This is a genomic window from Nissabacter sp. SGAir0207 (genome assembly GCF_005491205.1).
Classification (GTDB): Bacteria; Pseudomonadota; Gammaproteobacteria; order Enterobacterales; family Enterobacteriaceae; genus Chimaeribacter.
Map to the genome: position 1 here is coordinate 2,451,853 of NZ_CP028035.1, position 922,746 is coordinate 3,374,598.

Annotated in this window: 822 protein-coding genes, 23 tRNA genes, 3 rRNA genes, 1 other RNA gene, 8 pseudogenes, 2 riboswitches and 2 other annotated features (1 of these 861 only partly in view); of the genes and pseudogenes, 376 read left to right on the plus strand and 481 right to left on the minus strand. The window is 60.4% G+C overall.

Translation table 11 applies throughout. The annotated features are described in order from the left end of the window. The 4 genes in view from mukB to cmoM are tightly spaced (each overlapping or abutting the next) and all read right to left on the minus strand, a layout consistent with a single transcriptional unit that may run on beyond the window. On the minus strand, positions 1–1,058 hold the 5' end (the start) of the coding sequence (gene mukB / locus C1N62_RS10845; protein WP_137763643.1) for a chromosome partition protein MukB. 3,391 nt of this gene lie to the left of the window's left edge; the window shows 1,058 of its 4,449 coding nt (coding positions 1–1,058); it begins with the start codon at positions 1,056–1,058; the stop codon falls past the left edge of the window. Beyond that, positions 1,055–1,786, minus strand: a complete 732-nt coding sequence (gene mukE / locus C1N62_RS10850) for a chromosome partition protein MukE (RefSeq protein WP_137763644.1) — start codon at positions 1,784–1,786, stop codon at positions 1,055–1,057. Before mukE ends, mukB begins: the two co-directional genes overlap by 4 nt. Further along, complete coding sequence (gene mukF / locus C1N62_RS10855; protein WP_137763645.1) at positions 1,767–3,089, minus strand: chromosome partition protein MukF; 1,323 nt, start codon at positions 3,087–3,089, stop codon at positions 1,767–1,769. Before mukF ends, mukE begins: the two co-directional genes overlap by 20 nt. After that, positions 3,086–3,877 carry a tRNA uridine 5-oxyacetic acid(34) methyltransferase CmoM gene (gene cmoM / locus C1N62_RS10860; RefSeq protein ID WP_370465560.1) on the minus strand — a complete coding sequence of 264 codons (792 nt, stop codon included), beginning with the start codon at positions 3,875–3,877 and terminating at the stop codon, positions 3,086–3,088. Before cmoM ends, mukF begins: the two co-directional genes overlap by 4 nt. Positions 3,878–4,009: 132 nt before the next feature. Here cmoM and elyC point away from each other — a divergent pair, with 132 nt between their 5' ends. Further along, positions 4,010–4,789 (plus strand): envelope biogenesis factor ElyC, encoded by a 780-nt coding sequence (elyC, locus tag C1N62_RS10865; protein WP_137763646.1) that lies wholly within the window; start codon positions 4,010–4,012, stop codon positions 4,787–4,789. Here elyC and C1N62_RS10870 read toward each other — a convergent pair. The 15 genes from C1N62_RS10870 to C1N62_RS10940 form a co-directional block, all read right to left on the minus strand. After that, complete coding sequence (locus C1N62_RS10870) at positions 4,765–5,658, minus strand: YcbJ family phosphotransferase (RefSeq protein WP_137763647.1); 894 nt, start codon at positions 5,656–5,658, stop codon at positions 4,765–4,767. The genes elyC and C1N62_RS10870 overlap by 25 nt on opposite strands. 148 nt (positions 5,659–5,806) lie before the next feature. Further along, complete coding sequence (kdsB, locus tag C1N62_RS10875; RefSeq protein ID WP_137763648.1) at positions 5,807–6,556, minus strand: 3-deoxy-manno-octulosonate cytidylyltransferase; 750 nt, start codon at positions 6,554–6,556, stop codon at positions 5,807–5,809. Beyond that, on the minus strand, positions 6,553–6,735 hold the full coding sequence (locus tag C1N62_RS10880; RefSeq protein WP_137763649.1) for a Trm112 family protein: 183 nt from the start codon (positions 6,733–6,735) through the stop codon (positions 6,553–6,555). Before C1N62_RS10880 ends, kdsB begins: the two co-directional genes overlap by 4 nt. 69 nt (positions 6,736–6,804) lie before the next feature. Further along, positions 6,805–8,052, minus strand: a complete 1,248-nt coding sequence (locus tag C1N62_RS10885) for a winged helix-turn-helix domain-containing protein (RefSeq protein ID WP_137763650.1) — start codon at positions 8,050–8,052, stop codon at positions 6,805–6,807. Between the two features lie 85 nt (positions 8,053–8,137). Then, a complete protein-coding gene (locus C1N62_RS10890; RefSeq protein WP_137763651.1) occupies positions 8,138–8,353 on the minus strand; it encodes a cold-shock protein in 216 nt (71 codons plus the stop codon). A gap of 206 nt (positions 8,354–8,559) precedes the next feature. After that, entirely contained in the window at positions 8,560–8,769 is a 210-nt protein-coding gene (locus C1N62_RS10895) for a cold shock domain-containing protein (protein ID WP_137763652.1), read from the minus strand. A gap of 283 nt (positions 8,770–9,052) precedes the next feature. Next, a complete protein-coding gene (gene lpxK / locus C1N62_RS10900) occupies positions 9,053–10,051 on the minus strand; it encodes a tetraacyldisaccharide 4'-kinase (RefSeq protein ID WP_137763653.1) in 999 nt (332 codons plus the stop codon). After that, on the minus strand, positions 10,048–11,796 hold the full coding sequence (gene msbA, locus C1N62_RS10905) for a lipid A ABC transporter ATP-binding protein/permease MsbA (RefSeq protein WP_137763654.1): 1,749 nt from the start codon (positions 11,794–11,796) through the stop codon (positions 10,048–10,050). The genes lpxK and msbA overlap by 4 nt, the downstream gene beginning before the upstream one ends. Positions 11,797–11,832: 36 nt before the next feature. Next, positions 11,833–14,106, minus strand: coding sequence for a ComEC family protein (locus C1N62_RS10910; protein ID WP_137764989.1), 2,274 nt, complete (start codon positions 14,104–14,106; stop codon positions 11,833–11,835). 232 nt (positions 14,107–14,338) lie between these two features. Then, entirely contained in the window at positions 14,339–14,623 is a 285-nt protein-coding gene (gene ihfB, locus C1N62_RS10915) for an integration host factor subunit beta (protein WP_137763655.1), read from the minus strand. Between the two features lie 60 nt (positions 14,624–14,683). Further along, positions 14,684–16,357 (minus strand): 30S ribosomal protein S1, encoded by a 1,674-nt coding sequence (rpsA, locus tag C1N62_RS10920; RefSeq protein WP_137764990.1) that lies wholly within the window; start codon positions 16,355–16,357, stop codon positions 14,684–14,686. Positions 16,358–16,476: 119 nt separating this feature from the next. Further along, entirely contained in the window at positions 16,477–17,166 is a 690-nt protein-coding gene (gene cmk, locus C1N62_RS10925; RefSeq protein ID WP_137763656.1) for a (d)CMP kinase, read from the minus strand. Positions 17,167–17,373: 207 nt separating this feature from the next. Continuing rightward, entirely contained in the window at positions 17,374–18,660 is a 1,287-nt protein-coding gene (aroA, locus tag C1N62_RS10930; protein WP_137763657.1) for a 3-phosphoshikimate 1-carboxyvinyltransferase, read from the minus strand. Between the two features lie 115 nt (positions 18,661–18,775). Further along, positions 18,776–19,861, minus strand: coding sequence for a 3-phosphoserine/phosphohydroxythreonine transaminase (serC, locus tag C1N62_RS10935; RefSeq protein WP_137763658.1), 1,086 nt, complete (start codon positions 19,859–19,861; stop codon positions 18,776–18,778). A 215-nt stretch (positions 19,862–20,076) separates the two neighbouring features. Continuing rightward, positions 20,077–20,769, minus strand: a complete 693-nt coding sequence (locus C1N62_RS10940) for a DUF421 domain-containing protein (RefSeq protein ID WP_137763659.1) — start codon at positions 20,767–20,769, stop codon at positions 20,077–20,079. A 226-nt stretch (positions 20,770–20,995) separates the two neighbouring features. On the opposite strand from C1N62_RS10940, the gene ycaO reads away from it, so the two are divergent. The 4 genes from ycaO (at position 20,996) to pflA (ending at position 27,362) form a co-directional block, all read left to right on the plus strand. Next, positions 20,996–22,753 (plus strand): 30S ribosomal protein S12 methylthiotransferase accessory factor YcaO, encoded by a 1,758-nt coding sequence (ycaO, locus tag C1N62_RS10945; RefSeq protein ID WP_137763660.1) that lies wholly within the window; start codon positions 20,996–20,998, stop codon positions 22,751–22,753. A gap of 442 nt (positions 22,754–23,195) precedes the next feature. Continuing rightward, positions 23,196–24,053 carry a formate transporter FocA gene (focA, locus tag C1N62_RS10950; RefSeq protein ID WP_137763661.1) on the plus strand — a complete coding sequence of 286 codons (858 nt, stop codon included), beginning with the start codon at positions 23,196–23,198 and terminating at the stop codon, positions 24,051–24,053. 58 nt (positions 24,054–24,111) lie between these two features. Then, entirely contained in the window at positions 24,112–26,394 is a 2,283-nt protein-coding gene (gene pflB, locus C1N62_RS10955) for a formate C-acetyltransferase (protein WP_137763662.1), read from the plus strand. Between the two features lie 227 nt (positions 26,395–26,621). Further along, positions 26,622–27,362: a pyruvate formate lyase 1-activating protein gene (pflA, locus tag C1N62_RS10960; RefSeq protein ID WP_137763663.1), complete on the plus strand. Its 741-nt coding sequence runs from the start codon at positions 26,622–26,624 to the stop codon at positions 27,360–27,362. A gap of 45 nt (positions 27,363–27,407) precedes the next feature. Here pflA and C1N62_RS10965 read toward each other — a convergent pair whose 3' ends face one another. The 12 genes and pseudogenes from C1N62_RS10965 to lrp all read right to left on the minus strand — a co-directional run bounded on the left by C1N62_RS10965 (position 27,408) and on the right by lrp (position 42,002). After that, complete coding sequence (locus C1N62_RS10965) at positions 27,408–28,553, minus strand: MFS transporter (RefSeq protein ID WP_137763664.1); 1,146 nt, start codon at positions 28,551–28,553, stop codon at positions 27,408–27,410. 122 nt (positions 28,554–28,675) lie between these two features. Next, entirely contained in the window at positions 28,676–29,266 is a 591-nt protein-coding gene (locus C1N62_RS10970) for a 4Fe-4S binding protein (RefSeq protein WP_370465561.1), read from the minus strand. Further along, a complete protein-coding gene (gene dmsD, locus C1N62_RS10975; protein WP_240775693.1) occupies positions 29,217–29,861 on the minus strand; it encodes a Tat proofreading chaperone DmsD in 645 nt (214 codons plus the stop codon). Before dmsD ends, C1N62_RS10970 begins: the two co-directional genes overlap by 50 nt. Beyond that, positions 29,851–30,714 (minus strand): DmsC/YnfH family molybdoenzyme membrane anchor subunit, encoded by an 864-nt coding sequence (locus tag C1N62_RS10980; RefSeq protein WP_137763666.1) that lies wholly within the window; start codon positions 30,712–30,714, stop codon positions 29,851–29,853. Before C1N62_RS10980 ends, dmsD begins: the two co-directional genes overlap by 11 nt. 1 nt (position 30,715) lies before the next feature. After that, positions 30,716–31,330, minus strand: coding sequence for a DMSO/selenate family reductase complex B subunit (locus tag C1N62_RS10985; RefSeq protein ID WP_137763667.1), 615 nt, complete (start codon positions 31,328–31,330; stop codon positions 30,716–30,718). A gap of 12 nt (positions 31,331–31,342) precedes the next feature. After that, entirely contained in the window at positions 31,343–33,778 is a 2,436-nt protein-coding gene (locus C1N62_RS10990; RefSeq protein WP_137763668.1) for a DMSO/selenate family reductase complex A subunit, read from the minus strand. Positions 33,779–33,986: 208 nt separating this feature from the next. Next, complete coding sequence (gene serS / locus C1N62_RS10995; RefSeq protein ID WP_137763669.1) at positions 33,987–35,279, minus strand: serine--tRNA ligase; 1,293 nt, start codon at positions 35,277–35,279, stop codon at positions 33,987–33,989. 106 nt (positions 35,280–35,385) lie between these two features. Continuing rightward, positions 35,386–36,729, minus strand: coding sequence for a replication-associated recombination protein A (locus tag C1N62_RS11000; protein ID WP_137763670.1), 1,344 nt, complete (start codon positions 36,727–36,729; stop codon positions 35,386–35,388). Between the two features lie 7 nt (positions 36,730–36,736). Then, entirely contained in the window at positions 36,737–37,345 is a 609-nt protein-coding gene (gene lolA / locus C1N62_RS11005; RefSeq protein WP_137763671.1) for an outer membrane lipoprotein chaperone LolA, read from the minus strand. Positions 37,346–37,518: 173 nt separating this feature from the next. After that, positions 37,519–39,819: pseudogene (locus C1N62_RS23590) on the minus strand (DNA translocase FtsK); the annotation flags it as partial. A gap of 1,053 nt (positions 39,820–40,872) precedes the next feature. After that, positions 40,873–41,274: pseudogene (locus C1N62_RS23595) on the minus strand (DNA translocase FtsK 4TM domain-containing protein); the annotation flags it as partial. Between the two features lie 233 nt (positions 41,275–41,507). Beyond that, a complete protein-coding gene (gene lrp / locus C1N62_RS11015; protein ID WP_072925842.1) occupies positions 41,508–42,002 on the minus strand; it encodes a leucine-responsive transcriptional regulator Lrp in 495 nt (164 codons plus the stop codon). 595 nt (positions 42,003–42,597) lie between these two features. On the opposite strand from lrp, the gene trxB reads away from it, so the two are divergent. The 5 genes from trxB (at position 42,598) to infA (ending at position 48,401) form a co-directional block, all read left to right on the plus strand. Beyond that, entirely contained in the window at positions 42,598–43,569 is a 972-nt protein-coding gene (gene trxB / locus C1N62_RS11020; RefSeq protein WP_137763673.1) for a thioredoxin-disulfide reductase, read from the plus strand. A 203-nt stretch (positions 43,570–43,772) separates the two neighbouring features. After that, entirely contained in the window at positions 43,773–45,545 is a 1,773-nt protein-coding gene (gene cydD, locus C1N62_RS11025) for a cysteine/glutathione ABC transporter permease/ATP-binding protein CydD (RefSeq protein WP_137763674.1), read from the plus strand. Further along, complete coding sequence (gene cydC / locus C1N62_RS11030; RefSeq protein ID WP_137763675.1) at positions 45,545–47,260, plus strand: cysteine/glutathione ABC transporter ATP-binding protein/permease CydC; 1,716 nt, start codon at positions 45,545–45,547, stop codon at positions 47,258–47,260. The genes cydD and cydC overlap by 1 nt, the downstream gene beginning before the upstream one ends. Before the next feature lie 12 nt (positions 47,261–47,272). After that, positions 47,273–47,980, plus strand: a complete 708-nt coding sequence (aat, locus tag C1N62_RS11035; protein ID WP_137763676.1) for a leucyl/phenylalanyl-tRNA--protein transferase — start codon at positions 47,273–47,275, stop codon at positions 47,978–47,980. Between the two features lie 202 nt (positions 47,981–48,182). Next, the gene (infA, locus tag C1N62_RS11040; RefSeq protein WP_002211347.1) at positions 48,183–48,401 is read left to right on the plus strand and encodes a translation initiation factor IF-1; all 219 of its coding nucleotides are present in this window, start codon (positions 48,183–48,185) and stop codon (positions 48,399–48,401) included. Between the two features lie 162 nt (positions 48,402–48,563). Here infA and clpA read toward each other — a convergent pair whose 3' ends face one another. Both clpA and clpS read right to left on the minus strand, forming a co-directional pair. After that, a complete protein-coding gene (gene clpA, locus C1N62_RS11045; protein ID WP_137763677.1) occupies positions 48,564–50,840 on the minus strand; it encodes an ATP-dependent Clp protease ATP-binding subunit ClpA in 2,277 nt (758 codons plus the stop codon). Positions 50,841–50,866: 26 nt separating this feature from the next. Continuing rightward, complete coding sequence (gene clpS, locus C1N62_RS11050) at positions 50,867–51,187, minus strand: ATP-dependent Clp protease adapter ClpS (protein ID WP_137764992.1); 321 nt, start codon at positions 51,185–51,187, stop codon at positions 50,867–50,869. A gap of 343 nt (positions 51,188–51,530) precedes the next feature. Here clpS and cspD point away from each other — a divergent pair, with 343 nt between their 5' ends. Both cspD and C1N62_RS11060 read left to right on the plus strand, forming a co-directional pair. Beyond that, positions 51,531–51,752, plus strand: a complete 222-nt coding sequence (cspD, locus tag C1N62_RS11055; protein ID WP_137763678.1) for a cold shock-like protein CspD — start codon at positions 51,531–51,533, stop codon at positions 51,750–51,752. Positions 51,753–51,993: 241 nt separating this feature from the next. Continuing rightward, positions 51,994–52,947: a VirK/YbjX family protein gene (locus C1N62_RS11060; protein WP_137763679.1), complete on the plus strand. Its 954-nt coding sequence runs from the start codon at positions 51,994–51,996 to the stop codon at positions 52,945–52,947. Here C1N62_RS11060 and C1N62_RS11065 read toward each other — a convergent pair. Then, entirely contained in the window at positions 52,944–54,635 is a 1,692-nt protein-coding gene (locus C1N62_RS11065) for an ATP-dependent endonuclease (protein WP_137763680.1), read from the minus strand. The genes C1N62_RS11060 and C1N62_RS11065 overlap by 4 nt on opposite strands. Positions 54,636–54,833: 198 nt before the next feature. Here C1N62_RS11065 and poxB point away from each other — a divergent pair, with 198 nt between their 5' ends. From poxB to C1N62_RS11080, 3 genes are all read left to right on the plus strand, one after another. Beyond that, positions 54,834–56,552 (plus strand): ubiquinone-dependent pyruvate dehydrogenase, encoded by a 1,719-nt coding sequence (poxB, locus tag C1N62_RS11070; protein ID WP_137763681.1) that lies wholly within the window; start codon positions 54,834–54,836, stop codon positions 56,550–56,552. 129 nt (positions 56,553–56,681) lie between these two features. Continuing rightward, positions 56,682–57,698, plus strand: coding sequence for a low-specificity L-threonine aldolase (ltaE, locus tag C1N62_RS11075; protein ID WP_137763682.1), 1,017 nt, complete (start codon positions 56,682–56,684; stop codon positions 57,696–57,698). A gap of 221 nt (positions 57,699–57,919) precedes the next feature. Further along, positions 57,920–58,939 (plus strand): NAD(P)-dependent oxidoreductase, encoded by a 1,020-nt coding sequence (locus C1N62_RS11080; protein WP_137763683.1) that lies wholly within the window; start codon positions 57,920–57,922, stop codon positions 58,937–58,939. Here the strand turns inward: C1N62_RS11080 and C1N62_RS11085 are convergent. Together C1N62_RS11085 and C1N62_RS11090 are read right to left on the minus strand one after the other, a co-directional pair. Then, positions 58,936–59,772 carry an N-acetylmuramoyl-L-alanine amidase gene (locus C1N62_RS11085; protein ID WP_137763684.1) on the minus strand — a complete coding sequence of 279 codons (837 nt, stop codon included), beginning with the start codon at positions 59,770–59,772 and terminating at the stop codon, positions 58,936–58,938. The two genes, C1N62_RS11080 and C1N62_RS11085, sit on opposite strands and share 4 nt — an antisense overlap. Positions 59,773–59,774: 2 nt before the next feature. After that, the gene (locus C1N62_RS11090; protein ID WP_137763685.1) at positions 59,775–60,098 is read right to left on the minus strand and encodes a heavy metal-binding domain-containing protein; all 324 of its coding nucleotides are present in this window, start codon (positions 60,096–60,098) and stop codon (positions 59,775–59,777) included. Between the two features lie 124 nt (positions 60,099–60,222). Between C1N62_RS11090 and C1N62_RS11095 the strand changes: the two genes are divergently transcribed. The 9 genes from C1N62_RS11095 to sanA all read left to right on the plus strand — a co-directional run bounded on the left by C1N62_RS11095 (position 60,223) and on the right by sanA (position 68,936). Continuing rightward, positions 60,223–60,810 carry a lipoprotein gene (locus C1N62_RS11095; RefSeq protein ID WP_137763686.1) on the plus strand — a complete coding sequence of 196 codons (588 nt, stop codon included), beginning with the start codon at positions 60,223–60,225 and terminating at the stop codon, positions 60,808–60,810. Between the two features lie 265 nt (positions 60,811–61,075). Further along, on the plus strand, positions 61,076–61,804 hold the full coding sequence (gene artP, locus C1N62_RS11100) for an arginine ABC transporter ATP-binding protein ArtP (protein ID WP_137763687.1): 729 nt from the start codon (positions 61,076–61,078) through the stop codon (positions 61,802–61,804). 18 nt (positions 61,805–61,822) lie between these two features. Next, positions 61,823–62,554 carry an arginine ABC transporter substrate-binding protein gene (gene artJ / locus C1N62_RS11105; RefSeq protein WP_137763688.1) on the plus strand — a complete coding sequence of 244 codons (732 nt, stop codon included), beginning with the start codon at positions 61,823–61,825 and terminating at the stop codon, positions 62,552–62,554. Between the two features lie 6 nt (positions 62,555–62,560). Beyond that, positions 62,561–63,277 carry an arginine ABC transporter permease ArtQ gene (gene artQ, locus C1N62_RS11110; protein ID WP_137763689.1) on the plus strand — a complete coding sequence of 239 codons (717 nt, stop codon included), beginning with the start codon at positions 62,561–62,563 and terminating at the stop codon, positions 63,275–63,277. Further along, a complete protein-coding gene (gene artM / locus C1N62_RS11115; RefSeq protein WP_137763690.1) occupies positions 63,277–63,945 on the plus strand; it encodes an arginine ABC transporter permease ArtM in 669 nt (222 codons plus the stop codon). The genes artQ and artM overlap by 1 nt, the downstream gene beginning before the upstream one ends. A gap of 217 nt (positions 63,946–64,162) precedes the next feature. Then, positions 64,163–64,894 (plus strand): arginine ABC transporter substrate-binding protein, encoded by a 732-nt coding sequence (locus C1N62_RS11120; RefSeq protein ID WP_137763691.1) that lies wholly within the window; start codon positions 64,163–64,165, stop codon positions 64,892–64,894. A 186-nt stretch (positions 64,895–65,080) separates the two neighbouring features. After that, entirely contained in the window at positions 65,081–65,962 is an 882-nt protein-coding gene (cdd, locus tag C1N62_RS11125; RefSeq protein WP_137763692.1) for a cytidine deaminase, read from the plus strand. A gap of 204 nt (positions 65,963–66,166) precedes the next feature. Further along, positions 66,167–67,864, plus strand: coding sequence for an NAD-dependent malic enzyme (locus C1N62_RS11130; RefSeq protein WP_137763693.1), 1,698 nt, complete (start codon positions 66,167–66,169; stop codon positions 67,862–67,864). A gap of 175 nt (positions 67,865–68,039) precedes the next feature. Beyond that, positions 68,040–68,936, plus strand: coding sequence for an outer membrane permeability protein SanA (gene sanA, locus C1N62_RS11135; protein WP_137763694.1), 897 nt, complete (start codon positions 68,040–68,042; stop codon positions 68,934–68,936). Between the two features lie 39 nt (positions 68,937–68,975). Here sanA and mglC read toward each other — a convergent pair whose 3' ends face one another. The 6 genes from mglC to folE form a co-directional block, all read right to left on the minus strand. Beyond that, positions 68,976–69,986 (minus strand): galactose/methyl galactoside ABC transporter permease MglC, encoded by a 1,011-nt coding sequence (gene mglC, locus C1N62_RS11140; protein ID WP_137763695.1) that lies wholly within the window; start codon positions 69,984–69,986, stop codon positions 68,976–68,978. A 20-nt stretch (positions 69,987–70,006) separates the two neighbouring features. After that, positions 70,007–71,527, minus strand: coding sequence for a galactose/methyl galactoside ABC transporter ATP-binding protein MglA (mglA, locus tag C1N62_RS11145; protein WP_137763696.1), 1,521 nt, complete (start codon positions 71,525–71,527; stop codon positions 70,007–70,009). 176 nt (positions 71,528–71,703) lie between these two features. Next, positions 71,704–72,702 (minus strand): galactose/glucose ABC transporter substrate-binding protein MglB, encoded by a 999-nt coding sequence (gene mglB, locus C1N62_RS11150; RefSeq protein WP_137763697.1) that lies wholly within the window; start codon positions 72,700–72,702, stop codon positions 71,704–71,706. Between the two features lie 251 nt (positions 72,703–72,953). Beyond that, on the minus strand, positions 72,954–73,952 hold the full coding sequence (galS, locus tag C1N62_RS11155; protein ID WP_137763698.1) for an HTH-type transcriptional regulator GalS: 999 nt from the start codon (positions 73,950–73,952) through the stop codon (positions 72,954–72,956). Positions 73,953–74,227: 275 nt separating this feature from the next. Then, positions 74,228–75,385, minus strand: coding sequence for a DUF418 domain-containing protein YeiB (gene yeiB, locus C1N62_RS11160; RefSeq protein WP_137763699.1), 1,158 nt, complete (start codon positions 75,383–75,385; stop codon positions 74,228–74,230). 63 nt (positions 75,386–75,448) lie between these two features. Continuing rightward, a complete protein-coding gene (folE, locus tag C1N62_RS11165; protein ID WP_137763700.1) occupies positions 75,449–76,111 on the minus strand; it encodes a GTP cyclohydrolase I FolE in 663 nt (220 codons plus the stop codon). A 250-nt stretch (positions 76,112–76,361) separates the two neighbouring features. Here folE and C1N62_RS11170 point away from each other — a divergent pair, with 250 nt between their 5' ends. The 4 genes from C1N62_RS11170 to C1N62_RS11185 all read left to right on the plus strand — a co-directional run bounded on the left by C1N62_RS11170 (position 76,362) and on the right by C1N62_RS11185 (position 80,364). Beyond that, entirely contained in the window at positions 76,362–77,258 is an 897-nt protein-coding gene (locus C1N62_RS11170) for a LysR family transcriptional regulator (protein WP_137763701.1), read from the plus strand. A 60-nt stretch (positions 77,259–77,318) separates the two neighbouring features. Beyond that, complete coding sequence (locus C1N62_RS11175; protein ID WP_168195849.1) at positions 77,319–78,443, plus strand: S-(hydroxymethyl)glutathione dehydrogenase/class III alcohol dehydrogenase; 1,125 nt, start codon at positions 77,319–77,321, stop codon at positions 78,441–78,443. 14 nt (positions 78,444–78,457) lie between these two features. Beyond that, the gene (fghA, locus tag C1N62_RS11180; protein ID WP_137763702.1) at positions 78,458–79,297 is read left to right on the plus strand and encodes an S-formylglutathione hydrolase; all 840 of its coding nucleotides are present in this window, start codon (positions 78,458–78,460) and stop codon (positions 79,295–79,297) included. Positions 79,298–79,464: 167 nt separating this feature from the next. After that, positions 79,465–80,364: an SDR family oxidoreductase gene (locus C1N62_RS11185; protein ID WP_137763703.1), complete on the plus strand. Its 900-nt coding sequence runs from the start codon at positions 79,465–79,467 to the stop codon at positions 80,362–80,364. A 122-nt stretch (positions 80,365–80,486) separates the two neighbouring features. On the opposite strand, the gene C1N62_RS11190 is transcribed toward C1N62_RS11185, so the two are convergent. From C1N62_RS11190 to C1N62_RS11230, 10 genes are all read right to left on the minus strand, one after another. Next, positions 80,487–85,169, minus strand: a complete 4,683-nt coding sequence (locus C1N62_RS11190) for an autotransporter domain-containing protein (protein WP_137763704.1) — start codon at positions 85,167–85,169, stop codon at positions 80,487–80,489. Positions 85,170–85,478: 309 nt separating this feature from the next. Beyond that, complete coding sequence (locus C1N62_RS23190) at positions 85,479–85,622, minus strand: hypothetical protein (protein WP_168195850.1); 144 nt, start codon at positions 85,620–85,622, stop codon at positions 85,479–85,481. Between the two features lie 38 nt (positions 85,623–85,660). Beyond that, positions 85,661–90,364, minus strand: coding sequence for an autotransporter outer membrane beta-barrel domain-containing protein (locus C1N62_RS11195; protein ID WP_137763705.1), 4,704 nt, complete (start codon positions 90,362–90,364; stop codon positions 85,661–85,663). Positions 90,365–90,871: 507 nt separating this feature from the next. Beyond that, positions 90,872–91,954 carry an aldo/keto reductase gene (locus C1N62_RS11200; RefSeq protein ID WP_137763706.1) on the minus strand — a complete coding sequence of 361 codons (1,083 nt, stop codon included), beginning with the start codon at positions 91,952–91,954 and terminating at the stop codon, positions 90,872–90,874. A 131-nt stretch (positions 91,955–92,085) separates the two neighbouring features. After that, on the minus strand, positions 92,086–93,000 hold the full coding sequence (gene gsiD / locus C1N62_RS11205; RefSeq protein WP_137763707.1) for a glutathione ABC transporter permease GsiD: 915 nt from the start codon (positions 92,998–93,000) through the stop codon (positions 92,086–92,088). A gap of 7 nt (positions 93,001–93,007) precedes the next feature. Then, complete coding sequence (gsiC, locus tag C1N62_RS11210) at positions 93,008–93,928, minus strand: glutathione ABC transporter permease GsiC (RefSeq protein WP_137763708.1); 921 nt, start codon at positions 93,926–93,928, stop codon at positions 93,008–93,010. 49 nt (positions 93,929–93,977) lie between these two features. After that, complete coding sequence (gsiB, locus tag C1N62_RS11215) at positions 93,978–95,519, minus strand: glutathione ABC transporter substrate-binding protein GsiB (RefSeq protein ID WP_137763709.1); 1,542 nt, start codon at positions 95,517–95,519, stop codon at positions 93,978–93,980. Positions 95,520–95,545: 26 nt separating this feature from the next. Further along, positions 95,546–97,447 carry a dipeptide ABC transporter ATP-binding protein gene (locus C1N62_RS11220; RefSeq protein WP_137763710.1) on the minus strand — a complete coding sequence of 634 codons (1,902 nt, stop codon included), beginning with the start codon at positions 97,445–97,447 and terminating at the stop codon, positions 95,546–95,548. A 386-nt stretch (positions 97,448–97,833) separates the two neighbouring features. After that, complete coding sequence (gene fucR / locus C1N62_RS11225; RefSeq protein WP_137763711.1) at positions 97,834–98,562, minus strand: L-fucose operon activator; 729 nt, start codon at positions 98,560–98,562, stop codon at positions 97,834–97,836. 161 nt (positions 98,563–98,723) lie between these two features. Next, on the minus strand, positions 98,724–99,563 hold the full coding sequence (locus C1N62_RS11230) for a class II aldolase/adducin family protein (protein WP_137763712.1): 840 nt from the start codon (positions 99,561–99,563) through the stop codon (positions 98,724–98,726). A gap of 319 nt (positions 99,564–99,882) precedes the next feature. Between C1N62_RS11230 and moeA the strand changes: the two genes are divergently transcribed. Both moeA and moeB read left to right on the plus strand, forming a co-directional pair. Next, on the plus strand, positions 99,883–101,127 hold the full coding sequence (gene moeA, locus C1N62_RS11235) for a molybdopterin molybdotransferase MoeA (RefSeq protein ID WP_137763713.1): 1,245 nt from the start codon (positions 99,883–99,885) through the stop codon (positions 101,125–101,127). 2 nt (positions 101,128–101,129) lie between these two features. Continuing rightward, a complete protein-coding gene (moeB, locus tag C1N62_RS11240; RefSeq protein WP_137763714.1) occupies positions 101,130–101,885 on the plus strand; it encodes a molybdopterin-synthase adenylyltransferase MoeB in 756 nt (251 codons plus the stop codon). Positions 101,886–101,888: 3 nt separating this feature from the next. Here moeB and C1N62_RS11245 read toward each other — a convergent pair whose 3' ends face one another. Further along, positions 101,889–102,962, minus strand: a complete 1,074-nt coding sequence (locus C1N62_RS11245) for a LacI family DNA-binding transcriptional regulator (RefSeq protein WP_137763715.1) — start codon at positions 102,960–102,962, stop codon at positions 101,889–101,891. 293 nt (positions 102,963–103,255) lie between these two features. Here C1N62_RS11245 and C1N62_RS11250 point away from each other — a divergent pair, with 293 nt between their 5' ends. Next, entirely contained in the window at positions 103,256–104,557 is a 1,302-nt protein-coding gene (locus tag C1N62_RS11250) for an MFS transporter (RefSeq protein ID WP_137763716.1), read from the plus strand. Positions 104,558–104,572: 15 nt separating this feature from the next. After that, positions 104,573–106,936, plus strand: coding sequence for a TIM-barrel domain-containing protein (locus C1N62_RS11255; RefSeq protein WP_137764994.1), 2,364 nt, complete (start codon positions 104,573–104,575; stop codon positions 106,934–106,936). A gap of 66 nt (positions 106,937–107,002) precedes the next feature. Here the strand turns inward: C1N62_RS11255 and C1N62_RS11260 are convergent, their stop codons facing one another. The 4 genes from C1N62_RS11260 to C1N62_RS11275 all read right to left on the minus strand — a co-directional run bounded on the left by C1N62_RS11260 (position 107,003) and on the right by C1N62_RS11275 (position 111,094). Next, positions 107,003–108,595, minus strand: a complete 1,593-nt coding sequence (locus C1N62_RS11260) for an ABC-F family ATPase (protein WP_137763717.1) — start codon at positions 108,593–108,595, stop codon at positions 107,003–107,005. A 161-nt stretch (positions 108,596–108,756) separates the two neighbouring features. Then, a complete protein-coding gene (locus tag C1N62_RS11265; protein ID WP_137763718.1) occupies positions 108,757–109,626 on the minus strand; it encodes a nucleoside-specific channel-forming protein Tsx in 870 nt (289 codons plus the stop codon). A 389-nt stretch (positions 109,627–110,015) separates the two neighbouring features. Beyond that, positions 110,016–110,570, minus strand: coding sequence for a low temperature requirement protein A (locus C1N62_RS11270; RefSeq protein ID WP_137763719.1), 555 nt, complete (start codon positions 110,568–110,570; stop codon positions 110,016–110,018). A gap of 77 nt (positions 110,571–110,647) precedes the next feature. Then, positions 110,648–111,094, minus strand: coding sequence for a GNAT family N-acetyltransferase (locus C1N62_RS11275; RefSeq protein WP_137763720.1), 447 nt, complete (start codon positions 111,092–111,094; stop codon positions 110,648–110,650). Between the two features lie 214 nt (positions 111,095–111,308). Here C1N62_RS11275 and C1N62_RS11280 point away from each other — a divergent pair, with 214 nt between their 5' ends. Both C1N62_RS11280 and C1N62_RS11285 read left to right on the plus strand, forming a co-directional pair. Next, positions 111,309–111,977, plus strand: a complete 669-nt coding sequence (locus tag C1N62_RS11280; RefSeq protein ID WP_137763721.1) for a DcrB-related protein — start codon at positions 111,309–111,311, stop codon at positions 111,975–111,977. A 193-nt stretch (positions 111,978–112,170) separates the two neighbouring features. Further along, positions 112,171–112,755 carry a YceI family protein gene (locus C1N62_RS11285; RefSeq protein WP_137763722.1) on the plus strand — a complete coding sequence of 195 codons (585 nt, stop codon included), beginning with the start codon at positions 112,171–112,173 and terminating at the stop codon, positions 112,753–112,755. Between the two features lie 42 nt (positions 112,756–112,797). Here the strand turns inward: C1N62_RS11285 and map are convergent, their stop codons facing one another. The 5 genes from map to betI all read right to left on the minus strand — a co-directional run bounded on the left by map (position 112,798) and on the right by betI (position 117,861). Then, the gene (gene map, locus C1N62_RS11290) at positions 112,798–113,586 is read right to left on the minus strand and encodes a type I methionyl aminopeptidase (RefSeq protein WP_137763723.1); all 789 of its coding nucleotides are present in this window, start codon (positions 113,584–113,586) and stop codon (positions 112,798–112,800) included. Beyond that, the gene (locus C1N62_RS11295; protein WP_137763724.1) at positions 113,583–113,786 is read right to left on the minus strand and encodes a ParD-like family protein; all 204 of its coding nucleotides are present in this window, start codon (positions 113,784–113,786) and stop codon (positions 113,583–113,585) included. The genes map and C1N62_RS11295 overlap by 4 nt, the downstream gene beginning before the upstream one ends. A 142-nt stretch (positions 113,787–113,928) precedes the next feature. Beyond that, a complete protein-coding gene (gene betA / locus C1N62_RS11300; protein WP_137763725.1) occupies positions 113,929–115,614 on the minus strand; it encodes a choline dehydrogenase in 1,686 nt (561 codons plus the stop codon). A 152-nt stretch (positions 115,615–115,766) separates the two neighbouring features. Next, complete coding sequence (gene betB, locus C1N62_RS11305) at positions 115,767–117,239, minus strand: betaine-aldehyde dehydrogenase (protein WP_137763726.1); 1,473 nt, start codon at positions 117,237–117,239, stop codon at positions 115,767–115,769. Between the two features lie 34 nt (positions 117,240–117,273). After that, entirely contained in the window at positions 117,274–117,861 is a 588-nt protein-coding gene (gene betI, locus C1N62_RS11310) for a transcriptional regulator BetI (protein ID WP_137763727.1), read from the minus strand. A gap of 356 nt (positions 117,862–118,217) precedes the next feature. Here betI and C1N62_RS11315 point away from each other — a divergent pair, with 356 nt between their 5' ends. From C1N62_RS11315 to C1N62_RS11325, 3 genes are all read left to right on the plus strand, one after another. After that, positions 118,218–120,248: a choline transporter gene (locus C1N62_RS11315; RefSeq protein WP_137763728.1), complete on the plus strand. Its 2,031-nt coding sequence runs from the start codon at positions 118,218–118,220 to the stop codon at positions 120,246–120,248. A gap of 227 nt (positions 120,249–120,475) precedes the next feature. Next, positions 120,476–121,549 carry an acyltransferase gene (locus tag C1N62_RS11320; protein ID WP_168195851.1) on the plus strand — a complete coding sequence of 358 codons (1,074 nt, stop codon included), beginning with the start codon at positions 120,476–120,478 and terminating at the stop codon, positions 121,547–121,549. Between the two features lie 244 nt (positions 121,550–121,793). Beyond that, positions 121,794–122,531: a DUF1796 family putative cysteine peptidase gene (locus tag C1N62_RS11325; protein ID WP_240775777.1), complete on the plus strand. Its 738-nt coding sequence runs from the start codon at positions 121,794–121,796 to the stop codon at positions 122,529–122,531. Here C1N62_RS11325 and C1N62_RS11330 read toward each other — a convergent pair. Beyond that, positions 122,467–123,384 carry a LysR family transcriptional regulator gene (locus tag C1N62_RS11330; RefSeq protein ID WP_137763731.1) on the minus strand — a complete coding sequence of 306 codons (918 nt, stop codon included), beginning with the start codon at positions 123,382–123,384 and terminating at the stop codon, positions 122,467–122,469. The two genes, C1N62_RS11325 and C1N62_RS11330, sit on opposite strands and share 65 nt — an antisense overlap. Positions 123,385–123,540: 156 nt before the next feature. Between C1N62_RS11330 and C1N62_RS11335 the strand changes: the two genes are divergently transcribed. Continuing rightward, entirely contained in the window at positions 123,541–125,034 is a 1,494-nt protein-coding gene (locus tag C1N62_RS11335; protein WP_137763732.1) for a UbiD family decarboxylase, read from the plus strand. A gap of 61 nt (positions 125,035–125,095) precedes the next feature. Then, the gene (gene aroD, locus C1N62_RS11340) at positions 125,096–126,001 is read left to right on the plus strand and encodes a type I 3-dehydroquinate dehydratase (RefSeq protein WP_240775694.1); all 906 of its coding nucleotides are present in this window, start codon (positions 125,096–125,098) and stop codon (positions 125,999–126,001) included. Positions 126,002–126,015: 14 nt separating this feature from the next. Here aroD and C1N62_RS11345 read toward each other — a convergent pair whose 3' ends face one another. The 4 genes from C1N62_RS11345 to C1N62_RS11360 form a co-directional block, all read right to left on the minus strand. Further along, positions 126,016–127,125: an endonuclease/exonuclease/phosphatase family protein gene (locus tag C1N62_RS11345; RefSeq protein WP_137763733.1), complete on the minus strand. Its 1,110-nt coding sequence runs from the start codon at positions 127,123–127,125 to the stop codon at positions 126,016–126,018. A gap of 79 nt (positions 127,126–127,204) precedes the next feature. Then, positions 127,205–128,854 (minus strand): kdo(2)-lipid A phosphoethanolamine 7''-transferase, encoded by a 1,650-nt coding sequence (gene eptB / locus C1N62_RS11350; protein WP_137763734.1) that lies wholly within the window; start codon positions 128,852–128,854, stop codon positions 127,205–127,207. A gap of 117 nt (positions 128,855–128,971) precedes the next feature. Beyond that, positions 128,972–130,375: a heavy metal sensor histidine kinase gene (locus C1N62_RS11355; protein WP_137763735.1), complete on the minus strand. Its 1,404-nt coding sequence runs from the start codon at positions 130,373–130,375 to the stop codon at positions 128,972–128,974. After that, positions 130,372–131,043 (minus strand): heavy metal response regulator transcription factor, encoded by a 672-nt coding sequence (locus C1N62_RS11360; RefSeq protein WP_137763736.1) that lies wholly within the window; start codon positions 131,041–131,043, stop codon positions 130,372–130,374. Before C1N62_RS11360 ends, C1N62_RS11355 begins: the two co-directional genes overlap by 4 nt. A 160-nt stretch (positions 131,044–131,203) precedes the next feature. Here C1N62_RS11360 and C1N62_RS11365 point away from each other — a divergent pair, with 160 nt between their 5' ends. The 3 genes from C1N62_RS11365 to C1N62_RS11375 are packed head-to-tail and all read left to right on the plus strand — an operon-like array spanning position 131,204 to position 133,205. Continuing rightward, complete coding sequence (locus C1N62_RS11365) at positions 131,204–131,824, plus strand: hypothetical protein (RefSeq protein WP_137763737.1); 621 nt, start codon at positions 131,204–131,206, stop codon at positions 131,822–131,824. Between the two features lie 18 nt (positions 131,825–131,842). After that, on the plus strand, positions 131,843–132,454 hold the full coding sequence (locus C1N62_RS11370) for a cytochrome b/b6 domain-containing protein (protein WP_137763738.1): 612 nt from the start codon (positions 131,843–131,845) through the stop codon (positions 132,452–132,454). Further along, complete coding sequence (locus C1N62_RS11375; protein ID WP_137763739.1) at positions 132,447–133,205, plus strand: molybdopterin-dependent oxidoreductase; 759 nt, start codon at positions 132,447–132,449, stop codon at positions 133,203–133,205. Before C1N62_RS11370 ends, C1N62_RS11375 begins: the two co-directional genes overlap by 8 nt. A gap of 77 nt (positions 133,206–133,282) precedes the next feature. Here the strand turns inward: C1N62_RS11375 and ompX are convergent, their stop codons facing one another. Further along, positions 133,283–133,816, minus strand: a complete 534-nt coding sequence (ompX, locus tag C1N62_RS11380; RefSeq protein WP_137763740.1) for an outer membrane protein OmpX — start codon at positions 133,814–133,816, stop codon at positions 133,283–133,285. A 442-nt stretch (positions 133,817–134,258) separates the two neighbouring features. Between ompX and rhtA the strand changes: the two genes are divergently transcribed. The 7 genes from rhtA to C1N62_RS23525 all read left to right on the plus strand — a co-directional run bounded on the left by rhtA (position 134,259) and on the right by C1N62_RS23525 (position 143,156). Beyond that, entirely contained in the window at positions 134,259–135,062 is an 804-nt protein-coding gene (rhtA, locus tag C1N62_RS11385) for a threonine/homoserine exporter RhtA (RefSeq protein WP_240775778.1), read from the plus strand. A gap of 52 nt (positions 135,063–135,114) precedes the next feature. Beyond that, a complete protein-coding gene (gene tam / locus C1N62_RS11390; protein WP_137763742.1) occupies positions 135,115–135,891 on the plus strand; it encodes a trans-aconitate 2-methyltransferase in 777 nt (258 codons plus the stop codon). 443 nt (positions 135,892–136,334) lie between these two features. Next, positions 136,335–136,838, plus strand: coding sequence for a DNA starvation/stationary phase protection protein Dps (gene dps, locus C1N62_RS11395; protein ID WP_137763743.1), 504 nt, complete (start codon positions 136,335–136,337; stop codon positions 136,836–136,838). A 517-nt stretch (positions 136,839–137,355) separates the two neighbouring features. After that, positions 137,356–138,132 carry an ABC transporter permease gene (locus C1N62_RS11400; RefSeq protein ID WP_137763744.1) on the plus strand — a complete coding sequence of 259 codons (777 nt, stop codon included), beginning with the start codon at positions 137,356–137,358 and terminating at the stop codon, positions 138,130–138,132. Further along, positions 138,129–138,794 carry an ABC transporter ATP-binding protein gene (locus tag C1N62_RS11405; RefSeq protein WP_137763745.1) on the plus strand — a complete coding sequence of 222 codons (666 nt, stop codon included), beginning with the start codon at positions 138,129–138,131 and terminating at the stop codon, positions 138,792–138,794. Before C1N62_RS11400 ends, C1N62_RS11405 begins: the two co-directional genes overlap by 4 nt. 103 nt (positions 138,795–138,897) lie before the next feature. Beyond that, positions 138,898–142,419, plus strand: coding sequence for an HAD-IA family hydrolase (locus C1N62_RS23520; RefSeq protein ID WP_137763746.1), 3,522 nt, complete (start codon positions 138,898–138,900; stop codon positions 142,417–142,419). After that, positions 142,416–143,156: a CatB-related O-acetyltransferase gene (locus tag C1N62_RS23525; RefSeq protein ID WP_305036961.1), complete on the plus strand. Its 741-nt coding sequence runs from the start codon at positions 142,416–142,418 to the stop codon at positions 143,154–143,156. The genes C1N62_RS23520 and C1N62_RS23525 overlap by 4 nt, the downstream gene beginning before the upstream one ends. 43 nt (positions 143,157–143,199) lie before the next feature. Here the strand turns inward: C1N62_RS23525 and C1N62_RS11420 are convergent, their stop codons facing one another. From C1N62_RS11420 to C1N62_RS11440, 5 genes are all read right to left on the minus strand, one after another. Then, positions 143,200–144,468, minus strand: a complete 1,269-nt coding sequence (locus C1N62_RS11420) for a capsule biosynthesis protein (RefSeq protein WP_137763747.1) — start codon at positions 144,466–144,468, stop codon at positions 143,200–143,202. Positions 144,469–144,559: 91 nt separating this feature from the next. Continuing rightward, the gene (locus C1N62_RS11425; protein ID WP_137763748.1) at positions 144,560–146,620 is read right to left on the minus strand and encodes a capsular polysaccharide biosynthesis protein; all 2,061 of its coding nucleotides are present in this window, start codon (positions 146,618–146,620) and stop codon (positions 144,560–144,562) included. 9 nt (positions 146,621–146,629) lie between these two features. Beyond that, positions 146,630–148,303 (minus strand): polysaccharide biosynthesis/export family protein, encoded by a 1,674-nt coding sequence (locus C1N62_RS11430; protein WP_137764997.1) that lies wholly within the window; start codon positions 148,301–148,303, stop codon positions 146,630–146,632. Between the two features lie 22 nt (positions 148,304–148,325). Continuing rightward, complete coding sequence (locus C1N62_RS11435; RefSeq protein WP_370465562.1) at positions 148,326–149,486, minus strand: capsule biosynthesis protein; 1,161 nt, start codon at positions 149,484–149,486, stop codon at positions 148,326–148,328. A gap of 119 nt (positions 149,487–149,605) precedes the next feature. After that, positions 149,606–150,589 (minus strand): SIS domain-containing protein, encoded by a 984-nt coding sequence (locus C1N62_RS11440; protein WP_137763749.1) that lies wholly within the window; start codon positions 150,587–150,589, stop codon positions 149,606–149,608. A gap of 373 nt (positions 150,590–150,962) precedes the next feature. Here C1N62_RS11440 and C1N62_RS11445 point away from each other — a divergent pair, with 373 nt between their 5' ends. Then, complete coding sequence (locus tag C1N62_RS11445; protein ID WP_137763750.1) at positions 150,963–151,229, plus strand: DksA/TraR family C4-type zinc finger protein; 267 nt, start codon at positions 150,963–150,965, stop codon at positions 151,227–151,229. A 26-nt stretch (positions 151,230–151,255) separates the two neighbouring features. Here the strand turns inward: C1N62_RS11445 and C1N62_RS11450 are convergent, their stop codons facing one another. Beyond that, on the minus strand, positions 151,256–151,615 hold the full coding sequence (locus C1N62_RS11450; protein WP_137763751.1) for a hypothetical protein: 360 nt from the start codon (positions 151,613–151,615) through the stop codon (positions 151,256–151,258). Between C1N62_RS11450 and glnH the strand changes: the two genes are divergently transcribed. The 3 genes from glnH to glnQ are packed head-to-tail and all read left to right on the plus strand — an operon-like array spanning position 151,614 to position 153,785. Then, positions 151,614–152,351: a glutamine ABC transporter substrate-binding protein GlnH gene (gene glnH / locus C1N62_RS11455; RefSeq protein WP_137763752.1), complete on the plus strand. Its 738-nt coding sequence runs from the start codon at positions 151,614–151,616 to the stop codon at positions 152,349–152,351. The genes C1N62_RS11450 and glnH overlap by 2 nt on opposite strands. A gap of 58 nt (positions 152,352–152,409) precedes the next feature. Further along, on the plus strand, positions 152,410–153,066 hold the full coding sequence (gene glnP / locus C1N62_RS11460) for a glutamine ABC transporter permease GlnP (protein ID WP_137763753.1): 657 nt from the start codon (positions 152,410–152,412) through the stop codon (positions 153,064–153,066). Beyond that, a complete protein-coding gene (glnQ, locus tag C1N62_RS11465) occupies positions 153,063–153,785 on the plus strand; it encodes a glutamine ABC transporter ATP-binding protein GlnQ (protein WP_137763754.1) in 723 nt (240 codons plus the stop codon). The genes glnP and glnQ overlap by 4 nt, the downstream gene beginning before the upstream one ends. 32 nt (positions 153,786–153,817) lie before the next feature. Here glnQ and rlmF read toward each other — a convergent pair whose 3' ends face one another. Next, a complete protein-coding gene (gene rlmF / locus C1N62_RS11470) occupies positions 153,818–154,780 on the minus strand; it encodes a 23S rRNA (adenine(1618)-N(6))-methyltransferase RlmF (protein WP_206057749.1) in 963 nt (320 codons plus the stop codon). A 135-nt stretch (positions 154,781–154,915) separates the two neighbouring features. Between rlmF and C1N62_RS11475 the strand changes: the two genes are divergently transcribed. Continuing rightward, the gene (locus tag C1N62_RS11475; RefSeq protein WP_137763756.1) at positions 154,916–155,545 is read left to right on the plus strand and encodes a flavin reductase family protein; all 630 of its coding nucleotides are present in this window, start codon (positions 154,916–154,918) and stop codon (positions 155,543–155,545) included. Between the two features lie 1,175 nt (positions 155,546–156,720). On the opposite strand, the gene C1N62_RS11480 is transcribed toward C1N62_RS11475, so the two are convergent. Next, complete coding sequence (locus C1N62_RS11480) at positions 156,721–158,568, minus strand: M3 family metallopeptidase (protein WP_137763757.1); 1,848 nt, start codon at positions 158,566–158,568, stop codon at positions 156,721–156,723. Positions 158,569–158,700: 132 nt separating this feature from the next. On the opposite strand from C1N62_RS11480, the gene C1N62_RS11485 reads away from it, so the two are divergent. Next, positions 158,701–158,913, plus strand: coding sequence for an alkylphosphonate utilization protein (locus C1N62_RS11485; protein WP_137763758.1), 213 nt, complete (start codon positions 158,701–158,703; stop codon positions 158,911–158,913). 18 nt (positions 158,914–158,931) lie between these two features. Here the strand turns inward: C1N62_RS11485 and ybiB are convergent, their stop codons facing one another. Then, the gene (gene ybiB, locus C1N62_RS11490) at positions 158,932–159,894 is read right to left on the minus strand and encodes a DNA-binding protein YbiB (RefSeq protein ID WP_137763759.1); all 963 of its coding nucleotides are present in this window, start codon (positions 159,892–159,894) and stop codon (positions 158,932–158,934) included. Positions 159,895–160,252: 358 nt separating this feature from the next. On the opposite strand from ybiB, the gene C1N62_RS11495 reads away from it, so the two are divergent. From C1N62_RS11495 to C1N62_RS11510, 4 genes are all read left to right on the plus strand, one after another. Further along, entirely contained in the window at positions 160,253–160,720 is a 468-nt protein-coding gene (locus C1N62_RS11495; RefSeq protein ID WP_206057750.1) for a fimbrial protein, read from the plus strand. Between the two features lie 305 nt (positions 160,721–161,025). Next, positions 161,026–161,721: a molecular chaperone gene (locus tag C1N62_RS11500; RefSeq protein WP_137763761.1), complete on the plus strand. Its 696-nt coding sequence runs from the start codon at positions 161,026–161,028 to the stop codon at positions 161,719–161,721. A 38-nt stretch (positions 161,722–161,759) separates the two neighbouring features. Continuing rightward, positions 161,760–164,297: a fimbria/pilus outer membrane usher protein gene (locus tag C1N62_RS11505; protein ID WP_137763762.1), complete on the plus strand. Its 2,538-nt coding sequence runs from the start codon at positions 161,760–161,762 to the stop codon at positions 164,295–164,297. Positions 164,298–164,306: 9 nt separating this feature from the next. Further along, positions 164,307–165,326, plus strand: coding sequence for a fimbrial protein (locus C1N62_RS11510; protein ID WP_168195854.1), 1,020 nt, complete (start codon positions 164,307–164,309; stop codon positions 165,324–165,326). Between the two features lie 5 nt (positions 165,327–165,331). Here the strand turns inward: C1N62_RS11510 and dinG are convergent, their stop codons facing one another. The 5 genes from dinG to C1N62_RS11535 all read right to left on the minus strand — a co-directional run bounded on the left by dinG (position 165,332) and on the right by C1N62_RS11535 (position 169,905). Next, positions 165,332–167,503: an ATP-dependent DNA helicase DinG gene (gene dinG, locus C1N62_RS11515; protein WP_137764999.1), complete on the minus strand. Its 2,172-nt coding sequence runs from the start codon at positions 167,501–167,503 to the stop codon at positions 165,332–165,334. A gap of 77 nt (positions 167,504–167,580) precedes the next feature. Further along, positions 167,581–168,216 carry a glutathione S-transferase family protein gene (locus C1N62_RS11520; protein WP_137763764.1) on the minus strand — a complete coding sequence of 212 codons (636 nt, stop codon included), beginning with the start codon at positions 168,214–168,216 and terminating at the stop codon, positions 167,581–167,583. 78 nt (positions 168,217–168,294) lie between these two features. Further along, positions 168,295–168,774 carry a GNAT family N-acetyltransferase gene (locus C1N62_RS11525; protein ID WP_137763765.1) on the minus strand — a complete coding sequence of 160 codons (480 nt, stop codon included), beginning with the start codon at positions 168,772–168,774 and terminating at the stop codon, positions 168,295–168,297. A gap of 31 nt (positions 168,775–168,805) precedes the next feature. After that, on the minus strand, positions 168,806–169,336 hold the full coding sequence (locus tag C1N62_RS11530) for a GNAT family N-acetyltransferase (protein ID WP_137763766.1): 531 nt from the start codon (positions 169,334–169,336) through the stop codon (positions 168,806–168,808). Between the two features lie 11 nt (positions 169,337–169,347). Beyond that, a complete protein-coding gene (locus C1N62_RS11535) occupies positions 169,348–169,905 on the minus strand; it encodes a helix-turn-helix domain-containing protein (protein WP_137763767.1) in 558 nt (185 codons plus the stop codon). A 231-nt stretch (positions 169,906–170,136) separates the two neighbouring features. On the opposite strand from C1N62_RS11535, the gene C1N62_RS11540 reads away from it, so the two are divergent. Together C1N62_RS11540 and yedA are read left to right on the plus strand one after the other, a co-directional pair. After that, complete coding sequence (locus tag C1N62_RS11540) at positions 170,137–170,916, plus strand: MerR family transcriptional regulator (protein WP_137763768.1); 780 nt, start codon at positions 170,137–170,139, stop codon at positions 170,914–170,916. Between the two features lie 104 nt (positions 170,917–171,020). Further along, entirely contained in the window at positions 171,021–171,923 is a 903-nt protein-coding gene (gene yedA, locus C1N62_RS11545; protein WP_137763769.1) for a drug/metabolite exporter YedA, read from the plus strand. A 190-nt stretch (positions 171,924–172,113) separates the two neighbouring features. Here yedA and C1N62_RS11550 read toward each other — a convergent pair whose 3' ends face one another. The 5 genes from C1N62_RS11550 to C1N62_RS11570 all read right to left on the minus strand — a co-directional run bounded on the left by C1N62_RS11550 (position 172,114) and on the right by C1N62_RS11570 (position 177,071). After that, positions 172,114–172,875 (minus strand): ABC transporter permease, encoded by a 762-nt coding sequence (locus C1N62_RS11550; protein ID WP_137763770.1) that lies wholly within the window; start codon positions 172,873–172,875, stop codon positions 172,114–172,116. Beyond that, positions 172,856–173,800 (minus strand): ABC transporter ATP-binding protein, encoded by a 945-nt coding sequence (locus tag C1N62_RS11555; RefSeq protein ID WP_137763771.1) that lies wholly within the window; start codon positions 173,798–173,800, stop codon positions 172,856–172,858. Before C1N62_RS11555 ends, C1N62_RS11550 begins: the two co-directional genes overlap by 20 nt. Further along, the gene (locus tag C1N62_RS11560) at positions 173,797–174,969 is read right to left on the minus strand and encodes an ABC transporter permease (protein WP_370465563.1); all 1,173 of its coding nucleotides are present in this window, start codon (positions 174,967–174,969) and stop codon (positions 173,797–173,799) included. The genes C1N62_RS11555 and C1N62_RS11560 overlap by 4 nt, the downstream gene beginning before the upstream one ends. Next, positions 174,969–175,889 carry an ABC transporter substrate-binding protein gene (locus C1N62_RS11565; protein ID WP_137763772.1) on the minus strand — a complete coding sequence of 307 codons (921 nt, stop codon included), beginning with the start codon at positions 175,887–175,889 and terminating at the stop codon, positions 174,969–174,971. The genes C1N62_RS11560 and C1N62_RS11565 overlap by 1 nt, the downstream gene beginning before the upstream one ends. A gap of 174 nt (positions 175,890–176,063) precedes the next feature. After that, positions 176,064–177,071, minus strand: a complete 1,008-nt coding sequence (locus C1N62_RS11570) for a zinc-binding alcohol dehydrogenase family protein (RefSeq protein ID WP_137763773.1) — start codon at positions 177,069–177,071, stop codon at positions 176,064–176,066. 142 nt (positions 177,072–177,213) lie between these two features. Between C1N62_RS11570 and C1N62_RS11575 the strand changes: the two genes are divergently transcribed. Continuing rightward, entirely contained in the window at positions 177,214–178,140 is a 927-nt protein-coding gene (locus C1N62_RS11575) for a LysR family transcriptional regulator (protein WP_137763774.1), read from the plus strand. Positions 178,141–178,176: 36 nt separating this feature from the next. Here C1N62_RS11575 and C1N62_RS11580 read toward each other — a convergent pair whose 3' ends face one another. The 4 genes from C1N62_RS11580 to C1N62_RS11595 form a co-directional block, all read right to left on the minus strand. Continuing rightward, entirely contained in the window at positions 178,177–179,460 is a 1,284-nt protein-coding gene (locus C1N62_RS11580; protein WP_137763775.1) for a hypothetical protein, read from the minus strand. A 262-nt stretch (positions 179,461–179,722) separates the two neighbouring features. Continuing rightward, positions 179,723–180,832 carry a suppressor of fused domain protein gene (locus tag C1N62_RS11585; protein WP_137763776.1) on the minus strand — a complete coding sequence of 370 codons (1,110 nt, stop codon included), beginning with the start codon at positions 180,830–180,832 and terminating at the stop codon, positions 179,723–179,725. A gap of 160 nt (positions 180,833–180,992) precedes the next feature. Beyond that, on the minus strand, positions 180,993–181,871 hold the full coding sequence (locus C1N62_RS11590) for an oxygenase MpaB family protein (RefSeq protein ID WP_137765001.1): 879 nt from the start codon (positions 181,869–181,871) through the stop codon (positions 180,993–180,995). A 10-nt stretch (positions 181,872–181,881) separates the two neighbouring features. Next, positions 181,882–182,538 (minus strand): TetR/AcrR family transcriptional regulator, encoded by a 657-nt coding sequence (locus tag C1N62_RS11595; protein ID WP_137763777.1) that lies wholly within the window; start codon positions 182,536–182,538, stop codon positions 181,882–181,884. A gap of 231 nt (positions 182,539–182,769) precedes the next feature. On the opposite strand from C1N62_RS11595, the gene C1N62_RS11600 reads away from it, so the two are divergent. The 4 genes from C1N62_RS11600 to C1N62_RS11615 all read left to right on the plus strand — a co-directional run bounded on the left by C1N62_RS11600 (position 182,770) and on the right by C1N62_RS11615 (position 184,813). Then, positions 182,770–183,024, plus strand: a complete 255-nt coding sequence (locus tag C1N62_RS11600; protein ID WP_137763778.1) for a hypothetical protein — start codon at positions 182,770–182,772, stop codon at positions 183,022–183,024. 189 nt (positions 183,025–183,213) lie between these two features. Next, positions 183,214–183,471: a DUF1471 domain-containing protein gene (locus C1N62_RS11605; RefSeq protein ID WP_137763779.1), complete on the plus strand. Its 258-nt coding sequence runs from the start codon at positions 183,214–183,216 to the stop codon at positions 183,469–183,471. Between the two features lie 48 nt (positions 183,472–183,519). Further along, the gene (locus C1N62_RS11610; RefSeq protein ID WP_137763780.1) at positions 183,520–183,777 is read left to right on the plus strand and encodes a YdgH/BhsA/McbA-like domain containing protein; all 258 of its coding nucleotides are present in this window, start codon (positions 183,520–183,522) and stop codon (positions 183,775–183,777) included. 118 nt (positions 183,778–183,895) lie between these two features. Continuing rightward, a complete protein-coding gene (locus C1N62_RS11615) occupies positions 183,896–184,813 on the plus strand; it encodes a nucleoside hydrolase (protein ID WP_137763781.1) in 918 nt (305 codons plus the stop codon). 43 nt (positions 184,814–184,856) lie between these two features. On the opposite strand, the gene ddlA is transcribed toward C1N62_RS11615, so the two are convergent. From ddlA to C1N62_RS11635, 4 genes are all read right to left on the minus strand, one after another. Continuing rightward, positions 184,857–185,963 (minus strand): D-alanine--D-alanine ligase, encoded by a 1,107-nt coding sequence (gene ddlA, locus C1N62_RS11620; protein ID WP_137763782.1) that lies wholly within the window; start codon positions 185,961–185,963, stop codon positions 184,857–184,859. 75 nt (positions 185,964–186,038) lie between these two features. Next, the gene (locus C1N62_RS11625) at positions 186,039–186,380 is read right to left on the minus strand and encodes a DHCW motif cupin fold protein (RefSeq protein WP_137763783.1); all 342 of its coding nucleotides are present in this window, start codon (positions 186,378–186,380) and stop codon (positions 186,039–186,041) included. Positions 186,381–186,530: 150 nt separating this feature from the next. Further along, entirely contained in the window at positions 186,531–186,881 is a 351-nt protein-coding gene (locus C1N62_RS11630; RefSeq protein ID WP_240775695.1) for a type II toxin-antitoxin system PemK/MazF family toxin, read from the minus strand. Between the two features lie 18 nt (positions 186,882–186,899). After that, entirely contained in the window at positions 186,900–187,166 is a 267-nt protein-coding gene (locus C1N62_RS11635) for an AbrB/MazE/SpoVT family DNA-binding domain-containing protein (protein WP_137763785.1), read from the minus strand. Positions 187,167–187,413: 247 nt separating this feature from the next. On the opposite strand from C1N62_RS11635, the gene C1N62_RS11640 reads away from it, so the two are divergent. Together C1N62_RS11640 and dld are read left to right on the plus strand one after the other, a co-directional pair. Continuing rightward, positions 187,414–188,787 carry an NAD-dependent succinate-semialdehyde dehydrogenase gene (locus C1N62_RS11640; RefSeq protein WP_137763786.1) on the plus strand — a complete coding sequence of 458 codons (1,374 nt, stop codon included), beginning with the start codon at positions 187,414–187,416 and terminating at the stop codon, positions 188,785–188,787. Between the two features lie 112 nt (positions 188,788–188,899). After that, positions 188,900–190,606 carry a D-lactate dehydrogenase gene (dld, locus tag C1N62_RS11645; protein WP_137763787.1) on the plus strand — a complete coding sequence of 569 codons (1,707 nt, stop codon included), beginning with the start codon at positions 188,900–188,902 and terminating at the stop codon, positions 190,604–190,606. A gap of 3 nt (positions 190,607–190,609) precedes the next feature. Here the strand turns inward: dld and C1N62_RS11650 are convergent, their stop codons facing one another. From C1N62_RS11650 to C1N62_RS11660, 3 genes are all read right to left on the minus strand, one after another. Then, complete coding sequence (locus tag C1N62_RS11650) at positions 190,610–190,894, minus strand: hypothetical protein (protein ID WP_137763788.1); 285 nt, start codon at positions 190,892–190,894, stop codon at positions 190,610–190,612. Between the two features lie 205 nt (positions 190,895–191,099). Continuing rightward, a complete protein-coding gene (locus C1N62_RS11655) occupies positions 191,100–191,687 on the minus strand; it encodes a Yip1 family protein (protein WP_168195893.1) in 588 nt (195 codons plus the stop codon). Positions 191,688–191,865: 178 nt separating this feature from the next. Beyond that, positions 191,866–192,171 carry a PTS sugar transporter subunit IIB gene (locus C1N62_RS11660; protein ID WP_137763790.1) on the minus strand — a complete coding sequence of 102 codons (306 nt, stop codon included), beginning with the start codon at positions 192,169–192,171 and terminating at the stop codon, positions 191,866–191,868. A 165-nt stretch (positions 192,172–192,336) separates the two neighbouring features. Between C1N62_RS11660 and C1N62_RS11665 the strand changes: the two genes are divergently transcribed. Continuing rightward, on the plus strand, positions 192,337–192,552 hold the full coding sequence (locus C1N62_RS11665) for a hypothetical protein (protein ID WP_137763791.1): 216 nt from the start codon (positions 192,337–192,339) through the stop codon (positions 192,550–192,552). 42 nt (positions 192,553–192,594) lie between these two features. Here the strand turns inward: C1N62_RS11665 and pbpG are convergent, their stop codons facing one another. Beyond that, positions 192,595–193,479, minus strand: coding sequence for a D-alanyl-D-alanine endopeptidase (pbpG, locus tag C1N62_RS11670; RefSeq protein WP_240775779.1), 885 nt, complete (start codon positions 193,477–193,479; stop codon positions 192,595–192,597). A 240-nt stretch (positions 193,480–193,719) separates the two neighbouring features. On the opposite strand from pbpG, the gene C1N62_RS11675 reads away from it, so the two are divergent. After that, positions 193,720–194,577: a hypothetical protein gene (locus tag C1N62_RS11675; RefSeq protein WP_137763793.1), complete on the plus strand. Its 858-nt coding sequence runs from the start codon at positions 193,720–193,722 to the stop codon at positions 194,575–194,577. Here the strand turns inward: C1N62_RS11675 and dusC are convergent. The 8 genes from dusC to moaA form a co-directional block, all read right to left on the minus strand. Next, a complete protein-coding gene (gene dusC / locus C1N62_RS11680) occupies positions 194,561–195,493 on the minus strand; it encodes a tRNA dihydrouridine(16) synthase DusC (RefSeq protein ID WP_137763794.1) in 933 nt (310 codons plus the stop codon). The genes C1N62_RS11675 and dusC overlap by 17 nt on opposite strands. 127 nt (positions 195,494–195,620) lie before the next feature. After that, entirely contained in the window at positions 195,621–197,027 is a 1,407-nt protein-coding gene (gene rhlE / locus C1N62_RS11685) for an ATP-dependent RNA helicase RhlE (protein WP_137763795.1), read from the minus strand. Between the two features lie 286 nt (positions 197,028–197,313). Beyond that, complete coding sequence (locus C1N62_RS11690) at positions 197,314–198,024, minus strand: Bax inhibitor-1/YccA family protein (RefSeq protein WP_137763796.1); 711 nt, start codon at positions 198,022–198,024, stop codon at positions 197,314–197,316. Between the two features lie 88 nt (positions 198,025–198,112). Continuing rightward, entirely contained in the window at positions 198,113–198,592 is a 480-nt protein-coding gene (gene moaE / locus C1N62_RS11695; RefSeq protein WP_137763797.1) for a molybdopterin synthase catalytic subunit MoaE, read from the minus strand. A gap of 1 nt (position 198,593) precedes the next feature. After that, positions 198,594–198,839 carry a molybdopterin synthase sulfur carrier subunit gene (moaD, locus tag C1N62_RS11700; RefSeq protein ID WP_137763798.1) on the minus strand — a complete coding sequence of 82 codons (246 nt, stop codon included), beginning with the start codon at positions 198,837–198,839 and terminating at the stop codon, positions 198,594–198,596. Beyond that, entirely contained in the window at positions 198,836–199,315 is a 480-nt protein-coding gene (gene moaC / locus C1N62_RS11705; RefSeq protein ID WP_137763799.1) for a cyclic pyranopterin monophosphate synthase MoaC, read from the minus strand. Before moaC ends, moaD begins: the two co-directional genes overlap by 4 nt. A 2-nt stretch (positions 199,316–199,317) precedes the next feature. Then, a complete protein-coding gene (moaB, locus tag C1N62_RS11710; protein WP_137763800.1) occupies positions 199,318–199,863 on the minus strand; it encodes a molybdenum cofactor biosynthesis protein B in 546 nt (181 codons plus the stop codon). A 25-nt stretch (positions 199,864–199,888) separates the two neighbouring features. Next, positions 199,889–200,875, minus strand: coding sequence for a GTP 3',8-cyclase MoaA (gene moaA, locus C1N62_RS11715; RefSeq protein ID WP_137763801.1), 987 nt, complete (start codon positions 200,873–200,875; stop codon positions 199,889–199,891). Further along, a riboswitch (molybdenum cofactor riboswitch) is annotated at positions 200,866–201,015 on the minus strand. It overlaps the preceding gene by 10 nt. Positions 201,016–201,250: 235 nt before the next feature. Here moaA and yvcK point away from each other — a divergent pair. Continuing rightward, complete coding sequence (yvcK, locus tag C1N62_RS11720) at positions 201,251–202,159, plus strand: uridine diphosphate-N-acetylglucosamine-binding protein YvcK (protein ID WP_137763802.1); 909 nt, start codon at positions 201,251–201,253, stop codon at positions 202,157–202,159. A 27-nt stretch (positions 202,160–202,186) separates the two neighbouring features. On the opposite strand, the gene C1N62_RS11725 is transcribed toward yvcK, so the two are convergent. Further along, a complete protein-coding gene (locus tag C1N62_RS11725; protein ID WP_137763803.1) occupies positions 202,187–202,432 on the minus strand; it encodes a VF530 family DNA-binding protein in 246 nt (81 codons plus the stop codon). A 67-nt stretch (positions 202,433–202,499) separates the two neighbouring features. Further along, positions 202,500–204,506 (minus strand): excinuclease ABC subunit UvrB, encoded by a 2,007-nt coding sequence (uvrB, locus tag C1N62_RS11730; RefSeq protein ID WP_137763804.1) that lies wholly within the window; start codon positions 204,504–204,506, stop codon positions 202,500–202,502. Positions 204,507–205,715: 1,209 nt separating this feature from the next. On the opposite strand from uvrB, the gene C1N62_RS11735 reads away from it, so the two are divergent. Next, positions 205,716–206,423, plus strand: coding sequence for an ATP-binding cassette domain-containing protein (locus C1N62_RS11735; protein ID WP_137763805.1), 708 nt, complete (start codon positions 205,716–205,718; stop codon positions 206,421–206,423). Positions 206,424–206,427: 4 nt separating this feature from the next. On the opposite strand, the gene bioD is transcribed toward C1N62_RS11735, so the two are convergent. The 4 genes from bioD to bioB are packed head-to-tail and all read right to left on the minus strand — an operon-like array spanning position 206,428 to position 210,050. Next, positions 206,428–207,102 (minus strand): dethiobiotin synthase, encoded by a 675-nt coding sequence (bioD, locus tag C1N62_RS11740; protein WP_137763806.1) that lies wholly within the window; start codon positions 207,100–207,102, stop codon positions 206,428–206,430. Continuing rightward, positions 207,095–207,871 (minus strand): malonyl-ACP O-methyltransferase BioC, encoded by a 777-nt coding sequence (gene bioC, locus C1N62_RS11745; protein ID WP_137763807.1) that lies wholly within the window; start codon positions 207,869–207,871, stop codon positions 207,095–207,097. Before bioC ends, bioD begins: the two co-directional genes overlap by 8 nt. Continuing rightward, complete coding sequence (gene bioF, locus C1N62_RS11750) at positions 207,855–209,006, minus strand: 8-amino-7-oxononanoate synthase (protein WP_137763808.1); 1,152 nt, start codon at positions 209,004–209,006, stop codon at positions 207,855–207,857. The genes bioC and bioF overlap by 17 nt, the downstream gene beginning before the upstream one ends. 6 nt (positions 209,007–209,012) lie before the next feature. Continuing rightward, the gene (bioB, locus tag C1N62_RS11755; protein WP_137763809.1) at positions 209,013–210,050 is read right to left on the minus strand and encodes a biotin synthase BioB; all 1,038 of its coding nucleotides are present in this window, start codon (positions 210,048–210,050) and stop codon (positions 209,013–209,015) included. 135 nt (positions 210,051–210,185) lie between these two features. Between bioB and bioA the strand changes: the two genes are divergently transcribed. From bioA to C1N62_RS11775, 4 genes are all read left to right on the plus strand, one after another. Then, positions 210,186–211,454, plus strand: a complete 1,269-nt coding sequence (bioA, locus tag C1N62_RS11760; protein WP_137763810.1) for an adenosylmethionine--8-amino-7-oxononanoate transaminase — start codon at positions 210,186–210,188, stop codon at positions 211,452–211,454. A gap of 158 nt (positions 211,455–211,612) precedes the next feature. Continuing rightward, complete coding sequence (locus tag C1N62_RS11765; RefSeq protein WP_137763811.1) at positions 211,613–212,653, plus strand: NADP-dependent oxidoreductase; 1,041 nt, start codon at positions 211,613–211,615, stop codon at positions 212,651–212,653. 32 nt (positions 212,654–212,685) lie between these two features. After that, complete coding sequence (locus C1N62_RS11770; RefSeq protein ID WP_137763812.1) at positions 212,686–213,366, plus strand: type 1 glutamine amidotransferase domain-containing protein; 681 nt, start codon at positions 212,686–212,688, stop codon at positions 213,364–213,366. 74 nt (positions 213,367–213,440) lie between these two features. Then, positions 213,441–213,923: a kinase inhibitor gene (locus tag C1N62_RS11775; protein ID WP_137763813.1), complete on the plus strand. Its 483-nt coding sequence runs from the start codon at positions 213,441–213,443 to the stop codon at positions 213,921–213,923. A 55-nt stretch (positions 213,924–213,978) separates the two neighbouring features. On the opposite strand, the gene pgl is transcribed toward C1N62_RS11775, so the two are convergent. Further along, positions 213,979–214,992, minus strand: a complete 1,014-nt coding sequence (gene pgl / locus C1N62_RS11780) for a 6-phosphogluconolactonase (protein WP_137763814.1) — start codon at positions 214,990–214,992, stop codon at positions 213,979–213,981. Positions 214,993–215,181: 189 nt separating this feature from the next. Here pgl and C1N62_RS11785 point away from each other — a divergent pair, with 189 nt between their 5' ends. After that, positions 215,182–216,003, plus strand: a complete 822-nt coding sequence (locus C1N62_RS11785; protein ID WP_137763815.1) for a pyridoxal phosphatase — start codon at positions 215,182–215,184, stop codon at positions 216,001–216,003. A gap of 38 nt (positions 216,004–216,041) precedes the next feature. On the opposite strand, the gene modC is transcribed toward C1N62_RS11785, so the two are convergent. From modC to C1N62_RS11805, 4 genes are all read right to left on the minus strand, one after another. Beyond that, positions 216,042–217,100 (minus strand): molybdenum ABC transporter ATP-binding protein ModC, encoded by a 1,059-nt coding sequence (modC, locus tag C1N62_RS11790; RefSeq protein ID WP_137763816.1) that lies wholly within the window; start codon positions 217,098–217,100, stop codon positions 216,042–216,044. A gap of 1 nt (position 217,101) precedes the next feature. Continuing rightward, on the minus strand, positions 217,102–217,785 hold the full coding sequence (gene modB, locus C1N62_RS11795) for a molybdate ABC transporter permease subunit (RefSeq protein ID WP_137763817.1): 684 nt from the start codon (positions 217,783–217,785) through the stop codon (positions 217,102–217,104). After that, a complete protein-coding gene (gene modA, locus C1N62_RS11800) occupies positions 217,785–218,543 on the minus strand; it encodes a molybdate ABC transporter substrate-binding protein (protein WP_137763818.1) in 759 nt (252 codons plus the stop codon). The genes modB and modA overlap by 1 nt, the downstream gene beginning before the upstream one ends. 183 nt (positions 218,544–218,726) lie before the next feature. Next, positions 218,727–218,882 carry an AcrZ family multidrug efflux pump-associated protein gene (locus C1N62_RS11805; protein WP_137763819.1) on the minus strand — a complete coding sequence of 52 codons (156 nt, stop codon included), beginning with the start codon at positions 218,880–218,882 and terminating at the stop codon, positions 218,727–218,729. 161 nt (positions 218,883–219,043) lie between these two features. Here C1N62_RS11805 and modE point away from each other — a divergent pair, with 161 nt between their 5' ends. The 7 genes from modE (at position 219,044) to gpmA (ending at position 226,455) form a co-directional block, all read left to right on the plus strand. Further along, a complete protein-coding gene (gene modE, locus C1N62_RS11810) occupies positions 219,044–219,835 on the plus strand; it encodes a molybdenum-dependent transcriptional regulator (RefSeq protein WP_137763820.1) in 792 nt (263 codons plus the stop codon). A 121-nt stretch (positions 219,836–219,956) separates the two neighbouring features. Then, positions 219,957–221,423, plus strand: a complete 1,467-nt coding sequence (modF, locus tag C1N62_RS11815; RefSeq protein ID WP_137763821.1) for a molybdate ABC transporter ATP-binding protein ModF — start codon at positions 219,957–219,959, stop codon at positions 221,421–221,423. A gap of 333 nt (positions 221,424–221,756) precedes the next feature. After that, positions 221,757–222,809, plus strand: coding sequence for a galactose-1-phosphate uridylyltransferase (gene galT / locus C1N62_RS11820; protein ID WP_137763822.1), 1,053 nt, complete (start codon positions 221,757–221,759; stop codon positions 222,807–222,809). Beyond that, complete coding sequence (gene galK, locus C1N62_RS11825; protein WP_137763823.1) at positions 222,806–223,954, plus strand: galactokinase; 1,149 nt, start codon at positions 222,806–222,808, stop codon at positions 223,952–223,954. Before galT ends, galK begins: the two co-directional genes overlap by 4 nt. Further along, positions 223,948–224,985: a galactose-1-epimerase gene (gene galM / locus C1N62_RS11830; RefSeq protein WP_137763824.1), complete on the plus strand. Its 1,038-nt coding sequence runs from the start codon at positions 223,948–223,950 to the stop codon at positions 224,983–224,985. The genes galK and galM overlap by 7 nt, the downstream gene beginning before the upstream one ends. Positions 224,986–225,124: 139 nt before the next feature. Continuing rightward, positions 225,125–225,463 carry a PsiF family protein gene (locus C1N62_RS11835; RefSeq protein WP_137763825.1) on the plus strand — a complete coding sequence of 113 codons (339 nt, stop codon included), beginning with the start codon at positions 225,125–225,127 and terminating at the stop codon, positions 225,461–225,463. 239 nt (positions 225,464–225,702) lie between these two features. Beyond that, a complete protein-coding gene (gpmA, locus tag C1N62_RS11840; protein WP_137763826.1) occupies positions 225,703–226,455 on the plus strand; it encodes a 2,3-diphosphoglycerate-dependent phosphoglycerate mutase in 753 nt (250 codons plus the stop codon). Between the two features lie 43 nt (positions 226,456–226,498). On the opposite strand, the gene aroG is transcribed toward gpmA, so the two are convergent. After that, a complete protein-coding gene (gene aroG, locus C1N62_RS11845; RefSeq protein ID WP_137763827.1) occupies positions 226,499–227,551 on the minus strand; it encodes a 3-deoxy-7-phosphoheptulonate synthase AroG in 1,053 nt (350 codons plus the stop codon). Positions 227,552–227,917: 366 nt separating this feature from the next. On the opposite strand from aroG, the gene C1N62_RS11850 reads away from it, so the two are divergent. Further along, a complete protein-coding gene (locus tag C1N62_RS11850; RefSeq protein WP_137763828.1) occupies positions 227,918–228,262 on the plus strand; it encodes a protein YbgS in 345 nt (114 codons plus the stop codon). Positions 228,263–228,452: 190 nt separating this feature from the next. Further along, complete coding sequence (gene zitB / locus C1N62_RS11855; protein ID WP_137763829.1) at positions 228,453–229,415, plus strand: CDF family zinc transporter ZitB; 963 nt, start codon at positions 228,453–228,455, stop codon at positions 229,413–229,415. A 1,638-nt stretch (positions 229,416–231,053) separates the two neighbouring features. Here zitB and C1N62_RS11860 read toward each other — a convergent pair. From C1N62_RS11860 to cydA, 14 genes are all read right to left on the minus strand, one after another. Continuing rightward, positions 231,054–231,129: transfer RNA gene (locus tag C1N62_RS11860), tRNA-Lys, on the minus strand. Positions 231,130–231,159: 30 nt separating this feature from the next. Continuing rightward, positions 231,160–231,235 (minus strand) — tRNA-Lys (locus C1N62_RS11865). A gap of 41 nt (positions 231,236–231,276) precedes the next feature. Continuing rightward, positions 231,277–231,352 (minus strand) — tRNA-Lys (locus C1N62_RS11870). Positions 231,353–231,395: 43 nt separating this feature from the next. Next, positions 231,396–231,471: transfer RNA gene (locus tag C1N62_RS11875), tRNA-Lys, on the minus strand. A 172-nt stretch (positions 231,472–231,643) separates the two neighbouring features. After that, complete coding sequence (gene cpoB, locus C1N62_RS11880) at positions 231,644–232,426, minus strand: cell division protein CpoB (protein WP_137763830.1); 783 nt, start codon at positions 232,424–232,426, stop codon at positions 231,644–231,646. Between the two features lie 9 nt (positions 232,427–232,435). Beyond that, positions 232,436–232,957: a peptidoglycan-associated lipoprotein Pal gene (gene pal / locus C1N62_RS11885; protein ID WP_137763831.1), complete on the minus strand. Its 522-nt coding sequence runs from the start codon at positions 232,955–232,957 to the stop codon at positions 232,436–232,438. A 44-nt stretch (positions 232,958–233,001) separates the two neighbouring features. Then, positions 233,002–234,294 (minus strand): Tol-Pal system beta propeller repeat protein TolB, encoded by a 1,293-nt coding sequence (gene tolB / locus C1N62_RS11890; protein ID WP_137763832.1) that lies wholly within the window; start codon positions 234,292–234,294, stop codon positions 233,002–233,004. Between the two features lie 128 nt (positions 234,295–234,422). After that, on the minus strand, positions 234,423–235,787 hold the full coding sequence (gene tolA / locus C1N62_RS11895) for a cell envelope integrity protein TolA (protein ID WP_137763833.1): 1,365 nt from the start codon (positions 235,785–235,787) through the stop codon (positions 234,423–234,425). Positions 235,788–235,888: 101 nt separating this feature from the next. After that, positions 235,889–236,314, minus strand: coding sequence for a colicin uptake protein TolR (gene tolR, locus C1N62_RS11900; protein ID WP_137763834.1), 426 nt, complete (start codon positions 236,312–236,314; stop codon positions 235,889–235,891). Positions 236,315–236,328: 14 nt separating this feature from the next. After that, entirely contained in the window at positions 236,329–237,015 is a 687-nt protein-coding gene (tolQ, locus tag C1N62_RS11905; protein WP_137763835.1) for a Tol-Pal system protein TolQ, read from the minus strand. Next, positions 237,012–237,416 (minus strand): tol-pal system-associated acyl-CoA thioesterase, encoded by a 405-nt coding sequence (ybgC, locus tag C1N62_RS11910; protein WP_137763836.1) that lies wholly within the window; start codon positions 237,414–237,416, stop codon positions 237,012–237,014. The genes tolQ and ybgC overlap by 4 nt, the downstream gene beginning before the upstream one ends. Positions 237,417–237,631: 215 nt before the next feature. After that, positions 237,632–237,745, minus strand: a complete 114-nt coding sequence (gene cydX, locus C1N62_RS11915; protein ID WP_137763837.1) for a cytochrome bd-I oxidase subunit CydX — start codon at positions 237,743–237,745, stop codon at positions 237,632–237,634. A gap of 10 nt (positions 237,746–237,755) precedes the next feature. Then, positions 237,756–238,895, minus strand: a complete 1,140-nt coding sequence (cydB, locus tag C1N62_RS11920) for a cytochrome d ubiquinol oxidase subunit II (protein ID WP_137763838.1) — start codon at positions 238,893–238,895, stop codon at positions 237,756–237,758. Positions 238,896–238,906: 11 nt separating this feature from the next. Next, complete coding sequence (gene cydA / locus C1N62_RS11925; protein ID WP_137763839.1) at positions 238,907–240,505, minus strand: cytochrome ubiquinol oxidase subunit I; 1,599 nt, start codon at positions 240,503–240,505, stop codon at positions 238,907–238,909. Between the two features lie 687 nt (positions 240,506–241,192). Here cydA and C1N62_RS11930 point away from each other — a divergent pair. Next, the gene (locus C1N62_RS11930; RefSeq protein ID WP_206057751.1) at positions 241,193–242,134 is read left to right on the plus strand and encodes a phosphatidylinositol-specific phospholipase C; all 942 of its coding nucleotides are present in this window, start codon (positions 241,193–241,195) and stop codon (positions 242,132–242,134) included. Positions 242,135–242,216: 82 nt separating this feature from the next. On the opposite strand, the gene sucD is transcribed toward C1N62_RS11930, so the two are convergent. The 8 genes from sucD to sdhC all read right to left on the minus strand — a co-directional run bounded on the left by sucD (position 242,217) and on the right by sdhC (position 251,870). Further along, complete coding sequence (gene sucD, locus C1N62_RS11935) at positions 242,217–243,086, minus strand: succinate--CoA ligase subunit alpha (protein WP_137763841.1); 870 nt, start codon at positions 243,084–243,086, stop codon at positions 242,217–242,219. Continuing rightward, positions 243,086–244,252, minus strand: coding sequence for an ADP-forming succinate--CoA ligase subunit beta (sucC, locus tag C1N62_RS11940; protein ID WP_137763842.1), 1,167 nt, complete (start codon positions 244,250–244,252; stop codon positions 243,086–243,088). Before sucC ends, sucD begins: the two co-directional genes overlap by 1 nt. Before the next feature lie 108 nt (positions 244,253–244,360). After that, positions 244,361–245,593, minus strand: a complete 1,233-nt coding sequence (gene odhB, locus C1N62_RS11945; protein WP_137763843.1) for a 2-oxoglutarate dehydrogenase complex dihydrolipoyllysine-residue succinyltransferase — start codon at positions 245,591–245,593, stop codon at positions 244,361–244,363. A gap of 16 nt (positions 245,594–245,609) precedes the next feature. Continuing rightward, complete coding sequence (gene sucA / locus C1N62_RS11950) at positions 245,610–248,417, minus strand: 2-oxoglutarate dehydrogenase E1 component (protein WP_137763844.1); 2,808 nt, start codon at positions 248,415–248,417, stop codon at positions 245,610–245,612. A gap of 223 nt (positions 248,418–248,640) precedes the next feature. Further along, positions 248,641–249,357, minus strand: coding sequence for a succinate dehydrogenase iron-sulfur subunit (locus tag C1N62_RS11955; RefSeq protein WP_137763845.1), 717 nt, complete (start codon positions 249,355–249,357; stop codon positions 248,641–248,643). Between the two features lie 27 nt (positions 249,358–249,384). Continuing rightward, positions 249,385–251,151, minus strand: a complete 1,767-nt coding sequence (sdhA, locus tag C1N62_RS11960) for a succinate dehydrogenase flavoprotein subunit (RefSeq protein WP_137763846.1) — start codon at positions 251,149–251,151, stop codon at positions 249,385–249,387. Then, positions 251,152–251,499, minus strand: coding sequence for a succinate dehydrogenase membrane anchor subunit (sdhD, locus tag C1N62_RS11965; protein WP_137763847.1), 348 nt, complete (start codon positions 251,497–251,499; stop codon positions 251,152–251,154). It lies immediately after the preceding gene. Then, positions 251,493–251,870, minus strand: coding sequence for a succinate dehydrogenase cytochrome b556 subunit (sdhC, locus tag C1N62_RS11970; RefSeq protein WP_137763848.1), 378 nt, complete (start codon positions 251,868–251,870; stop codon positions 251,493–251,495). The genes sdhD and sdhC overlap by 7 nt, the downstream gene beginning before the upstream one ends. Before the next feature lie 719 nt (positions 251,871–252,589). Here sdhC and C1N62_RS11975 point away from each other — a divergent pair. Further along, a complete protein-coding gene (locus C1N62_RS11975; RefSeq protein ID WP_137763849.1) occupies positions 252,590–253,873 on the plus strand; it encodes a citrate synthase in 1,284 nt (427 codons plus the stop codon). Positions 253,874–254,090: 217 nt separating this feature from the next. Here C1N62_RS11975 and nei read toward each other — a convergent pair whose 3' ends face one another. The 7 genes from nei to pxpB all read right to left on the minus strand — a co-directional run bounded on the left by nei (position 254,091) and on the right by pxpB (position 259,786). Next, complete coding sequence (gene nei, locus C1N62_RS11980; RefSeq protein ID WP_137763850.1) at positions 254,091–254,882, minus strand: endonuclease VIII; 792 nt, start codon at positions 254,880–254,882, stop codon at positions 254,091–254,093. Between the two features lie 74 nt (positions 254,883–254,956). Continuing rightward, positions 254,957–255,607 carry a pyroglutamyl-peptidase I gene (gene pcp, locus C1N62_RS11985; protein ID WP_137763851.1) on the minus strand — a complete coding sequence of 217 codons (651 nt, stop codon included), beginning with the start codon at positions 255,605–255,607 and terminating at the stop codon, positions 254,957–254,959. Positions 255,608–255,667: 60 nt separating this feature from the next. Next, entirely contained in the window at positions 255,668–256,681 is a 1,014-nt protein-coding gene (locus C1N62_RS11990) for a DUF979 domain-containing protein (RefSeq protein ID WP_137763852.1), read from the minus strand. Continuing rightward, positions 256,678–257,403, minus strand: coding sequence for a DUF969 domain-containing protein (locus C1N62_RS11995; RefSeq protein ID WP_137763853.1), 726 nt, complete (start codon positions 257,401–257,403; stop codon positions 256,678–256,680). The genes C1N62_RS11990 and C1N62_RS11995 overlap by 4 nt, the downstream gene beginning before the upstream one ends. Positions 257,404–257,479: 76 nt before the next feature. Further along, entirely contained in the window at positions 257,480–258,217 is a 738-nt protein-coding gene (gene pxpA, locus C1N62_RS12000; RefSeq protein WP_137763854.1) for a 5-oxoprolinase subunit PxpA, read from the minus strand. Further along, entirely contained in the window at positions 258,207–259,136 is a 930-nt protein-coding gene (pxpC, locus tag C1N62_RS12005) for a 5-oxoprolinase subunit PxpC (RefSeq protein WP_137763855.1), read from the minus strand. Before pxpC ends, pxpA begins: the two co-directional genes overlap by 11 nt. After that, positions 259,130–259,786, minus strand: a complete 657-nt coding sequence (gene pxpB / locus C1N62_RS12010; RefSeq protein ID WP_137763856.1) for a 5-oxoprolinase subunit PxpB — start codon at positions 259,784–259,786, stop codon at positions 259,130–259,132. Before pxpB ends, pxpC begins: the two co-directional genes overlap by 7 nt. 212 nt (positions 259,787–259,998) lie before the next feature. On the opposite strand from pxpB, the gene C1N62_RS12015 reads away from it, so the two are divergent. After that, positions 259,999–261,399 carry an MFS transporter gene (locus C1N62_RS12015; RefSeq protein WP_137763857.1) on the plus strand — a complete coding sequence of 467 codons (1,401 nt, stop codon included), beginning with the start codon at positions 259,999–260,001 and terminating at the stop codon, positions 261,397–261,399. Between the two features lie 328 nt (positions 261,400–261,727). Next, entirely contained in the window at positions 261,728–262,315 is a 588-nt protein-coding gene (locus tag C1N62_RS12020) for an N-acetylmuramoyl-L-alanine amidase (protein WP_137763858.1), read from the plus strand. Between the two features lie 30 nt (positions 262,316–262,345). Here C1N62_RS12020 and C1N62_RS12025 read toward each other — a convergent pair whose 3' ends face one another. The 4 genes from C1N62_RS12025 to C1N62_RS12040 are packed head-to-tail and all read right to left on the minus strand — an operon-like array spanning position 262,346 to position 266,597. After that, on the minus strand, positions 262,346–263,089 hold the full coding sequence (locus C1N62_RS12025; RefSeq protein ID WP_137763859.1) for a type 2 GTP cyclohydrolase I: 744 nt from the start codon (positions 263,087–263,089) through the stop codon (positions 262,346–262,348). 31 nt (positions 263,090–263,120) lie between these two features. Further along, positions 263,121–264,125: an MBL fold metallo-hydrolase gene (locus tag C1N62_RS12030; RefSeq protein ID WP_137763860.1), complete on the minus strand. Its 1,005-nt coding sequence runs from the start codon at positions 264,123–264,125 to the stop codon at positions 263,121–263,123. Continuing rightward, positions 264,092–265,600 carry a deoxyribodipyrimidine photo-lyase gene (gene phrB, locus C1N62_RS12035; protein WP_137763861.1) on the minus strand — a complete coding sequence of 503 codons (1,509 nt, stop codon included), beginning with the start codon at positions 265,598–265,600 and terminating at the stop codon, positions 264,092–264,094. The genes C1N62_RS12030 and phrB overlap by 34 nt, the downstream gene beginning before the upstream one ends. Positions 265,601–265,643: 43 nt before the next feature. Next, positions 265,644–266,597, minus strand: coding sequence for a DUF523 and DUF1722 domain-containing protein (locus C1N62_RS12040; RefSeq protein WP_137763862.1), 954 nt, complete (start codon positions 266,595–266,597; stop codon positions 265,644–265,646). A gap of 233 nt (positions 266,598–266,830) precedes the next feature. Between C1N62_RS12040 and C1N62_RS12045 the strand changes: the two genes are divergently transcribed. Genes C1N62_RS12045 through kdpE form a run of 6 tightly spaced genes read left to right on the plus strand, consistent with a single transcriptional unit; the run spans position 266,831 to position 274,622 of the window. Continuing rightward, on the plus strand, positions 266,831–266,920 hold the full coding sequence (locus C1N62_RS12045; RefSeq protein WP_137763863.1) for a K(+)-transporting ATPase subunit F: 90 nt from the start codon (positions 266,831–266,833) through the stop codon (positions 266,918–266,920). Beyond that, positions 266,920–268,605: a potassium-transporting ATPase subunit KdpA gene (kdpA, locus tag C1N62_RS12050; protein ID WP_137763864.1), complete on the plus strand. Its 1,686-nt coding sequence runs from the start codon at positions 266,920–266,922 to the stop codon at positions 268,603–268,605. The genes C1N62_RS12045 and kdpA overlap by 1 nt, the downstream gene beginning before the upstream one ends. Further along, positions 268,605–270,665: a potassium-transporting ATPase subunit KdpB gene (gene kdpB, locus C1N62_RS12055; RefSeq protein WP_137763865.1), complete on the plus strand. Its 2,061-nt coding sequence runs from the start codon at positions 268,605–268,607 to the stop codon at positions 270,663–270,665. The genes kdpA and kdpB overlap by 1 nt, the downstream gene beginning before the upstream one ends. 11 nt (positions 270,666–270,676) lie before the next feature. Further along, the gene (gene kdpC / locus C1N62_RS12060) at positions 270,677–271,249 is read left to right on the plus strand and encodes a potassium-transporting ATPase subunit KdpC (protein WP_137763866.1); all 573 of its coding nucleotides are present in this window, start codon (positions 270,677–270,679) and stop codon (positions 271,247–271,249) included. A gap of 3 nt (positions 271,250–271,252) precedes the next feature. Next, positions 271,253–273,970, plus strand: coding sequence for a two-component system sensor histidine kinase KdpD (gene kdpD / locus C1N62_RS12065; RefSeq protein ID WP_137763867.1), 2,718 nt, complete (start codon positions 271,253–271,255; stop codon positions 273,968–273,970). Continuing rightward, positions 273,930–274,622, plus strand: a complete 693-nt coding sequence (gene kdpE, locus C1N62_RS12070; protein ID WP_137763868.1) for a two-component system response regulator KdpE — start codon at positions 273,930–273,932, stop codon at positions 274,620–274,622. The genes kdpD and kdpE overlap by 41 nt, the downstream gene beginning before the upstream one ends. A gap of 6 nt (positions 274,623–274,628) precedes the next feature. Here the strand turns inward: kdpE and C1N62_RS12075 are convergent, their stop codons facing one another. The 4 genes from C1N62_RS12075 to seqA form a co-directional block, all read right to left on the minus strand. Then, a complete protein-coding gene (locus tag C1N62_RS12075) occupies positions 274,629–274,835 on the minus strand; it encodes a YbfA family protein (RefSeq protein WP_137763869.1) in 207 nt (68 codons plus the stop codon). 208 nt (positions 274,836–275,043) lie between these two features. Then, positions 275,044–275,673, minus strand: coding sequence for a PadR family transcriptional regulator (locus C1N62_RS12080; RefSeq protein ID WP_137763870.1), 630 nt, complete (start codon positions 275,671–275,673; stop codon positions 275,044–275,046). Positions 275,674–275,823: 150 nt separating this feature from the next. Continuing rightward, positions 275,824–277,467, minus strand: a complete 1,644-nt coding sequence (pgm, locus tag C1N62_RS12085; RefSeq protein WP_137763871.1) for a phosphoglucomutase (alpha-D-glucose-1,6-bisphosphate-dependent) — start codon at positions 277,465–277,467, stop codon at positions 275,824–275,826. A 24-nt stretch (positions 277,468–277,491) separates the two neighbouring features. Continuing rightward, entirely contained in the window at positions 277,492–278,091 is a 600-nt protein-coding gene (gene seqA / locus C1N62_RS12090) for a replication initiation negative regulator SeqA (protein WP_137763872.1), read from the minus strand. Between the two features lie 213 nt (positions 278,092–278,304). Between seqA and ybfF the strand changes: the two genes are divergently transcribed. After that, the gene (gene ybfF, locus C1N62_RS12095; RefSeq protein WP_137763873.1) at positions 278,305–279,072 is read left to right on the plus strand and encodes an esterase; all 768 of its coding nucleotides are present in this window, start codon (positions 278,305–278,307) and stop codon (positions 279,070–279,072) included. A 7-nt stretch (positions 279,073–279,079) separates the two neighbouring features. On the opposite strand, the gene C1N62_RS12100 is transcribed toward ybfF, so the two are convergent. Beyond that, positions 279,080–279,631 (minus strand): hypothetical protein, encoded by a 552-nt coding sequence (locus C1N62_RS12100; RefSeq protein ID WP_240775696.1) that lies wholly within the window; start codon positions 279,629–279,631, stop codon positions 279,080–279,082. Positions 279,632–279,996: 365 nt separating this feature from the next. Here C1N62_RS12100 and ybfE point away from each other — a divergent pair, with 365 nt between their 5' ends. The 3 genes from ybfE to fur all read left to right on the plus strand — a co-directional run bounded on the left by ybfE (position 279,997) and on the right by fur (position 281,876). Beyond that, positions 279,997–280,284: a LexA regulated protein gene (gene ybfE, locus C1N62_RS12105; RefSeq protein WP_137763875.1), complete on the plus strand. Its 288-nt coding sequence runs from the start codon at positions 279,997–279,999 to the stop codon at positions 280,282–280,284. A gap of 316 nt (positions 280,285–280,600) precedes the next feature. Further along, positions 280,601–281,128, plus strand: coding sequence for a flavodoxin FldA (gene fldA / locus C1N62_RS12110; protein ID WP_137763876.1), 528 nt, complete (start codon positions 280,601–280,603; stop codon positions 281,126–281,128). A gap of 304 nt (positions 281,129–281,432) precedes the next feature. Next, complete coding sequence (gene fur / locus C1N62_RS12115) at positions 281,433–281,876, plus strand: ferric iron uptake transcriptional regulator (protein WP_137763877.1); 444 nt, start codon at positions 281,433–281,435, stop codon at positions 281,874–281,876. A 146-nt stretch (positions 281,877–282,022) separates the two neighbouring features. On the opposite strand, the gene C1N62_RS12120 is transcribed toward fur, so the two are convergent. From C1N62_RS12120 to nagE, 4 genes are all read right to left on the minus strand, one after another. Then, entirely contained in the window at positions 282,023–284,692 is a 2,670-nt protein-coding gene (locus tag C1N62_RS12120) for a beta-N-acetylhexosaminidase (protein WP_370465565.1), read from the minus strand. A 49-nt stretch (positions 284,693–284,741) separates the two neighbouring features. Beyond that, positions 284,742–286,184, minus strand: a complete 1,443-nt coding sequence (locus tag C1N62_RS12125) for an OprD family outer membrane porin (protein ID WP_137763879.1) — start codon at positions 286,182–286,184, stop codon at positions 284,742–284,744. A 362-nt stretch (positions 286,185–286,546) separates the two neighbouring features. Next, positions 286,547–288,217 (minus strand): glutamine--tRNA ligase, encoded by a 1,671-nt coding sequence (gene glnS / locus C1N62_RS12130; RefSeq protein WP_137763880.1) that lies wholly within the window; start codon positions 288,215–288,217, stop codon positions 286,547–286,549. Between the two features lie 167 nt (positions 288,218–288,384). Continuing rightward, entirely contained in the window at positions 288,385–290,340 is a 1,956-nt protein-coding gene (gene nagE / locus C1N62_RS12135; RefSeq protein WP_137765002.1) for a PTS N-acetyl glucosamine transporter subunit IIABC, read from the minus strand. A gap of 314 nt (positions 290,341–290,654) precedes the next feature. Here nagE and nagB point away from each other — a divergent pair, with 314 nt between their 5' ends. The 11 genes from nagB (at position 290,655) to C1N62_RS12190 (ending at position 297,564) form a co-directional block, all read left to right on the plus strand. Then, on the plus strand, positions 290,655–291,455 hold the full coding sequence (gene nagB / locus C1N62_RS12140; RefSeq protein WP_137763881.1) for a glucosamine-6-phosphate deaminase: 801 nt from the start codon (positions 290,655–290,657) through the stop codon (positions 291,453–291,455). 85 nt (positions 291,456–291,540) lie between these two features. After that, on the plus strand, positions 291,541–292,680 hold the full coding sequence (nagA, locus tag C1N62_RS12145) for an N-acetylglucosamine-6-phosphate deacetylase (RefSeq protein ID WP_137763882.1): 1,140 nt from the start codon (positions 291,541–291,543) through the stop codon (positions 292,678–292,680). Positions 292,681–292,698: 18 nt separating this feature from the next. Further along, positions 292,699–293,919 (plus strand): N-acetylglucosamine repressor, encoded by a 1,221-nt coding sequence (locus C1N62_RS12150; protein WP_137763883.1) that lies wholly within the window; start codon positions 292,699–292,701, stop codon positions 293,917–293,919. Between the two features lie 103 nt (positions 293,920–294,022). Beyond that, positions 294,023–294,775, plus strand: coding sequence for an HAD-IIA family hydrolase (locus tag C1N62_RS12155; RefSeq protein WP_137763884.1), 753 nt, complete (start codon positions 294,023–294,025; stop codon positions 294,773–294,775). A gap of 290 nt (positions 294,776–295,065) precedes the next feature. After that, a complete protein-coding gene (gene asnB / locus C1N62_RS12160) occupies positions 295,066–296,727 on the plus strand; it encodes an asparagine synthase B (RefSeq protein ID WP_137763885.1) in 1,662 nt (553 codons plus the stop codon). Between the two features lie 218 nt (positions 296,728–296,945). Beyond that, positions 296,946–297,022: transfer RNA gene (locus C1N62_RS12165), tRNA-Met, on the plus strand. Between the two features lie 10 nt (positions 297,023–297,032). Beyond that, positions 297,033–297,117, plus strand: a tRNA-Leu gene (locus tag C1N62_RS12170). Positions 297,118–297,141: 24 nt separating this feature from the next. Beyond that, a tRNA-Gln gene (locus C1N62_RS12175) sits at positions 297,142–297,216 on the plus strand. A gap of 42 nt (positions 297,217–297,258) precedes the next feature. Continuing rightward, positions 297,259–297,333: transfer RNA gene (locus C1N62_RS12180), tRNA-Gln, on the plus strand. A 73-nt stretch (positions 297,334–297,406) separates the two neighbouring features. After that, positions 297,407–297,483: transfer RNA gene (locus C1N62_RS12185), tRNA-Met, on the plus strand. 6 nt (positions 297,484–297,489) lie between these two features. Then, a tRNA-Gln gene (locus C1N62_RS12190) sits at positions 297,490–297,564 on the plus strand. Between the two features lie 86 nt (positions 297,565–297,650). On the opposite strand, the gene ubiF is transcribed toward C1N62_RS12190, so the two are convergent. After that, the gene (gene ubiF / locus C1N62_RS12195; RefSeq protein WP_137763886.1) at positions 297,651–298,832 is read right to left on the minus strand and encodes a 3-demethoxyubiquinol 3-hydroxylase; all 1,182 of its coding nucleotides are present in this window, start codon (positions 298,830–298,832) and stop codon (positions 297,651–297,653) included. A 181-nt stretch (positions 298,833–299,013) separates the two neighbouring features. On the opposite strand from ubiF, the gene miaB reads away from it, so the two are divergent. The 9 genes from miaB (at position 299,014) to C1N62_RS12240 (ending at position 308,329) form a co-directional block, all read left to right on the plus strand. Beyond that, positions 299,014–300,438 (plus strand): tRNA (N6-isopentenyl adenosine(37)-C2)-methylthiotransferase MiaB, encoded by a 1,425-nt coding sequence (gene miaB / locus C1N62_RS12200; protein ID WP_137763887.1) that lies wholly within the window; start codon positions 299,014–299,016, stop codon positions 300,436–300,438. A 237-nt stretch (positions 300,439–300,675) separates the two neighbouring features. Then, the gene (locus C1N62_RS12205) at positions 300,676–301,776 is read left to right on the plus strand and encodes a PhoH family protein (protein ID WP_206057752.1); all 1,101 of its coding nucleotides are present in this window, start codon (positions 300,676–300,678) and stop codon (positions 301,774–301,776) included. Further along, on the plus strand, positions 301,773–302,246 hold the full coding sequence (gene ybeY, locus C1N62_RS12210) for an rRNA maturation RNase YbeY (protein WP_137763888.1): 474 nt from the start codon (positions 301,773–301,775) through the stop codon (positions 302,244–302,246). Before C1N62_RS12205 ends, ybeY begins: the two co-directional genes overlap by 4 nt. A gap of 121 nt (positions 302,247–302,367) precedes the next feature. Continuing rightward, complete coding sequence (corC, locus tag C1N62_RS12215; protein ID WP_137763889.1) at positions 302,368–303,252, plus strand: CNNM family magnesium/cobalt transport protein CorC; 885 nt, start codon at positions 302,368–302,370, stop codon at positions 303,250–303,252. 8 nt (positions 303,253–303,260) lie between these two features. Continuing rightward, positions 303,261–304,796, plus strand: a complete 1,536-nt coding sequence (gene lnt, locus C1N62_RS12220) for an apolipoprotein N-acyltransferase (protein ID WP_137763890.1) — start codon at positions 303,261–303,263, stop codon at positions 304,794–304,796. Between the two features lie 349 nt (positions 304,797–305,145). Next, positions 305,146–306,051, plus strand: coding sequence for an amino acid ABC transporter substrate-binding protein (locus C1N62_RS12225; RefSeq protein ID WP_137763891.1), 906 nt, complete (start codon positions 305,146–305,148; stop codon positions 306,049–306,051). Positions 306,052–306,189: 138 nt separating this feature from the next. After that, positions 306,190–306,930 (plus strand): amino acid ABC transporter permease, encoded by a 741-nt coding sequence (locus C1N62_RS12230; RefSeq protein ID WP_137763892.1) that lies wholly within the window; start codon positions 306,190–306,192, stop codon positions 306,928–306,930. After that, positions 306,930–307,604 carry a glutamate/aspartate ABC transporter permease GltK gene (gene gltK, locus C1N62_RS12235; protein ID WP_137763893.1) on the plus strand — a complete coding sequence of 225 codons (675 nt, stop codon included), beginning with the start codon at positions 306,930–306,932 and terminating at the stop codon, positions 307,602–307,604. Before C1N62_RS12230 ends, gltK begins: the two co-directional genes overlap by 1 nt. Beyond that, complete coding sequence (locus C1N62_RS12240) at positions 307,604–308,329, plus strand: amino acid ABC transporter ATP-binding protein (RefSeq protein WP_137763894.1); 726 nt, start codon at positions 307,604–307,606, stop codon at positions 308,327–308,329. Before gltK ends, C1N62_RS12240 begins: the two co-directional genes overlap by 1 nt. Before the next feature lie 41 nt (positions 308,330–308,370). Here C1N62_RS12240 and C1N62_RS12245 read toward each other — a convergent pair whose 3' ends face one another. Beyond that, positions 308,371–308,850, minus strand: coding sequence for a zinc ribbon-containing protein (locus C1N62_RS12245; protein ID WP_137763895.1), 480 nt, complete (start codon positions 308,848–308,850; stop codon positions 308,371–308,373). A gap of 277 nt (positions 308,851–309,127) precedes the next feature. Between C1N62_RS12245 and leuS the strand changes: the two genes are divergently transcribed. From leuS to lipA, 14 genes are all read left to right on the plus strand, one after another. After that, a complete protein-coding gene (gene leuS / locus C1N62_RS12250) occupies positions 309,128–311,710 on the plus strand; it encodes a leucine--tRNA ligase (protein ID WP_137763896.1) in 2,583 nt (860 codons plus the stop codon). Between the two features lie 14 nt (positions 311,711–311,724). Then, on the plus strand, positions 311,725–312,324 hold the full coding sequence (lptE, locus tag C1N62_RS12255; protein WP_137763897.1) for an LPS assembly lipoprotein LptE: 600 nt from the start codon (positions 311,725–311,727) through the stop codon (positions 312,322–312,324). Beyond that, a complete protein-coding gene (gene holA, locus C1N62_RS12260; RefSeq protein WP_137763898.1) occupies positions 312,321–313,349 on the plus strand; it encodes a DNA polymerase III subunit delta in 1,029 nt (342 codons plus the stop codon). The genes lptE and holA overlap by 4 nt, the downstream gene beginning before the upstream one ends. A 27-nt stretch (positions 313,350–313,376) precedes the next feature. Further along, positions 313,377–314,045, plus strand: a complete 669-nt coding sequence (gene nadD / locus C1N62_RS12265; protein WP_137763899.1) for a nicotinate-nucleotide adenylyltransferase — start codon at positions 313,377–313,379, stop codon at positions 314,043–314,045. A 215-nt stretch (positions 314,046–314,260) separates the two neighbouring features. Continuing rightward, positions 314,261–314,578 (plus strand): ribosome silencing factor, encoded by a 318-nt coding sequence (gene rsfS, locus C1N62_RS12270; protein WP_137763900.1) that lies wholly within the window; start codon positions 314,261–314,263, stop codon positions 314,576–314,578. A gap of 3 nt (positions 314,579–314,581) precedes the next feature. Next, positions 314,582–315,052, plus strand: a complete 471-nt coding sequence (rlmH, locus tag C1N62_RS12275; protein ID WP_137763901.1) for a 23S rRNA (pseudouridine(1915)-N(3))-methyltransferase RlmH — start codon at positions 314,582–314,584, stop codon at positions 315,050–315,052. Between the two features lie 41 nt (positions 315,053–315,093). Further along, positions 315,094–316,998 carry a peptidoglycan DD-transpeptidase MrdA gene (gene mrdA, locus C1N62_RS12280; RefSeq protein ID WP_137763902.1) on the plus strand — a complete coding sequence of 635 codons (1,905 nt, stop codon included), beginning with the start codon at positions 315,094–315,096 and terminating at the stop codon, positions 316,996–316,998. After that, entirely contained in the window at positions 316,999–318,111 is a 1,113-nt protein-coding gene (gene mrdB / locus C1N62_RS12285) for a peptidoglycan glycosyltransferase MrdB (protein WP_137763903.1), read from the plus strand. Positions 318,112–318,121: 10 nt separating this feature from the next. After that, positions 318,122–319,216, plus strand: a complete 1,095-nt coding sequence (rlpA, locus tag C1N62_RS12290; protein ID WP_137763904.1) for an endolytic peptidoglycan transglycosylase RlpA — start codon at positions 318,122–318,124, stop codon at positions 319,214–319,216. A gap of 178 nt (positions 319,217–319,394) precedes the next feature. Next, positions 319,395–320,606: a D-alanyl-D-alanine carboxypeptidase DacA gene (gene dacA / locus C1N62_RS12295; protein WP_137763905.1), complete on the plus strand. Its 1,212-nt coding sequence runs from the start codon at positions 319,395–319,397 to the stop codon at positions 320,604–320,606. Positions 320,607–320,709: 103 nt separating this feature from the next. Beyond that, a complete protein-coding gene (ybeD, locus tag C1N62_RS12300; RefSeq protein WP_137763906.1) occupies positions 320,710–320,973 on the plus strand; it encodes a DUF493 family protein YbeD in 264 nt (87 codons plus the stop codon). Between the two features lie 87 nt (positions 320,974–321,060). Further along, positions 321,061–321,723 (plus strand): lipoyl(octanoyl) transferase LipB, encoded by a 663-nt coding sequence (lipB, locus tag C1N62_RS12305; RefSeq protein ID WP_168195857.1) that lies wholly within the window; start codon positions 321,061–321,063, stop codon positions 321,721–321,723. A gap of 235 nt (positions 321,724–321,958) precedes the next feature. Beyond that, positions 321,959–322,918, plus strand: a complete 960-nt coding sequence (locus C1N62_RS12310) for a YbeF family transcriptional regulator (protein ID WP_137763908.1) — start codon at positions 321,959–321,961, stop codon at positions 322,916–322,918. A 323-nt stretch (positions 322,919–323,241) separates the two neighbouring features. Continuing rightward, positions 323,242–324,207: a lipoyl synthase gene (lipA, locus tag C1N62_RS12315; protein ID WP_137763909.1), complete on the plus strand. Its 966-nt coding sequence runs from the start codon at positions 323,242–323,244 to the stop codon at positions 324,205–324,207. Positions 324,208–324,339: 132 nt separating this feature from the next. Here the strand turns inward: lipA and tatE are convergent, their stop codons facing one another. Continuing rightward, positions 324,340–324,543, minus strand: a complete 204-nt coding sequence (gene tatE / locus C1N62_RS12320; RefSeq protein WP_137763910.1) for a twin-arginine translocase subunit TatE — start codon at positions 324,541–324,543, stop codon at positions 324,340–324,342. Positions 324,544–324,661: 118 nt separating this feature from the next. Next, positions 324,662–325,456 (minus strand): deaminated glutathione amidase, encoded by a 795-nt coding sequence (locus C1N62_RS12325; protein ID WP_137763911.1) that lies wholly within the window; start codon positions 325,454–325,456, stop codon positions 324,662–324,664. A gap of 163 nt (positions 325,457–325,619) precedes the next feature. Here C1N62_RS12325 and crcB point away from each other — a divergent pair, with 163 nt between their 5' ends. The 3 genes from crcB (at position 325,620) to C1N62_RS12340 (ending at position 328,147) form a co-directional block, all read left to right on the plus strand. Then, positions 325,620–326,003, plus strand: coding sequence for a fluoride efflux transporter CrcB (gene crcB / locus C1N62_RS12330; protein ID WP_137763912.1), 384 nt, complete (start codon positions 325,620–325,622; stop codon positions 326,001–326,003). A gap of 345 nt (positions 326,004–326,348) precedes the next feature. After that, the gene (locus C1N62_RS12335) at positions 326,349–326,951 is read left to right on the plus strand and encodes a TetR/AcrR family transcriptional regulator (protein ID WP_137763913.1); all 603 of its coding nucleotides are present in this window, start codon (positions 326,349–326,351) and stop codon (positions 326,949–326,951) included. Next, positions 326,948–328,147, plus strand: coding sequence for a multidrug effflux MFS transporter (locus tag C1N62_RS12340; RefSeq protein WP_137763914.1), 1,200 nt, complete (start codon positions 326,948–326,950; stop codon positions 328,145–328,147). The genes C1N62_RS12335 and C1N62_RS12340 overlap by 4 nt, the downstream gene beginning before the upstream one ends. A gap of 54 nt (positions 328,148–328,201) precedes the next feature. Here the strand turns inward: C1N62_RS12340 and cspE are convergent, their stop codons facing one another. Next, on the minus strand, positions 328,202–328,411 hold the full coding sequence (gene cspE, locus C1N62_RS12345; protein WP_137763915.1) for a transcription antiterminator/RNA stability regulator CspE: 210 nt from the start codon (positions 328,409–328,411) through the stop codon (positions 328,202–328,204). A gap of 763 nt (positions 328,412–329,174) precedes the next feature. Here cspE and C1N62_RS23195 point away from each other — a divergent pair. Together C1N62_RS23195 and C1N62_RS12350 are read left to right on the plus strand one after the other, a co-directional pair. Continuing rightward, positions 329,175–329,327 (plus strand): hypothetical protein, encoded by a 153-nt coding sequence (locus C1N62_RS23195; RefSeq protein WP_168195858.1) that lies wholly within the window; start codon positions 329,175–329,177, stop codon positions 329,325–329,327. 405 nt (positions 329,328–329,732) lie between these two features. Further along, positions 329,733–330,047: a hypothetical protein gene (locus C1N62_RS12350; RefSeq protein ID WP_137763916.1), complete on the plus strand. Its 315-nt coding sequence runs from the start codon at positions 329,733–329,735 to the stop codon at positions 330,045–330,047. 42 nt (positions 330,048–330,089) lie between these two features. Here the strand turns inward: C1N62_RS12350 and C1N62_RS12355 are convergent, their stop codons facing one another. Further along, the gene (locus tag C1N62_RS12355; protein ID WP_137763917.1) at positions 330,090–330,866 is read right to left on the minus strand and encodes a DeoR/GlpR family DNA-binding transcription regulator; all 777 of its coding nucleotides are present in this window, start codon (positions 330,864–330,866) and stop codon (positions 330,090–330,092) included. A gap of 371 nt (positions 330,867–331,237) precedes the next feature. On the opposite strand from C1N62_RS12355, the gene gatZ reads away from it, so the two are divergent. The 6 genes from gatZ to C1N62_RS12385 are packed head-to-tail and all read left to right on the plus strand — an operon-like array spanning position 331,238 to position 336,690. Then, positions 331,238–332,539, plus strand: coding sequence for a tagatose-bisphosphate aldolase subunit GatZ (gatZ, locus tag C1N62_RS12360; RefSeq protein WP_137763918.1), 1,302 nt, complete (start codon positions 331,238–331,240; stop codon positions 332,537–332,539). Further along, entirely contained in the window at positions 332,526–333,026 is a 501-nt protein-coding gene (gene gatA, locus C1N62_RS12365; protein ID WP_137763919.1) for a PTS galactitol transporter subunit IIA, read from the plus strand. Before gatZ ends, gatA begins: the two co-directional genes overlap by 14 nt. Continuing rightward, entirely contained in the window at positions 333,023–333,307 is a 285-nt protein-coding gene (gene gatB, locus C1N62_RS12370) for a PTS galactitol transporter subunit IIB (protein WP_137763920.1), read from the plus strand. The genes gatA and gatB overlap by 4 nt, the downstream gene beginning before the upstream one ends. 5 nt (positions 333,308–333,312) lie before the next feature. Continuing rightward, positions 333,313–334,695 (plus strand): PTS galactitol transporter subunit IIC, encoded by a 1,383-nt coding sequence (locus tag C1N62_RS12375; RefSeq protein ID WP_137763921.1) that lies wholly within the window; start codon positions 333,313–333,315, stop codon positions 334,693–334,695. Between the two features lie 38 nt (positions 334,696–334,733). Beyond that, positions 334,734–335,783, plus strand: coding sequence for a galactitol-1-phosphate 5-dehydrogenase (gatD, locus tag C1N62_RS12380; RefSeq protein ID WP_137763922.1), 1,050 nt, complete (start codon positions 334,734–334,736; stop codon positions 335,781–335,783). A 52-nt stretch (positions 335,784–335,835) separates the two neighbouring features. Beyond that, complete coding sequence (locus C1N62_RS12385; protein ID WP_137763923.1) at positions 335,836–336,690, plus strand: tagatose bisphosphate family class II aldolase; 855 nt, start codon at positions 335,836–335,838, stop codon at positions 336,688–336,690. Between the two features lie 33 nt (positions 336,691–336,723). On the opposite strand, the gene C1N62_RS12390 is transcribed toward C1N62_RS12385, so the two are convergent. Continuing rightward, the gene (locus C1N62_RS12390; protein ID WP_137763924.1) at positions 336,724–337,347 is read right to left on the minus strand and encodes a LysE family translocator; all 624 of its coding nucleotides are present in this window, start codon (positions 337,345–337,347) and stop codon (positions 336,724–336,726) included. 722 nt (positions 337,348–338,069) lie between these two features. On the opposite strand from C1N62_RS12390, the gene C1N62_RS12395 reads away from it, so the two are divergent. The 5 genes from C1N62_RS12395 (at position 338,070) to C1N62_RS12415 (ending at position 343,251) form a co-directional block, all read left to right on the plus strand. Beyond that, on the plus strand, positions 338,070–338,948 hold the full coding sequence (locus C1N62_RS12395) for a LysR family transcriptional regulator (protein ID WP_137763925.1): 879 nt from the start codon (positions 338,070–338,072) through the stop codon (positions 338,946–338,948). Positions 338,949–339,364: 416 nt separating this feature from the next. Continuing rightward, positions 339,365–340,789: a cytochrome ubiquinol oxidase subunit I gene (locus C1N62_RS12400; RefSeq protein ID WP_137763926.1), complete on the plus strand. Its 1,425-nt coding sequence runs from the start codon at positions 339,365–339,367 to the stop codon at positions 340,787–340,789. Position 340,790: 1 nt separating this feature from the next. Beyond that, positions 340,791–341,798 carry a cytochrome d ubiquinol oxidase subunit II gene (cydB, locus tag C1N62_RS12405; RefSeq protein ID WP_137763927.1) on the plus strand — a complete coding sequence of 336 codons (1,008 nt, stop codon included), beginning with the start codon at positions 340,791–340,793 and terminating at the stop codon, positions 341,796–341,798. Positions 341,799–341,832: 34 nt separating this feature from the next. Beyond that, a complete protein-coding gene (locus tag C1N62_RS12410) occupies positions 341,833–341,985 on the plus strand; it encodes a DUF2474 domain-containing protein (protein WP_137763928.1) in 153 nt (50 codons plus the stop codon). Between the two features lie 168 nt (positions 341,986–342,153). Continuing rightward, a complete protein-coding gene (locus C1N62_RS12415) occupies positions 342,154–343,251 on the plus strand; it encodes an NADH:flavin oxidoreductase/NADH oxidase (protein ID WP_137763929.1) in 1,098 nt (365 codons plus the stop codon). A 61-nt stretch (positions 343,252–343,312) separates the two neighbouring features. Here the strand turns inward: C1N62_RS12415 and C1N62_RS12420 are convergent, their stop codons facing one another. The 3 genes from C1N62_RS12420 to rspA are packed head-to-tail and all read right to left on the minus strand — an operon-like array spanning position 343,313 to position 346,899. Continuing rightward, entirely contained in the window at positions 343,313–344,596 is a 1,284-nt protein-coding gene (locus tag C1N62_RS12420; protein ID WP_137763930.1) for an MFS transporter, read from the minus strand. A 54-nt stretch (positions 344,597–344,650) separates the two neighbouring features. Next, entirely contained in the window at positions 344,651–345,670 is a 1,020-nt protein-coding gene (locus C1N62_RS12425; RefSeq protein WP_137763931.1) for a Zn-dependent oxidoreductase, read from the minus strand. Positions 345,671–345,684: 14 nt separating this feature from the next. Further along, on the minus strand, positions 345,685–346,899 hold the full coding sequence (rspA, locus tag C1N62_RS12430) for a starvation-sensing protein RspA (protein WP_137763932.1): 1,215 nt from the start codon (positions 346,897–346,899) through the stop codon (positions 345,685–345,687). A gap of 373 nt (positions 346,900–347,272) precedes the next feature. On the opposite strand from rspA, the gene C1N62_RS12435 reads away from it, so the two are divergent. From C1N62_RS12435 to C1N62_RS12460, 6 genes are all read left to right on the plus strand, one after another. Next, on the plus strand, positions 347,273–347,998 hold the full coding sequence (locus C1N62_RS12435; RefSeq protein WP_137763933.1) for a phosphatase PAP2 family protein: 726 nt from the start codon (positions 347,273–347,275) through the stop codon (positions 347,996–347,998). Continuing rightward, positions 347,988–348,929, plus strand: coding sequence for a hypothetical protein (locus C1N62_RS12440; protein ID WP_137763934.1), 942 nt, complete (start codon positions 347,988–347,990; stop codon positions 348,927–348,929). Before C1N62_RS12435 ends, C1N62_RS12440 begins: the two co-directional genes overlap by 11 nt. A 165-nt stretch (positions 348,930–349,094) precedes the next feature. After that, positions 349,095–349,859 carry an SDR family oxidoreductase gene (locus C1N62_RS12445; protein WP_137763935.1) on the plus strand — a complete coding sequence of 255 codons (765 nt, stop codon included), beginning with the start codon at positions 349,095–349,097 and terminating at the stop codon, positions 349,857–349,859. Between the two features lie 48 nt (positions 349,860–349,907). Then, positions 349,908–351,104, plus strand: coding sequence for an MFS transporter (locus C1N62_RS12450; RefSeq protein ID WP_137763936.1), 1,197 nt, complete (start codon positions 349,908–349,910; stop codon positions 351,102–351,104). Positions 351,105–351,142: 38 nt separating this feature from the next. Beyond that, on the plus strand, positions 351,143–352,087 hold the full coding sequence (locus C1N62_RS12455; RefSeq protein ID WP_137765004.1) for a GlxA family transcriptional regulator: 945 nt from the start codon (positions 351,143–351,145) through the stop codon (positions 352,085–352,087). Between the two features lie 223 nt (positions 352,088–352,310). Then, the gene (locus tag C1N62_RS12460) at positions 352,311–353,879 is read left to right on the plus strand and encodes a protein kinase (protein ID WP_168195859.1); all 1,569 of its coding nucleotides are present in this window, start codon (positions 352,311–352,313) and stop codon (positions 353,877–353,879) included. 246 nt (positions 353,880–354,125) lie between these two features. Here C1N62_RS12460 and C1N62_RS12465 read toward each other — a convergent pair. Next, a tRNA-Arg gene (locus tag C1N62_RS12465) sits at positions 354,126–354,202 on the minus strand. 250 nt (positions 354,203–354,452) lie between these two features. Here C1N62_RS12465 and folD point away from each other — a divergent pair. Both folD and ybcJ read left to right on the plus strand, forming a co-directional pair. Further along, entirely contained in the window at positions 354,453–355,319 is an 867-nt protein-coding gene (gene folD / locus C1N62_RS12470) for a bifunctional methylenetetrahydrofolate dehydrogenase/methenyltetrahydrofolate cyclohydrolase FolD (protein WP_137763938.1), read from the plus strand. Positions 355,320–355,389: 70 nt separating this feature from the next. Then, entirely contained in the window at positions 355,390–355,602 is a 213-nt protein-coding gene (ybcJ, locus tag C1N62_RS12475) for a ribosome-associated protein YbcJ (RefSeq protein ID WP_137763939.1), read from the plus strand. Between the two features lie 75 nt (positions 355,603–355,677). Here the strand turns inward: ybcJ and cysS are convergent, their stop codons facing one another. Further along, the gene (gene cysS, locus C1N62_RS12480) at positions 355,678–357,066 is read right to left on the minus strand and encodes a cysteine--tRNA ligase (protein WP_137763940.1); all 1,389 of its coding nucleotides are present in this window, start codon (positions 357,064–357,066) and stop codon (positions 355,678–355,680) included. A gap of 255 nt (positions 357,067–357,321) precedes the next feature. On the opposite strand from cysS, the gene ppiB reads away from it, so the two are divergent. Continuing rightward, complete coding sequence (gene ppiB / locus C1N62_RS12485; protein ID WP_137763941.1) at positions 357,322–357,816, plus strand: peptidylprolyl isomerase B; 495 nt, start codon at positions 357,322–357,324, stop codon at positions 357,814–357,816. A gap of 15 nt (positions 357,817–357,831) precedes the next feature. Beyond that, positions 357,832–358,554 (plus strand): UDP-2,3-diacylglucosamine diphosphatase, encoded by a 723-nt coding sequence (gene lpxH / locus C1N62_RS12490; protein WP_137763942.1) that lies wholly within the window; start codon positions 357,832–357,834, stop codon positions 358,552–358,554. A gap of 2 nt (positions 358,555–358,556) precedes the next feature. Here the strand turns inward: lpxH and C1N62_RS12495 are convergent, their stop codons facing one another. Further along, on the minus strand, positions 358,557–359,168 hold the full coding sequence (locus tag C1N62_RS12495) for a tRNA-(ms[2]io[6]A)-hydroxylase (protein ID WP_137763943.1): 612 nt from the start codon (positions 359,166–359,168) through the stop codon (positions 358,557–358,559). A gap of 177 nt (positions 359,169–359,345) precedes the next feature. Here C1N62_RS12495 and purE point away from each other — a divergent pair, with 177 nt between their 5' ends. Together purE and purK are read left to right on the plus strand one after the other, a co-directional pair. Then, entirely contained in the window at positions 359,346–359,855 is a 510-nt protein-coding gene (gene purE / locus C1N62_RS12500) for a 5-(carboxyamino)imidazole ribonucleotide mutase (RefSeq protein WP_137763944.1), read from the plus strand. Next, a complete protein-coding gene (purK, locus tag C1N62_RS12505) occupies positions 359,852–360,916 on the plus strand; it encodes a 5-(carboxyamino)imidazole ribonucleotide synthase (RefSeq protein ID WP_137763945.1) in 1,065 nt (354 codons plus the stop codon). Before purE ends, purK begins: the two co-directional genes overlap by 4 nt. 39 nt (positions 360,917–360,955) lie before the next feature. On the opposite strand, the gene ybbP is transcribed toward purK, so the two are convergent. Together ybbP and ybbA are read right to left on the minus strand one after the other, a co-directional pair. Continuing rightward, a complete protein-coding gene (gene ybbP / locus C1N62_RS12510) occupies positions 360,956–363,388 on the minus strand; it encodes a putative ABC transporter permease subunit YbbP (RefSeq protein WP_137763946.1) in 2,433 nt (810 codons plus the stop codon). Next, complete coding sequence (ybbA, locus tag C1N62_RS12515) at positions 363,385–364,071, minus strand: putative ABC transporter ATP-binding protein YbbA (protein ID WP_137763947.1); 687 nt, start codon at positions 364,069–364,071, stop codon at positions 363,385–363,387. Before ybbA ends, ybbP begins: the two co-directional genes overlap by 4 nt. On the opposite strand from ybbA, the gene tesA reads away from it, so the two are divergent. The 5 genes from tesA to C1N62_RS12540 all read left to right on the plus strand — a co-directional run bounded on the left by tesA (position 364,042) and on the right by C1N62_RS12540 (position 367,957). Continuing rightward, positions 364,042–364,677 carry a multifunctional acyl-CoA thioesterase I/protease I/lysophospholipase L1 gene (gene tesA, locus C1N62_RS12520; protein WP_168195895.1) on the plus strand — a complete coding sequence of 212 codons (636 nt, stop codon included), beginning with the start codon at positions 364,042–364,044 and terminating at the stop codon, positions 364,675–364,677. The genes ybbA and tesA overlap by 30 nt on opposite strands. A gap of 28 nt (positions 364,678–364,705) precedes the next feature. Next, a complete protein-coding gene (locus C1N62_RS12525) occupies positions 364,706–365,482 on the plus strand; it encodes an SDR family oxidoreductase (RefSeq protein ID WP_137763949.1) in 777 nt (258 codons plus the stop codon). Between the two features lie 78 nt (positions 365,483–365,560). Beyond that, the gene (locus tag C1N62_RS12530) at positions 365,561–366,418 is read left to right on the plus strand and encodes a co-chaperone YbbN (RefSeq protein ID WP_137763950.1); all 858 of its coding nucleotides are present in this window, start codon (positions 365,561–365,563) and stop codon (positions 366,416–366,418) included. Between the two features lie 183 nt (positions 366,419–366,601). Next, positions 366,602–367,501: an SPFH domain-containing protein gene (locus C1N62_RS12535; protein ID WP_137763951.1), complete on the plus strand. Its 900-nt coding sequence runs from the start codon at positions 366,602–366,604 to the stop codon at positions 367,499–367,501. Beyond that, on the plus strand, positions 367,502–367,957 hold the full coding sequence (locus C1N62_RS12540) for an NfeD family protein (RefSeq protein ID WP_137763952.1): 456 nt from the start codon (positions 367,502–367,504) through the stop codon (positions 367,955–367,957). 38 nt (positions 367,958–367,995) lie between these two features. On the opposite strand, the pseudogene C1N62_RS12545 reads toward C1N62_RS12540, so the two are convergent. From C1N62_RS12545 to cueR, 21 genes and pseudogenes are all read right to left on the minus strand, one after another. Further along, a pseudogene (locus C1N62_RS12545) lies at positions 367,996–368,233 on the minus strand (PAAR domain-containing protein); the annotation flags it as partial. A gap of 116 nt (positions 368,234–368,349) precedes the next feature. Next, complete coding sequence (locus C1N62_RS12550) at positions 368,350–371,832, minus strand: ImcF-related family protein (protein WP_137763953.1); 3,483 nt, start codon at positions 371,830–371,832, stop codon at positions 368,350–368,352. Further along, entirely contained in the window at positions 371,829–373,037 is a 1,209-nt protein-coding gene (locus tag C1N62_RS12555; protein ID WP_137763954.1) for a hypothetical protein, read from the minus strand. The genes C1N62_RS12550 and C1N62_RS12555 overlap by 4 nt, the downstream gene beginning before the upstream one ends. A 408-nt stretch (positions 373,038–373,445) precedes the next feature. Continuing rightward, positions 373,446–373,964, minus strand: coding sequence for a hypothetical protein (locus C1N62_RS12560; protein WP_137763955.1), 519 nt, complete (start codon positions 373,962–373,964; stop codon positions 373,446–373,448). A 218-nt stretch (positions 373,965–374,182) separates the two neighbouring features. Next, positions 374,183–374,677, minus strand: a complete 495-nt coding sequence (locus tag C1N62_RS12565; RefSeq protein WP_137763956.1) for a hypothetical protein — start codon at positions 374,675–374,677, stop codon at positions 374,183–374,185. Next, positions 374,678–376,501 (minus strand): TIGR02594 family protein, encoded by a 1,824-nt coding sequence (locus C1N62_RS12570; protein WP_137763957.1) that lies wholly within the window; start codon positions 376,499–376,501, stop codon positions 374,678–374,680. A gap of 3 nt (positions 376,502–376,504) precedes the next feature. Then, complete coding sequence (locus C1N62_RS12575) at positions 376,505–376,930, minus strand: DUF4431 domain-containing protein (protein ID WP_240775697.1); 426 nt, start codon at positions 376,928–376,930, stop codon at positions 376,505–376,507. A gap of 2 nt (positions 376,931–376,932) precedes the next feature. Then, entirely contained in the window at positions 376,933–377,355 is a 423-nt protein-coding gene (locus C1N62_RS12580) for a hypothetical protein (protein WP_240775698.1), read from the minus strand. After that, positions 377,303–377,578: pseudogene (locus tag C1N62_RS23600) on the minus strand (hypothetical protein); the annotation flags it as partial. The pseudogene C1N62_RS23600 and the gene C1N62_RS12580, both read right to left, overlap by 53 nt. After that, positions 377,560–377,766 (minus strand): annotated as a pseudogene (locus C1N62_RS23605) (M23 family peptidase); the annotation flags it as partial. The pseudogenes C1N62_RS23605 and C1N62_RS23600, both read right to left, overlap by 19 nt. A gap of 53 nt (positions 377,767–377,819) precedes the next feature. Next, positions 377,820–378,422 carry a hypothetical protein gene (locus tag C1N62_RS12590; protein ID WP_137763959.1) on the minus strand — a complete coding sequence of 201 codons (603 nt, stop codon included), beginning with the start codon at positions 378,420–378,422 and terminating at the stop codon, positions 377,820–377,822. Positions 378,423–378,825: 403 nt separating this feature from the next. Continuing rightward, positions 378,826–379,293 carry a hypothetical protein gene (locus C1N62_RS12600; protein ID WP_137763960.1) on the minus strand — a complete coding sequence of 156 codons (468 nt, stop codon included), beginning with the start codon at positions 379,291–379,293 and terminating at the stop codon, positions 378,826–378,828. Positions 379,294–379,295: 2 nt separating this feature from the next. After that, a complete protein-coding gene (locus C1N62_RS23610; RefSeq protein ID WP_370465566.1) occupies positions 379,296–381,476 on the minus strand; it encodes a hypothetical protein in 2,181 nt (726 codons plus the stop codon). A 14-nt stretch (positions 381,477–381,490) separates the two neighbouring features. Further along, a pseudogene (locus C1N62_RS12610) lies at positions 381,491–382,945 on the minus strand (DUF2345 domain-containing protein); the annotation flags it as partial. Positions 382,946–382,950: 5 nt separating this feature from the next. Then, positions 382,951–383,406, minus strand: coding sequence for a hypothetical protein (locus tag C1N62_RS23355; protein ID WP_240775699.1), 456 nt, complete (start codon positions 383,404–383,406; stop codon positions 382,951–382,953). A gap of 10 nt (positions 383,407–383,416) precedes the next feature. Then, the gene (locus C1N62_RS12620; RefSeq protein WP_137763961.1) at positions 383,417–384,094 is read right to left on the minus strand and encodes a hypothetical protein; all 678 of its coding nucleotides are present in this window, start codon (positions 384,092–384,094) and stop codon (positions 383,417–383,419) included. A 51-nt stretch (positions 384,095–384,145) separates the two neighbouring features. Next, entirely contained in the window at positions 384,146–384,916 is a 771-nt protein-coding gene (locus C1N62_RS12625) for a hypothetical protein (RefSeq protein ID WP_137763962.1), read from the minus strand. Then, complete coding sequence (locus C1N62_RS12630) at positions 384,903–387,095, minus strand: M23 family metallopeptidase (RefSeq protein WP_137763963.1); 2,193 nt, start codon at positions 387,093–387,095, stop codon at positions 384,903–384,905. Before C1N62_RS12630 ends, C1N62_RS12625 begins: the two co-directional genes overlap by 14 nt. 14 nt (positions 387,096–387,109) lie before the next feature. Beyond that, entirely contained in the window at positions 387,110–389,461 is a 2,352-nt protein-coding gene (locus C1N62_RS12635; protein ID WP_137763964.1) for a type VI secretion system Vgr family protein, read from the minus strand. A gap of 805 nt (positions 389,462–390,266) precedes the next feature. Continuing rightward, entirely contained in the window at positions 390,267–390,755 is a 489-nt protein-coding gene (locus C1N62_RS12640) for a hypothetical protein (protein WP_137763965.1), read from the minus strand. A 385-nt stretch (positions 390,756–391,140) separates the two neighbouring features. Beyond that, on the minus strand, positions 391,141–391,548 hold the full coding sequence (gene cueR, locus C1N62_RS12645; RefSeq protein ID WP_137763966.1) for a Cu(I)-responsive transcriptional regulator: 408 nt from the start codon (positions 391,546–391,548) through the stop codon (positions 391,141–391,143). A gap of 99 nt (positions 391,549–391,647) precedes the next feature. Between cueR and copA the strand changes: the two genes are divergently transcribed. The 3 genes from copA to ybaK all read left to right on the plus strand — a co-directional run bounded on the left by copA (position 391,648) and on the right by ybaK (position 395,974). After that, entirely contained in the window at positions 391,648–394,371 is a 2,724-nt protein-coding gene (gene copA / locus C1N62_RS12650) for a copper-exporting P-type ATPase CopA (protein ID WP_137763967.1), read from the plus strand. 107 nt (positions 394,372–394,478) lie between these two features. Then, complete coding sequence (locus C1N62_RS12655) at positions 394,479–395,291, plus strand: TraB/GumN family protein (RefSeq protein ID WP_137763968.1); 813 nt, start codon at positions 394,479–394,481, stop codon at positions 395,289–395,291. A 203-nt stretch (positions 395,292–395,494) separates the two neighbouring features. Further along, on the plus strand, positions 395,495–395,974 hold the full coding sequence (ybaK, locus tag C1N62_RS12660) for a Cys-tRNA(Pro)/Cys-tRNA(Cys) deacylase YbaK (protein ID WP_137763969.1): 480 nt from the start codon (positions 395,495–395,497) through the stop codon (positions 395,972–395,974). A gap of 21 nt (positions 395,975–395,995) precedes the next feature. Here the strand turns inward: ybaK and ushA are convergent, their stop codons facing one another. Beyond that, positions 395,996–397,648 carry a bifunctional UDP-sugar hydrolase/5'-nucleotidase UshA gene (gene ushA, locus C1N62_RS12665; protein ID WP_137763970.1) on the minus strand — a complete coding sequence of 551 codons (1,653 nt, stop codon included), beginning with the start codon at positions 397,646–397,648 and terminating at the stop codon, positions 395,996–395,998. 218 nt (positions 397,649–397,866) lie between these two features. On the opposite strand from ushA, the gene C1N62_RS12670 reads away from it, so the two are divergent. Both C1N62_RS12670 and ybaL read left to right on the plus strand, forming a co-directional pair. Beyond that, a complete protein-coding gene (locus C1N62_RS12670) occupies positions 397,867–399,057 on the plus strand; it encodes an MFS transporter (protein ID WP_137763971.1) in 1,191 nt (396 codons plus the stop codon). Between the two features lie 223 nt (positions 399,058–399,280). Next, on the plus strand, positions 399,281–400,981 hold the full coding sequence (gene ybaL / locus C1N62_RS12675) for a YbaL family putative K(+) efflux transporter (RefSeq protein WP_137763972.1): 1,701 nt from the start codon (positions 399,281–399,283) through the stop codon (positions 400,979–400,981). Between the two features lie 57 nt (positions 400,982–401,038). On the opposite strand, the gene C1N62_RS12680 is transcribed toward ybaL, so the two are convergent. The 9 genes from C1N62_RS12680 to C1N62_RS12720 all read right to left on the minus strand — a co-directional run bounded on the left by C1N62_RS12680 (position 401,039) and on the right by C1N62_RS12720 (position 410,721). Further along, complete coding sequence (locus C1N62_RS12680) at positions 401,039–402,343, minus strand: inosine/guanosine kinase (protein ID WP_137763973.1); 1,305 nt, start codon at positions 402,341–402,343, stop codon at positions 401,039–401,041. A gap of 106 nt (positions 402,344–402,449) precedes the next feature. Beyond that, positions 402,450–403,412 (minus strand): ferrochelatase, encoded by a 963-nt coding sequence (hemH, locus tag C1N62_RS12685; RefSeq protein WP_137763974.1) that lies wholly within the window; start codon positions 403,410–403,412, stop codon positions 402,450–402,452. Between the two features lie 202 nt (positions 403,413–403,614). Beyond that, complete coding sequence (gene adk / locus C1N62_RS12690) at positions 403,615–404,259, minus strand: adenylate kinase (protein ID WP_137763975.1); 645 nt, start codon at positions 404,257–404,259, stop codon at positions 403,615–403,617. A gap of 192 nt (positions 404,260–404,451) precedes the next feature. After that, the gene (gene htpG / locus C1N62_RS12695; protein ID WP_206057753.1) at positions 404,452–406,332 is read right to left on the minus strand and encodes a molecular chaperone HtpG; all 1,881 of its coding nucleotides are present in this window, start codon (positions 406,330–406,332) and stop codon (positions 404,452–404,454) included. A 175-nt stretch (positions 406,333–406,507) separates the two neighbouring features. After that, positions 406,508–407,110 (minus strand): recombination mediator RecR, encoded by a 603-nt coding sequence (gene recR / locus C1N62_RS12700; protein ID WP_137763977.1) that lies wholly within the window; start codon positions 407,108–407,110, stop codon positions 406,508–406,510. Continuing rightward, a complete protein-coding gene (locus C1N62_RS12705) occupies positions 407,110–407,439 on the minus strand; it encodes a YbaB/EbfC family nucleoid-associated protein (protein WP_137763978.1) in 330 nt (109 codons plus the stop codon). Before C1N62_RS12705 ends, recR begins: the two co-directional genes overlap by 1 nt. Before the next feature lie 50 nt (positions 407,440–407,489). Next, the gene (gene dnaX / locus C1N62_RS12710; protein WP_137763979.1) at positions 407,490–409,526 is read right to left on the minus strand and encodes a DNA polymerase III subunit gamma/tau; all 2,037 of its coding nucleotides are present in this window, start codon (positions 409,524–409,526) and stop codon (positions 407,490–407,492) included. A 77-nt stretch (positions 409,527–409,603) separates the two neighbouring features. Beyond that, on the minus strand, positions 409,604–410,155 hold the full coding sequence (apt, locus tag C1N62_RS12715) for an adenine phosphoribosyltransferase (RefSeq protein WP_137763980.1): 552 nt from the start codon (positions 410,153–410,155) through the stop codon (positions 409,604–409,606). A 197-nt stretch (positions 410,156–410,352) separates the two neighbouring features. Continuing rightward, on the minus strand, positions 410,353–410,721 hold the full coding sequence (locus tag C1N62_RS12720) for a DUF454 family protein (RefSeq protein WP_137765006.1): 369 nt from the start codon (positions 410,719–410,721) through the stop codon (positions 410,353–410,355). Positions 410,722–410,862: 141 nt separating this feature from the next. Here C1N62_RS12720 and priC point away from each other — a divergent pair, with 141 nt between their 5' ends. The 3 genes from priC (at position 410,863) to rsmS (ending at position 411,917) form a co-directional block, all read left to right on the plus strand. Next, positions 410,863–411,402, plus strand: a complete 540-nt coding sequence (gene priC, locus C1N62_RS12725) for a primosomal replication protein PriC (RefSeq protein ID WP_137763981.1) — start codon at positions 410,863–410,865, stop codon at positions 411,400–411,402. 87 nt (positions 411,403–411,489) lie between these two features. Beyond that, positions 411,490–411,738 carry a GlsB/YeaQ/YmgE family stress response membrane protein gene (locus C1N62_RS12730; protein ID WP_137763982.1) on the plus strand — a complete coding sequence of 83 codons (249 nt, stop codon included), beginning with the start codon at positions 411,490–411,492 and terminating at the stop codon, positions 411,736–411,738. Between the two features lie 11 nt (positions 411,739–411,749). Continuing rightward, complete coding sequence (rsmS, locus tag C1N62_RS12735) at positions 411,750–411,917, plus strand: pleiotropic regulatory protein RsmS (RefSeq protein ID WP_137763983.1); 168 nt, start codon at positions 411,750–411,752, stop codon at positions 411,915–411,917. A 21-nt stretch (positions 411,918–411,938) separates the two neighbouring features. Here rsmS and acrR read toward each other — a convergent pair whose 3' ends face one another. Beyond that, a complete protein-coding gene (gene acrR / locus C1N62_RS12740) occupies positions 411,939–412,610 on the minus strand; it encodes a multidrug efflux transporter transcriptional repressor AcrR (protein ID WP_137763984.1) in 672 nt (223 codons plus the stop codon). Positions 412,611–412,752: 142 nt separating this feature from the next. Here acrR and C1N62_RS12745 point away from each other — a divergent pair, with 142 nt between their 5' ends. From C1N62_RS12745 to ykgO, 4 genes are all read left to right on the plus strand, one after another. Then, complete coding sequence (locus C1N62_RS12745) at positions 412,753–413,949, plus strand: efflux RND transporter periplasmic adaptor subunit (RefSeq protein ID WP_137763985.1); 1,197 nt, start codon at positions 412,753–412,755, stop codon at positions 413,947–413,949. 16 nt (positions 413,950–413,965) lie between these two features. Beyond that, complete coding sequence (gene acrB, locus C1N62_RS12750) at positions 413,966–417,124, plus strand: multidrug efflux RND transporter permease subunit AcrB (protein ID WP_137763986.1); 3,159 nt, start codon at positions 413,966–413,968, stop codon at positions 417,122–417,124. A gap of 134 nt (positions 417,125–417,258) precedes the next feature. Next, positions 417,259–417,519, plus strand: a complete 261-nt coding sequence (locus tag C1N62_RS12755) for a type B 50S ribosomal protein L31 (protein ID WP_137763987.1) — start codon at positions 417,259–417,261, stop codon at positions 417,517–417,519. A 10-nt stretch (positions 417,520–417,529) separates the two neighbouring features. Further along, positions 417,530–417,670: a type B 50S ribosomal protein L36 gene (ykgO, locus tag C1N62_RS12760; protein ID WP_137763988.1), complete on the plus strand. Its 141-nt coding sequence runs from the start codon at positions 417,530–417,532 to the stop codon at positions 417,668–417,670. Between the two features lie 83 nt (positions 417,671–417,753). On the opposite strand, the gene C1N62_RS12765 is transcribed toward ykgO, so the two are convergent. Genes C1N62_RS12765 through C1N62_RS23505 form a run of 4 tightly spaced genes read right to left on the minus strand, consistent with a single transcriptional unit; the run spans position 417,754 to position 420,334 of the window. Beyond that, positions 417,754–418,632, minus strand: a complete 879-nt coding sequence (locus C1N62_RS12765) for a metal ABC transporter substrate-binding protein (RefSeq protein ID WP_137763989.1) — start codon at positions 418,630–418,632, stop codon at positions 417,754–417,756. Between the two features lie 9 nt (positions 418,633–418,641). Further along, positions 418,642–419,511 (minus strand): metal ABC transporter permease, encoded by an 870-nt coding sequence (locus C1N62_RS12770; RefSeq protein ID WP_137763990.1) that lies wholly within the window; start codon positions 419,509–419,511, stop codon positions 418,642–418,644. After that, positions 419,508–420,203, minus strand: coding sequence for a metal ABC transporter ATP-binding protein (locus tag C1N62_RS12775; protein WP_137763991.1), 696 nt, complete (start codon positions 420,201–420,203; stop codon positions 419,508–419,510). Before C1N62_RS12775 ends, C1N62_RS12770 begins: the two co-directional genes overlap by 4 nt. Next, positions 420,200–420,334, minus strand: coding sequence for a hypothetical protein (locus C1N62_RS23505; protein WP_255508604.1), 135 nt, complete (start codon positions 420,332–420,334; stop codon positions 420,200–420,202). The genes C1N62_RS12775 and C1N62_RS23505 overlap by 4 nt, the downstream gene beginning before the upstream one ends. Before the next feature lie 246 nt (positions 420,335–420,580). Here C1N62_RS23505 and C1N62_RS12780 point away from each other — a divergent pair, with 246 nt between their 5' ends. From C1N62_RS12780 to C1N62_RS12790, 3 genes are all read left to right on the plus strand, one after another. Further along, positions 420,581–420,934: a hypothetical protein gene (locus C1N62_RS12780; RefSeq protein ID WP_137763992.1), complete on the plus strand. Its 354-nt coding sequence runs from the start codon at positions 420,581–420,583 to the stop codon at positions 420,932–420,934. A 157-nt stretch (positions 420,935–421,091) separates the two neighbouring features. After that, positions 421,092–421,460: an Hha toxicity modulator TomB gene (gene tomB / locus C1N62_RS12785; protein WP_137763993.1), complete on the plus strand. Its 369-nt coding sequence runs from the start codon at positions 421,092–421,094 to the stop codon at positions 421,458–421,460. A gap of 47 nt (positions 421,461–421,507) precedes the next feature. Next, entirely contained in the window at positions 421,508–421,711 is a 204-nt protein-coding gene (locus tag C1N62_RS12790) for an HHA domain-containing protein (RefSeq protein WP_072926899.1), read from the plus strand. 354 nt (positions 421,712–422,065) lie between these two features. On the opposite strand, the gene ffs is transcribed toward C1N62_RS12790, so the two are convergent. Beyond that, positions 422,066–422,162: signal recognition particle sRNA small type (gene ffs / locus C1N62_RS12795), an RNA gene on the minus strand. 183 nt (positions 422,163–422,345) lie between these two features. Between ffs and C1N62_RS12800 the strand changes: the two genes are divergently transcribed. Then, positions 422,346–422,657 carry an MGMT family protein gene (locus C1N62_RS12800; protein ID WP_137763994.1) on the plus strand — a complete coding sequence of 104 codons (312 nt, stop codon included), beginning with the start codon at positions 422,346–422,348 and terminating at the stop codon, positions 422,655–422,657. 32 nt (positions 422,658–422,689) lie between these two features. Here the strand turns inward: C1N62_RS12800 and C1N62_RS12805 are convergent, their stop codons facing one another. Further along, positions 422,690–423,250, minus strand: coding sequence for a YbaY family lipoprotein (locus C1N62_RS12805; protein ID WP_137763995.1), 561 nt, complete (start codon positions 423,248–423,250; stop codon positions 422,690–422,692). Between the two features lie 216 nt (positions 423,251–423,466). Here C1N62_RS12805 and tesB point away from each other — a divergent pair, with 216 nt between their 5' ends. Beyond that, complete coding sequence (gene tesB, locus C1N62_RS12810) at positions 423,467–424,330, plus strand: acyl-CoA thioesterase II (RefSeq protein ID WP_137763996.1); 864 nt, start codon at positions 423,467–423,469, stop codon at positions 424,328–424,330. Positions 424,331–424,502: 172 nt separating this feature from the next. Here tesB and amtB read toward each other — a convergent pair whose 3' ends face one another. The 5 genes from amtB to C1N62_RS12835 form a co-directional block, all read right to left on the minus strand. Next, entirely contained in the window at positions 424,503–425,789 is a 1,287-nt protein-coding gene (amtB, locus tag C1N62_RS12815) for an ammonium transporter AmtB (RefSeq protein WP_137763997.1), read from the minus strand. Between the two features lie 38 nt (positions 425,790–425,827). After that, a complete protein-coding gene (gene glnK, locus C1N62_RS12820) occupies positions 425,828–426,166 on the minus strand; it encodes a P-II family nitrogen regulator (protein ID WP_009639071.1) in 339 nt (112 codons plus the stop codon). 295 nt (positions 426,167–426,461) lie between these two features. Beyond that, positions 426,462–428,237 (minus strand): SmdB family multidrug efflux ABC transporter permease/ATP-binding protein, encoded by a 1,776-nt coding sequence (locus C1N62_RS12825; protein WP_137763998.1) that lies wholly within the window; start codon positions 428,235–428,237, stop codon positions 426,462–426,464. Continuing rightward, positions 428,230–430,008, minus strand: a complete 1,779-nt coding sequence (locus C1N62_RS12830) for a SmdA family multidrug ABC transporter permease/ATP-binding protein (protein WP_137763999.1) — start codon at positions 430,006–430,008, stop codon at positions 428,230–428,232. Before C1N62_RS12830 ends, C1N62_RS12825 begins: the two co-directional genes overlap by 8 nt. Positions 430,009–430,105: 97 nt before the next feature. Beyond that, positions 430,106–430,567: an Lrp/AsnC family transcriptional regulator gene (locus C1N62_RS12835; protein ID WP_137764000.1), complete on the minus strand. Its 462-nt coding sequence runs from the start codon at positions 430,565–430,567 to the stop codon at positions 430,106–430,108. A 118-nt stretch (positions 430,568–430,685) separates the two neighbouring features. Here C1N62_RS12835 and C1N62_RS12840 point away from each other — a divergent pair, with 118 nt between their 5' ends. Further along, positions 430,686–431,714, plus strand: coding sequence for a PLP-dependent cysteine synthase family protein (locus C1N62_RS12840; protein WP_137764001.1), 1,029 nt, complete (start codon positions 430,686–430,688; stop codon positions 431,712–431,714). 96 nt (positions 431,715–431,810) lie between these two features. Further along, the gene (gene queC, locus C1N62_RS12845; RefSeq protein WP_137764002.1) at positions 431,811–432,509 is read left to right on the plus strand and encodes a 7-cyano-7-deazaguanine synthase QueC; all 699 of its coding nucleotides are present in this window, start codon (positions 431,811–431,813) and stop codon (positions 432,507–432,509) included. A 33-nt stretch (positions 432,510–432,542) separates the two neighbouring features. On the opposite strand, the gene C1N62_RS12850 is transcribed toward queC, so the two are convergent. The 9 genes from C1N62_RS12850 to bolA all read right to left on the minus strand — a co-directional run bounded on the left by C1N62_RS12850 (position 432,543) and on the right by bolA (position 443,222). After that, complete coding sequence (locus C1N62_RS12850; protein ID WP_137764003.1) at positions 432,543–432,953, minus strand: YbgC/FadM family acyl-CoA thioesterase; 411 nt, start codon at positions 432,951–432,953, stop codon at positions 432,543–432,545. A gap of 140 nt (positions 432,954–433,093) precedes the next feature. Further along, entirely contained in the window at positions 433,094–433,462 is a 369-nt protein-coding gene (locus C1N62_RS12855; protein WP_137764004.1) for a helix-hairpin-helix domain-containing protein, read from the minus strand. Positions 433,463–433,599: 137 nt separating this feature from the next. Beyond that, a complete protein-coding gene (ppiD, locus tag C1N62_RS12860) occupies positions 433,600–435,480 on the minus strand; it encodes a peptidylprolyl isomerase (RefSeq protein WP_137764005.1) in 1,881 nt (626 codons plus the stop codon). A gap of 250 nt (positions 435,481–435,730) precedes the next feature. Continuing rightward, positions 435,731–436,003 carry a nucleoid-associated protein HU-beta gene (gene hupB / locus C1N62_RS12865; RefSeq protein ID WP_137764006.1) on the minus strand — a complete coding sequence of 91 codons (273 nt, stop codon included), beginning with the start codon at positions 436,001–436,003 and terminating at the stop codon, positions 435,731–435,733. Between the two features lie 180 nt (positions 436,004–436,183). Beyond that, the gene (gene lon, locus C1N62_RS12870) at positions 436,184–438,538 is read right to left on the minus strand and encodes an endopeptidase La (RefSeq protein ID WP_137764007.1); all 2,355 of its coding nucleotides are present in this window, start codon (positions 438,536–438,538) and stop codon (positions 436,184–436,186) included. A 192-nt stretch (positions 438,539–438,730) separates the two neighbouring features. Further along, a complete protein-coding gene (clpX, locus tag C1N62_RS12875) occupies positions 438,731–440,005 on the minus strand; it encodes an ATP-dependent protease ATP-binding subunit ClpX (RefSeq protein WP_137764008.1) in 1,275 nt (424 codons plus the stop codon). A 151-nt stretch (positions 440,006–440,156) separates the two neighbouring features. Continuing rightward, the gene (gene clpP / locus C1N62_RS12880) at positions 440,157–440,780 is read right to left on the minus strand and encodes an ATP-dependent Clp endopeptidase proteolytic subunit ClpP (RefSeq protein WP_137764009.1); all 624 of its coding nucleotides are present in this window, start codon (positions 440,778–440,780) and stop codon (positions 440,157–440,159) included. A 412-nt stretch (positions 440,781–441,192) separates the two neighbouring features. Beyond that, positions 441,193–442,494 (minus strand): trigger factor, encoded by a 1,302-nt coding sequence (gene tig / locus C1N62_RS12885; RefSeq protein WP_137764010.1) that lies wholly within the window; start codon positions 442,492–442,494, stop codon positions 441,193–441,195. A 413-nt stretch (positions 442,495–442,907) separates the two neighbouring features. Continuing rightward, positions 442,908–443,222: a transcriptional regulator BolA gene (bolA, locus tag C1N62_RS12895; protein ID WP_137764011.1), complete on the minus strand. Its 315-nt coding sequence runs from the start codon at positions 443,220–443,222 to the stop codon at positions 442,908–442,910. Between the two features lie 329 nt (positions 443,223–443,551). On the opposite strand from bolA, the gene C1N62_RS12900 reads away from it, so the two are divergent. From C1N62_RS12900 to C1N62_RS12935, 8 genes are all read left to right on the plus strand, one after another. After that, positions 443,552–444,130 (plus strand): lipoprotein, encoded by a 579-nt coding sequence (locus C1N62_RS12900; protein WP_137764012.1) that lies wholly within the window; start codon positions 443,552–443,554, stop codon positions 444,128–444,130. Positions 444,131–444,220: 90 nt separating this feature from the next. Then, positions 444,221–445,702, plus strand: a complete 1,482-nt coding sequence (gene ampG / locus C1N62_RS12905; protein WP_137764013.1) for a muropeptide MFS transporter AmpG — start codon at positions 444,221–444,223, stop codon at positions 445,700–445,702. Positions 445,703–446,174: 472 nt separating this feature from the next. After that, the gene (cyoA, locus tag C1N62_RS12910; RefSeq protein WP_137764014.1) at positions 446,175–447,125 is read left to right on the plus strand and encodes a cytochrome o ubiquinol oxidase subunit II; all 951 of its coding nucleotides are present in this window, start codon (positions 446,175–446,177) and stop codon (positions 447,123–447,125) included. A gap of 3 nt (positions 447,126–447,128) precedes the next feature. Next, complete coding sequence (cyoB, locus tag C1N62_RS12915) at positions 447,129–449,120, plus strand: cytochrome o ubiquinol oxidase subunit I (protein ID WP_137764015.1); 1,992 nt, start codon at positions 447,129–447,131, stop codon at positions 449,118–449,120. Then, positions 449,110–449,724 carry a cytochrome o ubiquinol oxidase subunit III gene (locus tag C1N62_RS12920; RefSeq protein ID WP_137764016.1) on the plus strand — a complete coding sequence of 205 codons (615 nt, stop codon included), beginning with the start codon at positions 449,110–449,112 and terminating at the stop codon, positions 449,722–449,724. The genes cyoB and C1N62_RS12920 overlap by 11 nt, the downstream gene beginning before the upstream one ends. Next, positions 449,724–450,056: a cytochrome o ubiquinol oxidase subunit IV gene (locus C1N62_RS12925; protein ID WP_137764017.1), complete on the plus strand. Its 333-nt coding sequence runs from the start codon at positions 449,724–449,726 to the stop codon at positions 450,054–450,056. The genes C1N62_RS12920 and C1N62_RS12925 overlap by 1 nt, the downstream gene beginning before the upstream one ends. Before the next feature lie 17 nt (positions 450,057–450,073). Then, the gene (gene cyoE, locus C1N62_RS12930) at positions 450,074–450,961 is read left to right on the plus strand and encodes a heme o synthase (protein ID WP_137765007.1); all 888 of its coding nucleotides are present in this window, start codon (positions 450,074–450,076) and stop codon (positions 450,959–450,961) included. 193 nt (positions 450,962–451,154) lie between these two features. Then, a complete protein-coding gene (locus tag C1N62_RS12935; protein WP_168195860.1) occupies positions 451,155–452,534 on the plus strand; it encodes an MFS transporter in 1,380 nt (459 codons plus the stop codon). 63 nt (positions 452,535–452,597) lie between these two features. Here the strand turns inward: C1N62_RS12935 and C1N62_RS12940 are convergent, their stop codons facing one another. After that, the gene (locus C1N62_RS12940; RefSeq protein WP_137764019.1) at positions 452,598–453,089 is read right to left on the minus strand and encodes a YajQ family cyclic di-GMP-binding protein; all 492 of its coding nucleotides are present in this window, start codon (positions 453,087–453,089) and stop codon (positions 452,598–452,600) included. 187 nt (positions 453,090–453,276) lie between these two features. On the opposite strand from C1N62_RS12940, the gene panE reads away from it, so the two are divergent. After that, positions 453,277–454,191 carry a 2-dehydropantoate 2-reductase gene (gene panE, locus C1N62_RS12945; protein ID WP_137764020.1) on the plus strand — a complete coding sequence of 305 codons (915 nt, stop codon included), beginning with the start codon at positions 453,277–453,279 and terminating at the stop codon, positions 454,189–454,191. Continuing rightward, positions 454,151–454,747 (plus strand): protein deglycase YajL, encoded by a 597-nt coding sequence (gene yajL / locus C1N62_RS12950; RefSeq protein ID WP_137764021.1) that lies wholly within the window; start codon positions 454,151–454,153, stop codon positions 454,745–454,747. Before panE ends, yajL begins: the two co-directional genes overlap by 41 nt. A gap of 63 nt (positions 454,748–454,810) precedes the next feature. Here yajL and thiI read toward each other — a convergent pair whose 3' ends face one another. Then, on the minus strand, positions 454,811–456,259 hold the full coding sequence (thiI, locus tag C1N62_RS12955) for a tRNA uracil 4-sulfurtransferase ThiI (RefSeq protein WP_137764022.1): 1,449 nt from the start codon (positions 456,257–456,259) through the stop codon (positions 454,811–454,813). Between the two features lie 250 nt (positions 456,260–456,509). Between thiI and xseB the strand changes: the two genes are divergently transcribed. From xseB to C1N62_RS12975, 4 genes are all read left to right on the plus strand, one after another. After that, the gene (gene xseB / locus C1N62_RS12960) at positions 456,510–456,755 is read left to right on the plus strand and encodes an exodeoxyribonuclease VII small subunit (RefSeq protein WP_137764023.1); all 246 of its coding nucleotides are present in this window, start codon (positions 456,510–456,512) and stop codon (positions 456,753–456,755) included. Positions 456,756–456,760: 5 nt separating this feature from the next. Beyond that, on the plus strand, positions 456,761–457,690 hold the full coding sequence (gene ispA / locus C1N62_RS12965) for a (2E,6E)-farnesyl diphosphate synthase (protein ID WP_137764024.1): 930 nt from the start codon (positions 456,761–456,763) through the stop codon (positions 457,688–457,690). Positions 457,691–457,723: 33 nt separating this feature from the next. Continuing rightward, a complete protein-coding gene (gene dxs, locus C1N62_RS12970; protein ID WP_137764025.1) occupies positions 457,724–459,586 on the plus strand; it encodes a 1-deoxy-D-xylulose-5-phosphate synthase in 1,863 nt (620 codons plus the stop codon). A 114-nt stretch (positions 459,587–459,700) separates the two neighbouring features. Continuing rightward, positions 459,701–460,687, plus strand: a complete 987-nt coding sequence (locus tag C1N62_RS12975) for an aldo/keto reductase (protein WP_137764026.1) — start codon at positions 459,701–459,703, stop codon at positions 460,685–460,687. Positions 460,688–460,730: 43 nt separating this feature from the next. Here C1N62_RS12975 and pgpA read toward each other — a convergent pair whose 3' ends face one another. The 6 genes from pgpA to nrdR form a co-directional block, all read right to left on the minus strand. Next, positions 460,731–461,216 (minus strand): phosphatidylglycerophosphatase A, encoded by a 486-nt coding sequence (gene pgpA / locus C1N62_RS12980; protein WP_137765008.1) that lies wholly within the window; start codon positions 461,214–461,216, stop codon positions 460,731–460,733. 66 nt (positions 461,217–461,282) lie between these two features. Further along, on the minus strand, positions 461,283–462,266 hold the full coding sequence (thiL, locus tag C1N62_RS12985) for a thiamine-phosphate kinase (protein ID WP_137764027.1): 984 nt from the start codon (positions 462,264–462,266) through the stop codon (positions 461,283–461,285). Positions 462,267–462,372: 106 nt separating this feature from the next. Next, positions 462,373–462,789, minus strand: a complete 417-nt coding sequence (nusB, locus tag C1N62_RS12990) for a transcription antitermination factor NusB (RefSeq protein ID WP_137764028.1) — start codon at positions 462,787–462,789, stop codon at positions 462,373–462,375. 20 nt (positions 462,790–462,809) lie between these two features. Beyond that, a complete protein-coding gene (gene ribE / locus C1N62_RS12995; RefSeq protein ID WP_137764029.1) occupies positions 462,810–463,280 on the minus strand; it encodes a 6,7-dimethyl-8-ribityllumazine synthase in 471 nt (156 codons plus the stop codon). 141 nt (positions 463,281–463,421) lie between these two features. Beyond that, positions 463,422–464,570, minus strand: coding sequence for a bifunctional diaminohydroxyphosphoribosylaminopyrimidine deaminase/5-amino-6-(5-phosphoribosylamino)uracil reductase RibD (gene ribD, locus C1N62_RS13000; RefSeq protein WP_137764030.1), 1,149 nt, complete (start codon positions 464,568–464,570; stop codon positions 463,422–463,424). An 8-nt stretch (positions 464,571–464,578) separates the two neighbouring features. After that, the gene (gene nrdR / locus C1N62_RS13005; protein ID WP_137764031.1) at positions 464,579–465,028 is read right to left on the minus strand and encodes a transcriptional regulator NrdR; all 450 of its coding nucleotides are present in this window, start codon (positions 465,026–465,028) and stop codon (positions 464,579–464,581) included. A gap of 187 nt (positions 465,029–465,215) precedes the next feature. Here nrdR and C1N62_RS13010 point away from each other — a divergent pair, with 187 nt between their 5' ends. After that, a complete protein-coding gene (locus C1N62_RS13010; protein WP_137764032.1) occupies positions 465,216–465,809 on the plus strand; it encodes a DUF3251 domain-containing protein in 594 nt (197 codons plus the stop codon). 43 nt (positions 465,810–465,852) lie between these two features. Here the strand turns inward: C1N62_RS13010 and secF are convergent, their stop codons facing one another. From secF to queA, 5 genes are all read right to left on the minus strand, one after another. Beyond that, the gene (gene secF / locus C1N62_RS13015) at positions 465,853–466,764 is read right to left on the minus strand and encodes a protein translocase subunit SecF (RefSeq protein ID WP_240775782.1); all 912 of its coding nucleotides are present in this window, start codon (positions 466,762–466,764) and stop codon (positions 465,853–465,855) included. Positions 466,765–466,834: 70 nt separating this feature from the next. Further along, the gene (gene secD / locus C1N62_RS13020) at positions 466,835–468,682 is read right to left on the minus strand and encodes a protein translocase subunit SecD (protein ID WP_137764034.1); all 1,848 of its coding nucleotides are present in this window, start codon (positions 468,680–468,682) and stop codon (positions 466,835–466,837) included. Positions 468,683–468,707: 25 nt separating this feature from the next. After that, positions 468,708–469,043 (minus strand): preprotein translocase subunit YajC, encoded by a 336-nt coding sequence (gene yajC, locus C1N62_RS13025; protein ID WP_137764035.1) that lies wholly within the window; start codon positions 469,041–469,043, stop codon positions 468,708–468,710. 39 nt (positions 469,044–469,082) lie between these two features. After that, positions 469,083–470,207 (minus strand): tRNA guanosine(34) transglycosylase Tgt, encoded by a 1,125-nt coding sequence (tgt, locus tag C1N62_RS13030; protein WP_137764036.1) that lies wholly within the window; start codon positions 470,205–470,207, stop codon positions 469,083–469,085. Between the two features lie 93 nt (positions 470,208–470,300). Continuing rightward, positions 470,301–471,371: a tRNA preQ1(34) S-adenosylmethionine ribosyltransferase-isomerase QueA gene (queA, locus tag C1N62_RS13035; RefSeq protein ID WP_137764037.1), complete on the minus strand. Its 1,071-nt coding sequence runs from the start codon at positions 471,369–471,371 to the stop codon at positions 470,301–470,303. 104 nt (positions 471,372–471,475) lie between these two features. Between queA and C1N62_RS13040 the strand changes: the two genes are divergently transcribed. The 3 genes from C1N62_RS13040 to ggt all read left to right on the plus strand — a co-directional run bounded on the left by C1N62_RS13040 (position 471,476) and on the right by ggt (position 474,891). Next, positions 471,476–472,057 carry an ACP phosphodiesterase gene (locus C1N62_RS13040; protein WP_137764038.1) on the plus strand — a complete coding sequence of 194 codons (582 nt, stop codon included), beginning with the start codon at positions 471,476–471,478 and terminating at the stop codon, positions 472,055–472,057. A gap of 198 nt (positions 472,058–472,255) precedes the next feature. Then, positions 472,256–472,858, plus strand: a complete 603-nt coding sequence (locus tag C1N62_RS13045) for a peroxiredoxin C (protein WP_137764039.1) — start codon at positions 472,256–472,258, stop codon at positions 472,856–472,858. 269 nt (positions 472,859–473,127) lie between these two features. After that, positions 473,128–474,891: a gamma-glutamyltransferase gene (ggt, locus tag C1N62_RS13050; RefSeq protein WP_137764040.1), complete on the plus strand. Its 1,764-nt coding sequence runs from the start codon at positions 473,128–473,130 to the stop codon at positions 474,889–474,891. 34 nt (positions 474,892–474,925) lie between these two features. Here ggt and malZ read toward each other — a convergent pair whose 3' ends face one another. The 7 genes from malZ to phoB all read right to left on the minus strand — a co-directional run bounded on the left by malZ (position 474,926) and on the right by phoB (position 484,573). Then, a complete protein-coding gene (malZ, locus tag C1N62_RS13055; protein ID WP_137764041.1) occupies positions 474,926–476,755 on the minus strand; it encodes a maltodextrin glucosidase in 1,830 nt (609 codons plus the stop codon). A 114-nt stretch (positions 476,756–476,869) separates the two neighbouring features. Further along, on the minus strand, positions 476,870–478,255 hold the full coding sequence (gene proY / locus C1N62_RS13060) for a proline-specific permease ProY (RefSeq protein ID WP_137764042.1): 1,386 nt from the start codon (positions 478,253–478,255) through the stop codon (positions 476,870–476,872). Between the two features lie 124 nt (positions 478,256–478,379). Then, a complete protein-coding gene (gene brnQ, locus C1N62_RS13065) occupies positions 478,380–479,699 on the minus strand; it encodes a branched-chain amino acid transport system II carrier protein (protein ID WP_137764043.1) in 1,320 nt (439 codons plus the stop codon). Between the two features lie 460 nt (positions 479,700–480,159). Further along, on the minus strand, positions 480,160–481,281 hold the full coding sequence (locus tag C1N62_RS13070; RefSeq protein WP_137764044.1) for a cobalamin-independent methionine synthase II family protein: 1,122 nt from the start codon (positions 481,279–481,281) through the stop codon (positions 480,160–480,162). Positions 481,282–481,546: 265 nt separating this feature from the next. Next, complete coding sequence (locus C1N62_RS13075) at positions 481,547–482,509, minus strand: PstS family phosphate ABC transporter substrate-binding protein (protein WP_137764045.1); 963 nt, start codon at positions 482,507–482,509, stop codon at positions 481,547–481,549. 36 nt (positions 482,510–482,545) lie between these two features. Next, entirely contained in the window at positions 482,546–483,862 is a 1,317-nt protein-coding gene (gene phoR, locus C1N62_RS13080; protein WP_137764046.1) for a phosphate regulon sensor histidine kinase PhoR, read from the minus strand. 21 nt (positions 483,863–483,883) lie between these two features. After that, positions 483,884–484,573 (minus strand): phosphate response regulator transcription factor PhoB, encoded by a 690-nt coding sequence (gene phoB, locus C1N62_RS13085; protein ID WP_137764047.1) that lies wholly within the window; start codon positions 484,571–484,573, stop codon positions 483,884–483,886. Positions 484,574–484,897: 324 nt separating this feature from the next. Here phoB and sbcD point away from each other — a divergent pair, with 324 nt between their 5' ends. Beyond that, positions 484,898–486,133 carry an exonuclease subunit SbcD gene (gene sbcD, locus C1N62_RS13090; RefSeq protein ID WP_137764048.1) on the plus strand — a complete coding sequence of 412 codons (1,236 nt, stop codon included), beginning with the start codon at positions 484,898–484,900 and terminating at the stop codon, positions 486,131–486,133. Beyond that, the gene (locus C1N62_RS13095) at positions 486,130–489,801 is read left to right on the plus strand and encodes an AAA family ATPase (RefSeq protein WP_137764049.1); all 3,672 of its coding nucleotides are present in this window, start codon (positions 486,130–486,132) and stop codon (positions 489,799–489,801) included. Before sbcD ends, C1N62_RS13095 begins: the two co-directional genes overlap by 4 nt. A 302-nt stretch (positions 489,802–490,103) precedes the next feature. Here the strand turns inward: C1N62_RS13095 and C1N62_RS13100 are convergent, their stop codons facing one another. Beyond that, positions 490,104–490,793: a hypothetical protein gene (locus C1N62_RS13100; protein ID WP_137764050.1), complete on the minus strand. Its 690-nt coding sequence runs from the start codon at positions 490,791–490,793 to the stop codon at positions 490,104–490,106. Between the two features lie 153 nt (positions 490,794–490,946). Continuing rightward, complete coding sequence (gene mak / locus C1N62_RS13105; RefSeq protein ID WP_137764051.1) at positions 490,947–491,855, minus strand: fructokinase; 909 nt, start codon at positions 491,853–491,855, stop codon at positions 490,947–490,949. Between the two features lie 309 nt (positions 491,856–492,164). On the opposite strand from mak, the gene C1N62_RS13110 reads away from it, so the two are divergent. Then, positions 492,165–492,908, plus strand: coding sequence for a response regulator (locus C1N62_RS13110; protein ID WP_137764052.1), 744 nt, complete (start codon positions 492,165–492,167; stop codon positions 492,906–492,908). A gap of 1 nt (position 492,909) precedes the next feature. On the opposite strand, the gene C1N62_RS13115 is transcribed toward C1N62_RS13110, so the two are convergent. Genes C1N62_RS13115 through C1N62_RS13130 form a run of 4 tightly spaced genes read right to left on the minus strand, consistent with a single transcriptional unit; the run spans position 492,910 to position 497,186 of the window. After that, positions 492,910–493,644 (minus strand): D-lyxose/D-mannose family sugar isomerase, encoded by a 735-nt coding sequence (locus C1N62_RS13115; protein ID WP_137764053.1) that lies wholly within the window; start codon positions 493,642–493,644, stop codon positions 492,910–492,912. A gap of 49 nt (positions 493,645–493,693) precedes the next feature. Continuing rightward, positions 493,694–494,641, minus strand: coding sequence for an ABC transporter substrate-binding protein (locus tag C1N62_RS13120; RefSeq protein WP_137764054.1), 948 nt, complete (start codon positions 494,639–494,641; stop codon positions 493,694–493,696). Positions 494,642–494,669: 28 nt separating this feature from the next. Then, entirely contained in the window at positions 494,670–495,659 is a 990-nt protein-coding gene (locus C1N62_RS13125; protein ID WP_370465569.1) for a ribose ABC transporter permease, read from the minus strand. A gap of 9 nt (positions 495,660–495,668) precedes the next feature. After that, complete coding sequence (locus C1N62_RS13130) at positions 495,669–497,186, minus strand: sugar ABC transporter ATP-binding protein (protein ID WP_137764055.1); 1,518 nt, start codon at positions 497,184–497,186, stop codon at positions 495,669–495,671. 146 nt (positions 497,187–497,332) lie between these two features. Here C1N62_RS13130 and C1N62_RS13135 point away from each other — a divergent pair, with 146 nt between their 5' ends. Both C1N62_RS13135 and rdgC read left to right on the plus strand, forming a co-directional pair. Continuing rightward, on the plus strand, positions 497,333–499,945 hold the full coding sequence (locus C1N62_RS13135) for an ATP-binding protein (protein WP_137764056.1): 2,613 nt from the start codon (positions 497,333–497,335) through the stop codon (positions 499,943–499,945). A gap of 84 nt (positions 499,946–500,029) precedes the next feature. Further along, positions 500,030–500,941, plus strand: a complete 912-nt coding sequence (rdgC, locus tag C1N62_RS13140; RefSeq protein WP_137764057.1) for a recombination-associated protein RdgC — start codon at positions 500,030–500,032, stop codon at positions 500,939–500,941. A 58-nt stretch (positions 500,942–500,999) separates the two neighbouring features. Here rdgC and ppnP read toward each other — a convergent pair whose 3' ends face one another. The 3 genes from ppnP to aroL form a co-directional block, all read right to left on the minus strand. Beyond that, positions 501,000–501,290, minus strand: a complete 291-nt coding sequence (ppnP, locus tag C1N62_RS13145; RefSeq protein ID WP_137764058.1) for a pyrimidine/purine nucleoside phosphorylase — start codon at positions 501,288–501,290, stop codon at positions 501,000–501,002. 148 nt (positions 501,291–501,438) lie between these two features. Then, entirely contained in the window at positions 501,439–501,630 is a 192-nt protein-coding gene (locus C1N62_RS13150) for a YaiA family protein (RefSeq protein ID WP_137764059.1), read from the minus strand. Between the two features lie 105 nt (positions 501,631–501,735). Next, positions 501,736–502,260: a shikimate kinase AroL gene (aroL, locus tag C1N62_RS13155; RefSeq protein ID WP_137764060.1), complete on the minus strand. Its 525-nt coding sequence runs from the start codon at positions 502,258–502,260 to the stop codon at positions 501,736–501,738. 70 nt (positions 502,261–502,330) lie between these two features. Here aroL and C1N62_RS13160 point away from each other — a divergent pair, with 70 nt between their 5' ends. Next, complete coding sequence (locus C1N62_RS13160) at positions 502,331–502,675, plus strand: hypothetical protein (protein WP_137764061.1); 345 nt, start codon at positions 502,331–502,333, stop codon at positions 502,673–502,675. An 8-nt stretch (positions 502,676–502,683) separates the two neighbouring features. Here the strand turns inward: C1N62_RS13160 and C1N62_RS13165 are convergent, their stop codons facing one another. Next, positions 502,684–502,959, minus strand: coding sequence for a YdgH/BhsA/McbA-like domain containing protein (locus C1N62_RS13165; RefSeq protein ID WP_137764062.1), 276 nt, complete (start codon positions 502,957–502,959; stop codon positions 502,684–502,686). Positions 502,960–503,409: 450 nt separating this feature from the next. On the opposite strand from C1N62_RS13165, the gene C1N62_RS13170 reads away from it, so the two are divergent. Beyond that, positions 503,410–504,345 carry a DUF808 domain-containing protein gene (locus tag C1N62_RS13170; RefSeq protein ID WP_137764063.1) on the plus strand — a complete coding sequence of 312 codons (936 nt, stop codon included), beginning with the start codon at positions 503,410–503,412 and terminating at the stop codon, positions 504,343–504,345. A 46-nt stretch (positions 504,346–504,391) separates the two neighbouring features. On the opposite strand, the gene C1N62_RS13175 is transcribed toward C1N62_RS13170, so the two are convergent. Next, complete coding sequence (locus C1N62_RS13175; protein ID WP_137764064.1) at positions 504,392–505,165, minus strand: class I SAM-dependent methyltransferase; 774 nt, start codon at positions 505,163–505,165, stop codon at positions 504,392–504,394. Positions 505,166–505,320: 155 nt separating this feature from the next. Between C1N62_RS13175 and C1N62_RS13180 the strand changes: the two genes are divergently transcribed. Genes C1N62_RS13180 through sseA form a run of 3 tightly spaced genes read left to right on the plus strand, consistent with a single transcriptional unit; the run spans position 505,321 to position 507,603 of the window. After that, positions 505,321–506,142, plus strand: coding sequence for a helix-turn-helix transcriptional regulator (locus C1N62_RS13180; RefSeq protein WP_137764065.1), 822 nt, complete (start codon positions 505,321–505,323; stop codon positions 506,140–506,142). A 25-nt stretch (positions 506,143–506,167) separates the two neighbouring features. Next, positions 506,168–506,764, plus strand: a complete 597-nt coding sequence (locus C1N62_RS13185; protein ID WP_137764066.1) for a GNAT family N-acetyltransferase — start codon at positions 506,168–506,170, stop codon at positions 506,762–506,764. Next, positions 506,761–507,603 (plus strand): 3-mercaptopyruvate sulfurtransferase, encoded by an 843-nt coding sequence (gene sseA, locus C1N62_RS13190; RefSeq protein WP_137764067.1) that lies wholly within the window; start codon positions 506,761–506,763, stop codon positions 507,601–507,603. Before C1N62_RS13185 ends, sseA begins: the two co-directional genes overlap by 4 nt. Positions 507,604–507,744: 141 nt before the next feature. Here the strand turns inward: sseA and C1N62_RS13195 are convergent, their stop codons facing one another. From C1N62_RS13195 to C1N62_RS13205, 3 genes are all read right to left on the minus strand, one after another. Next, positions 507,745–508,215 (minus strand): thiol-disulfide oxidoreductase DCC family protein, encoded by a 471-nt coding sequence (locus C1N62_RS13195; protein WP_137764068.1) that lies wholly within the window; start codon positions 508,213–508,215, stop codon positions 507,745–507,747. A gap of 45 nt (positions 508,216–508,260) precedes the next feature. Then, positions 508,261–509,556, minus strand: a complete 1,296-nt coding sequence (agp, locus tag C1N62_RS13200; RefSeq protein ID WP_137764069.1) for a bifunctional glucose-1-phosphatase/inositol phosphatase — start codon at positions 509,554–509,556, stop codon at positions 508,261–508,263. 116 nt (positions 509,557–509,672) lie between these two features. Continuing rightward, complete coding sequence (locus C1N62_RS13205; RefSeq protein WP_137764070.1) at positions 509,673–510,005, minus strand: multidrug efflux SMR transporter; 333 nt, start codon at positions 510,003–510,005, stop codon at positions 509,673–509,675. A 174-nt stretch (positions 510,006–510,179) separates the two neighbouring features. Between C1N62_RS13205 and C1N62_RS13210 the strand changes: the two genes are divergently transcribed. The 4 genes from C1N62_RS13210 to C1N62_RS13225 all read left to right on the plus strand — a co-directional run bounded on the left by C1N62_RS13210 (position 510,180) and on the right by C1N62_RS13225 (position 513,637). Next, the gene (locus C1N62_RS13210) at positions 510,180–510,920 is read left to right on the plus strand and encodes a flagellar brake protein (protein ID WP_240775700.1); all 741 of its coding nucleotides are present in this window, start codon (positions 510,180–510,182) and stop codon (positions 510,918–510,920) included. Positions 510,921–511,011: 91 nt separating this feature from the next. Beyond that, positions 511,012–511,530 (plus strand): GNAT family N-acetyltransferase, encoded by a 519-nt coding sequence (locus C1N62_RS13215; protein WP_168195861.1) that lies wholly within the window; start codon positions 511,012–511,014, stop codon positions 511,528–511,530. 136 nt (positions 511,531–511,666) lie between these two features. After that, positions 511,667–512,059, plus strand: a complete 393-nt coding sequence (locus tag C1N62_RS13220; protein WP_137764072.1) for a DUF2946 domain-containing protein — start codon at positions 511,667–511,669, stop codon at positions 512,057–512,059. A 78-nt stretch (positions 512,060–512,137) separates the two neighbouring features. Beyond that, entirely contained in the window at positions 512,138–513,637 is a 1,500-nt protein-coding gene (locus C1N62_RS13225; RefSeq protein WP_137764073.1) for a PepSY domain-containing protein, read from the plus strand. On the opposite strand, the gene C1N62_RS13230 is transcribed toward C1N62_RS13225, so the two are convergent. Together C1N62_RS13230 and yjbE are read right to left on the minus strand one after the other, a co-directional pair. Beyond that, positions 513,634–514,374 carry an SDR family oxidoreductase gene (locus tag C1N62_RS13230; RefSeq protein ID WP_137764074.1) on the minus strand — a complete coding sequence of 247 codons (741 nt, stop codon included), beginning with the start codon at positions 514,372–514,374 and terminating at the stop codon, positions 513,634–513,636. The two genes, C1N62_RS13225 and C1N62_RS13230, sit on opposite strands and share 4 nt — an antisense overlap. A 191-nt stretch (positions 514,375–514,565) precedes the next feature. Next, positions 514,566–514,805 carry an exopolysaccharide production protein YjbE gene (gene yjbE / locus C1N62_RS13235; RefSeq protein ID WP_240775783.1) on the minus strand — a complete coding sequence of 80 codons (240 nt, stop codon included), beginning with the start codon at positions 514,803–514,805 and terminating at the stop codon, positions 514,566–514,568. Positions 514,806–515,486: 681 nt separating this feature from the next. Between yjbE and mmuP the strand changes: the two genes are divergently transcribed. Together mmuP and mmuM are read left to right on the plus strand one after the other, a co-directional pair. Next, on the plus strand, positions 515,487–516,914 hold the full coding sequence (gene mmuP / locus C1N62_RS13240) for an S-methylmethionine permease (protein ID WP_137764076.1): 1,428 nt from the start codon (positions 515,487–515,489) through the stop codon (positions 516,912–516,914). Continuing rightward, on the plus strand, positions 516,904–517,839 hold the full coding sequence (mmuM, locus tag C1N62_RS13245; protein WP_137764077.1) for a homocysteine S-methyltransferase: 936 nt from the start codon (positions 516,904–516,906) through the stop codon (positions 517,837–517,839). Before mmuP ends, mmuM begins: the two co-directional genes overlap by 11 nt. Before the next feature lie 200 nt (positions 517,840–518,039). Here the strand turns inward: mmuM and C1N62_RS13250 are convergent, their stop codons facing one another. The 12 genes from C1N62_RS13250 to gpt form a co-directional block, all read right to left on the minus strand. Next, entirely contained in the window at positions 518,040–519,128 is a 1,089-nt protein-coding gene (locus C1N62_RS13250; RefSeq protein WP_137764078.1) for a lysozyme inhibitor LprI family protein, read from the minus strand. 50 nt (positions 519,129–519,178) lie between these two features. Next, positions 519,179–519,457: a helix-turn-helix domain-containing protein gene (locus tag C1N62_RS13255; protein ID WP_137764079.1), complete on the minus strand. Its 279-nt coding sequence runs from the start codon at positions 519,455–519,457 to the stop codon at positions 519,179–519,181. 566 nt (positions 519,458–520,023) lie between these two features. Continuing rightward, positions 520,024–521,313 carry an McrC family protein gene (locus tag C1N62_RS13260; protein WP_137764080.1) on the minus strand — a complete coding sequence of 430 codons (1,290 nt, stop codon included), beginning with the start codon at positions 521,311–521,313 and terminating at the stop codon, positions 520,024–520,026. Then, complete coding sequence (locus tag C1N62_RS13265; RefSeq protein WP_137764081.1) at positions 521,310–523,181, minus strand: AAA family ATPase; 1,872 nt, start codon at positions 523,179–523,181, stop codon at positions 521,310–521,312. The genes C1N62_RS13260 and C1N62_RS13265 overlap by 4 nt, the downstream gene beginning before the upstream one ends. Positions 523,182–523,298: 117 nt before the next feature. After that, positions 523,299–524,264, minus strand: coding sequence for a chemotaxis protein (locus C1N62_RS13270; RefSeq protein ID WP_137764082.1), 966 nt, complete (start codon positions 524,262–524,264; stop codon positions 523,299–523,301). 762 nt (positions 524,265–525,026) lie between these two features. Further along, on the minus strand, positions 525,027–526,100 hold the full coding sequence (locus tag C1N62_RS13275; RefSeq protein ID WP_137764083.1) for a GIY-YIG nuclease family protein: 1,074 nt from the start codon (positions 526,098–526,100) through the stop codon (positions 525,027–525,029). A 455-nt stretch (positions 526,101–526,555) separates the two neighbouring features. Next, positions 526,556–526,631: transfer RNA gene (locus C1N62_RS13280), tRNA-Thr, on the minus strand. Between the two features lie 205 nt (positions 526,632–526,836). Then, positions 526,837–528,090, minus strand: a complete 1,254-nt coding sequence (proA, locus tag C1N62_RS13285) for a glutamate-5-semialdehyde dehydrogenase (RefSeq protein WP_137764084.1) — start codon at positions 528,088–528,090, stop codon at positions 526,837–526,839. A 9-nt stretch (positions 528,091–528,099) separates the two neighbouring features. Further along, positions 528,100–529,203 carry a glutamate 5-kinase gene (gene proB / locus C1N62_RS13290; protein WP_137764085.1) on the minus strand — a complete coding sequence of 368 codons (1,104 nt, stop codon included), beginning with the start codon at positions 529,201–529,203 and terminating at the stop codon, positions 528,100–528,102. A gap of 162 nt (positions 529,204–529,365) precedes the next feature. Continuing rightward, positions 529,366–529,767 carry a sigma factor-binding protein Crl gene (gene crl, locus C1N62_RS13295; protein ID WP_137764086.1) on the minus strand — a complete coding sequence of 134 codons (402 nt, stop codon included), beginning with the start codon at positions 529,765–529,767 and terminating at the stop codon, positions 529,366–529,368. 56 nt (positions 529,768–529,823) lie between these two features. Continuing rightward, complete coding sequence (gene frsA / locus C1N62_RS13300; RefSeq protein WP_137764087.1) at positions 529,824–531,074, minus strand: esterase FrsA; 1,251 nt, start codon at positions 531,072–531,074, stop codon at positions 529,824–529,826. Positions 531,075–531,220: 146 nt separating this feature from the next. Beyond that, complete coding sequence (gene gpt / locus C1N62_RS13305; RefSeq protein ID WP_137764088.1) at positions 531,221–531,679, minus strand: xanthine phosphoribosyltransferase; 459 nt, start codon at positions 531,677–531,679, stop codon at positions 531,221–531,223. Positions 531,680–531,970: 291 nt separating this feature from the next. On the opposite strand from gpt, the gene pepD reads away from it, so the two are divergent. Further along, the gene (gene pepD, locus C1N62_RS13310) at positions 531,971–533,431 is read left to right on the plus strand and encodes a beta-Ala-His dipeptidase (protein ID WP_137764089.1); all 1,461 of its coding nucleotides are present in this window, start codon (positions 531,971–531,973) and stop codon (positions 533,429–533,431) included. Between the two features lie 47 nt (positions 533,432–533,478). On the opposite strand, the gene dinB is transcribed toward pepD, so the two are convergent. After that, the gene (gene dinB, locus C1N62_RS13315; protein ID WP_137764090.1) at positions 533,479–534,549 is read right to left on the minus strand and encodes a DNA polymerase IV; all 1,071 of its coding nucleotides are present in this window, start codon (positions 534,547–534,549) and stop codon (positions 533,479–533,481) included. A gap of 223 nt (positions 534,550–534,772) precedes the next feature. Here dinB and C1N62_RS13320 point away from each other — a divergent pair, with 223 nt between their 5' ends. Both C1N62_RS13320 and dpaA read left to right on the plus strand, forming a co-directional pair. Continuing rightward, positions 534,773–535,675: a glycerophosphodiester phosphodiesterase family protein gene (locus C1N62_RS13320; protein WP_137764091.1), complete on the plus strand. Its 903-nt coding sequence runs from the start codon at positions 534,773–534,775 to the stop codon at positions 535,673–535,675. A 214-nt stretch (positions 535,676–535,889) separates the two neighbouring features. Continuing rightward, positions 535,890–536,609, plus strand: a complete 720-nt coding sequence (gene dpaA / locus C1N62_RS13325; RefSeq protein WP_137764092.1) for a peptidoglycan meso-diaminopimelic acid protein amidase — start codon at positions 535,890–535,892, stop codon at positions 536,607–536,609. Here dpaA and C1N62_RS13330 read toward each other — a convergent pair. After that, positions 536,580–537,347 (minus strand): class II glutamine amidotransferase, encoded by a 768-nt coding sequence (locus tag C1N62_RS13330; protein ID WP_137764093.1) that lies wholly within the window; start codon positions 537,345–537,347, stop codon positions 536,580–536,582. The two genes, dpaA and C1N62_RS13330, sit on opposite strands and share 30 nt — an antisense overlap. A 26-nt stretch (positions 537,348–537,373) precedes the next feature. Next, on the minus strand, positions 537,374–537,955 hold the full coding sequence (gene lpcA / locus C1N62_RS13335; RefSeq protein WP_137764094.1) for a D-sedoheptulose 7-phosphate isomerase: 582 nt from the start codon (positions 537,953–537,955) through the stop codon (positions 537,374–537,376). Positions 537,956–538,187: 232 nt separating this feature from the next. Between lpcA and fadE the strand changes: the two genes are divergently transcribed. Then, the gene (fadE, locus tag C1N62_RS13340) at positions 538,188–540,635 is read left to right on the plus strand and encodes an acyl-CoA dehydrogenase FadE (RefSeq protein WP_137764095.1); all 2,448 of its coding nucleotides are present in this window, start codon (positions 538,188–538,190) and stop codon (positions 540,633–540,635) included. 49 nt (positions 540,636–540,684) lie between these two features. On the opposite strand, the gene C1N62_RS13345 is transcribed toward fadE, so the two are convergent. Continuing rightward, positions 540,685–541,158, minus strand: a complete 474-nt coding sequence (locus C1N62_RS13345; RefSeq protein ID WP_137764096.1) for a DUF1456 family protein — start codon at positions 541,156–541,158, stop codon at positions 540,685–540,687. 193 nt (positions 541,159–541,351) lie between these two features. Between C1N62_RS13345 and C1N62_RS13350 the strand changes: the two genes are divergently transcribed. Together C1N62_RS13350 and C1N62_RS13355 are read left to right on the plus strand one after the other, a co-directional pair. Further along, positions 541,352–542,509, plus strand: coding sequence for a pyridoxal phosphate-dependent aminotransferase (locus tag C1N62_RS13350; RefSeq protein WP_137764097.1), 1,158 nt, complete (start codon positions 541,352–541,354; stop codon positions 542,507–542,509). Next, positions 542,497–543,270: an amidohydrolase gene (locus tag C1N62_RS13355; protein WP_137764098.1), complete on the plus strand. Its 774-nt coding sequence runs from the start codon at positions 542,497–542,499 to the stop codon at positions 543,268–543,270. The genes C1N62_RS13350 and C1N62_RS13355 overlap by 13 nt, the downstream gene beginning before the upstream one ends. Here C1N62_RS13355 and C1N62_RS13360 read toward each other — a convergent pair. From C1N62_RS13360 to C1N62_RS13410, 11 genes are all read right to left on the minus strand, one after another. Further along, positions 543,267–544,619 (minus strand): nucleobase:cation symporter-2 family protein, encoded by a 1,353-nt coding sequence (locus tag C1N62_RS13360; RefSeq protein ID WP_137764099.1) that lies wholly within the window; start codon positions 544,617–544,619, stop codon positions 543,267–543,269. The two genes, C1N62_RS13355 and C1N62_RS13360, sit on opposite strands and share 4 nt — an antisense overlap. A gap of 17 nt (positions 544,620–544,636) precedes the next feature. Then, positions 544,637–545,533, minus strand: a complete 897-nt coding sequence (gene pucL / locus C1N62_RS13365; protein WP_137764100.1) for a factor-independent urate hydroxylase — start codon at positions 545,531–545,533, stop codon at positions 544,637–544,639. Positions 545,534–545,536: 3 nt separating this feature from the next. After that, complete coding sequence (gene uraH, locus C1N62_RS13370) at positions 545,537–545,869, minus strand: hydroxyisourate hydrolase (RefSeq protein WP_137764101.1); 333 nt, start codon at positions 545,867–545,869, stop codon at positions 545,537–545,539. Next, positions 545,866–546,363: a 2-oxo-4-hydroxy-4-carboxy-5-ureidoimidazoline decarboxylase gene (gene uraD / locus C1N62_RS13375; RefSeq protein ID WP_137764102.1), complete on the minus strand. Its 498-nt coding sequence runs from the start codon at positions 546,361–546,363 to the stop codon at positions 545,866–545,868. Before uraD ends, uraH begins: the two co-directional genes overlap by 4 nt. Positions 546,364–546,438: 75 nt before the next feature. Continuing rightward, on the minus strand, positions 546,439–547,710 hold the full coding sequence (gene hpxK, locus C1N62_RS13380; RefSeq protein ID WP_137764103.1) for an allantoate amidohydrolase: 1,272 nt from the start codon (positions 547,708–547,710) through the stop codon (positions 546,439–546,441). Next, positions 547,710–548,951, minus strand: coding sequence for an alanine--glyoxylate aminotransferase family protein (locus C1N62_RS13385; protein ID WP_137764104.1), 1,242 nt, complete (start codon positions 548,949–548,951; stop codon positions 547,710–547,712). Before C1N62_RS13385 ends, hpxK begins: the two co-directional genes overlap by 1 nt. A gap of 45 nt (positions 548,952–548,996) precedes the next feature. Next, entirely contained in the window at positions 548,997–549,740 is a 744-nt protein-coding gene (locus C1N62_RS13390) for an amino acid ABC transporter ATP-binding protein (protein ID WP_137764105.1), read from the minus strand. Next, positions 549,721–550,374, minus strand: coding sequence for an amino acid ABC transporter permease (locus C1N62_RS13395; protein ID WP_137765010.1), 654 nt, complete (start codon positions 550,372–550,374; stop codon positions 549,721–549,723). The genes C1N62_RS13390 and C1N62_RS13395 overlap by 20 nt, the downstream gene beginning before the upstream one ends. After that, positions 550,374–551,042 carry an amino acid ABC transporter permease gene (locus tag C1N62_RS13400; RefSeq protein ID WP_137764106.1) on the minus strand — a complete coding sequence of 223 codons (669 nt, stop codon included), beginning with the start codon at positions 551,040–551,042 and terminating at the stop codon, positions 550,374–550,376. Before C1N62_RS13400 ends, C1N62_RS13395 begins: the two co-directional genes overlap by 1 nt. 12 nt (positions 551,043–551,054) lie before the next feature. Then, entirely contained in the window at positions 551,055–551,846 is a 792-nt protein-coding gene (locus C1N62_RS13405; protein WP_137764107.1) for a transporter substrate-binding domain-containing protein, read from the minus strand. Between the two features lie 204 nt (positions 551,847–552,050). Continuing rightward, entirely contained in the window at positions 552,051–552,890 is an 840-nt protein-coding gene (locus tag C1N62_RS13410) for a MurR/RpiR family transcriptional regulator (RefSeq protein ID WP_137764108.1), read from the minus strand. Positions 552,891–553,061: 171 nt separating this feature from the next. On the opposite strand from C1N62_RS13410, the gene C1N62_RS13415 reads away from it, so the two are divergent. From C1N62_RS13415 to hpxZ, 4 genes are read left to right on the plus strand one after another with little or no spacing between them, the layout of a single operon-like run. After that, the gene (locus C1N62_RS13415) at positions 553,062–554,648 is read left to right on the plus strand and encodes a gamma-glutamyltransferase family protein (RefSeq protein ID WP_137764109.1); all 1,587 of its coding nucleotides are present in this window, start codon (positions 553,062–553,064) and stop codon (positions 554,646–554,648) included. 16 nt (positions 554,649–554,664) lie between these two features. Further along, positions 554,665–554,862, plus strand: coding sequence for an oxalurate catabolism protein HpxX (gene hpxX / locus C1N62_RS13420; protein ID WP_137764110.1), 198 nt, complete (start codon positions 554,665–554,667; stop codon positions 554,860–554,862). Next, positions 554,859–556,256: an AtzE family amidohydrolase gene (locus C1N62_RS13425; protein WP_137764111.1), complete on the plus strand. Its 1,398-nt coding sequence runs from the start codon at positions 554,859–554,861 to the stop codon at positions 556,254–556,256. Before hpxX ends, C1N62_RS13425 begins: the two co-directional genes overlap by 4 nt. Before the next feature lie 30 nt (positions 556,257–556,286). After that, entirely contained in the window at positions 556,287–556,673 is a 387-nt protein-coding gene (gene hpxZ, locus C1N62_RS13430; protein ID WP_137764112.1) for an oxalurate catabolism protein HpxZ, read from the plus strand. Positions 556,674–556,678: 5 nt separating this feature from the next. Here the strand turns inward: hpxZ and C1N62_RS13435 are convergent, their stop codons facing one another. Both C1N62_RS13435 and C1N62_RS13440 read right to left on the minus strand, forming a co-directional pair. Then, complete coding sequence (locus tag C1N62_RS13435) at positions 556,679–557,149, minus strand: DUF3237 domain-containing protein (protein ID WP_137764113.1); 471 nt, start codon at positions 557,147–557,149, stop codon at positions 556,679–556,681. An 87-nt stretch (positions 557,150–557,236) separates the two neighbouring features. Then, on the minus strand, positions 557,237–558,589 hold the full coding sequence (locus C1N62_RS13440) for a 2-hydroxycarboxylate transporter family protein (RefSeq protein ID WP_137764114.1): 1,353 nt from the start codon (positions 558,587–558,589) through the stop codon (positions 557,237–557,239). A gap of 245 nt (positions 558,590–558,834) precedes the next feature. Here C1N62_RS13440 and C1N62_RS13445 point away from each other — a divergent pair, with 245 nt between their 5' ends. The 9 genes from C1N62_RS13445 to emrB all read left to right on the plus strand — a co-directional run bounded on the left by C1N62_RS13445 (position 558,835) and on the right by emrB (position 570,358). Beyond that, on the plus strand, positions 558,835–560,448 hold the full coding sequence (locus tag C1N62_RS13445; RefSeq protein WP_137765011.1) for a sensor histidine kinase: 1,614 nt from the start codon (positions 558,835–558,837) through the stop codon (positions 560,446–560,448). A gap of 8 nt (positions 560,449–560,456) precedes the next feature. Beyond that, the gene (locus C1N62_RS13450) at positions 560,457–561,182 is read left to right on the plus strand and encodes a response regulator (RefSeq protein ID WP_240775701.1); all 726 of its coding nucleotides are present in this window, start codon (positions 560,457–560,459) and stop codon (positions 561,180–561,182) included. A 415-nt stretch (positions 561,183–561,597) separates the two neighbouring features. Further along, entirely contained in the window at positions 561,598–562,800 is a 1,203-nt protein-coding gene (gene proV, locus C1N62_RS13455; protein ID WP_137764115.1) for a glycine betaine/L-proline ABC transporter ATP-binding protein ProV, read from the plus strand. Continuing rightward, positions 562,793–563,971: a glycine betaine/L-proline ABC transporter permease ProW gene (proW, locus tag C1N62_RS13460; RefSeq protein WP_137764116.1), complete on the plus strand. Its 1,179-nt coding sequence runs from the start codon at positions 562,793–562,795 to the stop codon at positions 563,969–563,971. Before proV ends, proW begins: the two co-directional genes overlap by 8 nt. 55 nt (positions 563,972–564,026) lie before the next feature. Beyond that, positions 564,027–565,022: a glycine betaine/L-proline ABC transporter substrate-binding protein ProX gene (gene proX, locus C1N62_RS13465; protein WP_137764117.1), complete on the plus strand. Its 996-nt coding sequence runs from the start codon at positions 564,027–564,029 to the stop codon at positions 565,020–565,022. Positions 565,023–565,132: 110 nt separating this feature from the next. Further along, complete coding sequence (locus C1N62_RS13470) at positions 565,133–566,308, plus strand: MFS transporter (RefSeq protein WP_137764118.1); 1,176 nt, start codon at positions 565,133–565,135, stop codon at positions 566,306–566,308. A 583-nt stretch (positions 566,309–566,891) separates the two neighbouring features. After that, on the plus strand, positions 566,892–567,416 hold the full coding sequence (mprA, locus tag C1N62_RS13475; RefSeq protein WP_137764119.1) for a transcriptional repressor MprA: 525 nt from the start codon (positions 566,892–566,894) through the stop codon (positions 567,414–567,416). 213 nt (positions 567,417–567,629) lie between these two features. Further along, positions 567,630–568,802 carry a multidrug efflux MFS transporter periplasmic adaptor subunit EmrA gene (gene emrA, locus C1N62_RS13480; RefSeq protein WP_137764120.1) on the plus strand — a complete coding sequence of 391 codons (1,173 nt, stop codon included), beginning with the start codon at positions 567,630–567,632 and terminating at the stop codon, positions 568,800–568,802. Between the two features lie 56 nt (positions 568,803–568,858). After that, positions 568,859–570,358 (plus strand): multidrug efflux MFS transporter permease subunit EmrB, encoded by a 1,500-nt coding sequence (gene emrB, locus C1N62_RS13485; protein WP_240775784.1) that lies wholly within the window; start codon positions 568,859–568,861, stop codon positions 570,356–570,358. Between the two features lie 59 nt (positions 570,359–570,417). On the opposite strand, the gene C1N62_RS13490 is transcribed toward emrB, so the two are convergent. Further along, the gene (locus tag C1N62_RS13490; protein ID WP_137764122.1) at positions 570,418–571,539 is read right to left on the minus strand and encodes a tRNA/rRNA methyltransferase; all 1,122 of its coding nucleotides are present in this window, start codon (positions 571,537–571,539) and stop codon (positions 570,418–570,420) included. A gap of 234 nt (positions 571,540–571,773) precedes the next feature. On the opposite strand from C1N62_RS13490, the gene trxC reads away from it, so the two are divergent. The 5 genes from trxC (at position 571,774) to C1N62_RS13515 (ending at position 577,604) form a co-directional block, all read left to right on the plus strand. Then, a complete protein-coding gene (gene trxC, locus C1N62_RS13495; protein ID WP_137764123.1) occupies positions 571,774–572,202 on the plus strand; it encodes a thioredoxin TrxC in 429 nt (142 codons plus the stop codon). Between the two features lie 138 nt (positions 572,203–572,340). Next, positions 572,341–573,024 (plus strand): tRNA-uridine aminocarboxypropyltransferase, encoded by a 684-nt coding sequence (locus C1N62_RS13500; protein ID WP_137764124.1) that lies wholly within the window; start codon positions 572,341–572,343, stop codon positions 573,022–573,024. A 51-nt stretch (positions 573,025–573,075) separates the two neighbouring features. Further along, on the plus strand, positions 573,076–575,721 hold the full coding sequence (locus tag C1N62_RS13505) for a bifunctional acetate--CoA ligase family protein/GNAT family N-acetyltransferase (RefSeq protein ID WP_137764125.1): 2,646 nt from the start codon (positions 573,076–573,078) through the stop codon (positions 575,719–575,721). A 144-nt stretch (positions 575,722–575,865) separates the two neighbouring features. Continuing rightward, entirely contained in the window at positions 575,866–577,221 is a 1,356-nt protein-coding gene (pssA, locus tag C1N62_RS13510; protein ID WP_168195897.1) for a CDP-diacylglycerol--serine O-phosphatidyltransferase, read from the plus strand. A gap of 44 nt (positions 577,222–577,265) precedes the next feature. Further along, complete coding sequence (locus tag C1N62_RS13515) at positions 577,266–577,604, plus strand: YfiM family lipoprotein (protein ID WP_137764127.1); 339 nt, start codon at positions 577,266–577,268, stop codon at positions 577,602–577,604. Here C1N62_RS13515 and C1N62_RS13520 read toward each other — a convergent pair whose 3' ends face one another. The 9 genes from C1N62_RS13520 to rluD all read right to left on the minus strand — a co-directional run bounded on the left by C1N62_RS13520 (position 577,605) and on the right by rluD (position 589,249). After that, the gene (locus C1N62_RS13520) at positions 577,605–578,903 is read right to left on the minus strand and encodes an MFS family transporter (protein ID WP_137764128.1); all 1,299 of its coding nucleotides are present in this window, start codon (positions 578,901–578,903) and stop codon (positions 577,605–577,607) included. Between the two features lie 319 nt (positions 578,904–579,222). Then, positions 579,223–579,338: ribosomal RNA gene (rrf, locus tag C1N62_RS13525) — 5S ribosomal RNA — on the minus strand. Between the two features lie 87 nt (positions 579,339–579,425). Beyond that, a 23S ribosomal RNA gene (locus tag C1N62_RS13530) occupies positions 579,426–582,335 on the minus strand. Between the two features lie 201 nt (positions 582,336–582,536). Next, positions 582,537–582,612, minus strand: a tRNA-Ala gene (locus C1N62_RS13535). 22 nt (positions 582,613–582,634) lie between these two features. Next, a tRNA-Ile gene (locus C1N62_RS13540) sits at positions 582,635–582,711 on the minus strand. Positions 582,712–582,780: 69 nt separating this feature from the next. Beyond that, positions 582,781–584,322 (minus strand): 16S ribosomal RNA (locus C1N62_RS13545). The 16S, 23S and 5S rRNA genes sit together here with 2 tRNA genes alongside, the layout of an rRNA operon. A 512-nt stretch (positions 584,323–584,834) precedes the next feature. Next, complete coding sequence (clpB, locus tag C1N62_RS13550; RefSeq protein WP_137764129.1) at positions 584,835–587,408, minus strand: ATP-dependent chaperone ClpB; 2,574 nt, start codon at positions 587,406–587,408, stop codon at positions 584,835–584,837. Between the two features lie 126 nt (positions 587,409–587,534). Beyond that, a complete protein-coding gene (yfiH, locus tag C1N62_RS13555) occupies positions 587,535–588,272 on the minus strand; it encodes a purine nucleoside phosphorylase YfiH (RefSeq protein WP_137764130.1) in 738 nt (245 codons plus the stop codon). Further along, on the minus strand, positions 588,269–589,249 hold the full coding sequence (gene rluD, locus C1N62_RS13560; protein WP_137764131.1) for a 23S rRNA pseudouridine(1911/1915/1917) synthase RluD: 981 nt from the start codon (positions 589,247–589,249) through the stop codon (positions 588,269–588,271). Before rluD ends, yfiH begins: the two co-directional genes overlap by 4 nt. A 131-nt stretch (positions 589,250–589,380) precedes the next feature. Between rluD and bamD the strand changes: the two genes are divergently transcribed. The 3 genes from bamD (at position 589,381) to pheA (ending at position 592,166) form a co-directional block, all read left to right on the plus strand. Then, entirely contained in the window at positions 589,381–590,109 is a 729-nt protein-coding gene (gene bamD / locus C1N62_RS13570; RefSeq protein ID WP_137764132.1) for an outer membrane protein assembly factor BamD, read from the plus strand. A 294-nt stretch (positions 590,110–590,403) separates the two neighbouring features. After that, positions 590,404–590,739: a ribosome-associated translation inhibitor RaiA gene (gene raiA, locus C1N62_RS13575; RefSeq protein ID WP_137764133.1), complete on the plus strand. Its 336-nt coding sequence runs from the start codon at positions 590,404–590,406 to the stop codon at positions 590,737–590,739. Between the two features lie 106 nt (positions 590,740–590,845). Further along, positions 590,846–590,971 (plus strand) — a sequence feature (Phe leader region). Positions 590,972–591,008: 37 nt separating this feature from the next. Next, complete coding sequence (gene pheA, locus C1N62_RS13580; RefSeq protein WP_137765013.1) at positions 591,009–592,166, plus strand: bifunctional chorismate mutase/prephenate dehydratase; 1,158 nt, start codon at positions 591,009–591,011, stop codon at positions 592,164–592,166. A gap of 32 nt (positions 592,167–592,198) precedes the next feature. On the opposite strand, the gene tyrA is transcribed toward pheA, so the two are convergent. From tyrA to C1N62_RS13600, 4 genes are all read right to left on the minus strand, one after another. Further along, the gene (gene tyrA, locus C1N62_RS13585) at positions 592,199–593,320 is read right to left on the minus strand and encodes a bifunctional chorismate mutase/prephenate dehydrogenase (RefSeq protein ID WP_137764134.1); all 1,122 of its coding nucleotides are present in this window, start codon (positions 593,318–593,320) and stop codon (positions 592,199–592,201) included. A 5-nt stretch (positions 593,321–593,325) separates the two neighbouring features. Continuing rightward, complete coding sequence (locus C1N62_RS13590; RefSeq protein WP_137764135.1) at positions 593,326–594,402, minus strand: 3-deoxy-7-phosphoheptulonate synthase; 1,077 nt, start codon at positions 594,400–594,402, stop codon at positions 593,326–593,328. Between the two features lie 445 nt (positions 594,403–594,847). Further along, the gene (locus C1N62_RS13595) at positions 594,848–595,879 is read right to left on the minus strand and encodes a tyrosine-type recombinase/integrase (protein ID WP_137764136.1); all 1,032 of its coding nucleotides are present in this window, start codon (positions 595,877–595,879) and stop codon (positions 594,848–594,850) included. A 29-nt stretch (positions 595,880–595,908) separates the two neighbouring features. Further along, positions 595,909–596,766, minus strand: a complete 858-nt coding sequence (locus C1N62_RS13600) for a phage repressor protein CI (RefSeq protein ID WP_137764137.1) — start codon at positions 596,764–596,766, stop codon at positions 595,909–595,911. Between the two features lie 120 nt (positions 596,767–596,886). Here C1N62_RS13600 and C1N62_RS13605 point away from each other — a divergent pair, with 120 nt between their 5' ends. The 8 genes from C1N62_RS13605 (at position 596,887) to C1N62_RS13640 (ending at position 601,269) form a co-directional block, all read left to right on the plus strand. Beyond that, positions 596,887–597,111, plus strand: coding sequence for a hypothetical protein (locus C1N62_RS13605; protein WP_137764138.1), 225 nt, complete (start codon positions 596,887–596,889; stop codon positions 597,109–597,111). Between the two features lie 35 nt (positions 597,112–597,146). Then, positions 597,147–597,656, plus strand: coding sequence for a phage regulatory CII family protein (locus C1N62_RS13610; protein WP_137764139.1), 510 nt, complete (start codon positions 597,147–597,149; stop codon positions 597,654–597,656). A gap of 5 nt (positions 597,657–597,661) precedes the next feature. Next, positions 597,662–597,853: a phage filamentation protein Fil family protein gene (locus C1N62_RS13615; protein WP_137764140.1), complete on the plus strand. Its 192-nt coding sequence runs from the start codon at positions 597,662–597,664 to the stop codon at positions 597,851–597,853. Next, positions 597,817–598,158 (plus strand): DUF5347 domain-containing protein, encoded by a 342-nt coding sequence (locus tag C1N62_RS13620; RefSeq protein ID WP_137764141.1) that lies wholly within the window; start codon positions 597,817–597,819, stop codon positions 598,156–598,158. The genes C1N62_RS13615 and C1N62_RS13620 overlap by 37 nt, the downstream gene beginning before the upstream one ends. Before the next feature lie 64 nt (positions 598,159–598,222). After that, entirely contained in the window at positions 598,223–598,456 is a 234-nt protein-coding gene (locus C1N62_RS13625) for a DUF2732 family protein (protein ID WP_137764142.1), read from the plus strand. After that, positions 598,456–598,659 carry a TraR/DksA C4-type zinc finger protein gene (locus tag C1N62_RS13630; RefSeq protein ID WP_370465570.1) on the plus strand — a complete coding sequence of 68 codons (204 nt, stop codon included), beginning with the start codon at positions 598,456–598,458 and terminating at the stop codon, positions 598,657–598,659. The genes C1N62_RS13625 and C1N62_RS13630 overlap by 1 nt, the downstream gene beginning before the upstream one ends. Further along, positions 598,659–600,914, plus strand: a complete 2,256-nt coding sequence (locus tag C1N62_RS13635) for a replication endonuclease (protein WP_137764144.1) — start codon at positions 598,659–598,661, stop codon at positions 600,912–600,914. Before C1N62_RS13630 ends, C1N62_RS13635 begins: the two co-directional genes overlap by 1 nt. A gap of 169 nt (positions 600,915–601,083) precedes the next feature. Then, complete coding sequence (locus tag C1N62_RS13640) at positions 601,084–601,269, plus strand: hypothetical protein (protein ID WP_137764145.1); 186 nt, start codon at positions 601,084–601,086, stop codon at positions 601,267–601,269. A 410-nt stretch (positions 601,270–601,679) separates the two neighbouring features. Here the strand turns inward: C1N62_RS13640 and C1N62_RS13650 are convergent, their stop codons facing one another. Continuing rightward, positions 601,680–602,714 (minus strand): phage portal protein, encoded by a 1,035-nt coding sequence (locus C1N62_RS13650; RefSeq protein WP_137764147.1) that lies wholly within the window; start codon positions 602,712–602,714, stop codon positions 601,680–601,682. Next, positions 602,714–604,477: a terminase ATPase subunit family protein gene (locus C1N62_RS13655; protein ID WP_137764148.1), complete on the minus strand. Its 1,764-nt coding sequence runs from the start codon at positions 604,475–604,477 to the stop codon at positions 602,714–602,716. Before C1N62_RS13655 ends, C1N62_RS13650 begins: the two co-directional genes overlap by 1 nt. A gap of 146 nt (positions 604,478–604,623) precedes the next feature. On the opposite strand from C1N62_RS13655, the gene C1N62_RS13660 reads away from it, so the two are divergent. The 17 genes from C1N62_RS13660 to C1N62_RS13735 all read left to right on the plus strand — a co-directional run bounded on the left by C1N62_RS13660 (position 604,624) and on the right by C1N62_RS13735 (position 614,829). Then, positions 604,624–605,469: a GPO family capsid scaffolding protein gene (locus C1N62_RS13660; protein WP_137764149.1), complete on the plus strand. Its 846-nt coding sequence runs from the start codon at positions 604,624–604,626 to the stop codon at positions 605,467–605,469. A 33-nt stretch (positions 605,470–605,502) separates the two neighbouring features. Next, entirely contained in the window at positions 605,503–606,597 is a 1,095-nt protein-coding gene (locus C1N62_RS13665; RefSeq protein ID WP_137764150.1) for a phage major capsid protein, P2 family, read from the plus strand. Positions 606,598–606,600: 3 nt separating this feature from the next. Further along, positions 606,601–607,269 (plus strand): terminase endonuclease subunit, encoded by a 669-nt coding sequence (locus C1N62_RS13670; protein WP_137764151.1) that lies wholly within the window; start codon positions 606,601–606,603, stop codon positions 607,267–607,269. 89 nt (positions 607,270–607,358) lie between these two features. After that, complete coding sequence (locus tag C1N62_RS13675) at positions 607,359–607,823, plus strand: head completion/stabilization protein (RefSeq protein ID WP_137764152.1); 465 nt, start codon at positions 607,359–607,361, stop codon at positions 607,821–607,823. Then, a complete protein-coding gene (locus tag C1N62_RS13680; protein ID WP_137764153.1) occupies positions 607,823–608,026 on the plus strand; it encodes a tail protein X in 204 nt (67 codons plus the stop codon). Before C1N62_RS13675 ends, C1N62_RS13680 begins: the two co-directional genes overlap by 1 nt. A 2-nt stretch (positions 608,027–608,028) precedes the next feature. Next, positions 608,029–608,253, plus strand: a complete 225-nt coding sequence (locus tag C1N62_RS13685; RefSeq protein ID WP_137764154.1) for a hypothetical protein — start codon at positions 608,029–608,031, stop codon at positions 608,251–608,253. Next, complete coding sequence (locus C1N62_RS13690; protein WP_137764155.1) at positions 608,237–608,746, plus strand: lysozyme; 510 nt, start codon at positions 608,237–608,239, stop codon at positions 608,744–608,746. Before C1N62_RS13685 ends, C1N62_RS13690 begins: the two co-directional genes overlap by 17 nt. Beyond that, entirely contained in the window at positions 608,743–609,159 is a 417-nt protein-coding gene (lysB, locus tag C1N62_RS13695; protein WP_137764156.1) for an Rz-like lysis system protein LysB, read from the plus strand. The genes C1N62_RS13690 and lysB overlap by 4 nt, the downstream gene beginning before the upstream one ends. Continuing rightward, positions 609,059–609,331, plus strand: coding sequence for an Rz1-like lysis system protein LysC (gene lysC, locus C1N62_RS23360; RefSeq protein WP_240775702.1), 273 nt, complete (start codon positions 609,059–609,061; stop codon positions 609,329–609,331). Before lysB ends, lysC begins: the two co-directional genes overlap by 101 nt. Beyond that, positions 609,264–609,680: a phage tail protein gene (locus C1N62_RS13700; protein WP_137764157.1), complete on the plus strand. Its 417-nt coding sequence runs from the start codon at positions 609,264–609,266 to the stop codon at positions 609,678–609,680. The genes lysC and C1N62_RS13700 overlap by 68 nt, the downstream gene beginning before the upstream one ends. Beyond that, positions 609,677–610,135 (plus strand): phage virion morphogenesis protein, encoded by a 459-nt coding sequence (locus tag C1N62_RS13705; protein WP_137764158.1) that lies wholly within the window; start codon positions 609,677–609,679, stop codon positions 610,133–610,135. Before C1N62_RS13700 ends, C1N62_RS13705 begins: the two co-directional genes overlap by 4 nt. Before the next feature lie 69 nt (positions 610,136–610,204). Next, entirely contained in the window at positions 610,205–610,795 is a 591-nt protein-coding gene (locus C1N62_RS13710; RefSeq protein WP_137764159.1) for a phage baseplate assembly protein V, read from the plus strand. Next, complete coding sequence (locus tag C1N62_RS13715; protein WP_137764160.1) at positions 610,792–611,145, plus strand: GPW/gp25 family protein; 354 nt, start codon at positions 610,792–610,794, stop codon at positions 611,143–611,145. The genes C1N62_RS13710 and C1N62_RS13715 overlap by 4 nt, the downstream gene beginning before the upstream one ends. 2 nt (positions 611,146–611,147) lie before the next feature. After that, on the plus strand, positions 611,148–612,056 hold the full coding sequence (locus C1N62_RS13720) for a baseplate assembly protein (protein ID WP_137764161.1): 909 nt from the start codon (positions 611,148–611,150) through the stop codon (positions 612,054–612,056). Next, positions 612,049–612,657, plus strand: a complete 609-nt coding sequence (locus C1N62_RS13725) for a phage tail protein I (protein ID WP_137764162.1) — start codon at positions 612,049–612,051, stop codon at positions 612,655–612,657. Before C1N62_RS13720 ends, C1N62_RS13725 begins: the two co-directional genes overlap by 8 nt. Then, positions 612,654–614,306 carry a phage tail protein gene (locus C1N62_RS13730; protein WP_137764163.1) on the plus strand — a complete coding sequence of 551 codons (1,653 nt, stop codon included), beginning with the start codon at positions 612,654–612,656 and terminating at the stop codon, positions 614,304–614,306. The genes C1N62_RS13725 and C1N62_RS13730 overlap by 4 nt, the downstream gene beginning before the upstream one ends. A gap of 7 nt (positions 614,307–614,313) precedes the next feature. Continuing rightward, a complete protein-coding gene (locus C1N62_RS13735; RefSeq protein WP_137764164.1) occupies positions 614,314–614,829 on the plus strand; it encodes a tail fiber assembly protein in 516 nt (171 codons plus the stop codon). A gap of 457 nt (positions 614,830–615,286) precedes the next feature. Here the strand turns inward: C1N62_RS13735 and C1N62_RS13740 are convergent, their stop codons facing one another. Then, on the minus strand, positions 615,287–615,520 hold the full coding sequence (locus C1N62_RS13740; RefSeq protein ID WP_137764165.1) for a YegP family protein: 234 nt from the start codon (positions 615,518–615,520) through the stop codon (positions 615,287–615,289). Between the two features lie 358 nt (positions 615,521–615,878). Here C1N62_RS13740 and C1N62_RS13745 point away from each other — a divergent pair, with 358 nt between their 5' ends. From C1N62_RS13745 to C1N62_RS13780, 8 genes and pseudogenes are all read left to right on the plus strand, one after another. Beyond that, a complete protein-coding gene (locus C1N62_RS13745) occupies positions 615,879–617,048 on the plus strand; it encodes a phage tail sheath protein (protein ID WP_137764166.1) in 1,170 nt (389 codons plus the stop codon). Between the two features lie 12 nt (positions 617,049–617,060). Continuing rightward, positions 617,061–617,570 (plus strand): phage major tail tube protein, encoded by a 510-nt coding sequence (locus C1N62_RS13750; RefSeq protein WP_137764167.1) that lies wholly within the window; start codon positions 617,061–617,063, stop codon positions 617,568–617,570. A gap of 45 nt (positions 617,571–617,615) precedes the next feature. Continuing rightward, positions 617,616–617,891: a phage tail assembly protein gene (locus C1N62_RS13755; protein ID WP_137764168.1), complete on the plus strand. Its 276-nt coding sequence runs from the start codon at positions 617,616–617,618 to the stop codon at positions 617,889–617,891. Positions 617,892–617,923: 32 nt separating this feature from the next. Further along, positions 617,924–618,046, plus strand: a complete 123-nt coding sequence (locus C1N62_RS13760) for a GpE family phage tail protein (RefSeq protein WP_137765014.1) — start codon at positions 617,924–617,926, stop codon at positions 618,044–618,046. Beyond that, positions 618,039–620,477: a phage tail tape measure protein gene (locus C1N62_RS13765; protein ID WP_137764169.1), complete on the plus strand. Its 2,439-nt coding sequence runs from the start codon at positions 618,039–618,041 to the stop codon at positions 620,475–620,477. Before C1N62_RS13760 ends, C1N62_RS13765 begins: the two co-directional genes overlap by 8 nt. A 6-nt stretch (positions 620,478–620,483) precedes the next feature. Further along, positions 620,484–621,001, plus strand: a pseudogene (locus C1N62_RS13770) (phage tail protein). Further along, on the plus strand, positions 620,998–622,158 hold the full coding sequence (locus tag C1N62_RS13775) for a phage late control D family protein (protein ID WP_240775703.1): 1,161 nt from the start codon (positions 620,998–621,000) through the stop codon (positions 622,156–622,158). Before C1N62_RS13770 ends, C1N62_RS13775 begins: the two are co-directional and overlap by 4 nt. An 86-nt stretch (positions 622,159–622,244) precedes the next feature. Continuing rightward, positions 622,245–622,466, plus strand: coding sequence for a DNA-binding transcriptional regulator (locus C1N62_RS13780; RefSeq protein ID WP_137764170.1), 222 nt, complete (start codon positions 622,245–622,247; stop codon positions 622,464–622,466). Between the two features lie 162 nt (positions 622,467–622,628). On the opposite strand, the gene rplS is transcribed toward C1N62_RS13780, so the two are convergent. The 5 genes from rplS to ffh all read right to left on the minus strand — a co-directional run bounded on the left by rplS (position 622,629) and on the right by ffh (position 626,180). Continuing rightward, positions 622,629–622,976 (minus strand): 50S ribosomal protein L19, encoded by a 348-nt coding sequence (rplS, locus tag C1N62_RS13785; RefSeq protein WP_137764171.1) that lies wholly within the window; start codon positions 622,974–622,976, stop codon positions 622,629–622,631. Positions 622,977–623,033: 57 nt separating this feature from the next. Then, entirely contained in the window at positions 623,034–623,795 is a 762-nt protein-coding gene (trmD, locus tag C1N62_RS13790; RefSeq protein WP_137764172.1) for a tRNA (guanosine(37)-N1)-methyltransferase TrmD, read from the minus strand. Positions 623,796–623,847: 52 nt separating this feature from the next. Continuing rightward, positions 623,848–624,396, minus strand: a complete 549-nt coding sequence (rimM, locus tag C1N62_RS13795) for a ribosome maturation factor RimM (protein WP_137764173.1) — start codon at positions 624,394–624,396, stop codon at positions 623,848–623,850. 18 nt (positions 624,397–624,414) lie between these two features. After that, positions 624,415–624,663 (minus strand): 30S ribosomal protein S16, encoded by a 249-nt coding sequence (rpsP, locus tag C1N62_RS13800; RefSeq protein WP_137764174.1) that lies wholly within the window; start codon positions 624,661–624,663, stop codon positions 624,415–624,417. A gap of 155 nt (positions 624,664–624,818) precedes the next feature. Then, positions 624,819–626,180, minus strand: a complete 1,362-nt coding sequence (gene ffh, locus C1N62_RS13805) for a signal recognition particle protein (RefSeq protein WP_137764175.1) — start codon at positions 626,178–626,180, stop codon at positions 624,819–624,821. 164 nt (positions 626,181–626,344) lie between these two features. On the opposite strand from ffh, the gene C1N62_RS13810 reads away from it, so the two are divergent. Together C1N62_RS13810 and C1N62_RS13815 are read left to right on the plus strand one after the other, a co-directional pair. Then, positions 626,345–627,136, plus strand: coding sequence for an inner membrane protein YpjD (locus tag C1N62_RS13810; protein WP_137764176.1), 792 nt, complete (start codon positions 626,345–626,347; stop codon positions 627,134–627,136). 65 nt (positions 627,137–627,201) lie between these two features. Next, positions 627,202–628,491: an HlyC/CorC family transporter gene (locus tag C1N62_RS13815; RefSeq protein ID WP_168195865.1), complete on the plus strand. Its 1,290-nt coding sequence runs from the start codon at positions 627,202–627,204 to the stop codon at positions 628,489–628,491. A 64-nt stretch (positions 628,492–628,555) separates the two neighbouring features. Here the strand turns inward: C1N62_RS13815 and luxS are convergent, their stop codons facing one another. The 14 genes from luxS to pncC form a co-directional block, all read right to left on the minus strand. Beyond that, on the minus strand, positions 628,556–629,071 hold the full coding sequence (gene luxS / locus C1N62_RS13820) for an S-ribosylhomocysteine lyase (protein ID WP_137764177.1): 516 nt from the start codon (positions 629,069–629,071) through the stop codon (positions 628,556–628,558). A 155-nt stretch (positions 629,072–629,226) separates the two neighbouring features. Next, positions 629,227–630,798 carry a glutamate--cysteine ligase gene (gshA, locus tag C1N62_RS13825; RefSeq protein WP_137764178.1) on the minus strand — a complete coding sequence of 524 codons (1,572 nt, stop codon included), beginning with the start codon at positions 630,796–630,798 and terminating at the stop codon, positions 629,227–629,229. A 73-nt stretch (positions 630,799–630,871) separates the two neighbouring features. Next, entirely contained in the window at positions 630,872–631,300 is a 429-nt protein-coding gene (locus C1N62_RS13830) for a YqaA family protein (RefSeq protein ID WP_137764179.1), read from the minus strand. Then, complete coding sequence (gene yqaB, locus C1N62_RS13835; protein WP_137765017.1) at positions 631,297–631,863, minus strand: fructose-1-phosphate/6-phosphogluconate phosphatase; 567 nt, start codon at positions 631,861–631,863, stop codon at positions 631,297–631,299. Before yqaB ends, C1N62_RS13830 begins: the two co-directional genes overlap by 4 nt. 462 nt (positions 631,864–632,325) lie before the next feature. Continuing rightward, positions 632,326–632,402 (minus strand) — tRNA-Arg (locus C1N62_RS13840). A gap of 58 nt (positions 632,403–632,460) precedes the next feature. Further along, a tRNA-Arg gene (locus C1N62_RS13845) sits at positions 632,461–632,537 on the minus strand. Between the two features lie 58 nt (positions 632,538–632,595). Beyond that, positions 632,596–632,672, minus strand: a tRNA-Arg gene (locus C1N62_RS13850). Between the two features lie 64 nt (positions 632,673–632,736). Continuing rightward, positions 632,737–632,813: transfer RNA gene (locus tag C1N62_RS13855), tRNA-Arg, on the minus strand. A gap of 3 nt (positions 632,814–632,816) precedes the next feature. Further along, positions 632,817–632,909, minus strand: a tRNA-Ser gene (locus C1N62_RS13860). Between the two features lie 306 nt (positions 632,910–633,215). Further along, positions 633,216–633,401: a carbon storage regulator CsrA gene (gene csrA / locus C1N62_RS13865; RefSeq protein ID WP_004091602.1), complete on the minus strand. Its 186-nt coding sequence runs from the start codon at positions 633,399–633,401 to the stop codon at positions 633,216–633,218. A gap of 256 nt (positions 633,402–633,657) precedes the next feature. Continuing rightward, on the minus strand, positions 633,658–636,285 hold the full coding sequence (gene alaS, locus C1N62_RS13870; protein WP_137764180.1) for an alanine--tRNA ligase: 2,628 nt from the start codon (positions 636,283–636,285) through the stop codon (positions 633,658–633,660). Between the two features lie 135 nt (positions 636,286–636,420). Beyond that, positions 636,421–637,011 carry a recombination regulator RecX gene (gene recX, locus C1N62_RS13875; protein WP_137764181.1) on the minus strand — a complete coding sequence of 197 codons (591 nt, stop codon included), beginning with the start codon at positions 637,009–637,011 and terminating at the stop codon, positions 636,421–636,423. Between the two features lie 99 nt (positions 637,012–637,110). After that, positions 637,111–638,178, minus strand: coding sequence for a recombinase RecA (gene recA, locus C1N62_RS13880; RefSeq protein ID WP_137764182.1), 1,068 nt, complete (start codon positions 638,176–638,178; stop codon positions 637,111–637,113). 113 nt (positions 638,179–638,291) lie between these two features. After that, the gene (gene pncC / locus C1N62_RS13885) at positions 638,292–638,786 is read right to left on the minus strand and encodes a nicotinamide-nucleotide amidase (RefSeq protein ID WP_137764183.1); all 495 of its coding nucleotides are present in this window, start codon (positions 638,784–638,786) and stop codon (positions 638,292–638,294) included. Between the two features lie 264 nt (positions 638,787–639,050). Between pncC and mutS the strand changes: the two genes are divergently transcribed. Continuing rightward, complete coding sequence (gene mutS, locus C1N62_RS13890) at positions 639,051–641,603, plus strand: DNA mismatch repair protein MutS (protein WP_137764184.1); 2,553 nt, start codon at positions 639,051–639,053, stop codon at positions 641,601–641,603. 218 nt (positions 641,604–641,821) lie between these two features. Here the strand turns inward: mutS and rpoS are convergent, their stop codons facing one another. The 17 genes from rpoS to cysJ all read right to left on the minus strand — a co-directional run bounded on the left by rpoS (position 641,822) and on the right by cysJ (position 658,649). After that, positions 641,822–642,811 (minus strand): RNA polymerase sigma factor RpoS, encoded by a 990-nt coding sequence (gene rpoS / locus C1N62_RS13895; protein ID WP_137764185.1) that lies wholly within the window; start codon positions 642,809–642,811, stop codon positions 641,822–641,824. Between the two features lie 51 nt (positions 642,812–642,862). Then, entirely contained in the window at positions 642,863–643,861 is a 999-nt protein-coding gene (gene nlpD, locus C1N62_RS13900; RefSeq protein WP_168195898.1) for a murein hydrolase activator NlpD, read from the minus strand. 265 nt (positions 643,862–644,126) lie between these two features. Further along, complete coding sequence (locus tag C1N62_RS13905; RefSeq protein WP_137764187.1) at positions 644,127–644,753, minus strand: protein-L-isoaspartate(D-aspartate) O-methyltransferase; 627 nt, start codon at positions 644,751–644,753, stop codon at positions 644,127–644,129. Next, on the minus strand, positions 644,747–645,508 hold the full coding sequence (gene surE, locus C1N62_RS13910) for a 5'/3'-nucleotidase SurE (RefSeq protein ID WP_137764188.1): 762 nt from the start codon (positions 645,506–645,508) through the stop codon (positions 644,747–644,749). The genes C1N62_RS13905 and surE overlap by 7 nt, the downstream gene beginning before the upstream one ends. Next, complete coding sequence (gene truD / locus C1N62_RS13915) at positions 645,489–646,535, minus strand: tRNA pseudouridine(13) synthase TruD (RefSeq protein WP_137764189.1); 1,047 nt, start codon at positions 646,533–646,535, stop codon at positions 645,489–645,491. The genes surE and truD overlap by 20 nt, the downstream gene beginning before the upstream one ends. Positions 646,536–646,538: 3 nt before the next feature. Beyond that, a complete protein-coding gene (gene ispF, locus C1N62_RS13920) occupies positions 646,539–647,012 on the minus strand; it encodes a 2-C-methyl-D-erythritol 2,4-cyclodiphosphate synthase (RefSeq protein WP_137765018.1) in 474 nt (157 codons plus the stop codon). Next, a complete protein-coding gene (ispD, locus tag C1N62_RS13925) occupies positions 647,012–647,728 on the minus strand; it encodes a 2-C-methyl-D-erythritol 4-phosphate cytidylyltransferase (protein WP_137764190.1) in 717 nt (238 codons plus the stop codon). Before ispD ends, ispF begins: the two co-directional genes overlap by 1 nt. 5 nt (positions 647,729–647,733) lie before the next feature. Beyond that, the gene (ftsB, locus tag C1N62_RS13930; RefSeq protein ID WP_137765019.1) at positions 647,734–648,054 is read right to left on the minus strand and encodes a cell division protein FtsB; all 321 of its coding nucleotides are present in this window, start codon (positions 648,052–648,054) and stop codon (positions 647,734–647,736) included. Positions 648,055–648,182: 128 nt separating this feature from the next. Continuing rightward, positions 648,183–648,545: a DUF3561 family protein gene (locus tag C1N62_RS13935; RefSeq protein ID WP_137764191.1), complete on the minus strand. Its 363-nt coding sequence runs from the start codon at positions 648,543–648,545 to the stop codon at positions 648,183–648,185. Positions 648,546–648,605: 60 nt separating this feature from the next. Beyond that, complete coding sequence (cysC, locus tag C1N62_RS13940; protein WP_240775704.1) at positions 648,606–649,208, minus strand: adenylyl-sulfate kinase; 603 nt, start codon at positions 649,206–649,208, stop codon at positions 648,606–648,608. Positions 649,209–649,210: 2 nt separating this feature from the next. Continuing rightward, a complete protein-coding gene (cysN, locus tag C1N62_RS13945) occupies positions 649,211–650,638 on the minus strand; it encodes a sulfate adenylyltransferase subunit CysN (protein ID WP_137764193.1) in 1,428 nt (475 codons plus the stop codon). A gap of 11 nt (positions 650,639–650,649) precedes the next feature. Next, positions 650,650–651,558 (minus strand): sulfate adenylyltransferase subunit CysD, encoded by a 909-nt coding sequence (cysD, locus tag C1N62_RS13950; protein WP_137764194.1) that lies wholly within the window; start codon positions 651,556–651,558, stop codon positions 650,650–650,652. Between the two features lie 48 nt (positions 651,559–651,606). Then, entirely contained in the window at positions 651,607–653,025 is a 1,419-nt protein-coding gene (gene cysG, locus C1N62_RS13955; protein ID WP_137764195.1) for a siroheme synthase CysG, read from the minus strand. 139 nt (positions 653,026–653,164) lie between these two features. Further along, the gene (locus C1N62_RS13960; RefSeq protein WP_137764196.1) at positions 653,165–654,016 is read right to left on the minus strand and encodes a GNAT family N-acetyltransferase; all 852 of its coding nucleotides are present in this window, start codon (positions 654,014–654,016) and stop codon (positions 653,165–653,167) included. 344 nt (positions 654,017–654,360) lie between these two features. Next, positions 654,361–655,092: a phosphoadenylyl-sulfate reductase gene (locus C1N62_RS13965; RefSeq protein WP_137764197.1), complete on the minus strand. Its 732-nt coding sequence runs from the start codon at positions 655,090–655,092 to the stop codon at positions 654,361–654,363. Positions 655,093–655,128: 36 nt separating this feature from the next. Continuing rightward, a complete protein-coding gene (gene cysI / locus C1N62_RS13970; protein ID WP_137764198.1) occupies positions 655,129–656,844 on the minus strand; it encodes an assimilatory sulfite reductase (NADPH) hemoprotein subunit in 1,716 nt (571 codons plus the stop codon). Further along, positions 656,844–658,649 carry an NADPH-dependent assimilatory sulfite reductase flavoprotein subunit gene (cysJ, locus tag C1N62_RS13975; protein WP_137764199.1) on the minus strand — a complete coding sequence of 602 codons (1,806 nt, stop codon included), beginning with the start codon at positions 658,647–658,649 and terminating at the stop codon, positions 656,844–656,846. The genes cysI and cysJ overlap by 1 nt, the downstream gene beginning before the upstream one ends. A 395-nt stretch (positions 658,650–659,044) precedes the next feature. On the opposite strand from cysJ, the gene queD reads away from it, so the two are divergent. Continuing rightward, positions 659,045–659,407: a 6-carboxytetrahydropterin synthase QueD gene (gene queD, locus C1N62_RS13980; protein ID WP_137764200.1), complete on the plus strand. Its 363-nt coding sequence runs from the start codon at positions 659,045–659,047 to the stop codon at positions 659,405–659,407. Positions 659,408–659,461: 54 nt separating this feature from the next. Here queD and C1N62_RS13985 read toward each other — a convergent pair whose 3' ends face one another. From C1N62_RS13985 to rlmD, 7 genes are all read right to left on the minus strand, one after another. After that, positions 659,462–660,700 (minus strand): DUF2235 domain-containing protein, encoded by a 1,239-nt coding sequence (locus tag C1N62_RS13985; RefSeq protein ID WP_137764201.1) that lies wholly within the window; start codon positions 660,698–660,700, stop codon positions 659,462–659,464. Between the two features lie 377 nt (positions 660,701–661,077). Next, positions 661,078–661,749, minus strand: coding sequence for a 7-carboxy-7-deazaguanine synthase QueE (gene queE / locus C1N62_RS13990; protein ID WP_137764202.1), 672 nt, complete (start codon positions 661,747–661,749; stop codon positions 661,078–661,080). A gap of 148 nt (positions 661,750–661,897) precedes the next feature. Further along, positions 661,898–663,193 (minus strand): phosphopyruvate hydratase, encoded by a 1,296-nt coding sequence (gene eno / locus C1N62_RS13995; RefSeq protein ID WP_137764203.1) that lies wholly within the window; start codon positions 663,191–663,193, stop codon positions 661,898–661,900. Positions 663,194–663,274: 81 nt separating this feature from the next. Further along, positions 663,275–664,912 (minus strand): glutamine hydrolyzing CTP synthase, encoded by a 1,638-nt coding sequence (pyrG, locus tag C1N62_RS14000; RefSeq protein WP_137764204.1) that lies wholly within the window; start codon positions 664,910–664,912, stop codon positions 663,275–663,277. A 332-nt stretch (positions 664,913–665,244) separates the two neighbouring features. Next, positions 665,245–666,030 carry a nucleoside triphosphate pyrophosphohydrolase gene (gene mazG / locus C1N62_RS14005; protein ID WP_137764205.1) on the minus strand — a complete coding sequence of 262 codons (786 nt, stop codon included), beginning with the start codon at positions 666,028–666,030 and terminating at the stop codon, positions 665,245–665,247. A 78-nt stretch (positions 666,031–666,108) separates the two neighbouring features. Further along, a complete protein-coding gene (relA, locus tag C1N62_RS14010) occupies positions 666,109–668,346 on the minus strand; it encodes a GTP diphosphokinase (protein WP_137764206.1) in 2,238 nt (745 codons plus the stop codon). A gap of 9 nt (positions 668,347–668,355) precedes the next feature. Then, on the minus strand, positions 668,356–669,690 hold the full coding sequence (gene rlmD, locus C1N62_RS14015) for a 23S rRNA (uracil(1939)-C(5))-methyltransferase RlmD (RefSeq protein WP_137764207.1): 1,335 nt from the start codon (positions 669,688–669,690) through the stop codon (positions 668,356–668,358). Between the two features lie 60 nt (positions 669,691–669,750). Here rlmD and barA point away from each other — a divergent pair, with 60 nt between their 5' ends. Then, complete coding sequence (barA, locus tag C1N62_RS14020; RefSeq protein ID WP_137764208.1) at positions 669,751–672,498, plus strand: two-component sensor histidine kinase BarA; 2,748 nt, start codon at positions 669,751–669,753, stop codon at positions 672,496–672,498. Positions 672,499–672,503: 5 nt separating this feature from the next. Here barA and C1N62_RS14025 read toward each other — a convergent pair whose 3' ends face one another. The 3 genes from C1N62_RS14025 to dgt form a co-directional block, all read right to left on the minus strand. Next, positions 672,504–673,649: a sugar diacid recognition domain-containing protein gene (locus C1N62_RS14025; RefSeq protein ID WP_137764209.1), complete on the minus strand. Its 1,146-nt coding sequence runs from the start codon at positions 673,647–673,649 to the stop codon at positions 672,504–672,506. 211 nt (positions 673,650–673,860) lie between these two features. Continuing rightward, positions 673,861–675,309: a serine endoprotease DegP gene (degP, locus tag C1N62_RS14030; RefSeq protein WP_137764210.1), complete on the minus strand. Its 1,449-nt coding sequence runs from the start codon at positions 675,307–675,309 to the stop codon at positions 673,861–673,863. Positions 675,310–675,463: 154 nt separating this feature from the next. Continuing rightward, positions 675,464–676,984 (minus strand): dGTPase, encoded by a 1,521-nt coding sequence (gene dgt / locus C1N62_RS14035; protein ID WP_137764211.1) that lies wholly within the window; start codon positions 676,982–676,984, stop codon positions 675,464–675,466. Positions 676,985–677,104: 120 nt separating this feature from the next. Here dgt and mtnN point away from each other — a divergent pair, with 120 nt between their 5' ends. The 4 genes from mtnN (at position 677,105) to C1N62_RS14055 (ending at position 679,865) form a co-directional block, all read left to right on the plus strand. Beyond that, the gene (gene mtnN, locus C1N62_RS14040; RefSeq protein ID WP_137764212.1) at positions 677,105–677,806 is read left to right on the plus strand and encodes a 5'-methylthioadenosine/S-adenosylhomocysteine nucleosidase; all 702 of its coding nucleotides are present in this window, start codon (positions 677,105–677,107) and stop codon (positions 677,804–677,806) included. Continuing rightward, positions 677,806–678,648 (plus strand): vitamin B12 ABC transporter substrate-binding protein BtuF, encoded by an 843-nt coding sequence (btuF, locus tag C1N62_RS14045; protein WP_137764213.1) that lies wholly within the window; start codon positions 677,806–677,808, stop codon positions 678,646–678,648. Before mtnN ends, btuF begins: the two co-directional genes overlap by 1 nt. Position 678,649: 1 nt before the next feature. After that, positions 678,650–679,270: a TRIC cation channel family protein gene (locus tag C1N62_RS14050; RefSeq protein ID WP_137764214.1), complete on the plus strand. Its 621-nt coding sequence runs from the start codon at positions 678,650–678,652 to the stop codon at positions 679,268–679,270. Between the two features lie 322 nt (positions 679,271–679,592). Then, positions 679,593–679,865, plus strand: coding sequence for a hypothetical protein (locus tag C1N62_RS14055; protein WP_137764215.1), 273 nt, complete (start codon positions 679,593–679,595; stop codon positions 679,863–679,865). A gap of 132 nt (positions 679,866–679,997) precedes the next feature. Here C1N62_RS14055 and erpA read toward each other — a convergent pair whose 3' ends face one another. Next, a complete protein-coding gene (gene erpA, locus C1N62_RS14060; protein ID WP_137764216.1) occupies positions 679,998–680,342 on the minus strand; it encodes an iron-sulfur cluster insertion protein ErpA in 345 nt (114 codons plus the stop codon). Between the two features lie 84 nt (positions 680,343–680,426). Beyond that, positions 680,427–681,851: a H(+)/Cl(-) exchange transporter ClcA gene (gene clcA / locus C1N62_RS14065; RefSeq protein WP_137764217.1), complete on the minus strand. Its 1,425-nt coding sequence runs from the start codon at positions 681,849–681,851 to the stop codon at positions 680,427–680,429. 243 nt (positions 681,852–682,094) lie between these two features. Between clcA and hemL the strand changes: the two genes are divergently transcribed. Next, positions 682,095–683,384, plus strand: coding sequence for a glutamate-1-semialdehyde 2,1-aminomutase (gene hemL, locus C1N62_RS14070; protein WP_137764218.1), 1,290 nt, complete (start codon positions 682,095–682,097; stop codon positions 683,382–683,384). Between the two features lie 61 nt (positions 683,385–683,445). Here hemL and fhuB read toward each other — a convergent pair whose 3' ends face one another. The 7 genes from fhuB to hrpB form a co-directional block, all read right to left on the minus strand. Beyond that, positions 683,446–685,425, minus strand: a complete 1,980-nt coding sequence (fhuB, locus tag C1N62_RS14075; RefSeq protein WP_137764219.1) for a Fe(3+)-hydroxamate ABC transporter permease FhuB — start codon at positions 685,423–685,425, stop codon at positions 683,446–683,448. Next, the gene (fhuD, locus tag C1N62_RS14080) at positions 685,422–686,321 is read right to left on the minus strand and encodes a Fe(3+)-hydroxamate ABC transporter substrate-binding protein FhuD (RefSeq protein WP_137764220.1); all 900 of its coding nucleotides are present in this window, start codon (positions 686,319–686,321) and stop codon (positions 685,422–685,424) included. The genes fhuB and fhuD overlap by 4 nt, the downstream gene beginning before the upstream one ends. After that, positions 686,321–687,118, minus strand: coding sequence for a Fe3+-hydroxamate ABC transporter ATP-binding protein FhuC (gene fhuC, locus C1N62_RS14085; protein ID WP_137764221.1), 798 nt, complete (start codon positions 687,116–687,118; stop codon positions 686,321–686,323). Before fhuC ends, fhuD begins: the two co-directional genes overlap by 1 nt. 85 nt (positions 687,119–687,203) lie before the next feature. Beyond that, positions 687,204–689,405, minus strand: a complete 2,202-nt coding sequence (gene fhuA / locus C1N62_RS14090) for a ferrichrome porin FhuA (protein WP_137764222.1) — start codon at positions 689,403–689,405, stop codon at positions 687,204–687,206. 222 nt (positions 689,406–689,627) lie between these two features. Then, a complete protein-coding gene (locus tag C1N62_RS14095) occupies positions 689,628–691,025 on the minus strand; it encodes a DUF1996 domain-containing protein (protein ID WP_137764223.1) in 1,398 nt (465 codons plus the stop codon). A gap of 159 nt (positions 691,026–691,184) precedes the next feature. Further along, the gene (gene mrcB, locus C1N62_RS14100; RefSeq protein WP_137764224.1) at positions 691,185–693,752 is read right to left on the minus strand and encodes a bifunctional glycosyl transferase/transpeptidase; all 2,568 of its coding nucleotides are present in this window, start codon (positions 693,750–693,752) and stop codon (positions 691,185–691,187) included. A gap of 179 nt (positions 693,753–693,931) precedes the next feature. Beyond that, positions 693,932–696,394, minus strand: coding sequence for an ATP-dependent helicase HrpB (gene hrpB / locus C1N62_RS14105; protein WP_137764225.1), 2,463 nt, complete (start codon positions 696,392–696,394; stop codon positions 693,932–693,934). 88 nt (positions 696,395–696,482) lie between these two features. Between hrpB and thpR the strand changes: the two genes are divergently transcribed. From thpR to panD, 9 genes are all read left to right on the plus strand, one after another. Beyond that, a complete protein-coding gene (thpR, locus tag C1N62_RS14110) occupies positions 696,483–697,010 on the plus strand; it encodes an RNA 2',3'-cyclic phosphodiesterase (protein WP_137764226.1) in 528 nt (175 codons plus the stop codon). Positions 697,011–697,027: 17 nt separating this feature from the next. Then, positions 697,028–697,744 (plus strand): DNA/RNA nuclease SfsA, encoded by a 717-nt coding sequence (sfsA, locus tag C1N62_RS14115; RefSeq protein WP_137764227.1) that lies wholly within the window; start codon positions 697,028–697,030, stop codon positions 697,742–697,744. Between the two features lie 161 nt (positions 697,745–697,905). Further along, the gene (gene dksA / locus C1N62_RS14125; protein ID WP_137764228.1) at positions 697,906–698,361 is read left to right on the plus strand and encodes an RNA polymerase-binding protein DksA; all 456 of its coding nucleotides are present in this window, start codon (positions 697,906–697,908) and stop codon (positions 698,359–698,361) included. A gap of 63 nt (positions 698,362–698,424) precedes the next feature. Continuing rightward, positions 698,425–699,294 carry a tRNA glutamyl-Q(34) synthetase GluQRS gene (gene gluQRS / locus C1N62_RS14130; protein WP_137765020.1) on the plus strand — a complete coding sequence of 290 codons (870 nt, stop codon included), beginning with the start codon at positions 698,425–698,427 and terminating at the stop codon, positions 699,292–699,294. Positions 699,295–699,399: 105 nt separating this feature from the next. Further along, the gene (gene pcnB / locus C1N62_RS14135) at positions 699,400–700,812 is read left to right on the plus strand and encodes a polynucleotide adenylyltransferase PcnB (RefSeq protein ID WP_137764229.1); all 1,413 of its coding nucleotides are present in this window, start codon (positions 699,400–699,402) and stop codon (positions 700,810–700,812) included. Then, on the plus strand, positions 700,809–701,288 hold the full coding sequence (folK, locus tag C1N62_RS14140; RefSeq protein WP_137764230.1) for a 2-amino-4-hydroxy-6-hydroxymethyldihydropteridine diphosphokinase: 480 nt from the start codon (positions 700,809–700,811) through the stop codon (positions 701,286–701,288). The genes pcnB and folK overlap by 4 nt, the downstream gene beginning before the upstream one ends. A gap of 155 nt (positions 701,289–701,443) precedes the next feature. Beyond that, positions 701,444–702,238, plus strand: a complete 795-nt coding sequence (panB, locus tag C1N62_RS14145; RefSeq protein WP_137764231.1) for a 3-methyl-2-oxobutanoate hydroxymethyltransferase — start codon at positions 701,444–701,446, stop codon at positions 702,236–702,238. Positions 702,239–702,251: 13 nt separating this feature from the next. Further along, complete coding sequence (gene panC, locus C1N62_RS14150; protein ID WP_137764232.1) at positions 702,252–703,106, plus strand: pantoate--beta-alanine ligase; 855 nt, start codon at positions 702,252–702,254, stop codon at positions 703,104–703,106. 107 nt (positions 703,107–703,213) lie between these two features. Beyond that, a complete protein-coding gene (gene panD / locus C1N62_RS14155) occupies positions 703,214–703,594 on the plus strand; it encodes an aspartate 1-decarboxylase (RefSeq protein WP_137764233.1) in 381 nt (126 codons plus the stop codon). 53 nt (positions 703,595–703,647) lie between these two features. Here the strand turns inward: panD and C1N62_RS14160 are convergent, their stop codons facing one another. Next, a complete protein-coding gene (locus tag C1N62_RS14160) occupies positions 703,648–704,418 on the minus strand; it encodes an ABC transporter permease (protein WP_137764234.1) in 771 nt (256 codons plus the stop codon). Continuing rightward, the gene (locus C1N62_RS14165) at positions 704,415–705,338 is read right to left on the minus strand and encodes an ABC transporter ATP-binding protein (protein WP_137764235.1); all 924 of its coding nucleotides are present in this window, start codon (positions 705,336–705,338) and stop codon (positions 704,415–704,417) included. The genes C1N62_RS14160 and C1N62_RS14165 overlap by 4 nt, the downstream gene beginning before the upstream one ends. 139 nt (positions 705,339–705,477) lie before the next feature. Between C1N62_RS14165 and can the strand changes: the two genes are divergently transcribed. Further along, complete coding sequence (can, locus tag C1N62_RS14170; protein ID WP_137764236.1) at positions 705,478–706,131, plus strand: carbonate dehydratase; 654 nt, start codon at positions 705,478–705,480, stop codon at positions 706,129–706,131. 118 nt (positions 706,132–706,249) lie between these two features. Here the strand turns inward: can and hpt are convergent, their stop codons facing one another. Beyond that, positions 706,250–706,786, minus strand: coding sequence for a hypoxanthine phosphoribosyltransferase (hpt, locus tag C1N62_RS14175; RefSeq protein WP_137764237.1), 537 nt, complete (start codon positions 706,784–706,786; stop codon positions 706,250–706,252). A gap of 76 nt (positions 706,787–706,862) precedes the next feature. Next, the gene (cueO, locus tag C1N62_RS14180) at positions 706,863–708,380 is read right to left on the minus strand and encodes a multicopper oxidase CueO (RefSeq protein WP_137764238.1); all 1,518 of its coding nucleotides are present in this window, start codon (positions 708,378–708,380) and stop codon (positions 706,863–706,865) included. Positions 708,381–708,573: 193 nt separating this feature from the next. Between cueO and C1N62_RS14185 the strand changes: the two genes are divergently transcribed. Further along, positions 708,574–708,921 (plus strand): YacC family pilotin-like protein, encoded by a 348-nt coding sequence (locus tag C1N62_RS14185; protein WP_137764239.1) that lies wholly within the window; start codon positions 708,574–708,576, stop codon positions 708,919–708,921. 365 nt (positions 708,922–709,286) lie between these two features. Beyond that, entirely contained in the window at positions 709,287–710,150 is an 864-nt protein-coding gene (locus C1N62_RS14190) for a hypothetical protein (RefSeq protein WP_137764240.1), read from the plus strand. Positions 710,151–710,196: 46 nt separating this feature from the next. Here the strand turns inward: C1N62_RS14190 and yacL are convergent, their stop codons facing one another. The 6 genes from yacL to pdhR all read right to left on the minus strand — a co-directional run bounded on the left by yacL (position 710,197) and on the right by pdhR (position 720,847). After that, the gene (yacL, locus tag C1N62_RS14195) at positions 710,197–710,559 is read right to left on the minus strand and encodes a protein YacL (protein WP_137764241.1); all 363 of its coding nucleotides are present in this window, start codon (positions 710,557–710,559) and stop codon (positions 710,197–710,199) included. A gap of 130 nt (positions 710,560–710,689) precedes the next feature. Then, entirely contained in the window at positions 710,690–713,287 is a 2,598-nt protein-coding gene (gene acnB, locus C1N62_RS14200; protein WP_137764242.1) for a bifunctional aconitate hydratase 2/2-methylisocitrate dehydratase, read from the minus strand. A 394-nt stretch (positions 713,288–713,681) separates the two neighbouring features. Then, positions 713,682–715,106, minus strand: a complete 1,425-nt coding sequence (lpdA, locus tag C1N62_RS14205; protein WP_137765021.1) for a dihydrolipoyl dehydrogenase — start codon at positions 715,104–715,106, stop codon at positions 713,682–713,684. Positions 715,107–715,352: 246 nt separating this feature from the next. Further along, positions 715,353–717,275, minus strand: coding sequence for a pyruvate dehydrogenase complex dihydrolipoyllysine-residue acetyltransferase (aceF, locus tag C1N62_RS14210; protein ID WP_137764243.1), 1,923 nt, complete (start codon positions 717,273–717,275; stop codon positions 715,353–715,355). A gap of 14 nt (positions 717,276–717,289) precedes the next feature. Next, positions 717,290–719,953, minus strand: a complete 2,664-nt coding sequence (gene aceE, locus C1N62_RS14215) for a pyruvate dehydrogenase (acetyl-transferring), homodimeric type (protein ID WP_137764244.1) — start codon at positions 719,951–719,953, stop codon at positions 717,290–717,292. Positions 719,954–720,082: 129 nt separating this feature from the next. After that, positions 720,083–720,847 carry a pyruvate dehydrogenase complex transcriptional repressor PdhR gene (gene pdhR / locus C1N62_RS14220; protein WP_137764245.1) on the minus strand — a complete coding sequence of 255 codons (765 nt, stop codon included), beginning with the start codon at positions 720,845–720,847 and terminating at the stop codon, positions 720,083–720,085. A gap of 660 nt (positions 720,848–721,507) precedes the next feature. Here pdhR and C1N62_RS14225 point away from each other — a divergent pair. The 3 genes from C1N62_RS14225 (at position 721,508) to C1N62_RS14235 (ending at position 725,517) form a co-directional block, all read left to right on the plus strand. Continuing rightward, entirely contained in the window at positions 721,508–722,860 is a 1,353-nt protein-coding gene (locus C1N62_RS14225) for an amino acid permease (RefSeq protein ID WP_137764246.1), read from the plus strand. Between the two features lie 225 nt (positions 722,861–723,085). Further along, positions 723,086–724,516: a glycoside-pentoside-hexuronide (GPH):cation symporter gene (locus C1N62_RS14230; protein WP_137764247.1), complete on the plus strand. Its 1,431-nt coding sequence runs from the start codon at positions 723,086–723,088 to the stop codon at positions 724,514–724,516. Next, positions 724,513–725,517, plus strand: a complete 1,005-nt coding sequence (locus C1N62_RS14235) for a family 43 glycosylhydrolase (protein WP_137764248.1) — start codon at positions 724,513–724,515, stop codon at positions 725,515–725,517. Before C1N62_RS14230 ends, C1N62_RS14235 begins: the two co-directional genes overlap by 4 nt. A 124-nt stretch (positions 725,518–725,641) precedes the next feature. On the opposite strand, the gene ampE is transcribed toward C1N62_RS14235, so the two are convergent. After that, positions 725,642–726,496, minus strand: coding sequence for a beta-lactamase regulator AmpE (gene ampE / locus C1N62_RS14240; protein ID WP_137764249.1), 855 nt, complete (start codon positions 726,494–726,496; stop codon positions 725,642–725,644). 33 nt (positions 726,497–726,529) lie between these two features. Beyond that, positions 726,530–727,078, minus strand: coding sequence for a 1,6-anhydro-N-acetylmuramyl-L-alanine amidase AmpD (gene ampD / locus C1N62_RS14245; RefSeq protein ID WP_137764250.1), 549 nt, complete (start codon positions 727,076–727,078; stop codon positions 726,530–726,532). 307 nt (positions 727,079–727,385) lie between these two features. On the opposite strand from ampD, the gene ppdD reads away from it, so the two are divergent. From ppdD to hofC, 3 genes are read left to right on the plus strand one after another with little or no spacing between them, the layout of a single operon-like run. Continuing rightward, positions 727,386–727,832: a prepilin peptidase-dependent pilin gene (gene ppdD / locus C1N62_RS14250; RefSeq protein WP_137764251.1), complete on the plus strand. Its 447-nt coding sequence runs from the start codon at positions 727,386–727,388 to the stop codon at positions 727,830–727,832. Next, positions 727,829–729,244: a type II secretion system protein GspE gene (gene gspE / locus C1N62_RS14255; RefSeq protein WP_137764252.1), complete on the plus strand. Its 1,416-nt coding sequence runs from the start codon at positions 727,829–727,831 to the stop codon at positions 729,242–729,244. Before ppdD ends, gspE begins: the two co-directional genes overlap by 4 nt. A gap of 1 nt (position 729,245) precedes the next feature. Next, complete coding sequence (hofC, locus tag C1N62_RS14260) at positions 729,246–730,451, plus strand: protein transport protein HofC (RefSeq protein WP_137764253.1); 1,206 nt, start codon at positions 729,246–729,248, stop codon at positions 730,449–730,451. A gap of 29 nt (positions 730,452–730,480) precedes the next feature. Here the strand turns inward: hofC and C1N62_RS14265 are convergent, their stop codons facing one another. Further along, positions 730,481–731,524, minus strand: coding sequence for a GMP reductase (locus C1N62_RS14265; protein WP_137764254.1), 1,044 nt, complete (start codon positions 731,522–731,524; stop codon positions 730,481–730,483). 312 nt (positions 731,525–731,836) lie between these two features. Here C1N62_RS14265 and coaE point away from each other — a divergent pair, with 312 nt between their 5' ends. From coaE to yacG, 3 genes are read left to right on the plus strand one after another with little or no spacing between them, the layout of a single operon-like run. Next, positions 731,837–732,448: a dephospho-CoA kinase gene (gene coaE / locus C1N62_RS14270; protein WP_137764255.1), complete on the plus strand. Its 612-nt coding sequence runs from the start codon at positions 731,837–731,839 to the stop codon at positions 732,446–732,448. 4 nt (positions 732,449–732,452) lie between these two features. Continuing rightward, complete coding sequence (zapD, locus tag C1N62_RS14275) at positions 732,453–733,205, plus strand: cell division protein ZapD (protein ID WP_137764256.1); 753 nt, start codon at positions 732,453–732,455, stop codon at positions 733,203–733,205. A gap of 28 nt (positions 733,206–733,233) precedes the next feature. Next, positions 733,234–733,434 (plus strand): DNA gyrase inhibitor YacG, encoded by a 201-nt coding sequence (gene yacG, locus C1N62_RS14280; RefSeq protein WP_137764257.1) that lies wholly within the window; start codon positions 733,234–733,236, stop codon positions 733,432–733,434. A gap of 26 nt (positions 733,435–733,460) precedes the next feature. Here the strand turns inward: yacG and mutT are convergent, their stop codons facing one another. From mutT to secM, 3 genes are all read right to left on the minus strand, one after another. Further along, positions 733,461–733,847, minus strand: coding sequence for an 8-oxo-dGTP diphosphatase MutT (mutT, locus tag C1N62_RS14285; protein ID WP_240775705.1), 387 nt, complete (start codon positions 733,845–733,847; stop codon positions 733,461–733,463). 112 nt (positions 733,848–733,959) lie between these two features. Further along, positions 733,960–736,671: a preprotein translocase subunit SecA gene (secA, locus tag C1N62_RS14290; protein ID WP_137764259.1), complete on the minus strand. Its 2,712-nt coding sequence runs from the start codon at positions 736,669–736,671 to the stop codon at positions 733,960–733,962. Between the two features lie 81 nt (positions 736,672–736,752). Continuing rightward, positions 736,753–737,259 carry a secA translation cis-regulator SecM gene (secM, locus tag C1N62_RS14295; protein WP_137764260.1) on the minus strand — a complete coding sequence of 169 codons (507 nt, stop codon included), beginning with the start codon at positions 737,257–737,259 and terminating at the stop codon, positions 736,753–736,755. 29 nt (positions 737,260–737,288) lie between these two features. Between secM and C1N62_RS14300 the strand changes: the two genes are divergently transcribed. Beyond that, on the plus strand, positions 737,289–737,807 hold the full coding sequence (locus tag C1N62_RS14300; protein ID WP_137764261.1) for a DUF721 domain-containing protein: 519 nt from the start codon (positions 737,289–737,291) through the stop codon (positions 737,805–737,807). A gap of 15 nt (positions 737,808–737,822) precedes the next feature. Here the strand turns inward: C1N62_RS14300 and lpxC are convergent, their stop codons facing one another. The 20 genes from lpxC to leuO form a co-directional block, all read right to left on the minus strand. Then, positions 737,823–738,740 (minus strand): UDP-3-O-acyl-N-acetylglucosamine deacetylase, encoded by a 918-nt coding sequence (gene lpxC, locus C1N62_RS14305; protein ID WP_137764262.1) that lies wholly within the window; start codon positions 738,738–738,740, stop codon positions 737,823–737,825. Between the two features lie 100 nt (positions 738,741–738,840). Then, entirely contained in the window at positions 738,841–740,007 is a 1,167-nt protein-coding gene (gene ftsZ, locus C1N62_RS14310) for a cell division protein FtsZ (RefSeq protein ID WP_137764263.1), read from the minus strand. A gap of 71 nt (positions 740,008–740,078) precedes the next feature. Next, complete coding sequence (ftsA, locus tag C1N62_RS14315; protein WP_072928843.1) at positions 740,079–741,335, minus strand: cell division protein FtsA; 1,257 nt, start codon at positions 741,333–741,335, stop codon at positions 740,079–740,081. Further along, entirely contained in the window at positions 741,332–742,174 is an 843-nt protein-coding gene (gene ftsQ, locus C1N62_RS14320; RefSeq protein WP_137765022.1) for a cell division protein FtsQ, read from the minus strand. The genes ftsA and ftsQ overlap by 4 nt, the downstream gene beginning before the upstream one ends. Before the next feature lies 1 nt (position 742,175). Further along, positions 742,176–743,096: a D-alanine--D-alanine ligase gene (locus C1N62_RS14325; RefSeq protein ID WP_137764264.1), complete on the minus strand. Its 921-nt coding sequence runs from the start codon at positions 743,094–743,096 to the stop codon at positions 742,176–742,178. Next, a complete protein-coding gene (murC, locus tag C1N62_RS14330) occupies positions 743,089–744,564 on the minus strand; it encodes a UDP-N-acetylmuramate--L-alanine ligase (RefSeq protein ID WP_137764265.1) in 1,476 nt (491 codons plus the stop codon). Before murC ends, C1N62_RS14325 begins: the two co-directional genes overlap by 8 nt. A gap of 22 nt (positions 744,565–744,586) precedes the next feature. Further along, the gene (murG, locus tag C1N62_RS14335) at positions 744,587–745,693 is read right to left on the minus strand and encodes an undecaprenyldiphospho-muramoylpentapeptide beta-N-acetylglucosaminyltransferase (RefSeq protein WP_137764266.1); all 1,107 of its coding nucleotides are present in this window, start codon (positions 745,691–745,693) and stop codon (positions 744,587–744,589) included. 2 nt (positions 745,694–745,695) lie between these two features. Then, positions 745,696–746,916 carry a cell division protein FtsW gene (gene ftsW, locus C1N62_RS14340; RefSeq protein ID WP_137764267.1) on the minus strand — a complete coding sequence of 407 codons (1,221 nt, stop codon included), beginning with the start codon at positions 746,914–746,916 and terminating at the stop codon, positions 745,696–745,698. Then, positions 746,913–748,232, minus strand: coding sequence for a UDP-N-acetylmuramoyl-L-alanine--D-glutamate ligase (murD, locus tag C1N62_RS14345; protein WP_137764268.1), 1,320 nt, complete (start codon positions 748,230–748,232; stop codon positions 746,913–746,915). The genes ftsW and murD overlap by 4 nt, the downstream gene beginning before the upstream one ends. A 2-nt stretch (positions 748,233–748,234) precedes the next feature. Continuing rightward, entirely contained in the window at positions 748,235–749,317 is a 1,083-nt protein-coding gene (gene mraY, locus C1N62_RS14350) for a phospho-N-acetylmuramoyl-pentapeptide-transferase (RefSeq protein ID WP_137764269.1), read from the minus strand. Beyond that, positions 749,311–750,672, minus strand: coding sequence for a UDP-N-acetylmuramoyl-tripeptide--D-alanyl-D-alanine ligase (murF, locus tag C1N62_RS14355; protein ID WP_137764270.1), 1,362 nt, complete (start codon positions 750,670–750,672; stop codon positions 749,311–749,313). Before murF ends, mraY begins: the two co-directional genes overlap by 7 nt. Further along, a complete protein-coding gene (gene murE, locus C1N62_RS14360; protein WP_168195866.1) occupies positions 750,669–752,156 on the minus strand; it encodes a UDP-N-acetylmuramoyl-L-alanyl-D-glutamate--2,6-diaminopimelate ligase in 1,488 nt (495 codons plus the stop codon). The genes murF and murE overlap by 4 nt, the downstream gene beginning before the upstream one ends. Further along, positions 752,143–753,918: a peptidoglycan glycosyltransferase FtsI gene (locus C1N62_RS14365; protein WP_137764271.1), complete on the minus strand. Its 1,776-nt coding sequence runs from the start codon at positions 753,916–753,918 to the stop codon at positions 752,143–752,145. The genes murE and C1N62_RS14365 overlap by 14 nt, the downstream gene beginning before the upstream one ends. 24 nt (positions 753,919–753,942) lie before the next feature. Then, positions 753,943–754,263 (minus strand): cell division protein FtsL, encoded by a 321-nt coding sequence (ftsL, locus tag C1N62_RS14370; RefSeq protein WP_137764272.1) that lies wholly within the window; start codon positions 754,261–754,263, stop codon positions 753,943–753,945. Continuing rightward, positions 754,260–755,201, minus strand: coding sequence for a 16S rRNA (cytosine(1402)-N(4))-methyltransferase RsmH (rsmH, locus tag C1N62_RS14375; RefSeq protein WP_137764273.1), 942 nt, complete (start codon positions 755,199–755,201; stop codon positions 754,260–754,262). The genes ftsL and rsmH overlap by 4 nt, the downstream gene beginning before the upstream one ends. A gap of 2 nt (positions 755,202–755,203) precedes the next feature. Next, positions 755,204–755,662, minus strand: coding sequence for a division/cell wall cluster transcriptional repressor MraZ (gene mraZ / locus C1N62_RS14380; protein ID WP_137764274.1), 459 nt, complete (start codon positions 755,660–755,662; stop codon positions 755,204–755,206). A 711-nt stretch (positions 755,663–756,373) separates the two neighbouring features. Further along, positions 756,374–757,378, minus strand: a complete 1,005-nt coding sequence (gene cra, locus C1N62_RS14385; RefSeq protein ID WP_137764275.1) for a catabolite repressor/activator — start codon at positions 757,376–757,378, stop codon at positions 756,374–756,376. A gap of 254 nt (positions 757,379–757,632) precedes the next feature. Next, complete coding sequence (gene ilvN, locus C1N62_RS14390) at positions 757,633–758,124, minus strand: acetolactate synthase small subunit (protein WP_168195867.1); 492 nt, start codon at positions 758,122–758,124, stop codon at positions 757,633–757,635. A 2-nt stretch (positions 758,125–758,126) separates the two neighbouring features. Next, positions 758,127–759,845: an acetolactate synthase 3 large subunit gene (gene ilvI / locus C1N62_RS14395; protein WP_137764276.1), complete on the minus strand. Its 1,719-nt coding sequence runs from the start codon at positions 759,843–759,845 to the stop codon at positions 758,127–758,129. Positions 759,846–760,367: 522 nt separating this feature from the next. Further along, the gene (gene leuO / locus C1N62_RS14400) at positions 760,368–761,303 is read right to left on the minus strand and encodes a transcriptional regulator LeuO (RefSeq protein ID WP_137764277.1); all 936 of its coding nucleotides are present in this window, start codon (positions 761,301–761,303) and stop codon (positions 760,368–760,370) included. Positions 761,304–761,963: 660 nt separating this feature from the next. Between leuO and leuL the strand changes: the two genes are divergently transcribed. The 5 genes from leuL (at position 761,964) to leuD (ending at position 766,827) form a co-directional block, all read left to right on the plus strand. Next, complete coding sequence (gene leuL / locus C1N62_RS23615) at positions 761,964–762,047, plus strand: leu operon leader peptide (RefSeq protein WP_370465600.1); 84 nt, start codon at positions 761,964–761,966, stop codon at positions 762,045–762,047. Positions 762,048–762,142: 95 nt separating this feature from the next. Then, positions 762,143–763,717 carry a 2-isopropylmalate synthase gene (leuA, locus tag C1N62_RS14410; RefSeq protein ID WP_137764279.1) on the plus strand — a complete coding sequence of 525 codons (1,575 nt, stop codon included), beginning with the start codon at positions 762,143–762,145 and terminating at the stop codon, positions 763,715–763,717. Between the two features lie 2 nt (positions 763,718–763,719). Continuing rightward, on the plus strand, positions 763,720–764,811 hold the full coding sequence (gene leuB / locus C1N62_RS14415; protein ID WP_137764280.1) for a 3-isopropylmalate dehydrogenase: 1,092 nt from the start codon (positions 763,720–763,722) through the stop codon (positions 764,809–764,811). Between the two features lies 1 nt (position 764,812). Beyond that, the gene (gene leuC / locus C1N62_RS14420; protein WP_137764281.1) at positions 764,813–766,213 is read left to right on the plus strand and encodes a 3-isopropylmalate dehydratase large subunit; all 1,401 of its coding nucleotides are present in this window, start codon (positions 764,813–764,815) and stop codon (positions 766,211–766,213) included. Between the two features lie 11 nt (positions 766,214–766,224). Then, a complete protein-coding gene (leuD, locus tag C1N62_RS14425) occupies positions 766,225–766,827 on the plus strand; it encodes a 3-isopropylmalate dehydratase small subunit (protein ID WP_137764282.1) in 603 nt (200 codons plus the stop codon). A 33-nt stretch (positions 766,828–766,860) separates the two neighbouring features. On the opposite strand, the gene C1N62_RS14430 is transcribed toward leuD, so the two are convergent. Continuing rightward, entirely contained in the window at positions 766,861–768,054 is a 1,194-nt protein-coding gene (locus C1N62_RS14430) for a sugar efflux transporter (RefSeq protein WP_137764283.1), read from the minus strand. A gap of 339 nt (positions 768,055–768,393) precedes the next feature. Between C1N62_RS14430 and sgrR the strand changes: the two genes are divergently transcribed. The 4 genes from sgrR (at position 768,394) to thiQ (ending at position 773,521) form a co-directional block, all read left to right on the plus strand. Further along, positions 768,394–770,055, plus strand: coding sequence for an HTH-type transcriptional regulator SgrR (gene sgrR, locus C1N62_RS14435; protein ID WP_137764284.1), 1,662 nt, complete (start codon positions 768,394–768,396; stop codon positions 770,053–770,055). 42 nt (positions 770,056–770,097) lie between these two features. Then, positions 770,098–770,209: riboswitch (TPP riboswitch) on the plus strand. A 45-nt stretch (positions 770,210–770,254) separates the two neighbouring features. After that, entirely contained in the window at positions 770,255–771,238 is a 984-nt protein-coding gene (thiB, locus tag C1N62_RS14440; RefSeq protein ID WP_370465601.1) for a thiamine ABC transporter substrate binding subunit, read from the plus strand. Further along, positions 771,214–772,839: a thiamine/thiamine pyrophosphate ABC transporter permease ThiP gene (gene thiP / locus C1N62_RS14445; protein WP_137764286.1), complete on the plus strand. Its 1,626-nt coding sequence runs from the start codon at positions 771,214–771,216 to the stop codon at positions 772,837–772,839. Before thiB ends, thiP begins: the two co-directional genes overlap by 25 nt. After that, complete coding sequence (gene thiQ / locus C1N62_RS14450; RefSeq protein WP_137765025.1) at positions 772,823–773,521, plus strand: thiamine ABC transporter ATP-binding protein ThiQ; 699 nt, start codon at positions 772,823–772,825, stop codon at positions 773,519–773,521. The genes thiP and thiQ overlap by 17 nt, the downstream gene beginning before the upstream one ends. On the opposite strand, the gene C1N62_RS14455 is transcribed toward thiQ, so the two are convergent. Then, positions 773,518–774,285 (minus strand): DedA family protein, encoded by a 768-nt coding sequence (locus tag C1N62_RS14455; RefSeq protein WP_137764287.1) that lies wholly within the window; start codon positions 774,283–774,285, stop codon positions 773,518–773,520. The two genes, thiQ and C1N62_RS14455, sit on opposite strands and share 4 nt — an antisense overlap. A gap of 177 nt (positions 774,286–774,462) precedes the next feature. Between C1N62_RS14455 and C1N62_RS14460 the strand changes: the two genes are divergently transcribed. The 4 genes from C1N62_RS14460 (at position 774,463) to C1N62_RS14475 (ending at position 782,213) form a co-directional block, all read left to right on the plus strand. After that, entirely contained in the window at positions 774,463–776,832 is a 2,370-nt protein-coding gene (locus C1N62_RS14460) for a DNA polymerase II (RefSeq protein ID WP_137764288.1), read from the plus strand. 237 nt (positions 776,833–777,069) lie between these two features. Beyond that, entirely contained in the window at positions 777,070–779,976 is a 2,907-nt protein-coding gene (gene rapA, locus C1N62_RS14465) for an RNA polymerase-associated protein RapA (RefSeq protein ID WP_137764289.1), read from the plus strand. Positions 779,977–780,030: 54 nt separating this feature from the next. Further along, positions 780,031–780,717 (plus strand): bifunctional tRNA pseudouridine(32) synthase/23S rRNA pseudouridine(746) synthase RluA, encoded by a 687-nt coding sequence (gene rluA / locus C1N62_RS14470; RefSeq protein ID WP_168195868.1) that lies wholly within the window; start codon positions 780,031–780,033, stop codon positions 780,715–780,717. Positions 780,718–780,914: 197 nt separating this feature from the next. Next, positions 780,915–782,213: a Gfo/Idh/MocA family protein gene (locus C1N62_RS14475; RefSeq protein ID WP_137764290.1), complete on the plus strand. Its 1,299-nt coding sequence runs from the start codon at positions 780,915–780,917 to the stop codon at positions 782,211–782,213. Between the two features lie 51 nt (positions 782,214–782,264). Here the strand turns inward: C1N62_RS14475 and djlA are convergent, their stop codons facing one another. Further along, the gene (gene djlA / locus C1N62_RS14480; RefSeq protein WP_137764291.1) at positions 782,265–783,077 is read right to left on the minus strand and encodes a co-chaperone DjlA; all 813 of its coding nucleotides are present in this window, start codon (positions 783,075–783,077) and stop codon (positions 782,265–782,267) included. A gap of 182 nt (positions 783,078–783,259) precedes the next feature. On the opposite strand from djlA, the gene lptD reads away from it, so the two are divergent. The 6 genes from lptD to apaH all read left to right on the plus strand — a co-directional run bounded on the left by lptD (position 783,260) and on the right by apaH (position 790,012). Beyond that, the gene (gene lptD, locus C1N62_RS14485) at positions 783,260–785,602 is read left to right on the plus strand and encodes an LPS assembly protein LptD (RefSeq protein ID WP_137764292.1); all 2,343 of its coding nucleotides are present in this window, start codon (positions 783,260–783,262) and stop codon (positions 785,600–785,602) included. A gap of 65 nt (positions 785,603–785,667) precedes the next feature. Continuing rightward, positions 785,668–786,966, plus strand: coding sequence for a peptidylprolyl isomerase SurA (gene surA, locus C1N62_RS14490; RefSeq protein ID WP_137764293.1), 1,299 nt, complete (start codon positions 785,668–785,670; stop codon positions 786,964–786,966). Next, positions 786,953–787,945 (plus strand): 4-hydroxythreonine-4-phosphate dehydrogenase PdxA, encoded by a 993-nt coding sequence (gene pdxA / locus C1N62_RS14495; RefSeq protein WP_137764294.1) that lies wholly within the window; start codon positions 786,953–786,955, stop codon positions 787,943–787,945. The genes surA and pdxA overlap by 14 nt, the downstream gene beginning before the upstream one ends. Continuing rightward, on the plus strand, positions 787,938–788,777 hold the full coding sequence (gene rsmA / locus C1N62_RS14500; protein ID WP_137764295.1) for a 16S rRNA (adenine(1518)-N(6)/adenine(1519)-N(6))-dimethyltransferase RsmA: 840 nt from the start codon (positions 787,938–787,940) through the stop codon (positions 788,775–788,777). Before pdxA ends, rsmA begins: the two co-directional genes overlap by 8 nt. Continuing rightward, positions 788,777–789,154, plus strand: a complete 378-nt coding sequence (apaG, locus tag C1N62_RS14505) for a Co2+/Mg2+ efflux protein ApaG (protein ID WP_137764296.1) — start codon at positions 788,777–788,779, stop codon at positions 789,152–789,154. Before rsmA ends, apaG begins: the two co-directional genes overlap by 1 nt. Positions 789,155–789,157: 3 nt before the next feature. After that, positions 789,158–790,012, plus strand: coding sequence for a bis(5'-nucleosyl)-tetraphosphatase (symmetrical) ApaH (gene apaH / locus C1N62_RS14510; protein WP_137764297.1), 855 nt, complete (start codon positions 789,158–789,160; stop codon positions 790,010–790,012). 60 nt (positions 790,013–790,072) lie between these two features. Here the strand turns inward: apaH and C1N62_RS14515 are convergent, their stop codons facing one another. Further along, entirely contained in the window at positions 790,073–791,965 is a 1,893-nt protein-coding gene (locus tag C1N62_RS14515) for a PhoX family phosphatase (protein ID WP_137764298.1), read from the minus strand. Between the two features lie 150 nt (positions 791,966–792,115). Further along, on the minus strand, positions 792,116–792,601 hold the full coding sequence (gene folA / locus C1N62_RS14520; RefSeq protein WP_137764299.1) for a type 3 dihydrofolate reductase: 486 nt from the start codon (positions 792,599–792,601) through the stop codon (positions 792,116–792,118). A 357-nt stretch (positions 792,602–792,958) separates the two neighbouring features. On the opposite strand from folA, the gene C1N62_RS14525 reads away from it, so the two are divergent. The 4 genes from C1N62_RS14525 (at position 792,959) to iadA (ending at position 796,062) form a co-directional block, all read left to right on the plus strand. Continuing rightward, a complete protein-coding gene (locus C1N62_RS14525; RefSeq protein WP_137764300.1) occupies positions 792,959–793,573 on the plus strand; it encodes a LysE family translocator in 615 nt (204 codons plus the stop codon). A 189-nt stretch (positions 793,574–793,762) separates the two neighbouring features. Beyond that, the gene (locus C1N62_RS14530) at positions 793,763–794,422 is read left to right on the plus strand and encodes a nucleoside recognition domain-containing protein (RefSeq protein ID WP_137764301.1); all 660 of its coding nucleotides are present in this window, start codon (positions 793,763–793,765) and stop codon (positions 794,420–794,422) included. 1 nt (position 794,423) lies between these two features. Continuing rightward, entirely contained in the window at positions 794,424–794,882 is a 459-nt protein-coding gene (locus C1N62_RS14535) for a YjiG family protein (RefSeq protein ID WP_137764302.1), read from the plus strand. Positions 794,883–794,895: 13 nt separating this feature from the next. After that, on the plus strand, positions 794,896–796,062 hold the full coding sequence (gene iadA / locus C1N62_RS14540; protein WP_137765027.1) for a beta-aspartyl-peptidase: 1,167 nt from the start codon (positions 794,896–794,898) through the stop codon (positions 796,060–796,062). 40 nt (positions 796,063–796,102) lie between these two features. Here iadA and kefC read toward each other — a convergent pair whose 3' ends face one another. The 9 genes from kefC to carA all read right to left on the minus strand — a co-directional run bounded on the left by kefC (position 796,103) and on the right by carA (position 808,775). Further along, positions 796,103–797,953: a glutathione-regulated potassium-efflux system protein KefC gene (kefC, locus tag C1N62_RS14545; RefSeq protein WP_137764303.1), complete on the minus strand. Its 1,851-nt coding sequence runs from the start codon at positions 797,951–797,953 to the stop codon at positions 796,103–796,105. Continuing rightward, positions 797,946–798,503, minus strand: a complete 558-nt coding sequence (gene kefF, locus C1N62_RS14550) for a glutathione-regulated potassium-efflux system oxidoreductase KefF (RefSeq protein WP_137764304.1) — start codon at positions 798,501–798,503, stop codon at positions 797,946–797,948. The genes kefC and kefF overlap by 8 nt, the downstream gene beginning before the upstream one ends. A gap of 157 nt (positions 798,504–798,660) precedes the next feature. Next, positions 798,661–799,140, minus strand: coding sequence for an arginine repressor (locus C1N62_RS14555; protein ID WP_137764305.1), 480 nt, complete (start codon positions 799,138–799,140; stop codon positions 798,661–798,663). A gap of 35 nt (positions 799,141–799,175) precedes the next feature. Further along, on the minus strand, positions 799,176–800,579 hold the full coding sequence (locus tag C1N62_RS14560; protein ID WP_137764306.1) for a YfcC family protein: 1,404 nt from the start codon (positions 800,577–800,579) through the stop codon (positions 799,176–799,178). Between the two features lie 48 nt (positions 800,580–800,627). Continuing rightward, positions 800,628–801,626 (minus strand): ornithine carbamoyltransferase, encoded by a 999-nt coding sequence (argF, locus tag C1N62_RS14565; protein WP_137764307.1) that lies wholly within the window; start codon positions 801,624–801,626, stop codon positions 800,628–800,630. A gap of 26 nt (positions 801,627–801,652) precedes the next feature. After that, the gene (arcC, locus tag C1N62_RS14570; RefSeq protein ID WP_137764308.1) at positions 801,653–802,561 is read right to left on the minus strand and encodes a carbamate kinase; all 909 of its coding nucleotides are present in this window, start codon (positions 802,559–802,561) and stop codon (positions 801,653–801,655) included. 10 nt (positions 802,562–802,571) lie between these two features. Next, positions 802,572–803,792, minus strand: a complete 1,221-nt coding sequence (gene arcA / locus C1N62_RS14575; protein WP_137764309.1) for an arginine deiminase — start codon at positions 803,790–803,792, stop codon at positions 802,572–802,574. 587 nt (positions 803,793–804,379) lie between these two features. Continuing rightward, positions 804,380–807,610 carry a carbamoyl-phosphate synthase large subunit gene (gene carB, locus C1N62_RS14580; RefSeq protein WP_137764310.1) on the minus strand — a complete coding sequence of 1,077 codons (3,231 nt, stop codon included), beginning with the start codon at positions 807,608–807,610 and terminating at the stop codon, positions 804,380–804,382. 16 nt (positions 807,611–807,626) lie between these two features. Continuing rightward, on the minus strand, positions 807,627–808,775 hold the full coding sequence (gene carA / locus C1N62_RS14585) for a glutamine-hydrolyzing carbamoyl-phosphate synthase small subunit (RefSeq protein ID WP_137764311.1): 1,149 nt from the start codon (positions 808,773–808,775) through the stop codon (positions 807,627–807,629). Positions 808,776–809,837: 1,062 nt separating this feature from the next. Between carA and C1N62_RS14590 the strand changes: the two genes are divergently transcribed. After that, positions 809,838–811,802, plus strand: coding sequence for a fructose-specific PTS transporter subunit EIIC (locus C1N62_RS14590; protein ID WP_137764312.1), 1,965 nt, complete (start codon positions 809,838–809,840; stop codon positions 811,800–811,802). Beyond that, the gene (locus tag C1N62_RS14595) at positions 811,799–814,432 is read left to right on the plus strand and encodes a glycoside hydrolase family 38 C-terminal domain-containing protein (RefSeq protein ID WP_137764313.1); all 2,634 of its coding nucleotides are present in this window, start codon (positions 811,799–811,801) and stop codon (positions 814,430–814,432) included. Before C1N62_RS14590 ends, C1N62_RS14595 begins: the two co-directional genes overlap by 4 nt. A gap of 33 nt (positions 814,433–814,465) precedes the next feature. Here C1N62_RS14595 and C1N62_RS14600 read toward each other — a convergent pair whose 3' ends face one another. The 3 genes from C1N62_RS14600 to C1N62_RS14610 all read right to left on the minus strand — a co-directional run bounded on the left by C1N62_RS14600 (position 814,466) and on the right by C1N62_RS14610 (position 817,488). Continuing rightward, positions 814,466–815,239 carry a glucose-6-phosphate isomerase family protein gene (locus C1N62_RS14600; protein WP_137764314.1) on the minus strand — a complete coding sequence of 258 codons (774 nt, stop codon included), beginning with the start codon at positions 815,237–815,239 and terminating at the stop codon, positions 814,466–814,468. A 286-nt stretch (positions 815,240–815,525) separates the two neighbouring features. After that, complete coding sequence (gene dapB / locus C1N62_RS14605; protein ID WP_137764315.1) at positions 815,526–816,347, minus strand: 4-hydroxy-tetrahydrodipicolinate reductase; 822 nt, start codon at positions 816,345–816,347, stop codon at positions 815,526–815,528. A gap of 133 nt (positions 816,348–816,480) precedes the next feature. Beyond that, positions 816,481–817,488, minus strand: coding sequence for a LacI family DNA-binding transcriptional regulator (locus C1N62_RS14610; protein ID WP_137764316.1), 1,008 nt, complete (start codon positions 817,486–817,488; stop codon positions 816,481–816,483). Positions 817,489–817,677: 189 nt separating this feature from the next. Here C1N62_RS14610 and C1N62_RS14615 point away from each other — a divergent pair, with 189 nt between their 5' ends. From C1N62_RS14615 to C1N62_RS14635, 5 genes are read left to right on the plus strand one after another with little or no spacing between them, the layout of a single operon-like run. Beyond that, on the plus strand, positions 817,678–819,423 hold the full coding sequence (locus tag C1N62_RS14615; protein ID WP_137764317.1) for a class I mannose-6-phosphate isomerase: 1,746 nt from the start codon (positions 817,678–817,680) through the stop codon (positions 819,421–819,423). Positions 819,424–819,427: 4 nt separating this feature from the next. After that, positions 819,428–819,856, plus strand: coding sequence for a PTS sugar transporter subunit IIA (locus C1N62_RS14620; RefSeq protein ID WP_137764318.1), 429 nt, complete (start codon positions 819,428–819,430; stop codon positions 819,854–819,856). Between the two features lie 11 nt (positions 819,857–819,867). Continuing rightward, positions 819,868–820,362 (plus strand): PTS sugar transporter subunit IIB, encoded by a 495-nt coding sequence (locus C1N62_RS14625; RefSeq protein ID WP_137764319.1) that lies wholly within the window; start codon positions 819,868–819,870, stop codon positions 820,360–820,362. 10 nt (positions 820,363–820,372) lie between these two features. Further along, the gene (locus C1N62_RS14630; RefSeq protein WP_137764320.1) at positions 820,373–821,170 is read left to right on the plus strand and encodes a PTS sugar transporter subunit IIC; all 798 of its coding nucleotides are present in this window, start codon (positions 820,373–820,375) and stop codon (positions 821,168–821,170) included. Continuing rightward, a complete protein-coding gene (locus C1N62_RS14635) occupies positions 821,170–821,988 on the plus strand; it encodes a PTS system mannose/fructose/sorbose family transporter subunit IID (protein WP_137764321.1) in 819 nt (272 codons plus the stop codon). The genes C1N62_RS14630 and C1N62_RS14635 overlap by 1 nt, the downstream gene beginning before the upstream one ends. A 43-nt stretch (positions 821,989–822,031) precedes the next feature. Here C1N62_RS14635 and C1N62_RS14640 read toward each other — a convergent pair whose 3' ends face one another. Next, the gene (locus tag C1N62_RS14640; protein WP_137764322.1) at positions 822,032–822,814 is read right to left on the minus strand and encodes a glucose-6-phosphate isomerase family protein; all 783 of its coding nucleotides are present in this window, start codon (positions 822,812–822,814) and stop codon (positions 822,032–822,034) included. After that, complete coding sequence (locus C1N62_RS14645; RefSeq protein ID WP_137764323.1) at positions 822,807–823,370, minus strand: glucose-6-phosphate isomerase family protein; 564 nt, start codon at positions 823,368–823,370, stop codon at positions 822,807–822,809. The genes C1N62_RS14640 and C1N62_RS14645 overlap by 8 nt, the downstream gene beginning before the upstream one ends. A 346-nt stretch (positions 823,371–823,716) precedes the next feature. Here C1N62_RS14645 and C1N62_RS14650 point away from each other — a divergent pair, with 346 nt between their 5' ends. Beyond that, the gene (locus C1N62_RS14650) at positions 823,717–824,586 is read left to right on the plus strand and encodes an SMP-30/gluconolactonase/LRE family protein (RefSeq protein WP_137764324.1); all 870 of its coding nucleotides are present in this window, start codon (positions 823,717–823,719) and stop codon (positions 824,584–824,586) included. A 63-nt stretch (positions 824,587–824,649) separates the two neighbouring features. Here the strand turns inward: C1N62_RS14650 and ispH are convergent, their stop codons facing one another. From ispH to ribF, 5 genes are read right to left on the minus strand one after another with little or no spacing between them, the layout of a single operon-like run. Then, positions 824,650–825,600: a 4-hydroxy-3-methylbut-2-enyl diphosphate reductase gene (gene ispH / locus C1N62_RS14655; protein ID WP_137764325.1), complete on the minus strand. Its 951-nt coding sequence runs from the start codon at positions 825,598–825,600 to the stop codon at positions 824,650–824,652. Then, complete coding sequence (gene fkpB, locus C1N62_RS14660) at positions 825,581–826,051, minus strand: FKBP-type peptidyl-prolyl cis-trans isomerase (RefSeq protein WP_137764326.1); 471 nt, start codon at positions 826,049–826,051, stop codon at positions 825,581–825,583. The genes ispH and fkpB overlap by 20 nt, the downstream gene beginning before the upstream one ends. A gap of 3 nt (positions 826,052–826,054) precedes the next feature. Continuing rightward, a complete protein-coding gene (gene lspA, locus C1N62_RS14665) occupies positions 826,055–826,570 on the minus strand; it encodes a signal peptidase II (protein WP_137764327.1) in 516 nt (171 codons plus the stop codon). Next, positions 826,570–829,386 carry an isoleucine--tRNA ligase gene (gene ileS, locus C1N62_RS14670; RefSeq protein WP_137764328.1) on the minus strand — a complete coding sequence of 939 codons (2,817 nt, stop codon included), beginning with the start codon at positions 829,384–829,386 and terminating at the stop codon, positions 826,570–826,572. The genes lspA and ileS overlap by 1 nt, the downstream gene beginning before the upstream one ends. A gap of 32 nt (positions 829,387–829,418) precedes the next feature. Beyond that, positions 829,419–830,357: a bifunctional riboflavin kinase/FAD synthetase gene (ribF, locus tag C1N62_RS14675; protein WP_137764329.1), complete on the minus strand. Its 939-nt coding sequence runs from the start codon at positions 830,355–830,357 to the stop codon at positions 829,419–829,421. Positions 830,358–830,755: 398 nt separating this feature from the next. On the opposite strand from ribF, the gene rpsT reads away from it, so the two are divergent. Further along, a complete protein-coding gene (rpsT, locus tag C1N62_RS14690) occupies positions 830,756–831,019 on the plus strand; it encodes a 30S ribosomal protein S20 (RefSeq protein WP_137764331.1) in 264 nt (87 codons plus the stop codon). Positions 831,020–831,082: 63 nt separating this feature from the next. Here rpsT and nhaR read toward each other — a convergent pair whose 3' ends face one another. The 4 genes from nhaR to dnaK form a co-directional block, all read right to left on the minus strand. Next, entirely contained in the window at positions 831,083–831,997 is a 915-nt protein-coding gene (nhaR, locus tag C1N62_RS14695; RefSeq protein ID WP_137764332.1) for a transcriptional activator NhaR, read from the minus strand. Positions 831,998–832,073: 76 nt separating this feature from the next. Next, positions 832,074–833,246, minus strand: coding sequence for a Na+/H+ antiporter NhaA (gene nhaA / locus C1N62_RS14700; protein WP_137764333.1), 1,173 nt, complete (start codon positions 833,244–833,246; stop codon positions 832,074–832,076). 213 nt (positions 833,247–833,459) lie between these two features. Beyond that, positions 833,460–834,593, minus strand: a complete 1,134-nt coding sequence (gene dnaJ, locus C1N62_RS14705) for a molecular chaperone DnaJ (protein WP_137764334.1) — start codon at positions 834,591–834,593, stop codon at positions 833,460–833,462. Positions 834,594–834,719: 126 nt separating this feature from the next. Continuing rightward, positions 834,720–836,627: a molecular chaperone DnaK gene (gene dnaK / locus C1N62_RS14710; protein ID WP_137764335.1), complete on the minus strand. Its 1,908-nt coding sequence runs from the start codon at positions 836,625–836,627 to the stop codon at positions 834,720–834,722. 306 nt (positions 836,628–836,933) lie between these two features. Here dnaK and C1N62_RS14715 point away from each other — a divergent pair, with 306 nt between their 5' ends. Next, complete coding sequence (locus C1N62_RS14715; protein ID WP_137764336.1) at positions 836,934–837,500, plus strand: GPR1/FUN34/YaaH family transporter; 567 nt, start codon at positions 836,934–836,936, stop codon at positions 837,498–837,500. A gap of 40 nt (positions 837,501–837,540) precedes the next feature. Here C1N62_RS14715 and C1N62_RS14720 read toward each other — a convergent pair whose 3' ends face one another. From C1N62_RS14720 to tal, 3 genes are all read right to left on the minus strand, one after another. Then, positions 837,541–838,857, minus strand: a complete 1,317-nt coding sequence (locus C1N62_RS14720) for an MFS transporter (RefSeq protein ID WP_137764337.1) — start codon at positions 838,855–838,857, stop codon at positions 837,541–837,543. Positions 838,858–838,968: 111 nt separating this feature from the next. Next, positions 838,969–839,556, minus strand: a complete 588-nt coding sequence (gene mog, locus C1N62_RS14725; RefSeq protein ID WP_137764338.1) for a molybdopterin adenylyltransferase — start codon at positions 839,554–839,556, stop codon at positions 838,969–838,971. 116 nt (positions 839,557–839,672) lie between these two features. After that, positions 839,673–840,626 (minus strand): transaldolase, encoded by a 954-nt coding sequence (gene tal / locus C1N62_RS14730; protein ID WP_137764339.1) that lies wholly within the window; start codon positions 840,624–840,626, stop codon positions 839,673–839,675. Positions 840,627–840,911: 285 nt separating this feature from the next. Between tal and C1N62_RS14735 the strand changes: the two genes are divergently transcribed. Then, positions 840,912–842,330: a sodium:alanine symporter family protein gene (locus C1N62_RS14735; protein WP_137764340.1), complete on the plus strand. Its 1,419-nt coding sequence runs from the start codon at positions 840,912–840,914 to the stop codon at positions 842,328–842,330. A 79-nt stretch (positions 842,331–842,409) separates the two neighbouring features. Further along, positions 842,410–843,183, plus strand: a complete 774-nt coding sequence (gene yaaA, locus C1N62_RS14740; protein WP_137764341.1) for a peroxide stress protein YaaA — start codon at positions 842,410–842,412, stop codon at positions 843,181–843,183. A gap of 43 nt (positions 843,184–843,226) precedes the next feature. On the opposite strand, the gene C1N62_RS14745 is transcribed toward yaaA, so the two are convergent. Further along, positions 843,227–845,338: a glycosyl hydrolase family 18 protein gene (locus tag C1N62_RS14745; RefSeq protein ID WP_137764342.1), complete on the minus strand. Its 2,112-nt coding sequence runs from the start codon at positions 845,336–845,338 to the stop codon at positions 843,227–843,229. 502 nt (positions 845,339–845,840) lie between these two features. On the opposite strand from C1N62_RS14745, the gene C1N62_RS14750 reads away from it, so the two are divergent. Next, the gene (locus C1N62_RS14750) at positions 845,841–846,281 is read left to right on the plus strand and encodes a winged helix-turn-helix domain-containing protein (RefSeq protein ID WP_137764343.1); all 441 of its coding nucleotides are present in this window, start codon (positions 845,841–845,843) and stop codon (positions 846,279–846,281) included. 25 nt (positions 846,282–846,306) lie between these two features. Then, a complete protein-coding gene (locus tag C1N62_RS14755) occupies positions 846,307–846,852 on the plus strand; it encodes a glycoside hydrolase family 108 protein (protein WP_137764344.1) in 546 nt (181 codons plus the stop codon). 50 nt (positions 846,853–846,902) lie between these two features. Here C1N62_RS14755 and C1N62_RS14760 read toward each other — a convergent pair whose 3' ends face one another. The 8 genes and pseudogenes from C1N62_RS14760 to C1N62_RS23620 form a co-directional block, all read right to left on the minus strand. Then, the gene (locus C1N62_RS14760; protein WP_137764345.1) at positions 846,903–847,235 is read right to left on the minus strand and encodes a phage holin family protein; all 333 of its coding nucleotides are present in this window, start codon (positions 847,233–847,235) and stop codon (positions 846,903–846,905) included. A gap of 231 nt (positions 847,236–847,466) precedes the next feature. Then, entirely contained in the window at positions 847,467–848,405 is a 939-nt protein-coding gene (locus C1N62_RS14765) for a LysR family transcriptional regulator (RefSeq protein WP_137764346.1), read from the minus strand. Positions 848,406–848,604: 199 nt separating this feature from the next. Beyond that, the gene (thrC, locus tag C1N62_RS14770) at positions 848,605–849,894 is read right to left on the minus strand and encodes a threonine synthase (RefSeq protein ID WP_137764347.1); all 1,290 of its coding nucleotides are present in this window, start codon (positions 849,892–849,894) and stop codon (positions 848,605–848,607) included. Positions 849,895–849,897: 3 nt separating this feature from the next. Further along, positions 849,898–850,827 carry a homoserine kinase gene (thrB, locus tag C1N62_RS14775; protein ID WP_137764348.1) on the minus strand — a complete coding sequence of 310 codons (930 nt, stop codon included), beginning with the start codon at positions 850,825–850,827 and terminating at the stop codon, positions 849,898–849,900. A 1-nt stretch (position 850,828) separates the two neighbouring features. Then, on the minus strand, positions 850,829–853,288 hold the full coding sequence (thrA, locus tag C1N62_RS14780; RefSeq protein ID WP_137764349.1) for a bifunctional aspartate kinase/homoserine dehydrogenase I: 2,460 nt from the start codon (positions 853,286–853,288) through the stop codon (positions 850,829–850,831). Between the two features lie 25 nt (positions 853,289–853,313). After that, positions 853,314–853,431 (minus strand) — a sequence feature (Thr leader region). Continuing rightward, the gene (gene thrL / locus C1N62_RS14785) at positions 853,370–853,438 is read right to left on the minus strand and encodes a thr operon leader peptide (RefSeq protein ID WP_137765028.1); all 69 of its coding nucleotides are present in this window, start codon (positions 853,436–853,438) and stop codon (positions 853,370–853,372) included. (Overlaps the previous feature by 62 nt.) A gap of 216 nt (positions 853,439–853,654) precedes the next feature. After that, a complete protein-coding gene (locus C1N62_RS14790) occupies positions 853,655–854,341 on the minus strand; it encodes a tRNA/rRNA methyltransferase (RefSeq protein WP_137764350.1) in 687 nt (228 codons plus the stop codon). Between the two features lie 410 nt (positions 854,342–854,751). After that, a pseudogene (locus C1N62_RS23620) lies at positions 854,752–854,889 on the minus strand (hypothetical protein); the annotation flags it as partial. Between the two features lie 102 nt (positions 854,890–854,991). Between C1N62_RS23620 and arcA (C1N62_RS14795) the strand changes: the two are divergent. Then, positions 854,992–855,708 carry a two-component system response regulator ArcA gene (arcA, locus tag C1N62_RS14795; RefSeq protein ID WP_137764351.1) on the plus strand — a complete coding sequence of 239 codons (717 nt, stop codon included), beginning with the start codon at positions 854,992–854,994 and terminating at the stop codon, positions 855,706–855,708. A gap of 51 nt (positions 855,709–855,759) precedes the next feature. On the opposite strand, the gene creA is transcribed toward arcA (C1N62_RS14795), so the two are convergent. Then, on the minus strand, positions 855,760–856,236 hold the full coding sequence (gene creA / locus C1N62_RS14800; protein ID WP_137764352.1) for a protein CreA: 477 nt from the start codon (positions 856,234–856,236) through the stop codon (positions 855,760–855,762). Positions 856,237–856,440: 204 nt separating this feature from the next. On the opposite strand from creA, the gene robA reads away from it, so the two are divergent. Continuing rightward, the gene (gene robA / locus C1N62_RS14805; RefSeq protein ID WP_137764353.1) at positions 856,441–857,307 is read left to right on the plus strand and encodes an MDR efflux pump AcrAB transcriptional activator RobA; all 867 of its coding nucleotides are present in this window, start codon (positions 856,441–856,443) and stop codon (positions 857,305–857,307) included. Here the strand turns inward: robA and gpmB are convergent. After that, positions 857,304–857,951, minus strand: coding sequence for a 2,3-diphosphoglycerate-dependent phosphoglycerate mutase GpmB (gene gpmB, locus C1N62_RS14810; RefSeq protein ID WP_137764354.1), 648 nt, complete (start codon positions 857,949–857,951; stop codon positions 857,304–857,306). The two genes, robA and gpmB, sit on opposite strands and share 4 nt — an antisense overlap. Before the next feature lie 51 nt (positions 857,952–858,002). Between gpmB and yjjX the strand changes: the two genes are divergently transcribed. Continuing rightward, positions 858,003–858,536, plus strand: a complete 534-nt coding sequence (gene yjjX, locus C1N62_RS14815) for an inosine/xanthosine triphosphatase (protein WP_137764355.1) — start codon at positions 858,003–858,005, stop codon at positions 858,534–858,536. On the opposite strand, the gene trpR is transcribed toward yjjX, so the two are convergent. Beyond that, positions 858,537–858,866, minus strand: a complete 330-nt coding sequence (gene trpR / locus C1N62_RS14820) for a trp operon repressor (RefSeq protein WP_137764356.1) — start codon at positions 858,864–858,866, stop codon at positions 858,537–858,539. It lies immediately after the preceding gene. A gap of 54 nt (positions 858,867–858,920) precedes the next feature. Beyond that, positions 858,921–860,840, minus strand: a complete 1,920-nt coding sequence (gene sltY, locus C1N62_RS14825) for a murein transglycosylase (protein WP_137765029.1) — start codon at positions 860,838–860,840, stop codon at positions 858,921–858,923. Positions 860,841–861,331: 491 nt separating this feature from the next. Here sltY and rcsA point away from each other — a divergent pair, with 491 nt between their 5' ends. Further along, on the plus strand, positions 861,332–861,946 hold the full coding sequence (gene rcsA, locus C1N62_RS14830) for a transcriptional regulator RcsA (protein WP_137764357.1): 615 nt from the start codon (positions 861,332–861,334) through the stop codon (positions 861,944–861,946). 163 nt (positions 861,947–862,109) lie between these two features. After that, a complete protein-coding gene (ettA, locus tag C1N62_RS14835; protein ID WP_137764358.1) occupies positions 862,110–863,777 on the plus strand; it encodes an energy-dependent translational throttle protein EttA in 1,668 nt (555 codons plus the stop codon). A gap of 39 nt (positions 863,778–863,816) precedes the next feature. Here the strand turns inward: ettA and nadR are convergent, their stop codons facing one another. From nadR to serB, 3 genes are all read right to left on the minus strand, one after another. Continuing rightward, positions 863,817–865,049, minus strand: a complete 1,233-nt coding sequence (gene nadR / locus C1N62_RS14840) for a multifunctional transcriptional regulator/nicotinamide-nucleotide adenylyltransferase/ribosylnicotinamide kinase NadR (RefSeq protein ID WP_137764359.1) — start codon at positions 865,047–865,049, stop codon at positions 863,817–863,819. A 63-nt stretch (positions 865,050–865,112) separates the two neighbouring features. Beyond that, positions 865,113–866,495 carry a DNA repair protein RadA gene (radA, locus tag C1N62_RS14845; protein WP_137764360.1) on the minus strand — a complete coding sequence of 461 codons (1,383 nt, stop codon included), beginning with the start codon at positions 866,493–866,495 and terminating at the stop codon, positions 865,113–865,115. Between the two features lie 105 nt (positions 866,496–866,600). Next, positions 866,601–867,575 (minus strand): phosphoserine phosphatase, encoded by a 975-nt coding sequence (serB, locus tag C1N62_RS14850; RefSeq protein ID WP_137764361.1) that lies wholly within the window; start codon positions 867,573–867,575, stop codon positions 866,601–866,603. Between the two features lie 197 nt (positions 867,576–867,772). Between serB and C1N62_RS14855 the strand changes: the two genes are divergently transcribed. Further along, entirely contained in the window at positions 867,773–868,429 is a 657-nt protein-coding gene (locus C1N62_RS14855) for a YtjB family periplasmic protein (protein ID WP_137764362.1), read from the plus strand. A gap of 48 nt (positions 868,430–868,477) precedes the next feature. Here C1N62_RS14855 and deoD read toward each other — a convergent pair whose 3' ends face one another. From deoD to C1N62_RS14910, 11 genes are all read right to left on the minus strand, one after another. Next, positions 868,478–869,197 (minus strand): purine-nucleoside phosphorylase, encoded by a 720-nt coding sequence (gene deoD, locus C1N62_RS14860; RefSeq protein WP_137764363.1) that lies wholly within the window; start codon positions 869,195–869,197, stop codon positions 868,478–868,480. A 75-nt stretch (positions 869,198–869,272) separates the two neighbouring features. Continuing rightward, positions 869,273–870,496 (minus strand): phosphopentomutase, encoded by a 1,224-nt coding sequence (gene deoB, locus C1N62_RS14865; protein WP_137764364.1) that lies wholly within the window; start codon positions 870,494–870,496, stop codon positions 869,273–869,275. Positions 870,497–870,574: 78 nt separating this feature from the next. Beyond that, a complete protein-coding gene (deoA, locus tag C1N62_RS14870) occupies positions 870,575–871,897 on the minus strand; it encodes a thymidine phosphorylase (protein WP_137764365.1) in 1,323 nt (440 codons plus the stop codon). Positions 871,898–871,957: 60 nt separating this feature from the next. Beyond that, complete coding sequence (deoC, locus tag C1N62_RS14875) at positions 871,958–872,737, minus strand: deoxyribose-phosphate aldolase (protein WP_137764366.1); 780 nt, start codon at positions 872,735–872,737, stop codon at positions 871,958–871,960. Positions 872,738–873,225: 488 nt separating this feature from the next. Further along, positions 873,226–874,041 (minus strand): TatD family hydrolase, encoded by an 816-nt coding sequence (locus C1N62_RS14880; protein WP_137764367.1) that lies wholly within the window; start codon positions 874,039–874,041, stop codon positions 873,226–873,228. Beyond that, positions 874,038–875,177, minus strand: a complete 1,140-nt coding sequence (locus C1N62_RS14885; protein ID WP_137764368.1) for a patatin family protein — start codon at positions 875,175–875,177, stop codon at positions 874,038–874,040. Before C1N62_RS14885 ends, C1N62_RS14880 begins: the two co-directional genes overlap by 4 nt. A 193-nt stretch (positions 875,178–875,370) precedes the next feature. Beyond that, complete coding sequence (locus tag C1N62_RS14890; RefSeq protein WP_137764369.1) at positions 875,371–875,532, minus strand: DUF1328 domain-containing protein; 162 nt, start codon at positions 875,530–875,532, stop codon at positions 875,371–875,373. A gap of 228 nt (positions 875,533–875,760) precedes the next feature. Next, positions 875,761–876,372, minus strand: coding sequence for a molecular chaperone OsmY (gene osmY / locus C1N62_RS14895; protein ID WP_137764370.1), 612 nt, complete (start codon positions 876,370–876,372; stop codon positions 875,761–875,763). 544 nt (positions 876,373–876,916) lie between these two features. Then, a complete protein-coding gene (gene prfC / locus C1N62_RS14900) occupies positions 876,917–878,506 on the minus strand; it encodes a peptide chain release factor 3 (protein WP_137764371.1) in 1,590 nt (529 codons plus the stop codon). A gap of 163 nt (positions 878,507–878,669) precedes the next feature. Then, positions 878,670–879,110, minus strand: coding sequence for a ribosomal protein S18-alanine N-acetyltransferase (gene rimI / locus C1N62_RS14905; protein WP_137764372.1), 441 nt, complete (start codon positions 879,108–879,110; stop codon positions 878,670–878,672). After that, positions 879,055–879,492: a DNA polymerase III subunit psi gene (locus tag C1N62_RS14910; RefSeq protein WP_137764373.1), complete on the minus strand. Its 438-nt coding sequence runs from the start codon at positions 879,490–879,492 to the stop codon at positions 879,055–879,057. The genes rimI and C1N62_RS14910 overlap by 56 nt, the downstream gene beginning before the upstream one ends. A 111-nt stretch (positions 879,493–879,603) precedes the next feature. On the opposite strand from C1N62_RS14910, the gene rsmC reads away from it, so the two are divergent. Next, positions 879,604–880,653, plus strand: a complete 1,050-nt coding sequence (gene rsmC / locus C1N62_RS14915) for a 16S rRNA (guanine(1207)-N(2))-methyltransferase RsmC (RefSeq protein WP_137764374.1) — start codon at positions 879,604–879,606, stop codon at positions 880,651–880,653. Here the strand turns inward: rsmC and C1N62_RS14920 are convergent. Then, the gene (locus tag C1N62_RS14920) at positions 880,643–881,635 is read right to left on the minus strand and encodes an aldo/keto reductase (RefSeq protein ID WP_137764375.1); all 993 of its coding nucleotides are present in this window, start codon (positions 881,633–881,635) and stop codon (positions 880,643–880,645) included. The genes rsmC and C1N62_RS14920 overlap by 11 nt on opposite strands. Before the next feature lie 116 nt (positions 881,636–881,751). On the opposite strand from C1N62_RS14920, the gene C1N62_RS14925 reads away from it, so the two are divergent. The 4 genes from C1N62_RS14925 to C1N62_RS14940 all read left to right on the plus strand — a co-directional run bounded on the left by C1N62_RS14925 (position 881,752) and on the right by C1N62_RS14940 (position 883,127). Continuing rightward, complete coding sequence (locus tag C1N62_RS14925) at positions 881,752–882,654, plus strand: LysR family transcriptional regulator (protein WP_137764376.1); 903 nt, start codon at positions 881,752–881,754, stop codon at positions 882,652–882,654. Between the two features lie 145 nt (positions 882,655–882,799). Beyond that, positions 882,800–882,886 (plus strand) — tRNA-Leu (locus tag C1N62_RS14930). A 33-nt stretch (positions 882,887–882,919) separates the two neighbouring features. Beyond that, a tRNA-Leu gene (locus C1N62_RS14935) sits at positions 882,920–883,006 on the plus strand. A 34-nt stretch (positions 883,007–883,040) separates the two neighbouring features. Then, positions 883,041–883,127: transfer RNA gene (locus C1N62_RS14940), tRNA-Leu, on the plus strand. An 80-nt stretch (positions 883,128–883,207) separates the two neighbouring features. Here C1N62_RS14940 and C1N62_RS14945 read toward each other — a convergent pair. Further along, positions 883,208–883,495 (minus strand): DUF1435 family protein, encoded by a 288-nt coding sequence (locus tag C1N62_RS14945; protein WP_137764377.1) that lies wholly within the window; start codon positions 883,493–883,495, stop codon positions 883,208–883,210. Between the two features lie 267 nt (positions 883,496–883,762). Here C1N62_RS14945 and C1N62_RS14950 point away from each other — a divergent pair, with 267 nt between their 5' ends. Next, positions 883,763–884,857 carry a GGDEF domain-containing protein gene (locus tag C1N62_RS14950; protein ID WP_137764378.1) on the plus strand — a complete coding sequence of 365 codons (1,095 nt, stop codon included), beginning with the start codon at positions 883,763–883,765 and terminating at the stop codon, positions 884,855–884,857. Here the strand turns inward: C1N62_RS14950 and C1N62_RS14955 are convergent. From C1N62_RS14955 to C1N62_RS14970, 4 genes are all read right to left on the minus strand, one after another. Continuing rightward, positions 884,846–885,859, minus strand: coding sequence for a LacI family DNA-binding transcriptional regulator (locus C1N62_RS14955; RefSeq protein WP_137764379.1), 1,014 nt, complete (start codon positions 885,857–885,859; stop codon positions 884,846–884,848). The two genes, C1N62_RS14950 and C1N62_RS14955, sit on opposite strands and share 12 nt — an antisense overlap. Before the next feature lie 79 nt (positions 885,860–885,938). Continuing rightward, the gene (locus tag C1N62_RS14960) at positions 885,939–887,978 is read right to left on the minus strand and encodes a TIM-barrel domain-containing protein (protein WP_137764380.1); all 2,040 of its coding nucleotides are present in this window, start codon (positions 887,976–887,978) and stop codon (positions 885,939–885,941) included. Between the two features lie 14 nt (positions 887,979–887,992). Further along, the gene (locus C1N62_RS14965; RefSeq protein WP_137764381.1) at positions 887,993–889,336 is read right to left on the minus strand and encodes a glycoside-pentoside-hexuronide (GPH):cation symporter; all 1,344 of its coding nucleotides are present in this window, start codon (positions 889,334–889,336) and stop codon (positions 887,993–887,995) included. Positions 889,337–889,525: 189 nt separating this feature from the next. Beyond that, positions 889,526–891,175: a dihydroxyacetone kinase subunit DhaK gene (locus C1N62_RS14970; protein WP_137764382.1), complete on the minus strand. Its 1,650-nt coding sequence runs from the start codon at positions 891,173–891,175 to the stop codon at positions 889,526–889,528. A 230-nt stretch (positions 891,176–891,405) separates the two neighbouring features. Between C1N62_RS14970 and C1N62_RS14975 the strand changes: the two genes are divergently transcribed. Further along, positions 891,406–891,750, plus strand: coding sequence for a hypothetical protein (locus tag C1N62_RS14975; RefSeq protein ID WP_137764383.1), 345 nt, complete (start codon positions 891,406–891,408; stop codon positions 891,748–891,750). A gap of 49 nt (positions 891,751–891,799) precedes the next feature. Here the strand turns inward: C1N62_RS14975 and C1N62_RS14980 are convergent, their stop codons facing one another. Together C1N62_RS14980 and C1N62_RS14985 are read right to left on the minus strand one after the other, a co-directional pair. Continuing rightward, complete coding sequence (locus C1N62_RS14980; RefSeq protein WP_137764384.1) at positions 891,800–893,020, minus strand: RtcB family protein; 1,221 nt, start codon at positions 893,018–893,020, stop codon at positions 891,800–891,802. A 34-nt stretch (positions 893,021–893,054) separates the two neighbouring features. Continuing rightward, positions 893,055–894,131, minus strand: a complete 1,077-nt coding sequence (locus C1N62_RS14985) for a LacI family DNA-binding transcriptional regulator (protein WP_137764385.1) — start codon at positions 894,129–894,131, stop codon at positions 893,055–893,057. 201 nt (positions 894,132–894,332) lie between these two features. Between C1N62_RS14985 and C1N62_RS14990 the strand changes: the two genes are divergently transcribed. The 6 genes from C1N62_RS14990 (at position 894,333) to C1N62_RS15015 (ending at position 900,508) form a co-directional block, all read left to right on the plus strand. Continuing rightward, entirely contained in the window at positions 894,333–895,154 is an 822-nt protein-coding gene (locus tag C1N62_RS14990) for an ABC transporter substrate-binding protein (protein WP_137764386.1), read from the plus strand. A gap of 77 nt (positions 895,155–895,231) precedes the next feature. Then, positions 895,232–896,053: an amino acid ABC transporter permease gene (locus C1N62_RS14995; protein ID WP_137764387.1), complete on the plus strand. Its 822-nt coding sequence runs from the start codon at positions 895,232–895,234 to the stop codon at positions 896,051–896,053. Next, positions 896,050–896,826, plus strand: coding sequence for an amino acid ABC transporter ATP-binding protein (locus tag C1N62_RS15000; protein ID WP_137764388.1), 777 nt, complete (start codon positions 896,050–896,052; stop codon positions 896,824–896,826). Before C1N62_RS14995 ends, C1N62_RS15000 begins: the two co-directional genes overlap by 4 nt. Continuing rightward, positions 896,823–897,902, plus strand: a complete 1,080-nt coding sequence (locus C1N62_RS15005) for a Gfo/Idh/MocA family oxidoreductase (RefSeq protein WP_240775706.1) — start codon at positions 896,823–896,825, stop codon at positions 897,900–897,902. The genes C1N62_RS15000 and C1N62_RS15005 overlap by 4 nt, the downstream gene beginning before the upstream one ends. Before the next feature lie 37 nt (positions 897,903–897,939). Then, a complete protein-coding gene (locus C1N62_RS15010; RefSeq protein WP_137764389.1) occupies positions 897,940–899,055 on the plus strand; it encodes an FAD-binding oxidoreductase in 1,116 nt (371 codons plus the stop codon). Between the two features lie 283 nt (positions 899,056–899,338). Then, on the plus strand, positions 899,339–900,508 hold the full coding sequence (locus tag C1N62_RS15015) for a PAAR domain-containing protein (protein ID WP_137764390.1): 1,170 nt from the start codon (positions 899,339–899,341) through the stop codon (positions 900,506–900,508). Between the two features lie 629 nt (positions 900,509–901,137). Here the strand turns inward: C1N62_RS15015 and C1N62_RS15025 are convergent. The 5 genes from C1N62_RS15025 to C1N62_RS15050 all read right to left on the minus strand — a co-directional run bounded on the left by C1N62_RS15025 (position 901,138) and on the right by C1N62_RS15050 (position 907,145). Further along, entirely contained in the window at positions 901,138–902,004 is an 867-nt protein-coding gene (locus C1N62_RS15025) for a phosphorothioated DNA-binding restriction endonuclease (protein WP_137764392.1), read from the minus strand. Between the two features lie 744 nt (positions 902,005–902,748). After that, the gene (locus C1N62_RS15030; protein ID WP_137764393.1) at positions 902,749–905,037 is read right to left on the minus strand and encodes a UvrD-helicase domain-containing protein; all 2,289 of its coding nucleotides are present in this window, start codon (positions 905,035–905,037) and stop codon (positions 902,749–902,751) included. Further along, entirely contained in the window at positions 905,024–905,815 is a 792-nt protein-coding gene (locus C1N62_RS15035; protein WP_137764394.1) for a hypothetical protein, read from the minus strand. Before C1N62_RS15035 ends, C1N62_RS15030 begins: the two co-directional genes overlap by 14 nt. Positions 905,816–906,186: 371 nt before the next feature. After that, complete coding sequence (locus tag C1N62_RS15045) at positions 906,187–906,438, minus strand: ogr/Delta-like zinc finger family protein (protein WP_137764396.1); 252 nt, start codon at positions 906,436–906,438, stop codon at positions 906,187–906,189. After that, positions 906,435–907,145 (minus strand): hypothetical protein, encoded by a 711-nt coding sequence (locus tag C1N62_RS15050; protein WP_137764397.1) that lies wholly within the window; start codon positions 907,143–907,145, stop codon positions 906,435–906,437. Before C1N62_RS15050 ends, C1N62_RS15045 begins: the two co-directional genes overlap by 4 nt. A 517-nt stretch (positions 907,146–907,662) precedes the next feature. Here C1N62_RS15050 and C1N62_RS15055 point away from each other — a divergent pair. The 6 genes from C1N62_RS15055 to C1N62_RS15080 are packed head-to-tail and all read left to right on the plus strand — an operon-like array spanning position 907,663 to position 911,625. Next, entirely contained in the window at positions 907,663–907,920 is a 258-nt protein-coding gene (locus C1N62_RS15055) for an AlpA family transcriptional regulator (protein ID WP_137764398.1), read from the plus strand. Continuing rightward, complete coding sequence (locus tag C1N62_RS15060) at positions 907,917–908,165, plus strand: hypothetical protein (RefSeq protein ID WP_137764399.1); 249 nt, start codon at positions 907,917–907,919, stop codon at positions 908,163–908,165. Before C1N62_RS15055 ends, C1N62_RS15060 begins: the two co-directional genes overlap by 4 nt. A 13-nt stretch (positions 908,166–908,178) precedes the next feature. Then, complete coding sequence (locus C1N62_RS15065) at positions 908,179–908,706, plus strand: host cell division inhibitor Icd-like protein (protein ID WP_137764400.1); 528 nt, start codon at positions 908,179–908,181, stop codon at positions 908,704–908,706. Continuing rightward, positions 908,703–908,969: a hypothetical protein gene (locus C1N62_RS15070; RefSeq protein WP_137764401.1), complete on the plus strand. Its 267-nt coding sequence runs from the start codon at positions 908,703–908,705 to the stop codon at positions 908,967–908,969. Before C1N62_RS15065 ends, C1N62_RS15070 begins: the two co-directional genes overlap by 4 nt. Next, positions 908,959–909,297, plus strand: coding sequence for a DUF5375 family protein (locus C1N62_RS15075; protein WP_137764402.1), 339 nt, complete (start codon positions 908,959–908,961; stop codon positions 909,295–909,297). Before C1N62_RS15070 ends, C1N62_RS15075 begins: the two co-directional genes overlap by 11 nt. 9 nt (positions 909,298–909,306) lie before the next feature. Further along, positions 909,307–911,625, plus strand: coding sequence for a primase-helicase zinc-binding domain-containing protein (locus tag C1N62_RS15080; RefSeq protein ID WP_137764403.1), 2,319 nt, complete (start codon positions 909,307–909,309; stop codon positions 911,623–911,625). A gap of 188 nt (positions 911,626–911,813) precedes the next feature. On the opposite strand, the gene C1N62_RS15085 is transcribed toward C1N62_RS15080, so the two are convergent. After that, a complete protein-coding gene (locus tag C1N62_RS15085) occupies positions 911,814–913,064 on the minus strand; it encodes an integrase arm-type DNA-binding domain-containing protein (RefSeq protein ID WP_137764404.1) in 1,251 nt (416 codons plus the stop codon). 164 nt (positions 913,065–913,228) lie between these two features. Beyond that, positions 913,229–913,313: transfer RNA gene (locus C1N62_RS15090), tRNA-Leu, on the minus strand. A 248-nt stretch (positions 913,314–913,561) separates the two neighbouring features. On the opposite strand from C1N62_RS15090, the gene ampH reads away from it, so the two are divergent. Further along, entirely contained in the window at positions 913,562–914,707 is a 1,146-nt protein-coding gene (gene ampH, locus C1N62_RS15095) for a D-alanyl-D-alanine-carboxypeptidase/endopeptidase AmpH (RefSeq protein WP_137764405.1), read from the plus strand. 68 nt (positions 914,708–914,775) lie between these two features. Here the strand turns inward: ampH and fucP are convergent, their stop codons facing one another. From fucP to C1N62_RS15120, 5 genes are read right to left on the minus strand one after another with little or no spacing between them, the layout of a single operon-like run. Continuing rightward, positions 914,776–916,005 carry an L-fucose:H+ symporter permease gene (fucP, locus tag C1N62_RS15100; RefSeq protein ID WP_137764406.1) on the minus strand — a complete coding sequence of 410 codons (1,230 nt, stop codon included), beginning with the start codon at positions 916,003–916,005 and terminating at the stop codon, positions 914,776–914,778. Between the two features lie 54 nt (positions 916,006–916,059). Beyond that, positions 916,060–916,413: an L-rhamnose mutarotase gene (locus C1N62_RS15105; RefSeq protein WP_137764407.1), complete on the minus strand. Its 354-nt coding sequence runs from the start codon at positions 916,411–916,413 to the stop codon at positions 916,060–916,062. Next, a complete protein-coding gene (locus C1N62_RS15110; RefSeq protein ID WP_137764408.1) occupies positions 916,410–917,186 on the minus strand; it encodes an SDR family oxidoreductase in 777 nt (258 codons plus the stop codon). The genes C1N62_RS15105 and C1N62_RS15110 overlap by 4 nt, the downstream gene beginning before the upstream one ends. Beyond that, a complete protein-coding gene (locus C1N62_RS15115; RefSeq protein WP_137764409.1) occupies positions 917,164–918,030 on the minus strand; it encodes an amidohydrolase in 867 nt (288 codons plus the stop codon). The genes C1N62_RS15110 and C1N62_RS15115 overlap by 23 nt, the downstream gene beginning before the upstream one ends. Continuing rightward, positions 918,014–919,309, minus strand: coding sequence for an L-fuconate dehydratase (locus C1N62_RS15120; RefSeq protein ID WP_137764410.1), 1,296 nt, complete (start codon positions 919,307–919,309; stop codon positions 918,014–918,016). The genes C1N62_RS15115 and C1N62_RS15120 overlap by 17 nt, the downstream gene beginning before the upstream one ends. A 244-nt stretch (positions 919,310–919,553) precedes the next feature. On the opposite strand from C1N62_RS15120, the gene C1N62_RS15125 reads away from it, so the two are divergent. Next, positions 919,554–920,309: a FadR/GntR family transcriptional regulator gene (locus C1N62_RS15125; protein ID WP_137764411.1), complete on the plus strand. Its 756-nt coding sequence runs from the start codon at positions 919,554–919,556 to the stop codon at positions 920,307–920,309. A gap of 53 nt (positions 920,310–920,362) precedes the next feature. On the opposite strand, the gene lptG is transcribed toward C1N62_RS15125, so the two are convergent. Both lptG and lptF read right to left on the minus strand, forming a co-directional pair. Further along, a complete protein-coding gene (gene lptG, locus C1N62_RS15130; protein WP_137765031.1) occupies positions 920,363–921,436 on the minus strand; it encodes an LPS export ABC transporter permease LptG in 1,074 nt (357 codons plus the stop codon). Next, positions 921,436–922,533 carry an LPS export ABC transporter permease LptF gene (gene lptF / locus C1N62_RS15135; protein ID WP_137764412.1) on the minus strand — a complete coding sequence of 366 codons (1,098 nt, stop codon included), beginning with the start codon at positions 922,531–922,533 and terminating at the stop codon, positions 921,436–921,438. Before lptF ends, lptG begins: the two co-directional genes overlap by 1 nt. Positions 922,534–922,746: the final 213 nt, after the last annotated feature.

A 922,746-nucleotide genomic window follows, 5' to 3' on the forward strand; every position in this document is an offset into this window, starting at 1 on the left:
TAGCGCTCAATTTTCTCCTGCTGGCGCATCGCGGTCTGCACCAGATTCAGGTGGTCGCTCGCGGCCTGATAGTCGGTCTCAAGGTCTGACTCCGCGCCGCTGTGCTCACCCAGCTCACGCGCCATCTCGACATGGCGGTACTGCTCATGGATCAGCTGCTTGCGGCCGGCGAGCAGCTCATTGCGCAGTGTCAGCGCGCCATCCAGATGTACCCGGCGCTCATTGGCGTGGCGCATGTAGTCAGCAGCCACGTAGGAGGTCGCTTCGGAGATCAGGTGCTTGAAGAGATCGCGGTCAGACTGGGTGACGCGGATCGCCTCCAGCGTCATGCGGTTCTCGCGCAGTGCCGCTTCCATGTCCTGAAACGCCTTGCGCACGCCGCTGTTTTCCGGCAGCAGGTAGTCGCGCAGCGAGCGGGTAATGGTGCTGGAGATGCCGCCATACAGCGACGCCTCAATCAGGCGGTAGAACTTGCTGCGATCCGAGGAGGAGCGCAGGCGGCGCGGGATGACGCCCAGATCAAACATCAGCGAGTGGTAGTCAGTGATGGAGTTGAACTGCTTGAACTGCACCCCCTCCATCGCCTCGACTTTCTCTTTCAGCTCCTGCAACGGCAGCACGCGCGCCTGACGCTCCCCGACCGTTTCGGTCAGGATCTGCGTCGGTTGCAGCGCGGTCGGCAGCCCCTGGATGGTAAACGCCTTGATGTCCACCTTGCGGTCGCGCCCGGCGACCTGTTGCAGGCGCACGCCGACAATCACCCGCTGGTGGCGGGAGTTGACCACATCCAGCGCCGAATAACAGACGCCAGCGCGCAGTTTGCCGTGCAGCCCCTTGTCACGCGAGCCGCTGGTGGCGCCCGCCTCGGTGGTGTTGCGGAAGTGCAGCAGCGTCAAATCCGGGATCAGGGCAGTGACAAAGGCCGCCATGGTGGTGGATTTCCCGGCACCGTTGCCGCCCGACAGGGTGGTGACCAGCTCGTCGAGGTCAAAGGTACGGGCAAAGAAGCCGTTCCAGTTGACCAGCGTCAGTGAGCGAAATTTACCGCGTTCAATCATTCTTCATCCCCTCCACGCGCCGGCACTACATCACCGGCCTGTTCGCCTTCGCCCTCATCGCTCTCATCCCGCAGGGAGAGGCTGCTCTCGACCGGCATCGCCTCACCGTCGCGGATCATACGCAGTTGCGCCTCGCGCGGATCATCGCCGCTGCGCACGTCAGCGCCGAAGCGGAACACCGCCTCCGTAATGCGGAACTTGTTGTTGTCGCCGCCCATGAAGTAGACCATTCCCAGCCGACGCAGGCGGTTGAGCGAGGTGCGCACCTTCTCCTGCAACTTCTGCCGATCCAGATCGGAGCCGGAAGAGCGCTGGTTGACGAACTTCAGCAGCTTGCCCTCGTCAGCGAGGCTCAGCAGCTCGTCATACAACTCCTGCTGGCTGAAGATGCCCTCGTGGGCCAGCCGCTCCGGGCTGAGGTAGAGGTAACAGAGGATCTTGCCGACCATCATGTCCAACTCGGAGAGCACCGAGCGCGGGATCAGGGTGGTGGAGCGCGGGCGCAGGTAGAAGAACCCCTCCGGCGCGCGGATCAGCTCTACGTTGTAGCGGGCGTAAAAGTCGCCCATTTCGTCCTGGAAATCCATCAGGAAGGCGTGGTTGTCCAGCTCTTCAATGCCGATGTGGCGACCGCTGCGCAACTGGCTGTCCAGTGCCGGGAAGAGCGGGTTGGCCAGGGCCTGTGCCAGTTTGACTGGCATCACTGCTTCAATATTTGTCGATGACATGGGCCTGTACCTTGGCTCCGTAATCATTGATCGCCTGCCATTCGGCCGGCAATCCGGTGAAATCTGCTTCGGCCACACCGAGGCGTACCGCCTGGTCGACCACGATGCGTGCCACATCGAAATGACGCGCACGCGGGTATTGCGCCAGGTAATCGCGCATCACCGCGCCCAGATTGAGCGGGGTGTTTTCGTCCCGGTAGACCGCCAGAGCCGCCTCGATCATGGCCGCCAGCTGTTCGCGGATCTCGTTGAACTCCTCGAACTCCAGATCCGGTGGCAACTCGCCGGTGACCTCTTCGCTGCGCAGCGCCAGCTCCTCATCGCGCATGTCGATCAGGCGCTCGGCGTTGGCGTAGGTCAGCGTCCAGGGCTGGTCAAAGTAGTTCTGCACCGACTGCCGCAGGCGCTGGGCGAAGACGCGGTTCTTGTCCATATCGATGGCGGTACGGATAAACTTGTGCACGTGGCGGTCGTAGCCGATCCAGAGATCGATGGCCTGCTGGCCCCAACTGATGATGCGATCCAGCTTGTTTTGCAGGTCAAACACCAGCTTGTCGATAAAGCCCAGCTCCATCTCCATCGGCATTGCCGCCTGAATGCGCAACAGGTTGGCCTGCAATTTGTCACCGGCGGCCTCCAGGGTATCCTGCAACTCGCGCAGTGTGCCGGAGGTCTCGGAGAGCAGCAGCTCACAGCTGGAGATGGCGGCGCGCCAATCCTTGTTGAGCAGCGCGGCGATATCCTCTTTCACCCCCTGCTGCTGCTCATCCATCAGGCGCTGGCTCAGGTCGATGCTGTCAAACACCTCCGCCACCGAGTACTTCAACGGCGCGAACACCTGACGGTGCCAGTGCAGCTCATCGCCGTTCTCTTCCGCGGCGTCGGCGGCGCGTTTCAGCTCCTGCGCCACCATCGATAGCTGCATGGAGAGGCGCAGCGTGGAGAATTCGCGCTGGCGGATGTAGTAGTCGGTAATGCCGATGCCCAGCGGCGTCAGGCGGTAGATGGCGAGGCCATCCGCATGTTCGCTGGTGAAGCGGTTGATCAGCCGCTGTTTGACCATGTCATTGATGGCGTTGTTGGCACGAACGTTAATGGTCTCATTGGTCTGCTCAAAGCCCTGGCTGACGTGACGAAACGCATCGACCAACTCACCCTCACTCATTTCACCGTCAAGGCGTTCGCCATTGAGGGTTGCTATCGCCAGTAAAAAGGCCAGCCGCTCCGTGGGGAGCGAAATGGAGAAGTCATTTTTCCGTGCCCAGGCGACCAGTTCGGGTACAGTCTGGGAAATTTCACTCATGATTCGTCCTTCACATTCGGTTTGTGCGCCATCACATGGATGTAGCGCCCCAAACTCACAAAAGGTTCCTGCCGGCAGTAGCGCTGTTCCAGCGCCAGCAGCGCCGCGAACTCCTCTGTCTGCTGCTGTTTATTTTTGAGGTAGTCATGGAACACGCGCACCCCGGTCTTGCCGCGGATCTCCATGCCCATCTGCTCCAGCCAGCCATACACCTCAGCTGGCACCAACGGGTAGTCCGGGGCCAGCGACCGCTTCTTCTTGACCGGCATATTGGCGTCCACGTAGTCGAAGTTGCCGACCACCATATGGCGCATCACCAGACCGTGGTGATTGAAGAACATCAGCGACAGCGCGCCGCCCGGTGCCAGGCAGTGATACAGTGCGTGCAGCACTGCCTGCGGCTCCGCCACCCACTCCAGCACCGCGTGGAACAAAATGAGATCCACCGGCGCATCCAGGTGGCTGGCAATATCCTGGGCGGCGCTCTGCACAAACTGCATGTTATGGCTGACGCCTTTGGCCTCTGCCGCCGCTTGGGCGCGTTGGATCATCTCACCGGAGAGATCGCACAACAAGACCTGATGTCCTAAAGCGGCCAGTTCGCAGGCCATTTTTCCCTCGCCACCGCCGGCATCGAGAATGCGCAACGGGCGCTGCGGGAGCGCGGCCAGCAGCTGGTGAAGATCCTGCCACAGCACGGCCTCGCGAATCCGGCCCTTGGTGGTGCCGTAAATATTGCGGGCAAATTTCTCAGCAATATCATCAAAATTGCGGCCGGGTATCGACATCGGCGACAGGCTCCATGCAGGCTGGGGGAGATTTTCGAGCCTGCTATTTTGGCACAGGCTGACGTAGAATAAATCTTATTGCCGCGCAAAGTTGCCCGGATGTCGTTTTTTCACCCAGAAGGACCGGTTTTCATGCTTTTTGACCTGAAAAAGTGGGTGGGCGGCCTGATGATGCCGCTCTCTTTTCTGTTGTTGATCATGGGCGTTGCGCTCATCCTGCTCTGGTGTACCCAGTGGCAACGCACGGGAAAAGTGCTGATTTCCTGCGCCTGGCTGTTTTTATTGCTGCTAAGCCTGCAACCGGTCGCCGATCGCTTGCTGAGGCCGCTAGAGGCACGCTTCCCAACTTACCAAGGCACCACATCGGTGGGCTACATTGTGGTACTGGGCGGCGGCTACACCTTCAACCCAGAGTGGGCACCAAGCTCCAACCTGATTGGCAACAGCCTGCCGCGCGTGACGGAGGGGGTACGGCAATACCTGCGCCACCCCGGCGCGAAACTGGTGTTCACTGGCGCGGCCGCGCCAACCAACCCGGTCAGTAGCGCGCGCACGGCGGCGCTGGTGGCGGAGAGTCTGGGGGTACCGGCTGGCGACATCATCATGTTGGATCAGCCGCGCGACACCGAACAGGAGGCGGCGCAGGTGGCCACGCTGGTGGGGAAACAGCCCTTCCTGCTGATCACCTCTGCCAACCACCTGCCGCGGGCAATTGGCTTCTTCCACGCGCGCGGGTTGCAGCCGATTCCGGTGCCAGCCAACCAGCTGGCGATCAGCTCCCCGCTGAATGGCTGGGAGCAGGCCATCCCGCAAGCGCTCTATCTCGCCCACAGTGAGCGGGTGTGGTATGAGGGGCTGGGCCGCCTGTGGCAGCGGCTGCGGGGGAGTCAGGAGAGCCAGGGCAACAACTGACGGCTGGCATGGGCGAAGGCCGGTTGGTCAAGCTGGCCGGTATGCAGCAGCCGGCCAACCGCCTCCCACAGGGCATAGAGCCAGCGGCGCGCGACAAAGCTTTCCGCCACCGGCGCGCGTTGCAGGTAAGCCCCCAGCAGCTCGCCAGCGGCCCCCTCCTCGCTAAGGCGGAACAGGTCATACTCGCGCGGCGCCCACAGCACCACGCCGGGATTGACCATCGCCAGCAGCTGGTCACTGCGCGCGTCCTTCACCATGCTGCGCAGGGTCAGGTTGCCATGCACCAGCACCGCGCTGTCATCAAAATCCTGGAACAGTTGCGGCAAGTTGGCGCGGGCGCGGTAGAGCAGCGCCCGATCCGCCGCCGTGAACTGCGGGGCCTGCATCTGGCTGAGTGTCACCCACAGCACCTCAACCCGCTGGCGATACCAGTTGCGCCAGTTGTTCTCCTGCGTGCTGTCCACCGTGCCGACGCAGCCGTGGCTGTCAATGCGATGCCACGCCAGAATGCCCTCGACAATCTGCTCTTTCAGCGTCTCCCAGCGCTGCGGGTTGCGCGTCGGGGCCTCCACCGGCACGCCGCGCAGCCGCTCCATCAACAGCACATCCTTGTAGGGCGACTGGCGGGTCACCACCAGCCCGTAGACCGCTGGCATCCGCACCAATCCCTCCCGCGAGAGCATTGAGAGTTTATAGGCCTCCTGCCGGGCAATGCCGGCGGCAAGATAACTCTTCGCCAGCAGCGGCACGGCGTGCCCTTGGGCGTCGTAGAGGGCAAAAAGGTGGGCGTAGGGCTGTTCGCTGACACACTCCAGGCGGGACAAGGGTTCGCCCAGCACCTGGCTAAGTTCGGCTTTGAGCTGTTCCATGGGGCACTGACCTCGGTTGAAAAGTTCAGTCCATGATGGAAGTGTTACTCCGTCAATTCTTCAATGTAGATCAAGATTGCACGGATTCTTTGCGACGGGGTAAAAACAGAATATATGCGGCCGGGCGACGGGGCGCCCGGCCGGAGGGTTATTTCGCCAGCGCCGCGCGGACGCGGGCCAGATCCTCTGGGGTGTCTACGCCCACCGCCGGTACGGCCTGCGCGACGTCAACATGGATCTTTTCGCCATACCACAGCACGCGTAACTGCTCCAGCAGCTCGATGTTCTCCAGCGTGCTGGGCGCCCAGGTGACGTAGCGGCGCACAAAGCCCGCGCGATAGGCGTAGATGCCGAGATGGCGCAGGAAGTGATCGCCAATGGCGTCACGCGACTGCGCGAAGCGCTCCCGATCCCACGGAATGGTGGCGCGGGAGAAGTAGAGCGCAAAGCCTTGCGCGTCACGTACCACTTTCACCGCATTCGGGTTGAACGCCTCTTCCGCCGTCTCAATCGGCACCGCCAGCGTCGCCATGCCCGCCTGACAGTTGGCGAGGTTCTCCGCCACCTGACGGATAATCACCGGCGGGATCATCGGCTCATCGCCTTGCACGTTGACAATGATGTCGTCATCGCCAAAGCCCAGGCGGTCAATCACTTCGGCCAACCGCTCGGTGCCGGACTGGTGATCCGGGCGGGTCATGCACACCTCGCCGCCTGCGGCCTCGACCGCAGCCGCCACTTCCGGGTGATCGGTAGCGACAATCACCCGATCCGCGCCAGACTCACGCGCCCGCTCGACCACATGCACGACCATTGGCTTGCCGTGGATATCCGCCAGTGGCTTGCCCGGCAGGCGGCTGGAGGCGTAACGGGCAGGGATGATGGCGATGAAACTCATGGGTGCCTCTCGTCTGCTGACAGCGCGCGCGCCTCATTCTCCAGCAGCACCGGGATGCCGTCCCGCACCGGGTAGGCCAGGCCGTCCGCCTTGCATACCAGTTCCTGATTCTCTTTGTTGAAATAGAGTTTGCCGTTGCAGACCGGGCAGGCCACTATTTCCAGTAAACGATGATCCATATTTCCTCCATGCTGGGATGGGGTTAAAAGCGCTAAGGGCGTCAGGATACCATACTCGTTTGCTGGCGGTTAAGCCTGCCCGCCAATCTCCTGCCCGCACGCCCAGCCCTGCCCCCAGTGCGGTCGCAACGCCTCTGGCACCGCGTCCACCGCAATGCGCGTCGCGCCATGCCAACGTGCGCAGCGCGTTACCGCCTCGGTCAGGTCACGTAGCCGTTGCGCCCCAAGCCGCACGCCCGGCTCCAGCCATAGCCCCTTGATCTCGAATACCCCCTCCTTGCGATGCATCTTGGCATCCGTGCGGCCAATCAACGCCCCACGCTGCAAAATCGGCAGCACAAAGTAGCCGTAGCGGCGCTTCTCCTGCGGCGTATAGCACTCAATGCGGTAATCAAAATCGAACAGCTCCAGGGCGCGCTTGCGGTGCCACACCACTGGGTCAAAGGGGGAAAGGAGCGTAGTGACGGAGGAGCGGATGCGCCGCTGCTGCATCTGCTGGCAGAGCGGCAACAGGCTGTGGTGCACATACCAAGGCTCATCGCTGCCCTCGACGCTGACCGGATGCAGGCTTCCCTCCTCCAACATCGCGGCGATGGCCGGTTTGAGCGCTACCCGCTTCAGCCGGTAGTAGTCCGGCAACCATGCCGCCTTGAAGATGCCAAGGCTGCGCGCGCTGCGCCGCAGCATCTCCTGACGCGCCGTGGCCTCATCCAACGCGTCGCGCGTGTCAGACCAGTCGGGTTTGACGCGTGCGGTCACATCGTAGACACGGTGGAAATTACGCCGCTCCGCCACCATCACCTGCCCCAGCGTAAACAGCGTCTCCAGGTGGCGCTTCTCCGGTTTCCAGTCCCACCAGCCATTGCCGCTGCCGGCGGGCCGTGAGAAATCCGCCGAGCGTACTGGCCCATGTTGCTCAATGTGCGCCAGCAATTTTTCAATGGCGGGCTGGTGCGCCTGATGCCAAGCGGCATTGTACTTCCAGCCCATATTGGCCGGGTCCAGCATCCGGTGGCGCAACAGGCGGAAATCTTCAATTGGGATAAAGCAGGCTTCATGCGCCCAGTACTCAAACAGCTGGCGCTGGGCGAGCGCCTCATCCAACCAAGCGGGTGGATAGGCCCCTAAGCGGCTGAACAGCACCAGATAGGGACTGCGGGCGACCACGCTGATGGTGTCTATCTGCAACAGCCCCATCGCCCGTATGGCATCCAGCAACTGGTGGGGTTGCGGCGATCCGGTCGGTGGGCGGAGCAGGCCTTGAGCAGCGAGGTGGAGTGTGCGGGTGTCGGCCAGAGATAGGGTCGGGCTGGGCATAACGATATCCATTGATCGTGGGATGATACAGGATAATCGATAGCACAATTCAGACTATGGGTAAAATCACGCTACCCAAGATAAATTAACGAAATGCAATAACATCCGCGGCAGAAAGACCGTGGTAGACACTGTGGTAACAGGTAAATTCCACCTGCTGCCCCTCTTGCAGTGACTTATTTTTATTGTTGGCAATCGCCATGCGATTCACATAAAGATCGCTACCGCCGTCACTCGGGGAAATAAAACCATAGCCTTTGGCTTGGTTATACCATTTTACTCGTCCGGTTTTTAACATCATATTTTTATATTCCTTTGTTGTTGAGCATCAACGGACGCCTTTTCCGTGCGCCGGATACTGTTGCTCAATCGTGTCTTCAATAAACAACCTCTTTTGAGCCGTTTTAAAAACCCGCATCACTGCGGGTTCAGAATTGATCAGTTTGCGAGGCAGGGGAATCAGCAATAATCTGAATTTATCCTGCCTTGGCACCGACTGTGCGGTTCTTACAGCGCAACCACGTTGGCAGCGGCTGGCCCACGCGGGCTATCCTGAATGGTGTACTCTACACGCTGGCCTTCTGCCAGAGTTTTGAAACCTTCAGAAGCAATCGCAGAGAAGTGAACAAATACATCTTTGCCGCCATCATGCTGCTCAATAAAACCAAAACCTTTGCTCTCGTTGAACCATTTAACCTGACCAGTTTTCTTGGACATTTTATTACCTTTAAATTTTTAATCACATTACCGTAACGGCATTATTAGCCAGGGCAGAAACATCATTTATGGGGGGTACAACGAGAGGGGGTTCAACCTGGAAGCAAAATCGATACGACGGCTTGGAGGGAGGGCTTAACTCTAATTGGATCACTTAACGCATAAATAGGCCTGCTCACAGGCAGGCCATCATTTACGCATATTCGCAGGGCGTTAGCAAGCTTTTTACTGTAGCCCTTCAACGCGGGCTGTAAAGTTATATCGCCACGGCGGACATTAGCCGTTACTTTGCCGTTTCAGGCGTGATATTTTTTACCTGTGCGACCAGTTTATCCAGCAGCACTGTGGCTTGCGCACTCTCCATAACGGCATTGACCGGCAAATACCACCATGAGGCTTGGGCAAAGGCGCGGCACTTCACTGCGTCTTTTTCCGTCATCAATAGCGTCTCACCGGCGGGGGTTAATGCGGCCAGTTGGTCTGGCTGGTAGGCCTGATGATCGGCAAAGGGTACGCGGCGCGCAATCTGTACGCCCAACGCTTCCAGCGTGGCAAAAAAGCGTGGCGGATGGCCAATGCCCGCCATTGCCACCACGTGCGGCAGGCTGGCAGCGGCGCGCCGCTCGCCGGTCAGCAGGTTTACGGCCATGCCAGCGTGCAGCGTCATGGCAATCTCCCCTGGCTGGGCCTGCCCGCCGTTGGTGATCACCGCATCCACTGAGCGCAGGCGTCCGGCACGCTCACGCATCGGCCCGGCCGGTAGCCACCAGCCATTTCCAAAACGACGCACGCCATCCACCACCACAATCTCTGCGTCCCGTTGCAGGGCATAGTGTTGCAGGCCATCATCGGTCACTACGATGTCAACCTGCTCTGCCAGCAGCGCCTCGACCGCCTCACGGCGTTTTGGCGCGACGGCCACCGGCGCACCGGTACGTTGGAAGATCAGAACCGGCTCATCCCCTGCCTGCTGGGTGGAAGTCTCTGCGGTCACACGCAGCGGATAGTGCTCCGCTTTGCCGCCATAACCACGTGAGACCACCCCCACTTTCAGGCCACGCTGCTGGAGTTGCTCCACCAGCCAGATCACCACCGGCGTTTTGCCGTTGCCGCCGGCCGTCAGGTTGCCCACCACCACCACCGGCACCGGGGCCTGCCAGCTCTTGCGCCAACCCCAGCGATAACTCAGACGAATCAACGTGGAGATGGCGCCATACAGCCAGGAGAGCGGCAGCAGCAGCAGATAGAGGGGCGAGCGCCCGGCCCAGATCTTCTCAATCATTGGCCGAACTGCATCCGGTGCAGCTGGGCATACACGCCGCTCTGCGCCAGCAGATCAGCGTGATTGCCGCGCTCCACAATTCGACCATCTTCCACCACCAGAATCTCATCGGCGCTCTCAATGGTGGAGAGGCGGTGAGCAATCACCAGCGATGTTCGGTTCTTTTGCAGCTCATCCAGCGCCTTCTGGATAGCGCGCTCAGACTCTGTATCCAGCGCGGAGGTGGCCTCATCCAGAATCAGCACCGGGCAGTCACGCAGCAGCGCACGGGCGATCGCGATACGCTGGCGCTGGCCGCCAGAGAGCATCACGCCGTTTTCGCCAATGACCGTGTCCAGACCATTATCCATCTTCTCAATGAAGTCCATGGCGTAGGCCATGCGCGCTGCCTGCTCAATCTGCTCGCGGCTGTAGCGCTCCTGGCTGGCATAGGCAATGTTATTGGCAATGGTGTCATTGAACAGGTGCACATTCTGCGACACCAGCGCCACCTGCCGACGCAATGACGCCAGGGTATATTCGCGCAGGTCATGCCCATCCATCAGGATCTCGCCTTCCTGGACGTCATAGAAGCGCGTCATCAGGCTGGCGATGGTGGATTTACCGGAGCCAGAGCGGCCAACCAGTGCCACCGTTTTGCCGGCTGGAATGTGCAGGTTGATGTCACGCAGGGCCGGAATATCTTTGCCGGGGTAGCTGAAGGTGACGTGGCGGAACTCAATCTCGCCAACAGCACGCGTGACCTCACGGCTGCCTTCGTCTTTCTCCTGTTCCATGTCCAGGATAGAGAACAGCGTCTGGCAGGCTGCCATGCCGCGCTGGAACTGGGCATTGACGTTAGTCAAAGATTTCAGCGGGCGCATCAGGGCGATCATTGAGGAGAAGACCACGGTGATGGTACCGGCCGTCAGGGTCTCCATCACGCTCGGGAAACTGGCGGCATACAGCACAAAGGCCAGTGCCAGCGAGGCGATCAGCTGGATGATAGGATCGGAGATGGAGGAGGCAGAAACCATTTTCATGCCCTGTTGGCGCATGCGGTTGCTTACCTGATCAAAACGTTCGGTTTCCACTTGCTGGCCACCAAAGATCAGCACCTCTTTATGCCCTTTTAACATCTGTTCGGCGCTGGTGGTCACCTGCCCCATCGTGTTCTGCATGTTTTTGCTGATGTTGCGGAAACGCTTGGAGACTACCCGGATCGCAATCGAGACAATCGGCGCAATCACAATCAGGATCAGCGAAAGCTGCCAACTGTAGTAGAACATCAAGGTAAACAGACCAATGATGGAGGCCCCCTCGCGTACTACGGTAATCAGCGCGCTGGAGGAGGAAGAGGCAACCTGCTCGGAGTCATAGGTGATGCGTGAGAGCAGTGTGCCGGTGGATTGCTGGTCAAAGAAGGAGACCGGCATTCCCATCATGTGGCTGAACAGGCGACGGCGCATATGCATGACCACTTTGCCTGATACCCATGAGATACAGTAGCTTGAAACAAAGCTGGTGATGCCGCGTACCAGCATCAATCCAATAACGGCCAACGGCATCCACAGCAGGATGGAGCTGTCCGCCTTGCCGAAACCATTGTCGAGCAGTGGCTTCAGGAGCGACAGCATAAAGGTATCACTGGCCGCATTAAGAATCAGTGCGATGGCCGCTGCGATCAGGCCTGTTTTAAACGGTGCGATCATCGGCCAGAGGCGACGAAAGGTCTGCCAGGTGGAGAGATCTTTATCATTCATCATGCAATTAACCAGCTTCGAAAGTAATAGCGGCTCATTCTACTCATTATCCTTCTGTACGCCAAACCGCTGGTGATACCAACGTGGCACTATTTGCTCGCGGAAACCCTGTAATTCCCAACTATCGGATGAAAAAAGTACAGACAATTGTCCCGATCGCGAGGTATCACGCCACGGAATACCTGCCGCCTGATAGCGCCGCCGAACCCGAATCGAGGGCAATCGCCAGGCGTTATAACGTGAGGCAGAGGCAATGGCGATCTGGGGCTGGACTGCCCGCAGGAACGGCGCAATAGAGGAGGTATTGCTGCCATGGTGTGGCGCTTGCAGGATGGTTGCCGTCAGTGCCGGGCGCTGTTCGCGCAATAGCTGCTGCTCCGCCTCCCGCTCAATATCACCCGTCAGCAACAGATGGTGGGTGCCATCTGAAACCTTTACCACGCAAGAGTCATTATTGCCCGCCTGTTCCGCCAGCCTTTTCGGCCACAGCGCCTGAAAATGCAGCCCGCGCCACTGCCACTGTTCGCCCTGCTGGCAGGGCAAGCCCGGCAGGCCGCGCTGTGATGAACGGAGGGTAGCATGGGGAAAGGCTTTCTGCAGCGCTGCCAGCCCACCCTGATGATCAAGATGGGCGTGACTGATGATGATCTCTTCAAGGGTAACGTGACGCCAGCGCAGAAAAGGCAAGATAGTCTGCTCGGCGCTACTGCCACCCGGCCAGCGGTTGCCGGTGTCATAGAGCACGCCCCGTCCCTCTTTCTCTATTAGCACTGCCAGTCCGTGGCCAATATCCAGCATGTCCACTCGCCACTGCGCAGCAGGTGGGGCATTAAGATGCACAATGCTCACCCCGGTTAACACCATCACTGGCACTACCTGTTTCACTATGCCAAGGCGCCAGACCACGACGGCCAGCCAGCCTGCCCCACTCCAGTAGAGCGCGCGCTGATCCCACTCTATCCAGCCTGACTGCAACCACGTCAGCGGTGCCAATGCCCAGTCCAATACTCCATCCGCCCCCTGCCACAATGTACCGGCGATGGCCGGCAGCCACAGTAGACAGAGGGCGAGCAGGATCAGTGGCACCACCAGAAAGGAGACCAAGGGCACGGCCCATAGGTTCGCTGGCAAAGAAGCCAGACTCAAGCCATGAAAAATGGCGATTTGCAAAGGCACCAGTAACATAAACATGCAGAGTTGCAGATGCAGCCAGCGCAGGCCAAGCCATCGCCAACCCGTGGCATAGCGCACTGGCAATGGGCACCAGTGAAACCAGAACAGCAGCGCGCCGACAGCAAAACAGGAGAGCCAGAAACTGTCTGACAACACCATCAAAGGGTTCACCGCCAAAATCAGCGCCATCGTCCATAGCCCTACCTGCCAGCCGCTGCACCGGATGGCGCACAGTCGCAATAGCAACCACAGGCCAAGTGCAATCCCGCTCCTTACCGCTGGCGGATTGACGCCAGAGAGCATGATATAGAGTAGAGCCACTGCCCCGCTTAACAGCAGTGGAAAGCGATGGCCGATATAGCGCCCTGGCAGCAGAATCTGTAGTCCACGCGCCAGCACCCAACCAAAAAGCGCTGCCATGCCAATATGCAACCCTGAAATTGCCATCAGGTGGGCAACGCCCGTCTGTTGCAGCAGCAATTTGGTCTCGCGATCCAGAAAGCGACTCTCCCCAAATGCCAGTGCCAGCAGGATGCCCTGATGGTGGGTGACTGGCAGGATATGCTGGGCATACTGGATCACCCGCTGACGCCAACCGCATGATAAATCCAATGGCGTGGCAGTGATGACCCTGCCCTCCAACAACTGGTGGCGCGCCATTGCCCAGCGCTGGCGATCAAAACCGCCCTCATTTAACTGGCTATGTACGGGACGCAATGCCATCTGCAACTGCCAGATTTGTCCGGCGCACCTTACAGTACCCTGAGGTGGCCACTCTACCCATGCCGTTACCGGTGGGAACAACCCCTGACCCTCTACCTGATAGAGGGTGATGGCATACCGCTCCTCCGGCTCGTCACTGAGAGCCAGCGAAGTGACCCTACCCTGCACATTCACCTGATGCTGATAAAGTCTGTCTACCTGCTTGAGTGACAGATGGGCGTGGATAAGTGACCAGACTAACGCCAGCAGCATTACTCCCAGCCAACACACTGCTGGCTTGGACGCAACATAGCTGCCTGCCAGCGTCAGGACGAGCAGTGCTGGGCAGACCCATAATGGTGGCAGTGTATGCCACAGCAACAAAGGCAGGGTGCCGATAATAACGGCTGATGAGATCTGGTTAATTGACAGCTTGATACCCCACCCCGCTATAAAGACTTCACTGGAAAAGCAGTGTGCAGCAAGCTGCGCAGGGTAAGTTGAGGAAAAAAGCAGAGGTGGAATCTGGCAGGGAAAGAAAAAAAGCACGCACTGGCGTTACAACTCATTTTGAGAGCGGCTTTCCAAAGATGCTTTTTTCAAACATAAAAAAACGGCGCCCAAGGGCGCCGTTTCATAATCTCTAAGGCAATAACTTTATGCCATCATATCAGGCATAAATGTTCGCGCGGTCGCGCAACTCTTTACCCGGTTTGAAGTGCGGGACATATTTGCCGTCCAACTCCACTTTGTCACCAGTTTTAGGGTTACGCCCGATACGCGGCGCACGGTAGTGAAGTGAAAAACTGCCGAATCCGCGAATTTCAATGCGTTCACCTTCAGCCAGCGTACCGGCCATATGCTCAAGCATCTCTTTCACTGCATCTTCAACGGCTTTCGCCGGAATATGAGATTGCTGGCCAGCAAGTCTTTCAATGAGTTCAGACTTGGTCATGTTTCCTCCAAGCTTTGCAGCTTAACTACCGTTTCGGGGCGGCAAGGCCGCCCCCCGTCATTACTCGCCTTTAGCCGCTTTGAAAGCTTCAGCCATAGCGTTAGAGAAGTTACCTTCTTCCTGTTTGTTGTTAACAGAAGCGATGGCATCTTTCTCGTCAGCTTCGTCCTTAGCACGGACGGACAGGCTTACAACGCGGTTCTTACGGTCAACGCCGGTGAATTTAGCTTCAACTTCGTCGCCTACATTCAGAACCAGAGTTGCATCTTCAACGCGGTCGCGAGAAGCTTCAGATGCACGCAGGTAGCCTTCTACGCCGCCCGCTAATTCAACTGTAGCACCTTTAGCGTCTACTACAGTGACTTTACCAGTAACAATAGCACCTTTCTTGTTCATAGACAGGTAGTTATTGAACGGGTCTTCCGCCAGCTGCTTAACGCCCAGGGAGATACGCTCGCGTTCTGCGTCAACTTGCAGAACAACCGCTGCGATTTCGTCGCCTTTTTTGTATTCACGTACTGCTTCTTCGCCTGCAACGTTCCAGGAGATGTCAGACAGGTGAACCAGGCCGTCGATGCCGCCGTCCAGGCCGATGAAGATACCGAAGTCAGTGATAGACTTGATTTTACCTTCAACGCGGTCGCCCTTGTTGTGGGTTTCTGCGAACTGCTGCCACGGGTTGGCTTTGCACTGTTTCAGACCCAGGGAGATACGACGACGCTCTTCGTCAATGTCCAGAACCATTACTTCCACTACGTCGCCAACGTTAACAACTTTGGACGGGTGGATGTTTTTGTTGGTCCAATCCATTTCGGAAACGTGTACCAGGCCTTCAACGCCTTCTTCGATTTCAACGAAGCAGCCGTAGTCAGTCAGGTTGGTTACACGGCCGGTCAGCTTAGTGCCTTCCGGGTAGCGCTTAGCGATAGCAACCCACGGATCTTCGCCCAGCTGTTTCAGGCCCAGGGAGACACGGGTACGCTCGCGGTCGAACTTCAGCACCTTAACGGTGATTTCGTCGCCAACGTTGACGATTTCGCTCGGATGCTTAACGCGTTTCCACGCCATGTCAGTGATGTGCAGCAGGCCGTCAACGCCGCCCAGATCAACGAATGCACCGTAGTCAGTGAGGTTCTTAACGATACCTTTAACTTCCATGCCTTCCTGCAGGTTTTCCAGCAGCTGATCGCGCTCTGCGCTGTTCTCGGATTCGATGACCGCACGGCGAGAAACAACAACGTTGTTGCGCTTCTGGTCCAGCTTGATGACTTTGAACTCAAGCTCTTTGCCTTCAAGGTGCAGCGTGTCGCGAACCGGACGCACGTCAACCAGGGAACCTGGCAGGAACGCACGGATACCGTTCAGCTCAACGGTGAAGCCGCCTTTGACTTTACCGTTGATAACACCGGTAACAGTCGCTGCTTCTTCGTAAGCTTTTTCCAGCATCAGCCATGCTTCGTGACGTTTCGCTTTCTCGCGGGACAGCAGGGTTTCACCGAAGCCGTCTTCTACCGCGTCCAGAGCCACGTCTACTTCGTCACCAACCTGGATTTCCAGCTCGCCCTGTGCGTTTTTGAATTGCTCAGCCGGGATGGCAGATTCAGACTTCAGGCCAGCGTCAACCAGCACTACGTCTTTATCGATAGCAACAACAACGCCACGAACGATGGAACCCGGACGGGTTTCGATTTCTTTTAAGGATTCTTCAAAGAGTTGAGCAAAAGATTCAGTCATGTTGATAATCTTTAGGTTCTTAAGTTTAACGTCCATCTAGCATCCCGCCGGATGGGGTTGTTTCACATGCCCCGCCACCGTTCCTGGCAGCAGGGTACTAAATTCAGTGAGCGCGACGCTTATTTCTGTGGCAGTGCCAGTACGTCATGGGCGTAAGCCAACGCTTTTTCAATCACTTCATGGATGGACATGCTGGTCGAATCCAGCAACAGGGCATCAGAAGCAGGCACCAGCGGTGCAATCGCGCGGTTGCGATCGCGGTCGTCACGCTCTTTTATCTCGGCTAAAAGACGTTCAAAGTTAACACTAAAGCCCTTTTCCTGCAACTGTAGCATGCGCCGACGTGCACGTTCTTCCGCGCTGGCGTCCAAAAATATTTTTACTGGCGCGTCAGGAAAGACCACCGTGCCCATGTCGCGGCCATCGGCAATCAGGCCAGGTGCCTCGCGGAAGGCGCGCTGGCGGCGCAGCAGTGCTTCGCGCACCCGCGGGAAGGCGGCGGCCTGAGAGGCGGTGTTGCCTACGGTTTCCGTGCGGATCTCATTGCTGACATCCTCACCTTCCAGGATCACTTCAAGCTGCCCGTTGCGCGAGATGAACTGCACGTCAAGGTGAGCGGCCAGCGGCACCAAGGCCTCCTCGGACTGGATATCGACCTGGTGGTGCAGCGCGGCCAGCGCCAGCACGCGGTAGATGGCACCAGAGTCCAGCAGATGCCAGCCTAATGACTCCGCCAGCGCTTTGCACAGCGTACCTTTACCGGCACCACTTGGCCCATCAACGGTAATCACCGGGGCTGTAACCGTCATATCTCACTCCTTTAGATCGGGGAAACCCGCTTTATTACTCAGTAGGCTACTTCAGCCGCAGCATTATACGCTGCCTAACGCATAACTGTTACCTTTCGCACGCGCAGTTGCTGAAATTCCCCCCATAAACTGTCAGAGAGTGTAGAAGATAGACAAAATCTGTGGGGAAGGAGAATAAACGGGCATAATTTGCCCGTTTTGTTCATATTATGCCGGTTGGCTCAGTGAAGCCAGGCGGTCAAAGTAGTCTGGGAAGGTTTTGGCAGTACATTTTGGATCGAGGATAGTCACCGGCGTTTCAGAGAGCGCCACCAGCGAGAAGCACATCGCCATGCGGTGATCGTCGTAGGTGCCGATCTCCGCGTACTGCAGTTCTGCCGGCGGTACCACGCGGATGTAGTCGTGCCCCTCCTCCACCTCGGCGCCCACCTTGCGCAACTCTGTCGCCATCGCCGCCAGACGGTCAGTTTCTTTCACCCGCCAATTGTAGATATTGCGGATGGTGGTCTCCCCTTGGGCAAAGAGCGCAGTGGTCGCGATGGTCATTGCCGCATCCGGGATGGCATTCATATCCATGTCGATGCCATGCAACTCGTGGCGGCTGCACTCAATGTAACTGTCGCCCCACGTGATGCGCGCGCCCATCTTCTCCAGCACGTCGGCAAAGTGAATATCTCCCTGCATACTGTGGCGGCCAATGCCGGTCACGCGGACGGTGCCGCCCTTGATCGCCGCAGCCGCGAGGAAGTAGGAGGCGGAAGAGGCATCGCCCTCCACCAGATATTCGCCGGGTGCCTGATAAGTCTGCTGGCCCTTGATGTGGAAGACGCGGTACTCATCATTCACCACTTCAACGCCAAAGCTCTTCATCATGTTGAGCGTGATGTCGATATAGGGCTTTGAGACCAACTCACCCTTGATGCGGATCGCCGTATCACGTGCCGCCAGCGGCGCGGTCATCAGCAGGGCCGTCAGGAACTGGCTGGAGACGCTGCCATCAACGGCAATATCACCGCCGTTGAACCCACCACGCAGTCGCAGCGGCGGATAGTTCTCCTGCTCCAGATAGTCAACCTGCGCGCCGCCCTGACGCAGGGCTTCCACCAGGTGGCCGATCGGCCGCTCTTTCATGCGTGGCTCGCCGGTCAACGTGATGTCGCCGTCCGCGAGGCAGAGCGCCGCCGCCAGTGGGCGCATGGCCGTTCCTGCATTGCCCAGGAACAGCTCCAACGCCTGCGCGCTGCGCAGTGGCCCGGCTTGCCCTTCCACCTCACAGCGGGTGCGATCCGCCGAGAGGCGAAACGCCACGCCCAATTTCTCCAGGGCGTTGAGCATATGGCGCACGTCATCACTGTCGAGCAGGTTGGTCAGGGTCGTGGTGCCTTGCGCCAGCGCCGCCAGCAGCAGCGCACGGTTGGACACACTTTTTGAGCCTGGGAGGTTGACGGTGCCATCAATTTTGGCAATCGGCTGTAGGGTTAACGAGTCCTGCATGTAAAACACACTCTCCAAATACTTTGCTATAAAAGAACCCCGGTTTGAGCCGGGGTTCCTGAAAATCAACGGGTTACCAGAACATGCCCGCAGCCTTACAGGTGCGGGCTGGCGATTAGCCGTGGCGACGCTCGAAGTCCGCCATAAATTCGGTCAGGGCTTTCACGCCCTCAATCGGCATCGCATTGTAGATGGACGCGCGCATCCCGCCCACCACACGGTGGCCCTTCAGGGCGTGGAGGCCCGCCTTCACGGACTCGTCCAGGAAGACTTTGTCCAGCGCCGCGTCAGCCAGTTGGAAGGGAACGTTCATCCAGGAGCGGTTCGCCTGTGCCACTTCGTTGCGGTAGAAGTCGCTCTGATCGATGACACCATACAGCAATTCCGCCTTGGCTTTGTTACGTTTTTCCATCTCCAGCAGGCCGCCCTGCTCTTTCAGCCACTTAAATACCATGCCGGAGAGATACCAGGCAAAGGTCGGCGGCGTGTTGAACATGGAGTCGTTCTCGGCCAGCACTTTGTAATCAAGGATGGAGGGCAGCTCGGTTTTTGCTTTGCCCAGCAGGTCTTCCCGCACAATCACCAGCGTCAGGCCAGCCGGGCCAACGTTTTTTTGCGCACCGGCATAAATTACGCCGAAACGGCTGACGTCAATCGGACGCGAAAGGATAGAGGAGGAGTAGTCCGCCACCACCACTTTGTCACCGAAATCGGGCATATCGTGAATGGCCAGGCCGTCAATGGTTTCATTCGGGCAGTAGTGGACGTAGGCGGCGTCATCACGCAGCGCCCACTCGCTCATTGGCGTGATAGCGTGGCGGCCATCGACAGACGTTTTCACGTCCAGCACATTTGGCGTGCAATATTTCTGCGCCTCTTTTACCGCGCTGTGCGCCCAGTAGCCACCGTCGACATAGTCGGCCGTGGTGTGGTCACCCAGCAGGTTCAGCGGCACTGCGGCAAACTGCGCGCGCGCGCCACCATGGCAGAACAGCACCTTATAGTTGTCCGGGATCTTCAGCAGGTCTCGCAGGTCACGCTCCGACTCTTCCGCCACCTGGATGAACTCTTTACTGCGGTGGCTGATCTCCATCACGGAGGTGCCCAGCCCATGCCAGTTGCAGAGCTCCTGCTCGGCACGACGCAAAACTTCGACCGGCAGCATGGCCGGACCCGCACTAAAATTGAAAACCTGAGTCATTTCCCTTCACCATTCACGATAAGATAACTGTTATGTATGACCACCAGCCTTCGGTTTTATCATCCGAACCGGCGGCCTGCAACGGTTATCGCTCCCGACGGGACACCCCGGCAGAAACCAGAACAAGATCCTCTTCTTATACTCTGCCTGCCACGATGGCTCCCGGTTTGATGATCCCCCGTGGCAGGGCATTAATCTGGCAGGATATGCTGATTTCAGCCTACCCGGCGGTGGGTCAACGCAGCCACCCACTTGTCGCTTTTACATTGCGGGCACTGATATGACTCGCCGGCTTTCAGGTGATGGATCAGGCTGCACTGGTGGCAGGCGTAGTCACCCTCTTTTGTCGCGCGGGTCATAAAGGTGATGTAATCGGCGGGCATCACGGGCAGCCCCGGCTTTACCTCCTCTGGCTCAAAAAAGAAGACGCTGATGCCGCCGTTGACCTCCAGCACCGCCAGTCGTACCTGCCCCAAATGCTCAACGCCAGCCAGCCGCAGCTCCATAAAAAACTCATCGTGAGTGATGTTGCGCTTTTTCATGGTCTTCCACTCAAACTGGCCGTTGCGCACCAGCATCAGCGGCTTGCCCTCCATCCAGTTCTGTACATGCCGGTTGTAGGACATCAGCTTGGTCGCCAGACGATAGAACACCATGATAGAGGCAAACACCATGAACACCGGCAGCAATGGCACATCGTCATAGAAGGTGACATCTCCTGCCGCCGAGCCGAGGGTCAGGATGATCAGCACCTCAAACAGCGACATCTGCCTGACACCCCGCCGGCCACTGACTTTGAGGAACAGAAACACCAGCACAAAGGTGAACAGGCAACGAGCCGCGACTTCCGCCAGGAACTCCAGCGGGAACTTGTCCAGCGCCATCCGTTGAAGATCAAACGCTTTCATCTTGCTTTCCTTAGAAAAGGCCATGACCAGATGCCGACAATCTACGGTCTGCGGTGGCTGCTTGGCAATCTTTTGCCCCGTTCCCGCCGACGTCATCACACACGGGCTATTGGATGGCGAAAAAACAATCTTTTTATTGCCCCCTTTGCCATGATCAATCCGTGGAGCTGAAGAATAAAAGTCCGTATCATGGCGCCTTTCAGTACGATGATAAAAAGTGATCCCCATGACCCAAACCTTTATTCCCGGCAAAGACGCGGCACTGGAAGACTCCATTGCACGTTTCCAGAAAAAGCTGACCGATTTAGGCTTCAACATTGAAGAGGCCTCCTGGCTGAATCCGGTGCCTCACGTCTGGTCGGTGCACATTCGCGATCGCGACTGCCCGCTCTGCTTCACTAACGGCAAGGGCGCCAGCAAGAAAGCCGCGCTGGCCTCGGCGCTGGGCGAGTATTTCGAACGCCTCTCCACCAACTATTTCTTCGCCGACTTCTATCTGGGCAAAGCGATCGCCGAGGGCGAATTCGTTCACTACCCTAATGAGAAATGGTTCCCGATCCCGGAAGACAACAGCCTGCCGGAAGGGATCCTGGATGCGCGCCTGCATGACTTCTACGATCCGGATCAGGCACTGTCTGGCAGCGATCTGATTGACCTGCAATCCGGCAATGCCGCGCGTGGCATCTGCGCCCTGCCCTTCACCCGCCAGTCGGATGAGCAGACCGTTTATATCCCGATGAATATCATCGGCAACCTCTATGTGTCGAACGGCATGTCCGCCGGTAACACCGCCAATGAGGCACGCGTGCAGGGCCTCTCTGAGGTGTTCGAGCGCTATGTGAAAAACCGCATCATCGCGGAATCCATCAGCCTGCCGGCCATCCCGGAAGACGTGCTGGCGCGCTACCCTGGCGTGGTTGAGGCCATCGCCAAACTGGAAGAGGAAGGTTTCCCGATCCTGGCCTATGACGCCTCGTTGGGCGGCCAGTACCCGGTAATTTGTGTCGTGCTGTTCAACCCGGCCAATGGCACCTGCTTCGCCTCCTTTGGTGCACACCCGGACTTTGGCGTGGCACTGGAGCGTACCGTTACTGAGCTGCTGCAGGGCCGCAGCCTGAAAGATCTGGATGTCTTCACGCCGCCGACCTTCGATGACGAAGAGGTCGCGGAACATGCCAACCTGGAGACCCACTTCATTGACTCCAGCGGCTTGATCTCTTGGGATATGTTCAAGCAGGACGCGGACTATGCGTTCGCTGACTGGGACTTCAGCGGTACTACCGAAGAGGAGTTCGCGACCCTGATGGCCATCTTCCAGCAAGAAGATGCCGAGGTATATATCGCGGATTATGAGCATCTGGGCGTGTACGCCTGTCGTATTCTGGTGCCGGGCATGTCGGATATCTACCCGGCAGAAGATCTGTTGCTGGCTAACAACAGCATGGGTGCCCCGCTGCGTGAGAAACTGCTAGCGCTGCCGGACAGCGACTGGAGCCGCGAAGAGTATCTGGCGCTGATCCAAGAGCTGGACGACGAGGGTATGGATGACTTTACCCGCGTGCGTGAACTGCTTGGTCTGGCGACCGGCAAAGACAATGGCTGGTACACGCTGCGCATTGGCGAGCTGAAATCCATGCTGGCCCTGGCGGGCGGCGATCTGGATCAGGCGCTGATTTGGGCGGAGTGGACACAGGAGTTCAACGCTTCTGTCTTCACGCCAGAGCGCAGCAACTACTACCGTTGCCTGCAAACCCTGCTGCTGCTGGCGCAGGAGCCAGAGCGCGAGCCGGCACAGTACTATGCTGCCTTTGTGAAGATGTATGGTCAGGAAGCGGTGGATCAGGCTTCCGCCGCCCTGAGTGGCGAAGCGCGTTTCCATGGGCTGTTTGCCATTGATGATGAGCTTCAGGCCCTGCCAGCCCATCAGGCGTTGCTGGCGGCTTATGAGAAGCTACAACAGGCTAAGCGCCGCCACTGGGCGTAAAGTCAGGCTGACGCCCCTGTTTTAAGGTACCATTCTCAAGCCCCGGTAATGCATAACATTACTGGGGCTTTTTATTTCTCCCACTTTTCTACGCCTTAGGAGAAATTAATTTCCAGCCCGACTCCTACCCTTCAGTCACGTTAATGATAATGCGGCAATGTTAATTATAAATTAAATTTATCGCGCAAAAGAGGCTTGAAATAATACATTTATCTATTAGAGTTAACCTGATCTTTAATTCACATCGCCTACCAATCAAAAAAATATATAAAAGTTAAAATAAATTTAATGTATATAAATCAAAGCTTTAACAATAAAAATAAAGACAATCTTATGGTGGGCGTGGATGCGCCCGGTGCGTTTATGATCTAAATCAATTTTTATCGATCATGGCTTTGTTAGTATCTCTTTGCACTGTCTTAACCTATCAGAGAGAGTTAGTGTGAACGCTGACAACCCTTTCAATTTACTGCTTCCCCCCGCGATGGCAAAAGTTGCCGAAGATGCGGGTGTCTATAAAGCGACTAAACATCCGCTCACCACCTTTTATTTAGCGATTACCGCGGGTGTGTTTATCTCGATTGCGTTTGTTTTCTATATTACCGCCACTACCGGCACCGCTGGCGTACCTTACGGTCTCGCCAAATTGGTCGGCGGCCTCTGCTTCTCCTTGGGCCTGATGCTGGTGATTGTCGGCGGTGCGGATCTGTTTACCTCCACGGTGCTGATCGTCGTCGCTAAGGCCAGCCGGCGCATCACATGGGGGCAACTGGCCCGTAACTGGGTCAATGTTTACCTCGGCAACCTGGTGGGTGCCCTCTTCTTCGTCGCCCTGATGTGGTACTCCGGCGAATATATGGTTGCCAATGGGCAGTGGGGCCTGAATGTGCTCCAAACGGCCGATCACAAAGTCCACCATACCTTCATTGAAGCCGTCTGCCTCGGCACTCTGGCGAACCTGATGGTCTGTCTGGCAGTGTGGATGAGCTACTCCGGCCGTACCCTGACGGACAAGTGTCTGGCGATGTTGCTGCCAGTAGGCATGTTTGTCGCCAGCGGTTTTGAGCACAGCATCGCCAACATGTTCCTTATTCCCTTTGGCATCGTCATCAAGAATTTTGCCACGCCGGAGTTCTGGCAAGCCGTCGGCGCCAGCCCGGAGCAGTTTTCTCACCTCACCATCAGCAACTTTATTGTCGACAACCTGATCCCAGTGACACTCGGCAACATCATTGGCGGCGGGGTGCTGGTAGGACTGACGTACTGGGCAATCTATTTACGTGGCGGTAATCACCACTGACCGGTGTTTACGCCACTGCGGGTTTACAAAGAAATCCATATTTTAAGGTAGGTGCAATATGTCCGAACTTAATGAAAAACTGGCAAGTGCATGGGAAGGCTTCCAACAGGGCGAATGGCAGAATACCGTCAACGTCCGTGACTTCATCCAGAAAAACTACACCCCCTATGAAGGCGATGAGTCCTTCCTTGCGGGCGCAACCGAGGCGACCACTGCCCTGTGGGCACAGGTGATGGAAGGCGTCAAAATTGAGAACCGCACCCATGCGCCGGTTGATTTTGACACCCACGTCGCCGCTACCATCACCTCGCACGATGCCGGCTACATCCAGAAAGGGCTGGAAAAAATTGTTGGCCTGCAAACGGATGCCCCGCTGAAACGCGCGCTGATTCCCTTTGGCGGCATCAAAATGGTGGAAGGCTCCTGTAAAGTCTATGGTCGCGAACTCGACCCGCAGCTGAAAAAAATCTTCACCGAATACCGCAAAACCCACAACCAGGGCGTATTTGATGTCTATACCCCAGACATCCTGCGCTGCCGTAAATCTGGTGTGCTGACTGGCCTGCCAGATGCCTATGGCCGTGGCCGCATCATCGGCGATTACCGTCGTGTGGCACTGTATGGTATCGATTTCCTGATGGCGGACAAATTCGCCCAGTTCAAATCCCTGCAGGCAAAGCTGGAAAACGGCGAAGATCTGGAGATGACCATCCAGCTGCGTGAAGAGATCGCGGAGCAACACCGCGCACTGGCGCAGATGAAAGAGATGGCTGCCAAATATGGCTATGACATCTCCGCCCCGGCGAAAAACGCGCAGGAAGCCGTACAGTGGACCTACTTTGGCTACCTGGCTGCAGTGAAATCGCAGAACGGCGCAGCCATGTCCTTTGGCCGTGTCTCCACCTTCCTTGATGTCTATATCGAACGTGACATCAAAGCCGGTACCCTGACTGAACAGCAGGCGCAGGAGCTGATCGACCATCTGGTGATGAAACTGCGTATGGTGCGCTTCCTGCGTACGCCGGAGTACGATGAACTCTTCTCTGGCGACCCGATCTGGGCCACCGAATCCCTGGCAGGGATGGGCGTAGATGGGCGTACGCTGGTCACCAAAAACAGCTTCCGTTTCCTGAACACGCTCTACACCATGGGTCCGTCACCGGAACCTAACATGACCATCCTGTGGTCGGAAAAACTGCCTCTCAACTTCAAGAAGTTTGCGGCCAAAGTCTCCATCGACACCTCATCCGTACAGTATGAAAACGATGACCTGATGCGCCCTGACTTCAATAACGATGACTACGCCATCGCCTGCTGTGTTAGCCCGATGATTGTCGGCAAACAGATGCAGTTCTTTGGCGCTCGCGCCAACCTGGCGAAAACCATGCTGTATGCAATTAACGGCGGCATGGATGAGAAGCTGAAAATGCAGGTCGGCCCGAAAGAAGCGCCGATGATGGATGACGTGCTGGACTATGACAAAGTCATGGAGCGCATGGATCACTTTATGGATTGGTTGGCGAAACAGTACGTTACCGCGCTGAACATTATCCATTACATGCATGACAAATACAGCTACGAAGCCGCATTGATGGCGCTGCACGATCGTGACGTCTACCGTACCATGGCATGTGGTATCGCTGGTCTGTCAGTGGCTGCCGACTCCCTGTCAGCGATTAAGTATGCCAAGGTGTCAACCATCCGTGATGAAGATGGCCTGGCCGTAGACTTCAAGATTGAGGGCGAATACCCGCAATTTGGTAACAACGACCCGCGCGTGGATGACATCGCCTGCGATCTGGTTGAGCGCTTCATGAAGAAAATCCAGAAGCTGCGCACCTATCGTCATGCAGTACCGACCCAGTCAGTGCTGACCATCACCTCCAACGTGGTATACGGCAAAAAAACCGGCAATACCCCGGATGGCCGCCGTGCTGGCCAGCCGTTTGGCCCCGGTGCCAACCCGATGCATGGTCGTGACCAGAAAGGTGCGGTAGCGTCCTTGACCTCGGTGGCTAAACTGCCATTTGCCTACGCGAAGGATGGTATCTCATATACCTTCTCTATCGTGCCGAACGCGCTGGGCAAAGATGATGATGTACGCAAAGCCAACCTGGCAGGTCTGATGGATGGTTACTTCCACCATGAAGCCTCCATCGAGGGCGGCCAGCATCTGAACGTCAACGTCATGAACCGCGAAATGCTGCTGGATGCGATGGAACACCCGGAGAAATATCCGCAACTGACCATCCGCGTTTCTGGTTATGCCGTTCGCTTCAACTCGCTGACCAAAGAGCAACAGCAAGACGTGATTACCCGTACCTTTACCAAGTCGCTGTAATCATAAATGGCCAAAAGCTCCAGGGAAGGAGCTTTTCCCCCACCCTCTGTTCACCCCTTCATTTCCCCGACCGGGTGACGGGTTTGCCGGGCATCCACTGCTCTGGGTATCAGGCAAAACCGTTATTCCTCGCCAGGCAGATATCACCTGATATCTTGTGTATCGCTGCACCTCCCCCTGGCGTGATTCAGACTGCATTTGAACAGTCACATTTTGGAGAGCCCGCAATGTCAGTAAAAGGTCGTATCCACTCTTTTGAATCCTGCGGCACGGTAGATGGCCCCGGCATTCGCTTTATTGTGTTTTTCCAGGGCTGTTTGATGCGCTGTCTTTACTGCCATAACCGCGATACCTGGAACACCCACGGCGGCAAAGAGATTACCGTCGAAGAGCTGATGAAGGAAGTGGTGACCTATCGCCACTTTATGAATGCTTCCGGCGGTGGGGTCACGGCGTCTGGCGGTGAAGCGATTTTACAGGCTGAATTTGTACGTGATTGGTTTCGCGCCTGCCAGACAGAGGGTATCAATACCTGTCTTGATACCAACGGCTTTGTCCGACGCTACGATCCAGTAATTGATGAGCTACTGGACGTTACCGATTTAGTGATGCTGGATCTGAAACAGATGAATGATGATATCCACCAAAATCTGGTGGGGGTCTCGAATCATCGTACTCTGGACTTTGCCCGCTATCTGGCGAAGCGTAACCAGCGTACCTGGATCCGTTATGTGGTGGTGCCAGGTTGGTCTGATGATGATGACTCGGCGCACAGGCTGGGCGAGTTTACCCGTGACATGGGGAACATTGAGAAGATTGAACTGCTGCCCTATCACGAGCTGGGCAAGCATAAATGGGTAGCGATGGGGGAAGAGTACAAACTGGATGGCGTCAGGCCGCCGCCAAAAGAGACCATGGATCGGGTGAAACAGATTCTGGAAGGGTATGGCCACAAAGTCATGTACTGACCACACCACGAGATAACAGGGCGGTTACCCGCCCTGCCAGAAGCGTTACGCTGCTGCGAAAGGTGTCGGAGAGTGTCCCGGCTTTCTGAACAGCATAATCATGTAGATCAGCGCCACCGCAGCAATCATCACAAACAGCAGTTGATCTGAATAGTGCTGCATTAGCACGGCCGTCATGGTCGGGCCGGTCAGGCTGCCAATGGTATAGCTCATCAACAACGCCTGATTCATTGCCACCAGCTCATGCTGCGGAATGCGTTCACAGGCCCAAGCCATCGCCACCGGATAAAGAGTAAAACCGGCACAGCCCAGAATAAACAGCGTAGGCGCCATCGCATAGCCACTCAGCATTGCCATGCACCCTAAGATGATGACAAACACCTGGATCCGCAGTACCAACAAGCGCCCATAGCGATCGGCCAGTCGGCCTACCGGCCACTGTCCAACAATGCCAGCACTCACCAGCAGTGCCATCCAGTAGCCCACGTTGCCGTCGCTCATCCCCTGATGCGACAGATAGAGCGGCATCAGGCCATACAGTGAGCCGAGCACGATACCGGAAATAATGCAGCCGTTAATGCCCAGCCGGGCATCGCGACGCTTCAGCATCGGCCACACTGACGCCTGCGGTTGATTCAGGTCTTCATAGCCGAAAGCGGCGAAGAAGAGCGGCAGCATAGCCACCACAATCATAGCGGTCACCCACGGCAGCACGCTCAACAGTGCGGTCGGCATCATGCCCAAGACCAACTGCCCGGCCACGGTGCCGAGGTAGTAGGTCATCATGTAGGCGGCCAGCAGTTGCCCACGGTTTTGTGCTGTGCCGCTGCGTAGCAAGGCGCTTTCGACCACCACCCAGATCAAGGCACACCCAATCCCAGCAATAAAGCGGAAAGCCAGCCAGCTCCAGAACTCCGTAGAGTAAGCCAGCCCTGCCGTCGCCAAGGAAAAGATGATGCACGAGAGGTAATAGCTGCGGTTAAAACCGTAACGTTTGATGATGGCACCTGCCACCAGCGTACCGGCCAGGTTGCCGCAGAAATAGGATGAGCTTACCAGCCCAATCTGCCAGGTAGGTAACAACGCATGGGTCAGCCATAACGGCACCAGCGTATTCAATACCGCGATCGACACGGTCAACAATAAAAGCCCACAGAGCAATAATAGCACTGGGCGAGAGTAGGCAGACATATGGGTGATGATTAACGCTAGAAGGAAAGTGCGCGCATCATGACACCGAGCTGTAAAAAGTCAATTGGCTAAAAAAAGGCTCCCGCACAAAGTGTTACTTGATGATTGAAATTATTTATTAACTAATTCTTATTGAATGCCTGTGGAGATAACACCAATTGGATATGCCCATGATAACAAGCAAATTTACATGCCCCACAGCCCCAACAACGCGCTTCGCTTAGCGCTGGATGATTTTCTTGATTAAAAAATATTGCCGAGCTAGGACAGGCCATTACGCAGAGTTGGCACCCGCCGGTGGTTTGCCCAAAACAGTATTCGCGCATTATCGGACGTAGCCCCGTTTCCTTATTACAGTCAGGTGCCAATGCGTCAGTGGGGCAAGCGGCAGTACACATCAAGCAGCCGTCGCAGAAAGCGGTCTCTGGATCCAGTTCCGCTTTTCCTCCTGCCACCTTAATCATGCCTAATGGACAGGCCGCCACGCAGGCACCGCAGCTATCACAACGTGCCAAAAACAGTGCGTCTGGCTGCGCCTGCGGTGGCCTGGGAGCCTGACGCACCGCGGGTGCTGGCTCAGGCCGCCCTGCTCGCAGTACGCTGCGCAGCAGCCCACGGCGACTGATCTGCCGGTGGCTCAACCATGCACGGTAGTAACGCTCATTACGGGGCGACATTGCCTGTGCCTGCTGCTGGTATCTGTAGCACCTCATGCTGCCAGCCGGCCAAAGTGATCATTGCCAACCTTGCCACGGCTTGATAGAAGGGGTGTTCGGCAGCAGCGGCCAGACGTGTCAGGTAGCACTCTGACCACGGTAAAAGATGGCGGGTTAAAAAGTCATTCAGCAGGCAAGGCCGCTGTTCCGCCAGCCAGGCCGTCATCAACAGCAGCAGGCCAATGTGATCTTCTGGCTCCCGTGGGTTGTGCAACATCTGAATCTGGTGCTCCGCTAACCAGTGGCGCAATGCCAATGTCGAATCACCAAACAACACCTCTTCCCTGTCCAGATAGACCGAACCCCACGGCGGTGCGGCCAGTGCCTCTGGCCCAATAAACAGCCGCTGATACGCAGCTGTAAGTGACTCCTCAGTCTGCTGGGTAAATTGCCGGGCGATATAGGCCAGCTCCTCTGCAGTGCCATAGGGCCAGGATGCACACCATGCCGGGTTGGAAAACAGTGGGGCAGTGACCGAGAAATCTGGCTGTTCAGGTGAGTGCAGCAGCAGTACACCGAGCAGGCGGCCTGTCATGGCGATGGCCTCCAGGACAACCGCGTGCTCCTCGCTTTCGGCCATCTCAACTGCCATACGCCATTCCCACGGTCATGTGCAGGCCATAAAACAGGGAACGCCCCAGCAACTCTCCCGCCAGCACTAGCATAAAGCCCGCCATCATCCAGCCTACCGAAGGCGTTTTAGCTTTCAACAGAGGCACTAACCAGCAAGCCAGCCCCATACTGAGCAATATTAATCGTATCCCGGTCAGCGTGCCTATATCAGGGACCAGCGCCTCTGCATGCTGGACGGAACTTTGAATTTGCCCAAGGCTCGCCAACTGCCCAAAGCCAAAAACACAGCTGGCGACCAACGCACAGAGCGCAACGGCCGGCAGCAGGCGCAAAGCCCCACTGATGCTGGCTCCGGCGGCATGAAGCAGCAGGTAGCCCAGCAGCGAACCGCCCAGTAGCGCCGTTAACAAGAAACTGAGTGCCGTATAGGGCGTATCCCAGGTAGGAACCGTCTCAATGGTATAGACCCGGCACATGGCATAGAGAAAAACGGCCCCAACCAGCCCGGTAACAGCCAGCCAACCCTGCCTGATCGATGGTGAAAGTTTGTCCAGCATGGCGAGCAACCAGTAGAGTCCGCCCAGTGCAAAGAAGAGGGAGCCGCTGGCGATCTCCATGCTCAACGGCGACGTGCCAAGCTGGTTCAGTGCGTTCAGCGCGCGCAATGGTATGCCCAGATGCAGGATTGAGGCAGAGAAGGCGATGCCCATCATCAGCCACAGGTAGAGCATCTGCCAATGCAGCGCGCGTACCTGCGCCGCATCTTGCTCGCTGCGCCCCAGCGCCCATGCCATCACCACAAAACCCCCTATGACACACTGGCTGAGCACGGTAAAGAGCACCAACGGCCATTCACTCCATCCGGTTCCCATTTCACACCTCCCTCGGGTTCGCCAGATAGCCGCTGGTATCACCTGACGGGCGGCTATGGGCATTGGGTTTAATGACAATATTGGGTTGGGTGAAGTGTGCGGCTGGCAATGGGGCAATGGCCGCCAATTCACCGTACTTGGCTCGCAGTTCGTCAATGGGTGCCAGCTCCAGCGCCCGTAACGGACAGGATTCAACACAGATTGGTTTCTTCCCACCGGCGACCCGTTCATAGCAGCCGTCACATTTAGTCATGCACCCTTTGCTGGCATTGTATTGGGGAGCATCATAGGGGCAGGCCATATGACAGTAACGGCAGCCGATGCAAACCTCCTCATTGACCACCACAAAGCCATCCTCCCGCTTATGCATTGCGCCGCTAGGGCAGACTTTGGTACAGGCCGGGTCGCTACAGTGGTTACAGGCGATGGAGAGGTAGTAGGCGAATACGTTCTGCCGCCACCCGGCCCCATCCTGCTGCCAGCTACCACCGGCATACTCGTAAACACGGCGAAAACTCACTTCCGGCGTCAGATCCTTATAATCCTTGCAGGCCAGTTCACAGGTTTTACAGCCGGTGCACCGGCTGGCGTCGATATAGAAACCATATTGGGTCATTGTGTCTGCTCCTTACACATGCACTTTCTCAACCTGCACCAGATTGCTGTGGGAAGGATTGCCTTTTGCCAGCGGTGAAGGACGTTGTGAAGTCAGTACGTTAATGCTACCGCCGTGATCAATTCGCTGTGTGTCGGGGGAGTACCACGCGCCTTCCGCCAGCGCCACCACACCCGGTATAATCCGTGGCGTCACCCGTGCAGTAGTGCGTACCTCACCGCGATCGTTTAAGACACGGATCGGATCGCCATTTTTGATCCCACGCGCTTGTGCATCGATCGGATTGATCCAGAGATCCTGGCGGCAGGCAGCACTGAGCACATCCACATTGCCATAGGTGGAATGGGTGCGCGCTTTGTAGTGAAAGCCTGTCAGTTGCAATGGGAAGCGATGATTCAAAGGATCGTTGTAGCTTTCAGCGCCTTCGGCATAGATCGGTAAAGGATCGATGACATCTCTGGCGTCAAGTTGCCAAGTGGACGAAATAGTTGCCAGCTGCGCTGAGTAGAGCTCGATTTTTCCTGATGGTGTGGCTAATGGGTTGGAAATAGGGTCTTCGCGGAAAGCACGGTAAGCCACATGGTGGCCCTCAGGATCGCGTTGCTTGAAGATCCCCTGCTGACGAAACTGTTCAAACTCAGGTAATGCAGGTATCGCCTCTCGTGACTGTTGGTAGAGATGGCGTAACCACTCCTCCTGGCTGCGCCCTTCAGTAAATTGCGCCTCCACACCCAGCCTTTTTGCCAGCTCGCTGGTCATTTCATAGAGGGTTTTGCACTCAAAACGCGGTGCAATGACCCGATCGGCAAAGATGACGTAACCCATCTCCCCGCTGGAGGCATCCAAACAGAAGTCCATCTGCTCCGCCGTGGTACAGTCCGGCAACAGGATATCGGCGTATTTCGCGGAGGCGGTCATGTGGTTATCAATCACCACTATCATTTCGCACCGACTCTCATCCTGTAGGATCTGGTGGGTACGGTTAATGTCGGCATGTTGGTTGATCAGGCAGTTGCCCGCATAGTTCCAGATGAATTTGATGGGCACATCCAGCTTCTCTTTGCCCCGCACACCATCTTTCAGGGCTGTCAGCTCTGGGCCGCGGGCTACCGCTTCCGTCCACAGGAACATCGAGATGCTGGTTTTTACCGGGTTCTCCAGAGTCGGCATCCTGACAAATGGCAGAGCGTAAGATCCTTCGCGAGCGCCAGAGTTGCCGCCTGGAATACCAACGTTACCGGTTATGATCGCCAGCATGGCAATGGCTCGGGTAGTCAGTTCCCCGTTGGCATGGCGCTGTGGCCCCCATCCCTGGCTGATGAAGACGGGTTGGGTCGAGCCCATTTCACGAGCCAACCGGATAATGACCTCTTCCGGCACGCCGGTAATGTCGGCGGCCCACGCTGGGGTTTTGGCTATCCCATCTCGTCCCTGCCCCAGGATGTAGGCTTTGTAGCTGGCGTTAGCGGGCACACCGGGCGGCAGGGTCTTTTCGTCATAGCCGACGCAGTAGGTGTCAAGGAAGGGCTGATCCACCCATCCTTCCGTGATCATCACATAGGCCAGTGCCGAAGCCAGTGCGGCATCCGTGCCCGGCCGCAGCGGAATCCACTGGTCTTCGCGACCCGCGCCGGTGTCGGTATAACGCGGATCGATGATAATCAACCGTGCGCCCGACTTCTGCCGGGCCTGCGCCATCGCATAGGTTACCCCACCGCCGCTCATCCGCGTCTCCGCCGGATTATTGCCAAACAGCACCACCAATTTGCTGTTTTCAATATCAGACGGGCTGTTGCCATCCGCCCAGCCGCCATAGGTGTAGTTCAGGCCGGCGGCGATCTGGGCGGAGCTATAGTCGCCATAGTGATTGAGGTAGCCGCCACAGCAGTTCATCAGGCGCGCGATCAGGGTACTGCCGGGCGGCCAGGAGCGCGTCAGGGTGCCACCGAGGGTGCCGGTGCCATAATTGAGGTAGATGGCCTCATTGCCATACTCACGGATGATGCGTTGCAGCGTGCACGCGAGGGTATCGAATGCCTCTTCCCAACTGATGCGTTTGAAGCGCCCCTCGCCCCGCTTGCCGACGCGTTTCATCGGGTATTTCAGGCGATCGGGATGGTAGATGCGCCGCCGCATGGAGCGCCCGCGCAGGCAGGCGCGCACCTGTCGCAACTCGCTATCGTCACGACCATTGTCGCTCTCGACGTAGCGGATCTCGTCCGCTGTCACATGCATTCGCAATGGGCAGCGGCTGCCACAGTTCACCGTACAGGCACTCCAGACCACCCGTTCTGACTGTGGCTCCCCTGCCCCAGCCAGCGTTTTTTCTGACTGTTGGAAAGGCAAGGCGATGCCCTCTGCTGCTATCGCCAGCGCGCTCGTCGCCAGGCTCCCTTTCAACAGGGTTCGACGACTGATAGCCAGCAGAGGGACTTTTGCTGCACTCATATTTTCTCCTTATCGATACCTGTAGACAGGGCCGACGCGCGGCTGACGTGTGCTGTTTTACGCCTGCGAGGGGGAGTGTTTTTTGTTTTCCATCAACAAAATGGGACGATAAATTGAGCAGGAATGAAAAGCGGGAGGTAACTCGAAGAATTGCGTGAGACAGACAGAAAAAAAGCGCCCGTAGGCGCTTTTTAGGAGGGGTAACCCATTAACCGATATGGGTTTCGCCGCGCATGTAAGGGCGCAGCACTTCAGGGATTTCGATACGGCCATCGGCTTGCTGGTAGTTCTCCAGCACTGCCACCAGCGTACGGCCAACCGCCAGACCGGAGCCATTCAGGGTGTGCACCAGACGCGGCTTCTTCTCGGTTTTGCTACGGCAGCGAGCCTGCATACGGCGCGCCTGGAAATCACCCATGTTGGAGCAGGAGGAGATTTCACGGTAGGTATCCTGCGCCGGCAGCCACACTTCCAGATCGTAGGTTTTAGTGGAGCCAAAGCCCATGTCGCCGGTGCAGAGCAGCACTTTACGGTAAGGCAGGTTCAGCAGTTGCAGCACCTTCTCCGCATGGTGGGTCAGCTCTTCCAGTGCCTGCATGGACTCTTCCGGGCGCACGATCTGTACCATCTCGACCTTGTCGAACTGGTGCATACGGATCAGGCCACGGGTATCACGTCCGTAAGAACCCGCTTCAGAGCGGAAACACGGCGTGTGGGCGGTCAATTTCAGCGGCAGAGACTCTTCATCGAGGATCTCATCACGCGCCAGGTTGGTCAGCGGCACCTCAGCGGTCGGGATCAGCGCATAGTTGCTGCTGGTGGACTCCTCTTCCAGCGGTTTGGTATGGAACAGGTCCTCACCAAACTTCGGCAGCTGGCCGGTACCGTAGAGGGTATCGTGGTTCACCAGATAAGGGACGTAGGTCTCCTGGTAGCCATGCTGCTCGGTGTGCAGGTCAATCATGAACTGCGCCAGCGCACGGTGCAGGCGGGCGATCTGCCCTTTCATCACCACAAAGCGGGAGCCGGTCAGTTTCACGGCGGCCGCAAAATCCAGTCCGCCGGCCATTTCGCCCAGCTCAACGTGGTCGCGTACCGGGAAATCGTAGTGGCGCGGTTCGCCCCAACGGCTGACTTCCTGATTTTCGCTGTCATCCTTGCCGTTCGGCACGCTGTCGTCAGGCAGGTTCGGGATGGACAGGGCAATGTCACGGATCTCAGTTTGCAGTGCGTCCAGCTGCGCTTTCGCGTTATCCAGCTTCTCGCCCAGCACATTCACTTCCTGGCGCAGGGGCTCGATATCCTCACCACGGGCCTTTGCCGCGCCGATCGATTTCGATCGCGCATTGCGCTCCGCCTGAAGCGTTTCGGTGTCGACCTGTAAAACCTTACGGCGCTCTTCCAGGGCACGTAATTTTTCCACGTCGAGCGTAAAGCCCCTGCGAGCCAGTTTTTCGGCGACTGCGTCTAGCTCATTACGCAGCAGATTGGGATCGAGCATGCTAATCCTGTGCTTGTAGTTATTGAATGATATGTAACGAAAGATACCGCGAATCAGCGCGGTATCCTGGGAATAATAACGGAATAACCTTACCGCAAGCCACCCATCAGCGGTAGCGTTTTATCGGGCTATTTTGATCCTGTTCAGACAACCATGCCAGCTTTTCACCAATTTTCCCCTCCAGCCCACGGCTGGTGGGGAAATAGTAACGGGCAGCGGCCATCTGGGGCGGGAAATAGTTCTCGCCAGCGGCATAGGCGTTGGCTTCATCATGGGCGTAGCGATACTCCGCACCCAGCCCCATCTCCTTCATCAATTTGGTCGGGGCATTGCGCAAATGCTCCGGCACATCGAAATCGGGCTGCTCCTTGGCGTCACGCAGCGCGGCCTTGAAGGCGGTGTAGACCGCATTGCTTTTGGGCGCGCAGGCCAGGTAGACAATTGCCTGAGCGATAGCCCGCTCCCCCTCCGCCGGGCCGACACGGGTGAAGCAGTCCCAGGCCGCAATCGCCACCTGCATTGCCCGTGGATCGGCGTTGCCAACATCTTCGGAGGCGATGGCCAGCAGACGTCGCGCCACATAGAGCGGGTCGCCCCCGGCGGTGATAATACGCGCATACCAGTAGAGGGCGGCGTCTGGCGCGGAGCCGCGCACCGATTTATGCAGCGCCGAGATCAGGTCATAGTAGCGATCGCCTTTGTTGTCGAAGCGGGCGCTGCGCTCACCGGAGACCTCGCGCAACAGCTCCGGCGTCAGGGTACGCACCCCGCTGGCATCCGCCTGGGCCATGTCGGCCATCATCTCCAGGCTGTTGAGCGCCCGGCGCGCGTCACCATTGACCAGCTCCGCCAGCATCCGGCGCGTCTCCTGTGGCACCACAATCTTCTGGCCGCCAAGGCCGCGGGCGCTGTCATTCATCGCCTGCTCAATCACCTGCTCAATCTCTTCGACGGTGAGCGCTTTCAGCAGGTAGACACGCGCACGCGAGAGCAGCGCCGAATTCAGTTCAAACGAGGGGTTTTCCGTGGTGGCGCCAATAAAGGTGATGGTGCCATCTTCGATATGCGGCAGGAAGGCATCCTGCTGGCTCTTGTTGAAGCGGTGCACCTCATCCACAAACAGGATGGTGCGGCGGCCAGCATTGCGGTTTTGCCGCGCGCGCTCGATCGCCTCACGGATCTCCTTGATGCCGGAAGTGACCGCCGAGATGCGCTCCACGTCGGCGTTGCCGTAGCGGGCAATCACCTCCGCCAAAGTGGTCTTGCCGGTGCCGGGCGGCCCCCACAGGATCATTGAGTGCAGTTGGCCCGCCTCAATCGCCCGCGGCAGGGGTTTGCCCGGTGCCAGCAGGTGCTGCTGGCCGATGTACTCCCCCAGCGTGGTTGGCCGCATCCGGGCGGCCAGGGGCTGGAACTCATTCTGTGAAAAATCGAGTGATAGGTTACTCACGCGCACCTCACTGGCGCTGGTCGTCCAGCGTCACCCCCTTCGGTGGGGTAAATTTGAATTTGTCTGCGGCTACCGGCCCATTTTGCTGGCTCTTCAGGTGATAGGCGCTGCGCTGCCCATCCTGTTCCACCGCCGTGAAACTTTTGATAGTGCCGTCGCGGGTCACAGTGATGGCGAACTGCTTCAAGTTGCCATTGGCGGATTTCGGCGTCAGCTCAAAATCATCGCCCTTCTGGGAGACCTGATACTGCGCCCAGTCGCTGCTGTTGTTGCGGGTAATCAGCATAAATGGCGTGTTGCCGGTGGCGCTCTTCAGCCAGGTTGCGGTGACCTGCTCCACAAAGGGATTATAGAACCACAGGGTTTCACCGTCGGAGACCAGTACGCTTTCGTCCGGCGAGGTCATGTGCCAGTTGAACAGATTGGGACGTTTTACCCACAGCTCGCCCTCGCCCTGCTGCACTTCGGAGCCATCATCGGCCGTGACCTGCTGCGTAAAGCTGGCATGGAAGCTGTTTACCTTGCCCAGACGGCTTTTCAAATCACTGCTGGCGTCTGCCCACACTGATGAGCTAAAGGATGCCAACAGGCAGCCTGCTACTAACCATTTTTTCATACTTATCATAACCTCATATCTTCCATCATTACCCATCCGGCTAACGTTAAGGTTAGCTAAGTGAAGAAACTTTAACGGATTATTTTGCACGGCAGGTAGGCTATTTGTCTCAAAACGCTGGCTTTTACGCATCTTTGCATAAGGGCCGCAAAAGCGGCCCTTAACGTTGGAGGTTATTCGTGCGGCGGAGGGGCCAGCACGTCGCGGTTGCCGTTGTGGCCCGGCTCGCTGACGATGCCCTGCATCTCCATCTGCTCGATAATGCGCGCCGCCCGGTTGTAGCCGATGCGGAACTGGCGTTGCACGCCGGAAATGGAGGCGCGGCGCTTGTCGATGACAAAGGCGACCGCCTGATCGAACAGCGGATCCAGCTCCTCGTCCCCATCCAGGCCGCCGCCGCCCTCGCCCTCTTCCGCACCACTGGTGATGCTGTCGATATACTGCGGGCGGCCACGCGCTTTCCAATCCTGCACCACGGCATGCACTTCCTGATCACGCACGAAGGCACCATGCACACGTACCGGTATCGAGGAGTTTGGCGCCATATAGAGCATGTCACCCATGCCGAGCAGAGACTCCGCGCCACCCTGATCCAGAATGGTACGGGAGTCGATTTTGCTCGACACGGTGAAGGCGATACGGGTCGGGATGTTGGCCTTGATCAGGCCGGTGATCACATCCACTGACGGCCGCTGCGTCGCCAGCACCAGGTGGATGCCAGCGGCACGGGCTTTCTGCGCCAGACGCGCAATCAGCTCTTCCACCTTCTTGCCGACCGTCATGATCAGGTCAGCAAACTCATCGACCATCACCACGATATAAGGCTCGCGCTCCAATACCGGCGGCGTGATATCCATGCTATCGGTCGGTTTCCAGAACGGGTCTGGGATGGGTCGGCCCATTGCTTCAGCCTGATCCACCCGTTCGTTGTAACCGGCGAGGTTACGCACGCCCAACGCAGACATCAGCTTGTAGCGACGCTCCATTTCGCCCACGCACCAGTTCAGCGCGTTGGCGGCCTTCTTCATGTCGGTAACGACCTCAGTCAGCAGGTGCGGGATGCCCTCATACACGGACAGTTCCAGCATCTTCGGATCGATCATGATGAAGCGGACATCTTCCGGTTTCGCCTTGTAGAGCATACTGAGGATCATGGCGTTAACGCCTACCGATTTACCGGAGCCGGTGGTACCGGCCACCAACAGGTGAGGCATTTTCGCCAGGTCAGCCACCACTGGCTCACCCGAAATATCTTTCCCCAGCACCACCGACAGCGGCGACGGGTTATCCCGGAAGGCCGGGCAGTCCAATACTTCACGCAAGTAAACGGTCTGACGCTTGGTGTTGGGCAGTTCCAGGCCCACGTAAGGCTTGCCAGGGATCACTTCCACCACGCGCACCGCAGAGGTGGAGAGGGAGCGCGCCAAATCGCGTGAAAGGTTTGAAATACGTGCGGCCTTGACGCCCGGCGCCAAATCCAGCTCAAAGCGGGTAATGACCGGCCCCGGCAGGATATCCACCACGTCAGCCTTGACGCGGTAGTCCGCCAGCGAGGCTTCCACCAGTCGAGCCTTCTGCTCAAGGGCGAACATATCCACCGGTGCCACCTCTTTCGGGGCGGCGGTCAGCAGATCCAGCGTCGGCAGCGGTGTGGTCGGCTTCTCCAGCGGCTGGTCGTTGCGCACCAGGAACGGGTGGAACAGGCTATCCATTGCCGATTGTTTCGGTGCCTCTTCCGCTGGCGGCGTGTAGGTCTCCTCGACCTGCGGCGCGATCACCGGCCGGCTGGCGGCAGGTCGCTCCTCTGTGTAGGAGGTGCCTGCCGTTTCGCTACGGTACGGCGAACTGGCTGGCGTAACCGGACGTGATTCAGCGGTTTCGCTACGATACGGCGAACTGGTCGGCGCAACCGGACGTGCTTCAGCAGTTTCACTGCGATACGGAGAACTCACTGGCGTAATCGGACGCGCTTCAGTGGTTTCGCTGCGATACGGAGAACTCGCTGGCGTAACCGGACGTGGTTCAGCCGTTTCGCTGCGATACGGCGAACTCGCTGGCGCAACCGGACGCGCTTCAACGGTTTCACTGCGATACGGAGAACTCGCTGGCGTAACCGGACGTGCTTCAACGGTTTCACTGCGATACGGAGAACTCGCTGGCGTAACCGGACGTGCTTCAGCGGTTTCGCTTTGTACCGGCGCATTAGGGCGCGTGAAGGACGTGGTTTCCGCGCGGTAAGAGGCCGTCTGCTGCACGGTCGAAGCTGGTGCGGCAGAGACCGGGGCAAAGGCGGGCGCAGGTGTGGAAGATTCGGCCGGCAGCGTAAACAGCGGTTCAGATGGAGCCTCATCCGTTACCGGAGAGAAAGTAAAGGCACTGCCCGCCTGGCTGACAGCCGCCGTAGTGGCCGCTACCGTCGCCACGGCGGCTGGCGTGACGGAGGAGAGCGGCGAGGCTGCTGTCGGTGAAGCACCATAGCGCGCCTCTTCACGGGCCGCAAAGGCCTGGCGAAGCGCGTCCTCATCCTCGTGCAGGGCGTCAGTCACTGGCGCGGAAGGTGGCGTCTCACGCCCTTCACTGCCATAGCGCTGCTGTTGCTGATCGGCAAAGGCGCGTGCCAGTTCAGCCTGCTGCGCCTCTTCATCCGGCTCGGCGTGCGCGGCCTCAGGCGCGGACGATGTGCCATAGCGCTGCTGTTGCTGCTCGGCGAAGGCTCGGCCCAGTGCTTCCTGTTCGGCAGCTTCCTCTTCTTCCGGCGAGGAGGAGACAGCGGCCTCACGTGCGGCCTGCTCCGCCTGACGTTGCGAAGGCAATTTAATGCCATAGGAAGCCAACTCGCGACGGGTCGGGATACGCACCGGGTTCGGGCGCGGCAGTTCCGGGCCAATGCCCTGCTTCACCTGTGGGTTGGTGTCGCTGACTGCACTGAAGGCTGGCATAAAGGGTACGTCAGCGTCACTGCCCGTGGTATCGCTGGCGGGAAGCTCATCGCTATCGCGCTGTGCGGCGCTGAAATCGAATGGCGAACGGGCGCTCTCTGTCTCATGCCAGTTCCCTAGCCGTGGCCCCTCATCCTCTTCTGCCTCTGGCAGCGTAGGTTGGGTTGGTGCAGGCGTGGTCTGTGGCGCGGCACTCTGCACCTCGACGTGGTGCAGGGCCGGTGCAGCTGTCGCCTCTACATGGGCAGCCGCTGTCACGTGCTCTGCCGCTACGGCCGGAGCCTCTGCTGGCGCAACCGCAGCGGGTTGGGCCACAGGCTGCGCGGTAGCTGGCGCGGGTTGTGCGGCAGAAGGCGCAGAGAAGAGCACGTCGTCGTCAGCCGTCAGGTGCGGCAGTGGCGCCTCTTCACGGGCGTGGCTGGCCGGTGTGGGCGCGTCGTCGAACGCCTCATCCTCGTCATCATACTCATAACGATCGTCACGGCGGGAGCGATTGGTCATAAAGGTACCGGCACCCAGCACCACCGCGCCGATGCGCTCGGCGATGGTCAGCCAGGACCAGCCGGTGAACAGGGTAAACCCTACCGCCCAGACTGCCAGTAGCGCCAGCGTGGCGCCCATGGCATTGACCCACGGCGTCAACGCGTTGCTTATCAAGCTGCCAATCACCCCGCCCGAGGCGAAGTAATAGAGATCGTCAACGTTCAGCGCCGCCAGACCACACGAGGTGAGCACCAGCGCCAGAAGGCCGATCAGCCGCAGGGAGAGCGTAAAGAAATCGATATAGTCACGGCTGCCACGCTGCCGGTAGACCACCACACAGCTGACAACCATCAGCGGTGGAATGGCGTAGGCAAACACGCCGAAGGTGAAGAACAGGGTGTCGGCCAACCACGCCCCTACCCCGCCCCCCAGATTATGGATGGGCTCATGCCACGCTGTCTGTGACCAACTTGGGTCAGAAGGGTTGAAACTGAGCAGCGCTGCCATGAGATAAATCCCGAAAAGCGCAATCACCACCAGCAAGGCTTCAAGGAGCCGCCGGCTGCTGCTGAGCTTTTTCAGGCCAATGTCTTTATCTTCTGTGTATTCCTGGCTCAAGAAAGGCTCTCCAGGTTCCTGTGAACGGAAATAACAACCGCGCCGGGAACCCTTCCCGGCGCGTGGGCTGTATGGATAAACAGCAGTGTAGCGAATCTCTTCAGGTTTTGCACCTGCAGCGTTTACCGGGTCTTGATGACCAGACGGTTACTCTGTTTGACTTCTTCCATCACCACATAGGTACGGGTGTCATTCACGCCCGGCAGGCGCAACAGCGTTTCACCCAGCAGCTTGCGGTACGCGGACATATCCGGCACACGGGTCTTCAACAGGTAGTCGAAGTCACCGGAGACCAGATGACACTCCTGGATATCTTCCAACTTCTGTACGGCGGCGTTGAACTGCTCAAAAACATCTGGCGCGCCACGGTTCAGCGTGATCTCAACGAAGACCAGCAGCGAGGCATCCAGATAGTGAGGATTGAGCAGTGCGGTATAGCCATGAATGAAATTCTGCCGTTCCAGGCGACGGACACGCTCCAAGCATGGCGTAGGGGATAAGCCTACCCGTTTGGAAAGTTCGACGTTGGAGATGCGGCCATCCTTCTGCAATTCATTCAGGATGTTGCGATCTATCCGGTCGAGGTCCTTTCCCGGTCGTTTTTTGTTGTCTGCCATTATTATTGTCTCTCTTCTGTTCTTCCCTGTCTTTACACACCCTGCCAACTTCAATGTGTTAAGGGTTGTCCCAAGCGAATACCCAATTGCCCTTGCCCATCGTCAGCCTGGCCCCTGCCTGTCAACTGGTACCTTGCCACGATGAAATCTGGCTGAGAGAAGAATTAATCGCTGAATGTCCTGCCAGTTGCGGCTGGCGGGGCCATTTGCGCGGGTTTAATTTCTTCTTACACAGATGTTTTCGCAAATGCGTAGCCGATTGTCAAAGTAAAAGAACCAAAATCAGAAGAACGTGCCAGATTAAAAAATAATCACTCCCATTTTTGCAGTGAATTCCCCTGTCGCCTGACGAGAGGGCCATCACGGCCCAGAGCCGATGGGGCTTGAAATGGCAGCACTTCCTACTGGCACATGGCACGCCCAGCCAAATTTGGTGGGTAGCACACTTTGGCGAAAATTTCCTGTATCAACCCATCAAAAATAGGCAAAAACTATCAAACAAATTGATAACAACAGCGGCTGAGGCTTTTGTTAACGCGATTATTTCCCTACAATCGTTTTCATTGCATGTCGCCCCACGCGGAGATAAGAATTCATGAGTACGGTTAAACACAGTAAATTGTTGATTTTAGGCTCAGGCCCGGCGGGTTATACCGCTGCGGTCTATGCAGCGCGCGCCAACCTGCATCCGGTCTTGGTTACCGGCATGGAGAAAGGTGGCCAGTTGACCACTACCACCGACGTTGAGAACTGGCCGGGCGATCCGGAAGGGCTGACGGGGCCGCTGCTGATGGAGCGTATGCATGAACATGCCGCTAAATTCAACACTGAAATCCTGTTTGACCACATCCACAGCGTGGATCTGCAGAACCGCCCGTTCCGCCTGACTGGCGACAACGGCGAGTACACCTGTGACGCCCTGATCATCGCTACCGGCGCGTCTGCCCGCTATCTGGGCCTGCCGTCGGAAGAGGCATTCAAGGGCCGCGGCGTCTCCGCCTGCGCCACCTGTGACGGCTTCTTCTACCGCAACCAGGAAGTCGCCGTGGTCGGCGGCGGCAACACCGCCGTGGAAGAGGCGCTCTACCTCTCCAACATCGCCGCGAAAGTGCACCTGATCCACCGCCGCGACACCTTCCGCGCCGAGAAGATCCTGATCGACCGACTGCATGACAAAGTGGCCAGCGGCAACATTGTGCTGCACACCAACAAAACTCTGGATGAAGTGCTGGGCGACCAGATGGGCGTTACCGCCGTCAACCTGCGCAACGCGCTGACTGACGAGCTGGAGAAAGTCGATGTGGCGGGTGTCTTCATCGCCATCGGCCACAGCCCGAACACCGCTATCTTCAACGGCCAGCTGGAGCTGGAGAATGGTTACATCAAGGTGCAGTCCGGTATCCACGGCAATGCCACCCAGACCAGCATCCCTGGCGTGTTTGCCGCCGGCGACGTGATGGACCACAACTACCGTCAGGCGATCACCTCCGCCGGCACCGGCTGCATGGCCGCGCTGGATGCGGAGCGTTACCTGGACGGCCTGGCCGCGGCCTGCAACAACGAGTAACCCGCGCCCCGCTCCTCACGCAAAAAAAGGCGGCCTTCGGGCCGCCTTATTATTTTCAGCCGCCCCACGGACGCGGTAACATGTGCGCGATCGAAATAGACCTTCAAACGATCAGGGATTTGGCCTCGTGCCATAACTTCCATGCGCCAGGGCGCATGTGACCGCCATGCACGTCCTGCATGTTCTGCGATGACAGATGGCTGATGACAAAAACTCGACAACAACAACTGCTTCGATGGCTGCGACAGCAACGCGCGCCCGCGCGCCGCTGGCTGCAACTCTCCATGCTACTGGGCCTGTTCAGCGCGCTACTGATCCTGATGCAGGCTGGCCTGATGGCGGCCCTGCTGCATGGGCTGATCATGGAAGCGACACCGCGTGACCGCCTGATTCCGCTGTTTCTGCTGCTGGCCCTCTCCTTTTTATTGCGCGCGCTGCTGGCGTTGGGACGTGAGCAGGTGGGCTTCCGCTGCGGCCTGAGCGTGCGCCAGCAGATCCGCCAGGCGGTGCTCGACCGGTTGGCGCAACTCGGCCCGGCCTGGATCAATGGCCGCCCGGCCGGCAGCTGGGCGACACTGGTGCTTGAGCAGATTGATGACATGCAAGATTACTATGCGCGCTACCTGCCGCAGATGTTTTTGGCCGGTGTCATCCCGCTGCTGATTCTGCTGTGCCTCTTCCCCATCAACTGGGCGGCCGGGCTGATTTTGCTGCTCACCGCACCGCTGATCCCGCTGTTTATGGCGCTGGTCGGCATGGGGGCGGCGGATGCTAACCGCCGTAACTTCGCCGCGCTGGCGCGGTTGAGCGGCAATTTTCTGGACAGCCTGCGCGGCCTCGAGACGCTGCGCCTGTTCCACCGCGCCGCCGCCGAAACCGACGCCATCCGCCACGCCTCCGAGGATTTCCGCGCCCGAACGATGGAAGTGCTGCGGCTGGCATTCCTCTCCTCCGCCGTGCTGGAGTTTTTCGCCTCTCTCTCCATCGCACTGGTCGCGGTCTACTTCGGGTTCTCCTATCTGGGCGAGCTGCATTTCGGCAGCTATGGCGGCAGCGTAACGCTGTTCGCGGGTTTTCTGGCGCTGATCCTCGCGCCAGAGTTCTTCCAGCCGCTGCGCGATCTCGGCACTTTCTACCATGCCAAAGCGCAGGCAGTCGGTGCCGCCGAGTCGCTGTTCACACTCCTTGAGGAGGCGCCCACGCCACCGCAACATGGGCAGGGGCAAGTTTCCTTTGAGACGGATGCGCCGATTGCACTGAAAGCAGAGGGGCTGAAGATCCTCTCGCCGGAGGGCACGGTGCTGGCAGGGCCATTGAGCTTCCAGATCGCGGCCGGGCAGCGGGTGGCGATTGTCGGGCTAAGCGGCGCGGGCAAGAGTTCGCTGCTCAACGCCCTGCTCGGTTTCCTGCCCTACCGTGGCGAGTTGTATGCCAATGGGCAGCCACTGCATACGCTGGAGGTAGCCAGCTGGCGGCGGCACCTCGCGTGGGTAGGGCAGAACCCGCATTTGCCAGCGGCGACGCTGCGGCAGAACATCACATTGGGCCATCCACAGGCCAGCGAGGCGGAGGTGGCACACGCGGTTTCACAGGCGTATGTCGATGAATTCTTGCCGCTGCTGCCGGCCGGACTGGAGACACCGGTGGGTGACCATGCCGCCGGCCTCTCCGTCGGCCAGGCGCAACGTGTCGCGGTGGCGCGGGCTCTGCTGGCGCCGAGTCAGTTGCTGCTGCTGGATGAGCCAGCGGCCAGCCTCGATGCCCATAGTGAACAGCGGGTGATGGCCGCGCTGACCGTGGCGGCGGCGCGCCAGACCACGCTGCTGGTGACGCACCAGCTGGAAGATGCCCGGCACTGCGATGAGATCTGGGTGATGGAACGGGGCGCGATTGTCGAACGCGGCCCCTATCAGCAACTGCAACAGCAAGGCGGCCCCTTCGCGCGCCTGCTGGCCCAACGCGACGGGGAACTCTGATGCGTGTGCTTCTGCCCTATCTGGCCCTCTACCGCCGCCACAGCGGCCGGATGCTGCTCGGCCTGCTGCTGGCGATCATTACCCTGCTGGCGAGCATCGGCCTGCTGGCGCTCTCCGGCTGGTTCCTGGCCGCCTCGGCGCTGGCCGGGCTGGCGGGCCTCTACAGCTTCAACTATATGCTGCCCGCCGCCGGGGTGCGTGGGGCGGCGATTTTCCGCACTGCCGGGCGCTATGCCGAGCGGCTGGTGAGCCATGACGCCACCTTCCGGGTGCTCGCCCACCTGCGGGTGGACACCTTCGCCCGCTTGCTGCCGCTGTCGCCAGCGGGGCTGGCGCGTTTCCGTCAGGCGGATCTGCTCAACCGGCTGGTGGCGGATGTCGATACGCTCGATCACCTCTATTTGCGGGTACTTTCGCCGCTGGCGGCGGCGCTGGCGGTGATTGTGGTGGTGTGCGCGGCCCTCGGCTGGCTGGATATCACACTGGCGCTGACGCTGGCGGTCATTTTGCTGGCGCTGTTGCTGTTACTGCCGCTGCTGTTTTACCGCGCTGGCCAACCCATTGGCCGGGCGCTGACCGGGCTACGCGCTGACTATCGCATCCAGCTCACCGCCTGGTTACAGGGTCAGGCGGAGCTGGCCCTCTACGGCGCGGCCGGCCGTTTTCGCGCAACGCTGACCGAAACGGAGCAGCAGTGGCAGCGGCAACAGCAGCGGCAGGCGACGCTCACTGGGCTGGCACAGGCGCTGCTACTGGCGGCCACCGGGTTGACCGTGACCCTGATGTTCTGGCTGGCCGCCGGGCAGCTGGGAGAGAGCAGCGCGCAGGTGGCGTTGGTGCTGTTCACTACTCTGGCGGCGTTTGAGGCGCTGGGGCCGGTCGCCACCGCTTTCCAGCATCTGGGGCACGTCATCGCCTCCGCCGAGCGGCTCCATGCCGTTACCCACCAGCCGCCAGAGGTACGTTTCCCGGCCGCTGGCGTGACACCCGCGGGCGCGCCAACGCTGGCAATGGCGGACGTGCGCTTCAGTTACCCCGGTCAGCCGCAGCCGGTGCTTGATGGGCTAAATTTGACGGTCGCGGCGGGCGAGCATATCGCCCTGCTGGGGCGTACCGGCTGTGGCAAGTCAACGCTGCTGCAACTGCTGACCCGCGCCTGGGACGCGCCCGCGGGCCAGATCCGGCTCGGCGGTCACGCGCTGGCGGAGTACGATGAAGCCACGCTGCGGCGACAGGTCACCCTGATCCCACAGCGGGTGCACATCTTCAACACCACGCTGCGCGACAACCTGCGGCTGGCGGCACCCACCGTCGATGACGCCCAATTGGCCGAGGTGCTACGTCAGGTGGGGCTGGGGGCGCTGCTGGAGGGGAGCGGCCTGAACGGCTGGCTGGGCGAAGGCGGCCGCCCGCTCTCCGGCGGCGAGCAGCGGCGCATCGGCATCGCCCGCGCCCTGCTGCACAATGCGCCGCTGGTGCTGCTGGATGAACCGACCGAAGGGCTGGACGCAGAAACGGAGCGGCAGATCCTTGCCCTGCTGCGCCGCCACTGCGCTGGCAAAACGCTGGTGATGGTCACGCACCGCCTGCACGGGCTTCAGGAGATGGATCGCATCTGCGTCATGGAAAATGGCAGCATCATTGAACAGGGCCACCATGCCGAACTGCTGGCAGCCGGTGGCCGGTATGCCCACTTTATGCGGCGTCTGGGTTAATTAAGGATCACTATGCGCGTTGTGCAACTCACCCCTCACTCCCTGCTCTTCCCGCCGCCCGAAGGGGCACTGCGGGAGCCAAACGGGCTGCTGGCGGTGGGTGGCGATCTCTCCCCTGCCCGGCTGAAGCTCGCTTACCAGAGCGGCATTTTCCCGTGGTACAACCCCGGCGAGATGATTTTGTGGTGGTCGCCCGACCCGCGCGCGGTGCTGTTCCCCGACGCGCTGCATATCAGCCGCAGTATGCGCCGTTTCCTGCGCCACTGCCCGTTCCAGTTCACCCTTAACCACGCCTTCCCCGAGGTGATTGCCGCCTGTGCCGAGGCGCGCAGCGACGGCACCTGGATTGGCCCGGCGGTGGCGGAAGCCTATCGGCAGCTGCACCGGGAGGGCATTGCGCACTCGATTGAGGTGTGGCAGGAGGGTGAGCTGGTGGGCGGGATGTATGGCGTGGCGCAGGGGGCGCTGTTTTGCGGCGAGTCGATGTTCAGCCGCCGTACCAACGCCTCCAAAGCGGCGCTGGTGATGTTCTGCCACCACTTCGTGCAGCAGGGCGGCCAACTGCTCGACTGCCAGGTGCTGAATGACCACACCGCCTCATTGGGGGCAACGGAGATCCCGCGCCACCACTTTCTTTCTGCCTTGCGGCAACTGCAACGGCAAGCGTTGCCGGCTGGCTGTTGGCAGCCGCAGACGCTGCAACTGCCGGCAAGTGTGTGAAATTAATTCCATGTCCCCGGCAGAAGTATGGTATCATTTCTATACACCATGCCCCTGATTTATGTATGTTTTTGGCTGCCTCTCCCACCAGGCCCGGTTTAACAACCATTTAGGGCGGAGCGAATGCCTCCTTTACATAATGTGGGATTTTCGGCATTATCTTGCCGGTTAAAAACTAAGGTAGTAAAACCTAGAGGACTCGATGGCCAAAGAAGACAATATTGAAATGCAGGGCACCGTGCTTGATACGCTGCCGAACACCATGTTCCGCGTTGAATTGGAAAACGGACACGTGGTTACCGCGCACATCTCCGGTAAAATGCGTAAAAACTACATCCGTATCCTGACGGGCGACAAAGTCACTGTTGAGCTGACCCCGTACGACCTGAGCAAAGGCCGCATTGTCTTCCGTAGCCGTTAATCGGCGCACGTCTCGCTGATTCCCGGCGAAATACTCAGGACCTAAGTCCCAACCGCCCTGCCGGCAACGGTCAGGGCGTTTTGTTATGTGCGCCGCCAGCCGGTTTTGGGCGAAAAAAAAGAGCGATATCACTATCGCTCTTTCTGCTTTTTCAGGCCGGGATCAGTGGACGACCCCCTCCTCTTTGCGTTTCTGCGCGCTGAGGAATTCGTAGGTCAGCCGGTCTTCGGCCTTGTTCAGCTCGACCTTCACCGAGCCGCCATCGACCAGACTGCCGAACAGCAACTCGTTCGCCAGCGGTTTCTTCAGGTTCTCCTGCATGACGCGCGCCATCGGGCGGGCGCCCATCGCTTTGTCGTAGCCTTTCACCGCCAGCCAGTCGCGGGCCTCGTCGCTGACCTCCAGCGAGACGCCTTTCGCATCCAACTGGGCCTGCAACTCGACGATGAACTTGTCGACCACTTGCTGGATAACTTCGCTCGACAGGTGGTTGAACCAGATAATGTTGTCCAGACGGTTACGGAACTCTGGGGTAAACACTTTCTTGATCTCTTCCATCGCGTCGGTGCTGTTGTCCTGCTGAATCAGGCCAATCGACTTACGTTCAGTCTCACGTACCCCGGCGTTGGTGGTCATCACCAGAATCACGTTGCGGAAGTCCGCCTTGCGGCCGTTGTTATCGGTCAGCGTGCCGTTGTCCATCACCTGCAACAGCAGGTTGAAGACATCCGGGTGCGCTTTCTCGATCTCATCCAGCAGTACCACTGCGTGCGGATGCTTGATCACCGCATCGGTCAGCAGGCCGCCCTGATCAAAGCCGACGTAGCCCGGAGGCGCACCAATCAGACGGCTGACGGTATGGCGTTCCATATACTCGGACATATCAAAGCGCAGCAATTCAATATCCAGCGCCTTGGCGAGCTGTACCGTCACCTCGGTTTTCCCGACCCCGGTTGGCCCGGCAAACAGGAAGGAACCCACCGGCTTGCGGTCGTGGCCCAGTCCGGCGCGGCTCATTTTGATCGCCTCGGTCAGGGCGCTGATGGCCGGATCCTGGCCAAACACCAGCATCTTCAGGCGATCGCCGAGATTTTTCAGCACGTCGCGGTCGCTGGCGGAGACGGTCTTCTCCGGGATACGCGCGATGCGCGCCACCACGGATTCAATGTCACCGACGTTGACGGTTTTCTTGCGCTTGCTGACCGGCATCAGGCGGCTGCGGGCGCCAGCTTCGTCGATCACGTCAATCGCCTTGTCCGGCAGGTGGCGGTCATTGATATATTTCACCGCCAGCTCCACCGCGGCACGCACCGCTTTCGCGGTATAACGCACGTCGTGGTGGGCCTCATACTTCGGCTTCAGGCCGTTGATGATCTGTACCGTCTCTTCCACGGTCGGTTCGGTGATGTCAATCTTCTGGAAACGGCGTGCCAGCGCACGGTCTTTCTCAAAGATGTTGCTGAACTCCTGATAGGTGGTGGAGCCAATCACCCGGATCTTGCCGCTCGACAGCAGGGGCTTGATCAGGTTGGCGGCATCCACCTGCCCGCCGGATGCCGCGCCCGCGCCGATGATGGTATGGATCTCATCGATGAACAGGATACTGTTCTGATCCTGCTCGAGCTGTTTCAGCAGCGCCTTGAAGCGCTTCTCAAAGTCGCCGCGATATTTGGTGCCGGCCAGCAGTGAGCCGATATCGAGGGAGTAGAGGGTGCAGTCAGCCATCACTTCCGGCACGTCACCCTGCACGATGCGCCAGGCCAGCCCTTCCGCGATGGCGGTTTTGCCGACGCCCGACTCACCCACCAGCAGTGGGTTGTTTTTACGGCGGCGGCACAGCACCTGGATGGCGCGCTCCAGCTCTTTGTCGCGGCCAATCAGCGGATCGATGCCGCCGACGCGCGCCAGCTGATTCAAATTGGTGGTGAAGTTTTCCATACGGTCTTCCCCTGCCGACTGCTCTTCGTTGACCGGGTTTTCCGCATTGGGAGCCTGGCCCGGTTCGTCTTTACGCGTGCCGTGGGAAATGAAGTTCACCACGTCAAGGCGGCTTACGTCATGCTTGCGCAGCAGATAAGCAGCCTGCGACTCCTGTTCGCTGAAGATTGCGACCAGGACATTGGCGCCGGAGACTTCGTTGCGCCCGGAGGATTGAACGTGGAACACGGCCCGCTGCAACACGCGCTGGAAGCTAAGCGTCGGCTGGGTGTCGCGCTCCTCTTCACTGGCCGGCAGGGTCGGTGTGGTCTGTTCGATAAAGGCTTCCAGCTCCTGACGCAACGCCACCAGATCGACGGTGCAAGCCTCAAGGGCCTCGCGCGCCGCAGGGTTGCTCAGTAGCGCAAGCAACAGGTGCTCCACGGTCATAAACTCATGTCGGTGCTCGCGCGCTCTGGCGAAAGCCATGTTGAGACTGAGTTCCAGTTCTTGATTGAGCATAAGCACCTCCCCAATAGATTGCCCTTTCAGGCTTTTTCCAGCGTACAAAGCAACGGATGCTCGTTCTCCCTCGCGTAGCGATTCACATGCGCGACCTTGGTCTCTGCCACTTCGGCGGTAAAGACGCCGCAGGTGGCTTTTCCTTTATAGTGCACAGTGAGCATCAGTTGCGTTGCACGTTCAATATCATAAGAAAAGAACTTTTGAAGAACGTCAATCACAAATTCCATCGGCGTATAATCGTCGTTGTTAAGTATAACTTTATACATGGACGGCGGTTTTACCGCATCCAAATGCTGATCCTGGATTAAGTGCTCAAAATTTAGCCAATCCTGATTATTGCCCATTGCTTGCTCGTCATCAATTGTCTGTGTTGGATGCCCGCGCCGGGGCGGGGGATGTCTGTACAGCGTACACGCTTCACTCCTTAGTTTACCATCTTCCCGCGCTGATGCGCGGCGGCGCGGCCCCTTCGCTGAGAGTATAAAATTTGACCGCAGAAAGCCAATAGCGTTATCTGCTTCAAAGTTTAAACAACTGGTCGGGCCGAGAAAATGGCGATCCCTTGACGTGAAAATCAATTCCACTAGAGTGTAAAATCGTGAACTGATGGAGTTTTAATCAATCAGTCTTCACGCAATAAAAAAACTTACCTCTCACCTACAAAAGAGACGCGAGGGATGTAGAAGCATGGAGACGGGTACTGTTAAGTGGTTCAATAATGCCAAGGGCTTCGGTTTCATCTGCCCGCAGAATGGCGGCGAAGATATCTTTGCCCACTATTCCACCATCCAGATGGATGGCTACCGGACACTGAAAGCAGGACAGCAGGTCAGCTTCGATGTCCATCAGGGGCCGAAAGGAAACCATGCGAGCCTCATTATTCCTCAGACCAACGACGCGCTTGCCTGACTGCCAGGATTGCGGCGACGCCCCTCAAAATGCCAGTCAATTGACTGGCATTTTTACAGATGGGGGCGTCGCTGGCGCTTTCAAGGTTAAATTTTCATCTTTTTTCACCCCCGTGCCGCCACGCAACATAAACCAGACCTCAACCCCCCGTTAACTTTTTCCCCTCGCCCGCCGGTATTGAGGCGCGGTTTAGCCAGTGCCTGCTGAAATGCGCCCAACGCACTTTTTTTGGACCATTGCCATGACACACCTCTACCTGCCGCTTAACCACCTGCGCCGGCAAACGCCCTGGCGGCTGGCGACCGGGCTGGTGAGCGGCCGCATCATGCCGGGTTTCCTCTGGCAGTTCACCGGCTACCGCTTCAAGTTCCTGCTGCGCAGCGCGCTGCACCTGCGCACCACCCGCACCCTGCTCAATGCCTTGGTGCAGCACCCGCTGCTGCCGGAGATGATGCGCGCCCAGCCCAACCTGCCCTGCAAGCTGCATCGCCCCTATCTGGCGGTCAACCTCGGCACCCAGCAGGCATTGCAGGCGCTGTGCGATCACTATCAGCTGATCAACCATGCGATGCCGGAGGCGATGCGCCTCGGCTACCTCGACCACCAGCCCTACCCGCTGGCCGAGGTGGAGGGCAAGGAGGGCGAGCGCTACACCCTGTCGCTCAGCGCCATCGGCAAGCTGGACAAAGAGGGCGAGGCGACGCTGCTCTTCAGCCAGCAGGATGGCACCATTCTGGCGGAGATCACCTTCACGCTGATGCACTATCAGGGGCAGCCAACGCTGTTCATTGGCGGTTTGCAGGGCGCGCACCGCAAGCTGGGGCATGACGCCATCCAACTGGCGACCAAGGCCTGTCAGGGGCTGTTCCCGAAACGGCTGGCAGTGCAGGCGCTCTGCCGGCTGGCGAGCCAGTTGGGCATGACGCAGATCCTGGCGGTCGGCAACCAGACCCACATCTACCAGAGCTGGCGCTACAACAAGAAGAAGCAGGGACAGCTACACGCCGACTATGACAGCTTCTGGCGTTCGCTGGGGGCGGAGCAGCAGGCCGAGGGCTACTTCAGCCTGCCGCTGACACCGGCGCGCAAAAGCATGGAGGAGATTGCCAGCAAGAAGCGCGCCGAGTACCGCCGCCGCTACGCGCTGCTGGATGGCATTGACGCGGGCGTCGACCGCCACTTCGCGTCGCGTTAGTCGGCGTGGCCGCGCGCCAGCCACACCACGCGGGAGAACATCTGCCGCAGCAGCGGCGGCATCGCCTCTGGCCCGCGCTGTCCGGCGGCCAGCGCCACCTCGATTGCCAGATCGGGCTTGGAGCTGCGCTGGATCGCCCGGTGGATGATGCGGCGCGCGGACATCGGCACCGCGGCCGGCAGGTTCGCCACCCGGTGGTAGACGTCGCTGAACCCGGCGCGATAGAGGAAGTGCTCCATATCCGGGGCGGGCAGCGCGGTCAGGCGATCGCGCTCCGGCTCGTTGGCGCGCCCGGCCATCTCGCGGGCGGTGGCGGCATATTTTTTCCCGGCCTCGTCACCATCCACCATCGCGTGCCACTCAATGCCCATCTGGCGGGCAAATTTTAGCAGCGGACGCAAACCGCACTGGGCAAACTCAATCACCTTGATCCCCTCCGCCTCAAAGTGGAAGCCGCACTGGCGCGCCAACTGGCCGAGGATCCACACTTCGGTCTCCCCCTCCACCAGCAACCAGCAGCGGGCGAACAGCGCCGCCGGGCGGTTGTAGCGGATATGAAAGGTGATTTTGCGGCTGTCCGCCGGGTTCATCCCCGTCGGGCCAAGGCGGTAGGCGGCCACCCGCCCCGGTTCGCGCACCAGCCGGCTCACCTCCTCCAGCGGCGTCAATGACACCAGTTCGCCGGAGTTGGTGGTGGTCAGGCGTTGCAGTGCCAGCTGGTTGAGCAGCCCCCAAGCCACCGACAGCATAATCGGGTGCAGCCGGGTCTCCGGGTCTTCAATCAACAGCAGCGGCTGCGCCTCCGGCGAGAGCCGTGCCGCGCCACGCGCCTGCAACAGCGCGGCGAAGATGCCAAGCAGAATCATGCGGATGCTGCGGCTGTCCGGCCCGGCCAGTGCCTGATTGAGGGTGTCGAGGGAGCGCCACGCCAGCCGCGGCTCGGTGTGCGCCTCACGCGGCGGCTTGTGGCGGCCGGGCTGCGGCGGCTCGGTGACATGCTGCTCGGTGAAGTAGTGCTCCAGCAGCTGCTGCATCACCGCCACCCCTTGGTAGAGCGCCCGGTTGCTGAGGCGCTGTGGGTTGCGCCCCAGTTGCCGCGTGAGCTGTGCGATCTGGCGTGTCAGCGCCTGTCGCGGCCCCTCCTCGCCCGGCGGTAGCGCCCCATCCCGCAGGCGGCGGATAAAGCGTGCATCGCGCAGCCGCAGCACCGGGTGCAGCCGCGCCAGCGTCAGCGCCAGGCTGTCAATCTCCGCCAGCGGCAGCGGCTCCCCTTGGGCGTCGAGGAAACTGCGCAGCGTCAGCACGCTGTTATCTGCCTCCAGCGCCCCCTCCAGCCGGTAGTAGAGCCGCCGATGGTTCCCCTCACCTGCCACCGCGGCGCTGACCAGCGACCGGTAGCGCGGCAGGTCGAGGTGGCCGGGCACCGGTTCGGTGAAGCGGAACACCACCTGCAACGTACGGGCGCGGCTCCCCTCCTCGCCAGCCGGGGCGTGGAAATCACCGGCGGTAAAGTGGTAGAGCCGTGGCTCCGGTGACAGCAGCAGCGTCAGCGCATCCAGCAGGCTGGACTTGCCCCAGGCATTCTCCCCAATCAGCAGCGTGCTGCCGGGCTGGCGTTCGCCAAGCAGCGACAGCGACAGCCGGTTGATGCCGCGAAAACCCACAATATCAATCTGTTCCAGGATCATGAACTCGCCTCCGAGGCTACACCGCCTGGCTTGAGCATGGCGATAAACCGGGCATCCGGTCAAGGGGAACGCCACCATCCTGCGATCTTCCGCTGACCGGCGGACGCGTCGCCATCGTCTATGCTTAGCTGTGCAGAAAAATGTGAAAGGGATCTCCCGGCAGATCTTCGTCATCCATCTCAGACATTAGGGGAAGCCATGAAACAGACAGTTGCCAGTTTGCTGGCGCAAACACTGGAAAAAGCAGGCGTAAAACGAATCTGGGGCGTCACCGGCGATTCACTCAACGGCCTGACCGACAGCCTCAACCGGATGAACAGCATTGAGTGGATGGGCACCCGCCACGAAGAGGTGGCGGCCTTTGCCGCCGGTGCGGAGGCCGCGCTGACCGGCGAGCTGGCGGTGTGTGCTGGCTCCTGTGGGCCGGGCAACCTGCATCTGATTAACGGTCTGTATGATTGCCAGCGCAACCATACGCCAGTGTTGGCAATTGCCGCCCACATCCCCTCCAGTGAGATTGGCAGTGGCTACTTTCAGGAGACCCACCCGCAGGAGCTGTTCCGTGAATGCAGCCACTACTGTGAGCTGGTGACCCACCCAGACCAGCTGCCGCAGGTGCTGGAGATTGCGATGCGCAAGGCGATTTTAAACCGGGGCGTCTCGGTGATTGTGCTGCCGGGCGACGTGGCGCTGAAGCCAGCACCCGAGACCCGCATTAGCTGGACGGCCCCGCAGCCACCGCTGATGCTGCCCAACATCAGCGAGCTGGAGACGCTGGCGGAGGTGCTCAACCGCTCGAAAAACATCACCCTGATGTGCGGCAGTGGCTGTGCTGGCGCGCATGATGAGGTGGTGCAGCTGGCGGAGACGCTGAAGGCACCGATTGTCCACGCGCTGCGCGGCAAGGAGCATCTGGAGTGGGACAACCCCTACGACGTCGGCATGACCGGGCTGATTGGCTTCTCCTCCGGCTATCAGGCGATGATGAACGCCGACACGCTGGTGCTGCTCGGCACCCAGTTCCCCTACCGCGCCTTCTTCCCGACGGACGCCACCATCATCCAGATTGATATCAACCCCGGCAGCATCGGCGCGCACTGCCCGGTGGATCTGGCACTGATGGGCGACGTGCACTCCACCCTGACGGCGCTGCTGCCGAAGCTGGAGGTGAAGCAGGATCGCCGCTACCTCGACAAGGCACTGGCGCACTACCGCGAGGCGCGCCGCGATCTGGACGCGCTGGCCAGCGCCAAGGCGGGTCACCCGATCCACCCGCAATATTTGGCGAAGCGGCTCAGCCACCACGCCAGCGAGGATGCGGTGTTCACCTGCGACGTCGGCACCCCCACCGTCTGGGCGGCGCGCTATTTGGAGATGAATGGCAAGCGCCGCCTGCTCGGCTCCTTCAACCACGGCTCGATGGCCAACGCCATGCCGCAGGCGATCGGCGCACAGGCCACCAACCCTAGGCGGCAGGTGATCGCCATGTGCGGCGACGGCGGCTTTGCGATGCTGATGGGCGACTTCCTGACGCTGGCGCAGAAAAAGCTGCCGGTGAAGGTGGTGGTGTTCAACAACAGTTCGCTCGGCTTTGTGGCGATGGAGATGAAGGCTGGCGGCTACATGACTGACGGCACCGAGCTGCACAACCCGGACTTTGCTGGCATCGCCGAGGCGTGTGGCGTGCGTGGCATCCGCGTCACCGATCCGATGGCGCTGGATGCGGCAATTGAAGAGGCGCTGGCGCACCCCGGCCCGGTGCTGCTGGACGTGGTCACCGCCACGCAGGAGTTGGCGATGCCGCCCGCCATCAAGTTCGAGCAGGCGAAGGGCTTTAGCCTCTATATGCTGCGCGCGCTGATCAATGGCCGCGGTGACGAGGTGGTGGAGCTGGCGAAGGAGAACCTGCTGCGCTGACCCCCGGCGGGCGGCCCCTCCGCCCGCACATTTTTTCCCCACTTCCCCCTGCCGCCCCACACCATTCCGGTTATGATAGCCCTGCCCGTCCCGAGCCGGGGCGGCGTTTCCCAGTTGAAAAGGAGAGCAGTGGTGATCGATTTACGCAGTGATACGGTAACCCGGCCAACCGCGGCCATGCGTCAGGTGATGGCGCAGGCGGAGGTGGGCGATGATGTCTATGGCGACGATCCGTCGGTGAATGCGCTGGAGGCGCAACTGGCGGAGCGCGCTGGCAAAGAGGCGGCGCTGTTCCTGCCGACCGGCACTCAGGCCAACCTGGTGGCGCTGCTGAGCCACTGCCAGCGCGGCGAGGAGTACATCGTCGGCCAGAAGGCGCACAACTACCTGTATGAGGCTGGCGGCGCGGCGGTGCTCGGCAGCATCCAGCCCCAGCCGATTGACGCGGCCGAGGATGGCACCCTGCCCCTCGACCGGGTGGCGGCGGCCATCAAGCCCGATGACATCCACTTCGCGCCGACCCGGCTGCTGAGTCTGGAGAACACCCACAACGGCAAGGTACTGCCGCTGGATTACCTGCAACAGGCGTGGCAGTTCACCCGCGAGCGCCAGTTGGCGCTGCACATTGATGGCGCGCGCATCATGAACGCCTGCGTGGCGCTGGGGGTCGAGCTGGAGGCGCTGACCCGCTACTGCGACAGCTTCACCCTCTGCCTCTCCAAGGGGCTGGGCACGCCGATGGGATCGCTGCTGTGCGGCAGCGCCGACTACATTGCCCGCGCCCGCCGCTGGCGCAAGATGGCTGGCGGCGGTATGCGCCAGATCGGCATCATGGCGGCGGCCGGCAGCTACGCCCTGACGCACCATGTGGCGCGCCTGCAAGAGGACCATGACAACGCGCAGTGGCTGGAGCAGCAGTTGCGCGCGCTGGGGCTGGAGATGGTCGGCGCGAGCGCGCAGACCAATATCCTGTTCGTGCGGGTGCCGCCCGCGCAGGCCGCGGCGCTCGGCCCGTGGATGCGCGCGCAGGGCATCTTGCTCAGCGCTGGCCCGGTGACCCGCATCGTGACCCATCTGGATGTCACGCGTCAGGATCTGCAACGGCTGGTGGCGCTGTGGCAACGCTTTATGGCGGAACACGCCTGACCCCGGCGGGGCCGCATTTTTGGCGGCCCCTCCCTGCTATACTTCCCTCCATAACAGGCTGGCGCTCCCCGGCTGCGCGCCTATTTTTCACCCGGTCGCGCGCCTTTTCCCCTTCTGGCTCCGCTGGGGGATTGCCTGCCGCACATTTTCACGAAAGAATGGCACCCTATTTGCAGTGGCGGCTGTCGCCCCTACGCAGCACGGGTTTGGTGGATGGATTTATGACGTTTTTGGTTACCGGGGCAACCAGCGGACTGGGCAGGAATGCAGTCGACTCTCTGCAACAGCGCGGGATAAAGGTCAGGGCGGCGGGGAGCAACCCGGCCATCGGCGCGCTGTTGGCCAAGTCCGGGGCGCAGTTTATCCACACTGACCTCACCAATCTGGTCTCCTCGCAGGCGCGCGCCATGCTGACCGAGGTGGAGACGTTGTGGCACTGCTCCGGCTTCTCCGCGCCGTGGGGTGCCGAAGAGACCTTTGAGCTGGCCAACGTGCGCGCCACGCGCCGCCTCGGTGAGTGGGCCGCCGCCTATGGCGTGCGCAATTTCGTCCACATCTCGTCGCCAGCGATCTATTTCGATTTTCGCCACCACCGCGATATCCATGAGGATTTCCGGCCGCAGCGCTTCGCCAACGCCTTCGCGCGCAGCAAGGCGGCGGCCGAGGAAGTGATCCAGCAACTGGCGCTCGCCAACCCGCAGACCCACTTCACCATCCTGCGCCCGCAAGGGATGTTCGGCGCGCATGACAATGTGCTGCTGCCGCGCCTGTTGCAGATGATCCGCCACGGCTCGCTGCTGCTGCCGCGTGGCGGCGACGCGCTGGTGGACATGACCTATGTCGAGAACGTCGTGCACGCCATGTGGCTGGCGACCGAAAACAGCCGCACCGCCTCTGGCCGCGCCTATAACATCACCAACCAGCAGGCGCGCCCGCTGCGCACGCTGGTGCGCCACCTGATGGAGTGTCTGGGGATGCCGTGCCGCATCCGCTCGGTGCCCTACACCCTGCTGGATGTGCTGGCGCGCGGCATGGAGCGTCTCAACGCCAGCTCCAACAAGGAGCCAGCGCTGACCCACTACAGCGTCGCCAAGCTCAACTTTGACCTGACGCTGGACACACACCGCGCCCAGGAGGAGTTGGGTTACCGCCCACTGGTGTCGCTGGATGAGGGCATCCTGCGCACCGCCCACTGGCTGCGTGACCACGGCAAACTGCGTGGCCTGAACGCCGTCAGCTAGCCACGCGGCGGGTACTGCTCCAGCAAGGCCCGCACTATCGCCTCACTCTCCGCGTCCGCCTGCCCGCTGTACTCCGCCGGGCGGAAGTGCATCTGGAAGGCGGCAATCACCTGTCGCCGCGCCTGCGCATCCATTCCCGGTGTGACCGGGTAACCATAGGCCGCCAGCCGCGCCAGCAACGCGGCCTCCGCTACCGGTTGGCGCGGGTCGCGCCCTGCCAGCCAAAAGGTGACGCGCGCCGGATCTGGCCAGGCCCCGATGCCCTGTGCCGCCAGCGCCTGCCACGGGAAGCGCGGGCCGGGGTCGGGCTTGCGCAGCGGCGCGATGTCCGCATGGCCGACCACGTTCTGCGGCGCGATGCCATAACGGCGCACAATCTGGCCAGCCAGTTCCGCCAGCGTCGCCACCTGCCCCGGCGGGAAGGCGTACCAGCGACGGCCCAGCAGCGTGCGCCGGAAGCCGGGGTTCTCCAGCTCAATGCCGATCGAGGTGTCGTTAAGGTTGGTGCGCCCGCGCCAGCCGCTCGCGCCCGCGTGCCAGGCGCGCTGCGACTCCGGCACCAGCTGCCACACCACCGGCTTGCCGCTGGCTTGCGGCGGCGTGGCCGGGATCAGGTAGTGGGCGCTGACATGCTCCTCGGTCAGGGTCGCCAGCGAGGTCGGGAAGTCATCGGCAGTGTAGTGGATCACCAGAAAGCGGATGCGCGGCTCCTGCCCCTGCACCGGGTGGGCGTGGTTCACCCACAGGTTGCCACGCGCCTCCAGCCCGGCCGGTGGCGCACTCTGGCAGGCGGTGAGCAGCAGCGCCGCCGCCAGCAGCCACGCGCGCCGCACGCTCAGCGCGCCACCTTCACGGCGGTGCCGGTCACGCTGACCATCAACATGCTGCCCTCCTTGCCGACCGTCTCATAATCGATGTCGATGCCCACCACGGCATTGGCGCCCAGCTCCTTGGCCTGCTCCTCCAGTTCACGGAAGGCGATCTGCCGCGCCTTGCGCAGCTCCTTCTCATAGGCGCCCGAGCGGCCGCCGACGATGTCACGCACGCCCGCAAAAAAGTCGCGGAAGATGTTCGCGCCCAGGATCGCCTCGCCAGTCACGACGCCGCAGTAGTCGGTGATGGTAAAACCTTCCAGGGTGGGGGTGGTTGAGAATTGCATCAGGCTCTCCTTCTATGGGGGGGAATGGCGTGCCGCCGCGGGCGAGAAACCCTGCAACGGCAGAAATCAGACGTATACTCTAAGCTAACGTCTTCAAGGTAGAAAACTCCAATAGGGCAATGAGATGAAAAATAATGTAATCGCCGCCGTCCTGCCATTGGCACTGTTGCTGAGCGCCTGCACCACCCCCGTTGAGCCGGCCTTCAAGGCCAATGAGAATGGCAGCCACGCCACCGCCTGCGTGGCGGGCGGGCCAGATGCCGTGGCCCAGCAGTTCTACGATTTTCGCATCCAGCAGCGCAGCAACGGCGTGCCAGACAGCGCCACGCTGGCCGCCTACCGCCCCTACTTGAGCCAGGCGCTGTATGAGGCGCTGCGCCACGCCTACCAGGATCGGCGGGTGGATGTCGCCGCCACGCCGAATGAGAAGCCGGGCGTGGGCGATGGCGATCTCTTCTCCAGCCTGTTTGATGGCCCGACCCAGGTGGCGGTCGCTGACGCCTCCACCATCCCGAACCGCGACGCCCGCAACATCCCGCTGCGCGTCAATTTAGTCAACCAAAAGCCGGGCGCGGAGAGCGCCACCCAGTGGCAGGATGAGATTTTAATGGTGCGCGAGGGGGAGTGCTGGACGGTGGATGACATCCGCTACCTCGGGCCGTGGGAGTTCGCCTCCAGCGGCACCCTGCGCCAGGTACTGGAGCGGCGCTAACGTCCCACGCGCCGCTGCCAGCAGGATAACCGCTTGATTTTGCGCGATGGGCGCAAATCGCGTTCACAATTCGCACAAAACAAGCAAATTCTCTATCCTAAATGGCAGCGGGGCGACAAATCCCGCCGACGCGGAGCCATCACCGCATCTTGTGCTGCCTGCCCCGTGCTTTCAGGGTGGTTAATAAATTTTAACGCACAATGATTGCATAACTATTCTGTGGAAGTTAACATTTGCGGCATCAATTGCTATTCAAATTCTGCGCATGAGTATTCAACTTAACGGCATCAACTGCTTTTACGGCGCCCATCAGGCGCTGTCTGACATCACGCTCTCATGCCCGGCCGGTGAGACGCTGGTGCTGCTCGGGCCGAGCGGCGCGGGCAAAAGCTCGCTGTTGCGGGTGCTGAACCTGCTGGAGATGCCGCGTTCCGGCCAGCTCCAGATTGCCGGCAATCGCTTCGATTTCGCCCAGCCCCCTGGCGAAAAGGCGATCCGTGCCCTGCGCCAGAATGTCGGCATGGTGTTCCAGCAATACAACCTCTGGCCGCACCTGACGGTGCTGCAAAACCTGATGGAAGCCCCCTGCCGGGTACTTGGCCTCGGCAAGGATGAGGCGCACGCGCGAGCGAAGAAATTGCTGGATCGCCTGCGGCTCACCGACTTTGCCGACCGCTTCCCGCTGCACCTCTCGGGCGGCCAGCAGCAGCGCGTGGCGATTGCCCGTGCGCTGATGATGGAGCCACAGGTGCTGCTGTTCGATGAACCGACCGCCGCCCTCGACCCGGCCATCACCGCCCAGGTCGTGGACATCATCCGCGAGCTGGCCGGCACCGGCATCACCCAGGTGATCGTCACCCATGAGGTGGAGGTGGCGCGCAAAACCGCCAGCCGCGTGGTCTATATGGAGAATGGGCATATCGTGGAACAGGGCGACGCCAGCCGCTTTACACAGCCGCAGACCGATGCGTTTGCAAGTTATCTTTCCCATTAAGTTGGTTCGGAGTTCATAATGAAAAAATATATCGTTGCCGCGGTGCTCGCTGGCCTCAGCCTCTCCGCCTCCGCCGCCGAGAACATCCGCTTTGCCACGGAAGCCTCCTACCCTCCGTTTGAATTTGTGGACGCTGGCAACACGATCCAGGGCTTCGACATCGATCTCGCCAAGGCGCTGTGCAAAGAGATGCAGGCCAACTGCACCTTCACCAACCAAGCCTTTGACAGCCTGATCCCCAGCCTGAAGTTCCGCCGCTTTGACGCGGTGATCTCGGGCATGGACATCACCCCGGAACGCCTGAAGCAGGTGGCCTTTACCAAGCCCTACTATGATAACTCTGCATTGTTCGTCGCGCAGAAGGGCAAGTTCGCTGACCTCGCCGCGCTGAAGGGCAAACGCGTAGGTATGCAGAATGGCTCCACCCACCAGAAGTACCTGACCGAGAAGCACCCGGAGATCACCCCGGTGCCGTATGACAGCTACCAGAATGCCATCCTCGACCTGAAAAATGGCCGTCTGGATGCGGTGTTTGGTGACACGGCGGTAGTGAATGAGTGGCTGAAGCAGAACCCGAACCTCTCCGCCGTGGGCGACAAGGTTACGGACGCCGCCTACTTTGGCACTGGCTTGGGCATCGCCGTGCGCCAGCAGAACAGCGACCTGCTGGGCAAGCTGGACGCCGCGCTGGCGAAGGTGAAACAGGACGGCACCTACCAGACCATCTACCAGAAATGGTTTCAGCAGTAATTCCTGATGAGTGAATTCCAACCCCTACTCAGCGCCGCCGGCATGACCGTCGGCCTGGCGCTCTGCTCGCTGGTGCTCGGTCTGGCACTGGCGATGCTGTTCGCTGTCTGGGAGTCGGCGCGCTGGCGGCCGGTAGCCTGGCTCGGCACCGGGCTGGTGACGCTGCTGCGCGGCCTGCCGGAGATTCTGGTGGTGCTGTTCATCTACTTTGGCTCCTCCCAGGTGCTGATGCTGCTGGCGGACGGCTTTACCCTCAACTTCTACCTGTTCCAGTTGCCGGTGCAGCTCAACATTGAGAACTTTGAGGTCAGCCCGTTCCTGTGCGGTGTGGTGGCGCTGGCACTGCTCTACTCCGCCTACGCCTCGCAGACGTTGCGCGGCGCGCTGAAAGCGGTGCCACATGGCCAGCGCGAATCCGGGCAGGCGCTGGGGATGAGCAAGGCCGCCATCTTCTTCAGGCTGGTGATGCCGCAGATGTGGCGCCATGCGCTGCCCGGCCTTGGCAACCAGTGGTTGGTGCTGCTGAAAGATACCGCGCTGGTGTCGCTGATCAGCGTCAATGACCTGATGCTGCAAACCAAAAGCATCGCCACCCGCACCCAGGAGCCGTTTAACTGGTATCTGATCGCCGCCATGATCTACCTGCTGGTAACGCTGTTCAGCCAGGCTGTGCTACGGCGCATTGAGCAGCGCACCACCCGTTTTGAGCAGAGGCCGCACTGATGCTGGAGTACTTACCTGAGATCCTGAAGGGGTTGCACACCAGCCTGACGCTGACGGTCGCCTCGCTGCTGGCGGCGCTGGTGCTGTCGCTGCTGTTCACCCTGATATTGGCGCTGCGCACGCCGGTTATCAGCCAGCTGGTGCGCGGTTACATCACGCTGTTCACCGGCACGCCGCTGCTGGTGCAGATCTTTTTGATCTACTACGGCCCCGGCCAGTTCCCTGCTATCCAGCACTATCCGTGGCTGTGGAACCTGCTGTCGCAGCCGTGGCTCTGCGCGGTGCTGGCGCTGTCGCTCAACAGCGCGGCCTACACCACGCTGCTGTTCCACGGCGCGCTGCGCGCCATCCCCGCCGGCCAGTGGCAATCCTGCGAGGCGCTCGGCATGTCGAAGATGCAGTCGCTGCGCATCCTGCTGCCGTTCGCCTTCAAGCGCGCCCTCTCCTCCTACTCGAATGAGGTGGTGCTGGTGTTCAAGAGCACCTCGCTGGCCTACACCATCACCCTGATGGAGGTGATGGGCCACAGCCAGCTGCTGTATGGCCGCACCTACGATGTGATGGTGTTTGGCGCGGCCGGGCTGGTTTACCTGTGCGTCAATGGCCTGCTGACGCTGTTGATGCGGCTGATCGAGCGCCGCGCGCTGCGCTTTGAACAGCGCAACTGACCCCCCAGGGGCGGCATTGGCCGCCCCTTTTTTTGCCCGCCATCCTGCCCGCCTGATTAAAACTCACCCACTCATTTAATTTTTTAAGCAATTTTATTGCATATAAATTCAAATAATGTCAGCGTAGTGACCTGTCCCGGCCGCCGTACAGTGCTGCCCGTTCCGCAGGCCATCCCGGCCGGCGCAGGGGACCACAACAATAATCTGGAGTATCACCATGAAAAAATTGCTGCTCGCCGCCCTGCTCTCTGGCATCGCGTTTACTGCCAGCGCGGCTGACACCATCCGCTTCGCGGCTTCCGCCACCTACCCGCCGTTTGAGTCGCTGGACGCCAGCAATCAGATGGTTGGCTTTGACATTGATTTGGCGAACGCACTCTGCAAACAGCTTCAGGCCAACTGCACCTTCACCAATCAGGCCTTTGACAGCCTGATCCCGGCGCTGAAATTCAAGCGTTTTGACGCCGTGATCTCTGGCATGGACATCACCCCAGAGCGCCAGAAGCAGGTGGCCTTCACCCAGCCCTACTACGCCAACTCGGCCATCGTGATCGCCCAGAAGGGCAAGTTCCAGACGCTGGCTGACCTGAAGGGCAAGCGCGTCGGCATGGAGAACGGCACCACCCACCAGAAGTACCTGCAAGAGAAGCACCCGGAGATCACCACCGTTGCCTATGACAGCTACCAGAACGCCATCCTTGACCTGAAAAATGGCCGTCTGGATGGGGTATTCGGTGACACCGCGGTGGTCAACGAGTGGCTGAAGAGCAACCCGAATCTGGCTCCGGTAGGCGAGCACGTGACCGATGCGCAATACTTCGGCACCGGCCTCGGCATCGCGGTGCGCCCGGACAATCAGGCGCTGCTGGCGAAACTGAATGGCGCGCTGGAGGCGATCAAGGCCAACGGCACCTACAAGGCGATCAACGACAAGTGGTTCCCACAGTGATCCCGCTCCCCCGCTCCGGCGGGGGACATTTTCCCGCCTGATTTTTCCGCGCCAGATTGCGTGACTTCGCTCACTTTCCCATGTCATTTGCATGAATTTCACCAGAAATGTGATGCTCGTCACACTGCAATCCATTGCGTCCCCCTACACTGGCTGCCCGAATGTTGCCATAAGATGGAAGGACCGATGCACGCACGATTTCATACCGCGTTTTCCGCGCTCTCAATGGAACTGGCCACGGCGCTGGAGCCGCTGCTGCGCCATAATGATTTCCCCGCCTTTTTCACGGCAGCAGAGGTTACCCGACTGCAACAGGAGAGCGGCCTCTCCGCCGACGCGCTGGCGTTCGCCCTGCTGCCGCTGGCGGCAGCCTGCTCTCTGGCACCGGTCTCCCACTTTCAGGTAGGGGCCATCGCCCGTGGCATCAGTGGCAACTGGTACTTCGGTGCCAATATGGAGTTCATCGGTGCGCCGCTGCAACAGACCGTGCACGCGGAGCAATCGGCGGTGACCCACGCCTGGCTGCGCAACGAGCGCCAGCTGGAGGCGATCACCGTCAACTACACGCCGTGCGGCCACTGCCGCCAGTTTATGAATGAGCTGAATAGCGGCGTGCAACTGGCCGTCCATCTGCCGGGCCGTGAAGTGGCCTCCCTTGGCCACTACCTGCCGGATGCCTTTGGCCCGCGCGATCTGGCCATCACTACCTTGCTGATGGATCAAGTAGACCACGGCTATCAGGCGGAGGGTGATGCGCTGACCAAGTATGCGCTGGCGGCAATGAACCAGAGCCACGCCCCCTACAGCCATGCCCACTGCGGCATCGCGCTGGAGGATGCGGAGGGCAAAATCTTCCCCGGCCGCTACGCCGAAAACGCCGCGTTCAACCCCAGCCTGCCGCCGTTGCAGGCCGCGCTGAACCTGATGAACCTGGCGGGCAGTGACCACGCCACCCTGCGCCGTGCGGTGCTGATTGAGCGTGAGTCGGCGCTGCTGTCACAGGTTGATGCCACCCGCGCCACGCTGGCGGCCCTCGGCTGTGATGACCTGACCGTGATCGCGGTCTAACATTGCCCCTCTCCCCGGCCGGGCGCCCTGCCCGGCCCAATGGTTTGACCACTCCCGCCCTCCGCGAAAATGCATCAAAATCGGTAAGTTAGGTCACTGACCGCACGATTTTTGTCATACATTGATAACAATTGCTGTACATATTGGCGTTATCTTTTAGGATCAGCGCGCAACCTTTTCTCTAAGACCGCCAAGAGTAGATCAATGGAACTTGAAAACGAGAGCAAACGCCCCCTTTATATCCCCTATGCTGGCCCGATCCTGCTGGAAGCGCCGCTGCTGAACAAAGGCAGCGCCTTTACTGACGATGAGCGCACCCACTTCAACCTGCACGGCCTGCTGCCCGAGGCGGTGGAGACCATTGAGGAGCAGGCGGAGCGCGCCTGGCGCCAGTTCCAGGATTTCAAAACCGACATCGACAAGCACATCTACCTGCGCAATATTCAGGACACCAACGAGACGCTGTTCTACCGCCTGCTGGATAACCACCTGAGCGAGATGATGCCGATCATCTACACGCCGACCGTGGGTCTGGCCTGTGAGCACTTCTCCGATATCTACCGCCGCGCGCGTGGCATCTTCATCTCCTACGCCAACCGCGACCGCATCGACGACATCCTGCAAAACGCCACCAAACAGAACGTGAAGGTGATCGTGGTGACGGACGGCGAGCGCATCCTCGGCCTTGGCGATCAGGGCATCGGCGGCATGGGCATCCCGATTGGCAAGCTGTCACTCTACACCGCCTGTGGCGGCATCAGCCCGGCCTACACCCTGCCGGTAGTGCTGGACGTCGGCACCAACAACCCGCAGCGCCTGAACGACCCGCTCTACATGGGCTGGCGTCACCCGCGTATCACCGGCGAAGAGTACGCCGAGTTCGTGGAGCTGTTTATTCAGGCGATCAAACGCCGCTGGCCGAAAGTGCTGTTGCAGTTTGAGGACTTCGCACAGGCCAACGCCACCCCGCTGCTCAACCGCTACCGCGATGAGATCTGCTGCTTCAACGATGACATTCAGGGCACCGCCGCCGTGACCCTCGGCAGCCTGATCGCCGCCAGTCGCGCCGCCGGTTGCCGCCTGCGCGACCAGACCGTGGCCTTCCTGGGTGCCGGTTCTGCTGGCTGTGGCATCGCCGAGCAGATCATCGCCCAGATGAAGTCCGAAGGGCTGAGCGAAGAGGAGGCACGCGCCAAAGTGTTCATGGTGGATCGCTATGGCCTGCTGACCGACAAACTGCCAAACCTGCTGGAGTTCCAGGCCAAGCTGATCCAGAAGAGCGACAATCTGGCTGGCTGGGACGTCAGCAATGACGCCATCTCGCTGATGGACGTGGTGCGCAACGCCAAGCCGACCATCCTGATTGGCGTCTCCGGCCAGCCGGGGCTGTTCACGGAGGAGATTATCCGTGAGATGCACCGCCACTGCCCGCGCCCAATCGTGATGCCGCTCTCCAACCCGACCTCACGCGTTGAGGCCCGCCCGGAGGACATCATCAGCTGGACCGACGGCGCGGCGCTGGTTGCCACCGGTAGCCCGTTCGCCCCGGTGCACTACAAGGATCAGGTGTTCCCGATTGCCCAGTGCAACAACTCCTACATCTTCCCCGGCATCGGCCTTGGCGTGCTGGCGGCAGGTGCCACCCGCGTCACCGACAACATGCTGATGGCCGCCAGCCGCGCGCTGGCCGACTGCTCGCCGCTGGCGACCGAGGGCCACGGCTCGCTGCTGCCGGACGTCAATGACATTCAGGGCGTGTCGCGCGTCATCGCGATGGAAGTGGGCAAGGCCGCGCAGTTGCATGGCGTGGCGCCTGTGACCTCTGAGGATGCGCTCTCCACGGCAATTGAGCACAACTTCTGGCAACCGAAGTACCGCAACTACAAGCGCACCTCGTTCTAAGCGGGGCTTCGCGCATCTGGCAAGGGCGCCCGCCCTTGCCTTTTTATTGGCTTTCCCCACAAGCTGATGAAAAATACAGCGAAACCGCCGCACAAACCCGGCATACCTTGCGTCGCGCAAACAGGTAAAGTAGCCTTGGAACCCCAAGCAAATCTCATCCCGTAGGGCCTGAACCATGTGGAAACGCCTGATAGCCAGCTTACTGCTTATCGTGTTCGCGATCGGCGCGGCGGCTATTGCGCTCGATCGCTGGATGAGCTGGAAAACCACCGCCTACATCTATGAGGATGTGCGCACCCTTCCGCACCGCCAGGTGGGCGTGGTGCTCGGTACCGCCAAGTACTACCGCACCGGTGTGATCAACCAGTACTACCTCTACCGCATCCAGGGGGCGATCAACGCCTACAACAGCGGCAAGGTGAAGTACCTGCTGCTGAGCGGCGACAATGCGCTCCAGAGCTACAATGAGCCGATGACCATGCGCCGCGACCTGATCGCCGCTGGCATCCCGGCCAGCGACATCGTGCTCGACTACGCTGGCTTCCGCACCCTCGACTCCATCGTGCGCACTCGCAAGGTGTTCGACACCAATGACTTTATCGTCATCACCCAGCGCTTCCACTGCGAGCGGGCGCTGTTCATCGCCCTGCACATGGGCATTCAGGCGCAGTGTTACGCCGTGCCCTCGCCCAAGGATATGCTGACAGTGCGGGTGCGTGAGATTGCCGCGCGCCTCGGTGCGCTGACTGACCTCTATCTGCTCAAGCGCGAGCCGCGCTTCCTCGGGCCGCTGATCCCGATCCCGGCGGTGCACCCGGTGCCAGCGGACGCGCAGGGCTACCCGGCCGTCACGCCGGAGCAACTGCTGGAGCTGCAACAGCGTCTGGCGCGCGAGCGCCAACAGGAGCAGGAGAAACAGGAGGCGCTGGCCCGCGCGCGCCAGCAGCATGAAGAGGAGCAGGCGGAGCGGTTGCGCCAGCAGCAGGAGGCCGCGAGCCAACCCGCTGCGCCAGAGGCGCCGCCCCACCCCGGCCACCTGCTTCCCCCGCCGGCCACCCAGCCGCAACCATAAAAAAAGGCGCCCTGACGGCGCCTTTTTTTGGCTTTTGGCTTACTTCTTCTTGGCGTACTTCAGGGAGTCCAGCGCCACCGCGAAGATGATGATGCCGCCCTTGATGATGTACTGCCAGTAAGGGTTCACACCGATGTAGGTCAGGCCGTAGTTGATGACGGTGAAGATGATCACCCCGGTCACTACCCCGGCCACGGTGCCCACGCCGCCGGCGAAGGAGACGCCGCCGACCACGCAGGCTGCGATGGCGTCCAGCTCATACATGAAGCCGAGGTTGTTGGTGGCACTGCCGATGCGGCCCGCCTCCAGCAGCCCGCCAAAGGCGTAGAAGACGCCGGAGAGGGCATAGATCATGATCAGGTTCAGCGGCACGTTGACGCCGGAGACCTTGGCCGCCTCAGGGTTGCCGCCGATGGCGAAGATGTTCTTGCCAAAGCGGGTCTTGTTCCACAGCACCCAGACAAACACGATGGCGATGATCGCATAGAAGGTGATGTAGGAGAGCTTGAAGCCGCCGAGGCGGATAAAGCCCTGCGCAAAGGAGGAGAAGCCACTGTCAAAGCCAGCAATCGGGGACGCGCCGACAAAGTCGTAGTAGAGCGAGTTGATGCCGTAAACGATGATCATGGTGCCGAGGGTGGTGATAAACGGCGTCACGTTCAGGTAGGCGATGATGATGCCGTTCAGCAGGCCAATCAGCGCGCCAATCACGCACACCGTCAGGATCACCAGCGGGATCGGCACGGTCTGGATGTCCGGGAACACCTTGTTGACGTTATCCATCGCCTGCAACATGGTGGCCGCCACCACCGCCGCCAGCCCGACCTGGCGGCCCGCTGACAGGTCAGTGCCCTGCGTCACAATCAGCCCCGCCACGCCCAGCGCGATGATGATGCGCACCGAGGATTGGGTCAGGATGTTACTCAGGTTCATCAGGCTCAGGAAGGTGGGGTCCTGGAAAATAATGATCGCCAGCAGCACCAGCAGTACAACGTAAATCCCGCCCTCTTTGAGATAAGTGAGCATACTTTTCTTATTTAATGCAGTCATAATAAGAACCTTCAACAAGATTAGAGGTGCAAGGAGGCAAGACGTAATATTTCATTCTGCGAGGTCTCTTTGGTATTCACGATACCGGCGACCTGCCCGTTACTCATCACCAGAATGCGATCGGTAATCCCGAGCAGCTCCGGCATTTCCGAGGAGATGATGATGATCCCCTTCTCCTTCTTCGCCAGTTCGGTAATCAGTTGGTAGATCTCAAACTTGGCGCCGACGTCAATGCCGCGCGTTGGCTCATCCAGCATCAAAATCTCCGGCTGGGTCAGCAGCCAGCGACCAATGATCACCTTCTGCTGGTTACCGCCTGAGAGCGAGCCAATGTGGGTGTGGTGGCCCGGCGTTTTCACCCGCATTGAGTCAATCACCCACTGGGTATCACTCTTCATCCGCCGGTTATCCAGCAGCCCCAGTTTGTTCTTGTAGTTGCGGATGTTGGAGATGAGCGAGTTGAAGCCGATATCCAGGTAGGCGTAGATGCCGGTGGAGCGGCGCTCCTCGGTAACCAGCGCGAAACCGTGGTTGATCGCCTCGTTGGCGCTGTGGTTGTTGATCGCCTTGCCATGCAGCTTGATGGTGCCACTCACCTTCTCGCGGATGCCAAACAGCGTCTCGACGATGTCGGTGCGCTTGGCGCCCACCAGCCCGGCGATGCCAAGGATCTCCCCTTTATGCAGGTCAAAGGAGACGTCCCGGATCGAGGGCTGGCGCAGCGAGGTGAGGTTTTTCACCTCCAGAATGACTTCGCCCGGCGTGTTCTGCCGGTCAGGGAAGCGCTGGCTGAGGGAGCGCCCGACCATCTTGGCGATGATATGGTCCATCGTCATCCCCTCCAGCGGCCGGGTCTCAATCCACTGGCCGTCGCGCAGGATGGTGATCTCGTCACACAGCTGGAAGATCTCCTCCATCTTGTGCGAGATGTAGACGATGCCGCAGCCACGCTCTTTCAGCTTGCGGATGATGGTAAAGAGGTGGTTGACCTCTTTTTCAGTCAGCGAGGAGGTTGGCTCATCCATGATGACGATTTTGGCGTCATAGGAGAACGCCTTGGCGATCTCGATCATCTGCATCTGCGACACCGACAGTTTCGCCACCTTCTCCCGGGGGTCGATGTCGATGTCCAGTTCGTCGAAGATTGCCTTGGTGTCGCTGTACATCTTGTCCTGATCGACGAAGATGCCCTTGGTTGGGTAGCGGCCCAGCCACATGTTGTCCATCACCGTGCGTTGCAGCACCAGGTTCAGCTCCTGATGCACCATCGACACGCCCTGCTCCAGCGCCTCTTTGGAGCTTTTGAAATCAACCTCTCTCCCCTGGAAAAGGATGCTGCCGGAATCTTTGCTGTAAATACCAAACAGGCATTTCAATAACGTCGACTTGCCTGCGCCATTCTCCCCCATCAGGGCGTGAATGGAGTGGGGGCGGACTTTTAAATTAACGTTATCCAGTGCCTTTACGCCCGGAAATGACTTCGAGATATTGGTCATCTCCAACAGCCACTCGCGCGGCTGTCCCGTACTGATATCGGCCATAGTTACACCTGGCTAAAAGATGGAGTCTGCTGTTCGGGGTATCCTGGGCGCATGCGGCGGGCCGGACGAACCGGTGACCACCTGCCTGCCCAGCGACAACCTGAGGTGGCGGACGCCGCTGGCCATCCTGACCCGCGGCGGGGTATTGCTTACTGCACCGTTAGACTAAACGGGGGTTACTTACCGATAAATTGCGCCAGGTTATCCTGGTCTACACCGACGTAAGGGACACGTACGATTTTATTTTCAATTTTCCAGTTGGTGCCCTCTGCCGCGGCTTTACCCTCGGACAGATTCTTCGCAAGCTGGAAGGTGGCTTTCGCCTGGTTGTTGGCGTCATTCAACACGGTTCCCGCCATCGCGCCTGATTTCACCAGCGCCAGGGCCTCCGGCAGCGCATCCACGCCGAAGACCGGGATCTTTGTCTTGTTGTGGGCTTTCAGCGCTTCCACCGCGCCCATGGCCATCGCATCGTTGTTGGCGATCACCACCTCAATCTTGTCGGCGTTCGGGCCGGAGAGCCAGGCGTCCATCTTGTCTTTGGCCTGTGCGGTGTCCCACATCGCGGTATCAAGTTGCAGCTGCTGGGTCTTCAGGCCCTCTTTGCCATTCAGGGTGTCGATGACGTACTTGGTGCGCGCCTCGGCATCCGGGTGGCCCGGCTCGCCCTTCAGCAGCACGAACTGCACGGTGCCATCTTTGTTCAGATCCCAGGCGGGGTTGGCTTTCCAGTGCTTGGCGATCAGCTCGCCCTGAATGATGCCGGACTCCTTGGAGTCGGTGCCGACGTAGTAGGCTTTGTCATAGCTGTCGAGCGCCTTGCGGCTCGGCTCTTTGTTGTAGAACACCACTGGCACGTCATTGCCGCGAGCCTTGTCAATCACCACTGGCGCGGCAGCCGGGTCTACCAGGTTGATGGCCAGCGCCTTGACGCCCTTCGCCAGCAACACGTCGATCTGGTCATTCTGTTTGGACTGGTCGTTCTGCGAGTCATTCATCAGCAGTTCGATATCCGAAGAGGATTTGGCTTCCTTCTCAATCGCCTTGCGCACCACCGACATGAAGTTGTCATCGTATTTGTAGATGGTGACGCCGATGCGGGTGTCCGCGTGTGCCGCTGCGCCGAACAGCATGCTGGCGGCCACTGCGGCCAGGGTAAAGACCTTCTTATTCATTTGTCGTCTCCGGTTTATGTAGGGTAGAACCAGGGGTTGCCGCTCTGTCCCCCGCGCACGCTGTGTGTGGTGTAGCCGGTGGCGGCGCGGCGGGAAATTGCCAGGGTGTGACTATTTGTAAACGTGTTGACACATCCTGACAGAAAACGTTTGCATCATAATCGCTGTATTGTTAATTAACTGTGAATGCGTTCACAATTTGAAAGCGGTTACACAAGGCAATCATGACACTTCGTGACCGTTTCCGCATTTCAGCGCAGCGCCACCGAGTGGCGGCGCACCAGCGTCGGCATAAAACAGTGAGTTACACCGCTCTCCAGCCGGTTAGCCGCCCCTTTCAGCGCCAGTTCGGTCGCTAAAGTGGCCATCGACATGATGGGATAACGTACCGTGGTCAGCTTCGGGCTGGTGTAACGGGCGATCGGGATGTCATCAAACCCCACCAGCGAGCAGCCCTGCGGCACACTGATACCGTTTTCTTTCAGCACTGCCAGCGCCCCGGCGGCCATCGCGTCGTTGTAGGCGAAAATCGCCGTCAGTTGCTGGTTGCGCCCCAGCAATTCCACCATCGCTGCCTCGCCGCCCTGCAAATCCGGCGGGCCGGCGGCGTACCACGCCTCGGGCGTCGCCAGCCCCACCTCCGCCATCGCGCGCCGGTAGCCCTCGCGGCGCTGCACGTCATCCTCAATCGGGTGGTTGGAGCCGATATAGCCGATGCGCCGGTGATTGTGGCTGAGCAGCAGCCGGGTCGCCATCAGCGCGCCGCTGACGTTGTCCAGCCCAACGCAGCGGTGCTCATAGCCCGCGATGATCCGGTTGACCAGCACCATGCCCGGCACCTGCTCCAGAAAGGCGATCAGCTCGCGATCATCCAGCGCCTTGGCATGGACAATCAGGGCGTTGCAGCGCTGGCGGATCAGCACCTCAATCGCGTGGCGCTCCTTCTCCGCCTGATGGTAGCTGTTGCCGATCAGCACATATTTGTGGTGCAGCTGGGCAACGGTATCCACCGCCTTGACCAGCGCGCCGAAAAAGGGATCGGAGACATCCATCACCACCACGCCAATGGTGTCGCTGGATTGGGTCGCCAGCGCCTGCGCATTGGCATTCGGCCGGTAGCCCAGCTCGGTCGCTGCCTTCAGCACCAGTTCGCGCGTCTCTTTGCTGGCGATGGCCGAGTTGTTCAGCACGCGGGAGACCGTCGCCACCGAGACGCCAGCGCGGCGCGCCACATCACGGATGGTGATCATTGCGGCCTCCCGCCTGCCGGTGGCAGGGGCGAAAGGCGGGGGCAAAAGGCAATGAAAAGGGAAACGATCATGGAGATTCCTGTTATTCGGCTGGTAAAGGGGCACTGACTGCACGTCGCTATCCTAGCGACTTTGCCCGCCCCCCTTCGTGAATCACGTCACAGGAAAGAAAACGTTTTCATACATTTCTTTAACTTTCAGGGGAAATTATGCGGCAAAGCACAGCACTGAGGGAGGAATATGCTGGTGCCCGGCAGACGCTGGGCACCGGGGGATCAGGAGACGGAATCGGAGCGGCCGGCAGTGAGCGCCGTCAGGCGGCGCCAGACCCACTCCACTGGCCCCTGTGGGAAGAAGCGCAGCCAAACCACTGACAGCAGCAGGTTCACCAGCCACACCGCCGGTACAAAGGCCAACAGTTGCAGGCGGCCAAAGTGCTGTACCCAACCAAAGCGGTAGAAGATCGTGGTGCAGATCAGGGTCTGTACCAGATAGTTGGTGAGCGCCATGCGCCCGACCTGCGACAGCCAGTCGCACACCCGCCAGCGCACCAGCGTCGGCCAGAAGCCGTAGACCAGCGCCAGATAGCCAATCGACTGCATCATTGCGCCAATCTCGCGCGGTGCCTGTAACAGGTAGCCGCTCCAGCGGTACTCCCAGCCCAAATGCCACTGCACCAGCGCCGTCGGGATCTGGATCAGCCATGAAAGCGTTATCAGGCAGAGCGCCGTATAGCGGTAGTGGCGCAGGCTGAACTTGCCACGCAGCCAGCCGCTGCGCATCAGGCCCGCGCCCACCATCATCGCGCCCATCAGCTCCCAGCCATACTGCGCGGCAATCGAGATCAGCATGGAGGAGAGCATATCCAGCCGGTTGCGCCACGCCTCGGGGCCGCCCTGCATCTTCCACAGCGCCTCATACTGGCGGTCAGCCGCCCCCGGCAGCCAGAAGCTGCCCGGCTCCGGGCTGGTGATAAAGGCGAACATCGCCAGCACCGCCACCCCCAGCACAAACAGCAGCACCCCGGTGGTCACCAGCGTGCGGCTGGAGGGTGCCTCGCGGATCATGCGCCAGCACACCAGCCCAATCAGCCCGTAGGAGAGCAGAATGTCCCCCTCCCAGAAGAAGATGGCGTGCACCAGCCCAAGCAGCACCAGCCAGGAGAGGCGCGCCTGAATCCAGCCGGAGCCACGCGGCAACAGCAGTTGCAGCCCGGCGCCAAACAGCAGCGCGAACATGGTGAGGAATTTGGCCTGCGCCAGCACATCCATGATGACCCAGGTCAAGGCGTCGCCGGTGGAGGGCTGCCCCAGATAGGCCGGGTTCAGGTAGGCCGCGCGTGGCAGGCCGAAGGAGTTGATGTTGAGCAGAAGAATGCCAAGGATGGCGATCCCGCGGGCGCAGTCAAGGGGGGCAATGCGTGGTTGGCGCATAGGTCACAACATCCTGTAGTGTCAGGCGACGCCTTGGGGCGTCGCCGGTAACGGGGTGCGGACTCAGACGTGGCGGACAGCGCGCAGGAACTCCTGGCGGGTGTTCTGGCTGGACTTGAACAGACCGCCCAGCGAAGTGGTGGTGGTGGCGCTGGTCGCATCACGGATACCGCGTGCTTTCACGCAATAATGTACCGCATCAATGGATACCGCAACATTATTGGTGCCAAGCAGGGTTTGCAGCGCCACCAGGATCTGCTGCGTCAGACGCTCCTGCACCTGCGGGCGCTGGGAGAAGAACTGCACGATGCGGTTGATCTTGGAGAGGCCAATCACGCCATCTTTGGGAATGTAGGCCACGGTCGCCTTGCCATCGATGGTGACAAAGTGGTGCTCGCAGGTGCTGGTCAGCGTGATGTCACGCACCGTCACCATCTCATCCACCCGCATCTTGTTCTCGATGATGGTGATCTTCGGGAAGTTGCTGTAATCCAGGCCGGAGAAGATCTCATCGACATACATCTTGGCGATGCGGTTCGGCGTCTCCGCCAGGCTGTCATCGTTCAGGTCGAGGTTCAGCAACTGCATGATGCTGGTCATGTGCTCCTGGATGTGGCGGGTACGGGTCTCCCGATCAAGCATCGGTTCCGGCCGCAAGGGGGTCTCCAGGCCGCGCGCCATCAGCGCTTCATGAACCAGTGCGGCTTCTTTACTCAGCGTTGCCATTCTTCTTCTCCTACAGGTATTACAATTTTGGCTGGGATCACGCCAAAATTTGGTGCCTCACTGTAGTTGAGTAGACGGCGATTATCCAGCGATTACGCTTCGTGATTGATGAAATAGCTGCAAGTTATCGGTGGTGTGGATGGGTGCTCCCCTGCCCGCCCGGTTATCGCCAGTTGCCAACGCGTCACCAGATCGCTACACTCACAAAAAATGAATAACATCCTTTCACTTCCTCACAAAAAGAGAAAACATGGATCTGACCCAGCTTAGGATGTTCTGCTGCGTGGCGGAGACCGGTTCGCTGGTAAAGGCAGCCGAACAGCTGCACCGCGTCCCCTCCAACCTCACCACCCGCTTGCGCCAGCTCGAGCAGGAGCTGGGCACAGACCTGTTTATCCGCGAGAAGCAGCGCGTGCGGCTGTCGGCAATGGGCCACAACTTCCTGAACTACGCCCAACGCATTCTGGCGCTAAGCGATGAGGCGATGAGCATCACCCACGCCGGTGAGCCAGCCGGCCAGTTCGCCCTGGGGTCGATGGAGAGCACCGCCGCCACCCGGCTGCCGCTGTTGCTGGCGCGCTACCACCAGCGCTTCCCGGCGGTGTCGCTGTCGCTGCTGACCGGCACCTCCGGCGAAATGATTGAGCGCGTGCGTGCGGGCACCCTCGCCGCCGCGCTGGTGGATGGCCCGGTTGAGCCGGATGACCTCAACGCCTGCGTCGCCTTCCGTGAGGAGCTGCTGCTGGTGGCACCGGCTGGCACTCCCCTGCCCGTGGCGGGCAGTGGCCCGCTGACGGTGTTTGCCTTCGGCGAGGGGTGCAGCTACCGCCACACCCTGCTGGCCTGGCTGAAACAGGCTGGCGTGCTGGTCGGCAGCGTGCAAACCCTGCGCTCCTACCACGCGATGCTGGCCTGCGTCGCCAGCGGCGCGGGCATCGCGCTGATGCCGCGCACGGTGCTGGCGCAGCTACCCGGCGAAGGGCAAGTGGCCGCCCACGCGCTGCCGCCGGAGGTGGCGGAGACCGCCACCCACCTGATCTGGCGGCGTGAAGCCTTCAGCCCCAATGTGCGGGCGTTGAAGGAGATCATTATTGAGTACAACGATGGCGTCGTTCCGGCGCTGAAACACCCGATTGCCGGTGAGTGACGTACACTTATTGCGCCATCCCTGTTCTGACACCCCTAAATACCCTGTAAGGAGCAACACATGGAGATGATCAAAACCCGCGCCGCCGTGGCCTGGGGCCCTAACCAGCCGCTGACCATTGAGGAAGTGGATCTGATGCCGCCGCAGAAGGGCGAGGTGCTGGTACGCATCGTCGCCACCGGCGTCTGCCACACCGATGCCTACACCCTCTCCGGCAAAGACCCGGAGGGCATCTTCCCGGTGATCCTCGGCCATGAGGGCGGCGGCGTGGTGGAAGCCGTGGGTGAAGGCGTCACCAGCGTGGCGGTCGGCGACCACGTGATCCCGCTCTACACCCCAGAGTGCGGCGAGTGCAAATTCTGCCGCTCTGGCAAAACCAACCTCTGTCAGGCGATCCGCACCACACAGGGCAAGGGGCTGATGCCGGATGGCACCACCCGCTTCTCCAAGAATGGCCAGCCGATCTTCCACTACATGGGCACCTCTACCTTCTCGGAGTACACCGTGGTGCCGGAGATCTCCCTGGCAAAAATCAGCAAGGAGGCCCCGCTGGAGGAGGTCTGCCTGCTGGGCTGTGGCGTCACCACCGGCATGGGTGCGGTGATGAACACCGCCAAGGTGAAAAAGGGCGACACCGTGGCGATCTTTGGCCTCGGCGGCATCGGCCTGTCGGCCATCATCGGCGCGCAGATGGCCGGAGCCAGCCGCATCATCGGCATCGACATCAACACCAGCAAGTTTGAGCTGGCGCGCAAACTGGGCGCGACCGATCTGGTGAACCCGAAAGATCACAGCAAGCCGATTCAGGAAGTGATTGTCGAGATGACCGACGGCGGCGTGGACTTCTCCTTTGAGTGCATCGGCAACGTCAACGTGATGCGTTCGGCGCTGGAGTGCTGCCACAAGGGCTGGGGCGAGTCAGTGATCATCGGCGTCGCGGGCGCGGGCGAAGAGATCGCCACCCGCCCGTTCCAGCTGGTGACCGGCCGCGTCTGGCGCGGGTCGGCGTTTGGCGGCGTGAAGGGCCGTTCGCAGCTGCCGGGCATTGTGCAGGACTACCTCGACGGCAAGTTCCAGCTCAATGACTTCATCACCCACACCATGGGGCTGGAGGCGATCAACGAGGCCTTCGACCTGATGCATGAGGGCAAGTCGATCCGCTCCGTCATCCACTTTGACCAGTAAGCGGGGCGCACCGGATGAGCATTGAGCTTCTTGAGGAACACCGGCTGTTTGGCGGCTGGCAGCAGCGCTACCGCCACGCCAGCAGCAGCCTGAACTGCGACATGACCTTCAGCCTCTACCTGCCGCCGCCGCGCGACGATGCCCCGCCGCCGGTGCTCTACTGGCTCTCCGGGCTGACCTGCAACGACGAGAACTTCACGTTGAAGGCTGGTGCGCAGCGGGTCGCCGCCGAACTGGGGCTGGTGCTGGTGATGCCAGACACCAGCCCGCGCGGCGCAGGGGTGGCGGATGACGAAAGCTATGACCTCGGCCAGGGGGCGGGCTTCTACCTGAACGCCACCGAGGCACCGTGGTCGGCGCACTACCGGATGTATGACTATCTGGTGGATGAGCTGCCCGCGCTGGTGCGCGAGCAGGTGAACGTCAGCGATCGCCAATCCATCAGCGGCCACTCAATGGGCGGCCACGGCGCGCTGATGCTGGCGCTGCGCAACCCGCAGCGCTACCGCTCGGCCTCGGCCTTCGCGCCGATCGTCAACCCGAGCCAGGTGCCGTGGGGCCGCAAGGCGTTCACCGCCTATCTGGGCGCGGATGAGCAGCGCTGGCTGGCCTATGACAGTTGCCACCTGCTGGCGAGCCGCCCGGCCGAACCGCTGCCGATGCTGGTCGATCAGGGCGACGCCGACCAGTTCCTGCCAGACCAGCTCCAGCCGAGCAAACTGGAGGAGCTGGCGACCCAGAATGGCTGGCCGCTGACGCTGCGCACCCAGCCCGGCTATGACCACAGTTACTTCTTTATCGCCAGCTTTATCGAGGATCACCTGCGCTTCCACGCGCAGCATCTGTTCGCCTGATTTGCCCCCTCCCCCGGCCCCCGCCCACCCGCGGCGGGGGCCGCTCTCCCGCACGCTGGCTGGCGCAACCGTCGGGATCTACTACACTTTATGGTCAGAAGCGAATGTCATGCGCCCCGCAAGTGCTGGGGCGCCTCCTGTTGTTTCAAGTGAATGGAGAAGAAACGATGTCAAAACCAGACCAATATACCCGCCAGAATCCACTCACCCAGTACAAGCATGACCGTTATCCAAAGCAGACTCAGCCCGCGCCGGGTTTGGCCGTCAATATGCAGCCTGCTCCGGATCACGGTGAGGAGAGCTACCGCGGCAGCGGCCGGTTGGAGGGCCGCAAAGCGCTGGTCACCGGCGGTGACTCCGGTATCGGCCGCGCGGCCGCCATCGCCTACGCCCGTGAAGGGGCGGATGTCGCCATCAACTACCTGCCCGCCGAGCAGCGTGACGCCGAAGAGGTGGCGGAGTTGGTACGTGCGGCGGGCCGCGAGGCCGTGCTGCTGCCGGGCGACATCAGCGATGAGATCTTCTGCCAGAAGCTGGTGGCCGATGCCCATGAGCAGCTGGGCGGGCTGGATATTCTGGCGCTGGTGGCCGGTAAGCAGGTGGCGATTGAGAACATCAGCGATTTGACCACCGAGCAGTTCCGCAAGACCTTTGAGACTAACGTCTTCGCGATGTTCTGGATCACCAAGGCGGCGCTGCCGCTGCTGCCGGAGGGGAGTTCCATCATCACCACCTCCTCGATTCAGGCTTACCAGCCGAGCAAGTTCCTGCTCGACTACGCCTCCACCAAGAGCGCGATCATCGCCTACAGCCGCGCGCTGGCCAAGCAGGTCGCCAGCAAGGGCATCCGCGTCAACATCGTCGCGCCCGGCCCGATCTGGACGCCGTTGCAGGTGGCTGGCGGCCAGTTGCAGGAGAACATCCCGGAGTTTGGTAGCGCCACCCCGCTGCAACGCGCTGGCCAGCCCGCTGAACTGGCACCGATCTATGTGTTCCTCGCCTCGCAGGAGTCGAGCTACATCACCGCCGAGGTGTTTGGCGTGACCGGCGGCAACCACACCGCCTGATCTATACAAAGCCGGACAGCGTTCAAGATGTTTTGAAACGCATAAAAAAGCCCCATCAGGAAACTGATGGGGCTTTTTTCATCTACCCGCCGGATCGTTCAACCGAGCGGGGTTTACAGGGATCAGAAGTGGTAGCGGTAGTTTACCATCAGCCCGGTATCACGCAGGCCATCCTCCTGCCAGTGGTAGGCATCGGCGCTCAGTGCCGCCTGTTTGCTTTGGTACTTCACGCCGACCTGCGCCAGCCCGTTAACGCCGCCGCCTTTCTGGCCGTCTTCCACGCGGAAGCGCTGACCGGCCGCGCCCTGCAATGACGCAGTGCGTTCACCCTGGCTGTAGCTCAGGTTCGGGCCGCCCTCCAGTGTGGCGGTGGCCGCCCAGCCATTGTCCCCGGCGTAGGTCAGTTTCAGGCCAGCCACGGCGTCTACCGCCGTTTCCTCAACGCCTGACATGCGCAGGTTGAAGTCACCCGCACCGCGCTCGTTGTAACCCTCCTCCGAGGTGTAACGCAGCTTCATGCCCGCGAACGGCGTCAGCGTCAGCCCCTTCTGTGGGGTGTAGCTTTTCGCCATCTCGCTGCGGAACTCCAGGTACTGCTGGTTGTTGTCGCTGTCGGCCACGCGATTGACGTCGCCGTACTGCACCTGCCGGTTGCTGTCGAGGTTATGGATGTCATAGCGCAGGGCGTTGTTCCAGCTCAGGCCACTTTCTGCCAGCGGCAGCGAGTGCTGCACACCGAAGAACTGGCTGTAGCCACCGGTCACGCCGTTGTCACCGGCGGTGCTGACATCGCCGTCACCATCCAGCCGGGCGATACCGTACTCCAGCGAAAGCGTCTGGTGGTTGTCCAATGCAAACTGCTGGCGCAGTGCCATCATGTCATAGCGGGTGTCGTTGCCCAGTTCACTGCGCTGGTCACCTTTCGCCACCACGTTGAACGCCAGTCCGTTGCCCATAGTTGGTGCGGTGTCAGCCAGCATCTCAAAGCGGTTGCCCAGCACGCGCGCGTCACGTGCCACGCTTTTCGCCTGACTGCCGGAGATTTGCCGTAGCGCGCTGTTCAGCTCCGCGGTGCTCTTCAGGTTGAGGCTGGTGAACAGGTCGTTGTTGGTGTAGGCCGCATCCAGCGCCCCGGCGATGCTGGACACGCTGTCGTCACTCACCACGTCCGCGTAGGCGTTTTTGGTCATGGTGACATCCACGTTGCCGCTGTCGTCTTTCTGGCCTTCGGCACTCCACACCACGCTGGTGGAAGTGATGTTCTGCTCGCCGCTGATATTGTCACCGACAAACACATCGTTGAATGTTTGGGTGGTGGCGGCACTGCCCTGCGTAAAGCCGGTATCAATCGATACGTCGCCCAGCGCCACATTGTTGGCGGTCAGCGTCCCGGCGGTGCCGTCAGCGTTGGTGCCAATGGTGTACTGGTTCAACGTGCTGGCGGTCGTCGGATCGGTCGGCAGGGTGTAGCTGGCGTAGTGCGTCTCGCTCTTGTCGTCGGTATTGCCGTTGACCCCGGCAATCTCCACGTCGCTCTCTTTTACCAGCCCGCTGCCCGTGCCCTCCAGATTGACAGTGCCGTTGTTGACGATGCGGCCGTTGTCGCCCAGCTGGCTGAAGGCGTAGGAGTCCGACGCATAGATATTGATGGTGCCGTTGTTCTCCAGCACCGCGTCGGCAGTGGCGTTGGCGTCGAGTTGCATCGCCACCATGCCAGTGTCGCTGGTGCCTTCAGTGCCGAGGTTAATGGTGCCGTTATTTACCAGTTGCGCATTGCTGCTGCCTTTCATCGCCACCGTGTTGCTGCCGCTGACGTTCATCACGCCGTCGTTGATCGCCACGGTATTGGTGTTCTTCATATACACGGCGGTGCCGTTGGCGGCGTTATAGTTCACTTCACCGGTGGCACCGCTGTAGCCGTTCAGGCCGTCGCCCTGATTCCAGAAGGTCGAGGCCTCGTTACGGTCGGATATCGATGCCACCAGCACGCTGCTGCCGCCGGTCTGGTTGATGGTGCCGTTGTTAATGATGCTGTTGCCGCCGCCTTTGCCGAGCTGCAAACTGGCACGGCTACCCTGCGAACCGTCACTGCTCAGGGTGCCGCTATTTTTGAAACTCGACACACTCTGTACCATCAGGTTGCGCTTATTGGTGAGCGTGATAGTGCCGTCAACAGCATTATTAAACACGCTCTGGTCCCGCAGCCAGAAATCCTCGCTGGTATTGGCGTTCCAGGTACCGTGGTTGGTCAGGTTGCTGCGGTCGGTTTCGGCCCCGTTCTCGATGGTGCCGCCGGCATTATTGATAATGGTTGCGTCGGTGGCCACCGGTTGGGCACCGTCAATCACGCCGCTGTTATTGACAGTGCCCCTGCTTGTAACAGAGAGGGTGGTGAGAGTGCCCTCATTATTGACGGTGCCATGATTTTCAACGGTCAGCGGTGCACTGACGGTGGCCCCGCTCTCATTGTCCAGTGTGCCCCAGACGCTCAACCCGCTGCCCTCGACGGTGCCGGTATTGCTGACAGTGGTGTCGGTGTAGATCAGCGTATTTTGTGTCAACGTGGTGGTGCCGCTCAGCACCGTGCCGTCAATTAACTCTTGCGTAGCCAGCGTGCTGCTGTTGTCGGCGTCGTCCGGTATGCCATCGCCGACATTAATCTGCCCGCGGTTGATAATGGTGTTGTTGGCATTGCCATCGCTGTAGAACGCCTGACCGTTTTCAGCATTGATATTGATCACGCCAGTGGTGTCGTTGATGGCGGTAGCGCCCTGATACACCGCCATACCTACCAGTGGCTGGCCCGGCTGGGCATTTTCATTGCTCTCCAGGTTAATGGTGCCCTGATTGATAACCTGATTACCGCTACCATAGGCCACCATACCGGCCCCGGCGTTATACACCGTGATCGTCCCGTCCTGATGGTTGGTGGCAATGGCGTTACTTTTGGTGCCACCATAACCGTCTGTGCCAGCATACATGCCGACGGCAAAGTCTTTGGCTGAGGCGGACGGGATGTTGGCTGCCATCTGCGTGGTATCGGCCGCATCTTTCCACAGCGCATCGGTGGTGATGGTGCCAAAGTTATCGGCGGTGCTGTTATCAATTGCATTCATTGCCACGCCGCGGCCATACACCTCCAGCGTGCCGTCGGCCATATTGGTTGCCGAAGCGCCATGAACAGCCGTCATTAACTGGATACCCACCACGGTATTATTCGACCAGCCCATGTCGGAAATTTCTGTGCTTGTCTTGGCGTTCCACAAGCTGTCTTGGTTCATGATGTGGCCGGTGAGTGTCCCCTCATTGATAGCAGAGGCACCGTCATACGCGTACAACGCACGGGAAAAGAGCGCCTGGTCTGTTAGCAGGCTGGTACGTTGGAGGTCAATACTGCCCTGGTTGAGCAGCAGCGTATTTTCGCCGTCCCCCTGCACCAGCGTCATATCAGCGGCCTGGATGGTGCCCTTATTTACAAAGGAGGCCCCTGAGGTAAGGGCGACCAGACTGGCATTCTGTGTAAATTGGTCTGCACCATTGTAATTATTGTAAGCCGTGATACCCGACGTGTTTAAAGATGCGCCCTCAGCGATCTCCAGTTGGCCACCATTCGCGAGCGCAAAGGCATTGATGCCGACCGGGAAGTTACCATCAATGGTGCTCTCTCCTTGCAGGGAGAGGGTAGAGGCGCCATCAATGGTGATGGCCGCAGCTGGCCCCAATCCCTTGCGTTGTTCGGCAATGGCATTTCCTGTTGCCGTATCGGCGATCTGATCTACCTCCCCGGTGAGCTGGAGGCCCTGCTGCAACTCCACGCGGTTACCGTCGCCGCTGATGGTCACGCCGGAAATAGTCTCCTGTGAGCCATTCTCTTTGGCAGATTTATAGGGCGCGACTTCCGTATCCACCACCACCTGTAGATGGCCGTCCAGCACCACCGTATTGTTGCTGCCAGTGACGGCAATCCCGGTGGTGGCATCATAAAATTTCTCGCCGGCCAGCGGGGAGGACTGGTCTTTATCGACCCGCATGTCACCGGTCAGAGTGATCTGATTGGACTCGCCCGTGACCTGTACGCCGGTAGCCTGCTGGCCAATCACGTCGATATTATCAGCGCTCAGGTTGACGGTGTTGTTCTGCCCGCTGACGCTGATGCCGGTGGCAAAATCGCCCACCACCATATCGCCACGCTGGTTCAGGGTGTTGCTGTCACCGGCAACGACAAAGCCGGTGCCGCCGTTGCTGAGCGTGGCATCACCATCGGTATTCAACGTATTGCCATTACCCGTTACCTCCACGCCAGTGGAGCCGCTGCCATCCACCACGACGGGGCCGAGGGTATTGAGGGTGTTGTCATTTCCGCTAAGGCTCAGGCCGGTGCCGCCGGCCTGCGCGCCGGTGGCGGCGTTATTGTTGATGGTGTGACCATCCAGCGCCAGTTGCGTGCCGATATTGCCTTCGCCAACGCCGATGCTGTCTTCATTAATATCGATAACCTTGCCTACGTCATCGCCATTGTCATCACCGCCGCTGGTGGCGGTATGGCCGCTGTCGTCATCGGCCACAATCAAGCCCACCGCCAACGCGGCGGCCACCGCGCCACCGGCGATCCACGTCCACTCCTCCTGTGAGAACGCGGTCGGGGTCAGGCAGGCCTTGGGCAGGGCGTCGCGCTGCTCTTGAGTGAGCTGGTTGATATTGGTCGGGCATTTCAGAGGGGTTTTATCTTCGGGGGTATCAGCGGCAAAACTATTATTGCTGATAGCCAGGGCAATACAGAGTGAGAGAAGTTTTTTACGTTGCATGATTCACCTTCAAGCGTATTTGACGAGTCATTTCCCTGGCTTGAAAAAGTCAGGGTTTAATTCCATTTCGAAAGCACGTAAAAGCAAGGATTACGGTGTTGTTATCATTGGGGGTCACTTGAAAATTTGAAGAGAAATTATATCAATTGATAGCAAATGTCCCGGTGTAGCGAAAATAATTCCACGAAACGCCAAGGATTAGAATGACATAAATAAAAAACAGTAAGTTAGACGGAAGGAAATCTTAATTAAAATTTGCTTAATCTTTTATTAATTTGAAATTGATTACCGCTGATAATCTTTTATGGATTAACCATTCATTAAATATTTATTTAATAGAAATAAAAACAGGCGACCCATTCGGGGAAATAATAGGGTGAGAGTTGCCGCTTCAGCGCCAGCGGTTTTTACGGCATAAGAAAGCCCCATCAGGAAACTGATGGGGCTTTTCATACCCGCCGGATCGTTCAACCGGGCGGGGTTTACAGGGATCAGAAGTGGTAGCGGTAGTTTACCATCAGCCCGGTGTCACGCAGGCCATCCTCCTGCCAGTGGTAGGCATCGGCGCTCAATGCAGCTTTTTTACTCTGGTACTTCACGCCCACCTGTGCCAGTCCGTTAACGCCGCCGCCTTTCTGGCCATCTTCCACGCGGAAGCGCTGACCGGCCGCGCCCTGCAACGAGGCGGTGCGTTCACCCTGCTGGTAGCTCAGGTTCGGGCCGCCCTCCAGTGTCGCGGTGGCCGCCCAGCCATTGTCACCGGCGTAGGTCAGTTTCAGACCAGCCACCGCGTCCACGGCCGTCTCTTCAACGCCTGACATGCGCAGGTTAAAGTCACCGGCCCCGCGTTCGTTGTAGCCCTCTTCAGTAGTGTGGCGCAGCTTCATGCCCGCGAACGGCGTCAGCGTCAGCCCCTTCTGTGGGGTGTAGCTTTTCGCCATCTCGCTGCGGAACTCCAGGTACTGCTGGTTATTGTCGCTGTCCGCCACGCGATTCACATCGCCGTACTGCACCTGCCGGTTGCTGTCGAGGTTGTGAATGTCATAACGCAGGGCGTTATTCCAGCTCAGGCTACTGTCGGCCAGCGGCAGCGAGTGCTGCACGCCAAAGAACTGGCTGTAGCCACCGGTCACGCCGTTGTCACCAGCGGTGCTGACATCGCCGTCGCCATCCAGCCGCGCAATGCCGTACTCCAGCGAAAGCGTCTGATTGTTGCCCAGCGCAAATTGCTGACGCAGCGCCATCATGTCATAGCGTGTGTCGTTGCCCAGCTCACTGCGCTGGTCACCCTTCGCCACCACGTTAAACGCCAGTCCGTTGCCCATAGTTGGTGCGGTGTCAGCCAGCATCTCAAAGCGGTTGCCGAGTACGCGCGCATCCCGTGCCACGCTTTTCGCCTGACTGCCGGAGATTTGGCGTAGTGCACTGTTCAGCTCCGCGGTGCTCTTCAGGTTCAGGCTGGTGAACAGGTCGTTGTTGGTGTAGGCCGCATCCAGCGCCCCGGCGATACTGGACACGCTGTCGTCACTCACCACGTCCGCGTAGGCGTTTTTGGTCATGGTGACGTCCACGTTGCCGCTGTCGTCTTTCTGGCCTTCGGCGCTCCATACCACGCTGGTCGAGGTGATGTTCTGCTCACCGCTGATGTTGTCGCCGACAAACACATCGTTGAATGTTTGGGTGGTGGCGGCACTGCCCTGCGTAAAGCCGGTATCAATCGATACGTCGCCCAGCGCCACATTGTTGGCGGTCAGCGTCCCGGCGGTGCCGTCAGCGTTGGTGCCGATGGTGTACTGGTTCAGCGTGCTGGCGGTCGTCGGGTCAGTCGGCAGGGTGTAGCTGGCGTAGTGCGTTTCGCTCTTGTCGTCAGTGTTGCCATTGACCCCGGCAATCTGCACATCGCTCTCTTTCACCAAGCCGCTATTGGCCCCGGCCAGATTGACCGTGCCGTTGTTGACGATGCGGCCATTGTCGCCCAATTGGCTGAAGGCGTAGGAGTCTGACGCATAGATATTGATGGTGCCGTTGTTCTCTAACACGGCGTCGGCAGTGGCGTTGGCATCCAGTTGCATCGCTACCATGCCGCTGTCAGTGGTGCCTTCAGTGCCGAGGTTGATGGTGCCGTTGTTCACCAGCTGGGCGTTGCTGCTGCCTTTCATCGCCACCGTGTTGCTGCCGCTGATGTTCATCACGCCGTCGTTGATTGCCACGGTGTTGCTGTTTTTCATATACACGGCGGTGCCGTTGGCGGCGTTATAGTTCACCTCGCCGGTGGCACCGCTGTAGCCGTTCAGGCCGTCGCCCTGATTCCAGAAGGTCGAGGCGTTAGCATGGTCAAAGGCCGATCCCACCAGCACGCTACTGCCGGTCTGGCTGATGGTGCCGTTGTTAATGATGCTGTTGCCGCCATTCTTGCCAAGCCGCAACACCGTCTGATCTTTCTTGGTGTCGGTGCTGATTATGGTGCCGCTGTTTTTGAACACCGAGCCACTCTCAACCGTCATGTTGCGCTGGTTAGCGATGGTAATCGTGCCGTCAGTGGCATTGTTCATCACGCTCTTGCTGCGCAGCCAGAAGTCTTTGTTATTAGTGGCATTCCAGTTGCCGTGGTTGGTCAGGGTGCTGCGGTCGGTCACGGCCCCGTTCTGGATGGTGCCGCCGGCATTGTTGATAATGGTTGCGTCGGTGACCACCGGCTGGGTGCCGTCAATCACGCCGCTGTTATTGACGGTGCCGCCGGTAGTGACGGAGAGATTGGCAGCGGTACCCGCATTATTAAAGACGCCCTGATTCTCAACCGACAGTGGCGCACTGATGGTGGCCCCGCTCTCATTGTTCAGCGTGCCCCACACGTCCAGTTGGTTGCCCTCGACGGTGCCGGTATTGCTGACGGTGGTGTCGGTGTAGACCAGCGTATTTTGCGTCAACGTGGTGGTGCCGCTCAGCACCGTGCCATCAGGCAGTTCATCCTGTGCCAGCGTATTGCTGTTGTCGGCGCTGTCCGGTACACCGTCGCCGACATTAATCTGCCCGCGGTTGATAATGAGGTTGTTGGCATTGCCATCGCTGTAGAACGCCTGACCGTTTTCAGCATTGATGTTGATCACGCCGGTGGTGTCGTTGATGGCGGTGCCGCCCTTATACACCGCCATGCCTACCAGCGGCTGGCCCGGCTGGGCATTTTCATTGCTCTCCAGGTTAATCGTGCCCTGATTGATGACCTGATTGGTGCTGCCATAAGCCACCATACCGGCCCCGGCGTTATACACCGTGATCACGCCGCCCTGATGGTTGGTGGCAATGGCATCGCTATTGATGTCAGCACTACCATAATTGTCTGAGCCGGCATACATGCCGACGGCAAAGTCTTTAGGCGAGTCGGATGGGATATTTACTGACATTTGCGTGGTATCGGCCGCATCTTTCCACAGCGCATCGGTGGTGATGGTGCCAAAGTTGTCGGCGGTGCTGTTATCAATTGCATTCATCGCCACGCCGCGGCCATACACCTCCAGCGTGCCGTCGGCCATATTGGTTGCCGAGGCGCCATGAACAGCCGTCATTAACTGGATACCCACCACGTGATTATTCGACCAGCCTATGTCGGTAATTTCTGTGTTTGTCGCAGTATTCAACAGGCTGTCCTGATTCATGATGTGGCCGGTGAGTGTCCCCTCATTGATAGCAGAGGCACCGTCATACGCGTACAACGCACGGAGAAAGAGTGACTGGCCGGCCACCAGGCTGGTACGTTGGAGGTCGATACTGCCCTGGTTGAGTAGCAGCGTATTTTCGCCGTCACCCTGTGCCAGCGTCATATCAGCGGCCTGGATGGTGCCCTTATTTATAAAGGAGGCCCCTGAGGTAAGGGTGATTAGACTCGCGTTCTGTGTGAAGTTGTATGCGCCATTGTAATTATTGTAAGCAGTGATACCCGATGTGTTTAAGGATGCGCCCTCAGCGATCTCCAGTTGGCCACCGTTTGAAAGCGCAAAACCAATAAAGCTGACCGGGAAGTCGCCATCAATGGTGCTCTCTCCTTGCAGGGAGAGGGTAGAGGCACCGTCAATGGTGATAGCTATGGCTGGCTCATGGCCTGTTTGCGTGCGTTGTTCGGCAATCGCATTTCCTGCTGCCGTATCCGCGATCTGATCCACCTCCCCAGTGATCTGAAGGCCCTGCTGCAACTCCACGCGGTTACCGTCACCGCTAATGGTCACGCCGGAAATAGTCTCCTGTGATCCATTATCATCACCATATTCAAAGGTCGCGACCTCCGTATCCACCACCACCTGCAGGTGGCCGTCCAGTATCACCGTATTGTTGCTGCCAGTGACGGCAATCCCGGTGGTGGCATCATAAAATTTCTCGCCAGCCAGCGGGGAGGACTGATCTTTATCCACCCGCATATCGCCGGTCAGGATCACCTGATTGGCCTCGCCCGCGACCTGCACGCCGGTGGCCTGCTGGCCGGTGACGGCGATATTATCAGCGCTCAGGTTGACGGTGTTGTTCTGCCCGCTGACGCTAATACCGGTGGAAAAGTCGCCCACTGCCATATCGCCGCGTTGGTTCAGGGTATTGCTGTCACCGGCGACGACAAAGCCGGTGCCGCCGTTGCTGAGGGTGGCATCACCGTCGTTATTCAGGATATTGCCGTTGCCTACCACCTGCACGCCAGTGGAGCCGCTGCCATCTACCACGACGGGGCCAAGGGTATTGAGGGTGTTGTCATTTCCGTTGAGGCTCAGACCGGTGCCGCCGGCCTGCGCGCCGGTGGCGGCGTTATTGTTGATGGTGTAACCCTCTACCACCAGTTGCTTACCCATGTCCCCAATGCCAACGCCGATGCTGTCTTGATTAATATCGATAACCTTGCCTACGTCATCGCCATCGTCATCGTCATCGCCATCACCGCTGCTGGTGGCGGTATGGCCGCTGTCGTCATCGGCCACGATAAAGCCCACCGCCAATGCGGCGGCCACCGCGCCACCGGCGATCCACGTCCACTCCTCCTGTGAGAGCGCGGTCGGGGTCAGGCAGGCCTTGGGCAAGGCATCGCGCTGCTCTTGAGTGAGCTGGTTAATATTGGTCGGGCATTTAATGGATTGTTTATCTTCGATGGTATCAGTAGCAAAACTATTATTACTGATAGCGAGGGCAATACAGAGTGAGAGAAGTTTTTTACGTTGCATGATTCACCTTCAAGCGTATTTGACGAGTCATTTCCCTGGCTTGGGAAAGCCAGTGTGTAATTCCATTTCGAAAGCACGTAAAAGCAAAAGTTACGGTATTGTTATTACTGAGGGTTACTGGAAAATTTGAAGAGAAATTATATCAATTGATAGTAAATGTCCCGGTGTAGCGAAAATAATTCCACGCCACGCCAAAGCGTTCGAATGACATAAATAAAAAACAGTAAGTTAGACGGAAGAAAATCTTAATTAAAATTTGCTTAATCTTTTATTAATTTGAAATTGATTACCGCTGATAATCTTTTATGGTTTAACCATTCATTAAATATTTATTTAATAGAAATAAAAACAGGCGACCTATTGGGGGAAATAATAGGGTGAGAGTTGCCGCTTCAGCGCCAGCGGTTTTTTCGGCATAAAAAAGCCCCCTCAAGGAATTGAGGAGGCTTTTTATATACCCGCCGGATCGTAACCGGGCGGTGTCAGGGCACTGCCCGGCGTTTTGCGTTACTGGTTCTGGTGCTGCCGGTGTTCTACCGTCTCGCGGTACTCATCGAGGAACGGCTGCTCCGCCGGGTCGATGCGATCCATGCCGGAGGTGAAGCGGTGCCAGTAGGGGTAGCGCGGTGCCGGGCGAGTGGCGCGCTCGATGCGCTGGATCTGCTCCGGCGTCAGCGTCAGACGCGCGGAGGCCAGGCTGTCCCGCAACTGCGCCTCGGTGCGCGCGCCGACAATCAGGCTGCTAATGGCCGGGCGGGTGTTGAGCCAGGCGAGGCAGACCTGCGCTGGCGACACCCCATGCTCATCGCCCACCGCCGCCAGCGTGTCGATCACGTCGTAGGCGTGTTCCATGTCATGCACGTAGGGTTCCGGCCAGCCGTTGCCCTGACGGGAACTCTCTGGCGTCTTCTGGCCGCGGCGCACGGTGCCGGTTAGCAGCCCCTCGCCCATTGGCCCCCAGATCAGCGTGCCGACGTTCTGGTCAAGCGCCAGCGGCAACAGCTCAAACTCCGCCTCGCGCGACTCCGGCGTGTAGTTGATCTGCTGGCTGACCGGGCGGTTGACGCCCAGTAGCTCGGCTTTGCCCAGCGTCTTCATCATCTGCCAGCCGGTGTAGTTGGAGGTGCCGTAGTAGCGGATTTTGCCGCTCTGCACCAGCGACTCCAGCGCATAGAGCGTCTCCTCGACCGGCGTCACGCCATCCCAGTTGTGGATCTGGTAGAGGTCGATGTGGTCGGTCTTCAGCCGACGCAGGCTGTTCTCACAGGATTTGATCAGGTGGTAGCGGGTCGCGCCGCTGTCGTTCGGATCATCGCTCATCGGGCTGCGCGCCTTGGTGGCGAGGATGATGCGCTGGCGATCGCGGCCCAGCGCCTCGCCTACCACGCTCTCCGCACCGCCCTTGGAGTAGAGGTCGGCGGTGTCCACGGTGTTCACGCCCTGCTCAAAGGCGATATCCATCATCCGGCGGGCGGTTTTGGCATCCACCTGGCCGGTCTTCTCAAAGCCGTCACTGCCGGAAAAAGTGAGGGTTCCCAAGGTCAATTCAGACACAAACAGGCCGGAGTGGCCAAGCTGGCGATACTTCATCAGTGACTCCTTATTGATGTTGGAGGACTTTTAGGTATAGCCAACTCTCCGGCGAAGGCGAGCCGGAGAGCGGATTTTTAGGATTAGTTGACCCCCGGCTGGCGCGGTGTCCCGGTTTAACGCCGGGCAGCTCAGAGTTTCGGGTCGAGGGCGTCGCGCAGGCCGTCGCCCAGCAGGTTGAAGGCCAGCACCGTCAGGAAGATGGCGAGGCTGGGGAAGATGGCGACGTGCGGCGCGATCACCATGTCGGCCCGCGCCTCATTCAGCATCGCGCCCCACTCCGGCGTCGGCGGCTGCGCGCCCAACCCCAGAAAGGAGAGGCTGGCGGCGGTGATGATGGAGGTGCCGATGCGCATGGTGAAGTAGACCACGATGGAGGAGACGGTGCCCGGCAGGATGTGGCGCAGCAGGATGGTGCGATCCGGCGCGCCGATGCTGCGCGCTGACTCAATAAAGGTCTGGTGTTTCAGCACCAGCGTATTGCCACGCACCAGCCGGGCGAAGGCCGGGATGCTAAAGATCGCCACCGCCACCACCACGTTCGCCATGCCGCTGCCCATGATGGCCACCACGCCAATCGCCAGCAGGATGCCGGGGAAGGCGAACAGCACGTCACAGATGCGCATGGTGATGCGATCCCACCACCCCTCGTAGTAGCCAGCCAGCAGGCCGAGCAGCGTGCCAATCGCCGCGCCAATCACCACCGACACCACGCCAGCCACCAGCGAGATGCGCGCGCCCATCAGGATGCGGCTGAAGATGTCGCGCCCCAGCGAGTCCACGCCCAGCCAGTGCACCAGCGATGGCCCCTCATTCAGGCGGTCATAGTCAAAGAAGTTTTCGGCGTCATAGGGCGCCAGCCAGGGGGCAAACAGCGCCACCACCACCAGCAGCAGCACAAACAGCCCGGCCACCAGCGCCACTGGCTGGCGGCAGAAGCGCAGCCAGAAGGCGCGCCACGGCGTGCGACCACCGCCCGCTGCCAGCCCGGACGCCCGCACCAGCGGCATACCGGCCAGCGTGGCGTCCCGTCTCCACAATTTCATTACGGCCTCACTTATAGCGGATCGAGGGGTTGATGGCGGCGTAGAGCACGTCCACCACCAGATTAATCAGGATAAACTCCAGCGAGAAGAGCAGCACTTCGGCCTGGATCACCGGGTAGTCGCGCATCTCCACCGAATCCACCAGCAGGCGGCCCAGTCCCGGCCAGTTGAACACCTTCTCCACCACAATCGAGCCGCCGAGCAGGAAGCCGAACTGGAGGCCCATCATGGTCACCACCGGGATCATGGCGTTGCGCAGCCCGTGCTTGACGATCACCAGACTCTCGCGCACCCCCTTGGCTCGCGCGGTGCGCATGTAATCCTCGCGCATCACCTCGACAAAAGAGGCGCGGGTGAAGCGTGCCATCACCGCCGCCACCGCCGCACCGAGGGTCAGCGAGGGCAAAATGTAGTGCTGCCAGCTCTCCGCCCCCACCGTCGGCAGCCAGCCCAGCTCCACCGAGAAGATCTGCATCAGCAGCATCCCGAGCGCAAAGGCCGGGAAGGAGATGCCAGAGACCGCCAGTGTCATGCCGAGGCGATCCGGCCAGCGGTTGCGCCAGACGGCGGAGACCACGCCAATCGCCATGCCAAACAGCACCGCCCAGACCATGCTGGTCAGCGTCAGCCACAGCGTCGGCAGGAAGCGTTGGGCGATCTCCTCGCTCACCGGCCGCTTGGAGACCATCGAGGTGCCAAAATCGCCCTGCACCACATTGGCGAAGAAGTGCAGGAACTGCACCGGCAGCGGCTGGTCGAGGCCCAAATCCTGGCGCACCAGTTCCACCACGCTCTCGTCGGCGTCCGGCCCGGCGGCCAGCCGCGCCGGGTCACCCGGCAGCAGGTGGACAAACAGGAACACCAGCACCGCCACAATCAGCAGCGTCGGCACCAGTCCCAGCAATCGTTTTAAAAAGTAGTTCAGCATCGGCTCTTATGTCCCCGGCGGGCGCACCCCGGCGCGCCCGCCGCAGCCCCTATTGGATATCCGCGTCATCAAAGCTGAACAGGGTATCCGGCATCATGTAGAAGCCCGTCAGCCGTTTGTTGTGCGCCGAAACCAGCCGCTCGGTGGCGAGGAAGGCCCAGGGCGCGTCGGCCCAGATCTTGTCCTGCGCATCCTTGTAGAGCTTCGCTTTCGCCGCCCGGTCGGTGGTCGCCAGCGCGCCAGCCAGATCCTTGTCCACCTGCGGGTTGCTGTAGAAGGCGGTGTTGAACTGGGTCGGCGGCGCGGACTGGCTGGCGAACAGCGGCGTCAGCGCCCAGTCGGCCTCACCGGTCGAGGCTGACCAGCCGGTGTAGAACATCCGTACCTTGGCCTCTTTCTGGCCGACCGCCTCCACCTGCGCCGCGCGCTGACCGGCGTCCATCGCCGTGACCGTCACCTTGATGCCCACCTGCGCCAGCTGCTGCTGGGTGAACTGCAACACCTTCTGCGCGGTGCTGTGGTTGTGCGATGACCAGAGCGTGGTGGTGAAGCCGTTCGGGTAGCCCGCCTCTTTCAGCAACTCGCGCGCCTTGGCCGGGTCGTAGGGCCACGGCTGGTAACGGGCGGCGTAGTCGATGCTCGGCGGCACCGGCCCCTCGGCTGGCACGGCGTAGCCCGCAAAGGCGACCTTGATCAGCGCCTCTTTGTTGATGGCGTAGTTGATCGCCTGACGCACCTTCAGGTTGTCAAACGGCTTCTGGGTGACGTTGAAGCTGATGTAGCGTTGCAGGATCGAGGGGGTCGCCACCAGATCCAGCTTGGCGTTGTTCTTCAGGATGGCGGCCTGCTCATAGGGGATCGGGTAGGCAAAATCGGCTTCGCCGGTCTGGAGCATCGCGGCGCGGGTGTTGTTGTCCACCACCGGGCGCCAGGTGATGCTGTCGAGCTTCGGCAGGCCCGGCTTCCAGTAGCCGTCAAACTTCTTCACCTTGACGAAATCGGTCTGGTTCCAGGCGACAAACTGGTAGGGGCCGGTGCCGACCGGGTGGAAACCGATCTCCTTGCCATACTGCTTCAGCGCCGCTGGCGAGATCATCACCGCCGACGGGTGCGCCAGGTTGTTGATAAAGGCGGAGAATGGCGCTTTCAGCGTGATCTTCACCGTGGTGGCGTCCACCGCTTCGGTGGAGGCGATCATCTTGAACAGGTTGTAGCGCTTGAGGCGGTTGTCCGGGTTGCTGGCGCGATCCAGGTTGACCTTCACCGCCTCGGCGTTGAAGTCGGTGCCATCCTGGAACTTCACCCCCGGATGCAGCTTAATGGTGTAGGTCAGGCCGTCGTCGCTCACCTGATAACTGTCGGCCAGCACGTTCATCAGCTTCATATCTTTGTCGAAGCCAAACAGCCCCTGATAGAAGGACTTGGCCACCGCCTGCGACAGCGAGTCGTTGGCGTCATAGGGATCGAGCGTGGTGAAGTTGGAGCCAACGGCAATGGTGGCATCCTTGGCCGCCCAGGCGGGGGCGGCGGCCAGTGCGGCCAGGATGGCACCGGCCACCAGCGCGCGTTGGGTTGGGGTCTGCTGGGTCATCTCTCTTCTCCTGGGGGTTATCCCTGTCAGTAAGCACCTGCAATCGGATGGCGCGCCACAAAGTGGCCCTCGCCGACCTGCACCAGCGGGGCGACGATCGGCTCATCGCCCACCGCCCGCACCGGGCTTGGCATCTCATCCACCAAAAGGGCCTGCTCCGGTCGGCGATGCGCCGGGTCGGCCACGGGTACGGCTGCCATTAATTTGCGTGTATAGGGGTGTTGCGGGTTTTCGAACACGGCGCGGCGCGGGCCAATCTCCACAATCTGGCCGAGGAACATCACCGCCACCCGGTGGCTGATGCGCTCCACTACCGCCATGTCATGGGAGATAAACAGGAAGGCGATGCCAAACTCGCGCTGCAAATCCATTAATAAGTTGATGATCTGCGCCTGAATGGAGACATCCAGCGCCGAAACCGACTCGTCGGCGATCACCACCTTGGGGTTGAGCGCCAGTGCGCGCGCGATGGCGATGCGCTGGCGCTGGCCGCCGGAGAACTCATGCGGGTAGCGGGCGGCGTGCTCTGGCAGCAGCCCGACGCGCTCCAGCAGCGCGGCGACGCGTGCCTCGGCCTCCCGCCCACGCGCCACGCCATGCACCAGCAGCGGCTCCATGATCGAGTAACCGACCGTCAGGCGCGGGTCGAGGGAGGCGTAGGGATCCTGGAAAATGAACTGGATATCGCGCCGCAGGTGTTGCAGCGCCGCGCCGTGCAGGTCAGTGATACGCCGCCCATCGAAGGTGATGCTGCCGCCCTGGCTCTCCACCAGCTGCAGCAGCGAGCGCCCGGTGGTGGACTTGCCGCAGCCGGACTCGCCGACCAGCGCCAGCGTCTCGCCGGGGTAGAGGTCAAAGCTCACCCGCTCCACCGCGTGCACCCGGCGGGTGACGCGGTTGAGCAGGCCACTGCGGATGTCAAAGCGCGTCACCAGATCCTTAACCTGCAACACCGGCTGCGCCCGCGCGGGCACCGTGTCCTGTGGCAGGGCGAACTGGTCGCCGGGGCGGCCCTCGGCGTTCAGCAGGTCAAAGCGCGCCGGGAAGGTGCGGCCACGCATCGCCCCCAGCTTCGGCACCGCCGCCAGCAGCGAGCGGGTGTAGGGGTGGCGCGGCGCGGCAAACAGGCTGTTGACGTCACTCTGCTCGACGCTCTGGCCGCGGTGCATCACCAGCACCCGGTCGGCCACCTCCGCCACCACGCCCATGTCATGGGTGATGAAGATCACCCCCATGTGCAACTCCTGTTGCAGCACGCGGATCAGTTGCAGAATCTGCGCCTGAATGGTGACATCCAGCGCGGTGGTTGGCTCGTCGGCGATCAGCAGCGCTGGCTTGCAGGAGAGCGCCATCGCGATCATCACCCGCTGGCGCATCCCGCCGGAGAGTTGGTGCGGGTAGCGATCCAGGATGTTGCGCGCCTCAGGGATGCGCACCTGATCGAGCATCCGCAGCGCCTCCTGCCGCGCCCCCCGGTGATCCCGGCCCTGATGCAGGCGGATGGACTCGGCAATCTGCTCGCCGACGGTGAACACCGGGTTGAGGGAGGTCATCGGCTCCTGAAAGATCATCGCCATGTCAGCGCCACGCAGGCTGCGCAGCGTGCCGGGGGCGGCCTGCGCCAGATCGAGCACCTGCCCGCGCCGACGGCGGAACAGCAGTTGCCCTTGGTCAATCACGCCGCCGCCCTGCTCCACCAGCCGCATCAGCGCCAGCGAGGTGACGGACTTGCCGGAGCCGGACTCGCCAACAATCGCCAGCGTCTCGCCGCGCCGCACATCAAAGCTGAGCTGGCTGACCGCCTGCACCGGCTGGCGACCGGTGCGGAAGCTGACGCTGAGATCGCGCACCGCCAGCACCTGATCCTCTGGCAGCGTGGCAGCCAACGAGGCGTGGGCGGCGTTTACCGGTTTACTTCCGCCGTTCAACGCATCGCCCCCGCCACCGGCGCGGCCGGTGGCCGCCCTGCCCGGCCGGAGGGGGAGATGGCCCGTGCGGCCAGCCCGTCATGAACGGTCATCATTGATCTCTGCATGAGGCCCTGCACCCTGTTAATCACTCAATCCATAAAAAACGCGCACGTTCTGGCGCGTCCTGACACAGTGTTTTCGTGGCTTAGCCAGCGCGACCAATCCGTAGGCGGAATGATCGTCATATAAATCAGTGTGGCACTGAATGGCTGGGACTGCTTTTTTTTGACTATATTTAGCCGCGCCGGCTAAGTAAAGCAGAAACTTAGCCGGCGTTATGCGGATATTTACGCAAGTTATTCAGGGAAATAGCGCGCGCCAGCGGGGAAGCGGCGCGGCGGGGATCAGGCGCAGCTTGCCTGCGGCAGCGACAGCTCGCGGTTGCTGATGATGATGTCCACCTCTGGCAAGGCGCAGATGCGTGCCACGCCCTGCCGCCACAGCTTGCTCTTGTCCATCAGCAGCAGCGACTGCGCCGCCCGCTTCACCAGCATCGCCTTGAACTCGGCATTGTGGTCGTTGGAGTCCCACAGCGTGCCCTGCTTGTCCAGCCCCTCGCAGGAGAACATGAACAGGTCAATCTCATAGTGCTTGATGAGCGACAGCAGCGCCGGGCTGCGGTAGACCTCCTCCTTGCGCAGCAGCTCGCCGCCGGTGCAGACCACGCTGACATACTGGCGGCGCTCCAGCTCGCGCACCACGCGGGCGCTGTTGGTCAGCACCGTCAGCGGCACATCTGGCAGCTTGCGCGCCAGGTGCCAGCAGGTGGTACTGGCATCCAGCGCCAGCACCATGCCAGCCTCAATATAGGCCAGCGCCTGGCGGGTGATATCATCCTTGTCATGGAGGTGGCTTTTCACCCGGCGGGTGAAGGGGATGCCAATGTCATCCTGCTGGATGATGCGCTTGGCCTTGCCGTGGCGGCGCAGGATCAGCCCCTGCTCCTGCAACTCGCTCAAATCCCGGCGGATCGTCTCCCGGCAGACGCTCAGCTGTTCGGAGAGCTGGTTTACGCTCATCACATCCTGTTCGGCGATCAATTTCAGCAGTGCTTCATGGCGGGTGTTTTTCATGCTCCGGTCAATCTCCACGTCGGCAATGACTCCGGCAGCATACTCTGTGGCGCATGACAATTTGGGGATCGGAACGGAATTATGGAATGGGGATCACGGTTTTGCCGGGCAACATCAGGCAGGTGGCAGGAAAATGCCCCGGCAGGCGGGGCATGGGCAGATCAGGCGTCCGGGTGGGATTTCAGCGGCTTGCCAGCAAACTCGCGCGCGTTGAACAGGGTGTCTGTGCCGCGCTGGTCGCGGTTGTCCGGCATCCCGAGCTTTTTGCGCAGGGCGATAAAGTCATGCATCGAGGCGGCGTTGACCTGCTGGATCGGCAGGTTGAGCTGGGTCGCCAGCAGCAGGATGCGGCAGTAGGAGTCCACGTTCTCCAGCTTCCAGTAGGCATCCTCCACATGGTTGCCCCAGACGATCACGCCGTGGTTCTCCATGAAGATGCACTGGTGGTCTGGCGACACCGAGCCAACGTTGTCGGCGTTCTCCGGCGTGCCGGGCGTGGCGTACTTCGCCTGCACCACTTCGCCAAAGAAGATGTCCGGCTCTGGCATGATGCCGGTCGGCGGCACGCTGCCAGTGATGACAAAGGCGTTGGCGTGCACCGGATGGGCATGGACGCAGGACTTGGCGGCTGGTACGCGGCTCATGATGCCGAGGTGGGTCTTGATCTCGCTGGTGGAGGGGCGTTTGCCCGCCTTCTGGCGGCCCGCCATGTCCACCAGACACATGTCATCCGGCGTCATGAAGCCCTTGCTGATCAGCGTGGGGGTGCAGAGCACCAGGTTGTCGCCGACGCGCACCGAGATGTTGCCGCCGTTGCCATCCACGTAGTCTTTCTGCCACATGCGCTGGCCAATGGCGACCATCCGCTGTTTGATCACCTGAAGCGCGTCGCTGTAGAAAAACTGATTTACCTCCTGCGGGGTCTGCGGGTCTTTGCCCTCTTCCCAGTGGAACTCCAGCGTCGGTAACGGGGGGGAAATTGACCAATCAGATTGACTCATCGCTGTACTCTCTTTGGTTTGTGGCTGGGGGCCGCCGGGGGCGGCGTCAATAGGGCTATGCTATGCCGCTGCCGCGCCGCTGGCACCCCTGCCGCGCCAGTTCGCCGCTTTCCCCCGTGCTTTGTGACCAAAATCACAGGATTTCGCCCCGCGGGCCGCCGATTTCGCCGCGCGCCGCTGCCCGCTTTCTCTGGCCGCCGGGCAAAACGGGGTGACCGGCCAGATTGGTCAGCCCGGCGTTCTCTGCCATAATGGGCAGATTCCCCCGATTTTTTGCCGCCTGCCCTCCCGGCGCGGCCGCCGTACAACGGAGTAATTGATGACCCCACAACACCCCCACCTTGCCGGTTTGCTGTCGTTGGATGACGCGCTGGAGAAGATGCTCGCGCAGGTCAGTTGCCAGCGCATCGCCACCCGCATCCCGCTGGCCAGTGCCGCTGGCCACATCACCGCCGCCGAAGTGACCTCACCGGTGCAGGTGCCGCCGTTCGACAACTCCGCGATGGATGGCTACGCCGTGCGCGTGGAGGAGGCCGCCAGCGGCCAGCCGCTGCCAGTGGCGGGCAAGGCGTTCGCTGGCGCGCCCTTTGACGGCGAGTGGCCAGCGGGCCACTGCATCCGCATCATGACCGGCGCGCCGGTGCCGCCGGGCTGCGAGGCGGTGGTGATGCAGGAGGAGAGCGAGGTGACGGATCAGGGCGTGCGCTTCACCGCGCCGGTGAAGGCCGGGCAGAACATCCGCCGCGCCGGTGAGGACATTGCACAGGGCGCGACGGTGCTGCCGGTCGGCCGACGGCTGGGCGCGGCGGAACTGCCGCTGCTGGCGTCGCTGGGCGTCACGGACGTGGCGGTCTATGAGCCACTGACGGTGGCGGTCTTCTCCACCGGTGACGAACTGCAACCGGTCGGCACGCCGTTGCAGCCGGGCCAGATCTATGACACCAACCGCTTCGGCGTGCGGCTGATGCTGGAGCAGCTCGGCTGCCGGGTGGTTGACCTCGGCATCATCCCGGATGACCCGCAGGCGCTGCGCAAGGCGTTCCAGCAGGCGGACGCGGCGGCGGATCTGGTGATCAGCAGCGGCGGCGTCTCGGTGGGCGAGGCGGACTACACCAAAACCATGCTGGAAGAGTTGGGCGAAATCAGCTTCTGGAAGCTGGCGATCAAGCCGGGCAAGCCCTTCGCCTTTGGCCGCCTCAGCCAGTCGTGGTTCTGCGGCCTGCCGGGCAACCCGGTCTCCGCCGCCCTCACCTTCTACCAGTTGGTGCAGCCGCTGATCGCCCGGCTGGCCGGTCACCGTGACTGGCAACTGCCGCCGATGCTCAAAGCCGTCGCCGCCAGCGGGCTGAAGAAGCAGCCGGGCCGACTCGACTTCCAGCGCGGCATCGCCTTCACCAACGAGCAGGGTGAACTGGCGGTGCGCACCACCGGCCATCAGGGGTCGCACATCTTTAGCTCCTTCAGCCAGGCCAACTGCTTTATCGTGCTGGAGCGCGAACGCGGGTCAGTGGCGGAGGGCGAGACCGTCACCATCCAGTTCTTCAACGCCCTGCTGGGGGGCTGACCATGCACCCGGAACTGAGCGACGAGGAGACGCTGCGCTACAATCGGCAAATTGTGCTGCGCGGCTTTGACTTTGACGGCCAGGAGGCGCTGAAGGCCAGCCACGCGCTGGTGATTGGCCTCGGCGGCCTTGGCTGCGCGGCGGCGCAATATCTGGCGGCGGCGGGCATCGGTATGCTGACGCTGGTCGATTTCGATACCGTGTCGCTCTCCAATTTGCAGCGCCAGACGCTGCACAGCGACGCGCGCCTTGGCATGGCGAAGGTGGAGTCGGCGGCGCTGGCGCTGGCGGCCATCAACCCGCATGTGCGTATCCGCACCCTGAACCAGCTCCTCGAGGAGGAGGCGCTGGCGGCAGAGGTGGCGGCGGCTGACGTGGTGCTCGATTGCAGCGACAACGTCGCCACCCGCAACCAGCTCAACCGCGCCTGCTTCGCCACGCGCACGCCGCTGGTCTCAGGCGCGGCGATCCGCATGGAGGGGCAGCTCAGCGTCTTCACCTGGCACGAAGATGAGCCGTGCTATCGCTGCTTGAGCCGCCTGTTCGGCGAGAACGCCCTGACCTGCGTCGAGGCCGGGGTAATGGCCCCGCTGGTCGGCACCGTTGGCAGCTTGCAGGCGATGGAGGCGATCAAGGTGCTGACGCGCTACGGCGAACCAGCGACCCACCGGGTGCTGCTGTTTGATGCGATGACCCTCCAGTTCCGCAGCCTGAAACTGCTGAAAAACCCGCAGTGCGAGGTGTGCGGCGGCCACTAGCCGTCACTCATCATACAGCCCGGCATCCTTCACCGGGCTGTGGCCGGGGTGCAGACGCACCCGGCGCACCGACTCGCGCACCGCCAGCGTGCCGCCGAACAGCCAGTTGCCCACCGGTGCCTGTGGGCGGATCAGCCGCTGTTGCAGGATGTGCACCGCCTCCTCCCCCAGCTCATCACGCGGCACGTGCAGCGAGGTGAGCGGCACGTCATGGATCGCCGCCAGATTAAAGCCATCAATGCTCATCACTGACATATCCTGTGGCACCCGCAGCCCGGCCTTTTGCAGCGCGCTGACCGCGCCAGCGGCCATGAAATCCCCGCCCACCAGCAGCGCGCTCGGCCACTGGCCGCGCGGCGTGGCCGCCAGATAGTCGGCGATCAGCTGCTCGCTCTCGCGGGCGCTAAAGCCCTGCGCGGCGATCAGGTGCCGCGCCTCGTCAAACGGCAGGTTGTGCGTCGCCCAGGCGTCACGGATGCCCGCCAGCCGCAGCTCCATGGTGTAGCGCCGCAGGCAGAGCAGGTTCAGCACCGCCCGGTGCCCCTGCTCAAACAGGTAGCTGGCCGCGCCCGCGCCAATCAGCTGGTGATCGGGTGCCACGCCCGGCAGGCGCATCTTCTGGTCACGGCAGTTGACCAACACACAGGGCTTGCCGACGTTCGCCGCCAAATCGTGGATGTGCGGATCGTCAATGCCGATCAAGATCGCCGCCTCGCTCTCCGCCTCACTCATCTTCGCCAAAAACAGGTTGGCGTCGCTGTCGTGCTCCTCCAGCGCGCAGTAGCGCAGCCGTACCTCATGGGGGGCCAGCGCCTTGCTGATGCCCTGAATCACCCGGTAGTAGAAGACATCCAATCGCTCGTCGAAGGCACGCTGTGGCGCAAACACCACCAAACTGTTGAGCAGCAGCCGCCCGGCCGCCAGCCCCTGCAACACCCCGTTGTGCTGCGCGCAGGCCAGCACCTGCCGCCGCGCCGCCTCGCTGGTGTTGGCCTTGCCCGCCAGCACCCGCGACACCGTACTGATGGACAGCCCGGTCTGGGCGGCGATCTGGCTGATTTTTAGCTTTTTCTCCATTTTGTGATCTCTGCCCATTTGGCCAATGAAAAAATTTTCACGGTGGAAAAATGCGCTTTCCCTATGACATTTCCCGCTGCGTAAACCGGTTTTTACCGTAACGGTGAAAAAGCTTTCATAAATTCCGCTGTTGGTCGATTTATAACTCAATTAGTCTCGATTTGTCGAACAGCCTGCCCCGGCAATGCTGCGTCAGATCACATAAAAAAGATTAAATTCAAAAAGTTAAACCACTGATTGCCAAATTAAGTTGTTATACCAATCCGAGAATCATTGCTACGTGGAGACCCCCCATGAGTCATGGCATAAATCAGGATGTCACCGCCGTGAAGGCGAAACGCACCTTCCGCCACCTACGCTGGTGGGTGCTGGTGCTGTTTCTGCTTGGCGTTACCATCAACTACATTACCCGCAACTCCCTCGGCATCCTGGCGCCCGAGCTGAAGACCAGCCTCGGCATCACCACCGAGCAGTACTCCTACATTGTCGGCGCCTTCCAGCTCGCCTATACCCTGTTCCAACCGCTGTGCGGCTGGTTGATTGACGTGATTGGCCTGAAGCTCGGTTTCATGATCTGCGCCACCCTGTGGGCCATCATCTGCATCCTGCATGCCGGGGCCGGTAGCTGGCTGCATCTGGCGATCCTGCGCTTCTTCATGGGCGGCGCGGAGGCGGCGGCCACCCCGGCCAACGCCAAAACCATCGGTGAGTGGTTCCCGAAACGTGAGCGGCCAATCGCCGCCGGCTGGGCGGGCGTCGGCTTCTCCATCGGCGCGATGCTGGCCCCGCCCATCGTCTACTTTGCCCACGTCTCCTTCGGCTGGCAGGGCGCGTTCATGTTCACTGGCGGCCTGGCGCTGGCGTGGGTGCTGCTGTGGTGGCTCTGCTACCACAACCCGGAGCGCCACCCCAACCTGAGCAAGGATGAGCTGGCCTTCATCCAGCAGGACAACGAGCCGCCGCCGGTCAAGCAGCCGTTCCTGACCGCGCTGCGCAACGTGGCGAAGAACCGCCGCTTCTACGGCATCGCTATCCCGGCCTTTATGGCGGAACCGGCGTGGGCCGTGCTCAGCTTCTGGGTGCCGCTCTACCTCGCCAATGAGCGCGGCATGGATCTGAAACAGATCGCCATGTTTGCCTGGCTGCCGTTCCTCGCCGCCGACCTCGGCAGCGCCGCCAGCGGCTACCTGACCCGCCTCTACGTGAAGCTGTTTGGCTGCACCCGCATCAACTCGGTGGTCGCCAGTTCCGTCACCGGGGCCTGCATGATGGTGGCGCTGGCGCTGGTCGCCCTGACGGAAGACCCCTATATCGCCATCGCGTTGATCTCGATTGGCGGCTTCGGCCACCAGATCATCTCCTGCATGTTGAGCGCGCTGGTGGTGGAGACCTTCGACCGTGGCCAGATGGCGACGGTGAACGGGATGCGCGGCTCCGCCGCCTGGATCGCCAGCTTCCTGTTCTCACTGCTGATTGGCGTCACCGCCGACCGCATCGGCTTCAACCCGCTGTTTATCGCCATGGGCTTTTTCGACCTGATTGGCGCGATTTTCCTGATTGCCTTTATTGCTGAACGCCGCACCGCGCGTGCCTGAAATGGAATGTGAATGATGAAAATCCTGAAGAATTGGTCACTGCTGTCATCAGACGCCCACCACGTGGAACTGGCCGTGGAGGGCAGCCACCGCCTCTGCCTCTATGTGCTGGAGAGCGGCATGTTCCGCGTGCTGCTCAAACGCCGCAACCAGCTGGCGCTGGATCGCACCTGGAGTATCGCGCCAGAGGGGGAGACGCCGTGGGAGGGGCGGCCGCGCGAGAGTCTGGCGGGCTTCACCCTGCCCGGCTTTGAACTGGAGGAGATCGACGGCGGCCTGCGCGTCAGCACCGATCGCCTGCGCGTTACCGTGCACCAGCCGCTGTGGCTGGAGTGGCACCACCGCGACGAGGCTGGCGCATGGCAGCCGCTGGCCAGCGACCGCCCCACCAGCGCCTACCAGCTCAATGCCCACGGCGACGGCGTGGCGCACTACCAGCGCCGCTACCCGGAGGAGCGCTACTACGGGCTGGGCGAGAAGGCCGGGCCGTTGCAGCGCACCGGCAAGCGCTATGAGATGCGCAACCTGGACGCGATGGGTTACAACGCCGCCAGCACCGACCCGCTCTACAAGCACATCCCGTTCACCATCACCCAGCGCCCCGGCGTCAGCTTCGGCCTGTTCTATGACAACCTGAGCAGCTGCTGGCTCGATCTGGGGAATGAGCTGGACAACTACCACCTGCCCTACCGCCGCTGGCAGGCGGAGGCGGGCGACATCGACTACTACCTGTTCCTCGGCCCGCGCGTGCTGGATGTCACCAAGGCCTTTGTGCGCCTGACCGGCAAGACGTTGTTCGGCCCGAAATGGAGCCTCGGCTACAGCGGCTCGACCATGCACTACACCGACGCGCCGGACGCCCAGCAGCAGCTGATGCACTTTATCCGCCTCTGCCGCGAGCAGGCGATCCCCTGCGACTCGTTCCAGCTCTCCTCCGGCTACACCTCCATCAACAACAAGCGCTACGTCTTTAATTGGAACTACGACAAGGTGCCGCAGCCGGAGGTGATGAGCCGCGCCTTCCATGACGCAGGCCTGAAGCTGGCGGCGAACATCAAACCCTGCCTGTTGCAGGATCACCCGCGCTACCAGGAGGTGGCGGAGCGCGGGCTGTTTATCCGCGACTCCGAGCAGCCCTGCCCGGAGCGCTCCAGCTTCTGGGATGACGAGGGATCGCACCTCGACTTCACTAACCCGGCGGCCATCGCGTGGTGGCAACAGGGGGTCACCACCCAGTTGCTGGAGAAGGGGATCGACTCCACCTGGAATGACAACAACGAGTATGAGGTGTGGGACGGTGAGGCACGCTGCCACGGCTTTGGCCGCGAGATCGCCATCAAGCACATCCGCCCGGTGATGCCGCTGCTGATGATGCGTGCCTCGATGGAAGCGCAGCAAGCCTTCGCGCCAGAGAAACGCCCCTACCTCATCTCGCGCTCCGGTTGTGCCGGGATGCAGCGCTACGTGCAGACCTGGAGCGGCGACAACCGCACCAATTGGGAGACGCTGCGCTACAACACCCGCATGGGGCTGGGGATGAGCCTGTCCGGGCTGTACAACGTCGGCCACGACGTCGGCGGCTTCTCCGGCGACAAACCGGACGCCGAGCTGTTTGTGCGCTGGGTACAGAATGGCGTGATGCACCCGCGCTTCACCATCCACTCCTGGAACGATGACCAGACGGTCAACGAGCCGTGGATGTACCCGACCGTCACCCCGGCGATCCGCGACGCCATCGCGCTGCGCTACCGGCTGCTGCCCTACCTCTACACGCTGCTGTGGCAGGCGCATGATGAGGATGAGCCGCTGCTGCGCCCCACCTTCCTCGACCATGAGCACGATCCGCAGACCTTCGCCGAGTGCGACGAGTTCCTGCTGGGGCGTGACCTGCTGGTGGCGAGCGTGGTGGAGCCGGGCGAGCGCCAGCGCCGCCTGTGGCTGCCGGACAACCAGAGCGGTTGGTATGACTACTACACCGGCCAGTGGTACGCCGGTGGCCAGTGGGTCACCCTCGACGCGCCGCTGGAGCGCCTGCCGCTGCTGACGCGCGCTGGCAGTGCCCTGCCGCACAGTAGCCGCATCACGCACGTTGACGCGCAGGCCGATGACCAGCGCGAGCTGCGCCTCTACCCGCTGCGCGGCCACGGCGTCAGCCACGGCAGCCTGTTTGAGGATGATGGCGAGTCATGGGGCTACCAGCAGGATGAGGCGCTGTGGCTGACGTGGGAGATGGCCTGCACCGACACCGAGATCCGCCTCAGCTTCCAGCGCCGCGGCCACTACCAGCCAGCCTGGCAGGCGCTGCGCCTCACCCTGCCGGCCGGCGAGACCCGCCGCCTGCTGGTGGAGGGCGTCGAGGGCGACACCTGGCAGCGCTGAGACACAGGCATAAAAAAAGCCGGGGCATCCCCGGCTTTTTTACTTCTGGCTGCTCGGCGTGGCCGATCAGTAGATGCCCTGACTGCGCAGGTAGTCCTCGTAGTTGCCGCTGAAGTCCACCACCTTGTTCGGGGTGATCTCCAGGATGCGGCTGGCGAGGGAGCTGACGAACTCGCGGTCGTGGGAGACGAAGATCAGCGTGCCTTCATACATCTCCAGCGCCATGTTCAGCGACTCGATGGACTCCATGTCGAGGTGGTTGGTCGGCTCGTCCATCACCAGAATGTTGGGCTTCTGCATCATCAGCTTACCGAACAGCATACGGCCCTTCTCGCCACCGGAGAGTACCTTCACCTTCTTCTTGATGTCGTCCTGACCGAACAGCAGACGGCCGAGGATGCTGCGCACCGCCTGCTCATCTTCCTTCTCGGATTTCCACTGGCTCATCCAGTCAAAGACCGTCAGGTCGCAGTCGAACTCTTCGGCATGGTCCTGCGCGTAGTAGCCGATGGAGGCATTCTCAGACCACTTCACGGTGCCGTTGTTTGGCTCAATTTCGCCCACCAGCGTCTTCAGCAGGGTGGTCTTACCGATGCCGTTGGTACCCAGCACCGCAACCTTCTCGCCCACTTCCACCATCAGGTTCAGCTTCTTGAACAGCAGGCCGTCGTCGTAGCCTTTTGACAGCTCCTGCACTTCCAGCGCGTTACGGAACAGCTTCTTCTCTTGGTCGAAGCGGATATACGGGTTCTGGCGGCTGGAGGCTTTCACCTCATCCAGCTGGATCTTGTCGATCTGGCGCGCACGCGAGGTGGCCTGCTTGGATTTGGAGGCGTTGGCGCTGAAGCGGCTGACGAAGGATTGCAGCTCGGCAATCTGCGCCTTCTTCTTGGCGTTGTCGGCCAGCAGGCGCTCACGCGCCTGCGTGGCAGCGGTCATGTATTCGTCGTAGTTGCCCGGATAGACGCGCAGCTCGCCGTAGTCCAGATCGGCCATGTGGGTGCAGACCATGTTCAGGAAGTGACGGTCGTGCGAAATGATGATCATGGTGCTGTTGCGCTCGTTGAGCACCTGCTCCAGCCAACGGATGGTGTCGATGTCCAGGTTGTTGGTCGGTTCGTCCAGCAGCAGGATCTCCGGGTCGGAGAAGAGCGCCTGAGCCAGCAGCACACGCAGCTTGAAGCCCGGCGCGATCTCGCTCATCGGGCCGTAGTGCTGCTCCACCGGGATACCGACGCCCAGCAGCAGTTCGCCAGCGCGCGCCTCGGCGGTGTAGCCATCCATCTCGCCATAGGCCACTTCGAGGTCAGCCACCTTGTAGCCATCCTCTTCGCTCATCTCCGGCAGGGCGTAGATGCGGTCGCGCTCCTCTTTCACCTGCCACAGTTCGACGTGGCCCATGATGACGGTGTCCAGCACGGTGTAGTTTTCATAAGCGAACTGATCCTGGCGCAGCTTGCCCAGACGTTCGTTCGGGTCGAGGAAGACGTTGCCCGCGCTCGGCGTCAGATCCCCGCCGAGGATCTTCATGAAGGTCGATTTGCCGCAGCCATTGGCGCCAATCAGACCGTAACGGTTGCCGCCGCCAAACTTGACGGAGATATTTTCGAACAGCGGCTTGCTGCCGAACTGCATGGTGATGTTGTTAGTACTTAACACAACGCTCGCTCTTGGTTTGGAATGTGATGAGGCGCGCATTATGCCACAACCGGCAGGCGGGATCGCGCAGGATTTTGCGCAAAACTTAGCCAGACGGGCAAAAAGCCAGCCAAAAAAGCAAAAACCCGGCCGGGGCCGGGTTTGCGCGTCTGGGACGGGGATCAGAAGCTGTAGCCGATCACCGCGTAGTAGCCCCAGCCGGTGGACTTGACGTCGAAGTTGCCCTTGCCGAAGTTCAGCTCGGTGCCATCCTGCCATTGGCCGCCGTTGTGGAAGTAACGCGCCACAAAGGAGTAGTGCCAGTGCGCGTAGTTCAGCGCCAGAATGTGGCTGGAGGCGATGGAGTTGCTGGTGCGCGCCTTGTTGCCGTTCTCGTTCAGGTCAGAGCCCCAGTCAAAGTTGGTGAAGCCGATGTAACTAACGTGGCCACCCCAGACATCGCCCAGCGGCAGGAAGTACTTCACCTTGAAGCGGTAGCCATCCCAGCTGTTTTCGTTGGCGGCGCTGTAGTTCTCCCACTGGTACTTGGCGTAGACGTTCAGTGACAGGTTCAGCGGGGTGTGGGTGTCGATGTCGGTGCCCAGACCCATGTACCAGGTGTTCTGGCGGTTGTCGCTGTCCGGCCCCATGTCAAAGATGTAGTTGTTGGCGAAGTACCACTCTTTGAACGGCCCGAAGCTCAGGTCAGTGCCGGTCAGCTTGTCGATGGAGAAGCGCGGCTCGATCTCCATGAACAGCGGGGAGCCGTTTTTGTCCCAGATGCCGACGTCGTTGCCATTGCCGACGCCAAAGGCTTTCGGCACGTCCACATAGCCGTAGAAGTCGAACCAATCCTTGTGGGCAAAGGCTTCATACTCCAGATAGAGATCGTTGTTTAGCTGCGGCCCGAAGCGGGTGTGGTAGCTGCCCACCACGTTGACGCTCTGTTTCCACCAGTCGGAGAGGTACTCACCCTGTGTGTCATCCGCCATTGAGGTGGCGCTGTAAGAGAGGGCAGCCAGAGCGCCCGCGGCGAGAAGAGTTTTATTCATTGTCATTACCAGTGCTTTAAAGGGCGATTCCCTGCCAAACGGGGATGTGGTGAACCACACAACATGCGGCAGCGTTATTGCTCATTCAGGTGTGTCATCAGAAGCCACTCAGCCGGTCGGTGAGCAGCCGTAATGAGGGGCGGCGCTCCAAACCTTGTTACCGGCAATAATCAGGTGTCACTTAATATGCGATTATGTCAATAAATGTCAATTTTAGTTGCATAGTGATACATGTTTTTCGTGAGGACGATCACAATCTGTAACGGGACGTAAAGATACTGTTTTTTTGCGGCTGCGCAATCGTTTACTTAGCCAGACGCAATCGGTGGCGTCCGTTTGCTGGCTTTTTAGGCAGGAAAGGTAAGGAAGTGGGCGGGCATCGCCGCGCCCTATTGCGATCGCCAGGCGGCGCGACGGCTGCGCGCCAGCGGCTCCCACAGCAGCACCGCCAGCAGGATCAGCGTCGCCAGACCATTGGTGGTCAGTAGATCGGCATAGCCGCTTACCGGCAGCAGCAGCGCCAGCGCCAGCAGCCCAATCAGGTGCTGGCGTGGCACCCGCAGGCCGCGCCGGTACTGCCACAGCATCAGTGCCGCCAGCCACGCCAGCGGCGCGCCAACCAGCACACAGGCGGCCGGCAGGTGGGTGGCCTGCATCGGGTAGGCGATGACGCGCGCATTGCCCACCGCCCAGGCGCAGAGGGCGATGATCATCACCACATGGGTCAGGTGGCCGCTGCTGCCCGGCCATGCCGGGCGCACCGGCTGTGCCAGCGCGGCATAGTAGAGGCACCAGATCGCCAGCGCCCCCAGCAGCGCGGAGAGCGCCGCCAGCAGCACCGGCGTGCTGGGTGGCAGGTCACTCAGCGCGGTGATGGTCATCCAGGCGGCCAGCACCAGCAGCGCGGTGACCACCATCAGGTAACGGGAGAGCGTTCTTGGCATCTCGGTTCTCTCCAGCAAGCAGGGGGAAAGCCCACGTTACCCGATTTTTTTGACAAAAGATCGTGCCTGCGTGAAATTCAGACAGTTCGGCGCATGTCGATATGGGGAATCCCATCCTCATCATAGACTTCCGAGCAGGGCGAGAAGCCAAAACCGCGGTAGAACGCCTGCAAGTGGGCCTGCGCCGAGAGCACCACCGCCGCCTGCGGCCAGTGGCGCGCACAGGCCGCCAGCGCCTGCGCCATCAGCGTACGCCCCAGTTGCTGCCCGCGCGCAAAGGGTGCGACCACCACCCGGCCAATCGCCACCTCCTCGCCCGGCAGCAGGCGGGCGTAGGCCGCCAGCCGCCCCTGTTGCCAGCCCAGCAGGTGGCGCGTGCCCTGCGCCAGATCGCGCCCATCCACATCCAGATAGGGGCAGGCCTGCTCCACCACAAACACTTCACAACGCAGCGCCAGCAGCGCGTAGAGCGGCGCAGCGCCCAGTTCACTGTGGTGCAGATCTTGCCAATCAATGTCAGCCATAATAATTCCCAAGTTAATCATTTAGATTATTTATACTAAAAATCCTATTTTCCCGGCACACTTTTCCCACTCACCGACTGAAAATATTATCCCTTCAAAATCAGATGATTATTGTCAACATCATTAATGTAGCAATCGTGAAATCATGATTCATTTGTTCCCGCTCATCAGCTGAGTATATTCCGCCAGATCTTTTTTCCAGGAAAACGTAACCATGAAACCGATTGTGAAATATGGTCTGGCCGCCCTGATGCTGACCAGCCTGACCGCGTGTGATAACGCCGCCGAGAAACCTGCCGCTGACAAAGCCGCCCCGGCTGCCACCGCCGCCCCGGCTGAGAAAGCTGCCGCAGACGCAAAAGCGGCCCCGGCGCAAGCCGCCCCGGCCAGCAACGCCGCGCAGCCAGCCGCAGAAGCCGCCAAGCCGGCTGCCCAGCCGCGCCTCTCCTTCACGCTGCCGAAGGGCTTTGTCGATCGCTCCCCGACGCCAAAAGAGGGCGACCGCGTGCTGACCCGCGTCTTCGCCAACCCCACCACCCACCAGATGGTCACCCTGATCAACTACGGTGGCCTGACGCCGCTGGCTGACCGTGAGGTGCTGAAAAAGACGCTGGAAGAGAATGGCCCGAAACTGCTTGAGACCTTCAAAAAGCAGTACTCCAGCGTAAATGTGCTGAAAAAGGGCATGGTCACCCTCTCCGGCCACCCCTTCTTCCAGTTTGAGTCCAAAATCAAACAGCAGGATCGGGCGGCCATCAGCACCAGCCTGACCACCCAGCAGAACGCACAGATGATCAATATCCAGATCATGACCGTCTCTGATGATCTGGCCGCGCATGAGGCGCTGGTCAAGGCGATCAGCGACAACATCGCCTTCAAGTAAGTTTTTGATGCGATTAAAAAGGCTGCCGATGGGCAGCCTTTTTTATTGGGCGATGCCGCTAGAGCAATTTACCCAATCCATTAGTAAAATTTTTTGAATATACCGGTCAAATATATTAGCTGGCGGCGCGGCGCGCCCTCTTGCAGACTGGTTGGTCTTGTTGACCCTGAATTCACTGCAAAAGGACGTAATAATGTCAGTCATGAAAAAAGTGCTGCTCCCTGCCATGCTGGGCCTCGGCCTCTACTCCCAGGTTTCGCTGGCGGCTACCCAGACCTACGCGATGGATCCTGGCCATACCTCCGTGGTAGTAGCCTGGACGCACTTCGGCTTCTCGCACCCGACCGCTGACCTCTCCAACGTCACCGGCACCATCGTGTTTGACGCCGACGATCTGGCCAAGTCCAAGGTTGACGTCACCCTGCCGATCAGCACCATCGACACCCACGTCGCCGCGCTGACCAGCGAGTTCAAGGGCGCGGAGTACTTCGACGTTGCCAAATACCCGACTGCCACCTTCCACAGCACCAAGGTGACCCACGCTGGCGACAACAAGTATGACGTCGAGGGCAACCTGACCATCAAGGGCATCACCAAGCCGGTGACCCTGCACGCCGTGCTGAACAAGCAGGGTGAGCACCCGATGGTGAAGAAGCAGGCGATTGGCTTTGACGCCGCCGCCACCATCAAGCGTTCCGACTTCAAGCTGGACAAATATGTCCCGGCGGTCAGCGACGACGTGGTGATTGCCATCTCCACCGAAGCCTACGCCAAGTAAGCCCCTCCCCTGCCCGGCACGCCGGGCAGGGGTTCCCTCGCGTTAAATCGACGGGTAACTCCCCAGACCGTCCGGCCACGGCGTCAGCAGATCCACCCCCTCCTCCGTCACCGCCACCGTGTGCTCCCACTGCGCGGAGAGCGAGCGATCGCGCGTCACCACCGTCCAGCCATCGGCCAGCACGCTGGTTGCCGCCTTGCCGGCGTTGATCATCGGCTCAATGGTGAAGATCATCCCCGGTTTCAGCACCAGCCCTTCGCCCGGCCGACCATAGTGCAGCACCTGCGGCTCGGTGTGGTACTCGGTGCCGACACCGTGGCCGCAGTAGTCACGCACCACGGAGAAGCCCTTCTCATGCGCCACGTTCTGGATGGCGTAGCCAATGTCGCCCAGCGTCGCGCCCGGCCTGACCGCGCGGATGCCCGCCACCATCGCGTCGTAGGTGGTCTCCACCAACAGTTTGGCGCGGATGCCCGGCTCGCCGACGAAGTACATGCGGCTGGTGTCGCCGTACCAGCCATCCTTGATCAGCGCCACGTCGATGTTGACGATGTCACCCGCCTTCAGCGTCTTGCTGTCGGTGGGGATGCCGTGGCACACCACATGGTTGACCGAGGTGCAGATGGTTTTCGGGTAGCCGTGGTAGCCGATGTTGGCCGGGGTGCAGCCCAGCGTCTCCACAATGTAGCGGTGGCAGAGGGCGTCCAGCGCCTCGGTGGTGACGCCGGGTTTGACGTGCTCGCCAATCATCGCCAGCACCTCGGCCGCCAGGTGGCCAGCGAGGCGCGCTTTCTCAATGTCAGCGGCGGTGTGCAGGGTAATGTCGTTCATGGTTGCTCCTTGTCGGCGGTCGCAGGCTGGGGGGTAAGCAGCTGCTGGGTAATTTCCGTATAGCTCAGGTGGGGGTTCTGCTCTGCCAGCCGGCCGATACGCAGCCAGTACTCGGCCTGCGCATTGATGGAACGGCAGTAGGCGTCGCTGGCGACCCGCAGTTCGTCATGGATGAAGTCAGAAATTTTGATGATGCCCATTGGTCAGTCACTCTACGCGGTATATATGAAACATATATGAAGCGTATAACAGGAGGGGCATTTCGGTGTGGCAGGACGTGCGCAAAAAAAGGGCGCTGCATCGGCAGCGCCCTTGGGCATGGGGAGAAGTGGCCTCAGGGTATCAGGCGGTTTTCTTCAGCGGCTCAGTGCGCACCGGCGCATCGCCCGCCACATAGTAGTCGGCGGTGCTGCGCGGCAGCGGCTGGCGGCCACGGATGGCGTCGGCCATCTTCTCGGCGATCATGATGGTGGTGGCGTTGAGGTTGCCGGTGATGATCTGCGGCATGATGGAGGCATCCACCACACGCAGGCCATTCATGCCGTGGACGCGCCCCTCGCCATCCACCACTGCCATCTCGTCGGTGCCCATCTTGCAGGAGCCGCACGGGTGGAAGGCGGTTTCGGCGTGCTCACGGACAAAGGCATCCAGCTCCTCGTCGCTCTGCACGTGCGCGCCGGGGCTGATCTCGCGGCCACGGTAGGGGTCGAGCGCCGGTTGCGCCATGATCTCACGGGTGAGGCGGATCGCGTCGCGGAACTCCTGCCAATCCTGCTCGGTCGCCATGTAGTTGAACAGGATGCTCGGGTGCTGGCGCGGATCCTTGGACTTCACCTGCACGCGGCCACGGCTCGGCGAGCGCATGGAGCCGACGTGTGCCTGGAAGCCGTGCTCCTTCACCGCGTTGCTGCCGTTGTAGTTGATGGCCACCGGCAGGAAGTGGTACTGGATGTTCGGCCACTCGAACTCCTCGCGGCTGCGGATAAAGCCACCGGCCTCGAACTGGTTGCTGGCACCCACGCCGGTGCCCTTGAACAGCCACTCCGCGCCAATCTTCGGCTGGTTGTGCATCTGCAACGCCGGGTAGAGCGACACCGGCTGGGTGCAGCTGTATTGCAGGTACATCTCCAGGTGATCCTGAAGGTTCTCGCCGACGCCCGGCAGGTCATGCACCACCGGGATATCCAGGCTGTTGAGCAGCGCGGCCGGGCCGACGCCGGAGCGTTGCAGGATCTGCGGCGAGGCGATGGCACCGCTGCACAGCAGCACTTCGCGGCTGGCGCGCGCGGTCTTGGCGTTGTACTCATCCTTGTGGAAGTAGCTGACGCCCACGGCGCGCTTGCCGTCAAACAGGATGCGGTCGGTGGTGGCGTGGGTCAGGATAGTGAGGTTGCTGCGCGCCTTGGCCTGATCCAGATAGCCGCGCGCGGTGCTGGCACGACGGCCGTTCGGCGTCACGGTGCGATCCATCGGGCCAAAGCCCTCCTGCTGGTAGCCATTCAGGTCGTCGGTGCGCGGATAGCCCGCCTGCACGCCAGCCTGGATCATCGCCTCGAACAGCGGGTTGTTGCCCGCCTTGGGCGTCGCCACGCTCACCGGGCCATCGCCGCCGTGGTAGTCATTCGGGCCGATGTCGCGGGTTTCTGCCTTGCGGAAGTATGGCAGGCAGTCGAGGTAGCTCCAGTGCTCCAGCCCCGGTGCTTTCGCCCAGTTGTCGAAGTCCATCGCGTTGCCGCGGATGTAGCACATGCCGTTGATCAGCGAGGAGCCGCCCAGCCCCTTGCCGCGCCCGCACTCCATGCGGCGGTTGTTCATGTGCGGCTCCGGGTCAGTCTCGTAGGCCCAGTTGTAGCGCTTGCCCTGCAACGGGAAGGCCAGCGCGGCTGGCATCTGGGTACGGAAATCCAGGCGGTGGTCGGGGCCGCCGGCTTCCAGCAGCAGTACGGTGACACCCGGATCTTCGGTCAGGCGGGTCGCCAGCACGTTACCAGCCGAACCGGCGCCAATGATGATGTAATCGTATTCCATTGAATGTCTCCTCAATGTGATTGCTGTGGGTCGGGGCAAGGCGGGCCGCAAAACGGGTGCGGCGTCCGGGGGTGTGGCATGGCACGCCCCGGCGCAAGGAAGCACAGGCCCGGCGGGCGGGCCTGCTGCCCCTGACAAAAGGGTGGTGGGGGTTAGAACACCGAGCTGAAGTCGCCCAGTTCCACCTGCACGGATTTGATCTGCGTGTAGTGCTCGAGCGTGCTGACGCCATTTTCACGGCCAACGCCGGAGTGCTTGTAGCCGCCGACCGGCATCTCCGCCGGGGATTCGCCCCAGGTGTTGATCCAGCAGATGCCCGCTTCCAGCTGGTGGATGACGCGGTGCGCACGCGCCAGATCGCGGGTCACCAGCCCGGCCGCCAGACCGAAGTTGGTGTTGTTGGCGCGGGCGATCACCTCTTCTTCGCTCTCGTAGGTGAGGATGCTCATCACCGGCCCGAAGATCTCCTCCTGCACAATCTCCATCTCGTCGGTGCAGTCGCTGAACACGGTCGGTGCCACCCAGGCACCCTGCGCCAGCACGCCGTCGGTCAGGCGTTCGCCACCGGCCAGCAGCCGCGCGCCAGATTTTTTGCCGCTTTCGATGAAGCGCAGCACGTTCTCCATGTGGGCGAAGCTCACCAGCGGGCCGAAGTTGACGTCCGGCTGGGTCGGCTGGCCGATGCGGATGCGCTGGACGCGCGCCAGAATCTTCTCCTCGAACTCTGCCTGCAACGCCGCTGGCACAAACACGCGGGTGCCGTTGGTGCAGACCTGCCCGGCGCTGTAGAAGTTGGCCATCATCGCGATGTCGGCGGCACGGTCCAGATCGGCGTCATCAAACACGATCAGCGGGGACTTGCCGCCCAGCTCCATCGTCACCTCTTTCAGCGTCGAGCCAGCGGCGTTGGCCATCACTTTCTTGCCGCTCACCACGCCGCCGGTGAAGGAGACCTTGGCAATGCCAGGGTGTTCGGTCAGCGCCTGACCCACCTGGCGGCCGCTGCCCGGCAGCACGTTGAACATGCCATCCGGCAGGCCCGCCTCGGTGTAGATCTCCGCCAGCTTCAGGGCGGTCAGCGAAGTGACCTCGCTCGGCTTGAAGATCATCGCGTTGCCAGCGGCCAGCGCCGGGGCGGATTTCCACAGCGCGATCTGAATTGGGTAGTTCCAGGCACCGATGCCCGCCACCACGCCCAGCGGCTCGCGGCGGGTGTAGACGAAGGCGCTGTCGCGCAGCGGGATCTGCTGCCCCTCGAGCGCCGGGATCAGGCCAGCGTAGTACTCCAGCACGTCCGCGCCGGTGACGATATCCACCGTGGTGGTTTCGGAGAGCGGTTTGCCGGTGTCGGCCGTCTCGATCGCCGCCAGCTCATCATTGCGCTCACGCAGGATGTCCACCGCCCGGCGCAGGATGCGCGAGCGCTGCATGGCGGTCATCGCCGCCCACACCTTCTGCCCTTTCGCCGCGGCGTCTACCGCCCGGTCAACGTCCGCCGCGCCCGCCGCCTGCACTTGGGCGATCACTTCGCCATTGGCCGGGTTGATCGCGTCGAAGGTTTCGCCGCTGGCGGCATCGGTGTACGCGCCATTGATGTAGAGTTTTTGCAAACCGTAGCGGGACATACGTCTCTCCTGTCTGTTCTGTTGGATGCCGAGGCTATCGGGCAGCCAGAAGCTGGTCGATATACTCGTAGGTCAGCGCCAGCGCCTCGCGGCGGTCAAACTCCTCACCGCTGAGGGCGCTGCGCAGCCAGAGGCCGTCAATCATGCCGGCCACCCCTTTGGCGGCGCGGCGCGCCTGCGCTTTTGGCAGGCTGCGGCGGAACTCGGCAGATAAATTGGAAAACAGCCGACGGCTGTTGACCCGTTGTAATCGTTTCAGTTGCGGGCTGTGCATACTGCTGACCCAAAAGGCCAGCCAGGTCTTCATCGCCGCGCTGTTGGTCTGGCTCTCGTCGAAGTTGCCCTCGGCGATGGCCCGCAGCCGTAGCCGGGCGTCGCCCCCCTTCAGCGGTTGCAGCCGCTGGCGCACCGCCTCGCCCAGATGGCTGATGAGGTAACGCATGGTCGCCTCCAGCAGCCCGTTCTTGTCGCGGAAGTAGTGGCTGATGATGCCGTTGGACACCCCGGCGCGGCGCGCAATCTGCGAAATGGAGGCGTCATGCATCCCCACCTCGTTCACCGCCGCCAGCGTCGCCTCAATCAATTGCTGCCGTCTGATCGGCTGCATTCCCACCTTGGGCATGGTCCCTCTCCGGGTAAAAAAAGCCTGGATTCGCGTCAGAACCGGGCAACTCATCTCCGGCTGCGGCGCGTTGTTCGAGCTCTATTAAACTTTTTTTTGATTGAACGTTCAATTAAAAATGAATATATTTTATTACCGTCACGTTATGGAATTGTGTAATTTAAGGATGAATCTCGTTGATTTGCGGCCACTTTTTTGATCTAACGCAAACAACAAACTTTTTATTCTGACCGGCGGTGATGGCCAGTGAGCTCAGCGGATGCCCTGTAACAGGCGTTTTTTTACGCCCTTTGACATGCGCTAAGCGCGCTTCCCTCGCCCGGCAGAGTTTGGCTTGAGACAACAATGGGGAAACCATGAGTACACCCGGAGACGTTAAACCACAGCGCGATCAATTGAACCCCGTCGTGTTCTTTACCTCAGCGGGGCTGATTTTGGCCTTCTCGCTGATGACCATCTTTTTCACTGCCGAGTCGGGTCGCTGGATCACCGCCACCCTGAACTGGGTATCGGCCACCTTTGGCTGGTACTACCTGCTGGCCGCCACCCTCTACATCGTGTTCGTGATCTTCATCGCCTGCTCGCGCTACGGCGACATCAAGCTGGGGCCAGAGCAGTCCAAGCCCGAGTTCAGCATGATGAGCTGGGCGGCGATGCTGTTCGCCGCGGGCATCGGCATCGATTTGATGTTCTTCTCGGTGGCCGAGCCGGTGACGCAGTACATGATGCCACCCGAGGGCCAGGGGCAGACGCTGGAGGCAGCGCGACAGGCGATGGTCTGGACGCTGTTCCACTACGGCCTGACCGGCTGGTCGATGTATGCGCTGATGGGCATCGCCCTCGCCTACTTCAGCTACCGCTATAACCTGCCGCTGACCATCCGCTCGGCGCTCTACCCGATCTTCGGCAAGCGCATCAACGGGCCGATTGGCCACACGGTGGACATCGCGGCGGTGATCGGCACCATCTTCGGCATCGCTACCACGCTGGGGATTGGCGTGGTGCAGCTCAACTACGGGCTGAAGGTGCTGTTCCACATCCCGGAGAACCTGACGGTGCAGGCGGCGCTGATCCTGCTGTCAGTGATCATGGCGACGGTCTCCGTCACCTCCGGCGTCAACAAGGGCATCCGCTTCCTGTCAGAGCTGAACGTGCTGCTGGCGCTAGGGCTGATCCTGTTCCTGCTGTTCGCCGGTGACACCGAGTTCCTGCTGAACGCGCTGGTGCTCAACGTCGGCGACTACATCAACCGCTTTATGGGCATGACCCTCAACAGCTTCGCCTTTGACCGCCCGACGCAGTGGATGAATAGCTGGACACTGTTCTTCTGGGCCTGGTGGGTGGCGTGGTCACCGTTTGTTGGCCTGTTCCTGGCGCGCATCTCGCGCGGGCGCACCATCCGCCAGTTTGTCTGCGGCACACTGATTATCCCGTTCGTCTTCACCCTGCTGTGGCTGTCGGTGTTTGGCAACAGCGCGCTCTACCAGATCCTGCATGGCAATTTGGCATTTGCCCAAGAGGTGATGGCCTACCCGGAGCGCGGCTTCTACAGCCTGCTGGCGCAGTACCCCGGCTTTAGCCTGAGTGCTTCGGTCGCCACCATTACCGGCCTGCTGTTCTACGTCACCTCGGCGGACTCCGGCTCGCTGGTGCTGGGCAACTTCACCTCCAAGCTGGCGGACATCAACAATGACGCGCCAAACTGGCTGCGGGTCTTCTGGTCGGTGGCGATTGGCCTGCTGACGCTGGGGATGCTGCTGACTGGCGGGGTCTCGGCATTGCAGAACACCACGGTGATCATGGGCCTGCCCTTTAGCTTCGTGATCTTCTTTGTGATGGCCGGTCTCTATAAGTCGCTGAAAGTCGAGGATTACCGCAAGGCGAGTGCGTTGCAGAATGCGCCGGTGCCGGTCTCCCGCGATGGCGTGCTGAACTGGAAACAGCGTCTGGCGCGGGTGATGAACCACCCCGGTGCCACCTACACCCAGAAGATGCTGGATACCGTCTGCCGCCCGGCGATGGAAGAGGTGGCGCGCGAGCTGGCGGTACGCGGCGCGCGCGTGGAGTTCAGCGAACAGCCGCCGCAGGGCGATGAGCGCCTGAGCCACCTGGAGCTGCATGTGCAGTTGGGGGATGAGCAGAACTTCATCTACCAAATCTGGCCGCAGCGCTACTCGGTGCCCGCCTTCACCTACCGCGCGCGGGCTGGCAAGTCGCACTACTACCGGCTGGAGACCTTCCTGCTGGAGGGCACGCAGGGCAACGACCTGATGGACTACAGCAAGGAGCAGGTGATCAACGACATCCTCGACCAGTACGAGCGCCACCTGCACTTCCTGCACCTCCACCGCGAGGCGCCGGGGGCGGTACTCACCTACCCGACATAACGCTTTTTCTGTCACCATGCCGGCCTGTGCCGGCATTTTTTTTGCCCGTTGGGAATACTCCTAAACGGCCAACAGGTATTGACGGAATAATCGGCCAGCAGCTAGGTTAATGGAGTGATAAATAGCCGACCGGCGTTTTACACCCATAAAAACTCTAATTTATTGCCTCCCTTTTTCTTATTTTCAGCACTGTAATTCTTCTACTTTCACCCTGTGAGGATTTACCTGTGACCGGAAAAATTGATACATTGCAATACCTGCGGGCCTTTGCGGCGCTTCTGGTGGTATTCAACCATACCTGGCAACAGGGCGCGATCTCGACCAGCCTTGGGCTGGCGCATATGGGCGGGTTCGGCGTGGATATATTCTTCGTGATAAGCGGCTTTATCATGAGCTATACCCTCAAGGAGACCTTTGCCAGCCCGAAAAAAGCCGCCATCGACTTTATTATTAAACGCATCATCCGTATTTACCCGGTTTACTTAATTCTGCTCACTCCATTTGTGCTGAAATATCTGGCGAGCGCGCCCGATCTGTTTGCGGCGCTCACCTCCTATCACCTGTTGGGCAATTTATTGCTGCTGCCCACCTTTACCGGCTCGCCCACCTATGGCCCGCTGCTCGGCGTTGCCTGGACGCTGGTGTATGAGATGTTCTTTTATCTTATTTACGCCGCCGCCATCCTGCTTTCGCGCCGCCGGGTACAGGCGATCCTGCTCGCCTGCGCCATCATTCTGGTGATGGTGCTGTCGGTCAACCTGCTGGAGCTGCGCGGTGAGCGACTGGGCTGGACTAACTTCCAGTTTATGGTGGGCGATCCGCTGATGCTCGACTTCCTGCTGGGGTCGCTCTGCTTCTTCATCGTGCAGGCGAACCTCAGGCTGCGCCTCAACATTGGCGTGGCCGCGCTGGGGGCGCTGGCGCTGACCCTGCTGACCACCCAGCTGACCAACCACGGGCTGCCTCGGCTGGTGATCTACGGCCTGCCGGCCTTTATGGTGGTGCTGCTGCTGATTCAGGCGACAGACCTGCCGCCCTCGCGCCTCAAGCACACGCTGATGCTGCTGGGCGACGCCTCCTACAGCATCTACTTGATTCACATTAATTTTGCCATCATCAGCAACATGCTGAGCGACAAGAGCGCCCTGAATGATGACCTGATTGGCATCGCCCTCTCCCTCTGTGCGGTGGTGTGCGGCATCCTGTTCCATCTCAAGCTGGAGAAGCCGCTGATCAAGAAGATCTCCACCCGCTACCGGGGCCAGCCGATGGCGCTGGCAGGCGAAACCTTGGCGAAATAACGCGCGCGCAGGCGCACCCGCTGGGGTGCGCCTTTTCCCCTGCCCGGCGGGCAGGAAATTTAAGCCATATGATGAATTATTCTTACAAGTAATGTTTTTCGGATTATTGGACATGAATTTAATTAACCAAAGGAACACTATTCCCTTTTTATTTGCTGTCTGACTCAGGGAAATGAACATGATTACAAAAGCTAAAAACACGCTTAAATCGATGAAGCAAAAATATATCCGTATGCGATGTACCATGAATCAGGATGATGGCGTCGTATGGATATCTCTGGGCGAAAATTGCCTCTCTGATGATATTTTGAAAAGGTTTTACCTGAAAAGCTACAGCTCCCTTTATGCATCCGGGCGTTCAAACATTGATTATAATATTGCCATGCACCGGCAGGGTTACCGTGGCCTATTTGATGACGCTAATGCCACTTATGGCTATGTTGATCAAGAGAAAGTGCTGCGGAATATCAGTTACACGCTGGATGATGATATTTATCATGAACTGCATACGCAGGGGTTTGAATTTACCCACCACGACTGGTTGGCCCACCCGGAAAGTAAAGCGGCGCTGATGCGCCGCGTAAAAAGGATGAATGAGGAGATTGGGCAGAAGCACTATGTCTTTCTCTACCACCACCGCTACACCCAAAAATCCAACCTCGACCTGCTGACGCGCAAGCTTGCCACCTTCAAGCAATTTTTTGAGCAGGGGGGCAAGCGCTGCTTCATCATCCTGTTCTATCAGGAGCAGGTGGCCGACGCGCGCCAGCGCCAGCTCACCTTCGTGGATAACCATGACGGCGTGTTGCAGTTCCGCCTCCATACCCTGCACCAGTGGGCTGGCATGGATCAGGCGATCTTCTGGGCGCGCGTCGACAATGACCTGATCAAAAAGATGCTGAAACAGAGCCGCCAGATTATCCGGCAGGCGACGGCTCTGCCTCCCCATCGCCGACAAACGAATGGCGCAACAGAATATTGACCAGCTCGGCGTGCTGCGGCGCGCTGGCGAGCCGGACAAAGGTCGGGAAGAAGAGGTTCGGCGCCGGGGAGAGCGCCACCACGTGGCAGAAGGCGTGCGCCGTGGCGGGCACCTCGGAGGCGGGCATCAGCGCGGCGGCGGCGATGCCCTGCGCCAGCATGTCGAACACCATGCGTGGCTCATTGGCGGAGAGGATCACCTCTGGCCGCGCGCCCAACTGGGTTAGCTGGTTGGCAATCTGCTCAAAGGTGCCCTCGCCCTGGATGCGGCGGATCACAATCAGCGGTAGCCGCCCCAGCTCGGCCAGCGGCATCGGCCCGGCGGGCGGCTCGGCCAGCAACTGGCGCGAGATGACTGCCACTGCTGCCACCGGCGGCAGGCTGATGCACTGGTAGCCCTCCTGCCGCTGCGGCTGCTGGATCAGCGCCACGTCCAGCCGCCGCTCCGCCAGCATCGCCTCCAGCGAACTGGAGTCGGCAATCACCGTCTCTATCCTGAAGCCCTCGCCCTGCTGGCAGAAGGCCGCCACCAGCGGGCTGAAGTAGTGCTGGTAGAGGTAGGAGATGCCGATGCGCACCAACTGGGTGGTGTGGCTGCCCGCCTGCCGCGCCGCGCTGCACGCCTCCTCGACGCTACGCAAAATGTCACAACCGTACTGGTAGAGCACCCGCCCGGCTTCGGTGGGCCGGATGCCGCCGCCCTCACGCACCAGCAGCGGCACGCCCACCTCCTCCTCCAGCTCCTGCACGCGCCGGCTCAGCGGCGGCTGGGAGATGTTCAGCACCCGTGCCGCGCCGGTGATTGTTCCCTGCTCCACAATCACACAAAAATACCGTAACCGTTTTAGATCCATATCTCCTCCCTGATGGTATTGGCCGCCCGCCAGATCAGTATGGATGGCTGCCGTTAACAACCTTTCTGGTATGGGGCACGTCGCCTAAACGGTATTACCCGCTGCCAGTGCCGCACCCTATGCTTATTCCAAACTCCCCAAGAATACGGTGAAAACATGGTGAAATCGACACTGGAACGCGGCACGATTTATGATTTGCGATCGGCGCTGGCCTTGCTGGCGCGCTACCCGGATGAAGTGATCAGCACGGATGTCGAGGCTGACCCAAATGCCGAGATCAGCGGCGTCTACCGCTATGTCGGCGCGCGCGGCACCGTGATGCGCCCGACCCGCCTCGGCCCGGCGATGATGTTCAACAAGGTGAAGGGGTATGAGGATGTGCGGGTGCTGATTGGCCTGCTGGCCTCACGCCAGCGCGTGGCGCGCCTGCTCGGCACCGAGCCGGAGAAGCTGGGCTTCCTGCTGAAGGACTCGGTCAACAACCCCATCCCGCCGGTGGTGATCGACAGCCAGCACGCCCCCTGCCAGGAGGTGGTGCACCGCGCCAGTGACGAAGGCTTTGACGTGCGCAAGCTGCTGCCCGCGCCGACCAATACCGAGGAGGACGCTGGCCCCTACTTTACGATGGGCATGTGCTACGCCTCTGACCCGGAGACCGGTGAGTCAGACGTCACCATCCACCGCCTCTGCATCCAGGGCGCCGATGAGATCTCAATGTACTTTGTGCCCGGCCGCCACCTCGACACCTTCCGCCAGAAGGCGGAGGCCGCTGGCAAGGCGTTGCCGATCTCCATCAGCATCGGCGTGGATCCGGCGATTGAGATTGGCGCCTGCTTCGAGCCGCCCACCACCCCGCTCGGTTACGATGAGCTGGCGGTGGCCGGTAGCCTGCGCGATCGGGCGGTGGAGCTGGTGAAGTGCGTCTCGGTGGACGCGCGCGCCATCGCCAACGCCGAGATTGTGATTGAGGGCGAGCTGGTGCCGGACTATCGGGTGCGCGAAGATCAGAACACCCACACCGGCAAGGCGATGCCGGAGTTCCCCGGCTACACCGGCGAGGCCAAGCCCGCGGTGCCAGTGATCGAGGTGAAGGCGATCACCCACCGCAAGCAGCCGATCCTGCAAACGGTGATTGGCCCGAGCGAGGAGCACGTCAACATGGCGGGCATCCCGACCGAGGCGAGCATCCTTGAGATGGTGGAGCGCGCGATGCCGGGCCGGTTGCTGAACGTCTATGCCCACCCGTCGGGCGGCGGCAAATATCTGGCGGTGATGCAATTCAAAAAGGCGGCGCTGACCGATGAGGGGCGGCAACGGCAGGCGGCGCTGCTGGCCTTCGCCGCCTTCGGTGAGCTAAAGCATGTGATTCTGGTGGATGAGGATGTCGATATTTTCGACACCAACGACGTGCTGTGGGCGATGCAGACCCGCTATCAGGGCGATGTCAGCACCCTGTTCATTCCCGGCGTGCGCTGCCACCCGCTGGATCCGTCGCAGTCGCCCGAGTTTAACCCGCAGTTGCAGGACAACGGCATCACCTGCAAGACCATCTTCGACTGCACGGTGCCGTTCAAGATGAAGGCGCAGTTCCAGCGCTCGCGCTTCAAGGAGGTGGACGTGTCGCGCTTTATCCCGGACTTCAAACCCTGACGGCGGGCGCTTTTTCCGTCAGCTTCTAGACTGTAAGAGAGGGAACCCAACAGAGGACAAGATGATGAAACGCCGAGAATTGTTGCTGTCAGGCGCCGCGCTGGCGGCTGGCTCACTGGTGATGCGCCATGCCGCCGCCGCCACCCAGGCCACCCCGGAGCAGGGCAGCGCCCTGATGCCGCCAGCCAACAACCCGATCAAGACCCTGACCATCAAAGGCATCGTGATTGGCGAGGGGCAGCCGAAGCTGATTGTGCCGACCACCGCTAAAACCGCTGACGAGGCGCTGGCGGCGATCAAGAAATACGCTGGCGACCCGGCGATCCAACTGGTGGAGCTGCGCGTTGACTCGCTCGACATCGCGCGGGACAAGGCGCAAGTGGTGGCCCTTACCCGTCAGGCCCACGCGCTGCTGCCCACGCAGGCGCTGCTGGTGACCTTCCGCACCAAGGCCGAGGGCGGCAACACCGCCATCAGCGACGAGGAGTATGCCGCGCTCTATCAGGCGATCATTGAGCAGGGGCAGGCCGATCTGCTGGACGTGGAGATGTTCCGTGGCGAGGCGATTGTGCGCGATCTGGTGGCGCGGGCGCACCACGCGAAGATCGCGGTGGTGATGTCGAGCCACGACTTCCAGCAGACGCCGCCAGCGGAGGAGATTGTGCAGCGCCTGCGCCGCCAGCAGGAACTGGGGGCGGACGTGCTGAAGATGGCCACCATGCCACATGACTCCGGCGACGTGCTGCGGCTGATGAGCGCCACCTGGGAGGTCTACAGCCGCTACGCCGAGCGGCCGCTGCTGACGATGGCGATGAGCGGCGCGGGCGTGGTGTCACGGCTGGCGGGCGAACTGACCGGCTCCGCCCTCACCTTCGGCATGGTCGGTCAGGCCTCCGCGCCCGGCCAGATTGAGGCCAGCGATCTCCACTCGGTGCTCTCTATCATCCATAACGCCAACCACAGCTAACCTTTCGGCGCGGATCAGTTCTCCGCGCTGTGCACCTGACGGCTGACGATCCCCGCTGACACCATCTTCTCCCGCGCCTCCAACCGGTCGCCCGGCTCCAGCCCAATCGGCTGTTGCAGGCGGCCGACGCGCGGGTTGAGCGCCAGTTCGGCAAGGATCGGGAAGTGGTCGGAGCCGATGTCCGGCAGCCGCTCCAGCCGCACCAGCGTAAAGTCGCGGCTGTGGAACACGTGGTCGAGCGGCCAGCGCAGGCAGGGGATACCGGCGTGGAAGGTATTGAACATGCCGCGGCCACGGCGCGGATCGAGCAGCCCGCTCACCTTCATAAACAGCCGGGTGGTGCGTGACCACGCCACGTCATTCAGATCGCCGGTGACCACCGTCGGGTAGCGGGCGCGGGCGGCGCAGTGGCCGACCGCCACCAGCTCGCCGTCGCGGTTGGTGGACTCCTCATCCTCGGTCGGGCTGGGCGGCATCGGGTGCAGGCAGTGCATCACCACCTCGTCGCCGGACGCCAGCACCACGCGGAAGTGCATCGAGGGGATGCCATCCGCCACCAGATACTGCACCAGCGCATCCTTCATCGGCAGGCGCGAGTAGACGTGCATACCGTAGAGGTTCTCCTGCGGGCAGCGCAACTGGTGCGGGTAGTCGTCGGCCAGCGCGTCCAACTGGCGCTCCCACCAGCGGTCGGTCTCCAGCGCCACCAGCACATCCGGCTGGGTCTGGCGCACCCGCTCCACCAGCGCACCGGCGTTGCGGTTGGTCATCAGGACATTGGCGGTCAGGATGCGCAGCGTCGGCCGCCCGCTGAGGCGCGAGCGCTTCACCTGCACCGGCCACAGCCGGGTGTAGGGAATAATCCAGTGCGCCTGATAGAGGGTGCAGGCCAGCGACAGCAGCACGATCAAATCGCCGCTCGAGATGCCAGCCCACGACGGCCCACCGGAGCCGGGCAGCAGCCATAGCTCACCGCACAGCAACAGCAGCGCGATGGTGGTCATCTGCAACCGTGGGAAGTCCCAAATCCGTACCCACCACACCTGGCAACGCCAAAACGGCAGCAGCGTCAGGACGGTCAACATCACCGTCAATACGCTGAACAGCATCCGCATACTCTCCATTCCCCAACTTGTCCTTGATGTTGTGACCCCTGAAACATTCACCCATGTTATCGGTTTCCGCCCGGCTTTGCCGTGAAATTTAGTCGGGCGGCGGGGTCTGGCACCAGTTGCGCTGCGGGATCAACCCGCCATCCGGCGAACTGAAACCGATGCAGCCCAGCAGGCTGTCAAACAGCTTGCCGTGGAACGCCGGGCGCTGCTCCGCCGCCATGCGGCGCAGTTGGGCGAAGGCGGCATGGTGCTGCGGATCCGCCAAAAAGGTGTCGGAGGCCCACACCATGATGGGAATCGCCCGCTGCTCCGGCGGCGCGCGGTCACGCGGCGTGCTGTGGAAGTGGATATTGTCGGAGATCGACTCGCCGTGGTCAGAGGCGTAGAAGACAATCGCCTTGCGATCGCGCACCTGATCGATCACCTGCTTCAGGAAGGCGTCGGTATAGAGCACCGAGTTGTCATAGGCATTGATCATCGACTGGGTGGAGCAGGCTTCATCAATGCCCATGCACTCTGGCTGCCAGCGGGCGAAGCTGCGCGGGTAGCGCTCCGAGTAGAGGTAGTGCGAGCCTTTGGTGTGCAGGATGATCAGGTGGCGGCCATGCGGGTGGCGCTCGAGCGAGCCGCGCATCTGCCCCACCAGCAGCATGTCGCCGATCGGTTTGCCAGCGTTGCGCGCCTGCGTTTCGATGCTGTCACGCAGCACATAGCGATCCGCCAGCGTCTTGCTGTAGAACCAATCCTCGGTCTGCATGGCGAACAGCTCCGAACTGAAGCCCTGCTGCTTCAGCACTGAGAAGACATTCATCTCCTTCAAGGTGCGCGAGGGATCGTCGGTGGTGCCGCCGGGGCGCACGAACATACAGCGCAGCGACAGCTTGGTGGAGGTGTCACAGGAGGTGCCATTCAGCGCCACCAGATTCTTCTCTTTTGACAGGTTGGGCGTGGTGTCGCGCCCATAGCCATAGAGGCCGAAGTGGTCGCGGCGTGCGCTCTCACCAATCACAAACACCACGTCGATGTCATCCACGTCCTGCGGCGGCATGTAGGTGAAGTGTTTGGCCGGGTCGAACAGGTTGGCGATCTCCTCCGGCTGGGTGTAGGCGCTGTAGGCGAACAGCCCCAGCGCCGATAGCCAGTTGGAGGGCAGATAGGTGCTGGCAACGGTATCATCATACTGCTCGGCCAGTTGCGGGTTGCCGCCATCAATCACCCGCACCTCGCCCATCAGCTTGAGCGGCAGCCAGCAGCCGAGCGCCGCCGCCAGCAGTACGCCGCCCTTGCGCAGCCACTGCCGACGGCCCGGCCCCGCCGACGGCACGACGTTGAGCCACAGCGCCGCCAGCGGCGGCAGGCCAGCCAGCACAATCCACAAAATAAAGTGGTAGCCGATGGAGGCTTTCGACAGATCCAGATCGGTGGTCATCACCGCCGCCAAAATGCCGTAGCCAATATCGACGTTGAAAATCGCCATGTAGTAGCTGGCCGCCGCCGAGCAGAGCACCATGATGCTGATCAAGAGGCGGAACAGCCAGCGGCCGCCCAGCGAGGCGAGCAGGCAGAGAAAGTAGACCAGCGAGAAGGCGGCCAGCATCTCGGCGGCCAGCATCAGCAGGCCATCATGCGGCTCGCGCATAAAGCGGCGGTAGAAGACCGGGGCGTTAAGGAACACCCCGACATAGATGGCGATAAACAGCATCACTTGCTGTGGTGAAAGGAGTCTGAAACGTTGCATAGTGACCTGGCTGGCGAGTGATAATTGTTTTGGTTACCCCGCACGTGGCAGTAATGTTAAAGGTATATGACATACCGCCCATTTTTACCAACTCACCCGCCGCACTCACTTGAAAATTCAGTGGATTCTTAACCCCTCCCCACTGGGGAACCAGAGGGTAAAGCGCACCCGTCCCGGCTGGCGGCAGTCGGTGGTGACATGGCCGTGGTGCAGATCCATGATGGCGCGCACGATGGCCAGCCCCAGCCCATTGGCGTGGCCGTCGCTGCGCGCGGCATCGGCGCGGTAGAAGCGGTCAAACAGCCGCGCCTGCTGCGCCGGTGGAATGGGCGCGCCGGGGTTATCGACGTGCAGCGCCACCCCGCCCGCCTGCGGCTCAATGGTCAGCAGAATCTCGCCCGCCTCACCATAGCGGATGGCGTTGGCCACCAGATTGCTCAGGGCGCGCTGCACCATCAGGCCATCGGCGCGGATCTCGCCTGCGCCGCGCCACTGGAGCGTCATGTCGCGCTCGGCGGCCAGCCCCTCGAAGTAGTCGCAGATGCGCTGCGCCTCCTGTGCCAGCGACAGCGCCGCGGGCGTCGGCAGTGCCTGCGCGTGGCTGGCGCGCGCCAGAAACAGGATGTTCTCCACCATGCGTGAGATGCGCTCCAGCTCCTCCATGTTGCTCTCCAGCAGCGTCTGGTACTCCGCGACGCTGCGCGGCTGGTAGAGCGCCACCTGGCAGTGGCCCATCAGCGCGTTGACCGGGGTGCGGATCTCATGGGCCAGATCGGCGGAGAACTGCGTCAGCCGCTGGTAGCCCTCCGCCAGCCGCGCCAGCATCGCGTTGAGGGCGCCGGTCATCAAATGCAGCTCGCGCGGCATCCCGGCCTCATCCAGACGGGTGCTGAGGCTGGCCGGGTGGATCGCCGCCACCTCGCGCGCCAGCCGACGCAGCGGCCGCAGCCCGCGCCGCAACACCAGATAGCCGAGCAGCGCGATCAGCAAAAAGGCCACCGCCACCGCGCCCACCAGCGACCAGCGGAAGGCGGCCAGCAGGTGCTGCTCGTTGGTCATCACATGGGCGGCGGTGATCTCCAGCAGGCGGCCATCCATCAACCGCACCTGCGCCACCACGTAGCGCAGCGGCACCCCGGCTGGCGTCTCGCTGGCGTGGGCCGCCGCCAGTGTCAATGGCTGGCTGGCCGGCAGCGCCGCCACTGGCGGCAGCACCAGCCGGGCGGAGTTGACATCCACCAGCGTCTCGCCGTCGTGCAGCTTAAAGCGCAGGATGTCGTGCTCGTTGCCGAGCATGTTCTCAAACAGGCCGGGGTTGTGGCGCAACTGCGACAGCAAGAAGTCATCCGCCAGCAGGTGGCGGAAGTACTGCACCCGCCCTATCACCTGATACTCGCTGCGGCGCGCCAGCTGTTGCGCCATCTCACTGTAGAGCCAGACGCCGACCGCGCTCAGCACCAGCGAGGCCACCAGCGCGAACAGCAGCGTGCTGCGCAGCGTCAGGGAGACCGGCCGCCTCATGGCCGGATCTCGCAGACGTAGCCGATGCCGCGCACCGTGTGGATCAGCTTCGGCTCATAGTCGCGGTCGATCTTGGCGCGCAGCCGCTTGATCGCCACGTCCACCACGTTGGTGTCGCTGTCAAAGTTCATGTCCCACACCTGTGAGGCGATCAGCGTGCGTGACAGCACCTCGCCCTCGCGGCGCAGCAGCAGGTGCAGCAGCATGAACTCCTTGTTGGTCAGCAGGATCGGCTGCTCGCGCCGCGTCACCCGCCGACGCAGCACGTCCACATGCAGGTCGGCGAGCTGGTAGGCGTCCGCCTCGCGCACCGCGCCCCGCCGCAGCAAGGTGCGCAGGCGCAGCAGCAGTTCGGTAAAGGAGAAGGGCTTGACCAGATAGTCATCCGCGCCCAGCTCCAGCCCACGGATACGATCCTGCACGTCATCGCGCGCGGTGAGGAACAGCACCGGCGTCTCCTGCTTTTTGCGCAGTACCTCCATCAACTGCCAGCCATTCAGCCCCGGCAGCATCACGTCTAGCACGATGGCGTCATACGCCTGCTCCAGCGCCAGAAACAGCCCGTCGGTGCCGTTGCGCGCCAGATCCACACAGTAGCCGGCCTCGGTCAGCCCCTTCTTCAGGTAGTCGCCGGTGCTGGCGTCATCTTCCACAACCAATAATCGCATCGTATTCACACCCACTGGTTAATCACTGGAGTCTATCAGTTTCGCCCAGCGGCTTTGATGACATTATTGTCATCCAACGGTCATCCCACTGTGCCGGTTTTCCGGCCACAGTAGGCAGGTCAACCCGCAGCCGCCGGCTGCCTTTGCCAAGGAGAATCCCATGCGTACCCTGTCCCGTCTCGCCACTACCCTGATTGCCGCCCTCGCCCTGAGCGGCGCGGCCCACGCCGCCCCGGCGGGCGACATCATCAAGCCGATGCGCGGTACCCTGGATCAGGTGACTGACCACAGCCTGACCCTGACCGACCGCCGCGGCGCGAAAGTGGAGGTCGGCCTGACCGACCAGACCCGAATCAACAGCGTCGCCACCGGCAAGATCAGCGACATCAAACCTGACAGCTTCATCGGCACCGCCGCCGCGCCACAACCGGACGGCACCCTGAAGGCGCTGGAGGTGCATGTGTTCGCGCCGAGCCTGCGCGGCTCCGGCGAGGGCTTCAACCCGTTTGAGTCAGCGGATGGCAAGGTCAACACCATGACCAACGGCACCGTCGGCAAGCTGGTGGAGTCCAATGGCCGCACCCTGACCGTGAAGTACCATGACCAGCAGAAGACGGTGATCGTGCCGGATGACGTGCCGGTGGTGACGCTGGCGCCGGGCGACCGCAGCCTGCTGACGCCGGGGGCGCACGTGGTGCTGTTCGCCAACAAGCAGGCCGATGGCTCGCTGGCGGCACGCGGCATCTCCGTGGGCAAGGATGGCATCGTACCGCCGATGTAATGGCGCAAGGAGGGCATCATGACCCGATCTTCCCGACCGGCCCACCCGTGGCCGGTACGCCTCTGCCACTGGCTCAACGTGGCGGTGATGGTCGCCATGGTGATGAGCGGCTGGGGCATCTACAACGCCTCGCCACTGTTTGGTTTCACCTTCCCGCCCGGCACGACGCTGGGCGGCTGGCTGGGCGGTGCCATCGCCTGGCACTTGGCGGTGATGTGGCTGCTGGCGGCCAACGCGCTGGTTTACCTGCTGTGGGGCATGGCCAGCGGCCACCTGCGGCGCACACTGTTGCCGCTCTCGCCGCGCGCCATCTGGCAGGACACGTGGCGCGCGGTGACGCTGCGCCTGCCGCACCGGCTGGGGCACTACAACGCGGTGCAGAAGGCGATGTACCTCGGCGTGCTGCTGCTGGGCGCGCTGCTGGTGCTCTCGGGGCTGGCGATCTGGAAACCGGTGCAGCTTAGCGGGCTGGTGGCGCTGATGGGCGGGTTCGCGGTGGCGCGCTACGTCCACTTCTTCGCCATGAGCGGCGTGCTGCTGTTTGTGGTGATCCATGTGCTGATGGTGCTGCTGGTGCCGAAAACCCTGCCGGCCATGATCACCGGCGGCAAGGAGATGAGTGATGAGTAAGAAGCGCACGCGGCTGGTGCTGGAGCCAGACCAGCGCAAGCAGTTGGTCAACCTGCAACGCCGTATGCTCCTGCGCGGCGGCCTGACGCTCGGTGCGGTGTCGCTGCTGAGCGGCTGCAACTTGCAGGATGGCGACAGCGTCGACAAGGTGCTGTGGGCGATGTCGCGCTGGAATGACCGGGTGCAGGCGTGGCTGTTCCACGGCCAGAAGCTGGCGCAGACCTACACGCCAGCGGAGATCACCCGTCCCTTCCCGTTCAACGCCTTCTACCCGGAGTACAACGTGCCGGCGGTCGATCTGGCGAGCTGGACGCTGGAGGTGGGCGGCCGGGTGCAGGACAAAACGCCCTGGACGCTGGCACGGTTGCAGGCGATGCCACAGGCCAGCCAGATCACCCGGCTGATCTGCATTGAGGGGTGGAGCGCCATCGGCCAGTGGGGCGGCGTGCCGTTGCGGCTGCTACTGCAACGGGTGGGCGCGGACACGCGGGCGAAGTATGTTGGCTTCCACTGCGCCGACCGCTACTACACCAGCATCGACATGGCCACCGCCCTGCACCCGCAGACGCTGCTGGCGCTCGATTTCGATGGGCAGGCGCTGCCGGATGAGTATGGCTTCCCGCTGCGGCTACGGATGCCGACCAAGCTCGGCTTCAAGAACGCCAAGCACATCGCGGCGATCAGCGTCACCAACGACAACCCCGGCGGCTACTGGGAGGATCAGGGCTACAACTGGTTCAGCGGCATCTAGGCATAAAAAAATCCGCCCGAGGGCGGATTTTTTATAGACACAGCATAACACCTGGCTGAGGGGCCAGGCGGTATGGCTTAGAAGCGGTAACCGACGCCTGCGATCCAGGTGCCTACGTCGACGCTGCGGATGCGGCTCTGCTCGTAGGAGAAGTCCAGCGCGACGTTTTCCATCGGGTTGAACTGCAGACCTGCGCCGTAGGAGATGCCTACATCGCTGGAGGATTCTTTGTCACGGCCGTCAGCGGTTGCCGCGTTGATGGCGTTGTTCTGGAATTTGCCTACGCCCATACCCACGACGCCATAGATGCTGGCCCAGTCGTTGATGCGGAATGCCGGACCTGCGGTGATGCCGTAGTACTGGCCTTTACGGTATGCGCCAGAGACGTCATCGTTGTGCTCCAGGTAGGTGAAAGAACCAATGACGCCCAGCGGTTGGCTCTCGTCGAACTCGTAGCGGTATTTAAGGTTGAAGCCTTTAGCTTTGCTTACTACGCCCTGCAGGTCGCCCTGCGCGTAACCTGCGGTTACGGTGCTTTCGCCAGCGAAAGCGTTAGTTGCACCTACAGCCAGTACACAAGCCAGAGCGGAAAGACATGCAATTTTTTTCATAACCACCTCAAATGAGAAATTAAGTACCTTCACGATTAAAATATAACAAAAATCCGTAGGAAACTCTGCCCGAGTTCAGGTGTCTAAGCCATAATATCGTGTAACAGGAAATTTCCAATACAACCTATCGTCTTCTTTTTACTGCATTTTCCTTTATGAAGATTATAAGACAATCTTATTGAACTTTTTCGCCAATACAGAAAAATCCTAAAAATTTGGTCACCATTCGCACGATTTTCACCGTCCTGTTGAACCACGGTTTAGGTGCGCAGACATGGATTTTCCGCTTCCCGGCGCCCTCACCCCTCCCTTACACTCAGGTTTTGGCCCATTGACGGGCGCTCCCCTGCTGATAAGGAAAACCATGAAGACCACCGCCTCTGTTCCGCCGCTCTCCAACCCGGCCCCAGTATGGGGATCGGTCTGTTTGCTGCTGATTGCCATGACCTCCATCCAGGGCGGCGCGGCGCTGGCCAAAACCCTGTTCCCCATCGTCGGCGCATCGGGCATTACCGCCCTGCGCCTCGGATTGGGCACACTGATTCTAGTCGCTATTTTCAAACCGTGGCGGATGAAGTTCCACGCGGGCAATCGCCTGCCGCTGCTGGTCTATGGATTGGCGCTCGGCAGCATGAACTTTCTCTTCTACCAGTCGATCCGCACCGTGCCGCTCGGCGTGGCGGTGGCGCTGGAGTTCACTGGCCCGCTGCTGCTGGCGATGCTCGCCTCCCGTCGGCCGGTGGATTTCGTCTGGGTGGCGCTGGCGGTGTTGGGACTGTGGTTCCTGCTGCCGATTGGCCACGACGCCAGCACCATTGACCCGGTAGGCGCGCTCTATGCGCTGGGTGCCGGCGGCTGCTGGGCCATCTATATCCTCTCCGGCCAGCGGGCGGGTAGCCAGAACGGCCCGGCCACCGTCGCCGCTGGCTCCCTGATTGGCGCGCTGATCTACTGCCCGATCGGCGTGATGCAGGCGGGCACCGTGCTGTTCGCCCCGGCCCTGCTGCCGGTGGCGCTGGCCATCGCCATCCTCTCCAGCGCACTGCCCTACTCACTCGAGATCGTGGCGCTGACCAAACTGCCAGCGCGCACCTTCGGCACCCTGATGAGCCTGGAACCCGCGATGGCCGCCCTCTCCGGCATCCTGTTTTTGAATGAGCACCTGACGCTGGTGCAGTGGCTGGCGCTGAGCGCCATTATTGTCGCCTCTGCCGGTGCCACCATGACGGTGAAGCGGGCGCACTGAGGCGCTCTATACTGAAAGGCGTGGAACAGGCATCCCGCCGAGGAGAACCCAAATGCAGGAGTGGAACCCCGAGCTTTACCGCCAGTTTGAAGCAGAACGCACCCGGCCAGCGCAGGAGTTGCTGGCGCGGGTGGCCCGCCAGCCAGCGCAACACATCACCGATCTGGGCTGCGGGCCAGCCAACTCGACCGAGCTGCTGAAGCAGCGCTACCCCCACGCCGCCATCACGGGCATCGACAACTCCGGCACCATGCTGGAGAGCGCCCGCACCCGGCTGCCGGGCTGCCAGTTTGAGCAGGCGGACATTGCCACCTGGCAGCCAGCGCAGGCGCAGGATCTGCTCTACGCCAACGCCTCGCTACAGTGGCTGGATGACCACGCCCGCCTGCTGCCACGGCTGATGGGGCTGCTGGCGCCCGGCGGCTCACTGGCGATCCAGATGCCGGACAACCGCGAGGAGCCGACCCATCGCCTGATGCGTGAAGTGGCAGCGCGGGATGCATGGCGGGAAAAGATTGGCCCGGAAGCGGCCGGGCGGGTGAAGATCCTGAGCGCGGGCGAGTACTATGACCTGCTGGCCCCGGAGGCGGAGAGCGTGGATATCTGGCGCACTACCTATTTCCACAGCCTGCCCAGCCCGGCGTCGGTGGTGGAGTGGGTGCGCGCCACCGGCCTGCGCCCCTTCCTTGCGCCGCTCAATAAGGTGGATCAGGAGACCTTCCTCCAGCACTACCAGTCGGAGATTGATCTTGCCTACCCAACCCGCCGTGATGGCCGGGTGCTTCTGGCCTTCCCGCGGCTGTTTATCGTTGCGCGCAAAAAAATATAACCCCCTGCCCGGCCTGGCGTTTATTTACCGCGCCCCGCCGGGCCAATTTTCTGGCCGTAAACACGTTATCTTTTGTTACAGATCAGTGAATTTATTTTTCATGCCACAATAAGCCCATTGCTAAGCAAGAGAAATCCTAAAATAGCGGATTCTCATTCTCATTCCTCACCGCTGAATAATCACCAACCCTGTAAAAACCCTATAAATTTTATTGTAAATCAACCAACTATAAAAAAGTTACCGATATGGCCTTGAATTCATCCGCCATCGCCCTTAGGTTTATTTATAGCAACACGGCACTGCCGTAAAAATTACTCACGCCGGGAAGGGAACTGCCGTCAGGGACTATTTCAACGCTGACCTGACATTTCCGGCAGAATCGGGAAAGGCTGCTATACTTAATCCCTATTGAGTCAGCAACCGACAATCAAGAGGATAATGACATGAGTACCGCTAAACTGGTAAAAACCAATTCTTCTGAGCTCCTCTATACGCGCAATGATGTGGACGAGAACGTCAAACTGGAAACCATCAGAGTGCTAAACCGTCTGGTCGCGCAATTCATTGATCTGTCACTGATCACCAAACAGGCGCACTGGAACATGCGCGGCGGCAACTTCATCGGCGTGCATGAGATGCTGGATGGCTTCCGTACCACTATCACTGACCATCAGGACACCATGGCAGAGCGTGTGGTGCAGCTGGGCGGCGTGGCACTGGGCACCGTGCAGGTGGTCAATGACCAGACCCCGCTGAAAAGCTACCCGACCAATATCCACAGCGTGCAGGAGCACGTCAAAGCGCTGGCGGATCGTTATGCCGTGACCGCGAATGAAACCCGCAAAGCGATTACGCAGGTACAAGACGAAGACACCGCGGACATCCTGACAGCGGCCTCCCGCGACCTGGACAAATTCCTGTGGTTCATTGAATCGAATATCGAGTAAGTCCTGCCCCGGCGCCGCGCCACGGCGCTGTTATACAGCACTTTGATCGTGATGGCCTGCAAGGCCAGCCAGAGAGGCAACCCCCAGGGTTGCCTTTTTTATTTTCTAGCCTACCTGTAAGCTCATGAAAAACAGTTCATTTTAGTCCGAACCTAAGATTTATCTTAAATTGATAGGGCTGGTGAATGATTTTATGATTATTGATAGCGCAAAGCATCTTTACTCCCTTCCGGTGTTCCCTGTAACGTGCGCCACACTTTGTTTAGGTGTATTGATGGAACCCCGCCGGATAATAGCCCCGCAGTTTCCAGATCCCGTCGCGTAAATAACCATACTTTTGGTGCCTTTATCTGCGCATTACACCACCTTAAATCAAATTATTATCTTCTGACCGGCATGGCTGCGCACTATCCGGCCCTGTCATGGCGGTGTTGCTGTTATGCCCGTCGCCCAGATTGATGGGTTGCAGTAGGGCGCGGCAGCGCATGGACACCTTTTATTATCTGATGGATTTTTCATGGCCCGTAGTGGACTGGAAGTACAAAAAGCCGCGGTAAAAGCGCTTTTTTTACGCGAGATAAAAACCCGATTCGGTAAGTATCGCCTGGGGTATCTTTGGGCGGCGCTGGAGCCAGCGGCCCATATCGTGATTCTGCTGGCGATATTCGGCTATATCATGCACCGCACTATGCCCGATATCTCCTTCCCGGTATTCCTGATTAACGGCATCATTCCGTTCTTTATTTTCAGCAACATCAGCAACCGCTCAATTGGCGCGATAGAGGCCAACCAAGGGCTGTTTAACTATCGCCCGGTCAAACCGATCGACACCATTATTGCGCGTGCCGGGCTGGAGCTGGTGATTTATGGCGTGGTCTATCTGGTGCTGATGCTGGGCGTCGGATTGTTAGGCGAGCAGTTTGCCATCACACAGCTGATCACCTTGATCTGCGTCTGGCTGCTGCTGGTGCTGTTTGCCAGCGGTGTCGGACTGATTTTCATGGTGGTAGGAAAAAGCTTCCCTGAGACAGAGAAGTTTCTGCCGATTCTGATCAAGCCGCTTTATTTCATCTCCTGCGTGATGTTTCCGCTGCACAGCATCCCCAAAGAGTACTGGCCTTACCTGCTCTGGAACCCGCTGGTGCATGTGGTCGAACTGTGCCGCCAGGCGGTGATGCCAGGTTACATCAGCGATGGCGTCAGCCTGGGCTACCTGGCGATCTGCACGTTAGGGGTACTGTTTATTGGGCTTGCGCTCTACCGGGTACGCGAAGAGGCGATGCTGACATCATGATCACCATTGAGAACCTGACCAAATCCTACCGCACCCCGGCCGGCCGCCACTACGTCTATAAAGATCTGAACGTGGTACTGCCTGAAGGCAAAAGCGTGGCGCTGGTAGGCCGCAACGGCGCCGGGAAATCGACCCTGTTGCGAATGATCGGCGGCATCGACCGTCCGGACAGCGGCCGGGTCGTGACCAGCAAAAGCATCTCCTGGCCGGTAGGGCTGGCGGGCGGCTTTCAGGGCAGTCTGACTGGCCGGGAAAACGTAAAATTTGTGGCGCGGCTTTACGCCCCCGCGGCGGAGCTGAAAGAGAAAGTGGCCTTTGTAGAGGCGTTTGCCGAACTGGGCAAATATTTCGACATGCCGATCAAGACCTACTCCTCCGGCATGAAATCGCGCCTTGGGTTTGGCCTGAGCATGGCTTTCCGTTTTGACTACTACCTGGTAGATGAAGTCACGGCAGTAGGCGATGCACGTTTTAAACAGAAATGTGCGGAACTCTTCAAGGCACGCCACGCCGAATCAAGTTTTCTGATGGTCTCCCACAGCCTTAACAGCCTGCGTGAATACTGCGACGCCGCCCTATTTATCGGCCGTGATAACCAGGTGACCTATTACGACACCGTGGATGAGGCCATCACGGTGTACCAGCAGGATGAGGGGCTGTAGGCCCTTTTCCCTTACTTGTTTTGGCCGATACAAATAAAAGTTCATTTATTAAATGCACGTTGCCTTATGCAGCTAATAACGTTAACTACTCTGGTATTTTGACATGAATATTCTTTTTTACCTTGAGCCGTCTATTGAGTTCGGTAACCCACTTTTTCGTTATGCCACATTGCGCAACTCTTTCCTGCCGCAGATTAAATCTTTACAGCAAGCAGGCATGAATGTTGTCGCTTTGATGGGCACACCGATCGCCAGTCAATGTCTGGAAGACAGGCACACCCGCAATATTGATACGCTGGCGGTGATCGATCCGGTTGAATGGATGAAGGGTGAAAGTTATCTCACCCGAGCTCAACGTCACCATGTCAATGATTACCATGAGGGTGAAGTCGCAAGGCTGGAAGAATTATTGACCTGTGCGCTGCCAGACGCATTTACACCTGATGTCATTATTGTATGGGAAAGCCCTGCGAATTTCCTGGCGACAATTTATCCACAGGCAAAAATTCTTTACCAAATGCCAGGCTTCTTTTCGCGTCCGCCTTTTAGCCAGCTCGTCTCTCTGGACACCGGGCTATTAGAGCATGCTGCAGCTAAGAAATATGAAGACAGTGTGGTTTCCAGTGAAGAGACGGAAGCACTACACAAGTTACGGCTGACGGAAAATCAATTCTTGCAGGCGGTATCACCTGTGAAGAGCATTGTCGACGACATTTCCCAGCGTTTTTCAAAAGTCGTGCTGTTACCACTGCAAATTGATAACTACTTCATGATAAGCAGTGTTATCGGCAATACTAGAAGCCAATTTGATATCTTAGTTGATATATTAACGCGCCTGCCCGACGACTATGCCCTGTTGGTCACGAATTATAAATCCCGCGATGCACAGAGCGCTGTATTAACTGAGCAAGGCATCAACTACTTGCGAAGCCGTTTCCCTAACTTTGTTTACCGTAAAGAGACAGATAACATCGCGTGGGTTTCGCAATTCCTGGTGCCTTTGGTAGATGGTGTTATTACTATCTCCTCCTCTATTGGGTTCCAGGCAGCATTTTGGCAAAAACCGTTGCTGGCACTGGGCAAAAGCCACCTGACGCCCTTTACGACCGCCGCTACGCTAGAAACGTTTTTGACCCAAGTTGGCAATTCGGTGTTGCAAAACCGCGATGCGCTGATGATAGAAACGCTTCGCCATCAGCACTGTCCAATGAGCTTTTTAGCAGACGGCCGTTATGCAGAGTGGTTAACACATTTCGCGGCCACTGGAGAATTCTCTCCGTGGTGCAGCCGTCCTGTTGGTCAGATCCTGCTTGAGGAGCGTCGGGAAAGCCAGCTACTGGAGGCATTGGGGTACTTCAATAAAGTTCGTGGCGAATCCTCTATGGATCATTGCCAGGAGCTTTCTCAGCAAATTATGAAACACGATATCGTTTCATTCGATATTTTCGATACGTTACTTTATCGACCGTTTAAATCGCCGACCGATCTTTATACCTTCATTAACAATGAAGCGCGTGATATCACCGGTATCGCCACTTTGGATTTCAAAGCGTCTCGCCGTGCCGCAGAAAAAGCAGCATTTCTTGCTGCCATTGAGCGTGGCGAAGGTGAAGTCACCTTTGAAGAGATTTATCAGGTGTTAGCAGCAGACCTGGGGCTGAATGAGACAGTCATGCGCCGTCTGATGCAGGCTGAAATGTCAGCCGAGCGCGAATTACTCTATCCCCGCGTATCTGGTTACAAAGCCTTTTTAGAAGCCAAGAGCCTGAACAAGCGTATTATCATTATCTCTGACATGTACCTGCCGGAATCTTTCCTGGCAGAAATCTTGGAGAAGAATGGCTATACCGGTTACGAACGCCTGTTCGTTTCCTCTACCTATCGCGCGAAAAAACACAGTGGCGTGTTATTCGACCGGGTACTGGAACAAATACAGGTCGACCCCAGCCGTATCCTGCATATTGGTGATAACCTTGATGCCGATGTAAAGCGCGCGAAATCACGTGGGTTAAAACCGTTCCACTTGGTAAAAGCCTCTGACGTGTTTGAAGCAAACAGCAACTATACGTTGCCCTGGTCACGTGATGAAGCCCGCCATTCACTTGACTGGCGTATGCTGCTCTCCATTGCGGGTAACCGCTTGCATGACAATCCCTACCTACCGCATCGTAAAGGTACCGTATTTGGGGGATCGCCTTGGAAACTGGGTTATTACGGTTTTGGTGCATTACTTCTGGGCTATACTAAATGGCTGCTAGAAAATGCCATTCGCGACGGTGTCGAAGATCTCTACTTCTTGTCACGCGATGGCAAAATTATGAAGGCAGCCTACGATGCGGTAGCGCCTCTTTATCCTAATGCCCCTCGCTCACATTATTTACTCTGTTCACGCCGGGCCGTTAACCTGGCGAAAGTTCAGAATATGAGTGATGTTTTGGACCTTCTGCATGTGGACTTTGCCCATCGGGTCAAACTCTCCCATCTGCTAAAACATCGCTTTGGGATCAATATCGATCAGGTTCCGCTGGAGCTACTCAAGAAGCACAATTACCTGCCAGACACCCCGCTGACGGCGGGAGATGTCCCTCGTCTGGAAGCGCTATTCGGCGATCTGCAACCTATTTTGCTTGCTGCGGCAGCGGAAGAACGTGCTCATTACCTGGATTATCTGCAGCAGAGCGGTATCTACGGTGCGACCAAAAATGCCATTGTTGATATAGGGTATGCAGGTACCATGCAGGAGTCTCTGCATCAGTTATCAGGTGGAGAAAAAGAGATTGGCGGGTACTACCTGATGACCTTCCGCCAGGCTCTGAAGCGAGTAGCACAGCGTAACCTGCCTATTCGCGGCTATCTGGCTGAGTTTATTGACCGGCATGATACTTATCATCCCTTCTGTCGCCATGTGCCTCTATATGAGACCTTATTCAGCAGCGAAGATACCTCTTTTGTCTGCATGACAAAGGATTGGCAACAAAACCTCTACCCTGTATTTATGGCACGTTCACCGATTGAAGAACGTCGTGAAGAGGTCGTTCGGAACGTACAACAGGGCGCGATCGCGTTTATTACAGAGGTGGTCGGTATCCTTGGCCAACGCTTTTACGCGCTGGATATTGAGCCTAATAAAACCTTACGTCTTTTGGATAATTACTTTAATAATCCACACCCACGCGATGCGGCTATCCTGTCGGGCGTGATGTTTGAGGACGCCTACGGCGGAACAGCATATAAAACGATCTTGCCTGACTTTAAAGCGTTAGAGACGCCTTGTGTCTGGCAAAAAGGCCGGGAGGTTCTGTTACAAGATCAATCCGCTAAACAGGCTCCTGAGCCTGCACCTAAACGTGCACCGAAACCTGTAGCGAAACCTGCGGCGAAACCTGCAGCAGCAAAACTCCTGGCCGCAGAGCCTGCACCCACTGACATCCTTAGTCATAATTATGCGCCCCCAGCACAACGTAGCGTTTCACACCATCTCATTCGTTGGGTCATGCTAAAAACGTTGTCTGAGAAGAAAAAATATAAATTTGAACATAAGCCGCATCTTTTCTTTAACGATGCCAAAAACCCATTGGTACGTAAGCTGGGTAAGCGTTATTTAAAAGGATATAACCACTCATGACCACGCCTTTCCTGGAATTGGCCCGGCATCATATTGATATTGTTTCGCCAGATGAGACAAAGCTAATTCGTCCAGCAGACATGACGTTTGAATCACCTATCTGGCTGGCCCGCGGACATTATGATGTCCGCTCTTTTGGCGCTTATAGTTATGTTGGTGAAGATGCTTTGATCATGGCAACCGACCGTATCGGGCGCTATTGCTCCATTGCACGGCGCCTTACTGTAGGTGAGAGTGAACATCCGACCGGCTATTTGTCTACCTCGCCGATGTTTTATACCACCCGGTATTGGAAACGACATCCTGAGACAATGTCATTTTATCGTCATCAGGCCGGTACGATAAAGAAAGCAGCGGATGTTTTCCGTCTGGAAGGCAGTAATGAAGGCCGTAATACCATTGGTAATGATGTCTGGATAGGCGAAGGTGTATTTATTCGCCGTGGTTGTAAGATTGGCGATGGGGCAATTATTGCTTCACGCGCAGTCATCACCCGTGATGTTCCGCCTTATGCTGTGGTCGGCGGAACTCCTGCACGTATTATAAAATATCGTTTTGCGCCCGATGTGATTGCCCGCCTGCAGGCATTGTGTTGGTGGGATTATGATATTCGTAATATTGACGAGTTGGATTGGACAAACGTAGAAGCTACGCTTAGCCGTCTTGAAACGTTAAAGGCTTCAGGAAAACTCACTCCCTTTACCCCAGATATCATTACCTGGAAAGACGTGACTTAAAACTGGCCGGGCAGCGGTATACCGCTGCCCGGTATGTATTTCCTCAAGGCCGAAGTGTTTTCCCCATTTTATCTGCCCTACCTGCCCAGCGTGTATCTTGCCTTGATACCCCTTCCTCATCAGATTGAAAGTGATGATTCTCCCCATAATAAACCGCATTGATTTGGGTGGTATTCAGTAGATAGGTGCGGAACTGCTGGAATAGTTTCATATCTGGCTTGAAATCCGATCCCCAAAACTGGTGTAGATGTCCCTGAAACGTCAGCCCGCGTATATCATACAGCGCCCGGCCCATCACCTTGAGCGGCTTGTTATGCACTAAGGCTGAAATCCCGGCAGTACTGTTGATGGTTACCACTCCTCGGGCATGATTCAGCAACTCAGGCATCGGCAGATCGTGGACGTAAAATACCCGCTGGCTGACCTTGTGCTGTTCACTCAGGCGGCGAATTAGCGGGCTATAAAGCCGGTGGCCGCGATCCATCGGATGGTGTTTTATCACCAGGGATTGATCTGCCGGGGCTTTTTTGGCGAAGGAGTAGATCACATCGTTAATATAATCACGGACGTCCTGATACGGGCTATGGTGGCGGATCTGGCTGTCATTATAAACCTGCAAAATAACCAGGTAGTAACGTTGATCGAGCGCCGTTCGCAGCCGGGGCATCATATTCCGCTGGCGTAACCCATACCAATATTTACGGCAGGCCGCCCTGATCCAGCAGCGCGCCTCATACACTGGGGAGAAAGATTTGTGGTGCCGATATTGTGCAAATTGCCGACGATGCCAGCTTCCCATTAAATAATAGGTGATGGCGTGCCCTACTCTCAGCGAAAATGAGGGGGAAAGCGGGGTAATATCCATCGCCTCCTGTGCCGGTAATTGCCGATAAAATTCACTTTCACGCGGTAACCCAGAAAAAGCATTGACGCCCCCCTGTTCCACGGTAATGAAATGTGGCCGGAGATAGCCCTCTTCAAAGGCCAGAAAACGTATCCCTTTTGCCTGCGCCCAGCGTTTGGCTTCACGGTGCAGCGGGCGGCAATCACCAAAGCAGAGGATGGTGTCGAACTCATAGTGGCGATAAAGCTCTTTTAACCAGCCGGGAAACGCTTTTGGCGTGGCGTGATAAGGCAGTACCGTGCGATGGCGGCAATAAAATTGGTCGCCCCCATTAAAGACGACATTTACGGTCTCGCGTCCGTGAGTTTCCAACCACTGCGCGACATCACTGAAAAAAGGCCCCATCGGGCCTTGCAGCAACAGGTATTTCTTACCAGAGAGTAATAATGAAAGGGCGCTATTTTCCATATACACCAACGTGAAAAGCTGGGCCAGTTTACGGGCCTCAATTCTTATTCATGCCTTTAACACGATTGCATCGCCGGCATGGCCAGATTAATTAAAGGTGTTGGGCAGCATTAAAATTTAATTTGACTTTAATCAGCATTTTTATCTTTTTATAGTTGTTAATAACGCTGCTGAATTTTCTTTTTGCAATAAACATCTCTCCACGGGGAAGCGTTTCCAGATAACTCACGGCGGCTTCTACGGTAATAGGTTTACCGGACACCGGGTGAATATAACTGGGGTAGCGGATCAGAGCCTGATACACCAACTCATCCAGCGTAATTTCACGCGTCCGCCGCGAACAGGGGTACTCATCCTGCGTTAACCCCCACCCGGCATAGAAGGGAACGCCATAGCACGTCACTGGTTTACCGTGCATCAGGGCTTCAAACCCTGCCAGCGATGTCAGCGTATGGATCTCATCCGCAGCCCGGATACAGTGGATGATATCGGCATCCAGCACGGTTTCATTAGCCCAGCGCGCCACATCCTGCGCAGCTATCGCCCCTTTACGGTTACCGGCCAGTACATCCGGGTGCGGTTTATAGAGGATATAGGCGTCCGGGTGGCGCTCTCGCACCGTCTGTAGTAACGCACTATTGCTGCGGATCCCCAGGGTACCGGTCAGAATAGAGGCGTCGTCCTCCACCTGCCCCGGCACCAGCAGTAGCCGTTTTCCGGCGGCGGCAACCGGCCGCGAGAACGCGGCCCCGAGGTTATATTTACTTAGCCGTGCCGCCAACAGACGTTGGCGGAGCGCGGCTGCCCGCGCACGCTGGCAGTCAGTCAGCGTATCGTCGTTAAGCAGCATCTCTAAATCACTGGGCCGGGTTGCGTCGTAATAGATGCCGCGTTTGTCCAGCACCAGCGACAAAGGCGGGTGCAGATGGGAGCCTAAGCCGGCAGATCGCAGGAAGCCATCCTCCATTCGCCAGACCGGCAGCGCCGGGTCGTAACCGGCCTGTTGCCATTGCCGTTCCCCTTTAATGCCCCACACGACCCCGGCAGTGGCATCGTTGATTGCGCTACTGAACCGCACCCGGTTATCCAGCGTCTTTAAAAAGGGTGACAAGATGGCCCGTTTCCACATTGACAAACTGGGTGCCGCCAGCGTCCCTTGCCGTTCACGGCAATGATTCCGGGCCATGTCCAGCCACGTCAGTAAGTCATCCAGCGTGCCTGCCTTACCGCTTTGCGGATCGAGGTAGCGGCTATAACGCAGATAGGCAGCTGCAAAAAGATCGAACAGGGAGGCCCGGCCACGGCGAGCAGCCAGCGTAGGGGCATCAGCATGACGATCGTCCGTCAGGCCCCAACCGGCATACCAGGGCAAACCGAAACAGGTTACCGCCTTACCGGCCATCAACGCCTCAAATCCATACTGGGAGGTCACCGCATAAACCCGACTGACGTGCTGAAGCAGCGAGTAGGGGCTGGCGTTGCAAGTTAGCAGCGTGACGCGCGGGTGCCGTTCAGCCGCCTTACGGGCAGCGTCAGCCAGATACCCCGCTTTTTTGCCGTGCAGCACATCAGGGTGCACTTTGACCCACACTGTCGCATCGGGATTCTCTGCCAGCGCCGTCTCCAGCATCCGAACAAAATCGCCCGGCCCTGCCCCACCGTGGCTGACCGCTTGGTCGCCAAAGGTCTGATCGACCACCAGCACCGTTTCGCCGGCCGGTATCGGGCCATGATAAGGGGGTGCCTGATTGTATTTGGAGAGGTCAAGCCGGGTAATGGTGTCGATGGCCCGGCTGGCCTGCGGATAGAGCGGCGCATTGCCTGCCCGGTCCTGAATCAGATATTCCAGTGTGCTGGGCTGGGCGGCATCGTAATAGATGCCTGCCTGATCCACTACAATGGCGCAGGGCGGGCTGCCGGCCACGCCCAAGCCGAGTGAGCGAATAAACCCATCCTCAAGCCGCCAGACCGGCACCCCTCGGCGGCGTGCCACCGCCACTGCCCTGTTCCCACTGGGGCGATGCCCCCAAACCGCAATCGCGCTGACCTGATCCGGGAGCCGTCGGTAGGATGCCAGCCTGACGACCCCTTCCGGCAGGAGCTGTGCAAGATGGGGAATACGCGCAATGCCTGCTGAAAAGATGCCGATCATCCCCTCTCCTTACAGTGTCAAAATAACTTTGGCGGCGACGGCGATCTGGTAAATGATGGTCGAGATGCCGCGGGTGACCTCAATGCTCTTCGATTCAAACTTCGGCAGCACCATCAGTTCATCGCCCGGTTGCAGGGTGTCAACATTGTCGGCGTCATCCGCTTCGCCGTTTTGATGGATCACGATGACCTTCGCGTTGCCCTTCTTCTGGGTCAAGCCCCCGACCTTGGCGATGTAATCCTCCGGCGACAGCCCTTTCTGCCAGGCTACGGCATTCGGGAACAGCACTTCGCCGTGCACCATGACCAGTGAGGTGCGCTCTGGGATGTTGATAATGTCGCCATCTTCCAGAATCACCTGATCGAGGTTGTTCTCATTGAGCACCACTGCCCCTTTAGGAACCACGTTGCGCGCCTTGGCAACAAAGCGGCTGATCAGCTGTGCCTCCTGCATCCGCAGGTTGGCCTCTTCCGACGTAGCGGACTGAGCAGAGAGTGACGCCTCCTCCAGCTTCTGCAGGGAAAGATCCAGCATCTCTTTCTGGCGCTCCGCCACCGAGCGGCGGAACAGCTGGATGGCATTAAGCTGTGACATGTTGTTGGTGCGGATCTGCGCCAGTACCTGGCGCATGGTGGCCCCATAGGGCAGCACCACCGCGTGTTCGCCGGAGTGCGCGCCTTCAATGCGCACCTGAATGGTGCCCGCGTAGCGGTCAGCGCTGACAATCAGCTGATCGCCATCCTGTAGGAAGCGGCCATTCGCCTGACTGAGCGGGTAGTACTCGCTGCGTTTGACGGTGCCTTGCTGGCGGATAATGGTCATGTGGGTAGCGCCCGGTTTTGGACGTGCCCAGCTCAGCGCCTCGCTGACCGGCAGCGTGCCATCGCGGAACTCAAAATCATAGCTGTTGAAGACTTCGCCCTGCACGCTGACCGTATGCTGGCGCGGGCCGACCACAATCACATCGCCGTCAGCAAACTGCGACAGGCTGAGGTTGCCGTTCAGCAGGAAGTCATACAGGTTGATGTGGCTGCGCACACGGTTACCGCGCTTGACCTCGATGTCCACATAGCTACCGCGCTCGGTGTCCACTCCGCCCGCCTTGCTCAAGTAGGAGAGCAGCGAGTCAGAGGCCACGCCGCCATAGAGGCCGGGGTTGTTGACGTAACCGGTGACAAACACCTTGACCGGCTGCGCCTGCACCAGCGAGGCGTAGACGTTGACGTTAGCCTGATAGACCTCTTTCACTTTGCTGGTGACCAGACTGTTGAGCTGGCCGTTCGGCGTGCCGGCAACTTTCATTGGGCCAACGTTAGGCAAGAAGATGTTGCCTTTCGGGTCTACCGCCAGACTGCCCTCAAAGTTAAAAGCGCCCCAGAGCCGCACCTGGATCTGGTCACCCAGCCCGATGACGTAGCTGGGGTTAAAGCCGATGCTGCTGGCGCTGTTGCCACCGGTGCCACTGAAGATCTGGGCACCGAACATGCGGCTGGCTGGGGCCGGAACCACCGGGGCCGGGGTGTCGTCAAACTGGCTGCTGCTTTTGGGCTGGGCAGTCTGGCCACTGATCACCTGCGGCAGCGGTGCCGCGCCGGTCAGGGAGGGATCGGCGGTCAGGGAGATCGCCTGCGCCTGAGCCAGCGGCAGCATCAGGGCAAGAACAAAGGTGTTAAACAGTTTCATGGCGTGCTCGCGGTAGTCGTTATTAGTCCCGGTGGTCATCAATCACTGCCAGCAGCAGTTTGATGGTGCCGAAGAGTAAGCAGCAGATCAGCAGCAGGCTGATGATCAGATAAGGGCTGTTGGGGTACGTTGACTCTTCCGGCATCTGCGGCGAGCTAATCACCGACAGCACCTTGAGCTTGCGCGCGCTTTCGACGCGGGTCTTCTCGATGGAGGTGAGCGCCAGCTTGTAGAGATCCGTATCAAAGGCAACCCTGGCCTTGATCGCCTCGAAGTCCACCGCCATGGTATTGAGCTGGCGGCCGTCCGGGGCAGTGATTTTGCTCTGCTCCTCTTTAATCTGGGCAGAGAGCGACGCCAGCGCATTGCGGACACTGACCACCTGCGGCGTATCCTCACGCAGATAGGTCAGCAGGTTACGCAACTCCGCTTCCATCTGGATTTTCTGGCCAATCAGGGTATTTACCAGAGCGCTAGCCGCCTGCGCCTGTGCACCAGGGTCCAGCATACTGTTACTGTTCTGGTAGGCGAGCAGCGCCGCCCGGCTGGCATCGAGGCGGCTGCTGGCCTCATGCATCTCTTTCTCAGCAAAGGCGAGCTGGTCACGGGCAATCCGGTGGGATAGCTCGTTAATAAAACGCTCCGACTCTTTCAGCACCGCCTGATTAAAGCGCTGGGCGAACTCCGGCGTAAAACCTTGGGTGGCGATGGTCAGCAAACCGGTTTTATCGTCGTAAATCACGCTGATACGATTACGGTAATACTCGAGGAAACGCTCACGCGACAGGTCTGCCGACAGGTGGTAGAAAATATCCCAGCCGCTGGCACCGAAGGCCTGATGGAAATTAAGTTGCTTGTCCAGAATCGCCAGCATATCCGGCGAGTTGATATAGGCTTTTAAATAGAGCGCATCCTCGGCCGAACTGGTATTACTCGCCCCCAGCAGCAAGCCGACATTCAAACTGCTGCCGTTGATATCATCGGAACGTTTAATTGCGACCGTGGATTCACTTTGGAAACGCGGCTGGCTGAATAACACCAGATAAATAATCAACAGCGCCAGCGGCGCAATAATGATGATCTTTGCCAGGTGGCGATGCAGGAAAGCCAGATTCACGGTCTGACGCAGCCGCCGGACGAGCTGCTTGCCCGGCAGTGCAGCTTTTAGGTTATTCATTAACATGAGGGTTCATCATTTTCTAAAAGGGGCGTGGCTTGGTGCCATTATCTGGCGCACTAATCCCCTGTAACGCAGAGGTTATGGCGCAAAAAAGGGCGCTATTCGCTCAATTGGCTGCTTTTTTAATCGAATATACGGATCAGGCCGACCACATCCTGCCCACTGCCGGTGACCAGCAGCGCGGAGATGCGCTCCTGCTGCATCAGGTGTTCGGCATCAGCGATCATTGTCTCCTGCGGCAGGGTGATCGGGTCATGGGTCATGATGTCGCGGGCGGTGCAGGTGTCGAGACCGCTGCACTTCGCCAATGCCCGGCGCAGATCGCCATCGGTGATGATGCCCACCAGCCGCCCGGCGGCGTCATTGACCGCCACCATCCCCTGACAGCCGCCGGTGATCTCCTGGATCACCTCACGGAAGGTCGCGCACTCCTGCACCTGCGGCACCGTGGTCTGCATCAAGTCTGCCACACGGGTCAGCAGGCGGCGGCCCAGCGAACCACCGGGGTGGTAGCGAGCAAAATCCGTGGGCCGGAACTGGCGTTGCTGCATCAACGCAATCGCCAATGCATCGCCAATCGCCATCGTCAGGGTGGTAGAGGTGGTCGGGGCGAGATTATTCGGGCAGCTTTCGCTCTCCATCATCAGCTCCAGCACGGCATCGGCGTGGTGTGCCAGGGTCGAGTCACTGGCGTTGGTCAGGGCGATGATACGGTTGCCGAACGCCTTCAGCGACGGGATGAGTTTCAGGATCTCATCCGTCTCACCGCTGGCGGAGATCAGGATTAGCAGGTCATAGGGAGTAATCATTCCCAGATCGCCGTGGAACGCTTCCGCCGGGTGGATAAAGAAGCTGGGGGTGCCGGTCGAGGCAAGCGTGGCCGATATTTTGCGCCCCACGTGGCCCGATTTTCCCATGCCGGAAAGAATCACATGCCCTTTGCACTGGCTGATTAATGTCAGCGCCCGCTGATATTGCGTGGAATCAATATGTTCTGCCAAAGTACGCAGAGCTTCAGCCTGTTCATTCAGGGTGCGTTTAATCGACGCAATATTATCTGGCGATGCAGAATAGCGAGGGAGTGTGGAGAGCAGCGTATCAGACACGGGATTGACCTTAACCGGTAATAAAAATAACGCCAGGCAGGATGGCTGCCCAAATAGCGTCACCAGAAAATAACACCTTTAAAAAGAGGGTCTGTTTAAAGCGCTGCCTGTTTATCACATGAAATAATTGAACACAATAAATTTAAGATTATTCTCACTTTATGTTCAAAATTTAAACAAAGGTAACACGGTGCTAACGCTTGTAACGGCATGCTCACAGGTTTGCACCTCCTTAACGCAAATTTACCGGTGGAATACTTCCCTCTCCCAGCAAAACACCCTTCCAACGACTATAATTAATCTCACTAACCGGATAATTCACCCATAAAGTGACGCCGGTTTTTTGATCTTTCCATAGCGTTACGGAGGCATAATGGCCAGTGGTTGGGCACAAGATGGTGCCGTACAGGATCAGATTGACTCGACGGTAGAGGATGCCGTGCAGCGTGCGCGCCAGTCGTTGGGACATGGCGTCAGCGAGAAGTTTTGTCAGGAGTGCGGAGAGCCGATTCCTGAGGCGCGGCGGCAGGCGCTGAAAGGCGTGCGCTACTGTGTGCAGTGCCAGGCCGAGCTGGACAAAGCCGAGCACGATCATGCTGGCTATAACCGGCGTGGCAGTAAAGATAGCCAATTACGTTAAGGCGGGCCGGGCAACCGGCCCTTTTTCTATCCATCAGCCTTTCTTATCTTGCCCTTCTCCCCTCCTTCTGCTCCCCTGCCCATTTTTGCGGCATGACTGCCGAAAAAATTAGCATTAAGGTCTAAAATCAGATCTGATTTGACTATAAATGCAGCGCACTGCACATAAACGGGGCATAACTGCAGCCATTGCACCACCATCGTACCATTGCACTCCTTTGGTGCACTCTTCTGGTGCAATCGGGCGCAAATTCGCTTTGCGTGCGCTCTCTTGCGAAAAATCCTATTGATTTTCAACAAGTCGAAAAGTTGGCACGATTTTTTCATAGCATCGCGTGAAAGATAAGAATCGGCTATCACTCCGGCACCAATAAGGAACTCTTCCATGAAGTCATTTGCAAAAGCCACACTGGCCGCCCTGACGCTGGCCTTCGCCGTTTCCTCACACGCAGCAGACAAATTGATCGTTGCCACAGACACTGCCTTCGTCCCGTTTGAGTTCAAGCAGGGTGACAAATATGTTGGTTTCGACGTGGACCTGTGGGACGCCATCGCCAAAGAGCTGAAGCTGGACTACAGCCTGAAGCCGATGGACTTCAGCGGCATTATCCCGGCGCTGCAAACCCACAACGTTGACCTGGCGCTGGCCGGTATCACCATTACCCCGGAGCGCAAAAACGCCATCGACTTCTCTGACGGCTACTACAACAGCGGCCTGATGGTGATGGTGCCGACCAACAGCCCAATCAAGGGCGAGCAGGATCTGGCTGGCAAAGTGGTGGCGGTGAAGAGCGGCACCGGCTCGGTGGATTACGCGAAAGCGAACATCAAAACCAAAGAGCTGCGCCAGTTCCCGAACATCGACAACGCCTACCTGGAGCTGGGTACTGGCCGTGCCGATGCGGTGCTGCATGACACGCCGAACATCCTCTACTTCATCAAGACTGCTGGTCAGGGCCGCTTCAAGGCGGTGGGTGACTCCATCAAGGCGCAGCAGTACGGCATTGCGTTCCCGAAAAACAGCGACCTGCGCGAGAAGGTGAACGGCGCGCTGAAAACGCTGCGCGAGAACGGCACCTACGCCGAGATCTACAAGAAATGGTTTGGCACTGAACCTAAATAAGTGCGTTACGTTGACGTTCCCGGCGGCATCCGCTGCCGGTTTTTCCAGGAGATGACCCATGCAGTTTGAATGGAGCGCCATTTGGCCCGCTCTTCCTATCCTGCTCGAAGGCGCCAAGATGACCCTGTGGATCTCGATCCTCGGTCTGCTGGGCGGCCTGTTCATCGGTGTGATCGCGGGTTTCGCCCGCGCCGTGGGTGGCTGGATCTCCAGCCACATCGCACTGGTGTTTATCGAGCTTATCCGTGGCACGCCGATCGTGGTGCAGGTGATGTTTATCTACTTCGCCCTGCCGATGATGATCCCGGTGCGCATTGATCCCTTCAGCGCGGCGGTGGTGACCATCATCATCAACTCCGGCGCCTACATTGCCGAGATCACCCGTGGTGCGGTGCTCTCCATCCACAAAGGGTTCCGCGAAGCCGGGCTGGCGCTGGGTCTCTCCCGCCGCGACACGCTGCGCTACGTGATTGCGCCGCTGGCGCTGCGCCGGATGCTGCCGCCGCTGGGCAACCAGTGGATTGTCAGCATCAAGGATACCTCCCTGTTTATTGTGATCGGTGTGGCTGAACTGACCCGTCAAGGGCAGGAGATCATCGCCGGCAACTTCCGTGCGATGGAAATCTGGACCGCAGTGGCGGTGATCTACCTGATCATCACGCTGGTATTGAGCTTTATCCTGCGCCGGCTTGAAAGAAAACTGAAAATCATATGATCGAATTCAAGAACGTCTCTAAGCACTTTGGCAAGACCCAGGTGCTGCATGACATTGACCTGAAGATTAACCAGGGCGAAGTGGTGGTGATTATCGGGCCGTCCGGCTCAGGCAAATCGACCCTGCTGCGCTGCATCAACAAGCTGGAAGAGATCACCAGCGGCGATCTGATTGTGGATGGCCTGAAGGTCAACGACCCGAAAGTGGATGAGCGCCTGATCCGCCAGGAAGCGGGGATGGTGTTCCAGCAATTTTACCTCTTCCCGCACCTGACCGCGCTGGAGAACGTGGCCTTCGGCCCGATCCGCGTGCGTGGCGCGAAGAAGGCGGACGCCGAGAAGCTGGCAAAAGAGCTGCTGGGCAAGGTGGGCCTCTCAGAGCGCGCGCACCACTACCCTTCCGAGCTGTCGGGCGGCCAACAGCAGCGCGTGGCGATTGCCCGTGCGCTGGCGGTGAAGCCGAAGCTGATGCTGTTTGATGAGCCGACCTCCGCGCTTGACCCGGAGTTGCGCCACGAGGTGCTGACGGTGATGAAGGATCTGGCCGAAGAGGGCATGACGATGGTGATCGTCACCCACGAGGTGGGCTTTGCCGAGAAGGTGGCGTCACGCCTGATCTTCATCGACAAGGGGCGTATCGCCGAGGATGGCGACCCGCACACGCTGGTGAACAACCCGCCCAGCGACCGGCTGCGCGAGTTCTTGCAACACGTCTCCTAAGCGAAACGGCGGGCCATCAGCCCGCCGTTTTTTTACTTCCAGCGCGCCGCGACCCAAGCCGCCTGCTGGCGCGCATTGAGGAACGTCCAGGCCACCACGCGGCTGACCTTCTGCCCCTGCGCCATCTCCAGCGTCTTCACCTCGACCGCCCCGGCCTCTTCCAGTTCGCGGTAGATACGCGGCAGCGTCTCCTTTTTCGATACCAGCGTGGTGAACCAGAAGCAGTTCTCCGCCAGTCGGCGGCTTTCGGCGATCATGCGGCTGATAAACAGCCCCTCACCGCCCTCGCACCACAGCTCATTGCTCTGGCCGCCGAAGTTGAGCCGCGCGGTGTCGGCGTCGCTCTGCCCCAGGTTGTGCCGCTTGCGGCGGCTACCGGCGGCCGCCTCCTCCGCCGAGGCGTGGAACGGCGGGTTGCAGAGGGTGGCGTCATAGCGCTCGTTCGGCTTGATGATGCCGGCGAAGATCTGCTGCGGCTGCTTCTGCTGGCGCAGGCGCACGTTGTGGGTCAACAGCGGGTTGCGGGCGATGATCTGCTTCGCCGAGGCGAGCGCGACCTCATCGATGTCGCTGCCGGTGAAGCGCCAGCCGTAGTCATGCAGCCCGACGATCGGGTAGATGCAGTTGGCCCCGATGCCGACGTCCAGCACGGTGATATTTTTGCCGCGCGGCGGCTCGCCGTGGTTGCTGGCGGCCAGCAGGTCAGCCAGGTGGTGCAGGTAGTCGGCACGGCCGGGGATCGGCGGGCAGAGGTAGCCCTCGGGGATATCCCACTCGGCGATCTGGTAGAAGTGGCGCAGCAGCGCCCGGTTCAGCGCCTTGACGGCAGCCGGGTCGGCGAAGTCCACCGACAGGTCGCCCCAGGCATTTTCGGCGACAAAGGCGGCCAGTTCGGGGCTGCTGGCGATAAGCGCCGGGAAATCATAGCGGCTGCGATGCCGGTTACGCGCATGGAGTCCGCTTTTTTCCTGCGGGGGGAGTCTCTTTTTTTGCACCTGAAAGCTCTCTGACAACATTTTCTGCGGCTAAGATACCACACCCGCCCCACGCAAGCGCACATTCTCCCCCTGGACGAAGCGGCCCCCTGGCAGCTAACGTTAGGTATTGTGTTACTCATCAAGAGGTAAGTCATGACCGAGGAAAACCGTTACTACTATGAGCCAGCCGCTGGCCACGGCCTGCCGCACGATCCGCTGAACGCCATTGTCGGCCCGCGCCCAATCGGTTGGATCGCCTCCTGCAACGCCGAGGGGCAGCGCAACCTGGCCCCCTACAGTTTTTTCAACTGTTTTAACTACCGGCCTCCGATCATTGGTTTCGCCAGCACCGGCTGGAAGGACAGCGTGGCGAACATCCGCGCCACCGGTGAGTTTGTCTGGAACCTGACCACCCGTTCGCTGGCCGAGCGGATGAACGAGACTTCGGCCTCACTGCCCAACGGCATGGATGAGTTTGAGCGCGCCGGCCTGACGCCGGTTCGCGGCCGCCGGGTCGCCGCCAGCCGCGTGCTGGAAAGCCCGGTGAATTTTGAGTGCAAGCTGTCGCAGTTAATCCAGTTGCAGGACGCCGCTGGCCAGCCCATCGACACCTGGCTGGTGCTGGGCGAGGTGGTGGCGGTGCATATCGACACCGCCCTGCTGGACGAGGGCATCTACCAGACCGCCCGCGCCGAGCCCGTGCTGCGCGCCGGTGGCCCCAGCGCTTATTATGGGATTTCTGAGGATCAGCGGTTTGATCTGGTGAGGCCTGATGCACGGTGAGGGGAATGGGGGTTTCCCCCCATTAATCCCCCCCCTTTTTTCAGGCATAGCGGATGCCTGTTGCTCCGCTAGGGCCGGAGCAGGGTTTCGGGCATAGCGATTGCCTGTGGTCGCGCTTAGGCCGGAGCAGGGTTTCGGGCATCGTGAGTGCCTGTTGCTCCGCTGAGGCCGGAGCAGGGTTTCGGTTGTTTGGGTTCCTTTGTCTACTTGCGCCCCGGAGCCTCAACCGAGCAGGGCCTGCCGGCGCGCCGGCCCTGCACCCGCGCGCGTTGGGGTGCCTCGGCTAATTATTGCCCGCTACCGCGGGTTCCCTCCGTCAGCTTCCGGGCTGTCGGGCCGTGGCAGACGCGCTCCCAGCGCGACTGCCACTTTCGCGCACATCCCTGTGCGCTCACCCGGCCCGGAATCCTCCGTCGGCAATAATTGAACGCCCCCACCTCCTCTGCAAACCCTCGGCTATGTGAGGAAATAGTTGGGACGGAATATGGGGGGATTATTTCTGTTTAAAGGGTTTTGGGATTTGTGCGGCTGGGTATGTGGCGTTTAAAGTCTGCCGGAGCTAAAAAAATACAATCAGCTCCATAACCAATCTATTCCACCTTCCAATAAAAAAACTTCCCAACTATTTCCTCACATACTTACAGCGCGCAGAGGAGGTAGGGGCGTTAATCATTGCCGAGTGGAGTCGCAGGGCCGGGTGAGCGGGCAGGACGCCCGCGAAAGGGCCAGCCGCGCCGGGAGCGCGTCTGGGCCGGCCCGAAAGCCCGGAGACGTAGCGAGGGTCACCCGCGAGAGCGGGCAATGATTAGCCATTCCACCCCAACGCGCGCGGGTGCAGGGCCGGCGCGCCGGCAGGCCCTGCTCGGTTGAGGCTCCGGGGCGCAAGTAGACAAAGGAACTCAAACAACCGAAACCCTTCTCCGGCCCAACGAGGCCAAATATAACCACGAAAGCCAAAGCAGAAAAAGATACAGGCAAACCGAAGGTTAACACGCCCGCGTGGTGCAGGGCCGGCGCGCCGGCAGGCCCTGCTCGGTTGAGGCTCCGAGGCTCAGGTAGAAAGAGGAATCCGAACAACCGAAACCCTTCTCCGGCCTCAGCGCGGCCACATTCAGGCTTCCGAGCCGAAACCAGTCTCCGCCCATAGCGCAGCCAAAAGCGGCTGCCCCCAATACTTAATAATTCCCCTGAATAAACTCCGCAAACGCCTGACACATGGCGTTATCGCCATCACGGTTATCGGCGATTAACCGGTCACCATCCACGATGCGGATCTCGGCGTTCAGGTCGAAATCGGCCGGGGGCTGGGGGCGGTTGGCGGCGGCGAGGATGCAGACCTGCGCCTGCTGCCACGCCTGCTCGGCGGTCTGGTTGCAGGCTTGCGCCAGATAGTCCGGGTTGAAACCCTCGCCGGTCAGGCTCAGCAGCGTGTCGTTGTGGCTGACGCTGTTGCCCGGCTGCCAGTAGTGCGTCGCCAGATCCGGGCCGATGGCCGGGTTGTCGGCCAGGTAGCCGTCGCGCTTCAGGAAGAAGTGGCGCGTCTGCTCCACGGCCATCAGTGCCAGCAGGTAGCCCTGATAGGAGCAGGCGGACTCCATCGACAGCAAATGCGGGATCGCCAGCGTCGGGCGCGGGCTGTCCACGCCAAGGATGCGCTGCTCCATCTCACGCGCCAGCGCCGTGATGGTCTCCGGCGTCAGTGCCTCCTCCGGCAACTGATACAACGACCACTCAAAATAGGGCACCAGCAGGATATGACGTTCGTTAAAGGCGCGCATCGGCTGGCGCGCCTCAATGCTGGCGCGGATCAGCGCATCCGGCACCGGCTCGCCTTGCGCGTCCAGCGCGTAACGCTTCAGCCAATCGGCATCATCCAGCAGGCTGTCGCAGAACATCGACTGCGTCTCGGCGTAGGCCATTGAGGTCGGCGCGAACTCCTGCGAAAAACAGGGCGCGTTCTGGGTGATGTTGGCGAAGTGCGCCGCGTGGCCCCCCTCGTGGAACAGGGTGTTCAGGCCAGAGGCGCCGCTGCCCACCTGATCGGGCTGTGCCAGGCTGGTGAAGTTGAGGGTCGCTGGCACCCACTTGCCCTGATCGTAAAAGGCCGGCACCGGGCCGTGCATAAAGCCATTCTCATACTTGCCGCGCCGCACCAGCAGATCGAGCTGCATCTTCGCGCCACGGAAGCCAATGTGCAGCCGCTTGAAACTCTCCACCCAACGTTGCAGCGAACGCGAAAACGGGAAGTAGGGATCGAGCTGGCGAGTCACGTCGCCAGCGCTGGCATAACGGATGTTCCACGCCTCCAGCGCCCCTGCCCCCTTGTTGGTCGCCAGCTGTTGCAGGCTGCGGGCGTTGGCCTCGCGCGTCTCCTGCTCAAAGCGGTCGAGGATGGTGAACAGTGCCTCCGGCGTCATGCGCTCGGTGAGGTTGACCTTATAATCGAAATAGTTGCGAAAGCCCATCTGGCGCGCAAAGCGGTTGCGCAGCGTCACCAGCTGCGGGAAGCCGTTGTGCAGCAACCACTGCTCCAGCCCGCGCAGCGCCTGCTGCGAACTGTGGCGGTAGGCCTCGTTATCGTTGGTCGCCTGATTGGTCAGCAGCTCGCCCAGAGATGCCTCCACCTCCTCGCCGGCGGCGTTGCGGTGGGTCACCCGGAAACCTTTGCGCTGGCTGTAGAGCGCGCCCTCGGCGTGGATAATCTCATCCATCAGCGCCTGTGCCGCCGGGTCTTCGATCGCGTTGCTCTCGAAAAAGCGCTGCCAGCCGCGCAGGCCGTGCAGCAACGCGTCACGCCCCTCGCCCGCTTCTGCCTCGGCCTCGGCGATCATCGCCCGCAGTTCGCCCAGCCGCGCCGGGTTGGCGATAAACCGCTTATAGGCGCTCTCCGCCTCCGCGAAACGCTCCGCCACGTCCTCCGCCCCGGTGCCCATGTAGTTCTGCCAGAACAGCGTCTCCTTCGCCTGATGGACGGCGAGATAGTCATGGTTCAATGCGTTGAAGTACTCCAGTGCCTGTTGCATGCCAACCCTCTCTTATGTCGTTTTCGCTTCAGTCTAGCATTTTCAGCCCCGGTCGTTGAGCTGGCGCAAAGTCTGCCGCCGTGGTTGGGATATACTCCGCGCCCCCATCATACACAGACGGAATGAAAGGTAATGGAAGTCAAAGACAGCAACGGCGCGCAACTTAACGAAGGCGATACGGTGCAGCTGATTAAAGATTTGAAGGTCAAGGGCACCTCCAGCACGTTGAAGCGTGGGACGGTGATCAAGAATATCCGCCTGACCGGCCGCGCGGATGAGATTGAGTGCCGGTCAGACAAGATTAAGGGACTGGTGCTGAAAACCTGTTTCCTGAAAAAGGTGTGACCCCGCGGGGCGCGGGCGTCAGGCCAGCAGCGCCGCCACCCGGTCGTTGGCCTCTTGCTGGCTGGCGGCCTCCCCCGCCGCCAGCAGGCAGGCGGCAAGCTGGATGCGCAGCGCCTGCGGCACCGGCACCTCTCCCGCCAGACAGCGCTCAATCCAGCGCGCCGTGCTCTCCACCTCTTTATCCGCCGGTAACATTACCCCATCAAACTCCTGGCGCTCCGTCAGGGTCACCACCTCCCCCTGATGAATGCCATACAGCGGCGGCATCCGCAGCGGGTTGGCGTAGACCTCCCCCTCGGTGCCCTGCAACAGCAGCGCGCGGCCATCAATCTGGCGGAAGAAGGAGGAGACGCGCTGCACATACTCCGGGTGCGACACGCTGGCGAGCCGCAGGGCATCGCTGGCAAACGGCGTCGCCAGTTTCGCCAGCGTGTGGGCGCTGTTGCGCACCCCCATCCGCCAGCGCAGGTTAAGCTGCGTCTCCATCGGCGGACAGAGCAGCGAGATCGGCATGAACAGCGGCTGCCCACCCTGATCCAGCCGCTGTTGCGCCTCCTGCTGCGACGCGGCGGGCGCGATGCCGAGCGCCTGAAAAATGGCGGCGCTGGTGACGCGGGTGCGATCCTCACTGACGCCGTGCACCACCACCGGCAGGCCGAGGCGGCTGAGCAGCAGCGCCAGCAGCGGCGTCAGGTTGGCCTGCCGCCGCGCGCCGTTGTAGCTTGGGATCACCACCGGCAGTGGCCGGCCGGCGGGCGCGGTGAGGCGCAGCGTCTGCTCCTCCATCGCCTGATAGAAGCCGAGCATCTCCTGCTCCGCCTCACCCTTGATACGGAAGGCGATCAGCAGCCCACCCAGCTCCAGCTCCGACACCCGGCCAGCCAGCATCTCGCGGTAGAGCGCCAGCGCGTCGGCCTGCTCCAGATCGCGGGCATGGTTCTTGCCGCGCCCCACCTCTTTGATAATTTTTGTGTAGTCCATTGCTCTGCCTCAGATGCGTCACCAGGGGGCTAGCATAACGTAGCTTCCGCGCCGGGCAAACTGCCGTGCGCAGGCGCGCGGAAAACCTACGCCATAAATTAATAAGCTATTAAATTAAGATTTAATATAGATAACTGGAACAATCATTCACGCGATGATTATATAGCCCGCGAAATATCCATACCTGACGCCCCTGAACAGCGCGGGCCACAGGGAGAACCAATATTGCACCAACTGTTAATTTGATGCCGCCCGCCACCGGGCGGGAATAGCCACTTATCAATCACTCATGGGTAGGATTATGTATTCTGCAAAAACACTCTTTACCTCGGCTGCCCTGTCAGCGGCCGCGCTATTTATGGCAACAAATAGCCAGGCTTCCGATGGCACCCTTAATTTCACCGGCAGCATCACGGATGTCGCCTGTACCGTTAACACGCCAAGCCAGGAGGTCAATTTAGGATCGATCTCCGCGGCTTCGCTGAATGGCGCGGCGGGCAAACGTGCGGCAGAGACGCAATTCAATATTGAGTTGCTCGACTGCCCGGCTGACAGTTCGGTTGAGGTCAAATTCGATGGCCCGGCGGACGCTGCCTATCCAGAACTGCTGGAGCTGAACAGCGGCGCCACCACCGCCACCGGCGTGGCGATTGAACTGTCAGACCGCGAGCAGTCGCATATCAAGCTGGGCCAGAATTCCAAGCCCTATGCGATCACCACCGGTGCCAACACCCTCACCTTCTATGCTGGCTACATGTCCACGGCTGAGACGGTGACGGCAGGCGAGGCCAATGCCACTGCCCAGTTCACGCTGGTTTACCCATAATAAAACCTTCGCCAGTTCACACTTCACGCTTTATTATTGGCTGAAATCAGTGAGCGGTGAAAAACAATTATATAATTGAGACGGTCTTTGTTTTTCTTGCAGCTTCCTCTTATTACCATCCTTTATATTTCGGGCGATGCGCCATTGCGTATCGCCCGCTCTTTTTTTACCTGCCGCACAGAATGAGAATTTATTCAATTAACATCACAACAGCGTGACGTAATTTCCCACTTGCGCCCACCCCGTTGAATCGCGCCATTCAGCGTCTACACTCACACTATTATCCTTAATGAGATGTGGCGACCATGACGCTATTTATGCGCATCATTATCGCAATGATGCTCTATTTATCCCTACCTATTCAGGCTGGCATTATTATTGGCGGCACCCGGGTTATTTTTGATGGAAATAGCCAGGAGAGCGCATTGGGGTTAAGCAACCCAGAGCCTGCCCGCGCCTATCTGGTGCAGAGCTGGGTGGAGCCGGAGTCCGGCGGCGGTAAGGCACCGTTCCTCGTCACGCCACCGCTGTTCCGCCTCGATCCGGGGCAGGAGAACATCCTACGCATTGTGCTGACGCGCGGCGGCCTGCCGCAGGATCGCGAGTCCCTGTTCTGGCTGAACGTCAAATCGGTGCCGGAGCTGGCGCGCAATGAGAGTGAGGCCAACGTGCTGCACCTGTCGGTCAAGACGCGCCTTAAGCTGTTCTACCGCCCGGCGGCGCTGGCGCGGGGGGCGCAGGAGGCGTACAAAAAGCTGGCATTCAGCCGCCAAGGCAGCGATTTGGTGGTGCGCAACCCCACTCCCTATTACCAGAACCTGAAGCAGTTGAGCGTCAATGACCACGCCATTCAGGCGGAGATCAGCCGGCTGACCCTCCCCCCCTTTGGTGAGATGCGCTACCCGCTGCCGGTAGCCAACGCCACCCAGGTCAGTTGGCGCACCATCACCGATTACGGCAACGCCACCCCGTTGCAGCAACAGGCACTGGATGGCCACTGATCCCCGCCCCACTGGCCTGAGCAGGGAGGGCATGGCGAATGAGTATACACAGCCTGCACCGGCCACTGGCCCGATGCGGCGGCTGCCTGCTGCTGTGCGCCAGCCTGCTGCCAACGCCCGCGCGGGCGGAGGGCTATTTTGATCCCCATGCCTTCGCCATCGACAACCCCGGCCAGGTGCCGGTCGATCTCTCGGCCTTCGCCACGCCCGGCGGCCAGCAACCGGGGCGCTATCGCGTGGTGCTGATGCTTAACCGCTCCCGCGTCGATACGCGCGACGTCACTTTCGTCACCGGCAGCGACCAGCCGCTGGAGCCGCAGTTCACGCCGCAGGCGCTGGCGGCGCTCGGCGTGGCGGTTGACCGACTGCCCGCACTGCGTGGCCTGCCCACCGACCAGCCGATCGCGCCGCTGTCGCGCTACATCCCGGACGCCCGCGCCCGCTTCGATTTCGCCCGGCAGACGCTGGCGCTCAGCATCCCGCAGGCCGCCCTGCGCAACGCCGCGCGCGGCAGCATCGATCCCGCCCGCTGGGACAATGGCATCCCGGCGCTGCTGGCCAGTTACAATCTCAGCGGCAACCGGGCGCTCAGCGGCGGCGAGAGCGCCACCGCCGACAGTGACTATCTCAACCTGATCTCTGGCGCGAATCTCGGGGCGTGGCGGCTGCGCAACTACGCCACCTGGTTCCGCGATGAGGGGGGAAGCCGGCACTGGCAGCCGCTGCAAACCTGGGTGCAGCGCGATCTGGTGGCGTGGCGCAGCAAGTTGCGGCTGGGCGACAGCGCCACCGGCGCCGATCTGTTTGAGAGCGTGCCGTTCCGTGGCGTGCGTCTGGCCTCAGACGAAACCATGCTGCCCGACAGCCAGCGCGGCTTTGCGCCGGTGGTGCGCGGCATCGCCAACAGCAACGCCCGCGTCACCATCCGCCAGAATGGCAATGTGATTGACCAGCGCACGGTGCCGCCCGGCCCCTTCGCGCTGGCCGATCTCTACCCCACCAGCTACGGCGGCACGCTGGAAGTGACGGTCACAGAGGCGGATGGCAGTGAGCGCCACTTTAGCCAGGCCTTCTCGTCAGTGCCGGTGATGCAGCGTGAGGGGCAGCTGGAGTATGAGCTGAGCGGTGGCGAGCTGCTGACCAGCGGCAGCGATCGTCCCGGCTTCGGCCAGCTGACGCTGCGCTATGGCTTTCCGCATGGCTTTACCGGCTATGGCGGGCTGCTGCTCTCCCCGGATTATCAGGCCACGCTGCTGGGGGCGGGCCTTGGGCTGGGCTACGCTGGCTCGCTGGCGCTGGACGCCACCACAGCGCGCGCGCGGCTGGCTGACCCAGACGCCCCTGCCCAGCAAGGCACCGCCTGGCGGGTACAGTACAGCAACCACCTCGACGCCACCGACACCACCCTGACACTCTCTGCCAGCTACGTTGCTGACCGGGGGTACTTCACTTTCAGCGACGCTGCCGTCGCCAGCGGGCAGGCGGGCGATGAGAGCGAGGCCGCATGGCGGCGCGACCACAACCGCCGCAACCGACTGCAATTCGATCTCAGCCAGTCGCTGGGCCGGGCCGGTAGCCTGACGCTCTCCGCCTACCAGCAGAGTTTCTGGGATACCGGCGGCGCGCAGCGCAACGTCATGCTCGGCTATGTCACCCATTGGGGGCGCGTCAGCCTCAACCTCAATCTCGCTTGGGTAGAGAACGTGCGCGGCTATGAGGCGGATGACCTGCCCGGCAGCGAGCGGCAGCTGTCGCTGACCCTCCAGGTGCCGCTCGATCGCTGGCGCGAGCGCAGCTGGCTCTCCTACACCCTCAACACCGATGCCAGCCACCGCACCGGCCAGTTGCTCGGCGTCAACGGCAATGCGCTGGCGGATGACGCCCTCAGCTACCAAGTTCAGGCGGGCTATGACAACCAGCAGGGAGGCGGCAACGGGCTGGCCTCCGTCACCTACCGGGGCGCGAAGGGTGAAGGAACCGTGGGGGCCAGCCATGACCAAGGCGGCACGCGCCTCAACTACCGGGCGCTGGGCAGTGTGGTGGCGCACAGCGGCGGCCTGACCCTCGGGCAGTCGCTGGGCGATACGGTGGCGCTGGTGCAGACGCCGGGTGCCGCTGGCATTCGGGTGCGGAATGTCACCGGCGGCCGTACCGACGGCGACGGCGATCTGCTGGTTCCGTCGCTGATGCCCTACCGCGAGAACCTGCTGGCGCTCGACACCACCACGCTCCCGGCCAATGTGGATGTGCCGCGCGCCGCCCAGACGCGGGTGCCGACCCAAGGGGCGGTGGTGCGGGCGCGCTTTGATGCCCACCTCGGTTACCGGGTGGTGGTGAGCCTGCGGCGACAGGGGCAGCCGCTGCCGTTCGGGGCCATCGCTACCCTGCTCGGCGCGGAGGGGAACAGCGGGATCGTGGGCGATAACGGCGAACTCTATCTCAGCGGCGTGCCAGCGCGGGCGCGTCTGGCGGTGAAGTGGGGCGATGGCCCCGGCAACGCCTGCACCGCCGCCTTTACCCTTCCCGCCGCGCCACCGGATGAGCCGGTGCGCGCTGTCACGGCCGAGTGCCGCTAAGGAGCCATGATGCGTTACCTGTTGCTGTTACTGCTGATGCTGGGGGCGGGCGCGCAGGCTGGCCCCTGCGTGCCGGACTCCTCCGGCAATTCGGTTCTCGTTCGGAGCTTTGACCGCATCCTCGATCCAACGCAGAACGTGGTGGGCAAGGTGCTGCCAGATCTCATCCCGATTGACCACGGTGGCACCTTCAGCATCACCTGCACCTGTGAGGGGGGCAGCGCGCCCCTCTATTTCCAGAGCCGTTCGAGCCTGAGCACCCCGCAGTATGAGGAGGGGGGGCTGACCTACTACTACGCCAACCCCTTTCTGGCGATTGGCACCCGTCTCACCGTCATGCCCCACGGCAACCTGCCGGTGCCCTTTGACGAAGTGACGGACAACGTGCCGATCCCCTGCGGCAGCGATGGCAAGGCCCACATCGACAACGTGCCTGTGGGCTATACCGGCACCATCTCCTTCTACCTCGAACATGCGTTTGTCGGCGTCCACTACTTCGACATGATCATTCTGGCTCAGGTTTATGGCCGCTGGGGCACCCAGGGCAGCTACGGCGTGGCCTCCCTTAGCCGGGTGCTGCTGACCGGCATCGTCACCGTGCCGCTCTCCTGCGAGATCAATGACGGGCAGGTGATCACGGTGGACTTTGGTTCCCTGCGCGCCAGTGACATTAGCAGCCGGGGGGTGAAGCCAGCCCGGTTTGAGCCGAACCTGATCACCCTTAATTATGTGTGCAGCGATGTCTCAGAGAGCATGACCGTGGAGCTGGCATTGGTGGGGGAAGAGAGCGCGGATCTGCCCGGCGTGTTGCAGACCACCAACCCGGACATTGGCATCCAGATCCTCGACAGCGCCCGCAACCCGCTGGCGATCAACAGTGGCCGGGTGCCACTGCGGCTGCAACAGTACAAAACCGGGGCGGAGCCGGGGCAGGCAACGCTCTACGCCTACCCGGTCAACACCACTGGCACCACGCCCGCGCCGGGGGGGTTCAGCGCGTCAGCCATTATGCGGATCGATTTCCAGTAGCGCCCCTAGCGCCCGCGCCGCCAACTGGGCCGCGCCCGTTTGGCTGGCGCGGCGGGCTTGGGTTTCGGCGGCGCGCCCTCCGGCATCGGTGGCTGCTCAATCGGGAAGACCGGCAGCGCCCCGAGCAGGCGCGGGCCGTAGCCTTTGGTCAGCAACCGGCGGTCATAGATGACAATTTCGCCGCGGCACTGGTGGCTACGGATCAGGCGGCCCACCTGCTGGATCAGGTTGAAGGAGGCGCTCGGCAGGCTCTGCACCTCAAACGGGTAGCGCTTCAGGGTCTTGAGCCACTCGCCCTCGGTGACAATGACCGGGCTGTCCACCGGCGGGAAGGCGATTTTATGGATATGCACCTGCGTCAGCAGATCGCCCTTCAGATCCAGCCCCTCGGCGAAGGATTGCAGCCCGACCAGCACGCTCTGGCTCCCCTCCTCCACCTTTTTGCGGTGCGTCTCCACCAGCCGGTAGCGCGGCTGGTCGCCCTGCACCAGCAGCATCAGCCGCAGATCCTGCACATGGCTGAGGAAGGTCTGCATCGCACGGTTGCTGGCGAACAGCACCAGCATCCCCTTGTGCTGTTTGGCCGCCACCTGCGCGCGGAAGAAGTGCGCCATCTCCGCCAGATGCGCCTCCTCATTCGCCAGCAGCGGCTCGTGGCGCATCTGCGGGATCAGCAGCTTGCCCTGCTCAACGTGGTTGAAGGGCGAGTCGAGCGTGACGAAGCGATCGCCAGCGCGCTCGCTCAGGCCGCTCAGCTCCTGCAACCGGGCAAAGCTATTGAGGGAGCGCAGCGTGGCCGAGGTCACCACCACATGCGGCACCTTGCGCCACAGCATCTTCTCCAGCTGGTCGCTGACGCGGATGCCGACGCAGTGCAGCGACAGGTGCGCCACGTTGTCGCGCTGCACCCGCGTCACCCACTTGCTGATCGGCGCGTTGGAGGCCTGCTCCAGCGCCGCCAGCCGCCACAGCTTGCTCATCGCCTCCAGGTAGCCGAAGGAGCGGCTCATCTGCAACAGGGTGCGGTGCAGCCGCACGACGTCATGCTTGCCGGTCTTCTCGCCGAGGTCATTGATCATGAACTCCACCAGCCCGCGCAGCGCGTCGGTCAGCTTGAACAGCCGGGCGCACGCCTCCAGCAGATCTTGCGGCAGTTCGCCCATCGCGAAGCGGTACTCCGCCTCCACCACGTCGGTTGGCAGCCAGCCGGAGAGCTGGCGCTCCACCTGCGCCAGCAGTTCGCGCGTCTCCTCGCAGTGGTTTTTCAGCCGCTCCAGATTCGCCAGCGGCGGCGGGCTTTTCGGCGGGAAGTGGCTGATGCACACCTCCATCTGCCGCCACAGGTTATCCAGCTGGAAGTTGGTGGCGACCGCGCCAATCTCCGCCTCCATCTCCAGCGCGTCGCGCGCCACCTCCGGCAGGTGGTGCCCCTCATCCAGCACCAGCAGCAGATCCTTGGCCGGCGGCAGCACTGACTCCGACTCCAGCGCCGCCATCACCAGCGCATGGTTGGCGACCACCACGTCGGCGCTCTCAATCTCCTTACGGGCGATAAAGTAGGGGCACTCGCGCACGTAGTGGCAGTTGCGCCCCAGACAGTTGGCCTTGTCGGTGCTGAGTTTGCCCCACAGCGGATCGGGCAGCGTCTGCGGATGGTGGTCACGCAGGCCATCCCAGCTGTGGTCGGCCAGCGCCTTGCCCAGCTTGACGCACAGCGCGTGCTCCTCGCCGCTGGCCGGTGCCAGCTCATCATCCAGAAACAGCCCCAGATCGCCCTGCGCCGCCTCTTCACTGCTCATCGCCGCCAGATTGCGCGGGCAGACATAGCGCCCACGGCCAAAGGCACCGGTGAACTTCAGATCGGGGATGATCTTTTTCAGCAGCGGCAGATCCTTGCTATAGATCTGATCCTGCAACGCCACGTTGGCGGTGCTCACCACCAGCGGCTTGCCGTCGGCGCGGCCCACGGCGATGCCGGGAATAAGGTAGGAGAGCGTCTTGCCGACGCCGGTCGGTGCCTCAATCACCAGATGGCGGCTCTCATCGCCAGAGAGGGTTTTGGCGACGTCGGCGATCATCTGGCGCTGGGGCGCGCGCGGGATAAAGTCGGGGATCTGCTGTTGCAGGGCTTTGTACCACTGGCTGATTTGGTTTTTTACGGCGGAGGAGAGCGGCATCACATCGGTTCGGTAGAGGATCTGGCCGCCATTCTCCCACAGACCGGCGCGCGCGTCAGCCTGCGGGTGAACATCCGTTAACCAAAGTGTGCCTTGAACAGCGCTTCCAGCCGCGGGTGGCGGGCGACATTTTTGGCGATCGCCTCCAGACGCGGCGCGTACTCGGCGAACCAGACCGGCCCCGGCCGCCAGTGGTGCATCACGGCAATATAGATGTCGAGGGCGGTGAAGGTTTCGCCAAAGAACCAGGGGCCGGTGGCGTCCGCTTCGGCCTCAATCTGCAACCAGAGTTTTTTGCGCAGCCCGTCGGTGCTCTCGGTCAGCAACTGGGCGTTACTGGCACCCGGCAGCCACTTCTCGGGTTTGTCGCCGTAGGTAAAGGAGGGGTAAATTTGGGCGTTGATCACCATGATCCAGCGCAGGAAGGCTGGCAGGTGGCCACCGGCGCTGGAGGGGATCAGCCCGGCCAGCGGCCAGCGCAGGTGCAGCAGCACCAGAATCGCGGCGCTTTCGGTCATCACGGTGCCATCCGGCAACAGCAGTACCGGCACCTGACACAGCGGGTTAAGCTGCAACAGCCGATCCCGCTCCGGGCTGGGCTTATGGTAATCCACTTCCTGGTAATGGTACGGCAGCCGGGTCAACTCCAGCGCGGCCGCCACAATCACTGATCCGCAGCCTTTGCTGCCAAACAGCGTATAGGTTCCACTCATGGCCATGCTCCTGTGAAATAGGGTCTGTGCTCCTCCGTTAACTGTAGACCATATCGTCTGGCGCCAATTCGGCGGCGATCACCCTTCCATACTGTCGCCGAGGGTTTTGCCAAGGCAGACCGCGTCCGCCTTGCCGATGTAGTCGCCGTAGGCGGCAATCTCACGGTAGCCATGCGCCAAGTAGAAGCGCACCGCCCTCAGGTTGACCAGCCGCGTCTCCAGCCAGACCTGACGGTAGCCGAGCCGCCGCGCTTCCGCCTCCAGAAAGGCCAGCAGTGCGGAACCCACGCCGCGCGCGCCGTCACGCGCGTAAATGCGCTTCACTTCGGCAATTCCCTCCTCCAGCGGCCGGAACGCGCCACAGCCCACCGGGTTGCCGTGCGGATCGTAGGCCAGCGCAAAGCAGCAGCCCGGCTGCTGCATCTGCTCGGCGTCAAAGGAGGCGCGGCCGCTGCTGCCGGTGATGGAGAGCAGCATCCGCGACAGCTCCTCCATCAACAGGGTGGCATCCGCCCCCTCGGCTGCCGCGCGCCGCACCGTGATTGCGCTTTCCCCCATGTTTTTTGCCTCCGCATAATAAGTGGCCGCCCTATGCCAGCTGGCGGTACATGACGGTGGTGGGTTCCCACGCACCGCGCCCATCTGGTGACAGCACATAGCGCGGGATCTGCCCGCACAGCTGGTATCCCAGCGATTGGTAGAGCCGCTCGGCATGGTCGCCGCTGCGGGTGTCGAGCACCAGCAAGCGTCGGCCACGCGCCAGTGCCTCCTCATCCAGCCGCTGCATCAGCGCGCGCGCCACACCCTGCCGCCGCGCCGCCGGGTGCACCAGCAACTTTGCCACCTCTGCCCGGTGTGGGCCGTTGGGCATCATGGCCGGCAGCAACTGCACCGTGCCAACAATCCGCCCCGCCTGGCGCGCCAGCAGCAGGATGCGTTCGCCGCTCTCCACCCCCGGCTGGATGCCCTGCCAAAACGCCAGCGCCTGCGCCATGCCGAAGGGCTGGACAAAGCCGACGCTGGCGCCCTGTTCGACGCAAGCCGTCAGCACCTGCGCCAGTTGGTGCAGATCGTCTTGGGTCAGGGAATGGGTAACAGTATAGTGAATCTCACTCATCATGCAGGCTCCAGTCAGTGTTGGCAGATAACAATCAGATAGCGTGCGTCGGCCGGGCCGGTCGCACGGAAATGGGAAGGCCCCTGAAGCCGGAAGCGCAGGCAGTCGCCCGCGGCTAGCTGGTAGGTGCGCTCGCCAAGGCGGTACTCCAGCGTCCCTTCCAGCAGCCAGATGTGCTGCTGCATACCGGCGACCGGCGCGCCAGCGTAGGCAATCTCCGCCCCGGCGCGCAGCCGTCCCTCAATCAGCTCGGCGCGGAAACCGGCGGCTGGCGGCGACACGGAGCGGCGCTCAAAGCCGGTCTCGGCATCCAGCCAGATGGGTTGCAGGGCGCGAGGCAGCAGTTCGGGCGGTGCCTCATCAATCTCATGCAGCAGTTGCGACATGGTGAGGCCAAATACCTGCGCCAGTTTGCCGAGTTGGGCGGCGGTCGGGCTGTTTTCGGCCCGTTCAATGCGGGAGAGGGTGGCGCGGCTGATACCGCTCTGGTCAGCCAGTTGGGCCAGGGTCAGATCTTGAGTGATGCGCAGTTGCACCAGCCTTGCGGCCAGCCGGGTATCCTGGGTTTGCATAGGCGTTCCTTTTCTCTTTTTTGGGAAATTATCCCTCAAATGAGATAAACGCAACAAAAAAGCATCATTATGATGAATTTTTATCTACATCATAGTTTCCGTACCCCATTGCTGATACATTTTTAAAGTTTTTTTGACCAACAAAATAACCGAGATCATGTCTGGAGAGCGTATATTTGATAACATGATCACTATTCATATTTTCAATGATTCGCGATTTTCGGGGAGACAATGAGGCGTTATAGCATTGGCGAAGTGGCCGCGATCTGCGGCATTAACCCGGTTACCCTCCGGGCCTGGCAACGGCGCTACGGGCTGCTGAAACCCCAACGCACCGAGGGCGGGCATCGCCTGTTTGACGACGAGGATCTGGCGCGCATCCGCACCATCCTGACCTGGATCGAACGTGGCGTGCCGGTCGGCCAGGTGCGCGCGCTGCTGGAGAATGGCGGCGAGGTGGAGCAGGTTGGCGATGGCTGGGCGCAACTGACCGACGCCCTGCTGGTTGCCTTGCAGGGCGGCCAGCTCAACCGCCTGCGCCAGATGCTGAATGAGTATGGCCGCGAATACCCGGCCGGCCAGTTGGTGGATCAGGTGCTGCGGCCGCTGCGCGCGCGCCTCGCCAGCGGCAACGTGCAGTTGCTGACGCTGCGCAGCCTGTTGGATGGCCTGCTGCTGGAGTACGCCGCCTTCTGCCTGACCGCAGGCCGCAAAACGCCCGGCGAGCACCTGATGATCATCGGCTGGGGCCGCGCTGACCGCGCCGATCTCTGGCTGGAGGGGCTAAAACGCAGCGAGGCGGGCGCGCGGGTTGAGGTGTTGACCGAACCGCTGGCCGCGCCGCAACTGGAACCCCTGCTGTGTGACCGCTTCGTGCTCTGGTCAGAGGGGCGGCTCAGCCCTGCCCAACAGCAGCAGTTTCTGGCCTGGCAGGCGCAGGGCCTGAATGTGGAGCTGATGGGGAGCGCCGCCACATTGCAGAGTGACGACTCAGGGTTGCCTGCGCAGTAAATCGGTTTATTTCCCCCTCCCCCGCTTTTCTTGCGGCCTGCCTTGCGCAACCGGCCACAATCCTGTTAGCTATGGCCCTCTTTTTCCCGCCACGGATGATCACTATGCCTCAACCTGCCTCGCGTGCCTTTTGGCTGCTGCTGGGAGCGCTATTCGCACTCTACTTTATTTGGGGTTCCACCTACTTCGCCATCCGGCTGGGGGTGGAGAGTTTCCCGCCGCTGACGATGGCTGGCCTGCGCTATCTGGTGGCGGGCATCCTGCTGTTCACCTTCCTGCGGCTGCGCGGCCACGCCCTGCCCACTGGCCGCGAGTGGCTGGCGGCCGGGGTGATTGGCGTGCTGCTGCTGGCAGTGGGCAATGGGCTGGTGACCGTGGCGGAGCATATGCAGGTGCCCTCCGGCATCGCGGCGGTGATGGTCGCCACCGTGCCGCTGTTCACCCTCTGCTTCAGCCGCCTGTGGGGCATCGCGCACACGTGGGTGGAGTGGGCCGGGGTGGCGATTGGGCTGGTGGGGATCGTGCTGCTCAACACCGGCCATAATCTGGTGGGGAACCCGCTGGGCGCGGTGCTGATCCTGATCGCTTCCTTGAGCTGGGCGTTCGGCTCGGTCTGGAGCGCGCGGCTGCCGCTGCCGAAGGGGCCGATGGCTGGCGCGGCGGAGATGCTGATCGCGGGCGGGGTGCTGCTGCTGGCTGGCCATTTACACGGCGAGCAGCTGACGGGCACCCCCTCCACCCGCAGCCTGCTGGCGCTGGGTTACCTGATCCTGTTTGGCTCGGTGATCGCCGTCAGCGCCTACATGTACCTGCTGAAAAATGTGCGCCCGGCGCTCGCCACCAGCTACGCCTACGTCAACCCGATGGTGGCGGTGCTGATTGGCATCAGCCTCGGCGGCGAGCGGCTCTCCGGCACCGAGTGGCTGGCGCTGGCGATCATCCTTGGCGCGGTGCTGATGGTGACGCTCGGCAAGCTGCTGTTCACCCGCCGGGACGGCACGGCGTAACGCCGCCCCCGCCAGCGGTTGCCTGGCGGGGGAAAGGCTCTATAATCCTGTTGCCAACCAAAGGAAGCTGATATGAAGAGTATCCCGAAAAAAGTGTTCATCATCGTGGTGTCACTGATGGCGCTTGGCGCGATCGGCGGCGTGATGCTGGCCGGTTACGCCATTGTCATCGGCCCGCCGGCCTGATCCGCTACGCCACCGGGCCGCGCCGCCGTTGCAGGGCGTCGGCCCAGCGCTCAAACAGCATATCCACCACAATCGCCAGCAGCGCCACCAGAATCGCCCCCTGTATCACATAGGCGGTGTTGAAGCCGCTCAAGCCAATCACAATCGGCGAGCCAAGGCTCTGGGTGCCGACGCTGGAGGCGATCGCCGCCGTGCCAATGTTGATGATCACCGAGGTGCGGATACCGCTGACAATCACCGGCGCGGCCAGCGGCAGCTCCACGCGCGCCAGCATCTGCAAACGGCTCATGCCGACGCCCAGTGCCACCTCGCGGCTGGCGGCCGGTACCGAGGCCAGCCCGGCCAGCGTCCCCTGCACCACCGGCAGCAGGCCGTAGAGCACCAGCGCCAGAATCGCGGGCTGCGGGCCAAAACCCATCACCGGCACTGCCACCGCCAACACCGCCACCGGCGGGAAGGTCTGGCCCATCGCCACCACCGTCTCCAGCAGCGGTCGGAAGGGCTTCCCCCACTCGCGGGTGACGGCAATCCCTGCCGCCACGCCCACGCCCACCGCAATCAGGCTGGAGATCCCCACCAGCGTCAGGTGCGCCAGCACCAGTGACGGGAAGCTTTGTTGCAGGTAGAGCGGCCGTTGCAGCGTCGGGAACAGGCTGTGGAACACCCCGCCGAGCTGGCCCATGCCGAAGGTAAAGGCCAGCAACAGCGGCAGCGCCCAGAGCAGCGGCGAACGCAGCCGCCGCCAGCTACGCGTGGGGTGCGCCATCGCCGCCCTCCTCCACCAGATCGGACAGGTGCAGCACGCCCAGCGGCGCGCCCGCGCCATCCACCACCGGCAGCACCTGCGCACCGCGCGCCACAAACAGCGACAGCGCCTCGCGCAGGCTAAGGCCGCCCTCAATGGGCGCGCCCGGTGCCTGCCCCGGCCTGACCCGCTGCGCCACCTGCCGCTGCGCCAGCAACTTGATGCCCAGATCGCTGCGGCCAAAGAACTCCCGCACAAAGGCGTTGGCTGGCCGCTCCAGCAGGTCGAGCGGCGCGCCCTGCTGCTGCACCCGCCCCTGATCGAGCAGCACGATGCGGTCGGCCAACGTCAGCGCCTCGTCGATGTCATGGGTCACCAGCACCACCGTACGCCCTAGCAACTGGTGGATGCGCGCCATCTCCTGTTGCAGCGCGCCGCGTGTCACCGGGTCCAGCGCACCGAACGGCTCATCCATCAGCAAGACCTCCGGGTCGGCGGCCAGCGCGCGCGCCACCCCGACCCGCTGCTGTTGGCCGCCAGAGAGCTGGTGTGGGTAGCGCTTTAAGAACGCCTCATCCAGATGCAACAGCCCCAGCAGTTCGCGCACGCGGGCGCGGATTTTTGCCGTCGGCCACTTCAGCAGGCGCGGCACGGTGGCGATATTCTGCTCCACTGTCCAATGCGGGAACAGGCCGATGGACTGGATGGCATACCCCATCCGCCGCCGCAGGTCTTCCGGCTTGAAGGCGTGGATCGCCTCGCCAGCGAACAGGATTTCGCCGTGATCTGGCTCCACCAGCCGGTTGATCATCTTCAGGGTGGTGGATTTGCCGGAGCCGGAGGTGCCAATCAGCACCGTGAATTCGCCGTCGGCGATGTTGAGCGTCAACGCGTCCACCACCGGCTTGCCGCCATAGGTTTTGCTTACCTGGGAAAACTGGATCATCTGCGCGAGGGTTCCAAAACAGAGACAAGAAGGGTGAACAGGCCATCGATCACCACGGCCAGCAGCACCACCGGGATCACCCCCAGCAGCACCAGATCCAGCGCGCTGCTCAGCAGCCCCTGGAACATGATGGCCCCAAAACCGCCAGCGCCAATCAGCGCCGCCACCATCGCCATGCCGACGGTCTGTACCGCCACTACCCGCACACCGGCCAGAATGACCGGCAGCGCCAGCGGCAGCTCCACCCGGCGCAGCAGTTGGCCGCGCGTCATGCCCATGCCGCGCGCCGACTCCAGTACCTGTGGCGGCACCGCCTGCAAGCCAGCCACCACGCTGCGCACCAGCGGCAGCAGCGCGTAGAGCACCAGCGCGATGATCGCCGGCGCGCGGCCAATGCCGCTGATACCGGCGCGCGCCAGCCACGGGAAGGCAGCCGCCAGCCCGGCCAGCGGTGCCAGCAGCAGGCCAAACAGGGCGATGGAGGGGATGGTCTGGATAATGTTGAGCAGCGGGAACAGCGGCCCGCGCCAGCGCACAGAGCGGGCGCAGAGCACGCCGAGCGGCAGGCCGATCAGCAGCGCTGGCACCAGCGTACCCGCCAGCAGCCCAAGGTGCTGCCACAGCGCCTCGTGGAACACGTCGGCACGGTTGTCATACTCCTGGAGCAGCGAGAGCGCGTTGAGTTGCCCGCTCGCCAGCAGCGCCACCACCGGCAGCGCCATCTGCGCATTGAGCAGCAGCCGCCAGCCCCGGTGGGTGGTCAGGCGTGACACCGCGTCGGCTCCCGCCAGCACGCAGAGCGCCGCCGCCGCCCAGTAACCGCCGCCGAGCGAGGTGCGCGCGATGCCGTCGCCATCACCGGCCAGCAGCGTGGCCGCCGTGCCAGCAACAGCGGTCAGGCCATAGAGCAGCCCCTCCGCCAGCAGCAGCGTCAGCAGGGCGCGCCAGCGCGCCGGGGGCAGCAGCGCCAGCACCAGCAACCCGGCCAACGGCAGCCCCAGTAGCGCGCCGCCGCCCTGCGGCAGTGCCAGCAGCCCTATCGCCCGGCCGGAGACCAGCCGGTTTGGCGCGTGGCTGACCAGCCCCAGCCCGCCGAGCGCCAGCACCATCAGCGCCAGCAGCAGCAACAGCACCGGATTGACGCCCCGGCGCATACCCGGCCCGGCCATTACTTCACGAAGCCGTGGTCTTGCAGGTATTTGGCCGCCACTTTTTTGGCGTCACGCCCGCCGACGGCGATCTGCGCATTCAGCTTTTGCAGCGTCGGGCCGTCAAGGGAGGCGAACACCGGTTTCAGCAGCGCCGGAATGTTCTTGTGCTGGTTGAGCGCCGCCTCGCGGATAATTGGCGCGGGCGCGTAGATTGGCTGCACGTTCTGCGGATCGTCCAGCGTTTGCAGGCCAAGCGCCGCCACCGGGCCGTCGGTGCCGTAGGCCATCGCAGCGTTGACGCCGGAGGTCTGCTCCGCCGCCGCCTTGATGGTGACCGCCGTGTCGCCACCGGCCAGTGACAGCAACTGATCCTGTTTCAGCGTGAAGTGGTAGGCCTGTTGGAAGGCCGGCAGCGCGTCCGGCCGCTCAATGAACTCCGCCGAGGCGGCTAGCTTGAAGTTGCCGCCGCCGCTGATGTACTTGCCCAGATCCTCGAGGGTCTTCAGGTTGTTCTGCTGCGCCAGATCCTGTCGCACGGCGATGGTCCAGGTATTGTTCGCTGGCGCGGCGTCGAGCCAGACGATCTTGTTCTGTTCGTAGTCGAGCTGTTTTACCTTCTCGTAGCCAGCCTGCGCATTTTTCCACGCCGGGTCACTCTCCTGTGAGAAGAAGAACGCGCCATTGCCGGTGTACTCCGGGTAGATATCAATCTCACCAGCGGTGATCGCCCCGCGCACCACCTTGGTGTTGCCGAGTTGCAAGCGGTTGGTGGTCTGGATGCCGTTGGCTTCCAGCACCTGGATGATAAGGTTGCCGAGCAGCGATCCCTCGGTGTCAATTTTGGAACCGACGCGCACTGGCTCGGCCGCCTGCGCCAGGCCAGCCACGGCCATTAATGCCGCCGCCAGCCAACGGCCACGGAAAGGGGAACGGGACATGGTGACTCCTCCTGATTGTTATGGCGTGCTGCCCTGGATAAACACGCTGACACTCAAAAGGATAGCCGCGATTCCCCGGCTGACCAGCCCGGAGGGCGCGGGGTGCGACAAAAGGGGGATTTTCAGACGATGCGTACCCCGCCAGCCCAAGGCCAGCGGGGGTCACTCAGGGGATCAGAAGCCTTCCAGCACCAGCTTGCCGCGTGCCTTGCCAGACTCGATCAGCGCATGGGCGCGCTTGAGGTTATCGGCATTGATGGTGCCGAAGTGCTGGCCAAGGGTAGTGCTGAGCGTGCCCTCATCCAGCAGCGCGGCGACGCGGTTCAGCAGTTCATGCTGCTTGATCATGTCGTCGGTTTCGAACATTGAGCGGGTGAACATCAGCTCCCAGTGCAGCGAGATCGCCTTGCGCTTCAGCGGCGTGGCGTCCAGCGTGGCCGGGTCATCAATCAGCCCCAGCTTGCCCTGCGGCGCCAGCACCTCCACCAGCTGTGCGTAGTGGCTGTCGGTGTGAGTCAGGCTGGCGACGTGGGTCACCTGATTGATGCCGAGGTTCTCTAGCTGTGCCGCCAGCGGCTGGTGATGGTCAATCACATGGTGCGCGCCGAGCTGGCGCACCCAGTCGTGAGTCTCCGGGCGCGAGGCGGTGCCAACCACCGTCATTTTCGTCAACTGGCGTGCCAGTTGGGTCAGGATAGAGCCAACGCCACCGGCCGCGCCGACAATCAACAGCACATCGCCCTCGCCGCCCTGCTCCGGCACGCCGAGGCGGTCAAACAGCAGCTCCCAGGCGGTGATGGAGGTGAGTGGCAGCGCGGCGCTGTCAGCAAAGCCCAGCGAGGCTGGCTTGCGGCCCACGATGCGCTCATCGACCAGATGCAGCTCGCTGTAACAACCGGGGCGGATAATGGAACCGGCATAGAACACCTCGTCGCCCGGCTTGAACAGCGTCACCTCTGGCCCCACCGACTCCACCACGCCAGCCACGTCCCAGCCCAGCACCCGCGGCCCGTTGGTTTCACCGCCAGCGCGCACCTTGGTGTCCACCGGGTTAACCGAGATCGCCTTCACCTGCACCCGCAGGTCACGCGCGCCCGGCTGCGGCGCCGGCAGGTCGGTATCAAACAGCGCACGCGCATCATCAATCGGCAGGCCGGATTGTTCATAGGCTATCGCTTTCATTTTCACTTCCTCGCAATTATGGTGTGGCAGTGCGCCGCGGCGCACCTCAATGGCCGAAGCCGGGTATGACCCAAGCATAGCCGCCCTCCACAGGCCGGATACAGCCGCGCCACAGAACAACAGTTTCATGACAGGAGTGAAAATGATCAGACTTGATGACCTGGCGCTGTTTGTCCGCACGGCGGCGGTGGGCAGTTTCTCCAACGCGGCGCGGGAGGCCGATCTGCTGCCGGCGCAGGTGAGTGCCGCCATCAAGCGGCTGGAGGGCGAGCTGGGGGCGCGGCTGTTTGCCCGCTCCACCCGTAGCCTGCGGCTGACGGCGGAGGGGGAACAATATTTGCCCTACGCCAGTGAGGCGCTGGCAACGCTGGCGGCCGGGCAGTCAGTGCTGCGCCGCGAGCCGGAGCACCTCAACGGCATCCTGCAACTGGCCGCCCCCTCCGATCTGGGGCGCAATGTGCTGCTGCCGACCCTTAGCGCCTTCCGCCGCGCCCATCCGCGGTTGACGCTGCGGCTGTTCCTCTCCGATCAGGTTACGGATGTGTTCAAAGACCCGGTGGATGTGGCGCTGCGCTACGGCCAGCCGGAGGATGCCAGTTTTGTTGCCCTGCCGTTGGCGGCGGAGAACCGGAGGGTGGCGGTGGCCTCCCCGGACTATCTGCGCCGTCATGGCCGCCCGACGACCCCGGCGGAACTGGCTGACCACGCCTGTCTGGTGTTTGTGCTGCATGGCCGGGTCTATGACCGCTGGGCGTTCCACCCGCTGGCCGGGCAGCCGCAGGTGGTGGCGGTCAACAGCGCGCTGATGAGCGACGACGCCGATGTGGTACGGCGCTGGGCGATCGCCGGTGAGGGCATCGCCTATAAATCCTGGCTGGATGTGTGCGACGACGTGCAGGCCGGTCGGCTGGTGACGCTGTTTGGTGGGGCACTGGGTGAGCCGGTACCGCTCAACCTGATCTGCCCGCACCGCGACCAGTTCTCGCCAGCGGTGCGGCAGTTGCATACCGTGCTCAAGCAGCAGTGTGACCTGCTGCTGGCAGCACTGCCCAAGGGCAATGCTGCCTGAGGTCAGGGGAGTGTGGCTGGTGTCGAGGCGGCAGGTTTAATCCAGCTTTTTTTCAATGAGTGACCAAAGTTGCCGCAGCCGCTTAATATACAGGTCATCTGTGATCACCATAACCACATCATCCAGAACATCTTTTGGTGGGCCTAGCCCGCCCTTCCCTATCCGTGTGCCATCTGGCAGGGCCACGGGTTCCAGCTCTCCCAACAAAATATGGTAGATCTCTTCACGCAGCCTGGGATCGCGGCCAATATTTTCCAAATCAAACACCGTGCGGATATTAATGGCGCGTAACAGCCGGGTCTTTTTGGAACCAACGGCAATGATCAATTGCGCTTGCGCAATCCAGTCAATCACCTCATACAGGCCATAGGGGGTCTCAACAAATATCTGGATAGGGTTGGCCGTCGCCAGATTTTGCACATCCTCAATTTCAAACTCACTAAGCCGGAACTTCATATAGGGATCGATGCCGATAATCATATCCAGCGGATACTCCTTCATCAGCCGCTTATCATCGCCATCCACCCGACGCAGCGCCAACGAGGGAAACCGCGCCACCAGCAGATCAATAAAGGCCAGCGGGAACAACCCCACCAATAGCGCAATGGCGATGATCAAGAGCGTGGCTTGCCCGGTCTTGCGCACCGCCTCCTCAGCACTGCTGACACTCTCAACCGCTGGCATAATGGTCGTAACCAGTGCCGGATTGGGGGGCGACATCTGCACCATAGCGCTGGTCGGCTTTACCTCCTCCTTTTCGATGCTATGGAAGACGCCGCTGTAATAGACTGCGCCGACGATCACCAGCGAGAGTAGGATGCGATAAAAGGCGCGGAAGTAGGAGAGTGGTGACAGGTCATAATTGGCAACCCGACGCAGCAAATAGTTCAGGGTCCAGAGAAATGCGCCTAAAAAGGTAAAGGCAAATACCAGACGGCTGAGATTTTTGGTCTGGTGCAATGTATTAAAATCTTCCCCATAAAGCTCGTTGAATACCAAAAGAGAGATAAAAAAGCAGCTTGAGGTTAAGGCAACATAGAGCAGCACTGGCAAAAAATAGTTAATGTTGTTTTCCAACTCGCCTGCTATCTCATTATCTTCATCTTGCTTGATATGATATTTATGTTTGACCACCTCAAAGGAGGGGAGCAGAGATCCGCCAAGATCTTTGAAGTTTAATGATTTCTCTAAGTCCAGAAGCCGTCTTGCGCGCATCGCCCGGGTATTTTTACGGCTTAATGAGATACCAAATGGCACCCCAGCTCCCAATAGCAATGAAATAATGATCAGCAGAGTATAGTGATTTGTGAAAATATCCATACGTCCCCCTACCTATGCAGAGGCGATGATAACCTGATGCTCTCCAGACATCAGGCGGGTCTGTTAAACAGCTAAATTAACCCTTCTGGTGTACACCTCAATTTCCGCTTCGGATAATAATAATAATTTATATCGGTGCTTTTTTTGATAAGGGCGCAGCATAATCTATAGCAAGTGAATGATTCACTTAGCTAATAATTGATTAATGTGAAAATGATAAGCGTGATGAATTTGAAGGGGAGCTGCTGCTCCCCCTGTAGTACTAAACCACGGGCGCGCGCGGGGTGAAGATGTGGCCCAGCCCGGCCTCGATCATCTTTTTCACCAGCTCATAGCCGCCGTGGTGCTGGCTGTGGGCAAACTCGCGCTCAGACTCGAAAATGGGGCTGGCCCAATAGAGATTGACCTTATCGCCATACAGCGTCGGCATGGCGACTTTGCTGGCCGGTGAACAGAGGGCATCAGAGAGCACAAAGCCCTCGTACCCCTGTGGGGCCATCGGCGAGGCCAGTGTGTGCCCCTCGCCCAGCCAGCTCAGGGTAGTCCACGGCAACTGGGCGAAGCCAGAGAGCGCGCTGGCCATCTGTACCGCGCTCTGCTCGGTGACATACTGCGCCTCAACGGCGAAGGCCAGTTCGGCGCGGCGGTGATCGCTGGCGTCATCGTTAAACAGAATCTCCACCCCCGGCATCGGCCGGATGCTGACACCCAGCGTCAGGAAGTAGTAGATGCCATCCTGCTCATGCTGCGAAATCGCCATCGGCGGCCAGCTACCCTGATCGATGGCGTAATATTTTACCGAGGGGCCAAAGCGTGCCTCGTAGCGCTCCAAAAACTGCCGTTGCGCCTTCTGCCAGGGGCGATGCTCCCCCTGCTGCAACCAGCTGCGCCAGAACTGGCGCGTCTCCTCGGCACGGGCGTACTGGCTGTTGGTGGAGGCTGACCCAAGCGGGAAGGTGCTGCCATTGTCCTTCAGGCAACTGGCGGCGTAACTCACCTGATGATCGATATAGAGGCTCCAGCCCGGCACCACCGCCAGCAACTGGCCGTGATACCAGAGCGCCGCGCCGTCATCGCTCTCGTTCCAGATGACCTGGATGCCCTCCGGGTGCAGCGGCGGCTCGCCATCCAGACTGCGGCAGTAGGCGGCCGACATCATCGGTGCCAGCCCCTGCTCGGCGGCCTGCCAATCCTCCTCCTGCGGGGCGGGTTGCAGGTTGCGCACCCAGCAGGCGCGCAGGCCGGGGAAGCGCTCACGCATCTCTCCCTGCGCATAGAGGTAGAAGTAAACCACGCGGTCATCCTGCTCGACCACGGCAATAAGGGTCTGTTTGTGGTTGCTCACTTCGGCGATCAATTCTGACTGACGCATGACACCTCGTTAAAATCCCATTTTCCTCGCATTGAACGAAGTGTAGAACCTCTTCCCGCATGGGCGCACGGGCAAAACTCCCAAAAGTGGCCGCTATGGCGGAAAAAAGCCGGAGGGGGGGCAATAAGAGAGGTATTGATGAGGAGTGAGCGCCGCCCTATTAGGGAGCTGGCAGGCGCCCTACCCGCCGCATGGCGCGGTGCCAGGAGCCATTGCGTACCGCCCAGCGCAGCAGCGTGGCGAGGCGGCGGGTGGCGAAGCGCACTGCCCGCCGCTGGCTGCCGCCCATGGGCAACTGGAGTTGGTCGGCGGCCCAGCCGGGCAGCAGGTCAATACCAGCGTGCATAAAGAGCGTACCGGCCGGGGCCGCCAGCCGGCTGGGGGCGGGCGCACCCAGCAGCAGGCGCACCACCTCGGCGGTGCGCGCATCGTAACGCAGTTGCGGCTGCATCTGGTTCAGGTAGACCGCCACCTCCGCCACGCTCTCCGGCACCGGGCCAGCGCCCAGCGCGTAAGCGATGCGCGCCGCCTCGCGGTAGTAGGCGTTCTGCTCCCGTTTGGTGAGGTGTGGGTTGCGGTAGCGCAAGTGGGATTGCAGGAAGCTATAGGTCTCCGCCACATGCACCCACACCAGCAGCGACGGGTCGTCGGCGGTATAGGGGGTGCCGTGGGCATCCTGCCCCTTCACCTGGCGGTGGATGGTACGCACCCGCTGAATCAGCCGTTCGGCGTCGCCGGTGGCCCCAAAGGTGGTAGCGGAGATGAACTGACTGGTACGGCGCAGGCGGCCCAGCATATCCTCACGGAAGTTGGAGTGATCCCAGACGCCAGCCAGCGCCAGCGGATGCAGCATCTGGAGCAGCAGCGCCGAGATGCCGCCGCACAGCATCGAGGTAAAATCCCCGTGGACGCGCCAGATAACGCTGTCCGGCCCGTAGAGGCCGGGGTCGCCCGGCGGTTGCTCCAGGTCAATGCCGCCCAGCGACAGGCCGGTCAGCCCCAGTACCTGTCGCTCTATACGTTGCCGGAGCGGGGCCAGCAGCCGGGACTCAGGCAGGTTCGCTTGTGGCATCAAAGGCAATCAGCTGCGGCCAGATGGCCATCACCACATCCACCAGCTGGTTGAGATCCGTGCGGCTCGCGCCATCCCGCGCCTGCACCGACATCCCCTGTACCATGCAGTTGAGATATTTTGCCAGCACTTGACTGGAGGCCTGCGCCGGCAGCTCGCCGCTCGCCTTGCGGCTGTCGAGGAACTCGCTCAGGGTCTGCTCCTGCATATGGTGGCGGGAGCGCAGCATCGAGGCGATCTCCTCAGAAGCGGCCGAGAGCGTGGCGGAGGTGCAGACCATAAAGCAGCCAGAGGGGTTGTCGCAGTCGGTGAACAGTGCGGCGGCGGCGCGCAGGTACTCCTCAATCGCCTGCTTCAGCGGGACGTCCGAGTGCGTCAGCGCGCGGTTGCTGGTCTCGATGAACAGGGTCAGGTAGTGCTCGACCGCCGCCCGGAACAGCCCCTCTTTATTGCCGAACTCTGCGTAGAGCGTCGGTGCCTTGGCCCCGGTGGCTTCCACCAGATCCGCCAGCGAGGTCGCCTCATAGCCATACTTCCAGAACAATTTCAGCGCCTTGTTCAGCGCATCGTCCCGGTCGAACTGTTTAGGGCGCCCGCGGCATTTTTTCGCCAAGGCCATATTTTCAGTGCTCATACACCCTCTCTTATCACTGCTGTGATTAGGTCAGAAAATATTTATTAATGATCATTATAAAAAACGGTGGCAGGAGTGTCGAGGTCTGTTTATAATTTAGTTATCGATCGTTAAACAAATGACGACTTCCCCCTGTACCGCGCAGTATCCTGCCGTGCCGCCGGCCCTCCCGGCATCAGACACTGGCAGTGGGGCGATTATCGGGATTCGCCCCTGACGGACATCACCACCATGAAAACCTTTACCCTATGGCTTGCCGCCCTGCTGGTCGCCAGCAGCCCATTGGCCGCGCTAGCGAACCAACAGGTTATCACGATGCAGGTCGATAGCCAGAAAATTGGCTTTACCACCCGCACCAGTGATGACCTGTCGACCCTGAAACCGGTCACCCCACAGCGCACAGTGTTGCGCGATCCGGTGGCCCGGCAGCTGGTCGCCAGCTCCGGCAGCAATCACCTGTTTGATGACAGCACCATCTACAATTAATTCCCTCTCTGGCCGGCGTCCTGTCGGCCACCCCGCTGTTCCGCACGAATCGCCAAAGATAAATTAACGATCGTTAAAAAAATAGTTGCAGCCGGCTAAAATGCGATCTACCATTAAATTATCGATCGTTAATTAAATAACGATGACCTGACAAAAACAAAACGCATTTTTTGCCTCGGAGATAAGATCATGAAAAACCTGAAACTCGCCATCGCTGCCCTTGCCCTGACCACCGCCTCTTTCGGCGCGTTCGCTGCCCAAGAAGTGACCCAAGCCCCGGCCAATGCCCAACAGATTGGCACCGTGAGCGCTCGCTCCACTAACTTGACCGGTCTGGAAAACCAGCTGGCACAGAAAGCCCAGGAACAAGGCGCCAGCGCTTACCGCATCACCTCCGCGTCCGGCGGCACCAACCTGGTCTACGGCACCGCTGAGATCTACAACTAATCAACATAAAAAAATCACGACGTTAAAATTCGGATAGGAGAGAACACCATGAAAAGCCTGAAAATTGCCCTTGCCGCCCTCGCCCTGACCAGCGCCTCCTTTGGTGCGTTTGCTGCCCAACAGGTTGGTCAGGCACCGGCCGACGCACAGCCTATCGGCACCGTCAGCGCCACCAGCTCCCTGAACCTGAGCGATCTGGAGAGCCAACTGGCGCAGAAAGCCGATGAGCAGGGTGCGACCTCATACCGCATCATTTCGGCGTCCGGCAACAACCATCTGTATGGTAATGCCGAACTCTACAAATAATGCTCCATGTCGAAGAGGCGGCGCTGGCCGCCTTTTTCTCTTTCCCCCGTTGCCTTGCCCTTCCCCCCCGCCACCGTTTACTGTAACTGCCTGATTCCCCTGTTACCGGAAACCCTTTATGGCGCTGCACCGCATTATCCTTGATTGTGATCCCGGCGTGGATGACGCCGTTGCCCTGCTGCTGGCGTTGGCCTCCCCTATGGAGATTGAGCTGGCGGGCATCACCACCGTCGCGGGCAACGTCTCCGCCGACTTGACCGAGTACAACGCACGCCGCCTCTGTACGCTGGCGCAACGGCCTGAGATCCCGGTATTTGCCGGCTGCCCGCGCCCGATGCTGGAGCCGCAGGGCTATGGCTCGCAGGTGCATGGCCACGATGGGCTGGGCGGCGTGCCGCTGCCAGAACCGGCGTTTGCCGTGCAGCGGCAACATGCGGTCGATTTCATCATTGAGACAGTCAATGCCGCGCCGGGCCAGGTGACGCTCTGCCCGATTGGCCCGCTGACCAACATCGCGCTGGCGCTGATCAAGGCACCAGAGATTGCTGGCAAGATCCGCCAGCTGGTGTTTATGGGCGGTGCGGCATTCTGCCCCGGCAATGTGACGCCGCTGGCGGAGTTCAACCTCTATGTTGATCCCTGGGCGGCGCAGGTGGTGCTGAGCGCGGGCATCCCGCAGGTGATGTTTGGTCTGGACGTGACGATGCAGGCGCAGGTCAATGCTGACTGGCTGGCGCAGTTGGAGCAGGGCAGCCCGGCGCTGGCGAGCATTGCGGCGATGATGCGCAGCTATGGCGCGGCCGATCCCTGCCTGCATGACCCCTGTGTGATTGCCTGGCTGATTGACCCGACGCTGTTCGGCGGCGTGGAGGCGCACATTACCGTCAATACCGATCCGGGGCTGGGGCGCGGCCAGACAGTGGCGGCGGTGAAGCCGCGCCACCTGCATGGGCAGGCGCCCAACACGCGGGTGATGACCGAGGTGGATACCCCGCGTCTGCTGGCGCTGCTGGCCGAGCGGCTGGCGATCTACTGATGGCGGGAACCTGAAGCGGCCGGCGCGCACGCCGGCCGGGCAGTCATTCGGGCAGGCGCACCGAGCTTTGCAGGGCGCTGTCAAGCTGGTGGCGCTCCAGCGCCAGCTCAATCAGTCGGGTGATGAGCGCCGAATAGCTGAGGCCGCTCGCCTCCCACAGTTTCGGGTACATGCTGATGTTGGTGAAGCCGGGCAGCGTGTTCACCTCATTGATGATCACCTCGCCGTCGGCGGTCAGGAACACATCCACCCGCGCCATGCCGCTGCACTCCAGCACCTGAAACGCCTCCACCGCCACGGCACGGATGCGCTGGTGCGTCTCTTCCGGCAGATCAGCCGGGATAGCCACTGTCGCGCCCTGCTCATTGATATATTTGGTGTCGTAGGAGTAGAACTCATCCTGCAACACCACCTCGCCGCAGACGCTGGCGACGGGCTGCTCATTGCCCAGCACCGCGCACTCCATCTCACGGCCCTGAATGGCTGACTCCACCAGCACCTTGTGATCAAAACGGAAGGCCAGCGCCAGCGCCGTCTGGTACTCCTCTTCGTTGCGCACCTTGCTGACGCCCACGGAGGAGCCTTGGTTGGCTGGCTTGACGAACAGCGGCAGCCCGAGCCGCGCCCGCACGGCGTCGAAGCCGAAGCGTGCGCGGTTAGTGCGTGTCAGGGTAACGAACGGGGCGACCGCCAGCCCGGCGTCGCGCAGCAGGCGTTTGGTGACATCCTTGTCCATGCTGACCGCCGACCCCAGCACGCCGGAACCCACGAACGGCAGGTTTGCCATCCGCAGCAGCCCCTGTAGGGAGCCATCCTCGCCCAGCGTGCCGTGCACAATCGGGAAGATCACATCAAGCTGTGCCAGCGCGCGCGCCTCCTGGCGCTCAACCCACTGGTTCTGCTGCTGGCCGGGCACCAGCGCCAGATCGCGGCTGGAGGGGTTCAGGGCGATCCGCGCCGGATCGTCCGCGTGTTGCAGATAGTGGGCGGCGTCATGGAGGTGCCACTGCCCCTGTTTGTCGATGCCCAGCAGCGTCACTTCGAAGCGATCTTTGTCCATCGCCTCGACAATGTTTTTGGCCGACTGCAATGAGACCTCATGCTCCGCTGATTTCCCGCCAAAGATAACCCCTACCCGAATCTTAGCCACGCCCGTTCCTTACCCAAAGAGTGAAAGCGAAATAATGGCGCGGGCGCGGGGCGAAAGTAAAGCGGCAAACGGCGGCTAATCAACGATGAACAGCACCGCCCCCTGCTCGGTGTAGGACTGGTGCGCCTCATGCTCATCGGCCACCTGATAGCTCATGCCGGGCGACAGCACGAAGGTGCGGCCATCCTCCAGACGGCACTCCAGCCGACCGGAGAGGCAGAGCAGGATATGCCCCTTGTTGCACCAGTGGTCTGCCAAATAGTCCGGCGAGTACTCGACCATCCGCACGCGCACCGGCTGCTGTTCGTCGCCAAAGTGGCGGGTGCGCCAGTAGGCGGTGCCCCGCTCGCCGGGGTAAGCCGTGACCTCAACCGTGCTCCAGTCGGTCACGCCAAAGGGAATGGCGGAAAGTTTCATTGCGGCTCCTCAATGCAAAATGATGAAGCCAGCTTAGAAGGTAAGTTGCGAAAACGGAAAGGAAAATGCGAGGTGGGGAGAAATTCAGATTTGACCTTAATCAGGCTGGCTCTCTACCTGCGGCAGGGGCCATGCCCTGCCGCCAGACGGCTATTGTGGATCGATCAAATCCACCAACTTCATCACGACCTCATCCAGTAACACGGGTTCGGCGAGAGTACGGAAAACAGCCCCTCTTGCATGGAGATCTATAGCCCGCAACTGGTGGCACAGTACCACGCCTCGCAACTGGTTAGAGGCGGTATCCTGCGGCTGTACGCTAACGGTCACCCCTGCCGATCGCGCACCCAGCGCTGCCGTAGAGATGGGGCAGCACAGTGCCACGCCCAGCGCCCGATTCAGGGCCTCCTCGGTGATCACCAGATAGTAGTGGCCATCCTCTAACTCCCGCCCTGCCACCGGATTGGGGTTAACATGCCAAATGTCCCCTTTTCGTGGCATCCTGCCTGTTGCCATAGGTCACACTTCCTTACCAACGGGATAATCATCCTGATCACTGATGCTCTGGTTGAGCGTAGCAATCTCTTCGCTATCAATTTGGCCCAGCAACTCCGCCAGGGTCAGGCGGCCGCGTGGAGTACGTTTAGCCGGCTTCAGACTGAGTGAGTCACCGTCGTTCTCCAATGCTATCCGGGTGCCCACCTGCCACCCCATTTGCAATGCCATATCACGCGGGATGGTCACCACCATCGCCCCGCCCTGCTGCCGAATTTTAGTAAAAACCATGCTGCCCTCCTGCTCGTATGTTGCACATTGTAGCACTTCGCCACGGTTTAAAAAAACGGCAAACCGCCCATAAATCGGGCAATCCTTGACCAGGATCGTGGAAAGAGCGGCTGACAATACCCGCCTGCTGGCCGTTATGGACTACGCTTTAACAGGTTAGCCGCAAGAGACTATCCCACTACGGCCAGCTTTTTTATGCCGTGCGGCCTGATTCGCACGCTAATTCGCCGTCACCAAGGAGCGTTTAATGCCTTATCAAACCGTGAACCCTTTCAATAATAAACTCATCAAAACCTACCCCGACCACAGTGACCAGCAGGTGCAGCAGGCGCTGGATCGTGCCCACCGGCTCTATAAGTCCGAGTGGTCGCAGGGGCCGGTGCAGTCGCGCGTGCAGGTGCTGCATAAGCTCTCCGCGCTGATCGCCGCCCGCGTGGACGATCTGGCGAAGATCGCCAGCGAGGAGATGGGCAAGCTGATTGAGCAGAGCCGGGGCGAGGTGAAGCTGTGTGCCGCCATCGCCAGCTACTACGCCGAACATGCGGAAACCTTCCTGCAACCCACCCGCTACCCGACCGATCTGGGCGAGGCGTGGGTGGAGAACAGCCCGATTGGCGTGCTGGTCGCCGTCGAGCCGTGGAACTTCCCCTACTACCAGCTGATGCGCGTGCTGGCGCCCAATCTGGCCGCCGGTAACCCAATTTTGGTGAAACATGCCAGCATCGTGCCGCACTGCGCCGAGGTGTTTGAGCAGCTGGTGCATGAGGCCGGTGCGCCAGAGGGGGCCTACACCAACCTGTTTATCTCCACCGATCAGGTGGGCACGCTGATTGATGATGACCGGGTGCAGGGCGTGGCGCTGACCGGGTCAGAGAAGGCCGGTAGCATCGTCGCCGCCCGCGCCGCCAGCAAGCTGAAGAAATCGACGCTGGAGCTGGGCGGCAATGACATCTTCGCGGTGCTGGATGATTGCGATCTGGAGAAGGCGATCAAGGCCGCGGCACAGGCGCGCCTGAGCAACTGTGGCCAGGTGTGCACCGCCGCCAAGCGCTTTATCGTGCATGAGAAGGTGGCAGACGCCTTCCTGAAGGGCTTTACCGCACAGATGCAGGCGGTGAAACCGGGCGACCCGCTCGACCCGCAGACCACCCTCGGCCCGCTCTCCTCGGCGCAGGCGCTGAAAGATCTCGCCAAGCAGGTGGATGAGGCGGTCAAGGCGGGCGCGACCCTGCACCTCGGCGGCAAAAAAGTGGAGAATACCGACGGCAACTTCTACCAGCCGACCATCCTGACCGGTATCACCCGTGACAACCCGGCCTACTTCCAGGAGTTCTTTGGCCCGGTGGCGCAGGTCTACGTGGTAAAAGATGACGAGGAGCTGGTAACGCTGGCGAATGACTCCCATTACGGCCTCGGCGGCGCGATCTTCACTCAGGACACCGCGCGCGGCAAGGCGCTGGCGTCACGCATTGAGACCGGCATGGTCTACATCAACTCCGCCACTGACACCGCGCCGGAGCTGCCGTTTGGCGGCGTGAAGCGCTCTGGCTATGGCCGCGAGCTGTCTGACCTCGGCATCAAGGAGTTCGTCAACCAGAAACTGGTGGTGATCGCCAAGTGATCCCCCCACCGGCCGCGCCCGCGGCCGGTGCTTTCCCTGCCCTTTTATTGCGCATCCCCACGGTTAGGCTTAGGTTTATTTATCATCCTCATTTTCAGGACAGGGAGAGACGATGGCCCCCACCCCCCGCGATACCCGCGCGCTGCTGGCGCGCCTGCAAGAGATTGTTGGCGGCAACCATGTGCTGACCGATGAACGCAGTACCGAACGCTACCGCCACGGCTACCGCTCCGGCGGCGGCCGGGCGCTGGCGGTGGTCTTCCCGCAGACGCTGCTGCAACAGTGGCGCATCCTGCAAGCCTGCGTGGCCGCTGATACCATTGTCATCATGCAGGCCGCCAACACCGGGCTGACCGAAGGCTCGACGCCGAGCGGTGATGACTATGACCGCGACATCGTGATCGTCAGCACCCGCAAACTCGACAAGCTGCAACTGATCAACAATGCCGAGCAGGTGATCGCCTTCCCCGGCAGCACCCTGCACCACCTGGAGAAGCTGCTGAAACCCTATGGCCGCGAGCCGCACTCGGTGATTGGCTCCTCCTGCATCGGCGCGTCAGTGATTGGCGGCATCTGCAACAACTCCGGCGGCGCGCTGGTGAAACGTGGCCCGGCCTACACCGAGCTGGCGCTCTATGCGCAGGTGGGCACTGACGGCCAGTTGAAGCTGGTGAACCATCTGGGGATTGATCTGGGCGACACGCCGGAGGAGATTTTGACCCGGCTGGAGCGCGGCACCTACAGCCCGCATGAGATTGCCCACAATGGCCGCGTCGCCTCCGACCCGGACTACGCCAGCCGGGTGCGCGACGTGGATGCCGACACCCCGTCGCGCTTCAACGCCGACCGGCGGCGGCTGTTTGAGGCCAGCGGCTGCGCTGGCAAGCTGGCGGTGTTCGCGGTGCGGCTCGACACCTTCCCCGCCGAGCCAAACCAGCAGGTGTTCTACATCGGCACCAATGACACCGCGGTGTTGACGGCGATCCGCCGCCACATCCTCGGCCACTTCCGCGCCCTGCCGGTGGCTGGCGAGTACATGCACCGCGACTGCTTCAACATCGCCGAAATCTATGGCAAGGATACCTTCCTGATGATTGACCGGCTCGGCACCGACCGGATGCCCGACCTGTTTCTGGCGAAGGGCAAGGTGGACGCGCGGCTGAACAAGGCGCCGCTGGTGCCGCGCCACCTCACCGACCGGGTGATGCAGTCCGTCAGCCGCCTGATGCCCGGCCACCTGCCGCCGCGCCTGACCGAGTACCGTGACCGCTACGAGCACCATCTGCTGTTGCGGATGTCCGGCGAGGGGGTGGCGGAGGCGCAGCACTTCCTGGAGGGCTTCTTCCGCGATGCCGAGGGGGATTTCTTCGCCTGCACCGAGGAGGAGGGGCGCAAAGCCTTCCTGCACCGCTTTGTCGCTGCCGGGGCGGCGGTGCGCTACCACGCGATGCATGAGGAGGAGGTGGAGGAGATCTTACCGCTGGACATCGCCCTGCGGCGCAATGAGGCCGAGTGGTTTGAGACGCTGCCGCCTGAGATCGACAGCCAACTGGTGGCGAAACTCTACTACGGCCACTTTATGTGCCACGTCTTCCATCAGGATTACATCGTGAAGAAGGGTGTGGACGCCCATGCGCTGAAGGCGCAGATGCTGGAGATGTTAGACCGCAAGGGGGCGGAGTACCCGGCCGAGCACAACGTCGGCCACCTCTACGCCGCCAAGCCAGCGCTGAAGGGGTTCTACCGGCAGATTGACCCGACCAACAGCTTCAACCCCGGCATCGGCAAGACGCCAAAGGCGCGCAACTGGCGCGAGTAGCGGCTACCAGAGGTTCAACCCCGCCAGGCCGGCGGAGATCAGCACGCCGGCCACCTGCCCGCCCACCAGCCAGCGAAAGCCCCGGCGTGGCGCGGGTGGCAGGGTCAGCATCGCCAGATGCAGCAGCAGCGTGGTGAAGTTGGTGACCGCCAAAATCACCAGCGCCACGTAGCCATTGAGGTTAAACACCTCATCGCGCGGCGCGAACCAGAAGGCATCCGCCGCCAGCAGAATGCCAATCAGGGCCACCATCCATGACACCAGGGTAAACAGAGCCTTGAGTTGCATACGTTCACGGGCGTCCGGCCCGCGCCTCTCTTGTCGTGTGGGCCGACACTGTAACAAATGCCGCACGCGGCTGCGTGCTAAAGCGTGCGCCCTCACCCGGTTTACCCGCAGAAAAAGCAAAAAAAGCCCGCTGCGCCTGAGGTTAGCCCAGACGCTGGCGGGCGATGATGGCAGATGGGCGTGTGTCAGCTAAGCCGCGCGACCCCTAGAAAATGTGTGCGCCGTAGCCCCACATGATGACGGTCAGCGCCAGCACGAACTCCAGCACCAGCACGCCGATGCCGAGGGTCGAGCCAGAGATCAGCACCCCCTCATCCTTGTTCACGCCGAGGAACGCTGGCATCCCGAGGTAGAGCAGGTAGCCGCTGTAGACCAGCGCCAGAATGCCGACAAACAGGCAGAGCCAGACCACCGGGTAGAGCGCCACCACCCCGCTGAGGAACATCGGCGTGGCGACATAGCCAGCGAACACGATGCACTCATTGAGCGACGGGCGGCTGGGGAAGCGGCGCGACAGCATGTGGATCACCCGCCCCATCAGCGCCACCGCACCCAGCATCAGCAGGTAGAACGCCAGCGCGATGGCCAGCGCGGTGGAGGGCAGGATGCGCAGGTAGTCGCCGTCGCCAAAACTCCAGCCGACGCGGGTGGTGCCGATGAAAGAGCAAACCACCGGGATCGCCGCCATCAGCAGCACATGGTGCAGATAGAGATGGCCGATGCTCTCATGCTCGCGCTTGATCTGTTGCAGTTCGGGGCCGGGATGGGCAAACAGCCCCCAGACATGGTTAATCATAGATACCTCCTGACGCCCGTCTGGGGCGGCACCAGACGGGCCGGCTTGAGCAGGCGCAAGGGCGCGCCGCCGCCGGACGACCTTTTTTAGTATAGAGGTGTTTACTATTTGTACTGAGAAAGGCGTGGGAAAATCGTGAGGAGGGCCGCGCGGCGGGTACCGCGCGGCAAACGCGTCAGCCCATCAGCGCGATGGCCTTGTCGAGTACCTTGTCACCGCGCATGGTGCCGTAATCCATCATGTCAATCACATCCACCGGCTTGTTGAGCGGCGCGGCCGCCTCCTGCAAGCGCTTGAGCTGGAACTTCACCTGCGGCCCCAGCAGGATGACATCCGCATCCTTGACGATGAGTTCAAAGTCAGACACCGGCACCGCCTCAATGTCCACCTCCAGTTGGCGCTTCTCCGCCTCCTGGCGCATCCGCTGCACCAACATACTGGTCGACATGCCGGCAGCACAACACAGTACGATTCTTTTCATCTGTCACCCCTTAGTGTCCTTTCTGTTTGTGAAATTCAACCATAACCCAGCGGGAGCCGAATACAAGGCGCAGCGCGCCCGGCAAGGGGGGAAATGTCCAGCCTGCGATAAACGTCATGCTTTTCAGCCGGCTATCCGCCCCATTTTGCACGCTTTCCGGCAACTGTGGCGAAAGTGACTATACTGATAACAACCGCTTACGTTGGAGGTGGTAGGGACGCGCCGCAGGCCCGGCGCACCCGGTTTGGGATGGCAACGTCACGGCGTTGTAGTGATATAAAAACAAAGGAGCACGGTATGAAAATCATTTTGTGGATTATCGCCATTATCTTTATTGTCGGCCTGCTGACCATCACCGGCGTGTTCAAGATGCTGTTCTGATGTCTGGCCTGCCCGGCCGTGCGCCGGGCAGGCTCCCCCGCCCTACTCGATCGCCTGCGCCACCGTCGGGTGATCCAACTGCTGATCCTTCTCCCTGCGGTAATTTTTCGCCACCTGTGGCACCGGCGCGGCGCGCCCGGTCTCCATCCAGCTGCGCAGCCGGTTGGCGTCGGCGAAGTGGGTATATTTGCCGAACGCATCCAACACCACCAGCGTCACCGGGCGGCGGTTGATGATGGTACGCATCGCCAGACAGTGCCCAGCCTGATTGGTGAAGCCGGTCTTGGTCAGCTGGATATCCCACTTGCCGGTCGCCAGCAGGTGGTTGGTGTTGCGGAACGGCAGGCTGTAGCGCGGGTGGGTGAACTCCGCCTGCGCCTGCTCGGTGGTGCTGAGCTGGCTGATCAGCGGGTAGAGGCGCGTCGCCTGCAACAGCTTGGTCAGGTCGCGGGCGGTGGAGACGTTCTGCACCGACAGCCCGGTCGGCTCGACGTAGTGGGTGTGGGTCATGCCGAGCGCGCGCGCCTTGGCGTTCATCGCGCGGATAAAGGCGTCATAGCCGCCGGGGTAGTGGTGCGCCAGCGTCGCGGCGGCGCGGTTCTCCGAGGACATCAGCGCCAGATGCAGCATCTGCTGGCGGCTGGCCTCGCTGCCCACCTTCACGCGTGAGAAGACGCCGCGCAGCTCTGGCGTGTTGTGGATGTCAACGGCAATCACCTCATCCAGCGGCTGGTTGGCATCCAGCGTCACCATCGCGGTCATCAGCTTGGTGATCGAGGCGATCGGCACCACCTCATCCGGGTTGCGGGAGTAGATCACCTGATGGGTCTGCATATCCACCACCATCGCGCTGCCGGAGGCGATCTCCAGCGGCGTCACTTTACCCTCAATTGCCGCATTGCTGCTGGCGGAAACGGCCGGTGCCATGCCCAGACCAAGGTTCAGTGCCAGCAGGCTTAAAGCCAGAACAGGAATTTTCACGTCTCGTACTCTGTAACTTATTGGGATTATGGATGATTAACGGCCAGAACACTGCTGCCGGATTATAAGTGACGGACAGAGGGTTGGCACTGGGAGAGTGCGGGTCCATTTGTGACAAAGTGCAAGCGCCGGCTGCGCCCCTTTTCCGCTACTATGAAAGAGAGTGGGCTGAATAATGGAAAAAGTATGCAACAGGCGCAAAAAGCGGTAACAGGGACACTTCTGGCCATCGGGCTACTGGCCGCACAGGCCAGCGCGGCAGAGCGTTGCCCAATGAAAAACCAGCAGATCAATGAGAGCAACGCGCTGATCCTGCTTGGCGGCACCGGGCGCGGCGAGATCCGCGACTTCAGCGCGGGCACCATCGGCAAGGATGTCAATTTGCAGTCCCACTACAGCGGCAGCTTTGACCGCTGTGGTCAGCTGGAGGAGGCGGCCTTCAAGTACCAGAAGACCGAGCGCAATGTCCGGCTGGAGATGGCTAACCATACGCTGCGCAGTGGCGAGGGGTGGGTCACCCAGTATGACATCGCCGTCTCGATGTTCCGCGACAATCAGGTGAGGCTGCTGACCCGCAAGCGCGGCACCCTGCACTTCACCACCGGCAAGCATGGCAACATCACCGCCGCCACCGACACCTTCCTGATCAATGAAGAGCGCGGCTTCACCAACAGCACCTACCGCTATGATGACCAGTGGCGGCTGGTGGAGAGCACGGCGCGCGGCACCGACGCGCTGAACAACGAGCAGCTGCGCTATCGCTACTCGCCGCAGGGGTGGCTGCTGGCGAGCGACTCCGACAAGGGCGGCATCAGCTACCGCTATGATGACAAGGGCGTGGAGCAAAGTTCAACGCGCCACAACCGCTCCGCCGTCAGCGAGAGCAGCAGTCTGGAGAGCTGCCAGTCCTGGGATGAGCATGGCAACTGCACCCTGAGCGAGACGCTGGAGACGGAGATGTTCGCCACCATGCGCCTGACGCGCAACATCAGCACCGCCTACCAGTATCACTACTGGGACGACGCGCCTACTGCCGATCAATGACCTGGGCGATGGCCGCTGAGTGGGTCAGGGTGCGGATCTCGCTGAACAGGCCGGTGGCCTCCTCATACTCCTTGCGCAGGTAGCCGAGCCACTGCTTGATGCGCGCCACATGGTACATGCCGGTGTCGCCCTGCTTCTCCAACCTCACATACTTCTGCAACAGCCGCACCACCTCCGGCCACGGCATCCGTGGCTCGTTATACTTCACCACCCGGCTGAGGTTCGGCACGTTGAGCGCGCCGCGCCCGAGCATCACCGCGTCACAGCCGGTCACCGCCAGACACTGCTGCGCGCTCTGGTAGTCCCAGATCTCACCGTTGGCGATCACCGGGATGGTGAGGCGCTGGCGGATCTCGGCAATCGCTGGCCAGTTGATGCGATCGGCCTTGTAGCCATCCTCTTTGGTGCGGCCATGCACCGTCAGCTCGCTGGCACCGGCCTGCTGCACGGCGTCGGCGATCTCCAGGCTGCGGCTGCCGGAGTCCCAGCCGAGGCGCACCTTGACCGTCACCGGCAGGTGCGATGGCACTGCCTCGCGCATCGCCTTCGCGCCACGGTAGATAAGCTCCGGGTCTTTGAGCAGGGTCGCGCCGCCGCCGCTGCCGTTCACCAGCTTGGAGGGGCAGCCGCAGTTGAGATCCACGCCATAGGAGCCCAGCTCCGCCGCGCGCGCGGCGTTCTCCCCTAGCCACTCCGGGTACTGGCCGAGCAGCTGTACCCGCACCCGCGTGCCGGAGGGGGTGCGGCTCCCCTGCTCCAGCTCCGGGCAGAGGCGCAGGAAGGATTTGACCGGCAGCAGCTGATCCACCACCCGCAAAAATTCGGTGATGCAGAGATCGTAGTCATTGACCTCACTGAGCAGTTGCCGCACCAGTGAGTCGAGGACGCCCTCCATCGGGGCGAGAAGTACACGCATTGCCGGTTACCTTAAAAAAATGAGGCGCCATGATACGGGCGATGCCCCGCCCAAGGCAATGCCCGGCGGGCCGCCGTCAGGGCGAAAAAAAAGCTGCCCGGAGGCAGCTTTTTTCAGCGGGGGATAATCAGTCCGCCTTGGTGGCCGGACGGGAGCGGCGTGGCTGGCTCCCCGGACGGCGCTGGCCGTCGCTGTGGCCCTGACGCTGGCGCGGTGGCTGGCCGCTGCGGCTCTCGCCACCACGGCTTTCGCCGCGCCCTTCACCGCTGCGGTTGCCACGGCTCGGGGCATTGCCGCCGGTGCGCTGGCCGCCGCCATTGCCATTGCCGCCACGGCCGCCCTGACCGCGACCGCCGCCCTGACGGCCATTGATGATCGGCTCCGCCTTGATGGTCGGGTCTGGGTCATAGCCCGGCAGCGCGATGCGCGGGATCTCTTTCTTCAGCAGGCGCTCGATGTCACGCAGCAGCTTGTGCTCATCGACGCAGACCAGCGAGATCGCCTCACCGGTCGCTTCGGCACGGCCAGTACGGCCGATGCGGTGCACGTAATCTTCCGGCACGTTTGGCAGCTCGTAGTTCACCACGTGCGGCAGCTGGTCGATGTCCAGACCACGCGCGGCGATGTCGGTCGCCACCAGCACACGGATGCGGCCATCCTTGAAGTCAGCCAGTGCACGGGTACGCGCGCCCTGGCTCTTGTTGCCGTGGATCGCGGCGGCGGTGATGCCATCTTTGTTGAGCTGCTCGGCCAGGTGGTTGGCGCCATGCTTGGTACGGGTGAAGACCAGCACCTGTTGCCAGTTGCCCTCGCCAATCATCTGCGACAGCAGTTCCCGCTTGCGCTTCTTGTCCACGAAGTGGACGCTCTGCGCCACCTGCTCGGAGGCGGTGTTGCGGCGCGCCACTTCCACCGAGGCCGGGTTGTGCAGCAGCTTGTTCGCCAGCGCCTTGATGTCGTCGGAGAAGGTCGCGGAGAACAGCAGGTTCTGGCGCTTCGGCGGCAGCTTGGCCAGCACGCGGCGGATGTCATGGATGAAGCCCATGTCGAGCATACGGTCAGCTTCGTCCAACACCAGAATCTCTACGTGGGAGAGATCCACGGCGTTCTGGTGTTCCAGATCCAGCAGGCGGCCCGGGGTGGCGATCAGCACATCGACGCCGCCACGCAGCTTCATCATCTGCGGGTTGATGCTCACGCCGCCAAACACCACCAGCGAACGCAGGCGCAGGTGTTTGCTGTAAGCCTGCACGTTTTCGCCAATCTGCGCCGCCAGCTCACGGGTCGGGGTCAGGATCAGCGCGCGCACCGGGCGACGGCCCTTGCTCTGGTGCGGGGTGCTGCTCAGCAGGTGCAGCAGTGGCAGGGTGAAGCCTGCGGTTTTGCCGGTGCCGGTCTGGGCACTGGCCATCAGGTCACGGCCTTCCAGCACAACAGGAATGGCCTGGCGCTGGATCGGGGTCGGCTCACGATAGCCCTGTTCCTCTACCGCACGCAGAATATCGGTATGTAAACCGAGAGAATCAAATGACATAAAGAGTAAAGCTCCAGATCTCCCGTTACCAACCAGGTTGGTGCAGTTTCCGGGGAGATATTCAGACGAGGCAAGATGAGGCATTACCACGAGGATTCGGCACAAACTGCAAGTGCGCCAGTTGCGCAAAGTGTAGCAGATAACCCCCGGGATTCGTGAAATATTATGCACCCGCTCACAATGTGGGAAAAAATCCGCCCCAGCCCGAGCGCCCCTGCGCAGGTTGGCACGCCAGCGCGCATAAAAAAACCGGGCGCGATGCCCGGTTTTTCGTCCTGCCCTGTGTTTAGCGGCGGTTGCCGAAGATGCGCAGCAGCATCAGGAACAGGTTGATGAAGTCGAGGTAGAGCGTCAGCGCGCCGACGATCGAGTACTTGCGGAAGCTGTCACGGTCAGCCGGATTGAGCTGCTCGCCGATGTTTTTCAGCTTCTGGGTGTCATAGGCGGTCAGACCCACGAACACCACCACCCCGATGTAGGTCACGGCCCACATCAGCGCGCTGCTCTTCAGCCAGATATTGACCACCGAGGCCAGCACGATGCCGATCAGCGCCATAAACAGCATACTGCCCATGCCACTCAGGTCACGCTTGGTGGTGTAGCCGTAGAGGCTCATCGCGCCAAACATCCCGCCGGTCACCACAAAGGTGCTGGCGATGGAGGAGTAGGTGTAGAGCACGAAGATGCTGGAGAGCGTCAGCCCGGTCAGCACCGAGTAGAGCATAAACAGCGTGGTGGCGACCGCGCCGCTCATGCGGTTCACCAGCCCGGAGAGCACAAACACCACCGCCAGTTGGGCGATGATCAGGCCAAAGAAGGTCATCTGGCTGGAGAAGATCGCCTGCATGATCGCCGGCGTGTTGGCGGCGTACCAGGAGACGAAGGCGGTCAGCAGCAGGCCGCAGGTCATCCAGCCGTAGACCTGCGCCATGTAGGTCTGGAGGCCGGTGCTGGCACCCTGGATGATGGTATTGTTGGAACGCGGATATCTGTCCATGTGAAACCTTTTTGCGTAAGTGACAGAAAAGTCAGGCTGCAACCACAGCCCCCCAAAAAGTATAGTCTACCACAGGCGGGCCGCTGCCTCAGGCCTCCGGCTTCCCGGCCCAGCGGTCGGCGGCTTGATGGTCGCTGTCACGCGCCGCCACCCAGCGCTCGCCCTCTGGCGTCGCCTCGCGCTTCCAGAACGGGGCGCGGGTCTTCAGGTAGTCCATGATGAACTCCGCCGCCTCAAAGGCCATGCCACGGTGGGCGGCGCTGACGCCGACGAACACAATCTCGTCGCCGGGGTACATCGCGCCGATGCGGTGGATCACCGTGACGCGCTGCAACGCCCAGCGGCCGCGCGCCTCCGCCACGATCTCCGCCAGCGCCTTCTCGGTCATGCCGGGGTAGTGCTCCAGCGTCAAGGTGCTGACGTCCGCGCCCAGATTGTGGTTGCGCACCTTGCCGGTGAAGGTGACCACTGCGCCGTCGTCGTCGCACGCCGCCAGCCAAGGGTACTCATCCCCGACGCTAAAACGCGCCTCGCCGACGCGGATACGGGTCTGCTCACGCTCTGCCATCTCAGCCCCCGGTGACCGGTGGGAAGAAGGCGACCTCGTCGCCCGCCTGCAACGGGTGGGCCATCGCCACCAGCGACTGGTTAACCGCCGCCAGCAAGTTGCCCTCCCCCAGCGCCAGCGCCCAGCGATCACCGCGCGCGCAGAGCGCCTGCCGCAGCGACTCCACGTCCGGGTAGGTGGCTGGCAGGCTGAGGCTGGCGGTGCCAACCAGTTCGCGCACCTGGGCGAAAAACAGGATCTCAATCATGGGGCCGCCTCAAAATCACCGGACTTGCCGCCGCTCTTCGCCAGCAGGCGCACCGGGCCAATCACCATATCTTTCTGCACTGCCTTGCACATGTCATAGATGGTCAGCGCGGCCACCGAGGCGGCAGTCAGCGCCTCCATCTCGACGCCGGTCTTGCCGCTCAGGCGGCAGCGCGACTCAATGCGCACGCGGTTGTGCGCTGGCTGCGCCTCCAGCTGCACCTCGACCTTGGTCAGCAGCAGCGGGTGGCAGAGCGGGATCAGATCCCAGGTCTTTTTGGCGGCCTGAATGCCCGCGATGCGCGCGGTGGCGAACACGTCGCCCTTGTGGTGGCTACCGTCGATGATCATCGCCAGCGTGGCGGGCAGCATCTCGACGAACGCCTCGGCGCGCGCCTCGCGCACCGTCTCGGCCTTGGCGGAGACATCCACCATGTGGGCCTCGCCAGCGGCATTAATGTGGGTCAGTTGGGACATGGTTACTCGTTCTCATCCGTTCCGTCGTCCTGCGGCAGGGCCTTCAGGTGCGGAATAAAGTTACAGGGGCGTTGGCGCGCGTCGAGTTGCTCGGCAATGATGCGCTCCCAGGCGGTGCGGCAGGCGCGGGTCGAGCCGGGCATGGCGAAGATCGCCGTCTGGTTGGCGAGGCCGCCGATGGCGCGCGACTGGATGGTCGAGGTGCCGATCTCCTCGTAGGAGGCCATGCGGAACAGCTCGCCGAAGCCCTCGATCTCGCGGTCAAACAGCGGACGCAGCGCCTCTGGCGTGGTGTTGTGCGCCGAGAAACCGGTGCCGCCGTTGATTAAAATCACCTGCACATCCGGGTCGGCAATCCACGCCGATACCACGGCGCGGATCTGGTAGAGGTTATCCTTCACGATGCGGCTCACCACCACGCGGTGGCCAGCCTCATGCGCCGCCTCGCGCAGGTAGTCGCCCGAGGTGTCGTCAGCCTCGGTGCGGGAGTCGGACACGGTCAGCACCGCAAGCTGGGCGGGAATAAAGACGCTGCCGGCTTTGCTCATAGAAGCTCCTTGACGAAACGGCGGATCAGCCGCCGATAAATGAGAGGTTTTGCGTGATGCCGGTGTTGCCCTGATGCAGGAAGTGGGTCTGCTTTTTGCGTTGCAGCCCGCCCTGAATGCGATCGAGCAGCGCCTCGCGATCGCGGTCATCGGCCAGCAGGTCGCGCAGCGGCACCCCCTGTTCACCGAACAGGCAGAGGTGCAGGTTGCCGATCGCCGAGACGCGCAGGCGGTTGCAGCTGGCGCAGAAGTCCTTCTCGTAGGGCATGATCAGGCCAATCTCACCGCAATAGTCCGGGTGGCGGAACACCTGCGCCGGGCCATCGCTGCGGCCGCGCAGTTGCAGTTGCCAGCCAGCGGCCAGCAGTTGGTCACGGATCACCTCACCGGAGAGATGGTGCTTGCGGAACAGGTCGCCGCCGTCGCCGGTCTCCATCAGCTCAATAAAGCGTAGCTGAATCGGGCGATCTTTTATCCAGTTGAGGAATGCCGGCAGTTGGTTGTGGTTGACGCCGCGCATCAGCACCGCGTTGACCTTCACCTTCTCATAGCCCGCCTCGAAGGCGGCATCGATGCCGGCCATCACCTGGCGGAACTTGTCCTGCCCGGTGATGGCATGGAACTGGCGGGCGTCGAGGCTATCGACGCTGACGTTGATCGCCGTCAGCCCGGCATCGCGCCAGGCAGCGACGTCACGCGCCATGCGGTAGCCGTTGGTGGTCACCGCCAGCGTGCGGATGCCGGGGTTCTCACGCACCGCGGCGATGATCTCGCAGAAGTCGCGGCGCAGGCTCGGCTCGCCGCCGGTCAGGCGCACCTTTTCGGTGCCGAGGTCGGCGAAGGCGCGGGTGACGCGGCGGATCTCATCCAGCGACAGAAAGCTCTTCTTGGCATGGCCGCTCGGTTTGTAGCCATCCGGCAGGCAGTAAGTACAGCGGAAATTACATACGTCGGTAATCGACAGGCGCAAGTAGTAGAACTTGCGCGCAAAAGCATCGGTAAGTTGGGGCACCTGTAACACCTTTCCAAATACGGGAGATGCAGGCATTTCTGCCTCGCACCCTGGTGGCGTTCGCCACGGCCAGGGCGCCATATCATTTATGTCAGTAAGAAAAATGACTTAGGCGCAAAGGCTAGGAGTGTGGTCACCAACCGGCCGCGTGTGGCGGGGGGTCAGGACGCATTGAGTGGGAAATTTTAGCGCTAAATTGCGCGCAGCGCCAATCCGCTTTTTCGCTATATACATTGATATATAACGGAATTTGCCGCGCAACCGCTTGCTTCGCAACCACCGGTAACAGCCGGGATAAAATTCAGGTAAAATCGCCGCCGTCGCGTCAGGGTTGCCTGCCGCCAGGCCCCCGTACCGATCTCAAGAAGGATCCCTATGCGCAACAGAACATTAGCTGACCTCGACCGGGTCGTCGCCCTTGGCGGCGGCCACGGACTGGGCCGAGTGATGTCCGCCCTCTCCCCGCTCGGCTCGCGCCTGACCGGCATTGTCACCACCACCGACAACGGCGGCTCCACCGGGCGCATTCGCCGCTCGGAGGGCGGCATCGCCTGGGGCGACATGCGCAACTGCCTCAACCAGCTAATCACCGAGCCGAGCGTCGCCTCGGCGATGTTTGAGTACCGCTTCAGCGGCAATGGCGAACTGGCTGGCCACAACCTTGGCAACCTGATGCTGAAAGCGCTGGACAATCTGAGCGTGCGGCCGCTGGAGGCGATCAATCTGGTGCGCAGCCTGCTGAAGGTGGACGCCCAACTGATCCCGATGTCAGAGCAGCCGGTGGATCTGGTGGCGCTCGACCACGAGGGCAACCACGTCTATGGCGAGGTGGACGTTGATCAGTTGCAGCACATGCCGCAGCAACTGATGCTGTCGCCGCCGGTGCACGCCACCGCCGAGGCGCTGGAGGCGATTGCCCACGCTGACATCATCCTGATTGGGCCGGGCAGTTTCCTCACCAGCCTGATGCCGCTGCTGTTGCTGGAGGAGCTGGCGACCGCCCTGCGCCGCAGCAGCGCGCCGATCCTCTACATCGGCAATCTGGGGCGCGAACTGAGCGTCGCCGCCGCCTCGCTGTCGCTGGCGGACAAGCTGAGCCTGATGGAGAAACGCATCGGCCGCCGGGCGATTCAGGCGGTGATTGCCGGGCCACAGGTGAATACAGACGGGCTTGACGGGCGGCTGGTTATCCAGCAGCCGTTGGAGGCCAGCGACATCCCCTACCGCCACGATCGCGAGTTGCTGCGCCGGGCGCTGGAGCGGGCATTGCAGTTGATGAAGTGAAAAAAAACCGCCGAACCGGCGGTTTTTTTATGGCTGCTTCCAGGGATTGTTGTGCTGGGTGTCGAGGTAAAGCTCCTCCACCTTCTGGCGCGCCCACGGGGTGCGGCGCAGGAATTTCAGGCTCGACTTGATGCTCGGATCGCTCTTGAAGCAGTTGATGTTGATGCGCTGGGCCAGACCCGGCCAGCCGTAGTGATCGACCAGTTCGGTCAGCAGCCGCTCCAGCGTAATGCCGTGCAGCGGATCGTTGGAAGATGTGGGGGAGTGTGTCATGGCCGCGTGCCTCAAAAAATCGGGGCGCACACCTTAACAGGTTTATGCGCCCCGGCAAACGCCGGCCTCAGGAGGCGGCGATGAACTGCTCGCGCAGTTGCTGGATCTCGTCGCGCACGTTGGCCGCCTCCTCGAACTCCAGGTTCTGGGCGTGGACGTACATTTTGGCCTCCAGCTCGCGGATCTTGTTCTCCAGCGCCTTTGGCGACAGCGCGTTGTAGGTGGCCTTCGCCTCGGCGGCACGCTTGCTCTGCTTGGTGCGCGAGGTCGGCTGGCCGATCTGCAGGATGTCGGCGATGCGCTTGTTGAGGCCCTGCGGCGTGATGCCATGCTCCTCGTTGTAAGCCATCTGCTTGGCGCGGCGGCGCTCCGTCTCCTCAATGGCGCGCGCCATCGAGTTAGTGATCTTGTCGCCGTAGAGAATCGCCTTGCCGTTCAGGTTACGCGCCGCGCGGCCGATGGTCTGGATCAGCGAACGCTCGGAGCGCAGGAAGCCCTCTTTGTCGGCGTCGAGGATCGCCACCAGCGACACCTCTGGCATGTCCAACCCCTCACGCAGCAAGTTGATGCCCACCAGCACGTCAAACTCGCCCAGACGCAGGTCGCGGATGATCTCGACACGCTCCACGGTGTCAATGTCAGAGTGCAGGTAGCGCACCCGCTCGCCATGCTCCTCCAGGTACTCGGTCAAATCCTCCGCCATGCGCTTGGTCAGTGTGGTGACCAGCACACGCTCATTGATCGCCACGCGTTTGCGGATCTCAGAGAGCAGGTCATCTACCTGGGTGGCCACCGGGCGCACCTCAATCAGCGGGTCGAGCAGGCCGGTCGGCCGCACCACCTGGTCAATCACCTCGCCGCCTGACTTCTCCAGCTCGTAGTTGCCGGGGGTCGCCGAGACGTAGATGGTCTGCGGTGCCAGCGCCTCAAACTCCTCAAAGCGCATCGGGCGGTTGTCGAGCGCCGACGGCAGGCGGAAGCCATACTCCACCAGCGTCTCTTTGCGCGCGCGGTCGCCGCGGTACATGCCGCCAAGCTGCGGAATGGTAACGTGCGACTCATCGATCACCAGCAGGCCGTCGGCCGGCAGGTAGTCAAACAGCGTCGGCGGGGCCTCGCCCGGCCCGCGGCCGGAGAGGTAGCGCGAGTAGTTCTCAATGCCGGAGCAGTAACCCAGCTCGTTCATCATCTCCAGGTCAAACTGGGTGCGCTGGGTCAGGCGCTGCTCTTCGAGCAGCTTGTTGTTCGCCAGCAGCCCCTTGCGGCGGTCAGCCAGCTCCTCCTTGATGCCCTCCATCGCCTCCAGGATGCGCTCACGCGGCGTCACGTAGTGGGTCTTGGGGTAGATGGTGAAGCGCTGTACATCCTGCTCCAGGTGGCCGGTGAGCGGGTCGAACAGCGACAGGCGCTCCACCTCCTCGTCGAACAGCTCCACACGCAGCGCCAGGTCATCGGACTCCGCCGGGAAGATGTCAATCACCTCGCCGCGCACGCGGAAGGTGCCGCGCTGGAACGCCTGATCGTTGCGGGCATATTGCAGCTCCGCCAGCCGACGCAGGATGGCGCGCTGGTCGATCAACATGCCGCGCGTCAGGTGCAGCATCATCTTCAGGTAGGTATTGGGATCGCCGAGGCCGTAGATGGCGGAGACCGAGGCCACCACGATCACGTCGCGCCGCTCCAGCAGCGCCTTGGTGGCCGACAGGCGCATCTGCTCGATATGCTCGTTGACCGCCGCGTCCTTCTCGATGAATGTGTCGGAGCTGGGCACGTAGGCTTCCGGCTGGTAGTAGTCGTAGTAGGAGACGAAGTACTCCACGGCATTCTCCGGGAAGAACTCCTTCATCTCGCCATAGAGCTGCGCCGCCAGCGTCTTGTTGGGTGCCAGCACCATAGTGGGGCGATTGAGGTCGGCGATGACGTTGGCGACGGTAAAGGTCTTGCCGGAACCGGTCACCCCGAGCAGTGTCTGGTGCGCCAGTCCGTTCTCCAGCCCCTCTTCCAGGCGGCGGATCGCCTCGGGCTGATCCCCGGACGGCTTGAAATCGGAACGAAGTTTGAACGTTTTACTCATTGAATAGGCTACCTGTTGGAGAGTCGTGCAACGCTGCGTAAGGGGAAGATGCCCCACGACGCGAAAAGGCGCCCGCACGGCTAGTAAGTATGGAGGCCGGCGCGATTTTTTCCACCCCTATTCTACTGGATATAATCCCAGGTTCAAAGGCGCTTTTTTGCCCGGTTGGCAGCCCTGCCCCAAGATGGGCGGGGCGATGCGCAGCGGTGTGACAAAAAAATGATGGTTTTGTCACATACCAGATTTTATCCCCAGAACGCAGCGAAAATTAACCTGGTGTTAAAATTTAGCATTTTATTCACGCCGTTTTCATCGCGCAGTCAGCGGTGACTTGTTTTTTAATAACCTGCTGAAAGAGAAAGCCTTTTACAAAAAGGGGAGATTGACGGCAATCTGGCCCCAAGCCGCGCCCCGCCTTGCTTGCAGAGAGTTTTCTCAATCTAATGCACAAGGTTATCCACAGGAATGGTGGATAACTCACACAGGCCCGCAGACGGCGGGAGTTGGCAAAAAACGGTGTTTGGCATATCAATGAGGAATAAATGGCTTTTTTTAGTTAATTTTATTCCACTTTTACTGGCTATATATGCTGATAAAGACTAACGCGCCCTCTTGCCAGCGGCAGGAACCCTACTTTGCGCCGGGGTATTGGTGCAAGTTGCAGCAACCCGAATTCCGCGCTGCACCAGCACCATTCGGCAAGGCACCGGCAGGGTGCAGGCCCCCTCCCCCGCATGGGCCAAAAGATTAGGATTGCTTATTTATAGAGCAACCTTTTCAGCCCGACATTCATTAACAACCGCTTAACTTCACGTTTCTCCCCGCGCTGCGTGAAACTGGCCTGAAGATTGCTTTCTCTCTGTCAGGGGAGGTTTTTCCTGTTTCAGGGCACCGGGGCGATACACTGCCTTCCTGTCGCCGTCTCCCTGCTTTAGCCGGGCATTTGCTGGCTTTGGCCCATTTATCACTGCCGACGCGGCGTTTCGCTGTGGTTTGTCCGGGGGGATGGGCGGCGACAGACCATGTTCACTCAGCACCCTGCACTCTGCGCCCGCTATGCAGCATGAACGGCACGCTGATGACGGATAACCGGTTCTGCACATTGACGGCCAGCCTGGGAAGGTATGCCGGCGCACCACGCGCAGCGAGCGCCACCTGACACGGTGGGCTTGCACTGACCATGAAGGCGTATCTGGGGGAGAGTGTGAGATGTTAAGCGTGAAAGCAGTCAACCAATATTATGGGCAGACCCACACGCTGTGGGATGTCAACCTGGAGTTGCCGCGCGGCGAGTGCGCCTGCCTGCTGGGGCGCGCAGGCGTCGGCAAGACCACGCTGGTGAATTGCATCATGGGCCATCTGCCGGTGAAGAGCGGCACGGTCATCTGGCAGCGCGGCGATGAGCCGCCGCAGAACCTGCTGCAACAGCCGGTGGAGACGCGCGCCGCCCTCGGCATCAGCTATGTGCCGCAGGGGCGGCCCATCTTCTCCCAGCTCAGCGTGGAGGAGAACCTGCACGTGGCACTGATGGCCGCGCGCCACGGCCGACGCGCCATTCCCGACGTGGTGTTTGACCTCTTCCCGGCGCTGCATGACATGGGCAGCCGGCGCGCCGGGGAGTTGACCGGGCCACAGCAGCAGCAACTGGCGATGGCGCGCGCGCTGGTGCCGGAGCCGGAGTTGCTGATCCTCGATGAGCCGACGGAGGGCGGGCAGCCGGAACTGATGGCGGAGATGGGCAACATCATCCACCGCCTCAACCGCGACCTCGGCCTGACGGTGCTGTTGGTGGAGCACCGCCTGCCGTTCATCCGCCGCGTCGCTGACCGCTTCTTCCTGCTCGACCGTGGCCGCAACGTAGCGGAGGGGACGCTCGACCAGCTCGACGACCAGCTGATCAGCCACTACCTGATGTAGCCGCTTAGGTCAGCGCGCTGAGATCCAAGTAGTGCCCCAGCGGCGCGTCAAGGTTCTCCAGATGGGGAATTTCGCCCAGCAGCGGCGCGGGCAGCAGCTCGCGCAGCGTCGCCATATACTCGGCGTGGCGGCGGCCCGCTGGCTGCACGCCATTGGCGACCCAGCCCACCAGCGGCAACCCGGCCTGTTGCACCGCCAGCGCCGTCAGCAGCGCGTGGTTGATGCAGCCCAGCTTTACCCCCACCACCAGAATCACCGGCAGCTGCTCCTGCACCACCCAGTCAGCGAAGCTGAAGCCCTCGCCCAGCGGCGTGAACCAGCCACCCGCCCCCTCCACCAGCACCCAATCGGCGCGCGCCTCCAGCTGGCGCAGCCCGGCGGAGAGCGTGGCTGCCTCAATCGGCCGCCCCTCTTCGCGGCTGACGATGTGCGGCGAGGTCGGCTCGAGGAAGGTGCAGGGGTTGACCTCCTCATAGCCCAGCGCCAGCGTGCTGTGGCGTTGCAGCGCCAGCGCGTCGCTGTTGCGCGCGCCCTCCGGCGTCATCTCACTGCCGGAAGCCACCGGCTTGTAGCCAGCGGTCTGGTAGCCCGCCAGCGCCGCCGCCTGCAACAGGGCGCTGCTCGCCACCGTCTTGCCCACCTCGGTGTCAGTGCCAGTGACAAAATAGCGTTTAATCACGGTAAATCACTCCATAAACCAATTGGTAACTCAGCGGGCACAGCCCGTCGCGGCGCGGGAAGCTGGCCTCCAGTTGCGCCAGTTGCTGGCGGCCGGTCAGCCCGGCGTTGCGCCCCTCATGCAGGTGGGTGGCACCGATGCCCTTCAGCGAGCGCATCAGGGCGCGCACGTCTTCAAAGCGCGCCACCTCGGTGCTGAAACCCAGCTCATGCCGGTAGGGGCGGCAGGCGTCGGCGATCTGCTCCACCGGCAGGAAGCGGTTGGTGTGCGTGCCGCCATCAATCTGCCGCCACGCCTGAGCCAGTTCACTGAGCGAACCGGCGGCCAGCGTGGAGAAGAGGATCACGCCGCCGGGGCGGGTGACGCGGTACAACTCCGCCAGCGCCGCTGGCAGGGCGTCGCACCACTGCACCGCCAGGCTGCTGAAGGCAACGTCCACCACCGCATCCGGCAGGGGCAGCGCCTCAATGTCGCCGGTGAGGTAGCGGTCGGCGGAGTCCAGCGCCTGTGCCTGCTGCACCATGCCGGGCGCCAGATCGAGCGCCCACACCTCATGGCCAGCGGCACGCCAGCAGCGGCTGAAGTGGCCGGTGCCGCAACCGGCGTCCAGCACCCTGGCCTGCGGGGGGATGGCGGCGAGCGCCATCAGCCGCTCGCCAACCCGGCGTTGCAGGTCGGCGGCGGCATCATAACTGTGGGCGGCACGGCTGAAGGCCGCCGCCACCGCGGGTTTGTTGACGCCCGTTGGGCGGTCAGCGACAGGCAGCATGGAGCGCCTCCAAAAGTTGGTCGATATCTTCCGGCTGGTGCGCAGCGGTCAGCGTCACACGCAGCCGGGCACTGCCGGGCGGCACCGTCGGCGGGCGGATGGCGCTGACCCACAGCCCCTGCGCCCGCAGGCGGGCGGCCAGATCGAGCGCCGCCTGATTGTCGCCGACGATCAGCGGCTGGATCGGGGTCTGGGACGCCGCCAGTTGCAGTGGCAGCCCGGCCACCCCGGCGCGGAAGCGCTGGATATGCTGGTGCAGCCGCGCACGCAGGCCATCGCCCTGCTGGAGGGCGGTGAGCGCCGCGTCCAGCGCGCACACCTGGGCGGCGGGCATCGCGGTGCTGTAGATCAGGTGGCGCGCCCGTTGCAGCAGGAATTCGGCGGTCGCCTCCTCGCACAGCACTGCCGCGCCGCTGACGCCAAACGCCTTGCCGAAGGTCAGCACCAGCAGATCCGGCCGCACGCCGTGCAGGCGGGCGCTGCCGCTCCCCTGCTCCCCCACCACGCCGACGCCGTGGGCATCATCCACCAGCAGCCAGCCGCCCTGTTGGCGCGTCTCTGCCGCCAGTGCCGCCAGCGGGGCGGCGTCACCGTCCATGCTGAACACCCCCTCGGTGACCACCAGCGTCTCGCCGTGGTGCGGCGTCGCCAGCAGGCGCGCCAGCGCGGCCGGGTCATTGTGGGCGAAGCGGCGCAGGGTGGCGGGCGCGTGCATCGCCGCCTCCAGCAGCGAGGCGTGGCTCAGCCGGTCTGCCAGTACCCGGTCGCCCTCCTGCAACAGCGCCGCCAGCACCGCCTGATTGGCGGCGAAACCAGAGATAAACAGCAGCGCGCGCGGGTAGCCCTGCCATGCGGCCAGCCGCTGCTCGAAGCGCTGGTGCGTCTCGCTGTAGCCGGTGACGTGACCGGAGCCGCCCGCGCCGACGCCATGTTGCGCCGCGCCCTGTTGCCAGGCGGCGATCACCGACGCATCGCGGCTCAGCCCCAGATAGTCATTGCCGGAGAAGTTGAGGTAGCGCCGCCCCGCCTGCTCCAGCCAGCGGCCATTGCCGCCCTGATTCGGCAGACGGCGGCGGTAGGCGGCCGCGGCGTGCTGGGCGGCCAGCGCCGTGGTGATGCGTTCCGTCCAGCTCATGGCGCGTTACAGGGCCGCATTGTAGAACTGCGCGGTATCCGCGTTGACCAGCTGCGCCGCCAGCGCCTGCTGCTGCTGGTTGTCGCCGTGCTCCACCTCGGTGGCCTGCGGGTTCAGCCCCAGCTTGCGGAACAGGATCAGATCCTTGTCCTCCGCCGGGTTCGGCGTGGTCAGCAGCTTGCAGCCGTAGAAGATGGAGTTCGCGCCCGCCATAAAGCACATCGCCTGCGTCTGCTCGCTCATCTGCTCACGGCCCGCCGAGAGGCGCACGTGGGAAGCAGGCATCATGATGCGCGCCACTGCGATGGTGCGGATGAAGTCGAACGGATCGACGTCTTCGTTATCGGCCAGCGGCGTGCCCTTCACCTTCACCAGCATGTTGATCGGCACGCTCTCCGGCGGGGTCGGCAGGTTGGCGAGCTGCATCAGCAGGCCAGCGCGGTCGCGCACCGTCTCGCCCAGCCCAACGATGCCGCCGGAACAGACCTTGATGCCCGCGCCGCGCACCTCATCCAGCGTGTCGAGGCGCTCCTGGTAGCTGCGGGTGGTGATGATGCTGCCGTAGAACTCGGGCGAGGTGTCGAGGTTGTGGTTGTAGTAGTCCAGCCCGGCGTGCGCCAGCCGTTGCGCCTGCTCGCTGTTCAGCGTGCCCAGCGTCATGCAGGTCTCCATGCCCATCTCCCGGACGCCCTGCACCATCTGCTCCAGATAGGGCATGTCGCGGTCATGCGGGTTCTTCCACGCCGCGCCCATGCAGAAGCGGGTCGATCCGGCGGCCTTCGCCTTGCGCGCCGACTCCAGTACCTGCTCCACCTGCATCAGGCGCTCTGCCTCCAGCCCGGTTTTGTAGCGCGAGCTTTGCGGGCAGTATTTGCAATCCTCCGGGCAGGCGCCGGTCTTGATAGAAAGCAGCGTACTGACCTGCACCTGGCGCGGGTCGAAGTGCTGGCGATGCACCTGTTGCGCCTCGAACAGCAGCTCCAGGAAGGGTTTGTCAAACAGGGCCTGGGTTTGCTCAAGCGTCCAGTGAATACGTTGTGCCACGGCGGCATCTCCTTATCAGTGTTGTGGGCACAGTGTAAATAACACCGCCGACCTGTCAACCAAAACAGATCTATTAAGTTTACGGTAAACTTTGTGTAGACTGTGTGGTTTACCATTCTCCGCCGGGTTCTCCTGATGACTGATGACGATTTAGCCTTTGACCAACGCCATATCTGGCACCCCTACACCTCGATGACCGCCCCGCTGCCCTGCTACCCGGTGGTGGCCGCCGAGGGCGCCGAGCTGGCGCTGGCCGATGGCCGGCGGCTGGTGGATGGCATGTCCTCCTGGTGGGCGGCGATCCACGGCTACAACCACCCGGCGCTGAATGCCGCGGCCAGCGCGCAGTTGGGGCAGATGTCCCATGTGATGTTTGGCGGCATCACCCACCCGGCAGCGGTCAGGCTCTGCCGCCAGCTGGTGGCGATGACGCCGGAGGCGCTGGAGTGCGTGTTCCTGGCCGACTCCGGCTCGGTGGCGGTGGAGGTGGCGCTGAAGATGGCCATGCAGTACTGGCAGGCGCGCGGCGAGTCCCGCCAGCGGGTGCTGACGCTGCGCCACGGCTACCACGGCGACACCTTCGGCGCGATGGCGGTGTGTGACCCGCAGAACTCGATGCACAGCCTCTACCAAGGCTACCTGCCGCACCACCTGTTCGCCGACGCGCCGCAGTGCGGCTTTGACGATCCGTGGGACGCCCGCGACATTGCGCCGTTTGAGGCGCTGCTCACGGCCCATGCCACGGAGATTGCCGCGGTGATTCTGGAGCCGGTAGTCCAGGGCGCGGGCGGGATGCGCATCTACCATCCCGAGTACCTGAAGGCGGTGCGCGCGCTGTGCGATCGCCACGGCATCCTGCTGATTGCCGATGAGATCGCCACCGGTTTTGGCCGCACCGGCAAGCTATTCGCCTGCGAACATGCTGGCATCACGCCGGATATCCTCTGCCTCGGCAAGGCGCTGACCGGCGGCTATATGACGCTCTCCGCCACCCTCACCACCCGCCACGTCGCCGAGACCATTAGCAATGGCGAGGCGGGCTGCTTCATGCATGGCCCGACCTTTATGGGTAACCCGCTGGCCTGCGCCGTGGCCTCCGCCAGCCTGTCGCTGCTGGCGGAGAACCGCTGGCAGGCGCAGGTGGCGGCCATTGAAACGCAGCTGAAGGCCGAACTGGGGCCGCTGGCGGCCCACCCGGCAGTGGCGGCGGTGCGCGTGCTGGGGGCGATTGGCGTGGTAGAGATGCGCGAGCCGGTGGAGATGGCGCGGCTGCAACGCCACTTCGTGGAGCAGGGGGTGTGGATCCGGCCGTTTGGCCGCCTGATCTACCTGATGCCGCCCTACATCATCACGCCGGTGCAACTGCGCCGCCTGACCGGTGCCATCGCCTCCGCGCTGGCCTGATGCCAAGGGGAAGCCGCTGCGCTTCCCCTTTATTTTTCCCGCTGCCGCCCCGCCCGGCGCGCCCTCACTGCCTCCGTTGGTTTACACCGCATAAAATCCTAAGAACTCATGCCTATACTTAGGGATGGTGTTTCCTATCCAACCAAAAGGAGTGAGTGATGAGTCAGAGCAAAACCGTTAACCGTCGTCTGGTCCTGGCGTCGCGCCCGCATGGCGCGCCAACGGCAGAGAACTTCCGCCAGGAGGAGCACCCGATCCCACAGGCGGACGAAGGGCAGGTGGTCTTGCGCACCGTCTTTCTCTCCCTCGACCCCTATATGCGCGGCCGCATGAGTGACGCCCCCTCCTACGCCGCGCCCGTCCAGATTGGCGAGGTGATGACCGGCGGCGCGGTGTCACGCGTGGTCTCCTCGCGCCACCCCGATTTTCAGGAGGGTGACTGGGTGCTGGGTTCCACCGGCTGGCAGGACTACAGCGCGGTGGCCGGTGACAGCGTGAAGAAGCTCGATCCGCGCATCGCTGACCACCCGTCGCTGGCGCTGGGCGTGCTCGGGATGCCGGGCTTCACCGCCTTTATGGGGCTGCTGGACATCGGCGACCCGCAGCCGGGCGAAACCGTGGTAGTCGCCGCCGCCACCGGCCCGGTCGGCTCGCTGGTGGGGCAGATCGCCAAAATCAAGGGGTGCCGGGCCGTCGGCATCGCGGGCGGCGAGGAGAAGTGCCGCTACGCGCAGGAGGAGTTTGGCTTTGACGCCTGCATCGATCACCGCGCCGAGGATTTCGCCGAGCAGCTGAAGGCCGCCTGCCCGGACGGCATCGACGTCTACTATGAGAATGTCGGCGGCAAGGTGTTTGACGCGGTGATGCCGCTGCTCAATACCAAGGCGCGCATCCCGGTGTGCGGGCTGGTGTCGCAGTACAACGCCACCAACCTGCCGGATGGCCCGGATCGCCTGCCGCTGCTGGCTGGCATGATCCTGCGCAAGCGCCTGCGGGTGCAGGGTTTCATTATTTTTGATGACTATGGCCACCGCTATGACGAGTTCGCCGCCCAGATGGGCGAGTGGTTCGACGCGGGGAAAATCGCCTTCCGTGAGGACATCACCGAGGGGCTGGAGAACGCGCCGGACGCGCTGATTGGCCTGTTGGAAGGGAAAAATTTTGGCAAGGTTGTGGTACGCGTCGGGGAGGATGAGTGATCCCCACGCAGCCACTTGATGAGGAGGCAACGATGAAAATTTTAATGGTGCTGACGTCACATGACCAACTCGGTGACACCGGCAAAAAAACCGGTTTCTGGCTCGAGGAGTTCGCCGCGCCCTACTACGAATTCATTGACGCGGGCGCGGAGGTGACAATCGCCTCGCCGAAGGGCGGCCAGCCGCCGCTCGACCCTAAGAGCGACGAGCCAGACGCGCAGACCGCCCACACCCAGCGTTTCCGCGAGGATGAGGCGGCGCAACAGGTGCTGGCCAACAGCGTGCCGCTGGCGGAGATCAACGCCCACGACTATGACGCGGTGTTCTACCCCGGCGGCCACGGCCCGCTGTGGGATCTGGTGGATGACCGCCACTCGATCATGATCATCAATACCCTCTACGCCGCAGGCAAGCCGGTGGCGGCGGTCTGCCACGCGCCGATCGCGCTGCGCAACGCGCAAAAACCGGATGGCACGCCGCTGGTGCAGGACAAGCGCGTCACCGGCTTTAGCAACAGCGAAGAGGATGGCGTCGGCCTGACCAAGGTGGTGCCGCATCTGGTGGAGAACGAGCTGAAGCGCATGGGCGGCGACTACAGCAAAGAGGCGGACTGGAAGAGCTACGTGATCGACGACGGCCATCTGGTGACCGGCCAGAACCCGGCTTCCTCTGCGGAAACCGCACAGATGTTATTGAAAAAGCTGGACGTTTAGGCTAGAGATGGACGGCGGCGGCCATGCGGTCGCCGCACCACACCCACCACGACATCATCAATTGGGGAAACGAGATGGCATTGACACTGACCAGCCATGACCTGAAAGACGGCGACAAGATGCCGCAGCGCCAGGTCTTCAACGGCATGGGTTACAGCGGCGAAAACCTGTCGCCGCACCTCGCCTGGGACGGCGCGCCGGAAGGCACCAAAAGCTTTGCGATTACCGTCTATGACCCGGACGCGCCAACCGGCTCCGGCTGGTGGCACTGGGGCGTCGCCAACATCCCGGCGGACGTGCGCGAACTGGCAACCGGCGTCGGCTCCGGGCAGGGCAGCCTGCCAGCGGGCGCGGTGCAGACCCGCACCGACTTTGGCAAGGCTGGCTACGGCGGCGCGGCCCCGCCGCAGGGCGAGAGCCACCGCTACCAGTTCACCGTCCATGCGCTTGATCTGGAGCAGATCGAGGTGGATGAGAACACCAGCGGCGCGATGCTGGGCTTCTACATCCATCATCACAGCCTCGGTAAGGCGAGCCTGACGGTCACCTTCAACTGACCGTTGCACCCACAAAAAAGCCCCGGATTGCCGGGGCTTTTTTTATGGCGCCAGATTACTCGATGTCAGCGTACTGCTTGTCCAGATCGAGAATGGTGACCCACATCGGCCCCTGGCCCACGTCGTAGCGCGCTAGCGTGGTGAGCGCCCCGCTCTGCGCGTCAATCTCGGCCACCTCAATGCCAGCGGACTTCTGCCCGGCAGTGATGACAAAGCGGCCGCTGTGATCGATGTTGAAGCCACGCGGCTGGGTTTCGGTCGGGTGGTGGCCCGCGGCGGTCAGGGTGCTGCCATCCTCAGAGACCTGGAACACGCTCAGGATGCTGGCAGTGCGGTCGGTGGTGTAGAGGAAGCGGCCATCCGGCGTGATATGGATGTCCGCCGCCCAGCGGGTGCCGCTGAAGTCAGCGGGCATCACATCCAGCGTCTGCACCGCGCGGTAACCGCCCTCTTCCGCCTGCCAGACGTCCACGCTGCTGTTCAGCTCGTTGACACAGTAGGCAAAGCGCTGGTTCGGGTGGAAGGCCATGTGGCGCGGGCCTGCGCCCTCCACGGTGCCCATCCCTTCCGGCTGGTGGGCAGTCAGGGTGCCATCCTGCGCCAGATCGAACAGACGGATGCGATCCTCTTTCAGGCACGGCACCAGCAGCACCTGATTGTCTGGCGAGATGTTGGAGGAGTGCGGCGCGTGGAGGTTCTCCAGCGTCTGCGCGGCGGCCTGCACCACGCCATCCCGGCCAATCGGGCTGACGCTGACGCAGTTGCCGCTGTAGGAGGCGGCGAACAGGAAGCGCCCCTGGCGGTCGGTCTCCAGGTGGGTCGGGCCGCCGGGCAGCGGTGCCATGCCCGCCTGCTCCAGCTGGCCATCATCGGCGATGCGGTAGCTCACCACGCCGAACGCCGGGCGCACGCCCACGTACAGGAAACGGTTATCCGGGCGCAGCACCATTGGCTGTACCTGTCCCGGCACCTCGACGGTTTGCAGCAGGCTGAGCGTGCCATCGCCGGCAAGCTGCCAGACGTGGATCTGCTGGCTGTCCGGGCTGGCGACATAGACGACTTGCTTCATGATCTCTCCTTTTGGGGCCACGCCCACCGGCGCGGCATGGGTGGCGTAATGCATTTTAGCGCGTGTTGTTTCCTACCATAACCATTCATCCGGCTGGCGCATAGCACCGAGTGTGTTTTCCCCCTGCCGGTTCGCTGCTACTATCATCTGAATCGGCTGACTTTTATTCACTTCACAACGAGACCTGTTATGACCTATCGCGTAATTGCGCTCGACCTCGACGGCACCCTGCTGGACCGTCAAAAACGTATCCTGCCGGAGTCCCTGAAGGCCATCGCCGCCGCCCGTGAGCTGGGCGTGACCGTGCTGGTGGTCACTGGCCGCCACCACGTCGCCATCCACCCCTTCTATCAGGCGCTGAAGCTGGACACCCCAGCCATCTGCTGCAACGGCACCTACCTCTATGACTACCAGAACCGCCAGGTGCTGAAGTCCGACCCGCTGCGCAAGGATCTGGCGCAGCAGGTGATCACCATGCTCGACCACTCCAAAATCCACGGTATGCTCTATGTGGATGACGCGATGCTCTATGAGCGCCCGACCGAGCACGTGCTGCGTTCGCTGGCGTGGGCCGAGACCCTGCCGGAGGCGCAACGCCCGAACATTCTCCAGGTGGAGAGCCTGAGCGCCGCCGCCGAACGCGCCGACGCCATCTGGAAATTCGCCACCACCCACCCGGATCTGGAAGCACTGAAAGCCTTCACCATGGAGGTGGAGGAGAAGCTGGGGCTGGCCTGCGAGTGGTCATGGTTTGACCAAGTGGATGTCGCCAAGGGCGGCAACAGCAAGGGCAAACGCCTGCAGGAGTGGGTGGAGTCGCAGGGCATGACGATGAAGGACGTGCTGGCCTTCGGTGACAACTACAATGACCTGAGCATGTTGCAGACCGCTGGCCTCGGCGTGGCGATGGGCAACGCCGACGACTTCATCAAGGAGCGCGCCGGGCTGGTGATTGGCACCAATGAGGAGCCGGGCATCGCCGCCGTGATTGAGCAGCATATCCTGCAATAAGGGGTTGGGGCGGCCAGCGCGCCGCCCCTTGCGAACATCTAGCCAGAGATAGAGACGCTCTTGACCTGCGCGTAGCACCACAGCCCCGGCTTGACCTGCAACTCATCGCGCGCCCACGGGGAGATGCGCGCCCAGAGGATCTGCTCACCGATTGCCAGCTTCACCTCCACCTGATCCTCCACCTCCAGACACTCCAGCACCTTGGCGCGCAGGATGTTGCGGATGCTGCTGCCCTGCGGCGGCAAGAGCGCCAACGAGACGTCCGCCGCCTGAATGCGGATGCGCAACTGGCTCTCCACCGCCGCCGCCACCCGGTTGACCCACAGATGCTGGTCGCCAAGGCTCAGCGCGCTCATCGCGTAGCGCGGGTGGTGTTCCAGCACCGTCACCGGCAGCACGCTGCTCTGGTCGGCCTTCGGCAGCCACGGCCGCAGCGCACTGCTGGCCCACACCGCCTCCAGCGGCCCCTGCGCGCGCACCTCGCCGCGATCCAGCACCAGCACCTGCTGCGCCAGCCGCAACAGCTCATCCATGCTGTGGGTGACGTAGAGGATCGGCAACTTGACGTCATGCGCCAGCCGCTCCAGATAGGGCATCAGCTCACGCTTGCGCGGCAGGTCGAGGGAGGCGAGCGGCTCATCCATCAGCAGCATCTCCGGCCCGGTGAGCAGCGCGCGGCCAATCGCCACCCGCTGCTTCTCGCCGCCAGAGAGGGTCTGCGGGTGGCGCTCCAGCAGCGCCTCAATGCCCAGCAACGTCACCACCTTGTCAAACTCGCCGCGCTGCGATGTGGGCATCCCGTAGGTCAGGTTGCCGCGCACCCGGTAGTGCGGGAAGAGGCGCGCGTCCTGAAAGACATAGCCGATGCGCCGCTTCTCCGGCGGCAGCCAGATGCGCGCCTCGCTGTCGGTCAGGGTGCGGCCATTAAGGCGGATCAGGCCACGATCGGGCCGCGCCAGCCCGCCAATCAGGTTGATAAGCGAGGTTTTGCCCGCGCCGGAGAGGCCGAAAATGGCGGTGATGCCCACTGCTGGCAGCGTGGCCTGTACTGACAAGCTCAGGTCGCCGAGGCGGTGCGTCAAATCGAGTTCCAGCATCTCAGCCCCCCAGCCGCCGCTTGCTCCAGCGCGCCAGCCACTCCGAGAGCAGCAGCGCGCCGAGCGACAGCACAATCGCAATCACGCAGAGGCGCGCGGCGGCGGCTTCCGCCCCCGGCGTCTCAATCAGGGTGTACATCGCCAGCGGCAGGGTGCGCGTCTCGCCGGGAATGTTGGAGACAAAGGTGATGGTGGCACCAAACTCACCGAGCGAGCGGGCAAAGGCCAGCACCGCGCCGACGATGATGCCCGGCAGCGACAGCGGCAGGGTGAGCGTCAGGAAGACGCGCCACGGCGACGCCCCCAGCGTGCGCGCCGCCTGCTCCAGCCGCAGGTCAATCGCCTCCAGCGCCAGCCGGATGGCGCGTACCATCAGTGGGAAGGCCACCACCGCCGAGGCGAGCGCCGCCCCGCGCCAGCTAAAGCTGAAGCTCAGGCCAAAGGTCTGGTAGAGCCAGCCACCGAGCAGCCCGCGCCGCCCCATGCCAATCAGCAGCAGATAGCCAATCACCACCGGCGGCAGTACCAGCGGCAGGTGCACCAGACTGTCCAACAGCGCCTTGCCGGGGAAGCGGCAGCGCACCAGCACCCAGGCCACCAGAATGCCAAACGGCAGGCTGCCCAGCACCGCGACGCCCGCCACTTGCAGGCTCAACAGCACCGCCTGCCACTCGTACTCACTCATCAACGGGGGCTAAATCCATACTGTTTGAACACCGTGGCCGCCTGCGGCCCCTTCAGGTAGTCGTAGAACGCCTGCGTGGCGCTGTTCTGGTGATCGCGCACGATCGCCATCGGGTACTCCACCGGCGGGTGGCTCTCCGCGGGGAAGGTGCCGACCACTTTCACCTTGGCGCTGGCCTTGGCGTCTGAGCCGTAGACGATGCCCAGCGGTGCCTCCTGCCGCTCCACCAGCGCCATCGCCGCGCGCACGTTGTTGCCGCGTGCCAGCGTCGGCTCCAGCGCCGTCCACGCCCCCAGCGACTGCAACGCCTGCTTGGCATAAATGCCCGCCGGTACGTGATCCGGGTCACCGACCGCCAGACGGCCACCTGACAGCAGCGACACCCACGGCGTCTGCTTGTCGATCTTCACCGCGTCCTGCGCCGACGGCTGCGGCGCAATCAGCACCAGCTCGTTGCCCAGCAGGGTGTAGCGGCTGTTGTTGACGATCTGCTGCTTCTGCTGCGCGTAGTCCATCCACTGCTGATCGGCAGAGATAAACAGGTTGGCTGGCGCGCCCTGCTCAATCTGCCGCGCCAGCACCGAGGAGGAGGCGTAGGAGGCCACCACCTCTACCAGGTGATCCTTCTGGTACTGGGTGGCAATCTCTTGCAGGGCATTGGTCAGCGAGGCGGCGGCGAAGACGGTGATCTTCTCCGCCGCCTGCGCCTGCCACGACAGGCCAGAGAGCAGCGCCACGGCGATCAGTGAACGGGACATCAAACGGCGCGGTGCGCGCGAAGTGGGGCATGGCATAGGGTTCTCTCCGAAGGGGTCAACGTTATATAGGAAATCATATAACGTCGTGTTAAACCTTGTCATTCGCTTTATCGGCGGCGGCCCGCGGAACTTGACGGCCAAAAAAACGCCCGGCACAGGGGCCGGGCGGGAGGGGGAAGCCAATCAGCGGCGCGGGGCCTGGTGGCTCTCTTTGGGATGGCCGATCTTCGAAAAGACGTTGAACACTTCACCCAGGCCGTAGATCAGGCCGAGGATAATTGCCATCACCACCGGCACCATGACGACGGCAAACACCAGACTCTCCAGCAGTTCCAACATAATCGCCTCACTCATTTCCATGGGACGCCGATCGCTGGCGTCAATCTTTGCGATAATAGCAGGGATGGCGCGCCGGAGTGTTAGCAATTCGCCAACCGCCGGTTTGCCTCCCTGCCGCCAATCAGCGACAATTACCCCCTTCCCCGCCGTTGGATGTTGCCATGCACGCTGAAATTTTGCTGACCCTGAAACTCGACCAGCGGGTCTTTGCTGACCCCCGCCGCATCGCCCTGCTGAAACAGGTGCGCGCCACCGGCTCCATCAGCCAGGGGGCGAAACTGGCTGGCATCAGTTACAAAAGCGCCTGGGACGCCATCAATGAGATGAACCAGATGGCCGACCAAACGCTGGTGGAGCGCGCCACCGGCGGCAAGGGCGGCGGCGGCGCGACCCTGACGCGCTACGGTGAGCGGCTGGTGCAGCTCTATGACCTGCTGGCGCAGATCCAGCAAAAAGCCTTCGACGTGCTGAAGGAGGACAGCCTGCCGCTCGACAGTTTGCTCGCCGCCATCTCACGCTTCTCGTTGCAGACCAGCGCCCGCAACCAGTTTTTCGCCACCGTCACCGAGCGCGGCCACCAGCATGTGCAGCAGCAGGTGCAACTGCTATTGGCCGACGGCACCACGCGCCTCAACGCGGCACTGACCGAGCAGAGCGCCGACCGGCTGCAACTGGCACCGGGCAAGGAGGTGCTGGCGCTGATCAAAGCCCCGTGGGTGACGATCTCCCCGGCCAGCGATCCGTTGCCCGCTGGCGCCAACGCCTTTGCCTGCGTGTTGCAGAGCCTTGAGCCGGGCAGCGACAACAGCGAGGTGCTGCTGACGTTCGCCGGACGCGAGACGCTGTGCGCCACCGTGCCCAACACCCAGGTGACGGCGCTGGGGCTACAGCCGGGACTGGCAGTCACCGCGCAGGTGCAGCCCGACCGGGTGATCCTCGCCACCCTGCTCTGATCGCCTTGCAAATCAGGTAGTTGCATTTTCAGCGTTAATACTTTGCAGATTTGTCAATTGACTTCAGCGCCAGCGGCGCTTATCCCTAACCCCAAACTGGTTGCACATTAAGGGATAAAACATGGCGTCATTGCAGATTGCGCAAGGTGTGTTCCGCCTGAGCGACACCCGCACCCTCCACCTGCCCGAGCTGGCGATCCACGCTGGCGACAGCTGGGCCTTTGTCGGGGCCAACGGCAGCGGCAAATCGGCACTGGCGCGCGCACTGGCCGGCGAGCTGGTGCAGCTGGAGGGGCAGCGCCAGCATGACTTCCCGCGCATCGCCCGCCTCTCTTTCGAGCAGTTGCAGAAGCTGCTGAGCGACGAGTGGCAGCGCAATAACACCGACCTGCTGAGCGCCGACGAGGATGACACCGGCCGCACCACCGCCGACATCATCCAGGAGGAGGTGAAGGATCCGGCGCGCGCGGCGGCGCTGGCGACCCAGTTCGGCATTGCGCAGCTGCTGGCGCGGCGCTTCAAATACCTCTCCACCGGCGAGACGCGCAAAACGCTGCTCTGTCAGGCGCTGATGGCGCAACCCGACCTGTTGATCCTCGACGAGCCTTTCGATGGGCTGGACGTGCAGTCGCGCGGCCAGCTGGCGCTGCTGCTGGGCGAACTCTCCCAGCAGGGGATCACGCTGGTGCTGGTGCTGAACCGCTTCGATGAGATCCCGGCGTTTGTCCAGCAGGTTGGGGTGCTGGCCGACTGCCACCTGACCACCACCGGCCCGCGCGAGGCGGTGATGGCGCAGGCGCTGGTAGCGCAACTGGCGCACAGCGAGCGGCTGAGCGGCATGGCGCTGCCGGAGACCGAGGAGCCGCGCCGTGGCCCCGCCCTGCCGCCGGACGAGCCACGCATCATCCTGCGCCACGGGGTGGTCTCCTATAACGATCGCCCGATCCTCAACGGCCTCGACTGGCAGGTCAATCCCGGCGAGCACTGGCAGATTGTCGGCCCGAACGGCGCGGGTAAGTCCACGCTGCTCAGCCTGATCACCGGCGACCACCCGCAGGGCTACAGCAATGACCTGACGCTGTTTGGCCGTCGGCGCGGCAGCGGCGAAACCATCCGGGACATCAAAAAGCACATCGGCTACGTCAGCAGCAGCCTGCACCTTGACTACCGCGTCAGTGCCAGCCTGCGCACGGTGATCCTCTCCGGCTTTTTCGACTCCATCGGCATCTATCAGGCCGCCTCTGACCGCCAGCGGCAGCTGACCGACCACTGGCTGGCACTACTGGGGCTGGCCGATGCCGCCGACGCGCCCTTCCACAGCCTCTCCTGGGGGCAGCAGCGGCTGGCGCTGATTGCGCGGGCGCTGGTGAAACACCCGGCGCTGCTGATTCTGGATGAGCCGTTGCAGGGGCTGGACCCGCTCAATCGCCAGCTAGTGCGCCGCTGGATTGACGTGCTGATTGGCGAGGGCGAAACCCAACTGCTGTTTGTTTCGCACCATGCCGAAGACGCGCCAGCCTGCATCACCCATCGCCTGAGTTTTGTGCCCGAGGGCGACCTCTACCGCTATGTGACGCAGGCATTGTGACCGCCGCGCTACCACTCTGTATGACCGGGTGGTAGCGGTTACACTAAGTCTGGTCGCCCGCGGTTTTCAGCCAATTCCCCCCTGCTCTTTCCCGGTGGCTTGTGCTAGGCTGCCGGGTGTAAGCGATTCCATTTCTTGAGTCTGGATCACCTTTTCTTTGCCGCTGGCGTGCTATCTTTTGGCATGGTTGTGTAGCCGTGGGCAAGAAGGCCCCGGCCAGAGAGTGTGGAAGCGGTTACACTAGCCCGTTTGCGGGCCTCTTTGATTGCTGTTCCCTGTTGTGCCCCGGGCCAAAGGCCTTGCCGGGCGTTTGGATAAAGGAATGTTTACGCTATGTCGACTTTTAACCCGGTTGATCACCCGCATCGCCGTTACAACCCGCTGACCGGCCAGTGGATCCTGGTCTCCCCGCACCGTGCCAAGCGCCCCTGGCAGGGCCAGCAGGAGTCGCCGGCGCTGGAGACGTTGCCCAGCCACGATCCTGACTGCTTCCTCTGCCCCGGCAACACGCGCGTGACCGGTGACGTCAACCCGGATTACACCACCACCTACGTCTTCACCAATGACTTCGCCGCCCTGATGCCGGACACCCCAGCCGCGCCAGAGAGCGATGACCCGCTGATGCGCTGCCAGGGTGCGCGCGGCACCAGCCGGGTGATCTGCTTCTCACCAGACCACAGCAAAACCCTGCCGCAGCTCTCGCTGCCGGCGCTGGAAGCGGTGGTAGAGACCTGGCAGGCGCAGAGCGCCGAACTGGGCCAGACTTACCCGTGGGTGCAGGTGTTTGAGAACAAGGGCGCAGCGATGGGCTGCTCCAACCCGCACCCGCATGGGCAGGTGTGGGCCAACAGCTTCCTGCCGAATGAGGCGGCGCGCGAAGATCAGTTGCAGCGCGACTACCTGCAACAGCAAGGCTCGCCCATGCTGCTCGATTACGTGCAGCGCGAGCAGGCGGACGGCAGCCGCACCGTGGTGGAGACCGAGCACTGGCTGGCGGTGGTGCCCTACTGGGCGGCATGGCCGTTCGAAACCCTGCTGCTGCCGAAGGCCCACGTCCTGCGCCTGACCGAGTTGTCAGAGGCGCAACGCCGCGATCTGGCGCTGGCGCTGAAAAAACTCACCAGCCGCTATGACAACCTGTTCCAGTGCTCCTTCCCCTACTCAATGGGGTGGCACGGTGCGCCGTTCACCGACGGCGACCACGCGCACTGGCAGTTGCATGCGCACTTCTATCCGCCGCTGCTGCGTTCCGCATCAGTGCGCAAATTTATGGTCGGGTACGAGATGCTGGCAGAGACCCAGCGCGACCTGACCGCCGAACAGGCGGCGGAGCGTCTGCGCGCCGTCAGCGATATCCACTACCGTGAAGCCGGAGCCGAACAATGAGCCTGACCACCACTACCCACCAGATTTTTGAACAGACCTTTGGCTACCCGGCGGCGCTGACTGTGCAAGCGCCCGGCCGCGTCAACCTGATTGGCGAGCACACCGACTACAACGATGGCTTCGTGCTGCCCTGTGCCATCGACTATGAGACGGTGATTGCCTGCGCCAAGCGTGACGACCGTCAGGTGCGCGTGGTGGCCGCCGACTATGACAACCAGCAGGATAGCTTCTCCCTCGACGCGCCGATCCTCTCCAACGACGCGCTGCCGTGGGCCAACTACGTGCGCGGCGTGGTGAAACACCTGCAACAGCGCTGCCCGTCGCTGGGCGGTGCAGATCTGGTGATCAGCGGCAACGTGCCACAGGGCGCGGGCCTCAGCTCCTCCGCCTCGCTGGAGGTGGCGGTCGGTCAGGCGATGCAGGCGCTCCACCAGCTGCCGCTGGATGGCGTGGCGCTGGCGCTGAATGGTCAGGAGGCGGAGAACCAGTTTGTCGGCTGCAACTGCGGCATCATGGACCAGCTGATCTCTGCCCTTGGCAAGCAAGACCACGCGCTGCTGATTGACTGCCGCTCGCTGGAGACGCGCCCGGTGCCGATGCCGGAGGATGTGGCGGTAGTGATCATCAACTCCAACGTCAAGCGCGGGCTGGTGGGCAGTGAGTACAACGCCCGCCGCGAACAGTGCGAGGTGGCGGCGCGCTTCTTTGGCGTCAAGGCGCTGCGCGACGTCAACCCGGATCTCTTCTTCCCTATCGCCCATGAGATGGACCCGGTGGTATCACGCCGCGCCCGCCACGTGATCACCGAAAATGACCGCACGCTGGCCGCCGCCGAGGCGCTGGCCGCCGGTGACCTGAAGAAGATGGGCCAGCTGATGGCCGAATCCCACGCCTCCATGCGGGATGATTTTGAGATCACCGTGCCGCCGATCGATGCGCTGGTGGAGATTGTCAAAGGCGTGATTGGCGAGCGCGGCGGCGTGCGCATGACCGGCGGCGGCTTCGGCGGCTGCGTGGTGGCGCTGATGCCAACCGCGCTGGTCGATGAGGTGCGTGAGGCAGTGGCGCGCGACTACCCGGCACAGACCGGCCTGAAAGAGACGTTCTACGTCTGCCGCGCGATGCAGGGGGCCAGAGTATGCTAAACACCACTCCGGCCCCTGATGGCCAGCCGTTCAACCTGCACACGCTGCACAATGCCCACGGCATGAGCGTGACCCTGATGGACTGGGGCGCCACCTGGCTCTCCGCCCTGCTGCCACTGGCGGGCGGCGAGACGCGCGAACTGTTGTTGGGCTGCGAGGCGACCTCGCTCTACCCACAGCAAGAGGCCTACCTTGGCGCGACCGTTGGCCGTTACGCCAACCGCATCGCCCACGCCCGCATCATGGTAGATGCGCAACCGCGCCAGCTGGCCGCCAACCAAGGCGCGCACCAGCTGCACGGCGGCCCGCAGGGCTTCAACGCCCGCCGCTGGGCCTGTCTGGAAGCGGACGCCAGCCACGTGCGCTACCAGCTCGACTCACCGGATGGCGATCAGGGCTTCCCCGGCAATCTGAGCGTGACGGTTACCTACCGCCTCACCGACGACAACCGGCTGGAGATTGAGTATGGCGGCACGGTGGATCGCGCCTGCCCGGTCAACCTCACCAACCACGCCTACTTCAACCTCGACGGCGAGGGGGCGGACGTGCGCCAGCACCGGCTGCAACTGTTTGCCGACCGCTTCCTGCCGGTGGACAGCGAAGGCATCCCCAGCGCCGACCTGACCGAGGTGGATGGCAGCGGCATGGACTTCCGCCAGCCAAAAACGCTGGCGCAGGATTTCCTGAAAGACCGTGACCAGCAGCGAGTGAAGGGCTATGACCACGCCTACCTGCTGCGCCGCACCAGTGGCGCGCTCGACACTGCCGCCGCACACCTCTGGTCGTCCGATGGCAAGGTGAAGATGAGCGTCTTTACCTCCGCCCCGGCGTTGCAGCTCTACAGCGGCAACTTCCTCAACGGCGTGCCGAACCGCAGCGGCGGCACCTACGCCAACTACACCGGCGTGGCGCTGGAGAGCGAATTCCTGCCTGACAGCCCCAACCACCCGGAGTGGCCGCAGCCCGATTGCTGGCTGGCACCGGGCAAGAGCTACCGCTCCACCACCGTCTACCAGTTCTTCGCGCTGTAACGCCAACGGGGGCCTCGGCCCCCGTTTTCCTCCCGCCCGGCAAAATGTGAAATATCACACAATCCCCACGGAAAAGCCGCCAAGGGCGCTCCACAGGCTCTACGCTTAAAGGATTCCCCCTCAGTTACAAGGAGTTCCTATGCGTCGCGCTTACCTGCTCTCTCCCCTGCTTGCCCTGCTGATTGGCGGGGGCGCGCTGGCCGCTGACACCCAGAGCCGCGAGGCGGCCGCCGCCCTGCATAACCCCACCCAGCAGAAGATGACCGACTGCGAACAGCAGGCCACCCAACAGTCGCTGAAGGGCGAGGATCGCAAAAAATTCATGAGCCAGTGCCTGCCCGCGCAGGTCAATCCTGACCAGCAGTTGACGCCGCACCAACTGAAGATGAAAGCCTGCAACGACGACGCCGACCATCAGGACATTACCGGTGACGCCCGCAAGACTTTCATGAGCAAGTGCCTGAAGAAAAGCAGCTAGTTCAACCCCTTATCAACGATGGCCCGGCCCCAGCGGGCGGGCTGTCCCGGCCTGCCCCGCGTTTCATTTTCTTTGTCCGCCAATTTTCGCTATGGTGTAGGGCAACAGATTGTCCCCGCCATTGGGTTGGTGGCAACAGGCGCGGTTTTTCCGCGCCACAATCCGATTGTCGGCGTGATGGTCAGGCCATATAATGATAATTGTTATCATTAAAAATCAGGAAATTAAGGAGTTTAGCTATGGCTGTAACGAAGCTGGTGCTGGTGAGACATGGTGAAAGTGAGTGGAACAAAGAGAACCGCTTCACTGGCTGGAAAGATGTCGATCTCTCTGACAAAGGCCGCACCGAAGCCAAGCAGGCAGGACAGTTGCTGAAACAGGAAGGCTTCCATTTCGATTTCGCTTACACCTCCGTGCTGAAACGCGCCATCCACACCCTGTGGAACATCCTGGACGAGCTGGACCAGCCGTGGCTGCCGGTGGAGAAGTCCTGGAAACTGAACGAACGCCACTACGGCGCGTTGCAGGGTCTGGACAAAGCCGAAACCGCACAGAAATATGGTGACGAGCAGGTGAAACAGTGGCGTCGTGGTTTTGCCGTGACCCCGCCGGAGCTGGATCGTGAAGATGAGCGCTTCCCGGGCCACGACCCGCGCTACGCCAAACTGCGTGCGGAAGAGCTGCCGACCACCGAAAGCCTGGCGCTGACCATCGATCGCGTGATCCCTTACTGGACTGACGAGATCAAACCGCGCATTGAGAGCGGCGAGCGCGTCATCATCGCGGCCCACGGTAACTCCCTGCGCGCGCTGGTGAAGTACCTGGACAACATGAGCGAAGAAGAGATCCTCGAACTGAACATCCCGACCGGCGTGCCGCTGGTGTATGAGTTCGACGAAAACTTCAAGCCGATCAAGCACTACTACCTGGGCAATGCCGACGAGATCGCCGCCAAAGCGGCCGCTGTCGCCAACCAGGGCAAAGCGAAGTAACAAAAACGGGGCCGATGGCCCCGTTTTTTTATCCCTGCTGGCATTAGCCGCGACGCGCTTCCACCGCCGCCGCCAACTGGCGCAGCACGGTTTCGGTGTCGTCCCAGCCGATGCAGGCGTCAGTGACGCTCTGGCCATAAACCAGCGGCTCGCCACTCTCCAGACTCTGGTTGCCTTCCACCAGATGGCTCTCAATCATCACGCCCATGATGCTCTGGTCGCCGCCCGCGATCTGGCCGCAGACGTCGGTCGCCACTTCCATCTGCTTTTTGAACTGCTTGCTGCTGTTGGCGTGGCTGAAGTCTATCATGATGCGCGCCGGCAAGCCCGCCTGCTCCAGCCCGGCCTTCACCGCGCTGACATCCTGCGCGCTGTAGTTCGGCGCCTTGCCGCCGCGCAGGATGATGTGGCAGTCGCCATTGCCGCTGGTGTTGACGATGGCGGAGTGGCCCCACTTGGTGACCGACAGGAAGCTGTGCGGCGCGCCAGCGGCGTTGATGGCGTCAATGGCCACCTTGATGGTGCCGTCGGTGCCATTCTTGAAACCGACCGGGCAGGAGAGGCCAGAGGCCAGCTCGCGGTGCACCTGGGATTCAGTGGTACGCGCGCCAATCGCGCCCCAGCTCATCAAGTCCGCCATATATTGCGGGGTGATCATGTCGAGGAACTCGCCCGCCGCCGGCAGACCGGTGTCGTTGATCTCCAGCAGCAGTTTGCGCGCCAGACGCAGGCCATCATTAATCTGGAAGCTGCCATCCATCTGCGGGTCGTTGATCAGCCCTTTCCAGCCGACAGTGGTGCGCGGTTTCTCAAAGTAGACGCGCATCACAATCTCCAGCGCGCCGTGCAGCTCGTCACGCAGCGCCAGCAGGCGGCTGGCGTACTCTTTGGCGGCTTTGGGATCGTGGATGGAACAGGGGCCAATCACCACCAGCAGGCGGTCATCATTGCCCTTCAGGATTTTGTGGATCGCGCTGCGTGCGTGGGAGACCGTCTCCGCTGCCTTATCAGTGGCAGGAAATTTCTCTAACAGGGCAACAGGGGGCAGAAGTTCTTTGATCTCTTTGATGCGTAAATCGTCATTTTGGTAATTCATAACTGTTCCATTGGATCTTCGGAGGGGCGCACACACGGGCGAATCTGCCTAAATTTATCCTCTCTCCCGGTTGCTGTAAACATACTTTCACACCTGCGCTTTTTCCGCGGCCAGATTGATAACTGGCGAGATTAATCTAGGCTTAAAGTATGCATATGAATCAGTCACACAACGTCGGCGACCCGTTTTATCCATATGCGCAACCGGTTATCCGGCTGCTACCCGGCTAAAACGTCCATTACCCCAATCAATACCGCGCGGGAACAAGGACGTGATTTTCTGGCAACGGGCAACCGTTAACCGCCCGGTCTGCCATTCTGTTTCACATAACCCGACCCACAGCACCAAAAAAATGGAGAGGACATAATGAAAAAGCTCGCTTTGATTTTTCTGACCGCAACCATGGCACTCGGTACTTTCGGTAGTGGCGCTGCGCTGGCCGCTGGCTCTTCCAGCAATAATGGCATGTCTAACCAATCTGATGGCCCTGGCGCGAAAGAGAACCTGCCGCCGAACAACGTGGACAATAGCCAGATTAATACCGGCTCCAACGATGTGAGCGGCAATACCAGCATTGATACCGGCACCGGTGATACCAGTACCGCGACTGGCACCACCGATGCAGATGAAGCACATAAAAAGACCATGTGTAAAGATGGCCGCTGCCCAGACCAGACTCCAGGGGCTGCCGCGGACGATACCACCAAGTAATCCGCCCGCCATTGACACCATCACGGGGGCCTGGCCCCCGTTTTTGTTTTTCCGCCCCCCTTCCCCCTTGCAACCTGCCGGCCGTGGTTTATGCTATCTGAACAGCCATAACTGGCTGATATTAAATGTATTGTTATAACATGACGACTGGCCTCCTGCCGGTTGTCAGTGACTGCTGACAGGATAGTTTATGGCTCATACTCATCATCACGCCCCGAGTGACAGTAACAGCAAGCGCTTGTTGTGGGCCTTGCTGATCACCGGTGGTTTTATGGTCGCCGAAGTGATTGGCGGGCTGGTTTCTGGTTCGCTGGCGCTGTTGGCCGACGCTGGCCACATGCTGACCGACACCGCCGCGCTGTTGATGGCGCTGCTGGCGGTGCGTTTTGCCCGGCGCAAGCCCAACGCGCGCCATACGTTTGGCTATCTGCGTTTGACCACCATGGCCGCTTTCGTCAATGCGGCGGCGCTGCTGGTGATTGTGGTGCTGATTATCTGGGAGGCGGTAGAGCGTTTTGTCCAGCCACAGCCGGTGCTGGGTGGCACCATGATGGTGATTGCGGTGGCCGGGCTGTTCGCCAACCTCGCCTCATTTTGGCTGCTGCACCGTGGCGACGCCGAGGCCAATATCAACGTGCGCGCGGCGGCGCTGCATGTGCTGGGCGACCTGCTCGGCTCCGTTGGGGCGATTGTGGCGGCGCTGGTGATCCTCTATACCGGCTGGACGCCCATCGACCCGATTTTGTCGGTGCTGGTCTCCTGTCTGGTATTGCGCAGCGCCTGGGGGCTGATGAAGGAGAGTTTCCACGAGCTGCTGGAGGGGACGCCGCAGGAGATTGACATTCAGGCGTTGCAGAAAGACCTGTCACGCAATATCCCGGAGGTGCGCGACGTGCACCACGTCCACGTCTGGCAAGTGGGTGAGCAGCGGCTGATGACGCTCCATGCGCAGGTGGTACCGCCCCATGATCATGACGCGCTGCTGCACCGTATCCAGCACTACCTGCTGGATCACTACCAGATTGGCCACGCCACCATTCAGATGGAGTATCAGCATTGCGATACACCCGATTGCGGGATCAGTGAGCGCGCGGCTCAGGGCGCGCATGGGCACGTTCATTCTCATGGGCATGGGCACTCTCATGGGCATTAGGGGGGATTTAGGCAATGGCGGGTGCCTTGGCCTCGCTAGGGCCGGAGAAGGGCCTGCTGGCGCGCCGGCCCTGCACCACGCGGATGGTTTAACCTTCGGTTTGTCTCTGTCTTTTTTTGTCTTTGGCTTATGTATCGATTTGTGGCTCCGCTGGGGCCGGAGAAGGGTTTCGGTTGTTTGGGTTCCTTTTTCTGCTTTGGCCTCGGAGCCTCAACCGAGCAGGGCCTGCCGGCGCGCCGGCCCTGCACCACGCGGGTGGTTTAACCTTCGGTTTGTCTCTGTCTTTTTTTGTCTTTGGCTTATGTATCGATTTGTGGCTCCGCTGGGGCCGGAGAAGGGTTTCGGTTGTTTGGGTTCCTCTTTCTACCTGTACCCCGGAGCCTCAACCGAGCAGGGCCTGCCGGCGCGCCGGCCCTGCACCCGCGCGCTTTGGGTGCCTCGGCTAATTATTGCCCGCTACCGCGGGTTCCCTCCGTCAGCTTCCGGGCTGTCGGGCCGCGGCAGACGCGCTCCCAGCGCGACTGCCACTTTCGCGCACATCCCTGTGCGCTCACCCGGCCCGGAATCCTCCGTCGGCAATAATTGAACGCCCCCACCTCCTCTGCAAATCCTCGGCTATGTGAGGAAATAGTTGGGGGTGATATATGGGGGAATTATTTCTGTTTAAAGGGTTCTGGGTTTTATGCGGCTGGGTATGTAGTGTTTAAGGTATGCCGTAGACAAAAATACAATCAGCTCCACAGCCAATCCATCCCACCTTCCAATAAAAAAAACTCCCCAACTATTTCCTCACATACTTACAGCGCGCAGAGGAGGTAGAGGCGTTAATCATTGCCGAGTGAAGTCGCAGGGCCGGGTGAGCGGGCAGGACGCCCGCGAAAGGGCCAGCCGCGCCGGGAGCGCGTCTGGGCCGGCCCGGAAGCCCGGAGACGCAGCGAGGGTCACCCGCGAGAGCGGGCAATGATTAGCCATTCCACCCAAAAGCGCGCGGGTGCAGGGCCGGCGCGCCGGCAGGCCCTGCTCAGTTGAGGCTCCGAGGCCGAGGTAGAAAAAGGAATCCGAACAACCGAAACCCTGCTCCGGCCTAGCGAGGCTACAGGCAACAACAATACCCGCCCCCCCAACTCTTTCCTCACATAGCAAAAGATTTGCAGAAACGGTGGGGGCGTTAAATCATTGCCGAGTGAAGTCGCAGGGCCGGGTGAGCGGGCAGGACGCCCGCGAAAGGGCCAGCCGCGCCGGGAGCGCGTCTGGGCCGGCCCGGAAGCCCGGAGACGCAGCGAGGGTCACCCGCGAGAGCAGGCAATGATTAGCCACTCCACCCCAAAGCGCGCGGGTGCAGGGCCGGCGCGCCGGCAGGCCCTGCTCGGTTGAGGCGCAGGAGCACAGGTAGACAAAGGAATCCGAACAACCGAAACCCTTCTCCGACCCCAGCGCGATCACGTGCAATCGCTATGGCCGAAACCCCTCTCCGGCCTAAACGGAGCCACAGGCATCCACGATGCTCGAAACCCTGCTCCGGCCTAAGCGAGACCGCAGACGACAAAAAAGCCAAAGTAGAAAAAACTAAAACAGAGGAGAAGACGCGTTACAGCAGGAAATATAAGGGAATATAAGAAACAACGAGAGAGTACATGATGGTGGGTCGTGCAGGATTCGAACCTGCGACCAATTGATTAAAAGTCAACTGCTCTACCAACTGAGCTAACGACCCGCTGTGCGGTTACTGCTGAGAATTTTGTGATGGTGGGTCGTGCAGGATTCGAACCTGCGACCAATTGATTAAAAGTCAACTGCTCTACCAACTGAGCTAACGACCCATCAGGTACTGCTTACTTTTTTACACTTACCATCAAGAAGATGGTGGGTCGTGCAGGATTCGAACCTGCGACCAATTGATTAAAAGTCAACTGCTCTACCAACTGAGCTAACGACCCGCTGTGCGGTTACTACTTTGGAATCAGGGCACCATCAGGAAGATGGTGGGTCGTGCAGGATTCGAACCTGCGACCAATTGATTAAAAGTCAACTGCTCTACCAACTGAGCTAACGACCCATAATTCCTTGCTGCCTTAACGCTTTACAAGTTGTCTTGGCAACGGCGGCATATATTACTTATTTATCTGGGCAGTGCAACCTGTATTTCTGAATAAAATTACTGATTGCTTGTTCTTCACCCGTTCGCGTCCAGAAATCAGGCGAAATGCCCAATTTCTGGACGTAAAATCTTACCCAAGTGCGGCAAGACGCTTCTGCGATTGCTTGGCGGCGTCCGTGTTCGGGTACTGCTTCTGTACCTGCTGGTAGACCGCTTTGGCCTTATCCTTCTGCCCTTTGTCCTGCATGATGACACCCACCTTAAACATCGCGTCCGGGCTTTTCGGCGATTTCGGGTAGTTTTTCACCACAACGGCATAATAGTAGGCCGCATCATCCTTCTTCCCCTTGTTGTAGTACAACTGCCCCAGCCAGTAGTTGGCATTCGGCAAATAGGTGGAGTCTGGATACTGCTTGATAAACGCCTGGAAGGCCGTGATCGCCTGATCGTACTGCTTCTTCTCAAGCGCCAGGGCTACGGCGTTGTTGTAATCGGTATTGGCATCGCCACTGCTGGCCGGTGCGGCGGGCGCACTGGCTGCGGGGGCGCTGCCTGCGGCGGCGGTACTGTCTGTCGCGGCGGCGGCAGGTGCGGCGGCACCCTGGCTGCTCAGGCTGTCGATCTGCTGGTAGATCTGCTTCTGGCGTTCGACAATCTGGTTGAGCTGATACTGGTTCTCCTGGATTTGGCCCCGGAGTGTATCGACATCGCGTTGAGAGTCAGCGAGCTGCTGCTGGAGTTGGGTTAAAAGTTGGCTGTGCGCGTTGGAAATGCGCTCGAGCTGCGTGACACGGTCTTCCACCGAGCCAGAGCCGACACTACTGATTGGCGCCTGGGCAGTAGCGGCCCAGGGGGCCGCTACGCCAACCAGTAACGCCAGACTCACTAAGGAGTGTCTGAAGTTACTGCTCATGCGATGCTCTTAGTAAACCAGAACGGCACGACGGTTTTTGGAGTAAGCCGCTTCGTCATGACCCAGTACTGCCGGTTTCTCTTTACCGTAAGAAACGATGGAGATCTGGTCTTCAGAAACGCCTTTGCCTTGCAGGTACATTTTCACGGAGCTGGCACGACGCTCGCCCAGGGAAATGTTGTACTCCGGCGTACCGCGCTCATCCGCGTGGCCTTCGATGGTGACTTTGTAGGACGGGTTGCTGCGCAGGAAAGCGGCATGTGCGTCCAGCATCTGAGCGAAGTCAGAACGGATATCGTACTTGTCCAGATCGAAGTAAACGATGTTGTTGCGTTGCAGTTCCTGCATCTGAAGACGCGCTTGCTCTTCAGAAGACATGTTGCCTGCACCCGCGCTGCCGTTCTCCATCATACCAGTGCCGGCGCCCATACCAGATTGGTCATTGTTCGCGCTTTTGTTGGAGCTACATGCAGCGATAGCCATAACCGGCAATGCCAGCATCAGCCCTTTCAGCACTTTGTTCAGTTGCATCTCTTTGATCCTTTTATTGTTTGCCATACATATTTACACATGCATCACAGATACGGCGACCAGGCAGGGAATTTGACCTGTCCATCGGTAGCCGGAAGACGCGCTTTGAAACGCCCATCAGTCGAGACCAGCTGTAACACGGAACCCAGCCCTTGCGTGGAGCTGTAAATCACCATGGTGCCATTCGGTGCGACGCTAGGCGTCTCATCCAGGAACGTGTCCGTCAACGTTTGGACGGCTCCCGTTTCCAGATCTTGTTTAGCGATGTGCTGCGCTCCCCCATTGGAGCTCACCATTACCACGAATTTGCCGTCAGTACTGACGTCAGCATCCTGGTTTTGAGAACCTTCCCATGTCAGACGTTGCGGCGCACCGCCATTGATACTTACTTTATACAGTTGTGGACGACCGCCCTGATCGGAGGTAAAGGCCAGGGTCTGGCTGTCCGGGAACCAGGTCGGCTCAGTGTTGTTGTTACGACCGTCGGTGACCTGGCTGATTTGGCCAGAGCCGAGGTTCATCACATACAGGTTCAGGCTGCCGCTCTTGGAGAGGGCAAAGGCCAGCTTGCTGCCATCCGGCGAGAAGGCCGGCGCGCCGTTGTGACGCGGGAAGGAGGCAATCTGACGCACCGCGCCATTGGCCAGGGTCTGTACCACCAGCGCCGAGCGGCCACTCTCAAAGGTTACGTAAGCCAGCTTGGTGCCGTCCGGCGACCAGGCCGGGGACATCAGCGGCTGCGGCGAGCGGTGCACCACGAACTGGTTGTAGCCGTCATAGTCCGCCACACGCAGTTCATACGGGAACTGGCCGCCGTTGGTCTGCACCACGTAGGCGATGCGGGTACGGAAGGCGCCCTTGATACCGGTCAGCTTCTCGAACACTTCATCACTGGCGGTGTGTGCCGCGTAACGCAGCCACTGCTTGGTCACCTTGTACTGGTTCTGCGCCAGCACGCTGCCCGGCGCACCGGAGGTGTCCACCAGCTGGTAGGTCACCAGATAGTTGCCGCCAGCATCCGGCTGGATCTGGCCCACCACCACGGCGTCAATGCCCAGCGCCGTCCAGGCGGCCGGGGTCACTTCGGCAGCGCTGCCCGGTTGCTGCGGCATACGCGCGGCATCAATCGGGTTGAACTTGCCGCTGTTGCGCAGATCCGCGCCCACAATGGCACCAATCTCTTCTGGCGCACTGCCCGGGCCGGCCCACTTGAAGGGCACCACACCGATAGGACGCGCGGAATCCACGCCCTGGGTAATCTCAATGCGAACCTCTGCATGGAGCATAGTGGCCCACAACATCAAAAGGCCCATCGCTACTCGAAATGCCTGCTTCATTGTCTCTCCCTTATCTGGGCATTTTGCCCGCGATAACTTAGCTGAATTTTAACTAACCCACGCCCACAAAACTAGAACATCACCCGTGACACTATAGTAAAAGTCTTAAAACTTGTTGCCTTATGCGATTAACGTGGCTTGAAGTCCAACGGCGCATTCTTAAAGGCTTCGTATACATCCTGGCTCGGTGGCTTCGGAATGCGTGCCTGACGGGCGGCGGCGATCGCTGCCTGACAGAGCGCCGGGTCGCCCCCCTCCGCCGAGATGCTGATCAGCAGGCCATCTGGTGCCAGTTTGATGCGCAGGTTACAGGTGCGGCCCTTGTAGCTCTGCCAGTCATAGAACTTGCTCTGGATGGCGGCCTGCACCTGGCTGCCATAGTTAGCGAGATCCGCACCGGACGCGCCACTGTTCTTGTTCTTGCCCTGCCCTGCCGGGCCAGAGGCTTTGTCAGGCGTGCCGTTGGCACCGCCGCCAGATTTCGGCGCATTCTTCGAAGAGGCCAGGCCGCCGAACAGATCGTCCACGTCCTCACTCTGCTTGGCTGCGGCTGCCGCTTTCTTGGCTTCTGCCGCTTTCTTGGCATCGGCGGCTTTTTTGGCGTCCGCCGCTTTTTTGGCTTCTGCCGCTGCGGCCGCTTTCTCTGCCGCCGCTTTTTCAGCAGCAGCCTGTTTGGCCTCTTCCGCTGCCTGCTTCTTCGCCTCGGCAGCGGCGGCTTTCTTCGCCTCATCCGCCGCCTGCTTTTTGGCTTCGGCTTCGGCCTGTTTCTTCGCCTCGGCTTCCGCCTGTTTCTTGGCGTCAGCGGCGGCTTTTTTCGCCTCTTCAGCGGCCTGTTTGGCTTCTGCTTCCGCGGCTTTCTTCGCCTCGGCTTCCGCCTGCTTTTTCGCTTCTGCCGCTGCGGCGGCTGCGGCTTTCTTCGCCTCATCCGCCGCCTGTTTCTTCGCGGCCGCCGCTGCAGCCGCAGCCTCTTTCTTCGCTGCCTCTGCCTGTGCTTTCGCCTCGGCAGCGGCGGCTTCCGCTTCTGCTTTGGCCTTGGCGGCAGCGGCTTCAGCCTGCTTCTGCTGCGCCTGGGCCTTGGCGGCGGCTTCCTGCGCCTGTTTCTGCTGCTCTGCTTGCGCCTGTGCCTGTTTGCGGCTCTCTTCCTGCGCCGCAAGGCGCTCTTTCTCCAGCTCTTTCAGCCGCTGCTGTTCAGCGGCCTGCTTCTGCTGCAACTCTTCCGCCTGCTGCTCAGCCTTTTTCTGGCGGAGCTGGGCGGCGCGCTGGGCATCTGTCTGCTGTTGTTGCTGGCGGTTATACTGCTCAACCACCGCGCCCGGATCGACCATGACGGCGTCAATTGCACTGCCGCCATCCTCACCGCCGCCACCACTGCTCATGGAGGTGTCTTCGGCCAGCGAGCCCCAGATCAGCAGGGCAATCAATATGATGTGCAGCACCACCGAAACAATAACGGCGCGTTTTAGCTTATCGTCTTGCTCAGTTGCCTTTACCACAATAGATTCCCAAAACAGGATTACTAAAAAACAAGGTTTCCAACCGCCCTCTCCCTGCGCGTTGAAAACCCATATAAACGCCGGCCAACTGCCGGCAGGTGTCAGATCGGTTGTGTCATCAAGCCAACGGAGGTGACCCCTGCCTGATGCAACAGATTCAGCGCTTTAATAATTTCGTCGTAAGGCACCTCTTTGGCACCCCCAATCAGGAACACCGTTTTCGGGTTTGCCTTCAGGCGGGCGGCGGCTTCCGCCATCACCTGCTGCTCAGGCAACTGCTCCATCCGCTGGTGATCGGCCACCAGGGTGTACTGCCCTACCCCGGAGACCTCAACGATCACCGGTGGATTATCATTGCTGCCAACGGCTTTGGAGTCCGTTGCGTCCGGCAGATCCACTTCCACGCTCTGGGTGATGATGGGCGCTGTCGCCATAAAGATCAGCAGCAGCACCAGCAACACATCGAGCAATGGAACGATGTTGATTTCCGATTTCAGTTCGCGACGACCGCGACGACCACGTGCCATCTTCTCCCCCTACCTTATTTGCTGTGCTCGCTGGAGAAGGCCTGACGGTGCAGGATGGCGGTGAACTCTTCCATGAAGTTGTCGTAATTTTGCTCCAGCTTGTTCACGCGCTGGTTAAGGCGGTTATAGGCCATGACCGCCGGGATGGCCGCGAACAGGCCGATGGCGGTGGCGATCAGCGCTTCGGCGATGCCGGGCGCAACCATTTGCAGGGTGGCCTGCTTCACCGCGCCAAGGGCGATAAAGGCATGCATGATGCCCCACACCGTACCAAACAGGCCGATATAGGGGCTGATGGAGCCGACGGTGCCGAGGAAGGAGATGTGGTTCTCCAGCGTCTCCATCTCACGGTTCAGGGAGATGCGCATGGCGCGCGAGGCGCCGTCGATCACCGCTTCCGGCGCATGGCTGTTGGCGCGGTGCAGGCGGGCGAACTCCTTGAAACCGGCGTAGAAAATCTGCTCTGAACCAGCCAGCGCGTCACGGCGCGTCTGGCTCTCCTGGTAGAGGCGAGAAAGCTCAATGCCCGACCAGAATTTATCTTCGAAGGCCTCTGCATCACGGGTGGCGGCATTCAGGATGCGCGTCCGCTGGATAATGATCGCCCACGACACCACCGAAAAGCCGATCAATACCAGCATGATCAGCTTCACCAGAAGGCTGGCCTTCAAAAATAGATCGAGAATGTTCATGTCAGTCACTGCTTAAACTCCGCGACAATAGACTTGGGAAGCGCGATCGGCTTCATTTGGTGTGGGTCGATGCAGGCGATCAGCACCTCGGCGCTGCTCAGGAGTGTTCCCTGCTCATCGAAAATCTTCTGGACGAACGTGAGTGAGGCGCCGCGCAGAGCGGTAATCTCACTCTGCACTTCCAACAGATCATCCAGGCGTGCCGGGGCATAATAGTCCACCGTCATGCGGCGCACGGCAAAGGCGACGTGGTCAGCCAATAGCTGCTGCTGATAAAAGTGGTGTTGGCGCAGCATTTCGGTGCGCGCTCTCTCATAAAAGGCCACATAACGGGCGTGATAGACCACGCCACCTGCGTCTGTATCTTCGTAGTAGACACGAACCGGCCATCGGAACAACGTATTACTCACTCTACATCCCGCAATGCAATTAAACGCGCTTACTATACGCAATGGAATTAGTGTTTGGAATGGGTTGCCAGAGTTACAGAGAAATAATTATCGGTCCAGTCAGGGCGTTATAAATTAATGTAAATTATTAGCAAAAAAAGTATCCCGCAACCCGCGCCTGACGCCGCCTAAGACGGCAAAAGGGGCCATCTGGCCCCTCTTGCTTTTTATCCCTGTCAGTGGGTTTTTTTGGCCGTCTCACGCGCCTCATGGTGCTCCAGCGCCAGGGCGGTGATGATGCCGCATGAACAGGCCAGCAGCGTGCCGAGAATCCAGGCGAAATACCACATGGTGTGCTCCTTAATAGAGTGAGTGGGTATTGTTTTCAATAAAGGTTTTATCGACCCGGCCAAACATCTTGTAGTAGGCCCAGGCGGTGTAACCCAACACAATCGGCACGAAGATGATCGCCACCACCGTCATGACCTTCAGCGTCAGCAAGCTGGAGGTCGCATCCCACATCGTCAGGCTGACGTTCGGGTGGGTGATGGAGGGCATGACAAACGGGAACATCGTGACGCCGGTGGTGAGGATGATGCAGGCGATGGTCAGCGAATTACTGACGAACGCACAGGCAGCACGATCCAGTCGCGCCATCAGGATGGTCAGCAGCGGCAGCAGCACGCCGAGCGCAGGCAGTGCCCAGAGCGCTGGCATCCGTTCAAAGTTGAGCAGCCACGCGCCCGCCTGATGCGCCACCTCTTTGCGCAGCGGGTTGGACTCCGCCGCCAGATCGAGGCTGGAGGTGACCACGTAGCCATCAATGCCGCTCACCAGCCAGATGCCAGCCAGCAGGAAGGCGACCATCACCACCAGCGCCGAGATCTGGGTGGCGGCACGGCTGCGCAGGTGCAGTTCGCCAGTGGTACGCATCTGCAAATAGGCTGCCCCCTGCGTGACCAGCATCGAGAGGCTGACCACGCCAGCCAGCAGGCCGAAGGGGTTGAGCAGCGCGAAGAAGCTGCCGGTGTAGTACAGGCGCAGGTACTCATCGACGTGGAACGGCACGCCCTGCAACAGGTTGCCGAACGCTACGCCAAACACCAGCGCTGGCACGAAGCTGCCGATGAAAATGCCCCAGTCCCACAGGTTGCGCCAGCGGCGATCCTCCAGCTTGGAGCGGTAGTCAAAGCCGACCGGGCGGAAGAACAGCGAGGCCAGCACCAGAATCATCGCCACGTAGAAGCCGGAGAAGGCGGCGGCGTAGACCATCGGCCAGGCGGCGAACAGCGCGCCGCCGGCGGTGATGAGCCACACCTGGTTGCCGTCCCAGTGCGGGGCGATGGCGTTGATCATGACGCGGCGCTCGGTGTCGGTGCGGCCCAAAATGCGCAGCAGCACCCCGACCCCCATATCAAAGCCGTCAGTGATGGCAAAGCCAATCAGCAGGATGCCAATCAACGCCCACCAAATCAGACGCAATACTTCGTAATCAAACATGCTGAGTCTCCTTACTGTGCCTGTTGCAGGGCCGGGGCAACCTGCCCTGCCGGGGCGGCGTCAACGGCGCCGGTCTCAAAGTGGTAACGACCCGTCTTCAGGCTGCTGGGGCCGAGGCGGCCAAAGCGGAACATCAGGTACATCTCCACCACCAGGAACAGGGTGTAGAGGCCGCAGATCAGCCCCATTGAGAAGAGGATGTCGCCCGCGGTCAGGGAGGAGCTGGCCACCGCGGTCGGCAGCACCTCGCCGATGGCCCAAGGCTGGCGGCCATACTCCGCCACAAACCAGCCCGACTCTATCGCGATCCACGGCAGCGGGATGCCATACAGCGCCAACCGCAGCAGCCAGCGCTGCTCACCGATGCGGCTACGCAACACGCTGATAAAGGCCAGGCTAATCACCAGCAGCATCAGCACGCCACAGGCCACCATGATGCGGAAGGAGAAGTAGAGCGGCGCCACCTGCGGGATGGAGTCTTTGACCGCCTGCTTGATTTGCGCTTCCGTGGCGTCGATGACGTTCGGTGTATAGCGCTTGAGCAACATGCCATAGCCCAGATCCTGCTTGCTGTCGTTGAAGGCGTCCCGCACCGAAGGGTCGTTGTTGCCAGCACGCAGCGACTCGAGCAGCTGGTAGGCGCGCATACCGTTGCGGATGCGGGCCTCATGCTCGCCCATCAGCTCGCGCAGCCCGGCAACCGGTTTATCAACCGAGCGCGTGGCGATCAGCCCCAGCATTGCGGGGATCTGCACGGTGTAGTCATTTTGCATCTTCTCCTGATCGGGCAGGCCGAACAGCGTGAAGCTGGCCGGGGCAGGCTGGGTCTCCCACTCCGCTTCAATCGCCGCCAGTTTGGTCTTCTGCACGTCGCCCATCTCATAGCCGGACTCATCGCCCAGCACAATCACCGACAGCACCGCCGCCATGCCAAAGCTGGCCGCGATGGCGAATGACCGTTTGGCGAACGCCAGATCGCGCCCCTTCAGCAGGTAGTAGGCGCTGATGCCCATGATGAACATGGCACCGGTGCAGTAGCCGGCAGCCACGGTGTGAACAAACTTCACCTGCGCCACCGGGTTGAAGACCAGCTCGGCGAAGCTGACCATCTCCATGCGCATGGTTTCGTAGTTGAAGGTGGAGGCGACTGGGTTCTGCATCCAGCCGTTGGCGATCAGGATCCAGAGCGCCGACAGGTTGGAGCCGAGCGCCACGAGCCAGGTGACCATCATGTGCTGCACCTTGCCGAGGCGATCCCAGCCGAAGAAGAACAGGCCGACCAGCGTGGACTCCAGGAAGAAGGCCATCAGCCCCTCAATCGCCAGCGGCGCGCCGAAGATGTCGCCGACGTAGTGGGAGAAGTAAGACCAGTTGGTGCCAAACTGGAACTCCATCGTCAGGCCGGTGGCGACCCCCAGCGCGAAGTTGATGGCAAACAGCTTGCCCCAGAACTTGGTCATATCTTTATAGATCTGCTTGCCAGAGAGCACATAGACCGTCTCCATGATTGCCAGCAGGAACGCCATACCGAGCGTCAGCGGGACAAACAGGAAGTGGTACATGGCCGTCAGGGCAAACTGTAAGCGTGACAGTTCGACTACATCAAACATGGTGACCCCTTACGCAGTACGGGAGCGGCGCGCAGCGGCATCCGCCCCAGGACGTTGAGCTGTGAATATCATTTTAAAAACGTGATGTCGAAAATAGACCCTGGCCGCCGACAGAACGCCGGACGGTTTTACCTTTAAAAACACAACAAAATTAACAAATAAATTACTTTCATTTGCGTGGTAATTATCTTACGCCTCACTTCAGATGAAATAAATAGCCTGACAAGGGATGGCGGCTATTTTTGTTCACAGATCAAATTTTTATTTTTACGCATATTTTGGATAATTGATCTAAATCAATAAAACCTCTGATAAACAAAAAAGCCTTTGCTTTTTTTGCAAAACCCTAGGGCTGCGCGTCAACAACCCTCACCCAAGTTACTGATTAATTGTCATTTTGTTAGAAGTCTGTGAATGCAAAATCCTATAATAGCGTTGCTGTTTATTTATTACCTGACAAATTATTATTTGGCGATGCCTTTAATTAATGACCAGCGAGGATATGTATTATTGACGGAAAAGTGTGGGCGGTGATATTTTTACGCGCCAATCACCCCTGGAAAATAATCGGAAATAGATCCAATGAAGATAAAAAAATATAGCCTTATATTGTTGGCAGCTCTATTTTCTCTGCCAGTCATTAGCTACGCGCATAATGACAGCGGATATAGCCATGATGCCAATATTATGGATTACAGCCAAAGCGACTGGATGGCCAAACTGGATAATTACACCCCGCTGGGAGAATTGGCGATCCCTGGCACCCACGACTCCGGCTCGCGCTACGGCGGTGCGTCGGTGGCCAATCAGGTCATGACCATTGACCAACAGTTGCGTGCTGGCATCCGGTTTTTGGACATCCGCGTGCGCCATATTGATGACAGTTTCGCCATCCATCACGGGTTTGTTTACCAGAAGATGAATTTCAATGACGTGATGAAACAGGTGACCCAATTCCTGAGCGCTCATCCGACAGAAATTGTCTTCATGCGCCTGCGGGATGAATATGATGGCGAGTCCACCAATAGCATTCGTAGCGCCAATGAGACGCTGGATGAATATCTGGCACAATATGAGAAGTGGATCAGCCACCGTAACAAAGCCTACCCGTTGGAGACGGTAGGCGCGCACCGCGGCCAGATCTATTTCCTCTGGGACAATCTCTACCCCCAACGTACCCTGACCTACGGGCAGTTCTTCGGCCAGCAGTTGCAGGATGCCTATCAGGTCAAGACCAACTGGGATCTCTATGGCAAGTGGGAAAAGGTTAAGGCCTTCCTTGAGGCGAGCCGGCACTTCAGCGGCCAGCAGATCGCCCTCAACTATCTGAGCGCCTCTGGCGGCTCCTTCCCCTACTTTGTCGCCAGCGGCCACTCCAGTAGCGGCACCAGCGCCTCGCGGCTCTCCACCGGCCTGACCACGCCGGGCTTCAAGCACCGTTACCCGGACTTCCCGCGCGTCTCCTGCTTCATCGGCATCTGCACCATTGCCTTTGAGGGCACCAACACCTTGACGAAAAACTACCTGAACAATCGCCCGGACATGAAACCGCAGGGCATCATCGCGGCGGATTTCCCCGGCAAGGGGCTGATTCAGGCGATCATCAATAAAAACCGCTTTGTTAAGTAGCCAGCGGCTGATCACGAGACTGGCGGCGAGCGCCCATAAAAAAGGCCACCCGAGGGTGGCCAATATGTCGAGCGAGTAAAACTCAGTTCAGCAGTGACTTCACGGCTTCGCCGATGTCAGCCAGGCTGCGGACGGTTTTCACACCTGCCGCTTCCAGCGCTGCGAATTTGTCGTCTGCGGTGCCTTTGCCCCCGGCAATGATGGCGCCCGCGTGGCCCATACGCTTGCCTTTCGGCGCGGTGACGCCCGCGATGTAGCCCACCACCGGCTTGGTGACGTGCTCTTTGATGTAGGCTGCCGCTTCCTCTTCCGCGTTGCCGCCGATTTCACCGATCATCACGATCACTTCAGTCTGCGGGTCTTCCTGGAACAGCTTCAGGATGTCGATGAAGTTGGAGCCTGGGATTGGGTCGCCGCCGATGCCGACGCAGCTGGACTGGCCGAAGCCGTAGTCCGTGGTCTGCTTGACCGCTTCATAGGTCAGGGTGCCAGAGCGGGAGACGATGCCCACTTTGCCCGGCTTGTGGATGTGGCCCGGCATGATGCCGATTTTGCACTCGCCCGGGGTGATGACGCCCGGGCAGTTCGGCCCGATCATGCGCGCGTCGGTCTGCTCCAGCTTGGCTTTCACCACCAGCATGTCCAGCGTCGGGATGCCTTCGGTGATGCAGATGATCAGCTTAATGCCAGCGTCCAGCGCTTCCAGAATGGAGTCTTTGCAGAACGGGGCGGGCACGTAGATCACGGACGCGGTAGCGCCGGTCTGCTCAACCGCTTCACGCACGGTGTTGAAGACTGGCAGGCCCAGATGCTCGGTGCCGCCTTTGCCCGGCGTCACACCGCCGACCATCTGGGTACCGTAGGCAATCGCCTGCTCGGAGTGGAACGTCCCCTGGCTGCCGGTGAAGCCCTGGCAGATAACTTTAGTCTCTTTATTGATTAAGATGGACATTATTTCCCCTCCACTGCCGCAACAACTTGCTGAGCCGCATCCGTCAGGCTGGTCGCAGCAATGATATTCAGGCCGCTGTCAGCCAGACGCGTGGCTCCCAGTTCGGCGTTGTTCCCTTCCAGACGCACCACCACCGGCACGCTGACACCCACTTCAGAGACCGCGCCAATGATGCCGTCGGCAATCAGGTCGCAGCGCACGATGCCGCCGAAGATGTTGACCAGCACCGCTTTCACCTTCTCATCGGAGAGGATGATTTTGAACGCTTCGGTCACGCGCTCTTTGGTCGCGCCGCCGCCAACGTCAAGGAAGTTGGCCGGTTCGCCGCCGTGCAGCTTCACGATGTCCATGGTGCCCATCGCCAGGCCTGCGCCGTTCACCATGCAGCCGATGTTGCCATCCAGCGCCACATAGTTCAGCTCCCACTGTGCCGCGTGCGCTTCACGCGCGTCTTCCTGGCTCGGGTCCTGCATTTCGCGCAGTTCCGGCTGGCGGAACAGGGCGTTGCCATCCGCGCCCAGCTTGCCATCGAGGCAGACCAGATCGCCCTGCTTGGTGATCACCAGCGGGTTGATCTCGATCAGCGCCAGATCGCGCTCCAGGAAGATGTTTGCCAGACCCATGAAGATCTTGGTGAACTGCTGAACCTGCTTGCCGCTCAGGCCCAGCTTGAAGGCCAGCTCGCGGCCCTGATACGGCTGCGGGCCGGTCAGCGGGTCGAGGGCCATTTTGTGGATCAGGTGCGGGGTCTCTTCCGCCACTTTTTCGATCTCCACGCCACCTTCGGTGGAGGCCATGAACACCACGCGGCGGGAGCTACGGTCAACCACGGCGCCCAGATAGAGCTCTTTCTCGATGTCGGTCGCGGCTTCCACCAGGATCTGGTGAACCGGCTGGCCATTGGCGTCCGTTTGGTAAGTCACCAGTTTTTTGCCCAGCCACTGCTCAGCGAAAGCACGGATCTCTTCCTTGCTTTTCACGACCTTCACGCCGCCCGCTTTACCGCGGCCGCCGGCGTGTACCTGGCACTTCACCACCCACGGGCCAGCGCCAATTTTGGACGCCGCTTCTTCCGCCTCGCGCGGGGTGTTGCAGGCGTAACCGGTCGGTACTGGCAGGCCATACCGTGCAAACAGCTGTTTTGCCTGATACTCGTGTAAGTTCATGATCTTCTATCCATTCAGGTCTGAAAGATTCAGCCGCCCCGCCAGCCCGTCGTGGGCCGGGGCACGGCCAGATGAAAGTATCGGGCGCCCGCGTGGCGCCCGTTTGGCTTAGACGTCCAGCAGCAGGCGAGCCGGATCTTCCAGCATCTCTTTGATGGTGACCAGGAAGCCCACGGACTCACGGCCATCAATCAGGCGGTGGTCATAGGAGAGCGCCAGGTACATCATCGGCAGAATCACTACCTGACCGTTGACCGCCATCGGGCGATCCTTGATCGCGTGCATCCCGAGGATGGCGCTCTGCGGCGGGTTGATGATCGGGGTGGACATCAGTGAACCGAAGACGCCGCCGTTGGTGATGGTGAAGTTACCCCCGGTCAGCTCTTCCACTTTCAGCTTGCCATCACGGCCCTTGACTGCCAGCTCCTTGATGCTCTTCTCGATGTCGGCCATGCCGAGAGTATCGATGTCACGCAGCACTGGGGTCACCAGACCGCGCGGCGTGGAGACGGCGATGCTGATGTCAAAGTAGTTGTGGTAGACCACGTCATCGCCATCGATGGAGGCGTTGACTTCCGGGAAGCGTTTCAGCGCTTCCACCACTGCTTTCAGGTAGAAGGACATGAAGCCCAGACGCACGCCGTGGCGCTTCTCGAAGGACTCGCCATACTGCTTACGCAAGTCCATGATCGGCTTCATGTTGATTTCGTTGAAGGTGGTCAGCATCGCGGTGCTGTTTTTCGCTTCCAGCAGGCGTTCTGCCACACGCTTGCGCAGGCGGGTCATCGGCACGCGCTTCTCGCTGCGGCTGCCGAGCGCCGGGGCTGGCTCGCTGCTGCCCTTGGCGGTCTCTGGCGCGCGGGCGGCCGGTTGGTCAGACTTGGCCTTCGCCAGGTGCTGCTCCACGTCCTCACGCGTCAGGCGGCCACCGACACCGCTGCCCTTGATGGCAGAGGCGTCGAGGTTGTGCTCGGCGATCAGGCGGCGGATGGCCGGGCTGAGGGCGTCGTTGCTCTCCTCATCCAGGCTGGCGGTCTGGCGCTGGGCCGGGGTCGGCGCGTTGTTCTGCACCTTGTCTTCGCTCGGTTTGCCGCTGCTGTTGCCAGGGCGCAGGCGCGCCAGGATCTGGCGGGAGGTCACGGTCGCGCCCTCATCTTCCAGTACGCTGTCCAGAACGCCAGCTTCTACCGCTGGCACTTCCAGCACCACTTTATCGGTTTCGATTTCCACCAATACTTCATCACGCTCCACGCTGTCGCCCGGCTTTTTGTGCCAGGTGGCGACGGTGGCATCGGCGACCGATTCAGGCAGGTCAGGAACCAGAATATCTACGCTACTCATTATCTATCCTTATGTATTAATCAACGTTCAGCGCGTCATTGACCAGAGCTTGTTGCTGTTTCTGGTGAACGGACATGTAGCCCACTGCCGGCGAGGCAGAAGCCGCACGCCCGGCGTAACGTAAAGAAGCCCCGAAAGGAATCACTTCACGGAAGTTGTGCTGGCTGCAATACCAGGCACCCTGGTTCAGTGGCTCTTCCTGGCACCAGACGAAGTCATGCACGTGCGCGTACTGCTCCAGCACCGCCTGCACCGCCTGATGAGGGAACGGGTAGAGCTGCTCAATGCGGATGATTGCCACATTGGTCTGCTCATTTTTGCGGCGCTGTTCCAGCAGGTCGTAGTAGACCTTGCCAGAGCACATCACCACACGTTTAACCTGTTTTGGATCCAGTTCGTCAATCTCGCCGATGGCTGGCTGGAAGCTGCCGTTCGCCAGCTCATCCAGGCTGGAGACCGCCAGCGGGTGGCGCAGCAGGGATTTCGGCGACATCACCACCAGCGGGCGACGCATACCGCGCAGCGCCTGACGGCGCAGCATGTGGTAGACCTGTGCCGGGGTGGACGGGATGCAGACCTGCATGTTCTGCTCAGCGCAGAGTTGCAGGTAGCGCTCCAGACGCGCGGAGGAGTGCTCCGGCCCCTGCCCTTCGTAGCCGTGTGGCAGCAGCATCACCAGCCCGCACATCCGGCCCCACTTCTGCTCGCCGGAGCTGATGAACTGGTCGATCACCACCTGCGCGCCGTTGGCGAAGTCACCGAACTGCGCTTCCCAGATGGTCAGGGTGCGCGGCTCTGCGGTGGCGTAGCCATATTCAAACGCCAGCACCGCTTCCTCAGAGAGCACGGAGTCCCACACGCGGAACACGCCCTGGCTGTTGTGGATGTGGTTCAGCGGCACGTAGACCGCGCCGTTGCGCTGGTTGTGGATCACCGCATGGCGGTGGAAGAAGGTGCCACGGCCGCTGTCCTCGCCGGAGAGACGCACGGGCACGCCCTCATCCACCAGCGTGGCGTAGGCCAGGTTCTCCGCGCCGCCCCAGTCGAACAGCTTGTTGCCTTCGGCCATCTCTTTGCGGTCGTTGTAGATCTTGGCGACACGTGCCTGCACCTCCACCCCGTCCGGGATGGCGCTGATGCGGCGGGCCAGATCCTGCAAGCGCTTCATCTCTACTTTGTTCGGGTACGGCTCATCCCACTCGTGGTTGAGGTACGGCGACCAGGTAAAGGAGTGCATGTTCATCGGGCGCCACTCTTCTACCACGCAATCGCCGCGGTCGAGGGCATCCCGGTACAGGTTGATCATTTCCGTGGCATCTTCCAGGCTGGCAACCTGCGTCTCGCTCAGGCGGTCAGCATAGAGTTTGCGCGGCGTCGGATGCTTCTTGATCTTCGCGTACATCAGCGGCTGGGTCGCGCTCGGCTCATCGGCCTCGTTGTGGCCGTGGCGGCGGTAGCAGACCAGATCGATCATCACGTCGCGCTTGAAGGTGTTACGGAAATCCAACGCCAGACGGGTGACAAAGGCCACCGCTTCCGGATCGTCCGCGTTGACGTGGAAGATCGGTGCCTGCACCATCTTCGCGATGTCGGTGCAGTACTCGGTGGAGCGCGCGTCCTGCGGGTTGGAGGTGGTGAAGCCCACCTGGTTGTTGATGACGATGCGCACGGTGCCACCCACTTCGTAGCCGCGGGCCTGAGACATGTTCAGCGTCTCTTGCACCACGCCCTGACCGGCAATCGCCGCGTCACCGTGGATGGTGATCGGCAGCACCATGTTGCTGCGCGCCTCGTCGAGGCGGTCGCGGCGGGCGCGAACCGAGCCCATCACCACCGGGCTGACGATCTCCAGGTGCGACGGGTTGAACGCCAGCGCCAAGTGCACCATGCCGCCCTCGGTCTCGACGTCGGAGGAGAAGCCCATGTGGTACTTCACGTCACCGGTGCCGAGGTGCTCTTTGTGCTTGCCGGCGAACTCATCGAACAGCTCTTCGGTCTTCTTGCCGAGCACGTTGATCAGCACGTTCAGGCGGCCGCGGTGCGCCATGCCCAGCACCACTTCGCGCGTGCCGTTCTTGCCAGCGTGGCGGATCATCTCTTTCAGCATCGTCACCAGCGAATCGCCACCCTCAAGGGAGAAACGTTTCGCGCCGGGGAATTTCGCGCCCAGATAGCGCTCCAGCCCTTCGGCGGCCGTCAGCTCTTTCAGGAAGCGCTTCTTCTCTTCGCTGCTGAAGGAGGGCAGCCCCAATACCGACTCGATACGCTGCTGGATCCAGCGCTTCTCTTCGGTGTTGGTGATGTGCATGTACTCCGCGCCGACCGGGCCGCAGTAGGTCTGCTTCAGCGCCTTGTACAGCTCGCCGAGCTGCATGGTGTCCTTGCCGATGGCAAAGGAGCCGACGTTGAAGGTCTCCTGGAAATCCGCCTCGGAGAGGTTGTGGTAGGCCGGGTCCAGATCGGGCACCGTCTCGCGCTGCCACAGGCCGAGGGGATCAAGGTTGGCCTGCTGATGGCCGCGGAAGCGGAAGGCGTTGATCAACTGCAACACTTTCACCTGTTTGGCGTCCGTGTCTGGATCATTGATTGCCGCGGAGTAACGGGACGTGTCTTTCGCCAGACGGCGGAAGTAGTCCCGGGTTTTCGAGTGGAGCTGATCGGGTTTTACACCCGCGGTGGGTAGCTGTTGGAAAATAGAACGCCAGCTATCTTCAACGGAGCCCGGATCGGTTAAGAAGTCTTCATAGAGCTGCTCTATGTAAGACTGGTTCGCGCCCGCCAGATAGGAGGAATCCAGCCAGGCCTTCATTGCGCCGTTCTGCATCATGATCCCTTAAGCTTTGAAGCTTTAGTTTTCGCCGTGGTTAACATACATCGTCGTGCCGTACAAACGGTGTGCCGTCATTACGGTTCATGCATTACGGGTGTGCGCTCACGGCGCCCCGGCCCGTAAAGGAACCTTTGGAAGCGGTCACGCGCGGCCGCTTTCAAAGGTTTCCTGGCCTGAGTGTTGCGCCGGGGGCCAGTTGGCCCCCGGCGCACGGGGATCAGGCGCCCCGTTGCAACAGCATGGACTTGATGTGCCCAATTGCCTTGGTCGGGTTCAGCCCTTTCGGGCAGACGCTGACGCAGTTCATGATACTGTGGCAGCGGAACACGCTGAAGGCATCGCTCAGGCCATCCAGACGCGACTGGGTTTCAGTGTCGCGGCTATCGATCAGGAAGCGGTAGGCCGCCAGCAGCCCGGCCGGGCCGATGAACTTGTCCGGGTTCCACCAGAATGATGGGCAGGAGGTGGAGCAGCAAGCACAGAGAATACACTCGTACAGGCCATCCAGCTTCGCCCGGTCTTCCGGCATCTGCAAGTATTCACGCGCCGGCGGATTTTTCTGATCATTCAACAGGTAAGGCTTAATCTTCTCATACTGCTTATAGAATTGTCCCATGTCTACGACCAGATCGCGGATCACGGGCAATCCGGGCAGTGGACGGATCACTATCTTCTTGTTGCCGTTGCGCAGCGCCGACAGCGGCGTGATGCACGCCAGGCCGTTTTTGCCATTCATGTTGAGGCCATCGGAGCCGCATACCCCTTCACGGCAGGAGCGGCGGAAGGTCAGCATCGCGTCCTGCTCCTTCAGCAGGATCAGCGCGTCCAGCAACATCATGTCGCGGCCCTCTTCGGCCTCCAGCACATAATCCTTCATGTACGGTGCATCATCGACATCAGGGTTGTAGCGGTAGATCGAGAATTCAATTTTCATCTAATACTCCTGTGCACCATGCGCCAACTAGTAGGTACGCGCTTTCGGCGGGAAGGCCGGGCGCAGTTTTGGCTGCATGTTCACTTCGCGACGGGTCATGCTTTCATTTTGCGGCTCATAGAGCGTATGGCACAGCCAGTTCTCATCATCCCGCTCCGGGTAGTCGAAGCGGCTGTGCGCCCCGCGGCTCTCGGTACGGAAGTTGGCGGACACCGCCGTGGAGAAGGCCGTCTCCATCAAGTTATCCAGCTCCAAACACTCGATGCGCTGGGTGTTGAACTCGGTGGAGGTGTCATCCAGACGGGCGTTTTTCAGGCGCTCACGGATCTCTTTCAGTTCGGCCAGTCCCTTCGCCATCGCGTCACCCTCACGGAAGACGGAGAAGTTGTTCTGCATACAGGCTTGCAGCGCCTTGCGGATCTCCACCGGGTCTTCGCCGGAGCGGGTATTGTTCCAGCGGTTGAGGCGGGTCAGCGAGGCCTCGATATCCGAGTCGCTGGCGTCGCGCAGCGTGCCCTGCTCCATCAGCGACTCTTGCAGGTGCATCCCGGCCGCACGGCCAAACACCACCAGGTCGAGCAGCGAGTTGCCGCCGAGGCGGTTGGCACCGTGCACCGACACGCAGGCGATCTCGCCCACCGCGAACAGCCCCGGAATCACCTCATCCTCGCCCTTGGCGTTGAGGCGCAGTGCCTGACCGCTCACCTTGGTCGGGATACCGCCCATCATGTAGTGGCAGGTCGGAATGACTGGAATTGGCTCTTTTACCGGGTCAACGTGGGCGAAGGTGCGGGACAGCTCAAGGATGCCCGGCAGGCGGGACTCCAGCACATCTTTGCCAAGGTGGTCGAGTTTCAGCTTGGCGTGCGGGCCCCACGGGCCATCGCAGCCACGCCCTTCGCGGATCTCGATCATGATGGAACGTGCCACCACGTCGCGGCCCGCCAAATCTTTGGCGTTCGGCGCGTAACGCTCCATGAAGCGCTCGCCATCCTTGTTCAGCAGGTAACCGCCCTCGCCGCGGCACCCTTCGGTCACCAGTACGCCCGCGCCAGCGATGCCGGTCGGGTGGAACTGCCACATCTCCATGTCCTGCACCGGCACACCGGCGCGCAGCGCCATGCCGACGCCGTCACCGGTATTGATGTGGGCGTTGGTGGTGGACTGGTAGATACGGCCCGCGCCGCCGGTGGCCAGCACCGTGGCCTTCGCCTTGAAGTAGACCACCTCACCGGTTTCGATGCAGATGGCGGTACAGCCCAGCACGTCGCCATCCTGGTTCTTCACCAGATCCAGCGCGTACCACTCGGAGAAGATGGTGGTGCCGTTCTTCAGGTTCTGTTGGTAGAGCGTGTGCAGCAGCGCGTGGCCGGTACGGTCAGCCGCCGCCGCAGTGCGTGCCGCCTGCTCGCCGCCGAAGTTCTTCGACTGGCCGCCGAACGGGCGCTGGTAGACGCGGCCATCCTCCAGACGGGAGAACGGCAGGCCCATGTGCTCCAGCTCCAGAATCGCTTCCGGGCCGGTTTTGCACATATATTCGATGGCGTCCTGATCACCGATGTAGTCGGAACCCTTCACCGTGTCATACATGTGCCACTCCCAGTTGTCCTCATGGCTGTTGCCGAGGGCCACGGTGATGCCGCCTTGGGCGGAGACCGTGTGGGAGCGGGTTGGGAAGACCTTGGACACCAGGGCACAGGAGAGGCCCATCTGTGAAATTTGTAGCGCCGCGCGCATACCTGCGCCGCCGGCACCGACGACCACTGCATCAAACTCTCTGACTGGCAGTTTCATTTACACTCCCCACACCACGATGGTTCCATAGATTAAGTACACGAACAGCAGCAGGACGATGGCCAGCTGGATCGTCAGGCGCAACGCCAACGGCTTGATATAGTCCGTCAGCACCTGCCACATGCCGATCCAGGTGTGAACCAGGGTCGAGAGCAGCGTCAGCAGGGTGAACACTTTGGTGGTGGAAGAGGCAAAGAAATCATGCCAGACGGCATAGGTGAGTGGCGGGGCGATGAGGAAAAAGCCCACGATATAGATGATATACAGGGTGATGACGATGGACGAGGCCCGGATTAGAAGCCAGTCGTGCACGCCATTGCGCCCCAATGCTGAAACATTGCTTACCATACCCAAACTCCAGCCAGAATTGACAGCACGACGGTGACCACCATAGCCACTTGGGCTGTGCGGGTACCGGCGGCCAGACTCTCTTCGATCATGCCAAAATCCATCATCAGGTGGCGGATGCCCGCGCAGGTGTGGTAGGCAAGTGCAGTCAGGATGCCCCAAAATATGAATTTAACGAACCCACTATTCATAATGGCAGCGGCCTGCGCAAACCCTTCCGGAGAGGAGAGGGAGATGCCCAGAAGCCACAGGAGGATACCGACCGCTACGAAGCTGATTACGCCAGAGACTCGGTGTAAAATTGACGCTATCGCAGCAACAGGAAACCGGATCGTTTGCAGATCCAGATTGACAGGTCTTTGTTTTTTCACGGATTAGCCCACACAGCTCTTATTATTTTCCTTCCTCCGGCCTGGGTGGGGATCAGACAGCGTTAAGAGCCTTGGCCCTTCACGTCACGCGCTCAAACATCAACGTCCACTGTGCTTAAACGGCGCGGTCTTATTAACGCTGGGTGCTCCTACTTCAGGGTGTTCCGGAGACCTGGCGGCAGTATAGGCTGTTCACATTCCCATTACAATTCCCACACAAATGCTTTGGTCACATTTGACCAAAACAGTGATCTGGGTCATAGATTTCACAAATGATACAAATTTAATTATGGAGTTTGACATTAGATCAACATTTCCATTACATATAGGCAAGCAATCTCCCCTATGACCTGAGGCTTATCAGATGGCTCTTCCCTGGTCGCCTAAGTTATGCAACAGTGTATTAACGGAACACGTGCCATTTGTGATGACAATTGAAAGGCCCTCACAGGGCTTAGCACACCGCACGTTGAGCGATGTCGTAGGGTGAGGCGTTCTATCACCCCGAGATTACTGAGTCGTTAACAACCAGGAACACAGCTTGTCAGCCCTCTACTGGTCAGCCACAGTGTCCGGTCTTCCGGACTGGGCCGCATGCCATGAACGCTGTACCCCTCCCCATTTACAGCCGCTCATGCACCGACAGGCATCCGGTATTCCCGGAGAACGGGCCTCGGTTGTAACAGATTTTAATAATAAGGCGCTAAGGAGACAGTAAAATGGCTGACAAGAAAGCGACACTGACCCGCGAGGGGAGTGATCCGATTGAACTGGATGTCCTAACCGGTACCCTCGGTCAGGATGAACTTGACGTCCGTAGCCTGGGTTCCAAAGGGCTGTTCACGTTCGATCCGGGTTTCACCTCGACCGCATCCTGCGAATCGAAGATCACCTATATCGACGGCGATGAGGGCATCCTGCTGCATCGCGGTTTCCCGATCGACCAGTTGGCGCAAGAGTCCAACTATCTGGAAGTGTGCTACATCCTGCTGTACGGCGAAGCGCCGACCAAGGCGCAGTTTGATGAGTTCCGCACCACCGTGACGCGCCACACCATGGTGCACGAGCAGATCACCCGCCTGTTCCACGGCTTCCGCCGCGACTCCCACCCGATGGCGGTGCTGTGCGGCGTGACCGGCGCGCTGGCGGCCTTCTACCACGACTCGATTGACGTGGAGAATGAGCGCCACCGCGAGATTGCCGCCTTCCGCCTGCTGTCGAAAATGCCGACCGTGGCCGCGATGTGCTACAAGTACTCCATTGGCCAGCCTTTCGTCTATCCGCGCAACGACCTCTCCTATGCCGGTAACTTCCTGCATATGATGTTCGCCACCCCGTGCGAAGAGTATAAGGTGAACCCGGTGCTGGAGCGCGCCATGGATCGCATCCTGATCCTGCACGCTGACCATGAGCAGAACGCCTCCACCTCTACCGTGCGTACCGCTGGCTCCAGCGGCGCGAACCCGTTCGCCTGTATCGCCGCAGGCATCGCCTCGCTGTGGGGGCCGGCACACGGCGGCGCCAACGAGGCCTGCCTGAAGATGCTGGAAGAGATCAACACCGTGGAGCACATCCCAGAGTTCCTGCGCCGCGCCAAGGACAAGAACGACTCGTTCCGCCTGATGGGCTTTGGCCACCGGGTCTACAAAAACTACGACCCACGCGCCACCGTGATGCGCGAAACCTGCCACGAAGTGCTGAACGAGCTGAACATGAAGGACGACCTGCTGGAAGTCGCCATGGAGCTGGAGCACATCGCGCTGAACGACCCCTACTTCATTGAGCGCAAACTCTACCCGAACGTCGACTTCTACTCCGGCATTATCCTGAAGGCGATGCGCATCCCCTCCTCCATGTTTACCGTGATCTTCGCGATGGCTCGCACCATCGGCTGGATCGCCCACTGGAACGAGATGCATCAGGAAGGCATCAAGATCGCCCGTCCGCGCCAGCTCTACACTGGCTACGATCAGCGCGACTTCAAGAGCCAGATCAAAGGCTAAGTCCCTCGCAGTTCATGCCCACCGGGAGACGCCAGTCTCCCGGTTTTTTTTCGCTGCGCGGCGGGGCCACCCTGACCGCCGCCCCCCTCTCCCCCCAGTTACCGGTTCTATCTCAGCAGCGCCAGCGAGCCGCGCGGCTATGGCGTCTGGCTCACCCAGCCTGACGCGCGGATGACCGCCACCGGGATGCGGGGGATCAAGGCCACCTTCTGATCGCCTAGCGCTGGCAGGCCGGGCACCAGTAGAAGGGGCGCGAGGAGAGCGTGGTCTTCTCCACCGTGCCGCCGCAGCGCTCGCAGGGCTTGCCCGCCCGCCCAAATACCCGGAAGCGGAACAGCGCGCCGTGGTGTTTATTCTCCTTCACCCGGCCGCGCGTGGCGTAGGAGAGGCGGGCGATGGAGAGCACCGCCTCGGCCAGCGCCTCACGCTGCGTCTCGTCTAAATCTTGCGGCTTGTGGTGGGGAGCAAGCTGCGCCTGCCAGAGGATTTCGGCGCGCAGGTAGTTGCCCAGCCCGGCGATAAAGGATTGGTCAAGCAGCGTACCGGCCAACTGGCGGCGGCGGAAAGCCGGCGACATCAGCCGTTCGCGCACCATGTCAGGCGTCAGCGCGCTGTCCAGCACATCCGGGCCGATGCGCATCAGGAAGGGGTGCTGCTCAATCTCCTCCGTCATCCACAGCGAAATGTCCGAGGCGCTCAGCAGCAGCGCCGCCTTGTCGGCGGTCTCCAGCCGCACCCGCAACGAGCGCTTGCCAGCCGGGGCCTCGCCCGGCTTCATCACCCGCCAGACGCCATACAGTTGGTTATGGCTGTAGAGCGTCATGCCGTTGGAGAAGTGGGTCAGCAGCGCCTTGCCGCGCGTCTCAAACCGGATGACGTGGGTGCCGATCAGTTCTGACTGATAGGGTTGCAATTGGGGAAAGGCAAACCAGACCTCGGTCAGCGGCTTCCCGGCGATGGCTTTCTCGATTTTGTCGGCGGCGCGTCGAATCTCCGGGCCTTCAGGCATGGGCACAACTCCTTGGCAGCTAAAGAGAGGCACGCCGCAGCGTGCCTGTTAACGCCTTGAAGTATAGCGCAAAATCAGTGGGTCGCGCCGCCACTTACCAGCAGGTCGCGTTCGGTGCTCAGCGCAATGGCAATGGTCAGCTCCAGCGCGGTCAGCACCGTGGAGGCCGCCATGCTGGGCGCGCCCGGATGGTGCGCCGCCTGCTCCGGCAGGTAGGGAATGTGGATGAAGCCGCCCTTGATGCGCGAGTTGCCGCGGCTGTGCAGGTGGTGCAGCAGGCCGTACATCACATGGTTGCAGACGTAGGTGCCAGCGCTCTGCGACACCGCCGCCGGAATGCCCGCCTCACGCAGGCCGGTGACAATCGCCTTAATGGGTAGCAGCGAGAAGTAGGCGGCCGGGCCGCCCGGCACCACCGGCTCATCCACCGGCTGCTGGCCCTGATTGTCCGGGATGCGCGCGTCATCGACGTTGATCGCCACCCGTTCAAGGCTGATCTCCGCCCGCCCGCCAGCCTGACCCACCGCCAGCACCAGCCGCGGTTGCGTCTCCTCAATCGCCGCGTGCAGCGCCTCCAGCGCATGGTGGAACACGCAGGGCAGTTGGCGCGCCACGATGTGCGCCCTGCCCAGCTCCATATCGTGCAGCCGCCTCACCACCTCCCACGAGGGGTTGAGGCGCTCGCCGCCAAAGGGTTCAAATCCTGTTACCAGTACCGTTTGCATACTTTTCGCCCCCGGTTTGCCGCCCCCTTGGGCAGCCCTATGATCAGCATAGCCAGTGGCTTATAAAAACATCAAAAAGTAGAGCAGGAAAATGTTAACCAGCAACAGCGCCAGTCCGGTGGGGATCTGCGCCTTGATCACCGCGTTGCGATCCGGCAGCTCCAGCAGCGCCGCCGGCACCAGGTTGTAGTTGGCGGCCATCGGCGTCATCAGGGTGCCGCAGTAGCCGGAGAACATGCCGATCGCGGCCATCACCGCTGGGTTGCCGCCCTGTTGCAGCACCAGAATCGGGATGCCAACGCCCGCCGTGACAATTGGGAAGGCGGCGAAGGCGTTGCCCATGACCATTGTCAGCAGCGCCATGCCAATGGCGTAGACCGCCACCGCCACCAGCCGGTGGTCAACCGCCAGATAGCTCTGCGTCAGGTCAGCGATGGCGCTGCCGACGCCAGCAGCGGTGAACAGCAGCCCCAGCGTCGCCAGCAGTTGCGGCAGGATGAATGCCCAGCCGATGGCGTCCAGCAACCGGCGCGCCTCCTGCACTGATTGCAGCGCCGAGTCGCGCGTCATCACCAGCGCGATGCCCAGCCCAATCAGGCAGCCCACCAGCATCGAGAAGAGCGTCACCAGCGCTGGCGGGCTGCCGGTGCCGAATACCGCGCCCGTCAGTCCCGGAATGTTGTTGAAGGCCAGCACGCCGAGCACCGTCACCACCGGGATCGCCAGCGCTGGCAGGAACAGCCGGTTGCCGAGGCGGGCCGCGCTCTCGCTGCGCGCCCGCTCACTGCGCTGGGAGTAACTGCCGAGCCGCACGCCGCCGCAGCCAGCGAGCAGTGCCATCACCACCACCAGCACGCCCACCAGAATGTGCAGGCCACGGGTGCCGTCGCCACCGGTTACTTGCCCGACCCACTCCGCCGCCCAGTCGCCGAGCAGGAAAACCAGCCCATACAGCCCCCAGAACAGGCCGGTAAAGAGGCGGCGGGGGTTGGCGCGATCGCGCAGCGAGAGCAGCGCCACCAGCAGCAGCAGGATGCCTGCCAGCGTATAGAGATATTGTTGCTGGAACATCAGTGGCCCCCTTTGCGCGTCAGCGCGGCGTCATTAAGCGCCGCCAGCTCCCGCTTGAGTTGGCGATCCATCCGGTTGAGGCGGAAGGCGTGGATCAGGAAGGCGGCCACCGCCGTCGGGATGCCCCACAGCGCAATGTGCAGCGGCTCCGTCTCAATGCCCGCCGACTCCTGCATAAAGTTGTGCATGAAGATGATGGCCCCGAAGGCCACGAAGATATCCTCACCGAAAAACAGCCCGATGTTGTCGGTGGCGGCGGCCATCGCGCGCAGGCGGTGGCGGGTCGCTTCCGGCAGGTGGCCGTCACGGGCGGCGGCACCCTCGGCCATCGGCGCCAGCATCGGCCGTACCATCTGCGGGTGGCCGCCCAAACTGGTCAGCCCCAGCGCGGCGGTTAACTCACGCGCCAACAGGTAGACGGTCAGCAGGCGGCCCGCGGTGGCGCTGTGGATGGTGGCGATAAACGCCTGCGCCCGCTCCTTCAGGCCGTGGCGCTCCAGCAGCCCAATCACCACCAGCGGCAGCAGTAGGATCAGCGGCAGCGTGCGGGTGTTAAGGAAGCCGCTGCCCAGTTTCTCCAGAATGTCCGTGACCGGCATGGCGGCCGCCAGCCCGGTGACGATGCCAGCGACCATCACCACCAGCACCGCGTTAAAGCGCAATACAAACCCCACCACAATCACGGCAATGCCGATCAGCGGCCACATATTCACAGCCTGTTGCATATTCCCTGCTCCCAGATAAAAACGCCGGGTGCGGCCCGGCGTGTGATGCGTGATGCCGCACAGGGCGGCGGTGTGATTAGGCGGCGCGCACCGCAATCTGCCGCTCGGTGAAGCTGCGGCGCAGCAGCCGGGCGAAGGCCAGCGCGTGCGCGCCGTCGCCATGCAGGCAGACGGTATCGGCGCGCACCGGCACCGTCTGGCCGTCGCGGCTGATCACCTGCCCGTGCTGGACCATATGCAGGGTCTGTGCCAGCGCCTGCTCGTCGCTCTCAATCAGCGCATCCGGCTGGCTGCGCGGCACCAGCGAGCCATCGGATTGGTAACGGCGGTCAGCGAACACCTCTTCGCGCGTCGCCAGCCCCAGCCGCTGCCCGGCGCGGATCAGCTCGCTGCCCGCCAGCCCCACCAGCCGCAGTTGGCTGTCCACCGCCTGCACCGCACGGGCGATCGCTTCCGCCAGCGCTGGCTCCTTGGCCGCCTGGTTGTAGAGCATACCGTGTGGCTTGACGTGAACCAACGCGCCGCCCTCGGCGCGGGCAATCGCCGCCAGCGCGCCCACCTGATAGAGCACCTGCGCATAGACCGTCTCCGGCGGCAGTTGCATCGCCGTGCGGCCAAAGTTCTCCCGATCCGGGAAGCTGGGATGTGCGCCGATGGCGACGCCGAACTCGCGCGCCCAGCGCACCGACTGCACCATGGTTTGCGCGTCGCCTGCATGGAAGCCACAGGCGATGTTGGCGGAGCTCACCAGTTGCAGCAGTTCGCGGTCGTTGGCGCACCCCTCGCCCAAATCGGCGTTTAAATCAACGTTCATGTAACCCCCACTGCACCTGTTGCAGGAAACGCGCCTGCTCGGCCTGCGCCTGATGCGCCTGCTCCAGCGTGCACTTGATAAAGTGAATCGGCTCGCCCAGCCGGATCTGCGCCAGATGGTAGAGATCTGCCTCGATGATGCAGGCAATGCGCGGGTAGCCGCCGGTGGTCTGGGCATCCGCCAGCAGCACAATCGGCTGGCCGTTGCCCGGCACCTGCACCACGCCCGGCAGCAGGCCGTGGGAGAGCATCTCGCGGTCGGTGGTGCGCTCCAGCGCATGGCCATGCAGCCGGTAGCCCATGCGGTTGCTCTGCGGGCTGATCTGCCACGCCGTGCGCCAGAAGGACTCCCGCGCCGCCGGGCTGAACTCCAAATACTCCGGCCCCGGCACCGCCCGCACGCGGTTGTTGAACAGCAGCTGCTTGATGCCGGTCGGGCGGCGCGGCAGATACTGCGGCGTGCCGAGCGGCAACAGGTCATCATCCCGCAGCGCGCGCCCCTGATGGCCGCCGATGCCCGCCTTGACGTCGGTACTGCGCGACCCCAACACTTCCGGCACATCAAAGCCGCCAGAGACAGCCAGGTAGCTGCGCATCCCGCGCTTGGGCATCTTCAGCACCAGCCGCTGCCCCGGCTTCACCCGGTAGCGCCAGCCGGTCCAGAGCTTTTCGCCATCCAGTTCAGCGTCACAGCCCGCGCCCGTCAGGGCGATCCAATCCTCACGCAAAAATTCGGCGCAGAACTGGCCGAGGGTGATCTCCAGTGCCGCCGTCAGCGGCGCGTTGCCGACCAGCAGGTTCGCCAGTTGCAGCGCCGGTAGATCCAGCGCGCCCGTCTGGCTGATGCCGAGCGCCCGGAAACCGTGGCGGCCCTGATCCTGAACGGTGGTCAGCATCCCGGCACGAACAATTTTCAGCATACGCCCTCCTTCTGCGGCACAAAGCGCACGCTGTCGCCCGGCTGCAACAGCGTGGGCGGTTGCTGCTCCGGCATGAACAACCGGCTCGGCGTGCGGCCAATCAACTGCCAGCCGCCGGGCGAGGCCAGCGGATAGATGCCGGTCTGCTCACCGGCGATGCCAACCGAGCCAGCCGGCACCTGTAGGCGCGGTTCGCCGTGGCGCGGGGTGGCAAGCTGCGCTGGCATCCCGCCCAGATAGGAGAAGCCCGGCAGGAAGCCGAGGAAATAGACGATATAGTGGGCCGAGGCGTGCGCCTCCACCACCTGTTGCGGCGTCAGCCCGGTATGGCGCGCCACCCCCGTCAGATCGGGGCCGTCCGCACCGCCGTAGATCACCGGGATCTCCACCTGGCGCGCCTCCGGCACCAGTGACTCACTCTCCTCCCACCAGCGTTGCAGCCGCTCAATGGCGTCCAGCGCCACTGCCTGCGGCTCGGCCAGCAGGATGGTCAGGTTATTCATGCCCGGAATGGCTTCCCGCACTTCCGGCCGCTCGCGCAGGCGCGCCGTCAGCCCCCAGATGCGCTGCTGGCTCAACAGCGAAATCGGCGGCTCAAGCTCCAGAACGACCGCGCGCTCCCCCAACAGATAACAACGTGCTCGCTGCACTGGCCACCCCTTAGATAAAGAATATTTATCAATAAAAACATGCATATTTATGCTGCAAATATTGGTGCGCTGTCAACCTGTTACGTGGCAGCGGCCTCACGCCCTTTCACACCTGCTAGTATCAAGTGTATCGGGTTGTTCATCCTGCGCCGGTGAAGGTGCGCCGGGGCGCCTCATGCCCCGCCTTTCTTGCATGGAATAAGGGAGATAGCGTGAAAAAAACCTTGGGCGTCTTTTTTCCCCTCTACACCACCACCCTGTTGATGCTGCTTGGCTCCGGCCTGCTGACCACCTATGTCTCGCTGCGGCTGACGGCGATGCAGGTGGGCGGCATGTTGATTGGCGCCATCATCGCCGCCCACTACATCGGGCTGGTGATTGGCGGCAAAGTGGGCCATGTGCTGATCGCCCGCGTCGGCCACATCCGCGCCTATGTCTCCTGCTCCGGCATCATCACCGCCGCGGTGCTCGGCCACGGGCTGACGGACAGCCTGCCCGCGTGGGTGGGGCTGCGGCTGATCATCGGCCTGTGCATGATGTGCCAGTACATGGTGCTGGAGAGCTGGCTTAACGATCAGGCGCAGTCGGAGCAGCGCGGGCTGGTGTTTGGTTTCTATATGGCCGCCTCCTATCTCGGGATGTCGCTCGGCCAGGTGGTGCTGATGTGGCAGGATGGGCTGGGCATCAGCACGCTGCTGCTGATCGCGCTCTGCTTTGCCCTCTGTCTGGTGCCGATTGCCCTGACCACCCGCACCCACGCCAACCACATGTCGCCCGCGCCACTGGAGCTGAAGTTCTTCCTTGGGGCGATCCCCAAGGTGCTGGCGCTGACGCTGCTGACCGGCATGGTGGTGGGCGCGTTCTATGGGCTGGCCCCGGTCTACACCAGCCAACAGGCGCTGACCACCCGCCAGACCGGGCTGTTCATGGCGCTGGCGATCTTCGCCGGGCTGCTGGCGCAGTTCCCGCTGAGCTGGCTCTCCGACCGCTACAACCGCAACCGGCTGCTCTGCATCGGCGCGCTGCTGTTGCTGCTGGCGGCACTGCCGCTGGCGCTGCTGCCGCGCCTGCCGTTCGCGCTGCTGCTGGGGATCGGGTTCGTGGTCAGCCTGATGCAGTTCTCGCTCTACCCGCTGGTGGTGGCGCTGGCCAATGACCAGATTGCGCCGGAGCGGCGGGTGTCGCTCTCCGCCTGTTTGCTGATGGCCTTTGGCGTTGGCGCCTGTCTTGGCCCGCTGCTGGTCGGCTCGCTGATGGAGCCATTGGGCGGCCATATCCTCTACGCCTTCTTTGCGCTGTGCGGCGCGGTGATGGCGGCACTGGCGCGGCCGGTGCCACAGGCGGAGGAGGTGCCGCTGGCCGAGGATGCGCCGGTGCCGCACGCCGTGATCCCCGACAGCCTGACCAGTTCGCCGCTCTCGCCAGCGCTTAACCCGGCGTTTGATGAGCAGCAGATCCAGGAAGCGATGCCGGTGAATGATGATGACTCAGCGTCCCCCTTCCCGCCGCAGGGGGCTGACCCGGACGCCGACACCGGCCTGCAAAAAGCCTTTATCCTGCTCGAGGATGACACCCTGCCCGAGGAGCCGGAGAAGCGCGTTCATCACGGGTAGCGCGCTGGCCAGCCAGATCCCGCTCTGGCTGGCCTATTATTACTTGCCTAACCATGATCATTGAAATAATAAATTTCCTTAATCAGGCTAAATTATGAGAAATAGATCTCATCTTTCGCCCATTTTTTATGAAAAGAATAAATCACATTAATGTGATGTTTATTTTTTGCCGTCCTTGCACACTCTATTTATAAATTCCCCACTGCCGGACTGTTGGTTCTGCCAGCGGCAAGCGAACAGCCGTTACGCTTATTACATCCTGATTTTTATTTTAATAAGGAGGATTTTCCCACCCACTTAATCACTGTAATGGCAGTAAGGAACCACTATGAAAATAGGCATCGATCCCGGACATGGCATGGCAAACCGCAAGGCGGGGGTCTTTGATCCCGGTGCCGTGCACACCCCCTCACACCCGCCGCTGTTTGAGGCGGATGTGGTACTGGAGTATGGGCTGGCGCTGAAGGAGCGGCTGCGCTCAGGCAGCTTCGAGGTGTTTATCACCCGTCAGGATAGCCAGACGCCGACGCCGCTGTCGCAGCGCGCCCAGCGCGTCAAGGAGGCGGGCAGCGACATCCTGATCTCGCTGCACCTCAACGCCTCGGACAATCCCGCTGCTCAGGGCGTCGAGGTGATCTATAACCGCGACAATAGCAAGCCGTTGGCGCAACTGATTCAGGATCGGTTGGTGAGAACCACCCATTTCCGCGACCGGGGAATAAAAAACCGCCCGGAGTTGGCGGTATTAAAATTTACCGGGCCAGCGGTATTAATTGAATTGGGTTTTATCAGTAACGAGCACGATCGAAATACCTTGCTGGAGGCGGAGGTGCGCGAGGCAATTAATGATGCCATCGTTGACGCGCTGGATGAATTTATCCAATCCCGCCAAGCCATTCCGGCCCATATGGCTTAACAAAGGGGGCAGCGCCCTGCCCCCACCGCATCAGGCTGGGTTGTCGATGTCGATGAAGGTGACATCCAGCCCATGCGCCCGCGCCAGCCACTCGCCGAGCGCCCGCACGCCGCCGCGCTCGGTGGCGTGGTGACCGGCGGCAAAGAAGTGCAGTCCCATCTCACGCGCGATGTGGATGGTCTGCTCCGACACCTCCCCGCTGATAAAGGCATCGACGCCAAACTCCGCCGCCTGCTGGATAAAGCCCTGCCCGCCGCCGGTGCACCACGCGACGCGGCGGATGGTGGCCGGTGCGTGGGTGTCGCTGTGCAGCACGCTGCGCCCCAGTTGCTGCTCCAGCCGCTGGCGCAGCGCCTCGCCGGTGAGCGGCGTGGCCAGCTCGCCCCACGGCACCAGTGGCACCACCTCGCCCCGCACCTCAATTCCCAGCATCTGCGCCAACTGCGCGTTATTGCCCAGCTCCGGGTGCGCGTCCAGTGGCAGGTGGTAGCCGTAGAGGTTGATATCCTCGGTCAGCAGGGTCTTCAGGCGGTTGCGTTTCATGCCGCGCACCACCACCGGCTCGTTCTTCCAGAAGTAGCCGTGGTGCACCACGATGGCATCGGCCCGGTGCGCGACGGCGGCGTCCAGCAGCGCCTGACTGGCGGTCACGCCGGTGACGATGCGTTGCACCTCTTCACGCCCCTCCACCTGGAGGCCGTTCGGCGCGTAGTCTTTGAAGTCGCTGACGTTGAGTTTCTGGTTGATGAGGCGTTCCAGTTCGGTATTGCGCATGGTTCATTTCCTTGGTGGGTCACGCAGGGCGTCAAAAGGTCAGGCGGTCGCCCTGCTGCATAAAGATAAAGTTAACCCCGAGGCGGTTTCCGGCGTCAAGTTGCTGTTTCACCTCGGCGGGCACATCCTTGCCAGCCTGCAACGACGGCTTGATGTGGGTGACCACCACCGGCAGGCCGCGCAGCGCCTCCTCGCCACCGCTGAGCGTCGCCAGCCGCGCCAGTTCGCTGAGCAGCAATGCGGGCGTCAGGTGGCCGTAGAGCCGGTCGCTGGGCTGGTCATCGGCGTAGGAGCTCTCCAGCATGATGCCCTTGAGCTGGCGCGCCTGCACCAGCGGTGCCAGCGCCTCCCAGGCGGCGTGCAGGTGGCGGGAGCGCTCGACGGCATCCGCGCCGGTGTCGCCAAAGTAGGCGAATGCCTCTTCGCCGTGGCGGATCAGCAGCATCGCCGAAGCGCCGCCCCCATGGCTGAGGGGGTAGATCACGCCGCTCATGCGGGTGTCCGCCAGAGTGAAGCGCTGGCCGGGCGGCGGGGTGTAGATCCGGTAGGTGCCGAGCCGCGTGCCGTTGCCACTGTCGCTGAAGTTGGGCCAGCTTTTCCAGTTGAAGTAGTGGGTGCGCAGGGTGTTGGCGGTGTCGCTGGTGGTGTAAATGGGCTTGCGCGGCTTGTCCTCGGGCGCGTTGAGCAGTAACCCGGCCAGATGGTCGAGGTGGCCGTGGCTGATGAAGTAGCCAGCAATCAGCTCGCGGAACACGTAGCCCTCCGGCGTCAGTGGCGCGGCCTGTTGCGGCGTCGCCTCTGGCAGGCTGCCCTTCGCCAGCGCCTGCCGGATGCCCGGCAACAGCGAGCCAGCGTCCAGCGCCAGCCAGCGCGTGTCCTGATCGCTGCGGATCAGGTAAGCGCTCAGGTTCTGCTGTTCCACCCCGCCACGCACGCCCAGCGCCACCAGCTCAAAGCCAGCCAGTGCCGCCGTCGGGCACAGCGCCAGTAGCGCCGCGCCAATCAGTAAGGTTGCCCGGTATTTTCCTCTGCCCATCTGCCTGCTCCCTGACGATCCTCCGATAGGCCGTCATCCTCAAGGCGTTGCGCATGGCGGCGGGCATCCTCGAAGGCGGCCAGCGTGTCGCGCCGCGCATCGGCATGATCGACCTGTGGTGCCGGATAGTCTAGCACGTGCTGGTGCTGTTCCGCCCAGCGGTGCGGCTGGTGGATGAACTTATCCGGCACCGCCGCCAGCTCCGGTAGCCAGCGGCGGATAAACGCGCCCTGCTTGTCGTAGCGCTCGCCCTGGGTGGTAGGGTTGAAGATGCGGAAATAGGGCACCGCGTCAGTGCCGGTGGAGGCCGCCCACTGCCAGCCGCCGTTGTTGGCGGCGTAGTCGCCATCAATCAGCTGCGACATGAAGTAGCGCTCGCCCTCGCGCCAGTCGATGAGCAGATCCTTCACCAGATAGCTGGCGGTGATCATCCGCAGCCGGTTGTGCATCCAGCCGGTCTGGTTCATCTGGCGCATCGCGGCGTCCACGATCGGGTAGCCGGTCTGGCCGCGCTTCCACGCCTCGAATGCTGCCTCATCACGTCGCCACGGCACAAACTTCGTCCACGGCACGAACGGCTGGTGTTTGTTGAGCATCGGCCAGGCCACCAGCAAATGGCGGTAGAAGTCGCGCCACACCAGCTCATTGAACCAGCCAAAGGCGCTGCCCTCCTGCTGCTCCAGCATCTGCGGGCACTCGGTGCGCAGGCGGTTGAAGCACTGGCGCGGCGAGAGCACGCCAATCGCCAGATAGGCCGACAGGCGGCTGGTGCCCTCCAGCGCCGGTTGGTCACGCTGGCGCGAGTAATCCTCCACCTGCTCGCGGCAGAAGCGGCGCAGCTGCGCCAGCGCCGCCTCCTCGCCCGCCGGGTAGAGCTCGCCATCCGGCTCCTGTTGCGGGTAGTCAAACGGTGTTAACCGGTGACGCGCCACCTCGTCGGTGTGGCGCGGCTTGGGCGCGGGCAGCGATCGGGTGTCCGACTCCGTCAGCCGACGGACAAACGCCTTACGAAACGGGGTGTAGATCTTGTACATCTCGCCCTGCCCGTTCACCACGCTGCCCGGCGGCAGTAGCAGGCTGTCATCAAAGCTGCGGCACAGCACCGTGCCAGCCAGCGCCTTCTCCAGCGCGGCGTCACGCCGCCGCTCATTCAGCTCATACTGGCGGTTGTAGAAAAGCTGATCGACCCGCTGCGCATGGCAGAACTCCACCAGCCACAGCGCGCTGTCGGTGAAGTCCGGGCATTGGTGGTAAAAGAGTTCGATGTGGCGCGCTGCCAGCGAAGCCTGCAACGCCGCCAGATTCTGCCGGATGAAGGCCGCCTGGCGCGGGGCCATGCTGTGGGAGGCCCACTGCGCCGGGGTGGCGATAAACAGTGCCAGCACCCGCGCCTCCGGGTCTTCGCAGGCGGCGTGCAGCGCACGGTTATCCGTGACGCGCAGGTCATTGCGGAACCAGACCAGATGGGTTGCCATAACGTATCCTGTCAACAAACGGGCGGCCCGCAGGCCGCCCGGTTCAGTGTCCGTAGCGCAGGCAGAGCGCTTCGGGATAGGGTTCAAAGTAGCGCTGCTGTTGCAGGTAGCCGTCCGGGAACTCGCGCATGTAGTGCTTGAGCAGCGTGATCGGGGCCAGCAGCGGCTGCACGCCGCGGCGATAGCGATCGATCAGCTGGGTCAGCTCCTGCTTCTGATCCGCCGTCAGCTGGTTGCGGAAGTAGCCCTGCACATGCATCAGCACGTTGGTATGGTTGCGGCGGGTGGCGCGATGGGACATCAGCTTCATCAGCCGGCTGCGGTACTCCACCGTGAACGCCTCCAGCGAATCCCACTGGTCAATGGCGGCGACGAAGCGCCCCAGCTCGCGGTACTCCGGCTGGGAGTGCGCCAGCAGCGACAGCTTGTAGCGGCTGTGGAAGGCGATCAGCCCGCCGCGCGACAGCCCCTGCTTCCACAGCATGTTCAGCTCATAGAGCGCGAACACCCGCTCCACAAAGTTTTCACGCAGCACCGGATCGTGCAGCCGCCCATCCTCCTCCACCGGCAGCCACGGATAGCGCTTCATCAGCTCAGCGGTGTAGAGGCCGACGCCACTTTTGCGCGCATCCTTGCCGTTGGCGCTGTAGACCCGTACCCGCTCCATGCCGCAGCTTGGCGACTTGGCGCAGACAATGTAACCGCACAGGTGGCCGAGCGAACTGACCCGCGTTTCGGCGTAGTGCTGCATGGCTTCGGTGACGTCCACCGACTCATCATTGCTGTAACGCATCACGATGCCCTGATCGGCCTTGACCAGCCTCAGCGCCGGGCGCGGCGTCGGCAGACCGATCGCCATCTCCGGGCATACCGGTTCGAAGCGAACATAGGGGGCCAGCTGTTCCACAGCAAAGCCGAATCGCTTATGCCCCCCATCAAACCGGACATTCTCACCCAGCAGGCAGGCGCTGATTCCAATAGGAATTTTTTCACTCACGACGACTCCCTGGTGTTTTGCATGATGAATTAAGTGTAGAAGAGAGCGGGCCACTGTCCCACCCTCGGGGCCAACAATTTATACAAATTACTGGTTTTGTACAGGTTAGCGTTTAAAAAATTATCAATGAGGGTGATTTTTATCTTTTCTTTACACCCGCACGCCCGATTTTTTCAGCTTCTTTGCCTGCCGCGCCCTAGCCTGCGGGTAACAAAATCCCACAGGAGAAGAAGATGAGTCTCAGCGTAATCGCCGGGGCCGGGCTGGTGCTGTTGGTGCTGGCCTACCTGGTCTATGCCCTGATCCGGGCGGAGGCATTCTGATGACAATGGAAGGCATGGGCCTGCTGGCCCTGTTTATGCTGGTGCTGCTGGCGCTGGCGCGGCCGCTCGGCAGCGGCATGGCCCGGCTGGTGGAGGGCGGGCCGCCGCCGGGGCTGGGCGGGCTGGAGCGCCTGCTGGCACCGCAGCCCAATGAGATGGGCTGGGTGCACTACCTGTTGGCGCTGCTGCTGTTCAACGCGCTCGGGCTGCTGCTGTTGCTGGCACTGCTGCTGGCGCAGGGCGTGCTGCCGCTCAATCCGCAACACCTGCCGGGGCTGGGCTGGGATCTGGCGCTGAACACCGCCGTCAGCTTCGTCACCAACACCAACTGGCAGGCCTACAGCGGCGAAAACAGCCTGAGTTACCTGAGCCAGATGGCCGGGCTGGGGGTGCAGAATTTCCTCTCCGCCGCCAGCGGCATCGCGGTGGCCTTCGCGCTGATCCGTGCCTTCGCCCGCCCCGCCACCGCCACCCTTGGCAACGCCTGGGTCGATCTGGCGCGCATCACCCTCTACGTGCTGCTGCCGCTGTCGCTGCTGCTGGCGTTGATGCTGGTGAGCCAAGGGGTGTTGCAGAACCTTGCGCCCTACCAGCAGGTGGCGACGCTGGAGGGCGGCGTGCAGGTACTGCCGATGGGGCCGGTGGCCTCACAGGAGGCGATCAAGATGCTCGGCACCAACGGCGGCGGCTTCTTCGGCGCCAACTCCGCCCACCCGTTTGAGAACCCGACCGCCTTCAGCAACCTGTTGCAGATGCTGGCGATCTTTCTCATCCCCTGCGCGCTCTGCTTCGCCTTCGGCGAGGTGGTGGGCGACCGCCGTCAGGGTAATGCGCTGGTGTGGGCGATGTCCTTGATCTTCGTGGTCTGCGTGGCGGTGGTGATGTACGCCGAACTGGCGGGCAACCCGCACCTCACCGCCCTTGGCGCGCAGAGTGCCGCCAACCTGGAGGGCAAGGAGGCGCGCTTTGGCATCGCCGCCTCCGCGCTGTTCAGCGTGGTGACCACCGCCGCCTCCTGTGGCGCGGTCAACGCGATGCTCGACTCCTTCACCGCGCTGGGTGGGCTGGTGCCGATGTGGCTAATGCAGATTGGCGAGGTGGTGTTTGGCGGCGTCGGCTCCGGCCTCTACGGCATGTTGCTGTTCGTGCTGCTGACGGTGTTTATCGCCGGGCTGATGATTGGCCGCACGCCGGAGTACCTCGGCAAAAAGATCGACGTGCGCGAGATGAAGATGACGGCGCTGGCGATTCTGGTGACACCGGCGCTGGTGCTGCTCGGCACCGCGCTGGCATTGGCGCTGCCCGCCGGGCGTGCGGGCATCCTTAACCCCGGCGCGCATGGCTTCAGCGAGGTGCTCTACGCCCTCTCCTCGGCCGCCAACAACAACGGCAGCGCCTTCGCCGGTCTGGGCGTCAACACCCCCTTCTACAACCTGCTGCTGGCAGTGGTGATGGCGGTCGGGCGCTTTGGCGTCATTGTGCCGGTGCTGGCGATTGCTGGCTCGCTGGCGGCGAAACCGCGCCAACCCGCGGGGGCGGGCACCCTGCCGACCCACGGCCCGCTGTTTGTCGGGCTGCTGGTCGGCACCGTGCTGCTGGTCGGCGCGCTGACCTTTATTCCGGCACTGGCGCTGGGGCCAGTGGCCGAACACCTTCAGCCCATTGGGCACTCAGGGAGCCTGTGATGACACGACAACCTTCATCCCTGCTGACGCCAGCGCTGTTGCGCGCCGCGCTGCTGGGCGCGCTGAAAAAACTCGATCCACGCGCCCAGTGGCGCAACCCGGTGATGTTTGTGGTCTACCTCGGCAGCCTACTGACCACCCTGATTGGGCTGCAACAGTGGCTGGCTGGCCAACAGAGCGGCTTTACCGGCGCGGTCAGCCTGTGGCTCTGGTTCACGGTGCTGTTCGCCAATCTGGCGGAGGCGCTGGCCGAGGGGCGCAGCAAGGCACAGGCCGCCAGCCTGCGCGGCGTGACAAAGAGCAACTGGGCGAAAAAGCTGGCCGCGCCGCAGCCGGAGGCCGCCCGCGAGCAGGTGGCAGCGGAGAGCCTGCGCAAGGGCGACTGGGTGCTGGTGGAGGCGGGCGACATCATCCCCTGCGACGGCGAGGTGCGGGTGGGCGGCGCGTCAGTGGATGAGAGCGCCATCACCGGCGAGTCCGCGCCGGTGATCCGCGAGTCAGGCGGCGATTTCGCTTCCGTCACCGGCGGCACGCGGGTGCTCTCCGACTGGCTGGTGGTGGAGTGCAGCGCCAACCCCGGCGACACCTTCCTCGACCGGATGATCAGCATGGTGGAGGGGGCGCAGCGCCGCAAGACGCCCAACGAGATCGCCCTCACCATCCTGCTGGTGGCGCTGACCATTGTCTTCCTGCTGGCGACCGCCACCCTCTTTCCCTTCTCCTGGTTCAGCGTGCTGGCGGGCGGCGCCGGTACGCCGATCACCGTCACGGTGATGGTGGCACTGCTGGTCTGCCTAATCCCGACCACCATTGGCGGGCTGCTGTCAGCGATTGGCGTGGCGGGCATGAGCCGGATGCTGGGGGCCAACGTGATCGCCACCAGCGGCCGGGCGGTGGAGGCGGCCGGTGATGTCGATGTGCTGCTGCTCGACAAGACCGGCACCATCACCCTCGGCAACCGGCAGGCCAGCGCCTTCCTGCCCGCGCCGGGCGTGGCGGAGCAGGCATTGGCCGACGCCGCCCAACTGGCCTCGCTGGCGGATGAGACGCCAGAGGGGCGCAGCATCGTGGTGCTGGCGAAACAGCGCTTCAATCTGCGCGAGCGGCCGCTCAGCGCGCTCGGCGCAAGCTTTGTGCCCTTCTCCGCCCAGACGCGCATGAGCGGCGTGGAACTGCCGGGGCGCAGCGTGCGCAAGGGGGCGGTGGACGCCATCCGCCGCCACGTGGAGGCCAACGGCGGGGCCTTCCCGCTGGCAGTCAACACGCTGGTGGAGGGGGTGGCGCGTGAGGGCGGCACGCCGCTGGTGGTGGCCGACGGCAATCAGGTGCTGGGGGTGGTGGCGCTGAAGGATATCGTGAAGGGCGGCATCCGCGAGCGCTTTGCCCAGTTGCGCAAGATGGGCATCAAAACCGTGATGATCACCGGCGACAACCCGTTGACCGCCGCGGCTATCGCCGCCGAGGCGGGGGTGGATGACTTCCTGTCGGAGGCGACGCCCGAGGCCAAGCTGGCACTGATCCGCCAGTACCAAGCCGAGGGGCGGCTGGTGGCGATGACCGGCGACGGCACCAATGACGCCCCGGCGCTGGCGCAGGCCGACGTGGCGGTGGCGATGAACTCCGGCACCCAGGCGGCCAAGGAGGCGGGCAACATGGTCGATCTCGACTCCAACCCCACCAAGCTGATTGAGGTGGTGCACATCGGCAAGCAGATGCTGATGACGCGCGGCTCGCTGACCACCTTCAGCATCGCCAATGATGTCGCCAAGTACTTCGCCATCATCCCGGCGGCCTTTGCTGCCACCTATCCGCAGCTCAATGCACTGAACGTGATGCACCTGCACTCGCCTGCCAGCGCCATCATGTCGGCGGTGATCTTCAACGCGCTGATCATCGTGTTCCTGATCCCGCTGGCGCTGAAGGGCGTGCGCTACCGGGCGATGGGCGCGGCGGCGCTGCTGCGGCGCAACCTCTGGATCTACGGGCTGGGCGGGCTGCTGGTGCCGTTCGCTGGCATCAAGCTTATCGATCTGTTCCTCACCCTGCTGGGCATGGCCTGAAAGGAGACCCCATGAGCCATTTACGACCCGCTGTGCTGCTGTTGTTGTTGCTGACCCTGCTGACCGGCCTCGCCTACCCGCTGCTGACCACCGCGCTGGCCAACTGGCTGTTCAGCCCGCAGGCGCACGGCTCGCTGATCTACGCCGAGGGCCGGGCGGTCGGCTCGGCGCTGATTGGCCAGCCCTTCAGCCATGACAATTATTTCTGGGGCCGTCCCTCCGCGACATCGGCCGCGCCCTATAATACGCTGGCGTCGGGCGGCAGCAATCTGGCTGGCAGTAACCCGGCGCTCGATCAGGCGCTGGCCGCCCGCATCGCCGCGCTGCGTGCCGCCCACCCCGACAGCCCGGCGGCGGTGCCGGTGGATCTGGTGACCGCCTCCGGCAGCGGGCTGGACCCGCACATCTCGCCCGAGGCGGCGCGCTGGCAGATCTCACGCATCGCGCGGGTGCGCCACCTGCCACCGGCGACGCTGGAGCGGCTGGTGGCGGCCCAGACCGAAACGCCCTTCCCGGCGCTGCTTGGCGAGCCGGTGGTCAATGTGCTGGAACTGAACCGCGCTTTGGATGCGCTCAAAGGATAATGCATGGTGGATGAGGCGCCTGAACGCCCTGACCCGGACGCCCTGCTGGCGCTGGCGAACGCCCGCCCGCGCGGGCAACTAAAGATCTTTTTCGGTGCCTGCGCCGGGGTGGGAAAAACCTATGCCATGTTGCAGGAGGCGCAGCGCCTGCAACAGGCCGGGCTGGCGGTGCTGGCCGGTGTGGTGGAGACCCACGGCCGCCGCGAAACCGAGGCGCTGCTGGCGGGCCTGCCGCAGCTGCCGCCGCGCCGCGTCAGCCACCGTGGCCGCGCGCTGCCGGAGTTCGACCTCGACGCCGCGCTGGCGCGCCGCCCGGCGCTAATTCTGGTGGACGAGCTGGCGCACAGCAACGTCGAGGGGTCGCGCCACCCCAAGCGCTGGCAGGATGTCGAGGAGCTGCTCAACGCTGGCATCGATGTGCTGACCACCGTCAACGTGCAGCATCTGGAGAGCCTGAATGACATTGTCGGCGGCATCACTGGCATCCGGGTGCGGGAGACGGTGCCCGACCAGATCTTCGATCAGGCCACCGAGGTGGTGCTGGTCGATCTGCCGCCGGATGACCTGCGCCGCCGCCTGAAGGAGGGCAAAGTCTACCTGCCCGGTCAGGCGGAGCGCGCCATCGAGCACTTTTTCCGCACCGGCAACCTGATCGCCCTGCGGGAGCTGGCGCTGCGCCGCACCGCCGACCGGGTGGATGGGCAGATCCGCGCCCTGCGCCACGGGCCGGAGGGCGGCAGCACGCCGCGTGACGCCCTGTTGGTCTGCATCGGCCCCGCCGCCGGGCAGGAGCGGTTGGTGCGCGCCGCCGCCCGGCTGGCGGGTCGGCTCAACTGCCCCTGGCATGCGGTCTATGCCGAGACGCCGCGCCTGCACCGCCTGCCAGAGGCGCGGCGGCGGGCGATTTTGCAGGCCCTGAAGCTGGCGCAGGCGCTCGGCGCGGAGACCGCCACCCTCGCGGACGCCGAACCGGAGCGGGCGCTGCTGCGCTACGCCCGCCAGCATGGGCTGGGGCGCATCCTCGCGGGCCGCCCGCGTGAGGGCCGCCGCTGGCGGCGCAGCTTTGGTGAACGGCTGGCGCGGCTGGCCCCGGAGGCCGAGCTGCTGCTGATCCCGCTCTCGCCCACGCCCGCCCCCACTGGGCAACCCGATGCCCGCCCGCTGGCGACGCGCTGGCAGCGCCAATGGCAGGGGTGCGGCGCGGCGCTGGCGCTCTGCGCGCTGATCACCGGCGCGTCGCAGTGGCTGCTGCCCGGCTTTGACCTGTCGAATCTGGTGATGCTCTATTTGCTCGGCGTGGTGGTAGTGGCGCTGTTCTTTGGCCGCTGGCCCTCGGTGGTGGCGGCGCTGCTGAACGTCGCCAGCTTCGACCTGTTTTTCGTCCAGCCGCGCGGCTCGCTGGCGGTCAGCGAGGCGCAATATCTGGTCACCTTTGCGGTGATGCTCACCGTCGGCCTGTTGATCGGCAACCTCACCGCCGGGGTGCGCTATCAGGCGCGGGTGGCACGCTACCGCGAGCAGCGCACCCGCCATTTGTATGAGATCTCCACCGCCCTGAGTCAGGCGCTGACGCCGGAGGCGGTGGCGCAGGCTGGCTGCCGCTTTGTCGCGGGCAGTTTTCAGGCGCGCGTCAGCCTGCTGCTGCCCGACGAGCAGGGCGAGCTGCGCCCCTACAGCGAGCCAGAATCCACGCCGGGCGCGATCGATCCGGCCATCGCCCGCTGGAGTTTCGACACCCGCGCCCCGGCCGGGGCGGGCACTGACACCCTGCCCGGCGTCCCTTACCAGTTGCTGCCGCTAGCCACCGGACGGCAGGCGCTGGGGCTGCTGGCGGTAGAGCCAGCCAGCACGCGCCAGTTGATGGTGCCAGAGCAACAGCGGCTGTTGCAGACCTTCAGCGTGCTGCTGGCGAATGCGCTGGAGCGCCTGCATCTGGCGGCACAGGCGGAGCGCGCGCGGGTTGACGCCGAACGGGAGCAGCTACGCAACTCGCTGCTCGCCGCCCTCTCCCACGATCTGCGCACGCCGCTGACGGTGCTGTTTGGTCAGGCGGAGATTCTCACCCTCGATCTGGCGGCGGCGCACTCCCCCTTTGCGCCACAGGCCAGCCAGATCCGCCAGCAGGTGCTGAGCACTACCCGGCTGGTAAACAACCTGCTCGACATGGCGCGCATCCAGTCCGGCGGCCTCCAATTGCGCAAGGAGTGGCAGGCGCTGGATGAGCTGGTGGGCAGCGCGCTGCGATCGCTGGAGCCAACGCTGGAGGGGCATCCGCTGCGCCTTGAGCTGCCGCCGGAGCTGCTGCTGGTGCAGTGTGACGCCGGGCTGATTGAGCGGGTGCTGGTCAATTTGCTGGAGAATGCCCATAAGTACGCTGGCCCCACCGCTACCCTTGGCATCCGTGCCGAGCAGGAGCCGGGGCGGCTGTGGGTAACGGTCTGGGACGATGGCCCCGGCATCCCGCCCGGCGAGGAGCTGCGCATCTTTGACAAGTTCGCCCGTGGGCAGCGGGAGTCAGCGATCCCCGGCGTGGGCTTGGGGCTGGCGATTTGCCGTGCCATTATGGTGCTTCACGGCGGGGAGATTCAGGCGCTGAATCGCCCTGAGGGGGGCGCGGCCTTCCGTTTCTGGCTGCCCCTCACCCCGCCCCCGGCCCTTGCGGCAGAATTTCTTGAGGAGAATGGCCCTGAACCCGGTGCAGATCCTGATAGTGGAAGATGAGAATGAGATCCGCCGCTTTGTGCGTACCGCGCTGGAGGTGGAGGGGTGGCGCGTGCATGACGCTGGCACCCTGCAACGTGGGCTGATCGAGGCGGCGACCCGCAAGCCTGATCTGATCATTTTGGATCTTGGGCTACCGGATGGCGATGGGCTGGATTTCATCCACGATCTGCGCCAGTGGAGCGCGATCCCGGTGATCGTGCTGTCGGCGCGCAGTGAAGAGGCGGAGAAGATCGCCGCGCTGGACGCGGGCGCGGATGACTACCTGAGCAAGCCGTTTGGCGTGGGTGAGCTGCTGGCGCGGGCGCGCGCCTCGTTGCGCCGCCATAATGGCCACGGCGGCAATGACAGCCCGCTGGTGACCTTCTCAGAGGTGACGGTGGATCTGCCCAACCGGCGGGTGACACGCCAGGGCCAGCCGGTGCACCTGACGCCGATTGAGTTCCGCCTGTTGGCAGAACTGTTGGCGAACCGTGGCAAGGTATTGACGCAGCGGCAGTTATTGAGCCGGGTGTGGGGGCCGAACGCAGTGGAGCACAACCACTACCTGCGCATCTACATGGGGCATCTGCGCCAAAAACTGGAGGCCGACCCCACCCGGCCGCAGCACCTGCTGACCGAAACCGGGGTCGGTTACCGCTTTATGGCCTGACGGGAATCAGTAAAAATCCTGCGCCGCCAGTTCGGATTGCGCCAGCCACACCGGCTTGTCGCTGGTTTTGTGCCAAACGCGGTGCAGGTAGCTATAGAAACGGGCGCGATCGCGGTGCAGCAGCATCACTGGCAGGGCCAGCGTTCCGGCGGCGATGACCGCGCCGCGGCGCAACAGGACCCGGTGGCGGGGAAAGGCGGTATAGATGGGCATACTGTTCCTCCTGAAACGTTTCGCTGAAAGTTAATCACGGTGATTATGTGAGCTAGCTCAAATATTACTCTGCACAATGAGCTATGGCTACTCCTCCGACCACTCTTTTTCACTTTTTTGATCGGATCCTTACCAACGTCGTGATTAAGTTACAGGAGTGCTAAATAGCCGCTAATTTTAGGTTAAATAATGCCCGCCCTTGCCGCGCCTATTCGCCCTCTTCCCGCGGCGCGGCGGCCAGCTCCTGCTCAATGCTCTCCACCGCCGTTTGCAGCGCCAGATTGACGCGCGCAATCTGCTCTGCGCTCAGGTCGGTGCGCATCATATTGCTGCGCAATGCGTGTTTCAGGCGCTTCATGGTCTCCGCGATGCCTTCGGCCAGATTGCCCTCCCGGTTCGCCGTCACCTGCGCCAGCCGGGCGAAGATCACATCCACCGCCGTCTGGTGCTCTGCCAGCTCTGCCTCGCCCGCTGGCGTGATGCGGTAGCGCTTGCGGCCATTTTCTGCCGCCTCTGCCACCAGAAAATCCTGCTCCTCCAGCAGCGTCAGGGTTGGGTAGATCACGCCAGGGCTGGGCACATACAGCCCGGAGGAGGCCACCTCAATCGCCTTGATCAGCTCATAGCCGTGGCTCGGCTTTTTGGCCACCAGCGCCAGCAGCACGCGGCGCAGTTCACCGTGCTCAAATAGCCGGTGCAGCTTCTCACCCCGACCGCGCCGACGTCCCTCATGGCCGCCCCGGTGCTCATGGTGCCCGCCACGGCGGATCAGGTTATAGACTTTGTCACGGCGACGGCGGCCGCCGGGTTTGCGGGTGGTCATCTCTTCATTCATCATCAGTCACCTTGTTTTTAGATATATCTAATTAATTTAGATATATCTAAAATAGCGGCGACGCACGATCCCGGCAAGATCTTTTTGCTCATTTTGCAGGCATAAAAAAAGGCGCTGTCGAAACAGCGCCTTAATCATGCGGTTAGCGGCGGATTATTTGGCGTTCGCCAGGACTTCGCCCACGATGTCGACTGCCTCTTTCTCGATCTTCTCGCGGTGCTCCGCGCCAAGGAAGCTCTCACAGTAGATTTTGTAGGCTTCCTCAGTACCGGACGGACGGGCGGCGAACCAGCCGTTGTCGGTCATGACTTTCAGGCCGCCGATGGCCGCGCCATTGCCCGGTGCTGCCGTCAGGCGGGCGGTGATCTTGTCACCAGCCAGTTGGTCAGCTTTCACCTGCTCTGGGGAGAGCTTGGAGAGCGCGGCCTTCTGCGCGTGGGTGGCGGGCGCCTGAATGCGGTTGTAGCTCGGCGCGCCAAAGCGCTCTGCCAGCCCGTCATAGTGCTGCTGCGGGTTCTTGCCGGTGACCGCGGTGATCTCAGCGGCCAGCAGGCACATGATGATGCCATCTTTGTCCGTGGACCACGGCGTGCCGTCGAAGCGCAGGAAGGAGGCACCTGCGCTCTCCTCGCCGCCGAAGCCGAAGCTGCCGTCGTACAGGCCATCCACAAACCACTTGAAGCCCACTGGCACTTCCACCAGCTTGCGGCCGAGATCGGCCACCACGCGGTCAATCATCGCGCTGGAGACCAGCGTCTTGCCTACCGCGACATCCTGGCCCCACTGCGGGCGATGCTGGAACAGGTACTGGATGGCAACGGCCAAATAGTGGTTCGGGTTCATCAGCCCTTTCGGCGTGACGATGCCGTGGCGGTCGTAGTCCGGGTCATTGGCGAAGGCCAGATCAAACTTGTCACGCAGCGCCAGCAGGCCAGCCATCGCCGACTCCGAGGAGCAGTCCATGCGGATGATGCCGTCATGGTCGAGGTGCATGAAGCGGAAGGTCTGGTCGATCTCGTTGTTGACCAGCGTCAGGTCGAGCTTGTAGTGCTCGGCGATGCGCTCCCAGTAGGCGATGCCGGAGCCGCCGAGCGGATCCACGCCCAGCTTCAGGCCCGCGCTTTGGATAGCTGGCATGTCGATGATGGAGGTCAGGCCCTCAATGTAGGGCTGCACCAGATCTTTTTCATGCAGGTGGCCGCCCTGCCAGGCTTTGTCCAGCGACTGGCGCTGCACACCCTTCAGGCCATCGGCCAGCAGCGCGTTGGCGCGCTTCTCAATCACCGAGGTGAGGTTGGTGTCAGCCGGGCCACCGTTCGGCGGGTTGTACTTGATGCCGCCATCTTCCGGCGGGTTGTGGGACGGCGTAATCACGATGCCGTCGGCCTGCGCGCCGCCGTTCTGGTTGTGCACCAAAATGGCATTGGAGATAGCGGGGGTTGGGGTGAAGCCATTGTCCTGCTGGACAATCACGTCAACGCCGTTGGCGGTGAGCACTTCCAGCACGGAGATGAAGGCCGGCTCCGAGAGCGCGTGCGTATCCTTACCCACGTAGCACGGCCCGGTAATGCCGTGCTGTTTGCGCACCTCGGCAATCGCCTGCGCGATGGCCAGAATGTGCGTTTCATTAAAGCTGTGACGGCCCGCGCTGCCGCGGTGGCCGGAGGTGCCGAACTTCACCGCGTGTGCGGCATTGCCCGGCTCCGGCTGCAATACGTAATATTGCGACGTCAACTGTGCCACATTAATCAAATCGCTCTGCTGAGCAGGTTGCCCTGCGCGTGGATGATTGGCCACCGGCACTTCTCCCTTTCGCGTAAATTAAATGGTGCCGCAAACTTTATCGGTCAGTTCCACCGGGAACTGCATGGCCTGCATGATGGTTTCAATCATGCTGCGTTTGCGACCGGTATTGGTATTGGTGATGACCCAGTACGGCGTGCCCGGCACTGGCTTGGGCTTGGTGTGGTTGCCGCTCTGGAGAAGGGTTTGCTCGTCGCCGGCAAAGTAGGTGCGCGTGCGGCCGTGCAAGGTGTCTGTCGCCGCCGCGAACTCCTGCGGCGCCAGGCTATAGAGGGTTGACAGCACCAGCATAAAGCGATTGACGGCCTTATTTTGCTCGGCGTATTCATCCGAAAGCAGCAGCTCACGCATCGCCCGCACCTTGTCACGCGGCTGCGCGGCCGGGGCCGGCGCGGTCACGGAGCGGGCGGCGGCCTGCGGCTGCACCGGGGCCGACGCGGGGGCAGGCTGGGCCTGCGGTTGGGCGGCCATACTGGCTGTTGCGGCGCGCACCGGTGCCTGCTGGCCCGGTGTGAATTTCAGCATACGGCGCAGGATATCGGACGCGCTTTCACCAATGTGCTGGGTGTGGCTCGCGATATAACGATAGAGCTCTTCGTCAACCTCAATAGTTTTCATCTTTATCCAGTACTGTTTTTCTACTTAATTCAATCGAAAAGAGTATACAAGCTAATCCGGTTTCGCGAACAGCTTCCTTCAGGTCGTGCCTAAAATGCAGACTATTACCCAAATTTGCTACGTCGCCGGGCGCATTGCCGTCTCTCAATCATGGGGAAGATCGCTGTTTGCCATGATACCCTAAGCGGATTGTCTCTCAGTACGAACTTCGCTATGAAATTGAATTATCGCTTACAAACTGAACACTCGCCGGCGGGGGCGTTGCCGGTGGTGCTGATTCACGGCCTGTTCGGCAGCCTGGATAACCTTGGCATCCTGGCGCGCGGCCTGCGCGACCGCCACCCGATTGTGCAGGTCGATATGCGCAACCACGGCCTTTCGCCACGCGCGCCGGGTATGCGCTACCCGGAGATGGCCGCCGACCTGAAGCAGTTGCTTGAGGAGCTGGCTATCCCGCGCGCCATCGTGATTGGTCACTCGATGGGCGGCAAGGCGGCGATGGCGCTCACCGCCATCGCCCCGGAAGTGGTGGACAAGCTGGTGGTGATTGACGTCGCGCCAGTGGACTACCAGACCCGTCGCCACGACGAGATCTTCGCCGCCATCCGGGCGGTGAGCGAGGCGGGCATCACCCAGCGCAGCGCCGCCGCTGCCCTGATGCGTGACCATCTCGCTGAGGAGGGGGTCATCCAGTTCCTGCTGAAGTCGTTCCATGAGGGCGAGTGGCGCTTCAATGTGCCGGTGCTGTGGGAGCAGTATGCGCACATCACTGGCTGGGAGCCGATCCCCACCTGGCCGCACCGGACGCTGTTCATCCGCGGCGGCCTCTCCCCCTATATCAAGGAGAGCTACCGCGATGAGATTGCGCGCCAGTTCCCACAGGCGCGCGCCCACGTGGTGGCTGGCACCGGCCACTGGGTCCATGCGGAAAAACCCGAGGCGGTGCTGCGCGCTATCGATCGCTTCCTGACGGAAGCCTGACCGGCCCTCAGTTCAGCGCGCTGTCCGGCCAGTACTTGTAGCCGTTGACCATCGCCTGCGCCACCAGCCCGTTGTCTGTCACCTGATAGAGGCTGACGCCGCTGGCGGCACGCAACTCCTCTGGCAGGGCGTCATTGATCGCCTTGCCAGAGAGCGCCTTACCCTTGTCCTGATACTTGGCTGCCGCCTGCGCGCTGGCCCCGACCATCACGCCATTGTCGATAAAGCCATGCAGGCTCTCAGGGGTGTGGAACACCATCAGCGTCCGCGTTTGGTTGATGCCCAGCCCCAGCCCGGCACCGGCCTGTGCCATCTTCATGTAGGTCTCACGCCCACTGCGGTTGTCATGTACCACGCCATAGCCCGACCCCAATCCCACCACCATGATTTTGCTGCTGTTGGCGGCAAATACCCCGTAGCCGCTGGCGTGGGCCAGTGCGTTGGCCGCCTCTGGGTAGCGGGCGCGCACCTCTTTCAGCGTCTCCTGCTTGAGCGTCTGGATGGCCTGACGCTGCTGGGCGGCGGTGTCGCCCTGCGCGCCACATCCCCCTACCAACATGGCAATCATCACGGGTAAAAATGGTTTAAAATCTTTTATATCAAACATTTATGCTTAATCCCTGAGCAGAAGGCGCGTATTCTGTCAGGTTTTTCCACGTCTGGCACCTGCCGCCCCGATCGATCGCACGGAGTGAGAAACGGGGTGAAACGCCAACAGATGAAGCCGAACAGGCAGTTAGGCATTGTTCAGGCCGCGCGTGCTGGGGTATTATGGCGCGCTATGTCTTGCCCCGTCTGCGTCGGTTACGCCGCGCGGCGGCGGTAAAGTGGGTTAAGGTTGATTGACCTCAACATGTATTCACCGAGCCATCCGGCTGTGCTCAGGCACAGGCAGATGTTGACTCCTTAGTCGTACCTCTACCTATGGCAAAAGAACAAACGGATCGCACCACGCTGGATCTGTTCGCAGATGAACGCCGGCCGGGACGCCCAAAAACCAATCCACTCTCCCGTGATGAACAGCTCAGGATCAACAAACGTAACCAGTTGCGACGCGACAAGGTGCGGGGCTTGCGCCGGGTGGAGCTGAAGATCAACGCGGACGCCGTGGACGCGCTCAATAAGCTGGCGGAGCAGCAGAACATCAGCCGCAGCGAGCTGATTGAGCAGATGCTGCTGGCGCAACTGCGCAAGCAGCAAGACGACGCCTGACGGCCTGCCGGCGGTGACACGTTCGCCGCCAGCATGGCCCTGCCCCCTCCCCCGCCCTCCCTCACGCTTGCCCGCGGATGTCTTTGATCGCAGGGCACCAATGCAGGAAAAAAGCGCCGCAAGCACACAAAGGCGATAACACCCGCGCCATTTGGCCGATAGAATATTTGACCATTCTGGCTGTTGGGAAGCCGGCTGGCTCCCAGGGCGCGGCGGCGTGATGATGTTCACCCCGCGGTGACTTTGCTATCATCAGCAGCATCCGCACCTGTCAATGGCAGGTAAATTAATTAAGAACAAGAGGTTAAAGAATTATATGGCCGTAGTGGGAATCTTCTTCGGATCTGACACCGGAAACACTGAGAACATCGCCAAAATGATCCAGAAGCAACTGGGTGCCGATGTGGCGGAAGTGCATGACATCGCCAAGAGCAGCAAAGAAGATCTGGAAAAGTTTGACATCCTGCTGCTGGGCATCCCGACCTGGTATTACGGCGAAGCGCAGTGTGACTGGGATGACTTCTTCCCGACGCTGGAAGAGATCGACTTCAACGGCAAGCTGGTGGCGCTGTTTGGCTGCGGCGACCAGGAAGATTACGCGGAGTACTTCTGCGACGCGATGGGCACCGTGCGTGACATCATCGAGCCGCGCGGCGCGACGCTGGTCGGCCACTGGCCGGTAGCTGGCTACCACTTTGAGGCCTCCAAGGGCCTGGCCGACGACAGCCACTTCATTGGTCTGGCCATTGACGAAGACCGCCAGCCGGAGCTGACCAACGAGCGCGTCGATGCTTGGGTGAAGCAGATCTCCGAAGAGCTGAGCCTGGCCGAGATCATCGGCTAAGCCCCCTCACGGCCCGGGGTGTCGATTTCTGACCGAACGGGCCGGATTTATCCCGCCAGACGCCAAAAGATCGGCTACAAGTTTGTAACTTTATACAGTATCGGGGTACACTGGCGCCGGTGTATTTCCTATCCATCAACGCGTTGCAACAGTGCATTAACAGTAGCGCGAACGGCGTTAACAGGCGGCGTTTTCTTTTGAACCCGTGAGTTCTATAATGAGACGCAATTAAAACCGTTGCGCCGCCTGATGTCATAGGCTGTATGCCTCAACGTGAATAGCATAGTAACAGGACAGAATCCGCATGACTGACAATAACACCGCATTAAAGAAGGCCGGCCTGAAAGTCACGCTTCCCAGACTTAAGATCCTGGAAGTGCTGCAAGATCCGGAATGCCATCATGTCAGTGCGGAAGATCTTTATAAGAAGCTGATTGATATGGGCGAAGAGATTGGTCTGGCCACGGTTTACCGCGTGCTGAACCAGTTCGACGACGCTGGCATCGTGACCCGTCACAACTTTGAAGGCGGCAAGTCCGTATTCGAGCTGACGCAGCAGCAGCACCACGATCACCTGATCTGCCTTGATTGCGGTAAAGTGATTGAATTCAGTGATGAATCTATTGAGATCCGCCAGCGTGAAATTGCCAAGAAACATGGCATCAAGCTGACCAACCATAGCCTCTACCTCTATGGTCATTGTGAAGCCGGTGATTGTCGCGAAAACGAAGGTTTGCACGACAAGTAACCAACCTGCGGGACGCAGGACGCCCCCCGCAGTATAAAGCTCCCGTCAGCACGGGAGCGGCAGGCAACTGCCAGTGAAAACCGCATTGATGCGGTTTTTTTTCGCCTGTTGTCCGCCCGGCGCGCTGGCCGGGCGGGACCATATCGTCAGAGGGCGACCTCCTCACTGCGGCTGACGCGCTTGCCATCCGGGCTGAGAGTGCGCACCCACGCCTTCTCCCCTACCGTGGGCTTGGCTTGCGGGTTATACGCCTGCCAGTTTTTGCCATCCACGGAGTATTGGATAACCAGCCCCGGCAGCGCCACGTTTGCCTCCAGCACGCCGGTATTGATGCGCGCGCCCGGCACGGGCAGCCGGTAGGCGACACCCTGCCGATCCAGCTTCGCGATCTCACGCTGCCCCATCAGGTTGGCGAAGCGCTGCCAGTCGGCGGCCAGTTGGTCACGGTTGACCCAATGGGTCTTGCCGCCCTGGAACTCCCGGCCAGGCTGGTACGGCAGTTCCCAGTCGGCGCGGTGCCAGGCGCGCTCCGCCAGCACCATCAGGCGCGGGTAGATGCGGTACTCCAGGTCGCTGTCGGTGCGGATGGTTTCGCTCCACGCCTGCCCGGACATGCCGTGCGCGCCCGGCCACGGGGCATCGCCGCGGGCGGTGAAGGCGTTGCCGTCGCGATCAACGGAGGTCTCGGCGTTCTGCGGCAGGTTGTCCGGCGCGAAGCTGAAGATCTTGGCTTCATCGCTGGCGCGCGTGGCCCAGTAGTAACCCGGCTCACGGGCGCTGACCTCGTAGGGTTTGTCAAAGTAGAGGTAGTCAGGGTTGGAGAGGGTGATCTCATAACCCTTGGCTGCCCACTCGCCGGCGGTCTGCGCCCCGCCCCAGTAGAGCGTATCCCAGAAGTTCACCCCCACACGCGGGGTGGCGAAGGCGCGGGCATCTTTCGCATCCTTCAGGCCATCCTGCCAGGCCTGCATCCGATCGATGCCGTGCGCCTTGACCAGCTTGCTGACCTCAATGGCAAAGTAGCTGGAGAGGTGGTCAAAGGCCGTGGCCCCGCCCGATTTGACCAGCGTCTGGCACACCTGCGATTTCGACCACGGCAGATCCTCTTTGCTCAGGTCGATGGCCCCTTTCGTCGGGTCTGCTGGCGCTTTCAGATCTTGGTAGCCCGGCCCAAGGCGGATGTTTTTCGCCTCATCACCGCCAAAGTGCCAGGTGGTGAGCGGCTGCCCCGCCTCCCGGTGCATGGCAGCAATCTCGCCAATCACCTTGTCAACAAAGCGCAGCGACGACGGCATACAGGGGTTGAGGTAGCTGCGGCGATCGTAGTACTGCACCGAGGTAGTATTGGAGGTGTCGGTCGGGTCGAGCAGCCGGTAGGCCTCCGCCTCTTCCAGTTTGCCAGCCTGTTGCAACCGCTGGTAGCGTGCCTCCATCGAGACCACCGCCGCCCGCGCGTGGGCCGGCATGTCTATCTCTGGGATCACCTGAATCTGCCGCGCCTGCGCGTACTTCACAATCTCAATATAATCCGCCCGGCTGAAGTAGCCGCTGCCGTTGTTGTTGCTAAAGGGGCCAGATCCCAGTTGTGGTAGCAGGCAGCGCGTCTCTTTCAGGTCGTGGCAGCGCTTGCTGCCAATCTCCGTCAGCTCCGGCAGGCCGGGGATCTCAATGCGCCAGCCCTCATCATCACTCAAATGGAACTGGAAGGTGTTGAGCTTGTAGGCCGCCATCTCATCCAGCAGCCGCAACACTGCCGCCTTGCTGTGGAAATTGCGGCCCACGTCCATGTGCATCCCCCGGTAGGGGAAGCGCGGCGCATCCTCAGCCGTCAGCTGGGCAATGCGCTTCTCGCCGTTGACCGGCACCAAAGAGAGCAGTGACTGCACGCCGTAGAAGACACCGCTGTGGTCGAAACCCACCACCTCCGCGCCGCGCTCGCCAATCACCAGCCGATAGGCCCCATCGACCGCCTGCTTGCCGCTGAAGGCGTTGCGGTCAATGCGGGTGGAGAGCGGGTAGCCGCCGGGCTGCTCCGTCAGGCCCAGCAGCGCCATGCGTGCCCGTACCGCCTGCTGTGACGGCATCGGCAGCGCTGTCAGGTCAGCCGCCAATCCTTTGTCCAGCACCACGTCGCCAGCGCTCACCTTCACCTGCAACGGCGTCGGCATGATCTGCCCACGCAGCGAGGCGGCAGGCACCTGCGCGACATCGCGGTTTTTCACAAAACGGGTGGTCGGGGTCATCGCAATGTTGTTATCTTCCGGGGCGCGCTTCAGGTTCGCTGGCGTGATCTCGCCGACAAATTGGGAGACATCCTCGGTATCGGTGTTGCGGATGATTTTCGGTTCCGCGCCCTCAGCGGTGACGTACCAGCGCGGCATGATGTCGCTGTTGGCGACCTGCCAGTACTCCACCACCATCGGGATGTCGGTGCGGCCCTTGGCCGGGAATCCCTTGAAGGCGGCGGTCGGCGTCAGGCGGTGCAGGTCACCGGTCAGGCGAGTGACGGTAAATTGCGGATCGGTAACCTGTAGCACCTGCCGCACACTGTGGAAGTAGATTGCCCAGTCGCGGTCATTGACCGCGCCGCCGGGGTTGCTCAGCGTCAGGGTGACGGTGTTGCAGGCGGCCCAGTCAGCTCCCAGCGAGCGGCAGTCGGTGCCATGCTGGCCGGCTTGGTTGTCATTGATCTGGTAGTGCAACGTGAAGGCGCTGATGCGATCGACCGTCTGCTGGCCCGCTTGGGCGGGGGTAGTCAGCATCAGGGCAAACAGCGCGGCGGAGAGCGCAGTGGGTGTGAATTTCATGGTGTTCAACCTCAGTCTGGGGCGGTGGGCGCGCCAGCGGCGGCACCCTGCCGCATGGTTAAAATAGCGTGAAGGGTGCGATCACGATGAACTTGACGTCTTTCTCATCCTGGAAGATGTTGCCGTAACCCCCACCCCAGCTCGGCAAGTCAGAGTGGTTGTTGTACTGGGTGTAGTGCAGCTTGATTTGGGTATCCTTGGCGCGCCCATCCTGCACGGTATAAACCGCGTCCAGGCTCCAGGCGCTCTCTTTCAGCCGCTGGCTCTGGTCATAGATGGGGTTGCTGCTGGGGCGGGCGTCCCATGCGTAGACCACCGATCCGCCAACCGACACGCCGGGCAGGTTCCAACGCTTCAGATCCACCATCACACCGGCATAGATCGCCTTTTCACCGTTGGCGTTGAAGTCAGAGCGGTTGTCCCACCAGATATCCAGCCGGCCGTTGGAAGTGGCGTAGGTGGGCGTCATGCGTTGCAGGAAGTAGCCCTGATTGCCCTCGGCCTTGACCATCGTGCCCTCCAGCCGCCAGGTGGCCGGGCCGGTCTGGTAACCGAAGGTCAGCGCTTGCAACCACGCCAGCCCATCGTAGAGACTGTTAGGATCGTCTTTGTTGCTCAGACGATCCTCTGCCCCGTAAAATTGGTAGGAGAGATCCAGTGGGCTGCCAGCAACCGGGATCGTGTAAGATCCTTTCAGGAAATATTGATCGACGTAACCTTCAGCCTGGCCGTAGGCCGCCTCCAGCACAAAATCATTTTTAAAATCATACTTCGCGCCCAGTGAGTGTAAGTAATCGATCTGCGTCTGCCGATCGGCCTGACGGAAATCATCCATCTCCAGGTGCCACGGCGATTTGTACTCATCCGCCCACATGTAGGAGAAGCTCAGTTCGCCCGCCTGCTGGAAATCCTTTTGGTAGCCCATCTCGACGCCGCGATAAGTGCCGGGCATAAAGCTCCAGTGCGGTGCCAGCAGGGTTTGCCCTTTCGGCTGGATATAACCGGCCTGTGCCCACGCGCCGCCCGCTTTGAATTTCGCCGCCGCACGGTAGAGGCTGACGCCGCTCTTGTCGCCGCCATAATCCTCTTCATAGGCGCGGTTGCTGGTGGAGAAAGCGATTTCGTTCGGGTGGGTGCTGTCGCTGGACTCGGCCAGCTCAATGGCGGTAAACGCCGCCAAATCGACACCAAACATGTCCCAGGCGTAGCCGGAGGAGAAGTCGAGGTTCAGGTTGGCGGTGGAGTGCGACAGATTGGTGGCGTAGCGATCATAGTCCGGGTTGGCGATGGCGGTGGGTGAGCCATCCGGGGCGTCCACTGTTTTGGTCGGGTTGAGATCCCGGCGGTCGCGCTCGCGCTGCCAGTAGTAGATCCCGCCGGAGAGCGTGGAGTCTTCAATAAACCCCTCCGCTTCCGCCTCTGGGGCGGCCAGCCCCGCTGCTCCAGCCAACAAACTGCTGACGATCAGCAGCCCGTTACGCTGTCTGTTTGGCGTAACCATAGCAACTCCTCTTTGACGAAAAAAAGCCTCCCAGCCACATTAACGGCCGGCAAATGCACCAAAGCCAGGCAATAACCCCACATGGCGCATGGGCTAATCTATTTTTCGCGACGCGAATTATCAACGTAGGGAGTGAGTAAACTTTACGCTTTATGACAAAGTGCACAGAAAGGTAACGGCCGTTGAGTACAACCAGTGCGCGACTGTAGCGGGTTGATTTATTTAACGATCAATCAGGGAAATAGCTTAAAGAAGGGGTATCAAAGGGAGTGATAATTTGGAGGGCGGCGCCTTCGCGCTTAATTCACAAAGAAAATAAAGAAAAAGCGTGGCAGTTGCCACGCTTTTCAGGCTCTCAACAATCAGGCAGTGGCTTTTGCCGCCCAAGTGTCGCGCAGGCCCACGGTGCGGTTGAACACCAGTTTCTCAGCGCTGGAGTAGCGGCTGTCGGCGCAGAAGTAACCTTCACGCTCAAACTGGTAGGCCACTTCCGGTTGGGCTGTCGCCAGAGATGGCTCAACGAAACCGTTGGCAATCACCAGTGACTCCGGGTTGATGGTGGCGAGGAAGTCCTCGGCCGCACCCGGATTGGCTTCGCTGAACAGGCGGTCATACAGGCGGAACTCTGCCGGCACCGCGTGGGCAGCGGAGACCCAGTGGATCACACCCTTCACCTTGCGGCCATCCGCCGGATCCTTGCTCAGGGTCTCCGGGTCATAGTGGCAGAAGATGGTGGTGATGTTGCCATCCGCATCTTTCTCAATCCGCTCTGCCTTGATGACGTAGGCGTTGCGCAGGCGCACTTCCTTACCGAGCACCAGACGCTTGTACTGCTTGTTGGCTTCCTCACGGAAGTCAGCCTGATCGATGTAGATTTCACGGCTGAACGGCACTTCGCGCTCGCCCATCTCCGGTTTGTTCGGATGGTTGGGCATGGTCACGGAGAGGGTCTGGTCAGCATCGAAGTTCTCGATGATCACCTTCACCGGGTTGATCACGGCCATCGCGCGCGGCGCATCCTCATTCAGTTCGTCACGGATGCAGGACTCCAGCGCCATCATTTCGACGTTGTTGGTCTGCTTGGTGACGCCAATGCGGCGGCAAAACTCACGGATGGAGGCTGCGGTGTAACCACGGCGGCGCAGGCCAGAGATGGTCGGCATACGCGGGTCATCCCACCCTTCCACGATCTTCTCGGTCACCAGCAGGTTCAGCTTGCGCTTGGACATGATGGCGTACTCAAGGTTGAGACGCGAAAACTCATACTGGCGCGGGTGGCACGGGATGGTGATGTTGTCCAGCACCCAGTCATACAGGCGGCGGTTGTCCTGGAACTCCAGCGTACAGAGGGAGTGGGTGATCCCCTCGAGCGCATCGGAGATGCAGTGGGTAAAGTCATACATCGGGTAGATGCACCACTTTTTGCCGGTCTGGTGGTGTTCCGCGAACTTGATGCGGTACAGCACCGGGTCACGCATCACGATAAATGGCGAGGCCATATCGATTTTGGCGCGCAGGCAGGCCGCACCCTCGGCGAAACCGCCGTTGCGCATCTTTTCGAACAGCGCCATGTTCTCTTCGACGCTGCGATCGCGGTAAGGGCTGTTTTTGCCCGGCGACGTCAGGGTACCGCGGTATTCGCGGATCTCATCCGGCGAAAGCTCGTCCACATAGGCCAGCCCCTTGCCGATCAGCTCCACGGCGTAGGCGTGCAGCTGGTCGAAATAGTCGGAGGAGTAGCAGACGTCACCGCTCCAGGTAAAGCCCAGCCACTGCACGTCACGTTTGATGGATTCGACGTACTCGATATCCTCTTTCACCGGATTGGTGTCATCGAAACGCAGGTTGCACTGGCCCTGATAATCTTTCGCAATGCCAAAGTTCAGGCAGATCGACTTGGCATGGCCGATGTGCAAATAGCCGTTAGGCTCAGGCGGAAAACGGGTATGCACGCTGGCGTGTTTACCGGATGCCAGATCTTCATCAATAATCTGACGAATAAAATTTGTTGGGCGGGCTTCAGCCTCACTCATCGCTCAATTCCTCTATGCGAAAGCACTACAGATAACCGCTTATGTTCCAACAAGCCACGCTGGGACACAACCGTTTGTTGCAGAAAATCCGGCGGACATGCCGGCAAAAAGCACAACGGGAGGGGATTGCTCCCCTCCCGTTGCCATGATGATGAAAAGCAGTGGATTTACTTGCCTTGCAGATCAATCAGTTTGGTCTGGCCGGCGATGACCTGGCCGCTGGCCAGCGTGGTGACTGCTGAGAAGTCATCCGCATTGCTGACCACCACCGGGCTTATCATCGAACGCGCATGGGCCTCCAGGAACGGCAGATCCATCTCCAGTACCGGCTGGCCGGCGGTGACCACTGTCCCCTCCTCCACCAGACGGGTGAAGCCTTTGCCATCCAGCCCAACGGTATCGATGCCCATGTGCACCACTACCTCGGCACCATTGTTGGTCTCCAGACAGAAGGCGTGGTTAGTGTTGAAGATCTTCACCACCGTGCCATCTGCGGGCGCGACCACCCGCTTGTCGGTCGGTTTGATGGCGACGCCCTCGCCGACCGCCCCGCTGGCGAACGCCTCATCCGGCACTGCCGAGAGCGGCATGACTTCACCCGACACCGGGGCCACCAGACTTTCCACCACGGCTTTCAGCGCGCTATCCTGCTTGGTGCCCTTGGATGGGCGCGCTTTGGCCGCGGCAGGCGCGGCGGCGGGTGCTGTCGCCGCCACTGGCCCAGCCGCCAGCAGGCGTTTCATGGAGTCCGCAATCGACTCCGCTTTCGCCCCGACAATCACCTGAATGCTCTTCTTGTTCAGTTTGACCACGCCCGACGCGCCCAGACGTTTGCACTCGGCATCGTTTACCAGCCCGGCGTCCTCAACGGTCAGGCGCAGGCGGGTGATGCAGGCATCAATGCCCTTCAGGTTGGCAGAGCCGCCGATGGCACTGATGTAGCTGCGTGACAGCCCATCCAGCCCCTCTTCACCGGCCGCCGCAGACGCGGGCTGCGCCGTGGCCGTTTGATCCTCACGCCCCGGTGTTTTCAGGTTGAACATGCGGATTACCGCGCTGAACACCACGAAGTAGATGGCGAAGGCCACCAGCCCCATCACCAGCAACATCCAGACGTTGCTGCTGGCCGCTGGCAGGTTGAACATCAACGCATAGTCAATCGCCCCGGCGGAGAAGGAGAAGCCCGCGTGGATGTCCAGTGTGGTGGCGACAAACAGGCTGATACCGGTCAACAGCGCGTGCAGCAGATAGAGCAGCGGCGCAAGGAACATGAACAGGAACTCCAGCGGCTCCGTGACGCCCGTCAGGAACGCCGTGACGGCCACGGAGAGCAGCATCCCGCCCACCATCGGACGACGCGCTTTCGGTGCCGCCAGATACATCGCCAGCGCTGCGCCCGGCAGACCGAACATCATGATCGGGAAGAAGCCGGACATGAACATCCCCGCGGTGGTGTCACCGGCGTAGAAGCGGTTGATGTCGCCGTGGAATACCGTGCCAGCCGCGTTGGTGAAGTCACCAATCTGGAACCATGCGATGGTGTTCAGCACCTGATGCAGGCCGGTTGGGATCAACAGACGGTTGACGAAACCGAAGATCCCGGCACCGAACGCGCCCGCCGACACAATCCACTCGCCGCCAGCGCGGATAGCGTCCTGTACCGGTGGCCAGACGTAGCCGAAGATGGCCGCCAGCACCAGACAGAAGAAGCCCGTGGCGATCGGCACAAAGCGCTTGCCACCAAAGAAGCTCAGGAAGTCCGGCAGCTTGATGTCGGCCCAGCGGTTGTAGACCATGCCGCCTACCAGACCGGTGATAATCCCCGCCAGCACGCCCATATTGATGGCCGGGTTGATGGTGACCATCGCCTTCGTCAGCACGAAGTAGCCTACTGCGCCTGCCAACGCCGCGGAACCGGCGTTGTCCTTGGACCAGGTGGACGCCACGCCAATGGCAAAGATCAGCGCCAGGTTATCGAAGATCGCTCCGCCCGCCTGGGCGATGAACGGCATGTTTAGCAGATCTGGCTGGCCAAACCGCAACAACAGCGCGGCGACCGGCAAAACCGCAATAGGCAACTGAAGCGATCTGCCTAAACGTTGGAAAAATCCCAGAATATTCACCATTTCCCCCTATGTGTCCGTTGGCGGACGATTCAAGCGGTGTCTGTACTTAATAACTACGCTTTAGTATTGAAAACGACTGCTACGCGGAGTGTAAAAAAATTAATTCGTATCGCAAATTAAAAGCGCGGATTTTGTGAGTCAAGTCACCCTGAACCCCACTTTTACTGGCGATACACTGGTCAACGTGCAAAACTTATTTTATTATCCGAAAAATCGAAGCGACCCTGGCGGCACCGGTAGCGATGGGTCAGGCACCACGGATTCTGTCGGTTGGCAGTATATCTTTATTTCAAGCATTTAAGAGGTGAATAATGAGATTAATCCCACTAAAATCCCCTGCAGAAGTTGGCAAATGGGCAGCGCGTCACATCGTCAATCGCATCAATGCCTTCAACCCCACTGCCGATCGCCCCTTCCTGCTGGGCCTGCCGACCGGCGGCACCCCACTCGAAGCCTACAAGCACCTCATCGCCATGCACAAAGCGGGCCAGGTCAGTTTCCAACATGTGGTAACCTTCAATATGGATGAGTACGTGGGCCTGCCACAGCAACATCCCGAGAGCTACCATAGCTTCATGTACCGCAACTTCTTCGACCATGTGGATATTCCGGCCGAGAACATCAACCTGCTTAACGGCAATGCCGACGATGTGGATGAGGAGTGCCGCCGTTACGAGGCGAAAATTAAGTCCTACGGCAAGATCCATCTGTTTATGGGTGGCGTGGGCAATGACGGCCACATCGCCTTTAATGAGCCAGCCTCCTCGCTGGCCTCACGTACCCGCATCAAGACGCTGACGGAAGATACCCGCATCGCCAACTCCCGCTTCTTTGGCGGTGATGTCGGCCAGGTGCCCAAATATGCCCTGACCGTGGGCGTCGGCACCCTGCTGGATGCCGAAGAGGTGATGATTCTGGTGACCGGCCACCTGAAGGCGCAGGCATTGCAGGCGGCGGTAGAGGGCAACATTAACCATATGTGGACTATCAGCTGTCTGCAACTGCACCCGAAAGCGGTGGTGGTGTGCGATGAGCCTTCCACCATGGAGCTGAAGGTAAAAACCGTGAAATATTTCCGCGAGCTGGAAGCGGAAAACATAAAAGATCTGTAATCTCTTGCGGCCAGCGGGGGCGTTGCGTCCGCTGGCATGACAGGATGGTCAAATCAGTAAACGTCTAAGTAATCAGGGGGCGAAGATGTACGCGTTAATCCACGGCCGACTCTATACCGGCCATGACATTCTGGATGGCCATGCCGTGGTCATTGAAAACGGCATGATCAGCAAAATTTGCCCGGAAGCGGAGCTGCCGACTGGCATCCAAACCTTCGATCTGGACGGTGCGAACCTGGCCCCCGGATTTATCGATCTGCAGCTTAACGGCTGCGGCGGCGTGCAGTTCAATGACTCGCTGGAGGCCATCTCAACGCAGACGCTGGAGATTATGCAGAAGGCGAATGAGAAGTCGGGCTGCACCAGCTACCTGCCGACGCTCATTACCTGCAGTGATGAGCATATGCGCCACGGCGTGGACGTGATGCGCGCCTACCTGCAACAGCACCAGAATCAGGCGCTTGGTTTGCATCTGGAAGGGCCGTACCTCAACCCGCTGAAGAAGGGCACCCACAACCCGGACTTCATCCGCACGCCGGATGCCGCGATGATTGACTACCTGTGCGAGAACGCCGATGTGATCGCCAAGGTGACGCTGGCACCGGAGCGCGTGGACGCCAGCGTGATCCGCCAGCTGCATCAGGCTGGGATCGTGGTCTCCGCTGGCCACTCCAACGCCACCTATGATGAGGCGCGCAAGGGCTTCGCCGCTGGCGTCAGCTTCGCGACGCACCTCTATAATGCTATGCCCTACCTGACGGGTCGTGAGCCGGGGCTGATGGGGGCAATTTTTGATACCCCAGAGGTTTACAGCGGCATCATTGCTGACGGCCACCACGTTGCCTGGGCCAGCATCCGTAACGCCAAACGGCTCAAGGGTGACAAGCTGGTGCTGGTCACCGACGCCACCGCCCCGGCGGGCGCTGACATTGACCAGTTCATTTTTGCTGGCAAAACAATATACTATCGCAATGGGTTATGCGTGGATGACAACGGCACGCTGAGCGGTTCTGCACTGACCATGATCGAAGCAGTCTGCAACAGCGTCGAACATGCTGGCATCGCCCTGGATGAAGCCCTGCGCATGGCGACTCTCTACCCGGCGCGGGCAATCGGCGTGGAAGCCAGATTAGGCACGCTGGAGGTCGGCAAGGTCGCCAACCTGACAGCATTTGACCGCGATTTTACTATCACCAAAACGTTTGTTAACGGTAACGGCGTTTAATCATGAGCGGGTAAGGACATGGGCACCGGCGGGCAGTCACAAATCGGAAACGTTGATCTGGTCAAGCAGTTGAATGGCGCGGCCGTCTACCGGCTGATTGATCAACAGGGGCCGATCTCACGCATCCAGATTGCGGAATTGAGCCAACTGGCGCCGGCCAGCGTCACCAAAATTACCCGCCAACTGCTGGAACGCGGCCTGATCCGCGAAGTGGACCAGCAGGCGTCCACCGGTGGCCGCCGTGCCATCTCCATCATCACCGAGACCCGCCACTTCCATGCCCTCGGCGTGCGGCTGGGCCGCCATGATGCCACCATCACCCTGTATGACATGGGCGGCAAGGCGTTAAGCGAGTCCTCTTACCCCCTGCCCCAGCGCACCCAAGAGACACTCGAGGAGGCGCTATTTGCCGCGCTGGCGCGCTTTATCGAAGAGAATCAGCGCAAGCTGCGTGAGCTGATTGCCATCGCGGTGATTGTGCCCGGCTTGGTGAACCCGGAGCACGGCGTGGTGCGTTACATGCCGCATATCCAGGTCAGCAACTGGCAATTGGTGGAAAAGTTGCAGCAGCGCTTCGGTACCACCAGCTTTGTTGGCCATGATATTCGCAGTCTGGCGCTGGCGGAGCACTACTTTGGTGCAACCCGCGACTGCGGCGACTCCATTCTGGTTCGCCTGCACCGTGGAACCGGCGCTGGCATTTTGGTGAATGGGCAAATTTTCCTCGGTAGCAACGGTAACGTTGGCGAGATAGGCCATATTCAGGTAGACCCGCTTGGCGAACGCTGCCACTGCGGCAACTTCGGCTGTCTGGAGACCATCGCGGCCAATGCGGCGATTGAGAACCGGGTGCGCCACCTGCTGACCCAAGGTTACCCCAGCAAGCTGACGCTGGAGGATCACAGCATTGCTGCCATCTGCAAGGCCGCCAACCGTGGCGATCCGCTGGCAGTGGAGGTGATCGAAAATGTTGGCCGCTACCTTGGCAAGGCCATCGCCATCGCCATCAACCTGTTCAACCCACAAAAAGTGGTGCTGGCTGGTGAGATCACTGAGGCAGAGAAGGTGCTGCTGCCCGCCATTCAGGGGTGCATCAATACGCAGGTGTTGAAAGATTTCCGCCATAACCTGCCCATCGTTACCTCTGAGCTGAACCATCGATCCTCTATTGGTGCCTTTGCGCTGGTCAAACGCGCCATGCTAAATGGCGTCCTGCTGCAACGCCTGCTGGAATCCTGACACACTTTCGCTGCGGCGCTGGCCTATACTGTTGACCTTCGGCCTGGAAAGGCGGCCGACGGGGCAGGCCACGCCGCCCTTATCCAACGCGAGTATGCAGCCCATGACAATAAAGAATGTAATTTGTGATATTGATGGCGTGCTGATGCACGACAACACCGCAGTCCCCGGCGCGGCGGCCTTTTTGGCGCGCGTGCAGGAGCAGGGTATGCCACTGGTGATTCTCACCAACTACCCCTCCCAAACCGCCCAGGATCTGGCGAACCGCTTTCTGGCAGCGGGCATTGAGGTGCCAGACAGCGCTTTCTTTACCTCGGCAATGGCGACCGCCGACTTCCTGCGCCGCCAGGAGGGCAAGAAAGCCTATGTGATTGGCGAGGGCGCGCTGATTCATGAGCTGTATAAAGCGGGCTTCACCATCACTGACATCAACCCTGACTTTGTGATCGTTGGCGAAACCCGCTCCTATAACTTCGACATGATCCACAAGGCCTCCTACTTCGTCTCCAACGGCGCGCGTTTTATCGCTACCAACCCGGACACCCACGGGCGTGGCTTCTTCCCGGCCTGCGGCGCGCTCTGCGCCCCGATTGAGAAGATTACCGGCCGCAAGCCGTTCTACGTCGGCAAGCCCAGCCCGTGGATCATCCGCTCAGCCCTCAACAAAATGCAGGCGCACTCTGAGGATACAGTCATTGTCGGCGACAACCTGCGTACCGACATTCTGGCTGGCTTCCAGGCTGGGCTGGAGACCATTCTGGTGCTCTCTGGCGTCTCGACCCTCAGTGACGTGGACACCATGCCGTTCCGCCCGACTTGGATCTACCCTTCCGTGGCAGAGATTGACGTCATTTAACTGCATGGGGCGCCGGTCAGTAGCAGGCGCCCCGCTCCTATGCACTTTTCCCCTTTTGCCGCGCCTGCCGTAAAAATTGAACAATCCCTAATTTATCCCCCATTAAATTGCAGATCCGCTAAGAATGTTCAGGGGTCAATGAACTATTTTACCCCTCAACGCTAAATCGCTTGCATCATCTGCAGGTTTTGGCGCATGTTCTTAATCAGACAAGCAGCCGGGGATTTCTTAGCCAGACGCTGCCTACATCACATCATTACCGCTTTGGAAAGGTCGTTAGGAGAAGTTATATGTGTTCTATTTTTGGTGTGCTCGATATCAAAACTGATGCTTCTGAACTGCGCAAAAAAGCGCTGGAGCTCTCCCGCCTGATGCGTCACCGTGGGCCGGACTGGTCTGGGGTCTTCGCGGGTGACAAGGCCATTCTGGCCCACGAGCGTCTTTCCATCGTCGACGTCAACACTGGCGCACAACCTCTCTACAACCCTGCCCACACCCATGTGCTGGCGGTGAACGGCGAAATCTACAACCATCAGGCGCTGCGTCAGGAGTTGGGCGACCGTTACGCCTTCCAGACCGGTTCCGACTGCGAAGTGATCCTGGCGCTCTATCAAGAGAAAGGCCCGGAGTTTCTGGACGAGTTGCAGGGGATGTTTGCCTTCATCCTTTATGACACCGAGCGCGATGCCTACCTGATTGGCCGCGACCACCTCGGCATCATCCCGCTCTATATGGGCCACGATGAGCACGGCAACCTGTTTGTCGCCTCTGAGATGAAGTCGCTGGTGCCGGTGTGCAAAACCATCAAAGAGTTCCCGGCCGGCAGCTACCTGTGGAGCCAGGATGGCACCGTGCGTGAGTATTATCGCCGCGACTGGTTTGACTATGAGAACGTGAAAGATAACGTCACTGACGCTGCTGCCCTGCGCACCGCGCTGGAAGAGTCCGTGAAAAGCCACCTGATGACTGACGTGCCTTATGGCGTGCTGCTCTCTGGCGGTCTGGACTCCTCGATTATTTCGGCGATCACCAAGAAATATGCGGGTCACCGCGTCGAGGATGACAGCCGCAGCGAAGCCTGGTGGCCGCAACTGCACTCCTTTGCCGTCGGTCTGGAGGGTTCGCCCGACCTGCGCGCCGCGCAAGAGGTGGCTAACCATCTGGGCACCGTGCACCATGAGATCCACTTCACAGTGCAAGAGGGCCTCGACGCCATCCGTGACGTGATCTACCACATCGAAACCTATGACGTGACCACCATCCGCGCCTCCACGCCGATGTATCTGATGTCACGCAAGATCAAGGCGATGGGCATCAAGATGGTGCTCTCTGGCGAAGGGGCGGACGAAGTGTTTGGCGGCTACCTCTACTTCCACAAAGCGCCGAATGCCAAAGAGTTCCACGAAGAGACCGTGCGCAAGCTGCTGGCGTTGCATATGTATGACTGCGCCCGCGCCAACAAGGCGATGGCTGCCTGGGGCGTGGAAGCGCGCGTACCCTTCCTGGACAAGAAGTTCCTGGACGTGGCGATGCGCATCAACCCGCAGGACAAAATGTGCGGCAACGGCAAGATGGAGAAGCACATCCTGCGTGAGTGCTTTGAATCCTACTTGCCGGAGAGCGTGGCGTGGCGCCAGAAAGAGCAATTCTCTGACGGCGTGGGCTACAGCTGGATCGACACCCTGAAAGAGGTGGCGGCACAACAGATCACTGACCAGCAGCTGGAGACGGCACACTTCCGCTTCCCGTACAACACCCCGTCCTCAAAAGAGGGTTACCTCTACCGGACGATCTTTGAAGAGCTGTTCCCGGTGCCGAGCGCAGCCGAGTGCGTACCGGGCGGCCCGTCGGTGGCCTGCTCCTCCGCCAAGGCCATTGAGTGGGATGAATCGTTCAAAAAGATGGATGACCCGTCTGGCCGCGCAGTGGGCGTACACCAGTCCGCCTACTAGTCATCTCCTGTTTTTCCATAACGGGCCTCTATGGCCCGTTTTTTTATGCCCCAATTGCGTGATAAATGACACTTTTTGACGAATTTGTCAGCATACTGTACACAAGCCAGACAAACAGCATCAGGATGCGATTTTTCGGGAAAAAACTTGTTGACGCAATTCGGTCATATACGCATAATGCGCCCCGCAACGCCGATGAAGGTAACGCGAAAAAAGATGGCTACGTAGCTCAGCTGGTTAGAGCACAGCACTCATAATGCTGGGGTCACAGGTTCGAATCCCGTCGTAGCCACCATCTTTTTGTTGCGGGAGTGGCGAAATTGGTAGACGCACCAGATTTAGGTTCTGGCGCCGCAAGGTGTGCGAGTTCAAGTCTCGCCTCCCGCACCATTTCTCTTCACGTTGTTGTACGGATGGGGTATCGCCAAGCGGTAAGGCACCGGTTTTTGATACCGGCATTCCCTGGTTCGAATCCAGGTACCCCAGCCATCTTCTTCGGAAGAATGCAGTATTTTTGTTGTTGACTCCAGTTGGGGTATCGCCAAGCGGTAAGGCACCGGTTTTTGATACCGGCATTCCCTGGTTCGAATCCAGGTACCCCAGCCAAACAACAAAGAGTTGCAATTAAGACGTTGATATGTAATATATATAGCAGCGCAAGCACACAGAAGTACAATTTGGCTACGTAGCTCAGCTGGTTAGAGCACAGCACTCATAATGCTGGGGTCACAGGTTCGATTCCCGTCGTAGCCACCAATTTATTGGGGTATCGCCAAGCGGTAAGGCACCGGATTCTGATTCCGGCATTCCCAGGTTCGAATCCTGGTACCCCAGCCAAAAAACAAAAAGCTCGCTTCGGCGGGCTTTTTGCTTTTCTGCGTTCAGAGCAGATAAAAAGGCCGGGACACTGCCCGGCCCTGCCCTTACAGCCCCAGCGCGTAGCGTAATGCCCGCTCCTTTAGCCGTCCGCCCCGCTGCGCCAGCATCAACGCCGCATTGCGCACCATGCGCACCGGTGCCAGATCGTTGCTAAACGCGGTGTAGAAGAGATCCATGCCGCTCTGCATCATCAGGTTATCCAGCTTGCGGCGCTGCTGGTAACGCCCCAGCACCTCCGCACCCGCCCATGATTCACCACGTTCACGGGCAGTCGCCAGCACATCGATCAGCGCCTCCACGTCGCGGTAGCCAAGGTTAACGCCCTGCCCCGCCAATGGATTGATGGTGTGGGCCGCATCGCCCACCAACGCCAGACCTGGCTGCACATAGTTATGGGCATGGCGGCGCGTCAATGGAAAGGCACCGGCGGCCAGCGCGGTCACCTTGCCGACGCGGGCCGGGAAGGCCTGCTCAATCTCGCGGCTCAATTGCGCCATCGGCAAGGATTGCAGGTAGCGGATGCGCGCTGGGCTGTCATACCACACCAGCGACGCATAACGGCCACACAGCGGCAGGAAGGCGCGCGGGCCGCTGGGAAAGAACTGTTGCCAGGTGGCATCCTGATCTGGCTGTTCGGTTTCAACACTGATCAGCATACAGGCGTGGCGATACTGCCAGCCATTGACGCCAATGCCCGCCAGCTGCCGCACCTGCGACTGCGCGCCATCCGCACCTATCACCAGCCGTGCCGAAATCACCTGCCCATCGGCCAGCGTCAACGCCCAGCCATCCGCCTCACGCGCCATCCCCTGCAAAGAGGCCGGGCAGTGCAGGCTGATGCGGGGCTGTTGCTGCGCCCGCTGCCAGAGCGCGCGTTGCAGCACCGGGTTCTCCACCATATACCCCAGCTCCGGCAGGCCGAGCGCCGCCGCGTCAAACACCACCTCTGAGCCGGGCATCTCCCAGGTCTCCAGCCGGCGATAGGGCGCGCAGCGCATCTGCTTCACCGCCTGCCAGGCACCCAGCTGGTCGAGCAACCTGACCGAGGCGCTCCCCAGCGCTGAAATGCGCAGGTCAGGCGCGCTTTGCGGATCGAACTCCGCCGGGGCGGCATGTTCCAGCAGGGCGACGCGGAACCCCTGCTCAGCCAGCCCCAGCGCGGCTGCCGCGCCAACCATGCCGCCGCCCACCACCGCAATGTCTGACTGATTCTCTGAACTCTTCATAATGGCTAGATACCAAATTGTGATGACAACATCAGGAAGTGTACCGGATTTTTCTGCCTGCAACAGGCACACCCCGGTTTTCCCACACTGGTCACCACCGCGGTGAGCGATTAGAATAGCAGCCCTGCAACCCAAGCTTACCCGAGAAGCTTTCTCTTCCGCATTGAGTAATGGCACGTCAATGACCAAAAAACTGCATATTAAAACCTGGGGCTGTCAGATGAACGAGTACGATTCATCGAAGATGGCTGACCTGTTAGCCAGCACTCATGGTTATGAGCTGACAGAGAACGCAGAGGACGCCGATCTTCTGCTGCTCAATACCTGTTCGATCCGTGAAAAGGCGCAGGAAAAAGTGTTTGCTCTGCTGGGCCGCTGGCGGCAGCTGAAAGAGGCGAAGCCGGGGCTGGTGATTGGCGTCGGCGGCTGCGTGGCCTCCCAAGAGGGCAAATTCCTGCGCCAGCGCGCGCCCTGCGTGGACATCGTGTTCGGGCCTCAAACCCTGCACCGCCTGCCGGAGATGATCAACCATGTGCAGGGCACCCGCAGCCCGATCGTGGACATCAGCTTCCCGGAGATTGAGAAGTTTGACCGCCTGCCGGAGCCGCGCGCCGACGGCCCGACTGCCTTTGTCTCCATCATGGAGGGCTGCAACAAGTATTGCAGCTTCTGCGTGGTGCCCTACACCCGTGGTGAAGAGGTGAGCCGCCCGAGCGATGACATCCTGTTTGAGATTGCCCAACTGGCGGCGCAGGGTGTGCGTGAGGTCAACCTGCTGGGGCAGAACGTCAATGCCTATCGCGGCCTGAATTTCGATGGCTCCCTCTGCACCTTTGCCGACCTGTTGCGGCTGGTGGCGGCGATTGATGGCATTGACCGCCTGCGCTTCACCACCAGCCACCCGATTGAGTTCACCGACGACATCATTGATGTCTACCGTGACACGCCGGAGCTGGTGAGCTTCTTGCACCTGCCGGTGCAGAGCGGCTCTGACCGGGTGCTGACCATGATGAAGCGCGCCCACACCGCGCTGGAGTACAAGGCCACCATTCGCAAGCTGCGTCAGGCGCGCCCGGACATCCACATCAGTTCTGACTTTATCGTCGGCTTCCCCGGCGAGACGCAGGCAGACTTTGAGCAGACCATGAAGCTGATTGCCGAGATCAATTTCGATGTGAGCTACAGCTTCATCTACTCCGCGCGCCCCGGCACACCGGCGGCGGACATGGTGGATGACGTCAGCGAGGAGGAGAAGAAGCAGCGCCTGCATATTCTTCAGGATCGCATCAACCAGCACGTGATGCAGTTCAGCCGCCAGATGGTTGGCACCGTCCAGCGTATTTTGGTGGAGGGGCCGTCACGCAAGAGCCTGATGGAGCTGACGGGCCGCACCGAAAACAACCGCGTGGTCAACTTTGAGGGCACGCCAGACATGATTGGCAAGTTCGTGGACGTGGAGATTGTGGATGTCTATGCCAACTCCCTGCGCGGCGTGGTGGTGCTCACGGAGGAGCAGATGAACCTGCGCATCCATGAGTCCCCCTCCTCGGTCATTGCCCGTACCCGTAAAGAGAGCGAGCTGGGCGTCGGCCTCCACCAGCCATAACGCCTCCCCAGAGGGCGCCCGGTGCGCCCTCTCCTTCCCCTGCCCGGCTGGAACCCGCCTCGCGGGCGCAGGAAACTTCTTGCAGCCAACCATTTATTTTTTCGATTTAACCCTCATATTCATACTCCAGGCGCTCTGCTCCCTTGCCAGAAAGAGGAAGAAGGGGAAAATGGCATGTATGATTACCCTATGCCGGAACTCCGGCAGAGTGCACTTTTCTCTATCAACAGGCCCTATGTGACCCAGAGGAACAGCTTGAACGTCGAGACACAAGAAATCCTGCTAGAACCCGCCGACAACCAGCGCTTACTGAGCCTGTGCGGGCCGTTTGATGACAATATCAAACACCTTGAACGCCGGTTGGGTATCGAGATTAACCACCGTGACAACCAGTTCAAACTGGTCGGCAAAAGCCTGATCGTCAATGCCGCCATCGACATTTTGCGCCATCTCTACGTGGAGACGGCGCCGGTTCGCGGTGAGATCAAAGATATCGACCCGGAACAGATTCACCTGGCGATTAAAGAGAGCCGCGTGCTGGAGCAGAGCGCGGAGAGCGTGCCTGACTACGGCAAGGCCGTGACCATCCGCACCAAGCGTGGGGTGGTGAAGCCGCGTACGCCCAATCAGGCGCAATATGTCGCCAACATCCTGGACCATGACATCACCTTCGGCATCGGCCCGGCCGGTACCGGGAAGACCTACCTGGCGGTGGCCGCGGCGGTGGACGCGTTGGAGCGTCAGGAAGTGCGCCGCATCCTGCTGACCCGCCCGGCGGTAGAGGCCGGTGAGAAGCTGGGCTTCCTGCCCGGCGACCTCAGCCAGAAAGTAGACCCCTACCTGCGCCCGCTGTATGACGCGCTGTTTGAGATGCTCGGCTTCGAGCGGGTTGAAAAACTGATTGAGCGCAACGTGATTGAGGTGGCACCGCTTGCCTACATGCGTGGCCGCACGCTGAATGATGCCTTTATCATCCTCGATGAGAGCCAGAACACCACCATCGAACAGATGAAGATGTTCCTGACGCGCATTGGCTTCAACTCCAAGGCAGTGATCACCGGCGACGTCACGCAGATTGACTTGCCGCGCAACCAGAAATCGGGCCTGCGCCACGCCATTGAGGTGCTGGCCAACGTGGAAGAGATCAGTTTCAACTTCTTCCACAGCGAGGACGTGGTACGCCACCCGGTGGTGGCCCGCGTGGTCATCGCCTATGAGGCGTGGGAAGCCGAGGATCAAAAGCGCAGAGATGCCCAAGCGGAGCAGCGCCGACGTGAGACGCAAGCCTATGCCCAACAGCAGGCTGCCTCCGCCGTGCCGCCGCAGGAGGCCCCATGAGCAACGTGATTCTTGATCTGCAAATTGCGTGTGAAGAGACGGCCGGCCTGCCAGCCGAGGCTGATTTCCAGCGCTGGCTTGATACCGTTTTGCCGCAGTTCCAGGAGGAGTCCGAAGTGACCATCCGTCTGGTGGATGAGGCGGAGAGCCATGAGCTGAACCTCACCTACCGTGGCAAGGACAAGCCGACCAACGTGCTCTCCTTCCCGTTCGAAGCCCCGCCGGGCATCGAGATGCCGCTGCTTGGCGACCTGATCATCTGCCGTCAGGTGGTGGAGCAGGAAGCCAAGGAGCAGGAGAAGGCGTTGGAGGCCCACTGGGCACATATGGTTGTCCACGGCACGCTGCATCTGCTAGGGTACGATCATATTGTTGACGAAGAGGCCGAAGAGATGGAATCTTTGGAGACAGAGATCATGCAAGGGATGGGTTACCCTGACCCCTACCTGTCTGAAAAAGACGATGCCTGACGTGAACTGATGACGCGCGGCGTTTTTCGTGCCCGATCCGGCCGGAAACCGGCGACAAACGCCGCGATTTCACTAATAATAATTTTTTCCTCCCAACTCGAGTAATATTAACCAGACCGCCATGAGCGACGACCATTCACAGAGCAGTGACAGCCCCAGTCCCAAGAAGGGCTTCTTTTCCCTTATCCTCAACCAACTGTTTCACGGTGAGCCAAAAAACCGTGGCGACCTGGTCGAGCTAATCCGCGATTCCGAGCAGAATGACCTGATTGACCCCGATACCCGCGATATGCTGGAAGGGGTGATGGACATTGCTGACCAACGCGTACGCGACATCATGATCCCCCGCTCCCAGATGGTGACCCTGAAGCGCAACCAGCCGCTGGAGGAGTGTCTGGACGTGATCATTGAGTCCGCCCACTCCCGCTTCCCGGTGATCAGCGAAGACAAGGATCATATCGAAGGCATCCTGATGGCCAAGGATCTGCTGCCCTTCATGCGCACCGAATCCGAACCGTTCAGCATCGACAAGGTGCTGCGCCCGGCGGTGGTGGTGCCAGAGAGCAAGCGCGTTGACCGGATGCTGAAGGAGTTCCGCTCCCAGCGCTACCATATGGCGATCGTGATCGATGAGTTCGGCGGCGTCTCGGGTCTGGTGACCATTGAGGACATCCTGGAGCTGATCGTGGGTGAGATTGAGGATGAGTATGACGATGAAGAGGATCGTGACATCCGCCAGCTCAGCCGCCACACCTACACCGTGCGCGCGCTGACGCCGATTGAGGATTTCAACGAGGTCTTCAACACCCAGTTCAGTGATGAAGAGGTCGATACCATCGGCGGCCTGGTGATGCAGGGCTTCGGCCACCTGCCAGCCCGTGGCGAAACCATTGAGATTGATGGTTACGTATTTAAAGTTGCGATGGCGGATAGCCGACGTATCATCCAGGTTCACGTCAAGATCCCGGATGACGCACCGCAACCAAAATTGGAAATGGAAGAATAACGTAATCCATGTCTCTTGCCCTATTACAACGCCAGCGGATACGCCTCCCGCTGGCGCTCTTATTTGGTGCCTGCGGCACCCTGGCGTTCTCCCCCTATGATTTCTGGCCTGCGGCGATTATTGCGCTCTGTGGCCTGCAAGGGCTGACCCTCAACCGCTCCGCCAGCCAGTCCGCTTGGATCGGCTTCTTCTGGGGACTGGGACTGTTTGGCAGTGGCGTCAACTGGGTCTATGTCAGCATTGCCCAGTTTGGCGGTATGCCAATGCCGATCAACCTGTTCCTGGTGGTGCTGCTGGCCGCCTACCTGTCGCTCTATACCATGCTGTTCGCTGGCGTGCTGGCGCGCCTCTGGCCGCGCCTGACGCTGTGGCGCGTGGCGCTGGCGGCACCGGCATTGTGGCAGGTGACGGAGTTCCTGCGCGGCTGGGTACTGACCGGCTTCCCGTGGCTGCAATTTGGCTACAGCCAGATTGATGGCCCGCTAAAAGGCATTGCCCCGGTGCTGGGCGTCGAGACCATCACCTTTATCCTGATGTCCCTCAGCGGCCTGCTGGTCTATGCCCTCTGCCGTCAACAGGTGGTGCCAGCGGTGGTGGCGCTGGCGATGCTGCTGCTCCCCTGGCCGCTGCGCCAGATCAGCTGGTTTACGCCGCAGCCGGAAAAGGCCGTCAATGTGGCGATGGTGCAGGGCAATATTCCACAGTCGATGAAGTGGGACCCGAAAGTGCTGCGCGCCACCCTCGAAACCTATCTGGACGCCAGCCGCCCCTACGCTGGCCGTGCGCCGCTGATTATCTGGCCAGAGTCCGCCATCCCGGACATTGAGAGCGACCAGCAACCTTTCCTGACGATGATGGATGATCTGATGCGCGCCCACCACAGCAGCCTGATCACCGGTATTGTGGATGCGCGCCGTACAGCGCAGGGCTACGCCTACTACAACAGCGTGATTGCGCTGGGCGAGCCAACGCCCTACCGCTACCCGAGCGCTGACCGCTACAACAAGCACCATCTGGTGCCGTTTGGCGAGTTTGTGCCGCTGGAGAGCCTGTTGCGCCCGCTGGCCCCCTTCTTTGACCTGCCGATGTCCTCATTCAGCCGGGGCGGCTATGTGCAGCCCCAGCTCCATGCGGCTGGCTTCAACCTGACGGCGGCCATCTGCTATGAGATTATCTTGGGCGAACAGGTGCGAGCGAATTTCCGACCAGACACCGACTTCCTGCTGACCATCTCCAATGACGCCTGGTTCGGTCACTCGATTGGCCCGTGGCAGCACTTCCAGATGGCGCGGATGCGCGCCGTCGAGCTGGGCCGCCCGCTGCTGCGCAGCACCAACAATGGCGTGACCGCCGCCGTGGATGCCCACGGCGAAGTGATCAAGATGTTGCCGCAGTTCACCCGCCAGGTGCTGGAAGTGCAGGTGACCCCCACTACCGGCCTGACCCCCTATGCGCGCATGGGCGATCTGCCCCTGTGGCTCTTGACCCTGCTGGCCGGGGTGGCGTCGCTGTACGCCACCTTGCGCCGTCCGCGTGCATCCTGATGCCCCCTGCCGGGGAGCCCTCCCCGGCATTTTCTTCCCTTCCCCTGCCTGCTGGCACGCCTCTTGCTTGATAACGTTAGGATTTAGTTGGACGTGTAACCCGCCCTGACGTTTCGTCTGGCGAATGCACCATCTGAAGACACCTGCTGCACCGGCAGTGTGCGTGGCCGCTTTTTTGCCTTGATTTGGTGCGGCGCTGGTCGCAAAAAAGAAACGTTTTGGTTTCAATAAATTTACATTCAGCTATGTTCAAACAGGCTTTTCGAGGGCCGCTTGCCGCGCTAACGCGGTCTCTTTTTTTGGCGGGGTGCGCTGCGCCACCGCCACCACTACAGCAAGGAGTAGGACCATGCAAATGCGCAAACTGGCGTTATCGCTGCTGCTCGCCGGGATCGCCGCAGGCAGTGCACACGCGGAACAGACCACCGCCGGGGCATCCCCCGATACGCTGCAAAAAATCAAACAAAACGGCGTGATTGTGGTTGGGCACCGTGAATCTTCCGTTCCCTTCTCCTACTACGACAATACGCAGAAAGTGGTGGGATACTCCCAGGACTACTCGAATGCGATTGTTGAGGCGATCAAGAAACAGCTGAATGCCCCTAACCTGCAGGTGAAAATGTTGCCCATCACCTCGCAAAACCGCATCCCGCTGTTGCAGAACGGCACCTACGATTTTGAGTGCGGCTCCACCACCAACAACCTGGAGCGCCAGCAGCAGGCGGCCTTCTCCAACACCATCTTTGTGGTCGGCACCCGTCTGCTGGTGAAGAAAGGCTCCCCTATCAAAGACTTCCCGGATCTGAAGGGCAAAACCGTGGTGGTGACCTCGGGCACCACCTCCGAGATCCTGCTCAACAAGCTGAATGATGAGCAGAAGATGGGCATGCGCATTATCAGCGCCAAGGATCACGGCGACTCCTTCCGTACCCTGGAGAGCGGCCGCGCGGTGGCCTTTATGATGGATGACGCCCTGCTGGCCGGCGAGCGCGCCAAGGCGAAGAAACCAGACCAATGGGAGATCCTCGGCACGCCGCAATCCCATGAGGCATACGGCTGTATGCTGCCGAAGGGCGACACGGCCTTCAAGAAGCTGGTGGATGATACCATCGCACAGGCGCAGACCTCCGGCGAGGCGAGCAAATGGTATGACAAGTGGTTCCAGCAACCGATCCCGCCGAAGAACCTGAACATGAACTTTGCTCTGTCGGATGACATGAAAGCCCTGTTCAAGGCACCGAACGATAAGCCGTAATCCCCTGCGAGTCCTGGCCGGATGAGGGCAGGAGAGAGGAGAAGCCGGTAGCCGGGGTGGCCGTTCCCTGCCCCACGCGCGCCGGCTTTGCCGCTTCTGCCGTCCCCCATCCTGCCGGGCCGCTGTCTGGAGTGATGTATGTCAACAAACTGGAACTGGGGCATCTTTTTGCAAGAGGCCCCCTTCGGCAACACCACCTACCTGGGCTGGATCTGGTCAGGGTTTCAGGTCACGGTTGCCCTCTCCTTTTGCGCCTGGATCATCGCGTTTTTGGTCGGGTCGCTGTTCGGCATCCTGCGTACCGTGCCCAACCGCTTTCTTGCCGGGCTGGGTACCTGTTATGTCGAGCTGTTCCGCAATGTGCCGCTGATCGTCCAGTTCTTTATCTGGTATCTGGTGGTGCCGGAGCTGCTGCCGGTGGACATCGGCATGTGGTTCAAGTCGGAGCTGGACCCTAATGTGCAGTTCTTTGTCTCCTCGATGGTCTGCCTCGGGCTGTTTACCGCGGCCCGCGTCTGCGAACAGGTGCGCGCCGCCATCCAGTCACTGCCACGTGGGCAGAAGGCGGCCGGGCTGGCAATGGGCCTGACGCTGCCGCAGACCTACCGCTATGTGCTGCTGCCCAACGCCTACCGGGTGATTGTGCCGCCAATGACCTCCGAGATGCTGAATCTGGTGAAGAACTCCGCCATCGCCTCCACCATCGGACTGGTGGACATGGCGGCGCAGGCCGGCAAGCTGCTTGACTATTCGGCCCATGCCTATGAGTCGTTCACTGCCATTACGCTGGCCTATATCCTGATTAACGCCGTGATCATGGTGATCATGCGGCTGGTGGAATCCAGGGTGAAACTGCCCGGCCATGCGGGAGGTAAATAATGTACGAGTTTGACTGGAGTTCCATACCGCCAAGCTTCCCTTACCTGCTGGACGGGCTGGTGATCACCTTGAAGATCACCGTGACCGCCGTGGTGTTTGGCATTTTGTGGGGCACGCTGCTGGCGGTGATGCGTCTCTCCACCTTCAAGCCGGTGAGCTGGTTCGCCACCCTGTATGTCAACCTGTTCCGTTCCGTGCCGTTGGTGATGGTGCTGCTGTGGTTCTATCTGGTGGTGCCGAGCCTGCTGCAAAAGGGGCTGGGGCTGTCGCCGCACACCGACATCCGCCTGATTTCGGCGATGGTGGCCTTCTCGCTGTTTGAGGCGGCCTACTACTCCGAAATTATCCGCGCCGGCATTCTGAGCGTGGCGCGTGGCCAGAATGCCGCCGCGCTGGCGCTGGGCATGACCCCGTGGCAATCCATGAAGCTGGTGATCCTGCCGCAGGCGTTCCGCGCTATGATCCCGCTGCTGCTGACACAGGGCATCGTGCTGTTCCAGGATACCTCGCTGGTCTACGTATTGAGCCTGGCGGACTTCTTCCGCACTGCCGCCACCATTGGCGAGCGCGACGGCACTCAGGTGGAGATGGTGCTGTTTGCCGGGTTGGTGTATTTCGTTATTAGCATCGCGGCCTCTCTGCTGGTCAGCGTATTGAAGAAAAGGACCGTGTGATGATCACCCTGAAGAGTATTTCCAAGTGGTATGGGCATTTCCAGGTGCTGACCGAGTGCAGCACTGAAGTGCAGAAAGGGGAAGTGGTGGTGGTCTGCGGCCCCTCCGGCTCTGGCAAATCCACCCTGATCAAGACCGTGAATGGCCTGGAGCCGATCCAGCAGGGCCAGATTATTGTCAACGGCATCCCGGTCAATGACCGCAAAACCAATCTGGCGCAACTGCGCGCCAAAGTGGGCATGGTGTTCCAGCACTTCGAACTGTTCCCGCACCTGTCGATTGTAGATAACCTGACGCTGGCGCAGATCAAGGTGCTCAAGCGCGACAAGGCCGCGGCGCGTGACAAGGGGCTGAAACTCCTCGATCGCGTTGGGCTGTCGGCACACGCCAACAAGTTTCCCGGCCAGCTCTCTGGCGGCCAGCAGCAGCGGGTGGCGATTGCGCGCGCACTCTGCATGGACCCGGTCGCCATGCTGTTCGACGAACCGACCTCGGCCCTTGACCCGGAGATGATCAACGAGGTGCTGGATGTGATGGTGGAACTGGCGCAGGAGGGAATGACGATGATGGTGGTCACCCATGAGATGGGCTTTGCCCGCAAGGTGGCAAACCGCGTGATCTTTATGGATGAGGGGCGCATCGTCGAGGACCGCGACAAAAACGACTTCTTCACCAACCCGCAATCTGAACGGGCGCGTGATTTTCTGGCCAAAATCCTGCACTGACCGTTACGCTGGCCGCGCCACCTGGGCGCGGCCACTTTCCCCTAGGGCTGGAACGGCTTACGGTTGAACTGGTCATGGCCACACTTCGGGCAGAGCGGCAGGATCTCTGGCGTGTAGATCGGCATGTGGTAGTGGCACTTCTCACACACCAAATTTCCCAACCCCACCACCTCGCCGGTGTGGTAGACGCCGTGGTGCGTCACATCCTTGAACACCTCGCGCCACTCCAATTGTGTTTTGTCGGTGATGTCTGCCAGCTCCTGCCACAGGCTCTCTTTGATCACGCGCATAAAGACGCTGTCGGTGAATTCGTCACTCTCCTGATAGCTGCGGGCAAACTCCTCCAGATCGCGCCGCACCGCCTGCGTCACCTGGCGGATCTCCTCCTCGCTCAGGTCACCCGCAGTTCTCAGCCGCGCCTCCGCACTGCGTACCAACGCGTCAATGTCACGATCGCCGCCCTTAATGCGCTCCGTCAGGGATGAAACCAGTTCACGGTAATAGTGTGCAACGTTACTCATACGATCCTCACTCTGTTCGGCGTAATCATGCTGCGGCCCGCCGGGCGCGCCTCTCCTGCTGTTCAGTTTAGTCGTAAACGCCTGATGTGATTCGGGGAATATTCTGGCTTTACGGCCCCTTTCGCAAAATTGCCCGCCGGGCCGGGAGAAATACGCCCGCTGCGGGCGCTGGGTGTTGTTGCGTCAGGCGCTTATCAGCTATGCTATGCGGATCTCTTTATATGAATCAGATAAGGCTACAGGCGTAGCTGTTTTCACTATAGGACCACCGGCCGCCATGCAAGAGCAATACCGCCCAGAAGACATAGAGTCAAACGTCCAGCTTCACTGGCAAGAGAAGCAAACTTTTAAGGTGACCGAGGATGCAACCAAGGAGAAGTACTACTGCCTCTCCATGCTGCCCTACCCTTCCGGCCGCCTCCACATGGGCCACGTGCGTAACTACACCATCGGCGATGTGATCTCCCGTTACCAGCGTATGCTGGGCAAAAACGTGCTCCAGCCCATCGGCTGGGATGCCTTCGGCCTGCCGGCTGAGGGTGCGGCGGTCAAAAACAATACCGCGCCCGCGCCCTGGACCTACGAAAACATTGAATATATGAAGAACCAGCTGAAAGTGCTGGGCTTCGGCTATGACTGGGATCGTGAAATCGCCACCTGCAAACCTGACTACTACCGTTGGGAGCAGTGGTTCTTCACCAAGCTCTATGAGAAGGGTCTGGTCTACAAGAAAACGTCCGCCGTGAACTGGTGCCCGCATGACCAGACCGTGCTGGCCAACGAGCAGGTTATCGAAGGCTGCTGCTGGCGCTGTGACACCAAGGTCGAGCGCAAAGAGATCCCGCAGTGGTTCATCAAGATCACCGACTACGCCGATCAGCTGCTGAACGACCTGGATACGCTGGAGAGCTGGCCTGAGCAGGTCAAAACCATGCAGCGCAACTGGATCGGCCGCTCTGAAGGCGTGGAGATCACTTTCGACGTCGAAGAGAGTGAAGAGACGCTGACGGTCTACACCACCCGTCCTGACACCTTTATGGGCGTGACCTACGTGGCCGTTGCCGCGGGCCACCCGCTCTCCCTGCAAGCCGCCGCTGGCAACCCAGCGCTGGCTGACTTCATCGCCGAGTGCCGCAACACCAAGGTAGCGGAAGCCGATATGGCGACGATGGAGAAGAAGGGCATGGACACCGGGCTGGTTGCCATCCACCCGCTGACCGGCGAGAAAGTGGCGATTTGGGTCGCTAACTTCGTGCTGATGGAGTACGGCACCGGCGCAGTGATGGCAGTGCCGGGCCACGACCAGCGCGACTGGGAGTTCGCCACCAAGTACAACCTGCCGATCAAGCCGGTTATCCTGAATGCCGATGGCAGCGAGCCAGACCTGAGTGCGCAGGCGCAGACTGAGAAGGGCGTGCTGTTCAACTCTGGCGAGTTTGATGGCCTCGACTTCCAGCAGGGCTTCAACGCCATTGCTGACAAACTGGTCTCTCTGGGCCGCGGCCAGCGCAAGGTGAACTACCGCCTGCGTGACTGGGGCGTGTCGCGCCAGCGTTACTGGGGCGCGCCGATCCCGATGGTCACGCTGGAAGATGGCACCGTGATGCCAACGCCGGAAGACCAGCTGCCGGTGGTGCTGCCGGAAGATGTGGTGATGGATGGCATCACCAGCCCGATCAAGTCTGACCCTGAGTGGGCGAAAACCACCGTGAACGGCCAGCCAGCGCTGCGTGAGACTGACACCTTCGACACCTTCATGGAGTCCTCCTGGTACTACGCGCGCTACACCTGCCCGCAGTATGACCAAGGGATGCTGGACCCGGCCGCTGCCAACTACTGGCTGCCAGTGGATCAGTATGTGGGCGGCATTGAGCACGCCATCATGCACCTGATGTACTTCCGCTTCTTCCACAAGCTGATGCGCGACGCAGGGCTGGTGGACTCCGACGAGCCAGCCAAGCGCCTGTTGTGTCAGGGCATGGTGCTGGCAGACGCCTTCTACTACACCGGTGCCAACGGCGAGCGCAACTGGGTCTCCCCGATTGACGCCACCCTGGAGCGTGATGAGAAGGGCCGCATTATCAAGGCGACCGATCCAGAGGGCCGCGAGCTGGTCTATGCTGGCATGAGCAAGATGTCGAAGTCGAAAAACAACGGCATCGACCCGCAGGTGATGGTTGAGCGTTACGGCGCTGACACCGTGCGTCTGTTCATGATGTTCGCCTCCCCGGCTGAAATGACGCTGGAGTGGCAGGAGTCTGGCGTTGAGGGGGCCAACCGCTTCCTGAAACGCGTCTGGAAACTGGCTTACGAGCACTTGGACAAGGGCGCCACGCAGCCGCTGGATGTCGCTGGCCTGAACGACGCACAGAAAGAGCTGCGCCGTGACCTGCACAAAACCATCGCCAAGGTGACCGATGACATCGGCCGCCGCCAGACCTTCAACACTGCGATCGCCGCCGTGATGGAGCTGATGAACAAGCTGGCCCGTGCCCCGCAGGAGAGCGAGCAGGATCGCGCCCTGTTGCAGGAAGCGCTGCTGGCCGTGGTGCGGATGCTCTACCCGTTCACCCCGCACGTCTGCTTCACCCTGTGGCAGGCACTGGGCGGCGAAGGCGACATCGACACCGCGCCGTGGCCGGTTGCCGATGAGAGCGCCATGGTCGAGGATTCGAAACTGGTGGTGGTGCAGGTTAACGGTAAAGTGCGCGGCAAAATCACCGTGCCCGCCGATGCGACAGAAGAGCAGGTGCGCGCGCGCGCCGGTCAGGAGCATCTGGTGGCCAAATACCTGGATGGCGTGACCATCCGTAAAGTGATCTATGTGCCCGGCAAACTGCTGAACCTGGTGGTAGGTTGAGACAAGGAGGCGTTGTGCGACATCGTTTGATGCTGCTGCTATTGGGGGTCGCCGTGCTGGTGACCTCTGGATGCGGCTTCCACCTTCGCGGCACCACCCAGGTGCCCGAGGAACTGAAAACCATGATGCTCGACAGCTACGATCCCTATGGCCCGCTTACGCGGGCCGTTCGTGAACAGCTGCGGTTGAGTGATGTGAAGATTGTCCAGAAGTCCGCCCGCCAGGATCTGCCGTCGCTGCGTATTGTCAGCTCGAACCAGAGCCAGGATACGGTCTCAATCTTCCAGGATGGTAAGACCGCGGAGTACCAGCTGGTGATGACGGTCGATGCCCAGGTGCTGCTGCCGGGCCACGATCTCTATCCGATTCAGGCCAAGGCCTTCCGCTCCTTCTTTGACAACCCGCTGACGGCGTTGGCCAAAGATGCCGAGCAAGACCTGATCCTGCAGGAGATGCGTGAGCAGGTGGCGCAACAGTTGGTGCGTAAGCTGCTGACCGTCCATGCCGCTGAGGCCACCAAACCGCAGAAGGTCGGCCTGAGCGCCCCCGGTGCGGAGAGCACCCCGCCACCGGCCACGGATGCCCTTCAGCCCGCCAGCGTCCGCGCACAATGATTCGTCTCTACCCTGAACAACTTGCCGCGCAGCTCCGTGAGGGGCTGCGCGCCTGTTATCTGCTGTGCGGCAACGACCCGTTGCTGTTGCAGGAGAGCCAGGATCAGATCCGCGCGGCGGCCCAGCAGGCGGGGTTTAGCGAGCACTACAGCTTTGCGCTCGACAACCATACCGACTGGGACGCCATCTTCAGCGTCTGCCAGGCGCTGAGCCTCTTCTCCAGTCGCCAGACGCTGTTGCTGATGCTGCCGGAGAGCGGCCCCACGGCCCCGATCGGCGAACAGCTGGTGAAACTGGCCGGGCTGCTGCACCCGGATATTTTGCTGATGCTGCGCGCCCCGCGTCTGACACGGGCGCAGGAGAACAGCGCGTGGTACAAAGCAATGGGCAGTGCGGGCGGTGCCTGGGTCAGTTGCCAGACGCCGGAGCAGGCGCAACTGCCACGCTGGGTCGCCCAGCGGACGGCGGCGATGAAGCTGTCGCTGGATGAACCCGCCAACCAGCTGCTCTGCTACTGCTACGAGGGCAACCTGCTGGCATTGGCGCAGGCGCTGGAGCGGCTCTCCCTGCTGTTCCCGGATGGGAAACTCACCCTGCCGCGCGTCGAGACTGCCGTCAATGACGCCGCCCACTTTACCCCTTATCACTGGTTGGATGCGCTGCTGGCTGGCAAGAGCAAGCGGGCGCTGCACATTCTCCACCAACTGCGGCTGGAGGAGAGCGAACCGGTGATCTTGCTGCGGACGCTGCAACGCGAGCTGTTGCTGCTGCTGACCCTAAAGCGGGCCGGCGATGCCCAGCCGCTGCGGGCGCTGTTTGACCAGCACAAGGTGTGGCAGAACCGCCGCCCATTGATGACGCAGGCGCTGCAACGCCTCTCCCTGCCGCAACTGCACCAGTCCATCCGGCTGCTGGCGGATCTGGAGCGCACCCTCAAGCAGGATTATGGCCAGTCAGTGTGGCCGGAGCTGGAGACGCTCTCCCTGCTGCTGTGCGGCAAGGCGCTGCCTGCTATCTTTTACTGACCACCCATCGCCACGAGACGGCTCGCTATGCCTGACACTACCCCTGCATCTTTGGCCCCTGTGGATGCCTTTTTTGGCGGCACCTTTGATCCCATCCACTACGGCCACCTGACGCCGGTGGCGGCGCTGGCACGGCAAATCGGCTTGGCCAGCGTCACCCTGCTGCCGAATAACGTGCCGCCGCACCGCCCCCAGCCGGAGGCCAGCGCCCGCCAGCGCCTGCGAATGGTAGAGCTGGCGATCGCCGACCAGCCGCTGTTCCGGGTAGATGACCGGGAGTTGCAGCGCGAGACGCCCTCCTACACCATTGAGACGCTTGAAACGTTACGTAAAGAACGTGGCGCCCACGCGTCGTTGGCGTTTATCATTGGGCAGGACTCACTGCTGTCGCTCTATAAGTGGCACCGTTGGGAGTCGCTGCTGGATGTGTGCCATCTGCTGGTGTGCGCCCGTCCCGGCTATCGCCAACAGCTTGATACCCCGCAGCTTCAGGCGTGGTTCGAGGCCCATCAGACCACGGATGTGGCACAGTTGGCGATGCGGCCCGCAGGCACGATTTTTTTGGCGGATACGCCGCTGGTGAATGTCTCGGCCACCGAGATCCGCCGGCGCCGCCATGCCGGGCAGAGCTGTGATCACCTGCTTCCGGCGGCAGTAGAACGCTTTATCGATTCACAGGGTTTATATCGCGAGTAGAATACCCATGTTATACTGCGCCGCTTAATTTCGGGTGTCCGCTCAGCCGTTTTCCATTTACATATAAATGGTTGATTTTTTGGCACAAAATAATCAAGCCCACCGGCACCCGGCCAACTATCTGTTACGGCATGGGGCCTCACCGCCCATCGCAGCCTGTGTGCTGCCATTGTGTGAACCCCATGCCACTCCACATACTACCCGAGGGGGAACCTTTGCAAGGTAAAGCGCTCCAAGATTTTGTTATTGATAAAATTGATGATTTGAAAGGTCAGGACATTATTTCCCTGGATGTGACTGGGAAATCCAGCATCACTGACTGCATGATCATCTGCACCGGCACCTCCAGCCGCCACGTGATGTCGATCGCTGGCCACGTTGTGGAAGAGGCCAAAGCCGCCGGCCTGGATACTCTGGGCGTGAAAGGCGTTAATGATACCGAGTGGATTGTGGTCGATCTGGGCGAAGTGATTGTGCACGTGATGCAGGAAGAGAGCCGCGCCCTGTACGAACTCGAAAAGCTCTGGAGTTAAGCGGTGAAGCTGCAACTGGTGGCGGTCGGCACCAAGATGCCGGACTGGGTTCAGACCGGCTTTATGGACTACCTGCGCCGCTTCCCGAAGGATATGCCGTTTGAATTGCTGGAGATCCCAGCAGGCAAGCGCGGAAAAAATGCGGACATCAAACGCATCCTGGAAAAAGAGGGTGAGCAGATGCTGGCGGCGGTCGGTAAAGGCAACCGCATAGTGACCCTGGATATTCCCGGCACCCGGTGGGAGACGCCGCATCTGGCGACCCAACTGGAGCGCTGGAAACAGGATGGCCGCGATGTCAGCCTGTTGATTGGCGGCCCCGAGGGGCTGGCGCCGGCCTGCAAGGCGGCAGCGGAGCAGAGCTGGTCGCTCTCGCCGCTGACGTTGCCACACCCGTTGGTCAGGGTGCTGGTGGCGGAGAGCCTGTACCGCGCCTGGAGCATTACCACCAATCACCCTTACCACCGCGAATAAACGGCCGGTGAATGTCAGCAGAGTGAACCATAAGTAGTGGGATGAAAATAGACCGTAACCCTTTTCGCGACTATTCGGCTGAATCGGCCCTGTTTGTCCGCCGCGCTCTGGTGGCATTCGCAGGCATTCTGCTCCTCAGCGGCATTCTGGTCGCCAACCTCTATAACCTGCAGATCCTGCGGTTTGAGGATTACCGCACCCGTTCCAATGAGAACCGCATCAAGCTGGTGCCGATTGCGCCCAGCCGCGGCATCATTTATGACCGGAACGGCACGCCGCTGGCACTTAACCGCACCATCTACCAGCTGGAGCTGGTGCCAGAGAAGGTGGATAACCTGCAGGCGACGCTGGAGCAGCTGCGGCCAGTGGTCAACCTGACGGATGAGGATATCGCCAACTTCCAGAAGGAGCGCAAACGTTCGCGCCGCTTCACCTCGATCGCCGTCAAAACCGCGCTAACCGAGGTGCAGGTGGCGCGCTTTGCGGTCAACCAGTTCCGCTTCCCCGGCGTGGAGGTCAAGGGCTACCAACGCCGCTACTACCCCTATAGCTCTGCCCTCACCCACGTGATTGGCTATGTGTCCAAGATTAACGACCGGGACGTCGAACGCCTGGACAAAGCCGGCATCCTGCCCAACTACGCCGCGACCCATGACATCGGCAAACTGGGCATTGAGCGTTACTATGAGGATGTGCTGCACGGCAAAACCGGCTACGAAGAGGTCGAGGTCAACAACCGCGGCCGGGTGATCCGCCAGCTGCATGAGCAGCCGCCGCAGGCGGGCAAAGACATCACCCTGACGCTGGATCTCAACCTACAAACTTACATCGAGCAGTTGCTGGCCGGCAGCCGCGCGGCGGTGGTGGTCACTGACCCGCGTGACGGCAGCATCCGGGCGCTGGTCTCCACCCCGAGCTACGATCCCAACCTGTTTGTGGATGGTATTTCGAGCAAGGATTACAAAGGCTTGCTGGAAGACGCCAACAAGCCGCTGATCAACCGTGCCACTCAGGGCGTCTATCCGCCAGCCTCCACGGTTAAGCCCTATATCGCCGTTTCGGCGCTCTCCGCTGGCGTCATCACCCGCAATACCAGCCTGTTTGACCCCGGCTGGTGGCAGTTGCCCGGTTCGGAGAAGCGCTTCCGCGACTGGAAGAAGTGGGGCCACGGTCGGCTGAACGTCACGCGCTCGCTGGAGGAGTCGGCTGACACCTTCTTCTATCAGGTGGCCTACGACATGGGCATCGATCGCCTCTCCGAATGGATGGGCAAGTTTGGCTATGGGCACTACAGCGGCATTGACCTCTCTGAGGAGCGCTCCGGCAACATGCCGAACCGCGAATGGAAGTTCAAGCGCTTCAAAAAGCCGTGGTATCAGGGTGACACCATCCCGGTCGGCATCGGCCAGGGTTACTGGACGGCCACCCCAATCCAGATGGCGAAAGCGATGATGACCCTGATCAACGACGGCACGGTCAAAACGCCCCACCTGTTGCAGAGCACCCAGATAGATGGCAAGCCTTCGCCCTATCGCCAGGAGGAGAGTACCCATATTGGCGACATCCACTCCGGCTTCTGGGAGATTGCCAAAGATGGCATGTATGGCGTCGCCAACCGTGCCAACGGCACGGCACACAAAAGCTTTGCCGATGCCCCTTACCGGGCGGCGGCCAAATCCGGTACCGCTCAGGTCTTTGGCCTGCGCGAGAATGAGACTTACAACGCCCACAAGATCGCTGAGCGGCTGCGTGACCACAAGCTGATGACCGCGTTTGCCCCCTATGACAAACCGACGGTGGCCGTGGTGGTGATCCTGGAGAACGGCGGCGCCGGCCCGGCGGTCGGTACCATCACTCGCCAGATCCTCGACCATATCCTGCTGGGTGACAACAATACAGAGTTGCCGGACGCCGCCCCGCTGCCGCCCGGCACGGAAGGTGAATAAATGACTGAAGGGCAAAAGAAAGGCTCGCTGTGGGCCAAGCTGCATATTGATATGCCGCTGCTGCTGGTGATCATGGCGCTGCTGGCCTACAGCGCGTTCGTCATCTGGAGCGCCAGCGGCCAGGATATGGGCATGATGGAGCGCAAAATCGGCCAGATTGCGATGGGTCTGGTGATTATGCTGGTGATGGCGCAGATCCCGCCGCGGGTCTATGAGAGCTGGGCGCCCTATCTCTACTTTGTCTGCGTGATTTTGCTGGTGATGGTTGATGCCTTCGGCCAGATCAGTAAGGGCGCACAGCGCTGGCTGGATCTGGGCATTGTGCGTTTCCAGCCCTCGGAGATTGCCAAAATTGCCGTGCCGCTGATGGTGGCGCGCTTCATCAACCGCGACGTCTGCCCGCCTTCGCTGAAAAACACCGGCATCGCGCTGGCGCTGATCTTCATCCCGACCCTGCTGGTGGCGGCGCAGCCAGACCTTGGCACCTCAATCTTGATCGCCGCCTCCGGCCTGTTCGTGCTGTTCCTCTCCGGCATGAGCTGGAAACTGATTGGCGTCGCCGCGCTGTTGGTCGCCGCCTTCATCCCGATCCTCTGGTTCTTCCTGATGCATGACTACCAGCGCGACCGCGTCATGATGCTGCTTGACCCAGAATCCGATCCGCTGGGCGCGGGCTACCACATTATCCAGTCGAAGATCGCCATCGGTTCTGGCGGGCTGTCCGGCAAGGGGTGGCTGCATGGCACCCAGTCGCAGCTGGAGTTCCTGCCCGAGCGCCACACTGACTTTATCTTCGCTGTACTGGCGGAGGAGCTGGGGCTGGCGGGCGTGCTGATTCTGCTGGCGCTCTACCTCTGCCTGATCATGCGCGGGCTGGTGATCGCCGCCAACGCCCAGACCACCTTTGGCCGCGTGATGGCTGGCGGCCTGATGCTAATCCTGTTTGTCTATGTCTTCGTTAATATCGGCATGGTGAGTGGTATCCTGCCGGTGGTGGGCGTGCCGTTGCCGCTGGTCAGTTATGGCGGGTCGGCGTTGATTGTTCTGATGGCCGGGTTTGGTATCGTGATGTCGATACATACTCATCGCAAAATGTTGTCTAAAAATTTATAAGAGGTGAGCAATGCGTAAGCAGTGGCTATGGGTAGGCATCATGGGGGCGCTGTTGAGCGCTTGTACCACCGAGGTATCACAACAGCAGTCCGCCCCACAGCAGCCGGCCTACGCTGGCCCGGTGGAGGAGATTGGCGGCGCGGAGCCGCAGTATGAGCCTTACAGCCCTAACGCCAATCAGGACTACAGCGTCAACGGCAAGAGCTACAAAATTGTGCGCAATCCGCAGAATTTCAGCGAAACCGGGCTGGCGAGCTGGTATGCCTCCGAGGCCAGTGGCAACACCACGGCGCTGGGCGAGCCTTTCGATCCTAACGCGCTGACGGCGGCCCACCCCACCCTGCCGATCCCGAGCTACGTGCGCGTCACCAACCTCAGCAACGGCCGCCGCATTGTCGTGCGCATCAATGACCGTGGCCCCTTCCAGCCGAGGCGGATTATCGATCTCTCCAAGGCGGCCGGCGAGCGCCTGAATATCTCCAACAATACCAAGGTCAAAGTTGACTTTATCAACGTCGCGCCAGACGGCACGCTCTCCGGCCCCGGCACCCTTGGTACCGTGGTCGCCAAGCAGAGTTATGCTCTGCCAAGCCGCCCAGAGTTGGGCAGCAGCGGACTGGGCACCCCGATGCAGACGTTGGCGCCCACTGACGCGCCGGTACGTGCCATTGATAACAGCGCGCTCAGTGACGGCAGTATGGCAGAGGGAACTAGTTCGCCGGGCAATGCCAGCGGCGGTTTCCTGAATGCCCCGCGCCCGGTGCCACAGGGCATCCTGGAGAGCGATGAACCGGCTGCCCCGGTCATTGCCGCGCCTGCGGCCGTAATGCCAGCCGCCGCCCCTGCCCCTGCCCCGCGTGCTGCCGTGCCGCAGGCAGGTGGGTACATGGTTCAAGTGGGCGCCCTGAGCGACGCCCAACGCGCGCAACAGTTCCAGCACAGCCTAAGCCAACAGTTTGGCGTGCCGGGCAAGGTCAATGCCAGCAGTGGTGTGTACCGGGTGCAGCTGGGGCCGTTCAGTAGCCGCCAGCAGGCCACAGCGCTGCAACAGCGGCTGGCCGGTGAGGCGCAGCAGCAATCCTTTATTGTGGCGGCTGGACAGTAATTGCTTGAAATATCCGCCATGCGGGCGGCGTTTGCATAATGTGAAATATGCCTAATTTATTAAGTAAATCTATGTAAACGCCGCCCGCCATTCTGTTTGGCGGATGCTGGGAAATCGAGTGTCTGCTATAGTGTGGCACGTTTTTTCACTTACTTTCACGGATGTTGTAGTCCCGATCATGAAACATGTAACTACCTCGCGTTTACTGAAGAGCATCACTCTTGGCACCGTTCTGGCGCTTGGCGCGACTTCCGTCGCCAAGGCTGATGACGTCAACCTCAAAACAATGATCCCTGGCGTGCCGCAGATTGATGCGGAAGCGTATGTTTTGATCGATTACAACTCCGGTAAAGTGTTGGCAGAGATGAACGCCGACACCCGCCGCAACCCGGCCAGCCTGACCAAGATGATGACCAGCTATGTCATCGGCCAGGCCATCAAGGCTGGCAAGATCACGCCAAATGACGTGGTCACCATCAGCAAGGACGCCTGGGCCACCGGTAACCCGGAGTTCAAAGGCTCCTCCCTGATGTTCCTGAAGCCGGGCGACCGCGTGCCGGTCTCCGAGCTGAACCGCGGCATCATCCTGCAATCGGGCAACGACGCTTGCGTGGCGATGGCCGACTATGTGGCGGGCAGCCAGGACGCGTTCGTCGGCCTGATGAACAACTACGTCAAGGCGCTTGGGCTGCAAAACACCCAATTCAAGACGGTGCACGGTCTGGACGCCGACGGCCAGTACAGCTCCGCACGTGACATGGCGCTGATTGGTCAGGCACTGATCCGCGACGTGCCGGATGAGTACTCGACCTACCGCGAAAAAGAGTTCACCTTCAACAAGATCCGCCAGGTCAACCGCAACGGCCTGCTGTGGGACACCAGCCTGAACGTTGATGGCATCAAGACTGGCCACACCGAGGCGGCAGGTTACAACCTGGTGGCCTCCGCCACCGAAGGCCAGATGCGCCTGATCTCTGCGGTACTGGGCGGCCACACCTACAAAGGCCGTGAAGCAGAGAGCAAGAAGCTGCTGACCTGGGGCTTCCGTTTCTTTGAGACCGTCTCGCCGTTGAAAGCAGGCAAAGAGTTCGCGTCTGAGCCGGTCTGGTTCGGTGATGCCGATCGCGTGGAACTGGGTGTGGACAAAGATCTCTATCTGACCATCCCGCGCGGTCGCATGAAAGACCTGAAGGCCAGTTACGTGCTGACCACGCCAGAGATCCACGCACCGCTGGCAAAAAATCAGGTGGTAGGCAGCATCAACTTCCAGCTTGACGGCAAGACCATCGACCAGCGCCCGCTGGTGGTGTTGAATGAAGTGAAAGAGGGTGGTTTCTTCGGCCGCCTGATTGACTACATCAAACTGATGTTCCACCACTGGTTCGGCTAAACGGCTTGAAACCGGGCGTTCTGCCCCCATATCATCATCATTGATTAACTCCTGCCCCGGCGGGAGTTATACTTTTTATTCACCGTAACAATCTGGAGCACACATGAAAACCAAACTGAACGAACTGCTCGAATTCCCCTGCCCGTTCACCTATAAAGTGATGGGGCTGGCGCAACCCGAGCTGCTTGACCAGGTGATTGAAGTGGTGCAACGCCATGCTCCGGGCGACTATTCCCCGCAGGTGAAACCGAGCAGCAAAGGCAACTACCACTCCGTCTCCATTACCATCACCGCCACCCACATTGAACAGGTTGAAACCCTGTACGAAGAGCTGGGCAACATTGATATTGTCCGCATGGTGCTGTAAATCACACCCGCCGCAGAACGGAATCAGCCCGGCTGGTAGGCAAGCAGGTCGCTGGTTATACTACTGCCATCATTTCTTTACCTTGTGATGACCAATTTGCAACAGAGTAACCTGATCGTCAGGCAGCTTGGCCTGCAACCCTACCAGCCTGTGTCTCAGGCAATGCACACCTTCACGAATTGCCGCACTGAAGAGACGCCCGACGAAATCTGGCTGGTGGAGCATCCGCCGGTCTTCACCCAAGGCCAGGCCGGCAAGGCGGAACATCTGTTGATGCCGGGGGAGATCCCGGTCATCCAAAGCGATCGCGGCGGCCAGGTGACTTACCACGGGCCGGGCCAGCAGGTGATGTATGTGCTGCTCGATCTGAAACGCAACAAGCTGGGGGTACGCCAGCTGGTGACGGCGATTGAAGAGACCGTGGTGCAGACGCTGGCCCACTTCGGCGTGACCGCCCATGCCCGCCCCGATGCGCCCGGTGTCTACGTTGGCGAGCAGAAGATCTGCTCCCTTGGCCTGCGTATCCGCAATGGCCGCTCCTTCCACGGTTTGGCGCTCAATATCGCGATGGATCTGGCCCCTTTCCTGCGCATCAATCCTTGCGGCTATGCCGGTATGCAGATGACCCAACTCAGCGCGCTGGTTCCCGGTATTACGCTGGCAGACGTCCAGCCAATCCTGCTTGACACCTTCGCCCACCAGATTGGATTTCAACAAATTACCCTGAAGCCGTGGGAAGACAATATTTAAATTCAAACAAATAGGCATGGTGAATTAATTCATCATGCTCATTTCGATTTCAATTATCCTTATAAATTTATTTTTTCCTTTTCATCACTATAAGTATTGGATCGCAAATTAAATCTCTCCTTTAGGCTAACTTAAGTTATAGTAAATCTGGTACACTTCCCCGGCGAGTGAACTTACGTGATTAACTAACAGCGTTACCGAATAAAAACGCCTTTTTTAATAGCGAGATAATTTTATGGATGAGAACAATATAAGTTCCAGTTTAAATAAGTTGAGAAATATAGATCTCAATTTATTAACAGTTTTTGAGGCCGTCTATTTACACAATGGCATTGTAAACGCTGCCAAGGCGCTGAACCTGACGCCCTCCTCCATTAGCCAGTCAATCCAGAAACTGCGTAACACCTTTCCTGATCCCCTGTTTATTCGCTCTGGCAAGGGCATCACCCCCACCGCCTACGCCAAAAATCTGCACAATCACATCAGCCAGGGATTGGGTGCCATTATTACCGGTTTGGACTTCAGCCAGGATGTCCATAAGTCCCGTTTTGTTACCGTCAGTTGCCGCCCCTATATCGGTTTGCTGGTATTACCCAGAGTCTATGAGCAACTGGTTGGTCTGAATGAAAATTATGTCCTGAAGCATCATGATATCCCTGATAACCAAGACATTCTTAATCAGTTTAATACGGATATCATGATAGATGTAAAACCGTTATATAGTAAATCTATCGTTGGCGTAAAATTATTCTCAGAAAAATTCATCTGTATTTGCCATCAAGACCATCCGCGCATTGATAACCATCTTTCGCTGGCTGACTCCGCCCACGAGAAATTCACTTTTGTTGAAGTCAACGATACCCTACTGAAACAGAGCAAACAGGCCATCGATTTAAATGAGGCTAATCGCAACTTTGGCTTCCACACCTATAACGCCATGAACGCCCTGCATATCGTGGCGCACAGCGCGCTGGTGGGGTTTGTTCCAGAGCGATTATACGAGCTGTACCAACACGCCTACCCAATAAAAAAAGTTACCAGCGATTTCGTATTTGGTGATATGGACGTCTTCCTCTACTACAACCGAGCCTCCAGAAAAGATAAAACGCTGATGCAGCTGATTACCAACATCATCGAAGCCTTCAACGGCGAGCAAATGCCCCAGCTTGATCCACCGACAGAGGCCGCGAGCTAAGCCTCTCCTGACTCGTTGGCGTGACCAGAAACGCACAAAAAGGTAACATTTTTACAACACATTGTTTCGTCACGCCATCACAATTAACTCATTGATATTATTCAGCTAAAACAGGAATCTCACCGCTCATTGCCCCGTTTTCCTGGCAATATCCGCCGTCATGACCGATTTTTGCCCCGGCAATCGACATTGAAGGGCTGAATGCTTACCGGCAAAAGTGATATAATTCCGGGCATATTTTCAAATTAATTTGAATTAACATGTAGTTCGTTGAATTCACTGACCTTCTTGCCGGGAGTGTCAAAACTGGAACCTGCACGACTATGAGTAAACCAATTCAGATGGAACGCGGCGTCAAGTACCGCGATGCGGACAAGATGGCCCTGATCCCGGTGAAAACCGTGGTGACTGAACGTCAGGAGATGTTACGCAAGCCCGAGTGGATGAAAATCAAACTTCCTGCGGATTCCAGCCGGATACAGGGCATCAAGGCGGCGATGCGCAAAAATGGCCTGCACTCAGTCTGTGAGGAAGCCTCCTGCCCTAACCTGTCAGAATGCTTCAACCACGGTACCGCGACCTTTATGATTTTGGGTGCCATCTGCACCCGCCGTTGCCCATTCTGCGACGTAGCCCACGGCCGCCCGCTGACCCCTGATGTCAACGAGCCGGCCAAGCTGGCACAAACCATTGCCGATATGGGGCTGCGCTACGTGGTGATCACCTCGGTGGACCGTGATGACCTGCGTGACGGCGGTGCCCAGCACTTTGCTGACTGCATCAGCGCGATCCGTGAAAAAAACCCGACCATCAAGATTGAGACTCTGGTGCCAGATTTCCGTGGCCGTATGGATCGGGCGCTGGAGATCCTGGATGCCACGCCGCCAGACGTCTTCAACCATAATCTGGAGAACGTGCCACGCGTCTACCGTCAGGTGCGCCCCGGTGCCAACTATGAGTGGTCTTTGAAGCTGCTGGAGAAATTCAAGGAGCTGCACCCGGAGATCCCCACCAAGTCTGGCCTGATGGTTGGTCTGGGTGAGACCAATGCCGAGATCATTGAGGTGATGCGCGACCTGCGTCGCCACGGCGTCACCATGCTGACGCTCGGCCAGTACCTGCAACCTAGCCGTCACCACCTGCCGGTGCAGCGTTACGTCAGCCCGGCTGAATTCGACGAGATGAAAGAGGAAGCACTGGCGATGGGCTTCACCCATGCCGCGTGCGGGCCGTTCGTCCGCTCCTCCTACCATGCCGACCTGCAGGCAAAAGGGATTGAGGTGAAGTAACTGTGCTGCCGCCCAGTGCGGCAGACATAAATTGTTACGACATTGGCGACAGCCACACAAAAAACGGATGTTCTCACGAGCATCCGTTTTTTCTTGGCAAGTGGCCGCCATTGCTGGCGGCAGGCTGCCCGCTTACTCTTTGTTTTCTACACGGCCAGCGGCCGGAGCCTCTTCTGCGGTGGCCTTGGCCGGCGCATTGTCATCGCTCATCGCTTTTTTGAAGCCTTTCAGCGCCGCACCCAGATCGCCGCCCAGCGAGCGCAGTTTGCTGGTACCAAACAGCAGGATGATAAGCACGCCGATGACCAACAGTTTTGTAATACTGATACCTTCCATACACACCTTCTCAGTTATCTAAAATGCTGTATGCCCCAGCAAACACAGCGATGGCTCATTTACTGACATTCTGTGGCGCGACTCAACGACAATATGTAACAGATTAAGAACGAACCCATTACATCTCCCGCAATTGTGGCTTGGCAAACCGGCTATTTTTTAGCACTGGCAACACTTCGCGCGCGTTTTTAATCCTGTCACTCTCCAGCTCGGCGTAGATCAAGGCTGGCCCCTCCGCGGCGCGCGCCACAGCAACACCCAAGGGGTCGACCACCATGCTATTGCCGATATTGCGGCCGCCGCAGGCACTGACGCCCACCATATAACAGGTATTCTCCAGCGCCCGCACGGCGAGCAGCATCTCCCAGTGGCGTTCCTTCAACGGCCCCGCCACCCACGCTGACGGGGCCACCAGCACATCGGCGCCCTCCATCACCAGCGTGCGCGCCAAGTCAGGGAAGCGCAGGTCGTAGCAGGTCATCAGGCCGACCTTAAACTCCCCTACCTCCAGCACCGGGGGCAACTGTGTGCCGGGCGTAACATGGGTTGACTCCTTGATGTTCCAGGCATCATAGAGGTGCAGCTTGTGGTAATGGCACAGCAACTCGCCATCCCGAATCGCCACCTGCGTGTTATAAACCCGGCCATCATTGGCTGGGGTGTGCATACCGACCAAGGTGGTCAACGACTGGCCGCGGCTGGCTGCCAGCAACGCACGGAGGAACGGCCCCTCCAGCGGCTGGGCGAAGGAGAGCACCGCGTCGGGATCGGCGGCATTCTGCGCCATCGCAGCCTCTGGCAGCACCAACAGCGCGGCCCCGGCGCTGGCCGCCGCAGCCATCAGCGTCTGGCAGGTTTCCGCATTACGTTGCCATTCGGTGGAGATGACAAACTGGCCCAAAGCAACCTTCATAACTGACTCCTGAGGATTCACTACGCTTTCGCCGATGGCGCCCATACCCTGCCGTGCGCAGATGACGCAGTGATGGTGAATACGTTACTCTTTGATAAATGCAGGCGACGTGCCAGGGTAGTTTCGCTCGTCCCTGTTCTTTCACTCTACTGGTAGGTTTACTATGTTTGCTACGCTTTTGGCAGTTTTTATTGGCGGTGGGTTGGGCAGTGTTACCCGTTGGTATGTCAGCCTGAAATTGAATCCTCTCTCTGCCGTGCTGCCCTTTGGCACCCTTACCGTCAACCTGGTGGGCGCGTTCATTATTGGGTTGGGCATCGCGACGCTGATGCGCATGACGCAGTGTGATCCTGTCTGGAAGATGCTGATCACCACCGGTTTTTGCGGGGGCCTGACGACCTTCTCCACCTTTTCGCTGGAAGTGGTTTACCAACTGCAAGAGGGGCGGCTGGCAGCGGCAGCGCTGAATGTGCTGCTTAATCTGGCCGGATCGCTTTTGATGACCGCGCTGGCCTTTATGCTGGTCAATGCCTACAGCGGCCGGTAGGCACTTAATCTTTTCTTCATGTTGGCGAGTGATAATCACACAGCCCTGTCTGTGTGGAGATGCATTATGTTCGCCCTGCCGAAAACGCCTGTTGAGTGCCTTGCCGTTACTTTCTGTCTGGTGACGGTCATCAGCTTCCTTTATCAATACTTCTCGCTCTAAGCCCCCCGCCGGGCGGCTTCGCCCGGTATTTTCCCTGCCTCAACCGCGTCCTAACCGACACGAATTTAATATTTCCCTGCGTTATTGAATGTCATACAATTCGCTGTGAACGTTCGTTCTCATTTGCCTGCCTACACTGTACTGGCATGAGAGTACCCTGCCATGCTGACTTTGGAACATGCAATGAATCAGCCGCTCAATAAAGAAGAGCGCGCCCGCCTGCGGCGCGACCAGATCATTACCGCGGCGCGGATCTGCTTCCGCAACCACGGTTTCCACGGTGCCGGCATGGCGGAGATCGCCCAGATGTCCTCCCTGAGCGTCGGCCAGATTTACCGCTATTTCACCAATAAAGACGCCATCATCGAAGAGATTGTGCGACGCATCGTGGAGAAGAAAGTCAGCCGGATGCAGCTCAAACAGGGCGCGATGAGTGAAATGGCCCACAGATTGTCACATCGGATATTGATGGGTGAACAGGATGAGGGAGAGATCGACCGCGCGTTGATGCTGGAGGTGGCCGCAGAAGCTACCCGTAACCCCACTGTTGCCCGAATTTTGCGTGAGGCAGACGATCGGCTATCCAGCCAGTCAATGGAACTGCTGATGGCTACCTACCCGCACCTGAGCAAAGAGCAGTTGGCGGCGCGTGCCGAATTCATCGCCGTGATGTGTGAAGGCACGGCCTTTCGGGTACGCAATAACCAAAAGGCTGACCCCGATCTGCTCAATACCCTCTACTTCTCCATTTTCTCAACCATTTTACCTGCGTCGGATAAACCATGAATCCACAACTTGCCCGCCAGCGCCTCGGATATGCGCTGGCGTTGGGGGCGCTGGCCGCCCTTGGCCCCCTGTGTACCGATCTCTACTTGCCGGCCCTGCCGCAGCTCTCCACCGAATTGGGCAGCACTACCGCTCAGGCGCAGCTCAGCCTGACCGCCGGGCTGTTTGGACTCGGGCTGGGGCAGCTGATTTTCGGGCCGCTCAGCGATAATTTGGGCCGGATGCGCCCGCTGCTGCTCTCCCTGCTGTTGCTGCTGGCCGCCTCGGTCTGGTGCTCGCTGGCAACGGACATCCACCAGCTGATTGCCGCCCGTCTCCTACAGGGATTGGCCGGTGCCGGCGGTGCCGTACTGTCGCGCGCCATTGCCCGCGATCTCTATTCAGGGCATGACCTGACCCGCTTTTTTGCCCTGCTGATGTTGGTGAATGGCCTGGCCCCCATTCTTGCGCCAGTGTTGGGCGGGGCCTTGATGGGCATCATGAATTGGCGGGGCATTTTTGTGGTGCTGGCCGCGATTGCCGCACTGCTGATAGCCCTCTCCCGCTGGCGGCTGCATGAAACCCTGCCCACCGAGCGCCGGGCGCATGGCGGCGTCGGGGCATTGCTCAGTAACCTGGGTAGGCTGTTGCGCCAGCGTCAATTTATGGGGTTATGCCTGACTCAAGGCTTCGTGACCGCGGGCATGTTTGCCTATATCGGTGCCTCACCCTTTGTCTTGCAGGAGATCTACCACCTCTCGCCCCAGATGTTTAGCCTCTGTTTTGCTTTGAACGGCATTGGTTTGGTAATTGCCGCCCAAATTTCGACTCGCCTGAGTTTGGTATGGGGCGAGCTGAAAGTAGTGAAGCTAGGGTTGACGATTGCCGCGCTCGCGTCGCTACTGCTGGTGGTGGCCGGTGCCATGCAGGCCCCGCTCGTGATGCTGCTAATACCGCTGTTCTTCTCGGTGCTGACCATTGGAGTCGTCGGGCCAAATGCTTCCTCACTGGCCATGCAGTCGCAGGCCAACAGTGCGGGCAGCGCCTCGGCGCTGATTGGGATGACCATGTTTACCTTGGGTGCCATCAGCGTGCCGTTGACTGGCCTGAAGGGGACATCAACGCTCTCGATGGCCTGTACCATTTTGGGGTGTTACCTGCTGGCCATCCTCTGCTTTACCCTGCTGGTACGCCGACCCGCACGCCGCGGGCAGTGATCTCAGGACATAAAAAAACCCGCCGTGGCGGGTTTTTTATAGAATGGGGGGCAATTAGATCGCAACAACGTTAGCAGCTGAAGGACCTTTGGCACCGTTAGTGATTTCGAACTCTACACGCTGACCTTCAGCGAGGGTTTTGAAACCATTGCCAGAAATAGCAGAGAAGTGCACGAATACATCTTTGCTGCCATCTTCAGGGGTAATGAAACCAAAGCCTTTGGACTCATTGAACCACTTAACGTTACCTTTAATCTTAGACATCAAACTTACCTTTACGTGAATGAACGACACAAAACGTGTGTCGGGTAACAGTACAGCAACTAGCAGGAGTTTTGTCCAGCGTCAGGTATCGATAAAGCGATAAATGTCGCAAAATTTTTGATCCACCGCAGTTAAGAGTATAAAAGCGGTGTTTGCCTATGGACTCTTTTGACGTTGCTGATATATAGACGATTTTCTGCCATCAGGCTTTCTATAGCGCTCCCAACCTTCACCGATATTTTATAATACATTGTTTTTTAATATAAATATTTTATGAGGCAGGACTACGTTGTTGCGGCATTAAAAGTCCCTGACGATCATAGGCCTGTTAGCATCTGTGGCCTCTACGCCAGCCATCTCTTTTTTTAACTTTCTGATAGATTTTCTTAATCGAATAATCACATTATTTTAATTGACCAATCGTTGCCGGGTTTCTTGCCCTAATAGAAAAGCCATTTTTACAATAAACCCCTCCCAAGGTACGCTTAGTGCCAGCTGGCTCCTTCGCAAGCACTAGCGGCGCAAGCAATGTCACTTTTAAAATTTAATAAAATCAAATAACTATAGAAATTTCTTGATCGGGTTAACAAAACTACTGGTTGTTAAACCACTATTATTTATGGATAGGACTTTTCCTAGAAGAAAATACACTCTTTTATATGATTTTTTAGAATGCATTATCAGTTTGTATAGTTTATATTCACGCTCCGTTAGGCACTTTCATACGATTATTCCTAATTTTTACTGGCGAGAACTGAGCACCATGAACAATCATCAACACGTTATCAAGCAGCAGCAACAGCAACCTGTTTTTAACATTGATTCGATCAGCCGCCCGGTGGCATGGAAATTGATCCTTGGCGGGTGCGCAGCCTTCTGGGTAGTGCTGATTGCCCTGGCGTGCCAGATCTTCTAATCCGTCCGCTGTGTGCTTTTACAGGCCGCTCCTGATTTTTAGCCTGTCCCTGGGTGCGCTTGCCCCGATAAGGGAAAATAAAAAACAACCTGCTTTGCTGTCCCTGGCCTTTGGATCTCATGTTCATCCACGCCACCCCACAGCCCGATGCAGTTTATAGGAGCCTCATGCTGGGTTTTGTGTTTTCCCCAGTAGCCTTCCCTCTCCTCCTGACATCACTGTTAAACTCCAGAAACCTGTTGAATCAATGCGTTATCGTCGAATTTGTCAGCTTTTGGCCCAGATGTGTCTCAATATTCAGTTTTGCGTTAGCAGGGAAAATGTTGCGTAAAGCGTCTTGAGCGCCACGCTGAGAAAGCGTTTGATAGCGGCACCGGGCGATATTGCACGGTTCTGGAGGGAATAATGAAAAATATTTTAGCAACGGCCAGCCTACTGGCACTGGCGCTTTCTGCATCCAGCCTCTCTGCCTTTGCCGCCCCGGCGGACAATGCGCATGGCAACCCGCCGACGGCTTTTGACGGCAAGGGGCCACATGGCGGTTTCCCTGGCAACCCACCGCCACCCATGATCCCGCTGTATCAGGCATCCATGCAGACTGACAACCCAACCGAGGGGCTGAACAAACTGCTCTCTGCCATGCCGCAAAAAAGCGGTGGTCACTATGAAGTTCGTCTTTCAGTGGTAGAACTTCCCCCGATACCCGCACCCGCCAAATAATTTTTCGGCAAGCCCCATGAGTATGGGGCTTTCGCCTAATCCTCAGACGATGGTTAACTCAATATCACACTGTGCGAGCGTCTGACGGTCGTCAGCACTGATCCCCTCATCCGTAATGATGCCGTTGATCTTCGCCAGCGGCAGTACTTGATTGAATCCCCGTCGCCCAAATTTCGACGCATCCGTGACCACAATGACCCGCTCCGCCGCTTCTGCCATGACGCCACTGATGGAGTAACCCTCATTAAAGGTGGTGATGCCATTGTGCATATCGAAGCCATCCGCCCCCACAAACATCAGGTTGGCCGAGATGCCTTGCAGGGCATTTTCCGCCAATGCCCCATGCAGGGATCGCGTCTTATGGCGCAGGGTGCCGCCACAGACCACTAGCGTGATTTCCCGGTTATCTGACAACATAAAGGCCGCCGGCAGGTTATTGGTGATGATGGTGATGTCGCGGTGACTTGCCAGCTCCTCGGCAATCAGCATGGTCGTGCTGCCGCTATCCAGAATGAGGGTATCACCCGGCTGCACCATAGCCGCCGCAGCCTGGGCAATGCGTTTCTTGGGATCCTTGGCCAGCCTATAGCGATCCTCCAGAACCACTTCCTGAATCTCCGCCTCACTCTGTTGCCCAGCTGGCGGCCGGGCTGCCCCGCCGTGGAAACGCATCACCTGCCCCTTCTCCTCCAACAGGCGAAGATCCGCGCGGATCGTCACCTCGGAGACATCGAAAGCAGAAGAAAGATCGGTCACCAACACGCTCTCTTGTTGATTGACCAGCTCGATAATTCTGTTACGCCTTTCATAAGAGTTCATAAATATGGGTCCATCTCACTGTATTCCTGACAGTGTAAACAATCGGCATACGAAAGGGGAGGGAAATCTTATCCCCCCTGAATGGCCGACCGCAGAGGCATTTCCGCTTCAAGAAACTTATTAGAAAAAACCTGACCTCTTTGCATAAAAACCAATAATAACATTGGATTATGTTTTTCACTTATTCATTCACCACACTTCTGAAAAGCCCGCCTGAACCCACCATTTTTTTGTGCGACATTTCGAAAGATACCCGCAAATGTGAAAACAAACGAAGAATATTTACGATCCGGGTCACGAATTGGCGCACCGCACCTTGCTGACATTTCGAAATAAACAGATTGTTATTCGAAAACAAACGGAGATTAAAAATGAAAGACGTCATCCTACAACATAAACGTGATGGTCAGGCGGGGATCTGTTCAGTCTGCTCAGCACACCCTTGGGTCATTGAAGCTGCCCTGCGTTTTGATTTGAGCAGTGGGCAGAAAGTGTTGATTGAAGCCACCTCCAATCAGGTCAACCAATTTGGTGGCTACACCGGTCAGATGCCGGAGGATTTTCGCCAAGGGGTGCTCAGCATTGCCGAACGCGTAGGTTTCCCTTCGGAGCGCCTGATTCTGGGCGGCGATCACCTTGGCCCGAACTGTTGGCAACATGAGCCGGCAGAAGTCGCGATGCAAAAGGCGGAGACCCTGATTGCCGCCTATGTCAGCGCCGGATTCAGCAAAATCCATCTGGATGCCTCCATGTCCTGTGCCGATGATCCCACCCCGCTGCCCCCTGCGGTGGTGGCCGAGCGGGCGGCGCGACTCTGCCGGGTGGCGGAACGTGTTGCGACACCGGCTCAAAAGCAGCGGCTTACCTATGTCATCGGCACCGAGGTGCCCGTGCCGGGTGGCGAGGCCAGCGCCATTGAAGAGGTGCATATCACCCGCCCCAGCGATGCCGCCGAAACCCTGCGCCTGCATGAGGTTGCCTTCCGGCAAGCGGGTCTGGAGGAGGCCATCCCACGGATTATTGCCTTGGTGGTGCAGCCCGGCGTTGAGTTCGATCACTCCCGCGTCATTCCCTACCAGCCGGAGGCCGCCCAGTCGCTCTCCCGCTTCATTGCCGACACGCCACTGGTTTATGAGGCCCACTCCACGGACTACCAGACGCCACAGGCCTACCGCCAGTTGGTGCAGGATCACTATGCCATCCTCAAGGTGGGGCCAGCGCTGACCTTCGCCCTGCGTGAGGCGGTGTTTGCCTTGGCGCAGATGGAACAGACGTTGGTGGCACCAGAACAGCGCAGCCAGATCCGGGAGGTGATTGATCAGGTGATGCTGGATGAGCCGCACTACTGGAAGAAGTACTACCACCCTACCTTCAGCAAGGCGTTGGTTGACCTGCACTTCAGCCTGTCAGATCGCATCCGCTACTACTGGTCACATGCCCGCATTCAGGCGGCGCTGGCCCAGCTGATTGGCAACCTTGAACAGACGCCGCTGCCGTTGGGCCTGCTCAGCCAATACCTGCCGCACCAATTCCAACGGATTATGGCGGGCACGTTGGAAGCCATGCCGCATACGCTGATCATCGACAAAATCCAGGATGTGTTGCGCGCTTACCGTTATGGCTGCTTGCCACAGGCCACCGAATGGGAGGCTGAAGCTGATGCAACCCTGTGATCTCTTCATCAAGACCCAGATTGACTTTGCCGACGCGGAAACCGCGCTGCGCCATATCGGCCAGCAGATGCTGGCGCAGGGGGTGGTGAAAGCCAGTTACCCGGAGGCTTTGCTGGCGCGCGAGGCGGAGTTCCCTACCGGCATCGCTCTGGAGCGCCATGCGGTCGCCATTCCGCACTGTAGCGCCGAACATGCCTGCCGCCCGGCCCTCTACCTGATCCGCCCGACGGCGCCAGTGCCGTTCCAGCAGGCCGATGATGCCTGTTTGGTGGCTGTCTCGCTGATCATTGCGCTGATTGTCACTGACCCGCAGCAACAGTTGGTTCTGCTGCGCACGCTGTTCAGCCAGTTACAGGAGCCTGGCTTCCTGGACGCGCTGCTCTCTGTACCCGATGACGAGCTGGGGGCGTACTTCGCCCGCCATCTGTTCGTCCCCTGCCCTGCCTCTGATCTTCAACAAAAACAACCGCAAGGAGTTGTCCTATGAAAAGAAAAATCATTGTTGCCTGTGGGGGCGCCGTGGCGACCTCAACCCTGGCTGCGGAAGAGATAAAAGAGCTGTGCGCCGAACACCATATCCAGCTTGATCTGGTGCAGTGCCGCGTGACGGAAATCGAAACCTACATGGATGGCGCTGACCTGATCTGCACCACGGCCAGGGTCGATCGCACATTCGGTGACATCCCGGTGGTACATGGTATGCCCTTCGTTTCTGGCGTCGGCATTGAAGAGCTGAAACAGAAGATACTGGCCCTGTTGGAGGAGTAGTCGCCATGTTCACTGACATCATGCGCTATATCCTCGATTTGGGGCCGACGGTGATGCTGCCTATCGTGATCATGCTCTTTTCGCTGTTGCTGGGCATGAAACTGGGCGAGGCCTTTAAATCCGGTATCCACATCGGCATTGGGTTTGTCGGCATCGGACTGGTGATTGGGCTGATGCTCGACTCCATCGGCCCGGCGGCGAAAGCGATGGCGGAGCAATTCGACATCAACTTGCAGGTCGTGGACATCGGCTGGCCCGGCTCCTCGCCGATGACCTGGGCTTCGCAAATTGCTCTGGTGGCGATTCCGATTGCGATTGGCGTCAATATCCTGATGCTGGTCACCCGCATGACCCGGGTGGTCAATGTCGATATCTGGAATATCTGGCACATGACCTTTACCGGCGCGCTGGTACACATCGCGACAGGCTCCTACTGGCTGGCGATTCTGGGGGTCGTGGTACATGCCGCCTTTGTCTACAAGCTGGGGGATTGGTTCGCCAAGGACACCCGTGACTTCTTCGCTTTGGAGGGGATCGCCATTCCGCACGGCTCCTCAGCCTACCTTGGGCCGATTGCCGTGTTGGTGGATACCCTGATTGAGCGGGTGCCGGGCCTGAACAAGATCCACTTTAGCGCCGATGACGTGCAAAAACGCTTTGGCCCCTTTGGCGAACCCGTCACCGTCGGCTTCGTGATGGGGCTGCTGATTGGCCTGCTGGCTGGCTATGACGTGAAGGGCGTGCTGCAACTGGCGGTCAAGACTGCCGCCGTCATGCTGCTGATGCCACGCGTTATCAAGCCGATCATGGATGGCCTGACCCCGATTGCCCGTCAGGCACGCAAAAAGTTGCAGGCGAAATTTGGCGGACAGGAGTTCCTTATCGGTCTTGACCCGGCGCTGCTGCTCGGCCACACCTCGGTGGTCTCCGCCAGCCTGATCTTCATTCCGCTGACCATTCTGGTGGCGGTAGTGACGCCGGGAAATCAGGTTCTGCCGTTTGGCGATCTGGCGACGATTGGCTTCTTCGTCGCGATGGCGGTGGCGGTGCATCAGGGCAACCTGTTCCGCACGCTAATCTCCGGCACGCTGATCATGGGTATCACCCTCTGGATCGCCACCCAGACCATCCCGCTCCACACTCAGCTGGCCGCCAATGCTGGCACGCTGAAAGCAAGCGGTGGACTGGTCGCCTCGATGGATCAGGGTGGTTCACCCATCACCTACTTGCTGATTGAACTGCTGACCTGGCAGAACGTGACCGGCCTGTTAGTGATTGGCGCGATCTACCTGGCGGGCGTCCTGCTCACTTGGCGACGGGCGCGTAACGCCACCCGCGCCACGGCCGAGCTTGCAAAAACTACCGCTGAAAAACCCACAGCCCTTTAATTGACCGGGGGCGGCTCGCCCCCTTACAGGAGTTGGTGATGAAAGCAGTTGTCATTCATAACGATGGTGCGGTACGGGTTGAGGAGCAGCCACAACCGACGCTCACCCACCCCGATGAGGTGCTGGTGCGCGTGGCGTACTCCGGGTTGTGCGGCTCAGACATTCCACGCATTTTTTCCGGGGGCGCGCACTTCTACCCCATCACCCTGGGGCATGAGTTCAGCGGTGAAGTGGTGGCCTGCGGCGCGGAGGTTACGGACTTGCAGGTCGGCGACGCGGTGGCCTGTGTACCGCTGCAACCCTGCTTTGCCTGTGAGGCATGTCAGCGCCACCTCTACTCCCAGTGCTGCCACTACCAGTTCATCGGTTCGCGTTCGGCCGGGGGCCATGCGGAATATGTGGTGGTACGGCGGGTGAATCTGTTCCGGCTGCCGGCAGGCACAACCCTGTTGCAGGGCGCTTTTTTCGAACCCATCACCGTGGGACTACATGCGCTCAATTTGGCTGGCGGCTGCGAAGGCAAACATGTGGTGGTAATAGGCGCGGGCACCATCGGCCAGCTGGCGATCCAATGCGCCCGGGCGCTGGGCGCGGCGTCAGTGACTGCCCTTGATATCGTCCCGCAACAGCTGGAGCTGGCGCAGATCTCTGGCGCCACCCACCTCTGCAACAGCACCCTGCTGAGCACCAAGGAGATCGCTGAACAGCTGCACGAGCGCCGTTTTGACCAGCTGATTCTGGAGACTGCTGGCACCCCACAAACCGTGGCGCTGGCGCTGGAGATTGCCGGGCCGAGCGCGCAGGTGGCACTGGTCGGCACGGTGCACCGGGAGATCACCCTGACGCCTTCGCAGTTCGGCCAGATCCTGCGCAAGGAGCTAACGCTGATTGGCAGTTGGATGAACTACTCGGCAGCCTGGCCGGGCATGGAGTGGCAACAGGCCAGCACCCTGTTCCAACAGCAGGCGCTTAACCTCGCGCCATTGATTGCCCATGTCGGCGATGCCGAAGCCTTTGCCAGTCAGGTCAGCGCCCTACAGGGTCGGCCAATGCAGGGCAAGTTGCTGTTGGGCTTTGCTTCCCACTGATGACGGTCTGCGCCTGCCCGTCTGTCAGGCGTACTTTTTTAGAGATATCACTATGTATTTAATACCCACCCGGGAGATGCTCAAAAAGGCACAGCGCGAGGGCTACGCGGTGCCTGCTTTTAATATCCACAATCTGGAGACCATCCAAGTGGTGACAGAAACTGCCGCCCGGCTCAACTCACCGGTGATTCTGGCTGGCACGCCCGGCACCTTTACCTATGCGGGGGTTGGTTATCTGGTGGCCCTCTGCCGACAGGCCGCGCAGAAACTGAAACGCCCCTTGGCGCTGCATTTGGATCATCATGAGGAGTTGGCTGACATTAAGCATAAGGTGTGTGCCGGTGTGCGTTCAGTGATGATCGACGCCTCCCACGGGCCCTTTGAGCAGAACATCACGACCGTGGCGGCGGCGGTGCGTTTTTGCCATCGCTATGAGGTGAGCGTTGAGGCAGAGCTGGGTCGGCTGGGGGGCCAGGAAGATGATCTTCAGGTCGCGGAGAAGGAGAGTTTCTTTACCGATCCGCACAGTGTCGCGGGGTATATCGCGCGCACCGGCATTGACTCACTGGCCGTCGCCATCGGTTCGGCACATTGCCTGTATGACGGGGAGCCACAGCTTGATTTTGAGCGGCTGGCGCAGATCCGTAGCCAGACAGAGACGCCACTGGTGCTGCATGGGGCGTCAGGCATTCCAGACGTTATGGTCAGGCGAGCGATTGCCAACGGGATTTGCAAAGTCAATGTGGCCACTGAGTTGAAAATCGCCTTTGCTGATGCGGTGAAAACCTACTTCATCGCTCATCCGCAGGCCAACGATCCCCGCCACTATCTACAACCCGCCAAAGAGGCCATGCAACGGGTAGTAGAGGAGAAAATCATCATGTGCGGCAGTGCCGATAAGCTTTGACAAAGGCCGGGCTGGCCTGCACCGGCCCGGCCGTCAGCGCTGTAAAATCAGCTTGAGGCCCAGCAATGCCATGACGGTGCCCGCCGTACGGTCAAAACCACGTCGGCATGAGAGATAGAAAGCACGCGGCGCCGGGGTTGCCAGCAAGCAGGCCACCAGCGCATACCAGACAAAATCGATGGTAAAGGCCAGAGCCGGCAGTACCAGAAACATCCAGCCAGCGATCTGCTGGTGAAGGAAAGCGACAAATACGCTGCCGAAAACAACAGCGGTATTAGGGTTACTGATTTGCGTAACCAACCCAAGCCGAAAGGCACGCCAGACATTGGCCGGTGCCTCAGAGGACGGGGAAGCCACCGCTGTGGAGCGGCTGCCCAGCAACATTTTCATCGCCAGATAGAGCAGATAAACACCCCCGGCAATTTTAAGCGCGGTATACAACCAAGGGACGGCCAGTAGCAAGGTATGCAGCCCTAGCAAGGCGATCAACGCAAAGAGCGCACACCCTACCCCCATGCCTGCCGCCGCAGCAATGCCTTCACGTAAGGAAGAGGCCATGGTGACACGTGCCACCAGAATAAAACTTTGCCCTGGCGTCATAGCACCGAGCGCAATGACACCGCTGATAGATAACAGAGCTAACCATTCACTTTCCATTTGCACTCTCCTGTTTATTTTTTCACTATGCTGAATAAGGCAGGGGTGCGCAATCTCAACTTAATCGTTATCAACAATTTTCATTAATGTTATACAAAATGTATAGGCAAGTTATTAAAGCGCTTTTTAATACACGCCTTTTCCGCGTTTTTTCATCTTTTATTCAGAATAAATGATGCCTGCATGGGCTTTTTCTATTCGCTAACTGATCGCACGGAGAGAGGATGAAAGTGATAGCGAAAGTGTGCCAGGCTAAATATCTTTCTGTGATGCCTTATGATCATTAACAATGTTCCCTTCGTTATGGCCTGTTCACCCTCCTTCTGATTACAGTATGTTGTAACAATAACTAGAGTGAGAGGTACTGTTACTTAGGGTGTCTTCCGCGATTAACCCTGCTTTTTGTTGCTGCATAGAGAAAACATGGCGTTAGCCCGCTCTCGCTGGCTGTTACAAATCCCGGTGTAGATGGAAAGTGCCTCAACTGTGCCCAACGCCATGACACGTTATGGCATAAGAAAGCGGAAGGCGTTGCATCTCGCGGTGTTAACGGCTTACCCCTGTCTATTGTGTGATTTATCTCCTTTATCGCTTTGTGCTCCACCACTGGTTATTATTACAGCACGGATGTAACAATATTTTTCAGCCTGTGAAGATTTTCCGTTATCGATATTTTACTTTTTTTGCATTACTATTAGTTAAAAGCTAATTGTAGGTAACACATGGAACTCAGGCATCTTCACTACTTTATCGTTCTGGCGGAAAAGCTCCATTTTGGCGCTGCGGCGGAAAAGCTCGGCATCTCGGTGCCTACCCTGTCGGTGCAAATTCGCCAATTGGAAGAAACGGTAGGCGTAGAGTTGTTCGTTCGTACCAAGCGCAGTGTCAGCCTGACTCAGGCCGGCAGTTTGTTCTTGGTGGAGGCGAAAGCCACGCTGGCACAGGCGGATCGGGCGATGGAGATTGGCCGGCTGGCCAGCCGTGGCGAGGTGGGGCATCTGGGGCTGGGCTACGTCAGCTCCGCGCTCTGGTCTGGTATTCTGAGTAAGTTGTTGTCGCAATTCAGGAAGGCAACGGCCAATGTCACCATTACGCCGCGCGAATACCCGATGAATGAGTTGCCTATCATGGTCAGCGAGGGAAAGCTGGACGTCGCCTTTATCCGCAGCCCGATGCGGCTACCAGATGATATAAAAAGCCTTCATATTCAGCAGGATATTTTTTGCGTAGCGCTGCCAGCGGGCCATCCACTGGCGGCACGCCAGCAGCCAATTGAACCTGTGGAGTTACGCAATGAAAAATTTATCCTGCCGGAACAGCCGCATGGCACGGTAGAGGTGTCGCGGCGCGGCGGCTTTAAGGTTAAGCGCAGTGAAAGCCCCGGCAGCCTGGTGGATGTGCTGTCACGCGTCTCATTCAATGAGGGCGTCGCCGTGGTGCCGGATGTGTTGTCCAATACGGTATTCCTGCCAGAGGTGGTCTATCGCCCGCTGGCGTCGCCCGCCATTCCCTCTGAAATCAACATCATCTACCGAAAGTGGGAGCGCTCGCCCACGGTGATTCACTTTATCGATTTTACCAAAGCGCTATTTACCCCGTGACCCCTGACCGAGGGCATTCTCTTCCCAACGCTTTCTGCCCAGCGTGAATACCGATACTTCACGCTAAAATAAACAAAATAGGCAGAGAAATACTCTGGTTAATTTCCATCTCCTTTATCCCAATATAGCCACATAAAGTACACCATTTTCACATTTCATTATCATACATTGGTAAAAGCTCAACATTGCAACAAAGTCTGAATAACCTGCGCCAGAAACAATTCATATCAATAATCGCCACCGCTTTGATGCAGATCAATTTATTGTGCTTGCCCATTCTCCTGGGTTGGTTTTTGCGATCAAAACAGGAAAGAAGTCCGCAGTTAATTGCCTGAACCGCACGGAAATGTAGCTCACCTGTTAATTGCTGGTAAATAAATAATAAATGAGGATGCTATGCTAGATCGAGGTAAGCAATGTTTGGATTAGACGCCTTTCATCTCGCCAGGATACAGTTCGCTTTTACTGTTTCCTTCCATATTATTTTCCCAGCCATCACCATTGGCCTGGCGACGTTCCTTGCCGTTCTGGAAGGGATGTGGCTGAAGTCCAAAAATGAAGTTTATCGCGATCTCTACCACTTCTGGTCCAAGATCTTTGCGGTTAACTTCGGTATGGGTGTGGTTTCCGGTCTGGTGATGGCTTACCAGTTCGGCACCAACTGGAGCGGTTTCTCCCAATTCGCTGGGAGCATCACCGGCCCGTTGCTGACCTATGAAGTACTGACGGCCTTCTTCCTCGAAGCTGGCTTCCTCGGCGTTATGCTGTTTGGCTGGAACCGCGTGGGCCGTGGCCTGCACTTCTTCGCCACCTGCATGGTTGCCCTCGGTACCATCATCTCCACCTTCTGGATCCTGGCTTCCAACAGCTGGATGCAGACGCCGCAGGGCTATGCGCTGCAAGATGGGCTGGTGGTTCCGGCTGACTGGATGGCGATTGTCTTCAACCCGTCCTTCCCGTTCCGCCTGATGCACATGGCAACCGCGGCCTTCCTGGCGAGCGCCTTCTTTGTGGGTGCGTCTGCGGCCTGGCACCTGCTGCACAAAAATGACACCCCGGCAATCCGTAAGATGTTCTCTATGGCGCTGTGGATGGCACTGATTGTCTCCCCGATCCAGGCAGTACTGGGTGACATGCACGGCCTGAACACCCTGGAGCACCAGCCAGCGAAAATCGCTGCGATTGAGGGCCACTGGGAGAACCCGCCGAATGAGCCGACGCCGCTGATCCTGTTCGGCATCCCGGACATGGAGCAGGAGAAGACCAAATACGCCGTGGAAATCCCTTACCTGGGCAGCATCATCCTGACGCACAGCCTGGATAAGCAGGTTCCGGCACTGAAGACCTTCCCGAAAGAAGATCGCCCGAACTCCACCATTGTGTTCTGGTCGTTCCGCATCATGGCCGGCCTCGGCATGTTGATGGTGCTGATGGGCGTGGTCAGCCTGTGGCTGCGTTTCAAGGATCGCCTCTATACCTCGCGCGCCTTCCTGTGGTTCACCCTGATGATGGGCCCATCTGGCCTGATCGCGATTCTGGCAGGTTGGTTCACCACTGAAGTTGGCCGCCAGCCGTGGGTGGTCTATGGCCTGCTGCGCACCAAGGATGCGGTCTCCGCGCACGGTGACCTGCAAATGAGCATCAGCCTGCTGGCGTTCATCGTGGTCTACATGTCGGTATTCGGCGTGGGTTACACCTATCTGATCCACCTGATCAAGAAAGGCCCGCAGACCGGCGAAGGCGACCACACCCCAGAGGGTGGCCCGGGCACCAAACATACCCCTGCACGTCCGCTCTCCGCGGTTCAGGAACCGTTAAACCAATCGGAAGAGGGTAAATAACGTGGGTATCGATCTCTCTATTATTTGGTTCACCATCATCGTCTTCTCGACGCTGATGTACATCGTGATGGATGGCTTTGACCTGGGGATTGGTATCCTGTTCCCGTTCAACAAAGATCCAATCGAACGTGACATGATGGTCAACACCGTTGCCCCGGTCTGGGACGGCAACGAAACCTGGCTGGTGCTGGGCGGCGCGGCGCTGTATGGCGCCTTCCCGCTGGCCTACGCGGTGATCATTGATGCGCTGTCGATTCCGCTGACCATCATGCTGATTGCGCTGATCTTCCGTGGCGTGGCCTTCGAGTTCCGCTTCAAGGCGACCGAAGAGCACCGTGCCTTCTGGGACAAAGCGTTCATCTTCGGCTCCATTTTTGCCACCTTCAGCCAGGGTACCGTGGTTGGCGCGTTCATCAACGGCTTCCCGGTTGAAGGCCGCACCTTCGCTGGCGGCGCGATGGACTGGCTGACCCCGTTCACCCTGTTCTGCGGCGTGGGTCTGGTGATTGCCTATGCACTGCTGGGCTGTACCTGGCTGATTATGAAGACCGAGCATGGCCTGCATCGTAAGATGTCGGCGCTGGCGAAACCGCTGGTTATCCTGCTGCTGGCCGCGATTGCTGTGATCAGCGTCTGGACGCCGATGGCGCACGGCGCGATCGCCGCACGCTGGTTCACCCTGCCGAACCTGTTCTACTTCCTGCCGGTGCCGGTACTGGTGCTGCTGTCCGCCTGGGGCCTGCTGCGCAGCGTGAAACGCCACGCGCACTACTCGCCGTTCCTGCTGACGCTGGCGCTGGTGTTCCTTGGCTTCACTGGTCTGGGCATCAGTATCTGGCCGAACATCATTCCGCCAAGCATCACCATCTGGCAGGCGGCTTCCCCGCCGCAGAGCCAGGGCTTCATGCTGGTGGGCGGCCTGCTGATCATTCCGGTGATCCTGACCTACACCTTCTGGAGCTACTACGTGTTCCGTGGGAAGATCAGCCCGGACGAAGGCTACCATTGATTCATTGATTGTTAGCAATAACTAGGAGGAATAGATGATTGAGAACACCCAAGCTCAGGCTCCTTCCCCGCTGTGGAAACGTATTGCCTGGCTGGTCGCGATTTACGCCGGCAGTATTCTGGCCCTGGGTTGCGTCGCAACCGTGTTCCGCCTGCTGATGACCGCCGCAGGTATGCGCTCTCACTAAGCAGACGTTGATCCGCAGCGGTTTGGTTAACGCTGACATCCAAAAGCCACCCTTCGGGGTGGCTTTTTTTATGGCGTGCGGCGGCGGCAAGGCGACCAATTAGCCATTACACTGATCCTTTGCCCGGCACGGTGCCCGGCGCACCTGCCCTACCCTTAAGGAGACGCCATGAGCTCACTCTTTTCCCCCCTGACGCTGAAGGGGCTGACCCTGCGCAACCGTATTGCCGTATCCCCCATGTGCCAATATATGGCGGAGGATGGCCTAACCACCGCCTGGCACGGGCCGCACTACGCTTCGCTGGCACGCGGCGGCGCGGGGCTGGTGGTGGTGGAAGCCACCGCCGTGTCGCCGGAGGGGCGCATCACCCCAGCCGATCTGGGCATCTGGAGCGATGCGCACGCAGACAAACTGGTGCCGATTGTGCGTGACATCAAGGAGGCTGGCGCGGTGGCCGGTATCCAGATCGCCCATGCCGGGCGCAAGGCGAGCGCCAACCGCCCGTGGGAGGGGGATGACCACATTGCCGAAGATGATCCGCGTGGCTGGGAGACACTCGCCCCCTCCGCCCTGCCCTTCGGTGCCAACCTGCCGAAGGTGCCGCGCGCCATGACGTTGGAGGATATCGAGCGAATAAAAACTGACTTCGTGCAGGCGGCGGCGCGGGCGCGAGACGCCGGTTTTGAGTGGCTGGTACTGCACTTTGCCCACGGCTATCTGGGGCAGAGCTTCTTCTCCACGCACTCCAACCAGCGTGAGGATGAGTACGGCGGCAGCGCGGAGAACCGTGGCCGCTTCCTGCTGGAGACCCTGCAAGCGGTGCGTGAGGTGTGGCCGGATCACCTGCCGCTGACCGCGCGGTTTGGCGTGATTGAGTTTGATGGCCGCGACGAGCAGACCACCGCCGAGGCCATTGCGCTGATCCAGCAGTTCAAGCGCGCCGGGCTGGACTTCATTGATGTCAGCATGGGCTTCTCCACGCCCGATGCCGCCATTCCTTGGGGGGCGAACATGCTCGCCGATCTGACGGCGCGGGTGCGGCGCGAGACCGGCCTGCCCTGTGCCACCAGCTGGAACATCAGCTCACCAGAGGAGGCCAACGCCATGATCCAAGAGGGCCAGCTTGATATGGTGATGCTGGCGCGGCCAATGCTGGCCGACCCACACTGGCCCTACATGGCCGCACGCCGGCTCGGCATCGACAACCCCTCCTGGGTGATGCCCGCCCCCTACGCCCACTGGCTGGAGCGCTACCGCGGCGAATAAAAAAGGGGAGCCTGATGGCTCCCCTTTCTATTGTACGACCCGACTCAGTGGCTGACCCGACTCAGTGGCTGGTGGCCGCTGGCGATACCGCACGCGGCGACCGCACCACCAGCAGCACCAGAATCGCGCCCAGCGCGGCAACACCGCCGGCCAGAATAAAGGCGCTGTCGAACTTGCCGGTGTTCTGCACGATAAAGCCGGTGACGATGGGGCCGACAATGCCTGAGACGCTGCCAATCAGGTGGATGAAGCCACTCGCGCCGCCGACACGGGATTTATGCACCACATCCTGAATGATCGCCCAGTAGATGGAGCCGGTGACATAGAGGAAGAAGATCGACACTGACATCAGCATCACCGCTGGCACCACCTGGCTGACGGTACCCGCCAGCGCCACGCAGGCCGCCGAGGCCAGCAGGCAGGTCACCAGCACGATTTTGCGTGACAGCAGCAGCCGGCCGGTCAGGCGGAAGATGGCGTCAGAGATGATGCCGCCCAGCGCCAGCCCGACGAACCCGACAATCCACGGGATCATAGTGGTGATACTCATCTCCTTGATGTTCAGGCCGTGCGCCTGCACCAGATAGGAGGGGAACCAGCTCAGGAAGAAGAACAGGATGTAGTTGTAGCTGAAGAAAGCGAAAGCAGTCACCAAAATGATCGGCTGCTTCAGGTAGTAGCCCAGCGAGTGGCCCGCCTGTGGCGCGGCTTCTTGCTCACCCTCCTCGGCCTTTTGCTGCGCGATCAGCGCGCGTTCGTTCTCCAGGGCGCGGCGGCTCTTCTCCGGCGAGTCCGCCACCAGGAAGAACCAGACCAGCATCCAGACAATGCCGATGGCGCAGATGATCATGAAAGCAGGCCGCCACCCGAAGGAGAGCGCCAGATAGCCAACAATTGGCCCGGCTACCGCGCCGCCCAGTGGCGAACCGGCGCTCAGCAGGCCCATCGCGGTCGCTGCCTGTTTACGCGGGAACCAGCCGTTGATCATCTTGTTGGCGGAGGCGCAGATTGGCCCCTCGGCCATGCCAAACAGCACCCGCAGGATCAGCATGGAGTAGAAGCCGGTTGCCAGCGCCGTCATACCGCAGAAGATTGACCACAGGCCAACCGCCACGCCCAGCACCAGCATTGGGCCAAACTTGTCCACCGCCAATCCGCCGACGAAGTTGAACAGCGCATAACCAAAGAAGAAGCTGCCGAAGATCAGGCCAAACTGCTCGGCGTTGAGCGTCAAGTCCTGCTCAATCATCGGTAGGGTGATAGAGAGGGCCACACGGTCGAGGTAGTTGATCATGTATACCAGGAACAGCAGTAAGACGATGATCCAACGCAAGTTCTTAATCATAATGACTCCACGTCTTTCTCGTTATCAATGCCGGCAGGGTGGCGGCATGGGGCGCTACACGGAGATGCTGAGCAGCACCTTGCAGCAGGTTTTTTGGTCCTGTTCGAACAGTTGCAGCGCGTCCGTGACATGTTCCAGCGGGAAGCGGTGCGTGATTAGTTTCTCCGGCTGGATCTTGCCCTCCGCCATCCACGCGATGACCTGCGGGAAGCGGCCGCTGTTCAGGCGTGAGCTATAGATGGTCAGCTCCTTGCCGGTTATTGCCTGCTGGCTAAGGGTGCAGGGTTCTGGTGAGAAGCCCATGATGCCGATGCGCCCCGCCGGCGAAGCGAGCGTGGTCGCCTCCGGCAAAATGGCCGGGTGGCAGGCAGCATCGACAATCAGCGTCGGCCGCACGCCAGCCTGCTCCAATTCCGCTTTCAGGTCAGTGGTGAGGTTGTTGATCACCCAGTCAGCGCCGTTCTCCTGCGCCATCGCCAGCCGCTCCGGAATGCGATCCACCACGATAATCTGCGCGACCCCAAATACGCCACGCAGCACCTGAATCAGCGTCAGCCCCATTGGCCCGGCCCCGTAGATCAGCGCGATGTCACGCGCCGTCGGCTGGAGCTGGGCGCAGATGTTGGCGGCGATGGTGAACGGCTCAATCAGGGTGGCGTGCTGGTCAGGGATGGCCGCCGGCACTTCATAGGCGCAGCGATCCGGCACGCAGGCGTAGTCGCTGAACCCGCCGTCACGGTGGACACCAATCACCTGCAGGGAGGTGCAGACATTCGGGCGGCCAACCGAGCAGGGGTAGCAGTGGCCACAGCTGACCACCGGATCGACCGCTACCCGTGCGCCAAGGCGCGACGCCTCCACGCCCTCGCCCACCGCGTCAATCAGGCCAAAGAACTCATGGCCGATCACTCGGGGGTATTTGGCGAACGGATTGTGGCCCCGGAAAATGTGCACGTCCGAGCCACAGATACCGGCGCTCATCACCCGCACCCGCACCTCGCCCGACTGCGGTTGCGGCAGTGGGCGCTCCTCAATCACCAGCCGCTCCGGCTGTTGGATCACGACACTTTTCATGCTGATGCTCTCCGTTACCAGTTCCACAGGGTGCCATCTTCCAGACGCGCCACCGGCAGGCAGGCTGGCTCATAGGGATATTTCGCCGCGAGGCGTTCGTCAAACTCAATGCCGATGCCCGGCTTGTCGCCTGGGTGCATGTAGCCACGGTCAAAGGTCCAGTTGTGCGGGAAGACCTCTAGCATCTGCTCGGAGTAGCCCATGTACTCCTGCACGCCGAAGTTTGGCACCCAGAGATCAAAGTGCAGCGCCGCCGCCATGCAGACTGGCGAGAGGTCAGACGGCCCGTGCGAGCCGGTGCGCACCTGATAGAGCGATGCGAAATCAGCGATGCGGCGCATCCCGGTGATGCCGCCAGCGTGGGTCAGCGTGGTGCGGATGTAGTCGATCAGTTGCTCCTCAATCAACTGCTTGCAGTCCCAGATGCTGTTGAACACCTCACCAACGGCAATCGGCGTGACGGTGTGCTGGCGGATCAGGCGGAAACACTCCTGATTCTCCGCAGGCGTCGGATCTTCCATCCAGAACAGCCGGTGCTCCTCCACGCTCTTGCCGAACCGCGCCGCCTCAATCGGCGTCAGGCGGTGGTGCATGTCATGCAGCAGGTGCTCATTGAAACCGAATTTGCTGCGCACCGCCTCAAACAGCCGAGGGGTGAAGTCGAGGTACTTCTCGGTTGACCAGAGCTGCTCCTCCGGCCAGACGCCCTTGGTGGCCGGCTCGTAGGCCAGCCCCTTGCCCTTCGCCATGCCGTAGGTGGTTTTCATGCCCGGCACGCCGCACTGTACGCGGATCGCCTTGAAGCCCAGCTCCTTGTGTTTGGCGTAGTCATCCAGCACCTCATCAATGCTGTGGCCGGTGGTGTGGCAGTAGACCATCACCCCCTCGCGCGACGCCCCGCCCAGCAACTGGTAGAGCGGCATATTGGCGGCCTTGGCCTTGATGTCCCACAGCGCCATGTCCACGGCGGAGATAGCCGACATGGTCACTGGCCCACGCCGCCAGTAGGCCCCTTTGTAGAAGAATTGCCAGATATCCTCAATGCGGTGCGCGTCACGGCCAATCAGTTGTGGGCAGAGGTGATCCTGCAAGTAGGAGGTCACTGACAGTTCGCGCCCGTTCAGCGTGGCATCTCCCAGCCCGGTCAACCCCTGATCGGTGGTGATTTTCAGCGTTACAAAATTCCGCCCCGGGCAGGTTACAAACACTTCAGCCTTCACAATCTTCATAGGTCGATCCTTATCAGCCAGCTCAACGGTGAGCACCACAACGAGTGGATGACTCTAGATCTGCATCAACTACCATACAAGTATGAAAAGCGAAAAGTGGATGGGGGATCACGGAATTGATGGAAAGCGGGTGAGCTCTAATGTTTTGGTGTTACATAAGGCAGGTACACGGACATGAGCCTCTAGATTTCATTAAGTCGCACCCATTAATTATCAATAATAGGCAGAAATCATGATGAGACTATAATTGCTGTTAATTAATCAGAGGAAATATATATCATCATCCTATTATCCATTAAAATAACCTGGTTTTATTTTAGTCAACTCAGTATAATGTTTGGCAGGATAAGTCTATTGATAGATAGGGAATAAGATGAATAAAGACATGTATACCAGGAACGTAATAGCATTGACTTTTATCACTCTCTCTTTTGGTTGTCTCGCACAAGATCATCCAGGTTATTTGAATTTTGATACCGCTCCGGATGGACTTGCCCTTCTGCCCCCACCCCCTGCAGAAGGAAGCCTCGCTTTCTCATTGGATAAAGAAAACTATATTACTGCCCACAAGGTATTAAAAACGCCGCGTGGCCCTCAGGCAGTGGCTGATGCAGATATGTCCGTGGAGAATATTTTGCACACGTTCTCCCCCTCTTATGGGCAAACTCTCTCAGTAAAAACCACCCCATATACTGTGAAAATTATTGATGCCTTACGTTTCGATGCTGGCCTCAGTTCAACCCAATCGACAAAAGTGAAATACCAAAGAGTCAGGCCCTTTGACTATTATCATGTTCAGTCATGTACGCCTGATCTGGATAATGAACTGAAAAAAAATGGTTCTTATCCCTCCGGCCATGCTGCAGCAGGCTGGGCAATTGCGCTGGTGCTCTCAGAAATCAAGCCTGGAAGGCAACCTGCTTTGTTGGCACAAGGATATGAGTATGGCCAGAGCCGGGTAATATGCGGCGTTCATTGGCAGTCAGACGTCGATGCAGCAAGACTCCTCGCCTCTGCCATGATTGCGAAACTCCATGCAGACCCACTCTTTATTAGCGATTTGGAGCAGGCGAAAAAAGAGGCCAAAGATGAAAAGTAAATGGGTCAAAGGCCTTTTCCTACTATTAATATTATGTGCAGCCTCGCTGTTTATCTTTAGAAAGCCGGCCAAAGAGGTAGTCTATCAACAGGAGCTTGGTCAACTTTGCTGGCCCACACAATTCTCCAGTGAAAATGATCAGCTCATTATCTCTGATTATAAGAATGACCGCATTCTCTATAAAAATGGTTCCCAAGAGTGGCAGCGCTCCCCAATATCTTTGAAAGGAGCACACAGCATTCGCTACATAAAGGGATGGGGTTATTTAATTGATGACTCAGAGGGCGATCGGCTAATAAAAGTTAAAAGCCTAAGCGATCCCCAGCCGCAATACCTGGATAATATCGCGGGCAAGGGGTTACAGCGTCCGCATGATATTTTGGATGGGGGTGATGGCTTTGCTTATATTGTCGATGCCCACCATCTGTTCCGCATCCGGGATTTCAGTGGGCAGGGCGAAATATTGAATTTCGGCAACCACCCGATGGGCTATGTCCGGGCGCTCGCGCTGCTGGATGGCAAAGTGCATGTCATCAGTGCCTCACGCGGCGAGATAATCCGGGTTGATGATTTTTCCAAGGGCCAGATTACGGTGTTTTCTACCGTTGCCCATAAAGCCGATGCAGATGCCGGTGCCTATGGCAAGACCGGCCCAATCCTCAATGGCGTGACCCAATTGAAGGGTTACTACTACGCCTCCAGCTACTTTACGCCCAGTTACGCCCCCGGTTATGACACAGACACCCATCGGCTGATCCGCTGGCGTACCTGGCAGGATTACCAGCAAGGAAAGGTGGAGGATGTCAGCGATGCCCTGCCCCGTGGGCAGGTGCCCTACTTCCTGTCCCATGACAGCCAGCGCCTGATGATGACCAGCTATAACCACGAAAAACCCTGCCAAGGGGATATTGCTTTCTATCTCTCACTCTGACGTCGGCGTCCAGTGGGTATGGCTCACGTACCCACTTCTCCCCTTTCTGCCATGATGTCCTAAATCACGACCCTGTACGTCATTCACGCCATTCTGATTCCGCATAAGATGAACTCACTGACCGAGATTAGTGACCCTTAACCTCAAGCGGAACGGAGAAACATCATGAAAATGACCGGAAACACCATCTTCATCACTGGCGGCGCATCGGGCATTGGGCGTGGATTGGCAGAAGCCTTCCACCGGCTGGGCAACCAGGTCATCATCTCTGGCCGCCGCACGGCGCTGTTGCAGAGCGTGACCGCCGCCAACCCCGGCATGGATTATATCGAACTGGACATCACTGACCCGGCGCAGGTGAAAGCGGCGGCCAACACCCTGATTGGCCGTTACCCAACGCTGAACGTGGTGATCAATAACGCTGGCATCATGCCGTTTGATAATCCCGCCAGCGGTGAACTGGATGACGAGCAGGCCGTTACGCTGCTGAACACCAACCTGCTGGGAACCGTGCGCACCAGCGCCGCCTTTATTGAGCACCTGAAACAGCAGCCGGATGCAGTGCTGATCAACAACAGTTCGATTCTGGCCTTCCTGCCGCTGGCGACCAACGCGCTCTACTCCGCCACCAAGGCCGCCATCCACTCCTATACCCTGTCACAGCGCTTCTTGCTGCGTAAAAGTGGCGTACAAGTGATTGAGATTGCGCCACCGTGGGTCGATACCGACCTGATCTATAAGAGTGGCGATGCACGCGCCATGCCGCTGGAGGCGTTTATTCAGGAGACGATGCAAAAACTGGCGGAGGATGGCCCGGAAGCGATTGTTGACCGCGTGCTGCCGGTTCGCGACAACCCCGGTGCCAATGAGCACCAGATGGTCGAGCACTTCAACCAGTCAGTGCTGGACAACCCGATCCCGGTGCAGTGATGCCGGCTGCGGGGCCACGGCCCCGCTTCCCCTGCTGGAGAGACATCCATGAGCCACCCTATTCCTGTCCCTCAGCGCCGCGCCTTGCAGGCGTTGAGCGCGGCCTATTTTGTTCAGGCCACCGGCGCGCTGGCCATCGCGGGCAGCCTGGAGCCGATCGCCCACCAGTGGGCATTGAGTGAGTCACAGAGCGCTTTTCTGCTGGCACTGTTCGGCCTGACCTTCGCGCTCGCGGCCCCGCTGTCACAGGTGCTGTTCGGCCATCTGCCGCGGCGGCGCCAGGTGCTGGCTGGCGTGACAGTGTTCGGCCTTGGTGCGTTTTTATTTGCCTTCGCGCCCGGCTACCCGGTGCTGGTCACCGCGCGGATCATCATGGGGCTGGGTGCCTCGATGATGGGGCCGATGCTGGTTGCCCTTGGCTCCGAGCTGGTGGCGCAAAAAGATCGCGGCAGCGCGATTGCGATGGTGCTGCTGGGGCTGTCGGTCGCCAGCATGGCGGGCATTCCGCTGGCCGCCTGGGTCGCCAGCCTGTGGGGAGCCAAGGTGCTGTTTATCGCCGTTGGGGTCGCCAGTTTGCTGACGGTGCTGATGATCCTGCTGACCGTGCCGGGGCAACATGCTGGCGAGCGGGTGCCGCTGCGCGCCGTCAGCCAGATGATGACGGATGCCCGCTCCCTCAGCGTTTTTATGGTGGTGTTCTTCATCTCCGCCGGGGTGTTCGCGACCTACGCCTTCATCTCCCCGCTGGTGCGCACCCGTTATCATGGTGACGCAGAGGCCGTCACGGTGGCGCTTTTCATCCTTGGCGTGGCCGGCATTGTCGGAAATCTGTTTGTCGCCCGCGCCGCCCGCAGGTACAGTGCTGAAAGGCTGCTGACGGCCGGCATCATCCTGCTGATGGCCGTGGTGGCGTTGCTGCTGGTGATGCCCGCCCGCCTGCCCCTGCTCTATCTGGCGCTGGTGCTATGGGCCTTTGCCACCGACATTCTTTGGCCGAGCCAGCAACGGCGGGTGGTGGAGCTGGCCCCGCAGCAACGCGGCCTTGCACTGGCGCTGACCAGTGCCTTTATGTTCTGCGGCATCGGCGCTGGCTCGGCGGTGGCCGCCTGGATCTACCCGCTGGCAGGGGTCAGCGGCATCCTGTTTAGCTCGGCTCTCCTGCTGGGGCTGGCGCTGCTGACGCTCTGGCTCTCTGAGCGCGTCCGGGCGCGGCAGGCAACCAGCCTGAAGGTGCAGGCATCATGATGAACAGTGGCGGCAACTGGCCGCGAACGGAGGGAGATGTGCATAGAATTGGGGTATTGCTGACGGATAATTTCCAGTTGCTGGCGCTCTCCACCATGTCGGTGTTTGAGTTCGCCAATCTGGTACTTGGTGAGCCGTTCTACCAGCTAAGCATCTACTCCGATCAGGGCGGCGAGGTGCGCTCCTCCACCGGCGTGACGCTCCAGACCCAGCCCCTTGACGCCACCGCCAGCGCCGACACCTGGATGGTCGCAGGAGTGCTCGACCCGCTGGCCGCGCCCGCCTCCGAGCAGACCACCCTGTTCCTGCGCGACGCCCCACGCCACGCCCGCCGGGTGGCCGGCATCTGCACCGGTGCCTTTGTGCTGGCGCAAGCCGGGCTGCTGGATGGCAAACGCGCCACCACCCACTGGGCACATGCCAAGAGCCTGCAACAGCGCTACCCCACCATTCAGGTGCAGGACGATCGCATTTTCATTATCGATGAGCATATCTGGACCTCCGCTGGCATGACCGCCGGGCTGGATATGGCGCTGGGAATTGTGGAGAAGGATTTCGGCGCGGAGATCGCGCGCAACGTCGCCCACCGGCTGGTGATGAACCAGCGCCGCTCCGGCGGCCAGACCCAACACTCCGAGATGCTGGCACTGGCACCGCGCTCCGACCGCTTGCAGAACGCGCTGGAGTTCGCGCGCAACAACCTCAGCAAGCCCCTGACGGTGGAAGATCTGGCCGACGCCGTTCACCTCAGCGCCCGCCAGCTTAGCCGCCTTTTCCGCGCCGAGACCGGTAAATCTCCGGCAAAAGCCATTGAGAGCCTGCGCCTCGAAGCCGCCCGGCTAATGATCGAACAGAGCCGCCTGTCGCTGGACACCATCGCCCGCGAAGCCGGATTCCGCGACCGCCGCCACATGCGCGAAGTGTTCGTCCGCGGCTACGGCATCCCACCTCAGTCTTTACGAGCGGGCAAGGCGATGGAGTAAAAGATTTAGTAGAGGGCGGTTGGTGATAAATATCAAATAAATTAAAAGTGAGACATTACAATGGCATATGCTATATGCTATATGCTATATGCTATATGCTATATGCTATATGCTATATGCTATAAAATTATATCTTACAGCCTATTGTTTAAGATCCCTAACAGTATAATTTCATTGTTATTATGACCAATAAGAAAACACAAATGCTTACATGGAGAAGCTCATGAAATTAAGCGATGAAAATAAATTATTTTTAGAGATAAATTTATTCAAAGGTAGAATTATTGATAGGCATACTGGTCGAGGCGGTTTAATATATAAGGTCGAAAGGGATTGCAACCCAAGATTCTTAGCTTATAAAACAGTCAAGGAATTTGAGAGTGAAAACTATTCTTGTATTACGACCGAATCCATTAAAAACATAGAAAGAGAAGTAGGGAATTGGTTTAAATACTCTAATCATCCTTTATTGATAAAACCTTTTGATGTGAATATTGTTAATGGATTCCCCATGGTTTCCATGCCGTATTGTAACGGGGACATTAGTCACTTTATTCAATCGAGACTTAGTCTTATAGGTGTAATTTGCTTTTCGATACAGATAATTAAAGGACTAATTGAGGCAAAAAAAGCAGGCTTGATATATCACCAAGATATAAAGCCTGAAAATATACTTTATGTCGACCTTAGTGATAAGTTTAGAAATTTTCCAGGAGAAGGGGTTGACCCTTCATTGAAATATTCGATTAGGATTGCTGATTTTGGTGTTGCAAATGCATATTTCGATAATCACCTCGGTGGTACTAATGTATACAAGTCACCTGAACAACATGATGAAAAGACATTCAAAGGTCAATTTGAACCAGATGTTTTTGCTGTCGGCTTGATAATTGCAGAACTTTTTCAAGGATATCATCCTGCTACGACAAGTGAAAACGTAAACATTAAGAAATGGAAAGGTTCAAAGCTGAAAAAATGGGCTTTTTCTGGGAAAAGAAATTACCAGTATCCGAAGAATGAAGTTGAGGAAAAATTAATGAATTTGATTGATAAAATGTTGATTCCTAATCCTGAGCTGAGGCCTAACCTTAAAAGCTGTTATGATAACTTATTTGAAATATTAAAAAATGAGGCCCCTAAAAGTGCGCTTCTTTTAAATTGCATTATCGAACATTATGATAGCATTAGCACAGTAAATTTCGATGAAGATCATTTTTTTAATTTAATTAAACTTTCAAAATTAGATTCTCAACTTGATTCTATATTAGAAGCAATCTCCCTGATGTTGTTGTCTCTAATAAGCTCTGGGGCTTACACTCCCGACTCAATTATAAAAATCTACCGTCATGCAAAAGCATTATATAATATTTGTAATACCCATAAACTCGAAGATTATAACACTTTAATATCCTCTGCTTCTGAGATCGTAATTTATTATCTAATAAATAATCATCAAAATATAACATCAAGCTTACTTTACCCTACGATAGACAACAGAACATTAATTGGAAGCGATTTTGAGGCAAGAGCACAAGTATTTAACGAATCTCTAAACATATTATTAGAACTTAATTATTCTGTTCCAATACAATCTGCGATTGATAGTTCCACAGACAATACGATTAAAGCATTTGTTATTTTTAATGCCGCTCAAAAATTTAGAGTCGCAGGTAATTCTATTGAAGCCTATCAAAAACTCTGTGAGTTAAGGACTTTGATTCCAATAGATATAATTTTTGAAGAAGTTTTTCATACTTGGAAAGCGCAAGCTTGCATATTTCTAAAGAAATAAAAAATTCATGACAAAAAAATAAATAATTAATTCAATTAAAAAAACAGGCGCGCATTCTATTATTAACTTACATTGCTACATTATAAAATTATTTTTTACTATTTATTAATCAGCGATCTTATAATTTTTGATTGATTACAGCTAAAACTTTGTAAAAAGTGCAATTAGGAAATTCTAGATTCTTAAAAATTCCTTGTAACAATTTTTCTATAAAAGAGCAAAAAATTGCTAAACGTACAAAAGAGATGGCACGCCCTACAGGATTCGAACCTGTGACCTACGGCTTAGAAGGCCGTTGCTCTATCCAGCTGAGCTAAGGGCGCATGGTGATGCGGCTGCCACGGGGCAGTGGGCTGGAATTATACCCACCCTCCCCAACGAGTCAACGAAATCGCAGCGGAAAGCTGCCGGACGACGATTCCATGTACAACTCAAGGAGATAACGCCCGGCCGCCGGCGGCTTTTGGCGCGGGGTGCGCCAATTTATCTCCACGCAGCGCCTGACAGCGCGCCTGGCTTCTGACAGAATAGGCGCACTCCCCTGCATAATGACTTTTGATGGATTTCCCACTGATGGCAGCAACAATTATTGACGGTAAAACGATTGCGCAGCAGGTTCGAAGCGAAGTAGCGGCGCGTGTGCAACAACGTCTGGCTGAGGGCAAACGTGCGCCCGGCCTGGCGGTTATCCTGGTTGGCGAGAACCCTGCCTCGCAGATCTATGTCGGCAGCAAACGCCGCGCCTGTGAGGAGGTGGGGTTCCTCTCCCGCTCCTACGACCTGCCGGCCAGCACCTCCGAGGCCGATCTGCTGGCGTTGATCGATAAGCTGAATAACGACACCGCCATCGACGGCATTTTGGTGCAACTGCCACTGCCCGCCGGCATCGATAACGTCAAGGTGCTGGAGCGCATCAGCCCGGACAAGGATGTGGATGGCTTCCATCCCTATAACGTCGGCCGCCTGTGCCAGCGTGCGCCGAAGCTGCGCCCCTGCACCCCGCGCGGTATCGTCACGCTGCTGGAGCGCTATGACATCGACACCTTCGGCCTGAATGCCGTGGTGGTGGGCGCGTCCAACATCGTTGGCCGCCCGATGAGCATGGAGCTGCTGCTGGCAGGCTGCACCACTACCGTCACCCACCGCTTCACCAAGAACCTGCGTCACCATGTCGAGAACGCCGATCTGCTGGTGGTGGCGGTTGGCAAGCCGAACTTCATCCCCGGCGACTGGATCAAACCGGGCGCCATCGTGATCGATGTCGGCATCAACCGGCTGGAGAGCGGCAAGGTGGTCGGCGACGTCGATTTTGATGCGGCAGCCGAGCGCGCGGCCTTCATTACCCCGGTGCCGGGCGGCGTTGGGCCGATGACGGTAGCAACATTGATCCAAAATACCTTGCAGGCATGTGAGGAGTACCACGACAATAACGCCGGTTAACCCTTAGGTGCCGCCGCACGGCGGCACACTCATGCATGTATACGCGTCCGGCGCGTTAAGTCAGGAACAGATGGACATTTTTAATCTCGAAAAACACCCGCACGTTGAACTGTGCGATCTGCTGAAATTCCAGGGCTGGTGCGAAAGCGGTGCCGCGGCCAAGGCCGTGATCGCCGACGGGCTGGTGAAAGTAAACGGTAAAGTGGAAACGCGCAAGCGCTGCAAAATCGTGGTTGACCAACAGGTCGAGTTCGATGGCGCTACCGTGGTGGTGAAGCCGTAACTGGCCCCGCCCGTTGAGGCCAGCGGGCAATAAAAAAGGCGACGTCGATACGTCGCCTTTTTTTATGGTCGAACGTTACTTGCGGCGCCAGGTGGTGCCCTGCGGGCCATCCTCAAGGATGATGCCGAGCGCGGTCAGCTGGTCACGCGCGGAGTCAGCCAGCGCCCACTCCTTGGTGGCGCGCGCGTCGTTGCGCTGTTTGATCAGCGCCTCAATCTGCGCCACGTCGTCTTCATCCGCTGCCTGCGCCCCACCCTGCAGGAACTGCTCCGGCTCCTGCGACAGCAGGCCCAGCACGCCCGCCAGAGTACGCAGCTCGGCAGCCAGTCCGTTGGCGGCCGCCGGGTTCTCACCCTTCAGGCGGTTCACCTCACGCGCCATGTCAAACAGCACGGAGTAGGCCTCTGGCGTATTGAAGTCATCATCCATCGCCTCTTTGAAGCGGGCGACAAAGACTTCGCCGCCAGCCGCGGTGGCGCTGGCATCGGTGCCGCGCAGCGCGGTGTAGAGGCGCTCCAGCGAGGTGCGCGCCTGTTTCAGGTTGTCTTCGCTGTAGTTGAGCTGGCTGCGGTAGTGACCAGACATCAGGAAGTAGCGCACGGTCTCGGCGTCGTAGTAGCCCAGCACGTCACGCACGGTGAAGAAGTTGTTGAGGGACTTCGACATCTTCTCGCGATCGACCATCACCATGCCAGAGTGCATCCAGTAGTTCACATAGGGGCCGTCGTGGGCGCAGGTGGACTGGGCAATCTCATTCTCATGGTGCGGGAACATCAGGTCAGAGCCGCCGCCGTGGATGTCAAAGTGGTGGCCGAGCTGCTTGCAGTTCATCGCCGAGCACTCGATGTGCCAGCCGGGGCGGCCCTCGCCCCACGGTGAAGTCCAGCTCGGCTCGCCCGGCTTGGACATCTTCCACAGCACGAAGTCCATCGGGTTGCGCTTCACGTCAGCCACTTCGACGCGCGCGCCAGCCTGCAACTGATCCAGATCCTGGCGTGACAGCAAACCATACTGTGGGTCGCTGTCGACAGCGAACATCACATCGCCATTGGCGGCAACGTAGGCGTGGTCACGCGCCACCAGCTGCTCGACCAGCTCAATGATCTCAGCGATGTGGCGAGTGGCGCGCGGCTCCTCGTCTGGGCGCTGGATGTTCAGCGCATCAAAGTCGGCGTGCATCTCGGCGATCATGCGATCGGTCAGCGCATCGCTGCTCTCGCCGTTCTCATTGGCGCGTTTGATGATCTTGTCGTCAATGTCGGTGATATTGCGCACATACTTCAACTTGTAGCCGCTGTAGCGCAGGTAACGCGCCACCACGTCAAAGGCGGCGAAGGTGCGGCCGTGGCCAATGTGACACAGGTCGTAAACGGTAATCCCACACACGTACATGCCAACATGGCCGGCATGGATAGGCTTGAATTCCTCTTTTTGGCGACTCAGGGTGTTATATATCTTTAGCATCGGGTCATTCCGTGGTTTACATGTGTGGTTGGCAATAAAAAGGGGTAAAACGTCGAGATGGTTACCGCCGAAAGGCCTATTGAACCTTGAACGCCCGGTGTTTGCAACATCCCGCGCCCGGCCTCTGCATAAGCATATCAGCAAATTGGGCCACCGTGCCGGCTGCTGACTCCGCCCGCGGGTTTATGTTATAACAGCCCTCTATTGTGCCGCCGCCCGGCGGGGCACCTCTCCAATCAAGCAGGATGAATAATTATGGTTACTTTCCACACCAATCACGGTGACATCGTCATCAATACCTTCGCCGACAAAGCGCCGGCCACCGTTGAAAACTTCCTGAACTACTGCCGTAAAGGCTTCTACGACAACACCATCTTCCACCGTGTTATCAACGGTTTCATGATCCAGGGCGGTGGTTTTGAGCCGGGCATGAAGCAGAAAGCCACCGACGCACCGGTGAAAAACGAAGCCAACAACGGGCTGAAAAACACCCGTGGCACCCTGGCGATGGCGCGTACCAACGATCCGCACTCCGCGACTGCCCAGTTCTTCATCAACGTGGTGGACAACGACTTCCTGAACTTCCGCGCGGAAAACTCTCAGGGTTGGGGCTACTGCGTGTTTGCCGAAGTGGTTGAGGGCATGGACGTGGTTGACAAGATCAAGGGCGTCTCCACTGGTCGCAGCGGTATGCACCAGGACGTGCCGAAAGAAGATGTGGTGATCACCAGCGTGACCGTCGGCGAGTAAGGCCACCAAGACGGCATGACCACGCTTTTTATCGCTGATCTGCATCTCTGCGAACAGGAACCGGCAATCACTGCCGGTTTTCTGCGTTTTCTGGCCGGTGAAGCGCGCCGTGCGGACGCACTCTACATTTTGGGTGACCTGTTCGAGGCGTGGATTGGCGATGACGATCCGCAGCCGCTGCATACCCAGGTGGCGCAGGCGTTGCAGGCGCTCACGGCGCACGGGGTGCCCTGCTACTTTATCCACGGCAACCGGGATTTTCTGGTCGGTAAGCGCTTTGCCCGCGCCAGCGGCATGACGCTGCTGCCAGAGGAGCAGGTGCTGGACCTTTATGGCCGCCGGCTGCTGGTGATGCACGGCGATACGCTCTGCACCGACGACGAAGGCTACCAGCGCTTTCGCAAAAAGGTACGCAACCCACTGATTCAGCGCATCTTCCTCAGCCTGCCGTTACGTTGGCGGCTCAAGATTGCCAGCAAGATGCGCGCGGACAGCCAACAGGCCAACCAGAGCAAATCGATGGCGATCATGGACGTCAATCCGCAGGCGGTGGCCGCTGTGATGCAGCGCCATCAGGTGAACTGGCTGATCCACGGCCATACTCACCGCCCGGCCATCCATACGCTGGCCCTGCCGACGGGCGAGGCACACCGCGCGGTGCTGGGTGCCTGGCACCATGAGGGCTGGATGATCGCCGTGACGCCGCAGGGCGTGGATCTCTCCCGCTTCCCCTTCTGATTTTACGCTGGCACCCCACTGTGGAAGCGGAACTGCTCATCCGGCGAGAGGATCAGCTCTGCTTCAATCCTGCCCAGCTCCTCCACCCGATCGCTGATGTCCGTACCGGCATACTGTTGGGCGAGTGACAGATAGTCCTGATAGTGGCGCGCCTCTGAGCGCAGCAACGAGACGTAGAAGCGGCGTAGTTCATCATCAAGGTGCGGCGCGATGGCGGCGAAACGCTCGCAGGAGCGTGCCTCAATGTAGGCACCGATGATCAACCGATCCACCAGCAGCCCCAGCTCATCCTGATGGCGCACATGTTTCAGCAAGCCATTGGCATAGCGCGACGGCGACAGCATCACATAGGCCACATTGCGCCGCGTCATGATCTCCACCACCTGCTCGAAGTGGTGCAACTCCTCACGCGCCAGCCGGGCGGCGCAGATCAGCAGCTCGGTGCGATCCAAGTAGCGCGTCATCAAAGACATCGCCGAGGCGGCGGCCTTCTTTTCACAGTTGGCGTGGTCGATCAGCAGAATATCTTGCTGGGTGAGCGCCACGTCAATCCAGCGGGCCGGAGTGGCGCAGTGCAGGAACTCCTGAATCGGTGCCAGCAGGGACTCCATCATAATCGTTGTCCTATTAGGGTCATTTTGCGGCCATTATACAAATTACCCCCGATTTTCGCAGCCTGCCAGCGCTACGCAACCGTTTTCCTTGCCCGCAGGCCATGCTATGATTTGCGCCCTCTCCGCCAGAAACAACCGCTCTGGCGACGCTTGCATATTCACAGGAGCACTACAGGCATGTCATCCAACCTTTCCCCGGCAAAGATCGCCATCGTCATGGGGTCCAAGAGTGACTGGGCCACCATGCAGTTTGCCGCTGAAATCCTCACCACGCTGAATGTCGCCTTCCACGTTGAGGTGGTCTCTGCCCACCGCACCCCCGATAAGCTGTTCAGCTTTGCTGAGCAGGCGGCGGGCAATGGCATTGATGTGATCATTGCTGGCGCGGGCGGCGCGGCGCACCTGCCGGGAATGCTGGCAGCGAAGACGCTAGTGCCGGTGCTGGGCGTGCCGGTGCAGAGCGCGGCACTGAGTGGCGTGGACAGCCTGTACTCCATCGTGCAGATGCCGCGCGGCATCCCGGTTGGGACGCTGGCGATTGGCAAGGCGGGCGCGGCAAACGCGGCGCTGCTGGCGGCGCAGATTGTGGCGCTGCACGATGCCGAACTGGCCAGCCGTCTGGCGGCCTGGCGTCAGGCGCAGACGGACGAGGTGCTCAACCATCCCGATCCGCGGGAGGAGGCATGAAGCCGGTTTGCGTACTGGGCAACGGCCAGCTTGGCCGGATGCTGCGTCAGGCGGGCGAGCCGCTGGGGATCGCCGTCTACCCGGTTGGGCTGGATGCCGAGCCAGAGGCGGTGCCGTTCCAACAGAGCGTGATCACTGCTGAAATTGAGCGCTGGCCGGAGACCGCCCTCACCCGCCAGCTCGCCGATCACCCGGCGTTCGTCAACCGTGACATCTTCCCGCGGCTGGCTGACCGCCTGACGCAGAAGCAGCTGCTGGACCAACTTGGGCTGGCGACCGCGCCGTGGCAACTGCTGGCGGCCGCCGAGGAGTGGCCGCAGGTGTTCAGCACGCTGGGCGATCTGGCGATCGTCAAGCGCCGCGTCGGTGGCTATGATGGCCGCGGCCAGTGGCGCCTGCGTCCCGGCGAGGAGCCGAGCCTGCCTGCGGAGTGCTACGGCGAGTGCATCGTTGAGCAGGGCATCGCCTTCTCCGGCGAAGTCTCGCTGGTGGGCGCGCGTGGCCACGACGGCACCATGGTGTTCTACCCGCTAACCCACAACCTGCACGAAGAGGGCATCCTGCGCACCAGCGTCGCCCTGCCCGCGCCAGACGCCGCGCTGCAACAGCAAGCGGAGTCGATGCTGTCGGCGATCATGCAGGAGCTGGGCTACGTCGGCGTGATGGCGATGGAGTGCTTCGTGGTGGAACAGGGGCTGCTGATCAACGAATTGGCCCCGCGCGTCCACAACAGCGGCCACTGGACGCAGAATGGTGCCTCCATCAGCCAGTTCGAGCTGCACCTGCGCGCCATCCTTGGCCTGCCGCTGCCGCAGCCGGTGGTGAGCGCCCCCGCCGTGATGGTCAATCTGATCGGCACCGACGTTAATCTGGCGTGGCTTGGCCTGCCGCTGGTCAACCTGCACTGGTATGAGAAAGAGGTGCGGCCGGGCCGCAAGGTGGGCCACCTCAACCTCAGCGACCCGGATCGCGACGCCCTGCGCCAGACGCTGGCGGCGCTGGTGCCGCTGCTGCCGCCAGAGTACCAGAGCGGCATCAGCTGGGCGCAGGCCACCTTGTAGCCCATAAAAAACCCCAGCCAGGCTGGGGTTCTTTTTTGGCTAGCCTTCGTAATGTCGGAACAGCGCTCGTCCACGCAACAGCCGCACGCCTAGCCAGCCCCCGCACAGTGACAGCAGCAGCGCGCTTAGCAGCGGCAGCAGCCACCACAGCATCAGGTTCGACTCCCACGGGAAGTCAAACACCCGCGTCTGCAACAGCCACAGCGCCGCCTCTGCCCCGACCACCGCCGCCACGCCGGCTACCAGCCCGAGCACCGCGAACTCACACCACAGGGTGCCGCGCAGCAGCCGTTTGCCCGCGCCAAGGGTGCGATAGACCACCAGCTCCTGCCGACGCTGGCGCATCCCCACCTGGATTTGGGCCAGCAACAGCAGCGTGCCGCAGATCATCACCAGTACCACCATCACCTCCAGCGCGCGGCTGACCTGCGCCAGCACCTGCCCTACCTGTTTGATGATCGCGCCGACATCCAGCAGGCTAAGGGTCGGGAACTGGCGGTTAAGCTGCGACACCATGCGGCTGTCGCCCTGATAGCGGAAGCTGGTCAGCCAGGTCTGCGGCTGGCTGTCCAGCGCGCCCGGCGGGAAGATGAAGTAGAAGTTGGGTCGCAGGCTCTCCCAGTCCACCTTGCGCACGCTGCTGATGGTGGCAGAGAACTCCTGAGTGTCGCCGCTGAAGGTCAGCCGGTCACCCACTCCCAGTCCCAAGCGCTCCGCGATGCCCTGCTCAATCGACACTTCATCCGCTTTCGGCGGCCACTGGCCCGCCACTAGCGGATTGTGGGGCGGCAGTTCCGCCTGCCAGGTCAGGTTGAGTTCGCGGTTGACCGCCTCGCCGCCCGGATCGCTCTCCTTCACCCGCTCGGTCGCCACCTGCTGGTTAATCTTGCTCAGCCGCACCCGCACCACCGGATAGAAGGTGGAGGGCGTCACCTGATGCGCTTGCAGGAATGCCTTCACCTGCGGCACCTGCTCCTGCGTCATGTTGAGCAGGAAGTAGTTGGGACTTTCGGGCGGCAGTTGCTGCTGCCAGCGGTCGAGCAGGTCACCGCGCATCACCAGCAGCAAGGCCAGCAGCATAAATGACATCGAGAAGGCCGCGAGCTGGCTGAGCGTCACCCACGGCTGGCGCAGCAGGCGGTTGACCGCCAGCCGCAGCGCCAGTTGCCGTAGCGTCAGGCGGCGCAACAGCAGCAGGCCGCCCCAGCCAATCAGGCCGAGCAGCAGCGCCAGCACCAGAATGCCAGCCAGCAGCGACCAGAGCAGTTGGCTGCCGCCCACCAGTAGCGCCAGCATCCCGACCACTAGCAAGAGAATCGCTGGTAGGTAGTATTTGAGCGGCCAGACGGCGGCCACCGCGTCACGGCGCAGTACGCGCAGCGGCTGGGTTGCCAGCAGCTGGCGGTAGGGGCGCAGCCCCACCAGTAGCGAGATCAGCACCAGCGCGCCGAGCGCCCAGATCCACGGCCACAGCCCGGCCGGTGGCAGGGCGGCGGGCAGCACCGGTGCCAGCGCGCGCAGTAGCGCCAGTTCAAACAGCTTGCCGATGGCGCTACCGGCCACCGCCGCCAGCAGCAGCACCGACAGCCATTGGCCGACAATCAGCCGCTGCAACGCGCGCCGACCCGCGCCGAGCGTCTTCAGCACCGCCACCAGATCGTAGCGGCTGCGGCAGTAGTGGCCCATCGCCACCGCCACCGCCGACACCGAGAGCAGCAGCGTCAGCAACGCCGACAGCAGTAGGAATTGCTGGGAGCGTTGCAGCGACTTGCTGAGCGGGCCGCCCGACTCCTCCAGCCCATACCAGCGCTGGTCGGGCGTCAGTTGCGGCGTCAGGCTGTCGCCAAAGCGCGCCAGATCCGCTGGCTTCCCAGCGAACAGGTAGCGGTAGGTGAGGCGGCTGCCGGGCTGGATCGCCCCGGTCTTCGCCACGTCACTGATGTCCATGATCAGGCGCGGCGCCATCTGGAACGGGTTGAAGCCAGCGTCCGGCTCCTGCACCACCACCCCAGCGATGCGCAGCGTGGTGTCGCCCACATCCAGATTATCCCCGACGCGTTTGTCGAGCAGCGCCAGCAGCCGCGGCGCCACCAGCACCTGACCGGGCGCGACGCGCTGCCCCGGCGGATCGGTTTGCAGTTCGCCATAGAGTGGGTAGGCGCGGTCGGTGGCCTTCACCGACGCCAGTTGCGGCCGGTCACCGGCATAGGCCATGGTCATGAAGGAGAGCTGCTGGCTGACCGTCAGCCCTTGCTGGCGGGCCTCCAGCAGCCACCCCTCCGGCACCGGGTGGGCGCTGCGCAATACCCGGTCAGCGGCGAGGAAGTCGCGGCTCTGCTGGCTCAGTCCCTTCTCCATGCGGTCACTGAGGGTGCCGAGCGCCAGCACACAGGCCACCGCCAGCGTCAGCGCCAGCCAGACAATCAGCAGCGAGGGGGAGCGCCACTCGCGCCAGAACCAGCGGGCAATCATGCCTCCTCCCACAATTTGCCGTCGCGCAGCCGCAGCCGGCGCTGGCAGCGCGCGGCCAGTTCGTTGTCGTGGGTCACCAGAATCAGGGTGGTGGCGTAGTCGCGATTGAGGGAGAAGAGTTGGTCGGCGATGCGATCGCCGGTCTGGCGGTCGAGGTTGCCGGTCGGCTCATCCGCGAACAGCACTTTCGGGTGGCCGATAAAGGCGCGCGCCAGCGCCACCCGCTGCTGCTCACCGCCGGAGAGCTGCGCTGGCAAGTGGGTCAGGCGCTGCCCCAGTCCCAGCTGCGCCAGCAGCTGGGCTGCCTGCTCACGGCTCTGCTTCTCGCTGTCGCCCCGCAACAGCGCCGGCAGTTGGACGTTCTCCAGCGCATTTAGCGTTGGCACCAGCATAAAGGACTGGAACACGAACCCGACGTTCTGCGCCCGCAGCGCCGCCCTTCCCTCCTCATCCAGGCTGCCGAGCGAGTGGCCGAGCAGCCGCACGTCCCCCTCGCTGCCATCATCCAGCCCGGCGAGGATGCCGAGCAGCGTGGACTTGCCGGAGCCGGACTCGCCAATCAGCGCCAGGGTCTGCGCGGGTTTGACAAGCAGGTCAACTCCGGTGAGGATGGAAAGCCTGTGCTCACCCTGACCGACGTGCTTACTAAGATGATGAACTTCAAGAACGTTTTCCGCTGGCATCTGCCCTTCCTTTTGCTGTTGGGATTGTTCAGCCTGCGCGCTGCCGCGGCTGATACCCTGTTGATTTTAGGCGATAGTTTAAGCGCCGGTTACCGGATGCCGGTTGCCAACGCCTGGCCGACGCTGCTGGCCGACAACTGGCGGCAGTCCCCCTCCGCGCCACGGCTGGTCAATGCCAGCATCAGCGGCAATACCGCGGCGCAGGGGCTGGCGCGCCTGCCGGCCCTGCTAAAACAGCATCAACCCCGTTGGGTGCTGATTGAGTTGGGCGCCAACGATGGACTGCGCGGCTTTGCGCCGCAGGACATCCAGCAAACCCTGAGCAGAATCATTGAGTTGGTGAAACAGGCGGACGCCCAGCCGTTGCTGATGCAAATCCGTTTGCCGCCCAACTATGGGCATCGCTACGGCGACGCGTTTTACAATATCTACCCGGCGCTGGCGGCGCAGTATGAAGTGCCGCTGTTGCCGTTCTTTATGGAGCAGGTGGCAATCAAGCCGCAATGGATGCAGGACGACGGCCTGCATCCCAACCGGGACGCCCAGCCGTTTATCGCGGACTGGATGGCAGAGCGTCTCGCCCCTTTAGTAAATCATGCGTCTTAAGAAATAGGGAAAGTGGACAGGTAAAGTTATGCAAAAAGCGGTATTGATTACCGGCTGCTCCAGCGGGATTGGCCTGATTGCCGCGCAGGACTTGCGCAACCGCGGCTACCGGGTGCTGGCCGCCTGCCGCCGTCTGGAGGATGTCGGCAACCTGCGCGAGCTAGGGTTTGAGAGCCTGGCGCTGGATCTGGATGACCCTGAAAGCGTCGAGCGCGCCGCTGATGAGGTGATCGCCCTGACCGGCAACCGGCTCTACGGCCTGTTCAACAATGCCGGCTTTGGCGTCTATGGCCCGCTGCACACCCTGAGCCGTAGCCAGCTGGAGGGGCAGTTCGCCAGCAACCTATTTGGCGTCCACCAACTGACCATGCGGCTATTGCCCGCGATGCTGGCGCACGGCGAGGGGCGCATCATCCAGACCAGTTCAGTGATGGGGCTAGTGAGCACGCCGGGCCGCGGCGCCTATGCCGCCAGCAAATATGCGCTGGAGGCGTGGTCTGACACCCTGCGCATGGAGCTGCACGGCACCGGCATCCAGGTCAGCCTGATTGAGCCGGGGCCGCTCAGCACTCACTTCACGCAGAACGTCAACCAGACGCAGAGCGACAAGCCGGTGAAAAATCCGGGCATCGCCGCACGTTTCACGCTGCCGCCAGAGGCGGTATTGCCTAAGTTGCGCCATGCTTTGGAGAGTCCCACCGCCCGCCTGCGCTACCCAGTGACGCTGGTGGCCCACGCGCTCAGCCTGCTGCGCCGGCTGCTGCCGGGGCGGGCGCTGGATTGGCTGCTGCGCGGGAAAAGTTAATCAGGATCCATCGGACCGGGGGGTTGAAGCGCGGCTGGCTGCCCCCATCTACCTTAGAAACGGATGAGAGAGAATGCCATGCTAGCACAAGCCACAGTTGTAGAGATTAATGAAGCCAACCTGCACCAGACGCTGGAGCAGTCGATGTCTGTCCCGGTGCTGTTCTATTTCTGGTCAGAGCGTAGCCAGCACTGCCAGCAACTGACGCCGGTTCTGGATCGTCTGGCGGCGGAATACGCTGGCCAGTTCATCCTGGCGAAAGTGGACTGCGATGCCGAGCAGATGGTGGCCTCCCAGTTCGGCCTGCGCTCCATTCCCACGGTTTACCTGTTCAAAGAGGGCCAGCCGGTGGACGGCTTCCAAGGCCCGCAGCCGGAAGAGGCGATCCGCGCCCTGCTGGAGAAGGTGCTGCCGCGCCCGGAAGAGCTGAAAGCCGCCGAAGCGGCGCAGCTGATGCAGGAGGAGCGTTATAGCGAGGCGCTGCCGCTGCTGAAAGAGGCCTGGCAGTTGAGCAACCAGAACAGTGAGATTGGGTTCCTGCTGGCAGAGACCCAGCTACACCTGAACCGCAGCGATGACGCGGAGGCGGTGCTGGCGGTAGTGCCGTTGCAGGATCGCGATACCCGTTACCAGAGTCTGGTGGCGCAGATTGAGCTGCTGAAGCAGGCGGCCGACAGCCCGGAGATCCAGCAGCTGCAACAGCAGATGGCGCAGAACCCGGAAGATGCCGAACTGGCGATGAAGCTGGCGCTGCAACTGCATCAGGTGGGCCGCAATGAAGAGGCACTGACGCTGCTGATGGGCTTCCTGACGCGTGACCTTGGCGCGGCCAACGGCGGTGCGCGTAAGACGCTGATGGACATTCTGGCGGCGCTCGGCACCGGCGATGCGCTGGCAGCAAAATATCGCCGTAAACTCTATTCACTGCTCTACTGATTCACGGCCAATCCATCACCCCGGAGCCGGCTTTCCCCGCCGGCTCCCCCCTTCCCCGCTTTTTTTGCCCGATTTTCGCGCATTTCTCCGCCTCTGCTTGCCCATTATGGCTATCGTTTTATGATCTGCGGATCGGCGGCGTGCCCGCCGTAGACCTCAGGACAGCCTTACAGGAGTTTTGCTATGTTTACCGTCATTCCGATTATCGTGGTGTTGCTGGTGGTGGTGTTCGCCGGGGTAAAAACCGTGCCGCAGGGCTACCAGTGGACAGTGGAGCGCTTTGGCCGCTACACCAAGACGCTGATGCCCGGCCTCAACCTGATTGTGCCCTTCATGGATCGCATTGGCCGCAAGATCAACATGATGGAGCAGGTACTGGACATTCCATCGCAGGAGATTATCTCCCGTGATAACGCCAACGTGGCGATTGACGCCGTCTGCTTTATCCAGGTGATTGACCCGGCGCGCGCCGCCTATGAGGTGAGCAACCTGGAGCAGGCGATCGTTAACCTCACCATGACCAATATCCGTACCGTGCTCGGCTCGATGGAGCTGGATGAGATGCTCTCGCAGCGCGACAACATCAACACCCGCCTGTTGCAGATTGTGGATGAGGCGACCAACCCGTGGGGCATCAAGATCACCCGCATTGAGATCCGTGACGTGCGGCCGCCGGCGGAGCTGATTGACTCGATGAACGCGCAGATGAAGGCGGAGCGCACCAAGCGCGCCGACATTCTGGAGGCTGAGGGGGTGCGTCAGGCGGCGATCTTGCGCGCCGAGGGGGAGAAGCAGGCGCAGATCCTGAAGGCCGAGGGTGAGCGCCAGTCGGCGTTCCTTCAGGCGGAGGCGCGTGAGCGGGCGGCACTGGCAGAAGCACAAGCGACCAAAATGGTCTCCGAGGCGATTGCCGCTGGCAACGTGCAAGCGATCAATTACTTCGTCGCGCAAAAGTATACCGACGCCCTGCAACAGATTGGCTCTGCCAACAACAGCAAGGTGATCATGATGCCGGTTGACGCCACCAGCCTGATGGGTTCGATTGGTGGCATCGCCGAACTGCTGAACGAGAGCAAAAGATAGATGTGGCAAACACTGGCGCTTCACCCGCAGGGCATCTGGCTGACGCTCGGCGGCCTGCTGCTGGCGGCGGAGATGCTCGGCGCGGGCGGTTATCTGCTCTGGAGCGGCGTGGCGGCGATGCTGACCGGCCTGCTGCTCTGGCTACTGCCGCTCGGCTGGCAAGTACAACTGCTGGCCTTCGCGCTGCTGACGCTGCTCACCGCCGGCGGCTGGTGGCTCTGGCTGAAACGCCGCCCCGGTACCCCCGCGGCCCGGCGGCTCAACCGGCGCGGCGAGCAGCTGATCGGCACCCGCGCCACCCTGCGCGCGCCGCTGCACAACGGTTACGGCCGGCTTGAGATTGGTGACAGCAGCTGGCGCATCCACAGCGATGCGCCATTGCAAGCCGGCGACGAGGTGGAGGTCATCGCCATCGACGGCATCACGCTGGAGGTGCGGCCGCTGCGCCGCCCTTAAATAGCGGCTTAAAGTAGTCGAGCCCCCTGGGGGGCTCATTTCTCATTGGTATCCTGCATCATCGACGGAGCCTGGCAGCGGCAGGTGCTGCAGCTGTCGAGAGTTCCAGCCACTCGCCTGCCGTGAAGGGTGTCGTTATCAATGCCACCGGCGTCCGGCGTGCTTCTCGCAGGTCACACTATCCTGTTCCCGGGCAATAGGTTTATTAAACAAAGTATGATCCTCTGTACCCGTCGTGATCTTACCGCCACAGGTCGTTTTATCAGCCACGCTGATGGCACTGAGTCAGTTTGCCGTTGCTGCCAGCGCGTTTTCGATGCGTGACTACGCCTGTTGTCGTAGCAGGCGTTTGTTCGTCTGGCTGGCAAAGATCAGATTCAATAATGTGTTTATTACTCCATTTCATCCGTGCCATTGCTTCCTGTGCTGTCCATCAGCGCTTGAACGGCCTCAGCTGCATCTACGCTGAAAATCTGATCTGGCAATGTAAATCCACGCAATGCCAGCAACGCCAATGGCCCACTGCCTAGTTGAGATCTTAACACCCACTGCAGTGTTCTTTCGTCAGGTGCAGTGAAGCTCAGCATCCACTGACTATGGTCAAGTTGCTGGCGCTTACCCTGTTCCAGCCAGCGAATAAAGCCCCATGTACCGCCGTAATCCCCGAACAGGCGCGGGCCAGCACTGGTCGATGTCCAGATCAGTCTGCTCCCAGGCTTATAGGTGTCTCCCGGCCAGCGGAAAGTTTGCCAATCAGCCAGCTGGTTAAAGTAGTGCAGCTGCTGCCCGTCAATGGTCAGCTGGGTCTCCACTACCTCCGGTGCAGGACGTGCTTGTAACTCAAAACTTATCTCCTGGTTGCCATCGGTAAACAGAATGTCTGATAGCTGACTCAGCTGGTTAACAGCTCGCAAGAAGGCCGGATTAAATGTCAGGCCCTGACTGTGTGCATTATCTGGTACCCACCGGCTCCCCTCTTTGTGCAGTACACCCCCCAACTCTGTAGTCAGGAAGCGCTCAATACGCCCAGTGTCCTTGCGCACAAACTCGGCCAGCATTGGCAGGGAAGCTTCACTTTTGCTCGCGGCAAACGGATAGCGCCCATCGAATGCCGTGTGCCAGTTCGTCACTACCGAGCGTCTCCATTTATCATTGAGGCTCGCAGCTGACGGCTGGAGCACAGTCTCCCAAGCCTGAGTCAGTGGCTGAACAAACATCGTATTGCCGAAACCACTCCACTCTTCCCCCAAGCTTGCAGCCGCGAGACTGCCATATTGTTGGGTATCAGTCAGATCCACGTTCTTTCCTTGGAACACGGTTTGGGCCAGGGTCTGCATCATCTCTTGAGGATCAGAAGCACTCGCCACCTGTTGAAGGCGCAAACGTACGCGAGTGATACGGGTCAGGTAAGTCTGCAGGCTTAGAGAACTGTCAGCTGACATCACATTGCTGGCTTTGTTTTTACCCATCAGCGTCAGCAGAGGTCCAAAGGTGTCATCCAACGGTCCCTGCAGACCGGCTGCACTTTGCTCAATAACCGGTTTATCCTGGCTGCCGACGAGTTCTCTCGCCGATTTCATAATGGAATCTGACAGCCTTTCTCTCCCCTGTCCGGTCTGTCCCTGCCAGGCCAGCGTATTCATTAGGGCAATCAGCGGTGACTGGCGCACATCACTCATGAGTGTTAACTGGTCAGTCACATCGGCAATATTGTACGCAGGGTTCCAATGCAGACTATTAAGGAAGCTCAGCCAACTGCTAGCAAAATCAGTGAAGTAACGCTGTGTCAGGCGCACTTTTAGCGCCTCTGGCGACAGGTCTGCGGAGACGGTTTTCCGACTGTCGCTCAGAACCCAGTCAATTTCATCGCGACGCGAGTTAGCAGCTTTCTCAATGGCTTGTTGAACCCCCCCTTCCCATGCCTGACGGGTGAACATCCCCGGTACTATTTCATCGGTGGCAAACAGGCGACGGGCATCGGTGCCATTGGTCATGTCTTCCAAAGAAACATCAGCGAAATTACGGCGCACTGATTTGAGCATGTTTTCATACAGCGTCCCTTCCGCATTACGACGGCCAATCTGCTGCAACAGCACCTGGCGGCTTTGGTTAACCAGCTGCGTATCCAGAGTGATTTTCCACTGTGGCTGTGCTGGCAATTCGGCGATGTAGAAGGCCCACAACTCTGGCGACAGGCTTTGCCATAAGCCGGTTGAGATCCCTGCCCGCGTTGGCTGCAAGGTTTTCATGGTCTGTGCATAGAACGCACCGTCAGCTTTATCCGGGCGGGCCATCATCAACCAGGCTTTCAGCTGGTCATAGCCCGGTTTCGCCAGTTGTGCTCGCTGGTCACTGCTGGGAGCAGAGTTCGCCAGCGCACTGAGTTTCTGCATCAGGGCGGCATTTGCCGGATCGCGTATCAGGCGGTTGTTCGCCACGCCATACCAAGGCAACATTGCGTCGAGTAACTGCTGGTTATGATCCAGACCGAAGCGCTGATACCAAGGGGCGCCGTCCTGAATACGGTGTTGCAAGCGGCCAGCATCATTGCGCAGGGTGTGCAGTGCCGTCAGTTGGTAATCCGATACGGAAGGATGCTCCACCAAGGCATGGGCCTGTTCAGCCACAGAGATTATCTGCAGGCGGTTTACTGCAAACGACAACAGCACTCCCGCCCCCCAGACACCGATAATGGTCAGGAGCGTCCAGGCAAGCGTCTGCTCCCATGCCATACCGACACGGCGACCACGCACACGGGTGCAGTCATCAACAATCCCCTGCCAGGTTACCGATAGGGTCAGCGCATGACGTTGTGATTCTGGAACGTACTTTTCTGTATCAGTAGGAGCATAAGCTGCAGCATCCTCATCCGTGCCAGTCGATTTTTTCTCCGGCAGGCTGAACATCAGGCCACGCAGCGGAACACGCTGCTGGGAGACAGATAGCCATGGAGCCAGTTGCTGGGCCCAACGAGTGATACCGCCGTCTTTAAGGTGCTGGCCCAGACGCAGCAGGAAGTCGTGACTGTTATTCTCAGCGACCTGGCTCATACCCTGTGCACGCAGGGCCGGCAGCATCAGCTCAAGCTGGCGGACAATATCATCTTCCTTCGCGCGCAGCGGAAAGCTTGCCCCAACCGCTTGTTCAGGGCGCGCCGACTGCGACCAGTCGCTGCTGCACAGTTGCCACAGCCAGACCGGTGCGGAATAGCGGAGCAGTTCGCTGATTTTTTCCAGCCCGCGTAAATCATGGTCACTGATTTGTGGCGTCAGGTTAAACGTCGCGGGCACGACCCGCACAATTCCGTCTAATGGGCGTCCGCGACGCAATTTACGCAGCGCAGTGTATTTTTCACGATCGGGCTCAGATGCCAGGCTTCCGCCATAAATAAGTACGGTACGGTTGCCTTCGAGCCACTGCTGCTGTTTCAGGCCCGGAGCCAGTTGCTCAATCGCCGCTTCGTCGCCAGTGATCAACAACAAACGGACTTTGCCACGCCAGTAAAGACCAATACGTGAACGGAGATGAGCACGTATCTTGCTAAACATCATTACCGCTGGGGAAACAGAGGCTTTTTCAGTATCCCGTTTTTTCTTCTCATCATCGCCATTGGTATTGTCAACGAGCGCATCAAACTCCTGTTTTCCAGCACTCCGTACTGCCATCAGAAGCACAATCGATACGATAAATACACACCCGGTGATACATCCGCCAGCAATAAGCCAGTAAGTCTGCTGCTGACTGCCATTCTCAAGCCCGGCAAGATCAGGTCTCTTCCAGACAACAACCGTCATCACGGCTAACAGTAAAAAGAGAATTAACGCGACAGCAAGGTAGCGGCCTTCCGTAGTCTTCGGTGCTAAAGGTAGCTTCACAGATCCATCTCCTGTCGGGAAGCAATTGGGGTAACGAGCGTGCTCCACAGCACATCCTGGGTGGTATCACCACAGATAATCATCTGCGGTAGCTGTGTTTGTCGGGCGATTTCTGTTGCGGCAGCAATGGCAAGCCAGGGGGCGGCAGCTCCGGCATTCCCCATGGACGAATCAAGTGAAATGACGGCTCCGTCCTCTACAGACTGCATAGGGTGTGCATACTGGCACTCGATCACTTCTGCATGCTGGCTACCAGCCAGTCCGGAAAGCCATAAATTTTTTACTATATTTTCTTTTAGCGGGACGTTATAGGCAGCCATCTTCATCCCCTCTCTCAATTCACCCGGTGGGGCAGAATCTGGCCGGTGCAGCAACGCAACAGGTTCGAGTGTTTCCTGCGTCAATCGGTTGCCGAGAAGAAGTGCTACACCTGTCTCTGCGGTGTTATTGGAATCAGAGGGATTAAACTGGAGACCCACAATTAGAAGCATTGCTTTATCTTTAATACGTACATTCAGCCAACGGTCAATTACGCTGAGGCCACTCCCCTCCTCATATTTAACAGGTATAGTTAGCTCATTTCTTTTCCAGGCTTCATCCCAGTAATGACGAATATTCTCTATAGGTAAAGAGGTTGATATGTCCAAAACGACGACCAGTGGTACTTGGTCAGGGAACTGTGCAAAAGGAAGGTCAGCAAGCAATTTTGAAAAGATATCAGTAATCACAAACTCTGGCGTGTCATAAGGACTTGAAGCAACTCGACTCATGCGGATGCTTTCGTTACCATCGCGGTCGACCTGGGAAACAATAATGCTATCGTTGTTTTGCATGGCAACCGCTATCTCTTCCTGAGCAATTTCTGAGTGGCCTGTAATGAATGTTGCATTCAGTACCTGCAGTGCACGCCGTGCCATGCAAGTTTCTCGAAGAATCCACTGTTCTCGTCGTTTGTCGAAGGCATTTGCTTTGCTATCCTGCAGTGACCAAAGAAGCAGGCAAAAGGTAAACAGAACACTCCACAAAACAGCAGGTAGACCTAAAGCCAATTTCCAAAAATACGGACTTTCAATATAACGCCCAAATATACGCATTAAGATAAAACTGGTTGAAAGCATACCTGTCAGAACAATAAGCCAACGAGAAATCTTCAGAGGCTTCGGTCTGGGATAGCGTTCTGGCAAATGTTTAAGTGAATATGACATTATTATTCTCAAATTAATGAATAATTAGAAATTAAGAGAAACCAATGAGGTAAATATATGCATGGCATTGCAGATTATTTTTATCACAGCATGAAATATTTAAATAATAGAAAGCTAGAATTACCCTCGAGAATAAAAATCAGAAAGCCAATTGGTTTTAGTCATTGAAATATCACCCCATCTCCTTAACATGTGATCAAGAAGACGATTGTCGTTTCTAAGATTGAAATCAGGTACCGGAGGCTGTTCCCCACCATAACCGCTGCTTCTAATAACTATATGCTCCCCCGTATCACTTTGATTGGCACATATGCAACTGGTCGATAACCATCAAAACCAGTTACAGTTATCATATAAATCCATTTGTTATTACAAGGCCTTAGTCCAATATTCTTTTGACTAATTGCACTATGGCGCAGGAGGAAGTATCTTTGAACTGATAGATTTACATATTGTTTCACCAAGTATTTTTTTAGATATTAAATCTTCAACTTTAACTTTAGTTGTGTAAATCGCAATAAAATCTTTCGAGTCAAATGTATAAATAATCACCTCATCATTTTTTAATTCATAAAACATAATCCCATCAAAGCCAGAAACTCTATCATCTTTAAACTCTGATAAAACCTTGGCAATTTTCATCCGTGAGTCGCGAGAATGTATAGCTTGAAGAAGATCCTGATTATCAATACCTTTTACATTTGAATTTAAATATACGTTATCTATAAAGGGCGTGTAGTCATTTGAATTACATGTTGGAGTGTTTGCATTGTCAACACCATAATAGTTCCTAAAAAAACCATCAATCACGTATTTATAATCTATAGCTGATGCCAATGGCTTAACATACAGAGATATCCCTCCAGGATCACCAGAAAAAGCATTTATTGAATAGAAACAAGCAAGCATAGTAATTAATCGTTTCATAGACCACCTTAGTTGTGCTACATATTGATATTTTCTCTACTCAATTTAAAGCTCATATCACTCCTCATAAATTATTTTCCCATTATGACAGCATTTGCAAACGGACAAGCCAAAGCACCATCGCCCGCTGGTCAGGGCACTTTCCTGCGCTATCAAAGCGTAGAAAATTTCATACTTCAATTTCTATAAAAGTTAGATTTATTCAAAAAACCATGAAATTATGGAGAATAATATTTGTCGACGACAGACAGGACTTTGCATAAACCTAAGTCTAATGACTGAAAGTCAATTGACCTAACTGTTTCAGTCGCTATTTTTCCTTCAAGAGGTATCAAGGTTAAGACTGCATTACCATTATGTTTTTCTATGTATATCATTGCATCAAACCCATGTGATATCTGATCATCATGAAAAGATAAAAGCTTATGCCTCAAAATACTAAGACTAGGATATTTATCATTTATAGCATCTTCAATTAGTTGAGATGTAATTCCTACGGGGATGGTTTTAACATAAGAAATTGAGATTTCCGACCCAGTTCTTTTCGCCCAGCACGATTTGCTCCCTCCGTACATTTCGCTTTCCTTTCTATAGTTTTGGTATATTTCCTTCCCTTCAACATTACCGCTTACAAACAAATAATAGCCTCTTTCACCACAGTAAGCATTAAAGCAAAAAAAGAAAAAAGAAATCAGCAATAACCTAATAAACATTTACCCATCCTTAATCGCTATTTTATTTTTACCTTTCGATTTACGTACATAATTGATATTTATTGATTTATTTAACTCAACAACATCAAATACATGGAGCCCACCTCGATTTAACTCTGAATATGCAGCCGGGATATAATAACCAACTAGCACTTTCGTAGTGTCACTTTCAAGCATAAAATTAATCGAGTCATCTTGGTTCCCACCAAGAACAATTATCTCTCCACTAATTGAATCTCTTCCATAGACAAATGCCACATGTCCTTTCCCGTTTCGACGCCAAACCATTAGACAACCATAGATTGGTAATGATATTTTTTTGAAATTTTCATCACCAACAAATGAATTAGATCCAGCAAACCCTTTAGATATTTTATAAGATGTTTCCTTAAAGCAATAATTAACAAAAGAGGCACACCATGCAGTATTAGTAAGTGTGTATTTGCATTTAGAATTAACCAGTGTATGAAAATTATGCCCAATTTTATCTTCTTTAAGACCTCCCCACAGTTTGGCCTCTGCCATTGCTTTCTGCATCCATGGAGCCTCACGCTGTTCATGAGGAAGCAAGGCTATCGGTTTATCCGATTTTTTAGATCCTACTGATTCTAATACTTTTATATTTGAATTAACCGATTGCACTTTAGACGAAGTGCTACCAACCAGGAGATTAGGTTTGGGTGCCTGTTTGTCAGTAGCGGAAACAGGATGGCTGCTTGAATATTCTACATCATTTGAAATCAATATCGGCTGGCCTGGATAGATTTTGTTTAGATCTGCGATATTGTTCCGACGAGCGAGTTCATCAACAGTTGTGCCATTTTGTGCTGCTATCTTAGCTAGTGTATCACCCGGTGAAACCATATATATAGAAGGATCATCAGTATTAACACCATAAATTGTCAAGTGCTGACCGGGGAAGATCTTACTCACGTCTTTTATATTATTGTTTTTGGCAATTTCATCAGTACTTGTTTTATAACGAGCAGCAATTTTTGCGAGTGAGTCTCCCGACATAACTATGTACTTTATCGGCTTGCGAATGCTCTTCTCACGCTCGGTTTTTGGGTTGTCAACAAGTGTTTTTGCAGAGAATTGCGAAAAATTTCTCGTAAGCACAATATTTTTCGTTTCATCTCCAGCAATCGCAGAATAAACAACATCCTCTCTTCCTGCTGAATTAGTATATTTAATGACAATAGTCATTCCTTGCTTCGTGTGGATAATTGTCCTGAGCTTGCCATAACTATCTGTTTTCCACTGGTAGGTAGTACTTCCTAGTGTCACCTTAAATGGCACATCTGCAACTGGTCGAGAGCCATCAGAAACAGTCACATTTGTCACATAAACCCATTTTTCAGTACCGGGCTTTAAGCCACCTTCCTTTTTACTGATTGCATTCACAACCTTGTCGAATTCATTATCATTAAGGTCAGATATTTTTTTATCTTTTGCAACTCCACTCTCTGAGCTTATAAAATTGGCATAAGTTACGGGATCATTTCCTGCGGCTTCAGGTGCATACTGCGACATCATGCTAGATATGGTGTCATCTCGGTATTTTCGCTTCAACAATGCACATTTTTCACGCTCCCCAACTTCAATGCTGGAAAAAATCACGAATGTGTTTTTTTTCGGATTATATACGGTCCCGGCACCTATCCGTCCTTTTTGCTTACTGGCCTCAGGCAATGCCATAATATTCCCGGGATTGTTAAATCGCCAATTCAATGTCCCAGCAGTTTTTAGCAAACGAGTACCATTACTAGCTTCGTACTCAACCGTTTTAGTTTCAAGATGGTATGTCGCTTTTACAAATCGCATACATCATCCTTTTTTATTTTTTTTCGCTGGTTCAAAACTGGTGTTTTTTAGTAAAACTGGAGTCATATGATAACCAGTGACAGCAAGCATAACATTTCCTTCTACAGTGACATGGTGATTAAGTAAATTGCGTTTGATCTTATAATCATCACCGCTAATAATGAGTTGCACATTGCTGTTCCAACCCTCTTGCTCAGTATTAGCATCAATCACACACTTTAGCGGACTGCTTAAATGTAGGACCCAGTAGAGTAATTTTTCATCATGCTTCCTATCTTCCCCCCAGTTGGGCGGACCGTAAAACAACTCTTCTTTCATTACTCCTGAGAGTACAACCTTATCACCCTCTTTCAGACATGTAGCATATACACCGAAGTTATAAAACAAGATAGCCATACTTAACGTAATTTTCATAAGCATACTTAACATTATCAACTAACCTTTGTTAATTTTAAAAAAGTTGCAATCATTGATTCAGTCAATGCTGACTTTCTATCTTCTACAGAATTAACTTCACTCAAATAAATATCGGCATCAGATTCTTCATCTCCAAAATCTTCCACACTTTCATCTTCAGTTGATGAAATAGAAAGGTCTTCTTTAACCCATGTTTCTCGCCCAATGACTAAATTTAATGTTTCGCTTTCCGGAAGTACTATTTTTGGGAAGCGATCTGAACTATCCACCGTACCAGCCGACAGGATTTTCCCTTTACTGTCAGTAATGTTGTAAGGCTGATTTATCATCCAATCCATACTTTGGCTGACACTATCGGCACCAGGGAAAGCAAAACGTAAACTTTTGCTCCCACGCCATACCGACACGGCAACCACGCATACGGGAGCAGTCGTCAACAATCCCCTACCAGGCTACCGATAGGGTCAGCGCATGACGTTGTGATTCGGGGATATATTTCTCCGCGTCGGCAGGTGCAGCACCTTTTGTTCCCTCTGACGTATCAGCAGATTTATTCTCCGGCAGGCTGAACATCAGGCCACGCAGCGGAATGCGCTGCTGAGAACCCGACAGCCACGGCACCAGCTGCTGAGCCCAGCGGGCGATACCACCGTCCCGTCGGCGATTGCCCTCACTTTTTCTGGCGTTATGCCTGCATCCGTATGCGATATATGGATACCCCCATGCCAGGACTCTGATGCATTAAGAGGATATGCCCGGCGAGAATTGACAGGCATCATCGCTGCCACCCAGTCTGCGTCAGACTGAGTGGCATCTTTATCTCTCAAAAATGGAGGACTGATAATCATGTTGTGACTCCTTGTCAGGAAAAACTGAAGTTACTGGAAGTCTTCACTGGATTTTATTTATCACATTCCTCGAAGTATTTCTCATTCACAGAAAAAGTTTCGAGGTCTTTTATTTTAATTTTGCCCGCAGCTAGCTTTGAACTAATCTCTTTTGAGAAACAAAAAAAACCGCCAGAATAAAAATATAATTCTTCAGTTCTATCTGGTGTATCACTTTCCGACTGATATAAAGCCTCGGTTACATACCATTTAATATCCTTACTACCTTTAATTATTTGCATTCTATCGATGCCGAGGCATGGTTCAGAATCTTCGGCATATCCAGATTTATAATCCCTGTTAGGTATAAGATATTGATTATTAACTTTCAGCACTACGTTACATCGACTATATGGCTCATATTTACCAGGTAGTCCTTCACGGTTAAAAACAAATGGATATGCATTCCCTTTCCCCAACCTCTGGAAAATATAATAAGGAGGGAAACCAGTATCTGGTGCATCAATTTGATATACCTGTGATAGGCCGTAAGGTTCTCCATCCTTGTATGTATAGCTTTTGACTGCCGATGATACATCCACATCATTCGCAAACGCACCCAATGAAAAAAAATTAATAGCACTTACAAAGCCCAATAGTAAAATTGTATTATTCATAATCAACCATCTCTCACTTGCACTGTTTGGTGTAATCAATAGTTATTTTTACAGTACTACGACCTCTTTGTACTTGAACTGTTTCTTTGGCATTTGTTGTTACGACATCATTTAAATAGTAGAACGAATACCGTGTATAGGCCTGTCGTTCAAAATATCCATACCCGCCACCATTAACTAGAACTGAACATCTACCAATTGATTCTGAAGTAATTCCATTATCAGGTACCCTGTTGATATGACCGGTCGTGGATAACATTCAGGAAAATGCTTTAGGGAATAAAATATATTTCCTCAGAAAAATAACCACAATAAAACTTGAAGCGCTAAAATTAACAAACTTCAAATCAGATGCCCCAGCAAACTTTTTGCAAGAGAGCATCTAAGAATCAAATTTATGAAGTTATAATGTTTTGGTTTTTTTACCATATTTTGACAACTGATATACTTCTTCAATTAAATATTTGTTTTTATCCAAAATCAAATGATATTCAAAATAATCCATGTCAGCGCCTGTGTCGCCAAATCTAGACGACACTCCTGTTTTAATTATAACCTCCTGATCATATTTTTTAGTGCTGAGTATTTTTTCCCCATCAGCAATATGCAACGAGTATTGACCATAGACATCATAACCAATCCTGCTTGTAGACTGAGTGCAATACTTATTAAGTAATTTAATGTATTCATCTTTTGCCTGAAAACCAGTGTCTTCACTTAGATTTTGCGTAGCTTCTTCATTCCACTGCTCATAGTCACTTATAAAGTTAATGACTATCTGCTGAGGAGTCAATTTTGAATTTGAACTCATTGCAAATGCAGAAAAGGTCATCGACACAAATAACACGATTAGCAATTTTAAACATTTCATATTTATTCCTTAATGGCGAAATAATCGGTTTCTTGTTCTGTAGAATCGTTAAGCACATACCACGCGTGCTTAAACGCAGGCCACCTGACGTCCTCAAACGCCATTCTCCCTGGATTTATTCTCCTTGTAACCTCTTCTGCATCGTTATGAGTCGCACCTTGGTCAGCCCAATAGTTTATACCTAATTTTCCTGAGGCTACAAGTCGCCCATTGCGGCTTATATATTTTTGCTTACTGGACCAGTAATAACCTCCGGCATCAAATGCAAAAAATGCATCCTCTACAATCAGATCATTATGGGGTTCTGTAGTGAAGTAATTAGAACCTGAACCTTGCCGATATTCACTGTAATGACCATAATTAGCCCTTCCAGTTAGGTGAATAGATCCTCGACCTTTAAATCTAGCTCCATCACCAGTCAGTGTATTCCCTAACTTATGACCCTGATCCGTGCCCGGATCGTAGTGTATAGAAAAATAGTTCGCAGAGCCTAGCTCGACTAAACTATCGAATCGCCCAGTTTCAGCAGCCATCTGACCAAAGAAGTGTGAAATTCTGATTGGTGTATTAATTCCATATTTATTTAGTATCTTGGGGAGAGCCTCATTTATCGCCGCAGGACGTTTAACATCCCCTGCACTGTTCGTGCCCTCTTCAGTTAATCGCTTTGTTAGTTCATCGATGGTTAATGGATGTCGACGATCATAAACAGCCACAGGTGATTTTTGATACTTTCTCACCAATTTAATAATATCGTTCAGACTGAGCCAACTGCAAAGTCTCATGTGAGTAATAAAATCCACAGGGTTGAAATGCCACAATTTTCCGCTACCGAGAGCTCCTGAATCAAAACACAGCGCTTCTGCGTGTTGCTTAAATTTGTCATAGTCTTCCTCGCTCATTAGCATACGTACTTTTGATTCCTGCGACCCGGGAACCTGCCATATGGCCGTTTTTTCCGGCGTACACTGCTCCCAGGGCAGACCGGTCATCAACCATTTATACCTGACATCTATTGTGCTTTTTTCCCACTCGAATGGTAAGCAGCAGATAAGCCTGTTTTTTTGAGTTTCGTAACTGCCTTCTTCCTGCAACTTTTTGATGATCGCCGAATTACACTGACTGTGTGTATCATTGTCATCATCAACCAACAGCCATCCTGTCCAGTGGGGGAAATCTGCATCGCTAAACTTTTTAATACTAGGATCGGCTAGATTGACTACCCCCTTTCCCCCTGGGTAATTGACCGTCATCCATAATGGCGCATCTGCCGGTACCAGTGTTTCATGGTCTGTATTGATCACCCGCCCAAAGCGAAGTAATTCGAACCCGGCACTCGGGCTTTCCTTATAATTCCTCATCGCGGTTTTATAAAGGTTATATTCGTAGTCTTCACCGTCTGCATTAACCAGCGGTTCACCCAGCAGATCATACTTCCCGTCAATTTGCGTATTTTTTTTCCGGGTCACCATCGTACAATTGCCTTGTAACATGGTCATGCTGACATATAGAGGCGCATTACTTGTATAGCGTTCAGAAATACCAGCTGTGGAAGTGCTGTTATCTGCCGGTGCCTTGTCGTAAAACGTTGTCCCTGCTGGCAGATAAAAATGGATATCACCGTAAACAGCATCAGTGCGACCGTCTTTCGAAATATCCAGCTCCTGCGTGCATCTGCCCGTCAGCTTGCTGATATTGTCGTCATCGCAGAAAACCTGGAAGTGAAATTCATTCTGGCCATCAGTCATTCCGGAGGAGCCTAGCGGATCTTTACGGTAGATTTTGGCGTCAGCTTTTATCTCTGCCTCCAGAAACTTCAGATGCATATACAGAGAGTAAAAAACAACCTTACCACCCTCTCCGGAACCAATCTCTGTCTCATGCTTCAATAATATATAGCCATCATCCGTTCCCCTGACAGGGGCATACTTCAGTGGGAATTGGTCTCTTTTCTCCGGCGGTGAGGGCTTGCGGAACGATACCACCGTCCCGTCGGCGATTGCCCTCACTTTTTCTGGCGTTATGCCTGCATCCGTATGCGATATATGGATACCCCCATGCCAGGACTCTGATGCATTGAGAGGATATGCCCGGCGAGAATTGACAGGCATCATCGCTGCCACCCAGTCTGCGTCAGACTGAGTGGCATCTTTATCTCTCAAAAATGGAGGACTGATAATCATGTTGTGACTCCTTGTCAGGAAAAACTGAAGTTACTGAAAGGTTCGGTCGTTTCAGGTGCGACATTCGGGAAGTCTTTTAGCTCCCTGCCCTTATCTTTTCGCCCGTAGTGCCCGGCTTTAGTCCGGTATTCACCCAGCGTCGCCGACTCAATCGCATTGCCATCCAGGGTGATGTAACTGCCGCCACCGTTCAGGGTGAGCTTCTTCTTCGCGATGATTTTGATTTCATCTTCCGTACTGACAATGCTGATTTCCCTGCGCGCCAGCAGTGCCATCAGATCGTTCTGGGCATGGATCTGCACCGGCCCCTGATTGGCTATCAGTTTGATACCGAGTTTTTTCACAAACACGCTCAGCGCATTACCGACGCCGATAAACAGGTTTTTCATCACGCTGACGTCAGCATTGTTGCCAGCCGTGGCGATCAGGTTCTGACCGGCTGACACCTGCAGGTGTTGCCAGCTGGTCAGGGCTATCCCGTCCGGGGCACTGAGCAGCAGCACCGATTTTTTGAGATCCGTCAGTTGCTGCTCCAGCAGGCTGATTTGCGCCTGCAGATCGGCCGGGTTCGCGGTTGCCTTCTGCGCGTCGTCTGAGAGGGCTGTCATCTGCTCCCGGGCGTTACCCAGATTGCTGACTGCCGGCTGCATCTCCAGCACCGGGCCCTGCGCCCTGGCCTGGCCATCCGCACTGATGAATATTCCCTTCTGCGCACGGAGGGCCCCCCAGCTGTCGGTCCTGAGTTCAAAACCTTCGCCGCGCTTCTGCTTCTCGCTGTCCACGAGATGGCCAAGGTTCAGCTGACTCTTACCGCCGTACTCCGTACTGACCTTGATATGCTCCTGACCCCGGTTATCATCAAGACGAATTTTGTTGTTGGCCGGGGTGCGCAGCACGTTGCGCCTGTAGTTGCGGATGGTGACATGGTCCGGGTGGGCCGAGTCATGCAGCACACCTGCAATGTAGGGCCGGTCCGGGTTACCGTTCTCAAAACCAATGGCCACCTCGGTGCCTGCCAGCAGGGGCAGATGCAGGCCGTAGGTGTCCCCGGCGTACGGGCGGGACTGGCGTACCCACAGGCTCTCAAAGCCGCTTTTCCAGCTATCACGGTCAAACAGCATATTGACGCGGTAGCGACCATCCCGGTCGATATGGCCGTAGCTGTCATTTCCCGTGGTGCTGGTCACACGTGCCGGCAGCGTGCCGGCCATCACCGGACGGGCACCGGGCTCCGGGCGAAAACCCATATCGGTGCTGTCCGGGATACCGTCAAAATGGATACCAAAGTCTTCATCACGCCGGGCATGCGTGTGCATCGCTGTCACGACCACGCCCTGACTGAATACCTCAGCCACTTCATGGCCGCCGGTGACGTTCAGAACCTGACCCGGCGCAAGCATCGGGTAGCTGGTGATGGCATGGGTTCGTGTCTGGCCGTTCAGGTAGCGTTCATGACGTATACGGGCGTATGCAGTTATTTAAGACTTTTGAGGGGGATAGAGCATGACTTTGGGGTGTTATCGTCATAAATCATATTAATAAGATCATGACCTTCAATCCTTACGTTAACAAAGTTATCGCCGCATGTAGGCTTTATCTCTTTGAACTTTTTGTCCGCAGGGGAAAAGAGAAATAATCTATAGATTTTATAAGTACCCATTCCCTCATCCAGATGCCAAATACTAAAATCTTTATAGCCATCACGATTGTAATCTTCAAATGTAATGTGATTTTTTTTCTCCGATGACACATCAACATTTTCTTGATTAACCTGCTTGCCGGCTTCTGAAACTGATACTTCCAACGAATCATTGTCTTTCAGCAAAACCTTTGCAGAAATATTTTTTGCACTATTAACATCTAAAATATCATTATCACAACCAAATGCAATTTTGGTAAAAACGAACAAAAAGAAAAAAGCATATTTCATAGTAATACCTTTATGATTTTGTTAAGTCCACAACAATGTGAGACTTTCCAGTAGGACTTACGCTAACCGTGGTGTTAGTATTTACTTCATCCATCAAATAAATCCCTATAAATTTTGAGTACGCTTGCCTTTCATAGTATCCATTTGACCCTCCATTAACCAAACGATTAATTAACCCAACATTGTCCGCAGTAAAATCTTCATCTGCGACTCTGTTCATTGACGTTTTGTGTTTATAGACTTTTGAAGCCCAATAAAAGCCACCAGAATCACAAGCGTTGTATGAATCTTCAGCCACAATATCGGGATCAAATCTTGGAGACCATCGGAACAAAGTACCACCATCATCGGGATGGGCTGTATAATGAGTTGAGACTGCAGTAAGCCTAGAGGCATCAGGGTGTAATCTATCAGTATATGAGCCTGAGTGATTTGGAAAACTTCGGTATTCACCGTAGGTTTTATACAGTCCAGCCCATGTAAGTTGCATGATCCCTCTGCCATAAAAAACAGTATAATACTCTGTAGCTGGATTCACTGAGTTATAACGACCAAACCCCCACTCATGTAATAACCTTCTACTGCCACTTAAATCTCTCCACTGCGCAGTTTCTAGTAATGTCTGAGGTAAGAAGAATGATATTCTTTTCTTATCACCTCCAATATATTTTCTAATACTTAAATTCAAAGATTCATATCGCACAGTGAAATTGAATAAAAATAACAAGAATCCAAAAAATCATTTATTCGGCTTGATAAGCGTTCCCCCCAACTCATTCAGCTTTTTTTCACCCGAAAAAAGTTTTTTGCACTTACTGTCAATCACAGCGTCATCTTTATCTTCTGCGAATACAACCTTCATTTTCTTTGCTATATCCCACACACCTGGAAACGAATCAGCCGCACAATCCAAATCGTTTGGTGCAACATATTCTCCATTGACAGATATTTTCCCTAGATATATTGAATTACCAGGGTAAAACAAGCTATTTTCATCTGACTCAGATGGGGAGTTACTCCAAAATCCCTTGCCAGACAGAAGGTTATCATTCCCATTAAACCTAGAGACTATCGCCTGATATGATCTAAAGTGAGCATCAATCACAACCAATGCCAGGACTAATTTTTTCTCAAAATTTACATCTATAATAGAAGAAATTGCATTGTTAAAGTATGGAATAGAATGAATGCGGATTGACTGTCCTTTACAATCTATAAGCTCCTTAACATCAAGATATTTATTTCCAGATGCTATAAGCACTCCTACATGATCACTAGTTAGAGAAATACCTCCAACTCCAGAGAGTAATGAATCATTCCAATTTTCTATTTTGCATGAGTAATCCGTATTTAATTTATCATCGTGAATACTTACAGATCCAGCTTTATCCTTATCTAAACGAATACTCACACCATCAGTATCAATTGTGTTGTAATATCCCGCCCAAGAACTAAAAGCAGTAACACCAAGCATCATAAACAAAAATGAATTGGTTTTAAACTTCATCATCAATCACCTCTTTTGCTTTTTTAGTAGCTACCTTCCTTTCTGCAATCCCTTTATCTGCGCCATTTATACCTTTAGTTACTTTCAAAATAATGTTGTCATCATCCGATTTCCCAAATTTGTCCTCATCCATAACTTTGAGAACTTTAGATTTAAAACAGACTATAAAAAAACCACCCGTATCAATACAGTCATATGCGCTCTCTGTCACTTTCTGAGGGTTCTCTATTTTTGGTGGCTTTTTCTTCATGCCGCCTGCATTTTTTTTCTTGTACTCCGGATCATCCCACCAATATTTATCGAAGTCACTTTTTGACAACCAACCCCGATATACCCAATAGCTTGAATATGTGTCAAGGCCAGTTAGCATTTTAAATCCTCTACCTCTGAATTTTTGTGCATCAACGTCTCCACAGTTACCGTTAATCCAGCTATAGGAGCCTGTGATATAACCTCCACGGGAATTGTATTTTTTCCCTGAGAAATAGTTGTCTTTCTCGGTTTCAAGAGTTCCGTACCAATGACCTAGCTCAGTAGCCTCATTAAACGTTGATGCTTCAACAATGACACCGCCTTTCTGAACGCCATCGACAATAATCTGTTGCTGGCTGGTTTCTTGCATAGACAATAAATAACCTGATTCTACTGCACCTTGTCCTAAAAAATGACAAATTCTTTTTGCATCAGATAAATTATACTTTTGCATAATTCTATTTATGTCCGCATAGTACTCTGATGTAATGTTTTTAATGCCTTCAAGTGCATTTTTATTTTTTTTACTAGTATTCGCTGTCATTACTCTTTCAATTACATCACAGCCGAGCCAACTGCACGTCCTGAAATGTCGAATAAATGATTTTGGTTCGAAATACCACAACCGACCAGAACTAAACATTCCAGGATCAAAGCATAGCGCCTCTGCATGGGCCTTAAATTTTACATAATCTGCTTCCGTCATCGGATCATGCTCATCACTACCCGTTTTCAACCATGAAAAACGAGTGTCGATCGTACTTTTTTCCCATTCAAACGGGAAATGGCAGATTAGCTTTCCACACTGATTATCATAGTCCCCGTCCTCCTGAAGTTTCTTTATAATGGCTGAATTACATTGGCTATTGTTATCGCTGTCATCATCAATCAGTTGCCACCCCGTCCAGTGAGGGAAATCAGCGTCACTAAACTTTTTAATACTAGGATCGGCTAGATTGACTACCCCCTTTCCCCCTGGGTAATTGACCGTCATCCATAATGGCGCATCTGCCGGTACCAGTGTTTCATGGTCTGTATTGATCACCCGCCCAAAGCGAAGTAATTCGAACCCGGCACTCGGGCTTTCCTTATAATTCTTCAGTGCGGTTTTATACAGATTATACTCGTAGTCTTCACCGTCTGCGTTAACCAGTGGTTCGCCCAGCAGATCATATTTTCCATCAATCTCCGTATTTTTCTGCCGCGTTACCATCGTGCAGTTGCCTTGGGCCAGAGTCATGCTGGCATACAGAGGCGCATTGCTGGTATAGAGCTCAGAAAGTCCGGTGATAGACGTGCTGTTATCTGCGGAGGCCTTGTCATAAAACTTTGTCTGCGGAGGCAGATAAAAGTGAATATCACCGTAAACTGCATCAGTGCGGCCATTCTTCGAAATATCCAGCTCTCCTGATTTCCTGCCCGTCAGCTTGCTGATGTTGTCGTCATCGCAGAAAATCTGGAAATGGAAAGCATTGACTCCATCCACCATGCCCGGAAGGCCTAACGGATCCTTACGGTAAACTTTCTCACCGGCTTTAACAGTTTCAGCCAGCGACTTCAGGTGCATGTATAGGGAGTAGAAAGCCACTTTTGCTACATCACCGCTACCGATCTCGGTTTCATGCTTTATCAGCACATAACCATCATCACTCCCCTTTGTATTGGGTTTATCGGCGTTGATGTTAAATGGTGCCTGATCGCGCTTGTCTGAGCTTTTGCGGAGTGAAACGACGGTACCATCTGCTATCGCCCGCACGCTCTCAGCAGGTCTCCCTTCGTCAGTCTGACGTATATGTATTCCGCCATGCCACGAACTATAACCGTTAACCGGATACTCACGGCGGTCAACTACGGTCATGACTCTTTCAATCCAGGCCGCATCAGTTTCATGGGCATCTTTCGCTTTCAAAAGCGGTGGGCTGATAATCATAAACTGACTCCTTGTCAGGAAAAACTGAAGTTACTGAAAGGTTCTGTGGTTTCAGGAGCCACATTCGGGAAGTCTTCTGGCTTGTTAGCCTTTTCTTTTCGTCCGTAATGCCCGGCTTTAGTCCGGTACTCCCCCTGTGTGGCAGATTCAATGCCATTGGCATCGAGGGTGATATAGCTCCCACCCCCGTTGATCGTGACCTGCTTCTTGGCAATAATCTCGATACGATCTTCGGTACTGACGACGCTGATTTCTCCACGAGCGATGAGCTCCATCAGGTCATTCTGGGCATGGATCTGCACCGGCCCCTGATTGGCTATCAGTTTGATACCGAGTTTTCTCACAAACACGCTCAGCGCATTACCGACGCCGATAAACAGATTTTTCATCACGCTGACGTCAGCATGTTTGCCAGCCGTGGCGATCAGGTTCTGACCGGCTGACACCTGCAGGTGTTGCCCGCTGGTCAGGGCTATCCCGTCCGGGGCACTGAGCAGCAGCACCGATTTTTTGAGATCCGTCAGTTGCTGCTCCAGCAGGCTGATTTGCGCCTGCAGATCGGCCGGGTTTGCGGTCGCCTTCTGCGCGTCGTCTGAGAGGGCTGTCATCTGCTCCCGGGCGTTGCCCAGATGACTGACCGCCGGTTGCATCTCCAGCACCGGCCCCTGCGCCCTGGCCTGGCCATCCGCGCTGATGAATATCCCCTTCTGCGCACGGAGGGCCCCCCAACTGTCGGTCCTGAGCTCAAAACCTTCGCCGCGCTTTTGCTTCTCGCTGTCCACAAGATGGCCAAGGTTCAGCTGACTCTTGCCGCCGTACTCCGTAGAGATCTTGATATGCTCCTGACCCCGGTTATCATCAAGACGAATTTTGTTGTTGGCCGGGGTGCGCAGCACGTTGCGCCTGTAGTTGCGGATAGTGACGTGGTCCGGGTGGGCCGAGTCATGCAGCACACCTGCAATGTAGGGCCGGTCCGGGTTACCGTTCTCAAAACCAATCGCCACCTCGGTGCCTGCCAGCAGGGGCAGATGCAGGCCGTAGGTGTCCCCGGCGTACGGGCGGGACTGGCGTACCCACAGGCTCTCAAAGCCGCTTTTCCAGCTATCACGGTCAAACAGCATATTGACGCGGTAGCGACCATCCCGGTCGATATGGCCGTAGCTGTCATTTCCCGTGGTGCTGGTCACACGTGCCGGTAGCGTGCCGGCCATCACCGGACGGGCACCGGGCTCCGGGCGAAAACCCATATCGGTGCTGTCCGGGATACCGTCAAAATGGATACCAAAGTCTTCATCACGCCGGGCATGCGTGTGCATCGCCGTCACGACGACGCCCTGACTGAATACCTCAGCCACTTCATGGCCGCCGGTGACGTTCAGAACCTGACCCGGCGCAAGCATCGGGTAGCTGGTGATGGCATGGGTCCGTGTCTGGCCGTTCAGGTAGCGTTCATGACGTATACGGGCGTAGAACGCGCCCGACTCCGGAACCGGGTTGCGGTCAGAGGAATTGCCGAGCGTCAGGTAGTTATCGGCATAGTGATAGGCATCGCCGTAGGTGGTGGTATCCCCCCGGGTCGCATCCACCTGCGTGTTCATCTCTTCCGTGGCCTGACGGTAGTTGTAGTCGCGGGTGCTGACCTGCTTTTGCACCACATGATGATGACATTCCATCCCCCAGACCGCGTCCACACCCTTCGAATGCTGGCCCGACGGCGGCACCGATGGCAGGGTCATGCCCCGCTCATAGCCCTGCTGACTGTCATAAAACTCCACCACGTCGATGTTCAGGCGCGTGTCGGTGGTAAAGCGGAACCAAATCCCCACCTCCCCCAGCAACCGGGTGATAAAACGCAGGTCATCCTCACCGTACTGCATCACCTGTTCACGACGCGGATACTCTCTGGTCAGTGAGAACAGGAAATCCTGGCCGCGCATGGCATGGCGTTCACGCAGGATTTTTTCGACGATTTGCGGAACGGACATGTCCTGATAAATGGCATTCTGGTGTGAGCGGTCAAGCAGGGCCAGACGCGGGGTCAGCGTCAGGGCATAATGGGTCTCATCATTTGAGGTACTCAGCCGCTCAAAGCCGCTGACCACCCCCTGAATCACCCTGACCACCTGCTGCTTTTTGATGCCGAACCCCTGGTCAAGCGGGGCCTGCAGCGTCAGGGAGCCGGATTTCATCAGCATCATCTCTTTGCTGATCCCGTGGTCGGCACTGGTGAATTCAATGCGGTAGCTGAACGGCCGGCTCAGGCCTTCATCGCCTTCAAAGGCCAGCACATCCAGCGCCAGCTTATATCCCTGCACCGCCAGCAGGTGATGGGTATGATTGAATTTTATCGGGGGGGTGGTGCTCATGTTCACTCCTTGTGTCCTATCAAATTCCTGCTGATCCCTTTTTCCCGCATAAGATCAGTGAATGTGGTTTACATTTCACGGCCATATGCATAAGCAACGGCTGTGTTTCAGGTAATGGCGTGACTGCAGCACCTGGCGTAAGTGATGGTGGGATTTTGCATACGCCTCTCTTTATGTGTTCCAGACACGCTACCGCCCTTCGCTGTTTCCTGTTTATCAGGAGACCCAAGCGCAGAGGGCCAGGCAGGCAAATAGTGATGTTCTTTGCTGAAAAACCGGGTAACCAGATCTTCAGCAAAAAGCCGGTAGAAAGGGGCTACTTACCAGCGAATTACGCGGCAGCACGTTCGTTTTAACAATCTCAAGAGATGATGTTGCCTTCTTTGTAGAATCGTGTTATTTCTTCGCAACGAAATTAATCATTTTACTCACAATCCTTCACATTCATGGAACTGTTAGGGTCGCCGCTTTCTTTCAGCTACAAATAAACAGGCATTCTCATGCCGTTATTCTCTATTGCGTAGACATACGTCAACTCCCCAAAAGCACTACTATCAGCAAACAAATATTTCGACTATTGAAGCCATATATGCTTCGATTGAGATTACCCTCATCAAAAAATCACTTTAAATGCATCCATGATGTTAAATTTAGTGGCAGCATCTAATTTAACTTCCTAAACAGGGGTTATGCCGGCCATTAACGTCTTTCATCGTAGCCATGGCTACCAGACAGATCTGTATTTTATTATTCCCATAAAACATTTTTCGTCTTAGCCGATTGCAAGAATCTCCAGTAACCAAATTTAGGTTGGAATAAGCACATTCACCCCACTATGGAATCCATTGAATGTAGTGTAATATTTTGATTTATCACTTATTTTTTCATTAAAAATCAGATCATTAGCATCCGCTTCCAAATCACGTAATGGATACCGGATGGGGAGCGTTAGACGAAACGGTAGAGTTTGAGGCCACCCAGCTTTGTATTCAAAACTCTTTATTCCTTGAAAAGGGAATTTTACTTTTTTTTCAGAGAAATTTTTGGCGATGGTAATCTTAACGTTGAGATCGACTTCGGAATTACGGAGAGTGAATGCGTTATAAACATTGCTCTTATGGATGTTAATTTTTTGGCTTTTAGAAAAAGCTCCTTGCATTTTTATATTGCACAATCTATTGATAAATTGAAAATCAATAAAAGAATCGGCTTTATGCTGCAAGTTATCCGTTACCACTTCAGGATTTATTTTATCGCAAGCGTAAAGCATATTGCCAAAAAATGACTTACGCATATACATTTCCCTCCTGAATGAATTAGTCCTTTAATCAAGCGCCATACCATCATAAGAATTGTGCCTTTTAATTTTAACCACTAATTCTGGTGAGCGTAAAGCGGTCAGCATAGAATTATTCATACTATCAATCGCGAATGATATTTAAGCGACGCTAAACTTTCTTACGGGGATAAATAGCTATTAAAGAGAAGAAAACTTTTTAGGGTTATGCAATCAGAGCAAGCATTGAATATCCCAATTCAATTGCCAGTCGGAGTAATACCGAACAAGCACCAATAGTGGCCAATGTGTTAGTCGGTAAAGGGAGTTCTTCACTTTATGTAATGACCAGCCCGTTTCCCGGAAGCAGGCATGGGCTGGCAAACGTGTGGCGATGCCCAGATTATTTAGGTGCGTGGTGGCAGCAGCCAGTCAGGTTGTCGATAATTGGGCAGGCGGCCCCCTCGTCGCCGGGGCACTGTTCGGCCAGCGCCAACAGGCGGGCGCGCATCAGGTGAAGCTCGTCGATATGCCGTTCGATCTCCGCTGCCTTCTCCAGCGTGCGTGCCTTGACGTCTGCACTGTGGCGCGCCGGATCGTGGAACAGTGCCAGAAGCTCGCGGCACTCCTCCAGGGTAAAGCCCACCTGCCGCGCCTGACGCAGCAGGGTCAACTCCTCAATATGTTTCATACTGTAGGTGCGATAGCCGTTGAGGCTACGCGCCGGCAGGGTGACCAGCCCCTTCTCTTCATAAAAGCGGATTGCCTTGCTGGTCAGGCCGGTTTTTTTTGCCACATCACTGATGTTCATGGTGCTGCCCCTTGACCTTCCTGTTGCTGGAAGGCTTATTCTGCCACACATTGCCGGAGCAGGCTTCCCCTGTGTATCGGCCAGAGAGAGGAGAACCCCATGTCTGCCACTACCCTGCTCGCCCTGAATGGGTTGAGCTGCCAACACTGCGTCCAGCGGGTGAAAAAGAGTCTGGAGGCGCTGCCGCAGGTCACGGCCGCCGAGGTTGGGCTGCACTACGCCCGCGTCGCTGGCGAGGTGTCGGCGCAACAGTTGATTGAGAATGTTGAACAGGCTGGCTATGAGGCACAGCTGGCCAACCAGCCGGATATCGAGCTGCCACTGGATGGCCTGAGCTGCGACCACTGCATCCGTGCGGTGCAGAAGGCGCTGGAAGCCGTACCGGGCGTGGCGGCGGCAGAGGTCTCCCTCGACCACGCGCGCGTCTTCGGCCAGGCGGATCGCGTCGCGTTGCGGGCGGCGGTCGAGGAGGCTGGCTATGCATCGCCGGAGCCAACGCTCCCAAAAACTGAGCCGCTGCCCCCTACTGCCCCTCTCCCGCCGGAACCTGAGGCAGCGGCCCCAATTGACACCCCGGCAACTACTGGCGCAGGCGCGCGCGCCGACCAGCCCGGTAAACACCTGCTGATCGGTGGCATGAGCTGCGCCAGTTGCGTCAACAAGGTACAGAACGCGCTGCAACAGGTGCCGGGCGTGGCGCAGGCGCGGGTTAACCTCGCCGACCGTAGCGCGCTGGTGCTGGGCAAGGCGGACAATGCGGCGCTGGTCGCCGCCGTCAGCCACGCCGGTTATGACGCAGAGATCATTGAGGATGACGCCGAGCGACGCGCGCGCCAGCAGCAGGGCAACCGCGTGGCGCTGCGGCGCTTTAGCTGGCAGGCGGCGCTGGCCCTGGCGGTCGGCGTGCCGCTGATGGCCTGGGGCCTGCTGGGCGGCAGCATGAGCGTGACGCCTGCCAACCAGACGCTGTGGCTGATGGTCGGCGTGCTGACGCTGGCGGTGCTCGCCATCGCCGGCGGCCACTTCTATCGCAACGCATGGGTCAGCCTGACCCACGGCAGCGCCACGATGGATACGCTGGTGGCGCTGGGCACCGGCGCGGCCTGGATCTACTCAATGCTGGTCAACCTCTGGCCGCAGCACTTCCCGCCGCAGGCGCACCACCTCTACTATGAGGCCAGCGTGATGATCGTCGGCCTGATTAACCTTGGCCATGCGCTGGAGCAGCGCGCCCGCCAGCGCTCCTCGCAGGCGCTGGAGCGGCTGCTCGACCTCACCCCGCCCACCGCGAAAGTGGTGGAGCCATCCGGTGAGCGCACCCTGCCGCTGGCGGAGGTGACGCGCGGCATGGCGCTGCGGTTGACCACCGGCGACCGGGTGCCGGTGGATGGCGAAATCCTGCGCGGCGAGGCCTGGCTGGATGAGGCGATGCTGACCGGTGAGGCCGTGCCGCAGCACAAGGACGCGGGCGCCATGCTTCGCGCCGGTACGCTGGTGACTGACGGTAGCGTGGTGTTCCGCGCTGATGCCATCGGCAACCAGACCACGCTGGCGCGCATCATCCAGCTGGTGCGGCAGGCGCAGAGCAGCAAACCGGCGCTGGGCCGGTTGGCGGATCGCATCTCGGCGGTGTTTGTGCCGACGGTGGTGCTGATCGCGCTGTTCAGCGCCCTGATGTGGTATCTGTTCGGCCCCGCGCCACAGGGCATCTATACGCTGGTGGTGGCCACCACCGTGCTGATCATCGCCTGCCCCTGCGCGCTGGGGCTGGCGACACCGATGTCGATCATCGCGGGCGTTGGCCGCGCCGCCGAGCTGGGCGTGTTGATTCGAGATGCCGACGCCCTCCAAAAGGCCGCCGCGCTGGATACGTTGGTGTTCGACAAGACCGGCACCCTGACCGAGGGACGCCCGCGCCTTACCGCACTGGAGACGACCAACGGCATCAACGAACAGCAGGCGCTGCGCTGGGCGGCCGCGCTGGAGCAAGGCTCCCACCACCCGCTGGCGCAGGCGATTTTGGCGCGGGCAGAGGGCATCCCGCTGCCGGAGGCACAAGAATTCCGCACCCTGGGCGGGCTGGGGCTGGAGGGCACGGTGGAGGGTAACCGGCTGCTGCTCGGCAACCCGGCGCTGATGGCGCAGCGGCAGGTGGAGATTGGCCCGCTCGAGGCCACGCTGCAACAGCAGACGGCGGCGGGCGCGACACCGGTGCTGCTGGCGGTGGAGGGCCGGGTGGCGGCCCTGTTCGCCCTGCGCGATCCGCTGCGCGCCGACAGCCGGGCGGCGCTGCAAAGGTTACACGCCCAAGGCTACCAACTGGTGATGCTGACCGGTGACAACCCGGCCACGGCGCAGGCGATTGCCACCGAGGCGGGCATCGATCGGGTGATCGCTGGCGTGCTGCCCGATGGCAAGGCAGACGCGATTGCGCAGTTGCAACAGCAAGGGCGTCGCGTGGCGATGGTTGGCGACGGCATCAATGACGCACCAGCGCTGGCGCAGGCCGACGTGGGCATCGCGATGGGCGGTGGCAGCGACGTGGCGGTGGAGACCGCCGCCCTGACGCTGATGCGCCCCTCGCTGGCCGGGGTGGCGGATGCCATCGCGCTGTCACGCGCCACGCTGCGCAACATGAAGCAGAACCTGCTGGGGGCCTTCATCTACAACAGCCTCGGCATCCCGGTGGCGGCGGGAGTGCTCTACCCGCTGACCGGTTCGCTGCTCAGCCCGGTGATCGCCGGCGCGGCGATGGCGCTCTCCTCCATCACCGTGGTCGGCAACGCCAACCGCCTGCTACGCTACACCCCGCCGAAAGCCTGATGCACGGGCCGGGCACCCCGCCCGGCCCGTTCAATTCAGCCGAATCCCCCTACACCTGCCGGGCGCAAGCGGTTAGCATACGATGTATGAGCCATCAGGAGCCTTACATGAGAAAACTGCTGCACCGCCTTGCCTCGTTCGTCGGCCTGATTGCGCCGGTGGCCTATGCCTACCCGGCGCTGGATGTCAGCTTGCCGGGCGAGCGCCATCTCCATCTGGTCGGCAGCATCCATATGGGTACCATGGATATGTCACCGCTGCCGCCAGCGCTGCTGGCGCAATTGAAGGGGGCGGATGCGCTGATCGTTGAGGCGGACATCAGCGGCAGTGAGTCGCCGTTCGGTAATCCGCCGCCACAGCCACCGCTGGCCGAGCGCCTGCCGCCAGCGCAGTACCGCCAGTTCCTCAATATCTGCGATACCCTCTCCGCCAACGAGGCGCAACTCGATCCACTGCCTGCCTGGCAGGTGGCGCTGATGTTGCAGGCGCGACAGGCGCAGCAACTGGGGCTGCGGCCGGAGTATGGCGTCGATTACCAGCTGATCGCCGCCGCTGGCGAGCAACAGAAACGCATCATTGAGCTGGAGGGGGCGCAACAGCAGGTCGAGCTGCTGGTGCAACTGCCCCAGGACGGGCTGATGCTGCTGGAGGATACCCTGACCCACTGGCACACCAACGCGCGCCTGCTGCAAACCATGATGGGCTGGTGGATGGCTGGCTCGTCAAGCGCCGCGGGCAAGGTGCTGCCCTCCACTTTCAGCAACGATCTCTATGATGTGCTGATGCACCAGCGCAACCGCCGCTGGCAACAGCTGTTGGTGGCGCTGCCGCCCGGTCGTTATGTGGTGGCGGTCGGGGCGCTGCATCTGTATGGCGAGGGCAACTTGCCGGATCTGCTGAAAAGCGAGCGCGAGGGATAAAAAAGGGGCCAATATCGCTATTGGCCGTCAAAGAGGAATGACTCTATTTTTGTCTCTTGCAGGCCAGTGATGGCGCTGCCGGCGGCGCCAGAGTAACAATGGCCTGTCCCCTTGGCAATACGCGGCCTGTGCGTTCGCGTGCTCTTGCCGACGCTGGGGTTATCGCCAATAATCGGGCATCCGTCCACATTCCGGGAGAGGCCATGACACCCGCAATCAAACTTCTTGAAAAGCAGAAGGTTGCTTTTACGCTGCACGCCTATGAGCATGACAGCCACGACACCCACTTCGGTGAAGAGGCAGTAAAAAAGTTGGGGCTGGATGCCCGCCAGGTCTACAAAACCCTGCTGGTCTCACTCAATGGTGACGCCAAGGCGCTGGCGGTGGCGGTGACGCCAGTGGCCTGCCAACTGGATTTGAAAAAGGTGGCAAAGGCGCTCGGCGCGAAAAAGGCCGAGATGGCCGACCCACAACTGGCGCAGCGCACCACCGGCTATCTGGTGGGCGGCATCAGTCCGCTGGGGCAGAAGAAACGGCTGCCGACGGTGATTGATGGCCCGGCGCAGGCGTTCGCCACCATCTATGTCTCCGGTGGTAAGCGTGGGCTGGATATTGAGCTGAACCCGCAAGACCTGCGGCGGCTGCTGGATGGGCTGTTCGCTGACATCGCCAAGGCCGGGTGATCGCCACCCGGCCCGGCGTGCTTATTTGTAGACGATCTCGCCCTGCGGCTGGAAGCGGGCGGCATCCAGCGGGGAGTGGCTTTCGATATACTGCTTCAGCACCTCGGCATCCACAAAGCCAGTGTTGACGTAGTCCGGGCGATCGCTGATTTTCGGGTAGCCGTCGCCGCCGGTGGCGTTAAAGCTCAGGGTCGCCATGCGGTAGACCTTATCCGTCTGCAACGGCTGGCCGTTGATCATGATGTCGCTGACGCCCTTGCCATCCGCCACCAGCCCGACGTCAACGAACTGGGCGTAGGCCCCGGAGTCCACCTGCATGTTGGCCACCGCCGCCAGGTACTCCGCCACCTCACTGCCCTTCATCTCCACATAGACCAGCGTGTTGCCAAAGGGCTGCACCTTCAGCACATCCTTATAGGTGATATCGCCTGCCTCAATCGAGTCCCGTACCCCGCCACCGCTCATCACCGCGAAATCGGCGTTGGTGCGCTCCTTCTGCGCGCTGAGGATCAGGCGCGCCAGGTTGGTCTGGACGAAGCGTACCTTGCTGCGGTCGCCCTCCAGCCGGCCATTGACGCTGCCGACCTTGACGTCAAGCTGCGCCTTGCCGTGGTTCTCAAAGGGCGTCAGCAGCTTCAGCATGTTGCTGTCCTCCTTGATCTCCTGCGTGTAGTAGACCTTCTCGCTGCTGCCGTCCGCCTTCTCCACTTTCTTCTTCAGGTTGACCGGGATCAGCTGGTAGTGCTTGAGCGTCAGCACGCCGTTGCGGAAGGTGAAATCCGCCCGCCCGACATATTTGCCCCACTCGTGGGCCTGCACGATCCAGGTGCCGTTCTGCCGATCTGGCGCACAGGGGGTGCCGGGCACATAATCGACCTGCTTTTTGTTCTCGCTGGCCATGCAGACCGGATCTTGCGAGTGGCCGCCGACAATCATGTCCAAATAGCCAGCCGGCAGGCTGCGCGCCATCTCCACGTCGCCGGGGGCGTTGGAGCCGTGGTTGCCGTTGTCATAGTGGCCCATGTGGGTGGCGGCGATGATCACGTCCGGCTTCTCCTTCTCGCGCAGCGACTCCACCACCTTTTTCGCCTCGTCGGCCGGTTTGTGGAACTCGATGTCGGTGAAGTTCTCTGGATTGCCAATTTTGATGGTGTCATCGGTGGTCAGGCCGATCACTGCAATCTTGATCCCCTGCCGCTCAAATAGCGCATAGGGCTGGAACAGCCGCGTCTGCGTGCTCTTCTGGTAGATATTGGCGGAGAGCAGCGGGAAACCGGCCCACTTCTGCTGCTGACGCAGCACGCTGAGCGGGTTGTCGAACTCATGGTTGCCGAGCGCCATTGCGTCATAGCCAATCAGCCGCATACCGCGGAAATCTGGCTCAGCATCCTGTAAATCGGACTCCGGCACGCCGGTATTGATGTCGCCGCCCGAGAGCAGCAACACGCTGCCGCCCGCCGCTGCCACCTCTTTGCGGATGCCGTCCACCAGCGTTTTCTGCGCTGACAGGCCATACTCGCCATCGCCGTTCTGCCAGAAGTGGCCGTGGTGGTCATTGGTGTGCAGGATGGTTATCTCGTAAGTCCGGTCTTTTTCCCAGGCATAACCGGTGGCGGGCAGGCCCAGCCAGGTGGCCGCCAGCATCGCCGCCGCCGTCAATTTCAGTGCACGCATAAACACTCCCTATGATGATGTCAATAAAACCGCGGTTGCCAGATCGTCCTGCCTCTTGTTCTTCCAGCCGGGCGGGGACGGAGAGGGCCAGCCAGCGGGGTGGCTAGCCTGCTCAAAATATGACTGATGTGGTATTCATGCAAGGGAGTGCTTAAGATGACGTGATCTTCCACGCTCTGGGCGACGCCTGCACCGCCCGATAATAAGGAAATTCTCCCATGACCGAGCAAAGCGTCGGGGCCGTCAAACGCACGGCGTTCTCCATTTTGGCGGCCATCAGCGTGTCGCATCTGCTGAATGACATGATTCAGTCGCTGATCCTCGCCATCTATCCGCTGCTGCAACGTGAGTTCTCGCTGAGCTTCACCCAAATTGGCCTGATTACCCTCACCTACCAGCTTACCGCCTCACTGTTACAGCCGTTGATCGGCCTCTACACCGACAAGCGGCCGCAGCCCTGGTCACTGCCGATTGGTATGGGCTTTACCCTGTGCGGACTGCTGCTGATGGCCTTTGCCCATAGCTTCGGCATGGTGCTGGCGGCGGCGGCGCTGGTCGGCACCGGCTCCTCCATCTTCCACCCGGAGTCGTCGCGGGTGGCGCGCATGGCCTCCGGCGGCCGGCATGGGCTGGCGCAGTCGCTGTTTCAGGTGGGCGGCAACGTCGGTGCCTCGCTCGGCCCGTTGCTGGCGGCGCTGGTGATTGCCCCCTACGGCAAGGGCGAGGTGGCCTGGTTCTCGCTGGCGGCGCTGCTGGCGATCGTGGTGCTGTTACAGATCAGCAAGTGGTATCAGCAACAACAGCGTGCCAGCAAAGCGCGCCCCAGCCCGGTGGCCGCCCGTTTGCCGGGGCGCACCGTGGCCTTCGCGATGTGCATCCTGATGGTGCTGGTGTTCTCCAAATACTTCTACCTCACCAGCCTGAGCAGCTACTACACCTTCTATCTGATGCATAAGTTCGGGCTGTCGGTGCAGAACGCGCAGTATCACCTGTTTGCCTTCCTGTTCGCGGTGGCGGCGGGCACTATCATCGGCGGGCCAGTGGGCGACCGTATCGGCCGCAAGCGGGTGATCTGGGTGTCGATTCTCGGCGTCGCCCCCTTTACGCTGGTATTGCCCTACGCCAACCTGGAGTGGACAGGCATTTTGACAGTGATCATCGGCCTGATTTTGGCTTCGGCCTTCTCCGCTATTCTGGTTTATGCGCAGGAGCTGATCCCCGGTAAAGTCGGCATGGTCTCCGGGCTGTTCTTCGGGCTGGCCTTTGGCATGGGCGGGCTGGGGGCGGCGGTGCTCGGCTATGTGGCTGATCACACCAGCATTGAGCTGGTGTATAAACTCTGTGCTTTCTTGCCCTTGCTGGGCATCCTGACGCTATTTTTGCCAAATACTGAAATCAAATCCCGTTAATTGACATGCAATTCATGGCCGTGCTGCCCTGCCCGGCCATGAATTTTCCTTATCCCATCAACACTTTCGTAAAATTTTGCAATAAATCCGCCTCCAGGATCTTTTTATGCCCAAACGTGTTATTTTGTTGCTGAATATGAATTCGCGCCGGGCATAATCATCCCTTATGCAATACACTTAAAAAACGCGCCCCTTTTCCCCATGCAGACAAGAAGGAGCCTGGATGCATCACTCTACGCCGTTGATTACCACGATTGTTGGCGGGCTGGTATTGGCCTTCCTGTTGGGCATGTTGGCCAACCGCCTGCGCATTTCGCCGCTGGTGGGCTACCTGACCGCCGGCGTGCTGGCTGGCCCCTTTACCCCCGGTTTTGTCGCTGATACCTCGCTCGCCCCAGAGCTGGCAGAGATTGGCGTGATTTTGCTGATGTTTGGTGTGGGGCTGCACTTCTCCCTGAAAGATTTGATGGCGGTGAAATCCATCGCCATTCCGGGCGCAGTGGCACAAATTGCAGTGGCGACGCTGCTTGGCGTCGGGCTGTCACAGATGCTGGGTTGGGATCTGGGTGCGGGGCTGGTGTTTGGCCTCTGCCTCTCCACCGCCAGTACCGTGGTGCTGCTGCGGGCGCTGGAGGAGCGACAGCTGATTGAGAGCCAGCGTGGGCAGATCGCCATCGGCTGGCTGATTGTCGAGGATCTGGCGATGGTGCTGACGCTGGTGCTGCTGCCAGCCTTCAGCAATATGATCGACAACCATCACGCCAGCGTGCAGGAGCTGGCGATTGAGCTGGGGATCACCATCGGCAAGGTGATCGCGTTCATTACCCTGATGATTGTGGTCGGCCGCCGGCTGGTGCCGTGGATCCTCGCCCGCACCGCCAGCACGGGCTCGCGTGAGCTGTTCACCCTGGCGGTGCTGGCGCTGGCGCTCGGCATCGCCTATGGTGCGGTGAAGCTGTTTGACGTCTCCTTTGCGCTCGGGGCCTTCTTCGCTGGCATGGTGTTGAATGAGTCAGAGCTGAGCCAGCGCGCTGCCCATGACACCCTGCCGCTGCGCGACGCCTTCGCGGTGCTGTTCTTCGTCTCAGTGGGGATGCTGTTTGACCCGATGATCCTGCTACGCGAGCCGCTGACGGTGCTGGCGACGCTGGCAATCATTGTGTTCGGTAAATCGGCCGCCGCCTTCCTGCTGGTCAAGCTATTCCGCCACTCGACGCGCACCGCGCTGACCATCTCCGCCAGTCTGGCGCAGATTGGCGAGTTCGCCTTTATCCTTGCCGGTCTGGGTATCTCGCTTGGCCTGCTGTCGGAGCATGGCCGCAATCTGGTGCTGGCGGGTGCCATCCTCTCCATCATGCTCAACCCGCTGCTGTTCACCCTGCTGGAGCGCTATCTGGAGAAGGGCGAGAGCCTGGAAGACCAGAGTTTGGAGGAGGTGACAGAAGAGGAGTCGCAGGCGGCGATGGAGCTGTGCAACCATGCGCTGCTGGTAGGCTATGGCCGCGTCGGCAGCCTGCTCGGCGGTAAGTTGCAGGCGGCGGGCGTGCCATTGGTGGTGATAGAGAATACTCGCCCACGGGTCGAGGCGCTGCGCGAGCAGGGCATCCCTACCCTGCTGGGCAACGCCGCCAACCCGGAGATCATGGATCTGGCGCGGCTGGACTGCGCCCGTTGGCTGCTGCTGACCATACCGAATGGTTACGAGGCGGGTGAAATTGTCGCCGCCGCCCGCGCCCGCCGGCCAGACCTTATCATCATTGCCCGCGCGCATTATGACGACGAGGTGAGCTACATCCTGGATCGCGGCGCCACCCAGGTGGTAATGGGCGAACGGGAGATCGCCAACAACATGCTCAACATGCTGGAGGTGGACACCCTGACCGAAGAAGAGAAATTGCCGGTCTGTCCGGTGTCACCGACCTGAACCCCACCAACAGACGGGGCGCCCTAAGGCGCCCCGTTGTCATTTGGCTGGCTGGGCTTAACGCTCCCAGTATGCCTCTTCCAGACTGTCTTCCCGCTCCGGCAGGCCGCGCGTCAGGCGGGGCGAGTGCTGGTTCAGCACCTGATAGCTGACGCGGTTGGCGTACTTGCACACCTGCGACAGCGACGAGTAGGTCAGGTAGGTGTGCCTGTGCTTGCTGGAGTTCGGCACGTTGGTGCGGTGGTAACCGTTGGCGGCGATGTCATGCAGGATCGCCGAGAGCGCGCCGTCGCCCGCGCCGTTGGTGTTCATGATCTTCTCCGGGCCGCCCATATAGGGGGCGATGTGGGAGTAGATGCGGAACGGGTTTTCGCAGTGCTCACGGCGCATCGCGCGGCTGAACTCATACAGGTTGAATTCGGCAATCGCGCCCGGCAGCAGCGGGCGGTTGCTCTGGCGGCGCGCGGACTCCTCGGTGTAGCCCGCCATGTAGAGGCCATTCGGCCCGGCGGTGCAAAGCACCAGATCCACCCACTCCAGCGCCCGGTCGGAGGCCAGCAGCGGATCGCTCAGGCCGGTCAGCGCCTCGGCTTCCTCTTCGTTCATCGCCAGGATGGAGACGTGCTCACGCAGGAACTCACGCCACATCTCCGGGTTATCGGCGATCACATACTTGGTGCCGAGGGTCAGCACCACCGGCACCTGATACTTCTTGGCGTAGGCGATGGCCTGCATGGTGGCCTCGGGCATCGGCTCGCCCGGCTTGCAGCGTACCAGATAGGCGGTCAGCACCAGCGCGGACGCGCCCGCGATCACCGCTTCCGGGATGCTCTCCGGGCGCAGCTGGTTCATCTGGCCGGGGCTGATGGCAAAGGTGCGCTCGCCGTGCTCGCCAATCAGGGTGAAGCAGCGGCCAATCGCGCCATCCACGCCCTGCAAATAGTTGAGATCGGTACGGCTGGAGGTGTTGCAGAGGTAGCGATAGGCGTAGCCGCCAATCTGGACGTTGTTGCACATCACGCCGAGCAGCACCGAGCGATCGTCCGCCAGCACCGAGTAGTTGTGCAGGGTATTGCCGATGGTGCCACCGGCAAACTGGTGGGTAATCAGGTTGCCCGCCATCAGCTCCTGGTACATCGCATCCGCGACATCATCTTCGATGACCAGAGAGTGGCCCATGCTCAGGCCATAGCGCTGGATAAACTCGTCATCAACCCTGGCTTCAATGTCCACCAGCGTCTGGTCAATGCCGACCACGTAGGAACGGGCCGTTTCGCTCTCGGTCTGGGCCGGTTGCAGCAGCGGATCGCGCGCATTGACGGGAAAATAGTGTTTGGATTTACGTTTGCCTGGGAATTTCATCGGGATTGGCGCAGCTTGGGAAACAGGCGGGCGATAGTAGCATAACTTGCCGCCGGAAGGAGCCGTTTGTATCACCGGCTGCACTCAGGCAGCCGGTCAGGGGGGATCAGAACTGGTCGCGCACCAGCTGTGCCAGCAGGTCGATATGCGCTGGCTCATCGTTCAGGCAGTCGATGTACTCGAAGGTCTCACCGCCCGCCTCCAGGAAGATTTCGCGGTTCTGCTCCTTGATCTCCTCCAGCGTCTCCAGACAGTCGGCGGCGAAGCCGGGGCAGATCAGCTGCACATGCTTGACGCCCTGCGAAGGCAGCGCCTGCATGGTTTCGTCGGTATAGGGCGTCAGCCACGGCTCACGGCCAAAGCGCGACTGGAAGGTCATCATGCCCATGCCCGGCGGCAGATCCAGCGCGGCGAACAGCGCGCGCGTGGTGTCCTCGCAGCGGGTGCGGTAGTCATCGCCCTCATCCGCGTAGCGCTGCGGAATGCCGTGGAACGAGAGGATCAGGCGGTCTGGCTTGCCGTGCTGTTCAAAGGAGCGCAGCACTGTCTGTTTCAGCGCCTCGATATATTGCGGATGCTCGGCGTAGTCGCGGATGAAGTGCAGCGACGGCAACCGGCGCAGCGGCACCAAATGGCGCGCCACCGCGTCAAATACCGCGGCACTGGTGGAGCAGGAGTACTGCGGATAGAGCGGCAGCAGCACCAGTTGGGTGACGCCCTGCTCCATCAGCTTACGGATGGCGTCCGGCAGCGAAGGCTTACCGTAGCTCATCGCCAGCTCCACCGGCACTCCCGGCAGACGGGAGGCCAGCGCCTTCTCCTGACGGCGGCTGAAGACCATCAGCGGCGAGCCCTCCTCCATCCAGACGGACTGGTAGAGTTTGGCGACGCGCGGCGAACGGAACGGCAGGATGCCAAAGTTCAAAATCGGCCACCACAGCCAGCGTTTGGTGTCCACAACCCGGCTGTCGCCGAGGAACTCCGCCAGATAACGTTTTACTGCCTGCGGGGTCGGTGCCTCAGGCGTACCGAGGTTAACCAGCAGGACCCCAACTTTCTCTTGCCCCATGAGCCTTTCCTTCTGTAATCCGCCCCCCGCACCACACCGGGGCGTCAGGGTAACAGGTTGAATCTTTGATGAGCTATTGTAACCAATATGGGGAAAACCGGCACCGATAGCAGCAACAGGTGCTGGCTAAATATACATATGGGGAGTGTATGGTTAAAAAAATGCCAGGCCGGGGCCTGGCATTAAATATCAAGGGTGACGCTTAGCCGAGCAGCTTGGCCAGCTCTTCACGCACTTCGGCCACGCTACGGGTGCCGTCGATTTTGTGGTACTGGGTGTTGCCGGCGTCCGCTTCCTGACGATAGTAGGCCACCAGCGGCTCAGTCAGGGTGTGGTACTCTTCCAGACGCTTGCGCACGGTCTCTTCCTGATCGTCCTTGCGGGTGATCAGCTCTTCACCGGTCACATCATCCTTGCCTTCCTGCTGCGGCGGGTTGAATTTGATGTGGTAGACGCGACCAGAACCGGGGTGCACGCGGCGGCCCACGATGCGATCCACAATCAGTTCGTCCGGCACATCAAACTCCAGCACGCAATCCACCTTGATGCCGGCCTCTTTCATGGCGTCAGCTTGGGGAATGGTACGTGGGAAGCCATCCAGCAGGAAGCCGTTACGGCAATCTTCCTGCGCAATGCGCTCTTTTACCAGCGCGATCACCAACTCATCGGTGACCAGTTTGCCGGCATCCATAATCTCTTTGGCCTGTTTGCCCAGCTCCGAACCTGCTTTAACCGCGGCACGCAGCATGTCACCGGTGGAGATCTGCGGAATGCCGTACTTCTCCATGATGAATTGAGCCTGAGTACCTTTACCGGCGCCCGGAGCGCCCAGCAGAATAATACGCATTGCGTAAATCCCCTTGCTATGTAGTTTTTATAAAAATGTCGAAAACGCTCAACGATACCATTGCAGGCCGCACGGCTCAAGGAAGCGGCGGCAATAGCAGACTTTTACTTACGAGTGAAAGTGGCAAATTGATCCATAAAAAAGCCTGTATTGCACAGGCAATACAGGCTTTTATCAGATGCAGGCCGGGGATCAGGCTTGCAGCAGTTGGTTCATGCGGCGGATGAAGAGGTTTGGATCCTCCAGCGTCCCGCGCTCTGCCAGCAGGGCCTGATCGAGCAGCAGCTCGACCCACTCGGCAAAGTGCGCGTCCTCGCTCACCGCTGAGGCGCGCTTGACCAGCGCGTGCTCCGGGTTCAGCTCAAAGATGTACTTCACTTCTGGCGCCTGTTGGCCAGCAGCGGCGAACAGTTTCGCCATCTGGGTGGTCATCTCGTCCGCGCCAGTGGTGACGATCGCCGGGGTATCGGTCAGGCGGTGGGTCAGGCGTACCTCTTTCACGCGCTCGCCCAGCAGGGTTTTCACGCGATCCACGAACGGCTCCAGCGCCTTCTCGGCCTCTTTCTGCTGCTCATTCTCCTCGTCCGCCAGTTTGTCCAGCGCCTCGTCCGCCTTGCTCACGGATTGCAGCGGCTTGCCGTCGAACTCGGTCAGGTAGCTCATCATCCACTCATCGATGCGATCGGAGAGCAGCAGTACCTCAATGCCTTTTTTGCGGAACAGCTCCAGGTGCGGGCTGCTCTTCGCGGCGGCGTAGCTGTCTGCGGTGATGTAGTAGATCTTCTCCTGCCCTTCCACCATGCGGCTGACGTACTCTTCCAGAGAGACGTTCTGCACGGCGCTGTCGCCGTGGGTGGAGGCAAAGCGCAGCAGTTTGGCGATGCTCTCTTTGTTGGCGCTGTCCTCAGCCGGCCCCTCTTTCAGCACCAGACCGAACTGTTGCCAGAAGGTTTGGTACGCGGCGGCGTCATCTTTCGCCAGTTTCTCCAGCATTTGCAGCACGCGCTTGGTCAGCGCGCCGCGCAGGCTCTGGGTGATGCGGCTGTCTTGCAGGATTTCACGCGAGACGTTCAGCGGCAGGTCGTTGGAGTCAATCAGGCCGCGCACGAAACGCAGGTAGTTCGGCATGAACTGCTCGGCGTCGTCCATGATAAAGACGCGCTGGACGTAGAGTTTCAGGCCATGCTTGTGGTCGCGGTTCCACATGTCCCACGGCGCTTGTGCCGGGATGTAGAGCAGGCTGGTGTACTCCTGCTTGCCCTCCACACGGTTGTGGCTCCAGGTCAGCGGGTCGGTGAAGTCATGGGCGATGTGTTTGTAGAACGCCTTGTACTCCTCCTCGCTCACCTCGGATTTGTTGCGCGTCCACAGCGCCTGGGCCTTGTTGATCTTTTCCCAGGTCTCGGTGCTCTCCTCTTCGCCCTCGCCTTCACTACGGCTCAGGATCTCCACCGGCAGCGCGATGTGATCGGAGTATTTGCCGATGATGGAGCGCAAACGCCAGTCGTCGAGGAACTCATCCTCACCCTCGCGCAGGTGCAGGGTGATTTCGGTGCCGCGTTCGGTTTTGCTGATGTCGGCGATGGTGTAGTCGCCCTCGCCAGCGGACTCCCAGAACACCGCTTCGTCTGCTGCCGCACCGGCCGCACGGGTGCGCACGGTCACTTTGTCAGCCACGATAAAGGCGGAGTAGAAGCCAACGCCGAACTGGCCAATCAGCTGGCTGTCTTTGGCCTGATCGGAACCGAGGGACTCAAGGAAGGATTTGGTGCCGGATTTGGCGATGGTGCCGAGGTTGTCGATCACCTCGTCACGGCGCATACCGATGCCGTTGTCACTGATGGTCAGGGTGCGCTTCTCTTTGTCGCTGGAGAGGCGTACACGCAGTTCACCGTCGCCCTCATACAGATCCGGCGTAGACAGCGCGCGGAAGCGCAGTTTGTCAGCGGCGTCGGAGGCGTTGGAGATCAGCTCACGCAGGAAAATTTCCTTATTCGAATAGAGCGAGTGGATCATCAGGTGAAGCAGCTGTTTCACTTCAGACTGGAACCCGCGGGTTTCTTGACCTTTCATACTCATGTTCTACCTCAATCCTAAAAACAGTGTTTGGGCTGAATGCAACGGGATGAACCCGACAATGGAGAGGAGATGGGGATAGGGGAAAAAGAATTCAACCAGCGGGTGATGTGAGTGGTGCGAAAATAGACAAAGGCGCGGTTGCCCGCGCCTGAGGATCCGACCTGTGCTGTCAGCGGATCGGGTGCCGGCCCGCCAGGGAGTGGGAGAGCGTGGTGCCATCCACCATCTCCAGCTCGCCGCCTACCGGGACGCCGTGCGCGATGCGGCTGGCGAGGACGCCATACTGCCCGCACATCGCGGCGATGTAGTTGGCGGTCGCCTCGCCCTCCACCGTGGGGTTGGTCGCCAGGATCAGTTCCTGGATCGACTCGGTAGCAAGGCGCTCTTCCAGACGGTCGAGGCCAATGTCATCCGGGCCGATGCCATCCAGCGGCGAGAGGTGCCCCATCAGCACAAAGTAGCGGCCGGAGAACTGGCCGGTCTGCTCAATGGCGTGGATGTCCGCCGGGCTCTCCACCACGCAGATCTGGCCATTCTGCTGGCGACGCGAGTTCGCGCAGATGGTGCAGATCTCCTGCTCGGTGAAGGTGCGGCAATCGGCACAGTGGCCAATCTCGGACATGGCGCGGGTCAGGGCCTGCGCCAGACGCATACCGCCGCTGCGGTCACGCTGCAACAGCTGGAACGCCATGCGCTGCGCCGATTTCGGGCCAACGCCCGGCAGGCAACGCAGTGCCTCCATCAGGGATTCGAGGAGCGGGCTGGTCTGCATCAGAATGGCATCTTGAAGCCCGGCGGCAGTTGCATACCGCTGGAGACGGAGGCCATCTTCTCTTTCTGCGCTTCGTCGATGCGGCGCGCCGCGTCGTTGAAGGCTGCCGCAACCAGATCTTCCAGCATATCTTTGTCATCTTCCATCAGGCTCGGATCGATCTCGATCCGGCGGCAGTTGTGCGCGCCGTTGATGGTGACTTTAACCAGGCCAGCGCCGGATTCGCCGGTTACTTCCATCTTGGCGACTTCTTCCTGCATCTGCTGCATCTTTTCTTGCATCTGCTGGGCTTGTTTCATCAAGTTACCCAGACCGCCTTTACCAAACATAGTCATCTCTCTTTGCGCTGGGCCGCATGGTGCAACATGCACCGCGGCAGTTAAAGGGGGCGAATACTGTCTTCATCCAGATCCGCATCAAAGAAGCGACGCAGGGTCTGGATGTTATTATCCGCGATAATTGACTGACGCGCCTGCGCCAGTTTCTCTTCATAGATGGCCTGACGCCACTCCAGCGGCGTCCGCACCGCTGGATTATCGTCTTCAACCACTGTTAATTCAACCGGATGCCCCTCGCAACGGCTGATCGCTTCCGCCAGCGCTTTTTGTGCCGACGGGCTGTTCAGGTGGCGCTGGGCGGGGCGCAGGTGCAGCCGCAGGGATGACGGCCCCAGCACTTCGCGGAAGGCGTTGAGCGCCAGCTGCTGTACTAGCTTGGGGATCGCCAGCTGGTGCACGTAGGCGGCCCAGTCATCACGCTCCAGCGCCTCGTCGGCCAGTTTTGCCGCCAGCTCCGGGGTCTTCTCATGCTCCAGCGCCGAACGCAGCGCCTTGGGCGTCGCTACCGGCACCTGCTCCACGGCGTTGGGCTGCGCCTGCGCGCGCCAGCGGTACGCCTCCGGCTTGGCCGGTTTTTCCGGCTCTACCGGACGGGCCGCCGCCCGCTGCTGGGTGCGCTCGGTAACGGACGCCAGACGCTCCAGCGCTGAGGTGGCCGGCCGCGCAGAAGGCGCCGCCGGCTCAGCTTTTTTTGGGCTGTGGTTTCCCTGTTGCCGCAGCAGCTGGGTGCGCGCCTCTAGCAGCTTGGCAGTGTCCGACAGGCCAGCGGGCGGCGCGGCCGGTGGCGGCTCCGTGGCCGGGGCCGGCTGGCGCGCCGGGGCGGCAGTGGGCGGAACCGGCGGCGTGGCAGGCTGCGCGACGGGTGCGGTGGCAGCTTGCGGCGCAGCGGTCGGCTGCGGCATCGGGCGCGCCGGCGGTGGCGTGTAGGCGGGCGCGACCGGTGCCGACGGAGGCTGAGGCTGCGCTGGCATCACCGGTTCGGCAATCACCGCTTTCGGGTGGAAGGCCAGCGCGCGTAGCAGCGCCATCTCCACGCCCATGCGGCGATCGGGGGCGAAGGCCATCTCTTTGCGGCCAATCAGCAGGGTCTGGTAATAGAGTTGCAGATCGGTGGGCGGCACCACCCGCGCCAGCTCACGCAGGCGCTGCTCCACGGCGGCGTAGTGCTCATCCAGCGTGGTAGGCAACAGTTGCAGCATGGCGATGCGGTGCAGCAGCGAGAGGGTCTCAACCAGCAGCGCCTCCCAGTCCACGCCACGCGACGCGGCCTGCTCGACCTGCGCCATCACCCGCTCGCCCTCGCCACTCACCAACGCCTCAATGATCGCCAGCGGCTGCTCATCATCCAGCGTGCCGAGCATCTGGCTGACGGTGTCGCTGCTCACCTGCCCCTGCCCCATCGCGATCGCCTGATCGGCCAGGCTCAGGGCGTCACGCATACTGCCGTCGGCGGCGCGCGCCAGCAGTTGCAGCGCACGCGGCTCGGCGGCGATCTGCTCGGCCTGCAACACATGCTCCAGTTGCTGGCGGATCTGGCTGGCATCCAGCGCCTTCAGGTGGAACTGGAGGCAGCGTGACAGGATGGTGACCGGCAGCTTCTGCGGATCGGTGGTCGCCAGCAGGAATTTGACGTGCTCCGGCGGCTCCTCCAGCGTTTTCAGCAGGGCGTTGAAGCTGTGGCGCGACAGCATGTGCACTTCATCGATCAGGTAGACCTTGAAGCGGCCACGCGCTGGCGCGTACTGGACGTTATCCAGCAGCTCGCGGGTGTCCTCGACCTTGGTGCGCGAGGCGGCGTCAATCTCAATCAGATCGACGAAACGCCCCTGCTCAATCTCCCGGCAGTTGTCGCACTTGCCGCACGGGGTGGCGGTGATCCCGGTTTCGCAGTTCAGCCCCTTGGCCAGCAGGCGGGCGATGGTGGTCTTCCCGACGCCACGGGTTCCGGAAAAGAGATAGGCATGGTGAATCCGCCCCAGCGACAGGCCATTGGCCAGCGCGGTCAGGACATGTTCCTGGCCGACAACATCAGCGAAGGTTTGCGGGCGCCACTTACGGGCAAGAACCTGATAGCTCATTAATACCGGAGAAGTTGGGAAATCTGGAGGGTAATGCTAACACAGCCTCGCCAGAGCGGCGAGGCTGAATGCGGGTCTTAGTGACCGGCGAAGGAGACCAGGCTGAAGCAGTTGATGCCCTGACGGGTCAGGCGCTGTTCGCCACCCAGTTCCGGCAGATCAATGATGAACGCGGCATCACTCACCTCGCCGCCCAGGGCGCGGATCAGTTTCACGGTCGCTTCAATGGTGCCACCGGTCGCCAGCAGGTCGTCGATCACCAGCACTTTGTCGCCCGGTTGGATCGCGTCGGTGTGGATCTCCAGTTTGTCGGTGCCGTACTCCAGCTCATAGCTTTCGCACAGGGTCGCGCGCGGCAGTTTGCCCGGCTTACGTACCGGAACAAAGCCCACGCCCAGCGCCAGGGCCACCGGCGCACCAAACAGGAAACCACGGGCTTCAGTCCCGACCACCTTGGTGACGCCCTTGTCGCGATAGCGCTCGGCCAGCAGCGCGATGCTGGCGGCGTAGGCTTGCGGATCTTCCAGCAGGCTGGTGACGTCACGGAACAGTATGCCCGGCTTCGGATAGTCGGGGATGGTCTTGATACTGTCTTTAATAAACTGAAGCTGCTGTGCAGTAGCGGTCATAATATGTGCCTGAAAAAGCTGGTGTTCTAACTTAAACGCAGGCCGTCTGATATCCCTGCCTCGCCATGAAATGGCGTGCATATGCCTTGGAAGAAGGACAACAGGGGAGAAAGAGGAGATGACCCACGCACGAAAACGCTCAAATTTATGCAAACTCACCTTAAAATGCAACCGCAGCCGGCCGTTAATCCCCGATTTTATTGTCGTTGGTCAATAACCGGCAGACGCCATATTATCGCGAGCAGCACCAGCATCAGCCCAAACAGCAGCACACGTACCCAGATAATCTTTATAAAAAAGAGAGAGATGCTAATGGAAAGCGCGGTGAACAGCATCGCTTTCCACTTGGTATTGGGCGGCAGCGCGCGGTGCGCCTGCCAGTGGCGCAGATAGCCGCCAAACCAGGAGCGATAGAGCAACCACTGGTGGAAACGGGGCGACGAACGGGAGAAACACCAGGCGGCCAGCAGCAGGAAGGGCGTGGTGGGCAGCAGGGGCAGCAGCACGCCGAGCGCCGCCAGCGCCACGGCCAGCCAGCCGGTGGCAATCAATACCCCACGCCCAATCTTCTGTTTCATTGCCTCTTGCCCTGTTTCGCGCTGTTAAGCAGCAATGATAGCGTTGATGGCCGGGCGGGCACAATGTGCTGGCTTGCCAGCCCGCCTTTTCAGCGGCAAGCTACGTAGGAATCCCGCCGGAGAGACAACGTGAATACGCAACGAGTTTTACAGACCCTGGACCAGCAGATCAGCGCGCTGGCCGCCGCCATCGAGCCTGTTGGCCACACCCCGACCCCGCAGGCGCGCTTTGACAGCAAGCTGTTCCGCACCCACGGCACGCGCCTGCGTGACTATCTGGCGGAGGTGCGCCAGAACCAGCAGCAGCTGGCCGATGCAGTGGCAGAGGAGCGCACCGCGCAGGTGGCCTTCCTCGCGGAGCGGCTGGTGGCGCAGATCGCTGCCCTGCAACGGGAGCTGGCGACCCAGCGGCTGCGCAAAGCTACCGTGCGGCCCGCGCGTGACGGCCAGGAGGATATCTACCACCGGCTGGCACAGCATCAGGATTTCGAGCGCCGCCTGCTGGCGATGGTACGTGACCGCGAAAGTCTGCTGGGGCGGCAGGAGTCGTTGGCGCAGCAGCGCAAGGTTCAGCAGGAGTTGGCGGCACTTGAGGGACGTTTGCAGCGCTGCCGTGAGGCGCTGGCACGCATTGAACGCACCATTGAGCGGAAAGAGCGAGGTTTTTGAAGGTTTATCACAATTTTTTAAGCCGCTGCCGCCTGCCAAGACAAGTGATTATCTATACTATAGAGAGAGACCTGACTGGAGAACATTATGGGCCTGATTTCTTGGATCATTATGGGACTGGTGGTCGGGTTGCTGGCAAAAGTGCTGATGCCAGGCAAAAATGACGGCAGTGTGGTGTTATGGGTGGTGCTGGCGATCAGCGGTGCGCTGGTTGGCGGTTATGTCAGTACCTACCTGGATGCCGGCACTGTCGCAGGGTTCAGTTTCAGAAGCTTGCTGATCGCACTGACGGGCGCAATCCTGATTCTGTTTGTCTCTCGCAAACGTAACTATTGAGTTGGCCCCCGATGTCCGTTGACAATGCCCCCCCAGAGCTGCAACTGGCGGTAGATTTGATCTACCTGCTGGAGTGCAATGAGATCGATCCCCACACCGCACTGGCGGCGCTGGAGATCGTCACCCGTGACTATCAGGAGAAGCTGCGCCGCCACGGTGAATATCCCCTCGGCGTCTGATGCCCTCCTTGCCGCCGCCGGTCACTGCCCTGGCTGGCTGGCGCTCGCCCCCTCCCCCGCGCCAAGGCGCAAATGGGGGCTGAGCTTCAGCATGTCCAGATAGCAATCCACATACAGCGCCGCCTGCGCGCGCAGGTCAAAACTCTCCGGCATAAACAGCCAGTTCTCCATTAGCCCAGTGATGTAGGCACGCAGGGTCACGGCAGCGCGGCGGGTGTGCAGGTCAGCAGGCAGCAGATCCTGCGCCATGCAGTTGCGCAGAATAACCTCAATCTTTTCATAGCCCGCCAGATAGAGATCCTTGCGCGCCTGATGCAGGGTAATCATCTCCCCCACGAATTCACACTTATGAAAAATGATCTCCATCAGGGCGCGACGGCGTGGATCCTCTACAGTAGCGCACAGAATATAGATTAGAATTTCACGCAGGACGCACAGTGGATTATTGGGATACTTTGCCTGATACTCTATTTCGAGATCGGTTACTTTTGACTCAGAGATCGCCCAGACCTCATTAAACAGATCGGCCTTGTTTTTAAAGTGCCAATAGATGGCACCCCGCGTGACGCCGGCGGCGGCAGCAATGTCAGCCAGCGAAGTGGCTGAAACCCCACAATCCGAAAAGAGCTGCACCGCAGCGTTCAGGATTTGTTGGCGAGTTTCAAGTGCTTGTTGTTTGGTTTTTCGTGCCATGGCATCAGGTTTTCGCGGAGGGATAGCTTACATACATTCACGTATGTATGTACGATGGTACGCACATATTTATTAAGCAGCAATGGGTTTTACAGCTTGCGATCCATTGGTCAATTTGAAATCGGACACTTGAGGTTTACCTATGAACAAAAACAGAGGGTTAACGCCTCTGGCGGCAGTTCTGATGCTTTCGGGCAGCTTGGTTCTTGCAGGATGCAACGATGATGAGTCTCAACAGGGTGCGCAGCAGCAACAAATGCCGGAAGTGGGTGTGGTGACGCTGAAGGCAGCGCCACTGAACATCACCACCGAACTCCCCGGCCGTACCAGCGCTTTCCGGGTGGCGGAAGTCCGTCCACAGGTCAGCGGCATCATCCTGAAGCGTAACTTCGTTGAAGGTAGCGACATTCAGGCAGGCACCTCCCTTTATCAGATCGATCCCGCAACCTATCAGGCTGCCTATAACAGCGCCAAGGGCGACCTGGCCAAGGCACAGGCAACCGCTGAAATCTCACGTGTGACGGTCAACCGTTACAAGCCCCTGCTCGGCACCAACTACATCAGTAAGCAGGACTACGATCAGGCCCAAGCTGATTTGCGCTCCGCTGATGCGGCAGTGCTGGCCGCCAAAGCCGCCGTTGAGACTGCCCGCATTAACCTCGCCTACACCAAGGTGACCTCCCCCATCAGTGGCCGGATTGGTAAATCCAGCGTGACCGAAGGGGCATTGGTGACCGAAGGGCAGACCACCGCCTTGGCTACCGTGCAGCAACTCGACCCGATCTACGTCGATGTCACCCAATCCAGCACCGATTTCCTGCGTCTGAAGCAGGAGATGGCCGAAGGTACGCTGAAGCAGCAAAACGGCAAGGCCAAGGTACAGCTGACGCTGGAGAACGGCACGCAGTATAAGCAGGAGGGCACTTTGGAGTTCTCCGACGTGACCGTGGATGAGTCCACCGGCTCCATCACCCTGCGCGCCGTGTTCCCGAACCCTGACGAGACCCTGCTGCCGGGCATGTTTGTCCGTGCGCGCCTCGATGAGGGCGTGAATGAGAACGCGCTGCTGGTGCCACAACAGGGCGTGACCCGTACCCCGCGCGGTGAAGCCTCCGCGATGGTAGTGGGCGCTGGCGACAAGGTGGAAACCCGTACCCTGACCACCTCCCAAGCGATTGGTGACAAGTGGCTGGTGACCGGCGGCCTGAAAGCGGGCGATCGGGTAATCGTAACCGGATTGCAGAAAGTGAAGCCGGGCGCCCAGGTCAAGATGCAGGAAGTGACTGACGACGCTTCCGCCCAGCAGCAAGCGCCGTCTGAACAAGCCCCGCAGTCTTAATAGGAGCCGGTGATTCATGGCTAAGTTCTTTATTGATAGACCCATTTTTGCATGGGTTATCGCCATTGTTATCATGCTGGCTGGCGCCCTGACGATACTGCAACTTCCGATTGCGCAGTACCCTACCGTCGCGCCACCAGCAATTTCTGTGTCCGCTAACTATCCGGGTGCCGATGCCCAGACGGTGCAGGACACCGTGACCCAGGTTATCGAGCAGAACATGAACGGCATCGATAACCTGATGTACATGTCCTCCTCCAGTGACTCGTCAGGCTCCATGACCCTGACGCTAACCTTCTCTTCTGGTACTGACCCTGACATTGCGCAGGTGCAGGTGCAGAACAAGCTGCAGCTGGCGATGCCGCTGCTGCCGCAAGAGGTGCAGCAACAGGGGATCAGCGTCCAGAAGTCGAGCAGCAGCTTCCTGATGGTGGCTGGCTTCATCAGCGACAGTGGCTCCATGACCCAGGAGGATATCGCGGACTATGTGGCCTCCAACGTTCAGGACCCGATCAGCCGTACCACTGGCGTGGGTGACGTCCAGCTGTTTGGTTCCCAGTACGCGATGCGCGTCTGGATGGATCCGGGCAAGCTGACCAACTTCGCCCTGACGCCAGTGGATGTTATTAACGCCATCCGCGTGCAGAACAACCAGGTGGCCGCGGGCCAGTTGGGCGGTACACCGCCGGTGAAGGGCCAGCAGCTTAACTCCTCCATCATTGCGCAGACCCGCCTGACCTCCCCTGAGGAGTTCGGCAAAATCTTGCTGAAGGTTAATCCGGATGGCTCGCAGGTACGCCTGCGTGACGTGGCGCAGATTGAGCTGGGCGGCGAAGACTACAGCGTTATCGCGCGCTATAACGGCAAGCCGGCTTCCGGCCTTGGCATCAAGCTGGCGACCGGCGCCAACGCCCTCGACACCTCGAAAGCGGTGAAGGCGACGCTGGCAAAACTGGAGCCGTTCTTCCCGAATGGCCTGAAGTTAGTCTACCCGTATGACACCACGCCGTTCGTACAGATCTCCATCAAAGAGGTGGTGAAGACGCTGTTCGAAGCGATCGTGCTGGTGTTCCTGGTGATGTACCTGTTCCTGCAAAACTTCCGCGCCACCCTGATCCCCACGATCGCGGTGCCGGTGGTACTGCTCGGCACCTTCGCCATCATCGGCGCCTTTGGTTACTCCATTAACACCCTAACGATGTTCGGTATGGTGCTCGCCATCGGCTTGCTGGTGGATGACGCCATCGTGGTGGTGGAGAACGTCGAACGTGTGATGGTGGAAGAGGGCCTGCCGCCCAAGGAAGCGACCAAGAAGTCGATGGAGCAGATCCAGGGCGCGCTGGTGGGCATCGCGATGGTGCTCTCTGCGGTGTTCGTGCCGATGGCCTTCTTTGGCGGCTCGACCGGGGTTATCTATCGCCAGTTCTCGATTACCATCGTCTCAGCGATGGTGCTGTCGGTGATCGTGGCGTTGATCCTGACGCCTGCGCTGTGCGCCACCATGCTGAAGCCGGTGCCGAAAGGGCACCACGATGACAAGAAGGGCTTCTTCGGCTGGTTCAACCGCATGTTTGAGCGCAGCACCGACCACTACACCGACAGCGTGGGCAACATTCTGCGCAGCACTGGCCGCTACCTGCTGGTCTACCTGCTGATCGTGGTGGGCATGGCGGTGCTGTTTATCCGCCTGCCAACCTCCTTCCTGCCGGAAGAGGATCAGGGCGTGTTCCTGACCATGGTACAGCTACCGGCTGGTGCCACGCAGGAGCGTACGCAGAAGGTGCTGGATGAGGTCACCAAGTACTATCTGGACAAAGAGAAGGCCAACGTCAACTCGGTGTTTGCGGTAAACGGCTTTGGCTTCTCGGGCCGCGGCCAGAACACCGGTATCGCCTTCGTCAGCTTGAAAGACTGGGCGGATCGCCCAGGCGAAGAGAACAAAGTGTCGGGCATCACTGGCCGGGCCATGGGCACCTTCAGCGCCATCAAGGACGCGATGGTATTCCCGTTCAACCTGCCAGCGATTGTTGAACTGGGTACCGCCACCGGCTTTGACTTCGAGCTGATTGATCAGGCCAACCTTGGCCACCAGAAACTGACCGAAGCGCGTAACCAGTTGCTGGGCATGGTGGCGGAGCATCCAGACCTGCTGGTTGGGGTGCGTCCGAATGGCCTGGAGGATACGCCGCAGTTCAAACTGGAGATTGACCAGGAGAAAGCGGAGGCCCTTGGCGTCTCTATTGATGACATCAACACCACGCTGGGCGCGGCCTGGGGCGGCAGTTATGTGAATGACTTTATTGACCGCGGACGCGTGAAGAAGGTCTACATCCAGTCGAAGGCAGAGTACCGTATGCTGCCAAGCGATCTGAATAACTGGTATGTCCGTGGTAGCAATGGGCAGATGGTGCCGTTCTCCTCCTTCGCTACCTCGCACTGGCAGTATGGCTCGCCACGTCTGGAGCGCTATAACGGCCTGCCTGCGATGGAGATTTTGGGCCAGCCAGCACCGGGCCGAAGCAGTGGTGACGCGATGGCGATGATGGAGTCGCTGGCGGCGAAACTGCCGACCGGCATCGGCTATGACTGGACGGGCATGTCCTATCAGGAGCGGCTCTCCGGCAACCAGGCCCCTGCCCTGTACGCCATCTCGCTGATTGTGGTCTTCCTCTGTCTGGCTGCACTGTATGAGAGCTGGTCGATACCGTTCTCCGTTATGCTGGTGGTACCGCTGGGGGTCATTGGTGCGGTTCTGGCCGCCACCCTGCGCGGCCTGAGCAACGACGTCTACTTCCAGGTAGGCTTGCTGACCACAGTCGGTCTGTCGGCGAAAAACGCCATCCTGATCGTGGAGTTTGCCAAGGACTTGATGGAGAAAGAGGGCAAAGGATTGGTTGAGGCCACGCTGGAGGCGGTGCGGATGCGTCTGCGCCCCATCCTGATGACCTCGCTGGCCTTTATCCTCGGCGTGTTGCCGCTGGTGATCTCCACCGGCGCAGGTTCCGGCGCACAGAACGCTGTCGGTACCGGCGTAATGGGCGGCATGGTCACCGCGACCATTCTGGCCATCTTCTTCGTCCCGGTCTTCTTCGTGGTGGTACGCCGCCGCTTTAGCAAGAAGTCTGACGACGTGGAACATAGCCATAAGCAGCAGGTGTCGCTCGACAAGCACTAAGGTGAATTTTTGACAAAAGCCGCGCACTGCGCGGCTTTTTTTTATTTGCTGAAAAGGTGGGGTTGCCAACGGACAGAGTTTGCGCGATACTGTCGCCATCAATTGTTATGTTATAACATTTCACTGGAGGCAATATGAAAGCTGGCATCCACCCTGATTACCGCACCGTGGTGTTCCACGACACCAGCGCCGACACCTACTTTACCGTCGGCTCGACCATCCGTACTGACCGCACCATCGAGTGGGAGGGGCGTGAACTGCCCTACGTCACTCTTGAGGTCTCCTCTGCCTCCCACCCCTACTACACCGGGAAGCAGAAAGAGTTCTCCAAAGAGGGCAGCACCGCGCGCTTCCAGCAGCGTTTTGGCCGCTTCCTGAACCCAAAATCTGCTTAAGGAGAGGAACATGCAGGTATTGAGTTCACTGCGTTCAGCCAAAAACCGCCACAAAGATTGCAAGGTGGTACACCGCCACGGCCGCACCTATGTCATCTGCAAAAGCAATCCGCGCTTCAAGGCCGTTCAAGGCAGAAAAAAGAAGCGTTAATCCCGCCCCTACGCCTTCGCCCCGCCCTTACCGGCGGGGCTTTTTTTTGCCCTGCCCCCTGCCGTGCTGGCAGGGGGAGCGGCTTACTTCATGCCCGCAACCAACGTGCTAACGTTATGGGTAAAGGCCTGCACATAGGTGGTCGCAGGGCCGTCAGCGGTGGACAGCGCCTCAGGATAAAGCTCGCCCCCCGGCTGTGCGCCACTGGCGCTGGCGATCTGCTTCACCAAACGTGGGTCGGTCTGGTTCTCAATAAAATAGTGGCGCACGTGCGCCTGCTTGATCTGGGCAATCAACGCCGCCACATCCTGTGCGCTGGCTTCGGCATCTGTGGAGAAGCCCACCGGTGCCAGGAACTGCACGCCATAGGCCTGCCCCATGTAACCAAAGGCGTCATGGCTGGTCAGCACTTTGCGCTGGCTGGCGGGCACAGTGGCAAACTGCTGTTTGGCCCACTGGTCGAGCTGTTGCAGTTTGGCGATATAGGCCGCACCACGTTGGCGGAAGTCGGCGGCATCCTGCGGATCGGCAGCGGCCAGCGCCTCCGTGATGTGACGGGCATAGATCACGCCATTCTGCATACTGTTCCAGGCGTGGGGATCGGTGATGGTTTTCCCCTCCTCCTCCATCTGGCGGGAGCTGACGCCTTCAGAGGCGACCACCACCTTGCCGCGATAGCCCGAGGCACCGATCAGCCGATCCATCCACCCCTCCAGCCCCAAGCCACTGACAAACACCACATCGGCTTTCGCCAGCGACCGGCTGTCTTGCGGGCTTGGCTCGTAGCTGTGCGGATCGCCATTCGGCCCGACCAGCGTTTTGACGACCACATGCTCACCGCCAATCTGGTGAACCATATCGCCGAGGATGGAAAAACTGGCCACGGCATTGACGGTGTTGGCCATCGCCAATGGGCTGGCGAACAGCGTGGCGATGGCCAGCGCCACAGGTAAACGTTTCATTCTTTCTCCTTATTGATGACGCAATGCAGGCCGTGCCGCGGCGAAAATGCCGCCACACGAGCCAAATAGTACGGAAAGCAAAAACAGCAGGCTGGCGCTCAGCACGATGGCCGGGCCAGCGGGCAGCGAGGCGTAGTAAGACCAGAGCAGGCCGGCAAGGCTGGCGACCATGCCCAGCCCGGCGGCGGTCAGCAGCGTCGCTGGCAGGTTGCGCGTCCAGAGCCGCGCGGAGGCGGCGGGCAACATCATCAGACCCACGGACATCAGGGTGCCCAGAATCTGGAAACCGGCGACCAGATTGATCACCACCAGCGCCAAAAAAAGGGCGTGGATCACGGGCACCCAGCAACCGGCGGCCAGGCGCAGGAAGGTCTGGTCAAAGGATTCCATCACCAGCGCCCGGTAGAGCAGCGCCAGCAGCAGCAGAGAGAGCGTGGCGATGCCACCCACCAGCCGCAGTGCCGGGGCATCCACCGCCAGAATCGAACCAAACAGCACATGCAGCAGATCGACACTGGAGCCGCGCAGCGAGACCAGCGTCACTCCCAGCGCCAGTGAACCAAGGTAGAAGCCCGCAAAACTGGCATCCTCTTTCAAACTCGTGTGGCGGCTCACCCAACCGGAGAGCATGGCAACCGCCAGCCCGGCGATAAAGCCGCCTACCCCCATCGCCACCAGAGACATGCCAGAGATCAGATAGCCGATGGCCGCACCCGGCAATACCGCATGGGAGAGCGCATCACCGGCGAGGCTCATGCGCCGCAACAACAAAAAAACACCCAGCGGCGTGGCGCTTAGGGAGAGCGTCAGGCACGCCACCAGCGCGCGCCGCATAAAACCAAACGTCAGAAAAGGGTCGAGCAGCAGATGGACAATCATAGCGCCACCGCCGCGGGCGTGGTTTCACTGGCCGCATTCAGGGCGCGCATGACATGGGGCGTCGCGCCCCAGTGGTTGCCGCTGGCGCTCAATAGCAGGGTCTGCGGGAAACAGGCACTCACCATCTGCCGGTCATGCAGTACCGCAATTACCGTCCGCTGTTGTTGATGCCACTCGGCGATCATCTCCAACAGCAGTTGGATAGTCGGGGTATCGACCCCGGTGAATGGCTCGTCCAGCAGCATCACCGGGGCCTGTTGCACCAGCAGGCGGGCAAACAGCACACGCTGGAACTGGCCGCCAGAAAGGATGCCGACCGGTTGGCGGGCGAAGGCGAGCATCCCGACGCGCTCCAGTGCCTCGCTGATCCACTGCCGGTCACTGCGTTGCAACCGGGCAAACAGCCCGCGCTGGCTGACCCGCCCCATCGCCACCAGATCCTCCACCAGCAGCGGGAACTGGCGATCCAGCTCCGCCTGTTGCGGCAAATAAGCCAGCGGCTGCCGGACATGGCGGATCACCGCGCCTGCCACCGGCGGCAGGAAGCCCGCCAGCGTTTTCAGCAGGGTAGACTTGCCGCTGCCATTGGCACCGATAATCGCCGTCAGTGAACCGGTATGGAAAGCGCCGCTAATGGGCGGAGCCACAGCATAACGGCCATAGCCAACTTGCAGGTGTTGTAAGGTCATCATGGCAGCAGGTTAGCCCAGGTGATGGCCGCCCATACACCGGCCAGCACCAGCATCGTGGCAGCACAGCGCGCAAGGGCTGAGGCCATCAGCCAGGTCTGGCGGCCAGTGAGGGGGGCGGATGAGGCGGTCATACATTTACTCCGATACGCAATTGTTATAATATAACATCACACTTAAGACAGGGTTTCAAGTTGCCGCGTTAGGGCATCGGTAGGCAAAACGCCACTAAAGCGTAATTTTTTATTACGCTGGATTAATTGCTATAGATATCAACCTGATAATTGTCAGTTACTTTCGGAAAAAGTGTCTTGCCTGCCTGACAAAAGGCGCCGGAGTGTGCAATACTAGAAATGGGTCGCACAAATAATGATGAGTCGATGCACATTACACTTTCGTTTCCTGCCAACAGTGAATTCAGTTCCATTACTGATTTAAAAGAATTCATTGAGGAAAATATTCCTCTGCTTGAAGAGACACTGGTCGGGAATTTGAGCTATTATTCAGAGAGTGCGCGGTATGAGACAGGCAGCCTGACCCTTCAGGCGATAGAGCCGCTCTCTGCCAACCGTTATTCAATGCGTTACCGTTATCGTTGGACCCTTTTCAATGCCTGCCTGGATATCGATGCGGAGGAGTATTGCGAGGAGCGCCTTACCTTTACCCATAGCGGGTCTGCGCTGATTTTCGATATCGTGGATAACAACCGACCCTCTCCAGCCGATGAATTGTAATGTTGGGTAATCCGAGACGTCACAAAACAAAAAAATGACTTATATTTAATTGAAGGGATATAAACCGCGCTGATTAACCAGCCTCTCACCTGTCCGGTTATTTCATTACTCACTGAGTGTTATCACGACTGAATAACAACCTTACGGAGGAGATGATATGGATGAGTATTCGCCAAAACGGCATGATGTCGCCCAGCTCAAGTTCCTGTGCGAAAGCCTCTACGACGAGGGGATCGCCACCCTGGGGGATAGCCATCATGGCTGGGTTAATGATCCGACGTCAGAGGTTAACTTACAGCTCAACGAATTGATTGAGCATATTGCTTCTTTCGTCATGAGCTTTAAAATAAAATATCAGGATGAACTTCAGTTAGCTGACCGGGTCGAAGAGTATCTCGACGATACTTATACCCTGTTCGGCAATTACGGCATCAGCGCACCAGATTTGAAGCGCTGGCAAAAAACCAAACGGCGACTATTCGGAATGTTCTCAGAAGAGAATGCCTGTACGCTGATTAGAACTTAATAGATAATCCACCGCAATTTACTTATATAAGAAAGACTATGACCACGATGAAAAAAATCGACTACCTGATGCGCTTGCGTAAATGCACCACTATCGACACATTAGAGCGTGTTATTGAAAAGAATAAATATGAGTTATCTGATGATGAACTCGAAATGTTTTATTCTGCCGCTGACCATCGTCTGGCAGAACTGACGATGAATAAGCTCTATGACAAAGTGCCGACTTCTGTATGGAAATACGTGCGCTAATGGCCTTCAGGCCGGTTATTGCGGTAATAGCATGAAGCCGATAGTTCTATCGGCTTCAACCACTTAGCTCAACATTTCCTTCTGCGGCACCCACACCCTGTTCCCTGGCAGTCCGTTATTCCCTTTCTGCCCTGGCTTTTTCCGTTTCGCATCACTCCGTTTATGGCACCCACTTCTCGGCCAACGACCGGGCATTTTTCGTCTGCGTTGGCGGCATTGATTAGGAATATTTATCGAGCGAAAGGAAATATCAATAGCCTACGTCTGATTACGCAGTAATAGTGTGGCATGGTTAATGCTTTGGGAGAGAGAGAACGGGAGCAGAAAAAGGCGGGGAGCCAAATTGGGTGGAGGCCCTGCCAGCTACATCCCGGCACACACGACGCCTGCTGCGGCTGCTTCCTTCCGGACCTGACCGAGTTCACAAGTTAGTGTTGCGGGAGAACCAACAGGGCCTCCATTGAGTTGCCCCACTGGTGTGGAGCGGGGAGCATTATCAGGGATGGCCCCGGTAAAAGCAACCCATCACCGGCCAACCGATGGTTTCTTAAGCACCTGCGTCTGGCCCACCCTGCGATGGCAACGGTTTTGGTTCATACTCGCGGGCAAGGTATATCACTACGTTGGGGCAGCTATGGAAGGGGAAGGAAATTTCAATCAACGCGTTTACCACATTGTCGCGGCCATCCCGGAGGGCCGGGTGACCACCTATGGTGAGGTGGCGCGGCTGGCTGGCTCACCCCGTGCCGCCCGGCAGGTGGGTGGGGTATTGCGCCGTTTGCCGGAAGGGAGCAGCCTGCCGTGGCACCGGGTGGTGAATCGCCACGGCGGCATTTCGCTTCAGGGGGAGGACTTCCAGCGCCAGCGTCAGGCACTGCTGTCAGAGGGCATTATCTTTGGCCCCGAAAGCCGCATTGACCTGGAGCGCTATGGCTGGCGTGGCTAGCGCTGGCGGCGACAGACGCCGCCAGCTCAAGCTTATGGCATCGGTGTCGGTGCCGGGTTGATGCCAGTAGGCATCGGGCTGTTCGGTGAAGTGTCCAGTGGCCCCAGCGTGGAAGGGTTGGTAGGCACTGCCCGCGCCTCGACCGGCTTCAGCACCAGATCAAACTGGGTACCTGCGCCATTGGTCACGGCAGGCGTCGGCTGTTCGGTCTGGAACAGGAAGTGACCTTGCTTGTCCGCGATGACTGCGCTCAGCAGTACCCTGGATTTAGGCTGCACATCATTTGGACTGTAAGGCAGCACGAAGGGGAACGGTGCCTGATGGCCTTGGGTATAGGCAACGCTCTGCGCCACCACTTTCGACGGCGTGTCTGCGATGGAGGCGTCTGCCAGGGTCACGGTCAGCACCGAATCAGGCGGCAGCGCCACGCGTGAGTCGATGGAGATAGTGCCTTTTACCGAGGGTTGCTGGATAGCCGCCGTCGAAGGCGCGCCATTGCCGGGTGGCGGCAAGGGAGGCTGGGCGGGTTGGGATGCACAGCCGGCCAATGTGAGAGACAGCGCGGTTCCACCTACAATCTGCCAAAATTTCATCAGTTGCACTCCTTGTTTTGTTTACTTCTTACGGGTCGCAAGCGTCAGGATTGAACTAGTGGCATTCACCACATCACGAAATAATTGTGGCACATAACTCTGAAAAATTCCTGCCGCCCCCCGGCGCGCCCTTCTTTCACTGCCCCGGATCCTCTACTATGGCGACAGGGGCCACGCGCCCCACCTACCCTGTTTTTCGCTGAAAGGGATCACCGCATGAGTCAGGCATTAACGAATTTATTGGATCTGCTCAACCTGGAGAAACTCGAAGAGGGCTTGTTCCGGGGACAGAGCGAGGATCTGGGATTACGCCAGGTCTTTGGCGGCCAGGTGGTCGGTCAGGCGCTGTATGCCGCCAAGCAAACGGTGCCCGCCGAGCGCGGTATCCACTCCTTCCACAGCTATTTTTTGCGCCCCGGTGACAGCAGCAAGGCGATCATCTATGACGTGGAAATTTTGCGTGATGGCCACAGCTTCAGCGCCCGGCGGGTCAAAGCGGTGCAGAACGGCAAGCCTATCTTCTACATGACCGCCTCCTTCCAGTGTCAGGAGAGCGGTTTCGAGCACCAGAACACCATGCCACAGGTGCCGCCGCCGGAGGCGCTGATCTCAGAGTCAGAGATTGCGCAGAAGTTTGCCCACCTGATCCCCGAGAAGGTGCGGGAAAAGTTCATCGGCCAGCGCCCGATTGAGATGCGGCCGGTGGCTTTTCACAACCCGTTGCAGGGCACGGTAGCCGCGCCGGAGCGGCACGTCTGGTTCCGGGCGAATGGCGAGATGCCGGACGACCTGCGTATCCACCAATATTTGCTGGGCTACGCCTCGGACTTCAACTTCCTGCCCACCGCGCTGCAACCGCATGGGGTCGGCTTCCTGGAGCCGGGGATGCAGGTGGCAACCATCGATCACTCCATGTGGTTCCACCGGCCGTTCCGTCTGGATGAGTGGCTGCTCTACGCGGTGGAGAGCACCTCCGCCTCTGGCGCGCGCGGCTTTGTGCGCGGCCAGTTCTACACCCGCGATGGCGTGCTGGTCGCGACGTCAGTGCAGGAGGGGGTCATCCGCCGCCGCGACGCATAAAAAAAGGCGGTGGATTGCGCCACCGCCTCTCTATCATCATTTGCATCATTATCTGTGATGTTTTTTGCATGTTGCCCGGCTCCTTAAGTCGGCGGGGGTAGGAATCACGCCCACGCCGGGGAACCTGTTTTATTTAGCGCACTGCTCGTCAGGCTGATGCCCTACTCTGCCATTACTGGTTGTAGGCGTTCTCGCCGTGGCTGTTGACGTCCAGCCCTTCGCGCTCCTGATCTTCCGGAACACGCAGTCCCACCACCATATCAGCAATTTTGTAACCGATAAAGGCCACGACACCTGACCACACCAGGGTAATGCCGATGCTGAACAGCTGTACCCAGACCTGGTGCCCCATGGTCACGCCTTCTGCGTAACCAACGCCGCCCAAGGAGGAGGAGGTGAAAACGCCAGTCAGGATGCAGCCGACGATACCACACACGCCGTGTACGCCGAAGACGTCACAGGTGTCATCCGCATGCAGCCAGCGTTTGAGCATCACTACGCCCCATAGGCCAGCCACGCCGCCAATCAGGCCTATCACCAGCGCGCCGCCGACACCCACTGTGCCCGCCGCCGGGGTGATGGCGACCAGACCCGCGATGCAGCCGGAGCAGGCGCCCAGCAGGGAAGGCTTGCCGCGCACCATCCACTCCACCAGTACCCAGGAGAGGATCGCGCCAGCGGTGGCCATTACGGTATTGACGAAAGCCAGCGCCGCGATGCCATTGGCCGCACTGGCGGAGCCAGCGTTGAAGCCGAACCAGCCCACGTAGAGGATGCTGGCACCGGTGAAAACCATCGGCAGGTTATGCGGCTTGAATGCCTCTTTGCCAAAGCCCGCGCGCTTGCCCAGCAGGTACGCGCCCACCAGCCCGGCAATCGCCGCGTTGATGTGCACCACGGTGCCACCGGCAAAGTCCAGCGCGCCATCTGCCGCCAGGAAGCCGCCGCCCCACACCATGTGGGCAATCGGCAGGTAGGAGAAGGTCATCCAGATCACGGTGAAGATCAGTACCGCGGAGAAGCGGATACGCTCCGCGAAGCCCCCAACAATCAGCGCCACGGTGATGCAGGCGAAGGAGCACTGGAAAGCGACGTGGATCAATTGGGCGAAGGTGCCGGTGACGCTGTCCACCGTAATGCCCTTCAGCATCGCCGTTTGGAAGCCGCCGAAGAAAGCGTTGCCCTCGCTGAAGGCCAGGCTATAGCCATACAGCATCCAGAGCACGCAGACCAATGCGAAGGTCACCATCACCTGGGTCAACATCGACAGCACGTTTTTGGAGCGCAGCAGGCCGCCGTAGAACAGCGCAATCCCCGGCACGGTCATAAACAGCACCAGCGCGGTGCAGATCATCATAAAGGCGTTGTCCGCCTTATCAGTGACCGCCGGTGCCGCCATCGCCAGCGATGGCGCCATGGCCGCCGCGCCGAGGCCCATCATGGATAAAAGTTTTTTCATTATCGATCCACCCCTAGTTCACTCATCCGAGCCTGAAATTACAATGCTGCTTCGTCGGTCTCGCCAGTACGAATACGAATCACACGCTGCAACTCTGCAACGAAAATTTTGCCGTCACCGATCTTGCCGGTGTAGGCCGCTTTGCTAATCACATCAATCACTTCATCCAGCTGGTCGTCGGCAATGGCAATATCGATTTTGACTTTCGGCAAGAAGTTAACGCTGTACTCAGCCCCACGGTAGAGTTCGGCATGCCCTTTCTGGCGGCCAAAGCCTTTTACCTCGGTGACGGTCAGTCCCTGAATGCCTACGGCAGAGAGCGCCTCGCGCACATCTTCCAACTTGAATGGTTTGATCACCACAGTAACCAGTTTCATATTGCCACTCCTCGAATTAAGAGCCTGTCGCGTTAAACCCGCGTGGATAGCTAGTCTAAAGCAAAGGGTGTGCCACAAATGATTTCGTCTGGGAATAGAGGGGATTAGGGGCGGGCGACGCCCTCTCCGGCCAGGCCGGGGGAGACGATTTGACTTAAGTCAGCCCATAGAAAGCGTAGCTGCGCCTCATTTTAGTGCAAGCCGCTTTACTGGAGTGCAGAGTGAAGAAATTGGCGGGTGGGATGCCTGATAATGGTGCGGACTGAGGGGGCGGGTGCCAGGCACCCGCCCTCACTCAGGCGGAGAGTGGCGTGGCGCTCTCTGCCTCCAGCTGCTCACCCACCAGTTGCATCTGGTACATCTGGGCATAGCGCCCCTGATGCGCCAGCAGCTCGGCATGGGTGCCGCGCTCCACCGCCTGTCCACGGTGCAGCACCAGAATGGAGTCGGCGTCTACCACGGTAGAGAGGCGGTGAGCGATCACCACCAGCGTAGTGTGCTGACGGATGGCACGCAGCGCGCGCTGAATCGCCTGCTCGGTGCCGGAGTCGATATTGGCGGTCGCCTCATCCAGAATCAGGATTTGCGGCGCCTGCACCAGCACTCGCGCCATCGCCAGCAGCTGTTTCTGGCCCACCGACAGGTTATTGCCCTGCTCGCCCAGCCGGGTGTGGATGTTTTCGGGCATCGCGCGTACCAGCTCCGCCAGTTGCACCGTCTCCAGCGCCTGCCACACCTCCTGCTCGGCAATCTCGCGGCCCAGCGTGACGTTGGCATAGACCGACTCCGCCAGCACCACCGGATCTTGCTGTACCATGGCAACGCCCTGACGCAGCGTTTGGTGGGAGAGCGTGTCAAGCGGCCGGCCATCAAGGCGAATCTGCCCCTCGCTGATCGGGTAGTAGCCCATCAGCAGGTTGGCGAGGGTGCTTTTGCCGCTGCCCGTATGCCCCACCAGCGCCACAAAGCCGCGCGACGGCACCGACAGCGAGATGTGCTCCAGCACCTTTTTGTCATCCCGGTAGGCAAAGCTGACGTCATCAATCTCGATCTGGCCGCTGGTGAGCGGCTGGTCATCGCCGCCATACTGCTGCTGTACGCGATCCATCAGCTCAAAGATGCGCTCGCCCGCCACTACCGCCTGTTGCAGGATCGACTGCTGGGAGGTCAGCTCAATCAGTGGCTCATTGAGGCGGCCGAGATAGTTGATGAAGGCATAGAGCACGCCCACCCCGACGCTGCCGACGGCGCTGAAACCAAACAGCATCAGCAGTCCGCACAGCACCATGGTGGAGAACAGGCTCAGCAGCGGGCGCAACAGGAACCCCTCAATGCGCAGCGTCTTCATGCGCGCGTGGTAGTGCGCCCAGCTCGCCGCGCTCAACCGTTCAGCAAAGCGCTGCTGCTGGCGGAACTGCTGGATCACGCCCATGCCGTTGATCACTTCATTGAAGCCATCGTTGATATCGGCCAGGTAACTGCGCACCTTGCGCGCCACCGGCGTGCTGTAACGCTGGTAGAGCACCATCACCACCAGCACCGCCGGGAAGATACAGACCGCCACCGTCGCCATGCGCCAGTCGAGGCTGTACATCGCCACCAGCATCGCGCCAATCAGGGCGGCGCTGCGCAGCACGGTCGCCACTACGGTAACGTAGAGATCGCGCACCACCTCGGTGTCATTGGTGACGCGTGAGATAAGTTGTCCCACCGGCTGAATATCAAACTCGCTCAGCGGCTGGCGCAGCGCGGCATCCATCACATCGATCCGCAGCCGCTGCACTACGCCGACCGCTGCCCGGTTGAACAGCAGCGACTGGTAATAGTGCAGCGCTGCCGCCAGCAGGTTGAGCAGGATATAGCCACCAGCCAGCGCCGAAACCAGCGCCAATGGCAGGTTGCCGTGCGCCACCACATGATCGATGAAGTAACTGATCAACAGCGGGCCACCTACCTCCGCGCCCGCGGCCACCCACAGCATCACCACCGCCAGCAGCAGCGGCTTGCGGTAGGGGGAGCCATAGGTGAGCAGGCGTTTTAGGGTCGGCCACATTGACTGGAGTTTAGGCATCCTGCGCCTCCCGGTTTCCCGCAGCGGGCGCTGGCTCATCGAGCGCGGCCTCAAGTTGTTGATAACGATACATATCACGATACCAGCCCGGCTGTGCCGCCAGCGAGTCATGGTCGCCGCGCTGCATCACCGTGCCTTGGTTAAAGACCAAAATCTCATTGGCCTCGGTCAGTGCCGACAGGCGGTGGGCGCTGATGATCAGGGTGCGGTTGCTGCCCCATTGGCGCAGGTTTGCCAGGATCTCGTGCTCGGTGCGGCCATCCACCGCGGAGAGGGCGTCATCCAAAATCAAAATCTCTGCCTCCAGTAGCAGCGCGCGGGCAATGGCGATGCGCTGCTTCTGCCCGCCGGAGAGCATCACGCCCCGCTCCCCCACCTGGGTTTCGTAACCCTGCGGCAGGCGCAAAATATCGTCATGCACGCTGGCCAGCCGCGCCGCCTGTTCGATCTGCGCTGGCGTTGCCTCCGGCCGGCCAAGGGCGATGTTCTGCGCCACGCTGTCTGAGAACAGGAACGGCGTCTGGCTCACCACCGCCAGCCGGCCACGCCACTCATCCAGTTTCAGCGCCGACAATGGCAGGCCGTGGAAGCGGATTGCCCCCTCGTCCACATCAAACTGGCGCTGCACCAGCGCCAGCAGAGTGCTCTTCCCGGCGCCTGTTGGGCCGCACAGGCCCAGCATCTGGCCCGGCTGGAGGGTAAAGCGCACGTCATGCAGCGCGCTGTGGGTGTTTCCCGGATAGTGGAAACGCACGATCTCCGCCTGCAACGCCCCGCGCCCCGCAGGCACGGCCTGGCTGCCATCCACCACCGTCGGAGCCTCTTTCAACATGCTGCGTAAGCGGCTGTAGGCAGCGCTGCCGCGCTCCACGATGTTGAACATCCAGGCCAGCGCCAGCATCGGCCAGATCATCAGGCCCAGATACATCACAAAGCTGGTGAGCTGGCCGAGGGTCAGGGTGCCGTTGACCACCAGCCAACTGCCGCCGCCCACCGCCAGCAAATTCGCCATGCCGATGGCGATGTAGATGGTCGGATCAAAACGCGCATCCACGCGCCCCACCCGCAGGTTTTTGGCACCGGCATCCGCCGCCACGCGAGCGAACTGGCCGGACTGGTGATCTTCCAGGCCAAAGGCCTTGATCATGCGGATGCTGGTCAGGCTCTCTTGCGTCTGGTCATTCAACGCCGAGAACGCCGCCTGCGCCGACTTGAAACGATCGTGCAACTGCTGGCCGTAGCGCTTGATCACCAGCGCCATGATAGGCATCGGCACCAGCGACAACAGCGTCAGTTGCCAGCTAATCTGGGTGCACATCACCACCAACACCGCACAGCCCATGACCAGCGAGTCCACCAGCGTCAACACCCCTTCCCCGGCGGCAAACACCACCCGGTCCACGTCATTGGTGGCGCGGGCAATCAGATCGCCGGTACGGTGGCGCAGGTAGAAGGCCGGATGCTGGCGACTAAGTTGCTGGTAAAAGCGTTCGCGTAGCTCCACCGCCAGTTGGTAGGAGGCCCCGAACAGCAGCACCCGCCAGACATAGCGCAGCAGGTAGACGAACACCGCCGTCATCAGGATCACGCCGATCCAGCCCAGTACTGCGAACATGTCCATCCGTTTTTGGGTGATGCCATCCACAATCACCCCCACCAGCTTGGGCGGCAGCAGTTGCAGGACGGCAATGATAATCAGCAGGGCTATCGCACCGAGGTAGCGACGCCACTCCCGGCGGAAATACCAGCCTAGTTGTGCAAACAATCTCACAAGATTTTATTCCCAAAAAGTGAAGCGCCGGCGCACCGGATGATGGCCGCCCAAGCAGCATAGAAGATGATTGGAAAAAAGCGATGGCGCTGTGCGCCTACTCCGGCAGCGGCAGGGCCGTGGTGTATTTGATCCTTTCCATTGCGAAGCTGGAGGTCACCTCAATCAGGCCGGGCACACTGTTTACCAGCTTTTTGTAAAAGGTGTCGTAGCTTTTCATGTCAGCCACCTGCACTTGCAATAAATAGTCGTACTCCCCCGCCATCCGGTAGAACGCCAGTACCTCCGGCATCTGTTCAGTCTGGCTGACGAAGTGCTGATACCACTCGCGGTTGTGCTGCTGGGTCTTGATCAGCATAAAAGCGGTCAGGCCGAGGCCGATCTTATCACAATCCAGCAACGCGACCCGACTGCGGATGTAACCCTGCTCCTCCAGCCGTTTGAGCCGTTTCCAGCACGGGGTGGAGGTCAGGTTGACCGCTTCTGCCATCTCATGGAGGGAGAGCGTGCAGTCCTGTTGCAGCAAACGCAGCAGCGTACGGTCAATTTTATCCAGCAAGGGCCACTCCTGAGAAAAATTTTCTCTTATCTGGCCATTTTGCAGGCAAGATAGCAATCCTTTTTTCCCGTTCTCAGGGTAGGCTAAGCGCCATCTTCCCCCTGTTGAGAACGAGCCGATGACTGCTTGCTGGGTCAGGGGCGCTGTCCGGGAAATCGAGGCCGATTTCCAGCGCTCCGCGGATACCCATTTAATCCGATTGCCGCTGCCGGACTTCCCCGGCATCCATCTCTATTTGAAAGATGAGAGCACCCACCCCAGCGGCAGCCTGAAACACCGGCTGGCACGCTCCCTGTTCCTCTACGCGCTCTGCAACGGTTGGCTGCGGGAGAACAGCACGGTGATTGAGGCCTCCTCCGGCAGCACTGCCATCTCCGAAGCCTATTTTGCCCGCCTGCTTGGCCTGCCTTTTATCGCTGTGATGCCAGCCAGCACCGCGCGCCGCAAAATAGAGCAGATCGCCTTTTATGGCGGACGCTGCCACTTTGTTGAGCACTCGGCGCAGATCTATGCCGCGTCTGAACATCTGGCGCGCGATCTGGGCGGCCACTATATGGATCAGTTCACCTACGCCGAGCGGGCCACCGACTGGCGCGGCAACAACAATATCGCTGACAGCATCTACCGCCAGATGGCGCGCGAGCCGTTCCCGATGCCGCGCTATCTGGTGATGGGCGCTGGCACCGGCGGCACCTCTGCCACGCTGGGGCGCTATATCCGCTATCAGGGGCACCCGACCGAACTGGTGGTGGTCGATCCTGAAAACTCAGTGTTCCACGACTACTACCACCGGCGTGACCCGCAGATCACCTCGCCGTTGGGCAGCCGGATTGAGGGCATTGGCCGACCGCGTGTTGAACCCTCCTTTATCCCGGATGTGATTGACCGGATGATCGCGGTGCCAGATGCCGCCAGCATCGCCGCCCTGCACTGGCTGGAGCGGGCGCTGGGCCGCCGCGCTGGTGCCTCAACTGGCACCAACCTCTGTGGCGCGCTGCAACTGGCAGCCGAGATGCGCCAGCGCGGTGAACAAGGCTCCATCGTCACATTGCTGTGCGACAGCGGCGATCGCTACCCCGATACCTACTACAGTGATAGCTGGGTGGCGGAGCACATTGGCGCGATCCCTCCCCTCTTTCCCGGCTGACCGGCACGCAGCTGTTCAAAGCGGGCGCGGGACAGTAACCTATAGTGAATACCCGGCGGCGTTGCCGGGCAGGTACACACAGTAAAGGTAGTAACAATGAAACGAGCAGTAGTGGTATTCAGCGGTGGCCAGGACTCAACCACCTGCCTGATTCAGGCAATGGCGCAGTATGATGAGGTGCACTGCGTCACCTTCGACTACGGCCAGCGCCACCGGGCAGAGATTGACGTGGCCCGCCAACTGGCCGAAACACTGGGCGCGCGGGCGCACAAGGTGCTGGATGTCGGCCTGCTGAATGAACTGGCGGTCAGCAGCCTGACGCGTGACAACATCCCGGTGCCGGGCTATGAGGCCAATGCCGAGGGGCAGTTGCCAAGCACCTTTGTGCCCGGCCGCAATATCCTGTTCCTGACTCTGGCCTCCATCTATGCCTACCAGATCGGGGCGGAAGCGGTGATCACCGGCGTGTGTGAAACCGACTTCTCCGGCTACCCGGACTGCCGCGACGAGTTCGTTAAGGCGTTGAACCACGCGGTCAGCCTCGGACTGGCGCGTGATGTCCGCTTTGAGACGCCGCTGATGTGGCTGAACAAGGCGGAAACCTGGGCGCTGGCTGACTACTACGGGCAACTGGAGCGCGTGCGCCGCGACACCCTGACCTGTTACAACGGCATTCAGGGCGATGGCTGCGGCGAATGCGCTGCCTGCCACCTGCGCGCCAACGGTCTGGCGGTTTACCAGCAAGACCGTGCGGGCGTGCTCGCCAGCCTGAAACAGAAGAGCGGCCTGCAATAACCCCACGCCGGCCCTGCCCCACGGTGGGGCCGTTTACTGCCCCGCCGGTTGCTCCAACTGGCTCAAGCGCGCCAGCAACTCCCCCTCCAGCGGCAGCGCTTTCTGGGTTTTCAGATCGATGCAGACGAAGGTCAGGGCCGCATCCGCCACCACCTCACCCGTTGGCTCCAGGGTGATTACCTGATTGACCACGCCGCTGCGCCCATTGAGGCGCGCCAGTTGGCTGTCAATGCGCAGCACATCCCCCAGCACGGCTGGTCGGCGATAGTTAATGTTGATATTGACCACGATAAAGGCGATGCCTTGCGCCTTCATCCACTGGAATCCCTCCAGCGCGGAGAGCCACTCCCAGCGGGCCTCCTCCAGGAACTCAAGATAGCGGGCATTATTGACATGCTGGTAGACATCGATATGAAAACCCCGGACTTTTAGCAGCATCTGCATGGTGGCTGACTCACTCCTGTTGCAACGATAGGGAAAAACCTGCGCCCTGAAGTGCGCCCGCGGGCGCACTGGTCGGATCACTTTGAGGGTAGCAGAATCTCCCTGCCGTCGGTCAGAAGTTCAGCGTTACGCGAGGGGGTTCACAAAACCAGCCGGTCGCGATTTCGCTCAATTAATGCCGGGCCAATGCCGGGCACCTCCTGCAACTGTTCGATGTCCGTAAAAGGCCCAAACTCCTGGCGGTAGCTGACAATCGCCTCGGCCTTTTTCAGGCCGACGCCATTCAACCCCTGCGAGAGCGCGGCGGCATCGGCGTTGTTGATGCTGACCTTCTCCTCCTGGCTGGCTACGCTGGCCTTGGCGCTGGGTGTGACGGGCGCTTTCTCCGCTTTTTTGGCGGAGAGCGTGGCAGGCGAGGCGTCAGCGGGAGCTGCCTGCACCAGCACCGGTAAACTTGACAGACCGAGCGCCAGTGCCAGTCCGAGGGCGGAAATTCCTAATTTTTTCATGCTGTTTCTCCTTGTGTTGTTCAGCACCGACACAATGCCGAAAAGCGGAAACGAGCACAAAGGGCAGATTTTAAATGTGGAAAAGGCCGCGAAAGCGGCCTTTGTCTGTTGCAACGCATTACATTTTCTTGGAAGCGTTATTGCGCCTGTGCAGCACTGCCCAGTTTGATTTTGGCAGACTCACGCAGGCTACTCAGCAGGGCATCGAAGGTGATGTTGGTGGCACCCTCTTTCACCTGGCTGCTGAAGCCTGGGATAGCGTCTGGCGGCAGGTGGCCGGGGGTGACTTTGTCCAGAGCGACCAGCGCCACGTTGCCCTTCTCATCCTTGGTCACGCCAAAGCTTGGCTTGCCGGCTTTCGGCTGCGGCAGGCTGTAGACGTTCTGCTCAAAGGCAGAAGGCTGTTGGGAGCGCTGGACGTTCTGCGTTTCACCGAAGCTAAGGCCATTGGCTTTCAACGCCTCATCGCCCTTGCCCGCTTTCAGTGCGGTCAGCACTTTATCTGCCTCAACCTGCGCCTGCTCCTGAGCTTTCTGACGTTTCACCAGTGCCAGCACTTCATCATGCACCTCGGCCAGCGGCTTCTCTGCCTGCGGTTTGTGGGCATCGATACGCACCACAAATGCACGGTCGCCGTCGGCGCTGATCACGTTGGAGTTGCTGCCCGGCGTGCCATTGTCGCCCTGCAGGGAGCCGTCAAAGAGGACATCCACCACCGCCTTGCTGTTAAGCGCCTGCGGGATGCTCTGCTGGGTGAACCAGTCGGTGTGTACCGCTTTCAGGCCAGAGGCCTCTTCCGCTGATGCCAGTGACTCATTGTCATTGGTTGCCGCTTCGCTCACTTTCTGTTGCAGCGCATAGAAGGCATCCAACGCCTTCTCCTGCTTCAGTTTTGCCAGCACGTCGGCGCGCACTTCAGCCAGCGGCTTGATCTTCGCCGCTTCCAGATCGTTGAGTTTCAAGATCAGGAAACCGGAGGAGGATTTGATCACGCCAGAGAGCTGGCCCTTCTCCGTCAGGTTGGCGTTCTTGAAGTCTTCCAGCGTGGTTTCCGGTTCCATCCAGTCTAGTTCGCCGCCGCGCTGGCCGGTGAAGGTATCGATGGATTTGGTCTTCGCCAGTTCAGCGAAATCCGCGCCCTTTTTCAGGTCAGCCAGTACTGCATCGGCATCCGCCTGCGTTTTCAGCACGATCACGCCATACTTCTTGCGCTCCGGCTGGCCAAAGGTGTTCTGGTGCTGGTCATAGTAGGCCGCGATCTCCGCGTCACTGACGGTCACCTTGTCTTGCAGGGCGGCCGCGTCCATCTCCAGATAGCTGACCTTCATCTGCTGCGGCGCGATGAACGCGTCACGGTGCTGGTCGTAGTAGGCTTTCAGCTCGTCATCCGTGGCGGTCTGCTTGGCCGCCAGCGCATCGGTGTCAAAGGCCGCAACGCGCACCTCGCGCGATTGCAGCACCAGCGCTGCCAGCGCATCGGTTTCCACCGGCAGAACAAACTCGCTACCGCCAAATACCTGATTCAGCTGCTGCGCCTGCAACTGGCGGCGAACCACCTGCGCATAGTTGTCAGCGGTGAAGCCATTGCTGCGGATTACCGCCAGATATTTGTCATTGTCGAATTGGTTATTGGTGCGGAATGCCGGGGTCGCGAGGATGCTCTCTTTAACCTGCTCATCCGTGATGGTGACGCCCAACTTTTTGGCGTACTGATCAATCAGGGTGACGTCCACCAGCTGGTTCAGCACCTGCTGACGCAGGCCCTGCATATACTGTTCATTGCCCGCCAGCAGGGAGAACTGCTCGCCCAGACGCTGCTGCATACGGGCGCGCTCATTCTGGAAAGCCTGTTCAAACTGGGCGCGGCTGATCTCCTGGCCGTTCACTTTGGCGGCATAGTCGCCGGAACCGCCGATCAGGTAGTTGCCCACCCCGGTCAGGACAAAGGAGAGAATAATAAGCGCCAGGATGACTTTGAGCACGACATGGTTAGAAGCCGCGCGTAAATTGTCCATCATAATGTGACAACACTCCGCTGTAATGTAGATTAACAACCCTGCGCAGGCATGGTGCCCGGCACGTCCTGCGCCGTTGCGCGGTAGAGCGAAAGGCAAAGAAAACCGAGTGTTACCCCGTCCCGCCTGTGCTGTAGAAATAAAAAAAGCGCACCTATTTTGATGCGCCTTGTATCTTACCTTACCCGGCTGGTCGCGTCAGGCGATTGTTTGAAACAAACTGCCTGTGGAAACGCGATCTACCGCACACTCATTAATTGATAGCGTCTTTCAACGCCTTGCCTGCGCGGAAACCCGGAACTTTGGCTGCCGGGATGGCAATCTCGTTCCCGGTCTGCGGGTTGCGGCCAGTACGGGCGGCGCGCTCGCGTACGGCAAAGGTGCCGAAGCCCACCAGCGCCACTTCTTCGCCGCTCTTCAGTGAATCAGTAACGGATTCCAGAATGGCATCCAGTGCACGGCCAGCGGCAGCCTTGGAAAGGTCTGCGTCCACGGCAATCTTGTCGATCAGTTGTGATTTATTCACGTATTCATCCCCTCTTGAAATCTTTGCCGCGCTGAAAAAAGTCCTTGGTGCGCGGCTGCGCTGCTTTTATATCAAGCCTGCCAGGGCTATGCAAGCCAACCACGCGCCCGGCGCGGTGGCATAAAAAAGCCGGCAAACCTCTCGGCTTGCCGGCTGTTGAGAACGTAAGCCTGCCTGCGGTTATTTCACCGCCACCGGCTGCGCACCAAACGCTGGGTTTTGCAACGCCAGGTTCAGCACTTCGTCGATGCGCTTGACCGGGTGGATCTCCAGATCGGCGATGACGTTATCCGGAATCTCTTCCAGATCGCGGCGGTTCTCATCCGGGATCAGCACCACTTTGATGCCGCCACGGTGGGCCGCCAGCAGCTTCTCTTTCAGGCCGCCAATCGGCAGCACCTGGCCGCGCAGCGTGATCTCACCGGTCATCGCCACGTCGGCGCGTACCGGGTTGCCGGTCAGGGCGGAGACCAGCGCGGTGCACATGGCGATACCGGCGCTTGGGCCATCCTTCGGCGTCGCGCCTTCCGGCACGTGCACGTGGATGTCACGCTTCTCATAGAAGTCGTTGTTGATGCCCAGCTTGTCGGCACGCGCGCGCACCACGGTCAGCGCCGCCTGAATGGACTCCTGCATCACCTCGCCGAGGGAGCCGGTGTAGGTCAGTTTGCCCTTGCCCGGTACGCAGGCGGTTTCGATGGTCAGCAGGTCGCCGCCCACTTCCGTCCACGCCAGACCGGTCACCTGACCGATGCGGTTTTCGGTATCCGCGCGGCCATAGTCGACACGCTGGACGCCCAGGTAATCCTTCAGGTTGTCGCCGGTGATGGTGATGTGCTTGATGGTTTTGTCCATCAGCAGCTGTTTCACCGCCTTACGGCACAGTTTGGAGATTTCACGCTCCAGACTACGCACGCCGGCTTCACGGGTGTAGTAGCGGATGATGCCGATGATCGCGCTGTCTTCCAGCGTCAATTCGCCCTTTTTCAGTGCGTTGCGTTCAATCTGCTTCGGCAGCAGGTGCTGCTTGGCGATGTTCAGCTTCTCATCCTCGGTGTAACCCGAGAGGCGAATCACTTCCATACGGTCCAGCAGCGGTGCCGGAATGTTCATGGAGTTGGAGGTCGCCACAAACATCACGTCGGAGAGATCGTAGTCCACTTCCAGATAGTGGTCGTTGAAGGCCACGTTCTGTTCCGGGTCCAGCACTTCCAGCAGGGCAGAAGCCGGATCACCACGCATGTCAGAGGACATTTTATCGATCTCATCCAGCAGGAACAGTGGGTTACGTACGCCCACTTTCGCCATCTTCTGGATCAGCTTGCCCGGCATGGAGCCGATATAAGTACGGCGGTGACCGCGGATCTCCGCTTCATCACGCACGCCGCCCAGCGCCATACGCACATACTGGCGACCGGTGGCACGGGCGATGGACTGGCCGAGGGAGGTCTTACCTACCCCTGGCGGCCCCACCAGACAGAGGATCGGCCCCTTGATTTTACTGACGCGGCTCTGCACGGCGAGGTACTCAAGGATGCGATCCTTGACGCGCTCCAGCCCGTAATGGTCGGAGTCCAGCACCTCTTGGGCCTTGCGCAGGTCTTTCTTCACCTTGCTGCGGTCGTTCCACGGCACCTGGATCATCCAGTCGATATAGCTGCGCACCACGGTGGCTTCCGCCGACATCGGCGACATCATCTTCAGCTTTTGCAGCTCGGCCTCAGTCTTCTCTTTGGCCTCTTTCGGCATTTTGGCCGCGTCGATTTTGCGCTTCAGCGCTTCGTGCTCATCTGGCGCGTCATCCATCTCGCCCAGCTCTTTCTGAATGGCCTTCATCTGCTCATTCAGGTAGTACTCGCGCTGGCTCTTCTCCATCTGCTTTTTGACGCGGTTGCGGATGCGTTTCTCCACCTGCAACAGGTCGATTTCCGACTCCATCATCGCCATCAGGTACTCAAGGCGTTCAGTGATGTCGGACATCTCCAGCACGGACTGTTTGTCTGCCAGTTTCAGCGGCATATGGGCGGCGATGGTATCGGCCAAACGTGCGGCATCGTCGATGCTGTTCAGTGAGGTCAGCACCTCCGGCGGGATCTTTTTGTTGAGCTTGATGTAGCCTTCAAACTGGTTGATGGCGGTGCGTACCAGCACCTCCTGCTCACGCTCATCAATTGCTGGCGAATCGAGGTATTCAGCCTGGGCCGCAAAGTGCTCGCCATTGTCAGACAGGGTGGTGATGCGCGCGCGCTGCAAACCTTCCACCAGCACTTTTACCGTGCCGTCCGGCAGCTTCAACATCTGGAGGATGGACGCTACCGTACCGACAGAAAACAGATCGTTGACGCCCGGTTCATCCGTTGAGGCCTCTTTTTGCGCCACCAGCATGATCTTCTTGTCGTGATCCATTGCGGCTTCAAGGCACCGTATTGATTTTTCCCGGCCAACAAACAACGGGATCACCATGTGCGGATAAACCACCACATCGCGCAGAGGCAATACGGGGATTTCTATGCGTTCGGAACGCTCAGGGTTCATAGAGCTCTCTCTTAGTTTAGCTTCCGCCAGGTTAAAGAAATCTCGTGAAACTCCAGGTTTACGGGTTTCAGCAAGTAGGATACTGAGTATATGGGGATGAATCTCTTACATTCAACGACCAGCATGCGAGGAAAAAAAAATGGGGGATGATTTCCCCCATTGGATGTTTAACCTACTGGAACAATTGAGTAATTATTCACCTGAAGCTTGTTGGGCCTCATGCTTGCCATAAATCAGCATCGGCTCAGATTGACCGGCGATGACCGACTCATCAATGACCACCTTGTCAACGCTCTCCATGGAGGGCAGGTCGTACATGGTGTCCAGCAGTGCGCCTTCCACGATGGAGCGCAGGCCGCGGGCGCCCGTTTTGCGCGCCATGGCTTTCTTGGCGATGGCCGTCAGGGCCTCGTCACGGAACTCCAGCTCCACACCTTCCAGGTTGAACAGCGCCTGATACTGCTTGGTCAGGGCGTTCTTCGGCTCTTTCAGGATCTGGATCAGCGCGTCTTCGCTCAGTTCGCTCAGGGTCGCGACTACCGGCAGACGGCCGATGAACTCAGGGATCAGACCAAACTTAATCAAATCTTCTGGTTCTGCCTGTGCCAACAGCTGGCCTTCGGTGGCTTTTTCAGATTTACCCTTCACTTCCGCGCCGAAACCGATGCCGGTGCCGGTGTTGATACGCTGCCCGATCACCTTATCCAGGCCGGCAAAGGCGCCGCCACAAATGAACAGGATCTTGGAGGTATCAACTTGCAGGAACTCCTGCTGCGGATGCTTGCGGCCACCCTGCGGTGGAACGGCTGCCACGGTGCCCTCAATCAGTTTCAGCAGTGCCTGCTGCACACCCTCACCGGAGACATCACGGGTAATGGAGGGGTTGTCAGACTTACGGGAGATCTTATCAATCTCATCGATGTAGACGATGCCGCGCTGGGCTTTCTGCACGTCGTAATCGCACTTCTGCAACAGTTTCTGGATGATGTTTTCAACGTCCTCACCCACGTAACCGGCTTCGGTCAGGGTGGTGGCGTCAGCCATGGTAAAGGGCACATCCAGGAAGCGGGCCAGAGTCTCGGCCAGCAAGGTCTTGCCGCTACCGGTCGGGCCGATCAGCAGAATGTTACTCTTGCCCAGCTCCACGCCGTTGCTGCTATCGCCATTGCGCAGACGTTTGTAGTGGTTGTACACCGCCACTGCCAGCACTTTCTTGGCCTGTTCCTGGCCGATGACGTAGTCATCCAGGTGTTGGCGGATTTCGTGCGGGGTCGGGAGTGCACTGCGCTCACGATGGGGCGCAACTTCTTTAATCTCTTCGCGAATAATGTCGTTACACAGATCAACACATTCATCGCAGATATACACTGACGGCCCGGCAATCAGCTTACGCACTTCATGCTGGCTTTTGCCGCAAAAAGAGCAGTACAGCAGCTTTCCTGAACCGTCTTTGCGCTTATCTGTCATCAGTAAACCTCTTCTCTAGTATCTGTCCTGCCGCACCATTCGGCAGAAGCATGACCAGTTAACGAACCTTTCCGCTGCTGGCCGCCGATGCGTCAGCTGTGGCGTTCACAGGGGCTTCACCCAGTATAGCGCATCGGCCCGTACTCATTGGTCAGTTGCGATGGGTTAATACGGCGTCCACCAGGCCATACTCTACAGATTGTTCTGCAGACATGAAACGGTCACGCTCAGTGTCACGCTCTATCACTTCAAGAGACTGACCCGTATGTTTTGCCATCAGTTCATTCATGCGCGATTTCACTTTCAAAATCTCTTTGGCATGAATTTCAATGTCAGTGGCCTGACCCTGGAAGCCGCCCAGCGGCTGGTGGATCATGACGCGGGAGTTCGGCAGGCAGAAACGCTTGCCCTTCGCGCCTGCGGCCAGCAGGAAGGAGCCCATCGAGCACGCCTGGCCCATACAGATGGTGCTGACGTCTGGCTTGATGAACTGCATGGTGTCATAGATTGACATGCCGGCTGTGATGACGCCGCCTGGGGAGTTGATATACAGGAAGATATCTTTTTCCGGGTTTTCCGCTTCCAGGAACAGCATCTGCGCCACAATCAGGTTGGCCATATGGTCTTCAACCTGGCCGGTCAGGAAGATCACGCGCTCTTTAAGCAGGCGGGAGTAGATATCGTATGAACGCTCACCGCGTGAGGTCTGCTCCACTACCATCGGTACCAGAGCCATGTTAGGTGCTAATTGATCTCGTTCGCCACTGTATGACATCACCGTCTCCTAGAAATAATTCACTTTGGCGCCATTAAAAACGATTCTACTTGAGTTGGCCGCTGATGACCATTGCTCAAGCGCCCGGTTGCCCCGGCCATAAACGGTGGTCGTTCCTCATGCAGAGTAATGGAAGCCCTGTTCCTTAGCTGTGGGGGCGGGCCGGCACCATTTCAAGCGTCGCCCGGAAAAACGCCGCCGGGCGGTTGCCTCTCATTGCCTGCCAACAATGGGACGAATGACGTCGCTCTCCCCTTCTCCGGGTATACCAACATCTTGAATATAGTGCAAATCGGGGCAAAGGGAATGAGAATTTTGGCAGGTCATTGGCTGACGCCGATAAAAAGAAAGCCCACGGGTCTCCGTGGGCTTGGCGGGCGGGACCGGCCTCTCAGCCGATCCGCGATGGGACTCAGGCGGAAGCCTGGTTCATCAGTTCAGTGAAGGAGGTCTCTTTCTCAGTCACTTTCGCCTTGGCCAGCAGGGTTTCAACCGCCTGCTCTTCCAGCGCGACGTTGCGCATGTTGTTCATCAGCTCTTTGTTCTTGCTGTAGAACTCGATCACTTCCTGCGGATCTTCATACGCAGAAGCCATCTCTTCGATCAGCGCGTTCACGCGATCTTCATCCGCTTTCAGCTCGTTCTGGCTGATCACTTCGCCCAGCAGCAGGCCAACCACAACGCGGCGTTTAGCTTGCTCTTCGAACAGCTCGCGCGGCAGTTCCAGCGCTTGCTTCTCGTTGCCACCGAAACGCTGTGCAGCCTGACGGCGCAGCACGTCGATTTCGCCGTCGATCAGTGCCGCTGGCACGTCGATCGGGTTAGCGTTTACCAGACCGTCGATAGCTTGGGTCTTCACACGGTTACGCACGGCGCCTTTCAGCTCGCGCTCCATGTTTTTACGCACTTCCGCGCGCAGACCTTCCAGAGAGCCATCAGCCACGCCGAAACGTTTAATGAACTCTTCGGTCAGCTCCGGCAGTTCACGCTGTTCTACTTTCTTCAGAACGATAGCGAACTGGGCAGCTTTACCTTTCAGGTTCTCTGCGTGATAGTCTTCCGGGAAGCTCACGTCGATGGTGAACTCGTCGCCCGCTTTATGACCGACCAGACCCTCTTCGAAGCCCGGGATCATGCGGCCCTGGCCCATAGCCAGTACGAAGTCAGAGGCTTTGCCGCCTTCGAAATCTTCGCCGTCGATGGAGCCGGAGAAGTCAACGGTCACACGGTCTTCTGCCTGAGCAGCCGCGTCAGTCTCTTTCCACTCCGCCTGCTGCTTGCGCAGGGTTTCCAGCATCGCGTCCACGTCGGATTCGTTGACTTCAACGACCGGCTTCTCAACTTCGATGCCTTCCAGGTCTTTCAGTTCCACTTCCGGGTAGACTTCGAACTCTACCGTGTAAGTGAAGTCTGCACCTTCTTTATACTCGCCCGGCACGTAGTTCGGTGCGCCAGCCGGATTGATCTTCTCTTTGATGATCGCGTCAACAAAGTTGCGCTGCATCAGTTCGCCCAGCACGTCCTGACGGACAGAGGCGCCATAGCGCTGCTCAATGATATTCATCGGCACTTTGCCTTTACGGAAGCCGTCGATACGGACGCTTTTCGCCGCATTCACCAGCTCTTTTTTCACTGCCTGGGCGATGGTATCAGCCGGTACAGTAATAGAGAGACGGCGCCCAAGGCCTTGAGTGGTTTCTACTGAAACTTGCATCTTGTTACCTCAAAAAAATCACAGTGCTCGGTCAACTCCAGAAGCCGTTCTCAAAATGAGTGCGCAGGGCAACTTACTTTGAAAACGGCTTCTAAGAACCAGGACGGCCGCTTTATCAGAACCCATTCCCTGTTTTCAGAAGCGTCCCGAAACCATTCCGGAAAATAAGACGCAGCATTATAGCGGCGCAAGCCGTGCGAGTCGAGGAGGGGACGGCCACGAAGGCGCGCTAAATCTCACACTTCCACCGTTTTACCCGCTAACAGCACGCTCACTGGTGCACACGCCGCTGCTGCATAAACAAAAACGGCCCGCAGGCCGTTTCAACAACGCATCTCTATTAATACCCTATTTCAGGTGGCAAATGCCACCGGCAACGCGGAACGCCGCGCCACACCTGCCTGACGGAGGCGTCAGGCGAGGGTGCCAGCCCCCCGGCAGGGTGGCGAGGCAGGCACGGTGTCCTGCAACCCTTCCCACTCTTTCAGGGTATAGGTATGGAGCGCCAGGGCATGCACGCCATCGGAAAGCTCTTCAGACAGCACGCTGTAGATCGCGCGGTGCCGGGTCAGGAAGCGCTCCCCCACGAACCGATCTGAGACCATAACAACCTTGAAATGACTCTCTGAACCGGCCGGAACATTGTGGCGATAGCTCTCGTCCACCACTTCCAGATGCACAGGTTCAAACGCCGCCCTTAGTTTTGCTTCGATTTGCTCGCGAATCATAAAGATCTCCTTATTACACCAGCAGAGAGCTGCGCCCCATCTAGTTCAATATTAGTCGGTTTTAAACTTCTTATCGTCTCGCTTGAGCAACTTTGTCTGCGAAAGCGCTAAAAAAGTCAATCACCCTTCGCTGGCTCATCACTAGCACGCAAAGTATCCGGGTGATTATCTGATTGAAATGGCATGGATTGGCTGTTTGAATGGGCAGACTGCCTGGGCAAACGACCTAAGGCGAAAATCTGTAGGCGAGGATCTTCCCCCGCTGGCCGGCAGTGTTATGATGTCGGCAATTTTGTGTTACCCACCACAATAACGACAGAGACGTGATCATGTTCAAGAAGATAATTTTCCCTTTACTGGCAATGGTGATGCTTGCCGGTTGTGCCACCAACAGCAATACCCTTAACGTGTCGCCGAAGATTGTCCTGCCGACCCAGGATCCGACGCTGATGGGCGTGACCGTCAGCATCAACGGCGCGGACCAGCGTCAGGATCAGGCACTGGCGAAGGTGAACCGCGACGGCCAACTGGTGGTGCTGACCCCTTCCCGCGACCTGCGCTTCCTGCTGCAAGAGGTGCTGGAGAAGCAGATGGGCGCCCGTGGCTACATGATTGGCGCCAATGGCGCGGTTGACCTGCAGATCGTGGTCAACAACCTCTATGCCGACGTGCAAGAGGGCAACCTGCGCTACAACATCACCACCAAGGCGGACATCTCCATCATCGCCACGGCGCAGAATGGCAGCAAACAGGTGAAAAACTACCGCTCCACCTATAACGTTCAAGGCGCGTTCACCGCGACCAATGACAAGATCACCGCCGCCGTCAACACCGTGCTGGGCGACGTGATTGCCGACATGGCGCAAGACACCAGCGTCAGCGAGTTCATCAAGCAGAACGCGCGTTAATCCTGCCGCCGCGCTCCGCGGCGTCTGGTTGCCACCGGTTTGCCGCCGGTGGCCTCTTTTTCCCCCTCCCCCTGCCAGCGGAAGTCAGCCATGCCCAGCCAAACCCTCAGCCTCTTTACCCAACGCAACAGCGCGGTGATGCTGCTGCTTGGCTTCGCCTCCGGCCTGCCGCTGGCGTTGACCTCCGGCACCCTGCAAGCCTGGATGACGGTGGCGGGGGTGGATCTGAAAACCATCGGCTTCTTCTCGCTGGTCGGGCAGGCGTATGTGTTCAAGTTCCTGTGGTCACCGCTGATGGACCGCTACACCCCACCGTTGATGGGGCGGCGGCGCGGTTGGCTGCTGGTGGCGCAGTTGCTGCTGATCGTGGCGATCGCCGCGATGGGCTTTATGCAGCCGTCGGGCGATCTCTGGTGGCTGGCGGCGCTGGCGGTGGCGGTGGCGTTCCTCTCCGCCTCCCAGGACATCGTGTTTGACGCCTATAAAACCGACCTGCTGAGCGCCGAGCAGCGCGGCGCTGGCGCGGCCGTTTCGGTGCTGGGCTATCGGCTGGCGATGCTGGTGTCGGGCGGGCTGGCGCTGTGGATTGCCGATCGCTACCTCGGCTGGCAGGCGACCTACTGGCTGATGGCCGGGCTGATGGTGATTGGGGTGGTGACCACCCTGCGCGCGCCCGAGCCTGAGGCGCACGCCGCGCCGCCGCGCTCGCTGGAGCAGGCGGTGGCCGCGCCACTGCGTGACTTCTTCGGCCGCAACAATGCCTGGCTGATTTTGAGCCTGATTGTGCTCTACAAGATGGGTGACGCCTTCGCTGGCAGCCTGAGCACCACGTTCCTGATCCGTGGCGTCGGTTTTGAGGCTGGCGAAGTGGGGTTGGTGAACAAGACCCTTGGGCTGGCGGCCACCATTGTCGGCGCGCTCTACGGCGGGGCGCTGATGCAGCGGCTGAGCCTGTTCCGCGCCCTGCTGATCTTCGGCCTGTTGCAAGCGCTCTCCAATGCCGGTTACTGGCTACTGGCCATCACCGACAAAAACCTGCTGAGCATGGCCAGCGCTATCTTTGTTGAGAACCTGTGCGGGGGCATGGGCACCGCGGCCTTTGTCGCGCTGCTGATGGCGCTGTGCAACAAATCCTTCTCCGCCACCCAGTTTGCGCTGCTCTCGGCGCTCTCGGCGGTGGGCCGGGTCTATGTCGGGCCGGTCGCTGGCTGGTTTGTCGAGGCGCATGGCTGGCCGCTCTTCTACCTCTTCTCCATCCTGGCGGCGCTGCCGGGGCTGGGGCTGCTGCTGGCCTGCCGCTCCACGCTGGAGTACGCGCAGCAACATGATGCCTTCCCCGCCCGCACGCAGTACGCGCAGGGTTACCGCTGGGCGCTGCGCCTGTTCACTGGCGGCTGCCTGCTGCTGTTGGGTTGGGTGCTGCTGCTGGCGATCAATGCCCTGCTGGGGCCGGTGGTGCAACCGCTGCTGACGCCGCTGTTTGAGGTCGGCATGGCGCTCGGCTTGGTAGGCGTGGCATGGGGCGCCGGGCTGGATTACGCCGCCCAACGACAGGCGCGCGCGCTGCTCTAACCCTGTAGCGTAGCTGAACAAAAAATCGCCACCCCCGCAGGGTGTGGCCTTTTTCCTGACTTTTCAAGAAAAGGGATGGTGCAATTTCAGTTATCGACACCTTTTTAATTATTTGCCTATTTGTTACAACGCTTTTTTTTATCTGCGCTTTGTTATTTTATTTTTACCGCAATTACACAAGTTGTTTACATATTTTAAACCTGTAATTTCTAAATATGTCTGGTTAGCGGAATAAACCCGGCTGGAGGCTGCTATTTTTTCAACAATTTGATTAAATTTCCGCAGCTTAGTTGGCTCAATGCGTTGTTGCCCTTGAGAAATCATCACCCTCTGTTACAGATGTGAGCATGTTAACATAAAGTGTCAACATGCTGCTGACACTCTCTTAAGCGTGTTTACAGTACTGCAACCTTCCCGTAAAATGCCCGCACACATGAAACGACAATAGAGCCCTTGTAATTGAGGTCGTTAGATGAGACTTAAGAAATACAATAAAAGTATTGGGATGTTGTCTTTATTTGCTTCCACTGTCTTGCTCAGTGGTTGCGATACGGCATTAATGGATCCCAAGGGAGCAGTTGGACTTGAGCAACGAACACTGATCTTAACCGCCATCGGCTTGATGCTGATTGTAGTGATACCAGTGATCATTATGGCTTTCGCCTTTGCCTGGAAGTATCGCGCTTCCAACAAGGACGCTAAGTACAGTCCAAACTGGTCCCACTCCAACAAGATCGAGGCAGTGGTCTGGACCGTTCCAATTATCATCATTGCCATCCTGGCAACGATTACCTGGAAAACCACCCACTCGCTGGACCCCTTCAAACCTATCGACAGTGACAAAAAGCCGTTAACGATTGAAGTGGTCGCCCTGGACTGGAAGTGGCTGTTCATCTATCCAGAACAAGGTATCGCCACCGTCAACGAGATCGCTATCCCGAAAGATGTGCCTGTGCAGTTCAAGGTCACCTCTGACACGGTAATGAACTCGTTCTTTATTCCCCAACTGGGCGGACAAATCTACGCGATGGCCGGTATGCAGACTCAACTGCATCTGATTGCGAACGAGGCGGGAACCTATAAAGGTATCTCCTCCAACTTCAGCGGTCGCGGCTTCTCCGGGATGAAGTTCAACGCCATCGCCGTACCTACTCAGCAAGATTTTGATAGCTGGGTGGCCAAGGTGAAACAGGCGCCTCATGCCCTGAACAGCACTGATGAGTTCAACAAACTGGCTGCGCCGAGCGAAGCTCACCCGGTTGAGTACTTCTCCAGCGTCAAGCCGGGCCTGTTCCAGGAAGTCATTGGTAAATTTATGGGTGAAATGAAGTCGCATAAAGATATCGATGCCATGCCAGACGGTATGGACATGAGCAAAGGCATGGACATGGGTGAGCACGCGAAAGCCGGAGCCGAGGAATAAAAGATGTTCGGAAAATTAACGCTTGATGCGGTTCCTTATCATGAACCCATCATTATGTTTACACTTGCTGGTATTGCCGTACTTGGTGCGGCACTCGTAGGTGCCATCACCTACTTCGGCAAATGGCAGTATCTGTGGAGCGAGTGGCTGACTTCGGTTGACCACAAAAAACTGGGTATCATGTACATCATCGTCGCCATCGTCATGCTGCTGCGTGGCTTTGCCGATGCCATCATGATGCGTGGTCAGCAGGCGCTGGCCTCGGCGGGCGAGGCGGGCTTCCTGCCGCCACACCACTATGACCAGATCTTTACCGCGCATGGCGTCATCATGATCTTCTTCATGGCGATGCCGTTCGTTATCGGTCTGATGAACATCGTGGTGCCGTTGCAGATTGGCGCGCGTGACGTGGCCTTCCCGTTCCTGAACAACATCAGCTTCTGGTTCACCGCCGTTGCCGTGATTCTGATCAACATCTCTCTGGGTGTGGGTGAGTTCGCGCAGACTGGCTGGCTGGCCTATCCGCCGTTGTCAGGTAAGGAGTTCAGTCCGGGCGTGGGCGTTGACTACTGGATCTGGAGCTTGCAGATTTCCGGTGTTGGTACCCTGCTGACAGGCGTTAACTTCTTCGCGACCATCCTGAAGATGCGCGCGCCGGGCATGCCGCTGATGAAAATGCCGGTCTTTACCTGGGCCGCACTCTGCACCAACGTGCTGATCATCGTCTCCTTCCCAATCCTGACTGTTACCGTCGCGCTGTTGACGATGGATCGTTATCTGGGCACCCATTTCTTCACCAATGATATGGGCGGCAACATGATGATGTATGTCAACCTGATTTGGGCATGGGGCCACCCGGAAGTGTACATCCTGGTTCTGCCGGTGTTTGGTGTGTTCTCGGAAGTGACCGCGACCTTCTCCAAGAAGCGTCTGTTCGGTTACACCTCCCTGGTATGGGCAACCATCGCGATTACCGTTCTGTCGTTCATCGTTTGGCTGCACCACTTCTTCACCATGGGTTCCGGCGCGAACGTCAACGCCTTCTTTGGTATCGCCACCATGATCATTTCCATCCCGACCGGGGTGAAAATCTTCAACTGGCTGTTCACCATGTACCAGGGCCGTATCCAGCTGAACTCCGCCATGCTGTGGACTGTGGGCTTCATCATCACCTTCTCCATCGGTGGGATGACCGGCGTACTGCTGGCCGTACCGGGCGCAGACTTCGTGCTGCACAACAGCCTGTTCCTGATCGCGCACTTCCACAACGTTATCATCGGTGGTGTGGTGTTCGGTTGCTTCGCTGGCCTGATCTACTGGTTCCCGAAAGCCTTCGGCTTCATGCTGAATGAGAAGTGGGCAGTACGCTCCTTCTGGTTCTGGATCATTGGTTTCTTCGTGGCGTTCATGCCGCTGTACGTGCTGGGCTTCATGGGCATGACCCGTCGCCTGAGCCAGAACATTGACCCGGAATTCCACTCCCTGCTGATTGTGGCAGCGTTTGGTGCTCTGCTGATTGCCTGTGGCATCCTGTGCCAGCTGATTATGTTCTACGTCTCCATCCGTGACCGCGACCAAAACCGCGACCTGACTGGCGACCCGTGGGGCGCGCGTACCCTGGAGTGGGCAACGTCCTCTCCGCCGCCGTTCTACAACTTCGCCATCGTGCCGGAAGTGCATGACCGCGACGCGTTCTGGGACATGAAAGAGAAAGGCGAAGCGTACAAGAAGCCCGCCAAGTATGAAGAGATCCACATGCCGAAGAACTCCGGCGCCGGTATCGTGATTGCGTTCGCCAGCCTGGTGTTCGGTTTCGCGGCCATCTGGGACATCTGGTGGCTGGCAGGCGTGGGCTTCCTGGCGATGGCTGTGGCCTGGATCTGGAAGAGCTTCGACAACGATGTTGACTACTATGTGCCGGTTGCCGAAATCGAGCGTATTGAGAACCAACATTTTGAACAAATCAGCAAAGCAGGCGTGAAACATGTCAACTGATTCTCTGACTAACCACAACGTAGCCCATGCGGAGCATGGGCACCACGATGCAGGTGAGACCAAAGTCTTTGGCTTCTGGATCTACCTGATGAGCGACTGCGTACTGTTTGCGAGCTTGTTCGCGACGTATGCGGTACTGGTAAATGGGACCGCGGGCGGTCCCTCTGGTAAAGACATCTTTGAACTGCCGTTCGTGCTGGTAGAGACCTTCTGCCTGCTGTTCAGTAGTATCACCTACGGCATGGCCATGCTGGCCATGAACAAGGGTAACAAAGCGGGCGTCAACACCTGGCTGGGCCTGACCTTCCTGTTCGGTCTGGCGTTCATCTGCATGGAAATCTATGAATTCCATCACCTGATCGCTGAAGGCTTTGGCCCGGATCGCAGTGCGTTCCTGTCTGCCTTCTTTACCCTGGTCGGCACCCACGGTCTGCACGTGACCACCGGTCTTATCTGGATCCTGACCATGATGGTACAGGTGAAGAGCCGCGGCCTGACCTCTGTGAACAAAACCCGCCTGATGTGCCTGAGCCTGTTCTGGCACTTCCTGGACGTGGTGTGGATCTGCGTATTTACCGTTGTCTATCTGATGGGGGCCATGTAATGAGTCATTCTTCTACAGGGCACGGCGGCGCCAGCCACGGCAGCGTTAAAAGCTACCTGATTGGGTTCATCCTCTCCGTCATCCTGACGATCATTCCGTTCTGGATGGTGATGAATGGCACCGCGACCCACGGCACCATCCTGGCCACAATCGTGGCGATGGCCGTGATTCAGATTGTGGTACACCTGGTGTACTTCCTGCACATGAACACGTCGTCGGAAGAGCGCTGGAACCTGGTGGCATTCCTGTTCACCGCCATGATCATTCTTATTGTTGTTGTGGGCTCTCTCTGGATTATGTACAACCTCAACCTCAATATGATGGTCAGCTAAGAGCCGAGTTGCACGTGATGATTAAGCAATACCTGCAAGTAACGAAGCCAGGAATTATTTTCGGTAATTTAATTTCTGTCGTCGGAGGGTTTCTCCTTGCTTCCAAAGGAAACATTGATTATCCCCTCTTTCTCGCCACCCTGGTGGGCGTCTCGTTGGTTGTCGCTTCGGGCTGTGTGTTTAACAACTACATTGACCGCGACATCGACAAGAAAATGGAGAGAACGAAGAACCGGGTCCTGGTAAAGGGCCTTATTCAGCCGAAAAGCTCCCTGGTTTACGCATCCTTGCTGGGTATTGCTGGTGGCGCGTTGCTCTACTTTGCCGCCAATGCGCTCTCCATGTGGCTGGCGCTGGCGGGGTTCATTATTTATGTCGGGGTCTACAGCCTCTACATGAAGCGTAACTCCGTCTACGGCACGCTGATTGGCAGCCTCTCCGGCGCTGCGCCGCCGGTGATTGGCTACTGCGCGGTCAGCAATGAGTTTGACGCCGGGGCGCTGATCCTGCTGTTGATCTTCAGCCTCTGGCAGATGCCGCACTCCTACGCGATCGCGATTTTCCGCTTCAAGGATTATCAGGCCGCGAACATCCCGGTTCTGCCGGTGGTGAAAGGCATCTCGGTGGCAAAAAACCATATTACGCTCTATATCCTGGCGTTTATGATTGCCACGGTCATGCTCTCGCTGGGTGGCTACGCCGGGTACAAGTACCTGGTGGTGGCAGCCGCGGTGAGCGTCTGGTGGTTGGGGATGGCCCTGCGTGGCTACAAAACCTCCAACGACCGGGTGTGGGCGCGCAAGCTGTTCGTCTTCTCCATCGTGGCGATCACCTCGCTGAGCGTGATGATGTCCGTGGACTTCAATGTCCCGGCCACCGGCACGCTGCTCACCTATAACTGGTAAGCGCCGCACAACACGGTTCCTAAGAAGCGCCTCCGGGCGCTTCTTTTTTTTGCCCTCCCCTCCCCCGCCCTGCCCGCTATGCTCAAGTGGGGCAGAGGAAATAACCTGACCGTAATATCTGCTAAACATCCGGCGATTTACCGCAATGCATTAACAACACTACAATGACGCAGTTTGTCATTTTGAGGTGGTAATGAAAGATAACCAAATGACCCCGCTAGAGAGTCGGGCGACATGGGGATTAGGGACCGTTTTCTCTTTACGGATGCTCGGCATGTTCATGGTACTGCCGGTGCTGACGACTTATGGCATGGCGCTCTCCGGCGCCAGCGAAGCGCTGATTGGTTTGGCCATCGGCATCTATGGGCTGGCACAGGCGGTCTTCCAGATCCCCTTCGGCCTGCTCTCTGACCGGATTGGCCGCAAGCCATTGATTGTATTTGGCCTGGCAATCTTTGCGTTCGGCAGCGCCATTGCCGCCCTCACCGACTCCATCTGGGGGGTGATTTTGGGCCGCGCGCTGCAAGGCTCGGGGGCGATTGCCGCCGCCGTGATGGCGCTGCTCTCCGACCTGACGCGTGAGCAGAACCGCACCAAGGCGATGGCCTTTATCGGCATCAGCTTTGGCATCACCTTTGCGATTGCGATGGTGCTTGGCCCGATCATCACCCACGCGCTGGGGCTGCACGCGCTGTTCTGGATGATTGCCCTGCTGGCGCTGTGCGGCATTGCCATCACGGTTGCGGTGGTGCCAAACGCCTCCAGCCACGTGCTCAACCGTGAGTCGAGCATGGTCAAGGGCAGTTTCAGCAAGGTGCTTGGCAACCCGAAATTGCTGAAGCTCAACTTCGGCATCATGTGCCTGCATATCCTGCTGATGTCCAGTTTCGTGGTGCTGCCGCGCGTGATGGAGCAGGCCGGCTTCCCGGCCAGCGACCACTGGAAGGTCTATCTGGTGACCATGCTCACCTCCTTCGTGGCGGTGATCCCGTTCATCATCTACGCCGAGAAGAAGCGCCGCATGAAGCAGGTCTTTATGAGCTGCGTGGCGGTGCTGCTGCTGGCGGAGCTGGTGCTCTGGTCGGCCGGTGGCCAGCGCCTGTGGGTGATCATCGCGGGCATCCAGCTCTTCTTCCTGGCGTTTAACCTGATGGAGGCAATCTTGCCGTCACTGGTCAGCAAGGAGTCGCCGGCGGGTTACAAAGGCACGGCGATGGGCGTTTACTCCACCAGCCAATTTATTGGTGTGGCGATTGGCGGCAGCCTGGGCGGCTGGATCTTTGGCGTGGCCGGGGCGGGTGCGGTCTTTATCGCCTGTGCGGCGATTGCCGTGGTGTGGTTTGCGGTCAGCGCCACCATGCAGGAGCCGCCCTACGTCAGCAGCCTGCGTCTCACCCTCTCAGAGCGGGCGGTCAACCATCCGGCGCTGGCGTCACGCCTGAAGGCGCAACCGGGCGTGGCCGATGTGGTGGTGGTGCCAGCGGAGCGCAGCGCCTACATCAAGATTGACAGCAAGGTCACTAGCCGTCAGGCGCTGGAGCAGTTCCTCGGCGATCTGGGCACCGGCGCATAAAAAAGGGCCGCGCTGGCGGCCCCCTTCATGCTTCCCGACGGGCCGCTGATGCGGCCCGTTTTATTAGTCGCGGAAGTTTTTGAACTGGAACGGCTGGCCGAGATCGGCCCCGCGCACCAGTTGCATCACGCTTTGCAGATCGTCGCGGGATTTACCGGTGACGCGCACCTCCTCCCCCTGCACTTGCGCCTGCACCTTCAGCTTGCTGTCTTTGATCAGCTTGACGACCTTCTTCGCCAGCGTCGTCTCAATGCCGGAGTGCAGCTTGGCGTCCACGCTGTAGGTCTTGCCGCTGTGGTCGATCTGCTCTGGGATCTCCAGCGCCCCGCCCTCAATGCCGCGCTTGGAGAGCTTCTCGCGCAGGATATCCAGCAGCTGGTTGACCTGGAAGTCAGACTCGCTGGCGACCTTGATGGTCTCGTTCTTTTCATTCAGCTCGAAGCTGGCCGGGATGTTGCGGAAGTCCCAGCGGTTGGTCAGCTCACGGCTGGCGTTTTCCACGGCATTACGAACTTCTTGCATATCAATTTCAGAAACAATATCGAAAGATGGCATCGCCTTTCCTCCCTTAACTCGACATGGCGAGCATGATAACCGCTTACCGGGCGGATGCAAAATCGTAGCCGCGCCGGTGGCATCGCGGCACGCCAGACGGCATACTGCCGGGGGCCGGTTGCCTGAATGACTATACTAGCCCTGTTGGGCGGGATTTTCCGCTGGCGGCCAGGGGGGAGAAAAAAAGATGAAAATAACCGTTCTTGGTTGCGGTGCACTGGGGCAGGTCTGGCTCTCTGCCCTCACGCGGCATGGGCATGATGTCCAGGGCTGGCTGCGCGTGCCCCAGCCGTTTTGCTCCGTCAACGTCATTGATGAAGAGGGAATGGTGTACAACCATACCCTGCCGGCCAACGATCCGGCGCATTTGGCGGAGAGCGAACTGCTGCTGGTGACGCTGAAGGCGTGGCAGGTGTCGGGCGCGCTGATCCCGCTGCTGCTGCAACTCAACCCAGAGTGCACCCTACTGTTGCTGCACAACGGCATGGGCGCGCAGGATGAGCTGCCGCCCAACCGCCTGCCGATTTTGCAGGGCATTACCACCCATGCGGCGCGGCGCGATGGCACGCTGATCCACCATGTGGCCAGCGGCATCACCCATATCGGCCCCACCTCGCCACACGGGCGGGCGATGAGCCACCTGGCAGAGGTGCTGCACCTGGCGCTGCCGGACGTCGCCTGGCATGACCACATTGCCGCCGCCAGCTGGAAAAAGCTGGCGGTCAACTGCGTCATCAACCCGCTGACCGCCCTCTACGGCTGTAGCAACGGCGAACTGGTCGCCTACCCGGAGCAGATCGAGCGTATCTGCCACGAAGTGGCGCAGGTGATGACCATCGAGGGCTTCCACACCTCGGGCGAGGCGCTGCTGCCCTATGTCTATGAGGTGATGCAGCGCACCGCCGCCAACCACTCCTCGATGCTCCAGGATGTGCGCGCCCAGCGCCACACGGAGATCGACTACATTACCGGCTACCTGCTGCGGCGCGCCCGCAGCCACGGGCTGCACCTGCCGGAGAACAGCCGGCTGTTTGAACAGATTAAAAGAAGGGAAAATGAGTATGAGCGTATCGGTTCTGGTCTGCCTGGCGCCTGGCAGTGAAGAGATGGAAGCGGTCACGGTGATTGATTTGCTGGTGCGCGCCGGCATCCAGGTCACCACCGCCAGCGTGGCCGGTGATGGCACGCGCGAGATCACCTGCTCACGCGGGGTGCGGCTGCTGGCTGACGCCACGCTGGCCGAAGTGGCGGACGGCGGGCATGACGCGCTGGTACTGCCCGGCGGCGGCCCCGGTGCGGAGTGCTTCCGCGACAGCCCGCTGCTGGTGGAGACGGTGCGCCAGACGCACCTTAGCGGCAAGCTGGTGGCAGCCATTTGCGCTGCGCCAGCACTGGTGCTGGAGCATCACCAGCTCTTCCCAGTAGGCAACATGACCGGCTTCCCGGCGCTGAAAGAGAAGATCAGCCCCGAGAAGTGGATGGACAAACGGGTGGTGCACGATCCGCGCGTCAATCTGCTGACCAGCCAGGGGCCGGGCACCGCCATTGAGTTCGCCCTGAAGCTGATTGACCTGCTGGCTGGCAAGGCCAAGGCCGCCGAGGTCGCGGCCCAACTGGTGCTGCCGCCCGGCGTCTACGACTACCGCGATCCCGCCTAGCCCCCTGCCCTGCTGGCATAAAAAAACCGGGGCCTTGGCCCCGGTTTTTTTGTCCTGCCGCGCTTACGGGCGGTAGACCTTCACGTTATTGAAGCCCTGCTCCAGCAGGTAGAGCGCCTGCAGGCGGCTCATCACCCCACGGTCGCAGTAGAGCAGGTAATTTTTGCTCTGGTCCAGATCGCCGAACTGGGTGCTGATCTTGTAGAACGGCAGCGATTTCACCACCACGCCCTCCAGCGCCAGCGGATGCTCATCCTGCTCATCCGGGGAGCGGATATCCAGCAGCACGTCGTCCGGGGCCAGCGCCGCGACGGTCTCCACCTCGGTGACCTGCTCCTCGGTCTGCTCAGCGATCTCACGGATGTCCACGTTCTTCGCCTCGCGCACCACGCGGTCCAGGATCTCGAAATCAAAGTTTGCCTCTTCGGCCTCGATCTTGCCCTTCACCGCCTTGACGGTTGGGCTTTTCGAGATCACACCACAGTACTCCGGCATGGTCTTGGCAAAGTCCTCGGTGCCGATCTCACGCGCAATCTTGATGATGTGCTCTTTGTCGTGGGAGATCAGCGGACGCAGGATCAGCGTGTCGGTGGCGTTGTCGATCAGGCGCAGGTTGGTCAGCGTCTGGCTGGAGACCTGGCCCAGCGCCTCGCCGGTCACCAGCGCCTGCACGCCATAGCGCTCAGCCACTTGGGAGGCGGCGCGCACCATCATGCGCTTGAGCACCACGCCCATCTGGCCGTCGTCCACCTTCTCGAGGATCTCGCCAACCACCGGCTCAAAGTTGATCGCCACGAAACGCACGCGGTGCGAACTGCCGAAGCGGTTCCACAGGTAGTGCGCCACCTGCTTGACGCCAATCTCGTGGGCCGCGCCGCCGAGGTTGAAGAAGCAGTAGTGCACACGGCAGCCACGGCGCATCAGCATGTAGCTGGAGACGCCGGAGTCGAAGCCGCCAGAGATCAGCGACATCACATCTTCCTGCGTGCCAATCGGGTAGCCAGCCAAACCGATGTGGCGCGCCTTCACCAGCACCAGCTTCTCATCATTGACCTCCAGCTTCACCGTGACTTCCGGCTGTGTCAGGTTGACGCTGGCGGAGTCGATGTGCTGGTTCAGGCCGCCGCCGACGTAGCGCTCAACGTCGCCAGAGGTGAAGGCGTGTTTGCCACGGCGCTTCACGCGCACGCAAAAGGTTTTCCCTTCCAGCTCGTCGCGGTAGGCTTCCAGAGTCTGCTCAAAAATATGATGCAGATCGCGATATTCACGCTCTTCCACTTCCAGCACATGATGAATACCCGGAATGCGCGTCAGCGCGTCGCAGAGGAGTTCGCGTTTGCTTTCATCCTTGCTGCGGACTTCAATATGGTCCCAATGGCGCACCACCGCCAGCGTCTCATCCAGCTCTTTCAGTACGTTGCGAATGTTGCTGGTCAGGATCTTTATAAAGCGCAAACGCACGGATTGGCTCTTGATGGTGATTTCCGGGAACAATTTAATGATAAACTTCATGGCAGTCTTTGATTTAAGGTGTGAATGAGTGGGTCGTCAGTGTGTGAATAACGATCTAGAATCAGAAAGTGAGTCATGGCGGAACCCTTCCGCAGCCGTACCCATACTGTTCAGGCCGCACAGTATATCATCATATCGGGCTACGCTGCGCGCAAATCCATGCACTTTGCCGTGAATTAGCCCCTGCGCCCAGCGCAGAGTGCGGTGTGAAGGTCTCAGGCCGCGCCGCCCAACTTATTAAAAGAGAACTATGCCAAAAAAAGCCGTACCACCTGCCAATTTTGAAACCGCCCTCGGCGAGCTGGAGCAGATTGTCACCCGCCTGGAGTCTGGCGACCTGCCATTGGAAGAGGCGCTGAACGAGTTTGAGCGCGGCGTGCAGCTGGCGCGCCAGGGCCAACAGACCCTGCAACAGGCTGAACAGCGCGTGCAGATCCTGCTGGAGAGCGACAACCAGCCTGACGCCCCCCTGACTCCCTTTACCCCGGAAGAGTAATAGTTATGGCCCATGAAGAATCACAGGCGGCTGTGATCGATTTTCCTGCGCGCCTGCGTGCCTGCCAGCAGCAGATCGATCAGGCCCTGAACGGCTACATTGCCGATCGCCACGCGCCGGACGCGCAGCTGGTGGCGGCGATGCGCTACGGCGCACTGCTGGGCGGCAAGCGTCTGCGCCCCTATCTGGTCTATGCCACCGGGGAGATGTTTGGCCTGCCCACCGAGACGCTGAACGCGCCGGCGGCGGCGATTGAGTCAATCCACGCCTACTCGCTGATCCATGATGACCTGCCAGCGATGGACGATGATGACCTGCGCCGTGGCCAGCCCACCTGCCACATCAAGTTTGGTGAGGCGAGCGCCATTCTGGCTGGCGATGCGCTGCAAACCCTGGCCTTCTCCATTCTGGCCGATGCCCCGATGCCCGGCGTGGCTATTCATGATAGATTAAGCATGGTGTCGGAACTGGCCACTGCCAGCGGCGCTGCCGGCATGGCGGGCGGGCAGGCGCTGGATCTGGCCGCCGAGGGCCAGCAGGTGGGGCTGACGGCGCTGGAGCAGATCCACCGCCATAAAACCGGCGCGCTGATTCAGGCCGCCGTCCGCCTTGGCGCCTATGCCGCCGGCGAGCCGGGCCGCCGCGCCCTGCCGCTGCTGGATCGCTACGCACAGGCCATCGGCCTCGCCTTCCAGGTGCAGGATGACATTCTGGACGTGATTGGCGATACCGACAAAATCGGCAAACGTCAGGGCGCAGACCAGCAGCTGGGCAAAAGCACCTACCCGGCGCTGCTGGGGCTGGAGCAGGCGCAAACCAAGGCCTGGGATCTCTATCAGGACGCGCTGGCGGCCCTGGCGCCGCTGGCCGCAGAGTCCTATAACACCGCCCCTTTGCAGGCGCTGGCCAGTTTCATTATTGAACGCGATAACTGATGAGTATCGTAAACCCTCTGATACGAGTATCTGATGAGTCTTAATCTCGCTAATTACCCGACCTTGGCACTGGTGCACTCCCCAGAAGAGCTGCGTCTGTTGCCCAAAGAAAGTTTACCCAAGCTGTGTGATGAGCTTCGTCAGTACCTGTTGGACAGCGTCAGCCAATCCAGCGGACACTTTGCCTCGGGCCTCGGCGCGGTCGAACTGACCGTGGCGCTGCACTATGTCTATAACACGCCTTTTGATCATCTGGTGTGGGATGTTGGCCATCAGGCGTATCCCCATAAGATCCTGACCGGCCGCCGTGACCGCATCAACACCATCCGCCAGAAGAATGGCCTGCACCCCTTCCCGTGGCGCAGCGAGAGCGAATATGACGTGCTCTCCGTCGGCCACTCCTCCACCTCCATCAGCGCCGGGTTGGGCATGGCGGCGGCGGCGGAGCGTGAGGGCAAGGGCCGCCGCACCGTCTGTGTGATTGGCGACGGTGCCATCACCGCTGGCATGGCCTTTGAGGCGATGAACCACGCTGGCGATATCAACTCCGACATGCTGGTGATCCTCAACGACAATGAGATGTCGATCTCTGAGAACGTCGGCGCGCTCAACAACCACCTGGCCAACCTGCTCTCTGGCAAGCTCTACTCCCGCCTGCGTGAAGGCGGCAAGAAGGTGCTCTCTGGCGTACCGCCCATCAAGGAGCTGGTGCGCCGCACCGAAGAGCACCTGAAGGGCATGGTGGTGCCGGGCACGCTGTTTGAGGAGCTGGGCTTCAACTATATCGGCCCGGTGGATGGCCATGATGTCCAGGCGCTGGCGCAGACGCTGAAAAACATGCGCGGCCTGAAGGGGCCACAGCTGCTGCACATCATGACCAAAAAGGGCAAGGGCTACGCCCCGGCGGAGAATGACCCCATCAGCTGGCACGCGGTGCCGAAATTTGACCCGACCACCGGTACGCTGCCGAAAAGCGCCGGCGGCCTGCCGACCTACTCGAAAATCTTTGGCGACTGGCTGTGCGAAACCGCCGCCACCGACAGCAAGCTGATGGCGATCACCCCAGCGATGCGCGAAGGCTCCGGCATGGTGAAGTTCTCCCGCGAGTACCCGACGCAGTACTTCGACGTGGCGATTGCCGAGCAACATGCGGTGACCTTCGCCGCCGGTCTGGCGATTGGCGGCTACAAGCCGGTGGTGGCGATCTACTCCACCTTCCTGCAACGCGCCTATGATCAGGTGATCCATGACGTGGCGATCCAGAACCTGCCGGTACTGTTCGCCATTGACCGCGGCGGCATCGTCGGCGCGGATGGCCAGACCCATCAGGGGGCGTTCGATCTCTCCTTCCTGCGCTGCATCCCGAACATGGTGATCATGACGCCAAGCGACGAGAACGAGTGCCGCCAGATGCTGCATACCGGCTACCACCACAACGCTGGCCCGGTGGCGGTGCGCTACCCGCGCGGCAATGGCACCGGTGCCACCTGTGAGCCGCTGGCGATGCTGCCGATTGGCAAGGGCGTGGTGCGCCGTGAAGGCAAGAAGATTGCGATCCTTAACTTTGGTACGCTGCTGCCGGAAGCGCGTCAGGCTGCCGAGGCGCTGGACGCCACGCTGGTGGACATGCGCTTCGTCAAGCCGCTGGATGAGTCGCTGGTGCTGGAGCTGGCGGAGAGCCACGACGCGCTGGTGACGCTGGAGGAGAACGCCATCATGGGTGGCGCGGGCAGCGGCGTCAACGAGCTGCTGATGAGCAAACGCCGCATGACACCGGTACTTAACCTCGGCCTGCCGGATCTCTTTATCCCGCAGGGCACGCAGGAAGAGGTACGGGCAGACTTCGGTTTGGATGCGGCAGGCATTGAGCGCCGCATCACGGAGTGGCTGGCCTGACAGCCTCAGGGGCGCGCCGCGCCCCTGTTTCCCCTTCCCCATTTCCCCTCGCCATAACCCTCTCTGGCGGCTAAAGTTAGGCATTTCCCCTGCCCTTTTGCCCAAGGAGTCCCGATGAAATTCACCCAGTTAGGCAGTACCGATCTGAAGGTGTCGCGCCTGTGCCTCGGCTGCATGACCTACGGCGAGCCGTCTCGCGGCAACCATAGCTGGACGCTGCCAGAGGCGGAGAGCCGCCCGCTGATCAAGCAGGCCGTGGAGGCAGGCATCAACTTCTTCGACACTGCCAACAGCTACTCCGACGGCAGCAGCGAGGAGATTGTTGGCCGCGCGCTGCGCGATTTTGCCCGCCGCGATGAGATCGTGCTGGCGACCAAGGTCTACTTCCCCCTCAGCAATCTGGCTGGCGGCCTGTCGCGCGCCTCAATCGTACAGTCGGTGGACGACAGCCTGCGCCGCCTCGGCATGGAGTATATCGACCTGCTGCAAATTCACCGCTGGGATTACGACACGCCGATTGAGGAGACGCTGGCGGCGCTGGATGAGGTGGTGAGAGCCGGTAAAGTGCGCTACATCGGTGCCTCCTCCATGCATACTGCGCAGTTCCGTCAGGCGCTGGATCTCTCGCAACAGCGGGGCTGGGCGCGGTTTGTGTCGATGCAGGATCAGTACAACCTGCTGCAACGTGAGGAGGAGCGGGAGATGCACCCGCTGTGCGCGGAGGAAGGGATTGCGGTGCTGCCTTGGAGCCCATTGGCACGTGGCCGCCTGACCCGCCCGTGGGGCGAACAGACCGTGCGCACGCAGACCGATGAGGTGGGCAAGAACCTCTACGATCAGGCGGATGACGCCGTCGCGGCTTCTGACCGGCAGGTGGCGGAACGGGTGGCGGCGCTGGCGGAGCAGCATGGCGTGCCACGCGCGCAAATCGCGCTAGCCTGGCTGCTGAGCAAGCCGGTGGTCACCGCGCCCATCATTGGTGCGTCACGCGCCTCCCATCTGGAGGATGCCGTGGCGGCGCTGGCGCTGACCCTGAGCGAGGCAGAGATTGCCGATCTGGAGCATTACTACCAGCCCCACCCGGAGACCGGCTTCCAGTAACAAAAACGGGCGCCATCGCGCCCGTTTCACTCTTTTCACCGGCTTAGAACGGCCAGTGGTGACCCACCAGATAGATGATCAGGGCAGAACAGACGCCCGCCACCACATCGTCGGCCATAATCCCCATGCCGCCCTGAATGTTCCGGTCAAACCAGCGGATCGGCCAGGGCTTCCAGATATCCAGAATGCGGAACACCACAAAGCCCGCCAGCACCCACTGCCAGTCATTGACCGGGATCGCCATCAGCGTGATCCACATGCCGACAAACTCATCCCAGACAATGCTGCCGTGGTCGTGCACGCCCATGTCTTTGGCGGTCTGGTGGCAGAGGTAAACACCGATGCAGATGCTGAACATCACCACCAGTGAATAGACCTGCCACGGCAGGGTGTTCAGCAGCACCCAGCAGGGAATTGCCGCCACGGAGCCAGCGGTGCCCGGCCCCCAAGGGAACAGCCCGCTGCCGAAGCCGGTCGCCAGCAGGTGCCAGGGGTTGCGCATCCGCAGCCGCTTTTTGGCGGCGTCCATCTGGTCGATTGCCTCGTCCAGCACCTGTTCCGTCGCCTGCAGCGACGGTTTCATACTCTTTGCCATCTACTCATCTGCCTTAAAGTGATCGAACCCGTGCCACGCCAGCGTGACCGGCTGTGAACCGCGCAGGTACTGGATGCCCTCCGCCTGCGGTGCCAGCTGGCCGATACAGGTAAAGGGTGCGCCAGCATGGTGCAGCGCCACGTCCAGTGCGCCGCGGTTAATCTCCGGCACCGTGAAGCACAGCTCGTAATCTTCCCCCCCAGTAAGCGCCCACTTCAGCGCCTGCTCCGGTGACACGTGCTTTTTCAGCACGTCTGAGCAGGGAATGGCATCCAGATCGATGCGCACGCCACAGGCACTGGCCTTCAGGATATGGCCGAGATCGGAGATCAGGCCATCGGAGAGGTCGATGGCGGCGCTGGCCAGATCGCGCAGAGCCTGACCATGCAGCACGCGCGGCTGTGGCCGCAGGTGGCGACGCAACAGGTAGTCGCGATCTTCTGCCTCCGCGACTGTCAGCCGTTGCTGCAACAGCGCCAGCCCCGCCGCGCTGTCGCCCAGTGAGCCGGTGACGTAGACCCAATCCCCTACCCGCGCGCCGCTACGGGTCAGCGCCCGCCCCGCCGGCACCAGACCGTGCACGGTCAGCGTGAGGCTCAGGCTGTTGCCGCGCGTGGTGTCGCCACCAATCAGTTGCATACCGTAGTAGTTGAGGTGCTCGAACAGGCTGTTGCTGAAGGCGGCCAGCCAAGGCTCGTCCACCTGTGGCAGGGTCAGAGCCAGTGAGAGCCAGGCCGGATCGGCCCCCATCGCTGCCAGATCGCTGACGTTCACCGCCAATGCCTTGTAGGCAAGATCCGCCGGGTCGATATCCGGCAGGAAGTGGGTACCCTCGACCAGAGTATCCGTGCTGACCGCCAGCACCTGTTTCTCTGCGACGGTCAGCAGGGCGCAGTCATCGCCAATCCCGAGCTGCACATCCCGGCGGCTATATTTAAACCGGTCAAAGTAACGGGCAATTACGTCAAATTCGCCGCATGCCATAGTGCTTTTCCAACAAGTAAGATAAATAAGAAAGGCCGGATAACCGGCCTTATTTATGATGCATTACAAGCAGACACCGTCAGTGGCTGGCAGGGTGGCCCTGCGATCAGCGTTTCTTGCGCACGGTCGGCGCGACTTTGTCCAGCACACCGTTCACAAACTTGTGGCTGTCCTCTGCACCAAAGGTTTTTGCCAGTTCAATGGCTTCGTTGATTGCCACTTTGTAGGGGACATCTTCACGCTTGCTCAGTTCAAACAGCGCGATGCGCAGCACCGCGCGCTCCACCTGGCCCAGCTCTTCGAGCTGACGGGAGAGAACCGGCGCCATCATGGCATCCAGGCTGCTCGCATTGACGGCCACGCCGGACAACAGCTCACGGAAATAGGCGATGTCGACATCTTTGACATCCTGCTCACTCAGGAACTGTAATTCTACGTCGGCAATGTCATTCTTAGACAACTGCCAGGAGTAAAGCGCCTGGACGGCACATTCACGGGCGCGGCGACGGGCAGCAGGTTTCACGGATATCCCCTTAACTAGATTCAGGCCTTGATGGCCTTGATAACATTAATCATTTCAAGTGCGGTCAGTGCAGCTTCTGCACCTTTGTTGCCCGCTTTGGTACCAGCACGCTCAATGGCCTGCTCGATGCTTTCAGTGGTCAGCACGCCGAAGGTCACTGGCACTTCGCTGTTCATGGCAACGCTGGCCAGGCCAGAGCTGCACTCACCGGCCACATACTCAAAGTGCGCGGTGCCCCCACGGATTACCGTGCCGAGCGCGACGACGGCGTCATAACGTTTGGTATTGACCAGAGCACGGGCAGCCAGCGGCAGCTCGTAAGCGCCAGGGACCCATACCACGGTGATGTTGTCTTCAGAAACCTGACCAATGCGTTTCAGGGCATCAATGGCGCCTGCCAGCAAGCTGTCATTGATGAAATTATTAAAACGAGCAATTGCAATCGCCACACGTGCGTCAGGAGTCGCAACAGCACCTTCGATAACGTTCATACGCTTTCCTTAAGTTGGGTTCAATACCCCGCAGGGGGGCGGATTCTATCACACTCTTTGCTCACCTGCGCGTGCGGTTTTGATCTCCACGCGCAGGCAATCGGTTTCTTTGCGTGGATTCGGCCCCAATCCGGCCATCTCTCACGCGGGTTTCAGGCGTACCCGCAGATCCGGGCCAACCTGCCGTACCTCGCTAAAGGCAAAGCGTGGCGCGTCGGCCAACTGGGTCAGGCCCGGCAGCGCGCACAGGCCGCGGGCGCTGTCGCCCAACAATTTGGGGGCCAGATAGACGATCAGTTCGTCCACCAGCCCGGCCTGAAGCAGCGCCCCGGCCAGCTGCGCGCCCGCCTCGACCCACACGCTGTTCACCTGGCGTTTCGCCAGTTGCATCATCATCAGTACCAGATCAACCTGCCCATCCCGGCCCGGCACCCGCCACTGCTCGACGCTGTCAGGCCATGCCTGTTGATCAGCCTCCAGACGCGCCAGCCAGGTCTGGCCGGGCTGGCTCACCAGCCGGTGCTGTGGCGTCACGCGGTTCTGGCTGTCGATGATGATCCGCAAGGGCTGGCGCAGATCGTCAGCCGTCGCCGGGCAGTCGGCAGAGAGTTGCGCCGCCTGCCGCGCCGGATAGCGCTGGCGCAGCGTCTCATCCAGCTCGTTCCAGCGCACCGTCAGCGAGGGATCGTCTGCCAGTACCGTGGCGCTACTGCTAAGGATGGCAGAGCTCTCCGCGCGGAAGCGCTGCACATCGCGGCGCGCCTCCGGTGAGGTGATCCACTGGCTCTCGCCAGAGGCCATGGCGGTACGTCCATCCAGCGATGCGCCCATCTTCAGCTGCACATAGGGGAAGCCGGTGCGCATCCGCTTGAGGAAACCGCGGTTGATCGCCTCCGCCTCAGGCAGCATCAATCCGTGGCGCACCTCAATGCCCGCCTGTTTCAGGCGGTAGAGGCCGCGCCCCGCCACCTCGGGATTAGGGTCTTGCATCGCTGCCACCACCCGGCTGACGCCAGCGGCAATCAGCGCGTCGCAGCAGGGCGGCGTACGCCCGTGGTGGCTACATGGCTCCAACGTAACATAGGCGGTCGCGCCCACGGCGCGCTCCCCGGCCATGCGCAGCGCATGTACCTCGGCATGTGGCTCGCCGGCGCGCAGGTGATACCCTTCGCCGACAATCTCGCCGTCGCGCACGATAACACAGCCCACATTGGGGTTAGGCGTCGTGGTAAAACGGCCCAGCCGCGCCAGTTCAAAGGCGCGCGCCATGTAAAATTCATCGTGCTGCATGGGATCCCTTAATCTTGCAGGCGGGCGATCTCTTCGCCGAACTCACGGACATCTTCGAAGCTGCGGTAGACCGAGGCGAAACGAATATAAGCGACCTTGTCGAGACGCTTCAGCGCATCCATGACCAGACCGCCGACCATCTTGGCGGGCACCTCGCGCTCGCCGGTGGCGCGCAGCTGGGACTTGATATGGCTGATGGCCATCTCAACGTCATCGGAGCTGACCGGACGCTTCTCCAGCGCCTTCAGCATCCCGCTGCGCAACTTGTCCTCATTGAACGGCTCGCGCACGTCATTGCTCTTGATAACGCGCGGCATCACCAGTTCCGCCACCTCAAAGGTGGTAAAGCGTTCATTGCAGACCAGACACTGGCGACGGCGGCGAACCTGCGATCCATCACCCACCAGGCGTGAATCAATCACTTTCGTATCAACTGCGGCACAAAATGGACAGTGCATGGCGCTTCCTGATTAGCATTTCTGACTGGTTGTTAGTTTACCGCGAACTGCCGCGACTAAAAAGGCTGATGCCCATTTGTTGGGAAGCGCTTCCCGGATTGGCCAGCCCACGCCCGGCTTTTGCATGACTTTCGCTGGCTGGCGGACTAAGCTCTAGAGAGCGAATCTGGAAAAGGAAATCACCGACATGACAACCAGTTACTGCCTTCCCGCCCCGCGTGCGCTGCGGCGCGCCGCCCTGCTCTTCCCGCTGTTGTTGAGTGCCTGCGCCCAAAACCCCGAAGTGCCAAAGCTGAAATCCGAAGTGGTCCAGCTTAACCAGAAATTGCAGGCATTGACCGACGAGGCCACCGCGCTGGAGCAGCAGAGCCAGCTTAACCGTCAGTCAGAGAGCGGCGTCTACCTGCTGCCAGCGGCCAATAACCCGGCGGCGCTGCGCAGCGCCATCGGCGAGATCAGCGTCTCTATCAGCCACCTCGCCCCGGAGGCAAATGGCGCGCAGGCGCTGCTGCATCTCCGCGCGCGCTCCGGCACCACCCTGCCCGGCTTCACGGCCGTGGTGGACTGGGGCCACCTCGACCCCACCACCGGCCAGCCGTTGCTGGTTGATATGCTCTCCCAGCCCATCAGCGTCAGCGATGCCCTGCTGCCACGCACTGAAGTAACGCTGGAGTTGCGCTTCAGCGGCCAGACGCCAGAGCAGCTCGGCTTTATCCGGCTGCGTGACGTCACGCCCACCGCCCAGAGTGCGCCCGCCCCGGACGCCGCCCCGCAGCCATAAAAAAACCCCGCGATGCGGGGTTTTTTTATTAGAGACCTGACGCTTAGCGCAGGATGTTGGGCTGGTCTGCCCCCTCTTTCTCCACCTTCTGTTGCAGCATGTGCTCGCGCTTCATGCCCAGTTTCAGCGCCAGCGCCGAAGCCACATAGATGGAGGAGACCGTACCGATGGAGACACCGATCAGCATGGTCAGGGAGAAGCCTTCCAGCAGCGCGCCGCCGAAGATGTAGAGCATCAAGACCACCATCAGCGTGGTGGCGGAGGTCATGATGGTACGGCTCAGCGTCTGGGTCAGGGAGACGTTGGTGATCTCGTAAGCATTGCCGCGGCGGATCTTGCGGAAGTTCTCACGGATACGGTCTGACACCACGATACTGTCGTTCAGCGAGTAACCAATGACCGACATCAGCGAGGCGATGATGGTCAGGTCAATCTCGATGTGGAACAGTGACAGCACACCCATGGTGATGATGACGTCGTGCGCCAGTGCCAGTACGGCACCCAGCGCCAGTCGCCACTCAAAGCGGAAACCGACGTACACCAGAATGGAGATCAGTGCCACCAGCAGCGCCATGCCGCCAGCCTGCGCCAGATCGCTGCCGACGCTCGGGCCGACGAACTCCACCCGTTTCACCGTGGCATTCTTGTCGACTTCACTGTTGACCAGCGAAATCACCTTGTTGCCCAGCTCCTGGCCAGCGCTGCCGCTGACGGGCGGCAAACGCACCATCACGTCACGGCTGCTGCCGAAGTTCTGCACCACTGGCTCGGCAAAACCAGCCTTCTCCAGCGCACCGCGCAGGGTATCGAGGTTTGCTGGCTGGTCGAGGGTGATCTCAATGACCGTCCCGCCGGTGAAGTCCAGGCCCCAGTTGAAGCCACGTACGCCCATGATGATCACCGAAGCGATCAGCAACAGCCCGGAGATACAGAAGGCCAGGTTGTCCCAGCGCATAAAGTCATAGACTTTACGGCCGTAGTTCAGTTGTTCAACACTATATTGTTGTTGTGCCACAACGCACTCCTCAGATAGACAGCTTGTTGATGCGCTTGCCGCCGTAAAGCAGGTTGACGATGGCACGGGTACCGACAATGGAGGTAAACATCGAGGTCGCTACACCGATTGCGGTGGTGATGGCGAAGCCCTTGATGGAACCTGTCCCCACGGCATACAGGATGATGGCCGTGATCAATGTGGTGACGTTGGCGTCAACAATACTGGAGAACGCGCCGCGATAGCCTTCATGGATCGACTGCTGGATGGAGCGGCCATTACGGATCTCCTCCTTGATGCGCTCGTTGATCAGCACGTTGGCGTCAACCGCCACCGCCAGCGTCAAGACGATACCGGCAATGCCCGGCATGGTCAGGGTCGCCCCCGGCAGCAGGGACATGATGCCGACAATCAGCACCAGGTTGACGATCAGTGCAGCGGTCGCGATCAGGCCGAACTTACGGTAGAAGACCACCATAAAGACGATGGACGCCACCAGACCCCACAGGCAAGCCTCAAGGCCCTGCGTGATGTTCTGCATACCCAGAGTCGGGCCGATGGTGCGCTCTTCAACAATCTGGATTGGCGCAATCAGCGCACCGGCACGCAGCAGCAGCGAGAGCTGGCGCGCTTCATTCGGATCGTTGATGCCGGTAATACGGAAGCTGTTGCCCAGACGTGACTGGATGGTCGCCACGTTGATCACCTCTTCCTGTTTCACCAGGATGCTGCGACCGTTGGCATCTTTCTTGCCGCTGTCCTTGTACTCCACAAACAGGGTCGCCATCGGCTTGCCGATGTTGTCCTTGGTGAAGTTGGACATCGCTGAGCCACCCGCGCCGTCCAGGGAGATATTGACCTGCGGCTGGTTGTACTCATCCATGCTGGAGTTGGAGTCGGTGATGTGGTCACCGGTCAGGATAACGCGCTTATAGAGCACCACCGGACGGCCGTCACGGGTGGATTTCACTTCGCTGTCGCCCGGTACACGGTTCGCGTCTGCCGCAGCGGCATCGACGTTGGTGTTCACCAGACGGAACTCCAGGGTCGCGGTGGCGCCCAGGATCTCTTTGGCGCGCGCGGTGTCCTGGATGCCCGGCAGCTCAACCACGATGCGGTCAGCACCCTGGCGCTGCACCAGCGGCTCAGCCACGCCGAGTTGGTTGACACGGTTACGCAGGATGTTGATGTTCTGCTGCACCGCATCTTCACGGGACTGGCGCAGACGGTCATCGGTCATCACGATGCGCAGCGCATTGTCGCCCGAGGTGTTGAGCACCAGATCGCGATGGCGCGGCGAGAGGTAGCTCAGCGCGCTGTCACGGGTGGCGGCGTCACGGAAACGGATCTCCACCGCGTTGTCCGGCAGCTTGCGTACCGTCGCATAAGGGATGCTCTTGTCGCGCAGGTCACCGCGCAGGGTATCCATCATCTGCTCTTGCAGCTTGCCCATGGCGGTTTCCATGTCCACTTCCATCAGGAAGTGCACACCGCCGCGCAGGTCGAGGCCAAGTTTCATCGGCTCGGCATTGAGGCGGGCGAGCCAGGTCGGGGTGGCCGGTGCCAGGTTGAGGGCAATCACATATTTATCGCCCAGCGCGGTGGTCAGCGCTTCGCGCGCCCGCAGCTGAACGTCAGTATCTTTAAAGCGAGCCAGGATGGCCCCATTTTCCAAGGCAATGGACTTGCTCGCGATCTTGTCTTGTTCTAATACACTTTTGACTTGGTCCAGCGTGGCCATACTGGCGTCGGAGCCCCGAGCGCCAGTAATCTGCACAGCCGGATCCTCACCATAAAGGTTGGGAAGCGCATAAAGCAAACCGATGAGGATCACGGCGATCAACATCAGGTACTTCCACAAAGGATATCGGTTTAACACGGCAGTTCCCTTCGGGAAAATTCAATTACAGAGCCTTCATCGTACCTTTCGGCAGAACGGCGGTTACGTAGTCACGCTTGATGGTCACTTCCGTGGTGTCATTGAGCGCAATCACGATGTAACCCGTCTCTGCCACTTTGGATACACGGCCGATCAGGCCACCGTTGGTCAGCACCTCATCACCCTTACCGATCGAATCCATCAGCTTTTTATGTTCCTTGCTGCGTTTCTGCTGCGGGCGCAGGATCATGAAGTAGAAGATCAGACCGAAGACCACCAGCATAATGACCAGAGAGTACGGGCTGGATTGGCCGGCCGGCGCGCCTGCCGCGGCAACAGCATCAGAAATGAAAAGACTCATTGAATTTCCCTCATTGTTATCGAAATCAGTAGTGTGAAATTACGCGTCCAAAGGCGGAACCGGTTTGCCAATACGCTGATAAAAATCAGCAACAAACAGTTCCAATTTACCTTCTTCAATAGCCTGGCGTAAACCTGCCATCACGCGCTGGTAATAACGCAGGTTATGGATGGTATTCAGGCGTGCACCCAATATTTCGTTGCAACGGTCGAGATGATGCAAGTAGGCGCGGCTGTAATTGCGACACGTGTAGCAATCACACTCCGCATCCAGCGGTGAGGTGTCCTCTTTGTACTTCGCGTTGCGGATTTTCACCACGCCTTCCGTGACAAACAGGTGGCCGTTGCGCGCGTTGCGCGTCGGCATCACGCAGTCAAACATATCAATGCCCCGGCGCACACCCTCAACCAGATCCTCTGGCTTGCCGACGCCCATCAGGTAGCGCGGCTTATCTTCCGGGATCTGCGGGCAGACGTGCTCCAGGATGCGGTGCATGTCCTCTTTCGGCTCGCCTACCGCCAGGCCGCCCACAGCGTAACCATCAAAGCCAATCTCCACCAGCCCTTTCACGGAGACATCTCGTAAATCTTCGTAAACGCTACCCTGGATAATCCCGAACAGTGCGTTTTTGTTCTCCAGCTCATCAAAGCGCTTGCGGCTGCGGGCCGCCCAACGCAAGGACATCTCCATGGAGCGCTTGGCGTAGTCCCAGTCAGCCGGGTACGGGGTGCACTCGTCGAAGATCATCACGATGTCGGAACCGAGGTCATACTGGATCTCCATCGACTTCTCCGGGCTGAGGAACACCGGGTTGCCGTTGATGGGATTGCGGAAGTGGACGCCCTCCTCCTTGATCTTGCGCATTGCGCCCAGGCTGAAGACCTGGAAGCCGCCGGAGTCGGTGAGGATCGGGCCATGCCACTGCATGAAGTCATGCAGGTCGCCGTGCAGCTTCATGATCTCCTGCCCCGGACGCAGCCACAGGTGGAAGGTGTTGCCCAGCAGGATCTGCGCGCCGGTCTCTTTCACCTCTTCCGGCGTCATCCCTTTTACGGTGCCGTAGGTGCCAACCGGCATAAAGGCCGGGGTCTCCACCACACCGCGCTCAAACACCAAACGGCCGCGGCGGGCGCGACCATCTTTCGTCATTAATTCGTACTTCACATTGCCTCCGGCATCAGAGAAACAGTCTGATGAGGTTGACTCCGGGACGACCGCCCCGGAAAGAGTAAGCCCGGCGGTGCGCCGGGCCGGGAATTACTGGCCGACCTGCTGTTGCGGGGCCAGGGGGTTACGGGTGATGAACATCGCATCACCGTAACTGAAGAAGCGGTACTGCTCCGCCACTGCCTCGGCATAGGCCTTCATGGTCGGGCGGTAGCCGGCGAAGGCGGACACCAGCATGATCAGCGTGGACTCCGGCAGGTGGAAGTTGGTCACCAGCGCATCCACCACCTGGTACTCATAACCGGGGTAGATGAAGATTTGGGTATCGCCGAAGAACGGGGCGAGCGGTGCCTCCTGGCTGGCCTGCGCCGCGCTCTCCAGCGAGCGCACCGAGGTGGTGCCGACGGCGATCACACGCTTGCCGCGCGCCTTACAGGCCAGCACCGCATCGACCACCTCTTGCGGCACTTCCGCGTACTCGGAGTGCATGATGTGATCTTCAATGCTCTCCACCCGCACCGGCTGGAAGGTGCCCGCGCCGACGTGCAGCGTCACAAAGGCCATCTCCACGCCTTTCGTCTTCAGGGCCGCCAGCAGCGGCTCATCGAAGTGCAGGCCCGCCGTCGGCGCGGCGACCGCACCCGGCTTCTCGCTGTAGACCGTCTGGTACAGTTCGCGGTCGGACTCCTCGTCCGGGCGATCAATGTAGGGCGGCAGCGGCATGTGGCCGATGTCATTGAGGACGGTGAACACGTCGCGCGCATCGTTGAAGCGCAGCTCGAACAGCGCGTCGTGGCGCGCCACCATGGTGGCGGAGAGGCTCTCGTCATCACCCAACAGCAGCTCCGCGCCAACCTTCGGCGCCTTGGAGGCACGCACGTGCGCCAGCACGCGGTGGTCATCCAGCACGCGCTCCACCAGCACTTCAATCTTGCCGCCGCTGACCTTGCGGCCAAACATCCGCGCCGGGATCACCCGGGTATTGTTGAAGACCAGCAGGTCGCCCGCTTCCAGCTTCTCCAGCAGGTCGGTAAAGACGCCGTGCGTCAATTCACCGGTCGGGCCGTCGAGGGAGAGCAAGCGGCAGCCGCTGCGCTCGGCCTGAGGGTAGCGGGCAATAAGGGATTCTGGGAGTTCAAACGAGAAATCAGCGACGCGCATAGCAATTTAGTTCACATGAAAAACAGGCGGCTTAGTCTAGAGGGAGCACCGCCGCGCTGCAACAATTAAGGGCGCGGATGGCCCGAAATGGTTATACTCGCCGGATGAATTTTCTAGCCCACCTTCATCTGGCCGAGCTGGCCCAAAGCTCACTGCTCGGCAACCTGGCTGCGGACTTCGTCCGGGGCGACCCGCGCCATGACTACCCGCCGGAAGTGGCGGCCGGGATCATGATGCATCGCCGGGTTGACGTGCTGACCGACAGCCTGCCAGCGGTCAAACGCGCCCGCGCCCTGTTCAGCGACGACTACCGCCGCGTGGCACCTATTACTATGGATGTGCTGTGGGATCACTTCCTGGCGCTGCACTGGGCCAAACTGGAGGCGGATTATACGCTGCCGGCCTTTATCAACCATGCGCAGCGTCAAATTTTGCCCGCTTCTTCGGCGATGCCGGAGCGTTTCCAGAACCTCAACCGCTACCTGTGGCCAGAGCGCTGGCTGGAGCGCTACGCCGATCTGCCCTATCTGGCGACGGTGCTTGAGCGGATGGCAATCCGCCGCCCTCGCCTGCACCGGCTGGCTGGCTCCTATGCCGATCTTGAGCGCCAATACCCGCACTTTGAAGCGATCTTCTTCGAATTTTATCCGGAGATGATGGCAAAAGCGCGCGCGGGAGAGCTTTAAATTCGCCGGGCGAACAAAAAATAAGCCGCTCTTTTATAACGGTTATTGTTAAAACAAGATAGTTTTTATAGCTTGTAACGATAGCCGTAAACTATCTGATTGATTGGTCTCGCGCCCTTTATTCGACCGGACTAAATCCCTATACTGCCTCGGTCTTATTCATCAATTGTCCTTTAACCTGATATTACAGGAGTAATTATGGTCCTGGTAACTCGTCCAGCCCCAGACTTTACCGCAGCTGCCGTACTGGGCAGTGGTGAAATCGTTGATAACTTCAACTTCAAAAAACACACCGCTGGCAAACCTACCGTTGTCTTCTTCTGGCCGATGGACTTCACCTTCGTGTGCCCGTCTGAGCTGATCGCCTTCGACAACCGCTACGCTGAATTCCAGAACCGTGGCGTGGAAGTGATCGGTGTTTCCTTCGACTCCGAGTTCGTTCACAACGCATGGCGTAAAACCCCGGTTGAGAACGGCGGCATCGGCGAAGTGAAGTACGCGATGGTTGCTGACGTGAAGCGTGAAATCCAGAAAGCTTACGGCATCGAGCACCCGGAAGCGGGCGTGGCGCTGCGTGGCTCCTTCCTGATCGACAAAGAAGGTATCGTGCGCCACCAGGTGGTGAACGACCTGCCGCTGGGCCGTAACATCGACGAAATGCTGCGTATGGTTGACGCGCTGCAATTCCACGAAGAGCACGGCGAAGTGTGCCCGGCTCAGTGGGAAAAAGGGAAAACCGGCATGGGCGCGTCTCCGGACGGCGTTGCCAAGTACCTGTCTGAAAACGCGACCAACCTGTAATGCTGTGCCGGCCCTGCCGGCTAAAGACTCAGGTAATGACCGGCGGCCCTGTCCGCCGGTTTTTTATGCCTGCACGCCCACGGTGCCCCCGCTGCACCACCCTGTCCGCCAAATGAAAATTTTTCCTGTCTTTTCTTTCACTTCCGCTGCTTTTTTGTCCTGATTGCCGGTAGGCTGGTGAGGTAACGCTTGCGCGCCGATCTGGCGCGGCCTTTGCAGCTCACTTGGGGCAAATGCCCGGATAATAATCAGCACAGACAGGAGTGGTTATGTGGTCAACAAAATGGACGGCGCCGCTGAGCGCGCTGGCGCTGCTGGTCAGCGGCAATCTTTACGCGGCCTCCATGCCAGCGGTGGAAGCGCAGCATGGGATGGTGGTCTCCTCGCAACACCTGGCCTCGCAGGTCGGCGTGGATATCCTGAAGATGGGCGGTAACGCCATTGATGCGGCGGTGGCAGTGGGTTACGCGCAGGCGGTGGTGAACCCCTGCTGCGGCAACATTGGTGGCGGCGGCTTTATGACCGTCCACCTGGCGGATGGCCGGGACACCTTTATCAACTTCCGTGAGACTGCCCCGGCGGCGGCCAGCGCGGACATGTACCTTGACGCACAGGGCAAGGTGCGCAAAGACGCCTCCCTCTACGGCTACCTGGCCGCTGGCGTACCCGGTACGGTGCTGGGGCTGGACACCGCCCAGCGCGAATATGGCAAGCTGACGCGCCAACAGGTGATGGCTCCGGCCATCCGGCTGGCGCGTGAGGGCTTTGTCCTGACCCGCGCCGACACGGACATTCTGGACACCACCGTCAAGCGCTTCCGTGACGATCCCGAGGCGGCGCGCATCTTCCTGCGCCCGGACGGCAGCGCGCTGCAACCGGGCGACCGGCTGGTGCAGACCGATCTGGCCAATACGCTGGAGTCGATTGCCCGCCGTGGGCCAGAGGCCTTCTACCACGGGCAGATCCCGGCAGCGGTAGAGGCGGCGTCGAAAAAGGGCGGCGGCCTGCTGACGGTGAAGGATTTCGCCGACTACCGCGTGACCGAAACCGCGCCCATTACCTGTAGCTACCGTGGCTACAAATTTGTCTCCTCCCCGCCCCCCAGCTCCGGCGGCACGACGATGTGCCAGATCCTCAATACCCTTGAGGGGTATAACCTGAAGGAGATGGGCTTCAACTCCGCCGCCTCGATCCATGTGCTGACTGAGGCGATGCGCCACGCCTATATGGATCGCAACACCTACCTCGGCGACCCGGCATTTGTCACCAACCCCATCGGCCGCCTGACCAGCAAGAGCTACGCCGCCGAGATCCGCAAGAAGATCGAGCCGCTGCGCGCTACCCCTTCCGAGCAGGTGCAGCCGGGCATGGAGCCGCATGAGAAGCCGGAGACCACCCACTACTCCATCGTTGACCAGCAGGGCAACGCCGTCTCCACCACCTACACCATCAATGGCCGCTTCGGCGCGGTGGTGATTGCCCCCGGCACCGGCTTCTTCCTGAACGATGAGATGGATGACTTCACCACCAAGGTCGGCGAGCAGAATCTCTATGGGCTGGTGCAGGGCACGCGTAACGCCATCGCCCCCGGCAAGCGCCCCCTCTCCTCCATGAGCCCGTCGCTGGTCACCAAGGATGGCAAGATCTTCCTGGTGCTCGGCTCGCCGGGCGGCTCGCGCATCATCAGCATCACGCTTCAGGCGGCGATCAATATCATTGATTACGGTATGCCGCCGCAGGAGGCCGTGGACGCCCCGCGTATCCACCACCAGTGGCTGCCGGATGAGGTCTACTATGAGCAGCGCGGTGTCTCCGCAGACAGTTTGGCGCTGCTGAAGGAGCGCGGCTACAAGATGGTCGAGCAGACGCCGTGGGGCGCGGCAGAGCTGATTATGGTGGGGCTGCCGGGTGCGGCTGGCGTGACGCCCGCCAACTCTGGCAATGACTCGGCGGTGTCGGGCAAGGTGCGGGAGGGCTATCTGTATGGCGCGAATGACGTGCGCCGGCCTGCCGGTGCCGCCATCGGCTATTGATGAAACTGACCCCGCCGCCACGGCGGGGTCATGCTCAGGCCTTGGCCTGCCCGCGCCACAGGGTGACGCTTTCACCCGGCAGAGCCAGCGTCAGCCCGCCTGAATGTGAAGTAAGTACTCCCTCACCTTCCAGCGCTTGCCATTCGGCACCCTCCAGCATCGGCGTCAACGGCAGGGCCACGTTGGCCGCCCGGTTACGCTGCAACGCCACCACAATCTGCTCCTGCTCATAGCGGCGCATAAACACCAGCGTGTCCCCCTCGGCATGGAGCACTTTGCAGCCGCCGCGGCGCAGCGCCGGGCTGTCATGGCGCAGGGCTGCGAGGCGGGTATAAAGCCCCAGCAGGTCGGCGTCCCAGCGCTCTTTATGCCACGGGAAGGTTTTGCGGCAGTAGGGATCGTTCTCGCCATCCAGCCCAATCTCATCGCCATAGTAGATGCAGGGCACGCCAATCCAGCAGAATTGCCACACCACCGCCATCGCCATCCGCGCCCGGTTGCCTTCGAGCAGAGTGATGAAGCGCGAGGTGTCATGGCTGTCGAGCTGGTTGAACTGGCGCAACTGCACCTGATGCGGCAGGCCAGCGCGGTAGGACTCCACCCACTCGGCGCAGGCTTCGGCGCTCAGCGCCATGGGGTCGCCGGCGTTGTCCACGTTCGCCAGAAAAGCCCACACCGGCGTGACAAAGCCGCGATAGTTCATCGCGCCATCCTCCACGCCCGCGTGCAGCCACTCGCGCGCATCGTTGAAGTGCTCGCCGAGGATATAGGCGTCAGGGTTCTCCTCCCGGATCGCCTGCTTGATGCCCGCCAGGTGGTGCAGGTTGCGCTTCGCGCCGCCGCCCTCGCCCAGCATGTGGATCACATCCAGCCGCCATGCGTCGATGCTGTAGGGCGGGCGCAGCCAGTGGCGCACCACGCTGTCCTGCCCGCGATAGATCTGCTCCACCACGCCATCGCTGGCGTAATCCAGCTTCGGCAGGCTGCTGAAGCCCTTCCAGTCGCAGGTACTGCCATCCGGCCAGAAGCTGTACCAACTGCGGGTGGGTGCCTCCTCATTGCCAAACGCGCCATTGTGGTGCTGCTGGTGGCGGTCAAACCACGGGCTGGAGTCGCCGGTATGGTTGAACACGCCATCCAGCATCAGGCGGATGCCGAACTCCCGCGTCTGCTCGCGCAGCCGCACCAGCGCTTCATTGCCGCCCAGATAGGGATCGACCTGATAGTAATCCTCGGTGTCATATTTATGCACGCTGGGGGCCTTGAACACCGGGTTCAGGTAGAGCGCGGTGACGCCGAGCTTTTGCAGGTAGGGCAGCTTGCTGATGATGCCATCCAGATCGCCGCCGTAGAAGGTGGAAGGTGAGCCTTCACTCTCAATCGGATCCTCCCAGTCACAGCGTTTCACCTCCCGCCCCTCGGCGTGGTGGTAGTAACTGCCGCTCTGGATCAGGTGCGGGCCACCGCTGCTGGCGAAGCGGTCAGGGAAAATCTGGTAGAAGACCTGATCGGTCACCCACTCCGGGTCAGGATCGGGGGCATAGAGGGAGAACTGCTGGAGCGAGGCGGGTTGCAGCTCGCTGACGCCGAGCGGCCCGACCCAGCGCTGATGCGTCTCCCACAGCAGCTTGAAGCAGTAACGGCGGGCGGGTTGCCCCTCATCCAGCGCCAGCGCGGTATGGTAGCGGCGATAGCGCCCAATCTGCTGCGACTCCATGGCCTGCAACAGCTCCTCATTGTCAGGTTCAGCGCGCAGCATCACCTGTTCCGGCGGATCGTCGCTCTCCAGCCAGAGGGTCAGATAGAGGTAGTTACCACGCAGGATGGCGAAGGGGGGAACTGGCAAGTGCCAGGCATTGAGCATAGTGTCTCCTGATTCGCATCATAAAGCGTTCACCATGCCATGCCAGGCGACATCCGCCCTCCTCTCCCCAAACAGAATGCCGGGGCGGAGGGCGGAGGTGGAGAGGATTAGCGGTTACGCATCATGCTGCTGGGCAGCCACTCGACGCTGGAACTTCACTTTCCACACATAGCCGGCAATCAGCAGCGCCACCCACACTAACCCCGCGTAGAGCGAGACCCGCGTATCCGGGAAGTAGCCGATCAGGCCAATGATGAACACCAGAAAAACAATTGCCAACACCGAAGTGGCAATGCCGCCACGCAGCGGGAAGGCCAGCGCGGAGACTTGCTGCTTGGTCAGGCTGCGACGGAAGGCGATCTGTGACAACAGAATCATTATCCATACCCAAACCGTAGCAAAGGTCGCCAGGGATGCAATCACCAGGAAGACATTTTCCGGCATGATGTAGTTGAGGTAGACCGCCACCAGCAGCGCGGACATCATCACCACCACTGTCACCCACGGGATGCCACGCTTCGACACGCGGGCGAAAATCTTCGGCGCGTGGCCCTGCTCCGCCATGCCGTGCAGCATACGGCCCACGCCAAACACGTCACTGTTAATCGCCGAGAGCGAGGCAGTGATCACCACAAAGTTCAGGATGCCTGCCGCCACGGTGATGCCCATGTGCTGGAAGGTCAGCACGAACGGGCTGCCCTGCGTCCCCACCTGGTTCCACGGGTAGATGGACATGATGACGAACAGCGTGCCGACATAGAACACCAGGATGCGCCACGGCACCGAGTTGATCGCTTTCGGGATGGAGACTTTCGGGTTGTTGGCTTCGCCAGCGGTGATGCCGATGATCTCAATACCGCCGTAGGCAAACATCACCAGTTGCAGCGACAGGATCATCCCCATGATGCCGTTGCTAAAGAAGCCGCCGTTGCTCCAGAGGTTATGGATGCCGGTGGGCTGCCCACCGTTGCCGATGCCCCAGACGATAATCCCGATGCCCGCCACGATCATGATGATGATGGTCAGCACCTTGAAGAAGGAGAACCAGAACTCCAGCTCGCCAAACACCTTCACGCTCATCAGGTTGATGGCGCCAATGATCAGCACCACGCTCAGCACCCAGATCCAGTGCGGCACCTCCGGGAACCAGACGCCCATGTAGATGCCGAAGGCGGTGACATCCGCGATCGCCACAATCAGGATCTCAAAGCAGTAGGTCCAGCCGGTGATGTAACCGGACAAGGGGCCGAGGTAGTCCTGCGCATAGCGGGAGAAGGAGCTGGCTTGCGGGTTGTTGACCGACATCTCGCCGAGGGCGCGCATGATGATGAAGGCGATCACGCCGCCAATCAGGTAGGCCAGCAGGACGCTGGGGCCGGCCATCTTGATGGCATCGGCAGAGCCATAAAACAGGCCGGTTCCGATGGCGGAACCCAAGGCCATAAAACGGATGTGCCGGGTGCTCAAGCCGCGCTTGAGCTGGGTGGCTGGTTGTTCCATGTACGATTAAACCTGTAAATAAACCAAAAATAGCGAGGGGAACACGGCAAAACCGCGCATCGCTCACGCAAAAATGCCACGGGAGGGCCCGTGGCATCGAAGGGGTGAGGCGAACCTTACCACATTATTGGTGAACTGTGACGCTACGCTCGCCGGCAACGCGGTCGTAAATCCCGACCAGTACCAGCATCACCAGAGAGGGCGGCAGCCAGGCCAGGCCCTGCGTCGACAGCGGCAGGTGCTCAGTCCAGGCTGGCAGCACCGACGCCAGGGAGGAGGTCTTAATGCCGTCAATGATGCCGAAGACCAGGCTCACCAGCATCACCGGTGCCACGATGCGCGGCAGGCTGTTCCAGAAGCGCAGCGTGAAGCTCAGCACGATCAGCACGATGCACGGCGGGTAGATGGCGGTCAGTACCGGCACCGAGATCTGGATCAGGTGGCTCAGGCCGAGGTTGGAGACCACCATCGAGAACAGGCCCAGCATAAACACCAGCGTCCGGTAGGAGAACGGCAGGTATTGGGCGAAGAACTCAGCACAGGCACAGGTCAGGCCCACTGCCGTCACCATACAGGCCAGGAAGATCAGCGCCGCCAGGAAGGTGCTACCGATGCCGCCAAAGGTGTTCTGGACGTAAGCGTGCAGGATCACCGCGCCATTCTCAGCGTGCGGTACCAGCACGCCACTGCCCGCGCCCAGCTTGAACAGGCTCAGGTAGACCAGCGTCAGGCCCACACCGGCGATCAGGCCAGCCAGGATGGTGTAACGGGTCAGCAGTCGCGCCTCTTTCACGCCGCGCGATTTCGCCGCGTTAACGATGACGATGCCGAACACCAGCGCGCCCAGGGTATCCATGGTGAGGTAGCCATTCACGAAGCCGGTGGAGAACGGCACGTTCTGGTAGACCTCGGTCGCCGGGATCGGCTGGCCTGCCGGCCACAGCACGGCGGCGATACCCAGGATTGCCAGCGCGACGATTTTCAGCGGTGCCAGCACGTGGCCCACGGTATCCAGCAGCTTGCCCGGATAGAGGGAGACGCCAATCACCAGCGCGAAGTAGATAAGGCTATAGACCATCAGCGGCATGGCGCCGTCGCCGGTCAGGGGCGCGATGCCCACTTCGAAGGAGACGGTGGCGGTACGCGGGGTGGCGAACAGCGGGCCAACGGCCAGGTAGCAGACGGTAGCCAGCACGATGCCAGCCTTGCGGCCAATCGGCGAGCTAAGGGCATCAATGCCGCCGCCGACGCGCGCCAGCGCAATCACCGTGACGACCGGCAGGCCGACGGCAGTGAGCAGGAAGCCAAGCGCGGCCCACCAGACATGCTCGCCAGACTGCAAACCAACCATCGGCGGGAAGATGATGTTCCCGGCACCGACGAACAGGGCGAAGGTCATGAACCCCAACGCCAGAATATCTTTACTTGCTAAACGATGACTCATGGTGTGTCGTGTTGCCTGTTCAAATGGAAAAAGAGATACCCTGTTGCCGGCATACCGCGCCCCGGCTTGAACCGGAGTAACAGTGCCCGACTGCTAAAGTTGTTTTTATCGTCATGATTGGGCGATACGTTGGCTGCCGAAGCAGCGGCTCTCCATGCTGGAAGCGACTACGCACCGATAAGGTGGAAAAGTGACGTATTGCAGGTGGTTTAGCGCGACAACGGGAGCTAAGGTAAACGTTTATAGCGTATGAAGGCAAGACGGGATCGAAAAAGCAGAGGCATTGACTGTATAAAATTTCCCAGATAGAGAATCATGCCGTTTAATCTCTTATCCACCCTACATGATTTGTATGTTTTTTAATCTTGCAGCACACAAAGTGTGACACTTTGCTACCTGAAATGCATGAAACCGCCACTCCCTGGCGGTTTCATACACAATTCCCATACGGATCCGCAGGTTACCAAACGCGATTGGCGGTATCGATCACCAGTCGCAGTTTCTCCCACTGCTGGGCTTCGGTGATGCTGTTGCCCTCTTCCGTCGAGGCGAAGCCGCACTGGGTGCTCAGGCGCAGTTGCTCCAGCGGAACGTACTGGGCCGCCTCTTTGATGCGCTGCTCAATCACCGCCGGATCTTCCAGCTCACCGCTCTTGGTGGTCACCAGACCCAGCACCGCCTGCTGTTTGCCCGGCTTCAGGAAGCGCAGCGGCTCAAAGCCACCGGAGCGCTCATTGTCATACTCCAGGAAGAAGGCATCGATGTTCACGCCGCCGAACAGCAGCTCCGCCACTGGCTCATAGCCGCCCTCAGAGATCCAGGTGGAGCGGAAGTTGCCGCGGCACACATGCAGGCCGATGGTCAGGTCAGCTGGCTTGCCCTCAATGGCTTTGTTCAGCACATCCGCATAGGTGCGCGCCAGCACTTCCGGGTCATCGCCACGCTCACGCATCTGGCGCTTCTGGTCTTCAGAGCAGAGGTAGGCCCAGACGGTGTCATCCAGTTGCAAGTAGCGGCAGCCAGCGTCGTAGAAGGCCTGAATGGCGTCACGGTAGGTCTGCGCCAGATCGTCGAAGTAGGCGTCCAGCTCTGGGTAGACCTCGGTGCTGATGGCTTTGCGGCCACCGCGGAAGTGCAGCACGCTCGGGCTGGGGATGGTCATCTTCGGCACCGCGTCGCCAGCAATCTCTTTCAGGAAGCGGAAGTGGTCCAGCATCGGGTGCTGGCTATTGAAGCCCAGCTTGCTGACCACCTTGATGCTGCGCGCCTTGGTCTGCACGCCGTTGAACTGGATGCCCTGATCGGCTTCGTAAGGCTCCACGCCGTCCAAACCTTCGAAGAAGTCAAAGTGCCACCACGCGCGGCGGAACTCACCGTCGGTGACCACTTTCAGGCCCAGCTCACGCTGTTTGGCCACGATGTGGCGAATCTCTTCATTCTCCACTTCACGCAGTTGCTCGGCGGAGATCTCGCCGTTCTGGAACTGCACACGGGCCTTCTTCAACGCCGCCGGGCGCAGCAGGCTGCCGACAACGTCAGCGGGGAAAGCGGGAACGGCAACGGTGGCATGCGTATTGGACATCTCTGGCTCCTGAACATTGCCGCTCAATCCCGGCGACAAAGTAGTTTATCAAGTAAATAGTTACCCAAGGTGACTCTGGGACTTCCAGACGTCTAAATGGCTTGAAGGCTAATTTGTCATGAGATCTGCTCAACGGCAAACGAGGAATTTTCATGTCACATGAAAAAAATTCAAGTTAGCCGCGCAAGATGAAAAAAAGCGCCGCAGAATCTCTCTGTGGCGCTATTGCTTTGGCAGGTTGCAAGATGGGGGCGCAGAAACCGGTTTACGGCAAGGCCAGCTGCGCCCGCACCTGTTTCAGCGTCTCCGGCGGCAGCGGCAAATAGCCGTCACGGGTGATCAGCTGCTGCCCGGCATCCGAGAGCACGTAGCCAAGGAAAGTGGCGGTCAGCGGCTCCAGCGGCTGGCCGGGCGGCTTATTAATGTAGATATAGAGGAAGCGGGTCAGCGGGTAACTGCCGTTGCGCACATTCTCTGCCGAGGGCTTGATAAAGGTATGCCCATCCTCCGCCAGCGGCAGCGCCTTCACGCCGCTGGTGTGGAAACCGATGCTGGCGTAGCCGATGGCATTGGGCGAGCCAGCCACCGCCTGCGCCACGGAGGAGGAGCCGGGCAGCTCGTTGACCTGTGGCAGGAAATCGCCGCCGCACAGCGCCCGCAGCTTGAAATAGCCGTAGGTGCCGGAGGCGGAGTTGCGCCCGTAACGCTCAAAGGTGCGGTTGGCCCAGTTGCCGCCCAGCCCGACGTCCCCCCAATGGCGCGCCGCGCCGCCCTCGCCGCAGCGGCGGTTCACCGAGAAGATGGCGTCCAGCTGCCCACGGGTCAGGCCGGTCAGGGGGTTATCCTGATTCACCAGCACCACCAGCGCATCCACTGCCACCGGCACCGCAACGGGCACATAGCCGAAGTGCTCGCGAAACGAGGCGATCTCAGCATTTTTCATTGGCCGGCTCATTGGCCCCAGCTGGGCCGCACCGGCAGCCAGCGCGGTAGGCGCGGTAGAGGAGCCAGCGGCCTGGATCTGCAAGTTAACGCCGGGATAGCGGCGGGAAAATCCCTCGCCCCACAACGCCATCAGGGTCGCCAGGGTATCGGAACCCACGCTGGAGAGGTTGCCAGAGAGCATACCGTGGCCCGCCGCGGGCGGCACGGCAGCGACGCCCGGCGCGCACACCGAGAGAATAAGCAGCAGGCAGGCGCTGGCCTGCCGGTAGAACCGAAGAATCATGCGGATGTCCGGCTGAAAAGTCCGTAAAGCCGATGATTATGTCTGCGCGGCGCCATGAGTCAATGTATCCGGTACAATCAGCCGTTTTGGCAGGGTGAACATGAAGTGTGCGCCCTCCCCCGGCTCGCTGAGGATCTCCAGCCGACTGTCGTGGTGGTTAAGCGCGTGTTTGACAATCGCCAGCCCCAGCCCGCTGCCGCCGGTCTGGCGGGAGCGCGCCTTGTCCACGCGGTAGAAGCGCTCGGTCAGGCGCGGCAAGTGCTCGGCGGCGATGCCCGGCCCGTTGTCGCTCACCTGGAACTGCGCGCCCTGCGCGGTACGCTGCCAGGAGACCTCAATACGGGTGCCCGGCGGCGTATGGTTGACGGCGTTATAGACCAGATTGGAGAAGGCGCTGCGCAGCTGCTCCTCATTGCCGTAAACCTTCAGCGTGTCATTGATACGGAACTCAATTTGATGCTGGCCGCCGCTCAGGGTCTGCGCCTCCGGCTGCAACATGCGCAACATCCGCGGGATATCCACCCGCTCCTGCATGTCCGGCGGCGGCGCGGCCTCAATCTTCGACAGCGTCAGCAACTGGTTCACCAGCCCCTCCATGCGCCGGCCCTGCGCCTGCATGGTGTGCAGCGCCTTGCTGCGCAACGGCTCCTCCAGCGTCTGCTCGCCCATCATCTCCAGATAGCCCTGCAACACCGTGAGCGGCGTGCGCAGCTCATGGCTGACGTTGGCGAAGAAGTTGCGGCGCGCGCCCTCCAGCTGGCGCATCTGGGTGACGTCACGCGCCACCATCAGCAGTTGCCCCTCAGAGTAAGGCATCGCGCGAAACTCCACATGGTGACCATTATTGAGCACCAAGGTCAGCGGGCGGTTGAATTGCGGCTCCTGCAAATAGCGGGTGAACTCCGGGTAGCGCAACAGGTTCAGGATATTCTGGCCGTTGTCCTCCGGCCAGCGCAGGCCGAGCAGGTGTTGGGCCAGCCCGTTGCACCAGAAGATGATCCCCTCTTCAGTGGTCAGCACCACCGCATCAGGCAAGGACTCCGCCCCGCTGCGAAAGCGCTTGATCAGCAGCGCCAGCTCGCGGCGACGGCGGCGGTTGCGCAGCTGCATCTGGTAGAGGCCATAGAACAGCGGCTCCCAGCTCCAGCGGCCGGTGGGCGGCGTCATGCTGCGGTCGAGCCACAGCCAATAAGAGAGGCGAAGCTGGTTATAGTAGTTCCAGCCCAGCGCGACCAGCACGCTGGCCAGCAGCCACCAGGGCAAACCGCCAAACAGCAGCCCCAGCAGCAGGCCGGGCAGGCAGAACAGCGCCAGCTCCAGCGCCAGACCCTTCCAGGATAGACGTTCCAGCACGTGATAATCTCCGGCGCGGCGTCAGTAGCGCGTTGAGAACCGGTAGCCCGTACCGCGGACAGTCTGCACCATGCGGTCATGCCCACTGCTCTCCAGCGCCTTGCGCAGGCGGCGAATATGCACGTCCACGGTACGATCCTCGACGTAGACGTTGGTGCCCCAGACATGGTTGAGCAGCTGCTCGCGGCTGTAGACCCGTTCTGAATGGGTCATAAAGAAGTGTAGCAGCCGGAACTCAGTCGGCCCCATCTCCAGCGGCGATTCATTAGCCATCACCCGGTGCGAGGAGGGATCCAGGCTCAGGCCCTGCATCTCAATCATCTCTTCCACCGCCATCGGCGAAATGCGGCGCATTACCGCCTTGATGCGGGCCACCAGCTCCTTCGGCGAGAAGGGCTTGGTGATGTAGTCATCCGCCCCCACCTCGAGGCCCCGCACGCGATCTTCCTCTTCGCCGCGGGCGGTGAGCATCATCACCGGGATGTCGCGCGTCAGCGCCTCACGTTTCATGTGCTTGATAAATTGCAACCCGGATCCTCCCGGCAGCATCCAGTCGAGCAGCACCAGGTCGGGATAGGGTTCCGCCAGGCGGTTTATCGCGCTGTCGAAATCTTCCGCTTCCAGCGGCTGGTAACCGTTCTGCTCCAGGACAAAACAGACCATCTCCCGAATCGGGGCTTCATCCTCAACCACCAATATGCGTCTTACCATCGTCAATCCTGCCAATAGGTTAGCGATCACGTTTGTTTGCGGCCGCCATTATGCGTCAGATTTATGACACATTTATGAATATCTGTTTCGGTGATGTTTCCCCTACGCCCTGTCCCGGTGCCTACCTTACGGCGAACGGCGGCGACTGCCAGGGTAAAATCACGAAGTTGGAAAGCATCTCGCAAACATCGGGTGGTTTGCGGCGCGACAGCGTGCCAGCCGGGTGTTTATAATCAGCCTCCATTACGCCGGGGCTGGCGTCAATCCCCGCATCTGCCGCCGGGCGGGTGCGGCAGCGTGAGCGGATTACCGAGAGAGAGTGTTATGCGCCTGATTCACACATCTGACTGGCACCTTGGCCAGCTGTTTTTCACCAAGAGCCGTGCGGCCGAGCATCAGGCCTTTTTGGGCTGGCTGATTGATCAGGTGGAGGCCCACCAGGTGGATGCGGTGGTGGTGGCCGGGGACATCTTCGACACCGGCGCACCGCCGAGCTATGCGCGCCAGCTCTACAATCGCTTTGTGGTGGATCTGCAACGCACCGGCTGCCAGCTGATTGTGCTAGGCGGCAACCATGATTCGGTCGCGACGCTCAATGAGTCGCGTGAACTGCTCGCCTGCCTCAACACCACGGTGATCGCCAATGTGAAGGCCGATCACCGGCCGCAGCTCTGTGTGCTGAACCAGCGCGACGGCACCCCCGGCGCGTTGCTGTGCGCCATCCCCTTCCTGCGCCCGCGTGATTTGCTGCTCAGCCGCGCCGGCCAGTCCGGCAGCGAAAAACAGCTGGCCCTGCAAGAGGCGATCGCCGCCCACTACCACACCCTGCACCAGTCAGCGCTGGAAAAGCGCGACCAACTGGGCCTGCCGCTGCCGATCATCGCCACCGGCCATCTCACTACCGTCGGCGTCTCTACCACCGATTCGGTGCGAGATATCTATATCGGCACCCTGGACGCCTTCCCGGCGCAGGCGTTCCCGCCGGTGGATTACATCGCCCTCGGCCATATCCACCGCGCCCAGTGCGTGGCGAAAACCGAGCACATCCGCTACAGCGGCTCGCCCATTCCGCTCAGCTTTGACGAGGCGAATAACCAGAAGAGCGTCTACCTGCTGGAGTTTGACGGCGGCGCGCTGGCGGGCGTCGAGACCCTGCCGGTGCCGGTTACCCAGCCGCTGGCGGTGGTCAAGGGCACGTTGGTGGAGATTGAGCAACAGTTGCAGGCGTTCGCCAGCGCCGATCCGGCTCGCCCGGTGTGGCTCGACATTGAGGTCGCCACCCAAGACTACCTCAGCGACATCCAGCGCCGTATCCAGCAGCTCACCGAAGGGCTGCCGGTGGAGGTGGTGCTGTTGCGCCGCCACAAGGCGCAGCGCCAGAACATGCTGGATCAGCAGGCGCGCGAAACGCTGAATGAGCTGTCGGTGGCGGAGGTGTTTGACCGGCGCATCGCGCTGGAGACCGACACGGACGAGGCGCACCATGAACGGATGCGGCAGATGTTCCGCGCGGTAGTGGAAGAGGTGCGTGAAGCCAATGAAGGAGTGCAATCCGTATGAAAATCCTGAGCCTGCGGCTGAAAAACCTCAACTCCCTGCAAGGCGAGTGGAAGATCGACTTTACCCAGGAGCCCTTCCTCAGCAACGGCCTGTTTGCCATCACCGGGCCGACCGGCGCGGGCAAAACCACGCTGCTGGATGCCATCTGTCTGGCGCTCTACCACCAGACGCCGCGGCTGAATGTCACTCCCAGCCATAACGAGCTGATGACCCGCCACACCGCCGAGTCGCTGGCGGAGGTGGAGTTTGAGGTGAAGGGCGTGGCGTACCGCGCCTTCTGGAGCCAGCGACGCGCCAAAAACGCGCCGGATGGCAATTTGCAGGCGCCGAAGGTGGAGCTGGCGCGCTGCGCCGATGGCAAGATCCTGGCCGACAAAGTGCGGGACAAACTGGAGTCGGTGGCGCAGATCACCGGGCTGGACTTTGGCCGCTTCACCAAGTCGATGATGTTGTCGCAGGGGCAGTTCGCCGCCTTCCTGAACGCGGACGCCAATGACCGCGCCGAGCTGCTGGAGGAGCTGACCGGCACCGAGATCTACGGCCAGCTCTCCGAGCGGGTGTTTGAGCAGCACAAGCAGGCGCGGCTGGATCTGGAGGCGCTGCACCACCGTGCCGCTGGCATTGAATTGCTGACCGAGGCGCAGCGGCAGGCGCTGGAGGCGCAGCTTGATGCACTGGCGCAGCAAGAGACACAGCAAACCGCACAGGCGGCAGAGCAGCAGCGCGGGATCGCCTGGATCCAGCAGGATCATGCCCACCAGCAGGCGCTGGCGCAGGCCGAGCAGCGTGTGCAGGCCGCGGATGCCGCATGGCAGCAGGCGCAGCCAGATCTCACCCGGTTGGCACACAATGAACCTGCCGAGAAGCTGCGGCCGCTGCAACGGGAGCGCGATCAGGCGCTCACCGCCCAGCGTGCGCATCAGCAGCAGCTTGGCGACCTGCTCAATCGGCAACAGCAGCAGCAACAGGCGCTGACACCGCTGGCCGCCGCCGTGGAACAGGCGCGGCAGCAGCGAGAGGCACGGTTGCAGCAACAGCAGCAGCAGGAAGCGCTGATCGCGCAAGTGATGCCGCTGGATGCGCAACTTACGCAACTGACCCAACAGTGCACGGAGGCGCGGCAAGCGGAAGCGGCACAGCAGCAGCAACTGGCGGCATGTCGCCAGCAGTGCCAAACCATTGAGCAGCAACTCCACGCTGAACGCGCCCAGCAGGCCGAACTGGCGCAGTGGCAGCACGATCACGCCCACCATGCCCAGTGGGGCGACCTGTTGCCGCAGTGGCGTGCGCAACTGGCGCAGCAGCTGGCGTTGCGCCAGCGTGTCCAGCACGCGCAGCAGCAGAGTAAGGCGTCCCAGCAGCAGCTTACCCACCTGCAACAGGCGCAGCAGACGCTGGCGCACCAGCGGCCAGCCCTGCTACAGGCGCGGGAGCAGGCCGAGGCGCAGTTGCGCGGCCAGCAGCAGCAACTGGCCGTTTTGGCGCAACAGCAGCCGGAGGAGGCGCTGCGCCAGCGGCTGGACGCGCTGCACGCCCAGCGCCCGCACCGGCGTCAGTTGACCAGTTTGGCTCCGCTGGTGCAGCAGGGCCTGCGGCAACAGGCGGAGCTGGCGCGGCAGCAACAGGCGCTCCACCAGCGCCTGTTGCAAGCCGAGCAGCAGCTGGAGGAGAAGCGCCGCCACTTCAAACAGCAGAAACAGCACCTTGAAGATTTGCGGGCGCTGCATGAGCGCGAGAAACAGATTGTCAGTCTGGAGGCGGAGCGCGCCCGGCTTCAGGCCGGTGAAGCCTGCCCACTGTGCGGGGCCACCGAGCACCCGGCAATTGCCCACTATCAGGCGATCCAGCCCTCCGCCACCGCCCAGCGGCTTGCGGCGCTGGAGCAGCAGGTAGACGAGACGCGCACCAGCGGCACCGAACTGGGCGCGCAGGCCAAGAGCCTGAAGGAGCAGGAGGCGCAACTGGTGCAGGCGCTGGCGAGTCTCACGGAGCAGCAGGCGCAGTGGCAACAGCAGTGGCAGGCGTTGGCAAAGTCCCTCGCCCTGCCCTTCACGCTGGCGCAGGCCGACGAAGCCACCCTCTGGCTGGAGGCGCGCGAGCAGGAGGAGACGCAGGCGCAGCAGCAGTGGCAGGCGCGGGAGCACCAGTTACAGGCGGTGCGGCAGGCGCAGGATGCGCTGACCCAAGCCCAGCAAGCGGAACAGCAGTGGCAGCACCAGCATGATTTGCTGGCCGAGCGGCAACAGGAGCAACAGAAGCAGCATGACGCCCAGCAACAGACGCTGACGCAGGAGCAACAGGCGCTGGAGCAGGCACAGGCCCTCTTCAGCACCGGGCTGGCTGACGCTGGCCTGCCGCCGTCACAGCCAGATGAGCCGTGGCTTGAGGCGCGCCAGCAGGAGTGGCGGCAGTGGCAACAGCAGCAACAGGCCCAGCAGGCACTGGCGGTTTCGTTGAAAGAGCGCGAGATCCGCCGCGAGGCTGAACAGCGCACCCTGGCCGAGAGCCAAAATGCGCTGGCGCAGCACCAGACGCGCTGTACGGCACTGGAGGCACAACAGCTGGCGGTTCGCAAGCAGCGCACGGCTCTGTTTGGCGAACGGCAAATCAGTGAGGCGCGCGATGCCCTGCACCGTCAACTGACGGAGGCGGAGCACGCCAGCCGTCAGGCGGAAGCGGCGCAGCAGCAGGCGCATCAGCAGCTAAGCCGGCTGGAGGGCGAACTGGCGACGCTACGCCAGCAGCAGCAGCGGCTGGATGAGCAGGCGCAACAGGCCGACGCCCATTGGGCCGCCGCGCTGGCCGCCAGCCCATTTGCGGATGAGGCGGCGCTCAACGCCGCCCTGTTGGACGAACCGACCCGTGACGCGCTGACCGCGCAGCGTGAGGCGCTGATCCAGCAGCGTCAGGAGAGCGAGACGCTGCGCAAACAGGCCGCCGAGGCGCTGGCGCACAGCGCAACGCAGCGGCCCGCCACGCTGGCACCGGACGCCGAGGCCAGTGCCTTGGAGAGCGAACTTGCCAGCCTGCGCCAGCAGTTGCGCCAGTCGGCGCAGCAACAGGGGGAGTTGCGCCAGCAGTTGGAGAGCGATCGCCAGCGGCGCGGCAGCCAGCAGCAACTGTTTGCGCAAATCGAGGAGAGCCAGCAGCAGTTCCGCGACTGGAGCGCCCTGAACGCGCTGATTGGCTCGAGCGACGGCGCCAAGTTCCGCCGTTTCGCCCAGAGCCTGACGCTGGATCATCTGGTCTATCTGGCGAACCGGCAACTGGAGCGGCTGCATGGCCGCTACTTGCTGCAACGCAAAGAGAGCGACGCGCTGGAGTTGCAGGTGGTGGACACCTGGCAGGCTGACGCGCTGCGTGATACCCGCACCCTCTCCGGCGGCGAAAGTTTCTTGGTGAGTCTGGCGCTGGCGCTGGCACTCTCCGATCTGGTCAGCCACAAAACCAGCATCGACTCGCTGTTCCTGGATGAGGGCTTCGGCACGCTCGATGCCGAAACCCTGGACACCGCGCTGGATGCGCTCGACAACCTCAACGCCTCCGGCAAAACCATTGGCGTTATCAGCCACGTGGACGCGATGAAAGAGCGCATCCCAGTGCAGATCCGGGTGAAGAAGGTCAACGGCCTCGGCGTCAGTCGGCTCGGCAAGGAGTTTGCTGTCTGATTCGCCTTGGCAACGCGTATGGCCCGGCGCTGCCGCTGGGCTAAACCAGTGGGCTGGTGCGGGCAGAAGTGCACTGCCGTCCCGCCCGCTGACCATACGAAATGGCTCCGACGAGTGCGGAGAGTGGCGCTGCCGCTGGGCTGAACCAGTGGGACAGTGCGGGCAGAAGTGCACTGCCGTCCGGCCCGCTGACCATACGAAATGGCTCCGGCGAGTGCGCAGAACGGCGCTGCCCGTTGGGCTAAATCAGTGGGTTGGTGCGCGGTAAACCCGACCGCAGGCGATGGCCTGCGGTCGGGCGATCAGTGGGAGAAATTGCTCAGGGCAATCTCCGGCTCCTCCCCTAAATCGATGACATTACCATACTCAGTCAGGGCGCAGGCGCGGCCATCAATGTTGCTGACCCGGCAACGCCACATCTGGCTGCCGTTCTCGCCCCACAGGCTGATGCCAGCGGCATCGAGTGCCTCCTCGGAGGCAAAGAAGCGGGCATTCGCCAGCTTCTCCGGTGACAGCACGATCTCCGCATCCACCACGAAGCAGAGGCCGTTGCTGTTCATCACATAGAGGCGGCGCTCAGCCTGCTGGGTGGTGCGCGCCACCACGCCGGAGGGCAGCAGGCGCGCGCTCTGCACCTCCACCTGCATCAGCGTGGGGCTAAGTGCCAGCCCGGCCACCAGCAGCGTATCCGCGTCCCGCCACGGTTGGGCCTCCCTCTGGTCGGCCAGCCCCAACAGGGTCGCCAGCGCCTCGCCCTCGGCGGGCGTCTCCAGCGAGGCGGTCAGGCTATGCACTTTCGCCAGCCCGCCGCTGTTGCGCTGCGCCTCGGCGAGGATCGCACGCAGCTTGGCACTGCCGGGTGTGCCGGGATCGGGCCAGGCCGCCTCTGCCGTCCCCTGATACTCGGCAAACAGTGGGTTACCGGCAAACGGCGGCGGCACCGCACCTGAAAAACGCAGTATGACGGTGACTGACAGTGCCTGATTCTCCATCGGCCTCTCCTGAAAAAAGTGACGCCCCGTGCCGGGGCAACAGCCCGCTGGCCAGAACTGGGAAAAAGCCAACCGGATTAGGCGGCTGGCCAGATCCGAGAAAAAACCAGCCAAATCAAGCTAATGGTTAGCATCGGGGCAAAATCCGCCGCATCAGGCTGGCGGCCAGAGCCAGGCTGCGCCGCGCACGCCGCTGGAGTCGCCATGTTGCGCCTTCAACACCGGCGTCTCGCACTCGCCGCCAAAGACCCACGGTTTGATCAGCAGCGGCACGGTGCGGTAGAGCCGGTCGACATTGCTCATGCCGCCGCCCAGCACCACCACATCCGGGTCGAGCAGGTTGATGACGTGCGCCAGCGACTTCGCCAGCCGCAGCTCATAACGGCTGATCGCCAGCTCCGCCACCGGATCGCCCTGCCCGGCCAGCGCCATGATCTCTGCGCCCTTGCGCGGCTGCCCACTCAGGCGCTGGTAGTCCTGCGCGAAGCCGGTGCCAGAGATAAAGGTTTCGATGCAGCCCGGCTTGCCGCAGTAGCAGGCCACTTCGCGGGCGTAGCGCAGCTCGTCGTCATCCTGCCACGGCAGCGGGTTGTGGCCCCACTCGCCGCCGATGCCGTTGCCGCCCGCGTGAACCTGGCCGTTGAGGGCGATGCCCGCGCCGCAGCCGGTGCCGATGATCACCGCAAACACCGTCTGCTTGCCGGCGGCCGCGCCGTCGGTGGCCTCAGAGACCGCCAGGCAGTTGGCGTCATTGGCGATGCGCACCTCGCGTTGCAGCAGGCGGGAGAGATCGCTGTCCAGCGGCTGGCCATTCAGCCAGACGGAGTTGGCGTTCTTCACCAGCCCGGTGTAGGGCGACAGGGTGCCGGGAATGCCCATCCCTACCGTGCCGCGCTCGCCAGTGGCCCGCTCCGCGTCGGTGACCAGCCCGACGATCGCGGCCAGCGTCTTGTCATAATCATGCTGCGGCGTATCGACCCGCTTGCGGAACCTCTCCTGCCCGTCGCTGGCCAACGCCACCGCTTCTATTTTGGTGCCGCCCAAATCAATCCCAATGCGCACGTTGCTCTCTCCCTTACTGAATTATCTGGCTAGTGTGACGGTCGGGCCGCCTCGACGGCAAGCCTGACCTGTCTGATTATGGCGGCATTCCAGCACGCGCGCCGCGACGGCGGTCATTTTCCCGCACTGGCAAGCCGGGTGGAAATGCCGGCGGGCGAGAGAGTTTGCTCACAGTTCCACTGCCCCAATGCCGACAGCCAGAACCCATCAGGTACAATCATTTTAACCTTTCCTTAACACAAACTGCGCTGTTTCAGGCCCGCTGCGGCCATGAAGTTGTCGGCGTCGCCAGCCAGCGAGGATCCTACGATGAAGCCTGCCATTTTGGTGGTGGATGACGATCCAGCCATCTGCGATCTGCTGCGTGATGTGCTGAGTGAACATGTCTTTACCGTCTACTGTTGCCACCGGGGCGATGAGGCGCTGCACTGTCTGGCGCAACAGCAGGATATTGCGCTGGTGCTGCTCGACCTGATCCTGCCAGACACCAACGGCCTGCTGGTGTTGCAGCAGTTGCGCCGCCTGCGCCCCACCCTGCCGGTGATGATGCTGACCGGCCTTGGCGCGGAGTCTGACATCGTGGTCGGGCTGGAGATGGGCGCGGATGATTACATCGCCAAGCCCTTCAATGCCCGCGTGGTGGTGGCACGCGCCAAGGCGGTGCTGCGCCGTAGTGGCGCGCTGGCGCCCCCGGCCGCCACCGGCCGCGTCTGGGGCTTCTGCGGCTGGCAGTTGGATGAGGGGCGCTGCATGTTGCACAACCCGCGCCAGGAGGAGGTAAACCTGACGCAGGGCGAATATACGCTGCTGCGGGCGCTGGTCAGCCATGCGCGCCGGGTGCTGACGCGCGACCAGTTGCTGGAGCTGACCCACAGTGAGACGCTGGATGTGTTCGATCGCACCATTGACGTGTTGATCATGCGCCTGCGCCGCAAGATCGAGACGAATCCTCACCAGCCGGTGTTGATCCGCACGATCCGCGGTTTGGGCTATGTGTTCGCCGCTGACGTGCAGCGCCCGGAGCCAGTCGCTGCCCCGCGCCACATCGCCTGAGCTAGCCCGGCAGGTGCTGCCGGTACTCATGGCACAGCAGCCAGTGCGGTGCCTCATCCTCGATCAGTGCGGTGTAGCGCGACACCGGCGACAGGAAGCAGTTGTCCTGCCGGTCATCATTGGGCGTGGAGACCTCGCCCGCCAGTACGTCGCCATACCCCTCCTCCGCCCAGAAGCTGTGGTACAGCCCCGGCGTCAGGGTCACGCTCTCGCCGGGGGCCAGCCGCAGGCGGCTGCCGGGCGGCAGCGTCTGGCGGTAGCCATCGGTGACCACCGCCACCGGCGTATTCGCCAGACCGGGCGGCTGGTCGTGGCCGGGGCCACCGTCGGCGTTGTACAGCTCCAAAATCAGGTTGCCGCCGCCACGGTTGATAATGTCCTCCCGCTTGCGCCAGTGGAGGTGCATCGGTGTCACTTGCCGCTCCCGACAGTGCATCACCTTCTCGGCGTAGCTCTTCGGGTAGGGGTGGCCCTGCGGCGAGCCGTTGCGCAGGGTGAACAGCGTCAGGCCGCGCAGCCGGAAGTCGTGGCTGCCAAAGGTGGTGACGTCCCAGCCGAGCGCCAGATCGAACACCTCCTGCCACGCCTCGGCGGGCTGGCGCGCCCACGCCTCCGGGCTGAAGTCGGCAAACGGCGGCAGGTGCAGATCGTGCAGGGCGAAGAAGTGTCGCGTCTCCTGCAAAATCTGGTTGACCTGCGAGCGGGTGAGGCCGCTCGCTTCATGTGGGGTGGACATAGGCGTCCTCCTACGGTGAACGGGCTGGCGCAAGCGCGCCAGCCTCCCATCATTTCACGGTCCAGCCCTTATAACTGCCGATGTTGTCACGATCGATCATCGTCACCGGGATCAGCACCGGCGCGTCAGGCGCGGGCTTGCCTTGCAGCAGGTCATAGCCAATCTCCACCGCGCGGGCGGCCATCACCTGCGGGTCTTGCGCCGGGGTGGCGACAAACAGCGAGTTCTTGCGCTTCAGCGCCTCTTCGCCATCCGGCGATCCATCCACGCCGACAATGAAGAACTCGCTGCGTTGTGCCTGTTTCGCCGCCAGATCCGCGCCGATCGCCGTCGGATCGTTGATGGCGAACACGCCGTCGATGTGTGGGTTGGCGGAGAGCAGCGAGGTCATCACCTCCAGCCCGCCCTCGCGGCTGCCCTTGGCGTTCTGGTTGTAGGAGAGCAACTTGATCTCCGGGTGCTGCTTCAGCTCGGTCATGCAGCCCTCGACGCGGTTCTGCACGGCGGAGACCGGCGGGCCGTTGATGATCACCACGTTGCCCTTGGCCTTCAGCCGATCGGCGATATATTTGCAGGCGATCTGCCCGGCCTGGGTGTTGTCGGAGGTGATGGTGGCATCCGCGCCCACCGCCGCCACGTCCACTGCCACCACCACGATGCCAGCCTCTTTCGCCCGTTTCACCGCCGGGCCGATGCCCTTGGAGTCGGCGGCGTTAAGCACGATCATGTCCACTTTCGCGGCAATGAAGTTATCGATCTGGCCGACCTGCTGGCCGAGGTCATAGCCGCTGGAGACCAGCGTGACGTTGACATTGTCCCCCGCCAGCTCGCGCGCCTTTTTCTCGACGCCCTTGGTGATCTGCACAAAGAAGGGGTTGGCGAGGTCACCGACCGTCACACCAATGGATTTCAGCTCTTTGGCCTGCGCCAGGGGGGCGGCCAGCAGCACGCCCGCAGCCAGCAGCGCGCCCATCAGGGGGTTGAAGCGAAGTTTCATAGGGCTTCCTTATTATTAGGTGAGGGTGTTATGCCGCCTGGTGGTGGCGAGTACGGTACTTGTCGATCAGCACGGCGATGATGATCACCGCGCCTTTAATCACCAGTTGCCAGAAGTAGGAGACGCCCATCAGCGTCATGCCGTTGTTGAGGGTGGCGATGATCAGCGCGCCGACCAGCGTGCCGGTGATGGTGCCGATGCCGCCGACAAAGCTGGTGCCGCCGAGGATCACCGCGGCGATGGCGTCCAGCTCATAGCCCACGCCGAGGTTGCCGTTGGCGCTGTAGAGGCGCGAGGCGCTCATCAGCCCACCCAGCCCAGAGAGCAGCCCGCTCATGGCGTAGACGAACAGCAGCACCGCGCTCACCTTGATGCCGGTCAGCCGCGCCGCCTGCATGTTGCCGCCGACGGCGTAGATATGGACGCCCAGCGTGGTGCGGCGCAGGATGAACCAGCAGAGGGCGATCACCGCGAAGGCGATGATGATAAGCCATGGGATCGGCCCCAGATAGCCGTTGCCGATCCACTCGAAGTTGATGTCAGAGTTGATCACCGTGGTGCCATCGGCCAGCAGGTAGGCCGCGCCGCGCAGGGCGGTATAGGTGCCGAGGGTGACGATAAACGGCGGCAGCCCGGCCCACGCCACCAGCGCGCCGTTGAACAGCCCCATCAGCAGCCCGGCCAGCAGCGCCGCCGGAATGGAGAGGCCCGCCAGCGCCGGATCGAGCGAGGCGACCATCGCCACCACCGCCGTCGCGCCCAGCATCGAGCCGACCGACAGGTCAATGCCGCCGGTCAGGATGATAAAGGTCATCCCCGCCGCCAGCACGATGTTGATCGACGCCTGCCGGGTGATGTTCAGTAGGTTGGCGTCGGTGAAGAAGTTGGGGGCGATAAAGCCAAATACCGCCACGATCAGGATCAGAATGGGCAGGATGCCGACTGTCTGCATCAGGTCGCCAATCAGCGCCCGCTTCAGGGTGGGCGCCTTGCCGGCGGCGTCAGTTTTGCTCATCATCTCGGCTCCTTAAAGGGAAGTGTCAGGGGATGGGGGCGCGCCCGTCGCCAGCGCCATGATGCTCTCTTGCGAGATCTGGCCCCGCGCCAGCTCGCCGACCAGAGTGCCCTCGCGCATCACGTAGACCCGGTCGCTCATGCCGACCACCTCCGGCAGTTCGCTGGAGATCATCAGGATGGCGACGCCCTGTTGCGCCATCTGGTTCATCATGCGGTAGATTTCGCTCTTGGCACCGACATCCACGCCGCGCGTCGGCTCATCCAGCAGCAGGATGCGCGGGCCAATCGCCACCCAGCGCGAGACCAGCAATTTCTGTTGGTTGCCGCCCGACAGCCCGCCAGCGCGCACCTGCGCGTGCGGCACGCGGATATTGAGCGCCTGAATTGCGTCGCGGGCGATGGTGCGCCCCTTGCCGCGATCCAGCAGGCCGTAGTGGGCGTCGCGCTCCAGCGTCGCCATCACGATATTCTCCTGCGCCGCCAGCTCCAGAAACAGCCCCTGCTCCTTGCGGTTTTCGGTCAGGAAGCCGATGCCGTGGGCGATCGCCTCGCGCGGCGAGCGAACCGTCACCGTCTGCCCGTCGATGCGGATCTGTCCGCCGCGGGCGCGCTGCACGCCGAAAATCAGCCCGGCCAGCTCAGAGCGCCCGGCGCCCACCAGCCCGGCCAGCCCAACAATCTCCCCGGCGCGCACCGTCAGGCTGCACGGCTGCACCTTGCCGCCGTCGGTCAGCCCCTCCACCGCCAGCCGCACCGCGCCGGGCTGTCGGCTGTGTCCCTCCTGATTGAACAGGTCGCTCAGCGGGCGGCCGACCATCATCCGCACCAGCTCGGCGGCGTTGAGGTTATCGCGCGTCAGGCTGCCGACATACTCGCCGTCGCGCAGCACGCTGACGCGGTCGGACAGCTCATAAATCTCCGCCATGCGGTGGCTGATGTAGATGATCGCCATCCCCTCGCCGCGCAGCCGCTTGATCAGGCCAAACAGGTGCTCGGTCTCGCGGCTGGAGAGCGCGGCGGTCGGCTCGTCCATCACCAGAATGCGGCTATTGCGGTGCAGCGCGCGCGCAATCTCCACCTGCTGCTGTTCGGCGATGCTCAGCCGCATCACCAGATCGGTGGCGCGGAACTGTGCGCCGAGGCGGTCAATCACCTTCTGCGCCTCCTGCGCCATCAGGCCGCGCCGCACCAGCCCGCCGCGCTGGATCTCGCTGCCGAGGAAGATGTTCTCCGCCACCGTCAGGTTGGGCGCCAGATTGATCTCCTGATAGATCAGGGTGATGCCCGCGGCCAGCGCATCTTTCGGCCCACGGATCGGGTGCGGCTGCCCATCAATCAGGATGTCGCCGCCGCTGGCGGTGTAGGCACCGGCCAGAATCTTCATCAGCGTGCTCTTGCCCGCGCCGTTTTCGCCCATCAGCGCATGTACCTCGCCGGGGTAGACCGTCAGGCTGACATCCTTGAGCGCGTAGAACTGGCCAAAACGCCGCGAGATGTGCCTCATTTCCAGAATCGGGGTGGCGCTCATCGGCCTCTCCTGTCGGGGGGAAGGTCACCACTTCACCGCCGCCAGATAAATGCCGCATGTCAGCCGCCATTCATCTTTGTCATAATCCGGCGGCGCGCCGCTCTTATCATCAACGCCTCCTTTCCCTGACCTGGAGCCGATGGCGCATGGTGCCCTCCCGACTGCTGGCCGGCGCGCGTGGCCGCCTGCTGATGTTCAATTTGCTGGTGGCGGCGGTGACGCTGGCCGCCAGCGCCGTGGCGGTGTGGGGCTTCCACCACGCTGGCCGCCTGCATGAGCAGGCACAGGCGCAGACGCTGAGCGAGATGACCGGCAGCATGGCGCTGGCGCGTGACACCGCCAACGTGGCGACCGCCGCCGTGCGCCTGTCACAGGTGGTGGGCGCGCTGGAGTACCAGAGCGAGTCGGCACGCCTGCAACAGACCCAGCTGGCGTTGCAGTCCTCGCTGCGTACTCTGGCGCACTCGCCGCCCGCCGCGCGTGATCCGGCGCTGGCGGCGCGCATCACCGGCCGCGCCACCCGGCTGGAGCAGAGCGTCAGCCAACTGCTGCGGCTCGGCCACCAGCGCCATGTGCAGCGCAACCAGTTGCTGAGCGCGCTCTATCAGGATCAGTCGGCGCTACACCACATCATCGCCATCGCCGACCGCCAGCCCCCCTCGCCGCTGCCAGCGGATCTGGCGATTGAGCTGAACCGGCTGCTGACCATTGCCATCCAGATCCCCTCGCCGCAGGCGGTGACCGAGCAGATCGACCGGGTAATGGTGCGCTGGCCGCCCTCCCCCGCCAACCCGTTGCTGGCGGAGAAGATGGCGCAGTTCCAGCAAACCGCCGCCGGTCTGACGCCGCTGGCCGCCGGGCTGGCGGAGAGCGATCTGGCGATCGCTTACTACACCTACCGCATCAAGGCGCTGGTGGCGGCGCTGAATGAGGACATCAACCGCTACGTGGAGCAGGTGGCGCAGGCATCGGCGCAGCGCACCCAGCAGACCCACCGCGAGCTTAGCTCCGGCATCCTGTTTATCGGCCTGTTCGCGCTGCTGGCGCTGGTGATCACCGGGTTCGCTGGCTTCTATATCTACCGCAACCTTGGCTCCAACCTGACGGCGATTGCCCACGCCATGACCCGGCTCTCCAAGGGCGAGCGCGACGTCAGCGTGCCAGCGCTGCAACGGCGCGACGAGCTGGGCGATCTGGCGCGCGCCTTCAACGTCTTCGCCCGCAATACCGCCTCGCTGGAGCAAGCCTCGCGCCTGTTAAAGGAGAAGAGCACCCAGCTGGAGACCACCTTTCAGGCGATGCGTGACGGCTTCGCGCTGTTTGACCACCGCGGCGAGCTGGTGGCCTGGAACCCACAATACCCGCTGCTGCTCGGGCTGGAGGCGCGCCTGCTGCACCGTGGCCAGCACCACCGCGATCTGTTGCGGCGCGTTGACCCACCGCGCCAGCCCTGGCTGGGTGAGCGCGGCTGGGAGCAGGCGCTGGCCGATCTGGCGCGCCAGCTACCCGCGCCACAGGAGGTGCGGCTGCATGATGGCCGGGTGATCGAGTTGCGCTTCAGCCCGCTGCCGGATGGTGGCATGGTCAACGTGGTGCTGGAGCGCACCGAGCGGCGGGCGCTGGAGCAGGCGCTGGCGCACAGCCAGAAGATGAAGGCGGTCGGCCAGCTGACCGGCGGGCTGGCCCATGACTTCAACAACCTGCTGGCGGTGATCATTGGCAGTCTGGAGCTGGCGCAGCAGCAGCCGCTGGAGGCGCAGACCGCCGCACGCATCGGGCGTTCGCTGAAGGCGGCGGAGCGCGGCGCGCAACTGACCCAGCGGCTGCTGGCCTTTTCGCGCAAGCAGTCGCTGCAACCGCAGGCGGTGTCGCTGGCGGCACTGGTGGAGAACCTGCGTGAACTGTTGCAGCACGCCCTGCCGCCGCCGCTGGCGCTGCGTGTGGAGGCGCAGCCCGACGCGTGGCCAGCGTGGATTGACGCCAACCAGCTGGAGAATGCGTTGCTGAATCTGGTAATGAACGCCCGCGACGCGATGGCTGGCCGCGCTGGCGACATCTGGCTGCGCATCGCCAACCGGCGGGTGACGCGCAGCGGCGGCCGCCAGCAGGAGATGGTGGTGCTGGAGGTGGAGGATCGCGGCTGTGGCATGTCCGACGAGGTGAAGGCACAGGTGTTCGAACCGTTCTTCACTACCAAGGCGGTCGGTCAGGGCAGCGGGCTGGGGCTGTCGATGGTGTATGGCTTTATCCGCCAGTCCGGCGGGCGGGTGGAGATTGAGAGCCAGCCGGGCGAAGGGACGCGGGTGCAGCTGCAACTGCCGCGCGCGCCCTCCGCCGCCCCGGCAGTGCCGACGCCGGTGCCATGTGAGGAGCCGCCGCCCAGCGATCGGCTGGTGCTGGTGCTGGAGGATGAGGAGGATGTGCGCCAGACGCTGTGCGAGCAGCTGCACCGCCTCGGCTATTTGACGCTGGAGTGCGCCACCGGCGCGCAGGCGCTGGCATTGTTGGCGCAGACGCCGGACATCGGGCTGCTGATCAGCGACCTGATGCTGCCGGGCGAGAGCGGCGCGGAGGTGGTGCGGCAGGCGCAGGCGCGCTACCCCGCCCTCGCCACGCTGTTGGTGAGCGGGCAGGATCGGCGGCAGGCCAGCGAGGAGCCGTTGCCAGCTTGCGAGCGGCTGCGCAAGCCCTACACCCAGCGCCAGCTGGCCGCCGCGCTGCACCGAGCCTGGGCGCGTCAGGCGCGGGATTTTTCTTAACGACGGCCGCCGCCCAATTGGTTATCATGCCGCCCTGCTTGTGATTAACCGCGCGCCTTGGCGCGCCCGGACAGGGATAAAACGATGTTGTGGTTTAAGAATTTGATGGTTTACCGTTTGAGCCGTGAAGTGTCACTGTCTGCGGAAGAGATGGAAAAACAGCTCAGCGCGTTTACCTTTACGCCGTGCGGCAGCCAGGATATGGCAAAGACCGGCTGGGTCTCGCCGATGGGTTCCCAGAGTGACGCCCTCACCCACACCGCCAACGGCCAGATTGTGATCTGCGCGCGCAAGGAGGAGAAGATTTTGCCTTCGCCGGTGGTGAAACAGGCGCTGGAAGCCAAGGTGCGCCAGCTTGAGGGCGAGCAGGCGCGCAAGCTGAAGAAGACCGAAAAGGACGCGTTGAAGGATGAGGTGCTGCACACCCTGCTGCCGCGCGCCTTCAGCCGTTTCAGCCAGACCTTCCTGTGGATCGACACCGTTAACGGCCTGATCATGGTCGATTGCGCCAGCGCCAAAAAGGCCGAGGACACGCTGGCGCTGCTGCGCAAGAGCCTGGGTTCGCTGCCGGTGGTGCCGCTGACGCTGGAGAAGCCGATTGAGCAGACCCTCACCGAGTGGGTACGCGCGGGCGAACTGCCAGCGGGCTTCACCCTGATGGATGAGGCGGAGCTGAAGGCGCTGCTGGATGATGGCGGCGTGGTGCGCTGCAAGAAGCAGGATCTGGTCAGCGACGAGATCGCCACCCACATTGAGGCGGGCAAGCTGGTCACCAAGCTGGCGCTGGACTGGCAGGATCGCGTCCAACTGCTGCTGGCCGAAGATGGCAGCCTGAAACGCCTGAAGTTCTCGGATGAGCTGCGCGAGCAGAATGATGACATCGACCGCGATGACCCGGCGGCGCGCTTTGACGCCGACTTCATCCTGATGACCAGCGAGCTGACGGCCCTGATCGCCAATGTGATTGAGGCGCTGGGCGGCGAGGCACAGCGCTAAGCGCCCCCGCCTGAATGCAAAAACCCCCTGCCGGTGCAGGGGGTTTTTTGTTTGCCGCTTACTTGCTGAGGTACTTGCAGAGGTAAGAGGTGGTGTCGGCAACCTGGAGGTTAAACTCGCTGTGGCCCGGTACGTAGAAGGTTTCGCCCGGCAGGAACGTCTGCCAGTCCGGCGAGCCGGGGATCAGCGCCTTCAGGGCGCCGGTGATGACGGTCATCTCTTCCGGCAGGTTGGTGGTGAAGGTGTACTCCCCCACTTCCATCACGCCCACGCTGGCGTTCCCGATTGTCCCGCTCTCATACCCGATCGACTTCACTTTCCCTGCAAAATACTCGTTTACTTTCAGCATCGTTTCGCCCTGTGACAGAAGACATGGAACGGCCATAGTAGGGTGAGTTTGCCCCGGCTGTCACTGATTATTATCGGGGGGCGCGATCCGGCGCGCATTTGCCGGCGGCAAAGAAAAGGCCGGCTGTCAGGCCGGCCTCGGGAGGGCGTCACACCATGTCTTCATCTTCGTAGCGGCGCTTGGAGTCGAGGGCTTCCTCCTCGGTCTCATGCTCGCTGATCAGGGTGTCCGGGGTCGGGTGATCGGCACGCAACTGATACCAGGTCACGGTTTGGCCGGGATCGCCCTTTTCTACGGGCACGACGCGCGCCTCGCGCGGATAGGGGGGTCTGCCTGGCATAGTACACTCCTTTTTTATTGAGGGCCTGAATACTCAGTATAGACGCCCCACGGCCAGTTGGCGGTCGCGGGCGATCACAGAAACCTCTGAAAAATGGAAGAAAGCCTAGCGCACCAGCTCGCCCTGCACCCGGCGCAGGATGTCAGCCACAATCTCATCCGGGCTGGCGGTGGCGTCGAGCACATAGTGCGCCGCCTCCTGATAGAGCGCCTCGCGCGCGGCCAGCACCTCCACCATCTCCTCGGCAATCGGCTTGCCGGTCAGCGTCGGGCGCTGGGCGTCCTGCGGGTACTCCTCCAGCCGGTGCGCCAGCGTGCCAGCCGGCGCGCGCAGGTAGATAACCAGCCCGGTAGCGCGCATAAAGGCCCGGTTCTCTGGCGCCAGAATGGCACCGCCGCCGGTGGCAATCACGGTCTGCGGCGCGCTGACTGCCTGTAGCGCCTGAGTTTCACGCTGGCGAAAGCCAATCCACCCCTCGCGCGCCACCACGTCCGCCACGCTCAGGCCGGTGTGCTGCTGCATATAGAGGTCGGTGTCGGTGAAGCGATAATCCAGCGCACGCGCCAGCGCCTTGCCGACCGTGGTTTTGCCTGCGCCACGGGCGCCGACCATAAAGAGCGGTTGTATCATTGCTGTCCTTCCTGCTGCGCGCCGGATCGCGGCCCACGCGTGGTTTAATGATGCGGGATCATACCTGTTCATGATACAGACGCAATGGCTGATGCCAGCCGGGAAGGAAAGAAACGGCAGGAAAAAGGAGAAACGGACACGGCAGCGGGCGAAGGGAGCAATAAAAACATGGGATAACCGCCCGCAATTTCTATGGCGTGAAATATCCCTCTTTTTTATTTACCCTCAGCCACACGTTGCCGTGCCGCTTATTATTAATGGCATTATTGAATCATGCTCATGGCATTATTTCATTGATAACATATATAAACACGTTTACTGCCACCATCAGGGGAAAATTAACCACTGGCGGCCAACAGGCAGGGGTGGCTTAAATAAGCCAGGATTCCTGTTTCGTCAGGTGGCGGTTGCCTGATGGGTCACTTAGCGGTAGATCTCCGCGTTGGCGCGCTGCTGGCTGGAGTCACTCGGGGTATCGATGCCGATCACCCGGTAGTGGCTGGCGCCCTCTTCCATCGCCTTCTGTTGCAGCGCACTGAGCGCGTCATCCGGCGAGCCAGTGATGTTGCTGACCTGGATGGTGCCCATGCTTTGCAGGTTGCTACGGTTGGCTTCGCTGGCGCTGATTTCACTGGCCGCCAGGGTGGCGAAGGAGGCGGTCGTCAACAGTGCGGCAGTAATGATAGGTAAAAGTTTCATGACACATTCCTCATAACAGCTCGGATTATTTCCGGAGATGTAATTATGCGCCAATTCACAAAAAGTGGAGGCGTCAGGTTGTAAAGAAATTTAATTATCATGTAGGAAATAAGGAGGAAAATTGAAGAAGTGCCAACGCCACTGGAAATAGTCAATGAAATTGCTGGAGTTGCCGCCGCGTCCACCGATTATTTTGTCGCTAGCGTATTGCCCGAAAATATCCATATATAAAAAGCCGGTTAATGTGGCCGCTTGCCTGAGCATTCACGTTATCGGGTGTAATCCTCTGAATCTGGCCGTGCCGGTAGGCGAATGCCCACCCAGCACCTATCTTTAAGGGGGACGACCCGACAGAGGGCGAAGATGAGAGGGATGCGGGAGAGTTTATCGTATTGGCGGTTGTTGCTACTATCCCGGCCCATTGCAACACTTAACTGAAAGGAAACGAGAATGGCAGGTACCAGCCTACTGGCCTTGATTGATGACATTGCCACCATTTTGGACGACGTCGCCGCGATGAGTAAGGTGGCGGCGCGCAAAACCGCCAGCGTGCTGGGCGATGACCTGGCGCTGAACGCCCAACAGGTCAGCGGCGTGAAGGCTGACCGCGAGCTGCCGGTGGTGTGGGCAGTGGCGAAAGGCTCGCTGCTGAACAAAGCCATCCTGGTGCCGCTGGCGCTGCTGATCAGTGCCTTTATCCCTTGGGCGATCACCCCGATGCTGATGGTGGGCGGTGCCTACCTCTGCTACGAGGGGTTTGAGAAGATCGCCGAGAAGCTATTCCACGGCAAAGATCACGCCGAGAAGCCGGTCGCGGCCACCAAGGTGCCGAAAACGCAGGAGGAGCTGCTGGCGCTGGAGAAGAAGAAGGTCAAGGGCGCGGTGCGCACTGACTTTATCCTGTCGGCCGAAATCATTGTGATCTCCTTGAACACCGTGGCGCACGTGCCGCTGATTGACCAGCTGATGGTGATGGTGCTGATCGCGGTTGTCATGACGCTCGGCGTCTATGGGCTGGTCGCTGGCATCGTGCGGATGGATGACGTCGGCGTCTGGCTTGGCAAGCTGGAAGGCGAAGGGCTGTTCCGCCGGGCGCTGCGCGGGCTGGGTGGGCTGATTATCAGCGCCGCGCCGCTGCTGATGAAAACCCTGGCGTTTGTCGGCACCATCGCCATGTTTTTAGTGGGTGGCAGCATCCTGAGCCACGGCCTGCCGTTCATGCACAGTCTGGTGGATGTGCTGAACCACGGCCATCAGGGCTGGATCAGCAGCCTGATCACCGGCGCGACCGATCTGGTGGTGGGCTTGGTGGCTGGCGCGCTGGTGCTGGGCGTGGTGAGCCTCGGGCAGAAGCTGTTCGGCAAGAAAGAGGAGAAACAGGCGTAAGCCTGCCTCCCCTTCCCCACGGGGCCGGCCTGATGCCGGCCCTTTTTTATGCCGGGCGATGTGCCTCAATCATCAGGGTGTCGCTGCTGAAACTGCCGTCCGGCTGGATGGCGAAATAGGCCGCCACCTCCGCCGACGCCCCCTGTTGCAGCGCACGGATGGCGGTAACGAAGTGCTCAGGCGTGCGCATCCGCGCAATCCAGCTACTGAACTCCAGCGCCAGCCGGTCACGCGCCACCCGCTCCACCGTCAGGCCCGCGGCGTTGAACATCGCCAGCCACTCGCCGGGCGCATAGTTGCGCACGTGGGAGGTGTCGCGCAGCACTTCGATGGTCTGCAAATGGATGTCCAGCACCGGCTGCCCCGGCGAGGCCATATCCATAAAGATCGCCCGGCCGCCCGGCTTCAGCACCCGGCGCACTTCGCGCAGCGCCTGCCCGACGTCATGCCAGTGGTGGGCCGAGTAGCGGCTGATCACCACGTCAAACGCCCCGTCGGCAAAGGGCAAGGACTCCGCCGCCCCCTGCGCCACCCGGATATTGCCCAGCTGCCGGTCGCGCGCCGCCTGCTCCACTACCGCCAGCATTTGCTCCGAGAGATCGTAGGCCGTCACCTCCGCCACCGCGCCCGCCGCCACAAAGCTGGCGTGGCCCGCGCCACAGCCAATGTCCAGCAGCCGCGCCTGTGGGGCGTCCGCCAGTAACTCGGCCAGCCGCCGCAGATCCTTGCCCTGCGCGTGCACCGCGCTGCTGAGGTAGGCGGCGGCCTGATCGCCGAACTGCTGGGTAACGTGATCTGCGTGGGTGGATGGGGTTGCCATGTTGCCTCCTGATTGCCGTAATGGGATAAAGGGCGGTGCCGGGCTGTCACCGGCTGCCGTGGGGCCACTATAGCAGCGCGTGATACGGGTACAATATGAGCAGTTATGCTGGTATAAACAGTAACACCCGGCCGTTTTTTACATGGAGAGCACCGATGCAGCATGATGCGTTAAATGGCCCTCAGGCGCTCGGCGCCTTCCTGCGCGCCTGCCGTGAGCGCCTCACCCCGGCGCAGGCCGGGCTGCCCACCGCGCCGCGCCGCCGTACCCGTGGGTTGCGGCGCGAGGAGCTGGCCCAGCTCAGCAACATCAGCACCACTTGGTACACCTGGATCGAGCAGGGGCGCGACGTCACCGCCTCGCCGCTGGCGCTGGCACGGCTGGCGAAGGCGCTGCAACTCGGCGCGGCCGAGCGGGAGTACCTCTTCTCACTGGCGCAGGCCAGCGACCCGGAGGGAGCACACTCTGACACGCGCCCCAGCCCGGCGCTGCTGGAGAGCGTGCAACAGCTCACCTGCCCCGGCTATCTGCTCGACAGCACCTGGAACGTGCTGGCGTGGAATGCCCCGGCTGGCGCGCTGTTCAGCGCGTTCCTTGGCGTGGAACCGGCGCCCAACCTGCTAAACTTCATGTTCCTGCACCCGGCGGCGCGTGAGCTGGTGGTTGACTGGCCGGAGCGCGCGCGCCGGGTGGTGGCGGAGTTCCGCGCCGACACCCGGCTGCTGCCCCACTCCGAGCCGGTGCGCCAGCAGGTGCAGCGGCTGTGCGCCGCCAGCGACACCTTCTACCGTGGCTGGCATGAGCAGGCGGTGCTGGCGCGCGAGGGCGGCCTGCGCCGCTTCCACCACCCGCAGCACGGTGAACTGGGCTACCACCAGCAGACCTTCTTCCCCGCTGGCAGCCCGGCGCTGAAGCTGGTGATGCTGCTGCCGGGCGCACCGGCTGAAACCATTGAGTGCCAGGCCCAGCCTGGCTGATGCTCCCCCTGGCTAAGGAGACGCCATGATCCCACACCTGCTCTACCGTGACAGTGACATTGAGATCCGTGTTCCCGAGGAGGAGGATGCGCCCCAGTTGTGCAGCGCGGTACGTCGCTCACTGGTGGAGATTGGCCGTTGGGAGAGCTGGTGCACCAGCGCCTACACGGTGGCGGAGAGCCTGCGCTTTTTGCGCGACTCAGCGCAGAAGCGCTCACGCGGCAGCGAATACAACTTCAACCTGTTTGAGCGCGCCAGCGGCGAGGTGGCGGGTGCCATCTCTCTCAACCGCATCAGTTACGAATACCGGATGGCCAACGTCGGCTACTGGATCCGCAGCGATCTGGCGGGCCGCGGACTGGCCCCGCTGGCGGTGCGCGCCATCAGTGCCTTCGCCTTCGAGCGGCTGGCGCTGACGCGGCTGGAGATTGTGGCGATGGAGGGCAACCTGCGTAGCTGCCGGGTGGCGGAGAAGGTGGGCGCCACCGCCGAGGGGCTGCACCGCAACCGGCTCTATTTTCATGGCAAGCCCTGCCATGCCTGGGTTTACTCCCTGATCCCCGGCGACATCAGCCCCCCAGATGCCGCCCTGTTAATGACACCAAGGAATGCCACACCATGACTTCCCAACTCGTTTCGCCACACTGGCTGGAAAAGCACCTGACCAAGGACAACCTGATCGTTCTCGACTGCCGCAAGGCCAAGCCCGGCACCACGCCGCCGCGCCCGCTGGAGGAGGAGTACCGCGACGCCCACATCCCCGGCGCGGTCTATTTCGACATCGACAAGCTCTCTGACCAGAACACGCCGCTGCCGCACATGCTGGCGGAGGACGCCTGGTTCGCGCGCGAGGTGGGCAAACTCGGCCTGCGCAATGACATGACCATCATCGCCTATGACGAGGGCGATCTCTTCTCCGCGCCGCGCATCTGGTGGATGCTGCGCCACTATGGCGCGACCGACGTGCGGGTGCTGGATGGCGGCATCAACGCCTGGCGCGCCGAGGGCCGCCCGCTGGAGCAGGGTGAGGTGAGCCGCGCGCCGCAGACCTTCCGCGCCCGCTTTGACCGCCAGCAGGTGGTGTCGCTGGCGCAGGTACAGGCCATCAGCGAGCAGGGCACGGCACAGATCATTGATGCCCGCGCCGCTGGCCGCTTCCGTGGCGAGGTGCCGGAGCCGCGCGCTGGCCTGCACAGTGGCCATATCCCGAACAGCCTGAACGTGCCCTTTACGCTGATCTCCGCCGACGGCAAGCTGAAATCGCCGGAGGCGCTGAAGCAGACGTTTGTTGATCAGGGCGTGGATCTTGAGCAGCCGATCGTCGCGAGCTGTGGCTCTGGCGTCACGGCCGCCGCGCTGGTGTTCGCGCTGGAGACGCTCGGCGTGGAGGCGAAACTCTATGACGGCGCATGGACGGAGTGGGGTGACCTGAACGGCAGCCAGCCGGTGGCGAAGGGCTGAATCCGGGCAAAAAAAGGCCCGCAGGGTAGCGGGCGCAACAAAACTGGATTCATCATAGAAGTGCTTGGGGTTTTCTTTCAACGTTTTAAGCATAGACCGGTTTCGGCCGGCCGATGTTATTAAAATGTAAAAATTTACAACTCAACTGGCGGCGCGCCGGCCCTCGGGCAGGTAGCGCCCCGGCTCCCCCTCCCCCGGCAGTGCCGATCCTGCTGGCAGCTTGCCAAACCAGCGATAACGGTTTTTCGCCACGCCATTGTAGACCGCATCCCGCAGCCCACGCGGGCAGAGCCGCAAGGCCCCCAGCGCCCGCCACGGCCAGCCGAGTTGCGCCAGAATGGCGAAAAAGGCGTCCGAGCGCACCTGTAGATCGGTGCCGTGGATCCAGGCAATGGTGTTGAAGTTATCGGTTGGCAGCCCGGCCCAGCGCAACAGGTCTTGCCCGGCGTCCGACTGGACGGTGGCAAGGTGCAGGGTGCGCTGGCGATCGGCATGGAGCAGCACCCGCACCAGCCGGTGGCAGAGCGGGCATTCGCCGTCAAACAGCACCACCTGCTGGCCAGCGGCCAAATGCGGCGCGGCACGGCGCGGAAAGGAGAGGATCTGGCTCATGGCGCTCCTTATCAGTTGGCCCGCGCCAGCGGCGCGGGGTCAGCGTCAGTTGGCGGGCACGGCGCTCTGTTGCCCGGCCAGTTGGCGGAAATTCGCCAGCGGGCAGAAGCCCTGCGCATCCACCGGGCAGCCTGCCAGCCGCAAGGTGACACGCTGCGGCGTCTGGGCGTTGCTATTGCGGATCTGATCCGCCGTCGGGTAGACATACTCAATTTTCAGCAGGTCGCGGTTGCCGTTGCCGTCATGCCAGCGCTCAAACACCACCGCCCCGCTGATGGGCGTGCGCTCATACTGCCCCGGCAGGCTGTACTCCGCCGTGCGCAATGCCGCCAGCAGCGAGGCAATGTTGGAGTCATGCCCCACCAGCACCGCCAATCTGGCCTGCTGCGCCGCCTGCTGGTTGGCGCTTTTGCCATTTTCGCCCTCAATCGCCTGGCTGATGAAGCTGAGCAGCGGCGCGGCGGCATTGCTGGCGATCACGGGCGAGCCAAACAGCGTCTCGTGGTAGAGGTTCTTGATCGCCTGCAACCGCTGCCACTGGGCTGGCGTCGTCACCTTGCCCCAAGCGACGTCGGTCAGCGGGTAGCCCTCGTAGTACTGCAACATAAAAGCGTCCACCGCGCCGGTGGCGGTGCGCAGCGGCCCGCTGATGGCTGGCTCCTTGCCCTGCGTCAACTGCACGCGGTTGGGTTGATCCGCCAGCGCGCACTGTTTGTCTTCAAGGCAGGCGCGGCTGTTGCGGTAGTCCAGCACCTGCTCCAGCTCGGCATAGTGGGGGGCCAGCCGCCGGTTCAGGCCGCTGAGACCACCCTCGCCCACGTGCTGGTCAATGGCGCGCAGTGCTTGCTGGCGGAAGGTCTCCGTCACCTCGGCGGTGATAATGGGGTTGAAGGTCGGATCCATGGTGCCCACCAGCGCCTGATGGGTAACGCTGAGGGCGCAACCGGGGAAGGCACCGGCCAAAAAGTGGCGCGCGGTGTCGATGGTGCGCGGCAAGCTGTTGGCGTAGGTGAAGACCTGCTTCTCCGCCGGGCAACCCTGTGCCGCCAGCAGACCCGCCTCGCCGAGCCAGCTACGGAAGTAGCGCCCCATCTGCTCCTCCACCTGCCCGCCCTTTGGCGTCAATAGCCCGCCAGCGGTCTGCCACGTCGGCCACTGGTGCGGGGTGGCGCTTGCCAGCGCATCGCCGTAGTTCACCAGCGGCGCGCGGATGCCATGACGGCTCAGCACCACCACTTTCTCCAACTGGTAGCCCTGCGGCGCGCCCTGCTCCGCCGCCACCGCGCCCTGCGCCGCCAGCAGCAGCGCGGCGCACGCGATCCATGTTGCCTTTCGCTCCATTGCCCTCTCCCTTTTTGCCCTTGTGGTCAACCGATTGATCCTGCATTTGTTTCCAGCATAGAGCACCCTGACATTCAGGGTGGGAGGTGCCTCACAAAGTCAGGCACGCAGCCGCCTCAGTGGCCGACGCTGTGGGAGAAGAGGTTCATCACCACCACGCCAATCACGATCAGCGCCATGCCGATCAGCGCGGGCATGTCCAACCGCTGGCCGAACAGCACCCAGCCCACCAACGTGATCAGCACCACCCCCATCCCCGACCAGATGGCATAGGCGACGCCCACCGGAATGGTGCGCAGGGTCAATGACAGCAGATAGAACGCGATGCCATAGCCCACGGTCATCAGCAGCGTGGGCCACAGCCGGGTAAAGCCTTCGCTGGCCTTCAGCGCCGAGGTGGCAATCACCTCGGAGATGATGGCGGCGATTAAAATGATCCACTGTTGCATCCATGACTCCTCTTATTATGTGCGCCCTAAGGGTAGCCGCTGCGGCACCTGCCGGGCAACCTGCGCGCGGCAGGGAAATTTTTGGCCGGTGCTAAAGCCCGCCCCGCCCGCTGCCGATAGTGATGGATTGACTCCGGGGGCCGCGCGGCGGCCCGCCAACATAAGGGAACCAGGGTGAGCGACAAAGAACAGTTTTTGAAGACCCATCCGCTCTCCATTATTGCCACCCTGCGCGACCTGAAGACGCAAGGCACGGCGGTGATGGTGAGCCACGCGCGCGGGCAGTTCATTACCAGAGTGCTGGAGGTGCTGCCAGAGAGCGGCCAGTGGGTGCTGGATTTGAGCAGCGTGGAGTATGAGAACCGTCTGGTGCGCGAAACCGAGGCGCTGACCATCGTCGCGGAGCCAGCCGCCGCCAAGATTGAGTTCACCCTGTCGGCACCGCTCGTTGAGCAGGCGTGGCAGGGGCTGCCGGCCTTCTTCGCGCCGCTGCCCGCTTCACTCTACGCCATCCAGCGGCGCGAGTACTTCCGCGTCAACACGCCGCTGTCGCTCGACTTCTGCTGCAACGGCACCCTGCCGGGCTACGGCGATTTCAGCTTCCGCGTGAAGGACATCTCGCTCGGCGGCATCTGCCTCTACGCTGACAAGGCGTTCAACGGCACGCTGGAGGAGCGCACGCTGATCCGCAACGTCGAGCTGGATCTGGCCGCCTTTGGCCGTTTCACGCTTGATATCCAGTTCGTGGATGTGATGGTGAGCCAGGTGCTGGATCGCAAGGGCGATACCCAGTCCCAGACCCGTTTTAGCTTCCGCTTCCCGATGCTCAGCGCGGTGCAGGAGCGCGAATTGCAGCAGGTGATCTTTGGCCTCGAGCGGCTGCAACATGAAAGGAACCAGCGGTTACGGGGATGAGCGGCTAAACTTTTTACTTCGGTACTGTTAAATAGATGTAGGCCGAATCTCTTTGACAGGAAATGTTTCTCTTATTATCGAAGGAATGAGCATGCTGACTATCAGAACCGCCGGCGTCGCCGACGCCGAAATCCTGCAACAGGTGGCGCGCGACACTTACCTGCACCACTTCTCCCACCTGTGGCTGGCGGCCGAGGAGATGGAGGAGTATTTGGCGGAGGAGTATGGTCGCGAGGCGCTGGCGGCGAGCCTGGCCGACCCGGCCATTTTGTGGCTGCTGGCCGAGCGTGAGAACCAGCCCATCGGCTTTGCCAAGGTGTGGTGGGATCGCCCACGCCCGGACAACGGCGAGCCGGGCGCGCTGTTGCAGAAGCTCTACTTCCTGCCAGAGGAGACCGGCAAGGGCCACGGCCGCCACCTGCTGCACCGGGTGATTGACGAGGCAAAGCAGCGCCACCAACCGACGTTGTGGGTGACGGTGTTGCAGGACAACAACCACGGCCGCGACTTCTACATCAAGCAGGGGATGGTGACGGTGGAGACGCTGCCCTTCTCCAGCGCCAGCCAGCGCAGCCTGATGGATGTGCTGGCGATGCCGCTGGCCGGCTGAGTGTTAACAAACCCGCCGTTACCTTCACTCAAATATCAATTTTTATCATCAATGATTTAACAACCGGCGGGCGGATGACGTACAATCCGTCCGCCGGTTGCCCGATGCACTGGCTTCCAAGGAGCCGCCGTTGTTGATGTTTCGCGCCCCCCTCCGCCGACTGGCGGCGTGGCTGGGACTGTTTGCCCTGTTGATGCTGTTTGTTGCCCCGGTGATCTCAACCTCACTGGCGCAGGCGCGCGCCGGGCAGATGGCGGAGATGGCGGCCACCATGCCAGACATGCCGATGCATGAGATGCCGATGCCCGGCATGGATCATGAACAGGGCATGATGCCCGACGGCCCGGCCTGTGGTTACTGCGTGCTGCTGGCCCATGCGCCGCTGTTGGAGATGGTGCTGCCGCTGCTGTTCTGGTTCACCCTGCTGGCTGCGCGCACCCCGCCGCCCTGCCTGCGCCTGCCGCTGCCGGACGCGCCGCCCAACCGCCGCCCGCCGGCCCGTGCTCCCCCGCTGCTGATAAACGCCTGACGCCCCGCGTCGTAATGCCCGTTGCCGCTGCCCATCTGGACAGGGGCCGCGTCCGTTTTGCTTTATCAGGAGATCCCCATGACGGTGGACACACTGCCGCAGGCCACGTCGCCTGCCCGTACCCATGCCCCACAGGCGGCGCTGGTGGCGCTGCTCAAACGCCTGCACTTCGCCATTGGCCTGTTTGTCGGCCCCTTTATCTTTGTCGCGGCGCTGACCGGCGCGCTCTACGTGCTCACCCCGCAGCTGGAGAACGCCCTCTACGCCGAGCAGCTCTTTACCCCGGCGACTGGCCCGCTCCAGCCGCTGTCACGCCAGGTGGCGACGGCGCAGGCAGAGGCTGGCCCGGACGCGCGCATCATGGCGGTGCGCCCGGCCCCGACGCCCGGTGAGACCACCCGCGTGATGTTCGCCGCGCCCGGCCTTGGCCCCTCGGAGAGCCGCGCGCTGTTCATCGACCCGCACACGCTGGCCGTGCGCGGCGATCTGACGGTCTACGGCACCAGCGGCGTGCTGCCGTTTCGTACCACCCTCGACTATCTGCACCGCAACCTGCTGCTGGGCGAGCCGGGCCGCATCTACAGCGAGCTGGCCGCCTCCTGGATGTGGGTCGCGGCGCTGGGCGGCATCGCGCTCTGGCTGGTACAGCGCCCGCCCCGCGTGACGCGCCACGCCACCGAGGCCGCCCGCCAGCGCCAGCGCACCCGCCGCCGCCATGTCATCACCGGCTGGTGCCTCTCACTGGGTTTACTGTTCTTATCCGTCACCGGGCTGACCTGGTCGAACTGGGCGGGCGGCAATATCGACCGGATGCGCAGCGCCCTTGACTGGATGACGCCAGCGGTCACCACTGACCTGCACGGCGGCCGCCCGGCGGTGGTCGATCCGCACGCTGAGCACCACGGCAACATGGCTAACATGGCGATGCCCGATCCACACGCCGCGCACCACGGCAACATGGCTGGCATGGCGATGCCCGATCCGCACGCTGAACACCACGGCCATATGGCTGGCATGGCGATGCCCGCCCCGCAGGCGGCCGCGACCTTTGACCGCGTGCTGGCGTCGGCGCGACAGGCCGGGCTGGCAGCCGAGCGGCTGGAGATCCGCCCGGCGAAAGCGGACGGACAGGCGTGGACAGTGAATGAGATCGATCGCCGCTGGCCGACGCAGGTCGATGCCGTGGCGGTAGACCCGGCACAGGGACGGGTGGTGGATCAGGTGCGCTTTGCGGACTTCCCGCTGGCCGCCAAACTGACGCGCTGGGGGGTGGACGCCCACATGGGCGTGCTGTTCGGCCTGCCCAACCAGCTGCTGCTGGCGGCCTTCGGGCTGGGGCTGTGCACCCTGATCGTGTTGGGTTACCGCCTCTGGTGGCTGCGCCGCCCGGCCGCGCCTGCCCAGCACCCGGCCCAGACGCTGTGCGCCGCCTGGGCCGCCCTCACCCTGCCGCTGCGACTGGTCGTGCTGCTGCTGGCCATTGCGCTCGGCGCGGCGCTGCCGGTGATGGGGGCGAGCCTGCTGCTGTTTGTGGCGATTGACCTGCTGCGCTGGCGGCGGACGGTGCGTGCCGCCTAGATAATGCCGCCGTTGGCGCGCAGCGTCTGGCCGTTGATCCAGCCGCCCTGTGGCCCGGCCAAAAAGGCCACCACCTGGGCGATGTCCTCCGGCTGGCCGAGCCGCTCCAGCGGCGCCATCTTCGCCAACCGCGCCACCTGCTCCTCGGATTTGCCATCGAGGAACAGGTCGGTGGCGGTCGGCCCCGGCGCAATCGCGTTGACGGTGATGCCACGGCCGCGCAGTTCACGCGCCAGAATCGGCGTCAGCGCCTCGACGCCCGCCTTGGTAGCGGCATACAGCCCGTAGCCCGGCTGCAATAGCCCCACCACGCTGGAGGAGAAGTTGATGATGCGGCCGCCGTCACGCAGCCGCGTCGCTGCCTCGCGCAGCGCCAAAAACGTCCCTTTCAGGTTGACCGCCACCAGCCGGTCGAAATCCGCCTCCTCGGCCTGCGCCAGCGGCGACAGCGCCATGATGCCAGCGTTGTTCACCAGCACATCAATGCCGCCGTAAGCCTTCTCCGCATGGTCAAACATGCCAGCCACCGCCTTGGCGTCACTGACATCGGCGCGGTAGGCCAGCGCCCGGCCGCCCAGCAAGGTGATCTTCTCCACCAGCGCTTCCGCTGGCAGGGCCTGATTGGCGTAGTTGATCACCACCGTGAACCCCTCTTTCGCCAGCCGTTCCGCCACCGCCGCGCCGATGCCGCGCGACGCGCCCGTCACAATGGCGACCTTCTGGTTTTCACTGCCCATGGCTGCTCTCCCCGGATTGGGAGGCCGGCGATGGCCGGCCACTGCTATAAGGATAGGAAATTCCCGGCGTGGGGCGGCGCGGGATGACTTTGGCTGGGAAATCTCAGAGGGTTCCTAGGGTGCGGGAGAGTGCAGGTTGCCGGGAAAGCAGAAAAGAGCCGCGGGCACGCGGCTCATAGCAGCCAGCGGAATTAACGGCTGGTGGTGGTCGTGGTAGAGGTGCTGGTGGTGTTGCCGTTGTTGTCAGAACCGCCGTTCTCCAGCAGCAGGGCCACGGCGGTAATGGCCGCGATGCTGCCCACCCCGATGGCGTCAGACTGGCCCTTGCTCAGGGAGGTTGCACTGCTGCCCGCGGTCTGTGCCGCCAGCGCAGAGCCAGATACCATCAGGGCGAAAATCATGCCGGTTGCGGCGAGCACCTTATTTTTCATCACGCTATTCTCCATCTTATTGCTGTGCGGTCTTGGGAGTGGCGGGCTGGCCGGCTGTTCCTGTAGGGCAGACGCTCTGTTTTGTTTATTGCGTGCTGCCAGAAAAACCGTTATTTCCCGCCCTTGCCGGCAGAATTCCTTACCATTCTTCCTGCCCTGCGGATTTAAAAATTAGGCGTTTTGATTTTGGAAAACAAATAACATTAGATGGCTTAACCCATTTAAGAATTGCCTTAATATGAAATGATATTTTTTATCTTTTCCCTGCCAAAAAAGCGGGTGAAATAGTCATGAAACCTCAGTGAAAACCCTTATAAATCAACACACTTTATTTAGGAGTGCGCATGGAAATCCCATACTCCCGCCATCTCCTTCGCCTGCTAATAAAATAGCGCCCCACTTTGCGTGAATTTCGGCAGCGGCTGTTTAATTGGCCTGTTTATTTCTATTATTTCGCAACTTCACCGAATGATTTTATTTGCGTGGCTATCAGGGCGTGCCGATTCATTGCTTTTTTGCACCCTTGGCTGGTGCCGTCGCGCAATCGTCACGCGGCAGAACCAGTAAGGGAGGGTGATAGCTGGTCATCAATACCCATGACGGGCTTAATATTGATTTCAGCAAGTGTAAAAGGTATAACTGCTCCCCACTTTAGAAGTTTAGACGTCTATACGGATAAGAATGAGCAGCCAATCCCCACGCACTGCCGGCCAAGAGGGCCAGCTCCAGCGCACCATGAAAGCCCGCCATTTGGTGATGCTCTCGTTGGGCGGCGTTATCGGCACCGGATTGTTTTTCAATACCGGCTATATCATCTCCACCACCGGCGCGCCCGGTACGCTGCTGGCCTACCTGATTGGCGCGCTGGTGGTCTATCTGGTGATGCTCAGCCTCGGCGAGCTGTCGGTGGCGATGCCGGAGACCGGCGCGTTCCACCTCTATGCCGCCCGCTACCTTAGCCCGGCCACCGGCTACACCGTGGCGTGGCTCTACTGGCTCACCTGGACGGTGGCGCTCGGCTCCAGCCTGACGGCCGCTGGCTTCTGTATGCAGTACTGGTTCCCGTCGGTGCCAGTGTGGATCTGGTGTTTGCTGTTCTGCCTCGCCATCTTCCTGATGAACGTCATCACCACGCGGGTATTTGCCGAGGGGGAGTTCTGGTTCTCGCTGATCAAGGTGGTGACCATTCTGGCCTTCATCATCCTTGGCGCGGGCGCGATGGTCGGGCTGGTGCCGATGGGCGATGGCACGCCGCCGCCCTTCCTGCACAACCTGACGGCTGGCGGCTGGCTGCCACACGGCGGGCTGCCGATTTTGATGACCATGGTGGCGGTCAACTTCGCCTTCTCCGGCACTGAGCTGATTGGCATCGCCGCTGGCGAGACTGACCAGCCGCAGAAAGTGGTGCCGATGGCGATCCGTACCACGGTGGCGCGGCTGGTGATCTTCTTCCTTGGCTCAGTATTCGTGCTGGCGGCGCTGATTCCGATGGATCAGGCCGGGATTGTCAAAAGCCCGTTTGTGGCGGTGTTCGAGAAGATTGGCATCCCCTACGCGGCGGACATCTTTAACTTCGTGATCCTGACCGCCATCCTGTCGGCAGCCAACTCCGGGCTGTACGCCTCCGGGCGGATGCTCTGGTCGCTGGCCAATGAGCGCACGCTGCCGCGCGCCTTTGCCCACGTTAACCGCCGCGGCATCCCGATGAATGCCCTGCTGATCAGCATGGTCGGCGGCCTGCTGGCGCTGCTCTCCAGCGTGATCGCGCCGGACACGGTGTTCGTGGCGCTGTCCGCTATCTCTGGCTTTGCGGTGGTGGCGGTGTGGCTGAGCATCTGCGCCTCGCACTATGTGTTCCGCCGCCGTTATCTGGCCGAGGGCAACCGCCTGGAGGCGCTGCCCTACCGCGCGCCCTGGTATCCGGTGACGCCGATTCTCGGCTTTGTGCTCTGCCTGCTGGCCTGCGTCGGGCTGGCGTTTGATCCGTCGCAGCGCATCGCGCTCTATTGCGGGCTGCCGTTTGTTGTGCTCTGCTACCTGGCCTATCACCTGACACAACGTCTGGCGACCCCACCCTCTGCCGAACCAGGAGAAACCCATGCCGGCTGAAAACCCGATTGCCCGCCATCTGGCGCAGCACCGCTGCCTGATCCTTGACGGGGCGCTCGCCACCGAACTGGAGGCGCGCGGCTGCGACCTGGCCGATCCGCTCTGGTCAGCCAAGGTGCTGATGGAGAACCCGGCGCTGATCCAGCAGGTGCATCTGGACTACTTCCGTGCCGGCGCGCAGTGCGCGATTACCGCCAGCTATCAGGCAACGCCGCAGGGCTTTGCGCCGCGCGGGCTGGACGAGGCGCAGTCGCGGGCGTTGATTGGCCGGAGTGTGGCGCTGGCCCAACAGGCGCGCAGTGACTATCTGGCAGAGCACCCGGAGAGCGGCGCGCTGCTGGTGGCTGGCTCCGTCGGCCCCTACGGCGCCTATCTGGCGGATGGCTCCGAGTACCGGGGCGACTACGCGCTGCCACAGGAGGCGATGATGGCCTTCCACCGCCCGCGCATCGAGGCGCTGGCGGCGGCGGGCGTGGATCTGCTGGCCTGCGAGACGCTGCCCTCCTTCGCCGAGTTGCAGGCGCTGGTGGCGCTGCTGGCCGAGTTCCCGACGCTGGGCGCGTGGTTCTCCTTTACCCTGCGCGACAGCGATCACCTCAGCGACGGCACGCCGCTGACCGAGGTGGCGGCGCTGATCAACGCCACCCCACAGGCGCTGGCGCTGGGCATCAACTGCATCGCGCTGGATCAGGTGACGCCAGCGCTCCAGTCCCTCAGCCCGCTGACCGACAAGCCGCTGCTGGTCTACCCCAACTCCGGCGAGCAGTATGACGCGGTGCACAAGCGCTGGCACAGCTGCGCCCACGCCAGCCAGCTGGCGGATCACCTGCCCGACTGGATGGCCCTCGGCGCGCGCCTGATTGGCGGCTGCTGCCGCACCACCCCACAGGATATCGCCGCCCTCGCCGGTCGCGCCCCGTTATAACCTTCAGCGCCCCACGGGGCGCTTATTTCCCGCCCGCCTCTTTGCTTATTTTTCCGTCCCCTGGCGCGCAATCGAAATAAACCCTTTACGATTTCAGTTCATCCTATCCGCTATTTCATTGGCCGCTTCAGGCCAACAAATAATGCGCTGCCCGCCACCCTTGCGGGGTGGCGGGCATTGCCATGGGATCACTCTCAGGATTATTCGTGCGGCAAAAAGGCGCGCAGCTCTTTGCTGCGTTGGCGGGTCAACAGGGTGAGCAGACTTTCTGGTTTGACCGCCGGGTATTTTTGCGCGGCGAAGGCCAGCCAGGCATCACGATAACGTAACCAGCGACGCTGGGTGTCACGGATGCCGCTTTTAGTGACGGTCATGGAGGGCAGATGATCCGCCCCCTCGCCCGGCGTGGGCGCGATCGCCATCACCAGCCGGTAGACGCGGTTAAGCTCGGCATCCGCGGCACGGTAGTGGCGCGCTGAGGCCACCGGCAACGACTGGTGCTCCAGCGCGTGCAGCAGCTGGTCAAATTGCTGCAACAGATGCTGGCGCTGCTCTACCTGGAAGGCGGCGCGCGCGGTGCCAGAGAGATCGACCTCATGATCCGCGCTGGCATTGGCGTACTCCTGTAGCGCCTGTTGCAGCGGTTGCAGCGCCTGCCGATCGGCCGCGCGCCAGTGGGCGATAAGGGCCACGGTCTGGGCGTGGCGTTTGCCCTCGCTGATGCGCGCCTCATGGGCGGTGCAGATCCCCATGTTGTAGCCGCTGGTGATGTTGTCACAGAAGCTGAAGCTGTCGCCCTGCCACTTCTTGGCGGCCAGCATCTGGAGGGTGCGCGGGCGGTCATCATTCTCCGCGGGCGCGCCCTCCAGCGTACAGGCCAGCGCGGTCGCCAGATCCAGGTCACGCGCGGCACCGCGGCCATTGGCGTAGATCTCCATCAGCAACGAGATGCCGTGGAATGCCTGATTCTCACCACGCTGCGCCTCCAGCAGGGCGCACTGGCGCGCCTGCACCGGATCGGCGGGCGTCATGATGCCGTAGTAGAGCGCCTCGGCGTCACAGCCCGTCAGGCGCGCGGCGGTGGCGGCATCGGGCCAGTCCTGCGCCGGCGGCTGCCGGTCACGCAGGCGGTTGCAGAGCGCCCTGGACTGCGCGTAAGTGGCGCCCTGGCCGCTGCCATCCTGCCCATCTGCCCAGTTCCAGCCGGTGCCGAGGGTGGGCGCCGCCTGAAGGAACGCGGGCAGTAGGGTGAGCAGGGCTAACAGCACCGGGCGGGAGAGTCCTTTCATTGTGTCTTTCCTGGGAGAACATCAGAGAGTGTTGAGCTTAGACCGCTTTCCTATAAAACGCCCGGCCCTCCCTGATGAATGGAGCAACGCTGCCAATAGTCGAGAATGGCATCCGCCAGATCGTTCTCCTGGGCATAGAAATAGGCCAACGGCAGGCCGAGCGCCCCGGCAATGCGCATTGCCGTGGCCTGATCGGGCTGGTGTTTGCCCTTCTCATACTGGTTCATCCGGGCGCTGGAGGACGCCTCATCCAATCCGGCTAAAATGCCGAGTTTATATTGGGTCAGGCCGGCACGTAGCCGCGCTTCTTTTAATCGTTTAACCACCATGCTTAATTTCCTGGCTTAAATGACTAAGGTAATCTTAGTTTTTTCGCAAGATAGAAGGCATTTACCCGCATTACGGGTAAATTTACCCGTTAAATAATACTCCTTAACGCCAACTTGGTACGACAAATAGTGTGCAACCGGCACAAATGGCGAATGCCCGCTCATAAAAAGCGCGTTTGGCCATTATTTTGGGATGTTTCTGAATGTTTCGGCGATTATGCACACACCACCATCGCCTGGCAGTTAATTTCACGTGCCACAGGGTAAGCCATTTATATTTCAGTTATTTTAAAGCCGCTACCCCGCGGATTATTCACGCCTTTCCCCGCTGGCCGCCCATTATTCCCACCAACGGCTAAATGGCGGGAAATAACGTGCTACTGCCGCGCTTGGTATAATTGCCAGGCGATTTATAACCCGAGCGCGGAGAGCCTCGGGCACGCTCAAGGATAAAGGGCGGCAGCGGTGGACGTTGTGACGACAGAACACTCTCCTGATCGGGATCAAAAGAGTGTTGCCGGGTATTGGGGCGGGAGGGAACCGGCGGGCGGCACTGCGCCGCCTGTTTAGTGGTCGCGCAACGGCAGTTGGGTCAGGTTGTGGTGCAGCAACTGGCCGTGGGGCGGCGCGGCCAGGTCAAAGGGCAGCACCCACAGGCGGAGCGTGTCGCTCATCTCAAACGGGGCCAGCGGCGCGGTGAAGCGGCTCCAGCGCGGGTAGATCAGCGCCATCTCGCCCTTGCCGCCCAGGTAGGTTTGCCCATAGACAAACAGCTGGTAGAAATCCGCCTCGCTGAGGCCATATTTGCGCCGGCGATCGGCGGCGTCGATGCGTTTCCATTTGGCATCCAGCACCCAGGCGCGCTCCCCCTGGCGCAGCAACAGATCCGGCCGCAGTTGGAACAGCGAGTGCGTCTCCTGGCGACACAAGAAGTGGCTGCGCGCCTGGGCGGTGAGGCTGACGCCCGGTGCCAGTCCCTGCTGGAGCGCACGCTCCACACTGCGCTCAAACAGTCGCTCCATCGGGAAGAGCATACTGATGCCGCGCCACGCGCCCTGCAACGCCAGCGGCATCTGCCGGTAGAGCACCAGTTCGCACCAGGGCTTGGCGACCTGGTAGTGCGCCAACAGGCGGTCATTGCGCCAGCGCTGGAAATCCCCCTCGATGTCGCGACTGGCGGGGATCTCCATCAGCATCGTGCGCAACTCCTGCGCCAGACGCCAGTTGGCCGGCTGCTGCGTCTCTTTCGCCACCCGCTCCAGCGCCGTTTTCAACAGGCGGTTTTCGGCGCGATCTGGCAAGAAGAGATCATGGCGGATGTTGAACAGGTGCGCCCGTCCCGGCGGCTGGCGCATCTGTCGCACCACGTCCAGTTGCCCGCGCAGGAAGCGCTCGCACCCCTCCACCCGCTGGTAATCCGAACGGATGCCCCGCTTCACCAGGTGCTCCAGCGCCGCCAAAAATTGCGCCATCACCCACTCGTTCACCGGCATGTCAAAGCGCTCCAGCGAGGCCATGCCCGCCTCGCGCGGGGTCATCTCCAGGGAAGAGGCGATCAGCCGTTGCAGCAGGCGGCGGCTCTCGTTGGCGTCCTCCGCCTCATCAAAGGTTTTTGGCAAAATTTCAAGCCGCGTGCCACAGGGCGTCTCCACCACGCCGACGTAGTTATCCAGGTGCAGCGTGCGGCGATCCTCCAGCTCCGCCAGCGCCGGCGCATGGCTGGTGCGATAGCGCTGGCTGATGCGGCAGATCCAGTCAAAGGCCGAGGGCGGGATGTGGGCGCGATCGAGCGTCGGCACGCTGACCGGCTCGGTGGTGAGCCGGGCGTACTCCCGCACCGTGATGGTCGGCGTCACACCGCGCCGCCTGCGGGGCCGAGGATGCCAGCGTAGGCTTCCGCCCGCCCAAAGGCCGCCGCGTTAAGCTCCCAACGCCCCTGCCCGTTCAGCGGCACCTCCTCACCAAACAGGTGGCTGAGATCGTTGGCTGGCTGGCGGATAAAGCGCAGCGCCTCGGGTTTGCGGTGGTCATTCAGCACCCACTGGATGCGCTGCCAGTCCTCAAAGAAGTACTCCTGCAACAGCGGCACGATCTGCTGCTGGAACAGCTGGGCCAGCAGCGACAACGTCGGCTGCGCGCGCAGCGGCATAAAGTAGGCGTGGCCGAGGCAGTGGTCGCGATCGAGCAGCACCTCGATGCGCTGGTTCATCACCCGCAGCAGCGCGCCGACGTCCACACCCTCGACGGTGACGCCATCCAGCAACTCGGGGCGCGGCGGCATCTCCTTGAAGGTGAAGCGGCGGCGCAGCGCCATGTCCAGCCCAGCCAGCGAGCGGTCGGCGGTGTTCATGGTGCCGATCAGGTAGACATTGTTCGGCACGCTGAACGGCGTTTTTGAGTAGGGCAGCACCACCGAGAGCGCCTCCGCCTCGCCGGCGCGTTTTGACGGCTCGATCAGCGTAATCAGCTCGCCGAAGATACGGGAGATGTTGCCACGGTTGATCTCATCAATGATCAGCACGCGCGCGTCATTCACCGATGCCTCTGGCAGCAGCGGCAGATTCCCCGGCTGGCCGCCAAGCAAAAACTCCACCAGGTGCGCGATGACATTGTTGTAGCCATGCACCACATACGGCTCCAGCTGCGAGTCGGTGACGCGCTCAAAGATCTTCTTGTCACGGATGTCCTGCACCGTGATCTCCCCCTGGCGGATGTGTTCGCACAGGGTATTCAGCATCCGCAGGCTGAAGATGATGAGGTTGCCGTTGGGCTTGCACAGCTCCACCATCTCCGGCGTCGCTTGCACCACCCGGTAGTTGGAGGAGAAGACCTGCCCCACGGTAAAGGTGGCCTGGGCGCTGCCCTGCCCAAGCAGCGACAGCAGTTTCTCAGCGTTGAGCGTGGGCGCGCGCAGCTCGTACAGCGTCATCTGGCTGAACTGGTTGTTCGCCAGCTCCGTGTAGGGCAGCGAGGGCTGGTACTGGCGCAGCCACTTCACCGGGCGCAGTTGCGCATAATCATCCAGGTACTCGCTATGCGGTTGGTAGCGGTAATCGCCGCTGATCTCCCCGATGGCCCTGACCTTGAAGTTGCCGTCGCTCACCACCACCAGATCGCCGATTTTCATGCGGTTGATAAAGGTCATCACACTGGTGACCGCGTAGTCATAGCCGTTGCTCACCGCTACCCCGCGGTCAGCGAAGCGCTGCTCGATCTCCGCCCGGGTCTGGCAGCCGGTAAAGTCGATGTTGCCGCCATGCCCCAACAGCGCGTAGCCGCCCGCCAGGCACTCATCATAGATGCCGGCATCACTGCCGAGCGTGTTGCCAAGGGACATCTTCCAGATCTTGCGCCCCGCGAGGGTCACTGGCGCGGGCGCTTGCAACACCACTTTGGTGGCGGCCGTTTCACACAGGCTTTTGAAGACGCCATCCACCACTTCATAGCGCAGTTGCTGCGTCTCTTCGTCGCTCTCCGCCCGTAGCCCCTCAACAAAATCCTCATAGCTGAAGCTCTGGTGGAAGGTCACAAAACGGATCTTCCCTTCGGCCACCAGATCATCGAAGCGCCTTTTGATCGCCTCACGATCCTGCTCGTGCGCCGCCAAAAACTCGGCATCAAGTATCCTGAGCGCCTCATTGAGCGTGGTGTAGGTTTTGCCGGTGCCGGGCGGCCCGTAGAAGATTTGGTTTACATCAGGGGATGAGGCGGTTGGGTGTTCCATCGCAGAGAAGCTCCATAGTAAGACGCAGAGATTAATATCCCCACTTTATCAGTCACCGTAAAATTATCGATTGTTTATATGCGGGGCGATGCCTATCGCCCCAGCACAGGGCGGGCCTTAGCCCTCCATCTGCTCCAGCACCTGGTGGATGACGCTGGAGAGTTCGTTGATTTCGAACTTTGCCACGTAGCCATTGGCGCCGACCTTGCGCACGTGCTCCTCGTTGGCGCTGCCGGAGAGCGAGGAGTGGATCACCACCGGGATGCGTTTGAGCGTGGGGTCCAGCTTGATATTACGCGTCAGGGTGAAGCCATCCATCTCTGGCATCTCCAGGTCGGTGAGCACCAACCCGATTTTGTCAGTGATCGGTACCCCTTCCGCCTGCGCCTGCTGCGCCATCACCTTGATCTTCTCCCAGGCCTCCAGCCCAGTGGTATGCATCAACGCCGGGATGCCGATGCCCTTCAGCCCCTGCTCCAGCATGGATCGCGCCACCTTGGAGTCCTCCGCGACGATGGCGACCGCACCGGGTGTCATCTTGAAAGTGCGCGCCTTGATCTCATCCGCCTGCACGCTGCGCACCGTCGGGATGATGTCATAGAGGATCTGTTCAACGTCGAGCACCAGCGCCAGGTCGCCGCCATGCTCGTCGCTGTTGAGTCGGGCGATGCTGGTAATGTTGCGGTTGCTGACGCCGGCGTCCGCCGCATGTACCTGGCTCCAGTCGAGGCGCACGATGTTGTCCACCGCCTCCACCGCGAATGCCTGAGTGCTGCGCGCATACTCGGTCACCAACAGCAGGTTCAGCCCAGTGGAGGGGGTACAGCCCGCCACCGCCGGCAGGTCAATCACCGGGATAATCTGGTCACGGATTCTTGCGACGCCCAACAGCGGCGACTTCATGCCCGCCGCCTTGGTGATGGTCGGCATCGGCACGATCTCACGCAGCTTGAAGACGTTTATGCCAAACAGCTCCGCCTTGCCATCCGTGACGTCATTGCCCAGCCGGAACAGCAACAGCTCGAACTTATTGGAGAGTGCGAGGTTAGCCCGCTCATCGATATCTTTTTGAAAATTATCCATCTTTACCCCTGAGTATGAGTTATGTAATTAACAAGGCGAGTGGAGTGATGAGCTAAAGGGCCACCTGCCCTTCCCGCATTCGCGCGCCTGCATTACGCACAAGAGTTATCGGCAGAGCGGGGGAAAAGTGTAGGTGTGGGGGGGTGAAGATTTAGTATTTTCCTGAGAGTGAGAATGGAGTTTTAGGTTTGAAAGGTTGGAGAATGATAGTGATGAAGAAAAGAGGCGTTGGGCTGATTTAATTTGGCAACTGGGACTTAGCACCGTTGCTAATGATATGTTTATATCACTATTTATAGCAAGCGGAGGAATATATTTTTTGGGCTAGGTAAGAGTTCTAGCATGATACTAAATGCAGATGTCATTAGCTATAACTGATTAAAATTGAATAAGAAACTCAGGTGGCAACAATAGAAATAACATTATAAATAGACATAACTATTTAATTATTTTATAAATAAAACCATTAAAAATCGCATTGATTTATTATGATCATTCACCATGAATTTAACAATTTAAGAAAAACTAACAAGGTCTTATGTGTTATATATCATTAGAATACAACATTATACACCTTACATAAATCATTACTTACCAAAAAAGTACGATACTTCAAAAGAAGTATAATACCACTGCAACAAAGACAATCGAATTAAAAGTTACTTTAATAACACCTGCGAAAGCAACCGTATTTCAACGCCTAAAAGAAAACAAATAATACATATTCATGCATGAAATAATCATGCTAATTTGTAACAATTATCAAATCTGTAATATCGTTCTCATTTCAGGAAACAGAACTGAAACAAAGGCATCATACTTTCGTTCAAATTTCGCATTTTCATTCAGATAAGTCATAAACCGAATAATGGTCTTAGCCTGTTTATCTGTAGTCTGCGGTTGAAAACTTTGCCAGCCCAAAAGAAATAGCCGTCTTAAGGGATATTGGTTACTTTCACCTCTATTCAACGCTGCGGCAAGTACATCATAGGCTGAGGGTAATCTGCTACCTACTGTACGCGCATATTTGAACGACAGTAATACAGGAAGGATACCTTTTTTATTCCAAAACTCCCAACTCAAGCACGGAGCAAAAGCTTCATTCCAATATGAATATTGCGTTAATGAAAAAAGTGACTTGAATACAATTTCATGCATATTTTCTGGAGAGCCTGCATCATAATAACATAAGGCGTCATCCAGAAAACGTTCCAATGCATTCTCCCAACTCCCTTCATAAACATTTGGATGTCTGGCAAACTTGGACTGCATAATGCGTTCCCAAGCTCCATGGGCAATCAAATGTTTCTCAACTAATTTTTGTTCAATATTAGTATAACACCCTCCCCTCACTTTATCAATGCCATACTGAATCATCAGTTCAACGGTAGTTTCATTTTCTATCTTTTCGGCTTCACGTGCGTTTTTAGTTCCTATGTCAATTGCACTTATAAGTTGTAGCGGGGTGTTTAACTTAGTCCATTCTGCACCTTTACCCGTAAAATGCTCTTCCATTCTTTTTTTTATGTTTGCAGTTAGCCCAACATAGTAACAATCATTAGATAGCGCAAGAGTATAAATATAAATACTAACAGGGTTGCGGGAATTAAACCAATATTCGTTTCTTTCTTTACCTTGAAAATTATCAGCATTAATATTGCTACTACCCAAACGAATAAACTCTTCTGCTACTTCATCAGAAATTTCTCTACCAATGACTTTTTCTTTCCAACCTCTAGCAGGAGGCCATTCCTCACCGATTAATTCGATCTGCCGACGTTTGTGGGAACCTCTTGACGTTGCCCCTAACTTTAATAGCTCCATAGTAATAACCATCTACGCCCTCACTCTATTAAATTTAACTGAAAATATTAAATAATACCTCTATAGTAACCAATTAATTCCCACACCATTTTCTACCATTATCCTTTCAAGGAAAGATTAAATCCTAGCGCATAGTTAACATTACACCCATAGAGTGCCAAGCCTCTATTTACCTTAACGATTACACGTTAATTTAATATAATTAATGGAACCTTAAATTAACATATCAATTAAATGAAAGTATGGTAATTACTTGGAATTTATCAATTTATAGTACTTATCATTTTAGGACAATTGGTCAGACATGCCAATAGCACAACATGTTGCGCTTCATCTATAGCATATCCACTTAACCTAACCGCACATCCTTAGAGATTTTGAAGTACGTCACTAACTCCAAAATTACGATCAGAAGCACAACAGAGCAGATTCTACGGGGTTTTATCAGAGGTCAAAAAATGCTTGATTGGTGCCGATAATAGGAGTCGAACCTACGACCTTCGCATTACGAATGCGCTGCTCTACCAACTGAGCTATATCGGCGTTGTGAGGTGCTGCCGGGGGACTACGGAGTGACAAATTATTGAAAAGCGCGTGGCAAGTCAAGAGGGTGAGCGTTGGCGGGTGATTTTATCGCCAACTTGGGGCGCGAGCGGTGAAACGTGCTCGGTAAGGGCGTTACGCATTGATTTGGTGAATGAAAAGTTGCGAAAGATAGAATCCCCGCGCCGGGGCGCGGGGGGAGGCATCAGGCGCGAATGAGGTCGTCGCCGTAGCCGATCCATTTATAGGTGGTGAGCGCTTCCAGACCCATAGGGCCACGGGCGTGCAGCTTCTGGGTGCTGACCGCCACTTCCGCGCCGAGGCCAAACTGGCCGCCGTCGGTGAAGCGGGTGCTGGCGTTGACGTAGACCGCGGACGAGTCCACTTCGCGCACAAAACGCTCGGCGTTGCTGATGGAGCGCGTCAGGATGGCGTCAGAGTGGGCGGTGCCGTAAGCGCGAATGTGCTCCACCGCCGCTTCCAGGCCGGTGACCAACGTGACGTTGAGGTCGTTGGAGAGCCACTCGTCCTCGTAATCTTGCGGGGTAACGGGCACCACGGCGGCTGGGCCATCTTGCAGCAGGCGCAGTGCCTCCGGGCTGGCGTGCAGCGTGACGCCAGCGTCGGCCATGCGGCGGCTCAGCGCTGGCAGGAAGGTGCTGGCGATCGCCTCGTGCACCAGCAGCGTCTCCAGGCTGTTGCAGGCGCTCGGGCGCTGCACCTTGGCGCTCTCAATCACCGTCAGCGCCTTCTCCACGTCGATGCTCTCATCGGCGAAAATGTGGCACACGCCGATGCCGCCGGTAATGACGGGAATGGTCGAGTGCTCGCGACACAGTTTATGCAGCGACGCCCCGCCGCGCGGGATCAGCATGTCCACATAGCGATCGAGGCGCAGCAACGCATTGACCAGCGCGCGGTCTGGGTTATCGATCGCCTGTACCGCCGCCGCTGGCAGGCCACAGCGCTCCAGTGCGCGCTGGATGACGCTCACCGTCGCCTGATTGGTGAGGTGCGTCTCCTTGCCGCCGCGCAGGATCACCGCGTTGCCGGTCTTCAGGCAGAGCGAGGCGACGTCCACGGTCACGTTCGGGCGCGCCTCATAGATCACGCCGACCACGCCGAGCGGCACGCGGCGGCGCTCCAGCTTCAGGCCGTTATCCAGCAGGCTGCCGTCAATCACCTGCCCCACCGGGTCGTGCAACTTGCTGACCTGCCGCACGTCGTTGGCGATCGCCGCCAGACGCGCTGGCGTCAGTTGCAGGCGATCGAGCAGTGCCTCACCCATGCCCGCCGCGCGGGCGGCGGCTACATCCTGCTCGTTGGCGCTGAGGATAATCTCACCCTCAGCCTCCAGCATGTCGGCCATCACCAACAGCGCCTGGTTCTTCTTCGCCGTGCTCAACACGGCCAACTGGTAGGAGGCCTGTTTCGCGGCCTGCCCCATCTGCTCCAGCATGGCAACTCCTTAGCTAACAATCATATCGTCACGGTGAACCGCCACCGGACCGTACTCATAACCAAGGATATCGCTGATCTGCTGCGAGTGATACCCGGCAATCATCCGCATCGCATCACTGTTGTAACGGCTGACGCCGTGGGCCAGGTCGCGGCCAGCCAGATTGCGGATGCGAATCACCTCGCCGCGCGAGAAGTTGCCCTTCACCTCGCGGATGCCCTTCGGCAGCAGCGAACTGCCGCGCTCCAGCATCGCGGCGACCGCGCCGTCGTCGATGGTGATCTCGCCGGCCGGTGGCGCGCCGAAGATCCAGCGCTTGCGGCTCTCCAGCGGCGTCTCCAGCGCGTGGAAACGGGTGCCGACCGAGTTGCCCGCGATCACGTCTGCCACCACGTCCGGGCGGCTGCCAGCGGCGATGATCACATCCACGCCAGCGCGGCAGGCGACGTCGGCGGCCTGCAATTTGGTGGCCATGCCGCCGGTGCCAAGGCCTGAGACGCTGTCACCGGCGATGCCGCGCAGCGCGTCATCAATGCCGGTCACTTCGCGGATCAGCTCCGCCTCAGGGTTCTTGCGCGGGTCAGCGGTGAACAGCCCCGGCTGGTCGGTCAGCAGCAGCAGTTTGTCGGCCCCGCCGAGGATCGCCGCCAGCGCCGAGAGGTTGTCATTGTCGCCTACCTTGATCTCCGCGGTGGCGACGGCGTCGTTCTCGTTGATGATCGGCACGATGTGGTTATCCAGCAGCGCGCGCAGGGTGTCGCGGGCGTTGAGGAAGCGCTCACGGTCTTCCAGATCGGCGCGGGTCAGCAGCATCTGGCCGACGTGGATGCCATAAATGGAGAAAAGTTGCTCCCACAGCTGGATCAGGCGGCTCTGCCCCACCGCCGCCAGCAACTGCTTGGAGGCGATGGTGGCGGGCAGTTCAGGGTAGCCCAGGTGCTCACGGCCAGCGGCAATCGCGCCAGAGGTGACGATGATGATGCGGTGCCCGGCGGCGTGTTGCCGGGCGCACTGGCGCACCAGCTCCACAATGTGGGCGCGGTTAAGGCGGCGCGATCCGCCGGTGAGCACACTGGTGCCCAGTTTTACAACCAAAGTCTGGCTGCCACTCATAATTACTCTGCCATAGCAAATGAATAGGGAGGTGGCCACGGGGCCATCAGAGGGATCTTTGTAACAGGAGAGAGGCGGGTTGCCAACGGGGGGAGATAAAATAAAAGGGCCGCCCAGCAGGGCGGCGCGCAGACCCGGCGGCCTGAAAGCGCCACCGGGGGATCAGGCGGAGAGTTTGACTGGCTCGTCCGTGAAGTGATCGGCAGGCTCCAGCGCCAGGTTCATCTCGCCCAGCATGGCCGCCAGACGTTGGTGAAAATCGCGCAACGTGGTTTCCAGTTTCTCCTGAACTTCCGGATCTTTGATCTTTTGGGCCGTCCACTCGCCCTCTTTATCAAACAGGCCAAACTGGTAAACATAGGTATAACGCGTGGCCTCGTCCTGTAGCTCAATCCACCAGCCCCAGAACTCACGTTTTTCCGGCGCCGGTTTGACGTTGACACACACCGCCAGACAATCAAAAAAGAACTGATTATTCTGGCATTTCCCTTCACGCAGATAGGGGCCCAGGGCCGCGAAACGCTTCATTAGACGGCTTTTTGGGTGTCCGCTTGGTAATGTCATCTTCTACCTCCTTATGGCGACGATCCTTTTTAACAAACCGCGCGGAAATAGCAACTCTATTCACACATTTTACCCTGCAACCAGTCACACACTTCATTCAGCGCCCGGTCAAAGCTGCGATAGACCGGTTTGCGGCCAATCTCCAGCAGTTTGCCGCTGCGTGAGGAGGAGGCGATCAGGCGCGACTCCTCTTTCGGGCTGAACGTTTCATGCGCCCAGTAGCCGGAGAGCATCGGCGTCGGGCAGTGGCGGCCGAGCAGCCCCTGGGTCTTCAGCGAGTAGCGCCCCATCTCGATGCGCAGCGCGGCGTCGGAGGCGTTGCTCATCCCCATCCGGCTGGCGAGCACGTCCATGTACATGTCAGGCGCGGCCTCCTGGCAGGCGCGGTTGCTCATCAACTCATGCACCAGTGGGCCAAGGCAAGCAACGGCGCGCAGCCGGCGCGACTCCAGGTAGCCCAGCCGCACCGCGACGTTGGCCCCGAAGCGGAAGCCGAACAGCGAGACGCGGGTGTGATCCACCCACGGCACCTTGTCGAGTTGCGCCAGCACCTGCTGGTGCAGGAAGCTGGTGTCCTGCGTCAGTTTCCAGCGCGAGGAGAAGCCGATGGAGGGCATATCGATGGTCAGCATCGCGATGCCGCGCGGTGCCAGGTAGTCGCTGAACAGCCGGTAGTGGTCGCTCTGCAACATATCCAGCCCGCCGCAGATCAGCACCGTCGGGAACGGCGCCTGCCCCTGCGCCGGCTGGTGCAGGAAGCCGGTGATGGGCGCACCGCCGGGGATGGCAAACTCCAGCTCTTTCAGTTGGTAGGGCAGATGGTGGGCCGCCTCCTGATAGGCGCGGTTGGCCAGCACTTCCGCCTGCTCCGCCAGCTCATCGCCCTTGAGGTGCGGGTAGGCGGCGATGTTGTAGTAGTTGGCCGCCATCAGCCACAGCTTGCCGCGCTCCGCCGGATCCTGGCTCTCCAGCGCCCGCTGCTGCCACAGCATCGCCTGATGCGACCACTCGTAGATCCAGTTGCCGTTGCGGTAGCCGACCACGGTGTCGAGCAGCCGCTCGTCGGTGCGTTCGGCATCCGAGGCGGCGATGCGCGCCAGCACCTGCCGCATCTCCAGCGCGTCGATGCCGCGCCAGATCCACATCAGCCGGTTGATCATGCGATACCAACGCGGGCCGGCCTGCCCGTCGAGGGCGGACTGGAGCGGTTGTGCGGTTGGGTGGTGCGCCCGTTTGACCAGCGTGGAGGTCTCAGGGTGCTTGAAGCGGGGTTTGAACAGGATTTCCGAAAGATTGGCTTGGGTCATCGACAGCCTCCATGATGCTGCGGGCGCAAATGCGGCCGGACATAATGCCAAAGTGTACCAAAGAACCGGGGAAAGGGGGCGGGTGAGGTCAAGGCAGGGGCAGAAACAGCACGCCCGGCATCAGCCGGGCGTGTGGGGGAAGGCGATTAACGACCGCCGATTGGCTCGACGAAGGTCACGGCCATGTCCCAAGGTTGCTCAATCCAGGTGTCCTGCGGGATGTCGACCACGTAGTCGTCCACCAGCGGGCGGCCAGCCGGCTTGGCAAAGATGGTGACGAAGTGGGCTTTCGGGTACATCTCACGGATTGCCTTGGCGGTGCCACCGGTGTCCACCAGGTCATCAATCACGATAAAGCCTTCACCGTCGCCTTCAGCGCGCTTGAGCACATGCAGGTCGCGCTGGTTGTCGTGGTCATAGCTGGAGATGCAGACGGTGTCGACGTGGCGAATACCCAGTTCACGCGCCAGCAGCGCCGCTGGCACCAGCCCGCCGCGGCTGACCGCGATGATGCCCTGCCACTTATCGGCAGGAAGCAGACGGTGTGCCAGTTTACGGGCCTGCATTTGCAACATGTCCCAAGTTACGACGTATTTTTCGCTCATAAAATCGTGTCCCAGCCAGCTGTGGATTGGCTTAAAAATGTTCAGGGGGAAAAAGGTTGCGCGAGATTATAGAGAGGCAGCCGGATAAAAACCAGCGGCAATCCAAAAAAGCCCCGGCTTTTTGCTGCCCCGCCACGCGCACGGCGCGGGGGAAAGTGATATTCTCCCTGTTTCCGCCATCGCATTATGGCGCTGTATTTTCAACCTTAACACCGCGGCCTCCCTGTTCCCCCTGCCCTGCCGCTGGCGCGGCGGGGGCCGATCCGGGGATGCTGCCACAGGAGACTCACTGTGTCTGAACTGTCGCAACTCTCGCCACAACCGCTGTGGGACATCTTTGCCCGCATCTGCGCCATCCCGCACCCTTCATTCCACGAAGAGGCGCTGGCGCAGGACATCATGGCCTGGGCCAACGAGAAAGGGATCCATGCGGAGCGCGATCAGGTAGGCAACATCCTGCTGCGCAAACCGGCCAAGCCGGGCATGGAAGACCGCAAGCCGGTGGTGTTGCAGGCGCACCTGGACATGGTGCCGCAGAAGAACAATGACACCGTGCATGACTTCACCAAAGACCCGATCCAGCCCTACGTGGATGGCGAGTGGGTCAAGGCGCGCGGCACCACGCTGGGCGCGGACAACGGCATCGGCATGGCCTCGGCGCTGGCGGTGCTGGCGGATGAGGGCGTGGCGCACGGCCCGCTGGAAGTGCTGCTGACCATGACCGAGGAGACCGGCATGGATGGCGCGTTTGGCCTCCAGCCGAACTGGTTGCAGGGCGAGATCCTGATCAACACCGACTCCGAGGAGGAGGGTGAGATCTACATGGGTTGCGCCGGTGGCATCGACTTCACCACCACCCTGACGCTGCAACGCGAGGCGCTGGCCAGCGGCTACAGCGTGCTGAAGCTGGCGATCAAGGGGCTGAAGGGCGGCCACTCTGGCGCGGACATCCACCACGGCCTCGGCAACGCCAACAAGCTGCTGGCGCGCTTCCTGTTTGAGCACGCCGCGGCGCTCGGCCTGCGCGTGCTCGACCTGAACGGCGGCACCCTGCGCAACGCCATCCCGCGTGAAGCCTTCGCCACCCTGGCGGTGCCGGCGGTCAACGTGGATGCGCTGAAATCGCTGGTAAGCGAGTATCAGGCGACGCTGCAAAACGAGCTGTCAGCGAAAGAGAAGAAGCTGGTAGTGCAGCTGGAAGAGAGTGAGAGCAGCGCGCTGGCGCTGGACAAAGCGAGCCAGGAGCGTCTGCTGGCGCTGCTGAACGCTACGCCGAACGGCGTGATCCGCATGAGCGACGCGGTGCCGGGCGTGGTTGAGACCTCCCTGAACCTCGGCGTGGTGACCATGAGCGCTGACGAAGTGGTGGTGAACTGCCTGATCCGTTCGCTGATCGACAGCGGCAAGGATGATGTGGTCGGCATCCTGACCGCGCTCGGCCAGCTGGCTGGGGCCACCACCGCGCCGAAGGGCGGCTACCCTGGCTGGCAACCAGACCCGCACTCGCCGGTGATGCAACTGGTGCGCGAGACCTACCATTCGCTGTTTGGCAAAACGCCGAACATCCAGGTGATCCACGCGGGCCTCGAGTGTGGCCTGTTCAAGAAGCCTTACCCGGATATGGACATGGTCTCCATCGGGCCGACCATCACTGGCCCGCACTCCCCGGATGAGCAGGTGCATATCGGCAGCGTCGGCCTCTACTGGCAGCTGCTGACCGCCCTGCTGAAGGCGATTCCGGCGAAGGCGTAACGTTCCCCCTCCCCTCAGGCGAAGCTGCGGCTTCGCCTTTTTTTGCCCTAGCCGCCCTCGTCCCACGGCAGCAACAGTTGCCGCTCCAGTTGCGGATCCAAAAGCGTCACGTGCAGCCCCACCAGCCGCACCCCGCGCCCGGCACGCCGCTGCTCCCACGCCTGTTGCGCCACCGAGAGCAGATCCGGCAAATTCAGCGACGGCCAGACGTGCTCCTGCGTGGTCTGCTGGAAGTCGTGGAACTTCAGCTTCACCCCCTGGCGCGCAATCTGTAAATCGGGCCGCACCCGCCGCAGCCGCGTCTCCAGCTCCGGGTAGAGCCGCTCGCGGATCAGCGCCTCGCACGCCTCCCACTGGTGGATATCATTCGCCAGCGTGGTCTCCACCCCCACCGACTTGCGCAGGCGATCGGCGGAGACGTCGCGCTCATCAATGCCGTGGCTGCGCTCCCACAGCGCGTGGCCGAATTTGCCAAAGCGCTTGAGCAGCTCTGCCAGGTCATAGCGCTGCACGTCGGCGCAGGTCACCAGCCCCAGCTCCTCCAGCTTCGCCGCCGTCACCTTGCCGACGCCGGGGATCTTCTTGAGCGGCAGCGTCTGCAAAAAGGTCGCCACCCCGGCTGGCGGAATGACGTACTGGCCGTTGGGTTTGTTGAGGTCAGAGGCGATTTTGGCCAGAAACTTCACCGGCGCGATGCCAGCGGAGGCGGTGAGTTGCAGCTCCTGCTCGATGGCCTGCCGGATCTCCTGGGCGATCAGGGTGGCCGAGCCACGGCACTGCGGGGAGTCGGTGACGTCCAGATAGGCTTCGTCCAAGGAGAGCGGCTCAATCAGCGGCGTGTAGCGGGCGAAGATGCCACGGATATGCTCGGAGGTCTCCTTGTAGACCGCCATCCGGCCCGGCACCACTTTCAGGTGCGGGCAGAGTTTCAGCGCCATCGCGGTGGACATCGCGCTGTGTACGCCATATTTGCGCGCCGGATAGTTGGCGGTGCTGATCACCCCACGCCGGTCAGAGCTGCCGCCGATGGCGATCGGGATGTCGCGCAGGCTCGGGTCGTCACGCATCTCAACCGCCGCGTAGAAGCAGTCCATATCGACATGAATGATTTTGCGCATAATCCCTCCCTGTATAAGTATACAGGCGCAGGCGGCCCCGGCTCAACCCATCGGCCGAAAAGCATGGGTGCGATGGATTATTTGGGCAAAGCCCATTGCTGTCATATATATGTCATTGAAAAAAGGTAGATTATTTGGCTTTTAGTGCCAAGGCGTGGCGTAATCATGGCGGCGCGCCCGGCAACCGGGCGCTTACCTCTGCTTAAGGATGAAGGACAGGATCATGACCACACCCAAACTCATGCTGTTGGCCGCCTCACTGTTACTCGGCGCGTCTGTCGCTGGCGCGGCGGACGCCCCACCGGCCCAAGGCCAGCGGCCCCAGTTGATCGCTCACCGCGGCGGCACTGGCGACGCGCCGGAAAACACCTTTGCCGCCATTGATCTGGCACGGAAAAATGGCGCGGAGGCCATCTGGGTCACGGTGCAACTCGCCAAGGATGGGGTGCCGGTGCTCTACCGCCCCTCCGATCTCAGTGCCCTGACCCCGGCCAGTGGCCCGGTTTCGGCGCACACGGCGGCGGAGCTGGCGCAGGTGGACGCCGGTTGGGCCTTTGGCAAGGGCGAAGCGCACCCGTGGCGCGGCAAGGGGGTCGGTATCCCGACGCTGGCGGCCACCCTGGCCCGCTACCCGGATCTCTTCTTCTATATCGACCTCAAATCCCCAGACGCTGAGCCAGCCGCGCTGGCTGGCGCACTGGCGGCGGTGCTGCATGAGAGCAACAGCCTGACGCGCACCCGCGTCTACAGCACTGACAGCCGCTATCTGGCCGCCCTGCCGCCAGAGGTGGCGCGCTTTGCGAGCCGCGACCTGACGCGCACCGTGCTGGCGAACATTACGATGGCGCACCAGTGCACTCTGCCAGCCACGCCAGCGGCTGAGCGCTGGTATGGGCTGGAGCTGAAACGCAAGGTCGAGGTGGTGGAGAAGTACACCCTTGGCGAGGCGCGCTCCGCCTCCACGCTGGTCTGGGACAAAGAGGCGATGGCGTGCTTCCGCCGTCAGGGGGCGGCGCACATCATCCTGTTTGGCGTCAATACGCCGGAGGAGTACCAGCAGGCGCAGGCGCTCGGCGCGGATGGCATACTGGTTGACTCGCCTGCCACCCTCGCGCCCCGCAGCTGACTTTTTGCCATTGCTGTTATTTTGAGCGGCCACCACCCGGTGGCCGCGCTATTTTTCTATTAATCGCGATCGGCCGCAAAAATAGTATTTATGCCCCATTGCTAATTATTTAATCACCATTAAGATGGGGCTGCCTCCCGCATTGGGTCAGGCAGTGCCAATGCCGGGGCGTCCGCCTTCGGCAGTTCAACATTTATAATAAGCAGGAATGATAATGGGCAAAATCGCGCTGATGCTTGCGATGTTTCTCTGTTTGCCTTGGGTCACCCCCAGCTCCGCCAGTGAGTTGGTGCCCGTTAAGCAAAATATTAAACAGCAATTATTGGGTACACCGGTCTATATTCAAATTTTCAAAGAGGAGCGCCTGCTGGAGTTATACGGCAAGATGGGCAATGAGTACCGTCTGCTGGGCGCCTATCGCATCTGTAATTTCTCGGGTGGGCTGGGGCCGAAACGGCGTGAAGGGGATTTCAAAAGCCCGGAAGGGTTCTACAGCGTTGACATCCGCCACCTGAAGCCAGACAGCCGCTTCTATCGCGCCATCAATATCGGCTACCCGAACGCCTATGACCGGGCACAGGGCTACTCAGGCAACTACCTGATGATCCACGGCGATTGCCGTTCGATTGGCTGCTACGCGATGACCAACGCCTACATGGATGAGATCTTCACCTATGTTCAGGCCGCGCTGCACTATGGCCAGGTGAAGGTGGATATCGCCATCTACCCGTTCCGTATGACGGACGCCAACCTGCAACGCCACCGCTTCTCCACCTACTACAACTTCTGGCGCGGCCTGCAACCGGGCTACCGCTACTTCAACGAGAAGCACCTGCCGCCGACCATCACGGTCGATAATGGCCAGTATGTGGTGCACCCGGCGATTATCGGCACGCAGAACATCTCAGAGTATGCGTTCACCGAGACAAAATAGCGCGAACTCACCTGGCGCAATCTTGTGCCAGGTTTCGTTGCCGGTCAGCGGCTGGGTGGCGATCACCGTCACCACATCATTTGGCGTGGTCTGCTGCTGAAAATCGATCTCCACATCCTGATCCAGCAACGTCGCCTTGCCAAAGGGCGCGCGGCGCGTGATCCAGTGCAGGTTGGTGGAGCAGTAGGCCATCACGAAGCGCCCATCCGACAGCAGCATATTGAACACCCCCTTCTGCCGTAGCTGATCCGCCAGCGTCGCGATATAGCGGAACACCGCGGGCCAGTTGCCGGGGGTGCGCGGGTAGCGCTGCGTCAGTTGGTGCAGCAACCAGCAAAAGGCGTGCTCGCTGTCCGTCTGGCCAATCGGCCGCAGCGTCCCGCTCTCCAGTTGGCGATGCCCCTTGAGCTGGCCGTTATGGGCGAACGTCCAGTTGCGCCCCCACAGCTCGCGGGTGAAGGGGTGGGTATTCTCCAGCGCCACCTCGCCCCGGTTGGCCTGACGGATGTGGGAGACCACGGCGCAGGATTTGATCGGGTACTCCTGCACCAGCCGGGCAATCGGGGAGTTGTAGCTCGGCTGCGGATCCTTGAAGGTACGGCAGCCCAGCCCCTCATAAAAGGTGATGCCCCAGCCATCCTTGTGCGGGCCAGTGCGGCCGCCGCGCTGCACCAGCCCGGTAAAGCTGAAGCAGATATCCGTGGGCACATTGGCACTCATCCCGAGCAGTTCACACATCGCCTCTCCTCCCCTGCGTTGGCCTGTTAGCCGCGCACCATCTCTTTCTCAATCAACTGGATCAGGATGTGGATCACCTTGATGTGGATCTCCTGAATGCGGTCGGCATAGCCGAAGTGCGGCACACGGATCTCGACGTCGGCGCTGCCAGCCATCTGGCCGCCATCCTTGCCGGTCAGGGTGATCACCTTCATCCCCTTGGCGCGCGCCGCCGCCACCGCCTTGATGACGTTGCCGGAGTTGCCGGAGGTGGAGATGCCAAGCAGCACGTCGCCGCTCTGACCAACCGCCTCAATAAAGCGGGAGAAGACGAAGTCGTAGCCGAAATCGTTGCTGACGCAGGAGAGGTGGCTGACGTCGGAGATGGCAATCGCCGGGTAGCCGGGGCGGTTTTCGCGGTAGCGGCCGGTCAGCTCTTCGGCGAAGTGCATGGCGTCGCAGTGGGAGCCGCCGTTGCCGCAGGAGAGCACCTTGCCGCCGGACTTAAAGGCGTCTGCCAGCAGCACCGCCGCCTGTTGGATGGCCGCGAGATTGGCCTCATCACTGAGAAATTTGTTCAAAGTTTCAGCAGCTTCGTTCAGTTCACTACGGATCAAATCCTGGTACATGACAGCCTCTTGGTAGCCGGTGGGCATGAAAATTCTTCCGCTGTGCAGTGTAGCGGATTGCCCCATAAGCGAGAAGCGTTGTCACAGGCTGCCGGGGCTTTTCGCCACGCGTACGGCCGGAATGTGAGCCATGTTGTAAATAGCATGTAAACGCGTTGATAAATAATTAGCCATCATCTACAACCAATACATCCCCAACAGGTCAGACCTCCTACAACTTACGGAGCTTGTTATGTTGCTGCTCACCCTTATTGGTTTCGTCGGGCTACTGGGCGTGCTGTTCTACCACAAAGTAAACCTGCACCTCAGTACGCTGGCGTTGCTGGCCTACACCGCGCTGATGGGCGTGGTGGGCCTCTGGTCATTCTGGTTCCTGCTGCTGCTGGCGCTGCTGTTGCTGCCACTTAACCTCACCGGCCTGCGCCGCTCGCTCCTCTCCGCCCCGGCGATGCGCACCTTCAGCCAGGTGATGCCGCCGATGTCGCGCACTGAAAAAGAGGCGATTGACGCTGGCACCACCTGGTGGGAGGGGGAGATCTTCCGCGGCGCGCCCGACTGGCGCACGCTGCACGCCTACCCGCTGCCGACCCTGACCGCCGAGGAGCAGGCGTTCCTTGATGGCCCGGTAGAAGAGGCGTGCCGCATGGCAAACGACTTCGAGATCACCCATGAACTGGCCGACCTGCCGCCAGAGCTGTGGGCCTACCTCAAGGAGCACCGCTTCTTCGCGATGATCATCAAGAAGGAGTATGGCGGGCTGGAGTTCTCGGCCTATGCGCAGGCGCGGGTGCTGCAAAAGCTGGCGGGCGTCTCCGGCATTCTGGCGATCACCGTCGGCGTGCCCAACTCCCTCGGCCCCGGCGAACTGTTGCAGCACTACGGCACCGACGCGCAGAAAGATCACTACTTGCCGCGTCTGGCGCGTGGGCAGGAGATCCCCTGCTTCGCCCTCACCAGCCCGGAGGCTGGCTCTGACGCCGGGGCAATCCCGGACACCGGCGTGGTGTGCATGGGTGAGTGGCAGGGCCAGCAAGTGCTGGGGATGCGCCTCACCTGGAACAAGCGCTACATCACCCTCGCGCCGGTGGCGACGGTGCTCGGGCTGGCGTTCAAGCTCTCCGACCCGGATCACCTGCTGGGCGAGACGGTGGATCTCGGCATCACCTGTGCGCTGATCCCCACCACTACCCCCGGCGTGGAGATTGGCCGCCGCCACTTCCCGCTCAACGTGCCGTTCCAGAACGGCCCGACGCGCGGCAACAACATCTTTGTGCCGATTGACACCATCATCGGCGGCCCGGCGATGGCCGGACAGGGGTGGCGGATGCTGGTGGAGTGTCTGTCAGTCGGGCGCGGCATCACCCTGCCCTCCAACTCCACTGGCAGCCTGAAATCCGTGGCGCTGGCGACCGGTGCCTATGCCCACATCCGCCGCCAGTTCAAGATCGCCATTGGCAAGATGGAGGGGATCGAGGAGCCGCTGGCGCGCATCGCGGGCAACGCCTATGTGATGGACGCCGCCGCCACGCTGATCACCACCGGCATCATGGCCGGTGAGAAGCCAGCCGTGCTCTCCGCCATCGTCAAATACCACTGCACCCACCGCGGTCAGCGCGCCATCATGGACGCAATGGACATCACCGGCGGCAAGGGCATCATGCTGGGCAGCAGCAACTTTTTGGCGCGGGCCTACCAAGGCGCGCCCATCGCCATCACCGTCGAGGGGGCGAACATCCTGACCCGCAGCATGATCATCTTCGGCCAGGGGGCGATCCGCTGCCACCCTTACGTGCTGGCGGAGATGGCGGCCGCGGCAGCGCGCGACCTGCCAGCCTTTGACCGGGCACTGCTTGGCCACCTCGGCCACGTCGGCAGCAACACCGCGCGCAGCCTCTGGCTGGGGCTGACCAACGGCCACACCAGCCGCACGCCGGTGCGTGACGCCACCACCCGCTACTACCAGCAGATCAACCGGCTGAGCGCCAATCTGGCGCTGCTGGCCGATGTCTCGATGGGTACGCTGGGCGGCAGCCTGAAGCGGCGTGAGCGCATCTCGGCGCGGCTGGGTGATATCCTGAGCCAACTGTTCCTCGCCACTGCCACCCTGAAACGCTATCAGGATGAGGGTCGCCAACAGGCCGATCTGCCGCTGGTGCACTGGGGGGTACAGGACTGCCTGCATCAGGCGGAGCAGGCGCTGGATGAGTTACTGCGCAACTTCCCGAACCGGCTGGTGGCCGGGCTGATGCGGCTGGTGGTCTTCCCGCTCGGTCGCGCCCAGCGTGGGCCAAGCGATCGGCTCGATCACAAGCTGGCGCAGTTGCTACAACAGCCCTCTGCCACCCGCGCGCGGCTGGGGCGCGGCCAGTACCTGACGCCGGGCGAAAATAACCCGTTTGGGCTGCTGGAGCAGGCGTTGCAGCACATCATCGCCGCCGAGGCGATCCACAAACGCCTGTGCACCGAGAGCGGCAAGTCCCTGCCCTTCACCCGGCTCGACCAGCTGGCGCTTCAGGCGCGCAGCGAGGGGCGCATCAGTGAGGAGGAGGCGCGCATCCTGACGCAGGCTGAAGAGAGCCGGCTGCTTGCGATTAACGTCGATGATTTTGAACCGGAAGCGCTGGCGGCGAAACAGCCAGCCCCGGAGACGCACTCGCCGCGCCACCCTGAGGCGGCCTAGGGCAAAGACCCACAGCATGAAAAACGGCACCCGAGGGTGCCGTTTTTTATTAGCGTGCTTTCGCCGGGCGCAGGCGCTGCGTCAGCCCTTTCAGGAAGTAGCGCAGGAACTGGTCGCCGCACGGGCGATAGTTTTTGTGGCCCGGCTTGCGGAAGATGGCGCCAATCTCTGGCTCGGAGACGCGGAAGTCCACCGCCGCCAGCACTTCCAGAATGTCGGTGGTCTTCAGCTCGAAGGCCACGCGCAGCTTCTTCAGGATGATGTTGTTGGTCAGCGGCAGCTCAACCTCTGGCATCGGGCGCGACTCGTCACGGCCACGGCGGTGCACAATCAGCCCGTTGAGGAAGTGCGCCATCACCGTATCCGGGCAGGGCTGGTGTCCCGGCTCCTCCTCTTTCTTCAGGTAGCTTTGCATCTCCTCCGGGGTGGCGGTCTGGCCAGCCAGCGCCAAAATCTCAAGGAGGCGGGCGTCGCTCAGATCCAGCATGTAGCGAAGGCTGCGCAAAACGTCGTTGTTCATCATAAAGGGTGTTTCCTGTTTTAAAGAGAGAGTGGCGTGAGCCATGTTGCCGACGTGCATTATAGAGGGATTATGGGCTGAAAAACCGCTTTATTCACCGCAGATTGCTGCCTTTGGCCGTCTACACGTCTTGATTGCCAAGTGCCGGAGAGATGTTATATTGTTGTGACATCCTTCACCACATGACGGGTTCCCCATGAGTGCAGCGTTGATTCCACAGAGTAAATTGCCGGCCCTCGGCACCACCATCTTTACCCAGATGAGCGCGCTGGCCCAGCAGCATCAGGCCATCAACCTCTCACAGGGGTTCCCGGACTATGACGGCCCAGCCTACCTACAGGAGCGGCTGGCCTGGCACGTGGCGCAGGGTGCAAACCAGTACGCGCCGATGGCCGGTGTGGTGGCGCTGCGCGAGGCGATTGCCGACAAGACCGGCGCGGCGTATGGCTGGCGGCCCGATGCCGGTGAGGAGGTGACCATCACCGCCGGGGCCACCGAGGCGCTCTACGCGGCCATCACCGCGCTGGTGCGGCCGGGCGATGAGGTGATCTGCTTCGACCCGAGCTATGACAGCTATGCACCGGCGGTGGCGCTGGCGGGTGGCGTGATGAAGCGCCTGACCCTGCAACCGCCCGCCTTCCGCGTGGCGTGGGATCAGTTCGCCGCGCTGCTGAGCGACCGCACGCGGCTGGTGATCGTCAACACGCCGCACAACCCCTCGGCCACCAGCTGGCGGGCGGCGGATCGGGAGGCGCTATGGCAGGCGATTGCCGAGCGTGACATCTTCGTGCTGAGCGACGAGGTGTATGAGCACATCTGCTTCACCGGCGAGGGGCACGCCAGCGTGCTGGCCCATCCGCAGTTGCGCCAGCGGGCGCTGGCGGTCTACTCCTTCGGCAAGAGCACCCACATGACCGGCTGGCGCGTCGGCTACTGCGTCGCGCCCGCGCCCCTCACCGCCGAGCTGCGCAAGGTGCACCAGTACCTCACCTTCTCCATCACCACGCCGGTGCAGCTGGCGCTGGCGGACATGCTGCGCCATGAACCGGCGCACTGGGCGCAGCTTTCGGCCTTCTATCAGGCGAAGCGTGACCGGCTGGTGCAGGCGCTGGCCGCCAGCCGGCTGGAGGTGCTGCCGTGCGAGGGCACCTACTTCCTGCTGGTGGACTACAGCGCCGTCTCGGATCTGGATGACGTCGCCTTCAGCCGCTGGCTGACCGAGCAGGTCGGCGTTGCCGCCATTCCGCTGTCGGTGTTCTGCGCCGATCCCTTCCCCCACAAACTGGTGCGGCTCTGTTTTGCCAAGCAGGACGCCACGCTGGACGCCGCCGCGGAGCGCCTGTGTCAACTCTGAAACTGACCCTACTGCAACAGCCGCTGGCCTGGCTGGATGGCCCGGCCAACCTGCGCCATTTTGACACCCTGCTCAGCGAACTGGATGGCCGTGACGTGATTATCCTGCCGGAGATGTTCACCACCGGCTTCGCGATGGAGGCGGCAGAGAGCGCGCTGCCGGAGGAGGAGGTGCGGGCGTGGTTGCAGGCACAGGCGCGCGCCTGCCACGCGCTGGTGGGCGGCAGCGCGGCGGTGCGCACGCCGGAGGGCGCGGCCAACCGCTTCCTGCTGGCCGAGCCGGGCGGCCGGGTGCACCACTACGACAAGCGCCACCTGTTCCGCATGGCCGGTGAGCACCAGCACTACCGGGCTGGCACGCGGCGGGAGATCGTCGAGTGGCGCGGCTGGCGCATCCTGCCGCAGGTCTGCTACGACCTGCGCTTCCCGGTCTGGTCGCGCTGCCATCAGGATTACGATCTGGCGATCTACGTCGCCAACTGGCCCGCGCCGCGCGCGGCCCACTGGCAGACCCTGCTGGCGGCACGCGCCATCGAGAACCAGTGCTATGTCGCGGGCTGCAACCGCGTCGGCGAGGATGGCAACGGCCACCCCTACCGGGGCGACAGCGTGATCCATGACCCGCAGGGCGTGCGACTGGCGGAGGCCGCGCCCGCCACCCCGGCGGTGCTGCACGCCGATCTGTCGCTGGAGCAGTTGCAGGCCTACCGCCAGGCCTTTCCGGCGTGGATGGATCAGGACAACTTCCTGCGTCTGGACTAGCCCGGCGGCAGGCTGGAGCGGCTGGCCACCACGGCGGCGGGCCGCGTCGCGTTGAACAGCAGGTTCAGCAGCAGCGCCGCCAGACAGGAGGCGCTGATGCCGGAGTGCAGCAGGGTGCCGACCCAGCTGGGGAAGCGGTCGTAGAAGGTCGGCATCACAATCGGGATCATGCCGAAGGCGATGGCGGTGGCGACCACCACCAGATTCATGTTGTCTTTATACTCCACCTTGGCGAGGGTGCGGATGCCGCTCGCCGCCACCGATCCAAACAGCACCACCCCGGCCCCGCCCAGCACCGGCAGCGGGATGGCGGCCACTATCACCCCCAGCGCTGGCACCACGCCGAGCAGCACCAGAATCAGCCCACCGGCGCTCACCACAAAGCGGCTCTTGACGCCGGTCAGCGCCACCAGCCCAATATTCTGCGCGAAACTGCTCTGCGGGAAGGAGTTGAACACCGGCGACAGCGCGCTGGAGAGCATGTCGGCGCGCAGCCCGTTGGCGATGCGGCGGCCATCCACCGGCGTGCCGACGATCTCCCCCACCGCCATCAGCCCGGCGGTGGTTTCGGTCAGCAGCACCAGCACAATCAGCAGCATCGACAGAATCGCCGGTAGCTCAAACACCGGCCAGCCAAAGGCGAAGGGGTGCGGCAGCGCCAGCAGTTCCCCGGCGGGCAGCGCGCCAAAGTGGGTCTTGCCAGCCAGCATCGCCGCCAGCGTGCCGATCACCATCGCCAGCAGCACGGCCACCCGCGCCACCGCCCGGCCACCCACCCGGTTCAGCAGCAGTACCACCGCCAGCGTAAAGGCCGCCAGCCCGATGTTGCCGGGCGCGCCCCAATCCGCCGCCCGCATGTTGCCGCCCATCGCCCAGCGCACCGCCACCGGCATCAGCGACAGGCCAATCACGGTGACCACCGTGCCGGTCACCACCGGCGGGAAGAAGCGGATGATGTGGGCGAAAAATGGCGTGACCAGCAGCCCGATTGCCGCCGAGACCATCACCGCGCCAAACACCGCTGGCAACCCGCCGCCGCCGTTGACGATGGTCACCATGGTCGCCACCCCGGCGAAGGAGACGCCCTGCACCAGCGGCAGCTGTGAGCCAAAAAACGGCAGGCCGAGGGTCTGCAACAGCGTCGCCAGCCCGCTGACAAACAGCGCGGCGCTGATCAACATGCCGATCTCGGCGGTGCCCAGCCCGGCGGCGGTGCCGATGATCAGCGGCGGGGCGATCAGGCCGCCATACATGGTCAGGATATGCTGCATACCGAAGGCGAGGGTTTTTCCCCACGGCAGTCGGCCATCTTCCGGGCGGCCGCTGGCCGCGTGCGTGCGCTGGTGCATAGATCCTCCCACGGGAATTAACAGAAGCCGGTGACGCTCTCCCACGCCTTGCCGGCTGGCGCGCTGTTCTCGCGCAGCACGCTGGCCTCAATCAGCCCGTAGGGGCGATCGGCGGCGAAGAACACCTCATTCGGGTTGTCGAGGCCAAAGGGCGACAGATCCACCGTGAAGTGGTGTTTGTTGGGCATCGAGAAGCGGATCTCATCAATCTCCGGGTGCGCCTCCAGCACCTGCTTGCCCATCGCGTAGAGCGTCTGCTGCAACGCCAGCGAGTGGGTGGTGGCGAACGCCTCCAGCATCAGGCGCTTCACGTCGTGGTAGACCTCGTTGAAGTCGATATCCAACCGGTTGTAGCGCCAGCGGGCGGTGACGGAGGTGGCGAGGATGCGGTCGCTCGCCCCCTTCAGGGTGGTGTAGCGATCCTCCATGAAGCCGTGGAACTCGGAGCCGGTGGACTTTAGCACCACCAGATCGGTCAGCCCCGCCACCACCCAGCATGCCCCCTCGTCAATGGTGACGCAGGCGGTGCGCGTCTCCTGGCCGTGGCGCACGAAGGCGTGGTCATGCTCCGCGCCGTGGGCCGCGATGCGCTGCCACTGGTACTGCTCGGCCGACCAGTGGCCGCCGCTCACCACCTCATAGTTGCCGGTGAAGTGCCGCCCCAGCCGCAGCAGGAACGCCTCTGGCGAGCGGATGCCGTCACGCGCGAAGGCGTAGATGGTGTTTTTCTGGGTATCGGTTGGCAGGCAGTGGGCGTTATCCCCCTCCTCGTGCACCGCGCGGAAGTCGCCGCGCAGCTGTGAGGTGACATTCAGGTCATCAATCTCGTGGCGCGCGCTGTCACGCGTCACCTTCACCACGCGCACCTCGGCCTTGCCGTACTGGTTCACGCCTAACATGATCTTCTCTTTCATGGGTCAGCTCCCGCGATAGGTTGAATAGGAGTAAGGGGCAATCAGCAGCGGCAGGTGGTAGTGCGGCTGCCCATCAATCTCGATCTCCAGCACGGCGGCGCGGTAGAGCGAGTCGCGCCCGCTGGCGCGGAAGTAGCCGCCGATGTCCGCCGAGAGCCGGTAGTGGCCAGCCGCCAGCGGCTGCGGCGTCAGGGCCATGAGGCGGCCGTCGGCATCGGTGGTGCCGCGCGCCACTTCACGCGCCTCGCCGTGCTCGATCCGCTCCAGCCAAACCGCTACCCCCGCCGCCGGGCGGCCGAGGGAGGTGTCCAGAATGTGGGTGGTGATGTGGCTCATGGTGTGATTCGCTCCTCCAGTCGCAGCAGGGTGATCTGCCGCAGTTGCTCAGTGGTTTCGGCCAGCTCCTGCGCCGGGCTGTGGGTCAGCCGCTGGTGCAGCAGGGCCAGAATCTGATGGGCGTCGCGCCCCTTGGCGCGCACCAGAAACACGCGCCCGAAGCGCTGCTCATAGGCGCGGTTGCCCGCCAGCAGGGCAGCGGCCAGCGCTGGCTGACCGGCATCCACCCCCGCCTGCTCGCGCCGCGAGTGCGCCGCCTCCTCCTCCGCGCCAGCGGCTCGCTCGCCGATGCGCGGGTGGCTGGCGAGCGCCTGCTCCACCTCCGCCGCCTGCCAGCCGTCAGCGGCCTCACGGGCGGCGGCCAGCAGTGCCGCATGGGAGGCGTAGGGGCGGCCTGTTACCACCGCCTCGACCCAGGCCGGGATCGCCACACAGGGGCGTAGCTGGGCCGCTGCGCTGTCAGCAGGCAGCGCATTGAACTCATCGAGTGTCATCGTTTTCTCCTCGCCGCCGTCACAGAATGACTATTGCAAAACCTGCTGCAAAACCTGTGCCGGAAACGCTGGTGATCAGGTGGGGGCCAGCTCCGTGGCGACCGCCAGCGCGGCGGCAAAGTAAGCGGCGGCGGCGGCAGCCACGTCGGCTTCGGCCACCGACTCGTCCGGGTGGTGGCTGATGCCGCGGTCGCAGCGCACGAACAGCATACCCACCGGCCAGCGCTCGGCGACGGCGATGGCGTCATGCCCGGCACCACTCGGCAGTGACAGGCTTTCGCCCTGCACTGCCGCCACGCTGCGCGCCAGACAGGCTTGCAAGCGGGGGTCGCAGGCGGTGGCATTGATGGCGTAGTACTGCTCCGCCGTGAACAGCAGCCCGCGCCGGGCGGCGATGGCGTGTGCCTCAGAGAGCAGCGTGTCGAGCAGCGCAGCCAGCGGTGCATCCTGCGGGCCGCGGATATCCAGCGACAGGCGCGCCTCGCCGGGAATGACGTTCACCGCGCCCGGCAGGCAGTGCAGCGTGCCGACCGTCGCCACCAGATGCTGGCCAGCCGCCGTCGCCAGCCGCTCCACCGCCAGCGTCCACTCGGCGGCGGCGGCCAGCGCGTCGCGGCGCTGGCCCATCGGCACGGTGCCCGCGTGGTTCGCCTCGCCGACGAAGTGGCAGTTGAGCCGCCGCGCGCCGTTGATGGCAGTCACCACGCCGAGCGGCAGGCCCGCGGCTTCCAGACAGGGGCCTTGCTCAATGTGCAGCTCCAGATAGGCGAGGATGTCAGCGGCCGGGCGCGCCGCCGCGCCGATGCGCGCCGCGTCCAGCCCCGCCTCCTGCAACGCCCGCGCCACGCTGGTGCCATTGGCGTCGGTGCGCGACAGCCACGCCGCCGGCCAGGTGCCGGTGAGGCCCCGGCTGCCCAGCAGGGTGACGCCAAAGCGCGTCCCCTCCTCGTCGGCAAAGCCCATCACCTCCAGCGCCACCGGCAGGCGGCAGCCGGTGCGGTGCAGCTCGCCCACCACCTCAATCGCCGCCAGCACGCCCAGCATTCCGTCGTAGCGACCGGCGTCACGCACCGTGTCGAGGTGGGAGCCGAGCAGCAGCGCTGGCGCGCCCGGCGTGGCCGCCTCGTAGCGGCCGCACAGGTTGCCGACGCTGTCCTGCCAAACGCGCATCCCGGCTGCCTCCATCCACGCGCCGACGCACTGGTTGGCGCGCAGGTGCTCCGGCGAGAGGTAGACGCGGGTCAGCGCGCCGGGGGTTTCACTGATCTCGGCCAGCGCCGCGCAGCGCGCCATGATGCGTTGCGCGGCGGCGCGGGCGGCCTCGGGGGGCATCGCGGCCTGTGGCATCAGCGGCCCCCTGCCTGCGCGGCGTCATAGCGATCCCAGGCGGCCTGCAACGCCGCGCCCTGCACCGACCGGAAACCGAGGCGGGTCAGCACCGCCTCCAGCGCCGCCAGCGTCTGCATCACGCAATCTTTGCGGGCGTTGTAACCCATGGTGCCGATGCGCCAGATCTTGCCGTTGAGCGGGCCGAAGGAGGTGCCAATCTCAATCGAGAAGTCGTTGAGCATCATCTGGCGCACCTGCTCGCCGTGGATGCCCGCTGGGATCACCACGCCCAGCACGTTGTTCATGCGGTGCGCCATGTCGCCGAACACCTCCAGCCCCATGCCGCGGATGCCAGCCAGCAGCGCGTCGCCGTGCAACTGGTGGCGGGCGATGGTGTGCTCCAGCCCCTCCTCCAGAATCACGCGCGCGCACTCGCGGGCGGCGAACAGCATACTGGTGGCCTCGGTGTGGTGGTTGAGGCGCTCCGGCCCCCAGTAGTCCATGATCATGCCGAGGTCGAAGTAGTTGGAGTAGATCATCTCCTCGCTGCCGTCGGTGTGCTCGGCGGTGCGAATGCCCTCCTCCACGCACTTGCGGCGGCGGATCTGCGCCTCAAAGCGCGGGCTGATGGTCACCGGCGAACTGCCGGAGGGGCCGCCGAGGCACTTCTGCAACCCGGCGGAGACCGCATCCAGTCCCCACGCGTCGGTCTCCAGCGCATTGCCAGCGATCGAGGCGGTGGCGTCGGCGTAGAACAGCACGCCGTGGCGGCGGCAGATGTCGCCGAGCGCCGCCAGCGGTTGCAGCATGGTGGTGGAGGTGTCGCCCTGCACCGTCAGCAGCCAGCGCGGTTTCACCGCCTTGATGGCGTCCTCGATCTGCTGCGGGTCGAACACCTCGCCCCACGGCACCTCAATGGTGTGCACCTCGGCGCGGCAGCGGCGGGCGATCTCGCACAGCAGGTGGCCGAAGCGGCCAAACACCGGCACCAGCACCCGGTCGCCGGGGCGGATGCCGGAGACCAGCACCGCCTCAATGCCGGCGCGCGAGGTGCCGTCCACCAGCAACGTCCAGCGGTTGTCGGTGCGGTAGATGCCGCGGTAGAGCGCCATCACCTCATTCATGGTGTGGGTCATCGCTGGGTCATACTGCCCCACCAGCTGGCTGGACATCGCCCGCAGCACGCGCGGGTCGGCGTTAATCGGCCCCGGCCCCATCAGCAGGCGCGCGGGCGGGTTGATCTGTCCGTACTGGGTCATCTGTTTACTCCCTGACATCATTGCAGTTAGGTACACCGCCGCGCCTCAGGCCTCCGTCAGGCCGCGCACCGATGCGATAAATTGTTTCAGTTCGGCGGTCTGCGGGCGGGCGAACAGCGTTTTGCTGTCGCCCTGCTCCCAGACGGTGCCCTGATGCATAAACACCACCCGGTCGCCGACCTCGCGGGCAAAGTTCATCTCATGCGTCACCAGCACCAGCGTCATTCCCTCCTGCGCCAGCTGCTCCAGCACCTTCAGCACCTCGCCCACCAGCTCCGGGTCGAGTGCCGAGGTGATCTCATCGCACAGCAGCACCTTCGGCTTCATCGCCAGCGCGCGGGCGATCGCCACCCGCTGCTGCTGGCCGCCGGAGAGGCTGGCTGGCCGGTAGTCGAGGCGGTCGCCCAGTCCCACCTTGGTGAGCATCTCGATCCCCAGCGCCCGGCACTCGGCGGCGCTCTTGCCCAGCACCCGGCGCGGCGCCAGCATCACGTTCTCCAGCGCCGTCATGTGCGGGAAGAGGTTGAAGTTCTGGAACACCATGCCGATGGAGCGGCTGATCTCGCGCGCCTGCGATTCGCGGTGGGTGATGGTCATGCCGCCGAGCTTGATGCTCCCCTCCTGGTAGCCCTCCAGCCCGTTGATACAGCGCAGCAGGGTACTTTTGCCGGAGCCGCTGCGGCCGATGATCGAGATCACCTCGCCCATGCCGATATCGAGATCCACGCCCTTCAGCACGTGGTTCTGGCCATAATATTTTTGCACCTGATTAATGGTGATCAGCGGCATGGAATTTTTTCTCCAGTGAGTGGCTGTAGCGCGACAGCGGGTAGCAGAGCAGGAAGTAGCCCAGCGCCACCAGCCCGAAGACCTTGAACGGCTGGTAGGTGACATTGTTCAGCATGGTGCCCGCCTTGGTCAGCTCGACGAAGCCGATGATCGAGGCGAGCGCGGTGCCCTTCACCACCTGCACCGAGAAGCCGACGGTTGGGGCGATGGCGATGCGCACCGCCTGCGGCGCGATCACCCGGCAGAGCGTCTGGCCGAAGCCCAGCCCGAGGCAGCGTGACGCCTCCCACTGCCCCTTGGGCAGCGCGTCGATGCTGCCGTACCAGATGTCCACCAGAAAGGCGCTGGTGAACAGCGTCAGCGCCAGCGCGGCGGCGGCCCACGGGCTGACGTTGATGCCAAACAGCCCAAGGCCGAAGAAGGCGAGGAATAGCTGCATCAGCAGCGGCGTGCCCTGAAACAGCGCCGCGTAGCCGCGCACCAGCCGCTGCGCCCAGCGGCGGCGCGACAGGCGCATCAGCAGCAGGGGCAGCGTCACCAGCGTGCCGCCGAAGAAGGCCACCAGCGAGAGCAGCACCGTCCAGCGCCCGGCCAGCAGCAGGTTGCGGACGATGTCCCAGTCGGTAAAAGTCATCATGCCCTCGCCTCCCCAAAGATCCGCCGGCCAGCGGCCAGCAGCAGCTGGCGCATCGCCAGCGACAGCAACAGGTAGCACAGCGTGGTCACCAGATAGACCTCAAAACTCAGGAAGCTGCGCGACTGGATCAGGTTGGCGGCGAAGGTCAGCTCCTCGTAGGAGACCTGCGACACCACCGAACTGCCCAGCATCACGATGATGCACTGGCTGACCAACGCCGGGTAGATGCGTTTCAGCGACGGCGGCAGCACCACCCGCACAAAGGTCTGCGCCCGTGACAGCCCCAGCACCCGCCCCGCCTCCCACTGCCCCTTGGGCGTCGCCTGAATGCCCGCGCGGATAATCTCAGTGCTATAGGCACCGAGGTTGATCAGCATCGCCAGCAGCGCCGCCTGCCCGGCGGTGAGCATCAGCCCGAGGCCCGGCAGGCCAAAGACGATGAAGAACAGCTGCACCACAAACGGCGTGTTGCGGATGATCTCCACGTAGCCGCCCCACAGCGCGCGCAGCCACGGCCGCTGGCCGCAGCGGATCGCCGCGCCGCAGATGCCGAGGGCGATGCCGCCGAGGGTCGCCATCGCCGTCAGTTGCAGGGTGGTCAGCAGCCCCGCCAGCAGCTCCGGCAGGTAGGGCCACAGGGCGGAAAAGTTGAGCTGGTAGGTCATCACCGGCTCCCGTTACGCGCCAAGATCCGCCGGCAGCGGCGCGTGCAGCCACTTCTGCGACAGGGTGTTCAGGGTGTTGTCCTTCAACGCCTCGCCAATCAGCTCATCCACTTTCGCCTTCAGCGCTGGCTCATCCTTGCGCAGGCCGATGTAGCAGGGTGAGTCCTTCAGCATGAATTTCGCCTCCGGTGCCTTCTCCGGGTTCTGGCGGGCGATGGCCGCCACCACCAGGTTGCCGGTCGCCACATACTTCACCTGCCCGGAGAGGTAGGCCGACAGCGTGGTGTTGTTGTCCTCGTAGCGTTTCAGCTGTGCCTCTTTCGGCGCGATCTCGCTCAGCACCATGTCCTCCACCGCGCCGCGCGTCACGCCGATACTCTGCCCGGCCAGCTGCTTGGCGTCGGTGAGCGTCGTTCCTTTCGGCCCAAACACGCCGAGGAAGAACGGCGCGTAGGCGCGGCTGAAGTCAATGGCCTTCTCACGCTCGGCGTTTTTGCCGAGGCTGGAGATCACCAGATCGACCTTGTCGGTTTGCAGGTAGGGCACGCGGTTGGCGCTGGTGACCGGCACCAGTTGCAACTTTAGTTTCATCTTGTCGGCCAGATAGTGCGCCATGTCGATGTCATACCCCTGCGGTTGCAGATCCAGCGTCACTGAGCCAAACGGCGGGAAGTCCTGCGGCACCGCCACGCGCAGCACGCCGCGCTGCTGGATCTGTTCCAGTTGGTCGGCCAGCGCGCTGGAGGCCTGCATCAGCATCAACGCCGCCCCGGCCAGGGCGAAAAGGGGTTTCCTGAAGTTCATGGGCATATCTCCGGTGTGCAAAGGATGAAACGATAGATTCTTATGCCAGAGATTCTGCAACTAATGTGCCAACCGTGTGACGCAGGCCACAGAGAAAAAATGCCGCCCGGTGGCGGCCTTACGGCGAAGGGGAAAAGAGATGACGGGGCATTGCCCCAGCGGCGCGCACCAGTGGGGTGCGCGCGCACTGTGTGGGTGCGGGGATCAGCGCTGCTCCAGCTCGTCCAGATCGCCATAGAGATCGGCGATCTGGTGGATGCGCTGGCGGCCGCTGCTGAGCATCTGGTGCAGCAGCGCGTTGCTCAGCAAATTGGCGAGGCTCATCGCCGCCGAGTAGGCGTCAAAGGCTGACACGCTGTCGAGCGGCGCGGCCAGATGCCAGCGCGCCAGTGCTGGCAGCGTGCTGGCCTGCGGCTCGCACACCAGCAGCGTCGGCACCTGCCGCGCCTGCAAATGCGCCAGCAGGGTGCGCACCGCCCGCGGCCGACGGCGGAAGGCGACGAAGATCACCAGATCCTCGGGCGTCAAATCCACCAGCTCCTCCGAGAGCGTCTGGCCCGGCTGCGGCATCAGCTGCACGCCGGGGCGGATCTGCAACAGCTGCTGACGCAGGTGCAGCGCCACCGGGTAGCTGTTACGGAACCCCAGCAGGCAGACGCGCCGCGCCGCCGCCAGCGCCCCAATCACCGCCGTGAACTGTGCCGGGTCAATCTGGTTTACCCACTGCGTCAGGTTGGCCATCTCCTGCTTGTAGTGGCGGGCCAGCAGGGTATTGCCCTGTACCGCGTCCCGGCTGTCGGCCAGCGGCAAGCCGGTCTGGCGCAGCGCCCGCACCTCGTCACGCATCTCGCGGTAGCTGGGGTAACCGAGCCGCTTGAACAGCCGGCTGACGGTGGCCTTGGAGACGCCGCTCAGCCGCGCCAGTTCGGCGCTGTTGTAACTCATCAGGTGGTCGAGGTTCTCGAAAATAAAGTCCGCCACCCGCTGCTCCTGCGGCGTCAGTGCGGCGTAGTGGCCGCGCAGGCGTTCATCAATCTGTTTCATGGCTCACCTTGCAACATCTGTTTCACCGTCTCCACGGCAGCATGACCGGCAAGGTAACACGAGCCTGGAGGGGCGAGGCAAGCGCCATTGCCGCCCCACCCCGCAAAGTGGAACGCCTCTTGCTTGGTTATCGCCATCAATCCGCCCGCAGGGGCAGCAAGAGGAACAGGCATGATAAACAGTAACTGCGCGCCGCTGGGCATGGCGGTCACCCCGCACCATCTGGCCAGCCAGAGCGCGCTGGCGGTGCTGCACGAGGGCGGCACCGCCATTGAGGCGATGGTCGCGGCGGCGGCCACCATTGCGGTGGTCTACCCACACATGAACGGGCTGGGCGGCGACGGCTTCTGGCTGATTGTGCCGCCGCAGGGCGATCCGGTGGCGATTGACGCCAGCGGCGCGGCGGGCAGTCTGGCGACCCCGGCGCGCTACGCTGGCGCGGCGCAGATCCCGCACCGCGGGCCGCAGGCGGCGCTGACGGTGGCGGGCACCGTCGGCGGCTGGCAGGAGGCGCTGGCGGTCAGCGCCGAGCTGGGCGGCGAGCCATTGCCGCTCGATCGGCTGCTGCGTGACGCCATCCGCTACGCCGCCGATGGCATTCCGGTCACCGCCTCACAGGAGGCCGCCACCCGCAGCAAAGCCCACGAGCTGGCCCACCTGCCGGAGTTTGCCAGCGTGTTCCTGCCGGGCGGGGCGATCCCCACCGGCGGCAGCCGCTTCACCCAACCGGCGCTGGCGCGCACCCTCGCGACCCTCTGCGATGAGGGGCTGGAGAGCTTCTACCGTGGCGCGCTGGCTGACCGCATGGCCGACGAGATGGCGAGCGCCGGGATGCCGGTCACGCGCGCCGATCTGGCCGCCTACCGCCCGCAGCGCCGCACGCCGCTGCGCCTGCTGCACAGCAAGGGCGAGGTATTTAACCTGACGCCGCCGACCCAAGGGCTGGTGTCGCTGGCGATGCTCGGCATCACTGACCGCCTCGATCTGGCGGAGAGCGACGACGCCGACACCCTGCACGGCATTGTCGAGGCCACCAAGCTGGCCTTCGGCTTGCGTGACCGCTTTATCACCGACCCGCGCCACATGACGCAGGACGCGCAGGCGCTGCTCGACCCGGCGCATCTCGACGCGCTGGCCGCCCGCATCGATCCGGCGCAGGCCGCCGACTGGGGCAAGGGCAAGGGGCCGGGCGACACCGTCTGGCTCGGCGTGATGGACAGCAGCGGGCTGGCGGTCTCCTTTATCCAGAGCCTCTACCACGAATTCGGCAGTGGCGTGCTGCTGCCGGGCTGCGGTGTGCTGTGGCAGAACCGCGGCGCCTCCTTCAGCCTGGAGCCGGGCCACCTGCTGGAGTTGGCCCCCGGCAAGCAGCCGTTCCACACCCTCAATCCGGCGGCGGCGCGGCTGGCGGATGGCCGCACACTGGTGTACGGCTCGATGGGCGGCGACGGCCAGCCGCAGACGCAGGCGGCGCTGTTCGTGCGCCACGTGGTGCAGGGGATGCCGCTGCAACAGGCGATCAGCGCGCCGCGCTGGTTGCTGGGGCGCACCTGGGGCGACAGCTCTGACTCGCTGAAACTGGAGGGGCGCTTCAGCGCCGCCACGCTGGAGAGCCTGCGCCAGCGCGGGCATGAGGTGGAGTCACTGCCGGACTTCAGCGAGGCGGTCGGCCACGCTGGCGCGATTGTGCGCCACACCAACGGCATGTTTGAGGGCGCGTTCGACCCGCGCAGCAACGGCAGTGCCGCCGGATTCTGACCATTAAGGAGAGAGCATGACCCCTTCCCAACCCGCCGCCCCCGACTGGGCGGCCTACTTGCAACAGATGGAGGCAGTGCTCGGCCTGACGCTGGATGAGCCGCGCCGCGCCGAATTGCTGGCTCAGTTCAGCCGCATCGCCATGATGGCCGAGCCGCTGATGGCGCTGCCGCTCGACGCGCGCACTGAGATCGCCGGGGTGTACCGCGCATGAACGAGCTGCTGACCGCCCCGATCGCCATCCTGCGCGCCGCGCTGCAACAGGGCGAGGTGAGCGCCCATGAGATCGCCACCGCCACGCTGGCGCGCATCGAGCGCGTCAACCCGGCCATCAACGCCTTCACCGGCGTGACCGAGGCGCGCATGTTGCGTGAGGCCAAGGCGGTGGACGCCCGCCGCGCCGCCGGTGAGACTCTGCCGCCGCTGGCCGCCATCCCTTATGCGGTGAAAAATTTGTTCGACGTCACCGGCGAGGTGACGCTGGCGGGCGGCAGCCTCTACAGCCAGCGACCACGCGCGGCCACCGACGCCACCGCCGTGGCGCGGTTGGCACAGGCCGGCGGGCTGCTGGCCGGGATGCTGAACATGGATGCCTACGCCTACGGCTTCACCACCGAGAACAGCCACTACGGCGCGACGCGCAACCCGCATGACCTCAGCCGCATCGCCGGTGGCTCCTCCGGCGGCTCCGGCGCGGCGGTGGCCGCCGGGCTGGTGAGTGCCGCCCTTGGCAGCGACACCAACGGCTCGATCCGCGTACCCGCCTCGCTGTGTGGCATCCTTGGCCTGAAACCGACCTTTGGCCGCCTGTCGCGCCACGGTAGCCAGCCGTTCGTCGCCAGCCTCGACCACATCGGGCCGATGGCGCGCCGCAGCGCCGATCTCGCCGCCGTCTATGACGCATTGCAGGGGCCAGACGCACAGGATGCCTTTCAGGCCGACCAGCCGCTGGGCCTGACCGCCCCGCTGTTGCCACAGGGCCAGCAGGGGCTGCGGGTGGCGACGCTCGGCGGCTTCTTTGCCGAGTGGTGTGACAATGATGCCCGCGCCGCGGTGGCACAGGTCGCGCGGGCGCTGGAGGCGCAGGAGGAGGTGTTGCTGCCACAGGCGGAGCTGGCGCGCAGCGCCGCCTTTATCACTACCGCCGCCGAGGGCGGCAACCAGTATTTGCCGCTGTTGCGCACGATGCCAGAGCAGTTCGAGCCACTGTCACGCGAGCGGCTGCTGGCCGGGGCGATGATCCCCTCCGCGTGGTACATTCAGGCGCAGCGCTTCCGCCGCCACCTGCAACAACAGGTGAAGCCGCTGTTTAACCGCTGGGATCTGCTGATCGCCCCGGCGACGCCCTGTTGCGCCACGCCGATTGGGCAGGAGAGCATCCGCATCAACGGGCAGGATCTGCCGACCCGCGCCAGCATGGGAATGTTGACCCAGCCCCTCTCCTTCCTTGGCCTGCCGGTGGTGACGGTGCCGTTGGCCACCGCCAGCGGCCTGCCGATTGGCGTGCAGCTGATCGCGCCGCCGTGGCGGGAGGATCTTGCCCTGCGCGCCGCCTGGGCGCTGGAGCAGCAAGGGGTGGTAAAAGCCGTGGCCGTTTCTGTGGCCTGAGCCACATTCCATAGAGATTGGGGAACTGAGATGAAGAGTGAACATATCGATCGCCCGGCGATCCTGGCGGAGCTGAACGCCGCCTTCTACCGCTATGAGCAGGCGCTGATCGGCAATGACATTGAGGTGCTGGATGAGCTGTTCTGGCATGATGCGCGCACCGTGCGCTACGGCGCGGGCGAGAACCTCTACGGCATTGAGGCGATCCGCGACTTCCGCCTGCACCGCCCGTCACAGGGGCTGGCGCGCACGCTGGAGAACACCACCATCACCACCTTCGGCGAGGACATGGGCGTCACCAGTACCGAGTTCCGCCGCGAGGGGAGCGACCAGATTGGCCGCCAGATGCAGACCTGGGTCAGGCTGCCCTGCGGCTGGCGCATCGTGGCAGCCCATGTGAGCCTGATGGCGGGATAAGGGGCCTATTCCACGCGGTAAAACGCCAACTCCAACCCGTTGGCGCTGCGCTGGCCGCTACAGATGAACAGGCTTTCGCTTAGCCAGCGCAGATTATCGCTGTAGGTTTCAAAGGTGGGCGTGGTGCGAAAGTAGATTTCGCCGGGCGGGATGTCGTTGAAGAAGGCCAGATCGTCCTCAAACAGTCGGGTGCACCACTGGCGGGGGATACGGCGCAGGCCGTTGTTTTCAATGTAGAAGCGATCGCCTCTGTCGGTTTCGACGGCGTAGCGGGCGGAGAGACGGCACAGGCCATCGCGGTCAATGATCTGGCTGTCCACGCCGCCCGGCAGCACATGGCCCCGCAACGCGCCAGAGAGGGTGCCGGAGAGAATCGGGATCAGTTGCCGCTTGCCGCGATCTGGCGACCGGCTAATGATCGTCGGTCGATCGACCGTCAGGGAGAGGGAGAAGCTATGGGTCAGTTCAGGTGCCATCGTCAATCCTTTGCCACGCGCCCGCAGGCGCCTCAGAAAATAGAACGCCCGGCACGGGGCCGGGCGGTGATTACGTTCCCCCCTGCCCTATGACAGGAAGTGCGCCAGCACCATCAGCCCGACGGAGACGTTGATGGCGCCGCCGATGCGGGTGGCGATCTGCGCGAAGGGCATCAGCGACATGCGGTTGCCGGCGGTGAGGATGGCGACGTCGCCGGTGCCGCCCTGCCCGCTCTGGCAGCAGGAGACAATCGCCACGTCAATCGGGTGCATACCGATCTTCTTGCCAACCAGAAAACCGGTGCCGACCAGCGCGCTGACGGTGCAGACAATCACCACCAGATTCTGCACGGTGAAGGCGTCCACCAGCTCCTGCCACGGGGTGATCGCCACGCCGACGGCAAACAGGATCGGGTAGGTGACGGCGGTGCGGAAGAATTTGTACACCATCTGCGAGCCTTGCTGGATGCGCGGCGACACGCCATTCACCAGCTTCAGCAGCACCGCGACAAACAGCATCCCGACCGGGGCCGGCAGGCCAATCAGCCGGTGGCCGAGCATCCCGACCATATAGAGCAGCACCGCCAGCAGCGCGCCACAGGCCAGCGCGTTGATGTCGGGTCGCCCCTCATCCTCGGTCATTGACGCCATGTGGCCGCGGCGGTTTGGCATCAATGTGCCCTCACCGGTCAGGTGCGGGTAGCGCTTGCCCAGTTGGTTGAGCACGCCAGCGATCACAATCGCCGTCAGGCTGCCCAGCATCACGATCGGCAGGATGCGTCCCAACGCCACGCCCTGATCCATGTGCAGGATCGCGGCATAGCCCATCGAAAGCGGAATCGCCCCCTCGCCCACGCCGCCAGCCATGATCGGCAAAATCAGGAAGAAGAAGGTCTGGAACGGATCCAGCCCCAGCGCCATGCCAGCGGCCATCCCGACCACCATCCCCACCAGCTCGCCGCACAGCATCGGCACGAAGATGCGCATAAAGCCTTGGATCAGCACCTCGCGGTTCATGCTCATGATGCTGCCGACAATGATGCAGCAGATGTAGAGGTAGAGGATGTCAGTGGATTTGTAGAAGGCGATGGTCGAACTCACCACCACCTCCGGCAGCAGGCCATAATGCACCAGCGCCGACGGGATGAAGGTGGCGCAGATCGCCGCCGCCCCCAGCTTGCCCACCAGCGGCAGGCGCTTGCCAAACTCGCCGCAGGCAAAGCCGAAGAACGCCAGCGTCGCCACCATCACCACGATGTCGCTCGGCAGCTTGCCTGCCAGACAGTCGAGCAAAATCAGCCCGCCCGCCAGCACAAACAGGGGCAGTGGGATGATGCTGACCTTGTAGGTGTCCATCACGCGCCACCAGCGTTCGCTGCGGGTCGGTTGGGCCGCGCCCTGCTCTTTTGTCGCCAGATAGGCATCATCGCTCGTGCTCATTGCATTCCCCTTTTTGTCGTTGTCAGGCAAGGATAGGGAAAGCCCCCCTGCCGGGGGTGTGAAGGTGCTCAAAATTAGATCGGGGGGATTATGGGGATAATGGTTTCTATGGTGTTAATGCAACTCCCTTTAGAAAGATTGCAGGGTTTGTGGTGTTTTCACCCCGGCGCACAAAAAGGGAGTAACGCCGCCGCATTGTTAATGGTAGGTTAAACAAATGCTCCTTTTTGCCAAACCTGCGCCGCATGACCGCTGACCAACCCCGACTCTCTTTCCAAATCAGGCTGTTCCTCAGTCTGGTCGCTTGCTCCTGCCTGCTGCTAGGGCTGATTGCTTATTACCTTTACCATACACTTGATCAACAATTGCACCGCGATCTGGGCCTGCGGGCGCAGGTGCAGGCGCGGGAGATTGCGCAGATCCCCTCACTGATCGAGGCGATGGCGCGGGGCGATCGCGCGGCGCTGCGGCAGATGGGCGACCGGCTGCGGGCGCAGAGCGACGCCAGCTATCTGGTGTTTGGCGACCGGCAGGCGCGCCACCTCTACCACTCGGAGCACCCGGAGCGCGTCGGCACGCCGCTGGTCGGCGGCGACAACCGCGAGGTGCTGCGCGGCCAGGGGATCATCTCGGTGCGTCAGGGCGGCACCGGGCTGTCACTGCGCAGCAAGGCACCGGTGCGCGATGCGCAGGGCCAGGTGATTGGGCTGGTGTCGGTGGGCTATCTGGAGTCGCACATCGCCCGGCTCAATGCCCGGCAGGTGTCGCAGATTGTCGGCTTTGTTTTGTTGCTGCTGCTGGCGCTGTTCCTCTTCTCCTGGGCCTTCTCGCGTCGGCTGAAAAAGCAGATGTTCTGGCTGGAGCCGGAGCAGATTGGCCAGCTGGTGCGCCAGCAACGGGCGCTGCTGGCGGCAATCTATGAGGGGGTGATCGCGCTTGACCCGGCACGGCGCATCATCAGCATCAATCAGGCGGCACGCGACCTGCTGGCGATCCACCCGCCGGAGGAGGCGCTGATTGGCCTGCCGGTGGAGGCGGTGATCCACGCCACGCCCGACTTTTTCCATGCCCATGACGCCACCAACCGCCACGATGAGATCTGCCGCTTCAACCAGCGACAGGTGATCGCCAACCGGGTGGAGATGGTGGATGAGCGCGGGCCGCAGGGCTGGGTGATCAGCTTTCGCGACAAAAATGATATCAACACCCTGAGCAGCCAGCTCAGCCAGGTGACGCGCTACGCCGACAGCCTGCGCATCATGCGCCATGAGCAGCTCAACTGGACGGCGACGCTGGCCGGGATGCTGCACATGAAGCGCTATGACGAGGCGGTACGCTATATTGAGGCGCAGTCGGCCGGTACGCAGGCGCTGCTCGATTTTCTCTCGGGGCGCTTTGCCTCACCAGCGCTGTGCGGCCTGCTGCTCGGCAAGTTCGCCGCCGCCCACGAGAAGGGGGTGCTCCTGACGTTCGACCCCGCCTGCCGCCTGCAACAACCGCTGACCCGGCTGAGCGAGAGCGAGCTGATGTCGATCCTCGGCAACCTGCTGGACAATGCGGTGGAGGCGAGCCTTGCCGCCACGCCGCCGGGCGGTGAGGTGTCGCTCTATCTGGCGGACGCCCATGATGAGCTGGTGATCGAGGTGGCGGATCAGGGCTGCGGCATCGCGCCAGCGCTGCGTGATTCACTGTTTGAGGCGGGCGTCACCAGCAAGCCGGAGGGCGACCACGGCATCGGCCTCTATCTGGTGGCACGCTACGTCGCGCAGGCCGGGGGGCTGATTGAGGTGGCGGACAACACGCCGCGTGGCACGCTGTTTTCGCTGTTTATTCCCAACCCGCCGGCCGCATTAACCTGAAGGGACACATGATGGAACAGAACCTGACGCCCGATCCCGGCTTTTCCCGGCTGGAGGTGGTGATCGTCGAGGATGAGGCCGCGCTGGCGCGGCTGCACGCCGACTTTATCGAGCAGAACTTTGCGCTGAGGGTGGTGGGCATCGCCGCCTCGCTGGCGGAGGCGCGTCGGCTGATAGCCACCCACCGCCCGCGCCTGCTGCTGCTGGACAACTTCCTGCCCGATGGGCAGGGCATCGAGCTGGTGGAGACGCCGCTACTCAAGAGCAGCGAGTGCTCGGTGATCTTTATCACCGCCGCCAGCGACATGCACACCTGTAGTCAGGCGATCCGTGGCGGGGCCTTTGACTACCTGATCAAACCCATCTCCTACAAGCGGCTGCGCAACTCGCTGGAGCGCTTTATGCAGTTCACCCAAGCGCAGCGCAGCTTCAAGGTGATTGACCAGAGCAACGTTGACGCGCTCTACAACCTGCAAGCGCGCCGCCCGGCGGATGACGCAGGCGCGAAAGGAATTGAGCCAAACACCCTCGCGCTGGTCAAAGGGCTGTTCACCGCCCGGCCGGATGTTGCCTGGTCGGTGGATGAGGTGGTGGCGCAGAGCGGCATCAGCAAAACCACCGCGCGCCGCTACCTGGAGTTCTGTGTCGAAAGCGGCTTTGTGCAGGTGGAGATGCAGTACGGCAAAATTGGCCACCCTCGCCGCCTCTACCGCAAAACCAGCCAGCCAACGTGAAATAATCTGCCCGGCAAACAGCGAGATATTCTGTTTGCCGGCGATTAACCCACTTCACCTCGCGGAAACTCCTCCACTCCCTGCCCTGAAAATAGCTGCGGCGGCGCATTTCCGGCCATTTGTCAACCCTATGGCCGCAGCCATTGTTATTACTAGGGAAACCATGCCCGATTAATTGGGAAATAGCGCATCCTCACACGGGAAATAGCCGTGGAACTTCCGCCAACCCATTCACAGAATAATATTCTGTGAATGGGTTGCTAGCTATTTTCCCTCCCCCGTTCAGGGTTGTCAGGGATTCTCTTTATGCTAGGGTATAGAGCGTTTAAATTTTGGATCGGATATTCGATATTGATGAATTCCATGTAATTTTCACATCCAATTTTCTATTACCACCCGCGAGGAAAAGCATCGCATGGCAATAAAACTTGAAGTGAAGAACTTGTATAAAGTATTTGGCGAACACCCGGAGCGGGCGTTCAAAATGATTGAGGCTGGAAAGAGCAAAGAGGAGATATTTGAAAAAACCGGGCTGACGTTGGGCGTCAAGGATGCCAGTCTGGCCATTGAAGAAGGCGAGATCTTTGTCATTATGGGCCTCTCTGGCTCGGGCAAATCCACCCTGGTACGCCTTCTCAATCGTCTGATCGAACCGACCCGCGGTGAAGTGCTGATCGATGGCGAGGACATTGCCAAAATATCCGCCAGCCGGCTGCGTGAGGTGCGGCGGAATAAGATCAGCATGGTATTCCAATCCTTCGCCCTGATGCCGCACCTGACGGTGCTGAATAATACCGCCTTTGGCCTTGAGCTGGCCGGGATGCCTGCGGCGGAGCGCGAGGAGAAGGCGCTCGACGCGCTGCGTCAGGTGGGGCTGGAGAACTACGCCCACGTCTACCCTGATGAGCTTTCCGGCGGGATGCGCCAGCGTGTCGGGCTGGCGCGGGCGCTGGCCAATAACCCGGACGTGCTGCTGATGGATGAGGCCTTCTCGGCGCTCGACCCGCTGATCCGTACCGAGATGCAGGATGAGCTGGTGAAACTCCAGTCACGCCACCAGCGCACCATCGTGTTTATCTCCCATGACCTCGACGAGGCGATGCGCATCGGCGATCGCATCGCCATCATGCAGGGCGGCATCGTGGTGCAGGTCGGCACGCCCGATGAGATCCTCAACAACCCGGCGAATGACTATGTGCGCACCTTCTTCCGTGGCGTGGATATCAGCAACGTCTTCAGCGCCAAGGACATTGCCCGCCGCCGCGCGGTGACGCTGCTGCGCCACACTCCCGGCTTTGGCCCGCGTTCGGCGCTGAAGCTGCTGGAGGATGAAGACCGTGACTACGGCTACGTGCTGGAGCGCGGGCAGCGTTTCGTCGGCGTGGTCTCCACCGACTCGCTGAAAGAGGCGCTGAAGGGGGGCCGCTCGCTGGAGAGCGCGCTGCTGCCGGAGCCAACCCCGGTGGCGGCCGATACGCCGCTCGGCGAGCTGATCGCCCAGGTGGCCGCCGCGCCGTGTGCGGTGCCGGTGGTGGCGGAGGAGAACCACTACCTCGGCATCATTTCGAAAGCCATGCTGTTGCAGGCACTGGACAAGGAGGGCAATGCCAATGCGTAATCCTGACACTATTACCCAATTCGCCCAGGCGGCGCAGGCCGAGAGCGATCCGTGGGCCAGCAGCGGGCAGGCCGATGCGGCCACCTCTGCCGCCCCGCTCGACGCGAGCATCGATCCCTGGTCAGCGGACAACGCCTCCGGCGGTGCCAGCGCCGCCAGCCAGGGCGCGGTGGAGAGTGCCCATCAGGCCAGCGCCGCGGGCAATGACTGGCTGAGCGCCGGGCCGCAGGCCGCGCCGGAGCACTTTTCATGGCTCGACCCGTTCCACCAGACGCTGATCCCGCTCGACCACTGGGTGACAGTGGCGATCGACTGGCTGGTGCTGCACTTCCGCCCGCTGTTTCAGGGCATCCGGGTGCCGATTGACATCATCCTGACCCATTTTCAGGCACTGTTGCAGGGGCTGCCGTCACCGGTAGCGATTGTGCTGTTCGCGCTGATCGCCTGGCAGATTGCCGGTGCGGGCATGGGAGCCGCCACGCTGGTGGCGCTGGTGGCGATTGGCGCCATCGGTGCATGGTCACAGGCCATGGTGACGCTGGCGCTGGTGCTGACCGCGCTGTTCTTCTGCGTGCTGATTGGCCTGCCGCTCGGCATCTTTTTGGCGCGCAGCCCGCGTGCCAGCCGGGTGATCCGCCCGATGCTGGATGCGATGCAGACCACGCCAGCCTTCGTCTATCTGGTGCCAATCGTGATGCTGTTCGGCATCGGCAACGTGCCCGGCGTGGTGGTGACCATCATCTTCGCCCTGCCGCCGGTGGTACGCCTGACTATCTTGGGCATCAATCAGGTGCCGGCCGATCTGGTGGAGGCGGCGGAGTCCTTCGGCGCTAACCCGCGCCAGCTGCTGTTCAAGGTGCAACTGCCGCTGGCGATGCCGACCATTATGGCTGGCATTAACCAGACGCTGATGCTGGCGCTGTCGATGGTGGTGATCGCCTCGATGATCGCCGTCGGCGGCCTCGGCCAGATGGTGCTGCGCGGCATTGGCCGCCTCGACATGGGGCTGGCCTCGGTCGGCGGCGTTGGGATCGTGATCCTCGCGATCATCCTCGATCGCCTGACCCAGTCCCTCGGCCGCACCCGCCGCCACAAAGGCCCACGCCGCTGGTTCGCCACTGGCCCGCTGGGCCTGCTGTCGCGCCCCTTCCTGCGCCGGGCTGACGCCTGATCCCCTCCCCGGCGGGGCTGTCCCGCCGGTTAACAATTCTGATTAAGGAGACGATATGCAAGCACGCACATGGCAGGTGCTGGCGCTCGGCAGCGCCCTGTTGACCACCGCCGCCGCCGCCGCCGATCTGCCCGGCAAGGGCGTCACTGTCCAGCCGATCCAGAGCACCATCAGTGAGGAGACCTTCCAGACCCTGCTGGTCAACAAGGCGCTGGAGAAGCTGGGCTACACCGTGCAGGAGACGCGCGAGGTGGACTACAACGTCGCCTACACCACGCTGGCGGCGGGCGATGCCACCTTTATGGCCGTCAACTGGCAGCCGCTGCATGATGATATGTATGACGCCGCCGGTGGCGATAAGCTGTTCTACCGTCAGGGTGACTATGTCAGCGGCGCGGCGCAGGGCTACCTGATTGACCGCAAGACCGCCGAGCAGCACCACATCACCAATGTCGAGCAGCTCAAAGACCCGGAGATTGCCAAGCTGTTTGATGCCAACGGCGACGGCAAGGCCGATCTGGCTGGCTGTACGCCGGGCTGGGGCTGTGAGGCGGCGCTGAATGCCCAGCTCAAGGCCTATGACCTGACCAACACCGTGACGCACAACCAAGGCAACTACGCGGCGATGATGGCGGACACCATCACCCGTTATAAAGAGGGCAAGCCGATCCTCTACTACACCTGGACGCCTTACTGGGTCAGCGATGTGCTGGTGCCGGGCCGTGACGTACTGTGGTTGCAGGTGCCCTTCTCGGTGGTGCCGGGCGAGCCAAATGGCAGTACCAAGCTGCCAAACGGCAAGGATTATGGCTTCAAGGTGAACACCATGCACATCGTCGCCAACCGCGCGTGGGCGGAGAAGAACCCGGCGGCGGCGAAACTGTTCGCCATCATGAAGCTGCCGTTGAAGGACATCAACGCGCAGAACTCGGCGATGCACGCTGGCCAAAGCTCGGAGGCGGATATTGAGCGCCAGACCGACGGCTGGATCCAGGCGCATCAGGCGCTGTTTGATGGCTGGGTCAAGGAGGCGGCGGCCGCCGCGCAATAATGATACTCCCACGCCGCCCCGGTGGCGGCGTGTTCAGCCTTCTGGTTGGTTGCCACCCCCTCCCCTCTGCGTAATAATCCCCGCTCCTTTCCCCTGACCAATGCACGCCCATGACACAAGAACATAAAAAAGCGACGCTGACGCCGCTGCTTACCCTGCTGATGTCCATCGCTACCGGGCTGGCCGTCGCCAGCAACTACTATGCCCAGCCACTGCTGGAGACCATCGCGCAGCACTTCGCGCTGTCGGTCAATCAGGCTGGCTTTATTGTCACTGTCGCGCAGGTCAGCTACGCCTGCGGCCTGCTGTTTTTGGTGCCACTCGGCGACAAGTTTGAACGCCGCAACATGATTGTGCTGATGATGCTGCTGGCCGCCGCCGGGATGCTGGTGACCGCCTCCTCCACCACCCTGCCGCTGATGCTGTTTGGCACCGCGCTGACCGGCCTGTTCTCGGTGGTGGCGCAGGTGCTGGTGCCGCTGGCGGCCACCATGGCCGAGCCGCACCGGCGCGGCAAGGTGATTGGCACCATCATGAGCGGCCTGCTGCTCGGCATCCTGCTGGCACGCACCGTGGCCGGGGCAGTGGCCAGCGTCGGCGGCTGGCGCGCCATCTACTGGATCGCCAGCGTGCTGATGTTCATCATGGCGGGCGTGCTGTGGCGCGTGCTGCCGCGCTACAAGCAGCACAGCGATCTGAACTACGCCCAGCTGCTCGGCTCCATCTTCACCCTGTTCCTGCGCAATCCGCTGCTGCGTACCCGCGCGCTGATTGGCATGATGTCCTTCGCCAACTTCAGCATTCTCTGGACCTCCATGGCGTTCCTGCTCGCCAGCCCACCCTTCAACTTTTCTGAAGGAACCATTGGGCTGTTTGGTCTGGCCGGGGCGGCCGGGGCACTGGGCGCGACCCGCGCTGGCCACCTGGCGGACAAGGGGTTCGCCAAGCACACCACCACCGCCGCGCTGCTGTTGCTGCTGCTCTCGTGGGGGGCAATCTACTGGGGAAGCGTCTCGGTGGGCTGGCTGGTGGTCGGCATTCTGGTGCTGGATCTGGCGGTTCAGGGAGTGCACATCACCAACCAGAGCGTGATCTACCGTACCCTGCCGGAGGCGCGTAACCGCCTGACCGCCGGCTACATGACCAGCTACTTCATCGGCGGCGCGGCTGGTTCGCTGTTGTCAGCGAGTGCTTACCAACACTTTGGCTGGGCCGGGGTGGCGGGCGTGGGCGCCAGCATCGCGGCGGTGAATCTGCTGCATTGGCTGCTCAATGCGAAGCACTGAACCTGATTAGCCTGCGAATAGTAATAATTGCGATTTATTTGACTTAGAGGGTATTAACAGTATTAACACTCTGGTAATGTTTGCGTAATAAATTATATTTTGACTACCTGTTATCACTGTTAAGACATGTTAAATTTCGTGGCCTTTCCCGACTTGCCCGCGTGGCACCTTTCGGGGAAGCGCCGCCTGCGAAGAAAGAGAGTTGTCGGGGCGCTGATGCCCCGCCCTCTGGCGGAAAATGCCCGTTTTCCCCGGCTTGCTGGCCGGGAAACGCGGGTGTAGTGATTGCCGGGCGCCGGATGCTCCCTGCAGGGGCGCCTCCATGCCTGTCAGACCAACCCTTTGCCGTGGATACCAAGGATGTAACCAATGAGCGCAGTACCCACCCTTTTGGTTGACCGCCCCGGCGGAAACCGTTTCCTGCCGGTTCATCGGTTGCCGGCACCGCCCGCTGGCGGCGCCGCGCGCGTCCCGCGTGACACTCTCTCCGATACTTAAAGCTTGGCCCATGCGTCTGGCACAGCGTTTACTTTATTAATAACTATGGTTACTATACCGCCTGTAACTAAAGAGGTTGCTCTATATGGACAGTTCGTTTACCCCTATTGAACAGATGCTGGCATTCCGCGCTAAACGCCAGAAGGATTTTCCCTATCAGGAGATCCTGCTGACGCGCCTCTGCATGCATATGCAGAGCAAACTGCTGGAAAACCGCAACAAGATGCTCAAGGCCCAAGGCATCAACGAAACCCTGTTTATGGCGTTGATCACCCTGGATGCGCAGGAGAGCCACAGCATTCAGCCCTCTGAGTTAAGCTCGGCGCTCGGCTCGTCGCGCACCAATGCCACCCGCATCGCCGATGAGCTGGAGAAGCGCGGCTGGATTGAGCGCCGCGAGAGCGACAACGATCGCCGCTGCCTGCATCTGCACATGACCCCGGCGGGCGAGGATTTCCTGCGTCAACTGCTGCCGCCTCAGCATCAGGCCCTGCACTTCCTATGGTCCACGCTGGACGAGGGCGAACAGAAGCAACTGGAGGTGCTGACGCGCAAGCTGTTGAGCCGGCTTGACCAGATGGATGTCAAGGAGCACGCGGCCGCGCTGTAACCGCCGGCTCCGCGCCGGTCTGGCCCGCAGGCGGTGTGGCGTGGGATGCGCCACCAGGCAGGCTACGCCGGCGAATGATTGTATGACTTTGACCGCCCTGTTGCTCCGGTAACAGGGCGGTCTCTGTTGCCGCCCCCGGCAACTGGCAAGGATCGGACCCGCGCCCCCACTCTGGGTGGCGCGTATAAACACCAAAAAAACGTGGAGATAACCATGAGTGCACAGGCGGAGAGCCAACAGCCGCAGCAACCCACTGCCAAAAAACGCTCGCGCAAACGCGCGTTGCTGATCCTTGGCATCATTTTCCTGCTGGCCGGCGCGGCCTATCTGGCTTACTGGTATCTGGTGGCACGCCACTATCAGGAGACAGACGACGCCTATGTGGCGGGCAATCAGGTGCAGATTATGGCGCAGGTGACGGGCAGCGTGACCCGCGTCAACGTCGATGACACCGATCTGGTGCACAAGGGCGACGTGCTGCTGACCCTCGACCCCACCGACGCCGAGCAGGCTTTTGAGCGCGCCCAGACCGAACTGGCCAGCAGCGTGCGCCAGACCCACCAGCTGATCATCAACAGCAAGCAGTATCAGGCGACCATTGCCCTGCGCAAGACCGAGCTGAGTCAGGCTGAGACTGACTACCAGCGCCGCGTGGTGCTGGGCGCGGCCAACGCCATTGGCCGTGAGGAGCTGCAACACGCCCGTGACGCGGTGGCGAGCGCCAAGGCGTCGCTGGATGTGGCGCAGCAACAGTACAACGCCAATCAGGCCATGATCCTCTCTACCCCGCTGGCGCAGCAGCCAGCGATCCAACAGGCCGCCGCCCAGTTGCGTGATGCCTGGCTGGCGCTGCAACGCACCCGCGTGGTCGCGCCGATTGATGGCTATGTCTCCCGCCGCAGTGTGCAGGTGGGCGCACAGATCACCACCAATACGCCGCTGATGGCGGTGGTGCCAGCCACCAACCTGTGGGTCGATGCCAACTTCAAAGAGACACAGCTCGCCAATATGCGCATCGGCCAGCCAGCCACCGTGGTCAGCGACATCTATGGTGATGACGTGGTTTATCAGGGCAAGGTGGTCGGGCTGGACATGGGCACCGGCAGTGCCTTCTCCCTGCTGCCGGCGCAGAATGCCACCGGCAACTGGATCAAGGTGGTGCAGCGCCTGCCAGTGCGGATTGAGCTGGACCCGAAACAGGTGGCAGATCACCCGCTGCGCATCGGCCTCTCCACGCTGGTCAAGGTCGATACCCGCGATCCGCAGGGCCAGATGCTCGCCTCCGTGCCACGCAAGGGGGCGCTGTATGAGACCAATGCCCTGACGCTGGATCTGGCGCCGGTCGATAAGCTGATCGCTGACATCATTCAGGCAAATGGCGGCTGAGGCCAGCGGAGGTAAGCGTGGTTAGAAAACCCCTTGAGGGCGCGCAGCTGGCGTGGATGACGGTCGCGCTGGCGCTGGCGACCTTTATGCAAGTGCTGGACTCCACCATCGCCAACGTCGCCATCCCGACCATCGCCGGTAACCTCGGCGCGTCCAACTCCCAGGGCACCTGGGTGATCACCAGTTTCGGGGTGGCGAACGCCATCTCGATCCCCATCACCGGCTGGCTGGCAAAGCGCTTCGGCGAGGTGCGGCTGTTTGTCTGGTCAACGGCGATGTTCGCCATCGCCTCCTGGCTGTGCGGTATCTCCAACAGCCTGGAGATGCTGATCTTCTTCCGCGTGGTGCAGGGCATCGTCGCCGGGCCGCTGATCCCGCTGTCACAGAGCCTGCTGCTGGGCAACTACCCACCGGCGAAGCGCAGCATCGCGCTGGCGCTCTGGTCGATGACGGTGATTGTCGCGCCCATCTGTGGCCCAATCCTCGGCGGTTACATCAGCGATAACTACCACTGGGGCTGGATCTTCTTCATCAACGTGCCGATTGGCGTGGCGGTGGTGATGCTGACGTTGCAGACGCTGCGTAACCGCGAGACGCGTACCGAGATCAAGCCGATTGATACCGTCGGGCTGGTGCTGCTGGTGGTGGGCATCGGCTGTTTGCAGGTGATGCTGGACCGGGGCAAGGAGCTGGATTGGTTCAGCTCGCCGGAGATCATCATCCTGACGGTGGTGGCGGTGGTGGCGCTGACCTTCCTGATTGTCTGGGAGCTGACGGACGACCACCCGATTGTCGATCTGTCGCTGTTCAAGCAGCGCAACTTTACCATCGGCTGCCTGAGCATCAGCCTCGCCTACATGCTCTACTTCGGTGCGATAGTGCTGTTGCCGCAGCTGTTGCAGGAGGTCTACGGCTACACCGCCACCTGGGCTGGGCTGGCCTCCGCGCCGGTCGGCATCCTGCCGGTGATCCTGTCGCCGATTATCGGCCGCTTCGCCCACAAGCTGGATATGCGGCGGCTGGTGACCTTCAGCTTTATCATGTACGCGGTCTGCTTCTTCTGGCGCGCCTGGACTTTTGAGCCGGGGATGGACTTCGGGGCCTCGGCCTGGCCGCAGTTTATTCAGGGCTTCGCCGTGGCCTGCTTCTTCATGCCGCTGACCACCATTACCCTCTCCGGCCTGCCGCCGGAGCGGCTGGCGGCAGCCTCCAGTCTGTCGAACTTTATGCGCACGCTGGCCGGTTCCATCGGCACCTCCATCACCACCACCATGTGGACCGACCGTGAGGCAATGCACCATGCGCACCTGACTGAGTCGGTGAACCCCTATAATCCGCTGGCGCAGCAGAGCTATCAGCAGCTTGAGCAGCTCGGCATGAGCCAGCAACAGGCCTCCGCCTATCTGGCACAGCAGATCACCAATCAGGGGCTGATTATGTCGGCCAATGAGATCTTCTGGCTCTCCGGCTGCATCTTCATCCTGCTGCTGGCGCTGGTGTGGTTTGCCCGTCCGCCGTTTGGCGCCGGGCCGGGTGGCGGCGGTGGCGCGCACTGAGTGACACGCATAAAAAAACGGACGCCGAGGCGTCCGTTTTTCTTTGCAGCATCAGAGGATTAGCCCTGATTCTGACGCCACCACTCGCCCAGCAGGATGCCGGTGGCGACGGAGACGTTCAGGCTCTCGACATTGCCGGTGCCGCCGATGGAGACGCTGACGTCCCCCTGCTGCCAGGCGCTGTCAGAGAGGCCGGCGCGCTCCTGACCCAGTACCAGCACCATTTTGGCCGGCAGGGTCGCCTTGGAGAGCGGGTTGCCCTTGTGGCTGGAGGTGGTGACGATGGTGTAACCCGCGCGGCGGAAGGTATCCAGCACGCCGAGGAAATCATCGGCGTTGATCGCCTTCACATGCTCCGCGCCGCCCTCAGCGGTACGCACCGCCGCGCCAGACTCCAGCTGCGCCGGATCTTGCACCAGCAGGCCATTGATGCCGAAGTGGGCACAGGTGCGCATGATGCCGCCGAGGTTGTGCGGGTTGCCGACATCCTCCAGCGCCAGCACGCAGTCGGTCGCCGGTGCGGTCTCCAGGTAGGTTTCCGCCGCCAGCCCCTGGCGCTTCTTGATCAGGAAGCAGACGCCGCCGTGGTGCTCGGTGCCGGACGCCTTCGCCAGCTCCTCCTCTTCCACCACGTGGTAAGCCTTGCGGTTGGCCGCCATCCAGCGCAGCGCCTCGCGGAAACGCGGGGTCACGGACTGCACGAACCACGCGCGGACAATCGCCTCCGGGCGGCTGGCGAACAGTGCCTGACAGGCGTTCTCGCCATAGACACGCGTCTCTTCGGCGCGCTGGCGGCGCAGCTGTTCCGGGTCGATGAAGCTCTTGCCGGTGATGCCACCGTGATCCGGGGTGGTCTCATCCGCCGGGCCGCGGGAGACGGTCTTCCACGGCGAGCTGTATGGGCCGTCGTCACGATCGTCACGTGCCGGGCGGCGTGGGCGATTCGGGTCGTTCCGGCGGGTGTCATTGCGTCTGTCACTGCCGCGGTTGTCGCTGCCGCCACGGGCGTCACTGCCGCGCGTCTCGCTGCGGCGGTCGTTACGGCGACCATTTTCCGGCCGTGCGCCATCGCGCCCCTTGCCGGCTGGACGGCGATCCTTGTTGCGGGATTCGCCCTCATCTTCACTGCGGACGTACATCACTTTGACTTTGCCGCTTTTACCACTTAATGAATCACTCATTCTTCTCTCCACCTACCTACGCGCTGGGCGCGCAGATTACCTGATATGGGCCGGGTGCACCACTCGAAACCGCCAAAAGCTAAAATCTATTGCACTCATTGAACAAATCGTTTTGTCCAACGGCGGGAAACTCCCCATACTGATAACATCACAGCAACATCTGTGCGTCAGGGGGAGCTTCCCCGCCGTGTGGCGCGACAGGCTGACACCCATCCTTCTGATTGAGGCTCTGTTATGAACACCGTATGTGCATCCTGCCAGGCAACCAACCGCCTGCCTGAAGACCGCATTGATGACGGCGCGAAATGTGGCCGCTGCGGTCATCCGCTGTTCGATGGCGAAGTGGCCCACGCGACCGGCGCAACCCTGGATAAATTGTTGCAGGACGACCTGCCCGTCGTAGTCGACTTTTGGGCGCCCTGGTGCGGGCCGTGCCTGAACTTCGCCCCGGTCTTTGAGGCCGTGGCTCAGGAGCGAGCCGGCAAAATGCGTTTCCTGAAGATCAACACCGAACAGGAGCAGGCCCTCAGCGCCCGTTTCCGCATCCGCAGCATCCCGACCATCATGCTGTTCCATAAGGGACAGGTGGTCGATCTGCTGAGCGGCGCGATGCCAAAAGCGCCCTTTGAAGAGTGGCTTGACGACGCGCTGGTGGCGAAATAAACCGCATTTCCCCTTAGTGTAATGCATGAATGGTTAATCAGCCTGATGCATTAGGCCGGTGCCGCCGGTTTCACGGTGGCACCGGCTGTGGCAGTTGTTTAGAATAGCGCGCTTTACGCCCCCCAGTGCGGAACCCCCATGCCAGACAATGCCGTTTTACGCCTGCGCCGTGAGCGCCTGGCGCGCTCGACCCGCCCCTACCGCGCCCGCGGCTGTCGCGTGGTGCGCTGCCAATCCTGCCTGTTACCCCAGATCAATTGCCTGTGCGACACCATCGTGCCGCAACCGGCGCGCAGCCGTTTCTGTCTGGTGATGTTTGATACCGAGCCGCTGAAGCCCAGCAACACTGGCCGCCTGATCGCTGACATCCTGCCGGAGACCGAGGCCTTTGTCTGGTCGCGCACGGAGACCGATCCGGCGCTGCTGGCGGCCGTCGCTGACCCGTCACGCCAGCCCTACGTCATTTTCCCGGAAGCCTACGCGGAGCCGGGCCGGCAGGTGTTTACCGAACTGCCCGCTGGCGGCAAGCCGCCGCTGTTCATCATGCTGGATGGCACCTGGACGGAGGCGAAGAAGATGTTCCGCAAAAGCCCCTACCTGAACGGGCTGCCGATGTTCTCGCTGAATGTGCCCTCCACCTCCCGTTACCTGTTGCGCGAGGCACAGCGCCCGGAGCAGCACTGCACCGCCGAGGTGGCTGCCGTGCTGCTGGCGCAGGCCGGTGACACCGCCGCCGCCCAGCAATTGGCCGAGCACTTCCACACCTTCCGCGAGCGCTATCTGGCGGGAAAACCCCATCGTCCGGTAGAACTCACAACATAATCCGCGATTTGCGCGTAAAATCATTGGCTCACCCAAGCAAGGAGTGGGCTTATGAGCCAACGCGGATTAGAGGCGCTGTTGCGGCCAAAATCGATTGCCGTGATCGGCGCTTCCAACAAACCGGGGCGCGCCGGCAACCTGATGATGCGCAATTTGCTGGAGGGGGGCTTCAGTGGGCCGGTGCTGCCCGTGACGCCAGCGGTGCGCGCGGTGTGTGGCGTGCTGGCCTATGCCGACGTCGATGGCCTGCCGCTGACGCCTGATTTGGCGGTGCTCTGCACCCGCGCCGAGCGCAATCTGGCGCTGCTGGAGGCCCTCGGGCGCAAGGGGTGCAAAACCGCCATTGTGCTCTCCTCCCATCCGGCGCAATTTGCGGAACTGAAAGCCTGCGCCCAGCGCTTCGCCATGCGGCTGCTCGGCCCCAACAGCCTCGGCCTGCTGGCCCCGTGGCAACAGCTCAACGCCAGCTTCTCGCCGGTGCCGATCCAGAAGGGCAAGCTGGCCTTTATCTCCCAGTCCGCCGCCGTCGCCAACACCATCCTTGACTGGGCGCAACAGCGCTCCATCGGCTTCTCCTACTTTATTTCGCTCGGCGACAGCCTCGACATTGATGTCGATGACCTGCTCGATTTTCTGGCGCGTGACGCCAAGACCAGCGCCATTTTGCTCCACCTGGAGCAAGTGAGCGACGCCCGCCGCTTTCTCTCCGCCTCGCGTAGCGCCTCACGCAATAAGCCGATTCTGGTGATCAAGAGCGGTCGCAGCCCACAGGCGCAACAGCTGTTGCAGGGGCAACAGGGGCTGGACGCCGCCTATGATGCCGCCATCCAGCGCGCTGGCCTGCTGCGGGTGCGCGATACCCATGAACTTTTCTCGGCGGTGGAGACGCTCAGCCATATGCGGCCACTGCGCGGCGAGCGGCTGCTGATCGTCAGCAATGGCGCGGCCCCGGCGGCGATGGCGCTGGATGAGCTGCTGCGCCGCCACGGCAAGCTGGCAACGCTGGAGGAGGCGACCCTCGGCGCGCTGGCGGCCGCGCTGCCGCCGGTGATTGCGCCCGGCAACCCGCTCGACCTGCGTGATGACGCCACCCCTGCCCGCTACCAAGCGGCGTTGCAGGCGCTGCTCGACAGCCAGGAGTATGACGCGCTGCTGCTGCTCCATGCGCCCAGTGCGGCCGCCCATGCCACCACCACCGCTGCGGCGCTGATTGAAACCCTGCGCCAGCATCCGCGCGGCAAACGCATTACGCTGCTGACCAACTGGAGCGGCGAACACTCCTCCCAAGAGGCGCGCCGGCTGTTTACCGAGGCTGGCATCCCGACCTATCGCACGCCTGAGGGCGCGGTCACCGCCTTTATGCATATGGTGGAGTACCGGCGCAACCAGAAGCAACTGCGTGAGACGCCAGCACTGCCGGTGGCGCTGGCCACTGACGCCGCCCATGCCCACCAGCTGATTGAGCAGGCGCTGGCCGCCGGTGCCACCCAGCTCGACACCCATGAGGTGCGCGCCATCCTGCACGCCTATGGGCTTTCCACCCTGCCGACCTGGATCGCTGGCGATAGCGCCGAGGCGGTGCACATCGCGGAGCAGATTGGCTATCCGGTGGCGTTGAAACTGCGCTCGCCGGACATTCCGCATAAGTCCGAGGTGCAGGGGGTAATGCTCTACCTGCGTAGTGCCGCGGAAGTGCAGCATGCCGCCGACGCGATTCTCGAGCGGGTACAGCGCACCTTCCCGCAGGCGCGCATCCAAGGGCTGCTGGTGCAGAGCATGGCCAACCGTGCTGGCGCGCAGGAGTTGCGGATTGTGGTGGAGCAAGACCCGGTGTTCGGCCCGCTGGTGATGCTGGGTGAAGGCGGCGTGGAGTGGCGGCCAGAGGAGCAGGCCGCGGTGGCGCTGCCGCCGCTCAATATGACGCTGGCACGCTATCTGGTGATGCAGGCGGTCAAGGGCGGCAAAATCCGCGGGCGCAGCGCGTTGCAGGCGCTGGACGTGCCAGCGCTTAGCCGCCTGCTGGTGCAGGTTTCCAACCTGATTCTGGACTGCCCGCAGATCGGCCGGCTCGACATCCATCCGCTGTTGGCCTCCGGCAGTGAGTTCACCCTGCTGGATGTCTCGATGCAGCTCGCGCCCTTTGTGGGCGATCCGCAGGCGCGGCTGGCCATCCGCCCCTACCCCCACGCGCTGGAGGAGCAGGTGGTGCTGAAAGATGGCGGCGTCTGCCTGTTCCGCCCAATCCTGCCCGAGGATGAGCCGCTGCTGAAGCACTTTATCAGCCGCGTAACCAAGGAAGATCTCTACTACCGCTACTTTAGCGAGATCAATGAGTTTACCCACGAAGATTTGGCGAATATGACCCAGATCGACTACGATCGGGAGATGGCGTTTGTTGCGGTGCGGCCCGGCGGTGAAGGCCAGGAGATCATTGGCGTGACCCGTGCGGTGTCGGATCCAGACAATATCGATGCGGAATTTTCGGTGCTGGTTCGTTCAGATTTAAAGGGATTGGGTTTGGGCGGACGGCTGCTCGCCAAGATGATTGCCTACACCACCGATCACGGCCTGAAACGCTTGACCGGTATTACCATGCCGAACAACCGTGGCATGATCGCACTGGCAAAAAAGGTGGGTTTCCGTGTCGAGGTGCTGTTGGAGGAGGGGATAGTGAATTTGACCCTGCTGCTGACATAACCCGAAGAATCAACATGATCCGGGTGGCGATTGGCAAAAAATGCGCGCCGGGGGGTGACTAATGTTATTATCGCCCGTTCGACAGTTTATGATTTTCGCCCGTGGCACTATTGCCCTATTTATAGAGAGAAGAAGCGCACTGTGATGTTGTCTAAATTCAAACGCAATAAACATCAACAACACCTTGCACAATTGCCCAAACTTCCCCAGTCGGTTGACGCCATCCGCACGCTCTATGCGCCCGCGGATTTCCGTGTGGCGTTACTGGATGCCATCTCCCAGGCCACGCGGCGCATCTACCTGGTCGCGCTCTATCTGGAGAATGATGATGGCGGCCGCAGTGTGCTGGAGGCCCTCTATCAGGCCAAACAGGCGCGCCCGGAGCTGGAGATCGCCGTGCTGGTTGACTGGCATCGCGCCCAGCGCGGGCGTATTGGCGCCGCCGCGGGCCATACCAACGCCGACTGGTATTGCGAGCTGGCAGGCCAGCACCCTGGCGTTGACGTGCCGGTGTATGGCGTGCCGGTCAATACCCGCGAAGCCTTGGGTGTCCTGCACCTGAAGGGGTTTATCGTCGATGATCAGGTGATCTATAGCGGTGCCAGCCTGAACGACGTCTACCTGCATCAGCACGATAAATATCGCTATGACCGTTACCAGCTGATCCAGAATGCGCCGATGGCTGATGCGATGATCGGCTACATCAATCAGCATCTGCTGAAGGCGCAGGCGGTATCGCGGCTGGATCGTAGCGATCGCCCCAAAAGCCCGGAGATCAAGAACGAGACGCGCATGTTCCGCCAGAGCCTGCGCGCCGCTGGCTACCATTTCCTTGGCAGCGCCGGCAACCATGAGCTGGCCGTCACGCCGCTGGTTGGGCTGGGCAAACAGAGCCTGCTGAACAAAACCATCTTCCACCTGATGGCCTGCGCCGATGAGCGCTTGATCCTCTGCACGCCCTACTTCAACCTGCCAACCCTGCTGGTGCGCAATTTGGTGGCGCTGCTGCGTCAGGGCAAACAGGTGGAGATTATCGTCGGTGACAAGACGGCCAACGATTTCTACATCCCGCAGGATCAGCCCTTCAAGATCATTGGTGCCCTGCCCTACCTGTATGAGATTAACCTGCGCCGCTTCCTTACTCGCCTGCAACGCTTTGTCGATAACGGCCAGTTGACGGTGCGGCTGTGGAAAGATGGCGACAACAGCTATCACCTGAAGGGAATGTGGGTCGATGAGGAGTGGCAGCTGATCACTGGCAATAACCTCAACCCGCGCGCCTGGCGGCTCGATCTGGAAAATGCGGTGTTGATCCACGATCCGCAACAGCAGATGCGCGAGCAGCGCCGCGTGGAGCTGGAGACAATTCGCCAGCACACTACGGTGGTCAATACCTACCTGGAGCTGGAGAGCATCCAGCAATATCCAGTGAAAGTACGCAAACTGATTCGCCGCCTGCGTCGTATCCGCATCGACCGGCTGATCAGCCGTATCCTGTAAGCCTATCAACCCCGCATCGCGGGGTTTTTTTATGGAGGCTGACTATGTATGCCGCCCGCCTGACGCTCCTGCCCTTTACGCTGGCGCTGTTTGCCAACGGCGGATGCAGCCACTATGCGCACGACCGCTGGACGGGGCAAGATAAGGTCGAGCACTTTATCGGCTCGGCGGTACTGGCGGCGGCTGGCAGCGCGTATGCAGAACGGCAAGGTGCCAGTGAACCGGCGCGGCGTAATGTCGGGCTGCTGTTTTCGCTGTCACTGGGGTTGGTAAAAGAGGCGTATGACAGCCGGCCGGCGGGGTCGGGGTGGAGCTGGCGGGATTTTGGCTGGGATGTGGCCGGCGCGTTGGCCGGCTACACCCTCTATGAATCAACCAACTGATTACAGCTGGATCTCTTTCCCCTTCCGATGCAGGCTCATCGACACCAAAAATGCCAGCAGGGCCATGCCCGACACATACCAGAAGAAGACATTCTCAATGCCCCACGATTTCAGCGACAGCGCGACATACTCCGCTGAGCCACCAAACATGGCGTTCGCCACTGCATAAGATAGCCCGACGCCCAGCGCGCGCACCTCTGGCGGGAACATCTCCGCTTTCAATAACCCGCTAATGGAAGTGTAGAAAGTGACAATGGTCAGCGCGGTAATAATCAACGCAAAGGCCAGCCAGGGATTGCTCACCTCTTTCAGCGTATAGAGGATCGGCACGGTGCAGATCGTGGCTAATCCGCTGTAGATCAGCATAGAGTTGCGGCGGCCAATTCGGTCTGACAGCGCGCCAATCAATGGTTGCAGCAGCATGTAGACAAACAGCGCCGCCGTCATAATGGTGCTGGCGACCTTGGCGTCAATGCCAGCAGTATTCACCAGATATTTCTGCATGTAGGTAGTGAAGGTGTAGAAGCTGAGCGAGCCACCGGCGGTAAAGCCAAGTACCATCAAAAACGCTTTGCGGTGTTTCCACAGGCCCTTCAGGGTGCCAGCATCTTCGTGCTGGCGGGTAGTACGATCTGATGTCTCATTCAGCGAGCGGCGCAGGAACAAGGCCACGATCGCCAGCGCCGCGCCCAACGCAAACGGAATGCGCCAGCCCCAAGCCCGCAACTCCTCCGCCGTGAAGAGTTGCTGTAATACCAGCAGCACCAGCAGCGCCAGCAGTTGTCCACCAATCAGCGTGACATACTGGAACGAAGCATAAAAACCGCGCTGCCCTTTCACCGCCACTTCACTCATATAGGTGGCGCTGGTGCCATACTCCCCGCCCACGGATAATCCCTGGAATAAGCGCGCCAACAGCAGCAGCGCCGGCGCCCAGGCCCCCAAGGTGGCATAGGTCGGCAAGCAGGCAATGACCAGCGATCCGCCGCACATCATACAGACCGAGATCAACATGGAAGTTTTGCGACCATGCTTATCAGCAATGCGGCCAAACAGCCAACCGCCAATCGGGCGCATGAAGAAGCCAGCCGCAAAGATCCCGGCGGTTTGCAGCAGTTGGGTGGTGGCGTTTCCAGCCGGGAAGAAAGCGGCAGCAAAGTAGATCGAGCAGAATGAGTAGACATAGAAGTCAAACCACTCCACCAGGTTGCCAGATGATGCGCCAACAATCGCGAACACTCGCTTCTTTTTATCGATCCTTTCCTCGTGTTGCGCGGCGCTTTGTGAAATCTCGGCCATTATGCTCTCCATTAACCTGTGCGATGGGGATAGATAACTTTCCCATTATTATTGGTAGGGAAAAATTTAAGCGATGAATTAGCAAGCAGGCTAATGAAATTACCGTTTTCAGCCGATTACTGACGGATTTGTGATAGCAGCGGGAGTTTAAGAAAAGGAATAAACAAAAAACGGCGGTAGGTGTAAGAGGGGTGGATGAAAATCCAAACAAAACTTGTCTGATATTACATCAATATTTCTGGTTAATACGGATAATGTGAAGAATTTAGACAAACAAAAAAGCCCCATGCTGTCGCATGAGGCTGTTTTGTGAATGGATGCCTGGCAGTTCCCTACTCTCGCATGGGGAGACCCCACACTACCATCGGCGCTACGGCGTTTCACTTCTGAGTTCGGCATGGGGTCAGGTGGGACCACCGCGCTCGTGCCGCCAGGCAAATTCTGTGCTCTGACCGCCCATCGGGCCATCAGATATCTGAACCAAGCTGAATATCGCGTCTCTGAAAACACCTTCGGTGTTGTAAGGTTAAGCCTCACGGGTCATTAGTACCGGTTAGCTCAATGCATCGCTGCACTTACACATCCGGCCTATCAACGTCTTCGTCTTAAACGTCCCTTCAGGGGACTCAAGGTCCCAGGGAAGACTCATCTTGAGGCAAGTTTCGCGCTTAGATGCTTTCAGCGCTTATCTTTTCCGCACTTAGCTACCGGGCAGTGCCATTGGCATGACAACCCGAACACCAGTGGTGCGTTCACTCCGGTCCTCTCGTACTAGGAGCAACCCCTCTCAATCTTCCAACGCCCACGGCAGATAGGGACCGAACTGTCTCACGACGTTCTAAACCCAGCTCGCGTACCACTTTAAACGGCGAACAGCCGTACCCTTGGGACCTACTTCAGCCCCAGGATGTGATGAGCCGACATCGAGGTGCCAAACACCGCCGTCGATATGAACTCTTGGGCGGTATCAGCCTGTTATCCCCGGAGTACCTTTTATCCGTTGAGCGATGGCCCTTCCATTCAGAACCACCGGATCACTAAGACCTGCTTTCGCACCTGCTCGAGCCGTCACTCTCGCAGTCAAGCTAGCTTATGCCTTTGCACTAACCTCACGATGTCCGACCGTGATTAGCTAACCTTCGTGCTCCTCCGTTACTCTTTAGGAGGAGACCGCCCCAGTCAAACTACCCACCAGACACTGTCCTCACCCCGGATAACGGGGCCGAGTTAGAACATCAAACATTAAAGGGTGGTATTTCAAGGTTGGCTCCATGCAGACTGGCGTCCACACTTCAAAGCCTCCCACCTATCCTACACATCAAGGCTCAATGTTCAGTGTCAAGCTATAGTAAAGGTTCACGGGGTCTTTCCGTCTTGCCGCGGGTACACTGCATCTTCACAGCGAGTTCAATTTCACTGAGTCTCGGGTGGAGACAGCCTGGCCATCATTACGCCATTCGTGCAGGTCGGAACTTACCCGACAAGGAATTTCGCTACCTTAGGACCGTTATAGTTACGGCCGCCGTTTACCGGGGCTTCGATCAAGAGCTTCGCGTTGCCGCTAACCCCATCAATTAACCTTCCGGCACCGGGCAGGCGTCACACCGTATACGTCCACTTTCGTGTTTGCACAGTGCTGTGTTTTTATTAAACAGTTGCAGCCAGCTGGTATCTGCGACTGGCTTCAGCTCCGGGAGCAAGTCCCTTCACCTACGCGCCAGCGTGCCTTCTCCCGAAGTTACGGCACCATTTTGCCTAGTTCCTTCACCCGAGTTCTCTCAAGCGCCTGAGTATTCTCTACCTGACCACCTGTGTCGGTTTGGGGTACGATTTCGTGTTACCTGGAGCTTAGAGGCTTTTCCTGGAAGCAGGGCATCAGCTACTTCACCACCGTAGTGGCTCGTCATTGCGCCTCAGGGTTAACAAGAAAGCGGATTTACCTGCCTTCTCCCCCTACACGCTTAAACCAGGACAACCGTCGCCTGGCCAGCCTAGCCTTCTCCGTCCCCCCTTCGCAGTAACACCAAGTACAGGAATATTAACCTGTTTCCCATCGACTACGCTTTTCAGCCTCGCCTTAGGGGTCGACTCACCCTGCCCCGATTAACGTTGGACAGGAACCCTTGGTCTTCCGGCGAGCGGGCTTTTCACCCGCTTTATCGTTACTTATGTCAGCATTCGCACTTCTGATACCTCCAGCAGACCTCACAGTCCACCTTCGCAGGCTTACAGAACGCTCCCCTACCCAACAACACCTAAGTGTCGCTGCCGCAGCTTCGGTGCATGGTTTAGCCCCGTTACATCTTCCGCGCAGGCCGACTCGACCAGTGAGCTATTACGCTTTCTTTAAATGATGGCTGCTTCTAAGCCAACATCCTGGCTGTCTGTGCCTTCCCACATCGTTTCCCACTTAACCATGACTTTGGGACCTTAGCTGGCGGTCTGGGTTGTTTCCCTCTTCACGACGGACGTTAGCACCCGCCGTGTGTCTCCCGTGATAATATTCTTCGGTATTCGCAGTTTGCATCGGGTTGGTAAGCCGGGGTGGCCCCCTAGCCGAAACAGTGCTCTACCCCCGAAGATAAGTTCACGAGGCGCTACCTAAATAGCTTTCGGGGAGAACCAGCTATCTCCCGGTTTGATTGGCCTTTCACCCCCAGCCACAAGTCATCCGCTAATTTTTCAACATTAGTCGGTTCGGTCCTCCAGTTAGTGTTACCCAACCTTCAACCTGCCCATGGCTAGATCACCGGGTTTCGGGTCTATACCTTGCAACTAGACGCCCAGTTAAGACTCGGTTTCCCTACGGCTCCCCTATACGGTTAACCTTGCTACAAAATATAAGTCGCTGACCCATTATACAAAAGGTACGCAGTCACCCTGATAAATCAAGGCTCCCACTGCTTGTACGTACACGGTTTCAGGTTCTATTTCACTCCCCTCGCCGGGGTTCTTTTCGCCTTTCCCTCACGGTACTGGTTCACTATCGGTCAGTCAGGAGTATTTAGCCTTGGAGGATGGTCCCCCCATATTCAGACAGGATGTCACGTGTCCCGCCCTACTCATCGAACTCACAACTTGTGTATTTTTGTGTACGGGACTATCACCCTTTGCTGTGCGACTTTCCAGACGCTTCCACTAACACACAAACTGATTCAGGTTCTGGGCTGTTCCCCGTTCGCTCGCCGCTACTGGGGAATCTCGGTTGATTTCTTTTCCTCGGGGTACTTAGATGTTTCAGTTCCCCCGGTTCGCCTCACTGCACTATGTATTCATGCAGAGATAGTGTGACGTATCACACTGGGTTTCCCCATTCGGGTATCGTCGGGTATAACGCTTCATATCAGCTTACCGACGCTTATCGCAGATTAGCACGCCCTTCATCGCCTCTGACTGCCTAGGCATCCACCGTGTACGCTTAGTCGCTTAACCTCACAACCCGAAGATGTTTCCATCAGGGTGTGATTATTTGAGAGACTCTCTTACATGCGCCATCTCTCAGAACTTCTACGGAGAGAGACAGGGCTGTAAGGTTTCAATTTTCAGCTTGTTCCAGATTGTTAAAGAGCAAATACTTCACAGCATACTGTCGCCAGTATACTCAGAACTATTATTTATTCAGACCGTACGAGATGGTGGAGCTAAGCGGGATCGAACCGCTGACCTCCTGCGTGCAAGGCAGGCGCTCTCCCAGCTGAGCTATAGCCCCGTGCAGTCTTAAGATACCTTTGTGGTAGGCCTGAGTGGACTTGAACCACCGACCTCACCCTTATCAGGGGTGCGCTCTAACCACCTGAGCTACAAGCCTATAAAGGTATTTCTGCTCGAATTTCATCAGACAATCTGTGTGAGCACTGCACAGTCAAATATCTCTAGGTAAGGAGGTGATCCAACCGCAGGTTCCCCTACGGTTACCTTGTTACGACTTCACCCCAGTCATGAATCACAAAGTGGTAAGCGCCCTCCCGAAGGTTAAGCTACCTACTTCTTTTGCAACCCACTCCCATGGTGTGACGGGCGGTGTGTACAAGGCCCGGGAACGTATTCACCGTGGCATTCTGATCCACGATTACTAGCGATTCCGACTTCATGGAGTCGAGTTGCAGACTCCAATCCGGACTACGACGCACTTTATGAGGTCCGCTTGCTCTCGCGAGTTTGCTTCTCTTTGTATGCGCCATTGTAGCACGTGTGTAGCCCTACTCGTAAGGGCCATGATGACTTGACGTCATCCCCACCTTCCTCCGGTTTATCACCGGCAGTCTCCTTTGAGTTCCCGACCGAATCGCTGGCAACAAAGGATAAGGGTTGCGCTCGTTGCGGGACTTAACCCAACATTTCACAACACGAGCTGACGACAGCCATGCAGCACCTGTCTCAGAGTTCCCGAAGGCACCAAGGCATCTCTGCCAAGTTCTCTGGATGTCAAGAGTAGGTAAGGTTCTTCGCGTTGCATCGAATTAAACCACATGCTCCACCGCTTGTGCGGGCCCCCGTCAATTCATTTGAGTTTTAACCTTGCGGCCGTACTCCCCAGGCGGTCGATTTAACGCGTTAGCTCCGGAAGCCACGCCTCAAGGGCACAACCTCCAAATCGACATCGTTTACAGCGTGGACTACCAGGGTATCTAATCCTGTTTGCTCCCCACGCTTTCGCACCTGAGCGTCAGTCTTCGTCCAGGGGGCCGCCTTCGCCACCGGTATTCCTCCAGATCTCTACGCATTTCACCGCTACACCTGGAATTCTACCCCCCTCTACGAGACTCTAGCTTGCCAGTTTCAAATGCAGTTCCCAAGTTAAGCTCGGGGATTTCACATCTGACTTAACAAACCGCCTGCGTGCGCTTTACGCCCAGTAATTCCGATTAACGCTTGCACCCTCCGTATTACCGCGGCTGCTGGCACGGAGTTAGCCGGTGCTTCTTCTGCGAGTAACGTCAATCGATAAGGTTATTAACCTTACCGCCTTCCTCCTCGCTGAAAGTACTTTACAACCCGAAGGCCTTCTTCATACACGCGGCATGGCTGCATCAGGGTTTCCCCCATTGTGCAATATTCCCCACTGCTGCCTCCCGTAGGAGTCTGGACCGTGTCTCAGTTCCAGTGTGGCTGGTCATCCTCTCAGACCAGCTAGGGATCGTCGCCTAGGTGAGCCATTACCCCACCTACTAGCTAATCCCATCTGGGTTCATCTGATGGCGCGAGGCCCGAAGGTCCCCCGCTTTGGTCTTGCGACCTTATGCGGTATTAGCTACCGTTTCCAGTAGTTATCCCCCTCCATCAGGCAGATCCCCAGACATTACTCACCCGTCCGCCGCTCGCCGGCAAAGTAGCAAGCTACTTTCCGCTGCCGCTCGACTTGCATGTGTTAGGCCTGCCGCCAGCGTTCAATCTGAGCCATGATCAAACTCTTCAATTAAAAGCTTGATGTGCTACACAAGGTAGCGATGCTCAAAGGTTACTGTTTGAATTTTACTTCAGTTAGTCACTCTTCAAGACTTGATATTTTGTGCATCCGAGGATGCTTGATATCGTCTTGTGAGTGCCCACACAGATTGTCTGATAAATTGTTAAAGAGCAGTCGTTACCGTTTCGTTTCGGTAACGTGGGAGGCACATATTACGCTTTCCCACCGGAGAGTCAAGCACTATTTTCTAGTGTTTTCAGCGTTTCCGCTGAGGGCCTCTCCGCTGACCCGGCGACGTGTTGGTCGTTGTTCCCGGTCAGTGGAGGCGCATTATAGGGAGTTCTCGGCAGGCCGCAACCCCTAATTTTAAAAAATGATTCAACCGGTGAATAATTAGCCAAAGCTCGCTAATTATGGTTAAGGGTTCGCCTGATAGACCTTTTTCTAACCAGCACTTCCCTCTATTCCCTGCACATAATAGAAGAGGCCCGCTATCGCGGGCCTCTTCTTTATACTGCTCTTTATCACTGCTGCGCTACGATATGGCCGTTTTCCACATCCAGCTTGATAGGCGTGCCCGGCAGCAACTTGCCCGAGAGTATCTGCTGCGCCAACGGGTTCTCGATCTCCTGCTGGATGGCGCGCTTCAACGGTCGCGCACCATATACCGGGTCGAAGCCTGTTTCGCCCAGCAGCTCCAGCGCCGCATCACTGAGCGTCACGCTATAGCCACGATCTTCCAGACGTTTATAGAGGCGCTCCAGCTGGATGGCGGCAATCGACTTGATATGCGCGCGGCCCAGCGGATGGAATACCACCACCTCATCAATACGGTTGATGAATTCCGGACGGAAGTGATGGCTGACCACCTCGAGCACCGTCTCTTTCATCTGCGGGTAGTCCATCTGGCCAAACCGCTCCTGAATCAGATCAGACCCCAAGTTAGACGTCATGATCACCACGGTATTGCGGAAATCGACCGTGCGCCCCTGCCCGTCCGTCAGGCGGCCATCATCCAGCACCTGCAACAGGATGTTAAAGACATCCGGGTGAGCCTTCTCAACCTCATCCAGCAGGATGACGGAGTAAGGGCGGCGGCGTACTGCCTCCGTGAGGTAGCCCCCCTCTTCATAGCCGACGTAGCCCGGAGGCGCGCCCACCAGCCGTGAGACGGAGTGCTTCTCCATAAACTCAGACATGTCGATGCGCACCATCGCGTCGTCGCTGTCGAACAGGAAACGCGCCAACGCCTTGCACAGCTCAGTTTTCCCGACCCCGGTTGGCCCAAGGAAGAGGAAGGAGCCGATGGGGCGGTTCGGGTCAGCAAGGCCAGCACGGCTGCGGCGAATGGCATTCGAGACCGCATCCACCGCCTCATCCTGGCCAATGACGCGCTCATGCAGTTGCTGCTCCATGCGCAGCAGCTTCTCGCGCTCGCTCTCCATCATTCGGGAGACCGGAATGCCTGTCCAGCGTGCCAGCACTTCGGCAATCTCCGCATCGGTCACGCGGTTACGCAGCAGCTTCATGGTCTTGCCTTCGCTCTGCGTGGCCGCCGCCAGTTGTTTCTCCAGTGCAGGGATGTTGCCATATTGCAGCTCTGACATCCGGGCCAAGTCGCCTACACGGCGCGCCTGCTCCAGGCTGATCTTCGCCTGCTCCAGCTCGGCTTTGATATTCTGGGTGCCAGACAGGGAGGCTTTTTCCGCCTTCCACTCCTCTTCCAGCTCCGAATATTCGCGCTCTTTCTGCGACAGCTCGCTGTTCAGCATCTCCAGCCGTTTCTGGCTGGCCTCATCGGACTCTTTCATCAGCGCCTGTTGCTCCAGTTTCAACTGGATGATGCGGCGCTCAAGGCGATCGAGCGACTCAGGCTTGGAGTCGATCTGCATCCGGATGCTGGAGGCTGCCTCGTCGATCAGGTCAATCGCCTTGTCCGGCAACTGGCGATCGGCAATGTAACGGTGAGAGAGCGTGGCCGCCGCCACGATGGCCGGGTCAGTGATCTGCACATGGTGGTGCAGTTCATAGCGCTCTTTCAACCCACGCAAGATCGCGATGGTATCCTCAACGGACGGCTCCGCCACGTAGACTTTCTGGAAGCGGCGCTCCAGCGCGGCATCCTTCTCTATATATTGACGGTACTCGTCTAAAGTGGTCGCGCCCACGCAGTGCAGCTCACCGCGCGCCAGCGCCGGTTTCAACATGTTGCCGGCGTCCATCGCGCCATCGGCTTTGCCCGCGCCAACCATGGTGTGCAGCTCATCAATGAACAGGATGACGCTGCCCTCCTGTTTCGACAGATCATTGAGCACCCCTTTCAGGCGCTCTTCGAACTCACCGCGGTATTTGGCACCGGCCACCAGCGCGCCCATGTCCAGGGAGAGCACGCGTTTATTTTTCAGCCCTTCCGGCACTTCGCCATTGACGATACGCTGCGCCAGTCCTTCGACGATGGCGGTTTTCCCTACCCCCGGTTCACCAATCAGCACCGGGTTGTTTTTGGTACGGCGTTGCAGCACCTGGATGGTACGGCGGATCTCCTCATCACGGCCAATCACCGGATCGAGTTTCCCCTGCTCGGCACGCTCCGTCAGGTCAATGGTGAACTTCTTCAACGCCTGGCGTTGATCCTCGGCATTCGCATCATTCACTTTTTCGCCACCTCGCATCTGATCAATGGCCTGGTTGAGTCTATTGGCATCGGCACCGGCTGCCTTGAGCAGATCGGTCAAGGTGCCGCGATCTTGCATGACGGCCAGGACAAACAGTTCTGATGAGATAAAGTTGTCGGCGCGCTTCTGCGCCAGTTTGTCGCACAGGTTCAGCACCCGGACTAAATCATGGGAAGGCTGCACATCGCCGCCAGTACCCTCTACCTGTGGCAGGCGGGCAAGGTTGCGGTCAATATCGGTGCGAACACGGTTGACGTCCACCCCTGCGGCAGTCAGCAGCGGGCGCACGGTGCCCCCTTCCTGGTTGAGCAGTGCGCTCATCAGGTGAAGAGGTTCAATGAATTGATTGTCACGCCCAAGGGCAAGGGATTGGGCATCAGCGAGAGCAAGCTGGAATTTGCTGGTAAGACGATCCAGACGCATAACTCCTCCAATACGGTCAGAATTGCTACTGGAGATTAAATGAGGTCAACCCTCACGTTTTCAAGGTTATCCCAACCCTAAATTCGGAGTTTTTTTATGCGTCACGGATCGTCTCGGAGCCGTAGATTATATCAGCCAGATTAAAGTTGCCAGCCGACCGGTAGTGCTATCCCGGCGATATGAAAAGAAATTAACCGGGTCACTGACGGTGCAATGCCCGCCGCCGTAAAGCTGGCGCACGCCAGCGGCCAGCAGGCGTTGGCGCGCCAACTGATAAATATCCGCCATATATTTCTCACCCGACGGGTGAAAAGCCGCTTCGGCGGCAGGATCGTGCGCCATAAAGGTTGCGCGCACCTCTGTCCCCACCTCAAATGCTTGCGGGCCAATAGCCGGGCCAAACCAGACCATGACGTCCGCTGGCGCGCAACGGAACTGGCGCAGGGTATTTTCCAGTACCCCCGCGCACAGGCCGCGCCAGCCAGCATGGGCGGCCGCAACCTCATCGCCATGCCGGGAGCAAAACAGCACGGGCAGGCAGTCAGCTGTCATCACCGCGCACACCTGCCCCGGCAACCGGGTATAGACCGCGTCGGCGCACAGGCTGTCGGCGCTCGGCACCTGCCCCTCCAGCCGGAGCACCTGGGTGCCATGCACCTGCTCCAGCCAGTGCGGCATGGCTGGCAGGCCAGCCATCTCCACCAGACGCTGACGGTTTTCCGCCACGCGTGCCGGGTCGTCGCCCACATGCGCACCCAGGTTCAGGGTGTCATAGGGCGGCAGGCTGACCCCACCGAGGCGGGTGGTGCTACATGCGCCAACGCCAGCGGGCACCGGCCATTGCGGGCGGATCAGGGCACTCATAGCCAGTCCATCTGATCCTTGAAGGCTTCGGTATCGGCCTTGAGGTCATTGATCAAATCGACCATATCCTGCGGCAGCGGCGCATGCCACTCCATCTGGATGCCGCTGATCGGATGATAGAGGCGCAGCATAGTGGCGTGCAGCGCCTGGCGGTCAAAGCCGCGCAGCGTGGCAATGAAGGCCTCGGATGCGCCCTTCGGCGGACGCGGACGGCCGCCATAGAGCTGATCGCCCACCAGCGGGTGGTTGATGTGCGCCATATGGACACGGATCTGGTGGGTACGGCCGGTCTCCAGACGCAGGCGCAAACGGGTATGCGCGCGGAAGTGTTCCATAATGCGGTAGTGCGTTACCGCTGGCTTGCCCATCGGGTGGACGGCCATGTGGGTACGCTTGGTGGAGTGGCGGCTAATCGGCTGTTCAACGGTGCCGCCCGCGGTCATGGTGCCAATCGCCACGGCCTCATACTCACGCGTAATCTCACGCGCCTGCAACGCCTCGACCAGACGGGTTTGCGCCGGTACGGTTTTCGCCACCACCATCAGGCCGGTGGTGTCTTTGTCCAGACGGTGCACGATGCCGGCGCGCGGCACATCGGCAATCTCCGGGTAGTGGTGCAGCAGCGCGTTGAGCACGGTGCCGTCTGGGTTGCCAGCACCGGGGTGTACCACCAGGTCGCGCGGCTTATTGATCACCAGGATGTCGCTGTCTTCATACACAATGTTCAGCGCGATTGGCTGGGCTTCCCAGCGGGCTTCCTCTTCAATCTGCGCATCAATGGCCACCGCCTCGCCACCCAACACTTTCTCTTTCGGTTTGTTCACTCGCTTACCGTTGACCAGGACACGATCATCCAAAATCCACTCTTTTATGCGCGAACGTGAATAATCAGGGAACAATTCCGCCAAAGCCTGATCTAAACGTTGACCGAGTTGAGATTCGGCCACCGTTGCGGTGAGTTGTACTAGTTGTGCCATATGCAGCTTCTTCGTTAACGTTGGGTTTTCACGGCGATGCCGTTTAAAATAATGTGCTATTGTAGCTGGTCTTTGCCGGGAACTTAACGGACAGTCTCCCGGAACAACACCCTGAGGATAATCAAAACGTCATGACGCGTATGAAATATCTGGTGGCTGCAGCCACGTTGAGCCTGGTTCTGGCGGGTTGCTCCAGTTCGAAGGATGCGGTTCCCGACAACCCGCCTTCGGAAATCTATGCAACCGCTCAGCAAAAACTGCAGGACGGTGACTTCAAGGGAGCCATCACCCAGCTGGAGGCGCTGGATAACCGCTATCCATTCGGGCCTTACTCCCAGCAGGTTCAACTGGATCTGATCTACGCCTATTACAAGTCAGCGGATCTGCCGATGGCCCAAGCGGCAATCGAACGCTTTGCGCGCCTGAACCCGACGCACCCGAACATTGACTACGTCATGTACATGCGTGGCCTGACCGACATGGCGCTGGATGACAGCGCGTTGCAGGGCTTCTTCGGCGTTGACCGTTCTGACCGTGACCCGCAACACGCGCGTGCCGCGTTCCGCGACTTCAGCCAGCTGATTCAGGCTCACCCGGACAGCCAGTATGTCACGGATGCGCAAAAGCGTCTGGTTTACCTGAAGGATCGTCTGGCGAAATATGAGCTGTCCGTGGCGCAATATTACACGAAACGCGGCGCTTACGTTGCAGTAGTTAATCGTGTTGAGCTGATGATGAAGAACTACGCGGATACGCAGGCCACCCGTGATGCCTTGCCGTTGATGGAAAACGCCTACAAGCAGTTGCAGATGAATGGTCAGGCGGACAAAGTGGCGAAAATTATCGCTGCCAACCCGTAAGCCCGTCGGCACCGCATATAAAAATGGCAGCGTAAGCTGCCTTTTTTGTGCCTATTCGTTTGAATTTTAAACACTTATTTCATGGCAGGTTACATATTGCCATCGGGTTAACTCATCGATATTGCGGTATCCGGCACCAACTCTCAAGCACTGTTTTTCTGAACTGGATCACACTTCACAGAAGCGCCCTCACTGACAAAAAGTGACAAAAATGTGTGATATAGATCACAAAACTACCCGGTCAGTTCGTTATGCTGGGGGTATCCAAGACGGAAAGAGAGAGAGGTAAGTTCTATGACAGTCAACATTACCAGCAAACAAATGGATATCACTGATGCAATTCGCCAGCATGTTGAAGACCGTCTCGCCAAACTGGATAAGTGGCAAACCCAGCTGATTAACCCCCATGTGGTACTCTCTAAAGTTCCTGATGGTTTCCAGGCCGACGCCACGGTGAGTACGCCGAATTGCGGGGTACTGGTCGCCAGCGCAAAACATGATGACATGTATGCGGCGGTTAATGAGTTGATTGGCAAGCTCGAAAGGCAGCTTAACAAAGCGCAGCATAAAGATGAGGCACGCCGGGCCGCCACCTGTATCAAAGAGGTCAATCTCGAGCCTGAACGCTGATCCCTCCCCTCTTCATAAGGAGCGCGCCCACTGGGCGCGTTTTTTATTGACAAAAAACCGCCAGCCGTTACTTTACTTGTTATCACTTATTCATCTGGTACACCCTTTTGCGCCAACACCTGTTCTTCTTCGCATTCTTTTTTACCTTCCCCTGATTGGGAGGCGATTCGTCACACGATAAAGAATGCGAAGACGAACAAGAAAGCCTCCCCCGGTGGGAGGCTTTTTTTATGGGCAGATTCAGACAAAAAACCAAAAAGGCAGAGATCATGACCGACAACCCGTTACTCGCGCTGCGCGAAAATATCACCGCGCTGGATATCAAATTGCTGGACTTGCTGGCCGAGCGCCGCGGACTGGCGCTGGAGGTGGCGAAGGCAAAACTGCATACCCACCGCCCTATCCGCGACAAGGCGCGTGAACGGGATCTGCTGGATACCCTGATTGATGCCGGTAAGCAGCGCAATCTGGATGGGTTCTACATCACCCGCCTGTTCCAGCTGATCATTGAGGATTCAGTGCTGACCCAGCAAGCATTGCTGCAACACCAGCTGAACCAGACATCGCGCCAGTCAGCGCGCATCGCCTTCCTCGGCCCGAAAGGCTCCTACTCCCACCTGGCGGCTCGCCACTACGCCGCCCGTCACTTCGACCAGTTCATCGAGTGCGGCTGCCAGCGTTTCCAGGATATTTTCGCCCAGGTGGAGACCGGACAGGCTGACTATGCGGTGCTGCCGATTGAGAACACCAGCTCCGGCTCCATCAATGATGTGTATGACCTGCTGCAACACACCAGCCTGTCGATTGTGGGCGAGTTGACCACGCCGATTGACCACTGTGTGCTGGTCAGTACGCCCACCGATCTGTCAGCCATTAAAACCGTCTACAGCCATCCACAACCCTTCCAGCAGTGCAGCCAGTTCCTGAACCGCTTCCCGCAGTGGAAAATTGAGTATTGCGAGAGCACGGCGGCAGCGATGGAGAAGGTAGCGGCCCTGAACTCCCCAGAGGTGGCAGCGCTCGGCAGTGAGGCCGGTGGCGCGCTCTACCAGCTCCAGGTGCTGGAGCATAAGCTGGCCAACCAGCAGCAGAACATTACCCGCTTTATCGTGCTGGCGCGCAAGGCGATTGATGTCTCGGAGCAGGTGCCAGCGAAGACCACGCTGATCATGGCGACCGGCCAGCAGTCTGGCGCACTGGTGGAGGCGTTGCTGGTGCTGCGCGAGCATGGCATCGTGATGACCAAGCTGGAGTCGCGCCCCATCAACGGCAACCCGTGGGAAGAGATGTTCTACATTGATGTGCAGGCCAACCTGCGCAGTGAGAGTATGCAGAAAGCGCTACGCGAACTGGCGCCCATCACCCGTTCGCTGAAGGTGCTGGGGTGCTACCCCACCGAGAGTGTGGTGCCGGTCGAACCGAGCTGATAAAAAAACCACGCCCTTGGGCGTGGTTTTTTTTACTGGCGGTTGTCGTTGGCTTGCAGCAGCAGGGTGCGGCTCTCCACCAGGAAGCGTTTGGCGTAATCGCCGAACCAGTGCTCCACCTTGCGGAAACTCTCCACGAACGCTTTCTTGTCCACCTGCTCCAGCAGGGCAATCGCCTCACCGAAGCGCTGGTGATAGCGTTTAATCAGCGCCAAATTATTCTCGGAGGACATGATGATGTCCGCGTAGAGTTGCGGGTCTTGGGCAAACAGCCGCCCAACCATCGCCAGCTCCAGCCGGTAGATGGGCGATGAGAGCGCCAGCAACTGCTCCAGCTGGACATTCTCCTCGGCCAGATGCAGCCCATAGGCAAAGGTCGTGAAGTGGCGCAGTGCCTGAATGAAGGCCATGTTCTGGTCATGCTCCACAGCGCTGATGCGGTGCAGCCGCGCGCCCCAGACCTGCAACTGCTCCAGCAGCCACTGGTAAGCCTCGGGCTGCCGACCATCACAGTAGACCACCACCTGTTTCGCCAGACTGCCGACGTCAGGCCCGAACATCGGGTGCAGGCCGAACACCGGCCCCTCATGCACCGCCAGCATCGCCTGCAACGGACGGTTCTTCACCGAGGCCAGATCGACCAGAATGCAGTCGGCTGGCAGCGGCGGCAGGCGCGAGATCACCTGCTCCGTCACATGGATCGGCACGCTAACGATCACCATGCCAGCGTCCGCCAGCAGCGTATCCGCCTGCGCCCAATCCTCTTGCTCCAGTACGCGCACTTGATAACCGGAGAGCGCCAGCATCCGCTGGAACAGCTGCCCCATCTTGCCGCGCCCGCCAATAATGACGATGGGACGCAGCTGCGGGCAGAGGGTTTTGAACCCTTTGTCATTCTCGCTGGAGTAGGACTCACGCATCACGCGGCGCAGCACATCCTCGATCAGATCGGGCGGCACCCCCAGTGACTCGGCCTCTTTGCGGCGTGACGCCAGCATGGAGGCTTCGCGCTCCGGCACATAGATGGGCAGGCCGTAACGGCTCTTGACCTCACCCACTTCCGCCACCAGTGACAGGCGTTTTGCCAGCAGATCCAGCAGTGCCTTGTCCACCTCATCGATTTGATCGCGCAACGCGGTCAGCTCAGCCACCATTCCGATTACTCTCCTGCCTGACGTTGAACCAGCACGCTGCCCAGCTCGCGGTGCATCTCGCGCAGCAGGGTGTCGGTGCTCTCCCAGTTGATGCAGGCATCCGTGACGGAGACACCGTAACGCATGTCGCCGCGCGGCTGCTCAGAGGACTGGTTGCCCTCGTGCAGATGGCTCTCCAGCATCAGGCCGATGATGGAGCGGTTGCCCGCCTTGATCTGCTCGACTGCGGATTGCGCCACCAGCGGCTGGCGACGGTAATCTTTGTTCGAGTTGCCATGGCTGCAATCTATCATCAACGCCGGGTGCAGTCCCGCCTGCTCCATCTGTTTCTCACAGGCTGCCACATCCTCCGCGCTGTAGTTCGGCGTTTTGCCGCCGCGCAGGATCACATGGCCATCCGGGTTGCCCTGGGTCTGCAACAGGCAGACCTGGCCAGCCTGATTGATGCCGACGAAGCGGTGCGGCATCGCCGCAGCGCGCATGGCGTTGATGGCGGTGCCGAGACTGCCGTCCGTGCCGTTTTTGAAGCCGACCGGCATGGAGAGGCCAGAGGCCATTTCGCGGTGGGTCTGCGACTCAGTGGTACGCGCACCGATGGCTGACCAGCTAAAGAGATCGCCCAGGTATTGCGGGCTGTTCGGGTCGAGCGCCTCGGTAGCCAGCGGCAGGCCCATGTTAACCAGCTCCAGCAGCAGGCGGCGGGCAATGTGCAGGCCAGCTTCCACATCAAACGAGTTGTCCATGTGTGGATCGTTGATCAGCCCTTTCCAGCCCACGGTGGTGCGCGGCTTTTCAAAGTAGACGCGCATCACGATGTAGAGGTGATCGCTCAGCTCCTCTGCCACCACTTTCAGCCGACGCGCGTAGTCCAGCGCGGCATCCGGATCGTGGATGGAGCACGGCCCACACACGATCAGCAGGCGGTGGTCACGGCCGGTCAGGATATTGGCGATGGTTTCGCGTGACTGGGCAATATTGTGCTCAGCCGTTTCGCTGAGGGGGAACTGGCGCTTCAACTCTTCCGGGGTGATTAACACTTCTTCGGCGCTGATATGCACATTATTCAGGGCATCTTTTTGCATGGCTTCTATCCTGTCGGTTTCTGGGGCAGCCGGCTCTGCCGCTGCAATACCCTTACCTTACCACCCTATGTAAATATTTCAATCCATAAAACGTAAATTATAAATTACACCTTGGATTTTTTGCCAGTGGCAGGCGTAAAAGACGAGACGCCCCTCTCTATGATGTAAAGCCCGATCAATGAGTTAAATAAGCCCTGGCTTTAGCTAAACTCAGAGATAAAAATTTCCTCCTCAGCCTGAGTTTTTTGTACACTTTTGTTTACACCGCTAAGGCGATGGTGTCTGGTATCCCATTGCCATTCCAACACATAAGTCAGTGAGGGGCGCCGCAATAAGTTAAGACGCATTTATGAAACATAATTGTTTTATATGTATTTTTTAAGAAAAACAATGAGTTAAATATAAATTTAGTGCAAGCAAGAGCCATCACGTACATGCTGCGTGGTCAGCGTGTGGACACCAGGTTAGCGACAGGATTGAGTTCTGCGGCTTCTTCTAGATGATCAGGGGCAAAGTGCGCATAACGCATGGTTTCACGAATATTTGCATGCCCCAAAATACGCTGTAAGACAATTATATTGCCCCCATTTATCATAAAATGACTTGCAAAAGTATGCCGTAAAACGTGTGTCTTTTGACCAGTTGCTAGTTCAATGTCAGTAAGAGCCAACATTTTTACAAAGTCTTGATAGCAGGGTTTTGAAAGGGTTCCTTGCAAAGGAGCAAGTTCATTGTACAGCCATCGGGGGATGGGGACAGTACGGTTACGCCCTCCTTTAGTTCTAGTGAAGGTTAACTTATAGGGCGATAACTGCGATCGCGTTAAACGTTCAGCCTCACTCCATCTTGCACCAGTAGCTAAGCAAATCTTAACGATGCGAGTTAGATGCTCGTTGTTATATTTTTTACATGCATTTAGGAGCTGAATGATTTGACTGTCAGTAAGCCACGACATCTCCTTTTCTTTCTCTTTAAAAATACGGATTCCATCAAGAGGATTAGGTAGTGTCCACTCACCTAGACGTCGCAACTCGTTAAAAACTGCCTCAAGATATTGTTGCTCCCTGTTTACTGTAATAGGCTGTGCTATCCATTTCAGTGGGTTAGAATGATAACCATTATCAATTTTCCCGTTTAATCTTTGATCTCGATAGTGTGCCCAATCCTTAGCAGTTAAACGAGATGCTATTGGATCATTCAATCCACGACATACAATATTTAATTTGGAGAGACGATATTTACTTGCAGATAATGATTGTCCGTGGAGACGATGCCAAAGATCTATCAATTCGCTCAAGCGCCTTTTATCTTCTTTCTCTCCGAGCCAAGGTTTCTTTTTTGCCTCATCCCTATGGTATTGTTCAAAGGCAATAGCCTCTCCTTTAGTAAGGAATTTCTTACGAATCCTACGACTATCTCTCCCATCTAAACGAAAATCACAAAGCCACTCACCTGTCGATGTTTTTGCAATAGCCAAAATGACACCTAAATTTATTAAAGACTAAATTACATAACTTTAGATATGGTAAAACACACCATCCCTACACATCTAATGTCATTTATTAAACATTCGAAACTTGATGCTCCACTTTTAATATTCAATTTTCCACCAGGAAGTCTCGATACATTGTATACATCAATGACCCCATCAATATCTATCAACCACATGCCATTGCCTATTAAATTTACATCAAAGTCTACTATTAACCTAACCTCTCCCTTTTCTATAAAAGCTGGGTTTTTAATAGCTGGGTCTATTAACAATTTATCGCAAATCCATTCTCCAGTATTTTCTAATTTACCGTTATGTAATGAATATTTCTCAATAGAGAAATGACGTTCTGTTGTCGAAGCAGCGGTGTTTTGTAGTCCATACGTTTCACCAATTCCTGTAGCCAACCATCGAAGAGGAGCACCTGTGTCTAGTGCACAAGTGATGACAATATCACCAGGAAAATAATCTCGTCTCACCCAAGCGCTCATAGTGCCAGAAGGGATCCCTAACAAATCTCCTAATTCCTTTTGCATAGTAAAACCATAAGCATGCAAGATTCGTTGAAGAACCTTTTTCCCTCCATTAGCTAACATGCGCTCATGTAACTTTTTGCCTTTCTCTCCTGCTGTAGGAGCACTATGTGAACTTACATTTTTAAGTTCGCCAGTTGTTAGCCATCTGAGATCTGCGTCTGTATCTAAAGCGCATTGAATGACATAGTCGCCTGGCAAGCTATCTCTACTAACCCAGTTCGCTATCGTTCCCAGCGGTACTCCTACAATTTCTGAGTATTGCTGCCTTGTGCTAACTCCATAAGAACTAAGAATTCTTTCAAGAATGCTTTTTGCTTGATTCGTACCGACGTCCATACGCCCTCTAAAATTTGCAATTAGGTTGTTTACACATCTCAAAAAGAGCGGTAGGATTCTTAAAAGCTATCGAATGCACGCCAATGCACCAGAAACACTACCAACCGGAAATGATCTATTATGAATTCTCAAATTACAATACCCAATGGTCCCGATTTGATGACTTATGAGCAGTTTGCGCAAGCATATGGGTATAGTTTACGTACAGTTAAACAGATGGTTGGAGATGGCGATCTGCTTATCATGCCTCGTAAAAAGCCAGGAGGAGCTGCTAGAATCAACATGGTTGCCTTCCGTGCGCGCTTACTAGCCCAAGGTTTAAGTTGTCATTACGTTGCTGCCTAGCAACTTAATTATTTAAGTTATTAGGGGCAATAGATATGTTTGATTTTAGGATTTCCACCCAACAGCATTTCGATGATGCGTGCCGTAAATTCGCTTTAGCGCATAACATGGCAGATCTAGCTAAGCTTGCCGGGATGCATACTCAGACGCTGCGCAACAAGCTCAACCCAGAGCAGCCGCACCAGTTAACCGCTGTTGAGGTGATGAAACTCACGGACATTACCGAAGATGCAACGCTGGTTGATGGCTTTCTGGCCCAGCTTCAATGCCTGCCATGTGTGCCGGTTAATGAGATGGCCAACGAGAAGCTGCCTGTTTATGTCATGAAAGCCACCGCAGAAATCGGCCAGCTTGCAGCGGGTGCCATTAATACCGAGCGCCTGACTGAAAAATGTAAGCGTAGTCTACTTCAGAATGTGAACAGCGGTATTCGCTGCCTGACATTAGCGGCCCTGGCCGTACAGGCCCGTATTCAGGCCAATCCCACGATGGCCTCAACGATGGATGCCATTACCGGCCTTGGCGCAACCGTGGGGCTAAGTTAATTACTATGCCTATCTCAATTGCGCCGTTATTAGCGCGTCAAAGTCCGTCACCCTCTTATGGTCACGGTTGGATAATGGGGAAGCAGGGCAAGCGCTGGCACCCCGCCTGGCAACAAACCACTCTCACCCAGCATCGCAACGCAAAAATAAAGGAATCATCATGGCTATTGAAGCTGCTGCCGCCCTTGTGGAAATGAGTGCCGGAGAGCGCGCCGCCGGTTTAAATAAAGTGGCGTCATTACGTGCGACTCTGTGGGGCTGTGATAATGAGAAAGATATTGCGCGCTTTTTCGCTGAGATGCGCGATGTGACCGATATTAATTACCAAGATAATAAAAGAGCACTGAGCGCTATTTTTTATCTGGCAAATATTAAGACTGAGCGCCACGACGTTGCATACAGTGAGCTGACCACTGATGAAAAGGCCGCGCTTATCCGTGCAATGAACCATTTTCGTGCAGTTGTGAGTTTATTCCCTAAGCGGTTATCACTCCCTAATTAAACCCAAATTTAAATAATGGCGTTAACTCGCCGGGCATTCTATTGCCAAAATTCAGGAAAATAACATGCGTAATAAACAAGTATTGAATATTGAAACCGGTAATGATGATGCAGGGTTTTTTAACCTGCTTGAGCAGACCCGCCTTGATGAGCGCCGCAACCGCGCCGAAGCAATGGCGGCCAGACTCGACAGCCTGGCGGCGCGCATCACCTCACGCCAGTTGAGTTATGTTGAGGCGGCAGAGCTGCTGCGCGCTGAAGCCGAGCGCATTAACCTTCAGGCGGCGGAGCTGCACTGATGGACACAATGGATCTGGCTCAACAGCAAGTCGCCGAAAACTTGGATCATCACCTGGCCGTGGCAATCAGCCGCCCGCAACGTAGCAGCGCTTTTTTCTGCGAAGATTGTGAAGGCGTGATCCCTGAAGCCCGTCGCCGCGCAGTAATGGGCGTGGTCACCTGCGTCAGTTGCCAAGCAACCCGCGAAGCCTACGCCCGGTGATGAGCGAACAACAGTATGCCTACCCGTGGAATGCGCCACGGGAGGCCATCGCCAGTCCTTACCTGACCCATCAGGAAACCCACCGCCGCGACAGCATGATCGCGGCGCTTTCACATGCGCAGGCGCTGCTGAGCGTGCAGCCCAACATCGTGAAGCTGGATGTCACCCGCCGCACCAGTGAGCTGGAGAGCACGCACGGAGTTCAGCGAGCCAATGCCTACTTGACGAAGACCTTTGTCGAGCGGACATTGCCGCGCCTTGAGCTGATTAGCCAGAAGTACAGCCTGACCCTGAATGATCCGCAGCACTTTGCTGCAACGTCATTCCAGCGCCCGGCCAACACCACCGCCGATGTGCAACTGATCCAACTGATGCGCCGTTTTAACCGCCTGCCGGATTTGGCCCGCGCCGACATTGACCTGCTGGCCGGAGACATTGCCAACTTCATCACCAGCGAGCTGATCCAGGTTAACGAGGAGACTCACCACGCCTCGGATTACAAAGTGCTGTTCTGCATGTATATGGCCGCCGCCCGCATCACCCGCCTGCTGGGCCAGGATGCGCCGCAGTGGGAACGCGTGACCGGCAAGTTATTCAACGAAGACGAAGTGACCCCGGCCATTCTGAAAATGAAGTCGGATCGTTGGTGGCTGAATCGGCTGCGTCGTATGGCGGCAGAATGGCGCGAGCATATTCACATCGCACTCGCGAACGTCAGCAAAAAGATGTCGCCCTACGCCAGCAACATGACCGTGCATGAGTGGCGCGAGCAGAAGCGCCGCACGCGTGACTTTCTCAAGGGCATGGAGCTGGAAGACGAGGAAGGCAACCGTATCAGCCTTATCGACAAATATGATGGCAGTGTTGCCAATCCGGCGATCCGTCGCTGTGAGCTAATGACGCGTATCCGCGGCTTTGAAAATATCTGTAATGAAATGGGCTACGTGGGTGAGTTCTACACCCTGACCGCGCCGGCCCGTTATCACGCCACCATCAAAACCGGCCACCGTAACCGCAAATGGAACGGCGCCGGCCCGGCAGAAACCCAGCGCTATCTGCGCCGGGTATGGGAAAAGGCCCGCGCCAAGCTTCACCGCGAAGACATTCGCATTTTTGGCATTCGCGTAGCTGAACCACACCACGACGCGACCCCGCACTGGCACATGCTGATGTTCATGCTGCCGGGCGACGTGGATCGCGTGCGCACCATTCTGCGCGATTATGCCAGTGAGCAGGATGCGCATGAGCTGACCAGTGATAAGGCCCGCAAGGCCCGCTTTCATGCCGAGGCTATCGACCCGGAGAAGGGGAGCGCAACGGGCTATGTGGCGAAATACATCAGCAAAAACATTGATGGCTATGCCCTTGATGATGAGCTGGATGATGAAAGCGGGAAGCTGCTCAAAGACTCTGCCGCCTCGGTATCTGCCTGGGCGGCCCGCTGGCGTATCCGTCAGTTTCAGTTCGTCGGTGGCGCGCCGGTCACGGTTTACCGCGAGCTGCGCCGCATGGCAGACAGCGAAACCGCCCACGGGCTGTGTGTTGAGTTTGCCGCTGCGCATGATGCTGCTGATGCGGGTGACTGGGCGGCTTATGTCAATGCCCAGGGCGGCCCGTTTGTGCGCCGTGATGATCTGGCCGTACGCACCTGGTATCAACCTGCGACCGACCTTAATGAGTACGGCGAGGAAACTCACCGCATCCAGGGGCTGTATGCCTCATTGGTAGGTGATGGCTCGCCTATTCTTACCCGTCTGACGCAGTGGAAGATTGTGCCGAAGCGTGCCGTTGACCTGGGGGTTGACCTTCAGGGCGCGCCCGCGCCCTCTCGGAGTTCTGTCAATAACTGTACGGAGAGAGAAAGGTGTGAGGACATGATGAGGCCGGAAAGTTATCAAGAGATCGACTTTACCGGCCTGGACAGGAAAGCACAGCGACAGCTTTTGAACAGGATAAGGGACAGCAAGGTTAAGAAAGCATCAAAAATGCACTGGCGATCGGCTGCTGTTGAAGTCGCCTGTGAGCGGGCTATTGGTGAGATTAAGGATACAACCGGCGAAACCATCAGCCGGGCTTTGGCAGTGCGCCTGATAGGGGGCACAACCACAAAGATTTTCGGTAAATTTTTCCGAGGTAGTAGTGATGGCGCTATCTATGCAGTGAAGCCCCCCTACTCTGCTGCAATTACATTAGAAAAATTATGCAAAAAGATCAAAATGCTGCGTAGCAAAAAGGCAGTATCAAACTTCGGTTAAAGATCAGTTTTCCTTAAGTTCTTATCAAGGCACATCTGAAAAATGCTTTAAAATTAATCTTTTATTTTTCATGTGGATGCGCATTTTAACAAAACACTACAAAATCCTTTCTTAATCTTAGCGCACTGATATACTGTATAAAAAAACAGTTGTTTAGGAGGGGAAATTTATGCAGTTGGACGAGGCTACTCATTTGCATAAGAAAATGGCTTATGTGCAGCTTATTGCTGAGATGTCACTAATGGCGAATTTTAAGCCTGATGACTTGAAACTGGCGATGAGCCTCATAGTTGATCTCACGATTGATGACTCAGATAATAATCAGAAATATGACATTTTTTATGCTGTTGATTAGATTAAACATCATGGTTAATTACCAACCAGGTCTAATCTGAGATGAAAGCGCCTCATTTTTTAACTGCTTCCCTGCCTCGAAACTGAGATCAGATATTTGTGGCTGAGCTATGCATGCATAAGTGCATGGATCTGCATGTAGCGCATCATGCTGACGAACGTCAAAGGCTCCAAGGCTGGAGCCTTTTTTATTGGGTTTTGCACCTGCATGAAAAACGATGCACAAAGCGGGCAGGCGTGGCGGGGATAGCATTGCGCGCAGGGGGTGCAAACATGTTTGCACCAGGCTGCGTGTGTGGCGCGCTGTGCGCTTTATTGAGGGTGTTTGATGCTGGGGTGAGTCTTGAAGAGATGAGCCTTACACGAGCCGATTGTGGCCCTATAAAAAACCGGCCACGGGGGCCGGTTCAATCACTGTTCGTCGTTTGCCAGTTGATAGGGCTTGAAGGCGATCACCTCCTGCCCCAGCCAGCTATTTAGCTCTTTCATGCGCTCTTGTAGCGGCGTCAGCTCATTGCGCACAAACACTTGTGCCGCCTTTACCGCGTCGCCAAAGCCGCCGGAGTTGTCCGGGATAATGCCCATCATCTGCGGCGGCACGCGGTGCGCGCTAAGCAAATCGTCACGGCTGGATTTCTTGATGTTGAAAAAGTCGTCTTTGGTTGCCACCTCGCTAAGCGGCAAAATCTTGATGCCGTCCGGCTTGCCGTTCGGCGCGTACATAAACAGGTTGCGGAAGTTCCCCAGCCCTTTGGTGTCGCGCATCGCCTGGCGCATCCGCTCCACATCGCTGCTGCTCTGCGCGGCGTCGGTCATATACAGGATGTACCCCGCGTGTGCGCCGTTCTGGTAGTACTTGCGACGAAACAGTGTGGCCGACTCATTCAGCCAGGCCGAATTCAGCGCGCTGAGGTATTCCGGCAGGCCGTACAGCTCCTGATTAATGTCCGGCTCTACCAGATGAAACACGCTGCCCGGCGCAAAGGCGTGCGGCTCCTTCCAGTCATGCACAAACCAGTATGTTCCCTCCTCAATGCCCCGGCGGGTAAACTTGGCCGGCGAGTTCTCCAGGCGAAGCGGCTTACCCAGAACATTTTTACGCAGCTCCATAAAGGCATTGCCGAATACCAGGTAATCCAGCGCCATGCGGCTAAATTCCTGCTGCGTCAGCAGCGGGTGCGGGATAAAGGTCGAAGCCAGAATGTTGCGCTTCACATAAATCGGTGAGCTGTGATGCACCGCCGAGCGCAGGCTTTTTGCCAGGCCGTGAAAGCTCACCGGCGGCTCATACCAGCGCCCGTTGCCGATGCACTCGGCATAATCCAGGATGTCGCGCTTGTCCATCACTGGCGTTGGCTCACCAAAGCTGAACGCCTGCGGGCCGGCGGCGGTGGCCGGGGCGACCTGCGGTGAAGGGAGTGCCTTGCGGCCTTTGCGTTTGCTCATCAGTAAAATTCCAGAATAGAAGGGGTCGCGCCGCCGTTCGCGGCGGTCAGCGGTTCGTTAAGCAGAGCGTGCATGATGGCCCACGCCACGTCAGCGTGACTGGCGTCCTCGCTGCGGCTGGCCTCGTAGGTGGAGCGGTTGCCGCTGGCGGTCATGGTTTTGCGGATCGCCATAAAAGACTGCGTGATGTCGGTGTGGCCGGCGTCATACTCCAGCCGCCCGCTGCTGATGGTGTCTTTGGCCTTCAGCACCATCGCGGTTTTGATTTCCGGGGTGTATTTGATTTCGCGGGCCGCCGGGAAAAACTGCCTCACCAACTGAAACACGCCTTGTCCGATGCCGGTGGCGTCCACGCCGATATACTCCACCGCGTATTTTTTGGTAAGGGCCTCAATGGATTTGGCCTGGGCGGCAAAGTCCATGCCGCGCCACTGGTGGCGCTCCAGCACCCGAAACTTACCGCCGGCAACCAGCGGCGGCGCAATCACCGCGCAGCCGGCGCTGTCGCCGGTGTGCGAGGGGTCATAACCAATCCATACTGGGCGATAGTCAAACGGGCGCAGCGCGTAGGGGTTGAAGTCCGTCCACTCTTCCAGGCTGTCAATCATGCAGCCTTGCAGTTCCTTGAACGGGAATACACTCGCCTCATCATCGACAAACTCGCACATCAGCAGGTTCTGGTACTCCGCCGGGCTGTACTCCAGTGAGAGTTGATCCAGGTCAAACAGGTTGCAGCCGCCGGTCAGCGCATCCTCAACCGTGACAATCTGCCGCCACTGCCCATCCCCGCACAGCGCCCCCGTGGAGAGGTGGCTGTGGCTGAGATCCAGCTCAATGCGATCCGACTTATTGCGCCGCCCCTTGTTAAACAGCTCGCCTGACCAGAACGGATAAGCGCTGTGCGACAGGCTCGACGGCGTAGAGAAGTAGGTGGAGCGCCACTTCTTGTGCAAGGACATCCCCGACGCTACTTTGCGCAGCTCCTGGAACTTGGGTATCCAGAAATATTCATCCAAGTACAGGTTGCCGGTGTAGCTCTGCGCGGTGCGCACGTTGGTGCCCAGGAATATCAGCCGTGCCCCGTTGGGGAGCACAATCGGATCGCCTTTCAGGTCAACATCCACCTGGCGCGCAAAGTCGATGATGTAGTTCTTGAAAACGTGCGCCTGCGCCTTGCTGGCCGAGAGGAAAATCTGGTTACGCCCGGTGGTCAGCGCATCAATCAGCGCCTCGCGGGCAAAGTAGAAGGTGGCCCCTATCTGGCGCGACTTGAGGATGTTGCGGATGCGGTGCGCCAGGCCGGCCTGGTGCCAGTTAAGCTGGTATTCAAAACAGTTGTCCATAAACAGTCGGGTCAGTTTATCGGTCTGCTCCTCACTAAAGACGTTTTTACTCGCCGGCTGGCGCTCGCCTTTGTTGCGGTTGCGCACGTTCGGATTGAGGTCAGCCTCATTGCCGGAGCTGCGATAACGTTCGACGCGGGCCAGACGCTCAATCTGGCGGCCCAGCGCGTCTATCTCCTTGTAATCACCATTGCCTTTCACCTCTTTCATGATGAGTTGGATTAACCGCGCCTCCATGCTGGCCTCGACGCGGCTGATAGGTGCGATGTCCTCCCAGGCGTCGCGCAGCTTCCAGCTCTGCACGGTTGGCGTTTTGATACTGAGCGTCTCCGCTATCTGGCGCACAGAAAAGCCCTGCCAGTAAAGCAGGGCCGCCTGGCGGCGCGGATCGCTGATAAGGGTGTTAGGCGTCGTTGTCATGACCGCAAGGCTACCGGGGCAACTTCCCCCGCGCTCGCTATGCCTGTTGTGTGACAAAACAACAAGATGGCTTTCGTTGAGAGGGCGGGCAAAGACAGGGACACTGCCCCTGAACTGATGACCCCTGACTAACCGGAGCCTGATTGATGGCAACAAAAGCAAAGCGTTTTCGCATCGGCGTAGAAGGTGCCACCACTGACGGCCGCATGATTTCCCGTGAGTGGCTGGTACAGATGGCCGCCCAGTATGACCCGGCCGTGTACGGCGCACGCATCAACATGGAGCACGTCAAAGGCTATACGCCTGACAGTCCGTTCCGCCGCTATGGTGACGTGACCGCACTCGCCGCCGAAGAGATTAATGACGGCGCGCTGGCCGGGAAAATGGCGCTGTATGCCGACATCAACCCGACCTCGGAGCTGGTTGCGCTGACGCAGGCCCGCCAGAAGATTTACACCTCAATGGAAGTAAACCCGGAGTTTGCCGACACCGGCAAAGCCTATTTAGTGGGCCTGGCCGTGACCGACGACCCGGCGAGCCTCGGCACGGAAATGCTGAGCTTCAGCGCCCGCGCCCAGCTCAATCCGCTAGCCGCCCGCAAACAGGACGCCGCCAACCTGTTTACTGCTGCCGAGGAAACCCTGATTGAATTCGAGCAGGTCGCCGATCCTGCGCCCTCGCTGCTGGAGCGAGTCACCGCCTTGTTTGCCGCCAAAAAGAAAACCGATGCCGAGCGCTTCAAGGATGTGAACGCGGCTGTAACCGTCGTGGCCGAGCAGGTACAGCAAAGTGCAGACGAGGCCGCGCAGCAATTTACCGTGCTTGAAACCGCGCTGACCAGCCGACTGGAGGCCCTGGAGCAGCAGAGCACTGAAGACCGCACCGCCGTGCAGGCGCTCACTGAGCAACTGGCCCAGGCAGACGGCAGTTTTTCCCGTCGCCCCCGCGCCAGCGGCGCAGACGTCCACGCCGGCCTACGAACCGATTGCTGATAGACCTCAACCTAATAACGAACAGGAACGCCCATGCGCCCCACTACTCGCTTTAAATTTAACGCCTTTATGTCCCGTCTGGCCGAGCTGAACGGCGTCGACACCGGCGACATGAACAAGAAATTCACCGTGGAACCCTCGGTGACGCAAACCCTGATGAACCGCGTGCAAGAGTCCTCTGAGTTTCTGACGCGCATCAATATCGTGCCGGTCGCGGATATGAAAGGGGAAAAAATCGGCGTCGGCGTATCTGGCTCAATTGCCAGCACCACAGACACCGCCGGCGGCGATGAGCGTGAAACCGCTGGCTTTGCCGCCCTAGACGCGGAAGGGTATGAGTGTGTGCAGGTGAACTACGATTTTCACATTCGCTATAACACCCTCGACCTGTGGGCGCGCTATGAGGATTTCCAGGCCCGCCTACGTGACGCGATCATCAAACGCCAGTCCCTCGACCGCATTATGGTGGGCTTTAACGGCACCTCCCGCGCCAAGACCTCCAACCGTGCGCAGAACCCGCTGCTGCAAGATGTGGCCGTAGGCTGGCTGCAAAAGTACCGCAACCACGCGCCGAAACGGGTGATGAACAAAGTCATGGCCGAAGATGGCACCACCGTCGCCTCGGAAAAAGTTCGCATCGGTCAAGGGGGTGATTACGCCAACCTCGACGCACTAGTGATGGATGCAACCAACACCCTGATTGAGCCGTGGTATCAGGAAGACCCGGAGCTGGTTGTGATTTGTGGCCGCCAATTGCTGGCTGATAAGTATTTCCCGCTGGTTAACCAGACGCAGGCCAACACCGAAACCCTGGCCGCTGACCTGATTGTGAGCCAGATGCGGATCGGCAACCTGCCGGCGGTGCGCGTGCCGTACTTCCCGGCCAATGCCCTGATGGTGACCCGCCTCGATAACCTGTCTATTTACTGGCAGGAAGGCACCCACCGCCGGCTGTTGGATGAGGTGGCAAAGCGCGACCGCATCGAAAATTACGAGTCCATTAACGAGGATTACGTGATTGAAGACTATGCCGCCGGCTGCCTGGTTGAAAATATCGTGATCCTTCCTCCGCCAAAAGAGTCAGAGGTGAAAACCACGGCCAGCACATCAGACGCCACGGGAGCATAAGGCATGTTAAGCCCGGCCCAACGTCACCTGATGCGCCAGCAGGCCATTGACGCCGCCCAGCAGCGGGATAACCCGCTGCGCCATGCCAACGGTTACGAGCTGATGCTGATGCGCCTGAATGAGGACAAGCGCCGCCTAAAAAAACTGCACTCGGTTGAGCGCAAGGCGGCCCTCAAGCGCGAACTGCTGCCCGAATACGGGCCGTGGGTGGCCGGCGTCCTGAGTGAAGGGCGCGGCGCACAAGATGCTGTGTTAATGACCGTTATGATTTGGCGGCTCGACACCGGGGACATTCCCGGCGCGCTGGACATCGCCCGCTATGCCCTGCATTACGGCCTGGTGCCGCCGGACACCTACCGGCGCAACAGCACGGCCTACCTGCTGGCCGAGGAGGTGGCCGACGCCGCGACCCGCGCCCGGACGTTGGCGCAGCCGGTTGATATTGACCCGCTGCTGGCAACCCTGGCGCTGACCGAGGGCGAAGATATGCCGGATGTGGTGCGCGCCAAGCTGCACAAAATCATTGGCTATGTGCTGCGCGACACGGACAGGGCCACGGAGGCCATGCAACACCTCACCCGCGCCTTGCAGCTTGATGATCGCTGCGGCGTGAAAAAAGACATAGAGCGACTGGCGACCGTGCTGAAAAAGCAGGCGCTCGCCCGCCGCTAACGAACGCGCCCCGCGCCGGGCGGCAGAGCAGCCAGTGCCAGCGGTATCTGCGCGGCTCTCCACCGCCCACCCTTTTAAGAAGGCCCTATATGAGCATTGTGATCCCCGCCCCGCGACCGGCAGACACTGCCGAGCCGCCGATTGCCAATACCTTTTTTTGGCCGGATGTCGACGTGCAGCGCCTGCGGGAAACGCTGCGCTATGAAGGCACCGTGACTGCGCAGCGCCTGCGGCTTGCCATTAAAACGGCGATGTCCGAGGTCAACGCCGAGCTGCATGACTACCGCGCCGCGCAGATGGCGACCGGTTTCGCCACCCTGGCCGCCGTGCCGGCGGAGACGTTCGACGGCGAGAGCGAAAAGCTCGGCCACTACTTTGCCGCCGTCAGCGCCCTGACCGCCGCGACCATCGTCGAACGTTACCGGGGCTATGACGCCAGCGGGGCCAAAAAAGCCGCCGATGTGGAGGCGGCCGCCGATGAGTACTGGCGGGATGCGCGCTTTAGCATCAGCAAGCTGGCCGGCCAGCGGGCGTGCATCATCGGGCTGCTGTGATGAAGGTGTATGCCCAACAGGGCGAAACCGTAGACGAGATTTGTTATCGCCACTACGGGCGCACGCAGCAGGTGCTTGAACAGGTGTATGCCGCCAATCCGGGGCTGGCAAGCCAGGGGGCAATTTTGCCGCACGGCTACCCGGTTGCGCTGCCCACGCTGGCCTCGGCGGGCACCAAAGAAACCCTTAACCTGTGGGACTGAGAATGGATAAACACAGCTCGCTAATCAGCTACCTGGTGGGCATCGTCATGATGTGGTTTAGCCGGCATACCCTCCAGGACATCGCCTTTATGGTGGGGGCGGCGGTGGCCGTGGCGACGCTTTTTATTAACATCGCCACCTTTTTTGTGAACTGGCACTACCGCCGCAAAACCTACGAGCTGCACCGCCAGGCGGCGGAGGGGGTGACCAGTGGGCCAGACAGGTAAACGTTGCGCCGTGGCCGCCGTGCTGGCGCTGGCCGCGCTGCTGCCCCAGGCGCCTCTGCTGAAAACCTCTGACACCGGACTGGCGCTGATTGCCGATCTGGAGGGGTGCCGCACCTCGCCCTATCAGTGCAGTGCCGGCGTCTGGACAAACGGCATCGGCCACACGGCGGGCGTGACCCCGCACAGCCACCTTACCGAGCGGCAGGCCGCCGTTAACCTGGTGGAGGATGTGAGGCGCGTAGAGCGTGGCATTGATGCCTGTATGCCGGTTGCCATGCCCCTGCCGGTCTATGACGCCGTGGTATCCTTTGCCTTTAACGTGGGCGTGCACGCCGCCTGTACCTCCACCCTGGCCGGCTTTATCCGACAACAGCAGTGGCGGCCCGCCTGCGGCCAGTTAGCGCGATGGGTGTATGTGCGCGGCAAGCGCAATCAGGGGCTGGTCAACCGACGCGCCCGCGAGACGGCGTATTGCCTGACGGGGGCCGCATGATGCGCGTGCTTGCCGTCCTGCTGGCCCTGGCCGTGGCCGGGCTGGCTTATACCCTTCAGCACGCCAGCGGCCTGCGCCACGACCTGACCCAAGCGCAGGGCATCATCGGCACGCTGTCCGCCGGCCTTGAAAGCCGGGATAAGGCGATTGCCCGCCTTCAGGATGAGGCCCGCACGCTGGCCGACCAGGAGCAGGCGCTGCGCCAGGCGCAAAGCCAGGCCGGTGCGCTGGCCCTGCAACGCGAATTACAGATACAGAGAGAACATGATGCCGATGAGAGCCTGCGCGCCTGGTCTGCTGCTGCTTTGCCTGATGCTGCTAAGCGGCTGCACCAACGCCCCGCCTTCAGCAACGCCCGCGATTATCTGGCTTGGCTGTCCACGCGTGACCAGTTGCCCGATCCCCGCCACTAGCCTGCACACCAACGCTGACCTGGCCGCCGACAATCGGCAGTTAGAAGCGGCCCTGGTGGCCTGCGGGCTGCAAGTTGAAACCATTAAAGCGTGCCAGGAGCGCCATGATAAAACCCACCCAACTGCGCGAGGCGCTGACGCGCAGCGTGCCGCTGCTGCAAAGCAGCCCTGATTGTCTGCATATGTTTATCGACCACGGGCGCATCGTCTCGACGCTGGCCGCCTCGCTGTCCTTTGAATATCAGTACCAGCTCAACCTGGTGATAACGGACTACGCCGGCGACATTGACCTGATTGTGGTGCCCGTGCTGGCCTGGCTGCGAGAGCACCAGCCTGACATCATGGCAACCCAGGAACGGCGCAACACCGGCTTTACCTACAAGGCCGATGTCATCAGCGATACGCTGTGCGACATCAGCATTGACCTGCAACTGACCGAGCGGGTATTGGTCAAGCAGGTAGAGGGCGCGCTACACGTTGACCATGTGCCGGAGCCGCCAATTCTGGCGGGGCAGGCATGAGCGAGTTACGCCCCTTTGAGGCCCGTCTGGCCGCCCTGATCGCCAACCTCTCCCCGGAGGCGCGCAAGGAGTTGGCAAAGGGCATCGCCCGCCGGCTGCGTGCCGGCCAACAGCAGAATATCAAGCGTCAGCAGGCCCCCGATGGCACGCCCTTCGCGCCCCGCAAGCCCGCGCCGCCGTCACAGGCGCGCACGAAAAAAGGCCGGGTAAAGCGGGAGATGTTCGCCAAGCTGCGCACGGCGAAATACCTCAAGGCCAAAGCCAACGTAAATGAGGCCGTGGTGGAGTTTACCGGCAACGTGCAGCGCCTGGCGCGGGTGCATCACTATGGCCTACGTGACCGGCCCTCCCGGCATGGCGGGGCCGTGCGCTATGAGGCCCGCCCGCTGTTGGGGATAAACGAGGCAGAGCAGCTCCTGATAGAGCAGGAGGTGATTGCCCACCTGGCCGGCTAATGTTGTTGTGCCTTTCTTCAACGAGCCGCAACACATTGCGGCTATTCCCCCCGACGTAACATTACCCCCATGAATGAAAAACTCTCTGACACCCAGCGCCTGCTGCGCAACCTGATCCGTATTGGCACCGTGGCCGCCGTCGATGTTAAGGCCGGGCTATGCCGTGTTGAAACCGGCGGCAACCTCACCACCTGGCTGCACTGGCTGACCAGCCGCGCCGGGCAGGTGCGTACCTGGCACGCGCCAAGCGTGGGAGAGCAAGTGCTGGTACTGGCCCTGGGCGGCGAGCTGGATACGGCCTTTGTGCTGCCGGGCATTTTCTCTGACCAGTTCCCGGCCCCGTCCGCCTCGGCGGACGCGGTTCACCTGTCGTTCCCGGATGGTGCGGTGATTGAATATGAGCCGGAAACCGGCGCACTGCGGGCCGAGGGCATTCAGTCCGGGCTAATCAAGGCGGCCACGAAAATCACCCTCGACACGCCGGAAGTGGAGTGCACGCAGCACCTGAAAGCGGCCTCGTTGGAAGTCACCCAGGGCGGCACTCTGACGGGGAGCATCACGCATCGCGGCGGCACCTTCAGCTCAAACGGCATCGTGCTTGATACCCACACCCACGGCGGCGTAGAGCGCGGTGGCAATCAGACGGATAAACCGCAATGAGCACAGAGAACTACCTGGGCATGAGCCGGGAGAACGGCGCAGCCGTAGCGGGCCTTGCCCATATTCAGCAGTCGATACGCGACATCCTGCTGACGCCGCTGGGCACCCGCGTGATGCGCCGCACCTATGGCTCGCTGCTGTCTGCCCTGATAGGGCAACCGCAAAACGCCGCGCTGCGCCTGCAAATCATGTCCGCCTGCTACCTGGCAATACTGCAATGGGAGCCACGTATTACGCTCACTGACATCAGTTTCGATGCATCCACCTTTGACGGCGGCATGGTGATCACCCTCACGGGAAGCCGTACCGACACCGCGCAAGGATTTTCTCTTACCGTACCTGTGAGCTGACTATGCCAACCATCGACTTAAGCCAGCTCCCCGCTCCGGATGTGGTGGAGGCGCTGGACTATGAAACCCTGCTGGCCGAGCGCAAGGCCACGCTGATTTCCCTCTACCCGGCAGACCAGCAGGCGGCCATCGCCCGTACTCTGGCGCTGGAGTCTGATCCGCTGGTGAAGCTGCTTCAGGAGAACGCCTACCGCGAGCTGATTTTGCGCCAGCGCATCAACGAGGCCGCGCAGGCCAATATGGTGGCCTACGCCACCGGCGCTGACCTTGACCAACTGGCGGCTAACACGGGCTTAACTCGCCTGATCCAGACGCCCGCTGACCTCACCACCCTGCCGCCCACGGCGGCGGTGATGGAAAGCGACGAGGATTTTCGCGTGCGTACGGCGGCGGCCTTTGAAGGACTGAGCGTGGCCGGGCCAACCGGCGCGTATGAGTATCACGCCAAAAGCGCCGACGGGCGCGTGGCGGATGCGTCCGCTATCAGCCCGTCGCCGGCCTGCGTCACCGTCACGCTGCTGGCGCGCGAGGGCAATGGCGAGGCCAGCGCTGACCTGCTGGCCGTGGTCACGGCGGCGCTCAATGATGAGGATGTGCGCCCGGTAGGCGACCGCGTGACCGTGCAATCTGCGCAGATTGTGCCGTACCAGGTAGAGGCCGCGCTGTACCTCTACCCAGGGCCGGAGGCGGAGCCTATCCGGGCGGCGGCGGCGGCCAAGCTGGCGGCGTTTATCACCGCGCAGGCCCGTCTGGGCCGCGACATTCGCCGGTCTGCGCTCTATGCCGCGCTGCATGTGGAAGGCGTGCAGCGGGTAGAGCTGCTTCAGCCGGCTGACGATGTGGTACTGGATAAGACCCAGGCCGCCTACTGCACGGCCTATCAACTGACGGTAGGAGGGGCCGATGAGTGACCGCCTGTTGCCGGCAAGCTCCAGCGCGCTGGAAGTGGCCGCCGCCACGGCCTGCGCCGAGATTGCGCGCATTCCTGTGCCGCTGCGCACCCTGTGGAATGCGCAAACTTGCCCGGTTGATTTGCTGCCTTATCTGGCGTGGGCCTGGTCGGTTGACCGCTGGGATGCCAACTGGCCGGAGAGCACCAAGCGGGCAGTGGTGGCGGACTCGGCCTATGTGCACCGGCATAAAGGCACAATTGGCGCGCTGCGGCGCGTGGTCGAGCCGCTGGGCTACCTCATTCGCATTACCGAATGGTGGCAGACCCATGAGACGCCCGGCACCTTTCGCCTGGATGTCGGCGTGCTGGATACCGGCATCACCGAGACGATGTATCACGAGCTGGAGCGGCTGATTGCCGATGCCAAACCGTGCAGCCGTCACCTGGTGGGGCTGTCTATCAACCTGGATGTCACCGGGGCGCTGCCGGTTGCCGCCGCCTGCTATAGCGGTGATGAGCTGACCGTGTACCCCTATTTCCCTGAAACCCTGATTGTGACCGGCCCGAGCTATACCGGCGGCGCAGTCCACGTTATCGACAGCATGAGAGTGAACCCATGACGGCTAAATATTACGCCTTGCTCACCAACCTGGGCGCGGCCAAGCTGGCGAACGCCGCCGCCCTCGGCACCAAGTTGCAAATCACCCAGATGGCCGTGGGTGACGGCGGTGGCACGCTGCCGACCCCGAACGCCACACAAGCGGCGCTAAAGGGGGAAAAGCGCCGGGCGGCGTTAAATACGCTGAGTATTGACACGGCCAACAGCAGCCAGATTATCGCTGAGCAGGTTATTCCTGAAAGCGAGGGCGGTTTTTGGATCAGGGAGATTGGCCTGTTTGATGCCAGCGGGGCGCTGATTGCCGTGGCAAACTGCCCGGAAACCTATAAGCCCCAGCTCCAGGAGGGGAGCGGGCGCACGCAAACCGTGCGCATGATTTTAATCGTTAACAGCACCGAGGCGGTGACGCTGAAGGTAGACCCGTCCGTGGTACTGGCAACGCGCAAATATGTCGATGATGCGGTGATTACCGTGAACGCCCACACCGACGATGCGATGGCCAAGCACCTGGCGGCTAAAGATCCGCATACGCAATATCTGAAGGCGGCCAGTCAGTTGAGTGAGATCAAGGCGCAGGGTAGCGCTGCGATGGCAAAGGCCCTGAACAATATTGGCGCCATGCCGTTTTATGCCACGGCCTTGAATGTTGACCTCAATACGCTCGGGCCGGACAGTGCCGGGGTGTATTACAAAGAAATCGACAGCTTAGCCACGCCTGAACTGCACTACCCCGAAAAGATGTCTGGCACCCTGTTAGTTATCCCATCCGGGTATGGGGTGCAGCAGGAGTACACGACGCGCATCGGCAATAAATACGTGCGTGGCTTGAGCGGCACCTGGAACGGTAGCGGGCCGTGGCGCGCGTGGACGTCCATCTATTCCTCCGGCAACCCGCCAAGCGCCGCTGAGGTAGGGGCGTTGCCAGTGATCGCAACCAGCATCGGCAATACCAGTATTGATGCCTACGGGCTGGATCACCTCGGCATTTATCAGCAGTCCCTGGCGGCCAACGTCACCACGGCCAACGGTTTTCCTGCTGCGGCGACGGCGGGCGGCACGCTGGAGGTTATCCTTGGCCCCTATGTCGGCGGCGTGCTTCAGCGTTACACCGAAAAGCACACCGGGCGCACGTGGGTGCGTACGCTGACCGGCAACTGGAACGGCACGAACGGGCCGTGGTCGGCCTGGGTGGCGATGTATTCTGAAAACAATCCGCCAAAGGCGTCTGATGTGGGGGCATTGCCATTAACGGGCGGTGATATCACTGGCGCGCTGGGCGTAGGTCAAAATCTCAACGTGAGCGGGGATATTTCTGTCACGGGCAGGCTCGTAGCAAATAATCGCGTGGTGTCGGCAAATTACGTTTATGCAGGCGGCGGCACCAGTTATCTGGCTGGAGATGGGAATATTTATGGAGATAAATGGGGTGGTTGGTTAACGGGCTATTTATTAAGAACTTATATCACCTCTGTGCGTTTTGGTGCGGCTACCTGGACAGATAACCTTGGTAATAATGCGTATAGCTTTGAGGGCGGCGTAGCGATAACCGGCATTCAGGCAACAGCAAACTATGCCACCAACCTGAAAGTGGCGTATCGGACTATTCAGGTTTTCATTAACAACACCTGGTATTCTATCAACAGCCTGTAGGTTTTCTATGAAACTCATTTCACTTATTAAATACACCCCTGACAATCCGCTTAATATTCCAGGGCTAGACATTAATTATCTGCGCGATGAAAACGGTCACGACTGGTACGAGGCGCAAAAGGATTTTGCTGTTGATACCCTGAAAATTGCCTATACCTCGGATGGCATTATTCGCCAGTGCAGCACAGATATTTCTGCGCTCTGGCCGGAGAATATGTCTGTTGATGAGATAGCAATGCCGGAGGCCCCTGAAGCCTCACTGAACGATGGCAGTTGGTCATTTGATGGCGTCAACCTCACGCAGACGCCGACCGATTACGTGGCGCAGTCCACTGCCAAGAAGGCCGAGCTTATCGCGGATGCCACCTTGAACATTGACCTATTGCAAGATGCGGTCGACCTGGAGATGGCAACCGATGAAGAAGCAGCGCTCCTGGTCAGCTGGAAAAAATACCGGGTACTGCTGAGCCGGGTCGATACCGGCACCGCACCGGATATTACCTGGCCGCCTCTCCCTGAATAAGACTTGGCGCCTATCGCGGCAGCGGCATAACCGGGGCTGCTCATATCGACAATGGGTTGGCGATGACGAATTAGATATGGAGAAGCTCAAGCTGTGTGAGCGCGCAGACAGTAATGTCTTATAGACTAAATAAAAATTGTAATAAAAAACATTAACTAAGTGAAAATAAAGTATCAAAAAAATGCCGCCAGAGGCACTGGCGGCAAACCATTCGAAATGCTTCGTTCAACGATAGTGTGTGTCTATGCACATTTATAGAGTAGTCGATATTATTTTTTTTGCTAAAAATAATTATGTTAATCTACAGTGCCATTCTCCCCTTGTCATTTTAGTAAAGTGCTTAACGGTAATGGTTTAAAAAAAAACCGGATTCATGCTCAAATAATAATCGATTAAATTTTGAGAAACTAATGACAAAATTAATAGAACATATAAAAAATTCACTTAATTTTCAAAATTACTCTTGATTATCTGACTTGGCTGTTTTTGAAATGTAGCTTTTATCGCCGATAGAAACAGCTAAAGAGGCATCTTTTGACATTATTCGTATTTTCGCTTCACAGATAGGCAAGGTTTGATAGCCTTCTGGACTAATGGCAATTAGATCACCGTTTGTTGCCATAAGCCGCCAATGCCAACCACCATCTTCACCTAAGTAAATGTAATAATAAGGTATTTGGAAATTATTCATAACCTTACCCCTCTAGCTAAACGCTTTGAAAAAAACATTTCCTTGCCATTTGATATAATCATTATGGCATACCGGTGTTATAGAACACCTATAGGAATCCATTGATAATATATTCATAAATAATTAAAAAAAATCAGCATTTATCATCATTTGGTAATTTTATATATTTTTTGAAGATAATTGCAAAGGTATTGAAACGAAAAAAGCACTTTCAATATAAGCTTTATAAAATGCCTATATTTTTATTAATTAACAATTGAAAAGCATATGTTGTGTCATTTTTCAGTAAACAGTAATCACATGCACCCGCCCGCCAGGCTTGGCACTCTACGCGCTCACACAACACGGAGCGCATTAGATGGCCGATTATCATCATGGTGTCCGCGTCGTCGAAATCAACGACGGCACGCGCACCATTTCCACCGTTTCCACTGCCATTGTTGGCATGGTCTGCACCGCTGAGGATGCGGACGCCACGGCGTTTCCGCTCAACACGCCGGTACTGCTGACCAACGTACAGGCCGCTATCGCCAAGGCCGGCACGACCGGCACCCTGGCCGCCGCCCTGCAAGCCATTGCCGACCAGGCCAAGCCCGTCACCGTGGTGGTGCGCGTGGCCGAAGGCGCGACCCAGGCAGAAACCACCTCTAACATCATCGGCGGCACCGATGAAAACGGCCAATACACTGGCATGAAAGCGCTGTTGAGCGCGCCGACCCAGCTCGATGTGAAGCCGCGCATTCTGGGCGTGCCGGGCCTCGACTCGCTGGAGGTGGCGACCGCGCTCGCCAGTATCTGCCAGCAACTGCGGGCCTTTGGCTATGTGTCCGCCTACGGGTGCAAGACCCTGAGAGACGCCATGACCTACCGCGAGAACTTCAGCCAGCGCGAGCTGATGGTGATTTGGCCGGACTTTATCGCCTGGGACACCACCGCCAACGCCGCCCGCACCGCCTACGCCACGGCCCGCGCCCTGGGGCTGCGTGCCAAAATCGACACTGAAACCGGCTGGCATAAAACCCTCTCTAACGTGGGCGTCAATGGCGTGACCGGCATCTCGGCAGGCGTCTTCTGGGATTTGCAGCAGACCGGCACCGATGCTGACCTGCTCAACCAGGCCGGCGTCACTACGCTTATCCGCAAAGACGGCTTTCGCTTCTGGGGCAACCGCACCTGTAGCGATGATCCGCTGTTTGCCTTTGAGAACTACACCCGCACCGCACAGGTACTGGCCGACACGATGGCCGAGGCGCACATGTGGGCGGCAGATAAGCCGCTGACCCCGACCCTGGTCAAAGACATCATTGGTGGCATCAATGCCAAATTCCGCGAGCTGGTCAGCGCTGGCTATCTGCTGGGCGCAAGCTGCTGGTATGACGACAGCGCCAACGATAAAGACACCCTGAAGGCGGGCAAGCTGCTGATTGATTACGAGTACACGCCTGTACCGCCGCTGGAAGATTTGACGCTGCGCCAGCGCATCACCGACTCCTACCTGGCGGATTTTGCCGCTGCGGTTAACAGCTAAGGAGCTGACTTAATGGCACTGCCGAAAAAACTGAAGTACCTGAACTTGTTCAACGATGCCAACAGCTACCAGGGCATTGTCTCCTCGGTGACGTTGCCGAAGCTCTCGCGCAAGCTCGACACCTATCGAGGCGGCGGCATGAACGGGGCCGCCCATATCGACAATGGGCTGGAAGATGATGCGCTAGATATGGAGTGGAGCATTGGCGGCCTGGATGAGCGTGTGCTGGGCCAGTGGGGCGGCGGCACCGTGCCGCTGCGCTTTGTTGGCTCTTACCAGCGTGACGACACCGGCGAAGTGATCGCGGTAGAGGTGGAGGTGCGCGGTAAACATCAGGCGTTTGATTTTGGCGAGGCCAAGCAGGGCGAGGACACCGAAACCAAAATTACCACCAAGTGCACCTACTACAAACTGACCTGGAATGGCAAAGACCTGATTGAAGTCGATACCGTCAACATGATTGAGAAGGTCAACGGCACCGACCTGCTTGAGCAGCACCGCAAAAATATCGGGCTGATTTAACCCTTACGCCAGCGCCTGGCGCTGGCTTTTATAGAGAGCACTTACATGGAAAACCAAAACCTCATTATCCTGGAAACCCCTATTCAGCGCGGTGAACTGACAATTAGCCAGATTGAGCTGATGAAACCCAATGCCGGCACGCTGCGCGGCGTGCGTCTGTATGACCTGGTGCAATCGGATGTCGATGCGCTGCTTACGATTTTACCGCGCATCACCACCCCTAACCTGACTAAGGCTGAGTGCCTGATGTTAGATCCGGTTGACCTGGTGGAGGTAGGCGGCAAGGTGATTAGTTTTTTGACGCCGAAGTCGGTGATGTGAAATGGCCAGCGGGCCTGACGGTCAATGACCTGATGGCCGACATCGCCATGATTTTTCACTGGCCCCTCTCTGACCTCACCAACCTGCCGCTGGCCGAGCTTCTCGACTGGCGGCACAAAGCCATGATCCGCAGCGGAGCAACACCGGATGAGTAACAGCCTGAAATTGCAGGTTCTGCTAAAAGCCGTTGACCAAGCCAGCCGACCTTTTAGGGCTATCCAGAACGCCACGCACACCCTGTCCGGGGAGATCCGCGACGCGCAGGCCAACATCCGGGCGCTGGATGCACAGGCGGCAAAAATTGACGGCTTTCGCAAAACCAGCGCGCAACTGGCGGTCACGCAGCGCGCCCTGGCCTCTGCCAAGGAGCGGGCCGCCGCGCTGGCCGTGCAGTTTCGCAACACCGCGCGCCCCACGGCGCAACAGGCCAAGGCCCTGGAGAAGGCCCGCCAGGCGGCGGCGGAGTTGCAGACCAAAACCAACAGCCTGCGCCTGTCTGTGCAGCAGCAACGTGATGCGCTCAAGGCTGCCGGTATCTCAACGCGCAACCTGAACAGCGCCCAGCAACGCCTGCGCAGCGAATCGGCGCAGGCCACCCTGGCACTCAACCAACAACGCCAATCCCTGCAACGCCTTGACCAGCAACAGGCGCGGCTCAACCAAACCCAGGCGCGCTATCGTCGGGGCCAGGAGTTGACCGGCAGCGTGCGCAATGCCGGGGCGGCCGGTGTGGGAACGGCGACCGTAGGCGCAGTGGCCGGCATGACCCTGTTAAAGCCGGGCTATGACTTTGCACAGGCTAACTCCACGCTTCAGGCCGTGTTGGGGCTGGATAAGCACTCCGCCGAGTTTCAATCCTTGCGCACCCAGGCGCGCAGCATTGGTGACAACACGGCGGCCTCGGCCAACGATGCGGCCAACGCGCAAATCATCATTGCTAAATCCGGCGGTACGGTCGACGACATCCGGGCGGCGACGCCGGTCACGCTAAATATGTCCCTGGCGAACAATCGCACGATGGAAGAGAGCGCCAAGCTGCTGATGAGCACCAAAAGCGCCTTTGGCCTGGCAAACAGCGAAGTGGCGCACTTGGGGGATGTGATTTCCGCCACGATGAATAAAACGGCGGCGGATTTTGACGGGCTGAACGACGCGCTGACCTATATCGCCCCGGTGGCAAAAAACGCCGGCGTCAGCGTAGAGCAGACTACGGCCATGATTGGCGCACTGGCGCAGGAGGGCACCACCGGCAGTATGGCCGGCACTGCCGTGCGGGCGATGTTGCTGCGCGTGCAGGCACCCACCGGAGAAGCCGGGAAGGCGATAAAAGAGCTGGGCGTAAAGACCGCCGACAGCAAGGGCAATATGCGGTCCTTCTTCTCGGTCTTAAAAGAGATGAAAACCGCCTTTGAGAAAAACCACCTCGGCACCGCGCAGCAGGCGGAATACCTGAAAACCATTTTCGGGGAGGAGGCCGCCGCCGCCGCTGTCACCCTGATGAAGGGGGCCGCCAACGGCCAACTGGATTCGCTGACGCGCACGTTCCAGCAGTCAGACGGCAGTACCGCTAGGCTGGTAAGTGTCCAGCAGGACAACCTGGGCGGCGACCTGAAGGAAGGGCAATCCGCCGCCGAGGCCGTAGGCACTGACCTGTATGACCAGCTCGATGAGAGCCTGCGTAAGCTCACCCAGGACACCACGAAATATATTCTGAAAGTCGACCATTGGATACAGAACAACAAGGCGCTGGCCGGCGGGATCGCCAAGATAGCGATCGCCGGCACGACTTTACTCGCCATGCTGGGCGCGGTGGGCCTGATGGTCTGGCCGGTCATGGCCGGCATCAATGGGTTAATCGCCGCGGCGGGAATGCTAAGTGCGGGCTTTTCGCTTGCCGGCGGAGCCATCGCCACGGCGTTAGGGGCTGTCTCCTTGCCCATCGTGGCCGTGGGGGCGGCGATTGTCGGCGTGGGGCTGCTTATCCGCAAATACTGGGAGCCGCTCCAGGCATTTATCACGGGAGTGGCCGAAGGATTCACCGCCGCGATGGGGCCAGTGAGTGAAGCCTTTGCCCCGCTTAAGCCGCTGTTTACCTGGCTTACAGAGAAGCTGAGCGGGATATGGGACTGGTTTAGCAAGCTGATTGAGCCGGTGAAGTCCACGCAGAAAGAGCTGGCCGCCGCCGGCAACATGGGCCGACAATTCGGTACATTGCTGGCAAACGGCCTGCAAGCCCCCATGAAGATTCTAGGCAAGCTGCGCGAGGGCATCGATTGGGTATTAGAAAAGCTCAACATTATCCATAAGGACTCCAGCGATCCAGAGGATAAAGAGCCGGCGGCAGATGATGACCCCGGTGCTAAGCCAGATGGCAGGCCGCTCGCTCTGGGCAGGGCGGGCTATAAGCCTGTGGTCATGGCTTACCAGGGCGGGCCGGCACCACAAAACACCTACCAAAGCAGTTACGTGCTGAACATGCACCCCGGCATGACCAAAGATGATGCGCTGGCACTGATGGCCCAGCAGCGTGAGCGCGAGCAGCGCCAGGCCAACGCCCGGCAACGTAGCCAGATGGGTTGGGAGTAACGAACGATGATGATGGTTTATGGCCTGATGGTATTTATGCGCCAGACGCTCCCCTATGCCGAGCAGCAGCATACCGTTGATTACCGCTGGCCGACCAATAGCCGGGTCGGCGAGCGGGCGGCGGCGCAGTTCCTGGGGTGGGCGATGAGAAAATTACGCTGACCGGGGAGCTATGCCCGGAAATCACCGGCGGCACGCTCTCGCTACTGACCTTCAAAGCGATGGCCGATGAGGGGTGCGCCTGGCCGCTGATTGGTGGCAACGGCACCATCTACGGGATGTTTGTTGTGGAGAGCATCAGCCAGACCCACAGCGAATTTTTCGCCAACGGCGCGGCGCGCAAAATTGGCTTTACCCTGAGCCTCAAGCGCGTGGATGAGTCGTTAACCTCCATGTTCGGCGATGTGAAACAGCAGGCCGATAGCCTGATAAGCGGGGCCGGCAACCTGCCGGGCCAGCTCACCACCGCCATGAATAACGCGGTATCCTCGGCGGGCGAAATGGTAGGGGGGGTGTTGGCATGATGGGAATAGGCGATCTGTCCTTTACGCCCAGCGCGCCCATGACGCCGGATTTTTTGCTGAGCGTGAATGCCAAGGATGTCACCACCAATATTCGGCCTCGTCTTCTCTCTCTGGCGCTGACCGACAACCGGGGGTTTGAGGCTGACCAGCTCGACATCGAGCTGGACGACAGCGACGGCAAGCTGGAGATGCCGGCGCGTGGGGCCGTGGTGCGGCTGTACCTTGGCTGGAAAGGTGGCGCGCTTATCGACAAGGGCAGTTTCACCGTGGATGAAGTCGAGCACCACGGCGCGCCAGACACACTGACCATTCGCGCCCGGAGTGCCGATTTTCGTGGCACGCTTAACTCCCGGCGGGAGGTGTCTTACCACGACACCACCCTGGGGGCCGTGGTGGCCCAGGTAGCCGCCCGCAATCAACTTTCGGCCACCCTGGGGGCCGGGTTGGGTGAGCTGGCCGTGGTGCACATTGACCAGACCCAGGAGACGGATGCGGCCTTTTTAACGCGCCTGGCCTCGCTGTATGGGGCTGTGGCAGCGATAAAGGCCGGCACGCTGCTGTTTATCCGGCCCGGTGGCGGCCTGACGGCCAGCGGCAAGCCCATTCCCCAGCTCACCCTCACGCGAGAGGATGGCGACCAGCATCGCTTTAGTATCGCTGACCGGGGCGCATATACCGGCGTGACGGCAAGCTGGCTGCATACCAAAGACCCGGCCCCGAAAAAAGTGAAGGTACAGCGTAAGACGGCGGAAAAGCACTTGCGCGCCCTAGAGCATCCAGCCGCTAAAAAGGCCGCGACCACCGCCGCCAAAACCCCGGAGGCCCGCGAGGGCGAATATCTGGCTGGCACCGAAGATAACGTGTTTGCCCTGACGACCGTGTACGCCACGCGGGCAGCCGCGATGCGTGCCGCCCAGGCCAAGTGGGAACGGCTACAGCGCGGGGTAGCGGAATTTTCCCTGACGCTGGCGCGGGGCCGGGCGGATCTCTTCCCGGAAACGCCGGTGAAGGTAAGCGGCTTTAAATCCGTGATTGATGCGCAGCCGTGGATCATCAGCAAGGTGACACACAGCCTGAGCGGCAGGGGCTATACCACAGTACTGGATTTTGAAGTGATGCTTTCTGATATCGATTACGAGTCAAAGCAAATCCAATAGCAACATTAAACTTACATTTGCATAATTTATCTTAATTATTCACAATGGCGACCGATCCAATCCCCTTTATTTTTTAGGTGGTTACTATGATGCACTGCCCTCTCTGTCAAAATGCTGCGCATACGCGCTCAAGTCGATACATATCGAGAGAAACTAAGGAACGTTACCACCAGTGTACAAACATCAACTGTAGTTGCACTTTCAAGTCGCATGAGACGATAGCTGAAATGATTGTAAAGCCAGGCGATGTTAAACCAGTACCACCGCACCCAAGCAGCAAGATGCAACAAGGTATGCTCTGGATGTAAGAGAACCCGCTAAAGCGGGTTTTTTTATAACTATAAAAAACACCAATTGACCACATTTATAAGCTGCGTGGACATTGTGTGGACACTGAATGTAAAAAAGGGGTTAGCCATTGGCTAACCCCTTCATATCTATTAACTTTTGGATGCAGCGTTAGCTGTATCTTAGTTAAGACGCTCTTTGATACGAGCAGACTTACCAGTACGCTCACGCAGGTAGTACAGTTTGGCTTTACGAACGGCACCACGGCGTTTCACAGTAATGCTGTCGATTACTGGGGAGTGAGTCTGGAATACGCGCTCAACACCTTCGCCGTTGGAAATCTTACGAACAGTGAATGCAGAGTGCAGACCGCGGTTACGGATAGCGATAACCACGCCCTCGAATGCCTGCAGACGTTTTTTGCTACCTTCAACGACCCATACCTTCACTTCCACGGAATCACCCGGACGGAATGCAGGTACGTCTTGCTTCATCTGCTCTTGTTCAAGTTGCTTAATAATGTTGCTCATAATATGTCTCTTACCCTAGGTAAACTGATATCTCGGGAAAATCAGCCGTAGCCAATTTTACCCTTCATAATCTGGTTGACTGGCCAGATGTTCACGTCGGAACTCTGCCAGCAACACCTGTTGCTCGTCAGTCAGAGCTAGGCTTTCCAGAAGTTCAGGTCTTCTAAGCCAGGTGCGGCCCAGCGACTGCTTCAAGCGCCAGCGGCGGATCTCGGCATGGTTGCCCGACAGCAGAACTGGCGGAACTTCCATCCCTTCCAACACCTCAGGGCGGGTATAGTGAGGGCAGTCCAACAAGCCATCGGAGAAGGAGTCCTCCTCCGCGGAACCCTGATGCCCCAGCACACCCGGAATAAACCGGGCCACCGAGTCGATCAGCGTCATGGCCGGTAACTCGCCTCCGCTGAGAACGTAATCGCCGATTGACCACTCTTCGTCAATTTCGGTTTGGATGATACGTTCATCAATCCCTTCGTAGCGGCCACAAACCAGAATCATCTTCGGGTTGATAGCCAGCTCGCGCACGCCTTGCTGATCAAGTTTGCGCCCCTGTGGCGAAAGGTAGATCACCTTAGCGCCTTCGCCTGCCGCCGCTTTTGCTGCATGGATGGCTTCCCGCAAAGGTTGCACCATCATCAGCATACCGGGACCACCTCCATAGGGGCGATCGTCCACGGTGCGGTGCCGATCGTAGGTGAAGTCACGTGGACTCCAGCAGGCTACGCTCAGCAGGCCATTTTTAACTGCCCGGCCAGTTACCCCGTAATCGGTGATGGCGCGGAACATTTCCGGGAACAGGCTGATTATACCGATAAACATACGCCCATCCCCATCTTGCCGTTCCACTCATCATCTCCGGTCATTGCGGAGGTCAAAAACCAGGATCCCAATCTACTTCAATTACTTGCGTAGTGAGATCGACTTTCTTGATAACCTGCCCATCGAGGAACGGAATCAGCCGTTCCTTGATTCCGAAGGCATCTTTCAGGTTGGCTTTCACTACAAGGACATCGTTAGAGCCGGTTTCCATCATGTCGATGACTTTACCCAGCGCATAACCCTCAGTAGTCACTATCTGGCAACCAATCAGGTCTTTCCAGTAGTAGTCGCCCTCTTCCAGTGCTGGAAGCTGGCTTGAATCCACGACAATTTCGCAATTGGTCAGTAGATTTGCCGCATCCCGATCGTCAACGCCTTTGACTTTGATGATCAGGTCCTGATTGTGGCGCTTCCAGCTTTCCAGCTCGATAAGCTGCCACTTACCCGACTGCTGTGTAAACCACGGCTGATAGTCGAAAATGCTTTCGGCGTCATCGGTGGATGAAAACACTCTGAGCCAACCACGAATGCCGTAGGTGGATCCCAGTTTGCCGAGCACAATCGGCTTCTCAGGCGCCACAGGCTTGGATTGCTTGCTCATCGTTACCACCGCGACAGATTAAGCTGCTTTCTTAGCGTCTTTGATCAGCGAAGCTACGCGATCAGAAACGGTTGCACCCAGACCAACCCAATGCTCGATACGGTCCAGGTCCAGACGCAGTGCTTCAGCCTGACCTGCAGCGATCGGGTTGAAGAAGCCTACGCGCTCGATGAAACGACCGTCACGCGCATTGCGGCTGTCGGTCACTACTACTTGATAGAACGGACGCTTTTTCGCGCCGCCACGTGCCAAACGAATTGTTACCATAACATCCTCTTTAGTTAATAAAACAGCCGGGCCCCATCGAGGAACGGGGCCCGGGTGCAATATAAAAAGCCCGAAAATTTTACTCATTTTGGCGCAAAAAGCAATCTAAAGCGTACAGAGTTGCCACGCGCTACGATAAATAAGTGCCTCGGGGGTTAACGACCTGGGAAACCGGGCGGCATCATGCCCTTCATGCCACGCATCATTTTGGCAATCCCGCCCTTTTTCATCTTCTTCATCATGCGCTGCATTTCGTCAAACTGCTTCAATAAGCGGTTAACGTCCTGCACCTGCATACCCGCGCCCATCGCGATGCGGCGTTTGCGCGAGCCTTTGATAATCTCTGGCTTGGCGCGCTCTTTCAGCGTCATCGAGTTGATGATCGCCTCCATGCGTACCAGCACTTTGTCATCCATCTGCGACTTGACGTTGTCTGGCAGCTGACCGGCACCCGGCAGCTTGCTCAACATGCTGGCCATGCCACCCATGTTACGCATCTGTTTCAGCTGCTCCAGGAAGTCGGTCAGGTCGAAGCCATCGCCTTTCTTCAATTTGGAGGCCAGCTTCTCCGCCTGCTCGCGGTCAACCTTGCTCTCGATGTCCTCGATCAGCGACAGTACGTCGCCCATGCCGAGGATACGTGAGGCGACACGATCCGGGTGGAACGGCTCCAGCGCTTCGGTCTTCTCACCGACACCGAGGAACTTGATCGGCTTGCCGGTGATGTGGCGAATGGAGAGCGCCGCACCGCCGCGCGCGTCACCGTCAACCTTGGTCAGCACCACGCCGGTCAGCGGCAGCGCTTCGTTGAAGGCTTTCGCCGTGTTGGCGGCGTCCTGGCCGGTCATGGCGTCCACCACGAACAGCGTCTCGACCGGATTGATGGCGGCGTGGACCTGCTTGATCTCGTCCATCATCGCTTCATCAACGTGCAGGCGGCCAGCGGTATCCACCAGCAGCACGTCGTAGAACTTCAGCTTGGCCTGTTGCAGCGCGCGGTTGGCGATATCAACCGGCTTCTCTTGCGCATCGGACGGGAAGAAGTCCACGCCCACCTGCTCGGCCAGGGTTTCCAGCTGCTTGATCGCCGCCGGACGGTAGACGTCCGCGGAGACCACCAGCACCTTCTTCTTGCGCTTCTCACGCAGGAATTTTGCCAGCTTGCCGACGCTGGTGGTTTTACCCGCACCCTGCAGGCCCGCCATTAGCACTACGGCTGGCGGCTGCGCGGCCAGGTTCAGCTCGGAGTTCGCCTCGCCCATCGCGGTCATCAGCTCGTTGCGGACGATCTTGACGAACTCCTGCCCCGGTGTCAGGCTTTTGTTGACCTCGACCCCCACCGCGCTCTCTTTCACGCGGTTAATGAAGTCCCGCACCACAGGAAGCGCGACATCGGCCTCCAGCAACGCCATGCGCACTTCGCGCAGGGTCTCTTTAATATTCTCTTCGGTCAGCCGCCCGCGGCCGCTGATATTGCGCAGTGTGCGCGACAATCGATCAGTTAAGTTATCAAACATCGTCTCTTGCTCAACGTAATGACAGGCCGCCTTGGCGACACAATGGCGGGATTATAACACGAAGTCTGTGCGATCTCTGCCCCGCCGTGGGGAACGGTTGGAGCATGACGCCGCTGACGTTATACTGACCCTCTGACTTATTTTCTGAACCCTGACGACACCTTATGCCAATTCCTGCCTTTGTGGCCATGATTGCTTACTTGCTCAGCCTTGCGCTGGTTCTCCCCAGCCTGGTCAGGCAGCAGGGCGGTTTCCGCCGTCTGGCGCTGTTCTTTGCGGCCGTTGCGCTGGTCAGCCACGCCATTGCTCTGGAGCAGCGGATTTTCGACGTCAATACCGGACAGAACCTCAGTCTGGTCAATATCGGCTCGATGGTCAGCCTGATTATTTGTACGGTGATGACCGTTGTGGCCTCCCGTAACCGTGGCTGGTTTTTGTTACCAATTGTGTATAGCTTCGCCCTGATCAACCTGATTTTTGTCGGATTACTGCCGGGCGAGTTCATCACGCACCTGGAGTCCAGCCCCGGGCTGCTGGTACACATCGGGCTGGCGCTCTTCTCATACTCGACCCTGATCATCGCGGCGCTCTATGCGTTCCAGCTCGCGTGGTTGGACTACTTGCTGAAGACTAAACGCCTGACCTTCAACGCTGACATGCCGCCGTTGATGAGCATTGAGCGCAAGCTGTTTCACGTCACCCAGGTGGGTGTGGTGCTGCTGACGCTGACCCTCTGCACCGGCTTCTTCTACCTGGACAACCTGTTCAGCAAAGAGAACATCCATAAGGCAGTGCTGTCGATCATGGCATGGTTTGTCTATGTGGTGCTGCTCTGGGGGCACTACCATGAGGGGTGGCGCGGCCGTCGCGTGGTCTGGTTCAGCATGGCCGGCGCGCTGTTGCTCACCCTGGCCTATTTCGGCAGCCGCCTTATCCAGCAGATCATGATGGGCTGACATATCATTATCTGAACCTACATTCCCCCACTGGGGGAATTCACACAGCTATAAGGAAGACCGCGTTGGAGCACGTCTCTACAGGCACCCTGATTATTACGCTGGTCATTATGATCATCGTGTCCGCTTACTTTTCTGCCTCTGAAACCGGCATGATGACGCTCAACCGCTACCGGTTGCGCCATCAGGCCAAACAGGGAAACCGTGCCGCCCGCCGGGTAGAGAAACTGCTCAAACAGCCCGATCGCCTGATTAGTCTGGTGCTGATCGGCAACAACCTGGTCAACATCCTCGCCTCGGCGCTGGCAACCATCGTGGGGATGCGCCTGTATGGCGATGCTGGCGTGGCGGTCGCCACCGGTGTGCTGACCTTTGCCGTGCTGCTGTTCGCTGAGGTGCTGCCGAAAACCTTCGCCGCCCTCTACCCGGAGCGCATCGCCTTCTCCAGCAGCTTGCTGCTGATGCCGCTGCAAAAAATCATGCTGCCGCTGGTGTGGATCCTCAATACCCTCTCCCGCCTGCTGATGCGGCTGTTTGGTATCAAGGCCAACCCGCACCTGAGCGACGCGGTGAGCAAGGAGGAGCTGCGCACCATTGTAAATGAGTCACGCTCGCAGATTTCGCGCCGCAATCAGGACATGCTGCTCTCCGTGCTCGATCTGGAGAGCGTTTCGGTGAATGACATCATGGTGCCGCGCAATGAGATTGTCGGCATTGACGTCAATGACGACTGGAAATCGATCATGCGCCAGCTTACGCACTCGCCTCATGGCCGCATCGTGCTCTACCGCGAATCGCTGGATGATGTGATTGGCATGTTGCGCGTGCGCGAAGCCTACCGCCTGATGACCGAGAAGAAGGAGTTCAACAAGGAGAACCTGCTGCGGGCGGCGGATGAGATCTACTTTATCCCTGAGGGCACGCCGCTGAATATCCAGCTGGTGAAGTTCCAGCGCAATAAAGAGAAGGTCGGCATCGTGGTGGATGAGTATGGCGATATCCAGGGGCTGGTCACGGTCGAGGATATTCTGGAGGAGATTGTCGGCGACTTCACCACCTCCATGTCCCCTACCCTGGCGGAGGAGGTCACGCCGCAGAGCGATGGCTCCGTGCTGATTGAGGGCAGTGCCAACGTGCGTGAACTCAACAAGGCTTTCAACTGGAAGCTGCCGGAGGAGGATGCGCGCACCATCAACGGTATGCTGCTGGAGATTCTCGAGGAGATCCCGCCGGTCAATACCCAGATCCGCGTGGAGAACTACGACATCGATATTCTCGACGTGCAGGACAACATGATCAAACAGGTTCGGGTGACGCCGATCCAACCCATCCGCACCAGCGTCGAGCAGTCATAACCGGCGCGACGGCCATAAAAAAAGACGCGTTCAACGCGTCTTTTTTTGTGCCTGCAAAATAGCGCTAGATGTGCAGCTCTTGCAGCTTCTCTTTCGGCAGCGCCAGATCGTCATTGCGGTTAACCACCACATCATGATCCAGGATATGGCGGGCAATCTCTTGCGCCTCATCCAGGGAGTGCATCTGGTAGGTGCCGCACTGGTACTCGTTCAGTTCAGGGATCTGATTCTGTTCGCTGACTTTCAACACGTCTGCCATCGCACCTTTCCAGGCATCGGCCACGCGCTGCTCATCCGGCGTGCCAATCAGGCTCATGTAGAAGCCAGTGCGGCAGCCCATCGGGGAGATGTCGATGATCTCCACGCCATCGCCGTTCAGGTGGTTGCGCATGAAACCTGCGAACAGGTGCTCCAGGGTGTGGATGCCGCGCTCTGGCATCACTTCCAGGTTCGGCCGGCAGAAGCGCAGGTCAAACACGGTGATGGTGTCGCCATGAGGTGTATGCATGGTTTTCGCAACACGGACCGCAGGGGCTGCCATCCGGGTATGATCTACAGTAAAGCTGTCCAGCAGTGGCATCGTGACACCTCCTCTAAGAAAAAAGATATTTTTAGCGAACGAAGGAAACCTTTTCGCATCCAGCGAGTCTGAATTAGTGAAAGACGCGCATTTGTTATCATCATCCCTGTTAGCAGAGATGCATATTTGGCCACAGTGATTGTGGCCTTTTTCTTTTATTTGGCGGCGTTAACCTGTTCCAGGAACGCGTCGAAGCTAAGCGTGTCTGCCGCCTCCAGCGCCTGCTGCCGCTCAAAGGAAGCACGCTGCTCCTCTGTCAGTGTGTCACTGTCCAGAATCTCCAACGGCTCTTCACTCAGCATATGCCGGTACTGCTCGGCCAGCGCCAAGCCAACCTGTTTCAGGCCACCCTCTTTCATAGCCTGCAATATCCGGGCGGAATATGTCAAATCGGGATTGTCGAACGAGGCAACCAGCTCATCACAGACGCCCTGATACTGGCTGTCGCCGTTAAGCTTATCCAGCACTTCCGCCACACGGCGCAGATCGGCAAACAGCGCCTTGCCGACATCCGCCAGCGGCTCGTGGGAGACTTCACAGCCAATGCCGATGGTCTGGCCCGGCTTGCGCCCTTCGAGGATCACGCGGTTCCAGTTTTTGCGGCTGCACAGCAACTCGTCGCTGCTCATCTCTGGCGCATCCGCCAGCGCACACCAGATCAGGAACAGATCCAGGAAGCGGGCCTGCGTCGCATCGACACCCACCGGCGAGAACGGGTTGATGTCGAGGGAGCGTACCTCGATATACTCAATGCCACCGCGCAGCAGGGCGTCAGATGGCGTTTCACCCCGCTTGGTAACGCGTTTCGGACGGATAGGCGCATACAGCTCATTCTCAATCTGCAACACGTTGGTGTTCAGTTGCAGATAGCGGCCATCGCGTTTCACGCCCATCGCGGCATACTCTTCAGACGGCGTGCGGATCGCCTTTTTCAACGCCGTCACATAGGTGTGCAGATCGTTGAAGGTGATGCCGAGGTTATTCTGCGATTTATTGGTGTAGCCCAGATCGCTCAGACGCAGCGAGGTGGCATACGGCAGATAGATCATGCCGTTCTCATCCCGCTCAAATGGCAGGGTGCTCTTGCCCTCGCGCCCCTTCAGGAAAGAGGAGCAGATGGCCGGCGATGCGCCGAACAGATAAGGGATAACCCAGCCAAAGCGGTAGTAGTTTCGGATCAAGCTGAAGTAGCCCGCCGAGATCTCCTCTTTGCCGCTTTCCGCATCTTTCACGCCCAACCGCGCTTGCCAGAAGGAGAGCGGCAGCGAGAAGTTGTAGTGGACGCCAGAGATGATCTGCATCAGGGCACCATAGCGGTTCTTCAGCCCCTCACGGTAGAGGGTCTTCATCTGGCCAATGTTGGATTTTCCATACTGCGCCAGCTCAATATCCTGCTCGTCACCCACGTAGCAAGGCATGCTGAATGGCCACATGCGCTCCTGATCCAGTGTCCGCGCGGTGTGGCGGTGGATATCACGCAGGAAAGCCAGCATGTGATCGATGTCGGCATCGACGGGGGTAATAAACTCTAATAGTGTCTCGGCAAAGTCCGTGGTGATCCACTCATGCGTGAGGGCTGCGCCCAACGCTTCTGGATGGCCAGTCTGGGCCAGTGAGCCATCCGCGTTCACGCGCAATGTCTCACGCTCAATACCGCGGCGAATGCCCTTAATTGCCTCAGGATGCGCTTCCAACCATGAAAGCGCCTTGGATACGTCCGGGATCAAATTGACCTCCCGCTCTCAAAAAACGATAGCGTATAAGCAGGGCAGCCAAGGCGCCCCATTGCTTTAAAGCTGTTCAATGCCACCAGGAAACTCCCTGCACAGTAAACCAGGCTAATGCCGCATAACGCGCCCCTTTGCCAAGGCACAGACAGAGCACCACCGGCAACCAGGGCATACGCAGCCAACCCGCAAACACGCATAACACATCGCCGACTACAGGAACCCAGCTGAGCAGTAGCGCAGCAGGCCCGAAACGGGTCAGCCAGGCCAGGGCCAATTTATGCCCCCGCTGGACTGACGTTGCCGGTAGAAAGCGTCCTATTATTACATTGGTTACGCCGCCCAGCGTGTTACCCACTGTCGCAGACAACACCAGCACCCAAGGCTCGGTATTGCCAGCGGCAAGCAGCGCAACCAATAAAATTTCTGAATTTCCCGGCAACAGGGTTGCACTGAGAAAGCTGCTGCCAAATAACGAGGCAGCCGCCAGTGTGTCACTCACAACGTGCGCACATCCACATAGGCCATATTGGCCCGCCGGGCGGCTTCAATGCCGAAATCAGCATCCTCAAACACCACACAGCGCTCGGGCGCAACGCCCATCAGTGTGGCGCAGCGTAAAAATGTCTCGGGGGCCGGTTTGTGCTCGGTCACGTCATCCGCGCCGACAATGGCCTGAAAACACGCCAGCACGCCCAGATGGCGCAGCAGCGCTTCCGCCATGGCGTGCTCACTGCCCGTGCCGACCGCCATAGGCCGGCGCCCGTGGTAGGCTTTCACCACTTCCAGCAGCGGCAGCGGTTGCACGCTGTCAAACAGCATCTCTTTCACCGCAGCGGTCTTCTCCGCCGCCAGCTGATGTGCATCCAGATCCGCCTGATGAGTGGCAATAATGGTTTCGGCAACCCGCCAGGTGGGCGAGCCATTCAGTGCCGCCAGGCTCTCGGCATCATAGTGCATGCCATAACGTGACAAGACATGGTCCCAGGCTTTGCGGTGTGTCGGCTCGGTATCCAATATGGTGCCATCCATATCAAATATCAGTCCTTCGTAACGATCGTACATCATGTACTCCGCATTCACTGAAAAGAGAAAAAACTACTTTAGCTGAAACTCTTTTGAATGTCGCATGTTGGTTAATTGACGGTAGCGAAGTGGCACAGACAATCAATCAGTGAAAATAGGTCGGCATTAAAAAAATCCCTATAAAACAGAAAACAACCTGAACCCACGGCGGAATCTGGCGTTTTAATCACCACTTAACATGATGAAATTTCGGAATAAACGGGATTTATTTTTATTGGAAAATCAGAGCTGGCGACAGCGGAAAGAGTGGCTGGAAAAGTGAAGAAAACCGGCAATCAGCGAGTGGCCGTGAAGCGATCTGGCAGTAGCCAAGCGCAATAGATAAGATATGTTTTAGTAATGCACCGAGCCAGCGAAAGATGAGCTGTGCTGATGGAGCCATTCAGAAGTAAGGTGCGTATTGGTGCGGGTAGAACGAAAGGGGAATCAATACAGGGAAAATGGTGCATCCAGGAGGATTCGAACCTCCGACCGCTCGGTTCGTAGCCGAGTACTCTATCCAGCTGAGCTATGGATGCATTAATAGGTTTTTTTACTGCTGGCCTTTACCGAAAAGTCATTCGACAAAAGCAAAGATGGTGCATCCAGGAGGATTCGAACCTCCGACCGCTCGGTTCGTAGCCGAGTACTCTATCCAGCTGAGCTATGGATGCATTGGTAGGTTTTTTACTGCCAGCCCTTACCGATAAGTATATTCGATAAAAGCAAAGATGGTGCATCCAGGAGGATTCGAACCTCCGACCGCTCGGTTCGTAGCCGAGTACTCTATCCAGCTGAGCTATGGATGCAACGGAATTACTTTCTTTGATACTGTATGGTATTGCTATTACCACATCACCATACTGTAGAATATGGTGCATCCAGGAGGATTCGAACCTCCGACCGCTCGGTTCGTAGCCGAGTACTCTATCCAGCTGAGCTATGGATGCAAATGGCGGTGAGGGAGGGATTCGAACCCTCGATGCAGCTTTTGACCGCATACTCCCTTAGCAGGGGAGCGCCTTCAGCCTCTCGGCCACCTCACCTTACGCCTCTTTCGAGTTGCGCTGACTAACTTTTTGAAAGCTCATCGTCGCTGCGTGGCGCACATATTACTTTCCCGGCTTTATAAGTCAAACCCTTTTTTTTCATCTCATGCGCGTTTGGGCAAAACATGCCCAATATGGGCACTTTAAAGACAAAATGGTTTTTTTATCAACGCAAAAAGGGCATAACCATAAGAATTGAGAAGCGGCAGGAAGGGTAAAAAGAGACAAGAAAAGGTAGCCGACAGGCAGAAAGCGGAGGGAAAAAGTGACTGGCGCCTCGCTTCCCGCGTGACGCCGGTTGAATTAGTAGGTCGTTTGCTGGGACTTTTCAGCTTGAATGCGTTGGTAGATTTCCTCGCGATGGACAGAAACCTCTTTGGGGGCGTTGACACCAATACGTACCTGGTTACCTTTCACCCCTAATACAGTGACAGTCACCTCATCGCCAATCATGAGGGTTTCACCAACTCGACGAGTCAGAATAAGCATTCTTTGCTCCTTGAAAGATTGTAAGAGTCGGGTCTCTCGGTTTCCCCGCCATTATCCATCATATACCGTGAAAACGTAAACCATGCGACTGCATTAACTATAAGTTAGTGTCAGGGCACCCACGTCATCTCTGTTCAGTTTAGCCGAATTCGGCAGGTTTGTGGCGGCAGCCCAAGTACCCTATCCCTGGTGAAAATAAAAACGCCATAACGCGCAACGCGTTATGGCGTATCAATGAACCTGAATTATGACAAAATTATAATTTGTCTTCTACCCAGGCGGTGACACTCTCCAGCGCTGCTGGCAGGGCATTGACGTCATTGCCGCCCGCCTGTGCCATATCCGGGCGGCCACCGCCCTTACCGCCCACCTGCTGGGCGATAAAGCCAATCAGCTCGCCTGCTTTCACGCGGTCAGTCAGGTCTTTGGTCACGCCAGCGATCAGGCTGACTTTGCCCTCTGCCGCCGTTGCCAGCACAATCACCGCGGAACCGAGCTGGTTTTTCAGATCGTCCACCATGGTGCGCAGCATCTTCGGCTCGACGTTGTCCAGCTTGCTTACCAACAACTGCGTGCCCTTCACCGTTTTGGCGTTGGAAGAGAGCGAGGCGCTCTCCTGCGCCGCCTGCTGGTCTTTCAGCTGTTGCAGCTCTTTCTCCAGCTGGCGCGAACGCTCAATCAGCGCACGCACTTTGTCAGAGACGGTGTTGGCATCGCCCTTCACCAGATAGGAGATGCTGTGCAGCAGATCGGTCTCCTGGTGCAGGGTGGCGATAGCCCCCTCCCCGGTCACTGCTTCGATACGGCGGATGCCCGCAGCGGTGCCAGACTCGCTCTGGATGCGGAACAGGCCGATGTCGCCGGTGCGGCTGGCGTGGGTGCCGCCGCACAGCTCGGTAGAGAAGTCGCCCATGCTCAGTACACGCACATGGTCTTCATACTTCTCGCCGAACAGCGCCATTGCGCCTTTCGCTTTCGCCTCTTCCAGCGCCATGATCTGGGTTTCCACCGGCAGGTTGCGGCGGATCTGGGCGTTGACGATATCCTCTACCGCGCGAATCTCTTCCGGCTTCATCGCTTCGAAGTGAGAGAAGTCGAAACGCAGGTACTTATCGTTAACCAGCGAGCCTTTCTGGCCGACGTGCTCACCCAGCACCTGACGCAGTGTCGCGTGCAGCAGGTGGGTTGCCGAGTGGTTCAGACGGATGCGGTTGCGGCGCGCCACGTCCACACGGGCTTCCACGGCATCATTGATGCTCAGGGTACCCTGGCTCAGCACGCCCTGATGGCCGATAGCCTGGCCATACTTCTGGGTGTCGATGACATCGAACTCAGCGGCGGCAGTACGCAGCTGGCCCTTGTCGCCCACCTGGCCGCCGGACTCGGCGTAGAAGGGCGTCTCATCCAGAACGATGACCGCGTTGTCGCCAGCGTTGATGGTGTCCACCGGCTGGCCGTCACGGTAGAGGGCCACGACTTTCGCTTGCAGATCCAGCTGGTCATAACCCAGGAACTGGGTGCTGCCATCCACGCGGATCAGGCTGTTGTAGTCCGCGCCAAAGCCGCTGGACTCACGGGCACGGCGACGTTGCTGCTCCATCGCCTGATTGAAGCCCTCTTCGTCAACCTTCAGGTTGCGCTCACGGCACACGTCCGCTGTCAGATCCAGTGGGAAGCCGTAGGTGTCATACAGGCGGAAGGCGGTTTCGCCATCCAGCGTATCGCCTTGCAGGTTAGCCAGCACGTCATCCAGCAGCGCCAGACCGCGCTCCAGGGTACGGGCGAACTGCTCCTCTTCGGTCTTCAGCACCTGCTCCACCAGCGCCTGCTGGCGTTGCAGCTCTTCTGCCGCCGGGCCCATTACCGCAATCAGCGGGGCCACCAGCTTATAGAAGAAGGTCTCTTTCGCGCCTAGCATGTTGCCGTGGCGGATGGCGCGGCGAATGATGCGGCGCAGCACATAGCCACGGTTTTCATTCGACGGAATGACGCCATCAGAGATTAGGAAGGCACAGGAGCGGATGTGGTCCGCGATTACGCGCAGGGATTTGTTATCCAGATCGGTGGCGCCAGTGACGTCCGCCACTGCCTTGATCAGGGTTTTGAACAGGTCGATCTCATAGTTGGAGTTCACATGCTGCAATACCGCGGCAATACGCTCCAGGCCCATGCCGGTATCCACGGAGGGTTTCGGCAGCGGTTCCATGGTGCCATCGGCCTGGCGGTTAAACTGCATGAAGACCACGTTCCAGATCTCGATATAGCGGTCGCCATCCTCATCCGGGCTGCCCGGCGGGCCGCCAGCGATGTGATCGCCGTGATCAAAGAAGATCTCGGTGCACGGGCCGCATGGGCCGGTGTCGCCCATCTGCCAGAAGTTGTCAGAGGCGTAAGGCTTGCCCTTGTTGTCGCCGATGCGGATGATGCGCTCTTGCGGCACGCCAATCTCTTTCAGCCAGATGTCATAGGCTTCGTCATCGGTTTCATAGACGGTGACCCACAGGCGCTCTTTCGGCAGGGCGAACCAGTTTTCGCCGGTCAGCAGCTCCCAGGCGTACTGGATGGCGTCATGCTTGAAGTAGTCGCCGAAGCTGAAGTTGCCCAGCATCTCAAAGAAGGTGTGGTGACGCGCGGTGTAACCCACATTTTCGAGGTCATTATGCTTACCGCCCGCACGCACGCAGCGCTGTGAGGTCGTGGCGCGCGAATAGGCGCGCTTGTCCAGGCCAAGGAAAACGTCCTTGAATTGGTTCATCCCGGCGTTGGTAAACAGCAGCGTCGGGTCGTTGTTGGGCACCAGCGAGCTGCTTGATACAACTTGGTGTCCTTTGCTCTGGAAGAAATCGAGAAACGCTTGACGGATCTCAGCGGTGCTCTTGCTCATAAATGTCCCGGAATCAGGCTAGAAGAACGGCCCGTAAGCTCCCTGCCCTACATCCTGACGCGGGCAAACAGCTTACGAACAAAAAGTGGGAATAAGATAAAATTTCTTCACTGGGAAGTAAAATCCAGTATGCGCTCAATCCTCAAAATCGCGATAAATCGACTGGATCTCCTCCTGGAAGAAGCCGCGATACTGCAAAAAGCGCTGAACCTTCGCTTTCTCCTTCCACTCCGTCGGCAGGCGGTCGCCAAACTTGCGCTGCGCCAGTTCGCGCGCCTGCTGGCACCAGTCCACCTCACTCTCCTCAAAGCCGACATTGATGGTCTCTTTTGCCACTTTCTTCTGCACCAGTTCGGAACGGATGCGTTGCGGCCCATACCCCCTGCGGCTGCGGCTATTGATATAGCTGCGGGTAAAACGCTGGTCATCCAGGTATTGATGCGTCAGGCAGTAGTCGATGATCTGCTCGACCAACTGTGGATCAATCTCCTCCACTGGCACCGGCGCGGGCAGCGGCTGGGGCTTGGCATCCTCATCATCAGAGGGGCGACGTGAGGCGCGGGAGAACGAGGGTTGGCGCGGCTTGAACACCGGCGGCGTCTCCAGCTTGCGGCGCAGCTCTGACTCGCTGTGGTCACGCTGGGCCAGCAGACGCATGGCGCGCGCCAGCAGGGTATTGAGCTGCTCTTTTTCGCTGCGGGCAGGTGGGGGGGATTGATTGCTCATCGGCATCTCCTCGGTGGGATGGCGGCGACCATCCGATCAGCAGATAAAAAAACAGCCAGAGTGCTTTCGCACCCTGGCTGGTTCAACGCGGATTATCGATTAAAACTCTTCGCTCATCTCTGCGCCGTCGTCATCGAAGGCTTCAGAGGCGGACGCGTTGGCGGTCTCACCGTTGGTGGTCAGCAGCAGCTCACGCAGCTTCTTGTCCAGCTCGGCGGCGATGGCCGGGTTCTCTTTCAGGTAGTTGCAGGCGTTGGCCTTGCCCTGACCGATCTTGTCACCGTTGTAGCTGTACCAGGCACCGGCTTTCTCCACCAGTTTGTGTTTCACGCCCAGGTCAATCAGCTCGCCGTTGATGTTGATCCCTTCGCCATACATGATCTGGAACTCAGCCTGCTTGAACGGTGCAGCCACTTTGTTCTTGACCACTTTCACGCGGGTTTCGCTCCCGACCACGACGTCGCCCTCTTTGATGGCGCCGATGCGGCGGATATCAAGACGCACGGAGGCGTAGAACTTCAGCGCGTTACCGCCGGTGGTGGTCTCTGGGTTACCAAACATCACACCGATCTTCATACGGATCTGGTTGATGAAGATCAGCAGGGTATTGGCCTGCTTCAGGTTACCGGCCAGCTTACGCATCGCCTGGCTCATCATACGGGCCGCCAGACCCATGTGGGAGTCACCGATCTCACCTTCGATCTCCGCTTTCGGCGTCAGGGCCGCCACGGAGTCAACGATGATGACGTCAACCGCACCAGAGCGGGTCAGGGCGTCACAGATCTCCAGCGCCTGCTCACCGGTGTCCGGCTGGGAGCAGAGCAGGTTGTCGATGTCTACGCCCAGCTTTTTGGCATAGATCGGGTCCAGGGCGTGCTCGGCGTCGATGAAGGCACAGGTTTTGCCTTCACGCTGCGCGGCAGCGATCACCTGCAGGGTCAGCGTGGTTTTACCCGAGGATTCAGGCCCGTAGATCTCAACGATACGACCCATCGGTAAACCACCCGCACCCAATGCAATATCAAGCGACAGAGAACCGGTAGAGATCGTTTCCACGTCCATAGAGCGATCTTCACCGAGGCGCATGATGGAGCCTTTGCCAAATTGCTTCTCAATTTGACCCAGTGCTGCAGCTAACGCCTTTTGCTTATTCTCATCAATAGCCATGTTAACTCCTCTCGGACAGTGCAAGGTCATCACCCCGGGACTGTCACTGATTGTAATTTGGTGTGCCGGAAAACGAGATGAATTATACTGTATACGCATACAGTACCACAAGCTTATTTTTCCAGAAATTCATCAAGTAGGGATTGCAAAGCGAAAACAGCGGCTTGCATTCTGACCGCCTCGCGGTCACCGGAAAAGTGCTGCTCAAAGGCCAGGATCTGCCCCTCTTCCGCCGCCAGCCCGAACCATACGGTGCCGACCGGTTTGGCCTCACTGCCGCCGCCGGGGCCAGCAATGCCGCTGATGGCGACGGCATAATCCGCGCCAGCCGCCTTCAACGCGCCGAAGGCCATTTCACGCACCACCGCCTCGCTGACTGCGCCATAACTGCTGAGTGTCTCTTCCGCCACCCCCAGCATCTCATGCTTGGCGGTGTTGCTATAGGTCACAAAGCCGCGGTCAAACCATGCTGAGCTGCCGGCAATATCAGTAATGGATTTCGCCACCAGCCCACCGGTGCAAGACTCTGCACAGGTGACCCATGCCTCCTGTTGTTGCAGGCGCTCTCCCAGCCGCACGCTTAGCGCATGCAAGGTTTTTTCGCTCATGACGTATCCTGTCGTTGAAGAGGGTAAGTGGGTCCAATGTTAGCACTTCTCAAGGGAAGCATGAGCGATAGTGCGCTTTTTTGCGAGACGTACCGAAGGAGCAAATGAAAACCCCGTCGGATTGATGCGGATGCGTTTTCAACCCTCGGGCCACCTGTTAACATCACGTCACTTTGAGCAAGGGCACCCTTGCCGGTTCCCCTCTTTTCGTCAGTCCGTCGTTGTCCCTGCGGCGCAGACCCAACCTAATTTGCAGTGAAGACTATGGAACATAACGCTTACGTAGACCACACCCCGATGATGCAGCAGTACCTGCGCCTGAAGGCCGACCATCCCGACATCCTGCTGTTCTACCGCATGGGTGACTTCTACGAGCTCTTCTTTGACGATGCCCGGCGCGCCTCGCAGCTGCTGGATATCTCCCTGACCAAGCGCGGGCAGTCGGCGGGCGAGCCGATCCCGATGGCCGGTGTGCCGCACCACGCGGTGGAGAACTATCTGGCGAAGCTGGTGCAGTTGGGTGAGTCAGTGGCGATTTGCGAGCAGATCGGCGACCCGGCCACCACCAAGGGGCCGGTGGAGCGCAAGGTGGTGCGGATCGTCACCCCCGGCACCGTCAGTGACGAGGCACTGCTCAAAGAGCGGCAGGACAACCTGCTGGCCGCCATCTGGCGCGATGGGCGCGGCTATGGCTACGCCACGCTCGATATCAGCTCCGGGCGCTTCCAGGTGGTGGAGCCTGCCGACAGCGAGACGATGGCGGCAGAGCTACAGCGCTCCAACCCGGCCGAGTTGCTCTACCCGGAGGAGTTCCCGGAGATGGCGCTGATTGAGCAGCGCCACGGCCTGCGCCGTCGCCCGATCTGGGAGTTCGAACTGGAGACGGCGCGCCAGCAGCTCAACCTGCAATTTGGCACCCGTGACCTGACCGGCTTTGGCGTTGAGCAGGCCACGCAGGCGCTGCGGGCGGCTGGCTGCCTGCTCCAGTACGTGAAAGATACCCAGCGCACCTCCCTGCCCCACATCCGTGGGCTGACGATGGAGCGCCAGCAGGATGGCATCATCATGGATGCCGCCACGCGCCGCAATCTGGAGCTGACGCAGAACCTGGCCGGCGGCACCGACAACACGCTGGCGGCCATTCTGGATCGCTGCGTCACGCCAATGGGCAGCCGGATGCTCAAGCGCTGGCTGCACATGCCAAGCCGCAACCGTACCCTGCTGACCCAGCGCCAGCAGGCGATTGCGGCGTTGCAGGAGGCGGCGGAAGATCTGCAACCCCTGCTGCGTCAGGTGGGCGATCTGGAGCGCATTCTGGCCCGTCTGGCGCTGCGCAGCGCCCGCCCGCGCGATCTGGCGCGGATGCGCTTTGCCTTGCAGCAGTTGCCGGAGATTCGCGAAGTGATGGCCCCGCTGACGGCCGGACACCTGCCAGCGCTGCAAGAGAGCGCCGGGGAGTTCACCGAACTGGTGGCACTGCTGGAGCGGGCGATCATTGAGTCACCGCCAGTGCTGGTGCGTGACGGCGGCGTGATCGCGCCCGGCTACCATGCGGAGCTGGATGAGTGGCGCGCGCTGGCAGACGGCGCGACGGACTACCTCGACCAGCTGGAGATCCGTGAGCGTGAGAAGCTGGGCCTCGATACGCTGAAGGTCGGCTTCAACGGCGTGCATGGCTACTTCATTCAGGTCAGCCGTGGCCAGAGCCATCTGGTGCCGATGCACTATGTGCGCCGCCAGACGCTGAAAAATGCCGAGCGCTACATTATCCCAGAGCTGAAGGAGTATGAGGACAAGGTGCTCACCTCCAAAGGCAAGGCACTGTCACTTGAGAAGGCGCTCTACGAGGAGCTGTTCGACCTGCTGCTGCCGCACCTGCCCGCGTTGCAGCAGAGCGCGGCCGCGCTGGCAGAGCTGGACGTGCTGTGCAATTTGGCGGAGCGCGCCGAAGCGCTGAACTACCACTGCCCGACCCTGAGCGACCAGCCCGGCATCAAAATCAGCGGGGGCCGCCACCCGGTGGTGGAGCAGGTACTGAAAGATCCCTTCATCTCCAACCCGCTGGCCCTCTCCCCGGCGCGCCGCCTGCTGATCATCACCGGCCCGAACATGGGCGGCAAGAGCACCTACATGCGTCAGGCGGCGCTGATTGTGTTGCTGGCGCACATTGGCAGCTTTGTGCCGGCGGATGGCGCGGTCATTGGGCCGGTTGACCGCATCTTTACCCGCGTCGGCGCGGCGGATGATCTGGCCTCCGGCCGCTCCACCTTCATGGTGGAGATGACGGAGACCGCCAACATCCTGCATAACGCCACCGAGAACAGTCTGGTGCTGATGGATGAGATTGGCCGTGGCACCTCCACCTACGATGGCCTGTCGCTGGCCTGGGCCTGCGCCGAGAACCTGGCGAGCCGCATCAAGGCGATGACGCTATTTGCCACCCACTACTTCGAGCTGACCACCCTACCCGAGAAGATGGAGGGGGTGGTCAACATCCATCTGGACGCGGTGGAGCACGGCGACACCATCGCCTTCATGCACAATGTGCAGGAGGGTGCGGCCAGCAAAAGTTATGGTCTGGCCGTCGCCTCGCTGGCGGGTGTCCCGCGTGATGTCATTAAACGCGCGCGGCAGAAGCTGAGGGAGCTGGAGAGCCTCTCCAACCATGCGGCGGGCAGCCACGTGGATAGCGCGCAGCTGACGCTACTGAGTGAGGAGACCTCACCGGCCGTGGAGGCGCTGGAGGCTTTGGATCCTGACTCCCTGTCGCCCAAGCAGGCGCTGGAGTGGATCTACCGGCTGAAAAATATGGTGTAGCAAGGATCGATCCTGGCGGGCGGCGATCGCGATCCGCCCGATCCCCACGGATCGTTTGGAAGAGGCGTTGGGTGAACGATCGTCTGTGGTCACCAACGTACAGGCGAAAAAAAAACGGTGGGCAAGGCCCACCGTTTTGCTTTCTTTTTCAATGAATCATTAACATCCTGAGCAGGTTAATGATTCACGGCTTTTCCAGAGCAATTAGGATGCGCCGCTTACTCGCGGAACAGTGCCTCAATGCTCAGCCCCTGACCCTGCAAAATTTCACGCAGGCGGCGCAGACCTTCAACTTGAATCTGACGGACACGCTCACGGGTCAGACCAATTTCCCGGCCAACATCTTCCAGTGTGGCAGCTTCGTAGCCCAGCAGGCCAAAACGACGCGCCAACACTTCACGCTGTTTGGCGTTCAGTTCGAACAGCCATTTCACGATGCTCTGTTTCATGTCATCGTCTTGCGTGGTGTCTTCCGGACCATTGTCCTTCTCGTCTGCCAGAATATCCAGCAGCGCTTTCTCAGAATCGCCACCCAGCGGGGTATCCACTGAGGTGATGCGCTCATTCAGGCGCAACATGCGACTGACATCATCCACCGGCTTGTCGAGTTGCTCGGCAATCTCTTCCGCGCTCGGTTCATGATCCAGCTTGTGAGAAAGCTCACGTGCGGTACGCAGATACACGTTCAGTTCTTTCACGATGTGGATCGGCAGACGGATGGTACGGGTTTGGTTCATGATAGCCCGTTCAATCGTCTGGCGAATCCACCAGGTCGCATAGGTAGAAAATCGGAAGCCGCGCTCCGGGTCAAATTTCTCAACGGCACGGATCAAACCGAGGTTACCCTCTTCAATCAGATCCAACAGTGCCAGACCACGGTTACTGTAACGACGGGCGATTTTTACTACCAAGCGCAAGTTACTTTCAATCATACGACGGCGGGACGGCACGTCACCGCGCAGTGCTCGCCGCGCAAAATAGACCTCTTCCTCTGCGGTCAGAAGAGGCGAATAACCAATTTCACCGAGATACAGTTGAGTAGCATCCAGCACTCGTTGGCTCACAGCTTGTGATAACAGTTCTTCCTCAGAAGCCTCGTTATCAACAGGCTCTTCAACGAGCGCTTTCTCGTCAAAGGCTTCACCGCCGTTCTCGTCGAAATCCGCGTCATCATGTAACTCGTTAACTTTCAGCGTACTTTGGCTCATAAGCTGCTCCTACCCGTGATCCCGAGGCAGAATACAGGGATTCTGCCCAATTTATCGCTGCGGAAGATAACGCAGCGGGTTTACGGATTTCCCCTTGTAACGAATTTCAAAATGCAATCTTGTCGAACTGGTTCCGGTGCTACCCATGGTCGCTATCTTCTGACCCGCCTGCACTTCTTGTTGTTCCCGAACCAGCATTGTGTCGTTATGTGCATAGGCGCTCAGGTAATCATCATTGTGTTTAATGATGATCAGATTACCGTAACCGCGCAGCGCATTCCCTGCATACACAACCCGCCCACTGGCGGTCGCGACGATGGACTGACCACGCGAACCGGCGATATCGATCCCCTTATTGCCTCCCTCAGACGCTGAGAAGCTATCGATAATTTTACCGTCAGTAGGCCATCTCCAGCTGCTTACCGGCGCGCCGGTATTCGCTGTACTGCTGACGGTGGTGCTCGGTGCGGTAACAGGCGCTGTCGTAGCCACTACAGCCCCTGATGAAGGCAACATATGGCCTACATTCTGTTTACCAGAATTATCAGAATACGCGCTAGTTGGACGAGAATCAACCGTTGCGCTTTGTATCTGCGTGCTGGATGGGGGTTTCGGTACCCCGCCACGGGTGGCGTCAGTGGCCACCAAAGCCCCGCCAGTACTGGCTCCAGAGGAGACATTATTGATCTGAATTGATTGCCCAACATTTAGGCTATAGGGGGCCGGAATATTGTTGCGGGCGGCCAGATCGCGGAAGTCATTGCCGGTAATCCAGGCGATATAGAACAGGGTATCGCCCCGTTTGACGGTGTAGGTGCTGCCGGTATAACTGCCCTTGGGGATGGTGTTGTAACTGCGGTTATAGACGATCCGCCCCTGCGGCGCGCCCTGCATATTTCCTTGCGGGGCAGAGCCTTGCATCATCCCGCCCTGGCTACCGCCCCCACCGCCGACGCTCGAGATCGGCGCAGTGTTGGTGGCGTTATTGGAGCAGCCCGCCAGCCATAAACTCACCACTGTACACGCCGCGATGCGGCGCAATGTAATAATCGGGCTTCCCGTGCTCATGCTTCCCCCATGACAGCAAAATCAGTGAACTATCCAAAAAACCTTATCAATCGGCGGCAACTGGGCCACGCGGCCCCGCTGCGCGACCCCAAGGCCTCCCCGCAGCTGCCATGACGGCCAGCGGGAGAGAAAAACGCTGCACGGATGCTATCAACAATCGCTGGTACAGCGCCATAGGAGAGATGTATGGAATTTTTGATTGGTGGCAAGAAGGCGGGGAAAAGCCGGCAGCGATCGCCCCGGGCAATCAGGCCAGCTCCCCTTTCACCAGCGGCACGAAGCGCACTGGCTCAATGGTTTCGATGAGAAACTCACTGTTTTTGCGTTGGATTCGTTGCAGCAACTGCGACTGGTCACCCACCGGCAGTACCAAAATGCCGCCCTGATCCAGCTGCTCCATCAGCGCGGTAGGGATCTCCGGCGGCGCAGCGGTGACGATGATGGCGTCAAACGGCCCGCGTGAGGGCCAGCCGAGCCAGCCGTCGCCGTGGCGGGTGGAGACGTTGTGCAGGTCGAGCTGCTTTAGCCGGCGTTTCGCCTGCCACTGCAACCCCTTGATGCGCTCCACCGAGCAGACATGATCGACCAACTGCGCCAAAATGGCGGTCTGGTAGCCCGATCCGGTGCCGATCTCCAGCACGCGTGAGGTGGGCGTCAACCGCAGCAGTTCGGTCATCCGCGCCACCACATAGGGCTGCGAGATGGTCTGCCCGGAGCCGATGGGCAGCGCGGTGTTCTCGTAGGCTTTGTGCTCGAGCGCCTCATCCACAAAGCGCTCGCGTGGCACCGCCTCCATCGCCTGCAATATCCGCTCATCCTGGATACCCTGCTGGCGCAGTTGATCCAGCAGGGTTCGCATACGACTGTTTACCATTCCGCGTTGACCTCGGCTTGGGTTAACCACCTCTCCACCACATCCTGAGCCGCGTAGGCCGTCAAATCGACCTGAAGCGGGGTGACCGATACATATCCCTCTTCCACGGCGGCAAAATCGGTGCCGGGCGCGTAGTCAAACTTCTCGCCCGGCGGGCCAATCCACCAGAGATCCTGGCCGCGCGGGTCGCGCTGGTGGAACACCTGCTCCGCCGGGTGACGGCTGCCGCAGCGCGTAACCTTGATGCCCTTGATCTCCGCCAGCGGCAGATCCGGCACGTTGATGTTGAGGATCTTGCCGGTTCGCAGCGGTTCGCGGCTCAATGCCCGCAAAATCATGCAGGTCACTGCCGCCGCGGTGTCATAGTGCTGGTGGCCATCCAGCGACACCGCCAGCGCCGGGTAGCCAAGGTGACGCCCCTCCATCGCTGCCGCCACCGTGCCGGAGTAGATGACATCATCCCCCAGATTCGGCCCGGCATTGATGCCCGACACCACAATATCTGGCCGTGGCCGCATCAGTTGATTGACGCCAAGGTAGACGCAGTCGGTCGGCGTCCCCTGCTGCACCGCGACATCGCCGTTGGGCAGGGTCAGGGTGCGCAGTGGCGCATCCAGCGTCAGCGCGTTGGACGCGCCGCTGCGGTTGCGATCCGGGGCCACCACTTGCACCTCGGCGAACTCACGCAGTGCCGCCGAAAGCGCCTGAATGCCCGGCGCGCTCACGCCATCATCATTACTCAGTAATATCCGCATCGTTGCTGTCCTGTCGCAGAATCTCACGGACCACGCTGGTGGCGAAGCTGCCCGCTGGCAGCCAGAAATTCAGTTCAAGGGTGACATCATCCCACCAGTTCCACTGCATCTGCTGTGGCATCAGCAGCACTGCCCGGCGCGCCGGCTCCACCCGTTCGCGTCGCAGCAAGCCCCAGAGCGTCTCCTGGTCTTGCAGGCACGCCTGCTCCAGCGCCTGCGCCGCCGCCTGCGTGCCCAGCTCGCCATCGCCCGGCAACGGGGCGGTCACCTGCAACTCACCGGCGTCCAGACGCGCCTGCAGCGCCTCCAGCTCCTCCGGCTTGGCGACAAACCAACTGCCGCGGCCGCTCAGTTGCAGGGCATCGCCCTCCAGCACGGTGCGTTGCAGTCCCTGCGCCAGACGTTGGCTGGCGATCAGGTTGAACATCGCGCTACGGCTGGCGGAGAGGTAGAAACTGCGCTTGCTGCGCTCTTTGACGCGAATCTCATCACGCGCCCAGCGCCCGGCCTGCACCAGATTGTTGCCGCCATGCCCAAAACGCTGCACGCCGAAGTAGTTCGGCACGCCAGCGGTGGCGATGCGTTGCAGGCGCTGCTCGACATCCTCGCGATCGGTGATGTGGCGCAGCACCAGCGTAAAGTCATTGCCCTTCAGGGTGCCGATGCGCAGCTTGCGGCGCTGGCGGGCGCTGGCGACCACCTCGCACCCCTCAAGCTGGAACGCCGCCAGATCTGGCGTCTCTTTGCCCGGCAGGTGCAGGCAGAACCACTGCTCGGTCACCGCGTGGCGATCCTTCAGGCCAGCATAACTGACGGCGCGCGCCGGGATACCGGCAAAGCGCGCCAGCGCGTCCGCGACGAACTGGGTATTACAGCCGGTCTTGCGGATGCGCACCAGCAGGTGCTCCCCCTCCCCGTCCGGCTCGAAGCCCAGATCCTCGCGCACCTGAAAATCTTCCGGGTTGGCCTTCAGGATACCGCCAGAGCGCGGTTCACCATGCAGCCAGGTCAGCGTTGTCATGTCCATCAGTTACGCCTTCACCAGCAGCGCCACGGCCTCACAGGCGATGCCCTCGCCACGGCCGGTAAAGCCCAGCTGCTCGGTGGTGGTCGCCTTCACGTTGACGTCATCCATATGGCACTGCAAATCTTCTGCCAGGTTCACGCGCATTTGCGGAATGTGCGGGGCCATTTTCGGCGCCTGCGCAATGATGGTGATATCCAGGTTGCCGAGGCGGTAGCCCTTCGCCAGGATGCGGCGGTAGGCCTCACGCAGCAGCGCGCGGCTGTCCGCGCCCTTGAAGGCGGGATCGGTGTCCGGGAACAGCTTACCGATGTCCCCCAGCGCCGCCGCGCCCAGCAGGGCGTCGGTGGCGGCGTGCAGCGCCACATCGCCGTCAGAGTGCGCCAGCAGCCCCTGCGGGTAGGGAATTCGCACGCCGCCGATCACCAGCGGGCCTTCGCCGCCGAACTTATGGACATCAAAACCGTGACCGATACGCATCATGCGCTCTCCTGTAGTGAAAATTGGGATAGATAAAAGGTAGCCAGCGCCAGATCCTCGGGCTGTGTCACCTTGATGTTGTCCGCGCGGCCCGCCACCAGCTCCGGGTGGTAGCCACAGTACTCCAGCGCGGAGGCTTCGTCCGTGATGGTCGCGCCCTCGCGCAGCGCCCGCTCAAGGCACGCCTTCAGCAGTGCCAGCGGAAAGAGCTGCGGTGTCAGCGCGTGCCACAGGTTTTGGCGGTCAACGGTGTGCGCCACCGCCGCCACGCCCGCTTCGGCACGCTTCATGGTGTCGCGCACCGGGGCCGCCAGAATGCCCCCCACCTGACTGGTGGCGGTCAGCGCCAGCAGCCGGTCGAGATCGTCCGGGTGCAGGCAGGGGCGCGCGGCGTCATGCACCAGCACCCAGCCCGCGTCGCCGGCGTGCGCCAGCCCGGCCATCACCGACGTGGCACGCTCGGCTCCGCCCGACACTACGTCAACCCGCCGATCGGCGGCAATCGGCAAATGCCGAAAGTGCGAATCCTGCGGACTAATCGCCACGATCACCCGCGTAATGCGCGGATGGCGCAGCAGTGCGGCAATCGCGTGCTCGATCAGGGTCTGGTGGCCGATGGTGAGGTACTGCTTAGGGCACTCCGCCTGCATCCGGCTGCCGATCCCGGCAGCCGGCACAACGGCAATGATCTCTGGAAGGGAACCTGCGTTGTTCATCGTCTTTATTGTGCGTTATTTTGCGTGGATGCCGTGGCAGTCCCGCGTTTGGATTGGTCAGGAACCAGACGGTAGAAGGTCTCTCCCGGCTTGATCATCCCGAGTTCGTTGCGCGCGCGCTCCTCGATCGCCTCCTGACCGCCATTCAAATCATCGATCTCAGCAAACAGCTGATCGTTCCGCGCCTTCAGTTTGGCGTTGTTGGCCTTCTGGACCCCAACGTCATCATTGACCCGGACATAATCGTGAATCCCATTTTTTCCCAGCCACAGTGAATACTGTAACCAGCCAAGTAAAACCAGCAATAGCAGCGTTAGTTTGCCCATCCCCGCCCCCTGAAAAACCTCGGCAATCATCCCATAACTTTCCGTCGGACTCCACCGGCGCGATCTATTGATGGGGAGAATAGCGAACGGCAGGCGTGCGGGAAAGGCGGTGTAGTGGGAGGAGCGGCTTACCAGCCGGTGAGGAAGGAGAAGAGCATCCAGAACAGGCAGGTGACCGCCAGGCCGCACAGCAGCACGGTCAGCAGCACCCGTCCGCGCAGCAGCACGCTGATTGCCATGCCAATTACCACGGAGATAGGCATCAACGCGAGGAAAAAGGGCCAGGTGTAGAGCAGGAAGAACAGCGTGTTAGCGCCGTAGATCAGGAAGGGGATGGCGAAGGCCAGCCAGTAGAAGATAAAGCCCGTGGCACCGCCCAGAAAGGAGTATGACGGCTCCTCGGCTTCGGTCTGGTCAGCGGCCTGGCGGGCCGGTCGCGGTGACGCTTGCGCCCGGCGACGGTCAGTGGTGTAGGGGCTGACGTTCTGCATAAGGTGATCCCTGTATTATCAGTGCCGCGGCACGCTCTCAGGCGTTTTGCCGCAGCTGGCTCAGGGTTCGATGATAACGCGGCGACGCAGGACGTCTAACATTTGTTCGACCAAATTTGTTACTAATTGTTCACCTTTTAGATGGATATCAGGTGCTTCCGGTGCCTCATAGGCGGAGTCGATGCCGGTGAAGTTTTTCAGCTCGCCAGCGCGCGCTTTCTTGTATAAGCCCTTGGGATCGCGGGCCTCACACAGCTCGAGCGGCGTATCGACATAGACCTCGATAAAGCGGTCGCCCAGCAGCTCACGCACCATGCGGCGCTCCTCACGGTGCGGCGAGATGAAGGCGGTCAGCACCACCAGCCCAGCGTCCACCATCAGTTTCGCCACCTCGCCCACCCGACGGATATTTTCGCGCCGGTCGGCATCCGAGAAGCCGAGGTCGTTGCACAGGCCGTGGCGCACGTTGTCGCCATCCAGCAAGTAGGTGCTGACGCCGTGGGCGTGCAGCGCCTGCTCCAGCGCCCCGGCGACGGTGGATTTGCCGGAGCCGGAGAGGCCCGTGAACCAGAGCACCACGCCCTGATGGCCATGCAGCGCCTCACGCTCCGCACGCGCGATGGCGTGCGGGTGCCAGACGATATTTTCGTCGCGTTCAGACACGTTTATTTACCACCCAGCAGGTCGCGCGCGCCCCAGTGCGGGAAGTGGCGGCGCACCAGCGCGTTCAGCTCCAGCTCAAAGGCACTGTAGTTACCGGCGGCGGCCGGGGCACTCTCCAGCGCCTCGCGTACCAAGCCCGCGCCCACGGTCACGTTGCTCAGGCGGTCGATCAGGATCATGCCGCCGGTCACCGCGTTCTGCTGGTAGCGGTCAAGCATCAGCGGCTCATCAAAGGCCAGCTCCACCAGCCCGATGCCGTTCAACGGCAGGCTATCGACTTCACGCTGCGCCAGCGAGTTGATCTCCACCTGATGGCGGATGCCCTCGACGCGCGCGCGGGATTTCTTGCCCGCCACCTTGATGTCGTAGCTCTGGCCCGGTGCCAGCGGCTGCTCCGCCATCCACACCACGTCTACCAGCGCGTTGTGCACCGGCGTCAGGCTCTCGCCCGCATCGACCAGCAGGTCGCCACGGCTGATGTCGATCTCATCTTTCAGCACCAGCGTCACGGCCTCACCGGCCCATGCTTCCTGAAGATCGCCATCGAAAGTGACGATGCGCGCCACCGTGGACTCGACGCCCGACGGCAGCACTTTCACGCGCTGGCCGACGCGCACCACGCCGGAGGCCAGAGTACCGGCATAGCCACGGAAATCGAGGTTCGGGCGGTTGACGTACTGCACCGGGAAGCGCATCGGCTGCTGTTCGCTAACGTTGACCACGTTCACGCTCTCCAGCAACTCCAGCAGCGTCGGGCCGCTGTACCACGGCATGTGGCGGCTCTCAGTGGCAACGTTGTCGCCCTCCAGCGCTGACATCGGCACGAATTTGATGTCCAGATCGCTCGGCAGCTGCTGGGCGAAGGTCAGGTAGTCATCTTTGAACTGCTCAAACACCTGCTCGCTGTACTCCACCAGATCCATCTTGTTCACCGCCACCACCAGGTGACGGATGCCCAGCAGGGTGGCGATGAAGCTGTGGCGGCGGGTCTGGTCCAGTACCCCTTTGCGCGCGTCGATCAGCAGGATCGCCAGGTCGCAGGTGGAGGCACCGGTCGCCATGTTGCGGGTGTACTGCTCATGCCCCGGCGTGTCGGCGATGATAAATTTGCGCTTCTCGGTGGAGAAGTAGCGGTAGGCCACGTCAATGGTGATCCCCTGCTCGCGCTCGGCTTGCAGGCCATCCACCAGCAGCGCCAGATCGAGTTTCTCGCCCTGAGTGCCGTGGCGCTTGCTGTCACTGTGCAGCGAGGAGAGTTGATCCTCATAAATCTGGCGGGTGTCGTGCAGCAGGCGGCCAATCAGCGTGGATTTGCCGTCATCGACGCTGCCGCAGGTCAGGAAACGCAGCAGGCTCTTGTGCTGCTGGTTCTTCAGGTAACCTTCGACGCCACCCTGTTCAGCGATCTGTTGTGCAATAGCATTGTTCATCTGGTGGCTCCTTAGAAATATCCCTGACGCTTTTTCAACTCCATCGAACCCGCCTGATCGCGGTCGATGGCGCGCCCCTGGCGCTCACTGGTGGTGGAGACCAGCATCTCTTCGATGATCTCCGGCAGGGACTGCGCCTCGGACTCCACGGCGCCGGTCAGCGGCCAGCAGCCGAGGGTACGAAAGCGTACCATCCGGTCTTTGATCTCTTCGCCCGGTTGCAGCTCAATACGGTCATCGTCCACCATCAGCAGCATACCATCGCGCTCCAGCACCGGACGCGGCGCGGCCAGGTAGAGCGGGACGATCTCGATGTTTTCCAGGTAGATATATTGCCAGATGTCCAGCTCTGTCCAGTTCGACAGCGGGAAGACGCGGATGCTCTCGCCCTTGTTGATCTGGCCGTTGTAGTTGTGCCACAGCTCCGGGCGCTGGTTTTTCGGGTCCCAGCGGTGGAAGCGGTCGCGGAAGGAGTAGATACGCTCTTTGGCGCGGGACTTCTCCTCGTCGCGGCGCGCGCCGCCGAACGCGGCGTCAAAGCCGTACTTGTTCAGCGCCTGCTTCAGCCCTTCGGTCTTCATGATGTCGGTATGCTTGGCGCTGCCGTGCACGAACGGGTTAATGCCCATCGCCACCCCTTCCGGGTTTTTGTGCACCAGCAGTTCGCAGCCATAGTTTTTGGCGGTGCGATCGCGGAACTCATACATCTCGCGGAACTTCCAGCCAGTGTCCACGTGCAGCAGCGGGAACGGCAGGGTGCCGGGGTAGAAGGCTTTGCGCGCCAGGTGCAGCATCACCGAGGAGTCTTTCCCGATGGAGTAGAGCATCACCGGGTTACTGAATTCAGCGGCAACTTCACGGATGATATGGATACTCTCCGCCTCCAATTGCCGCAAATGTGTGAGTCGTTTTTCGTCCATAACAGATCCTTTCAGGCCCTGCTGCCGGGGGTATCCCGGCGCAGCGGCTTAAGCCAAATTCACGACTGACGGGCGTTGGAAGCCGTCAGCCTGCGGTTGATGCCCAAACCAGGCAAGTTGCGAATGGAGCGAGACCACTTCGCCTATCACCAGCAGCGCCGGGGTCGGCGCCTGTTGGGCCAGAGTGTCGAGTTGCGCCAGCGTGCCGGTCAGCACCTGCTGGTCAGCGCGGGTGCCACGGCCAATCACCGCCACCGGCGTGTCGGCTGCCCGGCCGTGGGCGATCAGCTGTGCGCTGATCTCCGCGGCCTTGACGGTGCCCATGTAGATGGCCAACGTCTGGCGCGCCCGCGCCAGCGTTGCCCAGTCGATGCCGTCGCCATCCGGCCGGCAGTGGCCGGTGATAAACAGCACGCTCTGGGCATGGTCGCGGTGGGTCAGCGGGATGCCAGCGTAGGCGGTCGCGCCTGCCGCCGCCGTCACGCCCGGCACCACCTGGAACGGGATGCCCGCCGCCTTGGCGGCCTGCAACTCCTCGCCGCCGCGGCCAAAGATAAAGGGATCGCCCCCCTTCAGCCGCACCACGCGCTTGCCCTTCAGCGCCAGCTCCACCAGCAGGCGGTTGGTCTCCTCCTGCGCCACCGAGTGCGCGCCCGCGCGCTTGCCGACGCAGATGCGGTCGGCATCGCGGCGCACCAGATCCAGAATTTCGTCGCTGACCAAGTGGTCATAGAGCACCACGTCCGCCTGTTGCATCACCTGTAGGCCGCGCAGCGTCAGCAGCCCGGCGTCGCCCGGCCCGGCACCAACCAGCGTCACCTGGCCGCCCTCACGCTGGTGCTGGCTCAGGGCGTCGTCCAGCGCCTGCTCCGCCTCCGCGTGTTGGCCGCTCTCCACCAGCGCCGCAAAGCGCCCGCTGAAAGCCTTCTCCCAGAAGCGGCGACGCTCGGTCATCGAGCGCAGGCGATCCTTGACGCGGCCGCGCCAGTTGCCAGCGATCTCCGCCATCGTGCCGAGGCTGGTGGGCAGCAGCGCCTCCAGCTTCTCACGCAGCAAACGCGCCAGCACTGGTGCCTTGCCGCTGGAGGAGATGGCGACCACCAAGGGCGAGCGATCGACAATCGACGGAAAGATGAAGGAGCACTTCGGCTGGTCATCTACCACGTTCGCCAGCACCCGGCGGCGGTCGGCCTGTTCAAACACCTCGGCGTTCAGCACGGTGTCGTCAGTGGCGGCGATCACAAAAAAGACGTCATCCAGCTGCTCGGGCACAAAGTCCGTCGCCAGCCAGATAACCTGCTGTTGTTCATGACGTGTCTGGAGTTCAGGATGGAGCGAGTGCGCCACTATCCGTACTTCCGCACCGGCGCGCAGGAGGAGGTCGATCTTGCGCGATGCAACTTCGCCGCCGCCAACGACCAGTACCGGACGCTGTTTCAGGTCAGCAAATAGGGGGAGATAGTCCACAACAGCCTTTATCTATGTAACAGAATAATCACATGACTATACGGTGTGCCCTTTGGCGTTATGAAATGACGAAATGGAATTATTAGTTCCTTATTGGAATATAGAAATGCTTTTTCCCTCTTTTGCCCCCCTTTTCCGGCTACGGCCCCGGCACCCAGCCCCACTCCTGCCATAGCAAACGGCGCAGTGCCGGGCTGATGCGCTGCCCGCTGACGTGGCACTGGCGGCAGTAGTCGCGCACGCTGTCGGCCTGCCACAGGAAGGGGCGGCTGTGCTGCATCCGGTAGCGCAACTGCTGGTAGAGCGGGAGGATATGCAGGTGGCCCAACAGCTGCCGGATACTCAGCCGCTGCGCTGGCAGCAGGCTATGGCGCAACTGCCGCAGCAATGGCCGGATCTCACCGCGCATCAGCATCGACTCCAGGTTGCCGTAGGCCGGGTGGCGTTTGCCCTCGCTGGCTGGCTGGAAGAAGAACATCTTCTGGTAGAACGCCGCCTTGCGCCGGTCTACCTGGATAAACAGCGTTTCGGTGCGTTCGGCAACGCAGGCGTAGAGAATGGCGTAGGCATAGAGCAGCCGCAGCACGCCCTGATTGCGGCACGATGGCTCAATGCAGAGCGCGCCAATCTCCCCGACGGGGCCGCGCGCCAGCCAGGGCTGGATCTCCTCGCCATACAGCGACATCGCCGGGATGCCCAGCGTCCCGTGGCGCAAGTAGGCGATGGTGCCCACCACCGCATTGCCACGGGTGGCGATGAACAGCCGACTGCCGTGCTGGAACAGGGCGGGCGAGAAGATCATCTCACCCGGTTGCGGCGTGATGATGCCCAGCCGCCGGTACTGTTGGTGCAGCAGGCGCATCCCGCTGTAAAACTCCTGGAGGTTCCTGACACCGCGCACGGTAATGCCCTCAGGCGCCGGCTGGCGGCTGAAGTGGAGCGTGCGGTCTGGCACAGTAAGCGGCGACGCTGGGCGAAGGGGTTTGATCACGTTGTTATCTTCCTGTTAACAAATAGACACAGATAAGATTAAGTGATCATTCTTTGCGCGACAAATCCTGCCTTACCGTCGTTTTATTAATAAGCCTCAATTAAACCGGTTTAATTTCAACAACTAAATTAGGGGCTTTCTTTTTCTCTTTAAGAGAGGTTGGCGTTAATAGATAAGGATAGTTAATGACCGAAAGTAAAGGCCGGCGGCAAAATGGCCTTTTGCTGGCCGTAAGGGCCAAGGTATTGCGGTTCACAGCGGGGAAAAGTACGGGAAGCGTAAAAGCGAGGGGAACCGGCGCAGAAAGCGCGAGGGCGCGGAAGTCGCGCCCTCGAAGATGAAAATTATTCGTGTAGGCCACACTCACGTTTCAGGCCGAAGAAGCGCGTCTCTTCCTCTTTCATGCCCGGTTCCCACTTTTTGGTGGTGTGGGTATCGCCAACGGAGAGGTAGCCCTGATCCCACAGCGGGTGGTAGCCCAGCCCGTGCTGCTTCAGGTACTGGTAGATCTGGCGGTTGTCCCAGTCAATGATCGGCAGTACCTTGAACACGCCGCGCTGCACGGCCAGCACCGGCAGATGGGCGCGGCTGCCGGACTGCTCGCGGCGCAGGCCCGCGAACCAGGTGCCAGCATTCAGCGTGGCCATCGCCCGGTTCATCGGCTCGACCTTGTTGATCTGGTTGTAGCGCTCGATCCCCTCCACGCCCTGCTCCCACAGCTTGCCGTAGCGCGCCTCCTGCCAGGCTGGCGACTGCTCGGCGCGGAACACCTTCAGGTTCAAGTTGAGCTGCTCGGTGAGCGTGTCAATGAACTGGTAGGTCTCCGGGAACAGGTAGCCGGTGTCGGTCAGGATCACCGGAATATCCGGGCGCTGGCGCGTCACCAGATGCAGGCAGACTGCGGCCTGAATGCCAAAGCTGGACGACAGCACGAACTCGCCCGGCAGGTGCTCCAGCGCCCACGCCACGCGCTGCTCGGCCGTCAGGGCCTCCAGCTCGCCGTTGATCTCCGCCAGCGCCAGGGCCTGGCCAGATTTTGGCAGGGCATTCAGTTCCGCCAGATTAAATTGGGACATCGGGTTCTCCTCAGCTAATCAGCCGCCGCAGCGGCCTTACTCCCAGAAATCGCGGGCCGGATCGAGCACCGGACGGATAATGCCAGCACGGATGGTGAAGTCACCGAAGCCCTCGCCCGGCTGGCGCTCTTGCGCCCAGCGGCCCACCAGCTCATCAATCAGCGTCAGAATCTCTTCCGCGCTGATGTTCTCACGGTACATGCGCGGGATGCGCGTGCCGCTGCGGTTGCCGCCCAGATGCAGGTTGTAGCGGTTGATCGCCTTGCCCACCAGACCAATCTCGGCCAGCAGCGCGCGGCCACAGCCGTTCGGGCAGCCGGTGACGCGCAGGACGATGTGCTCGTCGCCCACGCCGTGCTGGTGCATGATGCCCTCGACCTTGGTGACGAACTCCGGCAGGAAGCGCTCCGCCTCCGCCATCGCCAGCGGGCAGGTTGGGTAGGAGACGCAGGCCATCGAGTTTTTGCGCTGCTCGGTGACGGAGTCATCCATCAGGCCGTGCTCGCGCGCCAGCGCCTCAATTTTTGCCTTCTCTGACTCCGGCACGCCCGCGACAATCAGGTTCTGGTTGGCGGTCAGGCGGAAGTCACCCTGGTGGATACGCGCAATCTGCGCGAGGCCGGTTTTCAGCGGGCGGCCCGGATAGTCGAGGATGCGGCCATTTTCGATGAACAGCGTCAGGTGCCACTGGTTGTCGATGCCCTTCACCCAGCCGATGCGGTCGCCGCGTCCGGTGAACTCATAGGGGCGCACGGCGGCAAAGGTGATGCCCGCGCGTTTTTCCACCTCAGCCTTGAAGGTGTCCACGCCGACACGCTCCAGCGTGTACTTGGTCTTGGCGTTTTTGCGGTCGGTACGGTTGCCCCAGTCGCGTTGGGTGGTCACCACCGCCTCCGCCACTGCCAGGGTGTGCTCGAGCGGGATGAAGCCCAGCTCGCTGGCGGTGCGCGCGTAGGTCTTCTTGTTGCCGTGCTCAATCGACAGGCCACCGCCCACCAGCACGTTGAAGCCAATCAGCTTGCCGTTGTCAGCAATCGCCACGAAGTTGAGGTCGTTGGCGTGCAGATCCACGTCATTCTGCGGCGGAATCACCACCGTGGTTTTGAACTTACGCGGCAGGTAGGTCGGGCCGAGGATCGGCTCCTCGTCGGTGGTCTCCACCTTCTCGGCGTCCATCCACACTTCCGCATAGGCGCGGGTGCGCGGCAGCAGGTGCTCAGAGATCTTCTTCGCCCACTGGTAGGCTTCCTGATGCAGCTCGGACTCCACCGGGTTGGAGGTGCAGAGCACGTTGCGGTTCACGTCATTGGCGGTCGCCAGCGCGTCCAGACCCAGCTTGTTGAGCAGCTGGTGCACCGGCTTCACGTTGGGTTTCAGGATGCCGTGGAACTGGAAGGTCTGGCGGTTGGTGATGCGGATGCTGCCGTAGAGCGTGCTCTCGGCGGCAAACTTATCGATGCCCAGCCACTGCGCGGGCGTCATGACGCCGCCCGGCAGGCGGCAACGCAGCATCATCGCGTGGCGCGGTTCCAGTTTCTGTGCCGCACGCTCGGCACGGATGTCACGGTCATCCTGCTGGTACATGCCGTGGAAACGGATCAGCAGGAAGTTGTCGCCATTGAAGCCGCCGGTCAGGCCGTCATTCAGATCGTTGGCGATGGTGCCACGCAGGAAGTTGCTTTCGCGCTTCATGCGTTCGGCGTCGCTCAGTTTGCCTTCCACAACCAGAGGCCCAGGGTGTTTGTCGCTCATTAGTACACATCTCGCTGATAACGGCGCGCAAGGCGCAGCTCACTTAAAAATTCATCGGCTGACTCGGTGTCCATGCCGCCATGCTCCGCCACCAGCTCTACCAGTGTGCGGTCAACATCCTTGGCCATGCGGTTGGCATCGCCACAGACGTAGATGTGCGCGCCCTCCTGGATCCAGCGCCACACCTCCGCGCCCTTCTGGCGCAGCTTGTCCTGCACATAGATCTTCTGGGCCTGATCGCGTGACCATGCCAGATCGATGTTGGTCAGCAGGCCATCTTTCACGTAGCGCTGCCACTCCACCTGATAGAGGAAGTCCTCGGTGAAGTGCGGGTTGCCGAAGAACAGCCAGTTTTTGCCGCCGGCACCGTCGTTGTCACGCTGCTGCATGAAGGCGCGGAACGGCGCGATGCCGGTGCCGGGGCCAATCATGATCACCGGGGTCTCCGGGTCAGCCGGCAGGCGGAAGTTGTCGTTGTGCTCAATGAACACCCGCAGCTCGCCCTCCTCTTCGAGGCGATCCGCCAGGAAGCCAGAGGCACCGCCGGTACGCGGGCGGCCATCAATTTCGTAGCGCACTACGCCGACGGTGACGTGTACCTCGCCCTCGCTCTCCGCCTGCGACGAGGCGATGGAGTAGAGGCGTGGCGTCAGCGGGCGCAGCAGGCCGGTCAGTTGCTCGGCGTTCAGCTCCATCGGCGCCTGACGCACCATGTCAACGATCGGCGTGTTCTGCGCATAGTGTTGCAGGCGCGGCTTGTCGCTGAGCAGCGCATTCAGCGTCTCGTCACGTGCCAGCGCGGCGTAGTTGCTGACGATCACCGTGGTGTTCTGCGTCAGCTCGTAGTGGTGGATCAGCGCGTCACGCAGCGTCAGGGTTTTGCCCTCGACCTCCACGCTCTCATCGCCTTTCAGCCACACCAGCCCCAGCAGCTCGTCCACCAGCGCCGGATCGTTGTCGAACCAGACGCCGAGGGCATCGCCCGGCTGGTAGCGCAGGCCGGAGTCGCCGAGGTCAATCTCAATGTGGCGCACGTCTTTGTCGGAGTTACGGCCCGTGACCTTCTGGTTCATCAGCAGGGTCGCGGTCAGCGGCTGCTCTTTGGTGTAGGGGCTGGAGTCAACAATGTTGTGCGCGCCGCTCTGCGCCGCCTGCACGGCCGCGGCTGGCTCTGCCGGGGTGCGTGCCTTCAGCACCTCAACAATCTGTTTGCGCCACTGCTCGGCCACCGCCTGATACTCGACGTCAGCGTCCACGCGATCCAGCAGGCGCTCTGCGCCCAGTTCGGCCAGCTTGCTGTCGAAGTCCTTGCCCGCCTGACAGAAGCGCTCGTAGGAGGTATCACCCAGCCCAAACACCGCAAAGGCCGTCTCATTCAGCTTCGGCGCTTTTTTCGAGAACAGGAACTTGTGCAGCGCCACCGCCTCTTCCGCCGGTTCGCCCTCACCCTGGGTGGAGGCCACGATGATCAGCAGCTTCTCCTGCGCGATCTGTTTGAACTTGTAGTCGCCAGCGTTGACCAGATTCACGGTCAGCTTGGCGGCCAGCAGGTCGTCACGCAGTTGCTCCGCCAGACGGCGCGCGTTGCCGGTCTGCGAGGCCGAGATCAATGTAATGGTGCTGGCAGCCGGTGCAGCCGGGGCCGTCGGCAGCGCCGCGCCCGGTTGCTGGTTAACCATGCCCCAGAAGTAGCCGGAGAGCCACGCCAGCTGCGTCGGGGAGAACTCCCCGATGGCGCCTTGCAAGCGTGCCAGTTGCTCGGGCGTGAGCGGGAGCAGTGAAGTGGGTGGAGCCTGAGTCGTCATTGCAGTACCGATTCCCTTGTGCGTAAGCCAGTGTCTGTTTTTCGTAGAGTCGGGTGATACTAGGAAAAAAGTGAGAAAGTAGAGAGTTTGTAAGGTTACCCAGCACGCTGGCAACACTTAAATAAGGGATGGAAATAATAAATAACTAAAACGACTAAGCTGATTTAACGGTTATGCTTACCGGAAAAAGTAATAGATTTGAATTTTTATAACGTTGAATTCGTTCGCTTTTTACTGGCCTGCTGGCGCTAACCCGTTGACCGCATGACGAATGGCTGTTTTTCAGGCAGTTAAAAAAGTTTTAGCTGAACGTGGCGCGAAAGTGGGTTGTCATGGCGCGGGCGGCGGCTTTCCGGTAATATCCGCCGGTTTTTTGAGTCAATGAGACGGTAGCAATGGTAACCACGCTGTTTAAAGATTTTCAATTTGAAGCCGCCCACCGGCTTCCCCACGTACCGGAAGGCCATAAATGCGGGCGCCTGCACGGCCACTCATTTATGGTACGTCTGGAGATCACCGGCGAAGTGGATGCGCATACCGGCTGGGTGATGGACTTCTCCGAGTTGAAGGCAATGTTCAAGCCCACCTGGGAGCGTCTGGATCATCACTATCTGAATGATATTCCCGGTCTGGAGAACCCAACCAGCGAAGTGCTGGCAAAATGGATTTGGGACGAACTGAAGCCGCAACTGCCGATCCTGAGCGCCGTGCTGGTTAAAGAGACCTGCACCGCCGGCTGCATCTATAAGGGCGAATAACCCCACCCGCGTGACCCACCGGAGCGTGGCTCACGCGGCCTGATTTTCCTGCCTTCACTCATGCACTGGCATCACCATAATCTCCGGGTCATCAATAAAGCTGTCCAGAAACGCCGATTGGTAGGGGCCAGCAAGCTTTTTGCCTGTCTTGGGATCCTGGAACCAAATCTCCTTGCCCGCCCGCCGCGCAACCACTGACTGGTGCACCGCCAGGGTGTAGTTACCCTCCGCGAGGTAGGGCAGACTCTTTTTCAGGGGCGTGGTCAATTCCCGATGGCCGGTTTTGTAGATCGCCTTGTCAAACCACGGGCAGTGGCAGATCGCGCAGGCGTCCGCCTGATAGTGGTGTGGACGCAACTTCACCCCAGCCTGCTCCAGCTCTTCATGCATCCAACCGTAGGCACCGTTCGATAACCCGCTCTCCTCTTCCGGGTAACCGCCGCCAACATCTGAGTGCACGCCGGGGAACAGCACCTGCTGAATGCCCTGCCGCGCCTCCCATAGCACTGGGGTAAAGTCCAGCCGCTGCTCATCCAGCGAGATGGCATGACGCCCCAACCTGACGCGCTGGCTTAACGTGGTATCGGCGAAGCGGAAGAGATCGACTCTGGTGTCCTCATCCTCATAATGCGGGATGCCGAGCGCGCCCACGGTGTCGAAGACCGCCACCATCTCAATCGGCACGTTATAGATCATGGCATCAGGATTGACACGCTCGGAGGCAAACCCCGGCAGCCCATGCTTGATGGAGGCCAGCTTCTCCTGCCAGGATTTCTCCCCTTTGGCCTGCTCGCGGAATTGAGACCAGACGGCGGTTCCCCAGCGGTAGGCCTGTGCTTTATGGTCTTCACTTTCATCTGCCAGATTGAGTTTGCCCGCGTCCAGCAACCCCTGTGAGGCGATCATGCCCGCCAGTGCCCGGGCGGTGTAGGCCCCGCGGCTAAAACCGATCAGGAAGATTTTGTCGCCGGGCTGGTAGTGGCGGCTGATAAAGGTGTAGCCGCGCACAATCCGCTGGATGGTGCCGCCGCCAAAGATTCCCTCCAAATTTCTAATCAGCCAATTGCTGGTGTCACCGACGCCGTGGATATATTTGGCCACCTGAATCACCTCTTGCCCCTCCGTCAGCAGTTTCTCCTGCTCCTCTGGGTTACTGTCCAGATCCTCGGGTATCCCTTGCAGGCTCTTATACAGCTTCAGGACATTGGTGAGTTCAAATTGCCCGTCATGGTTATCATCAGTGCGGATACCGTTCCATGTACCGTCGGCACAGAAAACTATATTTTTACTCATGATTAACTCCGCGCATTCTCTTCAGGGAAACGTTCCCTTGCTTATAAAATACCCACGTCAAAAAAAGCGCAAGAGGGCGATAACGGGTTAAAAGTAGAGGGTTTATTGCTAAGCCATGAAATCATTATCTGAGTAATTTCTTCCACGCGGATCCGCGCCGCTATCCAGCATTTTTACTGTTAACCGTGGTGCAGCTTAAATATCTCAGCCCATTGATTCGTTGTGAATTCGCTCGGGAAACGGGCTGGTCGCGTTGAAGAGGTGTGGCGTTATCTGGCGGGGTTGCCGCTCACCGGGTGCCGGGCGGCAAGCGATGAGATCTGTGAGGGGCATCAATTTTCATCATAAAAAAACCCGCCACGCGGGCGGGTTGGGGATCAGGCGATATTGAGGTATTTGTGGGTCTGCATCGACAACCGCCAGTTGCGCGCAATGCAGGTCTCAATACAGAGGCGGGTGGCTTCCTCTTTCTGGCTGATGGGTTGCAGCGCCACGATACGGTGCTTCTCATCATGCAGCCGCGCCAGCAGGGCATCCAGCGCCTCAATGTCACGCTCACGCGCCACCGGGTGCTTGATCTCGTCGGCACGCTTGAGCGCCTGATCGAGCACCGCCATGCCGCCGCGCATATTGACCTTCGGCGAAACCGTTACCCACGTATTAGGCGAGCAGCGCACCTCATGGGTGCCGCTGGTCTCAATCTGGCAGGTGAAGCCGCTCTTCTCCAGCAGCAGCGTCAGCGGGCCAAGATCGTAGATGCACGGCTCGCCGCCGGTGATCACGATGTGGCGGGCGGTGTAGCCGTTGCGCTCAATCACCGCCAGCAGATCCTCGGTGGTGGCCGCGCCCCATGCGTCGGTCTCCACGGTTTTGACCAGAATCTCATCCAGCGCCACTTCCCGATCGGCCAACTTGTCCCAGGTGTGTTTGGTGTCGCACCAACTGCATCCCACCGGGCATCCTTGCAAGCGAACAAAAATGGCTGGCACGCCGGTAAAGTAGCCTTCCCCTTGCAGGGTTTGGAACATCTCATTAATCGGGTACTGCATGGCACTCTCAATGTTGTTAATTTGAAGGGGCGTGATTATGGCAGATTCCCGCGCGCTGACCAAATTTAGCGCAGTGTTATCTGTTTCCAGTGGTAAACCGGCATAAAAAAACCCGCCGAAGCGGGTTTTATCAGTGAAGGCGCAGAAATTACTGGCCTTTCACCTCTTTCAGACCGTTGAACGGCGCACGGTTGCCCAGCGCTTCTTCGATACGGATCAGCTGGTTGTACTTGGCAACGCGGTCAGAACGGCTCATGGAACCGGTCTTGATCTGGCCTGCTGCTGTACCTACTGCCAGGTCAGCGATGGTGGCATCTTCGGTCTCACCAGAACGGTGGGAGATAACCGCGGTGTAGCCTGCATCTTTCGCCATTTTGATCGCAGCCAGGGTTTCGGTCAGGGAACCGATCTGGTTGAACTTGATCAGGATGGAGTTAGCGATGCCTTTCTCGATGCCTTCTTTCAGGATCTTGGTGTTGGTGACGAACAGGTCGTCGCCCACCAGCTGGATTTTGTCGCCCAGCACTTTGGTCTGGTAGGCGAAACCGTCCCAGTCAGATTCGTCCAGGCCATCTTCGATGGAGACGATCGGGTACTGTTTGGTCAGATCTTCCAGGAAGTGGGTGAACTCTTCGGAGGTGAAGGCTTTGTTGCCTTCGCCAGCCAGCACGTATTTGCCATCTTTGTAGAACTCAGAGGCCGCGCAGTCCATCGCCAGGGTGATGTCTTTGCCCAGCTCGTAGCCTGCTGCTTTTACCGCTTCCGCGATCACAGCCAGAGCTTCGGCGTTGGAACCCAGGTTCGGCGCGTAGCCACCTTCGTCGCCCACAGCGGTGTTCATGCCTTTGGATTTCAGCACTTTAGCCAGGTTGTGGAACACTTCAGAACCCATACGGATGGCTTCTTTCACGTTCTTCGCGCCAACCGGCTGAATCATGAACTCTTGGATGTCGACGTTGTTGTCAGCGTGTTCACCACCGTTGATGATGTTCATCATCGGCAGCGGCATGGAGAATTTACCCGGTGTGCCGTTCAGTTCAGCAATGTGTTCGTACAGCGGCATGCCTTTGGACGCGGCGGCAGCTTTGGCAGCAGCCAGGGAAACCGCCAGAATGGCGTTTGCACCGAAGTTAGATTTGTTCTCAGTGCCGTCCAGCTCGATCATGATCTTGTCGATGTTAGCCTGATCTTTGGCATCTTTGCCGGTCACGGCCTGTGCGATCGGGCCGTTAACCGCGGCTACCGCCTTGGTGACGCCTTTACCCAGGAAACGGGATTTGTCACCGTCACGCAGTTCCAGCGCTTCGCGGGAACCGGTAGAGGCACCTGACGGCGCAGCCGCCAGACCTACGAAACCACCTTCCAGATGCACTTCAGCTTCTACCGTCGGGTTACCACGGGAGTCGATGATTTCGCGACCGATGACTTTAACGATTTTGGACATTAGATTTTCCTCAGTACAAGTTAAACTAAAACCCCAGACAAACAGTGCGCACCCTGGGGTGCGCACTGCTTATCATCTATCTTATTTTACCTGGCGCTTCTGATACTCACCGGCGGCTTTGACGAAGCCCGCAAACAACGGGTGACCATCACGCGGCGTTGACGTAAATTCCGGGTGGAATTGACATGCCACGAACCACGGGTGGTTCGGCACCTCAATGATCTCCACCAGCTTTTTGTCAGCAGAGAGACCGGCAACCCGCAGGCCCGCCGCTTCGATCTGCTTCAACAGCATGTTGTTCACCTCATAACGGTGGCGGTGGCGCTCAACAATCGTCGGCTCGCCGTACAGCTGGCGAACCAGACTGTTCTCGGTCAGGTGGCACGGTTGCCCCCCAACGCGCATGGTCCCGCCCAAATCACTCTTCTCATCGCGCACTTCAACGTTGCCGTCTTCATCGCGCCACTCGGTGATCAACGCGACCACCGGGTACTTACAGTCTGGCACAAATTCGGTGGAGTTGGCGTTCTCCATCCCGGCCACGTGGCGGGCGAACTCCATCAGTGCCACCTGCATCCCCAGGCAGATGCCCAGGTAAGGAATATTGTTCTCACGCGCATAACGGGCGGCGGCCACTTTGCCTTCCACGCCGCGGTAGCCGAAGCCGCCAGGGATCAGGATGGCGTCCAGATCCTTCAGCACCTCTTCGCCACGCGTCTCCACGTCCTGCGAGTCAATCAGCTTGATGTTGACCGTCAGGCGATTCTTCAGGCCGCCATGTTTGAGCGCCTCAATCACCGACTTATAGGCATCCGGCAGTTCCACGTACTTGCCGATCATACCGATGGTCACTTCGCCGCCTGGGTTGGCCTCTTCGTAGATCACCTGCTCCCACTCGGCCAGGTTGGCTTCCGGCGCGTTCAAGCTGAATCGTTTACAAATATAATCGTCCAGGCCCTGTGATTTCAAGAGCGCCGGGATTTTATAAATCGAATCAACATCTTTTAGGGAGATAACCGCTTTTTCCGGGACGTTACAGAACAATGCGATTTTCGCACGCTCGTTGGCCGGCACGGCACGGTCAGAACGGCAGATCAGCACGTCGGGCTGGATACCGATGGAGAGCAGCTCTTTCACGGAGTGCTGGGTCGGCTTGGTCTTCACTTCACCGGCCGCCGCCATGTACGGCACCAGCGTCAGGTGCATGTAGAGGGTGTGCTCGCGGCCCACGTCCACTGCCATCTGGCGGATGGCTTCCAGGAACGGCAGGGACTCGATGTCGCCGACGGTGCCGCCGATCTCGACCAGCACCACGTCGTGGCCTTCGCCACCCTCAATGATGCGCTCTTTGATGGCGTTGGTGATGTGCGGGATAACCTGAATGGTCGCGCCCAGATAGTCACCACGGCGCTCTTTGCGCAGCACATCAGAGTAGATGCGGCCGGTGGTGAAGTTGTTGCGGCGAGACATTTTGGTGCGGATAAAGCGTTCGTAGTGACCTAAATCGAGGTCAGTTTCTGCGCCGTCTTCGGTAACGAAAACCTCACCATGCTGAGTTGGGCTCATTGTGCCCGGATCCACGTTGATATACGGGTCCAGCTTCATGATGGTAACGTTGAGGCCACGGGCTTCGAGAATAGCCGCCAGAGAGGCTGCGGCAATGCCTTTACCCAGAGAGGAGACGACCCCGCCGGTCACAAAAATATAATTAGTTGTCATGCTGAACCTGAGAGTTTAGGTTTAAAGACGATGGGAGTACCAGGACGGGAAAGTAGTATACCCGAACCTGGAGGGCGCCACAATTGATCGTTTTATGGCTCGGCGATGAAAAAGCGCCTCGCCCCCCTGTTTTCCCCGGCTTTATCCTGCGACAAACCCTGTATTCCCGCCCCTTTGCTGCCGATTGTCGTCCGGTACTCAGGGCCAGCAAAACGCCTTACGGCACGGTGTCAGGGCGCGCCAATGGCCTGGCGATCCCCGGATAAAAAACCGCGCTACTCTACCCTGCCGCACGCTGGCTGTAAGCTTGCACTTTGGCTGAAAATCGCCACTCAGCGCTCGTTGCGTTTGACCTGCTGCCAGGCCGCCTCCATCTGCTCCAGCGTCGCCTCGTCGGTGCTCATGCCCTGGGTGCGCAGGATCGCCTCGACCTCGCGGAAGCGGCGGGCAAATTTGCGGTTGGCGGCCTGCAACGCGTTCTCCGCCTTGTGGCCAAGGTGACGTGACAGGTTGACGGTGGCGAACAGCAGGTCGCCAATCTCCTCGCCCAGCTTCTCCTGATCCACCACCGCCTGCTGCGCCTCGTGCATCACCTCATCAATCTCCTCATGCACCTTGTCCACCACCGGGCCGAGAGTTGTCCAGTCAAAGCCCACCGCCGCGCAGCGTTTCTGGATCTTGTGGGCGCGCATCAGCGCCGGCAGTGCCTCAGGGATGTCATCCATCGCCGAGTGCAGCGACTTCTCTGCCCGCTCCTGCGCCTTGGCCTGCTCCCAGCGCGCCAGAGACGGCGCGGCGCTGTCGCCGCCAAACAGGTGCGGGTGGCGGCGCTCCAGTTTGTCACTGATGGCATCACAAATCTCATCGAAGCTGAACAGCCCCTGCTCGCTGCCCATCTGGGCGTAGAACACCACCTGGAACAGCAGATCGCCCAACTCGTCGCGCAGATCGGCGTAGTCACGGCGCTGGATGGCGTCCAGCACCTCGTAGGTCTCCTCCAGCGTGTAGGGGGCGATGGTGTCGAAGGTCTGCGCCCGATCCCACGGGCAGCCGTGTTGCGGGTCGCGCAGGGTTTTCATCAGGGCAAGCAGGCGTTCAAGCGGGGACATCTCGGTCATGACGGCATCTCAAGGGTGGCGGGGCCAGAGTGGCCCCTAAAAAAGAGGAGGGGCGGCCCCGCGGGGCCGCCAGAAGAGTCAGCTCCCGTGCAGGCGTCGCGCCTCAATCACGTCTGGTAGCTGGTTAAGTTTGGCGATCACGCGCGCCAACACCTGGAGGTTGTAGATCTCAATCTCCATGTCGATGGTGGCGAGCTGCTCTTTGGTGTCGCTGCGGCTGGCGACGCCCAGCACATTCACCTTCTCATTCGCCAGAATGGTGGTGATGTCGCGCAGCAGGCCGCTGCGATCGTTGGCGGTGACGCGCACCACCAGCGAGTAGCCGCTGGAGTAGCTCTCGCCCCACACCGCGTCCACCAGCCGCTCCGGCGCGTGGGAGCGCAGCTCCGCCAGCTGGTCGCAGTCGGCGCGGTGGATCGAGATGCCGCGCCCCTGCGTGATGAAGCCGACGATCTCATCACCGGGGATCGGCTGGCAGCAGCGGGCGATGTGATGCATCAGGTTGCCGACGCCCTCCACCACCACGCGGCCATTGTCCTTGTTGGCGGCGCGCTGCTGGGATGGCCCGCTCTTCTGCGTCAGCTGGCGCAGCGCCTCGCGATCCAGCTCCTCGGCGGTCGGCTTGTTCAGTTGCGACTGGAGGAAGTTGACCATCTGGTTAAGGCGGATGTCGCCGCCGCCAATCGCCGCCAGCACCTCATCCAGTGAATTGACGTTGTAGCGCGGGATCAACAGCTTCTCCGCCTCTTTCAGGCTGATGCCAAGGCGCGCCAGCTCATCATCCAGAATCTGGCGGCCGGCGAGGATATTCTTGTCGCGATCCAGCTTGCGGAACCAGTTGTGCACCTTCGAACGCCCACGGCTGGTGGTGATGTAGCCGAGGTTCGGGTTGAGCCAGTCGCGGCTCGGGTTCGGGTGCTTCTGGGTGATGATCTCGATCTGGTCACCCATCTGCAACTGGTAGGTAAAGGGCACGATGCGCCCGCCAATCTTCGCGCCGATGCAGCGGTGGCCGACGTCGCTGTGGATGTGGTAGGCGAAGTCGAGCGGCGTGGAGCCGGTCGGCAGGTCGACCACGTCGCCCTTCGGCGTAAAGACGTAGACCCGGTCGTCGAACACCTGACTGCGCACCTCGTCGAGCATCTCGCCGGAGTCGGCCATCTCCTCCTGCCAGGCAATCAGCTTGCGCAGCCAGGCGATGCGCTCCTCGTAGCCGGTGCGGCCAGCCACCACCGTGCCCTCTTTATACTTCCAGTGCGCCGCGACGCCCAGTTCGGCATCCTCGTGCATCTGGCGGGTACGGATCTGGATCTCCAGCGGCAGGCCGCGCGGGCCGAGCACCACGGTGTGGATCGACTGGTAGCCGTTGGGTTTTGGGTTGGCGACGTAGTCGTCGAACTCATCTGGCAGGTGGCGATAGTGGGTGTGCACAATCCCCAGCGCCGCGTAGCAATCTTGCAGGCGATCCACCACGATGCGCACCGCGCGCACGTCAAACAGCTCATCAAAGGCCAGCGCCTTTTTCTGCATTTTCCGCCAGATGCTGTAGATGTGCTTGGGGCGGCCGTAGATGTCGGCCTTGATGTTCTCCTCCTGCATCGCGCGGCGCAGGTTGTTAACGAAATCATCAATGTACTGCTCGCGGTCGATGCGGCGCTCATGCAGCAGCTTGGCGATGCGTTTGTACTCGTCCGGGTGCAGGTAGCGGAAGCAGAAATCCTCCAGCTCCCACTTGAGCTGGCCGATGCCGAGGCGGTTCGCCAGCGGCGCGTAGATGTTGGTACACTCCTTCGCCGCCAGCACGCGCTCATCCTCCGGCGCGTCCTTGACCTCGCGCAGGTGGGCGATGCGCTCCGCCAGCTTCAGCACCACGCAGCGGAAATCCTCGACCATCGCCAGCAGCATCCGGCGCACGTTGTCCACCTGCTCCGAGGCCATCGAGTCATTCTGCGTCGCCTTGAGCTGGCGGATGGCGTCCATGTCAATCACGCCATGCACCAGCGCGGTGATGCCGCCGCCAAATTCGGCGGTCAGGGTGGCCTCGTCAATGATCCCCTCATTGACCAGCGGGAACAGCAGCGCCGCGCGCATACTGTCATTGTCCATGCTCAGGGTGGAGAGGATCTCAACCATCTCCAGCCCGCGCCATAGCAGCAGCGAGGCCTGGGGGTGGCCCTGGGTCTGCTGCTCGCAATAACGCCAGGTTTCGGCCAGACGCTCACATGATTGCTGGCTGGGGAGCCCCAAACTCTCAATCCACGCATCAAGCGCGAACTCGCCAGCCGTATTCAAATGCGCACTTCTTACCGCAACCATATCTTCTCCCTACTTGCCCGGCGTCGCGGGCGGCTTGATGAACAGGGCCATGGACTCCAGATGGCCAGTCTGTGGAAACATATCCAGCATCCGCACTTCCGCGAGCCGGTAGCCTGCCCCGAGCAGGACATTGCTGTCCCGCGCCAGTGTGGTGGGGTTACAGGACACATAGACAATCCGTGATGGAGAAAGTTTGGCGATGTGCGACATGATCCCTGCCGCGCCAGCCCGCGCCGGGTCGAGCAATACCTTGTCGAACCCCTGTTGCGCCCACTGCTGCCAGGTACTTTCATCCTCCAGGTTGGCATGAAAGAACTGGGTATTATTCAGCGAATTTATCTGTGCGTTATATTGCCCATTCGCCACCAGCGTGGCAACACCTTCCACGCCCACCACCTCCCGCGCGCGGCGGGCGATCGGCAGGGTAAAGTTGCCCATGCCGCAGAACAGATCGAGCACGCGATCGTCGGGCGTCAGCGCCAGCCATGCCAGCGCCTGCTGCACCATCTGCTGGTTGACGGCATCATTCACCTGAATGAAGTCCTGCGGGCTGAAGCGCAATGATAAGCCATCCACCTGATAGTGCGGATCGTCACCGCACACTTTTGTCAGTTGCCCCTCCCCGCCGTCGAGGAAAAGCGTCAGCGCGTGGTGCGCGGCGAAGGCCGCCAGCCGCGCGCGATCGTCCTCTTTCAGCGGGTCGAGGTGGCGCAGCACCACCAGCGGCCCGGCCTCCGCCAGCACCAGCTCCACGTGGCCGAGCCGACGCACCGCCGCCAGCCCGCTCAGGCAGGCGTGTAACGGCACCAGCAGCGCCTCCAGCGCCGGTACCAGCACCGGGCAGCGGCTGACCGCCACCAGCTCGCTGGAGCCTTGCTGGCGGAAGCCCATCACCAGCCGGTTCGCCTTCGGCTGCCACACCAGCCCGAGGCGCGCCCGGCGGCGGTAGCCATACTCCGGCCCGGCAATCACCGGTTGCGCCTCTGGCGTGACGCCGGTTTCACGCGCGATCATCCGCAGCAGGGCGGCCGATTTGCTGCGCTGCTGCAACGGTGTGGCGGCGTGTTGGATCTGGCAACCGCCGCAGACGCCATAGTGCGGGCATGGCGGGGCCACGCGCTCCTCACTGCGCGTCAGTAGGCGCTTGAGCTTGCCCTTGGCGAACTGGCGCTTCTCTTCGGTGAGCGTCACCTCCGCCTGTTCGCCGGGCAGCATACCGGGCACAAACAGCGCCTTGCCTTGGTGGCGCGCCACGCCCTGGCCGAAGGTATCGAGATCGGTGGCGGTAACCGTCACTGTTTGCCGGGTCGTCACACGGCGGTTTGGAGAGTAGAATTGGGCCATATTGATTGCACGCGTGTTAATGAAGCTGATTAGCTGCCAATTCTCCCATATTGGAATCCCATGACCAAATATAGCCTTCGCGCACGGATGATGATTTTGATCCTGGCGCCGACCCTGTTGATCGGCCTGCTGCTCAGCACCTTCTTTGTGGTCCACCGGTACAATGAGTTGCAGGATCAGCTGGTGGATGCCGGTGCTGGCATCATTGAGCCGCTGGCGGTCGCCAGCGAGTATGGCATGACCTTCAATAACCGCGAGTCGGTGCGCCAGTTGGTGAGCCTGCTGCACCGCCGCCACTCTGACATCGTGCGCTCGATTACGGTGTTTGACCGCGACAACCGGCTGTTCGTCACCTCCAACTCCCACCGCAACTACACCCAGCTGCAGATCAGCCAGGGCACGCCGATGCCCACGGAACTGATGGTGAGCCGCATTGGCGACGAGCTGATCCTGCGCACGCCGATCACCCCGGAGGAGAGCGCGCCGGACGAGAGCGACAACGCGCCCGCGCTGAAAACCGACAACCTCGGCTACATTGCCATTGAACTGGATCTCAACTCGGTGCGCCTTCAGCAGTATAAAGAGGTGTTTGTCGCCACCCTGCTGCTGGTGCTCAGCCTCTGCATCGCCATCCTGTTCGCCTACCGGCTGATGCGCGACGTCACCGGCCCAATCCGCAACATGGTCAACACCGTTGACCGCATCCGCCGCGGCCAGCTCGACAGCCGGGTGGAGGGCTACATGTTGGGCGAGCTGGACATGCTGAAAAACGGCATCAACTCGATGGCGATGTCTTTGACCGCCTACCATGAGGAGATGCAGCAGAATATCGATCAGGCCACCTCTGACCTGCGCGAGACGCTGGAGCAGATGGAGATCCAGAACGTCGAGCTGGATCTGGCGAAGAAGCGTGCCCAGGAGGCAGCGCGCATCAAGTCCGAGTTTTTGGCCAACATGTCCCATGAGCTGCGCACCCCGCTCAATGGCGTGATTGGCTTCACCCGCCAGACGCTGAAGACCCCACTGACGCCGACCCAGAGCGACTACCTGCAAACCATTGAGCGCTCCGCCAACAACCTGCTGACCATCATCAATGACGTGCTCGACTTCTCGAAGCTGGAGGCTGGCAAGCTGGTGCTGGAGCACATCCCGTTCGCCCTGCGCGAGACGCTGGACGAGGTGGTGGTGCTGCTGGCGCACTCCGCCCATGAGAAGGGGCTGGAGCTAACGCTGAACGTGCAGAACAACGTGCCGGAGCAGGTGATCGGCGACCCGCTGCGCCTGCAACAGGTGGTGACCAACCTGCTCGGCAACGCCATCAAGTTCACCGAGACCGGCAATATCGACATCAACGTCGAGCTGCGCTCCCATGACAACATGAAGGCGGAGCTGGAGGTGCAGATCCACGACACCGGCATCGGCATCTCCGAGCGCCAGCAGTCGCAGCTGTTCCAGGCCTTCCGTCAGGCGGATGCCAGCATCTCGCGCCGCCACGGCGGCACCGGGCTGGGGCTGGTGATCACCCAAAAGCTGGTCAAGGAGATGGGGGGCGACATCAGCTTCTACAGCCAGCTTAACCGCGGCTCCACCTTCTGGTTCCACATCAACATTGAGCTGAACGACAACTTCCTGCCCAGCCCGCAGCCGATGGCACCATTGCAGGGCAAGCGACTGGCCTACGTCGAGGCCAACGACGCCGCCGCCAAGGCGACGCTGGAGATCCTCGCCACCACGCCGCTGGAGATCACCTACGCCTCGCTGCTTACCCAACTGCCGGAAGAGCACTTTGACATCCTGCTGATTGGCGTGCCGCTGAAGAAGCGCCACATGCTGCGTGAGTACAAGCAGCGGATGCCGAGCATCGTGGCGCTGGCCGACCGGGTGATCATGGCGCTCCCCTCGCAGTTGCAGATTGACGCCGAGGCGCTCAAGCAGCTGGGCGTGCAGGGTTGCCTGATCAAGCCCATCTCCAGCGTGCGCCTGCTGCCGCTGCTGCTGGATGACCGCCAAGCCGGGCTGCTCGGCAACAAGCCGCCGCGCCTGCCGCTGACGGTGATGGCGGTGGATGACAACCCGGCCAACCTGAAGCTGATCGGCACCCTGCTGGAGGAGCTGGTGGAGGAGGTGCTGCTGTGTGACAGCGGGGTGGATGCGCTGGCGCTGGCGCGCGAACAGACGCTGGATGTGATTTTGATGGACATCCAGATGCCGGAGATTGACGGCATTCGCGCCGCCGAACTGATCCACCAGCTGCCGCAGCACAGCCAGACGCCGATCATCGCCGTTACCGCCCACTCGCTGGCTGGCGAGCGCGAGCACTTGCTGGCGGCTGGCATGACCGACTATCTGGCGAAGCCGATCGATGAGGCGATGCTGAAACGGGTGCTGGCGCGCTACCACGCGCCGGAGGTGGAGCCGCTCGAGCCAGCGGCGCTGGTCATCAGCCCTACCGCGGGCGATCCGCTGCCCTCGCTGGATTGGGATCTGGCGCTGCGCCAGTCCGCCAATAAAGAGGATCTGGCGCGCGATCTGTTGCAGATGTTGATCGACTTCCTGCCGCAGGTCAGCGAGCGGGTGCAGGCGGTGCTGGACGGCGCCAACGATGACACCATTCAGGCGCTGATCCACAAGCTGCACGGCAGTTGCAGCTACAGCGGCGTACCGCGCCTCAAGCACCTCTGTTTCTATCTGGAGCAGCAGTTGCGCCAGCACGCCAGCCCGCTGTCACTGGAGCCGGAGTGGCTGGAGTTGCTGGATGAGATTGAAAACGTCACCAACGCGGCGAAGATCCAGCTACGCGGCGGCTGAGCCGATCACTCGGGCTGGGGGGCCTCCAGTTGCAGCGCCACATAGAGCAGCAGCCGGTGGTCAAAGCGGGTAAGGTCGAGGCCGGTCACGTCGGCGATGCGGTTGAGGCGGTACTCAAGCGTATTGCGATGGATAAACAGCGCGCGCGCCGCCGCGCCGGGCTGCACGTCGTGGGCGAACCAGGCGCGCAGCGTGCGCCGCAGCAGGCCATTGCTGTCCGCCTCCCGCAGGCGCGCCAAGGGTTGCGCCAGCTCCTCGGCCTGCCAGCCATCGCGCAGGCTGTCGAGCAGCACCGGCAGCCGCAGATCCGGGTAGAAGTAGCCGCGCTGCGCTGGCAGACGCTGCTTGCCCACCGCCAGCGTCGCACGGGCCGTGCGGTAGGATCGAGCGATGCCGCCGGGGCCGCTGAAGCCGTTGCCGAGCGCCAACCGCACCTCCAGCCCCTGCGCCGCCGCGCGCGCCAATAGTGCCTCCATCCGCGCCCGCAGCGCATCGCCACGCGCCTCCCCCTCCGGCGCAGGCACCAGCCACACCAGCTCATGCAGTGACACCAGCGCCAGCAACGGCTCCCGCCCCGGCGCGGCGAGCAGCGCCTGCATCTCGTGCAGCGCGCTGCCAGCGTCTGGCCCCTGCCCCTCCACCTCAATCAGCGCCACCGCCCACGGCTGGTCAAGGTTGACCCCCAGCCGCTGCGCCCACTCCGCCAAAGAGGACGTCCCGCCCTCCGCCCGGATCAGGTTGAGCACCAGCTCCTCCCGCAGGCGGCTGTCGCGCGCCAGCAGTTGCTGCAACCGGGCCTGCTCCAGCATCATTTCGGCGGTCATGCTGACCAGCTGGCCGTAACGGCGCAGCGTCTCTGGCTCGCCGCTCAGCCCCACCGCGCCGACAATCTCGCCATCGATGCGCAGCGGTAAATTCACCCCCGGCCGCACGCCGTGCAGCCCACGCGCCACGGCGGAATCGATCTCCACCCGCCGCCCCTGCGCGATCGCCAGCAGCGCCCCCTCATGCAGCTCACCGAGCCGCTGCGGATCGCCACTGCCGATGATGCGCCCACGCCCATCCATCACGTTGACATTGCTGTCGATGATCTGCATGGTGCGGGAGACGATCTCCTGCGCCATGCCCGCTTCCAATTGATATGCCGCCATCTGCTCCCTCCGCTGACCTGACCTGTCTGGCAGCATACGCCGCCGCACGCCACGCCGCCTTGTGCAAACGCACAAAATGCACGCAGTGGATAAAATAAGCGATGACAACGGAATGAAAGGCGATTTTAGGCGCGGCAAAAATAATGACCGCTACAGACGTAAAAAAGGCACGGTCTCCCGTGCCTGTTAAATCGTGTGGATCGTCAGGATCTTACTGCATCAGCAGGTAGAGCTGGCTGTCACCGCGTTGGATCGAGAGCGCAAGCACGGACGGCTTGCTGTCGAGGATCTTACGCAGCTCGCCGAGGTTGGCCACCGGCTGCTGGTTGACGCCGAGAATCACGTCGCCCTTCTTCAGGCCGATACGCGCCGCGGCGGAACCCGGCTTCACGTTGTCCACTTTCACGCCCTTCTGGCCGTTGACCTCGGTGTTGCTCAGCTCCGCGCCCTCAATGCCGGTGAAGATGGTGGCGGAATCGACCTGCGCCTGCTGGCTCTGCTCCAACGTCACTTCTACCGTTACCGGCTTGCCGTCACGTTGCAGGCCCAGCGCCAGCTTGGTGCCGATCGGCAGCGTGCCCACCTCCGCGCGGAAGGCGGCAAAGCTGGAGATAGCCTTGCCGTTCATGGTGAGGATCACGTCCCCGGCCTTGATACCGGCCTTCGCCGCCGCCGACTTCGGCATGACCTGGCTGACGAACGCGCCGCGCTGGGCGTCAACTTTCATCGCCTTCGCCAGCTCGGAGTTCAGTTCGGTGCCCATGATGCCCAGTTCGCCGCGTTTCACCTGGCCGAACTCAATCATCTGGCTGGTGAGGTTCTTCACCATGTTGCTGGGGATGGCGAACCCGATGCCGATGTTGCCACCGTCTGGCGCGAGGATCGCGGTGTTGATGCCGATCAGCTCACCGTTCAGGTTGACCAGCGCACCGCCGGAGTTGCCGCGGTTGATGGCGGCATCCGTCTGGATGAAGTTCTCGTAGTTCTCAATGTTCAGCCCGCTGCGGCCCAGCGCCGAGACGATGCCGGAGGTGGCAGTCTCACCCAGCCCGTACGGGTTGCCAATGGCGACGGTGTAGTCACCGACGCGCAGCGCCTCGGAGTCGGCCATCTTCACCGCCGTCAGGTTTTTGGCCTCTTTCAGCTGGATCAGCGCGATGTCGGAGCGCGGGTCTTTGCCAATCACCTTGGCGTCAAATTTGCGGCCATCGTTGAGCTGCACCACGATCTTGGTGGCGTTGTCCACCACGTGGTTGTTGGTCACCACGTAGCCCTTGTCGGCGTCAATGATCACCCCGGAGCCGAGCGCCTGGAACGGCTGCTGGGACTGGCGGCCGCCACGTGGGTTGCCGCCGCCGTTGTCACCGCCGCCCTGGCAGAGCGGGGATTGCTGGAACGGCGAGCCATCCTGGCAGAGCGGCGAATCGTCACCGAAGAACTGCTGGAACTGCTGGCCCATGCGCGGCGTATTGACCGTGGTGCTGCCCTCGACGTTGATGCTCACAACGGACGGCATCACTTTCTCCAGCATCGGCGCCAGACTCGGCAGTTGGGTCATGCCCGACGAGGCGGTTTCCGCAGCCAGTGCGGAGGAGGCGGGGCCAAAAGCCATTCCAATGCTAAGCGCCAGGGCGCTGAGGAACAAAGAGGATTTTTTCATGCGTCTGTATCTCTTTAATTTATTGATGCGACAAGAACAATACTGACTGTGCAGCCATGCTGAGTAAGATGTAATTAACCACCTTAAGTTCACTGGCGTCGATTCAGCAATGGTAAAAAAGTGTTCAACGCCTTTACAAAAGAACAGATTTTAATCACTCCGCCGCCGCCAGCCGCCGGTACTCATCATAGGCATGGAGATCGGTCATGCCGCTGATGTAATCCTGGATCAAACGCGCGCGGTAGTAGTACTCCCACACCGGCTGCTCCGCCTCTGGCAGCGTGGCCAGCTGGTTCACCGCCTGATTGTAGGTCAGCCGGTATTTGGCGGTAAGCTTGTGCAGCAGGCGTGTCTCAATCGGGTAGCGGCGGTGGGTATCCTGCTCGTTGAGCTGGCGGAAATCCTCCCACGGCATCTCCAGCAGCGGGCTGTAGATATCCAGCAGGCCGCTGATCACCCGGTAGCCCTGCAACTCCAGCTCCTCCACCTCATGGTGGTTGAACACCCGGCGGAAGGCAACGGTCTTGAACACCTCCAGCAGCCGGTTGGCCTGGCTCTCATCCTCCAGCAGCGCCTGATTCAACGTCCCCTCATACACCTGCGGCAGGTTATCGATGAAGCGCTGCGCGGCATGGGGCACCAGCCGTTTGACGGTCTGCACCCGCAACTCCATAAAGAAGTAGTCGATGGGGTGGCGATAGTCGCGCGCGGCCGCCATCTTTTTATAGGCGGTGCCCACCACCAGATCAAACAGGTCGCCGGCCTGCGCGCTGCCCCACTCCTGTTGCAGGTGGTGGTAGAGCTGGTCAACGGTGAAGATCTTCTTCTCCACCGCATCCTCCAGATCGGCGATGCAGTAGGAGATATCATCCGCCGCTTCCATGATGTAGGTGAGCGGGAAACGCTGGAATTCGCCCAGATCCAGCGCCGTGCGCAGCTGGTGGATCTGCGGCTCCTCCGCCAGATAGTAGCCCGGCTTCTTCATCAGATAACTGTATGGCTCCGGCACCGGCCCGGCCCAGTAGGCGGGGCGGGTATACTTCAGGATGCAGGCCACCTGGGTGTGCGTGAGGTTGAGGCGCAGCAGGCTGAACACCAGCCGGATGGCCTGTGCGTTGCCCTCAAAGTGGCTGAGATCGTGGCGAATGCGGCTACGCAGCGCATTGAGCGTCTCCTCCCCGGCGCGCAGCCGCAAAAACGGTACCGGGCAGGTATCCTCCGCGCCGGGCGCGCAGTCGGCCACCCGCATCCGTCGGCCGAACCAGTCATTGAGGGCGGACTCACCGAAGTGGCCGAACGGCGGGTTACCGATGTCATGCATCAGGCAGGCCATCTCCACCACGCTCTCAAACGGGGCCACCAGCCGCTCCAGCCCGAGCGCTGCCAGCCGGTCAGCCTTGCCAAGGCGGTGCAGGATCTCTTTCGCGATGTGCCGCCCGACCTGCTGCACCTCCAGCGAGTGGGTCAACCGGCTGCGCACCGCCGCGTTGCGCTCCAGCGGGAAGACCTGCGTCTTCTGCTGCAACCGGCGGATGGCCGCCGAGTTGATGATGCGCCCGCGATCGCTCTCGAACTGGCGCACAATGTCATAGGCGTCCAGCTCCTCCAGCACCTGCCGCTGCGGTCTGAAGGGGCGCTCCACGCTGAATTTTTTACGAAAATCAATTGCCGCCATGCTGTTCCCCCGCCGCAGGACGCGGCCCATTACGCATTATCTCTGGCTTTTAGCCATGATAGACTACTCGACCACAGGAAAATGCGAAATCGTCCTCCACCTTTATCAGCGAGTATCTCTATGAAAGTTGGCATCATCGGCGCAATGGAGCAGGAAGTCACCCTGCTGCGCGACAAGATCGAAAACCGTCAGACCCTGCAACGCGCCGGCTGCGAAATCTACACCGGCACGCTGCATGGCGTGGAGGTGGCCCTGCTCAAATCGGGCATCGGCAAGGTCTCCGCCGCGATGGGCACCACCCTGCTGCTGGAGCACTGCCGCCCGGACGTGGTGATCAACACCGGTTCCGCCGGTGGCCTGGCCCCGACCCTGAAAGTGGGCGACATCGTGGTCTCTGACGAAGTGCGCTACCACGATGCCGACGTCACCGCCTTCGGCTATGCGCCGGGCCAGATGGCTGGCTGCCCGGCGGCCTTCACCGCCGACGGCGAGCTGATTGCGCTGGCCGAACGCTGCATCAGCGATCTGGGCCTGAACGCGGTGCGCGGGCTGGTGTGCAGCGGCGACGCCTTCATCAATGGCGCCGAGCCGCTGGCCCGCATCCGCACGACCTTCCCGCAGGTGGCGGCCGTAGAGATGGAAGCGGCGGCCATCGGCCACGTCTGCCACCTGTTCGGCACCCCGTTCGTGGTGGTGCGCGCCATCTCCGACGTGGCGGATCAGGCTTCCCACCTGAGCTTCGAGGAGTTTCTGGTGGTGGCGGCCGAGCAGTCCACGCGCATGGTGGACGCCATGCTTCAGGCGCTGGCGTCGCGCGGCTGATGCGGCTGTTCGCTTCCCTCAAGGCACTGCTGTTGGCAGTGCCTTTTTTTATCGCGACAGCGCAGGCCGCCCCGGCGCAGCGGGTGGTGGCGCTGGCCCCCAACCTGACCGAGCTGGCCTACGCCGCCGGGCTGGGGCCGAAATTGGTGGCCGCCAGTGAGTACGCCGACTACCCGCCCGCGGCCAAGGCGCTGGAGCGGGTCGCCAACTGGCAGGGGATCAACCTGGAGCGCATCGTCGCGCTGAAGCCCGATCTGGTGCTGGCGTGGCGCGGCGGCAACCCGCAGCGCGCCCTCGACCAGCTGGCGTCGCTGGGGATCCCGGTGATCACCCTCGATCCGCAGAGCATTGAGCAGGTGGCAGAGACGCTGGAGCGGCTCGCTGGCTACAGCGACCAGCCAGCTCTGGGCAAACAGGCCGCCGCGCAGTTGCGCCAGCAGCGGGAGGCGTTGCGCCAGCAGTACGCACGCGCCACCCCGCTGCCGGTGCTGTTGCAGTTTGGCACCCGGCCGCTGTTCACCGCCGCCGCTGACACCCTCCAGAGCGAGATCGTGACGCTGTGCGGCGCGCGCAATGTGTTTGCCGACAGCCGGATGCCGTGGCCGCAGGTGAGCCGCGAACAGGTGCTGATGCGCCACCCGGCGGCGATCGTCACCCCCGGTGAGGCGGCGCAGCAGCAGGCGGTCAGCGCCTTCTGGCGGCCGCAGTTGACGGTGCCGGTGATCGCCGTCAATTCTGACTGGTTCAGCCGCGCTGGCCCGCGTATTATGCTGGCCGCACAGCAGCTCTGCCCACAGCTGGCGGCGCTGCCGGATCCCACTTCTGCGCGGAACGATCGTTGATATGTTGCTCTCAATTCTGGATATCTTAGGCACCGCGGTATTCGCCATCTCGGGCGTATTGCTGGCGGGCAAACTGCGGATGGACCCCTTCGGCGTCCTGGTGCTGGGCGTGGTGACGGCGGTCGGTGGCGGCACCATCCGTGACATGGCGCTGGCGCATGGCCCGGTGTTCTGGGTGCGCGATCCCACCGATCTGGTGGTGGCGATGCTCACCTGCCTGCTCACCATCCTGCTGGTGCGCCAGCCGCGCCGCCTGCCGAAGTGGGTGCTGCCGGTGCTGGACGCGGTCGGCCTGGCGGTGTTTGTCGGCATCGGCGTCAACAAGGCGTTCGCCGCGGGCACTGGCCCGCTGGTGGCGGTCTGCATGGGGGTGATTACCGGCGTCGGCGGTGGCATCATCCGCGACATTCTGGCGCGTGAGATCCCGATGATCCTGCGTACCGAGATCTACGCCACCGCCTGCATCGTCGGCGGCATTGCCCACACCCTCGCCTACTCGGTCTTTGCCATGCCGCTGCCGCAGGCGACGCTGCTGGGCATGGCGATTACGCTGGTGATTCGTCTGGCTGCCATCCGCTGGCACCTGAAGTTGCCGACCTTTGAGCTGGAAAGCCACGGATAAGCAACTGGCAAATTAATCTTCAACCGGGATGAAATATCAATTAATTATTTATTGATTAAAACATATTCACCCCATCGATCGGTTCTGTTATATTCACCGCGTCTGAGCAGCCCGGCCTTTGGCCGGTTGCTCATGCGCCCTGCCGCCGCCACACACTCCCTTTTTGGTCTGTTTTGCGTCGCGGGTTCCACGTACCGGTAAACCGGTTAACCCTGGGGAGATCCAGATTGGCTAAAGCCAGCGCCCTCCCCTGCCGATACCCTTATCAGGCCGGGGTCACCGGCCGGTACGTTGGAGTACTTCAACACCAGGAATACCACCGATGCGACACCTCCTGTGCAGCGCGCTACTGGCGCTGGGGATTTTGCCGGCAATGGCCATCGGAAGTCAGGGCGAGGGTGCCCAGGGCGTGATCAATGTCCGTCTGGTGATTGTGCCTCAATGCGCGGTTACCCTGACCGGCAGCACCCCTACGGCCGAGTGCGGCAGCGATGCCCGCTATCAGCCGGTTATCCGTACCCAAACCTTGAAACAAGAGGCCCATCTGGCGGGCAATGTGGAGCGCACCACCCGGCTTATCACGGTTGAATGGTGAGTCAGGACGCTTCGCAGCTACACACAGCAACCTTGTTTTACCCATGCAGTCACGTTTTACCCATAAGAAAAACAGTAATAAAAAAACCCGTCTGCCACTGGCACACGGGTTTTTTTCTGCCTGACGAACGCCTCAGATGCTGAATGAGGAGCCGCAGCCGCAGGTGGTTTTGGCATTCGGGTTGGTGACGATAAAGCGCGATCCTTCCAGCCCTTCGGTGTAGTCCACCGAACCGCCCACCAGATATTGCAGGCTCATCGGATCGACCACCAGCGCCACGCCAGCTTTCTCAATGGTCATGTCGCCGTCATTGATCTGATCGTCGAAAGTGAAGCCATACTGGAAACCACTGCAACCACCCCCGGTGATATAGACCCGCAGTTTCAGGTTCGGGTTCTCTTCGTCAGCAATCAGGTTCTTCACCTTATGTGCTGCCGCCTCAGTAAATTGCAGGGGCAGTGCTACGTCATCACTCATCTTTATACTCCCAACCAGTTTCACTTCAGGCCGCACCAATGGCGCCCGAACATCGATCAATTATCTTATACCCGGCTGATACGTTCAAGTATTGACCGTCCCGGGGGCATTTTCTGCGGCGGCGCGCGCCGCCTGCTCACGCTCCTGCCGTTGTAAGGTGCGGGCCAGCAGCGTGGAATACAAGGGCTGGCCGCCAAGAAACTGCGCCAGCAGCGTCGCGCCGAGGCAGGTGATGATCATAGGCAGGATCAATTGGTAGTTGTCGGTCATCTCCAGCACCAGCACGATGCCGGTCAGCGGCGCGCGCACCGTGGCGGCAAACAGCGCCCCCATGCCCGCGATGGCGAAAGCGCCCGGCTGCAACCCGTAGTGCGGGAACAGCGCCGCGGCCGCCATGCCGAAAGCGGTGCCCGCCAGCGTGCCGAGCGCCAGCATCGGCGCGAAGATGCCGCCGGGCGCACCGGAGCAGAAGCAGAGCAGCGTGGTCACGATGCGGCTCAGGAAGATAAACAGCAGCATCCCCAGCGTGTAGTGGCCGAGCGCCGCCGCCGGGATCAGGCCAAAGCCGCCGCCCGCCGCCGCCGGCTGGATCAAGCCGAGCAGGCCGCACACGCCGCCCAGCAGCCCGCCAATCAGCAGGATGCGCCGCAGATTGCCGCCGTGCAGGCGCTGGAACAGATCCTGGATGCGGAAGATCAGCGCATTGAAGGCCACGCCCACCACCCCGAACAGCATCCCCAGCAGCAGGTAGAGCCAGAGCGTATCGCTGGCGGCCGCCTGTAGCCGACCAATCTGGATCACCGAGGCCGCGCCGTTAAAGTACTGGTAGACCACGCTGGAGGTGATGACGCCGATAAACACTGCCTTGATGGAGATCAGGCTGTAGCGGAACTGGAGCCGCATCTCCTCGATGATGAACAGGATGCCCGCCAGCGGCGCGTTGAAGGCCGCCGACAGCCCGGCCGCCGCGCCAGTCGCCAGCAGCGAGTGGCGCGACTCGGCGCTCTTCAGCCGGAACAGGTCAACCAGCATCTTGCCGACGTTGCCGCCGATCTGCACCGTCGGCCCCTCGCGCCCCAGCACCATGCCCGCGCCGAGGCTGCCCATGCCGCCGATGAACTTCACCGGGATCACCCGCCACCAGCGCACCGGGCGCAGCTCCTCCAGCGCCCCCTCAATCTCCGGGATGCCCGATCCCGCCGCCTCCGGCGCCAGCGTGCGCACCAGCAGGTAGCCGACCATCGCCAGCAGCGCCGACAGCACAAACGCCAGCGGCCACAACAGCCAGACGTGCGCACTCGCCTCCTGGAGCGCCGCCAGCCGTTGCTGGGTCACCCAGCCGACCGCCCGCTCGAAGCCCACGCCCAGCAGGCCGGTCACCAACCCGACCAGCGCCGCCACCCCCAAAATCGCCACCGGCGTCTTGTCACGCCGCAGAAATTGCCGTAACACCTCACTGCGCCGCAGACGGGGCGCGGCGGAAAGCTGCCTCTCTTGTTGCGTTATCATCACGGTCTCGTTTATCAGGATCGGAAATCACCAAAAAGCCCGGCGGATCATACTACTCGATGGCAGGCGGGGCGTCCCGCCTGAATCGCCGCCATTCGTTTTCTGCAACACATTGGCACGATTTCCCCGCCCCGCCGGGCGCGTGGCAGGCCAGCAACGATTTCATAACGCGCCCTGTTTCACTAGAATAGGGGGGTTTACCTCTGCATCCCTCGGGATGCGAACCATTCAGGAGCCTTAACCATGAGCCAACACAGCAAGTCCGAAAGTCTGTTCGCCAAGGCGCAGCAACTTATTCCCGGCGGCGTCAACTCGCCGGTACGTGCCTTTACCGGCGTCGGCGGCGTGCCGCTGTTCATTGAACATGCCGACGGGGCTTACCTGTATGACGCCGACGGCAAGGCCTATATCGACTATGTGGGCTCCTGGGGGCCGATGGTGCTGGGCCACAACAACGCCGGCATCCGCGAGGCGGTGATTGAGGCGGCAGCACGCGGGCTAAGCTTCGGCGCGCCGACCGAGATGGAAGTCACCATGGCGGAGCTGGTGACCGAACTGGTGCCGACGATGGACATGGTGCGGATGGTCAACTCCGGCACCGAGGCCACCATGAGCGCCATCCGTCTGGCGCGCGGCTACACCCACCGCGACAAGATCATCAAGTTTGAGGGCTGCTACCACGGCCACGCCGACCACCTGCTGGTGAAGGCCGGTTCCGGCGCGCTGACCCTCGGCCAGCCCAACTCGCCGGGCGTACCGGCGGACGTCGCCAAACACACCCTGACCTGCACCTACAACGATCTGGATTCGGTGCGCGCTGCCTTTGAGCAGTTCCCGGAGGAGATCGCCTGCATCATCGTTGAGCCGGTGGCTGGCAACATGAACTGCGTGCCGCCGCTGCCAGAATTCCTGCCGGGCCTGCGCGCGCTGTGTGACGAGTTCGGCGCGCTCTTGATCATTGATGAGGTGATGACCGGCTTCCGCGTGGCGCTGGCTGGCGCGCAGGCCTACTACAATGTGGTGCCTGACCTCACCTGTCTGGGCAAAATCATCGGCGGCGGGATGCCGGTGGGCGCCTTTGGCGGCCGTCGCGAGGTGATGGAGGCGCTGGCCCCGACTGGCCCGGTCTATCAGGCTGGCACCCTCTCCGGCAACCCGGTCGCCATGGCCGCTGGCTACGCCTGCCTGACGCAGATCGCCCAGCCGGGCACCCACGCCACCCTGACTGACCTGACCGAGCAGCTCGCCACCGGCCTGCTGAACGCGGCTCAGGAGAGCGGCATCCCGCTGGTGGTGAACCGCGTCGGCGGCATGTTCGGCCTGTTCTTCACTGAGGCAGAGAGCATCACCTGCTATCAGGATGTGATGCAGTGCGATGTGGAGCGCTTCAAGCGCTTCTTCCACCTGATGCTGGACGAGGGCGTCTACCTCGCGCCATCCGCCTTTGAGGCGGGCTTCATGTCGCTGGCGCACAGCCCGGAAGATATCCAGCGTACCGTGGACGCGGCACGCCGCTGCTTCGCCAAGCTGTAAGCGGCAAACCAAGCGCTAAGCGTTAAATACAGAACGGCCACCCCGAGGGGTGGCCGTTTTTTTATGACGCCTGCTTGCGCAGCAGGTAGATAAAGTAGGGTGCGCCGATAAAGGTCGCCAGCAGCCCGGCCGGGATCTGGTAGGGGAACAGCAGCATCCGCCCGCCCCAATCCGCCAGCAGCATCAGCAGGCCGCCAATCAGCGAAGCCATCACCAGTTGCGGCAGCGCGCGGCGGAAGCCAATCATCCGCGCCATGTGCGGTGCCATCAGGCCGACAAAGCTGAGCGGCCCAATGGTCAGGGTCGCCACCGCCGTCATGATCGCCGCCAACAGCAGAATCACCAACCGGCTCGGGCCGAGCGCCAGCCCGACCGAGCGCGCCAGCGCGCCGCCCAGCGGCAGGATCATCAGCCAGCGGCGGCAGAGCGGCGTCAACGCCAGCAGGATCGCCGCCAACGCCACGCTGCGCCACGCCTGCGCCCAGGTCACCGAGTAGGTGGAGCCGGAGATCCAGCTCAGCAATTGCCCCATGCGCGGATCGCCACTCGCCATTAACAGGGTAATGAGCGTGGTGAAGACGGTGCTCAGGCCAATCCCCGCCAGCAGCATCCGCTCCGGCGAGAAGCTGCTGCGCGCCGACACCAGCAGGATGATGAACAGCGTCGCCGCCGCCCCGAGAGTGCCCGCGGGCAGCAGCCAGACAAAGGCGTCGCCCGGCACGAAGAACAGCATCAGCACCACGCCGCAGGCCGCGCCGGAACTGATGCCGAGCACTTCCGGGCTGGCCATCGGGTTGCCGGTCAGTTTCTGCATCATGGTGCCCGCCGCGCCCAGCATTACCCCGGCGGCCAGCGCCGCCAGCGCGCGCGGCATCCGCCACGGCAGCAGTTGGGTGAAGAGATCGCCCTGCGCCCAGACCCAGCCCGCCATGTCGCGGCCAAAGGCCAGCGCCAGCCACAGGCCGCCCAGCAAACAGAGCAGCGCGCCGCCAATCCACCACGGCAGGTGGCCGCGCTCTGCGGGCACCACGTCACTCTGGCCCGGCACGCTGCGGCTACGCAGGCGCGGCAGCAGCCACAGCAGCAGCGGCGCGCCAATCAGCGCGGTGGCCGCACCGGTGGCGATGTCCTGCCAGAAGTGGCTCAGCCAGAGCATGATCTGGTCTGTCAGCCACAGCAGCAGCGCCCCGAGCAGCGGAGCCAGCAGCAGGCGGCTGAACAGGCGGCGCGCGCCGAGCAGCGTCGCCAGCAGCGGCGCGAACAGCCCGACAAAGCCAACCACGCCCACCGCATTCACGATCATCGCGCTGAGCGTGATCGCCACCGCCAGCGCGCCCAGCCGTGCCGCCGACAGCCCGAGGCCCAGGTTGCGGGCGATGCCGTCATCCAGCCCCAGCAGCGTCATCGGCCGCAGCAGCAGCAGCGCCAGCACCAGCGCCAATACCAGCCGCGGCAGCAGGAAGCGCGCCACGCTCCAGTCCTGTTGGTTGAGCGCGCCGCTGCTCCAGAGGAACAGGCTCTGCAACTGGTCATAGTTGAACAGCGCCAGCAGGCCATCCACCGCGCCGCAGTAGAGGCTCAGCACCAGCCCGGCGAGGATCAGCGTCACCGGCGAGATGCGCTTGCCCCACGCCACGCCAAACACCAGCGCCCCCACCACCAGCGCGCCCGCCAGCGCCGCGAACTGTTGGGTCAGCAGGCCGCCCGGCAGCGTCCAGAGGGTCGCCAACGTCAGCCCCAGCTTGGCCCCGGAGGCCACGCCCAGCGTCGCTGGCTCCGCCAGCGGATTGCGCAGCACCTGTTGGAACAGCACGCCCGCCAGCGCCAGCCCGGCCCCGGCCAGCCAGGAGACGGCGATGCGCGGCAACAGGCTGTAGTGGAACACCATCTGGCGCACGTCATCGATCTCGGGCTGCCAGAACCCCTGTGCCCAGCGATCCGTCGGCAACTGCCAACGCAGGTTATAGCCGCTCAGCGCCAGACAGGCGGCGGCCAGCAACCCCAGCACCAGCAGCGCGGTGGCGGTCGGACGGCGGCTCATGACGTCACCCCCAGCGATGCTGGCAGCAGGCGGCAGAAGCGCATGGCGCTGGAGGTGGAGCCATAGAACCAGATGGCTGGCACGACGGAGACCGCATTGTCACGGGCAATCGGCAGGGAGCGCCACAGCGGCGAGGCCATGATGCTGTCACGCTGCGCCCGATCGCCATGATCAAAGCAGAGCGCCCGCACGCCCTTCACGGTTGAGAGTTGCTCAATACCAATCACGCTACTGCCCCAGTAGTTGGTCTCCCCCTGCCAGGCGTTGGGGATGCCAAGTTCATTCAGGACATTCATAAACAAGCTGCCTTTGCCAAACACCAGCACGTGGTGGGCATCAAGGAAAGAGAAAAGGAGCACCGGCCGCTGGCCGTAGGGGCGCAGCGCTACCCGCGTCTGCGCCAGCAGCGTTTCAAACGCCGCCAGATGGCGATCGGCCGCCGGGCGCAGTGCCAGCCGGTCGGCCAGCAGGTAGAGCGCCTTGCGTGCCGAGTCCAGCGGCTGGCCGCTGCCGTCATAGAAGGCCAGTGAGAGGGTCGGCGCGATGCGCGCCAGCGCCTCCGGTGTCGGGCCATAGCCAGCGGAGAGCAGCAGCAGCGAGGGGCGCAGCTGTTGCAGCAGCTCCAGGTTCGGCTCGGTACGCAGCCCGACGTCCACCACGCCGGGCGGCAGTGCTGGCTCTTTCACCCACTCGCGGTAGCTGTGGGTATCGGCCACGCCGAGCGGCACCACGCCGAGCGTCAGCAGCAGCTCGACGGTAGACCACTCCAGCGAGACGATACGGCGCAAATCAGGGCGGGCGGCCGCCAGTGAGGGCCAGGCGGCAAGCAGCGGCGAGAGCGCCAGCGCCTGCAACAGGCGACGGCGCACGCCGTCAGGTTGGGTCAGGGATCTCATCAGCAGACAAAGCTCACCGGGGCGCCGCCGCCGGGGTGCGGCAGCACGCCCATCGGGATACCGTAAATTTTCTCCAGCACCGGCCCCTGCATCAGCTCGAGCGGGCTGCCGCTGGCAATCATCTGCCCCTCACGCAGGGCAATCAAATGGTCGCAGTAGCGCGCCGCCACGTTGATGTCGTGCAGCACCGCCACCACCGTCAGGCCGCGTTCGGCGCTCAGGCGCTTGATCAGCGCCAGCACCTCGACCTGATGGGCGATGTCCAGCGCGGAGGTCGGCTCATCCAGCAGTAGGCAGCGCGTCTCCTGCGCCATCATCATCGCCAGCCAGGCGCGCTGGCGCTCGCCGCCGGAGAGGCTGTCCACCAGCCGCTGGGCGAAGGGTTTCAGTCCCACCAGCGCGATGGCCTGCTCGACCGCCTCGCGGTCATGGTGGCGAAAGCGCCCCAGCGCGCCGTGCCACGGGTAGCGGCCAATCGCCACCAACTCCTGCACGGTCATCCCTTCGGCGGGCGGCAGTTGCTGCGGCATATAGGCCACCTCGCGGGCGAAGGCTTTGCTCTCCCATGCGTCCAGCGGTTTGCCATTCAGCCGCAGCGTGCCGCTGGAGGGCGGCTGGTGGCGGCCCAGCATCTTGAGCAGCGTGGATTTGCCAGAGCCGTTGTGGCCAATCAGGCCACAGAATTTGCCCTGCGGGAAGGTGAGGGTCAGGGGCGCCAGCAGGGTGCGCCCCGGAACGGTGAAGCTGGCCTGTTCCAGGCTCAGCGAAACGTGGGTGTTGACGTGGTTATCCTGCATAATTCCCTGTCTTGCAAACGGGCGCGCTTCTGCGCGCCCAAAGGTCTGACTGGCCGGACGCGCGCGTTGCCGCGCGGCCCAAGGCTCAGAAGCGGAAGGTGGCGGTCGCCACGATCTGGCGGTCGGTGCCCCAGTAGCAGGCGTAGTCGCGGTAGCAGCTGGAGACATACTCACGATCCAGCAGGTTGTTGATGTTCAACCCGATGGAGGAGCCTGGCAGGCCAGCGCGCGCCAGATCGTACTTGATGGTGGCGTCCACCAGCGTGTAGGACGCCACGCTGAACGGCTCGTTGTCGGCGTTCAGGCTGGAGGTCGCGCCAACGTAGCGCACGCCGCTACCGACGGTCAGGCCGCTCAGCGCCGTCTCATGGAAGGTGTAGTCCGCCCACAGCGCCGCCATGTTGCGCGGCACCTCAACCGGACGCAGCCCCTTCAGGTTGGTGTCCTTGGTGTACTCGGCGTCGGTGAAGGTGTAGGAGGCGATCAGGTTGATGTTGGCGTTGACCGCCGCCTTGGCCTCCAGCTCCACGCCGCGCGAGCGGATCTCGCCGGTCTGGACGCTGAACAGAGAGTTAGCCGGGTCGGCGGTCAGGTTGTTGTCTTTGGTCAGCTGGTAGACCGCCGCCGTCAGGCTGATCGGCTGGTTCTCCGGGATGTACTTCACCCCGGCCTCATACTGCTTGCCGTGGGACGGATCGAACGCGCTGCCACTCAGGCTGGTGCCGCTGACCGGCTCGAAGGACTCGCTGTAGCTGAAGTAAGGCGAGATGCCGTTGTCGAACAGGTAGTTCAGGCCGCCGCGCCAGGTGAACTGCTCGTCGCGGCGCTTGTCGGTGGTGTTGTCGCTGCGGGTCAGCACGGTGCTCTTGGCGAAGTCATAGCGGCCGCCCAGCGTCAGCAGCCAGTGGTTCCACTCCGCCTGATCCTGCACATAGAGGCCGGTCTGCTCCTGACGGTTGAGGATGTGGTAGCGGAAGTTGATGTCGTAGTCATCATTGCCATACTGCGGCGCGGTCATGTTGATGCCGCCGGTGGTGCCGTAGTCGGCATTGATGTCGTTGCGCATCCGCATGTAGTCCACGCCCGCCAGCAGGGTGTGATCCACGTCGCCGGTGGCGAATTTGGCCTGCCCTTGGGTGTCGACGCTAAAGTTATTCAGCTTCTCGCTGGAGTCCACGTAGCCACGGTTGATGGTGGCAGGCGCGCTGTAGCCAGTGCCGTAGTGGCCGATGTAGTGGCTGTTGATCATGCTGTAGCGCAGGTTTTGGCGCACCGTCCAGGTGTCGTCAAAGCCATGCTCGAAGCTGTAGCCCACCATCTTCTGGTTGCGGGAGTAGGTGTCGCTCGCCTCCCCCTCGTTGAAGTCCACCGGCAGCTTGCGCGCCTGGCCGTTGGCGTCGGTGTAAGGCACCACGGTGCCCTCACGCGGCAACCAGCCGTAGTAGCCGGTGTCTGGCTCATTCTGGAAGTTGCTCAGGAAGGTGAAGGTGGTGCGGTCATCCGGATGCCAGGTAAAGGCCGGGGCGATGGCGTAGCGCTTCTCGTTCACCAGCTCCTGCTGGGCATCCTGGCTGCGGGCCACGCCGGTCAGGCGGTAGGAGTAGACGCCGTTGTCATCCAGCGCGCCGCCAAAGTCAAAGCCGGTCTGGTAGAGGTTGTCGGTGCCCATCGAGAACTGCACTTCACGCAGGGTTTCGGTGGTCGGGCGCTTGCTGACCATCGAGATGATGCCGCCGGGGTTGCTCTTGCCATACAGCACCGACACCGGGCCGCGCATCAGCTCCACGCGCTCCAGCATATAGGGGTCCATCGCGGCTTCATTGTAGTTGTCGCCCTGAAGCTTAAGGCCGTCGAGGTACTGGTTGGTGTTGACCGAGCTAAAGCCGCGAATCGCCACCACATCCAGCGCCTCGGAGCTACCACGGCTGGCGAAGACGCCCGGCGTGTAGCGCAACGCGTCCTTGACCGAGTCCGGCTGGCGCATCTCCAGCTCCTCGCTGGTGACCACCGAGACCGACTGCGGCGTCTTCAGCAGCGGGGTGTCGGTCTTGGTGCCGGTGGCACTGCGTTTGGCCGCCACGGTCGCGGCTGGCCCCCATGCGCTCTCCTGCGCCACATTCGGCCCACTGCCCACCACGGTAATGGTGTCGTTGCCGTTGGTCTGGGTCGTGTCGGCCGCCATGGCCGGCAGGGCGACGTGCCCGAGTGTTACCGCAATGGCCAGCGCCACTTTCCCACGGGGGAACGAAGCCGCTGAGGTAAAGCCTGAACGTGTGCGTGTGCGCATGGTTGCTTCTCTAATGATGTTAACAGGAATGTAAACGAGAATTATTATTATGCAGAGCGAATCATATTCGGATGAATTTTTAAACTCAAGCAGAAAGCGCCTGACGCCTGCTAAGCGGGTGAAGAATTCACCTTATTCCCGTCATGGTTAAATTCCATTAACGCAAATAAGAAAATCCGCAACGTTTATGTCGCGGGTTTATAAAACTTTTTATCCTGATGACTATTTTTTAACGCCGAGCAATATCAGCAGCGGTGGATTGCCGCTCTCGGTGGCATCGAAATGGTAAATACGTCCCTGCCGCTCGCCGCCAATGCAGAATGAGATGGTGGCCTGCTTATTTTTAATCGCCCGTTTCACGGCGGCATCAACGCTGAAATAGAGGTAACTGGGTTTGCTGGTCACCTGCGTTTTGCCGTCGGCGTCACGGCCACAGCTGGGGCGGCTGTTCCAGGTCACCGCCTGCTCCTGCCAGTCGTTGCTGGTCGGGTAGAGGAAGAGCTGGCGCGACGCGCTGTCGGAGACGTTGTTGCCAAACAGCCGCACCTTATAAATAAAGGAGGTGTCTGTATCGATGTCCAGCGCCGCTGGCCACGCCGGGATGGTGAACTGGATCAGCCCCACCTCCTCGCGGTTTTTGCTGCGGTCATTCTGCCAGTTGTCCTGCACCACCAGCGTGCTGCTGCCCGCGAAGTTGCTCTCCGCCGACTCCTGATTGCTGACGGTCACATCCTGCAACGCTGGCTCATAGGCCAGCGGCACATTCAGGCCGCAATCCAGCGCGCGGTTCATGCAGTGGTTGACCATGTAGTCAGAGGCCTGATCCGGCCAGCCATTCATAAAGTCGGCGTGGGCGCTGTAGATCGACCCCCACTGCTCCACCACCTTGCCCTCCACCATTTTTGGATCGAGCGACAGCTCTACCTTGGTCATGTCAATCGGCGGCGAGTTGGGCACCAGATAGGCGATGTTCATGTTGACGGTCGGCAGTTTCACCGGGTAGGCCGCCGGACAGGCGTTGTTCACCGCGTAATCCGCATTCCTGACCCCAATCGCCGGGTGGAGCGTCACGCCGTCCCAGCAGTTGGGGAATTTGATGGCGATGTTCATCTGCACCGTGCCATCCGCCTGCGGCGGGCAGCGACTCTTGGGCACATCCGAGTAGCCCAGCCCTTGGCAGAAGTAGTCAATCGCTACCTTGTTGGGCGAGGTGCCGTTGTGGGTGCCAGCCAGCAGTTGCAGCCCGGCCGGGAACGGGCTGAGCGGGAACTCCTGCACGTTGCTGGCTTGGTAGTAGGTCTTTTGGTAGGCGGGGCGGATCACCCGCCCATCCGGCAGGCGCAGCGACGGTGCCCAGTAGGCAGAGTGGTCGGCCAGGTTGTTGCAGGTGGTGGAGAAATCCGCCACCAGCTGCTCGTTGGTGCTGTAGGCGTTGGTGTGGGTGTTGCCGAAGAAGTCATGGGACATCGCCATACCGGGCATCGCGGGCATCATGACCGCGTCATCGGGCAGCGTGTGGCTGTAGTCACACACCACGTGAACCTGGGCCTCGGCGGCCTCGGCGCGTGGGAGGGGGTTCAGCCAGATAAGCATCAGTAGCAGGGGCAGTGCGCGTTTCATGGTTGGCTCCTTCTATGGGGGGAATCCCCAGAGAGTGCCGCGCCCCGCCGCACTGACGCCAATCACCAACGGTCAGCGATAATCATTGATAAGGCTGATAAAAAAAGGGTGTGATGCGCGTTTGACACGCATCACACCCTCTCGGCTCAAGGCGGGGAGTTACTGGCCGAACATCTCCCTGATCCAGCCAGCGACGCCCTCGCTGTCCTTCTGCTCATCCTGCGGTGCCTGCTGCGGCTGGCCCTGCGGCGCTTGCGCCTGTTGCTGCTGCTGTTGCTGCTGCCACTGCTGCTGTTGAGCCGCCAGACTGGCCTGACACAGGCTGTCCGGGTCGTCCGTCCAGACCGGCATGGTGCGCACCACGCCACCGGTCAGGCCGCCACCGCCGCCGCAAACAAAGTTACCGGCGGAGTCAACGCCCATCGGGCTGATCTCCTCTGGCGCTTGCAGATCCAGCGGCTGCGGGGTGCCGTTTGCCAGATAGCGGCTGTAGAGCGCCATCGCCCCGGTGGAGCCCCACAGTTTCGACGGGCCGTTGTTGTCGCGGCCTACCCAGGTGATCGCCACCTGCTGGCCGTCGATGCCCGCGAACCAGCTATCACGCAGGTCGTTCGAGGTACCGGTCTTGGCCGCCAGATGCAGGCCGGGGTACTTCACCGCCAGCGCGCGCGAGGTGCCCTCGTTCACCACCTGCTGCATGGCGTAGAGCGTCAGGTAGGCGGCCTGCGCCGGTACCGCGCGCTCGGCCTGCGGGAAGCTCTGGTAGAGCACCGAGCCATCCTCGGCAATCACCGAGCGCACGGCGGAGAGCGGTGCGCGGTTGCCGCCGCTGGCGATGGTCTGGTACTCCTGCGCCACCTCCATTGGCGTCAGCGCGATCGCCCCGAGCAGCATCGACGGCACCGGATTGAGCACGTTGGCCGGTACGCCGAGCGTCACCAGCGTCTTGGTGATCTCATCCAGCCCGACCGCCATCCCCAGATTGACCGTCGGCACGTTCATCGAACGCGCCAGCGCGTCCACCAGCATCATCTGGCCGCGGAACTGGTGGTCATCGTTCTGCGGTTTCCAGGTCTGGCCGTTGGAGAGGCGCAGCGCCAGCGGCTGGTCAGCCAGCAGGGTGTTGAGGCGGTACTTGTCCGGCTGCGCCAGCGCGGTCAGGTAGGTGGCCGGTTTGGCCAGCGAGCCAACCTGACGGCGCGCCTGCATCGCGCGGTTGAAGCCAGCAAACTGGGTCTGCGACCCGCCGACCATCGCCCGCACCTCGCCGCTGAAGCGATCGACCACCACCATCGCGGTTTCGATGTCGTTCAGGCCGCTCTTCTTGCGCAGCTGCGGGATGCCCTCCTCCACCGCCTGCTCGGCGGCGTCCTGCGACACCGGATCAAGGGTGGTGAAAATCTTCACGCCGGAGAGGTCGTTCATCTTGTCGCCCATCCGCTGCTGCAACTCCTGGCGCACCAGCTGCATGAAGGCTGGCTGCGGCGAGATCACCCCGCCCTTCGGCTGCACGCCCAGTGGGCGGGCGCTCAGCATGGTGTAAAGCTCGTGGTCAATGATCTGCTGCGTCTCCAGCAGCTTCAGCACCACGTTACGGCGCTCCAGCGCCAGTTTCGGGTTGCGCCACGGGTTGTAGAGCGACGCCCCCTTCACCATGCCCACCAGCAGCGCCTGCTGATCGAGGCTCAGCTCATCCACCGGGCGGCCAAAGTAGTAGAGGCTGGCAAGCGGGAAGCCACGGATCTGGTCATTGCCATCCTGCCCGAGGTAGACCTCGTTCAGGTACAGCTCGAGGATGCGATCCTTGCTGTAGCGGCTGTCCACCAGCAGCGCCATGTAGGCTTCATTGATCTTGCGCCAGTAGGTGCGCTCGTTGCTGAGGAACAGGTTCTTCACCAGCTGTTGCGTCAGGGTACTCGCCCCCTGCACCGTGTGGCCAGCGGTCAGGTTCGCCAGCAGCGCGCGGCCGATGGAGTAGAAGCTGATGCCGTCGTGCTCATAGAAGTGGCGGTCTTCCGTCGCCAGCAGCGTGTCCACCAGCAGGTCAGGGAAGCCGCTGCGCGGCACGAACAGGCGCTGCTCGCCATTCGGCGACTGCAACATGGTGATCAGGCGCGGATCGAGGCGGAAGAAGCCGAAGTTGCGCTTGTTGTCCATGTTCTGGATCTGCGCCAGGCTGTCGCCCTTGAAGGTGAGCAGCGCGTGGATCTGCCCCTCTTTGCCATCCGGGAAGTCGAACGGGCGGCGCAGCATCTCAATGCTGTTGCCGCGCACGGTGAATTCGCCCGGCCGGGTGATGCGTGACACCTCGCGGTACTGGGTGCCCTCCAGCAGCGAGACCATCTCCTTCTTGCTGTAGCCCATACCCGGCTCGAGGTTGACCATCCGGCCATAGACCGCCGCTGGCAGTTGCCACACCTTGCCGTCAATGCGGCTGCGGATCTGCCCATCCAGATAGAAGCCATAGATCGCCAGCAGCAGCGCCAGCACAATCCCGATTTTTACTGCCAGGCCCAGCCAGCCGCGTTTTTTGCGCGGCTTGCCCGCCTTTACCTTGCGTGGCATCTGTTGCTTACCTTTATTGTCTTGGTTGTCATCCTGATAGTCGCCAAAATCATCCCCAGCGTCCTCCTCCCTGCGGTGACGCGGCCGCTGCCGCGCGGGCTTGCGCTCTGGGGGAGTGTTGCGTCCCTTGCGCCCGATGGGCTCGCGGTCATCACCTGACATTGCTGTTCTCCACGCTACTGTTCTTGTTCATCATTACCCTTCCTAAAGAAAAGTCGCGGCGTCCTGCAGTGGCTTTTCAGATTGCTGTGCTATCAACGGAGGCCGGAAAAGGCGCTACTTTGTTACCCGCTGCCCGGCCCGGCCAGCGGAAACATCTGAAAACCGCCCAGCCACCGGGGCTAGGGGGCGTGTTTCTTGGTGCGGCGCGTGGGCAGCGCCTGCGCCGGATCGTCCGGCCACGGATGCTTGGGGTAACGCCCGCGCATCTCCTTTTGCACCTCGCGGTAGGCACCGCGCCAGAACGCCGCCAGATCGGCGGTGATCTGCAAGGGGCGGTGCGCGGGCGACAACAGCTCCAGCACCACCGCTACCCGCCCCTCGGCGACGCGCGGGCTGGCCTCCTCGCCGAACATCTCCTGCAACCGCACCGCCAGCACCGGCGGCTTGTCGGCGTCATAGCGAAGCGGCAGCCGGCTACCGGTCGGCACAGTGTAGTGGCTTGGCAACGCACTATCCAGCCGTTGCCGCTGTGGCCAGCTGAGCAGCCGACCGAGCGCCTCCAGCAGATTCACCTGCCGCAGGGCGCGCATGTCGCGCACCTTGCCGAGCGACGGCAGTAGCCAACTCTCAAAGCTCGCCAGCAGATCCTCCTCTTCTACCGCTGGCCAGTCGCCCTCCGGCAGCCAGCGGCGGGCGCAGCGCATCCGTAGCAGCAGCTGTTCGGCCGCCGGTTCCCAGTTGAGCGCCGCCAGCCCCTGCTGGCGTACCCACTCCAGCAGCGCTTGTTGCAGCTCCTCATCGGAGGGCTTTGCCAGCAGGCGGGCGCGCAGCACCAGCCGCCCCACCATGTCGCGCTGCCACGCGCGCAGGGTGCCGCGCGCCTCGTGCCACTCCACGGCGGCATGGCGCGTCACCAGATCCGGCAGGCGCGCGGCCAGCGCCTCCATCTCCACCGGCAGTGCCAGCAGGATGCGGGCGTCCGGGCTGGCGTTGCCCTGTAACAGCGACGGCGCAATCAGCCAGCCGTGGCGGGTCAGCGCCTCATCCTGCGGCAGCGAGGCACCCAGCCCGTTCGCCAACAGATAGCGCCCCTCCGCGCCGCGCCGCTGGGCGAGGCGATCCGGGAAGGCGCGCGCCAGCAGCCAGGCGGCGTGGTCAGGGTCGGGCTGGCCGAAGGGCTGGCCGCAACGCTTCGCCAGTTGGGTGGCGCGCCGCTGCCAGTGCGGCTGGCGGCGGCTGAGCCAGTCACTGAGATCCGGCGTGCCGCCGCGCGGCGGCTCCTCCAGCATGGCGGCGAGCAGCGCGGCGGTGGCCAGCGCCGCGCCCCCTTCGGCCGCACCGGCCACCAGCATCGCCGCCAGCCGTGGGTCAACGCCCAGCCGCGCCATGCGCTGCCCAGCCGGGGTGAGCCGCCCGCCAGCATCCAGCGCGCCCAGTTGCCGCAGCAGCGCCTGTGCCGCGGCCAGCGCGGGCGCAGGCGGCGCGTCCAGCCAAGTGAGGTCGGCCGCGTCACGGCAGCCCCACTGCAACAGCTCCAGCCACAGATTGCTCAGGTCGCTCTGCACGATCTCCGGCTCGCCCTGCTCCGCCGCACGCTCCGCCTGCTCACGGCTGAAGAGGTGCACACAGAGGCCCGGCGACAGGCGGCCCGCACGGCCAGCGCGCTGGGTCATGGAGGCCTGACTGATGCGCTGGGTCACCAGCCGCGTGACGCCGCTGCGCGGGTCAAAGCGGGTGGCGCGCTCCAGCCCGCTGTCCACCACCAGCCGGATGCCCTCGATGGTCAGGCTGGTCTCGGCGATGTTGGTCGCCAGCACCACCTTGCGCCGACCGGCCGCCGCTGGCTGGATCGCCTGCTGCTGTTGCGCCAGCGGCAGCGCGCCATACAGCGGGCAGAGATCGGTATCGGCGGCGACGTTGCCCGCCAGCCGCTCCTGCACGCGCAGGATCTCGGCCACGCCGGGCAGGAACAGCAGCAGCGAGCCTGACTCCTCGCGCAGCAGCCGCAGCACGGCGGCGGCCACCCCCTCCTCCAGCCGCTCATGGCTGGCGAGCGGCTGGTAGCGGCGCTCAACCGGGAAACTGCGCCCCTGCGAGACAATCACCGGCGCGTCCGGCAGCGCCTGCGCCAGCCGGGCGTTGTCCAGCGTCGCGGACATCACCAGCAGTTTCAGGTCATCGCGCAGCCCCTGCTGCACCTCCAGCAGCAGCGCCAGCGCCAGATCGGCCTGTAAGCTGCGCTCATGGAACTCATCGAGGATCACCAGCGACACGCCGCTCAGCTCCGGGTCGCGCTGCACCATGCGGGTCAGGATACCCTCGGTCACCACCTCCAGCCGGGTGGCGGCGCTGGTGTTGCTCTCGGCGCGCATCCGGTAGCCGATGGTCTGCCCCGGCGCTTCGCCCAGTTGCTGCGCCAGCCGGTGTGCGACGTTCTTCGCCGCCAGACGGCGTGGCTCCAGCATGATGATACGGCCCGGCAGCCCGGCGCGCGCCAGAATGGCCAGCGGCAGCCAGGTTGACTTGCCCGCGCCGGTCGGCGCGTTCAGCAGCACCTGTGGCGACGATGCCAGCGCCGCCAGCACCTCCTCCACCACCTCGCTGACCGGCAGCGCAGATGCCCCGGTGGTCACCGCGTCCATACCCCTTCCCCTTACATCGGTTAACTTTCTAAGCCGGGCATTGTAGCATTCAGCCCCAGACCCTTTGGTAAATTCATACAGGATGCCCATGCCCGACGCCCGACGTCTCTTCTTCGCCCTGCCGCTGCCAGCCAGCCTGCAACAACAGGTGATCGGCTGGCGCGCCACCGCGTTCGCGCCGGAGGCGGGCCGACCGATTGCCGCCGCCAACCTGCACCTGACGTTGGCCTTCCTTGGCGAGGTGAGCGACCAGAAGGCCGCGGCGCTGGCCCAGCTGGCGGGCCGGGTGCGCCAGAGCGGCTTCCAGTTGACGCTCGATGACCTCGGCCACTGGCCGCGCCCCGGCGTGGTGTGGCTTGGCCCGCGCCGCGCGCCGCGCCCGCTGCTGCAACTGGCGACGCTGCTACGCGCGCAGGCGGCGCGCAACGGCTGCCACCAGAGCGCCCAGCCGTTCCACCCGCACATTACGCTGTTGCGCGGTGCCACCCGCCCGGTGGCGTTGCCGCCCGCCACGCCCAACTGGACGCTGGAGGCCACCGAGTTCTGCCTGTATGAATCCCGCTTTGAACGCGGCCAGACCCGCTACCGCGCCCTGCAGGCGTGGCCGCTCGGCTAAGGCCAATCAGGAGAGTTATGCTTTTTACCCCACCGCTGCAACGGGCCACGTTGATTACACGTTACAAACGGTTTCTGGCGGATGTCGTCACCCCTGAGGGGGAGCAACTGACGCTGCACTGCCCCAACACCGGCGCCATGACCGGCTGCGCCACGCCGGGCGATACCGTCTGGTACTCCACCTCCAGCAACCCCAAGCGCAAGTACGCCCACACCTGGGAGTTGTCTGAAACTCAAGAAAACCATTGGATTTGCATCAATACTCAGCGTGCTAATGGTGTAGTGCGCGAGGCGTTGGCGGCGGGAAGAGTGCCGGAATTGTCTGGTTACACCCGGCTACAGGGCGAAATAAAGTATGGCAGTGAAAACAGCCGTATCGATCTGTTATTACAGGCAGAAAACCGTCCTGACTGCTATATTGAAGTGAAGTCGGTGACGCTGCTCCACCAGGGCGGCGGCTACTTCCCGGATGCGGTAACACTGCGTGGGCAGAAGCATCTGCGGGAGTTGCAGCAGGTAGCGTCAACCGGGCGGCGTGCGGTGCTGTTTTTCGCCGTGCTGCACTCCGGCATCACTATGGTCTCTCCCGCCCGCCATATTGATCCACACTACGCTAATCTATTGGCAGAAGTACAAAATCAGGGGGTTGAGGTGATTTGCTACGGAGCACAGCTTTCACCCGCCGGCATTGACCTGATGAACCCCATCCCGTTGATAGGGATACCAAAAACATAAGGCTGCCTCATCCTGCGGCGAGCGCAATAAAGCCGCGTATCACAGGATTGTCAAGCGGATGTGAGGAATAATTGCCATCTATCCTTCCATCTGTTATTTATAGCGGCCTGATTTTTCCCCACGTTGGGGATCGATAGTGCGTGTTATGTAGGAGAAGCAACATGCAAGAAGGGCAAACCCGTAAAACATCCTCCTTGAGCATTCTCGCCATCGCTGGGGTGGAGCCGTACCAAGAGAAGGTGGGCGAAGAGTACATGAATGAGGCGCAACTTGCCCACTTCAAACGTATTCTTGAGGCATGGCGCAACCAGCTCAGGGATGAAGTCGACCGTACTGTATCGCACATGCAGGACGAAGCCGCTAATTTCCCTGATCCCGTTGACCGTGCTGCCCAGGAAGAGGAGTTCAGTCTGGAGCTGCGCAACCGCGATCGTGAGCGCAAGCTGATCAAGAAGATTGAAAAGACCCTGAAAAAAGTGGAAGACGAAGATTTCGGCTTCTGCGAATCCTGCGGGGTTGAGATTGGCATCCGTCGTCTGGAAGCCCGTCCGACCGCAGACCTGTGCATTGACTGCAAGACGCTGGCCGAAATCCGCGAAAAGCAGATGGCAGGCTAAGCTCTGATGTCTGATCACGACTGTCGCGGCGCCCCTGGCGCCGCGCTTTCGTCACCCCACACCATGCCTGAACGCCTCTCCCCCGCTCCCTATATTGGCCGCTTTGCGCCATCGCCCTCCGGCGAGCTGCACTTTGGTTCCCTGATCGCCGCGCTTGGTAGTTACCTGCGCGCCCGTGCCCAACAGGGTCGCTGGCTGGTGCGCATCGAGGATATCGATCCGCCGCGCGAGATGCCCGGTGCCGCGGCGCGCATCCTGCGCCAGCTGGAGCACTACGGCCTGCACTGGGACGGCGAGGTGCTCTACCAGTCACAGCGCCATGACGCCTACCGCGAGGCACTAAGCCAGCTGATTGCCGCTGGCCGCGCCTACTACTGCACCTGCACCCGCAGCCGCATCCAGTCGATCGGTGGCGTCTATGACGGCCACTGCCGCCCGCTGCATTTGGGCGCGCACAATGCCGCCCTGCGGCTGGTGCAGTCGCAGCCGGTCTATGGCTTTGAGGATGGCCTGCGCGGCTGGCTGGCGGCCGACCCACGGCTGGCGGAGGAGGATTTCATCATCCACCGGCGCGATGGCCTGTTCGCCTATAACCTGGCGGTGGTGGTGGACGACCATTATCAGGGGGTGACGGAGATTGTGCGCGGCGCGGATCTGATCGAACCGACGGTGCGGCAGATTGCGCTCTACCACCAGTTCGGCTGGCAGGCGCCCGGCTATATCCACCTGCCGCTGGCGCTGAATGAGCATGGCGACAAGCTCTCTAAGCAGAACCATGCGCCAGCGCTGCCGGAGGGCGACCCGCGCCCGGTGCTGGCGGAGGCGCTGCGCTTCCTTAACCAGCCGCTGCCAGCGGATTGGCGCGACCTGAGTCTGGCGCAACTGCTGGCGCACGCGGTGGCGCACTGGCAACTGGAGGCGGTGCCGCGATGAGGGGATTTGGCACATCTTTACAACATTATTCTCAAACCCCCCGGCATGAGCTATGATTAGCCGCTGTTTTTTGCTCTCATTTTTTAGTCACTATCGAGGTGTCCCATTTTTACCCGAGTAGCCAATTTTTGCCGAAAGGTGCTGGCCCGCGAAAACGACGTCCCTGACACGGTCGCACCCGTGCAAGCGCCTCTTTTCACTGTCATTCCGCGCGATCAACACGCGATCTCCCGCCGGGACATTAGTGAAAATGCCCTGAAGGTGCTCTATCGCCTGAACAAAGCCGGCTTTGAGGCTTACCTGGTCGGCGGTGGCGTGCGTGACTTGTTGCTCGGCAAAAAACCCAAAGATTTTGACATCACCACCAATGCCACGCCGGATGAGGTGCGCAAGCTGTTCCGCAACTGCCGGCTGGTTGGCCGCCGTTTCCGTCTGGCCCACGTGATGTTTGGCCCGGAGATCATCGAGGTCGCCACCTTCCGTGGCCACCACGAGCAGGAGCAGCCGCAGCAGGACAAAAATGCCTCCCAGCAGGGGCGCAACGGCATGTTGCTGCGCGACAACATCTTCGGCTCGATCGAGGAGGACGCGCAGCGCCGCGACTTCACCATCAACAGCCTCTACTACGGCGTGGCCGATTTCAGCCTGCGTGACTACACCGGCGGCCTGCGCGATCTCCAGGAGGGCGTCATCCGCCTGATTGGCGACCCGGAGACCCGCTACCGCGAAGACCCGGTGCGGATGCTGCGCGCGGTGCGTTTCGCCGCCAAGCTGGACATGCGCATCAGCGCGGAGACCGCCGAGCCGATCCCACGTCTGGCGGCGCTGCTGCATGAGATCCCGCCAGCGCGGCTGTTTGAGGAGTCGCTGAAGCTGTTGCAGGCCGGGTATGGTTACCCGACCTACCGCCTGCTGTGCGAATACCAGCTGTTCCAGCCGCTGTTCCCGCTCATCTCCCGCCAGTTCACCGAGAGCGGCGACAGCCCGATGGAGCGCATTCTGGCGCAGGTGCTGAAGAACACCGACCACCGCCTGCACAATGACATGCGTGTCAACCCGGCATTCCTGTTCGCGGCCATGCTCTGGTATCCGCTGATTGAACATGCGCAGAAGCTGGCGCAAGAGAGCGGGCTGGCCTACTTCGACGCCTTCGCGCTGGCGATGAATGATGTGCTGGACGAGCAGTGCCGCTCGCTGGCGATCCCGAAACGCATCACCACGCTGGTGCGCGACATCTGGCTGTTGCAGTTGCGCCTGTCACGCCGTCAGGGCAAGCGCGCCCACAAGCTGATGGAGCACCCGAAATTCCGCGCCGCCTACGATCTGCTGGCGCTGCGCGCCGAGGCAGAGAACAACCGTGAGCTGGTGCAGCTGGCCCAGTGGTGGGGCGAGTTCCAGACCGCCACCCCGATGCGCCAGAAAGGGATGCTCTCCAACCTCGGCGAAGAGGGCAGCCCGCGCCGCAGCCGCCCACGCCGTCCGCGCAAACGCGCGCCGCGCCGGGACAACGCCGAGTGATCCGCGTCTATCTGGCGCTCGGCAGCAACCTGGCCGAGCCGCTCGATCAGGTCAATGCGGCCCTCACGGCGCTGGACGCCCTGCCGCAGACGCGGCTGGTGCGCCGCTCCTCGTTCTACCGCAGCAAGCCGCTTGGCCCGCAAGACCAGCCGGACTACCTGAACGCGGTGGTGGAGCTGGCGACGGCCCTGCCGCCGGAGGCGCTGCTTGATGCCACACAGGCGATTGAGCAGCAGCAGGGCCGGGTACGCAAGGCTGAACGTTGGGGGCCGCGCACGCTGGATCTCGACATGCTGCTCTACGGTGAGCAGGTGATCAGCACGCCGCGCCTGACGGTGCCGCACTATGACATGATGAACCGCGAGTTCATGCTCTATCCGCTGTTTGAGATCGCCCCCGATCTGGTGTTCCCCAGCGGCGTAGCGCTGGACGCGCACCTGCGTGGCATCGACCGCAACGGCCTGACGCTCTGGTAACAGGCGCCCGGCCGGGCGTCTGTTCCGTCAACTTTCCCTCCCCTTTTTTGTTAACCATGCGATGCGAAACGCACGGTTGGCTATCCAGCGCCTCGCCTTATCATTAAAATGACTTCTTTGGTGAATACCGATAAATAGTCGTATACGAGGTCATTATGAAACCCACCACGGTCAGCCACTTACGCGAGTGGAAACAGCAGCAGCGCAAGTTCGCGACCATCACCGCCTATGACGCCAGCTTCGCCCAGTTGTTCGAGGAGCAGGGCATCAGCGTGATGCTGATTGGCGATTCGCTTGGGATGGTGGTTCAGGGTCAGGACTCCACCCTGCCGGTCACGGTGGAGGAGATCGCCTACCACACCCGCTGCGTGCGGCGCGGCGCGCCCCACAGTCTGGTGATGGCTGACCTGCCCTTCATGAGCTACGGCACGCCGGAACAGGCGTGCGACAACGCTGCGACGCTGATGCGCGCCGGGGCCAACATGGTGAAGCTGGAGGGCGGCAGTTGGCTGTGCGAGACGGTGAAAAAGCTGACCCAGCGCGCGGTGCCGGTGTGTGGCCACCTTGGCCTGACGCCGCAGTCGGTCAATATTTTCGGCGGCTACAAGGTGCAGGGGCGTGACGAAGCGGCGGCCAACCAGCTGTTGCAGGACGCCCTCAATCTGGAGCAGGCTGGCATACAGGTGCTGGTGCTGGAGTGCGTACCGGCCTCGCTGGCTGAAAAAGTGACGCGCGCGTTGCAGATCCCGGTGATTGGCATCGGCGCGGGCAACGCCACCGACGGCCAGATTCTGGTGATGCATGATGCCTTTGGCATTACCGGCGGCCATGTGCCAAAGTTCGCCAAGAACTTTTTGGCCGAGGCGGGCGACCTGCGCAGCGCGGTGCGCCTCTACGTCGATCAGGTGGCCTCCGGCGCGTACCCGGCGGAAGAGCACAGCTTTAAATAAAAAGGAGAGGAACGTGGTAATCATTGAAACCATACCGTTGCTGCGCCGTGAGATCCGCCGCTGGCGACAAGAGGGCAAGCGCATCGCGCTGGTGCCGACCATGGGCAACCTGCACGACGGCCACATGACGCTGGTGGACGAGGCGCGGGCGCGCGCCGACGTGGTGGTGGTCAGCATCTTCGTCAACCCGATGCAGTTCGATAAGGCCGACGATCTGGCGCGCTACCCGCGCACCCTGCAAGAGGATTGCGAGAAGCTGACGCGGCGCGGCGTCGATCTGGTCTTCTCCCCCGCCCCGGCGGACATCTACCCGCATGGCATGGCGACCCACACCTATGTGGAGGTGCCGGTGCTCTCCGAGATGCTGGAGGGCGCCAGCCGCCCCGGCCACTTCCGCGGCGTCGCCACCGTGGTCAGCAAGCTGTTCAATCTGGTGCAGCCAGACATCGCCTGCTTCGGCGAGAAGGATTACCAACAGTTGGCGCTGATCCGCAAGATGGTGGATGACATGGGCACCGACGTCGAGATTGTCGGCGTGCCGACGGTGCGCGCCAAGGATGGGCTGGCCCTCAGCTCGCGCAATGGCTACCTGACGCCCGAGGAGCGCAAGCTGGCCCCGGCCCTCAGCCGCATCATGAACCAGCTGGCGGAGACGCTGTTGCAGGGCGAGCGCCACGTGGAGGATCTGCTGGAGGGCGCGGCCGCCGAGCTGCGCGAGGCGGGCCTGACGCCGGATGAGCTGTTCATCCGTGATGCCGACAGCCTGCAACCGCTGACGGTTGGCAGCACCCGCGCAGTGATTTTGATGGCCGCCTGGCTCGGCAAGGCGCGTTTGATTGATAACTGTCAGGTTGACCTGACGGTGTGATGCTTAACGGGCGGCAGGCACGCCGCCCCCGGACGCAGGACGCACCCCGCCCTACCCGGCCGCCGACGGCGGCCGGCACCATGACTCTACTGCCAAGGTAACACGCTATGGTACGCACAATGCTGCAAGGCAAACTCCACCGGGTGAAGGTCACGCAGGCCGATCTGCACTATGAAGGCTCCTGCGCCATCGATCAGGATTTCCTCGAGGCCGCTGGCATCCTGGAGTATGAAGCCATCGACATCTACAACGTCGATAACGGCCAGCGTTTCTCCACCTACGCCATCGTCGCCGAGCGCGGCTCGCGCATCATTTCGGTCAATGGCGCGGCCGCCCGCCTCGCCTGCGTCGGCGACAAGCTGATCATCTGCTCCTACGTACAGATGGAGGAGGCGGACGCGCGCCGCCACCAGCCGAAGGTTGCCTACTTCGAGGGTGACAACCAGCTCCAGCGCCGCGCCAGCGCCATTCCGGTGCAGGTGGCCTGAGTGCCATAAAAAAAGGGAACCCGCGGGTTCCCTTTTTTGTCAGCGAAAAGCGATCAGGTACGCAGGCCGCGCCCGCGCTGGATCAAGACCCACGCCAGCAGGTAGAAGACCACGATAAAGGCCACCAGCACTGCCATGGTGAGGGCCAGCGGCACGTCACTGATGCCAAGGAAGCCGTAGCGGAAGCCGCTGATCATGTAGACGATCGGGTTCAGCTTCGACACCGCCTGCCAGAAGGGCGGCAGCAGCGTCAGCGAGTAGAACACCCCGCCCAGATAGGTGAGCGGCGTCAGCACAAAGGTCGGGATCAGGCTGATGTCGTCGAAGGTCTTGGCAAACACCGCGTTCAGCAGGCCGCCGAGCGAGAACAGGATCGAGGTCAGCAGCAGCGTCAGCGCGATCACCCACCATGAGTGCACCTGCAGCGGCACGAAGAACAGCGACACCGCCGTCACCAGCACGCCGACGCAGATGCCGCGCGCCACGCCGCCGCCGACATAGCCAGCGATCACCACGTGGGTCGGCACCGGTGCCACCAGCAGCTCCTCAATGTTGCGCTGGAACTTGGCGCTGAAGAACGAGGAGGCGACGTTGGCGTAGGAGTTGGTGATCACTGCCATCATGATCAGGCCCGGCACGATGAACTGCATGTAGTCAAAGCCGTGCATCTCGCCGATGCGCGAACCAATCAGGTTGCCGAAGATGATGAAGTAGAGCGTCATGGTGATCACCGGCGGCACCAGCGTCTGGATCCAGATGCGGCCAAACCGGTTGATCTCTTTGTACCAGATACTCTGTAGCGCTACCCAATAGAGATGTGTCATGCGTTATCCTCCACACCATTCACCAGCCCGACAAACAGCTCCTCCAGCCGGTTGGCTTTGTTCCTCATACTGAGCACCTGGATGCCCTGCTTGCTCAACTGGCTGAATACGCCGTTCAGCCCCTGCTCACGCATCACCTCCACCTCAAGCGTTGAGGTGTCCACCAGCGTGCTCTTGTACCCCTCCAGCTTCGGCAGCGGGCTTTTCGCCGCCAGATCGAGCACAAAGGTTTCAGACTTCAGCTTGGCGAGCAGCGCCTTCATGCTGGTGTTCTCCACCAGCTCACCGCGCTGGATGATGCCGATGTTGCGGCACAGCATCTCCGCCTCTTCCAGATAGTGGGTGGTGAGGATGATGGTGGTGCCGCTGGCGTTCAGCTCTTGCAGGAAAGTCCACATCGAGCGGCGCAGCTCAATGTCGACGCCCGCGGTCGGCTCATCGAGGATCAGCAGCTTTGGCTCGTGCATCAGCGCGCGCGCAATCATCAGGCGGCGCTTCATGCCACCGGAGAGCATCCGCGCCCGCTCGTTGCGCTTGCCCCACAGGTCAAGCTGGGTCAGGTACTTCTCCGCCCGCTCCAGCGCCTCGCGGCGCTTCACGCCGTAGTAGCCAGCCTGATTGACCACAATCTGCATCACGGTCTCAAACGGGTTGAAGTTAAACTCCTGCGGCACCAGCCCGAGCTGGCGCTTGGCGTTGACGATGTCGCGGTCAATATCATAGCCAAATACCCGCACCTTGCCGGCGCTCTTGTTGACCAGCGAACTGATGATGCCGATGGTGGTGGATTTCCCGGCGCCGTTCGGGCCAAGCAGGGCATAAAAATCGCCGGCTTCCACCTGCAGGTCGATGCCGCGCAGCGCCTGTACCCCACCTGCGTAGGTTTTGGTTAGCTGCGCTAATTCCAGTGCATATGTCATAAACGTAGGATCGCCTTGTTTTGCTGTTTTCTCTGACCCAAGGGCAGGATCAGATTTCAAATTCGTGATGTATGCCCTATATTAAACTGACAACCTGTGCTTCACAGATTGTTCACATTTCATACGAGAAAGATCCCCCATGAAAGAGATTGAAAGGCTCATAGCCAACAACCGCGCATGGTCTGAGACCATCACCAAAGACGACCCAGCCTTCTTCGAGCGCCTGGCCGAAGCCCAAAAACCGCGTTTCCTGTGGATTGGTTGCTCCGACAGCCGGGTGCCCGCTGAGCGCCTGACCGGCATGGAGCCGGGTGAGTTGTTCGTTCACCGTAACGTGGCCAACCTGGTTATCCATACCGATCTGAACTGCCTCTCCGTGGTGCAGTATGCGATTGACGTCCTGCAAGTTGAGCACGTCATCGTCTGCGGCCACTACGGGTGCGGCGGCGTGGCCGCGGCGGTGGAGAACCCGGAGTTGGGTCTGATCAACAACTGGCTGCTGCACATCCGCGACCTGTGGTACAAGCATAGCTCGTTACTGAACGAACTCCCGCAGGAGGATCGTCTGAATACCCTGTGCGAGATCAACGTGGTTGAGCAGGTCTACAACCTCGGCCACTCCACCATCATGCAGGGCGCCTGGAAGCGCGGGCAGAAAGTGATGCTGCACGGCTGGGTCTACGGCTTGCAGAATGGCCAGCTCAATGATCTGGACATGACCACCGCCAACCGCGAAAGCCTGGAAGCCAACTACCACGGCGCGATCGCCAAGCTGCTGCCTGGCAACGCCTGAGGGTGACCCGCTGGCCTGAAGCATAGCCAATACCGCAGAGTAAAAATTAGCTTTCCAAGCGCTTTTATTCTGCGGTTTTCTTTATTGGGGACAAGGAAGTAGCGACGGCGGGCGGGTGTTACTCCGCCAGCGGCACCACTTTGCCAATGTAGGGCAGATGGCGGTAACGCTGCGCGTAATCGATTCCGTATCCGACCACAAATTCATCGGGGATCGAGAAACCGATATACTCCACGGGCACCGGCACTTCGCGGCGGGAGGGTTTGTCGAGCAGCGTACAGATGGCCAGCGACTTTGGCTCGCGCAGCGCCAGGATCTCGCGCACCTTGCTGAGGGTGTTGCCGGAGTCGATGATGTCCTCGACGATCAGCACATCCTTGCCCCGGATATCCTCATCCAGATCCTTCAGAATCTTCACATCCCGGCTGCTGGACATGCTGTTGCCATAGCTGGAGGCGGTCATGAAGTCCACCTCATGCGACACCTCAATCTGGCGGCAAAGGTCAGCCATAAACATGAAGGAGCCGCGCAACAGGCCCACCAGCACCATCTCGCTGCCGCTGTCACGGTAGTTGGCGGTGATCTGCTGGCCCAGCTCGGCGATGCGCGCTTTGACCTCCTGCTCGGAGATCATGATCTCTACACTGTGTTTCATAAATATCTTGTCTGTTACCGGAAGGTGGAATCCGATTCTAGCATAGCCCCCGCGCCGGATCGACGCGGGGGGCGGCTCAGGCGCTGACGCTAAAGCCCAGCATCATGCCGGTGTCCTCGTGCTCCAGCAGGTGGCAGTGGGCCATGTAGGGCGTCGCCGCAGGGGCCAGATGGGCGAAGCGCACCAGCACCTCGCTGCGCCCGCCCTCCACCCAGACGGTATCCTTCCAGCCCTGACGATGCGCCGCCACCGGCTGGCCATTCTCACTGAGGATGCGGAACTGCGTACCGTGGATATGGAACGGGTGCAGCATCATGTCGCCCTCGCCCGAGATCGTCCACTTCTCCAGCTCGCCGCGCCGGACGTCAAACTGGGTTTTCGCCATGTCGAATGCCTTGCCGTTGATGCGGTTGGCTCCCATCAGCGGAACGCCCAGCGCGCCATGATCCATCGCCATGCCCGCGTGGCCGTGGTGGCTGGCCGTCGCGCCGGTGCGCGCCGCCAGCGCCTGCATCCCCAGCTGGTCGAGTTTCGGATCCATCATCAGTTGCAGCCAGCGGGATTTCAGTCCGGCGCTGGCGGGCAGCGGCGGCAGGGTCGCCAGACTGTCTGGCAGCTGGCCCTGCCCCGGCGTGCGGGTGGGCTGGATGCGCACCACTGGCAGCGGCTGGTCGAACGGCGGCAGCGCCATTCCCATCTGCGTGACCGGCAGCGTCAGCAGGTCAAAGGGTTTGCCGTCAGCGGTCGAGACCAGCACCTCAAAGCGCTCGCCCATCAGCAGCGGCAGTTCCGTGACCTTCACCGGCTCGCTGAGCAGGCCGCCGTCGCTGGCGATCACATAGAGCGGGCGGTTATCGCTGGCCGCCAGCCGCAACGGGCGGGCGTTGCAGCCATTCAGCAAACGCAGCCGCAACCAGCCGCGCGGTGCGGCGTGCTGCGGGTAGTGCGCGCCGTTGGTGAACAGGTGATCACCGAACCAGCCCACCGCCGCGCTCTCCACGTCGAGCCGGTAGTCAACCTGCCCGTCCGCCGTAAAGCGCTTGTCCTGCAACACCAGCGGGATGTCATCCACGCCCCACTGCGTGGGCAGCGGCAACGCCGCATTCGGATCTTCAATCAGCACCAGCCCGGCCAGCCCCATTGCCACCTGCTGGCCGGTCGCGCCGTGGGTGTGGGGGTGGATCCAGCAGGTCGCCGCTGGCTGGTCGGGGGTAAAGCTAACCTGCCGCGTCGCGCCCGGCGCAATCATCGCCTGCGGGCCGCCATCCACCTCGCCCGGCACCTCCAGCCCGTGCCAGTGCAGGGTGGTGGTCTCCGGCAGCGCGTTGTGGATCTGCGCCGTGACCGCCTGCCCGCGCCGCAAGCGGATCGCTGGCCCCAGCATCGGGCCATTGATGCCCCAGGTGGCGGTGCGCACGCCCGGTAGCAACGCGCGGGTGCCGGGCTGGAGCCGCAGCGCCAGATTGCCCTGCGCGTCAGGTGCCAGCAACGGCGGAATGGGCAGTGGCGTCTGGCCAGCGGCCCAGACAGCGCGCGACCAGAGCGGCAGGGTGCCGGTGGCGGCGGCCAGTTTCAGGAAGTGGCGGCGGTGCATGGCTCTCCTTACTTTCTTAATTTCGGCGGCGGGGTGCGCCGGACACTATACTTAGGGTCTTTCCCATCAGGCGGAAGCCAGACTACACCCTGCCCTAACGGCAAGGTCAAGCCGTCGCGGCACAGAATAAATTTGGTGCCGCGCTTACTAAGTGTGATAACGTCAACCCACCATGAATAAGTCAAAAATGGCAATGAAACGAACGACATTGATAATGCTGCTGCTGGGTTTGCTGGGGTTCTCCTCCGCCAGCCAGGCACTGAGCGAAGCCGAAGCCGAAGACCTTGCCGATTTGACGGCGGTGTTTGTCTACCTGAAAAACAATTGCGGCTACCATGACCTGCCGAATACCCAGATCAAGCGGGCGATCCTCTATTTTGCCCAGCAGAATAGTTGGGATTTGAGCAACTACAACAGCTTCAACATGCGCCAGCTTGGGGAAGAGAGCTACCGCGACCTGAGCGGCATCGCCATCCCGACGCCCAATAAGTGCAAATCGCTGGCCCGCGACTCCCTTAGCCTGCTTGCCTACGCGCAGTAGCGCCGCTGCCCGCTCTGCGGGCGCATTTCCCTCTCCCCCATCCGCCCAATTATTCCGCACCCGGCCTTTTTTTGCTGGCGATATTTTCCGCCGGTACATTGCCGCGTGCTTCGCTTATTTTGCCCATTTTTTCGCACAATTGATCAGAAAATGATCCATCCATTAACAAAAATTAAAAATATAAGCGCATTGCCCTAAGTCAAATATTACCCCCATTTAACCCGTTGATTTGACTTAATTCTTTCTTATTGATCTTTTCTGGCCAATTTTGGAAATGGCCGCTGTATCTTATGCTGTTCCGCCGTTAGCATTCCCGCGCCGTTTTTATAATCAATTTCCCTGTTTATTCACACAAGATATCAATAATGAAAACCTTCTTTTGCACCGCCGGGTTATCTCTGGTCGCCGGCAGTGCGTTTATGTCCAGCACAGCCCAAGCCGGGGAAAATCCATTCAGCACGCCTACCCGCCCCTATGTCAGCGTCGGGGCAGAATATTTCAAATGGGATGAGCGGGTCGCGAACCTCAATCGCAGCTATGTGCAGGAGCACGGGCCGCGCCTGCGCGTCAATGCCGGTGCCAATAACTACGCCGATGCCCATCGCGGGCTGTTGAAGGGGTGGGACAGTGGCCTGATGTTGGGCGCGGTCAGCTACCGCGGCGGCGCGATCGACCCGGACTATAACCTGCCGCCCGGCTCGCTGAAGGGCACCACCTGGTACACCGGCTACCATGCCGACCTCACCCGTGGCTACCGGGTGCGCGCCTCCGAACGCCTCTCGTTTGACTTGAAAGGGACGCTGGGCGCCAAGGCGTGGCTGCGCAACATCCGCTCCGACGAGGTTTACATCGCCGCCGAAAACCGCACCCGCCAGTTTGGCGCGGTGGAGGTGTCGATCCAGCCCTATGCGAAAGCGGGTGCCGGGGTGAACTGGCAGCCAACGCCGACCACCATGATCAGCCTGGAGGGTGGCGCGCTCTACCCGATCAAGACCTGGACGCACAGCAACGTCGGTGACGTCTGGCTGGAGCCGACCTCGCGGCTGTCACCCTACGCGGCGCTGACCTGGAACCCGACGCGCGATATGTTCGTGAAAGCCTACTACGTGCACCAGAAGTATGGCCGCTCGGACAACCAGCGCGGCACGCTCGGCAGCAAGGAGATGAACTTCTACCAGCCTGCCACCACCACCTCCTCCGCGGGCTTGGAGATCGGGTTCTACTACTGATTGATGCCAACGACAGGGAAGCCGCCGCCGGCCGCTGGCCGGCGGATTAGCGCCCCTTGAGGAAGGCGCGGTACTGCGCCACCACCTTCAGGAAGTCCTCGACGCCGCACAGCGACAGGCTCTCCTCGTTGTAGTAGCTCATCCCCTCCTCCATCTCGTCGCCCTCAAACTCCAGCAAATTGGCGCGAATCATCACCTCCTCGCCGTCGAGCCAGAGCGTGTACTCACGCCCCTCGCGCTGCCACTGGCGCTCGGTGCCATACACCGCCGCCGCCTGCGCCTCCACCTCATCCAGCAACGACAGGTCGCCGCGTACCTCTTCATTGAACCAATGGCCAATCACCTCATGGCCCATTGAGAAACGCACCTGTACCTGGCCGGTAATATCGCGCATAAATTCGTAATCCATAGTGACCTCCCGGTTGATACCCTAAGTGTAACCCGCGCCGCCCGCTGGCAGGCGTGGGTGGGCACGCTTTTTCAGACATAAAAAAAGGGAGCCTTCCGGCTCCCTCTGTTGCGTGGCGCAATATAGCCAATTACACCGCGGTTTGGAAGATCACGTTGTCCGCTTTTTCTGTGTACTCCGCCAGCTGGTCAAAGTTCAGGTAGCGGTAGGTGTCCACTGCCGTCTTATCGACCTGCTCGATGTACTGCTGGTACTCCTGCGGGGTCGGCAGGCGGCCCAACAGGGAGGCAACCGCCGCCAGCTCCGCCGAGGCGAGGTAGACATTGGCACCGTTGCCAAGGCGGTTCGGGAAGTTACGGGTGGAGGTGGAGACCACCGTCGCGCCGTCGGCGACCCGCGCCTGGTTGCCCATGCAGAGCGAGCAGCCTGGGATCTCGATGCGCGCGCCGCTCTTGCCGAACACGCTGTAGTAGCCCTCTTCCGTCAGCTGGGCCGCATCCATCTTGGTCGGCGGTGCCACCCACAGGCGGGTCGGCAGTTGGCCCTTGTGCTGGTCAAGCAGCTTGCCCGCAGCGCGGAAGTGGCCAATGTTGGTCATGCAGGAGCCAATGAACACCTCGTCGATGTGGCTGTTGGCCACCGAGGAGAGCAGGCGCGCGTCGTCCGGATCGTTCGGCGCGCAGAGAATCGGCTCATTGATCTCCGCCAGATCGATCTCGATCACCGCGGCGTACTCGGCATCAGCGTCCGCTTCCAGCAACTGCGGATCGGCCAGCCACTTCTCCATGCCCTGCACGCGGCGCTCCAGCGTACGGCGGTCGCCGTAGCCTTCGGCAATCATCCACTTCAGCAGCACGATGTTGGAGTTGAGGTACTCAATGATCGGGGCCTGATCCAGCTTGATGGTGCAGCCTGCGGCAGAGCGCTCCGCCGAGGCGTCAGCCAGCTCAAAGGCCTGCTCCACTTTCAGCTCCGGCAGCCCTTCGATCTCCAGAATGCGGCCCGAGAAGATGTTCTTCTTGCCCTTCTTCTCTACGGTCAACAGACCCTGCTGGATGGCGTAGTAAGGGATGGCGTGCACCAGATCGCGCAGGGTGATGCCCGGCTGCATTTTGCCTTTGAAGCGCACCAGCACCGACTCCGGCATGTCCAGCGGCATGACGCCGGTCGCAGCGGCGAACGCCACCAGACCAGAGCCAGCCGGGAAGGAGATGCCGATCGGGAAGCGGGTGTGGGAGTCACCGCCGGTGCCGACGGTGTCCGGCAGCAGCATACGGTTCAGCCAGGAGTGGATGATGCCGTCGCCCGGACGCAGCGAGACGCCGCCACGGTTCATGATGAAGTCCGGCAGCGTGTGGTGGGTGGTGACGTCCACCGGCTTCGGATAGGCGGCGGTGTGGCAGAAGGACTGCATCACCAGATCCGCCGAGAAGCCGAGGCAAGCCAGATCTTTCAGCTCGTCACGGGTCATCGGGCCGGTGGTGTCCTGTGAGCCAACCGAGGTCATTTTCGGTTCGCAATACTCGCCCGGACGCACGCCGGTCACGCCGCAGGCGCGGCCCACCATCTTCTGCGCCAGAGAGAAGCCACGGTCGCTGGCCGCCACCGGCTTGGCGATGCGGAACACATCGCTGTGCGGCAGGCCCAGTGACTCGCGCGCCTTGGAGGTCAGGCCACGGCCGATGATCAGCGGGATACGGCCGCCAGCGCGCACTTCGTCCAGCAGCACGTCGGTTTTCAGCTCGAAGGTCGCGATCACTTCATTGGTGTCATGGTTGCGCACCTCGCCCAGATAGGGGTAGATGTCAATCACGTCGCCCATGTTCAGGTTGGAGACGTCCAGTTCAATCGGCAGTGCGCCCGCATCTTCCATGGTGTTGAAGAAGATCGGGGCGATCTTGCCGCCCAGCACCACGCCGCCGCCGCGCTTGTTCGGCACGTTCGGGATGTCGTCGCCCATGAACCACAGCACCGAGTTGGTGGCGGATTTACGCGAGGAGCCGGTGCCGACCACGTCGCCGACGTAGGCCAGCGGGAAGCCTTTCTGGTTCAGTGCCTCAATCTGGCGGATCGGGCCAACGTTGCCCGGCTGGTCTGGCTCAATGCCTTCACGGGCATTTTTCAGCATCGCCAGCGCATGCAGCGGGATGTCAGGGCGCGACCACGCGTCCTGTGCCGGTGACAGGTCATCGGTATTGGTTTCGCCGGTCACTTTGAAGACGGTGACGGTCAGTTTTTCAGCCAGCTGCGGGCGGGAGAGATACCACTCGGCATCGGCCCAGGATTTCATCACCTGTTGGGCATAGCGGTTGCCCGCATTGGCTTTCTCTTCCACATCATAGAAGTTGTCGAACATCAGCAGCGTATGGGAGAGCGCTTTGGCGGCAATCGGTGCCAGCTGTTCGTGGTCCAGCGCCTCAATCAGTGGCTGGATGTTGTAACCGCCCTGCATGGTGCCCAGCAGTTCGACCGCTTTTTCCGGGGTAATCAGGGGGGAGTGGGCATCGCCCTTGGCAATCGCGGCCAGGAAGCCGGCTTTTACGTAGGCGGCTTCATCAACGCCCGGCGGTACACGGTTAATCAGCAGGTCTAACAGGAACTCTTCTTCGCCCGCAGGCGGATTCTTCAGTAACTCAACCAGCGCGGCCATTTGGGTTGCGTCCAATGGCTTCGGGGCAATCCCCTCTGCAGCACGCTCGGCTACGTGCTTACGGTATTCTTCTAGCACGACTCTCTCCTCGCTCTCATTGTCATTTATTGTGCCTGGCTATCCATGTTCATACCGGTGTAAAACCTGCCGCCCTGCGCACAGGGTTTTCGCCTGATGAGATTCTCCGCCTTTATCAACGCTTAACTTATGAAACGCCACAGCACTGCTGTCGATCGCCTGGACTGTAGGAAAGTACAGTGCCCGGTTCCGCTCAGGAAGCATACCAGAACTTGAAGCAGTTGTTAATTCGTTCACATAAAAGCAACATAAAAACCTCGACCAAACGTTGACCTGCGTCAAATCGCCTGCTAGGGGCAGCGGCGGCAGGCATCGGGTTGCTGCCGCCTCCCGGTGGGGTCACCACGGGCATAAAAAAACGGCGCGAAGGGCGCCGTTTCTTGGGGTGCGAAGCTTACTTCTTCTTCGCTTTCGGGTTGGGCAGGTCGGTGATGCTACCCTCGAAGATCTCGGCCGCCAGGCCGACCGACTCATGCAGGGTCGGGTGGGCGTGGATGGTCAGCGCGATGTCTTCCGCGTCACAGCCCATCTCGATCGCCAGGCCGATCTCGCCCAGCAGCTCGCCGCCGTTGGTGCCGACCACGGCACCACCGATGACGCGGTGGGTCTCTTTGTCGAAGATCAGCTTGGTCATGCCGTCCGCGCAGTCAGACGCGATGGCACGGCCCGACGCGGCCCACGGGAAGGTCGCGGTTTCGTAGCTGATGCCCTGCTCTTTCGCTTCTTTCTCGGTCAGGCCAACCCATGCCACTTCTGGCTCGGTGTAGGCGATGGACGGGATCACTTTCGGGTCGAAGTAGTGCTTCTTGCCGGAGATCACTTCCGCCGCGACGTGGCCTTCATGCACGCCTTTGTGCGCCAGCATCGGCTGGCCGACGATGTCGCCGATGGCGAAGATGTGCGGCACGTTGGTGCGCATCTGCTTGTCCACGCGGATGAAGCCACGGTCGTCCACTTCCACGCCAGCTTTGCCCGCGTCCAGCTGCTTGCCGTTCGGCACGCGGCCAATCGCCACCAGCACCGCGTCATAGCGCTGCGGCTCGGCTGGCGCTTTTTTGCCTTCCATGGTGACGTAGATGCCATCTTCTTTGGCTTCAACGGCGGTGACCTTGGTCTCCAGCATCAGGTTGAACTGCTTGCTGATGCGCTTGGTGAACACTTTCACCACGTCTTTGTCCGCCGCCGGGATCACCTGGTCGAACATCTCTACCACATCGATCTGGGAACCCAGCGCGTGGTAAACGGTGCCCATCTCCAGGCCGATGATGCCGCCGCCCATCACCAGCAGGCGCTCAGGCACCTCTTTCAGCTCCAGCGCAGAGGTGGAGTCCCACACGCGCGGGTCTTCATGCGGAATGAAAGGCAGTTGGATCGGACGGGAACCCGCCGCGATGATCGCGTTGTCGAAGGTGATGGTGGTCGCACCATTTTCGCCTTCCACTTGCAGGGTGTTGGCACCGGTGAATTTGCCCAGGCCGTTCACCACTTTAACCTTGCGCTGCTTGGCCATGCCGGAGAGGCCGCCGGTCAGCTGGTTAATGACTTTCTCTTTCCAGGTGCGGATCTTGGTGATGTCGGTTTTCGGCTCACCGAAGACCACGCCGTGCTCGGCCAGGGCCTTGGCCTCTTCAATCACTTTGGCAACGTGCAGCAGCGCTTTGGAAGGGATACAGCCAACGTTCAGGCACACCCCGCCCAGCGTGGAATAGCGTTCAACCAGAACCGTTTCAAGACCTAAATCAGCGCAACGAAAGGCCGCGGAATATCCTGCCGGGCCTGCCCCAAGTACCACCACCTGGGTTTTGATTTCTGTACTCATCATGACCTCTTAATTGATTGTCCGGCGGGTCAGACGTCACTTTTGTCGCTCATAGAATTCATAACGCCCTTCATCCACCGGGACGCTTACACCGCGAGCAGTTTACAGAATTGTTAACAACCTGCAAAGCAAGTTCGAGTGTTCAGTGTCTTAACCATGCCGGCTGGCACCCCCGTCCGGGAGGGCGGCCCACCAGCATTACGGTGCAAAAACAGACAGGCCAGCCCAATGGGCCGGCCTGTGTGGTTACATCACTAACCGACGGATGTCGGAGAGCAGGGTGCCGATAAAGGCTGCGAAGCGTGCGCCCGCCGCACCGTCGATCACGCGGTGGTCGAAGGAGAGCGACAGCGGCAGCATCAGGCGCGGCGCGAACTCCTTGCCATTCCAGACCGGCTTCATGGACGACTTGGAGACGCCCAGGATTGCCACTTCCGGCGCGTTGACGATCGGCGTGAACGCCGTGCCGCCGATGCCACCGAGGCTGGAGATGGTGAAGCAGCCGCCCTGCATGTCAGACGCGGTCAGCTTGCCATCACGCGCTTTCTTGGAGATGACCGCCAGCTCACGCGACAGCTCGATGATGCCCTTGTTGTTCACGTCGCGGAACACTGGAACCACCAGACCGTTCGGCGTATCCACCGCCACGCCGATGTTGATGTACTTCTTCAGCGTCAGCTTCTGGGCATCCTCGGAGAGGGAGCTGTTGAAGCGCGGGAACTCTTCCAGCGCCTTGGCAGCCGCCTTCATGATGAAGACCAGCGGGGTGATTTTCACATCCAGCTTCTTCTTCTCGGCTTCCAGATTCTGCTGCTTGCGGAAGTTCTCCAGCTCGGTGATGTCGGCTTCGTCGAACTGCGTGACGTGCGGGATCACCACCCAGTTGCGGCTCAGGTTGGCACCAGAGATCTTCTGGATGCGGCCTAGCTCCACCTCTTCCACCTCACCGAACTTGCTGAAGTCCACTTTCGGCCACGGCAACATACCCGGCAGGCCGCCACCGGTTGCCGCCGCGGCGGCAGGTGCGGACTCGGCGCGTTTCACCGCCTCTTTCACATAGGTCTGGACGTCTTCACGCAGGATACGGCCCTTGCGGCCCGTGCCCTTCACCTTGCCGAGGTTGACGCCAAACTCGCGCGCCAGACGACGGATAACCGGGGTGGCGTGCACGTAGGCGTCGTTCTCGGCGAACTCGCCCTTGCCTTCTGGCTTGCTCTCGGCTTTCGCTGGCGTGGACTGGGCGACCTTGGCATCCTGCTCGGCTTTCGCCGGGGCTTGGGTCTCCTGCTTCGCGGCGGCCGGGGCCGGCGCAGCGCCTTCCACTTCGAATACCATGATCAGCGAGCCGGTTTTCACCTTGTCGCCGCTGGCGATCTTGATCTCTTTGACCGTACCGGCGAACGGTGCCGGTACTTCCATGGAGGCCTTGTCGCCCTCAACGGTGATCAGGGACTGCTCGGCATCCACTTTGTCGCCGACCTTGACCATCACTTCGGTCACTTCGACTTCATCGCCGCCGATGTCCGGCACGTTCACCTCTTTGCTGGCGGAGCCGCCCTGAGCCGGAGCCGGTGCGGTTTCGCCCTGCGGCTTCGGTGCCTCTTGCGGCTGCTCGGCGGCGCCTGCCACCTCAAAGATCATGATCAGGGAGCCGGTTTTCACCTTGTCGCCGCTGGCAATCTTGATCTCTTTGACCTTGCCAGCGAACGGCGCAGGCACTTCCATCGAGGCCTTGTCGCCCTCTACGGTGATCAGGGACTGCTCGGCCTCAACCTGATCGCCGACCTTCACCAGCAGCTCGGTCACTTCCACCTCATCGGAACCGATGTCAGGCACGGTGACCTCTTTGCTCGCGCCGCCAGCCGCCGGGGCTGGCTGTGCGGCCGCAGCCGGTTTCTCTGCGGCCGGGGCCGCAGCTTTCTCTTCTTTGGCCGCACCGGCCTCTTCGAAGATCATGATCAGTTTGCCGGTTTCGACCTTGTCGCCCACCGAGACCTTGATCTCTTTCACCACACCCGCCTGCGGGGAGGGTACTTCCATTGAGGCTTTGTCACCCTCAACGGAGATCAGCGACTGCTCTACGTCAACCTTATCGCCAACCTTCACCATCACTTCGGTGACTTCAACTTCATCTGCACCGATGTCCGGTACGTTGATTTCGATAGCCATGTAATCTTTACCTCTTATGCCAGACGCGGGTTGACTTTGTCAGCATCGATGCCGAACTTGGTAATCGCTTCTGCCACTACCTTGGTGTCGATGTCGCCACGTTTTGCCAGCTCACCCAGGGCAGCCACCACCACGTAGGAGGCGTCCACTTCGAAGTGGTGACGCAGGTTTTCGCGGCTGTCGGAGCGGCCAAAGCCGTCGGTGCCCAGTACGCGGAACTCGGTCGCCGGGATGAAGTTGCGCACCTGCTCGGCGAACAGCTTCATGTAGTCGGTGGAGGCCACGGCCGGTGCGTCGCTCATCACCTGGGCGATGTACGGTACGCGCGGCTCTTCCGCCGGGTGCAGCATGTTCCAGCGCTCGCAGTCCTGGCCATCACGCGCCAGTTCGGTGAAGGAGGTGACGCTGTAGACGTCAGAACCCACGCCGTAATCCTTCGCCAGGATCTCTGCCGCTTCACGCACGTGGCGCAGGATGGCACCGGAGCCAAGCAGCTGCACCTTGCCTTTGCTACCTTCCAGCGTCTCGAGCTTGTAGATACCCTTACGGATACCCTCTTCCGCACCCTCCGGCATCGCCGGCATGTGGTAGTTCTCGTTCAGCGTGGTGATGTAGTAGTAGATGTTCTCTTGCGACTCACCGTACATGCGCTCCAGGCCGTCATGCATGATCACTGCGACTTCGTAGGCGTAGGCCGGGTCGTAGGAGATGCAGTTCGGGATGGTCAGCGCCTGAATGTGGCTGTGGCCATCTTCGTGTTGCAGGCCTTCACCGTTCAGGGTGGTACGGCCAGAGGTGCCGCCGATCAGGAAGCCGCGCGCCTGTTGGTCGCCCGCCATCCAGCAGAGATCGCCGATGCGCTGGAAGCCAAACATGGAGTAGTAAATATAGAACGGGATCATCGGCAGGTCGTTGGTGCTGTACGACGTTGCCGCGGCCAGCCAGGAGGAGCCGGCGCCCAGTTCGTTGATCCCTTCCTGCAGGATCTGGCCCTTCTCATCTTCACGGTAGTAGGCCACCTGCTCGCGGTCTTGCGGGGTGTACTGCTGGCCGTTCGGGCTGTAGATACCGATCTGGCGGAACAGGCCTTCCATACCAAAGGTACGCGCTTCGTCCGCGATGATCGGCACCAGACGATCCTTGATGGAGTCGTTCTTCAGCATCACGTTCAGTGCACGCACGAACGCGATGGTGGTGGAGATCTCTTTCTTCTGCTCTTCCAGCAGCGGGGAGAAGTCCTGCAGCGTCGGCAGTTGCAGCGACTGGGTGAAGGCCTTCAGACGGGTCGGCACATACCCTTTCAGGGCCTGACGGCGCTCATGCAGGTATTTGTACTCGTCGGAACCCTCTTCGAACTTGATCAGCGGCAGGGATTCCAGGTTCTCGTCAGTCACTTCCACGTTGAAGCGGTCACGGAAGTAGCGAACGCCTTCCATGTTCATCTTCTTCACCTGGTGGGCGATGTTCATGCCCTCGGCGGTGACGCCCATGCCGTAACCCTTGATGGTGTGCGCCAGAATCACGACCGGCTTGCCCTTGGTCTCCTGCGCTTTTTTCAGCGCGGCGAAGACTTTCTTCGGATCGTGGCCGCCACGGTTCAGCGCCCAGATCTCGTCGTCGCTCATGTCTTTCACCAGCGCCGCGGTCTCCGGGTATTTGCCGAAGAAGTGCTCACGCACATAGGCACCGTTTTTGGACTTGAAGGTCTGGTAGTCGCCGTCCACGGTTTCGTTCATCAGCTGGATCAGCTTGCCGCTGGTGTCTTTGCGCAGCAGCTCGTCCCAACGGGAGCCCCAGATCACCTTGATCACTTCCCAGCCCGCGCCACCAAAGATGCCTTCCAGCTCGTTGATGATCTTGCCGTTGCCGGTCACCGGGCCATCAAGGCGTTGCAGGTTACAGTTGATGACGAACACCAGGTTGTCCAGCTTCTCACGGGTGGCGATGGTGATCGCACCCTTGGATTCCGGCTCATCCATCTCGCCGTCGCCCAGGAAGGCGTAAACGGTCTGCTCAGAGGTGTCTTTCAGGCCGCGGTGCTCCAGGTACTTCAGGAACTTCGCCTGATAGATGGCGCTGATCGGGCCAAGGCCCATCGACACGGTCGGGAACTGCCAGAACTCCGGCATCAGTTTCGGGTGCGGGTAGGAGGAGAGGCCCTTGCCATCCACTTCCTGGCGGAAGTTGTTCATCTGCTCTTCAGTCAGACGCCCTTCCAGGTAGGCACGCGCATAGACGCCCGGCGAGATGTGGCCCTGGAAGTAAACCAGGTCGCCGCCATCTTTGTCATTGCGGGCGCGGAAGAAGTGGTTGAAGCAGACTTCATAGAAGGTCGCGGAGGACTGGAATGACGCCATGTGGCCGCCCAGCTCCAGATCTTTTTTGGAGGCGCGCAGCACGGTCATCACCGCGTTCCAGCGGATGGCGGAACGGATACGGCGCTCCAGCTCCAGGTTACCCGGGTACTCCGGCTGGTCTTCCACGCTGATGGTGTTGACATAGTGGCGGGCAGACGCGCCGGCCGCGATGTTGACGCCGCCTTTGCGCGCTTCACCTAACACCTGATCAATCAGGAACTGTGCACGCTCAACACCCTCTTCACGGATGACCGATTCGATCGCCTGCACCCAGTCACGGGTTTCGATCGGATCCACGTCATTGTTTAAACGATCTGACATGGTGGGATTCCTTATCTTCTCTATACGTTTGTGTAGTGGAGCCTGTCTCCCTGTACTCTGACGGCGAACGTCAAAGCACACGAAGACAGGCCCGTCATGGGTTGCCGCTTTCAGTGCTTAATCAAGCGCTTAATCCTTGCGTTGCTGGAGGCGGCGCAGCGAACGCTCGCGCCGGCTGTGCTCTCGGCTGAGATCCAGCAAAATCTCCTCAATAAACGCCAGGTGGCGGTGTGAGGCCTCGCGCGCCTTTTCCGGCTCGCGCGCCACAATCGCCTCAAAAATCCTGGCGCGATGGCTGCTCACTTGCGCCAGCATCTCCCGGCGCGAGTAGAGCAGCTCAAAATTCTGTCGGACGTTCTTTTCCAGCATCGGCCCCATGCAGCGCAACAGGTGCAACAGCACCACGTTGTGCGCCGCCTCGGTCACCGCCACCTGGTACTGCATCACCGCGTCCGCCTCGGCGTCCAGGTCGCCGCTGTCCTGCGCCTGCTGGATAACCAGATGGCAGTCGCGGATGCGCAGCAGATCCTCTTCCGTGCCGCGTAGCGCCGCATAGTAGGCGGCGATCCCCTCCAGCGCGTGGCGGGTCTCCAGCAGGTCGAATTGTGATTCAGGGTGATCGGCCAGCAATTCAGCGAGCGGGTCGCTGAAGCTTTGCCACAGGTTTTTTTGAACGAAGGTGCCGCCGCCCTGACGGCGCAAGAGCAGCCCCTTGGCCTCCAGGCGCTGGATGGCTTCCCTGAGAGAAGGACGGGAAACATCAAACTGTTTCGCCAGCTCACGTTCCGGGGGCAACTTCTCGCCGGGACGCAGTGTCCCTTCCAAAATCAGGTACTCGAGTTGTTGCTCAATCACATCCGAAAGTTTGGGCTGGCGGATTTTGCTGTAAGCCATATTATTCTTCTCGCCGAAAGCGCGTAGTAAATTGGTAATACCAATTTCTAAAACGTGCCCGTAAACTAACAAAGTATTCACCTTCTGTCCATATCGGGCGAATGAATTCCGCCATGCCCGCACATTTTAACAAACCTTTTACGTGACCAGATCAAAGGCGGCGTCAGGGCTTGGTATAACCAATTTTGATCTGGATTCTGTTTTAACCTTTTTGAAACAATTAAGCGGTAGAACTAAAAGATTGGGCAGGCCAAATGGGTGCATAATTGGTTGCAGCCGGTGCATAAAAAGGCAATGGTCAGGTAAGCGCACAAAAACCTGGCCGATAGGCGGGGGTTTAAACCTGCTTTTTCATTAATAACAGTTAACCGTTTTATTGACCCTACATATTAGTTCCGGTTCCCTCACGCCGCGTCCTGCTGGCGCTTTTTTTCCAGATTCCTCCTGCCCACGCGGGTTTGCGCGTTTATTAATCAGTTACATCCAGAAACCAGGTGCAAACTTTTTCGCTTAACACTATTCTGGCCGCAACGGTAGGGCACAGCCCATTTTGCTGCCCTAAAAACCGTAAACCTACTAATACAATAACTGTAATCACAGCCTTACACGGCGCGAAAGCGTTTTGGTTCGGCGTTTGCACCAAGTGACAGAGGACAGTAAATGGACGATCAACAGCATGGCGAGGAGCTGAAGCGCGGGCTAAAAAACCGCCACATTCAGCTCATCGCACTGGGTGGCGCCATCGGTACCGGGTTATTCCTCGGTATCGCGCAGACCATCAAAATGGCAGGCCCGTCAGTGCTGCTCGGCTACGCCATCGGCGGCTTCATCGCCTTCCTGATCATGCGCCAACTCGGCGAAATGGTGGTGGAGGAGCCAGTGGCCGGCTCCTTCAGCCACTTCTGCTACAAGTATTGGGGCAGCTTCGCGGGCTTTGCCTCTGGCTGGAACTACTGGGTGCTCTATGTGCTGGTGGCGATGGCGGAACTGACCGCCGTGGGCATCTACATCCAGTACTGGTGGCCTGAGATCCCGACCTGGGTCTCGGCGCTGGCCTTCTTCGTGCTGATCAATGCCGTCAACCTCACCAACGTGAAGGTGTATGGGGAGCTGGAGTTCTGGTTCGCCATCATCAAGGTGGTGGCGATTGTCGGCATGATTGTCTTCGGCGGCTGGCTGCTGCTGAGCGGCAACGGCGGCCCGGAAGCGAGCGTCACCAACCTGTGGGCGCAGGGCGGCTTCTTCCCGAACGGCTTTGGCGGGCTGGTGATGGCAATGGCGGTCATCATGTTCTCCTTCGGCGGCCTGGAGCTGATCGGCATCACCGCGGCAGAGGCTGACAAGCCGGATGAGACCATCCCGAAAGCCACCAATCAGGTGATCTACCGCATCCTGATCTTCTACATCGGCTCGCTGGCAATCCTGCTTTCGCTCTACCCGTGGGGCAAAGTGGTGGAAGGCGGCAGCCCGTTCGTGCTGATCTTCCATGCGCTGAACAGCAACGTGGTCGCCACCATCCTCAACATCGTGGTACTGACGGCGGCGCTGTCGGTTTACAACAGCAGCGTCTACTCCAACAGCCGTATGCTGTTCGGCCTGGCGAAACAGGGCAACGGCCCGAAATCGCTGATGAAAGTGGATCGCCGCGGCGTGCCGGTGGTGGCGATTGGCGTTTCTGCCGCCGCGACCGCCTTCTGCGTGCTGATCAACTACCTGATGCCGGGCAAGGCGTTTGAGCTGCTGATGGCGCTGGTGGTCTCCACGCTGGTGATCAACTGGGCGATGATCAGCCTGGCGCACCTGAAGTTCCGCAAGGCCAAGCGCCTGCAGGGCATTGAGCCGAAATTCAAGGCGATGTGGTATCCGTTCGGCAACTACCTCTGCCTGGCGTTTATGTGTGCCATTCTGGTGATCATGTACCTGACACCGGGCATCCGCATCTCCGTACTGCTGATTCCGGTCTGGGTGGCCATCCTCGGGATCGGTTACCTGTTTACCCGCAAACGCGGCTAACCTTCCCTATCCCCCCTCCAAGCCCGGCTCTGCCGGGCTTTTTTATGGCAGCAAGCAAAAGGCTAATGGATTGGCCGAAATGTTAATAAGTTGCTAGCAAAATCACACTTCCATCATCGCAACCAATTTGTCCATCTCTATAACCATCGTCTTCTGCATAGTGCTGGGCGGGGGGCGCAATAATCGTCTCTTATCAGCAGTTTTCATCCATCGCGGAGAGAGTCCATGAAACAGGGTGCGCTTTCGATTAAAGAGAAGATCGGATATGGGATGGGCGACGCCGGTTGCAATATGATCGGCGGCGCCATCATGCTTTTTCTCAACTACTTCTATACCGATGTGTTTGGGCTGGCCCCGGCGCTAGTGGGGGTGTTGTTGCTCTCAGTGCGGGTCATTGATGCGGTGACCGACCCGATCATGGGCGCGATTGCCGACCGTACCACCACCCGCTGGGGACGTTTTCGCCCCTATCTATTGTGGATCTCCCTGCCCTACGTGCTGTTCGCGGTGCTGATGTTCACCACGCCAGAGTGGAGCTACAACAGCAAGGTGGTCTATGCCTTCGTGACCTACTTCCTGATGTCGCTGACCTACACAGCCATCAATATTCCTTACTGTTCGCTGGGCGGGGTGATCACCGCCGACCCGCATGAGCGCGTCTCCTGCCAATCCTATCGCTTCTTTATGGTTGGCATCGCCACGCTGATCCTCTCCTCCACCCTGCTGCCGATGGCGGAGTTCTTCGGCGGGGCAGACCGGGCGCGCGGCTACCAGATGTCGATGGGTGTGATGGCGGTGATCGCGCTGTTCATGTTCCTGTTCTGCTTCGCCACCGTACGTGAGCGCATCCAGCCAGCCGTCCCGACCCGTGACGCGCTGAAATCTGACCTGAAAGATGCGTGGAAAAATGACCAGTGGGTGCGCATCCTGCTGCTGACGCTGTGCAACGTCTGCCCCGGCTTCATCCGCATGGCGGCTACCATGTACTACGTCACCTGGGTGATGGGGCAATCCGCCTCCTTCGCCAGCTTCTTTATCAGCCTCGGCGTGGTCGGCATGATGATTGGCGCGGCGCTGGCAAAACCACTGACCGATAAGTTCTGCAAACTGAAGGTCTTTTTCTGGACCAACATCGTGCTGGCGATCTGCTCGAGCGGCTTCTACTTCCTGGACCCGCACGCCACCACGCTGATTTTGGTTGCCTATTTTGTCCTGAATATCCTGCATCAAATCCCATCGCCGCTACACTGGTCTTTAATGGCGGATGTGGATGACTACGGCGAATGGAAAACCGGCAAGCGCATCACCGGCATCAGCTTCTCCGGCAACCTCTTCTTCCTGAAAGTGGGGCTGGCAATTGCCGGGGCGATGGTGGGATTCCTGCTCTCCTTCTATGGCTACGATGCCGGTGCCAAACAGCAGGGCGCCACCGCCCTGAATGGCATCGTCCTGCTGTTCACCGTCATTCCCGGCATTGGCTACCTGATCACCGCCGGGGTGGTGCGCCTGTTGAAGGTTGACCGCAACCTGATGGCGCAGATTCAGAGTGATTTGGAAAAACGCCGTCAGAACTACCGTGAACTGGCGGATTACCAGAGCATGAAACATCGAGAAGGTGTTGCTTTGATTGCAACGGATAAGGAACCATTGGCATGACCGTAACTCGTTACCCTAACCCTCTGATCCTCCAGCGGGCCGATCCCTTCATTACCCATCCAATTAATGGATACTACTACTTTATTGCCTCGGTGCCGGAGTATGACCGGCTCGAGTTGCGGGCCGCTACCTCTCTAGAGGGTTTGGCCGATGCAGAACCCGTGGTGGTATGGCGCAAACCGGAGAGCGGCCCGATGAGCGCCCTGATTTGGGCACCAGAGATCCATCACATTGAGGGCAAATGGTACATCTACTTTGCCGCCGCCCCTGACATCACGGTGATCGACACCTTGTTCCAGCACCGGATGTTTGCCCTGGAGTGCGCGGATGCCGACCCCCTGCACGGTAAGTGGGTCGAGCGCGGGCGCATTGAGTCACACCTGGATACCTTCTCGCTCGATGCCACCAGTTTTGAGCATCAGGGGCGACGCTACTACGCGTGGGCGCAGAAAGATCCGGCCACGCGCGGCAACTCCAATATCTACCTGTGCGAGATGGAGGATGCCCTAACCCTGAAAGGCACGCCGGTCATGCTCACCCAGCCAGAGTTTGACTGGGAGACGCGCGGCTTCTGGGTCAATGAGGGGCCAGCGATGGTGGTACACGGCAAACGCATCTTCATGACCTACTCCGCCAGCGCGACGGATGCCAACTACTGCATGGGCCTGCTGTGGGCCGACATCGACAGCGACCTGCTGGACGCGGCAAGCTGGCACAAATCCCCGGAGCCAGTCTTTTCCACCAGCGACCGCAACCGCCAGTATGGGCCGGGTCACAACAGCTTCACCACCAATGCCGAAGGGGGCGACGTGCTGGTCTACCATGCCCGCAACTACCGGGAGATTGAGGGCGACCCGCTGTATGACCACAACCGCCATACGCGCATTCTTGACCTGCGCTGGGATGAAAAGGGAATGCCGGTCTTTGGTGAACCGCCAGCGGAAAACCGTGATATTTCCAGCACCTTCCAAACCGACGCACCGGGTACCGTAGCTGGCTAGCGCCGCATACCCCTCTACGCCACCCACAAAAAAGCACGGTATACCGTGCTTTTTTTATGCCTGCCCTGCGCCGGGCTTTCCCGCGCCGAGCCATTTTAGGCCGGGCCACCCCGGCCCACTGGCGCTAGACCAGCGTGCCGTAGATGGTCAGCAGCGCCACCACCACCACGATGATCAGCGTCACGCGTTTCGCCAGCGCCACAGCGGCGCGCGGCGTCTGGATGGGGTCCAGATGCGGCTCCCGCGCCAACGAGAACTGTGCCAGCCCGGTCAACACCTGATACTGCGAGCGGCGGCGATCCCACAGGGAGGCAAACCACGCGGGCAGCGCCCGCTCGCCATGCCCCAGCAGCGCATAAGCGACACCCGCCAGCCGTACCGGCACCCAGTCCAACAGGTGTAGCAGGCGGTCAATGCCAGAGCGCGCGCGCAACAGCGGTGACTCGCGCCGCGCCAGCCAGCTCTGGTAGGCGCGCAGGAAGGCATAGCCCGCCAGCGCCACTGGCCCGTAGGGGCCGCAAATCACCAGCCAGAACATCGGCGCCAGATAGTAGCGGAAGTTGATCCAGAGCAGCGCGTTTTGCAGCTCGCGCAACCGCACCTCGGGAGAGCACTCCACCGGCAGGCCGTGGATCAGCGCCAGCTCCTCAGCCATCTGCTTGCCAGCCTGATCGTCCCCCTGACGTGCGGCCTTCAGGTAGGCGCGGTAGTGACGGCGTTTGCTGCCCGCCCCAATGCACAACCCACCCACCAGCACCCACAGCAGCAGGCTCAGCACGCCGAAGAACAGGCCATGCACCACCCACAGCAGCCCGGCCACCATGCCCATCCAGCAGAGCAGCATCAGCAGGGTTTTCCACCCGGCCGCCCCCTGCGTACGTTGGAAAAAGGCCACCATGCGGTGATCCAGTTGCCAGTGCTCGCCCAGCTTGAACAGGCGCTCCCACGCCAGTACCAGCAATAAAGTAAAAAGCGTCATGCTGCGGTATCCTCTTATTCCTGCCTTGCCGGCTTAGGGCTGCGCATGGAGCGCATGGCGATAGCCTGCCCAGTCAAATGCCGGGCCGGGGTCAGTTTTGCGCCCCGGTGCCACATCGCTGTGACCCGTAATATTTTCTACACTAATAGGATACTCACTAATTAACAACTCGCTCACGCTGACCAAACTTTGGTACTGCGCCGCTGTAAAGGGCTGGGTGTCCGTGCCCTCCAGCTCAATGCCGATGGAGAAGTCATTGCAGCGCTCCCGCCCCTGCCACTGCGACACGCCAGCGTGCCAGGCGCGGTCATTGAAGGAGACATACTGCACGATCTCACCGTCGCGACGGATCAAGCAGTGCGCCGCCACGCGCAGGGTATGGATCTCGGCGAAAAAGGGGTGCGCCTCCGGGTCAAGCGTCCCGGTAAACAGCTGGTCAATGTAGGGGCCGCCAAACTGGCCGGGCGGCAGGCTGATGTTATGAATGATCAGCAGGCTCGGTTTCTCCTCCGCCGGACGCAGGTCACAGTGCGGCGATACCACCTTTCTCACGCCGGTCAGCCATCCCTCTTCCACTCTCATCGTTAACCTCTTCTTCTGTTTCTACCCTGCCCCGGAGTGGCCCGGTTCGCAGGGTGTCTGGGCGCTCAGGTTAACATGTTTCCGGCAGCGTCTCGCTACCCTGCCTTTTCCTGCCGCCGTTATACGCCGCTGCTGCCAGAAACCCAGCGCCATTCTGACGGCCTGCGAGCCGCCTCCCAACCTTTTTCCCGGTGCTTTGCAACGCCGTTTATTTTCTGGAGGTGTGCCGAAGCCCGGCGCTCTGCCGCTGGCAGCAGGTGTGCCACCTGATTACCGTGACGCCACCCAATCTCTATGGAGCGACACTATGCGTCACCAGCAAGGCTTTACCCTGATTGAACTGATGGTGGTCATTGCCATCATCGCCATCCTGAGCGCCATCGGCATCCCGGCTTACCAGAGCTATATCCAGAAGGCGGCCCTGACCGACATGCTCCAGGCCCTCACCCCCTACAAAATGGCGACCGAGCTGTGTGCCATTGAACAGGGAGCACTGACAGGCTGCAACCTCGGCACCGCGGGCATTCCAGCCAGCAAAACCACCCACTACGTCAGCGCCATCACTGTCAGCAACGGCGTCATCACCCTGACCGGGCAGGCCGCACTCGCTGGGCTGGATGTGACCTTGACCCCGGTGCCAGACACGCAGGCCGGGGGGCTACTCTGGCAGCGGCAGTGCACCGCTTCCGACAATGAGTTGAAAGCGCGGTGTGAAGAAATTTTCCGGTTTGATGCCAACGGGAGCGCATCATGAGCCAGCTGGTGCAGCAGGATAGCGCGCTGCGGCAACTTTGCGCACGTTTCGGGGCGGTGCTGCTGAGCCACACCCCCGATGGCCTGCGGGTAGCGGTCTCCGCTGAACAGCGGGCCACACTGGAAGAGGCGTTGCGCTTTGCCTGCCGCCTGCCCCTGCGGCTGGAGTGCTGGCCGGTGGCGCAACTGGAGCAGGCACGGCAAGCGGCTGAACTGGCACCTACCGAGCCTGCCCCGCTGGGCGAAGAGCCGCCCGACGCGCTGGAGGATGAGACGCCAGCCGCACGCTTCATCCAACAGATGCTGCGGCAGGCGGTACAGGGGCGCGCCTCTGACATCCATCTGGAACCGTGCGCCCGCGGCTACCGGTTGCGGCTACGGGTGGATGGCGTATTGCAGGAGGCTGCCGCCCCACCGGCGGCGCTAGGGCATCAGGTGGGGGCTCGGCTGAAGGTGATGGGCAAGCTGGACATCGCCGAGCGGCGTCTGCCACAGGATGGGCAGTGTGCGGCCCGGTTGGCGGGGGAGCGTCTGGCGATGCGTCTCTCCACCCTGCCGACGCTGCATGGCGAAAAGCTGGTGTTGCGCCTCCAGCAGGGCCAGCAACAGGCGCTGGCGTTGGCGCAGCTGGGCATGGCACCTGAGGCGTTGGCCAGTTACCGGACGGCGCTGGCCCAACCGCAGGGTCTGGTGCTGGTCACCGGCCCCACCGGCAGCGGCAAAACCGTCACGCTCTACAGCGGGCTACGGCAGCTCAACCAGCCAGAGCGCAATATTTGCAGCGTGGAGGATCCGGTGGAGATCCCGGTCGAGGGCATTAACCAGACCCAAATCAATCCCAAGGCGGATCTGAGCTTTGCCCGCACACTGCGGGCGCTGCTGCGCCAGGATCCTGACGTCATCATGATTGGCGAGATCCGTGATGCCGAGACGGCGGAGATTGCGGTCAATGCCGCCCAGACCGGTCATCTGGTGCTCTCGACCCTGCATACCAACTCCACGGCCGAGACGCTGACCCGCCTTAACCAGATGGGTGTGCCGGGCTACCTGATCGCCTCCTGCCTAAAGCTGGTGGTGGCGCAGCGGCTGGTGCGTCGGCTCTGCCCACACTGCCGACGGCAGTCGGCACAGCCCGCCGTACTGCCGCCCGACAGCTGGCCCACTCCCTTGCATCCGTGGCGCGCCGCTGGCTGCAACCACTGTATGGGTGGTTACTATGGACGCACCGGCCTCTATGAAATGCTGGTGGTGACCCCGGCGATCCAGCGGGCGCTGACCCTGAATGCCGCCGCCGATGAACTGGCCGCCATTGCCCGGCAACAGGATCAGGCCAGCCTGTTCCATGCCGGGCTGGCGCTGGTGGCGCAAGGCGTCACTTCGTTGGAGGAGGTGTACCGGGTGGTGGGACATTAAGATGGCCGATCCTGCACTGTTCGTATGGCAGGCCATAGATGCTCAGGGCACGCTGCAACAGGGCGAGCAGCTGGCGCCCCACCGGCAGGCGGTGATCGAGGGGCTGATTGAGGGCGGGCTTCAGCCACTGCGCGTGACCTTCCGTGGCCGTCTGGGCAAACGTTATTGGAAACCCACGGAGCGTACCGCCCTGTTCCAGCAACTGGCTGCCCTGTTGCAGGCGGGCCTGCCGCTCATGGAGGGGCTGGCGCTGCTGGCAGAGGGACACCCACGGGCCGGGTGGCGTTGCCTCCTGCGCGAACTGGCGCGCCAGATTGCGGATGGGGTTCCACTCTCGCAGGCGCTGGCGGCCTATCCCGGCCTCTTCCCGGCGCTGGCGGTGCAGATGATGGAACTGGGTGAACTGACTGGCAACCTCGACCACTGCTGCCGACAGTACGCCCTGCTGGAGACGCGCGCGGGCAAGTTGCGCCAGATGGTCGGCAAGGCGCTACGCTACCCATTGATCGTCTCGTTGATTGCCCTGCTGGTCTGCGTGCTGATGCTGACGCTGGTGCTGCCAGCGTTTGCGGAGATCTACCGCAGCTTTGATGCGCCCCTGCCGTGGTTTACCCAGTGGCTGATGGCGCTCTCCTCCTGGCTGGTCAGGCATGGCGCGCTGCTGCTGGCGGTGCTGATCGGCGCGGCGGTGGGGTATGGCGTCTGGCTGCGTCCTCAGCCCGGCTGGCGTCTGCTTGAGCAGCGGCTGATGCTGCGCCTGCCGCTGGCACGTGGCCTGATTCAGGGCGGCGCGCTGGCGCAGATCTTCTTTACGCTGGCCCTGACGCAACAGGCCGGGCTGGATCTGCTCACTGGGTTGCAGGCCGCCGCGCGGGCGGTACCCAATCTCTGCTATCAGCAGGCCCTGCTGGCGGTACGGGAGCAGGTATTGCAAGGGGTGCCACTGCATCGGGCAATTAGCGCGCAGCCGCTTTTTACCCCACTATGCCGGCAGTTGATCCGGGTCGGCGAGGAGTCTGGTTCGTTGGACAGTCTGCTGGAGCGGCTGGCGCACTGGTATGAGCAGCACACCTTTGAACTAGCCGAAGGGCTGGCGCAGACGCTGGAACCGGTGATGATGCTGGTGATGGGGGGCGTGATTGGCGGGCTGGTGATCGCCATGTACCTGCCGATATTCCAGCTGGGTGGCGTGATGGGGAGTGGTTGACCGGCGGGGCGTGCCCGCCGGTATCAGCATCAGTTGCCGTTGAAGGTGCGGTTTTCCTGCTCCGCCACGCGGATGAAGGTGGTGCGCTTGGTCAGCTCTTTCAGGCGCTCCGCCCCAACGTAGGTGCAGGCCGAACGCAGGCCGCCCAAGATGTCGCGCACGGTGTGGTCAACCGGGCCGCGCAGGGGCAGCTTCACGGTTTTGCCTTCGGCGGCACGGTACTCGGCCACCCCGCCGACGTGGCGTTTCATGGCGGATTCGGAACTCATGCCGTAGAACAGCATGAACTTCTCACCGTCCTGCTCCACCACCTCGCCCCCGCACTCGTTGTGGCCAGCCAGCATCCCGCCCAGCATCACGAAGTCGGCACCGCCGCCAAAGGCTTTTGCCACATCGCCCGGCACCGCGCAGCCGCCGTCGCTGACAATCTGTCCACCCAAACCGTGGGCGGCGTCGGCGCACTCAATCACGGCGGAGAGTTGCGGGTAGCCGACACCGGTTTTCACGCGGGTGGTGCAGACCGAACCCGGCCCGATGCCCACTTTGACGATGTCCGCGCCGGAGAGGATCAGCTCTTCCACCATCTCACCGGTCACCACGTTGCCAGCACAGATCACCTTATCCGGGCAGGCCTCACGCGCCCGTTGCAGGAAGGCAACGAAGTGCTCGGAGTAGCCGTTGGCGACATCAATGCAGATGAACTTCAGCGCTGGTGACAGCGCCAGGATCTGCTTCATCTTGGCAAAATCTGCCTCTGAGGTGCCGGTGGAGACCATCACATGGTTGAGCACGGACTCTGGCGCCTGTGCCACAAAATCGCGCCACTGCTCCACGCTATAGTGCTTGTGCACAGCGGTCAGCATGTCAAAAGAGGCCAGCACGGTGGCCATTTGGAAAGTACCCACGGTATCCATGTTCGCGGCAATTACCGGCACACCTGACCATGCGCATCCGGCATGTTTGAAGTTGAAGCGTCGTTCCAGTTCAACCTCAGAGCGGCTTTTCAGGGTAGAGCGTTTCGGGCGGATCAGGACATCTTTGAAGCCCAGTTTCAGATCTTCTTCAATACGCATGGTGCAGTTTCCTGGTAGTAGGCGACGGATCGCTAAGGGTGTTCGGACAGAGGGGTGCGCGACAGGTCGTGCGGCCACTCCCAGTGATGTCATCATACGCCGGATTAATCACCGTACAAGTCTGCGATTTCGACTTTATTTACGCTACAATCACAGAAATTTAACCATAGAAATGTGGCGTGACCCGGCTCACTGTTATCGCCTGCTGGGTGCCATCGTATGGCAATCCTGGTAGCCTGGCGTTGACATCATTTTGCGAGCCATGCCAAATAACGTCTTGTTTGATCTATCATTATTAATGAGAGCATGACCATGAACTATCTTGTGGCACTGACAGGGGGCATCGGCAGTGGCAAAAGTACCGTGGCCAATGCCTTTGCCGCCTTGGGTGTCACCGTTGTTGATGCCGACATTATTGCGCGTCAGGTTGTGGAGCCGGGGACACCGGCGTTGGCAGAGATCGCCCGGCACTTTGGCGACGGCATCCTCCAGCCTGATGGCAGCCTGCATCGCGCCCGGTTGCGCGAGCGAATTTTTGCCGCCCCGGATGAGAAGCAGTGGCTGAATGCCCTGCTGCACCCGCTGATCCAGCAGGAGACCCAGCGGCAGATCCAGCAGGCCACCTCCCCCTATGTACTGTGGGTGGTGCCGCTGCTGATCGAAAATGGCCTGCAGGCGCGGGCTGACCGGGTACTGGTGATCGATGTCGATCGCGAGACCCAACTGGCAAGAACCACGGCGCGTGATGGCGTCTCCCGCCAGCAGGCGGAAAATATTCTTGCGGCGCAGGTATCCCGCGAACAGCGGCTGGCCTGCGCCGACGACGTTATTGATAACCGCGGCGATCCCTCGACGATCGAGCCGCGTGTTGCCGCCCTCCACCAGCACTATTTGCAGCTGGCGGCGGCAGCCCAACAGGATTAACACAATGAGCGACCTTTCCCCGACCGTTCTGTTCGAACACCCCCTGAATGAGAAGATGCGCACCTGGTTGCGCATCGAATTTTTGCTGCAACAGATCTACCAGTACCCGGTGCTGCGCGATATCGCCACCGCGCTCAGCTTTTTCCGCACCATCTCTGATTTGTTAGATGTTTTGGAGCGCGGCGAAGTGCGCACCGAATTGCTCAAGGAGCTGGAGCGCCAGCAGCAAAAACTGATGCTCTGGGCCGATGTGCCGGGCGTGGACATGGCCCGCGTCGATGCGCTGCGCCAGCAGCTTAAGCAGCGCTCTAGCGTACTGATGGCCGCGCCGCGTATGGGGCAGGCACTGCGCGAGGATCGTTTGATCGCGCTGGTGAAGCAGCGCCTGAGCATTCCGGGCGGCTGTTGCAGCTTCGACCTGCCGACCCTACATATGTGGCTGCACCTGGAGCAGGAGGCGCGTGACAGCCAGGTGAGCGCCTGGCTGGCCACCCTTGCCCCGCTCAATGAGGCGCTGACCATTATCCTTGATTTGATCCGCCAGTCCGGCGCGTTCAAAAACCAGATCAGCCTGAACGGCTTTTTCCAGGACAATGCCGAGGACGCGGATCTGCTGCGGCTGCGGGTGGCGCTGGAGCACCAGATCTACCCTCAGATCTCTGGCCACAAGACCCGTTATGCCATCCGCTTCCTGTCGCTGGACAGCGAGCGCGGCCAGGTGCCGGCGCGCCTTACTTTTACCCTGGCCTGCTGTTAAGCCGGGGATGTTGATGATTGGAGATGTTATGAGTACCGAAACCCCTGTCGTAAGCTGCCCGACCTGCCAGAAGCCGGTGCGCTGGGATGCGAGTAGCCCCTACCGGCCCTTTTGCAGCAAGCGCTGCCAGTTGATTGATTTGGGCGAGTGGGCGGATGAAGAGAAGCGCATCCCGAGCCAGGGGGATGTGAATGACTCGGATGAGTGGAGCGAGCAGGACGAGCGCTAGTCCCGACCTGCCGCCGTTGGCTGCCGTTAGGCGGTCAGCCTTGCAATGATACCGGCGTTGGCGGGCGGGAACTCCTCCGCGCGCAGCGCCTGCTGCTTGACCCAGCGCATGGGCTGGCCCTCACGGCCATAGGGTTCCCCCTGCCATGCCTCGACCAAAAAGACGTGGAGCGTGATCTGCCGATCGCTGAAGGTATGCGCCACGCTCTCCAGCGGCTGAATGACGGTAGGGACGATGCCGGTCTCTTCGCTCAGCTCGCGCACCAGCGCCTGCTCCGGTGTTTCGCCAGCCTCAATTTTGCCGCCGGGGAACTCCCAAAACCCTGCCATATGTGACCCGGCCGCGCGCTGGGTGATAAAAATTTCTTGCTGCGGATTGCGGATGATACCGACTGCGATCTCCAACTGTTTCACGCTGCTGCCCTCTTCTCTGTCTGCTGTTTTAGCAAAAAAAGCGGGGTTCAGCATGCTGAACCCCGTGGATGTGTTGCGCCCCGGCGCTCATGCGGCGGGGCGGCAAGTGGCCTTACTTCTGCAGGCGGCCATGGCACTGCTTATATTTTTTACCGGAACCGCATGGGCAAGGGTCGTTGCGCCCCACTTTGCGTTCGCCCAATGCCGCGCCAATCGCGGCTTCCGCTTCAATGGCCGCGTCGGTCTGGTGGCTCAGCTGTTGCTGTTGCGCCAGACGCTCCGCCTCTTCACGGCGCTGCTGCTCCAGGGCTTCCACCTCTTCCGGCAGGCGTACCTGTACCTTGCTCAGGGTGCTGATCACTTCATATTTCAGTGACTCCAGCATGGCGGCGAACATGGCGAACGACTCGCGCTTGTACTCCTGCTTCGGATCTTTCTGGGCATAGCCGCGCAGGTGGATGCCCTGACGCAGGTAATCCATCGCCGCCAGGTGCTCTTTCCACAGGGAGTCCAGCGTTTGCAGCATCACGCCCTTCTCGAAGTTGCGCATCATCTCGATGCCAACCACCTCTTCCTTGCGCTGGTACACCTCAATGGCGCTATGCAGGATGCGCTCGCGCAGCGTCTCTTCATGCAGCTGCGGCTCTTTGTCCAGCCACTCTTTGATCGGCAGTTCCAGATCGAAATCGGCCTTCAGGCGCTGCTCCAGCCCCGGAATGTCCCACATCTCTTCCAGAGATTGCGGTGGGATGTAGCTGTCGAGCGTCGCCTTGAACACATCCTCGCGGATGCTGGCGATGGTTTCGCTGACGTCCGACACATCCAGCAGCTCATTACGCTGGGTGTAGATGGCGCGACGCTGGTCGTTGGCGACGTCATCGTACTCCAGCAACTGTTTACGGATGTCAAAGTTGCGGCTCTCCACCTTGCGCTGGGCGTTGGCGATCGCCTTGGTCACCCACGGGTGCTCAATCGCTTCACCCGGCTTCATGCCCAGCTTGCGCATCATGTTGGAGACGCGGTCAGAAGCGAAGATACGCATCAGGGCATCTTCCATCGAGAGGTAGAAGCGGGAGGAACCGGCATCACCCTGACGGCCCGCACGGCCGCGCAACTGGTTGTCGATACGGCGCGACTCATGGCGCTCGGTGCCGATGATGTGCAAGCCACCGGAGGCCAGCACCGCTTCGTGGCGGGTCTGCCACGCCGCCTTGATGGCGTCCACCTGCTGCTGCGTCGGCTCTTCCAGTTCGGCCAGTTCAGCCTGCCAGCTGCCGCCCAGCACGATGTCCGTACCACGGCCCGCCATGTTGGTGGCGATGGTGACCGCGCCCGGTTGACCAGCCTGCGCCACGATGTCCGCTTCGCGGGCGTGGAACTTGGCGTTCAGCACGTTGTGGGTGATGCCTGCCTTGGTCAGCTCGTTGGAGACCACTTCCGATTTTTCAATCGAGATGGTACCCACCAGCACCGGCTGGCCCTTGGCGGTGCGCTCTTTGATGTCTTCAATGATGGCGCCAATTTTCTCCGCTTCGGTCATGTAGACCAGATCCGGCAGGTCTTTACGCTGCATCGGGCGGTTGGTCGGCACCACGATGGTGTCCAGTTTGTAGATGGAGCTAAACTCAAAGGCCTCGGTATCAGCGGTACCGGTCATACCAGCCAGCTTCTCATACAGGCGGAAATAGTTCTGGAAGGTGATAGAGGCCAGCGTCTGGTTCTCGTTCTGGATCTCCACGCCCTCTTTGGCTTCCACCGCCTGATGCAGGCCATCAGACCAGCGGCGGCCCTGCATGGTACGGCCAGTGTGCTCATCCACGATGATCACTTCGCCATCTTTGACGATGTAATCGACGTCACGGGTGAACAGCACATGGGCGCGCAGGGCGGCGGTCACGTGGTGCATCAGCATGATGTTGGTCGGAGAGTAGAGCGATTCGCCCTCTTCCATGATGCCAGCATCCATCAGCAACTCTTCGATCAGCACCAGACCGCGCTCGGTCAGGTGTACCTGACGCGCTTTCTCATCCACGGAGAAGTGGCCTTCACCCTGGAAGGTGTCAGAGTCCTCTTTCTCCTGGCGGATCAGTTTCGGGATCAGCTTGTTGACCTTGATGTACATCTCGGAGCTGTCTTCCGCCGGGCCGGAGATGATCAGCGGGGTACGCGCCTCATCGATCAGGATGGAGTCCACCTCATCCACCAGCGCATAGTGCAGTTTGCGCTGCACACGCTCTTCCGGGCTGAACGCCATGTTGTCACGCAGGTAGTCGAAGCCGTACTCGTTGTTGGTACCGTAGGTGATGTCTGCGGCATAGGCGGCGCGCTTGGCTGGAGCTGGCATCCCCGGCAGGTTGATGCCGACGGTCAGGCCAAGGAATTCAAACAGCGGGCGGTTATTTTCCGCATCGCGCTGGGCGAGGTAGTCGTTGACGGTCACAACGTGCACGCCTTTGCCGCTCAGGGCGTTCAGGTAGGCTGGCAGGGTCGCGGTCAGGGTTTTACCTTCACCGGTACGCATCTCGGCGATGCAGCGGTCATTCAGCACCATGCCGCCCAGCAGCTGGACGTCGAAGTGACGCATCCCGAACACACGCTTGCTCGCCTCGCGCACTACGGCGAAGGCTTCCGGTAACAGGGCCTCCAGGCTCTCGCCCTTGGCCAGACGCGCACGGAACTCGTCGGTTTTGGCTTTCAGCGCCTCATCAGAGAGCTTTTCGATCTCCGGCTCCAGACGATTGATCTGGTCTACGGCTTTACGCATGCGACGCAAGGTGCGGTCGTTACGGCTACCAAAAATTTTGGTCAATAATTTAATCAACATAATTCGTCATATCTCTTTTGTGGTTATAAATAAGCCACTATGTCATTGGATCTACTTATGGTTTTAAAGGTATTGATCGAATTATGCAAACGGCCCGGCACGAATACCTTGCACTTGGGCCAGCCACAATCCCGGTTGATGTTGTGAGACAGTGACATACAGTGAGGGAGAAGTGAGATGGACAATGGTGGGCGGCTTCGGCTCCTGCGTCAGCAACGCATTGAGCGAAACCAGCAGCGCCAGACGCTGTGCTTGCAGGGGGGCACCCTGCGCCTCATCCTTTTCCGCCATTGTGTGCGGCGTAAAGGCGAATGAGAGGTGACGAATGACGGTGCGAATGGCGTGCTGGTGCCAATAATCCACGGCAAAGGCACGACGTTGCGACTCCTGCAACAGCATCAGGCGGCTGAAGGCGGTGCTGGCGCTGTTCTGGCGATTGAGCGAGGAGGCAGGATTGGGCAGTGACGACTGTTCAGACGCGCCATTCAGGCTTGAGGAGACCCCAAAGCTTGCCGCGACCATCCCCAACAGGAGATGCGGCCAGAAATAACGTCTGCCAAATTGTCGCCAAAGATTTAGAATACCCATTACGAGTTCAGATCCGCCGGAGCCCCGCCATGCGTGATAGCCGCCCACAATTATTAGAAGTTCTGTTCGACGATGCTTCTGCGGGAGAAAAAAGCCCGCTGCATAGCGTACAGCAGCGTGCAACCGCGCTCTTAAAACTTAATCGTGCAGTGAAAGGCCTGTTGCCTGCTCAATTGCACCCCTGGTGTCGTGTTGCCAATTACCGACAGGGTATTTTAGTGCTTGAAACCGCGAATGCCAGTTGGATGATGCGATTACGCTACGAACAGTCCACTTTGCTCTCGGCTCTGCGAGCGCAAATCTTACCATCATTGAGTGCGATCGACATCAGGATTAATCCGTCGCTCATGGCAAAAGCGGAAGCGGCCACGCAAAAAAGCTCAGGCGTTGAACAGGAAAAACAGGAAGTATTCCGGCAGCTTAGCCCGCAGAGCGCGGATGTATTACGTGGGGTGGCAGAGCGCAGTCCAGAGAAGCTTAAGAAAGCCCTGGAACGGCTGGCTGCACTGGCCGGAGAGGGTACCAGTGCAACCAACAGAGGCAAGTAACGCGTCGCGTCGGAATTAGGCCAGTACGGCGGACGGGGCTTTGAATGCCAGCGGCATTTCCGCTTCGTCCTCGAAGGTCACATATTCCCACGCTTCCTGTTTCGCCAACACCGCTTGCAGCAACTTGTTATTCAGCGCATGGCCGGACTTGAAGGCCGTCAGCGCGCCGATGATGTTGTGGCCGCACATGAACAGGTCACCGATGGCGTCCAGCATTTTGTGACGTACAAACTCGTCCTCAAAACGCAGGCCATCTTCGTTCAGCACGCGGTAGTCATCCACGACAATCGCGCAATCGAAACTGCCGCCCAGGCAAAGGCCACGGGATTGCAGGTACTCGATGTCACGCATAAAGCCGAAGGTACGCGCGCGGCTAATCTGGCGGACAAAGGCGTCGGCAGAGAAGTCCATGCGGTAGCGCTGCGAACTGGCGTTGATCGCTGGGTGGTTAAAGTCGATGGTGAAGTCGAGGCTGAAACCGTTGTGCGGTGTCAGTTCGGCCCATTTGTCGCCCTCTTCCACGCGAACAGGCTGCTTAATACGTAAGAATTTCTTGGCGGAGTTCAGCTCTTCAATGCCGGCGTCAAGCAACAGGTAGACGAAGGGCGCGGCGCTGCCATCCATGATTGGGATTTCAGGCGCATCCACTTCCACCACGATGTTGTCGATACCCAATCCCGCCAGTGCGGCATTCAGGTGCTCAACCGTAGAAATACGTACGTCATGCTCATTGACCAGGCAAGTACAGAGCATGGTATCACGCACGGATTTTGCATCTGCCGGAAAATCAACCGGTGGATTCAAGTCAGTGCGACGATAGATGACCCCGGTATTTGCCGGTGCAGGGCGCAAGGTCAGGGTGACTTTCTTGCCGGTATGCAAACCGACGCCAGTCGCCTGAACAATACGTTTTAGTGTGCGTTGTTTGATCATCGTTTTATCTCGCAATGTTATCCATCCTACCGACCCTAGCTTATACCAGGATCGGCGGGACAGTTTAGCACAAAGAGCGGAGATGCAAAAGCAGCGACAATTAATCCGCCTGCTTGCGCAGGAAGGCCGGAATATCCAGATAATCAGGCTCTTTGTTGGATTGGGTGTTCTGCTCGTTCACCACTTTGGCGGCCGGTTTGTTCTCCTGCTGCTGTGGCAGCGGGGAGAGGCCATGCTGCTGGTAACGGTGATCCATCACTGGCTGCTGTTGGGTCTGCGGCTTGTTGGTGACCAGGGTGATCTCTGGGCGTTTGTCCATGCCGATACCGGTCGCCACCACGGTGACGCGCAGTTCGTCGTTCATCTCCGGATCCAGCGAGGTGCCGATTACCACAGTCGCGTTGTCAGAGGCGAAGGCGCGGATGGTGTTACCCACGGTTTCGAACTCATCCAGACGCAGGTCGAAGCCCGCAGTGATGTTGACCAGCACGCCGCGCGCGCCAGAGAGGTCGATGTCTTCCAGCAGCGGGCTGGAGATGGCCATCTCTGCCGCTTCCTCGGCACGATCTTCGCCACAGGCGACGCCAGAACCCATCATCGCGTAGCCCATTTCGGACATCACGGTGCGCACGTCCGCAAAGTCGACGTTCATCAGGCCTGGGCGGGTAATCAGCTCAGCGATGCCCTGGACCGCGCCTTTCAACACGTCGTTGGCCGCGCCGAACGCGTCCAGCAGGGAGATACCACGACCCAGCACCTTCAGCAGCTTGTCATTCGGGATGGTGATCAGCGAATCAACGTGTTTGGAGAGCTCGGCGATGCCCTGCTCCGCAAACGCCATGCGCTTTTTGCCTTCAAAGTTGAAAGGCTTGGTCACCACAGCGACGGTCAGAATACCCAGATCTTTGGCCACTTCAGCCACGACAGGCGCTGCGCCCGTCCCGGTGCCGCCGCCCATGCCGGCTGCGATGAAGACCATGTCAGCGCCTTCCAGCGCCGTACGCAGTGCCTCGCGGTCCTCTTCAGCAGAGTTACGGCCCACTTCCGGGTTGGCGCCCGCGCCCAGCCCTTTGGTGATGCCGCTGCCGATTTGGATGGTTTGGCCCACCGCCGTCTTACGCAGCGCCTGAGCGTCTGTGTTTACGGCGAAGAATTCAACACCTTCGATGCGCTCGCGCACCATATGTTCAACGGCATTACCGCCGCCACCGCCGACGCCGATGACTTTAATCACCGCGTCATTGGTTAATTCCATAGGTTCAAACATAATTTCTCTCCGTTTTGTGCCTGTCGCTTCGAGATCAAAAAAAGAGGATCAGCTTGATCTCTTGTTAAACATTAAAATTCTTTTCTCAGCCAGCTGTTGATTCGTTTGAACCAGTTGCCCACTGAGGCGCGTTTTTCCACTTCCGCCTCACCGCTCAGGTGAGACTCTTTTCCGTAGTGCAGCAGCCCGACCGCTGTCGAGTAGTAAGGCTCCTGCGCATAATCCGTTAGCCCGGTGATGTTCAACGGCTGGCCAATACGCACTTGGGTGTGGAACACCCGTTGGGCGCAAGCCGCCAGACCATCAATTTGCGCCGCGCCGCCGGTCAGGACAATGCCGGCGGCCAAATGATGTTTAACGCCCTGCTGGCGCAGTTGCTCCTGCAGCTGCAGGATCTCGTCATTGACCAGGTTCAGCAGCTCGGTGTAGCGCGGCTCAATCACCTCGGCCAGGGTCTGCCTTTGCAGACTGCGTGGCGGACGCCCGCCCACGCTCGGTACTTCAACGCTCTCATCCTTGCTGACAATCGATCCCAGCGCGCATCCGTGGCGCACTTTAATCGCCTCGGCATCCGTTGGCGGGGTGCCGAAAGCGTAGGCGATGTCACTGGTCACCACGTTCCCCGCGTAAGGGATAACCTTGGTGTGGCGCAGCGCCCCGCCCGTGTAGACGGCGATATCCATCGTACCACCGCCAATATCCACCACGCAGACGCCCAACTCGCGTTCATCTTCAGTCAAGACCGCATAGCTGGCCGCCAGCCCGGCGAAAATCAGTTGGTCAACTTTCAGGCCACAACGTTCCACCGCTTTGACGATGTTTTTCGCCATGTCGTTGTGGCAGGTGATCAGATGCACCTTCGCCTGCATCCTGACACCGGACAAGCCGACCGGGTTCTTGATGCCTTCCTGATAGTCGATGGCGTACTCCTGGGGGATGACATGCAGGATACGGTGCTCATCGCGCACACGTACCGATTTGGCGGTGTGGACCACATTCTCCACATCTTCCTGCGTGACCTCCTCCTCCGAAATAGGAACCATCCCGATTTCGTTCTGACAGCTGATATGTTTGCCAGAAAGCGCCAGATACACTGACGAAATCTGGCAATCTGCCATCAGTTCCGCCTGATCAATGGCGCGTTGTACGCATTTTACCACTGACTCCAGGTCGTTAACGCCACCCTTGTCCATACCGCGGGACGGGCAACTGCCCACCCCAATAATGTTGACCATGCCATCGGGCAGAACTTCCCCTACCAATGCCGCAACCTTTGCCGTACCGATTTCCAGTCCAACTACCAGTTTTCTGTCCGTCGACTTGATCATTGTTGTTTTGCCTGTGCCTGATTTTGTTCCTGATTACTGTTTTGCTGCTCCACGAACGCCGGAGCCCAGCCAACTGCCGCACCGGTGTCATACCGCAGATCGACGTAGCTGATGCGCTTACTGTCGGTCTGCGCCTGCTGCTGCAACACCGGGAACAGCTCAATGAAGCGCTGCAAGCGTCCTGCCCGGTCGTCACGGCCCAGATCAATACGGATATCGTTGTCCAAAGCCAGCTGCCAGGAGTGACGCGCGGTCATGGAGACTATCTTCAACGTGAACTTACTGGCGGCCAGCGTCTGGCTCATCGTTCTGTAACCTTGCAAAACATCCTGTTCACTCCCCTCCGGCCCGTAGAGCAGGGGCAACGTCTGTTTGCCCACCCGCTCTGACGGCACGCTGAACGACTTCGCGTCCGCGTCCACCATGTGCAGGTCATTCCAGCGGGCGACGGGCACATACTCCACCAGGTGGATCTTCAGCTCATCCGGCCACTGCTTGCGCACGCTGGCCTGCTTGATCCACGGCAACCGCTCAATCTGCTGCTGGATGACATCCACATCCTGCGTCATGAAGGTGCCCGGCGACCCCAGCGCCAGAATCGCCTGGCGGATGTCGTCGTTGGTGGTGTAGTGGCGCTCGCCTGTCACCACCAGCCGTGAGAGCGGCAACCGGCTGGCATCTTTCATCCAGCCCACCACGGCCCAACCACCCCAGCCGATGGTGCCAAGCACCAGCAGCAGGAAGAGCACCCCCACCAGCCGGGTACCGTTACTGCGGCGCAGGCCACGGCTGACCGTTGGCTCATTACGCTCGCGTGCATTCAACGCCGCCTGCGACATATCAGTCAGCAAGCTCCAGAATGCGCGCCACCAGCTGGGCAAAGCTCAAACCATGCTGGCGGGCGGCCATCGGCACCAGACTGTGGCTGGTCATCCCCGGCGAGGTGTTCACCTCAAGCAGGTAGAACCCGCCATTGCTGTCCTGCATGATGTCGACCCGGCCCCAACCCTGGCAATCCAGCGCGCGGTATGCGCGCAGGGCCAGATCGGCCAGATGCGCCTCTTCACGTTCGCTGACACCGCTCGGGCAGAAATATTGCGTCTCGTCAGAGAGATACTTCGCCTCGTAATCATAGAACACCCCAGCCGGTTGGATGCGGATTGAGGGCAGAACCTCATCACCCAGGATCGCAACTGTGAACTCGGGCCCACTCAGCCACTTCTCCACCAGCACGTCGTCGTCATGGCGGAACGCCTCTTCCAGCGCCGGTTGCAGCTGTTCGATGCCGTCTACCTTGCTCATGCCGACGCTCGAACCTTCACGACTCGGCTTCACAATCAGCGGGAAACCGAGCGCGGCCAGCGTAGTGGCATCCTCGCCCAGCTCACCGGAGGTGAACTGTTGGCGGTTGAGCGCCACGAACGGCGCGACCGGCAAGTTCATCGCCTGCCAGATGCGCTTGGTGCGCATCTTGTCCATCGTCAGCGCCGAGGCCATCACGCCGCTGCCGGTATAGGGCAGGCCCAGATGCTCCAGCAGCCCTTGCAGGGTGCCGTCCTCACCGCCGCGGCCATGCAGCGCGATAAATACCTTGGTGAAGCCCTGCTCTTTCAGCTGCGTCACCGGCGTCTCTTGCGGATCGACCGGATGGGCATCAATGCCCGACTCACGCAAGCCGGCCAGCACTGCCTGCCCGGATTGCAACGATACTTCGCGTTCAGCGGAGGTGCCGCCCAGTAATACCGCGACTTTATCAGCCATGTTGCTCTTCACCTTTTCTTACGGGCTGAAATTTCTGCTCAGCCAATTTACGGGCAACCTTGCCGACATTGCCAGCGCCCTGCACCAGCACCAAGTCCTCATTCTCCAGGATTTGGGCAAGATTTTCCGGCACGGTATCCACATCGGAAACCAAAATAGGATCAATCTTACCGCGCCCGCGGATCGTGCGGCAGAGGGAGCGGCTATCCGCCCCCGGAATCGGCGCTTCGCCAGCCGCATAGACGTCCAGCATCAGTAACACGTCCACTTGCGACAGCACATTGGCGAAGTCGTCATACAGATCGCGGGTGCGGGTGTAGCGGTGCGGCTGGAAGATCATCACCAGCCGCTTATCCGGCCAACCGGCGCGCGCCGCCTTGATGGTGGCGTCCACTTCGGTCGGGTGGTGGCCGTAGTCATCCACCAGCATCGCCGCGCCCTCTTTGCCATTGACCGCGGCCAGCGGATACTCGCCGAGGAAGTCAAAGCGACGCCCGGTGCCCTGGAAGCCCGCCAGCGCGCTGAGGATGGCCGCATCAGCGATGCCCTCCTCGGTCGCCACCGCCACCGCCGCCGCGGCGTTCAGGGCGTTGTGGCGGCCCGGCGCGTTCAGCGTCACGGTCATCAGCGGCTTGTCCTGACGGCGCAGGGTGAAGTGCCCCTGAGCGCCCTGCTGCTGGTAATCCTCCAGCCGCACGTCCGCATCCTCGCTAAAGCCATAGGTGGTGACATGGCGGCCGACGCGCGGTAACAGCTCGCGCACCACCGGGTCATCAATGCACATCACCGCGCGCCCGTAGAACGGCAGGTTGTGCAGGAAGTTGATGAAGGTCTGCTTCAGGTTCTCAAAGTCGCCCTGATAGGTATCCATGTGATCGGCTTCGATGTTGGTCACAATCGCCACCATCGGTTGCAGGTGCAGGAAGGAGGCATCGCTCTCATCCGCTTCCGCGATCAGGTAGCGGCTGCTCCCCAGCCGGGCATGGGTACCGGCGGCCTTCACCAGCCCACCGTTCACAAAGGTCGGGTCCAGCCCGGCCTCGGCGTAAATGCTGCTCACCATCGCCGTGGTGGTGGTTTTGCCGTGGGTGCCAGCAATGGCGATGCCGTGGCGGAAGCGCATCAGCTCCGCCAACATCTCCGCACGGCGGATTACCGGAATGCGCGCCTCGCGGGCTGCCACGATCTCCGGGTTGTCCTGAGTAATGGCGGAGGAGACCACCACGACGCTGGCGTCCAGCACGTTTTCCGGGCGATGGTGATAGTAAATCTGTGCGCCCAGTGACGTCAGGTGCTGCGTCACCGGGTTCGGCGCCAGATCAGAGCCGCTGATCTGGTAGCCCTCATTAGCCAACACTTCGGCGATGCCACCCATGCCGGCACCACCGATGCCAACAAAGTGGATGTGCCGGACGCGATGCATCTCGGGCACGAAGGTTCTGAGTTTCGCCAATTGTTGTGTATTCACGTTGTTTTTCACTTTTCCATCGTTACTGATTGGCAACCGCGCGCGGCGCGGTTCGCTCATAGTCAATATGCGCCGCGGCGCACACCTCGGCAGCCACCCGCTCGGTGGCGTCCGGAATGGCGACCGCCCGAGCCCGTTGCGCCATCTCAGCCAACGTCGGACGATCCCACTGGGCCAGCAACCCGCACACCGCCTCGGCGGTAAAGTCTGGTTGCTCCAGAATGCGGGCCGCACCCGCCTTTTCCAGCGGCAAGGCATTCCAGTATTGCTGGCGATCCTTATGCTGGAACGGCACGAAGATTGCCGGCAGGCCCGCGGCGGCGATCTCGCTGACGGTCAGCGCGCCGGAGCGGCAGACCACCACATCAGCCCAAGCGTAAGCCTCGGCCATGTCATCAATAAATTCGGCAATCCGGTGCCCCGGCTGGCCAGCGGCGCGGTACGCCTGCTCAACCTCGGCCAGCGCGCCCTTACCCACCTGATGCCAGAGGGTGATGCGCTCGCCCATCGCGGCGGCCACCGCTGGCAGGGTCTGGTTCAGGACGCGCGCGCCCTGACTGCCGCCCACCACCAGTACGCGGATCGGGCCTTCACGGCCCGCCAGTCGGGTGGCTGGCAGCGGCAGCGCCAGCACGTCAGTGCGCACCGGGTTGCCCACTACCTCGGCCTTGGCAAAGGCACCGGGGAACGCCTGCAACACCTTTTTGGCGATCTTCGACAGCCAGCGGTTGGTCAGGCCAGCGATGCCGTTTTGCTCGTGCAGCACCACCGGGACGCCGCTGAGCCACGCCGCCAGGCCGCCGGGGCCGGAGACGTAACCGCCCATGCCCAGCACCACATCCGGCTGATCGCGGCGGATAATCGCTTTCGCCTGACGCACCGCGCGGAAGATGCGCACCGGGGCCAGCAGCTGGGCCTTCAGCCCCTTGCCGCGCAGCCCGGAAATGCGGATAAAGTCGATCTCAATGCCATGCTTGGGCACCAGATCCGCCTCCATCCGGTCGGCAGTTCCCAGCCAGCGTACCTGCCAGCCCTGCGCCATCAGGTGATGAGCCACGGCCAGCCCCGGGAACACATGCCCGCCAGTCCCGCCTGCCATCACCAGTAAACGCTTGGTCTTGCCACTCATCATTAACCCCTTACAAACGCCTGCGCTTTCGTCATCCGCGTTTCAAAATCGATCCGCAGCAACAGAACAATTGCCGTGGACATAATCAACAGGCTCGAGCCGCCGTAACTGATCAGCGGCAGCGTCAGGCCCTTGGTCGGCAGCATACCGGCGGCAGCGCCGACGTTGACCAGTGCCTGAAAGCTAAACCAGACGCCAATCGAACAGGCCAGGAAGCCGGAAAAGCGCTGATCGATCTCCAACGCCTTGCGGCCGATGGACATCGCCCGAAAAGCGACGAAGAATACCATTAACAAGGCCAAAACCACACCGAAATACCCCAGCTCCTCACCGAGAATGGAGAAAATAAAATCGGTGTGCGCTTCCGGCAAATACTCCAGTTTCTGTACGGAGTTACCCAGCCCCTGCCCCCAGAATTCACCGCGGCCAAACGCCATCAGCGACTGGGTTAACTGGTAGCCGCTGCCGAAGGGATCGGCCCACGGGTTCCAGAACGAGGTAACGCGGCGCATACGGTACGGCTCGGCAATGATCAGCAGCACCACCGCAAAGGCGCCGGAGCCGATAATCGCCAAAAACTGCCACATTTTCGCACCGGCCAGGAACAGCATCGCCAGCGTGGTAATGAACAGCACCACCACGGTGCCGAGGTCTGGCTGCGCCAACAGCAGCACCGCCAGCATTACCATCACGCCCATCGGTTTGCAGAAGCCCCAAAAGTTGCTGCGCACCTCCTCCACTTTCCGCACCAGATAGCTGGCGAGGTAGCAGAACAGCGAAAGCTTGGAGAACTCCGCTGGCTGTATACGCAGCGGCCCGAGCGCGATCCAGCGCGAGGCACCGTTGACCGAACTGCCTACCACCAACACAATCAGCAGCATCACCAGTGACAGCAGTAGCATCACGTTGCTGTAGCGCTGCCAGACGGCCATCGGTACCCGCAGCGTCACCAGCGCGAGCACGAACGCCAGCCCAAGGTAGAGCGCATCACGCTTGGCGAACAGGAAAGGATCGTCCGCCAGCCGCTGGCCAATCGGCATCGAAGCCGAGGTGACCATCACAAAGCCGATAATCGCCAGACCGAAGGTGAGCCACAGCAGGGTGCGGTCATAGAGCACCATGCTGGTGTTGTCGCTTTCGCGCGCGCCCATCACCCAGTCATTGAGCTTGCCAAACAGGCTGGCAAAGAGGCCGCCTATCAGACGCAGGCCCGGGATCTTCATTGGCCTAACTCCTTAGCCAGCCGGGCAAACTCATCGCCCCGCTGCTCAAAATTGCGGAACTGGTCAAGGCTGGCGCAGGCTGGCGAGAGCAGCACCATGTCGCCGCTCTGGAGCGCCGGGGCCAGCGCCCGCATCGCCTGTTCCATTGTCTCTACACGCACCGACACCTCCGGGCGCAACTCAGCCAGCGCATCGCCATCCCGGCCAAAGCAGTAGACACGGATGTCTGGCCGCGCCAGATAAGGCGCCAGCGGCGAGAAGTCCGCGGATTTGCCGTCGCCGCCCAGCAGCAGGTAGAGCGTGCCGTCGGTCTGCAACCCCTTCAGCGCCGCCTCAGTGCTGCCGACGTTCGTGGCCTTAGAGTCATTGATCCAGCGCACCCCATTCTGCTGGTGCACCAGCTGGAAGCGGTGCGCCAGCCCGCCAAAGGTGGTCAACGCTTTCAGGCTGGAGGCGCGCGGGATGCCAGCGGCATCCGCCAGCGCCAGCGCCGCCAGGGCATTGGTGTAATTATGCTGACCGGTCAACGCCATCTCTTTGGTGTTCAGGACTTTTTCGCCCCGCACCCGCAGCCAGGTTTCGCCCTGCTGGCGGTTGAGGTGGTAGTCGCCAACGTCGGTGCCAAAACTGACGCAACGTTTATCGGCACCGCGCACCGGCATCGTGAGGGCGTCATCGGCATTTACCACACAAATTTCCGCATTCTCATAGATGCGCAGCTTGGCGGCGCGGTACTGTTGCAGCCCAAACGGATAGCGATCCATATGGTCTTCGGTGACGTTCAGGATGGTGGCGGCCGTGGCCTTCAGGCTGGAGGTGGTCTCCAGCTGGAAGCTCGACAGCTCCAGCACGTAAAGCTGGCAAGGGTTCTCCAGCAGCGACAGCACCGGCAGCCCGATGTTGCCGCCCACGCCGACCGCCCAACCAGCGGCCTTCGCCATTTCGCCCACCAGGGTGGTGACAGTGCTTTTGCCGTTGGAGCCGGTGATGGCCACAATCGGGGCCTGCGCCTCACGGCAGAACAGCTCCACGTCGCCGACGATCTCAACGCCCGCCTCCGCCGCCGCGCTCAGCGCCGGGGTGGCCAGCGCCAGACCGGGGCTGGCGACAATCAGGTCAGCCGCCATCAGCCACGCTTCATTGAGCGAGCCGACATGGCACTCCACGCCAGCGGGCAGTGCGTCTTGTCCCGGCGGGTTGGCGCGGGTGTCCATGACCCGCGGCGTCACGCCACGCGCCATGAAGAACTCCACGCAGGAGAGGCCCGTTAGCCCCAACCCGATAATGACGACCTTTTTATCCTGATAGTCAGCCATGATTACCGTACCTTCAGCGTCGCCAGGCCAATCAGCACCAGCATCAGCGAAATAATCCAGAAGCGCACGATGACGCGCGGCTCCGGCCAGCCTTTCAGTTCATAGTGGTGGTGAATCGGCGCCATGCGGAAGATACGTTGCCCGCGCAGCTTGAACGATCCCACCTGCAGGATGACCGACAGCGTCTCCACCACGAACACGCCGCCCATGATCACCAGCAGGAACTCCTGACGCAGCAGCACCGCGATGGTGCCCAGCGCGCCGCCCAGCGCCAGTGAACCGACGTCACCCATAAAGACCTGCGCCGGATAGGTGTTGAACCACAGGAAGCCCAGCCCGGCACCCACGATGGCGGTACAGACAATCACCAGCTCACCGGCATGTCGCAGGTACGGGATATGCAGGTAGTTGGCGAAGTTCATGTTCCCGGTCGCCCAAGAGACCAGCGCCAGCCCGGCCGCCACGAAGACGGTCGGCATGATTGCCAGCCCATCCAGCCCATCTGTCAGGTTGACGGCGTTACTGGTGCCGACAATCACGAAGTAGGAGAGCAGGATATAGAGCAGCCCCAGCTGCGGCATGATGTCCTTGAAGAATGGCACCACCAGCTGGGTCGCTGGCGTGTCCTTGCCGATGGCGTACAGTGCGAAGGCCACCGCCAGCGCAATCACCGACTGCCAGAAGTACTTCCAGCGGGCGATCAGCCCTTTGGTGTTTTTGCGCACCACCTTGCGGTAGTCATCCACAAACCCGACGATGCCATACCCCACCAGCACAAACAGCACGCACCAGACATAGGGGTTGGAGGGGTAGGCCCACATCAGCACCGAGATGGTGATGGAGGTGAGGATCATGATCCCGCCCATGGTCGGGGTGCCGCGCTTGCTGAAGTGCGACTCCGGGCCGTCGTTACGCACCACTTGGCCGATCTGCAACTTTTGCAAGTAGGCGATCAGGCGCGGCCCCATCCAGAGTGAAATAAACAGCGCAGTAAGCAGGCTGACGATGGCGCGGAACGTCAGATAGGAAAAGACGTTGAAGCCGGAATAATACTTGACCAGATGTTCGGCCAGCCAAACTAACATGTTGCACTCTCCTGTAACGCGCGTACTACCTGCTCCATTGCGGCACTACGTGAACCTTTAACCAAAACGGTAATAACCGCATGTTCAGACAGTAAGCTCGTTAACCGGGCCACCACTGCTGTTTTGTCTGCGAAATGTTCGCCACAGCCGCTGGCATCACTTACCAGTTGGCTCTCGCGCCCCACGCTTAATACTTTGTCGATGCCTGCCGCCCGCGCCGCCTCGCCCACCTGACGGTGGCACGCCGCGCTATCAGCCCCCAGCTCGGCCATGTCGCCCACCACCATCACGCGGTAGCCCGGCATCTCCGAGAGCACCTGGGCGGCGGCGGTCATGGAACCGACGTTGGCGTTGTAGCTGTCATCCAGCACCAGCCTCCCCTCCCCCAGCGGGATCGGGAACAAACGGCCCGGCACGGCCTGCAACTTCGCCAGCCCCTGAGCCACCGCGTCCAGCGATGCGCCGACTGACAACGCCAGCGCCGTCGCCGCCAGCGCGTTGGCAATGTTGTGCCGCCCCGGCAGAGGTAAGCGAACACTCACTTCACCTACCGGCGTATGCAGCATAAAGGTGGTGCCCTGCTGCCCGACCTGCACGTCGCTGGCGTAGAAGTCCACGCCCTCTGCCGCCTGCGGCGAGAAGCGCCAGACGGTTTTGCCCGCCAGCGAAGGCGCCCAACGCGGCTCGTCATGGCTGTCGGCATTGATCACCGCCACGCCCTGCGGTGGCAGGCCATCGAAAATCTCACCCTTGGCGATCGCCACCCCTTCCAGCGAGCCGAAGCCCTCCAGATGGGCCGCCGCCAGGTTGTTGACCAGCGCGCTCTCCGGTTTCACCAGCGCCGTGGTGTAGGCGATCTCACCGATGTGGTTCGCCCCCATCTCCACCACCGCAAACTGGTGCTGCGGCTTCAGGCGCAACAGCGTCAGCGGCACGCCGATGTCATTGTTGAAGTTGCCTTGGGTGTAGAGCACGTTGCCGCACTCGCGCAGAATCGTCGCCGTCATCTCCTTCACGGAGGTTTTGCCGGAGGAGCCGGTCAGGCCAACGATGCGCGCCGGCATCTGGTTGCGCACCCAGGCGGCCAACTGCCCAAGGGCGATGCGCGTGTCCGCCACCCGCAACTGCGGTACAGAGGCATCAACCGGGCGGCTCACCAGCAGCGCGGCACAGCCGGCGCCGATCGCCTGATCGACAAAGTTGTGGGCGTCATGGTTCTCGCCCTTCAGCGCGACAAACAAGCAGCCAGCGGTCAGTTTGCGGGTATCGGTTTCGACCGCGTCAATCTCGCAATCTGCGCCAATCAGCTCGGCGTCCAGCACCGCGGCCAGTGTTTTGAGGGAGACGGAAATCATGCCATCACCCCCAGCAGCCGGGCGACCGTCAAACGGTCGGAGTAGTCAAGCCGGCGGTTGCCGACCAGTTGGTAATCCTCATGCCCCTTGCCAGCGATCAGCACCACGTCATCTGGCGTGGCCTGCATGATGGTATGGGTGACCGCTTCGGTGCGGCCGTGGATCGCCTGCGCGCGGCTCGCATCCAGCAGGCCACTGAGGATATCCGCGACAATCGCGCGCGGCTCCTCGCTGCGCGGGTTGTCATCCGTTACCACCACGCGGTCGGCGTACTGCTCAGCAATGCCGCCCATTAGCGGGCGCTTGCCCTTGTCACGGTCGCCGCCACAGCCAAAGACGCACCACAACTGCCCTTTACAGTGCAGGCGGGCCGCCGCCAGCGCTTTCTCCAGCGCATCCGGCGTATGGGCGTAGTCCACCACCACCGTGGGCTTGCCGGGGGCGGTGAACACCTCCATGCGGCCGCACACTGGTTGCAGTTGCGGCGCAGCCTTGAGCAGCGCCGCCAGCGGATAGCCGAGCGCCAATAGGGTCGCCAGCGCCATCAGCAGGTTGCTGACGTTGAATGCGCCAATCAGGCGCGCTTCCAGTACGCCCTCGCCCCAGCTAGAGTCGAAGGCAACGCGCACGCCCTGATCGTGATATTGCACTTCACGCGCTGCCAGCCAGCGACCTGCCCACCCTTCCGGCAGGGGCTGTTCGACAGCGACCGCCACCGCGTCCGGCAACTGGCTAAGCCAGCGCTGCCCGACCGCGTCGTCGGCATTGATAATCTTCTGCCCCACCTGATGGGTGGAGAAGAGCAGCCACTTCGCCGCCTCATACCCGGCCATGTCGCCGTGGTAATCGAGGTGGTCGCGGCTCAGGTTGGTGAACAGCGCAGCGGCAAACGGCAGCGCGGCGACCCGGTGCTGCACCAGCCCGTGGGAGGAGACCTCCATCGCGGCGAAGGTCGCGCCCTTGTCTGCCAGCGTACGCAGCGCCTGCTGCACATCCACCGCGGAACCGGTGGTGTTCTCCGCTGGCACCACCTGCCCGAGCAGGCCGTTGCCGATGGTGCCCATCACGGCGCTGGTATCGCCCAGTGCCTGGCTCCACTGCGCCAGCAGCTGGGTAGTGGTGGTCTTGCCGTTGGTGCCGGTCACGCCCACCAAGCGCAGCGCCTCGCCGGGCTGCTGGTAGAAGCGGCCAGCCAGCGCCGACAGCTGTTGGTGAAGGTTATGCAGGTAGATCACCGGCACGCCATGCACTTCCGCCAGCGTACCGTTGTCAGCCACGCCGTCCGCTTCCGCGATCACGGCCGCCACGCCCTGGGCGATGGCTTGTGGGATATAGCGGCGTCCGTCCGCCTGATGGCCAACCACGGCCACAAACAGATCCCCGGCAGCCGCCACGCGGCTGTCCAGCGTCATTTCCCGCAGCGCGCACTCCGGGGCATTCGCCACCCAAGGAGCGAGTAAGTCGCGCAAATTACGATCGGCCACCTGAACCCTCTTTTTTGTTGTTTACGAGATCGCCCTTCTCGCCGGTTGTGCCGGGAGTCATCAGGGCATCCGGTTCCACATTCATTGTCCGCAACACGCCGCCCATGATGGCACCGAACACCGGTGCCGATACCGCGCCGCCGTAGTACTTCCCGGCCTGCGGATCGTTAATCACCACCACCAGCGCAAAGCGCGGGTTGCTGGCCGGGGCGACGCCTGCGGTATAGGCAATATATTTGTTGACGTATCGGCCATCCGGGCCGACCTTTTTCGCCGTACCGGTCTTGATGGCGATGCGATAGCCTTTGATCGCGGCTTTGGTGCCACCGCCGCCCGGCAGTGCCACGCTCTCCATCATATGCACCACGGTACGCACCAAGTGCTCAGGAAAGACGCGCTCCCCGGAGACCGGCGGGTCCACTTTGGTAATCGACAGCGGGCGATAGATGCCCAGGCTGCCAATGGTGGCGTACACACGCGCTAACTGTAACGGCGTTACCATCAGCCCGTAGCCAAATGAGAAGGTGGCCCTCTCTATGTCAGACCACCGTTGTTTATGGGGATATAAGCCACTGCTCTCTCCGACCAGCCCCAAATTGGTCGGTTTTCCCAACCCGAAACGCGAGTAAGTTTCTACCAGCGCCGAGGAGGGCATCGCTAACGCCAGCTTGGAGACGCCGACGTTACTCGATTTCTGCAAGACCCCCGTCAGGGTCAGCTCGTTGTAGCGCGCCACGTCTTTGATCTCGTGGCCATTGACTCGATACGGCAGGGTTTGCAGCACGCTGTTTTCACGTACTACACCATGTTGCAGCGCGGTCATCACCACCATCGGCTTCACGGTGGAACCCGGCTCGAAAATATCGGTGATGGCGCGGTTGCGCATCGCTTCCTGCGGGGTGCCGCTCAGGTTGTTCGGGTTGTAGGAGGGGCTGTTGGCCATCGCCAGCACTTCGCCGGTGTTGACGTCCACCAGTACCGCCGTGCCCGACTCCGCCTTGTTGAACGCCACCGCGTTGTTCAGCTCGCGGTAGACCAGCGCCTGCAACCGTTCATCGATGCTGAGCACCAGATTGTGCGCCGCCTGGCTGTCCACGGAGGAGATATCCTCAATCACCCGCCCATAGCGATCCTTGCGCACCGTGCGCTCGCCCGGTTGGCCGGTCAGCCAGCGGTTGAAGCTGCTCTCCACGCCCTCGATCCCCTTGCCATCGATGTTGGTCACGCCAATCACATGGGCGGTGACCTGTCCGGCCGGGTAGTAGCGGCGCGACTCCTGGCGCAGGTAGATGCCCGGCAGCTTGAGTTTGTGGATGTACTCACCGATGGCGGGATTGACCTGACGCGCCAGATAGACAAAGCGCCCTTTCGGGTTGGCGTTGATGCGGGTGGAGAGTTGGTCGAGCGGGATGGAGAGCGCGTCAGAGAGCGCCTTCCAGCGGGTGTCGAGGGTGATGCCGCCGTGCTCATTCAGCTCTTTGGGATCGGCCCAGATGGCGTTGACCGGCACGCTCACCGCCAACGGGCGGCCAGCGCGGTCACTGATCATGCCGCGCGCGGTAGGCACCTGCTGCACGCGCAGGGAGCGCATGTCGCCCTCGCGCACCAGCCGGTCGGGGTTAATCACCTGAAGGTAGGCGACGCGCAACATCAGGCCGACCAGTGCCAGCAAAATGCAGCCACACAGCAACGCAAAACGCCAGCTGACAAAGCTGGCCTGATCATCCTGGCGTTTCAACTTCACTCCACGTGTGGCTTTCATGCGCGGTATACCGGCTCCCTCAAATTATTGTTTAACCACAATGTTCTCTTGCGCAGGATCAACATGCTGCAACTGCAACTTTTGGGTCGCGATCTGCTCCACCCGGCTGTGATCGCCCAAGGCATTCTCTTCCAAGATCAGGTTGCGCCACTCAATGTCGAGGGCGTCCCGCTCCAGCACCAGCTGCTCGCGCTCTGCCGTCAGCAGGCGCGTGCGGTGGGCGGTGGTCACCACCAGAACGGCGGAGACCAGCACCGACACCAGCAGGATGACCGGAAGCTTGCCATGACGCAGCAGGTCGCCGCCAATGACGCCGACCAGTCCATGCCGCTCGGTGCCAATCACCCGCCCGTCCTCTCAGCGAAGCGCAACACGGAACTGCGCGCGCGCGGGTTCTCGGCCACTTCTGGCTCCGAAGGCATCATCTTGCCAATCACTTTCAGCGAGCGGCCGCCCAGTTCGCGCAGCTGCGCTTCGGTCATCGGCAGGCCGGCTGGCACCTGAGGGCCACGGCTGTGCTGGCGCATGAAGCGCTTGACGATGCGGTCTTCCAGCGAGTGGAAGCTGATGATGGAGAGACGGCCGCCCGGTGCCAGCACCTCCAGCGCCCCTTCCAAGGCACGCTCAATCTCCTCCAACTCGCTGTTGATGTAGATGCGGATGGCCTGGAAACTGCGGGTGGCGGGGTGTTTGTGCTTGTCACGGATCGGCGTGGCCGCGGCAATCAGCTCCGCCAGCTCTTTGGTGCGTGTCATCGGAAGTTCACGATTGCGTTCGACAATGGCCCGCGCGATGCGCTTGGCAAAACGCTCTTCGCCGAAGGTTTTCAGCACCCAAGCGATGTCGTCAGCCTCGGCCTTTTGCAGCCACTCCGCCGCGGAGAGGCCGCGGGTCGGATCCATGCGCATGTCCAGCGGCCCGTCACGCATAAAGGAGAAACCGCGCTCCGGGTCATCCAGTTGCGGGGAGGAGACGCCCAGATCCAGCAGGATGCCGTCAATCTTCCCCTCCAGCCCACGCTCGCGCACGTAGTGCGCCAAGTCAGAGAACGGGCCGTGTATGATGGTAAAACGGGGGTCGGCAATGGATTCAGCGGCCTGAATGGCCTGAGGATCACGATCGATTGCCAGCAGTTGCCCATCCGGCCCAAGTTGGGACAGAATCAGGCGAGAGTGACCGCCGCGACCGAACGTACCGTCGATGTAGATGCCACTGCTGCGAATGTTCAGGCCGTTGACGGCCTCATCAAGCAGCACGGTTTTATGCTTGTAATTTTCCAACATGCTTATAATGACAAATCCTGTAATCGGTCGGATAACGGCTCCTGACCCGATTGCTCAGCGTCAATATCTTCCTTAACTTGTTGATACCAGGTCTGTTCATCCCACAGTTCAAACTTATTGAACTGCCCGACCAGCATCACTTCTTTGGTGAGCCTGGCGTGCTGGCGCAATGTGCCGGCAATCAGCAAGCGCCCGGCGTTATCCATCTGACACTCACTGGCATGTCCTAAAAGAAGACGCTGCACGCGACGTTCGGTCGGATTCATGCTCGACAGACGGGACAATTTTCTTTCTATGACTTCCCATTCAGGCAGGGGGTAAAGCAGCAAGCAGGGCTGGTGAAGGTCAATGGTACATACCATCTGGCCTTGGGAACTCTCGTTCAGCATCTCCCGGTAACGGGTGGGTACGGCGAGCCGTCCTTTACTGTCGAGGTTAACAAGCGTTGCCCCACGGAACATGGTTCGCTACCCCTTGATGACCATTTTCACCACTTTCTCCCACAAATTCCCACCTAAAGGAGTTTACGGAGGGTATGAAAACCTTGTCAAGCCAGCGCGGAGGCGGTTTCGCAATATTTCTCGGGGGTTAGCAGAGCGGAATTCACTGCCCATGAAGGGTGCGGCATGGCAATAAATATTAAAGCCATGATTAGCTAAGGAAATTTTTGCCATCACTTAATAACAGATTAAAAAAAAGGCAAATTGAGCAATAAATAACTGCTTATATTCTTCTGCTATCAATCTCTCACTTTTGACTACGTCTCGCCAGACGTCTGGTGCCAGTTTTTCCGCCCAACCGCGGCCAGCCTTGGGGGCACGCTGGCTGCCCTCATAGGCTTAGGGGGCCAATAATAGGTTGATTTCTTTGCCCATAACCACAATGGCCCCGTTTTTTTCGCTTTTATTAACCTATTGCCGCGTTATACCGCTTTACCAGGTGGCAAATAATATCGATGGCTATATTTTTCCGGCCACATGGCATTTATTAACATTCCCTTCGGATTCATCTCAATTCTGCCAAATAAAGCTGAATTAATTTCTTACATATTAAAACAGGCTTTTTTTGAACTAAATTAAACGGCCTTTTTACCAGTGCGTAAAAAAACGTAAAGGCGAAGCGGCAGATAATTAATCATGATGGTGGGTCAGGCGCAACAATTGCGCCTGCAATTATTTACGATTTAGCGATCCGCGCCGGTAGAGGGTACGCCGAATACGTGTCAGGCCCGTTTTCGGCTTATGCGGCTCATCCAGACTGGCGAGCACCAGCTCCAGCACCCGCTCTGCCACGTCACGGTGGCGCTGGGCCACGGCCAGCACCGGGCATTGCAGGAAATCGAGCAACTCGTTGTCACCAAAGGTGGCGATAATCAGATCAGTCGGCAGACGACCCTGCTGCGCCAGCGCCACATCCATCACCCCTTGCAACAGCGGGAAAGAGGTGGTGAACAGCGCCTGCGGCATCTCATGCGTCTCGAGCCAGTTGCGGAACAGCTCACCGGCGGCGGCGCGCTCAAAGCTGTTGGCATAGAGATAGTCGATGCGGCGGGTATCCCCCTGCCACGCCTCACGGAAGCCCTGTTCGCGCAGGAAGCTGACCGACAGCTCTGGCAGCGCGCCGAGGTAGAGGATCGATTCAGCTGGGAAGCTGCGCAGCTCTTTCGCCAGCATCTGGGCATCCTCCTGATCCGCCCCCACCACGCTGACAAAGTGCTCGCGATCCAGCGCCCGGTCGAGGGCGATGATCGGGAACGGGTCGTTCGCCCAGCGCTGGTAGAAGGGGTGCTCGGGCGGCAGGGCGGTAGAGACGATGATCGCGTCCACCTGGCGTTGCAGCAGGTGCTCCACACAGCGCATCTCATTGTCCGGCTGGTCTTCCGAACAGGCGATCAGCAGTTGGTAGCCGCGCTGACGCGCCTGACGCTCAAGATAATTGGCGATGCGGGTATAGCTGGTATTTTCCAGGTCAGGGATCACCAGCCCAATGGAGCGGGTACGGCCCGCCCGCAATCCGGCGGCCACCGCATTGGGGTGGTAGTTATATTGCCTGACGACGGCCATGACTTTCTCAACGGTTTTATCGCTGACCCGGTACTGTTTCGCCTTGCCGTTAATCACATAACTGGCGGTGGTACGCGAAACACCGGCTAACCGCGCGATTTCATCCAGTTTCACGACGTCCTCTCATTGCTTGAAGTAATATTCCGCCACTTCCCTGTAAGGAGGCAGGAAAGGCGCTGCGCCTTTATTTCCCAACGGGTTATCGCTCTCTGATCCAGATAACCGCGATAAATAACCTCCGGTTATCTAATCCCAATCCCTGATGGAGAGCAAGGTGTTTTGCCGAAAGGTATCAGCAAGGCCGCAAAAAAAAGCGGCCGGGCATCCCCTGCCCGGCCGCGCTGCAATTTTGTCTGTGGTATGAAGGCTTAACGCATAATCTTCTCGCCGCGTGAGACGCCGACCACGCCGGAGCGCGCCACCTCGACAATCTCCGCCACCTCACGCACCGTGTTGAGGAAGGCGTCCAGCTTGTCGCTGGTGCCCGCCAGCTGAACGGTGTACAGCGTGGCGGTGACATCCACGATCTGGCCGCGGAAGATGTCGGCGCAACGTTTCACCTCCTCACGCCCGTGGCCGCTCGCCTGCACCTTCACCAGCATGATCTCGCGCTCGACGTGCGCGCCCTGTACCAGCTCGCTGACGCGCAGCACGTCCACCAGCTTATGCAGCTGCTTCTCAATCTGCTCCAGCACCTTCTCGTCGCCGACGGTCTGGATGGTCATGCGCGACAGGGTGGGATCGTCGGTCGGGGCCACCGTCAGGCTTTCGATGTTATAGCCGCGCTGGGAGAACAGCCCGACCACCCGCGAGAGCGCACCCGATTCGTTTTCCAGTAAAACCGATAATATCCGGCGCATAATCAGGTTCTCTCCGTTTTGCTTAACCACATTTCATTCATCCCGCCCCCGCGGATCTGCATCGGGTAGACGTGTTCCTTCTCGTCGGTGGTGATGTCAACGAACACCAGCCGGTTCTTCTCGGCCAACGCCTCCGCCAGCTTGCTCTCCAGCTCATCCGGCGTGCGGATGGCGATGCCGACGTGGCCATAGGCTTCCGCCAGCTTCACGAAGTCCGGCAGGGACTCCATATAGGATTGGGAGTGACGGCCAGAGTAGATCATGTCCTGCCACTGCTTCACCATGCCGAGGTAGCGGTTGTTCAGGTTGACCACCACCACCGGCAGCCCATATTGCAGCGCGGTGGAGAGCTCCTGGATATTCATCTGGATACTGCCGTCGCCGGTCACGCACACCACCGTCTCATCGGGCAGCGCCAGTTTCACCCCCAGCGCGGCGGGCAGGCCGAAGCCCATGGTGCCCAGCCCGCCGGAGTTGATCCAGCGGCGCGGCAGGTCATATTTGTAGTAGAGCGCGGCGAACATCTGGTGCTGGCCGACATCGGAAGTGACGTAAGCCTTGCCCTCGGTCAGCCGGTAGAGCGTCTCGATCACCGCCTGCGGCTTAATGGTGCTCCCCTCCTTCTCATAGGCGAGGCAGTGGCGCGCGCGCCACTGTTCGATCATCTGCCACCAGTCGCGCAGCGCCTCATGCTCCTGGCTGGCGTCACCCTGATCCAGCAGCTCCAGCATCTGCGTCAGCACCTGGCGGGCATCGCCGACAATCGGGATGTCGGCATTGACGGTCTTGGAGATGGAGGTCGGGTCGATGTCGATATGCAGTACCGTGGCATCCGGGCAGTACTTCATCAGGTTATTGGTGGTGCGATCGTCAAAGCGCACGCCGACCGCAAAGATCAGGTCGGTATGGTGCATCGACATATTGGCCTCATAGGTGCCATGCATCCCGAGCATCCCCAGACTCTGGCGGTGCGAGCCGGGGAAAGCGCCCAGTCCCATCAGTGAACTGGTCACCGGCAGGTTCAGCTTCTCCGCCAGCTGGGTCAGCTCCTGATGGCAGGCGGAGTTGATCGCCCCGCCACCGACGTACATCACCGGCTTTTTCGCCGCCAGCAGGGTCGAGAGCGCCCGCTTGATCTGCCCACGGTGGCCCTGCACCGTCGGGTTATAGGAGCGCATGGTCACCTGCTCCGGGTAGGCGTAGGGCAGTTTGATCGCCGGGTTCATCACATCTTTCGGCAGGTCGATTACCACCGGGCCGGGCCGGCCGCTGGCCGCCAGATAGAAGGCTTTCTTGAGGATGGTAGGGATATCCTCCGCGCGCTTGACCAGGAAGCTGTGCTTCACCACCGGGCGGGAGATGCCCACCATGTCGCACTCCTGGAAAGCGTCATAGCCAATCAGCGAGCTGGGCACCTGGCCGGAGAGCACCACCATGGGAATGGAGTCCATATAGGCGGTGGCAATGCCGGTGATGGCATTGGTGGCACCGGGGCCAGAGGTGACCAGCACCACGCCCACTTCGCCGGTGGCGCGGGCATAGCCGTCCGCCATATGTACCGCGCCCTGCTCATGGCGCACTAGCACGTGGTCAATGCCGCCCACCGTATGCAGGGCATCGTAGATATCCAGCACTGCCCCGCCGGGATAACCAAACACATGCTTCACGCCCTGATCGATTAACGATCGGACAACCATCTCGGCTCCTGACAACATCTCCATGACTTGCCTCCAGACTGCTGTTTTTATTACTGAATGGGGAGATCCCTTCTCCGCCACTCTGTGGGTAAGAGGGCATTGCCCCGATATTATTATTGTTCGGATATAACTGATTACCTTAACGTCAGAATTTGGGGCAAGCAAACGGCAAAAATGGCAGTGCGGCGCCACTAAAATAGCGCCACGCTGTGACATGCGGGGGAAAAGAGATTATTCACTATCGAATGCGGCTTGCGCTCGGGAAATATATGGCGGGGTGAGTCAAAGGCAGAAGTAAATCATATAAAAAAATAACCTCGCGGATGCAGCCCTAAAAGGGGGCGGCGCGGGTCGCCGTAGGGCAACGGGCCGGCGTGGCCGTCTGCCCGTGGCATGTGGCCCGCCCCGTTTTGGGGAGGGTACGTGTGCATCACCACTGGCGAGGCGTCACTTTTTTGGGCCGGTTGGCGCAGGATAATCGTTTGCGCTGCCCCATCTCGCCAGTATCAATCGCTTTTTGGCTGGGATGGGGCACGCAGGAGGGCCTTACAGGGAGGACTTGGATTGGTTCAACAGTGCCCGCAGCCACTGGTGCGCGCGGTCTTTGTCAGCGGACTCATGCCACGTCAGGTAGCACTTCATGCTGTTCTCCATCCAGTTGACCGGCAGCAGGGTAATATTGAGCATCTGCATATATTCCGAGGCCAGCCAGCGCGGTGCCAGGGTAATCATCTCTGTCTGTGACACAATATTCATCGCGCTGCTCAGGTCATTGGCGCAATAGGCAATGGTGCGCCGGGCTTCTGAGCCGTTATAGAATTCCGAGCTGAATGAACCGGTCTGGGAGAAATTGACCACCGCGTGGCGTTCACTTAAAAACTGCGCGCGACTGTTCAGCGATTTAATATTGGGGTGCGTTGAGGAACAGACCAATACCACCTCATCATTGAATAATACATCGCTGCAAAACGCGTCTTTTTCAAACTTTTTATAACTGATGAAAAATTCCACGTCCTGATAACGCAACTGGTGCTCAATGTTCTCATCAAAGCAGGAGGTAAGCCGCAATTGCACGTTGGGCGCCGCGTTGCCGATGATATTGAAGATCTTGGGCGCCAGCCGAATATCCAGCGGGCTGCTGATGGAGAGGTTAAAGGTACGGTTGCTGCTGACCGGCTCGAAGCCAGCGCCCGGCAGCTCGTTCAGCACCAACTGCAACGCCTGGCGTACCGGGCCAAACAGCTGGCGTGCGCGCACGGTGGGCTGGATGCCGCGCCCGTAGCGCACGAACAGCTCATCATTAAACATCAGCTTCAGGCGTGCCACGGCATTGCTAACCGCCGGCTGGGACATGCCAAGGCTCTGTGCGGCGCGGGTAATATTCTGGACCTGCATGACGGCGTCAAATACCGTTAATAAATTCAGATCGACGTTACGCAATTGAACATCATGAGTCTGTTTTTCTGAAACATAGTCAGACATATTTAACTCCAATAAGCTGGCCGCTTTAATAACCCGCCGGCCAGGGCAGGACGTCATGAACTCCCCCGTCGGCGAATAGCGGCAACCGGTTATCGCCGGGGGCGTGGAATACCAGAGAAAAGGCCGACAGCGGCGTCTCTTTTATGTGCCCACTGATTATGACAGGGCGGAAATAGATATAAGGGAATAATAAGCAGAGACAATCAAAAACCATCATGCCCATTTATTTTTCGAGCCAATATGACCACATCACCTTATGACATACAACATAGCCATATGAGAATAATGATTTAAGCTAACATTAAATTAATGTTATTCGATTGATTTATCAGAATTTTATTTTCAATGACATAAATAGCGACTATCACAAATAATAATGAGTTTGCATAACCTTAAAAAATTGGTAGGAAATATAAATTTTAATGTAGCCATGATACGTATCAAAAAAAGCAGCCAACCAGCCACTTTTCCCGCATCTTGCCCCCTGCCCCGCTTTGCCAAAGATTCCTTTGGCCGCGCTTTTCACGGCAGTTTTTTATTCTGTTTGCCACCCCCTGCCCTGGCGTCGCTATTTTTGACCCGAGGGTTGACAAGGGTAACGCGATGCCGTATCAAATTAGGCAACGAAATATTTACAAGTTACGAGAGAGACTGATTCCTATGTTTATCGTTACCCGTCTAACCCGCCTACTACTTCTCGCATTCTCATTGCGCGGTAGGGCGGTGGACGGGATTCAACACTGAATCAACTCTCCCCCAAATAAAAAACCCGCGCCATTGCGCGGGTTTTTTTTTACTCGCTGGGCGCGAAACGAGACGACAAGACAAGGATTAACCCCATGAGCCAACAAGTTATTATTTTCGATACCACCCTGCGCGACGGTGAACAAGCCCTGCAAGCCAGCCTGAGCGTGAACGAAAAGCTGCAAGTTGCGCTGGCACTGGAAAGAATGGGCGTCGATGTGATGGAAGTGGGCTTCCCCGTCTCCTCGCCGGGTGACTTTGAGTCGGTGCAGACCATCGCCCGCCAGATCAAAAACAGCCGCGTCTGTGGGCTGGCGCGCTGTGTGGATGGCGACATCGACGTGGCCGCCGAGGCGCTGCGCGTGGCGGAGGCGTTCCGTATCCACGTCTTCCTGGCCACCTCCACGCTGCACATTGAGTCCAAGCTGCGCCGCTCCTTTGAGGATGTGATGGCGATGGCCATGCGCTCGGTGAAACGCGCCCGCAACTATACCGATGATGTGGAGTTCTCCTGCGAAGATGCCGGCCGCACGCCGATTGATAACCTGTGCCGCATCGTTGAGGCCGCCATCTCCGCCGGCGCCACCACCATCAACATCCCGGACACCGTGGGCTACACCACCCCGCACCAGTTCAGCGGCATCATCTCCACCCTGTATGACCGCGTACCAAACATCGACAAGGCGATCATCTCCGTGCACTGCCACGACGATCTGGGCATGGCGGTCGGCAACTCCATCGCCGCGGTGCAGGCGGGCGCACGCCAGGTTGAGGGCACCCTGAACGGCATCGGCGAGCGCGCGGGCAACACCGCGCTGGAAGAGGTCATCATGGCGATCAAGACCCGTGAAGACATCCTGAACGTGCACACCAACATCAACCACAAAGAGATCTACCGCACCAGCCAGATTGTCAGCCAGATCACCAACATGCCGATTCCGGGCAACAAGGCGATCGTCGGCTCTAACGCCTTCGCCCACTCCTCCGGCATCCATCAGGATGGCGTGCTGAAGAACCGCCAGAACTACGAGATCATGACGCCGGAGTCCATCGGCCTGAATCAGGTACAGCTGAACCTGACCTCCCGTTCTGGCCGCGCCGCCGTGAAGCACCGCATGGAGGAGATGGGCTATAAGGAGAGCGACTACAGCCTGGACGCGCTGTATGACGCCTTCCTGAAGCTGGCGGACAAGAAGGGCCAGGTGTTCGACTATGACCTGGAAGCGCTGGTGTTCATTAATAAGCAGCAGGAAGAGCCGGAGTTCTACCGTCTGGATAACTTCAACGTGCAGTCCGGCTCCAGCATCACCGCCACTGCCACCGTCAACCTGCGCTGCGGCGACGAGGTGAAGACCGAGGCTGCCACCGGCAATGGCCCGGTCGATGCGGTCTACGAGGCGATCAACCGCGTCACCGGCTACCAGATTGAGCTGGTGAAGTACCAACTGAGCGCCAAGGGCCACGGCCGTGACGCGCTGGGCCAGGTGGACATCGTGGTCTCCTATGAGGGGCGCCGCTTCCACGGCGTGGGGCTGGCAACGGACATCGTGGAGTCCTCCACCAAGGCGATGGTGCATGTGCTGAACTGCATCTGGCGCAGCAAGCAGGTAGAAAAAGAGAAACAGCGCCTGCAAACCACTCAACAACATAATAATCAGGAAATGGTGTGAACATGAGCAAAACCCACCACATTGCCGTTCTGCCCGGAGATGGCATCGGCCCGGAAGTGATGGCGCAGGCCTATAAAGTGATTGATGCGGTGCGCCAGCGTTTTGGGCTGGCGATCACCACGCGCGAATATGATGTCGGCGGTGCGGCCATCGACAAGCACGGCAGCCCGCTGCCGGCCGAGACCGTGGCCGGCTGTGAGCAGGCCGATGCCATCCTGTTCGGCTCAGTGGGTGGCCCGAAGTGGGAAAACCTGCCGCCAGACCAGCAGCCGGAGCGCGGCGCATTGCTGCCGCTGCGCAAGCACTTCAAGCTGTTCAGCAACCTGCGCCCGGCGCGCCTCTACACCGGTCTGGAAGCCTTCTGCCCGCTGCGCGCTGACATCGCCGCGCGCGGCTTTGACATCCTGTGCGTGCGTGAACTGACCGGCGGCATCTACTTCGGCCAGCCGAAGGGGCGCGAGGGCGAAGGGGCGCAGGAGAAGGCGTTCGACACCGAGATCTACCACCGCTTTGAGATTGAGCGCATTGCGCGCATCGCCTTTGAGTCCGCCCGCAAGCGCCGCGGCAAGGTGACCTCCATCGACAAGGCCAACGTGCTGCAAAGCTCGATCCTGTGGCGTGAAGTGGTGAACGGCATCGCCAAGGATTACCCGGACGTCGCCCTCTCCCACATGTACATCGACAACGCCACCATGCAGTTGATCAAAGACCCGTCGCAGTTTGACGTGCTGCTCTGCTCCAACCTGTTTGGCGACATCCTGTCGGACGAGTGCGCGATGATCACCGGCTCAATGGGGATGCTGCCCTCCGCCAGCCTGAATGAGGAGGGCTTTGGCCTGTATGAGCCAGCGGGCGGCTCCGCGCCGGACATCGCTGGCAAGGGCATCGCCAACCCGATTGCGCAGATCCTGTCGCTGACGCTGCTGTTGCGCTACAGCCTGGGCGCGGATGAGGCGGCTGACGCGATTGAGCGCGCCGTCAATCAGGCATTAGAACAGGGTTCCCGCACCGCCGATCTGGCGGGTGACGGCAACGCCATCTCCACCGGTGACATGGGCGACATCATCGCCCGGTTTGTAGCAGAAGGGGCATAACATGGCCAAGACCTTATACCAGAAACTGTTTGACGCCCATGTGGTCCACGAAGCGCCGAATGAGACGCCGCTGCTCTACATCGACCGCCATCTGGTGCATGAAGTGACCTCGCCGCAGGCATTTGACGGCCTGCGCGCCATGGGCCGCCCGGTACGCCAGCCGGGCAAGACCTTCGCCACCATGGATCACAACGTCTCGACCCAGACCAAAGACATCAACGCCTCTGGCGAGATGGCGCGCATCCAGATGCAGGAGCTGATCAAGAACTGCGCGGAGTTCGGCGTCCAGCTGTATGACCTGAACCACCCGTTCCAGGGCATCGTGCACGTCATCGGCCCGGAGCAGGGCATGACGCTGCCGGGCATGACCATCGTCTGCGGCGACTCCCACACCGCCACCCACGGCGCGTTTGGTTCGCTGGCGTTCGGCATCGGCACCTCCGAGGTGGAGCACGTGCTGGCGACGCAGACCCTGAAGCAGGGCCGCGCCAAGACCATGAAGATTGAGGTGAAGGGCACCGCGGCGCACGGCATCACCGCCAAGGACATCGTGCTGGCGGTGATCGGCAAGACCGGCAGCGCTGGCGGCACCGGCCATGTGGTGGAGTTCTGCGGCTCGGCGATTGAGGCGCTGAGCATGGAGGGCCGCATGACCCTGTGCAACATGGCGATTGAGATGGGCGCCAAGGCCGGGCTGGTCGCGCCAGACGCCACCACCTTCGCCTACCTGGAGGGCCGCCAGTTCGCGCCGAAAGGGGCCGATTGGGACGCGGCGGTGGCCTACTGGTCAACGCTGAAATCAGATGACGGCGCGCACTTTGACAGCGTGGTGACGCTGGATGCCGCCGAGATCGCGCCGCAGGTGACCTGGGGTACCAACCCCGGCCAGGTGATCGCCGTCAACCAGATCATCCCCGCGCCAGACTCCTTCAGCGATCCGGTGGAGCGCGCCTCCGCCGAGAAGGCGCTGGCCTACATGGGGCTGCAACCGGGCATCAAGCTGACCGACGTCGCCATCGACAAGGTCTTCATTGGCTCCTGCACCAACTCGCGCATTGAGGATCTGCGCGCGGCGGCGGAGATTGCCAAAGGGCGCAAAGTGGCAAATGGCGTACAGGCCATCGTGGTGCCGGGTTCCGGCCCGGTGAAGGCGCAGGCCGAGCAGGAGGGTCTGGACAAGATCTTCATCGAGGCGGGCTTTGAGTGGCGCCTGCCGGGCTGCTCCATGTGTCTGGCGATGAACAACGACCGCCTGAACCCCGGCGAGCGTTGCGCCTCCACCAGCAACCGTAACTTTGAGGGCCGTCAGGGCCGTGGCGGCCGTACCCATCTGGTCAGCCCGGCGATGGCGGCAGCGGCGGCGGTCTCTGGCCACTTTGCCGACATCCGCGAACTGAATTAAGGAATAGCACCATGGCGAAATTTACCCAGCACATTGGTTTGGTCGCACCGCTGGATGCGGCCAACGTCGATACCGATGCCATCATCCCGAAACAGTTCCTGCAAAAAGTGACGCGCACCGGCTTCGGCCAGCACCTGTTCCACGACTGGCGCTTCCTGGACGACGCTGGCCAGTCGCCGGATCCGACCTTTGTGTTGAACGCCCCGCGCTATCAGGGTGCCAGTGTCCTGCTGGCGCGTGAGAACTTTGGCTGCGGCTCCTCCCGTGAGCACGCGCCGTGGGCGCTGACCGACTACGGCTTCAAGGTGATCATCGCGCCAAGCTTCGCGGATATCTTCTACGGTAACTCATTCAACAACCAGTTGCTGCCGGTGACGTTGAGCGATGAGCAGGTGGATGAGCTGTTTACTCTGGTGAAAGAGCAGGAAGGGATCACCTTCACCGTGGATCTGGAGAAGCAGGAGGTGATCGCCGGTGGGAAGCGCTACCCGTTTGAGATCGACAGCTTCCGCCGCCACTGCATGATCAATGGCCTCGACAGCATCGGCCTGACGCTGCAACACGACGCCAGCATCGCGGCCTACGAGTCGCAGCAGCCAGCGTTCATGAAATAAGCGCCGCCCAGCCCGCCGCCCGGCGGGCTTTTTTTAGACGTCGCGCACCCGCCAGGTGAGCGCCAGCGCCAGCACCGACAGCACGCCCGCCACGCAGTAGACCGCGTAATGGCCGAAGTGCTCCGCCACTACCCCCTGCAACACCCCCGCCACAATCACGCCCGTGGAGATGCTGTTGGTAAATAGCGTGGTGGCCGACCCCGGCCGGCCGGGCATCAGATCCTGGAAGTAGAGCATCCCGATGCCCGCGACAATGCCAATAAAGATGGCATTGAATAGCTGGAGCACCAGCAGCATCGTCCGATCCTGGAACAGCACCAGCCCGCCGTAGAACAGCACGCCCGCCACCACCGCGCCAATCATCATCCGCCGCTTGCCGACCCGCTTCACGTAGTAGCCCGCCAGCAGCATCGCCGGGATCTCCAGCCCCGCCGCCGTGCCCATCAGCAGCCCCGCCAGCCGGTCGGGCAGCCCGAGATCATGGCTGATATAGAGTGGCATGTCGATGATGTACATGGTGTTGCAAGTCCACATCAGCAGCGAGGCGAAAAACAGCGTCCGCACGTTGATGTCTTTCCACGCCTTCGGCGACACCACCATCTGGTCTACCGGCTGCGGCTCGCGCGGCACCGAGGGCAGCACCCACCACACCACCAGCGCGCTGAGCAGGAAGATGGCGGCGGCAAAGCAGAACATCAGGGTGAAGCCGTAGTTGAGCGCCAGGGTAAAGGAGAGCGGCGGGCCAATCACCCACGCCAGCGACAGCTGCGCGCGCATCATCGAGCTGAACATCACCACCTCACGCGCCGAGGTGTCGGCATACTCACGCGCCAGCGCGAACAGCTGTGGCATGGCGGTGTTGGCGATCGCCGCCAGCAGCACGCCAGCGGTGATCAGCGTCAGGTAGTGGCGGTTGAAGGCGAACAGCAAACAGTTGCCGACTGCCATCAAACAGCAGACCAGAATCAGGCTGCGCCGGTCGCCGCTGTGGTCTGAGCGCTTCGCCAGCAGGAAGCTCACCACGATCCCCGCCAGCGCGTTGATGGTGTAGAACAGCCCAACCCAGAGCGGGCTGGCCTTCACCTCGGTGGTCAGGAACAGGCTGAGGGTCGGCGCCTGCAACGCCCCGGCGATGCCGCTGAGGAACGCCACGGCCAAAAAGGCGACAAACACGGGGTTCAGGCGACGGAACAGGGTGGAGCGCGGCGTGATTGACCGGTTGGACATGGTGTTATCCCTGCAAAAAATAGACGGTTTTTAACCCTAAAAGGTGGAGTGTAGACGGCTTTGCGGCAGGATACCGCAGACCACGCCAGCAATGGCGCTTTTTTCACCGCTGGCGCGCCGTCGCCCATAAAAAAAGCCAGCGGAGGACCCGGCTGGCTGGTGAACACACCATTACTCAGAAAAGGGGAAGCCCGCCCACGGCGGACTTGCGGAATGCTGGCCTGCATGGCCGTCGCCCCGGCCATGCGCACCGGATCGGCGCAGGATTGCTGACGCTAAGTATCGGCGTAATATAGGGAAAGAAAAATGGCTCACCTTCTGCCAAGGAGTTCCCCTTTTATGCCGACATCCCGCCGCCAGCAGCAGTTTATCCGCCTGTGGCAACACTTCCACGGCGAACCGGCCGAGACCCGGCTGGCGGATCTGGCCGCGCTGCTCAACTGCTCGCGCCGCCACGTCCGCTCGCTGCTCAATGCCATGCAACAGGCTGGCTGGTTACGCTGGCAGGCCGAGGCGGGTCGCGGCCGCCGCTCCACCCTCACCTTCCTGCAATCCGGGCTGGCGTTACAGCGCCAGCGGGCAGAGGAGCTGTTGGAACAGGGCAGCGCCGACCAACTGGTGCAGCTGCTTGGTGACCGGCAGGTGGCGCGCCAGATGCTGCTGGGCCAGTTGGGGCGCAGCTTCCGTCAGGGGCGGCACCTGCTGCGGGTGCTCTACTACCGGCCGATGAGCAACCTGCTGCCCGGCTCGCCCCTGCGCCGCTCGGAGACCCATCTGGCGCGCCAGATCTTCAGCGGCCTGACGCGGATAAATGAGGAAAACGGGGAACTGGAGCCGGATCTGGCGCACCATTGGCAGGCGCTGACGCCGCTGCACTGGCGCTTTTATTTGCGTCCGGCCATCGCCTTCCACCACGGGCGGCCGCTGGAGATGGAGGATGTGATCGCCTCCCTGACGCGCGCCCAGCATCTGCCGCTCTTCAACCATCTGGCGACCATCCGCTCGCCGACGCCGCACGTCATCGACATCACCCTGACCATGCCAGACCAGTGGCTACCGTGGCTGCTCAGCAGCGTCAGCGCCATGATCCTGCCGCACGAGTGGCAGACGCTGCCCGGCTTCGCGCGCCATCCGGTCGGCACTGGCCCCTACGCGGTGGTGCGCAACCACCGCAGCCAACTGCGTATCCGCGCCTTTGATGACTACTTTGGTTACCGCGCGCTGATTGATGAGGTCACCATCTGGGTGCAGCCGGAGCTGAGTGAGGAGCTGGTCTCCTCCGGCGTGCAGTTGCAGGCGGACGACACCGGCTCGCGCGAACTGGAGAACCGGCTTGAGGAGGGGTGCTACTTCGTACTGTTTGACCGGCGATCCGCCACCGCCGCCCGGCCAGAGGTGCGCGCCTGGCTGGCGGAGCTGCTCAACCCGGCGGCGCTGCTCAACCATGCCGAGCGCCGTTACCAGCGCTACTGGTCACCGGCGCTCGGGCTGCTGCCGCGCTGGCACCACCGCACCCACCCCCCGCAGCCCGCCAAACCGGCTGGCCTGACGACGCTGACCCTCACCTACTACCGCGATCACCCGGAGTTCGGCGTCATCTGCCGCGCGCTGCAACCGCTGCTGGCGGCGCAGGGCATCACCCTGCGGGTGCAGGCGCTGGAGTATGCCCAGTGGCACGCCGGGGAAGCGCAGAGCGACCTGTGGCTCGGCAGCGTCAACTTCACGCTGCCGCTGGAGTACTCGCTGTTCGCCAGCCTCTACGAGCTGCCGCTGCTGCACCACTGTCTGGAGGAGCCACCGGCATCGCAGGCCGCTGCCTGGCGTCAGCAGCAACTGCCACTGGCGGAGTGGTGCCGTTCGCTGGTCGCCAGCCACCAGATCCATCCGCTGTTCCACCACTGGTTGCAGTTGCAGGGCCAGCGCAGTATGCGCGGCGTGCGGCTCAACACCCTCGGCTGGTTCGACTTCAAATCCGCGTGGTTCGCGCCGCCGGAGCCTTGACACGCCGCCCTTTCGCCCGCCGGAGTAAGCCTTTACAATGGCGCGTTCTCAACGGGGTGCGAAATGCTGGCGTCAGTTGCCAGCTTTGGCTGAGAGAGTCCCGTCGAACCTGATCCGGTTAATACCGGCGGAGGGATTTGAGAGTGCTTCCTGCTTGCTCAAACTCCTTTGCCACCCTTCTGCCAAGGAGCGCAAAGTGTTGAAAAAGATCGTGTCCTGCCTGCTGTTTATCTCTGCCCCGACGCTGGCTGCCCAGCCTGTCCTGACGGTGTACACCTATGACTCCTTCGCCTCCGAGTGGGGCCCCGGCCCGGCGGTGAAAAAAGCCTTTGAGGCGGAGTGCCACTGTGAACTGAAATTCGTGCCGCTGGAGGATGGCGTCTCGCTGCTCAACCGGCTACGGATGGAGGGCAAAAACAGCCCGGCGGACGTGGTGCTGGGGCTGGACAACAATCTGGTGCAGGCCGCCGCCCAGACCGGGCTGTTTGCGCCCTCGGGCGTCGACACCGCCGCGCTGAAGGTGCCGGGTGGCTGGCAGGACACCACCTTTGTGCCCTACGACTACGGCTACTTCGCGTTCGTCTACAACAAGCAGAAGCTGCAAAACCCGCCGACCAGCCTGCGCGAGCTGGTGGAGAGCGACCGCCCGCTGAAAGTGATCTATGAAGACCCGCGCACCAGCACGCCGGGGCTGGGGCTGCTGCTGTGGATGCAGAAGGTCTATGCCGATGACGCGCCAACGGCCTGGCAGAAGCTGGCGAAGAAGACCGTCACCGTCACCAAAGGCTGGAGCGAAGCCTACGGCCTGTTCCTGAAGGGCGAGGCGGACATGGTGCTGAGCTACACCACCTCACCGGCCTACCACCTGATTGAAGAGAAAAACGACGCCTACGCCGCCGCTGACTTCAGCGAGGGGCACTATCTCCAGGTGGAGGTGGCTGGCCAGCTGGCTGCCAGCCGCCAGCCGCAACTGGCGCAGCAGTTCATGAAGTTCATGCTCACCCCGGCATTCCAACAAACCATTCCGACCGGCAACTGGATGTACCCGGCCACCGACACCCCGCTGCCCGCGGGCTTCGAGAGCCTGAGCGTACCGAAAACCGCCCTGAGCTACAGCGCCGCTGACGTGGCCACCCACCGCGCCGACTGGATCCGGGCATGGCAAACCGCCGTCAGCCGCTGATCGCCGGCTGGCTGCTGCCGGGGCTGATCGCCGGCGGGCTGCTGCTGGCGGTGGCCGGGCTGGCGTTCGGCGCGCTGTGGCTGCACGCGCCGGTCGCCAACTGGCGGGCGCTGGCGCAGGACAGCTACCTGTGGCATGTGGTGCGCTTCACCTTTATGCAGGCGCTGCTGTCGGCGCTCTGCTCGGTGCTGCCAGCGCTGCCGCTGGCGCGCGCGCTGTTCCGCCGCCGCTTTCCCGGCCGCCGCCTGCTACTGCGCCTGTGCGCCATGACGCTGGTGCTGCCGGTGCTGGTGGCGGTGTTTGGCCTGCTGAGCGTCTATGGTCGGCAGGGGTGGCTGGCCGCGCTCTGTGGCTGGCTCGGCCTGCCCTACGCCTTCTCACCCTACGGCTTGCAGGGTATCCTGCTGGCGCACGTCTTCTTTAACCTGCCGCTGGCGACCCGGTTGCTGTTGCAGTCGTTGGAGGGCATCCCGGTGGAGCAGCGCCAGCTGGCGGCGCAGCTGGGCATGAGCGGTTGGCAACAGTGGCGCTTTGTTGAGTGGCCAGCGCTGCGGCGGCAACTGCTGCCCGCGGCGGCGCTGATCTTCATGCTCTGCTTTGCCAGCTTCGCCACCGTGCTGTCATTGGGCGGCGGGCCACAGGCGACCACCATTGAACTGGCGATCTATCAGGCGCTGAGTTACGACTACGATCTGGGCCGGGCGGCGCTGCTGGCGCTGCTCCAGCTCGGCTGCTGTCTGGGGCTGGTGCTGCTGAGCCAGCGCCTCAACCGGGCACTGCCGGGCGGCCACACGCAGGCGGTGCAGTGGCGCAACCCGCAGGACAGTTGGTCGGCGCGGCTGCTGGATGGCGGACTGATTGCGCTGGCGCTGCTGCTGATTTTGCCGCCGCTGCTGGCGGTGGTGGCCGATGGCCTCAACCCGGCGCTGCCAGCGGTGCTGCAACAGCCCGCGCTGTGGCAGGCGCTGTTCACCTCGCTGCGCATCGCGCTGGGTGCCGGGCTGATCTGCCTGCTGCTTGCCATGATGCTGCTGTGGAGCAGCCGTGAGTTGCGCCTGCGCCAGCAGCGGGGCCGCGCACAGGCGCTGGAGCTGAGCGGCATGGTGATTCTGGCGATGCCGGGCATCGTGCTGGCAACCGGCTTCTTCCTGCTGATGAGCACCACCACCGGGCTGCCGCAATCGGCGTGGGGACTGGTGATGCTCACCAATGCGCTGATGGCGGTGCCCTACGCGCTGAAGGTGCTGGACAACCCGATGCGCGATCTGGCGGAGCGCTACAACCCGCTCTGCCGCGCCCTCGGCATGGGCGGCTGGCAGCGCCTGCGCTGGGTGGAGCTGAGCGCGCTGCGCCGACCGCTGGCACAGGCGCTGGCCTTCGCCAGCGTGCTGTCGATGGGCGATTTTGGCGTGGTGGCGCTGTTCGGCAACGAGCAGTTCCGCACCCTGCCCTTCTACCTCTACCAGCAGATGGGAGCCTACCGCAGTCAGGCGGGCGCGGTCACCGCGCTGCTGTTGCTGCTGCTCTGCTTCCTGCTGTTTACCCTGATTGAACGCCTACCGGAACGCCGCAATGCCCGAACCGATACTGACGCTGGATAACATCACCTACCTCTATGAGCATCTGCCGATGCGCTTTGATCTGGCGCTGGCCGCTGGCGAGCGGGTGGCGATCCTCGGCCCCAGCGGCGCGGGCAAGAGCACGCTGCTGGGGCTAATTGCTGGCTTCCTGGCGCCAAGCAGCGGCACGCTGCGCATTGCCGGTGACGACCACACCCGCACGCCGCCCGCGCGGCGGCCGGTGTCGATGCTGTTTCAGGAGAACAACCTGTTTGCCCATTTAACGGTGCGGCAGAATCTGGGGCTGGGGCTGCACCCCGGCCTGAAGCTGGACGCCGCGCAGAAGCGCGCGCTGGTAGAGATTGCCGATCAGGTCGGGCTGGGCGACTGTCTGGATCGCCTGCCGGGGCAGCTCTCCGGCGGCCAACGGCAGCGGGTGGCGCTGGCGCGCTGCCTGTTGCGCAGCCAGCCGCTGCTGCTGCTGGATGAGCCGTTCTCGGCGCTCGATCCGGCCCTGCGCAGTGACATGCTGACCCTGCTGGATGAGGTGTGCCGCCGCCGGGAACTGACGCTGCTGATGGTGTCACATAATCTGGATGACGCGGCGCGCATTGCGGCGCGCACGCTGCTGGTGGTGGACGGGCGGCTCTACTACGACGGCCCGACGGCGGCGCTGCTCGACGGCAGCGCCAAAGAGGCGGCGGTGCTCGGCATCCGCCGTTAGAAGGCCATCACCTGCCACAGCAGGTGGCGGTAGACCGGCATCAGCGGGTGGCGCACCAGCATCACCAGTGCCACCAGCGCCGCGACAGCCGCCAGTACGCAGGCCCAGCGCAGGCGGCCCAGCGGCAGGTAACGCGACAGCCAGTCGGCGCTGCGCTTCCCTTCACGGAACCAGCGCCAGCCAAGCCAGCCGGCCAGCCACACCAGCACGAAGGCCGTCAGCAGCAGCCAGCGGAAGTGCGCCACCTCCGCGCCCGCCGGGATGCCAATCGCCACCCCCGCCAGAATGCCCGGCAGGAAGTAGACCGGCGGCCACGTCAGGCAGCCAAGGACATTGGGCAGCGCGAACTTCAGCGGCTTCAGATCCAGCATCCCGGCCACCAGCGGCACCAGCGGCCGGGTCGGGCCGATAAAGCGGCCGACAATCACCGTGGCGAAACTGTGCTGGTGCAGCGCGTGGCTGGTTTTGCTCATCAGCGACTTGTGCTTTTTCAGGAACGACCAGCGGTGCAGCGGCTTCTTGAAGCGGTGGCCGATGTAGTAAGAGATCCAGTCACCGGCGAAGCAGCCGATGATCCCCGCCGCCCAGGCCTCGTAGAAGTTGACCCGCCCGCTGCCGATAAAGGCACCGAGCGTCGCCATCATCACCGTGCCCGGCAACAGCAGCCCCACCAGCGCCAGCGACTCCAAAAAGGTCACCAGCAACACCGCGGCCAGTGAGAACGCAACAGATTGGGTAATCAGATGTTCAATGTAGGATTCCATAAATTCCAACGCGTTTTCCGGCTTAATTCATCATTTTGGCGCTGAATTGTCATCGCCGTCATTAATGCAGTCAATGAATGAATTGTATGTGGTTTTGGCAGAAGCGGCGGCGGTTGGACAGCGCCGGATGAAAAACCGATACTGATCGCCCGCTCTCAGGCCGCAAGAAGGTAGCCCATGACCCCAGCCCGCCAGGGTTTTATCCTGACCCGCCACTGGCGCGACACCCCCGCCGGCACCGAACTTGAGTTCTGGCTGGCGACCGATGATGGCCCGCAGCGGGTGCTCCTGCCGCCGCAAACCGCCGTGGCCTTCCTGCCCGCCGAGCAGCAGGCGCGCGCCGAGGCGCTGCTGCGCGGCGAACCGGGTGCGGTGCTGCGCCCGGTCAACCTCCAGGATTTCCGCCACCGGCCGCAGCTCGGCCTCTACTGCCCGCAGTACCGCCAGCTGACGCGGCTGGAGAGGCAGTTCCGCGAGCAGGGGTTGTCGCTGTATGAGGCGGACATCCGCCCGCCGGAGCGCTTCCTGATGGAGCGCTTCATCACCGCGCCGGTCTGGTTCAGCGGCGAGCCAGCCGCCGACGGCAGCCTGCGCCAGACGCGGATGAAACCGGCGGAGGGCTACCGCCCGCCGCTGAAACTCGCCTCCATTGACATCGAAACCAGCGGCAGCGGCGAACTCTACTGCATCGGCATTGAGGGGTGCGGCCAGCGGCAGGTCTACATGCTCGGGCCAGAGAGCGGCCCGCCCACGCAGGTCGATTTCGCGCTGGAGTATGTCGCCAGCCGCCCGCTGCTGCTGGAGCGGCTCAACGAGTGGCTGGCGCGCCACGACCCGGATGCGATCATCGGCTGGAACGTGGTGCAGTTTGACCTACGGGTGTTGCAGAAGCACGCCGACCGCTACGGCATCCCGCTGCGGCTGGGCCGGGGCGGCGCGCCGCTGGAGTGGCGCGAGCACCCCTTCAAGCAGGGGCACTACTTCGCCTCGGCGGCCGGGCGGCTGCTCATCGATGGCATTGAGGCGCTGAAATCAGCGTTCTGGAGCTTCCCTTCCTTCAGCCTGGAGTCGGTGTCGCAAACCCTGCTCGGCGAGGGCAAGGCAATTGACAACCCCTACCAGCGGCTGGCGGAGATTGAGCAGCGCTTTCGCAGCGACAAACCCGCGCTGGCACGCTACAACCTGAAAGATTGCGAGCTGGTGACGCGCATCTTCGCCAAGACCGACCTGATGCCCTTTTTGCTGGAGCGCGCCAGCGTCACTGGGCTGGAGGCGGATCGCCACGCCGGTTCGGTGGCGGCCTTCAGCCACCTCTATATCCCACGGATGCACCGCGCCGGTTACGTCGCGCCCAACCGCGGCGAGGTAGCGGAGCAGGCCAGCCCCGGCGGCTTTGTGATGGAGTCGCGCCCCGGCCTCTATGACTCGGTGCTGGTGCTGGACTACAAAAGCCTCTACCCCTCCATCATCCGCACCTTCCTGATCGACCCGGTCGGGCTGGTGGCTGGCCTGCAACAGCCCGACGACGCAGCCTCGGTGGCGGGCTTCCTCGGCGCGCGCTTCTCGCGCCAGACCCACTGCCTGCCGGAGATTGTGCAGCGCATCTGGCAGGGGCGCGAGGCGGCCAAGCAGCAGGGCAACGCCCCGCTCTCACAAGCGCTGAAGATCATCATGAACGCGCTGTATGGCGTGCTCGGCACCAGCGCCTGCCGCTTCTACGATCCGCGCCTCGCCTCCTCCATCACCCTGCGCGGCCATGAGATCATGCACCGCACGCGGGCGCTGATTGAGGAGGAGGGCTATCAGGTGATCTATGGCGACACCGACTCGACCTTTGTCTGGCTGAAGCAGGCCCATGATGAGACGCAGGCGCGGCAGATAGGCCAGCGGCTGGTGGAGAGGGTCAACGGTTACTGGCAGCAGAGCCTGAAGGCGGAGCTGGGGCTGGAGAGCGCGCTGGAGCTGGAGTTTGAGACCCACTTCCGCCGCTTCCTGATGCCCTCGATCCGTGGCACCGGGACGGAGCTGGGCAGCAAAAAGCGCTACGCCGGGCTGGTGAGCCGCGACGGCCAGGAGCAGATCATCTACAAGGGGCTGGAGACGGTGCGTACCGACTGGACGGCGCTGGCGCAGATCTTCCAGCAGGAACTTTACCAGCGCATCTTCCGCCAGCAGCCCTACCAAGAGTTTGTGCGCGACTACGTGGCGCGCACCCGCGCCGGTGAGTTTGACGACCGGCTGGTCTACCGCAAGCGGCTGGGCCGGCCGCTGGCGGAGTATGAGCGCCACGTGCCGCCCCACGTGCGCGCCGCGCGGCTGGCGGATGAGTATAACCGGGCACACAACCGGCCGCAGCAGTACCAGAAAGGCGGCTGGATCAGCTACGTGATGACCCTCGCCGGGCCGGAGCCGCTGGAGGCGCGCAGTGCCGCCATCGACTATGAACACTACATCGAGCGGCAACTGGAGCCGGTGGCGGATGGCATTCTGCCTTTCGTCCAGGATGATTTTGCTACACTGATTACCGGGCAGATGGGACTGTTCTAACCGGCTGCCCGCCGGGCCGCCGGGATGCGGCACCGGGCCACGCGCCCGGCATGCAGAGACGTAACAGAAATAACGGCGCTGGCAGGTGACGAAACCGCAACCTTCCATTACCATAGCGCCCTTTCCCATTTTACCTGCCCATCACTCCGTGCCTCGCTGCATGGGAGGCTTTGCTATTGCCCAAAGGGTAAGCAAGGAAAAACGTACGACCCGACCTTATCAACACAGAGAGTAACTATGCCCTTTAAACTTGGTCAGCGCTGGATCAGCGATACGGAAAGCGAATTAGGATTAGGCACTGTGGTGGCGCTCGACGCGCGCATGGTGACGTTGCTCTTCCCCGCGACCGGCGAAAACCGCCTTTATGCCAGAAACGACTCCCCTATCACCCGCGTGATGTTCAATCCGGGCGATACCGTCACCAGCCATGAGGGCTGGCAACTGCACGTGGATGAAGTGAAAGAGGATAACGGCCTGCTGACCTATATCGGCGTGCGCCAGGATACCGGCGAGTCGCCGGTGGCAATGCGCGAGGTGCTGCTCGACAGCAAGCTGACCTTCAGCAAGCCGCAGGATCGCCTGTTTGCCGGCCAGATTGACCGCATGGACCGTTTTGCGCTGCGCTTCCGCGCCCGCAAATACCTGCGTGAGCAGTACCGCCTGCAATGGAGCGGCCTGCGTGGGATGCGCGCCAGCCTGATCCCGCACCAGCTGCACATCGCCCATGAAGTGGGCCGCCGCCATGCGCCGCGCGTGCTGCTGGCGGACGAGGTGGGTCTGGGCAAGACCATCGAAGCCGGGATGATCATCCACCAGCAACTGCTCGCTGGCCGGGCCGATCGCGTGCTGATCGTGGTGCCGGAGACGCTCCAGCACCAGTGGCTGGTGGAGATGCTGCGCCGCTTCAACCTGCGTTTCTCCCTGTTTGATGATGAGCGGTATGCCGAGTCGCTGCACGAGGCGACCAACCCGTTCGAGAGCGAGCAGCTCGTTATCTGTTCGCTGGACTTCGTGCGCCGCAACAAGGGCCGTCTGGAGCAGCTGGCGGACGCCGCCTGGGATCTGCTGGTGGTGGATGAGGCGCACCACCTGGCCTGGAGCGAAGAGGCACCAAGCCGCGAGTACCAAGTGATTGAGCAACTGGCCGAGCAGACGCCGGGCGTGCTGCTGCTGACCGCCACCCCCGAGCAGCTGGGGCCGCAGAGCCACTTCGCGCGCCTGCGCCTGCTCGACCCGAACCGTTTCCACGACTACCACGATTTTGTCGCCGAGCAGCAGCAGTACCGCCCGGTCGCCGACGCCGTGACCCTGCTGATGAGCGGCAACGCCCTCTCCAACGACGAGCAGAATTTGCTGGGCGAGATGGTCTCCGAGCAGGACATTGAGCCGCTGTTGGCGGCGGCCAACGGCGAGGGCGAGCAGAGCGAGGCGGCACGCCGCGAGCTGGTCTCCCTGCTGATGGATCGCCACGGCACCAGCCGCGTGCTGTTCCGTAACACCCGTAACGGCGTGAAGGGCTTCCCGCACCGCGTGCTGCATGAGATCCGCCTGCCGCTGCCGTCGCAGTACCAGACCGCGATCAAGGTCTCCGGCATCATGGGCGCGAAAAAGAGCACCGAGGAGCGCGCGCGTGACATGCTCTACCCGGAGCGCATCTATCAGGAGTTCGAGGGTGAGAATGGCACCTGGTGGAACTTTGACCCGCGCGTCGAGTGGCTGATGGGCTTCCTGACCGCCAACCGCCACGAGAAGGTGCTGGTGATCTGCGCCAAGGCCGAAACCGCGCTGCAACTGGAGCAGGTACTGCGTGAGCGCGAAGGCATCCGCGCTGGCGTCTTCCACGAGGGGCTGTCGATCATTGAGCGCGACCGCGCCGCCGCCTACTTCGCCTCCGAAGAGGAGGGCGCGCAGGTGCTGCTCTGCTCCGAGATCGGTTCCGAGGGGCGTAACTTCCAGTTCGCCAGCCATCTGGTGATGTTTGACCTGCCGTTCAACCCGGATCTGCTGGAGCAGCGCATCGGCCGCCTTGACCGTATCGGCCAGCTGCACGACATCCAGATCATGGTGCCTTACCTTGAGCAGACCGCGCAGGCAGTGCTGATCCGTTGGTATCACGACGGGCTGGACGCCTTCGAGCACACCTGCCCGACTGGCCGCACCATCTATGACAAGCACCACGAGCAGCTGGTGACCTATCTGGCCGCGCCGACCCAGACCGACGGCCTGCCGGAGTTCATCCACCAGTGCCGTCTGGAGCATGACGCGCTGAAGCAGCAGCTTGAGCAGGGGCGCGACCGCCTGCTGGAGATGCACTCCAACGGCGGCGAGGCGGCGCAGGCGCTGGCCGAGTCGATTGCCGAGTGTGACAATGACGTCAATCTGGTCAACTTTGCGCTGAACCTGTTCGACATTGTCGGCATCAACCAGGATGACCGCAGCGACAACCTGATCGTACTGACGCCCTCTGACCACATGCTGGTGCCGGACTTCCCCGGCCTGCCGCAGGATGGCTGCACCGTCACCTTCGACCGTGAGCAGGCGCTCTCGCGCGAGGACACCCAGTTCATCACCTGGGAGCACCCGATCATCCGCAACGGCCTGGATCTGATCCTCTCCGGCGACACCGGCAGCTGTGCCGTCTCGTTGCTGAAGAACAAGGCACTGCCGGTCGGCACCCTGCTGGCGGAGCTGGTCTATGTGGTCGAGGCGCAGGCGCCGAAGCACCTGCAACTGACCCGCTTCCTGCCGCCGACGCCGATCCGCATGTTGATGGATCGCAAGGGCACCAACCTGGCGAAGCAGGTGGAGTTCGAGAGCTTCAACCGCCAGCTCAACGCCGTGAACCGCCACACCTCCAGCAAGCTGGTGAACGCGGTGCAGCAGGATGTCCACGCCATGCTGCAACAGGCAGAGGCGCTGGTGGCCGACGAGGCGAAGGCGCTGATTGAGGCCGCCAAGGTCGAGGCCGACGAGCAGACCAGCAGCGAGCTGGCCCGTCTGGAGGCGCTGCGTGCCGTCAACCCGAACATCCGTGACGATGAGGTGGAGGCGCTGGAGCACAACCGCACCCAGGTGCTGGCGAACCTGAATGACGCCACCTGGCGTCTGGACGCCATCCGTCTGGTGGTGGTGAGCCACCAGTAACCCGTTCCGGGCGCGCCTGCCGCGCCCGGTTCCCTTTCCCCGAGACAAGAAGCGATGAGCGACAATGCCGCGTCCCTGACGCCCCCGCTGGAAGCCTACCACCCGCCGCTGGATCCGTGGCTGATGCTGCTCTATCAGGACGAACACCTGATGGTGGTCAACAAGCCGAGCGGTTTGCTCTCGGTGCCCGGCCGGGCGGAGGAGCACAAGGACAGCATCATCACCCGCATCCAGCGTGACTTTCCGCTGGCCGAGTCGGTGCACCGCCTCGACATGGCCACCAGCGGCGTGCTGGCGGTGGCGCTGACCAAGGCTGCCGAGCGGGAGCTGAAACGCCAGTTCCGCGAGCGCGAGCCGAAAAAGCGCTATCTGGCGCGGGTGTTCGGCCATCTGGCCGAGGATGAGGGGCTGGTGGATCTGCCGCTGATCTGCGACTGGCCGAACCGGCCCAAGCAGAAGGTGTGCCACGAGAGCGGCAAACCGGCGCAGACCCTCTACCACGTGCTGGCGCGTGACGCGGATGGCACCAGCCGCGTGCGCCTGACGCCGATCACCGGCCGCTCGCACCAGTTGCGCGTGCACATGCTGGCGCTCGGCCACCCGATCCTTGGCGACAACTTCTACGCGCCGCCCGAGGCGCGGGCGATGGCCCCCCGGCTGCAACTTCATGCCGAGACCCTCACCCTCACCCACCCGCACTTCGGCACGCCGATGACCTTCCGCGCGCCCGCCGACTTCTGATTGCCTGACCGCCGTCCGTCGGCGGTCATTTTTTGACCCGCATCACAAACTCACATCACTGGCCGCCATTTCTCCTGCTAATTGATTGTGCCGGGCAGACATTCCGCCGCCCGCTTTTTATGCTTCCCCCTATCCGGCCCGGCAACACAGCGATACCGCCGCGGCCTTTGCCTTACGCAGGTGATAAAGAGGATGTCATGAAAAGATATGCATTAGTCGGAACCGGTGGGCGCGCGGGCCTCTTTATTGAGGCCATCGGCAGCACCTACCGGGAGAGCGCCAGGCTGGTGGGATTTTGTGATACCAACCAGACGCGGATGAACTACGCCAACCGCCTGCTGGCCCAGTCAGGCGCGGCGCCGGTGCCGACCTTCTCGGCGGCGGAGTTCGAGGAGATGATTGACGAGACCAGCCCGGACATCGTGATCGTCACCAGCATTGACCGCACCCACGATGACTACATCATCCGCGCGTTGCAGGCTGGCTGCGATGTGATCACCGAAAAGCCGATGACCATCGACGCCGAGCGTGCGCTGCGCATCACCGAGGCGATCGAGGAGAGCGGCCGGCAGGTGCGCGTCACCTTCAACTATCGCTACGCGCCGCACCACAGCAAGGTGCGCGAACTGCTGATGAAGGGAACGATTGGCGAGGTGTTCTCCGTGCACTTCGAGTGGCTGCTGAACACCGAGCATGGCGCGGACTACTTCCGCCGCTGGCACCGCGAGAAACGCAACAGCGGCGGCCTGCTGGTGCACAAATCGACCCACCACTTCGATCTGGTCAACTTCTGGCTCAACAGCGCGCCGGAGCAGGTCTACGCGATGGGCGACCTGCGCTTCTACGGTCGCGAGAACGCCGAGCGGCGCGGCGAGACCCAATTCTACGCCCGCGCCCACGGCTCCGCGCTGGCGAAGGAAGATCCTTTCGCGCTGCACATGGCCGATAACCCGCAGTTGAGCGCCCTCTATCTGGAGGCGGAGCATGAGGACAGCTACTACCGCGACCAGAGCGTCTTCAGCGACGGCATCAACATCGAAGACACGCTGTCGGTGCTGGTGAAGTACCGCAACCGCGCGCAGCTCACCTACTCGCTCAACGCCTACCTGCCGTGGGAGGGGCTGAACGTGGTGTTCAACGGCAGCAAGGGACGGCTGGAGATGAAGGTGGTGGAGCACTCCTACGTCAACGGCGGCGGCCTGCGCGAGGGAGAAGGCGCGCTGGATGAGTGCCAGATCACCGTCTGGCCGATGTTTGGTGAGGCGTGGCAGGCGGAGTTCACCGCGGGCGCAGGCGGCCACGGCGGCGGCGATCAGGCGATGCTGGAGGATCTGTTTGGCTCGCCGCCCATCGACCCGCTGCAACGCGCCGCTGACCACCGCGCTGGCACGCTCTCCATCCTGACCGGCATCGCTGGCAACCTCTCGATGCAGCGCAATGCGCCGGTGCGCTTCGATGAGTTCGAGGTGGTGCGCAAACTGCGCGGCGGCCGCTGAGCGCCATAAAAAAAGCCGCCCGCGGGCGGCTTTTTTGTGCGTGGCAGGCGGCTATTTAAAGCCCTTCTCACGCTTGATCAGGTCATAGGCGGCCTGAATCGCCTGCGCTTTCTGCTTCGCCATCTCCATCATCTCTGGCGGCAGCCCCTTCGCCACCAGCTTGTCCGGGTGGTGCTCGGACATCAGCTTGCGGTAGGCGCGCTTGATGGTGGTGGCGTCGTCACCGGGCTGCACGCCCAGCACCTTGCAGGCGTCCGCCAGCGTCGGCCCCTGTGGCTGCTGGTAGCCGCCGTGGGAGTAACCGCCCTGCCCGCCGCCAAACTGCTGGCCGCCCTCCATCATGCTGAGGAACTGGTCGAACTGGTGGCGCGAAATGCCCAGCTCCTCGGCGATCACATACAGCACCTGCCGCTCGTTCGGGTGCAGCACGCCGTCGTTGAACGCCACCTGCACCTGGATTTCGAGGAACATGCGGATCAGGTCAAAGCGCCCAAAGCAGACGCTGCGCAGCTCACGCAATTTGTCACGCAGCGGGAAATTGCTCTCCTTGCCCTCGCGGAACGCCTGCTGCGCCATGGTGCGCTGCTCGCCATGCAGCTGCATACGTGCCATCAGCTGGCTGGCGGTCTGGATGTCGGCTTCCGTTACCCGGCCCTTCGCTTTTGACAGGTGTCCCATGACCTGGAAGGTGGTGCGGAAAAAGATGGTCTGTCTTGTCTGCTGATCGGCAAAGTAGCCCTGACGGCGGGTGGCCCGCGCCCGGTCAACCAAATGACCGATCAGAAATCCCAATACTATGCCCCAAAAGCCCGCACCGGACATCAAGCCCAGTACAACGCCGAGCAGCTTTCCCCAATACTGCATATACTCCTCAATTCACCATGCCGTCGCGTAAGATTTGCTTTATCATACTCGGCATTTATCCGGATGCCTAACGACGACAGAATTGCGGCTGGATTTAACACTAGCGCAACGTAGATGAGTGAGATAGTCTCTGACCGTTTGCCGGCATGATGCCCCTGATGACGGAACACCCTATACCGCGTATGAAAAAAACTCTTCCTACACTGCTGGCCACCATGATTGGCACGGCACTCTACAGCCAGGGCGCGATGGCCGACCTTGCTGAACAATGTATGCTTGGCGTTCCCACCTACAATAAGCCGCTGGTGAATGGCGATCCGGAGACCCTGCCGGTGCACATTCAGGCTGACAAGAGTGAGGCCAACTATCCGGACAACGCCATCTTCTCTGGCAACGTCAACATCCAGCAGGGGAACAGCACCCTGACCGCGGATCAGGTGCAACTCGACCAGACCCAGGTGAAAGACCAGCCGGAGCCGGTGCGCACTGTGACCGCGACCGGCAACGTCCACTACGACGACAACCAGATCAAGCTGAAGGGGCCGCGCGCCTTCTCCAACCTGAACACCAAAGATACTGACGTCGATCAGGGCGACTACCAGATGGTAGGCCGTCAGGGGCGCGGCGATGCCGATAAGATGAAGATGCGCGGCAACAACCGCTACACCATCCTCGACAACGGCACCTTCACCTCCTGCCTGCCGGGCGACAACAGCTGGAGCGTGGTCGGTTCCGAGGTGATCCACGACCGCGAGGAGCAGGTGGCCGAGATCTGGAACGCCCGCTTCAAGATTGGGCCGGTGCCGGTGTTCTACAGCCCCTACCTGCAACTGCCGGTGGGCGACCGCCGCCGCTCGGGCTTCCTGATCCCGAACGCCAAATTCGGCAGCCACAACGGCTTCGAATTCATGCTGCCGTACTACTGGAACATCGCGCCCAACTTTGACGCCACGCTGACGCCGCACTACATCAGCAAGCGGGGAATGCAGTTCCAGAACGAGTTCCGCTACCTGACCGCGCCGGGCGCTGGCAACATCGAGTTCGATTGGCTGCCAAGCGACAAAGAGTACCGCGACGACTATCCGCAGGATGACGACTCCACCCGCTGGCTCTTCTACTGGCGCCACAGCGGCGTGATGGATCAGGTGTGGCGCTTCAACGTCGACTACACCAAGGTGAGCGACTCCCAATACTTCACCGATCTCGACTCGGAGTACGGCTCCACCACCGACGGCTACGCCACACAGAAATTCAGCGTCGGCTACGCCGATGCCAACTGGGATGTGACGCTGGCGTCGAAACAGTTCCAGGTCTTCGCCGACGCAGGCAATGCCAACGCCTACCGCGCGCAGCCGCAGCTCGACATCCACTACTACCAGAATGACCTTGGCCCGTTTGACTTCAACGTCTATGGGCAGGCCGCGCGCTTCACCAGCGTCAACCCGGACAACCCGGAGGCGACCCGTCTGCACCTGGAGCCGACCGTCAACCTGCCGCTGGCCAACCGCTGGGGCAGCCTGAACACCGAAGTGAAGCTGCTGGCGACCCACTACCAGCAGGATGTGCCGGACGAGTTCAACGCCAACCGCAACTTAGCGCTGAAGGACAACGTCAACCGCACCATCCCGGAGTTCAAGACCGACGGCAAGATGGTGTTTGACCGCAACATGACCTGGGCGGAGGGCTACACCCAGACGCTGGAACCGCGCGCGCAGTACCTCTACATCCCGTACCGCGACCAGAGCAACATCTACACCTACGACTCCACCCTGTTGCAGTCGGACTACACCGGCCTGTTCCGCGACCGCAGCTACAGCGGCCTGGATCGCATCGCCTCCGCCAACCAGGTGGCCGCCGGTTTGACCTCGCGCATTTATGATGATGCGCTGGTTGAACGTTTTAACGTTTCTGCGGGTCAAATCTACTACTTCACCCAGCCGCGTACCGGCGATCCGAACTCGTCGCTGGATGAAGATGATGACACCGGCAGTCTGGTGTGGGCGGGCGATACCTACTGGAAGATCAGCAACAACTGGGGCGTGCGCGGCGGGGTACAGTATGACACCCGCCTGGACGCGCTGGCGCTGGGCGACGCGGTGCTGGAGTACCGCAAGGACGCCGAGCGCATGGTGCAGCTGAACTACCGTTACGCCAGCCCGGAGTATATCCAGGCGACGCTGCCCACCGTGCAGAACCCCGGCTACCAGCAGGGCATCTCGCAGGCGGGCATCACCGCGAGCTGGCCGATTGCCAATCGCTGGGCCGTCGTCGGCGCTTACTACTATGATGTTGAGGCCAAACAACCGGCCGACCAGCTGATTGGTGTGCAGTACAGCACCTGCTGCTGGGCGATCAACCTTGGGTATGAGCGTAAAATCACTGAGTGGGACAACACGTCCCAGTCGAGCAAATACGATAACAGGGTGTCATTTAATATTGAGTTGCGCGGCCTGAGCAGCAACCATTCGCTCGGCACACAGGAGATGCTAAGACAGGGTATCCTCCCTTACCAGCGTGCATTCTGATTAAGTGCAACTGCTTGATGTGTAAACTTTAACCCGCTATGCGGATGACAAAAAATGGAAAAGGTATGAAGAACTGGAGAACGCTTATTCTCGGATTGGTGATCTGTGCCAATACCGCGTTCGCAGCACCGCAGGAAGTTGATAAGGTCGCCGCCGTCGTGGATAACGGCGTCGTACTGGAGAGTGATGTGAACGGCCTGATGCAGTCGGTGAAGCTGAACGCGCAGCAGGCTGGCCAGCAGCTGCCGGACGACAACACCCTGCGCCACCAGATCCTGGAGCGTCTGATCATGGACAACATCCAGTTGCAGATGGCGCAGAAGATGGGCATCACCCTCACGGATGCTGACGTGGACAAGGCGATCGCTAACATCGCTGCCCAGAACCGCATGAGCGTTGACCAGATGCGCAGCCGTCTGGCCTACGAGGGGCTGGACTACGGCACCTACCGCAGCCAGATCCGCAAGGAGATGCTGATCTCCGAAGTGCGCAACAATGAAGTGCGCCGTCGCGTCACCATTCTGCCGCAGGAAGTCGATTCGCTGGCGAAGCAGATTGGCGCACAGAACGGCAACGACGCCGAATTCAACCTGAGCCACATCCTGATCCCGCTGCCGGAGAACCCGTCGCAGGATCAGGTGGATCAGGCTGAAGAGCTGGCACGCAAGCTGGTGGCCGAGATCAATGGCGGCGCCGACTTCGGCAAGCTGGCGATCACCTACTCCGCTGACCCGCAGGCGCTGAAGGGCGGCCAGATGGGCTGGGGCAAACTGCAAGAGCTGCCGACCCTGTTCGCCGAGCGCCTGCAAAGTGCCCAGAAGGGCCAGGTGGTAGGGCCAATCCGCTCCGGCGTTGGCTTCCATATCCTGCGCGTCAATGACATCCGCGGCAACAACCAGACCGTCTCCGTCACTGAGGTGCACGCCCGCCACATCCTGCTGAAGACCTCCGTGGTGCTGACCGACGATCAGGCGCGCGCCAAACTTGAGGACGCGGCCAACCAGATCAAGAGTGGCCAGTCGGACTTCGCCACTCTGGCGAAACAGCTCTCCCAGGATCCGGGTTCTGCCATGCAGGGCGGCGATCTTGGCTGGGCCTCCCCGGACATGTACGATCCGGCGTTCCGCGATGCGCTGCTGAAGCTGCGCAAGGGTGAAGTGAGCCAGCCGGTGCACTCCGCCTTTGGCTGGCACCTGATCCAGCTGCTGGATACACGCCAGGTGGACAAGACAGACGCCGCCCAGAAAGATCGGGCCTACCGTATGCTGTTCAACCGCAAGTTCGCCGAAGAAGCGCAGACCTGGATGCAGGAGCAGCGCGCCGCGGCCTACGTGAAAATTCTGGATGGCAATGCACAACCTTAATCCTGTGGTGATCACTCCCGGCGAACCCGCCGGGATTGGGCCGGATCTGGTGGTTGCCCTGGCTCAGCAGGCATGGCCTGTTGAGCTGGTGGCTTGCGCCGATCCGGCTTTGTTGTCTCAGCGTGCCGCGCAGCTTGGCCTGCCGTTGACGCTGCGCGACTACCAGCCGGGGCGGCCCTCCACGCCCGCCCCGGCCGGCACCCTGTCGGTGCTGCCGGTGGCACTGGCCGCGCCGGCGCACGCTGGCCAGCTGGACGCTGCCAACAGCGCCTACGTGGTCGAGACGCTGGCGCGCGCCTGCGATGGCTGCCTCGCGGGCCACTTCTCGGCGCTGATCACCGGCCCGGTGCACAAAGGCGTGATCAATGACGCTGGCGTGCCCTTCAGCGGCCACACCGAGTTCTTCGCTGATCGCAGCGGCTGCGACCGGGTGGTGATGATGCTCGCCACCGAGGAGCTGCGCGTGGCGCTGGCCACCACCCACCTGCCGTTGAAGGAGGTGTCGGACGCCATCACCCGCCAGAGTCTGGATGAGGTGATCACCATCCTCGACGCCGACCTGCGCAGCAAATTTGGCATCGCCCAGCCGCAGATCTACGTCTGTGGGCTGAACCCCCACGCCGGGGAGGGCGGCCACATGGGGCGCGAGGAGATCGACACCATCGGCCCGGCGCTGGAGGCACTGCGCCAGCGCGGCATCAACCTGATTGGGCCACTGCCCGCCGATACGCTGTTCCAGCCGAAATATCTGCAACATGCGGATGCCGTGCTGGCGATGTATCACGATCAGGGGCTGCCGGTGCTAAAATACCAGGGGTTCGGCCGGGCGGTGAACATCACCCTGGGCCTGCCCTTTATCCGAACTTCAGTAGACCATGGTACCGCCCTGGAGCTGGCTGGCAGCGGCACTGCCGACGCCGGGAGCTTCAAGACGGCCTTACATCTCGCCATTAAAATGATAACCAACAGTAATGAATAATCGAGTCCACCAAGGGCACTTTGCCCGCAAACGTTTTGGACAAAACTTCTTAAACGATCAGTTTGTCATCGACAGCATTGTCTCCGCCATCCACCCGCAACCGGGCGAGGCGGTGGTTGAAATCGGCCCCGGCCTCGGCGCACTGACCGAGCCGGTCGGCGCACGCATGGACAAAATGACCGTGATCGAGCTGGACCGCGATTTGGCGGCCCGGCTGGAAGTGCACCCGACGCTGAAGGACAAGCTCACCATCCACCAGCAGGACGCCATGACCGTCAACTTCGCCGAGCTGGCGGAGCAGGCAGGCCAGCCGCTGCGGGTGTTCGGCAATTTGCCGTATAACATCTCTACCCCGTTGATGTTCCATCTTTTCAGCTATACTCAGGCGATCCGCGACATGCACTTCATGTTGCAGAAAGAGGTGGTCAACCGTCTGGTGGCCGGGCCGAACAGCAAGGCCTATGGCCGCCTGACCGTGATGGCGCAGTACTACTGCAAGGTTATCCCGGTGCTGGAAGTGCCGCCGACGGCCTTTACCCCGCCGCCGAAAGTGGACTCCGCCGTGGTGCGTCTGGTGCCGCACACCGAGCTGCCCTACCCGGTCGGCGACGTGCGCATGTTGAGCCGCATCACCACCGAGGCGTTCAACCAGCGCCGCAAGACCATCCGTAACAGCCTCGGCCACCTGTTCACCCCAGAGCAGCTGACCGAACTGGGCATCAACCCCGGCCTGCGGGCGGAGAACATTACCGTGGCGCAGTATTGCGCGCTGGCAAACTGGCTCTCCGCCAATCCGCCGCATCAGCAGCAGGAACCACAGGAGTCGCTGTAATGATTGAGTCGCCCCGCGTTTGCGTACAGGTACAGAGCGTTTACATTGAGTCCCAGTCGTTGCCCGACGAGAACCGCTATGTCTTTGCTTATACCATCTCGATCCGCAACCTGGGGCGGCATCCGGTACAGCTGCTGCGCCGCTACTGGCTGATCACCGACGCCAATGGGCGTGAAATGGAGGTCCAGGGCGAGGGGGTGGTCGGCGAGCAGCCGCACATCCTGCCCGGCGGCGAGTTCCAGTACACCAGTGGTGCCGTGCTGGAGACGCCGCTCGGCGCCATGCAGGGCCACTATGAGATGATTGATGAGCAGGGAGCGCCCTTCCGTGTCGCCATTCCCGCCTTCCGCCTTGCCATTCCAACCATGATTAACTGAGTTATGTCGACATATCTGATAGGCGATATCCACGGCTGCTATGAGGAGCTGCGCGCGTTGCTGGCGCAGGTCAATTTCGATCCGGCTACTGACACCCTGTGGCTGACCGGCGATCTGGTGGCGCGCGGCCCGGCTTCGCTGGACGTGCTGCGCTACGTGCGCTCGCTCGGCCCGGCGGTGCGGATGGTGCTGGGCAACCATGACCTGCACCTGCTGGCGGTCTACGCTGGCATCAGCCGCAACAAACCCAAGGATCGCATCACGCCGCTGCTGGAGGCGGAGGATGCCGATGAGCTGATCAACTGGCTGCGCCGCCAACCGGTGTTGCAGGTGGATGAGGAGAAGCGGCTGGTGATGGCCCACGCTGGCATTACGCCACAGTGGGATCTGGCGACCGCCCAACTCTGCGCGCGTGAGGTGGAGGCGGTGCTGAGCAGTGACAGCTACCCGCTGTTCCTCGACGCCATGTATGGCGACATGCCCAACAACTGGCTGCCGGAACTGTCCGGGCTGGCGCGCCTGCGCTTTAGCACCAACGCGCTGACGCGGATGCGCTACTGCTTCCCCAACGGCCAGCTCGACATGATCTGCAAGGACATGCCGGAGCACGCACCCGCGCCGCTCAAGCCGTGGTTTGCGCTGCCTAACCCGGTGGCGGAGCAGGGTTACGCCATCATCTTTGGCCACTGGGCCTCACTGGAGGGGCGTGGCGCGCCGGAGGGCATCTATGCCCTCGACACCGGCTGCTGCTGGGGTGGCGAACTGACGCTGCTGCGCTGGGAGGATAAGGCGTACTTCACCCAGCCCTCCAACCGCCAGCATGACATGGCGGAGACCGAGGCCCCCAAGGCCTCCTGATCCGCCACCAATAAAAAGGCCGCCCGGCATCTCGCCCGGCGGCCTTTTTTATGGCGCGCGTCAGGCGCCGATGATGCCGCCATCCTCACGGGTGATCATCAGTACCGAAGAGCGCGGGCGCGGGCTGTTGTCCGGGAAGTGGGAGTCGCCCTCCTCGCCGGGGTGCTGGATGTTGACGAACAGCGTGCGGTAGTCCGGGGTGAAGGCCACGCCGGTCAATTCGCAGGACTTCGGCCCCACCAGGAAGCGGCGGATCTCGCCGCTCTGCGGGTCGCCCACCAGCATCTGGTTATTGCCCTGCCCCTGATAGTCACCGCTGTTGGTGTACTTGCCGTCGGTCAGGATCCACAGGCGGCCATCGTGGTCGAAGCCCAGCCCATCCGGGCTGTTGAAGGTGTTCTCCGCCGTGATGTTCGGCGTGCCGCGGTTGACGCCCTGCGGGTGGGCGATCGGGTTGCCGCACAGCGCGTACATGTCCCAACTGAAGCTCTCGGCGGTGGCGTCGCCGCCCTCATCCCAGCGGATGATCTGGCCGTAGATGTTGTCCGGGCGCGGGTTGGCGGCGTTGAGCGGCATCCCCTCGTCGCCACGTTTGCTGTTGTTGGTCAGGGTGCAGTAGGCGCGGCCATCATGCGGGTTGACGGCGATCCACTCCGGGCGATCCATCTTGGTCGCGCCCACCTGTGCCGCCGCCTTGCGGGCGAAGATCAGCACCTCGGCCGCGTTCTGGAAACCATTCTCCGGCGTCAGGCCATTCTCACCAAAGCGCAGCGGCAGCCACTTGCCGGTGCCCTTCAACGGCGTGCCATTGGCGTCGCCATTGAACTGCGCGGCGTAGAGCGTGCCCTCATCCAGCAGTGTGCGGTTGTTGGCCGGGTTGGCGCTGTCCACCTTGCCGTTGGAGACGAATTTGTAGATGTGCTCGCCGCGCTCGTCATCGCCCATGTAGACCACCAACCGGCCATCTTCGGCGACGGTAACGGCGGCATTCTCATGTTTGAAGCGGCCCAGCGCGGTGCGCTTGATTGGCGTGGAGTCCGGGTTCATCGGGTCGATCTCGACGATCCAGCCAAAGCGGTTGAACTCGTTCGGGTTTTTCGCCACGTCAAAGCGCGGGTCGTAGTCCGGCCAGTTGCGCTCTGGATCCTCTGGCTTCAAGGTATAGCGCTTCTGGTCAGCGGTGGTGGCAAAGCCCGCCTGTTTGGTGCCGAAGTAGGTGTCGAAGTTCTCTTCACAGGTGAGGTAGGTGCCCCACGGGGTTTTGCCGTTGGCGCAGTTGCCGAAGGTGCCGAGCACGCGGGTGCCGGTTGGGTCAGCGGCGGTTTGCAGCAGCGCGTTGCCCGCCGCCGGGCCGCTGAAGGTCATCGGCGTGTTGGCGGTGATGCGGCGGTTGTAGCGCGAGTCGGTGACGCGCTCCCAGCGCGGAGAACCGGCGACGCGGCGCACTTCCAGCACCGAGACGCCATGCGCCGCCTGCGACTTGCGCACATCCTCCAGGCTGGTGGCCTTTTTGCCGCCGTGGGCGAACAGGTATGGCTCGTTGACATATTCGTTGTTGATGGCCATCACGCCACGGTTGTCATCCAGCGGGAAGAAGCTCATGCCATCGTTGTTGTCGCCGAACTGCTGCTCCTGATCCGCCGCGCTGTTGCCGCCATTCGGATCGAAGGCTGGCGCGCCCGCGTGCAGCGGGTCGCCCCAGGAGATCAGCACGTCCGACCGGTAGCCCTCGGCCAGCACCACCTTGTCCTCGGTGGAGGCGGCAATGCCCTTGAAGCCCAGTAGCTTGCTGCCGTTGGTGCCCGTGCCCTCTGCCGCCCAGACGTCACGCGGGAAGGTGCCAATGCCGCCCAGGAAGCCCGCCAGACCCACCATCCCCGCGCTTCCCAGCAATAATTTGCGGCGGGTTGGATTCATCAGGCGGTCGGCATTCAGTTCAATTTTTTCACTCATGCTGTTTCCCTTTTCTTATTTGCGAGCGGCAGGAGGCTGCCGGCTGCCAACGATGCGGGCCAGTCTAAACAGAGAGTGTTTCAGGTTTGTTACAATTTAATGGCGAGAGGTGGAAAAACGGCGCGCCAGCCGGGCGCGCCGCCAGCAAGATTAACGACGGCGGTCGAGGATTTCGAAACAGTAACTGTGGGAGTTGTTGTCATCCGCATCGTGGAATTCGCTGAACTGGCTCTCCCACTCATCCGGCTCGTAGTCCGGGAAGTGGGTATCCCCCTCCACTTCGGCATCAATGTGCGTCAGGTAGAGGCGGTCAGCACGCGGCAGGAACTGGTCATAGACCCGACCACCGCCAATCACCATCACCTCGGCGGCGTCGCCAGCCTCGGCCAGCGCAGCCTCGACGGAGGTGGCCCAGGTGACGCCATCGTGGTCGCCGGGGTGGCTGCTGATAACAATATTGTGGCGTCCCGGCAGCGGGCGTCCAATAGACTCAAATGTCTTGCGTCCCATAATTACCGGTTTATTGAGCGTGTTACGCTTGAACCACGCCAAGTCAGCCGGTAAATGCCACGGCATGGCATTTTCCATGCCAATAACGCGATCCACCGCCAGTGCAGCGATCAGGCTGATAATCATTGTTAAACCTTGTGTCGTCGGAGTGTGTTGTCGTCGGAAAGTGTAGTACCGAAAAGTGCTGTCACTATACGGAAAGGGCCAACAGCCGTCGATAGCGTCAGCGGTTCCCAACAAATTTATGAGACAGCTCTTAGCGAAGCCGCCATTTTACCGCGTATTTCGCCACAAATAGTGGCCTGCCCGCATGTTTCCTGCCCGCAAAGTGGAAAAAAGCCAGTACAAGATCGCACTTCCTACCCCGAAGGGGTTAGTAAAGCAGCAGTAACAGCGGCCCGGCGTGCCAATCATCCATAAGCGTGGTGCGAATTTCCCGCCGTGAGGCTATCATTCCCTTTTTTCCTCCTCGGCCTGTATACGATGTTAGAAACCTCTCTGTTTGTCGCGACCATCGCGGCGCTGGGCATGTTGTCGCCCGGCCCGGACTTCTTTTTGGTGATCAAGAACGCGGCGCGCTACCCGCGTGCGGCGGCGATGTTCACCGCGCTGGGCGTCATCTGTGGCGTGGCGACCCATATGTCCTACTGCGTCGCCGGGCTGGCGGTGGTGATCACCACCACCCCCTGGCTGTTCAACGTGCTGAAATACGCTGGCGCGGCCTACCTGATCTGGGTCGGCATTCAGGCGCTACGCGCGCGTGGCGACAGCAAAATGAACCTCAGCCAGCTCACCCCGCAGAGCGTCAGCCTGAAGGCGGCCTTCTTGCAGGGCTACCTCTGCAACCTGCTGAACCCGAAGGCGACGCTGTTCTTTCTGGCGGTCTTTACCCAGGTGTTGCAGGTCAACTCCAGCATCGGCGAGAAGCTGTGGTACGCCGGTATCATCCTCAGCCTGTCGGTGGTCTGGTGGCCGCTGCTGGTGATCCTGTTCCAGAGCGAGCCGGTACGGCGCGGACTGGCGAAGGCGCAGAAGATCGTTGACCGCCTGCTGGGCGGCGTGCTGATCGCACTGGGGATCAAGGTGGCGTTGAGCTGATCGCCCCCTGATCCAGAGCGGGCTACGGCCCGCTTTTTTTATGCCACTCGTTAAATCATGATTAAGCCCCGCTAACGCATCCCCTGCCCTTTCTTTGATCCTGTCCGCCTTCCTGATTCAGCCTGTTGTTTTATCGTCCGTTTTGGCCTGCATCCGGCAGGCCGCTATTGACGACTGACAGGAATAATAATGAAAACAGAGACACCTCACGCAACAGAGCGGGTCGGCATCACCGGCTACCTCGCCTTCTTTATCACCATCCTGCTCTTCTCCGGCCTCTTCTCCAGCAGCAGCGGCTGGTGGCGGGTGCTGGACTTCACCGTGCTGAATGGCGCGTTCGGCACGCTCAATGCGCCGGGCGATACCGTCACCTCCTTCCGCGGCAGCGGCGGCAGCGGCGCGAAAGATGGCTTCCTGTTCGCCCTCGAGCTAGCGCCCTCAGTGATCCTCTCGCTGGGCCTGATCGCCATCACCGAGGGGCTGGGTGGCCTGCGCGCCGCGCAGCAACTGATGACGCCCGTCCTGCGCCCGCTGCTCGGCGTGCCGGGTATCTGCTCGCTGGCGTTGATCGCCAACTTACAGAACACCGACGCCGCCGCCGGCATGACCAAGGAGCTGGCGGAGTCGAAGGTGATCACCGAACAGGAGCGGGCAATCTTCGCCACTTACCAGACCAGCGGCAGCGCCATCATCACCAACTACTTCTCCTCGGCGGCGGCGCTGTTCAGCGTCATCACCGTGCCGGTGATCACCCCGCTGGCGGTGATTCTGCTGTTCAAATTCATTGGCGCGAATCTGTTACGCGTCTGGATCTTCGCGCTGGAAAGCCGCCGGGCACAGGAGCAATAAGATGGTGACGCAACGCAAAAATGTGATGGAGATGTTTATCGACGGCGCGCGGCGCGGCTTTACCATCGCCACCACCAACCTGCTGCCGAACGTGGTGATGGCGTTCGTCATCATTCAGGCACTGAAGGTGACCGGCCTGCTGGAGTGGGTCGGCCGGATTTGCCAGCCGGTAATGGCGCTGTGGGGGCTGCCGGGCGAGGCGGCGACGGTGCTGCTGGCGGCGCTGATGAGCATGGGCGGCGCGGTCGGCGTCTGTGCCAGCTTGGTGCTGGAGGGGGCGCTCAACGGCCACCACGCCACCGTGCTGCTGCCCGCCATCTACCTGATGGGCAACCCGGTACAGAACGTCGGCCGCTGCCTCGGCACCGCTGGGGTGCACCCGCGCTACTACCCGCTGATTCTGGCGGTCTGTGTGATCAACGCCCTGCTCTCCATCTGGGTGATGCAGGCTCTGGTGTAAGGAGATAAAAATGATGGATCTCTCAATGGTTGGCGGCGTGTTGCTGCGCGGTGCCAATGTCTATACCCCGCAGGCGCTCGGACGGCAGGATCTGCTGGTGATCGCCGGCAAAATTGTGGCCCTCGCCCCGCACATCGCGCCGGAGTCACTGCCCGGCTGTGAGGTGGTGGATCTGGCGGGCCACTGCCTCTGTCCCGGCCTGATTGACCAGCACGTCCACCTGATTGGCGGCGGCGGCGAGGCTGGCCCGCACACCCGCACGCCGGAGGTGCGGCTGTCGCGGCTGGTGGAGGCAGGCATCACCAGCGTGGTGGGGCTGCTGGGCACCGACAGCGTGACGCGCCACCCGGAGTCGCTGCTGGCCAAGGTGCGGGCGCTGGAGAGCGAGGGGATCAGCGCCTGGATGCTGACCGGGGCCTACGGCATTCCCTCGCCCACCATTACCGGCAGCGTCGAGCGCGACGTGGCGCTGATTGACAAGGTGATCGGCGTGAAGTGCGCCATCTCCGACCACCGCTCCGCGGCCCCGGCCCCGGCGGCGCTGGCCAATCTGGCGGCGCAGGCGCGGGTCGGTGGCCTGCTGGGCGGCAAGGCGGGCGTCAGCGTCTTCCACCTCGGCAACAGCCCGCGCCTGCTGGCCCCGCTCGAGGCAATCCTGCGCGACAGCGACGTGCCGATCGGCAAGCTGCTGCCGACCCACGTCAACCGCAGCACCACGCTGTTCACCGCCGCGCTGGAGTTCGCGCGCGCGGGCGGCCACATCGACCTGACCAGCGGCATTGAGACCCCGTTCAGCGCCGCCGAAGGGGTGGCGCGGGCGGTGGCGGCCAATGTGCCGCTGGCGCGCCTGAGCATCAGCTCCGATGGCAACGGCAGCCAGCCGGTATTTGACGAGCAGGGCAACCTACAGGGCATCGGCGTGGCCGGGTTCACCTCCCTGCCGCAGGCGCTGCGCGAACTGGTGCAGTGCCACGGCTTCACGCTCGCGGAGGCGCTCTGCCCCTTCACCTGCAATGTGGCGGCCTTCTTGGGGCTAAGCATGAAAGGGGAACTGCTGCCGGGGCGTGACGCTGACCTGCTGGTGCTGACGCCGGATCTGGCGATCGATCAGGTGTGGGCGAAGGGGAAACGGCTGGTGGAGAACGGCAAGGCGTGCGTGAAAGGGACGTTTGAGGAGTAAAGAAAAAGGTGGCCGCGGGCGCGGCCACCGGTGCGCCGCATCAGGCTTGGTGCGGCGTCTCCTCCTGCGGGATCTCGCCCTCTTCCGAGCGCCCCTGCCAGCCAGTCTGCTGCGCCCGCGCCAGGCGGGTATGATCCATCGCCATCGCTTCGGTCAGCATGGTTTTGGCGCGCTGCATGGTGGCGATGCGGAACTCAGTATCCTCGTAGTTCGGCAGCGTCTCCTCCAGCATCTTCAGGTTGTAGTCGCGGAAGATGTCCGCTTTCTCCCGCGCCTCATAGGCACCGATGCCGATCGCCTCCAGCGCGCGGCGGGCCGTGCGTAGCGAGCCTTCAAACATCTCACGCTCCGGCGACTCCACGCCACGCAGCCGCAGCTGGTAGTAGTGGTCAACGTCACGCGCGCGGGCGATGATCTTCAGGTGCGGGAAGTGCTCACGCGCCAGGTCGGTCAGTTGCAGGTTGGCGTCCACGTCATCCAGCGCGTTGACCAACACTTTGGCCTGCGCCGCGCCCGCGGACTCCAGCAACTCCACGCGCGTGACATCGCCATAGAACACCTTGGTGCCAAATTTGCGCAGCGTCTCCACGTGATCCGGGTCGTTGTCCAGAACCACCGCGTTGATGCCGTTCGACAGCAGCAGACGGCCGGTGATCTGGCCAAAGCGGCCGAAGCCCGCGACGATCACGCTGGCGTGCTCATCAATGGTGTCATCTGGGCGTGAATTGGCGGGTGCCGCCTTCTCGAAGCGCTTGGACAGCACCAGCAGCAGCGGTGTCACCGCCATTGACAGCGCCACCGCCAGCGTCAGCGCCTTCGACCACTCGACCGGCAGCACGCCAGCGTTCTGGGCAGTGCTGAACACCACAAAGGCGAACTCACTGCCCTGCCCGAGCAGGATGGCGAACAGCCCACGCTGGGCGCGTGGCACGTGCAGCATTGGGGCCAGCAGCCACAGCAGCGCCCCCTTCAGCAGCATAAAGCCGCCCAGCAGGGTGAGGATCAGCAACGGGTTGTTCACCAGCGTACCGAAGTCGATCGACATGCCGACGCCAATGAAGAACAGCCCCAGCAGCAGCCCCTTGAAGGGTTGGATATCGCTCTCCAGCGCGTGGCGGTACTCGGAACTGGCGAGCAGCACGCCAGCGAGGAACGCGCCCATCGCCATCGACAGCCCGGCCATCTCCAGCAGCACGCCAAAGCCGAACACCAAAAACAGTGCCACGGCGCTGAACACCTCACGCATCCCGGACTTGGCAACAAAGCGCAGCAGCGGGCGGGTGACGTAGCGGCCAAGCAGCACCACCAGCGCCAACGCCAGCACCATTTTGCCAGCGGAGAGCGCAAAGGTACTGAGGGTGGTGCCGCCGCCGGTGCTCGCCAGCAGCGGGATCATCGCCACCAGCGGAATGGCGGCGATGTCCTGGAACAGCAGCGCGGCAAAGGCGCTGTTGCCCACCGGCGTCGAGGTCAGGTTACGTTCGCTCATCGCCTGCATGGCGATGGCGGTGGAGGAGAGCGACAGCGTCAGGCCAATCAGCGCCGCCACCTGCCAACTCAGGCCGAGCACGTAGCAGAAGGCGCTGAGCAGCACCCCACAGCCAGCCATCTGCAAGCCGCCGCCGCCGAACACCGCGGCGCGCAGGTTCCACAGCCGTTTCGGATCCAGCTCCAAACCGATGATAAACAGCATCAGCACCACGCCGATTTCGGCGAAGGTCAAAATCGATTCGGCATCGGCCACCAGCCGTAGCCCCCACGGCCCAATCAAACAGCCAGCGATCAGGTAGCCGAGCACCGAGCCGAGGCCAAAGCGCACGGCAATCGGCACGATCAGCGCCGCAGAGCCGAGGTAGATCAGCCCCTCAATCATCATCGCGTGGTTATCCATGCTCACCTCCGTTCGCCGCGGCCTCAAGGGTGGCGGCCAGATAGCCCGCCAGTTGTGCCCGGTAGCGTGCCGCTGCCGCCTCCAGGGTCGCCGCATCACAGCTAAAGGTGCCATGCAGCACGAACGGCGGCTGCCACGCCATGCCGCAGTAGAGGGCGGTCGCCTGCAACGGCTGCGCCAGCGCGTCAAAGTGCGGGAAGTCGCCCAGCTTGAAGTGCGGCTGGTCGCCGCCGGTGGTCACGGCCCACAGCGCCTGTTTGCCATGCAGGGCGTCGCCCCCCTGCCCGTAGGCCCAGCCATGCTCCAGCACTTTGTCAAACCAGAGCTTGAGCAGCGGCGGCATGCTATACCACTGCATCGGGTGTTGCCACACCACCAGCGAGGCACGGCTCAGCGCCTGCTGCTCGGCACGGACATTGATGGTGAAGTCGGGGTAGAGATCGTAGAGCGATCTCACCTCCACGCCATCCAGCTCACCGGCCGCCTGGATCATCCGTTTGTTGGCGTGGGAGTGGTGGGGATAGGGGTGGGCGTAAATAATCAGGATCATCAGGATCTCGCTACAACGTGTGTCGCGTCAGGCAGGGCCATCCACACGCCCGGCCCTGACGCTGCCGCCAATGGAAACCGCGCATTCTACGGCCTTCACGTCACAGGAGAAATGGGAAAAGAGCGAAACAGGGGGAAAGAGGCCGCCCCGGCGCGGATCACCCCGTCATCAGCAGGCGGCTGAGCTGCTGGCGGGTCTGCGTTAGCGTGTCGCGGCTGCGCGGCGCGACCCACACCGTGCTGCTGCCGGCCACCACCCCCAGCACGCCGGGCAGGGCGTGGTGATCGATCAACCGCCCCACCGCCCGGCCATAGCCCGTCACGGTCTGGATCAGGATGAACTCCTGATTGGCCTCGATGCCCAGCACCATCTCGGCCAGCGGGCAGGCGGCGTGCGGCTCCGCCTGAGCCGGTGCGGTAAGGATGTAGGTGCGCTCGCCCTTGGCGTTGCGCGCCTTGGTGACGCCCAGCAGGCCGAGCAGCCGCGACACCGTGGACTGGCTGATGTGCCGGTAGCCGTGCTGTTTCAGGGCGCGGCGGAGCGCCTCCTGCGAGCGGAAGGCGTTGCCGGTGATCAACTGCCGGCAGAGCGCCAGCTGTTTTTGCTCTTTGTCGAGCGTGTCAGATCGCTTTGTCATGGCCTGTGTCCGTGCAGGGAGGGTGCCACCCGGCGTCAGAACAGCGCGCCGACGCTCAGGATCAGGGTGATCATCACAAATAAAATGCCCAGCAGCGGCGCGATCCAGCGCAGCCAGCGCGCATAGGGGATGCGGGCGATCGCCAGCCCGCCCATCACCACCGCCGAGGTGGGGGTGATCAGGTTGACCAGCCCGGAGGCCGACTGGTAGGCGGTGACCACCAGATCGCGCGGCACCTGCGCAAAGTCCGCCAGCGGGGCCATGATCGGCATGGTCAGCACCGCCAGCCCCGATGAGGAGGGCACCAGGAAGGAGAGCAGCCCCTCCAGCCAGAAGGTGGTGTTGATGAACACCACGCTCGACAGCCCGGTCACCAGCCCCTCGGCATAGTTCAGGATGGTGTGGGTGATCATGCCGTTGTCCATCACCACCACAATGCCGCGTGCGATGCCGATGATCAGCGCCACGCCCAGCAGATCGCGCGCGCCGTTGATAAAGGCGCGGGTCAACGCCTCCTCCCCCATGCGCGCCAGCAGCCCGGCAAAGATCGAGGCCGCCAAAAACAGCGCCGAGATCTCCGCCATCCACCAGCCGCGCACCGCCACGCCGTAGATCATCACGGCAAAGACGATGGCGAACAGCGTCAGCACCATTTTGCGTACCGGCGTGAAGGCCAGCGTCCCCTCTGGCCGCTGGCTGAGGAAGTGGGCGCGGTTCTCCTCCCACTTGTCCGCCAGCAGCGAATTGGCGGGATCGCGCCGCACCCGTTGGGCATAGCGCATCACGTAGAGCACGCACGCTGCCCAGCCCGCCAGCAGCACCAGCAGGCGCAGGCCGATGCCGGTGGTGAACGGCACCCCGGCAGCGTTGGCGGCGATCACCGTGGCGAAGGGGTTGATGGTGGAGCCGAGCGTGCCGATCCCCGCGCCGAGCAGCACGGTGGCGGCGGCGACCACTGGGTCAAAGCCTGCGGCGATCATCACCGGCACCAGCAGGGTGTAGAACGGCAGTGACTCCTCCGCCATGCCGTAGATGGTGCCGCCCGCCGCGAACAGCCCCATCAGGATCGGGATCATCCAGACCTCCTTGCCGTGCAGCAGCGCCATCGCGCGCGCGATGCCCGCGTCGATCGCGCCGGTCTCACCGACGATCCCCAAAAAGCCGCCGATGATCAGGATAAACAGCGAGACGTCGATCGCCCGCGCCTCGTTGGTTTTGTGGTCGTAGAGGCCGTCGATGGGCGCCAACAGCACGTCCACCACGCCCTGCGGTTGCGCCTCTGCTGGCTGGTAGGTGCCAGCGACCGGCACCTCCTTGCCCAGATCGGCGTTCATCGCCATCCGGTACTGCCCGGCGGGCACCACCCAGGTCAGCGCGGCGATCAAGGCAATCAGCGCAAACAGGATGGTGTAGGCGGAAGGAAAGGTGAATTTTTTCATGGGATGCCCTCTCGTCAGGCCAGCGTGCCGTGCACGCTGGCCAGTTGCTCAGCCCGCCAGCGTGGCGACCATGACCGCCTTGATGGTGTGCATACGGTTCTCCGCCTCATCGAACACGATGGCGTGGTCAGACTCGAACACCTCCTCGGTCACCTCCAGCCCCGCCAGCCCGTGGGCCAGTTCGATCTCGCGCCCCAGCCGGGTGTCGGCGTTGTGCAGCGCTGGCAGGCAGTGCATGAACTTCACCGCCGGGTTGCCGGTGGCCGCCAGTAGGGCAGCGTTCACCTGGTAGGGTTTCATCAGGCTGATGCGCTCCGCCCAGGCGGATTGCGGCTCGCCCATTGACACCCAGACATCGGTGTAGAGGAAATCGACGCCCGCCACCCCCTCCTCCACCTGTTCGGTCAGGAGGATGCGCGCGCCGGTGCGGGCGGCGATCTCGCGGCACTGCGCCACCAGCCCGGCGTCGGGCCAGAACGCCGCCGGAGCCACCAGCCGGATCTCCATGCCCATCTTGGCCGCCCCCACCAGCAGCGAGTTGCCCATGTTGTTGCGGGCATCCCCGAGATAGGCGAACGCCACTTGATTCAACGGCTTGTGCGGGCAGTGCTCCTGCATGGTCATCAGGTCAGCGAGGATCTGCGTCGGGTGGAACTCGTCGGTCAGGCCGTTCCAGACCGGCACGCCCGCGTAGGCGGCCAGCTCCTCCACCACCGCCTGCCCAAAGCCGCGGTACTCAATGGCGTCATACATGCGGCCCAGCACGCGGGCGGTGTCCTTCATCGACTCCTTGTGGCCAATCTGCGATCCGCTGGGGCCGAGGTAGGTCACACTCGCGCCCTGATCAAAGGCCGCGACCTCAAAGGCGCAACGGGTGCGGGTGGAGGCTTTCTCAAAGATCAGGGCGATGTTTTTCCCGCTCAGCCGTGGCCATTCGGTGCCCTGCTGTTTCTCCTGCTTGAGCTGGATCGCCAGCGCGATCAGGCTGGCGATCTCCTCTGGGGTAAAGTCCAGCAGCTTCAGGAAGTGGCGATGTGTCAGGTTCATGATCTCTCCTTAATGCGTAGTGGCCGTCAGCCGTGGATCCGTGTGCCGTGCTGGCCGGTGAGAATGGTGCTGCCATGCTGGAGTGGGCCAATGCCCGCCACCCCGTTCGATCGGGTGGCGAAGCGGCAGGCGGCCTCCACCTTTGGCCCCATGGATCCGGCGTCAAACGTCAGGCCAGCCAGATCGGCAGGCGTGACATCCGCCAGCGCCCGCTGGGCGGGCGTGCCCCAGTCGAGGCAGACCGCCTCGGCATCGGTCAGGATCAGCAGCGCATCCGCGCCGATCTCCTCCGCCAGCAGCGCGGCGCAGAGATCTTTGTCGATCACCGCCTCCACCCCGCGTAAGCCCTGCCCCTCGCGCACCACCGGCGCGCCGCCGCCGCCACAGCAGATAACCAGATGCTGTTGCGCCAGCAGCGCCTGAATGGCCGCCAGCTCAACAATCCGCTGTGGGCGTGGCGAGGGCACCACGCGGCGGAAGTGGTCGCCGTCCGCGTGCATCACCCACCCTTTTACATGGCGGAGTGCGTCGGCCTCGGGCGCGCCATAGAGCGGCCCGATATATTTGGTCGGCGCGTGGAAGGCGGGATCGTCCGCCGCCACCTCCACCTGCGTCAGCAGCACGCTCACCTCCTGCGCGGGCAGGCAGTTCTTCAGCGCCTGTTGCAGCAGGTAGCCAATCATCCCCTGGCTCTCCGCCCCCAGCACATCCAGCGGATAGGGCGCGACCGCGCGGTAGGCGCTGTTCTGCAACGCCAGCAGCCCCACCTGCGGGCCGTTGCCGTGCACCAGCACCACTCGCCAGTCGGCGGTCAGCGCCGCCACCACCGCCGCTGCCTGTGCCACGTTCTGTTGCTGGAGATCGGCCTCCAGCGGCTGGCCGCGCTTGAGCAACGCATTGCCGCCAAGCGCCACCACCAATGTCGGTGTTGTCATGGGTCTCTCCTTAAATGGCGTCGCGTTCCAGCGGGCAGCTCATGCAGCGTGCGCCACCGCGCCCGCGCCCCAGCTCATCGCCCGGAATCGGCAGCACCGTGATGCCGGCCTTGTCATACTGCTCGTTGGTCCAGGTGTTGCGCGCATAGCCCACCACCACGCCGGGGCGCAGCGCCAGCACGTTGTTGGCGTCGTTCCACTGCTCCCGCTCCGCCTCGAAGCTGTCACCACCGGTGGCCACCAGCCGGATTCTGTCCAGCCCCAGCGCCTGCCCAATGGCGTGCAGGAAGTCCGGCGACTCGCGGTAATGCAGCCCGCCGTGGCCGTCGCCAGTCAGCGTCCAGCACTTGATCTCTTTGCGGATCACCTCCGGGTAGATGGAGAAGGCATCCAGATCGATGTGGGTCATCACCGTGTCGAGGTGCATACAGGCGCGATGCTTCGGCAGCTCCAGCACGATCACCTGGCTGGCCTGTTGGTGGGCGAACAGCGCGCGCGCCAGAAACTCCACCCCCTGCGGCGTGGTGCGCTCCGACAGGCCGATCAAGACCGTGCCGCGCCCCAGCACCAGCACGTCGCCCCCCTCCAGCGTGGCGTGGTCGTAGTTGAGGTCGTCATCGCCGAAATATTTGGTGAAGCCGCCGTCAGCAAAGAGCGGGTGCCAGCGGTAGATGGCGCGGACGTTATGGGTTTCGCGTTGGCGGGCGACCTTCGCCATCGGGTTGATGGAGACGCCCTGATAGATCCAGCAGGAGGTGTCGCGGGTAAAGAGGTGGTTGGGCAGCGGCTCCATAATGAAGTCCTCCAGCGCGTGGGTGCCCATCACCCATTTGCCAAAGGCGGTGGGGATGTCGCCGTAGGTCAGCCCGCCGGTCATCAGGCGCGCCAGCTGGCGCTCATCCTGCTCGCCCAGCCAGCCGCGGATCTCGGCGGCAAACGCTGGCCCGAGCCGGAAGTCCGAGACCTGCGAGGCCAGCAGCCAGGCTTTGGCGGCTGGCACCTGTAGCGTCTCGTAGAGCAGATCGTTGAGCAGCCGCACCTCCACCCCCTCCTGCCGCAGGATGGCGGCGAAGGTGTCATGCTCCTCGCCCGCCCGCTCCACCGACAGTACATCATCGAACAGCAGTGACTGGCAGTTGGAGGGCGTCAGCCGTTTCAGGCTCAGGCCGGGGCGGTGCAGCATTACCGTGCGCAGCCGGCCGATTTCTGAGCCAACATAGTGTCTTTCCATATTTCATCCCGTTTCTCAAATTTGGACTGGCCGACGCAGATGGCCGGCGCGTAGCGCAAATTACCCCAGGGTTTGGCACGGGAGATAATATCGGTGGGAGACATTATTTATGTGATAATACTCACGGCCGATGGCATGGCCGCTATTTGTTGCAAGCTTATTGATTAGGCGCATTGTCAGGCGTTAATTATTCTGCCTGCTTTTGCTTAATTAACCCCCCGGCTGCATAGATATTTCCAGCGCCAATCCCCGCCCTGCGCCCCTCAAATAAAATTAATATAATTCATATAATTAGTTGTAAAATTAAGTTTCCCTGCATAACTACGCAGTTGGCTCGGGAAATTATTGGGCGTTTTACGATAATTATGCGCTTATGCCTGAATGGGCAAGGGAGAAATAGTTGTGACCGCGATGCTTCTTTTTTCGTGAGTCGTTTATTGGCAAGGGAAATAAGAGAGGAAAAAAACGTGGCGAAAAAAACATTATGCAGATAATGCGGATAACCTGCGCATCAGGGTGGGCGCGAATGGCAATAATTATGCGAAAAAAACCCCACGTTGCCGTGGGGTCTGTGGGGTCGCGCTGGATTAACCAACGATCTGCGCGTGCATCTCCTGCACCGAGATAACCTGCTCGGTCGGGTCGGTGCTCAGCGCCATCGCGGTGGCGAAGCCGCCGTTCAGCGTGGTGTCGTAGTGCACTTTATATTGCAGCGCGCTGCGGCGAATCAGCTTGGAGTCCTCAATCGCCTGACGGCCCGCAGTGGTGTTGACGATGTAGGTATACTCGCCATTCTTGATGCGGTCTTGAATGTGCGGACGGCCCTCATGCACCTTGTTGACCAGACGCGGGTTGATGCCCGCCTCGCCCAGTACCACAGCGGTGCCGTGGGTGGCATCCAGCTCGAAGCCGCGTTTCAGCAGCTTGGCCGCCAGATCCACCACGCGGGACTTGTCACCCTCGCGCACGGAGAGCAGCGCACGGCCGCTCGCCTTCAGGTTCAGGTTGGACTGGCTGCCGAGCATCGCTTTGCCGAAGGCTTCCGCGAAGGTGCGGCCGACGCCCATCACTTCACCGGTGGAGCGCATCTCTGGCCCCAGAATCGGGTCAACGCCGGGGAACTTGTTGAACGGCAGCACTACCTCTTTCACGGAGTAGTACGGCGGGATCACCTCTTTGGTGACGCCCTGCTCCGCGAGGGATTTGCCAGCCATCACGCGCGCCGCCACTTTCGCCAGCGGTACGCCGGTCGCCTTGGAGACGAACGGCACGGTACGCGCCGCACGCGGGTTGACCTCAATCAGGTAGACCTCGTTCTCCTTCACCGCGAACTGCACGTTCATCAGGCCGCGCACCTGCAACTCGAAGGCCAGCTTCTCGACCTGCTGGCGCATCACATCCTGAATCTCCTGGCTCAGGGTGTAGGCTGGCAGGGAACAGGCGGAGTCGCCGGAGTGCACGCCCGCCTGCTCGATATGCTCCATGATGCCGCCAATCAGCACGCGCTCGCCGTCGCAGATGGCATCCACGTCCACCTCTACCGCGTCATCAAGGAAGCGATCCAGCAGCACCGGCGCGTCGTTGGAGACGGAGACGGCGTTCTGGAAGTAGCGCTTCAGATCCACTTCGTCGTAGACAATCTCCATCGCCCGGCCGCCCAGCACGTAGGAGGGGCGCACCACCAGCGGGTAGCCGAGGGTCGCGGCCTTCTCTACTGCCTGCTCGGTGGTGGTGACGGTGGCGTTGGCTGGCTGCTTCAGGCCGAGGCGGTTGACCGCCTGTTGGAAGCGCTCACGGTCTTCGGCGCGGTCAATCGCATCCGGGCTGGTGCCGATGATTGGCACGCCCGCGGCTTCCAGCGCACGCGCCAGTTTCAGCGGGGTCTGGCCGCCGTACTGCACGATCACGCCCTGCGGCTGCTCGAGGCGCGCAATCTCCAGCACGTCTTCCAGCGTCACCGGCTCGAAGTAGAGGCGGTCAGAGGTGTCGTAGTCGGTGGAGACGGTCTCCGGGTTGCAGTTGACCATGATGGTTTCGAAGCCATCCTCGCGCAGCGCCAGCGAGGCGTGCACGCAGCAGTAGTCGAACTCGATGCCCTGACCGATACGGTTCGGCCCGCCGCCCAGCACCATCACTTTCGGGCGGTCGTTGGTCGGGTTGGACTCGCACTCCTCCTCATAGGTGGAGTACATGTAGGCGGTGTTGGTGGAGAACTCCGCCGCACAGGTGTCCACGCGCTTGTAGACCGGGTGCAGCTGGTAGCCGTGGCGCAGCTTGCGGATTTCGCTCTCGGCCACGCCAGCCAGTTTCGCCAGACGCGCGTCGGCAAAGCCCTTGCGCTTTAGCTGGCGCAGGAAGTCAGCGGTCAGGATGTTGATGCCACCCTCGGCCACCTTCTCTTCCAGACGCACCAGCTCTTCAATCTGCACCAGGAACCAGCGGTCAACGTTGGTCAGGTTGAACACGCCGTCCACGGACATGCCAGCGCGGAAGGCGTCCGCGATGTACCAGATACGCTCCGCGCCCGCGTCTTTCAGCTCGCGGCGGATTTTGGTCAGCGCCTCTGGTTCATCCAGGCTCACCTGCGGGTCGAAGCCGGTGGCGCCCACTTCCAGTCCACGCAGTGCCTTTTGCAGCGACTCCTGCTGGGTGCGGCCAATCGCCATCACTTCACCCACGGACTTCATCTGGGTGGTCAGGCGGTCATTTGCGCCCGCGAACTTCTCAAAGTTGAAGCGCGGGATCTTGGTGACGACGTAGTCGATGGATGGCTCGAACGAGGCCGGGGTCAGGCCGCCGGTGATGTCGTTCATCAGCTCATCCAGCGTGTAACCCACCGCCAGTTTCGCCGCCACCTTGGCAATCGGGAAGCCGGTGGCCTTGGAGGCCAGCGCCGAGGAGCGCGACACACGCGGGTTCATCTCGATGACGATCAGGCGGCCGGTTTTCGGGTTGACCGAGAACTGCACGTTGGAGCCGCCGGTTTCGACGCCAATCTCACGCAGTACCGCCATCGAGGCGTTACGCATGATTTGGTACTCTTTGTCGGTCAGGGTCTGCGCCGGGGCGACGGTGATGGAGTCACCGGTGTGGATGCCCATCGCATCAAAGTTCTCAATCGAGCAGACGATGATGCAGTTGTCATTTTTGTCGCGCACCACCTCCATCTCATACTCTTTCCAGCCAATCAGCGACTCGTCAATCAGCAGCTCATTGGTCGGTGAGAGGTCGAGGCCGCGCTCGCAGATCTCTTCGAACTCTTCACGGTTGTAGGCGATGCCGCCGCCGGTGCCGCCCATAGTAAAGGAGGGACGGATGATGCAGGGGAAGCCCACGTCGTCCGCCACGGCCAGCGCCTCTTCCATGGTGTGCGCAATGCCGGAGCGTGCGGTGTCGAGGCCAATCTTCTTCATCGCCTGATCGAAGCGGCGACGGTCTTCGGCCTTGTCGATGGCGTCGGCGGTGGCACCAATCATGGTGACGCCGAACTCCTCCAGCACGCCCTGACGCTCCAGCTCCAGCGCGCAGTTCAGCGCGGTCTGGCCGCCCATGGTCGGCAGCACCGCATCCGGGCGCTCTTTTTCGATGATTTTGCGTACCACTTCCCAGTGGATCGGCTCAATGTAGGTCGCGTCGGCCATCTCCGGGTCGGTCATGATGGTCGCCGGGTTGGAGTTCACCAGAATGACGCGGTAGCCCTCTTCGCGCAGCGCCTTACACGCCTGCGCGCCGGAGTAGTCAAATTCACAGGCCTGGCCAATCACGATCGGGCCGGCGCCGAGAATCAGGATGCTTTTTATATCTGTACGTTTTGGCATGGTAAGTCGCTCCTGATTATTTGGCGGTAGAACGGTAGGTCTGGATCAGTTCGATAAAGTGATCGAACAGCGGCGCCGCGTCGTGCGGGCCGGGGCTGGCTTCCGGGTGACCCTGGAAGCTGAAGGCCGGTTTGTCAGTGCGGTGGATGCCCTGCACCGTGTGGTCGAACAGCGAGGTGTGCGTGATGCGCAGCGTCGCTGGCATCCCCTCTTCATCGACGGCGAAGCCGTGGTTCTGGGCGGTGATCATCACGGTATTGTTGTCATGGTCTTTGACCGGATGGTTGCCGCCGTGGTGGCCGAGCTTCATTTTGCGCGTCTTCGCGCCGCTGGCCAGCGCCAGCAACTGGTGGCCGAGGCAGATGCCGAACACCGGCACCTCAGTCTCGAGGAAGCGCTGGATGGCAGTGATGGCGTAGTCGCACGGTGCCGGGTCGCCGGGGCCGTTGGAGAGGAAGATGCCATCCGGGTTCATCGCCAGCACCTCGTCCGCCGGGGTCTGCGCCGGTACGACCGTCAGGCGGCAGCCGCGATCCACCAGCATCCGCAGGATGTTGCGCTTCACGCCGTAGTCATAGGCCACCACATGGAAGGGCAGATCCGCGGCCTCTTTGGCCTCCGGCAGCTCGCCCTCCAGTGACCAGCTCCCCTGCTGCCAGCTGTAGCTCTCTTTGGTGCAGACCTCTTTCGCCAGATCCATGCCGTTCAGGCCGGGGAACGCCTGCGCCTTTTGCAGGGCCAGCGCCGCGTCTGGATGGTCGCCAGCGATGATGCAGCCATTCTGCGCCCCTTTCTCACGCAGCAAGCGGGTCAGCTTGCGGGTGTCGATATCGGCGATGCCCACGATGTTCAGGCGCTTGAGGTAGTCCGAGAGGGTCTCTTCACAGCGGTAGTTGCTGGCGATCAGCGGGAGGTCGCGGATGATCAGGCCTTGCGCGTGGACGGTGGAGGATTCTTCGTCGGCGGTGTTGGTGCCGACATTGCCGATATGGGGATAAGTGAGGGTGACGATCTGGCGGGAATAGGAGGGATCAGTGAGGATTTCTTGATAACCGGTCATCGACGTATTGAAGACCACTTCCCCCACTGCCGTACCTTCGGCCCCGATGGCCCGACCGTGGAATTGGGTTCCGTCTTCCAGAACCAACAGCGCTGACTTAATCAAAGCATCCTCCAGGAATAATCAATCATTATATTTGCATATTAATTCAGAATTGACGCCCTAAATCAATGCAAAAATCACTGCGAGAGCTAATTTTTGGCAAATTGCGCGCATTCTAATGATGCCCCCTACCTTTGTCTACCAGAAACACGCATTTTTACCCCTATTTCTCTTCATTCAGCAGAAATGCAGCCTTAGCCAGCCAAAAAAGGGGGATAAGTGGGGTGGGTAAACGGTTGCGACACTTTTCCGCAGAAAAAAAGCGGGGAGGCTGCCCGCTCAGGGTGAACTTTGAGCAATTGCAACATGAAAAACGGGATTGCAGAGGGATAATTATATTTTATTTAATCAATAACTCAAAATCACTCACAACCCCATTAAAATTTAGTAATTAACTAAAAAAATCTTAAAATACATATCTATAAAAATAGATAACTTAATTTTAATAATCTAAAAAAATGGCAAAATCCCTGACTTAACCCACATAAAAACCACATTCACTAGAAAAATACACCCCAAGTTACGCCATCCCATTTATTTACCATTATGTAACCTAATCGCCAGTCATCGCTGCCCTGACAGCCCCTTTTGCCCCTGAAAAAGCGCGCTTTCTCCGGTGTTAGCGTGAAAACCGTGGGGAGATGCCCCAGCGCTTTTTGTTGCTTTTCTCAGCCCGACCGAGGGCCAGAAAGCTGCTTTTTTCACCCGCTTCGCTTAACCCCTGCCCACTGGACGCTGGCTGGCCGCAGGGCGGGCGGGCATCGGCCATTTTTCACCTCCTGAACCGCTATGCTGTAGGGGGTGCATAGTTATTCTGCCCTTGGGTGTCAACTGAAAGCCACAGAGGCCACGAATGACGCACGCTGGTGGCCGGGTCAGGCACTGGGGTCAGGGATGCCTCCTGTCTCTGGCTGCACTTTCTTTGTGAGCTGCCTCACAGCCGGGGCGACAACGTGCCGCATCTCCCGGAATCTGCTGGGTTAATCGCGTTTACCACCCTTTCGTAAAAAAGTTAATCGATTAACCTAGCGCTGACCAGATTTCACCCATGCGGCAGGAGGAGTGATGATACTAAGCAGCATAACGGCCGAGAGCCTCATTGTGCTGGATGCGCCCTGGGACAGCCGGGCGGTGATCCTTGAGGAGCTAAGCCAGCGCCTGCTTGAGCAGGGAAAGATCGCTGACCGGGCGCAGTTTCTGGAGGCGGTGTGGCAGCGCGAGGCGCTCTCCGAGACTGGCTTTGAGCAGGGTGTCGCCCTGCCCCACGGCAAGTCGCCGGTGGTGACGGCCCCGGCGTTTGCCGTGGCGCGGCTGACGCAGCCGGTGGCCGACTGGCCAACGATGGATGGCGAAAACCGGGTGGATCTGGTGTTCCTGCTGGCGGTGCCGCAGGGGGACAGCGACGGCCATATCCGTTTGCTGTCGGCGCTGAGTCTGGCGCTGATGGAGGAGGATCGCGTGCAGGCGCTGAAAACCGCCACCAGCCCGCAGGCATTCCTCACGCTGCTCGACAGCGCCAGCGCCGACGCCACGCCAGTGAGCGCGCCCAGCCGTACGCTGGTCGCCATCACCTCCTGTCCGGCCGGTATCGCCCACACCTATATGGCTGCCGAGGCGCTGGAGCGGGCGGGCGCGGCGCGCGGCATCCAGATCCATTGTGAAAAACAGGGCGCGAGTGGCACCGAAGGGGAATTGACGGCGGCGCAGATTCGTGACGCCGAGGGGGTGATCTTTGCCGCCACCCTGCCGCCCAAGGGACGGGGGCGCTTCCACGGCAAGCCCTACGTCTCGGTGCCGGTCTCCGCGCCGTTGAAGGATGCCGACGGCGTGATTGACCGCCTGTTGCAGCAGCCCGATGGCGTAGTAACCGAGGCGCACGCGACGGAGCCACCGCCGCGCAGCGGCCTCACCCTCTCCGGCCGCCTCTACCAAGGCGTCTCCAGCGGCATCTCCTATATGATCCCGGTGATTGTCGCCGCCGGGCTGATGATGGGCATCGGCCAGTTGCTCGCCAGCGCCTGCGGCATCACGGACATTGCCAACGCGCAGTATGCCACCGCCGATCGGTGGACGGTGACGATGGCCCACTGGCTGTCGCTGTATGGCGCGATGATCATGAAGTTTATGTACCCGGTGTTCGCCGCCTACATGGCGTGGAGTCTGGCCGACCGGCCGGGCCTGATGCCGGGCTTTGTCGGCGGGGCCTTCGCTGGCGGGCTGCACTTCACCTTCTGGTCGGTGCCCGGCGGCGTGCCCTCCGGCTTTCTGGGCGCATTGATCCTTGGCATGGCGGCCGGGCTGATCGCCGACACCCTCAACCGGCGCATCCACCTGCACCGGCATTTGCAGGCGATGAAGCCGATGCTGATTGTGCCCGGCCTGACGGTCATCGCCCTGTTCCTGCTCAACTTCTACTTTGTCGATCCGGTGTTTGGCGGCCTTAACCGGGCGTTGCAGGCGTTCATTACCGCGCACGGCAACTCCAGCGCCCTGACGCTCGCCGTGATCATCGCCTCCCTCACCGCCTTCGATTTAGGAGGCCCGGTAAACAAATCCGCCGGGGCGATCGCCATTGGGCTGGCGGCTGACCACATCTTCCCGCTGACGCCACGGGTGCTGGCGATTGTCATCCCACCGATCGGCATCGGCCTCGCCACCCTGATCGACCGCTTTCTGGTGCACCGCCGGGTGTTCGACGAGAGCCTGCGGGTCACCGGCACCACCTCGCTGATCCTCGGCTTCCTCGCCATTGGCGAGGGGGCGATCCCCTTTATGCTGAAAAACCCGCTGATCACCATCTCCCTCAACATGCTGGGCGCGGTGCTCGGCGCGGTGATCGCCATCCTGCTTGGCTCGGTGCAGTGGTATCCGCTGCCCGCCATCTGGGGCTGGCCACTGGTGCAGAACCTGCCCGCCTACCTGTGCGGCATGGTGACCGGGATTGCGTTCATCGCCATCAGCAATGTCTTTCTGCGTTTCTATCTGATTAAGCGCGGCCTGTTGACCGTCAATGACCAGGAGGGGTCATGAAGCACACGCACGTTTATGTTGTCCCGCACTGCCACTGGGACGCCGAGTGGTACTTTACCTGCGAGGACTCCCACATCCTGCTGGTGGAGAATCTCGACTACCTTCTCGACCTGCTGGAGCAGCGCGAGGATTTCCCCAGCTACACCTTCGATGGGCTGGCGATTGTGCTGGAGGAGTACCTGCGGGTACGGCCAGAGAACGCCGGGCGGCTGGCGGCGCTGATCGGCCAGCGCCGGCTGTTGGTCGGCCCCTGGTACACCCAGTGCGACTCGCTGCTGATCCGCACCGAGTCTTTGATCCGCAACCTGCAATATGGCATCCGCACCGCCGAGCGCTTCGGCCACAGTATGGACATCGGCTACCTGCCGGACATCTTCGGCCAGCACGCCTGGCTGCCTGCCATCTTCACCGACCTTGGCATCCACTACTGCGTGCTGCAACGCGGCGTCTATACCGAGCAGCTCAAAGGCGATCTTAACTTCTGGTGGCAGTCGCCCAACGGCAAGCGTATCGCCACCCACTACCTCTACTATGGCTACGGCCCCGGCAAGTTCCTGGCGGCGGATGACACCTACCTCAACCAGCGCCTGCTGCCGATTTTGACCTCGTTGCGCGCCATGAACCGCAGCACTGACACGCTGCTGCTGCCCGCGGGCGGCGATCAGGTGCTGGCAAATGCCCGCTTCCCGCAGATTGTCGAGGAGCTTAACGCCCTTGGCCTGCCGTGGCGTTTCACCCTTACCGACTATGAGCACTATATGCGTGACGTCTGGGCCGACGCGCCCTTTAGCCACACGCTGGAGGGTGAGCTGTACGCCTGCCAGAAGTCGCGCATCCACCGCACCTGCCACTCCACGCGCTATGACATTAAGCGCCAGAACTGGCAGACCGAGCACCTGCTGCTGGATCAGCTGGAGCCGCTGGCGGCGATGGCGTCGTTGATGGGCATCCACTACCCCGCGCCGCTGCTGGATGAGATGTGGAAAACGCTGTTCGCCGCCCATGCGCACAACGGCATTGAGGCGACCAACGCCGATGCCGTCAACCTCAATATCCGCCAGCGGCTGGTGAGCGTGGAGCGCTCCGCCCTCAGTCTGCTCAACCTGTTGAAGAAGAAGATTGCCCGCCGCGTCGATCAGGAGAACGCGTTGCTGGTGTTCAACGGCGATCCGACCCCGCAGGAGAAGCTGGTGCGCGCCGTGCTCTTCACCCGCCAGCCCAACTTCGCCCTGCGCCGGGCGGGCGCGCTGCTCGACAGCACGCTGCTCAGCCAGCAGCAAATGCCCGGCGGCCAGCGCGTGGTGGTGACCGCCGCTGGCGAGAAGCTGGAGCCGCTGGAGGATTACTACCGCAGCGAGGTGCTGTTCCGCACCACCCTGCCGGGGCTGTGCTGGCACACCCTGAGTGTCGATGAGCAGGGTGCTGCCCCGGCGCTGCGCCCCGCGCCGCAGCCGGTGATAGAGAATGGCTGCTATCGCGTCACCTTCGAGCAAGAGGGGCTGACGCTGGAGAACCTGCGCAACGGTTGCCGCCTGCGCCACCCCATCACCTTTGTCGAGTGCGGTGATGACGGCGACGAGTTTGACTTCGCGCCGCTCGAGTCCGAGATCCCCGACGCCTGCCAGCGCTTTAGCCTCATCCGTTGCGAGACCGGGCCATTGGCCGCGCGCATGACGCTGGCGACCACGTTGCAACTGCCAGCGGACATGGCGAGCCGCAAGGCGGGCCAGCGCAACCTGACGATGGTGGTGCACACCACGCTGGAGCTGCGTCAGGGCGAGCCGTGGCTGCGCGTGCAGCACCAGCTGACCAACGCCGCCACCGACCACCGGTTGCGGGTGCACCTCGCCACGCCCGTCCGCTCGCCGCGCTTCTCCTTCGCCGATCAGGGCTACAGCCTGCTGCGCCGCGACACCCACAGCCCGTGGCTCGCCAATTGGCGCGAGCAAGGTTTTGTCGAGAAGCCGATGCCAATTTTCACGCTGGAGAACATCGTGCTGGTGCAGAATGACGACCACAACTTTGGCGTGCTGACGCAGGGCATCAAGGAGTATGAGGTGTTGCCGGATGAGCAGGTGCTGGCGCTGACGCTCTATCGCAGCGTCGGGCTGCTGGGCAAGGATGACACCCCCTGGCGGCCGGGGCGCGCCTCTGGCATCAACAACAAAGTGGTGGAGACGCCCGACGCCCAGCTATTGCAGCCGCTGGTGTTCGACTATGCGCTGCTGCTCGACACCCTGCCGGATGAGGCCGCGGCCTTCGCCGCCATCCGTGACTACCGCGAGCCGGTGATGAGCTACCACGTGCAGGATCTCAACACCTTCGAGGAGCGGCTGGAGCGCTTCACCCTGCCGCTGCCTGCGCAGACGATGCCAGCGGATCTGTCGCTGTTCAGCCTGACCAACCCGCGCATCTTCCTCAGCATGTGTCGGCCCGGCGTGGAGGCCGGGGAGTTGGTGATCCGGCTGTTCAACCCCGGCCGCCGCCCGGAGCGGGCCACGCTGGAGATGGCGCGCCCCTGCCAGATGCTGCGTCTGTCGCTGCGTGAGGATGATCCGCAGCCGCTGGCCGAGGAGGCGCTGATCCCGCCGGGCGACTACCTGACGCTGCTGCTGCGTTTCGCGCCCTAGCGGCGCGGCCCCGGCCAGCAACTCAAGGCCGGGTCAGGGCAGGAAGCGCCGCCACTGTGCTGCCACCCGTCCCGGCCGGGAGATGAACTGTAGCCGCGCCGGATCGTCGCGGAACTGCTGGTAGAGCGGCGCATCGGTGAGGCCGAACTCGTGGTAGCGGCGCGGCGTGATCACCTGCAACTGCCCTGGCGCATAGTGCGGGTTGCGCTGCCAGACAATGTGCGTGCCCTGTACCAGCGGATACCACGCCAACCCGTGGCGCGCGCAGAGCGCGCCATGATCCGCGCGCCTCTCCCGGTCACAACAGGTGGCGAAAGCCAGCGGCGCGTCTGGCGTGGCGGACAGGATGGCGTGCGCCCAGCCCGGCGGCACCAGCACCTTCTCCCCCGGCCCGGCCTGCACCGCGAAGCAGCGTCCGGCATCCTCCGCCACATACTCCTGCATGTAGACCATCGCCCGCCCCTGCCAGATCTCAATCAGCTCCGGCGGCGACCAGCCGCTGTGCTGGCTGATAGGGTGCACATGCCCCTGGCTGTGCACCGGCTCCGCGCCGAGGGTGCCCGCCGCGCAGGCCACCACGCAGAAGCGCAGCATCCGCCGCTCCAGCTCCGCCCGATCATCCAGCCGCGCCACGTCCGTTGCCGTGGCGTACACCTGTGCCGGGCCGTCGCAACCCGGATCGCGCAGCAGCGACCGCATCTGCGCCAGCGTGCGGATCTCCGGCATCGGCCCAATCACCTCCTCGCCATAGCTGAAACCCAGCGGATCGTGCCGGATGGCCATCTCCAACCCATACCTCGTCTCCATCTCTCCCCCTGTCTGGTTATTGTGATCCCGGCAGGGTAGCCGATGGGTTTGGTGGCGCTGGCGGCAGGTGTTGGATTCTGCTGGCCCAGTCACAAGCCAGCGCTGTCAGGGTGCCAATGGCGCCGAAAAAACCATAAATAATGCAAATATCTGCATATTCATGCATTAATCGGAGAGGGGAAAAAGGGAGGTAGTCAGGCGCGGGGCGAAAAAAGGGGCAACCGTTCATTGCCCCGTAATCCAAGACTTATGATTGAAATAACCACATCACGATGGTTGGGAAAGCTTATAAATCGTGTAGCGAGAGCACGTCCCGCATGTCGTACAGTCCGGTCGGTTGGGTTGCCAGCCACTGGGCGGCACGCACCGCGCCGCTGGCGAAGGTCATGCGGCTGGAGGCCTTGTGGGTGATCTCCACGCGCTCGCCGATGTCCGCGAACATCGCGGTGTGCTCACCGATGATGTCGCCAGCGCGCACGGTGGCAAAGCCGATGGTGCCGGGTACGCGTTCCCCGGTGTACCCTTCACGTGAATAGACCGCACACTCTTTTAAATCCTTCTCCAGCGCGCCAGCAATCGCCTCGCCCATCGCCAACGCAGTGCCTGACGGCGCATCGACTTTGTGGCGGTGGTGCGCCTCAATGATCTCAATGTCGGTATAATTCCCCATCACTTTCGCCGCCTTCTCCAGCAGCTTAAGCATGACGTTAACGCCGACGCTAAAGTTCGCGGCGAAGACGATGGCAATCTCCTGCGCGGCATCCTGAATAGCCTGTTTACCCGCATCATCAAAACCGGTGGTGCCGATCACCATCCCTTTACCGTACTGGCGGCAAAACGCCAGGTGCGCCAGCGTGCCTTCCGGGCGGGTGAAGTCGATGAAGACATCGAAATCCCCTTTTACCGCCTCAAGGTCACTCTGCACGGTCACGCCGGTTTTTCCGGCGCCCGCTAACTCCCCGGCATCGCATCCCAGCAAGGAGGAGCCTTCGCGCTCCAGCGCCGCACCGAGCTGTACGCCATCCATGCCAAGCGTGGCCTGGATCAACTGACGCCCCATGCGCCCTCCGGCTCCCGCGATGGCAACGCGGATTTGTCCATCATGCATAGCTATTCTCTTTTGTTAATTTTAGGTAAATCGTTTTCAGAGTAACCAGCACATCGTCGTGCCGCCAGCCGAAAACGTCGATAATTAGAATTTAATGATAAACAGGCGGAGATATCAGTAAAAGGCATGACTCTCAGCAAAAGCCACATGACTCCCTGACCACCAGCGCCGGCGGCAGGATAATGCGTTTCGGCGGTTCGTCATTGCCCTGAATCCGGCTGTACAACAGCTCCCCCGCCTTGCGGCCGATCTCTTTCGCCGCCACGGACACCGTGGTGAGCGCGGGTTGCACCAGCGCCGCTTCGGTGATGTCATCAAACCCCACCAGCGCAAAATCCCGTCCCGGTTCGCGCCCCATCTTGCGTAGCGCCTGCATGACGCCAAGCGCCACGATATCTTGGTAACAGACGGCGGCGGTAATTTGCGGGTAACGCAGAAGCAGGGACTCCGCCACGTTTTCGCCGTCAATTTGGCTGGCCTGCGTCGCCACGATCCACGCCGGGTTCGGCGATATGCCCTGCTCCAGCAACGTACTGGTGAACCCACCGATGCGCTGTGCCCGGCTGCCGGAAGTGGGGCTGCCGCCAATAAACGCGATGTGTTTATGCCCCATGTTGACGAGGTGGGTGGTCGCCATCTGCGTACCGAGAAAGTTATCGGTGCCGACAAAATCAAAATCAGGATCGCTCAGGGGACGCACCACCATGATGGCGGGAATGTTGCGCCGTTTCAGCGCCTCGAAAAAGGAGGCTGGCGTCTCGCGCGCCGCGCAGAGCACCATGCCGCAGGCATTGTTGCGCATCAACGAATCGACAAATTTTTGCTGCCGCTCTCCTGACTCTTCGCTATTGGCCAGAAACAGCAGCAGGTCATGCCGCTCCATCTCATGGCTTAGCCCTGCCGTCATCTCGCCGTAAAAAGGGTTGGTGATATCGTGCAGCAGCAAGCCAACCTGGTTACTCCTGCGGTTACGCAGGTTGGCGGCGGTTTGGTTGTACACATAGCCCGCATCATCCAGCGCTTTGAGCACCCGGTCGCGTGTAGCCTGAGAAATTCGCCCCCGGTTGCGCAGTACCATTGAAACGGTTGCCGTGGAGACGCCCGCGCGTTCAGCGACCTGCGCCAACGTGACTGTTGCCATGATCTCTCCTGATCTCCTGTCCAAGGTTAATCGAATAACCTACGTTTTGCTTTTTTACCTGTGATTCCCATCACGCCAGTGTGCTTTTGACCCTGCTGAATCCCGAATGTGGCGGGTTAATCGCGTTAACCACACTAGGAAAATAAGGTTAATCGATTAATCTTTAATAAGCCAACACGGAGAAAGAAAATGTCTACCACCTACAATAAATTCCCTGAGGTTAACGTTCAGGGCTATGACCATCACGCCTGGCAGGGTTGGGCGTCGATCCAGGCTGAGCTTAACACCAGAATCTCTACCGCCGCCAAAACCGTCCTGATCGTGGATTGCTATCCGGGCGTGCGGCTTGACGAACTGGAGCACCAGCTCGTCACGACACTCGACACCGCGCGGGTGCTGAATATTGAATCCGCCCGCCGCGATGAGCAGGCCCTGCATGAACTGCTGGCGCGCAACCTGACCGACGATCGCGTATTCGGCGTGCTCTCCTGCCATCAGCTGGAGGAGTTTTTTGATCGCGACAAGCTCAGCCAGATCCGGCAACAGATTGATGCCGTCACCGAGGGTCTGGTGGTGGTGTATGGCTCCGGCGCGGCGCTGGCGCACCCCGGTGACGTACTGGTGTATGCCGATCTCCCACGCTGGGAGATCCAACAGCGTATGCGCCATGACGGGCTGGGTAACTGGGGGGCGGAGAACCCGCAGGAAGACATTCTTCGGCGTTACAAACGCGCGTTCTTTATTGAGTGGCGGGTGTTCGACCGGCACAAAACCCCGTTACTCAAACGCGCCGATTATTTGCTGGATACCACGCTAGAGAATCATCCGGCGATGGTCAGCGGCGACGCGCTGCGCGCTGGCCTGCAACAAACCACCGAACAACCGTTTCGCGTTGCCCCGCTCTTTGACCCCGGCGTCTGGGGTGGACAGTGGATGAAACAACGATTTGATCTCGATCCCTCAGCCGCCAATTACGCGTGGTGTTTTGATTGCGTGCCCGAGGAAAACAGCCTGTTACTGCGTTTTGGCAATGTGCGGATCGAGATCCCCTCTCAGGATTTGGTACTGACCTGTCCACGCGCCCTGCTGGGCGAGAAAGTGCACGCGCGCTTTGGCGCGGAGTTCCCGATTCGTTTTGACCTCCTCGATACCATTGGCGGCCAGAACTTGAGTTTCCAGGTTCATCCGGTCACCGAGTACATACAGCAGCAGTTTGGTATGCACTACACCCAGGATGAGAGCTATTACATTCTGGACGCCGAGCCGGATGCCGTGGTCTACCTCGGCACCAAAACCGGCATCGCGCCGCAGGCGATGCTCGACGATCTGAGGGCGGCGGGCCGTGGCGAGAAAGCGTTTGATGATGAGCGATTCGTCAATCAGATCCCTGCCCGTAAACACGATCACTTCCTGATCCCGGCCGGCACCGTGCACTGTTCCGGCGCGGGCACGCTGGTGCTGGAGATCAGCGCCACGCCCTATATCTTCACCTTCAAACTGTGGGATTGGGGACGCTTAGGGTTGGATGGCCTGCCGCGCCCCGTCCATCTGGATCACGGCCAGCAGGTCATTGACTGGCAGCGTGATACCCAGTGGGTGCACGACAATCTGGTCAACCATATTGAGCCGATCGCCGAAGGGGAAGCGTGGCGGGAGGAGAGAACCGGGCTGCACGAACGCGAGTTCATTGAAACGCGTCGCCACTGGTTTACCGGGCCGGTCACGCACCACACCCGCGGCGGCGTGAACGTCCTGAATCTGGTGGAAGGTGCGCAAGCGGTGGTTGACAGCCCGAGCGGCGCGTTTGCCCCGTTTGTCGTCAATTACGCAGAGACTTTCATCATCCCAGCCGCGGTTGGCGAGTATCGCATTTCACCCTTTGGCAAGGGCATCGGCCAGCAGCTCGCCACCATCAAAGCCTGGGTAAGGGGATAAGCGCATGATCAACGTCATTGTTGCCACCCACGGCCCGCTGGCAGAAGCGCTTGTTGCCAGCGGGCGTATGGTTTACGGCGAGTTGCCGCACGTTTACCCGGTTACGCTGCGTGAAGACGCGGGTATCGAAGGGTTTAAGGAGGCGTTCGCCCAAACGCTCGCCGATGCCGGGAAAAATGCCGACGGCGTGCTGGTGCTGTGCGACATGCAGAGCGGTACGCCGTGGAACGTCGCTTGCCACCATGCATTCTCGCCACAAACGCGCCCTCCCGTCGCCGTGGTGGCGGGCGTCAATTTCCCGATGCTGCTGCAAAGCGAAGAGATCTGCCATTTGACGGATGTCCACGCCGCAGCCGTTGAACTGTTGGCCTTGACGGTGCCGACCCTGATTAAAGCCGCCCCGGTTCTCTCCGTTCAATCCGACGATTTTTAAAGGAAACCACTATGAGTCTCTCTTTTGTACGTATCGATGACCGCGTGATCCACGGGCAGCTCGTGACACGTTGGGCCAAAGAGCTGCCCTGTGATGGGATCGTCGCGATAGATGATGCCGTCGCGGCCGATCCCCTGCTCTCTTCGGTGATGAAAGGGGCGGTGCAGGACACCAAGGTCTGGCTGTTTGATACGGCCACCGCGATTGAAAAACTGCCCAAAGTCATTGCCAGCGAGAAGCGCTATTTCGTCATTGGCAAATCGCCTGTCACGCTGAAACGCCTCGAAGAGGCGGGCATCAGCCTGAAAAATGCCAACGGCAAGATCAACGTTGGCCCGATGAGCGCCCGCGCCGATACCACCACCATCGGCCCCAACCAGTCGGTGAATGGCGATGAAATTGCCGCCTTTGACTGGCTGACGCAACGTGGGCATCTGGTTGAGTTTCGTCTGGTGCCGGATGCCAGTTACTACAGCTGGCAGGACGCACGCCAGAAGCTGAAATAAGGAGCGCACCATGATTATCGAAGCTACGTTGATTGGCATACTTTGCTATCTCGGCGCGCTTAGCTGCCCCTGGCTGCTGGGACTGACGGGCGGCTGGTATCTGATCACCCGCCCGCTGGTGTCCGGGATGTTGGTCGGGATTATCCTCGGCGACATTCAAACCGGCATCATGATTGGCGTTGCGGTGCAGGCGGTCTATATCGCGATGGTGACGCCCGGCGGCTCCATGCCGGCTGACCTTAACTTTGTCGCTTACCCGGCGATTGCCTTGGGGATCCTGTCGGGACAAGGGCCAGAGGTGGCGGTCGCGCTGGCGGCGACCATCGGCATTGCCGGAACCATCTTATTTAATGCGATGATGGTTCTGAACTCCTTCTGGAACCACCGCGCCGACGTGGCGCTGGAGCGGGGCGACGAACGCGGGATCTACCTGAACAGCGCCATCTGGCCGCAGGCGACGAACTTCGTCCTACGTTTTGTGCCGACCTTTATTGCGGTCTACTTTGGCGCGCAGTACATCAGCGGCTTTATGGACAGCTTGCCGAAGGTGGTTCTGTCGACGATGAACGTGCTGGGCGGCATTCTACCCGCCGTCGGGATCGCGATTCTGCTTAAACAGATCATCAAAAACTACACCATGTTGATCTATTTTCTGGTCGGTTTTGTCTGCATCGTCTTTTTGAAACTCAATATGGTCGCGCTGGTGATTGTCGGTTCGCTGTTGGCGTTGATCCATTACAACTACAAACCAGAACCGCCGCAGGCTGCGAAGGCAACGTCGGTTGTCGATGATGAGGATGAATTCTGATGGAAGCGCGCACACTGACCCGTAAAGATCTTCGCCGCTGCTGGCGTGCATGGATGATGCATAACTTGTCATCCATGAGCTTTGAACGTCTGGAATCTTTTGGCTTTTGCCTGAGTATGCTGCCGGTGGCGAAAAAACTCTATCCCGACGCCGCGCAGCGTACTGAAATGCTGCGCCGTCACGCCTCGTTCTATAATACCGAACCGCAGATGGGCGCCATCGTGAATGGCATGGCGCTGGGGCTGGAGGAGAAGAAAGCGAACGGTGAGCCGATCGATGGGGAGACGATCAATACCCTGAAGGTTGGCCTGATGGGGCCGATTGCCGGGATCGGCGACTCGATGATCCCCGGCATGTTGATCCCTATCCTGCTCAGCATCGGTATGGCTTTGGCGGCTGGCGGTAACATTCTGGGGCCGCTGTTTTATACCGTCGCCTGGCTGGCCATCATTATTCCCGGCTCGTGGTTCCTGTTCCTGAAGGGCTACAAAATGGGCTCCGGCTCGGTGGAGATGCTGGTGAGCAGCAAATCTACCCGCCTGCGTGAAGCGTTGTCACTGCTGGGCGTGTTTGTGATGGGGGGCGTCGCGGCAAGCTACGTGAAGCTCGGCAGCGGACTGGAATTTATCACCAACGATGGGGTGAATATCCATGTCCAGCAGATGTTGGACGGTATCTTCCCACAGTTACTGCCGCTGATCGTGGTACTCGGCACCTGGTATCTGATGGCGAAGCGCGGCGTGTCGCCGGTAAAAGCCATGATTCTGCTGTTGGTGCTGGCTGCCCTCGGCGTCGCCACGGGCCTGTTTGCGGGGTAATACCTCAACGGCAATCTCTGTACCGGGGCGATGCCCCGGTTTTTTATGGATGGAAGTTCTGCCACAGCGCCGGGTGTTTATCCGGGCGTGAGATAAATTGAAAGCGTGCCGGGTCTTCAATGAATTGCTGATAGACGGGCGCCGGGGTGACCGAAAATTCCGTATAGTGTCGGGGTGTGACGGCCTGTAACCGCCCCGCTTTGTAACGCGGATTATGCTGCCAGATAATCTGGTTCCCCTGAAGTAACGGATACCATGCCAGCCCTTTGTGCGCCCGTACCGCCTCGTACTCGAAGCCATATTCACGATCGCACCATGCCCCAAAGGTCAAGGGCACCGCCGGGTCGGCGGAGATGGTCGCATGTCCCCAACCGGGCGGCACCAACACTTTTTCACCGGGCCGGGCAATCACCGCAAAACAACGTCCGGGGTCATCCTCCACATACTCCTGCATATAGATTATCGCTCTCCCCTGCCAGATTTCGTACAACTCCGGCGGAGACCAGCCGCTGTGCTGGCTGATGCGATGGATATGCCCCTGACTACGCACCGGCTCCTCCCCCAGCCGCCCCGCGGCATAGGTCACCACGCCAAACAGCAGCATCCGCTTTTCCAGCTCTTCGCGATCCTGCATCCGGGCCACATCCATCGCAATGGCATACACCTCTTCCGGCCCGTCACAGTGCGGATCGCGCAGTGAGGCGCGGATGTGGTCGAGCCGACGAATCTCCGGCATCGGCCCGGTAACGTCATCCCCATAGCTAAAGCCAAGCGGCTGGTGGTGAACCTTCATGTCCAGTCCGTAACCGGGCGCTGAGTCAGCCATTCTGTACCTCCTTCGCCTGCACCCTCTGGTTCTGCTCAAAGACCCGGATGTTGAAGCCGCGGGCCAGCGCCGCATAGTCGTGGCCCGCGATCGCTGGCCATACGGCAAGCGCGGACAACACCTCCTCTCCGGTATTGATTAACCGATGGGCGGTAAAGCCAGGAATAATATGCACCGAACCGGCGAAGACCTTTTCCAGCCGCGCCTCGCCCTGCTCCGTTTGCAGCAGCAACAACCCGCTGCCACGCAGGCCAAAATAGACCTCCCCCTGTTCGCGGCGCGCATGGAAATGCCCGCGGGTCATGAAGTACTCGCAGCCGACCCGGCCAGGGTAAAGGTGGGTGACGCCCGTGTAGAGTTCGCCTTCCGCAGGCGTGGTAGCCAGCATCTCAACGTCATACACGACCCGCTCGCCAGCCAACTGCTGGCGGGCCTCTTCGTCGTCAAAAACGTCAGTAAGATCCTGAATGCGGGTTGATTTACGCAATAACGGGCCACCGGCTAATGCGCCGCTAGCCCACGCCACCTGGGGTGGCTGGATAAAAGAGAGAGTCATATGTGCCTCCGGCCCAAGGAGAACAGCCATCTCAGGTTAGCAGATTAATCGATTAACCCACCAATCCGATCACTATAGTGCGGGTTGGGTCACAACCTTAAGGCATCCGCGCTCCGCCCCTCTCGCCGGACAAATGGTTGAATAGTGAGGAATTTATGATATAGGCTTGTGAACATCGGCTAGATTTATCTGCCAGATGTTGAAAATAAGCGGCATCAATGGCTTCTGGCCGGAACGTGCAGGATTTTTCATATCCGGCCTGCGCCAGAGGGCGCTGAGGGCTAAGCTAAGAGGGCCGCGGCGTTGCTGCCGCACCCGATGAATGAAAGGGAGGACGACACGATTCATGGCCGCATTTTTACGTTCTGAGATTACCCCGGTCAGTGACTACCGGGCCGAGCTGGGGGAGACCCCGGTATGGTGCGACCGCAGCCAGTCGCTGCTGTGGGTCGACATTAACTGCCAGCGCCTGCTGCGCCACTGGCCGGATCGCCAGGAGACGGCGGTGCGCGAGTTGCCGGGCGTCACCAGCGGCGTGCTGCTGACCGAGCGCGAGGAGTGCTTCCTGCTGGTGTCGCAGCTGGGCATCGCGCTGTATGACTACGCCAGCGGCGAAATCACCTCGCTCTGCGACTACCCCGAAGATATCGGCCGCACCCGCCCGAATGAGGCCGCCATCGCCCCGGACGGCTCGCTGTGGTTCGGCACCATGGATTTGACGGAGGGGAGCGCCATCGGCAGTTGGTATCGCTATGCCGCGGGCGACGCCCAGCCGGAGCGGATGATGGAGAATCTCACCATCCCCAATACGCTGGTCTGGCATGAGCAGCGCGTCTGGTTCGCTGACAGCGACGCCAAGCGCTTCTACTCCGGCCACGGCAAACGCATCAACCCGCGCGCGCTAAGCTGCTACTCCAGTGGCGACCTGACGCCGGATGGCTCCACCCTCACCACTCGCGGCCAGCTGGTCAACGCCTGCTTCGGCCACCACTGCCTCTGCCTCTACCAGCTGCGCGGCGACGAGTTGCTGAAGGAGCAGGAGATTCGCCTGCCGGTGACCCAGCCGAGTTGCTGCACCTTCGGCGGCCCGGAGATGAAGACGCTGTTTATCACCTCGGCGCGCAAGGGGCTGGAGCAACCGCACGATCTGGAGGGGGCGCTGCTGCGCGTGGAGACCAGTGAAACCGGCGTGCCGCAGAACCGCTTCGCGATCTGATCGCCCGCTCGCTGCCATAAAAAAGGGCCTGCATTAGCAGGCCCTCTTATTACGTGGCAGGGATCAATCGATCTGTTTGACCTCGACCCGCAACTCTTTCGGCACTTCGAACACAATGTTCTCTTCACGGCCGCTCAGCTCGATGGCGATGCCACCGCCCAGCGCCTGAACGCGGGCGATCACCTCTTGCACCAGCACATCCGGCGCGGATGCCCCAGCCGTGACGCCGATGCTCGACGCCCCGTTCAACCAGGCTTCCTGGATGTCTGCGGCGGAATCGACCAGATAGGCCTGCTTACCCATCCGCTGTGCCAGCTCCGCCAGACGGTTGGAGTTGGAGGAGTTGCGTGACCCCACCACCAGCACCACGTCCGCGCCGCCCGCCAGGGTGCGCACCGCTTCCTGCCGGTTGGTGGTGGCGTAGCAGATGTCATCCTTGCGCGGGCCGACAATATTCGGGAAGCGCTCACGCAGGGCGTCGATCACGTCCGAGGTGTCATCCACCGACAGCGTGGTCTGCGTCATGAAGCAGAGATTGTTCTCATCCTTCACCTGCAACTTAAAGACATCCTCTGGCGACTCCACCAGATACATGCCGCCCTTCGGGTTGCTGTACTGGCCCATGGTGCCCTCCACTTCCGGGTGGCCAGCGTGCCCAATCAGGATCGCCTCCGTCCCTTTGCGGCTGGCACGCGCCACTTCCATATGCACCTTGGTCACCAACGGGCAGGTGGCGTCAAAGACCGTCAGGTCACGGCTGCGCGCTTCCGCCCGCACCGCCTGCGACACGCCGTGCGCCGAGAAGATCAGGATCGAGCCATCCGGCACTTCCGCGATCTGCTCAATGAACACCGCGCCACGTTCGCGCAGGCTGTCCACCACGTAGCGGTTATGCACCACTTCATGGCGCACGTAGATCGGCGCGCCGTAGATCTCCAGCGCGCGCTCGACAATGCTGATGGCGCGATCAACGCCTGCGCAGAAGCCGCGCGGGTTAGCCAGCAGGATTTGCATCGTTGCCCTCCAGTTGCGGGTCGATCTCCAGCACTTCGAGATCAAAGCTGATGTGCTGCCCGGCCAGCGGATGGTTGAAGTCCACGGTAATCGACTCCTCCGCCACCTCGCGCACCACGCCCGGCATCTCGCTGCCGTCCATCGCGGTGAACATCATGATGGTGCCCACTTCCGGCACGCCGGTCTCGATAAAGTCGCGGCGTGAGAAGAACTGGATCAGATCCGGGCTTTTCTGTCCGAAGGCAGAATCAGGTGACAGGGTGAACGCCCGCTTCTCGCCGACGTGCAGGCCCAGCAGGTGGGCCTCCAGGTCGCCAGAGAGGCTGCCGTCGCCCAGCCGGAACAGCGCCGGCTTGCCGTTGCCACGGGTGGACTCCGCCACTGAGCCATCTTCCAGCGTCAGGGTAAAGTGCACCAGTACGGCGCTGTCAGGTTGTACGCTCTCTGCCATCATTTACCCCTTGTTTCCGGCCGTAGCCTTGTCTTTGTCGGCCGGGGAGATGAACCCCTCCAGCACCACCAGCGCCGCGCCGACGCAGATGGCAGTATCAGCGATGTTAAAGGTCGCAAAGTGCCAGTCGCCGACGTAGAAGTCGATGAAATCGACCACGAAGCCGTGCCACATGCGATCAAACAGGTTGCCCAGCGCGCCGCCGATGATCAGGGCGTAGGCGCTGTTGGCGATCCGCTTCTGCGCGCTGCTGCGGAACATCATCACCAGCAGCGACAGTGCGATGGCGATGGCGATGCCAGCAAACATCCAGCGCTGCCAGCCGCCGCGATCCGCCAGGAAACTGAACGCCGCGCCATAGTTACGCGCGTAGTGCAGGTTCAGGGACGGGAACAGCGGCTGGGTCTCCCCCAACATAAAGTGGGAGAGGATCCACTGCTTGCTGCCGAGATCGACAATTAGCACCACAATCGCCAGCCACAGCCAGCGCAGTCCGGTTGAAAGTAACGGTTTACGCATCAGGCGAACTTACGCTCTTCGCCGTTGCCGGCCACGTTGGTATAGCAACGGCCGCAGATCTCGGCGTGCTCCGGGTTGTGGCCCACATCGGTGGTGTAGTGCCAGCAGCGCGGGCACTTCTCGCCAGCGGCTTTCGCCAGACCCACTTTCAGCCCTTTCAGCTGCTCGCTTGGCTGGGCGTCTGCCGGGGCGTCTGCCAGCGGGGCCACGGTGGCCGCCGAGGTCAGCAGCACAAAGCGCAGTTCCGCATCCAGGCTCTCCAGCTGGCTCGCCAGCGTCTCGTCCGCATAGAGCGTGACGGCCGCTTCCAGCGAGCCGCCGATGCGCTTGTCAGCGCGCGCCTGCTCGAGCACCTTGTTCACTTCGCCACGCACTTTCAGCAGCGAGGCCCAGAACTCATCGTTCATCGGCTCGGCCGCGTCCAGCCCGAACAGGCCGTCGAACCACTCCTCGGTGAAGACGAATGGCACACGTTGGCCCGGCAGGTAGCCCCAGATCTCATCCGCGGTGAAGGACATGATCGGTGCCATCCAGCGCACCAGCGCCTCGGCGATGAAGTAGAGCGCGCTCTGGCAGCTGCGGCGCGCCACGCCGTCCGCTTTCGCGGTGTACTGGCGATCCTTGATGATGTCGAGATAGAAGGAGCCCATCTCGATGGAGCAGAACTGCATCAGGCGCTGCACCACTTCGTGGAAGTCGTAGCGGGCGTAAGCCTGCTCGATATCCTGCTGCGCCGCCAGCGCCCGGCCCACGGCCCAGCGATCCAGCACTACCATCTCCTCCGGCTTGACCATGTCGGTCGCCGGGTTGAAGCCGTTCAGGTTCGCCAGCAGGAAGCGGGCGGTGTTACGGATGCGGCGATAGGCGTCTGCGGAGCGCTTCAGGATCTCGTCGGAGACCGCGATCTCGCCGGTATAGTCGGTGGACGCCACCCACAGGCGCAGGATGTCGCCACCCAGCTTGTTCATCACGTCCTGCGGGCTGACGGTGTTGCCGATGGACTTGGACATTTTGCGACCCTGCCCGTCCACGGTGAAGCCGTGGGTCAGCACCTCTTTATAAGGCGCCTTGCCCTTCATCGCCGTGGAGATCATCAGCGAGGACATGAACCAGCCGCGATGCTGGTCGGAGCCTTCCAGATACATGTCGGCGCTGTGGCCTTCGAACTCTGGGCGGGCATCCACTACCGAGAAGCTGGTGGAGCCGGAGTCAAACCAGACGTCCAGCGTATCCGGCACCTTCACGTAGTCCGCCGCCTCGTCACCCAGCAGCTCGGCCGGATCGAGATCCCACCATGCCTGAATGCCGTGCTGCTCAACACGCTGCGCCACCGCTTCCATCAGCTCGACGCTGCGCGGGTGCAGGACTTCAGTCTCTTTGTGGACGAACAGTGCCATCGGCACGCCCCAGGTACGCTGGCGGGAGATGCACCAGTCCGGGCGGTTGGCGACCATGGTCTCGATGCGCGCCTGACCCCAATCCGGGATCCACTTCACGCCCTTGATCTCGCTCAGCGACTGCTGGCGCAGGCCCTTCTGGTCCATGCTGATGAACCATTGCGGGGTAGCGCGGAAGATGATCGGCGTTTTATGGCGCCAGCAGCACGGGTAGCTGTGCACCAGCTTCTCAACGTGCAGCAGGGCGCCCTTCTCGCGCAGCAGCTCCACGATGACGTCATTCGCCTTGAAGACAAACAGGCCATCCAGCGTCGGGTAGGTGCCCGGCAGGTAGCAGCCGTTCGGGCCAACCGGGTTCGCCACCTCAAGGCCATATTTTTGGCCGATGACATAGTCATCCGGGCCGTGGCCGGGGGCGGTGTGCACCGCGCCAGTACCGGCGTCCAGCGTTACGTGGTCGCCCAGGATGGCCGGCACGTCGAACGCCAGGAACGGGTGCTGGAAGCGCAGCAGCTCCAGATCCGCGCCGCGGCACTCGCCCAGCACGTTCCAGCTGGCGACACCGATGCGCTTCATGACGCTCTCCACCAGATCGGCGGCCAGAATCAGGCACTGGCCCTCAATCTGCACCAGCTGGTAGGCGATCTCCGGGTTAAGGGAGATGGCGCGGTTGGCTGGCATGGTCCACGGAGTGGTGGTCCAGATCACCAGCGACACCGGGCCAGTAAAGTCGGTCACGCCAAATTTGGCCGCCACGGCGGCGGCGTCGGTGGCGTTGAAGGCCACGTCAATCGACGGCGAGGTTTTGTCGTAGTACTCCACTTCCGCTTCGGCCAGCGAGGAGCCGCAGTCGGTGCACCAGTGCACCGGCTTCGCGCCCTTGTGCAGGTGGCCGTTGGCGATGATCTTGCCCAGCGCGCGGATGATGTTGGCTTCGGTGTCGAAGTTCATGGTCAGGTAGGGGTGATCCCAGTCACCCAGCACGCCCAGACGGATGAAGTCCGCCTTCTGCCCTTCCACCTGCTCGGCGGCATAGGTACGGCACGCCTGACGGAACTCCGCCGCGCTGACCTTCTCGCCCGGCTTGCCAATCAGTTGCTCAACCTTCAGCTCAATCGGCAGGCCGTGGCAGTCCCAGCCCGGCACGTACGGCGAGTCATAACCGGCCATTCCTTTCGACTTGATAATAATGTCTTTGAGAATTTTGTTAACCGAGTGACCAATATGAATGCTGCCGTTCGCATACGGAGGGCCGTCATGCAGGATAAAGGTTTTTTTGCCCTTTTTGGCAGCACGAATAATCCCGTACAGATCCTGCTCATACCAATGTTTCAGCATGCCAGGCTCGCGCTTGGCGAGGTCGCCGCGCATCGGGAACCCTGTTTCCGGCAAATTCAGGGTATTTTTGTAGTCACTCATCAGATTCTCGGTTCCGTTTTCGGCAAGAGAGGTTAAACCGGTGCCTTCAGCCCGAAATAGTTCCGGGTAGTCACCACATCATTCGCGATCTGCTGCTTTAATGCATCAAGAGAAGCAAACCGCTGTTCATCGCGCACTTTGGCGCGCAGCACCACATCTATATGGCGCCCATATAAGTCCATTGCAACGTCCAGCAGGTGAACTTCCAGCTGCTGGCGTACTCCCGCCACGGTCGGGCGGGTTCCGATATTGGCGACGCCGGGCACCGGCGCTGGCCCAAGGCCAAGCACCTCGACCGCATAGACGCCGTTGACGGGTGCCACCAGCCGCTTCAGCGGCAGGTTGGCGGTGGGGAAGCCGATGGTTCGACCCAGCGCGTCACCATGCACCACCCGGCCAGAGATGCTGTAGGGGTGGCCAAGCAGGCGCTCCGCCAGCGCCAGGTCATCCTGCTTCAGCGCGGTGCGGATGGCGGTACTGCTGATGCGCATACCGTCGTCACAGAAGGTGTCGGTGTTACATACGGTAAAGCCATACTCGGCACCCGCCTTCTGTAGCAGCGCAAAATCGCCCTGCCGGCCCGCGCCAAAGCGGAAGTCATCACCGACCATCAGGAACTTAACACCCAGTTTTTCGATCAGCAACTCAGCGACAAACGACTGGGCGGTATTGGCGGCAAAACGGGGATCAAACTTGACGCAGAGCAGGTAATCCACCCCCGCTTCCGCCAGGTATTTGGCCTTGTCGCGCAGGCGGGTCAACCGGGCGGGGGCCTTGTCGGCCGCAAACAGCTCCAGCGGCTGCGGCTCAAAAATCATCACCATCACGGGCAAGCCCAGACGTTGCCCCTGTTGTTTCAACTGCTCCAGCAACGCCCGGTGGCCACGGTGCACGCCGTCAAAGTTACCAATAGTGAGCACACAACCGTGGTGGCGCGCCCGAAGATTGTAAATGCCGCGAATTAGCTCCATAGCTGGCTCAAGACAGTGGAAATCGGCGGATTATACCTTGTACAGCGTTTAAGGTTAACCGGCGATTGGGGGTTTAGTGTGATGTCCTACCATACCGGAGTTATCGCCGCGGTAAAATCCCTTTGCGCGCTGGCCCCACGCCATGTGGCGGGATCGGCTGAATCGAAACAAATGGTTAGCTTTCTTTACTCTGCCCCGGTCAGGCCAGTGGTGAATTTTCATGTTAAAGACTGTATTCCGAGCGGCGAAGCTGTTAAAATCCTGCGCCATCACAACGTAACAAGTGCCGCTCGTACAAACGGCGCTTATTTGCACAAATCCATTGACAAAAGAAGGCTGAACGGGCATATTCCTCGGCCTTTGAATTGTCCTCAATAGAACATTTTGGGAGTTGGACCTTGGCTAATATCAAATCAGCTAAGAAACGCGCCGTACAATCTGAAAAGCGCCGCAAGCATAACGCTAGCCGTCGCTCCATGATGCGTACCTTCATCAAGAAGGTATACGCGGCTATCGCAGCTAACGACAAAGAAGCTGCACAAAAAGCATTTAACGAAATGCAACCGATCGTGGACCGTCAGGCCTCTAAAGGTCTGGTTCACAAAAACAAAGCTGCGCGTCATAAGTCAAACCTGGCTGCGCAAATCAACGCAATGCAATAATCGCATTACGCTGTGTGCTTTGTTAAAAAAACCGGCTTAGGCCGGTTTTTTTACGTCTGGTGTTTACCTCTGGCTCTCCCCTCCCCCGCTGAACAGCGCTGAGAAGTCGCTGTGGCAGATGCGCTGCACCGCCGGGTGCTGGATCATCCGCTCGGCAAAGATCACGTAGTACTCCTCCTGCACCTGCTCCAACTGGCCAATCTTCTGCACCTGCATGGCACCGCCCATCTCGGCCGCATCCATCGCCGGGGCAACAAAAATGGCGTTGTTGCGCTGGCCGAAGGCGCTCATCAACGCTGCGTCATCAAACTCGCCGAGGATCTCCGGCTGGATGCCCTGCGCGCCAAACCAGCTGAGCAGCTTGCGCCCCAGCATGGAGCGCCGACCGGGGATCAGCAGCCGCCGCTCGCTCAGGCAGGCCGGGAAAGGCGCAGTTGGCAGCGGCTGGCAGCAGTAGAAACCGACCGGGCACTCGCCCAGTTTCAGGGAGAACAGTCCCGCCTGTTGGCTGGAGTCCACTGGGCAGTCAGAGAGGATCATGTCCAGCTTGTGCTGGCTAAGCTGCTCCAGCAGCAGCTCATGGGTCGATTCAAAACAGCGCAGGTGAATGGGCGTCTCCACCGTTGCCACCGTCTCCAGCACCCGGCTCACCAGCCGCTTGCTCAGCGCATCTGCCACGCCGACATCAAACAGCAGGCTCGACTCCTTGCGGTAGTTGACGATATCCAGCATCTCCTGGCTAAGCATGAACATGCGATCCGCGTAGCGGAACACCAGTTGCCCCAGTTCCGAGGGCACCAGCCCGCGCCCCTGACGTTTGAACAGTTTGCCGCCGAGCCGCTCCTCCAGCGCCTTGATCTGGCCGGTGATGGTCTGCGGCGTCAGGAACAGCGCCTCCGCCGCGCCTGCCACGGAGCCAGCTTTGCAGATGTGCCAGAAGTAGTAGAGATGGTTGAAATTGAGATGGGACATACGCATGGTTTACCCCCGGTGGCGGCAAGTGGGGCCTGCCGCATCATGCTGGGGGCGGCGCAGGAGACGCCGCCCCACTCCGTCAGGCCGGGCGTTTGGCCGGCAACACCCGGCTCAGCACCAGGTAACCAAAGAACGCCGCCAGCAGCGATCCGCTCAGGATGCCAATTTTGGCGTAGGTCATCAGGTGCGGATCGTCATGGCCGAAGGCCAGCCCGGCGATGAAGATCGACATGGTAAAGCCGATGCCGCACAGCACCGAGACCGCGCTGATATGCTTGAACGTAATGTCATCCGGCAGGCTGGCGATGCGCATTTTTACGGCCAGCCAGCAGATCAGGGTAATGCCCACCGGCTTACCGATAAACAGCCCGGCGATGATGCCCAGCGGCAGGTCGGTGAACAGGCCAGCCAATGTCACGCTGCCAAACACAATGCCAGCGTTGGCAAAGGCGAACAGCGGCAGGATCACGCGTGACACCCAAGGGTGCAACTGGTGCTCCAGCTGGCGCAGCGGCGATACCTTCTGACCGCGGTTCAACGGGATCAGGAACCCGGTGATCACGCCCGCCAGAGTGGCATGGATCCCTGATTGCAGGATGCACACCCACAGCACCACGCCCAGCAGCAGGTAGATCGAACGGGCATTGACGCCGCGCCAGTTCAGCAGTGCCATCACGGCGATCACCCCACCGGCGGCGGCCAGCGCGATCAGCGAGAGATCGGCGGTGTAGAACAACGCAATAATCACGATCGCACCCAGATCGTCGATGATCGCCAGCGCCAGCAGGAACGCCTTCAGACTGACCGGTACGCGGCTGCCAAGCAGCGCCATCACCCCAACGGCAAAGGCGATGTCCGTGGCGGCCGGGATCGCCCAGCCGACGCGGGTGATTTCATCACCGGCGTTGAACAGCAGATAGATCAGCGACGGGGCGATCATGCCGCCGAGTGCCGCAATCACCGGGAACAGCGCCTTGTTAATGCCCGCCAGTGAGCCTTCCAGCAGTTCGCGCTTGACCTCCATCCCCACCAGCAGGAAGAAGATTGCCATCAGGCCGTCATTAATCCACCACTCCGCCGAGCGGGTAAAGTCAAACCCACCGGCCTGCAAGGGCAGGGAGAATTCAACCAGCGCGTGATAGACGGGTTCCAGCGAAGAGTTTGCCATGACCAATGCCGCGGCGGCGGCCACGATCAGCACAATGCCGCCGGAGGCTTCCATATTGAAAAATTGCCTGATGATGTTATGCACGAAAGTCGTCCTTAAAAATTCTCTGTAGTGGATGCGGGCCTAAAGAGTACGCAATCCCATACATCGTTAAAAGCAGCTTTTAGATTATGATTGATTCGGCTTTACCGAAGTGTAAACAGGATCAATTCTGTCTGGAAAAAGCGGAAAGACAGGCATAAAAAAAACCAGATGGCCGGGGCCATCTGGTTTCAGGGGAGTGACGCCTGCCGCGTTTTAGCGGGTCAGGTCATCAAAGAACTTTTTCACGCCGTCAAAGAAGGACTTGGAGCGCGGGCTGTTGTTCTCACCCGATGGGCCGCCCAGACTATCTTCCAGCTCACGCAGCAGTTGCTTCTGGCGCTCGCTCAGATTGACCGGAGTCTCCACCACCACGCGGCACAGCAGGTCGCCCTGACTGCCGCCACGTACCGATTTCACGCCCTTGCCGCGCATACGGAACAGCTTGCCGGTCTGGGTCTCGGTCGGGACTTTCAGCTTCACGCGGCCATCGAGGGTCGGCACTTCAATCTCGCCACCCAGTGCAGCCATCGCAAAGTTGATCGGCACTTCGCAATAGAGGTTGTTGCCTTCACGCTCAAAGATCGGGTGGGCTTTCACCTGTACCTGAACGTACAGGTCGCCTGCCGGTGCGCCATGCTCACCCGCTTCACCCTCACCCGCCAGACGGATGCGGTCGCCGGTATCCACGCCAGCCGGGATCTTCACCGACAGGGTTTTAGACTTCTCAACGCGGCCGTGGCCGTGGCAGGTGTTGCACGGATCTTTGATGATCTGGCCGCGACCCTGACAGTGCGGACACGCCTGCTGCACGGTGAAGAAGCCCTGACGCATCTGCACCTGGCCCGCGCCGTGGCAGGTTGGACAGGTGACCGGCGAACTGCCCGGTTTCGCGCCGCTGCCGTGGCAGATTTCGCACTCTTCCAGCGTCGGGATACGGATCTCTTTGGTGACGCCGCGTACCGCCTCTTCCAGCGTCAGCTCCATGTTATAGCGCAGGTCGGAGCCACGGCTGGCACGCTGGCGACGGCCGCCGCCAAAGATGTCGCCGAAGACATCGCCGAAGATGTCGCTGAAGTCCGCGCCACCGCCGCCAAAGCCGCCGCCACCGCCCATACCGCCCTGCTCGAAGGCCGCATGGCCGTACTGATCGTAGGCCGCGCGTTTCTGCTCGTCCGTCAGGATCTCGTAGGCTTCTTTGATCTCTTTAAATTTGGCTTCCGACTCTTTGTCGCCCTGATTGCGGTCAGGGTGATATTTCATTGCCAGGCGTTTATAGGCCTTTTTGATCTCGCGCTCTTCCGCTGTTTTGGAAACGCCCAAAATCTCGTAATAGTCTCTTTTCGCCATTGTTTTTTTCCTGCCCTCAACATGCGTGCACGGGCGTAAGGTTTCCCCGACGCCCGTGCCTGGTTGGCAGCGGCGGCGAGGGAAATGGGTTCCGCCGACGCCGCCGCTGTGCCCGCTTAAGGGCGATTATTTTTTGTCTTTAACTTCTTCGAACTCAGCATCAACCACGTCGTCATCTTTCTTCGCGCCGTCGGTTGCCTGGCCTTCCGCTGCGCCAGCCTGGGCTTGCGCCATCTCAACCAGCTTGCCGGAAACCTGTGCCAGCGCCTGCATTTTCGCTTCGATGTCGGCTTTGTCTTCGCCTTTCAGCGCCGCTTCCAGATCTTTCAGCGCAGATTCGATCGGCGCTTTGTCGTCAGCGGAGAGCTTGTCACCGGCTTCATCCAGCTGCTTGCGGGTGCTGTGCAGCAGGTGGTCACCCTGGTTGCGGGTCTGAACCAGCTCTTCGAACTTACGGTCAGACTCGGCGTTGGCTTCCGCCTCACGCACCATTTTCTGCACTTCTTCATCGCTCAGGCCAGAAGAGGCTTTGATGGTGATCTTCTGCTCGCGGCCGCTGTTTTTGTCTTTCGCGGAGACGTGCAGGATACCATCGGCGTCGATGTCGAAGGTCACTTCGATCTGCGGCATACCGCGCGGTGCCGGCTGGATGCCGTCCAGGTTGAACTGGCCGAGGGACTTGTTGTCCGCCGAACGCTTACGCTCACCCTGCAGCACATGGATGGTCACGGCGGCTTGGTTGTCTTCCGCGGTGGAGAACACCTGGCTGTGCTTGGTCGGGATGGTGGTGTTCTTGCTGATCAGCGAGGTCATCACGCCACCCATGGTTTCGATACCCAGGGAGAGCGGGGTGACGTCCAGCAGCAGGACGTCTTTCACGTCACCTGCCAGCACGCCGCCCTGAACCGCTGCACCGATCGCTACCGCTTCGTCCGGGTTCACGTCTTTACGCGGCTCTTTGCCGAAGAACTCAGCCACTTTCTTCTGTACCATCGGCATACGGGTCTGACCGCCTACCAGGATCACGTCATTGATCTCGGAGACAGAGAGGCCAGCGTCCTGCAGTGCCACTTTCAGCGGCTCGATGGAGCGGGCAACCAGATCTTCTACCAGCGACTCCAGCTTAGCGCGGGTCACTTTGATGTTCATGTGTTTCGGACCGGTGGCGTCTGCGGTGATGTACGGCAGGTTCACGTCGGTCTGCTGGGCAGAGGAAAGCTCGATCTTCGCCTTCTCAGCGGCCTCTTTCAGGCGCTGCATTGCCAGCGGGTCGTTGCGCAGGTCAATGCCCTGCTCTTTCTTGAACTCGTCCACCAGATAGTTGATCAGGCGGCTGTCGAAGTCTTCACCACCCAGGTGGGTGTCACCGTTGGTAGCCAGTACTTCGAAGGTTTTTTCGCCGTCAACTTCATCGATCTCGATGATGGAGATATCGAAGGTACCGCCACCCAGGTCATAGACCGCGATGGTGCGGTTGCCGATGCCTTTGTCCATGCCGTAAGCCAGCGCAGCGGCGGTCGGTTCGTTGATGATACGTTTCACTTCCAGACCCGCGATGCGGCCGGCGTCTTTGGTCGCCTGACGCTGTGCATCGTTGAAGTAGGCCGGAACGGTGATGACAGCTTCGGTTACCGGCTCACCCAGGTAATCTTCTGCGGTCTTCTTCATCTTTTTCAGCACTTCCGCAGAGATCTGCGGCGGGGCGATTTTCTGGCCTTTTACGTCGATCCAGGCGTCACCGTTGTCGGCGCTGATGATTTGGTACGGCATGATGCCTTTGTCGCGCTGGACTTCTTCGTCCTGGAAGCGACGGCCAATCAGGCGCTTAATGGCAAACAGGGTGTTTTGCGGGTTAGTGACAGCCTGACGTTTAGCCGGTTGGCCCACCAGGGTTTCACCATCCTGCGCGTAAGCAATGATGGAAGGCGTGGTGCGATCGCCTTCGCTGTTTTCCAGCACACGAGCCTGGGTGCCATCCATGATTGCCACACAAGAGTTGGTTGTACCCAGGTCGATACCAATGATTTTGCCCATCTAAACGTCTCCACTAAATATTCATATTCGATCAGGTTGCTAATGGATATGCGGGCGATTTTTTCGTTTTCAACGCCCGATATGTCCGGCTTGCCCGCGATTAGCAACTGCGGTTGCAAATAAGATGGGGCCAAGCGCGACGGCATCAAGGGGGTAGTATGAAAAAAAGTGTGTTTTCTTCCCCGTTGGATCAAAGTCTGACCATCTGCCGCTGATTATGATGGCGCGCCCCATTACTCAGGGGGAAATGGGGAGGGGTTCTCCCCTTTTCAATTCAGCTACCGATCATTTTGATGCAGGGACTTTATGCACGAGAAACACTACGCCAACCCCGGCCCGCTTGGGCTGATGGGCTTTGGCATGACCACCATTCTGCTTAACCTCCATAATGCCGGCTTCTGCCCGCTGACCGCCGTGGTGCTCAGCATGGGGCTGTGCTTCGGCGGGATGGCGCAGGTGCTGGCCGGCCTGATGGAATTCAAGAAGGGCAACACCTTCGGCATGACCGCCTTTACCGCCTATGGTGCCTTCTGGCTCAGTCTGGTGGGCATTCTGCTGCTGCCGCGCCTTGGGCTGGCAGAGGCGGCGGATGGCGCGACCTTCGCCAGCTATCTGGCGCTGTGGGGCCTGTTCACGCTGTTTATGTTTATCGGCACGCTGCGCGCCAACCGGGCATTGCAGGCAGTGTTCGGCACGCTGTCGCTGCTGTTTGTGCTGCTGGCCGCTGGCAATCTGACCGGCAACGCGGCGCTGCTGAAACTGGCGGGCATCGAGGGGATTGTCTGTGGCCTGATCGCCATCTATCTGGCGATGGCGGAGGTGCTGAACGAACAGTTCGGCCGCACCCTGCTGCCGATTGGCGCCCGCGCCTGACCGCCATAAAAAAAGCCCTGCTCAGCAGGGCTTTTTCACATCAGGGGTTGGCCATGCCACGCTGCAGCGGTGCCCCGCTCGCCTCCCCATCCAGATCGCGGCTCAAATAGAGTCCCACGCCCATTCCCAGCACGGCCAGCGCCAATACGTAGTAGGCCGGAGCCATCGGCGTGACCGCCATCAGCAGCGTGACGCAAATGGGCGTCAGCCCGCCAAACAGCGCATAGGCAACGTTATAAGAGAACGAGAGGCCGGTGAAACGCACCTCCGCCGGGAAGGCGCGCACCATGACGTAGGGCACCGCGCCCACCACGCCGACGCCAAGCCCTGCCAGCCCGTAGGTGGCGAACAGCCAGCCCGTGCCGCTGGCCGCCAGGTGGTAGAAAGTCCAGGAGCAGATCCCCAATAGCAAGCTGCCGCCGATCAGCGCCTTGCTGGCCCCGAAGCGATCCGCCAGGCTGCCAGCGATGATGCAGCCGAAGATCAGCGCCACCGTTGCCAGACAGTTGGCCTGAAGGGTGAGCGCGGCCGGCAGGCCAAACTGCTTCTGTAGCCAGGTTGGCGTCATCAGGATCACCACCACGATGCAGGCGGAGAGCAGCCAGGTGAGCAGCATACTCACCACCAATGCCCGCCGGTGCTGGCGCAGCACCGCCTTCAGCGGCAACTCCTGCGCCAGCGCCTTGCGCTGCTGCATCTCGGTGAACACCGGCGTCTCATGCAGCCAGCGGCGCAGGTACATCGCGCCGAGGCCAAACAGCCCGCCGAGGAAGAACGGGATGCGCCAGCCCACGGCCGCCAGCGTCTGTGGCGTCATGAGCGTGTTCAGCAGGGTAGCCACGAACGAACCGAGCAGAATGCCGACCGTCAGCCCGGCAGTCAGGGTACCGCAGGCAAAACCGATGCGCCGACGCGGCACATGCTCCGCGACAAACACCCAGGCTCCCGGCACTTCACCGCCAATCGCCGCTCCCTGCAACAGCCGCATCAACAGCAGCAACAGCGGCGCGGCCACGCCGATGCTGGCGTAGGTTGGCAGCATCCCCATCGCCAGCGTCGGCAACGCCATCAGCAGGATGCTAAGGCTGAACATCTTTTTGCGGCCCACGATGTCACCGAAATGCGCCATCACGATGCCGCCTAACGGCCGCGCCAGATAGCCTGCGGCGAAGATGCCGAAGGTCTGCACCAGCCGCAGCCACTCCGGCATCTGGGCCGGGAAGAACAGCTCGCCAATCACCGCGGCAAAATAGACGAAGATGATGAAGTCGTAAAACTCCAGCGCGCCGCCCAAGGCGGCCAAGGTCAGGGTATGGAAATCGCGCCGGTTAAGGCGGCGGGCAGGCTCAGGGATCATCAGTCACCACGCGTCAATAAAGTTGCCGATAGTTGTAAAGTTAACATTACTATATCGGCAATTTATCTACACACCAGCGTCAGCGCGGCTTATGGCGGAAAAAGTCCAACTTCAGCTTTTTGTTTCGCGAATCGCGCTTTTCGGGCGAAAAGCCACTGCGACGTCGGGGTGAGTCTCAATGTAGGGGCCATCCAGCAGCTGGATGCAGTAAGGCACGCTGGCGAAGATACCGTGTACAATTACCTTTCCACTCTCATCCTTCAGCCCTTCCAGCGTCTCTTTAATCGACTTCGGCTGGCCGGGCAGGTTGATGATCAACGCCTGCTTACGGATCACCCCCACCTGACGGGAGAGGATGGCGGTCGGCACAAAGTTGAGGCTGATCTGGCGCATCTGCTCGCCAAAGCCGGGCATCTCGCGATCAGCCACTGCCAGCGTGGCGTCCGGGGTCACGTCGCGGCGCGCCGGGCCGGTGCCGCCGGTGGTCAGCACCAGATGGCAACCGCTCTCATCCACCAGCTCGCACAGTGACTGCTCAATCAGCAGTTGCTCGTCCGGGATCAGGCGCGTCTCAATCTCAAACGGGGTCGCCAGCGCCGACGCCAGCCACTCCTGCAATGCCGGGATGCCCTTGTCCTGATAGATGCCGCTGGAAGCGCGGTCAGACACCGAGACCAGACCAATGCGTAATGTGTTCATCTTTTACCTTATGGCGTGCGCCAGTAAACCTGTTTCGCCCAGTATACGAATTCTGCCGCCGTGCCGCGCATAAAAAAGGCGGCCCAAGGCCGCCTTTCGCTGGTTAATGCGCCAGATCAGAGCAGATCGGCGATCATCTTCTCCAGTTTGCCCTGGTCAACGGCAAACTTGCGGATGCCGTCGGTCAGCTTCTCAACCGCCATCGGGTCGCTGTTATGCTCCCAGTAGAACTCGGATTCGGTCAGCGGCTGCGGGCGTGGTTTCACTTCACCGTTGAAGGAGAGTTTGCGCTCTACCCCGCCTTCGCTCTCGGCCAGCTCTTTCAGCAGCGCCGGGGCGATGGTCAGGCGATCGCAGCCTGCCAGTTCGATGATCTCACCCACGTTACGGAAGCTGGCGCCCATCACCACGGTCTCGTAGCCGTGCTCTTTATAGTACTGGTAGATTTCGGTCACGGAGATCACACCCGGATCTTCATGGGATTCGAACTCTTTCTTGTCGCCATTGGCCTTGTACCAGTCGAGGATACGGCCAACGAACGGCGAGATCAGATAAGCGCCCGCTTCGGCACAGGCACGCGCCTGCGCGAAGGAGAACAGCAGCGTCAGGTTACAGTTGATGCCTTCGCGCTCCAGTTGCTCAGCGGCGCGGATGCCCTGCCAGGTAGAGGCCAGCTTGATCAGGATGCGATCGTTGCTGATGCCGGCATCGTTGTAGAGCTTCATCAGGCGCTTGGCCTTGGCGACGCTCGCTTCGGTGTCATAGGAGAGGCGCGCGTCCACTTCGGTGGAGATGCGGCCAGGGATCAGCTTCAGGATCTCCAGACCAATGTTCACCGCCAGCTTGTCAGAGGCGTCCAGGATCTGCTGGTCGCGGTCGCCGCTCTGGTCACGCGCCCAGGCAATGGCTTCATCAATCAGTTTGCGGTATTCCGGGATTTGGGCGGCGTTCAGGATCAGGGAGGGGTTGGTGGTGGCATCTTGCGGCTGGTACAACTTCATGGCCGCGATGTCGCCGGTATCGGCAACCACGGTGGTCAACTGGCGTAGGGCAGTAAGTTTGTTCGTCATAATGGCATTTCTCATAGGTGGGTATTGATGAAGGCCAGACGGCCTTGCCGTAGCCTGATAATAACATGCAAAGGGGGGCGCGCAAGACGCGCGTCAGGGAAAAGCGCACGCCCCGGCCGGGCGGGAAAAGCCGGAAAAATCGCGCGGGAATTCAACCAGATCACGACGCGACAATCGGGCTGTCTGGATGCATAATTTGTGTGCTACAGTCGCGCCCATTGCCAGCGTTCCTGCGTCGCAACGCCGGGTGGCGCGCCATCAGGGCATGGCTCAACGAGGCCCTCAATGACTGAACTGATTGTCTTTTTCAATACCATCCTGTGGGATTCCATCCTGTTCTACCTGCTGATTGGCGCGGGGCTTTACTTCACCTGGCGCACCCGCGGGATGCAGTTGCGCTGCCTGAGCGGCATGGTCGGTGCCCTGCGGCTGAGCCGCGTCCGCCAACCCGGCGGCCTCATCTCCTGGCAGGCGCTCTGCCTGACGCTCGGCGCGCGCATCGGGCCGGGTAACCTGACCGGCGTTGCCATCGCGCTGGAGAATGGCGGGCCGGGCGCCATCTTCTGGATGTGGGTGATGACCTGGATCGGGATGATGACCACGCTGGCGGAGAGCACGCTGGCGCAGCTCTATAAAAGCCGCGATGGGCAGGGGCGCTTTCGCGGTGGCCCCGCCTACTATATGGCGCGCGGGCTGGGGATGCGCTGGCTCGGCGTGCTGTTCGCCCTGCTGCTGATCGCCACCTTCGGCCTGACCCTCAATACCTTGCAGGCCAACGCGCTGGCGGAGGCCAACCGGCTGGCGCTGCACTGCCCGCCGCTGGGGCTGGCGGCCGCCCTGCTGCTGCTGGCCGGCGGCGTGATGCTCGGCGGCCTGTCGCGCATTGCCCGCACATTGGCACTGCTGGTGCCGCTGATGCTGCTGCTCTACCTTGGGCTGGCGGGCTGGACGATCCTGAGCCATGCCGCTGAGCTGCCGCGCATTGCGTTGGCTATTTTCCGTGGCGCATTCGGTCTGGAGGAGGCGATGTCTGGCGCGGTCGGGTATGGCATCTCTCAGGCGATGAGCCAGGGGCTACAACAGGGGCTACAGACCAATGAGGCGGGCATTGGCTCCGTGCCAAACGCCGCAGCCAGCGCCGCGCCGCAACCGGCCCACCCGGTGTCACAGGGCTATGTGCAGATGCTGGGGGCGGTGCTGGATACCGTGGTGATTGGCAGTGCCACCGCGCTGGTGTTGCTGCTCGCGGGGCTGCCCGCCGTGACGGCGGATGCCCCCTCCCTCGCCCGGCAGGCGATGGCGGCCTGCGTCGAGCTTTGGGGCGGCGCGCCGATGATGGCGGTGATCGCGCTCTTCACCCTGACCGCGTTGCTCGGCAACTATGTCTATGCCGAGAACAACCTGCTATTCCTCACCCGTAACCGCACCGGCGGCCTGCCCTGGCTACGCGGCCTGACGCTGGCCTGCGCCGGGCTGGGGCTGTTCTGGCAGGCCCCCTGGCTCAGCCCACTGACCGGCAGCCTGCTGGCGGTGATGTCACTGGCCAACCTGACGGCGCTGCTGCTGCTCTCCGGCGTGACGGTGATGCTGGTCAAGGACTACCAGCGCCAGCAGCGCATTGGGCTGCTGCCGGTATTCCACCCGGCGCACCACCCCAGCCTGCGCGGGCAACTGGTGCCGGGGGTGTGGGAGCCGCCGGCGTGACGCGCCCTATCAGACCCATCGCCCCTTTTTCGGCTGGGATTTGGTAAAGTAGCGGCAATGCACAGAATGGGAACGCGCCATGTTAACGATTATCTCTCCTGCCAAAACCCTGGATTACGAAAGCCCGCTGGCGACCCAGCGCCACACCCAACCGACGCTGCTTGACCACAGCCAGCAACTGATTGAGCGCTGCCGCACGCTGACGCCCGCACAGATCGCCAGCCTGATGGGTATCAGTGACAAGCTGGCCGATCTCAATGTGGGCCGCTTCCAGAACTGGACGCCCGCCTTCACGCCGGACAATGCGCGTCAGGCACTGCTGGCCTTCAAGGGTGATGTCTACACCGGCCTTCAGGCACACACCTTCAGCGAGCAGGATTTTGACCACGCCCAGCAGCATCTGCGGATGCTCTCCGGCCTGTATGGCCTGCTGCGGCCGCTCGATCTGATGCAGCCCTACCGGCTAGAGATGGGCACCAAACTGGATAACCCGCGCGGCAAGGATCTCTATGCCTTCTGGGGCACCATTATCACTGAGGCGCTGAATGAGGCGCTGGCGGCGCAAGGGGATGAGGTGCTGGTTAACCTGGCGTCGGATGAGTACTTCAAGGCGGTAAAAACCAAGGCGCTGAAAGCGCAGATGGTGAAGCCGGTGTTCCTTGATGAGAAAAATGGCGTGTATAAGGTGATCAGTTTCTACGCCAAAAAAGCGCGTGGCCTGATGAGCCGCTTTATTATTACCGAGCGCCTCTCGCAGCCGGAGCAGCTTAAGGCGTTTGACTGGGAGGGCTACCGCTTTGACGCCGCCCGCTCACAGGGCAATGAGCTGGTCTTTATCCGGTCAGAGCAGTAAAAAAATGCCGGGCAAGCGCCCGGCATGGTTAATTTCCTCGCAATCAATAGGTGCCCTGCACCACCCACGGGCGGCCGGAACCGGTGCCCTGCGCACTGCCGGGTTCGTCGCCCATCGTCCACCAGGCGGCCTTGTAGTTGGTGCCTTTCCAACTGACGGTTTCGCCACCGTTGTACACTTTCCCTGCTTCCCACAACGCATAAGGCGCCTTGCCTGAAGGTTCCGGCGTTGGGGTTGGCGTCGGCGTTGGGGTCGGCGTCGGGGTCGGCGTTGGGGTTGGCGTTGGCGTCGGGGTCGGCGTCGGGGTTGGCACCTCCTCCTGTTCCTGCGACGCGGAGATCACCGTCAGCACATAGTTCTGCTGGGTGGAGGATTGGTCATGGCTGTCCTTCACGATCAGTGAGAAGGTAAAGCTCGCCTTTTCCACCACTTCTGGCACGGTGAACTCCAGCACGGCCGCACGCTTGTCTGCCACGGCAATCGCCGCCGGCACGGTCCACTGGTAGCTGATGGCGTCATCGTCCGGGTCTTTCGAACCGGCCCCGCTCAGCCGTACCCGTGAGCCACCGACCACCTGCAACTCGATAGCGGCCACTGGCGCGCGGTTGGCGGCGCTGCTCTCCTCCTCTTCCGCTGGCTCGTCCGGCACGGAGCCGCTGACGTTCACCCCCTCAAAGTAGAACGGGGACATATCGATCACTTTATTGACGATCGGGCAACCCAGCCCTTCGCGGGCCGCATTGACCAGCACGCCGTTGTCCTGGTCGATGGTCCAGGTGAAGAGCGCACCCAGCCCTTTTGAGGCCACATACTCACCCTTCGCTTTCACCGAGCGCGGGGTTTCACAGGACATAAACAGCTTGATTTTTTTGTTATAGAGGTAATCAGCGTCGGCTACCTGATCGGTATAGACATCAAAGCCGTTGCGGCCACGCTGGTTCTCCAGGTCGATATAGTTGTAGACCAGGTCATACCATTCGGTGGTGCCGCTCTCAAAACTCCCAACGGTGGTTTTGCCTGCATCCGGTTTGTAGCTCCCCTTCAGCGGCGAGAAGCTGTCAATCTGCGCGTTCTGGGCGTTACGGGTATAGGCCGCGTAACCGACGTTGATGCGGTCACTCGGGAAGCCCTCGGCGATCAGATAGTCAACGATGGTGTCGACACCCAATGCACCGGGTTCCTGCGCATGGAGGTTGGTGTGGTGGGCCAGCGTCTCTGCCCACGGCGTGCCGAAGAAGTCATAGGTCATGACGTTGATGGAGTAGAGACCCGCATTCAGCAGCGCCTTGACGTTGGAGTGGCCGAGCACGCTCACCACCGCCGAACTGGCGATACTGATTTTGACGTCGGCGCGGTTGATGGCGGTCAGCTCCTTCTTCAGTTCGGCGATCAGCAGCGCGTAGTTCGGGCCATCCTCTGGGCCATGCGGGTTGTTGTTACCGATATTGTTGGGGTACTCCCAGTCAATATCCACTTCACTGAACATCGGGAAGCGTTTGAAGATGCCGGCGACGCTCTTGGAGAAGACGCTGCGTCCGTTGGCGGTTTTCGACATATTGTGGAAACCGTTACTCAGCGTCCAGCCGCCGATGCTCAGGGAGAGCGCCAGGTTATGGCCCTGTGCCTTGGCTTTCTTTTGCAGATCGCGCAGGCCGCCAATCACCCCTTTGGTGTTGGCTTGGGTCAGGGTGGAATTCGACAGTTCAACCCAACCCGGATTATCCAGCCCGCAGTTGGTGGAGGAGGCGAAATCGCCCCACGGGTCCAGGAAGGTGGCTTCATGCTCTTTTTTATTGAGTTGGCTGGCGGCATTCTCAATTGTCTGTTTCTTTTCACCCTGGTCGCCAACAATACCAACAAAACCTAAAATAATTTTGTCATAAGCCGTCGGGGAGACATTTGCTAAATCATAACTCCGCCCGCGCGTTTCCGGCGTACCTACCGCACCCTGTAAACGGCCATCGTACTGTGACCAGTCGGTGTAATAGCCAAACACTTTGGGCTTATTAGCGGTATTATATTTGTTGTAAACGGGTTTAGTTACTCGCGCAGAGGTGGTGCTGTATTTGACCGTTTCCGTTGCCGGATCAAAACCATCCGCCTGATAGGATTGCGTGGTCATTGGATCGTCTTTCACAAGTTTACTTGTTGCCATTTTATTTACCTTATGTGGTGTTGGGATTAATCGCGCAGCATTGCGCTGCCGGAATCAATCTTTGCGTTATCTCCCCGCAAACACAAATCACACCCCATCACATTTATTTTGATGCGAATCACTCATTCCGATAATAAAGCAGCGCCGAAGTGTTGTTTTAAAAAAAAGCCTCTCCACTCATTGCCCCGTTAAATTTTCTCATCATCATTTAGCTGCCGAAAGCAACCGAAACATTAGTTTTCTTACTCTTAGATTGACATATTGATTTACCACATCGTTGTTAATTATTTCAAGATTTGACATCCAAAAAATATAATTTGAGTAAAACTCAAAAGGGTTTTGAGTTAAGCTAAAAAAACCCCGGTTTTATTGAGCCGGTTCGCAAAATAAAATAAACGACAAAGTTTTATCTCTCTCGGAACTAGATTATTGCCCAAACGGAATTACGCTTTTAAAAGTCCACCCGTTCCTGTAATGAACTCAACTCATAAGAGAGCTTAATATGATGAGCAATTACCTGTTAAATAAGATGTGCATCTTCAATGAAAATGCTAAAGAGCTGAAATTAGTGGACAGTGATGTCATTATTAAGCTCACGTCAATGCGTGCCCGTTGCCTGAGCTATATCATTGAACATGCCGATGAAGATGTTATTGAGAAATCATCGCTGTCACAGGCGCTCTGGGGCAAACGCAGCCAATTTGCCAGCGACGCCAGTCTGACCCAAACCCTCTATCTGATTCGCAAGGATCTCAAGACGCTGGGCCTGGATGACTTCTTTATTACTGTCCCGCGTTCCGGCATCCGGGTAAATGATACCGTGCAGATTGAGAAAATAGAGAAAGCGCCAGAGATGGTCTATCCGCGCAAGGGGCTTTATTTAACCGGTGGCGCGCTGATTCTGTTCTTGCTGGCTATCGGTACGCTGTTCTTCCTTTATTAGCGACTAATGAACAAGGGGTATCCTCATGTTTACGAATCCTGTGATTAACAACATCCTCGAAAAAGAGGGGGCATATGTCAATCATGCCGATGATTTGGGTGGCGAAACCTGCTGGGGAATTACCGAGAAGGTGGCCCGTAAGCATGGCTATGTAGGTGAAATGAAAAATCTTTCCAAAGAGGAGGCCTACCGTATCCTGGAGGATGACTACTGGCGTGCGCCGGGGTTTGACAAGGTGCATGATCTGGCGCCTATCCTCGCGCTGGAGCTGTGCGATACCGGCACCAATATTGGGACGGGAATCTCCATACGTTGGCTACAGCGTTGGTTGAATGCGTACAATAATCAACAGAAGTATTATCCAGATATTATAGTGGACGGGATAATTGGGAGCAAAACGTTATCTTCACTGGAAAATTTTTTAAAAAAAAGGCAGCCACACGGTGAGAATGTATTAATACGTTCATTAAATTGTTCACAAGGACACTACTATCTGGAACTGGCTGAAAAGCGGGTGCAGAATGAGTCATTTATTTATGGGTGGATGGCTCATCGAGTGACGATGATATGATACAAAAAAGGAGAACTCGCGTTCTCCTTTTTTGCCTTCGTCAATATGCTTTATTTAGTGAGCAATGTGCGCCCCTGGACGATACTGCTTATCCGTTCGCCCAGGGCAGTCAACAGCGTTCCTGAAAATACGCCGCCGAGGCCCGCCACCATAATAACCATATGGGGGCTTAACCCACGCTCAATCCCCAGCACGCTGAGAATAAAACCGGTAAAGCAGGAGATACATACCTGCATAATACAGTTACTGATGCGATTCTTTTTTGGCAGCTTGCCGGGCTGCAATAAAATCCGGATTACCCCGCCCCAGGTTGCCATCACGATGATGGTCAGGAACAGTTCGAACTCCATAAAGGCAAAATTTTCCACGGTTGTTACGGTCATGGTAGAACCCTCATACAAGAAGAATAAAAACGTTAACTTTCGACTGAGGCCTATGGTAGTGAGCCGCCCCTGGCCTTGCAAATCACGACATCTCTTTTTTGTTGCGTGAGCCTTGCCACAAAATAGATCTCTTTTATTGTTATTACGTGAGACGCGCTATTTATCACATCATCTTTTCTTTGATGATATTTACACAGAGGGATAAAAGAGGATGATAAAGGGCGGGTAAAATTAGCTTTTAATACTTTTGAATTGAGAGATCAACGCGGCAATGGAAGAACGATAAGCTGAATTAATATAATAGTTGGCGTAAACATTAACCGGATAGGGTTCCAGTTCAGGCGGCAACGTGAGCCAGGCCAACTTTCGCCTCTCTTTATCTATCAGGAAAGTGGCAATGCTTTCAGGCAAAATGGCAATCATGTCGCTTTTTTCAATCGCATTGATGATGCCGTTAAAACTGTTGGAACGATAAGTAACCTTGCGCTTTCCCCGGAACTCATGGTTAATATGCATTAAGCTGCCTAACAACGTCGTATCCATGTCCGACACTTCGCCATTTAATCCGGCATGTGGCAGTGAGTAATAGTTTGCCAAGGTCATTGCTCCGCCGGACGCCAATAAATGGTCTGCCCGGCAGACGGCAACGAATTTTTGCAGGCTCCCTATTTTTTCGGTGATGACTGACTCATGCATCAACGGGAAGAAAGTCATTGCCAGCTCACACTTATTTTGCAAGAGGCTGTCCGTTAATTCGAACTCATCCTGGTTGGTCAGCGTATAAAAAACGATGCTATTTATCTCTAAATAGCCTTGCTCAACAAGCTGAGAAATATAAAATGACTCAATAAAATCAGATCCAGATATTCTCAAAAACTCTAAATGGCTCTCCTCCTTTTGATACAAATCTATTATATTATCTACGATATCAATTGCTTGTCTGAATGAACGATTAATTTCCAAGGCGGAAGGTGTCGGTTTAAGTCCGGTGCCGGTACGAATGAACAGCTCCTGACCAAAATGGCGTTGCAGCCGGCTGAGTGAAAGGCTGACGGCGGAAGTGGAGAGGTTCAAACGTTTTGCTGCTTTAGACGCGCTCCCTGCGGCAATGACCTCATCCATAATTCGGATGAGGTTGTAGTCGAATAAGGGGGTACGCCTTTCTTTCATTGCTGCCTCTTGAGAGTTTTAGGCACGGTATCACTTTAGATATCGCTTCATACTTCTCGGGGTAAAATAACTTAGCCTAACTCACCTAAAAAGATTTAAAACTGAGAAGTTTGCTACAGGTGAAATGGTTGGGGAATCTATATGTATAAAAAAAGGCCATTATAAAATGGCCTTTATCTGAAAACGGGACTGTCGAATTTTAGGCAGGAATATTCAGTAAAAATTCTCTTATTTTCAGGTAGTCAGCTGGCAGGGAATGTGACAATAATGCCTGTTCGGCGCGAGCGGCCAATGCTTCTGGCAAATCAATCGCCCGGCCAAGGATCTCTTCCACGCTCTCTTTGAATTTCGCCGGATGGGCAGTTCCCAGGAACAGACCAAATTCACCCGGCTGCAACTGGTCACGTAATAAGCGATAGGCAATGGCCGCGTGCGGCTCTGACAGGTAGCCCTTCTCATCCAGCTCGCGCATGGTGTCGCGGGTGACCTCGTCGTTGACCGCGCCGTAGCCCAACTCCTTCAATTGCCAGGTTTTACGGCGGAACAGCTCCTCCACGCGCGGCCAGTTGTTCGGCTGGCTGACATCCATCGCGTTCGCCAGCGTGGCGACCGTGGTTTGCGGCTGCCATGCGCCCTGTTGCAGGAAACGCGGCACCGTGTCGTTGGCGTTGGTGGCGGCGATGAAGCGTTTCACCGGCAGGCCGAGCGACTTGGCCAGCAGCCCGGCGGTGAGGTCGCCGAAGTTGCCACTCGGCACCGAGACCACCAGCTGGTTGCGCGCCTCTTGCGGCAGTTGCGCCACCGCTTCGAAGTAGTAGCAGATCTGCGCCAGCAGGCGGCTGATGTTGATGGAGTTGGCAGAGTTCAGCCCCAGCCGCTGTTTCAGCTCCTCATCGTCAAAGGCCTGCTTGACCAGCGCCTGACAGGCGTCAAAGTCACCGTCAACCGCCACGGTGTGGATGTTGCCGCCCAGGGTGCAGAACAGCTTCTCCTGCAACGGGCTGATCTTGCCCTCTGGGTAGAGGATCACCACCCGCACGTTCTCCATGCCGTAGAAGGCGTGGGCCACCGCCGCGCCGGTGTCACCGGAGGTGGCGGTCAGGATGGTCACCGGCTGGTTGCCGGAGAATTCTGCCAGCATCTGCGCCATAAAGCGGCCGCCGAAATCCTTGAACGCCAGCGTCGGGCCGTGGAACAGCTCCAGCGCTGCGACATCCGGTTCCACCTGCGCCAGCGGCGCTGGGAAGGTAAAGGCGGCGGCCACGCGCTCGCGCAGTACCTCGGTCGGGATCTCTTCGCCAATATAGGCGGAGAGGATGCGGGTGCTGCGGGTCACAAAGTCCTGCTCCAGCAGGCGATCAATCTCGGTCAGTTCGAACTCCGGCAGTTCCAGCGGGAAGAACAACCCCTGCTGTTTGCCCAGCCCCTGCTTCACCGCCTGGGCGAAACTGACTTGTTCGTTGTGATCCTTCAGGTTGTAGAGTTTCATGGCTTATCCTAATTGTCGTGCGCCGGCAGTATCCAGACGGCATATATGAACAAAACCTTCATCATTTTGCAGGTAGTGCTGCTCTAACCATGCGGCCATGCGCTGCGCGGTTGCCGCGTCATCACAGACGGCAAACAGCGTCGGGCCGGAGCCGGAGATGCCGCAGGCCAGCGCGCCAATCTCGCCAGCCGCCTTGCGCGCCTCGGCAAAGCCCGGCAGCAGGCGGGTGCGGTAGGGTTCAGCGATCACATCCTGCATCAGTTTGGCGGCCAGCAGTGGCTGGCGGGTGTGGCAAGCGTGGATGAAGCCCGCCAGGTAGCGGCCGTGGCTGATGCAGTCCTGGCGGCGGTACTGGGCAGGCAGGATGGCGCGCGCCTCGGCGGTGGAGACCTTGATGCCGGGATAGGCCATCACCCAGAACCAGTCATCGAAGCAGGGCACCGGCTGGCTGATGGTGTCCTCCACCTCCAGCATCAATTGCAGCCCGCCCAGGTAGCAGGGGGCGACATTGTCGTAGTGCACGCTGCCGGAGATGCGCCCCTCCAGCTCCCCCATCAGGGAGAGCAGGCGGTTCTGGTCGAGCGGGCGGTCACAGAACTCGTTCATCGCCATCAGGCCAGCGACCACCGAGCAGGCGCTGGAACCCAGCCCGGAGCCGATGGGCATATTCTTCTCGAGCGTCATCGCCACCGGCACTTCGCGGCCAATCTCCTGGCAGAAGCGCTGCCAGCACTGGTAGACGATGTTCTCTTGCGGGTCGGTCGGCAGCTTGCTGACGAAACGCCCCTCATTACGCAGACTGAATGTGGCAGCCGCCTCAACGCTGACGCAGTCGCCCAGCAGGGTGCCGTCAACCGGCGACACGGCGGCGCCCAGGACATCAAAGCCCACGCTGACATTGCCGATTGACGCCGGTGCATACACCTTAACCATATTAAACCCCCAACTTCCATGACAGTGTGCGTAAAAGATCTGCAAAGACGCCGGCGGCGGTCACATCGTTCCCGGCACCGTAGCCGCGCAGCACCAGTGGCAGCGGCTGGTAGTAACGGCTGTAGAAGGCCAGCGCGTTCTCCCCATTCTTCACTTTATACAGAGGATCGTTGCCATCAACGGCCGCGATCTTCACCTTGCAACGCCCCTCCTCAATGGCACCGACATAGCGCAACACCTTGCCGGCATCACGCGCCTGCGCCACCCGGCGGGCAAACTCTTCATCCAGTTCCGGCAGGCGCTGGAGGAACGCCGCGACCTCGCCGCTGGCGTCAAAGTGTGCCGGCAGCACCGGCTCCACCTCAATCTGGTTCAGCTCCAGCGCGTAGCCCGCCTCACGCGCCAGAATCAGCAGCTTGCGTGCCACGTCCATGCCTGACAGGTCGTCACGCGGATCTGGCTCGGTGTAGCCCATCTCCTTCGCCTGTAGGGTGGCGGCGGAGAGCGACATCCCCTCATCCAGCTTGCCAAAGATAAAGGAGAGCGAGCCGGAGAGGATGCCGGAGAAGCGGGTCAGCTCATCGCCCGCGTTCAGCAGGTTCTGCAAGTTCTCAATCACCGGCAGGCCCGCGCCGACGTTGGTGTCATAGAGAAACTTGCGGCGTGAACCCTGCGCCGCCTTGCGCAGCTGGTGGTAGTAGTTCATCGACGAGGTGTTGGCCTTTTTGTTCGGCGTCACCACGTGGAAGCCATCCGCCAGGAAATCGGCATACTGGTCAGCGACCACCTGGCTGGAGGTGCAGTCGACAATCACCGGGTTGAGCAGGTGGTACTCCTTCACCAGCCGGATCAGGCGGCCAAGGTTGAATGGCTCACGCGCCGCGCCCAGCTCGTCGCGCCAGCTCTCAAGCGAGATGCCGTGCACGTTGGTCAGCATGGCACGCGAGTTGGCGATGCCGCACACCCGCAGGTCGATGTGCTTCTGCTTGAGCCACGTTTGCTGGCGGGCGATCTGCTCGATCAGCGCACCGCCGACCCCGCCGACGCCGATGACAAACACCTCAATCACCTGATCGGTGTTGAACAGCATCTGGTGGCTGACGCGCACGCCGGTGGTGGCGTCATCGTTGTTGACCACCACCGAGATGGAGCGCTCGGAGGAGCCTTGGGCGATCGCCACGATATTGATGTTGGCGCGCGCCAGCGCCGAGAAGAATTTGGCGGAGATGCCGCGCAGGGTGCGCATACCGTCGCCGACCACCGAGATCACCGCCAGCCGCTCCATCACGTCCAGCGGCTCCAGCAGGCCATCCTTCAGCTCGAGGTAGAACTCATCCTCCAGCGCCTTGCGGGTGCGCGCCATGTCGCTCTGCGGCACGCAGAAGCTGATGCTGTATTCAGAGGAGGATTGGGTGATCAGCACCACGGAGATACCGGCGCGCGACATCACGGCAAACACCCGCGCCGCCATGCCAACCATGCCCTTCATGCCCGGCCCGGAGACGTTGAACATCGCCATGTTATTGAGGTTGGTGATGCCCTTGACCGGGTTGGCCTCGTCGCGGCTCTCCAGCCCAATCAGCGTGCCCGGTGCCTGCGGGTTGCCGGTATTCTTGATCAGGCAGGGGATCTGGAACTGGGCGATCGGCGCGATGGTGCGCGGGTGCAGCACTTTCGCGCCAAAATAGGAGAGCTCCATCGCCTCTTGGTAGGACATCGATTTCAGCAGGCGCGCGTCCGGCACGGTGCGCGGATCGCAGGTGTAGACGCCATCCACGTCAGTCCAGATTTCGCAGCAGTCGGCGCGCAGGCAGGCGGCCAGCACGGCGGCAGAGTAGTCGGAGCCGTTGCGCCCCAGTACCACCAGCTCGCCCTTCTCATTGCCAGCGGTGAAGCCCGCCATCAGGATGATGTGGTCAGCCGGGATCTCGGCGGCGGCGATGCGCAGGGTGGATTCGGTAATGTCCACTGTGGACTCCAGGAAGTGCCCCTGTGCCAGCAGTTTCTCCACCGGGTTGATGACGGTGACCGGATAGCCCTTGGCAGTGAACAACGCCGCCATGATGGCGATCGAGAGTTTCTCGCCCAGACAGATGATGCCAGCGTTGACGCTGTCCGGGCACTGGCCCAGCAGCGCGATGCCGTGCAGCTTCTGCTTGAGCTGGCCCAGCTCCTGCTCAACAAACGCCTTCACCCCCACGAGATCAAAGCCCGGCTGCGCCTGCGCCAGCCCCTCGAGCAGCTCGGAGAAGATCCGCTCGGCGTCACTGATATTCGGCAGGATGTCCTGACCGGCGACGGTTTTTTCGATCATCGCCACCAGATGGTTGGTGATCTTCGCCGGTGCGGAGAGCACGGTCGCCACCTGTCCCTGACGTGCATTGCTTTCCATAATATCGGCCACGCGCATGAAGCGTTCCGCATTGGCTACCGAGGTCCCGCCAAATTTCAGCACTCGCATTTCTGGTTTCTCCTGAATTGATGCCGAAAAAAAAGCCCGCACTGTGAGGTGCGGGCTTTTTTCTTGTGTTTCCTGTACGCGTCAGCCCGCCCCGTTACCTGTGGTAGCGGTGGTGGTAATAATTGTGGTGTTCAGGCTGATGAGTCGCATGGAGTCTGTCTGTCAAATTTATCTGTCCCCCTATTAGCTAAAGCAATCGCCCCTTCAAGTCAATTTATTTCTAAAAAGGCGGTGCAGAAGGCCAAGGGAGTTCAAAAACAGTTCCCGCTATGAAAGCCGGACGTGCCAACCGGATTGCCAGCCCTCCGGGAGCCGTGCAGAGGATTCCGCTACGGATGGCCCTTCAGGCAGTGGAATCCCCAGCGGTTATGGCGTTAATTTTTTTTCGATGTCGTGCAGCAGGCGGTGCAGCATGGCGGTGTCACGCTGCGACACACTGCCCAGCCGCTGCGCCAGCCACTCCACCATTTTGCGGTCGTCTTCACAGCCGAGGCGCGGCAGCAGCTGGGTGACCCGCTCACGCAGCGCAGCAAGCTGGCCCGGTGCCGCCTCAGGCATCACGCTCTGCGCCAGTTGGTTGAGCGCCGAAAGCTGGTAGCAGTAGACCATCACTGCCTGCCCGAGGTTGAGCGAGGGGTAATCCGCCTGCATCGGCACGCCGGTCAGCAGGTCGGCCAGCGCCAGCTCCTCATTGGTCAGCCCGGAGTCCTCGCGGCCAAACACCAGCGCAGCATGGTGGATCCACTGCTGTTTCTCCTCCAGCTGCCCCTGCAACTCCTGCGGCGTGCAGAAGTAGTGATAGTGGGAGCGGTTGCGGGCGGTGGTGGCGATGGTCAGATCGATGTCAGCCAGCGCTTCCTCAAGGGTTTGAAAATGGAGCGCATTTTCCAGGATCTCTGTCGAGCCATGCGCCACCCTAGCCGCTTCCGGCTGGCGGTGCGCCTGGCTGTCAACAATACGCAGGGAGCCAAAGCCCATGGTTTTCATTGCACGGGCAGCCGCGCCGACATTTTCCGGGCGGGCGGGAGAAACTAAAATAATATGAAACTGCATGGTGTACCTGAAAGAAAAAAAGGGAATACAGGCTCTACTTTACCTTGTCATTTCATTCAGGGAAAGGCGTTCAATTTTACAGTGTATTAACATAAAAGCCGTTTGCGATTATCATTAAAGGGTGACTTAAATAAGCTTTTCTCAGTTCATGCCTGCTGAAGATATTACATTGGTTTATTTGTTGTGCCGAAATATTTATAAATCAACTGGATGACTTCCGTTTTTTTATGCATAAATTATATTGGTTTACGCGAAAAAACGGACGCACAAGGGCGACAATAGGCACAAAAATGTGACTTGCTGCGGCATTCTGGGAAGTGTTTATCACTAATCTGTTAACGTGCTACAATTGAACTTGATATATGTCAACAAAGCGTAGTTTTGTTGGGTGGTAAATTCGATACACACTGTTATATTGCTGTTAATGGGGTTAGGATATGCGCCTCTTTTGGTCCCCTTGGCGCTGTTAGCGTATCTTCCCCAACCAGGCTAGCGATGTTGTTGACGTTGATGGAAAGTGCATCAAGAACGAGTTTACGTACTTTAGTCGGGTAGCAGGTGAGTTGACGGTAACCCCCGCCTACAGCTCCATGAGAACAAAGACTTCTGTACTCCTATTTTCTATTTGTTGGCAATTTTAGGTAGCAACCATGCAGACCCCGCAAATCCTAATCGTCGAAGACGAGCTAGTAACGCGTAATACGCTGAAGACCATTTTTGAAGCCGAAGGCTATATGGTCTATGAAGCCAATGACGGTGCGGAGATGCACCAGATCCTGTCCGAAAATGACATCAACCTGGTTATCATGGATATTAACCTGCCCGGCAAAAATGGCCTGCTGCTGGCCCGCGAGCTGCGTGAACAAGCCAGCGTCGCGTTGATGTTCCTGACCGGCCGTGATAACGAAGTGGATAAGATCCTCGGTCTGGAGATTGGTGCCGATGACTACATCACCAAGCCGTTCAACCCGCGTGAGCTGACCATCCGCGCCCGCAACCTGCTCTCCCGCACCATGAACCTGGCGAGCACCGGTGAAGAGCGCCGCCTGGTGGAGAGCTACCGCTTCAACGGTTGGGAGCTGGACATCAACAGCCGTTCGCTGATCAGCCCACAGGGCGAGCAGTACAAACTGCCGCGTAGCGAGTTCCGCGCCATGCTGCACTTCTGCGAGAATCCCGGCAAGATCCAGACGCGTGGCGAACTGCTGAAGAAGATGACCGGCCGTGAGCTGAAGCCGCACGACCGCACGGTGGACGTCACCATCCGCCGCATCCGCAAGCATTTCGAATCGACGCCGGACACGCCAGAGATTATCGCCACCATCCACGGCGAAGGTTACCGTTTCTGCGGCGATCTGGAAGAGTAAGAGCGCCCGATGGTCATAAAAAGCCGGCCTATGTGCCGGCTTTTTTATGCCTTAGCGGCCGCCCCACGGGATGATCGGCACCGCGCTCAGGGCGTTTTTCGGCGAGCCGTCCACCACTTTGTCGGAGTAGGTCAGGTAGATCAGCGCATTGCGCTTCTCATCATAGAAGCGTACCACCTGCAACTTCTTGAAGATCAGCGAGGTGCGCTTCTGGAATACCACCACGCCCTTCTCCTTGCCCTGCTTCACTTTGTCGCTGAGCGTGATAGGCCCCACCTGCTGGCAGGAGATGGCCGCGTCGGAGGTGTCCTCCGCCAGACCCAGCCCGCCCTTGATGCCGCCGGTCTTCGCCCGGCTGATATAGCAGGTGACATTCTGCACGTCCGGGTCATCGAAGGCTTCCACCACAATTTTGTGGTCAGGGCCAAACAGTTTGAAGACCGTATCCACTTCACCCACCTGCTCTGCCTGTGCAGTACCTACCGCGCCAAGCAGCAGTGCGGCGCCCAGGATCCAACTCGTTTTCATTCATTTACTCCCTTTCATACTGTGTGATGGCCATGCCGTCATTCATACAAATTAAACGAGATCACAAAAACGACTGATTCATGGCTTTTATGTCCAGCAATAGCACGCGAGGACAAAAAAATCTCCAGAAGTTTTAGGCCGAAAAAATTGCTATTATGCGGCGTCATATTCTTAGCGCCAATCTTAGTTCAACGAGGACGATCTATGGATCAAGCCGGAATTATTCGCGATCTGCTTAGCTGGTTGGAGACCCACCTGGACCAGCCGTTATCACTCGACAACGTGGCAGCCAAGGCCGGTTACTCCAAATGGCACCTGCAACGGATGTTTAAGGATGTCACCGGGAACGCGATCGGCGCTTACATCCGTGCCCGGCGCCTCTCCAAGGCCGCCGTGGCCTTGCGTTTGACCAGCCGTCCGATTCTCGACATCGCCCTACAGTACCGGTTTGACTCCCAGCAAACCTTCACGCGCGCCTTCAAGAAGCAGTTTGCCCAGACGCCGGCGCTCTATCGCCGGGCGGAAGATTGGCACTCCTACGGCATCTGCCCGCCGATTCGGCTGGATAACCTCGCCCTGCCGCAGCCGGAGTTTGTCTCCCTGCCGGAGCAGCATTTGGTTGGGCTGACGCAGAGCTACACCTGCACGCTGGAGCAGCTCTCCACCTTCCGCTCCCAGTTGCGCTCGCAGTTCTGGGGACAGTATCTGGGGCAGGTCGCCCAGCTGCCGCCGGTGCTGTATGGCTTGCACCATGCGCGCGCCAGTCTGGAGAAGGATGACGAGCAGGAGGTGTTCTACACCACCGCGCTGCAACCGGAGCATGTGCCGGAGAGCGTGCAGGAGGGCCACCCGGTGACGCTTCAGGGCGGCGAGTATGCGCTCTTCCGTTACGACGGGCCAATCAGCGGCTTCCAGGACTTTATCCTGATGCTCTACGGCACCTGCCTGCCGCTGCTGAAGCTGACCCGCCGCAAGGGCTACGACATCGAGCGCTTCTACCCGAAGGGCGATCGCACTGTCCGCCCAATCAAAGAGATGGCCTGCGACTACCTGATCCCGATCCGCCGCTAGCGCTGCAACTCATCCAGCGCGGGCAGATCCAGATGTGAAACATCGCCCGCGCTCTCCACGATCCAACCGGGAGCCAGCCACGGGCTTTGCTGGTAATCCACCCGCGACAGCGAGCAGTTGCGCAGCCGCAGTCGGCGCTCCGCATAGGGCGGCAGGCCGATGATGGTGCTTAACAGGCAACCCAGCGCGATGCCGTGGCTGACCACCAGCGGCACGCTGCCAGCCGGCAGGGTGCGCAGGTGATTAAGCGCCGCCTGCATCCGCTCGCCCAGCTCCGCCATGCTCTCCCCTTCCGGGATGCGGCCATCTGGCGTGCCATCCACCATCTGCTTGCGCCACTGCTCCTCTTCCGCCGTCAGGCTGTCGATGGCGCGCTCCTCCAGCACCCCCATATGCAGCTCGCGCAGGCGCGGCTCCACCACCACCGGGCAGCCACAGGCGTCGGCAATAATCTCGGCGGTGCGTCGGGTGCGCCCCAAATCGCTGGTGATAACGTGGGTAATGCCCAGGTGGCGTGCACGCTGCGCCACCTGCCTTGCCTGCTGCTCACCCTTGGCGGTCAGGGCGCTGTCTGACTGGCCCTGAATGCGGCGGGCGGCGTTCCATTCGGTTTCGCCGTGGCGAACAAGATATACCTGTAGCATGAGTGTTTTCCGTTATACTGCCTGAAATTAACAAAAGGACGCTGAATCCCTATGTATCACGTGGTCGCTGCAACAACCAATCCTGCAAAAATTGACGCAATCAAACTGGCATTTGAAGACATTTTTGGCCCGGAGAGCGTACGCATCGAAGGCATTGAGGTGGAGAGCGGCGTGCCAGCCCAGCCGATGGGCAGCGACGAAACGCGCAGCGGCGCCCGTAACCGGGTGACCAACGCCCGCCAACTACGCCCGGAGGCGGACTTCTGGGTCGGGGTGGAGGCCGGGATTGAGGATGACATGACCTTCGCCTGGATGGTGATCGAGGACATGCACCAGCGCGGTGAGTCGCGTTCCGCCAGCCTGATGTTGCCGGAGGTGATCCTGCGGGAGATTCGTCTGGGTCACGAACTGGGGGAGGAGATGGCGAAACTCAGCGGCATCGCTGATGTGAAACGCAAGGGCGGCGCCATCGGCATTTTTACCGCCGGGGTACTGACCCGCACCCGCGTCTACCATCAGGCGCTGGTACTGGCGCTGGCGCCCTTCCACAACGAGGTCTATCAGGCACGCGCCCACACCCACTGATTAGCGCGGCGTCTCCAGCAGCTGCTCAGTCAGCCATGCCTTCAGCTCCGGCGTGGCACTTTTCAGGCTGTTGGAGCCACGGGTGATGGTCGCGATGCCCACCCCCAGTTCGCCTTTCAGCTCACGCTGGCTCAGTTCGCCACGCATCAGCTCCTCGATAATCCGCAGCCGGGTGCCAAGCGCGGTGCGCTCATCGGGCGTCAGGAACAGCTGCAACAGTTGCGGGTGCCGACCTTCGGCAAACGCCTGTTGCAGCAGCGCGACAAAGCGCAGCCAGTCTTCATTGCCTTGTTGGGAAAGAGCCGGATCGTTAAGGGATAAGTGCGCCATAATCGCTGCCATACTATGTAACTAGTACAGCAGCATACCATAACCGCACCAAAATCAATAACGCCGTTGCCACTCCGCGTCAGTCAGCAGTTTTGCCGGGCGATGCATGAAATGGCGATAGAACGCGTCGTATGACAACACATTTTTAACATAACCGCGCGTTTCAGAGAAAGGAATACTTTCAACAAAGGCGATGGCATCTACCCGCCCGCCGCTGTTCTCCAGCCAGGTAGTGACGCGCCCCGGCCCGGCGTTGTAGGCGGCACTGGAGAGGATGCGATTGCGGCCAAACATCTGGTAGACATACTCCAGATAGCTGGTGCCGATCAGGATATTGGTCTGCGGATCAAGCAACTGGCTGCTGTTGTAGTAGCCGGGAATGTTGCCCATCTTCACCGTGTGCTCGGCGGTGCGCGGCATCACCTGCATCAGCCCGGCAGCGCCGACCGGCGACTGGGCCTTCGGGTTCCAGGCGCTCTCCTGACGGGCAATCGCCATTGCGTAGCTCGGGGTGATCCCCTTCCCTTCCGTCTGGGTGCGGAACTCCTGCGCCCAAGCCATCGGGAAGCGCTCCTGCAAATTGTCCCACAGCTTGCCGGTGATGGTTGCCTGCACGCTCAGATCCGCCCAGTTCTGCTCATAGGCGTAGCGCGCCAATTGCCCCTGCTCGGTCTTGTTGCGGCTCGCCACCAGATAGCTCCACTCGGTGCGCGCCAAATTATCCATGCCCCAGTACATCAGCTCACGCACGCGGGCGATGCCCGGCAGCGCCGCGGTGTCACTGTCTGGTTGGGCGGAAGGCTCCACCCGTACCGGATACGGCACATTCAGCTTTTGCGCCGCCGCCATCGGGTAGAAGCCGCGCGTCTGCATCAGCGAGCGCAGAATTGCCTCACCCTCGCTGCGGCGGCCCTGATCGATCAGCCCTGAGGCGCGCCAGTAGCGCCACTCCTCCTTCTGCTGCGCCTCCTCCGGCAGCCGTGCCAGCCACACCGACACCCCCTGCCGGTCGCCCGCGCCCAGCGCCATCCGCACCCGGCGCTCCAGCAAAGCGGTGGAGTGGCCGCGCAGGATCACGCTGTCGCGCCACTTGGCCTGCTCATAGGTGGCATCACTGCCCATCAGCCGCCAGGCGATCGACTCCTCCAGCGCCAGCCGCTCGCTGTCGCTCATCTTTTGCAGCCGCACCAGCACCGGCAGCATGGAGCGGGCGTTCTCCGGGTCTTCCCGCGCCACCCGCTCAAAGGCCAGCGTCACCGCCTGACGGGTGAAGTCGGTGGGGCCGACGGTGCGGGCAAAACTCTCGATGGTGTCCGGGTTGTTTTGCAGCGCCATCAGCGCGTTCGCCATGGTCTGGTAATCCTCCGGCAACTGTTTCGCCAGGAAGTTGACCAGATTGCTGTTGCCCTCTTTCATCGCCAGCCCGATACGCGCCAGCAGCGTAATGGGTGACAGGTTGCCGTCCTGCTGCCAGACGGTGAACAGCTTGTCGCAGGTGGTGGGCAGTGAGTGGCCGGTCAGCCAGATCTCTTTTGCGCCGTCCCAAGCCACCTGCTGCTGGCCGGTTGCCCAGCGGGCGTAGTAGTAGTTGCAGCGCGCCGCCACCGGTTTGGGCGGCTGCGGGCTGAAGGCCAGCAGGCCGCGCCAGTCCTGCCGCCGCGCCAGCTCATTGACGAAGCGCGAGGGCAGTGAGCGCGCCGGCGGCAGCGTCGGGTGCGCCTTGATAAAGGCCGACACCTGCATGGAGGTGGCGGTGCCGAGATCCTGCGTCAGCTGGCGGTACTCGAGATAGGGATAGAGCGGGTAGTCGCGCAGCGTCGGCATCAGCTGGGCGACCGTGTCTATCTGGTTGCTGTCCCACGCCTGCTTAATCTGCTGGTAACGCTGGCGCTGCGCCTCGAGGGAGTCGGCATGGGCGCTGCCCGCGCACAGCGCCAGCCAGACGCCCGCTGCCAGAAATCGCCATTTGTCCACCTTGACCATACTTGGGTTTATCCTCGCTGTGTGTCCGGAAACGGGCGGCCACCGCCACCCGGTATTGAATGTGAGCCATGTCTGGCGCGGGCATCTCCCCCGCCGTAATTAACAGTCACGCTAATCGATTCAAGGGAAGAATTGAAGGTCACGCGCGTTAACACCACAACATTTACACGTGGCGGCAGACAGGGTTATCGGCCATGAAGTGTAAAAGCAGAGGGCCATCAACGGGATAAAAACCGCCTCTCTCCTTAATGCAGATCAATCCCTGCCGCCCTCCAGACGGTGGTGAAAGTGTAGCGCGCTTTTGCGCACGCCGCGGAGAGCGCCCTGCGAAGCGGTGGCTGGCGTACAGGGCGTCTCAATTTGCCGCCGTGGTGTCTCGATTTACCGCGGCAATATTTACAGCCTGCCGCCGCGCTGCCGATACTCACTTCTCCAGCAGGGCGCCCGCCCGCTGATGCCCACTCCACGCATAAGGGAAGGATATGTCTGCGATTATTGTTGACCAGTGCCACTTCACCCGGCTGGCGCTACTGACCACGCTGCTTGAGATGAGCCAGCCCAGCCAGGATGTGCTGGCGGTGAAAACCCTGGCCGACCTGCATGACAATATGGCGCTGGTGCAGCCGCAGGTGGTGTTTATCAACGAGGCCTGTTTCTGCCGCCAGCCGGAGAGCGCCACGCGGCTGCGCCAGATGATCGCCGCCGCGCCGCAGGTGCAGTTCGTGATCTTCATTGATCGCGAGCCGCTGCACTACCGCGAGTTCGTCGCGATTGGCCCGAACATCGTGCTGCTGCCGAAGACCGCCCGCCCGCACACGTTGCGCCCCTTTTTGGCGCTGGCCTGCCCAGAGCACGCCGTTGCCCCGCCAGCCGCCCCCCTCTCCCTCAGCGCCTCAGAGCACCGGGTGTTGGCGATGTGGATGGCGGGCCAGCCGACACCGGCCATCTCGGCGCGGTTAAATATCCACCGCAAAACCGTGTCGCTCTACAAGGGCAACATCAAGCGCAAGGTCGGCAGCCAGAGCAAGCAGGTGATCCACCACGTCGCCCGGCTGGTGGAGCAGCTGACCAACGGCATCCCGATCCAGCCGCGCTGACGCGGTGTGCGCCGGGCAGCATAACCGGCGCTTTTAGCTGCGGAGCACGGCCGCCGTCGCTATACTGTGTGGTCAATGCGTTCGGCTGTCATCGTGCCCGGAAACGGGCTACACTCCGCAGCCAAACTCCAACACACGGATCTGAAAAGAGGCTCAATCCAACGTGGCTCAATACGTCTATACCATGCATCGCGTCGGAAAAGTGGTTCCGCCGAAGCGTCATATTCTGAAGAACATCTCCCTCAGCTTCTTCCCAGGTGCCAAAATCGGCGTGCTGGGCCTGAACGGCGCGGGTAAATCGACCTTGCTGCGCATCATGGCGGGCATCGACAAAGACATCGAAGGCGAAGCGCGCCCGCAGCCCGGCATCAAAATCGGCTACCTGCCGCAGGAGCCGCAGCTCAACATGGAGCAGACCGTCCGCGAATCCATCGAGGAAGCGGTCGCGGAAGTGAAGAGCGCGCTGGCCCGTCTGGATGAGGTCTACGCGGCCTATGCCGACCCGGAAGCCGATTTCGACAAGCTGGCCAAGGTACAGGGCGAACTGGAAGCGATCATCCAGTCCCACGATGGCCACAACCTCGACAACCAGCTGGAGCGTGCCGCCGATGCGCTGCGCCTGCCGGCCTGGGATGCGAAAATCAGCAACCTCTCCGGGGGTGAGCGTCGCCGCGTCGCGATCTGCCGCCTGCTGCTGGAGAAGCCGGACATGCTGCTGCTCGACGAACCAACCAACCACCTGGACGCTGAGTCCGTGGCCTGGCTGGAGCGCTTCCTGCACGACTACGAAGGCACCGTGGTGGCGATCACCCACGACCGTTACTTCCTCGACAACGTTGCGGGTTGGATCCTGGAGCTGGACCGCGGCGAGGGCATTCCGTGGGAGGGCAACTACTCCTCCTGGCTGGAGCAGAAAGACCAGCGTCTGGCGCAGGAAGCCTCTGCCGAAGCCGCGCGCCGCAAATCCATCGAGAAAGAGCTGGAGTGGGTGCGTCAGGGTGCCAAGGGCCGCCAGTCGAAAGGCAAGGCGCGTCTGGCCCGCTTCGAGGAGCTTAACAACGTTGAGTACCAGAAGCGCAACGAAACCAGCGAGCTGTTCATTCCGCCTGGCCCACGTCTGGGCGACAAGGTGCTGGAAGTGGAGCACCTGAGCAAATCCTACGGCGACCGCGTGCTGATCGACGATCTGAGCTTCGCGCTGCCGAAGGGTGCGATTGTCGGCATCATCGGCCCGAACGGCGCCGGTAAATCGACGCTGTTCCGTATGCTCTCCGGCAAGGAGCAACCGGACTCCGGTGACATCTCCCTTGGTGAGACAGTGCGTCTGGCGTCGGTAGACCAGTTCCGCGACAGCATGGATGGCAAGAAAACCGTCTGGGAAGAGGTCTCCAACGGTCAGGACATCATGCGCATCGGCAACTTTGAGATGCCAAGCCGCGCCTACGTTGGCCGCTTCAACTTTAAGGGTGTGGATCAGGGCAAACGTGTCGGCGAACTGTCCGGCGGTGAGCGTGGCCGTCTGCACCTGGCGAAGCTGTTGCAGGTCGGCGGCAACATGCTGCTGCTCGATGAGCCAACCAACGACCTGGACATCGAAACCCTGCGCGCACTGGAGAACGCCCTGTTAGAGTTCCCTGGCTGTGCGATGGTCATCTCCCACGACCGTTGGTTCCTTGACCGTATCGCCACCCACATCATCGACTATCAGGATGAGGGCAAGGTGGAGTTCTTCGAAGGTAACTTTACCGAATACGAAGAGTACAAGAAGCGTACCCTCGGCGCTGAGGCGCTGGAGCCGCACCGCATCAAGTACAAGAAGATCGCGAAGTAATGCGTTGAGATGGCCCGCCCAAGCGGGCCATTTTTTTGCCTACTGGCGGATGCCGAGCAACTGCTGGATCAACTCAATGCAGCGCAGGAAGCGCTGGTCGTAGTCTGATGACTCCACATGCACGAACTCCACGCGGTTTTTGTGCAGCATCTCCACCAGCAACTGCTGGAAACTCTGCCGGTCGCCGCTGCTCCCGAGGCTGCGCAAGCCATCAGCCACCCAAGGCGTGTTGTTCTCCAGCAAAATCACCAGATCGAAGCGGTACTCATCAATCATCGCCTGCACAAACGGGTGCTCGCGCCCCTCATACTTTTTGCAGAACGCCTGCGTGGTGACGAAATCGGTGTCGATAATCGCCACTTTGTTGGCGTACTTCACCGCAAAGTCGATGTACTGCGCCTGCCCAAGGGCGATCTTGTCATAGTCGGAGTATTGCAGCGCCATCTCATCACCGCCGAGGTGGGAGAAGACGTAATCGCGGCCATACTCCCAAGCGCTGGTGGTGTTGAAGATGTTGGCCAGCTTGTTGACCAGCGTCGATTTGCCGCTCGACTCGCCGCCGAGGATGGCCACGGTGCGCACAAAGAAGGGTTTGACCTCGGTGGGGATGTACTCCCAGTAGCGGAACGGATCCTGACGAATCAGCGTGCCGCTGATGTTCATGAAGGATCGCTGCGGGTCAATCAGCACCGTGTGGATGCCGAGGTGCTCGCGGTACTGCGGCGCGTCCTGCTCTTCGCTGGTGTAGATCACCGCCGGATCAATGCCCTTCTCCGCCATAAACGCCTTGATGTTATGGCTCCAGACGTCCCAGCCGTGCGGGTAGGGTTCCACCCCCTCTTCATTGAAAGCGTGGATGCGGATGTTCTTCTGGTACTTGAAGGTTTGCAGCAGCCAGCGCAGGCGGTCACTGACCGTCGGCTGCTGGGACATCGAGCTGTTCTCAAACAGCTCGCGATCGCGCGGCTCGTCATAGCCCATCACGATGTGCAGCTCATCCACCTGGCTGCACGCGCGCTGGATCAGGTAGATGTGGCCGGTATGCAGGGGGTAAAATTTACCAAACACCACGCCAATGCGCGACTCGCGGCGCGGGTAGTCCAGCCCCAGAAAGCGGTGCAGCGCCTGCAACTTCTGGGCGCTGGGGCTTTTTATTTTGTCATTAAGGAGTTGGCTTAAATAGCCTTTGGTCATTCCACTGGCGTCCGCCACCTGCTGTAGCGTGCAGCCTTTCTGCTTAATCGCCGCCTTCAGGTAATCAAACTGCGACATCGCCGATCCTCTTGTTCAGGGCAGTAAACCACCCTATCACAACTCACGGCGACAGATCGCTTATTACAGGTCGTCGAGGATCGCCAGCGCGTCAGCCAGCTTCTTCACGCCGAACACCTGCATGTTGGGCGGCAACTTTTTCGGCATGTTGGCGTGCGGCACAATCGCGCGCTTGAAGCCGTGCTTGGCCGCCTCAGAGACGCGCTCCTGGCCGCTCGGCACCGGGCGGATCTCACCGGACAGCCCCACCTCGCCGAACACCACCAGATCCTGCGGCAGCGGGCGGTCACGCAGGCTGGAAACCAACGCCAGCAGCAGCGAGAGGTCGGCGCTGGTCTCCGTCACCTTCACGCCGCCTACCACGTTGACGAACACATCCTGATCGGCCATCTGCAACCCGCCGTGGCGGTGCAGCACCGCCAGCAGGATCGCCAGCCGGTTCTGCTCCAGCCCCACCGCCACGCGGCGTGGGTTGGACATCATGGAGTGATCGACCAGCGCCTGGATCTCCACCAGCAGCGGCCGGGTGCCCTCCCAGACCACCACCACCGCGCTGCCAGACATGACCTCGTCACCGCGGCTGAGGAAGATGGCGGAGGGGTTGCTCACCTCGCGCAACCCCTGCTCGGTCATCGCGAACACGCCCAGCTCATTCACCGCGCCGAAGCGGTTCTTGTGGCTGCGCAGGGTACGGAAGCGGGAGTCGGCATCGCCATCCAGCAACACCGAACAGTCGATGCAGTGCTCCAGCACCTTCGGGCCAGCCAGCGAGCCATCCTTGGTGACGTGGCCGACCATGATGATCGCCACGCCGCGCGTCTTGGCGAAGCGCGTCAGGTAGGCGGCGGTTTCACGCACCTGCGCCACGCTGCCCGGCGAGGATTGGATCTCCGCCATGTGCATCACCTGGATGGAGTCGATCACCATCAGCTTCGGCTGCTCCTGCTCGGCGATCAGGCAGATCTGCTCGATGCTGGTTTCGGAGAGCATGTTGAGGTTGGCGGTCGGCAGGCCGAGGCGGTGGGCGCGCATCGCCACCTGCTGGAGCGACTCCTCGCCGGTGACGTAGAGCGTCTTCATGTTTTCGGAAAGCTTGCAGAGGGTCTGCAACAGCAGGGTACTCTTGCCAGCGCCGGGGCTGCCGCCAATCAGGATGGCGCTGCCGGGCACCACGCCGCCGCCCAGCACCCGGTCAAACTCCTTGAAGCCGGTGCTGAAGCGCGGCAACTCCTCCAGGCTGATCTCAGAGAGTTTCTGCACCTTGCTGACACCGGCATCGCCCGCGTAGCCGCTGAAGCGCTCGGTACGTGCTGACGACGGGGAGGCGGCCACGCGCACTTCGGTAATGGTATTCCAGGCCTGACAAGCGCTGCACTGCCCCTGCCAGCGCGGATAATCCGCCCCACACTCATTACAGACAAACGCACGTTTCGGAGCTTTAGCCACAGCCTACCTCATGTTTCTGACGCCGGGGCGTCGTGGGAACCGGGCGCGCCGCGCACGCCGTGAAGTCCCCTATTCTACCCCAACAACTGGATGGATAACCAGCCCTTAGATGCCGTCGCGGAAGCTGCCGCTCAATACGCAGAGCACGCCGGTCAGGTCGGCGTGGCGGATGCAGACCTTCGCCTGCGCGTAGACCTTCGGCTTGGCGTGGTAGGCCAGCCCCAGCCCGGCGGCCTGGATCATCAGCAGGTCGTTGGCGCCGTCGCCAATCGCCACCGTCTGGGAGGCCGGGATCTCCAGCTTCTCCGCCAGAGATTGCAGGATGTCGGCCTTGTACTGGGCATCAACAATCGGCCCCAGCACTTCGCCGGTCAGCTTGCCGTCGCGCAGCTCCAGTTCGTTGGCGGCAATCGCCACCAAATTGAGGCGCTCACGCAGGTACTCGGCAAAGTAGGTAAAGCCGCCAGAGGCGATGGCCACATGCCAGCCAAAGCCGTGCAGGCGGCTGACCAGCTCGGTCAGGCCCGGCATCAGCGGCAACTGGTCGCGCACCGTCTTCAGGATATTGGCGTCCGCGCCCTTGAGCGTGCCGACGCGCTGGCGCAGGCTGGCGCTGAAGTCCAGCTCGCCGCGCATCGCCCGCTCGGTCACTTCCGCCACCTGCTCGCCGACGCCCGCCAGTTTGGCGATCTCGTCGATGCACTCAATCTCAATCGCGGTGGAGTCCATGTCCATCACCAGCAGGCCCGGCATACGCAGGTCGGGCAGCTTGCCGAGCGGCGCGACATCCAGCCCACGGCGATCCGCCAGCTCGGCGACCGCCGGTGTCAGGGTGCCAGCGAGGCGTGCCACGCAGCAGTCACCGATGCGCCAGGCGCTCACGATCACCAGCGCGTTGCCCAGCTCGCGCTGGAAGTGGGTCAGGGTCTGCTTGTCCAGCCCTCTGCCATAGAGCAACCAGCCGGTCTGGCCCGCGCGGTAGTCAAGCGGCATCACTTCATCGCCGCTTAAAGAGAGGGGAAGCCCCGGCCATTGATCGATCTCCGCCGGAAGATCGCAATAGGTCAGACTGGTCGACATCGTTAACTCCTGTAGGGGTGCAGAGGGGTCATGGTAAACTTGGCTCGCCGGCAGGCCCGGCATGGATTTAACCGATAACGCGGCGTGCAAATGGCCTCAGGGGCATGGCGCGTGGCCTCGTTAAACGCGCCTCAAGCTATCCTATCGCCCTTGCTTCTGGCAACATGAAACTGATCAAATCCTCTGAAGGACACGGCATGGCCCGAGCCACATTCACATTCCGCCTGCACCGTACCGTCATCGTGCTGATCTGCCTGGCGCTGCTGGTCGGGTTGATGCAGGGTGCCTCCTACTTCAGCCTGAGCCACCAGATGGCGCGCTCAGAGCAGGTGGAGGAGCTGGCGCAAACATTGGCGCGGCAGGTCGCCTACTCATTAACGCCGCTGATGGACAGCGATAATGAAAACGTCGATAGCGACAAGATCACCGCGCTACTGGCACGCCTGACGGATGACAACAGCCGCATCCTGGACGCAGGCGTCTACCAGATGGATGGCACGCTGGTGGCGCACGCTGGCGAGACAGTGCCGGTGCGCGACCGGCTGGCGCTGGATGGCAAGCGCGCCGGCAGCTACTTCAACCACCAGATTGTCGAGCCGATTGGCGATCGCGCCGATCCCGAGGGGTTCCTGCGCATCACGCTGGATACCCACGTGCTGGCGACCGAGTCCAAGCAGGTGGACAATACCACCAATTTGCTGCGGCTGATGATGCTGCTGGCGCTGGCGGTCGGCATCATTTTGGCGCGCACCCTGTTGCAGCACCGCCGCAGCCGCTGGCAGCAATCCCCCTTCCTGCTCACCGCCGCCCGGCCGGTGAAGGAGGAGCCAGAGGATCCGCCCGGCAAATCCTGAGCATAAAAAAACCGCGCCTCAGCGCGGTTTTTTTTCAGCCAGTGGCCGTTACTCCTGGTCGCCCAGCAGCACGGACTCCAGCGCGATCTCGATCATCTCGTTGAAGGTGGTCTGGCGCTCGTCAGCAGTGGTCTGCTCGTGGGTGCGGATATGGTCGGAGACGGTGCAGATTGCCAGCGCTTTCGCGCCGAACTCTGCCGCCACGCCATAGATGCCCGCCGCTTCCATCTCCACGCCGAGGATGCCGTACTTCTCCATCACGTCGAACATCTGCGGATCTGGGGTGTAGAACAGGTCAGCGGAGAAGATGTTGCCGACGCGTGCCGGGATGCCCTTGGCCTTCGCCGCGTCCACTGCATGGCGCACCATGTCGAAGTCAGCGATGGCGGCATAGTCGTGATCTTTAAAGCGCAGGCGGTTCACCTTGGAGTCGGTGCAAGCGCCCATGCCGATCACCACGTCACGCAGTTTCACGTCGCTGCGCACCGCGCCGCAGGAGCCGACACGGATGATCTTCTTCACGCCGAACTCAGTGATCAGCTCTTTGGCGTAGATGGAGCAGGAGGGGATGCCCATGCCGTGGCCCATGACGGAGATTTTGCGGCCCTTGTAGGTGCCGGTGTAGCCCAGCATACCGCGCACTTCGTTGACCAGACGCACGTCTTCCAGGAAGGTTTCCGCGATGTACTTGGCACGCAGCGGATCGCCCGGCATCAGTACCACGTCTGCAAAATCACCCATTTCAGCATTGATATGCGGCGTAGCCATATTCAGTTCCTTATTTCACAAATTCTGACGTTAATCATAAAAACCGCGCCGCCCGGAGGCGGCGCGCAGATCAGGTTACAGCATGGACTTGCCGTATTCCATCGGCGACATGCCGAAGTAGCTGGCAACGGTCTGGCCGATGTCAGCGAAGGTGTCGCGCTTGCCGAGGAAGCCCGGCTTGATTTTCGGGCCGTAGATCAACACCGGGATGTGCTCACGGGTGTGATCGGTGCCGGTCCAGGTCGGGTCGCAGCCGTGGTCGGCGGTCAGGATCAGCATGTCATCCGGGCCAACCAGCGCCATCAGCTCCGGCAGGCGGCGGTCGAACAGCTCCAGCGCCGCGGCATAGCCGGGCACGTCACGGCGGTGGCCGTAGGCGGAGTCGAAGTCCACAAAGTTGGTAAAGACGATGGTGTTGTCACCCGCCGCCGCCATCTCTTTGACAGTGGCGTCAAACAGCGCGTCCAGCCCGGTGGCCTTCACTTTTTTGGTGATGCCGACCTGCGCGTAGATGTCCGCGATCTTGCCGATGGAGACCACCTCGCCCTGCTTCTCGTCCACCATCTTTTTCAGGATGGTCGGTGCCGGCGGCTCCACTGCCAGATCGTGGCGGTTGCCGGTGCGCTCAAACTCGCCAGCCTTGTTGCCGACGAACGGGCGGGCAATCACGCGGCCAATGTTGTAGCCGCCCTCGGTCAGCTCCTCGCGCGCGATTTCGCACAGCTCATAGAGCCGCTCCAGCCCGAAGGTCTCTTCGTGGCAGGCAATCTGGAACACCGAGTCCGCCGAGGTGTAGAAGATCGGCTTGCCGGTTTTCATGTGCTCTTCGCCCAGCTGGTCAAGGATCACCGTGCCGGAGGAGTGGCAGTTGCCGAGGTAGCCCGGCAGGTTGGCGCGATCCACCAGCTTGTCTAACAACTCTTGCGGGAAGCTGTTTTCGGTGTCGGTGAAGTAGCCCCAGTCAAACAGCACCGGCACGCCAGCAATCTCCCAGTGGCCGGACGGGGTGTCCTTGCCGGAGGAGAGTTCGCTGGCGAAGGCGTAGGCGCCGATGATGTCAGCGTTGGCGTCCAGCCCCGGCGGGAAGGTGCCGGTGGAAGCTTCCGCCGCCTTGCCCAGCCCCAGTCGGCTCATGTTCGGCATGTGCAGCGGCCCCTTGCGGCCCACGTCAGCCTCGCCGCGCGCGCAGGCTTCGGCAATGTGTCCCAGCGTGTCAGCACCTTTGTCGCCAAACCGTTCAGCGTCTGCGCTATGGCCGATACCGAAAGAGTCCAACACCATGATAAACGTACGTTTCATTCTGTTCTCCTGCGTGTGTTCACGCGTTTGTGCGGCGGGCTGCCAGCCGGGCCACAGGGCTACGCGAAAGGGTGACCGTTATGCCCGGATGCGTTGGTAGATGACCGGCGTCGCCTCCGGCGGTTGCTCGCCGAGCGTGATGGCGGCGCGTACTGCCTCCGCCGCCTGCCACCATGACTCCTCGCTGTTGGCGTGGATCATTGCCAGCGGCTGTTGGGTGTCCACCCGCTCGCCCAGCCGGGCCACCGAGGTCAGGCCGACGCTGTAGTCGATGCTGTCCGACGCCCGCCGGCGGCCACCGCCGAGGGTCACCACGGCCATGCCCAGCGCGCGGGTGTCCACGGCGCGGATATAGCCCTTCTCCGTCGCATAGACCGGTTTGCTCAGCGTCGCCGCTGGCAGATAACGATCGTAGTGCTCAATAAAATCGGTGGGGCCGCGTTGGGCGGCCACCATCCGGCCAAAGATCTCTGCCGCCGCGCCGTTGTCCAGCACGGTTTGCAGTTTGGTGCGGGCCTCGGCGTCATCCTTCGCCAAGCCGCCCGACAGCAGCATCTCCACGCAGAGGGCCATCGTGACCTCAAACAGGCGTGGGTTGCGGTATTCGCCGGTCAGGAAGCGCACGGCTTCGCGCACTTCGACCGCGTTGCCAGCGCTGGAAGCCAGCACCTGGTTCATGTCCGTCAGCAGCGCCGTGGTGTTGCAGCCCGCGCCATTGGCGACGCCGACAATCGCCTGCGCCAGCGACTCGGACTGTTCGTAGGTCGGCATGAATGCGCCGGAGCCTACCTTCACGTCCATCACCAGCGCGTCCAGCCCCTCGGCCAGCTTTTTCGCCAGAATCGAGGCAGTGATCAGCGGGATGGAGTCCACGGTGGCGGTGATGTCACGCGTGGCGTAGAAACGCTTGTCCGCCGGTGCCAGCGAACTGGTCTGGCCGATGATCGCCACCCCCACCTGCTGGATGATGGTACGGAAGCGGGCATCATCCGGGAAGATGTCGAAGCCGGGAATTGCCTCCAGCTTGTCCAGCGTGCCGCCGGTGTGGCCAAGGCCGCGCCCGGAGATCATCGGCACGTAGCCGCCGCACGCCGCCACCATCGGCCCCAGCATTAGCGACGTCACGTCGCCGACGCCGCCGGTGGAGTGCTTGTCCACCACCGGGCCATTCAGCCCCAGACTCTGCCAGTTCAGCACCGCGCCCGAGTCGCGCATCGCCATCGTCAGCGCCACGCGCTCCGGCATGGTCATGTCATGGAAATAGATGGTCATCGCCAGCGCGGCGATCTGACCCTCTGAAACCTGGTTGTCGCGAATGCCATTGATGAAGAAGCGGATTTCCTCTTCCGTCAGCGGCTGGCCGTCACGTTTTTTTCGAATAATTTCTTGTGCCAGAAACAAGGTGTCCCCCTTGCGTCACATGAGTGAAGGCCGCGCCGGAAAACCGGCGCGGCAGGCCCATCAGTAGCCGCCGTTCGCGTTGCCGCTGGCGTGGCCCAACGTGGTCAGCAAGCTGGCCAGCAGGCTGGAGGCACCGAAGCGGAAGTGGCGCGCGTCGGCCCACTGGTCGCCCATGATGCGCCCGGCAATCGCCAGATAGTGCGCCGCGTCTTCCGCGGTGCGCACGCCACCGGCCGGTTTGAAGCCGACCTGCTCACCGACGCCCAGATCGTGAATCACCTGGATCATCAGCTCGGCGCTCTCTGGCGTGGCGTTGACCGGCACCTTGCCGGTGGAGGTCTTGATGAAGTCTGCGCCCGCCTTGATGGCGATCTCGGACGCCTTGCGGATCAGCGCCGCCTGCTTCAGCTCACCGGTTTCGATGATCACTTTCAGCAGCACGTTAGCTGACGCACAGGCCTCTTTGCAGGCTTTCACCAGCTCAAAGCCCACCTGCTCGTTACCGGCGATCAGCGCCCGGTAGGGGAAGACCACGTCCACCTCATCCGCGCCATAGGCGATGGCCGCGCGGGTCTCCGCCAGCGCGATCTCCACGTCATCATTGCCATGCGGGAAGTTGGTCACGGTAGCGATGCGGATCTCAGGGGTGCCCTGCTCACGCAGCGCCTTGCGGGCCACCGGGATAAAGCGTGGGTAGATGCAGATGGCCGCGGTGTTGCCAGCCGGGCTTTTCGCCTGACGGCAGAGCGCAATCACCTTCTCATCGGTGTCGTCTTCGTTCAGGGTGGTTAAATCCATGAGGCTCAGCGCACGCTGCGCTGCGGCGGTTAAATCGGTCATATGACTCTCCAACAGTTATCGTTGCTGACAACCACGATCAGGTCTGAGGGCAACGCACTCTACAGGTTGGCGAGCGGACTTGGTTCCGTGAAGAGCAGGCGGGCACGCAGGCGCATACCACCGTTGAGATCCTTCTCACCGCACTAGCCGGCGCCGGCCAGCGTTGGCTATTGAAACACGCATAAGGGGACGCTTATGTGTTCTGTTTCACAAAATCTGAAAGCCAATTGTAACGCGTTTAGATTACATGTGACAGACATCACATGTTAATCGTTTCAAGCTCAGAAAATGACCGCAATTATGAGTGTACACCAGGCTACCTGGCCCGGTGTGCCGTCCCGGCCCGCAGGCCGCGCCGGCAGGGATTCGCAAGGCAGGATGTTATAATAGTCACAACGGGAAGAGAATGGGATTTCCGCGCCAGCGGTGAAAAGTTTTGTCAACCGGTATACAAACGCCGTGGCCGGGCAGCAAAAATGTTATTTTTATTACATTGCTTTTTCAGACTGGTCAGCCAGCAGTGGCAGGTTAAAGATGCGGCGGGTATTGGCGTTCAGGGCGGCGGCAATCTCTTCGGCCGGTTCACTGCGTAGCTGGCAGAGCACCTCAAAGGTCAGCGCCGCGCGCTCCGGCCGGTTGGGTTGGCCTTGGTAACCGGCCAGCGGCATGTCGGGGGCGTCGGTCTCCAGCAGCAGCGAGGAGAGCGGCAACGCGGCGAAGGTGCGCCGGGTCTTCTGCGCCCGCTCATAGGTGATGGTGCCGCCGACGCCAATCGCGTAGCCCAGCTTGATGAAGGCTTCCGCCTGTGACTGGCTGCCGGCAAAGCCATGCACCACGCCAGTGGCTGGCAACTTGTGCTGGCGCAGCATCGCCGCCAGCGGGTCATGGGTGCGGCGCGAGTGCAGGATCACCGGCAGGTTCGCCTGCTTCGCCAGATGGAACTGCGCCGCCAGCAGCGCCTTCTGCCGCTCAAAGCGCGGGTTCTCCATATAAAGATCTAACCCAATCTCCCCCACCGCCACGCACTTGGGGTCGGGCTGCCGCAGGCGATCGGCCAGTGCCGCCAGCGCCGCGTCATCATGCCGGTCGATGAACAGCGGGTGCAGCCCGAGGGCGGCAAAGAGCGCCGGATGGCTGGCGGCCAGCTCACTGACGAGGGCAAAGCGATCGGCGCTGATGGCTGGCACAATGATCTGCCGCACGCCGTGCGCCGCCGCCTGCGCGATGCTCTGTTGCGCGTCATGCACAAAGGGCGGGAAATCAAAGTGGCAATGGGTATCAATAAAGTAACGTGGAAGGGTCATCCGGCCTGCTCCTGATCATCGGGTTCCTCATTTTGCGCCACTGGCGGCGCATCGGCCAGCAGTCCGCTGACCGCATCGCTCACGGCGGCCACCAGTGGCGTATCGGTGACCAGCGGCGTATTGGCCGGTTCGCCCGCGGGCAGCGGTGGCGTGCCCGCGAGCACGGCGTCCGGCACCTTGGTGAGCGGCAGGATGTCTGGCACCTGATCGTCCTGCGGCAACAGCCAGTGGGCGACGGTGGCGAGGAAGTAGCGCGCGCAGCGCCGTCCGAGGTGATAGTCGCGGTTCAGCGCTGGCAGGCGGCTGCCGAGCGCCCGGCTGGCCAGCGGTTTCGGCGGGAAGATCTCAAAGATGCGCAGGTTGTCCGGCGGCTGTTCGATGAATTGCTGGATGCGGCGATAGCTCTGCTCATGGTGCTGCATCATGTGGATCAGCTGTTGCAGGCTGCTTTCGCTCAGCCACTGCTCCATCCGTTTCATCCACTGCGGCGTGTAGAACATCTGCGACGGCACCGTGCGGATGACGATGATGGTATCCGCGCCGCGCCGCCACGCCTCCTCCACCGGGATGGCCGCGCTGATGCCGCCATCCTGGTAGCTCACCCCCTCCAGCTCCACCCCCTGCCGGTAGAAGCCAGGGATGGCGCTGGAGGCCTTGAGCACCGACAGCCAGTTCTCCGGCGTCGGCGCAAAGTAGACCGGCGAGTAGTCATCGCTGCGGCAGGCGCACATCAGGAATTCGCGGTCATTGCCGAGGTAGTCGGAAGCCTGCTCCAGCGCTAGCGGCATCTGTTGGTGGGTTGCCTCCACCAGCCAGTCGAGATCGATCAGGTGGCCGCCGCGCACAAAGCGCAAGGGGTTGAAGAACTGGGGAGCGGTGGTGTAGCAGGAGATTACGCGCCGGGCATAGCCGGGCTGGCGGCAGACAAAGGCGGAGAGGTTTTGCGCACCGGCAGAGGTGCCGATCAACAGGTCGAAGGGATCGAAGTGGGCGCGCTGGAACTCATCCAGCACGCCGGCCGTGAAGATTCCACGTTGTCCGCCCCCTTCACACACCAGCGCGATTTTGCCTGGCCGGTAGGGTTTGTAGGCCAGGGACTCAATGTTCCCCAGCGTGATGGGTATCCTGTATCCCAACCTTCACCTCATTACCCGGCTATTCCGCACCGGGGAGGATAACCGGCGGGCCTCCTGGCCGTCACCCCTTAATGCCCTGCTGGCTGGGGTGGGTGGCGTCCTGCCAATGAGCCACTGGCGTACGCCCCGTTAGCCAGCCACACGTTTCCATCGTGTGGCGGCCAACGAGGCGGCCAGCGGGTGCGTCAGCCCGCTAAGAGCGGCGGCGACCGGTAAACAGACTGATCAGGAACAGGATGATGCCGACGACGAAGACAATTTTCGCAGCCCATGCCGCGGTACCTGCCAGTCCACCAAAGCCCAGCGCCGCAGCGATCAGCGCGATGACTAAAAAGATAATGCCCCATCGAAACATAAATCTCTCCTTACCTTATTGAAATTCGAGACACCGTTGTACAGCCTGGATCTCACCGACTGACGATGAAACCTATGTTAAAAAGATAGCGTAAAATCAGGAAATTGCCTGACCCGCCCCCTCTTTAGGACTGACACGGTCGTTTTTTCTTGTGGTTTTGGTTAGTTACCGGCCGCCCCGACGGGGCGGCCCTGACCTCGGGTCATCGGGGCCGGTTGGCCCCGGATGTTATGGCTTGATGGTCAGGTCGTTTTTAACGGATTTCACCCCGTCAACGGCCTTGGCGATGCCTTCAGCACGCTCGGACTGCGCCTGATTCTCCACAGTACCGCTCAGCTGTACCACACCTTCGGTGGTGATCACTTTCACGTTACGGGAAGGCACATTGTCGTCAGCCAGCAGTTTGGCCTTCACTTCGGTGGTGGTGGCAGCGTCGCCCGCATAGGCTTTGGCGGTCTGCTCTTTGCTGTCACGTACGTGCAGCTTGTCGCTGACGGAGGTGACACCCTCCACTTTCTTGGTCACGGCCACGGCTTTGTCCGCTTCCGCCTGGCTGGCCACGAAGCCGCTCAGGGTTACGACGCCGTTGGTGGTGTCAACCGAGATGTCGGTGCTTTTGATCGCCTCGTCATCCACCAGCGCGCTTTTCACCTTGGCAGTGACCGCGCTGTCACCCATGTAGTTGCTGACTTTGTTTACCGAGCTATCGATTTTATCGCCAGCGGAGGTTGCGGCGCTGTCCGCTTTGCTTGTCATGGTTTCCGCCAGTGCATTACCGCCCACCAGCGCAGAACTCAACACTACGGCCATCATTGAATAGGCAAATTTAGACTTTTTCATCGATTTATTCCTTTATGTTGTGATCCCCAACCATCGGGACCCGTCGGCCATATCCGGCGTTGCCACCAAGCTGACCGACCATTTCACGTTCTTATGCACGTCAAAAAGCGTTGCGTCGTGTGCGTCTTAAAGTCAAAACCGTCCTTTGTCTGGCAAAACTGCATCCTTGCCCGCCCCTTCCGTGGCGCTGCCCGGCTTCCCGCCGTTGTTCCCTTCAGCAACCGCTTCATTCAGAACTAAACGCCACTCAGTGACGTAAATCCCAGATAAGCCGCTGCGAGTAACTCCTGTATCAGTGCTTTATCGCGCTGTTTCGCAAGCACAACTTAAATATAGTCGATAAATAACGAGGTTGAAGGAAATTTGCGGAAATGGCGGGAAATGCAGACTAGTCCGAGGAATCAGGATGAAAAAAGCAGCAAAACAGGAGAATATTGCGGCAAAAAGCGGCAATTCTCCTGCTTTGGATAGGGGAAATGGGAAAGTAACAACATGCTACAGACGAAAAAAAACGGCATCGCTGCCGTTTTTTTCATCGCGTGGATTAATGCTCGCGGGTTTTGCGGAAGGTCACTTCCGGGAAACGCTCTTGCGTCAGGTTGAGGTTCACCATGGTCGGGGCAATGTAGGTGAGGTTGTCACCGCCATCCAGCGCCAGGTTGAGTTCGCACTTGCGCTTGAACTCCTCAAATTTCTTCACGTCCGTGGACTCTACCCAGCGGGCGGTGGAGACGTTGACCGACTCGTAGATCGCCTCAACGTTGTACTCGCTCTTCAGGCGTGCCACCACTACGTCAAACTGGAGCACCCCGACCGCGCCGACAATCAGGTCGTTGTTGGCGATGGGACGGAACACCTGCACCGCGCCCTCTTCGGAGAGCTGCACCAGCCCCTTCAGCAACTGCTTCTGCTTCAGCGGGTCGCGCAGGCGGATGCGGCGGAACAGTTCTGGCGCAAAGTTCGGGATGCCGGTGAACTTCATATCCTCACCCTGGGTGAAGGTGTCGCCGATCTGGATGGTGCCGTGGTTGTGCAGGCCGAGGATGTCGCCGGGATAGGCCTCTTCCACGTGTGAGCGGTCGCCCGCCATGAAGGTCAGCGCGTCAGAGATTACCACGTCTTTGCCGGTGCGCACCTGGCGCATCTTCATGCCCTTCTCGTAGCGGCCAGAGACCACGCGCATGAAGGCCACGCGGTCACGGTGTTTCGGGTCCATGTTCGCCTGGATCTTGAACACGAAGCCGGTGAACTTCTCCTCTTCCGCCGTCACTTCGCGCACGTCAGTTTTGCGCGGCATCGGTGCTGGCGCCCACTCCACCAGTCCATCCAGCATGTGATCCACGCCGAAGTTACCCAGTGCGGTGCCGAAGAAGACCGGCGTCAGCTCACCATTAAGGAAGGCCTCACGCTCAAACTCATGGGACGCGCCCTGCACCAGCTCCAGTTCATCACGCAGCTGGGCCGCCAGATCTTCGCCGACCGCGGCGTCCAGCTCCGGGTTATCCAGCCCTTTGACGATGCGCACTTCCTGAATGGTATGGCCCTTACCGGTCTGGTAGAGGTAAGTCTCATTCTTATAGAGGTGGTACACGCCCTTGAACAGCTTGCCGCAGCCAATCGGCCAGGTGATAGGCGAACAGGCAATTTTCAGCTCGCGCTCCACCTCATCCATCACCTCCATCGGGTCACGGATATCGCGGTCAAGTTTGTTCATGAAGGTCAGGATCGGCGTGTCACGCAGGCGGGTGACTTCCATCAGCTTGCGGGTACGATCCTCAACGCCTTTTGCGGCGTCGATCACCATCAGGCAGCAGTCCACCGCCGTCAGGGTACGGTAGGTATCCTCGGAGAAGTCCTCGTGCCCGGGGGTATCCAGCAGGTTGACCAGCGCATCGCGATAGGGGAACTGCATCACCGAGGTGGTGATAGAGATCCCACGCTGTTTTTCCATCTCCATCCAGTCAGATTTGGCGTGCTGGTTCGAGCCGCGGCCCTTCACGGTGCCGGCGGTCTGGATCGCCTGTCCGAACAGCAACACCTTTTCGGTGATGGTGGTTTTACCCGCATCGGGGTGGGAGATAATGGCGAAGGTACGGCGCTTGGCCACTTCGCGGGCGTATTCACTTGGAGACATTTTCACGTTTCTATCGTTGTACCGCCCTGCGACCATCAGATCGCGCCGCGAACGGCACCGGGCAAAGCGGAAAGGAGTAATAATGGGGCGCTATTTTCTATGATTTAACCCGCAGAGACAATCAATGTTGAAATATTGTTCATGGGGGCTGGCTTGGCGGCCTTTACAGCGGCAGCGCCATGATCACCGCGTCTTCGCGGCCGGTGGCGGTGGGGTAGTAGTTGCGGCGCAGTGACACTTCATTGAAGCCAAGATCCTCATACAGCGCGAGGGCAGGCTGGTTGGAGGCGCGCACCTCCAGCCAGAGGGTCATGATGTCGCGCGTCTCCAGCTCGGCGATCAGCCCGGTGAGCAGGGTGCGCCCCAGCCCACGGCGTTGGAAGGCGGGATCGATGGCGATGTTGAACAGCGTCGCCTCATCCAGCACCACTTGGGTGATGGCAAAACCGGCCATCTGCCCGTCGGCCATGATCTTCAAATTCAGGTAACGATCGCCTTGGTTGCTGGCGAAGGTGGCGTCACTCCACGGAAAGGCGTGGCTGGCGCGTTCAATCTGCATGGCGCGCGGATGGTCGTCCGGCGTCAGGATGGAGATGCTGTTCATGTTCACAAATCTGCTGCCAAAGGGCGCGTTTCGCGCCGGCGTCCTGGGATAGCGCCGGCAGGGCCGGGCTGGAGAGCTGTACCCCCTCAAGGGCCAGCGGTGTGCTGACGCCAAGGCGCCAACTGGTGCAGCGGGTGCCTTCCGGCAGCATCGCCGCCTGATCGGGCGTCAGGCTGTAGACCTGATGGGCATCCAGCTCCAGCGCCCGCAGCAGGTCACGCACCAGCGGGTGATCGGCGGGCGGCGGGCTTTCCGCCACCAGAAGCAGCCGGGTTCCGTCCGGCAGGTGGACGGCGATTTCACCCTGCAAGACCGCCGGGCGGCGCAGGGTCCACTGCGTGATGCCCAGTTGTTGTAACAGTATGTCGCGTCGCGTTGCCATGCCAAATCCTGCCAAGCACCCAAATGTGCCGCGCTATGCTAGCAAACCCATCGAACATGCGCCAACAAACCTCTATAATCCCCGGTCATCTTCCAAAGGAGCCACAACCTGATGTCTGCATTAACCCCTGCCAGTGAAGTCATACTGCGCCACACTGATGAATTTGCCGGACGCCGCGTGCTGTTTGCCGGCGACCTCCAAGACAGCCTGCCCGCCCAGTTCGACGCGGCGGAGGTGCGTGTCCATACCAACCAATATCATCACGGACAGATGCTCAGTAAAGCGCTGGGGGATAACGTGCAGTATGGCCTGCTGGCAGAGGCGGAGTTCGTCAGCCAGAGCGAGGTGCTGATCTACTACTGGCCGAAGAGCAAGCAGGAGGCGCAGTTCCAGCTCGCGAACCTGCTGTCGCTGCTGCCGGTCGGCACCGAGGTGTTTGTGGTGGGCGAGAACCGCGCCGGCGTGCGCAGCGCCGAGGGGATGCTGGAGGACAACAGCCCGTTGCAGAAGATCGACAGCGCGCGCCGCTGCGGCCTCTACCACGGCCGTCTGGAGCAGCAACCGGCCTTCGACGCCGACGACTGGTGGGAGTCCTACGTGATTGCCGATGTGACGGTGAAGACCCTGCCGGGCGTCTTCAGCCGTGACGCGCTCGATCCGGGCAGCATGTTGCTGCTGGGCACCTTCAGCGAGGATATCAAAGGCACGGTGCTGGACATCGGCTGTGGCGCAGGCGTGGTGGGTGCGGTACTTGGCACCCACTTCCCGAAGGTGAAGCTGACGCTGAGCGACGTCAACGCCGCCGCGCTGGAGGCGAGCCGCGCCACGCTGGCCGCCAATGGCCTGGAGGGCAACGTGATCGCCAGCAACGTCTACTCCGACATCCGCGGGCGCTTCGATATGATCGTCTCCAACCCGCCGTTCCATGAGGGGCTGCAAACCAGCCTGCACGCGGCCGAGATGCTGATCCGCGGCGCGGCCAGCCACCTGCACATCGGCGGCAAACTGCGCATCGTCGCCAACGCCTTCCTGCCGTACGCCGACATCCTCGACGCCACTTTCGGCAGCCATGAAGTGCTGGCCCAGACCGGCCGCTTCAAGGTCTATCAGGCCGAACTGGGCCGCCCGCCGCGCGCGCCGAAGAAAAAATCTAGACGTTAAGCATCGGCATCACATGCGCCTCATAGCGATCCCCCGCGATCGCCTGAGGCGCAAACAGGGCCGCGATCGCCGCCTGTTCACCCGGATCGAGGGTGATCTCCACGGCGGCGATATTCTCCTCCAGATAGCGGCGGCGCTTGGTGCCGGGAATCGGCACGATGTGCGATCCCTGTGCCAGTACCCACGCCAGCGCCAGCTGGCCAGCCGTCACCCCCTTCCCTGCCGCCAGTGCGCGGATCCCCTCCACCAGCTGCAAGTTTTTGGCGAAGTTCTCCGGGCTAAAGCGCGGATTGCCCCGGCGGAAATCATCCGCGGCCAGATCCTCTGGCGCGGCGATCTTGCCGGTCAGGAAGCCGCGCCCGAGCGGGCTGTAGGGCACAAAGCCCACGCCCAGCCGTTCACAGGCGGGTAAAATCTCCTGCTCTACCTCCCGTGACCAGAGCGAGTACTCGGTCTGCAAAGCGGTGATAGGGTGCACGGCGCACGCCCGCGCCAGCGTGGCGGCGGAGGCCTCGCTTAGCCCGAGGTAGCGGATCTTGCCCTCGCGCACCAGATCGGCCAACGTGCCCACCACCTCTTCAATTGGCACCGACGGATCGACGCGGTGCTGGTAGTAGAGATCAATATGATCCACCTGCAACCGCTTCAGGCTGCCCTCCAGCGAGGCACGAATATATTCCGGCCGACTGTCCACACCACGGCGCGACGGCGCGCTGGCATCGCGCAAAATGCCAAACTTGGTGGCGAGGAACACCTGCTCGCGCTTGCCCTTGATGGCGCGGCCAATCAGCTGCTCATTGGTGTGCGGCCCATAGATGTCAGCGGTATCCAGCATCGTCACCCCCAGCTCCAGCGCGCGGTGCAGCGTGGCGACCGCCTCGTCGGCATCCGCGCCGGTGGAGTAGAAGTCGCTCATTCCCATGCAGCCTAGCCCAATGGCGGAGACCACTGGCCCATTTTTTCCCAATTGGCGTGTTTGCATTGTCTTGTTCCTTACGGTGGTTTACCTGATGCGCTCAGTGTGGTTGTTTAGGCGAACGGGATAAATCACGCGGTTTGCACAGCACTGTTCATAAATCGCCAACAATGGGGGCACTGATGGATCAGGTTCAGGCGATGCGGGTCTTCACCCGGATTGTGGAGTTGCAGAGTTTCAGCCGGGCGGCGGAGGATCTTGGCCTGCCACGCGCCACCGTCAGCAACGTATTGAAGCGTCTGGAGTTGCGGCTCGGCGTGCGGTTGCTGGTGCGCACCACCCGACGGCTGCACGTTTCGCAGGAGGGAGAGATCTACTACCAGCGCTGCCTGCAACTGCTGGACGCGCTGGCGGAGGCGGACGCGCTGTTCGCCCACCAGCGCCACCAGCCAGCGGGCAAGGTGCGCCTCGACATGCCGCACTCGCTGGCGCGTGAAGTGGTGATCCCAGCGCTGCCGCAGTTTCAGGCGCGTTACCCGCACATTGAGGTGCTGCTGAGCGCCAATGACGCCGCCATCGACCTGCTCGACCACGGCGTGGATTGCGTGCTGCGCGCCTGGCCCTCGGAGGCGGAGAATCTGGTGGTGCGCAGCCGCGTAGCCTTGCCGCAGGTCACCTGCGCCTCCCCCGGCTATCTGGCGACACACGGCACGCCCACGTCGCCGGAAGCGCTTGAGGGTCACCGCATGGTGGGCTACTTTTTCCGGCATAGCCAGCAACAGGAGCGGCTGGAATTCTGCTTACCCGGCGGCACGCAGGCCATCACCCTGCCGCATACACTGGCGGTCAGCGGCGCGGATGCCTATCTGGCGGCCGGGTGCAGTGGCTTTGGGTTGGTGCAGGCGGCGCGCTACTCGGTGCAGGCGGAGCTGGCGCGGGGCGCACTGGTGGAGGTGCTGGCAGAGACCCCGCCGCCGCCGATGCCAATCTACCTGATGTACCCGCCAGGACGCTTCGTCGCGCCACGGGTGCGGGTCATGTTGGAGTGGCTGGCCGCGCTATTGCAGCAGGCAACGGCACCATAATGGCGATAAAAAAAGCAAATTTTACATTTTATGTCTACTTTTGCAGCAGTCGTGTCATCTCTTCGAAATAGTTATTGACGCCGCAGCGAAAATCTCTAGAATTCGCCTCCGTGGTTACGCTACTCCTCAGTAGTGTGATTGGTACGCGAAGGTGGCGGAATTGGTAGACGCGCTAGCTTCAGGTGTTAGTGTCCTTACGGACGTGAGGGTTCAAGTCCCTCTCTTCGCACCAAATAACCACATGATTTATATCGCAGGACTTAATGCGAAGGTGGCGGAATTGGTAGACGCGCTAGCTTCAGGTGTTAGTGTTCTTACGGACGTGAGGGTTCAAGTCCCTCTCTTCGCACCAATCCGGTGATATAAATTGCAGCAGAATCATCTGTGCGAAGGTGGCGGAATTGGTAGACGCGCTAGCTTCAGGTGTTAGTGTCCTTACGGACGTGAGGGTTCAAGTCCCTCTCTTCGCACCACGTGATTCGCTTCTCTTTTCTTCCCCTGCTTCTCCTCTCCTGCTCCAATACGTTTTCCTATTTTTCCCTTACTCTCATTATTATCCCAGCATATTGAAGTTCAGCGTCATCGCAACCAGACTGCCGAGCAATGCCACGCAGGACGGCACCAGAATATAGTGGCGCAGATGGCGGTTGAACAGCATACCCAGCGTCACCAGCATCGCTACCACGATCACCAGCCGCAGCGTCTCCAGGCTGATATCCATCATCGCCAACAGTGGCAGCAGCGCACAGGGCAGTAGCACTCCCCAGCCGCCAGACAATTTCCGGCCCATGCACCACACCGCCCCCCACAGCCCGCACACCGTAATCATCGCCGCCACCATCCTAATTCCCTTACTGATTGAGTGATAATGAGAATTAATATCATATAGCATCAGTGGCGGATTTTCACCCTTTTCTGAGAATTCTTGTACAAAGATGACAGTCTGGTACAAAAGTGGTAATTTTGAATTCTTAGCATTACCTAAATAATTAAAAACCTTATTGTCACACCGGTTACTAATAACCGGCCGTCGGCATTGGGATAAATAGCACCATTATTTTAATAAAATTTTCAGATTGATAGCTTTTTAAACCAGAGTGAAAACGATATGAATTTGCGTTCCTATGACGAGCTTGTCAAAAGTAAGCATCGGCTCTCCCTCTTACTCTTTTTATTCCTGAGTTGTACATCGTCCCTGTTCAGCTTGCTGAGCACCGTCAATAATAAAATGTTTCTCTCCGTGCCGTTGGCAGGCATCACGCTGCTGAGCCTGGGCGGCCTGATATTCACGCTGCTCAATCGCCTGCGGCTGGATAATATTTTGAATATCTATGCATTTTTATTGGGCCTGCTTTGGGCCTGGCATATCACATTGAAATATCAAGCAATTGGTGGAGATGACAAAAATTTTCTGCTGATAAGTTTGTTTAGCCTATTTTTTATTAGCGCTATCGCCTTTTCAGCCAACTTTACTGCCTTTCTGCTGCATGTATTGCCCGCTGGCATAATGATTGTTTATTTCGATCAACTACATAATCTATTGAGAATTGTTTTCATTATTGCCCTGCCAATGACTGGATTGGCGCTGCACCATATCCTGCAAAAACGTAGTGATGCCTTTACCCGCCGCTTGGTGGACAATCTCTATATTGAACGGGAAAAATTCAGCGATCTCAGTATGATCGATCCGCTCACCAGCCTCTATAACCGGCGTGGGCTGGAAAATAAGTGGGCTTCGACGCAGCCGCCAGCGGCCAACCAGCAACACTTCGTGCTGCTAATGGATATCGACCACTTCAAGGCCTACAACGACAACTACGGGCATACGATGGGCGATCAGGCGCTGGTGCGGGTGGCCGCCGCCATCCGGGATACCGTGCGCTCGCGGGACATCGTGGTGCGTTACGGTGGCGAGGAGTTTCTGGTGCTGCTGACCCACGTTGAGCGCGCCTATGCGATCAAAGTGGCGCAACGCATCCAAGAGCAGGTGCTGGCGCTGGAGATCCCGCACCTGTTCAATGAGAACGTCTCTACCCAGGTCACGCTCAGCACCGGCATTTCGCCTCTGGAGGCGTTGGACTGGATGGGCGCGGTTGACCGGGCTGACCATGCGCTCTATCGCGCCAAGCACAACGGCCGCAACACCATTGAGTATAAGGATGCCCCGCTGCCCGAGCCGTCGCAAACGGCCTCACTGGCCTGACGGCTCCACCGCACGGGTGGTGCCGCGCGCCACCAGCGTCACGGGCAGGGTGAGGCTGGCGGCCTCGCCCGCCAGCCCGGCCAGCAACGTCTCCACCGCCCGCTCCCCCAGCAGCCGAAAATCTTGCCGCACCGTGGTCAGGGGCGGGAAGAAGAAGGCGCTATCTGCCGTATCGTCATACCCCACCACCGACACCTGTTGCGGCACCGCCCGCCCGGCCTCGTGCAGGGCGCGCATCGCCCCCAGCGCCATCTGGTCATTGGCCACCAGCAGGGCGCTGAATGGCGTGCCCTCTGCCAGAAGTGCCCGCGTCTGTTGGTAGCCGTCGGCGGCGCTCCAGTCACCGTGGCGCTCGGCCACCGGCAGCAAACCGGCCTCCGCCAGCACCTGCCGCCAGCCCTGCAAACGCAACTGGGCGGAGATGGAACCGGCCTCCCCCGCCAGCAGCGCAATGGCACGGTGCCCCTCCCTTAGCAAATGCTCCGTGGCCAGCCGCGCCCCCTGCGCCGGGTCGAACAGCACATGCGGCGCGGCAGTGGCCGGATCGGTATCGAGGAACACCAGCGGCCACCCCTCAGACTTCTGCGCCAGCGCTGCCGCTGCCGCGCCCGCCAGCGGGGCATTCACCAGCACCCCGTCCACCCGCTGGGCGCGCAACTCCTGGAGCGCCGCCCGGCACGCCGGTTCGCCGCTGCCGCGCACCATCGCCATCACCAGCCCATAGCCCGCCTCCCCGGCGCGTTGCTCAATGGCGGCGGCAATCTGCGACGGTGCATGTAGCGCCAGTGAACTGGTCGCCAGCCCCAGCACCCGCGAACGTTTGCCCGCCAGCTGCTGTGCCACCCGGTTCGGCACATAGTTGAGCGCCGCCATGGTGGCCTCCACCTTCTGGCGGGTGCGCACGGAGACATTGGGCGACTGGTTGATGACGCGGGAGACGGTTTGGTAGGAGACGCCAGCCGCGCGGGCGACGTCATCCAAGGTGACGGTAGGGCGTTTCATCGGCATTCCGGCAGCGGTTAACGGAGTGCCAGCTTAGCAAATGGCATCCGGCCCCGCCACGGCAGGCGGGGCCGGGCGGTCAGCGCAGTTCGTCAATCACGGCCGCGCCCTGCCGCAGGAACACGGGGATCGCCTCGATCGGCGCGTCCGCTTCCACCCAGTTGCCGCCCGGATAGGTTTCGCCATGCAGATCCTGCCAGCTGGCACCTGCTGGCAACCAGACACGGCGCTGGCGCACGCCCTCTTCCAAAATCGGAGCCACCAGAATGTCTGGCCCGAACATATATTGATCCTCCACCTGCCAGCTCTCCGCCTCCTGGGGGAAGTCAAAGAACAGCGGGCGCATGATCGGGTCATTGTGCTGATGGGCCACGTCCATCTGCCGCCCGATGTAGGGGCGCAGCTTCTCACGCAACTGTAGTCCGGCGGTCATGATCGCCAGATTCTGCTCGCCGTAGCTCCACACCTCATTGGGCGCACCGCTGTTGCACTGCTGCGCGCCATCCGCGCCGTAGGCTTTTTCGGGCGCAACATGCGGCTCGCGGTAGCCGTGCAGCCGCATCACCGGGCAGAAGATCCCCCACTGGAACCAGCGCAGCAGCAGCTCCTGGAAGGCCGGGTCTTCCACATGGCCGCCCTGGAAGCCCCCGATATCCGTCGTCCACCACGGAATGCCAGCCATGCCCATGTTCAGCCCGGCGGCAAGCTGGTTGCGCAGCGAGACAAAGGAGGAGTGGACATCGCCCGACCACGCCAGCACGCCGTAGCGCTGGCTGCCAGCCCATGAGCAGCGCACCAGATTGATCACCTCCCGTTCGCCCTGCTCTTGCAGGCCGTCGTAGAAGGCTTGGGCAAAGTCGCGCGGATAGATGTTGCCTACCTCCAGCACCGTCCCACGGTGGTAGCGGTAGTTGTCGAAGTCATAGGCGCGGAACTCCGGTTCCGCCTCATCCAGCCAGAAGTGGCGAATGCCCGCGTCGTAATAGTTCTGTTTCACCTTGCCCCAGACGTACTGCCGCGCGCCGGGGTGGGTGGCGTCAAAGAAGGTGGTGTTGCCGAGGAAGTCGAGGGTCAGCGAGACACCGCGATCGCTGTTGACCAGATAGCCCTGCGCCTTCATCTCCTTGTAGTTGTCGGTGGTGGCATCGATGGTCGGCCAGACGGAGACCATCAGCTCGATGCCCATCCCCTTCAGCTCCTCCACCATGCCCTTCGGATCGGGCCAGTACTCCTCATCAAAGCGGAAGGTGCCCTGTTTCGGCCAGTGGAAGAAGTCGATGACGATCACCGAGATGGGCAAATTGCGGCGCTTGTACTCGCGCGCCACCGAGAGCAACTCCTCCTGGCTGCGGTAGCGTAACTTGCACTGCCAGAAGCCGGTGGCGAACGCTGGCATCGGCGGCGCGGTGCCAGTAGCGCGGCCATACTGGCGGGTGATCTCCGCCGGCGAGTCACCGACGGTCAGCCAGTAGTCCATCTGCCCGGTCACCTCGGCGCGCCACTCGGTCAGGTTCTTCGCGAAGCTCACCTGCCCCACGGCCGGGTTGTTCCACAGCAGGCCATAGCCGAGGCTGGAGACCATAAACGGCACGCTGGCCTGCGAGTTGCGCTGCGCCAGCTCCAGCACGCACCCCTTCAGGTCGAGGCAGGGTTGCTGGTACTGCCCCATGCCGTAGATGCGCTCATCGTTGCGCGCCTCAAAGCGCACCGTCAGTTGGTGCTTGCCGCCGGGAATCGGCCGGAAGGCGCGGGCGTCCAGCTTCAATGCGCTGATGTACTTGTCCTTGCCCTTCTCCACCGTGCCGATGCCAACGCTGGAGCGCTGCCGCCAGAACTCCTCCAGCACCAGCTCATCGCGCTGGTTGAAGAACGAGAGCCGCCCCTTGTCATTCAGCACCGCCTTGGCCTTCCCGTTGCGCAGGATCAGCTGGTCATCCTGCCGCTCAATGGTGACGCCCTCCGCCGCTGGCCGCGGCAGCAGCGCCCACGGCTCCTCCGCCAGCGTGGGCTGGCAGGTGGCGCGCACGCGCAGGCTGTTTGGCCCCCACGGCTCCACCACCAGCATCTGGTTGTCATAGCGCCACAGGATACGGTTCTCTTGCGCCTCTAACTGACTCATCTTCGCTCCTTAGATTAGTTGTCGGCCTGCATCACCACTTTATGCAGGTTGATGTCACTCATGGTGGCGTCGTTCAGCCGGTACCAACGCAGCGCGATGACGCTGACAAAAGACAGGACGCCGGGCACCAGGCTGAACAGCGCGATAATGCAGAACATCGCCTGTGACGACTGCTCGGCGGCCTGCGGCACATAGCCGCTCAGCCCCAGCGTCCAGCCGACGATGGCCCCACTGATGGCCATGCCCATCTTCAGCACCGCCAGCAGGGTGGAGAAGATGGCGCCATCCATGCGCTTGCCCTGCTTCCATTCGCCATAGTCGGCGACATCCGCCATCATCACCCACATCAGGGTGGTGGTGATTTGGTAGAAGGTGGAGACGAGGAACATCATGCCTACCAACAGCATCAGCGATTTCGGCATAAAGAAGATCGCCACGCTGAGCACGCCCGCCGCCACCGCCGCCCCGGCAAATACGGTGATCTTGCTGCGTCCGCGTGTCAGCACTTTTGACAGGGCACTGCCTGCGCCTTTCCCTACGATGTGCGCGCCCAGCAGCCAGGAGAAGAGCGCTGCGTCCCCTAAATAGTAGGTCACGTAGTACATCAACGCCCCCAGCCGGATGACGCCAAAGGCAATATTGGTCAGTACCAGCACCGCCACCACCCGCCACTGGTCGTTGTGCCACAGGTCGCGCAGGTCGCTCATGAAGTGGGCGTGGGAGGGGGTGGCGCGGATGCGCTCACGGGTGGTGAGGAAGCAGACCAAAAACATCAGCGTCGCCGCTGCGGCCATGATCGCCATTGCCCAGCGGTAGCCAGCCAGCTTGTCCGCACCGCCGATGTACTCCGCCAGCGGCAGCATAAAGAAGGTGGAGAGCGCGCCGCCGAGGGTCGCCAGGAAGAAGCGGTAGGATTGCAGCGAGATGCGCTGCTCATTGTCGGCGGTGATCACCGCGCCCATCGAGCAGTAGGGGATGTTGATCGCCGTGTACATCAGCATCATGAAGCAGTAACTGACAGTGGCGAAGACCATTTTCGCCTCCAGCGACAGCCCGGCTGGCACCGCGTAGGTGAGCATACAACTGACACCAAACGGCACCGCCAGCCACAGCAGGTAGGGGCGGAACTTGCCCCAGCGCGAGGAGGTGCGATCCGCCAGCAGCCCCATTATCGGGTCAATCACCGCGTCGCCGACGCGCGCCAGCAGGAACATGGTGCCGATGAACACCGCCGGCAGGCCGACCACATCGGTGTAGTAGAAGGTAAGGAAGATGATGACGTTATCCAGGCCGATATGGCTGGCCATGTCACCGAGGCCGTAGCCGACCTTTTCTTTGACGGAGAGTTTCTGGCTCATCTCTGCTCCACAGGTTCGCGATCAGGGGGTTCACGGCGTGGCAGCACACCGTGGCGATAGGGAGGTTATAAGCCAGTGCGCGGGGCAGGACGATTCTCAGATTTTCTTTAGCTATTACGTTAACTGGTTTCTGTGATACCGGTAACACCGGCGATGAAAGCTATGGCCGGGTTGCCCCGGCCATAGGGATCAGGCGTTGGCCAGCGCCTCGAACACCCGCTCCACCGCTACCGCGCCGGGGTCTTTGATGCCATCCAGGCTGTTGCTGCTCAGGTAGGCCGAGCGGCCAGCGTTGGCCTTCTGCATGGCGGCGGTGGCCTCCGCCCCCTCTTTCGCCGCCTGCGCCGCAGCGGCCAGGTCGCCGCCCTGCTCCAGCGCCTCCAGCGCTGGCTGCAACGCATCAATCAGCGTGCGATCGCCCTTGTCCGCGCCGCCGTAGTGCTTCATCTGCTGCAAGCCCGCCAGCAGCGCCGACGCCAGATCCCCACCCTCCTGGATCTGCTTGCCGGCGGCGGTAAAGAAGATCGACATCAGCACGCCGCTCGATCCGCCCATCACCACCGCCAGTCGATCGCCCACCAGCGCGAACAGATCCGCCAGATCGTCCTGCGGCAGCTTGCCCTGCTGGTTCAGATCGAAGATCGCCTTCGCACCCGAGGCAAAGGTGGAGCCGGTATCGCCGTCGCCCACCTGCGCATCCAGCTTGTTGAGCGCGTCCTCCAGGTCGATCAGCGTCTGGGTGACGGTCGCCACCACCTGCCCCACCTGCGCGTTCTCCGAGGGCGTCACTTCCACCCGCTGGCTCACCTTCTCCGCGGGCTGGCTTGGCGCCGCCTCCAGCTTCACCAGCGGCTGCCAGCCAGCGCACTCCACCTCGGCCTTCAACGCCTGCTCCAGCGTCTCATCCAGCGCGATCGCCGACAGCGAGAAGCCCTTCATGTCGAGCGCGCTCACCAGGTGCGCCGGGCCGATCAGGTACTCCACCGCCGGGGCGATGGCGGAGCCCGCCACCTCCTTGGTGATCTGCGCCATCTCCAGCGGCGACGTGCCACCGAGGTTGTTCACCAGCAGCGCCAGCCGCGCCTGCGCATCGACCGCGCCCTGCAACTTCTCCACCAGCGTGGCGACGATCTCGCGGCTGTTCTGGGTCTCCAGCGTACTGACGCCCGGCTCGCCGTGGATGCCCAGCCCCAGCTCCACCGTACCGGGGGCGATGCGGTCGGCCTCATCGCCCTTTTCGCCCGGCAGGTGGCAGCCAGCCATGGCCACGCCAATGGTGGCGGTGGCGTTGATGGCGCGCTGCGCCAGCGCCTTGACCTCCGCCAGCGACTGCCCTTGCTCCGCCGCCCAGCCCGCGACCTTGTGCACCAGCGCCGTCCCAGCGATGCCGCGCGGCTGCTTGTTGTCGGGCAGTGAGATGTCATCGCCCACCATCACCAGATCAACCTGGTAGCCGAGGCTTTTGGCGCGCTCCGCCGCCAGCCCGAAGTTCAGGCGGTCGCCGGTGTAGTTCTTGACGATCAGCAGGCAGCCCGCTTCACCGGTCACCGCCACGATGGCGTTCAGCACCGCATCGACGCTCGGCGAGGCGAACACATCGCCGCACACCGCCGCGGTCAGCATCCCCTTGCCAACGAAGCCAACGTGCGCCGGCTCGTGGCCCGATCCACCGCCGGAGACCAGCGCCACCTTCTGCTTGTCCCACCCCTTGCGCACCACGATGCGGATCGCCGGATCCACCTCCAGCCGCGCCAGATTTTTGTGGGGGGATGCCAAAATCACACCCTCGATGGCATCGTTTACCAGGTTCTTACGGTCGTTCATAAAAAACGTAGACATACCTTTCAGTCCCTTATTGGTGAGCAAGAAATGAAGTATAACCACTCCCGACCATAGCACAGGGCGCGCCGGAATGGCGTGAGGCCTGCCGCCACGCCTGCGCCAACAGGAAAATTGCCGCGTTCCGCTGTCGGCATGGCGATTTTGTCCAATACTTAAGGGGAGCGCGCCTGACTGGCGCGAAATCCATGGGGCTGTGGCGACAGCGCCCGGCAATGAAAGGAGTGACAATGCGAAAACTACTGGTACTTACCGCCCTGCTGGCGGCCAGCTCATTTACCCACCTGGCGCAGGCCGCCGATGGCCACACGGATATGTATATCAACGGCCTGTGTGAAGAGATTAAGGCCGATGGCGGCAAGGGCGACGACGATCACTACCTCGACCAGCTCAAAGTGCGCTCCGGGGCAGGCGTCTCCTCCTCCGCGATGAACAAACCAGAGTTCAACGACGACGAAGCGGAAAAAGTAGTCGACGCCTTTATGGATCTCGACGACGACATGCGCCAGTCCGCCGTCAACGACCCCGCCAAATGCCGCGCCATGATCCTGTCGCAGTATAATAACCAGGGCTAAGCGCCCACCTGCCCCATGCCAGGCCGGTGTGGGGCAGTCGCGGCATTCCCTACCCCTTCACGCACACCACCTGCCGTAATGTGTGGACGATCTCCACCAGCGAGGATTGGGCGGCCATCACGGCGTCGATGTCTTTGTAGGCCATCGGGATCTCGTCGATAACGTCGCTGTCTTTGCGGCACTCGACGTGGGCGGTGGCGCGGATCTGGTCTTGTACGGTGAAGCGTTTTTTGGCGGCGGCGCGGCTCATGGTGCGGCCTGCGCCGTGGCTACAGGAGCAGAAGCTCTCTTCATTGCCCAGCCCGCGCACGATAAAGCTCTTTGCGCCCATTGAACCGGGGATGATGCCCATCTCGCCCTTCCTTGCCGAGACCGCGCCCTTGCGGGTGACCAGCACCTGCTCGCCGAAGTGCCGCTCCTGCTGCACATAGTTGTGGTGACAGTTGACCGCCTCCTGCTGGGTGAGGAAGGGTTTCGGCACCGTCTGCGAGAGCGCCGCCAGCACCCTGGACATCATCACTTCGCGGTTGTGGCGCGCAAAATCCTGTGCCCACCCCACCGCTTCCAGGTAGTCATCGTAGTGGCGGCTCCCCTCCTGAAAATAGGCCAGATCGCGATCCGGCAAGTTGGCGAGGTGGCGCTGCATATCCTTCTGCGCCAGCGCGATGAACAGCGTGCCGATGGCGTTGCCGACGCCGCGCGATCCGCTGTGCAGCATCACCCAGACGCGCTGCTGCTCATCCAGACAGATCTCGATGAAGTGGTTGCCGGTGCCGAGCGTGCCGAGGTGCTGGTGGTTGTTGGTTTTTAGTAGCTGCGGGTACTTGTCGGTGAGGCGCTTGAAGCGGGTTGCCAGCGCCGCCCAGTGGGCGTCCACCTCCTGCGGCGTGCGATCCCATGACCCCTGATCGCGCTTGCCACGGCCCACGGTGCGCCCGTGCGGCACGGCGCGCTCGATGGCGCTACGCAGGCCGCTGAGGTTATCCGGCAGGTCGCTGGCCATCAGCGAGGTGCGCACCGCGATCATGCCACAGCCAATGTCCACGCCCACCGCCGCCGGGATGATCGCGCCGCGCGTCGGGATCACGCTGCCGATGGTCGATCCCTTCCCCAAATGCACATCCGGCATCACCGCCAGGTGCTTGAAGATAAACGGCATCTTGGCGGTGTTCATCAACTGGTCGCGCGCCTCTGCCTCCACCGGCACGCCGTGGGTCCACATTTTGATCGGCGCGGCGTGGGCGGCGCTTAGCAGCTGGTAGTCAGGCATGGGTACTCTCCCGGTCGATGGCGATGCCTTAAGTTTAGCTGCCCGCACCCGGCGCGGCTATCGATCCCCTGACCAGCAGCTCTGCGCCGAACTGTGCCACCGGCCCCGGCTCTTCGCCGCGAATGTGGGCGATCAGGCGGCGCGCCGCCTCACGGCCCATCTCATAGACCGGCTGCGCCACCACCGTCAGCGGCGGGCTGACAATCTCCGTCCACGGGAAGTTGTCGTACATCACGAACGAGAGATCCTGCGGGATGCGCAGGCCGCGCTGGCCCAGCTCGCGCAGCAGCATCATGGCGATCACGCTGTCGGAGGCGATCAGTGCGGTCGGCGGCGCGCGCTCCTGCCACAGCTCTTCCACGATGCGCGCGATGGCGGCCTCATCCAGTGCGTTGGCCTTGATCAGCGACGGATCAAAGGGCAAGCCCGCGCTGGCAAAGGCGCGGGCCATGCCGCCGAGGCGTTGGGCGACGGGCGTCAGCCCTAGATCGTCCGGGTAACGCCACCCCTCGTCGCAGCGCATACTGGTGACATAGGCGACGCGCCGGTGACCGGCGGCGATCAACTGGCGGGTCGCCTCCTCTGCCGGGGCAGTGAAGTCAGCGCAGATCGCCTCCGCTGCCAGCCCGGCCACCGCGCGGTCAAACAGCACCAGCGCGCGGCCATTGGCCACGATCTGTGCCAGATGGGCATTATGCTGCATCGCGGAGCTGCTGGGCGCGATGATGATGCCATCCACGCGCTTCTCCAGCATCACCTGCACCGCCTGTCGCTCCTCCGCCAGTTGCTCATCGCTGTTGCTGAGCAGCAGGTGGTAGCCCGCCTGCCGTGCCACGTCCGCCATGCCGCGCAGCGCCAGCCCGAAGTGCGGGTTCTCAATGTCGCCGACAATCACGCCGATGGTGTTGGAGCGCCCGGTGTTCATGCTGCGCGCCAGTTCGTTGGTGCGATAGCCAAGGGCAGCGGCCGCGTGGTTGACCCGCGTCTGCACCTCTTCGCTCACTGCGCCATAACCGCCCAGCGCACGGGCCGCCTGGGCCTTGGAGACATTGGCGGCGCGGGCGACGTCGGCCACGGTTGGTGCCTTAATACGGGGCATTGGGTTGGTCATAATAAAGTCTTATCACAAGTTGTTAACATGAGCATTGACGCTGGAAAAAGGCTGTGCTTATTATCAAGGCAACTGCTTGAGACCGGTCTCACATCCATCGTTCCGGCCAATCAGTCACCGTGGTTGAGACCGGTCTCATACTAACACAACGCCGCCGGTTCAACAGTCTCTGATGTTTACACCTGACAAAACGGATGAGCTATGAAATCGCACCTTCACCTGCACAAATCGTCTCTGAACGCACTGGCCGTGGCGCTGATCGCTTCGGCTCCCCTCTGGTCAGCGGGCGCGGTTGCCGCCGAGGCCAACCCCTATGGGCTGATCGAGCCGGGCCACCTGCGGGTCGCCAGCCTGGGTGACGCTAAACCTTACACCTTCACTGACAAGAGCGGTAACTTTACCGGCTTTGATGTGGAGTTCTTCAAGGATGTCGCGCGCCGCATGGGCATCCAGCAGGTCGACTTCATCGGCCAGGACTTCACCGCCATCTTGCCGGCGGTCGCCAACGGCCAGTATGACGCTGGCGTGGCGGCCATCGGCATCACCCCGGCGCGCGCCAACACCGTGGACTTCTCCACCGGCTATCTGGTCGGTTTCCTGACCGTGCTGACGCGCAGCGACTCCGGCGTGAAGAACGTGGAGACACTGGCCGGCAAGCGGCTGGGCGTGGTGCAGGGCACCCTTCAGGAGGCCTATGCGATCAAGCATTTCACCCAGACCGACGTGGTGCGTTTCCCGGACAACAACGCGGCGGTCTCGGCGCTGAACAACGGCACGCTGGACGCGATGTTCCTCGATAACGAGGCCGCCAAAAGCTATGCCGAGCGCTTCAAGCTGGCAACCGCCGCCGACATCCCCTCCTTTGATGCGCCAGCCGGTGTGGCGATCGCCAAGGGCAAGCCGGAGTTCAAGGCGGCGCTGGACAAAGCGATCAAAGCTTCGATGCAGGATGGCACCTGGAAACAGCTCTATGAGAAGTGGTTCCCCGGCTCGCCGCTGCCGAAGCAGTATTTGCCCCAGTAATCCCGTGGACGCCTGGCGTTCAGAGTGCCAACAGGTGAGGGGCGCGCCCCGTCACCCGCTATCTGTGAGACACGGCTATGGATCTGTTAACTGTACTTTCGCGCACCTTCTTTGACTTCCCGTCGATGCTGGAGGTGCTGCCGCAACTGCTCAGCACCGGGCTGGTGAACACGGTGATCATCTCGGTGGCGGCAACGATTCTCGGCACGCTGTTCGGCCTGATTTTAGCGCTGATGGGCATCTCCCCGTCGCGCTGGCTGCGCATCCCGGCGCGCCTCTATACCGATCTGTTCCGCGGGCTGCCCTCGATCCTGACCATCCTGCTGATTGGCCAAGGGCTGGCCCGCTTCAGTTACCAGATCTTCGGCCCGACCCCCTACCCGCTCGGCATCTTCGCCCTCAGCCTGATCGCCAGCGCGTATATGGGCGAGATCTTCCGCTCCGGCATCCAGAGCGTGGAGAAGGGGCAGATGGAGGCGTGCCGCGCGCTCGGCATGAGCTATGGCCGCGCCATGCGGCTGGTGATCATCCCGCAGGGGATCCGCCGCGTGCTGCCAGCGATCGTCAACCAGTTCATCGCCATCATCAAGGACTCGTCGTTGGTCTACCTGCTGGGCCTGATGACCGGCCAGCGCGAGCTGTTCCGCGTCGGGCAGGATGCGGCGGTGCTGACCGGCAACCTCTCGCCGCTGCTGCTGGCGGGGCTGTTCTACCTGGTGATCACCGTGCCGCTGACCCACGCGGTCAACTATATCGACACCCGCTACCGCACCGGCCGCCGCCGTATGACCGCGCCACGCAGCGGCCTAAAAGAGGTGGCCGAGGTGCAACCCCAGACCGCGCCGTCCCCGGTGACCGGCGGCCAGATCAACCCCCTGATCACGGAGCGAGGACAATGATGAGCCAACCCACCCCAGCCGCCGCGGGCGACGCCCTCGCCTACCACGGTGCCAGCCTCGAGCTGCGCGACCTGACGCTGGCCTACGGGCCGGTGGAGGTGCTGCGCAAGGTGTCGCTGCACGTGCCGCCCGGCACCACCACCTGCATCATCGGCCCCTCCGGCTCCGGCAAGTCGACGCTGCTGCGCGGCATCAACCGGCTGCACGAGCCGCTCTCCGGCGACGTGCTGCTGGCCGGGCGCTCGGTGCTGCGTGATAAACCCGACGCGCTGCGGCTGCGCATCGGCATGGTGTTTCAGCACTTCAACCTGTTCCCTGACCATAGCGCGCTGGAGAACGTGGCGCTGGCCCCCTGGCGGGTGAAGGGGCTGCCGCGTGCACAGGCCGAGGCGATCGCCCGCCAGCGGCTGGAGGAGGTGGGCCTCGGCCCGCGTGCCGACCACCGGCCGCGCGATCTCTCTGGCGGCCAGCAGCAGCGCGTCGCCATTGCCCGCGCGCTGGCGATGGACCCGGAGGTGATGCTGTTTGATGAGGCGACCTCGGCGCTCGATCCCGAGCTGGTGAAAGGCGTGCTGGCGCTGATGGCGGATCTCTGCCGGCGCGGCATGACGATGGTGGTGGTCACCCACGAGATGGGTTTCGCCCGCCGGGTGGCTGACCAGGTGGTATTCATGGATGAGGGCGAGATCGTCGAGTACGGTTCGCCGGACGCGATCTTTGACCGTCCGCAGTCGCCGCGTCTGCAACGTTTCCTTTCGGAGGTTTTATCTTGACGCATCAGTTGGTTACTTCAGAACGCATCCGCACCGCGCTGGTGGGGTTCGGCATCTCGGGCCAGGTGTTCCACGCGCCGCTGTTGGCGGCTGACCCGCACTTCAGTCTGGCGGCGATCGTCACCAGCCGCGAGGATCGCATCCTCGCCGCGCAACAGCGCTACCCGCAGGCGCAGATCCTCGCCGACTGGCAGGATCTGCTGCGCCGGATCGACAGCGGCGAGCTGACGATCGATCTGATCGTGCTCGGCACCCCACCGGCGCTGCATGCGCAACAGGCGCAGGAGGCCAGCGCCCGCGGCATCCATCTGGTGGTGGACAAGCCGTTCGCCGCCAACGCCCGTCAGGCGGCGCAGATGATCGCTGGCGCGGAGGCCAGCCGCACGCTGCTGACGGTGTTCCATAACCGCCGCTGGGATGGCGACTTCCTGACCCTCCAGCGCCTGCTGGCGGAGGAGGCGCTGGGGCGCGTGCGCAGTTTTGAGTCACGCTTTGAGTGGTGGCGGCCAGAGGGCTTCGGCAACTGGCGCGACCGCGTGACGCTGGCCGAGGGCGGCGGGCTGCTGCTGGATCTTGGCAGCCACCTGATCGATCAGGCGATCCAGCTCTTCGGCCCGGTGCGTACCGCCACCGCGGAGCTGGCGCGCCACAGCCCAGCCACCCTCTCTGACAGCGACGAAGACGCCTTTGTCTCGCTGCTGCATGAGAGCGGCGTGCGCTCGCGCCTGTGGATGAACGGGCAGGCGGCACGGCCCGCGCCCCGCTTCCACCTGCTCGGCAGCCGGGCGGCCTACACCAGTTGGGGGCTGGATAACCAGGAGCCGGATCTGGCGGGGGGCATCACGCCCGATGACGCCGCCTACGGCATCACCCCCGAGGCCCGCTGGGGCACCCTCGGGCAGGGCACCGATGAGCAGCGGGTTACACCCGTGCGTGGCGACTACCCGGCCTTCTACCGGCAACTGGCATTGGCGCTGCGTGAGGGCGCGCCCCCGCCGGTCGATGCCTACGGAGCGCTGGCAGTACTGCGCGTGATTGACGATCTCCATGCGCGCTTTGCGGTGCGCAGCGCCTGAGCGGCGCTCCCTTTTCCCTATTGCAAGGATCAGAACGATGTCTGTGAACTCAACTAAAACGGTGGTGGTACTGGGCGGTGGCGTGCTGGGGGTCTCTTCGGCGCTGGAGCTGGCGAAGCGGGGCGCGCGCGTAACGCTGGTGACCGAGGCAGCGCTCTGCTCCGGCGCTTCTGGCCGCTCGCTCTCCTGGCTCAACTCGGCGGGCGAGCGCACCCTGCCCTACCATGCGCTGCGCATGGCGGGCATCGATCGCTACCGCACGCTGTTCGCCCGCAACCCGGCCTGCGACTGGCTGCGCTTTGACGGCGGCCTGTTCTGGGCCGCTGATGACGCCGCTGGCACCCGCGCCCGCCACGCCTACGAGCGCGCCCACGGCTATGACTCGCACCTGGTGGAAGCCGCCAGCGTGCCTGCCGTTGACCCACAGGTGAACGCCAACGCACTGGCGGAAGTGGCGATTGCCAACCCCGGCGAGGGCTGGGTCAGCCTGCCGCACCTGATCGCCTTCTTGGCGCAGCAGTTCCGCGCGCTGGGCGGCGAAGTCATTGAGCATGCTGGCAAAGCGACGGTACTGACCGAGCAGCAGCGCGCCTGCGGCATCCGCAGCGAGCTGCGCGGCGAGTTCCGTGCCGACGCAGTGCTGGTAGCCTGCGGCCCCTGGACGCCCGAGGTGGTCGCGCCACTCGGCGTCACCATTCCCAACGGCTCGCCGGTCTCGATGCTGGTGGTCAGCCAACCCACCGCCCACGGCCTGAAAGTGGTGATGAACACCCCCCGCGCCGCAGTACGCCCCAACCCCGGCAGCACGCTGGCGGTGGATCACGACTGGTATGAGGAAGAGCTCAAACAGCAACCCGACGGCAGCTACACCATCGCCGAAAGCGTAATAGAGACCCTGATGCACGAAGCAGGCGCACTGCTAACAGACAGCACACCTCTCAAGGCCGACAACTGGAAGATTGGCCCCAAACCGATCCCCGGCGACGGCAACCCCGTACTCGGCGAACTTGAAAAAGTACCCGGCTGCTTCGTCGCCTTCACCCACTCCGGCGCAACGCTGGCCCTAATCGTCGGCGAACTGCTGGCCGATGAAATCGTCAGCGGCGAAAAACACCCCATGCTCGCTACTTTTCGCGCGGAGCGCTTTGGTTGAAATTGGCAGTGGTGATTTTTATTTAGGGAAGTGGGAGTAATTTTTTGAGTGAGTGCCGGCTGTGAGGGGGGCCGGCTTTACTGGTCAAGGGAGAAATACTTAATTAATGTATTTTGGATAAATTATACAGCCGTAAAAACCATTTTTTCGTGGAATATTATTCTTATGATTTATGGCTAATTTTTATTTATTGATTTTTGTAGATAATATGGATGCTATCAAAAAACAGGTTTATCATTTCGTCATCCCAAAATGGCTTGAGAATCGATAGGCTAAATTATCTATGAAAAAAGGCATTATGCTTACTCAAGGAGATAAAACGACCTGTGGCGGAAAAATAATAATGGGTTCTGCACATGGTGAGGCTTTTGGTAAGTCTTTGGCACAAGAGGGTGACCCTGTGACATGTGGGAAAGATGGGAAAATTTATAAAATTGTTGGGGGGATCTCTTTTATCACTTCAGGCGACAGCTTAAAACGCCTTGCAGGGTCGCTTGATAGCTATAGCTCTTGCCCATGCAAAGCTAAGTTTTTGCCCTCACATGCTTATCCTGTTTACGAGCAGGAAGCGCTGCCTAAAGCAATTCAACGTCATCATGTGACAGCTGTTGCTACACCTACACCATCAATGGCAAAGCCGTCAGCAAACCTCTCACAACCTGCGCGCACATTGAAAGCAAACTCTCACTTTTCTGGTATTTCATTACCCACAGATAACACGTTATCAGATGGTGTCTATCTCTGGACTGAGACTATGGGAGCAGGACACGCCTTTGTTTCAGTACACGAGAATACTCATATCTCTCTTTATACCTATGGCCGCTATGGAAGAACAGGCCCTGGGAATTTAACCGGCGACGGTATTCTTAATTTTTTACAAGATGAAGATGCCAGGAGTTACTATAGGATCGAACTGTATCGAATGGGTGCTCGTGCGTTCCATATCACTGACGCAAATGTAGTAATGGCAAGAAAGTTCTTTGAAGATCTCTGGAATAACGGCACACCCGCAATACCTACTCTAAAAATGCCGGATACAACCAGAAGACAAGGTCACACTATTGATGAGTATGATGTCACAGGAAGTAACTGCACTACCCATTCAGTCGAAGGGATCAAGTTTGCTGGTTCTAAGGTGTTTGAAAGCGGCTATACATCTATGACAACGCAGCTCCCTATCGACGCTGAGGAAGATTTCACCGTTCCTGTCTCTCTCCAGAGGTATCTGGTAGCGAAGAGTGCTGAGCTTTCATCAATGTTAGTCGTCGAAGTGACCGATGCCTTTAAAGCAATGTATATGAATAAAGACGATCTGCATTACTTACAGGATTCTCGCGGTGGCAGGCTTCAGCAAGTTGCCGCAGAAAGTGCAGCTTTGGGAGATTCTTTGTCCCCCTATTCTGGCGGTACAATTGGCGGCGTATTAGGAGGATCATATGAGATTGACGAGTAGAACCAAGACGTTTCTTCGATGGAGCGGAATTTTTATTGTCTCTCTATGTTACTTTCTAGGGCTATTCATTGCTTCGCAATCATTTGCAGTTTTCTTGGAAAGCCAGAGTCTGTTGCTATCTAATCCAATTTCTATGAATACCTATAACCAAGCGATGGATTCATTGATACAAGCTACAGACAGGGTATTTGATGCCGCTATTTATGGATTCGCAATTTGTGTTCCTTTTATTCTTTTTATTTTTAAGAAGATAAGATGAACCTTAGGGCTATAAATTTTTGCTTTATTCATGCTAAAAAAGTGAATTATTACCTTTTAATGTTAAGGCAAAGATCAAATTTAAGTAAGCCATTAGTAAGCTAAGTATCTATAAGAACCGTAAAACACAGTGCTGGCTGAAAGTAAAATTTAATTCAAATCACTTTAAAAGCTGGCATACTCACCATAACGGTTGAACCTTATTGCGTGGTTAGCCAGCAAAAAATCATTGATTACTAAAAAAGTGATTAATATCTTCGCATAATCCCTTCTCTAGCACTAAGTTATTAATCAGTTATAATCGGCATCAAGGTATTTATTTATCATATCTATTACTCATTAACTTAGGTGAAAGTAAACTTCCAACTTATTCACCTGAATACCTCTTTCCTATGCCAGCCCACAAACTGCTCGCTTGGATAATTTTCTTTAACCGGTGGCAACGCAATCGCCTTTCCCGCAAAATCCCAGAACAACCGCTGTACCACCCCACCACCATTCACCGCGTCGGAAACCATCACACGCATATTTTCATCCAAGCCAATCGAACCGCGATCAAACGCTTTATGATGGATCGCACACAATGCCAAGCCGTTAGGCACTTCACAGGGGCCATTATGTTGCTTCCATCTAATATGGGCAGCTTCTAAAGCAATAGGCGCATTGTCGTGACGCATGTTGAAGCCACAGATCGCACACTGATAATTGTAAGCACGCAGCACCATCTGGCGGAACTTCGGATCGCGCTGACGAAGGGAGGTGCGAATATCAAAACCCATTTCATCAGCAATATTCTCCTGAATACTCGTTGGAAAATGTGCCTCCAGAAGCTGCTGCGCCAATGTATCAATTAACTTATGATTTTTTGCCACCAATGCAAAATTGTCGGCATCAAATCCACCCGCGACATTATATTTGGTAAGTTCACGTCGAGGCGGCTGGCGGCTACCGTTAGTTGAGCACATCTCCGCGTTTTGTAGTTCCCAGAAGCCATCACCCTTCAGACGCCAGAACGGCATGTCCGGGCGCTGGTCACGGCGCTGCGGCCCATAACGTTCCAGGAGATCCAATAAGGGCTCATAGATTTCAGAACCATAGTTAAACAGGCGATCATGCCCCTGCCGATAGTGTGAGAGGACGTGCAGCAGCAATAATGGCTTATGTGGCGCACGCTGTTCGCCTTTGCGCCAGATAGTAATATTTGCTATTGCCTGCTTTAGGGTTTTGTCAGAGGTCATTACGTTGAATAATCCATGAGCACATATTTGTGATAATGCTCGCAATTATCTGTATGTTCAAGGCATTATGTTACCACATGAGGTATCGCATTTTGAGCCATGCTGAGAGTGCTTAACACCTTCTAGTAGCTCATGATCTCACGTAATCGTCCGACTTGTTTCTGATTAGCGGGCAAAACTCAGCTCGCTTGAACGAATGAAAATAACAAGGTGGGTCCGACGGCTAGTAGCGTTAACAGCCTGCCAGAGTAATGACCAATACTTAGAATAATTTGGGAATACTTCAAGATTTAGAGCCGTATGATGCTGTGTTTTCGCTATAGCAACTGTGCTGATGATCTCTTATCCGGAGCTGTAGTCGACTAAGCCGCTCTGTACGGTAGAACGCATAATCTTTGTAGTTCATTGCTGTAAACAAGCCGCCACTAAGTTGAGCGGAGCCGATACATCATTGAGCCGACAGGTATCTGCACAAGCAAGTTGATATAAGTTAATTTGCGATGAGAGAAGCAGAAAGGACTGTATAGAGCACGAACTCCAGACACAAAAAAAGCCACCCTGGGGTGGCTTGATTGCATCTAGATGGTGCCGAAGGCCGGACTCAAAAATAAAACATAACCCCATGTTTTATTTAGACTATTTCTTAAAATTGAAAAAAAACGACCCCCAAACTGACCCCGCGGGCATATAGCTCATGATAATGAATTATTTTTAAGTTACAGCTGGCATAAAGCCAGCCATATACTAGTTTTTTATCACCTCAATTTTACTAGTTTTTATTGCATGCTCTAAAACTTCACTTTCACCACGTATCGCTTCACCGATAATATTAACAATTTTTTTAGCCCGCGTTACGGATACATATAGTCTATTATGAGCGATGTAATTTTGAAACATTTTAGTAGCAGTTGAGTTTGCTTTGGCTACATCAGGAATTCTTCCTTTATCTACCCCCACCAAGACAACAGCTTCGAACTCAAGTCCGCCGACAAAATCTGCCATTGTTAGAATATATAAACTACTTTTTTCTGCCTGACTAACAGTCGATAAATCACCGCGCTTTGTTATTTCAACGAATCTTTTTTTATTTTCATTAGCAAATGATATACCTTCTGAATAAGTAAATCTGTCGAAATATATTATAGCGACTTGATGTTTCTTTGCTTTCAAGTTTTCTTTAATACTATCCGCCAAATCGAAAGCTTTTTGATACATGTTAGTTTGGCCATCTACTAAATAATATTTTGGTATAACTTCCTCTAATTCATCACCATACACATAAGGTGACTCTGAAATTGGATTATCAAAATTAGTAAAAATATTTGCTCCATGTGAAGTTATTGAAAATGCCAAATCAGTAATAGAGGGGGAAGATCTGAATACAGCACTTAAGACGACCTCTTCTGTAGGGTTTTTTATACCTACAGAATTGTTAAATTCATTATCATTCCACGCAATATCCCCTAATGCTTGTGATAAATCTATAGCATAAGATATCGGTGATAAATTACTCTCTTTCGTTAAATAGTGTACTAAGGAAAGTTCATTCATATTGAACAAATGGACCTCATCAATAAATATGGCATCATAGCCCTCGGTTTTTCTTCTTCTGCGCCATATTGGAGAATCTAGTTTTGATAATGCAGAAATAGCAATATCGTCAACATCAAATAATGAAAGATTATTTAGAATATTAGAATATTTTTTATAAATGTTAAAGACAAAACTCCTATCATTTAATGTAGTTATTGGCAAGCCATATGAGGGCCTCCCAGAATCCTTATAGATATCAAAATCTTCATCTGAACGTCCCTTAATTACCACGCTAATCTCATGCCTAAGCATTTCAGCAATATGGAAATCATCTTCTTTAACGAAAAATTGATAAAGCTTTGGGCTGAGAAACCCTTTGCAAGATTCGAGGCTTTCTTTTTCCACTGAAACTAGCTCAACCAAATGTAGTAGTTGTACATTTTTTGACTCGAAAGTATCTTCGTCTAACAATTCAGTTTCATGGATATCTTGTTTTAAAAAACTAGTACAAACATCTTGCAAAGTCTTTATTTCTACTAAATCCAAAAGATTTTTACTATAATTTTCTATACTCCCTATCAACACTTCAAAAAAATATCTAACATTATTGATCATTTCTGTACTTGGCGCGATAAAAAGGAATTTGGCTTTTTTATCATTATAGGTAATCTCATTTAACCAATACAGCATTTTCATAACCATACAGATGGTTTTACCAGAGCCAGCAGGCCCCTCAATCCTAGCAGGTTCGTTATATACAGTTTTAATAAAGGTAAGCTGTTTTGACGATAGTTTTTTAAATGGATCCGTAAAACCTAAAATACTTGAGGTATCGATTCTTTCTGTCGTCAAATCAGTTGCAAGAAAGGCTGGTTGATGTTGAACTATTTTTTCCGTTTTTTTACTAATGTATGTATCAAATGAAAAAAGAAGATCTATAGATTTGTTGAAATTTGTTGTTGGATATTCTTCTCTAATACCATCGCCACCTGTTGTACCAAAACGATACGCCAAAAGATGTTTCCCCGGATATCTTCTTGAAAGTCTTTTTTCACTTGGCTGACGCTCTAAGGTTATTCGGTATGGAGAAGCAGAATTCATAGGGAAAGGAAATATAATTGCTTTACTTGAACCAGGCGGAAAGTACTCGTTATTATTAAACCCTAAATTTGCCCAATACTTTACGCAAAACCTTAGTGTCTTTTGTATAGCCGTGATAGCTAATGCTTCATTTACGCTATTAAAATCCATCCAATCCAAGTCAATTGTTAATGTATTTTTTTCAGATGAGAATTTCTCTTGCGGCGAAATGATAACATAACCTGATTTAGACTCTAAAAATAAAAGCCCTAACTCTTCTGTAAGAATTTTATCAGCCCAACCAGTAAATAACTTCGTCAGGTTTTGCGAAAGCATGAAATCAGAACTTTGTAATTCTCTGTTAGAAATAATAATCTTTGTAGCTTCTTCGGTCAATCCAATAAAATTAGCGCTTTTCATATACGTCCTTAATGATTAGGCGAGTATCTTCATGTATATCATCAGTTCCGATACGACTGTAGAACTGTGAAAATCTTTGCAGAATATGCTCAATATATGGTGACGAAACCACATTGAAAAAAGATGACTCTTGACCCTCCTTAATTTTCATATTTTTATATAGCGTGTTTTTGTCTCTTTTGTACTTTTGAAAATGAAGCGTTTTACTTATATTTTTCAATGCTTGTAAAGGTAAACTAATCGGCTCACCTAAATCAATCACGAATCCTTCCGAATTATCCCCTAATAACCCTTCTACAAAATAGACATTAGATTTTGCATGACTTAATAAGGAATCCAAGTATTTTTTATTATTCTCTTTGAGGATTTTAATTTCCGCATGAACATTTTTTTTGTCTATAAAGCAAAAATACTGCTTTATAGCTTCTTGTGTTTTGGAATCTATTTTCTTTGACTCCAAGTATTTTTTTATTTCATTCGCACCAAATATTTTATATTTTTCTATATCGATATTATACTTTTTAAGCAGTACATCAAATTGGTTACTTATTGAATTTATTGAACTTTTATAAATTTCTTCATCGCCGTATAAAGTCATCCAATCATTCAATTTATAAACTGGTAAACAGACAATTTTACTGATTTTTTCATGCTCAAGATCACATCGGGCAGTTATAATTATTCCATAACATTGGTTTCCTGAGGAGCTTTCTAAACATGAGAAAATGCTCCCTTGAGTAAAAGATCCATTAATACAGTCAATTACCACTTTCCGCATGGTCTCACCCACCTTTTATAAGACAAGAAAGACTAATGTAATAAGGCGCCAGCATCTAAAACAAGATAAACCTCATTCTAATGTGATCAACATAATATTTAATTTTCTTCTTTGAGTCTGGAGGGTTCGCGCGCAATGCTACCCCCGCCTCGCCTGCCCGCTTTATGCATCGTTTTTTATGCAGCTGCATGTACCGGGCGAAGCCGCGCCGGGCATGGGCTGACGGGGTGTTTGGTGCGCTGCATTCTGCATGCAAATCCATGCACGTTATGCATGCGTTGCTCTTTACAAACCGGGCTGGCCAGAAAAAGGGCGTTGAAAGGACGAAAAGCGGAGATAGAAAAGCCGCTGGTTTCAGCGGCCGTTGTTGGTCAGTGGAGGGTGCGGAAGGCTGAGCCGTAGCGCCCGATTGTCTGGCGTTCTTTCACCAGCTCCGGCGTGACTGCGGGAAGCGGTTCGGGCTGCGGCGGCGCGGTGATGACTTTCGTAATGCTCTCACTGGTTTTGAACGTGCAGGAGCAGTCGAGGCTGGTGCACTGGTGATAGCGCTCCTTCACCTGCTCCGACATATAGCGGCTCGATTTGGCGTGCGCCGGGCTTTTGCAGTACGGGCAGTGCATCATTTCTTTTTACCTTCCCTTATCCACGGACGGTGTACGTGGATGGCATCCCACGCCCTGTTGCGCTTAATCGGATTGGCATAAAGCACCATATCCACGCCAGTGAGCGCCGGACGCCACAGGCCGATATTCTCCAGCACCGGCGCTTCGGTCAGCACCTTCTCCGGCAGCGCGGCCGCCGCGCGGGTCAGCGCGTTACCAATCAGCTCCGCCACGACCTGCATATCGCTGCGCTCGTCGTCGCCGCGTGGACTGACCTTCTCACGCTGGAGCCGCAGGCGGATGGCCCACAACAGCGAAGGGCTGACGTTGCGCAGCGCCGACTGCCAGGTCGCGTCGGCAAACTCGTTGAAGGCCAGCTGGTGCGCATAGACGTATTCCTTACCCGTTACACAGGCGTTAAGCATGAAAACCTGTTTATCCAGCTCCAGCTCGGCAATCAGCCCGGTAAACTCTTCCGCCAGCTCCCGGCTGGCAATGCGCTGACTGTGCTCCGCCTTCAGCTCGTTGGTCAGGTTGCCGCGCAGGTTGCGAAAGCGGGTGCGCCAGTTCGTTTCGGCTTCCTTTCCCGCCTCAATAGCCGCCTCACGCTCTTTCTCGCAGCGGGTAATGTCGGCGCAGGTGTTGTTGTACTGTCTCATCTTCTCAAGATGCGCGGTGCGGGCTGCTTCAAAGCTTTTCAGGGTAGTGCTCTTTTCCGGGGTGCTCATAGCTTTTCTCTCTCTGTAAAGGATGTCGCTATTCTGCTATTCACCACCAGACAAATCATTTCATTGCTGCCCGCCTGTAGCTGAGCAAACACGACTGTATTCTGACCGCACAACCCCTTTGAGCTTTTAGTTTTATATAAAACTGTTCACTACTCTTCACTCTTGGAAAAAAGATAATAAATACATTAAGTAAAGGGGTGAACACTTGAGAATGAACTGTTCACCGAGTGTTCACCACTGTTCACCCGCTTTTAAGCCGGTCTTTTTCTGGCGAGCATTTTTTCAAAGTTTTTAGCTATTAATGCATCTGAGTTTCCGGTCAGTTTTTTATAAATGGCATTCTCTGGCATTCTTTGGCATACGGTGGCAAACAGTGTGCAACAGAACGCGATTTTGCTCATTTACCATCGGACGGCGGCTTGTTTACACGGGCAAAAATATTCTCACAATAGGGGGTTACCAGCACAACGCGACCGGAACCGGCCAGCGCCGCCCGGATACAAAATGAGGTAACACCATGCTTTCCACCGCTTCACCGTCCGCCCCGGCCACGCCGACTGTTAACGACCTTCAGTATCCCCGCGACCGCTTTATGCGCCTGCCGGAGGTTATCAGCACCTGCGGCCTGTCCCGCTCCACTATTTACGACCTGATTTGCCGCGAGCAGTTTCCCTCGCAGATTTCCCTCGGCGGCAAGAACGTCGCCTGGCTGGCGTCGGAGATTGACGACTGGATGCAGGCCCGCATCGCGCAGCGTGCCGGAGGTGCGGCATGATTAAGCTTAACTTCGGCACCCGCAGCTATCCGCTGAGCCAGGAAGAGGCCGTGTACGTGGCCGAAAGCCTGCTTTCCGCCGTCGGCGGCAAAAAATCCACGCTGCCCGCATTCAACAGCGGCCGCCACGGCCATATTTCAGTGCTCACCGAAAAACCGAAATCTGCGAAGGGAAGCAAGGGGGAGAAAAGCGAGAACTTCCGATCAAATCCGCCGCAACCCGATCACGTCCTGACCGATTGCTGAGGAAAAAGGCCCGATGTTTAAAAAAAGGCTTTTTTCTGGCGAGCCGCCGGTGTACTGTTTTCCCGCTGCCGCAAAATCGGCAGCCGGGCGTAGGAACCCGAGTTACTCAATGGCGACACAACACGCGCCATGCGTGTTTTTTTACGTCGTAGCCTCAGTGCGCCAATTTTTAGCGCAGCGGTTTTTGTGCCGTTGTGCCTCTAAGACAATGGTGGCTCAGGCGGGGCAGCCTTCGGGCTGGCCGGTATTCATTGAGGCCGGTATTCCTACCCCCGTCTGGGCTGCCACCCCCGAGTGTAGGAACTCTGGTGGTAGCGTTAACCGCTACTCAATGGAGTCTGCCACTATGGCCGCAACCCTCATTTCTGCACGCATGCAGTTCACCTTTTTATTTGCCGCCGTGCGCCGCGCCGATACCGCCGCCCGTCCCTGCATGCTGCGCACCACTGCCGAAACCGAAACTGCTGCCCGCCGCCTGCTGGCCCGCGATTACGTGCTGTTCTTTGCCGGTCGCCTGCCGTTCTGCGAGGTGGCCGCATGAATACTCTGTCCGCCCGACTCAATAACCACGACAGCTACCCCATTCCCCACGCCGATTTTCTCCGCCTTCAGCATGCCCACAGCGTCGGCGTGACCGTGCTCGACATGCTGAACGTGATTGAATGCTCCGGTAACCGCCACAGCGGCCCGGACGGCGACGCGCTGGCGTCCGTGGTGGCGCTGCTTACCGACCAGTTGGGAAAAGTAGTCAGCACATGCGAATCCGTCATGCTTAACGATATGGAGGTCTCCCGTGACAACTAACAATCAGTCCTGCCTGCCTATTGAGGTGCGCACCGCCGTTTACCGCCGCGCTGTGGCCCAGGGTTACCTGACCGCCTGCGAGTGCTACGGCCTCGACGTGTCCGCCTCGCTGGACGAGGTGCAGATGACCATCGCGCTGGAGCTGGAAGGCTACTACGTGCGGAAGTACGGCCCGGAAAACGGTATGGACATGGCCTGCACCATGCTCAGCGAAATGGTGCAGCCCGACGTGCTGGTCGCCGCGCCGCAGCTGACGCGCATGGGGGAAACCATGATGGATGAACTGCTGTGCGGCCGCCTGGCCGCCTCAAAAGCCACGCTGCACTAAGGAGGCCGCATGAAACATATCGTCACCGACACCGTGCGCGCCGCCGCCGGTCACTGGCCGCAGCTCTTACCCGCGCTGGGTATCAGCATCAACGCCGCCGGGCAGCACTCGCCGTGCCCGGTCTGCGGCGGCAAAGACCGCTTTCGCTTTGACAATCAGGCCGGGCGCGGCACGTGGGTCTGCAACCAGTGTGGCGCGGGCGACGGGCTGGCGCTGGTTGAAAAGGCGCTGGACGTGAACACAAAGGAGGCCGCCTGCCGGGTGGCCGGGCTGATTGGCACGCTGCCCGTCATGCTTCCGGCAGTTACGTCAGAAAAAACCAATGAAGAAAAGGCACAGGCCCGCCTTAAGGCCGCACAGGAAACCACCCGGCTTGTTGCCGGTGCGAAAGCGCAGGCCGGTAACGCCTACCTGAGCGGCAAGGGGCTGGCTGAAATGCCCGTTCTGACGCTGACCACGTCCAGACGTATCAGCGACACCACTTACCAGCCCGGCGACCTGCTTGTGCCGCTGACGGATTTTTCCGGCGCTACTGTCAACGCCCAGCTGATTAACGCGGACGGCACCAAACGTACCCTTGCGGGCGGCCAGGTGAAGGAAGCATTCCACCGCCTGGGCGAACCCGGCGACACGCTCTGGCTGACCGAAGGCTATGCCACTGGCCTGACCGTGCACCGGCTTACCGGCCAGGCGGTTTACGTGGCCTTAAGCGCCAACAACCTGCCCGCACTGGCGGAGCGCCTGCACGCGGAATACCCGGAGGCAATGATACTGATTGCCGCCGATAACGACGAGAACGGCACTGGCCAGCTGCGTGCCGAAGCGGCGGCAAAGCGCTGTAACGGAAAGCCCGCACTGCCGCCCGTCACCGGCGACTGGAACGACGTCTTTCAGACTGAAGGGGAAATGACCACTCAGGCGATGCTGACCGCGTTCACGCAGCCGAAAACGCTCAGCCCGTTTGAGTCGGTGAGCGAGGCCGACCTGAAGGCCATGAGCGCCAGCCAGAAGGCCGAGCTGCTGGCCGCGCACTATCTCAACACGCTGGCCGTGCCGGTCGTCGGTGAAGACCTCTGCCGCTATGAGGGCGGCGCGTGGCAGGTGCTGCCGTACCGGGTACTGAGCCGGGAAATCGCCGCGCTGTTTCAGAAGGTGCGCGCGCCGTTTTCGGCAACCGGCATTGGCGGCATCGTGGACACGCTCAAGCTGATGGTGCCGCAGATGGGCGCCCCGGCCCGGCGGCTGATTGGTTTTCGCAATGGCGTATTCGATACCGCAACCGGCACCTTTGGCCCGCATAAAAAAGAGCACTGGCTCAGAACCATCAACAGCGTGAACTACACCACGCCAAAGGCGGGCGAGAATCTGGCGGACGACGCCCCGAACTTCTGGCAGTGGCTGACGCGGGCGGCCGGACGTAATGAAACTAAGCAGGAGCGTATCCTCGCGGCGTTATTTATGGTGCTAGCAAACCGCTACGACTGGCAGCTTTTCCTCGAAGTCACCGGCCCCGGCGGCAGCGGGAAAAGCGTGATGGCGTCGATTGCCCGTCTGCTGGCAGGCGAGGACAACACCACGGCCGCCACCATCGACACGCTGGAGTCGTCACGGGAACGTGCCTCGGTCGTGGGCTACTCCTTAATTATTCTGCCGGACCAGGAGAAATGGAGCGGCGACGGCGCGGGCATCAAGGCGATTACCGGCGGCGACGCCGTGGCGATTGACCCGAAGTACCGCGACGCCTATTCAACCCACATCCCGGCGGTAATACTGGCGGTGAACAACAACCCGATGCGCTTTAGCGACCGCAGCGGCGGCGTATCCCGTCGCCGGGTTATCTTGCCGTTCCCGGACGTGATACCGGCAAACGAACGCGACCCGCAGCTGCTGGAAAAGATTGCCGGTGAGCTGGCAGTTATCGTGCGCCACCTGATGCAGCGCTTCGCCCGCCCGGACGATGCCCGCGAGCTGTTACAGGCGCAGCAGTCGTCAGAGGAAGCGCTGGAAATCAAGCGCAGCGCCGACCCGCTGGTCGACTTCTGCGGCTACCTGTCGCCACTGAGCACGCCTACCGGGCTGTTTATCGGCAACGCGAATATCCGGCCGATGAACCCCAGACGCTACCTGTACCACGCCTATCTGTCGTTTATGGAGGCCAGAGGGCATCAGCACCCCATGAGCCTGACGGCGTTCGGCCAGGCGGTGCCACAGACGCTGAAGGAGTATGAGATTGAGCTGCTGAAGCGTAAGACGAAGAACGGCATCCAGACCAGCCTGGAGCTGAGCGAAGACTGCGAGGCTGACTGGCTGCCACGCTGTGATGGCTAAGCCAGACAACAGACATCAAACCGGCTCCGGCCGGTTTTTTTATGCCTGAAGGTGAACAGTGTTCACCTCGGATGAACAGTGGTGAAGACTCCTTATGCAAGTGATCACCCCTCAATATGCTGAAAATAAAGAACAAAAATAAAAGGTGAACAGGGTGAACACTGTTCCGTAAAATCTTTTTTTCTGGATTAACGTTTGCCGAACTCATACGGAGTCAGATGATATTCATTATTGCTGTCTAAATAATCAGCCCACCACTGCACCATAAGCCGCCGCTCTTCAAGGTGCTCTGCCTTATGAATATAAGCCGCGCGAACCCCATTACGTTCCTGATGGCTCATTTGCCTCTCAACAGCGTCACGCGACCAAAGACCAGATTCAACCAATGCACTACATGCCATCGCTCTGAACCCATGGCCGCATATCTCTGTTTTTGTGTCGTAGCCCATTCGGCGAAGAGCATGGTTAATGGTGTTTTCGCTCATTGGCTTTGTCGGATGATGATCGCCCGGAAACACTAAAGCTCTATTTCCACTCAGCTCCTGAATATCTTGCAGTACAGCCAAAGCCTGTCTTGATAGCGGCACCAGATGGACGGTGCGCATTTTCGAACCACGATGGGAGTGTTTGACTCCTTCAATCGCTTCACGCTCTGCGGGGATAGTCCAAAGCTCTTTCTTAAAGTCGATTTCGTTCCATCGTGCAAACCGCAGTTCACTGGAACGGATAAAGACGTACAGGCTGAGCTTGAGAGCTAAACGGGTAAGCAGGCGGCCTTTATGTATTTCAATACGCTGAAGAAAATCAGGTAAATGTTCTAAAGGTAGAGCCGGTCTGTGAATGGCCTTTCTTGTTATGATTGCCCCCGCGAGATCCTGAGCGGGATTTCGGTCAACAATGCCAATCTGAACCGCATAACGCATAATACCCGTGATCCTTTGTTGCAAGCGGGAAGCCACATCCAAGCGGCCGCTTTGCTCTACCTCTTTCAGGGGCAACAGCAGGTCGCGGGTTGTTAAATCAGCAATATTTTGCTTACCAATTGCAGGGAAGATATTGCGTTCAAGGTCGCGCCATACTCGCTCAGCATGGCCGACAGACCAGCGTTTATTGTTGGCATGCCAGTCATAAGCCACTTTTTCAAACGTGTTGAGTGCTGCCTCTTCCTGTTGCCTCACCTCTTCTTTTTTTGCATTAGGGCTGACACCTTCCGCTATCAGAAGGCGTATCTCATCACGTTTCTCACGCGCTTTTGCCAAGGAGAGAAGAGGATAAGCGCCTAACGCTGTTCTGCTCTCTTTCCCTTCAAAACGATACTTGAGATACCAGCGTTTAGAACCGGTTGGTTTGATAAGAAGATACAATCCGTGGCCGTCAGTAAGTTTGTACTCTTTCTCACGAGGCTTTGCGGTACGGGCCGCGACATCAGTTAAAGGCATAATTTGGGGGTCAAAAGTTTATCGAAGCGAAGTGACCCCCATTCTGACCCCCAAACTTACCGGATGTCAATGGATGACCTCGGACGTATACGGACAGAATAAAAACTCTTACCCTTGATTTTAAAGGTTTTTTGGACTTCCTCGGACGAGGATGGGCAGGATATTGGTGCCGAAGGCCGGACTCGAACCGGCACGTATCTCTACGGTTGATTTTGAATCAACTGCGTCTACCGATTTCGCCACTTCGGCACTGAAGTAGTATGCGGAAAACGGGTGCATTATACCTTCCCCCGGAGCGCGTGCAACTGTTATCCCCTTTTCCATTTGTTAAGTGTCGAAAAAATCAGCGCTTCATGCCCTGCGGGGCGGTGGAGTCGTGTACCCGCGGGTTTGGGAAAGGTAAGAGAGGCTCACACTTTTTTGGCGGGGGGCACATTTTTCGCCTGTCAGGCGCGGCGGTTGGCTTTATGATGTCTGCCACCTGAATCTTGCCTCTCATGGAAACCAGATTGGCCAAACGACTCCCTTCCCTGCTGCTTGGGCTGGTGGCGGCTGCCCTGCCGCTCAGCGCTTTTGCTCAGGCGCAGTTGTCCTCCCAAGTGGTGGATAATTTTGCTGAACACATCTTCTATAACAGCGGCGCGCAAGGCATGGCGCTGGTGGTGATCGACAATAACCAGCAGGTGTTCCGCAGCTTCGGTGATACGCGGCCGGGCGATAATGTGCGGCCGCAGCCGGATACCCTGATCCGCATCGCCTCCCTTACCAAGCTGATGACCGGTGAGGTGATGGTGAAACTGGCCGATGAGGGCAAGGTGCGGCTGGTCGACCCGCTGAAGAAGTATGCGCCGCGCGGCGCGCGGGTGCCGGCTTACAATGCGCGTCAGCCTATTACCCTGCTCAACCTCGCCACGCACACCAGCGGCCTGCCGCGTGAGCAGCCGGGTGGCAAGGCCGGGCGGGCGGTGTTTACCTGGCCGACCGAGGCCAACCGCTGGCAGTACCTGAAATCCGCCAAGGTCACTACGCCGCCGGGGGTACATGCCGCCTACTCTAACCTCGGCTATGACCTGCTGGCCGATGCGCTCTCCAATGCCGCTGGCAAGCCCTATGCCTCGCTGCTGCGCGAGAAGGTCACTGGCCCGCTCGGCATGGTCAATACCACCTTCACGCCGACGGCGGCACAGTGCGCCCGGCTGATGGTCGGCAAGGGGAGCAGCCCTTGCACCAACACGCTGGCGGCGGCGGGCAGTGGCGGCGTCTACTCCACGCCGGAGGATATGCAGCGCTGGATGCAGCAGTTCCTGGAGAGCAATGGCCGTGCGCCGGCCCTTACTGCCACCCGCGACCAGACCATGTACTTCCGGCGTAGTGAGCTGGTCTCGCTGAAGGGGATGGATGTGCCGGGTCAGGCGGATGCCCTCGGGCTGGGCTGGGTGACGATGGCGGCGCGCGATGGCCGACCGACCATTATCCAGAAAACCGGAGGCGGTGGCGGGTTCATTACCTATATGGCGATGGTGCCGAAGAGAAACGTGGGGGTGTTCGTGGTGGTGACGCGTACCGAGCTGACGCGCTTTACCAATATGAGTGATGGCGTTAACGATCTGGTGACGGCGCTGGTCAATAACCAGTATGACTAACCCTCCCGCCTGACCGCTCCCTTCACGTTAAAGATGCCGGGCAGCCCTCGCCTGCCCGGCCCTTCCGATTACCCTTGTGCGCGGCGTTGGCTCAGGGCGTAGAAAAACACCACGGCAAAACAGGCCATCGGCAGCAGGTAGGCGATGGCGGTGTGGTAGTGGTCGGCCAGCGCGCCCATGAAGTAGGGCATGATCGCCCCACCGACGATCGCCATGATCATGAAGGAGCTGGCGCGCTTGGTGTGCGCCCCCATGTTCTTCACGCCGAGGGCAAAGATGGTCGGGAACATGATCGACATAAAGAAGAACACCGCCACCAGCGCCACCACCGACAGGTTATCGATGCTCAACACCACCAGCCCGCACAGCGCGATGTTCACCAGCGCATAGAGCATCAGCAGCGTGGTGGCCGCCACCCGCCCCATCAGCCAGGTGCTGAAGAAGCGCCCGACCATAAAGCAGATCATTGCCACCGAGAGCAGGTAAGAGGCGCTCTGGTTGGAGACGTTATCCCAGTGCTCGGTGGCGTAGTTGATGAAAAACGCCCCGACGCCCACTTGCGCTGCCACGTAGAAGAACTGCGCCACCACGCCGCCGACGAAGTGGCGGTGCTGCCACAACCCGCGTTGCACCTGCCCCGGCGCGTCGCCGCTCTCACGGATGTCCGGCAGGCGGGTGCGGCTGAACAGGAAGGCGATCAGCAGCACCAGCAGCGCGATGCCGACGTAGGTCACCTTCACCGACTCCAGCCCACTGCCCTGTTGGGTGGCGGAGAAGAAGAGCGTGCCGCCAATCATCGGGCCGATAAACTGGCCCAGCCCGTTGAAGGACTGCGCCAGGTTGAGCCGCCGCTCCGCCCCCGCCGGGTCGCCGAGCACGGTAGCGTAAGGGTTGGCGGCGGTCTCCAGACAACCGAGGCCGCTGGCGATCACAAACAGCGCCAGCAGGAACAGCGCGAAGCTGTTGGCCGCGGCGGCTGGCACAAACAGCAGCGCGCCGAGGGCGTAGAGGCACAGCCCCACCAGAATCCCCGCCTTGTAGCCGCGCCGATCCATAAACAGCCCGGCGGGCAGCGCCACCAAAAAGTAGGCGCCAAAGTAGGCCGCCTGCAACAGGCCGGACTGCGCCTTGGTGACGTGCAACGTCTCCTGAAAGTGCTTGTTGAGCACATCGAGCAGGCCGTAGGAGAGGCCCCACATAAAGAACAGGCTGGTGACCAGCATCAGCGCCCAGCGGCTGGCCGAGGCCATCTGGCTGACGCTGCCCGGCACCGGGGTCGCACTTTTATTGACGAGCATGTTAACTCCTTGATCCAAAGGTGGATAACGCATCGATGGCGCACACGCGCCGGGCTACTGCGCCGCGGGTTGATCCGCAAGGGAAAACAGGCGTTCCATCGTCACCCATTTGTCACCCGGTGGCGTCCACGGGGTGGGAAGCTGGTAGCGCCACATCAGCGCCTCCCAGCGCTGGATATGCGGGTTCTGTTCACTGGCCGCCGCAAAGGCCGCCGGGTCGAACGCGTCGGCCACCTCCATCACCATAAACAGCCGGGTGCCGAGCTGGTAAATCTCCATCTCCAGAATGCCGTGCCCACGCAGGTGCGCCGCCACCTCCGGCCAGATGCGGCGGTGGTGCGCCTGATACTCGGCAATCAGCGCTGGCGAATCGACCAGATCCAGCGCCTGACAGAGGCGGCGGCTCATGTGATCGCCCGGTCAAGGTGGGTGTAGCCGCCATCCACGCAGAGCCACTGGCCGGTGGTGTGCGAGGCGCGGGAGGAGAGCGTGAACACCACGGTGTCGGCGATCTCCTGCGGGGTGGTCATGCGACGGCCAAGCGGAATGCGCGCGGTGATGCTCTCCCGTTTGGCCTCCGGGGAGTCAAAGGAGGCGATCCAGCGCTCATACTGCGGCGTCATCACCTCCGCCGGGATCACCGCGTTGACGCGAATGCCATCCGCCAGCAGCGAGGTGGCCCACTCACGCGTCAGCGCCAGCACGCCCCCCTTGGCGGCGGTGTAGCCACTGGTGCCGCCCTGCCCGGTCAGCGCCGTCTTGGAGCTGATGTTGATGATGCTGCCCCGGCTGGCGCGCAGCGCGTCCAGACAGAGGTGCGCCATCAGGTAGTAGTGGATCAGGTTCTTCTCCAGCGAGCTGATGAACGCCTCGCGGCCCGCCTCCAGACTGACGCCATCGTTGACACCGGCGTTGTTCACCAGCCCGTCGAGGCGGCCGAAGCGCGACAGCGTCTCGCGCACCGCCCGGCGGCAGTCCGCCTCCAGACAGAGATCGGCGAGGATGGCGCACGCCTCCGGCTGGTGGCGGTGCAGCCCGGCCATGAAGGTGGCCTCGGGCGGCACGTTGGTGACGATCACCGGGATCGCCCCCTCCTCCGCCAGCGTCTGGGAGATGGCCGCGCCGATGCCGGAACCGCCGCCGGTGACGATCACGACCTTATCGGTCAGGTTGAGGTGCATAGTCAGGCTCCTGTAGGGCGTAGAGGCGGCAGGCATTGCCGCCCCAGATGGCGGCGCGTTCCGGCTCGCTCAGCCCGGCCAGCGCCTGTTCACAGAGTCCCGCCACCGCGTCATACTCCGCGGCCAGCAGGCAGACCGGCCAGTCGGAGCCGAACAGCAGCCGCTGCGGGCCGAACGCCTCCAGCGCGGCGTCGAAAAAGGGCCGGAGCTGTTCTGGCGTCCACTGCCCGCCGGGTGCCTCCGTGACCAGCCCGGAGAGCTTGCAGGCGACGTGCGGCAGCGCGGCCAGCGGCGCTATCTGCCGCGCCCAGTGCGCCGCGCCGCGTGCGATGTCAGGCTTGCCGAGGTGATCGAGCACCAGCCAGTGGCGATCATGGCGCGCCGCAAAGGCCGCTGCCGCCGCCAGATGGCGGTGGGTCACCAGCAGTTCATAGAGGTAGCCGCGCGACTGGATCAGGCGCATCCCCTCCGTCAGCGCCGGCTGGCTCAGCCAAGCGGCCGGGTTAGCCTCATCCTGCACCAAGTGGCGGAACCCGCGCAGCGCGCGGCGCGCCTGTAACGGCTCCAGCAGGTCAGCCAGCTGGGGCGAGGCGAGCGGCAGCCAGCCGACCACGCCGCGCACCTGCGGGTGTGCCTCCGCCAGCGCCAGCAGGAACAGCGTCTCCTCAAGGCTCTGGCGTGCCTGTACCGCGATGCAGCCTTCAAGGCGCTGTGCCGCCAGCCGCGGCAGCAGGTCATCGGGCAGGAAGTCGCGCCGCAATGCTGGCATGGCGTCGCTGATCCACGGGAACGCCTGTGGCCGGTAGCGCCAGAAGTGCTGGTGGGCATCAATGCGCGGTGTCATCACGCCCCCGGAAACGGTACTGTTCCAGCGAGGCGGGGTGCATCTCAATCGAGAAGCCCGGCGCGCGCGGCGGCATGTAGGCCGCGCCCCGGATCTCGCACGGATGCAGGAAGTGCTCATGCAAATGATCGACATACTCAATCACCCGTCCCTCGTGGGTGCCAGCGATGCAGAGGTAGTCAATCATCGACAGGTGCTGTACGTACTCGCACAGCCCGACGCCGCCAGCGTGCGGGCAGACCGGCAATTGGTACTTGGCGGCCATCAGCATCACCGCCAGCACCTCGTTCACGCCACCCATACGGCAGGCGTCAATCTGCACTACGTCAATCGCACCGCGCATGATGAACTGTTTGAACATGATGCGGTTCTGGCACATCTCGCCGGTGGCAACTTTCACTGGCGCGACCTGCTCACGGATCTTGCGGTGGCCCTCGATGTCATCCGGGCTGGTCGGCTCCTCAATGAACCACGGCTGGGCAAAGGCCAGCTGCTTCACCCAGTCGATCGCCTCGTCCACCTCCCACACTTGGTTGGCGTCAATCATCAGCTGGCGCTGCGGGCCAATCACCTCGCGGGCGATGCGCACGCGGCGGATGTCATCCTCCAGGTCACGGCCCACCTTCAGCTTGAGGAAGGAGAAGCCGTTGTCCACCGCCTGTTGGCAGAGGCGGCGCAGCTTCTCATCCGGGTAACCGAGCCAGCCGGCAGAGGTGGTGTAGCAGGGGTAGCCCTCGGCCAGCAGCGTCTCGCGGCGCTGCGCCTTGCCCTCGGCGCGTTCGGTGAGCAGCGCCAGCGCCTGCTCCGGGGTGATGCAGTCGGTGATGTAGCGGAAGTCGATGCAGCGCACCAGCTCCTCCGGCGTCATCTCCGCCACCAGTTGCCACAGCGGCTTGCCACAGGACTTCGCCCACGCGTCCCACACCGCGTTGATCACTGCGCCGGTCGCCAGGTGGATCGCGCCCTTGTCCGGGCCAATCCAGCGCAACTGGCTGTCGCTGGTGAAGCGCCGCCAGAAGGCGCCCATGTCAGCGGCGATCGTCTCCAGACTCTGCCCGACGATCTGGTGCGCCAGCGCGCGGATGGCGGCGCAGCAGATCTCATTGCCGCGCCCGATGGTGAAGGTGAGGCCGTGGCCGCTCAGCGCCGGGTCGTCGGTCTCCAAAATCACATAGGCGGCGGAGTAGTCCGGGTCGGGGTTCATGGCGTCGGAGCCGTCCAGCGCCAGCGAGGTGGGAAAGCGAATGTCTTCGACACGCAGGGCGGTAAAGGTGGTCATGGTTACCTCGCGGTTAAGGTCTAATGGTCAGGCCACTGGCGGTATAAAAACGGCCCGAAGGTCAGGCCACTCTGGTGAAATGTTGTTGCTCTGCCCGGCCTGCGGTTTGTTAAGATGGAAGGTAGAGTTGAACAAAACATCATCACACGTGGTTCATTTTTTACATGGCTATAACAATTCCTCAAGGGCGACAGGGGGGAATTGCTGGCTGAATCGCTTAACCGATCTAGGGGGGAAGGAGACCATGCCGATAACCAGACTGGAAAACCCACGGCTTTACAGGCAGATAGCAGACCAGTTGCGCGGCCTGATCGAAAAGGGAGAATTTCCGCCCGGCAGCCGGCTGCCCTCGGAGCGCGATCTGGCTGCCCAGTTGCAGGTGAGCCGCACCTCGGTGCGTGAGGCGCTGATTGCGCTGGAGGTGATTGGGCTGGTGGATGTGAAGGTGGGCAACGGCGTGATTGTGCGCCACCCGCCGCAGGCCGCCTCTATGGAGCCAGTGATGGCACAGGCCGGGCGCGGCCAGTGGGCGGAGCTGGATGAGGAGCTGGGCATTACCCTCGACTTGAATGCCGAACTGCCGCCCTTCTCGCTGCTGCAAACCCGGCGGCTGATTGAGCCGGAGACCGCCGCGCTGGCTGCCCGCTACGCCACACCGGAGGAGCGCGCCGCCATCCGTGAGGCCTACCAGCGCAACGTGGCAGACAACCGCGCCGGCTCCAGCACCCATCCCGGCGACCGGCTATTCCACATTCGCATCGCGCAGGCCAGCGGCAACCCGGCCTACGCCTTCATCATCGGCCACCTACTCGGCCACCGCTACGGCAGCATGTTCCGGGTGTTGCAGCGCCACTACACGCCACAGGATATGCCGCACCGCTCAGAGCAGGAGCACCGCGCCATCCTTGAGGCGATTGAGGCCGGGGATGCCGCCGCCGCCCGCAAGGCGATGAAAGCGCACCTGGACGCGGTGATCGCGGTCTTCGCCCGCCAGGGATAACGGCCAAAAAAAAGCCCCGTCGTGACGGGGCTTTAGTGGGGCAAGCTGGGGTTTTAACGCCGTTTCAGCAGCAGGAACAGGCTGATGAGCAAAAACACCAGACTTGGCAGCAGCGCGCCAAGGATCGGCGGGATGCTGTAAACCAAGCTGAGCGGGCCAAAAATCTGATCCAGCACGTAGAACAGGAAGCCGAAGCAGATACCGGTCACCATCCGCACCCCCATCGGCACGCTGCGCAGCGGCCCGAAGATGAAGGAGAGCGCCATCAGCATCATCACTGCCACCGAGAGCGGCGAGAAGATCTTGCTCCACATATTGAGCTGGTAACGGTTGGACTCCTGCCCGCTCTGCGTCAGGTACTTGATGTAGTTGCGCAGGCCGCTGATGGAGAGCGCATCCGGGTCCAGTGCCACCACGCCTAGCTTGTCTGGCGTCAGATTGGTCTTCCAGACGCCGTTGAGCGTCTGGTGGCCGGTGATGAACTTGCCGCCCAGCCCTGACTCATCCACCTGTGACAGCTTCCACTCGCGCGCCTCACTGTCGAAGGCCGCGGTAGCGGCGTAACGCACCGACAGCAGGTGGTTCTCTTTGTCAAAGTGGTAGATGTTGACGCCCGACAGCTCATTGTCGCCATTCAGCCGCTCAATGAAGATGAAGTCGTTGCCATCCTTCGCCCACAGGCCGCTCTGGGTAGAGAGCAGCGAGCCGCCATACATCATCTGCGCGCGGTAGTTACGCGCCATCTGCTCGCCCTGCGGCGCGACCCACTCGCCAATCGCCATCGTCAGCAACACCAGCGGGATGGCGGTTTTCATCACCGAGGCCGCAATCTGCATCCGCGTGAAGCCAGAAGCCTGCATCACCACCAGCTCGCTGCGGGTTGCCAGCGTGCCCAGCCCCAGCAGCGCGCCGAGCAGCGCCGCCATCGGGAAGAAGATCTCGATATCCTTCGGCACGCTCAGCAGGGTGTAGAAGCCAGCACCCGTCGCCGAGTAGCCGCCCTGCCCCACTTTACGCAGCTGGTCCACGAACTTGATGATGCCGGAGAGCGACACCAGCATGAACAGCGTCATCATGATGGTGTTGAAGATGGTCTTGCCAATATAGCGATCCAGTACGCCAAACATCATGCCGCTCCTTTAAACCGGGCGCGCAGGCGGCGCATCGGCACCGTGTCCCACGCGTTCAGCCCCAGCGCCAGCGCCAGATAGAGGGCGTTGGTCGCCCACATCCACACCAGCGGGTCCAGCTTGCCTTTCGCGCCGTTGGAGCGCAGCGAGCTCTGCAACAGGAAAAAGATCAGGTAGAGCAGCATCGCTGGCAACATGCTCAGCACGCGGCCCTGACGCGGGTTCACCACGCTAAGCGGCACCACCATCAGCGCCATCAGCAGCACGGAGACCACCAGCGTCAGCCGCCAGTGCAGCTCGGCACGGGCGTCCGGGGTGGTCGCCTGCCACAGCTGCGTCATGCTCATCTGCTCCGCCTCGGTGCTGTTGTCCACGCTCACCGCCTGATGGCCAATCACCGCCAGATAGTTATTGAAGTCCGTGACGCGGAAGTCGCGCAGCATCGCGGTGCCCTCATAGCGGGTACCTTGGTTGAGCGTCACCGTCTGGGAGCCATCCTCGCGCTGCTCCATATGGCCACGATCCGCCACCACCACCGACGGGCGCTGGTTGCCGTTTGGCCGCAGCTGCGCCAGAAAGACGTCATGGAACTCCTTGCCCTTGACGCTGCCGACAAACAGCACCGCGTTGCCATCCTGTGAGGACTGGAACTGCCCCTCCACCAGCGCCGCCATGCTGGGGTTGGCTTTCGCCTCCGCCAGCACTTCGTCCTGATGCTTGGATGACCACGGGCCAAGCCAGAAGGCGTTGCCTGCCGCCAGAATGGCAGTAATGAACGCCAGCAGCAGCGCCGCCACCACCAGCACTTTTTTGCCCAGGCCGCAGGCATGCATCACGGTGATTTCACTTTCGGTATAGAGCTTGCCGAGTGTCATCAGCAACCCGAGGAACAGGCTGAGCGGCAGGATCAGTTGCGCCATTTCAGGCACACCCAGCCCCATCAATGAGAGGACCAGATTTGTTGGGATATCGCCATCGACGGCTGCGCCCAGCACCCTGACCAACTTCTGACAGAAGAAGATCAGCAGCAGGATAAACAGAATCGCAACCTGGCTCTTGAAGGTTTCCCGTACCAGATATCTAATGATGATCACGCTTAATACGCCTGTGAAAACTTGTCTTTTTGCAGGAAAATCGCTAGTTTCTTCGCTAATCCGCCATTTATTCTCATCATATGGCAACCTTCACAGCTAAAATAGCATTAAAACATCTTGTGTTAGGGTGCCCTATAGGAACACGCCTATAGCCGCCAAAAACAGAATAAATTACGCCGTTCAGGTTAACATACGCAGTTAACACAATGACGA

Bases quoted from the DNA above. Each gene is read 5' to 3' on its own strand.
- C1N62_RS12570 (WP_137763957.1), bottom strand. From the start codon at position 376,501: ATGCGATTTGTAAAAGCGACATACCATCTTGAAACTAAAACGGTTGAG.
- mmuP (WP_137764076.1), top strand. From the start codon at position 515,487: ATGAGCAGCCAATCCCCACGCACTGCCGGCCAAGAGGGCCAGCTCCAG.
- C1N62_RS14975 (WP_137764383.1), top strand. From the start codon at position 891,406: ATGCGAAAACTACTGGTACTTACCGCCCTGCTGGCGGCCAGCTCATTT.
- nagA (WP_137763882.1), top strand. From the start codon at position 291,541: ATGTACGCGTTAATCCACGGCCGACTCTATACCGGCCATGACATTCTG.
- C1N62_RS14185 (WP_137764239.1), top strand. From the start codon at position 708,574: ATGAAACGAACGACATTGATAATGCTGCTGCTGGGTTTGCTGGGGTTC.
- fhuB (WP_137764219.1), bottom strand. From the start codon at position 685,425: ATGAGCCGCCGTCCGACCGCCACCGCGCTGCTGGTGCTGGGGTTGCTG.
- infA (WP_002211347.1), top strand. From the start codon at position 48,183: ATGGCCAAAGAAGACAATATTGAAATGCAGGGCACCGTGCTTGATACG.
- cysJ (WP_137764199.1), bottom strand. From the start codon at position 658,649: ATGACGACTCAGGCTCCACCCACTTCACTGCTCCCGCTCACGCCCGAG.
- C1N62_RS11170 (WP_137763701.1), top strand. From the start codon at position 76,362: ATGGATCTGACCCAGCTTAGGATGTTCTGCTGCGTGGCGGAGACCGGT.
- C1N62_RS12125 (WP_137763879.1), bottom strand. From the start codon at position 286,184: ATGGTTACGCCAAACAGACAGCGTAACGGGCTGCTGATCGTCAGCAGT.
- mglC (WP_137763695.1), bottom strand. From the start codon at position 69,986: ATGACTGCATTAAATAAGAAAAGTATGCTCACTTATCTCAAAGAGGGC.
- C1N62_RS11195 (WP_137763705.1), bottom strand. From the start codon at position 90,364: ATGCAACGTAAAAAACTTCTCTCACTCTGTATTGCCCTCGCTATCAGT.
- copA (WP_137763967.1), top strand. From the start codon at position 391,648: ATGTCTGCCACTACCCTGCTCGCCCTGAATGGGTTGAGCTGCCAACAC.
- ftsW (WP_137764267.1), bottom strand. From the start codon at position 746,916: ATGAAGATCCCGGGCCTGCGTCTGATAGGCGGCCTCTTTGCCAGCCTG.
- cpoB (WP_137763830.1), bottom strand. From the start codon at position 232,426: ATGAGCAGTAACTTCAGACACTCCTTAGTGAGTCTGGCGTTACTGGTT.
- uvrB (WP_137763804.1), bottom strand. From the start codon at position 204,506: ATGAGTAAAACGTTCAAACTTCGTTCCGATTTCAAGCCGTCCGGGGAT.
- aroG (WP_137763827.1), bottom strand. From the start codon at position 227,551: ATGAATTACCAAAATGACGATTTACGCATCAAAGAGATCAAAGAACTT.
- C1N62_RS13115 (WP_137764053.1), bottom strand. From the start codon at position 493,644: ATGTCCACCCCACATGAAGCGAGCGGCCTCACCCGCTCGCAGGTCAAC.
- queD (WP_137764200.1), top strand. From the start codon at position 659,045: ATGGTAACCACGCTGTTTAAAGATTTTCAATTTGAAGCCGCCCACCGG.
- ybaL (WP_137763972.1), top strand. From the start codon at position 399,281: ATGCATCACTCTACGCCGTTGATTACCACGATTGTTGGCGGGCTGGTA.
- sdhD (WP_137763847.1), bottom strand. From the start codon at position 251,499: ATGGTAAGCAATGTTTCAGCATTGGGGCGCAATGGCGTGCACGACTGG.
- lrp (WP_072925842.1), bottom strand. From the start codon at position 42,002: ATGGCAGACAACAAAAAACGACCGGGAAAGGACCTCGACCGGATAGAT.
- fucR (WP_137763711.1), bottom strand. From the start codon at position 98,562: ATGAAAAACACCCGCCATGAAGCACTGCTGAAATTGATCGCCGAACAG.
- C1N62_RS14950 (WP_137764378.1), top strand. From the start codon at position 883,763: ATGAATTTGCGTTCCTATGACGAGCTTGTCAAAAGTAAGCATCGGCTC.
- ftsQ (WP_137765022.1), bottom strand. From the start codon at position 742,174: ATGTCGCAGGCGGCGTTGAATGCACGCGAGCGTAATGAGCCAACGGTC.
- C1N62_RS11615 (WP_137763781.1), top strand. From the start codon at position 183,896: ATGGCGCTGCACCGCATTATCCTTGATTGTGATCCCGGCGTGGATGAC.
- C1N62_RS12525 (WP_137763949.1), top strand. From the start codon at position 364,706: ATGCAAAAAGCGGTATTGATTACCGGCTGCTCCAGCGGGATTGGCCTG.
- cyoB (WP_137764015.1), top strand. From the start codon at position 447,129: ATGTTCGGAAAATTAACGCTTGATGCGGTTCCTTATCATGAACCCATC.
- tolR (WP_137763834.1), bottom strand. From the start codon at position 236,314: ATGGCACGTGGTCGTCGCGGTCGTCGCGAACTGAAATCGGAAATCAAC.
- C1N62_RS12080 (WP_137763870.1), bottom strand. From the start codon at position 275,673: ATGATGAATGAAGAGATGACCACCCGCAAACCCGGCGGCCGCCGTCGC.
- C1N62_RS12400 (WP_137763926.1), top strand. From the start codon at position 339,365: ATGTTTGGATTAGACGCCTTTCATCTCGCCAGGATACAGTTCGCTTTT.
- C1N62_RS14955 (WP_137764379.1), bottom strand. From the start codon at position 885,859: ATGAAACGCCCTACCGTCACCTTGGATGACGTCGCCCGCGCGGCTGGC.
- tal (WP_137764339.1), bottom strand. From the start codon at position 840,626: ATGACGAACAAACTTACTGCCCTACGCCAGTTGACCACCGTGGTTGCC.
- C1N62_RS13220 (WP_137764072.1), top strand. From the start codon at position 511,667: ATGTTTCGCGCCCCCCTCCGCCGACTGGCGGCGTGGCTGGGACTGTTT.
- C1N62_RS13270 (WP_137764082.1), bottom strand. From the start codon at position 524,264: ATGGATAATTTTCAAAAAGATATCGATGAGCGGGCTAACCTCGCACTC.
- hemH (WP_137763974.1), bottom strand. From the start codon at position 403,412: ATGGGGCAAGAGAAAGTTGGGGTCCTGCTGGTTAACCTCGGTACGCCT.
- aceE (WP_137764244.1), bottom strand. From the start codon at position 719,953: ATGTCAGATCGTTTAAACAATGACGTGGATCCGATCGAAACCCGTGAC.
- xseB (WP_137764023.1), top strand. From the start codon at position 456,510: ATGCCAAAAAAAGCCGTACCACCTGCCAATTTTGAAACCGCCCTCGGC.
- C1N62_RS12420 (WP_137763930.1), bottom strand. From the start codon at position 344,596: ATGATTAAGAACTTGCGTTGGATCATCGTCTTACTGCTGTTCCTGGTA.
- C1N62_RS14755 (WP_137764344.1), top strand. From the start codon at position 846,307: ATGTTTACGAATCCTGTGATTAACAACATCCTCGAAAAAGAGGGGGCA.
- leuL (WP_370465600.1), top strand. From the start codon at position 761,964: ATGTTTATCGTTACCCGTCTAACCCGCCTACTACTTCTCGCATTCTCA.
- C1N62_RS14925 (WP_137764376.1), top strand. From the start codon at position 881,752: ATGGATCAGGTTCAGGCGATGCGGGTCTTCACCCGGATTGTGGAGTTG.
- C1N62_RS14970 (WP_137764382.1), bottom strand. From the start codon at position 891,175: ATGTCTACGTTTTTTATGAACGACCGTAAGAACCTGGTAAACGATGCC.
- C1N62_RS11080 (WP_137763683.1), top strand. From the start codon at position 57,920: ATGACGTTTTTGGTTACCGGGGCAACCAGCGGACTGGGCAGGAATGCA.
- ompX (WP_137763740.1), bottom strand. From the start codon at position 133,816: ATGAAAAAAATTGCATGTCTTTCCGCTCTGGCTTGTGTACTGGCTGTA.
- C1N62_RS12310 (WP_137763908.1), top strand. From the start codon at position 321,959: ATGGATGAGAACAATATAAGTTCCAGTTTAAATAAGTTGAGAAATATA.
- dinG (WP_137764999.1), bottom strand. From the start codon at position 167,503: ATGCCGCTCTCCTCCGCCGTAAAAAACCAAATCAGCCAGTGGTACAAA.
- hpxX (WP_137764110.1), top strand. From the start codon at position 554,665: ATGACCCCTTCCCAACCCGCCGCCCCCGACTGGGCGGCCTACTTGCAA.
- C1N62_RS14880 (WP_137764367.1), bottom strand. From the start codon at position 874,041: ATGACCCTTCCACGTTACTTTATTGATACCCATTGCCACTTTGATTTC.
- bioA (WP_137763810.1), top strand. From the start codon at position 210,186: ATGACTGATGACGATTTAGCCTTTGACCAACGCCATATCTGGCACCCC.
- C1N62_RS13725 (WP_137764162.1), top strand. From the start codon at position 612,049: ATGAGTGACCGCCTGTTGCCGGCAAGCTCCAGCGCGCTGGAAGTGGCC.
- C1N62_RS12600 (WP_137763960.1), bottom strand. From the start codon at position 379,293: ATGAAATGTTTAAAATTGCTAATCGTGTTATTTGTGTCGATGACCTTT.
- C1N62_RS13265 (WP_137764081.1), bottom strand. From the start codon at position 523,181: ATGGAACACCCAACCGCCTCATCCCCTGATGTAAACCAAATCTTCTAC.
- gpmB (WP_137764354.1), bottom strand. From the start codon at position 857,951: ATGCTACAGGTATATCTTGTTCGCCACGGCGAAACCGAATGGAACGCC.
- C1N62_RS15055 (WP_137764398.1), top strand. From the start codon at position 907,663: ATGCTTTCCACCGCTTCACCGTCCGCCCCGGCCACGCCGACTGTTAAC.
- pgl (WP_137763814.1), bottom strand. From the start codon at position 214,992: ATGAAGCAAGTCGTCTATGTCGCCAGCCCGGACAGCCAGCAGATCCAC.
- C1N62_RS12575 (WP_240775697.1), bottom strand. From the start codon at position 376,930: ATGTTAAGTATGCTTATGAAAATTACGTTAAGTATGGCTATCTTGTTT.
- dinB (WP_137764090.1), bottom strand. From the start codon at position 534,549: ATGCGCAAAATCATTCATGTCGATATGGACTGCTTCTACGCGGCGGTT.
- seqA (WP_137763872.1), bottom strand. From the start codon at position 278,091: ATGAAAACTATTGAGGTTGACGAAGAGCTCTATCGTTATATCGCGAGC.
- C1N62_RS10985 (WP_137763667.1), bottom strand. From the start codon at position 31,330: ATGACCCAATATGGTTTCTATATCGACGCCAGCCGGTGCACCGGCTGT.
- hpt (WP_137764237.1), bottom strand. From the start codon at position 706,786: ATGAAACACAGTGTAGAGATCATGATCTCCGAGCAGGAGGTCAAAGCG.
- degP (WP_137764210.1), bottom strand. From the start codon at position 675,309: ATGAAAAAATCCTCTTTGTTCCTCAGCGCCCTGGCGCTTAGCATTGGA.
- cueO (WP_137764238.1), bottom strand. From the start codon at position 708,380: ATGCACCGCCGCCACTTCCTGAAACTGGCCGCCGCCACCGGCACCCTG.
- dld (WP_137763787.1), top strand. From the start codon at position 188,900: ATGGCCCCCACCCCCCGCGATACCCGCGCGCTGCTGGCGCGCCTGCAA.
- C1N62_RS14630 (WP_137764320.1), top strand. From the start codon at position 820,373: ATGATTATCGAAGCTACGTTGATTGGCATACTTTGCTATCTCGGCGCG.
- erpA (WP_137764216.1), bottom strand. From the start codon at position 680,342: ATGAGTGATGACGTAGCACTGCCCCTGCAATTTACTGAGGCGGCAGCA.
- btuF (WP_137764213.1), top strand. From the start codon at position 677,806: ATGCGGCTGTTCGCTTCCCTCAAGGCACTGCTGTTGGCAGTGCCTTTT.
- C1N62_RS12245 (WP_137763895.1), bottom strand. From the start codon at position 308,850: ATGAGTAACGTTGCACACTATTACCGTGAACTGGTTTCATCCCTGACG.
- proB (WP_137764085.1), bottom strand. From the start codon at position 529,203: ATGAGTGGCAGCCAGACTTTGGTTGTAAAACTGGGCACCAGTGTGCTC.
- fkpB (WP_137764326.1), bottom strand. From the start codon at position 826,051: ATGGCAGAGAGCGTACAACCTGACAGCGCCGTACTGGTGCACTTTACC.
- C1N62_RS11500 (WP_137763761.1), top strand. From the start codon at position 161,026: ATGACGCTATTTATGCGCATCATTATCGCAATGATGCTCTATTTATCC.
- ffh (WP_137764175.1), bottom strand. From the start codon at position 626,180: ATGTTTGATAACTTAACTGATCGATTGTCGCGCACACTGCGCAATATC.
- C1N62_RS11315 (WP_137763728.1), top strand. From the start codon at position 118,218: ATGAGTACACCCGGAGACGTTAAACCACAGCGCGATCAATTGAACCCC.
- C1N62_RS11955 (WP_137763845.1), bottom strand. From the start codon at position 249,357: ATGAAAATTGAATTCTCGATCTACCGCTACAACCCTGATGTCGATGAT.
- C1N62_RS13415 (WP_137764109.1), top strand. From the start codon at position 553,062: ATGATAAACAGTAACTGCGCGCCGCTGGGCATGGCGGTCACCCCGCAC.
- cyoA (WP_137764014.1), top strand. From the start codon at position 446,175: ATGAGACTTAAGAAATACAATAAAAGTATTGGGATGTTGTCTTTATTT.
- C1N62_RS14300 (WP_137764261.1), top strand. From the start codon at position 737,289: ATGCGTGATAGCCGCCCACAATTATTAGAAGTTCTGTTCGACGATGCT.
- C1N62_RS15010 (WP_137764389.1), top strand. From the start codon at position 897,940: ATGTCTGTGAACTCAACTAAAACGGTGGTGGTACTGGGCGGTGGCGTG.
- C1N62_RS13410 (WP_137764108.1), bottom strand. From the start codon at position 552,890: ATGAAACAGATTGATGAACGCCTGCGCGGCCACTACGCCGCACTGACG.
- nagB (WP_137763881.1), top strand. From the start codon at position 290,655: ATGAGATTAATCCCACTAAAATCCCCTGCAGAAGTTGGCAAATGGGCA.
- C1N62_RS13040 (WP_137764038.1), top strand. From the start codon at position 471,476: ATGAATTTTCTAGCCCACCTTCATCTGGCCGAGCTGGCCCAAAGCTCA.
- dpaA (WP_137764092.1), top strand. From the start codon at position 535,890: ATGGGCAAAATCGCGCTGATGCTTGCGATGTTTCTCTGTTTGCCTTGG.
- pdhR (WP_137764245.1), bottom strand. From the start codon at position 720,847: ATGGCTTACAGCAAAATCCGCCAGCCCAAACTTTCGGATGTGATTGAG.
- miaB (WP_137763887.1), top strand. From the start codon at position 299,014: ATGACCAAAAAACTGCATATTAAAACCTGGGGCTGTCAGATGAACGAG.
- C1N62_RS14615 (WP_137764317.1), top strand. From the start codon at position 817,678: ATGTCTACCACCTACAATAAATTCCCTGAGGTTAACGTTCAGGGCTAT.
- panB (WP_137764231.1), top strand. From the start codon at position 701,444: ATGAAACCCACCACGGTCAGCCACTTACGCGAGTGGAAACAGCAGCAG.
- recA (WP_137764182.1), bottom strand. From the start codon at position 638,178: ATGGCTATTGATGAGAATAAGCAAAAGGCGTTAGCTGCAGCACTGGGT.
- ilvN (WP_168195867.1), bottom strand. From the start codon at position 758,124: ATGCGCCGGATATTATCGGTTTTACTGGAAAACGAATCGGGTGCGCTC.
- phrB (WP_137763861.1), bottom strand. From the start codon at position 265,600: ATGGCAACCCATCTGGTCTGGTTCCGCAATGACCTGCGCGTCACGGAT.
- C1N62_RS13320 (WP_137764091.1), top strand. From the start codon at position 534,773: ATGACCACACCCAAACTCATGCTGTTGGCCGCCTCACTGTTACTCGGC.
- surA (WP_137764293.1), top strand. From the start codon at position 785,668: ATGAAGAACTGGAGAACGCTTATTCTCGGATTGGTGATCTGTGCCAAT.
- C1N62_RS14055 (WP_137764215.1), top strand. From the start codon at position 679,593: ATGCGACACCTCCTGTGCAGCGCGCTACTGGCGCTGGGGATTTTGCCG.
- galK (WP_137763823.1), top strand. From the start codon at position 222,806: ATGAGCCTGACCACCACTACCCACCAGATTTTTGAACAGACCTTTGGC.
- C1N62_RS12355 (WP_137763917.1), bottom strand. From the start codon at position 330,866: ATGAACTCTTATGAAAGGCGTAACAGAATTATCGAGCTGGTCAATCAA.
- apaG (WP_137764296.1), top strand. From the start codon at position 788,777: ATGATTGAGTCGCCCCGCGTTTGCGTACAGGTACAGAGCGTTTACATT.
- C1N62_RS10940 (WP_137763659.1), bottom strand. From the start codon at position 20,769: ATGAAAGCGTTTGATCTTCAACGGATGGCGCTGGACAAGTTCCCGCTG.
- pucL (WP_137764100.1), bottom strand. From the start codon at position 545,533: ATGAAAGAGAAGATCATGTTAGGCGTGAACCAGTACGGCAAGGCCGAG.
- C1N62_RS13135 (WP_137764056.1), top strand. From the start codon at position 497,333: ATGGTGCCCTCCCGACTGCTGGCCGGCGCGCGTGGCCGCCTGCTGATG.
- C1N62_RS14095 (WP_137764223.1), bottom strand. From the start codon at position 691,025: ATGAAACGCGCACTGCCCCTGCTACTGATGCTTATCTGGCTGAACCCC.
- C1N62_RS13670 (WP_137764151.1), top strand. From the start codon at position 606,601: ATGTTAAGCCCGGCCCAACGTCACCTGATGCGCCAGCAGGCCATTGAC.
- C1N62_RS11255 (WP_137764994.1), top strand. From the start codon at position 104,573: ATGAAAATCCTGAAGAATTGGTCACTGCTGTCATCAGACGCCCACCAC.
- rsmS (WP_137763983.1), top strand. From the start codon at position 411,750: ATGTCCGTTGACAATGCCCCCCCAGAGCTGCAACTGGCGGTAGATTTG.
- modF (WP_137763821.1), top strand. From the start codon at position 219,957: ATGGCGTCATTGCAGATTGCGCAAGGTGTGTTCCGCCTGAGCGACACC.
- dnaJ (WP_137764334.1), bottom strand. From the start codon at position 834,593: ATGGCGAAAAGAGACTATTACGAGATTTTGGGCGTTTCCAAAACAGCG.
- C1N62_RS11435 (WP_370465562.1), bottom strand. From the start codon at position 149,486: ATGTTAATGAATAACCTAAAAGCTGCACTGCCGGGCAAGCAGCTCGTC.
- thrB (WP_137764348.1), bottom strand. From the start codon at position 850,827: ATGGTTAAGGTGTATGCACCGGCGTCAATCGGCAATGTCAGCGTGGGC.
- C1N62_RS14265 (WP_137764254.1), bottom strand. From the start codon at position 731,524: ATGCGTATTGAAGAAGATCTGAAACTGGGCTTCAAAGATGTCCTGATC.
- pdxA (WP_137764294.1), top strand. From the start codon at position 786,953: ATGCACAACCTTAATCCTGTGGTGATCACTCCCGGCGAACCCGCCGGG.
- C1N62_RS14525 (WP_137764300.1), top strand. From the start codon at position 792,959: ATGTTAGAAACCTCTCTGTTTGTCGCGACCATCGCGGCGCTGGGCATG.
- C1N62_RS14590 (WP_137764312.1), top strand. From the start codon at position 809,838: ATGATACTAAGCAGCATAACGGCCGAGAGCCTCATTGTGCTGGATGCG.
- C1N62_RS11400 (WP_137763744.1), top strand. From the start codon at position 137,356: ATGGCCCGTAGTGGACTGGAAGTACAAAAAGCCGCGGTAAAAGCGCTT.
- csrA (WP_004091602.1), bottom strand. From the start codon at position 633,401: ATGCTTATTCTGACTCGTCGAGTTGGTGAAACCCTCATGATTGGCGAT.
- C1N62_RS14610 (WP_137764316.1), bottom strand. From the start codon at position 817,488: ATGGCAACAGTCACGTTGGCGCAGGTCGCTGAACGCGCGGGCGTCTCC.
- C1N62_RS11365 (WP_137763737.1), top strand. From the start codon at position 131,204: ATGCGTACCCTGTCCCGTCTCGCCACTACCCTGATTGCCGCCCTCGCC.
- dgt (WP_137764211.1), bottom strand. From the start codon at position 676,984: ATGGCGGCAATTGATTTTCGTAAAAAATTCAGCGTGGAGCGCCCCTTC.
- C1N62_RS13730 (WP_137764163.1), top strand. From the start codon at position 612,654: ATGACGGCTAAATATTACGCCTTGCTCACCAACCTGGGCGCGGCCAAG.
- C1N62_RS11405 (WP_137763745.1), top strand. From the start codon at position 138,129: ATGATCACCATTGAGAACCTGACCAAATCCTACCGCACCCCGGCCGGC.
- lipA (WP_137763909.1), top strand. From the start codon at position 323,242: ATGAGTAAACCAATTCAGATGGAACGCGGCGTCAAGTACCGCGATGCG.
- C1N62_RS14640 (WP_137764322.1), bottom strand. From the start codon at position 822,814: ATGGCTGACTCAGCGCCCGGTTACGGACTGGACATGAAGGTTCACCAC.
- cmk (WP_137763656.1), bottom strand. From the start codon at position 17,166: ATGACGGTTACAGCCCCGGTGATTACCGTTGATGGGCCAAGTGGTGCC.
- C1N62_RS11175 (WP_168195849.1), top strand. From the start codon at position 77,319: ATGGAGATGATCAAAACCCGCGCCGCCGTGGCCTGGGGCCCTAACCAG.
- serS (WP_137763669.1), bottom strand. From the start codon at position 35,279: ATGCTCGATCCCAATCTGCTGCGTAATGAGCTAGACGCAGTCGCCGAA.
- C1N62_RS11450 (WP_137763751.1), bottom strand. From the start codon at position 151,615: ATGGAAGAGTTCCTTATTGGTGCCGGAGTGATAGCCGATTCTTATCTT.
- mtnN (WP_137764212.1), top strand. From the start codon at position 677,105: ATGAAAGTTGGCATCATCGGCGCAATGGAGCAGGAAGTCACCCTGCTG.
- C1N62_RS11095 (WP_137763686.1), top strand. From the start codon at position 60,223: ATGAAAAATAATGTAATCGCCGCCGTCCTGCCATTGGCACTGTTGCTG.
- C1N62_RS23355 (WP_240775699.1), bottom strand. From the start codon at position 383,406: ATGAAATATGCTTTTTTCTTTTTGTTCGTTTTTACCAAAATTGCATTT.
- dps (WP_137763743.1), top strand. From the start codon at position 136,335: ATGAGTACCGCTAAACTGGTAAAAACCAATTCTTCTGAGCTCCTCTAT.
- folA (WP_137764299.1), bottom strand. From the start codon at position 792,601: ATGATTATCAGCCTGATCGCTGCACTGGCGGTGGATCGCGTTATTGGC.
- yjbE (WP_240775783.1), bottom strand. From the start codon at position 514,805: ATGAAAAATAAGGTGCTCGCCGCAACCGGCATGATTTTCGCCCTGATG.
- C1N62_RS12925 (WP_137764017.1), top strand. From the start codon at position 449,724: ATGAGTCATTCTTCTACAGGGCACGGCGGCGCCAGCCACGGCAGCGTT.
- queE (WP_137764202.1), bottom strand. From the start codon at position 661,749: ATGCAGTACCCGATTAATGAGATGTTCCAAACCCTGCAAGGGGAAGGC.
- pssA (WP_168195897.1), top strand. From the start codon at position 575,866: ATGTTGTCTAAATTCAAACGCAATAAACATCAACAACACCTTGCACAA.
- frsA (WP_137764087.1), bottom strand. From the start codon at position 531,074: ATGACCCAAGCCAATCTTTCGGAAATCCTGTTCAAACCCCGCTTCAAG.
- C1N62_RS15110 (WP_137764408.1), bottom strand. From the start codon at position 917,186: ATGCACCTCAACCTGACCGATAAGGTCGTGATCGTCACCGGCGGCGGT.
- rpsP (WP_137764174.1), bottom strand. From the start codon at position 624,663: ATGGTAACAATTCGTTTGGCACGTGGCGGCGCGAAAAAGCGTCCGTTC.
- modA (WP_137763818.1), bottom strand. From the start codon at position 218,543: ATGTCCCGTTCACTGATCGCCGTGGCGCTGCTCTCTGGCCTGTCGTGG.
- C1N62_RS12855 (WP_137764004.1), bottom strand. From the start codon at position 433,462: ATGAAAAAATTAGGAATTTCCGCCCTCGGACTGGCACTGGCGCTCGGT.
- galT (WP_137763822.1), top strand. From the start codon at position 221,757: ATGTCGACTTTTAACCCGGTTGATCACCCGCATCGCCGTTACAACCCG.
- clpA (WP_137763677.1), bottom strand. From the start codon at position 50,840: ATGCTCAATCAAGAACTGGAACTCAGTCTCAACATGGCTTTCGCCAGA.
- rspA (WP_137763932.1), bottom strand. From the start codon at position 346,899: ATGAAGATTGTGAAGGCTGAAGTGTTTGTAACCTGCCCGGGGCGGAAT.
- C1N62_RS11505 (WP_137763762.1), top strand. From the start codon at position 161,760: ATGAGTATACACAGCCTGCACCGGCCACTGGCCCGATGCGGCGGCTGC.
- C1N62_RS13590 (WP_137764135.1), bottom strand. From the start codon at position 594,402: ATGCAAAAAGATGCCCTGAATAATGTGCATATCAGCGCCGAAGAAGTG.
- ykgO (WP_137763988.1), top strand. From the start codon at position 417,530: ATGCAGGTATTGAGTTCACTGCGTTCAGCCAAAAACCGCCACAAAGAT.
- C1N62_RS12900 (WP_137764012.1), top strand. From the start codon at position 443,552: ATGTTCAAGAAGATAATTTTCCCTTTACTGGCAATGGTGATGCTTGCC.
- nrdR (WP_137764031.1), bottom strand. From the start codon at position 465,028: ATGCACTGTCCATTTTGTGCCGCAGTTGATACGAAAGTGATTGATTCA.
- ampG (WP_137764013.1), top strand. From the start codon at position 444,221: ATGCCCAGCCAAACCCTCAGCCTCTTTACCCAACGCAACAGCGCGGTG.
- bolA (WP_137764011.1), bottom strand. From the start codon at position 443,222: ATGATTCGCGAGCAAATCGAAGCAAAACTAAGGGCGGCGTTTGAACCT.
- rpsA (WP_137764990.1), bottom strand. From the start codon at position 16,357: ATGACTGAATCTTTTGCTCAACTCTTTGAAGAATCCTTAAAAGAAATC.
- deoB (WP_137764364.1), bottom strand. From the start codon at position 870,496: ATGAAACGTACGTTTATCATGGTGTTGGACTCTTTCGGTATCGGCCAT.
- kefF (WP_137764304.1), bottom strand. From the start codon at position 798,503: ATGATCCTGATTATTTACGCCCACCCCTATCCCCACCACTCCCACGCC.
- C1N62_RS12635 (WP_137763964.1), bottom strand. From the start codon at position 389,461: ATGAGCACCACCCCCCCGATAAAATTCAATCATACCCATCACCTGCTG.
- ileS (WP_137764328.1), bottom strand. From the start codon at position 829,386: ATGAGTGACTACAAAAATACCCTGAATTTGCCGGAAACAGGGTTCCCG.
- yajC (WP_137764035.1), bottom strand. From the start codon at position 469,043: ATGAGTCTTTTCATTTCTGATGCTGTTGCCGCGGCAGGCGCGCCGGCC.
- C1N62_RS11250 (WP_137763716.1), top strand. From the start codon at position 103,256: ATGAGTCATGGCATAAATCAGGATGTCACCGCCGTGAAGGCGAAACGC.
- yacL (WP_137764241.1), bottom strand. From the start codon at position 710,559: ATGGATTACGAATTTATGCGCGATATTACCGGCCAGGTACAGGTGCGT.
- deoC (WP_137764366.1), bottom strand. From the start codon at position 872,737: ATGACCGATTTAACCGCCGCAGCGCAGCGTGCGCTGAGCCTCATGGAT.
- rsmC (WP_137764374.1), top strand. From the start codon at position 879,604: ATGTCTGCATTAACCCCTGCCAGTGAAGTCATACTGCGCCACACTGAT.
- lolA (WP_137763671.1), bottom strand. From the start codon at position 37,345: ATGAAAAAATGGTTAGTAGCAGGCTGCCTGTTGGCATCCTTTAGCTCA.
- C1N62_RS13620 (WP_137764141.1), top strand. From the start codon at position 597,817: ATGGCTATTGAAGCTGCTGCCGCCCTTGTGGAAATGAGTGCCGGAGAG.
- C1N62_RS13160 (WP_137764061.1), top strand. From the start codon at position 502,331: ATGATACAGACGCAATGGCTGATGCCAGCCGGGAAGGAAAGAAACGGC.
- C1N62_RS12155 (WP_137763884.1), top strand. From the start codon at position 294,023: ATGACAATAAAGAATGTAATTTGTGATATTGATGGCGTGCTGATGCAC.
- C1N62_RS13775 (WP_240775703.1), top strand. From the start codon at position 620,998: ATGATGGGAATAGGCGATCTGTCCTTTACGCCCAGCGCGCCCATGACG.
- C1N62_RS23610 (WP_370465566.1), bottom strand. From the start codon at position 381,476: ATGATTATCAGTCCTCCATTTTTGAGAGATAAAGATGCCACTCAGTCT.
- tolB (WP_137763832.1), bottom strand. From the start codon at position 234,294: ATGAAGCAGGCATTTCGAGTAGCGATGGGCCTTTTGATGTTGTGGGCC.
- C1N62_RS13500 (WP_137764124.1), top strand. From the start codon at position 572,341: ATGCCAGACAATGCCGTTTTACGCCTGCGCCGTGAGCGCCTGGCGCGC.
- yfiH (WP_137764130.1), bottom strand. From the start codon at position 588,272: ATGAGTGCCCTGATCCGCCCGCAATGGCCGGTGCCCGCTGGCGTTGGC.
- purE (WP_137763944.1), top strand. From the start codon at position 359,346: ATGTCATCCAACCTTTCCCCGGCAAAGATCGCCATCGTCATGGGGTCC.
- C1N62_RS12705 (WP_137763978.1), bottom strand. From the start codon at position 407,439: ATGTTTGGTAAAGGCGGTCTGGGTAACTTGATGAAACAAGCCCAGCAG.
- C1N62_RS14235 (WP_137764248.1), top strand. From the start codon at position 724,513: ATGACCGTAACTCGTTACCCTAACCCTCTGATCCTCCAGCGGGCCGAT.
- thrC (WP_137764347.1), bottom strand. From the start codon at position 849,894: ATGAAACTCTACAACCTGAAGGATCACAACGAACAAGTCAGTTTCGCC.
- leuD (WP_137764282.1), top strand. From the start codon at position 766,225: ATGGCGAAATTTACCCAGCACATTGGTTTGGTCGCACCGCTGGATGCG.
- serB (WP_137764361.1), bottom strand. From the start codon at position 867,575: ATGTCGACCAGTCTGACCTATTGCGATCTTCCGGCGGAGATCGATCAA.
- artM (WP_137763690.1), top strand. From the start codon at position 63,277: ATGCTGGAGTACTTACCTGAGATCCTGAAGGGGTTGCACACCAGCCTG.
- msbA (WP_137763654.1), bottom strand. From the start codon at position 11,796: ATGATGAATGATAAAGATCTCTCCACCTGGCAGACCTTTCGTCGCCTC.
- trpR (WP_137764356.1), bottom strand. From the start codon at position 858,866: ATGGCGCACTTATCCCTTAACGATCCGGCTCTTTCCCAACAAGGCAAT.
- lptD (WP_137764292.1), top strand. From the start codon at position 783,260: ATGAAAAAAACTCTTCCTACACTGCTGGCCACCATGATTGGCACGGCA.
- C1N62_RS14325 (WP_137764264.1), bottom strand. From the start codon at position 743,096: ATGGCTGATAAAGTCGCGGTATTACTGGGCGGCACCTCCGCTGAACGC.
- panD (WP_137764233.1), top strand. From the start codon at position 703,214: ATGGTACGCACAATGCTGCAAGGCAAACTCCACCGGGTGAAGGTCACG.
- C1N62_RS15080 (WP_137764403.1), top strand. From the start codon at position 909,307: ATGAAACATATCGTCACCGACACCGTGCGCGCCGCCGCCGGTCACTGG.
- C1N62_RS13180 (WP_137764065.1), top strand. From the start codon at position 505,321: ATGCAGCATGATGCGTTAAATGGCCCTCAGGCGCTCGGCGCCTTCCTG.
- C1N62_RS13615 (WP_137764140.1), top strand. From the start codon at position 597,662: ATGCCTATCTCAATTGCGCCGTTATTAGCGCGTCAAAGTCCGTCACCC.
- C1N62_RS11765 (WP_137763811.1), top strand. From the start codon at position 211,613: ATGAGTCAGAGCAAAACCGTTAACCGTCGTCTGGTCCTGGCGTCGCGC.
- yeiB (WP_137763699.1), bottom strand. From the start codon at position 75,385: ATGCGCCAACCACGCATTGCCCCCCTTGACTGCGCCCGCGGGATCGCC.
- panE (WP_137764020.1), top strand. From the start codon at position 453,277: ATGAAAATAACCGTTCTTGGTTGCGGTGCACTGGGGCAGGTCTGGCTC.
- mukE (WP_137763644.1), bottom strand. From the start codon at position 1,786: ATGTCATCGACAAATATTGAAGCAGTGATGCCAGTCAAACTGGCACAG.
- surE (WP_137764188.1), bottom strand. From the start codon at position 645,508: ATGCGGATATTACTGAGTAATGATGATGGCGTGAGCGCGCCGGGCATT.
- C1N62_RS13600 (WP_137764137.1), bottom strand. From the start codon at position 596,766: ATGGACGTCGGTACGAATCAAGCAAAAAGCATTCTTGAAAGAATTCTT.
- C1N62_RS13735 (WP_137764164.1), top strand. From the start codon at position 614,314: ATGAAACTCATTTCACTTATTAAATACACCCCTGACAATCCGCTTAAT.
- rimM (WP_137764173.1), bottom strand. From the start codon at position 624,396: ATGAGCAAGCAATCCAAGCCTGTGGCGCCTGAGAAGCCGATTGTGCTC.
- zapD (WP_137764256.1), top strand. From the start codon at position 732,453: ATGAGCGACCTTTCCCCGACCGTTCTGTTCGAACACCCCCTGAATGAG.
- rsmA (WP_137764295.1), top strand. From the start codon at position 787,938: ATGAATAATCGAGTCCACCAAGGGCACTTTGCCCGCAAACGTTTTGGA.
- cmoM (WP_370465560.1), bottom strand. From the start codon at position 3,877: ATGTCGATACCCGGCCGCAATTTTGATGATATTGCTGAGAAATTTGCC.
- leuO (WP_137764277.1), bottom strand. From the start codon at position 761,303: ATGTCTGACTATGTTTCAGAAAAACAGACTCATGATGTTCAATTGCGT.
- artQ (WP_137763689.1), top strand. From the start codon at position 62,561: ATGAGTGAATTCCAACCCCTACTCAGCGCCGCCGGCATGACCGTCGGC.
- yedA (WP_137763769.1), top strand. From the start codon at position 171,021: ATGCCTCAACCTGCCTCGCGTGCCTTTTGGCTGCTGCTGGGAGCGCTA.
- C1N62_RS11325 (WP_240775777.1), top strand. From the start codon at position 121,794: ATGAATCAGGATGATGGCGTCGTATGGATATCTCTGGGCGAAAATTGC.
- lptG (WP_137765031.1), bottom strand. From the start codon at position 921,436: ATGTTTGGCGTACTGGATCGCTATATTGGCAAGACCATCTTCAACACC.
- C1N62_RS13965 (WP_137764197.1), bottom strand. From the start codon at position 655,092: ATGTCCCAATTTAATCTGGCGGAACTGAATGCCCTGCCAAAATCTGGC.
- C1N62_RS11090 (WP_137763685.1), bottom strand. From the start codon at position 60,098: ATGCAATTCTCAACCACCCCCACCCTGGAAGGTTTTACCATCACCGAC.
- galS (WP_137763698.1), bottom strand. From the start codon at position 73,952: ATGATCACCATCCGTGATGTGGCGCGCCGCGCTGGCGTCTCGGTGGCG.
- queC (WP_137764002.1), top strand. From the start codon at position 431,811: ATGAAACGAGCAGTAGTGGTATTCAGCGGTGGCCAGGACTCAACCACC.
- C1N62_RS12640 (WP_137763965.1), bottom strand. From the start codon at position 390,755: ATGCGTAAGTCATTTTTTGGCAATATGCTTTACGCTTGCGATAAAATA.
- C1N62_RS11120 (WP_137763691.1), top strand. From the start codon at position 64,163: ATGAAAAAATTGCTGCTCGCCGCCCTGCTCTCTGGCATCGCGTTTACT.
- hpxK (WP_137764103.1), bottom strand. From the start codon at position 547,710: ATGCCACAGGCCGCGATGCCCCCCGAGGCCGCCCGCGCCGCCGCGCAA.
- C1N62_RS14960 (WP_137764380.1), bottom strand. From the start codon at position 887,978: ATGAGTCAGTTAGAGGCGCAAGAGAACCGTATCCTGTGGCGCTATGAC.
- can (WP_137764236.1), top strand. From the start codon at position 705,478: ATGAAAGAGATTGAAAGGCTCATAGCCAACAACCGCGCATGGTCTGAG.
- C1N62_RS12390 (WP_137763924.1), bottom strand. From the start codon at position 337,347: ATGGAAAGTGAATGGTTAGCTCTGTTATCTATCAGCGGTGTCATTGCG.
- C1N62_RS12805 (WP_137763995.1), bottom strand. From the start codon at position 423,250: ATGAAATTTTGGCAGATTGTAGGTGGAACCGCGCTGTCTCTCACATTG.
- C1N62_RS12530 (WP_137763950.1), top strand. From the start codon at position 365,561: ATGCTAGCACAAGCCACAGTTGTAGAGATTAATGAAGCCAACCTGCAC.
- C1N62_RS11525 (WP_137763765.1), bottom strand. From the start codon at position 168,774: ATGGGGGAAAGCGCAATCACGGTGCGGCGCGCGGCAGCCGAGGGGGCG.
- betA (WP_137763725.1), bottom strand. From the start codon at position 115,614: ATGGAATACGATTACATCATCATTGGCGCCGGTTCGGCTGGTAACGTG.
- ybeD (WP_137763906.1), top strand. From the start codon at position 320,710: ATGAAAACCAAACTGAACGAACTGCTCGAATTCCCCTGCCCGTTCACC.
- C1N62_RS12625 (WP_137763962.1), bottom strand. From the start codon at position 384,916: ATGATGAAGTTTAAAACCAATTCATTTTTGTTTATGATGCTTGGTGTT.
- glnH (WP_137763752.1), top strand. From the start codon at position 151,614: ATGAAGTCATTTGCAAAAGCCACACTGGCCGCCCTGACGCTGGCCTTC.
- C1N62_RS12415 (WP_137763929.1), top strand. From the start codon at position 342,154: ATGAGCTCACTCTTTTCCCCCCTGACGCTGAAGGGGCTGACCCTGCGC.
- nadD (WP_137763899.1), top strand. From the start codon at position 313,377: ATGCCTGACACTACCCCTGCATCTTTGGCCCCTGTGGATGCCTTTTTT.
- C1N62_RS12560 (WP_137763955.1), bottom strand. From the start codon at position 373,964: ATGAAACGATTAATTACTATGCTTGCTTGTTTCTATTCAATAAATGCT.
- C1N62_RS12540 (WP_137763952.1), top strand. From the start codon at position 367,502: ATGTGGCAAACACTGGCGCTTCACCCGCAGGGCATCTGGCTGACGCTC.
- C1N62_RS11555 (WP_137763771.1), bottom strand. From the start codon at position 173,800: ATGATCCAGTTTTCCCAGGTAAGCAAAACCTATGGCGGCAAGCCGGTG.
- lipB (WP_168195857.1), top strand. From the start codon at position 321,061: ATGACCAATTTGCAACAGAGTAACCTGATCGTCAGGCAGCTTGGCCTG.
- pcp (WP_137763851.1), bottom strand. From the start codon at position 255,607: ATGCAAACGGTACTGGTAACAGGATTTGAACCCTTTGGCGGCGAGCGC.
- C1N62_RS13395 (WP_137765010.1), bottom strand. From the start codon at position 550,374: ATGACTTTTACCGACTGGGACATCGTCCGCAACCTGCTGCTGGCCGGG.
- C1N62_RS14515 (WP_137764298.1), bottom strand. From the start codon at position 791,965: ATGAGTGAAAAAATTGAACTGAATGCCGACCGCCTGATGAATCCAACC.
- C1N62_RS12790 (WP_072926899.1), top strand. From the start codon at position 421,508: ATGAAAAAAATCGACTACCTGATGCGCTTGCGTAAATGCACCACTATC.
- C1N62_RS12780 (WP_137763992.1), top strand. From the start codon at position 420,581: ATGCACATTACACTTTCGTTTCCTGCCAACAGTGAATTCAGTTCCATT.
- pflA (WP_137763663.1), top strand. From the start codon at position 26,622: ATGTCAGTAAAAGGTCGTATCCACTCTTTTGAATCCTGCGGCACGGTA.
- C1N62_RS13640 (WP_137764145.1), top strand. From the start codon at position 601,084: ATGCAGTTGGACGAGGCTACTCATTTGCATAAGAAAATGGCTTATGTG.
- ybbA (WP_137763947.1), bottom strand. From the start codon at position 364,071: ATGCCAGCGGAAAACGTTCTTGAAGTTCATCATCTTAGTAAGCACGTC.
- C1N62_RS13445 (WP_137765011.1), top strand. From the start codon at position 558,835: ATGACCGCTGACCAACCCCGACTCTCTTTCCAAATCAGGCTGTTCCTC.
- rlmD (WP_137764207.1), bottom strand. From the start codon at position 669,690: ATGGCCCAATTCTACTCTCCAAACCGCCGTGTGACGACCCGGCAAACA.
- tyrA (WP_137764134.1), bottom strand. From the start codon at position 593,320: ATGGTGGCTGAGCTGACCGCGTTGCGCGATCAAATCGATGAGGTGGAC.
- C1N62_RS13120 (WP_137764054.1), bottom strand. From the start codon at position 494,641: ATGAAACTTCGCTTCAACCCCCTGATGGGCGCGCTGCTGGCTGCGGGC.
- C1N62_RS12825 (WP_137763998.1), bottom strand. From the start codon at position 428,237: ATGCCTAAACTCCAGTCAATGTGGCCGACCCTAAAACGCCTGCTCACC.
- kdpB (WP_137763865.1), top strand. From the start codon at position 268,605: ATGACACGACAACCTTCATCCCTGCTGACGCCAGCGCTGTTGCGCGCC.
- C1N62_RS15065 (WP_137764400.1), top strand. From the start codon at position 908,179: ATGTTTAAAAAAAGGCTTTTTTCTGGCGAGCCGCCGGTGTACTGTTTT.
- rplS (WP_137764171.1), bottom strand. From the start codon at position 622,976: ATGAGCAACATTATTAAGCAACTTGAACAAGAGCAGATGAAGCAAGAC.
- ftsZ (WP_137764263.1), bottom strand. From the start codon at position 740,007: ATGTTTGAACCTATGGAATTAACCAATGACGCGGTGATTAAAGTCATC.
- thiP (WP_137764286.1), top strand. From the start codon at position 771,214: ATGGCAAACCGCCGTCAGCCGCTGATCGCCGGCTGGCTGCTGCCGGGG.
- lspA (WP_137764327.1), bottom strand. From the start codon at position 826,570: ATGCGTAAACCGTTACTTTCAACCGGACTGCGCTGGCTGTGGCTGGCG.
- lpdA (WP_137765021.1), bottom strand. From the start codon at position 715,106: ATGAGTACAGAAATCAAAACCCAGGTGGTGGTACTTGGGGCAGGCCCG.
- ribE (WP_137764029.1), bottom strand. From the start codon at position 463,280: ATGAACGTTATCGAAGGTGCTGTTGCGACTCCTGACGCACGTGTGGCG.
- pgpA (WP_137765008.1), bottom strand. From the start codon at position 461,216: ATGGACGCCGCCAAAAAGCGGCTGCGGATGCGCAACCCCTGGCACCTG.
- relA (WP_137764206.1), bottom strand. From the start codon at position 668,346: ATGGTTGCGGTAAGAAGTGCGCATTTGAATACGGCTGGCGAGTTCGCG.
- ispD (WP_137764190.1), bottom strand. From the start codon at position 647,728: ATGAACAACGCAGGTTCCCTTCCAGAGATCATTGCCGTTGTGCCGGCT.
- C1N62_RS11275 (WP_137763720.1), bottom strand. From the start codon at position 111,094: ATGGCTGACATTGATTGGCAAGATCTGCACCACAGTGAACTGGGCGCT.
- recR (WP_137763977.1), bottom strand. From the start codon at position 407,110: ATGCAGACCAGCCCGCTCCTCGAATCCCTGATGGAGGCACTGCGTTGC.
- C1N62_RS14225 (WP_137764246.1), top strand. From the start codon at position 721,508: ATGGACGATCAACAGCATGGCGAGGAGCTGAAGCGCGGGCTAAAAAAC.
- C1N62_RS12100 (WP_240775696.1), bottom strand. From the start codon at position 279,631: ATGTTGGTAGGGGGATGTGGCGCGCAGGGCGACACCGCCGCCCAGCAG.
- C1N62_RS11285 (WP_137763722.1), top strand. From the start codon at position 112,171: ATGTCAGTCATGAAAAAAGTGCTGCTCCCTGCCATGCTGGGCCTCGGC.
- nhaR (WP_137764332.1), bottom strand. From the start codon at position 831,997: ATGCGTATGTCCCATCTCAATTTCAACCATCTCTACTACTTCTGGCAC.
- nadR (WP_137764359.1), bottom strand. From the start codon at position 865,049: ATGTCGCAGTTTGATTACCTGAAGGCGGCGATTAAGCAGAAAGGCTGC.
- C1N62_RS13010 (WP_137764032.1), top strand. From the start codon at position 465,216: ATGACAACCAGTTACTGCCTTCCCGCCCCGCGTGCGCTGCGGCGCGCC.
- tatE (WP_137763910.1), bottom strand. From the start codon at position 324,543: ATGGAAGGTATCAGTATTACAAAACTGTTGGTCATCGGCGTGCTTATC.
- C1N62_RS14985 (WP_137764385.1), bottom strand. From the start codon at position 894,131: ATGACCAACCCAATGCCCCGTATTAAGGCACCAACCGTGGCCGACGTC.
- C1N62_RS11600 (WP_137763778.1), top strand. From the start codon at position 182,770: ATGAAAACCTTTACCCTATGGCTTGCCGCCCTGCTGGTCGCCAGCAGC.
- thiI (WP_137764022.1), bottom strand. From the start codon at position 456,259: ATGAAGTTTATCATTAAATTGTTCCCGGAAATCACCATCAAGAGCCAA.
- rpoS (WP_137764185.1), bottom strand. From the start codon at position 642,811: ATGAGCCAAAGTACGCTGAAAGTTAACGAGTTACATGATGACGCGGAT.
- C1N62_RS10880 (WP_137763649.1), bottom strand. From the start codon at position 6,735: ATGGATCATCGTTTACTGGAAATAGTGGCCTGCCCGGTCTGCAACGGC.
- C1N62_RS11775 (WP_137763813.1), top strand. From the start codon at position 213,441: ATGGCATTGACACTGACCAGCCATGACCTGAAAGACGGCGACAAGATG.
- C1N62_RS13760 (WP_137765014.1), top strand. From the start codon at position 617,924: ATGGCCGACATCGCCATGATTTTTCACTGGCCCCTCTCTGACCTCACC.
- C1N62_RS15015 (WP_137764390.1), top strand. From the start codon at position 899,339: ATGAAAAAAGGCATTATGCTTACTCAAGGAGATAAAACGACCTGTGGC.
- C1N62_RS14750 (WP_137764343.1), top strand. From the start codon at position 845,841: ATGATGAGCAATTACCTGTTAAATAAGATGTGCATCTTCAATGAAAAT.
- C1N62_RS13750 (WP_137764167.1), top strand. From the start codon at position 617,061: ATGGCACTGCCGAAAAAACTGAAGTACCTGAACTTGTTCAACGATGCC.
- C1N62_RS14990 (WP_137764386.1), top strand. From the start codon at position 894,333: ATGAAATCGCACCTTCACCTGCACAAATCGTCTCTGAACGCACTGGCC.
- C1N62_RS12375 (WP_137763921.1), top strand. From the start codon at position 333,313: ATGTTCACTGACATCATGCGCTATATCCTCGATTTGGGGCCGACGGTG.
- arcA (WP_137764351.1), top strand. From the start codon at position 854,992: ATGCAGACCCCGCAAATCCTAATCGTCGAAGACGAGCTAGTAACGCGT.
- tig (WP_137764010.1), bottom strand. From the start codon at position 442,494: ATGCAAGTTTCAGTAGAAACCACTCAAGGCCTTGGGCGCCGTCTCTCT.
- ftsA (WP_072928843.1), bottom strand. From the start codon at position 741,335: ATGATCAAGTCGACGGACAGAAAACTGGTAGTTGGACTGGAAATCGGT.
- C1N62_RS12975 (WP_137764026.1), top strand. From the start codon at position 459,701: ATGAAATTCACCCAGTTAGGCAGTACCGATCTGAAGGTGTCGCGCCTG.
- C1N62_RS14910 (WP_137764373.1), bottom strand. From the start codon at position 879,492: ATGGCAACGCGACGCGACATACTGTTACAACAACTGGGCATCACGCAG.
- ihfB (WP_137763655.1), bottom strand. From the start codon at position 14,623: ATGACCAAGTCTGAACTCATTGAAAGACTTGCTGGCCAGCAATCTCAT.
- proV (WP_137764115.1), top strand. From the start codon at position 561,598: ATGGCAATAAAACTTGAAGTGAAGAACTTGTATAAAGTATTTGGCGAA.
- uraD (WP_137764102.1), bottom strand. From the start codon at position 546,363: ATGACACTCGATGAGTTCAATGCGCTGCCTGCTGACAGCGCAGCGGCC.
- C1N62_RS12655 (WP_137763968.1), top strand. From the start codon at position 394,479: ATGAGAAAACTGCTGCACCGCCTTGCCTCGTTCGTCGGCCTGATTGCG.
- hrpB (WP_137764225.1), bottom strand. From the start codon at position 696,394: ATGGACGCGGTGACCACCGGGGCATCTGCGCTGCCGGTCAGCGAGGTG.
- C1N62_RS13685 (WP_137764154.1), top strand. From the start codon at position 608,029: ATGGATAAACACAGCTCGCTAATCAGCTACCTGGTGGGCATCGTCATG.
- C1N62_RS13520 (WP_137764128.1), bottom strand. From the start codon at position 578,903: ATGGCCGAGATTTCACAAAGCGCCGCGCAACACGAGGAAAGGATCGAT.
- C1N62_RS12730 (WP_137763982.1), top strand. From the start codon at position 411,490: ATGGGCCTGATTTCTTGGATCATTATGGGACTGGTGGTCGGGTTGCTG.
- C1N62_RS13075 (WP_137764045.1), bottom strand. From the start codon at position 482,509: ATGATTCTTCGGTTCTACCGGCAGGCCAGCGCCTGCCTGCTGCTTATT.
- yaaA (WP_137764341.1), top strand. From the start codon at position 842,410: ATGTTAACGATTATCTCTCCTGCCAAAACCCTGGATTACGAAAGCCCG.
- uraH (WP_137764101.1), bottom strand. From the start codon at position 545,869: ATGAGCCACATCACCACCCACATTCTGGACACCTCCCTCGGCCGCCCG.
- poxB (WP_137763681.1), top strand. From the start codon at position 54,834: ATGAAACAGACAGTTGCCAGTTTGCTGGCGCAAACACTGGAAAAAGCA.
- proY (WP_137764042.1), bottom strand. From the start codon at position 478,255: ATGGAACAACCAGCCACCCAGCTCAAGCGCGGCTTGAGCACCCGGCAC.
- C1N62_RS11065 (WP_137763680.1), bottom strand. From the start codon at position 54,635: ATGATCCTGGAACAGATTGATATTGTGGGTTTTCGCGGCATCAACCGG.
- ushA (WP_137763970.1), bottom strand. From the start codon at position 397,648: ATGCGTGCACTGAAATTGACGGCGGCGGCGATGCTGGCGGCCACCTGG.
- pncC (WP_137764183.1), bottom strand. From the start codon at position 638,786: ATGAGCGAAAAAACCTTGCATGCGCTAAGCGTGCGGCTGGGAGAGCGC.
- clpX (WP_137764008.1), bottom strand. From the start codon at position 440,005: ATGACAGATAAGCGCAAAGACGGTTCAGGAAAGCTGCTGTACTGCTCT.
- C1N62_RS13745 (WP_137764166.1), top strand. From the start codon at position 615,879: ATGGCCGATTATCATCATGGTGTCCGCGTCGTCGAAATCAACGACGGC.
- C1N62_RS10895 (WP_137763652.1), bottom strand. From the start codon at position 8,769: ATGTCCAAGAAAACTGGTCAGGTTAAATGGTTCAACGAGAGCAAAGGT.
- C1N62_RS12240 (WP_137763894.1), top strand. From the start codon at position 307,604: ATGATCACCCTGAAGAGTATTTCCAAGTGGTATGGGCATTTCCAGGTG.
- C1N62_RS13070 (WP_137764044.1), bottom strand. From the start codon at position 481,281: ATGTCCAATACGCATGCCACCGTTGCCGTTCCCGCTTTCCCCGCTGAC.
- moeB (WP_137763714.1), top strand. From the start codon at position 101,130: ATGCACCCGGAACTGAGCGACGAGGAGACGCTGCGCTACAATCGGCAA.
- C1N62_RS11295 (WP_137763724.1), bottom strand. From the start codon at position 113,786: ATGGGCATCATCAAAATTTCTGACTTCATCCATGACGAACTGCGGGTC.
- clpB (WP_137764129.1), bottom strand. From the start codon at position 587,408: ATGCGTCTGGATCGTCTTACCAGCAAATTCCAGCTTGCTCTCGCTGAT.
- C1N62_RS13360 (WP_137764099.1), bottom strand. From the start codon at position 544,619: ATGCACCAGCGCACGCACGCGGCCAGCGGCCGCCCGGAAGATGGCCGA.
- C1N62_RS12800 (WP_137763994.1), top strand. From the start codon at position 422,346: ATGGAAGGGGAAGGAAATTTCAATCAACGCGTTTACCACATTGTCGCG.
- C1N62_RS13175 (WP_137764064.1), bottom strand. From the start codon at position 505,165: ATGGCAACCCCATCCACCCACGCAGATCACGTTACCCAGCAGTTCGGC.
- gsiB (WP_137763709.1), bottom strand. From the start codon at position 95,519: ATGACCCAGCAGACCCCAACCCAACGCGCGCTGGTGGCCGGTGCCATC.
- C1N62_RS11995 (WP_137763853.1), bottom strand. From the start codon at position 257,403: ATGCAACAGGCTGTGAATATGTGGCCGCTGATCGGCATTGCCGTGATT.
- sucC (WP_137763842.1), bottom strand. From the start codon at position 244,252: ATGAACTTACACGAGTATCAGGCAAAACAGCTGTTTGCACGGTATGGC.
- C1N62_RS10965 (WP_137763664.1), bottom strand. From the start codon at position 28,553: ATGTCTGCCTACTCTCGCCCAGTGCTATTATTGCTCTGTGGGCTTTTA.
- ppiB (WP_137763941.1), top strand. From the start codon at position 357,322: ATGGTTACTTTCCACACCAATCACGGTGACATCGTCATCAATACCTTC.
- apaH (WP_137764297.1), top strand. From the start codon at position 789,158: ATGTCGACATATCTGATAGGCGATATCCACGGCTGCTATGAGGAGCTG.
- prfC (WP_137764371.1), bottom strand. From the start codon at position 878,506: ATGTCTCCAAGTGAATACGCCCGCGAAGTGGCCAAGCGCCGTACCTTC.
- gatA (WP_137763919.1), top strand. From the start codon at position 332,526: ATGCAACCCTGTGATCTCTTCATCAAGACCCAGATTGACTTTGCCGAC.
- C1N62_RS12565 (WP_137763956.1), bottom strand. From the start codon at position 374,677: ATGTTTATTAGGTTATTGCTGATTTCTTTTTTCTTTTTTTGCTTTAAT.
- asnB (WP_137763885.1), top strand. From the start codon at position 295,066: ATGTGTTCTATTTTTGGTGTGCTCGATATCAAAACTGATGCTTCTGAA.
- mrdB (WP_137763903.1), top strand. From the start codon at position 316,999: ATGACTGAAGGGCAAAAGAAAGGCTCGCTGTGGGCCAAGCTGCATATT.
- C1N62_RS14965 (WP_137764381.1), bottom strand. From the start codon at position 889,336: ATGAGCCAGAAACTCTCCGTCAAAGAAAAGGTCGGCTACGGCCTCGGT.
- queA (WP_137764037.1), bottom strand. From the start codon at position 471,371: ATGCGCGTCGCTGATTTCTCGTTTGAACTCCCAGAATCCCTTATTGCC.
- rluD (WP_137764131.1), bottom strand. From the start codon at position 589,249: ATGGCACAACTAGTACAACTCACCGCAACGGTGGCCGAATCTCAACTC.
- C1N62_RS14535 (WP_137764302.1), top strand. From the start codon at position 794,424: ATGGTGACGCAACGCAAAAATGTGATGGAGATGTTTATCGACGGCGCG.
- C1N62_RS11485 (WP_137763758.1), top strand. From the start codon at position 158,701: ATGGAAGTCAAAGACAGCAACGGCGCGCAACTTAACGAAGGCGATACG.
- C1N62_RS13515 (WP_137764127.1), top strand. From the start codon at position 577,266: ATGTATGCCGCCCGCCTGACGCTCCTGCCCTTTACGCTGGCGCTGTTT.
- secA (WP_137764259.1), bottom strand. From the start codon at position 736,671: ATGTTGATTAAATTATTGACCAAAATTTTTGGTAGCCGTAACGACCGC.
- odhB (WP_137763843.1), bottom strand. From the start codon at position 245,593: ATGAGTAGCGTAGATATTCTGGTTCCTGACCTGCCTGAATCGGTCGCC.
- C1N62_RS13330 (WP_137764093.1), bottom strand. From the start codon at position 537,347: ATGTGTGAACTGCTCGGGATGAGTGCCAATGTGCCCACGGATATCTGC.
- cysS (WP_137763940.1), bottom strand. From the start codon at position 357,066: ATGCTAAAGATATATAACACCCTGAGTCGCCAAAAAGAGGAATTCAAG.
- C1N62_RS12755 (WP_137763987.1), top strand. From the start codon at position 417,259: ATGAAAGCTGGCATCCACCCTGATTACCGCACCGTGGTGTTCCACGAC.
- bioF (WP_137763808.1), bottom strand. From the start codon at position 209,006: ATGAGCTGGACGGAACGCATCACCACGGCGCTGGCCGCCCAGCACGCC.
- mrcB (WP_137764224.1), bottom strand. From the start codon at position 693,752: ATGTCAGGTGATGACCGCGAGCCCATCGGGCGCAAGGGACGCAACACT.
- fadE (WP_137764095.1), top strand. From the start codon at position 538,188: ATGTTGCTGCTCACCCTTATTGGTTTCGTCGGGCTACTGGGCGTGCTG.
- C1N62_RS11610 (WP_137763780.1), top strand. From the start codon at position 183,520: ATGAAAAGCCTGAAAATTGCCCTTGCCGCCCTCGCCCTGACCAGCGCC.
- C1N62_RS11690 (WP_137763796.1), bottom strand. From the start codon at position 198,024: ATGGACAGATATCCGCGTTCCAACAATACCATCATCCAGGGTGCCAGC.
- C1N62_RS11270 (WP_137763719.1), bottom strand. From the start codon at position 110,570: ATGCCAAGAACGCTCTCCCGTTACCTGATGGTGGTCACCGCGCTGCTG.
- C1N62_RS13400 (WP_137764106.1), bottom strand. From the start codon at position 551,042: ATGACCTACCAGCTCAACTTTTCCGCCCTGTGGCCCTACCTGCCGGAG.
- C1N62_RS13720 (WP_137764161.1), top strand. From the start codon at position 611,148: ATGCCAACCATCGACTTAAGCCAGCTCCCCGCTCCGGATGTGGTGGAG.
- C1N62_RS13715 (WP_137764160.1), top strand. From the start codon at position 610,792: ATGAGCACAGAGAACTACCTGGGCATGAGCCGGGAGAACGGCGCAGCC.
- arcA (WP_137764309.1), bottom strand. From the start codon at position 803,792: ATGGAAAGACACTATGTTGGCTCAGAAATCGGCCGGCTGCGCACGGTA.
- rcsA (WP_137764357.1), top strand. From the start codon at position 861,332: ATGTCTGCGATTATTGTTGACCAGTGCCACTTCACCCGGCTGGCGCTA.
- proA (WP_137764084.1), bottom strand. From the start codon at position 528,090: ATGCTGGAGCAGATGGGGCAGGCCGCGAAACAGGCCTCCTACCAGTTG.
- C1N62_RS12535 (WP_137763951.1), top strand. From the start codon at position 366,602: ATGTTTACCGTCATTCCGATTATCGTGGTGTTGCTGGTGGTGGTGTTC.
- proW (WP_137764116.1), top strand. From the start codon at position 562,793: ATGCGTAATCCTGACACTATTACCCAATTCGCCCAGGCGGCGCAGGCC.
- C1N62_RS11835 (WP_137763825.1), top strand. From the start codon at position 225,125: ATGCGTCGCGCTTACCTGCTCTCTCCCCTGCTTGCCCTGCTGATTGGC.
- C1N62_RS13130 (WP_137764055.1), bottom strand. From the start codon at position 497,186: ATGAGCGCCACCCCGATTCTGGAAATGAGGCACATCTCGCGGCGTTTT.
- C1N62_RS14475 (WP_137764290.1), top strand. From the start codon at position 780,915: ATGAAAAGATATGCATTAGTCGGAACCGGTGGGCGCGCGGGCCTCTTT.
- dacA (WP_137763905.1), top strand. From the start codon at position 319,395: ATGAAACATGTAACTACCTCGCGTTTACTGAAGAGCATCACTCTTGGC.
- glnS (WP_137763880.1), bottom strand. From the start codon at position 288,217: ATGAGTGAGGCTGAAGCCCGCCCAACAAATTTTATTCGTCAGATTATT.
- ggt (WP_137764040.1), top strand. From the start codon at position 473,128: ATGTGGTCAACAAAATGGACGGCGCCGCTGAGCGCGCTGGCGCTGCTG.
- C1N62_RS10970 (WP_370465561.1), bottom strand. From the start codon at position 29,266: ATGAGGTGCTACAGATACCAGCAGCAGGCACAGGCAATGTCGCCCCGT.
- C1N62_RS12395 (WP_137763925.1), top strand. From the start codon at position 338,070: ATGGAACTCAGGCATCTTCACTACTTTATCGTTCTGGCGGAAAAGCTC.
- yvcK (WP_137763802.1), top strand. From the start codon at position 201,251: ATGCGCAACAGAACATTAGCTGACCTCGACCGGGTCGTCGCCCTTGGC.
- leuS (WP_137763896.1), top strand. From the start codon at position 309,128: ATGCAAGAGCAATACCGCCCAGAAGACATAGAGTCAAACGTCCAGCTT.
- C1N62_RS14190 (WP_137764240.1), top strand. From the start codon at position 709,287: ATGAAAACCTTCTTTTGCACCGCCGGGTTATCTCTGGTCGCCGGCAGT.
- dnaK (WP_137764335.1), bottom strand. From the start codon at position 836,627: ATGGGCAAAATCATTGGTATCGACCTGGGTACAACCAACTCTTGTGTG.
- ybeY (WP_137763888.1), top strand. From the start codon at position 301,773: ATGAGCAACGTGATTCTTGATCTGCAAATTGCGTGTGAAGAGACGGCC.
- crl (WP_137764086.1), bottom strand. From the start codon at position 529,767: ATGACATTACCAAGCGGACACCCAAAAAGCCGTCTAATGAAGCGTTTC.
- C1N62_RS10870 (WP_137763647.1), bottom strand. From the start codon at position 5,658: ATGGAACAGCTCAAAGCCGAACTTAGCCAGGTGCTGGGCGAACCCTTG.
- fhuD (WP_137764220.1), bottom strand. From the start codon at position 686,321: ATGAGATCCCTGACCCAACCTGACGGCGTGCGCCGTCGCCTGTTGCAG.
- C1N62_RS13765 (WP_137764169.1), top strand. From the start codon at position 618,039: ATGAGTAACAGCCTGAAATTGCAGGTTCTGCTAAAAGCCGTTGACCAA.
- C1N62_RS15060 (WP_137764399.1), top strand. From the start codon at position 907,917: ATGATTAAGCTTAACTTCGGCACCCGCAGCTATCCGCTGAGCCAGGAA.
- bamD (WP_137764132.1), top strand. From the start codon at position 589,381: ATGACGCGTATGAAATATCTGGTGGCTGCAGCCACGTTGAGCCTGGTT.
- ppnP (WP_137764058.1), bottom strand. From the start codon at position 501,290: ATGCTGAAAGTAAACGAGTATTTTGCAGGGAAAGTGAAGTCGATCGGG.
- C1N62_RS11725 (WP_137763803.1), bottom strand. From the start codon at position 202,432: ATGACACACTCCCCCACATCTTCCAACGATCCGCTGCACGGCATTACG.
- creA (WP_137764352.1), bottom strand. From the start codon at position 856,236: ATGAAAACGAGTTGGATCCTGGGCGCCGCACTGCTGCTTGGCGCGGTA.
- C1N62_RS13215 (WP_168195861.1), top strand. From the start codon at position 511,012: ATGCTGACTATCAGAACCGCCGGCGTCGCCGACGCCGAAATCCTGCAA.
- C1N62_RS13505 (WP_137764125.1), top strand. From the start codon at position 573,076: ATGAGCCAACGCGGATTAGAGGCGCTGTTGCGGCCAAAATCGATTGCC.
- C1N62_RS10890 (WP_137763651.1), bottom strand. From the start codon at position 8,353: ATGATGTTAAAAACCGGACGAGTAAAATGGTATAACCAAGCCAAAGGC.
- C1N62_RS15025 (WP_137764392.1), bottom strand. From the start codon at position 902,004: ATGACCTCTGACAAAACCCTAAAGCAGGCAATAGCAAATATTACTATC.
- C1N62_RS14890 (WP_137764369.1), bottom strand. From the start codon at position 875,532: ATGTTTCGATGGGGCATTATCTTTTTAGTCATCGCGCTGATCGCTGCG.
- elyC (WP_137763646.1), top strand. From the start codon at position 4,010: ATGCTTTTTGACCTGAAAAAGTGGGTGGGCGGCCTGATGATGCCGCTC.
- C1N62_RS12920 (WP_137764016.1), top strand. From the start codon at position 449,110: ATGTCAACTGATTCTCTGACTAACCACAACGTAGCCCATGCGGAGCAT.
- C1N62_RS12075 (WP_137763869.1), bottom strand. From the start codon at position 274,835: ATGCCCATCTATACCGCCTTTCCCCGCCACCGGGTCCTGTTGCGCCGC.
- C1N62_RS13660 (WP_137764149.1), top strand. From the start codon at position 604,624: ATGGCAACAAAAGCAAAGCGTTTTCGCATCGGCGTAGAAGGTGCCACC.
- C1N62_RS14645 (WP_137764323.1), bottom strand. From the start codon at position 823,370: ATGACTCTCTCTTTTATCCAGCCACCCCAGGTGGCGTGGGCTAGCGGC.
- C1N62_RS23505 (WP_255508604.1), bottom strand. From the start codon at position 420,334: ATGACCGCCTCATCCGCCCCCCTCACTGGCCGCCAGACCTGGCTGATG.
- C1N62_RS14715 (WP_137764336.1), top strand. From the start codon at position 836,934: ATGCACGAGAAACACTACGCCAACCCCGGCCCGCTTGGGCTGATGGGC.
- C1N62_RS11335 (WP_137763732.1), top strand. From the start codon at position 123,541: ATGGTGAAATCGACACTGGAACGCGGCACGATTTATGATTTGCGATCG.
- C1N62_RS13095 (WP_137764049.1), top strand. From the start codon at position 486,130: ATGAAAATCCTGAGCCTGCGGCTGAAAAACCTCAACTCCCTGCAAGGC.
- gatD (WP_137763922.1), top strand. From the start codon at position 334,734: ATGAAAGCAGTTGTCATTCATAACGATGGTGCGGTACGGGTTGAGGAG.
- C1N62_RS11640 (WP_137763786.1), top strand. From the start codon at position 187,414: ATGCCTTATCAAACCGTGAACCCTTTCAATAATAAACTCATCAAAACC.
- betB (WP_137763726.1), bottom strand. From the start codon at position 117,239: ATGTCCCGCTACGGTTTGCAAAAACTCTACATCAATGGCGCGTACACC.
- gatZ (WP_137763918.1), top strand. From the start codon at position 331,238: ATGAAAGACGTCATCCTACAACATAAACGTGATGGTCAGGCGGGGATC.
- C1N62_RS13935 (WP_137764191.1), bottom strand. From the start codon at position 648,545: ATGCAGAACGTCAGCCCCTACACCACTGACCGTCGCCGGGCGCAAGCG.
- C1N62_RS11445 (WP_137763750.1), top strand. From the start codon at position 150,963: ATGGCCAGTGGTTGGGCACAAGATGGTGCCGTACAGGATCAGATTGAC.
- fhuC (WP_137764221.1), bottom strand. From the start codon at position 687,118: ATGCAGGATAACCACGTCAACACCCACGTTTCGCTGAGCCTGGAACAG.
- gluQRS (WP_137765020.1), top strand. From the start codon at position 698,425: ATGCCTGAACGCCTCTCCCCCGCTCCCTATATTGGCCGCTTTGCGCCA.
- moeA (WP_137763713.1), top strand. From the start codon at position 99,883: ATGACCCCACAACACCCCCACCTTGCCGGTTTGCTGTCGTTGGATGAC.
- C1N62_RS13655 (WP_137764148.1), bottom strand. From the start codon at position 604,477: ATGACAACGACGCCTAACACCCTTATCAGCGATCCGCGCCGCCAGGCG.
- C1N62_RS15045 (WP_137764396.1), bottom strand. From the start codon at position 906,438: ATGATGCACTGCCCGTACTGCAAAAGCCCGGCGCACGCCAAATCGAGC.
- rlpA (WP_137763904.1), top strand. From the start codon at position 318,122: ATGCGTAAGCAGTGGCTATGGGTAGGCATCATGGGGGCGCTGTTGAGC.
- C1N62_RS15085 (WP_137764404.1), bottom strand. From the start codon at position 913,064: ATGCCTTTAACTGATGTCGCGGCCCGTACCGCAAAGCCTCGTGAGAAA.
- sfsA (WP_137764227.1), top strand. From the start codon at position 697,028: ATGCTTTTTACCCCACCGCTGCAACGGGCCACGTTGATTACACGTTAC.
- aroA (WP_137763657.1), bottom strand. From the start codon at position 18,660: ATGCAGGACTCGTTAACCCTACAGCCGATTGCCAAAATTGATGGCACC.
- thrA (WP_137764349.1), bottom strand. From the start codon at position 853,288: ATGCGAGTGCTGAAATTTGGCGGGACCTCGGTAGCCAATGCGGAACGC.
- C1N62_RS12230 (WP_137763892.1), top strand. From the start codon at position 306,190: ATGTCAACAAACTGGAACTGGGGCATCTTTTTGCAAGAGGCCCCCTTC.
- amtB (WP_137763997.1), bottom strand. From the start codon at position 425,789: ATGAAAAAACTTTTATCCATGATGGGCCTCGGCGCGGCGGCCATGGCG.
- C1N62_RS12150 (WP_137763883.1), top strand. From the start codon at position 292,699: ATGGGCACCGGCGGGCAGTCACAAATCGGAAACGTTGATCTGGTCAAG.
- C1N62_RS12350 (WP_137763916.1), top strand. From the start codon at position 329,733: ATGAAAAATATTTTAGCAACGGCCAGCCTACTGGCACTGGCGCTTTCT.
- C1N62_RS10990 (WP_137763668.1), bottom strand. From the start codon at position 33,778: ATGAGTGCAGCAAAAGTCCCTCTGCTGGCTATCAGTCGTCGAACCCTG.
- C1N62_RS11510 (WP_168195854.1), top strand. From the start codon at position 164,307: ATGCGTTACCTGTTGCTGTTACTGCTGATGCTGGGGGCGGGCGCGCAG.
- tesA (WP_168195895.1), top strand. From the start codon at position 364,042: ATGAACTTCAAGAACGTTTTCCGCTGGCATCTGCCCTTCCTTTTGCTG.
- C1N62_RS12340 (WP_137763914.1), top strand. From the start codon at position 326,948: ATGAATCCACAACTTGCCCGCCAGCGCCTCGGATATGCGCTGGCGTTG.
- C1N62_RS12410 (WP_137763928.1), top strand. From the start codon at position 341,833: ATGATTGAGAACACCCAAGCTCAGGCTCCTTCCCCGCTGTGGAAACGT.
- lysB (WP_137764156.1), top strand. From the start codon at position 608,743: ATGATGCGCGTGCTTGCCGTCCTGCTGGCCCTGGCCGTGGCCGGGCTG.
- C1N62_RS11675 (WP_137763793.1), top strand. From the start codon at position 193,720: ATGCAACAGGCGCAAAAAGCGGTAACAGGGACACTTCTGGCCATCGGG.
- C1N62_RS13425 (WP_137764111.1), top strand. From the start codon at position 554,859: ATGAACGAGCTGCTGACCGCCCCGATCGCCATCCTGCGCGCCGCGCTG.
- ybfE (WP_137763875.1), top strand. From the start codon at position 279,997: ATGGCAAAAGAACAAACGGATCGCACCACGCTGGATCTGTTCGCAGAT.
- ycaO (WP_137763660.1), top strand. From the start codon at position 20,996: ATGACCCAAACCTTTATTCCCGGCAAAGACGCGGCACTGGAAGACTCC.
- kefC (WP_137764303.1), bottom strand. From the start codon at position 797,953: ATGGATAACCACGCGATGATGATTGAGGGGCTGATCTACCTCGGCTCT.
- glnP (WP_137763753.1), top strand. From the start codon at position 152,410: ATGCAGTTTGAATGGAGCGCCATTTGGCCCGCTCTTCCTATCCTGCTC.
- C1N62_RS11520 (WP_137763764.1), bottom strand. From the start codon at position 168,216: ATGAGTGGAACCTATACGCTGTTTGGCAGCAAAGGCTGCGGATCAGTG.
- clpP (WP_137764009.1), bottom strand. From the start codon at position 440,780: ATGTCATACAGTGGCGAACGAGATCAATTAGCACCTAACATGGCTCTG.
- luxS (WP_137764177.1), bottom strand. From the start codon at position 629,071: ATGCCACTGCTGGACAGCTTTACTGTAGATCATACCCGGATGGCAGCC.
- C1N62_RS11420 (WP_137763747.1), bottom strand. From the start codon at position 144,468: ATGGAAAATAGCGCCCTTTCATTATTACTCTCTGGTAAGAAATACCTG.
- thiL (WP_137764027.1), bottom strand. From the start codon at position 462,266: ATGGCATGCGGCGAATTTGACGTAATTGCCCGTTACTTTGACCGGTTT.
- murF (WP_137764270.1), bottom strand. From the start codon at position 750,672: ATGATTTCCGTCTCCCTCAAAACACTGGCCGCGGTGCTGGACGCCGAG.
- C1N62_RS14165 (WP_137764235.1), bottom strand. From the start codon at position 705,338: ATGACATATGCACTGGAATTAGCGCAGCTAACCAAAACCTACGCAGGT.
- C1N62_RS13405 (WP_137764107.1), bottom strand. From the start codon at position 551,846: ATGAACTTCAGGAAACCCCTTTTCGCCCTGGCCGGGGCGGCGTTGATG.
- thpR (WP_137764226.1), top strand. From the start codon at position 696,483: ATGCCCGACGCCCGACGTCTCTTCTTCGCCCTGCCGCTGCCAGCCAGC.
- dksA (WP_137764228.1), top strand. From the start codon at position 697,906: ATGCAAGAAGGGCAAACCCGTAAAACATCCTCCTTGAGCATTCTCGCC.
- yajL (WP_137764021.1), top strand. From the start codon at position 454,151: ATGAGCGTATCGGTTCTGGTCTGCCTGGCGCCTGGCAGTGAAGAGATG.
- tomB (WP_137763993.1), top strand. From the start codon at position 421,092: ATGGATGAGTATTCGCCAAAACGGCATGATGTCGCCCAGCTCAAGTTC.
- serC (WP_137763658.1), bottom strand. From the start codon at position 19,861: ATGACTCAGGTTTTCAATTTTAGTGCGGGTCCGGCCATGCTGCCGGTC.
- folE (WP_137763700.1), bottom strand. From the start codon at position 76,111: ATGGCAACGCTGAGTAAAGAAGCCGCACTGGTTCATGAAGCGCTGATG.
- C1N62_RS15030 (WP_137764393.1), bottom strand. From the start codon at position 905,037: ATGAAAAGCGCTAATTTTATTGGATTGACCGAAGAAGCTACAAAGATT.
- C1N62_RS13170 (WP_137764063.1), top strand. From the start codon at position 503,410: ATGGCAGGTACCAGCCTACTGGCCTTGATTGATGACATTGCCACCATT.
- C1N62_RS12020 (WP_137763858.1), top strand. From the start codon at position 261,728: ATGAAAATAGGCATCGATCCCGGACATGGCATGGCAAACCGCAAGGCG.
- holA (WP_137763898.1), top strand. From the start codon at position 312,321: ATGATTCGTCTCTACCCTGAACAACTTGCCGCGCAGCTCCGTGAGGGG.
- C1N62_RS11735 (WP_137763805.1), top strand. From the start codon at position 205,716: ATGTTAAGCGTGAAAGCAGTCAACCAATATTATGGGCAGACCCACACG.
- phoB (WP_137764047.1), bottom strand. From the start codon at position 484,573: ATGGTAAGACGCATATTGGTGGTTGAGGATGAAGCCCCGATTCGGGAG.
- ribD (WP_137764030.1), bottom strand. From the start codon at position 464,570: ATGCAGCACGATGAATTTTACATGGCGCGCGCCTTTGAACTGGCGCGG.
- rimI (WP_137764372.1), bottom strand. From the start codon at position 879,110: ATGAACAGCATCTCCATCCTGACGCCGGACGACCATCCGCGCGCCATG.
- C1N62_RS12435 (WP_137763933.1), top strand. From the start codon at position 347,273: ATGAATAAAGACATGTATACCAGGAACGTAATAGCATTGACTTTTATC.
- C1N62_RS13985 (WP_137764201.1), bottom strand. From the start codon at position 660,700: ATGAGTAAAAATATAGTTTTCTGTGCCGACGGTACATGGAACGGTATC.
- lpcA (WP_137764094.1), bottom strand. From the start codon at position 537,955: ATGTACCAGGATTTGATCCGTAGTGAACTGAACGAAGCTGCTGAAACT.
- htpG (WP_206057753.1), bottom strand. From the start codon at position 406,332: ATGAAAGGTCAAGAAACCCGCGGGTTCCAGTCTGAAGTGAAACAGCTG.
- C1N62_RS14995 (WP_137764387.1), top strand. From the start codon at position 895,232: ATGGATCTGTTAACTGTACTTTCGCGCACCTTCTTTGACTTCCCGTCG.
- C1N62_RS14160 (WP_137764234.1), bottom strand. From the start codon at position 704,418: ATGACACATCTCTATTGGGTAGCGCTACAGAGTATCTGGTACAAAGAG.
- C1N62_RS13195 (WP_137764068.1), bottom strand. From the start codon at position 508,215: ATGAGCCAGATCCTCTCCTTTCCGCGCCGTGCCGCGCCGCATTTGGCC.
- C1N62_RS12840 (WP_137764001.1), top strand. From the start codon at position 430,686: ATGACTGCTTGCTGGGTCAGGGGCGCTGTCCGGGAAATCGAGGCCGAT.
- carB (WP_137764310.1), bottom strand. From the start codon at position 807,610: ATGCCAAAACGTACAGATATAAAAAGCATCCTGATTCTCGGCGCCGGC.
- gsiC (WP_137763708.1), bottom strand. From the start codon at position 93,928: ATGCTGAACTACTTTTTAAAACGATTGCTGGGACTGGTGCCGACGCTG.
- trxB (WP_137763673.1), top strand. From the start codon at position 42,598: ATGAGTACGGTTAAACACAGTAAATTGTTGATTTTAGGCTCAGGCCCG.
- C1N62_RS10885 (WP_137763650.1), bottom strand. From the start codon at position 8,052: ATGCCCAGCCCGACCCTATCTCTGGCCGACACCCGCACACTCCACCTC.
- cspE (WP_137763915.1), bottom strand. From the start codon at position 328,411: ATGTCTAAGATTAAAGGTAACGTTAAGTGGTTCAATGAGTCCAAAGGC.
- fucP (WP_137764406.1), bottom strand. From the start codon at position 916,005: ATGCTCGTCAATAAAAGTGCGACCCCGGTGCCGGGCAGCGTCAGCCAG.
- pyrG (WP_137764204.1), bottom strand. From the start codon at position 664,912: ATGACAACTAATTATATTTTTGTGACCGGCGGGGTCGTCTCCTCTCTG.
- C1N62_RS12025 (WP_137763859.1), bottom strand. From the start codon at position 263,089: ATGCGCAATACCGAACTGGAACGCCTCATCAACCAGAAACTCAACGTC.
- C1N62_RS14460 (WP_137764288.1), top strand. From the start codon at position 774,463: ATGACCCCAGCCCGCCAGGGTTTTATCCTGACCCGCCACTGGCGCGAC.
- C1N62_RS14625 (WP_137764319.1), top strand. From the start codon at position 819,868: ATGAGTCTCTCTTTTGTACGTATCGATGACCGCGTGATCCACGGGCAG.
- eptB (WP_137763734.1), bottom strand. From the start codon at position 128,854: ATGCAACGTTTCAGACTCCTTTCACCACAGCAAGTGATGCTGTTTATC.
- gpt (WP_137764088.1), bottom strand. From the start codon at position 531,679: ATGAGCGAAAAATACGTCGTAACTTGGGACATGTTGCAAATGCAGGCC.
- emrA (WP_137764120.1), top strand. From the start codon at position 567,630: ATGAGTGCACAGGCGGAGAGCCAACAGCCGCAGCAACCCACTGCCAAA.
- C1N62_RS11975 (WP_137763849.1), top strand. From the start codon at position 252,590: ATGGCTGACAAGAAAGCGACACTGACCCGCGAGGGGAGTGATCCGATT.
- djlA (WP_137764291.1), bottom strand. From the start codon at position 783,077: ATGCAGTATTGGGGAAAGCTGCTCGGCGTTGTACTGGGCTTGATGTCC.
- mglA (WP_137763696.1), bottom strand. From the start codon at position 71,527: ATGGCCGATATCAGTACGGGACAGCCGCGCGAGTGGCTGTTGGAGATG.
- C1N62_RS11930 (WP_206057751.1), top strand. From the start codon at position 241,193: ATGGATTACAGCCAAAGCGACTGGATGGCCAAACTGGATAATTACACC.
- C1N62_RS13810 (WP_137764176.1), top strand. From the start codon at position 626,345: ATGCCAATTCCTGCCTTTGTGGCCATGATTGCTTACTTGCTCAGCCTT.
- C1N62_RS13385 (WP_137764104.1), bottom strand. From the start codon at position 548,951: ATGACCCAGTACGGACAGATCAACCCGCCCGCGCGCCTGCTGATGGGG.
- C1N62_RS13045 (WP_137764039.1), top strand. From the start codon at position 472,256: ATGGTCCTGGTAACTCGTCCAGCCCCAGACTTTACCGCAGCTGCCGTA.
- C1N62_RS11245 (WP_137763715.1), bottom strand. From the start codon at position 102,962: ATGGAGAAAAAGCTAAAAATCAGCCAGATCGCCGCCCAGACCGGGCTG.
- betI (WP_137763727.1), bottom strand. From the start codon at position 117,861: ATGCCCAAGGTGGGAATGCAGCCGATCAGACGGCAGCAATTGATTGAG.
- mraY (WP_137764269.1), bottom strand. From the start codon at position 749,317: ATGTTAGTTTGGCTGGCCGAACATCTGGTCAAGTATTATTCCGGCTTC.
- ampH (WP_137764405.1), top strand. From the start codon at position 913,562: ATGGAAACCAGATTGGCCAAACGACTCCCTTCCCTGCTGCTTGGGCTG.
- rhlE (WP_137763795.1), bottom strand. From the start codon at position 197,027: ATGTCATTTGATTCTCTCGGTTTACATACCGATATTCTGCGTGCGGTA.
- fhuA (WP_137764222.1), bottom strand. From the start codon at position 689,405: ATGCGCACACGCACACGTTCAGGCTTTACCTCAGCGGCTTCGTTCCCC.
- moaB (WP_137763800.1), bottom strand. From the start codon at position 199,863: ATGAGCAAAGCCGGCAGCGTCTTTATTCCCGCCCAGCTTGCGGTGCTG.
- pxpA (WP_137763854.1), bottom strand. From the start codon at position 258,217: ATGAACGTTGATTTAAACGCCGATTTGGGCGAGGGGTGCGCCAACGAC.
- barA (WP_137764208.1), top strand. From the start codon at position 669,751: ATGACCAAATATAGCCTTCGCGCACGGATGATGATTTTGATCCTGGCG.
- rhtA (WP_240775778.1), top strand. From the start codon at position 134,259: ATGACCTCCATCCAGGGCGGCGCGGCGCTGGCCAAAACCCTGTTCCCC.
- C1N62_RS11185 (WP_137763703.1), top strand. From the start codon at position 79,465: ATGTCAAAACCAGACCAATATACCCGCCAGAATCCACTCACCCAGTAC.
- C1N62_RS13165 (WP_137764062.1), bottom strand. From the start codon at position 502,959: ATGAAACTTTTACCTATCATTACTGCCGCACTGTTGACGACCGCCTCC.
- modB (WP_137763817.1), bottom strand. From the start codon at position 217,785: ATGAGTGAGTACGAGTGGCAGGCGGTGCTGTTGAGCCTGCAAGTGGCG.
- C1N62_RS11630 (WP_240775695.1), bottom strand. From the start codon at position 186,881: ATGCCACGAAAAGGGGACATTTGGCATGTTAACCCCAATCCGGTGGCA.
- C1N62_RS13665 (WP_137764150.1), top strand. From the start codon at position 605,503: ATGCGCCCCACTACTCGCTTTAAATTTAACGCCTTTATGTCCCGTCTG.
- ampD (WP_137764250.1), bottom strand. From the start codon at position 727,078: ATGAGAGTGGAAGAGGGATGGCTGACCGGCGTGAGAAAGGTGGTATCG.
- C1N62_RS14790 (WP_137764350.1), bottom strand. From the start codon at position 854,341: ATGCAGTTTCATATTATTTTAGTTTCTCCCGCCCGCCCGGAAAATGTC.
- C1N62_RS14855 (WP_137764362.1), top strand. From the start codon at position 867,773: ATGGCCCGAGCCACATTCACATTCCGCCTGCACCGTACCGTCATCGTG.
- sbcD (WP_137764048.1), top strand. From the start codon at position 484,898: ATGCGCCTGATTCACACATCTGACTGGCACCTTGGCCAGCTGTTTTTC.
- ispF (WP_137765018.1), bottom strand. From the start codon at position 647,012: ATGCGTATCGGTCACGGTTTTGATGTCCATAAGTTCGGCGGCGAAGGC.
- eno (WP_137764203.1), bottom strand. From the start codon at position 663,193: ATGTCCAAAATCGTTAAAGTCATCGGTCGCGAAATCATCGACTCCCGT.
- moaE (WP_137763797.1), bottom strand. From the start codon at position 198,592: ATGGCAGAGCGTGAGCAGACCCGTATCCGCGTCGGCGAGGCGCGTTTT.
- C1N62_RS11625 (WP_137763783.1), bottom strand. From the start codon at position 186,380: ATGAAACTTTCCGCCATTCCCTTTGGCGTGACCGACTGGAGCACGGTT.
- C1N62_RS14595 (WP_137764313.1), top strand. From the start codon at position 811,799: ATGAAGCACACGCACGTTTATGTTGTCCCGCACTGCCACTGGGACGCC.
- C1N62_RS12940 (WP_137764019.1), bottom strand. From the start codon at position 453,089: ATGCCATCTTTCGATATTGTTTCTGAAATTGATATGCAAGAAGTTCGT.
- pheA (WP_137765013.1), top strand. From the start codon at position 591,009: ATGACCGACAACCCGTTACTCGCGCTGCGCGAAAATATCACCGCGCTG.
- C1N62_RS13390 (WP_137764105.1), bottom strand. From the start codon at position 549,740: ATGCCGCTGATCACCATTAATCAGGTGCAAAAATATTATGGCCAGAAC.
- pal (WP_137763831.1), bottom strand. From the start codon at position 232,957: ATGCAACTGAACAAAGTGCTGAAAGGGCTGATGCTGGCATTGCCGGTT.
- C1N62_RS11805 (WP_137763819.1), bottom strand. From the start codon at position 218,882: ATGTTGGAACTGCTGGAGAGTCTGGTGTTTGCCGTCGTCATGGTGCCG.
- C1N62_RS14760 (WP_137764345.1), bottom strand. From the start codon at position 847,235: ATGACCGTAACAACCGTGGAAAATTTTGCCTTTATGGAGTTCGAACTG.
- leuC (WP_137764281.1), top strand. From the start codon at position 764,813: ATGGCCAAGACCTTATACCAGAAACTGTTTGACGCCCATGTGGTCCAC.
- C1N62_RS13905 (WP_137764187.1), bottom strand. From the start codon at position 644,753: ATGGTAAACAGTCGTATGCGAACCCTGCTGGATCAACTGCGCCAGCAG.
- C1N62_RS11550 (WP_137763770.1), bottom strand. From the start codon at position 172,875: ATGGCGCACCCCACGCGTAGCTGGCGGCGGCTGCGTTCGCCGCTGCTC.
- hemL (WP_137764218.1), top strand. From the start codon at position 682,095: ATGAGCCAACACAGCAAGTCCGAAAGTCTGTTCGCCAAGGCGCAGCAA.
- C1N62_RS14365 (WP_137764271.1), bottom strand. From the start codon at position 753,918: ATGAAAGCCACACGTGGAGTGAAGTTGAAACGCCAGGATGATCAGGCC.
- artP (WP_137763687.1), top strand. From the start codon at position 61,076: ATGAGTATTCAACTTAACGGCATCAACTGCTTTTACGGCGCCCATCAG.
- C1N62_RS11635 (WP_137763785.1), bottom strand. From the start codon at position 187,166: ATGGTTTTTACTAAAATTCGGCAGCAGGGCGGGGCGATGGTGGTGACC.
- glnQ (WP_137763754.1), top strand. From the start codon at position 153,063: ATGATCGAATTCAAGAACGTCTCTAAGCACTTTGGCAAGACCCAGGTG.
- C1N62_RS13710 (WP_137764159.1), top strand. From the start codon at position 610,205: ATGAATGAAAAACTCTCTGACACCCAGCGCCTGCTGCGCAACCTGATC.
- C1N62_RS15035 (WP_137764394.1), bottom strand. From the start codon at position 905,815: ATGCGGAAAGTGGTAATTGACTGTATTAATGGATCTTTTACTCAAGGG.
- lpxH (WP_137763942.1), top strand. From the start codon at position 357,832: ATGACCACGCTTTTTATCGCTGATCTGCATCTCTGCGAACAGGAACCG.
- crcB (WP_137763912.1), top strand. From the start codon at position 325,620: ATGTTTGCTACGCTTTTGGCAGTTTTTATTGGCGGTGGGTTGGGCAGT.
- C1N62_RS23190 (WP_168195850.1), bottom strand. From the start codon at position 85,622: ATGAAAAGCCCCATCAGTTTCCTGATGGGGCTTTCTTATGCCGTAAAA.
- apt (WP_137763980.1), bottom strand. From the start codon at position 410,155: ATGACCGCTACTGCACAGCAGCTTCAGTTTATTAAAGACAGTATCAAG.
- cysI (WP_137764198.1), bottom strand. From the start codon at position 656,844: ATGAGCGACAAACACCCTGGGCCTCTGGTTGTGGAAGGCAAACTGAGC.
- C1N62_RS11355 (WP_137763735.1), bottom strand. From the start codon at position 130,375: ATGAGGCGGCCGGTCTCCCTGACGCTGCGCAGCACGCTGCTGTTCGCG.
- galM (WP_137763824.1), top strand. From the start codon at position 223,948: ATGCTAAACACCACTCCGGCCCCTGATGGCCAGCCGTTCAACCTGCAC.
- aat (WP_137763676.1), top strand. From the start codon at position 47,273: ATGCGCGTTGTGCAACTCACCCCTCACTCCCTGCTCTTCCCGCCGCCC.
- rsmH (WP_137764273.1), bottom strand. From the start codon at position 755,201: ATGTTGGAAAATTACAAGCATAAAACCGTGCTGCTTGATGAGGCCGTC.
- cysD (WP_137764194.1), bottom strand. From the start codon at position 651,558: ATGGACGAAAAACGACTCACACATTTGCGGCAATTGGAGGCGGAGAGT.
- C1N62_RS12440 (WP_137763934.1), top strand. From the start codon at position 347,988: ATGAAAAGTAAATGGGTCAAAGGCCTTTTCCTACTATTAATATTATGT.
- ftsB (WP_137765019.1), bottom strand. From the start codon at position 648,054: ATGGGCAAACTAACGCTGCTATTGCTGGTTTTACTTGGCTGGTTACAG.
- zitB (WP_137763829.1), top strand. From the start codon at position 228,453: ATGGCTCATACTCATCATCACGCCCCGAGTGACAGTAACAGCAAGCGC.
- mog (WP_137764338.1), bottom strand. From the start codon at position 839,556: ATGAACACATTACGCATTGGTCTGGTCTCGGTGTCTGACCGCGCTTCC.
- ispH (WP_137764325.1), bottom strand. From the start codon at position 825,600: ATGCAAATCCTGCTGGCTAACCCGCGCGGCTTCTGCGCAGGCGTTGAT.
- secF (WP_240775782.1), bottom strand. From the start codon at position 466,764: ATGCGCTGGGACAACCTGGCCTTCTGTATCTCCGGGCTGTTGCTGATC.
- C1N62_RS12670 (WP_137763971.1), top strand. From the start codon at position 397,867: ATGACCGAGCAAAGCGTCGGGGCCGTCAAACGCACGGCGTTCTCCATT.
- C1N62_RS12030 (WP_137763860.1), bottom strand. From the start codon at position 264,125: ATGGGCAGAGGAAAATACCGGGCAACCTTACTGATTGGCGCGGCGCTA.
- C1N62_RS14050 (WP_137764214.1), top strand. From the start codon at position 678,650: ATGTTGCTCTCAATTCTGGATATCTTAGGCACCGCGGTATTCGCCATC.
- ampE (WP_137764249.1), bottom strand. From the start codon at position 726,496: ATGACGCTTTTTACTTTATTGCTGGTACTGGCGTGGGAGCGCCTGTTC.
- sucD (WP_137763841.1), bottom strand. From the start codon at position 243,086: ATGTCCATCTTAATCAATAAAGAGACTAAAGTTATCTGCCAGGGCTTC.
- mukF (WP_137763645.1), bottom strand. From the start codon at position 3,089: ATGAGTGAAATTTCCCAGACTGTACCCGAACTGGTCGCCTGGGCACGG.
- C1N62_RS12555 (WP_137763954.1), bottom strand. From the start codon at position 373,037: ATGTCATATTCACTTAAACATTTGCCAGAACGCTATCCCAGACCGAAG.
- kdpD (WP_137763867.1), top strand. From the start codon at position 271,253: ATGGTGGATGAGGCGCCTGAACGCCCTGACCCGGACGCCCTGCTGGCG.
- coaE (WP_137764255.1), top strand. From the start codon at position 731,837: ATGAACTATCTTGTGGCACTGACAGGGGGCATCGGCAGTGGCAAAAGT.
- C1N62_RS15120 (WP_137764410.1), bottom strand. From the start codon at position 919,309: ATGACCACCTTTACCGCCCTGCGTGTCGAAGACATTCGCTTTCCCACC.
- C1N62_RS14635 (WP_137764321.1), top strand. From the start codon at position 821,170: ATGGAAGCGCGCACACTGACCCGTAAAGATCTTCGCCGCTGCTGGCGT.
- C1N62_RS14560 (WP_137764306.1), bottom strand. From the start codon at position 800,579: ATGAAAAAATTCACCTTTCCTTCCGCCTACACCATCCTGTTTGCGCTG.
- moaC (WP_137763799.1), bottom strand. From the start codon at position 199,315: ATGTCCCAACTGACCCACATTAATGCCGCTGGCGAGGCCCACATGGTG.
- moaD (WP_137763798.1), bottom strand. From the start codon at position 198,839: ATGATTGAGATCCTGTTTTTCGCCCAGGTGCGCGAACTGGTTGGCACC.
- yjjX (WP_137764355.1), top strand. From the start codon at position 858,003: ATGTATCACGTGGTCGCTGCAACAACCAATCCTGCAAAAATTGACGCA.
- C1N62_RS11575 (WP_137763774.1), top strand. From the start codon at position 177,214: ATGATCAGACTTGATGACCTGGCGCTGTTTGTCCGCACGGCGGCGGTG.
- C1N62_RS12335 (WP_137763913.1), top strand. From the start codon at position 326,349: ATGAATCAGCCGCTCAATAAAGAAGAGCGCGCCCGCCTGCGGCGCGAC.
- cydA (WP_137763839.1), bottom strand. From the start codon at position 240,505: ATGTTTGATGTAGTCGAACTGTCACGCTTACAGTTTGCCCTGACGGCC.
- fur (WP_137763877.1), top strand. From the start codon at position 281,433: ATGACTGACAATAACACCGCATTAAAGAAGGCCGGCCTGAAAGTCACG.
- lnt (WP_137763890.1), top strand. From the start codon at position 303,261: ATGTCTCTTGCCCTATTACAACGCCAGCGGATACGCCTCCCGCTGGCG.
- brnQ (WP_137764043.1), bottom strand. From the start codon at position 479,699: ATGAGTCATCGTTTAGCAAGTAAAGATATTCTGGCGTTGGGGTTCATG.
- C1N62_RS15125 (WP_137764411.1), top strand. From the start codon at position 919,554: ATGCCGATAACCAGACTGGAAAACCCACGGCTTTACAGGCAGATAGCA.
- C1N62_RS13110 (WP_137764052.1), top strand. From the start codon at position 492,165: ATGAAGCCTGCCATTTTGGTGGTGGATGACGATCCAGCCATCTGCGAT.
- C1N62_RS14600 (WP_137764314.1), bottom strand. From the start codon at position 815,239: ATGGAGACGAGGTATGGGTTGGAGATGGCCATCCGGCACGATCCGCTG.
- mrdA (WP_137763902.1), top strand. From the start codon at position 315,094: ATGAAAATAGACCGTAACCCTTTTCGCGACTATTCGGCTGAATCGGCC.
- C1N62_RS12445 (WP_137763935.1), top strand. From the start codon at position 349,095: ATGAAAATGACCGGAAACACCATCTTCATCACTGGCGGCGCATCGGGC.
- osmY (WP_137764370.1), bottom strand. From the start codon at position 876,372: ATGAAAAAGTCTAAATTTGCCTATTCAATGATGGCCGTAGTGTTGAGT.
- rapA (WP_137764289.1), top strand. From the start codon at position 777,070: ATGCCCTTTAAACTTGGTCAGCGCTGGATCAGCGATACGGAAAGCGAA.
- C1N62_RS14025 (WP_137764209.1), bottom strand. From the start codon at position 673,649: ATGGCGGCATATCAATTGGAAGCGGGCATGGCGCAGGAGATCGTCTCC.
- yqaB (WP_137765017.1), bottom strand. From the start codon at position 631,863: ATGTACGATCGTTACGAAGGACTGATATTTGATATGGATGGCACCATA.
- modE (WP_137763820.1), top strand. From the start codon at position 219,044: ATGCACGCTGAAATTTTGCTGACCCTGAAACTCGACCAGCGGGTCTTT.
- yacG (WP_137764257.1), top strand. From the start codon at position 733,234: ATGAGTACCGAAACCCCTGTCGTAAGCTGCCCGACCTGCCAGAAGCCG.
- C1N62_RS14230 (WP_137764247.1), top strand. From the start codon at position 723,086: ATGAAACAGGGTGCGCTTTCGATTAAAGAGAAGATCGGATATGGGATG.
- C1N62_RS11370 (WP_137763738.1), top strand. From the start codon at position 131,843: ATGACCCGATCTTCCCGACCGGCCCACCCGTGGCCGGTACGCCTCTGC.
- pflB (WP_137763662.1), top strand. From the start codon at position 24,112: ATGTCCGAACTTAATGAAAAACTGGCAAGTGCATGGGAAGGCTTCCAA.
- C1N62_RS13700 (WP_137764157.1), top strand. From the start codon at position 609,264: ATGATAAAACCCACCCAACTGCGCGAGGCGCTGACGCGCAGCGTGCCG.
- rdgC (WP_137764057.1), top strand. From the start codon at position 500,030: ATGTTGTGGTTTAAGAATTTGATGGTTTACCGTTTGAGCCGTGAAGTG.
- C1N62_RS11375 (WP_137763739.1), top strand. From the start codon at position 132,447: ATGAGTAAGAAGCGCACGCGGCTGGTGCTGGAGCCAGACCAGCGCAAG.
- C1N62_RS11580 (WP_137763775.1), bottom strand. From the start codon at position 179,460: ATGGATATTTTCACAAATCACTATACTCTGCTGATCATTATTTCATTG.
- gsiD (WP_137763707.1), bottom strand. From the start codon at position 93,000: ATGAAATTGTGGAGACGGGACGCCACGCTGGCCGGTATGCCGCTGGTG.
- C1N62_RS15070 (WP_137764401.1), top strand. From the start codon at position 908,703: ATGAATACTCTGTCCGCCCGACTCAATAACCACGACAGCTACCCCATT.
- C1N62_RS13470 (WP_137764118.1), top strand. From the start codon at position 565,133: ATGACACAAGAACATAAAAAAGCGACGCTGACGCCGCTGCTTACCCTG.
- ppiD (WP_137764005.1), bottom strand. From the start codon at position 435,480: ATGATGGACAATTTACGCGCGGCTTCTAACCATGTCGTGCTCAAAGTC.
- clcA (WP_137764217.1), bottom strand. From the start codon at position 681,851: ATGATAACGCAACAAGAGAGGCAGCTTTCCGCCGCGCCCCGTCTGCGG.
- C1N62_RS13230 (WP_137764074.1), bottom strand. From the start codon at position 514,374: ATGGGCAGTGAAAACCAGAAGGTCGCCATTGTGACGGGCGCGTCGCGC.
- leuA (WP_137764279.1), top strand. From the start codon at position 762,143: ATGAGCCAACAAGTTATTATTTTCGATACCACCCTGCGCGACGGTGAA.
- C1N62_RS13100 (WP_137764050.1), bottom strand. From the start codon at position 490,793: ATGGAGAATCAGGCACTGTCAGTCACCGTCATACTGCGTTTTTCAGGT.
- C1N62_RS11060 (WP_137763679.1), top strand. From the start codon at position 51,994: ATGACACACCTCTACCTGCCGCTTAACCACCTGCGCCGGCAAACGCCC.
- C1N62_RS12325 (WP_137763911.1), bottom strand. From the start codon at position 325,456: ATGAAGGTTGCTTTGGGCCAGTTTGTCATCTCCACCGAATGGCAACGT.
- ppdD (WP_137764251.1), top strand. From the start codon at position 727,386: ATGCGTCACCAGCAAGGCTTTACCCTGATTGAACTGATGGTGGTCATT.
- hpxZ (WP_137764112.1), top strand. From the start codon at position 556,287: ATGAAGAGTGAACATATCGATCGCCCGGCGATCCTGGCGGAGCTGAAC.
- argF (WP_137764307.1), bottom strand. From the start codon at position 801,626: ATGAACCTGACACATCGCCACTTCCTGAAGCTGCTGGACTTTACCCCA.
- malZ (WP_137764041.1), bottom strand. From the start codon at position 476,755: ATGCTCAATGCCTGGCACTTGCCAGTTCCCCCCTTCGCCATCCTGCGT.
- ubiF (WP_137763886.1), bottom strand. From the start codon at position 298,832: ATGAAGAGTTCAGAGAATCAGTCAGACATTGCGGTGGTGGGCGGCGGC.
- gltK (WP_137763893.1), top strand. From the start codon at position 306,930: ATGTACGAGTTTGACTGGAGTTCCATACCGCCAAGCTTCCCTTACCTG.
- C1N62_RS11475 (WP_137763756.1), top strand. From the start codon at position 154,916: ATGACCGAGGAAAACCGTTACTACTATGAGCCAGCCGCTGGCCACGGC.
- tesB (WP_137763996.1), top strand. From the start codon at position 423,467: ATGAGTCAGGCATTAACGAATTTATTGGATCTGCTCAACCTGGAGAAA.
- C1N62_RS11560 (WP_370465563.1), bottom strand. From the start codon at position 174,969: ATGGCCGGGCCGGGTATGCGCCGGGGCGTCAATCCGGTGCTGTTGCTG.
- lpxC (WP_137764262.1), bottom strand. From the start codon at position 738,740: ATGATCAAACAACGCACACTAAAACGTATTGTTCAGGCGACTGGCGTC.
- glnK (WP_009639071.1), bottom strand. From the start codon at position 426,166: ATGAAACTGGTTACTGTGGTGATCAAACCATTCAAGTTGGAAGATGTG.
- C1N62_RS13680 (WP_137764153.1), top strand. From the start codon at position 607,823: ATGAAGGTGTATGCCCAACAGGGCGAAACCGTAGACGAGATTTGTTAT.
- dnaX (WP_137763979.1), bottom strand. From the start codon at position 409,526: ATGAGCTATCAGGTTCTTGCCCGTAAGTGGCGCCCGCAAACCTTCGCT.
- C1N62_RS14720 (WP_137764337.1), bottom strand. From the start codon at position 838,857: ATGATCCCTGAGCCTGCCCGCCGCCTTAACCGGCGCGATTTCCATACC.
- dmsD (WP_240775693.1), bottom strand. From the start codon at position 29,861: ATGGCAGTTGAGATGGCCGAAAGCGAGGAGCACGCGGTTGTCCTGGAG.
- ilvI (WP_137764276.1), bottom strand. From the start codon at position 759,845: ATGGAGATGTTGTCAGGAGCCGAGATGGTTGTCCGATCGTTAATCGAT.
- C1N62_RS12460 (WP_168195859.1), top strand. From the start codon at position 352,311: ATGAAATTAAGCGATGAAAATAAATTATTTTTAGAGATAAATTTATTC.
- robA (WP_137764353.1), top strand. From the start codon at position 856,441: ATGGATCAAGCCGGAATTATTCGCGATCTGCTTAGCTGGTTGGAGACC.
- C1N62_RS13650 (WP_137764147.1), bottom strand. From the start codon at position 602,714: ATGAGCAAACGCAAAGGCCGCAAGGCACTCCCTTCACCGCAGGTCGCC.
- truD (WP_137764189.1), bottom strand. From the start codon at position 646,535: ATGGACATGACAACGCTGACCTGGCTGCATGGTGAACCGCGCTCTGGC.
- C1N62_RS12495 (WP_137763943.1), bottom strand. From the start codon at position 359,168: ATGATGGAGTCCCTGCTGGCACCGATTCAGGAGTTCCTGCACTGCGCC.
- C1N62_RS13780 (WP_137764170.1), top strand. From the start codon at position 622,245: ATGATGCACTGCCCTCTCTGTCAAAATGCTGCGCATACGCGCTCAAGT.
- gatB (WP_137763920.1), top strand. From the start codon at position 333,023: ATGAAAAGAAAAATCATTGTTGCCTGTGGGGGCGCCGTGGCGACCTCA.
- C1N62_RS13635 (WP_137764144.1), top strand. From the start codon at position 598,659: ATGAGCGAACAACAGTATGCCTACCCGTGGAATGCGCCACGGGAGGCC.
- cueR (WP_137763966.1), bottom strand. From the start codon at position 391,548: ATGAACATCAGTGATGTGGCAAAAAAAACCGGCCTGACCAGCAAGGCA.
- aroD (WP_240775694.1), top strand. From the start codon at position 125,096: ATGATGAAACGCCGAGAATTGTTGCTGTCAGGCGCCGCGCTGGCGGCT.
- ribF (WP_137764329.1), bottom strand. From the start codon at position 830,357: ATGGAGCTAATTCGCGGCATTTACAATCTTCGGGCGCGCCACCACGGT.
- C1N62_RS14920 (WP_137764375.1), bottom strand. From the start codon at position 881,635: ATGCAAACACGCCAATTGGGAAAAAATGGGCCAGTGGTCTCCGCCATT.
- C1N62_RS11570 (WP_137763773.1), bottom strand. From the start codon at position 177,071: ATGAAAGCGATAGCCTATGAACAATCCGGCCTGCCGATTGATGATGCG.
- sucA (WP_137763844.1), bottom strand. From the start codon at position 248,417: ATGCAGAACGGCGCAATGAAGGCCTGGCTGGATTCCTCCTATCTGGCG.
- C1N62_RS12225 (WP_137763891.1), top strand. From the start codon at position 305,146: ATGCAAATGCGCAAACTGGCGTTATCGCTGCTGCTCGCCGGGATCGCC.
- lysC (WP_240775702.1), top strand. From the start codon at position 609,059: ATGCTGCTAAGCGGCTGCACCAACGCCCCGCCTTCAGCAACGCCCGCG.
- C1N62_RS12385 (WP_137763923.1), top strand. From the start codon at position 335,836: ATGTATTTAATACCCACCCGGGAGATGCTCAAAAAGGCACAGCGCGAG.
- pbpG (WP_240775779.1), bottom strand. From the start codon at position 193,479: ATGGCACCGGCCGTTTCCGCCAGCAGCAATGCGGCAATTGAGGGTAAA.
- lpxK (WP_137763653.1), bottom strand. From the start codon at position 10,051: ATGATTGAGAAGATCTGGGCCGGGCGCTCGCCCCTCTATCTGCTGCTG.
- C1N62_RS12450 (WP_137763936.1), top strand. From the start codon at position 349,908: ATGAGCCACCCTATTCCTGTCCCTCAGCGCCGCGCCTTGCAGGCGTTG.
- C1N62_RS13225 (WP_137764073.1), top strand. From the start codon at position 512,138: ATGACGGTGGACACACTGCCGCAGGCCACGTCGCCTGCCCGTACCCAT.
- mprA (WP_137764119.1), top strand. From the start codon at position 566,892: ATGGACAGTTCGTTTACCCCTATTGAACAGATGCTGGCATTCCGCGCT.
- C1N62_RS14555 (WP_137764305.1), bottom strand. From the start codon at position 799,140: ATGACAAAGCGATCTGACACGCTCGACAAAGAGCAAAAACAGCTGGCG.
- purK (WP_137763945.1), top strand. From the start codon at position 359,852: ATGAAGCCGGTTTGCGTACTGGGCAACGGCCAGCTTGGCCGGATGCTG.
- C1N62_RS13345 (WP_137764096.1), bottom strand. From the start codon at position 541,158: ATGATGAACAACGACGTTTTGCGCAGCCTTCGCTACATGCTGGATCTG.
- C1N62_RS12045 (WP_137763863.1), top strand. From the start codon at position 266,831: ATGAGTCTCAGCGTAATCGCCGGGGCCGGGCTGGTGCTGTTGGTGCTG.
- C1N62_RS13740 (WP_137764165.1), bottom strand. From the start codon at position 615,520: ATGAATAATTTCCAAATACCTTATTATTACATTTACTTAGGTGAAGAT.
- mglB (WP_137763697.1), bottom strand. From the start codon at position 72,702: ATGAATAAGAAGGTCTTTACCCTGGCCGCAGTGGCCGCCAGCATGCTG.
- C1N62_RS15050 (WP_137764397.1), bottom strand. From the start codon at position 907,145: ATGAGCACCCCGGAAAAGAGCACTACCCTGAAAAGCTTTGAAGCAGCC.
- ybaK (WP_137763969.1), top strand. From the start codon at position 395,495: ATGACACCCGCAATCAAACTTCTTGAAAAGCAGAAGGTTGCTTTTACG.
- C1N62_RS11565 (WP_137763772.1), bottom strand. From the start codon at position 175,889: ATGTCCCGTTCCCCTTTCCGTGGCCGTTGGCTGGCGGCGGCATTAATG.
- bioC (WP_137763807.1), bottom strand. From the start codon at position 207,871: ATGCTGCCTGTCGCTGACCGCCCAACGGGCGTCAACAAACCCGCGGTG.
- trmD (WP_137764172.1), bottom strand. From the start codon at position 623,795: ATGTTTATCGGTATAATCAGCCTGTTCCCGGAAATGTTCCGCGCCATC.
- C1N62_RS11495 (WP_206057750.1), top strand. From the start codon at position 160,253: ATGGCAACAAATAGCCAGGCTTCCGATGGCACCCTTAATTTCACCGGC.
- C1N62_RS11605 (WP_137763779.1), top strand. From the start codon at position 183,214: ATGAAAAACCTGAAACTCGCCATCGCTGCCCTTGCCCTGACCACCGCC.
- C1N62_RS13450 (WP_240775701.1), top strand. From the start codon at position 560,457: ATGATGGAACAGAACCTGACGCCCGATCCCGGCTTTTCCCGGCTGGAG.
- trxC (WP_137764123.1), top strand. From the start codon at position 571,774: ATGAACACCGTATGTGCATCCTGCCAGGCAACCAACCGCCTGCCTGAA.
- hofC (WP_137764253.1), top strand. From the start codon at position 729,246: ATGGCCGATCCTGCACTGTTCGTATGGCAGGCCATAGATGCTCAGGGC.
- ybiB (WP_137763759.1), bottom strand. From the start codon at position 159,894: ATGGACTACACAAAAATTATCAAAGAGGTGGGGCGCGGCAAGAACCAT.
- ybcJ (WP_137763939.1), top strand. From the start codon at position 355,390: ATGGACATTTTTAATCTCGAAAAACACCCGCACGTTGAACTGTGCGAT.
- corC (WP_137763889.1), top strand. From the start codon at position 302,368: ATGAGCGACGACCATTCACAGAGCAGTGACAGCCCCAGTCCCAAGAAG.
- C1N62_RS11280 (WP_137763721.1), top strand. From the start codon at position 111,309: ATGAAACCGATTGTGAAATATGGTCTGGCCGCCCTGATGCTGACCAGC.
- sanA (WP_137763694.1), top strand. From the start codon at position 68,040: ATGTGGAAACGCCTGATAGCCAGCTTACTGCTTATCGTGTTCGCGATC.
- mutS (WP_137764184.1), top strand. From the start codon at position 639,051: ATGGAACATAACGCTTACGTAGACCACACCCCGATGATGCAGCAGTAC.
- C1N62_RS11330 (WP_137763731.1), bottom strand. From the start codon at position 123,384: ATGGATCTAAAACGGTTACGGTATTTTTGTGTGATTGTGGAGCAGGGA.
- murG (WP_137764266.1), bottom strand. From the start codon at position 745,693: ATGAGTGGCAAGACCAAGCGTTTACTGGTGATGGCAGGCGGGACTGGC.
- C1N62_RS12935 (WP_168195860.1), top strand. From the start codon at position 451,155: ATGAAAGATAACCAAATGACCCCGCTAGAGAGTCGGGCGACATGGGGA.
- secM (WP_137764260.1), bottom strand. From the start codon at position 737,259: ATGGGTATTCTAAATCTTTGGCGACAATTTGGCAGACGTTATTTCTGG.
- C1N62_RS11585 (WP_137763776.1), bottom strand. From the start codon at position 180,832: ATGCGTCAGTCAGAATTGATCGCCGAAGTGAGCAACCACAAACAGACC.
- fghA (WP_137763702.1), top strand. From the start codon at position 78,458: ATGAGCATTGAGCTTCTTGAGGAACACCGGCTGTTTGGCGGCTGGCAG.
- arcC (WP_137764308.1), bottom strand. From the start codon at position 802,561: ATGACAACACCGACATTGGTGGTGGCGCTTGGCGGCAATGCGTTGCTC.
- C1N62_RS11430 (WP_137764997.1), bottom strand. From the start codon at position 148,303: ATGAAACTGTTTAACACCTTTGTTCTTGCCCTGATGCTGCCGCTGGCT.
- C1N62_RS13755 (WP_137764168.1), top strand. From the start codon at position 617,616: ATGGAAAACCAAAACCTCATTATCCTGGAAACCCCTATTCAGCGCGGT.
- ybbP (WP_137763946.1), bottom strand. From the start codon at position 363,388: ATGATTGCCCGCTGGTTCTGGCGCGAGTGGCGCTCCCCCTCGCTGCTG.
- tam (WP_137763742.1), top strand. From the start codon at position 135,115: ATGCAGGAGTGGAACCCCGAGCTTTACCGCCAGTTTGAAGCAGAACGC.
- dapB (WP_137764315.1), bottom strand. From the start codon at position 816,347: ATGCATGATGGACAAATCCGCGTTGCCATCGCGGGAGCCGGAGGGCGC.
- C1N62_RS12775 (WP_137763991.1), bottom strand. From the start codon at position 420,203: ATGATGACCTTACAACACCTGCAAGTTGGCTATGGCCGTTATGCTGTG.
- C1N62_RS13435 (WP_137764113.1), bottom strand. From the start codon at position 557,149: ATGGCACCTGAACTGACCCATAGCTTCTCCCTCTCCCTGACGGTCGAT.
- leuB (WP_137764280.1), top strand. From the start codon at position 763,720: ATGAGCAAAACCCACCACATTGCCGTTCTGCCCGGAGATGGCATCGGC.
- pxpC (WP_137763855.1), bottom strand. From the start codon at position 259,136: ATGCTGAAAATTGTTCGTGCCGGGATGCTGACCACCGTTCAGGATCAG.
- proX (WP_137764117.1), top strand. From the start codon at position 564,027: ATGCAAGCACGCACATGGCAGGTGCTGGCGCTCGGCAGCGCCCTGTTG.
- map (WP_137763723.1), bottom strand. From the start codon at position 113,586: ATGAACGACATTACCCTGCACACCGCCGCTGACATTGAGAAAGCGCGC.
- C1N62_RS13275 (WP_137764083.1), bottom strand. From the start codon at position 526,100: ATGGTTATTACTATGGAGCTATTAAAGTTAGGGGCAACGTCAAGAGGT.
- C1N62_RS11425 (WP_137763748.1), bottom strand. From the start codon at position 146,620: ATGATCGGCATCTTTTCAGCAGGCATTGCGCGTATTCCCCATCTTGCA.
- C1N62_RS15115 (WP_137764409.1), bottom strand. From the start codon at position 918,030: ATGACACCGCGCATTGATGCCCACCAGCACTTCTGGCGCTACCGGCCA.
- C1N62_RS14980 (WP_137764384.1), bottom strand. From the start codon at position 893,020: ATGCCTGACTACCAGCTGCTAAGCGCCGCCCACGCCGCGCCGATCAAA.
- C1N62_RS13205 (WP_137764070.1), bottom strand. From the start codon at position 510,005: ATGCAACAGTGGATCATTTTAATCGCCGCCATCATCTCCGAGGTGATT.
- C1N62_RS12745 (WP_137763985.1), top strand. From the start codon at position 412,753: ATGAACAAAAACAGAGGGTTAACGCCTCTGGCGGCAGTTCTGATGCTT.
- folD (WP_137763938.1), top strand. From the start codon at position 354,453: ATGGCAGCAACAATTATTGACGGTAAAACGATTGCGCAGCAGGTTCGA.
- C1N62_RS13125 (WP_370465569.1), bottom strand. From the start codon at position 495,659: ATGATGAGCAAAACTGACGCCGCCGGCAAGGCGCCCACCCTGAAGCGG.
- acrR (WP_137763984.1), bottom strand. From the start codon at position 412,610: ATGGCACGAAAAACCAAACAACAAGCACTTGAAACTCGCCAACAAATC.
- kdpC (WP_137763866.1), top strand. From the start codon at position 270,677: ATGAGCCATTTACGACCCGCTGTGCTGCTGTTGTTGTTGCTGACCCTG.
- C1N62_RS11535 (WP_137763767.1), bottom strand. From the start codon at position 169,905: ATGCAAACCCAGGATACCCGGCTGGCCGCAAGGCTGGTGCAACTGCGC.
- C1N62_RS14745 (WP_137764342.1), bottom strand. From the start codon at position 845,338: ATGGCAACAAGTAAACTTGTGAAAGACGATCCAATGACCACGCAATCC.
- C1N62_RS13705 (WP_137764158.1), top strand. From the start codon at position 609,677: ATGAGCGAGTTACGCCCCTTTGAGGCCCGTCTGGCCGCCCTGATCGCC.
- dusC (WP_137763794.1), bottom strand. From the start codon at position 195,493: ATGCGTGTACTTCTCGCCCCGATGGAGGGCGTCCTCGACTCACTGGTG.
- C1N62_RS23195 (WP_168195858.1), top strand. From the start codon at position 329,175: ATGAACAATCATCAACACGTTATCAAGCAGCAGCAACAGCAACCTGTT.
- modC (WP_137763816.1), bottom strand. From the start codon at position 217,100: ATGCTGGAACTCGATTTGACGCACCGCCTCGGCGACCTGAGCTTGTCA.
- C1N62_RS11785 (WP_137763815.1), top strand. From the start codon at position 215,182: ATGACCTATCGCGTAATTGCGCTCGACCTCGACGGCACCCTGCTGGAC.
- fldA (WP_137763876.1), top strand. From the start codon at position 280,601: ATGGCCGTAGTGGGAATCTTCTTCGGATCTGACACCGGAAACACTGAG.
- gpmA (WP_137763826.1), top strand. From the start codon at position 225,703: ATGGCTGTAACGAAGCTGGTGCTGGTGAGACATGGTGAAAGTGAGTGG.
- C1N62_RS12770 (WP_137763990.1), bottom strand. From the start codon at position 419,511: ATGATTGTCCATCTGCTGCTCGACCCTTTTCTGACGTTTGGTTTTATG.
- C1N62_RS11530 (WP_137763766.1), bottom strand. From the start codon at position 169,336: ATGATGAGTGAGATTCACTATACTGTTACCCATTCCCTGACCCAAGAC.
- C1N62_RS14650 (WP_137764324.1), top strand. From the start codon at position 823,717: ATGGCCGCATTTTTACGTTCTGAGATTACCCCGGTCAGTGACTACCGG.
- sdhA (WP_137763846.1), bottom strand. From the start codon at position 251,151: ATGAAACTGCCAGTCAGAGAGTTTGATGCAGTGGTCGTCGGTGCCGGC.
- deoD (WP_137764363.1), bottom strand. From the start codon at position 869,197: ATGGCTACGCCGCATATCAATGCTGAAATGGGTGATTTTGCAGACGTG.
- C1N62_RS13610 (WP_137764139.1), top strand. From the start codon at position 597,147: ATGTTTGATTTTAGGATTTCCACCCAACAGCATTTCGATGATGCGTGC.
- C1N62_RS12425 (WP_137763931.1), bottom strand. From the start codon at position 345,670: ATGAAAAGTGTCGTGATCCAACAGCCGGAGCGGCTGGTGATTGAGGAG.
- raiA (WP_137764133.1), top strand. From the start codon at position 590,404: ATGACAGTCAACATTACCAGCAAACAAATGGATATCACTGATGCAATT.
- C1N62_RS12765 (WP_137763989.1), bottom strand. From the start codon at position 418,632: ATGAAACGTTTACCTGTGGCGCTGGCCATCGCCACGCTGTTCGCCAGC.
- C1N62_RS11345 (WP_137763733.1), bottom strand. From the start codon at position 127,125: ATGGAGAGTATGCGGATGCTGTTCAGCGTATTGACGGTGATGTTGACC.
- C1N62_RS23520 (WP_137763746.1), top strand. From the start codon at position 138,898: ATGAATATTCTTTTTTACCTTGAGCCGTCTATTGAGTTCGGTAACCCA.
- recX (WP_137764181.1), bottom strand. From the start codon at position 637,011: ATGAGCAATCAATCCCCCCCACCTGCCCGCAGCGAAAAAGAGCAGCTC.
- C1N62_RS13255 (WP_137764079.1), bottom strand. From the start codon at position 519,457: ATGGTGGTTAAACGATTAAAAGAAGCGCGGCTACGTGCCGGCCTGACC.
- C1N62_RS13490 (WP_137764122.1), bottom strand. From the start codon at position 571,539: ATGAGTGATTCATTAAGTGGTAAAAGCGGCAAAGTCAAAGTGATGTAC.
- C1N62_RS11230 (WP_137763712.1), bottom strand. From the start codon at position 99,563: ATGAGTCAATCTGATTGGTCAATTTCCCCCCCGTTACCGACGCTGGAG.
- C1N62_RS11360 (WP_137763736.1), bottom strand. From the start codon at position 131,043: ATGCGATTATTGGTTGTGGAAGATGACGCCAGCACCGGCGACTACCTG.
- C1N62_RS12590 (WP_137763959.1), bottom strand. From the start codon at position 378,422: ATGAATAATACAATTTTACTATTGGGCTTTGTAAGTGCTATTAATTTT.
- C1N62_RS11770 (WP_137763812.1), top strand. From the start codon at position 212,686: ATGAAAATTTTAATGGTGCTGACGTCACATGACCAACTCGGTGACACC.
- C1N62_RS13675 (WP_137764152.1), top strand. From the start codon at position 607,359: ATGAGCATTGTGATCCCCGCCCCGCGACCGGCAGACACTGCCGAGCCG.
- C1N62_RS12630 (WP_137763963.1), bottom strand. From the start codon at position 387,095: ATGATTATCAGCCCACCGCTTTTGAAAGCGAAAGATGCCCATGAAACT.
- C1N62_RS11480 (WP_137763757.1), bottom strand. From the start codon at position 158,568: ATGCAACAGGCACTGGAGTACTTCAACGCATTGAACCATGACTATCTC.
- C1N62_RS11200 (WP_137763706.1), bottom strand. From the start codon at position 91,954: ATGAAGTATCGCCAGCTTGGCCACTCCGGCCTGTTTGTGTCTGAATTG.
- kdpE (WP_137763868.1), top strand. From the start codon at position 273,930: ATGGCCCTGAACCCGGTGCAGATCCTGATAGTGGAAGATGAGAATGAG.
- ispA (WP_137764024.1), top strand. From the start codon at position 456,761: ATGGCCCATGAAGAATCACAGGCGGCTGTGATCGATTTTCCTGCGCGC.
- agp (WP_137764069.1), bottom strand. From the start codon at position 509,556: ATGGAGCGAAAGGCAACATGGATCGCGTGCGCCGCGCTGCTGCTGGCG.
- C1N62_RS13185 (WP_137764066.1), top strand. From the start codon at position 506,168: ATGATCCCACACCTGCTCTACCGTGACAGTGACATTGAGATCCGTGTT.
- C1N62_RS14530 (WP_137764301.1), top strand. From the start codon at position 793,763: ATGAAAACAGAGACACCTCACGCAACAGAGCGGGTCGGCATCACCGGC.
- cyoE (WP_137765007.1), top strand. From the start codon at position 450,074: ATGATTAAGCAATACCTGCAAGTAACGAAGCCAGGAATTATTTTCGGT.
- C1N62_RS15000 (WP_137764388.1), top strand. From the start codon at position 896,050: ATGATGAGCCAACCCACCCCAGCCGCCGCGGGCGACGCCCTCGCCTAC.
- C1N62_RS14455 (WP_137764287.1), bottom strand. From the start codon at position 774,285: ATGGAATCCTACATTGAACATCTGATTACCCAATCTGTTGCGTTCTCA.
- mraZ (WP_137764274.1), bottom strand. From the start codon at position 755,662: ATGTTCCGTGGGGCAACGCTTGTTAACCTCGACAGTAAAGGACGGCTC.
- adk (WP_137763975.1), bottom strand. From the start codon at position 404,259: ATGCGTATTATTCTGCTGGGCGCTCCGGGCGCCGGTAAAGGTACTCAG.
- C1N62_RS13150 (WP_137764059.1), bottom strand. From the start codon at position 501,630: ATGCCAGGCAGACCCCCCTATCCGCGCGAGGCGCGCGTCGTGCCCGTA.
- C1N62_RS13250 (WP_137764078.1), bottom strand. From the start codon at position 519,128: ATGAAAGGACTCTCCCGCCCGGTGCTGTTAGCCCTGCTCACCCTACTG.
- C1N62_RS14430 (WP_137764283.1), bottom strand. From the start codon at position 768,054: ATGTCCAACCGGTCAATCACGCCGCGCTCCACCCTGTTCCGTCGCCTG.
- C1N62_RS14945 (WP_137764377.1), bottom strand. From the start codon at position 883,495: ATGGTGGCGGCGATGATTACGGTGTGCGGGCTGTGGGGGGCGGTGTGG.
- lon (WP_137764007.1), bottom strand. From the start codon at position 438,538: ATGAACCCTGAGCGTTCCGAACGCATAGAAATCCCCGTATTGCCTCTG.
- cydX (WP_137763837.1), bottom strand. From the start codon at position 237,745: ATGTGGTATTTCGCCTGGATTCTCGGCACGCTGCTGGCCTGTTCATGC.
- rluA (WP_168195868.1), top strand. From the start codon at position 780,031: ATGAGCGACAATGCCGCGTCCCTGACGCCCCCGCTGGAAGCCTACCAC.
- C1N62_RS14620 (WP_137764318.1), top strand. From the start codon at position 819,428: ATGATCAACGTCATTGTTGCCACCCACGGCCCGCTGGCAGAAGCGCTT.
- C1N62_RS11540 (WP_137763768.1), top strand. From the start codon at position 170,137: ATGAGGCGTTATAGCATTGGCGAAGTGGCCGCGATCTGCGGCATTAAC.
- cdd (WP_137763692.1), top strand. From the start codon at position 65,081: ATGCACGCACGATTTCATACCGCGTTTTCCGCGCTCTCAATGGAACTG.
- nei (WP_137763850.1), bottom strand. From the start codon at position 254,882: ATGCCTGAAGGCCCGGAGATTCGACGCGCCGCCGACAAAATCGAGAAA.
- cydD (WP_137763674.1), top strand. From the start codon at position 43,773: ATGACAAAAACTCGACAACAACAACTGCTTCGATGGCTGCGACAGCAA.
- C1N62_RS13440 (WP_137764114.1), bottom strand. From the start codon at position 558,589: ATGAGCACGAGCGATGATGCCTATCTGGCGACAAAAGAGCAGGGCGCG.
- cydC (WP_137763675.1), top strand. From the start codon at position 45,545: ATGCGTGTGCTTCTGCCCTATCTGGCCCTCTACCGCCGCCACAGCGGC.
- ybfF (WP_137763873.1), top strand. From the start codon at position 278,305: ATGAAATTGAATTATCGCTTACAAACTGAACACTCGCCGGCGGGGGCG.
- C1N62_RS11595 (WP_137763777.1), bottom strand. From the start codon at position 182,538: ATGAGCACTGAAAATATGGCCTTGGCGAAAAAATGCCGCGGGCGCCCT.
- kdsB (WP_137763648.1), bottom strand. From the start codon at position 6,556: ATGAGTTTCATCGCCATCATCCCTGCCCGTTACGCCTCCAGCCGCCTG.
- C1N62_RS14765 (WP_137764346.1), bottom strand. From the start codon at position 848,405: ATGAAAGAAAGGCGTACCCCCTTATTCGACTACAACCTCATCCGAATT.
- cysN (WP_137764193.1), bottom strand. From the start codon at position 650,638: ATGAACAATGCTATTGCACAACAGATCGCTGAACAGGGTGGCGTCGAA.
- acrB (WP_137763986.1), top strand. From the start codon at position 413,966: ATGGCTAAGTTCTTTATTGATAGACCCATTTTTGCATGGGTTATCGCC.
- aroL (WP_137764060.1), bottom strand. From the start codon at position 502,260: ATGATACAACCGCTCTTTATGGTCGGCGCCCGTGGCGCAGGCAAAACC.
- C1N62_RS12680 (WP_137763973.1), bottom strand. From the start codon at position 402,343: ATGAAATTCCCAGGCAAACGTAAATCCAAACACTATTTTCCCGTCAAT.
- gspE (WP_137764252.1), top strand. From the start codon at position 727,829: ATGAGCCAGCTGGTGCAGCAGGATAGCGCGCTGCGGCAACTTTGCGCA.
- mazG (WP_137764205.1), bottom strand. From the start codon at position 666,030: ATGACCGAGATGTCCCCGCTTGAACGCCTGCTTGCCCTGATGAAAACC.
- cspD (WP_137763678.1), top strand. From the start codon at position 51,531: ATGGAGACGGGTACTGTTAAGTGGTTCAATAATGCCAAGGGCTTCGGT.
- murD (WP_137764268.1), bottom strand. From the start codon at position 748,232: ATGGCTGACTATCAGGATAAAAAGGTCGTCATTATCGGGTTGGGGCTA.
- C1N62_RS11850 (WP_137763828.1), top strand. From the start codon at position 227,918: ATGAAAAAGCTCGCTTTGATTTTTCTGACCGCAACCATGGCACTCGGT.
- C1N62_RS13625 (WP_137764142.1), top strand. From the start codon at position 598,223: ATGCGTAATAAACAAGTATTGAATATTGAAACCGGTAATGATGATGCA.
- mmuM (WP_137764077.1), top strand. From the start codon at position 516,904: ATGCCGGCTGAAAACCCGATTGCCCGCCATCTGGCGCAGCACCGCTGC.
- artJ (WP_137763688.1), top strand. From the start codon at position 61,823: ATGAAAAAATATATCGTTGCCGCGGTGCTCGCTGGCCTCAGCCTCTCC.
- C1N62_RS11130 (WP_137763693.1), top strand. From the start codon at position 66,167: ATGGAACTTGAAAACGAGAGCAAACGCCCCCTTTATATCCCCTATGCT.
- clpS (WP_137764992.1), bottom strand. From the start codon at position 51,187: ATGGGCAATAATCAGGATTGGCTAAATTTTGAGCACTTAATCCAGGAT.
- C1N62_RS14735 (WP_137764340.1), top strand. From the start codon at position 840,912: ATGACTGAACTGATTGTCTTTTTCAATACCATCCTGTGGGATTCCATC.
- C1N62_RS12850 (WP_137764003.1), bottom strand. From the start codon at position 432,953: ATGCAGATGCTGCTAAAAGTCCGGGGTTTTCATATCGATGTCTACCAG.
- sseA (WP_137764067.1), top strand. From the start codon at position 506,761: ATGACTTCCCAACTCGTTTCGCCACACTGGCTGGAAAAGCACCTGACC.
- C1N62_RS23525 (WP_305036961.1), top strand. From the start codon at position 142,416: ATGACCACGCCTTTCCTGGAATTGGCCCGGCATCATATTGATATTGTT.
- C1N62_RS11650 (WP_137763788.1), bottom strand. From the start codon at position 190,894: ATGCAACTCAAGGCTCTGTTTACCCTGGTGTCATGGATGGTGGCCCTG.
- emrB (WP_240775784.1), top strand. From the start codon at position 568,859: ATGACGGTCGCGCTGGCGCTGGCGACCTTTATGCAAGTGCTGGACTCC.
- aceF (WP_137764243.1), bottom strand. From the start codon at position 717,275: ATGGCTATCGAAATCAACGTACCGGACATCGGTGCAGATGAAGTTGAA.
- cydB (WP_137763838.1), bottom strand. From the start codon at position 238,895: ATGTTTGATTACGAAGTATTGCGTCTGATTTGGTGGGCGTTGATTGGC.
- iadA (WP_137765027.1), top strand. From the start codon at position 794,896: ATGGATCTCTCAATGGTTGGCGGCGTGTTGCTGCGCGGTGCCAATGTC.
- C1N62_RS10980 (WP_137763666.1), bottom strand. From the start codon at position 30,714: ATGGGAACCGGATGGAGTGAATGGCCGTTGGTGCTCTTTACCGTGCTC.
- alaS (WP_137764180.1), bottom strand. From the start codon at position 636,285: ATGAGCAAGAGCACCGCTGAGATCCGTCAAGCGTTTCTCGATTTCTTC.
- C1N62_RS13605 (WP_137764138.1), top strand. From the start codon at position 596,887: ATGAATTCTCAAATTACAATACCCAATGGTCCCGATTTGATGACTTAT.
- C1N62_RS11190 (WP_137763704.1), bottom strand. From the start codon at position 85,169: ATGCAACGTAAAAAACTTCTCTCACTCTGTATTGCCCTGGCTATCAGC.
- kdpA (WP_137763864.1), top strand. From the start codon at position 266,920: ATGACAATGGAAGGCATGGGCCTGCTGGCCCTGTTTATGCTGGTGCTG.
- C1N62_RS13630 (WP_370465570.1), top strand. From the start codon at position 598,456: ATGGACACAATGGATCTGGCTCAACAGCAAGTCGCCGAAAACTTGGAT.
- C1N62_RS15105 (WP_137764407.1), bottom strand. From the start codon at position 916,413: ATGAGCCGCCGCCTCTGTCAGGCGCTGGATCTGGTCGATTCGCCAGCG.
- dxs (WP_137764025.1), top strand. From the start codon at position 457,724: ATGAGTCTTAATCTCGCTAATTACCCGACCTTGGCACTGGTGCACTCC.
- C1N62_RS11660 (WP_137763790.1), bottom strand. From the start codon at position 192,171: ATGAAAAGAATCGTACTGTGTTGTGCTGCCGGCATGTCGACCAGTATG.
- sgrR (WP_137764284.1), top strand. From the start codon at position 768,394: ATGCCGACATCCCGCCGCCAGCAGCAGTTTATCCGCCTGTGGCAACAC.
- C1N62_RS11265 (WP_137763718.1), bottom strand. From the start codon at position 109,626: ATGAATAAAACTCTTCTCGCCGCGGGCGCTCTGGCTGCCCTCTCTTAC.
- C1N62_RS13350 (WP_137764097.1), top strand. From the start codon at position 541,352: ATGAGTGCAGCGTTGATTCCACAGAGTAAATTGCCGGCCCTCGGCACC.